This is a genomic window from Cellulosilyticum sp. I15G10I2 (assembly GCF_900095725.1).
Lineage (GTDB): Bacteria > Bacillota > Clostridia > Lachnospirales > Cellulosilyticaceae > FMMP01.
Genome location: NZ_FMMP01000006.1, coordinates 346,029 through 1,268,774, shown reverse-complemented (window position 1 = coordinate 1,268,774; position 922,746 = coordinate 346,029). Strand labels below are relative to the sequence as shown.

At 34.3% G+C, this 922,746-nt stretch carries 948 protein-coding genes, 2 tRNA genes, 1 other RNA gene, 5 pseudogenes, 5 riboswitches and 4 other annotated features (2 of these 965 running past the window's edge); of the genes and pseudogenes, 608 read left to right on the top strand and 348 right to left on the bottom strand.

The features are described from left to right. From pilM to recN, 36 genes are all read left to right on the top strand, one after another. Positions 1 to 414 carry the final stretch of a type IV pilus assembly protein PilM gene (pilM, locus tag BN3326_RS06170; protein ID WP_069998220.1) on the top strand. It extends 609 nt beyond the left edge of the window, so only the last 414 of its 1,023 coding nucleotides appear in the window; its start codon lies off the left edge, out of view; the stop codon is at positions 412 to 414. A 10-nt stretch (positions 415 to 424) separates the two neighbouring features. Then, complete coding sequence (locus BN3326_RS06165) at positions 425 to 1,069, top strand: hypothetical protein (protein WP_141722854.1); 645 nt, start codon at positions 425 to 427, stop codon at positions 1,067 to 1,069. Further along, complete coding sequence (locus BN3326_RS06160; RefSeq protein ID WP_069998218.1) at positions 1,066 to 2,235, top strand: hypothetical protein; 1,170 nt, start codon at positions 1,066 to 1,068, stop codon at positions 2,233 to 2,235. Before BN3326_RS06165 ends, BN3326_RS06160 begins: the two co-directional genes overlap by 4 nt. A 23-nt stretch (positions 2,236 to 2,258) precedes the next feature. Continuing rightward, positions 2,259 to 3,353 carry a type IV pilus modification PilV family protein gene (locus BN3326_RS06155; protein ID WP_069998217.1) on the top strand — a complete coding sequence of 365 codons (1,095 nt, stop codon included), beginning with the start codon at positions 2,259 to 2,261 and terminating at the stop codon, positions 3,351 to 3,353. Between the two features lie 12 nt (positions 3,354 to 3,365). Next, positions 3,366 to 6,119 (top strand): hypothetical protein, encoded by a 2,754-nt coding sequence (locus BN3326_RS06150; protein WP_069998216.1) that lies wholly within the window; start codon positions 3,366 to 3,368, stop codon positions 6,117 to 6,119. Positions 6,120 to 6,132: 13 nt separating this feature from the next. After that, on the top strand, positions 6,133 to 7,452 hold the full coding sequence (locus tag BN3326_RS06145; protein ID WP_069998215.1) for a hypothetical protein: 1,320 nt from the start codon (positions 6,133 to 6,135) through the stop codon (positions 7,450 to 7,452). A 66-nt stretch (positions 7,453 to 7,518) separates the two neighbouring features. Beyond that, the gene (locus BN3326_RS06140) at positions 7,519 to 8,031 is read left to right on the top strand and encodes a YqeG family HAD IIIA-type phosphatase (protein WP_069998214.1); all 513 of its coding nucleotides are present in this window, start codon (positions 7,519 to 7,521) and stop codon (positions 8,029 to 8,031) included. Further along, positions 8,000 to 8,869, top strand: a complete 870-nt coding sequence (aroE, locus tag BN3326_RS06135) for a shikimate dehydrogenase (protein WP_069998213.1) — start codon at positions 8,000 to 8,002, stop codon at positions 8,867 to 8,869. The genes BN3326_RS06140 and aroE overlap by 32 nt, the downstream gene beginning before the upstream one ends. Beyond that, positions 8,869 to 9,303 carry a pilus assembly FimT family protein gene (locus BN3326_RS06130; protein WP_069998212.1) on the top strand — a complete coding sequence of 145 codons (435 nt, stop codon included), beginning with the start codon at positions 8,869 to 8,871 and terminating at the stop codon, positions 9,301 to 9,303. The genes aroE and BN3326_RS06130 overlap by 1 nt, the downstream gene beginning before the upstream one ends. A gap of 33 nt (positions 9,304 to 9,336) precedes the next feature. Beyond that, the gene (locus BN3326_RS06125; protein WP_207646311.1) at positions 9,337 to 9,588 is read left to right on the top strand and encodes a late competence development ComFB family protein; all 252 of its coding nucleotides are present in this window, start codon (positions 9,337 to 9,339) and stop codon (positions 9,586 to 9,588) included. Further along, on the top strand, positions 9,581 to 10,099 hold the full coding sequence (locus tag BN3326_RS06120; protein ID WP_069998210.1) for a shikimate kinase: 519 nt from the start codon (positions 9,581 to 9,583) through the stop codon (positions 10,097 to 10,099). The genes BN3326_RS06125 and BN3326_RS06120 overlap by 8 nt, the downstream gene beginning before the upstream one ends. Beyond that, positions 10,080 to 10,532, top strand: coding sequence for a type II 3-dehydroquinate dehydratase (aroQ, locus tag BN3326_RS06115; RefSeq protein WP_069998209.1), 453 nt, complete (start codon positions 10,080 to 10,082; stop codon positions 10,530 to 10,532). Before BN3326_RS06120 ends, aroQ begins: the two co-directional genes overlap by 20 nt. A 2-nt stretch (positions 10,533 to 10,534) precedes the next feature. Then, complete coding sequence (locus BN3326_RS06110; RefSeq protein ID WP_069998208.1) at positions 10,535 to 11,617, top strand: M24 family metallopeptidase; 1,083 nt, start codon at positions 10,535 to 10,537, stop codon at positions 11,615 to 11,617. A gap of 73 nt (positions 11,618 to 11,690) precedes the next feature. Beyond that, positions 11,691 to 12,248 carry an elongation factor P gene (efp, locus tag BN3326_RS06105; protein WP_069998207.1) on the top strand — a complete coding sequence of 186 codons (558 nt, stop codon included), beginning with the start codon at positions 11,691 to 11,693 and terminating at the stop codon, positions 12,246 to 12,248. A gap of 76 nt (positions 12,249 to 12,324) precedes the next feature. Then, a complete protein-coding gene (locus tag BN3326_RS06100; RefSeq protein ID WP_069998206.1) occupies positions 12,325 to 14,040 on the top strand; it encodes an LTA synthase family protein in 1,716 nt (571 codons plus the stop codon). Between the two features lie 244 nt (positions 14,041 to 14,284). Continuing rightward, on the top strand, positions 14,285 to 18,259 hold the full coding sequence (locus BN3326_RS06095; RefSeq protein ID WP_069998205.1) for a PA14 domain-containing protein: 3,975 nt from the start codon (positions 14,285 to 14,287) through the stop codon (positions 18,257 to 18,259). Positions 18,260 to 18,393: 134 nt separating this feature from the next. After that, positions 18,394 to 19,338 carry a stage III sporulation protein AA gene (gene spoIIIAA, locus BN3326_RS06090; protein ID WP_069998204.1) on the top strand — a complete coding sequence of 315 codons (945 nt, stop codon included), beginning with the start codon at positions 18,394 to 18,396 and terminating at the stop codon, positions 19,336 to 19,338. 10 nt (positions 19,339 to 19,348) lie between these two features. After that, entirely contained in the window at positions 19,349 to 19,864 is a 516-nt protein-coding gene (locus BN3326_RS06085) for a stage III sporulation protein AB (protein WP_069998203.1), read from the top strand. Between the two features lie 12 nt (positions 19,865 to 19,876). After that, positions 19,877 to 20,074, top strand: coding sequence for a stage III sporulation protein AC (gene spoIIIAC / locus BN3326_RS06080; RefSeq protein WP_069998202.1), 198 nt, complete (start codon positions 19,877 to 19,879; stop codon positions 20,072 to 20,074). An 11-nt stretch (positions 20,075 to 20,085) separates the two neighbouring features. Further along, positions 20,086 to 20,478: a stage III sporulation protein AD gene (spoIIIAD, locus tag BN3326_RS06075; RefSeq protein ID WP_069998201.1), complete on the top strand. Its 393-nt coding sequence runs from the start codon at positions 20,086 to 20,088 to the stop codon at positions 20,476 to 20,478. A gap of 17 nt (positions 20,479 to 20,495) precedes the next feature. Next, positions 20,496 to 21,695 carry a stage III sporulation protein AE gene (locus tag BN3326_RS06070; protein WP_069998200.1) on the top strand — a complete coding sequence of 400 codons (1,200 nt, stop codon included), beginning with the start codon at positions 20,496 to 20,498 and terminating at the stop codon, positions 21,693 to 21,695. A gap of 11 nt (positions 21,696 to 21,706) precedes the next feature. After that, positions 21,707 to 22,291, top strand: a complete 585-nt coding sequence (locus tag BN3326_RS06065) for a stage III sporulation protein AF (RefSeq protein ID WP_069998199.1) — start codon at positions 21,707 to 21,709, stop codon at positions 22,289 to 22,291. A 14-nt stretch (positions 22,292 to 22,305) separates the two neighbouring features. Next, positions 22,306 to 22,866 carry a hypothetical protein gene (locus BN3326_RS06060; RefSeq protein WP_069998198.1) on the top strand — a complete coding sequence of 187 codons (561 nt, stop codon included), beginning with the start codon at positions 22,306 to 22,308 and terminating at the stop codon, positions 22,864 to 22,866. A gap of 12 nt (positions 22,867 to 22,878) precedes the next feature. Then, positions 22,879 to 23,637, top strand: a complete 759-nt coding sequence (locus tag BN3326_RS06055; protein ID WP_069998197.1) for a SpoIIIAH-like family protein — start codon at positions 22,879 to 22,881, stop codon at positions 23,635 to 23,637. Between the two features lie 118 nt (positions 23,638 to 23,755). After that, on the top strand, positions 23,756 to 24,148 hold the full coding sequence (locus BN3326_RS06050; protein ID WP_069998196.1) for an Asp23/Gls24 family envelope stress response protein: 393 nt from the start codon (positions 23,756 to 23,758) through the stop codon (positions 24,146 to 24,148). 74 nt (positions 24,149 to 24,222) lie between these two features. Next, positions 24,223 to 24,645 (top strand): transcription antitermination factor NusB, encoded by a 423-nt coding sequence (gene nusB, locus BN3326_RS06045; RefSeq protein WP_069998195.1) that lies wholly within the window; start codon positions 24,223 to 24,225, stop codon positions 24,643 to 24,645. 2 nt (positions 24,646 to 24,647) lie between these two features. Beyond that, positions 24,648 to 25,850: an exodeoxyribonuclease VII large subunit gene (gene xseA, locus BN3326_RS06040; RefSeq protein WP_069998194.1), complete on the top strand. Its 1,203-nt coding sequence runs from the start codon at positions 24,648 to 24,650 to the stop codon at positions 25,848 to 25,850. Between the two features lie 2 nt (positions 25,851 to 25,852). Continuing rightward, the gene (gene xseB, locus BN3326_RS06035) at positions 25,853 to 26,080 is read left to right on the top strand and encodes an exodeoxyribonuclease VII small subunit (protein WP_069998193.1); all 228 of its coding nucleotides are present in this window, start codon (positions 25,853 to 25,855) and stop codon (positions 26,078 to 26,080) included. Beyond that, on the top strand, positions 26,077 to 26,952 hold the full coding sequence (locus tag BN3326_RS06030; RefSeq protein ID WP_069998192.1) for a polyprenyl synthetase family protein: 876 nt from the start codon (positions 26,077 to 26,079) through the stop codon (positions 26,950 to 26,952). The genes xseB and BN3326_RS06030 overlap by 4 nt, the downstream gene beginning before the upstream one ends. A gap of 12 nt (positions 26,953 to 26,964) precedes the next feature. Continuing rightward, on the top strand, positions 26,965 to 27,414 hold the full coding sequence (locus tag BN3326_RS06025) for a divergent PAP2 family protein (protein ID WP_069998191.1): 450 nt from the start codon (positions 26,965 to 26,967) through the stop codon (positions 27,412 to 27,414). Positions 27,415 to 28,112: 698 nt separating this feature from the next. Further along, positions 28,113 to 28,694 (top strand): hypothetical protein, encoded by a 582-nt coding sequence (locus BN3326_RS06020; protein WP_083258533.1) that lies wholly within the window; start codon positions 28,113 to 28,115, stop codon positions 28,692 to 28,694. A gap of 65 nt (positions 28,695 to 28,759) precedes the next feature. After that, on the top strand, positions 28,760 to 30,634 hold the full coding sequence (dxs, locus tag BN3326_RS06015; RefSeq protein WP_069998190.1) for a 1-deoxy-D-xylulose-5-phosphate synthase: 1,875 nt from the start codon (positions 28,760 to 28,762) through the stop codon (positions 30,632 to 30,634). Next, positions 30,635 to 31,438, top strand: coding sequence for a TlyA family RNA methyltransferase (locus BN3326_RS06010; RefSeq protein ID WP_069998189.1), 804 nt, complete (start codon positions 30,635 to 30,637; stop codon positions 31,436 to 31,438). Between the two features lie 13 nt (positions 31,439 to 31,451). Continuing rightward, a complete protein-coding gene (locus BN3326_RS06005) occupies positions 31,452 to 32,312 on the top strand; it encodes an NAD(+)/NADH kinase (protein ID WP_069998188.1) in 861 nt (286 codons plus the stop codon). A 7-nt stretch (positions 32,313 to 32,319) separates the two neighbouring features. Further along, positions 32,320 to 32,772 carry an arginine repressor gene (gene argR / locus BN3326_RS06000; protein ID WP_069998440.1) on the top strand — a complete coding sequence of 151 codons (453 nt, stop codon included), beginning with the start codon at positions 32,320 to 32,322 and terminating at the stop codon, positions 32,770 to 32,772. An 18-nt stretch (positions 32,773 to 32,790) separates the two neighbouring features. Next, positions 32,791 to 34,482 (top strand): DNA repair protein RecN, encoded by a 1,692-nt coding sequence (recN, locus tag BN3326_RS05995; protein WP_069998187.1) that lies wholly within the window; start codon positions 32,791 to 32,793, stop codon positions 34,480 to 34,482. Between the two features lie 19 nt (positions 34,483 to 34,501). Here recN and BN3326_RS22205 read toward each other — a convergent pair whose 3' ends face one another. Beyond that, positions 34,502 to 34,654, bottom strand: coding sequence for a hypothetical protein (locus tag BN3326_RS22205; protein ID WP_207646310.1), 153 nt, complete (start codon positions 34,652 to 34,654; stop codon positions 34,502 to 34,504). An 85-nt stretch (positions 34,655 to 34,739) separates the two neighbouring features. Here BN3326_RS22205 and spoIVB point away from each other — a divergent pair, with 85 nt between their 5' ends. The 4 genes from spoIVB to BN3326_RS05975 all read left to right on the top strand — a co-directional run bounded on the left by spoIVB (position 34,740) and on the right by BN3326_RS05975 (position 38,369). Further along, positions 34,740 to 36,026, top strand: a complete 1,287-nt coding sequence (gene spoIVB / locus BN3326_RS05990; protein WP_069998186.1) for a SpoIVB peptidase — start codon at positions 34,740 to 34,742, stop codon at positions 36,024 to 36,026. 119 nt (positions 36,027 to 36,145) lie between these two features. Then, the gene (spo0A, locus tag BN3326_RS05985; protein ID WP_141722853.1) at positions 36,146 to 36,973 is read left to right on the top strand and encodes a sporulation transcription factor Spo0A; all 828 of its coding nucleotides are present in this window, start codon (positions 36,146 to 36,148) and stop codon (positions 36,971 to 36,973) included. A gap of 323 nt (positions 36,974 to 37,296) precedes the next feature. Continuing rightward, positions 37,297 to 37,767 carry a hypothetical protein gene (locus BN3326_RS05980; protein ID WP_069998185.1) on the top strand — a complete coding sequence of 157 codons (471 nt, stop codon included), beginning with the start codon at positions 37,297 to 37,299 and terminating at the stop codon, positions 37,765 to 37,767. A 167-nt stretch (positions 37,768 to 37,934) separates the two neighbouring features. Further along, on the top strand, positions 37,935 to 38,369 hold the full coding sequence (locus BN3326_RS05975; RefSeq protein WP_069998184.1) for a DUF3788 domain-containing protein: 435 nt from the start codon (positions 37,935 to 37,937) through the stop codon (positions 38,367 to 38,369). 104 nt (positions 38,370 to 38,473) lie between these two features. Here the strand turns inward: BN3326_RS05975 and BN3326_RS05970 are convergent, their stop codons facing one another. Beyond that, positions 38,474 to 39,862 carry a citrate/2-methylcitrate synthase gene (locus BN3326_RS05970; protein ID WP_442857202.1) on the bottom strand — a complete coding sequence of 463 codons (1,389 nt, stop codon included), beginning with the start codon at positions 39,860 to 39,862 and terminating at the stop codon, positions 38,474 to 38,476. Between the two features lie 157 nt (positions 39,863 to 40,019). After that, positions 40,020 to 41,780: an Rqc2 family fibronectin-binding protein gene (locus BN3326_RS05965; RefSeq protein WP_069998183.1), complete on the bottom strand. Its 1,761-nt coding sequence runs from the start codon at positions 41,778 to 41,780 to the stop codon at positions 40,020 to 40,022. Between the two features lie 140 nt (positions 41,781 to 41,920). Here BN3326_RS05965 and BN3326_RS05960 point away from each other — a divergent pair, with 140 nt between their 5' ends. The 16 genes from BN3326_RS05960 to BN3326_RS21935 all read left to right on the top strand — a co-directional run bounded on the left by BN3326_RS05960 (position 41,921) and on the right by BN3326_RS21935 (position 56,314). After that, entirely contained in the window at positions 41,921 to 42,799 is an 879-nt protein-coding gene (locus BN3326_RS05960; protein ID WP_069998182.1) for a YicC/YloC family endoribonuclease, read from the top strand. Positions 42,800 to 42,807: 8 nt separating this feature from the next. After that, on the top strand, positions 42,808 to 43,053 hold the full coding sequence (locus BN3326_RS05955) for a DUF370 domain-containing protein (protein WP_069998181.1): 246 nt from the start codon (positions 42,808 to 42,810) through the stop codon (positions 43,051 to 43,053). A 25-nt stretch (positions 43,054 to 43,078) separates the two neighbouring features. Continuing rightward, complete coding sequence (gmk, locus tag BN3326_RS05950) at positions 43,079 to 43,696, top strand: guanylate kinase (RefSeq protein WP_069998180.1); 618 nt, start codon at positions 43,079 to 43,081, stop codon at positions 43,694 to 43,696. After that, complete coding sequence (rpoZ, locus tag BN3326_RS05945; RefSeq protein ID WP_069998179.1) at positions 43,697 to 44,017, top strand: DNA-directed RNA polymerase subunit omega; 321 nt, start codon at positions 43,697 to 43,699, stop codon at positions 44,015 to 44,017. A gap of 134 nt (positions 44,018 to 44,151) precedes the next feature. After that, positions 44,152 to 46,410, top strand: a complete 2,259-nt coding sequence (priA, locus tag BN3326_RS05940) for a replication restart helicase PriA (protein WP_069998178.1) — start codon at positions 44,152 to 44,154, stop codon at positions 46,408 to 46,410. 14 nt (positions 46,411 to 46,424) lie between these two features. Next, positions 46,425 to 46,889 carry a peptide deformylase gene (gene def / locus BN3326_RS05935; RefSeq protein WP_069998177.1) on the top strand — a complete coding sequence of 155 codons (465 nt, stop codon included), beginning with the start codon at positions 46,425 to 46,427 and terminating at the stop codon, positions 46,887 to 46,889. Between the two features lie 15 nt (positions 46,890 to 46,904). Beyond that, positions 46,905 to 47,840 (top strand): methionyl-tRNA formyltransferase, encoded by a 936-nt coding sequence (fmt, locus tag BN3326_RS05930; RefSeq protein WP_069998176.1) that lies wholly within the window; start codon positions 46,905 to 46,907, stop codon positions 47,838 to 47,840. A gap of 18 nt (positions 47,841 to 47,858) precedes the next feature. Beyond that, positions 47,859 to 48,563, top strand: coding sequence for a zinc metallopeptidase (locus BN3326_RS05925; RefSeq protein ID WP_069998175.1), 705 nt, complete (start codon positions 47,859 to 47,861; stop codon positions 48,561 to 48,563). Positions 48,564 to 48,679: 116 nt separating this feature from the next. Next, positions 48,680 to 50,026: a 16S rRNA (cytosine(967)-C(5))-methyltransferase RsmB gene (gene rsmB, locus BN3326_RS05920; RefSeq protein ID WP_069998174.1), complete on the top strand. Its 1,347-nt coding sequence runs from the start codon at positions 48,680 to 48,682 to the stop codon at positions 50,024 to 50,026. 3 nt (positions 50,027 to 50,029) lie between these two features. Beyond that, a complete protein-coding gene (rlmN, locus tag BN3326_RS05915; protein WP_069998173.1) occupies positions 50,030 to 51,067 on the top strand; it encodes a dual-specificity RNA methyltransferase RlmN in 1,038 nt (345 codons plus the stop codon). After that, the gene (locus BN3326_RS05910) at positions 51,060 to 51,827 is read left to right on the top strand and encodes a Stp1/IreP family PP2C-type Ser/Thr phosphatase (RefSeq protein ID WP_207646309.1); all 768 of its coding nucleotides are present in this window, start codon (positions 51,060 to 51,062) and stop codon (positions 51,825 to 51,827) included. The genes rlmN and BN3326_RS05910 overlap by 8 nt, the downstream gene beginning before the upstream one ends. Continuing rightward, the gene (gene pknB, locus BN3326_RS05905; protein WP_083258529.1) at positions 51,824 to 53,878 is read left to right on the top strand and encodes a Stk1 family PASTA domain-containing Ser/Thr kinase; all 2,055 of its coding nucleotides are present in this window, start codon (positions 51,824 to 51,826) and stop codon (positions 53,876 to 53,878) included. Before BN3326_RS05910 ends, pknB begins: the two co-directional genes overlap by 4 nt. Before the next feature lie 4 nt (positions 53,879 to 53,882). After that, on the top strand, positions 53,883 to 54,776 hold the full coding sequence (gene rsgA / locus BN3326_RS05900) for a ribosome small subunit-dependent GTPase A (RefSeq protein ID WP_069998171.1): 894 nt from the start codon (positions 53,883 to 53,885) through the stop codon (positions 54,774 to 54,776). A gap of 1 nt (position 54,777) precedes the next feature. Further along, on the top strand, positions 54,778 to 55,443 hold the full coding sequence (gene rpe / locus BN3326_RS05895; protein ID WP_069998170.1) for a ribulose-phosphate 3-epimerase: 666 nt from the start codon (positions 54,778 to 54,780) through the stop codon (positions 55,441 to 55,443). Between the two features lie 3 nt (positions 55,444 to 55,446). After that, positions 55,447 to 56,079, top strand: a complete 633-nt coding sequence (locus BN3326_RS05890) for a thiamine diphosphokinase (RefSeq protein ID WP_069998169.1) — start codon at positions 55,447 to 55,449, stop codon at positions 56,077 to 56,079. A gap of 94 nt (positions 56,080 to 56,173) precedes the next feature. Next, complete coding sequence (locus tag BN3326_RS21935) at positions 56,174 to 56,314, top strand: hypothetical protein (protein ID WP_171903773.1); 141 nt, start codon at positions 56,174 to 56,176, stop codon at positions 56,312 to 56,314. An 82-nt stretch (positions 56,315 to 56,396) separates the two neighbouring features. On the opposite strand, the gene rpmB is transcribed toward BN3326_RS21935, so the two are convergent. Beyond that, the gene (gene rpmB / locus BN3326_RS05885; protein WP_069998168.1) at positions 56,397 to 56,582 is read right to left on the bottom strand and encodes a 50S ribosomal protein L28; all 186 of its coding nucleotides are present in this window, start codon (positions 56,580 to 56,582) and stop codon (positions 56,397 to 56,399) included. 349 nt (positions 56,583 to 56,931) lie between these two features. On the opposite strand from rpmB, the gene BN3326_RS05880 reads away from it, so the two are divergent. The 12 genes from BN3326_RS05880 (at position 56,932) to BN3326_RS05825 (ending at position 69,262) form a co-directional block, all read left to right on the top strand. Continuing rightward, on the top strand, positions 56,932 to 57,291 hold the full coding sequence (locus BN3326_RS05880; protein ID WP_069998167.1) for an Asp23/Gls24 family envelope stress response protein: 360 nt from the start codon (positions 56,932 to 56,934) through the stop codon (positions 57,289 to 57,291). Between the two features lie 41 nt (positions 57,292 to 57,332). Continuing rightward, positions 57,333 to 58,979 carry a DAK2 domain-containing protein gene (locus BN3326_RS05875; protein ID WP_069998166.1) on the top strand — a complete coding sequence of 549 codons (1,647 nt, stop codon included), beginning with the start codon at positions 57,333 to 57,335 and terminating at the stop codon, positions 58,977 to 58,979. Between the two features lie 83 nt (positions 58,980 to 59,062). Next, positions 59,063 to 61,126 carry an ATP-dependent DNA helicase RecG gene (gene recG / locus BN3326_RS05870; protein ID WP_069998165.1) on the top strand — a complete coding sequence of 688 codons (2,064 nt, stop codon included), beginning with the start codon at positions 59,063 to 59,065 and terminating at the stop codon, positions 61,124 to 61,126. 25 nt (positions 61,127 to 61,151) lie between these two features. Continuing rightward, the gene (gene rsmD, locus BN3326_RS05865; protein WP_069998164.1) at positions 61,152 to 61,736 is read left to right on the top strand and encodes a 16S rRNA (guanine(966)-N(2))-methyltransferase RsmD; all 585 of its coding nucleotides are present in this window, start codon (positions 61,152 to 61,154) and stop codon (positions 61,734 to 61,736) included. Next, positions 61,705 to 62,184: a pantetheine-phosphate adenylyltransferase gene (gene coaD / locus BN3326_RS05860; protein ID WP_069998163.1), complete on the top strand. Its 480-nt coding sequence runs from the start codon at positions 61,705 to 61,707 to the stop codon at positions 62,182 to 62,184. Before rsmD ends, coaD begins: the two co-directional genes overlap by 32 nt. 12 nt (positions 62,185 to 62,196) lie before the next feature. After that, positions 62,197 to 62,739: a hypothetical protein gene (locus tag BN3326_RS05855; protein ID WP_069998162.1), complete on the top strand. Its 543-nt coding sequence runs from the start codon at positions 62,197 to 62,199 to the stop codon at positions 62,737 to 62,739. A gap of 228 nt (positions 62,740 to 62,967) precedes the next feature. Next, on the top strand, positions 62,968 to 65,871 hold the full coding sequence (locus BN3326_RS05850; RefSeq protein WP_069998161.1) for an insulinase family protein: 2,904 nt from the start codon (positions 62,968 to 62,970) through the stop codon (positions 65,869 to 65,871). Between the two features lie 112 nt (positions 65,872 to 65,983). After that, complete coding sequence (locus tag BN3326_RS05845; RefSeq protein WP_069998160.1) at positions 65,984 to 66,265, top strand: hypothetical protein; 282 nt, start codon at positions 65,984 to 65,986, stop codon at positions 66,263 to 66,265. Between the two features lie 18 nt (positions 66,266 to 66,283). Next, complete coding sequence (locus tag BN3326_RS05840) at positions 66,284 to 66,901, top strand: hypothetical protein (RefSeq protein ID WP_069998159.1); 618 nt, start codon at positions 66,284 to 66,286, stop codon at positions 66,899 to 66,901. A 40-nt stretch (positions 66,902 to 66,941) separates the two neighbouring features. After that, positions 66,942 to 67,712 (top strand): glucose 1-dehydrogenase, encoded by a 771-nt coding sequence (locus BN3326_RS05835; RefSeq protein WP_069998158.1) that lies wholly within the window; start codon positions 66,942 to 66,944, stop codon positions 67,710 to 67,712. 8 nt (positions 67,713 to 67,720) lie between these two features. Beyond that, entirely contained in the window at positions 67,721 to 68,281 is a 561-nt protein-coding gene (locus BN3326_RS05830; RefSeq protein ID WP_069998157.1) for a hypothetical protein, read from the top strand. Between the two features lie 12 nt (positions 68,282 to 68,293). Then, positions 68,294 to 69,262: an RluA family pseudouridine synthase gene (locus tag BN3326_RS05825; RefSeq protein ID WP_069998156.1), complete on the top strand. Its 969-nt coding sequence runs from the start codon at positions 68,294 to 68,296 to the stop codon at positions 69,260 to 69,262. A 44-nt stretch (positions 69,263 to 69,306) separates the two neighbouring features. Here the strand turns inward: BN3326_RS05825 and BN3326_RS05820 are convergent, their stop codons facing one another. Further along, entirely contained in the window at positions 69,307 to 70,179 is an 873-nt protein-coding gene (locus BN3326_RS05820; protein WP_069998155.1) for a hypothetical protein, read from the bottom strand. An 84-nt stretch (positions 70,180 to 70,263) separates the two neighbouring features. Between BN3326_RS05820 and BN3326_RS05815 the strand changes: the two genes are divergently transcribed. The 5 genes from BN3326_RS05815 (at position 70,264) to BN3326_RS05795 (ending at position 76,795) form a co-directional block, all read left to right on the top strand. Further along, on the top strand, positions 70,264 to 70,794 hold the full coding sequence (locus BN3326_RS05815; protein WP_069998154.1) for a Holliday junction resolvase RecU: 531 nt from the start codon (positions 70,264 to 70,266) through the stop codon (positions 70,792 to 70,794). A 50-nt stretch (positions 70,795 to 70,844) separates the two neighbouring features. Next, positions 70,845 to 72,068 carry a glycosyl hydrolase gene (locus BN3326_RS05810; RefSeq protein ID WP_069998153.1) on the top strand — a complete coding sequence of 408 codons (1,224 nt, stop codon included), beginning with the start codon at positions 70,845 to 70,847 and terminating at the stop codon, positions 72,066 to 72,068. A 305-nt stretch (positions 72,069 to 72,373) separates the two neighbouring features. Further along, complete coding sequence (locus BN3326_RS05805) at positions 72,374 to 74,296, top strand: PrkA family serine protein kinase (protein ID WP_069998152.1); 1,923 nt, start codon at positions 72,374 to 72,376, stop codon at positions 74,294 to 74,296. A gap of 10 nt (positions 74,297 to 74,306) precedes the next feature. Then, positions 74,307 to 75,512, top strand: coding sequence for a sporulation protein YhbH (yhbH, locus tag BN3326_RS05800; RefSeq protein WP_069998151.1), 1,206 nt, complete (start codon positions 74,307 to 74,309; stop codon positions 75,510 to 75,512). Then, positions 75,509 to 76,795: a SpoVR family protein gene (locus BN3326_RS05795; protein WP_069998150.1), complete on the top strand. Its 1,287-nt coding sequence runs from the start codon at positions 75,509 to 75,511 to the stop codon at positions 76,793 to 76,795. Before yhbH ends, BN3326_RS05795 begins: the two co-directional genes overlap by 4 nt. 42 nt (positions 76,796 to 76,837) lie before the next feature. On the opposite strand, the gene BN3326_RS05790 is transcribed toward BN3326_RS05795, so the two are convergent. Further along, complete coding sequence (locus BN3326_RS05790) at positions 76,838 to 79,021, bottom strand: methyl-accepting chemotaxis protein (RefSeq protein ID WP_242875945.1); 2,184 nt, start codon at positions 79,019 to 79,021, stop codon at positions 76,838 to 76,840. A 203-nt stretch (positions 79,022 to 79,224) separates the two neighbouring features. On the opposite strand from BN3326_RS05790, the gene BN3326_RS05785 reads away from it, so the two are divergent. The 4 genes from BN3326_RS05785 to BN3326_RS05775 all read left to right on the top strand — a co-directional run bounded on the left by BN3326_RS05785 (position 79,225) and on the right by BN3326_RS05775 (position 83,013). Further along, positions 79,225 to 80,025 carry an MBL fold metallo-hydrolase gene (locus BN3326_RS05785; RefSeq protein WP_069998148.1) on the top strand — a complete coding sequence of 267 codons (801 nt, stop codon included), beginning with the start codon at positions 79,225 to 79,227 and terminating at the stop codon, positions 80,023 to 80,025. Between the two features lie 108 nt (positions 80,026 to 80,133). Continuing rightward, complete coding sequence (locus BN3326_RS22515; protein ID WP_255363178.1) at positions 80,134 to 80,265, top strand: hypothetical protein; 132 nt, start codon at positions 80,134 to 80,136, stop codon at positions 80,263 to 80,265. Between the two features lie 326 nt (positions 80,266 to 80,591). After that, a complete protein-coding gene (locus tag BN3326_RS05780) occupies positions 80,592 to 81,443 on the top strand; it encodes a DMT family transporter (protein ID WP_069998147.1) in 852 nt (283 codons plus the stop codon). 58 nt (positions 81,444 to 81,501) lie between these two features. Beyond that, the gene (locus tag BN3326_RS05775) at positions 81,502 to 83,013 is read left to right on the top strand and encodes a magnesium transporter CorA family protein (RefSeq protein ID WP_069998146.1); all 1,512 of its coding nucleotides are present in this window, start codon (positions 81,502 to 81,504) and stop codon (positions 83,011 to 83,013) included. A 94-nt stretch (positions 83,014 to 83,107) separates the two neighbouring features. On the opposite strand, the gene ade is transcribed toward BN3326_RS05775, so the two are convergent. Together ade and pepF are read right to left on the bottom strand one after the other, a co-directional pair. Next, positions 83,108 to 84,901: an adenine deaminase gene (ade, locus tag BN3326_RS05770; RefSeq protein WP_069998145.1), complete on the bottom strand. Its 1,794-nt coding sequence runs from the start codon at positions 84,899 to 84,901 to the stop codon at positions 83,108 to 83,110. 125 nt (positions 84,902 to 85,026) lie between these two features. Then, complete coding sequence (gene pepF / locus BN3326_RS05765) at positions 85,027 to 86,823, bottom strand: oligoendopeptidase F (protein WP_069998144.1); 1,797 nt, start codon at positions 86,821 to 86,823, stop codon at positions 85,027 to 85,029. Positions 86,824 to 87,006: 183 nt separating this feature from the next. Here pepF and BN3326_RS05760 point away from each other — a divergent pair, with 183 nt between their 5' ends. The 8 genes from BN3326_RS05760 (at position 87,007) to BN3326_RS05725 (ending at position 92,892) form a co-directional block, all read left to right on the top strand. After that, entirely contained in the window at positions 87,007 to 87,558 is a 552-nt protein-coding gene (locus BN3326_RS05760; protein ID WP_069998143.1) for a sigma-70 family RNA polymerase sigma factor, read from the top strand. After that, positions 87,545 to 88,135 carry a hypothetical protein gene (locus BN3326_RS05755; protein ID WP_069998142.1) on the top strand — a complete coding sequence of 197 codons (591 nt, stop codon included), beginning with the start codon at positions 87,545 to 87,547 and terminating at the stop codon, positions 88,133 to 88,135. The genes BN3326_RS05760 and BN3326_RS05755 overlap by 14 nt, the downstream gene beginning before the upstream one ends. A 92-nt stretch (positions 88,136 to 88,227) precedes the next feature. Then, complete coding sequence (locus tag BN3326_RS05750) at positions 88,228 to 89,022, top strand: M55 family metallopeptidase (RefSeq protein ID WP_069998141.1); 795 nt, start codon at positions 88,228 to 88,230, stop codon at positions 89,020 to 89,022. 136 nt (positions 89,023 to 89,158) lie between these two features. Further along, positions 89,159 to 89,773, top strand: a complete 615-nt coding sequence (locus tag BN3326_RS05745) for a histidine phosphatase family protein (RefSeq protein ID WP_069998140.1) — start codon at positions 89,159 to 89,161, stop codon at positions 89,771 to 89,773. Between the two features lie 80 nt (positions 89,774 to 89,853). Then, positions 89,854 to 90,819, top strand: a complete 966-nt coding sequence (gene hemB, locus BN3326_RS05740) for a porphobilinogen synthase (RefSeq protein ID WP_069998139.1) — start codon at positions 89,854 to 89,856, stop codon at positions 90,817 to 90,819. Positions 90,820 to 90,833: 14 nt separating this feature from the next. Beyond that, positions 90,834 to 91,460, top strand: a complete 627-nt coding sequence (locus BN3326_RS05735; protein WP_141722851.1) for a precorrin-2 dehydrogenase/sirohydrochlorin ferrochelatase family protein — start codon at positions 90,834 to 90,836, stop codon at positions 91,458 to 91,460. Positions 91,461 to 91,479: 19 nt separating this feature from the next. Further along, positions 91,480 to 92,082 (top strand): hypothetical protein, encoded by a 603-nt coding sequence (locus BN3326_RS05730; RefSeq protein ID WP_069998137.1) that lies wholly within the window; start codon positions 91,480 to 91,482, stop codon positions 92,080 to 92,082. A 3-nt stretch (positions 92,083 to 92,085) separates the two neighbouring features. After that, positions 92,086 to 92,892: a Cof-type HAD-IIB family hydrolase gene (locus tag BN3326_RS05725; RefSeq protein ID WP_069998136.1), complete on the top strand. Its 807-nt coding sequence runs from the start codon at positions 92,086 to 92,088 to the stop codon at positions 92,890 to 92,892. Positions 92,893 to 92,941: 49 nt separating this feature from the next. Here the strand turns inward: BN3326_RS05725 and BN3326_RS05720 are convergent, their stop codons facing one another. Continuing rightward, the gene (locus BN3326_RS05720) at positions 92,942 to 94,093 is read right to left on the bottom strand and encodes a dicarboxylate/amino acid:cation symporter (RefSeq protein ID WP_069998135.1); all 1,152 of its coding nucleotides are present in this window, start codon (positions 94,091 to 94,093) and stop codon (positions 92,942 to 92,944) included. A gap of 274 nt (positions 94,094 to 94,367) precedes the next feature. Between BN3326_RS05720 and BN3326_RS21930 the strand changes: the two genes are divergently transcribed. The 52 genes from BN3326_RS21930 (at position 94,368) to BN3326_RS05470 (ending at position 150,930) form a co-directional block, all read left to right on the top strand. Beyond that, positions 94,368 to 94,544: a hypothetical protein gene (locus BN3326_RS21930; protein ID WP_171903771.1), complete on the top strand. Its 177-nt coding sequence runs from the start codon at positions 94,368 to 94,370 to the stop codon at positions 94,542 to 94,544. Between the two features lie 57 nt (positions 94,545 to 94,601). Beyond that, positions 94,602 to 95,525 carry an aspartate carbamoyltransferase catalytic subunit gene (locus BN3326_RS05715; RefSeq protein WP_330389628.1) on the top strand — a complete coding sequence of 308 codons (924 nt, stop codon included), beginning with the start codon at positions 94,602 to 94,604 and terminating at the stop codon, positions 95,523 to 95,525. Continuing rightward, entirely contained in the window at positions 95,525 to 96,796 is a 1,272-nt protein-coding gene (locus BN3326_RS05710) for a dihydroorotase (protein WP_069998133.1), read from the top strand. Before BN3326_RS05715 ends, BN3326_RS05710 begins: the two co-directional genes overlap by 1 nt. 94 nt (positions 96,797 to 96,890) lie before the next feature. Then, positions 96,891 to 97,805 carry an orotidine-5'-phosphate decarboxylase gene (pyrF, locus tag BN3326_RS05705; RefSeq protein ID WP_069998132.1) on the top strand — a complete coding sequence of 305 codons (915 nt, stop codon included), beginning with the start codon at positions 96,891 to 96,893 and terminating at the stop codon, positions 97,803 to 97,805. Further along, the gene (locus tag BN3326_RS05700) at positions 97,805 to 98,866 is read left to right on the top strand and encodes a carbamoyl phosphate synthase small subunit (RefSeq protein WP_069998131.1); all 1,062 of its coding nucleotides are present in this window, start codon (positions 97,805 to 97,807) and stop codon (positions 98,864 to 98,866) included. The genes pyrF and BN3326_RS05700 overlap by 1 nt, the downstream gene beginning before the upstream one ends. Further along, positions 98,866 to 102,087 (top strand): carbamoyl-phosphate synthase large subunit, encoded by a 3,222-nt coding sequence (gene carB / locus BN3326_RS05695; RefSeq protein ID WP_069998130.1) that lies wholly within the window; start codon positions 98,866 to 98,868, stop codon positions 102,085 to 102,087. The genes BN3326_RS05700 and carB overlap by 1 nt, the downstream gene beginning before the upstream one ends. Next, positions 102,080 to 102,847, top strand: a complete 768-nt coding sequence (locus BN3326_RS05690; protein ID WP_069998129.1) for a dihydroorotate dehydrogenase electron transfer subunit — start codon at positions 102,080 to 102,082, stop codon at positions 102,845 to 102,847. Before carB ends, BN3326_RS05690 begins: the two co-directional genes overlap by 8 nt. After that, positions 102,840 to 103,745 (top strand): dihydroorotate dehydrogenase, encoded by a 906-nt coding sequence (locus BN3326_RS05685; RefSeq protein ID WP_330389625.1) that lies wholly within the window; start codon positions 102,840 to 102,842, stop codon positions 103,743 to 103,745. The genes BN3326_RS05690 and BN3326_RS05685 overlap by 8 nt, the downstream gene beginning before the upstream one ends. Before the next feature lie 35 nt (positions 103,746 to 103,780). Further along, complete coding sequence (gene pyrE, locus BN3326_RS05680; RefSeq protein WP_069998128.1) at positions 103,781 to 104,452, top strand: orotate phosphoribosyltransferase; 672 nt, start codon at positions 103,781 to 103,783, stop codon at positions 104,450 to 104,452. A 314-nt stretch (positions 104,453 to 104,766) separates the two neighbouring features. Beyond that, on the top strand, positions 104,767 to 105,699 hold the full coding sequence (locus tag BN3326_RS05675; RefSeq protein WP_141722850.1) for a DMT family transporter: 933 nt from the start codon (positions 104,767 to 104,769) through the stop codon (positions 105,697 to 105,699). Between the two features lie 302 nt (positions 105,700 to 106,001). Continuing rightward, a complete protein-coding gene (gndA, locus tag BN3326_RS05670) occupies positions 106,002 to 107,432 on the top strand; it encodes an NADP-dependent phosphogluconate dehydrogenase (RefSeq protein WP_242875944.1) in 1,431 nt (476 codons plus the stop codon). 54 nt (positions 107,433 to 107,486) lie between these two features. Next, entirely contained in the window at positions 107,487 to 108,986 is a 1,500-nt protein-coding gene (gene zwf / locus BN3326_RS05665; RefSeq protein WP_069998125.1) for a glucose-6-phosphate dehydrogenase, read from the top strand. Between the two features lie 11 nt (positions 108,987 to 108,997). Continuing rightward, the gene (locus tag BN3326_RS05660) at positions 108,998 to 109,621 is read left to right on the top strand and encodes a cyclase family protein (protein WP_069998124.1); all 624 of its coding nucleotides are present in this window, start codon (positions 108,998 to 109,000) and stop codon (positions 109,619 to 109,621) included. Positions 109,622 to 109,761: 140 nt separating this feature from the next. Next, positions 109,762 to 110,274: an NADH-quinone oxidoreductase subunit NuoE family protein gene (locus BN3326_RS05655; RefSeq protein ID WP_069998123.1), complete on the top strand. Its 513-nt coding sequence runs from the start codon at positions 109,762 to 109,764 to the stop codon at positions 110,272 to 110,274. Positions 110,275 to 110,309: 35 nt separating this feature from the next. Next, on the top strand, positions 110,310 to 110,702 hold the full coding sequence (locus BN3326_RS05650) for a (2Fe-2S) ferredoxin domain-containing protein (RefSeq protein ID WP_069998122.1): 393 nt from the start codon (positions 110,310 to 110,312) through the stop codon (positions 110,700 to 110,702). Between the two features lie 50 nt (positions 110,703 to 110,752). After that, on the top strand, positions 110,753 to 112,399 hold the full coding sequence (gene nuoF / locus BN3326_RS05645; protein ID WP_083258527.1) for an NADH-quinone oxidoreductase subunit NuoF: 1,647 nt from the start codon (positions 110,753 to 110,755) through the stop codon (positions 112,397 to 112,399). A 15-nt stretch (positions 112,400 to 112,414) separates the two neighbouring features. Then, positions 112,415 to 114,166: an NADH-dependent [FeFe] hydrogenase, group A6 gene (locus BN3326_RS05640; protein WP_069998120.1), complete on the top strand. Its 1,752-nt coding sequence runs from the start codon at positions 112,415 to 112,417 to the stop codon at positions 114,164 to 114,166. Positions 114,167 to 114,393: 227 nt separating this feature from the next. Continuing rightward, a complete protein-coding gene (locus BN3326_RS05635; RefSeq protein ID WP_069998119.1) occupies positions 114,394 to 117,255 on the top strand; it encodes a bifunctional diguanylate cyclase/phosphodiesterase in 2,862 nt (953 codons plus the stop codon). A 174-nt stretch (positions 117,256 to 117,429) separates the two neighbouring features. Beyond that, entirely contained in the window at positions 117,430 to 118,452 is a 1,023-nt protein-coding gene (gene asrA / locus BN3326_RS05630; protein WP_069998118.1) for an anaerobic sulfite reductase subunit AsrA, read from the top strand. Further along, on the top strand, positions 118,445 to 119,236 hold the full coding sequence (asrB, locus tag BN3326_RS05625) for an anaerobic sulfite reductase subunit AsrB (RefSeq protein ID WP_069998117.1): 792 nt from the start codon (positions 118,445 to 118,447) through the stop codon (positions 119,234 to 119,236). The genes asrA and asrB overlap by 8 nt, the downstream gene beginning before the upstream one ends. Positions 119,237 to 119,247: 11 nt before the next feature. After that, entirely contained in the window at positions 119,248 to 120,225 is a 978-nt protein-coding gene (asrC, locus tag BN3326_RS05620) for a sulfite reductase subunit C (protein WP_069998116.1), read from the top strand. Between the two features lie 12 nt (positions 120,226 to 120,237). Beyond that, positions 120,238 to 121,002: a formate/nitrite transporter family protein gene (locus tag BN3326_RS05615; protein WP_069998115.1), complete on the top strand. Its 765-nt coding sequence runs from the start codon at positions 120,238 to 120,240 to the stop codon at positions 121,000 to 121,002. Between the two features lie 15 nt (positions 121,003 to 121,017). Next, positions 121,018 to 121,713, top strand: a complete 696-nt coding sequence (gene ric, locus BN3326_RS05610) for an iron-sulfur cluster repair di-iron protein (RefSeq protein WP_069998114.1) — start codon at positions 121,018 to 121,020, stop codon at positions 121,711 to 121,713. Between the two features lie 195 nt (positions 121,714 to 121,908). After that, positions 121,909 to 122,070 (top strand): rubredoxin, encoded by a 162-nt coding sequence (rd, locus tag BN3326_RS05605; RefSeq protein ID WP_069998113.1) that lies wholly within the window; start codon positions 121,909 to 121,911, stop codon positions 122,068 to 122,070. A gap of 136 nt (positions 122,071 to 122,206) precedes the next feature. Then, positions 122,207 to 123,508, top strand: a complete 1,302-nt coding sequence (locus BN3326_RS05600) for a protein kinase domain-containing protein (protein WP_171903770.1) — start codon at positions 122,207 to 122,209, stop codon at positions 123,506 to 123,508. A gap of 29 nt (positions 123,509 to 123,537) precedes the next feature. Further along, positions 123,538 to 124,239, top strand: coding sequence for a vWA domain-containing protein (locus BN3326_RS05595; protein WP_069998112.1), 702 nt, complete (start codon positions 123,538 to 123,540; stop codon positions 124,237 to 124,239). Continuing rightward, positions 124,220 to 125,071 carry a PP2C family serine/threonine-protein phosphatase gene (locus BN3326_RS05590; protein ID WP_083258525.1) on the top strand — a complete coding sequence of 284 codons (852 nt, stop codon included), beginning with the start codon at positions 124,220 to 124,222 and terminating at the stop codon, positions 125,069 to 125,071. Before BN3326_RS05595 ends, BN3326_RS05590 begins: the two co-directional genes overlap by 20 nt. A 7-nt stretch (positions 125,072 to 125,078) precedes the next feature. Beyond that, positions 125,079 to 126,134 carry a tetratricopeptide repeat protein gene (locus tag BN3326_RS05585; RefSeq protein ID WP_069998110.1) on the top strand — a complete coding sequence of 352 codons (1,056 nt, stop codon included), beginning with the start codon at positions 125,079 to 125,081 and terminating at the stop codon, positions 126,132 to 126,134. Between the two features lie 187 nt (positions 126,135 to 126,321). Then, positions 126,322 to 127,566: an ATP phosphoribosyltransferase regulatory subunit gene (gene hisZ, locus BN3326_RS05580; RefSeq protein ID WP_069998109.1), complete on the top strand. Its 1,245-nt coding sequence runs from the start codon at positions 126,322 to 126,324 to the stop codon at positions 127,564 to 127,566. A gap of 14 nt (positions 127,567 to 127,580) precedes the next feature. Further along, a complete protein-coding gene (gene hisG / locus BN3326_RS05575; protein ID WP_069998108.1) occupies positions 127,581 to 128,222 on the top strand; it encodes an ATP phosphoribosyltransferase in 642 nt (213 codons plus the stop codon). Then, a complete protein-coding gene (gene hisD, locus BN3326_RS05570) occupies positions 128,219 to 129,523 on the top strand; it encodes a histidinol dehydrogenase (protein WP_069998107.1) in 1,305 nt (434 codons plus the stop codon). Before hisG ends, hisD begins: the two co-directional genes overlap by 4 nt. Further along, positions 129,520 to 130,560: a histidinol-phosphate transaminase gene (gene hisC / locus BN3326_RS05565; protein WP_069998106.1), complete on the top strand. Its 1,041-nt coding sequence runs from the start codon at positions 129,520 to 129,522 to the stop codon at positions 130,558 to 130,560. Before hisD ends, hisC begins: the two co-directional genes overlap by 4 nt. A 12-nt stretch (positions 130,561 to 130,572) precedes the next feature. After that, positions 130,573 to 131,163 carry an imidazoleglycerol-phosphate dehydratase HisB gene (gene hisB, locus BN3326_RS05560; RefSeq protein ID WP_069998105.1) on the top strand — a complete coding sequence of 197 codons (591 nt, stop codon included), beginning with the start codon at positions 130,573 to 130,575 and terminating at the stop codon, positions 131,161 to 131,163. 4 nt (positions 131,164 to 131,167) lie between these two features. Continuing rightward, a complete protein-coding gene (gene hisH, locus BN3326_RS05555) occupies positions 131,168 to 131,767 on the top strand; it encodes an imidazole glycerol phosphate synthase subunit HisH (RefSeq protein ID WP_069998104.1) in 600 nt (199 codons plus the stop codon). 2 nt (positions 131,768 to 131,769) lie between these two features. Continuing rightward, on the top strand, positions 131,770 to 132,486 hold the full coding sequence (gene hisA, locus BN3326_RS05550) for a 1-(5-phosphoribosyl)-5-[(5-phosphoribosylamino)methylideneamino]imidazole-4-carboxamide isomerase (protein WP_069998103.1): 717 nt from the start codon (positions 131,770 to 131,772) through the stop codon (positions 132,484 to 132,486). A gap of 11 nt (positions 132,487 to 132,497) precedes the next feature. Next, positions 132,498 to 133,259, top strand: coding sequence for an imidazole glycerol phosphate synthase subunit HisF (gene hisF, locus BN3326_RS05545; protein ID WP_069998102.1), 762 nt, complete (start codon positions 132,498 to 132,500; stop codon positions 133,257 to 133,259). Positions 133,260 to 133,272: 13 nt separating this feature from the next. Continuing rightward, positions 133,273 to 133,932, top strand: coding sequence for a bifunctional phosphoribosyl-AMP cyclohydrolase/phosphoribosyl-ATP diphosphatase HisIE (hisIE, locus tag BN3326_RS05540; RefSeq protein WP_069998101.1), 660 nt, complete (start codon positions 133,273 to 133,275; stop codon positions 133,930 to 133,932). A gap of 88 nt (positions 133,933 to 134,020) precedes the next feature. Further along, positions 134,021 to 135,013 carry an asparaginase gene (locus BN3326_RS05535; RefSeq protein ID WP_069998100.1) on the top strand — a complete coding sequence of 331 codons (993 nt, stop codon included), beginning with the start codon at positions 134,021 to 134,023 and terminating at the stop codon, positions 135,011 to 135,013. A gap of 155 nt (positions 135,014 to 135,168) precedes the next feature. Beyond that, the gene (locus BN3326_RS05530; protein ID WP_069998099.1) at positions 135,169 to 137,352 is read left to right on the top strand and encodes a DNA topoisomerase III; all 2,184 of its coding nucleotides are present in this window, start codon (positions 135,169 to 135,171) and stop codon (positions 137,350 to 137,352) included. 366 nt (positions 137,353 to 137,718) lie between these two features. After that, positions 137,719 to 138,207, top strand: coding sequence for a tRNA (uridine(34)/cytosine(34)/5-carboxymethylaminomethyluridine(34)-2'-O)-methyltransferase TrmL (gene trmL / locus BN3326_RS05525; protein ID WP_069998098.1), 489 nt, complete (start codon positions 137,719 to 137,721; stop codon positions 138,205 to 138,207). A 110-nt stretch (positions 138,208 to 138,317) separates the two neighbouring features. Further along, positions 138,318 to 139,019, top strand: a complete 702-nt coding sequence (locus tag BN3326_RS05520; protein ID WP_069998097.1) for a C40 family peptidase — start codon at positions 138,318 to 138,320, stop codon at positions 139,017 to 139,019. Positions 139,020 to 139,062: 43 nt separating this feature from the next. Further along, on the top strand, positions 139,063 to 139,200 hold the full coding sequence (locus tag BN3326_RS22200; protein WP_207646308.1) for a hypothetical protein: 138 nt from the start codon (positions 139,063 to 139,065) through the stop codon (positions 139,198 to 139,200). A gap of 3 nt (positions 139,201 to 139,203) precedes the next feature. Then, positions 139,204 to 141,606 carry an endonuclease MutS2 gene (locus tag BN3326_RS05515; protein ID WP_069998096.1) on the top strand — a complete coding sequence of 801 codons (2,403 nt, stop codon included), beginning with the start codon at positions 139,204 to 139,206 and terminating at the stop codon, positions 141,604 to 141,606. A 15-nt stretch (positions 141,607 to 141,621) separates the two neighbouring features. Beyond that, positions 141,622 to 142,302 (top strand): response regulator transcription factor, encoded by a 681-nt coding sequence (locus BN3326_RS05510; RefSeq protein ID WP_069998095.1) that lies wholly within the window; start codon positions 141,622 to 141,624, stop codon positions 142,300 to 142,302. Beyond that, on the top strand, positions 142,254 to 143,747 hold the full coding sequence (locus tag BN3326_RS05505) for a sensor histidine kinase (RefSeq protein WP_069998094.1): 1,494 nt from the start codon (positions 142,254 to 142,256) through the stop codon (positions 143,745 to 143,747). Before BN3326_RS05510 ends, BN3326_RS05505 begins: the two co-directional genes overlap by 49 nt. 121 nt (positions 143,748 to 143,868) lie before the next feature. Then, a complete protein-coding gene (locus tag BN3326_RS05500) occupies positions 143,869 to 145,302 on the top strand; it encodes a S1C family serine protease (RefSeq protein ID WP_069998093.1) in 1,434 nt (477 codons plus the stop codon). A 124-nt stretch (positions 145,303 to 145,426) separates the two neighbouring features. Beyond that, positions 145,427 to 146,365, top strand: coding sequence for a 3'-5' exoribonuclease YhaM family protein (locus tag BN3326_RS05495; RefSeq protein WP_069998092.1), 939 nt, complete (start codon positions 145,427 to 145,429; stop codon positions 146,363 to 146,365). Between the two features lie 265 nt (positions 146,366 to 146,630). Further along, complete coding sequence (locus BN3326_RS05490; RefSeq protein ID WP_069998091.1) at positions 146,631 to 147,170, top strand: CRISPR-associated protein Cas4; 540 nt, start codon at positions 146,631 to 146,633, stop codon at positions 147,168 to 147,170. 1 nt (position 147,171) lies between these two features. Then, on the top strand, positions 147,172 to 147,351 hold the full coding sequence (locus BN3326_RS05485; protein ID WP_069998090.1) for a hypothetical protein: 180 nt from the start codon (positions 147,172 to 147,174) through the stop codon (positions 147,349 to 147,351). A 9-nt stretch (positions 147,352 to 147,360) separates the two neighbouring features. Beyond that, positions 147,361 to 148,728 carry a 23S rRNA (uracil(1939)-C(5))-methyltransferase RlmD gene (rlmD, locus tag BN3326_RS05480; protein WP_069998089.1) on the top strand — a complete coding sequence of 456 codons (1,368 nt, stop codon included), beginning with the start codon at positions 147,361 to 147,363 and terminating at the stop codon, positions 148,726 to 148,728. A 394-nt stretch (positions 148,729 to 149,122) separates the two neighbouring features. Continuing rightward, positions 149,123 to 149,713 (top strand): TetR/AcrR family transcriptional regulator, encoded by a 591-nt coding sequence (locus tag BN3326_RS05475; protein ID WP_069998088.1) that lies wholly within the window; start codon positions 149,123 to 149,125, stop codon positions 149,711 to 149,713. Positions 149,714 to 149,736: 23 nt separating this feature from the next. Next, positions 149,737 to 150,930 carry an SDR family NAD(P)-dependent oxidoreductase gene (locus BN3326_RS05470; RefSeq protein WP_069998087.1) on the top strand — a complete coding sequence of 398 codons (1,194 nt, stop codon included), beginning with the start codon at positions 149,737 to 149,739 and terminating at the stop codon, positions 150,928 to 150,930. A 65-nt stretch (positions 150,931 to 150,995) separates the two neighbouring features. Here BN3326_RS05470 and BN3326_RS22755 read toward each other — a convergent pair whose 3' ends face one another. Further along, positions 150,996 to 151,148, bottom strand: a complete 153-nt coding sequence (locus BN3326_RS22755; protein ID WP_141722849.1) for an IS110 family transposase — start codon at positions 151,146 to 151,148, stop codon at positions 150,996 to 150,998. Positions 151,149 to 151,440: 292 nt separating this feature from the next. On the opposite strand from BN3326_RS22755, the gene BN3326_RS22860 reads away from it, so the two are divergent. From BN3326_RS22860 to BN3326_RS05440, 7 genes are all read left to right on the top strand, one after another. Beyond that, positions 151,441 to 151,590 (top strand): type II toxin-antitoxin system RelE/ParE family toxin, encoded by a 150-nt coding sequence (locus BN3326_RS22860; protein ID WP_442857201.1) that lies wholly within the window; start codon positions 151,441 to 151,443, stop codon positions 151,588 to 151,590. Positions 151,591 to 151,802: 212 nt separating this feature from the next. After that, positions 151,803 to 154,454, top strand: coding sequence for a translation factor GTPase family protein (locus tag BN3326_RS05465; RefSeq protein WP_069998086.1), 2,652 nt, complete (start codon positions 151,803 to 151,805; stop codon positions 154,452 to 154,454). A 77-nt stretch (positions 154,455 to 154,531) separates the two neighbouring features. Then, the gene (gene yiaK / locus BN3326_RS05460; protein ID WP_069998085.1) at positions 154,532 to 155,533 is read left to right on the top strand and encodes a 3-dehydro-L-gulonate 2-dehydrogenase; all 1,002 of its coding nucleotides are present in this window, start codon (positions 154,532 to 154,534) and stop codon (positions 155,531 to 155,533) included. A gap of 504 nt (positions 155,534 to 156,037) precedes the next feature. Further along, on the top strand, positions 156,038 to 156,835 hold the full coding sequence (locus tag BN3326_RS05455; RefSeq protein ID WP_069998084.1) for a transporter substrate-binding domain-containing protein: 798 nt from the start codon (positions 156,038 to 156,040) through the stop codon (positions 156,833 to 156,835). A gap of 97 nt (positions 156,836 to 156,932) precedes the next feature. Further along, positions 156,933 to 157,601, top strand: coding sequence for an amino acid ABC transporter permease (locus tag BN3326_RS05450; protein ID WP_069998083.1), 669 nt, complete (start codon positions 156,933 to 156,935; stop codon positions 157,599 to 157,601). 64 nt (positions 157,602 to 157,665) lie between these two features. Continuing rightward, positions 157,666 to 158,331 carry an amino acid ABC transporter ATP-binding protein gene (locus BN3326_RS05445; RefSeq protein ID WP_083258573.1) on the top strand — a complete coding sequence of 222 codons (666 nt, stop codon included), beginning with the start codon at positions 157,666 to 157,668 and terminating at the stop codon, positions 158,329 to 158,331. A 21-nt stretch (positions 158,332 to 158,352) separates the two neighbouring features. Next, positions 158,353 to 158,937 carry a cytidylate kinase-like family protein gene (locus tag BN3326_RS05440; RefSeq protein ID WP_069998081.1) on the top strand — a complete coding sequence of 195 codons (585 nt, stop codon included), beginning with the start codon at positions 158,353 to 158,355 and terminating at the stop codon, positions 158,935 to 158,937. Positions 158,938 to 159,007: 70 nt separating this feature from the next. Here BN3326_RS05440 and BN3326_RS05435 read toward each other — a convergent pair whose 3' ends face one another. Continuing rightward, the gene (locus BN3326_RS05435) at positions 159,008 to 159,646 is read right to left on the bottom strand and encodes an SIMPL domain-containing protein (RefSeq protein ID WP_069998080.1); all 639 of its coding nucleotides are present in this window, start codon (positions 159,644 to 159,646) and stop codon (positions 159,008 to 159,010) included. A 91-nt stretch (positions 159,647 to 159,737) separates the two neighbouring features. Between BN3326_RS05435 and BN3326_RS22195 the strand changes: the two genes are divergently transcribed. Then, positions 159,738 to 159,944, top strand: a complete 207-nt coding sequence (locus BN3326_RS22195; RefSeq protein ID WP_141722848.1) for a hypothetical protein — start codon at positions 159,738 to 159,740, stop codon at positions 159,942 to 159,944. Here BN3326_RS22195 and BN3326_RS05430 read toward each other — a convergent pair. Next, on the bottom strand, positions 159,937 to 161,355 hold the full coding sequence (locus tag BN3326_RS05430) for an aminotransferase-like domain-containing protein (protein WP_069998079.1): 1,419 nt from the start codon (positions 161,353 to 161,355) through the stop codon (positions 159,937 to 159,939). The genes BN3326_RS22195 and BN3326_RS05430 overlap by 8 nt on opposite strands. A 111-nt stretch (positions 161,356 to 161,466) precedes the next feature. Between BN3326_RS05430 and BN3326_RS05425 the strand changes: the two genes are divergently transcribed. The 33 genes from BN3326_RS05425 to BN3326_RS05270 all read left to right on the top strand — a co-directional run bounded on the left by BN3326_RS05425 (position 161,467) and on the right by BN3326_RS05270 (position 192,896). Beyond that, complete coding sequence (locus tag BN3326_RS05425; RefSeq protein WP_069998078.1) at positions 161,467 to 162,246, top strand: PhzF family phenazine biosynthesis protein; 780 nt, start codon at positions 161,467 to 161,469, stop codon at positions 162,244 to 162,246. Between the two features lie 14 nt (positions 162,247 to 162,260). Beyond that, positions 162,261 to 163,001 (top strand): AzlC family ABC transporter permease, encoded by a 741-nt coding sequence (locus BN3326_RS05420; protein ID WP_069998077.1) that lies wholly within the window; start codon positions 162,261 to 162,263, stop codon positions 162,999 to 163,001. Further along, entirely contained in the window at positions 162,991 to 163,311 is a 321-nt protein-coding gene (locus BN3326_RS05415) for an AzlD domain-containing protein (protein WP_069998076.1), read from the top strand. The genes BN3326_RS05420 and BN3326_RS05415 overlap by 11 nt, the downstream gene beginning before the upstream one ends. A 275-nt stretch (positions 163,312 to 163,586) precedes the next feature. Beyond that, the gene (locus tag BN3326_RS05410; RefSeq protein WP_069998075.1) at positions 163,587 to 164,051 is read left to right on the top strand and encodes an Lrp/AsnC family transcriptional regulator; all 465 of its coding nucleotides are present in this window, start codon (positions 163,587 to 163,589) and stop codon (positions 164,049 to 164,051) included. A gap of 14 nt (positions 164,052 to 164,065) precedes the next feature. Continuing rightward, the gene (gene ald, locus BN3326_RS05405) at positions 164,066 to 165,190 is read left to right on the top strand and encodes an alanine dehydrogenase (RefSeq protein ID WP_069998074.1); all 1,125 of its coding nucleotides are present in this window, start codon (positions 164,066 to 164,068) and stop codon (positions 165,188 to 165,190) included. Positions 165,191 to 165,455: 265 nt separating this feature from the next. Beyond that, a complete protein-coding gene (thiS, locus tag BN3326_RS05400; protein ID WP_069998073.1) occupies positions 165,456 to 165,671 on the top strand; it encodes a sulfur carrier protein ThiS in 216 nt (71 codons plus the stop codon). Next, positions 165,661 to 166,470, top strand: coding sequence for a HesA/MoeB/ThiF family protein (locus tag BN3326_RS05395; protein ID WP_069998072.1), 810 nt, complete (start codon positions 165,661 to 165,663; stop codon positions 166,468 to 166,470). The genes thiS and BN3326_RS05395 overlap by 11 nt, the downstream gene beginning before the upstream one ends. 26 nt (positions 166,471 to 166,496) lie before the next feature. Then, the gene (locus BN3326_RS05390; RefSeq protein WP_069998071.1) at positions 166,497 to 166,913 is read left to right on the top strand and encodes a M67 family metallopeptidase; all 417 of its coding nucleotides are present in this window, start codon (positions 166,497 to 166,499) and stop codon (positions 166,911 to 166,913) included. A 16-nt stretch (positions 166,914 to 166,929) separates the two neighbouring features. After that, positions 166,930 to 169,224, top strand: a complete 2,295-nt coding sequence (locus BN3326_RS05385) for a sulfurtransferase TusA family protein (protein ID WP_083258522.1) — start codon at positions 166,930 to 166,932, stop codon at positions 169,222 to 169,224. A 14-nt stretch (positions 169,225 to 169,238) separates the two neighbouring features. Further along, on the top strand, positions 169,239 to 170,153 hold the full coding sequence (gene cysK, locus BN3326_RS05380; protein WP_069998070.1) for a cysteine synthase A: 915 nt from the start codon (positions 169,239 to 169,241) through the stop codon (positions 170,151 to 170,153). A gap of 12 nt (positions 170,154 to 170,165) precedes the next feature. Next, entirely contained in the window at positions 170,166 to 171,398 is a 1,233-nt protein-coding gene (locus tag BN3326_RS05375) for an O-acetylhomoserine aminocarboxypropyltransferase/cysteine synthase family protein (RefSeq protein WP_069998069.1), read from the top strand. 15 nt (positions 171,399 to 171,413) lie between these two features. Then, the gene (locus BN3326_RS05370) at positions 171,414 to 172,040 is read left to right on the top strand and encodes a hypothetical protein (RefSeq protein WP_069998068.1); all 627 of its coding nucleotides are present in this window, start codon (positions 171,414 to 171,416) and stop codon (positions 172,038 to 172,040) included. A gap of 12 nt (positions 172,041 to 172,052) precedes the next feature. Beyond that, the gene (locus tag BN3326_RS05365; protein WP_069998067.1) at positions 172,053 to 173,495 is read left to right on the top strand and encodes an SLC13 family permease; all 1,443 of its coding nucleotides are present in this window, start codon (positions 172,053 to 172,055) and stop codon (positions 173,493 to 173,495) included. Positions 173,496 to 173,506: 11 nt separating this feature from the next. After that, a complete protein-coding gene (cysC, locus tag BN3326_RS05360; protein ID WP_069998066.1) occupies positions 173,507 to 174,112 on the top strand; it encodes an adenylyl-sulfate kinase in 606 nt (201 codons plus the stop codon). 22 nt (positions 174,113 to 174,134) lie between these two features. Further along, complete coding sequence (locus BN3326_RS05355; RefSeq protein ID WP_069998065.1) at positions 174,135 to 175,823, top strand: adenylyl-sulfate reductase subunit alpha; 1,689 nt, start codon at positions 174,135 to 174,137, stop codon at positions 175,821 to 175,823. Beyond that, the gene (locus BN3326_RS05350) at positions 175,807 to 176,121 is read left to right on the top strand and encodes a 4Fe-4S dicluster domain-containing protein (RefSeq protein WP_069998064.1); all 315 of its coding nucleotides are present in this window, start codon (positions 175,807 to 175,809) and stop codon (positions 176,119 to 176,121) included. Before BN3326_RS05355 ends, BN3326_RS05350 begins: the two co-directional genes overlap by 17 nt. 18 nt (positions 176,122 to 176,139) lie before the next feature. Next, a complete protein-coding gene (gene cysD, locus BN3326_RS05345) occupies positions 176,140 to 177,021 on the top strand; it encodes a sulfate adenylyltransferase subunit CysD (protein WP_069998063.1) in 882 nt (293 codons plus the stop codon). A 31-nt stretch (positions 177,022 to 177,052) separates the two neighbouring features. Continuing rightward, the gene (locus BN3326_RS05340) at positions 177,053 to 178,867 is read left to right on the top strand and encodes a sulfate adenylyltransferase subunit 1 (RefSeq protein ID WP_069998062.1); all 1,815 of its coding nucleotides are present in this window, start codon (positions 177,053 to 177,055) and stop codon (positions 178,865 to 178,867) included. Between the two features lie 190 nt (positions 178,868 to 179,057). Beyond that, complete coding sequence (locus tag BN3326_RS05335; RefSeq protein ID WP_069998061.1) at positions 179,058 to 180,443, top strand: [Fe-Fe] hydrogenase large subunit C-terminal domain-containing protein; 1,386 nt, start codon at positions 179,058 to 179,060, stop codon at positions 180,441 to 180,443. Between the two features lie 306 nt (positions 180,444 to 180,749). Beyond that, positions 180,750 to 182,123 carry an MATE family efflux transporter gene (locus BN3326_RS05330; RefSeq protein WP_069998060.1) on the top strand — a complete coding sequence of 458 codons (1,374 nt, stop codon included), beginning with the start codon at positions 180,750 to 180,752 and terminating at the stop codon, positions 182,121 to 182,123. 212 nt (positions 182,124 to 182,335) lie between these two features. Then, the gene (locus BN3326_RS05325; RefSeq protein ID WP_069998059.1) at positions 182,336 to 182,824 is read left to right on the top strand and encodes an RNA polymerase sigma factor; all 489 of its coding nucleotides are present in this window, start codon (positions 182,336 to 182,338) and stop codon (positions 182,822 to 182,824) included. Then, the gene (locus BN3326_RS05320; RefSeq protein ID WP_069998058.1) at positions 182,821 to 183,360 is read left to right on the top strand and encodes a zf-HC2 domain-containing protein; all 540 of its coding nucleotides are present in this window, start codon (positions 182,821 to 182,823) and stop codon (positions 183,358 to 183,360) included. The genes BN3326_RS05325 and BN3326_RS05320 overlap by 4 nt, the downstream gene beginning before the upstream one ends. Next, positions 183,357 to 184,124 (top strand): YfjL-like protein, encoded by a 768-nt coding sequence (locus BN3326_RS05315; protein ID WP_069998057.1) that lies wholly within the window; start codon positions 183,357 to 183,359, stop codon positions 184,122 to 184,124. The genes BN3326_RS05320 and BN3326_RS05315 overlap by 4 nt, the downstream gene beginning before the upstream one ends. Before the next feature lie 232 nt (positions 184,125 to 184,356). Next, the gene (locus BN3326_RS05310; RefSeq protein ID WP_069998056.1) at positions 184,357 to 184,905 is read left to right on the top strand and encodes a DUF5317 family protein; all 549 of its coding nucleotides are present in this window, start codon (positions 184,357 to 184,359) and stop codon (positions 184,903 to 184,905) included. 54 nt (positions 184,906 to 184,959) lie between these two features. Further along, positions 184,960 to 185,424: a hypothetical protein gene (locus BN3326_RS05305; protein ID WP_069998055.1), complete on the top strand. Its 465-nt coding sequence runs from the start codon at positions 184,960 to 184,962 to the stop codon at positions 185,422 to 185,424. Then, positions 185,417 to 186,097 carry an accessory gene regulator ArgB-like protein gene (locus tag BN3326_RS05300; protein WP_069998054.1) on the top strand — a complete coding sequence of 227 codons (681 nt, stop codon included), beginning with the start codon at positions 185,417 to 185,419 and terminating at the stop codon, positions 186,095 to 186,097. The genes BN3326_RS05305 and BN3326_RS05300 overlap by 8 nt, the downstream gene beginning before the upstream one ends. Next, a complete protein-coding gene (locus BN3326_RS05295) occupies positions 186,084 to 186,218 on the top strand; it encodes a cyclic lactone autoinducer peptide (RefSeq protein ID WP_069998053.1) in 135 nt (44 codons plus the stop codon). The genes BN3326_RS05300 and BN3326_RS05295 overlap by 14 nt, the downstream gene beginning before the upstream one ends. Positions 186,219 to 186,277: 59 nt before the next feature. After that, entirely contained in the window at positions 186,278 to 187,990 is a 1,713-nt protein-coding gene (locus BN3326_RS05290; RefSeq protein WP_069998052.1) for a bifunctional diguanylate cyclase/phosphohydrolase, read from the top strand. A 117-nt stretch (positions 187,991 to 188,107) separates the two neighbouring features. Further along, positions 188,108 to 188,263 carry a hypothetical protein gene (locus tag BN3326_RS21925; RefSeq protein WP_171903768.1) on the top strand — a complete coding sequence of 52 codons (156 nt, stop codon included), beginning with the start codon at positions 188,108 to 188,110 and terminating at the stop codon, positions 188,261 to 188,263. After that, complete coding sequence (locus BN3326_RS05285; protein WP_069998051.1) at positions 188,247 to 189,437, top strand: aldo/keto reductase; 1,191 nt, start codon at positions 188,247 to 188,249, stop codon at positions 189,435 to 189,437. The genes BN3326_RS21925 and BN3326_RS05285 overlap by 17 nt, the downstream gene beginning before the upstream one ends. A 351-nt stretch (positions 189,438 to 189,788) precedes the next feature. Continuing rightward, complete coding sequence (locus tag BN3326_RS05280; RefSeq protein ID WP_069998050.1) at positions 189,789 to 190,073, top strand: hypothetical protein; 285 nt, start codon at positions 189,789 to 189,791, stop codon at positions 190,071 to 190,073. Between the two features lie 23 nt (positions 190,074 to 190,096). Continuing rightward, positions 190,097 to 191,503 carry a Trk system potassium transporter TrkA gene (trkA, locus tag BN3326_RS05275; RefSeq protein WP_069998049.1) on the top strand — a complete coding sequence of 469 codons (1,407 nt, stop codon included), beginning with the start codon at positions 190,097 to 190,099 and terminating at the stop codon, positions 191,501 to 191,503. After that, complete coding sequence (locus BN3326_RS05270) at positions 191,454 to 192,896, top strand: TrkH family potassium uptake protein (protein ID WP_069998048.1); 1,443 nt, start codon at positions 191,454 to 191,456, stop codon at positions 192,894 to 192,896. The genes trkA and BN3326_RS05270 overlap by 50 nt, the downstream gene beginning before the upstream one ends. Positions 192,897 to 193,021: 125 nt before the next feature. On the opposite strand, the gene sfsA is transcribed toward BN3326_RS05270, so the two are convergent. Beyond that, positions 193,022 to 193,717, bottom strand: a complete 696-nt coding sequence (sfsA, locus tag BN3326_RS05265; protein WP_069998047.1) for a DNA/RNA nuclease SfsA — start codon at positions 193,715 to 193,717, stop codon at positions 193,022 to 193,024. Between the two features lie 107 nt (positions 193,718 to 193,824). Here sfsA and BN3326_RS05260 point away from each other — a divergent pair, with 107 nt between their 5' ends. After that, a complete protein-coding gene (locus BN3326_RS05260; RefSeq protein WP_330389621.1) occupies positions 193,825 to 194,919 on the top strand; it encodes an agmatine deiminase family protein in 1,095 nt (364 codons plus the stop codon). Between the two features lie 32 nt (positions 194,920 to 194,951). Beyond that, complete coding sequence (gene aguB / locus BN3326_RS05255) at positions 194,952 to 195,830, top strand: N-carbamoylputrescine amidase (protein ID WP_069998046.1); 879 nt, start codon at positions 194,952 to 194,954, stop codon at positions 195,828 to 195,830. Between the two features lie 113 nt (positions 195,831 to 195,943). On the opposite strand, the gene BN3326_RS05250 is transcribed toward aguB, so the two are convergent. Then, positions 195,944 to 197,029, bottom strand: a complete 1,086-nt coding sequence (locus tag BN3326_RS05250; RefSeq protein WP_069998045.1) for a hypothetical protein — start codon at positions 197,027 to 197,029, stop codon at positions 195,944 to 195,946. Positions 197,030 to 197,312: 283 nt separating this feature from the next. Here BN3326_RS05250 and BN3326_RS05245 point away from each other — a divergent pair, with 283 nt between their 5' ends. From BN3326_RS05245 to BN3326_RS05220, 6 genes are all read left to right on the top strand, one after another. Continuing rightward, positions 197,313 to 198,512 (top strand): saccharopine dehydrogenase family protein, encoded by a 1,200-nt coding sequence (locus BN3326_RS05245; protein WP_069998044.1) that lies wholly within the window; start codon positions 197,313 to 197,315, stop codon positions 198,510 to 198,512. 10 nt (positions 198,513 to 198,522) lie between these two features. Beyond that, on the top strand, positions 198,523 to 199,662 hold the full coding sequence (nspC, locus tag BN3326_RS05240; RefSeq protein ID WP_330389620.1) for a carboxynorspermidine decarboxylase: 1,140 nt from the start codon (positions 198,523 to 198,525) through the stop codon (positions 199,660 to 199,662). Positions 199,663 to 199,894: 232 nt separating this feature from the next. Beyond that, positions 199,895 to 202,822, top strand: a complete 2,928-nt coding sequence (locus BN3326_RS05235) for an ABC transporter substrate binding protein (RefSeq protein ID WP_083258520.1) — start codon at positions 199,895 to 199,897, stop codon at positions 202,820 to 202,822. A 201-nt stretch (positions 202,823 to 203,023) separates the two neighbouring features. Beyond that, on the top strand, positions 203,024 to 204,145 hold the full coding sequence (locus BN3326_RS05230) for a cysteine desulfurase family protein (RefSeq protein WP_069998042.1): 1,122 nt from the start codon (positions 203,024 to 203,026) through the stop codon (positions 204,143 to 204,145). Positions 204,146 to 204,155: 10 nt separating this feature from the next. Next, the gene (locus BN3326_RS05225; RefSeq protein WP_069998041.1) at positions 204,156 to 204,983 is read left to right on the top strand and encodes a tRNA 2-thiocytidine biosynthesis TtcA family protein; all 828 of its coding nucleotides are present in this window, start codon (positions 204,156 to 204,158) and stop codon (positions 204,981 to 204,983) included. A gap of 179 nt (positions 204,984 to 205,162) precedes the next feature. Continuing rightward, positions 205,163 to 206,188, top strand: coding sequence for a molybdopterin-binding protein (locus BN3326_RS05220; RefSeq protein WP_069998040.1), 1,026 nt, complete (start codon positions 205,163 to 205,165; stop codon positions 206,186 to 206,188). 21 nt (positions 206,189 to 206,209) lie between these two features. Here BN3326_RS05220 and BN3326_RS05215 read toward each other — a convergent pair whose 3' ends face one another. Next, positions 206,210 to 206,602, bottom strand: coding sequence for a hypothetical protein (locus tag BN3326_RS05215; protein ID WP_069998039.1), 393 nt, complete (start codon positions 206,600 to 206,602; stop codon positions 206,210 to 206,212). 173 nt (positions 206,603 to 206,775) lie between these two features. Between BN3326_RS05215 and BN3326_RS05210 the strand changes: the two genes are divergently transcribed. The 7 genes from BN3326_RS05210 (at position 206,776) to BN3326_RS05180 (ending at position 211,996) form a co-directional block, all read left to right on the top strand. Then, positions 206,776 to 207,417 carry a site-2 protease family protein gene (locus tag BN3326_RS05210; RefSeq protein ID WP_069998038.1) on the top strand — a complete coding sequence of 214 codons (642 nt, stop codon included), beginning with the start codon at positions 206,776 to 206,778 and terminating at the stop codon, positions 207,415 to 207,417. Positions 207,418 to 207,557: 140 nt separating this feature from the next. Further along, positions 207,558 to 207,956 (top strand): bacteriohemerythrin, encoded by a 399-nt coding sequence (locus BN3326_RS05205; protein WP_069998037.1) that lies wholly within the window; start codon positions 207,558 to 207,560, stop codon positions 207,954 to 207,956. Positions 207,957 to 207,966: 10 nt separating this feature from the next. After that, positions 207,967 to 208,305, top strand: coding sequence for a YddF family protein (locus BN3326_RS05200; RefSeq protein WP_069998036.1), 339 nt, complete (start codon positions 207,967 to 207,969; stop codon positions 208,303 to 208,305). A gap of 38 nt (positions 208,306 to 208,343) precedes the next feature. Next, positions 208,344 to 208,431, top strand: a riboswitch (cyclic di-GMP riboswitch). A gap of 45 nt (positions 208,432 to 208,476) precedes the next feature. Then, complete coding sequence (locus tag BN3326_RS05195) at positions 208,477 to 209,376, top strand: hypothetical protein (RefSeq protein WP_069998035.1); 900 nt, start codon at positions 208,477 to 208,479, stop codon at positions 209,374 to 209,376. Positions 209,377 to 209,860: 484 nt separating this feature from the next. Continuing rightward, positions 209,861 to 210,217 carry a DUF4870 domain-containing protein gene (locus tag BN3326_RS05190; RefSeq protein ID WP_069998034.1) on the top strand — a complete coding sequence of 119 codons (357 nt, stop codon included), beginning with the start codon at positions 209,861 to 209,863 and terminating at the stop codon, positions 210,215 to 210,217. A gap of 149 nt (positions 210,218 to 210,366) precedes the next feature. Next, positions 210,367 to 211,650, top strand: coding sequence for a DUF1576 domain-containing protein (locus tag BN3326_RS05185; protein ID WP_069998033.1), 1,284 nt, complete (start codon positions 210,367 to 210,369; stop codon positions 211,648 to 211,650). Between the two features lies 1 nt (position 211,651). Next, entirely contained in the window at positions 211,652 to 211,996 is a 345-nt protein-coding gene (locus BN3326_RS05180) for a hypothetical protein (protein ID WP_069998032.1), read from the top strand. Between the two features lie 139 nt (positions 211,997 to 212,135). On the opposite strand, the gene BN3326_RS05175 is transcribed toward BN3326_RS05180, so the two are convergent. Continuing rightward, the gene (locus BN3326_RS05175; RefSeq protein WP_069998031.1) at positions 212,136 to 212,381 is read right to left on the bottom strand and encodes a FeoA family protein; all 246 of its coding nucleotides are present in this window, start codon (positions 212,379 to 212,381) and stop codon (positions 212,136 to 212,138) included. A 328-nt stretch (positions 212,382 to 212,709) separates the two neighbouring features. Here BN3326_RS05175 and BN3326_RS05170 point away from each other — a divergent pair, with 328 nt between their 5' ends. The 4 genes from BN3326_RS05170 (at position 212,710) to BN3326_RS21415 (ending at position 218,784) form a co-directional block, all read left to right on the top strand. Further along, positions 212,710 to 213,096, top strand: a complete 387-nt coding sequence (locus tag BN3326_RS05170; RefSeq protein WP_069998030.1) for a desulfoferrodoxin family protein — start codon at positions 212,710 to 212,712, stop codon at positions 213,094 to 213,096. Between the two features lie 24 nt (positions 213,097 to 213,120). After that, positions 213,121 to 213,660, top strand: coding sequence for a rubrerythrin (gene rbr, locus BN3326_RS05165; protein WP_069998029.1), 540 nt, complete (start codon positions 213,121 to 213,123; stop codon positions 213,658 to 213,660). A gap of 229 nt (positions 213,661 to 213,889) precedes the next feature. Next, positions 213,890 to 215,917 carry an oxygen-binding di-iron domain-containing protein gene (locus BN3326_RS05160; RefSeq protein ID WP_069998028.1) on the top strand — a complete coding sequence of 676 codons (2,028 nt, stop codon included), beginning with the start codon at positions 213,890 to 213,892 and terminating at the stop codon, positions 215,915 to 215,917. Then, positions 215,914 to 218,784 carry a glycosyltransferase gene (locus BN3326_RS21415; RefSeq protein WP_083258519.1) on the top strand — a complete coding sequence of 957 codons (2,871 nt, stop codon included), beginning with the start codon at positions 215,914 to 215,916 and terminating at the stop codon, positions 218,782 to 218,784. Before BN3326_RS05160 ends, BN3326_RS21415 begins: the two co-directional genes overlap by 4 nt. An 82-nt stretch (positions 218,785 to 218,866) precedes the next feature. On the opposite strand, the gene BN3326_RS05150 is transcribed toward BN3326_RS21415, so the two are convergent. After that, positions 218,867 to 220,219, bottom strand: coding sequence for a hypothetical protein (locus tag BN3326_RS05150; RefSeq protein ID WP_069998027.1), 1,353 nt, complete (start codon positions 220,217 to 220,219; stop codon positions 218,867 to 218,869). Between the two features lie 202 nt (positions 220,220 to 220,421). Between BN3326_RS05150 and BN3326_RS05145 the strand changes: the two genes are divergently transcribed. After that, positions 220,422 to 221,093 (top strand): SDR family NAD(P)-dependent oxidoreductase, encoded by a 672-nt coding sequence (locus BN3326_RS05145; RefSeq protein ID WP_069998026.1) that lies wholly within the window; start codon positions 220,422 to 220,424, stop codon positions 221,091 to 221,093. Between the two features lie 87 nt (positions 221,094 to 221,180). On the opposite strand, the gene BN3326_RS05140 is transcribed toward BN3326_RS05145, so the two are convergent. Beyond that, on the bottom strand, positions 221,181 to 222,389 hold the full coding sequence (locus tag BN3326_RS05140; protein WP_069998025.1) for an FprA family A-type flavoprotein: 1,209 nt from the start codon (positions 222,387 to 222,389) through the stop codon (positions 221,181 to 221,183). Between the two features lie 172 nt (positions 222,390 to 222,561). Between BN3326_RS05140 and splB the strand changes: the two genes are divergently transcribed. From splB to BN3326_RS05120, 4 genes are all read left to right on the top strand, one after another. Continuing rightward, positions 222,562 to 223,584: a spore photoproduct lyase gene (gene splB / locus BN3326_RS05135; protein ID WP_069998024.1), complete on the top strand. Its 1,023-nt coding sequence runs from the start codon at positions 222,562 to 222,564 to the stop codon at positions 223,582 to 223,584. A gap of 83 nt (positions 223,585 to 223,667) precedes the next feature. Then, on the top strand, positions 223,668 to 226,601 hold the full coding sequence (locus BN3326_RS05130) for an insulinase family protein (protein ID WP_069998023.1): 2,934 nt from the start codon (positions 223,668 to 223,670) through the stop codon (positions 226,599 to 226,601). Positions 226,602 to 226,796: 195 nt separating this feature from the next. After that, positions 226,797 to 227,618: an RMD1 family protein gene (locus BN3326_RS05125; RefSeq protein WP_069998022.1), complete on the top strand. Its 822-nt coding sequence runs from the start codon at positions 226,797 to 226,799 to the stop codon at positions 227,616 to 227,618. Continuing rightward, positions 227,615 to 228,415 (top strand): RMD1 family protein, encoded by an 801-nt coding sequence (locus BN3326_RS05120; protein ID WP_069998021.1) that lies wholly within the window; start codon positions 227,615 to 227,617, stop codon positions 228,413 to 228,415. Before BN3326_RS05125 ends, BN3326_RS05120 begins: the two co-directional genes overlap by 4 nt. A 56-nt stretch (positions 228,416 to 228,471) precedes the next feature. On the opposite strand, the gene BN3326_RS05115 is transcribed toward BN3326_RS05120, so the two are convergent. Then, the gene (locus BN3326_RS05115) at positions 228,472 to 229,638 is read right to left on the bottom strand and encodes an aminotransferase class I/II-fold pyridoxal phosphate-dependent enzyme (RefSeq protein WP_069998020.1); all 1,167 of its coding nucleotides are present in this window, start codon (positions 229,636 to 229,638) and stop codon (positions 228,472 to 228,474) included. 244 nt (positions 229,639 to 229,882) lie between these two features. Here BN3326_RS05115 and BN3326_RS05110 point away from each other — a divergent pair, with 244 nt between their 5' ends. From BN3326_RS05110 to BN3326_RS05100, 3 genes are all read left to right on the top strand, one after another. Continuing rightward, the gene (locus BN3326_RS05110; RefSeq protein WP_069998019.1) at positions 229,883 to 231,046 is read left to right on the top strand and encodes an ATP-binding protein; all 1,164 of its coding nucleotides are present in this window, start codon (positions 229,883 to 229,885) and stop codon (positions 231,044 to 231,046) included. A gap of 150 nt (positions 231,047 to 231,196) precedes the next feature. Further along, positions 231,197 to 231,808: a GerMN domain-containing protein gene (locus tag BN3326_RS05105; protein ID WP_069998018.1), complete on the top strand. Its 612-nt coding sequence runs from the start codon at positions 231,197 to 231,199 to the stop codon at positions 231,806 to 231,808. Positions 231,809 to 231,856: 48 nt separating this feature from the next. Then, positions 231,857 to 233,155: a transglutaminase domain-containing protein gene (locus BN3326_RS05100; protein WP_069998017.1), complete on the top strand. Its 1,299-nt coding sequence runs from the start codon at positions 231,857 to 231,859 to the stop codon at positions 233,153 to 233,155. Between the two features lie 57 nt (positions 233,156 to 233,212). On the opposite strand, the gene BN3326_RS05095 is transcribed toward BN3326_RS05100, so the two are convergent. Continuing rightward, positions 233,213 to 233,407: a hypothetical protein gene (locus BN3326_RS05095; RefSeq protein WP_069998016.1), complete on the bottom strand. Its 195-nt coding sequence runs from the start codon at positions 233,405 to 233,407 to the stop codon at positions 233,213 to 233,215. Between the two features lie 166 nt (positions 233,408 to 233,573). Between BN3326_RS05095 and BN3326_RS05090 the strand changes: the two genes are divergently transcribed. From BN3326_RS05090 to BN3326_RS05070, 5 genes are all read left to right on the top strand, one after another. Then, the gene (locus BN3326_RS05090) at positions 233,574 to 234,269 is read left to right on the top strand and encodes a hypothetical protein (protein ID WP_069998015.1); all 696 of its coding nucleotides are present in this window, start codon (positions 233,574 to 233,576) and stop codon (positions 234,267 to 234,269) included. Positions 234,270 to 234,594: 325 nt separating this feature from the next. Next, positions 234,595 to 236,424 (top strand): glutamine--fructose-6-phosphate transaminase (isomerizing), encoded by a 1,830-nt coding sequence (gene glmS, locus BN3326_RS05085; RefSeq protein WP_069998014.1) that lies wholly within the window; start codon positions 234,595 to 234,597, stop codon positions 236,422 to 236,424. A 139-nt stretch (positions 236,425 to 236,563) separates the two neighbouring features. Then, the gene (locus BN3326_RS05080) at positions 236,564 to 236,740 is read left to right on the top strand and encodes a DUF1540 domain-containing protein (protein ID WP_069998013.1); all 177 of its coding nucleotides are present in this window, start codon (positions 236,564 to 236,566) and stop codon (positions 236,738 to 236,740) included. Between the two features lie 180 nt (positions 236,741 to 236,920). Next, positions 236,921 to 238,138: an NAD(P)/FAD-dependent oxidoreductase gene (locus tag BN3326_RS05075; RefSeq protein WP_171903767.1), complete on the top strand. Its 1,218-nt coding sequence runs from the start codon at positions 236,921 to 236,923 to the stop codon at positions 238,136 to 238,138. Positions 238,139 to 238,190: 52 nt separating this feature from the next. After that, positions 238,191 to 238,409: a YuzB family protein gene (locus BN3326_RS05070; RefSeq protein WP_069998011.1), complete on the top strand. Its 219-nt coding sequence runs from the start codon at positions 238,191 to 238,193 to the stop codon at positions 238,407 to 238,409. 56 nt (positions 238,410 to 238,465) lie between these two features. Here BN3326_RS05070 and pdaA read toward each other — a convergent pair whose 3' ends face one another. Then, the gene (gene pdaA / locus BN3326_RS05065; protein WP_069998010.1) at positions 238,466 to 239,266 is read right to left on the bottom strand and encodes a delta-lactam-biosynthetic de-N-acetylase; all 801 of its coding nucleotides are present in this window, start codon (positions 239,264 to 239,266) and stop codon (positions 238,466 to 238,468) included. 169 nt (positions 239,267 to 239,435) lie between these two features. Here pdaA and BN3326_RS05060 point away from each other — a divergent pair, with 169 nt between their 5' ends. Continuing rightward, positions 239,436 to 240,548 (top strand): CapA family protein, encoded by a 1,113-nt coding sequence (locus tag BN3326_RS05060; RefSeq protein WP_069998009.1) that lies wholly within the window; start codon positions 239,436 to 239,438, stop codon positions 240,546 to 240,548. Between the two features lie 58 nt (positions 240,549 to 240,606). Here BN3326_RS05060 and BN3326_RS05055 read toward each other — a convergent pair whose 3' ends face one another. Then, positions 240,607 to 240,975: a hypothetical protein gene (locus BN3326_RS05055; RefSeq protein WP_069998008.1), complete on the bottom strand. Its 369-nt coding sequence runs from the start codon at positions 240,973 to 240,975 to the stop codon at positions 240,607 to 240,609. 331 nt (positions 240,976 to 241,306) lie between these two features. On the opposite strand from BN3326_RS05055, the gene BN3326_RS05050 reads away from it, so the two are divergent. The 25 genes from BN3326_RS05050 (at position 241,307) to BN3326_RS04935 (ending at position 270,472) form a co-directional block, all read left to right on the top strand. Further along, positions 241,307 to 242,641 carry an ABC transporter substrate-binding protein gene (locus tag BN3326_RS05050; protein ID WP_069998007.1) on the top strand — a complete coding sequence of 445 codons (1,335 nt, stop codon included), beginning with the start codon at positions 241,307 to 241,309 and terminating at the stop codon, positions 242,639 to 242,641. A 13-nt stretch (positions 242,642 to 242,654) separates the two neighbouring features. Then, positions 242,655 to 244,433, top strand: a complete 1,779-nt coding sequence (locus BN3326_RS05045) for a cache domain-containing sensor histidine kinase (RefSeq protein WP_069998006.1) — start codon at positions 242,655 to 242,657, stop codon at positions 244,431 to 244,433. Between the two features lie 15 nt (positions 244,434 to 244,448). After that, entirely contained in the window at positions 244,449 to 246,065 is a 1,617-nt protein-coding gene (locus BN3326_RS05040; RefSeq protein ID WP_069998005.1) for a response regulator, read from the top strand. 223 nt (positions 246,066 to 246,288) lie between these two features. Then, on the top strand, positions 246,289 to 247,266 hold the full coding sequence (locus BN3326_RS05035) for an ABC transporter permease (RefSeq protein WP_069998004.1): 978 nt from the start codon (positions 246,289 to 246,291) through the stop codon (positions 247,264 to 247,266). Positions 247,267 to 247,277: 11 nt separating this feature from the next. Further along, complete coding sequence (locus BN3326_RS05030; RefSeq protein WP_069998003.1) at positions 247,278 to 248,189, top strand: carbohydrate ABC transporter permease; 912 nt, start codon at positions 247,278 to 247,280, stop codon at positions 248,187 to 248,189. A gap of 49 nt (positions 248,190 to 248,238) precedes the next feature. Then, entirely contained in the window at positions 248,239 to 249,786 is a 1,548-nt protein-coding gene (locus BN3326_RS05025; RefSeq protein ID WP_083258518.1) for an ABC transporter substrate-binding protein, read from the top strand. Between the two features lie 109 nt (positions 249,787 to 249,895). Next, positions 249,896 to 250,195 (top strand): sporulation protein YqfC, encoded by a 300-nt coding sequence (gene yqfC, locus BN3326_RS05020; RefSeq protein ID WP_069998002.1) that lies wholly within the window; start codon positions 249,896 to 249,898, stop codon positions 250,193 to 250,195. Between the two features lie 17 nt (positions 250,196 to 250,212). Then, positions 250,213 to 251,409, top strand: a complete 1,197-nt coding sequence (gene yqfD, locus BN3326_RS05015; RefSeq protein WP_069998001.1) for a sporulation protein YqfD — start codon at positions 250,213 to 250,215, stop codon at positions 251,407 to 251,409. A gap of 2 nt (positions 251,410 to 251,411) precedes the next feature. After that, positions 251,412 to 252,377 carry a PhoH family protein gene (locus BN3326_RS05010; protein WP_069998000.1) on the top strand — a complete coding sequence of 322 codons (966 nt, stop codon included), beginning with the start codon at positions 251,412 to 251,414 and terminating at the stop codon, positions 252,375 to 252,377. A 26-nt stretch (positions 252,378 to 252,403) separates the two neighbouring features. Further along, entirely contained in the window at positions 252,404 to 254,434 is a 2,031-nt protein-coding gene (locus tag BN3326_RS05005) for an HD family phosphohydrolase (protein WP_069997999.1), read from the top strand. Then, positions 254,424 to 254,912 carry an rRNA maturation RNase YbeY gene (gene ybeY, locus BN3326_RS05000; protein ID WP_069998429.1) on the top strand — a complete coding sequence of 163 codons (489 nt, stop codon included), beginning with the start codon at positions 254,424 to 254,426 and terminating at the stop codon, positions 254,910 to 254,912. The genes BN3326_RS05005 and ybeY overlap by 11 nt, the downstream gene beginning before the upstream one ends. A gap of 13 nt (positions 254,913 to 254,925) precedes the next feature. Next, positions 254,926 to 255,321, top strand: coding sequence for a cytidine deaminase (locus tag BN3326_RS04995; RefSeq protein ID WP_069997998.1), 396 nt, complete (start codon positions 254,926 to 254,928; stop codon positions 255,319 to 255,321). A gap of 33 nt (positions 255,322 to 255,354) precedes the next feature. Then, positions 255,355 to 256,263: a GTPase Era gene (gene era, locus BN3326_RS04990; RefSeq protein WP_069997997.1), complete on the top strand. Its 909-nt coding sequence runs from the start codon at positions 255,355 to 255,357 to the stop codon at positions 256,261 to 256,263. Positions 256,264 to 256,365: 102 nt separating this feature from the next. After that, positions 256,366 to 256,503: a YqzL family protein gene (locus tag BN3326_RS21410; RefSeq protein ID WP_083258516.1), complete on the top strand. Its 138-nt coding sequence runs from the start codon at positions 256,366 to 256,368 to the stop codon at positions 256,501 to 256,503. Positions 256,504 to 256,513: 10 nt separating this feature from the next. After that, positions 256,514 to 257,269: a DNA repair protein RecO gene (gene recO / locus BN3326_RS04985; protein WP_069997996.1), complete on the top strand. Its 756-nt coding sequence runs from the start codon at positions 256,514 to 256,516 to the stop codon at positions 257,267 to 257,269. Positions 257,270 to 257,450: 181 nt separating this feature from the next. Then, positions 257,451 to 260,096, top strand: a complete 2,646-nt coding sequence (gene polA, locus BN3326_RS04980) for a DNA polymerase I (protein WP_069997995.1) — start codon at positions 257,451 to 257,453, stop codon at positions 260,094 to 260,096. Positions 260,097 to 260,106: 10 nt separating this feature from the next. After that, positions 260,107 to 260,700, top strand: coding sequence for a dephospho-CoA kinase (gene coaE, locus BN3326_RS04975; RefSeq protein ID WP_069997994.1), 594 nt, complete (start codon positions 260,107 to 260,109; stop codon positions 260,698 to 260,700). A gap of 12 nt (positions 260,701 to 260,712) precedes the next feature. Beyond that, positions 260,713 to 261,258, top strand: coding sequence for a lytic transglycosylase domain-containing protein (locus BN3326_RS04970; RefSeq protein WP_242875943.1), 546 nt, complete (start codon positions 260,713 to 260,715; stop codon positions 261,256 to 261,258). Between the two features lie 15 nt (positions 261,259 to 261,273). Further along, on the top strand, positions 261,274 to 262,884 hold the full coding sequence (locus BN3326_RS04965; protein WP_069997992.1) for a peptide ABC transporter substrate-binding protein: 1,611 nt from the start codon (positions 261,274 to 261,276) through the stop codon (positions 262,882 to 262,884). 99 nt (positions 262,885 to 262,983) lie between these two features. Then, on the top strand, positions 262,984 to 263,892 hold the full coding sequence (locus tag BN3326_RS04960) for a galactose-1-phosphate uridylyltransferase (protein ID WP_069997991.1): 909 nt from the start codon (positions 262,984 to 262,986) through the stop codon (positions 263,890 to 263,892). An 11-nt stretch (positions 263,893 to 263,903) separates the two neighbouring features. After that, the gene (locus BN3326_RS04955) at positions 263,904 to 265,925 is read left to right on the top strand and encodes a cell division protein FtsA (protein WP_069997990.1); all 2,022 of its coding nucleotides are present in this window, start codon (positions 263,904 to 263,906) and stop codon (positions 265,923 to 265,925) included. Positions 265,926 to 265,938: 13 nt separating this feature from the next. Then, entirely contained in the window at positions 265,939 to 266,208 is a 270-nt protein-coding gene (locus BN3326_RS04950; protein WP_069997989.1) for an ACT domain-containing protein, read from the top strand. Positions 266,209 to 266,304: 96 nt separating this feature from the next. Further along, positions 266,305 to 267,663, top strand: coding sequence for a PFL family protein (locus BN3326_RS04945; protein WP_069997988.1), 1,359 nt, complete (start codon positions 266,305 to 266,307; stop codon positions 267,661 to 267,663). A gap of 47 nt (positions 267,664 to 267,710) precedes the next feature. Next, the gene (locus BN3326_RS04940; RefSeq protein WP_069997987.1) at positions 267,711 to 269,171 is read left to right on the top strand and encodes an aminoacyl-histidine dipeptidase; all 1,461 of its coding nucleotides are present in this window, start codon (positions 267,711 to 267,713) and stop codon (positions 269,169 to 269,171) included. Between the two features lie 65 nt (positions 269,172 to 269,236). Continuing rightward, on the top strand, positions 269,237 to 270,472 hold the full coding sequence (locus tag BN3326_RS04935) for an AI-2E family transporter (protein ID WP_069997986.1): 1,236 nt from the start codon (positions 269,237 to 269,239) through the stop codon (positions 270,470 to 270,472). A 28-nt stretch (positions 270,473 to 270,500) separates the two neighbouring features. Here the strand turns inward: BN3326_RS04935 and tyrS are convergent, their stop codons facing one another. Beyond that, positions 270,501 to 271,724: a tyrosine--tRNA ligase gene (tyrS, locus tag BN3326_RS04930; RefSeq protein ID WP_141722847.1), complete on the bottom strand. Its 1,224-nt coding sequence runs from the start codon at positions 271,722 to 271,724 to the stop codon at positions 270,501 to 270,503. Positions 271,725 to 271,774: 50 nt separating this feature from the next. Further along, positions 271,775 to 271,988 (bottom strand) — a binding site (T-box leader). A gap of 197 nt (positions 271,989 to 272,185) precedes the next feature. On the opposite strand from tyrS, the gene BN3326_RS04925 reads away from it, so the two are divergent. Then, positions 272,186 to 274,144 carry a glycogen debranching protein gene (locus tag BN3326_RS04925; RefSeq protein WP_069997984.1) on the top strand — a complete coding sequence of 653 codons (1,959 nt, stop codon included), beginning with the start codon at positions 272,186 to 272,188 and terminating at the stop codon, positions 274,142 to 274,144. 70 nt (positions 274,145 to 274,214) lie between these two features. Here the strand turns inward: BN3326_RS04925 and BN3326_RS04920 are convergent, their stop codons facing one another. Both BN3326_RS04920 and BN3326_RS04915 read right to left on the bottom strand, forming a co-directional pair. Continuing rightward, positions 274,215 to 274,628, bottom strand: a complete 414-nt coding sequence (locus BN3326_RS04920) for a hypothetical protein (RefSeq protein ID WP_069997983.1) — start codon at positions 274,626 to 274,628, stop codon at positions 274,215 to 274,217. Positions 274,629 to 274,818: 190 nt separating this feature from the next. Continuing rightward, entirely contained in the window at positions 274,819 to 275,040 is a 222-nt protein-coding gene (locus tag BN3326_RS04915; protein ID WP_069997982.1) for a DUF378 domain-containing protein, read from the bottom strand. 194 nt (positions 275,041 to 275,234) lie between these two features. On the opposite strand from BN3326_RS04915, the gene BN3326_RS04910 reads away from it, so the two are divergent. The 41 genes from BN3326_RS04910 to rsfS all read left to right on the top strand — a co-directional run bounded on the left by BN3326_RS04910 (position 275,235) and on the right by rsfS (position 311,764). Further along, the gene (locus BN3326_RS04910) at positions 275,235 to 276,167 is read left to right on the top strand and encodes a M14 family metallopeptidase (protein ID WP_069997981.1); all 933 of its coding nucleotides are present in this window, start codon (positions 275,235 to 275,237) and stop codon (positions 276,165 to 276,167) included. 4 nt (positions 276,168 to 276,171) lie between these two features. Next, positions 276,172 to 277,116 (top strand): tRNA modification radical SAM protein MnmL/YtqA, encoded by a 945-nt coding sequence (locus tag BN3326_RS04905; RefSeq protein ID WP_069997980.1) that lies wholly within the window; start codon positions 276,172 to 276,174, stop codon positions 277,114 to 277,116. A gap of 62 nt (positions 277,117 to 277,178) precedes the next feature. Next, positions 277,179 to 278,168, top strand: a complete 990-nt coding sequence (locus BN3326_RS04900) for a M23 family metallopeptidase (protein ID WP_171903766.1) — start codon at positions 277,179 to 277,181, stop codon at positions 278,166 to 278,168. A 58-nt stretch (positions 278,169 to 278,226) separates the two neighbouring features. Then, positions 278,227 to 278,919 carry a metallophosphoesterase gene (locus BN3326_RS04895; protein WP_069997978.1) on the top strand — a complete coding sequence of 231 codons (693 nt, stop codon included), beginning with the start codon at positions 278,227 to 278,229 and terminating at the stop codon, positions 278,917 to 278,919. A 79-nt stretch (positions 278,920 to 278,998) separates the two neighbouring features. Next, complete coding sequence (locus tag BN3326_RS04890; RefSeq protein ID WP_069997977.1) at positions 278,999 to 280,366, top strand: RsmF rRNA methyltransferase first C-terminal domain-containing protein; 1,368 nt, start codon at positions 278,999 to 279,001, stop codon at positions 280,364 to 280,366. A gap of 5 nt (positions 280,367 to 280,371) precedes the next feature. Then, positions 280,372 to 281,118 (top strand): pseudouridine synthase, encoded by a 747-nt coding sequence (locus tag BN3326_RS04885; protein WP_207646307.1) that lies wholly within the window; start codon positions 280,372 to 280,374, stop codon positions 281,116 to 281,118. Beyond that, positions 281,102 to 281,764 carry an HAD family hydrolase gene (locus BN3326_RS04880; protein ID WP_069997976.1) on the top strand — a complete coding sequence of 221 codons (663 nt, stop codon included), beginning with the start codon at positions 281,102 to 281,104 and terminating at the stop codon, positions 281,762 to 281,764. The genes BN3326_RS04885 and BN3326_RS04880 overlap by 17 nt, the downstream gene beginning before the upstream one ends. A gap of 134 nt (positions 281,765 to 281,898) precedes the next feature. Then, positions 281,899 to 282,834, top strand: coding sequence for an ornithine carbamoyltransferase (gene argF, locus BN3326_RS04875; protein WP_069997975.1), 936 nt, complete (start codon positions 281,899 to 281,901; stop codon positions 282,832 to 282,834). 134 nt (positions 282,835 to 282,968) lie between these two features. After that, positions 282,969 to 284,045, top strand: coding sequence for a 3-phosphoserine/phosphohydroxythreonine transaminase (serC, locus tag BN3326_RS04870; RefSeq protein WP_069997974.1), 1,077 nt, complete (start codon positions 282,969 to 282,971; stop codon positions 284,043 to 284,045). Between the two features lie 12 nt (positions 284,046 to 284,057). Continuing rightward, positions 284,058 to 285,215, top strand: coding sequence for a phosphoglycerate dehydrogenase (locus tag BN3326_RS04865; RefSeq protein ID WP_069997973.1), 1,158 nt, complete (start codon positions 284,058 to 284,060; stop codon positions 285,213 to 285,215). A 152-nt stretch (positions 285,216 to 285,367) separates the two neighbouring features. Continuing rightward, complete coding sequence (locus BN3326_RS04860; RefSeq protein ID WP_069997972.1) at positions 285,368 to 285,919, top strand: ATP-binding protein; 552 nt, start codon at positions 285,368 to 285,370, stop codon at positions 285,917 to 285,919. Between the two features lie 133 nt (positions 285,920 to 286,052). Then, positions 286,053 to 287,372, top strand: a complete 1,320-nt coding sequence (rsxC, locus tag BN3326_RS04855; protein WP_069997971.1) for an electron transport complex subunit RsxC — start codon at positions 286,053 to 286,055, stop codon at positions 287,370 to 287,372. A gap of 20 nt (positions 287,373 to 287,392) precedes the next feature. After that, on the top strand, positions 287,393 to 288,349 hold the full coding sequence (locus BN3326_RS04850) for an RnfABCDGE type electron transport complex subunit D (protein WP_069997970.1): 957 nt from the start codon (positions 287,393 to 287,395) through the stop codon (positions 288,347 to 288,349). Then, on the top strand, positions 288,346 to 288,912 hold the full coding sequence (locus tag BN3326_RS04845; RefSeq protein ID WP_069997969.1) for an RnfABCDGE type electron transport complex subunit G: 567 nt from the start codon (positions 288,346 to 288,348) through the stop codon (positions 288,910 to 288,912). The genes BN3326_RS04850 and BN3326_RS04845 overlap by 4 nt, the downstream gene beginning before the upstream one ends. Further along, positions 288,913 to 289,509 (top strand): RnfABCDGE type electron transport complex subunit E, encoded by a 597-nt coding sequence (locus BN3326_RS04840; RefSeq protein ID WP_069997968.1) that lies wholly within the window; start codon positions 288,913 to 288,915, stop codon positions 289,507 to 289,509. Between the two features lie 12 nt (positions 289,510 to 289,521). Continuing rightward, complete coding sequence (gene rsxA, locus BN3326_RS04835; protein WP_069997967.1) at positions 289,522 to 290,094, top strand: electron transport complex subunit RsxA; 573 nt, start codon at positions 289,522 to 289,524, stop codon at positions 290,092 to 290,094. A 27-nt stretch (positions 290,095 to 290,121) separates the two neighbouring features. Next, positions 290,122 to 290,925, top strand: a complete 804-nt coding sequence (locus BN3326_RS04830; RefSeq protein WP_069997966.1) for an RnfABCDGE type electron transport complex subunit B — start codon at positions 290,122 to 290,124, stop codon at positions 290,923 to 290,925. Positions 290,926 to 291,104: 179 nt separating this feature from the next. Then, positions 291,105 to 291,368 carry a DUF4321 domain-containing protein gene (locus tag BN3326_RS04825; protein ID WP_069997965.1) on the top strand — a complete coding sequence of 88 codons (264 nt, stop codon included), beginning with the start codon at positions 291,105 to 291,107 and terminating at the stop codon, positions 291,366 to 291,368. Between the two features lie 16 nt (positions 291,369 to 291,384). Then, complete coding sequence (locus BN3326_RS04820) at positions 291,385 to 291,975, top strand: Maf family protein (RefSeq protein WP_069997964.1); 591 nt, start codon at positions 291,385 to 291,387, stop codon at positions 291,973 to 291,975. Between the two features lie 83 nt (positions 291,976 to 292,058). Continuing rightward, on the top strand, positions 292,059 to 292,742 hold the full coding sequence (gene radC, locus BN3326_RS04815; protein WP_069997963.1) for a RadC family protein: 684 nt from the start codon (positions 292,059 to 292,061) through the stop codon (positions 292,740 to 292,742). Positions 292,743 to 292,893: 151 nt separating this feature from the next. Next, on the top strand, positions 292,894 to 293,904 hold the full coding sequence (locus tag BN3326_RS04810; RefSeq protein WP_069997962.1) for a rod shape-determining protein: 1,011 nt from the start codon (positions 292,894 to 292,896) through the stop codon (positions 293,902 to 293,904). Between the two features lie 17 nt (positions 293,905 to 293,921). Beyond that, entirely contained in the window at positions 293,922 to 294,740 is an 819-nt protein-coding gene (mreC, locus tag BN3326_RS04805; RefSeq protein WP_069997961.1) for a rod shape-determining protein MreC, read from the top strand. 15 nt (positions 294,741 to 294,755) lie between these two features. Continuing rightward, on the top strand, positions 294,756 to 295,265 hold the full coding sequence (gene mreD / locus BN3326_RS04800) for a rod shape-determining protein MreD (protein ID WP_069997960.1): 510 nt from the start codon (positions 294,756 to 294,758) through the stop codon (positions 295,263 to 295,265). A 16-nt stretch (positions 295,266 to 295,281) separates the two neighbouring features. Beyond that, positions 295,282 to 298,425, top strand: a complete 3,144-nt coding sequence (locus BN3326_RS04795; protein ID WP_069997959.1) for a penicillin-binding transpeptidase domain-containing protein — start codon at positions 295,282 to 295,284, stop codon at positions 298,423 to 298,425. Positions 298,426 to 298,435: 10 nt separating this feature from the next. Further along, positions 298,436 to 299,122, top strand: a complete 687-nt coding sequence (locus tag BN3326_RS04790) for a septum site-determining protein MinC (RefSeq protein ID WP_069997958.1) — start codon at positions 298,436 to 298,438, stop codon at positions 299,120 to 299,122. A 29-nt stretch (positions 299,123 to 299,151) separates the two neighbouring features. Then, positions 299,152 to 299,949 carry a septum site-determining protein MinD gene (minD, locus tag BN3326_RS04785; RefSeq protein ID WP_069997957.1) on the top strand — a complete coding sequence of 266 codons (798 nt, stop codon included), beginning with the start codon at positions 299,152 to 299,154 and terminating at the stop codon, positions 299,947 to 299,949. A gap of 13 nt (positions 299,950 to 299,962) precedes the next feature. Next, positions 299,963 to 300,247, top strand: a complete 285-nt coding sequence (gene minE / locus BN3326_RS04780; protein WP_083258569.1) for a cell division topological specificity factor MinE — start codon at positions 299,963 to 299,965, stop codon at positions 300,245 to 300,247. Between the two features lie 5 nt (positions 300,248 to 300,252). Further along, positions 300,253 to 301,398, top strand: coding sequence for a rod shape-determining protein RodA (gene rodA / locus BN3326_RS04775; protein ID WP_242875942.1), 1,146 nt, complete (start codon positions 300,253 to 300,255; stop codon positions 301,396 to 301,398). 15 nt (positions 301,399 to 301,413) lie between these two features. Continuing rightward, positions 301,414 to 301,809, top strand: coding sequence for a methylglyoxal synthase (mgsA, locus tag BN3326_RS04770; protein WP_069997954.1), 396 nt, complete (start codon positions 301,414 to 301,416; stop codon positions 301,807 to 301,809). 136 nt (positions 301,810 to 301,945) lie between these two features. Then, the gene (locus BN3326_RS04765; protein WP_069997953.1) at positions 301,946 to 302,200 is read left to right on the top strand and encodes a hypothetical protein; all 255 of its coding nucleotides are present in this window, start codon (positions 301,946 to 301,948) and stop codon (positions 302,198 to 302,200) included. Positions 302,201 to 302,232: 32 nt separating this feature from the next. Continuing rightward, on the top strand, positions 302,233 to 304,080 hold the full coding sequence (locus BN3326_RS04760) for a TIGR03960 family B12-binding radical SAM protein (protein WP_069997952.1): 1,848 nt from the start codon (positions 302,233 to 302,235) through the stop codon (positions 304,078 to 304,080). Further along, positions 304,070 to 304,762 carry a TIGR03936 family radical SAM-associated protein gene (locus BN3326_RS04755; protein WP_069997951.1) on the top strand — a complete coding sequence of 231 codons (693 nt, stop codon included), beginning with the start codon at positions 304,070 to 304,072 and terminating at the stop codon, positions 304,760 to 304,762. Before BN3326_RS04760 ends, BN3326_RS04755 begins: the two co-directional genes overlap by 11 nt. Further along, positions 304,759 to 306,174 (top strand): ribonuclease E/G, encoded by a 1,416-nt coding sequence (locus BN3326_RS04750; protein ID WP_069997950.1) that lies wholly within the window; start codon positions 304,759 to 304,761, stop codon positions 306,172 to 306,174. Before BN3326_RS04755 ends, BN3326_RS04750 begins: the two co-directional genes overlap by 4 nt. Positions 306,175 to 306,310: 136 nt before the next feature. Beyond that, positions 306,311 to 306,622, top strand: a complete 312-nt coding sequence (gene rplU / locus BN3326_RS04745) for a 50S ribosomal protein L21 (protein WP_069997949.1) — start codon at positions 306,311 to 306,313, stop codon at positions 306,620 to 306,622. 5 nt (positions 306,623 to 306,627) lie between these two features. Further along, positions 306,628 to 306,969 carry a ribosomal-processing cysteine protease Prp gene (locus BN3326_RS04740; protein WP_069997948.1) on the top strand — a complete coding sequence of 114 codons (342 nt, stop codon included), beginning with the start codon at positions 306,628 to 306,630 and terminating at the stop codon, positions 306,967 to 306,969. Positions 306,970 to 306,974: 5 nt separating this feature from the next. Next, positions 306,975 to 307,265 carry a 50S ribosomal protein L27 gene (rpmA, locus tag BN3326_RS04735; protein WP_069997947.1) on the top strand — a complete coding sequence of 97 codons (291 nt, stop codon included), beginning with the start codon at positions 306,975 to 306,977 and terminating at the stop codon, positions 307,263 to 307,265. Between the two features lie 209 nt (positions 307,266 to 307,474). Then, positions 307,475 to 308,752: a GTPase ObgE gene (gene obgE / locus BN3326_RS04730; RefSeq protein ID WP_069997946.1), complete on the top strand. Its 1,278-nt coding sequence runs from the start codon at positions 307,475 to 307,477 to the stop codon at positions 308,750 to 308,752. Positions 308,753 to 308,774: 22 nt separating this feature from the next. Further along, positions 308,775 to 309,062 (top strand): YhbY family RNA-binding protein, encoded by a 288-nt coding sequence (locus BN3326_RS04725; RefSeq protein ID WP_141722865.1) that lies wholly within the window; start codon positions 308,775 to 308,777, stop codon positions 309,060 to 309,062. A gap of 112 nt (positions 309,063 to 309,174) precedes the next feature. Next, on the top strand, positions 309,175 to 310,392 hold the full coding sequence (nadD, locus tag BN3326_RS22650) for a nicotinate-nucleotide adenylyltransferase (RefSeq protein WP_069997944.1): 1,218 nt from the start codon (positions 309,175 to 309,177) through the stop codon (positions 310,390 to 310,392). Positions 310,393 to 310,421: 29 nt separating this feature from the next. After that, positions 310,422 to 311,399, top strand: coding sequence for a calcium/sodium antiporter (locus tag BN3326_RS04715; protein WP_069997943.1), 978 nt, complete (start codon positions 310,422 to 310,424; stop codon positions 311,397 to 311,399). 20 nt (positions 311,400 to 311,419) lie between these two features. Beyond that, entirely contained in the window at positions 311,420 to 311,764 is a 345-nt protein-coding gene (gene rsfS, locus BN3326_RS04710; protein ID WP_069997942.1) for a ribosome silencing factor, read from the top strand. A gap of 50 nt (positions 311,765 to 311,814) precedes the next feature. Here rsfS and BN3326_RS04705 read toward each other — a convergent pair whose 3' ends face one another. Further along, positions 311,815 to 313,143: a D-alanyl-D-alanine carboxypeptidase family protein gene (locus BN3326_RS04705; protein ID WP_069997941.1), complete on the bottom strand. Its 1,329-nt coding sequence runs from the start codon at positions 313,141 to 313,143 to the stop codon at positions 311,815 to 311,817. 115 nt (positions 313,144 to 313,258) lie between these two features. Here BN3326_RS04705 and BN3326_RS04700 point away from each other — a divergent pair, with 115 nt between their 5' ends. The 6 genes from BN3326_RS04700 to holA all read left to right on the top strand — a co-directional run bounded on the left by BN3326_RS04700 (position 313,259) and on the right by holA (position 320,325). Further along, on the top strand, positions 313,259 to 313,996 hold the full coding sequence (locus BN3326_RS04700) for a helix-hairpin-helix domain-containing protein (protein WP_069997940.1): 738 nt from the start codon (positions 313,259 to 313,261) through the stop codon (positions 313,994 to 313,996). 15 nt (positions 313,997 to 314,011) lie between these two features. Beyond that, positions 314,012 to 314,698 (top strand): response regulator transcription factor, encoded by a 687-nt coding sequence (locus BN3326_RS04695; RefSeq protein ID WP_069997939.1) that lies wholly within the window; start codon positions 314,012 to 314,014, stop codon positions 314,696 to 314,698. A 61-nt stretch (positions 314,699 to 314,759) separates the two neighbouring features. After that, positions 314,760 to 316,136 carry a sensor histidine kinase gene (locus BN3326_RS04690; RefSeq protein WP_242875941.1) on the top strand — a complete coding sequence of 459 codons (1,377 nt, stop codon included), beginning with the start codon at positions 314,760 to 314,762 and terminating at the stop codon, positions 316,134 to 316,136. Continuing rightward, complete coding sequence (locus tag BN3326_RS04685) at positions 316,133 to 317,074, top strand: GerMN domain-containing protein (RefSeq protein WP_069997937.1); 942 nt, start codon at positions 316,133 to 316,135, stop codon at positions 317,072 to 317,074. Before BN3326_RS04690 ends, BN3326_RS04685 begins: the two co-directional genes overlap by 4 nt. Next, on the top strand, positions 317,061 to 319,352 hold the full coding sequence (locus tag BN3326_RS04680) for a DNA internalization-related competence protein ComEC/Rec2 (RefSeq protein WP_069997936.1): 2,292 nt from the start codon (positions 317,061 to 317,063) through the stop codon (positions 319,350 to 319,352). The genes BN3326_RS04685 and BN3326_RS04680 overlap by 14 nt, the downstream gene beginning before the upstream one ends. 1 nt (position 319,353) lies before the next feature. Continuing rightward, complete coding sequence (holA, locus tag BN3326_RS04675; RefSeq protein ID WP_069997935.1) at positions 319,354 to 320,325, top strand: DNA polymerase III subunit delta; 972 nt, start codon at positions 319,354 to 319,356, stop codon at positions 320,323 to 320,325. 59 nt (positions 320,326 to 320,384) lie between these two features. On the opposite strand, the gene rpsT is transcribed toward holA, so the two are convergent. After that, complete coding sequence (gene rpsT / locus BN3326_RS04670) at positions 320,385 to 320,648, bottom strand: 30S ribosomal protein S20 (protein WP_069997934.1); 264 nt, start codon at positions 320,646 to 320,648, stop codon at positions 320,385 to 320,387. 217 nt (positions 320,649 to 320,865) lie between these two features. Here rpsT and gpr point away from each other — a divergent pair, with 217 nt between their 5' ends. From gpr to dnaJ, 8 genes are all read left to right on the top strand, one after another. Continuing rightward, the gene (gene gpr, locus BN3326_RS04665) at positions 320,866 to 321,879 is read left to right on the top strand and encodes a GPR endopeptidase (RefSeq protein WP_069997933.1); all 1,014 of its coding nucleotides are present in this window, start codon (positions 320,866 to 320,868) and stop codon (positions 321,877 to 321,879) included. Positions 321,880 to 321,946: 67 nt separating this feature from the next. Beyond that, complete coding sequence (locus BN3326_RS04660; RefSeq protein ID WP_069997932.1) at positions 321,947 to 323,140, top strand: stage II sporulation protein P; 1,194 nt, start codon at positions 321,947 to 321,949, stop codon at positions 323,138 to 323,140. Between the two features lie 80 nt (positions 323,141 to 323,220). Next, a complete protein-coding gene (lepA, locus tag BN3326_RS04655) occupies positions 323,221 to 325,032 on the top strand; it encodes a translation elongation factor 4 (protein ID WP_069997931.1) in 1,812 nt (603 codons plus the stop codon). 9 nt (positions 325,033 to 325,041) lie between these two features. Further along, positions 325,042 to 326,172 carry a radical SAM family heme chaperone HemW gene (hemW, locus tag BN3326_RS04650; protein ID WP_069997930.1) on the top strand — a complete coding sequence of 377 codons (1,131 nt, stop codon included), beginning with the start codon at positions 325,042 to 325,044 and terminating at the stop codon, positions 326,170 to 326,172. A gap of 112 nt (positions 326,173 to 326,284) precedes the next feature. Beyond that, entirely contained in the window at positions 326,285 to 327,322 is a 1,038-nt protein-coding gene (gene hrcA / locus BN3326_RS04645; RefSeq protein WP_069997929.1) for a heat-inducible transcriptional repressor HrcA, read from the top strand. Positions 327,323 to 327,360: 38 nt separating this feature from the next. Further along, positions 327,361 to 327,939, top strand: a complete 579-nt coding sequence (gene grpE / locus BN3326_RS04640) for a nucleotide exchange factor GrpE (protein WP_069997928.1) — start codon at positions 327,361 to 327,363, stop codon at positions 327,937 to 327,939. Positions 327,940 to 327,959: 20 nt separating this feature from the next. Continuing rightward, entirely contained in the window at positions 327,960 to 329,798 is a 1,839-nt protein-coding gene (gene dnaK, locus BN3326_RS04635; RefSeq protein WP_069997927.1) for a molecular chaperone DnaK, read from the top strand. Positions 329,799 to 329,927: 129 nt separating this feature from the next. Then, positions 329,928 to 331,058, top strand: a complete 1,131-nt coding sequence (gene dnaJ, locus BN3326_RS04630; RefSeq protein WP_069997926.1) for a molecular chaperone DnaJ — start codon at positions 329,928 to 329,930, stop codon at positions 331,056 to 331,058. Between the two features lie 72 nt (positions 331,059 to 331,130). On the opposite strand, the gene BN3326_RS04625 is transcribed toward dnaJ, so the two are convergent. Beyond that, positions 331,131 to 331,364 (bottom strand): hypothetical protein, encoded by a 234-nt coding sequence (locus BN3326_RS04625; protein ID WP_069997925.1) that lies wholly within the window; start codon positions 331,362 to 331,364, stop codon positions 331,131 to 331,133. A gap of 197 nt (positions 331,365 to 331,561) precedes the next feature. Between BN3326_RS04625 and prmA the strand changes: the two genes are divergently transcribed. The 5 genes from prmA to thiI all read left to right on the top strand — a co-directional run bounded on the left by prmA (position 331,562) and on the right by thiI (position 336,087). Further along, positions 331,562 to 332,533, top strand: coding sequence for a 50S ribosomal protein L11 methyltransferase (prmA, locus tag BN3326_RS04620; RefSeq protein WP_069997924.1), 972 nt, complete (start codon positions 331,562 to 331,564; stop codon positions 332,531 to 332,533). A 27-nt stretch (positions 332,534 to 332,560) separates the two neighbouring features. Continuing rightward, the gene (locus BN3326_RS04615; RefSeq protein ID WP_069997923.1) at positions 332,561 to 333,301 is read left to right on the top strand and encodes an RsmE family RNA methyltransferase; all 741 of its coding nucleotides are present in this window, start codon (positions 332,561 to 332,563) and stop codon (positions 333,299 to 333,301) included. Between the two features lie 2 nt (positions 333,302 to 333,303). Further along, on the top strand, positions 333,304 to 333,672 hold the full coding sequence (locus BN3326_RS04610) for a response regulator (RefSeq protein WP_069997922.1): 369 nt from the start codon (positions 333,304 to 333,306) through the stop codon (positions 333,670 to 333,672). Positions 333,673 to 333,733: 61 nt separating this feature from the next. Next, the gene (locus tag BN3326_RS04605) at positions 333,734 to 334,906 is read left to right on the top strand and encodes a cysteine desulfurase family protein (protein WP_069997921.1); all 1,173 of its coding nucleotides are present in this window, start codon (positions 333,734 to 333,736) and stop codon (positions 334,904 to 334,906) included. Then, a complete protein-coding gene (thiI, locus tag BN3326_RS04600) occupies positions 334,903 to 336,087 on the top strand; it encodes a tRNA uracil 4-sulfurtransferase ThiI (RefSeq protein WP_069997920.1) in 1,185 nt (394 codons plus the stop codon). Before BN3326_RS04605 ends, thiI begins: the two co-directional genes overlap by 4 nt. A gap of 32 nt (positions 336,088 to 336,119) precedes the next feature. Here the strand turns inward: thiI and BN3326_RS04595 are convergent, their stop codons facing one another. After that, a complete protein-coding gene (locus BN3326_RS04595; protein WP_069997919.1) occupies positions 336,120 to 336,353 on the bottom strand; it encodes an HPr family phosphocarrier protein in 234 nt (77 codons plus the stop codon). Positions 336,354 to 336,485: 132 nt separating this feature from the next. Between BN3326_RS04595 and mtaB the strand changes: the two genes are divergently transcribed. The 6 genes from mtaB (at position 336,486) to BN3326_RS04565 (ending at position 341,091) form a co-directional block, all read left to right on the top strand. After that, a complete protein-coding gene (mtaB, locus tag BN3326_RS04590; protein WP_069997918.1) occupies positions 336,486 to 337,784 on the top strand; it encodes a tRNA (N(6)-L-threonylcarbamoyladenosine(37)-C(2))-methylthiotransferase MtaB in 1,299 nt (432 codons plus the stop codon). Between the two features lie 116 nt (positions 337,785 to 337,900). Further along, on the top strand, positions 337,901 to 338,131 hold the full coding sequence (locus BN3326_RS04585) for an IreB family regulatory phosphoprotein (RefSeq protein WP_442857200.1): 231 nt from the start codon (positions 337,901 to 337,903) through the stop codon (positions 338,129 to 338,131). Between the two features lie 50 nt (positions 338,132 to 338,181). Then, the gene (gene ruvX, locus BN3326_RS04580; protein ID WP_069997916.1) at positions 338,182 to 338,601 is read left to right on the top strand and encodes a Holliday junction resolvase RuvX; all 420 of its coding nucleotides are present in this window, start codon (positions 338,182 to 338,184) and stop codon (positions 338,599 to 338,601) included. Positions 338,602 to 338,648: 47 nt separating this feature from the next. Then, complete coding sequence (locus BN3326_RS04575) at positions 338,649 to 338,894, top strand: DUF1292 domain-containing protein (protein WP_069997915.1); 246 nt, start codon at positions 338,649 to 338,651, stop codon at positions 338,892 to 338,894. Positions 338,895 to 338,945: 51 nt separating this feature from the next. Further along, positions 338,946 to 339,392: a Fur family transcriptional regulator gene (locus BN3326_RS04570; RefSeq protein ID WP_069997914.1), complete on the top strand. Its 447-nt coding sequence runs from the start codon at positions 338,946 to 338,948 to the stop codon at positions 339,390 to 339,392. 28 nt (positions 339,393 to 339,420) lie between these two features. Next, entirely contained in the window at positions 339,421 to 341,091 is a 1,671-nt protein-coding gene (locus BN3326_RS04565; protein WP_069997913.1) for a ribonuclease J, read from the top strand. Positions 341,092 to 341,254: 163 nt separating this feature from the next. On the opposite strand, the gene BN3326_RS04560 is transcribed toward BN3326_RS04565, so the two are convergent. Both BN3326_RS04560 and BN3326_RS04555 read right to left on the bottom strand, forming a co-directional pair. Next, positions 341,255 to 341,629 (bottom strand): sigma-70 family RNA polymerase sigma factor, encoded by a 375-nt coding sequence (locus BN3326_RS04560; RefSeq protein ID WP_242875940.1) that lies wholly within the window; start codon positions 341,627 to 341,629, stop codon positions 341,255 to 341,257. Continuing rightward, positions 341,613 to 343,301 (bottom strand): recombinase family protein, encoded by a 1,689-nt coding sequence (locus BN3326_RS04555; RefSeq protein ID WP_069997912.1) that lies wholly within the window; start codon positions 343,299 to 343,301, stop codon positions 341,613 to 341,615. Before BN3326_RS04555 ends, BN3326_RS04560 begins: the two co-directional genes overlap by 17 nt. A gap of 1,074 nt (positions 343,302 to 344,375) precedes the next feature. Between BN3326_RS04555 and BN3326_RS04545 the strand changes: the two genes are divergently transcribed. The 21 genes from BN3326_RS04545 (at position 344,376) to BN3326_RS04450 (ending at position 367,885) form a co-directional block, all read left to right on the top strand. Beyond that, on the top strand, positions 344,376 to 345,302 hold the full coding sequence (locus tag BN3326_RS04545; RefSeq protein ID WP_141722846.1) for a hypothetical protein: 927 nt from the start codon (positions 344,376 to 344,378) through the stop codon (positions 345,300 to 345,302). Positions 345,303 to 345,561: 259 nt separating this feature from the next. Continuing rightward, entirely contained in the window at positions 345,562 to 345,747 is a 186-nt protein-coding gene (locus BN3326_RS04540; protein ID WP_069997909.1) for a hypothetical protein, read from the top strand. A gap of 191 nt (positions 345,748 to 345,938) precedes the next feature. Beyond that, the gene (gene ltrA / locus BN3326_RS04535; RefSeq protein ID WP_069997908.1) at positions 345,939 to 347,306 is read left to right on the top strand and encodes a group II intron reverse transcriptase/maturase; all 1,368 of its coding nucleotides are present in this window, start codon (positions 345,939 to 345,941) and stop codon (positions 347,304 to 347,306) included. Between the two features lie 637 nt (positions 347,307 to 347,943). Further along, positions 347,944 to 348,177, top strand: coding sequence for a helix-turn-helix domain-containing protein (locus BN3326_RS04530; RefSeq protein WP_069997907.1), 234 nt, complete (start codon positions 347,944 to 347,946; stop codon positions 348,175 to 348,177). Positions 348,178 to 348,229: 52 nt separating this feature from the next. Next, the gene (locus BN3326_RS04525; protein WP_069997906.1) at positions 348,230 to 349,549 is read left to right on the top strand and encodes a DUF262 domain-containing protein; all 1,320 of its coding nucleotides are present in this window, start codon (positions 348,230 to 348,232) and stop codon (positions 349,547 to 349,549) included. Next, positions 349,542 to 351,485, top strand: coding sequence for a DUF262 domain-containing protein (locus BN3326_RS04520; protein ID WP_069997905.1), 1,944 nt, complete (start codon positions 349,542 to 349,544; stop codon positions 351,483 to 351,485). The genes BN3326_RS04525 and BN3326_RS04520 overlap by 8 nt, the downstream gene beginning before the upstream one ends. A gap of 44 nt (positions 351,486 to 351,529) precedes the next feature. After that, entirely contained in the window at positions 351,530 to 352,135 is a 606-nt protein-coding gene (locus tag BN3326_RS04515) for a hypothetical protein (RefSeq protein ID WP_069997904.1), read from the top strand. Between the two features lie 165 nt (positions 352,136 to 352,300). Next, a complete protein-coding gene (locus tag BN3326_RS04510; protein WP_069997903.1) occupies positions 352,301 to 352,504 on the top strand; it encodes a hypothetical protein in 204 nt (67 codons plus the stop codon). A gap of 138 nt (positions 352,505 to 352,642) precedes the next feature. Continuing rightward, on the top strand, positions 352,643 to 352,861 hold the full coding sequence (locus tag BN3326_RS04505; RefSeq protein WP_330389612.1) for a YwbE family protein: 219 nt from the start codon (positions 352,643 to 352,645) through the stop codon (positions 352,859 to 352,861). Positions 352,862 to 353,112: 251 nt separating this feature from the next. After that, positions 353,113 to 353,604, top strand: coding sequence for a TIR domain-containing protein (locus BN3326_RS04500; RefSeq protein ID WP_069997902.1), 492 nt, complete (start codon positions 353,113 to 353,115; stop codon positions 353,602 to 353,604). A 14-nt stretch (positions 353,605 to 353,618) separates the two neighbouring features. Beyond that, positions 353,619 to 354,026 carry a hypothetical protein gene (locus tag BN3326_RS04495; protein ID WP_069997901.1) on the top strand — a complete coding sequence of 136 codons (408 nt, stop codon included), beginning with the start codon at positions 353,619 to 353,621 and terminating at the stop codon, positions 354,024 to 354,026. 27 nt (positions 354,027 to 354,053) lie between these two features. Then, on the top strand, positions 354,054 to 355,259 hold the full coding sequence (locus BN3326_RS04490) for a TIR domain-containing protein (protein WP_069997900.1): 1,206 nt from the start codon (positions 354,054 to 354,056) through the stop codon (positions 355,257 to 355,259). 392 nt (positions 355,260 to 355,651) lie between these two features. Further along, the gene (locus tag BN3326_RS04485; RefSeq protein WP_069997899.1) at positions 355,652 to 356,560 is read left to right on the top strand and encodes a DUF2971 domain-containing protein; all 909 of its coding nucleotides are present in this window, start codon (positions 355,652 to 355,654) and stop codon (positions 356,558 to 356,560) included. Between the two features lie 430 nt (positions 356,561 to 356,990). After that, the gene (locus tag BN3326_RS04480; RefSeq protein WP_069997898.1) at positions 356,991 to 358,496 is read left to right on the top strand and encodes a hypothetical protein; all 1,506 of its coding nucleotides are present in this window, start codon (positions 356,991 to 356,993) and stop codon (positions 358,494 to 358,496) included. A gap of 641 nt (positions 358,497 to 359,137) precedes the next feature. Then, complete coding sequence (locus BN3326_RS04475) at positions 359,138 to 360,910, top strand: DUF4365 domain-containing protein (protein WP_069997897.1); 1,773 nt, start codon at positions 359,138 to 359,140, stop codon at positions 360,908 to 360,910. Positions 360,911 to 361,233: 323 nt separating this feature from the next. Further along, the gene (locus BN3326_RS21920) at positions 361,234 to 361,410 is read left to right on the top strand and encodes a hypothetical protein (protein ID WP_171903765.1); all 177 of its coding nucleotides are present in this window, start codon (positions 361,234 to 361,236) and stop codon (positions 361,408 to 361,410) included. Positions 361,411 to 361,512: 102 nt separating this feature from the next. Continuing rightward, positions 361,513 to 361,938, top strand: coding sequence for a ribonuclease Z (locus BN3326_RS04470; RefSeq protein WP_242875939.1), 426 nt, complete (start codon positions 361,513 to 361,515; stop codon positions 361,936 to 361,938). Next, positions 361,935 to 362,930 carry a DNA/RNA non-specific endonuclease gene (locus BN3326_RS04465; RefSeq protein ID WP_242875938.1) on the top strand — a complete coding sequence of 332 codons (996 nt, stop codon included), beginning with the start codon at positions 361,935 to 361,937 and terminating at the stop codon, positions 362,928 to 362,930. Before BN3326_RS04470 ends, BN3326_RS04465 begins: the two co-directional genes overlap by 4 nt. A gap of 201 nt (positions 362,931 to 363,131) precedes the next feature. Further along, positions 363,132 to 364,076: an ATP-binding protein gene (locus BN3326_RS04460; protein WP_069997895.1), complete on the top strand. Its 945-nt coding sequence runs from the start codon at positions 363,132 to 363,134 to the stop codon at positions 364,074 to 364,076. A gap of 209 nt (positions 364,077 to 364,285) precedes the next feature. Further along, a complete protein-coding gene (locus BN3326_RS04455; RefSeq protein WP_141722844.1) occupies positions 364,286 to 364,774 on the top strand; it encodes a hypothetical protein in 489 nt (162 codons plus the stop codon). 2,712 nt (positions 364,775 to 367,486) lie between these two features. After that, positions 367,487 to 367,885, top strand: a complete 399-nt coding sequence (locus BN3326_RS04450) for a hypothetical protein (RefSeq protein ID WP_069997893.1) — start codon at positions 367,487 to 367,489, stop codon at positions 367,883 to 367,885. 553 nt (positions 367,886 to 368,438) lie between these two features. Here BN3326_RS04450 and BN3326_RS04445 read toward each other — a convergent pair. Continuing rightward, positions 368,439 to 368,732, bottom strand: coding sequence for a DUF6809 family protein (locus BN3326_RS04445; protein WP_069997892.1), 294 nt, complete (start codon positions 368,730 to 368,732; stop codon positions 368,439 to 368,441). A gap of 128 nt (positions 368,733 to 368,860) precedes the next feature. Here BN3326_RS04445 and BN3326_RS04440 point away from each other — a divergent pair, with 128 nt between their 5' ends. Continuing rightward, complete coding sequence (locus BN3326_RS04440) at positions 368,861 to 369,100, top strand: helix-turn-helix domain-containing protein (protein ID WP_069997891.1); 240 nt, start codon at positions 368,861 to 368,863, stop codon at positions 369,098 to 369,100. A 338-nt stretch (positions 369,101 to 369,438) separates the two neighbouring features. Here BN3326_RS04440 and BN3326_RS04435 read toward each other — a convergent pair whose 3' ends face one another. Continuing rightward, positions 369,439 to 370,560: a replication-relaxation family protein gene (locus BN3326_RS04435; RefSeq protein WP_069997889.1), complete on the bottom strand. Its 1,122-nt coding sequence runs from the start codon at positions 370,558 to 370,560 to the stop codon at positions 369,439 to 369,441. A gap of 948 nt (positions 370,561 to 371,508) precedes the next feature. Between BN3326_RS04435 and BN3326_RS04430 the strand changes: the two genes are divergently transcribed. The 4 genes from BN3326_RS04430 to BN3326_RS04420 all read left to right on the top strand — a co-directional run bounded on the left by BN3326_RS04430 (position 371,509) and on the right by BN3326_RS04420 (position 374,760). Further along, positions 371,509 to 371,727, top strand: a complete 219-nt coding sequence (locus BN3326_RS04430; protein WP_069997888.1) for a hypothetical protein — start codon at positions 371,509 to 371,511, stop codon at positions 371,725 to 371,727. A gap of 64 nt (positions 371,728 to 371,791) precedes the next feature. Further along, a complete protein-coding gene (locus tag BN3326_RS22505; protein WP_255363177.1) occupies positions 371,792 to 371,917 on the top strand; it encodes a hypothetical protein in 126 nt (41 codons plus the stop codon). A 466-nt stretch (positions 371,918 to 372,383) separates the two neighbouring features. Next, a riboswitch (cyclic di-GMP riboswitch) is annotated at positions 372,384 to 372,475 on the top strand. A 204-nt stretch (positions 372,476 to 372,679) separates the two neighbouring features. Beyond that, positions 372,680 to 373,387 (top strand): LytR/AlgR family response regulator transcription factor, encoded by a 708-nt coding sequence (locus tag BN3326_RS04425; protein ID WP_242875937.1) that lies wholly within the window; start codon positions 372,680 to 372,682, stop codon positions 373,385 to 373,387. Positions 373,388 to 373,401: 14 nt separating this feature from the next. After that, on the top strand, positions 373,402 to 374,760 hold the full coding sequence (locus BN3326_RS04420) for a sensor histidine kinase (RefSeq protein ID WP_069997884.1): 1,359 nt from the start codon (positions 373,402 to 373,404) through the stop codon (positions 374,758 to 374,760). A gap of 583 nt (positions 374,761 to 375,343) precedes the next feature. Here the strand turns inward: BN3326_RS04420 and BN3326_RS22320 are convergent. The 5 genes from BN3326_RS22320 to BN3326_RS22305 all read right to left on the bottom strand — a co-directional run bounded on the left by BN3326_RS22320 (position 375,344) and on the right by BN3326_RS22305 (position 377,321). After that, on the bottom strand, positions 375,344 to 375,550 hold the full coding sequence (locus BN3326_RS22320; RefSeq protein ID WP_069997883.1) for a site-specific integrase: 207 nt from the start codon (positions 375,548 to 375,550) through the stop codon (positions 375,344 to 375,346). Further along, positions 375,537 to 376,268 (bottom strand): tyrosine-type recombinase/integrase, encoded by a 732-nt coding sequence (locus tag BN3326_RS04410; protein WP_242875936.1) that lies wholly within the window; start codon positions 376,266 to 376,268, stop codon positions 375,537 to 375,539. The genes BN3326_RS22320 and BN3326_RS04410 overlap by 14 nt, the downstream gene beginning before the upstream one ends. A gap of 90 nt (positions 376,269 to 376,358) precedes the next feature. Beyond that, positions 376,359 to 376,523 (bottom strand): hypothetical protein, encoded by a 165-nt coding sequence (locus BN3326_RS22315; protein ID WP_242875935.1) that lies wholly within the window; start codon positions 376,521 to 376,523, stop codon positions 376,359 to 376,361. After that, positions 376,516 to 376,695 (bottom strand): tyrosine-type recombinase/integrase, encoded by a 180-nt coding sequence (locus BN3326_RS22310; RefSeq protein ID WP_242875934.1) that lies wholly within the window; start codon positions 376,693 to 376,695, stop codon positions 376,516 to 376,518. Before BN3326_RS22310 ends, BN3326_RS22315 begins: the two co-directional genes overlap by 8 nt. A gap of 413 nt (positions 376,696 to 377,108) precedes the next feature. Beyond that, entirely contained in the window at positions 377,109 to 377,321 is a 213-nt protein-coding gene (locus tag BN3326_RS22305) for a hypothetical protein (RefSeq protein WP_069997881.1), read from the bottom strand. A 558-nt stretch (positions 377,322 to 377,879) separates the two neighbouring features. Between BN3326_RS22305 and BN3326_RS22750 the strand changes: the two genes are divergently transcribed. The 17 genes and pseudogenes from BN3326_RS22750 to BN3326_RS04330 all read left to right on the top strand — a co-directional run bounded on the left by BN3326_RS22750 (position 377,880) and on the right by BN3326_RS04330 (position 395,581). Beyond that, complete coding sequence (locus BN3326_RS22750) at positions 377,880 to 378,173, top strand: group II intron maturase-specific domain-containing protein (RefSeq protein ID WP_304441251.1); 294 nt, start codon at positions 377,880 to 377,882, stop codon at positions 378,171 to 378,173. Positions 378,174 to 378,386: 213 nt separating this feature from the next. Continuing rightward, positions 378,387 to 378,575: a hypothetical protein gene (locus tag BN3326_RS04395; RefSeq protein WP_069997880.1), complete on the top strand. Its 189-nt coding sequence runs from the start codon at positions 378,387 to 378,389 to the stop codon at positions 378,573 to 378,575. 1,317 nt (positions 378,576 to 379,892) lie between these two features. Beyond that, positions 379,893 to 380,621, top strand: a complete 729-nt coding sequence (locus tag BN3326_RS04390) for an NUDIX hydrolase (protein ID WP_069997878.1) — start codon at positions 379,893 to 379,895, stop codon at positions 380,619 to 380,621. A 19-nt stretch (positions 380,622 to 380,640) separates the two neighbouring features. Then, positions 380,641 to 381,375 carry an NUDIX domain-containing protein gene (locus BN3326_RS04385; RefSeq protein ID WP_069997877.1) on the top strand — a complete coding sequence of 245 codons (735 nt, stop codon included), beginning with the start codon at positions 380,641 to 380,643 and terminating at the stop codon, positions 381,373 to 381,375. A 27-nt stretch (positions 381,376 to 381,402) separates the two neighbouring features. After that, a complete protein-coding gene (locus BN3326_RS04380; protein WP_242875958.1) occupies positions 381,403 to 382,887 on the top strand; it encodes a pyridoxal phosphate-dependent decarboxylase family protein in 1,485 nt (494 codons plus the stop codon). After that, complete coding sequence (locus tag BN3326_RS04375) at positions 382,871 to 384,685, top strand: aminotransferase class I/II-fold pyridoxal phosphate-dependent enzyme (protein WP_069997876.1); 1,815 nt, start codon at positions 382,871 to 382,873, stop codon at positions 384,683 to 384,685. The genes BN3326_RS04380 and BN3326_RS04375 overlap by 17 nt, the downstream gene beginning before the upstream one ends. 50 nt (positions 384,686 to 384,735) lie before the next feature. Further along, a complete protein-coding gene (locus tag BN3326_RS04370) occupies positions 384,736 to 386,049 on the top strand; it encodes a B12-binding domain-containing radical SAM protein (RefSeq protein ID WP_069997874.1) in 1,314 nt (437 codons plus the stop codon). Further along, positions 386,042 to 386,698: an HAD hydrolase-like protein gene (locus BN3326_RS04365; protein ID WP_207646306.1), complete on the top strand. Its 657-nt coding sequence runs from the start codon at positions 386,042 to 386,044 to the stop codon at positions 386,696 to 386,698. The genes BN3326_RS04370 and BN3326_RS04365 overlap by 8 nt, the downstream gene beginning before the upstream one ends. 59 nt (positions 386,699 to 386,757) lie before the next feature. Next, complete coding sequence (locus BN3326_RS04360; RefSeq protein ID WP_069997872.1) at positions 386,758 to 387,585, top strand: methyltransferase domain-containing protein; 828 nt, start codon at positions 386,758 to 386,760, stop codon at positions 387,583 to 387,585. Between the two features lie 23 nt (positions 387,586 to 387,608). Next, positions 387,609 to 387,830 (top strand): aminotransferase class V-fold PLP-dependent enzyme, encoded by a 222-nt coding sequence (locus BN3326_RS22855; RefSeq protein WP_442857195.1) that lies wholly within the window; start codon positions 387,609 to 387,611, stop codon positions 387,828 to 387,830. A gap of 102 nt (positions 387,831 to 387,932) precedes the next feature. Beyond that, positions 387,933 to 388,241, top strand: coding sequence for an aminotransferase class V-fold PLP-dependent enzyme (locus BN3326_RS22850; RefSeq protein ID WP_442857199.1), 309 nt, complete (start codon positions 387,933 to 387,935; stop codon positions 388,239 to 388,241). 57 nt (positions 388,242 to 388,298) lie between these two features. Next, positions 388,299 to 388,694 carry an aminotransferase class V-fold PLP-dependent enzyme gene (locus BN3326_RS22570; RefSeq protein WP_304441246.1) on the top strand — a complete coding sequence of 132 codons (396 nt, stop codon included), beginning with the start codon at positions 388,299 to 388,301 and terminating at the stop codon, positions 388,692 to 388,694. A gap of 111 nt (positions 388,695 to 388,805) precedes the next feature. Further along, positions 388,806 to 389,181 (top strand): annotated as a pseudogene (gene nifU, locus BN3326_RS04350) (Fe-S cluster assembly scaffold protein NifU). Between the two features lie 316 nt (positions 389,182 to 389,497). Then, positions 389,498 to 391,519, top strand: a complete 2,022-nt coding sequence (locus BN3326_RS04345; RefSeq protein ID WP_069997871.1) for a RiPP maturation radical SAM C-methyltransferase — start codon at positions 389,498 to 389,500, stop codon at positions 391,517 to 391,519. 380 nt (positions 391,520 to 391,899) lie between these two features. Further along, positions 391,900 to 392,892, top strand: coding sequence for a radical SAM/SPASM domain-containing protein (locus BN3326_RS04340; RefSeq protein ID WP_069997870.1), 993 nt, complete (start codon positions 391,900 to 391,902; stop codon positions 392,890 to 392,892). A gap of 132 nt (positions 392,893 to 393,024) precedes the next feature. Continuing rightward, positions 393,025 to 394,065, top strand: coding sequence for a radical SAM protein (locus BN3326_RS04335; protein ID WP_069997869.1), 1,041 nt, complete (start codon positions 393,025 to 393,027; stop codon positions 394,063 to 394,065). Positions 394,066 to 394,423: 358 nt separating this feature from the next. Then, a complete protein-coding gene (locus tag BN3326_RS04330) occupies positions 394,424 to 395,581 on the top strand; it encodes an aldo/keto reductase (RefSeq protein WP_069997868.1) in 1,158 nt (385 codons plus the stop codon). A gap of 139 nt (positions 395,582 to 395,720) precedes the next feature. Here the strand turns inward: BN3326_RS04330 and BN3326_RS22745 are convergent. Next, positions 395,721 to 395,986 (bottom strand): annotated as a pseudogene (locus BN3326_RS22745) (class I tRNA ligase family protein). Positions 395,987 to 396,528: 542 nt separating this feature from the next. On the opposite strand from BN3326_RS22745, the gene BN3326_RS04325 reads away from it, so the two are divergent. The 14 genes and pseudogenes from BN3326_RS04325 (at position 396,529) to BN3326_RS04265 (ending at position 408,327) form a co-directional block, all read left to right on the top strand. Beyond that, on the top strand, positions 396,529 to 397,170 hold the full coding sequence (locus BN3326_RS04325; RefSeq protein WP_069997867.1) for an accessory gene regulator ArgB-like protein: 642 nt from the start codon (positions 396,529 to 396,531) through the stop codon (positions 397,168 to 397,170). Beyond that, positions 397,164 to 397,292: a cyclic lactone autoinducer peptide gene (locus BN3326_RS21135; protein ID WP_074463580.1), complete on the top strand. Its 129-nt coding sequence runs from the start codon at positions 397,164 to 397,166 to the stop codon at positions 397,290 to 397,292. Before BN3326_RS04325 ends, BN3326_RS21135 begins: the two co-directional genes overlap by 7 nt. 231 nt (positions 397,293 to 397,523) lie before the next feature. Next, a riboswitch (cyclic di-GMP riboswitch) is annotated at positions 397,524 to 397,613 on the top strand. A gap of 517 nt (positions 397,614 to 398,130) precedes the next feature. Continuing rightward, positions 398,131 to 398,883, top strand: a pseudogene (locus tag BN3326_RS04315) (aminotransferase class V-fold PLP-dependent enzyme). Between the two features lie 71 nt (positions 398,884 to 398,954). Further along, positions 398,955 to 399,098 (top strand): cysteine desulfurase, encoded by a 144-nt coding sequence (locus BN3326_RS22190; RefSeq protein WP_141722842.1) that lies wholly within the window; start codon positions 398,955 to 398,957, stop codon positions 399,096 to 399,098. A 407-nt stretch (positions 399,099 to 399,505) separates the two neighbouring features. After that, the gene (locus tag BN3326_RS04310) at positions 399,506 to 399,739 is read left to right on the top strand and encodes a 50S ribosomal protein L11 methyltransferase (protein ID WP_069997864.1); all 234 of its coding nucleotides are present in this window, start codon (positions 399,506 to 399,508) and stop codon (positions 399,737 to 399,739) included. Positions 399,740 to 400,103: 364 nt separating this feature from the next. Further along, positions 400,104 to 401,708 (top strand): methionine--tRNA ligase, encoded by a 1,605-nt coding sequence (metG, locus tag BN3326_RS04305; RefSeq protein ID WP_069997863.1) that lies wholly within the window; start codon positions 400,104 to 400,106, stop codon positions 401,706 to 401,708. A 748-nt stretch (positions 401,709 to 402,456) separates the two neighbouring features. Next, on the top strand, positions 402,457 to 403,656 hold the full coding sequence (locus BN3326_RS04300) for an IS110 family RNA-guided transposase (protein WP_069997862.1): 1,200 nt from the start codon (positions 402,457 to 402,459) through the stop codon (positions 403,654 to 403,656). Between the two features lie 135 nt (positions 403,657 to 403,791). Further along, positions 403,792 to 405,200, top strand: a pseudogene (locus tag BN3326_RS21390) (IS3 family transposase). A 448-nt stretch (positions 405,201 to 405,648) separates the two neighbouring features. Continuing rightward, the gene (locus BN3326_RS04285) at positions 405,649 to 406,107 is read left to right on the top strand and encodes a GNAT family N-acetyltransferase (RefSeq protein WP_069997861.1); all 459 of its coding nucleotides are present in this window, start codon (positions 405,649 to 405,651) and stop codon (positions 406,105 to 406,107) included. Between the two features lie 158 nt (positions 406,108 to 406,265). Next, positions 406,266 to 406,556, top strand: coding sequence for a hypothetical protein (locus tag BN3326_RS04280; RefSeq protein WP_069997860.1), 291 nt, complete (start codon positions 406,266 to 406,268; stop codon positions 406,554 to 406,556). 9 nt (positions 406,557 to 406,565) lie between these two features. Further along, a complete protein-coding gene (locus BN3326_RS04275; RefSeq protein ID WP_069997859.1) occupies positions 406,566 to 406,781 on the top strand; it encodes a hypothetical protein in 216 nt (71 codons plus the stop codon). Positions 406,782 to 407,040: 259 nt separating this feature from the next. Further along, positions 407,041 to 407,214, top strand: coding sequence for a DUF2281 domain-containing protein (locus BN3326_RS21625; protein ID WP_074463579.1), 174 nt, complete (start codon positions 407,041 to 407,043; stop codon positions 407,212 to 407,214). Then, a complete protein-coding gene (locus BN3326_RS04270; protein ID WP_069997858.1) occupies positions 407,211 to 407,597 on the top strand; it encodes a type II toxin-antitoxin system death-on-curing family toxin in 387 nt (128 codons plus the stop codon). Before BN3326_RS21625 ends, BN3326_RS04270 begins: the two co-directional genes overlap by 4 nt. A gap of 274 nt (positions 407,598 to 407,871) precedes the next feature. Continuing rightward, the gene (locus BN3326_RS04265) at positions 407,872 to 408,327 is read left to right on the top strand and encodes a GNAT family N-acetyltransferase (protein ID WP_069997857.1); all 456 of its coding nucleotides are present in this window, start codon (positions 407,872 to 407,874) and stop codon (positions 408,325 to 408,327) included. A gap of 173 nt (positions 408,328 to 408,500) precedes the next feature. On the opposite strand, the gene BN3326_RS04260 is transcribed toward BN3326_RS04265, so the two are convergent. Together BN3326_RS04260 and BN3326_RS04255 are read right to left on the bottom strand one after the other, a co-directional pair. Next, positions 408,501 to 408,872: a helix-turn-helix domain-containing protein gene (locus tag BN3326_RS04260; protein ID WP_083258508.1), complete on the bottom strand. Its 372-nt coding sequence runs from the start codon at positions 408,870 to 408,872 to the stop codon at positions 408,501 to 408,503. Positions 408,873 to 408,943: 71 nt separating this feature from the next. Beyond that, positions 408,944 to 409,252: pseudogene (locus tag BN3326_RS04255) on the bottom strand (sigma-70 family RNA polymerase sigma factor); the annotation flags it as partial. Between the two features lie 403 nt (positions 409,253 to 409,655). Here BN3326_RS04255 and BN3326_RS04250 point away from each other — a divergent pair. The 5 genes from BN3326_RS04250 to BN3326_RS21915 all read left to right on the top strand — a co-directional run bounded on the left by BN3326_RS04250 (position 409,656) and on the right by BN3326_RS21915 (position 414,949). Continuing rightward, positions 409,656 to 410,534, top strand: a complete 879-nt coding sequence (locus tag BN3326_RS04250) for a D-psicose 3-epimerase (RefSeq protein ID WP_069997854.1) — start codon at positions 409,656 to 409,658, stop codon at positions 410,532 to 410,534. A gap of 31 nt (positions 410,535 to 410,565) precedes the next feature. Further along, entirely contained in the window at positions 410,566 to 412,794 is a 2,229-nt protein-coding gene (locus BN3326_RS04245; protein WP_069997853.1) for an extracellular solute-binding protein, read from the top strand. Positions 412,795 to 412,868: 74 nt separating this feature from the next. After that, positions 412,869 to 413,555 (top strand): D-lyxose/D-mannose family sugar isomerase, encoded by a 687-nt coding sequence (locus tag BN3326_RS04240; protein WP_069997852.1) that lies wholly within the window; start codon positions 412,869 to 412,871, stop codon positions 413,553 to 413,555. 279 nt (positions 413,556 to 413,834) lie between these two features. Further along, a complete protein-coding gene (locus tag BN3326_RS04235) occupies positions 413,835 to 414,743 on the top strand; it encodes a DUF362 domain-containing protein (RefSeq protein ID WP_069998425.1) in 909 nt (302 codons plus the stop codon). 44 nt (positions 414,744 to 414,787) lie between these two features. Further along, positions 414,788 to 414,949, top strand: a complete 162-nt coding sequence (locus tag BN3326_RS21915) for a hypothetical protein (RefSeq protein WP_171903763.1) — start codon at positions 414,788 to 414,790, stop codon at positions 414,947 to 414,949. 109 nt (positions 414,950 to 415,058) lie between these two features. Here the strand turns inward: BN3326_RS21915 and thiE are convergent, their stop codons facing one another. From thiE to BN3326_RS04205, 6 genes are all read right to left on the bottom strand, one after another. Continuing rightward, a complete protein-coding gene (gene thiE / locus BN3326_RS04230) occupies positions 415,059 to 415,691 on the bottom strand; it encodes a thiamine phosphate synthase (protein ID WP_242875933.1) in 633 nt (210 codons plus the stop codon). Beyond that, a complete protein-coding gene (thiM, locus tag BN3326_RS04225; protein ID WP_069997851.1) occupies positions 415,678 to 416,505 on the bottom strand; it encodes a hydroxyethylthiazole kinase in 828 nt (275 codons plus the stop codon). Before thiM ends, thiE begins: the two co-directional genes overlap by 14 nt. Positions 416,506 to 416,581: 76 nt before the next feature. After that, positions 416,582 to 416,679: riboswitch (TPP riboswitch) on the bottom strand. Between the two features lie 77 nt (positions 416,680 to 416,756). Continuing rightward, positions 416,757 to 417,995 (bottom strand): peptidase U32 family protein, encoded by a 1,239-nt coding sequence (locus BN3326_RS04220; RefSeq protein WP_069997850.1) that lies wholly within the window; start codon positions 417,993 to 417,995, stop codon positions 416,757 to 416,759. Then, on the bottom strand, positions 417,988 to 418,665 hold the full coding sequence (locus BN3326_RS04215) for an O-methyltransferase (protein WP_069997849.1): 678 nt from the start codon (positions 418,663 to 418,665) through the stop codon (positions 417,988 to 417,990). Before BN3326_RS04215 ends, BN3326_RS04220 begins: the two co-directional genes overlap by 8 nt. A gap of 95 nt (positions 418,666 to 418,760) precedes the next feature. Further along, positions 418,761 to 419,861 (bottom strand): endolytic transglycosylase MltG, encoded by a 1,101-nt coding sequence (gene mltG, locus BN3326_RS04210; RefSeq protein ID WP_074463578.1) that lies wholly within the window; start codon positions 419,859 to 419,861, stop codon positions 418,761 to 418,763. A gap of 721 nt (positions 419,862 to 420,582) precedes the next feature. Then, entirely contained in the window at positions 420,583 to 421,047 is a 465-nt protein-coding gene (locus BN3326_RS04205; RefSeq protein ID WP_069997848.1) for a helix-turn-helix domain-containing protein, read from the bottom strand. Positions 421,048 to 421,367: 320 nt separating this feature from the next. Here BN3326_RS04205 and BN3326_RS04200 point away from each other — a divergent pair, with 320 nt between their 5' ends. The 37 genes from BN3326_RS04200 (at position 421,368) to BN3326_RS21895 (ending at position 442,677) form a co-directional block, all read left to right on the top strand. Next, the gene (locus BN3326_RS04200; RefSeq protein ID WP_069997847.1) at positions 421,368 to 421,583 is read left to right on the top strand and encodes a helix-turn-helix domain-containing protein; all 216 of its coding nucleotides are present in this window, start codon (positions 421,368 to 421,370) and stop codon (positions 421,581 to 421,583) included. Between the two features lies 1 nt (position 421,584). Next, positions 421,585 to 421,905 (top strand): hypothetical protein, encoded by a 321-nt coding sequence (locus BN3326_RS04195; protein WP_069997846.1) that lies wholly within the window; start codon positions 421,585 to 421,587, stop codon positions 421,903 to 421,905. A 149-nt stretch (positions 421,906 to 422,054) separates the two neighbouring features. Then, a complete protein-coding gene (locus tag BN3326_RS04190; protein WP_069997845.1) occupies positions 422,055 to 424,142 on the top strand; it encodes a Mu transposase C-terminal domain-containing protein in 2,088 nt (695 codons plus the stop codon). 14 nt (positions 424,143 to 424,156) lie between these two features. Then, positions 424,157 to 425,074, top strand: coding sequence for an AAA family ATPase (locus tag BN3326_RS04185; RefSeq protein ID WP_207646305.1), 918 nt, complete (start codon positions 424,157 to 424,159; stop codon positions 425,072 to 425,074). Positions 425,075 to 425,137: 63 nt separating this feature from the next. After that, entirely contained in the window at positions 425,138 to 425,869 is a 732-nt protein-coding gene (locus tag BN3326_RS04180; RefSeq protein WP_069997843.1) for an HNH endonuclease signature motif containing protein, read from the top strand. An 11-nt stretch (positions 425,870 to 425,880) separates the two neighbouring features. Continuing rightward, positions 425,881 to 426,027, top strand: coding sequence for a hypothetical protein (locus tag BN3326_RS21910; protein WP_171903762.1), 147 nt, complete (start codon positions 425,881 to 425,883; stop codon positions 426,025 to 426,027). Between the two features lie 12 nt (positions 426,028 to 426,039). Continuing rightward, complete coding sequence (locus tag BN3326_RS04175; RefSeq protein WP_069997842.1) at positions 426,040 to 426,270, top strand: hypothetical protein; 231 nt, start codon at positions 426,040 to 426,042, stop codon at positions 426,268 to 426,270. Between the two features lie 19 nt (positions 426,271 to 426,289). Continuing rightward, positions 426,290 to 426,484 (top strand): hypothetical protein, encoded by a 195-nt coding sequence (locus BN3326_RS04170; RefSeq protein ID WP_141722841.1) that lies wholly within the window; start codon positions 426,290 to 426,292, stop codon positions 426,482 to 426,484. Next, a complete protein-coding gene (locus tag BN3326_RS21905; RefSeq protein WP_171903761.1) occupies positions 426,477 to 426,635 on the top strand; it encodes a hypothetical protein in 159 nt (52 codons plus the stop codon). The genes BN3326_RS04170 and BN3326_RS21905 overlap by 8 nt, the downstream gene beginning before the upstream one ends. Further along, positions 426,628 to 426,810 carry a hypothetical protein gene (locus BN3326_RS04165; RefSeq protein WP_069997840.1) on the top strand — a complete coding sequence of 61 codons (183 nt, stop codon included), beginning with the start codon at positions 426,628 to 426,630 and terminating at the stop codon, positions 426,808 to 426,810. Before BN3326_RS21905 ends, BN3326_RS04165 begins: the two co-directional genes overlap by 8 nt. Positions 426,811 to 426,823: 13 nt before the next feature. Then, the gene (locus tag BN3326_RS04160; RefSeq protein ID WP_069997839.1) at positions 426,824 to 427,126 is read left to right on the top strand and encodes a hypothetical protein; all 303 of its coding nucleotides are present in this window, start codon (positions 426,824 to 426,826) and stop codon (positions 427,124 to 427,126) included. Positions 427,127 to 427,149: 23 nt separating this feature from the next. Beyond that, positions 427,150 to 427,320 (top strand): DUF6906 family protein, encoded by a 171-nt coding sequence (locus BN3326_RS21900; protein ID WP_171903760.1) that lies wholly within the window; start codon positions 427,150 to 427,152, stop codon positions 427,318 to 427,320. 16 nt (positions 427,321 to 427,336) lie between these two features. Next, entirely contained in the window at positions 427,337 to 427,843 is a 507-nt protein-coding gene (locus BN3326_RS04155; RefSeq protein ID WP_069997838.1) for a host-nuclease inhibitor Gam family protein, read from the top strand. A gap of 10 nt (positions 427,844 to 427,853) precedes the next feature. Continuing rightward, positions 427,854 to 428,246, top strand: coding sequence for a phage protein GemA/Gp16 family protein (locus BN3326_RS04150; protein WP_069997837.1), 393 nt, complete (start codon positions 427,854 to 427,856; stop codon positions 428,244 to 428,246). A gap of 1 nt (position 428,247) precedes the next feature. After that, complete coding sequence (locus tag BN3326_RS04145) at positions 428,248 to 428,595, top strand: hypothetical protein (protein WP_069997836.1); 348 nt, start codon at positions 428,248 to 428,250, stop codon at positions 428,593 to 428,595. After that, positions 428,573 to 428,962 (top strand): hypothetical protein, encoded by a 390-nt coding sequence (locus BN3326_RS04140; protein WP_069997835.1) that lies wholly within the window; start codon positions 428,573 to 428,575, stop codon positions 428,960 to 428,962. The genes BN3326_RS04145 and BN3326_RS04140 overlap by 23 nt, the downstream gene beginning before the upstream one ends. Before the next feature lie 9 nt (positions 428,963 to 428,971). Then, a complete protein-coding gene (locus tag BN3326_RS04135) occupies positions 428,972 to 429,271 on the top strand; it encodes a hypothetical protein (protein ID WP_069997834.1) in 300 nt (99 codons plus the stop codon). After that, positions 429,264 to 429,974, top strand: a complete 711-nt coding sequence (locus BN3326_RS04130) for an N-acetylmuramoyl-L-alanine amidase family protein (RefSeq protein ID WP_083258506.1) — start codon at positions 429,264 to 429,266, stop codon at positions 429,972 to 429,974. Before BN3326_RS04135 ends, BN3326_RS04130 begins: the two co-directional genes overlap by 8 nt. A 38-nt stretch (positions 429,975 to 430,012) precedes the next feature. Further along, the gene (locus BN3326_RS04125; RefSeq protein WP_069997833.1) at positions 430,013 to 430,315 is read left to right on the top strand and encodes a Mor transcription activator family protein; all 303 of its coding nucleotides are present in this window, start codon (positions 430,013 to 430,015) and stop codon (positions 430,313 to 430,315) included. Between the two features lie 224 nt (positions 430,316 to 430,539). Further along, positions 430,540 to 430,971 (top strand): hypothetical protein, encoded by a 432-nt coding sequence (locus tag BN3326_RS04120; RefSeq protein WP_069997832.1) that lies wholly within the window; start codon positions 430,540 to 430,542, stop codon positions 430,969 to 430,971. 11 nt (positions 430,972 to 430,982) lie between these two features. Continuing rightward, positions 430,983 to 431,270 carry a hypothetical protein gene (locus tag BN3326_RS04115; protein WP_069997831.1) on the top strand — a complete coding sequence of 96 codons (288 nt, stop codon included), beginning with the start codon at positions 430,983 to 430,985 and terminating at the stop codon, positions 431,268 to 431,270. Next, positions 431,260 to 431,562, top strand: a complete 303-nt coding sequence (locus tag BN3326_RS04110; RefSeq protein ID WP_330389607.1) for a hypothetical protein — start codon at positions 431,260 to 431,262, stop codon at positions 431,560 to 431,562. Before BN3326_RS04115 ends, BN3326_RS04110 begins: the two co-directional genes overlap by 11 nt. Beyond that, entirely contained in the window at positions 431,562 to 432,125 is a 564-nt protein-coding gene (locus BN3326_RS04105; RefSeq protein WP_069997830.1) for a phage protein Gp27 family protein, read from the top strand. The genes BN3326_RS04110 and BN3326_RS04105 overlap by 1 nt, the downstream gene beginning before the upstream one ends. Beyond that, on the top strand, positions 432,118 to 433,857 hold the full coding sequence (terL, locus tag BN3326_RS04100; RefSeq protein WP_069997829.1) for a phage terminase large subunit: 1,740 nt from the start codon (positions 432,118 to 432,120) through the stop codon (positions 433,855 to 433,857). The genes BN3326_RS04105 and terL overlap by 8 nt, the downstream gene beginning before the upstream one ends. Positions 433,858 to 433,868: 11 nt before the next feature. After that, positions 433,869 to 435,386: a DUF935 domain-containing protein gene (locus BN3326_RS04095; RefSeq protein ID WP_069997828.1), complete on the top strand. Its 1,518-nt coding sequence runs from the start codon at positions 433,869 to 433,871 to the stop codon at positions 435,384 to 435,386. Continuing rightward, positions 435,379 to 436,074, top strand: a complete 696-nt coding sequence (locus BN3326_RS04090) for a phage head morphogenesis protein (protein WP_069997827.1) — start codon at positions 435,379 to 435,381, stop codon at positions 436,072 to 436,074. Before BN3326_RS04095 ends, BN3326_RS04090 begins: the two co-directional genes overlap by 8 nt. Positions 436,075 to 436,199: 125 nt before the next feature. Next, a complete protein-coding gene (locus BN3326_RS04085; RefSeq protein ID WP_069997826.1) occupies positions 436,200 to 437,204 on the top strand; it encodes a phage protease in 1,005 nt (334 codons plus the stop codon). A 2-nt stretch (positions 437,205 to 437,206) separates the two neighbouring features. Then, positions 437,207 to 437,608, top strand: coding sequence for a hypothetical protein (locus BN3326_RS04080; RefSeq protein WP_069997825.1), 402 nt, complete (start codon positions 437,207 to 437,209; stop codon positions 437,606 to 437,608). 14 nt (positions 437,609 to 437,622) lie between these two features. Further along, a complete protein-coding gene (locus tag BN3326_RS04075) occupies positions 437,623 to 438,513 on the top strand; it encodes a Mu-like prophage major head subunit gpT family protein (RefSeq protein ID WP_069997824.1) in 891 nt (296 codons plus the stop codon). A gap of 11 nt (positions 438,514 to 438,524) precedes the next feature. Continuing rightward, on the top strand, positions 438,525 to 438,980 hold the full coding sequence (locus BN3326_RS04070; RefSeq protein WP_171903759.1) for a gp436 family protein: 456 nt from the start codon (positions 438,525 to 438,527) through the stop codon (positions 438,978 to 438,980). A 5-nt stretch (positions 438,981 to 438,985) separates the two neighbouring features. After that, entirely contained in the window at positions 438,986 to 439,504 is a 519-nt protein-coding gene (locus BN3326_RS04065; protein ID WP_069997822.1) for a phage virion morphogenesis protein, read from the top strand. Beyond that, positions 439,501 to 439,989 carry a hypothetical protein gene (locus tag BN3326_RS04060; protein WP_069997821.1) on the top strand — a complete coding sequence of 163 codons (489 nt, stop codon included), beginning with the start codon at positions 439,501 to 439,503 and terminating at the stop codon, positions 439,987 to 439,989. The genes BN3326_RS04065 and BN3326_RS04060 overlap by 4 nt, the downstream gene beginning before the upstream one ends. A 2-nt stretch (positions 439,990 to 439,991) precedes the next feature. Then, a complete protein-coding gene (locus BN3326_RS04055) occupies positions 439,992 to 440,195 on the top strand; it encodes a hypothetical protein (protein ID WP_069997820.1) in 204 nt (67 codons plus the stop codon). Between the two features lie 11 nt (positions 440,196 to 440,206). Continuing rightward, positions 440,207 to 441,592, top strand: coding sequence for a DUF2586 domain-containing protein (locus BN3326_RS04050; protein WP_069997819.1), 1,386 nt, complete (start codon positions 440,207 to 440,209; stop codon positions 441,590 to 441,592). 16 nt (positions 441,593 to 441,608) lie between these two features. Continuing rightward, positions 441,609 to 442,043 (top strand): hypothetical protein, encoded by a 435-nt coding sequence (locus BN3326_RS04045; protein ID WP_069997818.1) that lies wholly within the window; start codon positions 441,609 to 441,611, stop codon positions 442,041 to 442,043. 35 nt (positions 442,044 to 442,078) lie between these two features. Beyond that, complete coding sequence (locus BN3326_RS04040; RefSeq protein WP_083258505.1) at positions 442,079 to 442,477, top strand: DUF6848 family protein; 399 nt, start codon at positions 442,079 to 442,081, stop codon at positions 442,475 to 442,477. A gap of 35 nt (positions 442,478 to 442,512) precedes the next feature. Next, positions 442,513 to 442,677 (top strand): hypothetical protein, encoded by a 165-nt coding sequence (locus tag BN3326_RS21895; RefSeq protein WP_171903758.1) that lies wholly within the window; start codon positions 442,513 to 442,515, stop codon positions 442,675 to 442,677. 15 nt (positions 442,678 to 442,692) lie between these two features. Here BN3326_RS21895 and BN3326_RS04035 read toward each other — a convergent pair whose 3' ends face one another. Beyond that, entirely contained in the window at positions 442,693 to 442,938 is a 246-nt protein-coding gene (locus tag BN3326_RS04035; protein WP_069997817.1) for a hypothetical protein, read from the bottom strand. 81 nt (positions 442,939 to 443,019) lie between these two features. Between BN3326_RS04035 and BN3326_RS04030 the strand changes: the two genes are divergently transcribed. Genes BN3326_RS04030 through BN3326_RS03980 form a run of 11 tightly spaced genes read left to right on the top strand, consistent with a single transcriptional unit; the run spans position 443,020 to position 451,396 of the window. Next, entirely contained in the window at positions 443,020 to 445,461 is a 2,442-nt protein-coding gene (locus tag BN3326_RS04030; RefSeq protein WP_242875932.1) for a phage tail tape measure protein, read from the top strand. A gap of 16 nt (positions 445,462 to 445,477) precedes the next feature. Further along, positions 445,478 to 446,056, top strand: coding sequence for a hypothetical protein (locus tag BN3326_RS04025; protein ID WP_069997816.1), 579 nt, complete (start codon positions 445,478 to 445,480; stop codon positions 446,054 to 446,056). Next, entirely contained in the window at positions 446,056 to 446,802 is a 747-nt protein-coding gene (locus BN3326_RS04020) for a hypothetical protein (protein ID WP_069997815.1), read from the top strand. Before BN3326_RS04025 ends, BN3326_RS04020 begins: the two co-directional genes overlap by 1 nt. A gap of 5 nt (positions 446,803 to 446,807) precedes the next feature. After that, on the top strand, positions 446,808 to 447,086 hold the full coding sequence (locus BN3326_RS04015; RefSeq protein WP_069997814.1) for a hypothetical protein: 279 nt from the start codon (positions 446,808 to 446,810) through the stop codon (positions 447,084 to 447,086). After that, positions 447,080 to 447,475, top strand: coding sequence for a hypothetical protein (locus BN3326_RS04010; protein WP_069997813.1), 396 nt, complete (start codon positions 447,080 to 447,082; stop codon positions 447,473 to 447,475). Before BN3326_RS04015 ends, BN3326_RS04010 begins: the two co-directional genes overlap by 7 nt. Beyond that, complete coding sequence (locus BN3326_RS04005; protein ID WP_069997812.1) at positions 447,468 to 448,595, top strand: baseplate J/gp47 family protein; 1,128 nt, start codon at positions 447,468 to 447,470, stop codon at positions 448,593 to 448,595. The genes BN3326_RS04010 and BN3326_RS04005 overlap by 8 nt, the downstream gene beginning before the upstream one ends. Positions 448,596 to 448,599: 4 nt before the next feature. After that, the gene (locus tag BN3326_RS04000; RefSeq protein ID WP_069997811.1) at positions 448,600 to 449,400 is read left to right on the top strand and encodes a phage tail protein; all 801 of its coding nucleotides are present in this window, start codon (positions 448,600 to 448,602) and stop codon (positions 449,398 to 449,400) included. After that, positions 449,397 to 449,783, top strand: coding sequence for a phage tail-collar fiber domain-containing protein (locus tag BN3326_RS03995; RefSeq protein ID WP_242875931.1), 387 nt, complete (start codon positions 449,397 to 449,399; stop codon positions 449,781 to 449,783). Before BN3326_RS04000 ends, BN3326_RS03995 begins: the two co-directional genes overlap by 4 nt. An 11-nt stretch (positions 449,784 to 449,794) precedes the next feature. Continuing rightward, a complete protein-coding gene (locus tag BN3326_RS03990) occupies positions 449,795 to 450,841 on the top strand; it encodes a hypothetical protein (protein WP_069997809.1) in 1,047 nt (348 codons plus the stop codon). Between the two features lie 10 nt (positions 450,842 to 450,851). Further along, a complete protein-coding gene (locus tag BN3326_RS03985; RefSeq protein WP_069997808.1) occupies positions 450,852 to 451,199 on the top strand; it encodes a hypothetical protein in 348 nt (115 codons plus the stop codon). Then, positions 451,199 to 451,396 (top strand): hypothetical protein, encoded by a 198-nt coding sequence (locus BN3326_RS03980; RefSeq protein WP_069997807.1) that lies wholly within the window; start codon positions 451,199 to 451,201, stop codon positions 451,394 to 451,396. The genes BN3326_RS03985 and BN3326_RS03980 overlap by 1 nt, the downstream gene beginning before the upstream one ends. 73 nt (positions 451,397 to 451,469) lie before the next feature. On the opposite strand, the gene BN3326_RS22845 is transcribed toward BN3326_RS03980, so the two are convergent. Continuing rightward, positions 451,470 to 451,700 carry a helix-turn-helix domain-containing protein gene (locus BN3326_RS22845; protein ID WP_069997806.1) on the bottom strand — a complete coding sequence of 77 codons (231 nt, stop codon included), beginning with the start codon at positions 451,698 to 451,700 and terminating at the stop codon, positions 451,470 to 451,472. Between the two features lie 103 nt (positions 451,701 to 451,803). Here BN3326_RS22845 and BN3326_RS03970 point away from each other — a divergent pair, with 103 nt between their 5' ends. Both BN3326_RS03970 and dut read left to right on the top strand, forming a co-directional pair. Beyond that, positions 451,804 to 452,790, top strand: a complete 987-nt coding sequence (locus BN3326_RS03970; RefSeq protein WP_069997805.1) for a tyrosine-type recombinase/integrase — start codon at positions 451,804 to 451,806, stop codon at positions 452,788 to 452,790. 208 nt (positions 452,791 to 452,998) lie between these two features. Further along, positions 452,999 to 453,454 (top strand): dUTP diphosphatase, encoded by a 456-nt coding sequence (dut, locus tag BN3326_RS03965; RefSeq protein ID WP_069997804.1) that lies wholly within the window; start codon positions 452,999 to 453,001, stop codon positions 453,452 to 453,454. A gap of 44 nt (positions 453,455 to 453,498) precedes the next feature. Here dut and BN3326_RS03960 read toward each other — a convergent pair whose 3' ends face one another. Together BN3326_RS03960 and BN3326_RS03955 are read right to left on the bottom strand one after the other, a co-directional pair. Further along, complete coding sequence (locus BN3326_RS03960) at positions 453,499 to 453,726, bottom strand: HFCD family protein (RefSeq protein WP_069997803.1); 228 nt, start codon at positions 453,724 to 453,726, stop codon at positions 453,499 to 453,501. Continuing rightward, positions 453,713 to 455,389: a recombinase family protein gene (locus tag BN3326_RS03955; RefSeq protein WP_069997802.1), complete on the bottom strand. Its 1,677-nt coding sequence runs from the start codon at positions 455,387 to 455,389 to the stop codon at positions 453,713 to 453,715. The genes BN3326_RS03960 and BN3326_RS03955 overlap by 14 nt, the downstream gene beginning before the upstream one ends. Before the next feature lie 691 nt (positions 455,390 to 456,080). On the opposite strand from BN3326_RS03955, the gene BN3326_RS03945 reads away from it, so the two are divergent. From BN3326_RS03945 to BN3326_RS03940, 3 genes are all read left to right on the top strand, one after another. Next, positions 456,081 to 456,770 (top strand): accessory gene regulator B family protein, encoded by a 690-nt coding sequence (locus BN3326_RS03945; RefSeq protein WP_083258504.1) that lies wholly within the window; start codon positions 456,081 to 456,083, stop codon positions 456,768 to 456,770. Beyond that, entirely contained in the window at positions 456,736 to 456,900 is a 165-nt protein-coding gene (locus BN3326_RS21385; RefSeq protein ID WP_083258503.1) for an AgrD family cyclic lactone autoinducer peptide, read from the top strand. The genes BN3326_RS03945 and BN3326_RS21385 overlap by 35 nt, the downstream gene beginning before the upstream one ends. Before the next feature lie 156 nt (positions 456,901 to 457,056). Continuing rightward, on the top strand, positions 457,057 to 458,385 hold the full coding sequence (locus BN3326_RS03940) for a sensor histidine kinase (protein ID WP_069997800.1): 1,329 nt from the start codon (positions 457,057 to 457,059) through the stop codon (positions 458,383 to 458,385). 62 nt (positions 458,386 to 458,447) lie between these two features. Here the strand turns inward: BN3326_RS03940 and BN3326_RS03935 are convergent, their stop codons facing one another. From BN3326_RS03935 to BN3326_RS03925, 3 genes are read right to left on the bottom strand one after another with little or no spacing between them, the layout of a single operon-like run. Beyond that, a complete protein-coding gene (locus BN3326_RS03935; RefSeq protein ID WP_083258502.1) occupies positions 458,448 to 458,822 on the bottom strand; it encodes a flavoprotein in 375 nt (124 codons plus the stop codon). Beyond that, entirely contained in the window at positions 458,819 to 459,274 is a 456-nt protein-coding gene (locus tag BN3326_RS03930) for an NAD(P)-dependent oxidoreductase (protein WP_069997799.1), read from the bottom strand. The genes BN3326_RS03935 and BN3326_RS03930 overlap by 4 nt, the downstream gene beginning before the upstream one ends. 19 nt (positions 459,275 to 459,293) lie before the next feature. Continuing rightward, positions 459,294 to 460,994: a recombinase family protein gene (locus tag BN3326_RS03925; protein ID WP_069997798.1), complete on the bottom strand. Its 1,701-nt coding sequence runs from the start codon at positions 460,992 to 460,994 to the stop codon at positions 459,294 to 459,296. 188 nt (positions 460,995 to 461,182) lie between these two features. Here BN3326_RS03925 and BN3326_RS03920 point away from each other — a divergent pair, with 188 nt between their 5' ends. Continuing rightward, complete coding sequence (locus tag BN3326_RS03920) at positions 461,183 to 461,449, top strand: ABC-three component system middle component 6 (protein ID WP_069997797.1); 267 nt, start codon at positions 461,183 to 461,185, stop codon at positions 461,447 to 461,449. Beyond that, positions 461,421 to 463,157: a DUF2326 domain-containing protein gene (locus BN3326_RS03915; RefSeq protein ID WP_069997796.1), complete on the top strand. Its 1,737-nt coding sequence runs from the start codon at positions 461,421 to 461,423 to the stop codon at positions 463,155 to 463,157. Before BN3326_RS03920 ends, BN3326_RS03915 begins: the two co-directional genes overlap by 29 nt. An 8-nt stretch (positions 463,158 to 463,165) precedes the next feature. Here the strand turns inward: BN3326_RS03915 and BN3326_RS03910 are convergent, their stop codons facing one another. The 5 genes from BN3326_RS03910 to BN3326_RS03890 all read right to left on the bottom strand — a co-directional run bounded on the left by BN3326_RS03910 (position 463,166) and on the right by BN3326_RS03890 (position 466,395). Further along, a complete protein-coding gene (locus BN3326_RS03910; RefSeq protein ID WP_069997795.1) occupies positions 463,166 to 464,125 on the bottom strand; it encodes an ABC-three component system protein in 960 nt (319 codons plus the stop codon). A 73-nt stretch (positions 464,126 to 464,198) separates the two neighbouring features. Next, complete coding sequence (locus tag BN3326_RS03905) at positions 464,199 to 464,645, bottom strand: PH domain-containing protein (protein ID WP_069997794.1); 447 nt, start codon at positions 464,643 to 464,645, stop codon at positions 464,199 to 464,201. Between the two features lie 110 nt (positions 464,646 to 464,755). Further along, the gene (locus BN3326_RS03900; RefSeq protein ID WP_069997793.1) at positions 464,756 to 465,025 is read right to left on the bottom strand and encodes a hypothetical protein; all 270 of its coding nucleotides are present in this window, start codon (positions 465,023 to 465,025) and stop codon (positions 464,756 to 464,758) included. A 30-nt stretch (positions 465,026 to 465,055) separates the two neighbouring features. Next, positions 465,056 to 466,012, bottom strand: coding sequence for an exonuclease domain-containing protein (locus BN3326_RS03895; protein WP_069997792.1), 957 nt, complete (start codon positions 466,010 to 466,012; stop codon positions 465,056 to 465,058). 23 nt (positions 466,013 to 466,035) lie between these two features. Next, positions 466,036 to 466,395, bottom strand: a complete 360-nt coding sequence (locus BN3326_RS03890) for a helix-turn-helix domain-containing protein (RefSeq protein ID WP_069997791.1) — start codon at positions 466,393 to 466,395, stop codon at positions 466,036 to 466,038. A 145-nt stretch (positions 466,396 to 466,540) separates the two neighbouring features. Here BN3326_RS03890 and BN3326_RS03885 point away from each other — a divergent pair, with 145 nt between their 5' ends. From BN3326_RS03885 to BN3326_RS03795, 22 genes are all read left to right on the top strand, one after another. After that, positions 466,541 to 466,780 carry a helix-turn-helix domain-containing protein gene (locus tag BN3326_RS03885; protein ID WP_069997790.1) on the top strand — a complete coding sequence of 80 codons (240 nt, stop codon included), beginning with the start codon at positions 466,541 to 466,543 and terminating at the stop codon, positions 466,778 to 466,780. Between the two features lie 45 nt (positions 466,781 to 466,825). Then, a complete protein-coding gene (locus BN3326_RS03880; protein WP_069997789.1) occupies positions 466,826 to 467,005 on the top strand; it encodes a hypothetical protein in 180 nt (59 codons plus the stop codon). 15 nt (positions 467,006 to 467,020) lie between these two features. Continuing rightward, positions 467,021 to 467,209 (top strand): hypothetical protein, encoded by a 189-nt coding sequence (locus BN3326_RS03875; RefSeq protein ID WP_069997788.1) that lies wholly within the window; start codon positions 467,021 to 467,023, stop codon positions 467,207 to 467,209. A gap of 183 nt (positions 467,210 to 467,392) precedes the next feature. After that, a complete protein-coding gene (locus BN3326_RS03870; protein WP_069997787.1) occupies positions 467,393 to 467,887 on the top strand; it encodes a helix-turn-helix domain-containing protein in 495 nt (164 codons plus the stop codon). A 212-nt stretch (positions 467,888 to 468,099) separates the two neighbouring features. Then, entirely contained in the window at positions 468,100 to 468,318 is a 219-nt protein-coding gene (locus BN3326_RS03865) for a hypothetical protein (RefSeq protein WP_069997786.1), read from the top strand. A gap of 1 nt (position 468,319) precedes the next feature. Next, positions 468,320 to 468,583 carry a hypothetical protein gene (locus BN3326_RS03860; protein WP_069997785.1) on the top strand — a complete coding sequence of 88 codons (264 nt, stop codon included), beginning with the start codon at positions 468,320 to 468,322 and terminating at the stop codon, positions 468,581 to 468,583. A 237-nt stretch (positions 468,584 to 468,820) separates the two neighbouring features. Beyond that, positions 468,821 to 469,642, top strand: a complete 822-nt coding sequence (locus BN3326_RS03855; RefSeq protein ID WP_069997784.1) for a hypothetical protein — start codon at positions 468,821 to 468,823, stop codon at positions 469,640 to 469,642. Positions 469,643 to 469,653: 11 nt separating this feature from the next. Next, entirely contained in the window at positions 469,654 to 471,546 is a 1,893-nt protein-coding gene (locus BN3326_RS03850; RefSeq protein WP_069997783.1) for a toprim domain-containing protein, read from the top strand. A gap of 10 nt (positions 471,547 to 471,556) precedes the next feature. Continuing rightward, the gene (locus BN3326_RS03845; protein WP_069997782.1) at positions 471,557 to 471,895 is read left to right on the top strand and encodes a hypothetical protein; all 339 of its coding nucleotides are present in this window, start codon (positions 471,557 to 471,559) and stop codon (positions 471,893 to 471,895) included. Further along, positions 471,888 to 472,070, top strand: a complete 183-nt coding sequence (locus BN3326_RS22185) for a hypothetical protein (RefSeq protein WP_141722837.1) — start codon at positions 471,888 to 471,890, stop codon at positions 472,068 to 472,070. The genes BN3326_RS03845 and BN3326_RS22185 overlap by 8 nt, the downstream gene beginning before the upstream one ends. A 33-nt stretch (positions 472,071 to 472,103) precedes the next feature. Next, on the top strand, positions 472,104 to 472,412 hold the full coding sequence (locus BN3326_RS03840) for a hypothetical protein (protein ID WP_083258499.1): 309 nt from the start codon (positions 472,104 to 472,106) through the stop codon (positions 472,410 to 472,412). 15 nt (positions 472,413 to 472,427) lie between these two features. Further along, a complete protein-coding gene (locus tag BN3326_RS03835) occupies positions 472,428 to 472,619 on the top strand; it encodes a hypothetical protein (protein ID WP_069997780.1) in 192 nt (63 codons plus the stop codon). A gap of 28 nt (positions 472,620 to 472,647) precedes the next feature. Next, positions 472,648 to 473,232 carry a beta clamp domain-containing protein gene (locus BN3326_RS03830; protein WP_069997779.1) on the top strand — a complete coding sequence of 195 codons (585 nt, stop codon included), beginning with the start codon at positions 472,648 to 472,650 and terminating at the stop codon, positions 473,230 to 473,232. 10 nt (positions 473,233 to 473,242) lie between these two features. Continuing rightward, the gene (locus BN3326_RS03825) at positions 473,243 to 473,491 is read left to right on the top strand and encodes a winged helix-turn-helix transcriptional regulator (protein ID WP_069997778.1); all 249 of its coding nucleotides are present in this window, start codon (positions 473,243 to 473,245) and stop codon (positions 473,489 to 473,491) included. A 22-nt stretch (positions 473,492 to 473,513) separates the two neighbouring features. Continuing rightward, positions 473,514 to 473,732: a hypothetical protein gene (locus BN3326_RS03820; RefSeq protein WP_207646304.1), complete on the top strand. Its 219-nt coding sequence runs from the start codon at positions 473,514 to 473,516 to the stop codon at positions 473,730 to 473,732. Between the two features lie 33 nt (positions 473,733 to 473,765). Beyond that, entirely contained in the window at positions 473,766 to 473,936 is a 171-nt protein-coding gene (locus BN3326_RS21890) for a hypothetical protein (RefSeq protein WP_171903757.1), read from the top strand. Positions 473,937 to 473,969: 33 nt separating this feature from the next. Further along, positions 473,970 to 474,140, top strand: coding sequence for a carboxypeptidase (locus BN3326_RS03815; protein ID WP_069997776.1), 171 nt, complete (start codon positions 473,970 to 473,972; stop codon positions 474,138 to 474,140). 178 nt (positions 474,141 to 474,318) lie between these two features. Then, entirely contained in the window at positions 474,319 to 474,498 is a 180-nt protein-coding gene (locus BN3326_RS03810) for a hypothetical protein (RefSeq protein WP_069997775.1), read from the top strand. A 29-nt stretch (positions 474,499 to 474,527) separates the two neighbouring features. Next, positions 474,528 to 474,704 (top strand): hypothetical protein, encoded by a 177-nt coding sequence (locus BN3326_RS21885; protein ID WP_171903756.1) that lies wholly within the window; start codon positions 474,528 to 474,530, stop codon positions 474,702 to 474,704. 5 nt (positions 474,705 to 474,709) lie between these two features. Beyond that, positions 474,710 to 475,138 carry a nucleoside triphosphate pyrophosphohydrolase family protein gene (locus BN3326_RS03805; protein ID WP_141722836.1) on the top strand — a complete coding sequence of 143 codons (429 nt, stop codon included), beginning with the start codon at positions 474,710 to 474,712 and terminating at the stop codon, positions 475,136 to 475,138. A gap of 29 nt (positions 475,139 to 475,167) precedes the next feature. After that, positions 475,168 to 475,509, top strand: coding sequence for a hypothetical protein (locus tag BN3326_RS03800; RefSeq protein WP_069997773.1), 342 nt, complete (start codon positions 475,168 to 475,170; stop codon positions 475,507 to 475,509). A gap of 32 nt (positions 475,510 to 475,541) precedes the next feature. After that, positions 475,542 to 475,793, top strand: a complete 252-nt coding sequence (locus BN3326_RS03795; RefSeq protein ID WP_069997772.1) for a hypothetical protein — start codon at positions 475,542 to 475,544, stop codon at positions 475,791 to 475,793. Here BN3326_RS03795 and BN3326_RS03790 read toward each other — a convergent pair. Then, complete coding sequence (locus BN3326_RS03790) at positions 475,786 to 476,067, bottom strand: hypothetical protein (protein WP_069997771.1); 282 nt, start codon at positions 476,065 to 476,067, stop codon at positions 475,786 to 475,788. The genes BN3326_RS03795 and BN3326_RS03790 overlap by 8 nt on opposite strands. Before the next feature lie 121 nt (positions 476,068 to 476,188). On the opposite strand from BN3326_RS03790, the gene BN3326_RS21880 reads away from it, so the two are divergent. From BN3326_RS21880 to BN3326_RS22495, 32 genes are all read left to right on the top strand, one after another. After that, positions 476,189 to 476,356: a hypothetical protein gene (locus BN3326_RS21880; RefSeq protein ID WP_171903755.1), complete on the top strand. Its 168-nt coding sequence runs from the start codon at positions 476,189 to 476,191 to the stop codon at positions 476,354 to 476,356. 2 nt (positions 476,357 to 476,358) lie between these two features. Continuing rightward, complete coding sequence (locus BN3326_RS03785; RefSeq protein WP_069997770.1) at positions 476,359 to 476,739, top strand: single-stranded DNA-binding protein; 381 nt, start codon at positions 476,359 to 476,361, stop codon at positions 476,737 to 476,739. A 20-nt stretch (positions 476,740 to 476,759) separates the two neighbouring features. Then, positions 476,760 to 477,059 carry a hypothetical protein gene (locus BN3326_RS03780; protein WP_069997769.1) on the top strand — a complete coding sequence of 100 codons (300 nt, stop codon included), beginning with the start codon at positions 476,760 to 476,762 and terminating at the stop codon, positions 477,057 to 477,059. 64 nt (positions 477,060 to 477,123) lie between these two features. Then, the gene (locus BN3326_RS03775) at positions 477,124 to 477,366 is read left to right on the top strand and encodes a winged helix-turn-helix domain-containing protein (protein WP_069997768.1); all 243 of its coding nucleotides are present in this window, start codon (positions 477,124 to 477,126) and stop codon (positions 477,364 to 477,366) included. Beyond that, a complete protein-coding gene (locus BN3326_RS03770; RefSeq protein WP_069997767.1) occupies positions 477,363 to 478,391 on the top strand; it encodes an FtsZ/tubulin family protein in 1,029 nt (342 codons plus the stop codon). The genes BN3326_RS03775 and BN3326_RS03770 overlap by 4 nt, the downstream gene beginning before the upstream one ends. A 106-nt stretch (positions 478,392 to 478,497) precedes the next feature. After that, a complete protein-coding gene (locus tag BN3326_RS03765) occupies positions 478,498 to 478,914 on the top strand; it encodes a hypothetical protein (protein ID WP_069997766.1) in 417 nt (138 codons plus the stop codon). A gap of 203 nt (positions 478,915 to 479,117) precedes the next feature. Continuing rightward, on the top strand, positions 479,118 to 479,678 hold the full coding sequence (locus BN3326_RS03760) for a tyrosine-type recombinase/integrase (protein WP_069997765.1): 561 nt from the start codon (positions 479,118 to 479,120) through the stop codon (positions 479,676 to 479,678). Between the two features lie 497 nt (positions 479,679 to 480,175). Then, positions 480,176 to 480,739, top strand: a complete 564-nt coding sequence (locus BN3326_RS03755) for a hypothetical protein (RefSeq protein WP_069997764.1) — start codon at positions 480,176 to 480,178, stop codon at positions 480,737 to 480,739. Continuing rightward, positions 480,729 to 482,546 (top strand): phage terminase large subunit family protein, encoded by a 1,818-nt coding sequence (locus BN3326_RS03750; RefSeq protein WP_242875930.1) that lies wholly within the window; start codon positions 480,729 to 480,731, stop codon positions 482,544 to 482,546. The genes BN3326_RS03755 and BN3326_RS03750 overlap by 11 nt, the downstream gene beginning before the upstream one ends. Positions 482,547 to 482,548: 2 nt before the next feature. Continuing rightward, complete coding sequence (locus tag BN3326_RS03745; RefSeq protein ID WP_069997762.1) at positions 482,549 to 482,785, top strand: DUF6148 family protein; 237 nt, start codon at positions 482,549 to 482,551, stop codon at positions 482,783 to 482,785. A gap of 33 nt (positions 482,786 to 482,818) precedes the next feature. Further along, the gene (locus BN3326_RS03740) at positions 482,819 to 484,354 is read left to right on the top strand and encodes a phage portal protein (RefSeq protein ID WP_069997761.1); all 1,536 of its coding nucleotides are present in this window, start codon (positions 482,819 to 482,821) and stop codon (positions 484,352 to 484,354) included. Further along, positions 484,355 to 485,464 (top strand): head maturation protease, ClpP-related, encoded by a 1,110-nt coding sequence (locus BN3326_RS03735; protein WP_069997760.1) that lies wholly within the window; start codon positions 484,355 to 484,357, stop codon positions 485,462 to 485,464. 2 nt (positions 485,465 to 485,466) lie between these two features. Further along, positions 485,467 to 485,832 carry a head decoration protein gene (locus BN3326_RS03730; protein ID WP_069997759.1) on the top strand — a complete coding sequence of 122 codons (366 nt, stop codon included), beginning with the start codon at positions 485,467 to 485,469 and terminating at the stop codon, positions 485,830 to 485,832. 14 nt (positions 485,833 to 485,846) lie between these two features. After that, on the top strand, positions 485,847 to 486,866 hold the full coding sequence (locus BN3326_RS03725; RefSeq protein ID WP_069997758.1) for a major capsid protein: 1,020 nt from the start codon (positions 485,847 to 485,849) through the stop codon (positions 486,864 to 486,866). A gap of 23 nt (positions 486,867 to 486,889) precedes the next feature. Next, positions 486,890 to 487,189 (top strand): hypothetical protein, encoded by a 300-nt coding sequence (locus BN3326_RS03720; RefSeq protein WP_242875929.1) that lies wholly within the window; start codon positions 486,890 to 486,892, stop codon positions 487,187 to 487,189. Between the two features lie 9 nt (positions 487,190 to 487,198). Next, positions 487,199 to 487,828: a phage tail protein gene (locus tag BN3326_RS03715; protein WP_069997756.1), complete on the top strand. Its 630-nt coding sequence runs from the start codon at positions 487,199 to 487,201 to the stop codon at positions 487,826 to 487,828. Then, the gene (locus tag BN3326_RS03710) at positions 487,825 to 488,355 is read left to right on the top strand and encodes a hypothetical protein (protein ID WP_069997755.1); all 531 of its coding nucleotides are present in this window, start codon (positions 487,825 to 487,827) and stop codon (positions 488,353 to 488,355) included. The genes BN3326_RS03715 and BN3326_RS03710 overlap by 4 nt, the downstream gene beginning before the upstream one ends. A 14-nt stretch (positions 488,356 to 488,369) precedes the next feature. Beyond that, positions 488,370 to 489,827: a phage tail sheath protein gene (locus BN3326_RS03705; RefSeq protein WP_069997754.1), complete on the top strand. Its 1,458-nt coding sequence runs from the start codon at positions 488,370 to 488,372 to the stop codon at positions 489,825 to 489,827. Next, positions 489,827 to 490,333 (top strand): phage major tail tube protein, encoded by a 507-nt coding sequence (locus tag BN3326_RS03700; RefSeq protein WP_069997753.1) that lies wholly within the window; start codon positions 489,827 to 489,829, stop codon positions 490,331 to 490,333. The genes BN3326_RS03705 and BN3326_RS03700 overlap by 1 nt, the downstream gene beginning before the upstream one ends. 21 nt (positions 490,334 to 490,354) lie before the next feature. Next, complete coding sequence (locus tag BN3326_RS03695; protein WP_141722835.1) at positions 490,355 to 490,735, top strand: phage tail assembly protein; 381 nt, start codon at positions 490,355 to 490,357, stop codon at positions 490,733 to 490,735. Between the two features lie 156 nt (positions 490,736 to 490,891). Continuing rightward, positions 490,892 to 492,640, top strand: coding sequence for a phage tail tape measure protein (locus BN3326_RS03690; RefSeq protein ID WP_069997751.1), 1,749 nt, complete (start codon positions 490,892 to 490,894; stop codon positions 492,638 to 492,640). Next, positions 492,633 to 492,845, top strand: coding sequence for a tail protein X (locus BN3326_RS03685; protein WP_069997750.1), 213 nt, complete (start codon positions 492,633 to 492,635; stop codon positions 492,843 to 492,845). Before BN3326_RS03690 ends, BN3326_RS03685 begins: the two co-directional genes overlap by 8 nt. 5 nt (positions 492,846 to 492,850) lie before the next feature. Further along, on the top strand, positions 492,851 to 493,750 hold the full coding sequence (locus tag BN3326_RS03680; RefSeq protein ID WP_069997749.1) for a phage late control D family protein: 900 nt from the start codon (positions 492,851 to 492,853) through the stop codon (positions 493,748 to 493,750). 4 nt (positions 493,751 to 493,754) lie between these two features. Beyond that, complete coding sequence (locus tag BN3326_RS03675; RefSeq protein WP_069997748.1) at positions 493,755 to 493,958, top strand: hypothetical protein; 204 nt, start codon at positions 493,755 to 493,757, stop codon at positions 493,956 to 493,958. After that, a complete protein-coding gene (locus BN3326_RS03670) occupies positions 493,958 to 494,509 on the top strand; it encodes a phage tail protein (protein ID WP_069997747.1) in 552 nt (183 codons plus the stop codon). The genes BN3326_RS03675 and BN3326_RS03670 overlap by 1 nt, the downstream gene beginning before the upstream one ends. 13 nt (positions 494,510 to 494,522) lie before the next feature. Continuing rightward, positions 494,523 to 494,828 carry a hypothetical protein gene (locus BN3326_RS03665; protein WP_069997746.1) on the top strand — a complete coding sequence of 102 codons (306 nt, stop codon included), beginning with the start codon at positions 494,523 to 494,525 and terminating at the stop codon, positions 494,826 to 494,828. Then, complete coding sequence (locus BN3326_RS03660) at positions 494,825 to 495,940, top strand: baseplate assembly protein (RefSeq protein WP_069997745.1); 1,116 nt, start codon at positions 494,825 to 494,827, stop codon at positions 495,938 to 495,940. The genes BN3326_RS03665 and BN3326_RS03660 overlap by 4 nt, the downstream gene beginning before the upstream one ends. An 11-nt stretch (positions 495,941 to 495,951) precedes the next feature. Then, the gene (locus BN3326_RS03655; RefSeq protein ID WP_069997744.1) at positions 495,952 to 496,506 is read left to right on the top strand and encodes a phage tail protein; all 555 of its coding nucleotides are present in this window, start codon (positions 495,952 to 495,954) and stop codon (positions 496,504 to 496,506) included. 7 nt (positions 496,507 to 496,513) lie between these two features. Beyond that, the gene (locus BN3326_RS03650; RefSeq protein ID WP_069997743.1) at positions 496,514 to 497,830 is read left to right on the top strand and encodes a hypothetical protein; all 1,317 of its coding nucleotides are present in this window, start codon (positions 496,514 to 496,516) and stop codon (positions 497,828 to 497,830) included. Positions 497,831 to 497,842: 12 nt separating this feature from the next. Further along, positions 497,843 to 498,112 carry a hypothetical protein gene (locus BN3326_RS03645; protein ID WP_069997742.1) on the top strand — a complete coding sequence of 90 codons (270 nt, stop codon included), beginning with the start codon at positions 497,843 to 497,845 and terminating at the stop codon, positions 498,110 to 498,112. A 1-nt stretch (position 498,113) separates the two neighbouring features. Then, a complete protein-coding gene (locus BN3326_RS22500) occupies positions 498,114 to 498,239 on the top strand; it encodes a hypothetical protein (RefSeq protein WP_255363176.1) in 126 nt (41 codons plus the stop codon). Between the two features lie 83 nt (positions 498,240 to 498,322). Continuing rightward, positions 498,323 to 498,448 carry a hypothetical protein gene (locus BN3326_RS22495; RefSeq protein WP_255363175.1) on the top strand — a complete coding sequence of 42 codons (126 nt, stop codon included), beginning with the start codon at positions 498,323 to 498,325 and terminating at the stop codon, positions 498,446 to 498,448. On the opposite strand, the gene BN3326_RS03640 is transcribed toward BN3326_RS22495, so the two are convergent. Beyond that, a complete protein-coding gene (locus BN3326_RS03640; RefSeq protein WP_069997741.1) occupies positions 498,445 to 498,768 on the bottom strand; it encodes a hypothetical protein in 324 nt (107 codons plus the stop codon). The genes BN3326_RS22495 and BN3326_RS03640 overlap by 4 nt on opposite strands. A gap of 121 nt (positions 498,769 to 498,889) precedes the next feature. Here BN3326_RS03640 and BN3326_RS03635 point away from each other — a divergent pair, with 121 nt between their 5' ends. The 5 genes from BN3326_RS03635 to BN3326_RS03615 all read left to right on the top strand — a co-directional run bounded on the left by BN3326_RS03635 (position 498,890) and on the right by BN3326_RS03615 (position 502,054). Further along, positions 498,890 to 499,210 carry a hypothetical protein gene (locus BN3326_RS03635; protein WP_069997740.1) on the top strand — a complete coding sequence of 107 codons (321 nt, stop codon included), beginning with the start codon at positions 498,890 to 498,892 and terminating at the stop codon, positions 499,208 to 499,210. A gap of 1 nt (position 499,211) precedes the next feature. After that, positions 499,212 to 499,568 (top strand): phage holin family protein, encoded by a 357-nt coding sequence (locus BN3326_RS03630; RefSeq protein ID WP_069997739.1) that lies wholly within the window; start codon positions 499,212 to 499,214, stop codon positions 499,566 to 499,568. After that, entirely contained in the window at positions 499,555 to 499,896 is a 342-nt protein-coding gene (locus BN3326_RS03625) for a phage holin, LLH family (protein WP_069997738.1), read from the top strand. The genes BN3326_RS03630 and BN3326_RS03625 overlap by 14 nt, the downstream gene beginning before the upstream one ends. Continuing rightward, positions 499,880 to 500,692, top strand: coding sequence for an N-acetylmuramoyl-L-alanine amidase (locus tag BN3326_RS03620; RefSeq protein ID WP_069997737.1), 813 nt, complete (start codon positions 499,880 to 499,882; stop codon positions 500,690 to 500,692). The genes BN3326_RS03625 and BN3326_RS03620 overlap by 17 nt, the downstream gene beginning before the upstream one ends. Before the next feature lie 378 nt (positions 500,693 to 501,070). Continuing rightward, complete coding sequence (locus BN3326_RS03615) at positions 501,071 to 502,054, top strand: tyrosine-type recombinase/integrase (protein WP_069997736.1); 984 nt, start codon at positions 501,071 to 501,073, stop codon at positions 502,052 to 502,054. Positions 502,055 to 502,088: 34 nt separating this feature from the next. Here BN3326_RS03615 and BN3326_RS03610 read toward each other — a convergent pair whose 3' ends face one another. Beyond that, the gene (locus tag BN3326_RS03610; protein ID WP_069997735.1) at positions 502,089 to 502,298 is read right to left on the bottom strand and encodes a helix-turn-helix domain-containing protein; all 210 of its coding nucleotides are present in this window, start codon (positions 502,296 to 502,298) and stop codon (positions 502,089 to 502,091) included. 158 nt (positions 502,299 to 502,456) lie between these two features. On the opposite strand from BN3326_RS03610, the gene BN3326_RS03605 reads away from it, so the two are divergent. From BN3326_RS03605 to BN3326_RS03590, 4 genes are all read left to right on the top strand, one after another. Next, a complete protein-coding gene (locus BN3326_RS03605) occupies positions 502,457 to 502,636 on the top strand; it encodes a hypothetical protein (RefSeq protein ID WP_069997734.1) in 180 nt (59 codons plus the stop codon). A gap of 174 nt (positions 502,637 to 502,810) precedes the next feature. Beyond that, on the top strand, positions 502,811 to 503,032 hold the full coding sequence (locus BN3326_RS03600; protein WP_069997733.1) for a hypothetical protein: 222 nt from the start codon (positions 502,811 to 502,813) through the stop codon (positions 503,030 to 503,032). 2 nt (positions 503,033 to 503,034) lie between these two features. After that, positions 503,035 to 504,354 (top strand): FtsK/SpoIIIE domain-containing protein, encoded by a 1,320-nt coding sequence (locus BN3326_RS03595; protein WP_069997732.1) that lies wholly within the window; start codon positions 503,035 to 503,037, stop codon positions 504,352 to 504,354. A 12-nt stretch (positions 504,355 to 504,366) separates the two neighbouring features. Continuing rightward, positions 504,367 to 504,894: a hypothetical protein gene (locus BN3326_RS03590; protein ID WP_069997731.1), complete on the top strand. Its 528-nt coding sequence runs from the start codon at positions 504,367 to 504,369 to the stop codon at positions 504,892 to 504,894. A 154-nt stretch (positions 504,895 to 505,048) separates the two neighbouring features. Here the strand turns inward: BN3326_RS03590 and BN3326_RS03585 are convergent, their stop codons facing one another. Continuing rightward, the gene (locus tag BN3326_RS03585) at positions 505,049 to 505,360 is read right to left on the bottom strand and encodes a helix-turn-helix domain-containing protein (RefSeq protein ID WP_069997730.1); all 312 of its coding nucleotides are present in this window, start codon (positions 505,358 to 505,360) and stop codon (positions 505,049 to 505,051) included. Between the two features lie 274 nt (positions 505,361 to 505,634). Here BN3326_RS03585 and BN3326_RS03580 point away from each other — a divergent pair, with 274 nt between their 5' ends. Continuing rightward, positions 505,635 to 505,844: a hypothetical protein gene (locus tag BN3326_RS03580; RefSeq protein ID WP_069997729.1), complete on the top strand. Its 210-nt coding sequence runs from the start codon at positions 505,635 to 505,637 to the stop codon at positions 505,842 to 505,844. A 36-nt stretch (positions 505,845 to 505,880) separates the two neighbouring features. Here BN3326_RS03580 and BN3326_RS22840 read toward each other — a convergent pair whose 3' ends face one another. From BN3326_RS22840 to BN3326_RS03570, 3 genes are all read right to left on the bottom strand, one after another. Then, positions 505,881 to 506,066: a helix-turn-helix domain-containing protein gene (locus BN3326_RS22840; protein ID WP_442857198.1), complete on the bottom strand. Its 186-nt coding sequence runs from the start codon at positions 506,064 to 506,066 to the stop codon at positions 505,881 to 505,883. A 68-nt stretch (positions 506,067 to 506,134) separates the two neighbouring features. Beyond that, on the bottom strand, positions 506,135 to 506,542 hold the full coding sequence (locus BN3326_RS03575; protein ID WP_069997728.1) for a dipicolinate synthase subunit A N-terminal domain-containing protein: 408 nt from the start codon (positions 506,540 to 506,542) through the stop codon (positions 506,135 to 506,137). 73 nt (positions 506,543 to 506,615) lie between these two features. Then, positions 506,616 to 507,596, bottom strand: coding sequence for a nucleoid-associated protein (locus BN3326_RS03570; protein ID WP_069997727.1), 981 nt, complete (start codon positions 507,594 to 507,596; stop codon positions 506,616 to 506,618). A 205-nt stretch (positions 507,597 to 507,801) separates the two neighbouring features. On the opposite strand from BN3326_RS03570, the gene BN3326_RS03565 reads away from it, so the two are divergent. From BN3326_RS03565 to pgsA, 9 genes are all read left to right on the top strand, one after another. Beyond that, positions 507,802 to 508,047, top strand: coding sequence for a TIGR03905 family TSCPD domain-containing protein (locus tag BN3326_RS03565; RefSeq protein ID WP_069997726.1), 246 nt, complete (start codon positions 507,802 to 507,804; stop codon positions 508,045 to 508,047). Positions 508,048 to 508,117: 70 nt separating this feature from the next. Next, positions 508,118 to 509,314 (top strand): aspartate kinase, encoded by a 1,197-nt coding sequence (dapG, locus tag BN3326_RS03560; RefSeq protein ID WP_069997725.1) that lies wholly within the window; start codon positions 508,118 to 508,120, stop codon positions 509,312 to 509,314. Positions 509,315 to 509,416: 102 nt separating this feature from the next. Continuing rightward, the gene (locus tag BN3326_RS03555) at positions 509,417 to 510,163 is read left to right on the top strand and encodes a ClpP family protease (RefSeq protein WP_083258493.1); all 747 of its coding nucleotides are present in this window, start codon (positions 509,417 to 509,419) and stop codon (positions 510,161 to 510,163) included. Beyond that, entirely contained in the window at positions 510,163 to 510,375 is a 213-nt protein-coding gene (locus BN3326_RS03550; protein WP_207646303.1) for a YlzJ-like family protein, read from the top strand. The genes BN3326_RS03555 and BN3326_RS03550 overlap by 1 nt, the downstream gene beginning before the upstream one ends. A 93-nt stretch (positions 510,376 to 510,468) precedes the next feature. Beyond that, entirely contained in the window at positions 510,469 to 512,742 is a 2,274-nt protein-coding gene (locus BN3326_RS03545) for a DNA translocase FtsK (RefSeq protein ID WP_083258492.1), read from the top strand. Between the two features lie 25 nt (positions 512,743 to 512,767). After that, positions 512,768 to 514,438, top strand: coding sequence for a formate--tetrahydrofolate ligase (locus tag BN3326_RS03540; RefSeq protein WP_069997722.1), 1,671 nt, complete (start codon positions 512,768 to 512,770; stop codon positions 514,436 to 514,438). 23 nt (positions 514,439 to 514,461) lie between these two features. Next, positions 514,462 to 515,322, top strand: coding sequence for a bifunctional methylenetetrahydrofolate dehydrogenase/methenyltetrahydrofolate cyclohydrolase FolD (folD, locus tag BN3326_RS03535; RefSeq protein WP_069997721.1), 861 nt, complete (start codon positions 514,462 to 514,464; stop codon positions 515,320 to 515,322). Next, positions 515,319 to 516,665, top strand: coding sequence for a 30S ribosomal protein S12 methylthiotransferase RimO (gene rimO, locus BN3326_RS03530; protein ID WP_069997720.1), 1,347 nt, complete (start codon positions 515,319 to 515,321; stop codon positions 516,663 to 516,665). Before folD ends, rimO begins: the two co-directional genes overlap by 4 nt. Continuing rightward, the gene (pgsA, locus tag BN3326_RS03525; protein WP_069997719.1) at positions 516,649 to 517,212 is read left to right on the top strand and encodes a CDP-diacylglycerol--glycerol-3-phosphate 3-phosphatidyltransferase; all 564 of its coding nucleotides are present in this window, start codon (positions 516,649 to 516,651) and stop codon (positions 517,210 to 517,212) included. Before rimO ends, pgsA begins: the two co-directional genes overlap by 17 nt. Before the next feature lie 56 nt (positions 517,213 to 517,268). Here the strand turns inward: pgsA and BN3326_RS03520 are convergent, their stop codons facing one another. After that, on the bottom strand, positions 517,269 to 519,074 hold the full coding sequence (locus tag BN3326_RS03520) for an FAD-dependent oxidoreductase (protein WP_069997718.1): 1,806 nt from the start codon (positions 519,072 to 519,074) through the stop codon (positions 517,269 to 517,271). A gap of 172 nt (positions 519,075 to 519,246) precedes the next feature. Between BN3326_RS03520 and BN3326_RS03515 the strand changes: the two genes are divergently transcribed. Next, entirely contained in the window at positions 519,247 to 520,479 is a 1,233-nt protein-coding gene (locus tag BN3326_RS03515) for a BaiN/RdsA family NAD(P)/FAD-dependent oxidoreductase (protein ID WP_069997717.1), read from the top strand. A 95-nt stretch (positions 520,480 to 520,574) separates the two neighbouring features. On the opposite strand, the gene BN3326_RS03510 is transcribed toward BN3326_RS03515, so the two are convergent. Further along, entirely contained in the window at positions 520,575 to 521,297 is a 723-nt protein-coding gene (locus tag BN3326_RS03510) for a lysophospholipid acyltransferase family protein (RefSeq protein ID WP_171903754.1), read from the bottom strand. A 370-nt stretch (positions 521,298 to 521,667) separates the two neighbouring features. Between BN3326_RS03510 and BN3326_RS03505 the strand changes: the two genes are divergently transcribed. Continuing rightward, entirely contained in the window at positions 521,668 to 522,891 is a 1,224-nt protein-coding gene (locus tag BN3326_RS03505) for a DUF1015 domain-containing protein (protein ID WP_069997715.1), read from the top strand. Positions 522,892 to 522,992: 101 nt separating this feature from the next. Here the strand turns inward: BN3326_RS03505 and BN3326_RS03500 are convergent, their stop codons facing one another. The 3 genes from BN3326_RS03500 to BN3326_RS03490 are packed head-to-tail and all read right to left on the bottom strand — an operon-like array spanning position 522,993 to position 524,746. Then, a complete protein-coding gene (locus BN3326_RS03500) occupies positions 522,993 to 523,781 on the bottom strand; it encodes an ABC transporter permease (protein WP_069997714.1) in 789 nt (262 codons plus the stop codon). Next, positions 523,778 to 524,422 (bottom strand): ABC transporter ATP-binding protein, encoded by a 645-nt coding sequence (locus BN3326_RS03495; RefSeq protein ID WP_069997713.1) that lies wholly within the window; start codon positions 524,420 to 524,422, stop codon positions 523,778 to 523,780. Before BN3326_RS03495 ends, BN3326_RS03500 begins: the two co-directional genes overlap by 4 nt. Positions 524,423 to 524,437: 15 nt before the next feature. Next, positions 524,438 to 524,746 carry a PadR family transcriptional regulator gene (locus BN3326_RS03490; protein ID WP_069997712.1) on the bottom strand — a complete coding sequence of 103 codons (309 nt, stop codon included), beginning with the start codon at positions 524,744 to 524,746 and terminating at the stop codon, positions 524,438 to 524,440. Between the two features lie 217 nt (positions 524,747 to 524,963). Here BN3326_RS03490 and BN3326_RS21875 point away from each other — a divergent pair, with 217 nt between their 5' ends. The 9 genes from BN3326_RS21875 (at position 524,964) to BN3326_RS03450 (ending at position 532,919) form a co-directional block, all read left to right on the top strand. Next, a complete protein-coding gene (locus BN3326_RS21875; protein ID WP_171903753.1) occupies positions 524,964 to 525,125 on the top strand; it encodes a hypothetical protein in 162 nt (53 codons plus the stop codon). Positions 525,126 to 525,269: 144 nt separating this feature from the next. Next, positions 525,270 to 525,481 (top strand) — a binding site (T-box leader). 44 nt (positions 525,482 to 525,525) lie between these two features. Continuing rightward, positions 525,526 to 526,110, top strand: coding sequence for a M15 family metallopeptidase (locus BN3326_RS03485; RefSeq protein WP_069997711.1), 585 nt, complete (start codon positions 525,526 to 525,528; stop codon positions 526,108 to 526,110). A gap of 61 nt (positions 526,111 to 526,171) precedes the next feature. Then, on the top strand, positions 526,172 to 528,814 hold the full coding sequence (gene alaS, locus BN3326_RS03480) for an alanine--tRNA ligase (RefSeq protein ID WP_069997710.1): 2,643 nt from the start codon (positions 526,172 to 526,174) through the stop codon (positions 528,812 to 528,814). Between the two features lie 162 nt (positions 528,815 to 528,976). Next, on the top strand, positions 528,977 to 529,156 hold the full coding sequence (gene rpsU, locus BN3326_RS03475; RefSeq protein ID WP_013657175.1) for a 30S ribosomal protein S21: 180 nt from the start codon (positions 528,977 to 528,979) through the stop codon (positions 529,154 to 529,156). A gap of 58 nt (positions 529,157 to 529,214) precedes the next feature. Beyond that, positions 529,215 to 529,664, top strand: coding sequence for a GatB/YqeY domain-containing protein (locus BN3326_RS03470; protein WP_330389602.1), 450 nt, complete (start codon positions 529,215 to 529,217; stop codon positions 529,662 to 529,664). Positions 529,665 to 529,940: 276 nt separating this feature from the next. Next, positions 529,941 to 530,759: a coiled-coil domain-containing protein gene (locus BN3326_RS03465; RefSeq protein WP_069997708.1), complete on the top strand. Its 819-nt coding sequence runs from the start codon at positions 529,941 to 529,943 to the stop codon at positions 530,757 to 530,759. Between the two features lie 60 nt (positions 530,760 to 530,819). Then, the gene (locus BN3326_RS03460) at positions 530,820 to 531,653 is read left to right on the top strand and encodes a formate/nitrite transporter family protein (protein WP_069997707.1); all 834 of its coding nucleotides are present in this window, start codon (positions 530,820 to 530,822) and stop codon (positions 531,651 to 531,653) included. Positions 531,654 to 531,674: 21 nt separating this feature from the next. Continuing rightward, positions 531,675 to 532,619 (top strand): tyrosine-type recombinase/integrase, encoded by a 945-nt coding sequence (locus BN3326_RS03455; protein WP_069997706.1) that lies wholly within the window; start codon positions 531,675 to 531,677, stop codon positions 532,617 to 532,619. 72 nt (positions 532,620 to 532,691) lie between these two features. Continuing rightward, positions 532,692 to 532,919 carry a hypothetical protein gene (locus tag BN3326_RS03450; RefSeq protein ID WP_069997705.1) on the top strand — a complete coding sequence of 76 codons (228 nt, stop codon included), beginning with the start codon at positions 532,692 to 532,694 and terminating at the stop codon, positions 532,917 to 532,919. A 77-nt stretch (positions 532,920 to 532,996) separates the two neighbouring features. Here the strand turns inward: BN3326_RS03450 and BN3326_RS03445 are convergent, their stop codons facing one another. After that, a complete protein-coding gene (locus BN3326_RS03445; RefSeq protein ID WP_069997704.1) occupies positions 532,997 to 534,352 on the bottom strand; it encodes an aldehyde dehydrogenase family protein in 1,356 nt (451 codons plus the stop codon). A 188-nt stretch (positions 534,353 to 534,540) separates the two neighbouring features. Here BN3326_RS03445 and BN3326_RS03440 point away from each other — a divergent pair, with 188 nt between their 5' ends. The 3 genes from BN3326_RS03440 (at position 534,541) to BN3326_RS03430 (ending at position 537,726) form a co-directional block, all read left to right on the top strand. Then, positions 534,541 to 535,299, top strand: a complete 759-nt coding sequence (locus BN3326_RS03440) for a DUF3298 and DUF4163 domain-containing protein (protein WP_069997703.1) — start codon at positions 534,541 to 534,543, stop codon at positions 535,297 to 535,299. Between the two features lie 79 nt (positions 535,300 to 535,378). Further along, a complete protein-coding gene (locus BN3326_RS03435) occupies positions 535,379 to 535,738 on the top strand; it encodes a hypothetical protein (RefSeq protein ID WP_069997702.1) in 360 nt (119 codons plus the stop codon). Between the two features lie 32 nt (positions 535,739 to 535,770). Next, positions 535,771 to 537,726 carry a BMP family ABC transporter substrate-binding protein gene (locus BN3326_RS03430; RefSeq protein WP_069997701.1) on the top strand — a complete coding sequence of 652 codons (1,956 nt, stop codon included), beginning with the start codon at positions 535,771 to 535,773 and terminating at the stop codon, positions 537,724 to 537,726. Positions 537,727 to 537,755: 29 nt separating this feature from the next. Here the strand turns inward: BN3326_RS03430 and BN3326_RS03425 are convergent, their stop codons facing one another. Then, positions 537,756 to 538,346 carry a metallophosphoesterase family protein gene (locus BN3326_RS03425; protein ID WP_069997700.1) on the bottom strand — a complete coding sequence of 197 codons (591 nt, stop codon included), beginning with the start codon at positions 538,344 to 538,346 and terminating at the stop codon, positions 537,756 to 537,758. 273 nt (positions 538,347 to 538,619) lie between these two features. Between BN3326_RS03425 and BN3326_RS03420 the strand changes: the two genes are divergently transcribed. From BN3326_RS03420 to BN3326_RS21870, 6 genes are all read left to right on the top strand, one after another. Further along, the gene (locus BN3326_RS03420; RefSeq protein WP_069997699.1) at positions 538,620 to 539,966 is read left to right on the top strand and encodes a L,D-transpeptidase; all 1,347 of its coding nucleotides are present in this window, start codon (positions 538,620 to 538,622) and stop codon (positions 539,964 to 539,966) included. A 188-nt stretch (positions 539,967 to 540,154) separates the two neighbouring features. Further along, positions 540,155 to 541,504: an NADP-specific glutamate dehydrogenase gene (gene gdhA, locus BN3326_RS03415; protein ID WP_069997698.1), complete on the top strand. Its 1,350-nt coding sequence runs from the start codon at positions 540,155 to 540,157 to the stop codon at positions 541,502 to 541,504. A 258-nt stretch (positions 541,505 to 541,762) separates the two neighbouring features. Beyond that, positions 541,763 to 542,800, top strand: a complete 1,038-nt coding sequence (locus BN3326_RS03410; protein WP_069997697.1) for an HD-GYP domain-containing protein — start codon at positions 541,763 to 541,765, stop codon at positions 542,798 to 542,800. Between the two features lie 33 nt (positions 542,801 to 542,833). Further along, positions 542,834 to 543,667, top strand: coding sequence for a sulfide/dihydroorotate dehydrogenase-like FAD/NAD-binding protein (locus BN3326_RS03405; RefSeq protein ID WP_069997696.1), 834 nt, complete (start codon positions 542,834 to 542,836; stop codon positions 543,665 to 543,667). Beyond that, on the top strand, positions 543,660 to 545,051 hold the full coding sequence (gltA, locus tag BN3326_RS03400) for an NADPH-dependent glutamate synthase (protein ID WP_069997695.1): 1,392 nt from the start codon (positions 543,660 to 543,662) through the stop codon (positions 545,049 to 545,051). Before BN3326_RS03405 ends, gltA begins: the two co-directional genes overlap by 8 nt. An 88-nt stretch (positions 545,052 to 545,139) precedes the next feature. Then, positions 545,140 to 545,382, top strand: a complete 243-nt coding sequence (locus BN3326_RS21870) for a hypothetical protein (RefSeq protein WP_069997694.1) — start codon at positions 545,140 to 545,142, stop codon at positions 545,380 to 545,382. 57 nt (positions 545,383 to 545,439) lie between these two features. Here the strand turns inward: BN3326_RS21870 and BN3326_RS03390 are convergent, their stop codons facing one another. Then, positions 545,440 to 546,405 (bottom strand): hypothetical protein, encoded by a 966-nt coding sequence (locus BN3326_RS03390; RefSeq protein ID WP_141722833.1) that lies wholly within the window; start codon positions 546,403 to 546,405, stop codon positions 545,440 to 545,442. Positions 546,406 to 546,616: 211 nt separating this feature from the next. Between BN3326_RS03390 and BN3326_RS03385 the strand changes: the two genes are divergently transcribed. Together BN3326_RS03385 and nth are read left to right on the top strand one after the other, a co-directional pair. Then, complete coding sequence (locus BN3326_RS03385) at positions 546,617 to 548,362, top strand: B12-binding domain-containing radical SAM protein (protein WP_069997692.1); 1,746 nt, start codon at positions 546,617 to 546,619, stop codon at positions 548,360 to 548,362. A 3-nt stretch (positions 548,363 to 548,365) separates the two neighbouring features. After that, entirely contained in the window at positions 548,366 to 549,058 is a 693-nt protein-coding gene (nth, locus tag BN3326_RS03380) for an endonuclease III (RefSeq protein WP_069997691.1), read from the top strand. A 35-nt stretch (positions 549,059 to 549,093) separates the two neighbouring features. On the opposite strand, the gene BN3326_RS03375 is transcribed toward nth, so the two are convergent. Then, complete coding sequence (locus tag BN3326_RS03375) at positions 549,094 to 550,296, bottom strand: glycosyltransferase family 4 protein (protein ID WP_069997690.1); 1,203 nt, start codon at positions 550,294 to 550,296, stop codon at positions 549,094 to 549,096. 20 nt (positions 550,297 to 550,316) lie between these two features. Further along, positions 550,317 to 550,955, bottom strand: coding sequence for a hypothetical protein (locus BN3326_RS03370; protein WP_069997689.1), 639 nt, complete (start codon positions 550,953 to 550,955; stop codon positions 550,317 to 550,319). A 117-nt stretch (positions 550,956 to 551,072) separates the two neighbouring features. On the opposite strand from BN3326_RS03370, the gene BN3326_RS03365 reads away from it, so the two are divergent. Together BN3326_RS03365 and BN3326_RS03360 are read left to right on the top strand one after the other, a co-directional pair. Then, entirely contained in the window at positions 551,073 to 553,091 is a 2,019-nt protein-coding gene (locus BN3326_RS03365; protein WP_069997688.1) for an ATP-dependent helicase, read from the top strand. Positions 553,092 to 553,336: 245 nt separating this feature from the next. Then, a complete protein-coding gene (locus BN3326_RS03360) occupies positions 553,337 to 554,851 on the top strand; it encodes a VanW family protein (protein WP_069997687.1) in 1,515 nt (504 codons plus the stop codon). A 41-nt stretch (positions 554,852 to 554,892) separates the two neighbouring features. Here the strand turns inward: BN3326_RS03360 and BN3326_RS03355 are convergent, their stop codons facing one another. Next, a complete protein-coding gene (locus BN3326_RS03355; RefSeq protein WP_069997686.1) occupies positions 554,893 to 557,532 on the bottom strand; it encodes a transglycosylase domain-containing protein in 2,640 nt (879 codons plus the stop codon). 303 nt (positions 557,533 to 557,835) lie between these two features. Here BN3326_RS03355 and yunB point away from each other — a divergent pair, with 303 nt between their 5' ends. The 6 genes from yunB to BN3326_RS03325 all read left to right on the top strand — a co-directional run bounded on the left by yunB (position 557,836) and on the right by BN3326_RS03325 (position 562,967). Next, positions 557,836 to 558,558, top strand: coding sequence for a sporulation protein YunB (yunB, locus tag BN3326_RS03350; protein WP_069997685.1), 723 nt, complete (start codon positions 557,836 to 557,838; stop codon positions 558,556 to 558,558). Positions 558,559 to 558,678: 120 nt separating this feature from the next. Then, positions 558,679 to 559,632 carry a PfkB family carbohydrate kinase gene (locus tag BN3326_RS03345; RefSeq protein WP_069997684.1) on the top strand — a complete coding sequence of 318 codons (954 nt, stop codon included), beginning with the start codon at positions 558,679 to 558,681 and terminating at the stop codon, positions 559,630 to 559,632. A 12-nt stretch (positions 559,633 to 559,644) separates the two neighbouring features. Next, the gene (hflX, locus tag BN3326_RS03340) at positions 559,645 to 560,898 is read left to right on the top strand and encodes a GTPase HflX (protein ID WP_069997683.1); all 1,254 of its coding nucleotides are present in this window, start codon (positions 559,645 to 559,647) and stop codon (positions 560,896 to 560,898) included. A 261-nt stretch (positions 560,899 to 561,159) separates the two neighbouring features. Continuing rightward, positions 561,160 to 561,423 carry a DUF6514 family protein gene (locus BN3326_RS03335; RefSeq protein ID WP_069997682.1) on the top strand — a complete coding sequence of 88 codons (264 nt, stop codon included), beginning with the start codon at positions 561,160 to 561,162 and terminating at the stop codon, positions 561,421 to 561,423. Between the two features lie 104 nt (positions 561,424 to 561,527). Further along, positions 561,528 to 562,172 carry a YigZ family protein gene (locus tag BN3326_RS03330; protein WP_069997681.1) on the top strand — a complete coding sequence of 215 codons (645 nt, stop codon included), beginning with the start codon at positions 561,528 to 561,530 and terminating at the stop codon, positions 562,170 to 562,172. Between the two features lie 66 nt (positions 562,173 to 562,238). Continuing rightward, a complete protein-coding gene (locus BN3326_RS03325) occupies positions 562,239 to 562,967 on the top strand; it encodes a YebC/PmpR family DNA-binding transcriptional regulator (RefSeq protein WP_069997680.1) in 729 nt (242 codons plus the stop codon). Positions 562,968 to 563,027: 60 nt separating this feature from the next. Here BN3326_RS03325 and BN3326_RS03320 read toward each other — a convergent pair whose 3' ends face one another. Further along, entirely contained in the window at positions 563,028 to 563,750 is a 723-nt protein-coding gene (locus BN3326_RS03320; protein ID WP_069997679.1) for a flagellar brake protein, read from the bottom strand. Between the two features lie 191 nt (positions 563,751 to 563,941). Between BN3326_RS03320 and BN3326_RS03315 the strand changes: the two genes are divergently transcribed. Further along, positions 563,942 to 564,892, top strand: coding sequence for a 1-phosphofructokinase family hexose kinase (locus tag BN3326_RS03315; RefSeq protein ID WP_069997678.1), 951 nt, complete (start codon positions 563,942 to 563,944; stop codon positions 564,890 to 564,892). Between the two features lie 14 nt (positions 564,893 to 564,906). Then, a complete protein-coding gene (gene rlmD / locus BN3326_RS03310; RefSeq protein WP_069997677.1) occupies positions 564,907 to 566,262 on the top strand; it encodes a 23S rRNA (uracil(1939)-C(5))-methyltransferase RlmD in 1,356 nt (451 codons plus the stop codon). 273 nt (positions 566,263 to 566,535) lie between these two features. On the opposite strand, the gene BN3326_RS22180 is transcribed toward rlmD (BN3326_RS03310), so the two are convergent. Beyond that, positions 566,536 to 566,853 carry a hypothetical protein gene (locus BN3326_RS22180; RefSeq protein WP_141722831.1) on the bottom strand — a complete coding sequence of 106 codons (318 nt, stop codon included), beginning with the start codon at positions 566,851 to 566,853 and terminating at the stop codon, positions 566,536 to 566,538. Positions 566,854 to 567,140: 287 nt separating this feature from the next. Between BN3326_RS22180 and BN3326_RS21865 the strand changes: the two genes are divergently transcribed. The 24 genes from BN3326_RS21865 (at position 567,141) to BN3326_RS03220 (ending at position 586,535) form a co-directional block, all read left to right on the top strand. After that, positions 567,141 to 568,121, top strand: a complete 981-nt coding sequence (locus tag BN3326_RS21865; protein WP_069997676.1) for a recombinase family protein — start codon at positions 567,141 to 567,143, stop codon at positions 568,119 to 568,121. 76 nt (positions 568,122 to 568,197) lie between these two features. Continuing rightward, positions 568,198 to 568,758 (top strand): DUF1801 domain-containing protein, encoded by a 561-nt coding sequence (locus tag BN3326_RS22175; protein ID WP_207646302.1) that lies wholly within the window; start codon positions 568,198 to 568,200, stop codon positions 568,756 to 568,758. A 19-nt stretch (positions 568,759 to 568,777) separates the two neighbouring features. After that, entirely contained in the window at positions 568,778 to 568,969 is a 192-nt protein-coding gene (locus BN3326_RS03295) for a YwbE family protein (protein WP_069997675.1), read from the top strand. Between the two features lie 529 nt (positions 568,970 to 569,498). Further along, complete coding sequence (locus BN3326_RS21605) at positions 569,499 to 569,870, top strand: recombinase family protein (RefSeq protein ID WP_141722830.1); 372 nt, start codon at positions 569,499 to 569,501, stop codon at positions 569,868 to 569,870. Between the two features lie 224 nt (positions 569,871 to 570,094). Next, entirely contained in the window at positions 570,095 to 570,484 is a 390-nt protein-coding gene (locus BN3326_RS03285) for a recombinase family protein (protein ID WP_330389648.1), read from the top strand. Positions 570,485 to 571,052: 568 nt separating this feature from the next. Next, positions 571,053 to 571,646 (top strand): DUF421 domain-containing protein, encoded by a 594-nt coding sequence (locus BN3326_RS03280; protein ID WP_069997674.1) that lies wholly within the window; start codon positions 571,053 to 571,055, stop codon positions 571,644 to 571,646. 1 nt (position 571,647) lies between these two features. Next, on the top strand, positions 571,648 to 572,937 hold the full coding sequence (locus BN3326_RS03275) for a chloride channel protein (RefSeq protein ID WP_069997673.1): 1,290 nt from the start codon (positions 571,648 to 571,650) through the stop codon (positions 572,935 to 572,937). Between the two features lie 247 nt (positions 572,938 to 573,184). Continuing rightward, positions 573,185 to 573,343 (top strand): hypothetical protein, encoded by a 159-nt coding sequence (locus BN3326_RS21860; RefSeq protein ID WP_171903752.1) that lies wholly within the window; start codon positions 573,185 to 573,187, stop codon positions 573,341 to 573,343. A gap of 105 nt (positions 573,344 to 573,448) precedes the next feature. Then, positions 573,449 to 574,408 carry a transposase gene (locus BN3326_RS03270; RefSeq protein WP_242875928.1) on the top strand — a complete coding sequence of 320 codons (960 nt, stop codon included), beginning with the start codon at positions 573,449 to 573,451 and terminating at the stop codon, positions 574,406 to 574,408. Positions 574,409 to 574,776: 368 nt separating this feature from the next. Further along, on the top strand, positions 574,777 to 575,418 hold the full coding sequence (locus BN3326_RS03265; protein WP_069997672.1) for a hypothetical protein: 642 nt from the start codon (positions 574,777 to 574,779) through the stop codon (positions 575,416 to 575,418). Between the two features lie 672 nt (positions 575,419 to 576,090). Beyond that, the gene (locus BN3326_RS03260; protein ID WP_141722829.1) at positions 576,091 to 576,282 is read left to right on the top strand and encodes a hypothetical protein; all 192 of its coding nucleotides are present in this window, start codon (positions 576,091 to 576,093) and stop codon (positions 576,280 to 576,282) included. 265 nt (positions 576,283 to 576,547) lie between these two features. Beyond that, positions 576,548 to 576,694, top strand: coding sequence for a hypothetical protein (locus tag BN3326_RS22170; protein WP_207646301.1), 147 nt, complete (start codon positions 576,548 to 576,550; stop codon positions 576,692 to 576,694). Positions 576,695 to 576,749: 55 nt separating this feature from the next. Continuing rightward, complete coding sequence (locus tag BN3326_RS03255) at positions 576,750 to 578,183, top strand: HAMP domain-containing sensor histidine kinase (protein WP_141722828.1); 1,434 nt, start codon at positions 576,750 to 576,752, stop codon at positions 578,181 to 578,183. Between the two features lie 10 nt (positions 578,184 to 578,193). Continuing rightward, positions 578,194 to 578,892 carry a response regulator transcription factor gene (locus BN3326_RS03250; RefSeq protein ID WP_069997670.1) on the top strand — a complete coding sequence of 233 codons (699 nt, stop codon included), beginning with the start codon at positions 578,194 to 578,196 and terminating at the stop codon, positions 578,890 to 578,892. Between the two features lie 235 nt (positions 578,893 to 579,127). Continuing rightward, positions 579,128 to 579,286: a hypothetical protein gene (locus BN3326_RS21600; RefSeq protein ID WP_330389597.1), complete on the top strand. Its 159-nt coding sequence runs from the start codon at positions 579,128 to 579,130 to the stop codon at positions 579,284 to 579,286. Between the two features lie 143 nt (positions 579,287 to 579,429). After that, the gene (locus tag BN3326_RS03245; protein ID WP_069997669.1) at positions 579,430 to 580,218 is read left to right on the top strand and encodes a 4Fe-4S binding protein; all 789 of its coding nucleotides are present in this window, start codon (positions 579,430 to 579,432) and stop codon (positions 580,216 to 580,218) included. Between the two features lie 8 nt (positions 580,219 to 580,226). Further along, positions 580,227 to 580,490 carry an S-layer homology domain-containing protein gene (locus BN3326_RS21365; RefSeq protein WP_083258487.1) on the top strand — a complete coding sequence of 88 codons (264 nt, stop codon included), beginning with the start codon at positions 580,227 to 580,229 and terminating at the stop codon, positions 580,488 to 580,490. A gap of 377 nt (positions 580,491 to 580,867) precedes the next feature. Then, positions 580,868 to 581,080 carry a hypothetical protein gene (locus tag BN3326_RS03240; protein WP_069997668.1) on the top strand — a complete coding sequence of 71 codons (213 nt, stop codon included), beginning with the start codon at positions 580,868 to 580,870 and terminating at the stop codon, positions 581,078 to 581,080. A gap of 91 nt (positions 581,081 to 581,171) precedes the next feature. Beyond that, complete coding sequence (locus BN3326_RS22835; RefSeq protein WP_442857197.1) at positions 581,172 to 581,261, top strand: DUF2196 domain-containing protein; 90 nt, start codon at positions 581,172 to 581,174, stop codon at positions 581,259 to 581,261. Positions 581,262 to 581,746: 485 nt separating this feature from the next. Beyond that, on the top strand, positions 581,747 to 583,054 hold the full coding sequence (locus tag BN3326_RS03235) for a type 2 periplasmic-binding domain-containing protein (RefSeq protein ID WP_069997667.1): 1,308 nt from the start codon (positions 581,747 to 581,749) through the stop codon (positions 583,052 to 583,054). A 63-nt stretch (positions 583,055 to 583,117) separates the two neighbouring features. After that, a complete protein-coding gene (locus BN3326_RS22740; RefSeq protein ID WP_083258562.1) occupies positions 583,118 to 583,222 on the top strand; it encodes a DUF2196 domain-containing protein in 105 nt (34 codons plus the stop codon). Positions 583,223 to 583,404: 182 nt separating this feature from the next. Next, positions 583,405 to 585,291 carry an ATP-dependent DNA helicase gene (locus BN3326_RS03230; RefSeq protein WP_069997666.1) on the top strand — a complete coding sequence of 629 codons (1,887 nt, stop codon included), beginning with the start codon at positions 583,405 to 583,407 and terminating at the stop codon, positions 585,289 to 585,291. A 183-nt stretch (positions 585,292 to 585,474) separates the two neighbouring features. After that, entirely contained in the window at positions 585,475 to 586,143 is a 669-nt protein-coding gene (locus tag BN3326_RS03225) for a YkgJ family cysteine cluster protein (protein ID WP_069997665.1), read from the top strand. Positions 586,144 to 586,301: 158 nt separating this feature from the next. Beyond that, positions 586,302 to 586,535: a hypothetical protein gene (locus BN3326_RS03220; protein WP_069997664.1), complete on the top strand. Its 234-nt coding sequence runs from the start codon at positions 586,302 to 586,304 to the stop codon at positions 586,533 to 586,535. Positions 586,536 to 586,604: 69 nt separating this feature from the next. On the opposite strand, the gene tlp is transcribed toward BN3326_RS03220, so the two are convergent. Both tlp and BN3326_RS03210 read right to left on the bottom strand, forming a co-directional pair. Continuing rightward, entirely contained in the window at positions 586,605 to 586,826 is a 222-nt protein-coding gene (tlp, locus tag BN3326_RS03215) for a small acid-soluble spore protein Tlp (RefSeq protein ID WP_069997663.1), read from the bottom strand. Positions 586,827 to 586,935: 109 nt separating this feature from the next. Then, entirely contained in the window at positions 586,936 to 588,312 is a 1,377-nt protein-coding gene (locus BN3326_RS03210) for a class II fumarate hydratase (RefSeq protein WP_069997662.1), read from the bottom strand. Positions 588,313 to 588,551: 239 nt separating this feature from the next. Here BN3326_RS03210 and BN3326_RS03205 point away from each other — a divergent pair, with 239 nt between their 5' ends. Both BN3326_RS03205 and BN3326_RS03200 read left to right on the top strand, forming a co-directional pair. Next, positions 588,552 to 589,949, top strand: coding sequence for a DEAD/DEAH box helicase (locus BN3326_RS03205; protein WP_069997661.1), 1,398 nt, complete (start codon positions 588,552 to 588,554; stop codon positions 589,947 to 589,949). A gap of 91 nt (positions 589,950 to 590,040) precedes the next feature. Then, positions 590,041 to 590,703, top strand: a complete 663-nt coding sequence (locus BN3326_RS03200) for an FMN-dependent NADH-azoreductase (RefSeq protein WP_069997660.1) — start codon at positions 590,041 to 590,043, stop codon at positions 590,701 to 590,703. 100 nt (positions 590,704 to 590,803) lie between these two features. On the opposite strand, the gene BN3326_RS03195 is transcribed toward BN3326_RS03200, so the two are convergent. Further along, positions 590,804 to 591,553, bottom strand: coding sequence for a 3'-5' exonuclease (locus BN3326_RS03195; protein WP_069997659.1), 750 nt, complete (start codon positions 591,551 to 591,553; stop codon positions 590,804 to 590,806). A 105-nt stretch (positions 591,554 to 591,658) separates the two neighbouring features. Here BN3326_RS03195 and BN3326_RS03190 point away from each other — a divergent pair, with 105 nt between their 5' ends. Genes BN3326_RS03190 through BN3326_RS03165 form a run of 6 tightly spaced genes read left to right on the top strand, consistent with a single transcriptional unit; the run spans position 591,659 to position 596,614 of the window. Continuing rightward, complete coding sequence (locus BN3326_RS03190; RefSeq protein WP_069997658.1) at positions 591,659 to 592,828, top strand: NAD(P)/FAD-dependent oxidoreductase; 1,170 nt, start codon at positions 591,659 to 591,661, stop codon at positions 592,826 to 592,828. Between the two features lie 18 nt (positions 592,829 to 592,846). Then, positions 592,847 to 594,292, top strand: a complete 1,446-nt coding sequence (locus tag BN3326_RS03185) for a sodium:solute symporter family protein (RefSeq protein WP_069997657.1) — start codon at positions 592,847 to 592,849, stop codon at positions 594,290 to 594,292. A 40-nt stretch (positions 594,293 to 594,332) separates the two neighbouring features. Continuing rightward, positions 594,333 to 594,653, top strand: coding sequence for a (2Fe-2S)-binding protein (locus BN3326_RS03180; protein ID WP_242875927.1), 321 nt, complete (start codon positions 594,333 to 594,335; stop codon positions 594,651 to 594,653). Positions 594,654 to 594,685: 32 nt separating this feature from the next. Further along, positions 594,686 to 595,018, top strand: coding sequence for a (2Fe-2S)-binding protein (locus BN3326_RS03175; protein WP_069997656.1), 333 nt, complete (start codon positions 594,686 to 594,688; stop codon positions 595,016 to 595,018). Continuing rightward, a complete protein-coding gene (locus tag BN3326_RS03170; RefSeq protein WP_069997655.1) occupies positions 595,008 to 596,114 on the top strand; it encodes an NAD(P)/FAD-dependent oxidoreductase in 1,107 nt (368 codons plus the stop codon). Before BN3326_RS03175 ends, BN3326_RS03170 begins: the two co-directional genes overlap by 11 nt. Continuing rightward, positions 596,111 to 596,614, top strand: coding sequence for a 4Fe-4S binding protein (locus tag BN3326_RS03165; protein WP_069997654.1), 504 nt, complete (start codon positions 596,111 to 596,113; stop codon positions 596,612 to 596,614). The genes BN3326_RS03170 and BN3326_RS03165 overlap by 4 nt, the downstream gene beginning before the upstream one ends. Positions 596,615 to 596,714: 100 nt before the next feature. On the opposite strand, the gene BN3326_RS03160 is transcribed toward BN3326_RS03165, so the two are convergent. Continuing rightward, a complete protein-coding gene (locus tag BN3326_RS03160; protein ID WP_069997653.1) occupies positions 596,715 to 597,143 on the bottom strand; it encodes a CBS domain-containing protein in 429 nt (142 codons plus the stop codon). Positions 597,144 to 597,415: 272 nt separating this feature from the next. Here BN3326_RS03160 and BN3326_RS03155 point away from each other — a divergent pair, with 272 nt between their 5' ends. The 3 genes from BN3326_RS03155 to BN3326_RS03145 all read left to right on the top strand — a co-directional run bounded on the left by BN3326_RS03155 (position 597,416) and on the right by BN3326_RS03145 (position 599,526). After that, positions 597,416 to 597,982 carry a tetratricopeptide repeat protein gene (locus BN3326_RS03155; protein WP_069997652.1) on the top strand — a complete coding sequence of 189 codons (567 nt, stop codon included), beginning with the start codon at positions 597,416 to 597,418 and terminating at the stop codon, positions 597,980 to 597,982. A gap of 323 nt (positions 597,983 to 598,305) precedes the next feature. Continuing rightward, positions 598,306 to 598,494 carry a YfgJ family double zinc ribbon protein gene (locus tag BN3326_RS03150; protein ID WP_069997651.1) on the top strand — a complete coding sequence of 63 codons (189 nt, stop codon included), beginning with the start codon at positions 598,306 to 598,308 and terminating at the stop codon, positions 598,492 to 598,494. A 126-nt stretch (positions 598,495 to 598,620) separates the two neighbouring features. Continuing rightward, positions 598,621 to 599,526, top strand: a complete 906-nt coding sequence (locus tag BN3326_RS03145) for an ATP-grasp domain-containing protein (RefSeq protein ID WP_069997650.1) — start codon at positions 598,621 to 598,623, stop codon at positions 599,524 to 599,526. Positions 599,527 to 599,633: 107 nt separating this feature from the next. Here the strand turns inward: BN3326_RS03145 and BN3326_RS03140 are convergent, their stop codons facing one another. Both BN3326_RS03140 and gltB read right to left on the bottom strand, forming a co-directional pair. Beyond that, positions 599,634 to 601,049, bottom strand: coding sequence for a glutamate synthase subunit beta (locus tag BN3326_RS03140; RefSeq protein ID WP_069997649.1), 1,416 nt, complete (start codon positions 601,047 to 601,049; stop codon positions 599,634 to 599,636). A gap of 11 nt (positions 601,050 to 601,060) precedes the next feature. Further along, positions 601,061 to 605,566 (bottom strand): glutamate synthase large subunit, encoded by a 4,506-nt coding sequence (gene gltB, locus BN3326_RS03135; protein ID WP_069997648.1) that lies wholly within the window; start codon positions 605,564 to 605,566, stop codon positions 601,061 to 601,063. A 600-nt stretch (positions 605,567 to 606,166) separates the two neighbouring features. Between gltB and BN3326_RS21105 the strand changes: the two genes are divergently transcribed. From BN3326_RS21105 to BN3326_RS03090, 9 genes are all read left to right on the top strand, one after another. After that, positions 606,167 to 606,454, top strand: coding sequence for a spore coat associated protein CotJA (locus BN3326_RS21105; protein ID WP_069997647.1), 288 nt, complete (start codon positions 606,167 to 606,169; stop codon positions 606,452 to 606,454). Beyond that, a complete protein-coding gene (locus tag BN3326_RS03125) occupies positions 606,451 to 606,708 on the top strand; it encodes a spore coat protein CotJB (RefSeq protein WP_069997646.1) in 258 nt (85 codons plus the stop codon). Before BN3326_RS21105 ends, BN3326_RS03125 begins: the two co-directional genes overlap by 4 nt. A gap of 4 nt (positions 606,709 to 606,712) precedes the next feature. After that, complete coding sequence (locus BN3326_RS03120) at positions 606,713 to 607,321, top strand: manganese catalase family protein (RefSeq protein WP_069997645.1); 609 nt, start codon at positions 606,713 to 606,715, stop codon at positions 607,319 to 607,321. A gap of 211 nt (positions 607,322 to 607,532) precedes the next feature. Next, positions 607,533 to 608,045, top strand: coding sequence for a ferritin (locus tag BN3326_RS03115; RefSeq protein ID WP_069997644.1), 513 nt, complete (start codon positions 607,533 to 607,535; stop codon positions 608,043 to 608,045). Between the two features lie 106 nt (positions 608,046 to 608,151). Then, positions 608,152 to 608,526, top strand: a complete 375-nt coding sequence (locus BN3326_RS03110; RefSeq protein WP_069997643.1) for a Na-translocating system protein MpsC family protein — start codon at positions 608,152 to 608,154, stop codon at positions 608,524 to 608,526. A gap of 303 nt (positions 608,527 to 608,829) precedes the next feature. Further along, the gene (locus BN3326_RS03105; protein WP_069997642.1) at positions 608,830 to 610,710 is read left to right on the top strand and encodes a DUF4914 family protein; all 1,881 of its coding nucleotides are present in this window, start codon (positions 608,830 to 608,832) and stop codon (positions 610,708 to 610,710) included. Between the two features lie 26 nt (positions 610,711 to 610,736). Further along, a complete protein-coding gene (locus BN3326_RS03100; protein WP_069997641.1) occupies positions 610,737 to 611,087 on the top strand; it encodes a Na-translocating system protein MpsC family protein in 351 nt (116 codons plus the stop codon). 20 nt (positions 611,088 to 611,107) lie between these two features. After that, entirely contained in the window at positions 611,108 to 612,493 is a 1,386-nt protein-coding gene (locus BN3326_RS03095; protein ID WP_069997640.1) for a DUF3360 family protein, read from the top strand. Positions 612,494 to 612,844: 351 nt separating this feature from the next. Beyond that, entirely contained in the window at positions 612,845 to 614,383 is a 1,539-nt protein-coding gene (locus BN3326_RS03090; RefSeq protein WP_069997639.1) for a methyl-accepting chemotaxis protein, read from the top strand. Between the two features lie 82 nt (positions 614,384 to 614,465). Here the strand turns inward: BN3326_RS03090 and BN3326_RS21855 are convergent, their stop codons facing one another. Beyond that, the gene (locus BN3326_RS21855) at positions 614,466 to 614,621 is read right to left on the bottom strand and encodes a hypothetical protein (protein WP_171903751.1); all 156 of its coding nucleotides are present in this window, start codon (positions 614,619 to 614,621) and stop codon (positions 614,466 to 614,468) included. A gap of 67 nt (positions 614,622 to 614,688) precedes the next feature. Next, positions 614,689 to 615,399: an ATP-binding protein gene (locus BN3326_RS03085; RefSeq protein WP_069997638.1), complete on the bottom strand. Its 711-nt coding sequence runs from the start codon at positions 615,397 to 615,399 to the stop codon at positions 614,689 to 614,691. Positions 615,400 to 615,504: 105 nt separating this feature from the next. Here BN3326_RS03085 and BN3326_RS03080 point away from each other — a divergent pair, with 105 nt between their 5' ends. From BN3326_RS03080 to BN3326_RS03050, 7 genes are all read left to right on the top strand, one after another. After that, entirely contained in the window at positions 615,505 to 616,188 is a 684-nt protein-coding gene (locus BN3326_RS03080) for a Crp/Fnr family transcriptional regulator (protein ID WP_069997637.1), read from the top strand. Between the two features lie 81 nt (positions 616,189 to 616,269). After that, positions 616,270 to 617,682 carry a tRNA (N6-isopentenyl adenosine(37)-C2)-methylthiotransferase MiaB gene (gene miaB, locus BN3326_RS03075; protein WP_069997636.1) on the top strand — a complete coding sequence of 471 codons (1,413 nt, stop codon included), beginning with the start codon at positions 616,270 to 616,272 and terminating at the stop codon, positions 617,680 to 617,682. A gap of 2 nt (positions 617,683 to 617,684) precedes the next feature. Next, complete coding sequence (gene mutS / locus BN3326_RS03070) at positions 617,685 to 620,333, top strand: DNA mismatch repair protein MutS (RefSeq protein WP_171903750.1); 2,649 nt, start codon at positions 617,685 to 617,687, stop codon at positions 620,331 to 620,333. A gap of 17 nt (positions 620,334 to 620,350) precedes the next feature. Continuing rightward, positions 620,351 to 622,234: a DNA mismatch repair endonuclease MutL gene (gene mutL / locus BN3326_RS03065; protein WP_069997635.1), complete on the top strand. Its 1,884-nt coding sequence runs from the start codon at positions 620,351 to 620,353 to the stop codon at positions 622,232 to 622,234. Positions 622,235 to 622,249: 15 nt separating this feature from the next. Beyond that, complete coding sequence (miaA, locus tag BN3326_RS03060) at positions 622,250 to 623,200, top strand: tRNA (adenosine(37)-N6)-dimethylallyltransferase MiaA (RefSeq protein WP_069997634.1); 951 nt, start codon at positions 622,250 to 622,252, stop codon at positions 623,198 to 623,200. Between the two features lie 149 nt (positions 623,201 to 623,349). Next, positions 623,350 to 623,580 carry an RNA chaperone Hfq gene (gene hfq / locus BN3326_RS03055; RefSeq protein ID WP_069997633.1) on the top strand — a complete coding sequence of 77 codons (231 nt, stop codon included), beginning with the start codon at positions 623,350 to 623,352 and terminating at the stop codon, positions 623,578 to 623,580. 59 nt (positions 623,581 to 623,639) lie between these two features. Then, a complete protein-coding gene (locus BN3326_RS03050) occupies positions 623,640 to 624,914 on the top strand; it encodes a methionine gamma-lyase family protein (protein ID WP_069997632.1) in 1,275 nt (424 codons plus the stop codon). Between the two features lie 57 nt (positions 624,915 to 624,971). Here BN3326_RS03050 and BN3326_RS03045 read toward each other — a convergent pair whose 3' ends face one another. The 3 genes from BN3326_RS03045 to BN3326_RS03035 form a co-directional block, all read right to left on the bottom strand. After that, positions 624,972 to 626,915, bottom strand: coding sequence for an NAD(+) synthase (locus BN3326_RS03045; protein WP_069997631.1), 1,944 nt, complete (start codon positions 626,913 to 626,915; stop codon positions 624,972 to 624,974). A 109-nt stretch (positions 626,916 to 627,024) separates the two neighbouring features. Then, positions 627,025 to 627,636, bottom strand: a complete 612-nt coding sequence (gene lexA / locus BN3326_RS03040) for a transcriptional repressor LexA (protein WP_069997630.1) — start codon at positions 627,634 to 627,636, stop codon at positions 627,025 to 627,027. A gap of 73 nt (positions 627,637 to 627,709) precedes the next feature. Beyond that, positions 627,710 to 628,768, bottom strand: coding sequence for a tyrosine-type recombinase/integrase (locus BN3326_RS03035; protein WP_069997629.1), 1,059 nt, complete (start codon positions 628,766 to 628,768; stop codon positions 627,710 to 627,712). 269 nt (positions 628,769 to 629,037) lie between these two features. On the opposite strand from BN3326_RS03035, the gene BN3326_RS03030 reads away from it, so the two are divergent. Further along, positions 629,038 to 630,528: a flotillin family protein gene (locus tag BN3326_RS03030; protein ID WP_083258482.1), complete on the top strand. Its 1,491-nt coding sequence runs from the start codon at positions 629,038 to 629,040 to the stop codon at positions 630,526 to 630,528. Between the two features lie 517 nt (positions 630,529 to 631,045). Here BN3326_RS03030 and BN3326_RS03025 read toward each other — a convergent pair. Continuing rightward, positions 631,046 to 631,543: a methylglyoxal synthase gene (locus BN3326_RS03025; protein ID WP_069997628.1), complete on the bottom strand. Its 498-nt coding sequence runs from the start codon at positions 631,541 to 631,543 to the stop codon at positions 631,046 to 631,048. A 60-nt stretch (positions 631,544 to 631,603) separates the two neighbouring features. Continuing rightward, positions 631,604 to 634,111 carry an ATP-dependent helicase gene (locus BN3326_RS03020; protein WP_207646300.1) on the bottom strand — a complete coding sequence of 836 codons (2,508 nt, stop codon included), beginning with the start codon at positions 634,109 to 634,111 and terminating at the stop codon, positions 631,604 to 631,606. An 83-nt stretch (positions 634,112 to 634,194) separates the two neighbouring features. On the opposite strand from BN3326_RS03020, the gene BN3326_RS03015 reads away from it, so the two are divergent. Both BN3326_RS03015 and BN3326_RS03010 read left to right on the top strand, forming a co-directional pair. After that, the gene (locus BN3326_RS03015; protein WP_069997626.1) at positions 634,195 to 635,358 is read left to right on the top strand and encodes a class I SAM-dependent methyltransferase; all 1,164 of its coding nucleotides are present in this window, start codon (positions 634,195 to 634,197) and stop codon (positions 635,356 to 635,358) included. Between the two features lie 15 nt (positions 635,359 to 635,373). Then, positions 635,374 to 636,402, top strand: coding sequence for a ribonuclease H-like domain-containing protein (locus BN3326_RS03010; RefSeq protein ID WP_069997625.1), 1,029 nt, complete (start codon positions 635,374 to 635,376; stop codon positions 636,400 to 636,402). Positions 636,403 to 636,422: 20 nt separating this feature from the next. On the opposite strand, the gene BN3326_RS03005 is transcribed toward BN3326_RS03010, so the two are convergent. The 58 genes from BN3326_RS03005 to pta form a co-directional block, all read right to left on the bottom strand. Further along, positions 636,423 to 637,202, bottom strand: coding sequence for a CheR family methyltransferase (locus tag BN3326_RS03005; RefSeq protein WP_069997624.1), 780 nt, complete (start codon positions 637,200 to 637,202; stop codon positions 636,423 to 636,425). Between the two features lie 12 nt (positions 637,203 to 637,214). Next, positions 637,215 to 638,057, bottom strand: coding sequence for a 4-hydroxy-3-methylbut-2-enyl diphosphate reductase (gene ispH / locus BN3326_RS03000; protein WP_069997623.1), 843 nt, complete (start codon positions 638,055 to 638,057; stop codon positions 637,215 to 637,217). 17 nt (positions 638,058 to 638,074) lie between these two features. Continuing rightward, entirely contained in the window at positions 638,075 to 638,740 is a 666-nt protein-coding gene (gene cmk / locus BN3326_RS02995) for a (d)CMP kinase (protein WP_069997622.1), read from the bottom strand. A gap of 11 nt (positions 638,741 to 638,751) precedes the next feature. Continuing rightward, positions 638,752 to 639,117: a chorismate mutase gene (gene aroH / locus BN3326_RS02990; protein WP_207646299.1), complete on the bottom strand. Its 366-nt coding sequence runs from the start codon at positions 639,115 to 639,117 to the stop codon at positions 638,752 to 638,754. Positions 639,118 to 639,162: 45 nt separating this feature from the next. After that, positions 639,163 to 640,059 (bottom strand): MurR/RpiR family transcriptional regulator, encoded by an 897-nt coding sequence (locus tag BN3326_RS02985; protein WP_069997621.1) that lies wholly within the window; start codon positions 640,057 to 640,059, stop codon positions 639,163 to 639,165. Positions 640,060 to 640,186: 127 nt separating this feature from the next. After that, on the bottom strand, positions 640,187 to 641,602 hold the full coding sequence (locus BN3326_RS02980) for an oxaloacetate decarboxylase subunit alpha (protein WP_069997620.1): 1,416 nt from the start codon (positions 641,600 to 641,602) through the stop codon (positions 640,187 to 640,189). A 13-nt stretch (positions 641,603 to 641,615) separates the two neighbouring features. Continuing rightward, the gene (locus BN3326_RS02975; protein WP_069997619.1) at positions 641,616 to 642,773 is read right to left on the bottom strand and encodes a sodium ion-translocating decarboxylase subunit beta; all 1,158 of its coding nucleotides are present in this window, start codon (positions 642,771 to 642,773) and stop codon (positions 641,616 to 641,618) included. Between the two features lie 37 nt (positions 642,774 to 642,810). Continuing rightward, positions 642,811 to 643,176, bottom strand: coding sequence for a biotin/lipoyl-containing protein (locus BN3326_RS02970; protein ID WP_069997618.1), 366 nt, complete (start codon positions 643,174 to 643,176; stop codon positions 642,811 to 642,813). Positions 643,177 to 643,214: 38 nt separating this feature from the next. Further along, on the bottom strand, positions 643,215 to 643,550 hold the full coding sequence (locus tag BN3326_RS02965; RefSeq protein ID WP_069997617.1) for an OadG family transporter subunit: 336 nt from the start codon (positions 643,548 to 643,550) through the stop codon (positions 643,215 to 643,217). 14 nt (positions 643,551 to 643,564) lie between these two features. Continuing rightward, positions 643,565 to 645,076, bottom strand: coding sequence for an acyl-CoA carboxylase subunit beta (locus BN3326_RS02960; protein ID WP_069997616.1), 1,512 nt, complete (start codon positions 645,074 to 645,076; stop codon positions 643,565 to 643,567). A 162-nt stretch (positions 645,077 to 645,238) separates the two neighbouring features. Further along, positions 645,239 to 645,808 (bottom strand): tRNA 5-(aminomethyl)-2-thiouridylate-methyltransferase MnmM, encoded by a 570-nt coding sequence (locus tag BN3326_RS02955; RefSeq protein WP_069997615.1) that lies wholly within the window; start codon positions 645,806 to 645,808, stop codon positions 645,239 to 645,241. Further along, positions 645,801 to 646,520, bottom strand: coding sequence for a pseudouridine synthase (locus tag BN3326_RS02950; protein ID WP_069997614.1), 720 nt, complete (start codon positions 646,518 to 646,520; stop codon positions 645,801 to 645,803). Before BN3326_RS02950 ends, BN3326_RS02955 begins: the two co-directional genes overlap by 8 nt. Before the next feature lie 21 nt (positions 646,521 to 646,541). After that, positions 646,542 to 647,684, bottom strand: coding sequence for a D-alanyl-D-alanine carboxypeptidase family protein (locus BN3326_RS02945; RefSeq protein WP_069997613.1), 1,143 nt, complete (start codon positions 647,682 to 647,684; stop codon positions 646,542 to 646,544). 103 nt (positions 647,685 to 647,787) lie between these two features. After that, a complete protein-coding gene (gene scpB / locus BN3326_RS02940) occupies positions 647,788 to 648,363 on the bottom strand; it encodes an SMC-Scp complex subunit ScpB (RefSeq protein ID WP_069997612.1) in 576 nt (191 codons plus the stop codon). Continuing rightward, complete coding sequence (locus tag BN3326_RS02935) at positions 648,353 to 649,117, bottom strand: segregation and condensation protein A (RefSeq protein ID WP_069997611.1); 765 nt, start codon at positions 649,115 to 649,117, stop codon at positions 648,353 to 648,355. The genes scpB and BN3326_RS02935 overlap by 11 nt, the downstream gene beginning before the upstream one ends. A 139-nt stretch (positions 649,118 to 649,256) precedes the next feature. Continuing rightward, a complete protein-coding gene (locus tag BN3326_RS02930; RefSeq protein ID WP_069997610.1) occupies positions 649,257 to 650,435 on the bottom strand; it encodes a D-alanyl-D-alanine carboxypeptidase family protein in 1,179 nt (392 codons plus the stop codon). Between the two features lie 126 nt (positions 650,436 to 650,561). Beyond that, positions 650,562 to 651,866, bottom strand: a complete 1,305-nt coding sequence (locus tag BN3326_RS02925; protein WP_069997609.1) for a pyrimidine-nucleoside phosphorylase — start codon at positions 651,864 to 651,866, stop codon at positions 650,562 to 650,564. A 39-nt stretch (positions 651,867 to 651,905) separates the two neighbouring features. Then, complete coding sequence (locus BN3326_RS02920; RefSeq protein WP_069997608.1) at positions 651,906 to 653,075, bottom strand: phosphopentomutase; 1,170 nt, start codon at positions 653,073 to 653,075, stop codon at positions 651,906 to 651,908. 87 nt (positions 653,076 to 653,162) lie between these two features. Next, positions 653,163 to 654,053, bottom strand: a complete 891-nt coding sequence (xerD, locus tag BN3326_RS02915; RefSeq protein WP_069997607.1) for a site-specific tyrosine recombinase XerD — start codon at positions 654,051 to 654,053, stop codon at positions 653,163 to 653,165. A gap of 192 nt (positions 654,054 to 654,245) precedes the next feature. Further along, the gene (locus tag BN3326_RS02910; protein ID WP_069997606.1) at positions 654,246 to 655,568 is read right to left on the bottom strand and encodes a uracil-xanthine permease family protein; all 1,323 of its coding nucleotides are present in this window, start codon (positions 655,566 to 655,568) and stop codon (positions 654,246 to 654,248) included. Between the two features lie 28 nt (positions 655,569 to 655,596). After that, complete coding sequence (gene pyrR / locus BN3326_RS02905) at positions 655,597 to 656,136, bottom strand: bifunctional pyr operon transcriptional regulator/uracil phosphoribosyltransferase PyrR (RefSeq protein ID WP_069997605.1); 540 nt, start codon at positions 656,134 to 656,136, stop codon at positions 655,597 to 655,599. A 172-nt stretch (positions 656,137 to 656,308) separates the two neighbouring features. Then, on the bottom strand, positions 656,309 to 657,223 hold the full coding sequence (locus BN3326_RS02900; RefSeq protein WP_069997604.1) for an RluA family pseudouridine synthase: 915 nt from the start codon (positions 657,221 to 657,223) through the stop codon (positions 656,309 to 656,311). Between the two features lie 4 nt (positions 657,224 to 657,227). Then, positions 657,228 to 657,704 (bottom strand): signal peptidase II, encoded by a 477-nt coding sequence (gene lspA, locus BN3326_RS02895; RefSeq protein WP_069997603.1) that lies wholly within the window; start codon positions 657,702 to 657,704, stop codon positions 657,228 to 657,230. A gap of 44 nt (positions 657,705 to 657,748) precedes the next feature. Beyond that, the gene (aroB, locus tag BN3326_RS02890) at positions 657,749 to 658,831 is read right to left on the bottom strand and encodes a 3-dehydroquinate synthase (protein WP_069997602.1); all 1,083 of its coding nucleotides are present in this window, start codon (positions 658,829 to 658,831) and stop codon (positions 657,749 to 657,751) included. After that, a complete protein-coding gene (locus BN3326_RS02885; RefSeq protein ID WP_069997601.1) occupies positions 658,828 to 659,463 on the bottom strand; it encodes a DivIVA domain-containing protein in 636 nt (211 codons plus the stop codon). Before BN3326_RS02885 ends, aroB begins: the two co-directional genes overlap by 4 nt. A gap of 11 nt (positions 659,464 to 659,474) precedes the next feature. After that, positions 659,475 to 660,260 (bottom strand): YlmH/Sll1252 family protein, encoded by a 786-nt coding sequence (locus tag BN3326_RS02880; protein WP_069997600.1) that lies wholly within the window; start codon positions 660,258 to 660,260, stop codon positions 659,475 to 659,477. 15 nt (positions 660,261 to 660,275) lie between these two features. Then, complete coding sequence (locus BN3326_RS02875) at positions 660,276 to 660,713, bottom strand: cell division protein SepF (RefSeq protein ID WP_069997599.1); 438 nt, start codon at positions 660,711 to 660,713, stop codon at positions 660,276 to 660,278. Between the two features lie 14 nt (positions 660,714 to 660,727). Continuing rightward, on the bottom strand, positions 660,728 to 661,426 hold the full coding sequence (locus tag BN3326_RS02870; RefSeq protein ID WP_069997598.1) for a YggS family pyridoxal phosphate-dependent enzyme: 699 nt from the start codon (positions 661,424 to 661,426) through the stop codon (positions 660,728 to 660,730). 12 nt (positions 661,427 to 661,438) lie between these two features. Further along, positions 661,439 to 663,139 carry a biotin/lipoyl attachment domain-containing protein gene (locus BN3326_RS02865; protein WP_069997597.1) on the bottom strand — a complete coding sequence of 567 codons (1,701 nt, stop codon included), beginning with the start codon at positions 663,137 to 663,139 and terminating at the stop codon, positions 661,439 to 661,441. Positions 663,140 to 663,313: 174 nt separating this feature from the next. Next, positions 663,314 to 664,792: a stage IV sporulation protein A gene (gene spoIVA, locus BN3326_RS02860; RefSeq protein ID WP_069997596.1), complete on the bottom strand. Its 1,479-nt coding sequence runs from the start codon at positions 664,790 to 664,792 to the stop codon at positions 663,314 to 663,316. A gap of 172 nt (positions 664,793 to 664,964) precedes the next feature. Beyond that, complete coding sequence (locus BN3326_RS02855) at positions 664,965 to 665,960, bottom strand: NAD(P)H-dependent glycerol-3-phosphate dehydrogenase (protein WP_069997595.1); 996 nt, start codon at positions 665,958 to 665,960, stop codon at positions 664,965 to 664,967. 14 nt (positions 665,961 to 665,974) lie between these two features. After that, positions 665,975 to 666,580: a glycerol-3-phosphate 1-O-acyltransferase PlsY gene (gene plsY / locus BN3326_RS02850; protein WP_069997594.1), complete on the bottom strand. Its 606-nt coding sequence runs from the start codon at positions 666,578 to 666,580 to the stop codon at positions 665,975 to 665,977. A 2-nt stretch (positions 666,581 to 666,582) separates the two neighbouring features. Next, the gene (der, locus tag BN3326_RS02845; RefSeq protein WP_069997593.1) at positions 666,583 to 667,908 is read right to left on the bottom strand and encodes a ribosome biogenesis GTPase Der; all 1,326 of its coding nucleotides are present in this window, start codon (positions 667,906 to 667,908) and stop codon (positions 666,583 to 666,585) included. Then, complete coding sequence (locus BN3326_RS02840; RefSeq protein WP_171903749.1) at positions 667,905 to 669,236, bottom strand: DUF512 domain-containing protein; 1,332 nt, start codon at positions 669,234 to 669,236, stop codon at positions 667,905 to 667,907. The genes der and BN3326_RS02840 overlap by 4 nt, the downstream gene beginning before the upstream one ends. A gap of 1 nt (position 669,237) precedes the next feature. Continuing rightward, positions 669,238 to 670,077: a peptidoglycan editing factor PgeF gene (gene pgeF / locus BN3326_RS02835; protein WP_069997591.1), complete on the bottom strand. Its 840-nt coding sequence runs from the start codon at positions 670,075 to 670,077 to the stop codon at positions 669,238 to 669,240. Between the two features lie 16 nt (positions 670,078 to 670,093). After that, positions 670,094 to 670,462 (bottom strand): YraN family protein, encoded by a 369-nt coding sequence (locus tag BN3326_RS02830; protein ID WP_242875926.1) that lies wholly within the window; start codon positions 670,460 to 670,462, stop codon positions 670,094 to 670,096. Then, positions 670,425 to 670,712, bottom strand: coding sequence for an EscU/YscU/HrcU family type III secretion system export apparatus switch protein (locus tag BN3326_RS02825; RefSeq protein WP_069997590.1), 288 nt, complete (start codon positions 670,710 to 670,712; stop codon positions 670,425 to 670,427). The genes BN3326_RS02830 and BN3326_RS02825 overlap by 38 nt, the downstream gene beginning before the upstream one ends. A 9-nt stretch (positions 670,713 to 670,721) precedes the next feature. After that, complete coding sequence (locus tag BN3326_RS02820) at positions 670,722 to 672,161, bottom strand: hypothetical protein (RefSeq protein WP_069997589.1); 1,440 nt, start codon at positions 672,159 to 672,161, stop codon at positions 670,722 to 670,724. After that, complete coding sequence (locus BN3326_RS02815) at positions 672,158 to 672,922, bottom strand: ribonuclease HII (RefSeq protein ID WP_069997588.1); 765 nt, start codon at positions 672,920 to 672,922, stop codon at positions 672,158 to 672,160. The genes BN3326_RS02820 and BN3326_RS02815 overlap by 4 nt, the downstream gene beginning before the upstream one ends. A gap of 13 nt (positions 672,923 to 672,935) precedes the next feature. Then, complete coding sequence (gene lepB / locus BN3326_RS02810) at positions 672,936 to 673,484, bottom strand: signal peptidase I (RefSeq protein ID WP_242875925.1); 549 nt, start codon at positions 673,482 to 673,484, stop codon at positions 672,936 to 672,938. Between the two features lie 62 nt (positions 673,485 to 673,546). Next, on the bottom strand, positions 673,547 to 674,089 hold the full coding sequence (lepB, locus tag BN3326_RS02805) for a signal peptidase I (protein WP_069997587.1): 543 nt from the start codon (positions 674,087 to 674,089) through the stop codon (positions 673,547 to 673,549). A 27-nt stretch (positions 674,090 to 674,116) separates the two neighbouring features. Continuing rightward, on the bottom strand, positions 674,117 to 674,968 hold the full coding sequence (gene ylqF / locus BN3326_RS02800) for a ribosome biogenesis GTPase YlqF (RefSeq protein ID WP_069997586.1): 852 nt from the start codon (positions 674,966 to 674,968) through the stop codon (positions 674,117 to 674,119). Between the two features lie 184 nt (positions 674,969 to 675,152). Next, positions 675,153 to 675,500, bottom strand: a complete 348-nt coding sequence (rplS, locus tag BN3326_RS02795; protein ID WP_069997585.1) for a 50S ribosomal protein L19 — start codon at positions 675,498 to 675,500, stop codon at positions 675,153 to 675,155. A gap of 75 nt (positions 675,501 to 675,575) precedes the next feature. Then, positions 675,576 to 676,337 (bottom strand): tRNA (guanosine(37)-N1)-methyltransferase TrmD, encoded by a 762-nt coding sequence (trmD, locus tag BN3326_RS02790; protein WP_069997584.1) that lies wholly within the window; start codon positions 676,335 to 676,337, stop codon positions 675,576 to 675,578. Next, on the bottom strand, positions 676,334 to 676,837 hold the full coding sequence (rimM, locus tag BN3326_RS02785; protein WP_242875956.1) for a ribosome maturation factor RimM: 504 nt from the start codon (positions 676,835 to 676,837) through the stop codon (positions 676,334 to 676,336). Before rimM ends, trmD begins: the two co-directional genes overlap by 4 nt. A 135-nt stretch (positions 676,838 to 676,972) precedes the next feature. Further along, positions 676,973 to 677,203 carry a KH domain-containing protein gene (locus tag BN3326_RS02780; RefSeq protein WP_069997582.1) on the bottom strand — a complete coding sequence of 77 codons (231 nt, stop codon included), beginning with the start codon at positions 677,201 to 677,203 and terminating at the stop codon, positions 676,973 to 676,975. 23 nt (positions 677,204 to 677,226) lie between these two features. Further along, positions 677,227 to 677,472, bottom strand: a complete 246-nt coding sequence (rpsP, locus tag BN3326_RS02775) for a 30S ribosomal protein S16 (RefSeq protein ID WP_069997581.1) — start codon at positions 677,470 to 677,472, stop codon at positions 677,227 to 677,229. A gap of 32 nt (positions 677,473 to 677,504) precedes the next feature. Next, positions 677,505 to 678,839: a signal recognition particle protein gene (gene ffh, locus BN3326_RS02770; RefSeq protein WP_069997580.1), complete on the bottom strand. Its 1,335-nt coding sequence runs from the start codon at positions 678,837 to 678,839 to the stop codon at positions 677,505 to 677,507. 12 nt (positions 678,840 to 678,851) lie between these two features. Then, on the bottom strand, positions 678,852 to 679,202 hold the full coding sequence (ylxM, locus tag BN3326_RS02765) for a YlxM family DNA-binding protein (RefSeq protein WP_069997579.1): 351 nt from the start codon (positions 679,200 to 679,202) through the stop codon (positions 678,852 to 678,854). A 90-nt stretch (positions 679,203 to 679,292) separates the two neighbouring features. After that, on the bottom strand, positions 679,293 to 680,219 hold the full coding sequence (gene ftsY / locus BN3326_RS02760; protein ID WP_069998408.1) for a signal recognition particle-docking protein FtsY: 927 nt from the start codon (positions 680,217 to 680,219) through the stop codon (positions 679,293 to 679,295). Between the two features lie 215 nt (positions 680,220 to 680,434). Then, positions 680,435 to 684,025 carry a chromosome segregation protein SMC gene (gene smc / locus BN3326_RS02755; protein WP_069997578.1) on the bottom strand — a complete coding sequence of 1,197 codons (3,591 nt, stop codon included), beginning with the start codon at positions 684,023 to 684,025 and terminating at the stop codon, positions 680,435 to 680,437. 8 nt (positions 684,026 to 684,033) lie between these two features. Further along, positions 684,034 to 684,756, bottom strand: coding sequence for a ribonuclease III (rnc, locus tag BN3326_RS02750; RefSeq protein ID WP_069997577.1), 723 nt, complete (start codon positions 684,754 to 684,756; stop codon positions 684,034 to 684,036). A gap of 75 nt (positions 684,757 to 684,831) precedes the next feature. Continuing rightward, positions 684,832 to 685,068, bottom strand: a complete 237-nt coding sequence (gene acpP, locus BN3326_RS02745) for an acyl carrier protein (RefSeq protein WP_069997576.1) — start codon at positions 685,066 to 685,068, stop codon at positions 684,832 to 684,834. Positions 685,069 to 685,142: 74 nt separating this feature from the next. Further along, the gene (gene plsX / locus BN3326_RS02740) at positions 685,143 to 686,132 is read right to left on the bottom strand and encodes a phosphate acyltransferase PlsX (protein ID WP_069997575.1); all 990 of its coding nucleotides are present in this window, start codon (positions 686,130 to 686,132) and stop codon (positions 685,143 to 685,145) included. 77 nt (positions 686,133 to 686,209) lie between these two features. Next, a complete protein-coding gene (rpmF, locus tag BN3326_RS02735; protein ID WP_069997574.1) occupies positions 686,210 to 686,386 on the bottom strand; it encodes a 50S ribosomal protein L32 in 177 nt (58 codons plus the stop codon). A gap of 20 nt (positions 686,387 to 686,406) precedes the next feature. Next, the gene (locus BN3326_RS02730) at positions 686,407 to 686,910 is read right to left on the bottom strand and encodes a YceD family protein (protein WP_069997573.1); all 504 of its coding nucleotides are present in this window, start codon (positions 686,908 to 686,910) and stop codon (positions 686,407 to 686,409) included. Between the two features lie 64 nt (positions 686,911 to 686,974). After that, complete coding sequence (locus BN3326_RS02725; protein WP_069997572.1) at positions 686,975 to 688,171, bottom strand: acetate/propionate family kinase; 1,197 nt, start codon at positions 688,169 to 688,171, stop codon at positions 686,975 to 686,977. 32 nt (positions 688,172 to 688,203) lie between these two features. Beyond that, entirely contained in the window at positions 688,204 to 689,193 is a 990-nt protein-coding gene (gene pta, locus BN3326_RS02720; protein ID WP_069997571.1) for a phosphate acetyltransferase, read from the bottom strand. A 168-nt stretch (positions 689,194 to 689,361) separates the two neighbouring features. On the opposite strand from pta, the gene BN3326_RS02715 reads away from it, so the two are divergent. Then, entirely contained in the window at positions 689,362 to 690,603 is a 1,242-nt protein-coding gene (locus BN3326_RS02715) for a nucleotidyltransferase (protein ID WP_069997570.1), read from the top strand. A gap of 80 nt (positions 690,604 to 690,683) precedes the next feature. After that, positions 690,684 to 691,817 carry a nucleoside recognition domain-containing protein gene (locus tag BN3326_RS02710; protein ID WP_069997569.1) on the top strand — a complete coding sequence of 378 codons (1,134 nt, stop codon included), beginning with the start codon at positions 690,684 to 690,686 and terminating at the stop codon, positions 691,815 to 691,817. 65 nt (positions 691,818 to 691,882) lie between these two features. On the opposite strand, the gene codY is transcribed toward BN3326_RS02710, so the two are convergent. The 3 genes from codY to dprA all read right to left on the bottom strand — a co-directional run bounded on the left by codY (position 691,883) and on the right by dprA (position 696,035). Next, positions 691,883 to 692,641 (bottom strand): GTP-sensing pleiotropic transcriptional regulator CodY, encoded by a 759-nt coding sequence (codY, locus tag BN3326_RS02705; protein ID WP_069997568.1) that lies wholly within the window; start codon positions 692,639 to 692,641, stop codon positions 691,883 to 691,885. Between the two features lie 216 nt (positions 692,642 to 692,857). After that, positions 692,858 to 694,930 (bottom strand): type I DNA topoisomerase, encoded by a 2,073-nt coding sequence (topA, locus tag BN3326_RS02700; protein WP_069997567.1) that lies wholly within the window; start codon positions 694,928 to 694,930, stop codon positions 692,858 to 692,860. Positions 694,931 to 694,943: 13 nt separating this feature from the next. Next, complete coding sequence (gene dprA, locus BN3326_RS02695) at positions 694,944 to 696,035, bottom strand: DNA-processing protein DprA (RefSeq protein WP_069997566.1); 1,092 nt, start codon at positions 696,033 to 696,035, stop codon at positions 694,944 to 694,946. A gap of 115 nt (positions 696,036 to 696,150) precedes the next feature. Between dprA and BN3326_RS02690 the strand changes: the two genes are divergently transcribed. Beyond that, positions 696,151 to 697,665: a YifB family Mg chelatase-like AAA ATPase gene (locus BN3326_RS02690; RefSeq protein ID WP_069997565.1), complete on the top strand. Its 1,515-nt coding sequence runs from the start codon at positions 696,151 to 696,153 to the stop codon at positions 697,663 to 697,665. Between the two features lie 41 nt (positions 697,666 to 697,706). Here BN3326_RS02690 and nrdR read toward each other — a convergent pair whose 3' ends face one another. From nrdR to lgt, 20 genes are all read right to left on the bottom strand, one after another. Continuing rightward, positions 697,707 to 698,165 (bottom strand): transcriptional regulator NrdR, encoded by a 459-nt coding sequence (gene nrdR / locus BN3326_RS02685; protein ID WP_069997564.1) that lies wholly within the window; start codon positions 698,163 to 698,165, stop codon positions 697,707 to 697,709. Positions 698,166 to 698,222: 57 nt separating this feature from the next. Next, complete coding sequence (locus BN3326_RS02680; protein WP_069997563.1) at positions 698,223 to 698,486, bottom strand: YlmC/YmxH family sporulation protein; 264 nt, start codon at positions 698,484 to 698,486, stop codon at positions 698,223 to 698,225. Positions 698,487 to 698,513: 27 nt separating this feature from the next. Beyond that, entirely contained in the window at positions 698,514 to 699,287 is a 774-nt protein-coding gene (gene sigG / locus BN3326_RS02675) for an RNA polymerase sporulation sigma factor SigG (RefSeq protein WP_069997562.1), read from the bottom strand. Positions 699,288 to 699,371: 84 nt separating this feature from the next. Then, entirely contained in the window at positions 699,372 to 700,124 is a 753-nt protein-coding gene (gene sigE / locus BN3326_RS02670; RefSeq protein ID WP_069997561.1) for an RNA polymerase sporulation sigma factor SigE, read from the bottom strand. A gap of 11 nt (positions 700,125 to 700,135) precedes the next feature. After that, the gene (locus tag BN3326_RS02665; protein ID WP_069997560.1) at positions 700,136 to 701,002 is read right to left on the bottom strand and encodes a sigma-E processing peptidase SpoIIGA; all 867 of its coding nucleotides are present in this window, start codon (positions 701,000 to 701,002) and stop codon (positions 700,136 to 700,138) included. A gap of 127 nt (positions 701,003 to 701,129) precedes the next feature. Next, entirely contained in the window at positions 701,130 to 702,239 is a 1,110-nt protein-coding gene (ftsZ, locus tag BN3326_RS02660; protein WP_069997559.1) for a cell division protein FtsZ, read from the bottom strand. A gap of 57 nt (positions 702,240 to 702,296) precedes the next feature. Continuing rightward, positions 702,297 to 703,013: a cell division protein FtsQ/DivIB gene (locus tag BN3326_RS02655; protein ID WP_069997558.1), complete on the bottom strand. Its 717-nt coding sequence runs from the start codon at positions 703,011 to 703,013 to the stop codon at positions 702,297 to 702,299. Positions 703,014 to 703,019: 6 nt separating this feature from the next. After that, positions 703,020 to 704,270 carry a UDP-N-acetylglucosamine 1-carboxyvinyltransferase gene (murA, locus tag BN3326_RS02650; RefSeq protein WP_069997557.1) on the bottom strand — a complete coding sequence of 417 codons (1,251 nt, stop codon included), beginning with the start codon at positions 704,268 to 704,270 and terminating at the stop codon, positions 703,020 to 703,022. Between the two features lie 73 nt (positions 704,271 to 704,343). Then, positions 704,344 to 705,552 carry an FtsW/RodA/SpoVE family cell cycle protein gene (locus BN3326_RS02645; protein WP_083258479.1) on the bottom strand — a complete coding sequence of 403 codons (1,209 nt, stop codon included), beginning with the start codon at positions 705,550 to 705,552 and terminating at the stop codon, positions 704,344 to 704,346. 5 nt (positions 705,553 to 705,557) lie between these two features. Then, positions 705,558 to 706,931 (bottom strand): UDP-N-acetylmuramoyl-L-alanine--D-glutamate ligase, encoded by a 1,374-nt coding sequence (gene murD, locus BN3326_RS02640; protein WP_069997556.1) that lies wholly within the window; start codon positions 706,929 to 706,931, stop codon positions 705,558 to 705,560. Between the two features lie 14 nt (positions 706,932 to 706,945). After that, the gene (mraY, locus tag BN3326_RS02635) at positions 706,946 to 707,899 is read right to left on the bottom strand and encodes a phospho-N-acetylmuramoyl-pentapeptide-transferase (RefSeq protein ID WP_069997555.1); all 954 of its coding nucleotides are present in this window, start codon (positions 707,897 to 707,899) and stop codon (positions 706,946 to 706,948) included. Beyond that, on the bottom strand, positions 707,889 to 709,277 hold the full coding sequence (locus BN3326_RS02630) for a UDP-N-acetylmuramoyl-tripeptide--D-alanyl-D-alanine ligase (RefSeq protein WP_171903747.1): 1,389 nt from the start codon (positions 709,275 to 709,277) through the stop codon (positions 707,889 to 707,891). The genes mraY and BN3326_RS02630 overlap by 11 nt, the downstream gene beginning before the upstream one ends. Beyond that, positions 709,277 to 710,728 (bottom strand): UDP-N-acetylmuramoyl-L-alanyl-D-glutamate--2,6-diaminopimelate ligase, encoded by a 1,452-nt coding sequence (locus BN3326_RS02625; protein ID WP_069997553.1) that lies wholly within the window; start codon positions 710,726 to 710,728, stop codon positions 709,277 to 709,279. Before BN3326_RS02625 ends, BN3326_RS02630 begins: the two co-directional genes overlap by 1 nt. A 63-nt stretch (positions 710,729 to 710,791) precedes the next feature. Beyond that, complete coding sequence (locus BN3326_RS02620; protein ID WP_069997552.1) at positions 710,792 to 712,741, bottom strand: penicillin-binding transpeptidase domain-containing protein; 1,950 nt, start codon at positions 712,739 to 712,741, stop codon at positions 710,792 to 710,794. A gap of 67 nt (positions 712,742 to 712,808) precedes the next feature. Further along, on the bottom strand, positions 712,809 to 714,965 hold the full coding sequence (locus tag BN3326_RS02615) for a penicillin-binding transpeptidase domain-containing protein (RefSeq protein WP_069997551.1): 2,157 nt from the start codon (positions 714,963 to 714,965) through the stop codon (positions 712,809 to 712,811). Positions 714,966 to 714,979: 14 nt separating this feature from the next. After that, positions 714,980 to 715,408, bottom strand: a complete 429-nt coding sequence (locus tag BN3326_RS02610; protein ID WP_069997550.1) for a hypothetical protein — start codon at positions 715,406 to 715,408, stop codon at positions 714,980 to 714,982. Between the two features lie 16 nt (positions 715,409 to 715,424). Further along, positions 715,425 to 716,363 carry a 16S rRNA (cytosine(1402)-N(4))-methyltransferase RsmH gene (gene rsmH, locus BN3326_RS02605; protein WP_069997549.1) on the bottom strand — a complete coding sequence of 313 codons (939 nt, stop codon included), beginning with the start codon at positions 716,361 to 716,363 and terminating at the stop codon, positions 715,425 to 715,427. Between the two features lie 11 nt (positions 716,364 to 716,374). Next, positions 716,375 to 716,803: a division/cell wall cluster transcriptional repressor MraZ gene (gene mraZ / locus BN3326_RS02600; protein WP_069997548.1), complete on the bottom strand. Its 429-nt coding sequence runs from the start codon at positions 716,801 to 716,803 to the stop codon at positions 716,375 to 716,377. 162 nt (positions 716,804 to 716,965) lie between these two features. Further along, complete coding sequence (locus BN3326_RS21850) at positions 716,966 to 717,127, bottom strand: hypothetical protein (protein ID WP_171903746.1); 162 nt, start codon at positions 717,125 to 717,127, stop codon at positions 716,966 to 716,968. 112 nt (positions 717,128 to 717,239) lie between these two features. After that, a complete protein-coding gene (lgt, locus tag BN3326_RS02595; RefSeq protein WP_069997547.1) occupies positions 717,240 to 718,091 on the bottom strand; it encodes a prolipoprotein diacylglyceryl transferase in 852 nt (283 codons plus the stop codon). 134 nt (positions 718,092 to 718,225) lie between these two features. Here lgt and BN3326_RS21845 point away from each other — a divergent pair, with 134 nt between their 5' ends. The 3 genes from BN3326_RS21845 to BN3326_RS02580 all read left to right on the top strand — a co-directional run bounded on the left by BN3326_RS21845 (position 718,226) and on the right by BN3326_RS02580 (position 720,005). Then, the gene (locus BN3326_RS21845; RefSeq protein WP_171903744.1) at positions 718,226 to 718,393 is read left to right on the top strand and encodes a hypothetical protein; all 168 of its coding nucleotides are present in this window, start codon (positions 718,226 to 718,228) and stop codon (positions 718,391 to 718,393) included. Between the two features lie 167 nt (positions 718,394 to 718,560). Further along, entirely contained in the window at positions 718,561 to 719,655 is a 1,095-nt protein-coding gene (ychF, locus tag BN3326_RS02585; RefSeq protein ID WP_069997545.1) for a redox-regulated ATPase YchF, read from the top strand. A gap of 140 nt (positions 719,656 to 719,795) precedes the next feature. Continuing rightward, a complete protein-coding gene (locus BN3326_RS02580) occupies positions 719,796 to 720,005 on the top strand; it encodes a hypothetical protein (protein WP_069997544.1) in 210 nt (69 codons plus the stop codon). Positions 720,006 to 720,100: 95 nt separating this feature from the next. Here the strand turns inward: BN3326_RS02580 and BN3326_RS02575 are convergent, their stop codons facing one another. From BN3326_RS02575 to BN3326_RS02505, 15 genes are all read right to left on the bottom strand, one after another. Then, positions 720,101 to 720,559, bottom strand: a complete 459-nt coding sequence (locus BN3326_RS02575) for a GerW family sporulation protein (protein WP_069997543.1) — start codon at positions 720,557 to 720,559, stop codon at positions 720,101 to 720,103. Between the two features lies 1 nt (position 720,560). Continuing rightward, on the bottom strand, positions 720,561 to 721,307 hold the full coding sequence (locus tag BN3326_RS02570; RefSeq protein ID WP_069997542.1) for a hypothetical protein: 747 nt from the start codon (positions 721,305 to 721,307) through the stop codon (positions 720,561 to 720,563). Positions 721,308 to 721,322: 15 nt separating this feature from the next. Continuing rightward, positions 721,323 to 721,616 (bottom strand): hypothetical protein, encoded by a 294-nt coding sequence (locus BN3326_RS02565; RefSeq protein WP_069997541.1) that lies wholly within the window; start codon positions 721,614 to 721,616, stop codon positions 721,323 to 721,325. Between the two features lie 376 nt (positions 721,617 to 721,992). Then, positions 721,993 to 723,123, bottom strand: a complete 1,131-nt coding sequence (locus tag BN3326_RS02560) for a GGDEF domain-containing protein (RefSeq protein ID WP_083258478.1) — start codon at positions 723,121 to 723,123, stop codon at positions 721,993 to 721,995. 668 nt (positions 723,124 to 723,791) lie between these two features. Further along, an RNA gene (gene rnpB / locus BN3326_RS02555) (RNase P RNA component class A) lies at positions 723,792 to 724,144 on the bottom strand. Between the two features lie 40 nt (positions 724,145 to 724,184). Continuing rightward, the gene (locus tag BN3326_RS02550) at positions 724,185 to 725,843 is read right to left on the bottom strand and encodes a nucleoside kinase (protein ID WP_069997540.1); all 1,659 of its coding nucleotides are present in this window, start codon (positions 725,841 to 725,843) and stop codon (positions 724,185 to 724,187) included. A gap of 11 nt (positions 725,844 to 725,854) precedes the next feature. Then, positions 725,855 to 726,955, bottom strand: coding sequence for a Nif3-like dinuclear metal center hexameric protein (locus BN3326_RS02545; RefSeq protein ID WP_069997539.1), 1,101 nt, complete (start codon positions 726,953 to 726,955; stop codon positions 725,855 to 725,857). Beyond that, complete coding sequence (locus BN3326_RS02540; RefSeq protein ID WP_069997538.1) at positions 726,943 to 727,632, bottom strand: tRNA (adenine(22)-N(1))-methyltransferase; 690 nt, start codon at positions 727,630 to 727,632, stop codon at positions 726,943 to 726,945. Before BN3326_RS02540 ends, BN3326_RS02545 begins: the two co-directional genes overlap by 13 nt. A gap of 75 nt (positions 727,633 to 727,707) precedes the next feature. After that, a complete protein-coding gene (rpoD, locus tag BN3326_RS02535; RefSeq protein WP_069998405.1) occupies positions 727,708 to 728,781 on the bottom strand; it encodes an RNA polymerase sigma factor RpoD in 1,074 nt (357 codons plus the stop codon). Between the two features lie 39 nt (positions 728,782 to 728,820). Beyond that, positions 728,821 to 730,581 (bottom strand): DNA primase, encoded by a 1,761-nt coding sequence (gene dnaG / locus BN3326_RS02530; RefSeq protein WP_069997537.1) that lies wholly within the window; start codon positions 730,579 to 730,581, stop codon positions 728,821 to 728,823. 31 nt (positions 730,582 to 730,612) lie between these two features. After that, complete coding sequence (locus tag BN3326_RS02525) at positions 730,613 to 731,620, bottom strand: deoxyguanosinetriphosphate triphosphohydrolase (RefSeq protein ID WP_069997536.1); 1,008 nt, start codon at positions 731,618 to 731,620, stop codon at positions 730,613 to 730,615. A 151-nt stretch (positions 731,621 to 731,771) separates the two neighbouring features. After that, positions 731,772 to 734,396 (bottom strand): pyruvate, phosphate dikinase, encoded by a 2,625-nt coding sequence (gene ppdK, locus BN3326_RS02520; RefSeq protein ID WP_069997535.1) that lies wholly within the window; start codon positions 734,394 to 734,396, stop codon positions 731,772 to 731,774. A gap of 188 nt (positions 734,397 to 734,584) precedes the next feature. Beyond that, positions 734,585 to 735,970: a glycine--tRNA ligase gene (locus BN3326_RS02515; RefSeq protein WP_069997534.1), complete on the bottom strand. Its 1,386-nt coding sequence runs from the start codon at positions 735,968 to 735,970 to the stop codon at positions 734,585 to 734,587. 55 nt (positions 735,971 to 736,025) lie between these two features. After that, positions 736,026 to 736,201: a binding site (T-box leader), on the bottom strand. 69 nt (positions 736,202 to 736,270) lie between these two features. Next, positions 736,271 to 737,029 carry an anti-sigma factor family protein gene (locus tag BN3326_RS02510; protein WP_069997533.1) on the bottom strand — a complete coding sequence of 253 codons (759 nt, stop codon included), beginning with the start codon at positions 737,027 to 737,029 and terminating at the stop codon, positions 736,271 to 736,273. After that, entirely contained in the window at positions 737,026 to 737,649 is a 624-nt protein-coding gene (locus BN3326_RS02505) for an RNA polymerase sigma factor (RefSeq protein WP_069997532.1), read from the bottom strand. Before BN3326_RS02505 ends, BN3326_RS02510 begins: the two co-directional genes overlap by 4 nt. 201 nt (positions 737,650 to 737,850) lie before the next feature. Here BN3326_RS02505 and BN3326_RS02500 point away from each other — a divergent pair. Then, positions 737,851 to 737,931, top strand: a tRNA-Leu gene (locus BN3326_RS02500). Positions 737,932 to 738,038: 107 nt separating this feature from the next. On the opposite strand, the gene BN3326_RS02495 is transcribed toward BN3326_RS02500, so the two are convergent. The 32 genes from BN3326_RS02495 to BN3326_RS02340 all read right to left on the bottom strand — a co-directional run bounded on the left by BN3326_RS02495 (position 738,039) and on the right by BN3326_RS02340 (position 772,112). Next, on the bottom strand, positions 738,039 to 738,503 hold the full coding sequence (locus BN3326_RS02495; protein ID WP_069997531.1) for an NUDIX hydrolase: 465 nt from the start codon (positions 738,501 to 738,503) through the stop codon (positions 738,039 to 738,041). Positions 738,504 to 738,552: 49 nt separating this feature from the next. Beyond that, entirely contained in the window at positions 738,553 to 739,953 is a 1,401-nt protein-coding gene (locus BN3326_RS02490; protein ID WP_083258477.1) for a peptidoglycan D,D-transpeptidase FtsI family protein, read from the bottom strand. Position 739,954: 1 nt separating this feature from the next. Continuing rightward, positions 739,955 to 741,310 carry an FtsW/RodA/SpoVE family cell cycle protein gene (locus BN3326_RS02485; protein ID WP_069997530.1) on the bottom strand — a complete coding sequence of 452 codons (1,356 nt, stop codon included), beginning with the start codon at positions 741,308 to 741,310 and terminating at the stop codon, positions 739,955 to 739,957. A 14-nt stretch (positions 741,311 to 741,324) separates the two neighbouring features. After that, complete coding sequence (locus BN3326_RS02480; protein WP_069997529.1) at positions 741,325 to 743,658, bottom strand: U32 family peptidase; 2,334 nt, start codon at positions 743,656 to 743,658, stop codon at positions 741,325 to 741,327. A 43-nt stretch (positions 743,659 to 743,701) separates the two neighbouring features. Continuing rightward, on the bottom strand, positions 743,702 to 744,079 hold the full coding sequence (locus tag BN3326_RS02475; RefSeq protein ID WP_069997528.1) for a cell division protein ZapA: 378 nt from the start codon (positions 744,077 to 744,079) through the stop codon (positions 743,702 to 743,704). A 126-nt stretch (positions 744,080 to 744,205) separates the two neighbouring features. Continuing rightward, entirely contained in the window at positions 744,206 to 745,204 is a 999-nt protein-coding gene (gene ruvB, locus BN3326_RS02470) for a Holliday junction branch migration DNA helicase RuvB (protein ID WP_069997527.1), read from the bottom strand. Positions 745,205 to 745,218: 14 nt separating this feature from the next. Then, positions 745,219 to 745,815: a Holliday junction branch migration protein RuvA gene (gene ruvA / locus BN3326_RS02465; protein WP_069997526.1), complete on the bottom strand. Its 597-nt coding sequence runs from the start codon at positions 745,813 to 745,815 to the stop codon at positions 745,219 to 745,221. A gap of 50 nt (positions 745,816 to 745,865) precedes the next feature. Beyond that, positions 745,866 to 746,441: a 5-formyltetrahydrofolate cyclo-ligase gene (locus BN3326_RS02460; RefSeq protein WP_069997525.1), complete on the bottom strand. Its 576-nt coding sequence runs from the start codon at positions 746,439 to 746,441 to the stop codon at positions 745,866 to 745,868. Beyond that, a complete protein-coding gene (locus BN3326_RS02455; RefSeq protein WP_242875923.1) occupies positions 746,422 to 746,643 on the bottom strand; it encodes a DUF896 domain-containing protein in 222 nt (73 codons plus the stop codon). Before BN3326_RS02455 ends, BN3326_RS02460 begins: the two co-directional genes overlap by 20 nt. Positions 746,644 to 746,651: 8 nt before the next feature. Further along, positions 746,652 to 747,467, bottom strand: coding sequence for a glutamate 5-kinase (proB, locus tag BN3326_RS02450; RefSeq protein ID WP_334292616.1), 816 nt, complete (start codon positions 747,465 to 747,467; stop codon positions 746,652 to 746,654). A 19-nt stretch (positions 747,468 to 747,486) separates the two neighbouring features. Next, entirely contained in the window at positions 747,487 to 749,622 is a 2,136-nt protein-coding gene (locus tag BN3326_RS02445) for a DNA gyrase/topoisomerase IV subunit A (RefSeq protein WP_069997522.1), read from the bottom strand. A 28-nt stretch (positions 749,623 to 749,650) separates the two neighbouring features. After that, on the bottom strand, positions 749,651 to 751,618 hold the full coding sequence (locus BN3326_RS02440; protein WP_069997521.1) for a DNA gyrase/topoisomerase IV subunit B: 1,968 nt from the start codon (positions 751,616 to 751,618) through the stop codon (positions 749,651 to 749,653). Positions 751,619 to 751,842: 224 nt separating this feature from the next. Next, entirely contained in the window at positions 751,843 to 752,487 is a 645-nt protein-coding gene (locus tag BN3326_RS02435) for a peptidylprolyl isomerase (protein ID WP_242875922.1), read from the bottom strand. A gap of 169 nt (positions 752,488 to 752,656) precedes the next feature. Further along, positions 752,657 to 752,992 (bottom strand): DUF1292 domain-containing protein, encoded by a 336-nt coding sequence (locus BN3326_RS02430; protein WP_069997520.1) that lies wholly within the window; start codon positions 752,990 to 752,992, stop codon positions 752,657 to 752,659. A gap of 73 nt (positions 752,993 to 753,065) precedes the next feature. Then, positions 753,066 to 753,986 (bottom strand): dipeptidase, encoded by a 921-nt coding sequence (locus BN3326_RS02425; protein WP_069997519.1) that lies wholly within the window; start codon positions 753,984 to 753,986, stop codon positions 753,066 to 753,068. Continuing rightward, positions 753,986 to 754,519 (bottom strand): peptidylprolyl isomerase, encoded by a 534-nt coding sequence (locus BN3326_RS02420; protein WP_069997518.1) that lies wholly within the window; start codon positions 754,517 to 754,519, stop codon positions 753,986 to 753,988. The genes BN3326_RS02425 and BN3326_RS02420 overlap by 1 nt, the downstream gene beginning before the upstream one ends. A 13-nt stretch (positions 754,520 to 754,532) precedes the next feature. Continuing rightward, positions 754,533 to 755,939, bottom strand: coding sequence for an aminopeptidase (locus tag BN3326_RS02415; RefSeq protein ID WP_069997517.1), 1,407 nt, complete (start codon positions 755,937 to 755,939; stop codon positions 754,533 to 754,535). A gap of 141 nt (positions 755,940 to 756,080) precedes the next feature. Continuing rightward, positions 756,081 to 757,964 carry a L,D-transpeptidase gene (locus BN3326_RS02410; RefSeq protein WP_069997516.1) on the bottom strand — a complete coding sequence of 628 codons (1,884 nt, stop codon included), beginning with the start codon at positions 757,962 to 757,964 and terminating at the stop codon, positions 756,081 to 756,083. A gap of 140 nt (positions 757,965 to 758,104) precedes the next feature. Beyond that, positions 758,105 to 759,568, bottom strand: a complete 1,464-nt coding sequence (locus BN3326_RS02405; RefSeq protein WP_069997515.1) for a 4Fe-4S dicluster domain-containing protein — start codon at positions 759,566 to 759,568, stop codon at positions 758,105 to 758,107. Between the two features lie 15 nt (positions 759,569 to 759,583). Then, positions 759,584 to 760,744 carry a SpoIIE family protein phosphatase gene (locus BN3326_RS02400; RefSeq protein ID WP_069997514.1) on the bottom strand — a complete coding sequence of 387 codons (1,161 nt, stop codon included), beginning with the start codon at positions 760,742 to 760,744 and terminating at the stop codon, positions 759,584 to 759,586. After that, positions 760,741 to 762,471 (bottom strand): [Fe-Fe] hydrogenase large subunit C-terminal domain-containing protein, encoded by a 1,731-nt coding sequence (locus BN3326_RS02395; protein WP_069997513.1) that lies wholly within the window; start codon positions 762,469 to 762,471, stop codon positions 760,741 to 760,743. Before BN3326_RS02395 ends, BN3326_RS02400 begins: the two co-directional genes overlap by 4 nt. Before the next feature lie 14 nt (positions 762,472 to 762,485). After that, positions 762,486 to 762,731 (bottom strand): (2Fe-2S) ferredoxin domain-containing protein, encoded by a 246-nt coding sequence (locus tag BN3326_RS02390; RefSeq protein ID WP_069997512.1) that lies wholly within the window; start codon positions 762,729 to 762,731, stop codon positions 762,486 to 762,488. Between the two features lie 322 nt (positions 762,732 to 763,053). Next, positions 763,054 to 764,808: an NADH-dependent [FeFe] hydrogenase, group A6 gene (locus tag BN3326_RS02385; protein WP_069997511.1), complete on the bottom strand. Its 1,755-nt coding sequence runs from the start codon at positions 764,806 to 764,808 to the stop codon at positions 763,054 to 763,056. An 18-nt stretch (positions 764,809 to 764,826) separates the two neighbouring features. Then, the gene (gene nuoF, locus BN3326_RS02380) at positions 764,827 to 766,614 is read right to left on the bottom strand and encodes an NADH-quinone oxidoreductase subunit NuoF (RefSeq protein WP_069997510.1); all 1,788 of its coding nucleotides are present in this window, start codon (positions 766,612 to 766,614) and stop codon (positions 764,827 to 764,829) included. Positions 766,615 to 766,635: 21 nt separating this feature from the next. After that, entirely contained in the window at positions 766,636 to 767,034 is a 399-nt protein-coding gene (locus tag BN3326_RS02375) for a (2Fe-2S) ferredoxin domain-containing protein (RefSeq protein WP_069997509.1), read from the bottom strand. Positions 767,035 to 767,061: 27 nt separating this feature from the next. Then, on the bottom strand, positions 767,062 to 767,550 hold the full coding sequence (locus BN3326_RS02370; protein WP_069997508.1) for an NADH-quinone oxidoreductase subunit NuoE family protein: 489 nt from the start codon (positions 767,548 to 767,550) through the stop codon (positions 767,062 to 767,064). A gap of 239 nt (positions 767,551 to 767,789) precedes the next feature. Beyond that, the gene (locus BN3326_RS02365) at positions 767,790 to 768,500 is read right to left on the bottom strand and encodes a PHP domain-containing protein (protein ID WP_069997507.1); all 711 of its coding nucleotides are present in this window, start codon (positions 768,498 to 768,500) and stop codon (positions 767,790 to 767,792) included. Then, the gene (locus BN3326_RS02360) at positions 768,501 to 768,872 is read right to left on the bottom strand and encodes a DRTGG domain-containing protein (RefSeq protein WP_069997506.1); all 372 of its coding nucleotides are present in this window, start codon (positions 768,870 to 768,872) and stop codon (positions 768,501 to 768,503) included. Continuing rightward, the gene (locus BN3326_RS02355; RefSeq protein WP_069997505.1) at positions 768,862 to 770,166 is read right to left on the bottom strand and encodes a [Fe-Fe] hydrogenase large subunit C-terminal domain-containing protein; all 1,305 of its coding nucleotides are present in this window, start codon (positions 770,164 to 770,166) and stop codon (positions 768,862 to 768,864) included. Before BN3326_RS02355 ends, BN3326_RS02360 begins: the two co-directional genes overlap by 11 nt. 34 nt (positions 770,167 to 770,200) lie before the next feature. Further along, positions 770,201 to 770,614: an ATP-binding protein gene (locus BN3326_RS02350; protein ID WP_069997504.1), complete on the bottom strand. Its 414-nt coding sequence runs from the start codon at positions 770,612 to 770,614 to the stop codon at positions 770,201 to 770,203. Position 770,615: 1 nt separating this feature from the next. Beyond that, positions 770,616 to 770,966 carry a hypothetical protein gene (locus BN3326_RS02345; RefSeq protein ID WP_069997503.1) on the bottom strand — a complete coding sequence of 117 codons (351 nt, stop codon included), beginning with the start codon at positions 770,964 to 770,966 and terminating at the stop codon, positions 770,616 to 770,618. A gap of 21 nt (positions 770,967 to 770,987) precedes the next feature. Further along, positions 770,988 to 772,112, bottom strand: a complete 1,125-nt coding sequence (locus BN3326_RS02340) for an AlbA family DNA-binding domain-containing protein (protein ID WP_069997502.1) — start codon at positions 772,110 to 772,112, stop codon at positions 770,988 to 770,990. 213 nt (positions 772,113 to 772,325) lie between these two features. Here BN3326_RS02340 and BN3326_RS02335 point away from each other — a divergent pair, with 213 nt between their 5' ends. Next, complete coding sequence (locus tag BN3326_RS02335) at positions 772,326 to 772,955, top strand: DUF4397 domain-containing protein (RefSeq protein ID WP_069997501.1); 630 nt, start codon at positions 772,326 to 772,328, stop codon at positions 772,953 to 772,955. A gap of 20 nt (positions 772,956 to 772,975) precedes the next feature. Here the strand turns inward: BN3326_RS02335 and BN3326_RS02330 are convergent, their stop codons facing one another. The 62 genes from BN3326_RS02330 to proC form a co-directional block, all read right to left on the bottom strand. After that, the gene (locus BN3326_RS02330) at positions 772,976 to 773,566 is read right to left on the bottom strand and encodes a flavin reductase family protein (protein WP_069997500.1); all 591 of its coding nucleotides are present in this window, start codon (positions 773,564 to 773,566) and stop codon (positions 772,976 to 772,978) included. A 20-nt stretch (positions 773,567 to 773,586) separates the two neighbouring features. Beyond that, positions 773,587 to 774,261, bottom strand: coding sequence for a CPBP family intramembrane glutamic endopeptidase (locus BN3326_RS02325; RefSeq protein WP_069997499.1), 675 nt, complete (start codon positions 774,259 to 774,261; stop codon positions 773,587 to 773,589). Positions 774,262 to 774,335: 74 nt separating this feature from the next. Continuing rightward, a complete protein-coding gene (locus BN3326_RS02320) occupies positions 774,336 to 776,459 on the bottom strand; it encodes a polyribonucleotide nucleotidyltransferase (RefSeq protein ID WP_069997498.1) in 2,124 nt (707 codons plus the stop codon). Positions 776,460 to 776,626: 167 nt separating this feature from the next. Continuing rightward, positions 776,627 to 776,890, bottom strand: a complete 264-nt coding sequence (gene rpsO, locus BN3326_RS02315; protein ID WP_069997497.1) for a 30S ribosomal protein S15 — start codon at positions 776,888 to 776,890, stop codon at positions 776,627 to 776,629. A 118-nt stretch (positions 776,891 to 777,008) separates the two neighbouring features. After that, positions 777,009 to 777,950, bottom strand: a complete 942-nt coding sequence (locus BN3326_RS02310; protein ID WP_069997496.1) for a bifunctional riboflavin kinase/FAD synthetase — start codon at positions 777,948 to 777,950, stop codon at positions 777,009 to 777,011. Positions 777,951 to 778,117: 167 nt separating this feature from the next. Then, a complete protein-coding gene (gene truB / locus BN3326_RS02305) occupies positions 778,118 to 779,017 on the bottom strand; it encodes a tRNA pseudouridine(55) synthase TruB (protein ID WP_069997495.1) in 900 nt (299 codons plus the stop codon). Positions 779,018 to 779,080: 63 nt separating this feature from the next. Next, positions 779,081 to 780,022 carry a DHH family phosphoesterase gene (locus BN3326_RS02300; protein ID WP_069997494.1) on the bottom strand — a complete coding sequence of 314 codons (942 nt, stop codon included), beginning with the start codon at positions 780,020 to 780,022 and terminating at the stop codon, positions 779,081 to 779,083. Further along, complete coding sequence (rbfA, locus tag BN3326_RS02295; RefSeq protein WP_069997493.1) at positions 780,022 to 780,378, bottom strand: 30S ribosome-binding factor RbfA; 357 nt, start codon at positions 780,376 to 780,378, stop codon at positions 780,022 to 780,024. The genes BN3326_RS02300 and rbfA overlap by 1 nt, the downstream gene beginning before the upstream one ends. 35 nt (positions 780,379 to 780,413) lie before the next feature. After that, positions 780,414 to 782,429, bottom strand: coding sequence for a translation initiation factor IF-2 (gene infB, locus BN3326_RS02290; RefSeq protein WP_069997492.1), 2,016 nt, complete (start codon positions 782,427 to 782,429; stop codon positions 780,414 to 780,416). 18 nt (positions 782,430 to 782,447) lie between these two features. Further along, complete coding sequence (locus BN3326_RS02285) at positions 782,448 to 782,735, bottom strand: L7Ae/L30e/S12e/Gadd45 family ribosomal protein (protein ID WP_242875921.1); 288 nt, start codon at positions 782,733 to 782,735, stop codon at positions 782,448 to 782,450. Positions 782,736 to 782,745: 10 nt separating this feature from the next. Continuing rightward, the gene (gene rnpM / locus BN3326_RS02280; protein WP_069997490.1) at positions 782,746 to 783,021 is read right to left on the bottom strand and encodes an RNase P modulator RnpM; all 276 of its coding nucleotides are present in this window, start codon (positions 783,019 to 783,021) and stop codon (positions 782,746 to 782,748) included. 4 nt (positions 783,022 to 783,025) lie between these two features. After that, the gene (gene nusA / locus BN3326_RS02275) at positions 783,026 to 784,156 is read right to left on the bottom strand and encodes a transcription termination factor NusA (RefSeq protein ID WP_069997489.1); all 1,131 of its coding nucleotides are present in this window, start codon (positions 784,154 to 784,156) and stop codon (positions 783,026 to 783,028) included. 78 nt (positions 784,157 to 784,234) lie between these two features. Then, positions 784,235 to 784,696, bottom strand: a complete 462-nt coding sequence (gene rimP, locus BN3326_RS02270; protein WP_069997488.1) for a ribosome maturation factor RimP — start codon at positions 784,694 to 784,696, stop codon at positions 784,235 to 784,237. Positions 784,697 to 784,851: 155 nt separating this feature from the next. Beyond that, entirely contained in the window at positions 784,852 to 789,168 is a 4,317-nt protein-coding gene (locus BN3326_RS02265; RefSeq protein ID WP_074463572.1) for a PolC-type DNA polymerase III, read from the bottom strand. Positions 789,169 to 789,185: 17 nt separating this feature from the next. Next, positions 789,186 to 790,244: a flavodoxin-dependent (E)-4-hydroxy-3-methylbut-2-enyl-diphosphate synthase gene (gene ispG / locus BN3326_RS02260; RefSeq protein WP_083258471.1), complete on the bottom strand. Its 1,059-nt coding sequence runs from the start codon at positions 790,242 to 790,244 to the stop codon at positions 789,186 to 789,188. Further along, positions 790,241 to 791,278, bottom strand: coding sequence for a M50 family metallopeptidase (locus BN3326_RS02255; RefSeq protein ID WP_069997487.1), 1,038 nt, complete (start codon positions 791,276 to 791,278; stop codon positions 790,241 to 790,243). Before BN3326_RS02255 ends, ispG begins: the two co-directional genes overlap by 4 nt. Then, the gene (locus BN3326_RS02250) at positions 791,272 to 792,438 is read right to left on the bottom strand and encodes a 1-deoxy-D-xylulose-5-phosphate reductoisomerase (protein ID WP_069997486.1); all 1,167 of its coding nucleotides are present in this window, start codon (positions 792,436 to 792,438) and stop codon (positions 791,272 to 791,274) included. Before BN3326_RS02250 ends, BN3326_RS02255 begins: the two co-directional genes overlap by 7 nt. An 11-nt stretch (positions 792,439 to 792,449) precedes the next feature. Further along, positions 792,450 to 793,259, bottom strand: coding sequence for a phosphatidate cytidylyltransferase (locus tag BN3326_RS02245; protein ID WP_083258470.1), 810 nt, complete (start codon positions 793,257 to 793,259; stop codon positions 792,450 to 792,452). 13 nt (positions 793,260 to 793,272) lie between these two features. Next, on the bottom strand, positions 793,273 to 793,989 hold the full coding sequence (locus tag BN3326_RS02240; RefSeq protein ID WP_069997485.1) for an isoprenyl transferase: 717 nt from the start codon (positions 793,987 to 793,989) through the stop codon (positions 793,273 to 793,275). A gap of 53 nt (positions 793,990 to 794,042) precedes the next feature. Further along, entirely contained in the window at positions 794,043 to 794,597 is a 555-nt protein-coding gene (gene frr / locus BN3326_RS02235; RefSeq protein WP_069997484.1) for a ribosome recycling factor, read from the bottom strand. Between the two features lie 16 nt (positions 794,598 to 794,613). Continuing rightward, a complete protein-coding gene (gene pyrH, locus BN3326_RS02230; protein ID WP_069997483.1) occupies positions 794,614 to 795,324 on the bottom strand; it encodes a UMP kinase in 711 nt (236 codons plus the stop codon). 111 nt (positions 795,325 to 795,435) lie between these two features. Then, the gene (gene tsf, locus BN3326_RS02225) at positions 795,436 to 796,344 is read right to left on the bottom strand and encodes a translation elongation factor Ts (RefSeq protein ID WP_069997482.1); all 909 of its coding nucleotides are present in this window, start codon (positions 796,342 to 796,344) and stop codon (positions 795,436 to 795,438) included. Between the two features lie 17 nt (positions 796,345 to 796,361). After that, on the bottom strand, positions 796,362 to 797,102 hold the full coding sequence (rpsB, locus tag BN3326_RS02220; RefSeq protein ID WP_069997481.1) for a 30S ribosomal protein S2: 741 nt from the start codon (positions 797,100 to 797,102) through the stop codon (positions 796,362 to 796,364). 152 nt (positions 797,103 to 797,254) lie between these two features. Then, complete coding sequence (locus BN3326_RS02215; protein WP_069997480.1) at positions 797,255 to 797,782, bottom strand: MltG/YceG/YrrL family protein; 528 nt, start codon at positions 797,780 to 797,782, stop codon at positions 797,255 to 797,257. A gap of 2 nt (positions 797,783 to 797,784) precedes the next feature. Beyond that, positions 797,785 to 798,297: a DUF6115 domain-containing protein gene (locus BN3326_RS02210; RefSeq protein WP_069997479.1), complete on the bottom strand. Its 513-nt coding sequence runs from the start codon at positions 798,295 to 798,297 to the stop codon at positions 797,785 to 797,787. A gap of 12 nt (positions 798,298 to 798,309) precedes the next feature. Further along, on the bottom strand, positions 798,310 to 798,615 hold the full coding sequence (locus BN3326_RS02205) for a hypothetical protein (protein ID WP_069997478.1): 306 nt from the start codon (positions 798,613 to 798,615) through the stop codon (positions 798,310 to 798,312). 139 nt (positions 798,616 to 798,754) lie between these two features. Further along, positions 798,755 to 799,504 (bottom strand): FliA/WhiG family RNA polymerase sigma factor, encoded by a 750-nt coding sequence (locus BN3326_RS02200; protein WP_069997477.1) that lies wholly within the window; start codon positions 799,502 to 799,504, stop codon positions 798,755 to 798,757. Between the two features lie 22 nt (positions 799,505 to 799,526). Then, positions 799,527 to 800,018: a chemotaxis protein CheD gene (locus BN3326_RS02195; protein ID WP_069997476.1), complete on the bottom strand. Its 492-nt coding sequence runs from the start codon at positions 800,016 to 800,018 to the stop codon at positions 799,527 to 799,529. Beyond that, positions 800,015 to 800,638 carry a chemotaxis protein CheC gene (locus BN3326_RS02190; protein ID WP_083258469.1) on the bottom strand — a complete coding sequence of 208 codons (624 nt, stop codon included), beginning with the start codon at positions 800,636 to 800,638 and terminating at the stop codon, positions 800,015 to 800,017. Before BN3326_RS02190 ends, BN3326_RS02195 begins: the two co-directional genes overlap by 4 nt. Before the next feature lie 18 nt (positions 800,639 to 800,656). Beyond that, on the bottom strand, positions 800,657 to 801,109 hold the full coding sequence (locus BN3326_RS02185; RefSeq protein ID WP_069997475.1) for a chemotaxis protein CheW: 453 nt from the start codon (positions 801,107 to 801,109) through the stop codon (positions 800,657 to 800,659). 13 nt (positions 801,110 to 801,122) lie between these two features. Further along, positions 801,123 to 803,171, bottom strand: a complete 2,049-nt coding sequence (locus BN3326_RS02180) for a chemotaxis protein CheA (RefSeq protein WP_069997474.1) — start codon at positions 803,169 to 803,171, stop codon at positions 801,123 to 801,125. Next, positions 803,161 to 803,805, bottom strand: coding sequence for a CheB methylesterase domain-containing protein (locus BN3326_RS02175; protein ID WP_069997473.1), 645 nt, complete (start codon positions 803,803 to 803,805; stop codon positions 803,161 to 803,163). Before BN3326_RS02175 ends, BN3326_RS02180 begins: the two co-directional genes overlap by 11 nt. Before the next feature lie 90 nt (positions 803,806 to 803,895). Further along, the gene (locus BN3326_RS02170) at positions 803,896 to 804,774 is read right to left on the bottom strand and encodes a MinD/ParA family protein (protein ID WP_069997472.1); all 879 of its coding nucleotides are present in this window, start codon (positions 804,772 to 804,774) and stop codon (positions 803,896 to 803,898) included. Further along, entirely contained in the window at positions 804,767 to 805,882 is a 1,116-nt protein-coding gene (locus BN3326_RS02165; RefSeq protein ID WP_069997471.1) for a flagellar biosynthesis protein FlhF, read from the bottom strand. The genes BN3326_RS02170 and BN3326_RS02165 overlap by 8 nt, the downstream gene beginning before the upstream one ends. Beyond that, positions 805,879 to 807,918, bottom strand: coding sequence for a flagellar biosynthesis protein FlhA (gene flhA, locus BN3326_RS02160; protein WP_069997470.1), 2,040 nt, complete (start codon positions 807,916 to 807,918; stop codon positions 805,879 to 805,881). Before flhA ends, BN3326_RS02165 begins: the two co-directional genes overlap by 4 nt. Then, a complete protein-coding gene (gene flhB, locus BN3326_RS02155) occupies positions 807,918 to 809,039 on the bottom strand; it encodes a flagellar biosynthesis protein FlhB (RefSeq protein ID WP_069997469.1) in 1,122 nt (373 codons plus the stop codon). The genes flhA and flhB overlap by 1 nt, the downstream gene beginning before the upstream one ends. After that, complete coding sequence (gene fliR, locus BN3326_RS02150) at positions 809,039 to 809,821, bottom strand: flagellar biosynthetic protein FliR (RefSeq protein ID WP_069997468.1); 783 nt, start codon at positions 809,819 to 809,821, stop codon at positions 809,039 to 809,041. The genes flhB and fliR overlap by 1 nt, the downstream gene beginning before the upstream one ends. A 12-nt stretch (positions 809,822 to 809,833) precedes the next feature. Next, positions 809,834 to 810,097, bottom strand: coding sequence for a flagellar biosynthesis protein FliQ (gene fliQ / locus BN3326_RS02145; protein ID WP_069997467.1), 264 nt, complete (start codon positions 810,095 to 810,097; stop codon positions 809,834 to 809,836). Between the two features lie 10 nt (positions 810,098 to 810,107). Then, complete coding sequence (gene fliP / locus BN3326_RS02140) at positions 810,108 to 810,893, bottom strand: flagellar type III secretion system pore protein FliP (protein WP_069997466.1); 786 nt, start codon at positions 810,891 to 810,893, stop codon at positions 810,108 to 810,110. Beyond that, on the bottom strand, positions 810,880 to 811,200 hold the full coding sequence (locus tag BN3326_RS02135; protein WP_330389646.1) for a flagellar biosynthetic protein FliO: 321 nt from the start codon (positions 811,198 to 811,200) through the stop codon (positions 810,880 to 810,882). Before BN3326_RS02135 ends, fliP begins: the two co-directional genes overlap by 14 nt. A gap of 127 nt (positions 811,201 to 811,327) precedes the next feature. Beyond that, positions 811,328 to 811,690 carry a response regulator gene (locus BN3326_RS02130; protein WP_069997464.1) on the bottom strand — a complete coding sequence of 121 codons (363 nt, stop codon included), beginning with the start codon at positions 811,688 to 811,690 and terminating at the stop codon, positions 811,328 to 811,330. 15 nt (positions 811,691 to 811,705) lie between these two features. After that, entirely contained in the window at positions 811,706 to 812,872 is a 1,167-nt protein-coding gene (gene fliY / locus BN3326_RS02125; protein WP_069997463.1) for a flagellar motor switch phosphatase FliY, read from the bottom strand. Continuing rightward, on the bottom strand, positions 812,872 to 813,858 hold the full coding sequence (gene fliM / locus BN3326_RS02120; protein WP_069997462.1) for a flagellar motor switch protein FliM: 987 nt from the start codon (positions 813,856 to 813,858) through the stop codon (positions 812,872 to 812,874). The genes fliY and fliM overlap by 1 nt, the downstream gene beginning before the upstream one ends. A 24-nt stretch (positions 813,859 to 813,882) precedes the next feature. Further along, positions 813,883 to 814,350 (bottom strand): flagellar basal body-associated FliL family protein, encoded by a 468-nt coding sequence (locus tag BN3326_RS02115; RefSeq protein ID WP_069997461.1) that lies wholly within the window; start codon positions 814,348 to 814,350, stop codon positions 813,883 to 813,885. A gap of 23 nt (positions 814,351 to 814,373) precedes the next feature. Beyond that, positions 814,374 to 815,129 carry a flagellar motor protein MotB gene (locus tag BN3326_RS02110; RefSeq protein WP_069997460.1) on the bottom strand — a complete coding sequence of 252 codons (756 nt, stop codon included), beginning with the start codon at positions 815,127 to 815,129 and terminating at the stop codon, positions 814,374 to 814,376. Between the two features lie 14 nt (positions 815,130 to 815,143). Further along, a complete protein-coding gene (locus tag BN3326_RS02105; protein ID WP_069997459.1) occupies positions 815,144 to 815,932 on the bottom strand; it encodes a motility protein A in 789 nt (262 codons plus the stop codon). A 12-nt stretch (positions 815,933 to 815,944) separates the two neighbouring features. Next, on the bottom strand, positions 815,945 to 816,139 hold the full coding sequence (locus BN3326_RS02100; RefSeq protein WP_069997458.1) for a flagellar FlbD family protein: 195 nt from the start codon (positions 816,137 to 816,139) through the stop codon (positions 815,945 to 815,947). Positions 816,140 to 816,159: 20 nt separating this feature from the next. Further along, positions 816,160 to 817,485, bottom strand: a complete 1,326-nt coding sequence (locus BN3326_RS02095) for a flagellar hook protein FlgE (protein WP_069997457.1) — start codon at positions 817,483 to 817,485, stop codon at positions 816,160 to 816,162. A gap of 40 nt (positions 817,486 to 817,525) precedes the next feature. Then, positions 817,526 to 818,320: a flagellar hook assembly protein FlgD gene (locus BN3326_RS02090; RefSeq protein ID WP_069997456.1), complete on the bottom strand. Its 795-nt coding sequence runs from the start codon at positions 818,318 to 818,320 to the stop codon at positions 817,526 to 817,528. A 12-nt stretch (positions 818,321 to 818,332) separates the two neighbouring features. Beyond that, positions 818,333 to 819,598 (bottom strand): flagellar hook-length control protein FliK, encoded by a 1,266-nt coding sequence (locus BN3326_RS02085; RefSeq protein ID WP_069997455.1) that lies wholly within the window; start codon positions 819,596 to 819,598, stop codon positions 818,333 to 818,335. A gap of 10 nt (positions 819,599 to 819,608) precedes the next feature. Then, positions 819,609 to 820,349 (bottom strand): MotE family protein, encoded by a 741-nt coding sequence (locus BN3326_RS02080; protein WP_069997454.1) that lies wholly within the window; start codon positions 820,347 to 820,349, stop codon positions 819,609 to 819,611. 1 nt (position 820,350) lies between these two features. Further along, positions 820,351 to 820,800 carry a flagellar export protein FliJ gene (gene fliJ / locus BN3326_RS02075; protein ID WP_069997453.1) on the bottom strand — a complete coding sequence of 150 codons (450 nt, stop codon included), beginning with the start codon at positions 820,798 to 820,800 and terminating at the stop codon, positions 820,351 to 820,353. Between the two features lie 11 nt (positions 820,801 to 820,811). Continuing rightward, positions 820,812 to 822,113: a flagellar protein export ATPase FliI gene (gene fliI, locus BN3326_RS02070; protein WP_069997452.1), complete on the bottom strand. Its 1,302-nt coding sequence runs from the start codon at positions 822,111 to 822,113 to the stop codon at positions 820,812 to 820,814. Further along, the gene (locus BN3326_RS02065; protein WP_069997451.1) at positions 822,110 to 822,856 is read right to left on the bottom strand and encodes a FliH/SctL family protein; all 747 of its coding nucleotides are present in this window, start codon (positions 822,854 to 822,856) and stop codon (positions 822,110 to 822,112) included. The genes fliI and BN3326_RS02065 overlap by 4 nt, the downstream gene beginning before the upstream one ends. Continuing rightward, complete coding sequence (gene fliG, locus BN3326_RS02060; protein ID WP_069997450.1) at positions 822,849 to 823,862, bottom strand: flagellar motor switch protein FliG; 1,014 nt, start codon at positions 823,860 to 823,862, stop codon at positions 822,849 to 822,851. The genes BN3326_RS02065 and fliG overlap by 8 nt, the downstream gene beginning before the upstream one ends. Next, positions 823,862 to 825,448, bottom strand: a complete 1,587-nt coding sequence (gene fliF, locus BN3326_RS02055; protein WP_069997449.1) for a flagellar basal-body MS-ring/collar protein FliF — start codon at positions 825,446 to 825,448, stop codon at positions 823,862 to 823,864. The genes fliG and fliF overlap by 1 nt, the downstream gene beginning before the upstream one ends. 30 nt (positions 825,449 to 825,478) lie before the next feature. Beyond that, entirely contained in the window at positions 825,479 to 825,787 is a 309-nt protein-coding gene (gene fliE / locus BN3326_RS02050) for a flagellar hook-basal body complex protein FliE (RefSeq protein ID WP_069997448.1), read from the bottom strand. Between the two features lie 17 nt (positions 825,788 to 825,804). After that, positions 825,805 to 826,242 carry a flagellar basal body rod protein FlgC gene (gene flgC / locus BN3326_RS02045; RefSeq protein ID WP_069997447.1) on the bottom strand — a complete coding sequence of 146 codons (438 nt, stop codon included), beginning with the start codon at positions 826,240 to 826,242 and terminating at the stop codon, positions 825,805 to 825,807. A gap of 17 nt (positions 826,243 to 826,259) precedes the next feature. After that, positions 826,260 to 826,628 (bottom strand): flagellar basal body rod protein FlgB, encoded by a 369-nt coding sequence (gene flgB, locus BN3326_RS02040; RefSeq protein WP_069997446.1) that lies wholly within the window; start codon positions 826,626 to 826,628, stop codon positions 826,260 to 826,262. A 599-nt stretch (positions 826,629 to 827,227) separates the two neighbouring features. Further along, positions 827,228 to 827,312: riboswitch (cyclic di-GMP riboswitch) on the bottom strand. Positions 827,313 to 827,620: 308 nt separating this feature from the next. Continuing rightward, positions 827,621 to 828,199 (bottom strand): hypothetical protein, encoded by a 579-nt coding sequence (locus BN3326_RS02035; protein WP_069997445.1) that lies wholly within the window; start codon positions 828,197 to 828,199, stop codon positions 827,621 to 827,623. Between the two features lie 64 nt (positions 828,200 to 828,263). Further along, the gene (locus tag BN3326_RS02030; RefSeq protein ID WP_069997444.1) at positions 828,264 to 828,788 is read right to left on the bottom strand and encodes an NUDIX hydrolase; all 525 of its coding nucleotides are present in this window, start codon (positions 828,786 to 828,788) and stop codon (positions 828,264 to 828,266) included. A gap of 3 nt (positions 828,789 to 828,791) precedes the next feature. Continuing rightward, positions 828,792 to 829,616, bottom strand: a complete 825-nt coding sequence (proC, locus tag BN3326_RS02025) for a pyrroline-5-carboxylate reductase (RefSeq protein ID WP_083258466.1) — start codon at positions 829,614 to 829,616, stop codon at positions 828,792 to 828,794. 149 nt (positions 829,617 to 829,765) lie between these two features. On the opposite strand from proC, the gene BN3326_RS02020 reads away from it, so the two are divergent. Continuing rightward, positions 829,766 to 830,200: an NfeD family protein gene (locus tag BN3326_RS02020; protein ID WP_069997443.1), complete on the top strand. Its 435-nt coding sequence runs from the start codon at positions 829,766 to 829,768 to the stop codon at positions 830,198 to 830,200. A 13-nt stretch (positions 830,201 to 830,213) separates the two neighbouring features. Further along, positions 830,214 to 831,158, top strand: a complete 945-nt coding sequence (locus BN3326_RS02015; RefSeq protein ID WP_069997442.1) for an SPFH domain-containing protein — start codon at positions 830,214 to 830,216, stop codon at positions 831,156 to 831,158. 122 nt (positions 831,159 to 831,280) lie between these two features. Here the strand turns inward: BN3326_RS02015 and purB are convergent, their stop codons facing one another. From purB to BN3326_RS01980, 7 genes are all read right to left on the bottom strand, one after another. After that, positions 831,281 to 832,711, bottom strand: a complete 1,431-nt coding sequence (gene purB / locus BN3326_RS02010; protein WP_069997441.1) for an adenylosuccinate lyase — start codon at positions 832,709 to 832,711, stop codon at positions 831,281 to 831,283. Between the two features lie 257 nt (positions 832,712 to 832,968). Then, complete coding sequence (locus tag BN3326_RS02005) at positions 832,969 to 834,159, bottom strand: pyridoxal phosphate-dependent aminotransferase (protein ID WP_330389576.1); 1,191 nt, start codon at positions 834,157 to 834,159, stop codon at positions 832,969 to 832,971. Between the two features lie 190 nt (positions 834,160 to 834,349). Next, positions 834,350 to 835,912: a ribonuclease Y gene (rny, locus tag BN3326_RS02000; protein ID WP_330389575.1), complete on the bottom strand. Its 1,563-nt coding sequence runs from the start codon at positions 835,910 to 835,912 to the stop codon at positions 834,350 to 834,352. A 193-nt stretch (positions 835,913 to 836,105) separates the two neighbouring features. Beyond that, on the bottom strand, positions 836,106 to 837,164 hold the full coding sequence (gene recA / locus BN3326_RS01995; RefSeq protein ID WP_171903742.1) for a recombinase RecA: 1,059 nt from the start codon (positions 837,162 to 837,164) through the stop codon (positions 836,106 to 836,108). A gap of 78 nt (positions 837,165 to 837,242) precedes the next feature. Next, entirely contained in the window at positions 837,243 to 838,472 is a 1,230-nt protein-coding gene (locus BN3326_RS01990; protein ID WP_069997439.1) for a competence/damage-inducible protein A, read from the bottom strand. A gap of 179 nt (positions 838,473 to 838,651) precedes the next feature. Further along, positions 838,652 to 839,008 (bottom strand): YHS domain-containing protein, encoded by a 357-nt coding sequence (locus BN3326_RS01985; RefSeq protein ID WP_069997438.1) that lies wholly within the window; start codon positions 839,006 to 839,008, stop codon positions 838,652 to 838,654. 156 nt (positions 839,009 to 839,164) lie between these two features. Then, positions 839,165 to 839,815: a YesL family protein gene (locus BN3326_RS01980; protein WP_069997437.1), complete on the bottom strand. Its 651-nt coding sequence runs from the start codon at positions 839,813 to 839,815 to the stop codon at positions 839,165 to 839,167. A 235-nt stretch (positions 839,816 to 840,050) separates the two neighbouring features. On the opposite strand from BN3326_RS01980, the gene BN3326_RS01975 reads away from it, so the two are divergent. Both BN3326_RS01975 and argH read left to right on the top strand, forming a co-directional pair. Next, positions 840,051 to 841,262, top strand: a complete 1,212-nt coding sequence (locus BN3326_RS01975; RefSeq protein ID WP_069997436.1) for an argininosuccinate synthase — start codon at positions 840,051 to 840,053, stop codon at positions 841,260 to 841,262. Between the two features lie 97 nt (positions 841,263 to 841,359). Further along, a complete protein-coding gene (argH, locus tag BN3326_RS01970; RefSeq protein ID WP_069997435.1) occupies positions 841,360 to 842,739 on the top strand; it encodes an argininosuccinate lyase in 1,380 nt (459 codons plus the stop codon). A 150-nt stretch (positions 842,740 to 842,889) separates the two neighbouring features. Here the strand turns inward: argH and BN3326_RS01965 are convergent, their stop codons facing one another. Further along, on the bottom strand, positions 842,890 to 843,423 hold the full coding sequence (locus tag BN3326_RS01965) for a hypothetical protein (RefSeq protein ID WP_069997434.1): 534 nt from the start codon (positions 843,421 to 843,423) through the stop codon (positions 842,890 to 842,892). A gap of 60 nt (positions 843,424 to 843,483) precedes the next feature. Further along, positions 843,484 to 845,703, bottom strand: coding sequence for a 1,4-alpha-glucan branching protein GlgB (gene glgB, locus BN3326_RS01960; protein ID WP_069997433.1), 2,220 nt, complete (start codon positions 845,701 to 845,703; stop codon positions 843,484 to 843,486). Positions 845,704 to 845,852: 149 nt separating this feature from the next. On the opposite strand from glgB, the gene BN3326_RS01955 reads away from it, so the two are divergent. Beyond that, positions 845,853 to 847,211: a hypothetical protein gene (locus BN3326_RS01955; protein ID WP_069997432.1), complete on the top strand. Its 1,359-nt coding sequence runs from the start codon at positions 845,853 to 845,855 to the stop codon at positions 847,209 to 847,211. Between the two features lie 124 nt (positions 847,212 to 847,335). Here the strand turns inward: BN3326_RS01955 and BN3326_RS01950 are convergent, their stop codons facing one another. From BN3326_RS01950 to rpsA, 6 genes are all read right to left on the bottom strand, one after another. Beyond that, the gene (locus BN3326_RS01950) at positions 847,336 to 850,170 is read right to left on the bottom strand and encodes a calcium-translocating P-type ATPase, PMCA-type (protein WP_330389573.1); all 2,835 of its coding nucleotides are present in this window, start codon (positions 850,168 to 850,170) and stop codon (positions 847,336 to 847,338) included. A 105-nt stretch (positions 850,171 to 850,275) separates the two neighbouring features. Further along, positions 850,276 to 854,487 carry a 2-hydroxyacyl-CoA dehydratase gene (locus BN3326_RS01945; RefSeq protein ID WP_069997430.1) on the bottom strand — a complete coding sequence of 1,404 codons (4,212 nt, stop codon included), beginning with the start codon at positions 854,485 to 854,487 and terminating at the stop codon, positions 850,276 to 850,278. A gap of 268 nt (positions 854,488 to 854,755) precedes the next feature. After that, entirely contained in the window at positions 854,756 to 857,398 is a 2,643-nt protein-coding gene (locus BN3326_RS01940) for a valine--tRNA ligase (RefSeq protein ID WP_069997429.1), read from the bottom strand. A 27-nt stretch (positions 857,399 to 857,425) separates the two neighbouring features. After that, positions 857,426 to 857,623: a hypothetical protein gene (locus BN3326_RS01935; protein WP_069997428.1), complete on the bottom strand. Its 198-nt coding sequence runs from the start codon at positions 857,621 to 857,623 to the stop codon at positions 857,426 to 857,428. A gap of 83 nt (positions 857,624 to 857,706) precedes the next feature. Beyond that, positions 857,707 to 857,925, bottom strand: a binding site (T-box leader). Between the two features lie 22 nt (positions 857,926 to 857,947). Continuing rightward, positions 857,948 to 859,081, bottom strand: a complete 1,134-nt coding sequence (locus BN3326_RS01930; protein ID WP_069997427.1) for an AAA family ATPase — start codon at positions 859,079 to 859,081, stop codon at positions 857,948 to 857,950. Positions 859,082 to 859,156: 75 nt separating this feature from the next. Continuing rightward, the gene (gene rpsA, locus BN3326_RS01925) at positions 859,157 to 860,305 is read right to left on the bottom strand and encodes a 30S ribosomal protein S1 (protein WP_069997426.1); all 1,149 of its coding nucleotides are present in this window, start codon (positions 860,303 to 860,305) and stop codon (positions 859,157 to 859,159) included. A 268-nt stretch (positions 860,306 to 860,573) separates the two neighbouring features. Here rpsA and BN3326_RS01920 point away from each other — a divergent pair, with 268 nt between their 5' ends. After that, positions 860,574 to 861,938, top strand: a complete 1,365-nt coding sequence (locus BN3326_RS01920; protein WP_069997425.1) for a sodium-dependent transporter — start codon at positions 860,574 to 860,576, stop codon at positions 861,936 to 861,938. Between the two features lie 74 nt (positions 861,939 to 862,012). Here the strand turns inward: BN3326_RS01920 and BN3326_RS01915 are convergent, their stop codons facing one another. The 7 genes from BN3326_RS01915 to BN3326_RS01890 all read right to left on the bottom strand — a co-directional run bounded on the left by BN3326_RS01915 (position 862,013) and on the right by BN3326_RS01890 (position 869,336). Then, positions 862,013 to 863,929 carry an ABC-F family ATP-binding cassette domain-containing protein gene (locus BN3326_RS01915; protein WP_069997424.1) on the bottom strand — a complete coding sequence of 639 codons (1,917 nt, stop codon included), beginning with the start codon at positions 863,927 to 863,929 and terminating at the stop codon, positions 862,013 to 862,015. 13 nt (positions 863,930 to 863,942) lie between these two features. Further along, entirely contained in the window at positions 863,943 to 864,260 is a 318-nt protein-coding gene (locus BN3326_RS01910) for a hypothetical protein (protein ID WP_069997423.1), read from the bottom strand. A gap of 243 nt (positions 864,261 to 864,503) precedes the next feature. After that, positions 864,504 to 865,103, bottom strand: coding sequence for a DUF2238 domain-containing protein (locus BN3326_RS01905; RefSeq protein WP_069997422.1), 600 nt, complete (start codon positions 865,101 to 865,103; stop codon positions 864,504 to 864,506). A gap of 92 nt (positions 865,104 to 865,195) precedes the next feature. Beyond that, positions 865,196 to 865,360 carry a hypothetical protein gene (locus tag BN3326_RS21840; RefSeq protein ID WP_171903741.1) on the bottom strand — a complete coding sequence of 55 codons (165 nt, stop codon included), beginning with the start codon at positions 865,358 to 865,360 and terminating at the stop codon, positions 865,196 to 865,198. A gap of 322 nt (positions 865,361 to 865,682) precedes the next feature. Beyond that, on the bottom strand, positions 865,683 to 866,753 hold the full coding sequence (locus BN3326_RS01900; protein WP_069997421.1) for an acyltransferase family protein: 1,071 nt from the start codon (positions 866,751 to 866,753) through the stop codon (positions 865,683 to 865,685). A gap of 13 nt (positions 866,754 to 866,766) precedes the next feature. Further along, a complete protein-coding gene (locus BN3326_RS01895; RefSeq protein ID WP_069997420.1) occupies positions 866,767 to 867,594 on the bottom strand; it encodes an alpha/beta hydrolase in 828 nt (275 codons plus the stop codon). Positions 867,595 to 867,746: 152 nt separating this feature from the next. Continuing rightward, entirely contained in the window at positions 867,747 to 869,336 is a 1,590-nt protein-coding gene (locus BN3326_RS01890) for an ABC-F family ATP-binding cassette domain-containing protein (RefSeq protein ID WP_069997419.1), read from the bottom strand. A gap of 224 nt (positions 869,337 to 869,560) precedes the next feature. Here BN3326_RS01890 and BN3326_RS01885 point away from each other — a divergent pair, with 224 nt between their 5' ends. The 3 genes from BN3326_RS01885 to BN3326_RS01875 all read left to right on the top strand — a co-directional run bounded on the left by BN3326_RS01885 (position 869,561) and on the right by BN3326_RS01875 (position 872,414). Next, positions 869,561 to 870,178, top strand: coding sequence for a DedA family protein (locus BN3326_RS01885; RefSeq protein ID WP_069997418.1), 618 nt, complete (start codon positions 869,561 to 869,563; stop codon positions 870,176 to 870,178). A gap of 122 nt (positions 870,179 to 870,300) precedes the next feature. Next, positions 870,301 to 871,170, top strand: coding sequence for a patatin-like phospholipase family protein (locus tag BN3326_RS01880; protein ID WP_083258463.1), 870 nt, complete (start codon positions 870,301 to 870,303; stop codon positions 871,168 to 871,170). Between the two features lie 146 nt (positions 871,171 to 871,316). Next, complete coding sequence (locus BN3326_RS01875) at positions 871,317 to 872,414, top strand: DUF3810 domain-containing protein (protein ID WP_069997417.1); 1,098 nt, start codon at positions 871,317 to 871,319, stop codon at positions 872,412 to 872,414. Between the two features lie 43 nt (positions 872,415 to 872,457). On the opposite strand, the gene ybaK is transcribed toward BN3326_RS01875, so the two are convergent. The 3 genes from ybaK to BN3326_RS01860 are packed head-to-tail and all read right to left on the bottom strand — an operon-like array spanning position 872,458 to position 873,593. Then, the gene (gene ybaK / locus BN3326_RS01870; RefSeq protein ID WP_069997416.1) at positions 872,458 to 872,934 is read right to left on the bottom strand and encodes a Cys-tRNA(Pro) deacylase; all 477 of its coding nucleotides are present in this window, start codon (positions 872,932 to 872,934) and stop codon (positions 872,458 to 872,460) included. Between the two features lie 35 nt (positions 872,935 to 872,969). Further along, complete coding sequence (locus BN3326_RS01865; RefSeq protein ID WP_069997415.1) at positions 872,970 to 873,227, bottom strand: YkgJ family cysteine cluster protein; 258 nt, start codon at positions 873,225 to 873,227, stop codon at positions 872,970 to 872,972. Positions 873,228 to 873,236: 9 nt separating this feature from the next. Then, positions 873,237 to 873,593 carry a zinc ribbon domain-containing protein gene (locus BN3326_RS01860; RefSeq protein WP_069997414.1) on the bottom strand — a complete coding sequence of 119 codons (357 nt, stop codon included), beginning with the start codon at positions 873,591 to 873,593 and terminating at the stop codon, positions 873,237 to 873,239. A 177-nt stretch (positions 873,594 to 873,770) separates the two neighbouring features. On the opposite strand from BN3326_RS01860, the gene BN3326_RS01855 reads away from it, so the two are divergent. Beyond that, complete coding sequence (locus BN3326_RS01855) at positions 873,771 to 875,051, top strand: 4Fe-4S dicluster domain-containing protein (RefSeq protein ID WP_069997413.1); 1,281 nt, start codon at positions 873,771 to 873,773, stop codon at positions 875,049 to 875,051. A 49-nt stretch (positions 875,052 to 875,100) separates the two neighbouring features. Here the strand turns inward: BN3326_RS01855 and BN3326_RS01850 are convergent, their stop codons facing one another. From BN3326_RS01850 to BN3326_RS01820, 7 genes are all read right to left on the bottom strand, one after another. Beyond that, the gene (locus BN3326_RS01850) at positions 875,101 to 876,060 is read right to left on the bottom strand and encodes an ABC transporter substrate-binding protein (RefSeq protein ID WP_242875955.1); all 960 of its coding nucleotides are present in this window, start codon (positions 876,058 to 876,060) and stop codon (positions 875,101 to 875,103) included. 116 nt (positions 876,061 to 876,176) lie between these two features. Continuing rightward, entirely contained in the window at positions 876,177 to 876,980 is an 804-nt protein-coding gene (locus tag BN3326_RS01845; protein ID WP_069997411.1) for an ABC transporter permease, read from the bottom strand. Continuing rightward, positions 876,973 to 877,719: an ABC transporter ATP-binding protein gene (locus BN3326_RS01840; protein ID WP_069997410.1), complete on the bottom strand. Its 747-nt coding sequence runs from the start codon at positions 877,717 to 877,719 to the stop codon at positions 876,973 to 876,975. The genes BN3326_RS01845 and BN3326_RS01840 overlap by 8 nt, the downstream gene beginning before the upstream one ends. A gap of 193 nt (positions 877,720 to 877,912) precedes the next feature. Continuing rightward, complete coding sequence (locus tag BN3326_RS01835) at positions 877,913 to 878,647, bottom strand: sulfite exporter TauE/SafE family protein (protein WP_069997409.1); 735 nt, start codon at positions 878,645 to 878,647, stop codon at positions 877,913 to 877,915. A 43-nt stretch (positions 878,648 to 878,690) separates the two neighbouring features. Further along, complete coding sequence (locus BN3326_RS01830) at positions 878,691 to 879,707, bottom strand: LacI family DNA-binding transcriptional regulator (RefSeq protein ID WP_069997408.1); 1,017 nt, start codon at positions 879,705 to 879,707, stop codon at positions 878,691 to 878,693. A gap of 69 nt (positions 879,708 to 879,776) precedes the next feature. Continuing rightward, positions 879,777 to 882,797: a beta-galactosidase, LacZ type gene (locus tag BN3326_RS01825; RefSeq protein ID WP_069997407.1), complete on the bottom strand. Its 3,021-nt coding sequence runs from the start codon at positions 882,795 to 882,797 to the stop codon at positions 879,777 to 879,779. 265 nt (positions 882,798 to 883,062) lie between these two features. Further along, positions 883,063 to 884,253, bottom strand: coding sequence for an aminotransferase-like domain-containing protein (locus BN3326_RS01820; protein ID WP_069997406.1), 1,191 nt, complete (start codon positions 884,251 to 884,253; stop codon positions 883,063 to 883,065). A gap of 123 nt (positions 884,254 to 884,376) precedes the next feature. Here BN3326_RS01820 and yfcE point away from each other — a divergent pair, with 123 nt between their 5' ends. From yfcE to BN3326_RS01800, 4 genes are all read left to right on the top strand, one after another. Further along, a complete protein-coding gene (yfcE, locus tag BN3326_RS01815; protein ID WP_069997405.1) occupies positions 884,377 to 884,925 on the top strand; it encodes a phosphodiesterase in 549 nt (182 codons plus the stop codon). Positions 884,926 to 885,130: 205 nt separating this feature from the next. Continuing rightward, positions 885,131 to 886,342, top strand: coding sequence for an ammonium transporter (locus BN3326_RS01810; protein WP_069997404.1), 1,212 nt, complete (start codon positions 885,131 to 885,133; stop codon positions 886,340 to 886,342). A gap of 84 nt (positions 886,343 to 886,426) precedes the next feature. Further along, entirely contained in the window at positions 886,427 to 886,789 is a 363-nt protein-coding gene (locus BN3326_RS22830) for a P-II family nitrogen regulator (RefSeq protein ID WP_069997403.1), read from the top strand. A gap of 153 nt (positions 886,790 to 886,942) precedes the next feature. Then, a complete protein-coding gene (locus BN3326_RS01800; RefSeq protein ID WP_069997402.1) occupies positions 886,943 to 887,683 on the top strand; it encodes a peptidylprolyl isomerase in 741 nt (246 codons plus the stop codon). 82 nt (positions 887,684 to 887,765) lie between these two features. Here the strand turns inward: BN3326_RS01800 and BN3326_RS01795 are convergent, their stop codons facing one another. From BN3326_RS01795 to BN3326_RS01755, 9 genes are all read right to left on the bottom strand, one after another. Further along, entirely contained in the window at positions 887,766 to 888,431 is a 666-nt protein-coding gene (locus BN3326_RS01795; RefSeq protein WP_069997401.1) for an HAD family hydrolase, read from the bottom strand. Between the two features lie 18 nt (positions 888,432 to 888,449). After that, positions 888,450 to 888,749 (bottom strand): AzlD domain-containing protein, encoded by a 300-nt coding sequence (locus BN3326_RS01790; protein ID WP_069997400.1) that lies wholly within the window; start codon positions 888,747 to 888,749, stop codon positions 888,450 to 888,452. Further along, positions 888,749 to 889,495 (bottom strand): AzlC family ABC transporter permease, encoded by a 747-nt coding sequence (locus tag BN3326_RS01785; RefSeq protein ID WP_242875920.1) that lies wholly within the window; start codon positions 889,493 to 889,495, stop codon positions 888,749 to 888,751. The genes BN3326_RS01790 and BN3326_RS01785 overlap by 1 nt, the downstream gene beginning before the upstream one ends. A 311-nt stretch (positions 889,496 to 889,806) precedes the next feature. Beyond that, positions 889,807 to 890,346 (bottom strand): hypoxanthine phosphoribosyltransferase, encoded by a 540-nt coding sequence (gene hpt, locus BN3326_RS01780; protein WP_069997399.1) that lies wholly within the window; start codon positions 890,344 to 890,346, stop codon positions 889,807 to 889,809. A 109-nt stretch (positions 890,347 to 890,455) separates the two neighbouring features. Beyond that, positions 890,456 to 892,051: an NAD(P)/FAD-dependent oxidoreductase gene (locus BN3326_RS01775; RefSeq protein ID WP_069997398.1), complete on the bottom strand. Its 1,596-nt coding sequence runs from the start codon at positions 892,049 to 892,051 to the stop codon at positions 890,456 to 890,458. Then, positions 892,044 to 893,288: a BaiN/RdsA family NAD(P)/FAD-dependent oxidoreductase gene (locus BN3326_RS01770; RefSeq protein WP_069997397.1), complete on the bottom strand. Its 1,245-nt coding sequence runs from the start codon at positions 893,286 to 893,288 to the stop codon at positions 892,044 to 892,046. The genes BN3326_RS01775 and BN3326_RS01770 overlap by 8 nt, the downstream gene beginning before the upstream one ends. Positions 893,289 to 893,368: 80 nt before the next feature. Beyond that, entirely contained in the window at positions 893,369 to 893,986 is a 618-nt protein-coding gene (locus BN3326_RS01765) for a hypothetical protein (RefSeq protein WP_069997396.1), read from the bottom strand. Positions 893,987 to 894,084: 98 nt separating this feature from the next. Further along, positions 894,085 to 895,740, bottom strand: coding sequence for a putative polysaccharide biosynthesis protein (locus tag BN3326_RS01760; RefSeq protein WP_069997395.1), 1,656 nt, complete (start codon positions 895,738 to 895,740; stop codon positions 894,085 to 894,087). Positions 895,741 to 895,956: 216 nt separating this feature from the next. Beyond that, entirely contained in the window at positions 895,957 to 896,412 is a 456-nt protein-coding gene (locus tag BN3326_RS01755) for a metal-dependent transcriptional regulator (protein ID WP_069997394.1), read from the bottom strand. A gap of 164 nt (positions 896,413 to 896,576) precedes the next feature. Here BN3326_RS01755 and BN3326_RS01750 point away from each other — a divergent pair, with 164 nt between their 5' ends. Continuing rightward, complete coding sequence (locus BN3326_RS01750) at positions 896,577 to 897,464, top strand: DegV family protein (RefSeq protein WP_069997393.1); 888 nt, start codon at positions 896,577 to 896,579, stop codon at positions 897,462 to 897,464. A 25-nt stretch (positions 897,465 to 897,489) separates the two neighbouring features. On the opposite strand, the gene BN3326_RS01745 is transcribed toward BN3326_RS01750, so the two are convergent. The 7 genes from BN3326_RS01745 to BN3326_RS01720 form a co-directional block, all read right to left on the bottom strand. Then, the gene (locus tag BN3326_RS01745; protein ID WP_069997392.1) at positions 897,490 to 898,185 is read right to left on the bottom strand and encodes a hypothetical protein; all 696 of its coding nucleotides are present in this window, start codon (positions 898,183 to 898,185) and stop codon (positions 897,490 to 897,492) included. 109 nt (positions 898,186 to 898,294) lie between these two features. After that, positions 898,295 to 899,170 carry an L-serine ammonia-lyase, iron-sulfur-dependent, subunit alpha gene (gene sdaAA / locus BN3326_RS01740; RefSeq protein ID WP_069997391.1) on the bottom strand — a complete coding sequence of 292 codons (876 nt, stop codon included), beginning with the start codon at positions 899,168 to 899,170 and terminating at the stop codon, positions 898,295 to 898,297. An 11-nt stretch (positions 899,171 to 899,181) separates the two neighbouring features. Further along, positions 899,182 to 899,850, bottom strand: a complete 669-nt coding sequence (sdaAB, locus tag BN3326_RS01735) for an L-serine ammonia-lyase, iron-sulfur-dependent subunit beta (protein ID WP_069997390.1) — start codon at positions 899,848 to 899,850, stop codon at positions 899,182 to 899,184. A gap of 151 nt (positions 899,851 to 900,001) precedes the next feature. After that, the gene (locus tag BN3326_RS21360) at positions 900,002 to 900,160 is read right to left on the bottom strand and encodes a cyclic lactone autoinducer peptide (RefSeq protein WP_083258460.1); all 159 of its coding nucleotides are present in this window, start codon (positions 900,158 to 900,160) and stop codon (positions 900,002 to 900,004) included. After that, positions 900,157 to 900,744: an accessory gene regulator B family protein gene (locus BN3326_RS01730; RefSeq protein WP_069997389.1), complete on the bottom strand. Its 588-nt coding sequence runs from the start codon at positions 900,742 to 900,744 to the stop codon at positions 900,157 to 900,159. The genes BN3326_RS21360 and BN3326_RS01730 overlap by 4 nt, the downstream gene beginning before the upstream one ends. Positions 900,745 to 900,933: 189 nt before the next feature. Next, positions 900,934 to 902,259, bottom strand: coding sequence for an ATP-binding protein (locus tag BN3326_RS01725; protein WP_069997388.1), 1,326 nt, complete (start codon positions 902,257 to 902,259; stop codon positions 900,934 to 900,936). Positions 902,260 to 902,268: 9 nt separating this feature from the next. Beyond that, the gene (locus tag BN3326_RS01720) at positions 902,269 to 903,006 is read right to left on the bottom strand and encodes a LytR/AlgR family response regulator transcription factor (RefSeq protein ID WP_083258458.1); all 738 of its coding nucleotides are present in this window, start codon (positions 903,004 to 903,006) and stop codon (positions 902,269 to 902,271) included. A gap of 192 nt (positions 903,007 to 903,198) precedes the next feature. Here BN3326_RS01720 and BN3326_RS01715 point away from each other — a divergent pair, with 192 nt between their 5' ends. The 5 genes from BN3326_RS01715 (at position 903,199) to BN3326_RS01695 (ending at position 906,150) form a co-directional block, all read left to right on the top strand. Next, entirely contained in the window at positions 903,199 to 903,834 is a 636-nt protein-coding gene (locus BN3326_RS01715) for a lactate utilization protein (protein ID WP_069997386.1), read from the top strand. A 93-nt stretch (positions 903,835 to 903,927) separates the two neighbouring features. Next, positions 903,928 to 904,000, top strand: a tRNA-Thr gene (locus BN3326_RS01710). Between the two features lie 167 nt (positions 904,001 to 904,167). Beyond that, positions 904,168 to 904,719, top strand: coding sequence for a DUF2238 domain-containing protein (locus tag BN3326_RS01705; protein WP_069997385.1), 552 nt, complete (start codon positions 904,168 to 904,170; stop codon positions 904,717 to 904,719). A gap of 82 nt (positions 904,720 to 904,801) precedes the next feature. Beyond that, the gene (locus BN3326_RS01700) at positions 904,802 to 905,308 is read left to right on the top strand and encodes a hypothetical protein (protein ID WP_069997384.1); all 507 of its coding nucleotides are present in this window, start codon (positions 904,802 to 904,804) and stop codon (positions 905,306 to 905,308) included. 326 nt (positions 905,309 to 905,634) lie between these two features. Beyond that, entirely contained in the window at positions 905,635 to 906,150 is a 516-nt protein-coding gene (locus tag BN3326_RS01695; protein ID WP_069997383.1) for a hypothetical protein, read from the top strand. 23 nt (positions 906,151 to 906,173) lie between these two features. Here the strand turns inward: BN3326_RS01695 and BN3326_RS01690 are convergent, their stop codons facing one another. From BN3326_RS01690 to BN3326_RS01670, 5 genes are all read right to left on the bottom strand, one after another. Next, positions 906,174 to 906,788, bottom strand: a complete 615-nt coding sequence (locus BN3326_RS01690; RefSeq protein WP_083258457.1) for an ERF family protein — start codon at positions 906,786 to 906,788, stop codon at positions 906,174 to 906,176. Positions 906,789 to 907,048: 260 nt separating this feature from the next. Beyond that, positions 907,049 to 908,119, bottom strand: coding sequence for a polysaccharide deacetylase family protein (locus BN3326_RS01685; RefSeq protein ID WP_069997382.1), 1,071 nt, complete (start codon positions 908,117 to 908,119; stop codon positions 907,049 to 907,051). 141 nt (positions 908,120 to 908,260) lie between these two features. Continuing rightward, the gene (locus tag BN3326_RS01680; RefSeq protein ID WP_069997381.1) at positions 908,261 to 909,316 is read right to left on the bottom strand and encodes a ComEC/Rec2 family competence protein; all 1,056 of its coding nucleotides are present in this window, start codon (positions 909,314 to 909,316) and stop codon (positions 908,261 to 908,263) included. 116 nt (positions 909,317 to 909,432) lie between these two features. Then, on the bottom strand, positions 909,433 to 910,107 hold the full coding sequence (locus tag BN3326_RS01675) for a TraX family protein (RefSeq protein ID WP_069997380.1): 675 nt from the start codon (positions 910,105 to 910,107) through the stop codon (positions 909,433 to 909,435). A gap of 119 nt (positions 910,108 to 910,226) precedes the next feature. Then, entirely contained in the window at positions 910,227 to 910,541 is a 315-nt protein-coding gene (locus BN3326_RS01670) for a hypothetical protein (protein ID WP_069997379.1), read from the bottom strand. Between the two features lie 224 nt (positions 910,542 to 910,765). Here BN3326_RS01670 and BN3326_RS01665 point away from each other — a divergent pair, with 224 nt between their 5' ends. Continuing rightward, positions 910,766 to 911,182, top strand: coding sequence for a transcriptional regulator PerR (locus BN3326_RS01665; protein ID WP_069997378.1), 417 nt, complete (start codon positions 910,766 to 910,768; stop codon positions 911,180 to 911,182). Between the two features lie 50 nt (positions 911,183 to 911,232). Here BN3326_RS01665 and BN3326_RS01660 read toward each other — a convergent pair whose 3' ends face one another. From BN3326_RS01660 to BN3326_RS01605, 13 genes are all read right to left on the bottom strand, one after another. After that, a complete protein-coding gene (locus BN3326_RS01660) occupies positions 911,233 to 912,393 on the bottom strand; it encodes a pyridoxal phosphate-dependent aminotransferase (RefSeq protein ID WP_242875953.1) in 1,161 nt (386 codons plus the stop codon). 2 nt (positions 912,394 to 912,395) lie between these two features. Next, a complete protein-coding gene (locus BN3326_RS01655) occupies positions 912,396 to 912,881 on the bottom strand; it encodes an Lrp/AsnC family transcriptional regulator (protein ID WP_069997377.1) in 486 nt (161 codons plus the stop codon). 198 nt (positions 912,882 to 913,079) lie between these two features. Further along, positions 913,080 to 913,436, bottom strand: coding sequence for a stage V sporulation protein AE (gene spoVAE, locus BN3326_RS01650; protein WP_069998391.1), 357 nt, complete (start codon positions 913,434 to 913,436; stop codon positions 913,080 to 913,082). A 20-nt stretch (positions 913,437 to 913,456) separates the two neighbouring features. Beyond that, positions 913,457 to 914,464 carry a stage V sporulation protein AD gene (spoVAD, locus tag BN3326_RS01645; protein ID WP_069997376.1) on the bottom strand — a complete coding sequence of 336 codons (1,008 nt, stop codon included), beginning with the start codon at positions 914,462 to 914,464 and terminating at the stop codon, positions 913,457 to 913,459. Between the two features lie 10 nt (positions 914,465 to 914,474). After that, positions 914,475 to 914,918 carry a stage V sporulation protein AC gene (gene spoVAC / locus BN3326_RS01640; protein ID WP_069997375.1) on the bottom strand — a complete coding sequence of 148 codons (444 nt, stop codon included), beginning with the start codon at positions 914,916 to 914,918 and terminating at the stop codon, positions 914,475 to 914,477. A gap of 14 nt (positions 914,919 to 914,932) precedes the next feature. After that, complete coding sequence (locus tag BN3326_RS01635; protein WP_069997374.1) at positions 914,933 to 915,370, bottom strand: stage V sporulation protein AB; 438 nt, start codon at positions 915,368 to 915,370, stop codon at positions 914,933 to 914,935. After that, complete coding sequence (locus tag BN3326_RS01630) at positions 915,370 to 915,999, bottom strand: stage V sporulation protein AA (protein ID WP_069997373.1); 630 nt, start codon at positions 915,997 to 915,999, stop codon at positions 915,370 to 915,372. Before BN3326_RS01630 ends, BN3326_RS01635 begins: the two co-directional genes overlap by 1 nt. Then, positions 915,965 to 916,141, bottom strand: a complete 177-nt coding sequence (locus BN3326_RS21835) for a hypothetical protein (RefSeq protein WP_171903739.1) — start codon at positions 916,139 to 916,141, stop codon at positions 915,965 to 915,967. Before BN3326_RS21835 ends, BN3326_RS01630 begins: the two co-directional genes overlap by 35 nt. A gap of 150 nt (positions 916,142 to 916,291) precedes the next feature. Beyond that, on the bottom strand, positions 916,292 to 917,473 hold the full coding sequence (gene trpB / locus BN3326_RS01625; protein WP_069997372.1) for a tryptophan synthase subunit beta: 1,182 nt from the start codon (positions 917,471 to 917,473) through the stop codon (positions 916,292 to 916,294). A 419-nt stretch (positions 917,474 to 917,892) separates the two neighbouring features. Next, on the bottom strand, positions 917,893 to 919,350 hold the full coding sequence (gene hemZ / locus BN3326_RS01620) for a coproporphyrinogen dehydrogenase HemZ (protein ID WP_242875919.1): 1,458 nt from the start codon (positions 919,348 to 919,350) through the stop codon (positions 917,893 to 917,895). Beyond that, positions 919,347 to 919,985, bottom strand: coding sequence for an MBL fold metallo-hydrolase (locus BN3326_RS01615; RefSeq protein ID WP_069997371.1), 639 nt, complete (start codon positions 919,983 to 919,985; stop codon positions 919,347 to 919,349). The genes hemZ and BN3326_RS01615 overlap by 4 nt, the downstream gene beginning before the upstream one ends. A gap of 181 nt (positions 919,986 to 920,166) precedes the next feature. After that, positions 920,167 to 920,616 (bottom strand): D-aminoacyl-tRNA deacylase, encoded by a 450-nt coding sequence (gene dtd / locus BN3326_RS01610; protein WP_069997370.1) that lies wholly within the window; start codon positions 920,614 to 920,616, stop codon positions 920,167 to 920,169. 10 nt (positions 920,617 to 920,626) lie between these two features. Further along, positions 920,627 to 922,746, bottom strand: partial view of a RelA/SpoT family protein gene (locus tag BN3326_RS01605; protein WP_069997369.1) — the 3' portion only. Its footprint extends 112 nt past the window's final position; only the last 2,120 of its 2,232 coding nucleotides appear in the window; the start codon falls outside the window, past its right edge; it ends in the stop codon at positions 920,627 to 920,629.

Genomic DNA, 922,746 nt, shown 5'->3' with positions numbered 1-922,746 from the left:
GGACATGCTGTACTTACAAGAATTATTGAATTTGGGGTAGATGTCATCCATGAAGCCATTGACAGTTCTTTTATAAGTCCAGAAGAACAAGAAATGTCAAAAGATGCTAAAAAAGAATATGATGAGTATTTGATAGAGTTGATTAAACCACAAATAGAGTATAATATTTTATCTGAACTTGAGCGTGTTTTGCAGTTTTACTATTCCCGCTTTGAAAACAGACCTATTAGTAAGGTTTATTTAATTGGAGGCGGGGCAAATGTAGAGGGGATTAAAACCTACATACAAGATGCACTGAACATAGATACAAAAGTATTTAATACATTTAGTAATGTGATTGAAGGTCCAGGATTAGAATTTGAGGAATACAGAAGATTTTTTGTTAATATTCTGGGGGCTATTCATGGGATTTAGGGGGAGCGTTATGAAAACTAAAACACGGGGAATAAATTTATTACCTAAAGAATACATACAAGCACAAAAAGTCAAGAGATACATAGCTATAGCTGCAGCGTTTATTTTGTTAGAGTGTTTAGTGTTTATAGCCGCGGTTGTTATGCCGCCGCTTTCTCTTAAGAAGTACGAACAAAAGGTACTGCTTGAACTTGAACTTATGAAAGGCGATGCGAAATTTTCAGAGGTCAATGATATACTTAAACAACTAGAAACTGCCAAAACAGAATTTAATATTTGGACACAGCAGTATACTACAATGAAACAAAAAGATTTCATTCATACAGAATTATTAGACAGCCTTACAGCACGGCTACCAGTGGGGATGACCATTGATAGTCTTGAGATAATAAGCAGTGAGCAAAAAATGAGTATCGCTGGTAAAACAGATAGAATAGAAGATTTACTTAATTATGTGGTTATTCTAGAAAGTATTTATAAGCAGTCCCAAATAGAATTTGATATATCTGAGGGGCAGAAAGACGAACAGGGTTTTTTAAAATCACAAAGACCCTACACCCTGACCATCACGCTACCTATTCTAGAAGAAGCTAAGCCATCAAGCACTTCCTCAGAAGAAGCACAACTAGAATCAAGAGGAGGTGAGCTAGAATGAATCGACTTAAGAATATCATATTTATAGGGATAGGTGTACTGATCATTATTGCACAGACTATGTATGTTTTTACTTTTCAAAAAAAAATAACAGAAGAAATTATAGAACTACAAAGTCAGAGTGCTTTAAAATATGCAGAACTCGCAGCTCAAGAGAAAAATTTAAAAAAACTTCCGGTTTTACAGAAGGAGCTTGATCAAATAAACGCTGAAAAAAATGCTGCCAAGAACAGTATACCGACAACTACTTCTGCTGCCAAGGAGTTTATAGAGTTTATCAGACTTATAGAAAACAATCAATTTGTTGATGTGAAGATAGAAAAGTTAGAAGAGACTGTTTATCAAAATGAAGCAGGTCATTTTTTAGATAAAAAGTATAGGCTAAGCTATACATCCACTTATGGTGAGACGAGAATGTTTATACAAAATCTCAATAATTCTTATCAGCTTATAAATATTGCTTCTTTTAAGATTGATAATAGCCCACAGAAAGATAAAAATAACATAAGGCTATGGATGCGTTATGGCAGCCAGATGAAGCGTGTGGTTGCATCTACAGTTGAATTTTCTATGGTGATGTCAGCGGGAGAACACTCGGAAGATGAAATTTATACGACTACTTTTAATAGCCTTAATAATGCTGAAGATGCCTTTTTAAATACAGAAGGAGTCAATGAAGAACCAATTGTACCAATAGATGAAAGAAAAGAAGAACAAACACCTGCACAGTCCTCTCAGCCAAAGCCGCAGTCAAACAGTACGTTTAAGTTGGAATTATGGGATGTCCTCGCATCTGGAGATAATTATAGTTTTGTTGGACCCGGTGTAAATGATGCGCTCTATACAGGCTTAAAATCCTCTAAAGACACCTTTATTACACTTAATATAAGAGAAGATGGGTATTCTGTGGTTTTAGAAGATGAGCAAGGTAATGTCAAACAAAATGGTGCATTAATCCCTATAGCACAGCCAAGTTTTAATATTATATCAGATATTGTGAAGATTCATGAAAATATGCCAGATATTCATATTTATATTAATAATTATACAAAGGATGTTGTTAATGTAACCCTGCAAGGTTCTTTGCTAGAGACTATCCACGTTTATAATGAATTTGAAGAAGAGGTTTTTCAAGGACAGACCAAGGGAAAAGTAAAACTTACTTAAAAGGTAAGTAAGGATGTGAAAAGATGTTAAGAAAATCAGATAATAGTAGAGGCATGTCTTATGTAGAAGTAGCAGTATGTTTATTTATAGTTTCTATCAGTATTTTGCCAATATCACAAGCATTTGTAGCTTCAGTTAAAATGAGAGAAGAAGCAGAAAGTATCAGTCAAAGTACCTTTTATGCAGAAAACTTACTAGATGAGATCAAGCAGCAGTTAGAAAAAGATTTAATTGGTGTGAGGAAAATAGAAACCAGCTACTCAAACAAAGCAAATTTATATTCTCTTAATGAGTTTTTTGAAGTTGCAGCAGAAGATTTTAATAAAAAGTATCCTACAGATCAATATGCCTATGAAGCAGCGATATGGAATATAAAAGACATACCAGAGGTTGAGGAGAAAATAGTTATTTCCGCCGATGTATTAGAAAAAGCAGTGAAATTTTATACAGATGAAACTTATCAATTAGGATCGGATGATTTAGATAAACTTCCAACATTCAAGCTGGGGAAAGAACATAAAAACTTATTTACGGATGAATTGTTTTTTAAACAGTTTATTCCTGCGTATACAGAGACGGATGCGCGTACCACTCAGATTGTGGATGTTGGTCTCTTAGACCTTAAAATGGAAACGGGCGGTGTGCTCCTAGAATCAAGTACATCTTTTACACAGTTAGGACAAGCAGTTCAGTTTAAGAAAAACAGTATTACTACACGTGTGCCCTCAAGCCAGAAAGGCTATACCTATACCATTGAAAAGAGTGATACGTCCTTAGCCACAACAGGGACGGCCATAGTTATTTTAGATATAAGATCGCTTAATCTAGGTACACTGCAGCCAGCAGTTCTCAAGTTTATTAATCATACAGATTTTTTTATAAATCTTAAAATATTGATGAACGAAGAGGATCTAGGGAAGTTTGATAATAAAATACATCTTATCATATCGGACAATCAAGGTAAGAAAACAACAATAGAAAGAATTACCGCACTCGATAGAGAAGATGATTACTTAATTGCAGTTATTATTCGTGATAAGGCGCCAAGACTTGGCTTGTCCGGTAAAATTGTTAAAACAATGATGGATGTTTATACTTTTGAAAGTCCAGCGTACTAAGGGGGTGTAAGGATGAAGCTGAAAGCAAGGGGCTGCAGAAAAAATGAAAAAGGGGAAGCGATGCTTATCACTACCATCCTTATCCTAGTGATGATGCTGATCGTAGGAACCAGTATGAACGTAGCTGGCATGCAGTGGGATATGGTATATATGCAAAAAAATACGAGCAATACCTACTATCTGGCTAAATCTGGGGTAGAAAAGGGAGCGGATACGGTTAACAAAGCCATACAGGCACAAATCCCCATTTTTATTCAGGAAATACGGGATCAATACTTAAAGCCCTTAACCGATCTAAACGAAGTGAGACTAAGTGGACAGCATGAAGATTTTTATTATTCAAGTAATGAAGCGGCACTTAAAAAGATGCAGTATAAAGGTGATAAGTTTTTAATTGATAAAAAAGTAGTGGCGAGCGTTTTACATACTAAGATCTATGACTTTATAGCTGCAAATTACTTTGATAAAGAAGTGAAGTATCAGGTTCAAGGGGATGGGCAGACAGAGACATCGCCTACTCAGATTACTATAGCATTTAAAGCGGCAAGTCCAGTAAATACGTCACACTTTATAATCGATTCTAGTGCCAAAACAGCTGATGGCAAAGACATTAAAAGGGTAGAGGCAATCATTACGATAGAAGTTCCCAGTGAAATAGACAATGAAATACATGAAGCTTATAATTGGCTTTATAACCCACCGGAGATTCTAGATAGCGCAATTACATGTTTTTCGGATGTTGTTATAACAGAGGGGGCTAAACTTACTGTTATAGGGGATATAAGGGTTAAAGGGACAAGCCGGCAGACAACCCTGCAAACTGTAGGGGGTGAACCTGTACTCAAAGTACCTGACATGAATGAAATAGGAGGGATTATTGCAAGTAACGGCGGGCGCTTAGAAGTGAAATCACCATCAGCGACCTTGACAACCGTAACCTCAAGACCAGAGAGTTCTTATTATAGTCAAGGTAATATTATTATCAGCAATAAAATAATGATGCTGGCGCCAGCCAGTGCTGCCAGTTATACGAGCGGGGATAATTATACAACAAATACAGGCAGCATTTATTGTGTGAACAATGTAGCGACCACCCATGGGTGGGCACTAAATGCGGAGGGGACTAATACTGATCTAGATAAATATAATGATAGTGCAGAAGCAATCAAATCAGCCATTAACGTGGAGGGAGATATTGTTGCGAATACACTGGCCATTTATGATGATTTCTATGTGGGAGGACCTAATCAAAGCCCTTGGGATGGTGAGCGTGTCGTAAGCGGCAATAAAATACGTGTAGATGGCAATATCTTTGTTGATAATGATGTTAAAATAGATAAATACGTAAAAGACAGCAGTATCTTATGCAATGAAGGCAGTATATTTGGTATTTCGGATGGTACCCTTGGGCCTACGTTAAAAGTAGGAACCAGAGAATTCAGAGATCCTAATACAAGCAGTGGAATTTTTAATAGAGGCGATTCTTTATCTTTTATTAAGGCAGATGGTATGTTTATAAATGGACAGCCCTTTATTGATTTTGGAAAAGGCATCTTTTATGCTTTATGGGAAAGCATTGGGGAACCTTTCCAAGATGTAAGTTCTTTTACAGGTTATAGTGAAGTGCCCCCTGACCCAGCTGGAAACCCTAGTTATTTAGATAGTGAAGCGCAGTTATATGAAAATATCAAGAAAGATAAAGTAACGATTAGTAACATAGAGGGAAAGACATATACACCAAATGGGACTTTTGTGTCAGCGAATGGGTTTACAAAAACCTATAATAATTTTCATTTAGGAAATAAAGAAGAAGCTTTGAAGTTTTTTTATACAGGTGGCTCGGCAAAATCTATAAAAGATCTGACAGGCAGATCAAAGGATGAAAAATATGATCATATCCAAGAAATGTTTGACAGTTTCAATAAATATTATATAGCAGAATATGGTGCCGCTAATCTTTCAGAAGGCTATTATAAACATTATATAAAGGATCTAAGTGATCCTGATTGGCCAGATTTGACAAAGGATTATAGGGGATTAAGAGGCTATATGTTATCTAAAAGAAGTATTTTTTATGGATCATTTAACGAGGCAACAAAAGCTCCTGGAAATTTAAGTTTTGAACAAGTCGTAGATTTAGGAGGGATGAGTGATAAAAGCTGGTCTTATGAAACACCTATACAAGTAGTTAATGGCGGAAGCATTGATATTGATAAATATTATGTTGAAGATGAACAAGGGAACAGACCTTATCCTTCTATTATTATTAATCCTTCTTCCAATGTATTAGAGGTTACAGGAACTAGCGGCAGCCTATTTAAAGGTATTATTATCAGTCAAGGTAATGTAAAAATAAAAGGCAAGCTGAGTATAGAAGGAGCTATTATCATAGGCGGATATGATCATAGCAGCAATACTGATGTAAGAGCAAGAGATAATATCATGTTAGGACAAGATGTAGGCTTGAGATTATCAGGTAGTACTACAGACGTTACTATTATACATAACCCGGATATACTGCTTAGCATACAAGCTTCGGATAAAATGCTTTTAAGAGCCATCCTAGACGCGCTTAAAATAACCCAGTTTAAAGATCCATCTAGTCATAGCGATAATAAAGATATAGCTGTAATATTCGGGCCTTACACAAAAAATGCCTTACACTATACACAAGGCAGAGTCAAACTTTCTAACCAATCCATTCTAGATGTAACGACTCAAAATATTAAAGTTAAAATAAAAACGATGAGAAAAGTTAATGATTGAAAGGGGGTCAACGATGAAAAAGATATATCAAAGGGTTATACTACTGATGATAGGCTTATTAACAGGATGTACAAAAATAACACCTACACCTTTTCCGCAGTTTACTGAGAGTGTTAGAGAGCAATCTGACAGCGAGGTCCAAGGGCAGGAAGTTGTAGAAATGGGACTCAAATTGTTTTTTAAAACTTATTTTTCACTCTCAGAAGAGGAGGTTTTGCTGCTCAATCAAAATCCTTCAAAGGTTGACAGTGCGTACTGGGAGACCTATAAGGCATATAAAGAAAATCTTTTAAAACTTATAGGTGATTATTTAACGCCTGCTGCAAGTGCAAAAATAAAAGAACAATATCTCACTTATGATTTTCATCTGCCTAAGAAGCTTCAGCTTAATGAATATGTGACCTTGGGACCTGCTATTGTTGAAGCGGTACATATTGTGGATTCGAGGCCAACGGGTGAAAATACCACTTATCGGGTAGCTGTCACCACCCATACTCAAGTAGACACCTTAAATGAAGCAAACAAAAAGTATGAGTGGGATGCAGAGAAAAACTATTATGTAAAGGCAGAGGATCAAATACGCAATAAATATACTTTTTCTGTTAATCAGCTATCAGAAGCAACTGCTGAGCATGTTTATTTGTATGCAGAGATTTCAGGTGATGTTGCAGATGAAATAAAACTCATACAGTACTATTGGGTAGAAATAAGTCCAGGCACAAAACTTCAGATAGAGAGCGTGAAAGAGGCTACAGCTATTTTAGTAAGTGAACAGACAAGGCAGCTGGCGCATAACACAAAACATATAGAGCGGGTGCCCTACTCAAAAGAGGTCTCTGCAAGAGAGCAAAATACTATTAAAATAGTTATGAATAAGCTTATGACGCAGTCTGATGACTTCTATTCCTACTACGAGAAAGCTTTTCATACAGGTTATGATGTATTTAAATTAATATGGGAAAAAGATTTAGAACTTGTAAAAGAGGTTGTTATTTCTGAAGCGTCTTATAAAGAAGCTTTTCATAGTGTAATTAATCCTTATAAGCATACCGTTAAAAAACTAGAGCCAAATGATGCAAAGATAACGATAAGACCTAGTGTTTATGGCACAAAGAAACAACCTAGATTTATTGTTGATGTACCAGTAAAAGCAATACTTACTAACAATGAAACAGTATACTATAACTATAAGTATTATATAGGTATGGAGCAAAATAAGATTGAATTTATACAGTTTATGCATAGAGAGGCGCTTGCTGAGGAAGTTTATTTAAATGAAAGCAGTGACTCTGAACCGACACAAGAAGCGCAAGATAAAGCTGGAGAAAAATAAATAAACAGCAAATAAATAGCACCAAAACAAGATAGACTCATTAAACTAAGAGATAAGAGGTTACAGATGATTAAAAAGTTTTTTCCAACCCACTATTTAAAATCTATTTATGAAATCGACATAAAAGCATTGCAAGAAGAGGGCATTAAGGGTATTATCTTTGATATAGATAATACCCTGGTTCCCTATGATGAGGCAGAACCTAATGATAAGATTATCACATTTTTTGGGAAGCTTAGAGAAGCAGGTTTTAAAATAACTTTGGTATCCAATAATACAGAAGACAGAGTAATAAAATTTAATGAGAAGCTCAAAGTATTTGCTATTCATAAATCTAAGAAGCCACTTACAAAGAGTTTTAAAAAGGCGCTTCGCCTGATGGATTGTCAAAAAGAAGAAGCTATTATAGTAGGCGATCAGATTTTTACAGATATTTATGGGGGCAATAAGGCAGGGATCAAAACGATTCTTGTTGTGCCTGTCAGTGATAAGGATGAATGGATTACAAAAATAAAACGAGGACTTGAGAAAAAGGTGATTAGCTATTATGAAAAAAAACAACGGAATAATAACGGGTAAGCATCATGTGCTCGGGGTAATAGGTGATCCTATAGAACATACCCTCTCTCCTCTCATACACAATGCGCTTGCTGAGGCAATGAATAAAGAAGCAATTTATGTACCTTTTCATGTAACAGAGCAAAGTTTAGAGGATGCTATACGAGGGGCCTATGCACTTAATATAAAAGGGCTGAATGTAACGATGCCGCATAAGCAGGAGCTTTTTAAATATGTTGCAAAAGTAGATGCGTCTGCTCAAATGATAGGGGCTATTAATACCTTAGTTTACAGCCTAGAGGGCTATATAGGCTATAATACAGATTATATAGGGTTAAGAGAGCTGCTAAAAGAAAATCATATTGAATGGAAAGATCAAAATGTGGCAATTATAGGGAGTGGAGGGGCAGCTTATGCAGCTTATGTATCGGTAGCCGGTGAGGCTAAAGGGATACATATTTTTAACCGTACTTTGGCAAATGCGACAGCGCTTAAAGAGCATATGAAGCAGTACTTTGACACACCTACATTTATTTATGCACAGGATGAAGTATGTGAAGAAGAAATTGATATTGTGATTCAGACAACAGGAATAGGGATGGGTAAATATATAGGACAAATCCCTAGCTGTACAGAATCCGTATTAAATAAAGCTCATGCAGCAGTAGATATGATCTATCACCCTAAAGAAACACAATTTTTGAAGGCTGCAAAAGCTAAAGGGTGTAGAGCTGCTAATGGCTTTAGTATGCTGTTTTATCAAGCGGTAAGCGCATTTGAACTGATGCACGGGATAAGCTGTGATAAAGAGAGTATCTTAAATATAAAAAGAGAACTTTTAGAATATGCGGAGGTTTGATGAACCAAAAGGGTTTTACATTACTTGAGATAGTGGTTGTTACTTTGCTTGTTACAATAGGCGGTTCTTGTATCAAGCTTGGCATGGGTTATGCAGAAGAAATACGCTTTACGGCTCTTGTAAAAGAAGTGGAACGCGGCATAAGAAGTGCACAGCATATGGCAAATTTAACCGGAAGAGAGTATAATATTGTATGTACAGAAAAAGCAGTTTATATTAGATCCGGAATTCAGCCAGCTATCTATAAGTTCAGTATGGATAAGCATGTAACCATTCCAAGAGACATAACTGGTAAGCAAATAAGCTTTGCAGGAAAAATGGCACCTTCAAAAGGCGGAACGATTGAACTTGTTAATAAGGCCTTATCAAAAAGGGCAAGAATTACGATTCGCGTAGCTACAGGTAAAACAACAGTCTATTTTGAAAAGCTATAGTAGGAGTGTGAGATGGAACATATTAGTAATTACATGGAGATATTAGTAGAAAAGTACTTAGAAAGCGTAATGGAGGAGTGGGACGATCTGTGTACATGCGAAAAGTGCAAAAGAGACATTATGGCCTTGGCACTGAATAACCTTAAACCTATGTACATAGCAACAGACGCAGGCTCGGTCTATGTTAAGGCCAATACCACTTTTAATCCCCAATATGCAACGGATGTTGTACTAGCTATTAATGCCGCAATAAAAATAGTTCATAATGAGGTTAGACATGAGTGAAAATATTTATTTAATTGGTTTTATGGGGAGCGGTAAATCCACATTAGGCAAAGAGATAGCCACGACACTTGACTACAACTGGGTTGATCTGGATCATTATATAGAAGCACATCAAAAAACGACGATAAAAGAATTGTTTGACCGTTTTGGAGAAAGTACCTTTAGAAAGCTCGAGACCTCCAGTCTGAAAGATTTAATACCTAAGAGGCAGTTAGTTGTTTCAACAGGTGGAGGCATTATTGTTACGCCTGAAAATATTAGTCTATTAAAAAGTCAGACCACTTTTTATTTGAAGTGGCATTTTGATACGTTATACAATAGGGTATGTGATGATAAAAACAGGCCATTAGTTAAAAGTTATGAGCAATTATTGGCACTTTATAATAAAAGAGAACAGCTTTATAAAGAAGCCTGCACTAAGGTAATAGCCTGTGAAGGTAAAAGTATTGAGGTTATTACGCAAGAAATCATAAGATTAATGGAGGTAGAAGATGAAAATAGCAGTTATTAATGGGCCCAATCTGAATTTCCTAGGGATACGGGAACCTCATATATACGGCAGTCATTCCCTAGCTGATCTAGAAAAAGAAATCACAAGTTACGGACAGGAAAAAAACATAACCATCACCTGTTTTCAATCTAACTTTGAGGGCGCAATTATAGATTTTTTACAGCAATGTTATCATGATGATGTAGCAGGAATTATTATTAATCCAGGAGCTTATACGCATTATAGCTATGCGGTATCAGATGCTATAAAAAGCATAGGTAAGCCTGCTGTAGAGGTGCATATTTCCCATATACACAGCAGAGAAGATTTCAGAAAAAATTCTGTAACAGCTGCTTCCTGTGTAGGCGTTGTAGAAGGGTTTGGATTTGACAGTTATTTGATTGCTTTAGATGCACTAGTTAGATATATTAATAAGCATAAGAAAGAAGGCTAATAATGAGTGAGCGCGTCCAAAAATTATTACTTAAAATGAATGATCTTAAAATAGATGCAATGCTGATTGGAAGTAAGTCTAACAGACTTTATATGAGTGGTTTTACAGGTTCAAATGCAATGCTGTATATATCAAAGAGCAAACAGGTTATCATTACCGATTTTAGATATCTAGAACAAGTAAAGGAACAGTGTAAAGATTTTCAAGTTGCAAATCAAGGCACTGAAGGGCTGATTAAAACAGCCTTAAAAATGGCACAAGAAGATGGTGCCAGGTATATTGGTTTTGAAAGTGATCATACTAACTATACAACCTATTTAGAACTAAGTAATCATAAGAATTTTAATTTTGTTCCAACTTCGCATATTGTAGAAGCGTTTAGACAGATTAAAGATGAAGAAGAAATAAATAGGTTGCGACAAGCTGAGCGTATTGGAGATCTAGCTTTTTCTCATATTGTATCCTTTATTACAGCAAACTATCAAAAAGGACTTACAGAAAACGAGGTAGCACTTGAGCTTGAACGTGTAATGAGAACAAACGGTGCATCAGGCACTTCTTTTGCATCTATTGTTGCAGCAGGTGTTAAATCAGCTTTACCCCATGCTGAACCAGGTAGTGAAGTATTAAAACAGGGTGATTTTGTAGTTATTGATTTTGGATGTATCTACAAAGGGTATTGTTCTGATATGACACGAACACTAGTTATAGGAGAAGCTACCGAAAAACATAAAGCAATTTACGACGTTGTTTTACAGGCTCAGCTTGCGGCACTGAGAGCTATAAAGCCGGGGATGTTAGGCCGGGAGGTAGATCAAGTAGCGCGGGATATTATAACTAAGGCTGGATATGGAGAGTATTTTGGACATGGACTTGGGCACTCAACGGGTGTTGATATTCATGAAAGTCCCAGATTTTCGCCTTTAGATGCTACCGTATTAAAAAAAGGGATGATAATGACGGTTGAACCTGGTATTTACATCCCAGGCTTTGGGGGAGTACGTATAGAAGACTTAATTGTGATCACAGATGACGGCATAGAAAATCTCACACATTCCTCTAAAGAACTTATTGTCATTAAGTAAGTAAAAAAATCGTTGAAAAATTGAAAAATGTAGTTTACACTATATTAGATAAAGATAATTAGGAGGAACTGTAATGATTTCAGCAGGTGAATTTAGGAATGGCGTTACAATTGAATACGAGAACAATTTATACCAAATCATTGAATTTCAACATGTAAAGCCAGGTAAAGGGGCAGCGTTCGTACGTTGTAAAATTAAAAATATAAAAACAGGCAGTGTATTAGAAAAGACTTTCCGCCCCAATGAAAAAATGCCAAAAGCTCACATAGAACGTAAAGACATGCAATATCTCTATGCAGATGGTGAACTTTATCATTTCATGGATGTGAATACTTATGACCAAATAGCACTTAATGCTTCATCTATTGGAGATAATCTTAAGTTTGTTAAAGAAAACGAAATGGTTAAGGTACTCTCACATCAAGGGAATGTTTTTGATATAGAACCACCACTTAGTGTTGAACTTAAAATTACAGATACTGAACCAGGATTAAAGGGAGATACAGCTACAGGAGCAACTAAGGCTGCTATTGTAGAAACAGGAGCGAGAGTAATGGTACCACTCTTTATTGAGCAAGGAGAAGTTATTCGTATTGATACACGTACGGGAGAATATACAGGAAGAGCTTAATAAATGAATGGCTAAGCAGTAGATTAATTTTAATCTGCTGCTTTTTAAAATATTTTATAAGTTTAGGGGAGATGCAATGAGCGATTTAAGTAAGAATACGTATGAGAAAGAGTATGTACGTATTAAGATATGGCTTTTTTTAAACTTGTTGCTCTATATTGTTATAGAATGTATTAGTTCGTTTAATCCATTAGAAAGATTCCAATATCTTTTAACACATGTAGATATCTTTCTAATTAATTATATTATTTTGCTTATTATTACGTGTCCCTGCTTATTATTTACGAAAATGACCTTTGTGTTTAATCTGTTTGCAGTGGGGATATTAAGCATTGTTTACGCCAGCAGAATTTTAATGGTTATCAGGGGTATGCCTCTTAGATGGCCAGATTTCTTTATAGCCAAAGAAGGTCTATCAATTGCCAATAAATACTTATCTTTTGATATTATTATGCTCATTATCATTCTTGTAATGATAGGATTATTTTTTCTTGCTAAATCTTATTCATGTCATTTGAATATTTATCATCCCATGTTAATGGTTTGTTTTATTATACTTATTACAAGTTTAAATTTAACTGTTATTTCTAAAGCTCAGAAAAAGGATACGTCTGAAGTTAAAGAGAGTATAGATTATAGTGAAGAGGGACCCATCTATTCTTTTGTTGCTTCCTACGAAGCTAAAAACCACAGTATGCCAGAAAACTATAGTGAGCAATCACTAAGAGTACTTCAAGAAAAGCTCAGGCATCAGCCCAAAACTACTGCAACTGATAAAAAGCCTAATATCATTTTTTTGCAAGTAGAATCGTTCATAGATCCGCTTACGTTAAAAAACATTAGCTATAGTAAAGATCCTATACCCAATATGCGTAAATATATGACAGGAGACTGGTGTGGATCTATAGAAGTGCCTGGTATTAATACTGCACGTACAGAGTTTGAGATATTAACAGGGATGAGAATTGCGCAGCTATTTAAGTATGAAGTACCTTATACGAGTGATGCACTAGATGGCAGACCGATTGAATCTATTGTACATGTGTTAAAGAAATATAAAAAATACCACACAACAGCTATTCATAATCATGAAGGCAGTTTTTATAAACGGGATGAAGTTTATAAAGTTTTTGGATTTGATCATTTTATCCCTATTGAATATATGGAAGGGGCTGAGTATACTAAGAACTGGCCTAAAGATAACATATTGCTTAAATATATTCAAGAAACTTTACAAGCTACATCAAATAGGGATTTTATCTTTACTGTTACTGTGGGCACGCATTCGAGTTATGACTATGATTATGAGGGAAATACAAGTGATATTACTATTACTGGAGATCTAGAAGATCCTATACGTCATCAAATACAAGATTATATTGACCGGCTTGCAGAAACTGATCAGTTCGTTGGTGCACTTATTACATTTATTTATCAATTAAAAGAGCCTACTGTACTTGTAGTATATAGTGATCATATTCCAGCTTTAGATAGCATTACCTATGATGAAGATTATATTAAAGATCAAGTCCCTTACTTTATTGTAAGTAATTATAAACTTCGAGGAAAAGCTGCGCCGCTTATTCCAACATATAAGCTCTATACACAAGTACTAGATAGTATTGGCATAAGAGGAGGGATTATTTCCTCTGTGCATCATGTTTTTGAAAAGGAGCAAGATTATTTTCAGCAACTGGATTTAGCAGCATATGACTTGCTAATGGGTGAGCGCTATATAACACAGGGAAAAGACCTTTATCCGACATCAGCATTGCAATTAGGAATGCCTTAAAAGTATCTATTATATAATGCAAATAAAGACTTATGTGTTCAAAAACGAACGCATAAGTCTTTATTTTTGCCGATAAAATATAAGTAAATTATAAAGTGTTTAAAATGTCGTATATAAATGTTTAAATTAGTTGAAAAAGAGGTGAAATAATATTAATATATTATTATAAACATATTTTACCATAGGAGAGTACTATAGCGTTAGAAAACTAGAAAAAAGCTTTAAAATATAAGGGGGAGAAAGTGTGTATAAAAAAAGATCTAAAAACAACTATATTTTGCTTTTGGTAATCGTTTCGCTGGTCATGTCATCTCTTGTGACTTATGCGGCAGGGGAAAACATTCAACAAGAACAAGGGATGTTAAACTTTATAGAAAAAGTCTTAGCCCAGGCTAATGTGACAGTTGAGAGTCCATCAGGTATTGAAATCTTAATCAAAACTAATCATCCTCAAGGTAATGGAAATGATAAAAATACCACGATCTTTTTAACTAAAGAGGGGAAAGCTATACTTGGACAAGATGGTTTTGGGACTCTAGAATCTACGCTTATGGGGTGGCTAGGTGAGGCTTTTAAGAGCCATGGGGGGGCTAAACAAGATCTTGAATCGTATGGGTTTGAAAAAGCGACTGGTACAGAAGGGGGAGGCAATAATTTTGTTTATACAGTATCAAGATTTATTCACCTTACGGCTAAGCCAAAGTCAGAAGAAAATGCTATAGAACTTAAATGGAATGCACCAAGCACATCTAACTTTTATAATTATACAGTATATCGCAAGCAGGAAAATACAAATACGTTTCAATCTATAAGTTCGATTAATATCGATGCCTATAAAGAGGCAGGTAAAAAAGTTAAGGTTTTAAATCTTCATCCTAATAAATCAGGGGCTGCTAGTTTAAAGACTTGGATGGAGAATAATGGTTATGGAAAAGGTGTTTTAAGTATAAATCCAGTTAAAATAGATAACTTCAATAGCAACCCTAATCAGTATCATTTAGATGAATATGATGTTATTTATGTCGGGCATTGGGACTCTAATGCAGATGAAGGATTTACTGAAGAAGCTTTAAGAAGAATAAAGGTGTTTATTGAGTCAGGAAAAGGGTTTTTAGTAGGTCATGATACTACAGCGGCAGATATTCTGGATAAAAACAACAAATTTAGTTTAGGAAGTACAAAAGAGTTTAGGACTTTATTTAATATTAAGACAGGCTATTCAGCAAGTATAAATAATGCAGCTACTTTAGTGAGTAACGGTAAAATAGATTTTGCTAAGAAATTTAACTGGGGTGGATCTGAGATTGAAGTAGCGAAGACTGGTGCTTTAATGAACTATCCTTGGGTGATCAAAAACCCGTTAACTATTCCCTATACCCATACAGCGGCTCAGATTGCTTATGGTGATGTATGGTTTACCTTCAAAAATGGCGGAGCATTCAGTGGACGAAGCGATTATCCTACAGCACAGCAGGTAAATGGCGGAGCTATTAATTTTTATCTAACCACATGGAACAATACCGCTATTATTCAGACTGGTCATAGTAATGGAGCTGCAACTGCAGATGAGCAGAAAATACTGGCTAACGTACTGTTCTATCTAGCTCAAAAAACAATGGATACACATTTAACAGATAGAGCAGGTCAAGATACTACGCCGCCTACACAGCCAGTAGTTACAGGTGTACAAATGAATGCTGAGAAAAAAATACATATTGATTTTACTAAAGCCGTAGATCAAGGTACCACCTATATTTATAAAGTTAAAGCTGAAGAAGCTAACAAGCTGCACGATCCCATTGAAAGTCAAGAAGCTACTGCGACGATTGCAGTAGGGCTAAAAGGTTATATTGCTTTTGCAAGCAACAATGCTAATCTGACATTACAAGATCTAAAGACACTAAAAGCTGATGGATGGGGCGTTGTCAGTGTAGATGCAGGCGCTCAAGCAAGTTCCCTTCAGATTAATCAGGTAGATGCGAATTTAGATCAAATTGTGTATATTTATCTAGCGAGTGTTGATGCAGCTAATAATGTTTCAGAGCCTGTGAGATATGTTTATGATCCTCAAGCTTTAGAACTTACAAGTATCCAAAAACAAGATGGTAAAGGTGCTAAATGGGTAGAGCTCACATGGACAAAGCCTGAGTGGCTCAAAGACTATAAGCTTTCTCGAGACAATGATACACCGTTTACCCCAGCAAGTAATACATATGTAGATCGTGAGGATACTATAAAGCCTCATACACCGGAAGTTATTCAAGCAGCTTATCAGAACGGTAAGGTTATCTTAGATTTTTTACCAGCTCAGGATGTACAGACTACTCACACCTATAAAATTACCGCTCAAAACAATCAAAAAACCTATGAGAACACAGCACAGGGCATTGTAGCATCAGGCATTAAAGGCTATAAAATAACTATAGATAACAATGAACTCACTAATCCAAGCGGAGAAGTGATAGATAACATAACTGCTCTAGAGGACAGACTGCAATGGATATCTAATGATCTAGGAGCTCATTTTAGTATCCCAAATAGTTATGTGCATATTGTGGCAGTTGATAATAATAACAATGAATCCTTGCCGCTTCATGTTCCTATTGCTGTAAGTTATCCAAAGGTGCAAATGCAGACTATTAATAGGCATAGGCAAGTTATCAATGATTACCTAGCAGCCTTTGATAAAAATGCTACACAACAAAAACAAATCTTTAAAGCACCTATTACTTTAGATGCTGGCGCTAAGATAGCAGTTACGATTGAAGGAAAAGAGATCGATAAACAGCAGTATCAAATTATAGAAAGTCAAGCTGAACCAGCGTTTCCAAATAAATCTGATAGTGAGTGGAGGAGTCTGGGCGATATACCTAAAGTGCTTCCAAATACAAAAGAAGCCTATCCAGATTTGATAGATGAACCGGGATATATATCTACAAGACATTATGAGTATAAATTTGACACATCGAAATATCCTTCAGGAACTACCCCGCCAAGACATGAAACTTTTGGATCGCCATTAGGTGAAAATCTTGTTAAGCAAAAGGCTGTCAAAGATCCTGGCGACAGATATCATTCACAAGCTGAAGGCAATGCTTTTTTTGGCAATAGTAAGATTGCTGAAACAGGCGGGGCAAATAAGGCGGTTAAATTTTGGGGATATATTATTCCAAATGAAACAGGCAATTATAATTTTGGAGCCTATTCTGATGATGGGGCCTATGGCTATGTTATTATTGACAATGAAAAGAAAGTATTTGTAGAAGATTGGACGGTTGCTGCTGCGTACAATAGATCAGGTATTAAAAAAGATGATCCCAATACGCCAGTATTAAGGCTAGAAGAGGGAAAAGTATATCCTATTTATATGGAATGGTATGAAGGCTGTCCGACGCATAAGGCTTTTATACCAAGCTATAAAGCAGCATCAGGCGGTACGTGGACAAATATCCCAACAAGTTGGTTTTATGCAAGCGCAAATACAACACCTGGAGATGTGAATGAGGCCTATTTTGATGCTTATACTTTAGAAAACCAAATACCGCTGCCGTCAAAAGAAGGCACATATTACGCAGCCATTCAAGTTATAAGCCGGGATGGCACTGCAAGACAAGTACTTAATGGACCGTTTAAAATACAAAGCATCCTACCGCAGATTACCAGTATCTCTACTACAAAGAACTTTATTGCTCCAGAGGCACTTTCTAATGTTTCTTTTAATACTTATTTTCAGGAGTATTCTAAGGGGATTAAGTATGAAGTAGATTTTAAAGTTGTTAAAGAAACTGAGCTAGATGGTAAAACATTAATGCAGTTTGATCTTAATAAGGCCATAGTTGCTATTAGTATAGATGGCGGAAGTATAGAGAAATTAAGAAATGGCACTGATTATACGACGCGTGTTGAAGGCAATAGATTAATTATTACTTTAAATGAGAGCTTTAATGCAGCAGCTGGATCGACACAAGTATTTGATATTTATATACCAACCAATATGGGGGCAGAGATTGCTTATGGCAATACTGAAAAAAGTTATTTAAATCAATACATCATGCCTAAAAAAACAAATAACATACAAGTAACGGTTAAGGCTACGCCAAGGATACAAGAAGCCTATACTAAAGAAGATGGCACCAGGGAAGACGAAAAATATGGTATAGAAGAGAGTAAGACAGAAATGATTGAGCTTAATTATAGAGAAATATCTAAGATAAATTAATACGTTAATCCTACTTGTTTTAAAAGACTTATAAGCAAAAAATTGCTTATAGGTCTTTTTTTGTGCACAAAGTTCTAGTCCCTAAATATAGTGCATATATTTAACTATGATTAACGATACAAAGGAGGACAACTATGAAAAGAGAAGCGATTATGAAAATCATGCCCCATACGCTTAAAGAAATGATACTTCAGATGAGTGATAAACACTATGAAGTTTTACAAGAAGTACGCATGAGAGTACATCAACCTCTTATTTTGCTTATAAAGGGAGAAGAATATGGCTTAAATAAAGAAGGGATTTGTCAAATCAAAGAAAGCTATAAGGTGAGTGAGCAAGATGTGACAGGCATACTTAAATACATAAGTGGTTTTTCGCTCTATGCGTTAGAAGATGAAATGAGACAAGGCTATATTACGATTGAAGGCGGACATAGAGTAGGGCTTGCAGGTAAAGTGGTTATGGAGAATAATGGGATAAAAACCATGAAATATATCAGTGCCATTAATATAAGAATTGCGCATCAGGTGCTTAATTGCAGTAAGGAAGTTATGCCTTATATCCTAAGTCGGGACAAGGTGTATCATACGCTCATTGTTTCGCCGCCAAAGTGCGGCAAGACAACGCTTCTTAGAGATATTATAAGGAATTTAAGCAATGGCTATAGTGGCTATGGGCCTTATACGGTAGGCGTGGTAGATGAAAGATCAGAAATAGCCGGTTGTTATCAGGGAGTTCCACAGAATGATGTGGGCATCAGAACGGATGTTTTAGATGGATGTCCAAAGGTTGAGGGAATGCGAATGCTTTTAAGAGCTATGTCGCCACATGTTATTGCTGTAGATGAGATTGGTAAAAATGAGGATATCCATGCACTGGGGGAAGTACTAAGTGCAGGCATTACCATATTAAGCACTGTGCACGGTAAAGACATAGAAGACTGTAAAAAGAAACCTATCCTTTACGATTTAATAAAAAATTCTTTTTTTGAAAGGATTATTATTTTATCTAACAAATATGGACCTTGTACAATTGAGGGTATTTTAGATGCCTGTAATCACTTTAACAGGCTAAGATAAGGGGGCACAGATGAAATTATTAGGGATTATACTGATGTTTGTGAGCTGCAGTACGTGTGGGTTTATTATAGATTGGCATGAAAACAAAAGACTTAAGGAACTTGAAAAGTTTATTTATGCTTTTGAAATCTTAAAAGCAGAAATCGACTATAGGCTGACACCTTTACAAGAAGCCGCCATTTATGTAAGTAAGCTCAGTAGTGAGGGGATTAAAAAAGTTTTTGAAACATTTGCAGGAGCACTAGGAGATAGAAATACGACGGATTTAAATGTGATGTGGGAACAAGCGTTAAATCATCATAAAACATCCTTTCATTTAAGCCAGCAAGACTACAGCTTACTCTTTGAATTTAGTAATGCATGTGGTTACTTAGATAAAAATATGCAAAAAAAAAATATAGATATGCTGATCTATAAACTCGAGCAGGAGTTGATAATGTCTAAAAGCAAATATCAGAAAAATACTAAGCTCAATAAATACCTAGGTGTTCTTATTGGTGCATGTATCAGTATATTTTTAATATAGGAGGATAAAGGGATGTTTGATATAGAGATTATCTTTAAACTCGCGGGACTTGGACTTGGTATTACGATCATTAATACAGTACTTAAAAAAACAGGGGCAGAAGAATGGATATTTCCTATAACAATTGTAGGTGTTGTTATGGCGCTTTTAGTAGTGATTGAATATATCTTAAAGCTGTTTGAGGTCGTTCAAACCATGTTTGCATTTTAGGAGGGGATAACATGGAAATGCTCAAATTAGTTAGCTTTGGAATTGTTGCAACCATTTTAATTATTACAATGGGAAAGTACAGCGAACACTCAGCCTTATTTAGTATGATTTTAAGGATTGTTACAGTCATTATCTTCATGATCTTTATTTTAGAACAATTAAGCAGTGTTTTTAGCGTCATACGGGATTTGTCTTTAAAGGCACAGATGGACAGCAGTTATTTAAACATTATCTTAAAGATAATAGGGATTGCCTATTTAGCAGAGTTTGGCTATCAGCTTTGCAAGGACGCGGGAGAAGAAGCTATTGGATCAAAAATTCAATTTGCAGGAAAAGTGATGATTTTTGTTATCTCATCTCCTGTTATTCTGGCTCTGGTAGCACTTATTACAGAGCTTTTATAAAGTGACGAGGTGTAAAAATGCGACAAAAGAAAATAGGGTATATGTTACTTATGATGTGGATTTGTTTTTTAGGCTGCAGGACACCTGCTTTGGGACAAAGTATAGAAACACCAGAGGTAGAAAAAACAGAAGTACAAAAGCAGCAGATTATAGATTATCAGGTAAATTTTTTTAACTGGGATGAGATCAATCAGCTGCAAGAAGATTTAAAAGGATCTATGCCAAGTTTTACGACATTCAATTTAAAAGAAGAAGTAGTGGGGCTGATTAAAGGAGAGAAAAGATTTTCGTTGCAGACAGTCTTAAATGCCATAGGCATTCTTTTATTCGAAGAAATTGGCGTGTTTATTAAACTCGGTGTGCGTTTTATTCTTATTGTTCTCTTATGCAACTTGCTTGAAACTCTAAGTACTTCTTTTAAAACGAAGAATACCGCCAAAGTTTCTTTTTTTGTTTGCTATATTGTGGTGCTATATAGCGTGATACAATCCTTCTTTATTATGGTAGAACTTGCCAGAGATGCGGTAGATAAAATGTCTGGAATTATGTTTGCATGTATTCCTAGTTTACTGGCTTTTATGACGACATCGGGCTATGTTTCATCAGCAGCATCTATTGCCCCTGTTATAATCGGAGGACTTAATTTAAGCACATACGTCATTAAAACCATAGTATTTCCTTGTATTGTCTCTATTGTTGTACTAGATGTTATCAGTACAATGAGTGATGAATTTAAGATTGATAAACTTATACAATTATTTTATAAGAGCATGAAATGGGCACTAAGAGCTATTGTTGCCATCAGTATAGGGATATTAAGTATTTATAAGATGACGCTGCCTTATGTAGACACTACGGTAAAAAAAGCTGCGCTTAATATTTCTACGACATTTATTCCAGTTATAGGAGATGCGGTAGGAGGCGCTGTAGATTTTGTGGTGAACTGTTCTTTTCTGGTTAAAAATGCTTTTTCAGTAGGTGTAATTATCTGGATTATAGTTATAGTAAGTTTGCCCCTTATAAAAATTTTAGCTTATGTAGTTGTGTACCATGTAGCAGCTGCTGCTATAGAACCTATTGGCGATAAAAAGATGGCACATATTGCAACTAAGCTTGCAAAAGGCTGTGAATTTATTATGAGCAGCGTAGGTATTATTACGATACTATGTATTGTTGTACTCCTTATCTGTATAAGTGTAGGAGGAAACATGATCTAGGAGGGATAAAATTGAGAGAATATATGCAAATGTTTATATGGATTATGTTATTTGTAATTGTTATTGAGATGATCTTTCCGGATTCAGATTATAAGAAATACCTTAAGCTGGTGTTAGGATGCATCATTATCTATACGATCATTCAACCTATTGTTCAGTTTATTCCGGTACAAGGAAAAGGCTATGATACTTATGTAAGTGAGTATCAAAAAAGACTTAGTGAAGGCATAAACTATAACGATTCAGTACAGGGATATGATGAACAGGTTAAAAGCCAGCAAAGTCTATTAAAAGAGACTCTGAAGTCGAGTATTAAAGGTATTATAGAAAAAGAAATAGATGTGAGCGTGCAGCGTGTTCATATTGAGTGGCATGATGAGGGGGGAGAAGAGCAAATAGAAGAGATACATATTGTAGTAGGAGAATCTGAGAATAATAATACTAAAAATGTGATACTTCCTAAAATTAGGATAGGAGATAAAAGCCAAAGTCTAAGTGGTGATACAGAAAAATTAAAAATTAAAATAAAAACTTGTCTGCAAAACTTCTATAATGTGCCAAGTCGTAATATATATATTACAGTACAGAAGAATTAAAAGGGGGTAGGGGAATGCTTGATAAATTTCTAAAGGATGCAAAAGAAACTAAAAAGCAAAAATATTTATACTTAGCAATAGGCATAGCAATATTGGGCATAGCAATAACATACATACCTACAAACAAACCATCCAATCAGAATAAACCTCAAAATGCTCCAATATTAAATGCTTCTAGTGATGCTATAAGCTATGAAGAAGCGCTAGAAAAAAGATTAACGAATATTTTAGAAAAAATGGAGGGGGTTGGTCAGGTTAATGTAATGCTTACAACCTTTTCTAACGAAGAAAAGGTATTGGCAGAAGAAAAAACACAAAATTATGAGCATCAGGAGGAAAAAGATGAGGCAGGAGGCACTAGGATAACTGAAAAAAATGATACACGCAACAAGATTATTCTTCAAAGTGGAAATACTCCTTTTATCATTAAAGAAAATAGACCTCAAATAGAAGGAGTTCTTGTATTAGCTGAGGGAGCTGATAATGGCGTGGTGAGGGCTCAGATTATAGAGTCAGTATCTAATGTATTACAGGTTCCAGTACATAAAGTATCAGTATTTAAAAAGCAAAAATAAGGGGGATATATCATGTTTACATTTAAAAGAAATCAAATTATTATTACAGTACTTGTTTTTATGATTGCGATTGCGGCATATTTAAACACGAAAGACGGAGAAGTTGGTGTACAACCTAATCTCGTACAAGAAACAGACATGAGCCAAGAAGTGATAGCAGAAGAAAAAGACTTTTTTGAAGGCTATGATGAAATCCAAACTTTGCCTCCAGATGCAGAGGAAGAAATATCAGAGACTATGCGTACAGAAAATAATCAGCAAGCATCTGCTGAGGTGACACAGAACACTATTCCACAAATGCAAAAGTTTGAAGCTGTTATTACTAAGAAAGATAGTATTATTACAAGTTCAGACAGTCCACTAAATAATGCGGTTGCAGCAGTTGATAAAAATATGGATGTAAGCTATTTTGTTGAAGAAAAAATGCTAAGAGAACAAAGCCGTGCTCTCCAAGTTGAAGAACTTACGCAATATGTAGCGAATCAAAATCTTGATAAAGAAGCAAAATCAAAAGCAGCAGAAAACTTGCTTGCTATCCAAGAGCGTATTGAAAAAGAAAGTAGCGCCGAAGCACTACTTCGTGCTAAAGGGTTTAGAGAAGTTTATGTAAGAATAGATGATAATAGTGTAGATGTCGTTATTAACAAGGAAGACTTAACAGAATCTGATATTGCCCAGATTGAAGAAATAGTTAATAGAAAAACAGGATATAGTGTAGGCAAAATTAAAATTACACCGCTAAAAGGTATTGTTAAAGAAGGCACAAATTAATATTAAGAAGGGCTGACTGTGATAGTCAGCCTTTTTTGAAGAATAAATTTGCAACCCTTAAGTTTTTTGTATATAATAGGATAATAAGCATAAAGATATGATGTAGGAGGTATTTGCTATGGATGATCAAAAAAATATAGACTTAGCAGCAGCAATGGAGGCTGCTCATGAAATGGATCAAGTTCAGATTGCAGATGATGTTATAGCGGTTATAGCAGAAATAGCAACTTTAGAGGTAGATGGTATGGTAAGCACCCTTCAGCCCAAAAATGATTTTGTACAAGTTATCAGTCGTAAAAAAGGGCCAAAGGGTGTAAAGGTCGAAGTAGGTGAGGGCGAAGTGTTCATAGATATTACCGCAGTTGTTAAGTATGGTATTAGAATTCAAAAAGTGTGTTTAGAAGTTCAAGAAAAAGTAAAGAATTCAGTTGAAACCATGACAGGACTACATGTTGCCTCAGTTAATATACATGTGGCAGGTGTGTTTTTTGATAAAGAAAAAGAAGTCTAATGAGAGGTAACAAAGTAAGCTAACCCTAACGGAGCAAGAGAGATAGGGTTAGCTTACTTAATAAGGAGGAAAAAATGACTAGACGTAATGCAAGAGAATTGATCATGCAGATGCTTTATGAATATACTTTTCACAATGAGGAAGACGCAGATCGTTTAATAGGTGAAAAGCTGAGTGAGATTAGAGCGAATGAAGATGGGTCAAATAAAGCAGTAATTAAATTTATAGAAGAAGAATATTATGGGGTCTTAGAACATTTGGATGAAATTGACGAGCTCATTAATAAAAGCACGCAACATTGGACTGTAAGCAGAATTGCAAAGGTTGACCTAGGTATTTTGAGGCTTGCAACCTATGAACTTAAGTGGCGAAGTGATGTGCCTCATAAAGTGGTTGTTAATGAAGCACTTGAAATTGCAAAAGCATATAGTACAGACAAATCACCACAATTTATCAATGGTATATTGGGAAATGTTATTAAACTCATTGAGGGATAAAAATGAAAAGAAAGATAGTTTCTGTATCCGAAATTAATAATTATGTAAATAGACTCATTGAAGATGATTATATGTTAGGTGATGTATGGTTAGCCGGAGAAGTATCTAACTGTAAATATCATCACTCAGGACATATTTATTTTACGCTTAAAGATGAACGTGCAAGTCTTGGTGCGGTGATGTTTTCAAGAGATGCTTCAAAACTTAATTTTAAGCTTATTGAAGGTACTAAAATCTATGCAAGAGTAAAAATAACTATTTATGAGAAAACGGGAACTTACCAAGCTTATGTATATGATATTGAAAAACAAGGCAAAGGTCTATTGTATGAAAGATTTGAAGAACTTAAGGCGAAATTGTCTAAGGAAGGCTTGTTTGAAACTAAATATAAAAAAAACATTCCCTTATTTCCTAAAAGGATAGGTGTTATTACTTCCGTTACAGGCGCAGCGATTAAAGATATTATTCAAGTTGCTAAAAGAAGAAACCCAAGTGTTTCAATTTATATTTATCCTGCGCATGTTCAAGGAGAACTGGCTGTTAAAGAAATTACCGCCGCTATCGATCAAGCAAATAGGGATAAACTTGCAGAGGTCATCATATTAGGAAGAGGCGGAGGCTCTATAGAAGATCTATGGGCATTTAATGAAGAACTTGTCGCGAGGGCTATTTTTGCGTCAGAAATTCCTATCGTATCAGCAGTAGGACACGAAGTAGATTTTACAATAGCAGACTTTGTAAGCGATAAACGTGCAGCTACGCCATCAGCGGCAGCTGAGATTGTGATTCCTTCAAAAAGCGAAATTGAAGAGATGATAAAACGTTGTACAAATGCCTTAAGCTATATGACACTGCAAAACATAAAATATTCTAAAGAAAAGCTTAACTATCTGATTGAACGTCCAGTATTTAAGGTAAAGGATAGATTTTATAAAGATAAGATGCAAGAAGTGGATCTACTCATACAAGCATTAAATAATCGTTATAAGTATATACTAACAAAGGCCTTTAATGATTATGAGCTTGCAATAGGACAACTAGAAAAATTATCTCCGTTTACCACCTTAAAAAGAGGGTATAGCTTAATTACAAAAGTAAATAATGGTATTATCAAATCTATTCACGATATAGAACCTGAAGAAGTACTTCAGATTACCGTTACAGACGGTACATTTAAAGCAAAAGTTTATAATGAGGAGTCGTAAGTATGGCTAAGAAAGCACAAAAAAATTTTGAAGAAGCCCTCAAAGCACTGCAGCATATCGTAGGTTGTTTAGAACAAGGAGATATTGCACTGGAAGAGAGTATTAAAAACTATAAAGAAGGTATGGATCTTGCAGCTTACTGCATGTCTGTACTCAAAAAGGCAGAACAAGAGATTTATGTTTATGAGCAAGAAACTTACAAAAAGATAGAAGGAGAGAATTGGGAGTGAGAGACAGTATAAAACAATATCAAGAGCTTGTGGGTAGTTGTTTAAGGTCAGCACTCCCAGTGGAAAATAGGTATTTTAAAACAATATATGAAGCGATGAACTATAGTCTAAGTGCTGGGGGGAAGCGAATTAGACCCGTTTTGATGCAGCTTGCTTATGAAGCGGTTGGCGGAAGTGAAGATATTTCGGCCTATTTATGTGCAATTGAGATGATTCATACCTATTCACTGATACACGATGATCTTCCAGCTATGGATGATGATGCGTTAAGAAGAGGTATGCCGACTAACCACGTTGTTTTTGGAGAAGCTGCAGCCATTTTGGCTGGAGATGCACTACTTACAGAAGCGTTTAGATATATGTTGGAAGATGCACTAAAATACGGCGGTGCCCAAAGAGTGAGGGCAGCGTACATACTCTCTCAGGCAAGTGGTGTAAAGGGCATGATAGGCGGTCAAATCCTAGATATTGAAAGTGAAAATAAAACCATTGATTTGACCACGCTCAATGCGATCCAACTTCATAAAACAGGGGCCTTAATAGCAGCGGCAACAAAAATGGGAGCAGTCTTAGGTGGGGGCACTGAAGAAGAAATTGAAGCTTTAGAAAACTATGGTCTATTTATTGGAAAAACATTTCAAATTATAGATGATATACTTGATGAAACATCTACGGATGAAGAATTAGGTAAACCTATAAAAAGTGACCAGAAAAATCATAAAAATACTTACTTAAGTTTCTATACAGTAGAACAATGTTATGAAATAGCAGGCACATTGACAGATAAGGCCTTAAGTTCATTAGACGTTTTAAAAGGTAATACCTTACTCTTAAAAGAAATAGCTGCAGAGCTTATCAAACGTAGAAGTTAAAGGGGGAAGAAGATGCATTATATTAAACAGATTTCAAATAATAATATATTATGGGTAGCTATAGTAAGCTGGTTTATAGCACAATCACTCAAAGTAGTTATTACACTTGTATATGAACATAAACTTGATTTTAGGCAGTTTTTTGCTTCAGGAGGCATGCCAAGTTCACATAGTTCTTTTGTAGTCGCCTTAACTATTAGTATTGGACAGCTTTATGGTTACGATCATGTACTTTTTGCTATAGCTGCAGTATTTAGCTTTATTGTCATGTATGATGCCGCCAACGTGAGGCTGCATGCAGGCAAACAGGCAGCGATGATTAATCAAATTATTGCGGTATTAGAAGACCCTAATCTTAATCCAGAAGAGAGATTGAAGGAAATATTAGGGCATACCCCTTTGCAAGTGATAGCAGGCGGCATACTTGGGATTCTTGTGGCGCTATTCTTTTTTGGCGGTTAATCTAGTTGAAAAATCAGAGGTTAACTGCTATAATGTGTTAAAAGCGGCTTATGACGTACTTTTCAAAAAATAAGATGCGGTATTCTAGTCAAGATATTATGTTTTGAAGACGGGCCTAAAAATCCGTTTTAGGGCATATCGATGAAGTTCCTGGTGTTGGCTTGTAACGCCCCGTTATGGGCTGATACTGGGGGTTAAGGTTTAAGGGCGATCCATAAGGGCATATGGGCGTTGACCCTTTTACCGTGGAGACCTATGATTGTGCTTATTCCTATGGGAATAAAGTATGACTTAGGATTAAACCTACCATGCGGTATCGGCTGTGGGTAGTGTAGCCTGCCTTGAGTGAAGGCGGGGGGACATCAATTTACTTGCCTTCTTTTCGGCCAAAAAGAAGGCAGGATTGTTGATAGAAACCTAATTCGCAAAAGAGGATAGGAACATAATATATTGCTTGAGGAAAACTCCTAGACCGTTCAGTTTGAGGTAGTTCTTGGATTACAGTGTGGCTAAAGGCGATCTGGCGTAGATGATGGCAACACATCTAAGGTATATTTAAAGGGAAACCACTGCTTTGGTGACAAGGAAGTATGTACCTGGGAAAACCTGCTAGACCATATACCACAAAATTTACAGGTTCTATTGTCTTAAATTTTGAAAAGTGGGTGATAAGTCGATGATTAAAGGAGTCTTAGAAGGTGCCTGCACATAAAAGAGTAAAATTTAAAAAAGTGAGAGTCAAAAAGCAATCTTTAAAGAGTTTAGGCATTATTGTGCTGGCGACTTTTACAATTGCAATGTGTTTTAGTTATATCTTTGAGGTGTTGCTCGGAGATGTACCCCTTATTATAGCTTTTTTTATGTTAATTACTATTATTTTAACAGGGATATTTTTTGATGGTATTGGCAATGCAGTTGTTTCTGCAGACGAAATAACTTTTCACTCAATGGCAGCTCAAAAAGTAAAGGGTGCAAAAGATGCTATTATGCTGATAAGAAATGCCCCTATGGTAGCCAATTTATTTAATGATGTTATAGGAGATATTGCAGGCATTATATCTGGGAGTACAGCAACGGCTATTGTTCTTGCAATAGAAGAAGGCTTTGGTATGAAATCAGTCTTGCTTTCTATTGCGATGAGTGGCTTTGTTGCGGCCTTGACGGTAGGCGGTAAAGCCCTTGGTAAAACCTTCGCTATTCGGCGCTCCCGTTATATTGTTTATTATGTTGGCATTTTTATCTATTACACGAAGGTCATATTGCACAAAAATAAGAACTAAGATGACAATCCTTCAAGATTGTCTTTTTTTAAATAGAATAGATATTAGTAGAAAGAGGAACTTATATGTTAGATCTTTTAAAGTCTATTTACTCTCCAGAAGATGTTAAAAAGCTAAAAACGCATGAGCTTATACAACTAGCAAAAGATATCAGAAATTTTTTAGTTGGATCTTTGTCTCAAACTGGAGGGCATTTAGCTTCAAATTTAGGAGTAGTTGAATTAACAGTTGCACTGCACTATGTTTTTGATTTGCCACAAGATAAGATTATATGGGATGTAGGTCATCAAGCCTATGTGCATAAACTATTAACTGGGAGAAGAAAGTACTTTAAGCATTTAAGAAAGTTAGATGGGTTAAGTGGTTTTCCAAAAAAGAAGGAAAGTTCCTATGATGTTTTTGAAACAGGACATAGTTCCACTTCGATCTCAGCAGCCTTAGGCATGGCAGCAGCACGAGATTTAAAAGGAGAAGATCATAAGGTTATCGCCGTTATCGGTGATGGCGCCCTGACTGGCGGCATGGCATTTGAAGCACTTAATCATGCAGGAAGAGGACATAATAATCTCATTGTTATTCTAAATGATAATGAAATGTCTATCTCTAAAAATGTTGGAGGGCTTTGTAAGTACTTAAATAAGCTTCGTTCTAGTAAAGATTACTTAAAAGTCAAAGAAGATGTAGAAGAAGTACTTGAAAAGGTACCTGTTGTAGGGATGAATGTTGTAAAAGTTATTAAGCGCACAAAAGGCAGTCTTAAAAGTCTATTGATACAAAATACGTTATTTGAGCAGTTAGGCATTACCTACTTAGGACCAGTAGACGGGCATTGCTATGAAGAGCTTATTGCACTTTTAGAGAATGCGAAGATTATGAAGGGACCAGTGCTTATTCATGTTAAAACGAAGAAAGGGAAGGGCTATAAACTGGCAGAACAAAATCCTAGTTTATTTCATGGTATTGGACCCTTTGATATTACAACAGGGGAGCTTAAAAGTAAAAGTAACCCACTTAATTTTTCTGCGTCTTTTGGAAGTGCCATGTGCACTTTGGCCCAAGAACAAGATAATTTAGTTGCTATATCAGCTGCTATGCCGGATGGAACAGGGCTTTTAGATTTTGCGAGGGCCTACCCAAGAAGATTTTTTGATGTAGGCATTGCTGAACAGCATGCGGTAACTTTTGCTGCAGGATTAGCAACTGAAGGATACAGGCCTGTTGTAGCTATTTATTCTTCTTTTTTACAAAGAGCTTATGATCAAATATTGCATGATGTATGCCTGCAGAATTTACCCGTTATTTTCGCAGTTGACAGGGCTGGACTTGTGGGAGAAGATGGCGCCACACATCAAGGTGTTTATGATATAGCGTATTTAAGCAGCATGCCTCATATGAAGGTTTTGTCTCCTAAAATGCCCGAAGAAATAGAAGCTGCTCTCAGATATGCCCTTACCTTAAAAGGGCCAGTAGCTATTAGATATCCCAAAGGAACAACCCATATAAATAGTGAATTTATAAATGATTATCAAGAGATTGGATTTAAGACTCTAAAAAAAGGCAATGATTTAGTGATTTTAGCGGTAGGACGTATGGTAGAACAAGCTCTTTTAACCCATGAATATCTCATTAAACAAAACATTGAGGCTGCTATTGTTGAAGTGCCTTGCGTCTATCCATTGGATGAGACGGGTTTGCAAGCTCTTGCAAAAAGACATCGCTATATCTTTACAATAGAAGATGGTATAATAAGTGGAGGTTTTGGAGAAAAAGTATTTTCTTATCTTGTAAATCATGACTATAATCCACACGGAAGATGTTTGGGTTTCCAAAATGGAATTATTAATCAAGGTGATATTAAGAATTTATTCATTAGAGAAGGGCTTGCAGAGGATGCAATCGCTCGTCAAATTATGACAATACTCCAGAAGGAGAGCAAATAAATGGAAAGCAAAGAAAGACTAGATATACTCATTACAGAAAGAAACCTAGCTGAATCCAGAGAAAAGGCAAAAGCTTATATTATGGCAGGTGTTGTCTATGTCAATGGACAAAAAGAAGACAAACCTGGATTGCAAGTTAAACGCAGTGCAGCAATTGAAGTGCGGGAAAAGATGAAATATGTTAGTCGTGGCGGGTATAAACTTGAAAAAGCTATTGCGGCATTTAATATTGATCTCCAACAAAAAACTTGTATGGATGTAGGGGCGTCTACTGGCGGATTTACAGACTGTATGCTTCAAAATGGAGCGGACAAAGTTTATGCTGTTGATGTAGGCTACGGGCAGTTGGCTTGGAAACTTAGACAAGACGAACGTGTAGTCTGCATGGAAAAAACAAATATAAGATATGTGACGCCGGAAGATATTAAGGATGCAGTGCATTTTAGTTCGATAGATGTTTCTTTTATTTCTTTAACTAAAGTATTGCTTCCAATTTCACAGATTATTACTGTAAATGGGCAGATTATGGCGCTTATTAAACCTCAATTTGAAGCAGGCAGAGAACAAGTTGAAAAACATGGAGTTGTTAAAAATCCAAAAGTGCACAGCCAAGTTATAAGTGATGTATGGCACTATGCAAATAGTATTGGAATGGGTGTATTAGGCCTTGATTTCTCCCCCATTAAAGGACCAGAGGGCAACAGAGAATATCTGATTTACTTACAAAAAAATAGTGAAGATGTGCTGGAAGATCAAGCACTCACCATTGAGAAAATCGTAAAAGCATCTCATGATAACTTATAAACGGAGGTATTTCATGAAGCATATAGGTATTATGCCGAACTTATTAAAAGATAATCACTTAGAGATTACTAAGATCGTTGCCAAGTGGCTGGTGCAAGAAGGATTCGAGGTATATGGGGCTAGGCATATTGCTGAACAAGTTCAAGATATTCCTAACGCTTTAAATGAAGAAGAGATTTATAAGCTGTGCGATATTGTTATAGCTATAGGCGGAGACGGTACAATCTTAAGTGTAGCTGAAAAAGCTTATAGTTTTAATGTGCCCATTGTAGGTGTCAATCTAGGCCGGTTAGGTTTTTTGGCAGATATTGAGCCCTCTGATATTGCTTCTTCACTAAAAAAATTACTTGATAAGGACTATGAAATTGAAGAAAGAATGATGCTTGAGGCTAAAATTATCGCACCTAATGGACATGAATATGTTTTTCATGCACTAAATGACGTAAGTATTACTAGGGGCAGTTCTGCGCGTATAGCTGAGTTTGAAATCTTAGTGAACGGGACATTTTGTGATGTCTATCCGGCTGATGGCGTCATCGTATCTACACCTACAGGGTCAACTGCCTATAACTTATCAGCGGGAGGGCCTATTGTAGTGCCTCATGCAAAGGCCTATATCGTTACACCTATCTGTCCGCATACTATTTACTCAAAGTCTATTATTATGTCAGAAGAAGACACTGTGCAAATTAAGATTGGTCAAAATGATAGCATGAATATAGAACTCAATATTGATGGTAAAATGAAGATGTATTTAACGCCTAATCATTTTGTACAGATACAAAAATCAACTTATGTTACAAGACTCGTTAAACTGTCAGAGCTGAAATTTTTTGAAATTCTAAGGAAAAAAATAGTAGAAAGGCGCAGATAAAATGGGAATGAAAGAACAAAGACAATCGACTATATTAGGTTTAATTCAAAATCAAGAAATCGAAACACAGGAAGATTTAGCGACAGCTCTTGAAGAACAAGGGTTTAGTGTAACACAAGCTACTGTATCAAGAGATATAAGAGAACTTAAACTTACAAAAGTGGCCAGTAAAAACGGCGGACAGAAGTATGTAGTATTATCAAATTATGAGCAACAAGTTTCTGAAAAAGTTATTCGTGTGTTTAAGGATGCTTTTGTAGGTATGGACTTTGCGGGCAATATGATCGTCATTCGTACTTTAATAGGTATGGGCAATGCAGTTGCTTCTGCTATTGATGCTTTTCATCTTGAAGAGATCGTCGGGACACTTGCTGGAGATGATACGATCTTTTGCCTTGTGAGGCACCCGGAACATATAAAAACAGTAATGAACAAATTTAAAGATATATTAAGTTCTTAAATTTAGGAGTGAGTATTTATGCTAACCCATCTTAAAGCAAGCAATATTGCGCTTATTGAACAAGTAGAACTAACGCTTCATCCTCATCTAAATATTTTTAGCGGTGAAACAGGAGCGGGAAAGTCTATGCTGATAGATTCGATACAATTTGCTATAGGCAATAGAACTTCAAAGCAAATTATACGAAAAGGGCAGGACTATGCATTGGTAGAACTCATTTTTTGTGATAAGTCAGGGCTGGGATTAAAATATCTTAAGGCACATCATATTACATGTGAGAATGACACGATAAAGATTGAAAGAGTACTCTACCAATCAGGAAGAACACTTTATAAGATTAATGAGCAGACAGCAACAAGGCAAATGGTCAAGGAATTATCAGCACTTTTAATCGATGTACATGGACAACATGAGCCTCAGTCACTTTTAGACGTTTCTAAGCATATTAAAATGCTGGATAGTTTTGGTGAAGAGGCTTTTAGTGCTAAAAAAAATCATTATAAAAAGGTTTATGAGAAGTGGCAAAGTGCCAAATCCAACTTGGATAAACTTGGTGACAACGATAGAAAAAGGCTTCAGCTTAAGGATATGCTAACTTTTCAAATTAATGAGATTGCATCTGCGCATTTAAAACTTCATGAAGAAGAACAGCTTAAAGAACAGTACGAGATACTTTCACATGCAGAAAAGATTATGCGAAATGCCCAAAAAGCGTATGAATTTCTTGATGGAGAAAATGAACTCAGTGCCTCCTTGTTTTTGGGAAAAGCCATTCATGCTATAGGGGATATCAGCGGAATCAGTGGTGAAATTAATGCACTTTATGAACAATTGCTTTCTATTGAAGCCAACCTGCAGGATGCAACCTATCAAATTAGAACTTATACAGATAATATTGATTATGCACCGGAAACATTGATAGAGGTACAAAATAGATTAGATACAATTTATAGATTGAAGCAAAAATATGGTAATTCTATAGCTGAAATTTTGGAGTATAAGTATACATGTGAAGCAGAATTAAAAGAGCTTGTGGATGGTGAGTATAATGAGGAGAAACTGCTTGTAGAAGTAGCTATGCTTGAAGAAGAACTCCATGAACTTGCAGATGAAATATCAAAAAAGCGCAAAATTATAGCACAAAAGATAGAAAAAGCAATAGATGCGCATCTACATGATCTACAAATGCCTTATGCTAAGTTTGAAGTGGCAATTAATGACCTAGAGACATTTAATCGTTCAGGAAAAAATGATGTTGAGTTTCTTATTCGTACAAATTTAGGAGATGACGTGCATCCACTTTCTAAAATCGCTTCTGGCGGAGAAATATCTAGGGTAATGTTGGCTATTAAAGCAGTACTTGTCCTTGGAGATGTGATTGATACCGTGATTTTTGATGAAATTGACACAGGGATAAGTGGGATAGCTGCACAAAAGGTAGCGGAAAAGTTAGCGGTCATATCAAAAGGCAGACAGGTTATCTGCATTACCCACCTGCCACAGATAGCTGCTATGGGAGATATTCATTATTTAATTGAAAAAGAAGTTATAAAAGAAAAGACATTAACAAACCTCAAATCATTAAATGACCTTAAGATACAAGAAGAACTATGCAGACTTATGGGCGGGATTGTTACACAAAATACGATGCAAAGTGCTAAAGAAATAAAAGAATTAGCCAATAACTATAAAAAAAGTATATGTAGATAAAATGCATATACTTTTTTAGTTAAACGTGTTTTTCAAATGGATCTACAGTAATAATATCTACACCTTTTCTTGTAATAAGTTGAGTTGGCAAATATCTCCCTAGTGTTTGTGATAAGACATGATTTATGTAAATAAAATCGGCTTCAATATTTAATGCTATGTTGAATTGCAAAAATAGTTTTTCATATTGTATAAATGACTGTGAAAAAGGACATTTTAAAAATATGACAGCAAAAAAACATAGGATGTGAAGCCGGATGAAACATAGAAAAAAAAGGGTATTTTTTATTTGTTTTATAAGTTTAGTTGTATGCTTAATTATATCTAGTCCTATTATTATATCTCATTACTATCTTCCTAAAGAAGTTAAACTTATTGTAGGTAAAGAGCATATCTTTAATTTTGATATACCCCTTAAGGCAAATCTGTTAAAAGATCAGATGATTACCGTTAAAGGGGAACACGAGAGCGTTATTGATACTGGGTCTATTAGTCTCAATAAACCATTATATGTTAGCATGAATGAGGCTGGCAAAACAGATGTTACTTTATCACTTTTAGGATTTATTCCCTTAAAAACAGTATCTATACAAGCTATTCCGAATAGAGAAGTTATCCCTTGTGGTAAAATTGTGGGGATTAAAGTAGATACAAAAGGGATATTAGTTCTGGGAATAGGTCAGTTTGAAATAGAAGGTAAGATTATTTCGCCTTGCAAAGGCCTTATTGAGCCAGGAGATATGATATTAAAGTGTAATGATATGGAACTTAAAGCAAAAGAAGATTTAAGAGATATCATTGAAACGACGCAAAAAGAAAAAATAAAGCTTACTGTTTTAAGAAATAAGGAGATTAAAGAAGTGATGGTACAGCCCTCATACTCTATGTTTGACAATGAATATAAAATTGGTCTCTGGATTAGAGACAGTACACAAGGGATTGGGACGCTTACCTATATAGATCCAGAAACAGGGTCTTTTGGTGCGCTAGGACATGGCATTACAGATACAGATACTAAAAAATTAATGCCTATCCGAGAAGGGAATATTATTACTACAACAATTACACATATTAAAAAAGGAAAAAAAGGTATTCCCGGAGAAATAAGTGGTATAATTGAATATGAAGACAAAAATATCATTGGTGAAGTCATAAATAATACACCTATCGGCATCTATGGTGAACTTGATAAAAATAAAACTCAGGATATCAATGAAAAAAAAGTGCCAATTGCATTTCAGGATGAAGTGCATGAAGGGAAAGCTTCTATTTTGGTTGATCTAACAAATGACAAAGTTCAGGAATATGAGGTTTATATACAAAAAGTATCAAAGTATAGTAATGAACCTGCTAAAGGAATGATTATAAAAATAGTAGATGAAAGATTATTGAATCTTACAAATGGTATTATACAGGGGATGAGTGGCAGTCCTATTCTTCAAGATGGTAAACTTATCGGTGCAGTGACACATGTTTTTATACAAGACCCAACAAGGGGATATGGTATATTTATAGAAAATATGATTAATAATGAAAAAAGATAGTGGGAATTGTAAAAATAAAATAAAAATTACAGAAAATGGTATTGATATTTTCCAGATTATTATGTATAATTAATTTAAGATTTTTCAAAATAACATATAATTTTTAGGGGGGATATTTTTTGTTTGAACAAAAAATGAAAATACTGATAGCAGATGATAATAAAGACTTTTCGGATATTTTAATGGAGTTTATAGATAGACAAGAAGATATGCAGGTGGTAGATGTAGCTGCAAATGGTGAAGAAGCTTGTACGCTGATTCAGCAGACAGAGCCAGATATTGTGATATTAGATGTTATTATGCCTTATTTAGATGGAATAGGTGTACTTGAAAGAGTGGTCACAATGGAACTTAAAAAAAGACCTCTATTTGTAATGTTGTCAGCTGTAGGACAAGATAAAATAACAGAAAGAGCACTTGCTTTGGGGGCTGAGTACTATATTGTTAAGCCTTTTGATATGGACACACTTATTAACAGAATTAGACAGCTTAAAGCGATGTCTAGTTCTACAAGAATAAACAGTATGACTACAAATAGCAACCTTACAAGCTCTAGATCGCTCCTGCCAAAAGCAAAAGGTATGCCCACACAGCATAGTCTAGAAACAGAAGTGACAAGTGTGATTCATGAAATAGGGGTTCCAGCACATATTAAAGGCTATCAATATCTAAGAGATGCTATCATTATGGTCATCAATGATATGGATGTACTTAATTCAATAACAAAACAACTTTATCCTAATATTGCAAAACAATATAATACAACGCCAAGCAGAGTAGAGCGTGCTATTCGTCATGCCATCGAAGTAGCATGGAGCCGCGGTAAAATGGATACGATTGATAAGCTTTTCGGCTATACTGTTAATAACGGTAAAGGTAAGCCTACAAACAGTGAATTTATTGCACTTATCGCAGATAGATTGCGTCTTGAAATGCAAGTTGGATAGTCAATATTAACCTATTTAGATTTAAAAGGACTTTTAACGCATTCACCGATAGCGGTGAGGCATTAAAAGTCTTTTTTGTATACTTAGTTTTTTGAATCGCGTTATATTATATAAAGACATGATGTTATATGGATTAATCTTGAGTCTCTAAAGTAGATTTTGTCATAAAATAGACAAAATATAATAATGGATGTATAATATTCTGAAAAGTATATTGTGCAGGTTTAAACTATAGTTAGGATTGTAATGAATTTATCATTTGTGTTTTTAAGTATACGTATAGAAACATCTATTATGATTGGAAAGTGAAAGAGGATGGTAATTTGAAAAAAGAATATTTAAAGTTATATAATGTATCCTTTGGTATCTTATTATTTATGCCACCAGGATGGGTGGTCATATTTTTTGTTTTAGTTCTTGAATCATTTCTGATGAGTCAATTTTTAACGAAGGAAAGATTTAATAAATCAATAATGATAACAACAGTTATTAGTAATATTGTAAGTGGGATTATCGGTGTTTTTCTTTCAGTGACTCATAATGGTGGTTGGTGGTTAGTTTGGTGGTTTCCTTGGGTTAGTAGTAATGAAATTCGATTTGAAGATATAAATAGTTTTGTTATTTATTTTATTATAGCAATATTTTTATCAATAGTTATTGAATTAGGATCTAATATGATCATACTTCATAGAAAGTATAGCGCTAAGCAAATAGCTATAGGGACATTTCTTGCTAATATCACTTCGAATGGCATAGTTATAACCATAATGTATCTTATTAGTTTTAATTTTTAAATAATAAATTTTTATTTAATTAATTGAACGAACTATCAAGAGGACAAGTAGGAGTTAATTGACCAGTTGACGTTGTGGTGCGTAAATAGAGGCTATTTAGTATTGGAATCGTATTGAATAGAAAACACTTGTGTGCAATATAGTAAATTTAATAGGAGAGTGAGCTTATGAAGTGGGATGAGTTATTTAACGCCAATAACCAGCCATCTTATGGAGACATTAAAAAGTTTATTGGTGAAGACGAACCGTTATGGTCGGAACTACTAACTTATATTGATTCGACATATCAAATTCAACCCAAAATGTCATATAGTAAATGTTCTGCACAGCCTGGTTGGAATGTGAAATATCAAAAGAGTAGTAAATCCTTATGTACGCTATATCCTATGGACGGGTATTTTATCGCATTGGTAGTGGTAGGTACAAAAGAGGAGAACGCGGTAGAAATGGCGCTAGGAGCATTTACCCCATATGTACAAAACTTATACAGGAAAACATCTTTTTCTTGTGGTGGACGTTGGTTGATGATAGAGGTGAAAGATAAGTCTGTACTTGATGATATAAAGAGACTTATTGCAATAAGGGTAAAGCTCAAACGATAAATTCTTGCATTTGATGCTTACATAAAATATGAGCCATAGAATGTCATCCGCGACTTTCTATGGCTCATATTTTATCTTATGTTGTGAAATATATTTTACTTATATTACTGAGCTGCTTCTTCGGTTAGTGAACGTTCATCTAAAGCGACATAATCTCTGCGTTTAGCAACACTCTTATAAGCGGGGCGTATAATTTTACCCTTGTTTACAAGTTCTTCCATGCGATGTGCGCTCCAACCGGTGATACGCGCAATTGCAAAGAGTGGCGTATAAAGTTCCATTGGTAAGTTAAGCATGCTATAGACAAACCCTGAATAGAAGTCAACATTGGCACTTACGCCTTTATACATCTTCCTGACATCTCCAATAACTTTAGGGGCTAATGCTTCTACCTTTGCATAGAAGTTAAACTCATTTTCTAACCCTTTCTCTTTTGCAAGCTGCGCTGCATACTCTTTAAGGACTATGGCTCTAGGGTCAGATACAGAATAAACGGCATGACCTATACCATAAATAAGACCTGATTTATCAAAGGCTTCTTTACTGAGAAGCTTGATTAAGTAGTTTTCTATTTCTGCATCATCTGACCAATCTGAAATATTTTGTTTCATATCTTCAAACATATGAACAACCTTAATGTTAGCGCCTCCGTGTTTTGGGCCTTTAAGAGAGCCGAGTGCTGCGGCTATAACAGAATAAGTATCGGTTCCGGATGAAGTTACTAGATGGGTGGTAAAAGATGAGTTATTACCGCCGCCATGCTCAGCGTGTAGAATAAGTGCAAGATCCAGCAATGTTGCTTCAAGCTTAGTGTACTTTTTATTAGGTCTTAGCATATATAAAATATTTTCTGCCGTAGACAAATCTGGTCTTGGCGGATGGATATATAAGCTTTTATTACCATGGTAATGCGCATAGGCTTGATAGCCGTATACTGCTATGGTCGGGAAACGAGCTATGAGTTGAATACATTGTCTTAATACATTAGGCATGGAAGTATCATCTGCTTTATCATCAAAACTATACAGTGCAAGAACACTTCTCGCCAATACGTTCATAACATCTTTACTTGGCGCTTTAAAAATCATATCATTTGCAAAATTATCAGGCAATTTTCTATAGTTTCCGAGTAGTTCCTCAAACTCTGCTAGTTCGTCTTTAGTAGGTAATTTGCCAAACAGCAACAGATAGGTCGTTTCTTCAAAACCGTAGCGTTCATCTTTTAAATACCCAGCAGTAATATCACGGACATCAATACCTCTGTAACTTAACCTTCCAGGGACTGGAATCATTTCATTCTCATCAACAATATAAGAATGCACTTCCCCTATTTCAGTCAATCCAACTAATACGCCACGGCCATCTAAGTCACGTAGCCCCCTTTTTACTTCATACTTCTTAAATAATTCTGGGTTAATGTAGTTGCTGCTTTCTGATAACATAGTCAGTTTTTGGAGCAGTTCTAATTCGTTTGCAGGACAATTATTGGTAATCAGTTTAGTCACCTTCCTTCATAAAATATTTTGTATTTGTTATATAGATTATATTAAATTTATCATGATTTGATAAAAAAATCAACGTATTGAATATTTATAAAATACAAAAAATGTAAATAATATAAAATGTAGACATTATAACGTATAATGCGCACTATACCATCAATCTTTTTACTTCTGACTCCACGGGCGTAACGTAAATTGTTTTGAAGTGGTTATAAATTACCATTCCAGGTTTGGCATTCGGAATTTTTTTAACATTTTTTCTAAGTGTGTAGTCGATAGGTACATGGCTTGAGAGTCTGCCGCTGCTATAGAAAGCTGCAAGAGATGCCGCTTGTTCAAGGGTTAAATCATCTACAGCGGTATTATGTTCAAGCTTGACAATGACATGAGAGCCAGGACCGTCTTTAATATGAAGCCATAGATCAGTTGCTTTTGCAAATTTCATAGTGAGCTCATCATTTTGGTAGTTATTTTTCCCAACATAAATATCATGCCCTGAAGCAGATTTAAAGTGTAAATAGGGGAGTGTTTTTTTAGAAGCCTGTTTTTTGGAAATACCCTTACGTTTTTTGAGATAACCCATTGCAACAAGTTCTGCTCTTAGCTGCGCAATATCTTCCTTTGTTTCTAATAAATCAAGGGAGAGTAGTACAGAATCTAGATATTTTAGGTCTTCTTCAATTTGATCAAGCTGTTGAGCTGCTGCTATTTCTGTGCGTTTAGCTTTACTATATAGTTTAAAATAGTACTGCGCATTTTGGATCGCATTAAGTTTTTCATCTAGGGGGATTGTGATCTCATCATAAGGCTCCTCGTAATAATTTGTAGTAACAAAAGATTTAGACTGAGGTGGAACCTGATGAGAGTATGCTGTTAAGAGTTCTCCGTATATTTTATACAAATCTTTATTTTGAGAATCTGCTAGGGCTTTTTGCTGAATATGCTTTTTTCTTACTGCGCGGTCAATAAAAGTATGGAGCAGTTTTTTAATATCTGTTGTTTTCTGCGCGATATTAAATCGGCTGTTTTTTTCATAATAATAGCCTTCTACAAGTTCGCTTACAGAAGAAAAATGTTTTAAAGTGTATAAACTATACAAATCAAGTATCATACTATAAAAATCTATAGGAAGTTCTTCTGTATTTAAGAATAAACTAGGATCAAAGCTGTTAGTCCTAACACGTGATATCACTTTGTCAAATGCTTCGTAGAGGTTTAGGCAGGTATTTTCATCTGCGGTATTTCCGATAAGTTCAGCATCAACTTTGGCGCTTAAACATATTTCATTTGCAATAAGTGGGCTTAAACCACTGTAAGACAGATAGATGCATTTGAAAAGCGGCATGTTTTTTGAACGTATGCACTCTATAAAACAATCTTTTGTTGTCTCAAGGGGATTAAGCTTACCTTGTTGGGGCGGATAACTATAAAGTTTATTGGGAAGTACCTGGCGGACACTGCTCTTATCCGCAGAAATATGCTTGATACTGTCTAGTAAAATGCCGTCTGGCCTAACAAGCATAATATTGCTGTGTCTGCCCATAATTTCGATAATAAGGTATTTAACCTCTTTATCTCCAAGTTCATTAGTGGCTTCTATATGAAGCTTAACGATTCTTTCAAAATGAGGCTGCTCGATTTTTAAGATTCTGCCCCCGCTTAGATGCTTCCTTAGCATCATGCAAAACATAGGTGGTTCAAGCGAAGGGTTTTTTGCAAGGGTAGAAAGATGTAGTCTTGGGTAATTACTGTTAGCTGTTAAAAGTAATTTATAAGAAGTACTGTTATTCCTAATAGATAGGAGAATATCTTCTTTTTCAATTTGATAAATTTTATCAATGCGTCCATTTACAAGTAGTGTATCAAGTTCATGGACAATATTTGCAAGTACAATGCCGTCTAAAGCCATAGTAAGTATGCCTCCTTTAGATATATGGCAAAGTATAGCATAATTTTTTTGAAAATAAAAGGAATCTATGCTATAATATAATACAATTGATTTTTATAAACTGTATGCAGTGTACTTTAGATGAGGAAGCAGGGAAAAATATGATTTATAGCATGACAGGCTATGGAAGATGTGAGATAGAAGAAAATCAACGTAAAGTTACAGTCGAAATGAGTGCCATTAATCATCGTTACTTAGATATTAATATGAGAATGCCTAAGTTACTGGCTCATTTTGAGGAGGATATACGTAAAATCATCAAAAAAAAAGTAGCAAGAGGCAAGCTGGATCTCAATATTTACTGCTATAGTATGGCAACAGAAGATATCGACATCATAGTTAATGAAAATATATGCAAAGGCTATATAGAGGGGTTTTCAAAAATAGCTGAAACTTTTAATATTGAAAACGATATGAAGTTATCACATTTAATGCAAGTAAATGATTTAATAACTATTCAAAAAAAATCTGGAGACAATGATGAAGTAATGGCAACGCTTACTAAGGCACTAGAGACTGCATTAGATGAACTTTTAGTCATGCGCCTTAGAGAAGGTGAAGCACTTAAAGCAGATATTCTTCAGAAAACAGAAGGGCTCAATAAGCTTATAGAGGCTATTAGCAGCCGAAGTTATTTAGTAGTTGATGAATATAAGAGAAAGCTAGAAGCAAGAATAGCATCTCTTCTAGAAAATGTATCAGTAGATCCGGGTCGTATTGCAGCTGAGGTAGTACTTTTTGCAGATAAATGTGCTGTGGATGAGGAACTCACAAGACTTAAAAGTCACATTGTTCAGCTTGTAAGCATCTTAGAAGAAGACGGTGCTGTAGGCAGGAAACTTGATTTTTTAATGCAGGAAATTAATAGAGAAGCAAATACAATAGGCTCTAAAGCCAATGACTATACAATTACAAAATATGTTGTGAGCCTTAAGACAGAAGTTGAAAAAATAAGAGAACAAGTTCAAAATATTGAGTAGGTGTTAGGGTGAGTAATTTTATTAATATTGGGTATGGAAATATTGTAGCAGTAGATAGAATCGTAGCTATAGTTGCTGCAGAATCAGCACCGATTAAGCGGCTGATAGCAGAGGCTAGGGATAAATCCAGCCTCATTGATGCAACACAAGGCAGAAAAACAAGAGGTGTTATTATTACAGATAGTAATCAAGTTATTTTATCGGCACTTCAGCCAGACACCATGGCAAGCAGACTTATTGTTACGAAAGAATAATTATAAAGGATTTAAGGAGATACTTATGTTGAAAGAAGGATTGAAAATTGTTTTATCAGGACCCTCGGGTTCAGGCAAGGGGACTATTGTTAAGGAGCTTATCAAAAATGAGACCTTTGTACTTTCAGTATCTGCTACAACACGTATGCCGAGGCAAGGTGAAGAAGAGGGTATCCACTATTTTTTTAAAACAAAAGACGAATTTTGTGAAATGATTAAAGGGGAACAGCTTCTTGAATATGCAGTGTTTTGTGATAACTATTACGGCACACCTAAATCTTTTATTGATGAGTGTGTGGAAAATGGAAAGGATGTTATATTGGAAATAGAAGTGCAAGGGGCAGCGCAGGTTAAAGCTATTTATCCAGAGGCTATTTTTATTTTCGTTATCCCTCCTTCACTTGCTGAACTTCAAAACAGACTTGTCGGAAGAAATACAGAAACAGGTGATGTGATTAAGAAACGGTTAGAACGTGCAAAAGAAGAACTTTATTTGTATAAAGAATATGATTATGTGATTATTAATGATAATATAGTACGTGCAGCAGATTATATCGAAAAGATCGTATGCGCAGAAAAGTTAAAAAGCAGTAGGTTTGAACAAGCTATAGAAACTATGTTAAATTATCAAGGAGGCTATTAAATGTTACAACCATCTTATACACAACTTATGAAAAAATTAAATGATGAAGGTGCTTCAAAGCTTACAAGCAGGTATTCTATTGTTATTGCTACAGCTAGAAGAGCAAGGCAGATCATTGACATTGTTAATGAACAAGCAGCGCTTAATAAGGAAGCAGATAAAACAGGAGAAAAAGTGATAAGCCCTGCAAGACTCAGACAAGCGAGTGAACTTAATGAAAGGCTGAAAACCAAAAAGCCTACGTCAATTGCGGTAGACGAAATTTATAACGGTAAAATTTTAATGAGTGAGTATTATTCAGAAGAGCAGGAACAAGAATAATAATATTGTTTTTTACAGATTAAGAATAAGATATAAGGCATATGCCTTATATCTTATTCTTAATCTAATTAAAATATAAAAGCTTAAATGAGTTGCTAAGCGAGGCGTTTTAATAGAAAGAACAGGGGAATGTTATGCATAAGTATGCACAGGTCATTATTAACTTTGCAACGACAACAGAGATAGATAAAATCTTTACTTATAAGATAGAGACACATCTTATAGGTAAAGTGCAGTTAGGTCATAGAGTTAAAGTTCCTTTTGGCAGGTATAATGCACTGCAGACTGGGTATGTTATTGGGCTCCAAGAAGAAATGGAAGCTGTAGACTACAGACTAAAAGCCATAGCTGAAATGATTGAAACTGAACCTGTTTTATCTCTTATGCAGCTTGATATGGCTGAATTTATTGTTAATTATTATGGTACAAGCTTCGCTGCGGCTATTGACGTGATACTCCCCCCAGGTCTTTCGCAAAAACCTTTTGAGCAAGGTGCTGATTATGAAGATTATATTGCACTTACTGAAGATACTGGCAAAGTTCATAACTATATCAGTCAAAATGCTCACAAAAAAACTTTTGCACGTCAAAGATATTTATTAGAGTATTTACTGGTGCATCATAAGGTATTGCAAAAAGAACTGGAGAATCTCCCGGAAACGAGTAAATCTTCTCTCAAGACGCTTATTCAAAATGAGCTGGTGGTAAAACTTAAAGAAGAAAAAACACTGATAAAAGATGCGATTAATTATACAGCATTTAAGAGTCTTAATGAAGAACAGTTTAAGGCTAAGCAAAGCATTCTAAGCATGCTTACTAAGAAACAATACGATACGATTTTATTGCAAGGGGTAACTGGCAGCGGAAAGACGGAGGTTTTTCTTTATGCTATCAAAGAGGTCATAGAGATGGGTGGTTCAGCCATTGTACTTGTACCAGAAATTGCGCTTACCAAACAAACTTTAGAAAGATTTCAGGAAAGATTTGGCAATCAAGTTGCGCTTACTCACAGCCGTATGACCCCTAAAGAAAGGCAGAAGCTTTATATAAAGGCTAAAAGGGGAGAGATATCAGTTATTATTGGACCCAGAAGTGCAGTTTTTATGCCTTTTGAAAACTTAAAGCTTATTGTAGTTGATGAAGAACATGAATCAACTTATAAATCTGAAAATATGCCAAAGTACCATGCTATTGATATTGCCCAAATGCGGATGAAAAGAGAAAATGGTGTTGTGCTTTTAGCATCAGCAACACCTAGTATAGAAACTTATTACAATTGCCTAAGTAGCATCTACCAAAAAGTAGAACTTAATCATAGAATTGGCAATGCAGTGTTGCCGGAAGTAATTACTGTAGATATGCGCTTAGAGTTAAAACGAGGTAATAATGGGGTAATCAGTCAGCAATTATTTGAGGCAATAAGTACTACACTTAGAGAGGGCAAGCAAGTTATGCTCCTTATTAATCGCAGAGGACACTCTTCTTTTATAAATTGCAGAAGTTGTGGACATGTTATAAAGTGTAAGCACTGTGATGTATCTATGACCTATCATTTAAGCAGTCGTACGCTTGAGTGTCACTATTGTGGTAAAAAGCAGCCAGTCCCTGAAAAGTGTCCGGCTTGTAATTCAAAATATATACGCTTTTTTGGAAGTGGTACTGAAAAAGTTGAGGAGTATTTGACTGAGCATTTTGAAAGTTATGGTATAGGCCGGATGGATTTAGACACAACTACAGGTAAGACGGGACATCATAAAATTTTAGAGGCCTTTAGCCTGAGAAAAATCAATCTTTTAATAGGTACGCAAATGATAGCAAAAGGGCATGATTTTAAAGAAGTTGCATTAGTTGGTATTATTTCAGCTGACTTATCACTTTATATGCAGGATTTTAGAAGTAATGAAAGAACCTTTCAGCTCATTACTCAAGCTATGGGAAGAGCTGGAAGGAGTGACACAAAAGGCCAAGTGATTATACAAACTTATAATCCAGAACATATTGTACTCGAAAGAATCAAATATAATAATGGTGAACTTTTTTATAAAGAAGAGCTAAAAAATAGAGAACTGATGGGCTATCCTCCTTTTGCAAATGTTTTTACAGTACTGATTTCAGGAAAGAGTGAACACGAAGTTATAGATGCAGCCCATGCCCTCACGCAGTATTATCGCCACTACAGCCAAAGAGGCCGGGGGGTGTTTCGCATAGTTGGGCCGAGTCCGGCAGTTATCAGTAAAGTGGCTGATGAATATAGATGGAGAATCATTATTCTATCGGAGGAAAGAGACAGGCTGCTTATATTTGGGAAGTATTGTCTTCAAAAATTTAATACTATTCAAACCCGCGAAAGCATAAAAATACAATGGGATATTAATCCGCTTAGTATGATGTAAATAAGGAGGAGCTTATGGGAATAAGAACAATAAGGACAGAAAAAGAAGAGGTTCTAAGAAAAGTATCGAAATCAGTTAAAAAGTTTGACGCAAACTTATGGGTACTTTTGGAGGACATGAAAGAAACAATGTATATGGCAGACGGAATAGGCCTTGCTGCACCACAAATAGGAATATTAAGACGCATTTTTATTATTGATATAGGTGAAGGGCTCATTGAGTTTATTAATCCAGAGATAGTAGAAGCTGAAGGTGAACAGTTTGGAGAGGAAGGATGCCTTAGTGTCCCCAAAAAGTATGGGCAAGTGAGGCGGGCTAACCATGTTAAAATAAGAGCGCAAGATAGAAACGGGGAGTTTTTTGAATTAGAGGGAGAAGAACTAATGGCGAGAGCCATGCTTCATGAGTATGATCATTTAGAGGGCAAGTTATTTGTAGATCTTGTAGAAGGCGATCTAATTGATGTTACAGATCAATAAAAATAGGAGGGTTCTATGAATATTGTATTTATGGGAACACCAGACTTTGCTGTTCCGACGCTTGAGATGTTAATTGATGAAAAACACCATATTTGCGCAGTCGTGACACAGCCAGATAAACCAAAAGGCAGAGGTGGCAAAGAAACAATGCCTCCTGTTAAAGAAATAGCTTTAAAACATAATATCCCAGTTTTGCAGCCGGTAAGAATAAAGGGCGATGAAGTATTTTATAACGACATACAATCTTTAAATCCGGATCTTATAATAGTAGTAGCATTTGGTCAAATACTTCCACAAAATGTTCTGGATATTCCTAAGTATGGATGCATTAATATACATGGGTCACTCTTACCTAAGTATAGAGGGGCTGCGCCTATTCAATGGTCTATTATTAACAGAGATACAGTTACAGGGGTAACGATTATGTACATGGATCAAGGCATGGATACGGGTGATATGCTTCTAAAAAAAGAAATACCTATTACTCAAGAAGATACCTATGCCAGCTTACATGATAAAATGAAAATAGTAGGTGCCCAAACCTTAAAAGAAGCATTGCCTATAATAACAGGAGGCGGCCTCACAAGGCAAAAACAGGATGATACTAAAAGTACTTATGCTCCTATGATCAGTAAAGTTTTAGGAGAAATAGACTGGAATAAACCAAGTTATGTTATAGATGCGTTGGTGCGAGGTTTAAATCCTTGGCCAACTGGTTATACCTATTATAAAGGGGAGACCATGAAAATCTGGCAGGTACAGCCTATAGACACTACAACTGAATTTAAAGCTGGGACTATTATTAGTGCAGATAAAAAGGGAATATGCGTGCAAACAGGAGAGGGAAGCTTACTGATACAAGAAATACAAATGCCAAATAAAAAGCGTATGCCAGTATCAGAGTATATTAAAGGTAATACAATTGATGAAGGTATTATGCTTGGAATATAATGATAAGGAGTGAATATTATGGGTTTTGGATACTTGGGCTATGGTTATGGCGGCAGTGGAATATTTTTATTAATGGCAATTATCATTATGATTATCCCATTATATGCAAGCATGAAGGTGCAAAATACTTTTAATAAGTATTCCAAGATAAGAAGTTTATCGGGGTATAATGGAGAAGAGGCGGCAAAACGTATTTTAATGATGAATAACATTAACATTCCTATTAAGCCTATAAGAGGATCAATGACCGATTTTTATGATCCTATTAAAAAAGAACTAGCCCTCTCACAAACGGTATATGGAGCAAATTCCATTGCAGCATTAGGTGTTGCGGCCCACGAGGTAGGTCATGCCATTCAAGATGCAGATGATTATGCTTTTTTAAGATTTAGACATGCATTATATCCTGCAACTAATTTTGCAAGCAGATTGTCTATGCCGCTTGTCATTTTAGGGCTTATTACTGCAGGGCCGTTTCTTCAGATAGGTATTCTTTTATTTGCAATAACCACTTTATTTACAATTATTACACTTCCTGTTGAGTTTGATGCTTCAAAAAGAGCGTTAGTTAGCTTGGAGGCGAGCGGAATTTTAGGACCACAGGAACTAGACGGCGCCAAAAAAGTACTTAATGCAGCGGCGCTTACTTATGTTGCAGCTGCAATGGTATCTATTTTATCTTTATTAAGACTTATTTTGATGAGTAACAGAAGAAATAACTAAAAGGCGCTTAATTTAGCGTCTTTTACTTATTGTTTATATAATAAATAACATAGCCGGACAGCTCTCTTTAGACTTCTAGCTAGGATGATAAAGAGGCAAGAGAGAAAGGAATTATTATGAATACTAAAAACGCAAGAGAACAAGTTGTGGATCTACTTATGGAGATAGAAAAAGATAAAACTTATGCACAACTTCTGCTAAAACAAGCGTTAAATCATACAGAACCAAAAAGCAAGCCTTTTATTACTGAAGTTGTATACGGTACCTTAAAATATAGATTGAAATTAGACTATATTATTAATTCTTTTTCAAAGACACCTATCCGTAAGATGAAGCCTCTTATAAGAAACGTAATGAGAATGAGTGTTTATCAAATGTTTTATTTAGATAAAGTACCCGTTTCTGCTGTTATTAATGAGGCTGTTAATATTGTTAAAAAAAGAAAATTTGGTAACTTGTCAGGATTTATTAACGGGGTGCTGCGTGAGATAGATAGAAATAAAGAAAAAATAGCTTATCCTGATAAAAATAAAGATTTAACAGGTTATCTAAGCATTATTTATGCGATACCCGATTGGATTATAAAAGAATGGTTAGCGGTATATCCGGAAGACTTAGTTGAAAAGATCTGCAGTGCACTTAATGAGAGAGCCCGAGTATGTATTCGTATTAACACATTATGTACATCAAAAAAAGAAGTTATGGAAATTTTAAATCAAGAAAACATTTTATTTGAACCAGGCAATTTATTAGATGAAGCTTTGTATATTAAACAGGTAGATAATTTGCAAAATCTTTCTTCGTTTAAAGAAGGGATGTGGACGGTGCAAGATGAAAGTGCGATGTTAGTTGCTAAAGTAGTCAGACCAAAACCAGGTGAGCATATTTTAGATATGTGCAGTGCACCGGGCGGTAAATCTATTCATATGGCAGAACTTATGCAAAACAAAGGCGAAATCATAAGTGCAGACGTCCACGCTCATAAGCTTGAGCTTATTGAAAAAAATGCAAAAAGAATGGGCGTAGATATTATTAAACCCGTACTTCAAGATGGGACACTATTTCGTAAAGAATGGATAGGGGCATTTGACCGTGTGCTTTTAGATGCGCCCTGTTCGGGTCTTGGTATTATGAAGCGAAAGCCTGATATACGCTATAGCAAGAGTCTTCAGGATTTAAAGGGAATTGTTCAGCTGCAAAAGGCATTGGTTAATCATGCTGTAAAGTATGTTAAAGAAGGAGGGGTTTTAGTTTATAGTACTTGTACCCTTTCAAAGCCGGAAAATGAAGAGATGGCCTCCTATATTGCAGATGAATTAGGTTTAGAATTATACGATATAGCAGATACTATACCTAAAGAACTGCATGCTTATATCAAGAATCAAGGCATGGTTCAAATTTTACCTTTTGTAGCAGACACAGATGGGTTTTTTATAGCAGCCTTTAAGAAAAAGAGGATATAATCTATGAACGATATTACAAGCAAAGATTTAACGACGCTGCAAGAGCTTATGAAAACTTATGGAGAAAGTGCCTTTAGAGCTAAGCAGCTTTTTGAGTGGCTTCATAAAAAGATGATATGGGATTACGATGAAATGACCAACATTCCCCATGGTCTTAGAGAAAAGTTAAAGCAGGATTATCCTATCATTCAGATGAAAATAGCAAAAAAATATACTTCTCAATTAGACGGAACCATAAAATACTTGTTTGAACTCCAAGATTCACATATAATAGAAGGTGTTTTGATGCGATATAAACATGGGAATTCTATATGTATCTCATCTCAAGTAGGATGCAGAATGGGATGTAAGTTTTGCGCGTCGACTATAGGCGGACTTGTTAGAAATCTTTCAGCGGGAGAAATGCTGGCACAGATTTATAAAGTACAGGAAGACATCAAAGAGCGTATTTCTAACATTGTTATAATGGGAAGTGGTGAGCCGTTAGAAAAGCTTGATATTACGATGCAATTTATTCAGCTGATTAATAGTAAGCTTGGACAGAATATTGGGCAAAGACACATTACATTGTCTACTTGCGGACTTGTACCGGCTATTTATGAACTTGCGGATATGATGATGCAAGTTACTTTAGCTGTATCACTCCATGCACCTACAGATGAAAAAAGAAAAAGGATCATGCCTATAGCACACAAATATTTAATAGCTGATATACTAAAGGCTTGCAGATATTATACAGAAAAAACAAGCAGAAGAATTACTTTTGAGTATGCACTTATAGAGGGAGAGAATGATACAGAAGAAGATGCCAGAGAATTAGGCAAGCTTTTAAGCGGTCTTTTATGCCATGTTAATCTCATACCTGTTAATCAGGTAGAAGAGAGGACGTATAAAAGCAGCCATGTTTCAAGTATAGAGAAATTTATGAAATTATTAAGTGCATATGGTATACAAACTACCTTGCGCAGAAAGCTTGGGTCAGATATTGATGCGGCCTGTGGACAACTACGTAACAGGTATATTAAAGAGCGAGGTGAATAGCGTGATAGCTATTGGCAAAGTAGATATTGGCAAGAAAAGAAAAAAAAATGAAGATGCTTTATTTGTTTCAGATAAGCCTGTAGGCATTCTACCTAATCTATACATTGTGGCAGATGGCATGGGTGGGCATAAAGCTGGTGGAACAGCGAGCAAACTAGCTATTGAATCTTTTTGCAGCTATGTTGAGACACATGATACACTGGATATTAAAACAAGAGAAGATATTATAAGACTTATTAAAATGGGCATTTTGCATGCTAACCATATGATTTACGAACAGGCAATGCATGATGAGAGCTATAAAGGCATGGGTACCACCTTTACTGTGGCAACTGTCATTGAGGATATTTTATATTTAGCCCATGTGGGTGATACGCGTTTGTATCTTATCAATCGTAATAGTATTTTTCAAGCAACTACTGATCACTCGTTGGTTCAGGAAATGCTTACACAGGGTTATATTTCAGAAATTGAACTTAAAGAGCATCCACAAAGGCACATTATTACGCGGGCGGTTGGTACATATGAAAAAGTAAAGATAGATACTTTGATGTATGATATGGGTAAAGTAGAGTATATCATATTATGTTCAGACGGCCTCACATCTATGATTACGGATTCTGTTATACACAAGATTGTATATGATCATGAAGAAGATTTAGAAAAGATAGTAGATACATTAATACAAGAAGCAAATGAACAAGGCGGATTAGATAATATAGCAGTTGTAATTGCAAAGAAATACGAGGTGAACAAATGATGATAACACCAGGAACGATACTAGGGGATCGCTATGAAGTTATTGAAAAGATAGGCGCAGGTGGTATGTCTATCGTTTATAAAGCAAAGTGCAATAGATTGCAAAGATTTGTAGCCATTAAAGTGCTTCGCGAAGAGTTTGTTACAGATGAGGAATTTGTAGCTAAATTTAGAAAAGAAGCCTTAGCAGCAGCGAGTCTTTCGCATCCTAATATTGTAGGTATTTATGATGTAGGGAGTGATCAAGACCTGCATTATATTGTAATGGAATATGTGGAAGGTAAGACTTTAAAAGATCTGATTGCCGAAGAGGGACCATTTGACTCTAAAATGGTGTTAGAGTTTGGTGTACAAATTGTATCAGCACTAAGACATGCCCATAGAAAAAAGATTATTCATAGAGATATTAAACCTCAAAATATATTAGTAACTCATGATAATGTTTTAAAAGTTACTGATTTTGGTATTGCTAAAGCCGTTGATTCTTCTACTGTTGTGGCAACGGGTAATGCCATCGGTTCAGTGCATTATTTTTCTCCAGAGCAGGCTAAAGGCAAATATGTTAATGAAACAAGTGATTTGTATTCATCTGGTATTGTGCTATTTGAACTTGCCACAAGAAAATTACCTTTTGAAGCAGATTCGCATATTTCAATAGCACTTAAGCATATTAATGAAGATTTACCACTGCCTACTACATTTAACCCTGATGTCATGCCTAACTTGGAAAAGCTTATTTTAAAAGCAACGCATAAAAGCCAAGCAGCAAGATATCAAAATGCAGATGAGATGCTAAAAGACATGAAAGGTATCCTGGGTAATCCTGGATACATTGTAGAAAGTAATGAAGTATCGGATCATACGATCTTGTTAACAGATGTTGAAACTGAATATATCAGAAATAATGGTAATAAATTGAATAAAAATACCAGCCTTAAAAGTTCAAGTATTTATACGGAAGGTCCAAATCTAGAGGTAAAAGAAGAAGAGGAAGAAGAAATTTCTACACTTTATAAAGTACTTGTGAGTGTAGGCGGAGTATTAGCTACTTTAGTATTAATATCTATTATTACTGTAGCGCTTGTTGTATGGCTTCCTGGGATGAATAAATCAAAGGAAGTACTTGTACCTAATCTTACAGGTAAAACGTTAGAGCAAGCTGAAAATCTTCTTAAATCCTATAAATTAAAGTTAAGTGTTATAGGTGAAGAAGCAACTGATACAGTACCTGAAGGAACTGTTTTTAAACAAAATCCTGGTGAGAATAACCGTGTGAAGCCTAATACAGTGATAGAGGTTACACTAGCTGGAGAGGTTACAGCTGAAGAACCAGACAGAACCATACCTGATTTAATTGGATTAGATCGGCTGAGTGCTGAAAAACTCTTAAATGAGTATGGTCTATCCTATGATATCGAAGGTGCCTATGATAACATTGTTGAAGTAGGTAAGATTATGGATCAAACACCAGTATCTGGGGGACGTATCTCACCAGAAACAAGAGTAACGCTCATTGTAAGTAAAGGTCCTCAGGTGGTATTAGCCAATGTGCCTAATCTAGCAAATATGACGGTACAGGATGCAGAGATAAGTCTGCGCAATGAAAAGTTAAGGCTAGGAGCACGTAAAGAAGATTATAGTGATACAGTTTCCCAAGGTCTAATTATCAGTCAAACAGTTAGTCCTAACAGACAAGTTGAAGAAGGGACTGCAATTGATGTGGTGATCAGCAAAGGCAAGAAAGAAGAAGTTCAGCCTGAGCCGGAGGAAACAATACCAGATACACCAAAGCCATCAGATAACAACGTTGTTACTAAAATATTTACGTTAGCCAATATACCTTTTGATATTGAAACAAAAGACGTTTATCATGTGATGATTAAACTTACAACTGAAGATGGCTCTAAAATAGTTTTTGATCAACAAGTTAATAAAGATCAATTCCCATTGAATATTCCTATAAAAGGAAAAGGAAAAGGTACGCTAGACACTTATTTTGATGGGAAGACGATACCGTCTTATCAGGATGAAATTGACTTTAATGAGGTGTAGCAGTATGGTACAAGGTACTATTATAAAGGGCATTGCAGGATTTTATTATGTAGAAGCTGATCAGACAATCTATGAGTGTAAAGCACGAGGTAAATTTAGAAAAGATAATATTGTCCCCTTAATAGGGGATAATGTTCTGATTACATTAGGTACAGAAGAAAATTCTGGAGATAAATACCAAGTCGCAGTCATAGAAGAGATACTAGATAGAAAAAATAGCTTGATAAGGCCCCCGGTTGCAAATATTGACCAAGCCATTGTTGTATTTTCGGTAACTTATCCAGAAATTCATTTAGATCTCCTAGATAGATTTCTGATTACGATTGAAAAAGAAAATATTACACCTTATATCGTTCTTAATAAGATTGATGATGGCAAGGAAGAAGACTACCACAATGTGGTAGAGACTTATACACAAGTGGGCTATGAAGTCTTATGCCTATCCGCAAAAAAGGCAATCAATATTGAACTTCTAAAAGCAAAACTAAAAGATCGGACTACTGTTTTTGCAGGACCTTCAGGTGTAGGCAAATCTACATTATTAAATACAATTGAAAAAGGATTAAGTCTAGAAACAGGCGAAATGAGCCATAAGATTAAAAGAGGTAAACACACTACAAGGCATGTAGAGCTTATTCCACTTAGTATGGGTGGGTTTGTTCTGGATACGCCAGGTTTTACCTCTCTTCAATTAGAAGGTATTGATAAAGATGATTTGAGATATTATTTTAGAGAGTTCAAAATTTACGAGGGATTATGCAAATTTAATGGATGCTCACATACACATGAACCTGGGTGTGCAGTTAAACAAGCCTTGGAAACTGGTAAGGTTTTAAAACCGAGATATGACAGTTATATAACTTATTATAATCAATTACAAGATATAAGGAGATGGTAAAATGGTTAATTTAGCACCCTCGATATTATCAGCAGATTTTTCCAATCTAGAAAGAGATATTAAATGCGTGCAGCAGGCAGGCGTAAAATATATTCATGTAGATGTAATGGATGGCAGTTTTGTGCCGAATATTACGCTTGGTGCACCTATTGCAAAGTCTATAAGAAAGCACATTACAGGGATAATGGATGTTCATCTTATGATTGATAATCCTGATAAATTTCTAGAGGATTTTAAAGAGGCGGGAACAGATATTTTAACAGTTCATTTAGAAGCAACCCGTCACATCCATAGAACAATACAAGCTATTCATGCATTGGGTATGAAGGCTGGAGTATCTATTAATCCTGGGACACCTGTAAGCCATCTTAGGCCTATTATAGAAGATGTTGATTTGGTACTGATTATGTCGGTTAATCCAGGATTTGGAGGACAAAAATTTATTCCATATTCTCTTTGCAAACTTCAAGAAGTTAAACAATTGGCTGATAAATATAATCAAAATTTATTAATAGAAGTAGATGGCGGCGTAACCCTTGATAACGTAAAAAGGATAGTAGATGCGGGGGCAAACCTTATTGTAGCTGGCTCATCAGTATTTAATGGCACGGCTACAGCAAATAATGCACAGAAATTTTTACAAGCGTTTAAAACTTATGAGGACTAGAGGATGAAATGCCTAATATTTGCGAATGGGGACTATGGAGACTATTCCTTTTGCAGGGATATTGATACGTATGATTATATTATTTGTGCTGATAATGGCATGAAGCATGCAAAAGTTTTAGGGATTGTACCAGACCTTATAGTTGGAGATTTTGATAGTGGGGTGGCGCAGGATCTAGATTTTTTTAAGGATAAACATGTTAGTGTACAAAGTTTTTCTTCTGTAAAAGATGAGACGGATACTGAAATAGCCCTTGATAAAGCTATAGATAAAGGAGCAAGCAGGGTAGACATTTATGGCGGGGTGGGAACGAGGTTAGATCATACGCTGGCAAATGTACATCTTTTGTATAAGGCGCTTGGTCAAAAAGTTGCTGCAAGACTCATAAATCCTTATAATGTGGTATATCTTATTGATAAGTTTATTGAAATAAATGGTGAGCCGGGTACGTTTATAAGTTTATTGCCTTTTAGCAGTGAAGTGTCAGGTATTTATACAACAGCACTTGGATACAGGCTGCAAAACGGTATATTAAGACAGGGGAAGCCTTGTGGGGTAAGTAATTATATGGTAAGTGAGAAAGCGACCATTTCAATAGAAAAAGGATTGTTATTAGTTATCAAAGCAGTTGATTAATGATAAATTCATAAAAAATGAGCCAATCGTGCTCTTTTTTTGTATGTAAGAATATTATAATTATAGATAACTAACAAAGAAGGTAGGAAATGTTATGAAACGAAGAATAACAGGTCTTTGCTGTTTTTGTATAGGGCTAGGTATGCTGATGGTCATTATTATACCCGCACTTGGATGGATTTTTACGACAGCTATTATCCTTATAGGAATCGGATGTGGTATGTTTAGATGTTAATTATAAAACGCATAAAAAATTAATAGCGAACATCTTAAAGGATGTCCGCTTTTTAAGTAAAGAGCAATCTTAAATTCATTAATTAGGCACGTGCAACTAAGTTAGAACGTAAACAACGTGTACATACGTTCATAGTTTTAACAGCTCCATTTTGAGCTACTCTAACTTTTCTAACGTTTGATTTCCACATTTTATTAGATCTTCTATGAGAGTGGCTAACTTTAATACCAAAATGTACGTTTTTTGAACAGATTTCACATTTTGCCACTTTGAACACCTCCTTGATTTTAAATCCGTGACATAACAAACTATATTGTAGCAGATAATAGATAATATTTCAAGTATTGATTGCGTTTTATTTTTTATAGATTAGGTTAGAAATTTTTTAAGAGGATTACCACTTTTTTCTCAAGAGACTATGTGATATAATGATGTGAAGTTGATAATATTATAGAGAAACAACATATAACTTTGAGTTATTCATTACTATCATGTTGTTTCTCAGAAGGATTTCACATCACCTATTATGATGAATAACTAAAATTTAAAGATGTGAAATCTATAGAAATAATATGACTCATATAAATGAGATGGGTAGAGATTAGGAGGACTGTTATATGCCAAGTAAATTTACGAGCGAATATGGAAATATTGTGATTGATGAGGATGTTATTGCACAAATAAGCGGAATCATAGCCATGGAGTGTTACGGGATAGTCGGTATGGCAGCACGTAATGTTAAAGATGGTATTGTTCATCTTTTAAAAGGGGATAGTTTAACCCGTGGTGTAGCTGTACGCTTAAATGAAAACAATGTAAGCATTGATTTTCATATTGTAGTAGAATACGGTACAAAGATCTCAGCAGTAGCTGATAATTTAATGAGTACAGTAAAATATAAAGTAAAAGATATTCTAGGCATAGACGTAGAGCACATTAAAATATTTATTGAAGGTGTAAGAGTAGATAAAGAATAAAAGCTGTTTTAAAGAACGAAAGGTTTGAGGAGGCATATAAGGTGAAATTAAAAGCAATAGAGGCAAAGCAATTGCAGGCAATGATTATAGCAGGAGCCCAGCTGCTAGATGAAAAGAAACAAATGATAAATGAACTCAATGTATTTCCAGTCCCAGATGGAGACACAGGTACAAATATGTCGCTAACAATGTTAGCTGCAGCCAAAGAAGTAGGGATGGTAGATGGCAGCAGTGCTGCAGAAGTTGTTAAAGCGGCAGCTGTGGGTTCATTAAGAGGTGCAAGGGGGAACTCAGGTGTCATTTTATCACAGCTTATTCGGGGCTTTGCAAAAGGGATTGAAGAACACGTAGAAGTAGATACAATTGTTCTTGCTAATGCTTTTCAAAAGGGTGTTGATACAGCTTACAAAGCAGTTATGAAGCCTAAAGAGGGCACAATACTTACCGTTGCAAGAGAAGTTGCGATTAAAGCACTAGAAATTAGTCTTGAGACTTCAGATATCGAGACATTTATAAAAGTAGTATTAGAACATGGGTATATGATATTAAGCCAAACCCCTGATATGCTGCCAGTTTTAAAAGAAGCTGGAGTCGTAGATGCTGGGGGACAAGGACTATTATGTATTCTTGAAGGTGCTGCTAGAGTTATCATAGAGAACCTTGAAGTTGAAATTGAAAAACCAGAAATCAGCTCAAGTGTAGCAGCCTTTAGTGCGCTTAAGAACTTCAAAACTGAAGACATCACATTTGGATATTGTACCGAATTTATTGTGGAAAGAGTACAGAGCTTAGAATATGATGAAGAAGGCACTAAGTCCTATTTAGAGAGTATTGGAGATAGTATTGTTGTTGTATCTGACGAAACCTATATTAAAGTACATGTTCATACAGATAACCCAGGGCTTGCCCTCCAAAAAGGCTTAGAGTTTGGCGCACTTAATCATATTAAAATTGAGAATATGCGTACACAGCATTCCTCTATTTTTCATGATAATGCTTCCCAAGAAACTGAAAGCCACGTACCTAAAAAGGACTTAGCTTTTGTTGCGATAGCTGCCGGAAGTGGCATTTCGGAAATCATGCAGAGCCTTGGTGTGGATGTAGTCATTGAAGGTGGACAGACTATGAATCCAAGCACAGAGGATATTCTAAGTGCTATTAAAAAATGTCATGCAAATGAAGTCATAGTTCTTCCAAATAACAAAAATATTATTCTGGCAGCAGAGCAAGCAGCTATTATAGAGGAAGAAGTTAAAGTGCATGTAGTACCTACAAAAACATTACCGCAAGGTATAGCTGCTATGATTGCACAAGACGGCACGTCAAAAGATGCCAGTACCGTTATCGCCGATATGAAGGAAGCGATTGCGCTTGTAGAAACAGCTCAAATTACAATAGCGGTCAGAGATACGGTGATAGAAGGCGAAAACATTATAGAGGGTGAATATTTAGGGATTTTAGAAGGTAAAATAGTAGTACATCACAAAGATCTTAAAGAAACTTTTATGTCATTACTTAAACAGATGAAAGAAGATGCTGAAGTTGTGACGATCTACTATGGTGAAGATATTACAGAAGAAACAGCAAAGGCTTTTAAATTAGACGCTGAAAATATCTATCAAGATGCAGATATAGAACTTTATAACGGCAGCCAACCTGTCTATTATTTTATGATATCGGCAGAATAATAGGTAATAAGAAGTGAAAAAAGAGTAGGAAGTGCCGATTTTTATCGGCACTTTTAGTTTAGGTTAGTTTAGGAGGTAGTTTTATGGTGTTAAATCAGTCGATACTTACTTTAAAAGGAGTTGGGGCCCAGGTAGCTGCAAAGCTTAATAGGCTGCAAATCTACACATTAAAAGATATGATTGAACACTACCCGAGAGAATATGAAGACAGAAGAAAGATTACGCCTATTAGTGAGTGTGTCATGAATGAGCATAATAATATTCTGGCAGCAATTGTTTCAAAACCTCAAATAACTAAAAAAGCAGGCAAGATCATTGTGAGCTTTAGAGTAAAGGATGAAACAGGAAGCATTTATATTGTTTTTTATGGACAAGCTTATATGAAAAACAACTTTGAAGTGGGAGAACAGTACTTATTTTATGGCAAAATAAAACATAAGTATGCAAAGATAGAAATGGAATCTCCAGAGTATGAAAAAGTAGCGGTACCTAATCAGATTGAGCAAATTGCAAAGATTACCCCTATTTATAATGCGACCTATAAATTATCACAGAAGGTGATAAGAGGTCTTATAGAAAAAAGTCTGGATTTATGTATGCCTTTTATTATAGATTATTTGCCACAGTCTATCAGAAAAGAATATCAGCTGGTAGATAAGAAGAATGCGGTTATGAATATACATTTCCCACAAAATTCAGAGGCTTTTTTTGAAGCTAGAAAAAGGTTGGTTTTTGAAGAACTATTTATGCTACAGCTTGCCTTATACAGTCTTAAATCTGATTTTTCAAAAAAAACACTTGGTATAGCTTATAAAATACCTGATACATTGAGTCTGTTTTTAGATAAACTGCCATATGAACTTACGAATGCTCAAAAGTACGTACTTAATGAGATCATGGAAGATATGAAAAATAAAATGGCGATGAACAGATTGGTTCAGGGGGATGTAGGATCAGGAAAAACAGTTATTGCGGCAATTGCATTATTTTTAGCACTACAGAATGATCATCAGGCAGCACTTATGGCACCTACAGAAGTTTTGGCTATTCAGCACTATGAATTTTTAAGAGAACTTATGCTACCATTTAAAATAGAAGTAGGGTTACTTACTGGATCAACAACTAAAAAGCAGAAGCTAGAGATTATTGAGGGACTTAGAAAAGAAAAAATTAAGCTGATAATAGGCACCCATGCGCTCATTGAGGATCATATTGAAATACCAAAGCTTGGACTTGTTATTACTGACGAACAACATCGATTTGGCGTAAGACAGAGGTTAAAGCTTTCAGAAAAAGGCCTTACACCAGATGTTATTGTAATGACAGCTACGCCTATTCCAAGAACATTAGCATTAATTCTATATGGTGATATGGATATTTCCATTATCAATGAACTGCCTCCAGGAAGACAGCCTATTAAAACAAATGCTGTGGATTCGGCTTATCATACAAGAATCTATCGGTTCATTGAAAAGGAAGTGCTATCAGGAAGGCAGTGTTATATTATTTGTCCTATGGTAGAAGACAATGATACAAACAGTGATCTGCAAAATGTATTAGACTATAGTGAGCATCTTAAGACCGAAATATTCCCAACACTTACCATTGACTATTTGCATGGTAAAATGAAGCCCAAAGAAAAAAATGAGATCATGAGAAGGTTTGCAGCAGGCATTACGCATATTCTTGTTTCCACAACAGTTGTAGAAGTAGGGGTGAATGTACCCAATGCAACGATTATGCTTATCGAAAATGCAGAACGATTTGGACTTGCACAACTTCATCAGCTAAGAGGAAGAGTAGGCAGAGGCACACATAAGTCTTACTGCATATTAGTCAGTGATTCAAAAAACAAGGTCACAAAGAAGCGTCTTAAAATCATGGAAGAAACGACAGATGGTTTTGTTATTGCAGAAACAGATCTTAAATTAAGAGGCCCAGGTGAATTTTTTGGAACAAAACAACATGGGCTACCTGAAATGAAGATTGCAAATCTTTATACGGATGCAAAAGTTCTAAAAGAAGTTCAAAAGTGTGTGAAAAAGATACTTGCGCTGGATCCTGACTTAGAATCTTCAGAAAATGAAATATTATATGATGAAATAAAACAACGTCTCAGCAAAGAAGAACTTCATCATGCACTTTAGCAGCGGTTATTAAGGAGGGAAAGTTTTGAGAGTAATTAGCGGAAAATGCAGAGGGACGAGGCTTATTGCGCCGGAAGGTACCCTAACAAGACCAACGGTGGACCGTATTAAAGAAACTTTGTTTAATATTATTGCGTTTGATATCCCACAGTGTATATTTCTTGATTTGTTTGGTGGCAGTGGCGCTATAGGGATTGAGGCTTTAAGCCGCGGCGCAAAGCAAGCTGTATTTGTTGAGAAGGATAAAAGTGCTTTAGCTTCTATCAGGAAGAATTTAGAAAGAACAAAATTACAGGACATGGCGGTTATCTATGAAAGTGATGTTAGAGCTGCTTTAGATCAGCTTAAAAATAAATCTCAGAAATTTGATATTATTTTTTTAGATCCGCCATATGCTATGGGTGATATTGAAAGTGTTCTACGTAAAATTGCTGAAAACGAATTATTATATGAAGAAGGTTATATTATTTTAGAAAGAAGCACAAATACTCTTGTATCTTTACCACAAAATTTGGTATTATGGAAAGAAAAGACATATAAAACGACTACACTTAGTTTTCTGAGAAAGGAAAAAGACAGTGAAAATAGGAATTTATCCAGGGAGTTTTGATCCCGTTACTAATGGGCATATGGATATTATCGAGAGAGCATCAAAAGTAGTAGATAAACTCATTGTATCAGTACTTATGAACCCAAGAAAAAACACGGGGTTGTTTACAATTGATGAGAGAATAGATATGCTTAAAGAATGCACCATACATCTTTCAAATGTTGAAATAGATAGTTTCTCAGGGCTTTTAGTAGATTATGCAAAGTATAAAGAGGCTAGTATTATTGTACGAGGACTTAGAGCTGTTATGGATTTAGAGCTTGAAATGCAAATGGCGCAAATTAATAAAAATATGTCACCAGAAGTAGAAACAGTTTTTCTTGTAACTCAGGCAAAATATTCATTCCTAAGTTCAAGTGCAGTTAAAGAGCTCGCTTTATTTCATGGAGATTTTGATGATCTGGTACCTCACTTTGTGAGAAATAAACTAAAAGATAAATATAAGTAAGGGGGATGTAAAGTGGAAAACAGCAAATGCGGAGAAATAGCTATTTTATTAGATCAATTAGAAGATATTATTGAAGAGGGCAAGCCGAGCTTCTTATCAGGTAAAATTGCAATAGATAGAGAGCAACTTATTGACGTCATAAGAGACATCAGACTCAAATTGCCTACAGAAGTACAGCAGTCTATATGGATTGTTGAAGAGCGTAACAAAATATTAGCAGAAGCTCAAAAAGAAGCACATATTATTATAGAAGAGGCGCATGAAAAACTTCAAAGTCTCATTGAACAGCATGAAATCACACAATATGCTACTGAGCGAGCAGAACATATCATTGAAACTGCAAGGCTTGATGCGAGGCAAATCCATATGGGTTCAGTTGAATATGCAGAAGAAATATTTAAAGATGTAGAACTTAGATTGAAAGTTTCGCTCGAAACAATACATAAAGAAGTACAGCAATTTGAAGGGTATATTACAGATGTACTCCGAGAAATTTATGATAATCGTCAAGAACTTAAAGGTATGAGCAGCCAAATGAATCAGACGAGAGACTAAAAATAACACTAGAAAGTGTTATTTTTTTTCATTTAATACACATAATAATAAAAGTAACTCATATTTATAAAAATAAATCTCATTAACAAGAGATTTGCGATCAAGAAGTTGTCATGTAGAAAGTATCTTTCCTATAGGTAGAACTTGTTATATAGACAAAAAAAATATTAAAGCTTATAATTGTATCGTAGTATTAAAATTAAAAAGAAGATAATAGGAGGGGAATATGTGGCAAAATTAGTTAAAGGCTACACCTTAATTGAAGATGAATACATTAAAGAAATTGATAGCAAAGTTAATATTTATAGCCACGATCAAACAAAGGCAAGGATATTATTTATAGAAAATGATGACGTTCACAAGAGTTTTTGCATAGGATTTAGAACACCTCCCCATGACAGCACTGGCGCACCGCATATCATAGAACATTCTGTGTTATGCGGATCAAAAAAGTATCCCCTTAAAGATCCTTTTGTAGAACTGGCAAAAGGTTCATTAAATACTTATCTTAATGCGATGACTTATCCAGATAAAACGTTATATCCTATTTCAAGTCAAAATGATAAAGACTTTTCTAACTTGATGGATGTTTATTTAGATGCAGTATTTTTCCCTAAAATATATGAAAATCCTGAAATACTTAAACAAGAAGGTTGGCGTTATCATATTGAAGATAAGAATGCGCCTATCGAATATAAAGGCGTTGTGTATAACGAAATGAAGGGTGCTTTTTCATCCCAGGAAGAAATAGGATTTAGAATGATAAAAGAATCTTTATTTCCAGATACAGCTTATTCTCATGAGTCTGGAGGATCACCAAAGTATATCCCAGATCTTAGCTATGATGATTTTTTAGACTTTCATAGAACGTATTATCATCCTTCAAATAGCTACTTATGTTTATATGGTAATATAGATATTGAAGAAACTCTAAGTTATATTGATAATGAATATTTTTCCAAGTTTGCGTATAAAGATATTGACAGTCAAATTAAACATCAGCAGCCTTTTGAAAAAATAATAGAAAAAAAGGGTTATTACTCAGCAACCGAAGAGAATAACAAAGGTCTTTTTTTATCTTATAACTTTGTGATTGGAGAAGTAACTGACAGAAAATTAGTGCTGGCAGTAGCAATACTTGAGTATCTGCTCTTAGACACACCGGCATCGCCACTAAAAAAAGCACTTATAGCTGAAGGTATAGGAGAAGATGTATATGGCATGTTCCAAACACATCTTAAACAACCTGTCCTGAGTATAGTTGCTAAAAGTGTACCCGAGGAAAAAAGAGAAAGATTCTACACATTGGTATTAGAAACACTTGAGAAGATTGCAGATGAAGGTATTCCACGGCATCTTTTAAAAGGTGCGATTCAAGTTAAGGAGTTTGAGCTTAGAGAAGGCGATTCAAGCGGGCACTCTAAGGGGCTTTTTTATGCACTTGCAGCTATAAAAAGTTGGGTTTATGATGTATCCCCATATATTTACTTAAAGTATGATGAGGATATTGAGGCGCTTAAGGCGCAAATAGATACGGGATATTTTGAAAATCTTATTAAGCAATATCTTTTAAAGAATAATCATGGCAGTAAAATTGAACTTTATCCAAAGCTTGGACTTGAAAATGAGCTGGAAGAAGAAGTAACACATAAACTAGAAATATTAAAGAAAAATATGACAGAAGATGCGATAAGACAAATGGTTGCTGATACAGAAATATTTAAAAAGTTTCAAGATCAACTAGATTCTGAAGAAGTACGTCAAAATATTCCCCTTCTGAAAAAAGAAGATTTAAGAAGAAAAGTCACATATCCACGGTATAATATAATCTCTAAGCATGAGACAACTTATATTGTGACACCTATTTTTACGAATAAAATTGCCTACATTAATTGGTATATTAAACTGGATGATCTTGAAGATAAATATATGCCCTATTTAGGGATGATAGTGGGAATGCTCGGAAAGCTTGATACAAAGCATTATAAGTATGAAGCTTTATCCAGTACAATTGATGAAAATATTGGGGGAATAGAGTACCATATACAAGCCCTTAATGATAATCGTGCACTTAATCAATATTTGCCAGTTTTTCAGTTAAGATCAAAGGCGTTAATTGATAAAGTACCTCAGCAAGTAGCACTTTTAAAAGAAATTTTGCAAAATACGTTACTAGAAGATGAAAATAGAATCATTGAGGTTATTAGAGAAATGAAGGCTATGATGGAAGCGGCGATAAGCAGTGAAGGACATCGCATTGCTTATGGAAGACTTCTTTCAAATCTTTCAAATGCAGAACACTTTGAAGAAAAAACTAAGGGGATTACTTTCTATCACTTTGTCTGTGAAATAGAAAAAGATTGGGTCAATAGACAGAGTGAAACAATCACAATGCTTAAGAGTGCTTATCAGTGCTTAGCTAATAAGTCTAGGCTGATAGTAGGTCTTACAGCAGATGAAGAAGCAATAGATTCTGTTATAGATGTGATTCAAGAAAATATTGACGAGCTTCCGGATATTTCTACTGATAAGCTCAAAATGCAATTTAATGTCAGCAAAATAAAAGAGGCTCTGGTCTATCCAACGCAAGTTAACTATGTGGCGATGGGCTATAATTTTAAAACATTGGGCTATAAGTATCATGGTGGTATGATGCTCTTAAAATCACTGTTATCTATGGATTATCTATGGAGTAAAGTTAGAGTGCAAAATGGGGCTTATGGATGCTTTTGCGATTTTAGAAAAAGTGGTAATATGTTTTTCGTTTCTTATAGGGATCCAAACTTAAAAGAGACGTTAGAAGTTTATAGACAAATTCCAAAGTATCTTAGAGAAATAAATTTAACAAACAGAGAAATGCTTCAATACCTTATTGGAACGGTTAGTCATTTAGATTTTCCATTTACGCCGTTAACTGAAGGAAGAACAGCACAGATCTATCATATTATGGGTGTTACAAAAGAAGAACTTCAGCAAACAAGAGATGAGCTCTTTGAAACAACAAATGAAACCTTAAGAAGCTTTGCGGCCTTAATAGATGAGTGTATTAATCAGCAGATGTATTGTGTATTCTCTAACACACAAAATGTTGAGAAAGTTAAAGAGTTATTTAATGAAATTACGATGGTTTAATTACAAGAAAAGAGGGGCTTTTGCTGCCTCTTTTCTTGTAAATTCAAGCCTAAATTCTTTAAAGTAGTATACGATAGGGGTTTTATTTGCTATAATAAATACGGATAATTAGATGGAAATAGAAAGGAAAGAAATAATGGATTTTTTATACAAATACAGAAGAGTAATCGTTATTCTCTTAGCTTCTTTAATGGTCGGACTCGGATTTTTTCAAATGCTTACTGGTATAGCGTTAAGTGCAAACATTTTAAGGGGTGTAGAATATACCGTTATGTTTGGTGCATTATATCTATTGCTCATTCTTCCAAAAACATATGATGCTAAAAAACAAAAAGATGTAGTTGAATCGGATAGTGATTTAGAACAAATGCAAACAGAAGAAAAAGAAGAATAACTTTTTTAGGGAGGAATTATGTTATTTAGTAAGAAAATGATACAATGCCAAACAAAGCAGAATAAGGGAGAAATAATTCATCGTATTGAATACCATAAAGCAAAAGTTCAATACGAAAATGTACGGTATCAGATAATAAAAAGTATTATGGCAGAAAAAGCTGTTATTATAGATATAGATACCTCTCTTTTTTTACCAGCACTTAGGTTACAGCCAACTCAATATATTGAGAAGCTGCAGCTAAAACTAAATGAATATGGCATCAAATACAAGATAACCAGAACGCAAAAAGAGGTGCTAGATGCAGGCGTAGGGCGTATGTTTGCTATGAAATCATCAAAAACAAGTACTGCTTATAGACTAAGTATCTATATACCTAGCAAGGACTTTACCTATGCATGCTATCAAAACTTATTTGAAGATATAGGCTATAGAATTTGTATTGTAAAACCAGGTTCAGATGAAGAACAGTTATTAGAGCTATTTTATTCTGGGATGATAGATGATATCGATTTTACAAAAACATTTTATGCCCATTTTTATTGTAATGAACAGCTTACTCAGCTGATGGTTATAACAGAGCATATTACCAAAGACCAGATGGATGGGTTAATAGAAAAAATTATAGATAAATAGCCTAGAAGACTGTCAAAAGATTAGTAAGTGAGGTGAGGGTATGGATTATTTAGGGAAAATAGTTATAGTTACAGGAAGTGGGCAAGGTATAGGTAATTGTATTGCGACAGCTTATGCTAGAAAAAAGGCTAGTGTTATTATTGCAGAAATTGATGAAGAAGCAGGCCTTGAAACGAAAGCAGCTATAGAGAGCTTTGGCGGAGATTGTTTATTTATTCCCACAGATGTAGGGAGTGAGGCCTCCGTTAAAGAAATGATAAATCGTGCTGTGAAAAGATATGGGAAAATAGACATTTTAATTAACAATGCCGCGATTACAACCTATAGTGAACATGATACACTTTTTACAAGAAGTATCGAAACATTTGAACATGTAATGCGTGTGAATGTAATAGGGGCGTACATGTGTGCGAAATATTGTGCATGTCATATGCCAGAGGGGAGTAGTATTGTTAATATCCTATCAACGAGAGCTTTTATGAGTGAACCGCATACAGAACCTTATTCAGCCTCTAAAGGCGCACTGGCGGCACTTACGCATTCTTTAGCGAATAGTCTTGCGCATAAGGTAAGGGTCAATGCCATTAGTCCAGGATGGATAGATAATTCTGGATGGAAGAAGAAAAAAGATCGCAAATTTACAACACTTGCGGAGAAAGATCATCTGCAGCATCTCACAGGACGGGTAGGTAAGCCTGAAGATATTGCAAATGCGGTACTCTATTTGACAAGTGAAGCTGCAGGCTTTATAACAGGTGCTAATTTGGTTATTGATGGTGGTATGACAGTAAAAATGATTTATGCAGAATAGGGGTTAAAATGATAAAGCAAGAAATCAATTATATTACACAGCGCAAAAATAAATTCTTAAAGATGTCTTTGATATGGGCGGCAGTTATTATCGTAATATATGTAGCAGGTTTTATACTTATAAAAACACGCAGCAGCTACTTTACTTTAATAGCAGCTTTATTTGTTCTGCCATTTTCTCAAAATATTGTACGTTTTATATCTTTTAATAGATTTAAAGATGCACCTTATGAATTTGGAGCTATACTCGAGGGAATGAGAGGAAGTTATAATTTATTTCATAGTGCGATTATACCAGATAATGAGGCGACTATATTATTTGAACACTTAATTATAACTTCTACAAGCATTTATTTTTTAACTTATGATCCAAGTATTCTTGCGAAACATAGGTGTTGGCTGGAAAATAGGTTATCAGCAAAAGGTGTTGCCTTCAAGGATCTCTACTTTATATCTGTCACTGATATAAACAGCCTCAAAAAAGCAGCATTTAAAATAGAAAAAGATGCAGGTTATAGGAGTGATGTATTAGATCAAAATACAAAAATAATTGAAGCTATGCTTATGTAAAGAGGTAAATGAATGAGACAAATAACGATATCACCTATTGAAGCAAACCAAAGACTCGATAAATTCCTAATGAAATATTTAAGTAAGTGTCCAAAAAGTTTTATATATCGTGCCATACGTACTAAAAAAATAAAATATAATTCTAAAAAGCCACAGGGAAATGAAATTTTAAAAGAAAGTGATCTAATTAATATTTTTTTTACTGAGGAACAGTTTGAAGAGTTTACAGTACAGAAGAAAATAGAAAAGGTAGCTATCAGCTTTAAAACAGTTTATGAAGATGACAATATTCTTATTGTGGATAAACCCATGGGGCTTTTAACACAAAAAGATACAAGTACAGGGCATAGCTTGGCTGATGAAGTGCTGAGTTATCTCATGGAGAATAAAAGTTATGATCCAGTCATCTCAAAAGGTTTTACGCCTGCACCATGCAATAGACTTGATCGCAATACAGCGGGGATTGTACTTGTAGGTAAAAATCTGATGGCGACTCAAAGTCTGAGTCAGATGCTCAAAACTAAGCAGATTTCCAAGTATTATATGAGTATTGTGCTAGGGATGATAACATCCCCTATTATTTTAAAAGGTTATCATTTCAAACAAGAAGGCAAAAATGAAGTAAGCATTTCTAACCATTTTGTAGAGGGCGCTAAACCTGTAGAAACAAGAATTTTACCGCTTAAGACAAATGGCAGATATACATTAGTTGAAGTTCAGCTCGTAACAGGAAAGACCCATCAAATACGAGCACATCTAAGCCAAATAGGACATCCGATCATTGGAGACCCTAAATATGGGGATGCCTTAGAGAATAAATATTTTAAAGATAGATATGATTTGAAGTATCAAATCTTATGTGCTTACAAGATAAAATTTGAACTTTGTACAGGGCCTTTTTCTTATCTGCAAAACAGGGTTTTTACAGTTCCAGCTCCTCCTGCTTATTCAAAAATATGTAAAGGAGAAAGTCTTTTATAGGTTATAGCTAAGCTTTAAACTAGCTATAACCTTTTATATTGGAGCTAATTTAAAGCGGGAGTAAGGGGAATATGGTAGGCTGTAGCAAGTTTATAAGCTAAGTCTAGATCATTATGATGAATACATAGGTTAAAAGCCTTTTCATAATTATTAAGCTCCAGTAATACGCGAATTGCTTCTGATTTTGCTTGTCCGAGATAATAGTAAAGAAGCGCTTTATTTTTATCATAAGGTTCGATATATTTTGCAGCTAAAATATAATTTTTATTTTCTGCTTCAAAACTGCTTATTAAAAGATGCATTTGACGAATAAGAGTATCTATCTTTAGTTTTTTTGCACATTCGAGAGCAGAGTAATAATCACGCAATTTAACAAATAATTTAAAAGCGTCTTCATAGTGTTTCGTAAAATATAGTACAGTGGAAAATTCTTCAAGTTGTCTAAGGCCCTCATTTTTTTTGGAGCTGTCTTTACAATAGCTGAAGCATTCAAGGGCACTTGAATACTGATGGGCATTAAGATAGCACTGACCTGCTTCATAGAAAAACTGCTCATTTTTATAAAGTCTTGCTGCATATAAGGGTTTGAAATAGGCATAAAAGTAGGCAGCCTTTTTCACATTTTTTATTTTTTCACAGAGCAATGCACCTTTTTTATAGTATTTTTTTTGATCGGCGAGTTCAATGGCCTTTGAATATAAGCCTAATTTTTGATAAACTAGGATAAGGTGAGGATAGGCATGGGCAAGTTCAAAGCAATCAGCAGCTTTAGAATAGTTTTTAAGTTCCTTATAAAAAATACCAGCCCAAAAGTAGAGTTTATATTTTTCTAAAATGATAGCTTTCTTTTCATTTGACCATAAAAAGAATCTAAACTTAGTCTTTATACAATATATTAAAAAAAACAAATAACTCAATAAAATCCCCCCTAAAATGAAGTATAAACTGCTTAATTAATTTTAACCAATATTTTACAAAAAATCAAGAAAAGAGGAAAAATAATGGGATATTGGAATACGAGAGGCCTAAGAGGTAGCGGACTTGAAGAAATGGTTAATATCACTAATGAATTATATCGGCAGAAAAACCTCGGTGTTGTACAGAAAATTCCGACGCCCATTAAACCAATTACAATTGATAAAGAAAAAAGAGTTATTACCCTTGCTTACTTTGAACAGAAAAGTACCGTTGACTATGTGGGGGTTATCCAAGGGATAGCTATATGTTTTGATGCTAAAGAAACAAGTAAGAATTTTTTGCCCATTAATAATATCCATAAGCATCAGATAGATTTCATGAAAGATTTTAAAAAACAAGGAGGAGAGGCTTTCCTGGTAGTCTATTTTAAAAAGCATGAAGAATATTTCTTTATTGATATTACAACATTGGACACTTATTATGAAAATGCGGTTAGAGGGGGTAAAAAGTCTATAGCCTATGATTTATTTGATAGGAACTACTTAATACCTATTGAAGGCGGCAGGTATATTCATTATTTAAAAACCCTGCAAAAGTACTTAAATGAGGCTTAACCTGTATATAAATAACATAAATTGACCATAATTCCTATGAGGTGATCATGATGAAAAAAATTATCTCTAAAGGAATTATTCTTTTTATGCTTCTGATACTTTTAATAAGTTTTACAGGATGTACAGAGGAAAATAAATACAACGATAATCCAGTAAGTGTTAATGAACAAAGCAAAAAAAATACGCCTATAGAGCTTTATATCAAACAGAATATTAAGCTTGGTTTGTATGAACCAGAAGAAGGCGTTTATTTAGGCGCTTACGTTGAAAAAAATAAAAATATTGAGGGTGATATTACTACATTTGAAAAAATTGTAGGTCAGCGCCAGACATTTAAAGTCTTTCAATATACAATGGGAGAAGGGCTTTCTTCACAAGAAATTTTAAAGTGTATGGCGCAAAGAAAAGTTCCTTATATTAAACTTCTTTTAGGCAATGATTTTGATTTAACTTCTCTTTATCGTATGATTTCAGATATTAATGCATCTTACAGTGTCCCAATTTTTATAGAACTATTTCCACTAACAAGTAAGATATCGCAGCCTATTGTCTATAAAGAAACTTTCCAAAGAGCGCATGAAATTATTCATAAATACCTAGATGATGCAGTTATAGTATGGAGTGTAGATAGTAGTAGGCTCTATGATATGCCGTTATATTATCCGGGAGAGGAGCTTGTAGACTGGGTAGGTATAAATATATATATTCCAAGATATAAAGATAAGCTCCCCTACGAATCAACCTATATAGAGGATATTGATTTTTGGTACAAAAATTTTCAAAAGTCGAAGCCTATGATGATTTCTGGACTTGCTATTTCACATTTTTCAACAATAGATCATACGTACACGCTTAATGATGCACAAAATAAACTGCACGTTATCTATAATAAAGTACTTAGCTTATATCCCCGCATCAAAAGCGTTTTGTATATAGATGTGGATATGGGAGAGGTTGTTAAAAATGGTGCAGATGATTATCGTATCACATCTCAAAAGCAATTAACAGAGTATATGAAGCAAGCTTTTAAAAATGATATTTTTTTAGATGAAATAGAAGAAATTCATGCTAAAAGACAAAGTTCACTTTATATAAAATATGATATTGTTGCCGCACAGTTTGATGAGGATCTTTACTTATCTAAACAGTACATGAGTACTTTTTTTAAAAAAGTACCTCTTTCAAAGATAGGAATGATAGAAGATTTAAATGGTGAGAAATTTTATAAGCTAGATGATGTTAAAGCATATAATGATTTTTATTATAATCGATAAAAGCAGTAGGAGCTTCCCTACTGCTTTTTGCTTTAAACCCAGTCATCGTCGGTATAAATGTCACTTAAGCGTATGCCTAACTGATCACACATATCATCTTCATCTTCATAGTAATCAAGCATTGTGGCATAATATGGATTTAAATGCATTACTCCTCACCTTCTTTCTTAAAGATAGTATTATTTTGTGCTTATTTAGAGTTAATATGCAAATGTACATAAATAAGCTAAAAAATTATCATGTATTCATAAAGGTCACCATATATTTTTAAAGAGAGTTATCCTTCGCAAAGGAGTGAAAAATACATGTTAGATTTTTCCAAACTAATATTAGAGGATCGAAAAGAAAGAAAGGCAGCCGGATTTCGAGGGAGTTTCCTTGAATATTTAAATATTCTTGAAGAAGATCGTACGCTATATCAACTGGCGCATGAGCGTATGTATCACTTATTAGTTAAATCCGGGGTTGAGATGGTTAAGACAGAAGAAGATGCAAGGCTTATGAGAATATACGGTAAAGATGTTATTAAAAAGTATAATTTTTTCAAACAAAATTTTTATGGCATTGATTATACACTGATGAAGATTGTGAGGTATTTTTATTCAGCTGCGATGAAAGGTGAGGAATCAAGACAGGTGCTTTACCTAGTTGGTCCAGTAGGTGCAGGAAAATCTTCAATTATTGATGCCATTAAAGGACTTCTTGAAGATAGCCCCCCCATTTATGCCTTAGAAGGATGTCCTATGAGAGAGGAACCGCTTCATCTTATTCCTAAGCATCTAAGAAAATCAGTAGAAGACGCATTAGACGTTAAAATAGAAGGCGATTTATGTCCAGCGTGTAAATATAGGCTTATTAATGAGTTTTCCGGCGAATATGAGAAATTCCCTGTAGTTCAAACTGATTTTTCAATTAGATCAAGGAAAGGTATTGGTGTAGTGCCGCCAGTTGATCCTAATAATCAAGATACTTCTGTTTTAATAGGCTCAATAGATATTTCCAAGATGGACCTTTATCCTGAAGATGATCCAAGAGTTCTTTCACTTAATGGTGCCTTTAATGTAGGCAACAGAGGTCTTGTAGAATTTATTGAGGTATTTAAAAACGATGTAGAATATCTACATACTATGATCACGGCAACCCAAGAAAAGAGTATCCCGTCTCCAGGAAAGAATGCAATGATTTATTTTGATGGGGTCATTCTTGCACATTCTAATGAAGCAGAATGGAATAAGTTTAAATCTGACCATACAAATGAAGCGATATTAGACCGTATTGTTAAGGTAGAAGTGCCTTATTGCTTGGAACTTAGTGAAGAAATAAAAATCTATGAAAAAATGTTAAGAAGTTCTAAGTTTAAATCTCATATGGCACCACATACTTTAGAAATAGCATCAATGTTTGCCATTTTATCAAGACTTTCACCATCCACTAAGGTCGATCCTCTCACTAAACTTAAGATCTATAATGGTGAGGAGATTATTGAGAAAGGTACCACCAAGCGCATTGATATTTTTGAGCTTAAGGAGGAAGCAGAAAGAGAGGGCATGACAGGTTTATCTACCCGTTTTATATCAAAAGCAATTGACACGGCTCTTTCAGAATCAGAACATGATTGTATTAACCCTATAGGACTTATGGATGTACTTACAAAAGAAATTAAAGAAATGACTATTTCAGATGAAATTAAGAAGAAGTATTTAGCTTTTTTACAAGACACTATCAAAAAGGAATATCACAAGATGTTAGAAAAAGAAGTGACTAAAGCTTTTATTCATGGCTATAAAGAACAAGCAGAAGATTTATTTAACAATTATCTAGATCATGCTGAAGCGTATGCGAATAAAACAAAAATTAAAGATGTCAATACTGGAGAAGATTTAAACCCAGATGAAGAATTTATGCGTTCTATTGAAGAACAATTAGGGATAACGCAAGCAGGTGCTAAAGGTTTTAGGCAGGATGTGACGTCTTATATGTTTTCTATTATTAGAAATGGCGGAAAGGTTGAGTATAATTGTTATGAACCTCTTAAAGAAGCTATTGAGAAAAAACTAACTTCTTCTGTAAGAGAACTCTCAAGAATTATTACACAAAGTAAAGTCCGTAATAATGAACAAAGTAGTAAATACGATGCGATGGTTGATGAAATGAAAAACAATGGATACTGTGATCACTGCTGTAATGTTATCTTAAAATACGCTGCTAATAACTTATGGAAAGATTAGGTGCAACTTTATGGGTACAATATTTAAAGAATTTCAACCTAATAGCAGAGATCGCAGTGTTGAAGATAGAAGAAGGCACAAAGAGCTTGTAGAAAAGAGTATTAAAGATAATATAGGTAGCATTATTTCAGAAGAGAGCATTATTGGCAAAAGCAAAAATAAAAAAATTAAAATCCCAATAAAAGGGCTCAAAGAGTATTATTTTAAATATGGTAAAAACCAAAAGGCAGTTGTAGCAGGCAGTGGTGAAGAAGAAAAAGGCAAAAAAATATCAAAAGGAGATTATGGAAAAGGGGGCAGTGGGGATGGTGCAGGTAATGAGGAAGGCGAAGATATTTATGAAACAGAAATTACTATAGAAGACGCCATTCATTTTCTATTTGAAGACCTCAATCTGCCCTACTTACAACATAAAAAATTTAATGAAATAGAGACGCAGTATGGTTCAAAAAGATCAGGGGTAAGAGATAAAGGATCAAGATGCAGATTGTCTAAGAAACACACTGTAATGGAAAAAATAAAACGTCAAAAAAGACAGCAACATATAATAGATACAACCTATTCAAATCTAAAAAGTAAAGAGATTTTGCAAGAAGATAGAAATCCTTTTCATCAAGAGGACCTTAAATATTTTTATAAAAAACCCAAGTTAAAAAGAGATTCCAATGCGGTTGTACTATGCATCATGGATACTTCAGGCTCTATGGGACAGACCAAAAAATATTTAGCCAGAAGCTTCTACTTTCTGCTTTATCAATTTCTAATTATCAAATATATACATGTAGAGATTGTTTTTATTGCACATACTACAGTTGCTAAGGAGGTTAGTGAAAATGACTTCTTCCATCGCGGAGAAAGCGGTGGAACGTATATTAGTAGTGGCTATCAAAAAGCGCTTGATATCATTGAAGAAAGATATCATCCAAGCAACTGGAATGTATATGCTTTTCACTGCAGTGATGGAGATAACTGGGGTGAAGACAATGATAAGGCTGTAGAACTTGCTAATAAGCTATGTGGTGTATGCAACTTATTTGGCTATGGAGAAATAAAAACAAGTACTTATACAAGTACTATTATGAATAGATACTATGAAGATGTGAATAGACCTAACTTCACAACTGTAAAAATATTAAAAAAAGAAGATGTATGGACTGCATTTGTTGATATGCTAAGCGTAGAGCGTTCGACCTCGGGGGGTGAAAACCAAGCATGAATTATACTCTAAAGGATTTAGAACAATATAATGAAAGAATCGAAGAGATTGCAAGACACATAGGTCTTAGTTATTACCCGCAGGAATTCGAAATAATAAGTTTTGAAGACATGTTATGTTATGAAGCATATGTAGGGATGCCGGCCCATTATCCCCACTGGAGCTATGGCAAGAATTATGAAAAGCTAAAGATGGCTTATAAGTATAACTTAGCGGGGTTACCTTATGAAATGGTCATTAACTCAGATCCGTGTATAGCTTATCTCATGAAAGACAATACCTTACTCTTACAAGTTTTAACAATAGCACACGTTTATGGACATAATGATTTTTTTAAAAATAATAGGCTTTTTAAAGAGTATACCAATGCAAAATTAACACTCGAAAAGTTTAAAAACCATGCAGCAAGAATAAGAACATACATCAAAGATCCAAGTATAGGTTACAATGAGGTAGAAAAAGTATTAGATGCTGCCCATTCGATTAAATATCATTGCGGCGCTTTTTGCAAGGTCAATTATGATTATGATTTTTATCCTAAAATAGAGTATCCTTATGAAAACGTACTGGATTTCCTAATGAGATATGGCCGCTTAGAGGACTGGCAAAAAGATATTATGAGTATTGTTATGGAAGAAAGCCGTTATTTTTTACCTCAAATTGAAACTAAAGTTATGAATGAAGGATGGGCAACTTTTTGGCATTATAACATACTTAATGAACTAAGTCTAAGTAAAGGGATGCAAATAGAGTTTTATAAAGTGCATAACAACGTTATTTGCCAAAGACCAGGAAGTTTGAATCCATACTTTTTGGGATTTAAAATATGGCAGAGTCTGTATAATAAATATGAAGGAAATTTTGAAAAATTAGCGGCTATACGCGCAACGGAAAGAGATGCCTCATTTATCAGAAGCTATTTAACTTATGAATTAGCTGCGGAAAGCAATCTGTGTGAATTTGAAGAAGAAGAAAGGTATTATATCGTTTCAGAAGTATCCGATGATTTAGGTTGGAAAAAGATCAGAAATACTTTAGCGGAGACTATTGGGATAGGAGGCATACCGTCGATACAAGTAAAAGACATAAGGAAAAGTGAAAATTGTTTAATTCTCACCCATGTGTATGATGAAAGAGAACTTAATTTATCTTATGCAACAGAAACGCTTAAGTACATTCAAACCCTTTGGGGGGGAAAAGTTATTTTAAACACAAACTTATCTCAAGTGCCTAGGCAGATTATATGTAATGAAAATAAAAAGGTATCCATTGAAAATGCATAAATAATTAAAATGACAGGACTTAGCTAAGTCCTGTCATTTTAATTATTTGCATTTAAAAGCAGTTACAGTATCATTAAGATTTTCAGATGAGTGTGAGAGTACTTTGGAAACTTGTTCTACCTGAGAGGTTTGGGTGAGTATTGATTGTACCAACTCTAAAGCTGTTTCACTTCTGTTTGCACTCTTCAATGTGTTTTTATCTAGAATAGCCGCAGTTTCTTGAATATTTAAGGAAATTTCATTGATTTCATCTGCCTGAATTTTAATTAAGTCGGAAATTGACTGTACATTGCCGGTTACACTTGAAATATCCTCTTGGATTTTGTTAAAAGTAGCGATTGAAGATTTCACAATGGTACTTTCTTCCTCTACCTTAAGGCCGATGTTTTCAACATTTTGGATTGTATTTTGAGTTTCACTTTGAACTGAAGAAATAAGGTTAGAGATAGATTCTGTAGCCTCACTGGATTCAACTGCGAGTTTTGAAATTTCACTTGCTACAACTGCGAAACCACGGCCTGCCTCTCCAGCACGAGCTGATTCAATTGAGGCATTAAGAGCAAGCAACTTTGTTTGTTTGCTAATGGAACTAATTAAATTTGTAACTTGGCTAATTTCTTCTGAATATTTTTGAAGTACAATAATACTTTGGAGTGTATCATGCATAGTGGCTTCTAGTTCGTTAACAGTAGCAAGAACTTTTTTTGAAGATTCAGTATTGGCAAGCGCATGTTCATTAGTATTCTGCGTTTTAGTATTAACATCATTTATGAGTTCTTTGACATCTTTAATGGAGTTGGAGATAAGGCTAAATTTTTCCTCTGCAGTCTGAAATATTTTATTTTGTTTCTCAAAGTTCTTAATAAAATAAGATACAGATGTTTCAATAACATTTGTGTTTTCTTTTACACTTTCAGTCATTGTAGAAAGACCCTTGGCAGAGTTTTTTGCCTCTGTTGAAGCACTTCCGATGCGCTTAATTAAGCTCATTTGATTATTGATAAATTTATTAAACCATCTGGAAAGCTCACCGATTTCATCTTTTGAAGCTTTATCGACTCTTATCGTGAGATCACCCTCACCTTCTGCGATTTGCTGTAAGATAGTAATGGTTTTATTTAACGGTGAAGTAACTAACTTTTTAACAATATAGGAAGTTGTTAGTATCATTAACAGCCAGATAAGACCTAATCTTGCAAGTTCAAAATCATTATTAAAATAGGAAAATAAATAGTTTCCAAAGAGTAAAATGCCGCTAGTTAAGCCGCTTATAACAGGGATTTTTAAACTTAAACTCGAAAAATTGTAGATTTCAGCGATATCGCCCTCACACATCATGCCCCATATTTCTTCAGAGTGGGGTGGCGTAATAAGAATACCTTTTCCGCCGACTGGAATATGTCTGTAGTCGGGGTATCCCGGCCAGCAATCTAAGTTTTCACCATTTTTAATAGTATTATTAACACCGGGATGAAGTCCACCAGTAGCTGGGTCATTAAATATTATTTCAAATTCAGTATGCTTCTTAATTTGAATGACACCCCAGCGCTTTGTTTTGATACCTTGTTTTAAATTTTCTCCTAAAGTAAAAGTATTATCTTCAAAGCGGCTTCTTGAAATAGCGGTTCCAGGCGCAATACCTCTATTAGATTTTACCATAAACAAGTAGTTGTCCCCTGAATCCTTATAGATATGGGTATCCTCATCTTGAATAATATCGCTCATTACATCATTAGGAATTCTGCCACACAGTATAGAGGTTCTGCCAGTATTATCATTTTTAAAAGGTAATGAGAACATCAGTGTAACTTCATCTGAAAAAGTAGAATTAAATTTCCCGATTTTAAGCGTACATTCATCAATATAAGGGCCATACATAAGTGGTTTATGGGCTATACCGCTGATATAATTGGGGAGAGTATTCATATATGTACCAATATTTTTTTGATAAGTAGAGGCATAAACTTTACCTTCTTGATTAATGAGGAAAAGTTCTGTAAAATCTTTAAATTGTTCAGCTTTAGTTAATAGAATTGCAGTGATTTCATCGTAATTTAGATCATTTTGATTAAAATAAGCTAAAATCGTATCTCGTGTAAGCTCCAAAGCTACCCAAGTGTCTTTAAACCAAGTGTCTAATGCTTTTTTTCTGCCTCTTGAAATCCCTTCAAAAACTTGCTCAGAATGAGATTTTAAAGATTTGTTAAGCAGGTAATTAAGTTTCAAAATTGTACCTCCTACCTTGTTACATATACTCTATTTGTGGAAAAATCAATATATGTAAAATAATGATATTTTATTAAGATTATTGCATATTTATGATGAAAAAGCAATATTAAAGAAATGATTTATTTGGACGAAAGTAGCTAAATATGTTATAGTAATAGCAATTAAATAAGAAACGACAGGACATGTGGAGGAAGCTGACTATGGATTTTAAGTTATGTACTATTGCGAGTGGAAGCAGCGGCAATTGTACCTTTTTACAGGCGGGAAGCAAGATGTTTTTAATAGATGTTGGCATTAGTGGCAAGAAGGCAGTTCTTGGACTTGCTGAACTTGGTGTTAATCCTTATGATATACAGGGTGTTTTTATTACACATGAGCATATTGATCATATTAAAGGCGTAGGTATTTTTAGCAGAAAGTACGATACGCCTATCTATGCCACACATAAAGCATGGGATAAAATCATTGGAGATCAAATGATAGGAAATGTTAAAGCGCATAATATTAGATTTATTTCTAAAGAGGAATATTTTGAGGTAGAGGACCTAAGTGTATTTCCTTATGGTATTTATCATGATGCTGTAGATCCAGTAGGTTATGCATTTTTATACGACAATAAAAAAATTACAATTGCAACAGATATCGGCATTGTAGATGAGCGGATTAAAGATCATCTTAAAGGATCTCACGGCATACTTCTAGAATTTAATCATGATATTAATATGTTAGAGGCTGGTACGTATCCATTCTATCTTAAAAAACGTATTTTAAGTAATGTAGGACATTTAAATAATGAAGCGGCAGCTGAGGTTTTGACTGATATTTATCATAAAGATATGAAGTGGGCAATACTTGGACATTTAAGTAAAGATAATAATGTCCCAGATCTCGCTTTTTTAACGGCTAAGATGGCATTAGAAGAAAAAAACATTGTTATTGATAAAGACATAAAAATAAGTGTCGCTAAAAGGGATAATGTTTCTGAAATACACACTGTTTAAATTATTAATTTGAAAAATATATGTATAAAAATGATTAAGCTGCTAATACTATCCTTGTAATTGAGTTATGCAAATTACTAACTTGGATAATTGAAAGGAGGATTAATCATGGCTAAAAATTCAAATAACAATGCAAATAATAATGCAAACAATAACACAAATAATAACACAAACAATAACACAAACAATAAAGCAAACAATAAAATGAACAACAATACAAACAATAATACAAACTGCTAATCCTATCTATACTCATTAAAAAGGTTATAGATAATCAATAAGAAAAGGGTGATATAAGTATTGCATACTTATACCACCTTTTTTCACTTTATATAGATTTCACATTTTATAATTTAACTTATTAATGATATTATTTAATGTGAAATTATTTTGAGAAATAACATTATAGTAATAAATAAGGAATAGGAGCGTTTGGCATAGGGTGTATCAGTGATAAACAACTTAAATAACTAGCAAGCAGGGATTTAATATTGAAAATGGTATCAACTATCCTTATAATGAATATATTGTATAGGACTAAAAAGTACATACTTATTGGAGGCATTATGAATCATAATAGGCAAAAAGGAATTTTACTGCTGATAGGAACTGCGATTTTGTGGAGTCTAGGAGGGGTGCTTATCAAGGGCGTTCAGTGGAGTGGCGTTACAGTTGCTGGAATGCGGAGTATCATTGCGGCAATTGTTATTTTGATTTTTATGGGAAAACCGAGTTTTAAGTTTACGTGGGCCAGGCTTGGGGCAGTTATATCTTATGCCGCAACTGTGCTTCTTTTTGTGATGGCAACTAAAATGACAACCGCAGCCAATGCTATTTTGCTGCAGTATACCGCACCGATTTATACAGCTTTATTAGGGATAGGATTATTAAAGGAGCGGGTTTATAAAAAAGATGTAGTTTGTATAGGCATTATTTTTGCCGGAATGATACTATTTTTTATTGATAGTCTTAAAGTTGGCAATATACTTGGAGATGTATTGGCCCTTTTATCAGGAGTTAGTTTTGGTGTGATGAGTGTTTTCATGCGCATGGAAAGGGATAATGATCCGGTGCAAAGTATTTTTTGGGGCAATATCGTAACTTGTATCGTTACTTTACCCTTTATGGGTCAACTTACATTCACAACAGAGAGCGTAATAGGGATTTTATTGTTAGGTGTATTTCAATTGGGCTTATCTTATATTCTTTATAGTAAAGCTATTAAGCACGTAAGTGCACTAGAAGCAGTACTTATACCTATTATTGAACCTCTTTTAAATCCTATATGGGTTATGCTGCTTCAAAAGGAAGTTCCTTCTCTTTATGCAGTTATTGGAGGGGTGATTGTCATAGGGGGAGTAACAGCAAGAGCGCTTAATCCTAAAAAATTAACAATAGCTGTAGAAGAAAGTATGTGAGGATAAAAAAAAAAATTGAGGGCATTCTATATAAAAAATAGGTATAGGATGCTTTTTTATGAAAAAAAATGTAATAAGTGAGCATATCTTTTTATTTCCGTTTACATGGAAATCTGGTAGTGAGAAAAATAATTATCTTTTTTTACAGCATCTACAGATTGAAAACAAACAATTTGACAGGTTGAAAAACTGGCAAGCTGATTATGCTACAATAGAAGCAGATAAAGATTATAACGAGTTCGTCTATTTTTATAAGCCTGTTCGTGCCTCACTTTATACATTTCGAAGTTCACCGCTTATTGTCCGTAATTATTCTTATGATGGACTAAGTGAAGATAATCATTTTATTATCAGTGCAGAGGGAAAAGAGTATAGCCTTAATATTTGTAATATACATCTTAAAATCTATAAAACAGGAATAGGGATATTATCTCTTAGTGTTTGCAATAGTAGTTATGAATCACCACAAGACATTCAAAATATTAACAGTTTCAGCAAATGTATTTATCCGCCTATCTTACCTATCGAAAAAGCAAGAGAAGAACTTTTTCCAGAATACATCAAAATTAGGCTTAATGATAAACATAAAACAGAAGAATATTTTAATAAGGACTATCATAAAGAACCTATTACAATAACACCACTTATTATGAGTATTTTAGGAGAACCTTTTGTGTGTAAAGAAAATAAGGTGAGATCTGACAGCCTTTTTATAGAACCCATTTTAGGCAGCCAAATGTTTTGTCTATGTCTTTATAAAAATCCTGAAATTGTAGAAGATATGAAAGACGGCTCAATGAATTATAGCTTAATAGAAAGTTTTATGATGATTAATAAAAGAATAATGTATCAGCAAGAAGATTATATTCCAGGCCATGTGGGGTCTATATATTATCTTAAAAGTGAACATAACATCTATGGTATCAGTCGTTTTTCGCTCATGTGTATCTCAAAAGAGGTATTAAGAAGTAAGCTCTATGATCAGTTGGTTTCACTTGTTATTATGCAACGGGCAACGCTGCTTAGTTTATCTACGGAAATAGCAAGGGTATCTACCCTTGCAAAATATGATTTGGTACCAGCGATAGAGAGTATCTATGAGATTTATATTCAATTTATTAATCAGTTATATTTTAAAGAGGTTACAGAAGATATACAAGGATCTCTTATTTATGACAAACTTTCTACACAGCTTAAAATAGAAGAAGAACTTAAACAACTTGATTTTGAGATTGACGAAGTTCATGAATATGCGACATTAATTGAACAGTCGCAATCTAAGTTTAAAGTACAGATACTGACCATAATAGGTGCTGCGCTAGTTATACCAACCTTTGCAACAGGTTTTTTTGGTATGAATATCTTTAAAGAAGAAATTGTAAGATGGTGGATGAATAAAAATGTAGCTTTATGGATGAATGGTTATGTCTTTTTACCCATACTTATTATGGTTGCATTGTGTACGTGGAATAGAAGAAAAACTAAGATGAATATTCTTAAAAATATAATACTTCTAGGACTTATTTTTGCCAGTATCATGATTATTGCTACATGTGGGTGTGGCTTATAACTATTTGATTTAAGCGGTACTATTTAGAGCATAAAAAAACCGTGACACACCTTTAGGTCTGCCACGATAACTCATGCAAAAAAACAGCGTATTTTTAAACGAATAAATCTATCAGTTTAAAGTTAACAGTATCTACAAGTCCTTTATTAGTAAGGCGCAACTCGGGAAGCACTGCTAAAGACAGAAGGGCCATTGTCATAAAAGGAGATTCCATGTTGCATCCTAGTACTTTCCATGCCTCATCAATATGAGCCACTCTGGCTGCAACTGTTTCTAAATTGTCGTCGGACATAAGTCCTGCAATAGGGAGTGGATTAAGAGCTAGTATTTGACCATTTCTCACAACTACCATGCCGCCTCCGGCTTCGGCAAGCGTATTAGCCGCCAGAGCCATATCTTCATCGTTAGTTCCTAAAACTAAAAGGTTATGGGCATCATGAGCTACTGTAGAAGCAACAGCCCCATCTTTAATCCTAAACCCCGTTACAAAGCCTTTGCCAATGCTGCCAGTTGCTAAGTGCCGGTCTATAACAGCCGCTTTAACAATATCTTGGGTTACATCATTTTGAACGATACCGCCTATAACAGGCAGAGTATTTATTTGATGCTTAGTGCCTACTTGAGCATCGGCTACAGCCATCACATGAACATTGATGGTATTTGTCTTATAGTCTGCTGGAGCAATAATCTCAAAGTCTTTGGCTGTTAAGCTTTTACGCATATGCATTGTATGTTTGGCGAAATCAGGATAATCAGATTTAACAATCTCAACCTGCATCTTGCCACCTGAAGCAACAAGCTCCCCATTAATCAGTACTTTGTCTACCGCCACCTGAGAAAGATCACGAAGCAGAACAATATCTGCCCATTTGCCAGGAGAAACACTGCCAAGGTCTCGGCTAAGGTTAAAACACTCAGCGACATTTATAGTAGCCATTTGAATAGCGGTGATAGGATTAACACCTTCTTCAATAGCGCGTCTAATAATATGATTCATATGTCCTAAATGCAGCAAAGTATCTGGATGCGTATCATCACTGACTAAGTTTGCAAAACGGGTATCAATAGCGTGCTCTGTAATCGCTTTAATTGTTTCTTTAACATCATGCCAAGCAGAGCCTTCACGTATTTGTACATACATGCCAAGTCGCATTTTAGCAAGTACATCTTCAGCATGGACTGTTTCATGACAGCAGCGAGAGCCGGCAGCGATATAAGCATTAAGGTCTGGGCCAGCACCCGGCATAGGATAATGGCCAGTAATCGTCTTGTTTGCAGCGAGTGTAGCTTGAAGTGAGCGATGAACCTGATGATCAACATGCAGCACACCAGGAACGTTCATCATTTCACCAAGGCCAATAATCGTATCCCACTGCATAGCGTCCGCGATCACCTCTGCACTAAGTATAGCACCGGTATCTTCAAAACCAGGAGTCGCAGGTACGCAGCTTGGCATGGTAGTATACACATTTAAGGGTACATCTATTCCATCTGCGATCATTAGTTTGATACCTTCTAGCCCCAGTACATTAGCGATTTCATGAGGATCCATAAAAATAGAAGTTGTGCCATTTGGAATAACTGCTTTAGCATATTCTTTCACGGATAACATACTGCTCTCAACATGAATGTGTCCATCCATAAAGCCAGGGGCAATATAAAGGCCAGTTGCATCAATTATCTGTGTAGCTTTACCTATTGTATGAGATGCATCACCTACAAGTGCAATACGGCCATGTGTAATGGCAACATCGGTACATTTTATAATTTCAGCGGTACATACATTAACTAAGTGACCATTTTTAATAACAAGATCCGCCTTTTTTTCTCCGCGGGCAACTAAAACAAGCTCTGCGGTTACATCGGCAAGTGCATATCTTTTGGTCATGATAAGGCCTCCTAAAAAGTTATTTCAACTATCATAACACTAGAAAAAATGATTTGCAATAAAAAAAAGCCCTAAAAATACAACAAAGTTCCCCAGAAAAGTGAGGAACTTTGTTACTTAGCTATTTACAAGGCTTTCATTTGCTGTATCAAATTTCTAAATTCATTAAGTGCTGCTTCTATAGGCTCAGGGGTACTCATATCAACCCCTGCTAGTTTGAGAAGGTCGATAGGATCTTTTGAAGAGCCCCCACTTAAGAAGCTCATATAATCTTTGACAGCCGGCTCACCTTCTTTTAAGATACGGCTTGAAAGTGCGATGGCAGCAGAATAACCTGTTGCATACTGATAAACATAAAATGGGGAATAGAAGTGAGGAATACGTGCCCATTCATTTTCAATAAGCTGATCGACTATCATTTCAGCACCGTGATACTTCTTGACAAGTTCATAGTATTTACTGCTAAGATACTCAGATGTTAAGGTACCGCCTTTTTGGTTTGTGAGATGAACTTCTTTTTCAAATTCGGCAAACATTGTTTGTCTATAAAGCGTACTTCTGAACTGTTCCATAAAATAGTTAATAAGATATGTCTTATAGTTAGGGTCTGTTACTGTTTTTAGAAGGTATTGCATAAGCAGCGCTTCATTGACAGTAGACGCTACCTCAGCAACAAAAATAGCATAGCCAGAATAAATATGAGGTTGAGTTTTTGAAGAAAAGTAACTATGAAGTGCATGCCCCATCTCATGTGCTAAAGTAAATAGATTATTGACATTTTCAATATAATTCATGAGGACATAAGGATGAGGGATCCCATAGGTACTCCAGGAGTAAGCCCCGCTTCGTTTGCCTGCATTTTCATATTTGTCAATCCATCTGTTATTAAATCCTTCCCTGATAAGTGCTACATATTCTTTACCAAGTGGTTCAAGCGCTTTAAGAATAATTTCACAGGCCTCATCGTAAGAGATATTCATCTCAAAATCCTTAACCAGCGGGACAAATAAATCGTACATATGAAGCTCTGAAACCCCAAGTAAATTGCGTCTAAGAGATACATAGTCATGCATGATATCCAGATGGTTATTCACAGTATCAATGAGGTTGTCATAAACCGAAATAGGGATATTGTTTTCAGAAAGCGCATAGTGAAGAGGTGTCTGAAAACCTCTGACGCTTGAAAATAAACCATACTGTTTGATATTAGATGAAAAGGTTGCAGCAAGCGTATTTTTATAACTTGTATAAGTCTCATACATACCTGTAAAAGCTGATTGTCGCACATCACGATCTTTACTTTCTAAATACTTAATATAAGTACCATGGGTGAGTCTGACTGATTCACCTTGTTCATTTGTTAGTAAAGGGAATTTTAGATCTACATTATTAAACATACTAAAAACATTTTGAGGGGCACTGGCTATTTCAGAGACTTTTGCGAGCAAGTTTTCGGTTTTGCTGTCTAAAATATGTTCCTTTTGTCGTAATATCTCATTTAAATAGCGTTCATAGCGTTTAAGTTCTGGTGTTTTAATAAAAAAATCTGCCATGACTTCCTTGGTAAGGGTTGATAACTCTGAATTTGCAAAAGATAAGGCAGCAGATATTTCTGTATACAAGTTTTCAGATTTACTTGAAAGGTCTTGATAGTAAGCATTTCCCCCATCTTGATGGAGTCGCATATGAGAATAGAGATAAAGCTTGCCATTTAATTCTAAAATTTCATCTTGTTTTACTAAAAATTCAAGTAAAGTGTCACTATTTAGGGCTAGCTTTCCTTCAAAGTCTGAGAAGGGTTCGGCAAGTTTTTTAGCTTTATCAAACTGTTCTTTAAACACTGTATCATTTGGAAAGATGTCTTCAAGTTTCCAAGTGTCTTCTAATTTTACCTGATCTCTTTGAGGCAGGGAAGTGGACATTAGCGTCAGCTCCTTTGTGAATTGATTTTTTTATAGTATACTACGTTTGTTCTAAAAATAATAAACAATCATAAAAAATATTTTTAAATTACTATTTTTTATAAAAACAACTATAGAGCTGTAAGAAGTAAATGAGAACTATCGTATATATTTAAAAGATCGGAATAAGGAGGAGGGGAGTTTATGGAAGAGCAAGTCGCTAAATACTTACGGCAAAGGCATGTTGAAGGAATTGATTTATTAATCGATACGTATAGCAACCTCATTTATGGTGTTATTTATAGTATTTTTAAGAATCAAATGAAAGATGAAGATGTTGAAGAGTGTTATTATGATGTTGTTTTTACTATTTGGAGTAAAATAGATCAATATGATTCGCGAAAAGGAGTTTTTAAAAATTGGCTTATTTCTATTGTAAGGTTTAAAGCTATTGATTACCTCAGAAAATGCAGAAGACTATATCGGGAAAACAAGCAGGAAACTGTAGGCGGACAAGATGATTCAGCAGAAGATATTGTTATAGGTAAAGAGGACGAGATAGCAATAAAAAAAATGCTTCATAATCTAGAGGAAGTAGATGAGCAGATTTTTACGTGGCGATATTTAGAAGATCTTTCTATTGAAGAAATAAGTGTAAAGCTGCAAATGACACCACAAGCTATTTATACGCGTATTTCTAGGGGGAAGGGTAAACTTAGGAACTGGATGGGAGGTAGGTATGATGAAAAAAGTTAATGATCACTATGAGATAGTAAGTGACGATGCTGTGGAAAAATTAGAACAACTAGGGGAAGCGTATAGAGGTAAAGGGGCACAAGATAAAGCAAAAGTAAAACAATATATTAGAAAAAGAAATTTAGAAGTGATGGGGCAAACAGCTCGAAGTGAGTTGAAAGAAGATGAATATATAGAAGCTGAGTTTGAAGGGAGCTTAACATCTTTGACTTATCTAGGGAATATGACAAGCGCGGAGTATGCATTTATGATGCTCGCGGCTTATAATGATATACCCATTAAATATCGTGGTTATTTAACCACTAAAAAAATCATTCTGTATGAAGTGGGAAAGTTGAATTGTATTGGAAGGCAGTATGTATTTGATTACGGAGCTATTAGGAATCTGAAGTTTAAACGGCATAAGACATTCATTAAAATAGTATTTAAAGTAGAAAAAGACAAATATGACCAATTCAGAATGTCTGGGAATTGGCTGCTATATCCATTTGTAAATAGAAAAATAGGCATTAATATTTGGAGTGATGACCGTGAAATTCTATTAAAATTTATCCAAAAAAAGGTATCCAGTATTTAAAATTATATTAGAGTGGGCTATAATAAAAGTTACGAGATAAGATTATCAATTAAAAGATTAATTACGTATACAAAGTGAGGGGGCGTTAGAGTATGCGCATATATATTAGTGCAGACATTGAGGGCGTAACAGGAGTATCAACGTGGGAAGAAACGCTTAAAGGCAATGCAGAGTATGATAGATGCAGGGAGCAAATGACAAGAGAGGTAGCCGCAGCCTGTGAAGGGGCCCTTGCTGCTGGTGCAGATTATATTATTGTAAAAGATGCCCATGAAGATGGTAAAAACCTTATACATTCTATGCTGCCGGAACAAGTGAAAATTATCTCAGGCTGGAGCAATCACCCTTACAATATGGTAGAAGGCTTAGACGAGAGCTTTGATGGGGTGATGCTTATAGGATATCATAGCGGAGGCAGTTCAAATGGATCACCTCTTGCGCATACTTTATCCATTAATAGTATTAGAAATATTACTATTAATGGGAAGAAGGCAGATGAATTTTTGATTTATGCCTACGCGGCCCACAGGCTGAAAGTACCTGTTATTATGGTAACTGGCGATGGCGAACTTATAAGGCATGTAAGAGCATTTGATCCAGCTATTAAGACAGTAGCGGTACAAGAAGGATTTGGCGGTGCAATTGTAAGTATTCATCCCAATGTAGCCGCTGCACGTATTAAAAAAGCAGCTAAACGTGCTGTAGAAAATATAGTGAGTTTTACAACAAGCCAGTTAGATACTTATGAACTAAAGGTCGAGTTTAAAAAGCATCAAGATGCTTATAAATATTCTTTTTATCCAAAGGCAGAGCAAATAGGTGAGTATACGATTAGATATGTCTCAAATAATTATATGGATCTTTTGACGCTACTGATGTTTATGTAATAAATAAGAATGTGGAAATAAGAAGCAGCAGCCACTTATTTTTACATTCTTTTGTTATTCAATGCGTCCATATCTTTTAAATAATTTTAAGGATAGTACGATTCATACTGGTTATATTAAGTTGAGGAGGAAGCAGATGCTAAAACTAATTTTAGTGAGACATGCTACAACCAAAGCCAATGAACATAAAGTGTTTTCGGGTTTTTATGAAAGTGAAATCGGTCAAAAAGGCATTAAGGAAATAGAGGTGTTAACAAAAAAAATTGAGGATTACACAATTGATACTATTTATGCAAGTCCTTCAACGCGCACTATAAAAACAGTACAAGCTATTGCCAATAAGTACAATAAGGAGATATATCTTGAAAAAGATTTAAGAGAGATTTGCTTCGGTGATTTTGAAGGTTTAGGTTTAAAGGAAGTTGAAGCTAAATATCCAGAAGAAATCTCTAAGATGATTGAACTTGGGGATGATTATAGCTATCCAGCGGGAGAGAGTCTTATACAGTCATACAAAAGAACTGCTAAATGGGTGGATCAGATGAAGCAGATACATAACAATCAAACGGTACTTGTATGTGCCCATGCAGGAACGATTCGTAATATTTTATCTCATTTAATCTGTCAGAGCCCTAAGCTTCATTGGCATTTTAAAATAGATAATGCATCACTTACAATTGTTACAATAGACAATGACTTTGCGGTAGTGGAAGCGCTAAATAATACCTCTTTTATCAATAATATGGTATAATTGTGGGATGAGTTAAAAATACACAATAAAAAAATGCTTTGATTAAAATATAGACAATAGAGAGAAAAGAGATGAAAATTATGAATAAGAGGCCAAGAAGATTAAGATACAATCCACTTGTAAGGGAACTTGTCAGGGAAACTACATTGGAGGTTTCTGATCTTATCTATCCACTTTTTATTATAGAAGGCAGTGATGTTAAAGAGGAGATTAGTTCTTTAAAAGGTGTTTATAGATTTTCAATTGATAGATTAGAAGGAGAAATACATGAAATTATTCAGTTAGGTATTAAATATGTACTTCTTTTTGGGATACCAGATACTAAAGATAACAAGGGCAGTGAGGCATATAGTGAAAATGGGATTGTCCAAAAAGCTATTAAAAAAATAAAAAATATTACAGATAAACTGTATGTAATTACGGATGTATGTATGTGCGAGTATACTACACATGGACACTGCGGTATTTTAAATGAAGTGGGGTATGTAGACAATGAAAAATCTCTATACTATTTAGGGCAGGTTGCATTAAGTCACGCAAAAGCCGGAGCAGATATGATTGCACCATCAGACATGATGGATGGAAGGGTAGGATATATGCGAGGGGAGCTGGATGAAGCAGGGTATACACATATTCCTATTATGAGCTATAGCGCAAAATATGCTTCTAGTTTTTATGGTCCTTTCAGGGAAGCCGCAGGTTCAGCACCTGCTTTTGGAGATCGTAAATCTTATCAAATGGACTATGCAAATAGTGATGAAGCTTTAAGAGAAGTTGCATTAGATATTGAAGAAGGCGCAGATATTGTCATGGTGAAGCCGGCATTAGCTTACTTAGATATCATAAGAAGAGTAAAAGATTCTTTTAATGTCCCTGTTGCTGCTTATAATGTAAGCGGTGAGTATGCAATGCTTAAGATGGCTGTTGAACAAGGTTTATTAGATAAAAAGGCTGTTATAGAAACACTTTTAGGTATTAAACGTGCAGGTGCGGATATTATTATTACGTATTTTGCAAAAGATGTTGCAAAAATGCTTAAAGATTAATCACTTGTTGATATTTGAAGTATAAAAAGACAGGAGAACTAATGATGTACTATCCTATTATGCTTGATTTAACGGATAAAAAGATAACGGTCATAGGGGGCGGAAGGGTTGCCTATAGAAAAGCAACTCATTTTTTAACTTTTAATGGACAGGTAACAGTAGTAAGTAAAAAGTTTGTTAAATCTTTTGAAGATAGCAAAGGAAATATTCAGCTTATTCAGGATAGTTATCGTGAGACTTATTTAGAAAAGAGTTATATTGTAGTAGCAGCAACTGATGATAAAGCATTGAATGCACAAATAGGAGACTATTGTCAGAAGCATCAGATACTGTGCAATGTGGTTTCAAATCCTAGTTTATCAAGTTTTATTATGCCCAGCTTTATTAAAAGAGGAGATCTTATTATAAGTATATCTACTGGGGGCAATAGTCCAGCATTAGCACGTAGAATAAAACGGGAATTAGAAGGTAAATACAATGAGGATTATGAAGTATATGTTAAACTTTTGGGCCAGATAAGGGAGCACATAGTATGCCAAGCGTTGGATGAGGCAGAAAAAGCTACCCTCTTAAACAGCCTTTTGGATATGAATAGAAAAGGACTTCAGTTCTATCTTGAGCAGTTAGAAAGTATGAAATAAGGATAAAAGGAGATCAAAGATGGGTTTTTTTAAAGTTACAGTGGGGGTAATGGGATCATCAAAGTCTGCAAGAGCAATCGCTGAGGTGCAAAATCTAAAAATAAGAAACTTAAAAACTTTGGTGATAAAACCAGAATTAGATACAAGGGATGGGGGGTATATATGCAGCAGACTCATCAAAGATCAGGTAAAAGCAGATATTCTGCTTAAACCAGAAGAGTGTTTAGATATTAATGATATTATTTTTAATAATTACGATTACATAGTTGTAGATGAATTTCATATGCTTAGTGAGCAGCAGATCAATGAGCTTTATAAGTTAAGTGCAGTATGTACCGCCAATGTCAGTATGTATGGACTTCGAATGTCTTGGAAAGGAACACCTTTTCCAAGTGCAGCCTTAGCACTTGCTTATGCAGATGAAATAGAAATTATACGTATGGTAGATAAAGATCAAAATACACTTAATCATCATATTAAATATACTAACGGCGTGCCAAGCCAGCTTGCAAGTGACGAAGAATCTATTGTTGTTGGTGACTTAGATAAGACAAGTTATACGACTGTATCTAAACTTGATTTTTATAAGATTTATAAAATGCTAGGACAAGTTGAGGAATAACATATGGATAAGAAGTTTGAGGGCTATTTATTGGTTACGGATATGGATGGTACGTTGCTTAATGACAAGGGAAAAATATCAAAAGTTAATAGAGAGGCTATTGCCTATTTTATAAACGAGGGAGGTCGTTTTACGATTGCAACAGGGCGGATGACCCCCTCTGCTAGAAATGTTGTCTACCCTTTAAACATTAATTTTCCGGCTATCCTTTATAATGGCTGTAAAATTTATGATTATACACAAGATAAAACGCTTTATCAATCTTTTTTGGAAGAAGATAGAAAAAGTATTATAGAAGTGCTAAAAAAAGAAGAAACTTATTTAGGCATAGAGATTTATTGCGAGGATAATGTCTACATTTATAAACCTTGTAGATATTCATATAGGTTTTCCAGACAAGGCTATGATGTCATTTATCAGATTAAATCAGAGCTTTGGGACAAAAAATGGACAAAAGTCCTATTAATAGGCGAAGAGCAAGAAATAGATTACCTAGAGAGTATTTTTTATAAGAGATATGATCAAGGGCTTATTATAAGGAGCGGGGCGAGGTATTTAGAGATAACGCCTCAGTACAGTACAAAAGGTGCGGCGCTTAATTATCTAATGGATTTGTATCATATCGATCCATCAAAAGTAATAGCTGTAGGGGATAATATGAACGATATTGATCTTTTAGAGAATGCAGCTTATGGGTTTTGTGTAGCGAATGGTGCAAAGAGGCTAGTTGATAAAGCAAGATATTTTGCACCTAGTAATAATGAAGATGCGATCGCTTATGTGATAAGATGGATAGAGCATATTGTTTAAAATGAAAAGAACGCCTGTTTGCATTAAGATTAGACAGACGTTCTTTTTATTACGATGTTTTTCTAGCTAATTTATTTACAATTAAAGCAATAGCACCATCGCCTGTAACATTTGCAGCCGTACCAAAGCTATCCTGGGCAACATAAAGTGCCATCATGAGTGCAAGTTGGGCATCTGTAAAGCCTAACATGGTTTCTAATAGTCCTAAAGCAGCCATAATAGCTCCACCAGGCACACCGGGTGCTGCTACCATTGTTATACCCAACATTAAGATAAACGGCATTATTTGTGTAAAGTTGAAGGTAGCTCCTTCTAGCGCCATTACAGCAGTAGCACAAATTGTTAAGGTGATAGTACTTCCTGCTAGATGAATGGTTGCACATAATGGCACTGCAAAATCCGCCACTTCATCTGATACCCCATTGGTTTTAGTAGTTCGTACTGTAACCGGTATGGTAGCTGCAGAAGATTGGGTACCAATCGCTGTAAAATAAGCAGGGAGCATATTTTTAATGGCTAAGAAAGGATTGAGCTTAGTGATGCTTCCCGCCACTAAATATTGAAGTATAATATAGCAGATATGAATGATAACGACTAAGACGAATACTCTGCCAAACACCGATAAAGTCCTTGTAACTTCACCCGTATAGGCCATCTTGGCAAAAAGTCCTGCGATGTATATCGGCAGTATTGGAATGATTATATTTTCGATGACTTTTTTAATAATTTCTTGAAACTCATTCATAAAATTAAACATTGTTTTACCTTTAATCGCGGCCATTCCTAAGCCAAATAAGAATGCTGTTATTAAAGCAGTCATAACGCTCATAATTGCTGGCATTTGGATTTCAAAATAAGGTGCGATTTTCATACCTTCACCCGAAACATCACTGCTTGCTGTTATAATGCTTGGTAATATGAGTGTAGCGGTTAAAAAAGCGATAGTACCCGCTATAATAGTAGACAAATAGGCAATGCCCGCAGTATATCCCAGAAGCTTTCCGGCTTTCCCGCCGAGTTCTGCAATACCTGGGGCTACAAAACCAATAATAATTAAGGGAATGATATAGCCTAAGAAATTTCCAAATATACCACTAAAAGTAACTAAAATACGTGTTAAAAACTCAACACCGGTGCTGCCAATTAAAATACCGGCTATAATACCAATAATCAGCCTTGGCAATAAACCAAATCTTTTCATCTGTTTTCCTCCATTTTATAAATTTATCATATTTTGCAAACAGGGCAAGAATATCTTATAATTATACAAGATATTATGTCCATAAGGTACATTAAATATAAATAATATATAAAAAATTTTATAAATAGTTTATTCGTACTTATTTAAAATTTTTGCAACATAACATATAAGAAGATATTGACACTGCATAGTATCTATGTTACTATATGATACAGAAAAATGAATATAATATTGCCTTTAAGTTTGGTCCAGAGAGGCCAAAAAGGAGATCATGATGAAACCATTAAACACTCAAAAAGTTAGTAGTGAGGATTTAGTTGCATACAATAAAGTAGTACAATTAAATAATAAAATGACAGATACATACTTTTTTTCTATAAGTATAAGTGTCTTCACTTATGTTTTCCAAAAATTAGTATCTTCTGTAAGGGACAAGGCAATGAAAAGATAATTATCTTTTTATTGCCTTTTATTTTGTTAAAAATCACTTTTAAAGGATGGTGCTGTGATGCTTTGTCAAAAAGACTTGCTAGGAATAAGAGATTTGGAAATTTCTAAAATAATGTCTATTATAGAACTCGCAAAGGACATGAAACCAATCGTTTTAGGTAAGGAAGAAAAAAAGAATCTATTGAAAAATAAGAGTATTGTTACTTTGTTTTATGAAAATAGTACGAGGACAAGATTGGCTTTTGCAATGGCAGGCACATATCTTGGTGCAAATGTTACAGACCTTGGGATCGCTTCAAGTAGTGTACAAAAAGGTGAGACACTCGCTGATACAGGTATTACGCTGGATCGAATGGGGATAGACTATATGATTATAAGACACAGTATGAGCGGCGCCAGCCATTTACTTGCAAAGAATGTGAAAGCTTCTGTTATTAACGCTGGGGATGGGGCTAATGAGCATCCTACACAGGCACTTCTGGATCTTTATACTATTTATGAAAAAAAAGGTGGATTTAAAGATTTAAAAGTAACAATAGTTGGTGATATAGCCCATAGCAGAGTCGCAAGATCCAATGTATTTGGACTTATAAAATTAGGCGCCAAGGTCACACTTGCAGGTTCAGGAACGCTTATTGCAAAGAGTATGGAAGCACTTGGTTGTGAGGTAACAACCAATATCAAAAATGCAGTAAAAGACGCTGATGTGGTCATGGGCCTTCGTATTCAGCTTGAGAGACAAAAAGGCGGACTTTTTCCAAACCTTAGAGAATATAGTCAGCTTTATGGACTAGACCAAGAAATGTTTTCTTATGCGAGTAAGGAGGCTGTGCTGATGCATCCAGCGCCAGTTAACAGAGGTGTTGAACTTATGCCAGAGCTTTTAGACAGCAGCGTTTCGGTAATAGATGAGCAAGTTACAAATGGTGTAGCAGTAAGGATGGCAATTTTAGCTTTACTAGATGAAGGGAGAATGAAATAATGAAACTTTGTATCCAAGATGGTTTACTTATTAATCCAAAAACAGACACCCAAGAAATTACAGATATCTGGATTGAAGATGGTAAAATTATAGAAATTGGTAAAAATAATCATCATATAGCAGACCAAACAATTCATGCAGCAGGCAAATGGGTTGTACCTGGACTTATAGATCTGCATGTACACTTTAGAGAACCAGGATTTGAACATAAAGAAGATATTAAAAGTGGTTGTGAGGCTGCTGCAAAAGGAGGCTTTACAACAGTATGCTGTATGCCAAATACAAGTCCGGTTATAGATAATGAATGTATCGTAGAATATATTAAAACGATGGCCGCTAAGGCAAATGGTGTTAATGTTCTACCGGTAGGTGCAATTACTAAAGGGCAAGAGGGCGAAACACTGGCAAACATCGGAAAAATGGCAGAACATGGCATTTGTGCTGTCAGTGAAGATGGCAAGACAGTTATGGATGCAGGGCTTATGAAGAAAGCCATGCAATATGTAAAACCTTTTAATATCCCGATTTTTTCCCATACAGAAGATCATAGTTTGGCTGGCGGGAGTATGAATGCAGGAGAAAATGCACAAGTTTTTGGTATTAAAGGAATTCCAAGAGAAGCGGAAGAAGTGATTGTTGCAAGAGATATTATTTTGGCAAAGTACACAGGGGCAAAGCTTCATCTGTCACATATGAGTACAAAAGGAAGTATTGAACTGATTCGTATGGCTAAGATGCAAGGGATAGCTATTACAGCAGAAACAGCCCCGCATTATTTCACCCTTGATGATGGCCTTCTAGGTGATTATGATACAAATAAAAAAATGAATCCGCCACTTAGAACAAAAGAAGATGTAAAAGCTATGACAATAGCCCTTAAAGAAGGTATAATAGATGTAATCGCCACTGACCATGCGCCGCACCACTATGATGAAAAAAACGTAGAGTTTGACAAGGCACCATTTGGTATTGTTGGTTTAGAAACAAGCTTTGCAGTCAGTTATACCGCTTTAGTTAAGGCAGGGATACTTACCCCTTTAGAACTTATTGATAAAATGAGTACCAAACCAGCAGAAATACTCGGATTAGATAAAGGAAGTGTAGAAATCGGTAAAACGGCAGATATTACAATTATCGATACGACTGCAAACTACACAATTGATCCAAATACTTTTGTAAGTAAGGGGAAAAACACACCATTTACAGGAATGCAAGTTTCGGGAGAAGTAGTTTATACGTTAGTAAATGGTAAAATAATTTATCAAAAATAAGTTAAACTCGATTAGAATAATTATTAAATATATTGCATAAACATGCAAAAAAAGTTACAATAAGACTGTAAGCGTAGAATAAAGGAGAAAAGTGATGATAGATCGATTAATAACTCAAATAAATGCAACTCAAAATCCTACTGTTGTGGGCCTCGATCCCACTTATGCAATGATTCCTTCTTTTATTAAAGAGGAAATGCTGGAAAGCTATGGAAAAACACCAAAAGCAGTTGCTGAAATGTTTATAAAGTTTAATAAAAGTATTCTAGATGAAGTGTCTGAGTTGATCCCTGCTGTAAAACCTCAAGTTGCTATGTATGAGCAATATGGTTTAGAAGGACTTAGAGCTTATATAGAAACGATAGCCTATGCAAAAGCTAAAGGACTTGTAGTAATAGGGGATGTCAAAAGAGGTGATATTGCCTCAACAGCGGCTGCTTATGCTGCACATATTGCGGGTGTAGAAATAGAGGGAATTCATATGGATCTTTGGCAAGAAGATGCTGTTACGCTTAATCCCTATATGGGTTTTGATGGTATATCACCTTTTATTGAAGCATGTAATAAATACGACAGAGGACTTTTTATACTTGTTAAGACCAGTAATCCAAGCGGCGTAGAACTTCAAGATTTATTAGTAGAGGGCATTCCAGTTTATGATAAGACGGCAGATCTTGTAAGCAAGTGGGGCGAGCTGGCTATGGGAGAACTAGGCTATAGTAAAATAGGTGCTGTAGTAGGCGCAACTTATAAAGAGCAAGGGATAGAACTAAGAAAAAGAATGCCACATACCTTTTTCTTAGTACCAGGCTATGGGGCGCAAGGCGGTAAGGCTGAAGATCTAAAAGAATATTTTGGTAAAAACGGTACAGGTATTATTGTAAACTCTTCAAGAGGGATTATTGCAGCATACCAGGGTAATAAAAGCGTATCGGAAAAAGATTTTGCTATCGCCTCAAAAGAGGCAGTTATAGCGATGAGAGATGACCTACAAGGAGTGATGAGCTGATGAAAGCACAACTTATATTAGAAAACGGTATGGTTTTTGAAGGCAAAGCCTTCGGTTATTTAAAAGAAACAATAGGCGAAGTCGTATTTAATACGGGTATGACAGGCTACCAGGAAATACTCACAGATCCCTCTTATTATGGGCAAATGGTAGTTATGACTTATCCGCTTGTGGGTAATTATGGTGTTAACCTTGAAGATATGGAGAGCTATAAAGCTCATGTAAGAGCTTTTATTGTAAGAGAAAAATGTGATTTTCCAAACAACTTTAGATGTGAACTCACATTAGATGGGTATCTTAAGTCACAAAAAGTTATAGGACTTGAAGGTATTGATACAAGAGCTCTGACAAAAGTTATCAGAGAGCATGGTACGATGCGTGCAATCATTGCTGTTAGAGAGCTTACACCAAGTCAAATTAAACTTAAAATAGATGCGTTTAACAATCAAACAGCAGTATCAGAGGTAACAACTAAAGAGAAATATGAAGTTAAAGGAAATGGTCCGCATATCGCTTTTATTGACTGCGGAACAAAGCAAAATATCATCCGTTCTTTTGGGGAAAGAGGCTGCAGGATCAGTGTATTCCCAGCTACGGCTACAGCTGATGAAATACTTAGTATAAATCCAGATGGTGTTTTCATATCTAATGGGCCTGCTGATCCTAAGGATGTACCAGAAACGGTAGAGGCAGTTAAACAAATCGTAGGGAAAAAGCCAATTACAGCAATATGCTTAGGTCACCAGCTGCTTTCACTGGCACTTGGCGGAGATACGATGAAGCTTAAATTTGGTCACCACGGCTGTAATCATCCAGTTAAAGACTTTGTGACAAATCGCGTGTATATTACTTCACAAAATCATAACTATGTGGTAGAGACACTGCCAGAAGGCGCAAAGGTAACCCATACTAATCTGAATGACCAAACAGTAGAAGGAATGTATTTTGAAGATCTTGATATTTATAGTGTGCAGTTTCACCCAGAAGCATGCCCCGGCCCGACAGACACAGCCCACATATTCGATGAATTCATCCAAGTAATGCAAGGAGGTAAACTATAATGCCAAGAGATATGCGTATAAAAAAAGTATTGGTAATAGGCTCAGGGCCTATTGTTATCGGTCAAGCTGCAGAGTTTGATTATTCAGGCACACAAGCTTGTCAGGCAATAAAAGAAGAAGGAATAGAAGTTGTACTTATCAATAGTAATCCAGCTACTATTATGACTGATCGTGAGGTAGCAGATAAAATATATATTGAACCGCTTACAGTAGACTTTATAGAAAAAGTTATTATAAAAGAAAAACCAGATAGTCTTCTTGCAGGAGTCGGCGGACAGACAGCACTTAATCTAGCCGTTGAGCTGCATGATAAAGGCATTCTTGAGAAATACAATGTAAGAGTTATAGGGTCACAAATATCTGCTATCAAAGAAGGCGAAGACAGAGAAAGCTTCAGAGCTTTAATGAATCGTATTAATCAGCCCGTTATTGAAAGCAAAACAGTAGAGACAGTTGAAGATGCTGTTGCCTATGCAAGAAAAATTGGTTACCCCGTTGTTGTTAGACCTGCTTATACCCTAGGTGGAGCAGGCGGCGGGATCACTGAGACAGAAGAAGAGCTTAGAGAAATTGCGGCAAGCGGCATTCACCTTTCCCGTGTCAACCAAGTACTTATTGAAAAATGTATTAAAGGCTGGAAAGAAGTGGAATACGAAGTAATGAGAGATCAGTATGGCACTGCAATCTCAGTATGTAATATGGAAAACATTGACCCTGTTGGGATCCATACAGGAGATAGTATTGTAGTAGCCCCTTCACAAACACTCTCAGATAAAGAATATCAAATGCTAAGACGTGCATCTTTAGATATTATCTCAGCCTGCGATATAAGAGGCGGATGTAATGTACAGATAGCACTCAATCCAGATAGTTTTGAATATGCCATTATTGAAATCAACCCACGTGTAAGCCGCTCCTCAGCCCTTGCTTCAAAAGCAACAGGGTACCCAATTGCTCGTGTGTCAGCTAAAATTGCGCTAGGTTATGGGCTTGATGAAATACCGAATACCGTAACAGGCAAAACCTATGCATGCTTTGAGCCAACCCTTGATTATGTTGTTGTCAAGATTCCTAAATGGCCATTTGATAAATTCTATACTGCAAAACGTACACTCGGTACAAAGATGATGGCAACAGGAGAAATTATGGCCATCGGCAATAGTTTTGAGAGTGCTTTCCTTAAAGGGCTTCGCTCGCTCGAAATCGGTCAATTTAGCTTTAAGCACAAAAAACTTCAGGAATGCTCACTTGATGAACTTAAAGAAAAAGTGGTTATAGCAGATGATGAGAGGATTTTTGCTTTAGCTGAAATGCTGCGCAGACATTACAGAGAAGAGCAAGTTTGTAAAATAACAGGTATGGATATCTTCTTTGTAAAAAAATTCAAATGGATTGTAGAACAAGAAGAGCTACTTTCTGAAATGAACTATGATGAGCTTACACCGAGTTACTTAAGAAAACTCAAAAGACGCGGATTTTCAGACAAAGCTATAGCTGAGCTTATAAATGTCACAGAAGATGATATTAGAGACTTGCGTTTTAAGTGGGATATCGTTCCGGTCTATAAAATGGTTGATACCTGCGGGGGCGAGTTTGAAGCAGAGTCGCCTTACTACTACTCAACGTATGATAAAACAGATGAGGTTGAAGTATCAGATAAAGAAAAGGTTATGGTTATAGGTTCAGGACCTATCCGAATCGGCCAGGGGATTGAGTTTGATTACTGCTCAGTTCATGCGATTATGGCACTTAGAAAAAGAGGGATTGAAACGATCATTGTCAATAACAATCCAGAAACTGTAAGTACGGACTTTAATATTTCAGATAAGCTCTATTTTGAACCACTTACAGACGAAGATTTTTATCATATTTACCTTAAAGAAAAACCAATGGGTGTGATCTTGCAGTTTGGCGGACAAACAGCGATTAAATTGGCTAAATTCTGCGAGAAAATGAATATACCTGTTCTTGGAACGCAGCCTAAGCAAGTAGATGCCGCAGAAGATAGAGAAAAATTTGATGAGGTACTAGAAAAACTTAACATTAAAAGACCTAAAGGCAAAGCCATATGGTCTATGGATGAGGGGCTTAAAATAGCCCTAGAACTTGAATACCCGGTTCTTGTTAGACCATCCTACGTACTTGGCGGTCAAGGCATGGAGATTACTTATGAAGAGGCACAGCTTAGAAGATATCTTGAAAATGCATTTGACAGAGATCCAGATAATCCAGTACTGATAGACAGATACCTGATGGGCCGCGAAATAGAAGTTGATGCCCTATGCGATGGTGATGAGATTCTTATACCAGGGATTATGGAACATTTAGAAAGAGCAGGAATTCACTCTGGAGATAGTACGAGTATTTATCCAAGTGTTAATATTCCTGAGCACATTAAAGAAAAAATTATTATTTGCACAAAGCAGATAGCAAAAGAACTTCAAGTACTGGGGATGATTAACATTCAGTACATTGAATACAAAAATGATCTTTATATTATCGAAGTTAATCCGCGTTCAAGCCGTACAGTACCTTATATCTCAAAGGTAACCAATGTGCCGATTATAGATCTTGCGGTTCGTGCAATGATGGGCGAAAAATTAGTTGATATGGGTTACGGCACAGGGCTTTATCCAGAACCTCAAAACTTTTATGCTGTAAAGGTACCTGTATTTTCAACAGAAAAGCTTCCAAGAGTAGAAGTGAGCCTTGGGCCAGAAATGAAATCTACCGGAGAAGTATTAGGTGTGGGCGTTACTGTAGAAGAAGCCTTGTATAAAGGGTTTATTGCAGCAGGTAAAAGCCTTCCAAGACAAGGAGGTACCATTTTTGCAAGTGTGCAGAAGTATGATCAAGATGAATTTGTAGAGCTGGCTAAACGTTTTGCAAAATTAGGCTACAACTTTGTGGCAACCGAAGGCACTGCAAAAAAACTACAAGCAAGTGGCATTGAATCAAGGGTAGTACAAAAACTCTCAGAAGGCAGTGAGGAAATTTTAGAAGTTATAAGAAGCGGAGAAGTTAACATGGTAGTTAATACAGCTACAAAAGGTAATGACTCTAGACGTGATGGTTTTAAAATAAGAAGAGCTGCAATCGAAGCGTCGCTTCAAATACTCACATCACTTGATACACTTGGTGCAATGGCATCTATAGTTGAAAAACAAATTAGAACAAAGGATACTGATATCTACGATATGGGAGTAGGATCACATGTGTAAAAAAATAGTAGAAGGCAGAGTGCTTCAAAATATAGAGATAGCTACAGATGTTTATCGTATGGTTATAGAAAATAAAGAAGTAGCTACCTTAGCCCAATGCGGGCAGTTTGTAAATCTTTATCCAGATGGCAAGCATACGCTGCTGCCTAGACCTATTAGTATTTGTGAAGTAGTTAGAGATACCATTACCCTAGTATATGGTGTAGTCGGTGCAGGAACAAGAGAATTTGCAGACTATAAAGTTGGAAAAGTTATCAAGCTGAGTACAGCTGTAGGGACCGGATTTAAACCGCAGGACACAGAACTTGCAGTTCTAGTAGGAGGAGGGATTGGCGTCCCTCCACTAGTAGAACTCGCTAAGCAGCTGACCTGTCCTAAAGTAGCGGTTATAGGATTTAGAGATGAACCTTTCTTAAAAACTGAGCTCGAGAAAGCTGGTGCTAAAGTTTATGTTGCGACAGACAACGGTAAGGAAGGCTTTAAGGGCAACGTTATTGATCTTATTAAAAAAGAAGGTATACAAGGCGACTATTTCTATAGCTGCGGACCTAAGGTGATGTTAAAAGCCCTAGCAGATTACTGTAGTGAGCGCGCTATTCCCATACAAGTTTCATTAGAAGAACGTATGGGCTGTGGATACGGCGCTTGTGTAGGCTGTGTGTGCAAGATTAAAGAAGATAATCAGTTAGGATATGAACATAAAAAAGTATGTAAAGATGGACCAGTCTTTTTAGGAAGCGAGGTGATCTGGCATGATTGATTTAAGCGTTAATTTAGCAGGTGTTGTATTAAAAAATCCAATCACCACAGCTTCAGGCACCTTTTCAGCAGCTGAAAGCGGGGCGTTTTACGACCTAGCTGAACTTGGAGCGATGATTACAAAAGGGGTGGCCAATATACCTTGGGATGGTAATAATACCCCTCGTATTGCAGAAACTTATGGCGGTATGCTTAATTCAGTAGGGCTTCAAAATCCAGGTATAGACTATTTTATAGCCCATGAATTGCCTTATCTTAAGCAATTTGATACGAAGGTAATTGTTAATGTGGCAGGACGCAGTATAGAGGATTATTGTGAGGTAGCAGAAAAACTCAGTGAAACATGTGTTGATATGCTTGAGATTAATATCTCTTGTCCCAATGTTAAACAAGGTGGCATAGGATTTGGCACTCAGAGTGAAATGGCAGCTAAGGTGACACAGGAAGTAAGAAAAGTATCTAAAAAGCCTATTATCATTAAGTTAACACCAAACGTTACCAATATTGCAGAAATTGCAAAAGCTGTAGAAGCTGAAGGGGCAGATGCCGTATCGCTTATCAATACGTTATTAGGTATGAAGATAGATGTGCATAAGGGAAAAACTGTGCTTTTTAACAAAATGGGTGGTCTTTCAGGCCCAGCTATTAAGCCAGTGGCTATCAGAATGGTTTATCAAGTAAGAAGAGCAATTAACATACCTATTATAGGTCTTGGAGGCATTATGACAGGCGAAGATGTAGCTGAGTTTATTATGGCAGGCGCAGATGCCGTATCGGTCGGAACAGCAGCTTTTGCAAATCCTACAGCACCTGTAGATATTAAAAATGAACTTGTACAATACATGGAGAGACACAATTTTAGAAATATTCAGGATATTAGAGACGCGTTTACAGATTAACAAACTACTAAGTAAAAAACAGGGAGGTCTTTTGGGTGAGTTATAAAAAAGAGTTTATTGAATTTATGGTTAGAGCAGGGGTACTTACCTTTGGAGATTTTACGACTAAAAGTGGCCGTAAGACGCCGTATTTTGTAAATACAGGTAATTACAAGACAGGTTATCAGGCGGCAAAGCTTGGGGAATTTTATGCAAGCTGTATACGAGAGAATATTAAAGGGAATATTGACGCCTTATTTGGACCTGCCTATAAGGGGATTCCACTCTCAGTAGCTGCAGCTATTGCTTTATCCAATAAATATGATCAAGATGTGAATTATTGTTTTAATAGAAAGGAAGCGAAAGATCACGGTGAAGGCGGCTCAATGGTAGGTTATAAATTAAAAGATGGCGATAAGGTGCTTATTATTGAAGATGTTATTACAGCAGGAACAGCCATTAGAGAGTGCCTTCCTGTATTAAAAGCTGCAGCGGATGTGGAGATAGCAGGTCTTATTATTTCTGTAGACCGTATGGAAAGAGGTACGCAGAACAAGACAGCGATCCAAGAGATTTATGATGAATTTGGTATCACCGCTTATCCTATTGTAACGGTAAGAGAAATCATAGATACCCTTCATAATGTACCAGTAGACGGCAAGGTTGTAATCGATGATGCAATGCGAGCGAGAATGGAAGCCTATCTTGAAGAGTATTGTGTAAAATAAGTATTTGTAGATAGATAATTTTCCATATACAATCCACGTGAAGACGGTTGTTTTACTAAACAAGAAAGCATGATTGTACAAGAATTTTAGACTTGTTTCAAAAGTAGATGAAGGTGTGTTTTAAGAAAAATAGAAAAAATCTTCTATCACCTTGTTAAAAGGAGATGGGGGATTTTTACATTTTTGATATTAAGTTAAACTTCATTACTATAAATAAACGAAAAAAATATATTTATATTGTTATATTACGCGCAGTGAATTTACTCGTCTATAGTTAGCTAAATACATGGATTTAGGAGGCATAAGTGCCTAAAATGGAAAGAATAAAACTAATTAAAATGAAATATATATCTTACATAATGCTTCAAAGTATGATTTATGGTGTTGGGAATCCCTTGACAAAATTAGCTTATGAAAGTATCACGCCGTTTTGGCTGCTTACCTTTCGATTTTTCATATCACTACTTATCTTTTTTCTTTTTGGGGGTAAAAAGCTGATTGTACAACTGAGAGTAGCTAAAATCTCACAATATTTCCCAGCAAGTATGTGTACGGCGCTTGCCTACATCACTTGTAATTTAGCATTGAACTTAACATCTGCTACCAACGTTGGATTTCTAATGTCTTTGCCTGTCATCTTTACACCCCTGCTTGCCAGTATTATTCTTCATCAGAAATATGATTTTAGGTATCTGCCTTTGCAAATCATTATAATAATTGGATTGTATTTGCTTTGCAGTAATGAAGGGGGATTTACATTAAATAAAGGTGATATTTTTGCACTAATCACAGCGATAGCACTATCAGGCTCCCTGGTATTTGGAAAAAAATCATTGGAATCGCTAGATGCTGTTACAATTTCAGCTGCGCAGGCAGGTGTTACAGCCCTTATGAGCCTTATTTGTGCACTGGTATTTGATGATTTTAGTATAGTGTCTAATATAGCACAAGCTGCTTGGGGAGTAGTTGTTTATTTAGCGGTGATATGTACTTGCATTGCATATGTATTACAGAATTTAGCATTAGTATACCTCTCATCTAGTATAGTTTCGATGCTTCAATGCACACAACCGATTTTAACAGCAGTATGTTCATTTATCATTCTTGGAGAAACACTGAGCTTTCGAGGCGTATTAGGAGGATTAATCATCATTGGCTCAATCTTGCTCACAAATCTGATAGAAACAAATGAAAAAACAGATCAAGCCGTAAAAAAAGGCGATAACTTTACTGTTGATCTTAAGTAAGAAAAGAAAATTACTATCTTGTTATCCATAAAGTGTAGAAGATAAAGACATCATAAAGCCTCTTAGACAGTTATGCCTATTAGAGGCTTTTTTGGGTTGTACTTTTGCATGTGATTCATATTAAGTCTCTATTAAATCTCTATTAAATATAATGCAGACTATAATTATCTGTTCCTGTACAAACGTATATACAAATGCAGAAGTAGTTTTAATAAGCACATTTTAGTTATTAAGATATAATTAATAAGCATAATAAGACGATAATAGTATATAATTAAAATTAACTAAACTTACTGTCTTTTATGAATTCAGTATTTAAAATGGAGGCGATTACTTTGGGTAAAGAGCAGGTAGGCGTAATTGGACTTGCGGTAATGGGAAAAAATCTCGCATTAAATATAGCTGACCATGGATTTTCAGTATCGGTTTATAACCGTGGCCCCCAAAAGACGCAGGAGCTATTAAGTGAGATAAAAGATAAAAACATAAAGGGATATTATACTGTAGAAGACTTTGTGCACTCTCTTGAGTTGCCGCGCAAGATTATTTTGATGGTGAAAGCTGGGGAGGCTGTTGATGCAACAATCGAACAGCTACTGCCGTATCTTTCAAAGGGTGATCTCATAGTAGATGGCGGTAATTCTTATTATCTGGACACCATACGCCGTAATAAGGAGCTTCAAAGTTTAGGATTTTCTTTTATTGGAACAGGTATTTCAGGAGGAGAAGAAGGTGCCAGAAATGGTCCTGCTATTATGCCGGGGGGAGAGGAACCAGCTTACTGGTTAATTGAGCCTGTTTTAACGGCTATTTCGGCAAAGGTTGATGGCGCGCCGTGCAGTACTTATATAGGCAAAGATGGCGCTGGACATTTTGTAAAGATGGTGCATAACGGTATTGAATATGCAGATATGCAGCTTATCTGTGAATCCTACTTTCTTATGAAAAAGATATTGGGATTGTCTGTACCAGAAATTCATGAAGTGTTTAAATGTTGGAACGAAGGCGAGCTTAATAGTTATCTTATTGATATCACAGCAGAAATTTTTAAAAAGATTGATATAGATACAGAGCAGTATATGGTAGATATGATTTTAGATACTGCAGGACATAAGGGCACAGGTAAATGGACTAGTCAAATCGCTCTCGATATAGGGGTTGCTGCACCTACCATTACAGCGGCTGTATTTGAGCGCTATTTATCGGCAATAAAAGAAGAACGAGTGAATGCAAGCAATATTTTAAGAGGGCCGATATTTGCATTAAATAAATCTAAAGACTTTATTGAATCTATTAGAAAAGCACTTTATGCCAGCAAGATTTGTTCTTATGCCCAAGGCTTCAGTTTAATGAGCGCAGCCTCTAAGCAATATGATTGGGAACTAAACCTTGGGAATATTGCAATGATATTCCGTGGAGGATGTATTATCAGAGCGCAATTTCTAAACCGCATTAAGGATGCTTATGATAAAACACCAAAGCTTAATAATTTATTATTAGATGACTATTTTAAAGAAAGTGTCGGAAACTATCAACAAGAATGGAGAGACGTTGTCGTTACAGCTATTCAAGCCGGGATTCCTGTACCAGGTTTTGCAAGTGCGCTTTCTTATTATGACAGTTATAGGTCAGAGAAGCTCCCTATGAACTTACTCCAAGCACAAAGAGATTTTTTTGGTGCACATACGTATGAAAGAATTGATAAAGAAGGCATATTTCACACCAAATGGTAATCTGTGACAGGAAACCAAATTATAGGTGTAATAAAGGAAGGAGGTATTTTGCACATGGCAATCGATAAAAATAAGCAAAATGATTTATCTGCTATGATCGTTATCTTTGGCGGAACCGGGGATTTAACCCATAGAAAGCTGATGCCAGCTCTATATAATTTAGTACATGATCAATTATTGCCTAAACATTTTGCAATTGTTTCTATAGGTCGAAGAGAACAGACCACTGAGCACTATAGAAAGGAAGTGTTTGAGTCTATAAGTGCCCATTCAAGAAATAAAATTGATGAAAAATATTGGGCGAAGCTCAGAGAATTAATCTATTATTTTAAGTTTGATTTTACGGATCAAGCAGGTTATTCAAAACTAAAAGATTTTTTAGATGAACTTGATAAAAAAACTCATACCAATGGCAATAGGGTGTATTATTTGGCTGTGGCACCAGAGTATTTTGAGACGATAGCACAAGGACTTCATATTAGTGCGCTCGCTAAAACTGATGGTTCATGGAATAAACTGATTATTGAAAAACCATTTGGCAAAGATTTAAAGACTGCTAGAAAACTCAACCAGAAGCTTATAGAAATTTTTGATGAAAAGAGTATCTATAGAATAGATCATTATCTTGGTAAAGAAATGATACAAAATATTATGGTGCTTAGGTTTTGTAATTCTGTTTTTGAATCACTATGGAGCAATAAATTTATAGATAATATACAAATATCTCTTAATGAAAAACATGGGGTTGGTACAAGAGGCGGCTATTATGAAAACTCAGGGGCCATGCGGGATATGATTCAAAACCATATCATTCAGATTCTTTCGCTTGTTGCAATGGAGCCTCCGGTTAACCTTGAGACGGAGTCTATTAGGACTGAAAAGTTAAAAGTTATTCAGGCCATTGATGAATTTACGCCTGAATATCTTAGGGAGAATGTTGTATTTGGACAGTATGGAAAAGGCATTATCGATGGTATGCCTGTTCTAGGGTATAGAGAAGAAGAGAAGGTTCCCCCACATACAAGTACTGAAACATTTGTAGCTTTAAAGTTGTATGTTAACAATCTAAGATGGGCCGGAACCCCTTTTTATATCAGAACGGGCAAAAGATTGGGATCAAACTCGGCTGAAATTGTTATACAATTTAAGTCACTGCCTAAGGTTTTGTACTTTAAAGATGAGCATATTCAAGACCCGAATTTGTTAGTAATTAGGATACAACCCAATGTCGGCGTATTTTTTCAGTTTAATACAAAAGATTTTACAAGTCATCACGATATAGTCCCTATGAAGATGGAAATCAGCCATACGAACCAGTTCTTAGGCAACACGCCGGAAGCTTATGAAAGGTTGATCTTTGACATATTACGTGGCGATGCCACTTTGTTTTCAAGATGGGATGAAGTAGAAGCAGCGTGGACGGTTGCAGATAAAATTATTGCATATAGAGAACAAAAAAGATTTCATTTTCCAAATTACGAGGCTGGTACAATGGGACCTGTAAAAGCGTTTCAACTACTCGCACGAGATGGAAGAGAATGGTGGAATATATAGGAGGAAAAGCGATGAAAATATATGATATTTCTATGAAAATTTGTTATGAGATGCCTGTTTACAAAGGCCGGGAAGCTAAAAGACCTGTTATGAAAGTTGAAAGTGATTTTACATCCTCAAGCGTATATGAAAGTAAGATTACAATGAATATGCATACGGGAACACATGTAGATAGTGCCCTGCACATGTTGCCAGAGGGGACGACAATTGATACACTGCCACTCGAAAAGGTGATAACAAAATGTAAAGTTTTTGACTTGCAACATGTAACAGGAGGCATATCGGAGGAACATTTAAAAGAAAAAGATATTGTTGAAGGAGACTTTATCCTGTTAAAAACAAAAAATTCATATTTAGATATATTAGAAAATGAGTTTATTTTTGTTGATAAAACAGGCGCAAGTTACCTTGAGCAAAAGAAAATAAAAGGCGTTGGCATCGATTCACTTGGTATTGAGCGTGCTCAACCAGAACATGAAACGCATAAAATACTGCTAGGAGCAGATATTGTCATATTAGAAGGCCTTAATCTTAGAGATATCGAAGAAGATGAATACTTGCTTGTTGCAGCGCCAATCAATGTAATAGGTGCTGAAGCTGCACCAGCAAGGGCCGTATTAATTAAAGAAGTTTAGATACAGCTACTTTAAGCCTTGGAATTATTCTAAGGCTTTTTTGTGTTTTAAAATAATAATGTATATTACTCATTAAAACGAGTATTTTGGGTAATAATGTAATTGGATATAATATTATAAACAGAAAAGATGTGAAAAATATGACTAAACCTCAAACAATAAGTGTCACAAAGCCAGCAAATGAGGAACTTCCAAAAGAAAAATTTGATGCGCTTGAAGAATTTATTGAAGGGCTTGAAACCACAAAGGGAGCGTTAATAGAAATACTCCATAAAGCTCAAAATATATTTGGCTATCTTCCAAGGGATGTTCAGTTGTTTGTAGCAAGAAAATTAGGTATTCCAGGAGCAGAAGTTTATGGTGTTGTCAGTTTCTACTCCTATTTTACAACGAAACCAGGCGGTAAACACACGATAAGCTGCTGCATGGGTACCGCCTGTTATGTAAGAGGTGCAGATAAAATTTTAGAGCGCCTTAAGGAAAAGCTTGGCATTGAATCTAATGAAGTAACAAAAGATGGTCTTTTTACTTTAAAGGATGTGAGATGTATAGGCGCCTGTGGACTTGCACCTGTTGTTATGGTTGATGATAAGATATTTGGCAGGGTTAAAGAAGAAGATCTGGATGATATTATCAATCAATACCGTAAATAAATTTTTGAAGTTACCAAAAGTTAGGAGTTAAGCTTATGAAAATTAAATCATTAGAAGAATTAAAGCAAATTAAAGAAGAATACAAGGACAGAGTAAGATTAAGGAGTAAGACAGAAGAAGTTTTAGACCAGACAGAGATTCTTATTGGGATGGCTACTTGTGGGATCTCATCAGGTTCAAGAGAAACGCTGAATGCAATTATAGACGAGCTGGCTAAAGAAAATCGAGATGATATCAAGGTAATTCCTGTAGGATGCATTGGCTATTGTCATTCAGAGCCTACTGTTCAAGTGAATATAAAAGGTCAAAAACCTATCATTTATGGCAATATGAAAAAAGAAAATGTGCATGAGCTGATTGAAAAGCATATAAAAGGCGGACAGCCAGTAGAAAGGTTTATTCTGAGTACTCATTTTGAAAGTATGTAGTCAAACCTCGCGTCAGTATTAAAGAGGATTTAAAGGAGGCTAATGGAAATATGGAAAATGCAAGAATGAATATTCTGGTGTGTGGTGGGACAGGCTGCATTGCAAGTGACAGTGAGAAAGTCATAAAAAACTTACAGCTCATTATCAAAGCACGTGGCTATGAAAAAGAAGTACATGTTGTAAAAACTGGGTGTTTTGGTTTTTGTGAACAAGGCCCCATTGTAAAGATAGAGCCTGATAATGTTTTTTACGTAAGGGTAGGTGCGAAAGATGTTAAAGAAATTGTAGATGAGCACATCATTAAAGGAAGAACAGTAGAAAGGCTTTTGTATAAAGACCCAGAAGAAAATAAGCCTGTCAGTCGGCAAGAGGATATGCAGTTTTATAAGAAGCAGCTGCGTGTTGCCTTAAGAAATTGTGGTTTTGTTAATCCAGAGGATATCTATGAATACATAGCTGCTGGAGGATATGAAGCGCTAGGTAAGGCATTGACACAAATGACCAGGGACAAAGTGGTTGAAGAGATCAAAAAATCAGGTCTTCGTGGCCGCGGGGGCGGAGGATTTCCGACCGGTATAAAATGGGAGATTACAAAAAAGCAAGACAGTGAAGTGAAGTTTATTATATGCAATGCAGATGAAGGTGACCCAGGGGCGTTTATGGACAGAAGCATATTAGAAGGGGATCCCCATAGTGTACTCGAGGCCATGGCCATTGGCGGGTACGCTATTGGCGCTGATAAAGGCATTATTTACATTCGTGCAGAATACCCCCTTGCGATATCAAGACTTAATACTGCTTTAAAACAAGCCAGAGAGACGGGATTATTAGGTAAAAACATTTTTGGAACAGATTTTAGTTTTGATATAGCGATCAAGTATGGCGCAGGCGCTTTTGTGTGTGGTGAAGAAACTGCCCTTATTAATTCATGTGAAGGAAAAAGAGGTGAGCCAAATTATAAACCGCCTTATCCTGCAGAAGAAGGTTACTGGGGACATCCAACCTGTGTCAATAACGTTGAAACATTTGCAAATATTCCTGTAATTATTACAAGGGGGGCAGAATGGTTTGCATCAATTGGTACTGAAAATAGCAAAGGTACAAAGGTATTTGCACTGGCAGGAAAGATCAATAATGTAGGCCTTGTTGAAGTACCCATGGGAGTAACTTTGCGAGAAATCATTTATAATATTGGCGGCGGCATACCAGGTGGACGTAAGTTCAAAGCGATACAGACCGGAGGGCCCTCGGGCGGTGTGCTGACAGAAAAAGATTTAGATACCCAAATTGATTACAATAGTCTTCTTGAGGTAGGTTCTATGATGGGTTCAGGTGGTATGATTGTAATGGATGAGACAGATAATATGGTGAATATAGCCAAGTTTTATCTAGAATTTACAATGGATGAATCTTGTGGAAGATGTACACCATGCCGTATTGGGACAAAAAGAATGTATGAACTCTTAAATAAAATTACAAGCAGGAAAGGAACTATGGCTGATTTAGACGCATTAAAACAATTAGCTTATATGATAAAAGACGGCTCGCTTTGTGGTCTTGGACAAACTGCTCCTAATCCAGTTATTAGTACAATGAAACATTTTTGGAATGAATATATTGAGCTCGTAAAAGATGTCGATAGCCCCCAAGGCGAAGGAAAATATGTTCCAAAAAATAAAATAGGGATTAAATCCTAAAAGGAGGCAGAAACTTTGTCTGATAATAAAAAAATAAAAGTTATAATTAATGATCAAGAACTTATGGTACCTGAAGGTATAACTATTTTGGAAGCAGCTCATGAGGCCGGTGTGCATATTCCTACTTTATGCCATTTAGACCTACACGATTTTAAAATGATTAATCAGACTGCTTCATGCAGAGTATGTATGGTTGAAGCACAAGGAAGAAATACACTTGTACCGGCATGTGTTACAAAAGTTTCGGAAGGACTAGAGGTGCAAACCAATACAATCCGTGCAATCACCGCCCGCAGGATGGCTGTAGAACTCCTCTTATCCAATCATCCTAATGAGTGTTTCACTTGTCCCAAAAATCTCGAGTGTGAACTACAGGCCCTAGCGGCAGAACTCAATGTAAGAGAGATTCGGTGGGAAGGAGATAGGATGGACTATCCTAAGGACTTATCCAGCGGGGCTATCGTAAAGGATTCAAATAAATGTATTTATTGCAGGCGGTGTGAAACGGCTTGTAATGAAGTGCAGACCTGTGGCATATTATCTGGGATTGGCCGCGGTTTTGAAGCTTTTGTAGGACCTTTTGGCAATATACCTATGGTGGAGTCTTCATGTACTTACTGCGGACAATGTGTGCAAGTATGCCCTACGGCAGCACTTACAGAAGTTTATCACATGGAAAAGGTTTGGGAGGCAATTAATGATCCTGATAAACATGTTATTGTACAAACTGCTCCTGCTATTCGTGTTGCATTAGGTGAACTCTTCGGTATGGATGCAGGAACCATTGTAACAGGTAAAATGGTTACAGCTTTAAAACGGATGGGATTTGATGCTGTTTTTGATACTGACTTTGGGGCAGATCTTACCGTTATGGAAGAAGCAGCAGAACTCATTTATCGTATTAAAAATAACAAAACATTACCAATACTCACCAGCTGCTGCCCAGCTTGGGTCAAATTCATAGAGCATCAATTTCCGGAGTTACTTGAAATACCTTCCACGTGCAAGTCGCCCCATATTATGTTTGGAACAATCGCTAAGACTTATTATGCCAAAAAGAATAATATAGATCCTAATAATATTGTAGTTGTTTCTATTATGCCGTGTATCGCAAAAAAAGCTGAGGCTAAACGTCCAGAGCTTACAAAAGATGCGCATGATAATGTGGATATAGTTGTTACCACCCGTGAGCTTGGAAAAATGATTAAAGAAGCGGGTCTGGATTTTCCAAATCTTCCTGAGAGTGAATACGATAAACCCCTGGGAGAGACAACAGGTGCATCAGTTATATTTGGAACAACAGGCGGCGTTATAGAAGCAGCGCTGCGTACAGCCTATGAATGGATGACAGGAGAAGAATTAAAGCATGTTGAATTTGATCAGCTTAGAGGCCTTGAAGGCATACGTGAAGCAACTGTTAAAGTAGGAGACAGTAATCTTAATATAGGGATTGCCCATGGGCTTGGCAATGCGCGTACACTTTTAGAAAGTATCAGAGAAGGAAAATCAAAGTACCATGCGATAGAGATTATGGCCTGCCCGGGGGGATGTATCGCAGGAGGGGGACAGCCTTACCACCATGGCAATGATGAAATTATAAAAAAACGACAGGAAGCTATTTATGAGGAAGATAGAAATAAAAAGATAAGGAAGTCTCATGAAAATACTGAAATTCTTGAACTGTATAAAGAATATTTAGGTGAGCCATTTGGTAAACTTGCTCACGAGTTACTGCATACACATTATGAGGAAAGAGAAAGAATATAGAACTATCAAACACTTAAAAGCCGGTAAGAATTCTAATTTGCCGGCTTTTAAAGTTATTTGATAAACCAAAAAGATTGCAAATAGCGAAATCAGATGAAAAGAGAGGAATATTAAAATATTTTGATGAATTTATAGAAAATTATGGGAACAAAGATTATAATTGAACTATCATCAATGTTTTAAGTAGAAATGACTAGATCAATAAGGTTAAAGAAAGGGGAGGGTATATGTTATTAAGAAAAAAGATTCCGTTCACAATGATAGCGTTAGTTTCGATTCCACTTATCATTTTAAGTATTATTGTTTATACCTATACATCAAGTGCATTAATAACTGTAAATAAAAATAGAATTAGAAATATTTCTGAGATTCAGAGTGAAAATTTAATTAATATTATTAACGCACATACTAAAGAACTTCAGCTTACAGCAAAAATTGATGAAATTATTGATGTTTTGATATTGGAGCATCATAACAAGCTTAGCTCTACGGAGTGGGCCTTAAGAGAAGAACCTAATCGTGTATTAGAAGATATTTTAGAAGAGTCATCTGAACTTGATAATATATTTGTTGCAAATTACAAAGGTGAAATTATACTTAGCGGAAAACATGATGCTTTAAATAGGAATATACAGGATAATCAATATTTTATTGATGCTTTAAACGATAAAACGGCAGTAAGTAATGCACTTCGAGATGATCAAAATGACGAAAAAGTAATTGTGATGACTGCGCCTGTTAAAAACGATCATCAAGAAATTGTTGGTGTGATTGGACATATTATTAAATTAGATTATTTTAAGAATAAAATTACTAATGTAAAAATGGAAAACCAAGGTTATGCCTATATTGTAGATGCAGAGGGGATTCTAGTTGCCCATCCAGATGCAAAGAGAGTTGGGACATACATAGAAAATACTACAATTCAGGAGATTGTAAAAAAGATTAAAAATCAAGAAGTTGTATTATCCGGAGAAGGCCAATATATTTACCAAGGGAAGCAAAAATATATGGCCTATAGCGTGATCCCTCAAATCAACTGGCTTATTGTTTTTGCACAAGATAAAACGGAGATGAATGAACCGGCGCGCATAGCGCTCATACTTATTTTAGTAGCTACTTTAGGGTTTATTAATCTATCAATCATTGCTAGTATAGAATTTTCAAAATCTATTACAGAACCAGTGGATCAGTTAATAGAAGCTATGGATAAAGCAGGAAACGGGGATTTAAACTCAAAGTGTAACTTCAAATCACATAATGAATTTGGTAAGCTTTCAACTAATTTTAATAATATGTTAAGCCAACTAAATTTAAGTTACCATGAACTAGCTGCTGTGTATGATCAGCTCAGCGCCACAGAGGAAGAATTACGTTCACAATATGAAGAACTTCAAGACAGTGAGGAGCATTTAAGAAAAAGCGAAGAAAAATATAAATTAGCCTTAGAGGGCGTTAATGATATTATTTGGGAGTGGGATAATGAAACAAAATCCCTTCATGTTTCAAATAAATGGCATGACATTGTAGGAGATTTGCCTATTAGAAAAATATCTATTAGAAATTTTATCCGGTTTATTCACAAAGAAGATGTTAAAATGGTAATTAAGGATATAAAAGATCATCTTGACGGTCACACACTGTTTTATAAAAGTGAGTTTAGAATACAATTAGGTGAAGAACAATTTAAATGGTTACTCATAAGAGGTAAGGCCCTACATAATGCAAAAGGTAAAATGATTAAGATAGCAGGATCTATGACAGATATTTCTGAGAGAAAAGCTATAGAAAACGAAATAAAACATATGGCATATCATGATACCCTAACCAGTCTACCTAATAGAATTTTATTTATGAAAAAACTTGAAAAAGAACTTGAAAGATCTAAAAAAGAAGGTTTAATAGGAGCTATTATGTTAATAGACCTTGATAATTTTAAAAATGTAAATGACACATTAGGACACGACCATGGAGACAAACTGCTAGAATGTATAGCAGAAAAATTAAAAGTGACTGTTAAGGGAAATAATACTGTATGTAGGTTTGGAGGCGACGAATTTCTTGTGCTCTATCCCCAGGCAGATAGCGAAAACCAAATAAGAGATTTCGCAAAAAGAATACTTAGCATTTTTGAAAATCCACTAATAATAAATGATAAACTTACTTATATGACAGCAAGTCTCGGGATTTCTGTTTACCCAAAGGATGGGGAACATACAAGCCATCTTTTAAAAAATGCAGATGTCGCTATGTATACAGCCAAATTCTTAGGTAAAAATACATTTTTGTTTTTTAATCAGGAAATGCAAGAGGGATTAGAGCGAAAAATTAAAATAGAGGCTATCTTAAGACAAGCCCTTATAGAAGATGGCTTTGAAATTTATTATCAGCCACAGATTGATGTTAAAGGGCATAAAATTACTGGATTTGAAGCACTTCTAAGGCTAAATTCAAAAGAAATGGGCTTTATATCACCTGGAGAGTTTATTCCTATTGCTGAAGAGAGTGGTCTTATCAAAGAGCTTGGTCTATGGTGTTTAAAGCACGCTTGTTTAAAAAACAAAGAATGGAGAGATAAGGGATACCAATTTGACTCGATATCAGTAAATATATCAAATGTGCAATTTGAGCAACATAATTTTGTTGAACTGATTATGGAGGTGTTGGAACAAACACAGCTGAAACCAGAGTTTTTAGAGATTGAAATTACGGAATCTGTTTTAATGAAATCCTTAGAAAAAAACATCGAAATTTTAGAAAAGCTAAAAGCAATAGGGATTAAAATTGCACTTGATGATTTTGGGACAGGCTACTCATCTTTTAATTATTTAAGGCAACTGCCTATCAATACTTTAAAGATGGATAAGTCTTTTATCGATGGTATTTGTCTTAACCTAAAAGAACAAGCCATTGTACATGGTATTATTCAGCTTGCCCATCAGATGGCATTAGAAGTTATAGCCGAAGGCGTAGAGAATGAAAGTCAGTTAAAGCTCTTAAAACTAAAAGATTGTGATAAGGTACAAGGTTATTTTTTCAGCAAGCCACTGCCGGCTAGAGAAGCCGAAGTATTTTTGAAAAACTTTTAAAACTATTTTACATATAAAAAAGCGTAGTAATGTGCATAGATCAAGGCATATCACTACGCTTTTTGTTTGAAAAGGTTTATATTTCATATAAATACGTACCCATAGTTACAGACTGTAGTGTTTATCTCGGTTAGACTATAACACATAAAAACATATTTTTAGGAGGTGTGCGTGGTGGGATATAGACTAACCACAACTGAATTTGATAAATATTTAACAAAACTATCCGAGCAATTTGAAATATATGGACCTATAAAGCAAAAAGGAAAGGGCATGTTTTCTGATACCGATATGACGGGGTATGGTAAAGTGTCAAGAACAAATGAAATGGTTTTAGAAGAAAAGTCCTATTATTCACCTAAGGAGATTTTTTATCCTATTCGAGAGACCTTGTTTTATTTTTTAAGTGACCAGATTAAAGAGCCAGTGATTAATAAAAAACCCATCATTATGTTTTTAAGACCCTGCGATATCCATGGGATTGAACGCTTAGATAAAATTTTTTTAGAAAATGGGATTGAAAAGGATTATTATTATTTAAGAAGAAGAGAACTTCTTAAATTTATTATGATCGAATGTACAGAAGGGTTTGATACATGCTTTTGTGTAACGATGGGAGCCAGTAAAACAGATCGATACGAGGCAGCCATACGCCGAGAAGGTTCAGAGGTTTTAATACATATTAAAGATACAGCGCTTTTAATAGACAACCTAAAAAGTAAAAAAGATGAGCTGTTTGAACCAGAATTTATAGAGAAAAATAAGGTAAAAGTAACACTTCCAGATGTGAGTTTAGTGACGCAAGAGACTTTTAATCATGAAATATGGACAGAATATACAAGTAGGTGTATTGCTTGTGGCCGCTGTAATACTTCTTGTATCACATGTTCATGTTTTACCATGCAGGATGTTAAAACAAGTGATGATGGAACACTTGGAGAAAGAAGAAGAGTATGGGCAGGCTGCCATGTGGATGGGTATACAGATATGGCCGGAGGACATAGCTTCCGCAATAAAAATGGTGAAAAGATGAGATTTAAAACGATGCATAAAGTCAATGATTTCTACAAACGTTTTGGCATGCATATGTGTGTAGGCTGCGGCAGATGTGATGATGTCTGTCCCGAATATATTTCTTTCTCAAAATGTATTAATAAACTTAATCAAATTGTTATGGAGGGACAAAGTCATGCATAATGCCTACTTGTCAAAACCCTATAAAATATTAAATATTGTGCAGGAAACACCCATTGACTATACTTATAAAATTGCTTATGAAGGTCAAGTTATTGGTGGACAATTTATGGAGATCTCTATACCAGGAGTCGGAGAGGCACCTATATCTATTAGTGACTTTGATGAAAAATCAATGGATATGACTATTCGGAAAGTAGGTCGCTTAACAGATGAAATATTTTGTTTAAAGCCAGGGGATGTACTTTTTATGAGAGGGCCTTATGGTAATGGTTTTGATCTAGATGCTTTTAAAGGAAAAGATTTAACTATCTTTGCAGGTGGAACGGGGCTTGCACCCGTTAAAAACCTTATCCGGTACTTTGCAGAACATATCAACCAAACTAAAAAATTAGAAATACTTATTGGTTTTAAATCACCACAGGATGTTTTATTTACGGAAGAGATTAAGAAGTGGAAAGAGACTTGTCCGGTATATCTTACAGTAGATCAGCCATCGCCCGAATGGCAAGAAGAAACAGGGCTTATTACAAAACATATTCATAAATTAGATTTAAAGAATGTACAAGAAAAAACAGCAGTTGTTGTCGGCCCACCGATTATGATGAAATTTATGACCCTTGAACTTATAAAACAAGGGTTCTTAGAAGAAAATATTTGGGTCTCCTTTGAAAGGAAAATGAGCTGCGGTATTGGTAAATGCGGACATTGCAAAATAGATGAAACCTATGTATGTTTAGAAGGACCTGTTTTTAATTATGTGAAAGCAAAAAGTCTGATTGATTAGGGGAGAATAAAATGAGCGTTAATAGAAAAATTATTGCAAAAAATGCCTATAGAATTACGAAAACCAGAAATAAAACAGCACTTAGAATCAGGGTGCCAGGAGGGCATTTGGAGGCTGAATTTTTTCCGCTGATTCAGTCTATTTCAGAGCAGTACGGTAACGGTACTGTTCATTTAACCACGCGGCAAGGTTTTGAAATCCCAGATATTGATTTTGAGGCTATACCAGAAATTAATCAAAAAATTAAACCGCTTATCAGTGCGCTTGGACTTGATTTAGTTGTTCAGGATGGCGGTTATCCGGCAGCTGGCACAAGAAATATTTCAGCTTGTATAGGTAATCGTGTTTGTCCTTATGCTAATGATGATACTACCCGAGTAGCAAAAAATTTAGAGCGCGTGGTTTATCCCCATGATTTTCATTTCAAGATTGCAGTTACAGGGTGCCCTAATGACTGTATTAAAGCACATATGCAAGATTTTGGCATCATCTGTGTAACAGAGCCGCAGTATGATGCTTCAAGATGTATCAGCTGCGAAGCTTGTGTTAAAAACTGTAAAAAGAAAGTGACGGGGGCTCTAACACTTAAAAATTTCACCGTAGAGAGAGATCATGAAAAATGTATTGGCTGTGGAGAATGTATTTTAAAATGCCCAAGTGGTGCATGGACTAGAAGTGAAAAAAACCTTTATCGTATGGTTATTATGGGAAGAACGGGAAAGAAAAATCCAAGGCTTGCCATGCCCTTTATAAAATGGGGAACAGAAGAGGTTTTAACTCAGATCATTCAAAATACATACCGCTATGTAGATAAGTATATTGATCGCTCACTTCCTAAAGAGCATATTGGCTATATTGTAGACCGAACAGGCTATCATGTTTTTAAAGAAGAAGTGCTTAGAGATGTAACGCTTAATAAAGAAGCGCAGGTTGCTCAGAATATGCAGTGGTCAGGTTATTGGTATAAGCAAGATGAAAACTTCAAATAAGGAGAGATAGAAATGTATAAAGAACTTATTGATAAAATATCAGATGTGGGAGTGGGTAAAGTTAACTTGCTAAAAGCAAGTAAGTTAAAATACTTTATCTTGTCGATGCTCGCTGGTATTTATGTAGGTATTGGGATATTACTTATTTTTAGCATAGGGGGGCTTGTAGGAGATATTGGTTTTAGACGGATCATTATGGGACTCAGTTTTGGTATTGCCCTTAGTCTGGTCATTATGGCAGGCGGCGAGCTTTTTACAGGCAATAATATGATTATGACAGTGGCATCCCTTAATCAGAAAGTGAGCTGGATAGATACAATAAAAGTATGGGTTTATTCTTATATTGGAAACCTAGCAGGCAGCATATTGATAGCTTGGCTGTTTGTGAGGGGAGGAGGAGCCAGTGGCAGCGTTGGTGAATTTATTATTAAGGCGAGTGAGCTTAAGATGACTGGAGATTTTTGGGAGCTTTTCTATAGAGGTATTTTATGTAATATGCTGGTGTGTTTAGCAATTTTAACTTCTATTAAGTTAAAAGAAGAAACAGCAAAACTTATCATGATTTTTTGGTGCTTATTTGCCTTTATAACCTCAGGTTTTGAACATAGTGTAGCAAATATGACACTACTCTCAATGGGCTTATTGATTCCAAATGGAGGGGTCTTAAATATAGGCGGTTTTTTATATAATATGGTACCCGTCACACTGGGTAATATGATAGGTGGGGCTGTAATTGTTGGTATAAGCTACTGGATAGTTGGAAAAGATAAAATTTAGAAGGGAGGATGTATGATGAATCAACGCTTTAGTTTAGAAGACAGCATTGGAGCTATTGTAGCCCGATTTCCAGGTGCTGCAGATATTTTTTACACTTATCATATTGATTTTTGCTGTGGCGGAGATAGGCCCTTAAAAACAGCTGTAAATGCACAAAATCTTGATGGGAGTGAGATAATTAATGTACTTAATAACAAATATCAAGCATTTCTAGAAAGAAATGCTACATTTACAGACTGGGCAAAACAAACGCCAAGTCTCTTAATTGAGTATATCATAAATACCCATCATAGCTATCTAAGAGAAAAATTACCACAGTTAAGCGCCTATATTTCAAAAATTATGAAGGTGCATGGACAGTCCCATGAAGAATTATTTAAAGTGCATAAATTATTTAATCACTTAAGAACTGAGCTGGAAGCACATCTTGTAAAAGAAGAAGAACTTGTATTTCCACTCATAAAAAAATATGAAAGAGAAAAAGATCCTCTGCAGAAAGAACAGATTTTAAAAGTTATTGAAGAGCTTGAGAAGGAGCATACAGGGGCCGGAGATGTTATTAAATTATTAAGAGAAGTGACAGAGCATTACACTGTACCTCAAGATACTTGTGTAACTTTTGAAAGAACTTATCAGATGCTGCAGGAATTTGAGTTAGATTTATTTCAGCATATACATTTGGAAAACAATATCTTATTTAAGCGTTTTTAGCTAAAAAATATTAACTTTTACAAGGTTATTTAAAAACATAATAGCATAAAATTGGCATAATTTTCTTGACAGTGTACGAGTCCAGCATGTAAAATAATAAAATACACATAGCTTAATATTAAGCTTTAAACTAAGCTATTAAAGTTTTAAAAGCCTTTAAAAGTGATAAAATATTATTATTAGGAGGTTGATAGTATGACAAAGTACATTTGTACAGTATGTGATTATATTTATGATCCAGAGCAAGGCGATCCAGATGGTGGTATTGCACCAGGCACAGCATTTGAAGATATCCCTGAGGATTGGGTTTGTCCAGTATGTGGTGTTTCAAAATCTGATTTTGAAGTAACAGAATAATGATTTGAAAGTAAAGTGTAGTTAAGGCCTAAAAAAGTCTTAACTACACTTTTTATTAATTTAATGAAAATTTTATTATTGTATAGTATAATAAATGCAATTAAATAGCGAAAATGATAGAAAAGGGGGAGTGGATTTGACGATTTCTATGCTGCAAAGTGGCAATGAACTGATGTCTGTACATCATGTAGCTTATAAAGTGATTAGATTATTAGGAAGCGGTGGGCAAGGAGAAGTCTATGAAGTAAGTGCAAATGGTGAGCGCTATGCACTTAAATGGTATCACGCACATATGGCTACTAAAAATCAAAAAGCGATTATAGAAAAACTAGTAGAAAATGGAAGACCAGATGAACGGTTTTTATGGCCTATGGATATGGTTATATCAGATAGGACATTTGGATATATCATGGACTTAAGACCCACGTCATATAAAAGCATTGTGGATCTCATGAAAAGACGGGCAGAACCTTCTTTTTACGCGTTATGCACCGCGGGTTTTAATCTTGCAGATTGCTTTCAGAAGCTGCATTCTTTAGGTTATAGCTATTGTGATATTTCTTTTGGCAATACTTTTTTGGATCCTGAAAATGGAAATGTACTCGTTTGTGATAATGATAATGTCATAGTAAATGGAATGACAAACAGTAGTGTACAAGGCACCCTTGGCTTTATGGCACCTGAAATTGTAAGAGGTGAAAAAGGGCCATCGGCTGAGACGGATTTGTTTTCACTAGCTATTTTATTATTTTATATGTTTATGCTTCACCATCCTCTTGAAGGAGTGCAAGAAGCGAATATTAGATGTTTTGATGCAGCTGCAAAGCAAAAGATTTATGGACAAAAGCCGGTCTTTATATGGGATCCACAAGATAAATCGAATAGACCTATTTCGGGGTATCAAGATAATGCTATTATCTATTGGAACATTTATCCCAAGTTTATCAAAGCGCTTTTTACTGAAGCATTTACAGTAGGGATTAAAAATCCTAAAAAGAGAATTGTTGAAAATCAGTGGAAGCGCGCTTTCTTACAGCTAAGAGACAGCCTGATGATTTGTTCGCATTGCGGATGTGAAAATTTTTACCAAGAAAGGACAGCTATTGGAGCTGGGCATATATGCTGGTATTGTAATACAACTATTGATGCACCGCTTTTATTAAGGATCGGAAATCATTCAATAGTTCTTAATAAACATACTAAAATTTTTAAACATCATTTATACAATGACTTTAATCTAGAGGATCAAGTAGCAGAGATTTCACAGCATCCCAAGGATCCGGGAAAGTGGGGGCTAAGGAATACAAGTGAAGTGGTGTGGATGTTTATAAAAGCAGATGGCAGTACTGCAAGGGTAGAGCCAGGAAGAAATGTACCGCTTATAGAAGGCAGTAAAATTAATTTATTGCCTGCAGAGGCTGAAATTATAAAAGGGTAGCAGGGTTAAAGAATAAGGAGGAGTAGAAAATGGCAGAAGGATTTAAAAGACCAGGTGGAGAAATGGCATCAAGGCCTCTTCATTTTATGTGGCTTGTAGACTGTTCGGGGTCGATGATGGGAGAAAAAATACAATCGCTTAATTATGCAATCAGGCAGACAATACCAGATATGAAAAGTGCAGCAGATGAAAACCCAAATGCACAGCTTTATATCCGGGCTATTAAATTCTCAGAAGGTGCAAGCTGGCATATTGCAGCGCCAACGCCTATTGAGGAATTTGAATGGATAGACCTAGAAGCTGGAGGGCTTACGGATATGGGACAGGCTTTTAAGCTTGCAGCGGATCAGCTTCAAATGCCTCCTATGCCAGAGAGGGCCTTGCCGCCAGTACTTGTGCTGCTTTCAGATGGACAACCTACAGATGAGTATAAGAAAAATCTAGAGGAACTGCTAAATTTACCATGGGGTAAAAAAGCAGTTAAGATTGCGATTGCTATAGGTAGTGATGCCCAGACTGATGTGCTTCAAGAATTTATTAATAATCAAGAACTGCCTGTTTTGCAAGCTAATAATCCACAGGTGCTTATTAAATATATCAAGTGGGCATCTACTGTTGCGAAGCAAGTATCTTCACCTAGCAGCCATGCGGCAGGCACAGTCTCTATACAAACACCTATAGATATCGAAGCGATTCCGGTTGCAGCAGACGATGACAGCGATGTATGGTAAGGCCAAAACTACAGGGTGGTCTATTATAGGTGAATCTATTCGAGGTGCGGCACATATTAGAAATAATAAACCTTGTCAAGATGCGCTTAAGAGTTACCACGAAGAAGGGCTGGGCGTTATCTGCACTTTGGCAGATGGGCATGGCAGCGAGAAGTGTAAATATAGTGATGATGGCGCAAGAATTGCTACGTCCACTTCGTTGTCAGTAATACAAACAATAATAGGCAATCATAAAGAAGAAATATTGTATAGTGTTATGAGAAGCATAAAAGATGTCGATCTTCCAAAAACTATAGAAAAAGAATGGAAAGAGCAAGTTAGTGCTTTTCACCATTTAGAGCAGCGAGAACACATGCAGCATGATAAAGATCTCTACAGATTATATGGAACGACACTCCTTCTTTTATTTGTGACAAAACAATTTATTTTTGCACTGCAAATAGGTGATGGAGATATCTTAAGCGTATTTGATAACGGCGAAACTTCTTGGCTTATTGAGCCCGAAATCCAGCATGGAACAGAAACCTATTCTTTATGTCTTAATGAGAGTTGGAAGTATTTCAAAAATCAATTGATACCTATCTCGCAGCATACAGTACTCCCCGCGCTTTTCTTGGCATGTACAGATGGCTATGCAAATAGTTTTATAAGTTCTGGTGAATTTCTTAAAATTGGTCAAGACTATTTGGAGCTCATAAAGAAAAACCATATAACCTATATTGAGGCGCATCTTAAAGAATGGCTACAAGAGGCATCAGTATGTGGAAGCGGAGATGATATAAGTTTTGCACTGATTTATAATACTTGTTTAGATACATCCTTTGGAGGTTGAGTGCTGCATGAGAAAAAAGATAGTAGATCAGTTAATAGCTCTAAAAAATACGTATGGTGAAACGATACTATTTGACAATAGAAGACTCATTGCTTTTATTAAGGACTACTTTCCTTTTGCGAGAAGAGAACATCAGCTGCTTGCCAAAGGTATGGCAATAAACTTATACAGCACCATTAAAGGCTGTGACATACACAATTGTATGCTGATTAGAAATCAGTCTATCAGCCTACTGCATAAAGAACATTTAATGGATATACGTGCGGCAGAAGATGCAGTAGACTTATGGATAAGTTTTATTAAAAAAGAACAGGGGATTGATACGGCTTTTAGTGAGGATAAACTCTTAGTAGAAAAATTAGATGAAGCCTCTAAGCATCAGCTAAAAGCCTATCAGAAAACAGCTGAGCTCGGAGATCTGGAAGCTATTATGCATATCGCCCATACTTATTATAATGGAGAAAATACAGCTCAAAACCATGAAGAGGCAGTCAAATGGTACAAGAAAGCAGCTGCGTTAAACCATGTAGATGCTATGAATTACTTAGGCAATATGTATTATATGGGACAAGGTGAGGCAAGGAGTTATACAGAGGCGCTGAAATGGTATAAAAAGGCAGCAGCTTTAGAAAGTGCGACAGCTATGAATTATATTGGTAATATGTACTACGAAGGCAAAGGGGTTGCCATAGATCTTAATGAAGCTATGAACTGGTATCAAAGAGCAGCGAGGCTTGGCAACTATACAGCAATGTTTAATATTGGGTATATGTATTATGAGGGACATAGGAGTGAACATGAACAGACAGAGGCCTGGTATAAAGAGCAGGCTCAAAATGGCAGCATAGAAGCTATGAATCACCTAGCTTACATGTATCATACGGGAGACGGGACAGGTCAAGATTATGATAAGGCGCTTGCATTATATAGTGAAATCGCAAATTTAGGACATACCTCAGCGATGATTTGGATTGCTTATATGTATTTAAATGGACAAGGTGTTCAAAAAGATTATGAGGAAGCTATGAAATGGTGCAAAAAAGCAGCTTCAACTTTGGAATAAATATAAAACATTTAAAAAGGTTATCATAATGACAATTATCAATTATGAGACCTATTTTTTTATAATGAGGAAATATATTTAATAGCGTATAAAGTATTGATTTTTTTAGTAAATGAAGGTATACTAACTTTATTGATTTACCAATTTATTAGTTTAAAACTTTACAATGATAAAGCGAGGCGGTAATATGAAAAATTATACATTGCACATCCCAGAAGGGGTTAAAGATTATATAGGTGCGGAAGCAAGACTCAAAGAAAAAGTTCAAAACCAGATTAAACAAGTATTTCATACGTATAGCTATAATCTTATAGAGACGCCTACGTTTGAATACTTGGATGTCTTTACCTTAGGAGAAGCTGGCTTTCAGCAGACGCAGCTTTATAACCTTATTAATAGGCAAGGGGAGCTGGTGGCACTAAGAAGTGATATGACACGGGCCATAGCAAGGGTTGCGTGTACGCAAAACAGTAATATGCCCACGCCGCAGAGATACGCTTATGTCGCGAACAGCTTTAGATATCCAGAACGTTATCAAGGTAAACTCCATGAATTTACTCAAGCAGGTATAGAACTTGTAGGCAACAATAGTGCAGAAGCTGATGCTGAGGTCATTAAAGTAGCGATAGAAGCACTTAAGGCAGCGGGCGTTAGTCAGTTTACTATGCATATAGGCAGCAGTCAATTTTTAGAGTATATGTTAAGCGACATTGGACTTGGAAATAATGATAAAGAAGAGGTTTATCAGGCAATAGAGCAAAAAGATGCTGTTAAACTCAAAACGATATTAGAAGCTTCTAATATCGATAAAGATACTCTGGCTATGCTTTTAGAGCTGATACAGTGTGCAGGCAAAATAGATCTACTCAGAAGTGTTAAAGAAAAAATTGCTTGTGTTCGGTCAAAAGAAGCACTTAGTTATTTAGAAAATATATATGAGATTTTAGAAGAGTATGGTATTCATGACTTTATTTTGTTTGACTTTAGTCTTTTGTCTTATGGAAAATATTATACGGGTATTATGTTTCAAGCGTTTACCCTTGATATTGGCAGTGCTATTGTAGAAGGTGGAAGATATGATACACTATTATGTAAATTTGGTCGCAATCTGCCAGCAGTAGGATTTGGTATTCATATTAATTTGCTCCTCCAAAAAATTATTCAGCACAAGCCTCTTACAAATCTCAACCGTTCAAGAACACTTATTGTTTACACATCTTCTACAAGAAGTGCAGCATTAGAAGTCGCAGACGGTTTTAGAAAAGAAGGCTTAGTCGTTGAAAATAGTTTTGATGAAACGATAGAAAAAGCACTGGATTATGCCAAAGAGACAGGTATAGGGGGCGTTTTATATTTTAAAGAAGCTGATAAGGTCATTGTGTATAATCTTAAAGAAAATACTGTAGAAGAAACGACTATCAATCAGTTATAAAACAGGAGGATATTATGAATCAGATTACATTTGCATTAGCTAAAGGCAGACTTGCTAAAAAAGCAATGGGTATATTAAAAGAGATAGGTATCAGATGTACAGAAATGGAGGAAGAGAGCCGCAAGCTCCTTTTTACAAGTGATGATGGCAATTTTAGATTTTTTCTCTCAAAAGCCTCAGATGTCCCTACATATGTAGATTATGGCGTTGCAGACATAGGCATAGTGGGAAAAGATACGATTCTTGAAGAAAACAGGGACGTCTATGAAGTGTTAGATCTAGGGTTTGGCGCATGCCGTATGGCTGTAGCCGGAGAACCCATTAAAAAAGAATTACTGGAGAGCGGTGGTTTTTTAAGAGTTGCAACGAAGTACCCCTATATTGCAAAAAAGTACTTTGAAAAAACAAACAGACCTGTAGAGATTATTAAACTTAATGGATCAGTTGAACTAGGGCCAATCGTAGGGCTTTCAGATGTGATTGTTGATATTGTAGAAAGTGGTAAGACTTTAGAAGAAAACGGCCTTGTTGTTTTAGAACAAATCGTTCCTTTATCAGCTAGATGTATTGTAAATACTGCAAGCCTAAAGGTTAAACATGATGAGATTAGAACACTTTTAAACCAAATAGAAGCTAAAATGGGGGATTTAAAATGATTAAAATAATAGATCATAGTGATGATAAAAAACAATTTTTAGATGCCCTTCAAGTAAGAGGTAATATGGATACAGGCAAGTATGCACTTGCTACCAAACAAATTGTAGAAGATGTCAGAACAAATGGTGACAAAGCACTTTTTAAGTATACTGCGATGTGGGATTGTGAGGGTATTACTCAAGATAATATCAAAGTAACTCAACAAGAGATGAAGGCAGCTTTTTATGCATTAGAAGAAGATCTGCAAGAAGCTATCGTTCTAGCAGGAGGCAGAATACAGCAATTTCACCAGAAACAAAAACAAAATACTTGGATGGATGTTAAGGAGAATGGAGAAATTCTTGGACAGAGAATAACACCTATTGATAAAGCAGGGGTTTATGTACCTGGTGGTAAGGCGGCATATCCTTCCTCTGTACTGATGAATGTGATTCCAGCCAAAGTAGCAGGGGTTAAGCGTATTGTAATGGTGACACCCGCTTCAAAAGATGGGAATATCCCAAAAGAAGTGTTAGCTGCGGCTTATGTAGCAGGAGTAGATGAAGTTTATAAAATAGGAGGCGCTCAAGCGATAGCTGCGCTGGCTTTTGGAACAGATACTATTCCAAAAGTCGATAAGATTGTTGGACCTGGGAACATTTATGTGACCCTTGCAAAAAGAGAAGTATTTGGTTATGTCAGTATAGACTCTATTGCAGGCCCTAGTGAAATTCTTGTCATCGCAGATGGGAGTGCAAATCCTACTTTTGTTGCAGCGGACCTTTTGTCACAGGCAGAACACGATGAACTTGCCTCAGCTGTAATGATTACAACAGATAAAGCATTAGCCCTTCAGGTGAAAGATGAAGTGGCAAGGTTGTATGAGATCATGCCAAGAAAAGAAATTTTAAAAGAATCCCTTAAAAATTATTGTGCCATTATGATAGAAGAAAGTATAGATGCGGCTTGTGAGCTTTCAAATCATATTGCACCAGAACACTTAGAGCTTGCCGTTGCAGCACCTTTTGAGGTACTCACAAAAATTACCCATGCAGGGGCTATATTCCTCGGGCACTATACACCAGAGCCAGTAGGCGATTATATGGCGGGCCCCAACCACGTGCTGCCCACGAATGGGACTGCAAGATTTTTCTCTCCACTTGGTGTAGATGATTTTGTTAAAAAGAGCAGTATTCTTTCTTTTACAAAAGAGGCCCTGATACCTCTTGGGGATAAGATTGTAAAGTTTGCAGAAAGCGAAAGACTTTTTGCACATGCATTATCTATTCAAGTAAGGCTAGATGAGGAGGCCGGGAAATGAAGTTTTTAAGAGATAGATTTAAAACTATGAAACCTTATCATTCAGATTATATTACAGAAGGCATTAAGTTAGATGCCAATGAAAATCCATATCCAGTTCCAGAAGAAATGATTGTGCATATGCAGAAGTGGATCAGTACGATGCAGGTTTCAAGATACCCAGATACAGATAGCAAAGGCCTGATGCAAGCCATTGCTAAAGCTTATGATCTAAAGCCGCAAAATGTCATTTGTGGGGTAGGTTCAGATGAACTTTTAGACTGTATTTTAAGAGCGACCATAGAAAATGGCGATTATGTACTAGCGCCCTATCCTTCTTTTAGTATGTATCCACAGTTTACGATGCTTAATGCAGGAGCGCTGTTGCAAGTTGCCCTAAAAGAAGATTTTTCTTATGATGTACCTGGACTTATTGAAAAAATTTCAAAAAAACAGCCTAAGGTCATTTTTCTATGTCATCCTAATAATCCAACTGGAAGCGTACTAAGTTTAGAAGATATTAGTAAAATAGCAGAAGCTGCACAAGGGTTAGTGGTAGTAGATGAGGCATATGGAGAGTTTTGTGAGATCAGTGCCTTACCGCTTATTAACACTTTCAATAATATTATTGTGCTTAAAACTTTTTCAAAAGCTTATGCTCTTGCAGGTGCCAGAGTAGGCTATGGTCTGGCTTGTGAAGCGCTTATTGAACTACTTAATACGGTTAAAGTACCTTATAATCTCAATATTTTTTCACAGGAAATAGCGACTTGGGCTATAGAAAACAAAGTATTATTTGAGCCTATCATAGAAAATATTAAGCAGCAAAGAGCCTATTTAGATACAGAGCTTAAAGCACTTGGACTTACAGTGTATCCATCTGCTACTAATTTTATCTGGCTTAAGATGCCCAAAGAGGCGTATTTGGCTTTAGAGGAAGCGAAGGTTTATATCCGTAAGATGCAGTATGAGGGTAAACCTTATTATAGGATTACAGTGGGTACAGAGGATGAAAATAAAGTTTTGTTGAAAGTGCTTACTGATTATTTTAATGTCTAAGGAGGATAGAAGATGCGAAGTGCAAGTATACAAAGAGAAACAGCTGAAACAAGTATTACGCTTACGCTGAATATAGATGGTGAAGGTAAAACAGATATACAGACGGGAGTAGGCTTTTTTGATCATATGCTGACGCATATTGGCAAGCACTCTTTGAGTGACTTAACTGTCCATGCTAAAGGCGATCTGTATATTGACTGTCATCATACGGTAGAAGATACAGGGATAGTACTTGGGCAGGCTATTAAAGAAGCGCTTGGTACAAAAGAAGGGATTACAAGATATGGTCATGCTATTGTACCTATGGAAGAGGCGCTTATCTTATGTGCCATAGATATATCTGGACGACCCTATCTGGATATGGATACACCTTTTACAAATGATCGTGTAGGAGACTTTGATACGGAGATGACCGAAGAGTTTTTTAGAGCTGTATGCTTTCATGCAGGCCTGAATATGCATATGCAAGTTCTAAAAGGTAAAAATAATCATCATATTATAGAAGGCATGTGTAAAGCTTTTGCAAAAGCTATGATGGACGCTATGAGCTTAAATCCAAGAGTTAAAGGAGTTCCTTCTACAAAAGGAATGTTAGAGGTGTGATCATATGAAGATAGCAATTATAGATTATGGAATGGGTAATTTAAAAAGTGTATACAAGGCTTTTTTATCTTTAGGACTAGAGGCACAAGTCACATCAGATCCTAAAGAGATATTAAAAGCAGATAAGGTAGTGCTTCCTGGTGTAGGGGCCTTTAAAGATGCTATGGGTGAACTTAACAGGAGCGGCCTTACAGAGGCAATTTATGAATCGGTAGAAAAAGAAAAACCTTTTTTAGGGATTTGTCTTGGGATGCAGCTTCTTTTTGATAAAAGCTATGAATATGGTGAAGTAGAAGGTCTTAAACTTCTAAAAGGAGAAATAGTTAAATTAGATGTTCCTCTTAAAGTTCCTCATATGGGGTGGAATACTTTAAACTTCATAAAAAAAGAGCCGCTCTTTACAGGACTTTCTGATAACAGTTACGTGTATTTTGTACATTCTTATTACTTAGAAACGCAAGAAGATATTGTAAGCAGCACCACAAGCTACGGCAAAGAAATTGCTGTATCTGTACAAAAAGACAATATTTTTGCCACACAGTTCCACCCTGAAAAAAGTGGTGAGGTAGGACTGCAAATGCTTAAGAATTTTGGAGGAATGTGATCATGAAGTTATATCCAGCTATAGATTTAAAGGATGGCAACTGCGTAAGGCTTATTCAAGGCGACTACAATCAAGTAACTGTATATGGCAGTAATCCAGCTGAAATGGCAAAAAAATGGGAAAGCCTCGGTGGGGACTACTTACATATTGTAGACTTAGATGGGGCCAAAGAAGGCAAAGGTATTAATGATGAGGCAATAAGAGAAATCGTTAAAGCCATTGCTATTCCAATAGAACTTGGCGGGGGCATCCGCACGCTTGAAGATATTCAAGATAAACTTAATATGGGCGTAGATCGTATCATACTTGGCAGTGCAGCTATCAAAAATAAAGAGCTTGTAAAACAAGCTATAGATACCTTTGGCGCAGATAAAATAGTTGTCGGGGTAGATGCAAAAGCTGGTATGGTTGCCATAGAAGGCTGGCTTGAAGTTACAAACATATCTGCGCTTGCATTTTGTAAAGAGCTAGAATTATTAGGAGTTAAAACTGTTATTTATACTGATATAGCAAAAGATGGTATGATGCAAGGGCCTAATATAGAAGAAACTGAAAAACTTGTAAAAGCTACAAACCTTGATGTTATTGCTTCCGGCGGTGTTTCAACTTTAGAGGATTTAAGGAAGCTTGAAGCCATTAATGTTTACGGTGCTATTATAGGTAAAGCCCTTTATATAGGCGCTATACAATTAGAAGAAGCTGCCAGGCTCTTTAAATAGGAGGGGTAATCATGCTTAGTAAAAGAATTATACCATGTCTTGATGTAAAAGGCGGAAGAGTTGTAAAAGGTATCAATTTTGTTAATTTGATTGATGCAGGAGATCCTGTTAAGATTGCGAAGGCGTACAGCGATGCAGGGGCTGATGAAGTTGTATTTTTAGATATTACCGCTTCATCGGATGAGAGAAACATTATTTTGGACGTGGTGGAACGTACAGCAAGTGAAGTCTTTATACCGCTTACAGTAGGCGGTGGGATCAGAGGCATTGAAGATATTCGTAATATCCTTAATGCAGGGGCGGATAAAATATCCATGAACTCCTCGGCCATTAAAGATCCTACACTTATTAATAAAGGGGCAGAGCGTTTTGGCAGTCAATGTATAGTTGTAGCCATTGATGCTAAAAGAAAATCAGATGGAGAAGGATTTGAAGTTTATATCCATGGAGGCCGGATACCTACTGGCCTAGATGTAATCACATGGGCAAAGCTTGCCCAGGAAAGAGGGGCGGGAGAGATTCTCCTTACCAGTATGGATGCTGATGGTACCAAAATGGGCTATGATTTAGAAGTGACAAGGCTCGTAAGTGAAGCGGTCTCTATTCCAGTTATTGCCTCAGGCGGTGCAGGTAAAATGGAGCACTTCTTAGATGCCTTTAAGGAAGGGCGGGCAGATGCTGCGCTTGCAGCCTCCTTATTTCATTTCAAAGAATTAGAAATTGCAGAACTTAAAAAATACCTCAAGGCACAAAATGTTCCGGTGAGATTATAAGGAGATTAGCACAATGACAAAAGAAACATTTTTAAAAGAAGTGAAATATGACGCGCAAGGTCTGGTTCCTGTTATTGCACAAGATGTGCATTCAAAAAAGGTAAGAATGCTTGCCTATATGAATGAAGAGTCATTAAAGAAAACTATAGAGACTGGAAAAGTCCATTATTATAGCAGAAGCCGAAATGAACTTTGGCTAAAAGGAGAAACATCTTCTAACTATCAATACCTTAAAAGTATGAGTATAGATTGTGATGGGGATACGCTTCTTCTGCAAATTGAACAGCAAAATGGTATATCTTGTCATACAGGGAACTCGAGTTGTTTTTTCAGAGAACTTAAAGAAGAAATCAAAGAAGTAGAAAATACAGAAGAGTCATTAAGTGGGCAAGCAGATAAAAATATGCTTACAGAGCTTTATGATGTCATTTATGATCGCAAAATACATCCTAAAGAAGGGTCCTATACAAATTATCTGTTTGAAAAAGGGGTTAATAAAATCCTTAAAAAAGTAGGCGAAGAATGTACAGAAGTAGTAATAGCAGCCAAAGAAGAAAAAAATTCTGAGTTAGCCTTTGAAATATCAGATCTTATGTATCATTTAACAGTGCTTATAGCAGAAAAAGGTCTTACATGGCAGGAAGTTGAAAGTGAACTTAAAAAGAGAAAATAAAAAAGCAAAAATTTGAAAAAATGCCGACTTATTATGAATGTTTAGGATATAATAGTAATGATATTCTAGTTATATAGGGAGGCATAACATGCATAAAAAAAAGGTTTGTATTATTTTTACCGGTGGCACTATATCTATGAACCTAGATAAGGAAATAGGCGCTGCCGTTCCAGCTTTATCAGGAGAACAGGTATTGGCATTGATTTCAAATCAAAATCAAGATATAGAAATAAAAGTTATAAACTTTTGTAATATCCCAGGACCACATATAACGATTGACAAGTTATTGGAACTTAAGAAGCTGATTAAAAATACGCTTGATCAAGAGGATATATCAGGTGTTGTTGTTACAACAGGTACCGATACACTAGAAGAGTCAGCTTATTTTATTGATTTAACCATTAAACATACAAAACCTGTTGTATTTGTTGGTGCCATGCGAAATGTTTCAGAACTAGGTTATGACGGGGCGAGCAACTTAGCTGCTGGTATTCAGGTAGCAGTATCACCAAAAACTAAAGAAAAAGGCGTGCTAGTTGTTTTAGATGACGATATTAATTTAGCGTCTGAGGTTGCTAAAACCAATACATCATCTCTCGATACTTTTCAGTCACCTTATGGACCTGTTGGCATTATTGATACACATGAACTTATCATATATAGACATTGTGCTTATAAACAATATATTGATACAGATAGCGTAGAGCGAAGAGTAGATCTTATTAAGGCAACACTTGATATGGATGATCGCTTTATCAGAAGCTCAGTTGACTCAGGGGCAGTTGGCATTGTTATAGAAGGTATGGGAAGAGGTAATGTACCACTTAAAATGCTAGAGGGGATCAAATATGCGTTAAATAAAGGGGTAATTGTTGTTATTGTCTCAAGATGCAGTTCTGGCCGAGTATTTGAGAGCTATGGTTATGAAGGCGGTGGCAAAGAACTTGTAGATTTAGGGGTTGTTATGGGTGGCGATATGAGAGGCTTAAAAGCAAGGATTAAACTTATGTTAGCTCTTGGAAAAACAAAAGATATTAATATTTTGAAGGCCTTATTCAAAGAGCAGGATTATGCATTATAAAGCGCACAATTCAATTTAATATACTTATGTAGTAGACAGTTAGATAAAACATAAAAGGATATCTCAAAAGAGGTATCCTTTTTGTAATGTATGCTATAATAGGTATGATTGCTATAATAGGTTGTGAATAGATTGTATTAAGAGAGGATAATAAAATGTCAAAAAAATTAGTGCTTGCAGAAAAGCCAAGTGTAGGAAAAGATATAGCGCGGGTTTTAAAATGTCAGAAGGCCTGCAACGGTTATATAGAAGGTAATGATTATGTAGTAACATGGGCACTTGGCCATTTAGTAGGTCTTGCAGATCCAGAAAGCTATGATGATAAATATAAAGTATGGAGTATGGAGACGCTGCCAATGCTTCCAAAAGATATGAAGTTAGTCGTTCTTAAAGAAAGCAGCAAGCAGTTTCATGTTGTTCGGGAGTTATTGAATAGAAAAGATATTACAGAAGTTATTATAGCGACTGATGCAGGCAGAGAAGGCGAACTGGTTGCCAGGTGGACTTTAGAAAAAGTACGTTGCAAAAAACCACTCAAAAGACTTTGGATTTCATCTGTTACAGATAAAGCAATTTTAGAAGGTTTTAAAAAGTTAAAGCCGGGAACTAACTATGAATCTCTTTATAAAGCAGCAGTATGTCGTGCAGAAGGGGATTGGCTGGTTGGACTAAATGTAACAAGGGCACTTACTTGTAAATATAATGCACAGCTTTCAGCAGGGCGCGTACAATCGGCGACGTTGGCAATGGTTGTTAAAAGAGAAGAAGAAATTAAAAATTTCAAACCAATACCCTATTATACGATTACAGCCAAGTGCCAAGGCTTTCAGTTAAATTATGAAGCTAAGGAGCAGAAGCGATTATTTGATGAACAACAAGCAGAGCGCATTCTAAAAGAAGTACAGGGTAAGACAGGGACAGTAAAAGCCATTACAACTTCTGCTAAAAAGCAGTATGCCCCTGCACTTTATGATCTTACAGAACTTCAAAGAGATGGCAATAAATATTTTGGATTTAGTCCAAAAGAAACACTATCTATTATGCAAAGACTTTATGAAAGCCATAAAGTACTTACTTATCCACGAACAGATTCCAGATATTTATCAGAAGATATTGTACCAACGCTTAAAGAAAGATTGAAAAGTATTGCAATAGGGGACTATAGAAGTTTTAGTATGGCAATTCTAAATAAAGGGATTAAATCTCATAAAGGTTTTGTAGATAATAGCAAAGTGTCTGATCATCATGCGATTATTCCTACAGAAGAGTCAGTAAGGCTTGCAAATTTAAGTTCAGATGAAAGAAAAATTTATGATCTTGTTATTAAAAGATTTTTAAGTGTGATGATGGATCCTTTTGAATATACAGGGGTTACATTGCAAGCAGATATAGGAGGCCATAACTTCCTGGCAAAAGGAAAGCATGTGATTTCAAAAGGCTGGAAGGCCCTGTATGAAAGAGAAATTGATGACACCGAGGAAGAAGATCAAAATTTACCAAAACTAAACCAAGGTGATCTTATAAAAATTAATACTGTCATAAAAAACAGTTTAATGACAAAACCACCAACACGATTTACAGAAGCAACACTTTTATCAGCGATGGAAAAACCCCATCAGTATGTAACGGTTGATAAAAGCTCTGCTAAAACCTTAGGTGAGACTGGAGGGATAGGAACCGTTGCAACAAGAGCCGATATTATAGAAAAGCTTTATAATATGTACTATATCGAAAAAAATGGTAAAGACATTGTGCCCACTTCAAAAGGCAAGCAACTTATTGAGCTTGTTCCACAAGACCTTAAATCTCCGCTGCTTACCGCTAAGTGGGAAATGGAACTTGAACAAATTAGCCTAGGCAAGCTAAATCCTAATACGTTTATGGAGAAAATCAGAAGCTACAGCAGTGACTTAGTTAAGGCCGTCAAAGCAAGCAGTGATAAATATGTCCATGATAATCTAACGGGTAAGAGATGCCCAGAATGTTCAAAATTCATGCTGGAGGTTAAAGGTAAGCACGGTATGATGTATGTCTGCCAAGATAGAAGCTGCGGCTATAGAGAAACAATCAGCAGATTTACAAATGTAAGATGTCCGCAGTGCCACAAGAAGCTCGAACAAAGAGGAGAAGGTGAAGGTTCTGTCTATGTTTGTACTACCTGCACGTTTAGACAAAAGGTGGCAGCTTATAATAAGCAGTATCGTACCTCAAATGATAAGCTGAATAAAAAGGATGTAGGCAAATACCTTAAGAAGATACAGAAAGAAAATGAAGATACGGGTAACTTTGCTTTTGCAGAAGCCTTTAGTAAGCTGAATAAAGATAACAAGAATAAATAAGTGTTTTGTATGAGGTCCGCAGGAGAATTTTAGGATTCTCCAGTTGCTCGCTTGCGTATTTCTAAAAATCTAAGCACTTTCTTTAAATGAACGCCGCAAACTCGCTGCGCTCAAACAGTGCGGCTAAAAGCCATTTAAATAAACTGCTAAGATTTTCTATACGAAATTCTCCAGAGGCAACTTCCGAATCCTAAAATCTCCCCTGCTAGTCTTTGAATTACTTAGATTTGAATTAGTTTTCGGACAATCTGCCGCTGCCATACCCGAGTCAAGTCAAAAAACATTCCCAGCAGGTCTTGCTAATCTTATACAATATCAGAGAGTTTATTAGATAAAAATACATTAAATAAACAGAGGGTGAAGAATATGAATATTGTTTTACACGAACCAGAAATACCGCAAAATACAGGGAATATCGCAAGAACTTGTGCAGCTACTGGCGCTAAGTTGCATCTTATTGAACCTTTAGGCTTTTCGATTGATGAGAAAAATCTTAAAAGAGCAGGTTTAGATTATTGGGAACTTTTAGATGTGAGGACTTATAAAAACTTTGAAGATTTTTTAGTACAGAATGATTATCCTAAGATTTATATGGCAACAACTAAATCTAAGCAGACCTATACTGAGGTGCAGTATGAAGAAGATGCTTATATTATGTTTGGTAAGGAAAGTGCGGGTATTCCAGAAGAGATTTTGTTAAATTATAAAGAAACTGCCATAAGAATTCCTATGATTAAAGAAGCCCGTTCCCTTAATCTTTCTAATTCAGCAGCTATTGTTTTATATGAAGCCCTTAGACAAAATGAGTTTTTAACATTAGAGACTAAGGGACAGCTGCATCGCTATGAATGGTAAATAAAAATAGTTTATTCTAAAGTGTATAATAATTGAAAAATCTTTCCATAATATAAAATGATTATTTTGTGCCATTTAAAGGGATAAGATGTACATTTTAGGAGGGAATTATGAAAAACTTTAGGAGATGTGTATTTATAGCGAGCTTCCTGTTTTTACCTATAATACAGGTCTACGCAAGTGATATAAATGCAAATAGAATTTTTCCAAGTTATACAGGGATATCAGGTAAAATTATTGGGAAAAATATTAATATAAGAAGATATCCTAATATTTATGCTCAGGTCATCATGCGTGCTGATAATAAAGCAATACGTGTTGTTGGACAAAATGAAGAGTGGTATAAGATTATGATGAATAATGAGGAAGGATGGGTTTATAAACAATATGTACAAGTTGCATTACCGGAACTTGTTCCTTATAGCAAAATCCTAGGAGAAGAGATAGTAGACTATGGCAAACAATTTATTGGGACGCCTTATAGATGGGGAGGCAATGACCTCAAAAGAGGTGTAGATTGCTCCGGCCTTACCAAAGAGATATATAAGACTTTTGATATCGATATCAGCAGAGTCTCTTATATGCAGGTACGAGACGGCAAGCGTGTAGCTAAATCCGAGCTTATCCCAGGAGATTTAGTTTTCTTTGATACTTCAGGTAAGAACAGAGGAAAAATTTCTCATGTAGGTATTTATGCAGGCGCAGATAGGTTTTTACACGCCGATGGAAACCGTGGGGTTATGATTAGCAGTCTTAACAGCCCGTATTATACGCGAAATTATGTGACAGGCGCTCGTATTATTAAAACTTAATGCAAAAGTAGGCTATAAACAGTTTGCGATTTATAGAATACGTATGAAATCGGGTAAAAATCCTCAGATTAAAGTATTTAATCTGAGGATTTTACGTATTATTAATAATGTACATATTTTCAAAACCTTTAAGATGTGCCATAATAAACGTAAGTTTCAAATACTATCTATAAGAGGTTAAATAATGAATGAAAAAACTTTATATAAATTAGAATTTCATAAGATAAGAGAAATTTTAAAGGCATTTGCTTTAACAGATGGGGGAAAGCGAAAGGTCGATACGGTTTTGCCGCTTGCTGATATAGAAAGTGTGCGCATACTCCAGAATGAAACAAAAGAAGCGATCAACATGAGTATTAAAAAAGGAAGAATACCGATTGCAAACCTTAAAGAGATCAAGCCGATTCTTAAAAGAGTGGAGATTGGGGCCGTATTAAATAGTGGTGAAATATTACAGGTAAGAGATATTTTGCGTACTTCAAGACAGGTTAAAAGTTATCAAAAAGAAGATCAGCACAAAGAATATGTTTATGAACACTTAGATGGCTATTTTGAAAGTTTGTCTATTTATTCAGCACTTGAGCGTGAAATTGACAGGTGTATTATAGCACCTGAGCAGTTTGCAGATGCAGCGACAGATCAGCTTTTTCATATTAGAAAGCAGATGAGGTCGATTAACGGTAAGATCAAAGAAACACTGCAAGGCATTATTCATGCCAATAAATATCAAGATATGCTCCAAGAAGCTGTTATTACTATGAGAAGAGACCGATACTGTGTACCTATTAAAATTGAATATAAAAATCAGTTCAAAGGTATTGTGCATGACCAGTCTTCAACAGGGGCTACGGTATTTATTGAACCGATGGCCGTGGTTGATCTCGGTAATGAACTTAAGAGTTTAGAGACAAAGGAAGCAGCAGAGATAGAAAAAATACTGATTGACCTTACTAGTCAGATTGCAGGGATTACATCAGCACTTGCTATTAATTATGATAACCTTATTAAATTAGATCTGATTTTTGCCAGGTCTGAGTTTTCACTTAAATATGACTGCAGGGAACCTAGACTTAACAATGAGGGCTATGTTCAGCTAAAACGTGCAAGGCACCCACTCTTAAGTAAAGATACGGTAGTCCCTATTGATGTCCACATTGGAAAAGCATTTACGACGCTTCTCATAACAGGGCCCAATACTGGAGGCAAGACAGTTGCGCTTAAAACAATAGGCTTATTCACACTAATGGCAGAGATTGGTCTTCAAATCCCTGCAGCTGAAGGTAGTGAAATAGCTGTTTTTGATGGGATTTATGCAGATTTAGGTGATGAACAGAGTATTGAGCAGAGTTTAAGTACATTTTCAGCACATATGACTAATATCGTTAGTATTTTAGAGCAGATGACAACTAACTCACTTGTATTAATGGATGAAGTAGGATCAGGAACAGATCCGATAGAAGGTGCAGCACTTGCTATGGCTATTCTTGAACATCTTAGAAAGCAGCAAATAAGAACAGTCGCAACCACCCATTATAGTGAACTTAAACTTTATGCATTATCAACTGATGGGGTAGAAAATGCGAGTTTTGAATTTGATTTAGAGTCCCTTCAGCCAACATATAGACTTCTTATTGGCGTACCAGGTAAAAGTAATGCCTTTGCTATTTCAATGAAGCTTGGGTTAGCTGAGTATCTTATTGAAGATGCAAAAGTATTTTTGCATAAAGAGAATGTTAAGATGGAAGATATTTTATTGGATCTGGAGCAAAGCAAAAAAACTGCTGAAATAGAAAGTTTGCGTGCTAAAGAATTTAGAGCAGAAGCGGAAAAATTAAGAGAAGAAATCAAAAATGAAAGACAAAAAATAGAAAAAACCCGAAAAAAGATATTAGAACGTACTGAACTCAAGGCAAAAGAGATTCTTAAGCAAGCAGAAGCTGAAACGGATAAAGTTTTAAAAGAAGTAAGAAGTGCAGCGCGTAAAGCACAAGTTATGATTGATGAAAAAGAGCTGCAGCAAGTTAAAAGCAACATGCATCAAGTAACCAAACAACAAGATCAGCAAGTGAATAAAAGCTTAGGATTTAAAAGTGCTGCAGCTAAAAAATTAAAAACGGTAAGTGTTGGTCAGGAGGTTATGGTGACTTCATTGATGCAAAAAGGTATTGTTATAGAGCCCTTAGATAGCAGTGGGCATGTTATTGTAAGGCTTGGGATACTGCCAATGAAGGTGCATCTTTCAAATCTTCAAAAGTTAGAGGAAGAAACGCACCAAGAAAAGAAGGTTAATAAGCCTAAGTCTTCTAAAGGATCAGTAAGCTATAATGTTTCAAAGACAAGTACAATTTCACCTGAAATTGACATAAGAGGTATGTTAGTTGATGAAGGGATTCAAGTAGTTGATAAATATTTAGATGATGCATATTTATCAGGATTAAAACAAGTAACGATTATACATGGTAAAGGAACCGGTGCTTTAAGAGCAGGTATTACAAACATGCTAAAAAGACACCCACATATAGAAGCCCATAGACCAGGAAAATATGGTGAGGGTGAAATGGGTGTAACGGTTGTAACCATAAAATAGGAGGGTGGCGTTCATATGATAAAGGTATTGATTGTAGATGATGATGCAAATATTTCAGAACTTATTTCCTTATATCTTCAAAAAGAAGGATATCATACCAAAGAGGTCTATAGCGGCAGGGAGGCACTAGAGGCTTTTGAAGAGTATAGTCCAGATATTGTTTTGCTGGATATTATGCTGCCAGAATTTGATGGCTATGATGTATGTAAGGAAATACGCAAGATTAACAGGACACCTATTATTATGCTGACAGCAAAAGGTGAAGTGTTTGATAAGGTACTCGGACTTGAACTGGGTGCAGATGACTATATTGTTAAACCGTTTGATCCCAAGGAACTTATTGCAAGAGTAAAGGCTGTTTTAAGACGCTGTATAGTGCAGATAGAACCTTCCAAGGTGAGAAATAGAATTATGTTGGATAATCTGATTATAGACAAAGACAACTATTCGGTGACGTATGAGGGCAATGTCATAGAACTTCCGCCTAAGGAGTTAGAGGTGTTGTACTTCCTGGCAAGTCATCCGAGACAGGTATTTACAAGGGAGCAGCTGCTTGATAAGATATGGGGCTATGATTTTGTAGGTGATACAAGAACAGTAGATGTACACATTAAAAGACTAAGGGATAAATTCGAGGGTGATCATACATGGAGCATAAAAACCGTCTGGGGAGTAGGCTACAAATTCGAAAAATAAAAAAAGAGCTTGTTTTTCCAACTCTTTTTAGTCGATTAGTTACAGTTTATATTAGTATTCTGATGATGACACTTGTTTTTTTGTTTGTTGTTTTTACAAATGCGTTTCAGTCTTATTTTGTAGCCTATACACAAGATATTATGATTAAGCAAGCAGACAATATTGCAAAAGAATATTATAAAGTAGGCATTTATGGTCGTTCAACAAAAGATACGCTTGAAAAAATACTTTTCAGGATACAGGTAATGGACAGCTATTTACAGTCTACTACTTGGCTTATTGATAGATCAAATACGATTGTTGTGGTTTCGGAAAACAGTAATGTCCCCTTTGTAGATAAAACTATTCCGGATGCAGCTGTTATAAAAAAAGTATTTGATGGCAATATTGTAAAAATAGAGGATGGTTTTAAAGAATACTTTTCAACACCAGTGTTGACGATCGGCTACCCGGTCGAAGTATTAGGGCAGATCCAGTATGCCTTATTTATCCATACCCCTATGCCCCTTATACTTCAAACAATAGACGAAGTCAGAAATATCATTTTAAAAGTAGTAAGTATTACCGCGACTTTGGCTTTAATTTGGATCTATATTATTTCAAAACAGATGACAAAACCTCTTAAAGAAATGAATACAGTAGCTAAGCAAATTGCCAGCGGGCAATTTGATAAGCGGCTTGAAGTAACAGGTCAAGATGAGATAGCAGAACTTGGACTGTCTCTCAATCATATGGCGACAGAGCTCGATAAAATTGAAGAAAGCAGAAGGAAGTTTATTGCAAACGTATCCCATGATCTAAGATCGCCGCTGACATCTATTCAAGGCTTTGTAACTGCCCTTTTAGACGGCACAATTCCTAAAGATAATCAAGAAAAATATTTAAATATTGTGCTTGGTGAATCCCAGAGAATGATTACGATGACCAATACGATTTTAGAACTTAGTAAAATGGAAGAAGGTTCTACACCTATCCAAAAAGTTACTTTTAATATTACAACAATGATTAAAGGTATACTTGCAACTTTTGAGCCTATTGCAAAGCAAAAAAATGTTTATATTGAGAGCATATTTGAGGAAGATGAGCCTTATGTGATGGCAGATATTGATATGATCGCCCGCGTCATACAAAATTTACTAGACAATGCCTTTAAATTTGTAGATGATAATGGCATAATTAAAATTACAACAAGTCTAAAAAATAATAAAATGGTTATTGGTATTGGTAACAGCGGCGAACCTATTACAGAACAAGAACAAAAAGATATCTGGAATAGATTTTATAAAGGCGATGCTTCCAGAGGCAAGTATAAGAAAGGCCTGGGCTTAGGACTTGTAATTGTTAAAGAGATTATTAAACTGCATGATGAAACAATCGAAGTAAGTTCTAACGCAGATGAACTCGTTACTTTTACTTTTACAATCAGCACATCTAAAAAGTTATAAAACATACAAATTTTGTTCATATTAATAGGGGTTTATTTTTACAATGCTTTAATAATTAATTCATAAACTAGGTATATACTTATCATTACAAAAATCTATTATTGATAAGGAGGAAATACTTATGTACGACGACAATCATTTAAATCCATTTAATAATGGTGATGATTCACCCTATGAATCATCATCAAGTTATAATAATGAAAACCAGTATATAGATGTTAATAAATTTAGTGAATCCAGTTATAATGATGCTATTTATGACGCAAATCCTATGGCCTATAAGGAGCAGATACCATCTCCCCCCTATCAGGAACCTTCTTATAGCCAGCAGATTCCAGTATATAGGTCGGATGAACATGCTTCGCAGCCTCAGAAGAAAAAAGGATCTTTTGGCAAGTTTATCACAGGACTAGTAGTAGTCAGTTTGGTAGGAGGACTATCTATTGGTGCAAGTTTTGCCTTTTTATCACCTTATGCCAATGATTATTATAATACAAACCACAAAAATAATGGACTGATCAATAATGGGCAAGACGGACAGCTTACAGGTAATATATTAGAAGGTGCAAACAGAGTACTTCCGCTTACAACCAATAATTCAATTACAGATATTGCAAATAATATTGGGCCATCAGTTGTTTCTATCAAAAATAATCAAGTTGTAACGACATGGTATGGTGAGTTTAATCAAGCAGGTCTTGGTTCAGGCGTTATTTTTAAACAAGATGACAAAAAGATCTATATCGTGAGCAATGCCCATGTTGTAGAAGGTTCTAACAGCTTAGTCGTTAACTTTTTAGGCAATACTAAGGTTGAAGCAGAAATGATAGGGGCAGACACAGTAACAGATATAGCTGTAATAGCTGTAGAAAAATCAGATATTCCTGCAGAAGCACTGAATGATATTAAGGTGGCACCGCTTGGAGACAGTGATTATTTACATGTGGGAGAACTTGCAGTAGCCATAGGAAACCCTATTGATGAAGCTTATAATAATACAGTTACTGTAGGGGTTATCAGTGCACTTAATAGAGAAGTGCAGCTTGTAGATAAGAAGTTAAAACTCATCCAAACCGATGCTGCAATCAATCCTGGTAACAGTGGCGGAGCTCTTGTAGGTCCGACAGGGGAAGTAATAGGTATTAATACGATCAAGTTAGTAGACAGTCAAATAGAAGGTATGGGTTTTGCAATACCTATTAATGATATTAAACCAATTATCGAAGAAATATTACAAAATGGTAAAATATCTAGACCTGCATTAGGTATTGTAGGCAAAGATATTGATGTAAAGGCAGCAGAACTATACGAGATACCGATAGGGGTTTATATTGTAGAAGTAGCAGCAGGCAGCAGCGCAGAACTTGCAGGGATGAGAGCTAATGATATTTTATTTCAGTTTGATGGTATTCAAATTACAGGCATGAATCAGCTTAAAGAGCTTTTAAATACTAAAAAGGTGGGAGATGCTGTAGAAGTCAAGATTATTAGAAATAATGAGAAAAAAACACTTCAGCTTAAACTTAGAGAAATGCCCAAAGTATCCTATAGATAATAGCAAAAGACATAGTTATGCATTAAGCAGTTACTATGTCTTTTTCATATAATTACGTTCGGGTCATTGAAAAGAGCAAGAAGTTTTGGTAGTATTACTGTAGAATACAATAGGGAGAGATGATATGACCTTAATTTGTGATTTAAAAGCGCAAGAGAATATAAAGGCACAATATTTGTGTAAATATAAACAAGTCTTAAAAAATAAAAACGGCAAAGATTATTGCACGGTTAAATTGCAGGATCGTACAGGAATAATAGATGGGAAAATATGGTCACTACATAGTGGCATTATGCCCTTTGAGGTGGATGATATAGTAAGTGTTGAGGCAGAAGTCCTTTTATACCAAGATAATCTTCAGCTAAGTATTACTAAACTTAAAAAAGCAGAAGCTTCTGAGTATGATTTGAAAAATTTTATACCTCATACATTAAAGGATGTAGAGCAGCTTGAGACAGAACTCTTTACATTTATTGAACAAGTGCAGCAGCCATTTGTTAAAAAACTGCTCGAGGATATTTTTTATGATGAAGGAATCTACCAAGAATTTCTAGTGCATAGTGCAGCTAAAAGTGTTCATCATGCTTACTTAAGTGGCTTGTTAGAACATACTGTAACAGTTACTAAACTCGGGGTTAGCATGGCAGAGCTCTATACTGGTATAAATAAGGACCTAGTTATTGCAGGCTGTTTGCTCCATGATTTAGGAAAGCTTTATGAACTCACCAACTTCCCAAAAAATGATTATTCAGATGAAGGACAACTTATAGGTCACATTGTAATGGGGGCAGAGTTTATTCATGACAGGATTAGCCAGATAGAAGGGTTTCCCAAAGAATTAGAAATGCTTATTAAGCATATTATACTTTCACACCATGGAGAATATGAATATGGTTCTCCCAAAAGACCTAAATGCTTAGAAGCCATGATTGTACACTTAGCAGACTATGCAGATGCTAAGCTTAAAATGGTTGAAGAATTTTTAAGAACAACGCAGGGTGACGATATTTATGCTGGCTATCATAAAATTTTAAATAGGAATATTCGAAAAGTTAATCTATGAAAAATAACAGTCACAAAATATCAGCTAATGAAATCAATCGATTTATTTATTGTCCTTTTCAATGGTATTATACGAGATATTATGGCGCACGTGCAATTTCAGAACGCTATAAGGCCTTAGGGATACAATCTAGCCAGCATGAATCAAATTTTGTAAAAGGACAGAAATTCCACAACAGATATTATAGAAACTATCGTTTGAAAAAAGTTTTACAAGATCTTCTAATCTTATTGTTAATAATTATAGGCTTAGCGTTGGTGATCAAATGGCGGTAATTTTTCAAATGGGGATACTTGTACTTATTGTTTTGGCGCTTTGCATGTGTTTAAAGCCTCAGTATAAGGTGAAAAATAAAAGAGATTTAGGTGTGAGGCTGGCCTCACCCATTTATGCAGATCAGAAGGGAACTAAACTCCTTATAGCCCCTAAGCTTCAGCTTCAAGGCAAACCAGATTATATTTTTCAAACATGGTTTTTAAAAAAATACATTCCGCTTGAGATAAAAAGTGGTACGCTAAAAGAAGATGTCCCACATCTAGGTGACATTTATCAATTAGCTGCTTATTTTTTAATTATTGAGGAGGTCTATGACAAAAGGCCGCCCTATGGTAAACTCGTTTATGCTAATAAAACGTTTACGATCAAAAATACTTATAAAATAAGAAAACAACTTAAATACACCCTAACTCAAATGAGAAATATGTTAGATGATAGTAGCCGGGTGCAGCCAGAAACATCATATATTAAGTGCAGAAATTGTGTGTGTCACAAGACTGTTTGTGAATTTAGTGAGGAGGAGAACTAGAATGAAAAAAGAAAATCAACCTGAAAAAGAAGATCAGCCTAAAAAGGTTTCGTCGCTTTTAGATAGATATATTCAAAGAAATACAATGGATAAGATGCAGAAACTAGATGATCAGGCTCTGGCACAAGCTATCAAATCACTTTTGTTAAAAGGCAATGATGAGTCAAAAAACTTAAATTAGGAGCAAAACATGGAAACACCACTTAATAAAAATGAACGGTATGAGATAGAGATCATAGATATTGGGGCAGAAGGAGAAGGTATAGGGAAGATAGATGATTTTATAGTATTTGTACCTCATACAGTGACAGGTGATAAAGCAGAAGTTCATATTGTAAAGGCTAAAAAAAGTTTTGCTTATGGTAAGATGCTGCGTATTATTGAGCCTTCACCTATCCGTACTATGCCAAGATGCAGTAGTGCAAGCTTATGCGGTGGCTGTCAGCTGCAACATATTGCATATAGTGAACAGCTTAAATGGAAGACTAAGAAAGTCAAAGAGGCACTAAGACGCATAGGAGGTCTTCAAGATATACAGGTAGAAGACACCCTCGGAATGGAGATGCCTTTTAACTATCGCAATAAAGCACAATATCCTATCCGCAAAGAAAACGGAGAACTTAAAATAGGCTTTTTTGCTAAGAGAAGTCATCGTATAGTGGCCTCAGAAGGTTGTGATATTCAAGATCCTAGAAATGAACGTATTATAGAGATCGTCAAAAACTTTCTTCTTAAGTATAATATTTCTATTTACAATGAAGAAACCCATCAAGGGCTAGTGAGGCATCTTTTAATTAAAACGGCTTATCACACCCAAGAGATTATGGTATGTCTTGTTATTAACGGCAATACTTTAGCCCATCAAGATAAACTGATTGAGCAGCTAAAAGAAATAGAGGCAGTCAAAAGTATTGTTTTAAATCACAATACAGATCAAACGAATGTGATTTTAGGCACTCAGATGACAGTGATCTATGGCGCTTCTTATATTATAGATACTATAGGACACCTGAAGTTTAAAATATCCCCTTTATCTTTCTTTCAAGTTAATCCGCTGCAAACCAAAGTATTATATGATAAAGCCTTAGAGTTTGCAAACCTAACGGGTACAGAGACTGTGTGGGATGCCTATTGTGGTATAGGGACTATTTCTCTTTTTTTAGCTGAGAAAGCTAAAAAGGTATATGGGGTAGAAATTGTGCCAGAAGCTATAGAAAATGCTGAAGCTAATGCTGAACTTAATCATATTACTAATGCAGCATTTTATGTGGGAAAAGCCGAAGAAGTTATTCCGAAGATGTATCAAGAAGGCATTATAGCTGATACTATTGTAGTAGACCCACCAAGAAAAGGCTGCGACCCAAAACTTTTAGAAACACTCATTACGATGAATCCAAAAAATATAGTTTATGTGTCCTGTGATCCAGCTACGCTGGCGCGAGACTTAGCGTATCTGACACAAAATGGTTTTCAAGTAGAAAAAGTACAGCCTGTAGATATGTTTCCGCATACTACCCATGTGGAGACGGTCTGTTTGATGTCACGCAAAGATAAATAAATAGACTCTAAAGGGCTTGAAATCAAAGGTTTTCAGACTTTCGGTAAAAACAATCGATTGCTGGAAACCTTGTTTTTTTCCTCCAAGTATGGTTTGGAATATAAAATATAATTTAAGGTTAAGACTACAGAACGGCTTTTTGCCTTGCGAGACATGGGAACTGCTGTTTATAGGATAGGTTGAGACTAGGGTGCTATTGTTAAAGCTATTCCATTTTACCGTTCATCTTTCAGCTTTGGATATGAGTACACACATCATACCATAGACGGTAATAGAGTATATAAAAACGGTGCTATATATACTTTTCGGTCTCCATATTGACTTGTAGTTGATTATTTGATAAAATATTGAAAATAATTTCAATGAAATATATTTTAATAAGATGGAGCGTGTAATGACAAAAAGAGAAGAACAAAAAGAAAAACGGCGGCAAGATATTTTGCGAGCTGGTCTGAAGCTTTTCGCTTGCAAAGGTTATGAAGCAACTAAAATAAATGATATTGCAGAGGAAGCAGGAATGAGCCTTGGATTGCTATATCATTATTTTGAATCAGTCGATGTTTTACATGAAGAATTGATTAACATTGCATTAGCAGGACGTACAGGACAATATTTCCCTCAATATGACAATCCTGTTGAATACTTTATAAAATCAGCAAACCATATTTTCGATGTAGTAAAATTAGACCATGATTATGCTAAATATTTTGTATTGATGAAACAAGCACAACGCAATCAGAACTTACCAATCCATATAAAAGAAAAACTGGAACAAAACGACATTATTGTTAAATCAATTATTACTATTGAAGAAGGTCAACGTCAAGGAATGATTCGCAAAGGAAATCCTATGGCGTTAGCAATGACATTTTGGCTTTCCATAGAAGCATATGTGGAAATGATAGCCCTTAATCCTGAAATACCTTACCCAGAATCAAACTGGTTTGTTGATATACTAGGAGCAAATAATAACTATGAAAAATAGTACACCTTTCAAGGAGGAACAATATGATTCTGGAGAAAAATAATTATGACAAAAACGCACTTAAAAATAAAATTGTGTTGATTACAGGCGGTGGAGGTGGAATAGGCATTGAGGCTTCACGGGCTTTTGCCTACATGGGCGCTCATGTAATCATTGCGGAAATAGATGCTGGCAGAGGAAAGCAGGCTCAGAAACTGATAAATGCGGAAGACCTTAATGGTATTGTGGATTTTTTTCAGATTGACATTACAGATGAAAGGCAGATTGATAAGTTGTACAAGTATATTATGGACAAATACACACGTCTTGATGTTCTGATAAATAATGCCGCCATTGTTCCGATGGGAGCGATTGACACGGTTTCAATATCCGATTGGGATCTAAGTTATGCTGTAAACTTGAGAGCACCTGTCCTTTTAACGAAAAAATTTATTTCTTCCATGAAGGACACAGGCGGGATTATTGTCTTTGTACCATCAGCGGCTCCAACTCCGTATATGTCGGCTTATGAAATATTTAAAACTGCGCAGATGGAGTTTTGTAATACCTTGTGTGAAGAAATTGAAGGAACGGGCATTATTACATACTCAATAGCCCCCGGATTTGTAAAAACAGATACGGCTGTTAAAGCAGTTGAAATTGTGGCATTTTCACTGGGAATTACAACAGAAGAATTTTACAAATCACTTGAAGAACTAATTACGGATGCCGAGATTGCAGGAGTGGGCTATGCGGTTTCTGTTGTAATGGCAAAACAGTATAACGGAAAAGAAATCATGTCCTATCAAGTATTGATGGATAGTGGTTTAATTAGCAATGACAAGGAAAAATCAAATAGTATGCAAACACAGGTTGATTTTGATAATTTGTCATTCTTGTTTAAGAGTCTTGCAGATGTTTTTTTTGATCAATATCAAAATTGGCAGAAGAAAAAACTGTTCCAAAAACAGTTTATATTTTCCGATTTCAAAAAACAAATGGGGTTGCCAGCTGAGAACTTCAAAATACAAATTGAAGCGCTACAAGGTCAGATAAATAATAATGAGTGGGGTAACTTTTTGGATAGCAAGAAGATGTTTATAAAGTGGCGGTGTTATTATGAACATCAAATCAAACTGCTACAAGGTTATGAAAAGAATGCAGCACAATTGAGAAGCGATACAAAACTTTTAAATAGTTGGATTGAAAATCTACAAGAAATAATCAAAATATTATAGTAAAATTATTGGTAAGGAAGTATGGCAATTATTGATGAAAATTTGTTAGAAAATTGGATATAGATTTATATTAGAGGTCTTGATTTTGTAGTTGATATGTTCCCAAGAACGCAGTGAGAGTTAGAAATTCTAAAGGATTTGGTTAATGTATTACCGTTAGAATCAATAATAATTACATCATGTTTATTTTTAGCTATATCAATACCAACAATAATCATCTAGTTACACCTCAGCTTAAATAATAATAAAATAGAGTAGTTACCACCGTGTTTTATGTGTTACAACCTCGTTAGACATACGAAGAGATAGAAAAGCCACCCAACATCCAGCTCATTAGTAAAAGCACATAAAGTAGTGGAGTCATTCTTAGTTACAAGAAGCGAACTCTCAAGGAGATGAACGAGTATCACAACACTATTATGTTCTAGTGATGTAGATATTGCGTTAAGATATCTGGAAAAAATAGAAACTGCAATCAATCTTCTTCAAAAGTTTCCTGAATTATGAAGTATACCAAGATATTCTATATTAAAAAAGCAAGGATATAGAGTAATAATTGTTGAAAAGCATCTTGTGTTTTATAAGATAAATGAGGGGAATCAGACAGTTATAATATATGCTATTGTTGATGGTAGAAGAGAATATAGAAATTTATTATAAGAATCAAAAAAGCATTCAGGCTGAAATCTGGATGCTTTTTTGTCTCGCTAAGATACCGGGTACATTTTCGTTTTTATTTTTAGTATGAAAGTAATACAACTATTTGTCATATTCCAAACTTACTGGTATCATAATAGTAGAACAAACGCCATACGGACCTAAACGCAGAAAACTTTAAAAATAGACTACAAATGAAGGATTTGAAATAAATTATGAAAAAATTAGTCATTGGAATATTAGCACATGTGGATGCAGGTAAGACGACATTATCAGAGAGCATGCTTTATCAGAGTGGTAAAATTCGAAAATTAGGAAGAGTGGATAATAAGGATGCCTATTTAGACACCTATGAGCTAGAAAGGGAAAGAGGCATCACTATTTTCTCCAAGCAAGCTATGTTTGAGGTAGATGAAATCCAGATTACCTTATTAGACACTCCTGGACATGTAGATTTTTCGGCTGAAATGGAGCGCACACTCCAGGTATTGGATTATGCTATTCTAGTCATAAGTGGTGCAGATGGTGTACAGGGGCATACCAAAACATTATGGCGGCTCTTAGACAGATATCAGATACCCGTTTTTTTATTCGTCAATAAGATGGATCAAAGTGGGACGAATAAGGAAAAAATAATGAGAGAATTGAAAAAGCAACTGGATGATGGCTGTGTTGTATTTGAACAAAGCAAGACAGAGGACTTTTACGATCAACTGGCGATGTGTGATGAAATACTGATGGAAGCCTATTTGGAAGCAGAACATATTGAAACTTTTCAGATTAAAAAAGCGATCATGAAGCGCAAAGTATTTCCGTGTTTTTTTGGTTCGGCTTTAAAATTAGAAGGTGTTGAGGCATTTATAGAAGGTATTGTGAAGTATGCAAGTATTCCTTCCTATCCCGATGCATTCGGAGCTAAAATATTCAAAATAACAAGGGACGATCAAGGAAACCGGCTGACATACATGAAGCTTACAGGCGGCAGACTTAAGGTGAAGGATATTTTAACAAATGGCATTTGGGAAGAGAAAGTTAATCAGATCCGTCTCTATTCTGGGCAGAAATACGAGGCAGTAAATGAGGTGCAAGCAGGCTCTGTATGCGCTGTCATAGGCCTCAGTCAAACTAGATCAGGAGAAGGCTTAGGGATAGAGAAAGCTTCAGATACACCGTCGCTTGAACCTGTACTGTCGTATCAGATTATATTGCCGGATGACTGTGATCCAAGAGTGATACTTCCTAAGCTGCGTCAGATAGAGGAAGAGGAACCAGAACTTCATATTGTTTGGGATGAAGTGCTGCAGGAAATTCAAGCGCAGATTATGGGAGAAGTTCAGATTGAAATTTTACAGAGTCTTATAGAAAGGCGTTTTGGCATTAAAGTAATATTTAATGAAGGAAAGATTGTCTATAAAGAGACTATTGCGAGTATCGTAGAGGGAGTTGGGCACTTTGAGCCGCTGAGACACTATGCGGAGGTGCATCTGCTGCTTGAGCCGGGGGTACCAGGAAGCGGCCTGCAATTTGGATCAGACTGTAGTGAGGATGTGCTGGCAAAAAGCTGGCAAAGACTGGTTTTATCCCACCTTGAAGAAAAGGCACATAAGGGTGTTTTAACAGGATCGGCGATTACAGATATAAAGATCACTTTAATCTCAGGCCGAGCACACAATAAACATACAGAAGGTGGAGATTTTAGAGAGGCCACCTATCGTGCAGTGCGCCAGGGCTTAAAAGAAGCAGAATCCATAGTGCTGGAGCCTTACTATGCCTTCTGGTTGGAGTTGCCAGAGAAAATGGTAGGAAGGGCAATGACAGACATTGAGAAAATGCAGGGTACATGCGAAGTTTCTGAAATAAATGGTGAGACGGCAATTCTTGTGGGAAGTGCCCCAGTTGTTACCATGAGGAATTATCAGCAGGAGGTAATCGCTTATACCAAAGGCCATGGGAGACTGTTTTGCAGTCTAAAGGGATATGCGCCATGCCATAATGTAGAAGAAGTCATAGATAGTATCGGATATGATTCTGAAAGAGATATAGAAAATCCAACAGGTTCCGTATTTTGTGCCCATGGCACCGGCTTCTTGGTGGCTTGGGATGAAGTAAAGAACTACATGCATGTTGAAAGCTACCTTCAGAAAAAAGAGGTGGGCGTGGAAGAAGTTGTTCAAAATAAGACCTCCTATACGGAAGAAAGATGGATTGATTTAGAAGAGATTGACAAAATAATACATGGTACCTTTTTTGCAAATCAAGGCAAAAAGTCAGTTTGGAAAAAACAAAAAACAGCCCGAGAAAGTTATTATGAACCTGTAAATTATGTAAAAAAAGAAAAAGAATACAAAGAAGAGTATCTCCTTGTGGATGGCTATAATATTATCTTTGCATGGCCTGAGCTAAAAGAACTTGCCCAGGATAATATGGACGGGGCCAAAATAAAATTGCTTGAGGCTCTAAGTAATTATCAGGGGATTATAAAGTGTCAGATCATCGTTGTATTTGATGCTTATCGTGTACAGGGACATCTTGAGGAAGTTATCAACTATCATAATATCCGTATGGTCTATACGAGAGAGGCGCAGACGGCAGATCAGTATATTGAAAGGTTCGCCCATGACAACCAGAAAAAATATAAAATAGTTGTTGCAACATCAGATGGCTTGCAGCAGATTATTATCAGGGGAGCTGGATGTGCTTTGTTATCAGCAAGAGAACTGAAAGTTGAGATTGAGAGAGCTAGTGAAAGCATACAGCAGGCTTATAAAGAAAGGCAGACAGCAGAACACAATTATCTTATAGATTCATTATCTCCAGACGCTAAAGCGCAGATGGAAGATCTGCTAAAAAAAGAAAACGATAAATAAGGTATCAATAACATAGTATTTTGTAGGAAGAAAAAGTTTGAAGGAAAATATTCAAATGAGGAAGTGAGGCATAAACGATGAGAATAATGTATGATGAAATGAAAGTGGTGTTTTATCAGGTGCTAATAAAAATGGGTTTTGAATCTGAGCTTGCTATGGAGAATGCAGAACTCTTTGCTCAAAATAGCCGGGATGGTGTTTATACCCATGGTCTAAACAGATTTCCAAGGACCATTGATTATATAAAAAAAGGTTATATAAAAGTGAATGCGGTACCTGTCATCTTAAACGGCTTTGGGCCTTTGGAACAATGGGATGGGCAAATGGGTATCGGGCCTTCGAATGCTAGAAGATCTATGGGAAGGGCTGTTGAACTGGCATCAACACATGGTATAGGATGTGTAGCCTTAAAAAATACCAATCATTGGATGAGGGGAGGGGCATATGGACTGCAGGCAGCTGACTCGGGATGTATCGGTATTTGTTTTACCAATACAATGCCTAACATGCCGCCATGGGGAGGACGGGAAAATAGAATAGGTAATAATCCATTTATACTAGCAGTGCCTACAAAGAATGGTCATATCATGCTTGATATGGCTGTGTCCCAGTACTCATATGGCATGATTGAAAAAATGGCTAAAGAAGAAAAAATGCTTCCTGTCCCAGGAGGATATGATGTAGAAGGGCATTTGACAAGTGATCCAAAACTTCTTTGGGAGTCAAAACATGTGCTGCCTATTGGATTTTGGAAAGGATCGGGGCTCTCCATTATGCTTGATCTGCTTGCAGCTATATTATCCCAAGGCAATTCTACCTATGAGATTGGGAAACTGCCAGCCGAGACTTCAATCAGCCAGATATTCATTGCATTTGATACTAGCAAATTGGGAGATGCTTCATATATGGAAAAATGGGTTGAAGATACTATTGCTTACATTAAGTCTTCGGAACCTGTTGAAGATGGCGGGAAAATCTATTATCCTAACGAAAGGTCAGTAGCAACAAGAAATGAAAATCAGAAAAAAGGGATCCCAGTAGATGAAAGCTACTGGAATGAGGTGCTTTCTTACCTATGACAGTCGAATAGGGCGCCAGAAAAATTTTGTTTCCTGTAAAAATATCATGTGAACGGGTAGTGTGCTAAGACAAAGGGCATGTCATGTAGTAGGCGGAAGTATATTAGCATCAAGCTTTGGAACGAACGTATGATCAAGGCTTGATTTTTTTTGACTAAATAGGGTTTAGGGAAAAAAGGGGTGATATTTCTAAGTAAGAAAGCGACATACTTTATGTAACATAAGACTAAAAAATAGATACTGGATAGGTTAAAGAGTTAGAGCGTCTCATCATTGAACCCCACGACACAGCATCAATTAAAGGCATGAGTTATCGGTCTTACATCTTTTTGGAAGAATTATACACCTTTATAGAATCATGTAAATAGTTATACAAATTGACAACATATACGTGATTGTATATAATATTGCTTGAAGTATTATGTAAATAGATATTAATCTCTTTTGATTAATGCATAGGTTTGTTTTTTTAAAATGAATAAATTATAAATTAAGGAGAATATTATGAAAAAATCTTTAGCTTTAACTTTATGTACAATTTTACTTGCAGGTTTATCATTAACAGGATGTGGTTCTAAAAATACTGAAGAAGCATCTTCAACAGCATCTAACGGAACAACAAACGAAAAAACATGGATCATCGCAACAGATACGGTATTTAAACCTTTTGAGTATACTAATGAAAAGAATGAATTTGTAGGGATTGATGTTGATTTACTTGCTGCTATTGCAGAAGATCAGGGATTTACATATGAATTAAATAGCCTCGGTTGGGACGCAGCAGTTGCAGCAGTTCAGGTAGGTCAGGCAGATGGTCTTATTGCAGGGGCAACAATCAAGCAAGAACGTATTGATTCTGGATGGATCTTCTCAGATGGCTATTTCAATGCAACTCAGACTTTTGTAGTAGCTGAGGGAAGTGATATTAACAGTTTTGAAGCACTTAAAGGTAAAAATGTGGCAGTTAAAAACGGTACAGCAGGAGCAGACTTTGCAAATAGCTTAAAAGATCAATATGGCTTTACAGTGACTGTTTTTGAAGATTCACCGACTATGTATCAAGACGTACTTCTTGGAAACAGTGAAGCATGTGTAGAAGATACACCAATCATGGCAGCTTCCATCAAAGAAGGCGGCCTTAAGCTTACAATCCCTGCGGGAATGGAAAGTGAGGGTGCTCCTTATGGCTTTGCTATTATGAATAAAGATAACCAAGAATTACTCGATATGTTCAATGCCGGACTTGCAAACCTTAAAGCAAGCGGAAAATACGATGAAATCCTTAATACGTATTTAAAATAATAGTGTATTAAAGTTGATTACGGACGTGAGAAACTGTTACAGGTATCTCACGTTCTTTCTATCATCCTATATGTGACTAGAATAGGGAGGTTTAGTTATGATTGCAATCATTCAAACATATGGCTTAATGCTGCTTCAGGCACTGGGGAAGACTTTGCTGCTTACGTTGTTATCGCTGTTTTTTGCCATGATCATTGGGCTGATTTTTTCCTTGATGAACGTTGGGAAAAACCGTTTTTTAAACTTTTTAGGGACTGCATATGTTGATGGGGTCCGTGGCGTGCCACTGATTGTTTTAGCTTTTTTTATCTATTTTGGCTTGCCAAGCGGTATTAAAATGTTGGGCATACAAAATTTCAGATTGACTGCACTTTCGGCGGGAACCATTGCACTTGCCATGAACTGTGGGGCCTATATGGCTGAAATTATCCGTGCAGGTATTGAAAGTGTTGATAAAGGACAGATGGAAGCCAGCAGGAGTCTTGGCTTAAATTATAGTAAAAGCATGCGGTTGGTCGTATTGCCACAGGCCATCCGTACCATGATCCCTTCTATTATCAATCAGTTTATCATTACCTTAAAAGATACCTCCATTCTTTCTGTTATTGGATTCCCAGAGCTTACTAATATGGGTAGAACCATCAGTGGTAATACACTTAGGAGTTTGGAAACCTGGGCAATCATTGGTATTATGTATATGGTTGTAATTATTTCGCTTAGTAAGATTGCTAAGAGGGTTGAAAGGAGAGTTAACCGTGGTAGGTAGAAAGGTTAAAATTCATGTAGAAAATCTGAAGAAGGATTTTGGCAAATTAGAAGTTTTAAAAGACATGAGTATTGATATTTTTGAAGGCGAAGTAGTGGTTTTGTTAGGTCCTTCCGGAAGCGGTAAATCGACTTTCCTTCGTTGTCTTAATCAGCTTGAAGCAGCCACAGCCGGCAGTATAGTCATAGATGGTAAAGATATTACAGATAAACACACAGATATCAATAAAGTGCGTGAAAATATCGGCATGGTATTTCAGCACTTCAATCTTTTTCCACACAAGACTGTTTTAGAGAATATCATGCTTGCACCAGTGGAGTTAAAAATCATGACTAAGGATGAGGGTAAAGAAAAGGGCATGCAGCTGCTCAGACGTGTTGGCCTAGATGCCAAAGCGGAGGCGTACCCATCGCAACTCTCAGGCGGTCAGAAGCAACGTGTAGCCATCGCAAGATCGCTGGCTATGAATCCAAATATCATGCTTTTTGATGAGCCCACATCAGCACTGGACCCTGAAATGGTTGGTGAAGTGCTGGCAGTTATGAAGGAGCTTACTTTAGGCGGTATGACGATGGTTGTTGTAACCCATGAGATAGGCTTTGCAAAAGAAGTGGCGGATAGAGTTGTATTTATGGATGACGGCTATATTGTAGAACAAGGGCCACCGCAAGAAGTCATTGTGAATCCGAAAGAAGCCAGAACCATTGACTTCTTAAATAAAGTTTTATAGTCAGTTTTGGAGGATAAACCTATGAGAAAAGTTATTACTATCAGCCGTGAATTTGGAGCGGGCGGAGGAGAAATAGGAAATAAAGTGGCTAAGGCTCTTAATTATGAGTATTATGATAAAGAACTGATTCTAAAAACTGCAAGAGAGTCCAATGTAGACGTAGAAAGTCTGTTAAAATGGGATGAGAAGGTTCCGATGAACTTTGGTTTTTCTCAGAGTCTTTTTGATTTTTATAATAAGCCACTCAGTGAAAAACTCTTTGATGCTCAGCAGCAGATCATTAAAATAGTTGCTGAAAAAGGTAATTGTGTGATCGTTGGCCGCAATGCAAATACCATTTTAAAGGAATATGATCATGCGTTGCATGTATTTGTACATGCGGATCCTTATTGGCGTCTAAAACGCATGGCGAATAAAATGCCTGATGCGGCTGAGGCTAAAGTCAGTGAGCAGATTCGTACGATAGATAAGATGAGAAGAAAATATTGTACCTATTATACCCATACAGAGTTTGGCGTTGCTGACTATTATGATATCAGCTTTAATACCTCCAAGCTCGGGATCGATGTGTGTGTGGAGATCATCTGCAGTCTTGCAAAGCAGTAAGGCATTAAACGGTGCGTATAACTAAAAGGAGAGATGAGAAAATATTTTCTCATCTCTCCTTTTAGTTATATTATTTTGCATAGCAGAAATCTGCTGTAACAAATGCTTCAATTCTTAAATCACCAGGCAGGATGGGCGTTGCAGCAACCTCCTGATAAAACTGCTGTCTAGGAATAGATGGTGCACTGCCTTCAATGATACGTATCGGTATGGGGTTTAATCTTATACGTAAGTTTTCTGAAATTGTTCTGGCCTTTTGTATGGCTTGATCAACTGCCAAATTTAAAGCTTGCTGATAATAGAGTTCTGGTTCGGATAGTTCAAAAGATATGAATAGAACAACATTAGCGCCCATGTTGACGGCAGTATCAATGATATTCCCTACCTCATCCATATTGGGAGTTTTGATTTCTAGGATATTTCGTACCGAATAGCCTTTATCAATTTGCCTGCCATTCTCGTATTCATAGAGTTTATTAATAGCGTATTGAATTGTCTTTATCTCTGTCACTCCGGCTTGTCGAAGGGACTGAATGACTCTCTGGCTGATTCTTGCATTTTCTGATTGTATCTCTGATAAGTCGGGCCCAGTTGTTTGAACACCTAGGTGGATGACTGCTAAATCAGGAGTGGCCATAACATGACCCTGACCGTTTAAAGTCATGTTATTACTATTGGAGCAATGATTCATAGAAAGCGGCTGTGCCATAGGTTGATCTCCTCTTACAATTTATTATTCCACTATATAGTATTAAGAAGTATGCCATTTGGGTCCTGATTAACTTCCTAATTTATTGTTAATGAGTGAAATATTTGCTGAAAGTGCTGTACTATATACTTGGTTTTGGATTTCTCTTGTTTGGGCCATCAATTGTGTAATAGTTTGTTTGTGCTGGGAAGGCGTAGGCCCGACAGGAGTTGCACCGCTTGCTATATCATGTGGAAGAATCTCAATTATAATGACAGAGGCCTTAATTGACTTATGTGGGTTTAGCTATTCTATATGATTAGGGAATCTATATTTGATGGATCAGTTGTTTCAAATAAGATGTTTTTTAATAGAGCTAATCCTTCTTCTAATTCATTAGCATCATCCATAGATGAAAGTGATACACGTAAAAATTGCTTCTCCTCAGAATGTCCTACTAAAAAACGATTTGAATGATAAAGCTTAATGCCTTGTATTAAAGCGTTTTTTTCAAACTCATTGGCATTAAATTTTTGATTGAGTGGAAGCCAACGAAAAAAACTGATAGGATTTTCATTTGGATTTTCAATTTTAAAATATTTTTTGTAAATTTCATTCCTTTCTTTTGAAATGGCTATCTTATTTTCAACTATTTTATCAGCCATGCCAGTATTAATCAGTTCTGAAATAATCTCTGCATTTAGTGCAGGCGTTTTTACATTGATATTATAAATGCCACGGATTATATTTGATGCATATTTTTCTGGATAAAACATGAACCCTACGCGTATTCCTGAGCATAAAGATTTTGAGACGCTACTTATGTAAATAGATTGATCAGGCACTAAACAAGTGATAGGTAGATAATTTTGTGGCGCAAGAAAAGAAAAAATATCATCTTCGATTAAAATAAGTTTATTTTTACTAATAACTTTTGCAATTTCCTGTCTCCGTGACATATTCATTAAAATAGCTGTTGGATTATGACAAGAAGGGGTCAGATAGATCCCTTGTATGTTATTCGCTTTACATTGTGCGTCCAATTCCTCTGGATTCATACCAAAAATATCGTGCCGTATTGGAATTAATTGAATATTTAACATACTAGCTAATTCGATAAAATTAGGATAGGTGTACATATCAACTGCAATTTTATCCCCAGAATGAAAAAGAGAAATTAAGGTAAGTGTGACAGAGTTCTGCGCCCCAGATGTTATTGCAATATTTCCGATATTTGCATCAATATTACATTTCTGCAGCCACTGCCTGGCGGCCATTTTGTGATAGGGTGAACCTAATGGATGGCTATAGTCCAACAATTTTTCTATATATCCCTTGGACATAATACTTTTTACTGTTTCTACTACAAGGGGATTAAATTGATCAAAAGGTTTAATAAGTCCCATATCTAGATAGTTTTTTTCTGCTTCATTATCAACAATTGTGATTGTTGCACCTGCATTTGATGCAACAAAAGTTCCTTTGCCAGTTTTTGCATAAATTAATCCTTTTAATTCACCTATTTTGAAGGCTCTTGTTACCGTACTAAGGTTGATATCCAGATAATCCGCTAGCTCCCGTTGAGGAGGAAGTTTTGTGTTTGGAGCGAGATAACCATTTATAATATCGTATTCTAATAAATTAGCAATGGAAAGGTATAGTGGGGCTGTAAGCTGGTCTCTATTGGGTTTCCAAGTCATTGGGTAATTTTCAAAAGAATTGACTGGCATATTAAACCTCCTAAAATTGTATTGCATACAATTTTACCATTGAAACCATACAAAGACAATGATAAAATTTGCTTTAAACATAGAGTGTATGCAAATAGGGAGGGATAAATTATGAAGTATTATGTAGTAGACGCCTTTGCAGAAAAAGTATTTGAGGGAAATCCAGCAGGCGTATGTATATTGGAAGCGTGGTTAGCTGATGAAATGATGCAGAATATTGCTATTGAAAACAACCTTTCTGAGACTGCATTTGCTGTAAAAGAGCAAGATGGTTATCGGTTAAGATGGTTTACCCCAAAAAATGAAATTGACCTCTGCGGTCATGCAACGTTAGCAACCGCTTATGTAATTGCCAATTATTATGATAAGCATATAGAGACAATCAAATTTCAGACACTAAGCGGTGAGCTTGTTGTTATAAAAAAGGGGGAGCTGTATGAAATGGACTTTCCAAGTAGAATGCCCAAATCAATTGTACTGACAGAGCAAATGGTTGAGGCTATTGGTATAAGGCCTATAGAAGTCTATCTGGGCCGGGATCTGATGTTTGTACTGGAAAAGGAAGAAGACGTTCGAAACGCGGAGCCTGACTTCTCTAAACTTAGAAATCTGCCTGATGGACTCGGCGTTTCGATAACGGCGAAAAGCAAAGCGTATGATTTTGTCTCCAGAAGCTTTTTCCCTAAAATCAGTGTAAATGAGGATCCTGTATGTGGGTCTGCACATTGCAATTTCATTCCCTATTGGGCAAAGCATTTGGGCAAGGATGAGATGGTAGCAAGACAGCTCTCTAAGCGTGGCGGAACCTTATACTGTAAGTATTGCGGAGACAGAGTAAAAATCAGTGGATCAGCAGTTTTATATGCGGTTGCTGATATTCAGATAAAATAAAGGATGGGCTAATAGTGAAAGTAGAACAAAAAATTAAAGAATTAGTTAAGGGATTTATTGATACTATCCCCCTAGGGATAAGTGCTTCAATATATGGCCTTGTATATGGCGTGATGGCATGTAAAGCTGGCCTTTCGGTATTTGAGACTATGGCCATGTCTGCATTTGTTTTTGCAGGTGCTTCACAGATGACTGCCGTCCAGATGATAGCAATCGGAAGCAGTCCAGTTTCGATAATAGTAACAGTCCTAATTATTAACCTAAGACATTTCTTATTGGCGGCATCCCTATCGCCGTATTTAAAACATGAATCAAACAGGATGAGAATGGTTAATGCCTTTTTTATGACAGATGAAAGTTATGCCGTTGCCTACAGCCGTTTCCAAACTGATAGACCGACTAGCCGTTATTTTCTTGGAAGTGGTTTGAATATTTATGTGTTTTGGGGTTCGGCAGGGATTATCGGGTATTTTTTTGGCAACATTATTTCTAGCCAGTTGAATTATATTTTTGATTTTGCTTTTATTGCTGCATTCATCGGTATGATTGTACCTATGGTAAAGGACTTTCCTGTTGTTGTTACAGTAGTTGTCTCAGGCATTATTTCTATAATCGGAAGCCAATTGATCCCAGGTAAATGGTATATCATCATTGCCGGAGTAGCAGCAAGTCTGGCGGGATATCTAGCATCTGAGCTTACGATTAAAGATACCGAAGCAGATAGGATTAAGGGAGGTATTGACTATGAGCATTAAATTGATAGTGATAATACTAGGTGCCGGACTTGCGACATATTTTACGAGGTTTCCGCTCTTAGTCATCTCCGGTAATCGAGAGATACCACCCAGAGTGACTAAATTTATGAGTTATATTGCACCTGCAGTATTGACCTCATTAATTGTTCCAGCTATTTTTATCAAACAGGGTCATATTGATATTTCCTTTAATAATAACTATATAGTAGCCTCGGTTATTACAGCTTTATCAGCCTATTGTTCAAAAAATATGCTTTTGTCAGTTATAACTGGCATCTGTACTGTGGGGATACTTATGTATATTTTTTAAGAAAAGACGTAAAAAATTATTGGAGGATTTGAAAGAAATCAAACGCGGCTTGAAAAAGTAAAGCCGCCGATGAATTAGATAGAATATGTTTTTAATCAGAGGGGATATTGGATGCAATGCCAAAAATATTTAGATTTGAGATGTTTTTGAATAGAGAAACAGTAAAAATATGTGTTAAAATGGTATATGCAAAAAAAATAATTGAAATAATCCTATAACATTGATTGTATTTTTGCATAATGTTATATTTAGACTATATTTTACGGGGTGAGAAGATGGATGATATTGATTTGGCAATTTTAAGGGCATTGCAGGAAAATGGAAGAGTCTCCATATCGGACATAGGCAGTAAAATTAATCTGTCTGTATCAGCTGTGGGTGAGCGTATTAAAAAACTTGAAAAATCCGGGGTGATTAATCACTACACAGCCATTATTAATGGCAAATACTTTAATAAAGAACTTACTGCACTGATGTTTATAAGTCTTGAAAGTCCTAAATTTATTGACAGTTTTTTAAAATTTGTTAACGAAGAAAATGATATTCTAGAGTGCCATTATATTGCAGGTAATTATGATTATATGATTAAAATTGTAACCAATAATCCTGAAACATTGGAAAAGATTTTGAATAAGGTAAAGGGTGTGACAGGAATTATCAAAACTTATACGAATGTTGTGTTAAAAACAACAAAAAATAATTACTCAATTTATCCATCGGTATTGCCACTGGGAAAATGAAAGGGGCATAAGCTATGATTATCGGATTACCAAAAGAAATTAAAAATAATGAAAACAGAGTGGGATTAACACCAGGCGGAGTCAGCATTTTGACAAAAAGAGGACATCAAGTTATTGTTGAGAAAAGTGCTGGACTCGGCAGCGGTTTTACAGATGAAGAGTATGAGCAAGCTGGAGCGACGCTTGTTGCTAAAAACACGGAAGTATTTGAAAGAGCTGAGACAATTGTAAAAGTAAAAGAACCTCTAGAATCAGAATATGATTTGTTTAAGAACCATCAAAACCTCTATACGTATTTACATTTAGCGCCTAATAGCCCACTCACAAAAGCATTGCTTGAGAAAAAAGTAACGGGAATTGCTTATGAGACTGTTGAACTTGAGAATGGTTCATTGCCGTTACTCGCACCAATGAGCGAAGTTGCGGGCAGAATGTCTATTCAAATCGGTGCGAGTCTGCTGCAAAAATATAACGGAGGTATTGGTATTTTACTTGGCGGTGTACCTGGGGTAAAACCGGCTGATGTTGTTATTATTGGGGGCGGTGTTGTAGGAACTAATGCAGCTAAAATTGCAGTAGGAATGGGTGCAAATGTAACGATCTTAGATATTAGTATACAGCGATTACGTTATTTAGATGATATTTTTGCAGGGCGTATCAATACAATAGTGTGTAGTGCTTATAATATTGCTGAGGCTGTGAAAAAAGCAGATCTTTTAGTAGGGGCAGTTTTAGTGACAGGGGCAAGTGCGCCCATTATTGTAACTGAAGAAATGGTCAAAACAATGAAAAAGGGTGCAGTCGTTGTAGATGTGGCGATTGATCAAGGGGGCTCTATTGAAACTATAGACAGAGTGACAACGCATGACCATCCATCTTATGAAAAACATGGTGTTATTCATTATTCTGTCGCTAATATGCCTGGTGCTGTTCCTAGAACCTCAACACTTGCACTTGAAGCAGCGACCTTACCATATCTTATCCAACTGGCGGATAAAGGTATCAAGCAAGCATTGCTCGCAGATCCGGCGCTTAGAAAAGGTTTAAATACTATTGATGGTAAGCTTGTATGTAAGTCAGTAGCAGATAGCTTGCGTCTTGAATATGTGCAGGCAGAAGACATGCTGAGGGCATTATAAAGAGCATATTAAATATATTTAAAAAAAGAAGCGTTACAAAACTGATAAAAAACAGTTTTGTAACGCTTCTTTTTTATGAAATAGAAAAGTGGGTTTTTCGTATACTTTCTTGTAATAGGCTAATCATACCCATCAATACACAATAAAATAGCTAAAGTTAGTGTAACTGTATTGACAATAGTGAAAAAAAGTGATAAATTAAATAAAATCAAATACAATAATATATATAGGAATACTAGGAATTAAATTTTGGGAGGAATTATAAATGAAAATTAAAGTTAATGGTGAAGAGAAACAACTAGAAAAAGCAATCAATATATTAGAGCTTTTGGTGCTGCAAGAAGTTAAGATGGTTGAAATGGTATCTGTAGAATTAAATGGTGAGATTTTAGACAGAGACGATTTTGAAAATACCCTAGTTAAAGAAAACGATGCAATAGAACTCTTATACTTTATGGGAGGTGGCAGTTTTGGATTTTAGTGAAGCGCAGATAGAAAGATATTCAAGACATATTATTTTATCAGAAGTAGGTGTAGAAGGTCAGCAAAAGTTATTAGAATCAAAGGTGCTCATCATAGGAACTGGAGGCTTGGGTGCACCGGCTGCGATGTTTTTAGCAGCAGCAGGTATTGGGACAATAGGACTTGTAGATGCGGATTCAGTAGATTTATCTAATCTGCAAAGACAGATCATCCATCAAACAAAAGACGTCGGTAAGCTAAAAGTTATATCTGGTAAAGAAACCATTAATGAAATGAATCCAGATGTTAACGTTATTACTTATCATACCTTTGTCAATGCGTCAAATATTTTGGAGATCATTAAGGATCAGGACTATGACTTTATCATTGATGGAACGGATAATTTCGGAGCAAAATTCTTAATCAATGATGCCTGCGTACTTGCTAAAAAACCTTTTTCTCATGCAGGTATCATTAGATTTAATGGACAATTAACGACTTATATCCCAGATAATAATACACCTTGTTATAGATGTATGTTCAAAGAACCGCCTCCAGAAGGTGCTGTTCCTACCTGCCGTGAGGCTGGCGTGCTGGGGGTTATGGGCGGCGTTATTGGGACACTTCAAGCTACAGAAGCGATTAAATATATATTAGGTCTTGGAGAAACACTAGCTGGTTATTTGCTGACTTATGATGCTATCAAGATGGAATTTAGAAAAATAAAAATAAAACATAATACAAAATGTGGTATATGTGGCGAAGAACCTACAATTAATGAGCTTATAGATTATAAACCACCTGTCTGCAGTATATAGGCAGCTAGTCTAAGGGGGGATAACAGATGAATGTTAACATAACGAAAGATCAGTACAACAAAATTGTAAAGCAGGCAAAAGATGAGTTTCCGTTAGAATGCTGCGGACTGCTCGGTGGCATCAAAACAGAAGAAGGTATTTGGATTAAAAAGATCTATCCACTTACAAATATAGATCAAAGTAGTGAACATTTTTCTATGGATCCTAAGGAGCAGTTTGCTGTTATTAAGGAGATGCGAGCAAGTGGGTACCTATTGGTAGGGAATTATCATTCTCATCCCTATACCCCATCTAGGCCATCGGAAGAAGATAAACGACTAGCCTATGATGCTAGCAGTATTTACGGCATACTTTCTTTAAAAGATCAAGAACCAGTCCTTAACTTTTTCAAAATTGTTGCCAATGAATCAGTAGAAAAACTTGATAGTATATTTATTGAATAGATAGGGAGGATATGCGGTGATAAAAATACCTCAGGCAGTTATAGATGAAGAAATAAATTATAGAAACAAAGTGGAAGAACTAAAAAAAGGTGTATTGGAGGCAGAAAGATTTAAACCTTATAGAGTCTCTATGGGTATCTATGAACAAAGAGATAATGATACTTATATGATCCGAACAAGAATCCCATCAGGGGTAGTGAGCATAGAGCAATTAAAAAAAATAAGTGAACTGGCTAAAAAATATGCCCATGGTGCGATTCATCTAACGACAAGACAAGACATACAATTTCATAAAGTAACGTTGGATGATACTGTAAACATCATGGAAGGGCTCTTAGAAGCAGGGATTGTGACAAGAGGAACAGGAGGCAATACGGCAAGAAATGTTGGGTGTTCTCCACTCACAGGTGTATCGCAGGATGATGTTTTTGATGTGACCCCTTATGCGCTCGCAACAACAGAGTATGTACTTAAAGATCCTACCGTATTTAATCTTCCAAGAAAATATAAAATTGCTTATTCAAATTCAAAGGAAGACACAGGCAATGCAACAATCGCAGATCTGGGGTTTGTTGCAAAGATAGAAAATGGAGAAAAAGGTTTTGAATTATATGGGGCGGGGGGGCTTGGAGGAAGTCCTAATGTTTCGATAAAACTTGAAGACTTTATTCCAGCAAAAGAAGTGTTGTATCATGTTCAGGCGATGAAAGAACTCTTTGAAAATGAAGGTAATAGAACGAATAAGCATAAAGCCCGTATAAGATATATTTTGCAAAGGCTAGGGCCAGAAGGCTTTAAATTAAAATATCAAGAACTTATAGATAAGGTTAAAAAAGAAAGAAATATTGACCTTGTTATAGATGAGGTAGCTTCAGATAAAGCCGAAGCCATATCTGAAACTATTAATAATCCTCTCGTAGTAGAACAAAAAATCAGAGGTTATTATTCACTTTATATTCATCCCGAAAATGGCAATCTTGAGGTTAATAAACTTGATCAAATCATTCAGTTTATAGAGGATCTTGATTATACAGCAAATGTGAGGCTTACGAGTACACAAGGTTTTTTTGTAAGAGATTTATTAAGCGATGATGTTAAAAAATTACTGAGTATCACAAGCAGCTTTACATCTTGTTATCAAGTAGATAATTCTGTTGCCTGTGCAGGCGCTGCTACCTGTAAGTTAGGACTATGTTTGTCACAAAATCTGTTATCTGCAATCAAAAATGAATTTGCAGATGTAGAGGAGACTATCAAAGAGCAGCTGCCAAGAATTTTTATTTCAGGTTGTCAAAACTCTTGCGGCCAGCATCAAAAGGGAGAGATTGGACTATATGGCAGAGCCAAAAGAGTAGAGAGTGGCTTGGTGCCTATGTATGCGGTGTTATTTGGAGGTGCTGTGGGCGCAGGAGAAGCTAGACTTGGTAGTGATCACGGTATGATTCCAGCTAAAAAAATTCCAGCGTTTTTAGTGGAGCTGGCGCGCCTAAAAAACACATCAAAAATCGGAGATTTTACTGCATTTGTAAAAGAAGAAAACATATCTGTTAAAAACCTCATTGAGAGTTTTTCCAAGATAGAACCTCAGAGTGAAAATCCTGACTTATATTATGATTTTGGTTCGCAGGATTTGTTCTCGCTTAAAGGCCGAGGACCTGGTGAATGTAGTGCGGGGGTACTTGATGTCATCAAGCTTGATATTTCGAATGCTAAGAATTATATAGGTGAATTTGAAAAGACAAAAGACTCTTCTAAGCTCTATGATGCCAGTGTATCAGCTGCAAGGGCTCTTTTAATACTAAAAGGGGTAGATACGACAAAAGATAGAGTAATTTTTAAAGAATTTATCAATCATTTTGTGGATACTGGCTATGTCAAACAAGCCATCAAAAAACTTGTAGAAGACCTTTTGGACTATAAACTTGGTGATATAGCGCATCTTGAAGGGTATTATGAAGAGGTAAAATATCTGATTCATAAAGTGAGCGCAATGTATGAATCGTTAGACCCAAGATTAGAAATTACACTGCCAAAAGAACAGGAAATGAAAGCCGAACAAAATACGGCTGAGACAGTACAAGACACAACGTTAAATATAGTAGATTTAAAAGGAGTAAAGTGTCCTATTAATTTCGTAAAGGCAAAAATAGAAATGGCCAAAATTGCATCTAGAGAAAACCTTGGCTTTTATCTAGATGATGGTGAGCCTATTGCAAATGTACCTAAAAGTCTAGAAGCAGAAGGGCATGACATTATAAAAATAGATGATAAGTATGATGGCTATAACTTACTTATCGTGAGGAAAAAGTAGGGAGGTTGTGGCAAATGATTTATGATAACATTCTTCAAACCATAGGCAGCACACCTATAGTAAAGCTTAATAACATTGTAGAAGAAGGTGCAGCAGAGATTTATTTAAAACTTGAAATGTTTAACCCTGGTGGTTCGGTTAAGGACAGAATTGCGCTTAATATGATTGAAGATGCCGAAGCCAATGGACTTATAAAACCCGGGGATATAATTATAGAGCCAACAAGCGGGAATACAGGGATAGGGCTTGCACTAACAGCTGCAACCAAAGGCTACAAATTGATTCTGACGATGCCAGAATCAATGTCACTAGAAAGAAGAAAACTACTTCAAGCATATGGTGCAGAAATTATACTTACAAAAGCACCTTTAGGGATGAAGGGAGCTATTGAAAGAGCCATGGAGCTGGTGGAAGAAGAGGGTTATTTTATGCTACAACAATTTGAAAACCCTGCAAATCCAGAAGCGCATAGAAAAACGACTTCTCAGGAAATACTAAAAGATTTTGGTAAGGACTTGCATGCATTTGTAGCTGGAATAGGAACCGGAGGGACTATAACCGGAGTCGGAGAAGTGCTTAAAGAGCATATTGATGGCTTAAGAGTGATTGGTGTTGAACCTGAAGACTCTGCTATACTATCCGGAGAAAAAGCAGGTGCACATATGATCCAAGGTATAGGTGCTGGATTTATTCCTAAAACCTTAAATGTAACAATTTATGATGAAATCATAAAAGTTAGCAACAAAGCCGCTTTTGAGACGTCAAGGTTACTTGGAAAAAAAGAAGGCATTCTTGCAGGGATCTCAGCTGGAGCCAATGTATATGCTGCACTTCAAATAGCAAAGCACTTAGGACCAGGCAAAAAAGTGCTGACCGTTATTCCAGATACTGGAGAACGTTATCTCTCTACCACATTATTTAATGATTAAGAAGGTGATTAGATGGAATTTCAAACAAAATTAATTCATGGAAATTGGCAGGGAGATGACAAAACAGGCGCGACCAATGTGCCTATCTATTATTCAAATGCTTTTGCACACCAGTCTGCAAAAGAACTAGAAAACATTTTTATAGGCAGAGATGCCGGCTATGTTTATTCAAGAATAGCAAATCCAAGTGTGGAAGTATTTGAAAAAAGAATAGCTGCTATTGAGGGCGGTGTAGCAGCAGTGGCCACGGCCTCAGGCATGTCAGCTATTTATCTGACGCTGATGAATTTGCTTAAACCAGGAGATGAGATTATCTCATCTTCAGGCGTATTCGGCGGTACCTATAATCTTTTGAAAAATCTTCAGGACTATCATATTCACGTTAAGTTTCTAGATAATCTGGATGCAGCAGTTTTAAAGCATGAAGTATCAGAGAAGACAAAAGTAGTATTTGCTGAAACGATAGGTAATCCAAAACTGGATGTTTTAGACATAGAAGCAGTAGGAGAGGTCTGTCGGGAGCAAAGTATTATTTTTATTGTAGATGCTACTATTACGCCGCCATATCTCATAAAGCCTATTGAATACGGTGCAGATATTGTGATTCATTCAACCTCTAAATATATTAACGGCAATTCTAATGCTATAGGCGGCATCGTTGTAGATGGCGGAAGCAAAAAGTATAGTGAAGATAAGTTTACAGGGTTTAAGCACTATACAAAGCGCTTTGGAAGATTTGCATTTACGGCTAAGTTACGCAATGAAATAGGTAAGGATATAGGGGCGGTGATGTCTCCTATGAATAGTTTTCTTAACTTAGTTGGGATAGAAACCCTAGCCCTTCGCATGAGGGCACATTGTGAAAATGCTGTAAAACTTGCCGAATACTTAAGTCAGCACCCAAAGGTAACCGAAGTTAATTATCCGCTTCTAAAGACATCAAAGTATTATAGTATCGCTCAAAAATATTACTCAAAAGGCGCTAGTGCTTTAATCACCTGCAGACTTGGGAGCAAACAAAATGCTTTTGATTTTATAGATCATTTAAAGCTCATTTCTAATTTAGTTAATATCGGAGATGCTCAAACGTTAGTGGTTCACCCAGCATCGACCATTTGTGTTAATAATACGCAAGAAGAAAAAGTGCAAATGGGTGTTTTCGAAGATTTAGTCAGAATATCTGTGGGAATAGAAGATTACAAAGATATTTTAGAGGATATCGATCAAGCATTAAAATGTCTTTAAAGAGGGGGGAAAAAAATGCACCCAATCCATATAACTAAAGAGGCGCAATCAGAATCTATACTTAGTTTTATTGAAGCTGAAATGACAAAATATCAAACCAAATACATAGTCTTATCTTTCGAGGAGTCTATCCGGGATATTGATAGAAAAAAGATGGTTGAGCTGATTAAGAAGCATTTTGATATTTTTGTGATTTTAAAATCAGAACTACCCAAGTATCAACAAATCATAGAAGAATATTTTTCTTACGGCGTACATGGGCTGTATTTTGATTCAAGCTTGAAAATTTATGCTGAAGAGAGTATAGAAATAATGCGCTTTGCTGTAGAATTATTTCCTGGCGGATGGGTTTTTGCAAACACACAAAATGATGGCAGTATGATAGAAGCATTATTGGCTTTAAAGATCGTACCTGTGTTGCAGAAAGAAGATCGTGAATTAGTTCACTTCATAAAAACTCATGAGAACTTTATTAAAATCTCACGAAATTTTATAAAATCTGTTCCGCTGCTTGATAAAAGTCAAAATGATTATTCGTTAGCGGATAAGATCAGGATGAAAATGCTGCTAGAGACACTCAACTTAAGACAAAAACTTATGATTAAAAGTATAGATGAATCCTTTAATTCCAGCGGGCTGTAGGAGGAAGTTTTAATGAAGACTACAAAAAAGAATAGCTTTTATATAGACAGAAGGCCCCTAAGTACACTTTTTTTAATAGAATACAAGAATGCTATTTTGCTGCTTTGTTCTATTAGCATTTTTTTCTTCTTTATTACAAAAACACAAATGCCTGAGGGGATGTCGGTACAGGCATATCAAGCACTGATTATCTTTGTGTTTGCAAATTTTTTATGGATAACTAATGTCATTCCGCTGGCTATTACAAGTCTTATGGTGATGGGGCTTTTGGCCACATTTCAGGTGTTGCCGGATGAAAAAATATATTCTTTCTTTGGTAATAAGGCGTTATTTTTTATAATAGGCGCTTTTGTTATATCTGCTGGTATTTCTACTTCTGGGTTAAATAAAAGAATTGCTTATTATGTATTGTCAAAGTTTGGAGATAAACCGCATAAACTAACCCTTTCCATTTTCTTTCTGTCGGCTTTTTTAGCGCATGTGATGCCTGAGCATGCAGTAGCAGCTATGCTTTTTCCGATACTGATGTCTATAAGTAAAAAGTTAGGTCTAGATAGTAAGTCTGTGCTCGGCAAATATATGTTTTTTGCACTCGCATGGGGAAGTGTACTTGGCGGTGTTGTGACTTTTCTAGGCGGAGCCAGAAATCCCCTTGCTATAGGGATTTTAGAGGAAACAACCGGTCAAACCATTGGCTTTTTGGAATGGATGATTGCAACAGCACCTCCTATCTATTTAATTATGGCTATGGTTTCTGTGTATCTCGTAAAAAAAGTTACTGCTTCTACAAGAGATACAGAGGTTTTAAAAGAAATGTTTTCAGAAGCTGGAGAGCGACTAAGTAAAATTAGCCTTAAAGAAATTAAGGCTTTAGTGATTCTTATAGGAACCATCTATATGTGGATCTTCCAGGGCAAGCAATTTGGCATAGCAAATGTAGCACTTATTAGTGCAGCACTTTTCTTTGTACTCAATGTTATTGAATGGGAAGATGCAAAAAGAGAAATCAACTGGGGCGCAATCTTTATGTACGGGGGTGCCATTGCATTAGGAAAGGCGCTTGAAGAAACCGGACTATTAGAATTTATCAATCAAAATTATATTGCGAATATAAACTTTTCAGTTTTAGGATTTATACTTGTTATCTTTACACTTAGTGTATTTCTCACAGAAGGGGTTTCTAATGCAGCAGTTGTAGTTATCTTGCTTCCGGTAGTTATAAAAACAACAATAGCTTTAGGTCTTCCGCCTACTTTAGCAGTTTACTTAGTAGCACTGCCATCGGGACTCGCATTTATGTTCCCTATGAGTTCGCCGCCTAATGCCATTGCATTTTCTTCTGGATATCTTAAAGCAAGTGATACGCTTAAAACAGGATTTGCACTTAATATCATATGTATAGCTGTGGTTGCTGTATTTGCATTAACCTACTGGCGTATAATTGGAGTTTATTAGGAGGATTAAGAATGAATCATAATAATATTGTTTGGCATGATACCAATATAAAAAGAGAAGACAGAGAGATTCTCCTTGAACAAAAAGGCATAGTACTTTGGTTTACTGGCCTCTCGGGTTCCGGTAAATCTACTGTAGCTAATGCAGTAGAAAAAAAATTATTTGAAATGGGAAGAGCGACTTATCTACTGGATGGTGACAACATCAGACATGGCTTAAACAAAGACTTAGGCTTTGATACAATAAGCAGGATAGAAAATATAAGAAGAATAGCAGAAGTAAGCAAGCTTTTTATGGATGCTGGCATTATCACATTGAGTGCTTTTATTTCTCCTTTTATTGAAGACAGGGAACAGGTGAGGGAACTTTTAAAAGATAGATTTATAGAAATATTTGTGGATTGTTCTTTAGAAGTCTGCATGGGAAGAGATCCAAAAGGGCTCTATATGAAGGCGAAAAGAGGAGAAATCAAGGATTTTACAGGAATAGACTCACCTTATGAAAAGCCAGTTAACCCTGAAATAGTTGTGCATTCAGACAAGCAAAGCGTGGAGGAATGTGCAGAACTGATTATCAGTTACCTTATCTCAAAAGGTGCTATCGCAGAAGTATTATAAAACAAAGAGAGGAGGAAAGGCTTTGAAGTTTGAGGTAAAGACTTTAGAAACAGATGTCCTTATCATCGGCGGCGGAACAGCAGGCTGCTTTAGTGCACTAACCATTGCAGAAAACTCTGATCTTAAAGTAATCGTGGCAGATAAGGCACACATTAAAAGGAGCGGCTGTCTGGCAGCAGGTGTTAATGCACTGAATGCCTATATCGGCGTAGGTGAAACGCCGGAATCCTTTGTAGAGTATGTGAAAAGAGATTCGGAAAAGGTCATCAGAGAGGACTTAGTTTATAGTATAGCTAAAGGGCTTAATAAAGTAGCAGAAAAACTTGAGAGGTTAGGTCTGCCATTTTTAAAAGATGAACACGGCGCATATGTAGGAAGAGGCAAAAGAAGTATTAAGATCAATGGAGAAAATATTAAGCCAATCTTAGCAGATGCTTTAAATGATAGGGAGACTATAAGTATTCTTAACTGTGTGAACATAACTGAGTATTTGATGAAAAAAAATCAAGTAATTGGTGCTGTTGGCTTTTCACTCAGAGAGCATATATTTTACTATATTTATGCTAAAAAGGTTATTTGTGCGACCGGAGGCGCTTCTGGGATCTATAAACCTAATAACCCAACTTTTTCCCGACATAAAATGTGGTACAGTCCCTTTAATACAGGGGCTGGATATGCAATGGGTATAAGAGCCGGGGCAGAAATGACTTCTTTTGAAATGAGATTTATAGCGTTAAGATGCAAAGATACGATTGCACCTACAGGGACGATCGCCCAAGGCATTAAGGCTGAGCAAATTAATTCTAGGGGTGAAGAATATGTTTCTAAGTACGGTAAACCTACAACCTCTATGCGATTATACGCTACGGTCATGGAAAATCTTAAAGGCAACGGGCCATGTTTTTTAAAAACAGAAGGTATTTCAAAAGACGCGGAAGGAGAATTATTTAAGGCTTATTTAAATATGGCACCTTCTCAAACGTTGAAATGGATTGAACGAAGTTCAGGACCTTCTTATGAAAATGTAGAAATAGAAGGAACTGAGCCCTATATAGTTGGAGGACATACGGCAAGCGGCTATTGGATAGACAGTAATAGAAAAACAACATTGAAAAATTTATATGCCATAGGTGATGTTGCAGGAGGAAGTCCTAAAAAGTACGTGACAGGCTGTATGGTTGAAGGAGAACTTGCTGCAAACGCTATTATCAATGAGATATACGATACCAAAATCATAAAACTAGATGTGTTAGAGGAAACAAGCATCTTGCAATATGTTTCACATTTTTTTGATAACATAATGTCGCACTATACGGCTCAGGAAATAGAGCAAGCTATGCAAAAAGTAATGGATGAGTACGCAGGTGGTATTTCGACTGGCTATATGTATAATAAGACAAAATTAAAAACAGCTGCCCTTCGTATTGAAGAACTTTTGCAGCTTGCACAAAGTACTAGGGTTAACGACTTAGATGAACTGCTTGCCCTATTTGAAACGATCGACAGATTATATATCTGTAAAGTGTTAATTAGTCATTTAGAAGCTAGAAAAGAAACACGATGGAAATGTTATCAGGAAAATAGTGATTATCCGCTTAAAGATGATGAAAATTGGATGAAATATGTAAACTCTGTCTACAAGGACGGCAGCGTTCAAATCATACTGAGAGAGCTTGTTGGGAGGGATACTAGCTATGAGCATATACATTGATAAAAACAAATGTATAGCATGTAATAAGTGCAGTAATATCTGTCCCGGAAATCTAATTAGTACGGCCCATGATCACAAAGCTTTTATTAAATGTCCACAGGATTGCTGGGGGTGCACGGCCTGTCTGAAAGAGTGTCCTGTAGGGGCTATTAAATATTTTTTGGGTGCAGATATAGGCGGCAAAGGCGGATATTTATATACCGAAAATCATCCAGAGCATATTGACTGGCATATTATCAGCCAAGACGGCAAAAAAAATACAATTCAAACTCAAAAAGACGAGTCTAATAAATATTAATTAAAGGAGGAAATTGCAATGGATCATTTAACCCAGCTTGAGAATAAATCTATTCATATTATAAGAGAAGCCTATGCAAATTTTAAAGATTTGGGTATGCTCTGGTCGATTGGAAAGGATAGTACTGTCCTCTTGCATCTTGCAAGAAAAGCTTTTTTTGGTCATGTGCCTTTTCCACTGGTTCATATCGATACACATTTTAAAATTCCTGAAATGATTGAGTATAGAGATAACTTTGCCAGAGAATGGCATCTTGATATGATTTATGGGGAAAATGCAGAAGCACTTGCAGCTAAGAACACTTTTCCAGATGGTAAATGCAGCAGGATAGAATGCTGTAAACTATTAAAATCAGAAGCGCTCAAAAATACATTAAACGGTACAAAGCCTAGATACCGCATGAATCATGAAACGGGAATATATGAAATAGATAAAAATCCTACCCCATTTACGGGTGTTATTGTAGGGGTTAGATCTGATGAAGAGGGCTCAAGATCTAAAGAGAGATACTTTTCACCAAGAGATAAAAAGAATGATTGGAACATAGGCGATCAGCCACCAGAGTTTTGGAATCAATATAAAACGGATTTTGCGCCAGGGACCCATGTTAGAATACATCCTCTTTTAGATTGGACAGAACTGGATTTGTGGGAATATATTCAAAGAGAAAATATTCCGATTGTGTCTCTGTATTTTGATAGAGGTGAAGGTAAAAGATACAGATCCCTTGGATGTTTCCCATGTACTTTGCCTGTAGAATCTACTGCTCGTACATTAGAAGAGATTGTAGAAGAATTAAGATCAGGGAAATTTGCAAATATTGCTGAAAGAAGCGGAAGAGCTCAAGATAAAGAAGACGGCGGTGGGTTAGAAGAGTTAAGAAAAGACGGTTATATGTAAACCAATCATCTTAAAATAAGGAGGATTTATTATGAACCATGAGAATATAAGTGAGCAAACTCCTCAAAATGCAAAACAGCAAATACTTAATGAAAGCATGAACATAGTAATCGTAGGACATGTGGATCATGGAAAAAGTACAGTAATCGGCAGGCTGCTTGCTGATACCAACTCACTACCAGAAGGTAAGCTTGAACAGGTTAAAGAAACTTGCAGAAGAAATGCGAAGCCTTTTGAATATGCTTTTTTACTGGATGCACTAAAAGAGGAACAGGCTCAAGGGATTACCATTGATACAGCAAGAGTATTTTTTAAAACAGATAAACGTAAGTATATTATTATTGATGCGCCAGGACATATTGAATTCTTAAAAAATATGGTTACGGGTGCAGCTAGAGCAGAAGCAGCACTTCTCGTGATAGATGCTAACGAAGGGGTTATGGAAAACTCCAAAAGACATGGCTATTTATTATCCATGCTGGGCATTAAGCAAGTAGTTATTTTAGTAAATAAAATGGATCTTATCGGTTATGACAAGCTTAGATTTGAACAAATCACCGAAGAGTATAAAGCTTTCTTAGCAGAGATAGGCGTTAAAGCCAATGCATTTATTCCTATCAGTGGATTTGAGGGAGACAATGTAGCTGTTTCATCTGATAAAATGCCATGGTATAAGGGAATGACTGTTTTAGAAAAGTTAGATGCACTTATTAACAAGAAAAATACTGAGAATCAAATCTTTAGAATGCCAGTACAAGGAGTTTATAAATTCACAGCAGGCGGAGATGACAGAAGAATCGTGGCTGGAACCATAGATACAGGAAAAGTACGTATTGGAGACGGGGTTGTTTTTTATCCAAGTGGTAAAAAATCAAAGGTTAAATCAATCGAAAGGTTTAATGCCCCACAAGCGTCAGAAGATACGGCAAGCAGCGCCACTGGGTTTACGCTTGAAGAACAGATTTATATTACGAGAGGAGAGCTTGCCTGTCTGTCTCATGAAGCAAAGCCAGAAATTGCTTCCAAAATCAAGGCAAAATTATTTTGGCTTGGAAGAGAAGACTTAAATACAGCAAGAAGTTACTTCCTAAAAATAGGAACACAGAAAATAAAGGCGGAACTCGAAGAAGTTGTAAATGTTCTGGATGCATCCTCACTAAATACAACAAATAGGCAATTTGTCAAAAGGCATGAGGTAGCAGAAGTAATACTTAAGTTAGATAAGGAAATCGCATTTGATCAAACAGAAAACCTTATCGAAACCTCTAGATTTGTCATCATTGATGATTATGAGATATCTGGCGGTGGGATTATTGCTTGTGGTTTAGAGGATATAAGTGAGACAAACAAGACTGGGGCAATAGAAAGTCTAAGCTGGATTGAAAGCTCTATTTCAAAGGAAGAACGAGCTATTAAAAACGGGCAAAAACCGGCGCTTATCCTTTTTGATGGAACAAAGGATATCAATATAAAAGATTTAGTGCTTTATCTTGAAAAAGCATTTTTTAGATATGGTAGAAATGTTCTTAATCTCAATCTGGAAAGTGAAGCATCTTTAAAAAGAAGTGACGTCATGAGTAAATTTGCAGAAATCTCAAGTATCTTATTATATGCAGGTAACATAATTTTTGCCGCAGTGAATGATTTAAAGCAATCAGATATTAATATACTTAGTACTAAAGTAGACCTAGAAGCCATAAAAATAATCTGCGTTGGTGAAGTATTAGATAATAACATGCCAATAGCACTACAGATTAAAGAGCATGCTGCTAAAGAGGAAATATATAGGCACATCAAAGAAATGATGATAAAACATAAGCTTATTTTTGAACCTTATAACATTTAAGTAGGCAAAAAGATTCTTTTATATGTAAATAGTAGAAAGAAGAACGGATAACCTTCGTTCTTTTTTTGTGGAAGGATTTAGGCGCTAGGGAAATTTTGAAAAGACATTACTAAAGTAATAGGATGCAGAAGCTTTTTTAGGGTCATACTAAATAGTGTTTTTAATAATTCCTTTGTAAGGAGACCTTGTTGTGGAAAATAAATATATTCATTTTAGTGAAAAGCGTATGTATATTTTTAGTGAGCTTGTAAAGCGCTATTGGAATGGCAATTTAAATAGTATAGCAGATTTGGATGCTTTAGCAGACGACATAAAGGAAAAGTATAGTTTTACACAGAAAGAAATGCCTTTTATAAAGAATCATATCAGAATGGCAATGGGTCAGAATCCTAAAGGTGATGAGGCCTTTAAAGATGAACTAGATAGAGTAAAAAACTTTAAAACAATTGAAAAGCCAATAGTCAACAAGTTAGAAGGACCTTGTGAGTATTGCGAAAGCCCTGGATGTCAATGTGTATCACTAGGCAAATATGAAACAGAAGCTTATAGCAGGAGTGATTTACCTGAGATTAAGAGTGATGAATGCATGGAGTGTGGATACTGTACTGTAAAGTGTGATTTAGGGGGTGTCGCAGATAAGATTGAATTTCTACCCATTATTGATTTGTTAAAAGATGAAAAGACATCAGTTTATGCTGTAGCAGCTCCGGCAATCGTCGGTCAGTTTGGTGAAAATGTCAGTATGGGGAAACTAAGGACTGCATTAAAGATGATGGGTTTTGAAGATTTGATAGAAGTTTCTTTATTTGCGGATATACTTACAATAAAAGAGGCTTTTGAATTTAACCATATGGTCAAAAATGAAATGGATTTTCTACTAACAAGCTGTTGCTGTCCTATATGGTTTAACATGATTAAAAAAAATTATCCTGATATTTATACGCATCTGTCACCGTCGGTATCACCTATGATTGCTTCAGGCAGGATATTAAAAAAGCTCTATCAAGATGCTAAGGTTGTATTCATTGCACCCTGTATTGCAAAAAAGGCAGAAGCCATGGAGCAGGGGTTGAAGGGAGCTGTTGATTATGTATTGAATTTCAGAGAACTTAAAGAAATCTTTGGTGTGCTTGAGATCGATCTTGAAGCGCTTCAAGGTTATGAGAAAGATCAGGCATCTCTTGGAGGCAGACTTTATGCAAGAATGGGAGGTGTCAGTTTTTCGGTTAAAACAGTTGTTAATAGACTGGAGCCAAAACGCGTTATTAAATTAAAAGCAAAAAAAGTAAGCGGGATAAAAGCCTGTAGGGCACTACTAGAAAGTATTCGTGCACATGAAAAGATGGACTCTAATTTTATCGAAGGCATGGGGTGTGAAGGCGGCTGTATAGGAGGACCCAAAACCAATATTGATAAGGTTAAGGCTATAAGCGCTGTCAATGAATTTGGAGAAGACTCATTGATTCTGACGCCATTTGATAACTTAAATGTGATGAAGATTTTAAAACAATTGGGGCTTAATAGTATAGAAGAGATTACCCATAATGAAGCTTTAGAAAAAATACTTTCCAGATGATAAAAAGCTTATGTGACGCAATTTAACAGTAGTCGAAAAGGATGATTCTACAAAAAATAACTCTTGAAATTTCAAGGGTTATTTTTTGTAGAGAAAGGCTGTGTGAGTTACTAACGACTATGAATACATAATAATCTACTTTTAGTACGCACTATCGTCTAATGAAACAAGACAGTAGGTTTGTTCTTTTGGCAAAAGTGACAGTTTGCAAAAAAGTACAAACAAGACTATTGACTTAAAGTTCACTTTAAGGCGTAATATAGATTGGAATGCAATCTGGTATACATGGGGAAAGGTGAGGGCTATATGACTAAAAATATGACGCAAGGAAATCCGGCAAAGCTAATTTTGCTTTTTACTATTCCACTTCTTTTAGGGAATTTTTTTCAGCAGCTCTATAATATAGCTGATACATTCATTGTGGGACGGACAATAGGTGTAAATGCTTTGGCAGCAGTAGGCTGTACAGGAAGTCTTATGTTTTTTATCATTGGCTTTGCCAATGGATTTACAGCAGGGCTATCTATTATTACTGCCCAGCGGTTTGGAGCTGGAGATGAACAAGGGGTAAAATACAGTTATGCGGCTGCGATTCTATTAAGTATAGCTGTCACTATAATACTTACAATAATTAGTGTAGTAATGGCACGGCCCATTCTTGAAATAATGCGTACACCACCAGAAATTATAGAAGATGCCCATCGCTATATTATTGTGATTTTTGGGGGTGTAGGGGCAGCGCTGTTTTTCAATCTTTATTCAAATATCATACGGGCTTTAGGTGATAGCCGAACACCACTATTGTTTTTAGTTGTGGTTTGTATAATAAATATTATTTTAGATTTTATATTAATACTGCTATTTTCGTTAGGGGTAGCCGGAGCTGCGTGGGCAACTATAACAGCACAGGCAGTCTCTGCGCTATTATGTTTTTTATACATTAAAAAGAAGCTGCCTATTTTAGAGCTAAATAGACATGATTGGCAGGTGTCAAAAGTTATTTTGTGGGAACATATAAGAGTTGCTCTGCCGATGGGTTTTCAGGCATCTATCATTGCAATTGGAGCGATAGTCGTACAGTTTACTCTGAATAATTTAGGGGCAGTATCTGTAGCAGCCTATACAGCTGCACAAAAAATTGATATGGTTGCTGTTTTGCCAATGATGTCTTTTGGAATAACTATGGCTACTTATGTGGCACAAAATTACGGCGCAAAAGACATCCAGAGAATCAGCCTTGGTGTTAGACAATGTTGTATCATGTCTGTTACATTTAGTATCATTATTGGTATCGTGAATTTTCTAGCAGGACACGTTCTTATTACGCTTTTTGTGGGGGCAGACCAGCCAGAGGTTGTTGAACAGGCACAAATATATCTGACTATAAATGGTCTGTTATATTTTGTGCTGGCGCTTTTGTTTATTTATCGTTATACCTTGCAAGGGCTTGGTCAAAGTTTTGTACCTACAATTGCTGGTATTATGGAGCTGTTTATGAGGACTTTTGCAGCGATTATATTGTCTCAAAACCTAGGGTTTAGGGGGGCATGTCTTGCAAATCCTCTAGCATGGATTGGTGCTTGTCTACCCCTAGGCATTGCTTATTTTATTACAATGAAAAGATTAACAAGATCAGTACCAATGATTACGGTTCAGCCCTGCATGATTCAGCATAAATAGAAATACGCTTTATTTAAACAATAAGCATAGTTATAGGGAAATAGGCATCTATCTTAGCGGTAGATGCCTATTTTATACTTAGTAATTTCTAATATAATAAAGTTAATCAAAGTAAATTAAGTATTGTAAAAACATGTCATAAGAAAGTTTTTTTAAAAAATCTGTAACGTTTTAAAAGAAAATGGGACTAATGATGTGAAAGGGGGAGTTGCGTGAAGCACATAGAGCACCTATATATACTTTACAAGCAGGATATTTATAGATATCTGATGGGTCTTACCCATGACTCTGACCTCTCAGAAGATCTACTGTCAGAGACTTTTATAAATGCAATTGCGTCGATTAGTCGTTTTAAAGGGGAGTCGTCAATAAAAACATGGCTGTTTTCTATCGCTAGAAATCTTTGGCTACAGAGCATAAGAAGAGACAAACATACTATTGAATATAATGACCTTTTAGAATTATATGTATCTGATAGTATAGCGGAAAATTTATTTACAAAAGAAATAATCCAAAAAATCAAGCGCCTATTATTAGAAAAAGATCTACGAACTCAAAAAATAGTAAATATGCGTGCAGAAGGATATAGCTTTGGTGAAATTGCACAGGCAGCTAATATTTCAGAAAGCTCAGCAAGAGTTATTGATTTTCGCACCAAAAAATGGATTAAAACCATACTGAAAAAGGAGGGGTTAATTTGAAGTTGTCTTGTGATGTAATAGTTGATTTAATACCGCTGGTAAAAGATGGTGTTGCGAGTGACGACAGTAATAAGATAGTTTATGAACATCTTAAAAGCTGTGAGAGTTGCAATGCAGAGTTTCAGACTTTTGCATCTGAAAGGATTGATGGGCATACTATGAAAGATGAAAAGATCATTTTTGCGATCAAACGTAGTATTTTTATAACGCAACTTACAATTCTTATTTTAGGGACCGTTGTTGGTGTGGCACTCTCAAATTCAATGGGACTGTTTTATAACTTTATCATTATGCCTGCTATTGGTGGGATTTCACTTATTGCATTTAAAAAGAAGTGGTACTGGATGATGCTTGCAGTTTTTATGTTTACCTTTTTGTGGCAGAGTGTATTAGGTATAATATCAGAAGGGGTTGAGTGGGAGGCATTATACAGAGGATTATATTATAGTTTAATATATACTGTTTTACTTGGACTAGGTGCAATTACTGCAACACTTCTCAAATTTACATTTAAGAGAGAGGAAGGAACAGAATGAAAAACACAAAAAAAATCATCTTAAAAATACTTTCAGGTACAACAGCTGCGGTGCTTATTGGCGGTATGTTTTTTGTTACAAATGCTTTTGTAGGTAATCCCATATCAGCGATGATAGCAAATAAAGAAATAAAGCAATATGTAAATCAGAATTATGCTTTTTTAGACCTTAAAATAGAAAAAGCAAGTTATAATTTTAAAAGTGGCGGATATATGGCAAGGGCTTTCTCTGAAACAAGTATTGATACGCAGTTTTCTATATACTATCGTAAGGGCAGGGTGGAACGTGATGATTATGAAAACCATGTTTTAGAGAGATATAATACACTTCAAAGGCTAGAACATGAATATTCTGCAGTTGCAAAAACTATTATGGAGAAAGAACTTGGTTATAAGAATAACACGACTGTAGTAATGTTTGATAAAGATGCGTATGGCAGTGCAAGTACTCAATTGGAGCTCGATATGAAATTTGATAAGAAAATACTTTTGAATGCGGAAGTTATTATCGGACTCAACTTAGCAGACAATTCATTACAAGGTGTTGCAAAGATTATAACGGAAAGCCACAAAGTATTTCTAGAGAATGGATGTCATTTCAGTAAATATGGTTTGTACGCTGAAAGTGATGGTGCGCTTATAATGGTAAACGGTGTCACACCTTCTGATATTGAAAGCGGCGAACTTATAAGTCTACTTGAAAAGGCTAAAAATAATGAGGGTATAAAGGACATCAGTGTTTTTATCAAGGGACAAAATAAATAGCTAGAGTAGCTTGAAGAATAGTAGGAGTTAAATAAAAATATTACTGAAAGTATAGCAAATAGAAATTTTGTGATAATATTTTAATGATGAGTATAAAAATTAAAAATTATTAATAATTAAATAATTAATAAAGTAGATAAAAATGATAAATTGTATTATAATCAAATAAAACATATAAAGGTGTCTAATACTATATCCTTTTAGTAAAGAAAAATGAAAGTGAGAAGAGGTTATGCTAGAAACCCTATTGTTAGCTATAGCAGTAGCTAAAATGAAAAACTATTCAATTAAACCACTTTTTAAGTCATGGCCTATTTATCTAATACTAGCCATTGAGCTTGTATATTTGGCTATTCAAATTTCTATATTTAGGGGATATTATGGTCTTATTAAGTATACAGATATTCTAGAAACTATTTATTTATCTTCTTATTTAACACTTATTTTTAAGTACAAGCAATATATAGGCGCTATAGCAGGCTCAGCATGCGTTGTTATGGGGTCAATACTTAATCATATAGCCATAGCTGCCAATCAGGGCAAGATGCCTGGATTTCCGACATTATCTTATTTAACAGGCTATGTAACACCGGAAGCTTTTGCTAAGGTAGGTGGCATACATGTTTTAGGGGATGACAGTACACGCTTAAAGTTTTTAACAGATATATTTGATCTAGGCTACGCTATTTTAAGTGTAGGGGATGTTCTTATCAGAAGTTTTGTATTTATTATTATTTTTGGCTCAATTAAATATTTAAATAGAGAAAATATTATAGGCTAAAGATATAAATTAGATATTTGTATTTTTTAGATTTGAAACAAAGGAGGAGAAGCTTTGAGATTAACTACTCTAGAAATTATCTTGCGTGCTATACCAGAAGGTTTTCTATATATTCTTGGTTTTTATACTTATACTAAGACAAAGATTAATATAAATCGCTATATTATATCGAGTATTTTAGGCGGAGGATTAATAGGGATTATGCGAGGTCTACCTATTAGCTATGGTATACATACAATTCTTTTGATGATTTCACTTACAGCAGTTGGTGTATTAATCAACAAAATTAATATTATAAAATCCATTCAAGCTGGCATATTAGTATTTGCATCTATGTTCATATGTGAAGCAATTAATTTATTATTAATTTTTAGTATATTTACAAAAGAAATGGAGCATATATTTGCTGATCCAAAGTTGAAAATAATATATGGGATTCCTTCACTTGTTATCTTGGGAAGTTTCTTGGGGATATACTATAGAAGACTTTCAAAGAGAAAGGAACTTCAGAGTGTCTAGAGTAGAGAGGGTGGCTAATCAGATAGCCGTTAAAGTAGCTAATGAATTACAGTTAGATGTTGATAAAAAGGCAGTAATAGCCTACGGGATTTTTGCTTTTATACATATGTTCTTATGTATATTAGCGGTAATTATAGTAGGAGCAGTCTTTGGTGTGGCATTGGAAGCTTTTCTTATTTCTTTAACGACTGCTATCTTTAGAAAATCATCAGGTGGTGCCCATGCTAGTAAGCCGTGGATCTGCAATGTTGAAGGTGTAGTTGTAAGTGTGGTGCCGGCTATTTTATTGGGTATGTTAGGTCATCAGCTAACCATGTACTTGCTTCTTATAATAGGGTTCGTTGCTTTTATTTGGGCTTATCATATAACTTTAAAATTAGCACCAGTGGATAGTCTAAGTAAACCTATCAAAAAACAAGCAACACGAGAAAAGCTTAAAAAAAAATCTATACTAATTTTAAATGTCTATGTAGGAGTAGTGCTAGTGAATATCCTTATGTTTTACTTTATAAAACATAATCGTTTTTTGATTTATTCATTTTGTATCTACATAGGAGTGATATGGCAAGCATTTACATTAACCGAGTCAGGACATTTATTATTAAATCAAGTAGATATTTTTTTAAATAATATATATTCAATAAGGGGGGGGAGAAAGAATGAAAAATCTTAACCATAAAGTATTAATGGTGATAGCAGCAGTATCTACTGTTTTTGCATCTTTAATTGCATCATCAGCATGTATATGGGCATCTTATCAACCAGAAGAACCAAAATGCTTAAGAGAAGAATAGGATAGGGGTCGGGCAACCGACCTCTATCATTATCTATACTATATTAGAGGAACTTATATATGAATCAACTTAAAGATAATCAACTTAAAGATAATAAACGAAATCAAATAAGTGATATAGTATCAGTGGTAAAGATATGCGCCTTTTTATTTATAGCCGTAATCTTTTTTAAATATTACTATACTGATGAGCGATTGAGTAGCCATACTACATATGCTAATTATAGTTTTACCTCCTTAGGAATCGTGATTTTCTTATTGCTATTTGCATATGGTATTTGGAAATTTTCAACATCTAAAAAAATAGATATTAAATATGACAAATATTTACAAATTGTCGAAGATGGATTATTTATTTTACTATTTTCATTAGTTATATTATTGACAGGAGCTCCAGACAGCCAATATAAATATTTATTTTTATTTATTATTATCACAGCAACAATACAAGAAGGAATTGAACGTGGCATTCTTGTAGCGTGTATTTCTTCAACAATCATTTTAGGTATGGATCTGATCATGTTAGCTGATATGGCAGTTAATCCTTATTTTGAGGATGATCTTATCTTAAGCGGAATTTTTATCCTTACAGCATGGCCATTAGGCTATTATGTAAAAATTGAAAGAGAACATATTAAAGAACTTGAAAACATGGTACATAAAGATGGGCTGACAGGGGTCTATAATCATAGATTTTTTTGTGATGCTTTAAGACAACAAGTGATTAACAGCGAAAAACAGCAGCAGCCGATCTCAATGCTCTTTATTGATATAGATTATTTTAAAGAATATAATGATTTACATGGACACCAAAAGGGTGATGAGGCACTCCGTGCTATAGGCAATCTGCTGAGGGCTAGTGTGAAGCCTGGTGAAATAGTTGCTAGATATGGCGGAGAAGAGTTTGCAGTATTGTTGCCTCATACAGAAGAAGAGCAAGCTATTCAAATAGCAGAAGCAATAAGAAGTAAGGTAGAACAAACATATTTTTATGGTCAAGAGAATCAACCAAATAGCAATTTAACCGTTTCGCTTGGGATATCAACATACCCAACTAAAGCTAGAAATGATATAGAACTCATTAAAAGCGCTGATGATGCGCTTTATCGTGCTAAGTTTTTTAATCGTAATCGTGTAGAGACCTATAGTTCTATTTTAGATGATTTAAAGAAAGAGATCGATGAAAAAGACGTGGAGCTCATTACTTCAGTTAAGACACTAATAAGTGTCATTAATGCGAAAGATCGCTATACGTATGCGCATACCGAAAAAGTAGTAATGTACAGCCGTCTCTTAGCAGAACATCTTAAGCTTACAGAAGAAGATAAAAAGACACTTATTTATGGTGCCTATATGCATGATATAGGTAAAATCAATATTACAAAACAATTACTCAATAAAAAAATGCCCCTAAGTGATGAGGAATGGGAGATCTTAAAACAACATCCCGCAGAAGGCGTTGAGATTATTAAACCTGTTATCTCTTTGCGGAGTATTATGCCGCTTATCTATCATCATCATGAACGCTATGATGGCAAGGGATACCCTCTTGGGCTTAAAGGAGAAGAAATTCCTTTTCTTGCCCGCGTACTTACAGTAGTGGACAGTTTTGATGCTATGACGTCTAATAGACCTTATAATAAGCGAAAGACTTATGAGGAGGGAATAGAAGAACTAAGACGTTGCAGCGGGGTTCAATTTGATCCGGATATTACGGAAGCTTTTATAGAAGTTATTAAAACATCTAAAGATCATTTCGATAACTTAATATAAGGTCAGTTGAAAAGCCTAAGGGCTTGGTGAGCATGTAACAGCCCAAAGAGCAGCAGTCTCTACGGGCTGTTTTTATAGTATTTGAATATTTCTTAGTTAAAAGCATAGGATGAAAATATGATTAAGATATTTATGTACTATAATTTACAAATAAAGGCGATTGAGACCGAAGCGAAAAAAATATATACTATAAAAGTAAGTATTTATCACCACCTAGGTGTTGAAGATAAATACGGTGATGAAGGAGTTAATGACTATGCTAAGAAGAATTAATCCGAAAAATAAAGAGGCGCTGTCTATATTAGGTTTTGGCTGTATGAGGCTGCCTACTCATGGTGGCAGCATTGATGAACCCAGAGCCATTGCCATGATCCATGAAGCGATAAAAAAGGGTGTTAATTACTTTGATACCGCGTATATTTATCACAATGGAAAGAGTGAATCGCTGCTGGGGCAGGCCTTAGCTGGGGGTTATCGGGAGCAGGTAAAGATTGCAACTAAATTACCGCCATTTATGGTGAAAGATCTAGAAAGTGCACAAAAAATTTTGCTTAAACAACTTGAAAAACTACAGACAGCGTATATTGATTATTATCTTTTGCATATGCTGACAGATAAACCAATGTTTGATCGACTTAATGCATTAGGTATTATGACGTGGCTTGAAGCTTTAAAAGAAAAAGGTGTAATCAAAAATATTGGGTTTTCATTTCATGGCAGTAAGACAGATTTTGAATTAATTGTTAAGGCTTATCCTTGGGACTTTTGTCAAATACAGTATAACTACATGGACGAAAATAATCAGGCGACAAAATCAGGCTTACAATTAGCAGCTAAGCTTGGCATGCCTGTTATTATTATGGAGCCACTGCGCGGCGGCAAGCTGGTTACGAATTTGCCTGAACAAGTGACGAAAGTCTTTGAAAGTTATTATCAAAAACGTTCCCCGGCAGAATGGGCATTGCGCTGGATATGGAATCATCCAGAGGTGAGCGTTTTACTATCCGGTATGAGTGATGAGGCACAACTTTCTGAGAATATACGTATTGCAAGTAATGCTAAGGCCAATTCTCTCTCAGCTGAAGAACTTAATATTTTTGAAAAAGTAAAGGCTATTATATTGTCAAAAACAAAAATTCCATGTACAGCTTGTGGTTACTGTATGCCTTGTCCTGCAGGTGTAGATATTCCAGGATGCTTTTCTTGCTATAATGATAAATATCTTTTAAAAGATAGATTAGTACGCTTTCGCTATCTCCAGACTTTAGGAGCACTATCAGTAAAACCAGCTAATGCTTCACAATGTACAGCATGTGGTAAATGTGAAAGTCATTGTCCTCAAGCTATAGCTATACGGCAGCAATTAAAACGGGTAAGCCGGGAACTAGAGGGCGTGTTATACAAACCTATTGTAGGGATAGTCAGACGTATTTTAAATGTAAAATAATAGAGCATATTAAATAAAATAATAGTCCTCAGCAGAAAAAAACTAGTTAAAGCAACGAAAAAAGGCAAAAAAGCTCGTTTTATGTATATTTAAGGTTTTATAATGAGGGAAAATAGAGTAAGATAACTATGTTTGCAATATAATTTTTTTATTAATGTATGTGTCGTATGAGGGGAAATGATTATGGCCAAAACGACATTTATAGATGATGTCAATGAATTTATAAAAATATTAATGGTGGAATTAGAAAAAAACGACATAGAAGTGGCGGCTTAAGGGGTTTTTGATAATAGAATTTATAAGATACTCATTGATGAAATAGGTAAAGTTTCTAATACTAAAGCATGCAGAGTGATTATACCCTATATAACTAACAGCGGTATTATTTCAAGATCTTATATTAATAAAGTATCACAAAAAGATGTGGATTTTAGGGTTAATAGTCAATTTAGAAAAAGTCTTATTGTAATAGGAAATCAAGTTTTTTTGTTATCTTTTTCAGCTAAGTATAGTAAGTCGGATGGCTTAAGGTCTCACTTTGAATGTTGTATGCAAATAGATGTGACGGAAGTAGTTTCAAAAATTCTTGATCATTTTAATGAAAAGTGGCAGCAAAGTGTTCCGTTAGTAAATTGACGGTAATTCATTAGGAGGAGAATATGAAAGTTATAATAATTGGCGCAGGGAAAGTGGGATATACGCTTGCAGAAAGTTTAACAAATGAAAACAAAGATGTAACCGTTATCGATAAATATGCGCAAGCGCTTCAAAAAGTAGAAGATAATTTAGATGTAATGGGTATTAAAGGAAATGGTGTAAGCGCTAACATTCTTTTAGAAGCAGGTGTTTCAGGGGCTGACCTTCTTATTGCAGTTACAGGCAGTGATGAAGTAAATATGGTGTGTTGTCTGACGGCTAAAAAGCTTGGTGTAGGCCAGACAGTAGCCAGAGTAAGAGATCCTGAATATGCCTATGAGCTTTCGCTGATAAAAGAGCAATTAGGTCTTGATTTTGTTATTAATCCAGAATATACGGCAGCTGAAGAAATTGCAAATACACTTAGTTTTTCATCTGCAATTAATGTAGAGAGATTTGCAAGCGGTCGTGTAAGAGTGGTTGAATTAAAAGTTACCCAAGGTATGAATATTATAGGTAAAAAGATTAAAGAGGCAGATAAGTCTTCTGCATCATCTGTACTTATAGGTGTTATTGTGCGTGGTGAAGAGGTTATTGTACCCCATGGTGAAGAAGTTGTTCAGGAGAATGATAGTATATATGTTATAGGTAAAATGTCTAGGATTTATAAATTTTGCAAGATATATGGAAAATGCCCGGATAAAATTAGAAATGTCATGATCGTTGGCGGAGGCAGGATTACATACTACCTCTATAAGCTTTTAAAAGATATGAATATGAATATAAAGATTATAGAAATAAGTAGAGAAAGATGTCTGGAACTTTCAGATAAACTGCCCAACGCGCTTGTTATCAACAGTGATGGGACAGAAGAGGATATTCTTCTATCAGAAAATATAAGTCATATGGATGCCTTTGTGGCAGCTACCGGCATGGATGAACATAATCTTATGTCTTCACTGATTGCTAAACGCATGGGGGCAAAAAAGATTGTTACTAAAATAAGTCGAACAAGTTACATAAATATTGTACGGGATATGGGACTTGATAGTATTATTATTCCAAAGCTTATTACAACAAACCAGATTCTAAAATATGCAAGAGGGACAGCACTGCAGTCTTTGCATAGGATTGTAGAAGGTAAGGTGGAAATACTTGAATTTGTAGTAGATGATTCGAGTATATTTATAGATATACCCCTTAAGAAATTAAATATTTCTGATAATACGGTTATTGCTACCATCGTAAGAAAAAATGAAGTTGTTGTACCGCATGGTAATGATATTATTAGAAAAGGCGATAGGATTATCGTCATAACAATGGAAAAAAATATTGCAACTTTAAGAGAATTAGAAGTAGTTGCAATTGGAGGAAATCAAGATGAACGTCGCAATGGTATCAAAAAATTTGGGGACATTATTAATATTTGAAATATTAGCTATGTTTCCAGCTATGATCGTTTCGCTTATCTATAAAGAAAGCGCATTTTGGGCCTTTTTATATACAATGATTATATTGCTCATTATAGGCCTAGTATTATTCATGATCAAGCCAAAAAGTAAAAGTATTTATGCCAGAGAGGGTTTTGCTATTGTTGCCATAGGATGGATACTCATGTCCTTTTTTGGTGCACTGCCTTTTTACTTTAGCGGAGCGATTCCCTCTTTGGTAGATAGCTTTTTTGAATCAAGTTCAGGCTTTACAACTACAGGTGCAAGTATACTTACTGAAATAGAGGGCTTAGCAAAAGGCATACTATTTTGGAGAAGTTTTACCCATTGGGTAGGCGGGATAGGGGTATTAGTTTTAGCGATGGCCATACTCCCTTCAGCAGGGGCGCAGAGCATGCAGATGATGAAGGCAGAGAGTCCAGGGCCTAATCCAGGAAGACTAGTACCTAAGGTTAAAGAAACAGCAAAAATATTATTTAGCATCTATTTACTTATAACTGTTATTGAGATTATCCTTCTTATGTTTGCTGGGATGCCTTTCTATGACGCATTGGTACATACTTTTGGGACCGTAGGAACAGGAGGGTTTTCAAGTAAAAATCTCAGTATTGGTGGTTATAATAATATTATGGTGGAGATTATTATAACTGTTTTTATGCTTATGTGCGGCGCTAACTTTGGCCTTTATTATCATGCCTTAAAAGGCAATTTCAAAGTGCTCTTTAAGGATGAAGAATTTAAACTCTATGTGACTATTGTTACCATATCGATTATCGTTATTACACTTAATATATATGGTGAGGTATACCATACGGTAAAAGAGTCAGTACGCTATGCGGCCTTTCAAGTAGCATCTATTATTACGACTACGGGATATGCCACAGCAGATTTTGATACTTGGCCAGTGTTTAGCAAATTAATACTTTTATTTATTATGTTCATTGGAGGCTGTGCTGGATCTACTGGCGGCGGGATGAAGCATATTAGAATATTGTTATTATTTAAAGCAGCTAAAAGAAATTTTTTGAAGATTGTACATCCAAGAGCCGTAGATTCAGTTAGAATAGGCGGAAGAGCCGTAGATGAACAGGCCCTTTCAGAAGTACTTGGGTTTTTCTTTATTTACATTATTATCTTTTGCTGCGCTGTACTGATTGTAGCGCTGGATGGCAAAAGTATTGTGACAACACTCAGTTCTGTAGTAGCTACGATTGCAAATATTGGTCCAGGTCTGGAAATTGTAGGACCGGCAGGAAACTTTTCCAGTTTCTCAGTGTTAAGTAAAATAACCTTGTCATTTTGTATGATTATAGGCAGACTTGAAATTTATCCGATACTCTTACTGGTAATGCCTAAATTTTGGTCTAAATAAAAAGGAATATATGCTTTATAAAAAACTATCAGCCTTGTTAATTTTAAAGACTGATAGTTTTTTTAATAAATCATTAATTATACTCAGCCGAGATACTATTTGTTTTTTGAGTTAAAAACTCAGTATTACGGCATTTGGAAAGAAACGGGGATTTTTTCTACTATATTAACTTCTTCTGGAGATATGACACAGCGATAAGCAAGAATCTCTACGCCTGCATTTGAAGCTTCCACGATTTTTTGGGCAAAAGCCGGATCCATAAGGCTGTTGGGGCTAAATCCTTTAGCAGTATTTAATTGAACAACAAAGAGCAATACGCCTCGATGACCGTTTTGGACGGCTTGGATCATCTCATCAATATGTTTACGGCCGCGTTCTGTGGGCGCATCAGGAAAATAGCTCCAGCCTTCTTTTTCGAGGGTCACACCTTTAACCTCAACGAAGCACGTATCTTTACCACTGAGTTGAATGTCAAAGCGGCTATTGCCGTAAACTACTTCTCTTTTGAGCAGAGGATAGTCCATAAGTTCTTTAATAATACCTGCGGATATTGCTTCTGAAGCTAGTGCATTTGGAAGCTGAGAGTCTATTGAAATCCAGTGCATACCCTTCTTGATCATACGTAGCTCATATTTGGTTTTTCTTAAAGGGTTGGGATGGTATGAGAGCATTACCTCCGCGCCGGGCAACAATAGCTCTTTTAAACGGCCCGTATTTGGAACATGTGCAATGAGTTCTTCGTCTTTTCTTTTAATAACTGCAATAAACCGATTGGGGCGATGGATGAAAGTGCCATAATAAATGTCGTAATTTAATTTCATGATGGATCCTTTCTGTAAGTATTGGAGTACCTTTATTATAATTCAAACTGAAAAGACTATGCAAACATTGATTGAAGCTTGACTTGAGGCACAGAGGAGTTTATGATATGAAAGATAATTGTATAAAAAAGAATATAAAATATAATGCTGATGAAGAGAGGTATGCTATGTATCCAAAAGATTTTAACTATAAAATGCCTGCCGAATGGACGAGCCACGAGCGCACATTTGTATCATGGCCTGTTCAGGAATCTATGTGTTATCCGGAAGACCATAAGCGTGTTTGTGAGGGCTACAGGGCACTTATTGAAGCAATTGCAGAATTTGAGCCTGTGACAGTGATTGTCAATCCTGATGAGATAGACCAGGTAAAATCACTTTTTGAGGCACCGCAGATCACATTTTTGCCTATTGCGCATAATGATGCATGGCTCAGAGATAATGGCCCTACATTTTTATGTGATGATAAAGGAAACAGAGCTGGTGTTAATTGGCGCTTTAATGCATGGGGGGGAAAATATACCCCTTGGGATTTAGATGATCAGGTTGCCCCTAAAATACTTAAATCCTTTAATATTAAATGTTTTGATGCGCCGTTTGTCATGGAGGGAGGCTCTATCCATGTGGATGGGGAAGGTACACTTATAACTACAGAAGAATGCTTGCTAAATCCAAATAGAAATCCTAATCTAACAAGAGAACAGATTGAAGAGTATTTAAAGCATTATTTAAATATAGAAAAAGTGATTTGGCTTAAACGTGGTTTAAGCGGTGACGAAACAGATGGACACGTAGACAATATCGCTTGTTTTGCTAAACCCGGTAAAATACTTATACAGGTTTGTAATGACCCAAAGGATGAGAATTATGAAATTACCAAGGAGAACCTTAAAATATTAGAAAATGCAACAGATGCAAAAGGGCGGAAGTTTGAGATTATCCTTATACAACAGCCTCCAATGAGAAAATATAATGAAGAAAGATTAACCCTAAGTTATCTAAACTTCTATTTTGTAAATAAGGGTATTATATTACCAACTTTTGGAGAGAGTGCCACAGAAACTGACCACATGGCAGAACAAATATTAAGTGTTCTTTTTCCCGAAAGAAGGATTCGCACAATCGATGGCATGGCTATTATTAAAGAGGGTGGAAATGTGCACTGTACAACCCAACAGATGAGTATGGGGAAAAATGATTAAAATATTATGATAAATAAAATGAGGTGAAATGTATGAGAAAAGTTAAAGTAGCAGCAACTCAGATGAGCTGTTCTTGTAATATTGATGAAAATATTAATAAAGCAGAGGCTCTTGTAAGAGAAGCTGCCAAAAAGGGTGCGCAAATAATTCTGTTACAGGAACTTTTTGAAACGCCTTATTTCTGTCAAAAGGAAAAATCTGATTATTATAAATATGCTACAGAGCTTGCGCAAAATAAAGCTATCAATCATTTTAAAAAGATTGCCCAAGAACTTAAAGTAGTCCTGCCTATTAGTTTTTATGAGAAGAAAAATTATGCGAGATACAATGCACTAGCAGTCATTGATGCTGATGGAGAAGTACTAGGCACTTATAGAAAAAGTCATATTCCCGATGGCCCGGGCTATGAAGAAAAATTTTACTTTAATCCAGGAGATACTGGTTTTAAAGTATGGTCTACACGTTATGGTAAGATTGGTGTGGGAATATGCTGGGATCAATGGTATCCAGAAGCTGCTAGGTGTATGACACTAATGGGGGCTGAAATATTATTTTATCCAACAGCCATTGGGTCTGAGCCTCAAGATGGTTCTATAGATTCTAAAGATCACTGGCAAACCTGTATGCTTGGTCATGCTGCTGCGAATTTGGTACCTGTTATTGCATCGAATCGTATTGGTGTAGAGGAAGACGATGATTCAAAGATTACATTCTATGGATCATCTTTTATTGCAGGAGCCCAGGGCAATAAGGTAGCGGAGGCAGACCGTATAGAAGAAAGTATCCTCGTTGCAGAGTTCGATCTTGACCAGCTAGAGTCCCAACGTATTGAATGGGGCATATTTAGAGACCGTCGCCCTGATTTATATAAAATTATTACATCTTATGATGGTGAGTTAATTATAAAATAAACATCTATAATCCTAAAAACGAAAGCACTGAGATCGCAAAGTCTCAGTGCTTTTAAGTTATTTCTACCACTTGTTTTTGATTCCAAAAGTACATCTGGTCTAAAGAACTGCCATTAATCACCTGCAGTTTTTTCAAGGCTTAAAAGAATCTGTGCAACGCCTAAATGCCAGTTAGGATCTTCAGCGTATTTTCTGTTAATCCACTTCAAGGGATCTTCGTTTTGGGGGCAGCCTTTGCTTAAATTTAGAATAGTTCGGGCAGCTATTCTAGATGCTTCATTAATATCTGTATTAAAGCGTTTCCAGCTTCCATAAACATTAAAAGGATTATTAGCGATTAAAGATGCATGGGTATTGGATCTTGGCACAAAAGATTGTTCCTGACCAGTTATAGCAAACATTAAAAGAGGATTGATATTAAATTCATATGCTGTATCAAGAATACTGCTAAAATAGGGTTCATCAGCAAGCACTGAATTTCTTTCATTTAGCCAGTTATGTAAGGCATCTGTGTTAACCTCTTTATAATGTAACGTTTTATGTAGGCCATTATCTTGATCTGTTACATGAACAGCGGAATGATGATCTGCTAGAGAATGGGTTGCTTCTTGAGTAACGGTGGTTGGGGTGTAGCTAATGGTGTCATTTACATGTTCAACGTTTTTATAATGGAGCGCTTGAGTAAGTACTATTGTAGTTAGTGACAGCATTGCCGCAGTTAAAGCCAGGCGCTTATGGGGAATAAATAGATTGAGTAGATTAAAGCTACGTACTTGAGCTATAGTAGGGTGTACATTATTGCTCGCGTTAGTATTTAACTGAAGAAGGAGTTTTAGTAATTGATGTTTTGAAATGGTTTGCTCTTGGTTATAATTAACCCATTCGGTCAGCATCTCACAGTAGTAGTCATCAGACATATCCAAAAGAGAGCAAGCTTTAAATATATCATAGGCGGTAATGTCAAAGACTTCTTTTTTTATGACTTCTTGAAGTAAGCTGTTTTTTATATCAGTTTGAATAGATTGATCAAAACAAACTATATTTTGATCAATAATCTTATGAATGGCGGCAGCAAATAATAAAGCGGCGCGCTTGTTGTCATAATGTGGATAGTTTCTGCGGATACTTTCCTTGAGATCAATAACATTTTGGTTATATAAAATCTGGCTATTTTTTAGGTTTTCCAAAACCTCAGACATTTTCTTTTCACCTTCTATCCTACATTAAGTCAAATAGTATGCTACATAATTATTGTATTTTAGTTTCTGCTTTTATACAAGTCTATATCTCCACTTTTTAACAGTATAGAATATTCTTTTAGAAGGTACACTAATAAAGAAAATAAGCGTTTTTTCTGGATAAAAGTGTGATATTGTTATAAATTAATATTTTAGAGCCGTATATATTAATAAATTGCTTGATTAGCAAGATCATTTTATTTATAATAACTCTTGTTAGATTATTAAAAGTGGAGGTAATGATATGGGAAAAGCTTTAATTATTGGTGCTGGAGGAGTTGCTAGCGTTGTTGTTCATAAATGTTGTCAAAATCCAGAGATCTTTGAGGAGATTTGTATAGCAAGCCGCACAGTTTCAAAATGTGATGCTTTAAAAGATAAGTTAGCTGGTGGTGTTACTAAAATTCGTACAGCGCAGTTAGATGCTGATGACACTGATGCGATCATAGCTTTAATCAAGGATTTTGGACCTGATATCGTTATTAATGTTGCACTTCCTTATCAAGACCTAACTATTATGGATGCATGCCTCGCAACGAAGGTTGACTATGTCGATACAGCAAATTATGAACCGCTTGATACAGCTAAGTTTGAATATAAATGGCAGTGGGCATACCGTGAAAGATTTGAAAAAGCAGGTGTTACGGCACTACTAGGAAGTGGTTTTGATCCTGGTGTTACGGGAGTATTTAGTGCATATGCTGCAAAACATTACTTTGATGAGATTCATTATATTGATATTCTTGATGCAAATGGCGGAGATCATGGTTATCCATTTGCAACAAACTTTAACCCGGAAATTAATATTCGTGAGATTACTGCAAATGGAAGTTATATAGAAAATGGTAAATGGGTAGAAACTGAGCCGTTAGAAATTAAACGTGTCTATGATTTTGACGGCATAGGCGAAAAGAATATGTATCTTTTACACCATGAAGAATTAGAATCACTGGCTGTAAATATAAAAGGCATTAAACGCATTAGATTTTGGATGACCTTTTCAGATAATTACATCAATCATTTAAAAGTACTTGAGAATGTGGGAATGACTTCTATTGAACCTATAAATTTTGAAGGTAAGCAAATTGTTCCTTTACAGTTTTTAAAAGCAGTTCTCCCAGACCCAGCATCACTTGGACCTAGAACAAAAGGTAAGACGAATATAGGTTGTATTATGCAAGGGATCAAAGACGGTAAACCTAAAACTTATTATGTTTACAATATATGTGATCATGAGGCATGCTACAGAGAAGTTGGATCACAGGCTATTTCATATACTACAGGTGTGCCTGCCATGATCGGAGCTATGCTCGTTATGACAGGGAAATGGAAAAAACCAGGGGTTTATAATGTAGAAGAATTTGATCCAGATCCATTTATGGAAGCTTTAAATAAGCATGGACTACCATGGCAAGAAGATTTTTCGCCTACTCTAGTTGATTGAGGTATAAATGATGAATATAGATTTTAATGCACTGCCATCACCTTGCTATGTGGTTGATGAAAGATTGCTGAAGAAAAACCTTGAGACTTTAAAATATGTTCAGGATCAAACGGGATGTCGCATTCTGCTTGCACTAAAAGGGTTCTCAATGTTTGCTGCATTTCCTTTGATAGAGAAATATTTAGCAGGCATCACAGCAAGCTCTTTATTTGAAGCAAAGCTAGGTTATGAAGAAATGGGAAAAGAAGTTCATATTTACGCACCTGCGTATAGAGATGATGAGTTTAATGAGATCATGCAGTATAGTGATCATATCGTATTTAATTCTTTTAATCAATGGAGTAAGTATAAAGAGCTGGTTAAAAGTAAAGGGTCTAAAAAAATAGAATGTGGTATACGTATCAATCCAGAATATTCAGAAATAGAAACAGATATTTATAATCCTTGTTTTAAGCATTCTCGACTAGGTGTAACGCTGGCTAACTTTAAACCAGAAGAACTTGATGGTATTGATGGTCTTCACTTTCATACTATGTGTGAACAAAATTCAGATACACTTGAACGTACTATTAAAGTAGTAGATGAGAAATTTGGTGCGTATATAAAAAAAATGAAGTGGATTAATTTTGGAGGAGGGCATCATATTACACGGCCTGACTACGATATTGAAATACTTATACGTTCTATTATGTTTATTAAGAATAAGTATGGGGTAGATGTATACTTAGAGCCGGGAGAGGCAGTGGCTTTAAACACAGGATATCTTGTTACCACAGTCCTTGATACAATTGATAATGATATGAATCTTGCTATTTTGGATACTTCGGCAGCATGTCATATGCCAGATGTACTTGAAATGCCTTATAGGCCGCAGATTATTGATGCTGGCATGCCAAGTGAATATGCGTATACTTATAGATTTGGAGGACCAACTTGCTTAGCCGGAGATGTTATTGGAGATTATTCTTTTAAGCAACCGTTAAAACCTGGAGATAAGCTTGTTTTTTGTGATATGGCACACTATACAATGGTTAAAAACAATACTTTTAATGGGATAAATCTGCCGTCCATTGCATTATTTAGTGAGACTGAAGGGACAAAGGTAGTTAAACAATTTGATTATAAAGATTATAAGTCTCGTTTATCTTAGGTGTAATAAATTTAATAATAGAGTAACTTAATATTTATAATACAAAAGGCATCTGTATTGAAGTTGATACAGATGCCTTTTGTATTATAAATAAAATAATTTGTTAGATTTTATAGGATTTTGGGAAAATAAGGGGTATAATGTAAATAAGATGCTTTAAGTTTTAAATGAAGCGAACAAAGCTAATGGGGCCAAGGGGAAAACGGTAAAATAAATATGGCTGGGGGATTTTATGAGAAAGTACATGTCTATTAAAAAGAGCGTATTAATTATTCTATGTTTTTATGCGTTTGTAGCTATAAATATTTTTGCGGATTCGACCTATGAGGCAGAAGAGCAAAAAAATGTTCTGTTTATAAGCTCATATACTGAGAACTTTATGACAGTACCAGATCAAATACAGGGTATAAAGTTTATTTTCGAGCCATATCCTATTAATCTTGATATCGAATATATGGACAGTAAGCGGATAGATACAAAAGAGCATAAGCAGTTATTTTATCAGATGCTTAAAAATAAGTTAAATAATCTTACACCCTATGACGCAGTCATTGTAGGGGACGATAATGCTTTACAGTTTGCTATGGATTATCAACAATCACTTTTTAAAGATTTACCTATTGTATTTTTTTGTATAAATGATTTTGACCGCGCTAGAGTAGCAGCCAAGAGCAATCATATTACAGGACTAGTTGAGGCTGTTTCTTTAAAAGAGACGATAGAAATTGCTCAGAAATTTAATCCTTTGGCTAAAAAGGTCGTTGCTATTATAGATAATACCTTGACTGGAAAAGGGGACAAGGAACAGTTTTATAACACAAAGGATCATTTTAAGACATTAACTTTTGAAGATCTTAATGTATCAAACTATACATTTAAAGAATTTGAAATGATATTACAGGAGATAGAAGAAGATACTATTTTACTTTATTTAAGCATGTTTCAAGACAAAACAGAAAAGGCTATATCTATTGATGAAGCTGTAGAAATATTAAAAAGTAATACGAAAGTTCCAGTTTATCGTGCTTCGATAGGGGGAGTCGGGACAGGTTTACTTGGCGGAAAAATGATATCTTATTTTGAACAGGGAAAATCAGCAGCTCAGATTATTATAGATGTTTTTGATGGAGTACCTATAGAATCAATAGAGGTAGTCTTAGAAAGCCCGAATAAGTATATTTTTGATTATGATATTATTAAAAAATATAATATTAATGAACAGCTTATTCCAGATGATGCTGTACTTATTAACCGAAAGCCAACATTTTTTCAGCAGTATAAGACTATGCTGATTATCATGTTTCTTATTATCACATTTTTTGTACTAGTAATATTTTTTATCATCCGAGATAATATAAGAAGAAGAGCAATTGAAAGAGCGTTGCAAGAAAGCCATGAGGAACTAACTACTTTATATGAGGAACTTACGGCAACAGAGGAAGAATTAAGAAGTCAATATAATGAAATTCAACGCTATACAGAAAAGCTGGAGAATTTACAGCAGAAATATGAGATTGCTATTAAAGGAACTAATAGTGCTGTTTGGGAAATGAATTTAGAAAATAAAAAGTTGTATTTTTCCAAGGAGGTTTCTAATATTTTAAATCGTTCTATACAAGAAAATGAAGATGTTAATTTAGTTTTAGAACAATTTTTACTGCCAGAAGATAGAGCGCTTTTGGTTAAAAATTATACAGAAGTTATTAATGGGACTAAGCAAGAAATTTATACGCAAGTGCGTATAAAAGATCAAGAAGGCAATCTAAAGTGGCTGTTAGTAAGTGGTAAGCACCTTACGAATTTAGGAGGACGTTTAAAATTTATTAATGGTATAGTGCTTGATATTACAAAATTTAAAGAACAAGAAGCCTATATAGAGCACTTAGCTTTCCATGATTCTCTAACACATCTTCCTAATAGAATCTATTTTATGAATAAGCTAAAAGAAGAATTAGAACAAGCAAAAAAGGGCGCTGTATTGCTTTTGGATCTTGATAACTTCAAGGAAATTAACGATATTTTAGGACATACTTATGGGGATATGGTTTTACAGGAAGTAGCAAAAAGGCTTAATAATTGTGTAGATCAAAAAATGTTTATATCAAGATTTGGGGGAGATGAGTTTCTCATACTTATTTATGATGAAGGGGATTCTAAGATCACTGATCACTATATTAATAAGATACGCCACGCTCTAAAAACTGCACTTGCTATTAAGGAAGAAGAAATCCATATTCATTATAGTATGGGCATTACCCGCTATCCCCATGACAGCAATGAGGCAAATCAATTAATCATGAATGCTGATACTGCAATGTATAAGGTTAAAAATCTAGGCAAAAACAATCATATGTTCTTTGATCATAAAATGACTGAAAATCTAAGGGAAAAAGCGTATATTAGCGCAATTTTGAGAAAAGCATTAAGAGAAGAGGGGTTTATCTTGATGTATCAACCACAAGTTTGTGTTGAAACTGGAGAGGTTGTCGGATTTGAAGCACTCCTAAGGCTAAAAGATCATAGTATTGGGCCTAATTTGTTTATACCTATTGCTGAAGAAGCAGGACTTATTATTGAAATAGGCAGATGGGTAACAAAAGAGGCTATTCGCCAAATAGCATGCTGGAGAGAACGCGGCTTTGGCCTCAAACCCGTAGCAATCAATTTTTCTACTAAACAGTTAAGAGATGATAAGTACCTAGACTTTCTTGAAAAAATGCTTAATGATAATAAAGTAGACCCGAAATACTTAGAGATAGAAATAACAGAAAGCATATTATTAGAAAGAAAGGAAGATACGACTAGCTTCCTTAATGAACTAAAACTTAAAGGCGTTAAGATTGCTTTAGATGATTTTGGTACAGGCTATTCTTCACTGAGTTATTTAACCTTTATGCCAGTAGATAAAATTAAGCTGGATAAGTCCTTAAGTGATAGATTTTTAGAAATGGAAAACATAAAAGTAATGGATAGTATTATTTCTCTGGTACATAGCCTAAAGCTGCAGGTTACGGCAGAAGGAATAGAGGAAGTAGAACAATATAGAAGGCTTAAAATAGGAGGATGTGACTATATTCAAGGTTATCTTTTTAGCAAGCCTCTAAAAGTCGAAGAAATAGAAAAAGTTTATAATTATAATTATGTAGAAACTATCAAATAACGGTAGCTTTAATAAATAATATTTCAATTTATTTAACGAGGTGCAGTGTAGGTTATATTTGATATTGACAAACGAAGTAATGAAACGTATTATTTAATGCGTAGCAATAAGTATATTTATAATAAATGGATAGTAATACACAATAAAAATTTGCTGAGAGAGTGAAAAATCAAGATAGAGATCAATAAGTGAGGGAATCCTATGATTTATTTAGATTATGCGGCAACCACACCAGTTAATAAAGAAGTTTTACAAACCTTTTGCGATATTTCAACACGTTATATGGCTAATCCTAATGCATCGCATCAACTGGGACTCGAGGCTAAAGCGCGCCTTGACTTATCAACAGAAAATATTGCCGAGTTATTAGGTATTAAAACGACTGAAATTATTTATACATCAGGAGCAAGTGAAGCGAACAATTTAGCCGTAAAAGGCATCGCAAATCAGTATAAAAAATATGGTAAACATATAATTACCACTTATTTAGAACATTCATCTGTTACAGGCGCTATAAAAGCGTTGCAAAATATTGGATATGAAGTGGATTTCGTAGATGTTTTAGAGAATGGACTTGTAGATTTAGAGCATTTAAAAGAGTTATTAAGATCAGATACGATCTTAGTCTCCGTTTGTTATGTGGATAGTGAAATGGGTATTAAGCAGCATATAGATGAAATAGGTAATCTGCTCGAGGCATATCCGCATTGCTTTTTCCATGTTGATGCGACACAAGCAATAGGGAAAATTCCCGTATCATTAAATACAATTGACTTGATGACATTTGCCCCACATAAATTTTATGGGTTAAATGGATGTGGGATTCTAATTAAAAAAGAGCAGGTGATAATAGAACCGCTTATTCATGGTGGAAAAAGCACAACCCAATTTCGAAGTGGCACACCGATGCTAGCTTTAGCTGCAGCGACTGAGCACGCCCTAAAGCTAGCACTGTTAAATCAGCAGACAAGCTACGCGTATGTAGAGGAATTAAATCAGAAATTAAAAGTAGGGCTTAGCGCTTTTGCAAAAGTTAAGATTAATAGCACCAAGGAATGTATCCCCTTTATTTTGAATGTAAGTATTCCGGGCATTAAAGCCGAAATATTTCAGAAGGCTCTAGAAAAACATGCTATTTATATTTCTACAAAATCCGCATGTTGCCCAGTGAATACGGCATCAAAAGCAGTTTATGCGGTTACTAAAGATAAGAAGTTAGCATTAGCAACGCTAAGAATCAGCTTAAGTCAGCTCACAACACCAGAAGAATGCGAAATTTTTTTACAGGGTTTTAGTGAGTGTTATAAAAATTTAGTGAAATAGGGATAAAAACATGAAAAAATATCAAGAGATTGAAAGAAGTATTATTAAAAAATATCGTAAAAATATATGGTCAAAGTTCATTACAGGGATTAACGAGTATCAGCTTGTTAAAGAAGGCGATAAAATTGCTGTTTGTATCTCAGGAGGCAAGGACTCCATGCTGCTTGCAAAATGTATGCAAGAACTTCAAAAGCATGGTAAGGTGAAGTTTGATTTAGAATTTGTTGTAATGGATCCGGGGTACAACCCTTATAATAGAGAAGTTATTATTAATAATGCAGAATATTTAAATATTCCTATTAAAGTGTTTGAAACACAGATATTTGATATTGTAGCAAGTGTAGATGAATCGCCTTGTTATTTATGTGCAAGAATGCGACGTGGGTACCTCTATAAATATGCACAAGACCTAGGATGTAATAAAATAGCTTTAGGGCACCACTTTGATGATGTAATCGAAACGGTTCTAATGAGCATGCTTTATGCAGGGGAAATAAAAACAATGATGCCTAAACTTCACAGTACAAATTATGCAGGGATGGAACTTATAAGACCGATGTATCTGATTAAAGAAGAAGATATTTTAGCTTGGAAAAGAACACATGAACTGCAGTTTATCCAATGTGCCTGCCGTTTTACGGAGAACTGTGTCCTTGGTGATAATGGCGGAGGATCTAAACGTCAGGAGATGAAAGTATTAATTAAGAAGTTTAGGCAAACGAATCCACATATAGAAATGAATATTTTTAGAAGTATTCACAATGTTAATTTAAATACAGTTATTGGCTATCGTAAGGATGGGAAGATGCATCATTTTTTAGATGAATATGAACGGTAAGAGGCTGTTAAATCAAGAATTAAGCATTGACAATCAAAATAAAGCACTATATAATGACACTATATTTGAGCAATATAATAGTGTAGGGACAAAGAGGTCACTTATGGAATAAAAGCCATAAATGACCTTTTTTTTATGTTATTTTAATAAGCGTATAACACTTAGTGGAGGTGATCATATTGAAACTAATTCATGTAAAAGATGCTATTGGCCATATTCTCTGCCATGATATTACACAGATCATTAAAGGCGTGTACAAAGATGTTGTATTTAGAAAAGGCCACATCATAAGAAAAGAAGATATCCCCATTTTATTATCAGTGGGCAAGGAGCATCTGTATATTTGGGAGAAAGCTGAAAATATGCTGCATGAAAATGAGGCAGCAGAAATATTATGCACTATATGCGAAAATGAGCATATGATAAGAACTGAAGTTAAAGAAGGTAAGATTGATCTTATAGCACAAACAGAGGGCGTGCTAAAAATAGATGTAGAGCGACTAGAGGCAATTAATTCACTAGGAGAGATGATGATTGCTACCAGACATAATAATTTCTCAGTAAAAAAGGGTGATAAATTGGCAGGGACAAGAATTATCCCTCTTATTATAGAAAAGGAAAAGATGGAAAAAGCAAAAGCGATAGGAGGAGAAAGCCCGCTGCTAGCTATTAAGACTTATAAACCCCAAAAGATTGGCATTGTAACTACTGGAAGTGAGGTTTTTTATGGCAGAATTAAAGATAGTTTTGGACCTGTTGTTATTGAAAAGTTAATGCCATTTGATGTAACCCTAATGGGGCAAAAAATAGTTGATGATAAGCCGGAGGCTATTGAACAAGCAATTATGACATTTCTAGAGTCTGGGGCAACGATGGTAGTTTGTACTGGAGGCATGAGTGTAGATCCAGATGATGTAACACCACTTGCGATTAAAAATACTGGAGCCGATATTGTATCTTATGGTGCGCCTGTATTACCAGGTGCAATGTTCTTACTTGCCTATTATAAGGGTATTATTCCTATTTTAGGATTGCCCGGCTGCGTTATGTATGGTAAGCAGACAATTTTTGATTTAGTATTACCTAGAATGATGGCAGATGAAAAAATAACAGCTAAAGATTTAGCAAAAATGGGTCATGGTGGTTTGTGTTTATCTTGTGAAATATGTACCTATCCACATTGTGGATTTGGAAAAGGCATGTAAGGCGCCTAATAATAAATAAGACTACGTTCGTTTGCTAAACTCATTTTTACATTTTGGGCAAATAATACGAATATTGCCTCGGCCCTTTGGTACCCGTAAGGTTTGCCCACAGGCCGCACATTTATAGTATCTGTAGGTTTTCATATCTTTTAGTCGGTTTAATTGCTTAGAGTACTTAGTTTTTAAGGGTGTCCAAAACTTTAAAAAGTATAAGTTTTCTTTTTGCCGCTTAGAATAGTTTTTAGAGAGTATCCTAAAATAAGCGAGCATAATACCTGGGTAAGCAAATAAAGATAAAAGAGAGAGACTTAGTAGCGATGATAAAAGAGATAGACATAAGGAAACTATTATAAGTGCAATTGAAAGTTGATCCATACCATATCTGCCATACATCCATTTTCTTAACCAATTCATAAATTAAATTTTCCTTTCTAAAAGTATTATAGTCAGAGTAGCAGCTTAAATTATATGCCTATTTTTTAGTTTAAGCAATAGCTCCTTAAGTTATTAAATTTGTATTTGTACTTGGATTTAGTCTATAATACTAGTAAGTGGTTAATAAGCATCTAGAGAAGGAGCGTAGTTATATGGATTTTATTAAAGAGTTAATTTATACTATACCAGCAATACTAATCGCCATATCTATGCATGAATTTGCGCATGGCTATATGTCATATCGATTGGGAGACCCCACGCCCAAGTACCACGGAAGGCTTTCACTTAACCCTTTGCAGCATTTAGATCCTATGGGAACACTTTGTCTTTTAATCTTTCATTTTGGTTGGGCCAAACCCGTCAGGGTCAATCCGCATTATTATCAAAATAAAAAAAGAGGAATGGTTATGGTGGCAATGGCAGGCCCCATTATGAATTTTGGCATTGCATTTATCGCTACTATTGCTATGGGAATCATTTTAAAAGTGACAGGGGGGCAAGCCGGCTTAAGTATACAGTATATATTTCGATTTTTCAGCTATTTAACAATAATTAATATTGGATTGGGCGTTTTTAACTTAATACCGGTACCACCATTAGATGGGTCCAAGGTATTAGGTGCTATTTTGCCAGAAGATAAATATTTTAAGTATATGCAATATGAAAGATATGGGCATATTATTTTAATTATTTTAATTATGTTTAATTTGTTAGACTTACCTTTGAGAATGATGAGAAGCGGCCTAAACAGCTGGATGTGGGCAATAGTTCAGCTTATTTTTCAGCTTAGTTAAAAAAATTTAAAATGATCCCAATTCTCTGTTCTATATTGCAAAATGATTGTCTATTCTTGGCAAATAAGAATACATATGATATATTTAAAGTAATTAAGGAGAAATAGTGTTTATAAAAATTGATTGGGGGTAAAATAAGTATGTTAGTATGGAAAGATGAATATGCAATTGGTGTAGATATAATTGATGCACAACACAAGCATCTCTTTGAAATAGGGAATGATGCCTATCGTTTATTGCGAGATGATTTTTGCACAGACAAGTACGATGGGGTTATTCGTATTATTCAGGACTTGAGTGAGTATACAAAATTTCATTTTAAGACAGAAGAGGAATATATGCTTAGTATTAAGTATAATAGATATTTCAGTCAGAAAGTAGAACATGATGATTTTATACAAAAAATCGAGGAAATAAATTTTGATGAAATAGATGAGGATCCTAAAAAATACATAGAAGATATTTTAGCATTTGTTTTTGAATGGGTACTCGAGCATATACTGCAAAAAGACAAGCTCATCAAATCAGAATCTATTTAGGAGGTATAAATTGAAAGAAGACATAAAATTACCTGTTGTATTATTTAATGGAACAGTTGCAACGACCAATGGTATTTACTCAATAAAAGACATAGACGTGACGAGCGCTAGGAACTATATAGACCAGTTAGGGTTTATTTCAGCTATTGGACATGAAGCAACAGCAGAGATTATGTCAGAGCTCATAGGACAAGAAGTCCCCATGAATAGAATTCAATTTTATCAGCAAGTAGGGCAATTAGCTATTGTTTTTAAGCTTAAAGAAAGACCGCCGGAAGGCGTTGTACTAGAAAAAGAAGAAATTAAACATATTGGCTATTGTTTAAAGGTGATGGAGCGACTACAATGAACTAAATTAAAACATGATTGATAAACATAATTATTGAGTGATGAAAAGGGCAAATTTGCCGAAAGGCAAAGACGCAAAACTATGGGCCTAAGCAGTAATAGACTGTATGGCTGCCAGGTTGCCAAAGCTCCTTCTAGGAGATGAGGAACTTTTCTAGGAGGAGGAAGCTATATGTGTCATTTAAAGGGCTGGATTATTTTGATTTTAAGTTTTAGCCTAATCATGCCATCAAATATTACTGCAGCTATGCGTAATACTAAACTATTAAAAGCCCAGCAGAATGCCACGTGGTTATGGCATACAGAACAGATTGTCCAAAACCCTGATCAAATTATAGCTTTCTTATTAAAGCAAAATATTAATCAGTTATACCTTCAAGTGGATTATGACTTAGAACTAGAGCAGTATAAGTCATTTATAAAAAAAGCATCTAATGAGGGGATCGAGATTCATGCGTTAGAAGGAGCACCAGAATGGGTATCTGATAAAGGTGAGGTGTCCCAGAACTTATTTTTTAATTGGCTTACTAAGTATCAAGAAGATGCAGAGGCAGATGAAAAATTTAAGGGGGTACATTTAGATATTGAGCCTTATTTAAATCTAACGTATTGTATAGATAAAAATATGATTTTGGAAAGATATCAGAAGTTGCTGCTAGATGCAGCTAACAGATGTAGTGTCATAAATTTAAAATTAGCTGTAGATATCCCCTTTTGGTTTGATGAAGTAGTTTATGCTACGCAATATGGCGAGGGAATATTAGCAGAGTGGATAATAAATCATATAAAGTATGTTGTTATTATGGCATATAGAGATACAGCTTGGGGAGAAAATGGTATTATAAAACTTGTTAGTAATGAAATAGAATATGCTAAGGCATATGGCTGTATGATTACTATTGCGGTTGAAACGCAGCAGTCTTGCGAAGGTGATTTTGTTAGTTTTTATGAAGAAGGTCAAAGCTGTATGAATAATGAGCTAAGTTTAGTCTATAAGCATTATAAAGACAGTTCAAGTTTTGATGGGTTTGCAGTGCATCACATAATGAGCTGGATGCATCTCAAAATATAAAAGTCAGTACATCCCAAACTTCAGTTTAGGATGTACTGACTTTTATATTTTACGTTGTACTTCCTATATAACTTACTTATAATATATAGAGACTACATAACGAAAGAGGTTAACAATGAGGATGTTATTTAGTTTTTACAGTGGCGATAGATTTTTCAATATCACGTATAGTTGCATTGCCATAGATTCTAATAAGTAGTTGTATTTGTTTTAAAACTTCATTAATATTACCTGCGACACTCACGGCTTGCCCCTCCTTGCATAGGTAGTGATTATTTTATTAAGGCTATTAATTTCTAGAATGGCGGAATAATATGTCATATATTGGTGTTAATAAGTGCATTATAACACACATAGAACATATGTTCTATAGTTTTTTAAAAATAAAATTAAATTATTATAAAATGAAGAGCAAAAGCAATAATATATCTTTAATTCTTTTCATATGAATATATATTAGAAAGTATTATGAGGAGGGGTAAAAATGAGTGAGCAAGAAAATAAATCAAATCAAACGGAAGTAATACAGGATATATTTGAAGTAGAGGATATTGAAAAAAATAAAGTAATTGCCGGATTAGCCTATTTTATATTCTTCTTACCACTTATAGTATGTCCAGATTCAGCTTTTGGCAAGTTTCATGCGAACCAAGGACTCTTATTATTTATAGTTAGCATAGCAGGCAATATAATTTTTACACTTATTCCATTTGTTGGGTGGATTATACTGCCTTTTTTTGGAATTTTTATAATGGTTTTAGTGATTATGGGACTTATAAATGGTTTGCAGGGGAAGGCAAAAGAATTGCCGATCATTGGTAAATACCGTATTATAAAATAAAAGAGATAAAGGCGAAATGTAAATAATTATGGAGAATCTTGAAAAAAAGTATAAAATCAATTAAAATAATAAGTAAGAAAAATCTATTAGAGAGGCAAATGAAAAAATATAAAAAGTACTTTGATGACATTATTTTATGAGGTGGAAAGTTGATATTAGCGAATAATATACAAGAAAAAGAAATTAGAAAAGAACATGTCTTATCTATTTTATTAGTGTTTCCTATTACCTTCTTATTATTTGGATTATTAAATACTATCTATTTAAAAGAAGATGGGATTTTGCTAATACATGGTTTGAGGAACATTATGACCTCTCCTACCATTTTAATTACAGACTTTTTAGAAATCGGTGGGATCGGTGCATCTTTTATTAACTCAGCGTTAATTGGTTTTATTAATTTATTTCTACTTAAACACTACAAGATGAAAATAAATGGCCTTTTGATAGCAGCTTTTATGACGGTACTCGGTTTTTCGTTTTTTGGTAAGAATATTTTCAACATTTTACCAATCTACTTAGGTGGCTATTTATATGCCTTCCATCAAAAAATTTCAATGAAAGATATTCTTTTAGCGATTATGTTTAGTACTTCGATGGCGCCTATTGTCAGTGAGATAAGTTTTGCGCCGATTTTTCTAAAACCTTACGGTTTAATTTTAGGTATATCAGTAGGGGTTTTAATAGGATTTATTATCGTGCCCCTGTCTTCTCATATGTTAAGGTTTCATGATGGATTTAATCTTTATAATATCGGATTTACATCTGGTATTGTAGGGACTGTTTTTACAAGTATTCTTAGAAGCTTTAAAAAAGAAATTATGCCGGTCAGTATTTTGTACTTAGAGTACAACGCCTATATTATAGGGGTGTTGACAGTGCTATTTATTTATTTAATTATTGCAGGTAGAATTATCAATAAAGAAGTTTTGAGTAAATACAAAGATATTTTTAAATATAGAGGGCGGATTGTAACTGATTTCACGCAACAGTTAGGATACGGCGTAACGTTTGTTAATATGGGGGCGATGGGCCTTCTATCTTTATTGTATGTGATTGTTGTTGGGGGCATTGTAAATGGACCAGTACTTGCAGGGATTTTTACTGTAGTAGGATTTGCAGCCTTTGGCAAACATCCAAAGAACTGTTTTCCAATTGTATTTGGGGTTGTTATAGCGGCTATATTAATGGGACATGAATTATCAGCGACTGGCATTATTATATCGGTATTGTTTTCAACTACTATTGCTCCAATAGCTGGAACATATGGTGTTAAAATAGGTATATTAGCTGGAATGCTTCACTTAGCATTAGTTACCAATATTGGAGTCGTACATGGAGGCATTAATCTTTATAATAACGGCTTTTCAGGAGGCTTGGTAGCAGGCTTTTTAATACCTATTATTGATGCGTTTAAAAAGGGAGAGATGTAGTATGCGACATGAGACAAAAAAGATATCTAGAATTGTGGATGAACTTGCAACATTATTTTTAAAAAAGGATACAAATGAAGTTGACTTTAAAATAAAAAGAGAACCGCATCAAACGATTATTGAAATTATAGATTATAGAACACATTTTGATGAGGTGTATATCAATCAATTGCGAGAAACGCTTAATATTCAAAGGCAATGGGAGATTGAAGAATATTATTGGCAGCTTACAGGCGAAACAGATTATGATGAAGAGCTTACTTTAGTGGGTGCTATGATTGATGAAGCTACTGTAGAAAAAAAAGATGGAAATCTCTATATGAAACTGATAAGACACAATAAATAGCATGAATAAAATAAAGTTGATATAAAAAAAGTTAGTTAAGGGATCAAGAGATGGTCTTAACTAACTTTTTTATTGCTATAAACCCCAGGGTTGCATACTTATATAAAAGGCTAATTCTTAAAAGATCAATAGATAGTATCTATTTTTCAAGTGTTTTTACTAAGATCATTGAGGCTACCTCAGCACGCAGAGCAATAACAGCACCTCTAATAAGATAAGCGATCGGATCACCAGATGGGCTTTTTTGTAATGGCTCTATTATAGTATCATGAATGATACCTAAATCTAACATTCTCCTTCTTATAAGCCCATTGGCAATAAGTTTTGTAACTTTGCATTTTTCTCCTGGATGTACAGAATTGAGTGGTACATGATAGTTATTCATCTATAATTCAACCCCTATTAATAAACTTATTATGCCATAAAAATAATAAACAGATCAATATTAAGAAAAGTTTCTCTCTACTAAAATATGTCGAATATACGAGGCATGTTACATATTAGATAAAATATGTATTAAGTATCTAAAAATTAGTCTATACGGAATATTTATTTCATATAATGACAAGGGCGTTAATATAGGCGTATTTAATAAAAGAGTTTTCATGAAATAATTGACAAATTTTATTCTATAATATAAAATTTTAATTAATAGTCATTATTAGTAATGGCTATTTACCTAAAATTTAAAAGTGATTCTAGGAGGGATTATTATGTGTGACCAACAAAAATTTTTTATCTGTAATCATTGTAAGAATCTAGTAGGTATGATCAAAGATGCAGGCGTAAGTATGGTCTGTTGTGGAGAGAAAATGCAAGAGCTTACAGCTAATACAGTGGAAGCATCAACTGAAAAACATATTCCAGTTGTAACTGTACAAGACAATACGGTAACTGTTGAAATTGGCAGTGTAGCACATCCTATGCTAGAAGAGCATCATATTGCTTGGGTTTATCTTCAAACTGAAAAAGGTGGGCAGCGTAAAGCGCTGGCCATAGGAGAAAATCCTCGCGTAACATTTCAACTTTCTGATGATAAGCCCGTAACAGCTTTTGCATATTGCAATTTGCATGGGTTATGGAAATCAGATATTTTCTAAAAAATTATAAAGGAGTGTAATAAGATGAGTAATTTAAAAGGTACAAAAACAGAAGCAAACTTAATGGCGGCATTTGCAGGAGAATCACAAGCAAGAAATAAATATACATATTTTGCTTCAAAGGCTAAAAAAGAAGGTTTTGAACAAATAGCAAAACTTTTTGAAGAAACAGCTAATAATGAAAAAGAGCACGCTAAAATTTGGTATAAACTTTTACATGATGGTATTGGATCAACTGCTGAGAACTTAGAAGCTGCTGCTGCCGGTGAACATTATGAGTGGACTGATATGTATGCAACTTTTGCAAAAGAAGCTAAGGAAGAGGGATTTACTAAAATTGCTTATCTTTTTGAAGCTGTTGCAAAAATAGAAAAAGAGCATGAAGAAAGATATTTAAATCTTCTTAAAAATGTAAATGAAGATAAAGTCTTTGTAAAAGATGAAAAAGTTGTGTGGCAGTGCAGAAATTGTGGATATGTTCATACAGGTGATAAAGCGGCTGAAAAATGTCCAGTATGTGATCACCCTAAAGCATATTTTGAAATGATGGTAAAGAATTACTAAGAAAAAGACTGACTAAAAAGTATATACTTTTTAGTCAGTCTTTTTCTTAGTAAGAGCTGCTTTTTAATTAAGATCAGTCTAAGGATAGTTTAGCTATAAAAAGTATATTGTCACGTATTATGGATAAAATGAGAATAATAGAATTTTATAAATCCAATTCCTAGTGGTAAGAAAGATTTACACTGTCAACTGATGATCAGTATAAATAGAGGAGAGGAGCGAACTAAAGATGGATGGACCATGTACAATTGAAATTGAGACAGGTATATACTGGGTAGGAAATTATGATCAAAACGGGGGATTGCATGGTAATCCATATTTAATAGTTGATGGGGAAGAAGGGGTACTCATTGATCCAGGATCAGTTTTAAATTTTGAGGCTATTTATACTAATATTCTCAGCATTATTCCCCTAGAAAAAATTAAATACTTAATACTTCATCATCAAGACCCAGACTTCTGTTCGAGTGTGCCGTTATTTGAACAAAAAGGGGCTCATTTTACACTTGTAACACATTGGAAAACTCAGGCACTTGTAAAATATTATGGGATAAAATCAGATTACTATATTGTAAATGAGAATGATTTTAAACTAACTTTGAAATCGGGACGAGAGTTAAAGTTTATACAAACCCCCTATTTACATTTTTCAGGTGCGATAACTACTTATGATACGAGCTCTAAAATATTATTTTCAAGTGATCTTTTTGGATGTCTTGCTTATAGATGGGATTTATTTGCTAAGGCTGACTATATAGAAAAAATGAAAACTTTCCACGAGCATTTTATGCCTTCCCATGACATTCTGGGGCCGGTAATGGAAAGTTTTTTAAGAATGGATATTAGTATAATTGCGCCACAGCATGGTTCGATTATTACATCTGATATAAAAAAACATATACGGGCATTACGAGATTTAGAGTGTGGCCTTTTTTTAATGCCTATAAAAAAAGAACTTCTTAAATCAGGGGGGTATATGCATGTTTTTACTTCTGTTTTAAAACGGTATGCTGCTATTTTTAGCCATAGAGAAGTTATAGAAACAATTAAAGGATTAGATGTGACAATAGATGAAGAAACACTTGAGGTAGTAGATTACAATTATACGGGTGAAAGGTTATGGCACCTCCTGTTTGAACAGATACTTGCAAAAAGAGGAATAGAGTGGCTTATTGTCATTGAACCGTTAATACAAAAACTCACAAAGGAATTTGACCTTACGCTACCATTTGTATTTAGTACAATCACTAAGCAAGCAGAAGAAAAAGTATACTTACTTCAACAAGAAAATTTAGAACTTAAAAAGATAAATAGTAGCCTTTCTAGATGTGTTAAAGAAACGAGGGAGAGTCTTATAAAATGTCCTATAACAGGACTTTATAACTATGAATTTTTTAAGATGTATTTAAAGACGGCGATAAGCAATATAGAAAATGAAGGGGATAGGCTCAATCCGGGACTTATTGTTTTAAACCTAGATAACATGGCGAAAATTCGCTTTGTGTATGGCGATCAGGAGGTGAATCAAACACTTAAAAATACAGTTTATATTATCAATCAGCTTAAAAATGAGAATATTCTTATTTTTAGGCTTCAGGGTGCAGCTTTTGCTTGTTACCTGCCCCATACAACTAAAGAAGAAAGCCTTATATTTGCTGAAAAAATACGCACTGAGATTGCAGACTCAGAAAAGTATATCGAAAATATTACAGTATCTATAGGTATAGCTTTTTATGAAGAGATAATAAGCTCTGATCATTTGGCAGATCATACTTCAGAAGCGTTATATGAACTTTGTATGCTAAGGGTTAAATTAGCGAGGAACGGAGGAAAAAACAGTGTGTGTATTTATTCCGATATCAGTGATTATGAGGAAAGTGAGGGGAAAATACTCATTGCAGATACAGATGATGTAAATCTTGATCTTTTAAAAACGCTTCTTGAAAACCTAAGATATGAGGTTATTATAGTAAGTGATGGCGAGACAGTACTTAAAGTTGCAGAAAGCGAACTGCCGAACGTTATTATTACTGAGTTAATGCTTCCTCAAAAAGATGCATTTTTAGTCAGGCAAGAATTACTTATAAACACGAAAACTCAAGATATTCCATTTATTATTGTCTCACATCTTAAAAATGAAATTACTTTAGAACGTGCTATAGCACTCGATATAGCGCATTATTTTAAGAAGCCCTTTATGCTATCAGAACTGCTTGGTGTTATTAAACTAAGTATAAAAAGGAGAGCAGGAAGATGAAGGGAAGTCTAATGATTTATCTGATAATTATATTAATACTCATGTTTATGGACGGCATAATAATTGTTGTATTATTTATGAATAGATCACATAATATCAAAAAGGTAAGACGAGGGAGAAAATATCAGCATGAACTCATTCGACTTATTATCGGAGAAAAACTAAGTTCGGAAATAAAGAAACTTATTGAAAGCTATAGAAAGATAACACAGTCTGTTATATTGGATAAAAAACACCAAAATAAACTAAAAAATTATTTTGGTTTAGAAATAAATCAGAAAAAAGTTGTTAAGGATATAAGATCTATCTCAAAACTAAAAAGAATGCAGGCGGCAGCCAAATTGGGGCTGATTGCTTCAGACTATGCACGCGAGACACTTGAAAAGGCTGTTTGGGTTGAAAAAGACTACCCCGTAAAACTTTATTTTGTCAATATTTTATCTGAGATGCAAGATGCAAGATCGATCCCAGTATTGGTTGAAACGCTTATAGGTGCACATAGGTGGTACCGCAAACGTGTCAATGTGTTAATAGGAAACTTTGGCGAAGCTTTCCATGATTACTTACCGCATCTTATTTATAATGAAGCAATTGAAGTAAAGGAATTAATTATAGATTTTGCTAAAAAATATTTTTCTGCTGATCTTAAGGAATACTTACATTTATTTATAAATTATGGAGATAGCAAATCGGATCTTTTAAAATCTGAACCACTACAATCAAGAGCAATATGCTGTGAACTAGCTTATCAAGCAGCAAGCGTAATGGCACACATTTACCCTAAAGAACTGGATCAAGAAAAGTATCTCTTACATGCAGATCCTAAATTAAGAAATATTGCGGTAGAGGCGCTAGCTTATACACTTTCACGAGAAAATGTTGAGAGACTTCTAGGGTTTCTTCAAGATAAAGCAGTAGCAAGAACAGCAGTACATGTTATAGCGAAAATCATTGAGGTGAAGCCTGACTATATTCAAATGATTGTTCAAGCATTTAATGAAGCGAAGTCGCTTCAAGTTAAAGAGCAATTAGCTCAAGTTCTATCACTTAAAATAGAGTATTTTATCATGAAGTTGATAACTAGGTCAAATGAATCAGCTGAGCAGATTATTACGCAGCTGATCCGCCTGGGAAGAACAAGTGAGATTGTCGACTTTTTAAATAGAAATAAAAATATAGATTTAGAAAATCAGCTTTTAAAGCTTATTAAACAAGTATTAACTGAAGACGATAATCTGGCACAAGCATTAAGTCCTTACTTAAATGAGCATCTTATAAAAAAATGTGGTCTTAAAAAACCTCAATATATACGGCTGAATAACCATAAAAAGAAAGATATGAGGCTTATTGTGGGGATATATATACTTATCTTTGTTGCGGTAGGGATATTCCCTGTAATTTATAGTATAAGATATTATGCTGTGCTTTTTGAAAGACCCTATATAGAGCAGCTGTATCGGTATATCATTGACTTTAATTATTATATTGCATTTTATGCAACAAGCATTAATATAGTTTATTTAATTCTCCTTGTATTGTCATTTTTTAATGTGAGGAAACAATCCAAGCTATGGCAGCTCAAAGAGCAATCATTTTTGTTTAAAGAGAATATGCTCCCTGCAATATCTGTTATTGCGCCTGCTTTTAATGAGGAAAAAACAATTGTAGAAAGTATCCACTCACTGCTAAATCTTAAATATCCTGATTATGAGCTTCTTGTTATTAACGATGGCTCAACAGATGGTACACTGGAACTGCTCATCAACACTTTCAAACTTAAGCGGGTGGATTATATATTTGAATATAAGCTCGCTACAAAATTGGTACGTGGTATCTATCGCAATGATGCGATGCCCAATCTTCTCGTTATTGATAAAGAGGGTGGAGGTAAAGCAGATGCCCTCAATGTCGGGATTAATATTTCTCAGAAGGAGTATTTTTGTGGTATAGACTCTGATTCTTTACTTGATAAAGAAGCTTTGCTTAAACTTGCTGCTATGCAATTGGATGTAGGGGTTGAAATGCCCGCATTAGGAGGTAATATTATTCCTGTTAATGGCTCCACCATTAAACAAGGTGCAATTACAAAATTAGGTATATCTAAAAATAAGTTAGTGAGATTTCAGACAATCGAATATATGCGAGCCTTTATGGCAGGGAGACTCGGCTGGGCCTATGCAGGCAGCCTGTTGATTATATCTGGGGCATTTGGACTTTTTCGTAAAGAGCGTGTAATGGGTGTTGGAGGATACCTAACTAGTAGCGGTAAATATGAGAAGGATACAGTAGGAGAAGACATGGAGCTTGTAGTACGCATTAATCGTTTGATGAGAGAAATGGGGCTTCATTATAAAATAGGATATGCTTATCATGCCAATTGTTTTACAGAAGTACCAGAAGATATTAAAAGCCTTAAGAATCAAAGATATCGGTGGCATAGAGGACTGATTGATACAATTATTTTTCATAGAAGTATGCTTTTTAACCTACGATACGGGCACATAGGGTTTTTTGCAATGCCTTATTATTTTATTTTTGAAATATTAGGGCCTTTTATAGAAGTACAAGGTTATCTAATGGTTTTTTTGGCGTTGTTTTTAGGTCTCTTAAATATTGAGATTATTCTACTTCTTTTTATTGCAACCATACTCTTAGGTATTCTTGTCTCGCTCTCCTCTATTTTGATCGCTGAGAAAGATATTAAATATTACCAGACCAAAGATATTATGAGTTTGATTTTCTATGCTTTCATTGAAAACTTTGGGCCAAGACAATTGTTTAGCTTTTGGCGGGTAGGAGGCTGTTTGAAGATATTATGGAAAACAGATGAATGGGGAAAACTAAAAAGAAAAGGATTTAAACGTTGAGGGCTAATATTTTTACTTATTTTAGCAATCAGATAAATATTAACCCTCGTTTAAAAGGAGATGCATAAATGTTCATAGTGGCTTAATCTAGGGAGGTACTTGTAGGGATACAAATAAGTTTGGCTAGACTTTGATGATCTAAAAATGCAGTGGGGCTTAAAGGCACACGGTTGCGACCTCTTATAAAAGAAGGGTGGGAAAGCCTGGGAAGATATGATAATATTGCACTAAAGCTACTTTCTTCTTTATCCCAAGTATTGACGTAATAATCTTGGAAACATGACTTATTATTTTTTAGGAGATCAAGATAAGTAAAGGTAGCTCTAAGTGTCGTATAAGCATGAGGTGATGAAAAATAGATACCTAGATTAAATGTAGGTAAGTGCTGGAGGTTATAGAGTTTAGTGAGACAAGCATCTGCCTTTTTGAGAAGCGCCATAGCTGTTTTATTTTCCCCCTTGAAAGAGTAGGTAGAATTGTTAGCTTTTGAGGTCGTTTCGCTATTGCTTGTTAGATCTGTGAAGGTGTTATGGACAGTATCTGTTTGCGTATCAGAAGTGGTGCATATGTTTTTGAGCTCTTCTTCTTTGCTAGGCTGAGAATTAATAATGTAATTAAAATTATCATCAACCTTCATATTCAAAATAAGTGAATCTAAGCTTCGGAGTGTACATCTTTTTAAAGTTTCTTTTTTATCTGTTTTAGTATCGGTATGTAAAGCACTTTTATATTTTGTATCACTCTTATTATTTGTACAACTGTCTGTAAATGTTTTATTGTAGGTAAAAGTAGTTTCTTTAAAAGAATCTAATAAAGTAAATAAGTTTTCCAGTTGGTAGATTCTATCGTTTATATGTGTTTGCTCAGTAGGTATGGCTAAAAACAGGATAGTAAAAGTTTCATTATACATAGCGCAAAGAAGTGATTTAAGCTTAGAAGATGTAAGATCTGTGAGCGTAGAAAATGTATCAGTATTTAGGGTTACTGAAGATAGACTGGTGAGTTTAGTGATGTCAAATAAGCTTTGATTTAAGATCTTACAGGAGAATTTTTCATCAAGTACTTTAATGAGCATATCAGAATGTTTAGCAGACAAGGTGTTTTGTATAATTTTAAGTGCAGTATTTATGTCATATGCACTTTTAATGGCTAAATAAGTATTCACACGAGTGGGTGTTATTTGCACAATATAGCCAATCGATACTTTTAAATGATGCAGTGCATTTAAAGCAGGCATCACTCGGTCTAAAAGGTTATCAGAATAAGTCTCGGAGATATTGTTTAATTTAATAAGTCTTATGGCGCATTTATCATTCATATCACTTATTGATAGTATGGGCATAGATTTAAGTTGTTTCAAATATTCTCTGTTTAAGAGATCTTGACTTAAAGTGAGGGCAGAATTAAATTCGCCTATATCTCTTATATAATCCACGATTATCCTCCGTTCTTATCCTTTAAGATTAAAGGGATGTTAATTTATTTTATGCAGTTAAAAGGTATTTATTATAGCAAAATAATTTGAAGTTTGAAAAATATACTTTTAATAGTGTGAAATATTTTACATTTTATTTAAATTTGGTATATAATAAAATGTACTTAAGTATTATATAAGAGACTGAGGAAGGAATGATAAAATGGCTATTCTAATTACAGGTGGAGCAGGATATACAGGATCGCATGTATGTATTGAACTTTTAAAAGAAGGATACGAGGTTGTAATAGTAGATAATTTTTTAAATTCTAATCCAGAGACTTTAGCACAAATTCGTGAAAAGAGTGGTAAAGATTTTAAACTCTATGCTATGGATCTTGCACACAAAGAGATTGTAGAACGTATTTTTAAAGAAAATGAAATAGAAGGGGTTATTCATTTTGCAGGCGTTAAGTCAACAGGACAATGTAAAGATCAGCCAATAAAATATTATCATACGAATCTGACAAGTACGCTCATGTTGTGTGAAGTGATGAGTGAATATAATATTAAAAAAATGGTGTTTAGTTCTTCAGAAGGCTTTTATGGTGATAATGGTGCACAATCAACAGTATATGGCAGTGCTAAACTGATGATTGAGCGTATTTTAAAAGAGGTTTATACGGTTGATAATAGCTGGGGTATTAAAATCATGCGCTATTTGCAGCCAGAAGGCAATGTTTATACAAGAGAAGATATAAAGGCGGAAGATATGAGTCATATTTATATCGAGGCATTTAAGCAAATAAAAGAAGGTTCGTTTGATACGTATGCAATTAATATCTCTAATAAAAAGATTTTGGTAGAGGAGATAGATGCATTTAGCGGTTATTAAGATTAGGTTATATAGGTCTAATGTTTAGCGGTTTTAAACTAAAAAAATGCTGGGAAAATCTAAAGATTTTCCCAGCATTTTTTTAGTTTAAAGCACTTTATTTGCAAATTGAACGCCAAAATCAAATGCAGTTTCAAGGTCAGTTTCACTTGGTTTAAATAAAACACTAAGAGGTTCAACAGGTATAGCGAGTCTAAGCTGAGTAAGCCTTTGCTGAATATTTTTAACAGCTTCTCCGCTCCAACCATAAGAACCAAAACAACTTGCTTTAATACCTTTATGGATATAAGGATTTAATGAAGAAAGAACCTGCCAGATTTGAGGAAGCGTATCGGCAGCGATCGTAGGAGAACCTAGTAAAAAGCCAGAACTGCTTGTTATTTCAGTGCATACGGTTTTTAAATCAGAATCTTGCAAGTCGTAAAATAAAACATCTACATTATGAGCTGTTGATTCAATACCTGCCTTAATCTGCTGTGCGAGCTGAGCGGTGTAGCCGTAAGCCGAAACATACCCAATAACGATGCTGGGAATATCACGTTTTTGAGGGGTAGCCCATGTGCGGTAAAGTTCGATATATTTATTCATATTGGATGCATCAAGAATCATACCATGACCAGGACAAATATATGCTAGTTCTAAGTCTTTAATCTTATCAAGTGCACTTAAAACAAAAGGTTTAAAAGGACCCATGATCATATCAAAGTAATATTTATAAGCAGATAGAAAATCTTCTTCTTTTTCAGCAGGCAAAGCACTTTTAAGAAGCTTTTCATCACAGTAATGTGCGCCAAATGAATCGCAGGTTATAAGTACTTTATCTTCTTCGATATAAGTATAGATTGTATCAGGCCAATGGAGAAAAGGCGCACTGATAAAACGAAGTGTTTTATTGCCTAAAGACAGCGTTTCGGTTTCTTTAGCAATGTGACTTTTAAAAGGCGCATTAACGATTTGATTTAAAAACTTGATAGCTTGTGCGCTACCCACCACAGTAGCATCTTTAGAATAATCTAAGAGTCGGGCAACAGAGCCTACATGATCAGGTTCTGTATGGTTGACAATGATATAGTTAATAGCTGAAGGATCAACAACAGTTTTTAATTTTTCTAAATATTCATCAAAGAATTTATCTTTAACAGTTTCAAATATTGCAATGCCATTAGTTCCTTTAAGTACATAACTATTGTATGTTGTACCGAATTCTGTTTCCATAATAATATCAAATATCTTAAGATTGGGGTCTAGTGCACCAACCCAAAACAAATCAGAAGTAATATTAAATTGTTTATTCATATAAGTTTCTCCTTTTAAAATAATATGTATCATTTAAGAATAATTATAATTTAAAAAGTAGCATTGTCAATACTTATACTATAGAAGGCAGTTATATATTAGCTATAATTCATTTATTATAAAATGCATCATATTGGTTAAAACTAATAAAAAATAAGGAGGGAGAGATAGTATGTTTGTTCCAAATACAGTTGTTTTTGAAAAAACAGCATTAGACTATACACTTGGAAGTCAAATTTATGAAAATTTCAAAAAAAAGCCAGATATTAAAATAGTGGAAGTATCTTCTAATAAAATAGGAAGTTTAATACCTGGTGAAAATATGTATGAAAAATATCGAGCTGGTAAAAAGATATTAGTAGTGGGCGTTAAAAAGGGTATGAAATTTCAAAGCTGTAAACCTTCAGCGCATTACCAGCTTCCTCTTGTAAGCGGGTGCATGGGGCAGTGTGAATATTGTTATTTAAATACACAGCTTGGAGATAAACCTTTTGTTAGAATCTATGTTAATATTGAAGAAATACTTAGTCAGACAGAAAGATATATCCAAGAAAGAAGCCCCGAGATCACTTTTTTTGAAGGCGCCGCGACTTCAGATCCTATTCCAGTAGAACCGTATACCCATATTCTTAAAAAAACAATAGAGTACTTTGGTCAGCGAGAATTTGGAAGATTTAGGTTTGTTACAAAATACAATGATATTGAAAGTTTATTAGATGCAAAGCATAACGGGCATACAACCATAAGATTCAGTTTAAATACACAGCGGGTTATAAAAAGCTATGAACATTTTACAACATCAGCTAAAATAAGAATAGAGGCTGCTGCAAAACTTGCTCAGAAAGGATATCCTATAGGATTTATCATAGCGCCAGTTTTGCTTTATGAGGGGTGGCAGAAAGAATATAAAGAGTTGTTGATATATTTAAAAGGTACACTGCCACCGGATTTAGATAAGCCTGTTGAGTTTGAAGTTATTTCACATCGCTTTACAATCAAAGCTAAAAATATTATTTTGAAGATTTTCCCGGAAACAACCTTGCCTATGGAGGAAGAAGAAAGGAAGTTTAAATACGGACAATTTGGCTATGGGAAATATGTGTATACCAAGGAAGAACTTGCAGAAATTAAAAGGTTTTTCGAAGATGAGCTTCAAGATTTATTTCCAAATAAGCAGATTCAATATATTATATAAAGTTTGTATCATATAAGGGTTATTAAGTAAGCGGGAGATAAATAGGATGTATGAGATAATAAAGGCATAAGAAAGGGTAAATTATGAAATTGCAATTGGGAGAGGTCTATAGCGGTTTTAAATTAACAGAAGAAAAGAAAATTTGCGAATTAGAAGGCGTAGCAAGGGTGTTTAAGCATCAAAAAAGCGGGACTGAACTTATTCATATTCTAAATAAAGACGATCATAAAGTTTTTACCATTACCTTTAAGACCCCACCGGAGGATAATAGCGGCGCAGCACATATTATAGAGCATGTGCTATGCTGTTCTTCAAAAAAATATCCGCTTAAAGACACATTTATAGAACTTCAAAATAGTTCTTTATGTACTGCACTTAATGCATGTACTTATCAGGATATGACAATGTATTATTGTGCAAGTAAAAATGATAAAGATTTTAAAAATCTAGTGGAAGTCTATACAGATTTAATTTTTGATCCTTTACTGGAGGCATGGCCAAATCTTTTTAGGCAGGAAGGATGGCACTATGAAATACGAAATAAAAGAGAGGCAATAAACTATAATGGGGTAGTCTATAACGAGATGTTAGGAGAGTATGATGATCCTGCAACTATTTTAGAACATACTATTCATCAAGCCCTTTTTCCGAATACTATATATCGTTATGATGCAGGAGGGGTACCAGAAGAAATTGTTCAATTTAACTATGAGGATTATATAGCTTTTTATGAAAAGTATTATCACCCCTCACATGCATGTATTTATCTTTATGGAGATATACCGATTTTAGATCAATTAAAGTTTTTAGATGAACACTATTTAATGCATTTTGATAAAAAAGCAGATACAGTCCAGATTCCACTGCAACAAAGACTGCATACACCGGCGTCTGTCCATGCAAGTTATCAGGCGGATGATAAGATAGATCTATCTGAAGCAGTGTTTTTGGTACTTAGCTTTGTAATAGGAACATCACAAGATGCTGAACTAAGATTAGCCTTTGAAATCCTTGAACAGATACTTCTAAAAAGCTCCGCATCGCCCCTAGTTGAAGCACTGATTGTAAATAAGGAACTTGGGAAAAGTCTTACAGAAGCAGGCTATGATACTTGTAAGCAGCAGCCTGTATTTTCAATAACATTAAAAGGGACGTCGGTTGATAATAAGAATGAATTTGAGCAAACTGTTTTTGAGGTGCTTCATCAGCTTGTTAGTTATGGCATAGATCCTAAGCTAATAGAAGCTTCCATTAATAGTATTGAATTTGCACTTAAAGAAGCTGATGATTCCTTTGAACCTAGAGGCGTGATGTATAGCGAAAAGATACAAAATAGTTTTTTGTATGGTGGTGAGCCATTTATACATCTTTTTTACGATGATTTATTAAAGAAGATAAAAGAAAAAGCATATCAAGGCTACTTTGAAGCATTAATTAAAAAATATTTTATAGAAAACACCCATCGTGTTTTGGTGCTTTTAGAACCGTCTAAAGTACTTAAAAAAGAAATAGATAAAAAGCTTGCTAAAAACCTTAAAATCTATAAAAAAGGTTTAGGCAGAGAGGGACTCGAAGAACTTATAAGCATAAATAATGCATTAGATAAGATGCAAAACAAAGTGAACTCTAAAGAAGCTCTTAAAATGCTGCCAGTACTGACACTAAGTGACATTTCACCAAAAACTGAAGCGTTTATTATACAAGAACAAATGCTAAATGGAGTAAGTGTGCTGTTTAACCCTGATGCTTCAAAAGATATTATTTATATGCATTTATTATTTGATACAACAGGAGTCAATGAGGAAGATATTCCTTATTTAGGTGTTTTAGCAAGCTTGCTTACATACGTTGGAACAAAGCATTATAATTATCTTGAGCTTGACCATGCCATTAATAGTTGTGTTGGAGGAATGGGCTGTCAAATAAATGCTTATTCAGATATAAAGGACACTAGCCATTATAGGCCGCTATTTAAAATTTCCGCAAAGCTGCTCAAAGAAAAACTTCCAAATTTCGTAGAACTTATGCATGAAATTTTAAATAATACAATATTTATGGAGCAGTCTAAAATAAAAGAGATATTAGGATCGATTAAATATGAAATGGAAAGAAGTTTTAATAGCAACCCAGAATATACAGCTATAAAGAGAATTTATTCGTATTGTTCACATGCTGGCATGTACGAAGACATAGTAGCGGGCATCGCATACTATGATTTTCTGTGCACAATCTATAACGATTTTGATAATAATTTTGATTTGCTTAGGGCTAAGCTTAGCCAAGTATTTCAGACGGTTTTTAGTAAAACGAATATGACTATGAGCATAACTGCAGAGCAGAAAGACTTTAAGTTTATTAAAGCATCTATTGAAGCACTGATTAATGGGCTAAAAAGTGAGCATATAAAAAAATACCAGTACGCACTTACCCCTGTCGTTAAAAATGAGGGATTTGTGACGATGGGCAGCTTATATACTGTAGCGAAAGGCTTTAATTATAAAAAAGAAGGTTATGCATCTCATGGTGTACTGCAAGTCATATGTAATATTTTAGAAAGCACCTATCTATGGGATAAAATACGTTTGCAAGGAGGCGCGTATGGATGCGAACTTAGCCTGGGATTAGACGGGAATATGGTAATATGTTCTTATTGTGATCCTCATCTTATAGAGACTTTGGCAATCTATGAGGGGATTGGCCCATTTTTAAGCAATCTCTCATTGGATGATGCGGCACTGCATAGGTATATTGTTGGAACTATAGGAGGCCTGGATTGTGCTTTAAGTATGGAACAAAGAAGCGAAAGGGCATTAACTTCGTATCTTTGCGGCATAACACAAAGTGAATTACAAAAAGCAAGAGAAGAGATTCTTGCTGCAGAGCCAAAAGATATTCAACATTTTGCAGCTTTATTTAATGAATTTGCAAAACGAAATACTCAGTGTGTCATTGGGAACTCTGATCAAATTAAAAAGCATCAGAGACTTTTTAAATCTTTGCGCTACTTATCTTACTAATACTTATAGATCTATTAGGCTCTGGGGAATATAGTTATGAAATGATCGTGATCATTAAAATTTATTAATTTAAACATTGTACAAATTTAACTTTTAAAAGTAGAATGAGTTGTTATAATATAATATATTATTAAGTAAGTTTTAAATATAATAAATATAGAGGAATATTACTTCATAGGGGATGGTGGATTTAAGATGAGTTACTATAAGCTTAGTGCATGGTCTGTGTCAAAAGAAATAGATCTCAATGCATTAGCAAAGAGTTTTGAGATACCTAAAAGATTTACTTGGGAAGAGCCCATTCGCTTATATGGAGAGGTATTGAAAAATCTTCTACAAGAAGAAACTGTTCAGGAAGGGGAGGTATTTCTTTTCTATTTTGGATCTATTGTACTTTTAAATGGTGAAACACATTGGGTAGAAAAAATTAACAAATATCTTGGCAAAAACAACCTTTGTAAATTGTTGGAAAACTGGAGGCATTTTAATGATGAATACGAGCTTGTAGAGGAAACAGGAGCAGATCAGTGTAATGACAGCATAGCAAAGCTTCATAGCATAAGTCCATATCACATAGAACTTTCAGCCATTACACTTGCGAAGTCAGTTGCCCTAGAACGAAATGAGCTGCAAATAGAACAAATTCTTAATCAGGCTGAGAGTCTTATTGAAAGGTTAGAGAACGGAAAAACAAGAATGGCAGATAAAAAATTAGGCATGATATCAGCCTCTATACTAAGGCATGAATATGACTCAGTAAGCTATGTACTTATCTTGGATAAACCAGATATTACTTGGACAGTAAGTGATGCAAATGCCTATTATGAAAAACTTTCTATCATTTTTGAACTTGCTGATCGTTATGAGATCCTTAAACAAAAAACGGATACCTTAAGACATATTGTAGAAGGATTTACTGCTGTTAACCACGGCACTCGAAGTTATATTATGGAAGTCGTTATTCTTATTCTTATTTTAGTTGAAGTCATACTAATGTTATTGGATCTGATACTATGAAAGCATATGTAAGAATTGTTGCGGTACCTATAAAAAAGAATATCAATCTAGCTTTGTTGGCAAGTAGTATGGGGATAAAAGGTTTTGAAAACTGGAGGGGATGCTTAGAACTTGACGTGCAAAGTGTTGCTAGTATTTTAAGGTATACTGTCGAGAATGCTTGTGTACTTCTTTATAAGATGGGATGTATTGTAATAATAGGACTAAATGAAAAAGAAGAACAAACTATTTTAAGCAGGCTCAAACTCTTTCTAGAGATTGATTATCTAAAGCATATGTATCTTTTTAAAGACTATGACTATTGTCCTGTTGCACAAAGGCATACAAAGGCAGAAGCTATGGCAAGAAGCGTAAGGCTTAGATGGATAGAAATACAAGTAGATGAGCTTGTGGAGCAAGCAGAACCTCTGCTTATTAAGATTAATAAAGGAAGCAAACGGGGGTTTACACCAAAATTTCGATATCTTATTGCAAAAATACAGCGGTTTGAAATAGAAAGTGCAGGGATACTAGCAATGCTCGGGAGAACTTATCAGGGAATCTCAAAAGAAACTTATGAAGCGTATATGGAAGACTATAATATTAAAGAGCGACTTATGATAGTTAATGAAAAGTTAGAATTATTGAAGAGTATTACATCTATTCACGAACTTTTTGGAAGATTCATAGGGTGGCAAAGACTACTTGCGATAGAAGCTGTTTTATTAATATGTTTTCCAATACCAGGACTTATTTCTTTGGATATGGTGGCTTTAGGGCAGCGGGTATTGCTTCTGATAAATACATTTTTTAAATGACGCTATTATTTTAAATACTTAAAAACAAGGGGTGGCACTAAAGCCACCCCTTGTTTTTAAGTATTTAAAATACCACTTTTTTGAATGTTTTCAATAGCTTTTTGAATAGTAGCCTCATCTTGAACTAAAGCAATACGTACAAAACCTTCCCCTTCTTCTCCAAAACTAATACCTGGAACTACAATAACATGAGCTTTTTTCATCAGATCATGGGTAAAATCAATAGAAGAGGTATAGTTTTTTGGAATAGGAGCCCATACAAACATGCTGCCTTTAGGCTTTTCAATCATCCATCCAAGATTTGCAAGGCCATCAGTTAGAAGTATGCTGCGTTTTTTATAGGTCTCACGTACAACATCTATATAGTCTTTGGGACCAGATAATAGCGCTATAGCTGCTTTTTGAAAAGGCAGAAACATGCCATAGTCTACATGAGATTTTAAGGTTTTAAGTTGTCTGATAATTTCCTTATGACCTACTGCAAAGGCAATCCGGCATCCTGGAATACTATAAGTTTTTGAAAGGGAGTTAAATTCGATACCAATCTCTTTTGCACCAGGAATGCTTAAAAAACTTTCGCCAACGGTACCATCAAATAAAAGTTCGCTATAGGCATTATCATGTAGTACTATAATATCATATTTCTTTGCAAAAGCCACAAGGCGTTTGTAGAAACTACGATCAGCCGTGCCGGTAGTAGGATTGTTAGGGTAGGAAACAATCATAAACCTAGCTTTTTGAGCTATTTCTTGATCGATTGCCTCTAAATTTATAAGATAATTATTCTCCTTAAGAAGAGGCATTTTATAAAGTCTAGCACCTGCTAGCAAAGGACCAACTTTGAAAATAGGATAACTTGGTGTAGGAACAAGTACAATATCACCAGGATCAATCAGACAAAGAGCAAGTTCGGTAAAACCGCTTTGAGAACCTAAAAGCGAAACAACTTCATCAGATTTAAGTGATACATCATATCTTGTTTCATACCACTTACACACGGCCTCAATAAGTTCAGAACAATCTGTAATAGCATATTTATAGTTTTCGGGGTTGCTGCATTCACGAATAAGCGTTTCTATGACCTGTGGAGTAGGGGGGATATCAGGGGTACCTATACTAAAATCAATCATTTCTATTCCTTGTTGTGTCATTTCAGCTTTTTTTTGGCTAAGTTCAGCAAAAATTGCAGAGGAAAGCTCAGCCATCTTTTTTGAAAAAAACATAAAGTCCTCCTAAGTCACATAAAAGATTTTAATCCTATTATAATAATAATGTTAGAAAATAGTCAATAAAAAGTATTTTTTATCAAATGATCATTTATAATGCATCAACAAAACTAATAATTTATGATATGATGGATCAAATGAATATTATCATAATCTATTTATATTTTATACAATAAGTATTAAAATAATGTTTTTAATAACTATTTATATCAAGAAAGAATATGGAAAGGAATGAAAGCTCTTGGGATTTATATTGTATACAAGCTTAAATCATGATCCTATTGTCAAAAGTGTTTATGAACTTAGAAAAAACTGGGATGACGTGTTATATGATGAAGTACTCGCTTTATTGCTTGAGAAAAACTGTGAGTTGCCGCTGGGAGGGAATTTGTTTAAAACCTATATTTGTTATATGATTGCCGCTGATGAGAATCTTTTTTCGTTAACTGCAGAACATTTTGGTAGGGAAATGGATAAAAAATTATATCAGTTAGGACTGCGGGATATGCGGCTTTTTATAGACTTATGGCAATGCGACATTATCAACGAAGCGTTAAATGATAATAATGACATGCCATTTTTGAATACTATTTATAAAAGTTTTGCAGATCATTTGCAAGAAGAGCAGCTTGTAGCGTATTTAGCTGAATATTATAAACAGTATGGTGCAGGGAAGATGAATAGATTTAAAGCATTTAAATGGGAAAAAGAAAAGCTTATAGGCATTACTCAGTCTGATCCTATTAGGCTCAATGAGCTTATAGCCTGCGATTATCAAAAACAAGCACTTATTCAAAACACAGAAAGTTTTTTAAAAGGTCAAGCGGCCAATAATGTATTATTATTTGGAGATAGCGGAACAGGGAAGTCGTCTTGTGTTAAGGCTCTTTTAAACGAATATCATCACAAGGGACTAAGAATGATTGAACTATCTAAATCAGACTTTTTATATTTTAATAAAATACTTGCGAGTCTTCGTAATAGAGGGCTTAAGTTTATTATTTTTTTAGATGACTTATCTTTTGAAGAGTTTGAAACAGAATACAAACACATGAAAGCGCTTATTGAAGGAGGCGTTGAGATAAAGCCTGATAATGTACTGATTTATGCCACATCTAATAGAAGACACCTAGTTCGGGAAACCTGGCAGGAAAGACAGGGGGAAGATGTGCATATTGCAGATACGCAGCAAGAGAAACTATCACTGTCGGATAGATTTGGACTTGCCTTAACCTTTACATCACCTAATCAGAATACTTATCTTCAAATAGTCTTTGAACTGGCAAAGAAGTATCAGCTTGATATACCAGAAAATAGGCTAAGAGAAAAGGCAATCCAGTGGGAGCTACTTCATGGAGGCAGGTCAGGTAGAGTGGCTAAGCAGTTTATTAATTCACTTATGTAAATTTTAAAATAGGATAGATCAATAAATTGAACCTACTTTGAAGTAGGTTCAATTTTATATAGAGATAGATAAAATATTTTTAACAAAATATGGAATTTATATAAAATATTAGGTATTATAGATGGGAGGGCTAAAAAAGGGGGGGCATTAATGCAGTGGAAAAGAGTTATTAGAATAGGTGTTATTATTTATACATTTTTTTTAAGTACAATTGAATGCACAACGGTTGTTGCAGCAGCACAGTTAAAAACTAACTTCAGTATTCAGTCTATTACTGAAAGTTATAATAATCTTAGAGGGATAAATAGAGAAAAATCATTAACAAAATTATCTGTTAATGATAAAATAAATAATACAGTAAAATTATTTCTAGGAGATATAAGAACTGGCGAGATAGTTTGTTTTGAATATGACGCCAAGAGGCAAAATGAAGAATCAGATGAAGTATATCTAACAAAAACCCTCAAGGATGATAAAGGAAAACCGGATATTTATATAACGGGGATTCCGAATGATGCAGTTATTAAGGATATCGTGATAGATTATTCTAAAGACAGTGTTACTGTTAATATGACGGGAGAATATAATTTGCAAGGTTATGGCAGCACTGGAGAATACCTGGCGTTACAAAGCTTATCAAGTACAATAGCTCACTTTTATAACGTACATACGGTTGTTTTAAAGAGAGAAGGTGTGTTTTATGTTTCAGGACATTTTAGCTTTAAAGAGAATGAGGGAATAGAGGTGTCAGCATGTAACTAACTTGAGTTAGAATGGGGCAGAAAATATGGAAGCAGAGAAGGAGGCGTTATGAAAAAGTCGTATTACATGATTGCATTATTGTTCTGTATTGTGTTTTTTAATGGTGTTAATACTATCTATGGCCACGAAAACATTGTAAATGAAATACAATGTGATGCATCAGAATATACCGTACAGTTTAAGAGCGAAAGGGCCATGATCAGCCGGGATGGAAGCGAGGCTATTCCTATAAAAAGTGGAACAAAACTAACAAAACCTGGAACCTACTTTTTAACGTTATTTGATAGTAAAGAAAGGATGAAAATTAATACATTTACTATCTTACCTGCTAAGGATGCAAATAGTTGGACAATTAATCGCGAAGGGGAATTGGAAGAAATCCTTAAGTATGCCCTTAGTGAGTTCAAAAAAGATATAACAATCAAATTTAACTATGGGCAATTTTCAATCGATCAGCTAAGTGATATTTTTAATAAACAGATAAATAGTTTGTTAGAACAGTATCCGAAACTTGTTTATGAAGGCTATACGATATCAGCGACACTTAACAGTAAGCCAACAGTACAATTAAAGTTATTATATCCTCTTAAAGTTATAAATACTTTAAAGACATATAATTTAAAAACAGAACGCAAGATTATTGAGATTATTAATCAAAATATAACATCAGATATGGAGGACTATCATAGGGAAATTAAACTTTTTGAATATATTATAAAGCATACAACTTATTCAAAAATCTTATCTAATAATAGGGAAGTTATTAATGCAACCCCCATATCTCATACGATGTATGGCGGGCTTATAGATCAAGTAGCAGTGTGCGATGGATATGCAAAAAGTTTGATGTATCTTTGTAATGCAGTTGGTATACCAGCAAGGTTCATATGGGGACATACCTCAGATGGCGTACTGCATGCATGGAATCTAATCCAAATACAAGGGGCCTATTATCATGTGGATGCTACTTGGGCAGACCAAGAGAATGCGCAAATAGGAAGTTTATATCAGTATTTTAATGAAAAAGACAGTACAATGCAAACTACACATACATGGGAGACTAAACTTTATCCTAAGGCAATCAGTGAAGCCTATACTATGCCATACATACCTATAGAACTAACAAATATTTATCGTATCCAAAAGTCATCAGAGGTCCAAATGGTTCTCGCAAAGCTCATTAAAAATAGTCCTTCACAAGCTACTGTCATTTTATATGAAGACTCTCTCAATAAATGGAATCAGGAGAAGCTTGTACGTGATATTGTAAATGGACTTAGGAATAATATTAATTATGTAGTAGAACGTAAGTATAATTGTTTGATTATATCATTTAATAAAGCCTAAGAAATAAAAATTTCTTTTATTTCTTAGGCTTTATTGCGTAGCAGATAAATAATGCTATTAAGTTGTCCAACTTCCAGTGTTTTTGCAATGAGGACAAATTATTTCACTATATGGCCGTGTATTCATCTCTAGGAGGACGTTGTTAGAATAAATAGGGCCCTCTTTAGCTAAAGATGAGTCAACAGTATTAGCGATGTATTCAGCACCACACATATCATAGCCGCAATTATTACAAAGCATATGCTTTATCATTTGATAAACCTCCTTGTCAGTATATAGATTAAACAGGATACTTTTAATATCTGTATAATTTTTTATTTTTATACATCTAATGAAAAAAAGCATTCCTTTTTTTAACAGTATAGAATTGAGAATTTTCCACAATATATAGATATAAGATTATTTAAGGAGGTTCACAATGACAAAAAGAATAGTTAAAATAATGGCTTTTACAACATTGATATGTGTAATGTGCAGCAATGCTTTTGCAACAGCTCCACAGCATGTTACACCAACACACCAAGCACCAGCGGTACCACCCGCAACACCAGATGCAGAACAGCATATTACCCCCACACATCAAGCACCAGCGGTACCCCCTGCAACACCAGATGCAGAACAACACATTACGCCTGCTCATCAGGCTCCAAGACCAAATAATGGAGCAACAACCGCGCCAACTACACCTAGACCAGGGGCAACTCCAACAACACCAGGGACGACAACTCCAACACCAAGTACTGTAGCCCCAACAGCACCAGGTACAGCAACACCTGGATCAAATACAAGGCAGCCAAGAAGACCAAATGATCCATCTAAACAAAGTCAAGCACAGCCTTTTGTATTAGACAACTTTAAGGTAATTGAAACGACCTTGAAATCATTTGGTGTAGATAGCAGAGAGTTAGCTAACTATATAAAGCAAGGAAAGAAATTAGAAGATGTATTAAAAGCTGAAAAAATATCTATTAGAAAATTTAAAAAGCAGGTTATGGCGGAGTATTTTAAAGTAGTAGATCAGGGTGTAACAAATAAACAGCTTACAACTCAGCAAGCTAGTCAGTTGAAAAAAGCTATTAAAGAAACCGTAAAGAGTTGGTTGCCAAGAAAATAAAATAGCTATTAAAAGTAAAGCACTTCGGTGTTTTGCTTTTTTTATTATAATATTTAAAATATTTAGTATAGGACAATTTGAATATTTTGTATAGCATTAATATAATATTATGGTATAATAGGCAGATGGGAAATAGAAATAAGAAAGCGCCAGAACTTGACAAGGTCAAGTTGACGAGGACTAGGGTTATCGAATATTCGGCGGATACTCTAGAGGGATCACACCCTTAATAGATTTACAAACCTAAGGAGCAATCTTTAGAACAAAAGGTCTATCGTGAATTTCCCTGATACTAAAAAACTAAATATCAGGAGGTTTGTTTACTATGTGCGGAATTGTTGGTTATGTAGGAAAAAGAAATGCAGAGGACGTTATTATTGAAGGTTTATCGAAACTTGAATATCGAGGATATGATTCAGCAGGAATCGCTATTAACCAGAATAAGGATACTATTGCGTATGCAAAGAAAAAAGGGCGTTTGAGTATATTGGAAAATTTTCTGAAAGAAATGCCTCTTTTAGGCCAGGTAGGTATCGGTCATACGAGATGGGCAACTCATGGAGAACCCTCTGATTGCAACTCACATCCCCATCTTAATGAAAATGGAACTATTGCAGTAGTTCATAATGGTATTATTGAAAATTATATGGAAATCAAAGAAATGCTTATTGCTGAAGGCTATACTTTTAAGTCAGAAACGGATACAGAAGTAATAGTACATCTTCTGGATAAGTACTACAAAGGTGATTTAATCGAAGCTGTTTATACTACGATTAAACAATTAAGAGGTGCATATGCCCTAGGTGTAGTTGCTGTAAATCATCCCGATGAACTTGTGGCGGTTAGAAAAGAAAGTCCTCTTATAGTGGGCCTTGGCGATGAAGAATTCTTTATTGCATCTGATGTGCCTGCTATTCTTAAATATACAAGAAAAGTTTATTTCTTGGAAAATGGAGAAGTTGTGCATATTAAGGATCATACAATAAAAGTATATGATGAAAATAAAAACAAAGTAGATAAAGAAGTAAAAACCATTGACTGGGATATTGAAGCAGCATCCAAAAGTGGATATGATTATTTTATGTTAAAAGAAATCTATGATCAGCCACAGGCTATTAAAGACACACTGCTTAGAAGATTAGATAAAAACAGAATAATACGTTTAGATGATATTAGAATGACCAAAGAGCAACTTGAAGATGTCGGTAAAGTCTATATTGTAGCATGTGGTACAGCTTATAATGCGGGGCTTGTAGGTAAATATGCGATTGAAAAGCTAGCTCAAATTCCTGTAGAGGTAGATATTGCTTCAGAATTTAGATATAGCGATCCATTTATCGATGAGAAGACACTTTTAATTGTTGTTTCACAATCAGGTGAAACAGCTGATACGCTTGCAGCTATGAAGCTTGCGAAGTCAAAAGGCGCCAGAGTACTTGCCATAACAAATGTTGTAGGATCTTCAGTAGCAAGAGAAGCAACAGATGTATTTTATACATGGGCTGGACCTGAAATTGCTGTTGCCTCTACTAAAGCCTATACAGCACAACTTGTTGCATTTTATATGATAGCACTTGATTTTGCACTTAAGAGGACAACTATTTCAAGTGATAAATATAATGAACTGATTGATAAAATAGAAAGTTTATCAGAACTTGTTGCACAAATTTTAGATGGAAAAGAAGCTATCAGAAGTATTGTTAAAGATATTAAAGATACGAAAAGTGCTTTTTATCTAGGTAGAGGTCTGGATTATATGACCGCGCAGGAAGCTGCTCTTAAGTTAAAAGAGATTTCTTATATTTATACAGAGGCTTTTGCTGCTGGAGAGCTCAAACATGGGACTATTGCACTTATTGAAAAAGGAACACCGGTATTTTGTGTTGTTACACAAGATAATCTTGCAGAAAAAATGATTTCTAATATCAAGGAAGTAAAAGCAAGAGGCGCATTTGTTATTGCTATTGCAAAATCAAGTAATCTTGAAATTAGTAAAGTTGCAGATGATACTATTTACATTCCAGAGGCAGATGATTTACTTATGCCAATTTTATCAACAGTGCCTACTCAGCTTGTTGCTTATTACGCTTCGTTAGAAAGAGGAAATGATGTCGACAAACCGAGAAATCTTGCTAAGTCAGTTACAGTAGAATAATAAATTTGAATTTAATACAAAAAACTAAAGAATTAAAATTTGAATGAATTTAGAATTGCAATCATTTCAATGTATTAAAGTAAGTTAATCTGCGTAAAATAATCTCGTTAAATAACATTAATTTTAGGAGGTTAATACGATGAAGGTTAATAAAATGAATCATCCTAACGAAGGCATTAAATGTGTAGTGAATACTTGTCATTATTATATGTCTGGAGATCACTGCGCAGCTGAGCAAATCCAAGTTGAACCTAGAAATGCTTCTGACGCTCAACAAACAGATTGTTCAACTTTTATGCCAGAAGGACAAATGTAATTATTTAGAGAGAATAAAAGAATCCCTATGAACTTCCAGGTAACAACCTGTAAAATTTCATAGGGATTTTTTTGTAATGTATACTTTATAAATGAATGTGAGACAATAAATCTACATTAATATTTTAGAATAAAGACATCGTACAAACAGTATATAAATGATAGGTAGGTGATGAAAAGTTTGAAAGATAAAATAATTATTATTGGCAATGGGATTGCAGCATTATCTGCTATTAAAGCATTTAGAAGTATAGATACATTAACTGAAATTCATTTATTTGGTGAAGAGTATTATTATCCCTATAATCGTATGAGACTATCAAAGGGATTATTAAATACTTTGGAAGAGGATAAAATACTGCTTCAAAAAAAGGAATGGTATGCGGAAAATAATATATGGCTTTATACTGGTAAAAAGGCGGTTGCAGTAGATATAATGGCGCACAAAGTATATTTTCAAGATGGCAGTTATGAGGATTATACCAAGTTGTTAGTAGCTGCAGGAGCAGATAATCTCCAGTTGCCTGTGTCGGGCGTTGAGAAGCAAGGTGTTTTTACCTTAAGGCACCTAGATGATGCTAAGCGCATTGTTATGTTAGAAAAAGAAAGCCACACTGTCCTAAATATTGGAGGTGGAATACAAGGATTAGAAACAGCATGGATTTTAGCGCAAGCTGGTAAGCGGGTCATTATAACAGAGCTGCAGTCTAGATTGATGCCTAAGCAGCTCGATGAAAAAGCTTCTTGGATTCTTGAGAAAAATATTAGAAAAAAAGACATTGAAATCATGTTAAATGCGGAGGTCCATGCATTAATTGGTGAAGATAAAGTAGAGTATTTCAAGTTAAAAGATGGGCCGGCCATTCAGTGTGATATGGCATTATATGCTATAGGGCTTTCGCCTAATACCGGCTGCTTAAAGGGGACTGGTGTAAAAATGAACAGAGGTATTATTGTCAATGAAAAGATGGAAACCAACATTGATGGCATATATGCTGCAGGCGATGTGGCAGAATTTGATGGACAAGTTTATGGCTTGTGGCAAATAGCCATTGAGCAAGGGAAAACGGCAGGATACAATCTAGCCGGTAAAGATGCTAAATATAAGCATGTTGTACCTGTTACAACACTTAATGCATTTGATATAACGCTATTCTCTATGGGGATGATAGATGAGAAACAGGCTGATGATTTTATTATTTGGGACGAATCAGATAAAAACATGTATAGTAAAATACTATTAAGTAAGAATAGAATAGTAGGGGCGATTGTAATAGGGAATACTAAAGTATCCCCTATATTTAAAACTGCAATTGAAAATAATGTGGATTTAGGTAAGGTAGATTATAAGAGTATAACATTGAAAGATCTTACTGACGTCATTAAACAAAAGAAATAAAAGAAATAAAAGAAATAAAAGAAATAAAAGAAATTTAAAGGAGAGGTAACTCATGGTAGAAATAAAATTTTGCGAGAATAATTTTGCACAGGGCACAGAAGAAGTTGTTAATCAGTTAAGAGAAGAAGTGGAAGATATTAATATAGAAGTAGAATCTTGCTTAGGCTATTGCGGAGACTGTGCAGTAGGGCCATTTGCATTGGTTGATGATGAGCTTGTACAGGCAGATACGTCGGAAGAGTTATATGAAATGATTTTACAACATCTATAGAAAGATATGGGCGTGCACATAAGATGATTTTCATCTTATGTGCACGCCCATAATATTTAGGGAAGTAGCTCAAAGTTATAACCTAATCCCCTTGCTTCTTTTATAAAGTCACCTAAAACCTCCGTATTGGTCTTAGAAACTGCATGAAGCAAATAGATGCCTCCATTATGAAGACCATTCAGCATCATTTCTTTGGCTTTTGCATGAGAAGGCTGTTTATTGACATTCCAATCAGGATAAGCGAAACTCCAGAAGATTGTTTTATAACCAAGAGCTTGAGTCATGGCTAATGATCTTTCAGAATAATGACCCATAGGTGGCCTAAAATAAGGTGGCATATCTTCAAACGTGACCTCTTTATATTTATTGGCTACAGTTAGGAGTTCATCTTTAAATTTTTCTTCATTATCTGTAACAGATGGCATAGACGGGTGCGTCGTGGTGTGGTTACCGACGATATGCCCCTCATCAGCCATACGCTTTATAATATGAGGATTTGCAGTAATATAGGTTGCTGTTACAAAAAACATAGCCTGGACATCATGTTCTTTTAAGACATCTAGTATAAGAGGCGTATAACCATTTTCATACCCCTCATCAAAAGTAAGATAAACAACCTGTCTATTTGTATCGCCTAAACATATACCGTCATATTTGGCTAAGTCATAATCTAGATGGGTATTAAATTGGGGTGGCCTATGATCTTTGTTTCTGATAAACCACCAATCCGTTTTACTATTATCAAGATTTTTAAAGCAAGCAGCCTGAGGGGGAACTTCAGTGGGCACAGAGGCTGCATAAAAATGTGTACATAGAGATGCGACTGATATAAGTACCGTTATAATTTTTCTTGTCATGAGATCATCCTTTACGACTTATAAGCATTAACAAAACTATTTTAACCTGTTTTATAAAAAATATAAGTGTTATTGAAAAATTCTAAGTAAGTATTCTATTGATTTTAGCTAAAAAGTTCTATAGGATAAAGTAAGATGAGAAACATGTATTTGAAATTTGGAGGAAAAAATGAAAAAACTTATTGCATTAATAGTAGTCTTAGTAGCAGTACTCACAGTATTTATAGGTATAGGGGTAAAAATGATAAAGGATAACTATACGGAAGTATCTTATGCTGCACCTGTAGAGAGTGTTCTGATAGAAGCAGATGTGGATCAGTTGCCTGAAAAAAATATCGAAATTGAAAACAACAGTAATCAATCTGTAATAGAGGAAAAAGAAAAAAGTCGTATTACGATAAGTGCAGCCGGTGACTGTACACTAGGGTATAGCGCAAAACAGAGTACTTGGAATAGGTTTGATACTGTATTTAAAACAAATACTCCAGATTATTTTTTTGAAAATGTAAGAACTATTTTTGAAGATGATGATCTGACGATTGTTAATTTAGAGGGACCTCTTACGCGTTTGGGTACGCCGGTTGAAAAAGAATTTGTTTTCAGAGGGGAACCAGAGTATGTACATATTTTGACAAGCTCAAGTGTTGAAGCAGTTAATTTAGCTAATAATCATACGCGGGATTATGGGGATGTGGGATATGATGAAACACAAAAAGTTCTTAAGGAGGCAGGCATTGGTTTTTTTGGAGAGCAGACGGTGTTTTATCACACAATTAATGATATACGTGTTGGGTTAATAGGCATGAAAGGGTGGTCGAGTGACAAATGGGTAAAAGATAACCTGACTCGGCTTATTTCGGAGGCAAAGCTTAAATCGGATCTCATTATTGTAATGTTTCATTGGGGAGTAGAGGGGACTTATTACCCAGTAGCAGCTCAAAAAGATCTCGCAAAGCATGCAATAGATGAAGGGGCTCATTTAATACTAGGATCACATCCTCATGTTATACAAGGTATTGAAAAATATAAGGAGAGGAACATTGTGTATAGCATGGGAAATTTTTGTTTTGGAGGTAATAGAAACCCATCTGATAAGGATACGTTTATTTATCAAGAAACTTTTGAGCGCACAGAGACGGGGATAGTATCTGTCGGTAGTCAAGTTATTCCGTGTCGGATCTCCTCGGTTGAAACTTATAATGACTATAGACCTACACCACTCCAGGGCGATGCGAAACGCATAGTTGAGGAAAGACTAGAGACATACAGTCAAATAGAATAAAATAAACCTATATACTCAAATGATCGGCAGCCTGTTTGAGTATATAGGTCATATAAGATTATTCATTTGATAAAGTGCAATAATAATAAAGACTATTATTTTTAAAATCCATAGTGTTTAAGCAATTTTCAAAAGTATGCAATGCCTTTTGCCATTTAAGTTTTGCAACTTCTAGACTGGTTTTTTCTTTAAAAGGAAATCTTCTGGTCATATAATTTTGGATTGTTTCGATAATCATTTCTAAATCTTGGGCATTTAAGTAGAGGGTTATTTGGTTAAATTCTGTATAGTTTTTGATGAGACACTTTTCAAGGGCTAAGTCTACTAAAAAGCTATCTAAAATGTAATTGTTATGCCAGTGATAGATCTCCGTTTCGACAGGAGAATGGATAGGTTTTGATTTTAAGTAGGCATCTAAGTTCATCATTTACAATCCTCCTTCCACCAATGCTGAAATTTAATTATTTATTTTTATAGTAGCTTATTTTGCCTTAAATGTATAGAGGTATTGCAGTAAATTTATAGTAAATTATGAAAAGGATAAGTTATTGTTTTTTACGGGACGCTTTAATTACTAAGGTGTAATAAAGTATCATGTCAAACAACTAAACGTTATAATGAGTACCGTAAAACATAAAAATATGGTAATATGATATAAAAGAAAAATAAAGACATTGGTTGATTTTGTAAATATTATAAATGATCAATATAGTAGATAGGGTTGTAACTATAAAATTATATAAAAAGGACTGAAAGGCATGCGAAAAAAATATATTCTCTCTTTAACAATCATTATATTATGCTTTATTTTTTTATTTATAAGCTACTTATCTAATAATAAGCATGATATTTCCATTATGCCTATTGATTCTTTCAGTCAAAAAACTACCATACAATTTATAAGCAGTTGGGCTGCTTACGATACTAAATCTACTAGGCTAAAAACAGTATTAAAAAACTTCAGCAATAACTATCCAGATATAGAAATCGTTAACAAATCAATGGCAGGGGAAGATTTTCTTTTTGTACTAAAAACAGATTTTGCTAGTGGCAATGATCCGCATGTTTTTGGATTGTGGCCAGGATCTGACTTTAGATTGTTAGTTGAACAAGAAAAAGTGGCAGATCTCACTGACTTGCTTAAAGAGAATCCTGTTTGGTACGATCAATTTAGAGAAGCAACGTGGGATTATGTTACGGTTGATGAGAGGATATATGGATTGCCCTTAGAAATTATTTATGAGGGGTTATTTATTAATCGTGATTTATTTGAAAAATATAATGTTAAAATACCTGCTAGTTTTGAAGAGTTATTGGAGGCTATTCGTATTTTTAAGGGGTATGGTATTACACCTATTGCCTATAATGCAACACCTGAAGGCAGTTATATCTATCAGAATATAGTCATGAAACTGGGAGGTAAAGAGGATGTAGAACACCCGTTTGATGAGGAGGGGCGTATTAAGCCGTGTTATATTGAAGGCATGTATTATATGAAAGCACTCTACGAATCAGGTGCTTTTCCACAACAAGCATTACTATTAGATGATAAAACAAGAAATGATCTTTTTATTAATAAACAAGCTGCTATGATTGTTCAAGGATCCTGGTTTATTGGCGATAATGCACTAAGCAGTCATGATTCAACAGTCGATATTATACCTTTCCCTATGATAGAAGGTGGTAAGGCACATGAAAGTGCCATTATTTACGGATGCGGCAATGGTATTTTTCATATCAGCCAGAAAGCTTGGGAAGATGGAAAAATTAAAGAGGCATGTGTTTTATTATTGAAAGAATTGACAGCTGTTAAAACAGCAAAACTACTTGCAGACGACTCAGGGTTTATTAGTAATATTAATTTACCGCGCAATATGAAAGAAACCGCAAGTATGACAAAAAAAGGTGAGGAGCTTGTTCAGAATGCGAAAGAACTGGTGGGACCTGTAGATAGTTTTATTGATCGGGGAATATGGGAAAATATTGTTGTTCAAAAGTTTCCGCAGGTATTAGAAGGCAAAATTTTGCCTGAAGAAGTCTTTGAACAAGTAGAAGAGGTTATGACAAATAAAATTAAGAGAAATAATCCTTAGTGGAGGTCGTGAAATGCTTAATTATTTTTTAAAATTCTACAAAAAGACGTCTATTAAGCAAAAATTATTATTATTGTTTTCTATACAGATTATTATCCCGCTTATATTTATGGGTGTAATGCTTTATAGAAACACTAAAATGATCATACAAAAAAAATCAATTACTTATGCAATAGATACTTTGAAAATGGTTGAGTTGAGAATAAATGACTTTTCAAAAAATGTAATTGATATTTCAGAAGATCTTCTTTATGACACAGATGTTTATAAGGCTTTGAATGACCACGAACACACCAATAAAGATCTTAGTTATTATACTACCAGGGTGCACACTAATAATTTATTAAGAAAAATTTGTTTATCAAGAAAAGAAATTCAATCTATTGCACTTATTTCAAAAAACAAAACATTTTACACCTACGATCTTAATAGTGGGAGAGCCAGTCTTGAAGATGTTATTCCTTATGATGCTATTTTACATACAGCAAGAATAGCCAGGCAGAAACCTGTATGGTTTTCAGATAAAGATATTAAGGGCAATATCAAAAATTTATATCTTATACGTATGATTTATGATGTAGATAATTTTAATGAAGCAGGACTTATGGCGATTTGTATTAATAGAGAATTTCTAAAAAGTAGTTACAGTGAATTTTCCACAGAGTTTATGCAGGACATTAATATTTTATCAAAAGACAATGTATGGATTACTGGAACAATGCCTTATACCAAAAATCAATTTGCTAGTCTTTTGAAAATAGATAATGACAACAAATATGACTATGTTATTGATAAAGAGAATAATGTATTATTAGCTTATATGAAAGTCAATAATGGAGAATGGGTTGTAACAACAAGAAGTTCTTTGAGTAAACTTAATGAAGAGCTAGACAGATTTAGGCTGATGTTTACTATGGTTATTATATGCACTATTTTAATTCTTTCTATTTTTAGTATTTTAATGGCAATGGATATTATAGACCCTATTAACCGTTTAGTTGATGGGATTAAAAAAGTTGAAGAAGAAAATGTTCATCAAGAAGTTGTTGTAGATCGAAGTGATGAATTAGGCTACTTAAGTAAATGTTTTAATAAAATGACGAAAGAGATAGATATTTTGGTCAATCGTGTTTATAAAGAGCAATTAACTAGAAAAGAAGCGGAGCTTAAAGCACTGCAAGCTCAGATTAATCCACACTTTCTTTTTAATACATTAGAATCAATTAATTGGATGGCGCAGCTAAATAATGTCCCTGAAATCAGGGATATGGTTACTTCACTAGGATCCATTATGGAAGCCAGTATTGGAAAAGGAAATCCGCTTATATCTCTCAAACAGGAACTTAAATATATAGACAGCTACATTCTTATCATGAAAAATCGCTATGGTGATAGGTTAACTTATGAGAGTGATATTGATGAAACAGTATTGGGCGCTCATGTGCCTAAGTTGCTTTTACAGCCTCTAGTAGAAAATGCTATCTATCACGGGGTAGATAGAATGAGAAAAAAAGGAGAAATTAAGCTAACTATAAAAAAAGATGAAAATACAATTCATATTGAAGTGAGAGATAATGGTAAAGGTATTGAAAAAGAAGAGCTTGTTGCGCTTAATAAGAAGTTTGAAGAAGTAAACGATGACTACTTATTAATGAGACATAGAAAAGGGATAGGACTTGAAAACGTTAATGGAAGAATTAAGTTGTTTTTTGGTCAGCAGTATGGGCTCACTATTGAAAGTGAGTATGAAAGTTATACTAAAATAAAACTTACTATTCCAGTAAACTACTAGAAGGGGGAGAGTGTAATGTTTAAAGTTTTAATCATTGATGATGAACCTACAATTCGTAAAGGGTTAATTAATATTATAAATTGGAGAAAATTCCAATGCGAAATATGTGGTGAAGCTTGGGATGGCGTAGATGGTCTTGAAAAAATGGAAGAATTAAAACCGGATATTGTTTTTGTAGATATCAGTATGCCTGAAATAGATGGCTTAACGCTTATTAAAAGAGCTAAAAAAATTGTTCCGCATAGTAAGTTTATTATTCTATCAGGCTACAGAGAGTTTACCTATATGCAAGAGGCTATTAAAATAGGGGCATTTGATTATATTTTAAAACCTTCTAGTATAGAAGAATTGTGTGAAGTGATTAAAAGGGCAGTGATTGAACTTAAATACCAAAAAGAAGATCAGCTCGAAATCCGAAAGTTGAAAAAGTGCTTTGAAGAAAGCATCCCGTTGTTAAAAGAAAAACTGTTATATGATATTATCTTTCAAATTAATATTAATGAAGAAGATATCAATGAAGGATTTGAACTTTATGGCCTACAGATAAAAGATTTTGTCATGATGATTATTGAGATTGATGAAGAATCGGAGAAAAAAGAACCTTATCAAAGACAGCTTTATCAGTTTGGGATCATTAATACAGTAGAGGAAATGTTTGCTGAAGACTTTAAAATAGAAAAAATTGTACTTAATAGCAAGCAAATGGCATTTATTGTTCTACCTGTACAAAATAAAGACTTATTAATTGAAAGTGTTTACAAAAAAGCAAGCAGTATTCAACAGCTCGTAGAAAGCTGTTTTGATTTTACAGTCACCATTGCTATTAGTACCAAGGGAAAGGGTGTAGAAAAGCTACATGAAAAAATGATGGAGTGTAAAAATGGCCTTTCTTATAGATTTTATATGGGAGATAGTTCGATCATTCTTTATAGAGATTTAGATGGCTTTTATAAAACAGAAGACAGCCTTCTAACAGAAGGATATGATAAAAGTCTATATGAGGCAATTAAAACTGGCAATGAAGAAAATGTGAAACGCATACTAATACAAATTAAAAACAAAGTAGTAGAAACAAGTATCGAGCCGGAACATATAAAGACCTTCTATTGGAATCTAATCTATGAGATTAATAATATAAGAATAGCTATAAAGAATTTGGAAACATCTGATAAAGAAGTTATTAAGGATATATCGAGTTTATATCGAATGATTGAAACAGCTACCCATATTCGCGATCTTCATGAGTTGTTAGAGCAAGTTGCTGGAAATGTTGTTAATCGTATTAATAAATATAATAAGAAAAGCATTAATCAAATTTTACAAAATGCTATGAAATATATATGTGATCATTATGCTATGTCAGTTACACTTAATGAACTTGCAGAGCACACCTATGTAAGTACTTACTATTTAAGTCGGATGTTTAAAAAGGAGCTAGGTAAAAACTTTGTAGAGTATCTGAGCGAAGTACGTATAGAAAAAGCAAAGGAACTCCTCAAAGATAATAAATATAAGACCTATGAGATAGCGGAACTTGTAGGTATTCAAGATCCTCACTACTTTTCTAAAATATTTAAAAAATATGTTAATATGACCCCTACTGAGTATAGAGAAAAATACATATCTATTTAAAGTTAATGATACACCGTATTCGTTCTGCACACCGTGCAGATTGGATAAGGTGTATTTTTTTGACTAGTTTCCAAATTTTAAGTGCTTTAGCTGATGTAAATAGAAGATATTGTTGTAAATTTATGTAAAGTGAGAAACGAGGCAGTTTTCATAAAAGACAACATAGTCTATTACTAAAAAATAACAAAAGTCATAATATAGGGGTGAGGAGAGGTGAGAGCTGATGAATAGTCAAACTAAGACAGAACATGTAATAACTAGAAAGGTTAAAGTAAAGTCTAAAAATAAAGAAGGTTTTTTACATGAATTAAACAAAAATAAGGCGCTGTTTTTTATGTTATTACCAGGCCTAGTGATAATGCTTATCAATAATTATTTACCAATGTTTGGACTTGTATTTGCTTTTAGAAAGATGGATAACTATAGGCAATTGTTTGGGTCGGGGTGGGCAGGACTTAGTAATTTTAAGTATTTATTTAATTCGAATACTGCTTGGACAATTACTAGAAATACCATTGGATATAACTTTGCCTTTATCATTATTGGCGTAATTGTTCCGGTTATCATAGCCATTGGACTTAATGAACTGCGTAATAAAAAGGCTGGTAAGATTTATCAAAGTTTATTCTTTATTCCCTACTTCCTTTCATGGGTGGTGATTAGTTATTTGACAATGGGATTATTAAGCAATGAATTTGGCGCAGTTAATCGCTTATTAACCTTTTTCGGCCAAGAGAAAATTTCATGGTATATCGCTCCAGAATATTGGCCGTATATTATTATATTTGTTAATACATGGAAGTGGACTGGATATGATACGATCGTGTACTTAGCTTCAATTGTAGGGATTAATCAAGAGCTTTTTGAAGCAGCAGCAGTAGATGGTGCTTCACGGTTTCAGCAAATATGGCACATTACAATACCTAGTTTGATTCCACTAGCTATTGTTCTTGTACTGATAAGGCTGGGCCGAATGTTCTACACAGACATGGGGTTGTTTTTCACCGTCCCAAGAAATATGGGACCATTACAGAATGTTACAAATACTATTGATACTTATGTGTATCGTGCATTTATCCAAACAGGGGATATCGGACTTGCATCAGCTGCTGGATTTTATCAAGCTGTACTTGGACTCGTTGTTATTCTTTCGTTTAATGCTTTGGTTAGAAAATATGATAAAGATAGTGCGATTATATAAGGGGGGCGAAGATGTTGAAAATTAGGCAGAAAAATGATGAATCAGGCATACAAATATCTCAAACGTCCAATGTTATATTAAATGTCATTTTTATTTTATTGGCGATAGCATGTGTATATCCTCTCTTGTTAATTTTTGCAGTATCTTTTACAGATGAGATTACACTTGCTAATACGGGGTATAGGTTATTACCTACTAAATTAAGCTTGTCGGCTTATGCGTACATATTAAAAAACATAAGTTCTATTATACGTGCATATGGGGTCTCGATTTATGTCACTTTAGTAGGAAGTACAGTAGGTCTTTTAATTATGGCAATGTATGCTTACCCGCTGTCTAGGGATGATTTTAAGTATAAAGGTATATTTAATACAATCGCTGTTATTACAATGATGTTTCAAGGAGGGCTTGTGCCAACCTATATGGTGTATGTTAATATACTTCAATTAAAAAATAAGATGGCTGCACTCATTTTAATGTATTTATTTACAGCTTTTTATGTCATGATTATCCGTACTTTTTACAAAACAAATGTATCAAAATCACTTATTGAGGCGGCGCAGATCGACGGGGCTCATGAGTTCTTAATATTCTTTAAGATTGTTATGCCGCTTGCGAAGCCAGCATTGGCTACGATTATGATGTTTAGTATGCTCGTTTATTGGAATGATTGGTATGCGCCACTTTTATATATTGAGAAGGCAGAACTATATAATCTTCAGTTTTTGATGTACAATGTGCAGTCAAAAATAGCAAATCTTGCTATGGTCACAAAGGGTGGGAATGTTAACTTGCAAGACATTCCATCAGAAACAGCCAGAATGGCACTGGCAATAGTTGCTATTGGACCTATTATTCTAGCGTATCCATTTTTTCAACGTTATTTTGAAAAAGGGATTTCGTTGGGAGCTACAAAAGAATAGTAGGTTTAATATAAATATTTTTATTTTACTTAAATTAGGAGGAGTTAGTATGAAGTTGATGAAAAAGGGGTTAGTAGCTTTTTTAAGTACTACATGTGCTTTAAGTATGGTTCTTTCAGGATGCGGAGCACAAAGTACTGCATCTGCAGATAGTGCAAAAGTTGAGGAATCTAAAGTAGAAGAAGCTCAAAATTCTGTTGCGGGATCTGATATTGATTTATCAAAACAAGTTGAACTTTCTTGGTATTTTATTGGAAATGGACCACAAGAGGATGTTGCTAAAATTGAAGAGGCAGTTAATAAGTATATTATAGAAAATACTGATTTAAATGCGACGGTTAAGCTAAATTGTTTTGACTGGGGGACATATCCAGATAAAATGCAGGCTATGATCGCATCAGGGGAGAAGTTTGACATCTGTTTTACAGCGAACTGGACTAATAATTACTTCCAGCAATCTGCTAGACAGGCGTTTCTACCACTAAACGACTTATTACCTAAATATGCTCCAAAAACTTTAGAAATGTTAGGGAATGATTTCTTATCAGGTTCACAAATTGAGGGCGTTAACTATGCAATTCCTGCTAATAAAGAAAAAGCACATCAATGGGGCCTTGTAATACGTAAAGATATCGCAGAAAAATACAATATGGATTTTTCAGGAGTTAAAACACTCGAAGATATGGAACCTTTCTTTAAGATAATTAAGGAAAATGAAAAAGGTATGTATGCATTAGAAGCAGTTATTGGAGAATCACCTTTTAGACTACTGGATTTTGACAGAATTGGTGATGAAAGATATCCAGGGGTTGTCTGGAACGATTCGGCAGATATGAAAGTGTTTAATGAATTAGAAGCTCCAGAAACTATGGCATTTTTCAAACTTATGAATAGTTTTTACAAAGCGGGCTATATTCGTGAAGATGCTGCAACGATCAATGACTATTCAGCAGATCATAAAGCTGGAAAAATGTTTGCAGCAGTAAGATCATTAAAACCAGGGAAAGATGCTGAAGAAAGCAACGCCATGGGTTACCCATATATTCAAATAGAACTAACACCTCCAATTATTTCAAATAGAGAAACGACAGGTTCAATGCAAGCTGTTTCGGCTACTTCTCAAAATCCAGAACGTGCTTTAATGTTTTTAGAATTATTTAATACAGATCCAGTTCTAAATAACCTTATTAACTTTGGTATAGAAGGCATACATTATGAAAAAGCAGGAGAGGGTATTATTAAAGCTGGTCCTGAGAATGCCAAATATAATCCAGGTACAGGTTGGATGTTTGGTAATCAATTTATTAACTATTTATGGGATAATGAAGATCCAAATAAATGGGAAAACTTTAAGAAATTCAATGATGCTGCTACAGGTACAAAAACACTTGGTTTCGTATTTAATGCAGATACAGTTAAAACTGAAATTGCTCAGTGTGCAAATCTTTGGGATCAATATATTCCAGCGATGGAAACAGGTACTGTAGATCCTGAAAAGATGCTCCCAGAAGCTATTGCGGCATTTAAAGCAGCTGGTGCAGACACTATCATTGCAGAAAAACAAAAACAATTAGATGCTTGGGTTGCAGCTAAATAAATCATTTTATAATAGCTTAAAAAGCTTAAATGTCATAGACATTTAAGCTTTTTTTATTCTACATGTCCCATAAAGTGCATATGATTAACTATAAGGGGGATGTGTGCGTATGAGGAGAAATAAGAAAATAAATAATATGAAAAAAGAAAATATACGAGAGCAGCTTACAGAGGCACTCGATATTCCAAAAGAAGTTATTATTGATTTGCCAGTTATTACATTAACTGGAAACAAAGAAATAAATGTAGAAAATTTCAATGGTTTATTAGAATATACTAGACAAAAAATAAGATTAAACACAAGATCTGGAATACTTGTAATAGATGGGATTGAATTAGAAGCTAAAAATATGACAGCAGAGAGAATATGTATAAAAGGCAACATACTTCATATTACATTTGTTGTGTAGAATAAGGAGGAATGACTTTGTTTTTAACATTGTGGAATTATTTACGGGGGTATGTTATAGTAGAAGTAAGTGGTTTTTCAATGGAAAGATTTATCAATCTTGCTGTCAACAATAACATTTACTTATGGGATATACAAGAAAAAGATCATAAGATATATTTCAAAACAGGCATTGAGGATTTTAAGAGGCTTAAGCCGCATGCTAAAAAAGCGAGATGCCGTTTCAAAGCGAAGTATAAAAAAGGCTTTCCATTTGTTGCATATAAATATAAAAAAAGAAAAATGCTTACAATTGGAAGTGTATTATTTATTTTAATGATTTGGATGCTTGCGTCATTTGTGTGGCTTGTAGAGGTCGAAGGAAATGAGAGAATTAGCAGCCTTGATATTATTACTTCTTTAGAAGCAAAAGGCTATAGTGCGGGTAAACTTAAAACAAAACTTAATCTAAGAGAAGCTGAAACCTATCTCATTAATCAATATCCAGATATTGTTTGGGCAGGTATAAAATTTGAAGGGACACGCCTCTTAGTTCAAATAGCAGAAATAGTGCCGAAACCACAGATGAATGATGAAAATGTACCTTGTAATATTATTGCAAAAAGAGATGCACTTATTACATATATTGCAACGTACAAAGGAATGCCGCTTGTTAAAAAAGGAGATACTGTAAAAAAAGGAGATGTGTTAGTTGCAGGTCAGATGCCTTTAGGTATAGATGATCCTAATATGTATTTTACAGCATCCAGAGCAAATATTAAGGGTAAGACTACTTATTATATGCAGGGAGAGGCTTCTATACAGCAAATGAGCAAAGACTATACAGATCATGTCAGTAGGAAGTACAGTTTAAAGCTTTTTAATAAATTAATACCTTTTTTAAATCAAAAAGTTTCTTTTGAGTACTATGATCGTGTTATTACAACCAATCAATTAAGGATTACAAAATTATTTCCCCTGCCTTTTGCATTTGAAGTTGAGGAAAGGTTAGAGTACGTTCCGGTGATTACTGAGATTACAGAACAAGATGCAAAAGATCAGCTTCTTGCGCGCTTATGGGAAGATTTAAGTAAAAACTTATCTGATACTGCAATTATTTTAAAAAGAGATGTCTTTTTTTCTAAAACGGGAAATGCTATTAGTGCAATATTAAGTGTGATTGCAGAAGAAGATATTGGCTATGCTGTAGAATTGCAAAATGAAGGAGAAAACTAAGAATGAGTATTGTAGAAAGAAAACTTGAAGTGCCTTCTTGCTATATTGCGGGTGTTTTTGGACAATTCGATGAACATATTATTTTGCTAGAAAAAGAGCTTGGTGTAAACTTTGTCGTAAGAGATGAAAAAATTAAAATCTCTGGAGAAGGCGAAAAAGTGAAACTCGCGGCACTTATTATTAAAAAGTTAATTGGATTTGCAGAAAAGGGTGAAAGCATAGATACTCAAATGGTGAATTATACAATGGATAAATTAAAAAGCAGACAGGAAAAAGAATTGGAGGATGTTAATACTAATATTGTAACACTTACCTATCTAGGAAAGCCTATAAAATGTAAGACGATTGGACAAAATGAGTATATTAAAAATATAAAAGATAATGTAGTTGTGTTTGGAGTAGGTCCAGCAGGAACAGGTAAGACATATTTAGCAATGGCGATGGCAGTAAATGCTTTTCGTAAAAATGAGGTAAGTAAGATCATTTTAACAAGACCAGCTATTGAAGCTGGAGAGAAATTAGGCTTTTTACCAGGAGACTTGCAAAGCAAGGTAGATCCGTATCTTAGACCGCTATATGATGCGCTTTTTGAAATTATGGGGGCAGAAAATTTTGAAAAAAATATGGAAAAGGGACTCATAGAAGTTGCCCCCCTTGCATATATGCGTGGACGAACGCTTAATAACGCTTTTATTGTATTGGACGAAGCACAAAATACAACACCTCAGCAAATGAAGATGTTTTTGACAAGAATTGGTTTTAATTCAAAAGTAGTTATTACTGGAGATCTTACACAGGTAGATTTGCCAAGTGAAAAATGCAGTGGACTTAAGGAAGCACTACGTGTCTTGAAAAATGTAAAGGGTATTGGATTTAGCCATATGGACAGAAATGATGTTGTGAGACATCCTCTTGTACAAAAAATTGTAGATGCTTATGATATATTTGAAAATAGGAAGGAGAAGTAAGGGTTTTAATTACAGGGGGGTTACCAATGATGAAGAAACAGATCTATTTAAAAGTAATAAGTTTAATAATTTGTATAGCAGTAACCTTTTTAGCTATAGTATCAGGAAGCTTTTTTACTAGAAAAGTTTCACTTCAGATCGGGCAAATTGCAAGAGAAACCATTTATGCCCCTTTTCAAGTTGAAAATGAGATGGCGACAAATAGAAAAAAAGAACTAGCTGAAAAAGGTGTTCTTTCGATTTATAAAGTAGATATCAAAGTTCAGGAGAAGGCTATAGCTGACATAGAAATGTTGTTTGATTATACCCTCTCTGTTCAAACAACAGATATTGCTGAAAGACTTAATAAATCCCCGCTTGAAGTTTTAAGAGGCAGATCACCCATTGGTCTTTATAAGGATGAGTATGAGACCTTACTGGGGATGCGGTCCGAAGATTTAAATTATATGAAAGAAGCATGTATTTATATTGCGGTTAAGCTTTTTGAAAATGGCATACAATCCGGTGATGTAAACAAAGTATTAGAAATAAAAAGTATGTTGGAAGAGACAAGTCTTAATGTCACTTATCAAAAAGTTGCAGAGGGCATAATAACTGCAATTATTAAGCCTAATGTGGTGCTTGATGAGGTTGCTACAAATGAAGCAAAAAAATTAGAGCGCGAAAAAGTTGATCCCATTTTTATTCTTCAGGGAGAGACGATTATTGATAAAGGAACGCGGGTTACCGAAGAAACATACACTATTTTAGGAAAGGTAGGCTATCTGGATACCAATAAAAATACTAAGTATAAAAATTATTTAGGCATTAGTCTGTTAATTGCACTAATCTTATTTTTTGTTTTAAGATATATTAAGCTCAGACAGAGCATAAAGGTTTTACAGGATAAACAAGTTCATCTCATTATGATTCTTTATATTTTGTCTATTGGTATTGCACGCATGATGTTAGGACGTTCCTTTGTATATCTGCCGCTTGCGGTAGCGCCTATTATTATTGCGCTCTTAGTGGATGTAGATATTGCACTTATTATCAATATGTTACTTGTTTTATTCGCTTCTATTATATTTAAAGGAGATATTTTATTTTTTGTTTATTTTATAATAACAGGAACCTTGAGCGTCTTGATAGTAGGAAATATGCAAGAGCGCAAAAGAACTATGAAAAATGCACTTCTTATAGGGACTATTCAACTTATTACCTATATAGCACTTAAGCTGTTTATAGGAGCGGATATAACCATAAATGTTATTATTGAAGCGAGCATAGCTTTTATAATAGGATTTATTTCGGTCGTTGTAGTAGTAGGAACACTCCCGTTACTGGAGTCCGCATTTGGATTTGTAACCCCTTTGCAGCTTTTAGAACTTACTAATCCTAATCAACCTGTATTAAAAAGGCTGCTTTTAGAAGCAACAGGTACTTATTATCATAGCTTACTGGTAGCAAATTTAGCTGAAACAGCTGCTGATGCCATTGGGGCTAATCCACTTATGGCAAGAGTTGGTGGCTATTATCATGATATTGGTAAACTTACATCAAGCAATTATTTTAAAGAAAACCAGAATTTAGATAATCCTCATGACACAATGGATCCACTTAAAAGTTGCCAAATTATTATTTCTCATGTAGCAAATGGACTAAGTTTAGCAACCCAGTATAACTTGCCAGTTTATATTAAAGATATGATTAAAGAGCATCATGGTACAAGTGTTATGCAGTATTTTTATATAAAAGCAAAAGAACAAAGTGGTGAATTTATAAAGGAAGAACAATTTAGATATAAAGGACCTAAACCTAAAACCAGAGAAGCAGCACTTGTTATGCTGGCAGATGTTGTTGAAGCAACAACTAGATCTATGCAGGACAAGCTTGGGGCTGAAATAACTATTGAAAAGATTGTTCGCAAGATGGTTAAACAAAAGTTAGAAGAAGGGCAGTTAGATGCATGTGAACTTTACATTTCGGATATAGATAAAATTATTGACTCTTTTAGTAAAATGTTAAAAGGCATGTATCATGAAAGAATACAGTATCCAGAAAGGAATGAATCATAAATTGCAGCTATACGTAGAAGATGAACAGCAGTTTTTCGAGGTGTATCCAGATGTTATAGAAGACATGCATCGTGTTATTATGCAGTGTCTTGAAGAAGAAAGAGTACCTTTTGATGTAGAAATCAGCTTAATTGTTGTGGACGAGGAGGAGATCCGAGCAATTAATAAGCAATATAGAAACATTGATAAGTCTACTGATGTATTGTCTTTTCCACAAATAGAAGCATTTAGTAATGGTAAGATAATATGGGAGGAAGTCGAGGCGCATCAAGTGATGTTAGGAGACATTATTCTGTGCCATGAAAAGGCAATTAAACAAGCTGAGGAATATGGACATACTATAAAAAGGGAAGTCTGTTTTTTAATAGCCCATAGTATGTTCCATTTATTAGGTTATGACCATATGAATGTACAGGATGAAAGAACGATGATTGATAAGCAGGAACATATATTAAGTCTATTAGGTATTTTAAGATAAAGGATGAGATAGTATGGAACATTATAAAGAGCTTTTATTAAAAGCAAAAGAGGCTATGGCTTATGCGTATACGCCCTATTCAAAATTTAATGTAGGGGCAGCAGTACTTACGAAAAGTGGGAAAATTTATACAGGGTGTAATATAGAGAATGCGTCTTTCGGTGCTACTAATTGTGCTGAGAGGACAGCGTTATTTAAGGCTGTATCAGAAGGCGAAAAAGAAATCACAGACATTGCAGTAGTGAGCAGTTCAGGCGATTTTACGTATCCTTGCGGTATATGCAGACAAGTTATTTCAGAGTTTATGAGAGAAGGAAACCTTATTTTTGAGAACAGTAAAGGTGAAATAAAAGTTATTAAATTAAGTGAAATATATCCCTACTCTTTTACAAAAGAAAACTTACTATAGAAATAGGGACAATGAACCCTAAGGAGGAAACAAATGAAAGAACAATTTAAATCAGGTTTTATATCAATTATAGGCAGACCCAATGTAGGTAAGTCGACCTTGATGAATAGATTAATTGGTGAGAAAATAGCTATTATGTCTAATAAACCGCAAACAACTAGAAACCGTATTCAAACCATACTTACAACAGATAGTTTTCAAGCGATTTTTATTGATACACCTGGTATTCATACACCTAAAAATAAATTAGGAGAATATATGGTCAAAGCAGCTACAACAACTTTAAATGAGGTAGATGCCCTGCTTTATTTAGTTGAGGCAGACCCGCAGATCGGTAAGCTTGATAAAGAGATTATAGAGAGATTAGCATCTATTCATACACCTGTTATTTTATGCATCAATAAGATTGATAGTGTTTCTAAAGAACAGGTGCTTAAAACAATAGAAATATATAGAACAGTTCATGATTTTGCAGAGATTATTCCTTTATCAGCTTATGAAGGGATTAATATAGAGGCATTACTTGGATGTATTCCTAAGTATTTGACAGAAGGGCCTAAGTTTTTTCCAGGAGACATGATAACAGACCAACCTGAACGACAATTAGTAGCAGAAATTATCCGTGAAAAATCACTTCATTTGCTCGATAAAGAGATTCCACATGGTATTGCCGTAGAAATAGAAAGCATGTCAAAGCGTGAGGGTTCAGATATTGTGGATATTGAGGCTACAATAGTCTGTGAGAGAGATTCGCATAAAAGAATTATTATTGGAAAACAAGGTCAAATGATTAAAGAGATTGGCTCAAAAGCGAGATTTGATGCAGAGAGGCTGCTGGGTTCTAAAATTTATTTAAATTTATGGGTTAAAATTAAGAAAAACTGGAGAGACAGTGACTTTTTGCTTAAAAATTATGGATATAATGGGAAGGATATGTACTAGTTAAATTGTCAAGGTCATTTAACTTGGTATATTTTTTGTAGCATATTAAACCAAAAACTGCACACTTTATAAGTAAAGAACTTATTAGGGGGTAGAATAAACATGCTACAACAACTTTGGAACTATTTTGAAACAACCGGGGATATTACCCTGTATTTAGGCTTTAAGGAGTATGAGGCAGCATGTAATAATAAGGCTGAAATATTGGAAGATAGGTTAAATACGAATGAAATAGGATGAGTGAGTAGTAGTGATTATAAAAACTAAAGCCTTAGTTATAAAAGAATATATAGTTGGAGAGAGTGATAAATATGTTACTCTCTTCACCATGGATTTAGGAAAGATTCAGGCCATAGCACCAAAAGCTAAAAAATATGATAATAGCTTAGCTTCAGGAACACAACTTTTTGTTTATGGCGAATTTATGCTAGTGGCCTATAAAGATACATATCGTTTAATGAATATCGAAATTATTAGTACGTTTCATGAGTTAAGAAATGATTTATCTATTTTAAGTTATGCAAGTTACATTTTAGAGTTTGTGGCAGAAGTAGCACAAGAAGGGCCTGATAATGAAAACTTATTAGGGCTGACGCTCATGACACTTCGAACACTTGTTGTTAATAAGCTTTCAATTCAACTTATCCGGCGTATTTTTGAACTTAGAGCACTGTGTATACTTGGTTTTATGCCGGAGCTTGACCAATGCGTGGAGTGCGCGGGAGATTTAGGGAATGATCAAAGAAGTGTCTATACTTTTGTATGTGAGGCTGGAGGCTTAATGTGTGAGCAGTGCAGAGCTTCTTACCCAGAACGCTTAGATCTCAGTTTCAGTACGTTATATACCATGAAATATATTATGCATACACCCATTAAACAACTGTTTAGTTTTCAGGTGCATTCAAGTATTTTACATGATTTAGAGACTGTATGTGATCTTTATATTCCTTTTTATATTGAAAAGTCATTTAAGACAGCAGATTTTATTAAGCATATAGAGGCTTAAGGTATACTTAAGTAGTCTTAACAAGTGATTATATTGAATAATCACTTGTTTTTTTGTAAAGTGTTCTATAAAATTCCTTTTTAAACGCACACTAAGTATGTAAACCTATATGAAGTATGTTATAATAAGAAAATATAAAATGAGAAGATTGTTGAATTAAAATCTGTTAAAGAGGTGCAGTGTGAAGCAAAAATTACTTTTATTTGATGGACACAGTATAGCGAACAGAGCCTTTTACGGCGTACCGCTACTTACTAACAAACAAGGTATTTATACTAATGCAGTTTTTGGTTTTATTAATATGATGCTAGGAATCATTGAAAAAGAAAAACCAGATTTTTTAGGTGTAACATTTGATCTAAGTGCGCCTACGTTTAGACATGAATTTTCAAAAGATTATAAGGGCAATCGTAAAGGGATGCCAGAGGAACTCCGAACGCAAATTCCCCTTCTCAAAAAAGCTTTGAAGCTCCTAGATATTTTTATTATCGAAAAAGAAGGGTATGAAGCTGATGATGTATTAGGAACGCTTGCAAAAGCTGCTGAAAAAGATGACATGGAAGTTATTGTAGTTTCTGGAGACCGTGATTTATTTCAAATTACCTCGGATCGTATTCAAGTTAAAATACCTCGGACTAAAAAAACTGGAACAGAAATAGAGAGTTTTTTTGGGCAGACAGTGCAGGATACGTATGGCGTTACGCCTAAACAATTTATAGATGTCAAAGGTCTTATGGGAGACCCCTCAGACAATATTAAAGGTGTTCCAGGTGTTGGAGAAAAAACAGCCGTTAAATTAATTCAAGAGTATGGAAGTGTTGAAAACCTTTTAGATAACCTTGATCACATTAAACAAAAAAAACTGAAAGAAAATCTAGTAACTTATGCGAATGATGCAAGAGACAGTAAAATGCTTGCAACAATTGTTTGTGATGTCCCACTCAGCTACCAATGGGATAATTTCACATATGATTTAACCCTAAATGAGGAAGCATATGAGTTATTTAAGGAATTAGAGTTTAGATCCTTATTAAATAAGTTGCCTCGAAGTGTTAGAAAAGAAGATGAACAGCCACTAGATATAATGATATGGGACGAAAAGAGTTTTTCTAAGTTTTTAGAAGCATCTAAACATCAGGAAATAGGAGTAAGCTATTATGTTGAACAAAATAAGCTAGGCTTTGCCTTTAGCAGCTCAAGTGATCTTGGATGTTTTGAAATAAACTTGCCGAATGAAGCTGGAATTACGCTAATTGAAAAGTTTTTTACAAGTGGAGAATACCAAAAGATTATTCATAACAGTAAAGTACTTAGACATCAGCTCTATAAGGCCTTTAATATGCAAGTTGAAGAGGTTGTATTTGATACATTTATTGCGGCTTATTTACTTAATCCGACCAACCCTACTTATGATATTGCTGAGATACAGGATATGTTTTTAGGAGCTAGTACAATTGGCTCGATGGAAGACTTATTAGGTAAGGGTAAGGCACAAAAAGAGTGGAAGGATTTAGATTTAGAAAATAGAGTAATGAACCTTTGTAAGAGAGCGCACATTATTAGAGAAGCACATCAGGTAATGAACGCAAGATTAAGTGAGCTTAATATGAATAAACTTTTTTATGAAATAGAAATGCCGCTTATTGAAGTGCTATTTAATATGGAAGTACAGGGGATCACAGTAGACATTGAACAATTAAAAGAGTATGGCAATGAACTACAGCTTCTGATTGATAGTATTTCACAAGAAATATATAATGAAGTGGGCGAAAGTTTTAATATTAATTCACCTAAACAACTAGGCATTATACTGTTTGAAAAAATGGGAATTCCAGCTGTTAAAAAAACCAAAACAGGATACTCAACAGCTGCAGAAGTATTAGAAACATTAAAGAATGATTATCCCGTCATTCAAAAAATCCTTGAATTTAGACAATATATTAAGCTTAAATCTACGTATGTAGATGGACTTATTAATGTATTAGGAGAAGATCAGAAGATTCATTCTACTTTTAATCAGACTATTACAGCTACTGGCCGTCTGAGCAGTACAGAGCCAAATCTTCAGAATATTCCGGTTAAATTTGAAATGGGGAGAAAAATTAGAAAAATGTTTATTCCTTCTTCGGAAGAATATGTATTTTTAGATGGCGACTATTCTCAAATAGAGCTAAGGGTACTTGCGCATATGGCGCAAGATACCACTTTAATAGATGCATTTAAAAATAATATTGATATACATGCCTTAACAGCATCGCAAGTGTTTCATGTTAATTTTGAAGAGGTTACGCCTTTGCAAAGGAGTAACGCTAAAGCAGTCAATTTTGGGATTGTATATGGCATTAGTGCATTCTCTCTTTCAGAAGATCTGAAAATTACACAAAAAGCAGCTCAAAAATATATAGAAGGTTATTTTGATAAATATCCAAAGGTAAAGCAGTATTTGGATGATACCATTGATTTTGCCATGCAAAATGGTTATGTAACAACACTATTTAATAGAAAAAGAGAAATTCCAGAGATTTTAGCTAGTAATTATAATATGAGAGAATTCGGCAAGAGAGTTGCCATGAACACGCCTATTCAAGGAACCTCAGCAGATATTATTAAAATAGCAATGATTAAAGTTTATAAGAAATTAAAAGCAAAGGGTATGAAATCTAAACTCATTTTGACAGTGCATGATGAATTACTTATAGAAACACACAAAACTGAAATTGAGGCCGTTAAAAGTTTACTTAAACATGAGATGGAAAACTCAGCGGATCTACTTGTTCCACTTAGCGTAGATGTGCATAAAGGTAAGAATTGGTTAGAAGTAAAATAGGAGACAGAGGATGAAAGTTATAGGAATAATTGGAGGGACAGGCGCTGGAAAGACAACGGTTGTTTCATTTATTAAAACATTAAAAAAGACTTTTATTATTTCTGCTGATGAGATAGGTCATAATATTTTGCTTAAAGGACATACAGGATACCACTTGGTTATTAAAGCATTTGGGCCCTCTATCTTATCTTCAGAGCAAAATATTTTAAGAGAAAAATTAGGTGAAATTGTATTTAGGACACCAGAAAAATTACAACTTCTCAACAAGATTATGCATCCATTAATCTATGAAGAGGTAGAAAGACAAATTAGAAGAGCCAGACGAGAAGATAGTTTTGACATTGTTATTATTGATGCAGCCCTTTTAATAGAAATTGGCCTATTGCCATTAACAGATAAGGTAATTGCTGTATATGCAGAAGATGAAACAAGAATAACACGCATTATGCAAAGACAAGGACTTGCTAAAGAACAGATACTAGAGAGGTTTAAAGCTCAAAAGAAGTGGGAAGAATTTAGCCATGTGGCAGATGCAGTGATAGATAATAGTTCATCCCTTCAAAATACTAGAGAGCAGATAAAAAATTTATTAGTTCATTTATAAGGAGTTATTGTTTTGAAAAAGGTATTTTTTGGGAGCTTAATAATAAAGAGTGTTATTTGTATAGGACTTGCTGTTTTATGTATTTATAGTTTATATCCCCAAGCTTACAAAGAGGTGGTCTATAAATATGCTAAGGAGTATGAGGTGGATCCACTTCTCATTTATGCCATTATGAAGACAGAGAGCAAGCATAATCCAAATGCAATATCTCGAAGCGGTGCAAAAGGATTAATGCAGATTATGGACAAAACAGGGGCATGGGGTGCCGAAGAGGTTGCTATTAGCAATTACTCGCATGAGACATTATTTAAACCGGATATCAATATACAGATTGGGTGCTGGTATATCTCAAAACTTATTAGACAATATAATGAGGATGTTGACTTAGCGCTTGCAGCCTACAATGCAGGAAGCGGGAATATAGCTAAATGGCGAAACAATCCCAGATATAGTCAAGATGGCAAGTCACTAAGTGATATGCCTTTTAGAGAAACGAAATTATATGTAAAAAGAGTTAAGCAGCATTACAAGGTCTACCAATTTTTATATAGGTACTAAGGAGGAAATCGTAAGATGATGAAAAGTTATAAAATGCTTGGTATAAGTCTCATAGCTTTAATGTTATGTGTAGGCTGCAATTCGTTTGATATGGTTGTTAAAGACGAGCCGGTAAATAATATGCCAACTCAAGAAGTGCCATTAGATGCTCAAACTAATAAACCTTCAGAGAATAAAATGACTATTGCAATGAATGTTCCTGAAACACTTAACCCGCTTTATAATACCCAAGACAATGTACAGCAAACATTACTTCTACTGTTTAGTCCGCTTATCAATATTGAAGAAAATGGTTCCGTTAGTGCTAACGTGGCACATTCATGGATGCTTAATGAAAATAATACAGCAATTACGATTACTCTAAATAATAATATTAATTGGCACGATGGTATGCCACTGACAACAGAAGACGTTATTTTTAGTATGGAACAAATTCAAAAAATACAAGATAGTCCATACAAACAGGCTGTAGATAATGTTGCGAGTTTAGAAAAGATCGATGATACGACATTTAAAATTTTGTACAGGCAACCTTTTAGTGGTGTTCTGCAAACTTTATTTTTCCCGATCATCCCTAAACATATTTATGATGTGGCTGATAATAGGTCCCTAAACATTATTCCAATTGGATCAGGTCCTTATATTTTTAAGTCAATGACACCTCTTAAAAATATTAGGCTGGAAGCCAATAATCATTACTTTAAAGGGACGCCTCATATTGAAGAAATTGAAGTAAGTATTATTCCTGATGAAGAGAGCAGCCTGCATTCATTTAAGCAAAATCTTATAGATGTAGTCTATACCAATATTACTGAATGGGGTAAGTATGCAAGTGATAAATCATCAAAAGCCTATGAGTTTACCTCTAATATCTATGAATTTATGGGCGTCAACTTTAATAAAGTCATGTTTCAAAACAGTAATGTTAGGAAGGCCCTACTTTATGCATTAGATCGTCAAAAAATGGCTTATTTATATTATTTAGATCATGTGATCGTAACAGACACACCGATTAGTCCATCATCTTATTTGGTAGATAAAAGTTTAAAAGTTCAAGAGTCTGATAAAGAAAAGGCGAAATTGCTTTTGACGCAGGAGGGATATGAGCGAGATGATAAAACGGGGCTTATGACTAAGAATGATATACCTTTTTCTTTTAATCTTTTAGTGAATGCTGAAAATAAGGATAGAGTGAAAATAGCTGATGAAATTAAAAAGATGTACAAGGAAGTTGGCATAGATGTAAATATTGAAATAGTAGATAAAGACATTTATCTATCACGGATTGAAACTAAACAATATGATGCTTTTCTAGGAGGGTGGCAACTATCCTATGCGCTTGATTTAAGTTTTGCACTTCATTCAAGCAAGATGCTAAGCGGGGAGAACTATGCTAATTATAAAGATGAGAAAATGGATGATTTACTGCAGCAAGCATTTTTGTCAACAGAAAGCACTGCTGTAAACACGTATAGCAAGCTGCAGCAATATTTTGCACAAGAAAATCCTTATATTAGCTTATTTTTCAAGAAAAAAGTTCTGATTACTAAGGAGAAGATAGCTGGTGAAATTAAACCAACGCCACTAAATATTTTTGCAAATGTTGAAGAATGGATGATTGAGTAGTCTGCTAATTAAGTAGGCTACTTCTTAATTGCATTAATATTATTGCTTTTAATTTGATGAACTATATAGTAAAATGATTAAAAAGAAAGGCAAATTTTTATGATATATGAAGATCCCTATTTATTAAAGAGCTGTATTGTTGCTGAAAATAGAAAGAATAGGCCTGCTGTTGATGAATTGGTACACACATGTCCTTTTTGCCCAGGGCATGAATCAGATATTGAAAAAGTATGGCTTGAAGTCAAACAAGAAAATAATTTTTTAATAAAAATAGTTAACAACAAATATCCTATATGTGGCTATAATCATGAGCTTTATGGTGTGCATGATGTTGTCATAGATACACCTAGGCATCTTCAATTACCCAAAGATTTTTCGAATAGTCATTGGACAATACTTCTTGATACGATGCAAAAAAGATGGATGCAAATTGCTCAAGATCCTAAAATTGAATTTATTCAGATTTTTAAAAATTCGGGTAAGAATGCTGGCGCAAGTATTAGGCATTCACATTGGCAGATTGTTGCTTTAAGTCAAATACCTTACCAGATGGCACAACAATATAGTCACTACAATAGATTTTATGATCAAATGCAAAACTGTTATATCTGTCATAAGCTTGAGGAGATAGACAAAAGTGATATTATTTTAGAAAATGATAAATGGATAGCTATAGCCCCTACATCTTCAGAATTTGCACATGAAACATGGTTGGTGCCTAAGCTGCATAGGAAACACTATGGAGAGCTTGAACCTCAAGAACTTGAAAAGGCGGGAGCTTTACTAAAGACCCTTTTGACGGCGTATGAGCACTTGAAAGAAAATGTCTCTTTCAACATCTGTTTTATGAGTGGTGGGCTTCATAATGCTCTGGATTATCATTTTTATATTAAGATTATTCCAAGGCTTACACACTGGGCTGGATTTGAACTCGCAACACATTGTTATATTAATACAATACACCCTAAAACTCACGTTCAATTAATGCGAAGTATACTTAAAGAGTAGGAGGCGTTGATATGGCAAGTTATTCAAATGAAGAATTAATGTTTGGACTTGATATTGGAACGCGAACGATTATAGGTACTGTAGGCTATAAGGAAAATAATAAATTTGTTGTTCTTGCCTACGAAAGTATCGAACATGAAGAAAGAGCCATGTTAGATGGGCAAATTCACGATATACAGAAAGTATCTCGAGCTGTTTGTCAAGTTAAAACAAGTTTGGAACAGAAGCTTAATACACAGTTAAGCGAGGTAGCAATTGCTGCGGCAGGAAGAGCGTTAAATACACAGATCGTATCTGTTGAAAACACCTACGAAGAAGTTCAAGAATTTACACTAGCGGATGTACATAATTTAGAACTTTATGGTGTAGAAAAAGCAAAAGAGGAACAGCGGAAAATTAATTCTAAAATGGACTATTTTTGTGTGGCTTATTCTGTAATTAATTATTACTTAGATGGATATATTATTACTAGTTTAGAAGGACATAAAGGGACAAATATAAGTGCAAAGATTATTGTAACCTTTTTACCGAAGCTTGTCATTGACAGCTTGTATGCGGTTACAGAGAGAGCAGGGCTTAAAGTTATAAATCTCACACTCGAACCAATAGCTGCGATTAATGCAGTGATTCCTGATAATTTAAGACTTCTTAATTTAGCTTTGGTGGATATAGGTGCAGGCACGTCTGATATCGCTATTACAAAAGGTGGAAGTGTAACCGCGTATGGGATGATTCCAATAGCAGGAGATGAAGTCACAGAAGCGATTGTACATCAATATTTGGTTGATTTTAATACAGCAGAAACGATTAAAAAACAATTGCATTCATCAGAAATGATTGAATTTAGCGACATATTAGGTCTATCTCACCAAGTTACTGTAGAGGAAGTAAGACAAATTATCTTGCCTGTTTTGGAAACTCTTACTCAAAATATTGCTGAAAAGATATTAGAACTAAATGGGGACAGCCCTCCTAATGCGGTTTTTTGTGTAGGAGGAGGCAGTCAAATGCTGTCAGTTACAGCGCAGTTGGCTAAGCGCTTAAGGCTTGTTCCAGAAAGGGTTGCCCTAAGGACATCAGAAAATGTTGTAAATATAATTGATCAAGCAGGTATTATTAATGCACCTCAAATGATAACACCTCTTGGGATTTGTATTACAAGTATGCACAGCAGATATAATGAGATTATAACAGTTATTTTAAATGACCGTAAGATTGAGCTTCTAAAAGCTAAAAAGCTTACTATTTTAGATGCGATAGTTGCTGCAGGTATTGAACATACTGAGATTTTTCCTAAAAAAGGAAAAACACTTATGTTTAAATTAAATGGTGAGCGTCAGAGGTTAAAGGGCGAAAATGGCATGCCTGCAAGGATTTTCTTAAATGGTAACGAGGCTACAATTAATGATATACTCACTGAGGAAGATATTATACAAGTCGAAAAGGCAAAGCCTGGGACTGATGGTCAAGCAGTTATTTCACAATATATAAGTGAGATGTTTGAAATCACTGTTAATGGGGCAGTGTTTACTATACCCATTATGATGGTTAATAATGATTGTGTACCGCTGGATTATCAAATTAATGAAAATGATGATGTAAGGTTAGTAGTTCCCAGTGATTTAGGCGCATTGCTTGATTTACTTTCATTAAGTAATGAAGATAAAATTATAACAGTTAATTTTAATAGAGTTGCATTAGATTATAAACTACAAAAGGGAGACTCTATTTTAATAGATGATATACCGCATACTATACTCGAAGATATTTCTCATGAAGTACCTTTGGCAGATGCTAAAATGCTTAATGAAGATCATTTGGAAAAAAGACAAATTTTTATTACAGTCAATAATCAAGTAGTTGTGCTTCCAGAAAAAGAAACACCTTATATGCTTGCGGCGATATTTGATTATATTCCATTTGATTTAACGAAACCGCAAGGAACTATCCAATTAATAAAAAATGGAGAGCCAGCTGCATTGACAGATGATTTGAATGATAAAGATAAACTAGAAATTTATTGGAAAAAATAATAGGAGGCAAGAAATGAAAGGTATTATTACAGTTATAGGAAAAGACAAGGTTGGTATTATAGGTAAGGTGTGTACTTTACTGAGTGATCAAAATGTTAATATTTTAGATATTTCACAAACAATTTTACAAGGTTATTTTAATATGTTAATGGTAGTGGATTTAGCATATACTAACGTAGAATTCGTAGAATTAGTAGATAAACTTTCTGAGCTGGGCAAAGCTATTGAAGTAGATATTAAACTTCAACATCAGGACATATTTGACAGTATGCATAGAATCTAAAGATTCATCAGAATCTAAAGATTCATCAGAATCTAAAGATTCATTAGAAGCTAAAGCGTAATATGAGTTTGTGGTAATATAGAAAGGGATAATTATATGATATCAAGGTTTGAAGTGCAAGAGACAAATAAAATGATAGAGGAAGAAAATTTAGATATTCGTACTATTACAATGGGCATTAACCTGTTGGATTGTATTAGTGATGATATGGATAAATTGTGTCACAATGTTTATGAGAAGATTACAACTAAAGCAGAACACTTGGTACAAACAGGTGAAAATATATCTAAGAAGTATGGTATTCCTATTGTTAATAAACGTATTTCTGTTACACCTATTGCTCTTATAGGAGGAGCAACTAAGGCGAATTCCTATGTGCCGATTGCAAAAGCATTAGACCGTGCTGCAAAAACAGTAGGGATTAATTTTATAGGAGGATTTTCAGCTCTTGTGCATAAAGGTTGTACGCCAGCAGATACTGTACTTATAGAATCTATTCCAGAAGCTTTAGATGTAACAGAAAGAGTGTGTTCTTCTGTTAATCTAGGAACTACGCGTACTGGGATTAATATGGATGCAGTTAAAAGAATTGGTGAGATCATTAAAGAAACATCTATACGTACAGCAGATAGAGATAGCATTGGGTGTGCAAAATTTGTAGTTTTTTGCAATGCACCTGAAGATAATCCTTTTATGGCAGGCGCATTTCATGGCGTAGGCGAAAGAGATGTTGTTATCAACGTTGGAGTAAGTGGTCCTGGTGTGGTTAAGAAAGCACTTGAGAATGTAAGAGGCAAGGATTTTGAAACAATGTGTGAGATGGTGAAGAAAACTGCTTTTAAAATTACAAGAGCAGGGCAGATGGTTGCAAAAGAAGCTTCACAAATTTTAGGGGTGCCATTTGGCATTATCGACTTATCCCTTGCGCCTACTCCAGCTATTGGAGACAGTATTGCTGAAATTATAGAAGAAATGGGTATTGAGATGGTAGGCGGGCCCGGAACGACTGCGGCTCTTGCAATTCTTAATGACTGCGTAAAAAAAGGAGGTGTTATGGCATCTTCTTATGTAGGGGGATTAAGTGGAGCATTTATTCCTGTTAGCGAAGACCATGGCATGATTCGTGCTGCAGAACAAGGGGCTCTGACGCTTGAAAAACTTGAAGCTATGACGTGTGTTTGCTCAGTCGGGCTTGATATGATAGCGATACCAGGTTCAACAAGTGCATCAACTATTTCGGGTATTATTGCTGATGAAATGGCTATTGGTATGATTAATGCAAAGACAACAGCTGTCCGTATTATACCAGTCGAAGGCAAAACAGTTGGAGAGCAAGTAGAATTTGGTGGCCTTTTAGGCTATGCGCCTATTATGTCAGTTAACCCTTATAAGTGTGAGGACTTTATAGCAAGAGGCGGTAGAATTCCTGCACCTATTCATAGTTTTAAAAATTAATTTATAATAAGTTTTATCACTTTATTATAAGAATAAGGGGCTTGTTTATGACAAAGATTCTAAAAGATTTACGACCCGCAAATGTATTTAAATATTTTGAAGAAATTAGCAGTATTCCCAGAGGTTCAGGCAATGAAAAGGCAGTAAGTGACCATATTGTAGAATTTGCAAAAGACCTTGGATTATGGGTTATGCAAGACGAAGTTTTTAATGTTTATATTAGAAAGCCAGCCACAGCAGGTTATGAAAATGCACCTACTGTTATTTTACAGGGGCATTTAGATATGGTATGTGAAAAGACTAAAACATCTGATCACGACTTTGAAAATAAGGGTCTGGAACTATGTATTGAAGATGATTATATCCGAGCAGCAGATACCACATTAGGAGCTGATAATGGGGTTGCAATAGCTTATCAAATGGCAGTTCTCGCTGATATGACACTTAAACATCCGGAACTCGAAATTTTAATGACCACTGATGAAGAGAGGGGAATGACGGGAGCTTCACATATTCATACGGAATATTTAAAGGGTAAAGTTTTAATTAATTTAGATACAGATGTTGAAGGTGAATTTTTAGTTAGTTGTGCAGGGGGAACAAAAGCCACAATTAACTTAAAACTTGACTATGAGCTTAATGCTTCCCCAAAAACAACTTATCGTATTATGGTAAGTGGTCTATTAGGCGGACATTCGGGGGCAGACATTCACTTAGAAAGAGGCAATGCGCATATTATTATGGGCAGAGTACTAAGTGATATTAGAAAGGAAGTTCATTTTAACCTATGCGAATTTAGTGGCGGAACAAAAGATAACGTTATTACAAGAGAATGTGAATGTTTAATTGCAGTAGATCAAGAACAGGCTTCTTTGCTTGAAAAATTAGTCAGGGGAACTGAAAAAGTATTTAAGGCTGAATATAGCAGACAGGATTCTAATATAAGTATTACTGCAAATAAAGAACAAGCTGCAGGTCGTGAGTTTTCTTCACAGCTTACTCAAGATATTATAGACTTATTACTTCTCATTCCAAATGGTATTATAAGTTACGATCAGGCGATGCAGGGACTTGTTGAAACTTCTTTGAATTTAGGAATAGTAGGCGTACAGAACGACGTTTTTAGATTTGGAAGTGCTATTCGTAGTGCAGTTCCCTCAAAAAAACAAGCTTTAGTCGATAAAATGAATGTACTCAGTAAGAAATTTAATGGAGAATTTAAAATAGCAGGAGACTATCCAGCTTGGCAGTATTGTGAAGAGTCAAAGATAAGAGATCTAAGCATACTCACTTATAAACAAATGTATGGCAAAAATCCAGAGATTAAATCTATTCATGCAGGTTTAGAGTGTGGTTTTATAGCCGAGAAGATAGAAGGTCTTGATATGATTGCCTTTGGGCCTAATGTTAAGGATATCCATTCCCCACAAGAACGCGTAAGTATTTCTTCAATGGCAAGAGTTTATGAATATCTTATTAAACTTTTGGAGAACATAGTTACTTATTAGGGCATATAGATTTTACATTTTAAAGTTTATATGTTGTGTCTCTATATGTGTGGAGGTGGCAAGTCATGAGATTCGAGCAAAATAATAAGTATTTTACAATTTCAGTGTATAGTATTTTAACAAGTATAGCTGTTATTTTAGCTGCATTAATCATTTTTAATTTTTACAGCATATTTGTTTTTTTAGTAGATATACTACGAAATTTATGCCGATTATTAAAACCTTTAATTATTGGAGGCATTATAGCCTACTTATTAGACCCTGTTGTAGAATTTTATGAAAAAAGATGTAAAAATCATAATGTTCACCTGATTAAAATAAATTTCTTGCGTTTTGGCAGGAAGAGACTACATCAAAAAGATAGCACGCCGAATGAGCACAAAAGTAAAACTTCCTTAAGAACTATACCGACTATATTGACTGCTTTTACTATTATAGCGTTTCTAGGGCTTTTTGTACTTGTCGTATCAATGAATATAAGAAATGTTTTAGGTTCCGCAGGTGTTAAAAATATTTCTGTAAGTATTAATAGATATATTGCTTACTTTGAAAATATGCTGGCGCAAATGACAAATTTTACAGATCGTATCCCTTTTTTTGCAAATAGCAGGTCTATTGTTGAAAGTATCTATGGCTATATTAATTTAATAGTTGCGCGTTTATCACAAAAAGGTTTTAACTTTTTAACAGTACTCGGCACAAACGTTATTAATATTGCATTAGCTTTTGTTATTGCTTTTTATTTATTGCAAGATAAAAGAAGGGTATTGCTTTTTATAAATAAAGTGTGCGAGACAATCTTTCCGGAGAAAACATCTAAAAATATTAAACTTATCGGCCGAGATATAGACCATGTTTTTTCTAACTATATTAGAGGACAGCTTATAGATGCATTAATTATTGGTATTCTTGCTTGTGTTGCTTTAACTCTAATTAGAATGGACTTCGCAATTATTATTGGGATTATAGCGGGGATATTTAATTTAATACCTTATTTTGGACCTGTAGTGGGCTTTGTACTTGCAGCACTTATTGGACTTATAGATGCAGATCCAATGAAAGCGATTTATGGGGTACTAGCACTTTTTCTTATTCAGCAGATAGATGGATGGGTAATTGTACCAAAGGTTATAGGAAATAGTGTTAAGCTGCATCCGGTTGTGGTACTGCTTGCTATACTTATTGGTGGCAAATTATTTGGTTTAATAGGCATGCTGCTTGGGGTGCCAGTGGCTGCGTTTATTCGTGTCATTATTCTAAGATATATGAAAGATGATTTTGAAACAAAAGAAGAATGGTAGAAATGAGAGAGGCAAGCCTCTCTCATTTCTATTGTAAACAAACTCTATGAAATACTTTTTTACCTTTTTGAATCATAAGACTATTATCTTTGAAGTGGGTTTCATTAACTTGGTAGTTTAGATCTGTGATAGGTTGTCCATCTAATTTTATACCGTTTTGCGTAATTAAACGTCTTGCTTCTGACCTAGAGGGTACAAGCTTCGTTTTTTCTAATAGTGTAATAATATCCATGCCTTCACTAAATTCAGATGTATCTAAGTTTGTTGTAGGAATAGAACCACCTACTGCACCCCCAAGGAATAAAGCTTTCGCAGCAGTATCAGCTTTTATAGCTTCAGATTCTCCATGAACAATTTTTGTCACTTCAAAAGCTAGTTTTTCTTTAGCTTTATTAATTTCAGCACCTTCTAATTGACCAAGTTTATTTACTTCCTCCATAGGAAGGAATGTAAGTAGTGCTAAGCACTTTTTAACATCCGCATCATCGATATTTCGCCAGTACTGATAGAAATCATAAGGTGTAGTTTTTTCAGGGTCAAGCCACAGTGCACCTTTTTCTGTTTTTCCCATTTTTTTACCTTCGCTGGTTGTGAGGAGAGAGAATGTCATACCGAATGATGTATCACCATGTAATCTTCTAACAAGTTCAACACCGCCTAGTATGTTAGACCATTGATCATTTCCGCCAAGTTGAAGTTTACAGTTGTATTTACGGTAAAGTTCTAAAAAGTCATAAGATTGCATAAGCATATAGTTAAATTCTAAGAAAGATAATCCCTTTTCTAGTCGTTGCTTAAAACATTCGAATGTTAACATGCGATTAACAGAAAAATGCACGCCTATTTCTCTTAAAAAGTCTACATAGTTCAAATTAAGAAGCCAATCTCCATTATTTACCATGATAGCCGCATCATTTTCAAAAGAAATAAATTTTGAGAGTTGACCTTTAAAACAGCTTACATTATGCGCGATAATTTCCTTAGTCATCATTTTTCGCATATCGGATTTACCTGTAGGATCACCCACCATAGCTGTACCACCACCTATAAGAACAATAGGTCTATGACCAGCTTTCTGCATATGTGACATGGCCATAACAGTTACAAAATGTCCTACATGGAGACTGTCGGCTGTAGGATCAAAACCTATATAAAAAGTCACTTTTTCCTTGTTTAAAAGATCCTTAATTTCTTTTTCGTGTGTTGTTTGCTGAATAAATCCTCGTTCTAATAAAACATCATAAGCATTCACTACTATTACCTCCTACTATTTTTGAAATTATAAAAAGGGCTATCTCATCCGCTAAGGACGAGATAACCCGTGGTACCACCTTAATTTACAAATAGAAATATAATTTATATATTTTATTTGCCTTATAGTCACGCTAACGGATGACAACCGGAAAATTCAACTCAAAAGATGTAATTCATATAAGATAATGTATGTGCTCTCACCGACTGCACACTCTCTGAAACAGTTTCTCTTATATTACTAAGTCTTTGTCAAAGCTTTTTGAATATGATATTAATGTATATGATAGCATAAGCCTTAAATATTTTCAAGTGAATAAGTAAAGTCAAATAGTACAACAATAATTTATATAGCAATAAAGGAAAAGATCATATAAGATGAGAAGAGAATGCAATGTTAATATAACATAAAATATGAATTAATATACCTAATGTTATAAATTATTTCAGGAGGCTTGCAAAATGTATAACGTCAAAAAAGGTATACCTCTATTAGGATGTTCATTAGATAGTAATGGGGCTAATTTTGGTATATTTTCTAATAGTGCACACAATATAGTATTAGAAATTTATCATTCTTTTAAAGAAAAAATTCCGGTATTTAAAATTATACTTGACAAAATGCATTATGCAACTGGGGATATTTTTCATATATATGTGGAGGATATAGAAGAAGGAATGAGTTATGTATGGAAGATAATGGATAGTGCGCATGAACTATCTAAACCTATTTTAGATCCGTATGCTTATTGTATTGAAGAAGATCCGTGTTATCCTTTAACTTATAGAAATGGTATAGTTCATAAATTGTATTCTGAGTCTAGAAAACCATCTATTCCTTGGGAGGAAACTATTCTTTATGAAATGCATGTAGGTAGTTTTACAAAGGATATCTCAGCAAATATGGAAGAGGTCAAGAGAGGAACATACACTGGTCTTATTGATAAATTACCTTATCTAAAACAACTGGGTATTACTACCCTAGAGTTATTACCAGTCTTTAAGTGGAATCCTTATACTTTGCGCAACAGACACCCAGTAACAGGAAAGTTGTTACAAGATGTATGGGGGTATAATACTATAGCCTTTTTTGCATTGGATGAGAAATACAGTATAGATAAAGATGGATTTCAAGTGATACAAGAATTTAAACAATTTATCGAAGCTGCACACCGCCTAGATTTAGAAGTTATTTTAGATGTTGTTTATAATCATACTGGTGAAGGCGGCATAGGAGGAAAATCATTTAACTTTAAATATCTTTCAAATAATATCTATTATAAATTTGATGAAAACAATGAATATGCAAATCATTCTGGAACAGGTAACACACTCAATACAAATCACTATGTCGTTAAACAGCTTATATTAGACAGCTTAAGGTATTGGGTTACTTGTATGGGAGTCGATGGCTTTAGATTTGACTTAGCCTCTATACTTGGTCAAGATCAATATGGTAAGTGGATGAATCATTCTGTCTTAAATGATATCTCTCAGGATCCGATTCTTTCTCACGTTAAACTTATATCGGAAAGTTGGGATGCAAAAGGGAGCTATGATGTAGGGCGAATGCCATACCATTTCAGAGAATGGAGCGACTATTTTAGGGATACAATACGAAAATTTATCAGAGGAGATCAAGGACTTACAAAATCTGTTGCAGATTGTATGGTAGGGAAAGAAATCTATTTTTCAGATGCAAAAAAAAACAATACACATGCTGTTCATTTTATAACGGCCCATGATGGCTTTACAATGTGGGATTTATTATCCTATGAATCTAAACATAATTTCGAAAATGGCGAAGAAAATAGAGATGGACATAATGCTAATTATAGTTGTAACTGTGGGGTAGAAGGTGAAACAAGTGATGTCCAAATACTTAATATGAGGAAGCGCAGAGTTAAAAATTACATGTGCTTACTCTTATTATCTAAAGGTATTCCTATGCTTCTAATGGGGGATGAATTTTGTAGAACACAAAAAGGTAATAATAATGCGTATTGTCAAGACAATGATATTGTATGGGTAGACTGGGAAAGGCAAAAGAGATTTGAAGATATATTCACCTTTACTAAAGATCTTATTAAACTTAGAAAAACACTTAAATATTTTAATCATAAAAAAAATAATAATTATGTAGTAACATGGCACGGCGTTTACTATAATAAACCCGACTGGTCCTATTATTCTAGAAGTATCGCATGCCACATCAAAGGGGAGAAAGAAAGTATTTTTATTGTTGCTAATAGCTATCATGAGCCCCTAATTTTTGAATTACCACCTTCTGAAACGAAGTGGCTTAGAGTAGTGGATACTAATCTAACCTCTCCTAAAGATGCGGATATTATAGGACAAAAGATAGAAAGCAGTCACTATCAAGTAGAGTGCTATAGTATTTGTGTTTTTTTAGAAGGATAATAAAAAATACTTATTAACACAGGCTTGGGATACGATTCTTGGCACCGTGCGTTAATAAGTATTTTATTAATTATGCAATTAAATAAGGGGCAAGAATATCTGGAATATCTTTGTTTGAACAAGCGGTACCAACGATAAACTCAATAGCATATTCATCTGATAATTTCTTTAGCTTATCAAAGAATAAGATAAGTTCATCGATACTAGCATGCGTAATTTTAATGAGTTCATCAATAAAGACTGTTTCGATGTCATGATTACTTGATAAAATACCACACAGAAAACCAAAAAAATCATTTTGAGAATGAAGAGGAAAATTAGAAGCTTCGATCAGACGTACTTGATGAGATAAAGCATACCGATGGGTAGTAACACTATCAATATAAACAACGTGCCCTTTGAGATTTGCTACCTTTTGATTAGCAGCATCGATCATTTTTTTAGTTTTTCCTTCTCCAGTTTGGCCTGTAATAATTTTTATCATAACACATCACCTCTTAGATAATTGTTTTATTATTATATTTATTCAATTTTAGTCTCAAAATACCTCTTTTTTTAATGAAAAAATAAATTATATTTAAATAGGCATAAAAGACTATTGGTTAACTTATACATAAATCTATTAGTAGATATAAAAAAACCACTTTTAGATTATAAAAGTGGTCGTACAATGATTAACTATTAGTATAAGGATGATCATAGACTCTTCCGTATAATGTAAGAGCATATATGCCGGCAATACCTATAATAGCATAAATAACTCTACTTATCCAAGAAGTCATTCCACCAAATAAAAATGCAACTAAATCAAATTGAAAAAATCCAATAAGTCCCCAGTTAAGAGCTCCTATTATTATTAATGTAATTGCAACATAATCAAAACTTCTAGATCTCATATTTTTGTAACCGCCTTTCTAGATATTTAATAGCAAAGCATGATGATAACTTTATTATTGCTCTATAGCTCTAATTTATGCATTAATTTGAAGATTGCTAGGTGGAGAATTTTGGATGCATTTTTTAAAAATAGTACATAATTAGTAGATGTTATAAATATAAATAGTGTAGATCATAAAAAAAGGATATGCCTATGTTGTTAGATATCAGTACAAAGTTTACTTATCTTCAAAATGAAAAATATAGCTTTAGATTAATGGAAAAGCAGTTATTAACGCTTGTTAAACAATATCCTTTTTTAACATTGAGTGAGATAGGTAAAAGCACTCAAAATAGACCTATTTACTGCTTAAGTTTAGGACGTGGCAAGCGAAAAATTCATGTTAATGGTGCTCATCATGCCAATGAATGGATTACATCTATTATTATTATGAGAAGTATAGAAATCATCTGTCGTCTCATACAAGATAAAAGTGTATATTTAGACGTAAATATGTCAAATTTGTTAGAAAGGTTAAGTTATGATTTTGTCCCTATGGTTAATCCGGATGGAGTTGAGCTATGTGTAAATGGAGATATAAATACTTATGACTTAAATTATTTAAAACAACTTAATGAAGGAGAATTAAATTTTTCAAGGTGGAAAGCTAATATTAGAGGTGTTGATCTTAATCGTAATTATAATGCAGGATTTGAAGAATATAGTATGATAAGCGAGAAAAAAGGGCCCAGTTATGCTTTCTATCAAGGCGAAGCTGCAGAATCAGAAGCTGAAAGCAGGACGCTTGCGAATCTAACAAGAAAGAGACAGTATGATATGGTCTTTGCGTATCATACGCAAGGAGAAGTTATTTACTGGACTTATAAAGAGATAAGTATTGCGAATGCAAAAGAATATGCTACAATATTTTCAAAGGCAAGTGGTTATAGTTTAGATGAGCCTGATTTGATGGCAGCTTCAGGCGGGTATAAGGATTGGTTTATACTGCATTTTAGAAAGCCAGGTTTCACTATAGAGTGTGGCCATGGTGAAAATCCTATTGAAGTTACACAAATCAACTCTATTTTAACACATACATTGCCTATCTTAGTGCTCGCATCAAAAGACTTAGGAAAAGAGGAATAATGTTTTGGAAACTTATAATAAATATGCGGCTTACCTTAAAGAAAGATATGGTGGTAAAGTCTATAAAATACCAGTTCATTTACCAGTTACCTGTCCAAATAGAGATGGTACTTGTGGTATAGGGGGGTGTAGTTTTTGCGGGGAAGCTGGAGCTGGCTATGAGATGAGAGACGCTTATGAGGCTGTAAAAGTACAGTTAGATGCAAATATGCAGTATATTGGTCAAAAATATAAAGCGCAGTTTTTTATTGCCTATTTTCAAAACTTCAGCAATACCTATATGCCACTTAAGTTATTTAAGGAAGTGCTTGAGGAAATACAGCATGAAGATATTATTGGGATAGCTATATCTACACGGCCAGACTGTATTCATACTCAGTATTTGGATGTTCTTAAAGAATGGTCCTTAAAGACTAAAAAAGAAGTATGTATTGAACTAGGGCTGCAAACGGTTAACTATCACTCGCTAAAAAAAGTAAATAGAGGACATAGCTTAGCCGAGTACTTAGACGCATTTTTTAAAATAAAAAGTTACCATTTTGAGATATGTACGCATCTTATTTTAAATCTTCCTTGGGATAACATGGATGATGTTATTGAGAATGCAAAATGTATGACCGCTTTAAAAAGTGATTATGTAAAACTTCATGCACTTTATTTAGTGAAGGGGACACCTATGGCTGAAGATTATCTAAGCGGCAAGATTAATTTAATTACAAGAGAAGACTATCAACAAAGAGTTATTCACTTTTTAAGATATTTATCTAAGGATATTATCGTACAGCGCATTATAGGAAGAGCGCCTAAGTCCTATACGTTGTTTTCAAACTGGGATACAAGCTGGTGGAAAATACATGATGAAATCGTAGAGGAAATGATACAAAAAGAGTACAGTCAAGGTGATTTATGTGACTATATAGAAGGAAAGGCTGTTAGAAAGTTTTTATGACAGTTTACAAAAGAAGCATAGTGTTATTTTATGCTTCTTTTTTTATAAAAGGGGTGTTTATTGTGCAAATAGAACGTTTGATCAGGGAGCAAATTTATTTAGCCAAAAGAAGGAATCAGTATAGATTTATGAAGAGAAGTACACTGTATACTTTTAACAGCAGAAAAGTCTTCGGGTTAATATGTATAGTTGTAGGACTATTACTTATTTTAACTAGATGCAGCAAAGACAGCACAAATAAATCTACTACACAAGAAAAGGTAACTCAAAATACTCAAGTGAATAAGACAACTGCTGCAACTGATATAAAAGAAGAAATGACTCAAGAAGAATATTATACTTATATACAAGATTTTAATGTGGATGAAAACACACTTTTGCAGCTTTATAATCTTTCGCTTAAAAATAGAAAACCGTATTCAGATACACTTGCTATCTGGATGGTTGAAAATTATAAAGGTACAGCGTCAAAGCAAATTTTAAAAATGATAAAAAGTCCTGAAGGCATAAATACTTTATTAAATGATTCGCTTTATGAAACAGCAAGCCATATATATAGTCAATTTATATACGATCTGGTATGTTTTCCGTTATCTTCAAAAAAGAAGTATTCTTTTGAAAATGGCTGGAAACAAGCAAGAAGCTATAACGGTGCACGCCAGCACTATGGCATAGATATTATGGACCCACAAAATACACCTGGGCAGATTAAAATATTCAGTATAACAGATGGCGTCATAGAAAGCATAGGATGGAATGAAGTAGGGGGGTATCGTGTTGGTATAAGAAGTAATGGTGGTGCGTACTTTTATTATGCGCATTTAAATGAAAATCCATCTCATATTCAGAAAGGCGATGCAATATTTGCAGGGGATTACTTGGGAGACATGGGGGATACTGGTTACGGCAAAGAAGGAACAAGAGGTAAATTTCCGGTTCATCTCCATGTGGGCATAGCTGTAAAAGCCAAAGGGAATGATGAGTTTTGGGTTAACCCTTATTACATACTAAGATATCTAGAACTAAAAGATTTCGTTTATAAGTCCCTGTGATGTTTTATTTTAATCCTAATTATGCTATGCTATAAATAAAAAAATAAGGAGAATATGTATGAAAATATATGCCCTTTCAGATCTTCATTTATCACATGCAGAAACTAAGCCGATGGATATATTTGGTGAAGTGTGGATCAACCATATGGATATTATAGTGGATCATTGGGTAAAAATAATTCGTGAAGAGGATAGGGTATTAATACCGGGTGATATTTCTTGGGCGATGCGAATGGACAAGGCTAGAATAGATCTAGACATGCTCGAAGATCTTCCAGGGTATAAAATATGTATTCGTGGTAATCATGATTACTGGTGGGACAGACCAGGTAAACTTAATGCGCAGTATAATAAGCTTTATTTCTTACAAAACAAAGCTTATATGATTGATAAGCTGGCAATTTGCGGTTCCCGTGGATGGATATGCGCAGGTAGTGTGAATTTTAATGAAGAAGATGAAAGAATATTAGACCGAGAACTGATTAGACTCAGGCTTTCTCTAGATGATGCAATTAAAAATCAGGCGAAGGAGATAATCGTTATGCTGCATTATCCACCAACGAATAATGCTGATAGATTATCTCCTTTTATTTCGCTGTTTAAAGAATATCCTGTTTGTCATGTTGTTTATGGGCATTTGCACGATGAAACTTCTTGGCAGGGAGCTTTGCAAGGCATGAATGAAGGGATTAGATATGATTTGGTTTCTGCAGATTATTTAAAGTTTATCCCTAAATTAATTAGGGCGTAATGTTTATATAGACTTGAAGATTTTTGAATGAATAAATACTTCCAAGCAAATGACTATAGAGAAATAGTGAGGCAAAAAAATGAAACTACCTTTAGCATTTGAAAGTAGAATGAAAAATTTATTAAAAGAAGAGTATGAGGATTATTTAAAATCTTATGATTTACCTAAGTATCAAGGGTTTAGAGTGAATACATTAAAAATTTCTTTAGAAGAGTGGGAACAAATAGTACCTTTTCAGGCAGTGAAAAAAGTGCCTTGGTGCAATGAAGGATTTTATTATGATGAAGTTGAAAGACCCGCTAAACATCCTTATTATTACGCAGGCTTATTTTATATTCAAGAACCAAGTGCAATGGCACCTGGTGAATATATACCTATTAAACCTGGGGATAAAGTATTAGATTTATGTGCAGCGCCAGGAGGGAAATCTACTCAAATTGCAGCACGTCTTGCACAGACAGGATTACTTGTCTCTAATGATATTAGCGCTACAAGAGCCAAAGGATTACTTAAAAACATAGAAAATTTTGGGGCAAGGAATGTTATTATTACAAATGAAACACCTGAGAGACTTGCGAATAGGTGCCCGGCATATTTTGATAAAATTCTCATAGATGCTCCTTGTTCAGGCGAAGGGATGTTTAGAAAAAGTGAAGAAGCGATGAAAAATTGGGAAACTTATACGCCGGAGTATTGCTGTAATTTGCAGCGAGATATCTTAGAGTATGCAGCCCATATGTTAAAGCCTTCAGGTATGCTTCTGTATTCAACGTGTACTTTTTCACCTGAGGAAAACGAAGGTATGATTAATGAGTTTTTAACGAAATATCCCGAGTTTAAAGTTGTTCCTTTAGTACCAAAAGGCGGTATTTTGAAGGCGCATCCAGAGTGGGTACAGGCTAAAAATGAGATTGAAGGGGCTTTGAGGTTATGGCCTCATCATTTAGAAGGGGAAGGGCATTTTGTATGTCTGCTTCAAAAACAAGACCGCAGAGATACAATCTCAACGATAAAATGGACTTCAAAAAAACGGATTAAAGATTATAAAGACGCGGCAGAATTTATAAAGATGTATACTTATATAGATTTAGAAACACCAGTACAAGAAATAAATAACAAACTTTATTTAGTTGCAGAGGATATTCCAGATCTGTCAGGACTTAGAATTGTGAGAAGCGGACTTTTAATAGGTGAATTAAAAAACAAGAGGTTTGAACCGTATCACGCCCTCGCTTTAGCTTATCCACAATCTATGTTTAAACAAGTGATTAATATGAAAAGTGATGATGCAAACGTTATAAGGTATTTAAAAGGAGAGACCCTTTTATATGAAGCACAAAAAGGCTATCATGTAATATGTATAGATGGCTATCCTTTAGGGTGGGTTAAAGCGCACAATAGCAGTTTAAAAAATCAATATCCTCCAAGTTGGAGAATGATGGGGTGATCAAGATGCAGGTTAAAAAAATAAGAATAGATAAATTTTTAGTGCATATAGGCTATGGCAGTCGCAGTGAAGTGCATAAGCTTATAAAAGAAAAAAGGGTGACATTAAATGATAAAATTATTCACAAACCGGATATGCATTTGATAATTGAAGAAAGCAAGGTCTGTGTAGATGGCGGACAAGCTGTTTATCAAGAATTTTATTATTATGTACTTAATAAACCTCAAGGTGTGATTACAGCAACAGAAGATAAAAGATATAGAACCGTAATGGATCTTCTACTACCAATAGATCAGCGTAAATCATTAGCCCCAGTAGGTAGACTGGATAAAGACACTGAGGGACTTTTGATACTTACCAATGATGGGAAGCTAACACATGAACTATTATCTCCTAAAAAGCATGTGGATAAGGTATATTATGCTAAAATTAGAGGCATGATTACTTTACAAGATGTTAAGCAATTTGAAGAGGGTATTATATTAGAAGATGGGACAAGTTATCGATCATCAAAACTAGAAATTCTTCATGCGGGAGATATTTCAGAGATTTATGTAACCATTAGTGAAGGGAAATTCCATCAAGTTAAACGTATGGTTATGTCAGTAGGCAAAGAAGTTATTTACCTAAAACGTATAAAAATGGGAGCATTAGAACTACCGGAAGATTTAAATATAGGCGAATATAGACAACTGACAGAATTAGAATTAAAGCTATTAAAAGGAGAGAAGCAAGGTGACCGAACATTGTAAAGCAATAATATTTGATCTTGATGGGACTTTAGTAGATTCAATGTGGGTATGGCCGGAGATAGATAAAGCATATCTAGGGCAATTTGGTATTACACCACCATATGGTATGGAGGAAGAACTGGAAGGATTGAGTTTTACAGAAACAGCAGCTTACTTCAAAGAAAGATTTAATATTAGTGACAGTATTGAAGCTATTAAAGACACTTGGAACAAGATGGCGTGGGAGTTTTATACAGAACATATTACACTAAAAGATGGGGCCTATGAGTTTCTGAAACAAACTTATAAAAAGGGTCTTAGAATGGGTATTGCGACAAGTAATAGTATTGAACTTGTTAGCGTTATTCTGGAGCGATTGGCTATTAAAGATTATTTTCATAGTATACGTACCTCTTGTGAAGTTGAAAAAGGAAAACCTTATCCTTATATTTATTTAAAAGTTGCAGAAGATCTAGAGGTAGAGCCAGAAGAATGTCTTGTGTTTGAAGATATTCCCAATGGGGTCATTGCGGCGAAGCGGGCAGGCATGCAAGTATGGGCGATTAATGATCATCAAAAGGATGATGTCAAAAAGAAACTTAGAGAAATAGCGGATAGATTTATTTATGATTACCAAGAAGCAATAAATTATTTTTATGTTAAGTAACTATAGGGCTTGATAGCGTAAAGCAATTATTCATAACAAATCATAAATAGATATTGAAATAATGTAATTTTAGTGTATAATTATTAATAAAAATACAAATAGTTAATAAATATACAGAAAAGGGAGGCTATAAAATGTTTGGATTAAAGGGTAAATCTTTATTAACATTACATGATTTTTCAAAACAGCAAATAACTTATTTACTGGACTTATCAAGTGAGCTAAAATCAAAAAAGACAATGGGTATACAAGGTGATCTATTAAAAGGGAAAAATGTTGCATTGATTTTTGAAAAACCTTCTACTAGAACAAGATGTGCTTTTACTGTAGCTTGTGTAGATGAAGGTGCCCATCCAGAATATCTTGGAAAAGATGATATTCAACTCGGTTACAAAGAAAGTGTGGAAGATACAGCGCGTGTCCTTGGGAGATTATTTGATGCCATTGAATTTAGAGGATTTTCGCAAAAGGTTGTAGAAGATCTTGCAAAGTATAGCGGAGTACCGGTATATAATGGATTAACGGATATGTATCATCCTACACAAATTCTAGCTGACTTGCTGACTATGAAGGAGCACCTCGGGGTTTTAGAAGGTAAAAAGTTTGTCTATATTGGTGATGGTAGAAATAATATGGCCAACAGTCTTCTGATAGGATGTAGTAAAATGGGTGTAGATATTTTTATAGTGGCACCAAAGGTACTCTGGCCAGAAGAAGAGCATGTGAATATCTGTAAGGGATATGCAATGGAAGCTGGCTCACAAGTGATTATTACAGAAGATATAGACATGGTCAGAGGTGCAGACGTAATTTACACAGATGTATGGTGCTCGATGGGTGAAGAAGATAAAGCAAAAGAACGTATTGACATGTTAAAACCTTATCAAGTTAATCAAGAGCTGCTTCAAAAAGTAAATAATCCTCAAATGATTTTCATGCACTGTTTACCAGCTGTAAAAGGAAATGAAGTCACAGAAGAGATATTTGAAAGCAAATATTCAGTCGTTTTCGATGAGGCAGAAAACAGAATGCATACTATTAAAGCTGTTATGGTAGCTACTTTAGCCTAGTTCGGTTATTTTTATAAATTGACAAAATAGATTAAAAGATTGACTAATGTTAAAAAGTTATCTATAATTTTATCATTAATAACTTTTTTTAAACAATTTATATTTTAGACTTTATATTTGTAGGAGGGTACAAAATGCGCGTGTATAACTTTTCGGCAGGACCAGCAGTTTTACCACTTGAAGTTTTAGAAAAGGCTCAAAAAGAATTGGTTTCCTATGGTAATAGTGGTATGAGTGTTATGGAAATGAGCCATCGATCAAAAGATTATGAAGCAATTATTGGAGAAGCAGAAGCTAAATTAAGAAAGATTATGGAGATACCAGAAAATTATACTGTCCTCTTTTTACAAGGAGGAGCATCCCTCCAATTTGCTATGATTCCTCTTAACTTATTCAGGAATTCCAACAAAGCAGATTATATTGAATCAGGTATGTTTGCATCAAAAGCACTTAAAGAAGCTAAGAAATTTGGAGATGTTAATGTTGTAGCTTCTTCTAAAGCGGATAACTATTCTCGTATTCCAGATTTTTCGAAAGAACAGTTTACACAAGATGCAGATTATTTTTATATATGTGCAAACAATACAATATTTGGTACAAAGTTTAACACTTTTCCAGACACAGGGGATGTACCTCTTGTAGCAGATATGTCATCTTGCATTTTGTCAGAAAAAATTGACGTAAGTAAATTTGGTTTAATATATGCAGGGGCTCAAAAGAACCTTGGACCAGCAGGTGTAACACTTGTTATTATTAGAAATGATTTATTAGGTTTTGCTAAAGAGAATGTGCCAACGATGCTTGATTATAAAGTAATGGCAGAAAACGATTCTATGTATAATACACCCCCTACATATGGGATTTATATGCTTAAGTTAGTTTTTGAGTGGATAGAAGAAAAGGGCGGAGTTTCTGGCATAGAAAAGATGAACCGCGACAAAGCAGCTATATTATATGATTTCTTAGATCGTTCAAGTTTATTTAAAGGAACAGCAGCTAAAGAAGATAGATCTCTTATGAATGTAACCTTTGTAACAGGTGATAATGAGATAGATGCTAAGTTTGTGAAAGCTGCTACAGCAGCTGGATTTGTGAACCTAAAAGGGCACAGAAGTGTGGGCGGTATGCGAGCGAGTATTTATAATGCTATGCCAATTGAGGGCGTAAAGGCACTTGTAGCGTTCATGGAAAAATTTGAAAGCGAAAACTAGGAGGAGAATGCGGTGTATACTATACAAACGTTAAATAAAATTTCTAAAAGTGGTCTTGCATTATTTGGAAATAACTATCATATTACAGATGACTTAAATAATGCAGATGCAATTTTAGTAAGAAGCTCAAAGATGCATGATATGAGTTTGCCAAATTCAGTTAAAGCTATTGCAAGAGCAGGAGCAGGTGTTAATAATATACCTATTGAAAAATGCGCAGAGGCAGGCATTGTAGTATTTAATACACCGGGAGCTAATGCAAATGCAGTTAAAGAAATGGTTATTGCAGGGCTGTTGCTTTCTTCTCGAAAAGTAGTTGAAGGTATTAATTGGGCCAAGACTTTAACAACTGATGTTGCAAAGGAAGTTGAAAAGGGAAAAGGCGCTTTTGGAGGCCCTGAAGTTTTAGGTAAAAAATTAGGGGTGATAGGACTCGGAGCGATTGGAGTGATGGTGGCTAATTCTGCTCAAGCTCTTGGTATGGAAGTGATAGGTTATGATCCTTATATTTCGATCTCTGCAGCTTGGGGATTATCAAGACATATTAAGCACGCTACTTCTTTAGAAGAGGTATTTGCAGAAGCGGATTATCTTACAATTCATGTGCCGCTTCTTGATGCAACTAAGCATATGTTTAATAAAGAAGCTTTTGCAAAAATGAAACCAGGGGTTCGTATTCTAAATTTTTCAAGAGATACACTTGTAAATAACGAAGATATTATTGAAGCTATTAAAGAAGGTATTGTAGCTAAATATGTAACAGACTTCCCTGTAGAAGATGTTATGCATAATGACGATATTATTACTATTCCTCACTTAGGAGCCTCAACCCCTGAGTCAGAAGAGAATTGTGCAGTAATGGCTGTACAACAGATCAAAGATTACTTAGAGAATGGCAATATCATTAACTCGGTTAATTTTCCGGAATGTGCAATGGCATGGGGGGCAAACTACAGATTAACTATTATCCATAAGAATGTTCCAACAATTATAGGAAAAATAACTGCAATCATTTCACAGGAAGGTATTAATATTCAAGATATGACTAATAGGAGCAGAGGAGAATTTGCTTATACGATTATTGATACAAACACAAACGTTTCTCAAGATAATATTGCAAATATAAAGGATATTGATGGTATTATTGGCGTACGTGTTTTAACTAAATAGTAAGTATGGTAAAATAAAAAGGAATTAAGTAATGGTCTTAATTCCTTTTTGTTTGTTTAAAAATAGACAAAATATGCCTTTGTTTATACTTTCAGTGACTATAATTCATAGTTTTTATACAAGTTATGCATAGTTAGAGAGGAGTATTTGGGATGAAAGAAATAGCACTTCATATATTGGATGTTGTACAGAATAGTGTAAGAGCTGGTGCTACAGAAATTAGCATTATTATTATTGAGGACACACCTAATAATTTACTTAAGATAACTATAGAAGATGATGGTAAAGGAATGTCGAAAAATTTAGTAAGTAGCGTAAAAAATCCATTTGTTACAAGTAGAACACTTAGAAAAGTAGGACTTGGCATTCCGCTCCTTAATCAACTTTGCGAGGAATGTGCAGGAGGCCTTAGTGTAGAGAGTACATTGGGTAAAGGGACTAAGCTTATTGCAACGATGCAGTATAATCATATTGATCGATTACCAATTGGAGATATGCCAAGCACTATGACAACACTTATTCTTTCAAAACCAGAAATAGAATATATTTATCAGCATAGTTATAATGATCATGCATTCTTATTTGATACCAAGCAAATTAAAACTATGTTAGAAGGAGTACCTATTCATGATTTAGAGATCATTAAATGGATAGGGAATTACTTACAAGAAAATATTGAAGAAATACATCAAGAGAGTATTTAGATAGATATTTGGTATGGATTTACAATAGTTAAAAAATAAACTAATGTTGTATATCTTAATTAAAATGTTATAATTTATTTTAGCTAATTGCTTTAGTTAATGATTTTAGTCAAGTAAGTAAAGGGGGATATGTATGAAGGGTTTAACTTTTAAAAAAGGAATTCACCCAAATTATAATAAAGAATCTACAAGTTCAAAAGCTATAGAAACGCTAATGCCTCAAGGAGAACTTGTATATCCAATGTCTCAGCATATAGGAAGCCCGTGTAAACCTTTAGTAAAAAAGGGAGACAGCGTTTTAGTTGGACAAAAAATAGGTGACGCTACTGGATTTATATCTGCACCAATTCATAGCAGTGTGTCAGGGACGGTAAAGGTAGTAGAAGAAAGAAGAACTTTAAGAGGGATAAAAGACTTATGTGTAGTTATAGAAAATGATTTCGAATACAAGGACAGCCCTGATATGCAGGAAAATGCTATGCCATCTTATGAAGAGCTTACGCAAGAAAAATTAGTAAGCATTGTAAAAGAAGCAGGCTTAGTTGGTATGGGCGGAGCGGCTTTTCCGACTCACGTCAAACTTGCACCGCCACCAGACAAGGAGATGCGATATATTATTATTAATGGGGCTGAGTGTGAGCCTTATTTGACATCTGATCATAGAGTTATGGTAGAAGAAGGTGAAAGAATTGTAGAAGGACTTAAGATTCTTCTTCAAGTATATAAAAATGCAAAGGCACTTATTTGTATAGAAGATAACAAGCCAGATGCGATTGAGAATATGTTGAAGCTTACTAAAGAGGTAGATAGAATAGATACGCTGTCACTACACACTAAATACCCACAAGGCTCAGAGAAACATCTGATCTATGCAGCTATTGGTAAGGAAGTGCCAAGTGGTAAGCTTCCTATAGATATAGGATGCGCAGTATTTAACATTGATTCTATTGTGGCTATCTGGAGAGCGGTTACAAAGGGAAGACCCATTATGAGAAGAATCGTGACTGTATCAGGAAGTGGCGTTTCTAATCCATGTAATGTAAAAGTAAGAGTTGGTGCTTCGTTTAGGGAGATTTTAGAGTATGCTAAATGGGACGAAGAAAAGACACTTAAGATTATAGCAGGAGGCCCAATGATGGGAGCTGCAATTTCTGATGTTGATGTGCCTGTAGTTAAAGGAACATCTGCTATTCTTTGTTTTACTGAAAAAGAGATGAATACACAAGATGCTTCACATTGTATCAGGTGTGGTAAGTGTGTCGATGTATGTCCTATGCAATTAGTACCAAATACCATTCATATGGCAGCAATAAATTCGGAGTTTGATGCGTTTATGAAATATGATGGAATGGACTGCATAGAATGTGGATGTTGTTCCTATATTTGTCCGGCAAAAAGACAGTTAGTTCAAAGTATTAGAACAGCTAAATCTACCATTCGTTCAAGAAAATAAAAGAAAAAGGAGAAAATAAGATGGAAAAAGTATTAAAGGTTTCATCGTCCCCTCATGTAAGAGCCAATCATACAACACAAAGTATTATGCGGGATGTTATTATTGCATTAATTCCTGCTATGTTGGCAGGCATACTTTTCTTTGGTATTAGGGCGTTATGGGTGACACTTATCAGTATAATTGCATGCGTTTTATTTGAGTGGGGATGGCAAAAGGTATTTAAAATGCAGATTACAGTATTTGATTTAAGTGCAGTGGTAACGGGTTTACTATTAGCATTTAATTTGCCGGTTAGTACGCCTTATTATATAGTAGTAGTAGGTGCATTTGTTGCAATTATTCTTACTAAGCAAATTTTTGGAGGTATTGGTCAAAATTTCATAAATCCAGCACTTGCAGCAAGAGCCTTTTTACTCGCTGCTTATCCTACGGCAATGACGGACTTTACACTTCCAGCTCGTGCTGTTTCTGGTATTGATACAGTTTCTGGTGCAACGCCATTGGCCCTTTTAAAACAAGGGGTATTTGAAACGCTTCCAAGCTTTTCGGATGCTTTTATAGGAAATACTGCAGGATGCATCGGAGAAGCTTCAGCTCTAGCCCTCCTACTTGGGGCAGCATACTTATTTTATAAAAAAATTATTAAATGGCATATTCCAGTTTTCTATATAGCTACAATATTTATTATAACTTATTTATTTAATGGATTTGATAGCTATATGAGCTTCTATTCATTATTTTTAGGTGGGATAATGCTTGGTGCTTTCTTTATGGCAACAGATTATACAACATCGCCTATGACTGTTAAAGGGCAAATCATATTTGCTGTTGGAGCTGGTGTTATAACCTCTATGATACGACTTTTTGGAGGCTATCCAGAAGGTGTAAGTTATAGTATTTTAATGATGAATTTAGCAGTACCTCTCATTGATAGATATGTAAAAACAAGACGTTTTGGGGGAGGGGAAAAGGCATGAGAGAATCACTTAAATTAGGCATATTATTATTTGTGATTACAGCTGTATGTGCTGGGATGTTAGGACTTATTAATCGTACTACTACACCAGTTATTGCTCAAAATAAAGCGGATTCAGAACAACAAGCCATGAAAATGCTTATTGAAGAAGCTGAAACATTTAGTAAAGTAGAGAATATTGAAGATGAAAAAATAAAAGAAGTATATGTTGCGAAATCAGGGGAAGAAGTAATAGGTACTATTGCGAAAGTTATGCCCAATGGCTATGGTGGAGAAATCACAGTGTTAATTGGATTTGACTTAGAATCTCAGATTAAAGGCATTAAGATTTTATCGCATACTGAAACACCAGGGTTTGGAGCAAATGCAACTAAACCAACTTTTATTGATCAGTTTTTACAAAAACTGCCTCCTTTAAAGGTGGTAAAAGCAACACCACAAGAAGATGAAATAGTTGCTATTACTGGGGCAACGATCACTTCAGATGCAATTGTAGAAGGTGTTAATCAAGCAGCGGCATATGTGATAGAACATCAACAAGAACTGCATATGGGGGGGAAATAAATGAATATTATAAAAGAAAGATTAAAAGCGGGTATAGTGATAGATAATCCTATATTTATGCAAGTGCTGGGAATGTGTCCGACACTTGCAGTTACAACGAGTGGAACGAACGCAATAGGAATGGGGCTTGCTACTACAGCAGTTCTTATTGGATCTAACCTTGTTATTTCACTTCTAAGAAAATGTATTCCTTCTAAAATACGTATTCCGGCTTTCATAGTTATTATAGCAAGTTTTGTAACAATGGTAGATCTGGTACTTCAAGCCTATATACAAGAGCTACATGCTTCTTTAGGGCTATTCATTCCACTGATTGTTGTTAACTGTATTATACTCGGAAGAGCAGAAGCTTATGCATCTAAAAATAATATAATTTCATCCTTTTTTGATGCGATAGGTATGGGCCTTGGTTTTACAGTTTCGCTTACAATTATTGGCGTAATAAGAGAAATATTAGGAACAGGTGAACTTTTTGGCAGAGCTATAATGCCTGCACAGTATAATCCAGCTATTATTATGATTTTAGCACCAGGAGCATTTTTCACATTAGGACTATTAATGGCGCTTTTAAATGCATTAAAAGCAAGAAAAAACTAGGAGGATAAAAAAATGAATTTATTTTTATTATTTTTAGGCGCAGCACTAGTTAATAATTTTGTACTTGCAAAATTTTTAGGAATATGCCCCTTCCTAGGTGTATCAAAAAAAGTGGAAACTTCACTGGGAATGGGAGCAGCCGTTACTTTTGTTATGGGACTTGCGTCTATGATTTCTTATATTGTTTATAACTATATACTTAGACCGCTTCAAATTGAATATTTGTATACAGTAGCCTTTATATTAGTTATTGCATCACTTGTACAGTTTGTAGAAATGGTTATTCAAAAAATGAGCCCTTCATTATATAGTGCACTAGGTGTTTTTTTACCGCTTATTACGACAAACTGTGCTGTTTTAGGGGTTGCAATACTCAATATGCAAATGAACTATTCATTAGTTGAATCTATTGTAAATGGTATTGGCGGAGCTGTAGGCTTTACACTTGTTATGGTTCTTTTCGCTGGGATAAGAGAAAGAATTGAACACAACGAGGTATTGGCACCTTTTAAAGGACTTCCTATAGCACTTATTACTGCTGGATTTATGGCAATAGCATTTGCAGGCTTTCAAAATATGATATAAATGACATAAATAAGAGGGGGGATACAAATGGATATTGCAGCAATAATATATCCTGTATTATCTATAGGTGGAATTGGTCTGTTATTTGGTGTAGGACTAGGTATAGCGGCTAAAAAGTTTGCTGTTCCAGTAGACGAACGTGTACAAGGGATAAAAGAAAATTTACCAGGTGCAAACTGTGGTGGTTGCGGCTTTGCAGGCTGTGAGGCGCTAGCTAAGGCCATTGCAAATGGTGAAAGTAAGATCACTGCCTGTCCCGTATGTAATCAAGATCAAGTAGATGAAATAGCTAAAATTATGGGAATTGAATCCGGTAATAGTGAAAAGTATCGTGCTGTTGTTAGATGTAAAGGAACTCATACAACTGCGAAGTTTAAATACAGTTATGAAGGGATACAGACCTGTAATGATGCTAACTTAATTGGTGGAGGACATAAAACTTGCCAATATGGATGTCTAGGTTTTGCTACTTGTAAAGGGGCTTGTGTATTTGGAGCAATTACGATGGTAGATGGCCTGCCGGTTATCGATCCACAGAAATGTGTAGGATGCGGTGCCTGCAAAAGTTCATGTCCAAGAAGTATTATAACGATTTTACCTGCTGATTCAAGTTATAATGTTAATTGTGTTTCAAAAGATAAAGGTAAAGAAGTAAAAGCTGGGTGTAGTGTAGGGTGTATAGGATGCGGAATTTGTGTAAAACAATGTGAATCAGGTGCTATAACAATGACAAACAACCTTGCTGTAATTGATAATAAAAAGTGTGTTCATTGCGGTAAATGTGAACAAAAATGTCCAACTAAAGCTATTTCTAATCTTCTAGAGGCTTAGAATAAAATAAAAAAAGATACTTTCGGGTATCTTTTTTTATTTTATTCTAAGCTAAACGCTATAATTTTGACTCAAGGCATTTATACTTTCAAAAGCTCCCATTTTATGCTAGGTATTTCAGAAGTTTTATGATAAAATGTAAAAAAATAAGAATAAATGATTAGCATGGGGGATATTTTATGGCGATTAATAGATCAACAAATTTTTGGGTATTAATATTATGTATGTTAGCTGGTCTTACGGTAGGAAACTTTATAGGAGAACTATGCAGCAGTGTTTCTTTTCTGAAATGGATTAATTATACAGGACACTTTGGCCTTGATAATCCAGTACAGATTGATTTAGGTGTAATATGGTTATCATTTCAGGTTAAACTTAATATTACGTTAGCTGCCATTTTAGGGATGATAGGTAGCGTCCTAATCTATCAAAAAATTAAATAGTAGGGGATGAATAAAAATGGCTAATGTTTTGCTTGCTTCTTCTTCACCAAGAAGACAAGAACTTATGCAGTTGCTTGATATAGCCTTTGAGATTGTTGTGAAGCCGATAGAGGAAAAGATTGAGGAGGACTTATCTCCTGCAGAAAATGTAAAGTATTTAGCTTTTAAAAAGGCGGCAGCCGTTGCCCAAGATTATCCTGAAGCTTTAGTTATAGGGTGCGATACCGTGGTTGTTTTAAATGATCGTATTATAGGGAAACCTAAAAACCCGGAGGATGCCAAAAGGATCCTTAAGGCTTTATCTGGTAAAGCACATTATGTTTGTACCGGAGTAGCCATTATAAACATCAAAGAAAAACTAGAAATTTGCTTTTGTGAAACCACAAATGTAAAAATGAAAGACTTAACAACAGATGAAATTGATGATTATATTGCTACTGATGAACCTTTAGATAAAGCAGGGGCGTATGGTATACAAGGTAAAGGGGCTATTTACATTGAGCAAATTAGCGGAGATTACTATAATGTAGTTGGCCTTCCGCTGAATAGACTTTATAAAGAACTTATTAAACTTAATACGTATCAAAGAATAAAAGACAAGTTATGATTCATAACTTGTTTTTTTATGGTTAAAATTGGTATGGATAATATAGATTAAGGCAATAATTTGAGTATAAAAGGGGGCGTGATATGCGTATACAAGATAAACCATTGTACAGCAGACCTTGTGAGAAGTTTGAAAAATATGGCGAAGGAGCCCTTACGGATATTGAGCTATTGGCTATACTAATCAGAAGTGGTACTAAAGATAGCAATGCAGAAGAGGTTGCGGCCAGTATTCTGACTATGCATGAAAAAGAGCCCTCACTTATTTCGCTCTATCAAACTACTTTTGAAGAACTTTATCGCATAAAAGGTATAGGCAAAGTGAAAGCACTTCAAATCCTAGCTTTATTAGAACTTTGCAGGCGAATTACCCGACAAAAACACACTTATTCACTAAAAGTTTCCTCCCCAAAAACAATATCAGATTATTTTATGGAGGATATGAGACACTTAAAGGAAGAAAACTTTGTTGTAATCTTACTAGATGCGAAATGTAAAATGCTCGGACATAAAGTCATATCAACGGGAAGTTTGACAGCATCTATTGTGCATCCAAGAGAAGTCTACAAAGTAGCTGTACAAAAATCTGCTCACAGTATTATTGTAGTTCACAATCATCCAAGCGGCGATCCCGCGCCGAGTAAAGAAGATATTCAAATTACAAAAAGACTTAAGGAAGCGGGAAATATGATGGGCATTCCGCTTTTAGATCATATTATTATCGGAGACGGAAGTTATATAAGTTTAAAAGAGGAAAACACTATTTAAGAGTTAAAAACATAATCTTACAAAATTTAACTTTTATATGTTTATTTAGTATCAACCTGTTGAAAAAGATAAAAAAACACTGTATGATGGTAAATATGGATTTTGTCAATAAAAGAAATAGAATATAGATTTTATTAGGAGGACATTTAAAATGTTTGGAAAAGATATGGGTATAGACCTTGGAACAGCTAACACACTTGTGTTTGTTAAAGGAAAGGGAATAGTAGTAAATGAACCATCAGTAGTTGCTATTAAAGAAAAAACAAATGAAGTACTTGCAGTAGGTGATGAAGCAAAACAAATGATAGGTAGAACCCCTGGAAGTATTGTGGCAATTAGACCTTTGAAAGATGGTGTTATAGCAGATTTTGCGACAACAGAGGCTATGTTAAGGTATTTTATTGGAAAGGCCTATAAGCAGTCACTATTCACACCTAAACCAAGGGTAATTGTTTGTGTGCCTTCAGGGGTTACGTCAGTAGAAAAGAGGGCTGTTGAAGAAGCCACAGAAAAAGCAGGAGCCAAAAAAGCACTTATTATGGAAGAGCCAATGGCGGCAGCAATAGGGGCACATTTAAGAGTCGAAGAACCTACTGGCAATATGGTTGTTGATATTGGCGGAGGGACTACAGATGTTGCAGTTATCTCTCTGGGTGGTATTGTAGCAAGCAAATCACTGCGTATAGCTGGAGATGAGTTTGATGAATACATCGTTTCATATATTAAAAGAGAATATAATTTAATGATTGGTGAACGAACAGCAGAACAAATCAAAATTAATATCGGAGCAGCTTATCCTATCGGGGAAGATGCGACAATGGAGATAAGAGGAAGAGATTTAGTAACAGGCCTTCCTAAAATTCTCACTATTACATCTACTGAAGTTACGGAAGCTATTAAAGAGCCAGTTAATGCTATTATTGATGCTATTAAATATACTCTTGAAAAAACACCTCCAGAGCTTTCAGCAGACATTATTGAAAGTGGAATTATGCTAACTGGAGGCGGCGCACTCCTTACAGGACTTGATACATTGATAAGCTTAGAAACCGGTATGCCCGTAAAAATAGCTGAAGATCCCCTGGACTGTGTAGCTAAAGGAACGGGTTATGCACTAGAGGACATAGAGAAATGGGCAGCGCTTTTGGCTGATGACAAGTAAAACAAGGAGAGAGTACCTTGAAATTTAATAAAAAATTTAAAAAAGTGGGAATTATAGCAGGTGTAACTTGCATTGTTGTGTTAATAATTGGGGCAAAATACAAAATCCCTATTATTAGCACAGCGGTAAATTATATTTTATATCCTGTTCAGAAGTCAATTATTTTTGTTTCAGATCAAACAACTGGTTTTACACACTATTTCAAGGATATACAACTACTGATTACAGAAAATGAAATCCTTAAACAAGAGAACGAAAAGTTAGTGTATGAAAATACAATTCTTGCTGAATATAAGAACGAGAATAATAATCTGAAAAACCTTTTAGAGATGAAACAGCGTTATCGTGACTATGAGGGAGTAGGCGCAAATGTTATCGGAAAAGAATCGGGTAATTGGTATAAGATCTTTAATATCGATAAAGGCACAAATCATCATGTTTACGAAAATAGTGTTATTCTAGCAAATGGTGCATTGGCGGGACGTGTATTAAGTGCTACAAGTATATCTTCAAAAGTACTTTCAATTATTGATGATCGAAGTTCTGTAAGTGCTAAGATAGTAAGAACTGGAGATACCGGCATATTAAGAGGAGATATTGAACTTGCAAATAGAGGGCTGTGTAAACTCGAAATCAATATAGAGTCAGAGGTTGTTAAGGGAGACCAAGTCATAACTTCTCATCTAAGCTCAATCTACCCGCCAGGAATTCCTATTGGAACAATCGAAGAAATTGCACAAGGCAAAAATGGTTTGACGCAATATGCCTATGTTAAGCCGATAGTAGATTTTAAATATTTAGAACAAATTCTAGTTATTGAAAGTGCTGATGATTAGCAGGGGGAGGATAAAATGAGAATATCTATTATAAGCATTTTACTTCTTCTTATGCATGCTTTAAGTACGACCCTTTTTCAAGTCTTAAGAATTGGGGATGTTGCGCCTAATTTTATGATTATGATTATTGTATCGTTTGCACTTTTAAGGGGCAGTAAAGAAGGATGTATTATTGGTATAGCAGCTGGTTTGTTAAATGACATTTCTTTTGGGACCTTTTTGGGACCCGGTGCTGTGATATATGCTATTATTGGCTATATATGCGGAAAATTCAATAAGAATTTCTATAGAGAAAATTTTATTATTCCATTTATATGTACATTATTCAGCAGTTTATTTTATAGTACCGTATCTATGTTAGGATTTATACTAAGAGGTAAAATAAATTTTATTTTCTTTACTAAATCTATTATTATTCCAGAACTTATTTATACCATTACTTTATCATTGGTAATTTATCAGTTTGCTTATGTTATTAATGAAAAAATAGAATACAATGAAAGAAAAACTAGAAATATATTTTAGTAGGGAGGGTAAGTAGGTGAAAAAAGGTATAAATAAGCTCCTACTCATCTTTAAAAATAGAATTTTCATCATGTTTATTACTATATGTTTTTTGTTTCTGGTGTTGCTTTTAAAGTTTTATACACTTCAGGTTATTAATTATGACCAGTATGCAAATGACTTAAGAGCGAGTGTCCAAAGAACAATTGAAATACCTGCTACTCGCGGACTTATTTTTGACAGGTATGGTAGGCCACTTGCTGTAAATAAACCTATGAATGTTTTGAAATTTGATCAACAGGTAAGAATGAAAAAAAGTCAGCTTAATCAAACTTTATTAGATGTAATGCAAGTAATAGAAAAAAATGGAGACAGGGCTATCGATAATGTGCCCATTTCAAAAAAAGCACCCTTTGAATTTACAGGAGAGAAAAGTCAAATTAAAAGTTTTATTTATTCTATTCCTTATAATAGTGATGAACATAGACAAGAACTTTTGACCTATACAGCGCCTGAACTTGTTAATTACCTTAAGAAGCAGTTTGAAATCAGTGATACTATAGGAGATAGTGATGCAAGGAAAATTATTGGCTTGCGTTCTGAAATTTATAAATTAGCTTATTATCAATATAAGTTAGTTAACATTGCTACTAATATCTCAGATAAAACAGTTAATGAAATAGAAGAGAATCACTCAAAGTTTCCAGGTGTTATTGTAGATGTTGAACCCATTAGACACTACACTGAAGGAGAATTGTTTGGCAATATACTTGGCTATACAAGGACTATAACAGATGCTCAATATGAACAAATGAAAGATTTAGGGTATGATAAGACAGATGTTGTTGGACAAGTTGGTATTGAACAGTCTATGGAACAAGAACTTAGAGGTCAAAAGGGCAGTGAAGTAGTCGAAGTAGATAATTTAGGAAGACGTGTTCATACTATTGCGCGGGAAGATCAAGTGCAGGGTAATAACATATTTTTAACAGTAGACTTAGATTTTCAAAGAGATACTTATGATAGCATTGAAAGAAGACTTAGTGCTGCTTTAGTTGAACGTCTTAAAGGCGGTACCAAGTATATCAAACCACTTAAAAGCAAAGAGCTCATTATTTCTATGATAGAAAGTAATCAACTCAGTATAAATGAGATGCAAGCCGAGCCTTTGGCATCTATGCAAAATCAATTATACACTCAATTAATCAAGGCTTATGAAGAAATTGATGTACTTATACGAAAGGACTTATCCCTTAAAGAGTTACTTATTCAATGGCTTGAAGAAGATACGGGGCTTGTAACTGAAAAACAAATACTATTAGCTATGCATGAACAAGGATCTATTACCTTGAGTGATAATAATATAAAAATAATGCAAGGCAATTTATATGGCAGTACAGAACAATTGCTGATTGAGCAATTAGAAAAGGGTTATTTAAAACCGAAGCAGTTGGCAGTAGATCCATTTAGTGCGGCAGCAGTAGCTGTTGATGTTAACACTGGCGAGGTACTGAGTATAGTAGGATACCCTTCATTTGACAGTAATGAAATGATTATGAATTTCAATCAGTATTGGTCGATGCTTTTTGATGGCATAGATAAGCGAAGCATGTTGTGGAACCGATCACTTATGACAACAAAAGCACCAGGATCTACTTTTAAGATGATTACTGGAATAGCTGGTCTTGAAGAAGAGGTTATAACGCCTTCAACAGTAATATTTGACACTGGGACTTTTACAAAGGCTGGCGAACCTTATCCAAGGTGCTGGGTGTTATCTCGATCTGGAGGAGGACATGGCAACACTAATTTATCGAGGGCACTTGAAGTATCATGTAATTACTTTTTCTATGAAGTTGTGTATAGATTAAGTAAGGGTGCTGCTAATCCTTATACCAATATTGATACATTAACTAAATATGTACAAATGTTTGGACTTGATCAATCAACAGGGATAGAACTTGCCGAGACACCACCTAATGTGTCAACACCAAGGAATTTAGTGCAACGTCGTATCACCGATGGATTTAATTCGTTAAAAAACATGAACCCAGATATTACCCTTAAAAGAATTACAGATATTAAAGATACTTTAAGTAAAGGTGTTTATCCAGTTATTGATTCAGGAAGTTCTGACCTTAATACTCATATTGACTATCTTATTCAATATGAACTCAAACGCAAGTTAGAACCAGCACTTCAAGAAGCCTTAGCTTCCGAGTATGACGAGTTACTTGGACAATTTTATACAGAAATAAGCACCTATTTGCAGTTAAGTGCAGATGCATCTATTAGAACTATTGTAAATAATACAATTAATGATATTTCAAAACGCTCCTTAAAATTAAAAACGAAAGGGAATCTTCTTCAGGAGTTGGATGCTATGATAGGTGATCCTGTTTATAAGCGTCTTAAACTAATTATTGATGCTATAGATCCTAATGCTATTATTGATGCTTATGACCATGCTTATACTGTAGCTTATAGAAATGAAGTTAGAAAAAATAGCAACAGTGAAATAGCGCAGGAATTAAATCGAAGAATTAATGAACTTGATAGCCAGAAAGATTATTATAAAGAATATATTATGATTAAAATAAGAGCCAATATTATTAATGCAATTGCAAATAATCTCTTAAGCGGCATTGAGATGGAATGGACAGATGGACTTACAGTACGTACTGCTATCGGACAGGGATTTAATGCTTTTTCACCACTTCAGATGTCACGCTATATTGCAGGTATAGCTAATGGTAAACAAACATTTGATCTTAAGATTGTAAATGGTATATTTGACAATAAGGGTGCATTAGAATATACAAGTTCTGGTGTTAAAAATATTAAGGATATACAGGTATCAGAAAATACAATGAGTGAAATTCATAAAGGGATGTTAGCAGTCACTAAGGGCAGAGAAGGTACAGCAAGAGAAGTTTTTAATGACTTGCCTTTTGATGTTGCTGGCAAAACTGGAACGGCTCAAGAAGGCAGCCATGAGCATAGTTGGTTTGTGGGATTTGCGCCTTTCGATAAACCAGAAATTGCTATTGTAGTCGCTATTTACAACTCAGATGGTTTAGGTAAATACGGTAATCTTATAGCTAAAGATATGCTAATGAGCTATTTTAAACTTAATCTTGAAGGAGAAAAAACAACTTTAGATAATATGTTTATAGAATAGAGGGGAAAATATGGGAGAGGAAAATGTTGTTGTTTTTAAAGGAACAGCAGATGGCATTATCGTGTTACTGGATCAGGATGCTGATTTTGAAAAAATTCTTTACCACTTTAAAGAAAAGCTTGAGTATTCAAAGAGTTTCTTTAAAGGATCTAGAGTGAGTGTAAGATTTAAAGGGAGATCTTTAACCCGAGAACAGCAAGACAGACTTCTTATGCTTCTTACCAATCAAAATATTATTAACATTTCATTTCTTCATGATTTTGAACAAGAAAGTAAGCAAGAAGATAACTATTTGCTTTGGCTTAAGGAGCAAATTGATAGTCAATATGCATCCCTTACTCATTTCCATTATGGTATAGTGCGGTCAGGGCATCATATAAATTATCAGGGCAACATAGTTGTTTTGGGAGATGTGAACCCTGGGGGACTTGTTACAGCTGGGGGAAATGTTATCATACTGGGTGCATTAAAAGGCAAGGTGCATGCTGGTATGGATAAGGATTTTAAAAAACCTTTTGTAGTTGCCTCTTTGATGGCACCAATCCAAATAGGAATTGGTAATATTATTGCACAATCCCCAAATAATGAGCCAGTTTACAGTCTGAGTAATAATATACCACAAATAGCGTATTTGCAAGAAGATCAAATCTATATGGATCAAATTGATGTTAAAACATTAAATCATATGTTAAAATAAAACTAATAAATATTATTGGGGGGCTAAAGATGAGTCAAGTAATTGTAATTACTTCGGGTAAAGGTGGCGTTGGCAAAACGACTACTTCTGCAAATGTAGGAACTGCTTTAACATTATTAGGAAGACAAGTTGTACTGGTAGATGCTGATATAGGACTTCGTAACTTAGATGTGGTTATGGGACTTGAAAACAGGATTGTATACGATTTAGTTGATGTAGTTGAGGGGAGATGCAGACTTAAACAAGCATTAATTAAAGATAAACGTTTTGAAGGGTTGTTTTTACTTCCAGCAGCTCAAACAAGGGATAAAAATGCTGTAAGCCCAGAACAGATGAAAAAGCTTTGTGATTCTTTAAAAGAAGATTTTGATTATGTTATTCTAGACTGTCCAGCAGGAATAGAACAAGGATTTAAAAACGCAATAGCGGGGGCGGATCGCGCATTAGTTGTCACAACGCCAGAAGTTTCAGCGGTTAGAGATGCAGATAGAATTATTGGATTATTGGAATCTCATGGCATTTCTAATACACAGCTCATTATAAATCGTGTAAGAATGAATATGGTGAAACGCGGAGATATGATGGCAATGGACGATGTAGTAGAAATTTTAGCAATTGACTTAATTGGCGTTGTTCCAGATGATGAGAATATTGTTGTTTCTACAAATAAAGGTGAACCAGCAGCAATCGAAGCACATACTTTAGCAGGCAAAGCATTTCGTAATATTGCTGATAGAGTAGAAGGAAAAGACGTACCTTTTTTAGATTTATCAACAGGAAATAACTTTGTTGGCAAACTAAAAAAAGTTTTTGGATTTGGTAATTAAATAAAAGAGGGTGATAGGGATGCTGGATTTTAATAGTTTATTTGGTAGAAAGAATAAGTCAAGCTCGGTGGCAAAAGATAGATTAAAACTAGTTCTCATTCATGATAGAATTAACTGTTCAACTGAATTATTAGAAATGATGAGAGCAGATATTTTAGCTGTTATATCTAAGTATGTAGATATCGATACAGACGAATTTAATATTGAAATTGCGAACATGCAATATGAAGAAGGCGGTAAAAAGGCCCCGGTTTTGTCTGCCAATATACCGATTAAAAACTTAAAGAAAGTAAAATAGCTTTAATGATAGAAAGGATTAACATATTACAAATGCCTATTAAAAATTATTTTAAACAAATTGATCTATTTCTCATACTTATTATTATAGCATTAACAGCGATTGGGGTTTTAGCGATCAGCAGTGCAACTGCTTATTCCGGCGATGATAGTTTAGTGAGGAAACAAATTATTCATTTTGTGGTAGGACTTGTTTTAATGATTATTGTAATGAGTATAGATTACCATATGCTTGGTGATTGGTATTTAGTTATTTATGGCATTACTGTAGTTATGCTTATCGCTGTGTTTTTTATAGGAAAGAATGTAAATGGCGCAGCAAGATGGATTATGATTGGTAATCAACAAATTCAACCCTCAGAGTTTGCAAAAATCTCAATGATTTTATGCGGGGCTAAACTTATTGATAACTATCAAAAGAAAATTAATGCATTATGGCCCATACTCATTATAGGATTGTTTGAGTTTATTCCTTTTATTTTGATTAATAGACAACCTAATTTATCAACAAGTATTGTACTAATTATCATTTTAGTGATACAATTATTTGTAACAAAGTTAAATATAAGATATATTTTAACAACAGTTGTAATAGGTATAATAATTGTAAGTTCTGCATTTGTATATATTGTTAAAAGTCCAAATCAAAAATTAATTGCCTCCTATCAAAGAGATAGAATAGTTAATAAAATTATAGGAGGAGATAATTTAGCTGAAAGATATCAAACTAATCAAGCAATACATGCTATTGGCTCAGGAGGACTCGAAGGAAAAGGCCTTTATAAAGGATCAATTAGTCAGCTTAACTATTTACCAGAATCGCATAATGACTTTATTATTGCAGTTGTTGGTGAAGAATTTGGTTTTATAGGTGCAACAGTTGTAATTGCGCTTATATTAATATTTATTGCCAGGGGATTTTGGATTGCACATGCAGCAATAGATGATTTTGGAAAATTAATAGTAGTAGGCTATATTGGCATGATTGCTATGCAGTCCTTTGTCAATATGGGAGTAGTAACAGATTTATTACCCAATACAGGGATACCTATTCCATTTATTAGCTATGGAGGCAGTTCTTTGTGGGCAAACATGATGGGAATGGGTTTGGTTTTAAATGTTGCAATGAGTAAAGAAGAAACGATGTTCTAAAGGAGGTTTGATAAAATGAATGTAGCACTAATTGCACATGATGCAAAAAAGAAACTTATGGAGAACTTTACAATAGCTTATAGACATATTTTAACGAAGCATACTTTATACGCAACAGGAACAACTGGCAGACTTGTTGAAGAGGCTACTAATCTAAATATTTATAAGTATTTAGCAGGACATTTAGGTGGTGCACAACAGTTAGGTGCACAAATTGCTCATAATCAAGTAGATATGGTCATCTTTTTAAGAGACCCTGTATCACAAAAACCACATGAACCAGATCTTGGGAGTTTAGAGAGATTATGTGATATTCATAATATACCTATTGCTACAAATCTAGCAACAGCAGAATTATTAATCAAAGCATTAGAAAGAGGAGACTTAAGTTGGCGTGATATCATGAGATAGGCACCTGCTGTAAGCCTAAAAGACTTTTCAAGTTTAAAAGACTTTTTTAAGTCTTTTTTATTTTGCTGTAACATAGAATAAGTTTTTTACTTGTCCCATATATATTAATAATAAATATATTTAGAGGTGATCCTATATGCGAGAAGTAAAAAGAAAAAGACCATGGGAAACACAACAGGGCGAAACAGAACGGAATCTGCTTGATACGTTTTTACATCAACTTGTTTTATCAACTTTTATTACAATAGGTATTTTTATGGCACTTAATACGGAGAATAATACACAGATTAAAAATTTTATCAATACACATCTCACTAAAGATATAGCATTACAAGATGTTCAGTCTATAATGGATTATGTTAAAGACACGCTTAGTGAGTATGGTGATTAATTTTTATACCCTAACAAATTACGGAGGATGAGATGACACAAGTATACTTACCAGATTCAATTTTAAATCAAGTAGATAAACCTGCTAGATATATAGGAGGGGAACTTAACAGCTATAAAAAAACTGTTGGTGAGCAAATGCTAAGATTTGCATTCTGTTTTCCTGATGTTTATGAAGTAGGAATGAGCCACTTAGGGATGCAGATACTTTATCATTTTTTTAATAGAAGAGAAGATGTTTATTGCGAAAGAGTATTTGCTCCTTGGATAGATATGGAGCAATTAATGAGAGTGAATCAGGTTCCTCTATTTTCACTAGAAACGCACACCCCGCTTAAGATGTTTGATTTTGTAGGTTTTACATTACAGTATGAGATGAGCTATACAAATATATTAAATATGTTGGATCTTGCTAATATACCCGCCTACAGTGCAGACAGATCAGAGGAAGATCCCTTTATTATTGCGGGGGGGCCCTGTGCGTACAATCCTGAACCCTTAGCACCATTTGTTGATATCTTTTATATTGGGGAAGGCGAGGTCTCATATGATGAGCTGTTTGATCAATATAAGATATGGAAAGCAGACGGAGGTACAAAAAAAGAATTTTTAATAAAACTACTAGATATTGATGGTCTTTATATTCCTTGTTTTTATGAAGAAACTTATTATGATGATGGCACTATAAAGGCAAAAATACCAACGCATCCAAAGGCAAAAGCGCGCATTCAAAAGGTTATCGTAGAGGATATGGATAATGTATTCTATCCAAGTACACAAATAGTACCATGGATACAAGCTGTTCATGATAGAGTAGCTTTAGAAATGTTTAGAGGATGTATACGAGGCTGTAGATTTTGTCAAGCGGGTATGATTTATAGACCCGTAAGACAAAAAAGCAAGGAAGAGCTTATTAAACACGCTAAGAATCTACTGCAATCTACCGGATATGAAGAAATATCACTTGCATCCTTAAGTACAAGTGACTACGATGATTTGCAGAATTTTTCCGAAGAATTAATGGATCTATGTCAAAATGAGTTTGTTAATATTTCTTTGCCTTCATTACGTATAGATGCATTTTCTGTTAATTTAATGCAGAGGGTACAAGAAGTAAGAAAAAGCAGCTTAACTTTTGCCCCGGAAGCTGGCTCCCAAAAATTAAGAGACGTTATTAATAAAAATATAACAGAAGAAGAGATATTAGAGGGGTGCAAATTAGCATTTGAAGGTGGATGGAATCGTGTAAAACTTTATTTTATGTTAGGACTTCCTGGTGAGACCGCTGAAGATGTACAAGAAATCGCTAGATTGTCTGAAAGGATTGTAAGCACCTATTATCAAGTAGATAAGGAAAAAAGACAAGGGGGGCTACAGCTTGTTGTCAGCACGTCGTGTTTTGTACCGAAGCCATTTACACCCTTTCAATGGGCTTCTCAAGATAGCACCCAAAGTTTTATGGAAAAACATAACTTATTAAGAAATACAATTACAAGAAAGCAAATAAAATATAATCATCATGATGCTAAGACAAGTATTCTAGAAGCTGTTATTGCGCGCGGTGATAGAAGGGTATCAAGACTTATTTATGATGCGTATAAAAACGGCTGTACCTTTGACAGCTGGGGTGAACATTTTAATTACCAGAAATGGGAACAAGCAGCCGAAAGTTCGCAAATAAATTTTGATTTTTATGCGAATAGAGAACGTCAGTATGATGAAATTTTGCCATGGGATCATATTGACATTGGTGTGACAAAAGCGTTTCTAAAGAAAGAAAATGAAAAAGCAAAAGAAATTGTTACTACCCCTAATTGCAAGGAAAAATGTTCAGGCTGCGGTATAAATGGGCTCGGAAAAGGAGTATGTAATGAAAATTAGATTGAAATTTATAAAACAAGGACACGTTAAGTTTGTTGGTCATTTAGATACTATTAGATTGTTTCAAAGAGCGATAAAAGTAGCTGGCATACCTATAGCTTATTCTCAAGGCTTTAATCCTCACTCTTTAGTTTACTTTGCAATGCCATTATCAGTAGGTGTAGGCAGTGTAGGTGAATATATGGATATTGTGACAGTCTCTGATATGGTTCCTGAAAAAGTTAAACAAATGCTAAACAATGTTTTAGTAGAAGGTATTCATATTACACAGGCATTTTTAGCTGAAGAGGGTAGTGCTTCATTGATGAGTTTAGTGCATGCAGCAAGCTATGAGATAGTTCTTATCAAGGAGACGTTTAAAGAATTATCAAAAAGCGTGATTGAAGAGCGGTTAAGCCGTGAAGAAATTATGATTCAAAAAAAGGGTAAAAAGGGAATGAAAACAATTAATATCAAGCCTATGATACTCGAATACAGTATTAATGAAACGCCAGAACATTTGATTATAATGCTTAAAGCATTAGCTGGAAGCGGTGAGAATTTAAGTCCTCAGCTTTTTTTAAAAGCCATTTTAAATAGTGGTGATAAAGAGGCACCCAATGTAAGTATAACTAGAAAGGAACTTTATACGTATGATCAAGATGCCTATATAGCACTGGAGAACTATAGGAGAAGAGAATGAAAAAGATCATACTTATTGAAAAAACAGTTGTATTTACAAGGCTGGCAATACTCCTTGATAATCAGCTTATTACAACCTATATTGATTCTAATTTAAATCCTGATGATCAAAACAAAGTAGTGGTGGGACAAATTGATAAAGTTGTTAAAAATTTAAATGCAGCATTTGTAGATTACGGGGATGAAAAAAAAGGCTTACTTCATTTATTGCAGGTTCCTGCAATGTATAAAGGTAAAATGAATCAAGGGGTAAGGCTACCCATACAGATTGTTAAACAAAATGAGGGAGAAAAGGGCCATAAATTAACTGCGAAAATAAATATAAAAGGGAAGTATCTTGTATGTTTACCTTTTGAAGAAGGTATAAGTATCTCAAAAAAAATAAAGAATCAGGCGCTCAGAAAAAAGCTCAAAGAGCGCTTAGTTCAAATTGCATCTGCCAAGTACGGATTTATCGTAAGAACTCATGCAGAATATGTGGCGATAGAAGATATCGAAGAAGATGCAAAAGGGCTTGTTAAGCAAGTAGACCATTTGATGAAAGTAAAAGATAATCTTTCAAAAGGTGCTGTTTTATTTAAAGAGCCGCCTATGTATAGTCAGGTAGTAGCTGAAAACCTTAACATCCATGACGAAATAGAAATCATTTGTAATGACCTTGAAACGGGCAGACTTTTGGAAGAGGAGCTTAAAGAATATAGAGAAAGAGGCTATATAGTTCAAATTATTTGTATAGATCAAAAAGAAGAGCTCTTTCAAATTTATGATATTCAAAAAGTAATAAATAACCTCCTGAGCCGAAAAATATGGCTTAAAAATGGGGGGAATATTATTATTGACTATACTGAAGCGCTTACTGTTATTGATGTAAATAGTGCTAAAGCTATTTTATCTAACAACCATAAAAAAGCGGTTAATGAACTTAATCAGTTGGCTATCAAAGAAGCCCTCTTGCAGATTTTAAGAAGAAATCTCTCGGGTATTATTATTGTAGATTTAATTGAAATGCCAGATTTAGAAGATAAGGAGCAAGCTTATCTTTATGCCAAAAATATGATCGCTCAGTATGGAGATAAAAGAACAAATGTTTTTCCAATTACAGAGCTTGGCTTGTTGCAAATTTCACGAAGCAAAAAATATAACAGCGTGCCTGTGAAATTATTAAAGACATGTGAACAGTGCAAGTATCCGCAAGGTGAATATAGTCTTGAATATAATGCATATCTTATTGAAAAAAGAATTAAGCATACTGCCTTTCAAACAACAAACACACAAATAACAGTACAGTGTTCTCAAGATATTATAGACTTTTTCTCACAAAATCATTTGAAGCAGAGCTTAGAAGATAAATATGGGATAAAAATCGACTTGATTAAGATGGAAAAAGGACTTAAAGATAAGTTTTTATGTTAGTATTTTGGGGAATAAGCGTTGACAGGAAGTATGGACTATGATAAGATGTTTAAGTGTTTTAAGCCGCACGAAGAGGTTTTAAAACTGCTGGCGCAGTACCATATTCGGCGAGTTTTCGGATTGAGGAGGTGTACACATGTACGCAATTATTGAAACAGGTGGCAAACAATATAAGGTTCAAGTTGGAGATAGTCTTCATGTTGAAAAATTAAATGTAGCTGCTGGTGATTCTATTGTATTTGATAATGTTTTAGTTGTAGGTCAAGAGGATGCTTTAACAGTTGGCACGCCATTTGTAGCGGGTGCAGCAGTAAAAGCTGATGTTGTTGGCGATGGCAAAGGTAAAAAAATCATCGTTTACAAATATAAATCTAAAAAGACTTACCATAAAAAACGTGGTCATCGTCAACCTTTTACAAAAGTGACAATCACAGCTATTGAAGCATAATTTTTATGATATGTGCAAATCTGTATTATCATAATCAAGTATTATGGGGTTTTAAAATAGAAGGGCATTCAGGCTATGCTGAGCATGGCACTGATATTATATGTGCTGCTATAAGTGTGTTAGTATTTAATACTGTAAATTCGATTAATGAATTTACAGATGAAGAAGTACACATTCACAAGATGGATCCAGAAAAAGGATTGTTTGATTGTGAGTTTCCAAAAAGAAAACTGCAAAACTCTTCAGAGAAAGCAGAATTATTATTAAATGCAATGGTATTAGGTTTAAATACTATTGAACAAACGTACGGAGAAAACTATATCAAAGTTAAAACAAATAGGAGGTGAGAGATATGTTACGTTTAGACCTTCAGTTTTTTGCTCATAAAAAGGGAGTTGGATCTACTAAAAATGGTCGTGACTCTGAATCAAAACGTTTAGGTGCTAAAAGAGCAGATGGACAATTTGTACAAGCTGGCAACATTTTATATCGTCAAAGAGGAACAAAAATTCATCCAGGTGAAAATGTAGGACGTGGCGGAGATGACACTTTATTTGCACTAGTTAGTGGAAAAGTTAAATTCGAACGTAAAGGCAGAGACAAAAAACAAGTTTCTGTATATCCAGTTGCACAAGAAGCATAACTATTGTAGAAGGTTTCAATGTTTGATTGAAACCTTCTTTTTATGTATTATAGAGAAACAACATATAAATTTGAGTTATTCATTACTATAATTTTGTTCCTCAGAATGATTTCACATTAAATAACATCCTGAATTAATTAAACTTTAAGGTGTGAAATCTATATGAAATAAAAGAAAGTGTACAAACTATATACGAAAGGAGTGATATTATGTTTGTAGACAAAGTTAAAATATTTGTAAAGTCTGGTAAAGGCGGTGACGGGCATGTTTCATTTAGAAGAGAAAAGTATGTGCCCAATGGCGGTCCTGATGGCGGAGATGGTGGCAGAGGCGGTCATATTATTTTTGAAGTAGATCCCGGTGTAAATACATTAATGCAATTTAGACATAATAAACATTATAAAGCACAAAATGGAGAAGATGGCGGCAAAAAGCGCTGTCATGGTAAAGATGCCAATGATTTAGTCATCAGAGTACCACAGGGAACAGTTATAAGAGAAGCTGAATCGTTAAAAGTCATTGCAGACCTTCATGCACCTAGTCAGAGGGAAATTATTTTTAGCGGAGGAAAAGGTGGAAAAGGGAATCAACACTTTGCAACAGCAACCAGACAAGCGCCACGATATGCAGAAAAAGGTAAACCGGCAAAAGAATATTGGATCATTCTTGAGTTAAAGATGATTGCTGATGTAGGACTTGTAGGATATCCTAATGTAGGAAAATCTACACTTTTATCTATGGTAAGCAATGCACAGCCTAAGATTGCAAATTATCACTTTACGACTCTTGCGCCTAACTTAGGTGTGATTACTAATAAATATGGTAAACAGTTTGTTATGGCAGATATTCCAGGCCTTATAGAAGGTGCTTCTGAGGGCGTAGGATTAGGCCACGATTTTTTAAGACATGTTGAAAGAACAAAAGTTCTTATACATGTAGTTGATGTGGCAAGTACGGAAGGAAGAGATCCAGTACAAGATGTTTATACAATACAAAAAGAAATTAATATATACAATGACGAAATATTAAAAAATAAACCTCAAATTATTGCTGCAAATAAAATAGACATAGGAGATTTTGAGGAAAGCATCCAAAGACTAGAGCAGGCATTTAAACCTCAAGGGATAGAAGTTATTCCTATATCTGCAGCAGGTAATCAGAATTTGCAGGAGCTTATGCAAAAGACGTCGGATTTACTTGCTACTGTACCAGATCATACAGTTGTTTTTGAGCCAGAATTTGAAGAAGTTACTGATTATTCCAATGCACCTTTTACTATTACTAAAGTGGAAGATGGCTACTTTACAGTAGAAGGTATCGGGGTTGAGAAGATGATGGGTTATACTGCATTAGATACTGAAAAAGGCTTTGCATTTTTCCAGAAATATCTACGTGATAGGGGAATTATTGATGCTCTCGAGGAAGCAGATATTCATGAAGGTGACGTTGTTAGAATTTATGATTTAGAATTTGAGTACTTTAAGTAGAAAGGACAATATAATGCAAAATATTTCAAGTAAACAAAGGGCTTATTTGAAGTCTCTGGCACAAACTACAGATCCTATATTTCAAATAGGTAAAAATGGGATTACGCCTGAACTGACAGAAGCTATTTTATTAGCCTTAGAGGCAAGAGAACTTGTAAAGGTAAGTGTTTTAAGCAACTGTTTATTAGATCCGAAGTATATAAGCAGTGTGATTAGTGAAAGAACACATTCTATACCAGTTCAAGTGATTGGCAAAAAAATTATTTTTTATAAACCTTCAAAGAAAAACCCTAAAATTATTTTACCCTAATATACTTTTATTAAGAGTTGCTATTTTATAGTCAACTCTTATATTTTATATTTTAATTTTTAAAAAATAGGTTATAATAGAGAAGGTAAGTTGAACAAAGGAGAAGTGTTTTATGAGCATTGAGGAATCTCAAATTACTAAACTCGCCATAATGGGCGGGACCTTTGATCCTATTCATATAGGACATCTTGTTACAGCTGAAGAAGTAAGACATGAGTTTAATATTGATGAAGTTTTATTTGTTCCTACAGGACATCCCCCTCATAAGTCTAATATCAATATGACAACAAGTGAGCACAGATATTTGATGACAGTATTGGCTACAGCGGCTAATGCAAATTTTAAAGTATCGCGCCTTGAAATAGAGCGAGAAGGGGTTACATACACAATTGATACGATAAAAGAAATTAAAAAGGTGTATGGAAGAGATGTTAGGCTATATTTTATTACGGGAGCAGATGCGATTCATAAAATCCTTACATGGAAAGAATCAGAGGAACTACTTCAAATTTGTGACTTTGTAGCTGTAACCAGACCGGGTCATAATACAGAAGAACTTCTGCATCAAATTGAAGAGCTTAAAAGAACATATCAAACCAGTATACACTTTCTTGAAGTTCCGGCACTAGCGATATCTTCTTCAAATATTAGAGACAGAATTCACAATATGAAACCTATCAAATATTTAGTGCCACAAGAAGTAGAAAATTATATTAAAAAGTATAATTTATATGAATATAAAATATACCTTACAACAGAGGAACGGGAACGTATGTGCAGTTATGTAGCTTCAAAGATGTCGCCTAAAAGATATGCACATACAAGAGGCGTGATTGAAATGGCCATAGAATTTGCCAATGTTTATAAAATAAACTGTGATGAAGTATTTATTGCAGCATTATTTCATGATATTGCAAAAGAATTGCCTTTAGCAGAAAAAGAGAACTTATGCAGACAGTATAAGATTGAACTTGATGATTTTGAAAAAAGACATCTTGATCTTGCACATGGCAAGATTGGTGCAGCAATGCTTGAAAACGAATGGAAAATTACTAAGCCATCTATATTAGATAGTATTAGATATCATACTGTGGGTAGAGAAGAAATGTGTGATTTAGAGAAAGTTATCTATTTAGCTGATATGACTGAAGAAGGAAGAAGTCCCTATAAAGGCAAAGAGCAAATTAAAAGTTTAGCACTGTATGATCTCAATCGTGCAATGTATAAAGCACTTTATTCATCTTATAATTATGTAACACATCTGTTAGGCGAAGAAATACATCCTATCACTTTTAAGCTGCTTGAACACTACAAACAATATGATTTATAAAAGGTTATGATAAATAATGAGGAGGCATTATGAATACGATTGTGATACAAGCTGTTATTCTTATTTTAGGCTTTGTCGTCTTAATTAAAGGTGCAGACTACTTTGTAGATGGGGCATCGTCTATTGCCAAGAATTTAAATGTACCAGATATCTTTATTGGCCTTACTATTGTTGCTTTTGGGACAAGTGCCCCGGAAGCAGCTGTAAGTATAAAAGCTATGCTGAGCCATAATACTGATATGGTACTTGGAAATATTATAGGCAGTAATATATTAAATATTGTACTTATCTTAGGTATTGCGGCATCTATAGCGCCAATTAGGGTTCAGAATAACACGATAAAAAAAGAGATTCCATTTTTACTTTTAGTTTCTATTTTGCTCAGTGTTCTTTTTTTAGATATTCCACTGCAAAATGGCAATATCAATATGATATCAAGAGGTGATGGTATCGTCATACTCATTGTTTTTACTATTTTTATTTATTATTTGCTGCATTTGGCTAAAAATGGTCAAAGCGAAGAGATAGAAGCGAGGTACCCGCTAAAGTTAGCTATTGCATATAGTTTTTTTGGACTTATCGCTATTATTATAGGCGGAAATTTCGTTGTAAATGCGGCAACTAAAATAGCAACTTCAGCTGGTGTCAGCCAGAGATTTATTGCACTTACCATTGTTGCGCTTGGCACATCACTCCCCGAACTAGTAACATCTGTAATGGCAGCTAAAAAAGGTAAGCAAGATATCGCAATTGGTAATATTATTGGAAGCAATATCTTTAATATATGTTTTGTAGCTGGACTTCCAGCTGCGTTATTTGGTAATATAATACCTAAAGATCCTATTGGGCTTGATTTATTAGTTATGGTTTTTTGCACGATTGTTCTTTATATATTTAGTAAATCAGAAAGAATCGTATCTAAAAGTGAAGGGAAAGTTTTCTTAATAATGTTTGCTATTTACTATGGGTACTTAGTTTTTACACAACTTAACGTGTTTGTTGCATAAGGAAAGGAGATTTTAATAACTTGGATAAAAACACATTAATACTTGCTAAACAAATATATGACATAATTAATAATAAAAAAGCAACAAGTATAGAAGTGCTGGATGTACACCAACTGACAACTTTAACTGATATTTTTATTATTGCTGTTGCGACTAATATACGTCAAACACAGGCGATTACAGATGAAATAGAAGAGTTTCTTACAGATTATCAGGTGCCCCTTCTTCAAAAAGAAGGCTATACAACAGCCAAATGGATTTTGTTAGATTATGGTAACATTATTGTGCACGTTTTACATCAAGAAGATGCTGCGTTTTATGGGCTGAACAGACTTTGGAAAGATGCAAAAGTAATTACGTTCTAATGAGAAAGAACCTAAAACATTAGATTAAATCATGTTTTAGGTTCTATTTATTATTTTATACGTCTATTAAATTTAAGTTTGGCCACTTTTTTTCTTCTGCGTCTTTTAAAAATACGTCTCAAAACGCTTATAAAGAAAACAATAAGTACCGCTGGAATGACTATAAAATAGATCTTTTTATCGATTAACAACGTATTAGATACGGGTAAAACTGTTGGATAAGGTGATGGAGAAAACTCAATATCTTTTATGAGTAAGTTGTTTTTCGCTAATATCTGAGTACCGTGCAAATAAGTAATCGTTCCAATAGTACTTCCTTTACTTGTACCAATTTCAATATATTCAGGAAGATCAATATGCGTTGTGATATCACGCTCTTTAATATCTTTTTGAATAAGAATAGATAAGGGTGTTTCTACAGAAATTGAACAATTACCTGCCTGATAGGTTTGTCCGCTTTTAACTGAATACATAGGCAATGTTTTTAAGCTGGTACCTGTACTATGAAGGTTCAGAGTGCGGTAGGAATTGATGCCATAGTTTAATAAGGCATTGGTATCTGTATACAAACTATCTCTCTCAGACTTTAAGATAACCGCAACAAGATCGATATCACCATGTTTTGCAACAGTAACTAAAGTATGTCTTGCTACATCTGTGTAACCTGTTTTACCGGCAATAACATCAGCTCTATACATTTTACTGTCGCGTTGTTGATTCATCAGACGATGCTGCTGAGATAAATATCTCGTTTCTGTGGTTTTATTAGTACTTGGAATCTGGTAGGTTGTATGACTCATTATTTCGGAAAAATAAGAGTTATTATAAATATAGCTTGTGATTAATGCCATGTCATATGCAGTTGTATACTGCTCCGCACTATGTAAACCATGGGGATTGACAAAATGCGTATTAACAGCGCCAAGTTCCTTGGCACGTTCAGTCATTTTAACGCCAAAGTTTTCAATAGAACCGCTGGCAGCCTCTGCGAGGCCGTTAGCCACTTCGTTAGCAGACATCAAAAGAACACCATGAAGTGCTTGGTCTACTGTGATTTGTTCACCAACATCCATACCAATATGACTGCTTCCTCTTTCAATACTAAAAATAGCTTCTTTAGAAAATGTTATCAAATCTGTAGGTGAAAGATTTTCTATGGCGAGCAGAGCAGTCATAATTTTAGTAATACTTGCTGGATATTGTTTTTTATGAGCATTTTTTTCGAATAAAACAGTTTTAGACTTAGCATCTATGAGTATGGCAGATTCAGCTTGGATGACTGGAAGGTTTTCAGTAGCAGTATCAGCCATGGTCCTTGTTGGAAAAATACCTAAGAACATAATCAGCAAGCAAAGTGATAAAGAAATTATACGTCTCATATGTCTAATATACTCCTTTCAACTCCATTAGTATAACAGATTTATATAAAATTAGTAAGGCTAAATAGTCTAATTTATTAAAAATATGTTAACACTTTGTATAAGAGGTGATTCTATGGTAGAATTATTGAAAAAGTATAAAATTGCAGTCATATGCTTAGTTTTGGTGATTTTAAATGTCAGTTGGTATAGTGTTAAAGAAATGAAATCTAAGGAAGTATCTATTAAACTCAGTAGTGAAAGTTATAACATGCAGCTTTTAGAATCAGAGGATATAAACACCATGACTTCTTTAGAAGAGGAGAAGGCTGCAGATATACCACAGGCCCCTTTAGATTTGCAGCAAAATGATACCTATTGGCCAACACCCACTACTCAAGTACCTGTCTATATATGCGGAGAAATAGTGTGTCCCGGTGTTTACTACGTTGATCCCGCAGCTATTATTAATGATGTGGTTCAAATGGGTGGCGGGCTTACTTTAGATGCTGATAAAAATTATTTGAATTTGGCAAGCAGGGTAGCGCCTAACCAAAAAATATATGTTCCTAAAATAGGAGAAGAAATTGACAAATCATTAAATTCATACGACAATAAAGATATAGTCGCTTCACAAGAGACAAGTATAAGTGGCTCTAAAATGAGTGAGCAGGGATATTCTCATATAATTAATATCAATACTGCGACTGAAAAAGATCTTCAGACCCTCTCGGGCATTGGAGCGGTTAAAGCAAGAGCTATTATTGAGTACCGTATGACTATTGGGCGATTTAAAAAGGTGGATGAACTGCTTAATGTTTCAGGAATTGGTGATAAAACATTAGAAAAGATAAGAGCATTTATAACAGTATAAAAAGGAGGATGAGCGATGAATAGTAAAATTTTAGTTGTAGATGACGAGCGACTTATTGTAAAAGGAATAAAATTTAGTTTAGAGCAAGAAGGTTGGGAAGTTGATGCGGCTTATGATGGTGAAGAAGCACTTAACTATGTAAGAAATGGAAAATATGATGTTATGATACTAGATGTTATGCTTCCTAAGTATAATGGGTTAGAGGTATGTCAGCTTGTTAGAGAGTTTTCTACTATCCCTATTATTATGCTTACAGCAAAAGGTGAAGATATGGATAAGATAATGGGACTTGAATATGGTGCTGATGATTATGTGACAAAACCATTTAATATATTGGAGCTTAAGGCTAGGATAAAAGCTATTTTAAGAAGATCCACACACAGCGAAAAAGAACCTAATAAAAAGATGATAGAGGTAGGCGAACTGCATTTAGAGGTTAATAGCAGAAGAATATTTATTAAAAATCAAGAAATAAATCTTACAGCAAAAGAATTTGATATGCTGGAGTTATTTGCGACACATCCAGGTAAAGTGTATAGTCGAGATCAGCTTTTAGATACCATATGGGGACATGAATATCCAGGCGATGTTCGTACAGTGGATGTACACGTGCGTAGACTAAGGGAAAAGATAGAACCGAATCCTGGCCAGCCAGAGTATATCCATACCAAGTGGGGGGTAGGTTATTATTTTAAAGATTAAGATGAAATGGTTTCAAAGTTTGAGGTGGCGACTATTTATTTTATTTTTCATTATTAGTTACTTGCCATTAACACTTTTTTCTACAGTGCTGCTAGGAAGAATGGAAACGCACTATATTGGCAAAAGTGAGCTTGAGTGGCTTAGTAAAGCTAATGGGGTGGCTGTGCAGATAAAAGAAGCCAACTATTTAAAAAATGATAATAATTATAATTTACTAACCTCACTTGTTAAGAATAGAAGTCACGAGAAAGATCTAAATTGTAGAATCGTAGTGGTTGATAAACACGGGTTTGTTGTTGCTGACTCAAGTTCTACTATTTTAAATAAGACGATTATGAACAGTCAGGTATTTTCAGCACTTAATAAAAAAGATAAAGCAGAAAAATCCTTAGATCAACCCATCATGACTGCAGCTGTATCTGTAGTGGACAAAGAAGATAAAAATAGAGTATTGGGTGTTGTTATCTTATCAGCAAGTATTCAGGATATTTATACCTCTCTTGATAAAATGAAAAGTCAGGTTTACTTATTATCATTAGTTACAAGTTTATTTACTGGACTTATTAGTTTTGTTACTTCTTCTTTTATTACTAAGCCTTTAAAAACATTAATGAAGTTTGTACAAAAAATAACAACGGGACAGCTTGATCAAAAAGTAGATGTAGTAGGTAAGGATGAAATAGCAGAGCTTGGAAATGCATTTAATCATATGGCAGAACAGCTACAAAGAGTAGAGCAATCGAGACAGGAATTTGTATCAAACGTGTCACATGAATTAAAGACGCCTCTGTCTTCGATTAAAGTTTTGACCGAATCTCTTATTTTCCAAGATAACGTACCTGTTGAGATGTATCAGGAGTTTTTTCAAGATATTAACTCCGAGGTAGATCGACTCAATAATATTATCTCAGATTTATTAACACTTGTCCGATTAGATCAAAGAGAAATACCAATGAATATTGCAAATGTAGATTTAAACGAAATGACTCAGAATATTTTAAAAAGACTTATCCCACTCGCAAAGAAAAAAGAAATCAAGCTAATTTATGAGAGTCACAAAGATATTACTGCAGAAATTGATGAAGTAAAATTTACCTTAGCTTTATCAAATTTAATTGAAAATGCTATCAAATACACACCTAACGGGGGTGAAGTTAAAGTTATTATTCAAAGTGATGTACAAGATGCTTTTATAACTATTCAGGATACTGGGATAGGCATTGCAAAAAAAGAGCAATCTAAGATATTTGAAAGGTTTTATAGAACAGATAAGACAAGAAATCGTGAAACAGGCGGCACGGGACTTGGACTTTCTATAACTTATAAGACAATAGTTATGCATAATGGTTCTATTCAGGTAGAAAGTGAAGAAGGAGAAGGCTCTACTTTTATTATCCAAGTGCCGCTGCGACACACATGGGAAGGAGTGGTGAAATGAGAATAAGTCCAATACCAAGACTATTTATAGTCATCTTGCTGCTTCCTATAATTATTGCTGCATGTAACAAAAGCAGTCCTAGTGGCAAGGGGAAAGATACGATAACAATATACTTTGCTGATTATACTAAAGGTAGTTTGTTTTCAGAGAATATACCTGTGGATTTAAAAGGAATAGTAACTAATCGGGATAAAACTCAGTTTGTAATTAGTGCTTTAAGCCGAGGGCCGCAATCAACAACACTTCAAAACAATAATGATATGCATATTAAAGAAGTTAATTTAGATGATCGCTTAGCTTATGTATTATTTGATGGTAAGTATGACTCGCTAAGTGCCAATGAGCAGATGGGAATAAGAGCCTCTTTAGTTTATTCGCTGACAGAGCTCAATTTTATAGATGGTGTTGAATTTTTTATAGAGGACAGGCCTATTTTAAATATTAATAGCAAACCTATAGGTCCTATTACACGGAGTGACATTATTTTAAGTGTATTAAATCCTAATCCACCTACTACGATTCAGCCTGTCGTATTATATTTTACTAGCCTAGAAAACCCAAGGCTCATTAAAGAACAAAGAGATATACAGGTGAATAACAACGTACCTCTTGAACGGTATATTATTGATGAATTAATAAAAGGCCCTCAGCAAGAAGGGCTATTACCCACTATCCCTAAAGAAACGATTGTAAATGATGTCAATACAAAAGAAGGGGTGTGTCAGGTTGACCTATCATTTGATGTAAAATCCAAGCATTTTACATCACCTGAAAGTAAGGCGCTTATGATTTATTCAATTGTAAATGCTTTGACTGAATTACCTAAAATACAAAAAGTAGCCTTTTTGATTGATGGAAAAAAAGAAATAGAGTTTAGTAAAGATATAGATTTAAGTGAGTTTTTCGAGAGAAAGGAAGCGCTTATTGAAAACGATTAAAAGACCAATGGTTGAAGCAATCAGTTGGTCTATAGCTGGGATGCTTGGGGGACAAATGTATTTAGAGCAGATACATTTATTCCCCTTTTTTTTGATTGTAATTATAGCTGTGATTTTTATGCATTATCTTCGTTATAATTATAAAATTATTTTAATTTTTTTTATATTATTATTTGCAGGCTTTTTATGGACAATAGGGCATACGGTAATTAGAGAACAAAAAATTTTAAAAGTTGGCCAGAGTGTTACACTAGAAGGAAAAGTTGCTAGAGTAATAAAAGGGAAGTTTAATGATACCTTAACTTTAGAAGAAGTATCTGTTAAGTATCAAAATGAATATGAAGCTATTAAATCTAAAGTCAATTTAATAGTGCCTATGAACTCTCAAATAAACCCAAATGATAAGATGAGAGCACACGGCGAAGTTTTGCCGCGTACGCTAAAGATGAATCCTAGTGACATGAATTATGAAAAATACTTAATAAGTCAAGGTATTGCTGCAACATTAAAAACTGTTGAAATTAAAAAAGTTAATACAAACGGGTTTAATATGCGGTTTATCATGACACAGATAGACAGGCAAATTGAAAAACTATTTCAAAATAATGATCAAGGCATTATACAAACATTACTCACTGGAAATAACGAAAACATCTCTGAAGATATTCGTCAGATTTATTCTAAGGCAGGTATAGGTCATGTTCTTGCTATATCTGGATTTCATATTGCATTACTAATGAGTATTGTCTATATATTATTAAGTTATTTAGGTATTCCCTATATATCTAAATTTATAAGTATGGGCAGCATTATATGGCTATATGCCTATTTGACAGGTGCAAGCACCTCGACGATTAGAGCATGTATTATGGCTACACTTATTATTATCTCAAAGTGTATTTGGGAAGAAGCTGATCAAATAACTAATTTAGCTTTAGCTGCACTCATTATTCTGTTAATAAATCCATTTCAACTTACTCAAGTTGGCTTTCAATTATCATTTGCAGCTGTAGGGAGTTTGTTGATAAGCCAGATTATTATAAAAAAGTTAGAGTTAGATGTTTCTCAAGGTTATTTGAAATTTTTATATGTATGTGTCCCGTGGCTGTGTGTCACATTAAGTATAGCACCTATTTTAGCTGTTCATTTTTATGAAATACCACTTTTTTGTGGATTATTAAACTTGATATTCGTTCCTATATTCTCAGTTATTATTATATTTTCTTGGATAAGTTTAGGCATGAGTATCATTACTTTAACTGGTGCAGCTTTTATTGCTAAAATAATTATAGTCTTACTTGACACTATTGCATTTATAGGTGAAAAGACACTCCAAATGCCACTGGGGACGCTATGTATTGGCAAGCCAAGTTTACTTGGTATCTTAATCTACTATGGTTTACTGTGTGTACTTTTTGGTTGTATAATGGGATATATAAAAAAAAGAGTATGCCTGTATATTATTATAGTCTTTATTGGAACAAGCACACTTTATGAATTTGTGCGTCCGAAAACACTAGATATAGCCTACTTATATGTAGGGCAAGGAGATGCAATTGTCATGACTACACCACATGGTAAAGTTATTGCAGTAGATGCAGGGAATTTTGGTAAAGGAAAAGTGGTAGAGCGCTATATAAAATATAAGGGTAAAAAAACAATTACAGCTTTTATTTTATCTCATTCAGATGCGGATCATGTAGGTGGACTTATTGATTTATTGGATACAGATATAAAGATTAACAATATCTTTGTTTCTAAATTGGATGAATCGTATTTAATGAGTAAACTATTAAAAATTTGTTTAGAGAAAAAAATTAATGTTTATCCAATGGGATATTTAGATGCTTTTACTATCGACAATGTGGACATAGTTTGCTTAGCGCCAAAGGGAGAACAGATAGCAGCAGATAATAATAATAATTCTTTAGGCTGTCTTATACAGTATAAGCAGTTTACAGGCTTATTTACAGGAGATATGGATCAAGTTAAAGAACAAGAAATGTGCAGCGTATTAAATGCAATTACGGTTTTAAAAGTGGGGCATCATGGTTCGAAAACTTCAACATCAGAGCATGCGCTTTTGAAAATAAAGCCTAGGTATGCTATTATTAGTTGTGGTATTAATAATAGATATAATCATCCTCATCAAAGCACTTTAGATACACTTAGCAAGTATCAAGCAGAAGTTTTAAGAACAGATCAACGTGGCGCTGTTGAGCTTAAAACAGATGGCGATAGACTTTTATTACGTACGCAGATAAGGGGGGGCGAGTAAGATGCAAACTAAACAATTAGATCAGTGTTACCTGCTTATAGGCGAAGATGCCTGGTCTAAAAACCAATTTATAATAGAATTGAAAAATAAGGTTTTAACCTCTGGCTATGAAATGATGAATTATTACGAGGCAAAGGATAAAGAAATTGTGGTTTCGAAGCTGATAGAAATTGCAGAAACATTACCTTTTTTTGCAGAGCGTAAAATGATTTATATAAAAGAATCCGGTTTTTTTAAAACTGGAAAAAAAGAAGAAACAGAAAAGTTTGAAAGCTTTATGCAATCAATGCCTGACTATCTTACACTTATAATTGATGAAAAAGAAATAGATAAACGTAGTAAGCTTTATAAGACTATAAAAGCCAAATATACGGTATGCGTGTTTGATTATCCTGGAGAAGAGTATGTATTGAAAATACTGGAAGAAAAAATAAAACACTACAAAGTGCGTATTGATAAGCAGACATTATTGTTTTTTTTACGCAATATGCCGGAAGATATAGCTTATATTATAGGTGAATTTGACAAACTTATAGCTTATGCAGATGATAAGCCTATTAATAAGCAAATGATAGAGGAGGTCTGTGTATTTTCTTTAGAAAAAAGAATCTTTGAGCTTGTTAAAAGAATTGCTCATCGTAACGCACAAGATGCATTTAAAATCTATCATACACTTATTCAAAGCAAAGAATCTCCAATAGGCATATTAGTATTAATTGCTAGACAATATCGCATTATGCTTCAAATTAAATATTTGTTAAAAAATAATATGGCACCAAAGGAAATTGCTTCGCGTATGAAGCTCCCATACTTTGCGCTTAAAGAGATAATAGAACAAGTTAATTTATATAGTTTTAAGCAGCTTGAAGAAATATTAGGGCGGTGTTTAGAAACAGATAAAGATATAAAAAATGGCAGAATGAATAGTGTAGGAAGAGTAGAAGTATTGATGATAGAGTGTTTAAATGCATAATGAGTATCTATAAAACAAAAAGACCCCTCAAGGTCTTTTTGTTTTGCAATATTTAATATTTAAGCGATTGAATTAACTAATGTAGCAAGTGTAGATTTTTTTCTTGCAGCCGTTTTTTTATGGTATACACCTTTTGCAGCAGCTTTATCAATAGCTTTTACCGCAACAACTAAAGAAGTTTGTGCTGAAGCTAAATCTTTAGCATCTACAGCAGCAACCACCTTTTTAATTTGAGTTTTAACCGTTGAACGAATTGAACGATTACGAGCTGTTTTTGTTGCAATAACTTTAATACGTTTTTTTGCTGATTTAATATTTGCCATGGTATGGCACCTCCATTCATATTCTATGGACACGGTTTAGGGGAATTATGAACGGTTTTAAACAAGCTCATTATACCCTAATCCTAGAATTAAGTCAATGTATATGCATAAAAATAATGGTAAAGATACATAGTATATGAGTAAGTTAGTTACAGGTTTCACTTAACTTTATGCATTGATTGGCAATGGTTTATCTATTATTTTAAGGAGTGAGCGTATGGCAGGTAATACAAGTTTTGACAATTGGTCTCCAAGAACAGATCTGGCAGTTGAGATAAGTAATACATTAAAATTAAGCAAGAGTGAGGATTATGAAATTCCGGGTGTAGCGATTGATGAAGAATATATTGAAGCCCATGATATTAGAGTGACTCGTGTAGGCATTAAAAATGCGCTTGGCGAAAAAAACATGGGAAAGCCGCGAGGTGAGTATATTACTATTGAGTGCACTAATATGAAGGAGAATGATCCTGAAACACATAAAGAAGTGATTGATTTATTGTCTCAAGCTATTACATCTTTATTACCAAATAAAGAAAAAAAAGATATGGACATTCTTGTAATTGGTCTTGGAAATCGTTTTGCAACCCCCGATACGCTTGGACCGAAGGTAACGAACAAGGTGCTTGTAACAAGGCATTTAAGTATGAAAATGCCAGAAAAGATAGATGAATCAGTTTGTCATCTAAGCAGTTTTGCACCAGGGGTTATGGGACTTACCGGTATCGAAACAACAGAAATTATTAGTGGTGTAGCTGAAAAAACTAAGCCTGATTGTATTATTGCAATTGACGCGCTAGCTGCAAGAAGTACTTCGAGGATTAACTCTACCATTCAGATTACAAATACAGGCATTTCACCAGGTGCGGGTGTAGGCAATCCTAGAAAACAACTTAATGAAGAAACAGTAGGTTGTCCGGTAATAGCTATAGGGGTACCTACAGTTGTAGACACCGCTACTTTGGTAACAGATGCATTTAACCAGCTTATTGATAATATGTTAAAACAAGCAGAGCGGTCAGAATTATATGATATGCTCAAAGAATTAAGTGAACAAGAAAAATACCAGCTTATTAAGGAGACGCTTTTCCCAGAAATAGCAGATTTGTTTGTAACGCCTAAGGAAATTGATGAGGTGATAGAATATTTAACTAACATTATTGCAAATGGTATTAATATAGCGGTACATCCAGGTATAACGATAGATGATATTAATAAGTATACTCATTAGGTTGTTAGTCATAAAAAGTAAGACAAGGGTATAGACTAGTAAAAACACATTTTATGGGGGGATCTCATTGAAGCATGTACAGAATCTTTATTGGAACTTAAAAGATGCTTTAGAAGGCAGTCTTTTTAAGAAGATTGTCTTGTATGTATTTATCATGATTTCTTTGTTAAATACTTTTAAAAATATAGATGTAAGATATAGTCATAGTACCTCACAACTTATTGTTAATAAGGCATTGCCTCATTTCAAAGGAAATTTTAACAATCATTTCTTCCTAAAAAACTATGTATATGATTATATAAATATTATGTGGGGCGAACCGCTTACACTTATTACACATGCTATACCTTATTTAAAGAATTACACATACTTGACAGGCGTAGATAATCACGACATCAATGGTTACTTTGATGCTCAAAATACAGACGAATCCTTTATTTATTCAGATGAAAATAACTATTCTCCCAAGTTGCCAACTATTAAAAAGATGGAGTTATCTAAAGAAAATTATAAAGATCCTTATTATCTCTTAAAGTATTTTATTACAGGGGATGCACAGTTAGAACTTAATACGGAGTTTCTAAAACAATGGGATTTTTATGATTTAATGACTCGAAAATTACGGATTACTGATAAGGGTGAGGGTCCTAAAGTTCTTATTTTTCATACCCATGCGAGGGAAATGTACAAAGATGGCATTTCTGTTGTTGATGTAGGGAATAAATTAAAACAAATATTCGAAAAAGACTATGGTATAGAGACACTGCATATTACTAATGAATTTTATGCTGATCAGACAGGTAACACAACAGGGGCTTATGAAATCATGGAAAAAACCATATCAAAAATATTAGAAAATAATCCTTCCATCGAAATATCTATTGATATACATAGAGACGGGGTTCCGGAAAATGTTCATTTATTAACTTCTGTTGATAATAGAGATACAGCTAAGATTATGTTTGTAAATGGACTGTGTATGAATAGAAATATAGATGGAGAGATTGTAAAGAAAAAAGAACTCAAAAACCCATATCTCGATGAAAATTTGGCTTTTTCCTTACAAGCACAAGAGACGGCTTATAAATATTATCCAGATCTTATGAAGAAAGTTTATTTTAAAGAATATCGGTATAGTTTACATATGAGACCTTTCTCACTACTTGTTGAAATAGGTGCTCAGACTAACACAGGACAAGAGGCACTTAATGCAGCTATCCCACTTGCTAATATTATTGCAAAAGTCATTGAAAAAGATTGATACAAAAATAAAGCCTATGCTATAATGAAGTTTGCTATGATATAATAAACTAAAATTACAAAAGAAATAGGAGGGGCAATATGTCTCTTTCAATACAACAAAAAATAAGGAATTTTTGCATTATTGCACACATTGATCATGGTAAAAGTACCCTCGCTGACCGTATTATCCAGATGACAGGAACTCTTACTTCAAGAGAAATGCAGGCACAAGTGCTTGATAACATGGATTTAGAAAGAGAAAGAGGGATTACGATTAAATCCCAAGCAGTTAGGCTTGTTTATCGTGCTCAAGATGGAGAAGAGTACATTTTTAATTTAATAGATACACCAGGACATGTGGATTTTAATTATGAAGTATCAAGGAGTTTGGCAGCCTGTGAAGGCGCTATACTTGTCGTAGATGCTGCACAAGGCATAGAAGCTCAGACGCTTGCCAATGTGTACCTTGCTCTTGAACATGATCTTGAAGTTATACCTGTTATTAATAAAATTGATTTACCTAGTGCTAATCCAGAAGTTGTTAAACAACAGATAGAGGATATTATTGGACTTGATGCAAGCCACGCACCGCTTATATCGGCTAAAACAGGGCTTAATATCGAAGAAGTCCTTGAACAGGTTGTTAAATTTGTGCCATGTCCTGTAGGTGATAAAGAAGCACCTTTAAGAGCACTTATCTTTGATTCCTTGTATGACCCATATAAGGGCGTTATTGTTTTTTGCCGTGTTAAAGAAGGGGTCGTTAAAAAGGGTATGAAGATCCGTATGATGGCAACTAAAGCAGAATTCGAAGTAGTGGAAGTAGGAACCTTTGGCGCAGGTCAATTTAGACCTACTGATATTTTAGTTCCAGGTGAAGTAGGCTATATTACTGCGAGTATTAAAAATGTAAAAGATACAAGTGTAGGCGATACAGTAACTGATGCAAACAACCCTGCAAGTGAGCAGCTCCCAGGTTATAAAAAAGTTAATCCTATGGTGTACTGCGGCTTATACCCGGCAGATGGGGCGAAATATGGTGACCTTAGAGATAGTCTTGAAAAATTACAGCTTAATGACGCAGCGCTTGTTTTTGAACCTGAAACTTCAATTGCTCTTGGATTTGGGTTTCGTTGTGGTTTCTTAGGATTGCTGCATATGGAAATTATACAGGAAAGACTTGAGAGAGAATATAATCTTGATTTAGTTACTACAGCACCAAATGTTATCTATAAAGTGCATCAGACAAATGGAGATGTCATTAACTTGTCTAATCCTGCAAATCTTCCAGATCCTTCCCATATTAAATATATGGAAGAGCCTATGGTAAAAGCACAAGTTATTGTGCCATCAGAATATGTTGGGGCAGTTATGGATTTATGCCAAGACCGAAGAGGGACTTATTTAGGTATGGAATATTTAGAAGCAACACGAACTGTTTTAAGCTATGAGCTCCCTCTCAATGAGATTATCTATGACTTTTTTGATGCCCTTAAGTCAAGGACAAGAGGCTATGCTTCATTTGACTATGAATTAAAAGGTTATGCGCAGTCAAAACTTGTTAAATTGGATATTTTGGTAAACAAAGAAATGGTTGATGCGCTTTCGCTTATCGTTCATGAAGAGAAGTCAGTAGAAAAAGGACGTAAGATTACTGAAAAACTAAAAAAAGAGATACCAAGGCATCTGTTTGAGATTCCTATTCAAGCCACTATAGGCAATAAAGTTGTTGCAAGAGAAACAATAAGTGCAATGCGAAAAGATGTACTTGCCAAATGTTATGGTGGGGATATTTCACGTAAAAGAAAATTATTAGAGAAACAAAAAGAAGGTAAAAAGCGTATGCGTCAAGTAGGTAATGTAGAAGTACCGCAACAAGCATTTATGAGTGTACTCAAGCTAGATGAATAGAGGGCGTTTATGAAAATAGGCATTTATATTCATATACCATTTTGTATTTCGAAATGTTATTACTGTGATTTTTTATCTTTTCCAAAACCGGAAATACAATCTGATTATTGTAGGGTACTGATTGAAGAAATAAAAAATCAAGCTAAGCTTATTTATAAAAAGCATACAATTAAGACTATATTTATTGGTGGCGGCACACCTATGATGCTTCCACCCCTTTTATTGGATGAAATATGCCTTACGATCACTGAGCACTTTATACTAGAGACTGATGTAGAATGGACAATAGAAGCTAATCCGGGCACAATTACAGCAGATTGTATGCATATTATCAATGCATATCCTATTAATCGCATAAGTTTAGGCCTACAATCTACGCATAATAGATTACTTAAGCTCATTGGACGCAGACATACCTTTGAAGAGTGGGCCAAAAGTATTTCGCTATTAAAAGAAAATACAACATGCAGTCTAAACTCAGATATTATGTTTGCACTGCCTACGCAAACGCTAGCAGAGTTTCAAGAAACCTTAGAAGTAGTAGCCTCTTATGATTTAGACCATATATCTCTCTATGCACTTATTATCGAAGAAGGAACAAGATTTTGGGAAATGTATCAACAAGGAGAGTTTGAGCTTATTGATGAAGAGACTGATAGAAAAATGTACCATTATGCAAAAGCGTATCTCAAGAGCCTCGGCTATATGCAGTATGAAATCTCTAACTGGTCAAAGCCGAGAAAAGCTTGTAAACATAATATCCTTTATTGGAAAAGAGAGCCTTATATAGGTATTGGACTTGGAGCCCATTCTTTTTTTGAAGGCATTAGATATCATAATGAAACCAAAATGGAAAAATACCTTCAATCAAGTGGACAAATCCAGTATCTTAAACGAGAACAAGAGGTAATAAGTCAAGAGGTGGCCATGCAAGAGTTTATGTTTTTAGGACTTCGAATGACTGAAGGAATAAGTATTACTGATTTTAATAAAACATTTAAAACAGATCTATTTAATGTTTATAAAAGCCAAATAAATAAGTGGATAAAACTTAAAATACTTGTAAAAAATAAGGATAACCTCTTTTTATCGGACTATGGTATGGACATCTGCAATGAGGTTTTTAGTTCTTTTTTATAATTATAAAAATTATTTATTAGGTTATTGACAGATTTTAAAAATAGTGATATCTTTATTTTATAGTTAGCACTCAAGCTTAGTGAGTGCTAACAAAGCAAAAGGAAGTGATGTTATGGACATGAATGAAAGAAAAGTAAGAATACTTGAAGCAATCATTCGTGATTATATACAAACGGGTGATCCAGTAGGTTCCAGAACAATTTCTAAAAAATATGATTTAGGGATTAGTTCTGCTACGATAAGAAACGAGATGGCAGACCTCGAAGACTTAGGGTTTATTATGCAGCCTCACACTTCCGCAGGCAGAATACCTTCTGATAAAGGATACAGATTATATGTAGATACGCTTATGGAAAGAAAACATGTTAATCCTGATGTGGAGCGTATTATTACTGAAATGATTAAGCAAAAGATCAATCGAATTGATATGCTCGTTGAAGAAACAGCAAAACTTATTGCTATGCTTACAAATTATGCAACTATTGCATCGGCAGCACCTATTGCTCAAACAACGATTAAACATTTACAGCTTGTTCCTATTGACGATAAAAGTGTTGCATGTGTTATTGTAACAGATACTAATATTGTTAAGAATCACATCATAAGAACGCCTAAAGAATTAAACTTTCATCTTTGTATGCAGTTAACTAATATTTTAAATGAATGTTTAAAGGGTACAACGCTTACAGAAATCAGCTTGCATAAAATTAGAATATCTATAGAAGAAAAGCTGAAAGATTATAGTGATATAGCTGCCAGTGTATTAGAAGTTATTTATGATACTTTAAGACAAGAAGATATACCTAATATTTCCATAAGAGGTGTTAATAATATACTAGATCTTCAAGAGTTTAGTGATAGAGAAAAAATTAGAGATATATTTAAACTTTTTGAGGAAAAATTACATCTTGTAAAACTTTTAGATCATAATCCGAAAAATAAAACTACTATTCGGATAGGCCAGGAAAATATATATACACCAATGAAAGATTGTAGTATTATCACGACAAGCTATACTATTGGAGGCTATACATTAGGTAATATAGGGATTATTGGCCCTACCCGTATGGACTATGGTCAAGTTGTATCCGTTTTAGAGTATGTTACAAATCATATTACAAACATGCTTAATGAATTTGATGATTCTTAAAAAAGTTACGTGATTCATTATGCAGAAAGGGTGAAAAAATGGAGGATAACAAAAATATAATAGATCATGAAAATGAGATTATTGATGAAGAAACAGTAAATCAAGATCAGAACGATAAATCTATTATTGAGGATGAAGTATCTCAAGAAGAACCAGCTAAAAATGAGGAAGCAGCAAAAACTCAGGCACAAGAAGAAAATGATAAAGCAGCTGAGTATTTAGAACGTCTTCAAAGATTAATGGCTGAATTTGATAACTATAGAAAACGCAGCCAAAAAGAAAAAGCAGATGCCTATGACTTTGCAGTAGGGGGAACAGTAGTTGAACTGCTTCCAATTATAGATAATTTCGAAAGAGCACTCAAAGTAGAATCAGAAGATAAAGCCTTTTATGAAGGCGTTACAATGATATATAAACAATTCATTGGTTTTCTTGAAAATATCAATGTAACACCTATTGAAGCGAAAGATCAAGTATTTGATCCTAATCTTCACAATGCTATCTTGCATATCGAAGATGAAAATTATGGAGAAAATATAGTAGTAGAAGAGCTTCAGAAAGGGTATTTATATAAAGAAAAAGTAATTAGACATAGTATGGTTAAAGTTGCCAATTAATAGTTAGGAGGATGAAAATCATGGGAAAAATTATAGGAATCGATTTAGGTACAACAAATTCATGTGTTTCAGTTATGGAGGGTGGTAAGCCTGTTGTTATTGTAAATGCTGATGGTGGCAGAACAACGCCTTCAGTAGTTGGTTTTACTAAAAGTGGAGAACGTCTAGTAGGTGATGTGGCTAAACGTCAAGCTATTACTAATCATGACAGAACAGTAATGTCTATTAAAAGACATATGGGAACTAATTATAGAGTAAGTATTGATGGTAAGGATCTTTCACCACAAGAAATATCTGCTATTATTCTTCAGAAATTAAAGGCAGATGCCGAAAGTCATTTAGGAGAATCAGTAACAGAAGCAGTTATCACTGTACCTGCCTATTTTACTGATAGTCAGCGTCAGGCTACAAAAGATGCTGGTCGTATTGCAGGTCTCGATGTAAAACGTATTATTAATGAACCTACAGCAGCAGCACTCGCATATGGTCTTGATAATGAACATGAGCAAAAAATTATGGTATACGACCTTGGAGGTGGAACATTTGATGTTTCCATTATTGATATAGGTGATGGCGTTATAGAAGTTCTAGCAACAAGCGGAGACAATCGCTTAGGTGGAGACGATTTTGATCAAAAAGTTATTGATTATTTAGTGCAAGAATTCAAAAAAATGGAAGGCAATGATTTATCATCAGATAAAATTGCAATGCAAAGATTAAAAGAAGCTTCTGAAACAGCTAAAAAAGAACTTTCTTCAAAAACAAGTACATCTATCTTAATTCCTTTTATTTGTGAAGGAAAAAGTTTAGATATTACACTTACACGTGCTAAATTTGATGAGCTTACTTCAGATCTCGTAGAACGTACAATGGGACCAGTAAGACGTGCATTAGATGATGCGGGACTTAACGCATCAGAACTTGATAAAATCCTATTAGTAGGTGGCTCAACACGTATACCAGCTGTTCAAGATGCTGTAAAACGTTTGACAGGAAAAGAACCTTTTAAAGGTATTAATCCAGATGAGTGTGTTGCTATTGGTGCAGCCATTCAAGGAGGTAAACTTGCAGGAGATGCAGGAGCTGGAGATATTTTACTTCTTGACGTTACACCTCTTTCACTTGGAATTGAAACATTAGGTGGGGTAGCGACAGTTCTTATCCCAAGAAACACAACAATTCCTACAAAGAAAAGTCAAGTATTCTCAACCGCCGCAGATAATCAACCAGCTGTTGATATTCATGTTGTTCAAGGTGAGAGACCAATGGCTAGAGATAATAAAACACTTGGTAATTTTAAATTAGATGGGATTATGCCTGCAATGCGCGGTGTACCACAAATTGAAGTAACTTTTGATATTGATGCTAATGGTATTGTTAAAGTATCTGCAAAAGACTTAGGAACTGGTAAAGAACAACACATTACCATTACAGCAAGCACTAACTTAAGTGATGATGAAATCAATAAAGCAGTACAAGAAGCTGAAAAGTTTGCAGAAGAAGATAAAAAACGTAAAGAAACAATAGATCTTAAAAATGAAGCAGACAGCATGGTTTTCCAAACTGAAAAAATGATGAAAGATATGGAAGATAAACTTGATGCTGCGGATAAGTCAAAGGTAGAGGATAGTCTGAATAAGTTAAAAGAACTTAATAGTAAGTTTACTGTTGAAACAATGACAGATGCTGATATTTCAGAACTTAAAGCTGCAAAAGAGGAACTCACAAACGTTTTCTATGCGATATCAGAAAAACTTTATAGTCAGGCAGCTCCAGGTGCAGAGGGCGCTGATATGAACACTGGAGCAGGCAGTGCCCCTAATGATGATGTAATTGATGCTGATTTTAAAGAAGAATAATAATGCAGAAAACGGTCAAAGAGTAATGCTCTTTGACTGTTTCTGTGTTAATGTTTTGTAAAATAAACTGATATGTAGTAATATATAGAGATGAGATTTTGAAAATATCTGATTTGGGTGGTGAAATGTGTGGAAAAAAGAGATTATTATGATATTCTGGGAGTATCAAAAGGAGCTCAGGATACTGATATAAAAAAAGCTTATAGAAAAGTTGCTAAAAAATATCATCCGGATGCAAATCCTGATAACAAAGAGGCTGAATCAAAATTTAAAGAGGCAACAGAGGCTTATGAAGTATTAAGTGATGAGCAAAAAAGAGCTGCTTATGATAGATATGGACATAGCGCTTTTGATCAAACAGCTGGTGGTGGCGGTTTCTCAGGTGGGTTTGATACAGATTTTGATATGAATGATATATTTGGAAGTGTATTTGGAGACATATTTGGTGGGGGAGGACGCAGAAGACCAAGCGGACCTATGCCTGGGGCTGATATCAGACAGACTATTCAAATTGCATTTGAAGAAGCTGCTTTTGGATGTGAGAAAGAAATTACTGTTAATACCTCTGAAACATGTGCGACTTGCCATGGAAGCAAAGCTAAACCGGGTACAAGTGCTGTTCATTGCAGTAAGTGTGGTGGAACAGGGCAGATACGTGTAACGCAACGAACAATTTTAGGAGCTATGCAAAGCGTTCAGACTTGTGATGCGTGTCATGGTCAGGGCAAAATTATTAAAGAACCTTGTACAACTTGTCATGGACAAGGAAAAGTAAGAGTTCAGAAAAAAGTAACCATAAGTATACCAGCAGGTATTGACCATGGTCAAACCTTAAGGGTGTCTGGTAAAGGAGAAATAGGGGAAGTAGGGGCTCCAGCAGGTGACTTGCTTGTTACAATCTCCATCAAACCGCATGAGGTTCTGGAAAGAAAAGGAAATGATGTATACATGCGTATGCCAATTAGTTTTGCACAAGCAGCACTTGGGGCAGAATTATCTATTCCTACTTTGGATGGTAATGTCAAATTTTCAATACAAGCCGGCACACAGACATCTACAACCTTCAGACTTCAAAGCAAAGGTATTCCTAATATACGTAATAAGAAATACCGTGGTGATCAGTACGTAGAAGTTTACATCGTTGTGCCAAAGAATTTAACCGATAAGCAAAAGAATATCATTAGAGATTTTGAAAACGAGACAGGTGACCAAACAGAAGAATCTAAAAAAGGTTGGCAAAATATATTTAAGAAAAAATAAAAAGTTTCAAATAAAAAAACTTCCTTTTTAATACTGTATGTTTAAAGGGAAGTTTTTTAGTGAATGAAAACATTATTCTTCAGTAGTACGTTCTTCGATTGGGTCAGATACAACTTCAGTAGTGATAATAGCCTCATCAAAAGTTGATTTTTGGGATTCTAAATGAACAGTGGCAGCCTTAACTAGTTTACGCAGCGGACCAAAAAGAATATAAATAACGGCTATATAAAGGATAACCCTAAGCACAATTTCAAGAAGAGGAATAAATTGTATAGCAGAGTATAATGCTGAGTACATTGGATTCATCTTAAAACACCTCCTTAATTAAATTTTCTAAATATCCCTATTTATCATATACTATTTAGTAAGAAATTAAAATATTATTTTAAAAAAAGATATAATAGTTTATTAATTATAAGTTGTTTAGATAAATCTACTAAGTGCTTGAATAAATGTACGGGGTGTCATATAATTTAAATAAATTTGAATATGGAGATGAAGCAATGAACTGGTTAGAGGTTACAATATATACTTCAAAGCAAGGACTTGAGATTATAACAGGCGTATTATTACAATTAGGCGTAACAGGATTTGTTGTGCAAGACCCTGATGATTTTGATGAATTTTTAAAAGGTTGGGGAACTGAGTGGGATTATATGGACGAGGAAGTTGAAAAATTAAAGGATAGCGAAACAAGTATTACGGTCTATTTTGCAGATAATATGCAGGGTAATGAGACATTTGTTGAGCTTAAGAACATACTAGCCAGACTAAAAGCTTCAGATACCGAACAGAATTATGGGGAATTAACTTTAGAACTCGGCAATGTAAATGAGGAAGATTGGGCTAATAATTGGAAACAGTATTTTAAACCTTTCGAAGTAGGTGAAAAATTTGTAATTAAACCTTCTTGGGAAGAATATAAAGGACAAACTAATCGCATGATTTTAGAGATTGATCCTAATTCTAGCTTTGGAACAGGACAGCACTATACTACTCAGCTCTGTATTTGTCAACTTGAGAAATCTATTACACAAGATTGTAGGGTATTAGATATGGGATGCGGTAGCGGGATTCTTTCTGTAGCTGCAGTTTTACTCGGGGCAAAAGAAGTGACGGCAGTTGATATTGATCAAAATTCTGTGAATATAGCAGAGGATAATTTTAAGAAAAATAATATTTCTTCTAATACTTTTAAAACATATTGCGGTAATGTCATAGAAAATAACGACTTAGCTGAGGCGATTAGTTCAGAAGGGTATGATATTGTTGTTGCTAATATTGTCGCTGATGTTATTTTGTTTATGAAAGATATATTTGGAAAATTTTTAAAACCACAGGGCATTCTGATAGCTTCTGGTGTTATAGGTGAAAGATCAAAAGAAGTTGAGGAAGCCTTACAAGAGAGTGGCTTTGAGATTGATGAAATAACGGAAAAAAATGATTGGGTTGCGATTACAGCACACTTAAAATAAAATATCACTTAAGAAAAGGTATTTATTATGGCAAAATTTTTTGTGGATCATGGAGCAATTGATCAAGATTATATTTTAATTACAGGAACAGATGTAAAACATATTAAAAATGTACTCAGATTAACTGAAGGCAAAGAAATTTTAATTAATGATAGACAAGGTAAGGATTATCAGTGTATAATAAAAAAAATGGATACGGATGTCATATATGCTAAAATTAAGCATGTTTTATTATGTGAAACAGAACCAGCAGTAGAAACGATTTTATTTCAATCCCTTGTAAAAGGTGAAAAAATGGAGTTTGTGATTCAAAAAAGTGTAGAAATTGGTGTTACTAAAATTATTCCTATATGTACAGAACGATGTATTGTGAAAATGGAATCTGATACTAAGATTAAGAATAAATTAGATAGATGGAATAAGATAGCTGAAAGTGCGGCGAAACAAAGTAAAAGAGGTATTGTCCCAGAAGTTTTAAAACCTATTTTGTTTAAAGAAGCTATACTCTATGCCAGAGATCAGTATGAAGTTTCATGTATACCTTTTGAGAATGAGCATGCTCATCATATTAAGGCTTTTTTAAGAGCCTCTAATTATCAATCTATAGGTGTGTTTATTGGTCCGGAAGGTGGATTTACAGAAGAAGAAATTGAATTTGCTAAATGCAAAAATATTTTGCCCGTTACACTAGGCAAACGTATACTGCGCAGCGAAACAGCAGGACTTGTTGTTCTTGCTAATATTATGTATGAAATGGGTGGTAGTTGACGATGAATGATGTAACTTTTCTAGTAGTAGACGATGCAATATTTATGAGAACCGTACTTAAAAAGATGCTTACAGAAGCAGGTTTTAAAGTAATCGGCGAGGCAGGAAATGGTGTTCAAGCTATTGAAATGGCAGAAGAACTAAAGCCTGATATTGTTACATTAGATATTACAATGCCAGAGATGGATGGTATTGAAGCCATAGAGAAAATATTGCAGGTAAGCCCAGATACAAAAATAATTATGTGTTCGGCTATGGGGCAGCATTCTAAAGTTGTAGAAGCTATTAAAAGAGGTGCCAGAGACTTTGTAGTTAAACCCTTTGAAAAAACTCGTGTTTTGCAAGCTATTTATAATGTCATGAATAGATAAAAAAATGAGGGGAAGATACCCTCATTTTTTATGTAAGTGATAAATGAAAGAGGAAAAGGTTATGAAAGAAATCTATTTAGATAATGCATCAACAACAAAGCCGCTTAAGCAGGTAGCAGATGCGGTTGCAGATATTATGATAAATATCTATGGGAATCCTTCTTCTTTGCATAAAAAAGGGATTGAAGCGGAAACTATTATTAAAAATGCGAGTGTATTTCTAGCTAAAGTACTAGGCTGTGCACAAGATGAAATGATCTATACATCTGGAGGTACCGAAAGTAATAATATGGCTATCATAGGTACAAGTTTGGCTTATAGAAGAAGAGGTAATAAAATTATTACTACAGCCATTGAGCATCCATCAGTCCTTGAACCTTTTAAGTATTTAAAATCTCAAGGATTTGAAATCTGCATGATTCCAGTTAGTAAAGAAGGCTATATTGACCTTGAAGCTTTAGAGGAAGCTATAGATGAGCAAACTATTTTAGTCAGCATTATGCATGTTAATAATGAAATTGGAACCGTTCAGCCGCTGGAACAGATTGGTACACTGATTAAACAAAAGCATAAAGAAACACTTTTTCATGTGGATGCCGTGCAGTCTTTTAGTAAAATACCGATTCATGTAAAAAAGGATAAGATTGACTTATTATCAGTAAGTGCACATAAATTTTATGGTCCAAGAGGTATTGGTTTTCTCTATAAAAGCAAACAAGTTCGACTAAATCCTCTTATTTATGGAGGCGGACAGCAAAAGGACTTGCGTTCCGGCACAGAAAACACACCTGGTATTGCAGGGATGTTAGAGGCTTGCAAGTATGTTACTGAGAATAAGAAACAAATTAACGCAGAATATCTTGATGCTAAAACCTATTTAGCAAATGAAATTTTAGCACATATACCAGATACATTTATTAATGGACCATCTGTTTCTCAGGGAGCTCCACATATTTTAAATATTGGATTTAGAAATGTACGTGCTGAGGTTTTACTGCATGCTTTAGAACACAATGGAATTTATGTCTCATCAGGCTCTGCCTGTGCTTCTAATAAAAAGAGTCATAGCCACGCCCTTATGGCGATTGGTAATCACAAAGATGACTTTGATAATGCAATAAGGTTTTCCTTTGGGTTAGATATTACTAAAGAAGATCTTGACAATACACTTCAAGTATTAAAAGAACAAGTTGCATTGCTTAGAAGATATACCTTAGGAGGAAAACAACGATGAAAAAAGTCTTTTTAGTTAAATATGGTGAGATAGCTATTAAAGGGAAGAATAGATACTTATTTGAAAATAGATTAGTGGATAATATAAAAAAGAATCTTAAAGAACTAGGTCACTTTGTTACAAAAAAAGAGCAGGGCAGAATTATGGTAGAACCTATAGAAGATACTTTGATTGATGAACGCGCAGTAATTGATAAACTTAGCCGTATTTTTGGTATAGTTGGAATAGCGTATGGGTTAAAAGAAGAAGAAGTATCTATGGAGGCTATTAAAAGACTTGCCTATGCCCAAATGAATAAAGAGTGTTCAAATCAAGCGATAACTTTTAAAGTAGAAACAAGAAGAGCAGATAAGCGCTTTCCTCTTAATTCTATGGAAGTTAGTGCACAAATAGGAGAATATCTTTTAACTGAATTACAAGGAAAGGTAAAAGTAGATGTGCATCATCCAGATGTACTACTCATGGTAGAACTACGTAGCAGTGCATATGTCTATGCTACAACTTATAAGGGGGCAGGTGGCATGCCTTATGGCACCAATGGACAAGCGACACTTCTTTTATCTGGTGGCATAGATAGCCCAGTAGCGGGATGGATGGTTGCAAAACGTGGTGTCGAAATTGATGCAGTTTATTTTCACAGTCCACCCTATACTAGTGAAAGAGCAAAAGATAAGGTTGTTGATTTAGCTAAAAAAGTCGCTCAGTATACAGGCAGTATGAAAGTACATGTAGTGCCTTTTACAGAAATACAGATGACCATTTATGAAAAATGCCCTCATATACAGTTGACACTCATTATGCGCAGAATTATGATGAGAATTGCTGAAAAGATCGCTAGGATGAATAACAGTAAGGCACTTATAACAGGAGAAAGCATTGGGCAGGTTGCAAGTCAAACTTTACAAAGTTTAGTTGTGACAGATCATGTGGTGAATATGCCGGTATTTCGTCCTTTGATCGGATTTGATAAAGAGGAGATTGTTCAAATTTCTAAAAAAATAGACACGTATGAGACGTCTATTTTACCTTATGAAGACTGCTGTACCATATTTGTGCCTAAACATCCAGAAACAAAACCGCGCTTAGATATTATTGAAAACTCTGAAGAAATTCTAAAGGATACGCTTGAACAAATGATAGAAAGCGCCATAAGCCAGATGGAAATCATTCAAATTATTTAAAAGCCCATAGAGATGGGCTTTTAAATAGGTGTTTATTGGTGAATAAATGCGTTTAGTTTTGAAATTATTTCATCTGCATAGTTATCGTTATAAATATCTAAACGCAATGGTTTGCTAAGATCCAAGCTGAAAATACCCATAATAGACTTGGCATCAATAATGTAGCGTCCAGACGATAAATCAAAGTCGCCATCATAAATATTTATAAGATTAACAAATTGCTTTACCTTTTCAATTGAATTAAGTGAAATAGTAATGGATTTCATGTACGGCCCTCCTAATAACATTATATTTAATTATGATATGATAAATTTAGATAAAAATACATGAAAATATTTTTAAGCTACTTGTATAATATATTTTGATATGAAGATTGTCAATATGAAAGAGGTGAAATATTGAGAAAAGCAGCATTCTATACCTTAGGGTGTAAAGTTAATCAATATGATACAGAATCAGTCTTAGAAGATTTTAAGGCGGAAGGCTATCAGATTGTTGATTTTAATGATTTTGCGGATGTATATGTAGTGAATACATGTACAGTTACTCACTTAAGTGATAGGAAATGTAGACAAATGCTTAGAAAGACAAAAAAAATAAACCCAGAAAGTATACTTGTTGCTATGGGATGTTATGCTCAGATAGCAGGAGATGGTATCAAGGAACAAGTTGATGAAATAGATATTATAGTAGGCACAAATAAACGCAGTCAAATTGCACAGTTGGTTAGAGAATACTATGCAGGTATTAATAAAGAGATTAATCTTGTTTCTGACATTATGACTGTTGATGAGTTTGAAGAGCTTAAGATCTCTGATATGGGTGAGCGTACAAGGGTTTACTTAAAAATACAAGAAGGTTGCAATAATTATTGCAGTTATTGTATTATTCCGTATGTAAGGGGCAAAATTAGAAGTAGAAAAGAAGATCAAGTTTTAGAAGAAGCTCTAAGACTTTCACAAATTGGTTTTAAAGAAATTGTTTTAACTGGAATACATGTGGCTTCATATGGGAAAGATTTAGGTAATACAAGTTTGATAGAGCTCCTAAAAAAAGTACATGAGATACCTGATATTAAGCGCATTAGAATGAGCTCGATTGAACCTTTAGTCATTACCGATACATTTATCAGGGAAATAAACAATATGCCAAAGTTGTGTAAACACTTCCACCTGTCCTTGCAAAGTGGCAGTGAAAGTGTTCTTGAAAGAATGAATAGGAAGTATACTAAAGCTGAATACAAAGAGAGCGTAGCTAAATTAAGAAGTATTTGGCCGGAAGTTGCTATTACGACAGATATTATAGTTGGTTTTCCAGGAGAGACTGATGATGAGTTTAGTGAAACACTAGACTTTGTTAAGGAACTGCAGCTTGCGCAGATTCATATTTTCCCATTTTCCCCACGTATAGGAACACCGGCTGCAAGTATGGGGAATCAAGTTGAATCACACATAAAAGACTATAGAGTTAAAGTGCTAAGTGCGGTAGAAAAAGATTTAAGAAAAGCATTTATGATAAACTGCTTAAATAAGCAGGCTGAAGTTCTTTTTGAAGACTATCAAGACCACATCTTAACAGGTTATACAAGTAATTACCTTAAGGTACGTGTTCCAAGTGAAGTTAATCTTGAAAATACTATAGCGCGTGTAGTTATCGATAAATTAAATAATGACGAATTAATAGGACATATGCAATAATAATAATATTTTAATATTTTTGTAATTGTATATAGTTTTATTTTGTATTATGATATACTTAAAGACACAGGTGCAGATATTGGAAGGTGAAACAAATGGCGAATATTAATGAAACAATGCAATTTCATTTAGAGAATCTAGAAAAAGCCTCAACTAGAGAAATATTAATGGAGGTTTATATAGCGCTCCAAGAAAAAGGGTACAATCCCATTAATCAAATAGTAGGTTATATTATGTCCGGCGACCCAACTTATATTACAAGCCATAATGGCGCAAGAAACAAAATTCGAAAATTAGAACGCGATGAAATACTAGAAGAATTAGTGACTTGTTATTTAAAGCAATAGAAAGTGGGCTGTAGGGGCATACTCTACAGCTTTTTTATAGGAGGATTATATTGCGTATACTAGGCTTAGATTTTGGTACTAAAACAACAGGTGTTGCAGTGAGCGATCCATTTGGATGGACTGCACAAGGACTAGAAATCATAAGAAGACAAGACGAAAATAACTTAAAGCCTACTTTAGCTAGGCTTAATGAGCTATGTTCAGAGTATAAAGTTGAAAAAATCGTTCTTGGGCTTCCTAAAAATATGAATAATTCTATAGGTGAAAGAGGTGAAAAAACACTATTATTTAAAGAAAAGTTAGAAGCAAAGCTCAAAATTCCCGTAGTAGTTTGGGATGAAAGATTAAGTACAGTAGCTGCTGAAGGATTTCTTTTAGAAGCGGATGTCAGCCGTAAAAAGAGAAAACAAGTTATTGATAAGCTAGCGGCAACTATTATTTTGCAAAACTACTTAGACGCTACGCATTAAAGGTGTGCTTAACTTATTTTAGCAGATGATAAGAAGGGAAAAGGCTCATGGAACAAATTAAGTTTTTTGATGAAACGACAGGAGAAGAAACACTTTTCGAGGTATTAGATGAAATTGTGTTAGAAAATAAAAAATATATTTTAGTTGTCGATCAGGAAGATGTAGCAACTATTTTAAAAGAAGTAAGTGAATTAGATGAAGATATTACTTATCAACTGCTTGAAGATGAGAATGAGTTTAAAAAAGCTGCAGTTGAGTTTATGACAAATGATGATTACGATATTGAAATATAGAATTAATTAATACTAATAAATACAAAAAGCTTTGCAAGGGGATGAGATAAATTGAATACTGCAGTATTTAAAGAACGTTTAAAAGCACAAGGGTGTAAATTAACTACACAACGCAGAAGTGTATTAGATGTATTAATTGAGCATTGTGACGAACACCTATCTACTGAAGAAATATATGCTAAAGTTAAGAAAAATTATCCAGAAATAGGTTTAGCAACAGTTTATCGTACGGTTCAATTATTTGAAGATATGGGAATTATCGATCGTCTTAATTTTGATGATGGATGCAGCCGGTTTGAACTTACTTCCAATGAGGAAGTACATCATCATCATCATTTAATCTGTGAAGGCTGTAATAAAGTTTTTGAAGTCGAGAATGATTTATTAGAAGAAATAGAATCTGAGATTGAAAATAAATATAACTTTAAAATACATGACCATAATTTGATGTTCTATGGCCATTGTAAGGAATGCGTAAAAAAGATGAGCGACACGTAAGTCGTTAAATATATATGGAGGTGTAATTTTGGTACACAGAAAAACAAGAAGTAAATTACGTTTTATTTCACTGGGAGGACTTGGTGAAATTGGAAAAAACTTGAATGTATTTGAATACGAAGATGATATAGTTATAGTAGATTGCGGTTTAGCTTTCCCCGCGGATGAAATGTTAGGGATTGATTTAGTTATTCCTGATATTACTTATCTACTTAAGAATATTCATAAAGTGCGAGGTATAGTTCTTACTCATGGACATGAAGATCATATTGGGTCATTACCTTATGTTCTTCAAGAATTAAATGTGCCAATATATGGAACTAAACTAACAATTGGCTTAGTAGAAAATAAATTAAAAGAACATAATCTTTTAAAAACTACTGAAAGAAATGTTGTTGCTCAGGGAGATACTATAAAACTCGGTGAGCATTTCAAGGTTGAGTTTATAAGGTCGAATCATAGTATAGCCGATGCTGTCATGCTGGCTATAACTACACCGGTAGGAACTGTGCTTCATACTGGAGACTTTAAAATAGATTATACGCCTATAAGCGGGGCAACTCTTGATTTACATCGACTTGCAGAAATTGGTAAAAAGAAAGTGCTTCTTATGTTAGCAGATAGCACAAGTGTTGAAAGAAGCGGGTATAATCCATCTGAAAAAATGGTAGGGAAAAAATTTGATGATATATTCAGTAACAATACTGATAAACGGATCATGGTAGCTACTTTTGCTTCCAATGTTGATAGAGTGCAGCAAGTTATTAATTCAGCAACTAAGTTTAACAGAAAAGTGGCCGTTGTAGGAAGAAGTATGGTCAACGTTGTTAAGACAGCAAGTGAACTAGGCTATTTGAATATTCCTGATAATATGCTTATTGAAATAAATGAGATAAAAAGATATCGAGATGATCAAGTAGTTATTATTATGACTGGAAGCCAAGGCGAGCCCATGGCAGCACTTTCTAGAATGGCATCATCTGATCATAAACAAATTGAGATTAAACATGGAGATGTTATTATATTAAGTTCAACACCTATTCCGGGTAATGAAAAAACTGTATTTAAGGTAGTTAATGAATTATTTAAGAAAGGTGCGCAGGTTATACGAGAAGATACTCACGTATCAGGCCATGCTGCTCAGGAAGAACTAAAATTAGTGCATACTTTAGTACGCCCTAAGTTTTTCATTCCTGTTCATGGAGAATACAGACATTTGCAAAAACATGCTGAACTAGCTGTTGAATTAGGTATGAGTCAAAAAAACATACAAATTATTTCTATAGGAGAAGTAGTAGAGTTTACGCATGATACATGCAAGGTTGCAGGTAGTGTAACTTCGGGGCAAGTCCTTGTAGATGGTCTTGGTGTTGGAGATGTTGGAAATATTGTACTTAGAGATAGAAAACATCTTTCACAAGACGGTTTATTAATTGTTGTTATGACACTTGAAAAGGCATCAGGCACCGTTGTATCAGGTCCAGACATCATATCTAGAGGTTTTGTTTATGTAAGAGAAGCTGAGAATCTAATGGATGAGGCTAAAATGGTTGTAAGAAAAGCTGTAGACCGTTGTGAGCAAAAAAGAATTATGGAGTGGTCTCAAATTAAAACAATTGTTAAAGACGATCTTAGAGAATTTGTATGGCAAAAAACTAAACGTAGTCCTATGATTCTTCCAATTATAATGGAAATTTAATAAAACACCCTAGTTGCTTAAGTATTCTACTTATAGTAGCTAGGGTGTTAAAATTTAAAAAACATTTTTATCATAAAGAGTAGGTTTATGAAGTATAGAGAAACCACCAGCCGGAGAACTACTCCCTATAAGCAGACAAGGGGAAATTCACTGGCTGGTGATTTTAGTTTTTATGAAGCTCTTTGAAAAGTTTTTTTAGTGCTTTTTTTTCAATTCTTGATACATATGAACGCGAAATACCCATTTGCTCTGCTATTTCACGTTGTGTTTTTTCTTCTTCATTATTAAGACCATAGCGCAATTGAAGAATTTCCTTTTCTCTAGGTTTAAGTACATATTTAATTTGATGATAAAGTTTCTTCATTTCAATGCCAAAATCAACTTGATCAAATATAGTATCACTTTCATTACATAAAATATCAAGCAGGCTAATTTCATTACCCTCTTTATCTACACCAATAGGGGCATGTAAAGATGTTTCATATTTTTGTTTGCGTGAAGATCGGATACTCATTAATATTTCATTTGCTATAATCACGCTCTGGAAATAATCTTTCCATACGTTTTCTGGCGTCAGGACCAAAGAGATAAACTGATGCTTCCTCACCATCCCATTCGATTTTATCAATTAAAGTACCTAAATGTGTTCTTTGAGACACAGGGTCTAATGAGTCAATAGAAGAGCTAAAAGAAGAAAGTGTTTCTACTAAGTTTCCTAAATCATTTTCTGCTAGTTCATTAATATGCTTAGTCGACTTAAGTTCATTAAGTCTTTTTTCTAATAATGTATTCTCTTCATTGAGATGAGTAATTTTTTCAAGAATAGGAGATGTAATATTGGGATCTTTGGTCAGGGATAAAGTGTCTATTAAATTAGATATGGCTTTTTTATTGTTTTCTATGTTTTGATTTAAGCTTTTTTCTTCTAGCCTTAAATCATTTTCAATATGATTAATTTTTTTAGTATCCATTTGAAGCTTGGAATTAATGCCAGTATTCGATACGCACATATTCTTAATTTGATCCAGAACCATTTTATCCATCTCAAGACCATTAACATTTTTTACATTACATTGCTGACCATACGATTTTTCTTTAAGCTCGCAGATATAGTAATATTTTTGCACACCTTCTTTATTAAGTCTCCCAAGTTTTGGCCGCATATAACTGCCGCACTTTTGACAGCGTATTAAACCAGATAGGAGAGAATTTGTATTTTTTACTTTTCTAAATGTTTTGGACTTATTATCCTCAACCATATGTTGAACCTTAATCCAATCACTGCTTGGAATAACTCCATCATGCATACCTACTGAAATAATCCATTCTTTTTTATCTCTTAGCTTATTTGTACGTCCTTTAATTTGTTCTGTACGATTATAAGCTATAATCCCACTCTCGCCATTATAATATTTAGTATCATTATAGACCTGACAGCCACATTCTATAAAGTAGTTATAACTTAACTCATCGGCAACAACATAAACAGGATTTGTTAGTAGATTTTTTAAGGTATGGCGAGAATATGAAACACCATTTTTAGTTTGAATTTGTTTATTTAGAAGATAACTTTCTAACTGAGTTAAACTATTTAACTCTAAAAACTTATTATAGATTAATTTAATTGTATGAAGTTCACTTTCAACTGGCGTAAGCTTAAAAGCCTTTCTAGATTTGCCGCTATTGTCAATAGAGGATGTTTCTTGTGATTCGAAGCCCAAAGGAACATTGCCTCCAAGCCACCTGCCAGTTTTTGCAAGCTCCAACATATTGTCTCTTATACGTTCTGCAATGATTTCTCTCTCAAATTGACTGAAGATAGACGTCATAAACATCATTGCTTTAGCCATGGGTGAATAATCCCCAAAGTCTTCAGAAACAGATACAAACTTTACACTATACTTATTCAATTTATCAAGTAGCTGAGAAAAGTCAGAGATGCTTCTACTTATTCTATCCAAACGATAGCATAAAACTAAATCAATCTCTTTTGCTTCAATCATTTTTATAAGCTTTTTGAATTGAGGCCTATTTGTGTTACCACCTGAAAATCCTTCATCTTCAAGGATAAGTGCTTCTTCCGAATTGCAACAAAACCTATCTTTATTAATTACATTTTTTATGTAGTTTTTGCATATATTAATTTGGTTTTCAACTGAGTCACCACGACCAGTAAACTTACTCTTTCTTGAATAAATAGCAATTCTCATTCTATGCCTCCTTTGTGGTAGGATAATTTCATTATACAATAGAAGCGTTAATTTGCAACTCATGTAAAATCAAATAAATAGACTTATAAGACTCAAAATATGGTTGAACTACTTATAAAGTTATGATAATCTGGTAATAGACATGTATTATTAGATTATCTAAAATGTATGTCAGATAAGGAAACTGCTAAGTCAAATAGGATTTAGCCTTCAATAGAGAAATAGTAACAAGTAGAGAATTAAGTAGAGAAAAAGTAACAGGCAGAGAAAAATAATTAAAAAGAAATTTTCCAGGAAGAAGACAAACAAAATTTTAATCACGCGGATCATCGTGACTATTTTGTTTGTCTTCTTTTATACTATCCTTTCATAAATAACTGCTGCATAGGACAAATTGCTGTCAACATAATATTAAGTAACATGTGCAGGAGTGGTGTTCCCATGATAGTTAATTTTATTTTACCTCGTACTAAAGCTGATTTAGACGAATTACAAGATTGCATTAATATGATTCATTCTCACATTATTATAACTAAGATAAATGAATTAGATATTAGTTATGATGATAAGATCAAGTTATATGAACAAATTAGAAGTAAGATATTACATAATGTTGAGAAGTGATTAAATTAGTAAATAAGTGGTTATTGGGATGCACACGAAAAGAAAAAATATAGAATTTTCATTTAAAGAAGAGATAAATCTAATATAATAAAAAATGACATAGCCATAATAAAAATGAGCTATGTCATTTTTTATTATATTAGATTTTATCATTTTGGCATATATCTTGTTGGGATTTGTATACTGATATTATAAAAAGTTATTGAGTCCCAAAAATAAAAAGAGTGAATGTATAAAACAAAAATACATTCGCTCTTTTTTTGTATTTATACAGATTTATCGGATAATATATATCTTAGACTAGTAGACAATATTTATTCATAAAGTATTTTTTTATATTTGGAGACTGATAAACAGAAAAGAAATATAGTATAATAATATTAACTTAAAGAGTAAGTTCGAAATGTATTTTACCAAAAGAAGAGTGATAAAATGATACATACTATCCAAATGATTAGAATTATAGAAAATATTGATCAAGAAGATTTTTTCGATATCTATGGTAAGAATATTAATGAAATACATACAGTTGAAGAATTTCAAATATCTGGTAAGGTTAACTATAACTTTAGCAAAAGCAAATTTAGGGGGTACTTATACGTAAGAATAGATGCAATACAAGTTTTAGGTACACCAGATATACAAGAATATCATTCTGAAAAACTTCAGAGCCTAATATGCTTTATTGATGGGAAAATCCCTAATCATAAAAAACATGTTATGAAGCTACATGTTATCGACTATCGTATGGATGTGGTAGTACCTAATAAGCAACATATTAAAATTCTATTGCTGCTATATAAAAAATGTTTTGAGAACAGTTATAGAAAAAAAGCAGTAATAGTTCTCGAACATGAGACAGGTATAGAGTATAAAAATGATAGTACATTAGTTAGAATGTATGATAAAGAAGCGGAAAGGGAAGAAAAAGATGAAGAAATAAAAATATATGAAAAGTGGGTTCTCAGATTAGAAGTATCAGTACATAATAGAAATTTAAATTATATGTTTAAAATTCATGGAATTAAAAAGACTATAGCAAATTATTTAACAGATGAAATGTACAAAAGATATATGTTATCTTTTGTTCCGGAATTAATATATATGGGAGACTTTTATTGTATTAGTCTTGCTGAAGAAAGAATTAGTTCTAGCAATATATCTTTGTACTATAAAAAGATGCTAAAGGATTTTTTAATACTAGTAGCAAAAGACGAGGCAAATCTTAAAGCGTCGAATGAAAGAAAAAAAACATATTTTAGGTACTTAAAACAACTGAAAGAATTAAAAATGCATCCCCTAATAATAGACTCTTATGAGTTAAGTCTACTAGAAAATCCTTTTCTAAGTAGTTTTAATAATTTAAAAGCTAAATAATGGTATATTTTATTAAAATCTTATATGTTTTCACATACCACGCACGTTGGTATAATGGCATTGTAGGATTTATATTCCCTGTGACACCTCACGTTGAGACTGTAGTTAAGCTTAGCGCGCGTCCAGATAAGTCTCTAGATGCTTGCTGTTGAAAGTCCAGTCTGGGTAAGAGTCAAGTCGCCCAGTAGCTAGTAGCCAAAGTACGGAGTAATCTTTGCTTTGAAGCGCTATGAAGAAAGCATTATCCTAGGATAATGTATTGCAAGTTGGCGGGTTGCAACATAAAGTGGATGCTGCCGCATCGACAACTACTTCCCGAAAGGGAACAATAGGGAGGCGAGCCACGGCTGCTTTGGCGAAGGCAATAGAAGGCATGAAGAACTTGAAATGCAGTGCTGAGGAACCCTACGGTGTATGGGTAGTGACACGTCAACATAGTATATAGAGGAACTGGAGAGACCCTACTTCACACATTATAGATGTAAAGAGATTGCATATAAACTCTAAGAGCAAAGTTGTCAATCTGTAAAGAGGGAGTCAGAGGCGCCCATAGTACCAGTAATTATACAGACAACAAAACTGTATATAGGGAAGGGGCGCTACTTTATTCATGTTTTTTAGAGGAGGTAAGAACGAGTGAATGTCCAAAAGACTAACAACACCAAAGAAAAAGTTCGACAACTTCAAAGAAAACTATATCTTACAGCCAAGTCAAATGTTAAAAGAAGATTTCATGCCATGTATGATAAAATATACCGAGACGATATATTGCAAGAGGCATGGAAGAGAGTAAAAGCAAATAGGGGAAGTGGAGGAATAGATGGTATAACCATTGAGAATGTTACATGCTATGGAGAGCAAAGACTTTTAAATGAAATAGCTGAAACATTAAAAATGGGTGGATATAGACCATTACCAGTACGCAGAACCTACATTCCTAAAAATGATGGAAAAGGTAGCAAACGTCCATTAGGCACTCCTGTTATAAAGGATAGAATAGTTCAAATGGCTACTAAAATAGTCATTGAACCAGTATTCGAAGCTGATTTTAAAGACTGTTCCTATGGATTTAGACCCAAAAGAAATGCCCACATGGCATTAGATAAGATTTATGAAGAGGGAACAAAAGGAAATGCCCTATGGGTAATTGATGCTGATATAAAAGATTATTTTGGAAATATTAATCATGAAAAACTCATGTTATTAGTCGAACAAAGGATATGTGACAGAAGAGTCTTAAAACTTATAAAGTGTTGGTTGAGAGCAGGCATTATGGAGGAAGGCGAATATCAAAAGACAGATAAAGGTGCACCGCAAGGTGGGGTAATATCGCCCTTACTATCAAATATTTATCTCCATTATTTTGATTACATATGGGAGAAAAATTATAGACATATCGGTACGCTAGTAAGATATGCTGATGATTTTGTAATACTATGTAAAAGGAATAACCATGCAAGAGTAGCATTAAATATTGTGCATCAAATAATGAATAAGCTAGAATTAACACTGCATGAAGAAAAGGCCAAACTTGTAGACATGTATTTTGGAAAAGAAGGCTTTGATTTCCTAGGCTTTCATAATAGATTTAAAAGAGGAAGAACTAAAGAATGGAAATGGTATTGGGACTTATATCAAGAACCTAGCCCAAAAGCCATGCAAAAGATGAGAGATAATATTAAGCTAGTCTTTAAATATCCAAGCAGATTGTTACTGTCCATAAAGGATATGGTTAAAATACTAAACCCTAGAATAAGAGGAATGAAGAATTATTATGGTAGATTATACTCCTATGAACAATTACGCAAAATAGACTACTATATTATTAGAAAACTTAATATATGGTATAACCGTAAAAGACAAATAGGTCGGAAGATTAATAGAATTAATGACTGGAGGAAAGTATACTATAATGAAGGGTTACTCACATTAGCAGTATCGCGAATGCTGAAGATTGAAGAATATCGGAAAGCCGTATGCCGGAAAACGGCACGTACGGTTTGATGAGGGGACGGTGGATAAAACCACTGTTCTACTCTATAAGTAAAACCCTTGATAACAAAGGCTTAGAGCGATTATGCTTTAAGCCTTTTAGTGTGTTTATGTGTTTGAGGAAACATATTTATATGTTCCCAAACGAGCAGGGGGGTACACTATTTGGCGTTAATCGGTTGGTATTGCCAAAAAGTATAATTGTTACCCTAATTTGGGAAACCTGGAATTAGCAATAAATGTAGCAATTGATAATTTTAGTCAAAAATCTTAAAGGTTATAGAGAAACGATTATCGAAAATTGCTACATTTAAGTTGAACATCCTCAATTATTCTATGCCTATGAGATGTATATGAGGATTATAGAAAAGCTGGTTACAGCAAAAGTTTTCCGAAGTACACCGTGAAGAAATCTTGTGAAAATGAGTTATTTCAGCTGTCAATCTCAGATGGTGTTCAAGGAAGAAATGGCTGTTGAGGCTACAGAGTAAGAAAATGAAAAGTTAGGTACTCGAATTTTCATATTTCTAGTGTTTTTTCTAACCGTAGAATTGTACGCATATTGAAAATAGCAACCATTTGGTTTATAATGATATTTAACGATTGTGGGTCATTATTGACTTTGTGTTATTTTCAGAAGGGTGACATTATGAGTACTTCAAGCTTAATAAAAAAGCTGTGCAAAGAAAAAGGAATTAGTGTTTCAGAACTCGCAAGACGTCTCGGTCAATCGCCGCAGAATTTTAATAAGAAGCTAAAGAGAGAAACAGTAACGACAGAGGAATTAATGGCAATTGGAAATGAGCTTGCAGTGAAATTTGAGCAGTCTTACACATTGGAAACAGGAGAAAAAATATCGATTAGTAACGTGTCCGAAAAGTAGGACACCATTTTTTGTAAGATTGAATTATAAAAAGATGGGCAGGGCGTAAAAGATGGCTGAGATAAAGAGCATAAATGAATTATTGAATATGGATATTGACATCCCTGATTATCAGCGGCCATACAAATGGACAATTCAGAATGTTGAAGAACTTCTTGGAGATATTAGCACTGCAATCAACGATGCCGATATTTACAGATCAGCATTCAAGTATAGAATCGGTACAATTATTCTTCACGAGAATGATGACGGTATATTCAATGTCGTAGACGGTCAGCAACGGATTATTTCTCTGCTGCTAATCAAGTATTGTATTACCCCTGGATTCCAGTGCACAATTTTTGAGAAGGAATTTACCAACAAGGTTACACAGACTAATATTCACAACAACTATATGTTCATTAGAGAGTGCTTCTCTCTTAAGAATGAGGCGGATAAAAAAAATTTCATCCAAGCTTTTGAGGAAATTCTCGAAGTCGTTGTCATCAGTGTAGACAAGGTATCAGAAGCGTTCCAGTTGTTTGATTCACAAAATACGAGAGGAAAAGCTCTTGATCCGCACGATCTTTTAAAGGCGTACCACCTTCGTGAGATGAAGAAATATCCATACGAAATGGAGCATTCTGTTACAAAATGGGAGGCAAAAGATACTTCCCAGATTCGTGAGCTGTTTGATTTGTATTTGTTTCCGGTTTGGAATTGGTCAAGGGGGCTTAAAAGCAGACCCTTTACCGCAAAAGAAATTGATACGTACAAAGGCGTTTCAGAGACATCTACATATTCATACGCACGACGGGCAAGCAAGGCAATGCCATGTTTTCAGATTACAGAAACGTTCATCTCAGGAAATGACTTTTTTGAGATGGTGGACCATTACCTGTATTTATTAAGAGACATCAAAGCTGAGATTTATAATAATCATAGTCTTTCTGATATAAAATCCATTATTTGCAGCGGAAAGAAAATATCAAATATTAAAGAAATGGATACAGTAAAGTATGGCTCTGCCGGATTTGGTTATGCAAAAAATCTGTTTTATTGCGCGCTTCTTTGTTACTACGATAAGTTCCACAACTTTGATGAGATGGCTGTAAAAAAGCTGTTTACATGGGCTTTTATGATTCGTGTAGACATGGAGACCCTTGGCTTTGACAGTATTAACAAATACGCGATTGGTGATGGCAGCAATTCTCGATACTCAAATGCGGTAGCAATGTTTACAAAGATTAGCTTCGCAAGACTACACAATGAGATTTCAAGCATTCAGATAAAGGTGAAACGTTCACCTGATGAGGCAGCACATGAGAAGTGGAATGATTTGTATACAAAGCTGAAGGAAATAAACGGATTAGTGGAGGTATCAGATGAGTGAGTTAGTTACTGAACTTCATATTATCGACGAGGACAAAAACATATTTGATACCGACTTGGAATACATCATTCCCCTGTATCAACGAGCGTATGCTTGGGAGGATAAACAACTTGTACAATTGGTAGAAGATATCAGTGATGTTGCAGAGGGTGCTAATTATTATATTGGAGCGCTTATTGTATCAAAGCAAGAAAATAAGTACGAGGTGGTAGATGGACAGCAGCGGTTGACCTCATTATTTTTGTTGCTAAATTGTCTGGGGGTTTCTGTACAGAATACGCTGACGTTTGCCTGCAGAGAAAAATCCAACTATACCTTAAAAAATATCCAAGAGCTATTACTGATGAATCGCAGCAAGCTAGATATGGATCGCATCGAGTCCGGAATTCAAAATGGCGTTAAAATTCTTAGTCAAGAACTTAATAAAGAGAGATTTGATAAGGAAAGCTTTCTGGAAAAGCTCTCAAAAGTGGTTGTGTATAGAATAGAGGTTCCAGAGAATACCGACCTAAATAGATATTTCGAGATTATGAATACGCGAGGAGAACAGCTGGAGCAGCATGATATTTTAAAAGCTACTCTTATGAGCTATATAGAAAACAATAAAGAGAAAGCGCTCTTTGCAAAAATTTGGGATGCCTGTAGTGATATGACCGGATATGTTCAGATGCATTTTACCAGCAAAAATAATGAGGTGAGAGAAGCTATCTTTGGTACATACTGGAATGATATGCCTCCAAAGAGTTGGAGTGCTTACAAGAAAAAGGTTAAGTTAGGCAGTCTTGTAGGCTACGGCCATAAAATGTCTGAGATTATAGCAACTGATTTCAAAGTTGACAATGATGATGGATTTCTTGAAGACGATGTAAGGGTGCGCTTTGAAAGCGTAATCGAGTTCCCTTATTTTTTGCTCCATACGCTTAAGGTTTTGATCAACATTAAGTGCATTGAGCATGAACAAGAAAATGCAAAGATAATAGATGATCTCTTGGACGACAAGAAGCTAATCGATAACTTTAATCGTGTTATTACGTACGGTGTTAGCAGTAAAGGCAAGATTGCAGACAATAAAGAGACATTCTCAAAAGATTTTATTATTTGCCTTCTCAGAACAAGATTCCTTTTTGATAAGTATATTGTAAAGAGAGAATATGCGAACGAGAATGCTGATGGAGAGTGGAGTTTGAAAAACCTCCATGTATCTGGTCAGCAATCCCAAAAGAAGCCGTATTATAGGAATACATGGTTTGTGCGCAAAGGCGAGCATAATCAGGAGAAACGCAGCAATGAACGTTCAAAAAAGAATATAATGCTTCAGTCCGCTCTTCGTGTATCTTATACATCGCCAAAGGTTATGCACTGGATTACGCAGCTATTGATTTGGTTGTCTGAGGATAATTATGCGAATGCACTGGGCGATGATATGTTCGTATACAGTGACGTTATCGAAGAAATTGCCAAAGATGGAGTTATAAAGCAGTTCTTTGACGAGTGTAAAAATAGCGTTTACGATATGGGCGTTAGTACACCACATATTGTATTCAACTATCTCGATTTCTTGCTTTGGAATAATGACAGAAAAAAATACGATGACTTTACCTTCGAATTTAGAAATTCAGTTGAACACTGGTATCCACAGAATCCATCCGAAGGCACTTTCGAACAGTGGAAAGATGGTGTGAATCAGTTTGGCAATCTTTGTATTATCCAACGTAATGTGAATTCGAAGTTTTCGAATATGTCTCCGGAAGCAAAAAAGAGTACCTTCAAAGACATGATAGCCAAGGGGAGCATTAAACTTCGCATTATGAGTGAACTCACAGAAAAAAGCGGAGACAAGGTTGCCAGTCTGTACTGGAAAGAAACGTTATACAAAACCCATGAAGATAAAATGATTAGTTTACTCAAAATATCATGCTATCCGGAAACGGAGTAATTCTTTATATGGGTGTTGGAAAAGATATAGGGAGGTATCAGTAGATGGAGTATACAGATGTAGAGAGACAAGTTCTTTCGCTTATGGAAAGAACTGATTTTAAGAGCATATCAAAAAATGATGTGATAAGCTACGCATCAAAACTAAATGACCTACGCCCTGAAGTTGCAGCACTGGTACTTGCGCAGTTTCCTGAACTTGCAAAACTAATTCAATCTTCACTGGTTGAGTATAAAAATATTCTCGAAAAGATTGTGGCAAGCGATGATGAAAGCACGAATCAAGTCTATGGAATACTCAATAAAGAACTGGATAGTGCAGACAAAAGCAGAGTGGAATATATTAAGTTTGCTGATAAAGTACGTTCAGATTTAAGTAAGTGCCTTGATACCCCCAATCTGACACCACAGCAGCAAAAGGAAATCCGTGATCAAGAGATGGAAGTTCTGCGTATGGTAGACAAAAAGGACGCAGAAATCCGGGGGCAGGAAACAGAAACTGCTCGTATGGCGGATAAAAAAGATTCAGAAAAGAAAGCATTTAATTGGAAAGTGATTGGCGCAGCAAGTTTTGCTGTGCTTACGGCTATCGGAATCGGTACGGCTGCCTTAGGAGGCAATTTTAACATTAAGTTACCAAAAAAATCATAAGAGTAGATTTATTTGAATACCCAAAGAAAAACAGATATCAGAGGGGATGCATTATAGATCATACTGATGTAAAGGAAGACATATAAAGGGCATGACTTCTATATTGCTTTTGGAGCACAAAAAAATTATTTTTCCTTTTATACAGATAAAACAAGTGTTTTAGAATTGTTTAAAGCAGAGATGCCATCTACATCACTGGGCAAGAGCTGTGCAAGGATTAAATATAAAGAGCAAGATGCACTTAATCTAATGATGCATATTATAAAAGAAGTTATACAAATGCACAGAGATATCAGAAAAGATAATATTTATGATATCTCTGCAATAAAAAATGGAAGGCTATTCCTGAACATGGAAGAAATATACTAAGTTCAAACGTATTCTGTGCTAAGTGTGGTGTAACTGCTTTAGAAGAAGGGTTTACCATTCATGATGATGCGCCATATGGTATTATTTTAAGAGGAAAATGTAAAAAATGCGGTGGGCAAGTAGTACGCTGCATTGAAAGTGATTAATAGCATCGAGGAGAGCAAAATAAACGGAACAAAGAGAAGCAACATTAAAATAGGAGCAGCTGTTCTAGTTGTGCAAAAACAGGACCAACACACTGGCAAGTTGACAGAAGGCATTGTAAAAAAGATACTTACCAACTCACCAGAGCATCACCATGGAATCAAAGTAATGCTGGAAAGTGACATTGTTGGTAGAGTGAAGGAAGTCAAGTAAAAATCTTATCAAAAGGTAGATAGCGAGGTAATGGTAAGCCTACTAGTAACATTGAAGTTTAGGCTAACTATTCACGTGGAGAGTGTAGAATTGATGTCTAAAGTAGAGAAATAACAATAGAATTCATCTTGATTGAAAATGTGAAAAATCTAGTGAGCGAAAACTAGGTCAAAAATGCGTCAGGTCGTAAGGTGTGAATTGATGTAGGAATGTAGCTAATACAAATGATAAAATTAAAGGGAGGAACTAATATGGCACGTAGAGTATTTTTTAGTTTTCATTACGATAATGATATTAATAGATCAATGACAGTTCGTAATAGTTGGGTAACGCAGGGAAAAGAAGCAGCCGGTTTTGTCGATAAGGCTGATTTTGAACGAATTAAAAGGCAAGGACAAAAAGTAGTGGAAAACTGGATTGATGGACAACTTAATGGAACATCAGTTACGGTAGTACTTATTGGCGCTGATACTTTAAATAGACCTTTTGTACAATATGAAATTTGTAAAAGCTTAGAGCGTAATAACGGTATTGTTGGAGTTCATATTAATAGAGTCAGAGATATGAGAACGCAAATAGGATCCTCTAAAGGTAATGTACATACTATTATTGGTTATTATAAAGATGGTAAACCTGCATATTTCGACGATATTTGTGACGGAGTTTATGATTATACAGCACAAAATGGATATGCTAATTTAGGCTCCTGGATTGAATTGTCTGCAAGAGCCCATAATAAGTAATGGAGGTGGAATGTATGGAAAGCAAAATGAAACACTTAGAACTTATTCAAGGTGTAATAAGTAGAATGGCTGGAAATTCCTTTATGTTAAAAGGGTGGGCTGTAACACTTATATCTGGAATATTTGTTTTAGCTGGTAAAGATACAGATAAGCTATATTTTTTAGTTGCATATCTTCCTATTATTATATTTTGGGGATTAGATAGCTATTATTTACTGCAAGAACGTTTATATCGATCTTTGTATGATAAGGTATGCAAAACTAACGAAGATAAAATAGATTTTTCCTTGAAAGCAACAAAAGAAGAATTTAAAAGTGATAAAAATTGTTTAAATAGTTGCATTCTTTCATTGACTGAACTGTGGTTTTATTTACCGCTTGCCATTGTGTGTACAGGGATCATTATAATTACGCACCATTAAAAATCGATATGATAGAAGGTGCGTTTTATGCCAGGAGTAACTAAACATATTTATGATCATGAAATAAGAGATATTGTTTCGATGTGGAATATTCAAATAAAAACGATACAGTATGTTCTGCCACAAAAATATACTAATGAAGAGATTCTTATGTCTGTGAGGCAGTTTTATCCTCATGAATGGAATTCAGTTCAATTTAAATATGATTATTATCTTGCAAAGGATAGGTATTTAAAAAAAGGATTTGGAAAAGCAAGATATAATATGAAAAAACCAGAAGAGTTATTTGTGACTGTAAGTATTTACAAGAAAATTGTAGACGAAACTTACAGAAAAAAATATGCAGATAATTATTCTGAAGAAAGAGCGCAGGCTACATTTGGTGATTTATTAAAGCGCAGAAAAAATAAAATAGATAAAATTGATCAAAAAATTGATAAAGCATTGATAAAAACACAACAGGTGACACCTTCTTTTATAGACCAATTGATAGGGTTATATGAGAGAAAAACTACAGACCAAAAAGATAAAATGTATATATTACTGGAATTAAAAAAATATTATTGTCCTAAAATTATTCAATTTATGTTCAAATTAAATGATACAGAGTTGAATAAACAATTACGTATGGAGTCCTTTTATCACCTGCAGAGCTTTAACTATCAACCGAGATTAAGGCGACAGAAATATATGCAGATTCATACAAAGAATAAAAAAAGAAAAGACTTCCTGAAAAACATATATCCTAATCAAAAATACTCAATACCTAAAAATCCTGGTGAGCTAGAATATAGAATAGATAATTCTAAGGAACAAAAGATAAAATATTATGATTATTTTATTTCACATAGTAGTATTGATAGTTCATCAGTACAGAAGCTAATAAAGTTTGTGAATACACAAGGGAAAAATATATTTTGTGACTGGATAAATGATGTAGATTATTTAAAAAGACATCTTGCATGTGATGCAACACTGAAGGTTATTGAAAAGAGAATGGACCAGTCTAGAACTTTGGTTTTTGTTGTGTCAGAGAATTCAAAACAATCTATATGGTGTAAATATGAGTTGAATTATTTCATGAATTTAAATAAACCAATGTATTTTATAGCGAAGAGTGATATAGATAATGAAGTATTCAATTTCAAAGAATTAACAGATAAATGGTTTGTGGATTCAAATTATAAGGAACTAGCGTTATTAGAATCAACAAAACTAAAAATCACTACATAAAAACACGGGGTGTGGCGGGTCAAATTGAAGTTTTTTATAAATTTCAATACTTGGAGTCTTTTTTTACAAATGATGTAAATTCACACTTTCTGCCCCTCTAAATTCTTGCAGGTATATTCAACTTCTTTTATAATATTTTCTTGTATCAAAAAATAACAACTGAGGTAAAAATGACTAAGAGTTACTTGAAGAAATTTATCAAATATATAAAGAAAGTTTATCATATAGAAGATGGACTGGAGAATTACTTCAAGTAAAGAAGAGCTAATGAATTTAAAGGGAATAGAACTTTAAAAATATGAAGCCTAACATAACTACATAGAAAAACTTGTAATGAAGTTAGAAGGTGTGGTTGTGTTGGGGGGGTTCTCAAGTAGAGAAGGAGGATATAGGTGGATAAATTCTATGTTTGGTTAGATGAATTTAGGAAACAATATTCATGGATATGCCAAAATTATGTATTGGATCAAGATTTGTATCATTATACTTCCATTTCAGCATTAGATAGTATACTAAAAAACAATTCATTATGGCTTACACAGATTGAGTATATGAACGATTATGAAGAAATGATATACGCCATCCAATTAATAAAGGAATGCCTTGAAGAAATTGATACCCAATACATTAAAGAGTACATTTTAAGTCTATGCGAAGATATAGAAAACGGGAAAAAATATGGAGCAGTATTCATTTTGTCTTTATCCTATGATCAAGATTCTGTTTCTTTATGGAATAACTATGGTAAGGATGGCGGATATAATATACACCTGAGTAAAGATTTTTGGAAAGATGCATTAGATGGACATCTGAGTGATAATGTTGCATTAAATAAGAATCAAAAAGAGCCATTCAATGCCACTTATTCTTATATGTTTAGGAAGGTAATCTATAATTCGCAAGAACAACGACAGAGAATATTGACTTATCTAATGGGAATAAAAGAATTAGAAAATAGAAAAGAAGATCCTGAAGTTGCAACTAACATACGTCTATTAAGCTATCATTTGATAGATGAGGTTTGCTTCTTTAAACGTCAGGGGCATTCAGTTGAACAAGAATTTAGGCTAATGATATCTTTTATGAGCCCTGAATATGAAAAGGCATTTGTAAAGCACAGACAATTTAATGGGAGCTTTGTTCCGTACATAGAACTAAAATTAAAAAAACCATACTTTGATACTATTACCATAGGGCCAAGACACAATCTTGATTTTGTAGAGAAAGGGCTGAAATCATATTTAAAATGTGCGGATAAACAGATTGAGGTTTATAGATCAACCTTAAAATTAAGATTTTAATGCCTAACCTATATTAATAGGATTTTAAACAACTGCTGTTTGTTAAGTGGAGAAGATATCCTAAAATATGTGCTACACAACAGAATAAGTTCAAAATGCATTACTAAAGACGTTATTGACCTACTTATTTGTAGAAATATATTCTGAAAAGTGATACAATAAATTAAAATGAAAATACCTTAATATGACCCCTTTTGAAGTTAACTTGCAATGAAGTTAGAACGTATGGTTGAGTTGGGGGCTCATAAAAAATATGTATCTGTTCAGGCTTATGTCATCCTTAGATACAGCTAAAAAACATACCATTAGTCTTATACTAGTTCTCAAAAAAACGTCTTTAAGAAGGAACTTTATTTTTGAACGGTAGAGACTGAGAAGTTGCAAAAATATTAATAATAATATAAACACGATTCTGTAGGAGGAGAAATCATTGAAACAGTTAATAAAAGTAATGATATTTTTTCTTGTTTTAAGTTTAAATATTTTATGTTATGCTGGGCAAGATGTAAAGCCAGAGGGATGGGGAACTTTAAGCACAAGAACAAATGAGAGTATCGCAACAATTTGGTGTGATGGAGAGTATAACTTAGGATTATCTGACTCTTATAACTTATATGAATGGGGACATGTAGGAGGTGAAAATATTAGCACACCAAGACTTATTTTAAAAAATGCGAGAGAGATACTCGATTCTGCAGGGGCAGGATATGGTGCTATAACACATAATAATGAGCTATATCTGTGGGGACTTAATTATAATAATATAGTTCCATCTAACAATGTTACTATCCCCACAAAAGTGAGAAAGGGTGTGAAAAACGCATTTTGGGGAGGTTTTCTAGTGAATAACGGACATAGTATGTCTTCAGATTCCAATCTTTATACTGTTAATCTCAATAATGAGTTATTCGTTCAAAAGTATACTGCAGAAGCAGGCTGGAAAGATATAAAAGTTATGGATAATGTGGAGAAAGTATACTATGGAGGATATGCCAGAACTATAGCTATCACTACAGATCATGAATTGTATATATGGAGTCCTTTAGTATACTTAAAATCAATAGACTCCACACTCTATGATAAATCAGCGTTAAATGTACTTTCAGGACAAGAAGATTTCGTTGCAAATGGTTTATGCGATTCAAAGGTAGGACCAATTAAATTATTAGATAATGTAAAAGAAGTTTCAAGTTCAGTTAGTGGGTTTATGGCATTGACCTATGACGCAGATATTTATGTCTGGGGGGATTGTGCAGGACTACTTGGTAAAAAGAATATAACTTCAACTCCTGAAAAGTATATTTCTAATGTTAAATCCATTTGGGCTGGAAGAAATCGGGCACGTTTTTATTATATAGACAATAATTCATATTTATGGACAACTGAGCTTTTAAGATGGAAAAATGAGAAACCGATTTTATCTAAGGTGAAAAATGTTTACTCAGGGGTTAAGCAAGTAGTACATGCAGGAATTGATGGTGAAAGATTCTTACTTGAAAATGGAAAAGTCTTATCTAAAGGTACCAATAATTATGGTGAATTAGGTATAGGTGTAGTTTCGGCTGGTGTGTGGGATAAATATTCTACTGTACTAGGATTTAAAACAAGAAGTTATCCTACTCAAAGTTACATAAGTAACAATAGTAATGTTGATTTATCTATAGAAAGAAATAAGGTAGAAAGTGTAAAATTGTTTTCACATAATAATAAAACCTATGTCCCAATTAGAGCATTAATTGACAGTAAAGTGATTAGTATTAAGATTGCAAAGACTGGAGACTATGAAATTACCGATTTAAAGAAAAATAAGAAATATATTTTCAATCAGCCACAGATATTAAAGATAGATGGAAAATCATATTTAGTAATAAGGGAATTTGCTAATCAGTTTGGGTATAAAGTTAGTATGCAAGGGAAAGTTTTAGATTTGAGTTAAAGGATTGAACTATAAGCAGACTGAAAAGTCAAGTTATTAAATGACCTTAGTCTAAATATGTTATTTATTAAATATAAGAAAAGTAAAGATGAGATTAAGAATATATCAATAAAAATAACCATAGCATGTGCTTTATCTTCCGATATTATTATGCTGGTTTTATGAACAGTAAAAAGTTTGAAGTGAGTGATAAGGCGAAAGCAAAATGATTTTAAAAACAGCGCCAACTATTGAAGTAAAATAAATTATAGAGATAAATGAAGACTTTTGGGTGACTTATAACTTCTTTTAATAAAATCAAAGGTTTCAGACCCCTTTTACATATGATGTAAATCCCCTATTTTCCCCTCTAAATATTACTTTGTATCAAAAAAAATTATATATTACTGCAGAGAACAACTATCCTCTCTGTGCTGTTTTCTCATAGAAGTTTATTCTGAAAAACGATACAATAAATAAAAGCATAAAACCCCTAACATGACCCCTTTTGAAATTAACTAGCAATGAAGTTAGAAGGTGTGGTTGTGTTGGGGGTTTTATGGAGGTTGAATAGTAGATGAAGGAAGTGCTAGAACTATGTTGAAGGAGTATATGAAGATGTTAAACAATATTTTAATTTATATAAAGAGTGGGGGATTAGTATGGAAATTGAAAAAATTGCAACTACTACAGTAGTACAAAGTATATCAAGAACAGATATTTTATCCTCTTTTATCAATGATGGCGATAAGGAACCATGTTGGGATGGGGCAATTTACGTTTATAATAATAGAAATAAGAAAAAAGAAAATTTAAAAGGAAGAGTACCAGTTCAAGTTAAAGGGAAGAGAGTAAGTGGGAGTACAGTGAATAAGGAGATTACTTACCCGATAGAAGTAATTGATTTAAAGAATTATTTAAATGATGGCGGAACAGTGTTTTTTGTAGTTTATATGAATGAAAAAAATGAAGAACAGATATACTATGCTGCACTACTACCATTTTATATAAATTGTTTATTATATGAAAAAGAGGAACAAAAGACTATATCAGTTAAATTGAAGCCCTTTCCTATAACTAATAATGAAAAGTGTAATATATTTTTAGACTTTGTAGCAGATAGTAAACATCAGAAGGGAAAGGTAGAGCCTAATGTGCTTTCTTTGAAAGATTTCTCCACAATTAAAGAAATAGATGAACTTTCTTTTTCATACACAGGATTGGGTTATAATCCTGATAGGCCATTTGAATACTTATTTACACATCAAGTTTATCTCTATGCAAAACCTAAAGGACTTAATATTAAAATTCCTGTACAGTACTTAGAGAAAATAGATGTAGCTAAAACAACTATTAAAAAAAGTGTGGAGATTGAAGGTCATGAATTTTATACAGCCTATGAAGTTCTACATAGGATAGATAGGGATGAATTGCAGTTTGGTAAGAGTATTAGACTAGGGGTTTACAAGAATGGTGAGGTCAAATTAGATTATAAGTTGAATGGGACATTAAATGAGAGAATTTGTGATGTGGAATTTATCATAGCACTGCTTAAAAAACAGAAGATAACCATAGAAGGTACGGATATTCCATTGGCTATAACCAAAGATGAAATTGCTGCATTTGGTATAGATGAGTTAGAAGATAATTTACATTACATGCAAGAGGTTAGAATGGTATTAGATGAATTAAAGGTTGCCGTGGATTTAGATTGCTCAAATTTATCATCAAGGGATGAGAAACTTATTCAGGTACTAGTTGCAGCAATAAAGTACAAAGAGCCCGTAAAATTTGACACAAATAATAGTATTCCAGTAATGGCAAGATTAAATTTTAGCAATCTGACTCTTGTACTGATGTATGAAAAAATAGAAGATAATAGCTATATCATTAAAAACTTATCCGATGAAAACAAATGGAGATGTGAGGCAGAAGATGTAAATGGAAATAAATTTCCCAGTTCAATATATATGATATTAAAGAAAAATGATTTCCGTGAAATTTGTAATATTGATTATGAAGATATGTGGAAATCTATTATATCAATTGAACAAAGTGAAGTATATTTGGAATATGTAAACATGTTATTGTTACAAATGATATTAGCATATGATGAAGGTGCAATACAGCAAGATAAATTATTTGAAGTGGCATTGAAAATTGCGCATTTTTTAAAAGATGAGGAAAGATTTTCAGAGAATATTGCTAAGTTAAATTATCTCCAATTACTCAAAAGAAAAGGAGAATTGAGTGACAACCAAGTAGATGAGCTATGTAAAATGATACAAACACCTAATCAGAATACAGAAATTCTTATCGGAGCACATCTTTTAATGGACAACCAGTTAATAGCTAAGCGATATTTTAATAACTTATCCAATGAAGAGCAAAAAGAATTTCGTAAATTTCCAATAAGTAAATTTATACAGTTTTAATAGAAATTGAAAGTCGTACATTCCATGCCAAGTAGTACAAAAAATAAGAAAGGGAATCCTAGTCTGCAGTTATGTAAGCCGACAAATAAACTGTAATACTTTGGAAGATATTTTGGGTTAAATTGAAGTTTTATTATAAATTTCAATGCCTAGAACCTCTTTTTATATAGGACGTAAATACGTACTTTTTCTTGCTTCATTTAATCTGTTCTTTTATAATCTTTTCTTGGTCATAAAGAATGACAGCAGAGGTGAATATTCTCTGATTTGTTTAACACCTCCCCTTTCTAAGCTAAACTCCTACTAAGAAAGAAGGGATTGGCATGGAAAGTAGATTAATACAAGAAATCCGATTAGAGCAGCATCTAAATAAGCTGCTGACAGAAATAGACTACCAGTTAAAGAATCCAATTGAATGTAATTATAGGGGCAGCTCTATGTGTTTCCAATGCATTTATAATGTAGGAAGCCCATCAACTATATGCTCCAAAACAGAGTAAGCAGCCAAGCCATTATGGTCAGCTGCTTATTTGTATTTGTAAAGATATCCATTTAGTTATATAATAGAACGTACGTTCATAACAATCTATAATTAGAAGTGAATGGGAGGAATAGAATTGATATTAATTGTTTGTGTTGATGCGAACAATGGCATGATGTTTAATAAACGGCGACAGAGCCAAGATCGCATATTTAGAGCACAGATTGTAAATGAAACTCAAAAAGCTCGATTATGGATGAATCAGTACTCATATTCACAGTTTAAAGACACTGATGCAAATCATATTATTGTAGATGATGATTTTCTAGATAAAGCAGCAGATATCGATTACTGTTATGTTGAGAATATGAGTGTATATCAGTATGAAGATAAAATTGATAAGATAATCTTATATAAATGGAATAGAAAATATCCAGCAGATTTTTGGTTTGATATTTCATTGCAAGAGAAATGGAAACTGGTTTACACAGAAAACTTCAAAGGCTACTCACATGAGAAAATCACAAAGGAGGTTTATACTAAGTGAAGAAAATAAAATACATATTACTGCAGCTTATGTTGGTTTTCTGCTTATTATTTACAGGCTGTAGCCAAATAAGCTCTGAAGTTATGCCTTCAGAGGTCACAGAGCAGTCACAATCTAAAGAAACATCTGCCCCAGAAATTGAAACTAACAAAGATCAACCTATTGAGCAGCAGAGCCAGGAAGCATCAAGTTCAGATTTATCATTAAATGATATACCTAATTTCAGCAATAACCCCTACGTTATTATCAATAATAATGAACCAGAATTTAGCGAATCAGATTTTACTACAACCTCTTTTGAACAATATAGTAATCTTGATAGTCTTGGAAGATGCGGCGTTGCATTTGCAAACATATGTATAGACCTGATGCCTACTGAGAAACGAGGAAGTATTGGACAGGTAAAACCTTCTGGATGGCATACAATAAAGTATGATAATATAGATGGAAAATATCTATATAATCGTTGCCACTTAATTGGTTTTCAGCTTACTGCAGAAAATGCAAACGAAAAGAATTTGATTACTGGCACACGTTATTTAAACGTAGATGGGATGCTCCCATTTGAAAATATGGTAGCTGATTACATAAAAGAAACTGAAAATCTTGTGTTGTACAGGGTTACTCCTATATATGAAGGCAATAATCTTGTAGCAAAAGGTGTCCAAATGGAAGCTATGTCTGTTGAAGATAAGGGAGAAGGTATTTGCTTTAATGTATTTGTGTATAATAATCAGCCGGGAGTTATGATAGATTATGCCACTGGAGAAAGCAGGCTTTTAGATCAAGGCACTACCGAAGCTGTAGTTGATAATAACCAAAAACACGCAGAAGAATCAACTTATATTCTAAATTCTAATACTCTTAAATTTCATAAGCCTTCATGTTCTAGTGTAACAAAAATGAGTGATGCTAATAAGAAAACATTTACGGGAAGCAGAGATGATCTTATTGCAGAAGATTATTCACCGTGTAAAATTTGTAATCCCTAAAAAAAATACTAAAATTGATAATCTGTCCAGTACTTTTTTGTAGAAATATATTCAGAAAAGTAGTACAATAAATACAAATAAAAAGATCCCTAACATGACCACTTTTGAAGTTAACTTGTAATTAAGTTAGAAGGTGTGGTTGCGTTGGGGCTTTTTTTATAAATACATACAGTTTATTTAGAAGAGGATGAAAAATAATTTATGGAGCTACAGAAAAAACTAATTGAAATACTGAAAACTACGCCAAGCGAAAACAGTTATTTGGATTATAAACAAATACCCTATAAAGCAGAAAAACAAGTAGATGCCCTCAAAGACATTGTGGCCATGTTGAACTCTAGTGAAGTTATTGAACAAGATAAATATATTATATTTGGCATCGAGGATCAAACATTAAGACAAATTGGATTAGTATTTGAGATGATGGACGATGCTATTTTACAGGAATCGATGGACAAAGTTGAGCCAAGACCTAAGATTTCAAGTGGGACAATTCAATATCAAGAAATGCAATTTGGATATATTTACATTAGTGGTAAAAATACGGATAGACCTTATGTAATCAAAGAAAATTATAAAAAAGGGAGTAAAAATATTCAAGCAGGGCAGTCATTTATTAGAAAGGCGAGTAAAAACTATCATATGAGTCGAAATGATTTAGATGATATTTATAAGTATGGGAAAATAGAGGTTATGATTTATAATAAATGCATTTCAGTAAAACCTGTAAGCAATATGAAAAAGTCAAAGAAAGAACCTAATTATACATATGGAATCGTAGATGTTACATTAAGAAACCACACTAATTTACCGATTTCCATAGCAGGCGGGGTCGTAGAAATATACGACCAAGGTGGACAACTTAGAACTAGGGGCGGTATATGTGGAATTGGTCATACTTTGAATATAGTAGACTATCCGTATAAGCTTATAGCAAATGATGAAGAAACTATGCCTGTATACTTTGAATTTACATCTGATGACTGCATAAGGCTCGAAGTAAATAAAGATGGTTTTTCTAATCTGCTCATTACTGCAAGAGTAGACCTTTGGACTATAGATGATAAATTATATACAACAAGGGAGGAATTGTGTACATTTAGAGCTTGGGGAGAGGTCTTACATAAGGTTAGAATTAAATATTAAACGTATAGTAGTCTTAGTAGAAGGCTCAAAAGGATGATAAAAAGAACTAAACCTTATGTCTTGGAATGACAAGCGGCATAATGATATATAAATAATAAATCCTAACCTAATCTAAATGAATGTAAAGATATAGTGTTACATAGAAAGTATAGTAAATATGTTTGTAATTAATTACGAAAGAGGTGTTTAAAATGCCAGGAGTTATACATTTGTTTTTAACTAAAAATAATCATATATATAAGATCCCTTCACCTAAAAACTATAGATATAAAGCAATTGCTGAACTTTCCAATCAAGAAATATTATACGTTTTAATATATTATAGCACTATTAATAGAAAACCTTCCGAAGTACTAGAGGTGAGTTTTGATAGAATTCAGTTAGCCCTAGAAGGGCAGTATGAATATACTAATAATGAGATGGATATGCATTTATATAATTTCAATAATTATGCTTATATGGATGCAAAAAGACTTGCCGAAAAAGAAATTATACCCTTGCCAAAAGCACTTATTACTCCAAAAGATATAGAAAAGCAAGCTCTATACCAATATATTAAAGAAAAATATCCTGTGCTTATGAAGTCTTTACCTTTAATGATTGAAAAGCATATAAAAAAGTGTAGCTGCATAGATCAGGAGCACCGAAAATTAGTTAGAGATGCTCTGGCAATAAAAAATAGAGTTAAAAATATCTAAAAATATAGGTTGCTCATTCCCAGTACGTATATTGCTTAAATCAATGTATTCCTAAAATAATACATCCTAAGAATGTAGCCTCGCAAAGAAAATACCTATATTCATGCTTTCTTAATACCAAAATCAATACAAAAGAAAAGTTGCTGCCCTTATAAAAGCTTATAACCGGAAGCAGTAAAGGGAGATATACCTATGTTTGAAGAAGTAACCTCTGATGAAAATAGCAATACATATTAATCAATCTATAAAACTGCTAATGAAAGAACAGCAAAATGGATTGCTGAGCAACACGATAATCTAGGGATGCAACAAGACACGTTCGCAGTTGTTTTTGCCTATAAAGAAGATGTAGTAATAAGCAGTAAAAGTGAAAATACTTTGAATCAACTAAGAAATAGGCTGAACCGCGAGTTATAAGCAATTATATTAGGCGTTCATGAGATAGATCCTGATTATAAAGTTAAAAAATACATATCTTGTGAAGTTAATAACTTTCGACTTAGCAGAAGATAGTAATTTTATTTCTAAAAGTGATAATGAAGAAGTAATACAGGTTGTTGATAGGAATCTCAGCCATTGGGATAAAGACTAATATTGATCTAGAAAGCAAGTGAAGTATGTTGTGCATCAATCGCATTATGATTTTGTATGCAAATAGCGTTTAAATTATACCATTAAATCCCATAAAAAATTAAGGCTGTTTATCAAATGAATTATTAGCGACTTGCATTTTTTTCATTCCCTCTTTTCTTTCTTTTAGACGATAACTTTCTCCTTAGATACTCACTACTTGACAGGATGTAAATGTGATCAAGAATTGCTTATGATATAGATGTTCCTAAAATACTTCATTTCAAGCTAAGAAGGCCTTATTAGAAGTTAAAATGGTGGTATTTTTTATACTTTTTCTATAAGCTAAAATAGGATATTTGCCTTGTATATCCATAGACAAGGCAAATATCCTATTTTAGCGAGACTTAAAACCTTATAAATGTAAAGGTTTTAAGTCTTTTTTGAGCCTATTTTCAAAATGGGCTTTATTAAGTTGCGTGATAAGTTAATGGCAATTAATATGATAAGTAAAATATCCTTTTTGTGCAACAATCATATAGTAAGGAACTGCTAATTGAGTTTTCCTCACGATGGGAGCACCTAGAAATACAACAGTTTTTTGTTTTCTACAAATTTTATTAGCCATAAACATATGGCTAATATTCACACATATTTATGAATGAACAAATACATTTTATCACAAAAAGTATAGATAGTACGTCGGTAAACTCATTGTGTCTCAAGGCTTTCATATCATTTGAGGTGGACACAGATTATTACCAATAGTTTTAAGTGTTATATACTAAAATACCTTATCAGATTATCAACTGAGATCGCATTGATATTAGATTTGTTCCATTTAAAAGATATCCTATCAATAAGGTATCTAATGAATTCATTTATGAGTTAATATTAGATTTTATTGAAGACTCGAATATAACATATGAATAAATAATGAATACGACAGTGTTTAAAGAGGTTGCTCAACAAATGCATTAACTTCTTTAGTTATATAAATCCACTTTAAAAAACTTTATTACATTGACTGAGTCTAAGGATATAAAATAAAAGCATATATTAGATCATATATCTAATTCGGGCGATATTCATGCGTTAATTATAGTTAGATTATGCATCACTTGACTTTAAATATGCACTAAATATTCGCATATTATATATCATTGGCCCCATATCTGCCTATCATTTATCCTGTATCTGCCCGTTATTTGTCCTGTATCTGCCCGTCATTCGCCCTGTATCTGCCCGTCATTCGCCCTATATCTGCCCGTCATTTGTCCTGTATCTGCCCGTCACTTGCCCTGTATCTGCCCGATACTCATCCCGTATTTATACGCTATTTACCCTATATATATCATTATCTCATGATATATATAGGGTAGTTCATAATCTAGTATTCAAAGATTTTTCTAATAATACAAGAAGGAGAAGATTATTTAAAGAGGAACAATTAAAATTTATCAATAAGATCAAATTCCTCTTTGATTATTCAAGATAATAATGCGTCAGATATTAAAGCTTTAGATCAGTTGGATGAATTTTTAAAAAAGAAACCTATAACTACACCAGTAATAGAGAATATAAGCAATATTATTTCTCAGCAGGGATTACGGCTAGTTCACTAAATAGATATGATCCCTATATAAGGGGAGGAAAAGAAGCTGACGAGTCAAGCAGCTTTTTAGATATAGGTGACTTGGGTGAAGACTATCTCTTTTTAGAACTTATGTGTCCCTATATGTAGGGCTATGTTAGATAGTGAAGTTAAGAAAGCTTATAATCAAATTTATGCCAATGCGGTTAATTATAACAGTAGTCCTTTTGCGGTTCAGGCTTCTATAAATTTATCACAAATGGATGATATTATACAGCTGTATATAATGATCATCCTGAATTATTCTGGATAGAAATACAGTATAGTTACCAATATGTAAGGAACCAAAAAGTCTACAGTATCACACTTACATTTAACGAAACAATGGGAGACATTGTCAATAATAAGGCTAGATTTGATGAATGAGTCAATACAATCATTGCTTTAGCAAATGAATATGAAAGTGACCTTGAAAAACAAAGGTTTGTTCACGACTTTTTAATAGATACTGTTATATATAATGAAAGTGTACCTGTGCATACAGTGCTTTGGTTAATAGAAGCAGTGTTTGTGCAGATTATCCAAGAGCACTTCAGCATATTATGATGCAGATGAGGATTCCAGTCTATTATTGTATGGGTATAGCAAATGGAGGATCCTGTGCATGGAATATCATAAAATTAAAAAATGATTTTTATAATGTGAATTTGCTTTGGAATGATTCTGTTGGAGAAAAGTATAAGACGGAAGCTTACTTATATTTTAATATTCCAGACACGGAGTTTAATAAAGAACATAAAAGAACAGGATTATCTGTGAATCTCCCTCTGTGTAATGGAACTGATATCTTATATGAATCAGTATTTAGTGAGAGTGCTATGGCAAATATACTTTCTACCTACGGATTATTAGAAATAGATATTTTACAGCCTAAGGGAATACTATAAGTATTGTGAAAAGGCATTGACAAAGGTAGGTGTAGGCCCGAGCAGCTTGAGGATGGTGTTAGTTAGCAGAAAAAGGCTTTTTGATGCAATATATGAGGATGTCAGTAGGAAAGGTTATATGGACGCGTCATTTTAAATCAGGATACAAATCTTACAGCTCAAAATTAAAACGCTTGGATCATCAAAAGTAAACTAAACAACTTTTTTAGGGTGTCGATTTCGGTAGTTTACACTAATAGATCTTTAAGAGCATCTAGAATGTTTTCAGCTTATTGAATATCACACATCTCTATAAGGCATGCAATGATAAATTTCTTTTGGTCACTCATTTCTCTCTTTTTTTTTGCCATAATAAAAAGATACTATGACATTTAAATTTTATCATAGAAGGCTGTATTTTGCAGACCTTGTTTCACAGGCTCGTTTTATGATAAGCAAATACTGGTGTATAAGTGTACTTATATACCAGTATTTTTGTAATTATCCGTTAGATACTTATAGCATTTATGTACTGACATTGATATAGCGGCTGATATAGCCGCAAGTATAGTGCTTAATCTTCACCACGAATAAGATTTTCTTTACCCGTCAATACTTCAATTAAGAGAGTAGCTCCAAGCTTAAAGCCATATACAAATGAGGCTGTAGCTTCCATAGAACTAGATTCACTACGTAAATTCAGTAGTGCCTCCAAATCTCTGAAATCATTTTCAGAAAGTTTATTTTTCAACTTTTCCATAGCTTCTGAGATTTGTTTATTTAATGGACGAAACGCGGAATCGTTTGAAATAATTAACCCATCCGGAAATATGTTGCCATTATACAGTTCTTCTAAAAGGGTTTTCATATTTTTGTCTCCTTTCAATTCTTGGAATATGTTTACTGTTTAATGTAAATAATTCAATTCTTTTATTTGACATCAGAAATAGTTTAGCGAATTATTCGCTAAACTATAATTGTTTTGAGGTGACATTTATGTATGAAAGAATAAGAAATTTGAGAGAAGACAAAGATCTAACTCAAACTCAAGTCGCAAAATACCTTAACTGCAGCCAAAGGATTTACAGTAATTATGAACGTGGAGAGGTAGATATCCCTACTGGCATATTAATCAAAATAGCAGATTTACACAATACAAGTACTGATTATATTTTAAATAGGACGAATAAAAAAGAACCCTATCCTCAAGGTTATAAGCTAAAAATAAAAGACTAAATATTAGTGACGCTAATATTTAGTCTTTTATTACAGTATTAGCTAAAAAATACCAGTTCTGCTAAAGAGAATTAAAGCCTTACAGTACAAAAAATACTTACAGTGTAAAACATCTTAGTGTAGCTCAATTTATATTCATCTTCGGCTATCTCTGTCAGTGCATATGTATAGAGTAATTCATATATATTAAGTAGGCTGGGACAATGGGGAAATACAGTTGCTATAATAAAAATACGTTTTATCAGATAAAAGTATAGATAGTATATGGAGAAACTCATTGTTTTCGAGGCTTTAAAATGTTTGATGCGGACACGGAGTTTTACCAATAGTTTTAAGTGTTATGTACTAAAATACTCTATTAGATTATCAATTGACATTGCATGAATATTAGATTTACTGTATTTAAAAGATGTTTTAATGGAAGTGAACATTAACTGAAAAGCTTCTAAAGAACTATCATAGAGCATTAAATATACAATATTATACTGAGGATATACCTGATTAAATGCCACTTTAAAATTATCGAATAAAAATGCATTATAAAAGCAAGACATTCTATTAGCTATAAAATAATGAATACAAAATACGGTTTCTTCCTTGACTATTATAAAATCAAATTTTTGGGAAATATATATATCTTCAATTTTACCGAACTTACTAACGCTTATTTTTTCAATAGATTTTAGTTGCATATAGATAATACTTATCTTATTATTAAAATATTTTAATACTTCAATAAGTGTATCTTCAGTACCAATATAAGCATCAAAATTGTCCTTGAACATATCAAGCATATATATAGTAAGAATTTCGCCAAAAAGTTTTGCTCTTTTCTCTGGATATTTTGAGTTAATTATAAAAAATAGAGCCATATTTTCTGAGAAGTGGTTTGAAAAAAAGTGACGATATTGCGCTATTTTGTTTTCAAGTTTTTTCTTGCGTTCTGTATCCATATCTTGTTCTAAGAAAAGTTCAAAGGAATTAGTTATTAAACAGGCATCAGGCATCAGTCTGTATTTTGTTTCAAATCCTTTATTCATTATATGGCTGTAATTAGAATTAATAGCTTTAGCTTTTATAATAAAATCGATCAGCTTAAGCTGATGAGGTAGAAGTACAGGATGTTTTTTCAATTCACAGGCTCTATAATAATTTCTTTTTAATTTACCAGTTTTTGCATCTGTAATATCAGGCACTATCTTGAAATGAGATCTATACTCTTTAATACCCAATTGTTTGAGAAAATATACTTTGCGCCCATCCTTAATGACCACCGCTTCCAAATAATCCTTATTACATAAATATGATAAACGTTTTCTCATATATTCAGAACTATTAATTTTTCCATTTTCACCATGTTTGAAAAATAAATCGTAAACCTGATCCCACGATAAGCATTCATACTTATAAATACCTTCTAATACAAGAAAATCCCGAGGCATTAGCTTAATCTTAGACATTATTTTCTTCCCCCTATAATCAGCATCTTAATAATATTATAAGTGTTTATTTATATCCTTTCCACTCAGTTTAATGAGACACAGTTATGAATATTAAACAACTTGATCAATTATTTATTAATAGCATAGATGTTCAACTCAGCACTCAATATGGTATATAATGAATTCTTTTATGAGTTAATATTCGATATTATTGAAGGCTCGAATATTAAGATATGATTATAAAGGATACGGCAGTGCCTAAGGAGTTTGCGCAACAAACAAATATATTAACACTGTATTTATCCGTAATTTCTGATTATCTCATGATAGTAATCCAATTAAGGTAATTTATAATCTATTATTCAAATATTTATCTAAAGTTAAAAACTGATATGTTAAAGAAAAAGTAGCTGTCAATCACCCATTAAAATTTTACTAATCTTCAGATATTACTCACTAAAACACTTCACACTTCATATAGCTGTTTTTACATAAGTGATGGAACAGTTATGATAAAAAATAGAATTAAAAGATTTGGTAGATAAAAATGCAGTAGAAGGTAAATTTGGCGAAGGAAAAAGAAGGTATGGATCAGGGCTTACTTCTTTCTAGCTTAAAAATATATCTAAGTGTTAAATTAGGGCGATTTTTATAGCAATAGCCTTGAGCCATAAGCTTAGAGATCTTTTATTTGAAATACTAAAAATGGTATTGATGATAGAAAAGTAGGAAAAATCGGCAAACATATAATATTAGCTACTTGCTGAGTAGCCTCTAAGTAGTTATTGAATGGAGTGTATAATAAAATACTACATCGTAATACAAAATTCTTGACTCATGTATTGTTTTGTATTACAATGTAATTAACAGCAATACAGTATGTGATCAGCGATAAAAATATAATCCGCTAGAACCTTTTAAGCTCTTGAAATGAATTGAAAATAACAGCATCTAGGAGAGTTATACATGAATAATGAAAGTGGAAAAGATAAAATGCAATTCTCAGTAAGATTAAAGAAAGGGGTGCATCCATTAGTTATAGAATTTGCAAATAAGCAAACCAACTTTACAGACACCGTTTTATATTTAATAGAAAAAGAAATAGCGGAAAATGGTGTTAGAAATCTACAAGAACACATACCTGCTGTTAGAAATTTCCTTGATAACAGGACAAAAGATAATTAAATAAAATAAGCGTACAAACTAAAACTACTTAAAAATTCTAATATAAAAAAAGGAGATGAATAAAATGAAAGTACATACTAAAGAAAAGAAAGAATTTTCCATGCAAATGAGACAATTAGTAATTATTGATAGAGCCCTAATGGTTTTTTCCACCATTGGTGGACTCGTACTGGGGTTTGCACTAAAATAGGAAATAATAGTATTTAAATAAAAGATGGGGCTGTCGCATCAGCGACAGCCCCATCTTTTGTTTTTTGCTTCTTTTCTAGGTTAGTTCATTTTGCGCAAAGATCTATAGGCTAAAAAACCGCATTAGTATTTTAGCAGAAACTCATAAGGTAGATAGCTTTGAAGAAAATTAGTTTTTTAGAACAGGAGTGAAATTAATTATTTATTGTAAGAAGACCGTAATTGTAAAACTACTTAACGGATTTCTGCTCTGAAAAATAACGGATTATAAACATAAAACTCTAAGATCTATGATAAGATTTTAGAGTTTTTTATTATATTTAGCTTATCCATTGCAGCTATTAAGTATTATATTAATAAAATAAGCAAGAGTATTATTAAGAAAGATAAAAAAATATGTATGTGACAAGATTCTGCAATCTTTTTTGTGGCAATGTGGTAAAATAGTTAATATGTTACAACTAAATAAATTAACAGGGCAAACTTGTTGAAAGATAGGGATGCAAAGCCACGGGTCTAAAGTGAGTACTAATATCGTTATGATAGCCAGGTTGCCGAATTAGGTTAACTTTAGGCCCACTAGTTCTATTTATAATAGAATTATAATGGACTTTTATTGCCTATATAGGTGGTATATTACCTTATCATAGCAGTATTATGATTCACAATCTTTAGAACGACAATGTCTTTAAGAAATATATGGTAAGTCTTTGTTTGGAGTTTATGAAAGGAAGAGATAGATTTGTTACCAGTTAAGATTATAATGGCAGATGATGAACGTGGAATATTGTTATTAATTCGTTCAATTCTTAGTGAACTTGAGGGTGCTCTGGTTGTAGGAATAGCAGAAAATGCTAATGATGCAATAGGACTTGTTAAAGACCAAAATCCTGATCTGGCTTTCTTGGATATCGGGTTACCTGATATGACAGGGATTGAGTTAGCTGATAAATTGAGAGAAATAAAGCCGGATTTGGCTATAGTATTTATCACCGCACATCAAGAATACTCTCTTGATGCTTTTAAACTTTACGCTTTTGATTATATTTTAAAACCCATTGATGAGGAACGGGTAAAATCAACTTTTCGTTATATTTGCCAAATGCTAAAAATGTCCAAGAAGAACTATTTGAATTCTGAGGCATCTATAATTTCTCTAAACTTTGGCAATGAGCAAGTTTTTGTGAAACCTAGTGAGATTTTATACATTGAGAAAGCAGGACGTCATACTTTTGTTTGCTGTGTCAATGGAAAATTTAAAACGCGGAAAACATTGCAGGAGTTAGAACAACGCTTAGGAGCAACGTTTTTTCGCTCCCATAAATCATATATTATTAATACTAGAGAAATTGAACGAATAATTACTTGCACCAATTATTATCAGATAAAATTTAAAAATGGTGAAGATACAGCTTTTCTTAGTCGTGATCGCCATAATATGCTTGTGGAGTATTTAAATAATAATATTTAAGAGGGGGGATGAGGATGGATTTTATGCCACTGATACCTTTTTTAGGCGTATCTATTCCTGAGAGTTTAATTATATACTATATGGTATTGACTATACTAAGAAAAAAAGAATCTTGGTTATTTGTTATAGCTCTTTCACTGGTAACGTCCTTGTTTTCATATATTATCCGTTCAATACCAATAGTTTTTGGTATTCATTCCATTCTACAGATAATACTAATGATCATTTTTCTAAATCTTTTTCTGAAGTTATCTTGGCGTGTTGCGGTGGTTGTCATAATACTGACAAGTGTGGTATTAGGATTATCAGAAGGGATCTTCGTCCCTTTTCTAGCCTGGTTTTTTTCATTTGATCTACAACAAGTTATCTCAGATTCCTGGCTTCGAATACTGTTTACATTGCCACATTTGCTTTTCCTGACAGCTTTAACCCATATTTTCAATCAACGTCAGTGGAGGTTACCATTGATTTCACGGCTGATGGAAGTAAATAGCGGCGCAGTTGGAGGGACAGAAAGACAATTTTTTAGCCAAACATACCTGCTTGTCCTATGCCTTGTACAAATTTTAATGTTGATATTACTGAAAATCAGTTTTTACATTTATACCTCTGGTGTTTATCCTAGCCTTACCCTTGACACTCTAGTGGCAATTAGTATTCTCGTTTTAATGATTGCTGTCTTAGCCAGTATTTTTGTAACCAGTTACTTATTAAAGGTTACAGAACGTGAAGCTAGGTTAACAACGGAATTACATCATATAAAGGAAAAGCATAATCTGAATTTGCGATTACAGGTTGTGCGACATGATTTTTATAATCATCTTACGTCTATCTATGGATATCTAAAGGCAGGTCACTATATGCAAGCTGAAACCTATATCCAAAACTTATATACAACTATTCGCCATATACATAGTCTTATAAAACTTGATCCTCCAGAATTGGCCGCTCTGCTGAGTGTAAAACAAGAGGAAGCTAAGGCTAGAGGGGTAGATTTTCATTGGGAAGTAAATATTGAAGGTAGTAATCTTCCACTATCCCCAGAAGAGCTCACTCATTTAGTTTGTAACCTATTGGATAATGCCATGGAAGCAGCAAAAGCAGACTGTTTTCCAAAGGTGGAATTGACTATTGTAAGCAGTATGATGGGGTTAGATCTGAAGGTATCTAATAATGGTAAACCCATTACTCAGGATGTAAGGAATAATATCTTTACACCAGGTTATACAACTAAAAATAAAAATCAGCATAGTGGATTGGGGCTATATATAATTAAGCAAATCACTGATCGTCATAATGGTCATTTAGAATTAAAAGAACCCGAAAACTATCCGGGCGTTGAATTTAAGCTATGTATACCATGGAATAATTAAGTGGATTGACAAAGATAATGTATCAGGAAAATTTTAATCAGCTCTTGTACAAGAGACTGATTTTTTTGTGACAGACAGTAGCACCAGTCCTGATTTTGGTTAGGACTATTTTGCGTATTAGGGAGAGCGATGACGATGCAAAAGCAAAACGAATTAGGAGTTCTGAAAGCAAGATTTCTCAGGAGTGAAAATCTCCACCCGTGAGCACAGGCGCAAAGCGGGAAGTCAAATCTAGGGCACTATCATAAGGGTGTGTCTGGAGGAGATGTGGAAGTCGAGAGAACCATAGACGGTTTAGCAGCTCGAAACGGAAAGTGAAACACAAGAAGCGACAGGGCAAGTTGATGACCATGCGAAGAGTCGGGAAATCTAGATCATTTACTCAAATGAGCCAGTAGGGTAAATGGAGGTTGTTATGTGAAGGTCTCGGTATGTTAATAAGAAAGGTGCGATGACCCTGTGAGCCCCTTACATTCACTGAAAGGGCTGGAGTATATATGTGTGCATACCTAAAGAAAGAATGAATAGCTGCAAGTCTTTGATTTCTTGTTGAAATGCTGCATTTCCGCTCTCTTTCAAGCCACTATAAAAAGTCTATAATTAAATCATTCGATAAAACTTCTAATGTAATTTTTGGGGCAGGTATCTTTTTTTCTTCCTGACAAAATTTTAAAAGAAGTTTAAATGTATCACGGTAGGAGTGTATGGTATTTTTACTTACATTTTTCTGTATTGGCAAATATTCAGAAAGAAAAGCTGTTAAATGAGTTGCAAAATTAGTTGGTTTCATTTAATCTACCCCCTAACTTTGGGATAATATCAGGGTATTGACCTTCAAGTTTTATAGTTATGTCAGGAAAAACATCAGCCGTCATTCGTAAATAATAGGCTGTTTCATGAAAAGAGTCATGCACCATGTATGTTTTTAGAATAGGCAGATATACAGATAGATCCTTTTTTTCTTTAAACCATTTTTTAAGGCAATGACAGACGAATGCATGCCGAAAGTCATGTATTCTTGGCCCTTTTCCACGTCCGCCATGTGCGATACCAGCGTACCATAGAAACCTTCTAAAGTTATGGTAAATATTTGAATTTGTCATTGGCTTGCCTGTAGCTCCTAGAAAAAAGTAATTATTTTCATTCATAAATGTATGCATAGAATTGTAGTAAGCCTTGCAACGTTCTAATAAATCATCAGACATAGGTAAAAGGCGGCAGTTGTCTTTTTCAGAATGATTAATTGTAAGAATACCATTTCTAATATCCACATCCGTTACTTTAAGTAACCGTACTTCTGAAACACGCAAATCACAGGAATAAAGCATGCGAAAAAAGATAGGCATAATTAAGTGACGATAAGGACAAGCACTGACTATATGACATTGATCAGTTTCAGTAAAGAATTTTTTGAGTTCTATTACTGTATAAATATAAGGAATATACTGTTCTTCACTAGGATAGTAACCTCGCGGTATAACGAATACATTTATTCCAACAGAATCCATGTAGACAGCTAATTGATGTATTATAGATGCTCGGGTACATTGATTAGCCTGAGATTCATAACTTGCTTTACTACACCAAGCAAGAATAATTTATTTACTAAGTTCAGTTGCATTAGGATAATGTGTATCTATGAAGTTTGAAAAACGCAATAAATGTGTAGCCTCTGAGTCATATTTATAACCAATAGCCTGTTTTAGTTCTACATAATTTTTAATGTATTCTGCAAAAGGGCCATTAAAGTGATAATTATTCATGATCCCTCACCTCTGCTATAGTAAGAGGACGCTTTTTTAGCTTGCTAAGATTAACCTTAAAATAAACTGCTGTAGAATCAGTATCTACATGCCCAAGTACATCTGAAATGACTGCAAGTGGCGTATCATTTTCTAACATCCTTGAAGCTGCGGTATGTCTTAAAGAATGCATACCACTATGTTTTTTTAGTGTAGAAATATGTGCCGCTACCATATATGTTTAATTAACTGATTCAAATGATCATCTTCTGAAAAAGATAAAAACGGTGCTAGATGTCTAATGAAAAGAAATGGAGAATCTACTTTAGGGCGACCGTATTTAAGATACTCAATAACAGCCCATCCAACTTCTTGTGTAATAGAAAGAACTAATAGTTATCTGGTTTTGGACTGTATAATCACCAATTTTTTTTCTTCCCAATGGAAATCTGCTATTTTTAAGTTTTTAATATCCTTGCAGCGTAAACCTAGAATACATGCTAAAAGAATGATAGCATAGTCACACTTTCCTTTAGGATTACCAAGAGCAATAGCAACTATCAGAACTGTTAATTCTTCTTTTTCCCAAACAGAGGGTATACGTGTTTATTTTCGTGCTTGAATCATAGGTGTTTTTGAAGCAAGATCACTTTGAATAATATTTAAGCTGAATAAATAGCGTAGAAAAGCACGGATAGAGCAAATATTTTGCTCTACTGTTTTATAGGTATAACCTGCTAGTGTTTTAATATAGTTATTAATCAAAGTAAGATTGATGTCCTGGCAATCTTTAATACCTTGAGAAACTAAGTAATCCATAAAACGTTCTGATTGTTTTACATAGTGGTGAACTGTTACCTTAGAGTAATCAAGTTTGATGCAATCCTGTTTGAAATCACTCTAATATCATTGTGGGATTATGCAAAGTAAAACAAACAAGAAACTACTATTTATCAAGTGATTTAACATTTACTTTGCATAACGACTTTCTTTACATAAGAAGGGGTTATCAGTCCATTGCTAGTAAATATATTCATGCATTATGATTTTGATACTTGGATGACAGAAGCTTTCCATATGCCTCTTTTGAGCGTTATGCTGCTGATGCAGTAATCCATTGTAGAACTGAAATAGAGGCTGAGAAAATTTTAGAGGCTTTATAGGAAAGAATGAGGGGATGTAAGTTTAAGATACATCCTCAAAAGACGAGAATTGTATATTGAAAAGCCAAGGACAGGAAAAGAGAGTACCAGAATGTTGATTTTGATTTTTTAGGGTACTTTCAGAGGAATATACATTAAGAATAGAATAGGTAAAATGGGAATGAACTTCATTGCGTCTGCTAGTAAGAAATCTAATAAGTTCTTTTGAGACAAGATAAAAGCATTGGAGATTAACAAGAAGACTGAGTGTAAAATTGAAATGATAGCAGAATGTATAAATTCGATTATAAGAGGATGGATAAATTACTTTGGAAAATATAATGCAGTAACAATAAAGTATTCTCTGGATTGTGTCGAGCGAAGAATAGTTAAGTGGGCTATGCGCAAATTCAAAAGATTTCGCGGTCACAGGAGAAGGGCTGAAATATGGTTGTCAGAAGTCAGAAAAAGGAAGCCTAGTTTATTTGCACATTGTAAGTATCGCAATAGGAATGTTGTAACGAGTTGAATGATAAGAGCCAGATGAAAGGAGATTTTCAAGTCCAGTTCTGTGAGAAGCTTGGGGTGGAATTCCCCTTGCTTACTCGACTAAGGTGGCAAACTAGAAATAGGCTGACCTACTATATTATATATTCTATAACATTTTTTTTGTTTTGAAATCTACTGTAATAAATTCATAAATTTGAGAGGTGTTAAATGGACTATTATACAGGTAAGGAAAGTGGATAAAAACAGTAAGTTGCAGGCAGAATGGTTAACTATTACTGTTCTGCCGGACGTATTAATAGGGACAATTAAGAAGGAGAATCTATGGATTCTTCTCACAGATGCTCAAAAACCTACAGATGGCAGACATAAGAAGGCAATAAAGATGAATAACATTTTCAGATCGAAGATGATTTTAGTTTAATTGATGGGCTTGTACTTTCACTTCAAAAGAATAGATTTCAGGTTGACGCTGCTAGGAGCCCACTCGGAAAGTGACCGTAGTAATTTACAAATATAGCTCAAATCTGCATAAAATAAGACTTTGTTGCTGTCAAACTGTTAGATACGGTACAGATTGCACTGCAATCAAACGGTTTAACGGTTAAACTGCTACAAAGCCGTGCTTTGAAAGATAATCATAAAATTTAACTTACTACCACTGGGCATTGACTGTATGGAGATTAGGATATAAATGGAAGTCACAAAGCGAGGAATTGTAAGTTAATAATTTAAATAATATCATATAATTTGGAAGTTCCTTTTTATGCAAATCGGTTTGATTCTACCACTATCATGCTGATAGTGGTAGTGGTTTCTTTTACTAATCCCTTAAAGTGTATTAAGGCATAAAGTGTTTCGGAAGTTATAGGCTCGTTGTAACAATTGTAGTAAAAAAGAATGGTCGATAATCTAGAATGATTGTCGGCCTTTTAATATTTTTACGTACAACGAGTGTATGAGAATAATGCGTATATCTAATTGACTAGCTAGAAATCTTGAACTAAAGTCCTACATGACATCTTTTGCTTCATTATTTCTACCTTGATTTTTCAAAAAAGATTTAAATATCCAGGTATTCGCCGGTTTTTTGAGGAATCAGGACGAAAAATGAGTCGAAAATCTGCATATCCGCCTTTTATCCAAATCTCCTAGGGTTAATTGGTTTGCGAGTTAAATGCAATAAAAACAGAAATTTAAGCAATAATCCCTACGAGTTGGGACACAATCCCTACGGGTTACACACAACATGTAGGAAAACTATGGTGCTGATGCTAAAATAAAACTACAAACTAAGATTCACAAAATCTTAGCTTATGAATTGGACAAGCGGTTATCGATCATATGAAATAAAAATTTTTTACTATTTAGGTCTTTTAATCAATATAGTGTTGTTTGTAAGATTTGCAAGACTAGCTTTAGAACGGAACAATAATAAGTTATTTTATTGCTTTTGAATGTAAGTATTTATATTTTTTTACAAAACTTAAATATACGCGATGGGATGTTAATGAAGGAATTAATAAAAAAGACATAAACAAGCACAGGTATAATGAAAATGATGGTAATAATGAGTTTGTTGAGAATGGTGCATCAGATACCTTTCTAAAATCATGATAAGGGAAAAGAAAGTTATAGCGGGAATAATAAGTTTTTCACTAGTATGTACTGAAAATCTGCATTATGTAAGTAACTAACAAATTTTATTTAACTGATGCTAACTATAGGGGTGGAAGTATCGATGTCAAATTTAACAATGAGTACAAGCGAACAGTTAACTGAGGATTTCTTAAAGAAACATGCTTGCTGGTCACAGATAAATCGTGGGGCTGGGGTTCTTCTTATATTTAAAAATGGAATATATTTTTTACTTTCAAAGCCTAAGTATTGGGAAACAGACAGAAACAGCACTATAATAAAATTTGGTGGAATTGGTGGTTCGATTGAAAAAAATGAAAAACCTATTGAATGCTTGAAAAGGGAATTAGATGAAGAAGTTAAAATCAGCTTTGAGCAGATTAAGTTTGCATATCCAAGCACAACACTCCTAATAAAAGATGATATGCCAATTCAAAGAATAAATATGACGGAATCTGACATTCCGTCTCCTATATACGTATTAGAGCTTATCCTTCCTTTAAGGAAGGATAGAGCGCAAACTGGTAAAACTTATTCTAGCCTACAATTGTTTGTATATTTGGCTAAGGTGAAAAATAGTTTTACCCCTAAGATATCAGAGAATGAAGATATAACTGCTATAATGCATGTTAACCAAAATATACTTGATAGATTATTAAAGGGGGAAATAGAAGTTAATAAAAAAGAGACTTTACAGGGAATTAAAATTTTCTGGAACGAAAATTTGAGCAAAGATATCCCTTTAAATTTTAAGTTGTATCCAAGATTTAGTCCAATAGGCTTACTAAAAGCGAACTTGCATTTTAAAGATTTGGAAAAATACTTTAAATAGCAAAAGGGGGTGAAATTGTATGAGTGTTTTACAAACAAATGAAATAATGCAAGAGTTTATTGAAAAATATAGTCATGATTGTCAAGTAAATCAAGGATCTAGTTTAATAATTATGCATAATGAAGGGCTTTATTTTTCACTAGTAAAACCTAAGTTTTGGAGGAAGGCAAGCGAAATAGCCAATAAAGTGTTAATTGATTTTAGCGGAATAGGTGGAGCTATTGAAAAAGGGGAAACACCGATTGATTGCTTAAAAAGAGAAATAATGGAGGAGATTAAACTACGATATAGCGAATTAACATTTGCTTTCCCAAAAAAAACAATGATTATATCAAATGACAGTAATATAGCTAAAGTTGAAATACAAGATCAAGAAAATAATCCTAATCCAATTTATATATTAGAGTTTAAACTTCCTTTAAGGAGCGATAGAGCAATTAAAGGCAAAAGCTATTCATGCTTACAGCTTTTTGTGTATCTAGCAAAGTTAAAAGAAAATCGTTTATTGGAAGTATCTGAAGATGAGGAAATTCCAGCGCTGATATATGTGAAAAAAGATCAACTCGCCGAGCTTCTAACTGGAAATATTGAAATAGTCAATATGGCTGCACCTAGTGGATTAGAAATTACATGGAACAAAAATTTCAATATTAATATTCCTGAACATATAGTATTAACTCCTAAATTCACTCCTACGGGATTGATAAAAGGTCAATTAGATTATGCTTCTTTACAAAAATTAATTGGGGATTAGAAAGAGGGGGGTTGCAAATTGAATACTGTGCTTTGTAATGAGAATAAAGAATTCACAAGGGAATTCCTGAAAAAAGTAGTAGATATATGTATTGATTTTAAATTACAGGAGGAAGTAAACACAAAGTGTTTTGATGTAAATGAACGTTATAAAATTATCCATGACATACCTATAGAAGGCTCAGATATTGAGAGTGTATTAGAGGATTTTAAAAAAAATGTACTTACATATTGTACAAATTTTGCAAGTAAAAATTTTATGGGTTTTCCTGACAGTGGTAATTCAATTGCAGCAATGGGAGGAGCAATATTTGCTGAACTACTGCAGCAGAATCTGATCAATCAATCATTTTGTGGACCGACAGCTACATTTACAGAAATTGCCGTTATTAAATGGCTGAGGGAAATAGTAGGATATAAGACTTCTAAAATTAATAGTATTTGGGATGTAGGAGGAATCATTACACCTGGGGGAACTGCTAGCAACTCAATAGCTATGATGTTAGCAAGGGAAAATCATGTAAAAGGTACTATGGAGAGAGGTATAACAAGCCCTGAAAAGTTTAAGATAGTTGTTCCAAAAGGTATTGGTCATTATAGTATTAAGAGTAGTCAAATGTGGCTTGGGTGTGGAAACAATATAATTGAAGTGCCTATCAATAACTTTAAAATGGATTTGAGTGCATTAAAAGAGATTTTAAAAGAAAATAAAGATGATATTATGTCTGTCATTGTCTATGTAGGTGATAGCCGTACAATGACTATAGATAACTTGGAAGAGGTTTATTATATTACCAAGGAAGTTAAAGAAGATATATGGTTACATGCTGATGCATGTCATGGCTTTAGCCTAGGATTAAGTGATAAATTAAAGCACAAAATAAAAGGCATAGAAAATTATGACAGCATTAGTACTGATCCGCATAAGGTATTATGTTGTCCTTATGTTATAAGTACGTTATTAGTTAAGGAACCACAAAAGGTAAAAACAATTGCTAGTTTATCAGATTTGATAATGCAAGAAGAATTTGCTTTTGGGCAAATTACGCCTTTCCTTGGGTCAAGAAATTGGTCATCCCTCAAGTTGTGGTTTTTAATTAATAATCTTGGTAAAAAGGGGTTAGGTGAAATTATAGAAAAAAGACATCACCTTGCACTGTATCTATATAGTAAACTCTCTGAAATGGAAGAATTTATCGTTCTTAACGATGTTGGAATAAATTCAGTTATGTTTATGTATGGCAATAAAAATGATGATATAGATTATTTAAATAGTTTCAATAGGAAAATTTACAAACGTATATTGAGTGAAGGAAAGTATCATCTACACCAATTTTCGATAGCTGACAGTAATGGGATCATTAATAAAAATAAAATTGTATATCCATTACGATATATGTGTGGAAATTTTAATACTACTGAAAAAGACATTGATAATCTTGTTAAATATGTAAAATCAGTCGCGTTAAGTATAAAAACAAGAGGTGGAGAATTTTATGAGTGTGCTATGTAGCAATATTGAGACTTTGGCTAAAAGATATTTGCAGGAAATAGAAAAAAGCTTTAATGAAGCCGATCCCGCTGTTTTAATTTATGGGTCTTCTGTAAACGGAAATGATAACAGTGATATTGATATATGTATTATTCTACATCAGTATGGAGAAGAAGAACAGAACACAATAAAGAAACTAACTATAAAATTTCATAAGGACAATAATTTAAAACTTGATGACGAAGTACCTTTTGAGCAGAAGTGCATTTTTTCTTATTATGATATTGAAAAAGTGGTAAGGATCCCTCCGTTTCCTATTTTTAGAAGCAAATTCAGAATACCTAGAATAGATAAATCTGAGGTTTATTTATCTTCAAATGAATTAAAATATAGACTACTTCTTAATATACTTACAACAAATTCTGTGATACTACGAGGAAATGAGAAAGCAATTAATATATATAAGAATATGGCTTGGGAGACTTTAATTAGAGTTATATTTTCTTATACAGGTAATTCTCCGATTAAAGTTGATCAATTTGTTGAATATTTATGTAAAAATCCATATGGAGATGAGGAAGGAGAACATTTCCTAGGATATAGTAGAAAAAACGAAAAGCTTTATATACATTTAATAAACACTTGTGAAAGAATTTTCGACAGGTTAGTTAGAGAAGAAAAAATGTTGGCAAGCCAGCCTAGTATGTTTGCTTGTGATAAGAATTGGCTAAGGCAATTTGAGATAAGTACAGCTTCCTCGTTTTTGCCTGATGATACTTGTTATAAACTAATGGAGTATGAAAAGATGAACGGACATGATTTTTCTGAAAATGCTAACCCTCTTGGGCCAACAGAATATGTGCAAAATGCATTAAAACAGTGTTCGGTATATATAAACATTTATCCTGACTATAAAAATATTGAAGCAAATAATGACTTGTCTAAATTTTTTTCTGTACCCATTGAAAATGTCGCTATTGCAAATGGCTCATTAGAGGCTATATTTGCACTGCCAAAACTTTTAGACTCATCTGCAGCAACAGTGGTAGTTCCTACATACTGGGGATATGAGGCAGCGTTACAATCAATTAATGCTAAATATAGAAAGCTATATTTAGAGGGAGATTTAGAATTTGATGATGATAAAATTAATGAAGTTGCTTCAGAATCAACTATTTTATTTATATGTAATCCGAATAATCCAACATCTTCTTATATTGAAAAAGACCGTATTTGTAAAATTATTGAGAAAAACAAAAATTGTCACTTTATAATTGATGAGTCCCATTTAATGCTTCATAACAACTTTTTTAATGAAACACTTTGTGGAGATGTAGAGAAGTTAGGCAATGTATCAATTGTCTATTCACTTTCTAAACTTTTTAGCGTTGCAGGGTTAAGGGTTGGGGCATTGATTTCAAATAAAGAAGTAGTTGATAAATACAAAAAATGGCAAGTACCTTACTCTTTAAGCACAATATCTCAAGTATTGTTTCCAATATGTATTAATGATGAAAAATTTGTTGATAGAACAAGAAAAGAGATTCATGTTTTAGTTGAGGAACTATATAAAGAATTATGTGGATTTGACTGGCTAAATGTGAAGCCTAGTGTAACAAACTTTATTTTGTGTGAGATTACAGGGGGCATAACAGCAATAGAGTTAGCTAATAAACTTAAGAATGATGGGTTTTATATTAGAGAGCTAACAACATGTTATCCTGACCTAAAAGGCGAATGGATTAGAATATCAGTGAATACTAGAGAATTAAATAAGCAATTAATTAGTGTGATTAAAAATTATAATATTACTAAATAAGAAAAGTTTGGTACTATTGTATAAACGTATTTTGAGAGGAGAATGAATTCATGAGAGTATTAATGGTTTGTCCGGAAGAAACCTATACTATGTTAATGCATACAAAGATACCAAAAAGATGGGCATATGTGATTGAAATAGCTTCATATATAAAATCTCAAGGGTATGATGTCAAAGTAATGGATTGTTTGAATCCAAAGATATCTCACGGAGAAGTTTTTAATGAATTGGCTTCTAATGAATATGATGCTGTTATACTAACAGCAAGAATTGAAAGTGCTAGATCAATTTTAAAAATTAGTCCGATTATTAAACAGATCTCACCTAAGTCCAAAGTTATTGTTTACGGGGATATTTCAAATTATGCACCAAACTTTTTCAAATATGAAGGTGTTGATGCAGTTGTAGAAAATGGCGACTGGGAGTGTGCAATAATAGATTACTTAAAGTTTGTTGAAGGAGTAATTTCGGAAAAAGAAGTAGGTGGAGTTTCCTTCCGGTTAAATGGGACATGGCACCCGGCAAATAAGGGCAAAGAAGCCCCAAACAATTCCTGGAGCTTTCCAGAGTTTAAATCAGGGATTGCTGATAATGAGTTGTATTTATCAATAACAGGAGGGGAATTAACAATAAGTGTTTCAAGAGGTTGTCCTTTCAACTGCCATTTTTGTCCTGCTGTAATAACATTTAAAGAGCATGACAGAAGAAAAAAGCCTGAAGATGTTGTTTCATATATTAAAGAGCATAAGCATTTAGTTAATGATTTTAAATTGTTTTCGCCGACACTTACCCTTGATGTCGAATGGGTTAAAAAATTATGCAGATTATTGATTGATTCTAAATGTAATATTAGATGGTCGGCGACAACAAGACCCAATTGCTTAAAAGATGAAGAAATGGTTAGGCTTATGAGTGAAAGCGGTTGTCATAAGCTTGCTCTTGGAGTTGAGACTTTAGATGATGAATCTACAAAAAAACTAGGGAAGTTTTCTGATACCGATATTTTTACAGAAACAAAGAACGCTATTACGCTATTGAAAAAACACAATATTGAAGCAAAAACATTAATGATGTTAGGAATTGAAGGGCAGACTTCTGATAATATATACCAAACTTTTGAATTATTAAAAAGTTGGGGGGCGGATATTAGAGTAGCGTCTTATTCACCCAGAGGAATATTAAAGGATAAAGATAACGCAGGAGTATTAATAACTGATGATATTGAGACAATGGATAAGATGACTTATCAGCATATAGAGATACCAGGAGTATCTAGAAAACAATTTTTAGAACTTATTTATAATACAGAAAACTATAGAAATATATTACAAAGGGAAGGAGATAATTATGTATGCTATGGATAAAAAAATTGAAGTTGTTTTATGGGATATTGGAAATGTCTTATTAAAAACAATACATGAAAACCTACTTGAATTAATTTTTGAAAAGAGAAAGATAGAGATACTGAGGGAAAATTATAATAATGCTATTTCCAGCATACTTAACGAGTCTTTCTATGGAAGAATTTTGTTGGATGAAACGTGGACTAAGTTATTGGATGTAGTTCAAATAAAAAATGATGATGAAATAAAAGAAATTAAAAATTCTATTGCTGTGAATAGGAATGAGGAATTACTTACGTTTATAAAAAGTTTAGCGGAAAAAGGATATAAAATAGGTATAGTTTCAGATTTGAGCCAAATTGGTTTTAATACTGTAAATAATTATTACAGAGATTTTTTAGATTTATGTAAGCAAGATATGATATTTCTTTCAATACATTATAATTTGACAAAAGTTAAAGAAGGGCCTCAATGGTTTAAAGAAGTAACTGAAAAACTAAAAGTAGATTCAGATAAAATTCTATTTATAGACGATGATAAAAAAATCATTGAGGTTGCTAAAGAGCTTGGTATTAATGCAATACATTATTCAAAAGACAAATTCACAGATGATTGGTCTTCATCAAATAAAGACCTATTTAAGCAACTGAAACTTTATGACATAGGTTAATTTGTTAAGAACTCATAGCAGTTGATCTATGGACCTTAAGTACAAATTGAGGAGGATTTATGGCAAAAATAGGGTCATATAATACGAAGATGTTTGATGATAATACAATAACTGCCGAAGTTAAGCGATTAGAACAAATGTCTGAATATGATAAGGAAGATATAAAAAAGTTTTGCAAGGAATTCAATTTTGAGGGTATAAAAAGTTTACTTGATATTGGGTGTGGACCTGGGTTTGTTGCAGCTATGTTTTCTAAGCTTAACCCTAATGGATTAGTAATTGGTATTGATAGAGAGGAAAGGTTTATTAAAATTGCAAATGAATTAGCTAAGAATCAAGAAATAAGTAATTTAGAGTTTAAAGTTAGTGATTGCTATAAACTACCATTTGATGATGATACATTTGAATGTTCGTTTTCAAGATATGTACTGGAACATGTTAGTGAACCTATTGCTGTTATCAATGAAATGAAAAGGGTTACTAAACCTGAAGGCAAAATAGGTATTTTTGAGTGGGATGCTGGCTTAAATGTCTATTACCCTGAACCTAGGTTTTTAAGAAAATATTTCGATTCAGAAATGGAAATTAAGAGATCTACGGGTGGGGACATTTGTTTTGGGAGAAAAGCATACACTGCTCTTAGAAGTTGCGGTATAAAAGATATTACTGTCCAGCCTGTTAATGAAAGAGTGGCTGATCATAATCGGGAGTTTTTTATATCTAATCATAAATGGTTTGGTACTAGAGTACATCCCTTCGTTCAAATGGGTTTAATGAGTCAAGGTGAACTTGACACGTACTATAGTGATCTGGAAGAAATAGTAAGATCAGATGATTCATACATATCCTATCAAAAATTAATTATTGTTGGTAAAGTCGATAAATAAATTGTGTTTTGAGGTGGCTTCGTGTGAAAGGAAAGAATGTATATATTGATTATGCTGCTACTACACCTGTAAAACCAGAAGTATTTAAAGCCATGTTACCGTATTTTAATGTGAAATATGGTAACGCATCATCAATATATAGCTTGGGAAGGAATAGTAAGGATGCAATTTGCGAGTCAAGAGAAAAGGCTCTAATGCAATTGGGGCTCAACCAAAGAAGATTTATTTTACTGGCTCGGGAATAGAGTCTGATAACTGGGCTATTAAAGGTATAGCTTACGCAAACAGAAAAAAAGGAAACCATATAATAACATTGTAGAATTTAATTTAAGTTAGTATAAACATCGATTGAGCATCATACAGTCTTAAATTTAGAACAGGAAGGGTTTGATGTTTGCTACCTTCCTGTTGATAGTAGCGGGTTAATAAATCCAGAAAATATAAAAGAGGCTATTAAGCCAAATACAGTTTTAATTTCTGTTATGTTCGCAAATAATGAAATTGGAACTATACAACCTATAGCTAAGATTGGGAAGATAGCCAAAGAAAAAGGTGTATCTTTTCATACGGATGCTGTACGAGCTGAAGGGAGTGTTAAGATAAACGTTGAAGAAATGAATATTGATTTATTATCGTTGTCTGCTCATAAGTTATAAGGCCCCAAAGGAATTGGGGCCTTATATATAAAACAAGGGGCGAAAATCAATTCATTTATGGATGGAGGCGTACAGGAAAGAGGAAAAAGAGCAGGTACAGAAAATGTGTCAGCAATTGTAGGACTGGGAAAGGAAATAGAACTAGCTATTGGCGGTATGGAAGAACGAAATAAAAGAATAATACTTTTAAGAGATACAACAATTAATCAGATACTAAATAGAATACCATATGTAAAATTAAACGGAAATAGACATAAAAGACTCCCTGGTAATGCAAATTTCTCTTTTGTGTTTGTAGAAGGAGAGTCCCTGTTATTAATACTTGATATGAATGGTGGTGTAGCTTCAAGTGGTTCCGCATGTACATCAGGTTCACTTAATCCTTCACATGTATTGTTCTCAATAGGGTTTAGAACATGGGTTAGCACATGGATCGTTAAGATTGGTGTTTAGTGAATATAATACGCAAAGTGGTTTAAATACTTGCTAGATATACTACCTAATATTCTTATTTAGCTAGAGAGATGCCACCACTATATAAGAACGTGAAAAGAGGATGAAAAAATGTATAGTGAGAAGGTAATGGATCATTTCACAAATCCTAGAAATGTTGGCGAGATAGACAATTCAGATGCTATAGGTCAAGTAGGAAATATAAAGTGTGGAGATATTATGAAAATGTATCTGAGGATTTAAGGTGATATTATAGTAGATATTAAATTTAAAATATTTGGCTGTGGTGCTGCTGTAGCTACTAGTAGCATAGCGACTGAGCTTATAAAAGGTAAAACGATTGATGAAGCTCTTGCTGTAACAAACAAATTAGTGATAGAAGCATTAGATGGGCTTCCTTCGGAAAAAAATCCACTGCTCTGTATTAGCTGAAGAGTGTATAAAATCAGCATTAGTAGATTATGAAAACAAGAGAAGTATTCTTTAAAATAAAGAATCAAACAAAACGGTAGTTTGAATATATCAGGAGAGTGAGATTGTTAATAAGTTGGGAGATATGACATATTGCTTTAATATGGAAAGATTAGGATATTAACTAATTTAACTAATAGGCAACCTGAGAATAGCGTATTGTCATTTATATGGCAAGAATGTTGAAATGCAAAGAAAATAGCAAATTTCTGAGAGCGATTTACCATTATGATAAAATTAAAAAATATTGAGTATTAATTGCTTAAGGTGCTGCAATTAATTATTAGAACATAATATTAAGTATTTTTCAAAGTGGGGAAGAGGTTTAAACTATGAAAAATGATAGAAATTCATTTATTAAAAATAACATTTCAGATAATAAATTTGAAGTTTGCTTAGTTAATATGCCTTATGCAGAGATTATTGCGCCATCTTTAGCACTTAGTTCACTAAAGGTTGCACTAATTAACGAAGGTATATCAACAAAAGTATTATATCCAAATATATGGTTTGCTGAAGAAATTGGATTGGAGGATTATCAGCTTTTTTCATATGTAGGTAAAGGCGATGATATGTTGATATGGGATTGGACATTTTCAACCGTTGCCTTTCCTGAGATGAAAAGAAATGAGTTAGAATATCTAAAAAAAATTTTTAACTCGCTGAAAGTTTACGAACAGTATCCAGGAGAAATAAAAAAATTTATCAAAAGTTGTTTAAAGGTAAAAAGAGCTACCGAAAGTTTTGTTGAAAAAACTGCAAAATATATTATTTCAACTGGGGCCCCGATAATAGGTTGCACATCCACACTGAGGCAACATGTCTCATCGATTGCATTGCTGAGAAAGATTAAAGAGTTAGATCCAAGTAAGATAACAATGATAGGTGGGGCAAATTGTGCTACAGATATGGGGCAAGAAACTCATAGAAGTTTTGAGTGGATAGATTTTGTAATGTCTGGTGAAGGAGAAGGAATTATTGCCACGTTGTGCAAAAATGTGCTGAGAAATGGCAAAGATATAGATGTAGAACTACTTCCTCCTGGGGTTTGGGGGCCAAAGCATAGAGAAGGAAATAACTACAATAAAACAGGTAATACTTCTATCCAAAAGAATTATGCAGTATTTTATGATCTTGATAAACTTCCCATTCCAGATTTTTATGATTATTTCGAAACACTAAACCAATCTTCAATTAGAGAATGTGTTATCCCGGGAATAGTCCTTCAAACATCAAGAGGATGTTGGTGGGGTCAACTTCATCAATGTACCTTTTGTGGATTAAATGGCGTAAATATATGCTATAGAGTTAAATCGCCTGAAAGGGTGTTAAGAGAGCTTAGAACTCTTGAATCAATTTACAAAACAAATAGAATTGTTGTAGCAGATAATATTCTTGATATGAAATATTTTAATGATGTATTACCAAGGTTGGCCGAAGATAGCAAGGAAAGATGGATATTTTATGAAACTAAAGCAAACTTGAATTGTTCACAAGTACAAATGTTAAAAAAGTCTGGAGTTGAATGGATAGAACCAGGTATTGAAAGTCTCCATTCTAAACCACTTAAACTGATGAATAAAGGTGTTAAAGCTTGGCAAAATATACAATTGTTGAAATGGGCTAGGCAATATGGTGTACGTACATATTGGAATTTGATTTGGGGATTCCCAGGTGAAGACGATCAATGGTATTTGGAAATGTCTAGATATGTTTGTTTACTTGAACATTTTCATCCTCCTGCAAGGCTTATTGAATTGTTATATCATAGATATAGTATTTATTATAAAGAGCCTGAAAAATACGGAATCAAACTGATTCCACATCCTGCGTTAGCTTATATATATCCTTTATCGCAGGGACATTTAAAAAATCTTACATATTCATTCTTTGTTGAAGGGTGTAATCTTTATGAAAAGAACATTGATATAGAGACAGGAAGAATTGGAATATTAGAATTAAGAAGAGTTATTAAAGAATGGATTGAAGTATTTTGGGAGGATACAAAACCTATCTTAAGCATGAATGATAACGGTGATTTAATAGATATTGTTGACACTAGAAGATGCGCTATTGAGAGACATATCGTTTTAAAGGGATTGTCACGTTATATTTATTTGTTATGTGAGAAAGCTCCCAAAATAGAAAGTATATATTTACAAGTTAAGGAGAGTTTTAGTGACAATCTTGGAAACGAAGAGATTGCTGAATGCATTAATCACCTAAAGAAAAAAAGGCTTGCTATTGAAATTGATGGGCGTATAGTGTCTCTTGCTATTAAAGGTGAACCTTTAGATTTTCCAACGTGGGAACAGACACCTTTTGGAATAATAAAAGAGATTTCACATGTCTAAATTCCTTAAGACTCAAGAGGTGGCTATAAGACATAAAAGAATAACAGTTTCTTAAGAGCTGAGGAAGGTATTATTAAGATGCAGGTTTAATCTCTTTTGGTACTGAAATTAAAAAGTTGAGTTAGTATATCGTATATCTTTATACTAACTTATATTAAATTCTACAACATATGGTTAATTAAGATAATTATTTTATTTGATTTTATACATTGAACAAACATGTCGAAAGGATGTGATATTTGTGTGAAAATAATAATTGCTAAAATTCACATTAAAAAGGTAACAAGTAAAATCGATTGTGTGAAAACAGTATAACCAGTCTACGATCTATTATCATTGTGTTTGGTATCTTGAATATTAAATGAATAGGGGCGGTTAGAATGCAAGATATAAATAATTCACCTAAAGTTATATTTATGTTTGTTACAACAGAATGTAATTTGAAATGTATTCAATGTGACTATCATAAACCAAGTCTAACTAATAAAAAAAGGCTTACTCCTAAGCAAAAAATAGATATTATTAATCAAGTTAAGGAATGGGACACTAGTATTAGATTTAGTTTTACGGGGGGAGAGCCTTTTGTAAGAAAGGAAACTGTATATGCGTTGCTTTATGAGTGTAGTCAAAATGGGATTCAAAGTACGTTAACTACAAATGGTACTTTAGTAACAGATGATGATATTGAAAAGATTCTAAAAACTGGATTAAATTCTATGGTCATATCTTTAGATAGCCATGACCCAGAGATACATAATAAAATAAGGGGAACTGAGGAGGCTTTTAATAAAACTGTTGATTTTGCAAAAAAATTGATAAGTAGGAAAAAGACTGTAACTAGTAATTTATTAGTATATGTTAGTACAATATTGGGTAATCACAATTTAGAGAATATACAGGAGACAATAGAATTTTTTGAAGAGCTAGGGTTTGATGGAATTGTTTTTGAGGCGATACAGCCCAATTATTCAATAAATACCACTGAATATAAGATAGATTGGTCAGAAGGGAATGAATTATATCCAAAGGAGCATCAGTATATTAATGGAATAAATAAACTAGTTGAACTCAAACATTTAGGCAAAAAAATTTTACAAACAGAAGAGCAACTTAATGACATAATACACTATTTTAAAAATCCGAATTTCATAGCTGATAAAAAGTGTCAAGCAATGAATACAACGATAATTATTGATGATTTTGGTGAAGTAAGTTTTTGCTTTGGAATGGAAAGATTGGGGTATAAGTCTTTAGGAAATGTTAAAAAGCAGAAATTGCGGGATATTTGGAAGGAAAGTTTCCCTATACGTTTAAGTGCACAACATTGCAATTTTGGTTGTGGGATTAAAAACAGTCATTATAAACAAGACTAATTGCAATGTTTTAATAGTGTTTAATACTATGAGTAGCTAATTAACTGAAGGATTTTTAATCGGTAAATTAAATATGCGTAGTTATTATTTTTAAAGCGATATATTTTGGTATAACTAAAAAGGAGGATAAAGATGAATATTGAACATTTAGATTTTCATATTACCAATAAATGTAATATGCTATGTAAGCATTGTTTGTTTTCTTCTGGAGAAAAAGATATGGAGGAATTAACCTATAATGAAATAAAGCAGGTTCTTATTGATTTTGCAGATATTTCAAATAGCAAAGGATCAGTGAATTTGTTTGGAGGAGAGCCATTACTTAGAAAGGATATATTTGAAATAATAAAATTATCAGATGAACTAGGATTGAATGTAGGTATTACTACAAATGCTAATTTTGAAGAAAGCACTATTGAAAAGCTTAAAGAGTTTAAAAATCTGCTTGTTAAGGTTGATTTAGACGGTGGAAATGCAAAAACACACGACTGGCTTAGAAACAAAAAAGGACATTTTGATAATATAATTAAAATAATAAAAAATTATAAGAAGTCAGATTTAAAGGTTAATGTCACTACAGTATTACATAAAAAAAATGTTAATGAAATTGAAATTATACTTAATTTGTGTAATGAACTAAATATAAATGCTATCATGTTCTTTTATTTTACTCCTCTAGGACGAGGAAATGAAATAAAAGAAATACAATTGGAAGCTGATGAGTGGATTGCAGCTAGAGATCGTGTAATATATTGGATTAGACATTATAAGCCGAGCTTTAATATAATATGGGAAAATTCATTCTATACCCAATCTGAATCTGATAATTATAAAGACTATAAGATATGTAATAAATTATTAAGCTCAATTAATATAATGAGTAATGGAAATGTTCATTACTGTGGTTTGTTAGGTAGTGTTAATGCTCTCCCACTTGGGAATATAAGAAAAGATAGTTTAAAGACTATTATAGAAAGTTCTAAATTTAAAAACTATAAAAAATTTAATGGATGTCCTGCTTTAGCTATACAAGATAAAAATATTAAGAAAAATGAACAATTAAAAGATCCAAGAAAAACAACTAACAATATATTTCAGTCATGTTCATATATTTGTAAATTGTTAAATGAATATGAAGTTGAGAAACTTACAGACACTAAAGTATTAATGTGATAAATTGCCGAAACCTTCTGTACTCTGACATATGCATGATGGAACTGATATAAATGAGTTCAGAGTTTCGCAGTGAAAAAAAGGTTCCAATGTATTTTTCAGAATTATGATTTGCATTTATACTTGCAAAAAAATGGCTAAAAGGTCATTGAGAGTTTAGGACAAGCTTTAAAAAACGAGTCAATCATATATACACACTTTAGCAATTATTTAATTGTAAGATGTGGGGATGCCATAATGGTATCCCTTCATTTGAATTATTTCATATGTGGGTGCAAAGAAGTTTAGATTTTGATTTGCATTACACTGAATAATTAAATATTAATAAAAACAATGAGAATTATATGGAGGAAGAAAGATGAAATTTCGGAAGTTTGGGAAACTAGATTGGGAAACTTCTGCATTGGGGTTTGGTTGCATGCGTTTACCTACTACTGATGGAAATTATGTGAGCGAGAACATAATCGAAGACGAATCAATAAAAATGATACGCTATGCCATAGAACAGGGTGTAAACTACATAGATACGGCATATTTCTATCATAACGGTAAAAGTGAAGTTGTCCTAGGCAAGGCTTTAAAAGACGGATACCGGGAGAAAGTCAAATTGGCTACAAAGTCTCCAACTTGGTTTATAAATAAGGCAGAGGATTTTGATAAGTATCTCGATGAACAACTGAAAAAGCTTCAGACAGACTATATTGATTTTTACCTTCTTCATAGCCTAGATAAGCAAAAATGGGAGAATGTTGTACTTAAATTTAATTTATTTAAAAGAATAGAAGCTGCTCTTAATGACGGCAGGATAAAGAATATAGGGTTTTCATTTCATGATACTTACGAGGTTTTTAAGCAAATAGTTGACGGGTATAACGGATGGGACTTTTGCCAAATCCAGTATAACTATGTGGATACGGAAAATCAGGCAGGGACAAAGGGTTTAAAGTATGCAGCGGAAAAAGGGCTGGCAGTTGTCGTAATGGAGCCTTTGCTTGGAGGTAAATTGGTAAACCCACCAAAGGCTGTTTTAGAGCTCTTTAATGGATTTAATAGAAAACGTCCACCTGTGGAATGGGCTTTGCAGTGGGTATGGAACCAACCGGAAGTATCTCTATTGCTTAGTGGGATGAGTAACATGAAACAGGTTGAAGAAAATATTCGCTTAGCAGAAATATCAGGTATAAATTCTTTGGGAGGAGAAGAGTTACATTTCATTAAGGGTGTTAAAGCGAAATACACCGAAAGGATAGCAGTCCCATGTACAAAATGTGGTTATTGCATGCCATGTCCGAATGCGGTTAATATACCAATAGTATTTGAATTGTATAATGATGGATTTATACATGAAGATGTCATGACCTCCCGTTCGCTTTATTCACGTTTTTTGTCTGATGGTGAAAGGGCCAGTGCATGTATCAAATGTAGGGTTTGTGAAAAAAAATGTCCACAGAAAATATCTATTGGTGACTGGATGACAAAAGTACGAGAAGTCTTAGAAGCGGGGAAGGGTTATTGAATTTAGTAGGCTAAAGAACTGTGGAATCTGTACCATTTACAGATAGCTCTCACTATTTATCCTGTCTCAAATACTCCAAAAGCAAAAGGAAAAAATAAGAACAGATGTAGCCAATGTTATTGGTATATATCCATACTGCTCAATTATTACTGGTGGATATTTTTCTTCCTTCCAGAGTAACATATTCACTGAATATTATTCTATCCGGAAGATGGATATTGCCTGCAGCTTTAAGTAGTGCAGGTAGTATGGTGGTATGAAAGGGGATGTTGTCTTTTCCATGAATATAATAATGTGTAGAGGTGTGACTCCAGAAATCATCCCATTTTTACTTGTAGACAGATAGCCGAGTGTTGCTTCGGCCCAAACATATATTTTCTTTCCTTCAAAACCTGACAAAGGAATATCAATACCCTATTCAAGGTCTCTTGTCAAGGCTCTGTCTTTAAGACCTTCTAAAATACTATAAATGACCCATGTGACTAAATAGTGAACTTTAATCTGAAACAAGTCAGAAAGATTAAAGTCATTGTATTCAATCTAGAGTGAGAATACACATAGTTATTAAACTTCTACTTAATATCCAAATGTTCACTTGATAATTATATTTTTTGGGGTCTTTATATCTGAGGTAGCAAAACACGATATAACTATTGTTTATGTTTTAATACATAATTGTTATGTTATCTAAGGGAAATAAATTATGTGTTGGAGGAGTTTTAAAAACTCAAGTAAAATAGTAAAAAGTTTGTAACTTATTGCATTAAAATGTTTTTTTATGACAAACAAAAAACAGCGATTTGAGTAATGATACCTACGAGTTGCACCGCGAAACCTACGAGTTGCACCACGAAACCTACGAGTTGCACCACGAAACCTACGAGTTACGCGCATATTGTAGGAATTATATGGAATAAAAGTTAAAATAAAATCAGAGGTGGCAAAATATGTGCGATATTTCGGTTTATAAAATCGGACAAGTAGTTGGCTCATATGTGGCAAATAAAGTTTCAAGAATTGAACAAGCCGAATATCTGGCTTATGGGGCTGAAATTCTAATAGGAAGTATCTTGAAATTGGGTATTCTTTTTTTCATCGCAGTTATGATGAAAGTTGTCCTTGAAGTCACAGTCTTACTTATGGTAACCGGCATAGTTCGTACTTTATCAGGTGGAGCTCATTGTTCCGCATATTATAGGTGTTTGGTAACAAGTGTGTTAATACTTACTATGTTGGGTTATACGATTAAGATTACTTATCCTTTTTTTAGTATATCACCGATAAGTGTTTTAATTGGTATTGCAGTATTATCCGTTTATTTATACTGGCGCTATGCACCACAAGCACCGCTTAATAAACCTTTTAATAGCAAAACAAAAAAATTAATCTTCCGATGGTACTCGTTATTTGCAGTAGTGGGGTTTACTATTACCTCAATTATATTAGGAACAAATAGCTTGATTGCTTGGACAATAATATTTGCGCTATTGTGGCAGGCTTTTACTTTAACACCAGTGGGCCATAGCTTTATTAGAGTATTGGACATTTTACTTACTCCTAATAAGAAAGGAGGTGAGGCTGAATGTTAAAGTTAATAACAAAATCAATATTTCAAGGACTAGCTGCAGTATTTGTTGTGGTTGCTATGACGAATATTGGAACAACCAGCTTATTTATGATGTACCAGCCGGAACCACCAAATAAGTTTTGAAAGTCTAATAAAACTAGATATTCTTTTACTAACCCAATATCTAGGTATGATATTATGTATCATAATGGTAAAAGGTGGAAAGAATATACGTTGATCTTCACATTTTCCTATCTGGGTGACCTTTTTGAAAGAAAGTTACAGAAAGTAAAAATTAAATTTGGAGATTTAAATGATTAAATGACATTTAGTCGATAATTAGGTTGATGATTTCTAGAAAAATAATAGAATAATTTGCGTTAAATGCAAACCTGTCGAAAGACGGGAACGCAAAGCTATAGGGATTAAGGTGTTTACCGGTACTATGATAGCCAGGTTGCTGAAGGACAAATGCGTAAATTTTACCTATCCGTTTCTTAGCGACAGTTTTTTTCTAGAATAGGCTTACCATTGTGACGCATAACAGAATTGGTTTCTTTACCATACTTGTATTTGTAATACGCTAAGAGAAGAATATAATCAACCTTTTCAAAGTAAAGAACCTCAGGGAGTTTATCAATTTTGAATTTTTGGTAGTGAGGTCTATGAGAATCATCAAAAGCCATTTGCTTAAGAGGAACATATTTGGCGATAAGTAAAAGAAGTTGAGAAATAATTTTTAAAAGATAGTGATTTTGTATAAGTAAATAAGTTGCAATTGAGTCAATGCGATATCCTTTCTAAGTTTAATTGTTTGGCCAGAGATTCAATTATAACTTAAAAGACGGGATATCGCTATTTTATTTTTTAAAATAGTATACTCCTCTGATATATATAGGATTTAAAAGTAAAAGAGTAGTGTTAAGATTGACACTACCCCAAAACTAAAAGGAGTTAAAATAAAAATTTACTCTAGAAAGTAATGTTTTGCAACTTATACCAAAATAGATACATTATGGAAAATAGTTATAAGCTAAGTGTAGAAGAAGTGAGAAAAGATATAGAAATGGTAAATAGAGGTATTTATCTAGATAGTGCTGCTACTTCACTTACACCTAAGCCAGTGTTAGAAGAAATGTTAAAGTATTATATGAATTATAATGCTAACATTGAAAAGAGGGGATATAGCATTGCTGAATATTCTAACAATGTGTGGCATTATGCACATGCTGAAATTGAAAAAATATTGTTATGCTGTTCCGAAAAAGAGCTGATATCTACTAGAAATATGACATAAGACATGAATATAGTAGCAAATTACTTAATGAACTATGAAAACTTAGAAGGTAAAAATATAATTATAAGTGCTATCGAACTTCATTCAAATATGTTACCATGGATTTGTTTAGCTAAAAGAAGAGGAGTAGAAATTAGGATTGTTGATACTGAGAATACGCCTACTGATCCAAATAAAATAGAAACACTTATTGATAGGAATACAGTACTTGTGGCTATACAGCATACTTCAAATATAACTGGAATAAAACAAGATGTATATACATTAAGTCAAATCTGTAGAGAGAAGAAAGTATATATTGCAATTGATGGTGCTCAAGCTGTAGGACATCAGTTTATTGATGTAAAGAACATGAGATGTGATTTCTATGTCTTCTCTGGACATAAGAGGCCTATGGGCCCAACAGGAACTAGAGAATATATATTAGAGAAGAACTAATTGAGAATAGACTAACTGAGTTTAGTGAAAGCCTTTTAGAGAAGGGGGAATTAGGAAGTGAGAAGTATACAATGTCAGTAAATTATGTAGAAGCTTCTTTTGAACCTATGATGATTGGAGGAGGAAGTAATATTGATGTTAATTTCAATAATTATATATTAACTGAATCGCCTTTAAGATATCATGCTGGACCCCTGATATTGCAGGAGAGATAGGTTTAGTAGGGCTACTATATATATGGGTGAACAAATAGGTTTTGAGAGAATTAAGGAAAGAGAAAAAATGTTAACTGATAAAATGATAAAAGGTTTGTTAACAATAAAGAACATAGAAATTTAAGGTTCTGATAATATAGCCTATAAAGCTGGTTTGGTACATCTAACATTAAGGTGAAAATATCATATGAGGTTGCTAGGAAATTGGATGGATTTAAAATTTATGTTCGTTCAGGTGTGTATTGTGTAATGCACTAGCATAAAAAGAAATGTTTAATGGATTCTATAGGAACAGTGCGTGCATCAGTACATTTTTATAATACTGAAGAAGAGATAGATAAATAAATTTTTAGAGGTAGTAGAAATGATATCAGGTTTAAAATGTAAATAATAGGAGATAATACAAAATGGATTTATTTTTTCATGTTATGTTTACGTTATTAAAGATTAGGGATAAGGTTACACCAGTTGATGATAGAACGAAGCAATTTGGCATAAATCTTGATCAGACTGTAGTTGATTATGGCTGTGGTGTAGGAAGTTATAGTGTAGCATTATCTAAATTAGTAGGAAAAAATAGAAAGGTTTATGAATTAGATATACATCCATTAGCTATTCAAGCAACAAGAAAAAGTAAATAAACTTAAATTAAACAATGTAGAGATAATTCAGGCTACAGATGAACTTCATTCTGGAACTACTAAAGCAGATATTGCAGACGTGGTATTAGTTCTAGATGTTTTTCATATGATTAATAATAAGGAATCATTTTTATTATAAGTATGTCGCTTGATTAAAAAAATGGCTATATGTTGATTGAAGTAGAGCATATGAGTTAAACTGAAATACAACAAGAAGTAGAAAAAACGGGTATATGGAGATTTGATAGTAAAATTGATAAGCACATGAAGTTTATAGCAGAAAATAATAATTTAATTTTATTCAATTAAATGGATACAAAATATACTATAAAAATACATTATTAAAAGGGAGCTATATAAGACTATGATTAAAAAGATATTTATTGGTGGTGCATGGCCATATGCAAATTATTCCTTACATGTAGGACATTTAGCAGCATTATTACCAGGTGATATATTAGCACGTTATTTTAGACTAAATGGAGATATAGTAATTTATGTATCAGGGACAGACTCTCACGGCACACCAATTACTGAGCGAGCAAAGAGAGAGAATGTAGAACCCTATGAAATTGCTAAAAAATATCATGATGAATTTGTAGAATGCTTCAACAAACTCAAATTTACCTATAATTTATATACAGCAACATTTACAGACTATCATAAGAAAAATGTACAAGATATGTTAGTACAAATATACAATAATGGATATTTATACAGTCAAGTAGATGAACAAGATTATTGTGAAACATGTGGTAAGTTCCTTGCAGATAGAGAGTTAGGGGGCATATGTCCTATTTGTGGTAATGAGGCAAAAGGAGATCAATGTGATGCTTGTTTAACTAGTTTTGAGGCAAAGGGTTTAAAAGAGAAAAAATGTCTGTCATGTAGTAATAAGACTGTTTTAAAACCAAATAAACACATGGTATTTGCTCTATCCACCTTTCAAGATAAAATTCATAACCTATTGGATAAGAATGGTGAAAATTGGAGACTAAATGCCATTAATGAGACAAGGAAATACCTTGAAATGGGATTACAAGATAGAGTAGCAACAAGGGACTTATTATGGGGAATAGATGTACCATTTGAGGGATATGATGATAAAAAAATCTACGTCTGGTTTGAAGCGGTTTTAGGATATATAACTACAGGTAAGTGTGTAGCTGAAAAGAATAATATAGATTTTAATGATTTTATGAGCGATTCTCAGGAATTAGAATCTTACTATGTACATGGTAAAGATAATATTCCCTTCCACACAGTAATCTTCCCAGCTTTACTAAGTGCTCTAAATACTAATATTCAATTGCCAAAGCATATTATTTCATGTGAATATGTTAATATGAATGAAGAAAAAATGTCAAAAAGTAAAGGGAATCTAATTACTGCTAAGGGGCTTATTGAGGAGTTTAGTGCAGACACGATTAGATTTTATATTATTGCTAATAATCCTGAACGTAAAGATGTTAACTTTTCTAGTGAAGAAATGATTTCAATGCATAATAAATTTTTAGTAGGTGGATTTGGAAATTTTGTTAATCGCAATATTTCATTTCTAAAGAAGAAATTCGATGGGATTGTACCTAAAGGAATTATTAATCAAACAGTCATTAATGAAACTGTAGAAATGTATAATACGATAGGTGCGAAGATACAGAAGGGTGAGTTTAGATTTGTAGTTGAAGAAATGATTAAGTACATTCAGTTTGCGAATAGATATTATGATGAATGTAAACCATGGATTCAAGTAAAAGAGTCTATCTCAGATTTTAATAATACTACAGTTACTTGCCTTTATATAATGGCTAACATGACTAACTTATTTGCACCTGTAATTCCAGATGGAGCACAACAACTTAAAAATATCTTAAGTATTAGTGAAAGTAGTTGGGCACCAATAAATATTCCAGATAATCTAGTTATTAGTGATTGCACTATTCTATATGATAAAATTGAAATAAAATGATTGTTTAAAAATATGGATAAGTAATTAGCTAAGTATTTACACTCCCCACTCCTATAAAAATAAGATGTATAAATGAGTCTTTACAAATAAATACCGCTTTATTTACTTAACTTTGTTAACACTTCTTTCTGTCAATCCATTATTAAATTTGTAATCCACCCCATTTTTCACGGCAGTAATATCATTTTTTAGTCCGCTACCTAGGAATTGATTTCATGTATTTCAAGAGCTTCTGTTGACTTTATCCATTGGTCAAGTTATTGCTTTTTGAAAAAACAATTCGGTGGTAGTCTTTTGACAAAGAATAAAGTTTACCTAATATCGGATATTTTTGAATGGAAGCTTCATATTGTTCCTGAGTCAGGCCTTTTACATCTTCCAATTTTCGATATATAAACCGGCACATGAATTTTCTAGGTATATATTCTTTTTCTGAACTGACCCCCATAAGTTAGACCTGAAAATCTAACTTATGGGAGGTCAGTTTTGGTACTATAAAAGTGTAGTTGTTAAGTCAGTATACCTGATAAGATAACTGCACTTATTTTTATTATAATTAAGGGAGTAATTGGTCTAGCGGGGTCGTTTTTGTATTAACCACATCCGTCATAAAAACTGTTAGCCATCCCTTATTATAAGCATTCGATTAAGCAGGTTGAAACCAATAGTGGCTTTCGTGTAACGAACCAAAATGAGTGGTAATAAGTGTAGGTGGAGACAATTACAAAACTTATATTGGAGGTTGTATATGATTAGCGTAGGGATTGATATTTCTAAGGGGAAAAGTACAGTGTGTATTCTAAAACCCTATGGAGAAGTGATAAGTAAACCTTTTGAAATAAGTCATACAGAAAAGGATTTATCCGAGTTAGCAAGGATGATTGAAAGATTAGATGATGAAGTTAGGATAGTGATGGAAGCCACAGGGAATTATCATCTTCCAGTGTTGGCCTTTTTAAAAGTTCAAGGCTTTTTTGTAGCTGTAATTAATCCATTAGTGATGAAGAAGTATGCAAGTACTGTTTTGCGCAAAGGAAAGACCGATAAACTAGATGCAATAAAGATTGCTAATTATGGATTGGATTATTGGTTTCATTTAAGAAGTCAGGAAATGAGCGAAGAAACATATATACAATTACGATTGCTTGGACGTCAGTATGCTCACTATATAAAATTACGTATAGAAAGTAAACAAGCATTGACACATATGCTAGATTATACAATGCCAGGAATAAAATCTCTATTAAAAAACCGTTCGGATAAACCAGAAAAAGATAAACTATGTGACTTTGTGGAAAAATATTGGCACTATGATAACATCACAAATAAAAGTGAAAAACAGTTTATTAACAGTTATAAAATCTGGGCAAAAAATAAAGGATACCATCAAAGCGAAAGCAAAGCATTAACTATCTATGCCTTAGCTCAGCAAGGTATCCCAACGTTAGACTCCAATGCCCCATCGACCAAAATGTTAGTATTGGAAGCCGTTAGAGTTCTTCGCGAAGTGGATAGAACTCTATTTATGATTTTAGCACAAATGCAAGAATTAGCAAGAAGTCTTAAAGAGTATCCAGTGGTACGAGCAATGGAAGGTGTGGGAGAAATCTTAGCACCAAGACTAATTGCTGAGATAGGAGATGTACGACGTTTTTATAATGGTAAGGCACTTATAGCTTATGCAGGCATAGATGCCCCGCCTTACCAATCGGGACAGTTTACTGGAACGAAGCGGAGGATTTCAAAACGTGGATCATCGACATTGAGGAAGACTGGATATGAAGTAATGAAATGTCTTAAAAGTAAAAAACCAGAGACAGATGCAGTTTATATGTTTATAATAAAAAAGGAAAATGAAGGTAAAGCAAGTAAAGTAGCTAAAGTGGCTGGATTAAATAAGTTTTTAAGAATTTATTATGCAAGAGTAAAAGAGGTATATCAAGAATAATGGTATTATAAATGAATGATAGCTAAGCTGGGACAAAAAGCAAAAGATGTGCTGGCTTATTAGCGTGCAAAAAAATGAAGAGCAATAAATTTAAGAACTTGCTATAAAAGTATTGATTTTTCTTAGCAGGTTTTTATGGCAAAATATAGTTTTGAGTTTAAACAAAAAGTTGTTGAAGCATATCTAGATGGCGAAGGTGGTTAATCTTACTTAGCACAAAAATATAGTATTCCGGCCTGAAGTAATATAAAAAAATGGGTAAAGGCCTATGAGATGTTTGACGCGGAAGGGTTATTATGTATCTCGTGAAAATGAAACTTACACTTTTGAATTTAAGCTTCATGTTGTAGAATTATATCTAACAACAGAAGTTTCATATCAGGAATTAGCTCTAATCGTTGGAATGAATAATCCACCCTTGATTAATAAATGGGTCAACGACTTTCGAATTGCTGGTCCTGATGCATTGAGACCTAAGCGAAAGGGCAGGCGTTCAAAAGTGTCGAAATCAAAAGATATTAAACCAGCAAACAATGAAAAACTAAATACTGATTTAGAATATCTAAAGCAGCTTTAAGATGAAAATCTTAAATTAAGAATCGAGAATGCATATTTAAAAGAACAGAGGAGGTTGCGTTTAGAGGGAACACCTCAGAGCAAAAAGCGAGAATCATCCACAGCCTCCGAGGATTCTTCAAATTAAAAGATATTCTCGCTGTCTCAGGATTTCCTAAGGTAACCTATATGTACTGGCAAAAAAGATTTGAACGAGAGAAACCTGACCAGGAATTAGAAATAACAATTATGGAAATACGCAGTCAACACAAAGACTTTGGATATCGTAGAATCTACGGAGAATTGCGCAAACAGGGAATGCTTGTAAATAAAAAGAAAGTACAACGTCTCGTACAAAAACTTGGTATTCAGGTAACTTCATTTACACGCAAAAGTAGAAAATATAGTTCCTACAAAGGTAAGGTTGGAACAGTGGCTCCGAATAGAATTCATCGTCGATTTAACACAAATGTTCCACATCAGAAAATCACCACCGATACTTCTGAATTCAAATACTATGAAATTGATGAAAAAGGAAGAATGATTATTAAAAAACTATACCTTGATCCGTTTATGATCTATATAATCACAAAATTGTAAGTTATGGAATTTCACAAAAACCTTCAGCTGTAAATATAATGAACGCCTTAGAGGAAGCAATAGATATAACAGCCGATTGTAAATACAGAAGAACTTTTCATTCAGATCAAGGATGGGCGTATCAGATGAAGAACTATTCATTTACCCTGAAGTCGCACAAAATATATCAGAGTATGTCACGTAAAGGAAATTGTCACGATAATTCAGTTATGGAAAATTTCTTTGGCATTATGAAACAAGAGATGTATTATGGAAATGTTTATTACAGCTATGAAGAGTTGAAATCGTCAATTGAAAAGTACATAAAATATTATAACGAACAGAGAATCAAGCAATCACTTGGATGGATGAGTCCTATTGAATACAGACTCACTCTTCAAGCTGCATAAAGAAATAGCGTAGCAGTTTCATACTACTACGCTATAAAGTCTAACTTTAAGGGGTCACCTCATTTCTATTGCTTCTATTTTTGTACAAAATGCAAAAGATAGAATAGAGTTTATTAAAAAACACATTGAACCAATATTTGAAAATTATGTACAGTAATCCTTGTTTATTGGAGAGATTATGAGCATAATCTTTGTCACGACAAATTCTAATTTATTGATTAATTATAACTTGCCATTTTGATTAATGGCTATTGGTAGTTTCCATTGATTCCATCGTCTAACAATGCACTCAAGTTCGCTTTGGCTGATTAGTGTAGCACCTCTTTAGAAGTTGAAGCCAAAGCACATTCTTAAGCCTAATATAAGAGCTAGCTAAGGCTTAAGAACGTCTTGAGTGCGAGAACGTTAGGCGATAGATAATACTATAATTTAGAAAGGGCTCATTCTGATGAATATTAATTTTAGAAGGGCAGTTATTGAGGATATAGACAAGTTAATTGAGGTACAAAATAGAAGTTTTTATGAGGATTATATAAAGTATAATGAATGCCCATCTTATAACGAATCAAAAGAAGACATGTTTAATTACATAAGTAATTGTATAGTCTATGTTATTGAATGTAATTGTGAGATAGTTGGGGACATAATAATTCGTGAAATAGATGAAGAAAATTACTATTTAAGAGTTTTGTGTGTTGTTCCAGAATTCCATAATCTTGGAATAGGTCAGAAAGCCATTGAAGTTATTGAAAAGGATACTCCTAAAGTTAAAAAATGGGAATTGATTACTCCGTTTGAGAGTGTAAGAAATCATTATTTTTATGAAAAGATGGGGTATATTAAAGTAGGAGAATACAAGCACTCAGATATACTAACAATGTTTAAATATGCAAAAGAAATAAAATGATAGCAATTGTTAAGTGAAGGGGATAGGTATTAACTTTGGCTTCAGTAAAGGCCCGTATTATCCACCGTCTAACAAAATTCTCTGGTGTCTGGAGTACGGAACCGTTAGCCGAAACAAATTAAGACTGTTTACCTTATTATTAAAGAAGGAGGGTAAAAATGCAAGATATTGGATTCATGGCAGTTGAAAAATTTGATTCGTCTTATGGAGATACTTGGACAATATTTGTTGAGTGGTCCAAACTTTATCAGCTTAGAGAGTTAGTATCAATAGATTGTGTTTTGTGTCCACAGGTATTTAAACCTGAAAGTGACGATGATTTTGAGAATCTAGTGCCAAACGAAATGCAATATAGCATATACAAGAATCTTGAGTGGCTAATCCTAAGAACAGGGCATATTGCTGAGAAGCAGATTCTCGCTGTTTTATATAAGCCCAATATGGAGTAAGAGAGCGTTATGCTTGATAATAGATTTGAATTCTGTGGGTATGATCTCATAGAAGATTTTTCTGGAATCAGTGCTATATTAAATTGTGGTGGATTTGATAAAGCGTTTTTAAGTTCTGATCTATCTTTTAGAGGATTGGTCACTAGCTTCGAAAGGGCTAGAGAGGTCCAAGAGAAGTTATTGATTGAATACCCAGATGAAAGTCATGCAGATTGTGAGATATGAGCTATATGGAAGATGAAACAGGTAATTTAACTAGGTAGTGACAAATGGGTATGCTTCGGCTAACAATTCACTCAAGTTCGCTTTGTCTGTTTTAGGTCAAGCCTTCGGAGAAGCAAAGCACATTTCTCAGCCTAAGATAAGAGCTATCTAAGGATGAGAAACGTCTTGAGTGCGGAGACGTTATCTGCAATTTAGACCTAGTATTATTTCAATTTATTCTGTATAATTTTATTAAGAAAACTAAGAAGTGGGTGAGGGTATGTCTTTGGCAGAGAAATTATTAGACGTTTTTATGAAATTACCAGAAGATAAGAAAAAAGAAGCTATTGATTTTATCGAATATTTAGATATGAAGAATCAGAAAGAATTAGAAAAAATGATGGATGATGTTATTATAGACAATAAGAAAGCGTTAGAGGAATTGAGCAAATGATGAAGTCAGTTGATTTGGACAATATTATATTGTTTCATAATAAAATTATTCAACAAACAGGTGGTAGCCATGGACTTAGAGATAGAAACTTAGTTGAAAGCGCTTTAAATAAAGCTTATGTAAGTTATGATGGAAAAGACTTATATCCAACGGTTGAAGAAAAAATTGCAGCGATAACATATTCTTTAATTCAGAACCATGGCTTTGTTGATGGTAACAAGCGAATAGGTATAGCAATAATGCTCCTTTTGTTAAAGCTGAATAATATACAAATAAAGTATACGCAACAGGAGCTCATAGATTTAGGATTAGGAACTGCAGCAGGAGAATATAAACAAATTAATATACTTCATTGGATAAAAGACCGTAAACATTTTGACTAACAGTTTATGGTCTTTTGTATTATGAGAGGTGAAATTTTTGGAGGGATATACATTAGTAACATTAAAAAACATAATGGTTGGGAATTAGACATTGTGGTTCGCTGCGCTCATCTCTTCACTGGGTGCAAGCACCGCTGCGAAGAAGGGCTCTGCGAGTACAGTTCAGAGCCGTCGAAGATACGGACCGTTATATAACATGCTCACTCTACGGTAGTCGTGGATTAAATTAATAATGCAATAACATAACATTTTATTGTAAGGAAGGAAAACAATAATGAAGAGCATAGTTCGCGCAGAGCCAAAAGACGCCTTGATATTAACTAAAATAGCTATTAGATCTGAGGCATATTGGGGTTATAATTTTCAATTTATGAAGAAATTTAAGTCTGTATATAAAATTTCAGAAGATTATATAGAAAAAAATTCAACCTATATTATCATAGATAAAGATATTATAGTTGGTTTTTATGGGTTACTAATTAATGAAAGAGAGATATCTTTAGAGTATCTTTTTATAGAGCCGCAATATATCGGAAAGGGATATGGAAAGATGTTGTGGAACCATATGATTAGTGAATGTAAGGTACTGAATATTAAAGAATTCGCATTGGTGACAAGTCAACAAGCAAAAGAATTTTACATAAAACTTGGTGCAAAGACATGTGGTGAAGTAGATTCACTTGTTATTAAAGGAAGAAAAGTGCCAAAGTTAATATATAGGGTACAATAATATCCTTCTTAAGAAATAATAATGCGCTCAAGTTCGCTTTGGCAGCAGCCTCGTTAACTGTAAGTTCTAGAAATAGAACAAAGTGCAGTTGACGACGTATTTGGCGTCATAGACGCAATGCAAGCATATCAGAGTCTTGATGGGGTTCAAGATTATTTGTTTAATATATCAATCTATAAAATAAGCTTTTTTAACTTTTCGTAGTGATCTTCACTTGGAGCAGCAGTTCCTTTTTCCCATCTTAGGATAGTTTTGAGATGAACATTTAATAGCTCACCAAACTGCTTTTGTGTCAGTTGTCTATCCTTACGGAGTCTTTTTATTACTGAAGAATAATCTGAACTTATAAACTTATAATAGTCATTATAGATTAAAGCCGGATCAATACCAAGTGCAGCTATTATTTTATCATATATGGTTAGAGTAGAAATAACCTTATCACTTTCTATTCTTTTAATTGTACATATATCAATATCAGTTAAATCAGCCAATTGCTTCTGCGTAAGCTTGGCTTTTTTTCGCATGTAGCGTAACCTGCTACCCATGGTATTTCCTGCGTCTTGAGATTCAAGGAAGTTGTAGTTAAATTTATAATATACTGTTTCCGCTATGTGGCTATAGCATTTTCTATACAACGGGCAGCGTAAGTTGCAAGCCTAGTGCATTTATTAGGGTCAAATGATGTGATACCTTTTATTAAACCAATGGTTCCTATAGAAATCAGGTCATCCATGTCACTATTTAAGTTACTATATTTCTTTACAATGTGTGCCACAAGTCTCAAATTTCTTTCTATTAATGTATTTTTTGCTTCTTCATTTCCATCTTTATATAAATCTAGATAATGCTTTTCTTCTTCAGCAGATAATGGCTGAGGGAATGAAGATATGTTGCTAAAATACGAAAAGCAAAAAAAAGGTAGCATAATAAGGCACACCTCCACAAAAAAGGGCTCATAATCATTGTATGAAAGGGTGCCTAAAATTGTGCCCGTACATCAGAAACTAATTAATCTTTTAGCAATGAGGGAAATATCTTTTCAGTAAATAAAGAAAATTCGTCTGAACTTATTATCAATATGCAATAAAATGAAGTAGAAAATTGAGTTCCATAATATAAGCAAAAGTGTAAATATAAAAATAAAGATTTTTAATGGTACATTAACAGGAATTTTGAAACGTTTCAATGAATTACTAATGAAATCATATTGTTTTTGAATGAGATGTAGATTATAATTCAATTATTAATACTTTTATTAAAAACAATTTATAAATTGTTTTTAATAAAAGTATTAACGATAATTAAACAAATTTATAGGGGGGATGTATATGAATAAAATAGGCATTCATTACGGATATTTTACTGAGAATTGGGGCACAGATATTATACCATTAATAAAAAAAGTTAGAGCACTTGGATTTGATATTTTAGAAGTTGCACCAGGCCCTTTGTTAGCAAAAAGCAAACAGGAAAGAGATATGATTGCCAAAGCAGCAAATGATGTGGGTATAGAATTGACATTTTCAGTTGGATTAGGCAAGGCGTATGATTTATCATCTGAGGATGAGAAGATTCGCAATAACGGCATTGATTTTACTCTAAAAACATTTGATATAATGAAAGAGATGGGAGCAAAAATGTATTCAGGTGTAAATGTTGGCGCATGGAATAATACACCTCAGGATGGTATAAAGGATAAAAGCGCTGAATTGGCCCGTTCGGTAGCCTCTATTAAAGAAATAATGAAAGTTGCAGAAAAATACGGGATAACATATGCTGTTGAAGTAGTGAATAGATATGAGCAATCGTTACTTAATACAGCGGAAGAGGCAATGGAATATGTAAAAATGGTAGATAGTCCTAATTTAAAGGTTCTTTTAGATACATATCATATGAATATTGAGGAAGATAGTTTTGAAAAGGCAATTAAACAAGTTGGAAATGAATATTTGGGACATTTTCATGTAGGCGAATCAAATCGAAAGCCCCCAAGCATAAATGGAAGAATGCCATGGGATGAAATTACAACGGCATTAAAAGCTATTCATTATGAGGGTGCAATTGTAATGGAACCATTTATTAAGATGGGTGGAGAAGTAGGTCGAGATATTAAAGTTTGGCGGGATATTAGTAAGAATGCAACTACGGAAGAGATGGATTATATGGCTAAAGAGTCAGTTCAAATGTTAAGGGATAAAATGAAATAAGGATCAAGAATAAAGAATCAGGAGCTAATACATGGCGACAATTAAAGACATTGCAAAAAAAGCAGGCGTATCGGTGGGAACAGTTTCGAACATGATAAATGGAAAAACTGTTGTTAGCGAAGAAAAATATGAAAAAATTAAAAAAGCCATGGAGGAACTCAACTATAAGACTAATTATATGGCTAAAAACCTAAAAATGCAAAAAAATATCGTAATTGGCATTATTTTACCTAGTCTTGATGAACCCTATAGTGACATTTATGAAGGTATTGCAGATTTATTAGATATAAGAGATTACATCACAGTTTTAAAACTGACACAAAACAATATTGTTCTTGAAAATCAATTTTTAGAACAACTAGTTGGTATGGGAGTTATAGGTCTTATAATTGTACCGAGTGATGTAAATAACTATCAAAAATATAAAGAAATCCAAAACCAAGGCGTAGCTTTGGTTTTTATTGAAAGAAAAATAGGTAGTATTGACGTCAGCAATGTGCTATTTGAAAATAAAAAAATAATATATAAAATAACTAAAGATATTTTGGCGGAAAATTCAGGTAAAAATATAAAGTTAATTGTTGGAAGACAGGATTTTACAAATGAGAAGGATTGCATAGAGGGGTATACCACTGCACGAAGTAATCATGAAGATGATATCATTATTATAAATGAGACAAAAAGAGAAGCTCTTTTCAATCAGCTTTATGGTGAAATCATTGCATTTGATAAAGTGCCTGATTGTATCATTACTTCGTCAATAGAATTTGCCAAAATAACTTTAGAAGTGTGTAATATTTTACATTATAATATAGAAATTCATGCAATTGTTGGCGAAAAATGGTATACAACAGACTTATATAAAAAGATCAACCAATATGGAAGAAATGCAATTTTATTAGGCAAAAAAGCCGCAAAACTATTAATAGAATTAATTGGTAATAAACACCTTGCAGAAAATAAGACTATTTATATTGAGTCAAAAAAGAAATATAGGACTGCAGATGTAGCAAAGTCTTATAATAATGGAACAAAAATACGTATTTTAGCATTCCAAAGCGACATGGTAAACGCTATGGAAAAACTATCTTATAGCTTTACCAATGTAACCGGTATAAAATTTGAATTTGATAAGCGAAATTATACTGAATTAAGAAGCGAACTAACAAGACAAGTTGAGCAACAACTTTCGGATTATGATCTTGTAATGATAGATATTCCATGGCTGCGGAGTATTCTTGGGAAGAACTATCTAGCAAATATGCTTCCGAAGGTTAGAGAAGATAAGTTATTAAATTGCTATCCAAGTAGTGTAAAAAACGCGTTTTATAAAGGTGATACAGGAACACATATTTTCCCTATTATAGCTACAGTACAAACTCTATTATACCGTAAAGATATTTTTTCAGACAGAGACATAAAGGTTCAATTTTTTAAAAAATATGGTTATGAATTGGAACCACCTAAAACATGGACTAACTTTAATATTATTGCTGAGTTTTTCGATAGAAGAGAAAATCCAAAATCTCCATTTGAGTATGGAACAGCAGCAACCTCTTTAGAACCAGTAGGCCTGATAAATGAATTTTTACCAAGACAATGGGCTTTTCATGGAAAGATTATAGATCAATGGGGCAGCTTGGTAATAGACAGCGAGGAGAATGTTAGGGCCTTAGAAAATTTAGTGAAAACTTTTGAACATGCGCCAAAAGAAACTGCACATTATTTTTGGGACGAAATCTTTGAATTACTAATTAAAGGTGAAATTCCCATAGCTCAAGGTTTTGCAGCACATTATCAACCTGGAAAATATTCACATCATGGCAATACCTATGAAAAATATATAGGAGGAACGCGGTTGCCTAGCGGCAAAACTATGCTTGGTGGGTGGGCTCTTGGGATTAATAAGAATTCTTCAAATATATCCGCTTGTTATGATTTTATTAAATGGAATTTGTCTGATACAGCGGCTATATCTACAATGCGATTATGTGGATGTATCCCAACAGTGTCTGTATTTCAAGATGAAACATTAAAAGGATCTTATAACTGGCTTAAGCTTATCGATGAAAAGTGCAATATGGGCGGATTAAGAGAAGAAATTTACAATTTTGAAGGGCAACCCGTTGATTTAGAAACAGTTGACCAACTTTTATCAAAAGGAATAAAAAAGGCAATTTACAAAGAAATCGATGTGGTAACTGCATTATCTGAAGTAAAAGAAGATTTATCTATCATCCTAGGAAAGAAACGGGTGTAATGAGAGTGCTTGGACTAATCGGAAAGGAAACTGTATAATGGGCTTCCCTAGCATTTATTATACAAGAGGAAAAAATGAAAAGAACAGAAATTAACAAAGCAATTCAAGAAGCAAAAAAAGCGATAAAAAATATAAATTTTTGCCTTCCTCATTTTGCTTATTGGGAAATAGAGGAGTGGAGGAAGCGGAAAGAAGAGATTGATCGTATCAAAGAGGTTATGTTAGGATGGGATGTAACAGATTTTGGGAGTGACGATTTTAAACATGTCGGCGCTGTTTTATTTACAATTAGAAATGGGAGTCTTTATAATCCTGGAATAGGTGTCCCATATTGTGAAAAAGTCATTGTATTTAACGATGAACATAAGCAAGTCATTCCGCTTCATTTTCATAATAATAAAACAGAAGATATTATCAATCGAGGTAATGGTATTATGGAAATTGAATTGTTTAATGCTACAAGAGATGGAAAGGTTGATTATAACTCTCAGGTTGAGGTGTATATGGATGGGATTAAATATATAGTTGAGCCAGGTCAAATTATTGAGATAACACCAGGAAATAGTATTTCTCTCACCCCACGGTTATATCATAGGTTTGGCGTAAAGAGGGGAAAAGGTAATGTGGTAGTAGGAGAAGTTTCTAAGATAAATGATGATTATACGGATAATGTATTTGCGAATGAACAAAAAAGATTTTCATATATAGAAGAAAATGAACCAGCAATTTGTCCATTATGTAATGAATATGATAAGCTCTAATAACATAATCAAACAGTTTTAACTAGAGATAAATTTATGAAAAAATGCCTTCATACTTAAAACGTATGAAGGCATTTCATTGTCTGACTTAATGAAAGTATGTGAATCGCGTCATGTTATTGTTGCTTACAAAACTAGTGGATTGCCTGTTGAAAGGTGATGTTAGTTAAATAATATATCCTTTAAGCAGTATTATTATTGGAAAGGAACAGTATTGGTAGTTTAAAAAGATCTATAAAAACACACTCTTTTGGAGATAATGATACTGAGGTGAATGATATGAAAAAATATCTTAGTTATAGTAACCATGATGTAGCAGTTATTCATGATGAAAATGAGTCAGAAGCAGTGCTTAGTGGTTTGAAACGTCTTCAGGTAGAACGGGATATAAAAAGTGATGATGTAGTTGTACTTACACCAAACTGGGTCAATAATCAAAAAACAAACCCTTCAGACGGGGTAGTTGTTGGCCCTGAAACACTACGAACTATTATTAAGTGGGTAAAAGCAAGAAGTCCAAGAAGAATAATTATTGCCACAGGGGCTGGTAGTGGGAATACAAAACAAGTAATGGAAGAGGTTGGTTTTGACCTTGTAATAGAAGAAGAACAGGTGGAGTTTATTGATTTTAATACAGGCCCTTATGTTACCTTGTCACTTAATCATAAGAAACCAAATACCATTAAAGTTAATAAAATCATCAATGAAATGACCTACCATATTTCCTTTACTCAATTAAAAACACACGAAGAAGCAACTATGTCTGCAAGTATTAAAAATATGGCTCTTTCGTGGCCCACAACAGAGGAACATGGTTCACCCAAAAAAAACTTAGGTATACATGAAGAACTTCATGGATTTATAGCTGCTATGGCAGAAAGCATTAAGATTGACCTTGCAATTGTAAGTGCAAATCCTGTTATGATAGGAACAGGCCCCACAAAAGGCATAGATAAACATACCGGTTTAATTATTTGTGGAAGAAATCCTATTGCTGTTGATAGCATCGGTGCAAGATTATTAGGCTTTATGGAACAAGGTATAGGTTATATTCATTTACTAAAGAACAAAGGGTTTAAAGAAACGGATATTAAAGCTATTCCCATGAAAGGATTATCATTAGTTGATGCAGAGAAAATCTTCTCTGAGAAAGTATATGGGGAGAAGATGATACTTGAAACGGTATAATTTATATTAACTAGAAATGAGAATAAAAAGAAAGGAATGATCACATGAAAGAGAATAAAAACAGTGAAAAAATAGATAAAGATTCTAACGAAGAAGAAAACGGCCTAGTTCATCTAGCAGAAGAATATGGCGAAATAATTATTAAAGCCATTAAGACTTTAGCTCCTGATTCTGAAGAAGATGATATAGAAAAGCTTAAACAATAAAAAATATATCTTTGTACCAAATGGCATTTATATTTTAAAACTCAATCTAATCTTCAAGTTATTACTTAAAGATTAAATTGAGTTTTATTACTATGGACATATTAAGTGACTATCCTATAATTGATTTTGAAATTTGAGACATCTTTTTTGTTGCAGAGGCAATATCAGGTTGTGCTAAAATAGCAGATACAACTGCAATCCCGTTAATGTTTGTATTTTTTAAATTACTGGCATTGTTTTCGGATATCCCACCTATTGCAACTACCGGAATATTTACAGCATTACATATTGCTTTTAAAGTAGAAATTTCAGTAAGTTGTGTGATAACCTTTGTAGTAGTTGGGTTAATGGCGCCGGTTCCTAAATAGTTAGCTCCAGCCTCTTGGGCATCGAGTGCTTGTGATATTGTTTTTGCACTTACACCGATAAGTTTATCCTTTCCTAAAAGCTTGCGCGCTTCTTTAGCCGGCAGATCACTTTGGCCGAGATGTACTCCAGCAGCATCAACAGCTAAAGCAATATCTATTCTGTCATTTATAATGAGTGGTACCTGATAGAAATCTGTAAGTCTTTTTACCTTAAGTGCCCTTTCAAAAAAACGTCTCGAATCAGCATCTTTTTCTCGTAATTGCATAATGGTTACTCCATTTTGAAGGGCTGTTTCGATGGCGGCATAAAATGTTTCCTCGTTAAAGTATGTATGGTCTGTTACAAGGTATAATGAATAATCAATGGTAAGCAATAATTTTGCTCCTTTCTTTTATTGTTTCATCAGAAATAGTATAAAGATTATCAAATAACAAAGTCTTAAAGCCCCCGATACCCTTGCAAGATAATTGTGCAAGTTCACCTGAAATGCCCATAATAGTTACGGCTGCAATAGCAGCGCTAAGATAATCTCCTGTATTACAATAGGCTCCTATGAGGCTTGTACACATACATCCTGTACCTGTAACCTGACTCATCATAGAAACACCATTTTTAATTAAGAAAATAGCGTCTTGATTAGCAATGATATCTGTTTTGCCTGTAGCTACGATGACAGCGTTTTGTTTAACTGCAAGCGCTTTTACAATCTCCGCTAAGTACTGTTCATTTTTATCTGTAATAATATCTCCTGCAGCAACATCAACGCCGACTGCATCTGTTTCAAGGTCGCATAAGGCTTTAATTTCTGACATGTTGCCCTTTATAATGTCTGGACTTAGTTCAGTGAGTATACGCTTAGAAAGTGTTTTACGCAAGTCGCTCCCAGCAGCTCCAACAGGGTCAAATATAATAGGAATATTATGAGCTTTTGCGATATGGCCTGAAAGAAAAACACTCTCTATCATATCGTCTGTTATTCCACCAATATTGATAACTAGAGCTTTTGACTTTTTTGTTATTTGGGCAATTTCTTGTAAGTGTTGTGCCATAATAGGCTTTGCGCCAACTGTAAGAATGATATTAGCACAATCATTTGCTGTAAGTGGGTTAGTCAGACAATGAACAAGAGGTGTTTCCTTTTTTGTTTGATAGACGATGTCAGTAATTTTTGCAACGATTTCGTGCACAAAAGCACCTCCAAATTCTTTTCTATTTCAAAAATATAACGCCTACCGATAGGTAAGCGTTTAAATATATCAAATATAGAATATTTGATTTGCTTCCCTACGTTAGTATTAACTAACAGGTTCAAAGGGTCAGGTTTTAGCCTTCTCAACCATATGGTTCCCCCGCAAACACATAAATTATTAAATTTTCTCCTATTATACTTGTTTTTTAAAAGAATGTAAAGTGTATAGAAATACGCTCTGTAGCAGTGTTATGATTTGAGGTCTAATTTTCTAAGAACTGAAGGTACATTAACGTCTTCAGATACTTTGAACTTAACAATTTGCTTAGGATGAGGTGCAGAGGCAATACTGTTTCCCTTATCGTCCCATAATGTTTCTACGGTGCAGCTAATAGGAGGGCCTTTCGGAACAAGGATTTCAACCGTATCGCCTGCTGAAAACTTACGTCTTTGTTCGATGGTTACAAGATGCTCTATGGGGTCATAGTCAATAACCATACCAGAAAAATCATAGTTTCTTATATAAGAATTATGAGAATAAGTTTGATCGTCGGATGTTGGTTTCTGATAGTAAAAGCCTGTTGTAAACTCACGGTGGCTTGCCTTGCCAACCTCTTCAAAAAAGTAATCTTTTTTCAAGGCGAAAGCATGCGGATCGCATAAATAAGTATCAATTGCCTCTCTATAAGCTTTAACCACTGTTGCAACATAGAGAGGTGTTTTCATTCTGCCTTCTATTTTGAAACTGTATATACCAGCTTCAATAAGTTCTGGGATATATTCTATCATGCATAAATCTCTGGAATTATAAATATAAGTTCCTCTCTCAGTTTCCTCAATAGGCATATATTCCCCAGGTCTCGTTTCTTCAACTACATGATATTTCCACCTGCATGGCTGGGCGCACTCACCACGATTAGCATCTCTATGGGTCATATAGTTACTTAAAAGACATCTTCCGGAATAAGACATACACATTGCACCATGAACAAAAGCTTCAAGTGTAACATCGTCAGGAAGATGCTGACGCATTGTTTTAATCTCTTCAAAGGATAATTCACGGGCAACTACAATACGCTTTGCCCCTTGCTTGTATAAAAAGAGCGCACTATGATAATTCGTGTTATTAGCTTGCGTAGAAATATGAATTTCCATATTTGGTACAACTTCCCGAGCAATGCTAAATACACCAAGATCTGCAACGATAAGGGCATCTACTGACATAGATGACAGGGCTAAAAAATAATCTTTCATACCCTCAAAATCATCATGATGTGCAAAAATATTAGCAGTTACATAGACTTTTACACCATGAGCATGTGCAAATTTTATTCCTTCAGCCATCTCTTCGAGAGTGAAATTTTTGGCTTTTGCTCTTAAGCCGTAATGGTCTCCGCCAATATAAACAGCATCTGCACCATATAAAACAGCAATTTTTAATGTTTCTAAACTCCCAGCTGGAGCTAATAATTCTACTGGCTTAGTCATTGGTTTTCCCTCCTGTTTTAAAGCTTAATGCAATGCCATCACCAACCGGCAATACGCTGGATCTAAGCTCATCACTGTGTGTAATCGTCCATAAAAAATCTCTTAGTCTTGAATGGGTTGTCCTTTGTCTTCTATCAATCAAATATCTCGAACGTGCCACTGTTCCTTTGTGTAAAACATTATCTGTAATCAAAAGCCCATTAGGCTTTAATAATCGTAGGCACTCTGGTAAAAAATGAATGTATTGCCCCTTAGCACAATCCATAAAGACTACATCATACTGCATTGCATCTAGAGTGGGCAAAATTTCTGAAGCATCACCTTCAAGGACAGTAATAGTTTCCTCAAGGCCTGCTTTTTTAATATTTTCTTTAGCTATATTTAGCATATACGGAAAGCGTTCTATTGTAGTAATATGCCCATTTTCACTTAAAAATTCACTCATCAAAATAGAAGAGTAGCCTACGGCAGTACCAATCTCCAAAATATGAACAGGTTTTATAAGAGATAAAACAACCTTGATAAAATCAGCTACCTCAGGTTTAATAATTGGCCAGTGCTCAGTCTCACTTGCTATTTTTTTTTCGATTTCCAGTAAAACATTTGAGGTAGGTACGGGATGAAGTGCTCTTATATATTCAACAATATAACTGTAGTTAATTTCGCTCATAAAAGTTTCCTTTCTTAAAATATTCTCCACTGTCAATATAAATCAATTTATTCTTTTGTTCAAGTACAAAAGAATAAATCGCCCTTGTGGACGATTTACTCATAAAAGTTTTTATCTACACTTTGTTTATATCTTGTTTTATTGCGTTCATGTTCACTTGCTGTAGCGCTAAAGGAATGAGAACCTTCCGCCTCATTTTTTACAACAAAGAAATAATAATCGTTTGTATCAGGCATCAGCGCAGCACTGATAGATTCCGCTCCAGGTGCGCAGATGGGACCTATAGGTATCCCGGTATTGGTATAAGTATTATAAGGAGATACAACTTCAAGATCTGCATAAGAAAGAGCTGCCTTTCTTTTTTCTAATACGTACTGTACAGTTGAGCACATCTGTAACTTCATATCTGAATTTAGACGATTATAGATGACACCTGCAATAATAGGACGTTCCTCACTTAATTTTGCTTCTTGTTCAATAATAGAGGCGATTGCTAATACCTCATGTAAGCTATATTCAGAGGAATTAATATAATTAGAGTATTGTGAAATAATCTCTTGAAACCGGTTAAGCATTTTAATAATAATTTCTTCAGGAGTAGCGCCTTTACGCACAATATAGGTGTCTGGAAATAAGTAGCCCTCAAGTGCATATTTTGTATCGCGTGGAAGATTTCTCAAAAAAGCGTAGTCATATTCGCGATTGTTAACCGCATCAAGAAAGCTTTCTTTAGAGATGATATTTAAATTTTCCAATCTGTCGGCTATTTGAATAATAGTGTAACCTTCTGGAATGGTAAATTTAATAGTTTCTTCTGCAACTGTCATATCTGACGTAAGAAGCTTTAGAATCTGAGTATTAGACATATTACTACTGATAGAATATTTACCAGGCTTAAGCTGTGTATCTAATTTACTAAGTTTACTTTCAAGTCTAAAATAAAATGGATTTGAGATAAAATCATTTTCATAAAGTAAATCAGCTAGCTCTTTAACCGTGGTACCCTTTAAAATTTCTATTGAGATTTCTTTAATATTAGGATTCTTTTCTCGTGATGCATCACTCTCAACAATATTAGAAGTATAATTGAAAAAGTAAGAAAATGCTCTGGCACTTCCTACAATACATACTATAAGTAAGGCTAAGCTTAGAATAGTACTAAGTGTAAACCGTATAGTTGAACCTCTTTTAAACATAATAATCTCCTTAAATACTATTTTATAAAAATTATACCTATTTTTTCAATATAATTCAACTAAAGTATTAACAAATCCTTTTTAATATACGCGTTTTTAAAGAGTTGTGGGTTATTAAGCTAAAATTTGAAGTTATTGTACATTTGTAGAATAACTGTCCAATAAATAAAACCGGGATAACGAGAGATAAATAGGGAAAACCATTGATAACATGGGATTCATCCACAACAATATGTGAATAAGTGGGATGAACACTGACAATAATGTTGCAAATGTAGCTATAAAGCTTATAAGCCTTGAAATATAAGGGCTCATAAGCTTTTTTGCATTTTGAGTTACAGAAGTCAGCGCACTCATCAGCCTATGATCTAGTAAAACCAGTGTTATTTGTTAAAGTAGTGTTACTGGACTGTTATTCTATATGTGCTAAAATCTTTAAAAGCTATATGTATCAAGCGTTATAAGGTAGTAACAAAAGCATAACACTACTGTTATTAATCGAACCATGATGCTATATTTTATACTAAAATCAGCAAATTACAATGGGACAAACATGCAAAATCATTAGGAATATGTCCCATTGATTGAATATCAATGGATTCAAGGCAATACTTAATTATAGTTTATCAAAGATGCAATGGGACACTATAATGTGAGTTACTTCCTTATAAATGTAATTTTTAATAATGATATGAAATCATACCATAAGAGACATAAAAAATTAAGCTAACTCAAGTGTAGCTGCTTCTTCACCGTCTTCGTTTCCAGTCGTGTAGGCTGATGAGTTTGGCACTGTGTTCTTAGATACCCCACATTCAGCCACTTTTTCTTCAACAATACCTTCAAGTTTTATTCGATCACGAGGAGGTAATTGTCTAACTAAATTAATAAGATATTCTTCTTCTCTACTTAAGAGCACGAGAGTACCCTCAGTTTTAACAGATTCAACGTAAGTTGAACTTACAGTTTTAGAATCATTTCCTGTTAGAAGCCACTCAACAGAAACATCACAATTTAAAGCTAATTGGTATAGTATGACAGCATCAGGAATACGCCCTTGAACGTAGTTATTTATAGAAGTTTTAGATACGCCAATCTTTTGGGCGATATCTTTTTGCGTAATATTATTATTTTTCAATGCTTCTTTAAGTCTCTGTCCAAAAGCAATCGGATCAATATTATTCATAAAAGCCTCCCTTGTTCAATAGTTGTTGAACTTAAACACCTATAATTCAACAATTGTTTTATTTTTACCTTGACAATTCAACGTTCGTTGAATTATAATTATAATATGATATGAAAACCTACCAAAATAGTAACACACCCAGCCGGATATTTAAATATATTTTCAGAAAATATCCAAAAAATCCCATTTTAAGTTTTAATTATACACCCTATCTAGAAGTCATATCTAAAGAGAAGGGAGAGTGCTTATATATCCAAAAGGCACTGGAAGGAGTAAAAACACAAGAAGCATAGACATTTAAGCAGGCAAGGAGGATGCATATGACAAAATTAAAAGATCCCAAGGTTCTTTTTGGAATAGAAGTCAGAAAGAAGCTTATAGAAGTAGGGATGACTCAAAGAGAACTTGCAGAGGCAGTAGGAGCTACAGAGGAATATATATGGCATATAACTCATGGCAGAAGAAAAGGAACAAAGTATATTCCTAAGATCATTACAGTTTTAAAATTAGACCATGAAATGAAAGAGGTGATATAAAGTGACAATCAATCATGTTGGGACAGATAAAGTCAATGAGCTATTAAGCAAGATTACATCAGATACTGCAACAACTAAGATACTAGATCAGCAGACAATGGAAGAGTTTTATAAAAATAGAATCACATTTTTAGAAGGACAGTCAGGGGAACTGGAGAAGAAGCAGGAGCAGCTTGAAGCTGAGATTAAAAAAGAAATACAGCAGGTTATGGCAACGAAAGGAGCGGAACTGCTTTCAGCTAGGCAACTTTGGGAGCTTGTGGTTAAGGAAATTGGAGCTTGTGAGTATAAGCTTAAAGAGATGCAAGATGAAGCAAAGTGAATTGATTCAAGATAACTACATTAAGCAAAGGAGCACGAGATGAGATATGTAAAAATAGAAAAAGCGCCCTGCAATAAAGCAAAGGCACTTTCCAAAAAAGTCAATTACAGTATACCACTTGATAGGCTCCTTTGTAAAGGAGGGACACAATGGATGATATTTATGTGACATTAGATGATGCAGCAATATTAGAAAATACAAGCTATGAAGCCATGAAAAAGAAGATTCAGAGGCAAAGTACAAGTTTTAAAACTAAGACAGAAGAAAACACAAACGGAGGCAAGGAACGAGTTCTTATATCTCTTACTTCCCTAAGTACTCAGGCAAGACGAAAGTATAAATCTCAGCAAGTGCAGAAAGAAAAGGCTAACAGTGATGAAGTCGCATGGTATGTTTATACAGATATTAACTGGTATAAAGAACGCTTCCCACAGCACTTTTTTGAAGCGGTTGAAGTCGCAAGATATATTGAGAAGTATTTAGGTAAAGAGTTAGAAATGACAGCTGGTGAATTTAAAACTTTTTTAGCTAATAAATACGGTGTATCAGCAAAGACAATACAAAGAAGAGTAACTGACTACATAGAAGCTGATGCAGTAGCTACCATACAAGAGCTTAATACAGGAGAAAATTATGGACATTATAGGATACTTGCATGTGCTAGAAAACCAAAGGAAGATAATACATTTCCAAGTCTAAAAGAAGAAGTTAAAGTGTTTATCGAAAATCTCTATTATGATGAGACATTCAGCAGGAATCTTAATTCAACTACTAATCTATATGAAGATCTTTTAGATGCAGCTGAAGACAAAGGCTGGACAGTGCCATCCTATGATACAGTTCTAAGATATGTAAAATACCTAAATGATCAAGATGGAGAAGGAGTAAAAGCTTTAGCAGCCAGAGGGCTTAGATATTGGAGAAACCAATATATGATCAAGCGTAGAAGGAATTTAGGGGCATTGCAGCCATTAGAAGTAGTTCAAGGAGATGCACATACTTTTGACTGCTGGGTAAGGGTAAAGAGGGCAAATGGTTCTTATCAGGCTATAAGGCCGATGCTCGTAGCTTGGATAGATATGAGAACAAGATGCTTGGTTGGATGGGTTGTATGTGAGTGTCCAGATGCAAGTATCATCAAGCAAAGTATTATCAGCATGGTTTATCCAAAAGAAAATAAAGCACTTCCCTATGGCGTTCCTAAGTATTTACTCATAGATAATGGTAAAGACTTCACGGCTCAAACGCTTACTGGAAGAGCTAGGACGGAAAGATTTACATTTGATGAAGATACAGAAGGGTTCTTTAGATGTGTAGGCATACAGGATGATATGAGAAGTATTCCCTATCAACCTTGGTCAAAGGCTCAAGTCGAGAGGTTCTTTGGAAGAGTATGCGGACAGTTTACAAAAAGAATAGCTTCTTATACTGGAACACTTACTGGAAGCAAGACATCTAGTAAAGTTGTGAAAGATATAGAAGGCATGCTTGAGAGAGGAGAACTAATGCCTATTGAGGAATTTGCAGAGCTCTTTGAGAAATGGGTAGTTGAGAGGTATCACGCTAGAAGGCACCAAGGACTTATAGAACAGGGTGAAAATACACCAGCTCCTATATCGGTGTTTAACTCAGTTGAAAGATACTTTATGGCACCACCACCAATAGATGTGGCAAGAGCAATGCTGATGGAAGGCTCTATGAGAGTTATCAGAAGATCAGGAATACAGATAACCTTTGAAGGCAAGAAAATCTATTATCAAAACGAACTGTTAGCAAACCATGAGGGTGAAAAAGTTCAATTCAAATATCATCCAAATGATGTAACGAGAGTCAAAATCTATGATATGTCAGGTGACTCTATATGCGAGGCAGTATCGCATGAATTACTTCTTATAGCACCAAAACTTAGTGAAGCAGGACTTGTTGAGCATCTTAGAGACCAAAAACGAACTGAAAGAAGAACTAAGGATACTCTTAGATACAGACGTGCTAGTGCAGAGGAAAGAAAAGAACTTAATCTTGAGGATGCTGGCAAGAAAGTAGTAGCTCCGCAAATAGATATAGCAGCACAGAAGGTATCAGCTATAGTTACCAATAACAGGTACATTACTGATAAGAAAGCTGCCAAGAAGCAGAAAGAAGAAGCTATCACTCATAGTGAAATTAAAAAGAGTGCTGAATTACAAAATGACTATTGGAAACGTAAAGCAGATGAAGTCTTTGCACAATTAGGATAAAAGGAGAGATGAATATGTCATTAGCTGAGAAACTAAAGAATTATATAGATGAAAATAACAAAAGCATTACAGAGGTAAGTGATGCAATGGGTATTGGAAGAAGCGCACTTAGTCAATATCTCAATGGGAAGTATGCAAGTGATCCAACTAATATTGAAAATAAGATTGTAGCTTACATGGAAGGGACAGGCATTGATATTACAACACAGGCTGACTCAGAAGAAAAGAAATCAATTAACAGGGAATTTTTTAGAAGCATAGATGCAAGCAGTATCATGTCTGTAGCGAGAGCTTGCCAAGATGAAATGCTTCTTGGATGCATAGTAGGCAAAAGCGGATTCGGTAAGACCATGACCCTTAAGAAGTATGCAACATTTGATAAAGTTGTTTATATCGAATGTGACAGCATGATGAGCGGTAGAGATTTACTCTTTGCTATAGAAAAAGGAATAGGCTTGCCAAAAGGCAAAGGAACTAACTCAGAAAGAGCAAACAACATCAAGAAATTTTTTAATATTAACAGAGGATATCTGATCATTGTAGATGAAGCGGACAAGCTGATCAGCAGAGATACCACTGCAAAACTAGAAATGCTAAGAAGTATATTTGATCAAAGTGACGTAGGTTTGTTAGTGGCTGGAGAACCAAGGCTTGAAATAGACATCAAGAATTATGATCAGCGTTTTGCAAATAGGATAGATCAGTACTATAGACTAAAAGGACTTGCAAGAGAAGAGGTTGTACAGTATCTAGATGGTCTTGATATTACTCAGAAAGCTGTTGAAGAGCTTATAGTGAGAGCTACAAATGATAATAGCGGATGCTTTAGATTACTGGATAGAACTATGAAGAATATTCAAAGAGCACTAGGTAATAAAAACAAGATAACAGCAGATATCATTATGGAAGCAAGTTCAATGATGATGTTATAAAATTTGCAAGATAATTGTCCAAAATAGAGGGTATTGCAGCCCTCTATCAAGGGAGATGAACAAATGGAAAAGCAGTTATATTTATTTGATCCCAAGACAGGTGAAAGAAAGAAAACAACCTACAAGATACTTTCAGGAATAACTGGAAGATCAATAAGTTCATTAAGAAGCTCTAAGAGATTATGTTGCAAAATGAAAATCTTAGGTTGCTATATTGTAGATGCAGATACCCCTATTAGTGTTTATAGAGGACTACTTGCAAAAGAAGTCATAAAAGATGAAGTGTGGCGAGATATTCCTAATGCAGATAGAGGGTGGCAAGTAAGCAGCTATGGGCGGTATAGATCAAAGGTACAGGATAGATGGATTTACAGGGTACCTTACATGGGCGTTAAGGATACTAGTACAACAATTGGCATGAGGATCAACGGAGTTCCATATATCTTTAGAGGTCACGAATGGGTAATAAAACTATTTCTAGGAGATCCACCTAAAGGTCATGTAAGTTATCATAAGGATGGAAATAAGGCCAATAACAGGGTGGAAAACTTAGGTTTTATAACACGATATGAGTTAATGCAAAAGCAAGCTCTGCCAGTTATAAGAAAACCTGTAGCTCAGCTTGATGAAGTAACAGGAGAGGTATTAGCTGAATATAAGAGTCTGATACAAGCTGCACAAGCAAATTACACAACACCATGGTCTATACGACAGGCATTAAAAGAAGATAGACCGGCTATAGGTTTTATCTGGACTACAGAAGATGCCTTATTAGAAAAAGAAATAGATTATTAAGCAGGTGAATCATGATCCAAGTATTTATTAGATATGATGTGAAAGATAAAGCAGATGCCGAGAGAATAAAAAAAGGTCTAGCAAAGATGAATTTTACCAAGCATCTTGAAGAAAAGGACACAGATCAAGTTAATAGAGAAATATGGGCTAGAGAATAAGGAGGAATCGCTATGAAAGCAAATAATTTAAGTTTAAAAGATGTGGTAAAATGTGCAGTAAATGCCCTAGAAGCTGGCGTTGACAGTAAAGAAGAAGCGGTATCATCTATCCTTGATTTTATTGATGCTAATTATACAGCAAACAGTGCTCTTGATGTAGTACCAGTAGAGGTCTTTGAGGCAAAAGATAAGGCAGGAAACACTATAAAAGTTTTCGGAATCCCAGAGCATCTGATTGCTTAAACAGCTTATGATAGTGTATATGGCAGTTTCAAACGATAAATATGAACTACCCCTAGTAGTAACAGATACACGTAAAGAATTAAGTCAAATAACAGGAATAGAAGGCGACTACATAAGCAAATGTATCTATCGAAATTTAGTAACTTATAAGTGGGAAGAGGTATGGGGTAATAAGTTTGTAAGAATACAAATCGAGGAGGAAGAAGATGAGTAGACAGATAGAGGATCTTGTTGAAGACATATTAACAACAGAAGATGGTGAAATAAGCATTAGCTTTAAAGAAGATCAAACACCTGAAGAAGCACAGAGAATTAAAGAGTGGCTTATGTCTCTTACAGGTAATGTGAGTGATGAAGATGAATAAATGCAGAGGCTGTACAGATAGGGTTTTAGGATGCCACAGCACATGCAAAAGTTATAGGGAATTTAGAGCTGCAAAAGAGTATGAATACAAAGAAAGACATAAAAGTATGTGTGATTGGGTGCTTGCTAAAAGGAATTTAAGTAGAAAGACAATGTTAAGCACACATAAGTATTAGAGAAGGTGATTAATTGGATGATCTAAGTACTATCAACCTAATTAAGACATTAGAAATAGGCACAGAAATAGAGCTTACAATAAAATGCTTGGGTGGAACAGCAAAGATACAAGGGAAATACAAAGGTGGACTTGAGCATCACGGATACTATAAACCGAGTGGTGGGTGGGGGTGCAGCTCCTTAAAAGATAAATATAAAGAATTTGAAGATGAGAGGGAATGCTGGCAGTTTCATTTCACAGAGAAAGGTAAAAGAAGTATCTATATCATGCAGATAGGTTACAAGGTTTTAGACATTAAAGTCTTAAATAAATGATTAAGCACTTAAGGAGGAATAGGATGTCAAAACATCTTAAAGCACCAACCAAGAAACAAAGGATTTTCATGAGCAAAAAGGGATTGAATTGGGAGAATTGGATGGTTGAAAGAGACACTCCACAAGAAATGGTTATAATACACAGGCATGCAGACCGAGAAGAGACATTACCAAAGATAACAAAATGCGTATAAACAAGGAGGAACAAACATGGCACGAGTAAGAATGGAAGATACAAAACTTAAGACTTGGGAAGAGGTAGATGCAGCACTTAAACAGATAGGTGAATGGCAAAGGAGTATTACTAAGGTTGAAGGCAAAATGAATGAGCAGATTGATAAGGCTAAGGCTAAAGCTGAAGAAGAAGCCAAGCCATTTAAAGATCAGATTAAAGCATATGAAGTACAGGTTAAAGAATTTGTTGAAAGTAACAGAGATGATCTAGGGAATAAGAAAACAAAGGAACTTAATTTTGGCAAGGCCGGCTTTAGAAAAAGCACTAAAATATCTCTTCCTAAAGCAGCTGCTAAACTTACAGAAATTATTAAAAAGCTAAAAAGTTTAGGCATGACTGATTGTATCGTACAGCCACCTGAGAAGATTGATAAAGATGCCTTAAAGAAGTACCCTGCTAACGAAATTATTAAAGTTGGTGCAGGACTTAAAGTTGAAGACGTATTTTGGTATGAGACAAATGAAGAAACTTTAGCTGAATAGGAGTGATCATATGCATGAGATTACATATCCTCAAATGAGAAAACTCTATGCCTTAGCAAAACAAAAAGGGCTGGACAATGAGGAGCTGCACGAACTGGTTTATCAGTGTTCAGGGAAAGAGAGCATCAAGCAGCTTAGCAAGTCTGAAGGTATTAGATTAATAGATAGGCTTGAGGTTAAAAGAGTTTCACCACAAGGAAGAATTACCCCTAGCCAAGAAAGCTATATGAATGATCTTATCGAGCAATTGGGGTGGAACGATAATCCGAAAAGGCTCAAAGGATTTATTAGAAAGTATGCAAAAGTAGATGAGATAAGATGGCTAACAGTCAAGCAAGCATCCAATATCATAGAAGGTCTTAAAAGACAGGTGAAAGAAGTAGTTGTAGCTGAAGGAAGATGATGTGTTGAGGGTATGGGAATATATTTGGGTAGAGTTAGTTGATCCAGTTGATGAGAGCATAGATAAGCAAGAGCTGATGAGAAGCAAAGCTGGCGAAAAGCTGATAAAAGAATCTATAAAATCACAGTTTGGGTATTTCCTGTGTTGTAGTGGATTGATTCAAAAAGCACCTAAAGATATATATGAATGGTGGGTAAGAACAGCGACCCCGTGCATGCTTCAGAGTAAACATGAAGGGGCGTATCATGATAGGTGTTGGGAAAAGTTTTTTAATAAAATTATAGCAGGATTTGTCCCAACAGTGATAAAAGGAGGTAGTAATAAATTTGGCAACCAAGAAGAAGTATAAACCTCTCACAAAAAAAGAGAAGGACTTTAATAAAAGCATCAAAAAAGAAATGATTGAAAGTGGCCTGATTCCACCACCTAAAAAGAAGCTGAACAGATTGAAATTTGCTAAGGAAACGAAACAGGAATTTAAAGACAGCAATATTAGTTACTACGAGGATATTCTTCATTTGATAGAAGCTATATCTTGGATGCTGCCAAGTGAATACAGTGGTAAAGTATCTCCTGAACAAATAGGTGTCCTTAAAGTATTGAAACTAACAGTTGACATTAAGAAGTGGCATGAGGATTTAAAAGAGAAAGGGCAAAAGCAGTATAAAGTTGGAGATTTTTATGATCAAGTAGTAGCACCAATATTAAGATTGTGAGGTAATCCAATGAATGAGACAAATTTAAAGAGCTTTAAACACACAGTAAAAGGTCTTGAAAAGGCAATGAGTTTATTTCAAATTCATATTATGGAGGATATGAAACAACGAGCCAAGCATATAAGTACTGAAGTGGGATATCCAAGACAGGAAGAGTTCCTAGAGCATCTGAATAGCTTAGAGACCATAGAGCAAGTAAAAGAGTGTATTTCAGATCTTACGAGCTGGTACATGGGTGAGTATGCAGTGATAACAGTAAAGAAAGTGAAAGATGAAATGGATAAGAAGGGAGAACTAAAAAATGAGTAGTTGGATGTTAGATGCTGGACATGGTGGTAAAGATCCAGGAGCTATAGGAGCTGCTGGCACTCAAGAGAAAGATGTAGCTCTGAAATTAGTAAAAAAGATAGGTGTGGGTCTTGAAGCAGCAGGAGAGCAGGTTTTTTATACAAGACAAACAGATATATTTATTGATCTATCGGATCGGGCTAAGATGGCTAATAATAAAAAGGTTGATTATTTTATCAGCATACATATTAATAGCTTCAAAGACCCAAAGAGCAATGGAACAGAAACGTATACTTATTTATATCCCGATCAACAAGCAATACAATTAGCACAACTTATTCAGCAAGAGCTGATAGGACAAATTGGGTTGAGGGATAGGGGTGTTAAGGAAGCTAACTTTGCAGTATTAAGAGAGACTAAGATGATTGCTGTCTTGGCTGAAGTTGCTTTTATATCAAATCCAGAAGAAGAGAGATTGCTTAAAGATGAAGCTTTCTTAGAAAAAGCAGCACAAGGGATTTTAAAAGGATTATTAAAACATATAGGAAAAGAGGTAAGTAAGATGGAAGACAAAAAACCACATTGGGGACAAACAGCAATTGATGACTTGAAAAAGGCAGGACTTATCACAAGTGACAAAGACCCAGCAGCTCCTGTTACATGGGCAGAGTTTGCAACGGTAATTAATAGAGTTTATGCAGAGATTAAAAAAATCAAAGGTTGACACACAGATAAAGTTTTGGTATAAAGGAGGTGCAAGGCTTGGATGAGTGGATTAAAGAGGTAACGATAGATATGGTACCAGAAGCCTATAAATCTTTTGTTGAAAAAATGGGACTTAAAAGCTTCTTAAACCTTGCACAAATAGCAGGTGGTACCACAATGTATATACCTAAACTTGACAACTTTGTAAGACAGGTAAGAGATGAGAAAATAAAAAAAGAATTCAATGGTTACAATCAAAATAAGATAGGGCTTAAATATAATATTTCAGCCAGAAGAGTTTTAGAGATATGTAGAGTAGATATGATGGAAGGACAGGCAAGCATATTTGACAACCCTTGAAAATGCTAGAAGCGCATCATCTATCTGAAAAAATATAAAGGTAATAAAATACCAATATAAGGACTTAAGTTCCTTGTATTGGTATTTTTTTATTGCACGAAAGGAGCCAGGTAGATGGCAGTAAGATCAGTTTTAAACAGCAAAGACATTTATTATGACTGGAATATAGGGGCTTGGAGAGACTGTAAAACAAAACAAAAAATAAATGTAAGGGGGATGCAGTAATGCAAAGTACAGTACAAGAATTATTATTAAATGTGGTTTTAGGAATGGTCACTATAGGAGGGTTATACCTTCTAAATTTTATCAACAAATGGATTACAAAGCTTAAGGCTGAAACAGAGAACCTAAAGGATGAGAGGCAATTGAATTTAGCCCTAGCAGCGATTGAAAGAGTGGAAGGTTTAGCCCAGACCACAGTGCTTGCAATAGAAGGGGTAACCGCCAAGAAGTTAAGGGAACTTGTTAAACAAGGTAATGCTCCAAGATCTGAACTTGAAAATTTAGCTGAAGATGCAATAGATAGGATTATTGGCATGTTAGAGCCGAAATATTATAAAGCTCTAGAGGAAACATTTGAGGACGTAGATACCTATGTAAAAGATGTAATAGAATCTACACTTGAGAACTTTAAGAAGAGTGGTCTCGTAAACTAAGGGGGAGCAGCATGGAAACATCACAAATCGTACAATGGGGCTTGCAAATAGTTATGACCGGTATTCTTGGATGGCTTGCTTATTTTATCAAAAAGGGTGAGGAAAGACGAGACCTAAAGGAAAGACAGCAAGATGAAGAGATAAAAGAAGTCAAACAAGAGCTATCCAATCTTAAGGCTGATTTGCCTCTTATCTATGTAACAAGAGAAGATTATATAAGAACAATGAACAATGTGGATAATAAGCTAGATAAGATATACGACAGTATGATGAGGGGAGGCATGTCGAGTGGAAAATGATGTTAAGCAGAACAAAGCTATTAGAGGCTACATTATGAGAAGTCTAGCAAAAGGCCATAACAACACTCTATTATGCAGACAGCTAGTGAATGTCATGATTAATGATGGCATTATCATTTCTCCTGATATATCCAAGCATTTAGATTATTTGCAAGATAAGGACTATGTAGAGTTTACAAATGAAAAAGTTAATTCATATACAGCGTATGCAAATGATGCGGTTATAAGATTAACTGCAAAAGGCACTGACTTAATAGAAGGGACAATTGATGATGCTGGAGTTGATGTTTAATGAGTAAACAAAGACAACGTAAGAGAACGAGATGTAAGATTGATGATCTTCCAGAACCTATCAAAAATAAGATATGTGAAATGATATCAGACACAAAAAACACCTATACAGATATAGCCATATATCTTTACGAACAAGGCTTTGAGATATCTAGAAGTTCAGTAGGCAGGTATGCCTTAAGGTCGAATGCAGCACTTGAAAGATTGCAAGAAGCCCAAGAACAAACGAGAGTGCTTATTGAAGCTGTAAAGAACAATCCAGAAGTTGACTACACTGAAGCAGGTCTTCAAATTATGATTGGAGAGCTTACTAAGAAGATGGCCACAGCTCAGGAAGAGTTTGATGAAATGCCTCTTGATAAGGCAGGAAGATTACTGGTTGCAACCTCAAGAACCAATGCATATAAAGAAAAGCTTAGAGATGATATGAGGAGTAAGGCCGAACTTGCATTTGAAAAAATGGAGGATGAAATACTTAAAACCATTAAAGCAGATGAAGAACTTGCAACCCAGCTCCATAATATTTTGCTACAAGCTAAAGAAAAGATGATGCAAGATGATTAATTTAGATACCTACATAAGAAACCTTGAAACAAACAATTTAGATCAGCAAGAGTCTATAGCGTATCAAGAGAAGTTATTAGATGAGTATCTAAACAAGGGAACTGATCTGCGAAAAGAGCAATTAAAAGCAAGACGTAAAGCTGGACAAAAGGCAGACGATTTAAGAAAAGAACTTGCAGCAATAGACCTAGAGTACTTTGGCAGAGCATACTTGCCACATTATTTTATTAGAAAGTCACCAGAATTTCATAATGAACTTAATGCTATTTGGGAACATGGCGTTTTAAAGGACAAAAATCCATATTGTGATGCCAAGGAGATATCAAGATTAGATGGCTGTAAAAGAGTTGTGGCTGCACCACGTGGCCATGCGAAATCAACAAACTTTACATTTAAGAATGCGTTGCATGCGACCCTCTATCAATATAAACATTACATTTTAATCTTGTCAGATAGTAGTGAGCAGGCAGAAGGTTTTTTAAATGACATAGCTACAGAGCTTGAAGATAATCCACTTATAAGATCAGATTTTGGAGATCTTAAAGATTACCCTTGGAACAGCAGCACACTTCGTACTAATACTGATATCAAGATAGAAGCTATTGGTTCAGGTAAAAAAGTCCGTGGTAGAAGGCATAGAAATTATAGACCAGATCTTATCATCCTAGATGATATTGAAAATGATGAGAATGTTAATACCATAGAACAAAGAAGAAAGCTTGAAAACTGGTTTTACAAGGCAGTATCAAAAGCTGGAGATACTTATACAGATATAGTCTATATAGGAACAATGCTGCACTATGATTCACTTCTAGCAAAAGTTATGAAAAACCCTATGTACAAAGCAGTCAAATATCAAGGGGTTATAAGTTTTGCTAAGAATCAAAGTCTTTGGGATGCTTGGGAGCTTATATATGTCAATCTTGAAAATGATAATAGAGAGCATGATGCAAAGGTATTCTTTGAGGCAAATAGAGAGGAAATGCTGGAAGGAACTAAGGTTCTTTGGGAAGCTAAATTGTCTTACTATGATCTCATGTGTATCAAGATATCAGAAGGAGAAAGTTCCTTTAATTCAGAGATACAAAATGATCCTATTGATCCAGATAGCTGCACCTTTAACCCTGAATGGTTTGATTACTACAATGAAGCTGAGGTTGATTTTAAATCAGGCGAGTTTATATTCATTGGAGCAGTCGATCCGTCGCTAGGTAAAAATAAAAAAAGTGATACCTCAGCTATAGTAGCTATAGCTAAAAATGTAAAAAGCGGATATATGTATGGGGTTGAGGCCAGTGTAGAAAAGCGAAAACCAGATATCATTATCGAAGACATTATAGAAATGAACAAAAGGCTCAAGCGTGATTATGGTAAAGGATTTACAAAGTTAGGAGTTGAAACCGTTCAGTTCCAACAATTCTTTAAAGATGTACTTGCAAAGGTCAGTGCAGAACGTGGAGAATACCTGCCAATTGAAGAAATTTATAACACTGTAAATAAGATCATGAGAATTGAAAGTTTACAACCAATAGTTAAAAATAAATATTTTAAGTTTAATCTAAGGCATAAAACATTAATTGAGCAAATGAAAGTGTTTCCTATGGGCAGGAATGATGATGCACCAGATACTTTAGAGATGGCAATAAGGCTTGCTCTTAAAACTGGATCAAGCAAGGCAGACTATTTAGGAGTGCTTAAAAGGGGATTGAAATTTAGAAAAGGAGCCTATTAGGAGGGAGTTCAATGTTTGAGAAAGTTAAAAGGTTTATAAAAAATCTACCTTTAACAACACTAGTAGCAGTTGTAAGAAATAACGATAAATATTCTACCTACCCTTCAAATGGCCTGACACCTTATAGATTAGCTCAAATATTTAAGGAAGCTGATACAGGGGATGTTATGAGGCAAATGGAACTATTTGAAGAAATGGAAGAAAAAGACCCTCACATCTTTTCGCAGCTCCAAACAAGGAAAAATGCGGTTACAGGGTTAGATTATGAAATTATCCCAGCCACAGATAATGAGTACGACAAACAAATAGCTGAGTTTATTAAAAGTCAAATGGAAGACATAGAAAGTTTTGAGGATGTGCTAACTGATCTGTTAGATGCAATAGGTAAAGGCATTTCATTTACAGAGATCATATGGGAAGTACAAAATGGTAAATTTTTAGTTAAGGAATTAAAACATGTGCATCAGAAACACTTCTTTTGGGATGATAAAGACTTCCTAAGATTAAGGACAGACAGTGAACCGCAGGGAATATATATACCCGATAATAAGTTTATTATTCATAGGTATAAGGCGAAGAGCGGTCACCCTTCCAGAGCAGGTGTATTAAGAATAATTGCATGGATGTATCTTTTTAAGAACTATACTGTTAAGGATTGGGTGAGCTTTTGTGAAGTATTTGGAATGCCACTTAGAGTAGGTAAATATGACCCTAGTGCAAACGAAGATGATAAGAGAGCTCTAATGGATGCACTTATCAGCTTGGGAACAGATGCAGCAGGAATTTATCCAAGTAACACAGATATAGAAATTAAGGAGAGCAATAAACAGAGCTCAGCAGATATCTATGAAAGATTAGCAAGGTTTTGTGACGAGCAAGTCAGTAAGTGTATTTTAGGGCAGACACTTACATCAGATGCAGGGAGTGGATCATACGCTCAATCTAAAACACATAATGAAGTGAGACATGATTTGACAGTAGCTGATTGTAAAGCTTTAGCAGCAACTTTAAGACGTGACCTTATTACACCACTTGTTAAGCTAAACTTTGGAGAGCAGACAAAGGTGCCAACTATAAGATTTGATTGTGAAGAATCAGAAGACTTAGTACAAGAAGCCACTATGTATGATGTATTAATTAATAAGTTAGGCCTTAAGATATCTACCTCACATCTTTATAAAAAGTTTAGCGTGCCAAAACCAGAGACTGATGAAGATGTGGCAAGTGGACAAAAACAAGAGGTAAATATGCTCGCTAATAAGCTGGAGTTTAAGGGTAAGCAAGGCGAAGTTGATGATCTAGTGGAAGTAGCAAAGTTAGAAAGTGAGCCGTTATTTAATGAACAATTTAAAGTGCTTAAAGATATTACCGCTAAATGTAATAGCTTAGAAGAGCTGAAAGAGCTGTTAGCAGATGAAGACAAAGCCTATACTATCTGCAAAGATATGAAGAGTGAAAGCTTTGAAAGATTACTAAAAGGGAGCCTCATTAATGCTTACCTGATGGGGAGAGTGAGGGAAGATGGATAAAGATTTATTTAATCTTCTGTATGGCAACTTAAACTTTGAAGAAGCTGAGAAGTACTTCCAAGGAAAACTTCCGCTGACAAAAGAGGAATATAAGCAATTAAGTGAGGGATATAAGCAACTTGCTTTTACAATATCCAATTATACGAGCGTAGAAATAGTAAATCAGTTCTATAACGAAGTTCTTAAGGCTATAGAAAACGGTACTACTATACAAGTCTTTAAGAGTGAGATAGATACTTTTCTAGCAAAGAAAGGCTATGAAGGAGTTGGGAATTTTCAAGCAGACAATATCTTCAGAACAAACCTTCAAACAGCGTATAATGTAGGACATTACGAACAAATGGCCGTTCCAGAAGTGATGAAGCTTAGACCATACTGGCAGTATTATGCAGTAGATGATGAGGATACAAGACCAACACATAGGGCAATGGATGGTATGGTATACCCAGCAGATCATGAAGTATGGGATACCTGGTACCCACCTAATGGGTATAAATGCAGATGTACAGTAAGAAGTCTATCTAAAAGGCAGGTTGAAGCTAAAGAACTAGAAATCCGAAGTGAAATGCCACCTTTGGTTCCAGATGAAGGTTTTCATACTAATCCAGCTAAAAAGGCATTTGAACCAGATATAGATAAGTATCCAGAACCATTAAAAAAAGCTTATATCAGGATGCAAGAAAAATAGTTTATAAAATGCCCTGTATTTCATTATTTTTATACTAAGGGGTAGAACTTATCGCAAGTAAAAAGAAACCCCCGTTATAACGCGTTATAACGGTGTTATATACGATTTTAGGGTAGGAGGGTAACATGAAACTAAAACCTATTATATGTACAGAAGAAATTTTACAAGAAACAGATGAAGTAAAAATCCTTCCGCTGGGGTTTGTTAAAACTCAAAAAGGCAATTTCATAGTTGATATTGAAAGCGTAAATTTTATGAGGAAGGCTTTCAAAGAGAGAAAACTAGATATTGTAGTTGATTACGAGCATCAAACCTTAAATGATGTGCAGGCTCCTGCCGGTGGATGGATTAAGGATTTTTACATTAAAGATAATGCAGTAGTTGCTAAGGTGGAATGGACAGAAAAGGCAAAAGAGTACATAGCCAATAAAGAGTATAGGTATCTATCACCAGTAGTTTTAGTTAGAAAAACAGACCATAAGGCAGTAATACTTCATTCTGTAGCACTTACTAACACCCCGGCTATAGATGGTATGTATACAATTAAAAACTCTATAGATATAGAGGACATTGAAGGAGGAGCAGAGGATATGGATTTATTACAACAACTCATTAAAATGTTAGGACTTGCAGAAGGTACAACAGAAGAGCAGGTGCTGGCAAAGCTTAAAGAAATACAAGAAGCAAGTGTTGCAGATCCATCAAGTCAAGAGGTCATAGCTAACAAAGAGACACTTAAGTTACTTGATCTAAAAGAAGATGCAACACAAGAAGAGGTGACATCAAAAATTATGGAACTTAAGAACCCAGTAGCTCAAGGTCAAGTATCAGTAGCAGAGTTTAAAGCTCTCAAGGATAAGCTTGATAGGAAAGAAGCTGAAGAGGTAGTTATGTTTGCTATGAAAGAAGGTAAGATTACACCAGCTCAGAAAGAGTGGGCAGAAGAATATGCACTTAAAGCTCCTGAAGGATTTAAAAAGTATATCGAAACTGCAAGTGTAGTTGTTCCTATGGGATCACTTGATATTCCGCCAAGCACTAAAAAGACTGTAGAGGTTGATATGAAAGCATGTAAAATGCTAGGGGTTTCAAAGGAAGACATTGAGAAGTATGGAAAGGATGTTGAATAATCATGGCACTAACAAAAGGGCGAAATACTATTGAACAAGGTTCGAATGTCATTGTACTTAAAGTTAAAGCAAGCACGAAAATTTATGAAGGTGCACTTGTAGCAGTAGATGGGGGTTATGCGATACCGGGCAAAAAAGCAACAGGATTAATAGCTGCTGGAAGAGCTGAAGAATATGTGGATAATACAGGAACTGGAGGCACGAATGGGGCAAGAAGTATTCGTGTTAAAAGAGGAGTATTTCTTTTTGAAAATGATATAACCAACCCTGTAACAGAAGCACATATATTAGGCACTTGCTACATACTAGATGATGAGACAGTTACAAGTTTAGAAACAGGAGCAAGTGTTGCAGGTAAAGTATTAGGATTTGACGGTGACCAAGTCATTGTTGAAATTAGATAAGGGAGGCAAAGGATATGATAATTAATCAATCATCGTTAGCAGGTATTAGCACAGGATTTAAAACGATTTTCAACAAGATGTTTACAGAGGTTAAACCACTATGGCAGAAGGTGGCAACGCTAGTGCCATCTGAAACAGGGGAAGAAAATTATAAGTGGTTAGGGAAATTGCCACGAATGCGTGAATGGATTGGAGAAAGACAGATTCAAAACCTTCAAGCAAGCGATTATACCATTAAAAATAAGGATTATGAGTTAACCATTGGCGTGGATCGCAATGATATCGAGGATGATAAAATCGGTGTTTATAATCCTGTTATATCAGAAATTGGACAAAGTGCAGCTGAACATCCAGATGCATTAGTATTTGGACTTATTAAAAAAGGATTTGAAAATAAGTGTTTTGATGGTAAAGCTTTTTTTGCAACAGATCATCCAGTAGGTAAAAAAGGTAGTGCAAGTAACAAAGGGACTGCAAAGCTTTCATCCGAATCTTATGGAGCTGCACGTGCAGCTATGATGTCTTTAAAAGATGAAAATGGCAATACGCTTAAGATTATCCCAAATCTACTCGTTGTGCCACCAGCACTTGAAGCTGAGGCGAAACGTATTCTTTTAGCTGAACAGATAGACGGCTCAACCAATATTTATAGAGATACAGCTGAGCTGTTAGTCGTTCCAGAGCTTGCAGGTGCAGATATATCATGGTATCTACTTTGCACCTCAAAAGCCCTTAAGCCACTCATCTATCAGGAAAGAAAGAAACCTAAGTTTGTTGCCTTCTTCAATGAAACTGATGAGCATGTATTTAAGAACAAGCAGTTCTTATATGGTGTAGATGGCAGAAGCAATGCTGGATACGGCTTTTGGCAAATGGCCTATGGTTCTGATGGCTCAGCTAACTAGGGTGTGAGATTATGTACTGCACTATAGATGAAGTTAGAAAGAATATCAAAGATGATAGTATTGATGGCATTATCGGAAATAGCTACATAGAAGAAAAAGGCGAAAAAGAGATAGTAATTAATACATTAATTGCTGAAGCTATAGAGGATGCAGATGGTGAGATAGATGGATACCTTAACAAAAGGTATCCTACTCCACTTACTAAAACACCAAAAGTAATTAATAAGTTCAGTAAAGATATTGCACTTTATAATCTATTTTCAAGAGCTGGGATTATGGAAGGAACAAGAGAAGAGACTTACCTTGAAAGATATAAGTCTGCGATACGTTTCTTAGAAAATGTGGCAAAGGGACTTATTGAAATAGGGATAGGTGCTGCTGATGAAGAGACAACAAGGCCTACTTCTGATTTTAGAATCAATTCAAATAAAAGGATGTTCAGCAGAAACTCATTGAATGGGATGTGACAAATATGGCTGGTGTACGACTGGATGGAGACATACGAAGACTTAAAAATACACTCAGAAATATGGGAGAACTCCAATTTAAAGTAGCTAATGCTGCAATAGGGCAAGTGCTTAGAAGTTCAACACTACAAAGATTTGCAGAAGGAAAAGATCCAGAAGGAAGAGCGTGGGCTCAAAGTAATAAGTATACCATTTCAAGTAATGGGAGTATAAGAAAGTCCAGAAAGAAGACCCTTATTGAGACTGCTAGACTTAAAAATTCTATCAAAGCTAAAGTAACTAATAAAGGTGTAGCTATTGGTACAAACACAATTTATGCTGCCACTCATCAGTTAGGAGATGATAATAGAACCATTAGAGCAAGAGGTTCAAAAGGGTTAAGTTTTGTTACCCCTAGTGGATGGCGAAGAAAAAAGATAGTTAAGGTAACCATACCAGCAAGGCCATTCCTTGGTATTAGTGACGAGGATATGATAGAGATTAAAGCGACTATGAATCATATCATTGAGGGGGCTGTAGAATGATAGAAGTGTATCAAAATTACATTGTAACAAAACTTAAAGAAGCCGGTATAAAGACAAAGGTTTGTATATCTATGAAAGAATTGAAGAACTTCTCAGGAGCTCATGTGGGTGCTGTCATAGTAGACAAGGATAGATTTGAAAGGGAAAAGAAGAATAAAGTTTATCAAGTTGGTGATAGCACTGTAAAACGTATTAAAAAATTAAGTAGAGAAACAACAGTCAATGTAATCATAGGCGAGTTTGAAACTTCAAAGTGCGACGAGATATTTGCAAGATTTTTGTCCTTGATTGATAAAGGAATATACGATACTGAAGGTAACTATATAGTCATTGAAATTGAAGAGGCAGATTGGGTAGATAAAGAGGATAGTATCCTTCAAAGTAAAATAGCAGTGCAGCTGCCTATCATTTTCTATGGTGGTATTTATCAGGATATAACCTATAAACCATTTGTTCCAGATATCAGTATGAATGAGGAGGAGTAATAATGGCTGAAGCAGAAACTAAAGCCAAGGCATCTAAAAAAGTAGAGCCAGAGCTTATAGATGTAGATGAATTAACAAGAGAATTTAAGATTAATGGTTCTGTATTTGCAGGAGTGAAAATGCTTAAAGGATGGAAAAAAGGTAGGAAAATTACGAGAGAAGAATTTAGAGAAGCGCTGGATGCTTTTAAAAATACTTCTTGTTAGGAGGTGGAACTATGTTAAAAAATGTTAAACATACCATAACAGATTTTGGAATTGGAGCAAGCACTGTAAAAGGTGAAGGGGTACATATCAAAATAGGAGTAAGTCATATTGAAAGTAATATTCCCCTTACAATAACAGGCAGCATGGATGCAGATAAAATAAGTGGGAAATTAGGTGATAGTCCTCTTGCAGACAGTTGCATGGATAGTATTAATAGTGGATGTAATATGATATACGCTTTACCAGTTCCAGTCGGAACGGCAGGCGTAGTTGAAGAAAAATCAAAGAGTGTAACAGGCACAGGAGAAATTACTTTAACAGGATCACCTTATAATGAACATACTGTTCAAATTACTATCACTGCCACTGGTGGCAGAAACGTAGGAGCATTTAAGTATGTAGTAGATGATGGAGATGTAAGTGAAGAAGAAACTATCCCTATAACTGGAACCTATGTAATAGCTGAAACAGGTCTTACTATCAACTTTGGAGAAGGCACCTTTGAAAAAGATGATACAGTAATCTATTCTTGTACTGCACCTAAGATGAATAATCAAGGTGTGATGGAGGCACTAGGGAAGATTAAAAATCTAAACATTAACTTTGAATTTATTCATATTGTAGGGGCAACAGAAAAGGCATTATGGGCAGCTCTTACAGTAGAAGGAGAAAAATTCTTTGATGTTTACTATAAACCTTGTGTTTTTGTATGTGAAGTAAGACCTCAAAATACTGATGAAACACTAGATCAATATGCCCAATACTTAAGAGAACAAAAAGAAGGTACTATTTCAAGAAATCTTCAAGTTGTAAGCCATAGACTAGCATTTATGAGAAATGGAAAAGAAGTAAATATCAATGCAGCAAATGTAATTATGGGGCTGCATGCAAGAGCTAAAGTGCAGCAGTCTATTGGAGAAGTTGCTGAATTTGATATTAAAGGAGCACTAGCAATACTGCCTTCAGGAATTGAAGATTATACAAGTGAACTTGATGACCTTGGGTATACGACATTACGACAGTATAGCGGTATAGAGGGAATATACGTTAATAACTCTAAAACCTTTGCTAAAGAAGGGAGCGACTTTGCTTATACTGAAAGAGTAAGAGCTATGTATAAGGCCGTAAGAGAGACACGCAAAACAGCCCTAACCAAGATGCATACGCAGGTTGATTTGAGTAACCAAGAGGCAAGCCTTAAAGCAATTGTAGAATTTATTAATGTGCCAGTAGAAAGAATGGTAGATGAAAAAGAGCTTTCTTCAGCCAGAGTAGAGATACCAGAAGATCAGGATATACTAGGGACTGAAAAACTTTATTTCAAAATAAGAGCAGTACCTATAGGTATACTTAGAGAAATTGAAATTGATGCAGGATTTGAAAATCCAGCACTTTAAGAAAGGGGTGTAAGGTATGTCAATAATCAATGGCAAAGCTTATGATTGGTCAGATGTGGATGTGCAAATACCAGGACTCTATTTAGAAGTTCAAGAAATATCCTATGATGATGAATTAGAAAAAGAACTTGTATATGGCAAAGGCTCAAGACCGAGAGGGTATGGAACTGGCAATTATAAAGCCAGTGGTAAAATAAGCCTTCTAAGAGATGATTACAATGATCTGGTAGATTATTGCAACAAGAAAAAAATACCTTTCTACAAGCTTTTTATAGATAAGATTATAGTTACATATGGTTCAGAGGGACAGCCGTTAAGAACAGATGTGATTGAAAAAGTAACTTTTGCTAAAAGAAGTGGTGGAGGGAAACAAGGCGATAAGAGCCTAGTAGTTGACCTTGATATGGTGATTGTAGGTCAGATTATTTCGGATGGCATGAAGGCTATATAGTTGTAAAATAAATGTCCAAAAAGGAGTGAAATATAATGTTTGAAGATGGAAAAGGTACAATGGAAAAAAATGAAGGTACTCAAGACGGTAAAGTTGCAGGGGCACAGATGGTTACTGGAGAAGAAATGGAACAAGAACTTAAAACAAAATATCCAAAGATTTATAGGGTAGATGCTGAACTTGATGATATTGAAAAGGAATTTACTTTCTATTTTAAGAAACCAACACCAGCAAGCTTTAACATTGTCTTAAAGAATTTGTCTAAAAAATCACTGGCTGCAATGAAGCAATTTACCCTAGAAAGTGTTGTGAGCGAACAAAAACAATGGTATGAAGAAACCATAGAAGAATATCCAGCACTTGCAATGAGCGTAGGTCAAAAGCTGCTAGGTTTATTGGGATTATCGGATAACATTACTTTAAAAAAGTTATAGAAGATCAGGAAGATGAGCTAAGTTTAATAGATAAAATGGAACTTGAAATTTATAGGTTTGTTCCTGATAGACTGATTCCAGATGATCTCTTAAATCAAGAGTTTGAAGCATTTACTAAACTTTATGCTAAAGCAAGATATATGCAAGATATAGAAATAACAAATAGACAAGATGCTATTGTTAGGGCTTTAGGTGAATAATACAAAAAGCCGACCCTACATAAGAGTCGGCTTTTTAAATGTTATAAGTTGAAAATAAAATTTAGTTGCTCTAAAAAAGACTTTAAATGGGCCAGCTTCATACTTGAAACTTTTCGGTGCATCAGGCTTTCTAATTTCAAAGGCTGCCCATATCATATAAGGCAGTGAATAGATAAAGCTAAAGGCCAAGAAACAAAAGAAAGGTACTAGAATCGCTGCACATAAACCGTATAAAAAAACAAAGAAAGAGATAAGCCACATAAGACAATCCTCCTTAAGGAAATATAAATGTTTTTATAATCATTATATTACCAAAATTAAGAAAAAGAAAGGGGTGATTTAGTGGATGCAATTTTTAAGCTGTCGGTATTTGTAAACATGGTAGATAATATTACCCAGCCTATGGGAAGTGTAGGAAGAAGCCTTGATGGTGTGCAGGGAAAGTTGGTTTCCTTAGATAATGGTTTTAAAAATATGGCTAAATCAGGAATGATGATGACAGGCATTGGAGTTGGAATGACACAAGCAGCTCTGGCACCGGTCGGGGCAACTTTCGAAACTAAAAAAGCTTTAGGGGAATTAGCCTCAGTAGGTGTAAAGAACCTAGGTGTTCTTGAAGATGCTGCTAAAGACTTTTCAGATACATGGGCGGGTACAACAAAAGCAGAATTTATAACAGCAGCCTATGATATTAAGTCAGGGATCTCAACACTTACAGATGAGGCAGTAGCTGAATACACAAAAATAGCAGGGATGACTGCTAAAGGCACAAAAGCCTCTACTGCTGAAATGACATCATTATTTGCAACTGGATATGGTATCTATAAAGGGTTTTATAAAGATATGAGTGATCTTGAATTTGGAGAAATGTTTAGTGCTGGTATTGCAAAATCAGTACAGCAGTTTAAAACAGATGGTTCAAAGATGTCACAGGCCATACAAACATTAGGAGCATCAGCAACCACTTCAAATGTACCACTTGAAGAGCAACTCTCTATCTTGGGAATGCTTCAGGCTACTATGGGAGGTGGTGAAGCAGGAACTAAGTATAAAGCGTTCTTAAAATCGGCAGCAAAGGCAGGGGAAGAATTGGGGCTTAGCTTCTTGGATGCCAATAACCAACTTCTATCAATGCCTGAAATACTTACTACTATAAGAGGTAAATTTGGAGAAACAATGGATGCAGCTGAGAAAATGGAACTTCAAAAGGCGTTTGGGACGGAAGAAGCTGTTGCTTTAATAGACCTACTGTATAACAAAACAGATGAATTAGAAGGGAACATCTTAGGGTTGTATGACACTATGGGACAAGGAACATCAGTTGCTCAAGGAATGGCAGATGCTATCAATAGCGCAGATGGCGAAAAGTTCACCGTCCTTAAACAAAAGATACAAAATACGGTAGAGACAATAGGCAATGGGATGCTACCTACTATTAATCAATGGATGGAAAAAGGAGATCAGCTACTTGGGCAAGTCAGCTCGTGGATCGGCAACAACCAGCAGTTAGCATCTAATCTATTTTTAGTAATAGCAGTAATTGGTGTTGTCCTAGCTGTCATGGGTGTATTTGCAACAACTATTGGTTTTATAGGAACAACAGTAGTAGGCAGTATTACAAACTTTAGAAACCTTGTATCCGTTCTTAAGAAAATGCCAGATGCATGGGACACTATAAGACTTAAAGCAATGTATGCCGGTGATGCTATAAAGCTTGGTTTCACCAAAATCCGAGGCGCAGCAACAACAGTTATTACAGGCATGAAAAATGTAACAAGACAAATTATCACAATGGGCAAGGCAGCTGTTATCAATGGCTTTAATGCACTAAAGAGTATGACACTTGGACTCATTGGAATGGCTAAGCAAGCTATCACAACAGCGGTAACAGCAATGCCGGGGCTTATAGCTTCAACGTGGGCATGGACAGCAGCGTTACTTGCTAATCCAGTGACATGGATAGTAGTAGGAATAGTGGCACTTATAGCAGCTATCATACTACTTTGGAGAAATTGGGATACAGTAGTAGCATGGCTTAAAGGTGCATGGCAGGCAGCCATCCAAGGAGTTATTAATGGTTTTAATTGGGTTAAAGAAAAGGTAACGAGTATGCCTAATAGTATTCTTTTACTCATAGCAGCATTTATACCATTTATAGGAATACCAATGCTTATTATGAAAAATTGGGAAAGCATTAAATCATTCTTTACTAATCTATGGACAGGGATTAAAGATGGCTTTAATAACTTTATAACAGGATGGATACCTAATATGCAGGAATCAGGTAAGAAAGTTATAAGTACCTTTGTAGATGGTATCAGAAGTATGATTAATAAACCAGCTGAAATAGTAAAAGAAGGACTTTCAAAAGTAAGACAGTTACTACCATTTTCAGATGCAAAAGAAGGGCCACTATCAAGTCTTACACTTTCAGGCTCTAAGGTGTTTACTACTATAGGTGAAGGGATGGAAAAGACAATGACCGTTCCTAGCCTTATAGCTGATGATGCTTTTCAAGATGTAGATAGCAAGTTAGATATGGATAGTATAAAAGGTGATAGACCAAAGAATTTAAACTTAAAAGAAACGTTTAAACAGACTCAAACAACAGAAGAAAGTACTACTAGAAGTAATTCTGGAACATCTATTAAAGTCGGGAATATCACGCTGCAATTTGATATGAAAGATTTAGAGGACATCAAATTTATTAAAAAGCTTATTGAAGAGCTTAAGAATCTAGGAAATCAGGATGATCCAGATGATGAAGATCTAGTAACTGCATAATAGGGAGGGAGAAATCATGATATTTACAGACGATCAATTTGTTAGGATTGGAGGGGTTCTCCTTCCAGGACTTTTTAAAAGCTTAGAAATAACTGGATCAGCAATGGTTGAAGAGATTGAAGTGAAAGGTAAAGGGAAGAAACCTAAGCAGGCAACAGGGTATGAAGACTGTAAAGTCAATATTGAAATAGTTCTTATGGATGATAGCAAAAAGACTGCATTAGAGAAACTGGAAATAATTCAGAGCATCTTCAGGACTAAAGGTCAAGCTAAACCAAAGGTTTATGACATGGTCAATCAGCATGCTATTAGAAGAGGCATAAGCAAAGTTATATTTAAGGAATTATCATCAAGAGAAACCAGTAAAAAAGAAGAGCTCATAGTGAGTTTAACTTTTTGGGAATATGAAGCTATTAATGTAAGTGCAATCAAGTCAAATAACAGCAAGAGTAAAACTACAACCAGTGGATCACAAGTAGGCAGTGATTATAAAAGCTATCTAAACGATAACAGGGGAACAGCTCCAAGAGTAGCAGATAAAACAGTAAGTACTCCGGCTAGAGAGATCACCCCTGCTATGGTAGGGAGGATGTAATGGACGATTTCTTTTATCCAGAGTACGAAGTGAAAGTTGGAAATAATATTATTACCGAAGCGATACAACTTGAAACACAACTAGATAATAATATTTCATTTGACTGGACACACATAAGTTTTACAAACAACTTACTTGCAGAATTAAATATCAAGAAAGAAGATGAATTTAGCTTAAGCATTGGGTATGATGGCGGTCTTGAAGAAATTTTTACTGGGTATGTGACAGATATCCAAGGGAATACAATTATTATCAAAAATGAAATGCTGAAGCTTGCGAAGGTAAAGATTACAAATAGCTTTATAAGCAGCATTCCACAGGAGATTATTACATTCATTTTAGAAAAAGCAGGTATTACAGAATACGAACTATCAAAAGAAGCGTATCCCATCAAAAAGCTTCTTAACTTATCAAAAGTAAGTGGGACTGAAGCTTTAAAGATGGTTGATAAAGCATTCAATATTCCCTCATCTACTAGCATTTTTAAGTGTAAGAAATTTGAATGGAATGTACCAGCTAGGCAAGATAAAATTTATAACTTCATCTACGCTGAGAACATTATTAACTTAGAGCCTACAGAAACGAAAACATGGGAGTTAACAACTATTGCAGTACCATTTGTAAAAATACTTAATAAAATTAATGTTGAGCATCCAAAAGTTTCAGGCGAATTTGATATAAATCAAATTAAGATAATGATAGACGAAAGCGGTTTTATCAGAACGAGATTGACATTTAAGGAGTAAAAGAGATGTTAAAAGCAATTATTCAGAAAGAAATTAAAGATACTATGAATAATAAATATCCTCATGCTGCCATACCTCAGACAGTACTTGCTAAGGTGACAAAGGGTGGAGATGTTATCAATTTAAAGATATTAGATGAATTTGAAAATATTGATAATAACTTTGCAGAAATACCAGAGATTAAAACAAATACATTATATGAGTATGGAGACATAGTGGTTATTACATTTCTATATGGCAAACTTGAAATGCCAATTGTGATAAGGAAGTGGGAAGGATGCTAAATGATGACATAGGCTATGAGTTAGGGCAAGGCATCATCATAAAAGATAATGACTGTATAATAGCTACAGATCTTATGGCTTTACTTCAATCAATAAAAATAGAATCTCTGACAATGGAAGGAGATCTATGGTATGACCAAACATATGGATGGGGACTTCAGGACTTTATTCATAGAAATATAGATGAAATGTTAGAAGCTGAAATTTATCAAAGGGTTAAAGATAAACTGGCTAAACGCGAAGAAGTTGACAAGGATAGTACTGTAGTAAGCTTGTCTCAAGGGAATGATAACACTATTGTTCATATAAGATTTAAAGCATTAGACCAAGAAGTAAATATGGAAATATCATTAGATAGGGTGAAAGTTGAGGTGAGGCTAGGTGGATGAAAAGCTATTAGATGAGCTTATACCAATACCTACACTTGAAGAGCAAAGGGAAGAAATAGTTACCCAGTTAGAAGAAAAGGGCTTTAATATTACTAGGTTTGCAAATGGCAGTGTGTTCGGAACAATACTCCTTATCTTCTGCCAAATAAGAATTGATATCCTAAAACTTTTACGTGTAGTTTATAAGGCTTTATTTGTATCAAGTGCACCTGATAAATGGTTAGATGTTAAGGCAAATGATTATTCTAAATCAAGAAAAGCAGCTACTAAGGCACAAGGCAAACTTACCATTACTAGAACAAATGTAGAAGATAATCTTGTTATTCCTAAAGGATATATATTTAAAACACTACCTAGTATTGCTGGAAGTGAATATAGATTTTTCAGTACAGAAAGAGTTATTATCTCCAAGAATGAAATGTCAGGTTATATTCCAGTTGCAGCTGAAGATGTAGGAAGCGAGTATAATGTCCCAACTAACAGTATTAAAAGGTCTGTGATACATATTGAAGGAATAGATGATATTACAAATGAAGATAACTGGCTTATAAGTGAAGGTGCTGATGAAGAGGAAACAGAAGCATTCAGGCAGCGCACCCTAAATAGTTGGGCGGAACTTAGTACAACTCCCATAGCAGCTAAATATAAGAATGTAGCTGAGAGTGTTGAAGGTGTTTTATATGTATTGGTAGATGATATGCATCCAAGAGGACAAGGAAGCGTTGATATCATAGTAGCTTCTTATGCAGGTACAGCCGGTGAAGAACTTCTAAGAAAGGTAGAAATGGCTTGTGAAAGCATAAAAGGTACCTATGACAACTTACTTATTAAATCAGCTGATACTGTATTACAAGATGTTGAACTCGTACTATATCTTCCTTATAACATAAATGATGAAGGTATTATAGAAGATGCTATAAATTATACTAGAGAATACTTTAAAGTCAGTAAAAACAGGGAGCTTAATACGCTTTACACGTCAGAGCTTATATTTCATGTAAGGAAGAATATTGATATCCTTAAAGGAATAAAAGTAGTTCAGCCATCAAGTGATCAGGTGCTTTCAAAGGATAAGGTTATCATATTAGGTGAAGTAAATGTAACAATAGAAAGGGTGTAGTAAGATGTTTGATAAGTTCAAAGATTATATGTATTACTTACTACATGAACCAATAAGAAATAATCAAGTATATATTTTATTCACCGTTATAGGCAATATTTTTGACCAAATTAAAGAGGATATATTTGAAATTAGAAAACAAGCAAATATATTAACAGCAACAGGAAAGCATCTTGATATGCATGGTAAAGATAGAAAGATGCCGAGGTTAAAAAGGGAAGATGATGAGTCGTATAGAAGAAGGCTTTTAATGAAGGCAGAAATAGCAGCTAGAGCAGGAACTTTGCCGGGATTAAAATTAGCTCTTAAATCTATGGGGTATGAGACAGAAGTTAATCCTCTATATTTACAAGATACCGAGAGATGGGCAGAGTTTTATGTGCTTATGGAAGAACTTTTAGAAGGTGAAGAAATATATGATTTCAGAATCATTAAAGAAACGGTGATGGATGTTAAGCAAGCTAGTTCAAAGCCTAATTATGGATTTAGATATACTGTAGACTTTGAGAACAACAACCTTTTAAGCACCAAAGTATATTGCATTATGGCAATGAATTTTTATGATAATATTCCTTTATATCTTGATGGGACGTGGATCTTAGATGGTACATATGTATTAAATGGCAGCAAGCTAGGACTTAGAAATAATAGTTACACAGGCTTAAAAATAGGCACTTCTATTCCCAATGAAATTACTTATGATGGTTCGGTTCAAATTGATGCAACATGGTATTTAGATGGTACTTATCTACTTGATGGAAGTAAAAAGTTAAATGGTTCAGTATGGAGGGAGGAATTAGCTTGAGTACATTAACTAGTGTTACAACAAATATTGCTAGAGAAAAGATGGTTAAAGCAAGAGCTGGTGAAAGAACACTGCCACCAATAAGTCAAATGGCTTTTGGAAGAGGAGGCGTTGATGCAGCAGGGAACATAAAGCAACCCCTAGCAGCTCAAACAGCTTTAAATGATGAAATTGCTAGAAAAGATATAGAGAGCTATAGTTTCCCAATACTAACAACTTGCAGGTATGTATGCAGACTTGTTAGAGGGGAATTAGCAGGAGAAGATATATCGGAGATAGCGTTGATAGATGCTGAAGGTGACATAGTAGCTATTAAAAACTTCAAGGCTAAAGGTAAAGACTCAGATATTGAAATGATATTTGAATTAGATGATGAATTTTAGGAGGGGATGGCATGGAAAATGAAGAATTAATTTTTACAGAAGAGCTAAGGCAACTTACCACAAATGATCCAGGGCATCCTGAGACATTCAATCCTTTGTTTGGCCAGCTCTTAGAGAATACAAAGTATCTTAAGAAGGAAGCCGAAGACCAAGGTCAACAAATAAGTGATTTATCAGCTGAACTAAGCCAACGAAGCAATCCTAATTTGCTTATAAATGCAAATTTCTTAAATCCCGTCAATCAAAGAGGACTTACAGAGTATACAACGAATTTTAAGTATACAATAGATAGATGGTATCTAAAATATACTGATAGTGCAAGTGTAAAAATCACAAATAGAGGTGTCACACTTGCTGGCACAACTACCAATGACGGTTCATTTAGCATTAGATATCCTTTAGAAAATTCGAGAGCTTTATTTGGAAAGAAAGTGGTGTTATCTGTAAAAATAAACAAAAATACTTGTGGGAACTTTGGTAGTGCAGTCTTGTGTCGTGGAAATGGACCAAATAGTCTTGCAGGTGTATATGGTAGTGTAAATTTGGATGGTGTCGGTGTTTTCAGTGTAGTAATAGATATACCATTAGATAATGGGGGATATTCATATATTGTTCCAGTTATCCAAGCGTATAACCCAAATAGTACAGTGAGTGGTGAACTTGAAATTGAATGGGTTAAGTTAGAACCAGGCGAATATGCTACACCATTCATACCCAGAACGTACGCAGAGGAGTTGGCGATGTGCAAATGGTATTATCGAACATTTCCTACCTATGCAAGACAAAGGACAAAGCTAATACTCGCAAACCAACTACTCTTCTACTATACTTTTCCTGAAATGAGGGTATCTCCGACGGTATCTAACTATAATATAGGCTTAAGAGTTACCCCAGTAAATTCAAATACAGAGATAACAGGATTTACGTTTGCTTTAGAAAGTGGGTCGAACAAAGACGCGGTGATTATATACGCCAACAAGACTGCGCATGGTATGACAGACGCGGTATTATCATACAACGGAGTTGCTATAACCACATTAGATGCAGAGATCTATTAGGAGGTGTAATATGTATCAAGTATACGCAAGGCCAAACAATGAAGGTTATGTGGAGAGATTTTTCTCCACTTGCTTTAAAGAAGTAAAAGACGGAGATGTATTTGTTAAAGAGGGAGATGGAGACGAGTTTGTACATGTAAGTTACATGCAAGCTTTAGACGCAAATGGTTGTCACAACTATAAGATTATTGATAATAAACTAATAGAATGTACAGCAGAAGATAAAGAGGCGGAAATGAATTCTAGACCTTTGCCAGAGCCAACACTTGAAGAACAGGTGCAACAAATGCAAGCTGGGATGGCTCAAATTGCTATGCAAACAGCTAAAAATACATTATTACAAGGAGGCAACTTATAATGAATGAAACGCTAAAACAAATGGTGCAACAAAATATATTTGTAAGGATTGCAATAGCAGCGGTAGACCAAAAGACACAAGACTTGAAAGGCATGCAAGAGCTTGTAGCTTTATATTTAGCTATGAAATGGATTAGTGCAGCAGAGGCAGCAGAAATATTAGGTTATGCGCAACAACAATTAGCCTCAGCAGTTTAATAAAATAATCAATTGTTAAAAAACAGGGCATGAAAATAGCTTAGAATTAATTCTATTTTTATGCCCTATTAAATTACTTTATTATATGTTTTTTAAAGCCAGATCGTATAATTAGCTCAAGATCATAACCTAGGACTGTACAGATACTTTGAAGGACGCAGAGCGGTATTGAAGTTTGTCCGCACTCATATTTTTTGATAGAACTTTTACTTTTACCAATTCTAGTGCCTAGTTCTGAAGAACTGATATTAGAACTTATTCTTAGATTTTGGATTAATTTCCCGAGTTCTTTATTATTTATCATTGTAGCATCACCACCACTTTAATAATTGCCAAATTTTACATATTTAATTCTCTCGAAATGGGACAAAATAATTGTACCAACTGGAAAAGAGAGGAGATTAAAAATGGCTTGGTCTAAAGTTTATAGCCCTGAAAAATGGGAAGTAGCTAATAAAGAAAATAAAGAGCTTTTAAAAGATTATCTGGTAGAGCTAAGGGCAGAAAGATTAAAAGATAGTACTTTAAAACAGTATAGAGATGATGGTAGAATGATTTTGTGTTATATACAATCAGAAATGGAGAATAGAAGCATACTAGCGTTTACAAGGAAGGACTTCAGGAATATAGCTCTCTGGCTTACAGACGAACGAAAAGTTTCTAATGCACGTTTCAATAGAGTATTTTCAATTCTTCATGGAATGATGGAATATGCAGAGGACGACGAAGACTATTCCTATGAACAGAATGAAGCTAGAAAAATAAAGAGACTTCCACGACAACCAGTGAGAGAAATATATTTTTTAAGCGATACTCAGATACACAAGATAAGAAACTATCTTTTAGAGAATAGGAAATATAGAGAATGTGCATATCTTGATATAAGTTATGACAGTGCAGCTAGGATTAGTGAAGTAAATCAGATAAAAAAGTCAGACATTCTAAGTATGAGGTATACCAATACAGTTGTAGGAAAGATGGGTAAAAAATTCAATTTGCTTTATCATAAGAATAGCTTGGAGAGTCTAAGTTTATACTTGCAGCAACGAGGTGGGGATGATGAAGATGCTTTATGGGTCAGCATGAGGGGTACTAAAAGAACACGATTAAAAAATAGTGCTTTATACGACTGGACAAAAAAGATGACTAAGATCTTAAATTTGCTAGAAGGGAAGAATTTAAATTTCTCTCCACATAGTTTCAGACATTCGGCTCTACAAAATTACAGAGATGGGACTCATTATATGTGTAAAGAGATGGCGACACCCCGAATATTTACTATGGAGGAGCTTCAGGCTTTAGCCCATCATGACAGCATGGAAACAACTAGGAGTTATCTCAAGTCAGATGAAAGCAGCGTCATAGAACGAATGTTCGATATAAAATTCAGTTAAGGTAAGAAGATTAAGTCATAAAATAAGATGGCTTAATCTTCTTATCTGAATTGAATTATGAGCGCAATAGGTTTTAGACAAAAATTCTGCAAATAAAGGTCAAAAATTTTGCGCATGCACAGTTATTTAGAAATTTATGTATAATTTATAAAGAAGGAATGTGAAATTCAAAAAATAATTTATTTTATAAAATAAGGAGCTAAGGAATATGTGCGAAAAAATAAAGGTATATCTCAAAAAAATAGAGGGTGCTGAGGATCTAGAAGTACCAAAGTACATGACAAACGGGGCTGCAGGTGTTGATTTGTATGCCCATGTCAAAGAAGCGGTCATCTTAAAGCCAGGAGAATATAAGATCATTGCAACAGGAATAGCCATTGAGCTGCCAGAAGGTTTTGAAGCTCAAATACGAGGACGAAGCGGCCTTGCAGCAAAACATGGTATTGGTTTAGTTAATGGGATCGGTACTATTGATGCTGATTATCGAGGAGAAATAAAAGTGATACTCATTAACTGGGGAACGGGGCCTTTTAGCATTCAAAGAGGAGAGCGTATTGCGCAAATGATTATTCAACGTGTTTGTCAGGCTGAGTTTGTACTTACCGACAGCTTAAGTACTACGCACCGTGGTGAAGGGGGCTTTGGACATACTGGACAAAATTAGCTCCCTCTAATTGGATATTAGAGGGAGTAATCTTTTTACTCATATTATAGAAGTATCGGTTGTATTTGCTGGTATTTAAGAGCCATTGAAAGGGTCTCGGGTACTTTAGCCAAATCTGCAACAAGGGAGGTAGGTTTTTTAACCTTATCATCTTGGCCGAAGGGTACAAAATAAATATTTTGATTCGGCATAAGAACTCCTATATTTTTGAGGTTAAGACCGAGGCCATCATTTGTTGACAAAGCAATAATAACAGGCTTACCATTTCTCATAAGTGATTTTGCAACCATGAGGATAATTATGGTTATTATTTTCATAGTCTTGTTCAGATCTATATAAATAAACATTTATTTTATGCCCATCCCAAACAACTGAATGTATAATTGATTGTAGAAGAATACGTTTTTCATTTATAGAAGCTTCATTAATACGCCTATCAAAATCTCTTAATATATCTATAATCTTATCTGTATTTTCTATGAGCTTACTATTTTCTAACTTAGTATTTTGTAAACCCCAAAGCTTTTCCTCAAGAACCATTTGTTCTTTATGAAGCCTATCTATTTCTTTATGATAAGATCTTTCCAGCAGAGAATCTTCACAGGATGCAATAAGTCTGACGAGTTTAGAGATGGCCTTTTCGTTTTGCTGTAATGCTCCTTCCATAATAATAATATTTTTATCATCTTCTTGTTGAGCCGAAGCGGTTGTGAGACGCTCTTTTGCTAAGCCTTGAATCAGTTGGTTGTTATCTGGGAGCAGTTGTTTAACCTTCTCAATAACTGCTGGGTCTAAATGATGACCTTTAGCATTTGGCATATTACAGAGCTTACCATGACTCTTAAGCTTTGTTGTACAGCGGTAAATGTAGCTGATAGAGCCATCCTTAAGAACTGATTGATTGGTAACCTTCATAGGGGCCCCGCAATGTCCGCAGTGAATAAGTCCTGTTAAAAGGGCATGGCTAGATTGGTGATGAGGAATTGCTTTACGCCTATTTGTATTCAGCTGTTTCTGTACCTGAAGCCATAGTGTACTGCTAATTAGCGGTCGATGCTGACCAAGTGCTACGATCCACTCTGATATATTATTTTTATAGATAATTTTTCCTTGGCGATTTTTATTATAGACCATGGGGGCATAATCCCCTGTAAAGTCTGACTTAGGGTGTGCTATATAGGCATCACGGTCATAAAAATAATCATAGATAGATTGGTCTGCCACTACATAAACAGGATTAGCAAGTATATTTTTTAGAACATGAGGATGATAAAATTTATTATTGAGCGTTCGAATATCTTTTTGAATAAGGTGAGTTTCAAGTTGAGATAAGCTCCCTAGCTCAAGATATTTTTTGAATATAAGCTTTACAATAGATGCCTCCATTTCATCTGCCTTGAGAATTGTATAATATTTGGTTTTGCTATTTTTTACATCATATGCAACTTTTTTTGAAGTATAACCTAAAGGGGTAGTGCCTCCTAGCCACCTGCCGGTTTTGGAAAGTTCAAGCATATTATCCCGGATACGTTCTGCAATAGTTTCTCTTTCAAGCTGTGCAAAGACGGAGGAGATGTGCAGCATAGCACGCCCCATGGGAGTTGTTGTATCAAAGTTTTCTTTTATGGATACAAAAGCAATGTTGTTTTTAGACAGCATATCAAGTGTAGAAGAAAAGTCTAAAACATTGCGGCTAATACGGTCTAAACGATAACATATAAGTACATCATAATGTTCTTTTTTAAAACTTTGAAGCAGCTCTTTAAAAGCAGGCCTATTCGTATTACCTCCGCTATAGCCTTCATCTTTATACTCGTCAAAGATTGCATCTTGAAAATGCACAGCTGCATATTGTCTGCAAAGAGAGATTTGATTTTCAATAGATTCACCTTTATCTGTTGTACGCGACTTACGTGCATAGATTGCAATTTTCATAAATTCTCCTTTACGTGTACTGCAATTATTTAGCTATTAATTATGATAAGAACAAAATGAAGAAGCAGCTGTAGGATTTTTCAGGTTATATGACAAGTTAATCTCAACATAGTATCTATAAATGATGTTATAGCCATGTACTTAATTTGCATATAATCCAGAGAGGTTAGGTGAAAAGAATGTTTATCTATGAAATAAATTTATTTTGGACAGATCAGACCCCAGTTGAAAATGTCCAGGGAAGCTATATACAAGGACAAGTCAAAAACTTTTTGATCCAACAGACTATTGAAAAAATAAAAGTACTACCTACTTCAATTCAACAAGAAGTATTAAGTAAGCTAATTGCATCGAATCTATACAAAACATGAACTTAAGCAGTTATATATTATAGTTATGATTTTTATTTATCTCTAATACCTATAAAATCTATTAATTGATCATTTGTACCCCTTAAATTAGGTATATTTACTATTTTAGGTTTAGATTTTGTTTAAAGATTGGAAGACGTTTATATTTTATTTCTATAAGTCAAATTCCTCTATTTTCATTAAATACAATTTATAAGAAAGACAAGTAATTTATAGGACGGAATTATCTCATAAATTACTTGTCTTTTATACAAAACTAAGAATTTTAACAAGTAAATATCCAAAAAATGGAAGTGATAATATAATAGCACTTGATATATTTGGGAAAAAATGGTATATTTATATTTGTAATTACAATATTTGTAAAATCAGTAAAGAAAGAGGTGCTTAAGATAGATATACCACTTTTTTTAACGAAATATATCATGCGTTTTATTATAAGTAATACCCATAAAGATGAGGAAGAGTTAGAAATTATACATTATGGCATAGAAGTTTTTTTAATTAATGTTTTTAAGACCATATTTTTATTTGCCATTGCGTTTAGCCTAAATATTGTGAAACCTCTTGTAATACTCTTTATTTGTTTTGTATGTATACGTATCTTTGCATCAGGCGTTCACGCACCCTCTACTTTTGTCTGTACACTTGTTAATTTAATTTGTTTTTTAGGGGGTACATACTTATGTATTTACGTACCTATTCAACCTGTATTTAGAATGACTTTATTTGCTATTAGCATTATACTGCTCATAAAATACGCGCCGGCTGATACAGAAGAGAGACCTCTTTTAAGTAAAGGTCTTAGGCTTAAATTAAAGTTGCAATCTGTTATAGCATCAGCTGTTTTGTTATTAATAATGGTTGTTATTAATAATGAAACCACTAAAAATCTGATTACATGTGGTGTATTGCTTGAAGCGATAATGACTACACCTGTAATATATTACACTTTTGGGAAGGGGTATAAAAATTATGAAAAATTTAATGAACAAGTCTATGGGGAGTAGTACAAAAGAAAAAGTGGCTAATATGATAGGTGGATTGGCTAAAGAAGTAGCAAAGGCATCTTCGGATAAGTGCTTCCTCATAGGATTTCATGAACCTAAAATGCCAAAATCCTTATATAAACTTGATTAACGGGCAAGAAACAACATCATTATAGGAGCTATGATAAAAGAGAGTTTATATTTTATAAATATAGACTTTCTTTTCTTTGTAAATATATTTAATATTTCTAAATGTGTGATAAAATAAATATAAGCAAATATTTTACAAGTATTAGGAGGAAGAAGTTTGAACGTATATTTTAACGTCATACAACCTATATTAATGGCTATCATTTGGTGTATCTTATATTTTAATTTAGGATTTTCTAAATTAACAAGAAAAAAAGGTGCAATCTTTTTTTTTATAGCAGTAAGTATTAGTGCCTTAGCTGTACTCTCTAAAATTGAAAGCATAGGGAGCATTTTTTCTCTTATTCTACTCTTCATTTTTGAATATCATTTTAATAAAAAGCTATATCGCTCTTTTTTAATAGCTATACTCTATATAGCAGCAATGATATTGGTAGATATGATAGCAGGAGGTATTGTGCTATGGTTTTTTAATTTCTCGATAGAAGAAGTTCGCAATTTAGTAGTACCTAATATTATCTTGTATAGTGTAAGCATTATTTTGGCTATGTTTATTTCTAAAGTCATTTCTAGTTTACTCAATTATAATAACTTTGAGTTAAAAAATATTAAAATCAATAAAATGCTCTATGTGTATGTTTTCATTACTGTATTAGTTATGTACTTAAATGTTACCATTGTTGGTCGAGCAATATCCCATTTATCTATATACGTTATCTGTCTCTTAATTATAATTTTTGCACTCTATTGCATATTAGGAATAGCTTTTGCTTACATGATGCATCAAAATTACATGAAAAATATGGAACTTGATATGCGAAATCAAGAGAATGATAGGCTAGTAGGGTATGCGAACCTTCTGGAAAAACAGTATGATGATTTAAGAGTATTTAAACATGATTATATGAATATCTTAGCTACTATGGGCGGCTATATTCAACTTAAGGATATAGATAAGCTAGATAAGTATTTTAAAGATAAAATATTAAATGGGGGAGAGCTTTTTAAGGAGGATAAGAACTTAAGACTCATTAAAAAGATTCAAAGTATCCCTGCTCGAGGTATGTTATATGCTAAATTAATAAGCGCTCAAAAAGCTGAGGTAGATCTAGAATTGAGTATTATAAATGATATTCCATGTTTTAATGTAAATGAGTTAGATATTTGTAAGATACTAGGTATATTAATAGATAACGCCATAGAAGCAACATGCATTTCCAAAGAAAAGAAACTCTTACTATCACTATACTGTGATGAAAAAAGTATCAATATTTGTATTAATAATACTTTTTGCGGAGATATAAAAAATATTAATCTGCTTTATAATAAAGGCTATAGCACCAAGGGCGAAGGCAGAGGACTCGGACTGCATACTGTTAAATCTCTTTTAGATAGTCAATACAAAAATGCAAAACTAACTACAAATATCGAAGGTAATAGATTTATTCAGCAATTTATATTGCCAATTACTACAGAAGAGATATAATTCTAATAAATTCTAAAACTACCTTTTTAAAATTGTTGTATCTCAAGTAGGAAAAGTAAGGATTAAACCGTAATTTCCAGTACGGTAGTATTTGCAGCCAGCAGTACAGGTGTATCAGTAATAGCATAAGCAAGTTTAGCTAAAGTATTACCAGTACAGGGTGCAATCAAAAGTGCATCAATCATATTTTTAGGTCCCAAAGGTTCTGCATCTACGAGCGTGTGTATAATGTGTTTACCTGTCAGAGCTTCGATTTCGCTTACAATATCCGAAGATTTTCCAAATCGGGTAGAGGTAGTATAAGCGACATGGGACATAATAGGAAATACGTTGATGCCAAGGTCTACGAGTTGTTCAACTAGTTTAATCGCTTTGGAAAAAGTACAAAAAGAGCCACAAAGTGCAACCCCTAGGTTAAGTCCTTCTAATTCTTTCATAAATTCGCCCCCTGATTACGTAAAATCAATAAGAGGCATTGATATAGAATATTAGCAGCAGTTTTAGGTGCAACAATACCAGGCAAACTAGGTGCTGGTACATGCCGGATACCTTTTTGATGACAGTACTTTGTATCTATGCCACCAGGGATAGAAGCGAGTTCTATATAAACTACATCTGGTTTAAATAAATCGATAGTTTGATGATCTAATATAATAACTGGAATGGTATTAAAAATAAAATCAAACGCTCCTAAATGCTTATTTAACTCATAAAGTGGAATTGGAGTATATCCATATGTGCTAATATAAGCGAGGTCTAATGTTGATCTTGCTTCAACCGAAACCTTTGCACCTAATCCCTGCAACTTATGTGCTAATATTTTGCCACAACGCCCAAATCCTAATACAAGACATTTACTATCATGTAGGGTAATTTCACTATTTTGCATGGCATATTGAATAGCTCCCTCAGCAGTAGGGATTGCATTTACTATCCCTACACAAGTGCGTAGAGTTCCATTGTTCAGCATCAAGCTTTTTCTGACCAAATAAATCAATATGAAGATTCTCACCATCCCATGTGACACTTTCAATAACAGTACGCACAAGAGAGCGTTGTACGTGGATATCATCGGAATCTTTAAGACCAATTAAGTCACTAAGTGCTTTTTTAACTAAATCCAAATTAAGATTTATAGTGTGATGCGCAGTTTCTTCAGACTGTAATTTTTCTATATTATCTTTAATACTTTTATTTAGCGTATCTAAATCATTTAGCTGCTTCATATATCGATCTATAAGACCGCTCTCTGGAGGGAGCTTTGCTAATTGGTTCATTAAGTTATTAATAGAGCTTTCGTTTTCTATGAGCGATTCTTTTAGTTCAGTAAGCTTTTTGGATGTTTGTTCTATTGATCTTGTAATAGTAACTTTATTTAGCGAGAGAGTAGACTGCATAAAAGAGTCATCTTCAGCAAGCTTTAATAGATAGTCTAGAACATCCTTATCAGCTTCTTGGCCAATAATGTTTTTAACTGAGCATTTAGTTCTTCTAGACATTTCTTTAGTGGTACAGACATATGTATAAGCTAAACTCCCATCAGCATTTATTTTACCTTTCTTAATCTTCATATTTGAGCCACAGTGCGTGCATTTAATTAGGTTGGTTAATAGACCATATTGCATTGTATCCTTCGTATAGAAGCTTTTAGATGTATTAGAGGCTAATAGTTCTTGTACTAATATCCATTCATTACCACTAACAATAGGCTTATGTTTTCCGATGCTTACGATCCAATCACTGTAGTCCTTAGAAGAGGCTGATTTGCCACTTTGGGAAGTTTTATTATAAACCATAAGACCGCATTTACCATTAAACTCTTTTTCTTGATTACATATTTGACAGCCAATAGAAGATAGGTAGTCATATATATGGCTATCAGCAGCAACATAAACGGGATTAATTAAAATATCTTTAATTGTTGCAGCAGTGTATTTACAACTTCTTTTTGTAACAATATCCTGTATTAATAAATAAGACTCAGTGCCGCGTAAACTTTTTATTTCAAGGAACTTTGAAAAAATAAGTTTTACTTTTTCCAGTTCTTCCTGATCCTCAGTTAACTTATACATCTTTTTGGTATTCATACTTTGATCTAAGTATTCTATTGGTTCAGAATTAAAGCCTGTTGGCGTTGTACCGCCAAGCCACCGCCCGGTGCGCGCCAGACTAAGCATATTGTCCCTAACACGCTCAGCGATCGTTTCACGCTCTAATTGAGCGAATACCATAGCTATATTAAGCATAGCCCGACCAATTGGGGTAGAGGTGTCAAACTGTTCCTTAACAGATATAAATTCTATACTATTTTCTTGGAGCATCTGGTAAGTATTTGCAAAATCAGCAATATTACGTGATACTCTATCAAGCCTATAGCAAATAAGCATGTTAAAACGATTGTTTTTAGCATCATTTAGCATGCGTTGGAACTCAGGACGATCAGTATTGCCACCACTAAAGCCCTCGTCTTTATAGACAACGAATTCTCCCTCATTATTCGAATAAGTAGACCATCTAGATATATATTCTTTACAGGTATTAATTTGATTATCTATTGATTCACCTTTTTCACTCATTTTTGATTTTCTTGCGTAGATTGCTACTTTCATTACTATTCCTCCATAATGATTATATATAGATTATAGGTTGATTATTTCATTGCTACAATATAATTATTTAAACTTATTCGATAATACATTTTAGTAACAAACAATATTTCATAAAATTGCTACATTTAATTGCATACACAAACTAAATATACTATAATGAAATAAACTATTGACAGGAGGTGGAGAATATGATAATGCCTTCAAAACATATGCAGCTATCTGCATCACTTATCGGGTTAGGTGCATTTATCCTTAAAATTTTAGACACTCCATTAACTGTAGATGAATGCTGGAATAGATTAAATAAAGAATATATTGAGCGAGGAATTATCAAGAAAAAGCATTCATTTGACAATTTTATACTAACAGTAGATTTATTATATATGATAGGAGCAGTTAATCTAAGTAGCGGAGGTGAAATTTATAATGTACATAAAACGGCTAACGGGAAATAAAGTTCTTACCTCGCCAAGTAATTTTAAAGATATTGAGCTAGATAATAGTGACATTAATATTATTTTGGGTTCAAAAGGACAAGAGAATAAAAAGGGCAAAACTGTAAACGGGGTAGGAAAAACATTATCATTAAAGATTATTGATTTTTGCTTAGGTGCATCTGTTAATTCTAAAGATATATTAGCGAAATTAAATGATTGGGAATTTACATTAAGTATATATATTAACAACACACCCTATGTAATTAAGCGCGCTGTCTCGGATTCTAACACGATTATTTTAAATAATGAGACAATGAAGACAAAAGAATTTAATTCATGGATGGAGAATAATTTAATAGATAAGAAAATAGAATGCAATAAAATTTCCTTTCGTTCTTTAATATCTAGGTTTTTAAGAATTCCCAAAGAGGGATATATTACTTGGGATAAATGCAAAAAAAGAGAACAAGATGATATCGCTTTATTAAACAATAGTTTTGCATTAGGGCTAGATGTAAATATTATAAAAAAGAAAATAGATATTAAAGAAAAGTTAAATGACCTAAGTAAAGCACAAGGGATAGTTAAAAATGATCCTTCAATTAAAGAAAGTTTACAGGGAGTAGATATAGGGATAAATGTTACAACTTTAAAAAAAGATATATCTACCTTACAATCCAGAATAGAAGAATTTAAAATAGCCGAAGGACATGCTGCAATCAAAGAAAAAATTGAAAATGATAAGTATGAAGTACAAAATATTATTAACACAATTCAATTAAAAAAAAATATCCTAGACACAATTAATCATAGTCTTAAAATAGAAGTGGATGTAACTTATGATAAGGTGAAATCATTATATGATGAATCAAATATACTTTTCCCGGATATGCTTCAGAAAAAACTAGAAGAGGTAAACAATTTTCATATTCAACTATTAAACAACAGAAAAAATAGGTTGAAGGAAGATAAGAAAAAGATTAGTATTGAGATTAAGAATCTTGATAAAAAACTTAACGAAATAAATAATAGAATAAATAGTAATCTGTTGCTATTAAAATCCGGAGGAAGTATAAGTGAGCTAGAAGTTTTGCAAAAAGCTCTGCTAAATAAAAAAATAAGGTTAGATGGAATGGAAAAGCATAGTAACCTTTTAAGTGATATAAAAAGCAAGATATTAAGTACTAAAGCAGATATTGCAAAACAAAATTCTGAAGCCAGTGAGTACCTTAATGGAATCAAATTATACGTGGAAGAGTTGTCTGAGCAATTTAAAGAATTTGTTGATTACATCTATGAGGAAACTAGAACAGCAGGAATAAGCATAGAAAATAATGATAAAGATAATAAAATTCAGTTAAATATCCAACCTGAAATCAAAGATGATGCATCAGCAGGAGTTAATAATGTTAAAATTTTCTGCATGGACTTACTTTATCTTAAGTTGCAAAAGGATACTGAAATAGGATTTATATATCATGACAATACTATGTTTGTTGAGACCGATATTAGGCAAATATATCGTATGATCAAATTAGCATATAAAATATGCAAAGAAAACAATGTACAATATATAACAAATTTAAATTATGATACCTTTAATCAAGTTATAGAACTAGCTAGCAATGAAGATGAGGATTTTGCCGCTCATCTAAATAGTAGGATTGTCTTACGTTTAAAAGACGATCATATCACTGATAAGCTATTAGGTGAAGAAATAAAGTAGATGCCACATTAACAGGCATCTACTATTTTTATGGGCTCTTCAAATATATCACATGCTTCGAAATAAAAAGACATTATTATAAAAATATTACTATAGTAAGTGTTTTTTATAAAATTATCTAATTCATCATTGATTTCAAATAAATTATTTAATATATAGAAGAATTGTTCACTAGAGTCATCAAATTTACCTATAGATTCTTTGTATAAGTTATTTAATTTAACCTTTAATATTTCTTCAGCTCCATCGTTAGTTGAATTAAAATAATCTCTTAAGTTATCACAGAAGTAGTTAGCATGTCTTAAGTGGTTACCTATATAAGAATTAAGATTATTAAAAACAATTTTTTCCTCAAAATCAGGTGCGATATATCTATCTTCACACCCAATAATAGGAAGAGATGATTTTATAAGATGAGTTACAATGTTTTTGATTATATCAAAATTAATAGTATCGAAGTTTGGAGTAGGAATATAACAATCCAACACCTGGGTCATCTTAGAGATATCCCCTAAAGAACTAAACAGGCTGTGGAGGTATGCTTCTCCTTTTATATAAAATTTAATGCCGGGATATTTTTTTGCAAGTGCCTGACGTTTGTCTTCTAGATCGGGATAAATCCCAAGAGTCTTATCACCTATAATATAATAATAATCCTTAATAGTTTCCCAATGTCCATTTTGCACATGCAAGTATAGAGTCTCAAAATCTTCTTGGAGTTTATCTATAGCACTTTTTAATGTAGCTGTAGCGCTAATATCAAGTGGGGCAAAGACTTGATAAAATATACCTCTACCTTGAAGATATCCGTCACATTTTCTATCGCCAATGGCTCCTTGTGTTCTTACCGGAACAAAATCATTATATAAGTTTTCCATTAACCGATAAAAAATAGATTGAAATTCATTGCCAGTTGCTTTTAAAAGATTATATTTGAAGATTTGGGTTGCGAAGTACTTATCAGGCATCAATTTCCCTCCTATGTTTAAGATGAAAAGGCATAACAAAGCTTGTTTTATCTGCGTCATGCCTTCTATTATTTTAGTTTGCTTTATTAAGTTCTAAGCGGTTATTGTAGCCTAGCGTAAACAACTTACGGTATAAAGGCTCTATCTCCATTTTTTTAGGAAACTCCATTTTATAAGTAGCTAATTGTTCATTATGTGCAAGCCTATTGATACTTGTTAAATATGTAAGAGTTATTTCACTATCATCGATCCCAGCTCCGGCAGTTTCCATAGAGCAGTCAACAATATTCATAAGGTATATTGATTTTATAGCAGTCTTTTTCCCAGTTGCTCCTTGCTTGTCTACTATTATGATACGAATATTAGTGAATACTACCGCATCGCGGATAAGAGTAAAAGCTTCTTGAATTTGTTCGCCTTCAATAAGAAACTTGCCATATTGCTGATTAGCCTTTTCTAAGTCTTGTATAGATAAATTTCCTGCAAGCCCTTCAAACATATTTTTAAGATTAAATGCCATTTTAATTCCCCCTAATTTAGTGTGCTATAGATTTATACAAAAAAAGACATGCCAATATTATTTTTAATATGTGCCATGTCTTTAATGTCGAGTTTAATATTTATTTTAGTTTATTTGATTGCTTTAAGATGCGTAATATCAAAGCAGTTTTTTGCGGTAACTGTTTCAATAGTATTAAGCTCTTTTTCAATACGTTTTAACGCCTCAGTAGAAGAAGTAGTGAACTCTGTAAGATTCGCTGTTTGATCAAAGATAACAGTAGTTTTACGATTTATTTCTACAACTTCTTTTTTTATCTCATCTTGCCCTTGCTTTAAGCTTGTTACATCATTTTGCAGAGTATCTAACTTTTTCAATATTTCATTAAGTATTTGTTCCATACAATCAACCTTTCTTTTTTATGTATTATATTATAGCATAGCCAAAAACTCATCTTCACATAAAATTTTAATTGAAGCCCCTTTTGATATTAGTGTTTTAGCTGTTCGTTCTTTAGAACTCATCCCATCTTCACCAACCAATTTAAGATCTTGTATACCTAAAACCAAAAAATTCAGGTCTTTGTTCACGGTGCTTTTTAAAAGGCCACCCTTATCTACGACTTTTTGCATAGCAACTTTCCTTGGAATACCTTTGAGATCTCCAGTAAATACAAAAGTCTTATTATAAAAAGGACTTAATGTATCTATAGAGTCTGTAGTGGCAGCAATCTCGGAAATAGCTATCCGTTTACCTGCATATTTTGACTTTTTAGTAAATGTTCTTTGAGGTTCTAATAAACCTAAGTCATAAATAGTAATATTGGAATAAGTAGCACAAAACTTTTCAAAATCTCTAGGCTGCGTTTTTAATCGCTGATTGTCTAGTCTTATTGTTTCTATAACAAGAGTGGCGCATACTTTTGCATCCTCAAGTGAGTTATGTGCATTATTATACTCAATTCCTAAGAAACCAGCTCTTTCAATAAGGCTAGTGCCAACCTTTTTGCATACTCTGCTGGATATAGGGATACTACATACATATTTTATATTAGGAATGGGAAAGTGATAAAACTCTAAACAACACTTTAGAACTGACATATCAAATCGTGCATTATGCGCTACTAAAATGTTATTATTAACTATTTCTTCAATCTCTAGCCATACTTTATCAAAAGTCGGAGCACCTTTAACCATTTCAGGTGTAATGCCATGAATTTCTATATTCGAGACATCGAACTCTAATAGTGGAGGTTTGATAAGATAATATCTAGTATCTACAATCTCATTATTGCGTACAAAAGCAAGCCCCATTGAACAGGCACTCCCCATGCTGCTATTAGCTGTTTCAAAGTCAATTGCTATAAAATCGAACAATTTATTTTCCATATATATTCCCCCTAATATATTTGTTATAAACTATTTTTGTTTTTCTTAGCTAGTTCTCTTTTATCTATCCCCTTTATTAAATTTAGAACGAACTCGGCGTAATCTTCATCTTTATCTTTTAAATACTCGTTAAGCTTTTGTTTTGCACCTGTATTTAGTTGGTCATCATTAGTAGTGGGGTTGTTAGTAATTCCAAGGAGGTAATCAGCAGATATACCTAGCTCTTTGGCAATGCGATTTATATTTTCCCCACTTGGCTTTCTCTTGCCAGTGATGTATCTGGATATAGTGGCTGGTGTAATTTCTGTTTTATCTGCTAGGTCCTGTTGATGCATTTCGCGTTTTTTTAATTGTTCAAGTAATCTTTCTCTGAAAACGTCCATATCCATCCTCCTTTAATTACCTAAATTATAATTTAAAATGTAGAAAAAGTAATATATATTACCAAAAATATAATTTTTATATTGACAATTACCTTTTGGTAATATAAAATTAAATTACCAAAAGGTAATGAAAAGAGGTGAGATAATGGATTCAGTTAGATTATCTAATATTCGTAAAAAGAAGAAACTAACACAGCTGATGTTGGCGGGAAAAATGGGAATATCAACAAAAAGCTATAATCGCAAAGAACTTGGAATTATTGAGTTCACACGGCATGAAATTGAAGCTGTATCAAAAGAATTAGAGTTGACACTAGAAGATATAAATGAAATTTTTTTTAGCAACCAAATTACCAAAAGGCAATATTTCAATCTGTCATCATAGGACAATTTTCCTAAATCATATTTTATAAGTGAGGGGGTGTTTAGATTGGGGAGATATGCGAATAAAATCACACACAGTTTTTCCACAAACCCAAATAGACCTACATTTGAGCAGACATTGGAACAAGCAAAGATTATTTATGTAAATGCGGTGCTAGAAAAGTTAACTCCCCAGCAACAGGAGGAGTTTATACGAATCGGACGACAAGAAGGCCTATTAGTTTAACGGGAGGCAGCTACAATGCATGAAAAAATAATGGCTAGTAAATCTCAATTATACTTGAAAAATGAAACTATGATTACAATCGAATTGCACATTGAGACAGAGGGGTACAATACTGAAGACACTGAAGAGATCATGGATGCCTTGTCACAATACTTTGATGACTCAATGAAAAAAGCGGAAAAATATTTTACAACTAAGCCATAAGGCGGTCTATCTACAGTCGGAGGCAAAAGTTTCTAACAGTTTGGTGGGAGGTTTTACTGTTAGAGGAAGGAAATCTTTGACTATAGTCTATTATATCTAAAGCTAATTTGGAATAGCTGATGGAATCAACTTTACTATCAAAAGTTGACTTTATAGCACTACCGAACAAAGGAGAAGATCATTATGTACAAAAGATTATTTACAGATCTATTAGTTACTGCAAGGAAAGTTAGAGGATTAACACAAGATGATGCGTGCCGACTGATCGGAATTTCGGACAAGTCTACCTTATCAAAGTGGGAAAAGGGGCTTATAACTCCATCTGAAAGTATGGTTAGGAGAATTGTACAAGTTTACGATGATCCAATATTAGGTTACGTATATTTACAACAATGCACTGAGCTAGGAAGATTGATTTTACCCCCTATCGTACACGCAAGCTTAGAAACTCTCACACTACGCTTCCAGAAAGAGTATCATGATATCCAAGCCATTCAAATGGATATGATTGATATAGCATGTGATGGAGTGATAGAAGATCACGAACTAGAAAGATGGGATCGAGCAACAAAAGAGGTAGCAGACTTGGCAGAGGTAAGCTTACCACTTGTAATTAAAAACTTCATGCGAAGTAAAAAGCCCTCACAAGATGGCAGTCTTGTAAGAGCTTATGTTTAAAAAATCTAATTGGTATCTAGATTATAACATATTTGTTATATCTAGGCAAGGGAGTTACAAATGAATAATAAAGTTAAATCAGCTTTAAATGATGCAGCTTCAGGTTTAATAATAAATTTAATGCTTATATCAACGTTAGTATTTTTGTGGTGCCAGATTTAAGGGCCATATCTTATAGATTAGAAACGGAATTTGATTAGGAGGCGGTAATTATGACTTTGGAGAAGATTAGAGGGTTCTTAAATCTTAAAAAGGAGCATCAGCAGTTATTTATCAGGGTACATGCAGCACATCAGCGAGCAGTAGGTGATAAATCAGCATGGCAACCAACAGCTGTGGTAGCACACAAGGAGCGGTTAAAGGTTACTTTTACGAACGGACAGCGTTTATATTATTCGCCATTTTGCAAGTGGTCAGGGATGGAGGGGTAGCATGACGCACAAAAATCTTAATCCTGAGATGGTATTTAAAATTCTTAATGAGTTAATTAAGAATCCTAAAATTAAGTATGTTTTTATAAACAGTATTAGCTTTCCAATTAAAGATATTGAAGTCAAAAAACATGAGTATAAAGATCAGAAATCAATATTCATAATGTATCATGAGGCTCTATACTGCTTAGATGATTCTTCAATATATAGACTACGTATTAAAGATGATGGCCTCTTTTTATCAAAGGAGGATAGGATGTGTTAAAAGCAACATTTGTTAACGGTTAATAAAACCAGTAGAAATTTGTCTTAAATTGTCGAAATCTTAAAAAGGGAGTAGTTTTAGTTAATTTAGCGTGAAAGGGGTGTATTATGTTAAAAATCACACTAGAGCTAATATTAGCAGTTATTTTAATCAAATTGTATTTAATGATAGTCATATTTGGTCAGCACAAAATAAAGATGAGAGAGCAGCATAAACGATTAAGGGGGCATTAAAACTATGGCTAAGGTTTTATTTAATAAGAATCCAATTGTAATAGATAGATGCCTAGCCGAGCTAGTAGGCTTAAATGATGCTATTGTATTACAACAGATCCATTACTGGCTAGAGAAAAATCAAGAAAATGGAGTTAATTTTAAAGACGGAAGGTACTGGACCTATAATCCAATCAGTAGATGGCAAGAAAGTATCCCTTTTTTAAGTGATAATGCTGTAAGACGTGCTCTTGAAGGGTTACGAAAAAAAGGGTTATTAATCGTAGGCAACTACAATAAATCAAGAGTAGATAGAACATTGTGGTACTCGATAGATTACATAGCATTAGATGCATTAATGGACACTAAAAATGATGATAAGCCCGTGCAGCAAGAGGTTGAAATTATGTATGATGCGCCAAATGCATTTGACGAAAACGACAAATGCAAACATGAAGAAACGACAAATGCAAATGACGAAATCGCCACACCAATACCAAAAAAGAATATACCAAGTAATAATAAACCAAGTAATAATAAACCAAATAATAAACATATTGAGCAAATGGATTTGCTCTGGAGCATTTACCCAAATAAAAAGGGCCAGGCGCAAGCGTTTAAAAAATTACCTAGGCTTATAGAATTATATGGGTATGAGCAAATTCAAAGGTCTATTAGCAGATATATTAGGGGGCTTGATCTTGAGCCGTGGAGGAAGGCACAGCATGGCAGTACATTTTTTAATGGTGGATATGTGGACTATTTGGATGAAAACTACTTAGATCAGCAAGAAAATGTTAGTAATAGTCCAGAACTAGACCCAATAACGGGTGAAGTATTAGCGTAGGAGGTGTGGTTATGGATTTGATAAAAATTAGAAATGAAATCATTGATACTTTAAGTCCAGAGCAGATAGAGACAAAGATTGTCAGTGATTTACACCTAGAGGTCAAAAATAAAAAGTATATTTGCTTCATGCACTCGGACAGTCACCCAAGTCTTAGTTTTGACTACAACTTAAAGCAATTCAAGTGTTTTGCCTGTGGGGGCATATATAACTTAATAGATCACTATATGCAGCACTATGGATTAACTTTTTACGAAAGCTTGCAAAAGATTATAGATGATTTTGGACTAACTAATATTGAGTTATTGAAACCTACTAAACGTAAAACAAAATCTAAGCCTATTAAACATGATAATCTCGCAGATGTTGTTGTTAATTATTTAGCCTTAAGACATATAAGCAAAAAGACAATAGATCATTCAGGGATCAAGTCAGACAATAATAACATTGTTTTCGTTTACAACGATGAAAGTGGAATGCATATAAGCAATAAATATAGGCCCGCTAAAAAAATAGTAAATAAAGATGAGCTAAAGATGTGGTTCCAGAAAGATACCAATGTCAACACATTGTACAACATGGATAAAGTTGATTTAGGTCAGTCACTTGTAATATGCGAAGGTGAAATTGATTGTTTAAGCCTTATAGAAGCGGGGTATAAGAATGCAGTATCAGTTCCAACAGGCGCTACAAGTGAGGAATGGATAGATAGCTGCTGGGAGTGGTTAAGTCAATTTAAAGAGATTATAGTGTGGTATGACAATGACGCTCCTGGAAGAGACGGAGCAAGAAAAGTAGCTAATAGGCTGCCAAATGATAGTGTAAAAGTTGTTTACAGCATGAAAGCAAATGACATCAATGAAATACTATATAAATTCGGCAAACAAACAGTACTCAATGAGCTAAATAAAGCAGTAGAACTTGAAATAGATGGCGTACTTACAATGAACAGCATTTCAGACTTTAATGTGTATGAGGCCGAAAAGATCAAGACAGGAATAGCACTACTTGATCAGTACATAATGGGAACCGTGATGGGGAGCTTAGTCATTACAACAGGCTATAATGGCGGAGGTAAGTCTACACTACTTAATCAAATGTGCATTGCAGAACCATTAAGCCAGGGATATAAAGTGTTTGCATTTTCTGGAGAGCTTACCCCAAATAACTTTAAGTTCTGGCTATATACTACACTAACTAATGAACATGACTTTGTTGAAGCTACAACAAAAGATGGCAGAAAATATGTTAAGACTAACGATGCAGCTAAAAGGCAGCTAACAGAGTGGATAAATGACAAGTTATTTTTATATGACAAAAATGACAACAGTGAAGATGCCATATTGAAGATGATGGAGATCTTAGCTAAAAGAAAAGGGGTTAGAGTATTTGTCTTAGATAACCTCATGAAAATTGTACTTAATAATACATTCAGAAATGATTTATTAGCACAAAGGTTATTCGTAGATAAGTTAAAGGCCTTTGCGGTTAAATACCAAGCAGTTGTGCATTTAGTTGCACATCCAAGAAAACCAAGTGAAACAGGTCAAAAGGTAACTAAATTTGATGTATGTGGATCAGGAGACATTATAAACCTAGCAGATTATATTATTGCAGTCCATAGAGCAACAGAAAAGGAGAAGCAAGAATATAAAGAGTACAAAGACGCTATTGATTCTGGAGCCAAGTGGAACGGAAAAGGTGCTCACCCAGTAGATCCAAGAGATGGCAGCATATCACTTTTCAAAGACAGACCTACAGGCACAAGTGATAAAGAGGCAAGGTTATATTTTGATAGCAGCAGAAAGCGTTTTTATTCTCATGTACGCGAGTTAGAAAAAGATTATGGATATGGTGGCTTATATAAGCAAGAAGAATTACCGGAGGAAGATTGGCCATTTTAAGGAGGCGCCTATGAGCAAAGTTAAGATGAATAAACCAATTTTAAATGTACCGTTATTTGTTGTAGTCAATACAGATGAAATGCTATTTGAAGGATACAACGATGAAATAAATACAGTTGTGTTAAATAGCTTAGACCCAAGTGAATTTATAGACATTCTCACCAAAGAGAAAAATAGAAGTATAAATTATCATTATTGGCTAGCCTTTGCAAACAACATTGAGGGGATAGAAGGGCTAAGAAAACTTGCAAGCTTTATGGAGAAGGAAGGGTTCAAATACATCATTACAGACAGCCAAATGAGGATGTACATAAACACTCTAAAGGATAGGGGTGAGTTGGTTGCATGAATGTAAGGGATGTGATCGTAGGGTAATAGGGTGTCATAGCACATGTTCCGACTATATAGCTTCTAGAGCACAACTTGATGCCGAAATTAAGGCAAGATCGAGTTATAAGCATTCATGGCCTACAGCTAAGCAAAACTTTAGGCGCAAGACACTATTAAGTACACACATGAAGTAAACAAATCAATTTTTGTTAAGGAGGGGGTGCAGGGTGGATAGGTTAACAGAAAAGACCATTGGGACATTTAAATACGATTTGAAGGGATTTAAGCATAAACCAAGAGAATTTAATGATTATGATGCTTTCTTTGCTTACAGTATGGCAGTAAAAAGATTAGGAGAACTTGAAGATGATAACGAGCTAAGACCTATTGATGAATGGGGAGAAGATTACGGAGATTGTTTATGGTGGAACTTACCAATAGTAGAACCTCCGTATTGTGGATCGCCACTAGATATGAATTTTCCTGATTACGTGACACATTTCACAAGGCTTACATACCCAATCGGGATAGAGTGACAAGGGGGTACTGAGATGGATTACACATACTTAGTTGATGTTGACGGTTTTGAAACTTATGTAGTAGCTGCACCAACTAGAAATAAAGCAATAAGCGCCAACTATAGGAGTTATAGATCAGCTGGATATAAAAGTACCTTCATAGAGTTTAAGAAAATGGTTAAAAGTTGTAAAAGATTTAGCTTAAAGCGTTTAGAAGATGTATAAAAATAATGATTTATGAGGAGGAATAGACATGGTTACTTTAGAAGTCAAAGTTTTTAAAGATATGATTGCAAGGGTAAAGGCTACAGTAGCAAAAGAAGATACTAGACCAGCACTTACGCTTATAAATCTGATAGTTGAGAATGGAATTTTAAAGCTGTGGTCCATGAATGGATATCAGGTACAGATTATAGATAAACCGGTTGAGTCACAGGAGAGCTTTAGGGGGATGTTTAGCGACTTGTACATACATTCCAAGGACTCATATGTGGAAATAAGCAGAGACGAAAATACGTTAAATTTTAAATACATTCCGAGCGGGCTGCAATTCAGTATTCCTCAGGATAAGACTGATAAGCTAGAACCGTTTGATCTAAAAAATTTTACTGAGAATGTTGTAGCTAAAAAAGATTATGCAATTGCCATAGGCAGAGAAAAGCTAGAAAATGCTCTAAAAAAATATAAGAAAACAGATAGGTCTGACATTCTTATTATTAGAGTAGATACATCATCTGCTCTTAAGGAGATAGAGATTATTAACAAGTGTGACGACATGAAGCAAACTTCATATATTCTTCCGGTAAGATGTAGCGATATAGAGAATTATAAGGATTAAGGAGGACGATATGATAAAACAAAATATCAAAGAAGATGTATACGAATGGTTTAAAGTATGTCTGGAACCTTACACAGAAGGATGGATAAAAATATCTGAATTAGCAGATAGCAGAGGTTACAGTGCTTCATATGTAAGACAGGCAATGAGGGCACTAGAAAAGGATGGGATTATTACTAGAACTGGAAATTGCGGCGGAGGAACTTACATAACATTGCTGAATCATAACAAGCCAATGGATGGGCAGCTTAGTTTATAAAATAATTTTTTGATGAGAAAGGATGAATGCAATGCCAAGAGAAGAGGTTAGATATTATTGTGAGATATGCGGGGCATTTTGGGCGAAGAAGGAAAAGGCTACAGAATGTGAAAAAGGTCACATGATACCATTGAGGGTAGACGGAGCTATATACGATAAAGACGATAGAAAAAATAGATACCCTGATTCTGTAATGGTTGAATTTGGTAAAGATAATAGGGTGAGATACTACAGAAAGTAAACAAATTAGTTTTTGCCGAGGTGGTGGGAAGAAGTGAAAGTTAGAGAAATGATTAAATTACTACAGAAATGCAATGAGAATGATTTAATTATGGTAGACATAGATGAACATACAACAGAATTAGACATTTGTGATATCTTGCAAGGAAACGGAACTTTGAGAGGAATTGTCTTTATTTCTTTGAAAAGTGATATAGATGGTTAAATAAAATTGACTTTTTCTAAGGGAGGTAAATATATGCCAAAAGGGACTGACAGTGTAAGAGTGCTTCAGGTTATTGAAACTAGAAGCTGCAGAGGAAAAGGAATTGAAGAAGATCCTTACAGAGTTGTAATACAATATTGGGATTTTGAAGGAAATATGTTAGCAGAAAAAGATCCTGCAAAAGAAGCGGGGCGAACGGCTTGAGATATAGAATAATGCTGCTATTAGACAAGATAATGGGCGCACAGTACAAACGTTGCATAAAGTGTGGGAGAAGATTATATGCTTTGCAGTTAAGATTTTACGGTTGCAAGTGTGAACAATGCTCGAGCAAAGAGTATACAAAAATAGATTAAAATCCGAATTTGAAAGGGTGAAGGTAATGGAAGAAGGCAAAGTAATATTAGGCACTAATGAGTATCAAGATTTAGTTCATAAAGCTTCCTGCATGGGATATATAATGGAAAGATTTGAAAGAACTGTTTGTGATAATCAAGCACTGCATAATAGATTATTTGAAATTGAAAACAAGGTTTTCGAATTGGTCAACAACAAAAAGTAAACAAATTCGATTTTGAAAGGATGGTACATATGGCATGTAGAAGTGCAAAGTTTGATGAAGATTCAGGGCGTTATGATTGCTCAGTTACAGGTGACGGGTGTGTGTTTTTAGTTCCTAATAGCAAAGCATGTGTTGAGATGTATGGGGAGGGTCCAGAGGCAGAAGATGATGGAGAGCTTGTTTATCCTCCAGGATCAGGAGAGTGATGAAGATGCAGGAAGTATTACAAGCAGCTATAGATAAATGGGGCAAAGATATGCAGCTTACAGTAGCCACAGAAGAACTTGCTGAACTCATTAAAGAAATATGTAAGTATGTGCGTGGAATAGGCAATAAGGAACATTTAGCGGAAGAAGTGGCTGATGTTGAAATTGTCTTATCCCAATTAGAAATAATATACGGGAAAGAACGAGCTATAAAGAATTATACATCAAATTACTCGTTTAAATCTGTTAAAAGAAGCCTGATTCAGCTCATGGATTTTATTACAGATGAAGATGCAAAGTATGCTACAGATATGGTTATATGGAAAGTTAGAAAAAAAACTGAATGGCTTAAAGATACACTATGCCTTCATCCAGACGTTTATAGGATAAAGATTCAAAAAATAGAACGATTAGCAACGTTAATAGAACAGTAAAAGTCAGATTTGTTAAAGGAGGCAGCCATATGCCAGTAGCTTATAATTGTAAGCATTGTGGGAAAGAAATTCTTTCAGACATGGTCTGGGAAGGTAAGGTTAGTGATTTCCCAAAGTTTTTAGAAAGTAAAATTAATCAGCTCTCTCAACAATGTGAGTGCAATAATGATTATTATTTTGAGTATAACAAAAACGCTCACTCAGTACATGACTTAGACCTAGTGTTTGAAAATGATGATATTACACTCAGGGAATATATTGAATATGGAGAGGTAAGCGGATACATCACACTAGATAAGCCTTTAGAAGATATGACAACAAGTGAGCTATCACGATTGGTGGACTTTATAGAATATCTAGATACAAAGTAATAAAATCGAAATTTGGAAAGTGAGGAATATATATGAAAAAAGTTAAATTGATATGTGGTATTGATTTTAGCCACATTACTGGCGGTGGAAGTGTTGAAATAAACCAATTTATAGAAGTGAGAGACGATGCATCAGATGAAGAGATAGGAAGAGTACTGAGACAAGTGTTGATTGACAATGCATTGCATTGGGAATGGGAGGAAGTAGAGGCGCAGAGTAGATTTATTCCAGAGGATTCAAGCGGCAAGTGTTCTAACTGCACCCCTATAAAGTGTCCTAATTAAAAATATGTTGTTTTAAGTAATCCCAAGCTTTTTGAGGTAACCAACCAGCGTAATTATTGATAACTTCAATGACTAGCAGGCTATCATTATCATCCATAACTGATTTGAGCTTGTCAGATACTTGAGAAACAGATAAATTCGACTTAATAATCCAAGTTGAGTCTAGATAGTGCCACCAAGTATCGCTGTAAGAACAGGCTTTTATCGCTTCATAGAGAGAATTATAGTCCTGACCACTTTTATTGAGGTCATAACTTATTAGGAAAACCTTCATAATTGCTATCTCCTTTCTCTTTAGTATTCAGCTTGGCAGAGCTGATAACTAAATTATAGGGTAAAAGGTGGAATAATACAAATATTTACATAATAAAAACGAAGTTTGAAATGGAGGGCTCATGAAAAGACCGGATATGCTTTATGAGTGTTTAGAATGTGGAAACCAAGAAACTGTAAAAAGTAACGACCATAAAATAGATGGTAGGTGTTGTAAGGTGTGTGGAGGTCATAACATGCCAAAAGGATATATTGGATTTGATTCAGCCAAAAATAAAGGGGGAGATTAGTAATGAATAAGACGCAGCTTATAGGTAGGTTAACAGGTAATTGTGATTTGAAATATACTCAGTCAGCTAATCCAGTAGCAATAATGCAAAATGGGTTGGCAGTAAGAAAGAAGTATGTCAGAGAGGGAGAGCATGACGCGGACTTCTTTAAGATAAAGGCCTTTGGGAAAATGGCGGAGTTGATGAATAAGCATTTAAGCAAGGGAAACCAAGCCGGAATAGTCGGAAGACTCGAGGTTGAAAGATGGGAAGACGATAAGGGTAAACACAGTCAGGTAGTTATAGTCGTGGAGGATTTAACTTTTATAGGAAGCAAACAAGAGCCTGCAGGAGCTGCAGAATCTATAGTCGTACCAGAGGAAGAGGATGATTTGCCATTTTGAAAAAATAGGAGGGATAGTCAGTGGGGTATACAACAGTAGCACAGGAATTAAATATAAAGCGCAGAAGGCAAGAACTGCATGAAATGCAGAATCGAGATCAAGATGCAGTATTAAGCTCTTCCAAGATAGAAAAGATTAAATCAGAAGTTAGAGAGGGCTCTACTATTAAAGTGAAACATAAAGGCTATATGGAGAAAGAGCCATCTATTAAAAAGGTTCCAGTTATAGGAGTTAACCGAAGGTTTGTAGTTGTTCTTATTAATGGATATAGAGTCACATATCCATGGGATGAGATTATAGAAGTAGTTAAGCGGAAATGATATCAAATAAAACGCAATGAGAGTGTTTGAGACGAAAAGAAATGTTATGAAATGAAGTGATAAGATGGATAAGTTGGATTTTGCAGTATTAAATATTCTTCAGGAGCAGCAGGCCACAATGAAAATGACAGCAATTTCAAGAAAAGAGATATTAGAAGCACTTGAAATAAATGAAAAGACTTTATTTAGAAGAATAAAAGTAATGATGAACCTTGGATATATAAAAGAAGGCTTCAAAGTAGGAAAGTCATACACCTATTTCATCACAGAAAACGGTGTTAACACATTTAGGGAGGCGATGGGATGAAAAACAAAATAGGATTTATTGCAGTAGGGCAAGCAGGAGGTAATATAGGCAGTAGGCTTGAGGCGCTGGGCTACAACGTTATTTTTCTTAATACTTCAGAAGAAGACTTAAGCACATTAAATACCAAGTTTAGATATCATATTAATGGTGGCGAAGGATGCAACAAAGATAGAAATAAAGCAAAAGATCTAGTAATTAATGACTTTGAAAATATATCGAAGGAAATAGAAGAAAAATTGAATAAAGATTTTATATATGTGATTTTTAGTAGCGGTGGGGGAACTGGTTCAGGCGCTTCTCCTATGCTTATGGATCTTCTTATACAACATATGAATAAGAAGGTGGGGGCTATAACAATTATACCATCAGAGAAAGAACCTCTTAAAACACATATTAATGCATATGAGTGTTTTCGAGAGATTGAAGCAATAGAGGGCATATGTAGCACAATTATTCTTGATAACAATGCCTGTGAAAATAAACTATGTATTAACAAGGATTTTACCGAGCTTTTTGAAAAGATGCTCGATATGCCAAATCATAAAGATATACGAGGGAACATTGATAAAGCAGAAGTAATGGAACTTATCAGTTCACGTGGTATGCTTATGATCACAAAGGTAGATAAAGCTGAAACTACTGTAGCTAAAGTTATTGATGGAATTAAAAATAATATTTATGCTCCAATTGAAAATGATAAGGTAATTAAGTATTTAGGAATAATAACCGCTAAGCCGGTTGATTTTAATGAAGTAAAAAAAGAAGTAGGAAATTTTCTTGATGTGTTTCATGGGTATGGTGAAGATACGGTTTGTGTACTAGCTGGATTAAGCTTACCTTTTAAACGGCTTGAAAATATGAAAGAGATTGTTGTAGCTAATCAAGACACTGTTAAAAGAAATTTACAAGCTACTAATGGTATAAAACTAGATCAAGATATTAACTTTTTAGACAGCGTAGTAACAACTAAAAAAAGTACTTCAAATGCAAAGAACGATATCTTCTCAAAATATAGAAAGAAATAATTAAATAATAACCTAAGCACTTATGTTAAATTTTAATATTTAGCATGAGTGTTTTGGTGCTTATTTAATTAAAGCAAAAATTATATTAACTGGGAGGAGTAATATAATGGGACTAAAGGAAGAATATAAGGGATTAATAAAGTACTATTTAAAAAACTATGAAGCAGAGATGGATCAACTTGAGCTTATAAGTGAAGACATAATATACGGGGTAAATACAGGTTTTATAGATGGCAGCCGGGGTAATGCAATTAGTAATAAGACAGAGAAAAGTGCGCTTAAAATGATGGAAGAAAGAGAGAATGAAACAGAAAAATGGCTTGAAGTGATAAAATATACACTTGAACATTTCAATGGTACTGAATATGAGAAGGTGATCGATTTAACATTTAAGGAGCAGTATCAGCTGCCAAAGATACTAAGAATTTTACATATGAGCAAGAATCCATATTATGATATGGTCAATGAAGTTGTTTACTATGCAGCACTTAAAGCAACGGAGTTAGGGCTATTAAAGCACTGATTTAAAAATGCAGTTCGGGAATATTTGTTGAGGAAAAATAGTTGAGGAAAAATAATACGGGAATTTTTTAGTGTTTTCATGTGCTAATATGTTAGTAAGTAAGAATGAAAGCACGTACCTCCCACAAGTGCGGCACTGGATCAAATTAGTCCAGTGCTTTTTCTTATGGAACAAAATAACTGTTCGAAAGAAGGTGATATATTTTGAATACGGTAGAGCCTATAAGAGACTTTGGTATCTTGCTTGATATTGGAGATGTTATTAGAGAAAGAAGAGAAAGAGATTATGTTCTCTATATGAGCGCTCTATATCTAGGAAGAAGAATTTCAGATATATTGCCGCTTAAAGTCAGAGATATAAAGAACTTAGATTATCTATATTTAAGAGAAGACAAGACAAATAAAGAAGCAGTAATTGAAATACATGAAGATTTGAAAGTTATTTACAAGCAGTACTGTGAAGGTAAAAAAGATAGAGAGTATTTGTTTAGAAGAAGTAAAGGAAAGAATGAACCAATAACAAGACAGTGGTTTTGGAGAATACTTCATGAAGCTGCCAAGGAAGTTGGATATAAAGAGAAGATAGGGTGTCATTCTCTAAGAAAAAGTATGGGATATTGGATGTTTAAAAATGGCGTAGATCCTTATACAATCATGTTATTTTTAAATCATTCAGACATAGCGACGACTAAACGTTATATAGGTGTAACACGAGACGACATAAGCAAAGCTACAAGAAAAGTGTCATTTACAAAAAGAAGATAGATAAATCTACTTTTACATGATAATTTACTTAATTTAGTGTGTGTCAACTATCTTGTAAGAAGCATGAGTTTCTTCTATTAGAATCCAAAAACAAAAGATAGTTAACAGAATACAAGATAAGTAAAGTATCAAACAATTAAGTAAAGTAGCATGTAAGCGTTGATACATATAGCATGGGAACACAAGTAGTATGCAAATATCAAATTGATTAAAAAATAAGCATTGTACAAAATAACAAGGTTTTATGTCACTTCCGGTTTTTTAAAATGGAGGACGAATAGCACCTTATAGAGAGTATGCATTGTTAATTAATATACAATCTGTGATGCTATGATAGAGTATTGTTTGCATATTCTGAAAGCATTGATAGTCAATAGGTTCTTCTGAGAAATTAAAATCTCATGCGGGTCTGGCGAGGCCCGAGGTTTATCAATTTGGGGGATTTTTTTGAACCCAATTTCTTTCCTAAAAAAGCGGAAATAGGTGAGGTGAGACAAATGACAGAAACCAATAAAAAATTAATGAGTGCAGACGAGGTTGTGGTAAGCACCAAGGTCATAGCCAGCATCTTAGATGTATCTACTCGCCGAATTAATCAGATGGTAGAAGAGGGTATATTAGATAAAGTTAAAACTGGCAGCTTCAATTTAGTAGTTACCATGAGAAAGTATATCCTATATCTTAAGACTAAAAATGATAACGAGAATGCAGTTAATAGCACTGAAAAAGAGTTTGAAATTGAAAAGATGCTGCATGAAAAAGCGAAAAGGCAAAAAGCTGAATTAGAATTGGCCCTCATGCAAGGAAGCATGCATGACTCTGTAGATGTTGAGCGTGAAATGGGAAAGATGATGATGGCATTTAAGGCTAAAATATTAACAATTCCATCTAAAATATCAGCTCAACTAGCTGTTAAAAAAGATGTTATAGCTATAGAAGATATCTTGAAAGATGAGCTTTATAACGCTTTACAAGAATTGAGCGAGTACGACCCTGAACTATTTAGGCATGATACATATGTTGAACTTGAAAATGACGAGGTGGTTATGGATGGAAGTTAGAAAACAACATTCCCTCGATAGTCTGTTTAGAAATATAGCTAAACTTGTAGCTCCTCCTAAAAAAGTAACTATGAGTCAATGGGCTGATGAATATAGGCAGATATCAAGAGAAGCCGCATCAGAACCTGGTCAATGGAATACTGATAGAACTCCCTACATGCGTGAGATTATGGATGCCATTAGTAATGCAAAAATTAAAAAAGTCGTGATAATGAGTTCGGCTCAAGTTGGAAAGTCTGAGATATTACTTAATACCATTGGATATTATGTTGATTATGATCCTTCTCCAATTATGCTGGTACAGCCTACACTTGAACTTGCTAAGTCATTTAGTAAAACAAGACTTGCTCACATGATAAGAGATACCAAGATTCTTACTGATAAGTTTAATGATTCTAAGTCGAGAGATGGAGATAATACGGTACTTCAAAAATCATTTATAGGAGGGTATATAAAATTAGTTGGAGCAAATTCTGAGAAGTCATTATCAAGCGCACCTATAAGAATACTTTTAGCTGATGAAATAGATAGATATCCTGGATCAGTTGGAGATGAGGGAGATCCACTTTCGTTGGCTGAAAAAAGAACAACAACATTTTGGAATCGTAAGAAAGTCTTTGTTTCCACCCCTACTAATAAAGGTGCTTCAAAAATAGAGGATGAATACAATTTAAGCACTATGGAAAAATGGAATCTTCCTTGTCCGCATTGCGGAGAACTTCAGCCTTTAGAATGGAACAGAATTAACTTTGATGATGAAACAATGACTTGCATGCACTGCGGAGATAGAGCTAGTGAGCTAGATTGGAAAGCTAATCAAGGCGTATGGGTTGCACTGCACCCTGAACGTTCTGATAGAGGATTTCACCTTAATGAACTTGCTTCACCATGGAAAAGCTGGGGGGAAATAATAAAAGAGTTTAAACAAGCTAAAATGTCATTAGAAACTTATAGGGTGTGGGTTAATACTTGTTTAGGTGAAACTTGGGAAGATCATTCAGAAGAAACTAGTGAAGAAGTACTTGTTAAAAGACGTGAAATGTATAATTGTGAAATTCCAGATGATGTTCTTATTTTAACTGCAGGAGTAGACACACAGGATGATCGTTTAGAGGTTGAAGTAGTTGGATGGGGAGTGGGTGAAGAATCTTGGGGTATAAAATATGATGTGTTTAGAGGCATTCCTGATCAGCCAGCAGTATGGAAACAGCTTGATGACTTACTCAACTACGAGTTTTCCTATAAAGATGGCACTAAAATCCGTATAGCTACTGCATGTATAGACAGTGGAGGACATTATACTCAGGAGGTATATAAATATTGTAAAAAAAGAGAATACCGCCGGGTGTGGGCCATAAAAGGAAGAGGAGGTCCGGGAATACCTTTTGTGGGAAAAGCAACAAAAAATAATCGTGAAGCATGTAATCTGTTTACTTTAGGAGTAGATGCTGGCAAAGAGATTATTACTTCAAGACTCAAATTAGAGTATTTTACTGAGGGTGATACTTCAGGATATTGTCATTTCCCAATAGATGAGCATGCAGGATATACGATAGATTTTTTTAAAGGATTATTAGCTGAGAAATATAAAAAAACAACAACTAAACAAGGAAAGTCTAAGTTTGAATGGGTAAAAGTTGGAAGTGCAAGAAATGAGCCATTGGATATTAGAAACTATGCTACAGCAGCTTTAAGAATTCTTAATGTGAATTTAGCAGAACTTAAAGAGCAAAAACTCAGAGGAGATCTATATAGACAGAAACCACCTACTAAGAAAAGAAAAGTTTTAAGCAAAGGAGTGAGATAAACATGAGTGCATGGACTTTAGAACAGGCAAAACAACATTTACACGCATGGATGGAAGCTGAGCTAAAAGTTACAGCTGGCCAGAATTATAGAATAGGCTCAAGAGAACTTAATAGGGCTAATCTTTATCAGATAAGAGAAGAAATTAAATATTGGAAGAATCAAGTTGAAGCATTAGAAAATCAATCAAAAAGAAGAGGCACTAATCGTGTAATGCGAATAGTGCCTCGTGATTTATAAGAAAATTTAATAGGAGGGAGGTGAGAAAAGAGTATGAAATTAATCGAGAAAACTATTGCAGCCATATTTCCTCAAACTGCTCTTAAAAGAGAGGTGGCTAGAAAACAATTAGATCTTATTAACAGCGGTTATGGAAATCATGGCGCCAGTTATTCTAAAAAAAGTATGAAGGGTTGGCTATTTGGTGGTGGTGGACCTAAAGAAGATATAGAAGATAATGTCCAAACACTGCGTGAACGATCAAGAGATCTATATATGGGTGGTGCACCTATTGCTACAAGCGCAATTAAGACTACTAGAACAAATGTAGTAGGTGCTGGATTGAAATTAAAACCATCAATAGACTATGAATTTCTAGGTATGACAGAAGAAGAGGCTGATAGATGGGAAACAGATGTTGAACGTGAATTTAAGTTATGGGCTGAAACGCCAAATTGCGATCTAGCACGTATCAATAATTTCTATGAAATTCAGCAACTAGCTTTTTTAAGCTGGCTTATGAACGGAGATACATTTGCTCTTTTACCATTCACACAAAGAATAGGCATGCCATATGACCTTAGGGTGCAGCTTATCGAAGCTGATAGAGTATGTGATCCTAATTTTAAAGATTTCTCAAAAGACATAGTCGGTGGTGTCGAATGTAATGAAAATGGTGAAATAGTGGCATATCATATAGCAAACTTCCATCCATTATCCGTATCATCATTTAAAAACAGGTCATGGACGAGAGTTGAGGCCTATGGAGAAAAAACAGGAAGAAGAAATGTTCTACACATTATGGAGTCAGAGCGAATAGGTCAGCGTAGAGGAGTTCCTTTACTTGCCCCTGTAATTGAAGCACTTAAGCAGTTAGGCAGATATACTGAAGCTGAGTTAATGGGTGCTGTAGTAAGTGGTATGTTTACTGTATTCATTAAAACAAATAATCCAAGCGAACCGCCTATTGGGGAGTCAATAAGTGAAGAGGATAGAGTAGATGATGAAGATTCTAATAGTTTAGAGCTTGGAAATGGAGCAATTGTATCTCTAGGAGATGGAGAAGAAATCCAAACAGCAAACCCAAATAGACCTAATACAGCATTTGATGGATTTGTAAGCACTATATGCAGGCAAATAGGAGCCGCATTAGAGATCCCCCCTGAGCTATTACTTAAGCAATTTACTGCAAGTTATTCAGCATCAAGAGCAGCGCTACTTGAAGCATGGAAAATGTTTAAAATGCGCAGAACATGGCTTGCAAATGATTTTTGTCAGCCAATTTACAGTGAGTGGCTTACTGAAGCAGTAGCAAAAGGAAGAATCTATGCCCCGGGATTTTTAACTAATCCTTTAGCAAAACAAGCATATTGTCAAGCAGAATGGAATGGCCCATCACCAGGGCAACTTAACCCAACAGTAGAAGCACAAGCAGCCAAGATTAGAGTAGAGGAAGGATTCTCTACTAGACAACAGGAGACGGTTGAAATGAATGGCGGTGACTTTAGTAGAAATCATAGACAAAGAGTTAAAGAAGAAAAGATGAGGCAAGAAATTCCAACTATGGTGAATGTGAAAGGAGGAAGTTAATTGAAAGTCATAAATATTAAAGGACGAATTATTGGTGATGGAAGCAAGTGGATCTATGAGCTATTCAATATACCACATACTTCTCCAAGTACTATAACAAGTGGTTTGCAGGAAGCAAATGGGGATGATGTTGAAATCTACGTAAATAGCGGTGGTGGAAGTGTTTATGATGGATACGAGATATATAATGCCATAAGTGAATATAAGGGAAATGTAACAATTAAAATTGTGGGGTTAGCGGCTAGTGCAGCCTCATTTGCATCTATGCCTAAAAATGCTAAATGTTACATGAGTCCACTTTCTGAGATGATGATTCATAACTCATCAACATATGCAGAAGGGCCACATCAAGCTATGGATGAAACAAGTAATATGTTGCGAGTAACAGATTCTACAATAGCGCAAGCTTATGTACTCAAAAGTGGAAAACCAGCGAGTGAGATTAAAGATCTTATGGAGAAGGAAACATGGTTAACGGCGGAACAAGCTAAAGAACTAGGACTAATTGATGGAATTATGTTTGATGTAAAAACAGAGTCAAATCCAGTTCCTACACTTTATAATGCCATACCAATTAACGATGATTTGCTAATGAGTGAGCTTGAAAAATGTAAGTCTGTAGATGAAATTAAACTCAAGCTAACTGAAAATATTGACAAAGTACTTAAATTATCAGCACAGAATCAGCCTACTGTAATTAATACAGTAGTTGATAATAAATTGAAAGAAGGTAGTAAAATGACACTGGAGAATTTTAAAACAGACCATCCTGAAATTTACGATCAAATTGTTCAGGATACAACAAATCATGCAATAACTGCAGAGAGGAATCGTATTAAAGCAATCAATGATTTAGCGATGCCAGGAATTGAGGATATTATTAGTAATGGAATTGACAATGGAGAATCAGCTGAGAAAGTAGCTATGAACATTATTAAAGCTCAAAAAGAACAAGGACAAAAATACCTTAATGATCTTCAAAATGATGCAACAGCAGCGAATTTAGGAACAGTATCTAATGCTGCAGCACCTCAAAACAATCAAACAAAAGAAGCACAAGATGCTGAAAGCGCAAACTTTATGGCACAAATTATGAATGGAGGTAAATGATAATGAGTGATATGTTTAGCAAAGCAGGAGAGTATAACCCAGTTAGCATTATAGCAGGGAATCAAGTTCCTTTATTGCCAGAAGGTGTAACACTTGCTATGGGAACAGGCATATTATCAGCTGGCACGGTTATCGCACTATTAACCACTGATAAGACTGGGAAGGTTGTAGATAGTACTAAAACCGATGGAACAGAAAAACCATATGGTATTCTAACTGATGATGTAACACTGTCTGAAACAGAAACAACAGAAGCGACAGTATATGTATCAGGGTATTTCAAGTCAGATGCATTAATATTCGGAGGAACAGATACAGCAGCAATTCATAAAGCAACACTTAGAACATTAGGAATCTATTTAATTTAAGGGGGATTTAAATTATGAGTATTTATGATACTAAAACAATGTTAGCAGCTATTAGTCAAAAGAAACCGGTATTTACGTTTTTAAGAGATACATTCTTCCCAAATATTAAAACACTTGTGACAGAGGAAGCCGAGGTTGATGTTAAAAAGGGCAAGAGAAAATTAGCTCCTTTTGTCGCTCCAAGAGTAAGGGGAATTGTAGTTGCAAGAGATGGATTTGTAACTAATAAAATCATGACTCCTAAGGTAGCACCTATTAGAGTGTTGACCGCTGATGATCTTAAAAAGCGCCAATTAGGTGAAAGTGTTTACTCAAGTAAAACACCAGCCCAAAGAGCAGCGCAAATACTAGCAGAGGATTTACTAGATCTTGATGAACAAATTACACGTAGAGAAGAGTGGTTCTGCGCACAAGTTCTTCAGGGTGAAGTAATTGATATTGAAACTGAAGGACAAATAATTACAGTAGACTTTAATTTTACTAATAAAGTAGATTTAGAACCAGGTGAAAGATGGAATGAAGTTGGAAGTGATCCATTAGCAAACATGGAAGCATGGAGAAAAGATAAGATTATCAAGCAATCAGGAAAAGCTCCTAATATTGTCATTATGGCAAGTGATGTAGTAGAGGAATTTTTAGCAAACGAAGAAGTACAAAACATCTTAGATATACAAAGATTAAATATGGGAGTAATTGAACCTACATATAAGGGAGACGGTGTAACATTTATTGGAAGAATTCCTAAATTAGGCGTAGAAATTTATTCTTATACAGAATTCTATATTGATGAAGATGGAGAAGAAAAAGAGCTTATTCCTAGTGGTACCGTGATTATGGGATCAACTGGCAAAGGTACACGTTATTATGGATCAGTTACACAAAAGGAAAATGGTGCATGGGTTACATATGAGGGAGAAAGAATTCCTAAATACACCCCAGATGATAAAAATGAAATTGATGAATTAAGACTTGTATCAAGGCCACTACCAGCCCCAGACGATGTAGATAGTTGGGTAGTTGCTAAAGTACTGTAGGTGCAATTATGTCTTTTAGGGATATGTTACAAGAAGATCTAGAGACAGTATTTTTTAATACAAATGAATTTGCTGAACCACATAGTATAGATGGGGTCGTTATTAATTGTACAATTGATAACGACCAACTCATAAAGCGCTCAAAAAAAGAATATGATGGCATATCCGTTGGTGAAATACTGATATTTGTTAAGTCAAGTGATATCAGTAAGAAGCTTGGGCAGGGTATGCCTATTATTTTTGATGGAAGGCAGATGTATGTATTTAATATCCGTGAGGATATGGGAGTTTATGAAATTATTTTGAGCCAAAACTTAGGGTAAGGTGATAGAGTGAGCAAAGATGTTTTTATAGATACTAAAAAAATCGAAACACTTACTATTGAGCTTAAAGGTTTTGAAAAAGAGGTAGGAGAAGCTGCCTATCATGCATTAAACAGAACACTAGATCAAGTTGTTACACAGGTTGGGCGAATAGTTCCTAAAGAATATGCCATTAAAGCCAAAGAAGTTAAAGAGACCTTTGCAGGTGGAATTAAGAGACCGTCTAAATCGAATTTAGAAGCTTCTGTTGCATCGAGAGGTCATACATTAAGCTTGGCACATTTTCCACTTACTCCTTCAGACCCTAAATTAGCTAAAATGCTTGAAATTAGATATGGTACTCCGTTAAAAGTAAAAATAAAAAAGAGTTCAGGTAATAAACAAATAAGAACAAATCCTAAACCTTTTTTAGCTTCTACAGGGGCAAAGAGTGCTGATAAGACTCAATATAATATATTTAAAAGATCAGGGAAATCTAGATTGCCAATAGCTCCAGTAAGGACTTTGTCCATCCCACAAATGATTACAAATGAGAATATAGGAGACCAAATACAAAATTTTGCAACCGAGAAATTAAACGAAAGATTGCAGCATGAAATTGAAAGAGCAATGATTAGCATAGGAGGGAAGCTTAAATGAGTAGTGCAGGCATTTTAGATTTGCTAAAAGAGTACTTGGAAGAAAATGTTGCTAATAAAATTAAGCTCCAATTGGCTGATGATAACAACATAGCAAATTATAAGTTAGTTAATCCTAATGTATTCGTTGGATGGATACCACCAAAAGGCTATCTTCCAACAGATGTTGAACAGCATATTCCTTGCATTGTTGTTGGCCTTGATGATGGCTCAGATAACTCAGATTATACTACATTCAGTATCAGATTATCATTTGCAATATTTTCTCCTGGAGATCACACACCTAATGAATCAGGGAATATAAAATATATTCCAAGTTTTAATGGATATAGAGACTTATTAAATTTTATTGATTTAACTAAAGCAGCTCTTATAAGTGACACAATTATTAAATCTAAAATGAAACTGCAAGACAATGTTAAATGGAAAATGTATGAAGAGCAGCCTTATCCATATTGGTATGGCTATATGACTTTTGAAGTAAGCACTAAAGCATATCCAAAAAAAGAAATTGAAAAATTATTATAGAGAGGTGATATAAAGTGTATAAACACGGAGCATTTGCCGATATTATGGCAACAAAAGATTTTATTCCACCTAAATCTTTGGGCACACTGCCTGTTTATTTTGGAACTTTGCCTGTTCATCAGTTTACAGATTACACAGAAAAGGTTAATAAACCATTATTAATTAGCAGTTTTAAAGAGGCTCAGACAGTAGCAGGATATATAGATAGTGCATGGGGCGATTTTACGCTTTGTGAAGCAATCTACGCACACTTTAGAAATAACATACAAGCAATAGGGCCTATTATACTTATTAATGTTCTTGATCCTGATATTCATAGAGAAGCTGTGGCAGAAACAGCAACAGTTACACTAACAAATGGTATAGGCTACATTAATAATCGAAATGTTATCCTTAAAACAATAGATATTGCAAGTAAGATTCTTGGAATTGATTATTCAGTAGAATATACGGCTGATGGCACAAGAGTAATGATTAAAGACTTAAAGTCTGCATTAGGAAATAGTATCGATGTTACATTTAGTGAAGTAGATCCAGCAGCAGTAACAGATGCAGATATTATTGGAGGAACCAGCGCATCTGGAGAGAGAACAGGCACAGCTGTTCTTGATTTAGTATATCAAACATTTAATGTGGTTCCTACTATTTTGGCAGCGCCTTATTGGAGCACAAAATCAGCAGTAGATACAGCATTAAAAACAGCAAGCCAAAAAATAAACGGACATTGGTATGCCTTTGTAAACAGTGATATTAGTTCCACTGATACAGGGGCATCTACTATTTCAGAGGCTAAAACGGAAAAAGTTGATAAAGGCTATGTAAGCAGTTTAGAAGCACCATGCTGGCCGATGGGTAAAAATGGTGAAGATAAATTATTCCACTTATCAACGCTTGCTACAGTAACTATGCAGTGGGTAGATTACAATAATGATGGAGTGCCAGTTGAAACACCATCTAATAAGCCTATTGACATTAAATGTCTATGCCTTGCAGATGGGACACAAATTGACTTTGATCAAATACAAGCCAATGATCTTAATAGTAAAGGTATTCGTACTGCAACTTATTGGGGCGGTAGATGGGTTCTTTGGGGAGGTCATACTGGCGAATACGAATACGGTAAAGATATGGACAAGAGAAATGTATTTGATTCATCAGTTCGTATGCTTCAGTATATCGCTAATACATTCCAAAGTAGATATGGCATATTAGTTGATAAGCCATTCAATAGGGCCCTTAAAGATACTATTCTTAATGATATGCAGGAATGGTTAGATAATCTAATTGCGCAAGGAAGATTATTACTTGCCAATATCGTATTTGAAGAAAGTAGCAATCCAATATCAGATATTGTAGAAGGTGACTTTGTGTTTGACATTGCAACAACTACTACCCCACCAGGCAAATCACTTACAGCTAAAATTACTTATACATCATCAGGGCTTGATGTATTATTTGGAGGTGCTGAATAATGATTATATCAGGAGCAGTAATTGCACATAGATTTTTAGCAGATAGTGTTGATATAGCAGACTATGTTTCGTGTCAACTTCCCAGCATTGAATCTGCCACTAATGAAATAAAAGGAGCGGGCATATTAGGTAGCATTGATATGCCTATGACGGGACAAATCAATGCCATGACATTTAGTGTTACTGCGAGAGGAATTAATAAGTCTAATGCTAATCTTGCAAAGCCAGGCATACAGAAATTAGAGATTAGATTTAATAGAGATGTAACACAATCTGATGGGTCAGTAATCCCAGAAGGCAGTAAAGTATTCATTAACGGTGTTAACAAGAAATATGACCCTGGCAAAGTCGAGCAAGGCTCTAATATGGATGGTAGCATTGAATTTGAGGTGCTAAGATATCGTCAAGTCATTAATGGAGTAGAAACACTTTTGATAGACAAATTAAATTATGTTTATAAAATTAATGGCGTAGATTACATGGAAAAGGTGAGGGCAGCTCTTTAATGAGCCGCTCTTTTTTATGCTATGAAATATCAAAAGATAGTATCAAGAACTAGAAAATCTAAAAATAAAGAGATAAAGGAGTTTATGCATATGGAAAACCAAGCGCTAAAATTATCAAAGCCAATCATGGTCAATGGTGAGGAAGTTAAAGAATTGAAATATGATTTTGAGAATATGACTGCAAGGGACAAAATCAATGTGGGAAAAAGAATTAAGCAAGATGGGGTACCTGTGTCTGTAGAAGAACTGGATACAGACTATCACATGTACTTATTTGCTGGGGCAGTTGTAAAAGCAAATGAAGATATGGATATTTCAGACGTAATGCGTTTAAGCGCTAAAGATATCCAAAAAGGAGCTGCACTTGCAAGAAATTTTTTCTATCTCAATTCGGAGGAATAGTATCAGATAAAGAACTTAGAAAGTGTGCAGCTAGAATCACATATTGCACCTCAACAGATTATACAAGCTGTTTGAATATGTCAATTCAGGACTTGATAGAGTTTTCAGATGTGCTTGGCGAAGTATCCAGTGAAATGAGTGAGGAGGCTAAGCAAAATGGCAAGTAAAAAGGAGTTAAGAGCTCTTATTACATTAGCAGGCAAGATAGATCCTTCTCTTTCAACCGCCCTTATGAAAGCAAGCGGTGAAAATGCAAAGCTTGCCGAAAAAATGAAACAGACTAACAAGGAATTTAAGAATGGTGTAGCTGCCGGAGCTAAGTTTGGAGATATGCTAAAAGCAAGCTTTTTAGGAAATCTAGCAGCTAATGGAGTATCTAAACTTATAAGTAGCATTAAGCAAATAGGAGTAGATGCACTTAGTACAGCAAGTAGCCTTATTGAAGTATCTAACGTTGTTAATACAACATTTGGAGATCAGGCATCTAAAATTGACGCATGGTCTAAAACTACTCTTGAAGCATTTGGCATAACAGAATTGCAAGCTAAGCAGTGGTCAGGCAGTATGGGTGCCATGCTTAAAAGCAGTGGTATAGCAAGTAAAGAAAATTTATTAATGTCGGAAAGCCTTGCAGAACTTGCAGGTGACTTTGCATCGTTTTATAACTTAGATCATGATGAAGCTTGGAATAAAATCAGAGCTGGAATGAGCGGAGAGACTGAGCCGCTTAAGCAGCTTGGTATTAATATGAGTGTAGCGAACTTAGAAGCTTTTGCTCTTCAGAAAGGTATCAAAGTAGCTTATAAAGACATGGATCAAGCATCACAAACCTTGCTTAGGTATAACTATTTGATGACAACATCAGCTGATGCGCAAGGAGACTTTGCTAGAACACTGGAAGACTCCTGGGAAAATCAAAAAAGGCTACTTAAGAATAGTATTATGGATAAAGCAGCCAGCGCACTATCAAGATTTATTCCATTATTCACAGACTTTACATCAAAGGCAAATGTATTTGTGAAGAATATAGATATGGATGCATTCTCATCTAATATTGAAGATGGTTTTAAATTAGCAGGAGATTCTATATCGTGGGCTAAAGACAACTTGAATTGGTTAATCCCTATTGCAGCAGGGGCTGTAACTATCATGACAGGCTTTTCAATATTAAGCACTGTAACTAGTCTTATGGATGCATGGAAAGCATCTACAATAGCGCAGCAGTTTGCGCAGGGCGGTCTTAATGCTGTTATGGCAGCAAACCCTATAGGGGTAATGATTGTAGCTATAGGTGCCTTAGTAGCCGCAGGGCTATGGCTATGGCAGAATTGGGATATGGTATCTAAATGGTGTGTTGGAGCTTGGCAGGATTACGTGATCCCATTTTTTAATGGAATAGGTACATGGTTTAGTGGTATATGGATAGGTATGGTAGATGGTTTTAAATTTGCTTGGAGTGGAATTACATCGTGGTTTAGCGGCTTATGGGATGGTATCATAGGTGCTTTTAAAGGGTATCTAAATGTCTATGTTAGCGCTTTTAATTTCCTTATAGGCGGTCTTAATAAAATTAAGTTTGATGTTCCAGATTGGGTACCAGGAATTGGCGGAAAAACAATCGGAGTATCAATACCTACTCTTCCGGCCTTTGCACTAGGCGGCATCGCAACTCAAGCATCAATCTTTGGAGAAGCTGGGCCTGAAATGGCTATACCACTTAGGAAAACACCAAGAAGTGTAAGCTTATTACAACAAACAGCTCAGATATTAGGTGTTGGTACTAAAGGCTCAGGCAAAATAATTAATATTTATATCAATGGTGGAAATCTTGAAGAGGTAAAACGCGTAGTATTAGAAGTTATTTCAGGACAAAAAGAGGATGAGGAGTTGGTGAGCTTTGGGTAATGATTATTATATTTATACAACAGTGCAAGGTGATACTTTTGATATTATTGCACTTAATGCGTATGATGATGAATTTAAAGCACATATTCTTATGCAAGCTAATCCACAGCATGTAGCAACAATAACCTTTAGTCATGGAATAGACCTTAAAGTGCCTATTATTGAAGATGATCCAGCGGATACACTGCCACCATGGAAGAGGTGATTTTAGTGCAGCTTATCTATGAAGGCAAAGACATAACAAAAGATATTGATATAAGAACTGCTGACTTAACAGATTGTTCAGGTGGAAAATTTGATAGCATTATATTAGAGATCAATAATCCTACTAATGACTGGAGTCGATGGAAACCGCAAAAGTCTCATGAGTTGGAGCTTAGAAAAGATGGGTTTTCCAGTGGTAAAATGTTTATAGCGATTGTTAAACAGCAAGATGGTCTTATTATTTTAAAAGCAATTCCTATAAAAAAAGAATCTAAAGAGAAACGTACTAAGTCATGGGAGAACGTTACTTTTCTAGAACTTTTGAATGAATTTGCTGGCAAACATGGTCTGTCTCTTAAAACCTATGGTATTCAAAACTATTTATACAATAGAGTCAATCAGGTAGATGAAACAGATTTTGCATTTTTAAATAAAAGGTGCATGATTGAGGGCTATATACTTAAAGTATCCAATAATCAGCTAGTTATATTTGATGAAAAGAGTATGGAAAGTCAAAACGGTATAACTTTAGCAGCTTCCGATATTGTTGGAAACTTTAAGTACGATAATAAAGATACTTATGGAGCAGTGCGAATTGTCTATGGCAACATAGATAATACCTTTAAGTCTCCAAGTGGCACTGGGGAGGCTCTTCTGATAGCTAATTTAGAAGTAAATAGTATAGGTGAAGCTCAAAGATTTGCAAAAAATATACTTAGAAATAGCAATAAGTATGAACACATGATAGCATTTGATACAAAGTTAAATACAAATATTGCTGCAGGAAGCTCATTATCATTAAGCGGATTAGGTTTGAGTGATGGTAAGTACTATATTTATCAAATAATTGATAAGATGGTTAATGATAAAACAACGTTTTTTTTAAGACAAATACCAAGTTGGTGATGCAATGAATTTAAAAGGAATTATATCAAGCACTGATAATGGTTTATTTAAAGTATTTATAAAAGAAAAAAGTTATTTAAGTAATCTTTTGCCAAAATGTCTAGAGGTTGGAGAAATAGCGGTAGGGGATGAGGTTGTAGTTGCTTTTTTTGATAACAACTTATCTGCAGGAGCTATAACTGGCATACTTAAAAAGGTGGTGGTTTAATGTACATTGCGACCTTCGGAACAAAAGGATTTGTGGTAAGTGCTGATAAAACAATTACATTTGATGATCTAACCTTTGCAGCAAGCTTAGATACTGAAAAACAAGATAATCCAGGCAAAAAACCTAGCACATATGTTAAGAATGCTAATCTTGACACATTTAGTATTAAGATTCACCTTGATAGTGCATTAGGAGTTCATCCACTGGATCAGATTAATCAGTGGATGAAAATTCTTGATGATGCTAAACCCTATCCGTTTTTATTAAATGGCAAACCTTTTCTCGATACAAAATGGCTATTAGTAGATGTAAGTGGTACAAAACCTAATGTGGATATTAAAGGGAATATACTTTCAGCGGATGTTTCTCTCAAATTTGACGAGTATGTCAGTAAAGGAAACAAAAAAGAATCCTCAAAATCAAAAAAGAGCACTAAAACTAAGAAGGCAAAAGATACTAGTTCTGTTTATGAAGCACTAAAGCCAACTGAAAAAGCAGAATTAAAAGTGAGTACTGCGACTAACTTTAAAGTGCTCGAAAGACAAATGTAAGAAGGAGATGGATATGTTATATGAAATAGATACATCTCAAGAATTTAAATTAGATTGGACAGCTAAAGATACTCAAAGAACTTTGCAAAATGTTAGAAATCTTATTAGCACTTGGCGATATGAAGTTGCTTATGATAGAACAAAGGGATTAGATCCTAATATCTTGGATATGCCTTTTGATGATGCAGTGGCTCTGTATGTAGCTGAGGTCTACCGTTTAATTGAAACGTATGAGCCGAATGCTACAGTTCAAAGTGTTACTCCAATAGGATTAGATAGTTTCGGTAACATAAGCTTGAAGGTGGTGATTGAAGTTTGAGCATTCAGTTTATAGAAGTTGATGCAAAGAAAATTTATAATGAAATTTTAATAATGTTTCAGACAGCTCTTGGAGAAGTTCTCTATCCTGGAGATGAGAGAAGAATTTTTTTAGAACAAGAAACGCAGCTTATTGTAGCCATCTTTAATGCTATTAATGAAAGTGCTAAACAAAACCTCTTACGATACGCAAGGGATGAGGTCTTAGATGCGATTGGTGAAAGCAAAGATGTCATCCGTTTAGAACCCCAAAAAGCAAGCTGTATTATGAGATTTACACTATCAGCCGCACAAAATAATAATATAGTTATTCCAAAAGGCACCAGGATTACTCCAGATGGTGTTTGTTTTTTTGAAACAGTGAAAGAAAAGACTGTTCTATCTGGCGAATTATATAGTGATATTCTTACAGAGGCCACTGTTGCAGGAGCTGATCATAATGGGTTTTCACCTGGACAAGTAAAAACTCTTGTAGATATCATTCCGTTTATTGGTCAAGTTTCTAATATTGATACAAGCAGCGGCGGAGCTGATACTGAGCCTGATGATGATGGTATTAATATATGGAGCGGTTACCGCGGAAGGATACGGCTTGCAAACTCTAAAATTAGCACAGCTGGCCATGAACTAGGATATATTTACTATGCCAAAAGTGCTGATGCAAATATACAAGATGTAGTGCCTACATCTCCTAATCCTGGAGAAGTCCTTATTACTGTGGTAATGAAGAACGGTGAATTACCAAGTGAGGCGGTTTTACAAAAGGTAGAAGCAAGTTGTAGTCCTAAACACGTAAGACCACAGACTGACTATGTATCAGCTGCAGCTCCTGAAGTAATAAATTATAATATTACACTGACTTATTATATTGGCAGTGATAATCAGACTGAGGAAATAACTATAAGATCTGCTATAGATAAAGCTATTGAAGAATATACAGCGTGGCAAGATACTAAAATAGGCAGACATATTAATCCTGACAGACTAAGGAATCTTATGTTGAATGCAGGAGCAAGTAGAATTGCACTTACGGCACCAGCCTATACTGAAATTGAAGCCATACAAATAGCTAAAGTGAACTCAGTAACAATTACATATGGCGGATTAGAATAAGGAGGGATAACATGAATCTTAATCAATTAGACTTATTATCTCTACAAACAAATAGTATGAAGTCAGATAAGACAACAGTAGCACTATGTGAAGCTATTAATCCCCAACTCAATGCCATTGATGTAACTAAGTGTATCATATCTTCAAACATAGATACTATGAGCGATGCAATGTTGGATGAAATAGCTACAGAAAAGAATATTTTTTGGTATGATCCTAACGCTGAGATCGAAATAAAAAGAAATCTCATTAAAAATTGTGATAAAGTATTTAGCTTTTTAGGCACTAACTACGCTATTGAGCAGGTAATCAAGGATTATTTTGGTGATGGAGTAATAGAGGAGTGGTATGAATATGGCGGGGCACCATATCACTTCAAGGTATTAACATCAAATATTAGTGTTACAGGGGAAAAGGCTGAACAATTTAATGCCGCAGTTAATAAGGTTAAAAGACTCAGTACAAGGCTTGAAGAAGTTTTAGTTAATATGGTAGCAGACTTATCTGTACACTATGGATTTGTGCTGCATACAGGTGATAGCATAACGCTAATACAAGGAGCGTGATAAGATTATGAGCTTTGGAAGTATTATATTTACTGATAAAGGTCGCATATTACAAGCAAAAGCACAAGCTGGTAAACAGCTTAATTTTACAAAGTTACAAATAGGGGACGGACAATTAGGCGGCGCAGCGATTCAGGCGCTTAATGCACTTATTAGTCCTAAAAAGAATATCTCTATAACCACTATTAAAACAAGCAGTAGCACTGCCACAGTTGGGGGAATCCTTAATAATAGTGATATCTTAACAGGATTTTATTGGCGAGAAGTTGGACTTTTTGCGGCAGATCCAGATACAGGGATAGAAACATTATATTGCTATGGAAATGCCGGAAACTTAGCTGAGTATATACCAGCAGGAGGCGGCAGTGAAATACTTGAAAAAAGATTAGATATAGTTGCGACAATAGGTAATGCCACAAACATTTCTGCAGCGATAGACAACAGCTTAATATACCTAACTTTAACCGACCTAGATAATCATAGTAATAGCGGCTCGTCTCATCCAGATATACGTGAACAAATAAGTGATTGTTTAGAGGCGGTTGGTAATATATCATACCCAGTTACATCAGTGGCTAGTAAAACTGGAGCGGTTGTACTTAGTAAAGCAGATGTAGAACTAGAATCGTTAGACAATGTGAAACAAATGCCAATGCGGAACCGTGGTACTATCACACAAGACCCAAATACAACAGTAGAAGGACTTATACTTACAAACCACGCTAATACGCCAAATACAGGTTATTACTGGCACATTCAAACATATTTTTATGGTGGCATAGACACAAATAGTAATAGAGTACAAGTGGCCGAACAGTATAACGGCGGTGTCTCTATGTATTTACGTAACTATTTCAGCGGTGTTTGGTCGGGCTGGGTACGTTGCGATAACCCAGCTGTAGCAACTACTGCGGAAGCGCAAGCTGGTACAGACAATATTAAGTATATGACGCCAGCTTTAGTTAAGGCGGCGTGCCAAAAGTTTGGGGGTGATATTGTGGGAAAAACATATCAATTTGAGAGAATAACTATGGCTGCGGTAACAACTGAGCAGCTAATAAAAAGCTACACAAACGCAAAAGGCGGTATGGTAAGAATAATGTCACACGCACACTTCTATTTAAGAGACATAAGGATTGTGGTAGACGGGGTTACGGTAATCAATATAACAAGCGACCCGACTACAGTGTTCACAACGGATGCCGGATATGGATCTTCGCACGCATTAGACATACCGTTTAACAACAACTTTCAGTTTTACGGTAGATTAGACACCGCAGCTGCTGGCCTAAGAGTAGGCTTGCACTATTACTTAAATCCTTGATAGGGGGCATATATGCGATACTACTATTTGCAAATTAGCGAGAATAATACAATTTTACAAGTGATCGACACGTTTGAAGAACAAGAAAATATGGTAGCGTTGACGCTAGAAGAATACGAAAAAGCACAACAGTACAATAAGTTCAACACAGAAACTAGGGAATTCAGCGAGTTAAAGCCAATTTCTGAACCAAAACCAAGTGAATTTGAAGCCTTAAAACAAAGGTTACAATCAACAGAAGATGCTTTATTATTTATCATGGATATGATGGGAGGAATGTAAGATGTATGGATTTATTTTAAATATGTGGGTTATGAGAAGAATTAATGAAACGAAGGTAAGAAGTTATGTCCCTTTGTATATTACAGAAGAAGAAGCAAATATGATTTTAGCAACGCCGCAAGTATAAACAAATAATCATTTTTTAAGGTCCGTAGAGGGCTTATTTTTATGCCCTCTTTTAACAGAAATTATAAGATGGGAGGCAATGAAATGAATAAGATCGGCTCAAAGTTGATGTGCAAAATTAACTTTATGACAATAAAAAAGAACGGTACACGTTCTATAGAAGCAACTTGTACCAAACGTTCAGAAGTATCAGTGATTATAAATTGTTAGAAGCCTAATTGTCTTGCTGCATATTGCGCGCCGGCTTCACTTAGCATATCTTCCCATGACTCAAATTGAGTTACTTCGGAGATATATGTATCTAATTCATCATCAGGAATAGCTTCAAAGTCCTCAGGAGAATTTACAACAAATGGACTTTTTTCAAATAGTTCATCAATACTTGAAAATTGAGTGCAAGATGCCATGAAATCCTCAACGAATAAATCTTCAAAAGTAACTTCATGTTCGCCATCTAAAGCTTCAGCTCTATCTGCCAGATCTTGGAGGCCTTTTTCAAATTCATCTAAACCAGTAAGTTCAAAACTCATATTATCATCACCTTTCTTTTGTATTTCAGCTTGGTCGAGCTGATAAATTAATTATAGGAGAATAGGAAAGATATTTCAAATAATTTTAAATTATATAACAGCAAGTAAGGAGAGTGATGTAATGCAAATAAGTGGCACAGTAGTTGCATTTGTTAGTTTATTCGTCGGTCTATGTTCTATTGCGAGCTTTATAATTGGACAATCAAAAGGTGCAAAAACCGAGAAAGAAAAGATTGCAAAAGAAAGTTTAGAATCTGGTGAGGAACGGGGAGGATTAAAGACAGACATAAGTTATATCAAGCGAGGAATAGAGGACATCAGAATTGATATGAGAGCGCAAGAAAAGGTAAATATGGACTTTCGTGTGGAACTTACAACAGTAAAAGAAAGTGTTAAGTCTGCACACCATAGAATTGATGAACTTGGAAAGAGGAGTGAATAGCATGAATGAAACCGAAAGCATTGCAAGCATTATCCGGGAGTACATCACAGTTGAGACATTTTATACAATCCCCTTTTTAATGTGGCTCGGTATGGTCCTAAAGAAAAGTAAAAAGATTGATGATAGCCTTATCCCAGAAGTGTTAGCTTACATAGGCATTGCTATTTCAACTATGGCTTGCCTAAGTATGAATAAGCCAGATGATGTAATGAGGTGGGTACTTCTTTTTGTAACAGCAATAGGACAGGGTTATTTTGCCGCGGCAGCGTCTGTTATGCTTCATCAGATCTTGAAGCAAAGAAAAGCATTTAAAATATTAAAAACATTTGATGGAGGTAGTGAAGATGATAGAAATTAGTGGATTAACTTTAATTTTAATAAGGGCGGTATTGCTGGTATTTGTTGGCTTAGTAACTTATATTTTAGTACCATGGTTAAAGACGCTTAAAAATGAGTGGTATGTAGCTGCAGCAGTAAAAGCGGCTGAGTTTATTTATAAGAAAGCTGTGAAAGCTGGTCCTGAGAAGCGAAATTATGTTATCGCATGGCTACAAAAGAGAGGTATCCATATAGATCAAGAAACATTGGATATGCTTATTAATTCAGTTCTTCAGGAAATAGATAAAAAACCAAAAGAACAAGTAATAAATATAGGGAGTGTGATCAAGAATGAAAATACTAATTGATCCAGGACATAGGAATAACTCTTTAGATTATGGAGCAACTGGTAACGGCCAGAAGGAATCTGCACTTGCATTACAAATATCAAAACGACTCAAGTTAGAACTGGAGAAACACAAAATAATATGCTTCTTAACAAGGGAGTCTGAAGAAGATACAATAAGTGTATCTGAAAGACCTAGAAAAGCGCAAGCTCTTGGAGTTGACTTACTTATTAGTATACATATTAATAGTGCTGCCAATATATCCGCAAACGGGATAGAAGTCCTGTATAAGCATGAGAATATCCTAGGTAAAAAATTATGTGATGCCATGTGCAGAGTTACTGGTGCGAACAACCGTGGGGCAAAACTAAGGAATGATTTAGGAGTTTTGAATGGGTTTAGAGCATCTGTTTTAGTTGAATGTGGCTTTATTTCAAACTATAGGGACTGCACATTATTAAAAGATAACATTTACCAGGAGAGAATTGCTAAGGCTATAGCAGATGTTATTGTATCTGAATATAAGATAGTTGTTACTCAACATGATGTGCCGCTTATTAATGCGGTATCAAAATTAGTAAGGTCCGGAGTTAACATTAATGAGGCTTCATGGAACAATATTGATAGAATGAATCTTATGTATGCACAGGCATTAATTGAAAAGATAGGTGCGCTATTTGGAGCTACAAACTATTTTGCGTCTATAGATGCGCTTGTTGAAAAAGGCATTATAGGACAGCGCAAGATCTGGGATGATAAACAATTTAAAACTGAATACATTAGGAGCCTGCTCATAAAAGTAGCTTCGAAAATTTAAAGGTAGGGCTACGGCTCTGCCTTTTTTTGGCTTTCCAAAAGAAGTTTTTTCAGTATCTTTTAAAAAATATTTATATCATAATTGCTCAGTTTTTTAGAAATGCAAAAAGTAACATTCCCAGATACATTCATGATCTTCAGTTGGGTCAAAGAATCTCGTATTTTCAACGTTTATAAACATTTGCCATGACCAATGGTTGTTACCAATAAAAAAGAATAGAAAAAGAGTAGAAAGAGCATCATGTTTCTAACATATTGCTAAATCCAATTTAAAATGATTTTTTTAATCCAATATCAGTTTTGTTATATTTTTCGATTACGACGGTATCCTTTAATTATACGACCAAATAAGTCTAAAAAAATCAAAGGAGGAAAAATTATGTTGAGAAAAGTATATACAGCAGAAAAATGGTTAAAGGTTAATAGAAGAAATAAGGAGTTGTTGGAAGACTTTGTTTTAGAGATGAAAAGCAATAAAAAAAGTCCAGAAACAATTAAGCAATATGCAGCAGATCTAAAAATGATATTAGTGTACATACATGATGAACTTGATAACAAAGACATATTACAATTAAATAAAAAAGACTTTCGCCGAATCAAAATGTGGTTCTTAGATGAAAGAGAGGTTTCCAGTGCGAGATGCTGCAGAGTTATGAGTGCACTTCATAGTATGCTAGATTTTGCAGAGGACGATGATGACTATGACTATGAATACAATAAATCCAAGAAAGTCAAAGGTGTACCTAAAAAAGCTGAGAGAGAAATTATATTCCTAACTGATGAACAGATAAGCAAAATCAGGAAGCATTTAATTGAGAAAAAGAAGTACAAGCTATTAGCACTTACTGATATCTATTACGATAGTGCTGGCAGAAGAAAAGAAGTATTGCAAATTAAAAAGAGAGATTTACTTAACAGAAATTATACGAATATTGTAGAAGGCAAAGGGGGAAAACAATTCCCTCTTTTATATTTCTCAAGAAGCAAAGAGAGCCTTAAACTTTATTTAGATACCAGAACGGATGACTATGATAGCCTTTGGGTATGTTATGAAGGGCAAGAGCGCGTTAGGCCAGCGAGGTACAGCTCATTATATGAATGGACTATGACACTTAGAAAAATCCTTAGTGAAATAGAGGGTAAAGAAATAAAAATTACACCTCATAGCTTCCGCCATAGCGCCATTGAGAATATGAAGCGTGGCACTCACTACATATGCAAAGAACTTAAAAGAGAGAAAGGATTCTCCTTAGAGGAGCTTAAGGTCTATGCTCATCACGAAGACACCGGAACTACAGAGTCATATTTGAAAAATGATGAGGCGAATGTACTATCAAACATGTTTAGCATTAAATTGGATTAATGCTAATATCTATACGAGGAAAGGACCCAAGCATCTAATTGCTAGGGTCTTTTTTTATTTCGCAAATATCGGAAAGTTGACACTCAAAATGTTGGCATATAGTATCCAGAGCATGGCTGCTTATATATTTATTCTTACTTATTTTTGCTGTAACAGTAGTATGTAAGCCTACGACATCATTAAGATATCCTTTTTTTAAGTTTTTTCTAGCTAACATAACTCGTAAAGGTGTATAGTCAAACATTTTATCCCTCCTTGTTTACTATAGTATACTGTAAATATTTTACAAATAAAAGTTATCTTCAATAAAATGTATTTAAATTTCACATATATGAAATTTTTGTGCATATAAATTATTATAGCTACAAAATAGCCAGAAACTGTACAGGAAAGGGAGGTATTATGGATAAACACATTTATATTTCAAATGAATTAGTCGGTAAGGTGCTTAAAAATAGTAGTAATGCTAGCGAACTAATTGTAGAGGCAATTTTATATTTTCTAGATGCTATTGAATCAGGAAATATGAATCAAAGGGAAGTTAATCGTATATTCGCAAAAAAATTAATTAAATTCGAATAGGGTAAGGCCGTTGGCGTCGCACGTCGGCCGCGTTATTCGTCATTCGCTCCAACTTCACTCGCTCATTTCCTCATAGGCACACATAAAACAGTTTATCCATAGCTTGATAATACAATGTTTTACTATACAAACGGTTTGAATAGTTGGTTTGAATACCTAAAGGAGGTAACGTAGATGTCTAAATATGGTCGTACACACAATAATCCATATGAAGTATTAGAGGGTTTAATCAAAGGTTGCCATGAACTTTACAAAGCCACACACCCTGAAGAGGAAGATGAGTATGAATATGAGAAAGGTGAAGAGTCATATCTAAATGAATTTTTAAGAGAGTCTGGGAAAGTTGGGAAAGATATAGTTAGATCATTTTACGATATAGTTATAAAGGGGAAGTAGCAATGAGCAAAAATAAAGAAAATGATTATGAAGCATTCGCGTATATGTTTCTCGGTGGAGTTGGTAGCCTGGCCCTATCAGCAACTTTCCCATTCCTTTTAGTTCCTGGCGTAGTAGCTACAGTCGGAAGTGTCGGGTTAGCATTTTGGGAGAACTTTGAGTTTAAACAAAACAAAATGTGGGAAAATATAGGGCTAGTCACAAAAGATGAGAAGGTGCCTATTTGCATTAAAACTATTAAAACAGACGTAGGAGAGCAGAAAGTCTATTATGTACCTGCTGGATTATCAGGAGATCAGATCAAATCAAAACAAAATGAAATAGAAAATGCTCTAAAGAAAAAAGTTAAGATAGATATAGCTGATAACTTCAATGTGATTATACAGACATTTCATAAGGCATTAGGTGCATTATATAAATTCACAACAGATCATCTTCAAAAGGATTTGATGAAGTTTTCAGCAGGATATAGCCAAAGTATTAAAGGTGAAAATATAGAAGTAATAGACCTTAATTCTAGTGACTGTCACATGCTCATATCAGGGACTACTGGAAGTGGAAAAAGCGAGCTATTAAGGCAGTTGCTAGTACAATTTATATTGCAAACAAAAGGACTTATAGCAAAAGGCGAGCTATGGATAGCAGATCTAAAAGGTGGCGTAACAACTAAATTATTTAGTAGAGCCAGTAATTGCACTAGGTATACTATTTTCCAAGAAGATACTATACAGATGATGCAAGAGCTGCATGAGATAATGATGAAGCGATATATAACATTGAACAATGGAAATTGTGTTGATTATAAAGAGTATAATGCCAAGTTTAAAAAATCACCTATGAAACCTATAGTTTTTGTTATAGAGGAATATAGCCTGCTATTCAATAATAAAGCTGCAGCAGAACTATTATTCTTGCTCTTAAACCTTAGCAGAGCCGCAAATATAAGCGTAATATTAACTATACAGAGGCCTGACTTCAAAACTTTAGACACGCGTATTAAGGCCAATTTGCGCACTACAATATGTTTCAAAGTTAAATACGATGTAGATTCAGAGATAGTGTTAGGCCATGGCAATTATCTTGCCAGCAGAGAACTTAAAACAGCTCCACCAGGTCGAGGCATCCTCAATGATGAAAAACATGATGATATTATATTCCAGAGCCTTTATATGACTACAAAAGAAATAGAGTGCACATTAAAAGAGTACCTAACTAAAAAAGCTACATTTAGTACCTATCAGAATCAGGCAAAAGAAGCACCTAATGAAGATCTTAAAAAGGCTACTAAGGATGATATTAAAAAGATAGAAAGTCTTGTTTAGGGGGTGATTTCGTTGCTTACCGAGAGAGATAATAAAGCACTAGAATTTATAAAAAAGAATCCTTGCCGTAGTGATATTATACACATACTATTTTATCCATCCTATAGAGTAGCAATGTACCGACTTGAAAAGATGGTTGATGAAGGGTATTGCAAGCGTTATAGGGAAAATCCTAATGCAAAATACTTTTATTATACTGGGAATAAACCTCGACAAATAGAACATATGGATATGGCAGCACGTTCTATCCTCTGGATCCGAAGCAAGGGATATGAGGTGCTTAACTTTAGGCGAGAGGTCAAACTTGATGGTGCCAGACCTGATGCAGTGATAGGAATACAAAAAAGCAATGAATACGGGGTATTAATGATAGAGATAGAGAGATTCAACAACACCTTAAATAAAAAAATCTCCATATACGAAAAAGTATATAGAGAAAGAAAGTATTTTAATTCATTCAAGATATTATATGTATGTAGCAAAAAAGTTAGAAGCCCGGTTGTACCTATAATTTGTATAAATCCTAAAGAATTCTTTTAAAAATATCTTTAAAAAAGAGAGAGCCATACCGTAATAATCTCTCTCTTTTTTTGTAATCGAATTGTAATATTTTTGAGTTATATATTTTTAAAACCAAGGTATACTAATATTAAGTAGAAAAAATTAAACAGAGAATCCACTCATATTAAGAAACCTACCTGTACTTATACCGTAAGAAATCTATAAACAATCTGAAATCATATTCAAGTTGTCCTTTAGAATTATCCTTTAAATTAAACCTCTTTTTTAAAAGAATTAAAATATCATCCACGTCATCAGTAAAAAAGCTTATGATATCAACATTGAGTGCGGCAGCTATGTTCTCCAGGAGTTCAATTGTTATTGCCGTTTCACCATTTTCATACTTTTGTAACGATGACCGTGTCACCGAAATCATATCAGCCAATTGCTGTTGAGTCAATTTTTTATCTTTTCTCATCTCTTTTATTTTAGTACCTATATCCATGCAATCACCCTAGATGAGTATAGCAATAATAGATGCTGTAAACTGAAAATGCTAATTAATATTGTGCGTAATAATATATATGCTCAACAATATTGAGCGTATTGTATTGAAATTAATACACATTTTTCTGAAAAAATGTCAAAAAATGATAGCAACTCTATTTGTTAAATGTTAAACTTAATGCAACTAGATCTAGCCACTTAAGTGTAAATGTACATTAACTCAAAAAATAGAGTCTTGTTTAAGCACATTATAATTTAGGAGGTAGTTTGCTATGCATAAAATACTAGATTGTGATGGGGTTACAATTTACTTGCACTGTGCAGATCTAAGTATACACAATGGATTTGTGTATGTAGCTGTTCCGAACGTATATGATATTGTGATCAATAACAATATCGAGGATACTATTAGAACGGCTATGATTGATCAACAATGTCAGTACATATTGCAAAATCGCCCCGAAGAGTTTTATAGTTTATAAATCAAAAAAGCAGGACAAAGTTATTTGTTCTGCTTTCTATCTATAATAATTATCATACAGTTCATTCAATTCAACAGATAATACATTCGCAATTTTTGAGAGTTTTTCAATACTTGGATGAGTATGCCCTCTCTCATATCTAACCAGCGTATTTTTGCTAATACCTGCCATATTAGAAAAATCACGTCTATTTATATCTAGCGCTGTTCTTCTAGAATATATTTTATAACCTGTTGAGGCTTTATTTTTATCATAATCATTGGTAATATACTTAATATCTATATTCGTGTTCAGATACGCACTTGTGTAGGGGTTGCATTGAGTATGGCCACTTCATCCATTTCCATGATGTCTTTCCATTTAATATGATGCTCATTAAATAAGTCTCTTAACTCTTGATTTAAAACACTGCCTAGTACATAGCTATTAGCGGCTTCTAAAAAGAACTGCTCAATCGAAATATAAAGATTGCTAAGTGGTGTATAGACGCACTTGTTATCCTTTGAAAAGGGTATAGGGCCGATAATATATGGACAGTTTTTTATTTCACTTAGGCAAGAGCATACCTTAACCTCTTTTGGAATATCTGGATGATTAATCCCATAGACAGAAACATCTATTCCTTTTTCAATAAGAAGCTTACATAATCGTACAAACCTTAAGTCGCCTCCGATTATGGCAACTGAAATATTACTCATGTTTCATTCCTCCAGCCTACTTTAAATGTCTGTAGTATAGAGTATGAGAATTCTTAAATGATTGTGCTTGTATTTATTTATTAGTGATCTGAGAAATGTTTTTTAGCATAATAGAGATTGTTCCATCAGGATTATTAATAAATTCAATATAGTCAGGGTTTTTAAATAAAGGTGTTGGAAATTTAATTTCTATACCGGTATCAGTTTTTAAACGGTGAGAATTAAACTTATTAGTTAACTTAGTATCAGATATTTCAAGCGTAGTTTGAGCTATGCCAAACTCTTCTAGTTTTTCCATGCAATTTTCGTAAACTTCTTCGTCCTCACCAAATGTTTTGTGTAGAATTTCCTGAATAGGGAGTGACTGAGTTTGAGAAAGGCTTTCAGATATGTTGTTTTTAAGTTCAGACAGTGCTTCAATTTTATTATCATAGTGTGTTTCTATTATTTCTGCTGTAACTTTTTCAACGACCTGTAAAGTTTCTTTTACAGACAAAGCTTCTGTTACATCTAAAAGCAAAGGTAAATAGTTGCTCTTAGACTGATCTAGTAGAAGTACCTCCAGCGACTCAAGATTGATAACAACACCTTCTTCTATTTGTTTGTTTCCCGACGGAAAGATCCCCTTATGCTTAATAATTTTTGTACAAACACCCTCTGAATTTGTTTCCACATGATGCGTATAGGCTTCTTTATAGTTGAGTTTTAGTATACCAATAAATAAAACATTATTAAGTGTAAAGTGCGTAATAATTAAATCTCCAGCAGGAATATTACCATATTCATTCATATAGCGGTAATACTTTTGAGCAATACTGCATGAGACGGTATAAAAATTCTCGTCTTGTAGTGGTTCATTTAACAGAGCTCTAAGATCAGAGGATTCGTTAAACGAGACTTTGGAGCTGGCCGTATTTTCAATTATTTTAATTAAGTGTTTGGTAATGAAGGACTCTGTTTCATCATCAAGTACTAATAAATTCGTGGAAAAAACGGGCATATGTAATGATAAATCTAATACGTGAATAATTGTATGATTAAAAGTTATACTCATAAAGAACCATCCTTTATTATTTTATGAAATAAGCACCTATACAGATAAGTGATTAAACCCGTATATATTTTACTAGAATTAAGTCAGGATGTACAGGGATATTACATCTATGTTAAATGGGCAAGGCTGTGTTATAATACTAATGCTGTATAAAAAACTATTTTATATTATAGAAGATTATAATAGAGGATAAGGAGTTAGTGTTGTGGAGAAATATAAAACATCAAGAGTCTGTTCATCAGAGATTCATTTTGAAATTGAAGATAATATTATTAAAGAGGTTTCATTTGTTAGAGGCTGTGCAGGTAATGCTTTAGGTATTTCGGCCTTAGTTAAAGGATTAAAGCCCGAAGAGGCAATCGCGAAGCTTAAAGGCATTGACTGCAAAGGACGGGGCACCTCGTGTCCAGATCAACTGGCTAGTGCTTTAGAAGCATATATTAATAAGTAGACATAGTCTACTTTGGAAAAAAGGTTAATATATATAGTGAGAAATATTAATATTGAAAGGACATAAACTTATGAATATCATTGTCCAAAAATTTGGTGGAACTTCGGTTGCAACAGATGAAAGCCGTGAAAGGGTTGTGGGGAAAGTTATTGCTGCAAAAACGGCTAGAGACTTTCCAGTTGTTGTTGTGTCAGCTATAGGTAGAAAAGGATCACCTTATGCGACAGATACCTTACTTGATTTTGTTACTTCCCATGTAGGAAGTATTATGGATAGAGAATATGATCTATTGCTTTCATGCGGTGAAATAATTGCTGCAGTGGTTATTGCAACATTGCTTACAAATAAGGGTTATAAGGCAAAAGCATTAACAGGCGGTCAAGCAGGTATTATAACAGATACGCATCATAAAAATGCAGATTTACTCTATACACATCCAGACCCCATTTTAGCTTGTATCGAACAAAATACAATCCCAGTCATTGCAGGATTTCAAGGTATGAGTAAAGACGGGGAGATTACAACGCTTGGTCGTGGAGGCAGCGATACAACCGCGGCATTATTAGCAGCGGGGTTAAAAGCTAGCCGCATCGAAATCTATACAGATGTAGATGGTATTATGACAGCAGATCCTAGAGTTTGTGATAAAGCAAAAATTATTCCTGCGATAAGTTATAATGAAGTTTTTCAGATGGCTGACAGTGGGGCTAAGGTTATTCATCCACGAGCTGTTGAGTATGCTATGCGTAGCAATATTCCACTAATTATAAAAAACACCTTTACAGACGAAGTAGGAACTTGTATTACTCAAATGGCAAAAATTGTTAATGGTAAGAATAATCATCATCTTATTACAAGTATTGCCCATAGAAGTGACAGAGTACAGTTTACGATTCAGGATATTGAAGTAGATGATCAACATTTATTAGATCTTATTGCAACACAAAATATTAGTATTGATCTTATTAACATCTTTCCGCAGTATAAAGTATTTACAGTAGACAGGCAACATCAAGCAGCACTCGAGACATTATTAAAAAATAGTCATCATCAGTATACACTTTTAGAAGATTGTGCAAAAGTCACTGTTATTGGAGAAAGAATGACAGGCGTCCCCGGTGTAATGGCTAGAATTGTAAAAGCGCTTCAAAAAGCACATATCGAAATTCTTCAGACAGCCGATTCTTTGACAACCATAGGCTGTTTAATCAGGCAAGATAATGTAAGCCGTGCGGTTAGTGCGCTGCACGATGAGTTTTTGCTTTAAATTTTTGGCAAGTTATGGGCATATTGTTTAAGTGTAAATAGGGTATGAAGATACAGTTTTTTTTGCATACTAAGCTTAAATACTATGCGAAAGGAAATAACTATGTCTAAGAAAAAAGAAAATTTAGATAAAGATGAAAACCAAAACAAAGACGATAATGTGCAAGAAGACAATAATTCCAGTGATGCCATTGAGAGTATCAAAGAACTTGGTCAGCTGCCCTCACATGCTGCTGAAGAAGAAAGCCCTATTCACTGTCTGACTATTATCGGGCAAGTAGAAGGTCATGTCAGCTTGCCTCCTCAAAATAAAACTACAAAATATGAGCATCTTATTCCTCAAATTGTAGGACTATGTGATAATGCCAAAGTTAAGGGGGTGCTTGTTATTTTAAATACAGTAGGAGGAGATGTTGAAGCAGGGCTTGCACTTGCAGAACTTATTGCATCTGTTAGTAAACCAGTTGTTTCTTTAGTTTTAGGAGGTGCTCACTCAATAGGTGTACCTATTGCGGTTTCTTCAAATTATTCTTTCATTACCCCTACTGCAACTATGACCATTCACCCTGTTAGAATGAATGGTACCATTATAGGCGTGCAGCAAACCTTTGAGTTTTTCGATCAAATGCAAGAAAGAATTGTAGCCTTTGTTTCTAAAAACTCTCATATATCTGAATCACGTTTTAGAGAACTAATGTTAGATGTTGGTAAACTTGCGAGAGATGTAGGGACTATATTAGTTGGTAAGGAAGCTGTAGAAGAAAAGATAATTGATGAAGTAGGCGGATTAAGGGAGGCTATGGCAAAGTTACATGAATTAATAGAAGCAAGTGAAGGTGGTCAGACATGATGTACTACTCCGTTGCGCCAATTTATGGACTAGAAGAAACAATTGAGTATGCAGAACTTGATTATAATGGGTATTCTGTGTTAGCATGTAAAACGTGCGAGGGATATATTCTAGAGAGAATTTTCTCTACAAATCCTAAAGATTACCTACGTGAAGACCTAAAACCTGGTAAATTACTCGAAAATAGCCTTATCAAACAAATTATTAAATGATATAATAATAGATGTATGCAAATGCACACATCTATTATATTTTTGATTTTTATTTTACAATAATGTACATACATATAAAGGGGTTACTTACAAATGGATAAAGTATCACAAAAGAAAAGGCCGAAGACAAAAAAAAGAACTTCAAAAAAAAGCAATTCTCAGAATAAGATGCAAAATGTATTGCCTGAGCCTATTTCTAAAGAAATTATAGGTGTAGGTGTCATAGGACTGAGTCTATTGATACTTATTGGTTTGTTTGTTGAAAATTCTGGAATAGTTGGAGAAATGATACGTACCACTTTTATAGGAATGTTTGGTATAGGGGGCTATATCATACCCCTGTCTGCAGGTTTGATTGGCATATTTTATATACAAGGCAATCAGCAAAGAATTGTTAAGATGCTAGGCTATGTAGGATCTCTTGTAGTGCTGATTACACCTTTATTTCATGTCATTTCATTTGGAGAGGATATTTCTGCTGTATTATTAAGTACTTATTATATAAAACAAGGTTCATGGCTTAATGGAGGATTGATGGGGGCAGCTTTAGCTTATTTATTATTAAAGCTTATTGGGCTGTATGGTACCTATCTAATCCTTATTATTTTATTAGGCATATGGTTAATTATGGTAACTAAATTCCCTATTTTTTCATGGATAAGTGACAAAATAATCCAATGTATTCAATTTATACGAGAAAGCTATCAAGTAAAAAAACAACGTCCTCGCAAACCAAAAGAAAAAAAGATAATTATTGCCCCTGCTATAGAAGAGGCCTTACAGGCTATTAATCAAGAAGACATAGAACCTATACAAGTCTACGATTCAGAAAGTTACATAGACTCCACAAAAGAAGTGTTTAACAGTGATTTAGAGATTAATCACACAATTAATACTACTAGTTCTCCTATTAGTCCTATTGTGGTGGAAGAAGAGGAATTAGAGCAAATAGATGTTGCATCACATACTGCAGAAGATCCTAAAGAATATACATTCCCTAGTATAGAACTACTAAGTAAAGGGCAAATAATCCATAATAAAGATGCCTCCAAAAAATCTTTAAGCAATGCCAAAAAACTTGAAGAGACACTTGAGAGTTTTGGGGTTGAAGCAAAAGTAGTGCAAATACATAGAGGCCCTTCTGTAACACGCTATGAGCTTCAGCCTAAACAAGGAGTAAAAGTAAGTAAGATTGTTAATTTAGCAGATGACATTGCACTTAATCTTGCTGCTCCTAATATTCGAATTGAAGCACCTATTCCAGGAAAAGCAGCAGTAGGCATAGAGATTGCAAATGATGCAAGTGAAATTGTTTACTTAAGGGATGTTATTGATACAGATAGATTTTTGGCTTTTCCTTCTAAGCTCGCATTTGCTCTTGGTAAAGATATTGCAGGTAAACCCATTATAGCAGATATTGCCAAGATGCCGCATGTACTTATAGCCGGTGCTACAGGCTCAGGAAAAAGTGTATGTATTAATACACTTATTACGAGTATTCTCTATAAAGCAAAGCCTAATGAAGTTAAACTCATTATGATAGATCCTAAAGTGGTGGAACTTAATGTTTATAATGGTATTCCACATCTTTTGATCCCAGTTGTAACAGATCCTAAAAAGGCAGCAGGTGCTCTTTGGTGGGCCGTTAATGAAATGACTAAAAGGTATAATCAATTTGCTGAAAGTAATGTAAGAGATATGAAGGGATATAATGATAAAGTGGCCGATGAATCTCTTAAATTACCTCAAATTGTTATTATCATTGACGAGCTTGCTGATCTTATGATGACAGCTGCTAAAGAAGTTGAAGATGCTATTTGCAGGTTAGCACAAATGGCTAGAGCGGCGGGTATTCATCTTGTTATTGCTACTCAAAGGCCATCTGTTGATGTTATTACAGGTGTTATTAAAGCAAATATTCCATCGAGGCTTGCATTTGCAGTATCTTCTGGCATAGATTCTAGAACCATATTAGATACAAATGGTGCTGAGAAACTACTTGGCAAGGGAGATATGTTATTTAATCCGATTGGTGAATCAAAGCCTATACGTATTCAAGGTGCATTTATCTCAGATAAAGAAGTAGAAAGTATTGTAAAAAGTGTTAAAACTGAAGAGGTTACTTATGAAGAATCTGTGATGCAAACCCTTGAAACTTCAAATATACAAGTTAATATGGAAGAGGAAGAAGATGAACTTGTAGAAAAAGCAATAGCTTTTACTGTAGGTAAAGAAAAACTTTCTATTTCTATGCTTCAACGCTATTTTAGAATAGGATTTAACCGAGCAGCTAGGTTAATGGATACCCTGGAAAGTAAAGGGATCGTAGGTGCAGACGAAGGCAGTAAGCCAAGAAAAGTTTTATAAAATACATTTGATAAGGAGAATTACAATGAAAACGGATATTCAAATTGCTCAAGAAGCAAAACTTAAGCCTATAACTCAGATCGCAGAACTCGCAGGGATTGAGCTTAGTATGGTAGAACAATATGGACAGTATAAGGCGAAACTAAGCTATGCATTATTGGACCAACTTAAAGAGAAAAAAAATGGTAAGCTTGTTTTAGTTACAGCAACTAATCCCACCCCAGCAGGTGAAGGCAAAACAACAATTACAGTTGGTCTTGGTCAAGCGCTTTGTAAAATAAACAAGAATGCTATTATAGCGCTTCGGGAACCTTCACTTGGTCCATGTATGGGCATTAAAGGTGGTGCAGCTGGTGGTGGTTATGCACAAGTTGTTCCTATGGAAGATATAAATCTTCATTTTACAGGTGATATTCATGCTATTGGGGCTGCAAACAATTTACTTGCTTCAATGATAGATAACCACATTCACCATGGTAACACATTGGGTATTGATCCTCGAACAATTACATGGAAAAGGTGTGTAGACCTGAATGACCGTGCATTAAGAGAGATTGTTGTCGGTCTTGGAGGTCCTGTTAATGGCATGCCAAGACAAGATGGCTTTATGATTACAGTAGCATCAGAAATTATGGCTATTCTTTGTCTGGCAAATGACATGATGGATTTAAAAGAAAAGATAAGTAATATCATTATTGGCTATACGTATACGGGTGAAGCTGTTACAGCACGGGATTTAAATGCCGAAGGCGCTATGACAACCCTTTTGAAAGATGCTATTAAACCCAACCTTGTACAAACGCTTGAAAATACACCTGTAGTTATGCACGGTGGACCGTTTGCTAATATTGCTCATGGCTGTAATAGCGTGATTGCTACTAAACTAGCTCTTAAGCTTGGGGACATTGTTGTAACAGAGGCAGGATTTGGAGCTGATCTAGGGGCTGAGAAATTCCTAGATATAAAATGCAGAAAAGCTGGACTAAAACCAGATGCAGTAGTCCTTGTAACTACAGTGCGTGCTCTTAAATATAATGGTGGTGTTGCTAAAGAAGACCTAAAAGAAGAGCATATAGATGCTTTAAAGGATGGTTTTGCTAATCTTGAAAAACATATTGAAAATCTCCAAAAATACGGAGTTCCTGTTGTTGTAACACTTAATGCTTTTGTGACGGATACAGAAGAGGAGATTAATTTTATTAGATCTGCCTGTGAAGCTAGAGACTGTAACTTTGCTGTTGCAAATGTATGGGAAAAAGGTGGTGAAGGCGGTATAGAACTTGCCCAAAAACTAGTAGACGTACTTGAGCATAAAACAAGTGAATTTAAATTTTTATATGAAGATCATTTGTCTATTGAAGAAAAGATTACTACAATTGCTAAAGAAATATATGGTGCAAAAGAGGTTGTGATTGAGCCTAAAGCTAGAAAAGTACTGGATAAAATCAATACACTGGGACTTTCACACCTGCCAGTTTGTATGGCCAAAAATCAATATTCGTTATCAGATGATCCTAAAGCACTTGGAAAACCTCAAGGTTTTACAACAACTATAAGAGAAATTAGAATATCTGCTGGCGCAGGATTCATTGTTGCACTTACTGGCAGTGTAATGACAATGCCAGGGCTACCTAAAAAACCTGCAGCAGAACTTATAGATATTAATGAAAAAGGTGTTGTAACAGGATTATTCTAATAAAGAAAAGAGGGGATAAACATATGAATACACAAATAATAGACGGCAAATCAATTGCTCAAAGTATAAAAGATGAATTAAAAATGAAAGTTCAGACTTTGAGAGAACAAGGTATTACCCCTGGACTTGCAGTAGTCCTTGTAGGGGAAAATCCAGCCTCACAAGTTTATGTAAGCAATAAGAAAAAGGCTTGTGAATATATAGGTATGAAATCTTTTTCTTACGAACTGCCTTCAGAAACCACTGAAAAAGAAGTATTGGATTTAGTAGAAACATTAAACAACGACAAGAATGTGCATGGTATTTTAGTACAACTTCCTTTACCTAAACATATGGATGAGCAAAAAATTATTCTTAAAATAGATCCCCTAAAAGATGTAGATGGTTTTCATCCGCAGAACGTAGGAGCTCTTAGTATTGGTCTTAATGGACTAATATCCTGTACGCCTGCTGGTGTTATTGAACTGCTTAAAAGAAGTCAGATTGAAATTGCCGGAAAGCACTGTGTAGTAGTAGGCAGAAGTAATATCGTTGGAAAGCCTGTGAGTTTACTTCTGCTTAGAGAACATGCTACAGTAACAATCTGTCATTCAAGAACTAAGAATTTGAGTGACGTCCTTAAACAGGCAGATATTGTTATCGCTGCAGTAGGCATTGCTAAGTTTATTACTGGCACTATGTTAAAATCAGAGGCAGTTGTTATAGATGTAGGCATAAACAGAGATGAAAATGGCAAACTATGTGGAGATGTAGATTTTCAATCTTGTCAGGGGGTAGCAAGTTATATTACCCCTGTTCCAGGTGGAGTAGGACCGATGACGATAGCTATGTTAATGCATAATTGTGTATTAGCTGCCACAAATCAGGAAGGAGTATTAAATTGAATTATTTAGTTGCTTTTGTATCACTAGGATGTGATAAAAATTTAGTAGATAGTGAACACATGTTAGGGATACTTCATCAAGGTGGTTACACACTTACTGGCGATGAAGCGCAAGCGGATGTTTTAGTTGTAAACACTTGCTGTTTCATAGAAGATGCAAAAAAAGAAAGTATTGAAAATATTTTAGAAGTTGCAAGATATAAAGTGGATGGACGATGTAAAGCTTTGATTGTAACAGGTTGTATGGCACAGCGTTATAAACAGGAAATTTTAGATGAAATACCTGAAGTAGATGCACTTGTAGGTACTACCTCTTATGATCAAATTGTAGAAGTTGTTAATCAAGTATTAAATGAAAAGGGGATTAGACCTCAGAACTTTGATATTTTAGACAAGGAATTTGTCGAGGAAATGCCTAGAATTCTTACAACAGCAGGGTACTTTGCTTATGTAAAGATTGCAGAAGGTTGCGATAATCATTGTACTTATTGCATTATTCCTCAGCTTAGAGGAAAGTACCGCAGCCGTCAAATGCATAAAATTAAGCAAGAAGTCGAAAAATTAGCAAAAGACGGTGTATCAGAAATTATATTAGTTGCACAAGATACAACAAGATATGGTTGTGACCTTAAGGATGTATCACTTGTTAAGCTTATCCGCGAAATATCAAATGTTTCAGGTATTGAATGGATAAGAATTTTATATTGCTATCCCGAAGGCATTACAGATGAGCTTATCGATGAAATTAAAACAAATCCTAAGGTTTGTAAATATCTGGATATGCCTATACAGCATGCATCTGATCCTATTCTTAAACGAATGGCTAGAAAGAGTACAAATGCTTATCTTAAACAAGTACTTGATAAACTGCGTCAAGAAGTCCCTCAAATTGCAATTAGGACCACACTTATTGTAGGCTTCCCAGGGGAAACCGCCGAAGATTTTAACACGCTGTGTGATTTTGTAAAAGAAATGCAATTTGATAGATTAGGGGTATTTACTTATTCTCAGGAAGAAGACACGCCAGCGGCTGCATATGAAGATCAAATTGATGAAGCTGTTAAACAAAAAAGAAAAGAAGTACTTATGACCGTTCAGCACAGTATTTCAGAAAAATTAACCCATCAAAAAATTGGACAGGTTATGGAAGTCATTATTGAGGGGAAATTGACTGATGAAGATGTTTATATTGGCCGTACGTATCAAGATGCACCGGATATAGATGGACAGGTTTTTATTCATTATTCTGGGCAATTAATATCTGGGGATTATGTCAATGTACACATAGTTGATGCAAATGACTATGATTTGATTGGAGAGATAGTAGATGAACATAGCAAATAAATTGACGCTTCTTAGGGTTATTTTAGTTTTTGTCTTTATGGGAGTTATATGGATGCCGATGGTATCTTTTGAAACTTCCCTTTGGCTGGCACTGTGTATTTTTATTGTAGCAAGTTTAACAGATTTTTTAGATGGCTATTTAGCTCGGAAACTAAACTTAGTAACGAATCTCGGAAAGTTTATGGATCCTTTAGCAGATAAAATGCTCGTTACTGCGGCTATGATCGCTATTGTTGATAAGGGTTATTTGCTCCCTGCAGGGATTTTGCCTGCATGGATAGTTGTTTTTATTTTGCTTAGAGAATTTATTGTTTCTGGTATTCGTCTAGTAGCCGCTGCCGAAAATAAAATCATCGCCGCTAACTATTTAGGGAAAGTAAAAACTGTTATACAAATGCTGATGATTATTATTTATTTAATCCCAATTGAATTTCCTTTTATTAAAGGGTTAGCCATAACACTCGCTTATTTAGCATTACTTCTTACTTTGATTTCTGGACTTGAGTATATGTGGCAAAACAAACATATTATAAAGACTAATGAATAGAAATACCTCATCAAAAAAAACATCTTCTTATTTTTTTAGGAAGATGTTTTTTCTGATTAATCCCTGATTATTTCTACAGTATCTTTATAGATAATAAGAGGTATATAGGGATTTACTTTTTTAATTATAACATCTAAAATAGCAAAGATTTCACCATGGGATAAAAATTGGGCATTGGCGATATGCGTATAAATTATTTCATCAATAATTTTTTTATCACGCAAATCTTCTAAACTATTAAAATTATCATTTAATAAATAGGAAGCTAGTTTACATAAATCCTGTGTTTTTATGTTGTCATTTAAGTTGTGTATAAATGCTTTGCACTCATTTGAAATGGTATAAGATGAATAGGAGCCCAACAACGTCAAGGTATTATTAATTGTTTTTTTAGTATGTTGTCTGCTGTCCAAATCATAAAAAGTATATCCTAGGCTAAAGAAACCTTTACTTCTCAGATCATGAATGTAGGGATAGTACCAACTTTCATTTAAAGTGCTTTTTGGGAGCTCAAGTCTCTTAAAGCCATTAAAGTTATAAATATATTTATAAAAAAGAGCTAAATCTTTATAAGATTTATTGAGCTTACTCATACTTATATGGTTTCTAAGACTATAATCTATTGCTACAATACCATTTTCAGCCATTGACATGAGAACAGGTATTGTCCTAGCACTTCCATGAGCCATGATATCAAAACTTGCACTTCTCCCAATTACTAAAAGATTTTGAATACCTTTAGGAATCATACAACCTAAAGGAAGGCTGTATAGACATTTCCCGCATAAAGCATTGCCATATTCACCTTTTTTGGAAGCTTGAAGATCCATGGGATAACTTCCATAGGCAATTGTATTTGGAAAATCAGTATGTTCAAATACATCATTGCTTGATAATGTATCTTCTCCAACTATGCGCACCCCTTCTCGAATGTATAATTTATCTGCAATTTTATCTAAAGAAGCTTTTTCAAACCCTGGACAATGTTTTGAAAGATATTTGATGATCTCAGGAAGTTCTTTTTTAGCTAAAAGATAGGCTTCATCTACATCTTTTTTGTGGGAAGGATCTACATCGAATATCAGCAATGCATTTACTACAATGCTATTGTCATTTTGTCTTGATAAGTTTAACCCTCTCATTTGAAGTCTATCATGACTTGTCGGACATTGATACATTATATTAAATCCCCAGGCAGCATTTCTTTTAAATCCGGTGCGTATATCGTCATCATTGTCTAAATAAGAAATAATCTGATTCCAATCAGCATTTTTTACTGAAAAAATCAAAGTGGCTGCTGCACTTGTATGCGGTTCACCAAATTCTGAGCGACCTTTTTTATAGGGTATTCCGAGTTTTCTGCTAAATGAAGCTTCACTTGAACCATCAACTATAAAGGTGCCATATAATTTTTGAACTGTATTGCCTAAGGTATAATTAACACCTACTAATTGATCTTGACTCACAATAGGGGCAAGGTTCTTTGCATTATAAATTACGTTAATGTGATAATCTTTAATCACTTGATAAAAAAATGCTTCAGTAAGTTTAAAATCAATATTGTACCCATTACTGCAGGCCTTCAGAAAATCTTCAAAGAAACCGCTATGAAGTACTTTGTTATTTTCATTAAAGTTAATATCTAATGCTGTAAGCATGCCTTCTATAAAAAGGCCTCCTAAACGGCTAGATTCGGTTATTAAAGTAACATCATACCCTAATTTGCTAGCTGTAACAGCTGCCGTGATGCACTCAGGTTCACTTCCTATAATAATTATTTTATCCGACGTCAATCCATGTATAGTAAAGTAATTCAAGATGCTAAAGCATCCTAGAATACATATAATTAAAAATTTCTTCACTGTTTGACCTCCTATTTTTCTGCTTATATAAGTTAGGATATACAAATAGCAAGGTTTTATTCTAATTATCTGAAAACAGAAATTTGCCTATATCTCTTAAAGTAATACTTTATATCTTAGTTTCATTTAGTATATAATAAGATAGAATGAAATTTAAATAGAGGAGAATAGTATGCATTATAATACGATAGTTATAGGGGCCGGCCCAGCAGGTTTATTTATATCTCAACTACTTGCCAAACAAAATTTGAAAGTGTTATTGCTAGAAAGAAATGCAAAGGCAGGTAAAAAACTCCTCTTATCTGGAAGTGGACAATGTAACTTTACACACGCAGGTCCTATAAGCCATTTTTTTGAATGCTATGGAGATCATGCTAAGTTTTTGAAAAAAGCACTGACCACTTTTAATAATAAAATGTGTATGGACTTTTTTGAAAAATCAGGCATAGCTTATCATATATATCCCAATGGGAAAGTTTTCCCCAAAAGCATGAAGAGTGAGGATGTTTTAAATGCGCTACTTGTAAGTTGCCAACTGTCAAATGTAGATATTCGGTACAATAGCTTGGTTGAAGATGTCACAGTTTATGATACTATTTTTACTGTAGAAACAAATGATAATAAAAGATACTTTAGTGATAACATTGTTATTGCTACCGGTGGGAAATCTTATCCTAAAACCGGCTCAGATGGGATAGGGTATTCTTTAGCCCAAAGGTTAGGACATGGTATTGTGGAACCAAGACCTGCACTTACAGATGTACGTGTTAAGGATAAAAGTTTTGTGGGTCTTTCAGGTTTATCTTTCGAGCAAGTAGAAATTACAATTTGGCATAATCATAAAAAAGTTATAGCCTATCAAGATGGTTTACTATTTACCCATAAGGGTTTATCTGGACCGGCCATTCTAAATACTTCTAGGTGGATGCGCAAAGGTGACTGCATTACTATCAACTTTTTATATCCCAAGACGTATGAAGAAGTTAAAGCTTTTTTTACCAACCATTTATCTGAGTCTGGAAAAGAGGAGCTTATTACTTTTCTAAAAAGATTGAATCTCCCTAAAAGCTTCTGTGTGACAGTTTGTAATCATTTGCAAGCAGATCCACATATTTTATGTGCTAAGCTTCCACGAAAAATGCGAGAGGAGATTGTACAATACTTTACTAAGTTTCCTTTTGAGGTTGAAGCAGTTGGTGGATTTCATATGGCTATGGCTACTTCTGGAGGGGTATGGCTTAAAGAAGTTAATCCAAGCACTATGGAAAGCAGAAAACAAAAAGGATTATATTTTGTGGGAGAAGTATTAGATATAGATGGCAATACCGGCGGGTATAATATACAAGCTGCCTTTTCAACGGCTTATTTATGTGCTGAGAGTATAAAAGAAAAAACTAAAAAATAGAAAATATTTCCAAGGAAATATTTTCTATTTTTTAGTTTTTATAGGATATTTTAGACTATCTTCTATCTAGTGATTAAGCTTATAGTATAATAAACTTATAAAGAATCAGGCAATTTAGATTTTATGATATTATAAACTTGTTCAGGCAGTTGTTCTATCTGTTCTTTTGACAAATTTTTAGTTTCTATACATTCATGAATATAGAGTTTTACTTGAGCTGGCTTAATTTGATTATGATTAGCCTCCATAATTTTATAAGAGCCGCAAATAGAAATAGGAATGATTGGAACTTTAGCTTTAGTTGCAAGCTTGAAGCTCGCAGATTTAAATTCTCCCATTTGATTACTCTTACTTCGTGTTCCTTCTGGAAAAATAACGAGAGAATAACCCTTTTTCAAAGTATTTATTCCTTCGATAATGGCTCCAGCAGATCCTTTAAGTGTTGATCTATCCATAAAAATACAGTGGATATGACGCATCCAGGTTCTAACAACAGGTATTTTCTGTGTTTCAATTTTAGCAATAAAACCTTTAGGTTTGTTGACATAACTCATTAGAATAGGAATATCAAAATTACCTTGATGGTTGCTTATAAAAACAACAGCTTGTTCTTGTGGAAGGTTTTGGGTTCCGTACACTTCTACACATGTACCTGTACGTTTTACAGCACCTAATGCCCATTTTGAAGTAACTTTATGAATATAATCTTCACAATCAATAGACTTCCCTTGATTTTTTAATGTATTTACTTTAAATAATTTTGGGATAGTGCCTATAAGGGTAAAAGCGAAACTTATGTACCACATTAATGTTCTCATTATTGTACCTCCAAAAATAATTTATAAATTGCCATAAAGCTTTATTCCCATTATAGTATAAATATACTTTATATTAAACAAAAAAATATAATCATAAACTGTTAATAGAAAGTATCAGCAGAAAAATTTGCATATACATAGCGGGTGTAGTAAAATATTCAGTGAATATTTTATTATGCTGAAGAAATATTTAAATCTTCAGAAGTTATAGAGAAAAAACATATAAACTTGAGCTATTGATCACTATAAAGTTATTTCTCAGAATGATTGCACATCACATATTATTGTGAATAATTAAAGTTTAAAGATGTGAAATCTATAGTATAGAAGATAAAAAATATAAAATACATAAGTATTCAAGGAGGAGTTTATGGCAACTATACGAGCATTTAAAGCATATAGGCCAAGTGAACAGTTAGTTACAAAGGTAGCAGCACTGCCTTATGATGTCATGAGTACAGAAGAAGCAAAGCACATGGTTAACGATAACCCCTATTCTTTTTTACATGTTGATAAACCTGAAATGCATATTCAAAATCCTGTTGGCGATGAATTATATGCCTTTGCTGGCAATACCTTAAACCGTATGATTGAAGAAGAAATCTTTATCCAAGATGAGTCAAGTATTTATATTTATGGATTAACTAATGCTTATACAACGCAATATGGCATTGTTTGCTGTGTATCTGCTAAGGAATATGATCAGGGAATTATTAAAAAGCATGAAAACACCCGAACAGATAAAGAACTAGACCGTATCAAGCATGTTACCTATTGCAATGCGCATACAGGGCCTATATTTTTGGCCTATAAAGATTTAGATCAAGTTACAGCATGGATGATGTCGTATGTAGCAGTTAATCAACCCGTCTATCAGTTTACTTCTGAGGATGGTGTTAAACACCAAGTGTTTAAGGTATCAGATGAAGATGTAATTGCCAATATTACTGCAACTTTTGAAGAGACAGATGCACTCTATATAGCAGATGGGCATCATCGTGCAGCAGCCGCCGCTGCAGTAGCACGAAATCAAGTAAATACTAGGAGTCCTCAAGAAGAAGCAGAATACTTTTTAGCGACTATTTTTCCGAAAGACCATCTTTATATTATGGATTATAACAGAGTGCTAAAAGATGAAAGCGGCCTAGATGAATCAATGCTGTTTGATGCATTAAGGAAAGTTTTTGAAGTAGAGTACGTTGAGTCGGAAGTTTATACACCTATAGAGCGACATACTTTCGGTATGAGATATCATAATAAATGGTATAAACTGATGCTAAAGCCTCAATATGTTGAAGAGTGTGATCCAGTAGCTTGTTTAGATGTATCTATTTTACAAAAACATGTACTTGATCCTTTGTTTAAAATTACTGATCCAAAGAATGATAAACGTATTGATTTTGTGGGGGGAATAAGAGGGATAGAAGAACTCAATAAACGAACGAATGAAGATATGGATGTTGCATTTAGCATGTATCCTACTTCAATGGATGAACTCATTAACGTAGCTGATGCGGGTGAACTCATGCCGCCAAAGTCAACATGGTTTGAACCTAAACTTAGAAGTGGTATTTTTATTCATAAAATAGAGTAATACTATAAAGATTACGCATTAGAAAAAGATAAGGCAAAACACTTCATGTGCCTTATCTTTTTTTGCCATATATTTAAGACTACTTAGCAAATATAAATATTTTACTTGTTTTCAAACGTAAGTTGTGATTCGTTGTTAAAGAAAGTTTTATATCCAAATTGAACAAACATAATAACAGTTAAAGCGACACTTCCTAAAATCCCTAACATAATAGCAATTTGATATTCTATAGCTGTAGTAGGATTCGTCCCAGAAAGAATTTGACCTGTCATCATACCAGGCAGAAAAACAATGCCCATACCAACCATGGAGTTAATCGTAGGTAAGATAGCTGAATCAAATGCATTATCTACAACTTGTTTACAAGCTGTCTTAGGAGAAGCACCAATCATTAATGCTGATTCAATTAAGTGACGCTGTGAATACATCCCATCTATTAATCTAGTCATCCCAAGAGAAATACCTGTCATTGCATTTCCAATTAACATGCCTGCAATTGGAATAAAATATCTGGGATCATACCAAGGGGTTACTCTTATAACTACCAAAATAAAGAAAAGAAGACTAAACAGTGTCCCACTAAGCATTGAAATGATAATTACTCGTTTAAGTGCAGGTGAAATGCTGGTTTTAATTCTTTTAATCACATTGTATATCGCAAAGATCTCCATAAGCGTAATGACAATAAGTGTATATAAGGGATTGGGTCTTTCGAACAAATAAGCCAATATCAAACCTGTTAAAATAAGCTGAATGGTCATTCTGCATGTAGAGATAATAATTTCCTTTTCTCTATGAATGCCACGAATGCGTACAATCATTAACAGAATAACAATAAATATATAGGCAACCGCCATTTGCCAAAGCTGAAGTTCTATAACTTGGTTCATCTTTGTACCTCCTTTTGGTCAGCAACTTTTCCGTTACTTAATACAACTATATAATCTGCAAAGTTTTGGGCAACTCTTTTAGAATGTGTCACCATAATAAGGGTCTTGTGATTTTGTTTGGTATAGGCTGTGAGCTTTTCTATAATAAACTTTTCTGTACTTTCATCTAATGCTGATGAGGGTTCATCTAATAGGAGTACTTCAGGTTCGATAAGGAGCATTCTTCCTAAAGCGACCCTTTGTTTTTCCCCGCCTGATAGGTTTTCTGCATCATCATTTAAATCCTTATTTAAATGAACTATAGCAAGTATCTCATGAAGTCTATCATCTGATACAAATGGTTTTTCTCCAAAAGTTAAACCTATTAATAAATTATCTTTAATTGATCCTGTGAAAATAGCAGGGCTTTGTGGCAGCATAGGTACCTTTCTTCTTAGTTCTACTGCATTTATATGATTTATAGATTGCCCACCAAACAATATTTCCCCTTGAGTGGGAGTTAACATTTTATTAAGAAGTTTTATAAGTGTTGTTTTACCACTGCCGCTTTCTCCGACAATACATGTAACTTTTTGAGCTGGAATATGAAGATAATTAATATCAAGTATTGTTTTAAATTTAATATCATTTAGTGTAAACATAATAAATATCCCCTTTTAAACTTTGATTTCTTTAAATAATTCATAAGCCTTATTTCTAGCTTCTTCTAAAACTTCAATCCCTTTCTGCGTGATTTTGTAATATTTTCTTACTTTGCCTTCTGCCAATACTTCGTATTTTTCCAGCAAATCACTAGATTCCATAGAATGAAGGAGAGGATAGAGAGTACCAGGACTCATCTGATAACCATGTTCTTTAAGTTCCTCAATCATCCAAGAACCAAAAAAAGGATCTTTGTGGGCATGATGTAAAATATGAATCTGAATAAACCCTAAAAAAAGTTTTCTTATAATTTTATCTTGCATTTAGTCACTCCTAATTAAATTATATTTCGATATCGGTTTTCGATATGATTATAACAATATTTTTTTTCTGTTTCAAGGGCTATAGGATAAAATATTTTTCCATATCATATAATGCCTTATTTCGTGGATTAAATGAATTTTTTTAAAAAATCTACACACAATAACTATGCGTATATCATTTATGCATAGTATTTTTGAATAAGAAAGGGGCATCATTATGGATTTTGGTAAACTTATAACCGGTATTATTATCGGCGGAACTATTGGCGCAGCTGGAGCGATGTATGCTTTTACATCAGATAGAGAAAGAAAACTGATGATGAGACAAGGCAAACGAATGATGAATAAAACTGTCAATAGAATGAATGATCTCATGTAGTTAAATTTTATTATAATAAGTCCTGATCCAAAAACATATAAGATTAGGACTTATTATATGCACATTTATTGACAAAAGCCTTAACATTACATATAATTTTATAAGAAAAAGAATATGACAAGTTTAGTAATGTATATAAATAGATTAAATACTATGAAAAGAAATAGTATATAAACAAGGATTTTCAGAGAAGAAAGAAAAGGTGAGAACTTTCTAATACCTGTTTATAGAAGCAGTCTTGGAGTAAATACCTTGAAGTAGGAGTAGAGGTATTCGGGTGATTTCGTTATTAATCCTTAAGTGATGCCTTTTTTAGGTATAACTAGGGTGGTACCGCGATTAACCTCGTCCCTAATGCTGGGATAGAGGTTTTTTTATTTTAACCTAAGGAGGTTTTAAGATGTGCCTGCTTAAACTTGTTAATAAGCAAAATCATTTAAGTGATACTTATGTTCCGACTCAACTTGTACAAGAACCTCATTCAAAAATCTGGCTGTGTGAGTGTACACTTACTGCATTTTCAAGTTTAAATACTCAACTGGTTAAAGATGGGCTGGCTTCATTAATATTAGTAAGTGGTTATAGAGCTTATGACTATCAGAAAAAACTCTATGATCGTAAAACTAATTGGTTTATTGCACGTGGTTTTAGCGAGGCTGATGCAAGAATAAAAGCTAGTGAAATAGTTACACTTCCTGGCTGTAGTGAGCATCAGCTTGGGCTTGCTATAGATGTTACATCTTGTGATATGAAAGACTTAGAAGATCCGCTTACTGAGGATTTTCAGTATAAACCCGAAGGTCACTGGTTAAATCAAAATGCCCATAAGTATGGTTTTATACTGCGTTATCCGCAAGATAAAACTGCACTTACTCAAATCAGCTATGAACCGTGGCATTATAGATATATAGGTATTAAGCATGCTATAGCTTTAAAAACACTTGCTATGTGTTTAGAAGAATATATAGATTATATCGCACTTTAAACCAGGTTATATTTTTAATTGTTTAATTGCATATTATTAATGAAACTTTTAGGAGGAAAATATGAAGAACTACAGTTTAAATGAACTAAGAGAGATGTATCTTAATTTTTTTGAAAGTAAAAACCATTTAAGAATGAAGAGTTTTCCATTAGTACCACATAATGATAATAGTTTATTGCTTATTAATGCAGGGATGGCTCCTCTAAAACCTTATTTTACAGGTCAGGAGCAGCCACCAAGACAAAGAGTTACCACATGTCAAAAGTGCATCCGTACTGGTGATATTGAGAATGTTGGTAAAACAGCAAGACATGGTACATTTTTTGAGATGTTAGGTAACTTTTCATTTGCAGATTATTTCAAAGAAGAAGCTATCGCGTGGGCTTGGGAATTCGTTACTGAAGTATTAGAACTGCCAAAAGACAGGTTGTTTATATCTGTTTATGAAGAAGATGAAGAAGCTGCAAAAATATGGCATGAACAAATGAGTGTTCCAAAAGATCATATCTTTTATATGGGGAAAGATGATAATTTCTGGGAGGTAGGTGTAGGACCATGCGGACCATGCTCTGAAATCTACTTTGATCGCGGAGAAACGTTTGGATGTGGTAAAGAGGGCTGTACTGTAGGCTGTGACTGTGATCGTTATATGGAGTTTTGGAACTTGGTGTTTACCCAGTTTAATCAAAATGAAGATGGAACGTATTCATCGTTACCAAATCCTAATATTGATACGGGAATGGGACTTGAAAGACTTGCAGCAATGATGCAGGGCGTAAGTTCAATTTTTGATGTTGATACGATAAAAGCTATTCGTGATCATGTTTGTAAGCTGGCTGGAGTCATATATGGTTCGGTTTATAAGCATGATGTATCTATAAGAGTTATAACTGATCATATTCGTTCAGTTACTTTTATGGCCGGAGATGGCGTTCTTCCTTCTAATGAAGGGCGCGGCTATGTTATGAGAAGGCTTCTTCGCCGTGCTGTTAGACATGGTAAGCTGCTCGGGATTAAAGGACTTTTTCTTAAAGACATTGTTAAAACTGTTGTTGATAATTCAAAACACGAATATACAGAGCTCGAAGATAAATATGACTATATCGTTAAGCTTCTTACTGTAGAAGAAGAAAGGTTTAATGAAACAATCGAAAAAGGTCTTCATATCGTAAAAGGTTATATTGATGAACTGCAAAGTCAAAATATAACTATATTAAGTGGCAAGGCTTGTTTTGAACTTTATGATACGTATGGTTTTCCAATCGATTTAACAAAAGAAATTTTAGAAGAAAAAGAAATGACAATAGATGAAGCTGGCTTTAAAGAAGAAATGGAAAAACAACGCCAAAGAGCAAGACAAGCCCGTGGTGAAGATAGTTATATGGGTGGTAATACAGGGACTGTATTTCATCAAATGGATACGAATACCCATTCTGAGTTTGTGGGATACCATTTATTAGATTTAGAAGGTGTCATTGATGAATTAGCTAGTGAAGATTCGCTTGTTGATTTAGCAAGTGAAGGTGACACTATATATGTTGTCACAACACAAACGCCTTTCTATGCAGAAAGCGGCGGCCAGGCAGGTGACAGGGGCTGTATTATAACTGAGACTGGGAAGGTAGAAGTCAGCAGTACTTCTAAAGTTGTAGGTTCTAAAATAGCTCATAGCGGAAAAGTCATAGCAGGTACTATATCCAAAGGACAATCAGCTCGTTTTATGGTTAATACATCTGAACGCATGGATACAGCACGCAACCATAGCGCGACACATCTTCTTCAAAAAGCTCTAAGAGAAGTAGTAGGTGGTCATATCGAACAAGCTGGTTCAAGTGTTAATAAAGATAGACTGCGTTTTGACTATACACACTTTGAGTCACTTACCAACGAACAATTACACCATGTAGAAAATCTTGTTAATCAAAAGATATTAGAAGCTTTAGACATAGAAGTTCAAGAAACCTCTATAGATGAGGCAAGAAAATTAGGTGCTACTGCCTTGTTTGGCGAAAAATACGGAAGTGTTGTAAGAGTTGTAAATATGGGCAATTACTCTATTGAGTTATGCGGTGGGACACATCTTACCAATACTGCTGCAATAGGTACTTTTAAAATCGTTTCTGAGACAGGCGTTGCAGCAGGTGTAAGGCGTATTGAAGCTGTAACTGGGCGTGGTGCGTTGAAGTATTATCAAGATCTGGATAATACTTTGGATAGAGCTACAGAAGTCCTCAAATCTAAAAAACATGAAATTGTACGCAAAATAGAAGGCGTTATGAATGAGTACAAAATCCTTCAAAAAGAAAATGAAAAATTGAAAATGCAAATATCAAGTTCAGAAGCAGGTAATATTTTAGACAAAGTTGAAAAAATAAACGAAATGAATGTTCTTATTGCAGAAATAAGTGGTCTGGATATGAACGCATTAAGAAATATGGGTGACACCCTAAAAGATAAGATGCAAAGCGGTGTAGTTGTTTTAGTAAGTGCTGTAGAAGATAAAGTGAACCTTGTAGTGATGGCTACAAAAGATGCTGTTGATAGAGGAGTGCATTGTGGAAATATCATCTCTCAAGCTGTTAAATGTGTAAACGGCGGCGGTGGTGGAAGACCCAATATGGCACAAGCAGGCGGTAAAGATCCTTCCAAGATCAAAGACGCACTTGAGACTGCCAAAACAATAATTATTTCTCAAATTAACTAATTATTTTGCATTAATAGTTCTAAAAAAATATTTTTAAACTATTAAAAAACTCATCAACTATTGACGAGTAAAGCAATGTAAAGTATAATCTAAGGTAGTGCTTTAATCTTTTCTCCGTACAAATGCATAAAGCACGACACTGCACCGGAGGGAGGGAAACAAATGTCAGAGGTTACTGTTCGCGAAAATGAATCTTTAGATAGTGCTCTTCGTCGATTTAAAAGAAACTGTGCAAAAGCAGGTATTATGCAAGAGATACGCAAAAGAGAACATTATGAAAAACCTAGTGTTAAGCGTAAAAAGAAGTCAGAAGCAGCACGCAAAAAGAATAAACAATACTAATTGTCTGTTCTTTTATCATATTGGTACAACAGCATTACCAATCATGTAACAGAGGATGATGCAGATGTCTTTAAAAGAAAAGTTACTTTCAGATATGAAAGAAGCGATGAAAGAAAAAGATGTTCTTCGTAAAGACACCATTCAAATGGTAAGAGGCGCTATTCTCCAAAAAGAAAAAGATTCTCTTAAAGAAGTACACGAAGAACAGATTCTTGATATTCTTGTACAAGAAATCAAGAAACGTAAAGATGCTCTCGTTGATTTTGAAAAAGGTAACCGCCATGATTTAGCGGAGTCTGCGAATGCTGAAATAGCTGTTTTGACGGCATATCTGCCAAAACAATTATCAGATGATGAACTTACTGAAATAGTTCGTGAAACAATTTCAGAAGTTGGCGCAAGTTCTGTAAAAGAAATGGGCAAGGTTATGGCAGCGATTACTCCTAAAGTAAAGGGTAAAGCTGACAATGGCAAAGTGAGCAGCATAGTTAAACAATGTTTAGCCTAATAATAAGCCTAATCGCTTAAAAAAATAAGGATGCCTACAAAGGCATCCTTTATTTTTTATCTTTTTACCCCTATTTCTCTTCACCCTTTTTTTACTTCTAAACCTTTTATTTTTTTATCGAACGCCACCCCCCACAGATAATACCATATTATCTGTGGGTGGTGGCGTTTTTTAGTTATTTGTGTTATCTTAATTTATAGGGTTAACTAAAGTTAACCCTATAAATTAAGATAAGTTAACCAAGAGATATAAAGTTAACTATTTGGAGGTTTTATTATGAGTGATGTAACATTTGGTGTAAAAGTAACAGAAGAAATGAAAAACGAACTCAGTGAATTGATGAAAATAAATGATTTAAGCGGCAAAGAATTTATGGGGTTACTTTTAAGTACCTATAAAGTAGAGCAAGTAAAACAAGAAGATACTTTGTTTGCAAATGATATGAGTGAACTTCAAATCTTATTGCAGCGCATTCAAAATATTTATCTTAATATCAATGAAAAATCAAAAATATTAGTATCTCAAAACAATAAAATATTTGAAGAGGACATTGAAGTTCATAAAAAAGAAAAAGATATCCTTAAGCAAAAAATTCAAGAATTAAATGATCAAATACAGTCTCTAAAAACTGAGCAGGTTCAACAGACTTTACTTATTAAAGAACTAAAAGAAAATCATAAACAATTAAAGACCCAAGCAGAAGAGAGCCAAACTCAAGCTAAGAATTATCTCTTACTGCATAAAAAATTTGAACAAGAAGTCATAAAGCTTGAAGCTCAAGTTGAAGACTTAAAAAGGCTGGAAATAGAAATAGAGGAGCGTAATACTGAGAATACTGCTCTTAAAAACAGAAATGATGACTTAGCTTCTGAAATTTGGTTTTTAAAAAGAGAGGTTGAGAAATTACAAGAAGAAAAAAATCAATTAATCTTCACGCACCAACTAGAAATCAAAAATCATTTATTAGAGCAAAAGCTTGAGTTAAATGAAAAAATTGAAAAACTAAGGGAAGAAAACCTAGATTTACAACGTGATTTTAATACTAAATTACAAAGCCTCTATACACTCACTCAAGATCATAACAAAAAAATGTAAGTTTATTGCATTATGCTATCGAAAGTGATATACTCAGATATTGAAAAAGGAGTGTATACAATGTACAAAAATTATTTGACGCCTCAAGAAATTACTGAATATACTATTGAAGGTGGCTATGAAAAAGTTAAACGTAATGTATTAGTTGTTTTTTTACTCGGCATTATGGCCGGTGTCTATATTGCCTTAGGTGCATTTGCAGCTTCTGTAGCGGCACATGATATTCTTAATAAAGGCGTATCTAAACTTGTGACTGGTGCTGTTTTCCCTGTTGGGCTCATGTTTGTAGTCATTAATGGTGCGGATCTTTTTACAGGCAATAGCCTTATCGCTATGTCAACTTATGAAAAGCGCACTACAATGTGGCAGTTTATTAAAAATTTAGGAGTGGTTCTTGCCGGTAATTTTATTGGCGCTTTACTCATTGCCTATTTAGTTGCAAATACAAGTCTTTTGACAATGAGCGAAAACCGTTTTGGGGCCTATGTCATTAAGGTAGCCGTGCACAAAACCAATTTACCATTTAAAGAAGTATTCTTTTTAGCCATATTATGCAACCTGTTTGTCTGCTCTGGTGTGTGGATGATGTATGCTGCAAAAGATATTGCGGGCAAAGTGTTAGCTGGGTTTTTCCCTATTTTTGCTTTTGCTATTAGTGGTGCTGAACATATTGTGGCTAACATGTATTATATCCCCCTTGCACTTTTTTCAAAAACTAATCTTGTTTATATTGAAGGGGCACATGTTACCACGGAACATCTTAATCATTTAACCTGGAGCAACTTTTTGGTGAATAATGCATTGCCTGTTACCCTAGGCAATACTTTAGGCGGTATATTTATAGCTACAATGTATTATTTTATATTCAAAAAACTGCCGCAAACTTCAAAGTAAGCAGTTAAAGAGGGGAGCATTATGAAAATTAATCAAGCTATCAATTATTTTATGACTACACTCGAAACAGAACAGTTATCTGAGCATTCATTAAAGGCCTATAAACAAGATCTCAATCAATTTGCTTTATCCCTTGATAAGCTATTACTTGATACTCTCAGCTTTGAAGATTTTCATAATTACTTTGTAACAATAAGTCGTTTGAAGTTGTCTACTATTAAAAGAAAACGGGTTGTACTGCATAGATTTTTAAAATTTTGCTACAGAAACAAGATGTGCAGTGAAAAGCTTTATGAATATATAGACCCTATAAAATCAAAAAAAACAACTACGCCTAAAGATATACTGACAAAAGAAGATATCTTAAAATTATTTACATTCTTATCAGAACAAAAAGAAGCTTATGCTTCAAAAATTGACCAAACCTATTACGAATACCTGTATTATTGCTGTATCAGAAACATATTAATTATTCATATTCTACTTTATACAGGATGTAGGGCACATGAAGCTGTAGCTATTAAAAAATCAGATATTGATCTATTAAATAATACACTGACACTGTTTACAAAAGGCAAAAAATATAATCAAGTACCTATACATAGTAAACTTTTAAATGCTTTTACAGCTTATGATCATGCAATAATACATCTAAAAGATCCCGCGCTTCTTATAATGCTAGAGAGCAGTTATTTATTTCCAAGTAAATCAGACAGCAATACCCATTTATCAACGCGAACACTTCATGATTTGATGAACACATTATCAAGTGTTCTTGGCCGGCATATTCATGCGCATCTATTCAGACACACTTTTGCATCTTACTGTATCGCAGCCCATATGGATATCTCTACCATTGCATCACTTATCTCTCACAGTAATCCATCTATTACATTATCTATTTATACACATGAAATAGATGCACATAACAAGCAAGAACAGATTAAAAAGCTAAGCTTTAGTTGAAAGAGCCGGATGCATGAAATTCTCCAAAACACTTATACTATATGTATCTCATAAAAAAAGGAGAGGACTGCGATGAGTAAATTTGACGAGCTAAAAAATAAATATGCAGATGGGTATCGCTGTATTTATAAAGAAACTGATGCGCAACAAGGTACCGTAATGCATCTAAAAAACTTTAATACAGAGCAGATTCATACAATAAATACAAAAAATGATATGGAGATTGGACAGATAGAAGATTTTTTAGGTGAATTAGAAAAAATTAAAAAACAATCTGGGCACGATTGTCATAATACTTAAGTAAAACTAGATCTTAAAATAGGTTATAAGATAGAACCAATCAAATGGTTTTCTATTTTATAACCTATTTTTACAACTTACCTTATTATTTTTTTGAGTGTTGCTATTTTTTGATCATAGGGTGGGTATCTTAAGGGTATTTCAGTACTTGTACTTTTTAATATTGTTTTGTAGTGTGAAAATGTTTTAAAACTGTGATAACCATGGTATGCACCTAGACCGCTGTGTCCGATGCCTCCAAATGGTGCATGCAAACTAGCTGCATGTATTACTGTATCATTAATGCACCCTCCGCCAAAGGATAAATGCTTTAAAAAATAATTAATGCGTTTTCGATCTTTAGAAAAAATATAGCAGGCCAGCGGTTTGGGGTATCTATGAATCATTTTTATCACATCATTTATTTTTTCAAAAGGGATAATTGGCAGGATTGGCCCAAATATTTCTTCTTTCATACAAGCGTCAGAGCGATCAATAGGATAAAGTACAGTAGGTTCAATGTAAAGATCATCTGTGTTAAAATGTCCCCCAAAATAAATTTTTTCTTCGTCTATAAGGTTGAGTAATCTTACATAGTGTGTTTCATTTATAATGCGGGCAAGATACTTATCATTTGTATAAAAGTGTTTGATGGCATACCCTATATGTCTTAAAAGCTTATCCGCAACGCCTTGGTATACCAAAACATAATCTGGAGCGATACAAGTTTGGCCAGCATTTAAAAATTTGCCCCAAACTATACGTTTAGCTGCTAAAGGAATGTCTGCATTATAATCCACTATAACAGGACTTTTACCGCCAAGCTCTAAAGTTATAGGAATAAGCTGTGCGGCTGCTTGCTGCATAACTTTTTTGGCATTAGCTGCACCCCCTGTGAAAAAAATATAATCAATAGGTTCACTTAAAAGGCTATGACTAAGCTCAGCATCTCCCTCTATAACATTAACATAATAATACGGAAATACTTCTTTGATAATTTGGCTTAAAATTTCAGAGGTATTAGGTGTATATTCAGACGGCTTAATTATTGCACAATTTCCCGCTGCCAAAGCCCCGACTAAAGGAACGAGTGAAAGCTGAAAAGGATAATTAAAAGGCGAAAAGATCAAGCAAACCCCATATGGTTCTGGTTTGACTTGAACAGAACTTCCGATAAGGGGGAATACCCCAGGATGTTTTTTAGATTTACACCATTTTCTAATATGTTTTAGTGCATAATCTATTTCTTTCAATGTTGTATAGATTTCCGTTGTATACGTTTCATATTTTGGTTTTTTAAAATCTTTATAGAGCGCTTTAGTAATAGCCTCTTGATGTAAAAGGATACTGCTTCTGAGTTTTTTTAAATAGTTTATTCTTAAATTTATAGGATAGGTATTGCGATGATAAAAAAAAACATGCATATCTTGAATACATTCAGAAATTCCTTTCATAAGAGCACCTCTTTAATTTTTTATTATTTCATATTATACCTCTTTATATAAATAAATAAACTTATTTATGCATTGTCATGATTTGCTTTATGCAATACTTTGCAGATTTTCAAATGATTACTTATTATATTACTCTTTTATTAGGGGGATAATAAATTTATAAATAAAAATATCAAGGGGGATATAAAATGCATAAAAAAGCGATGTACGTACTGGTTATAACAAGTTTGTTCATAAATTTTAATTTGTGTGCTAAATCTAAAACAAGTAAAGATACACCAGGTACGGCCATATTTGTTATGGCCGAATCAAATTCTATTTTTGTGGATACTAAAATAATAACTTCTCAAATGGATGAGATAAACTTAAATATCAGCATCCCACAAATTAAAGGGCTTACCGATAAAGAGTTTGAAAGAGATTTAAATAAAACATTTTTGGAAGATGCACAAAAAGCAAAAAAAACAGCTATTCATACAGCAAAATCCTATAATAAAGATATGGTAAAAGACGGCTTAACCCCTATTAAATTTGAATATATATCTACCTTTTCAGTTATAGAAGCCCCTAAGCCTTATCTTGTAATAGGGTTTCTTGAATACCAGTACAGCGGAGGCGCCCATGGTATCAGCTATCAAAAATATCTCAATATAAGGACGACTGATAATAAAGTGTTGGCATTAAAAGATTTGTTTAAAGAGAATGTGGATTATAAGGAGCTTATTAATACTGAAATAAAAAATCAAATTCAAGCACGTTCTATAAAAGGAGAGTATTTTTTTCCAGGCGCTCAGGGTTTTACAACCATTAAAGATGATCAAGAGTATTATATTAATAGCTCCGGAGATATTGTTATTATTTTCAATATTTATGAAATTGCGCCCTATGCTGCTGGACTTGTAGAATTTTCTATACCTGCCGAAAAACTTGCCAGTGTTTTAAAGTAGCCCTTAAGTTTTAGCATGACTTTTATTTTAGATTAGTGTAAAATAAAAAGTAAATAATTTGTTAAACAAGGAGAGGGAAATGCTATATTTAAAATCTATATCTAAAAAAAACATTTTTATTGTGCTGTTATTAATTCTCTTAGGATGTAGTTTCTTAAGTTTATCGGCCTATAGAAATTATAATACGCCCACATTAATAGGTAAATGGAAATCGCATGAAACCAATCAAGTGATTACTTTTACTGAGGAGGGACTAGTAACCTTTGATAATACTAATAAGACCGGCGTTTATACTATTCTTTCTCCATCGAAAATGGAATATACTATAGATAATAAAACATTTATTATGTATTATTATTTAGAAGGAAGAAACCTATCTTGGGGAATTAATAACGATACTCTTGAACATTTTAGTAAAAGTTTTGTTATTAAATTATAAGCAAAGAAGTTATAAAGTGAGGCGATTTTCAAATGAATAATACAGAATTAGATCATATATATGATCAAGCCTATAAAAGAGGCAAACTAGCTTGGAATCAAATGGTCTCAAAAGGCGAGTCCGGTTATCTAAGGGCATTGGATGGGATTGTTCAAACCGGAGATATTGCTTCCGAATTTTCATTAGGTCTTGTCGAGATTCCTATTCATAAGATAATAGGAACCTATACACATTCAAGAAGCATTTCCTTCGCACATAATTTTATGCCGCTTATGAATTTTAAAACAGAATTTGCTTCTAAGTGGATGCATTTATATCAGCACCATATTGAGTCGGGGATTACTGATCCGATTAAAGTCTACGAGTACCTTAATCACTTTTTCGTTATAGAAGGCAATAAAAGAGTAAGTGTACTAAAATTTGTAAAAGGAACCAGTATTAGTGGCTACGTCATAAGACTTATTCCTAAACGAGATCCTTATGATAAGATCAATAATATCTATTATGAATTTATGAAATTTTATAAACAAACCAACATTAATACTATTTGGTTTACAGAAGAAGGAAGATTTGAAGAGCTATTAGATTATGTTAACCGTTATCAGCCAAATCATATCGATGATGATACTAAAAAACTTTTTATTGCAAATTTATATAGACCTTTCAGACAGATTTATTTAGAAGGCGGCGGTGACAAATTAGCCATTACAACGGGAGATGCCTTCTTAGCTTTTCTTAAAGTATATGGCATGCCAAGAGAGATTTTATTAGAACAGCATAAAAATAATATCCATAAAATGATAGATGAACTTAAAAGCATTGAACAAGAATCAGTCAATGTAAAAACAGATGAAATACAAAGTCCAAAGAAAAAAAGTATGTTGTCATCTTTAACAGATTTTGTCGTGCCCAAAAAAGTTTTAAAAGTAGCTTTTGTATATGCCAAAACGACAGATAGCTCTGGGTGGGCCTATGCGCATGAACTTGGCAGATTACATATAGATAATGTTTTTAAAACACAGTTAGCAACTTCAAAGATTGAAAATATACCTGAAAATGAAGAGGCCTATATCACTTTCAAACAACTAGCAGATGAACACTACGATATCATATTTACGACAAGTCCTACTTTTGTAGCTCCAGCATTAAAGGCGGCTATGGAATATCCAAATGTAAAATTTTTCAACTGTGCCGCTACGCATTCATATAAATCTTTAACACTTTATTTTGGCAGAATTCATGAACCAAGATATTTATTAGGTATGATTGCTGGCGCAATGACTCAGACTAATATTATTGGCTATGTGGCGCCTTATCCTATTTCAGAAGTTATAAGCAGTATTAATGCATTCACTTTAGGTGCAAAAGCAGTTAACCCCTATGTTAAAATAAAAGCAATGTGGACTTACAGATGGGATAATCCTGAAGGCGGAAAATTTATTGCACAAAAACTTCAGGCAGAAGGCGCGGATATCATCTCAAATGAAGACTTACCAATACCTGGAGATATCTCTAAGGAATATGGTGTTTATAAAATTCAAGAAGAATCAAATGAAAAAACACACTATGCTATGGCACTTTGGAATTGGGGCGTTTTTTATGAAAAAGTTATTCAAAATATACTTAGCGGTACATGGAAATCTATCCACGAAGAATCCATCAACCCTCAATTTCCAATGAACTTTTGGCTGGGTATGAATACAGGTATAGTTGATCTTCTTTATTCAAACAGGCATATAAATAGTTCAATGAAATACCTGATAGAAGGACTTAAAAAATCTATTATAAGGAATGAGTTTAATATATTTGAAGGACCACTATATGACCAGCATAACATACTTAGAGTTATGCCCAATACAGTTTTGGATTACGAAGATATTATCCATATGGATTGGCTGGTCGATGGTGTAGAGGGGCAGCTTCCCGATATTAAGGAACTAAAACCTACCGATCCTTTTTCTTATATGAAAGGTATTATAAAAAAATAAGAGTTAATCATTTTAAATGATTAGCTCTTTTATACGTACTCTAATATATAATAATTGTAGCCATTGATTACTTTTATGTCATTAAAAGAAAGGACTCTTTGAGCATTTGATGAATAAGTAAAGTGATTGTGTCCATGTAGGTGATATTTGGGGAAAGTATTATTATAAATATCATAAAAAGCATTAAAGCCTCTATGACAAATACTGTTTGCATCATCTCCTAGGTTAAAAGTAGGAGAATGCGTTACAAATATATCAATATCTCCCTTAGAAGTTTTTATAAGTTTCTTAACGCGTTTTTGCATGGTTTGTTCTGTATATTGATGAAGCCCTCCTGTATATTCCATAGAACCGCCTAAACCAGCGATTCGAATATTACGGTAAGTGACTACTTTATCTTCAATACAGTCACATCCTTCCGGTGGCTGAGAATTATAACGTTTATCATGGTTCCCATGTACATAAAAAACAGGCACACCTAACATTGTTACTAAAAATGAAAGATATGACGCTTTTAAGTCACCACAAGATATAACACATGCTATATCACTAAATTTAGACTTATCAAAAAAATCCCAAATATAATTGCTTTCTATATCCGCTACAACTAAAATTTTCATTTATAATCCATCCTTTGTAAACTCTATAGAGAAACAATATAAAACTCTCCGTTATTCATTACTATCATGTTGTTTCTCGGAATGATTTCACATCACATATTATGATGAATAACTAAAATTTAAAGATGTGAAATCTATATGCTAGATATTATACTATAAATTCGATTTTTTTCATATGTTAATACTAATAAAAAAATTGAGTTTGATTTTTTATGGCATGTTCATGTTATTTTATACATATATATATTTTAGACAAGTTGGAGGGATGTATATATGAACATGAAGAAGAAAAAAATTTTTAAAATTTCTCTTATAAGTACACTACTGCTTATTAGTTTATGGATTCTAAAAGACTTTAATTTATCATGGGTAGAAGTTAATCCAGATTATGCTAAAGTGACTATTAACTTCTTATTTCCAATGAATAAAGACAAGTTACCCGAATCTATCAGCCTCTCACATCAGCTTCCCTATGCTTCACAGTTTGATTATTCCATTGAGTGGTTAACAGATAGTGTCGTATGTATTAAGCTTCAAGAACAAAATCTTATAAAAGGGCAAAAAGTACAACTCATTATTAAAGAAGCTCCAAGTAAGTTTTCTTTTATTGCTAGAAATGCAAGCATTAACATTCAGTTTTCAAGTGATATTGCTGTTCTAGAGCCAACCAAGGAACTATTAGTAGCAAGTGAAAGTTCATTTAAGGTTAAATTTAATACACCTATGAATAAAAATAAACTATATAAATTTTTACAATGTGATGCAGCATTTTACATAGAGCCTGAATCAATTTTTAATAGTGCAGGTAAAAAACTAGAAGATACATCTGTTTTTAAGTTCACACCCAAAACCCCTCTTATAAATGGACAAAAATATATCCTATCTTTTAGAAAAGGTATGCCTTCCCAGTCAGGCGCACTTCTTAAACAAGATACATCTGTAATACTTATAGCAGATATTAAGCCTATCATCGCACTTACTTATCCAGAAAATAATAGTAAATGGATTGGATTATACCCGAGGATGAAGATTGAAACAGATTCTCCTACTGTCGCTGGTTATCTTACACTAGGTAATGAAACAATAAAAGGAAAAAATTTAGATCCTTATCACATTGAATTTTTGCTCAATAAAGTTTTGGACCCGGATACAACGTACCAAGCGAGTTTCCAAGTCAAAGCCAAAAGCGGAGAATTAAGTGCTCCTAAGGCAATCCAGTTTACTACTGTGAGAATTGATACTGATAGATTGTGGATTGAAGTATTAGCGCAAACTAAACCAAAGATTAATATCTATAAAGGTAACAAGGTCATAAAACGCATGATATGCTCTACAGGTGATAATACACAGACACTTCCTCTTGGAACTTATTATACGCGCGATAAAGGCGAAGCTTTTATTGATCCTAAAAATCGAGAAGGGGCTAATTTTTGGGTTAAGATTAATGATACATGCCTATTTCAAGGATTAATAAGAAATGAATACTGGCAAGTTAAGGACCTATTTGCAAAGCAGCTCGGAAAGCAAATAAAACGTAGTAATATTATACTTAAAGATGAAGATGCAAGGTGGCTCTATGATAATACTCCAGTAGACACGATGATTATTATTCATCAATAAGTCTATAATTTCTACTTTTTGCAGTTTAAAAATATTTTTCCTGCAAGACTAACCAAATAGGTTAAATAAAATATTCTACTTTTTTAGCATATAAACTCAATATTATATTGAAATTTTAATGTTATATGATAAAATACCATTAACGGACATTTATTGCCGTATTATAAAAATTTGCAGGAGGAGTATCTATGAGTTTTCGCACGGAGTATATGCAAGATCTTATGAGTAGAGTAGAAAAAAACCATCCAGCACAACCAGAATTCCATCAAGCAGTAAAAGAAGTCTTATTATGTATGGAACCTGTTGCTGAAAAAAATCCCCAATATGTTCAAGCTGGGATCTTTGAAAGAATTGTAGAACCAGAGCGTGCTATTGTATTTCGCGTATCATGGGTAGATGATAACGGAAATGTACAAGTTAATCGCGGTTTCAGAATTCAATTCAATAGTGCAATCGGACCTTATAAAGGCGGGCTTAGATTTCATCCATCAGTTAACTTAGGTGTTATTAAATTTTTGGGATTTGAACAAATTTTTAAAAATTCCTTAACTGGACTTCCAATGGGTGGTGGAAAAGGCGGTAGCGACTTTGATCCTAAAGGTAAGTCAGATGGAGAAGTTATGAGATTTTGTCAAAGTTTTATGACAGAACTTGCTAAACATATTGGACCAAATACAGATGTACCAGCCGGAGACATCGGTGTAGGCGCTAGAGAAATAGGCTATATGTACGGTCAGTATAAACGACTACAAAATGAATTCACAGGCGTACTTACTGGAAAAGGTTTGAATTATGGCGGCTCTTTAGTAAGAACACAAGCTACTGGTTATGGTTGCTGCTATTTTACGCAGGAAATGTTAGCAACTAGAGGCGATTCATTTAAGGATAAAGAAGTAGTTATCTCAGGTTCAGGAAACGTAGCTATCTACGCTGCTGAAAAATCTTATGAACTAGGTGCAAAAGTTGTGGCAATGAGTGATTCAAATGGCTATATTTATGATCCAAACGGAATAGATCTAGACGCTGTTAAACAACTTAAGGAAGTTGAAAGAAAGAGAATTAAAGAATACCTCACTGACCATCCACAGGCTACTTATGAAGAAGGCTGTCATAATATTTGGAACGTTAAATGCCAGATCGCACTACCATGTGCAACTCAAAATGAATTAAATAAAGAAGCAGCTGAAACTTTAGTTAAAAATGGTGTTATTGCAGTAGCAGAAGGCGCAAACATGCCATCAACTCCTGAAGCAGTTGATATTTTCTTAGAAAATAAAGTTTTATTTGGACCAGGTAAAGCTGCAAATGCTGGTGGCGTTGCAACATCTGGCCTTGAAATGTCACAAAACAGCCTTCGCTATAGCTGGTCATTTGAGGAAGTTGATGAAAAACTTAAACTCATTATGAAAAATATTCATAGCAGTGCAAGAGAAGCAGCTACTACGTATGGAGACGCTGATAACTATGTTTTAGGTGCAAACATCGCTGGTTTCTTAAAAGTTGCAGATGCAATGTATATGCAAGGAATAGCTTATTAATTATTTTTTTATACCCACTCATTTATGAGTGGGTATAAATTTAGACCTATTACGGATTAAATATTGTATAATGATCCTATATAGTATACTATTTACTTATATAGTCATTATAGATTTCACTCTTTAAATTTCAGTTGTTCATAACAATATGTGATGTGAAATCATTATGAGAAACAATGGTATAGTGATGAATAACTCAAGTCTATATTTTGCTTCTCTATAATTATATACAATATTATGTGTGGCGGGGGGATGTACATGCAGAAGTTAACTCTTCCATTATTTGAGTGTTTACCTGGCATGATTGTAGCAGAATCTATTAGAAATATGAATAACGGTGTTGTTTATGTTTCAGAACATCAAGAATTAACTGTAGATATTATTGAAAATTTAAGAAATTTTAATTGTATGGAAGTGTCGATATATGTCAATTCATGGGATACTGTTTGGAAAATTCCAAAAGAAACTTTTGAGTCCTATGAGGGTTGTACAGATACAGTTAAACCGCTTCTTCAACAAATTGCATCAGGACAAAATGTAGATATTGAATCTTTTAAATCAATCAAAGAAGATATCCTCAGTACTTTTAAGGATAATTTTAAAATTGTAGGTTGTATTAACTCATTTAAATTCGCAGATAAATATACGTATACACATAGTATCAATGTTGCTTTACTTAGTATGCTTATAGGTAAATGGATGAAATATGGTGATAATATGATAGAGTCTTTGTTGCTTGCAGGCTTATTACACGATATTGGTAAAATGAAAATAGATGCTGCTATACTCAATAAACCTGAAAAATTATCTGAGAGCGAGTTCGAAGAGATTAAAAAACATCCACGTTATGCCTACGAACTCCTACAGTATCGCCATGACATTAGTATAGACGTTAAAGTTGGCATACTCATGCATCATGAAAGAATTGATGGTTCAGGCTATCCTTATGCTGTCTATAACGAAAATATTAATGACATTGCTAAAATATTAGCAGTTGCGGATGTTTATGATGCAATGATGTCTGAAAGACCTTATAAAAAGAAGCACTCACCTTTTGATGTAATGCAGCTTATGCAAGAAGGGGCATTTGGAAAGCTTGATACTAAAATACTGCTTACTTTCTTAACAAATGTTGCCAATTATTATGTTGGCGTATATGTATTATTAAGTACAGGTGAAATTGGACAGGTTGTAGCTATTAACCCGACGTGTGTATATCGACCAATTATTAAGGTAAAAGATAAGTATATTGATTTATTTACGGAAAAGGCAATTGATATTATAGAGGTGACATAATATAACTAAAGCTATCACAATAGGAGGATTGTAGTGTACAAAATATTAAAAAAAGAAAAACTAAATAACAGTGTTGAAAAAATGGTTGTTTTTGCGCCTTATGTGGCAAAAAAGTGTCAGCCAGGTCAATTTGTTATTGTATGTGCAGAGGAAGGAGACGAAAGAATTCCCCTAACAATACAGGATTTTGACAGACAAACACAAACTGTTTCTATTATATATCAAGTTGTTGGCTATTCAACCCAAAAGATTGCCTCTAAAGTCGAAGGAGAAAGCCTAGCACATTTCGCCGGCCCTCTTGGTTTGCCGGCTCATTTAGAAGGGAAAAAGAGAGTATTAGGCATAGGAGGAGGCGTAGGTGCTGCGCCTTTGTATCCTCAAATCAAACAACTTTATGCACAAGGAACTGCCTGTGATGTCATTTTAGGAGGGCGTTCTGGCGAATTTGTCATTTTACATGATGAATTCAAGTCTATTTCAAATGTATATGTTGCAACAAATGATGGTTCTTTAGGCGTATCGGGCTTTGTAACCGATGTGCTTAAAGATCTTATCGCTCAAGGGAATATATATGACGAAATTATTGCAATTGGACCATTAATTATGATGAAAGCTGTTGTAGAAATCACTAAGCCGCTTTCTATTCCTACAATGGTATCTTTAAACCCTGTTATGATTGACGGCACAGGCATGTGTGGCGGATGCAGAGTTACTATTGGTGGTGAAACCAAGTTCGCCTGTGTAGATGGCCCGGATTTTGATGGTTTTAAAGTTGATTTTGATGAGTGTATGAGAAGACAAAATATGTATAAATCTCACGAAAGCCATGTTTGTAATATTGGACTTGGAGGTGGTAAGGATGCCTAACATGTCTTTAAATAAAGTTAAAATGCCAGAACAAGACCCCCATATTAGAAATAAAAATTTTACTGAAGTTGCCCTGGGCTACACAATAGAACAAGCTAAAGAAGAAGCCAGTCGTTGTTTAAATTGCAAACAGCGTTTCTGTGTCGAAGGCTGTCCTGTTAATGTGCCTATTCCCGAGTTTATACAAGCTATTTTGGAGGACGACTTAAAAAAAGCTTATGAGATTATTACAGCTGAAAATTCTTTGCCTGCTGTGTGTGGCAGAGTATGTCCTCAAGAAAACCAATGTGAAGGTAAATGTATACGTGCCAAAAAAGGTGAATCTGTGGGTATTGGCAGATTAGAACGGTTTGTTGCAGACTATATGATTGCAAAAGACACGGCACCTTCTGATGTTATTCAAAAAAATAATAGAAAAGTAGCAGTAGTGGGTGCTGGCCCAGCGGGACTTACTTGTGCAGGTGAGCTTGCCAAAAAAGGATATTCTGTTACCTTATTTGAGGCGCTTCATGAGGTAGGGGGCGTGCTTATGTATGGCATACCCGAATTTAGACTGCCTAAAGAGCTTGTTGCTAAAGAAATTGATAAAATAGTACAGATGGGCGTAAAGATTGAAAAAAATGTTATAGTAGGAAAATCTATCACAATAGATGAGCTTATGGCAGAAGGATTTGAAGCCACCTTTGTAGGAAGTGGTGCAGGACTGCCTAATTTCATGAATATTCCAGGTGAAAATCTTAACGGTGTTTATTCAGCTAACGAATTTTTAACTAGATCTAATTTAATGAGAGCTTATGATTACCCCAATTCACCAACGCCTATCTATGTAGGGCAAAAGGTAGCTGTTATCGGTGGTGGAAATGTAGCGATGGATGCTGCAAGAACAGCTAAACGTCTTGGAGCAGAAGAAGTATATATTATCTATAGAAGAAGCGAAGAAGAGCTGCCTGCACGTCTAGAAGAGATTCATCATGCAAAAGAAGAAGGTATTATCTTTAAACTTTTATGTAATCCTATTGCCATATATGGTGATTCAGGATGGGCAGAAAAATTAGAATGTGTAGAAATGGTGCTTGGTGAACCAGATGCATCGGGCAGAAGAAAACCTATTGTTAAACAAGGCAGCAATCACTTTATACCTATTAATACAGTCATTATTGCTATTGGTCAAAGTCCAAATCCACTTATTCGTACAACAACACCTGGGGTTGATGTAACTAAATGGGGGGGGATCGTTGTATGTGAAGATACAATGGCTACTACAAAAGAGAATGTTTATGCTGGTGGGGATGTTGTAACAGGTGCGGCTACAGTAATATTGGCTATGGGTGCCGGAAAGAAAGCCGCTCAGGCTATTCATCAGAAGTTAACAGGCGGCAATTAGTAATAAGTATTTTTTGCGTATAAAATACTAAAAAAAGACAATACTATACTCGATAACATTTTATTTAGACAAAGGAGTATAGTACATTATGAAAAAAGCTTTAGTCTTATTTGCAATTATGATGATGAGTGTAGCATTTGTAGGATGCGCAGAAAACGCTACACTTAGAACACCAACAGCTCCACAAACTGGAACTGGCGTTGGCGGTGGTACTGGTACAATGGACGGCGTTGGCGGTACTGGCGTTGGCGGTACTGGCGCTGCTGGTACTGGAATGGGTACTGGAACTGGCGCTGCTGGTACTGGTACTGGTGGTATCGGTACAAGATAATGCAATTTACTTTATCTTAATGCATTAAAATAAAAAGCAAGAGCATGCTCTTGCTTTTTATTTTTTTACTAAATAGACGGTAATTTTAATACGACATTCATCTCTATGCACATAACGCTCGACATCCATGACCGTTTTAAACCCTTTGTAGTCCCATCCAGAAATACTTTTATTATCTGTACTTTGTTGGCATATAATGGCTTCCTTAAGGTGATTAAATTGTGTATCTAGCTTATCAAAAGGATAGTTTTTAATATTTGTAACTAGGTTAATGATTTGCTGAAGCTGAGGAATATCCTTATAGTTAAATTCAAATCCATTTTTATAAAATATACACTGTGTTTTATAAATTAATCCCTTTTGATTAATAAAAGAATTATAATAAATACTTTCATTAAGATTAAGCTTATGATAAGGTAATTTATATCTTAACTGATTACGTTCAGAATTTAGATCGCTTATCGGTATACAAGAAAGTTCTTTATAAATATTTTGTATAGCAAGCACAGTATCTTTATTAGATTCTTTTTTACCTTGAGTTGCATCATCAATAAAATGAAGGCTTAAGTCCAATTTTCCACCTTGCAATGGGAAAACCAGTAAACTGACTTTCCATTCTCCTAAATCTAATACACTTGAATAGTGATAGGGAACATCTTGCATACTTTGTTTAACCTCTTTCAAAAACTCTTCATTTCTTTCTAAATAATTATTAACAAACCACTTCAGACCTAACAGTTTATTAAAATCAATTTTTTCATAAGTTGTATCCATAATATCAATAGTAAAATCGCAGATTTGAAGTGTATTATCAGTCAAAATCTTATACATTACTTTACCTGAATGATCATATCCTTCATACATCCTATTATTTTTTGTATTCTGAGTTATAATAATATCATGGTCAGCCAAATAAATAACCAATGCATTTATATCATTTTGACTTCCCCAAATGATGCCTGTGGCAGCTAATAAAACAAGACTCATGCATAACCACCTATTTAGAATTTTTTTAGTGTTCACTTGAATTCCCCCTAAATATAGACTTATATTTAGTATGTCATGCTGATTCTAATTAAAGTGAGTGAATAAATGGTATCTCTTTAAAATCATGTAATTCCAATAGTTTTTTAAGGTACTTAATATTTGTCAGTTCTTCTAATCTAATATTTTTATACAAGCTTATAAAAACATGTTATAATAAGTTCAAATCATTTATGAAAGGATTTGAAAAGTGAACGTACTTTTACTTGCACTTAATGCAAAATATATTCATTCATCATTAGCCTTAAGATCTATTAAAAGCTACTGCAAAGAATATGCTGCTCATATTAATCTATTAGAAACAACTATTAACAACCATGAAAATGAAATAATTAAAGAAATCTATAATGCCTCTCCAGATATTATTGGTGTATCATGCTATATCTGGAATATGTCTTTAATAAAAACACTCCTGCCTACTCTAAAAAAAATATTACCAGAGAGCACTATTATACTTGGAGGACCCGAAGTATCTTATGATGCAGAAGAATTATTATTATCTTTGGATGCAGATATTATTATGGAAGGGGAAGGGGAGATTACTTGGAAGGAATACTTAGACTATCGTTTTAAGGCAATTAGCACTATAGATAATATAAAAGGTTTGATTTATAAAAGTCATGGCATCGTTAAACGCACATCCGAAAGACCGCCGCTTAATCTGGCCGATCTGCCATTTGTATATAGCAATTTTGAAGACACCCAACATAAAATAATTTACTATGAAGCCTCTAGAGGATGCCCTTTTAATTGTCAGTACTGTCTTTCTTCTGTTAACAGCGGGGTAAGGTTTGTACCGCTAGATAGTGTAAAGAAGCATTTACAGCATTTTTATGATCATCGCGTTAAACAAGTTAAATTTATAGATAGGACGTTTAATGCAAATAAATCCTATGCTATGGCCATATGGGACTACTTAATTACACATGATAATCAATATACTAATTTTCATTTTGAAATTGCGGCTGAACTTTTGGATGATGAAATGCTGGCATTACTCAAGCATGCAAGAGCAGGGCTTATACAGTTTGAAATTGGTGTACAATCTACCAATCCACAAGTGTTAGATATTTTACAACGTAAAATGTCTTTTGATAAAATAAGTCAAGTGATACAAAAGGTTAAATATTTGGGGAACATTCATCAGCACTTAGATTTAATAGCAGGCCTTCCTTTAGAAACTTATGATTCGTTTAAGCGGTCATTTAATGATGTAATAGCGCTAAGGCCAGAACAGTTTCAACTGGGTTTTCTTAAAGTTCTAAGAGGCTCTGGACTTAGAAGAAATGCTTCCCAGTATGGTTTAGTTTATAAAACTGAACCCCCTTACGAGATACTTTATACATCAGCTATAACCTATGCGGAAATAGTGCGTCTGCATAGTATAGAGGAGCTGCTTGAGAGATACTATAACAGTGGAAGATTTGAAACCATTTTAACTTATTTATTTACATGTTTCTCATCACCCTTTGATTTTTTTGAAAAACTTTCGATATATTGGGAAGAAAAAGGATATGATCTTATGCTGCATAATAAAATATCCTATTATTTAAAGCTTATTGAATTTATTAAAAACTATCCGTCTATTAACCATGAATTAAGTAAAGAATTTATTAGATTTGATTACTTAAAACATGAGGCGCTGAAAGAAGTACCAATTGAGCTTCAAACGTTTGATTATATGGCTTTTAAAAAGAGAGATAATGAGCTGTTAAAAAATGATATTTACATGCAAGGAGTTGCACCTCATCTTGCTCAGTTGTCTTCTAGAGCACGTTACAGAGCAGCGCAGATTGAACGCTTTAAATACGATGTCTATACGGCTTTTGTTAAACATAATAGTCATGAAGCAGTTCTTTTATCTGAACCTTGTATATTATTATTTGATTATTCACACAAATTTACACGTTGTACTTTATTAAGTGAGGAGTTATAACTCATGAAACAAGACAGTCAAATTTCAGAGATATTGAAAATACTTGATACGCATTATCCTAAAAATATTGTATGTTACCTTGATCACGAAACACCTTTTCAGCTTTTGATCGCAACTATATTAAGTGCCCAATGCACAGATGATCGTGTAAATCTAGTCACACCACAATTATTTAAAAAATATCAAACTGTTGAGGCATTTGCAACTGCTTCCTTAGAAGAACTTGAGCAAAATATAAAGAGCACAGGGTTTTATAAAAACAAAGCAAAAAATATTATTGCCTGTGCCACCAAAATATTAAATGATTTTGGTGGAGAAGTACCTAAAGAGCTAGATGATCTTACAAGTCTGGCTGGGGTAGGAAGAAAAACCGCAAATGTAATACGCGGCAATATCTATCATATTCCAAGTATAGTAGTGGATACCCATGTTAAACGCATCAGTATACGCCTTGGGTTAACCCTTTATACAGATCCTACACAAATAGAGATGGATTTAATGAAAATTCTGCCCAAAGAACATTGGATTAGGTACAATACACAGATTATTGCACATGGTCGAGCAATTTGCACAGCTAGAAGCCCCAAATGCAGCCTATGCATGTTTTTACATGTATGTCCTTTTGGTCTTAAAGCCTGTTTAGAAATACTTCCAAATGAAGTACAGATAGCACTCGCTAAAGGACATATGTATTAATAGAAATAGCAGCTAGATTAATCTAGCTGCTATTTCTATACTGATTTTTTAAATCCTTTTTCTTTTTTTTGATTCTTTTTCTCTATATATTCTTCAATAACATCTGAATAATAATTACATGCATTTAAGCCAAATACTTCTGCCGACAGAGGCTTTACAGAATGTACCGCATTATGGCCAAGTATTTGCTGTTTTTTAGGATCAGTAATAAGTTCTTCTAAAATCATAGCTAATTCTTCTTCTGTCTGAAATAATTTACCATTATAATCATCTCTTATAAGTCCGGCTATGCTTTCGTCTTCTTTTGCGACGACTGGAAGAGAAGCGGCCATAGCTTCAGCAAAAGTTAATCCTTGTGTTTCAGTAACAGATGCACTTACAAAAATATCACCTACTTGATAAATTCTGCCTATCGTACTCCACGGCTGCATGCCTGTAAATATAATGGCATCACGTATATTCAAGTGAGCAGATAATTCTTCAAGTTCCAGCCTAGATGGCCCATCGCCTACAATAACGAGTTTAGCCTCAGGAACTTTTAAAATAAGATGCGACATTGCACGAATCACTACATCTATACTTTTTTCTTTGGCAACACGCCCCACAAATAAAATGACAGGATCATTTAGAGGAATATTAAAAATTTGTTTTAAAGCATCGACTTCTTCACGGGAATAATGAGATTTTTCAAGAGGAGAAAAATCTATACCTGTTGGAATAACGCGTATCTGTGTTTTAACCCCATAACTTTTTAACAGCTTCTCAGTTTTTTTAGTAGGCGCAATTACGCCGTCGACACCATTACAAAAAGACTTACTATATTTTCTAGCAATTTTAGGAGAAAACTCGATACCCTTAGAAATATAATGCATATACTCCTCATACATTGTATGATATGTATGTACTATGGGTATAGATAGTTTTTTAGAAACAAGTTTTGCAAATATCCCTAAGGAAAACTCTGTCTGAGAGAGAATAATATCAAGTCGCAGTCTTTTGATTTTACGCACGAGACGGTTAGAATATAAAATGCCAACCCGATGGTCCTTTAAGAAAATAAAAGGTAAACTTGCTATTCTATAAACGAAGTTTGAATTTTCCTCCGCTTGCGGATGACTTATTGTAAAAACATAGACATTATGTCCTTGTTTTCTAAGTTCTTTTTCTAGTGTAAGAATAGAACTTACAACACCATTTACCTGGGGCGAATATGTATCAGTAAAAATACCAATATTCATAATATATCATCTCTCTTTCATCAATCAATATCTCGTTTTATCTGTTCGATTTTTTCAAGAACTTTAGTTAAGTAATGGGAACCATTCATATTTCGATGAGCAGTTTGAGCAAGATTGTCTAATAAATGACTCTCACCTAGTTTAAAATAAACATCTGATAAGATAAGATAGCACTTTGATAGATCGCATTGGTAATCAAGTGCCAATTCCAGGGTTTTTTTAGCCTCAGGAAGAAAAGCTTTTTCATATAATATACTACCATATTTTACTAAAATGTCCATAAAAGTTAAATAACTTTTTTCATATTGGACCAAATCTTCAAACTGAGCCATACCGTAAGCTTGTTTAAGTTCAAGATTTGTATAGCCTTTAAGATTGGTGAGCTTAAGATGCTCATAACGTCTAAGCTGCTCATAAAGCCGTCTGCATTCTGGTTCTTCATTCAGTGGAAGCTCCTGTAAAGAGATTTTTATAAAGAGGGATTCAGGAATATCTTTTTTTCTAGCAAAAAGTGCCTTTTGTTCCTGTGTAAAATAGGTTCTGATATTTTTATTTTGTCTTTGAGTATCTCTTTCTAATTTTATTTTAAAAGTTATAAATAATGTTACTACGCCTAATACCGAAAAAATCAGAGGAAGCATTCTTTCTAATTGAAACATACTCATTTCCTTTCTAAACTCATTATTTTAATTATAATATAAATTGAATTTAATTTAAAGGCTAAGTTATGGTATAATGAATAACATAAAGTTTATAATAAGTGAGTTGAAGATAATATGCCTTTAGATTTAAATGAAAGTCAGAAACGAGCCGTTACTTGTTCTTTAAAACCTACTCTTGTTATTGCAGGACCAGGATCTGGGAAAACCCATGTTATTATTAATAGAATCCATTATATGATACGGCATTTGGCGTGTCATCCTTCTCATATTTTAGTCGTGACATTTAGTAAACTCGCAGCCAGGGAGATGCAGGAGCGTTTTACTACGCTTTATCAGGAGAATACAAGCGTAACCTTTGGCACACTGCATAGCATATTTTATAGAATTCTTAGAAATGCTAATCCTTCTAAATATGCGCTTGAAAACTTACTAAGTGAAAGTGAAAAGAAAATCATTTTACAAAAGCTATTTATGCAGTTAGAAACTGATGAATATGAAGATTTTATTGAAGAGTTTCTTAAACACCTTGCTTTAATGAAAAATCAGTTAATTAGTCCAAAATATTATTATCCTGATGGTCTATCAAAAGAAATGTTCCTTAAGCTTTTGAATCACTATGAATTATATAAGGAAGCCCATCAAAAATTTGATTTTGATGATATGTTAGTAGATTGCTATCATTTATTATGTCATCAACCTAACCTTTTAAACTTACTTTGCAAGCGGTATCGTTATATACTTATTGATGAATTTCAAGATATTAATCTTGTACAATTTGAAATTATTAAACTTCTTGCAGGAGACCAAAAAAATATTTTTGTTGTGGGTGATGATGATCAAAGTATATATAAATTCAGAGGTGCTAAACCAGAGTTTTTGCTTGACTTTAAGAATCATTTTCCTAACACACAGCAATATTTTTTAGAGATAAATTATAGATCTACAAAAAATATATTAAATTATAGTATAGCGTTAATCACATCTAATCAAAATAGATATAGTAAACAATTAACTACACCAAACGAACTAGGCATACCGCCTCAACTAATTCCATGTAAAGATGCGAAGGATCAGGCTGATCTTATACTTAAAGAAATAATTCGTTTGAAAAATGAGGGGCAAAGATTAAGTGATATGACGATTATTTATAGAACAAATATAGAAGCACGACCTATTGTAGAAATGCTTTTAAAATCACTTATTCCTTTTTGTTTAAGAGACGGTATGATAAGTTTATATGATCAATGGATTACTAAAGATATCCTAGGGTATCTTTATCTTGCTCAAAACACCAATAACACAGATCTAGCGGTTAAACTTATTAATAAACCTAAACGCTATATCAGTAAAGCTGTTATTGAACAAGCACGACATTCAGGAGGTAATTTCTTCTTTAATCTATTAGAAATAGATGCATTAACAGCATGGCAAAAAAACTATATTCAGCAACTTTTATTAGATTTACAGTATTTAAAAGAAAAATCTCTTTCAGACGCTATAATGTATATTCGCAAAAACATTGGCTATGATCAATATATCTTAGATTATGCGGCATATCGCAAACTTCCCCCTGATACATTATTTGACGTCTTAGATGAGCTAACAGAAGCCTCTATAGGTTTTAAGGAAGCATCAGCTTGGGAAGACTCTTTAGCAGATGTTGCGAAGCAAGTCAAAGAACAGGCTTCTGACAGATCTATTGTAAAAGATGCTGTTACGCTGACTACAATGCACGGCTCAAAAGGACTGGAGTTTGATTATGTGTTTATTATCAATGTTATAGAAGGGAATATTCCCCATCATAAAAGTCATAGTGAGTCAGAAATTGAAGAGGAGAGAAGATTATTATATGTTGCAATAACCCGTGCTAAAAAAAATCTATACTTATATACCCCTTCTGAAAAATATGCCAAACCTGTTAGTCCTTCGACCTTTATTGAGCAAATAGCAACTAACAGGTTATTAACACATATTATGCATAATAAGTTTATTATGCATAATAAATTTGGACAGGGTGAAATATTAAAAGTAATAGACGGTAATATTCTAGAGGTACAATTTGGACCCTATCATATACGAAAAATAGATGGTAATTACTGTATTAATAATGGTATAATACATTGGGAGGAATAGTTTATGAAACCAAATAAAAAGAGAAAATTAAGTCTTTACAAGTGGATAAATAAAAATAAAAAATTAATTGTAAGTACAGTTAGTCTATTAGTTGTAGTCAGTCTGTTATTCGGAGTATTTGCACAACTGTTATATATCTATACAACTTATTGATTTATGTATATAATGCAGCTCATTCTACCATACAATTAACGATGAAATGGAACACTTAATTATTACTATTTTGACGACTAGGAGGAGTTGATATGAGTATCAATCGTACTTTCAAATGGACTATGCTTATTGTTATTGTAATCATTAGTGGCCTTTCGATCGGTGCCATTACTTACATATACACAAAAGTTTCTGAGTTTGATAAAGTATTTGCTGAGCGCGTATTAATTAATGAAACAAATATAAGTGGACTTACTCGGATGGAAGCCTATCAAAAAATACAAGATAGCTTAAATAAACAAACTGAAAACAAAAATTTAGTTATATATAAAGGAGATATTTCTTATAAAATCCCTTTTAGCAATTTAGGCTCTGAATATAATATGGAAGAAGTATTAGACCAAGCGTATGCAGTTGGCCATCAAGGGAACTTGTTTGAAAAATACCGCTATATGAAAAATCCACCTCAAAAAGATACTGTATTTGATCTAAAACATATTTATGATAAAGAGAAAATTCATCAGACAGTAGAAGCTTATAGTTCTAAATTTCATATAGCACCTATAGACGCTACCATTGAGAGAAAAGACAGGCAATTTATTGTTACACCCGAGTTAGAAGGACAAGAATTAGATTTAGTTGCTACAGTAGAGAAAATATTTACCGTACTGGATTCTGAACCTGAAGCCGATATTAAGATTGAGGCTGAAGTCAATAAAATCCCTGCAAAGTATACAAGTGAGTCTTTTAAAGACATCCAAAGTATCGTTGCAAGTTTCACCACCTCTTTTAATAACGCTGATGCAAACCGTAATACTAATCTAGCTGTTGCAGCCCATAAGATTAATACTATGTTATTGCCAGGAGAAGTTTTTTCACTTGCAAAACAACTAGAGCCTATTAATTATAATTCAGGATATAGGGCTTCTAAGGTAATTGTTAATGGTAGATTAGAAGATGGGATAGGTGGGGGTATATGTCAAATTGCATCAACTCTCTACAATTCCTTACTGCTTACTAACCTTGATATTACAATGAGGCAGAATCATTCCCTCCCAGTAGCTTATGTGCCCCTGGGGCGTGATGCAACTTATGCCACAAATGCCATAGATTTTAAATTTAAAAATACTACGGACTATCCATTGTTTATAGAAAGTTATTGTGAAAATAATAAAGTCTATGTGAATTTATTTGCTCATCCTTCTGTTAAATCTGAATATGAAATTAAATTTGATTCAGTTACCACAGAAGTAATTAACCCGCCAGCTCCAAAGTATATTGAAGATCCGGAGTTAGCGCAAGGGACAAAAGTTGAGGAATTAAAAGCCTTATCCGGCAAAAAAGTTAAACTTTATAAATTATATTATAAAGAGAATACACTTGTAAAAAAGGAACTTGTTAATAATAGTTATTATAGACCGCGTGGTGCAACAATTAGGGTGGGCACAAGAATTGACACACCAGTGTTTAATCCGGATAACCCCGAGCTGCCTCATACTAATGAGTCAAGTGAAAATCAGCCGCTTACACCGATAGAACCGCCTTCACAAGATCCTATTATTAATGACTCGACCCTTCTTAATCTCTTTGAAGAGATTATACACTAAAAAAGCTTGAGCTGCAGCTCAAGCTTTTTTAGTGTCATATTTTAATTTTGTGGAATAAAGAAATTATCCTGATCATCCGGCCCAGGTGTTGGAGAAGGATCTACAACGGGTGGTGGCGTAGGCTCTGTGTTTGGTGGAGGGGTTGGATCAGTTGGCGGTGTATTAGGGTCACTTGGATTATTTGGTGGTATTGTTGGCCATGGCCAGTCATCACCAGGTGTTTCTTGTGGCCCATGAAGGTCACATACGCCACTCGCAATACCACTGATATTACCACTGGAATCACGGGTTACTGTCTTTTTGAGGATACTTTCTATTGGACAAAATTCTGATGCAATCTTATTCGATATTGTACAAATATCAACCTGCACATGTATATCACATACTTCTTTAGGAGCAGTTTGACTGTTAAAAAATTCTGTTTTAACAACATGATCTGGATCTGCCCTACATAAGTCAGTTGCTAATTTTCCGGATAAAGTACAAATCTGTATTTCTGAAACACCACTATTAGATGTACTCACTTTAGGGAAAGCTTTATAAGGCAGCCCTTCATGGATTTCATTCATAATTTTGCCCCATATATCTAAATGATAGCTTCCAGTAGATCCATATCTAAGTTTTTTAGGCGTATCGTGCCCAGTCCATATCGTTGCTGCATAATAGGGTGTATATCCTGAAAACAGTAAGTCTTTATCATCCGATGTTGTTCCAGTTTTTCCAGCTATCGGCATACTTTTAAATGTACTTCTAAGTTTTCCGCCAGTTCCAGCTGTAATAACTTCCTGCATCATGTCTGTTAACATATGTGCTGTAGATTCTTTGATAACAGGATGAGACTTTAGCAGAGTAGCCTCAGCAGAATTATCAAGCAATATATTGCCATCTTTATCTAACACTTTTGTATAAAGAATAGACTTAATATAAATACCATCGTTAGCTACTGCGCCATAAGCCGCATTAAGTTCTAAAGAGGTTACCCCTTGAGTAAGACCACCTAAAGGTAAGGAATATACTTTATCAGTAGGGGAGAGTGTTGTAAAGCCAAAATTCAATAAATAATCATACGCTGTATCAAGTCCTACAAGTTGGAGTGTTTTTACAGCCAATACATTCATAGAGTTATAAATAGCTCTTCTAACAGAAGTAGGCCCTTCAAATTTTCCATTCCAGTTCTTAGGAGACCAAGTTGCACCCGTGTCCAATTTAAGTGTCAACTGTTCATCTATTAAAACAGACCCTGGTGAAAGTTTACCTGTGTCTATTGCTGGGGCATAGGCTGCGAGTATTTTAAATGTTGATCCAGGTTGTCTTTTAGCTTGTGTTGCATGGTTAAAACCTCTGTCTTGTTTATCTCCACGACCTCCTGCTAAAGCTTTAACTTGACCGGTACGATAATCTGTAACGACAAAAGCAGTTTGAGGCTGAGGCATCTTAAGAAGAGTTTCTTTTTCAATTTTATCTCGAGCAGTAATACCCCAATCTGCAAGTTTGGCTTGTTTAAAGCTCTCAATATCTGCCTCACTTTTTACAATACCGTCTCCGCCTAACTTAACGACATTACCATCTGCTTTTTTGACATTAACACTATAGCTTAATTTAAGTTCATAAGCTTCTTTAGGATATAATGATTCATCATCAACATATTTATCTACAACTTCTTGTATATGCGGATCAAGTGTTGTATAGATCTGAAGACCTCCGCCGTAAATAAGATTGTTAGCTTTAGTAGATGTCATGCCCTTTTGAGATTGAAGATCATTAATAACTTCCTGCATCACAGCATCTACAAAATAACTACGGCTAGATTTTTCAACAAATTCTTGATGTACCTTTTGAATATTTAGATAAGGATCATCTTTTAAAGCTTGCTGCATCTGTGCTTCAGTTATATAACCTTGATCAGCCATCTTAGTTAAAGCTATTTGAACTTTTTCTTTATTATTTTCAGGGTTTAAAATAGGGCTAAACCGGGTAGGCGCTTGAGTAATAACAGCTATTACAACACTTTCGGCTAACGTTAAGTCATTCACATCTTTATTAAAATAGCGATTAGATGCTGCCTGTACACCATTTACCCCATGACCTAAAGCAATCGTGTTTAAGTAATATTCTAGTATCAGATCCTTACTGTAAAGCTTTTCAAATTCTATAGCAAGATACTGCTCTTGAATTTTTCTGGTGAATTTTTTTTCTGAAGTTAAAATATTATTTTTGATAAGCTGCTGCGTAATTGTACTGGCACCCTCGCTAAGTCCGCCGCTTTTTAAATTAGTAAAAATGGCTCTGAAAATACCTCTGATGTCTATCCCATTATGCTCATAAAATCGCTCATCTTCGAGTGCAACAAAAGCTTGCTGCAAATACGCAGGGATATTATCTAATGTTACATAAATTCTGTTCTCTGCTCCTGAAAAACTATCTATTTGTTTACCATTAGCGTCAAATACAAACGATGTATAGTTAGTCGTTGGCTTAAGATCAAGCTGTGATACATCAGGGGTACTTTTAATAATGCCTATAAAAATACCTAAGCCCCCACCTACTACAGCAAATAAACTGATAATGCATGCCATAAATACTAATCTAAAGATAACTATTTTACTTTTCTTTCGTATTTTCTTATTAGTATCATTATTTTGTTTCTCTGATTTAACTCTGGATTCTTTTGAGTAATTCATATGCTCCATCCTCCTCAATAACGTATTATATCAAATATATTGACTATGAGCAAAGTATAATTTAAATAGTAGCAGCCTATCCATAGATTTCACATCTTTAAATTTTAGGTATTCATAGCAATATGTGATGTGAACTCATTCTGAGAATCAACATTATAGTAATGAATAACTGGTGCTTATATGTTGTTTTTCTATATTATATATCAAATGAAATCAGAAATATATAATAAACCCATTTAATTATAGCATTTGTACAAGGTAGTATGAATATAATTTGTACAAAGCACTGTTTAGGAGGCTACTATGCCTGAAATAATCTATAAGAACAAAAACGCTTATAAACATAGACGACCCCATCATTCTCCCAACAAGATACAGGGGGTTATTTCTATTATTATTATTATTGCCATAATTTTGGGAACTTATATCCAGTTAGATAGACAAATTATTCCCACTGTTCTTGCTATGGCTAAAATTCAAGCAAACTCTGTAGCAACGAAAGCTATCAATCAGGGTATTACCCAATCTCTTATAACGAATCAAACCACAATGCAGGATTTAATGAGCTATGATTATAACGATTCAGGTGAACTTGTATCATGGAATGTTAACTCCATTATGATCAACAACTTATGTGCAAGTATTGTAGATAATACCATGGATGAGCTGCAAACTATTGGAGTAGTTAAGTTCAAAATCCCTCTTGGTAACCTTACTGGCAGCAGACTTTTTGCAAATATAGGACCTGAAATAAGCGTTGATGTACTTCCTATTGGAACAGTACGTGTTAATTATGATAATAGTATCCGCTCAACAGGTATCAATCAAGTTAATCATACTGTATGGCTGGATGTTGAAGCAACTGTACAAGTTGTCGTACCGTTATTTTCAGATCAAGTAATTGTTAAAAGACGTGTAGTTCTTATTGATAAAGTTATCTCTGGAGATGTTCCTCCAAATTACGTTAATATTCCAGAGAAAGATATTCTTGAGGTGATTCCTTCTGACTCATATCCTGCGAATTAATGTTTAATGGTATACTTGGCGGCCTTTTTACTGCTTATCTAAAAACTATTGGATATTTTATAAAAAAATGTGCTATAACTATATATAAGCAGTCGCTTTATATTTTAAAAGGTTGGTGATATGATGATTATAACCATTGCGCCGTTTCCTTCGGTAGAGTACATATATGATGTAGATTTTTTAGAACCTAATTGTGCTATTAACTCAAAAGAAGTTTCTCTAAATATTCTTTCCAAAGGCATTCACAGTGCTCAAATCATTAAACTGCTTCAAGATGAGCCTATTCTGCTTAGTATGTTAGGTGGATTTGCCGGAAAATATATCAAGCATTATCTAGATAAATCCCGTATTAAAACAGATATTATCTGGACAGATACTGAGACCCCTCATAAAATGAGAATATTACTTGGAGATACAAATACTTATTATTTACTTAAACGGGATGAGACCTATCCTTTTGATAAAGAAATTATTAAACTTAGTCAGAAGTTAAAAGCACATATAAAAAAAGTATCCACTTTATTATTAAGCGGTTATATCCCACCTGGCACTACGCCTACGCTCTTTAGAGAGTGGATAAAAGAAGCAAAATTGCATAATATTAAAACGATAGTGTGTACTGGTCAAAAGGATGTTTTAATCCATGCATTAGAAGAGACCCCTTATGCACTTATGTTTACTGAGGAACAATTAAATCAGCTCGAAATAGCTACTGACTCTAAAGAAGCAATTATTAAAGCACTTATTCCTTATTTAAAGCAAGGGGTACATTATATAGCTGTTTATCTCAAAGAGCAGGGGGCTCTCATGCTCTCTAAAAATAAATTTTGCCTTATTGAACCGCCCATGTCTCTTAATAAAATAATAAGTAATTCTGCTTCAAGTGGCGCATTTCTTGGCACTTTTGCTTTAGGTATCAACCGTAAATATGAGCAGGAGAAATTCTCTAAAATGTGCTTAGCCGCTGCTCTAGCGGCTAACTGTGATGTCAATAAACCTATATGCTCAAGAAAAGATATAGAGTTACTCTCAAAAAAAGTTAAAATCAAAGAAATTAGCACATCTTTGTTTTAAGAAAGGACTAATATGGATCAGATTGAAAAAAAACAAGAACGCTTAATACTCGTTTCGGCTCAAAAAAAACAATATGATGAAAGAGATGCATGGGAAAGTTTAGATGAACTTGAAGAATTAGTAGAGACTGCCGGTGGTATTGTTATCACTAAAATTCTTCAAAGAGTTGACCATATCAATTCAGCTTTTTACGTTGGAACGGGCAAGGCTGAAGAAATTAAGGAAATCGCTCTTTCAAATGAAGCAACGGGATTAGTATTTGATGATGAATTATCTCCTGTTCAGATGCGCAACTTATCTGAGCTAATGACACTAAAAGTATTAGACAGAACAATGATTATTCTGGATATCTTTGCTGGAAGAGCCCTATCTAAAGAGGGGAAAATTCAAGTTGAAATGGCTCAGCTTAAATACCAGTATTCTCGTCTTACGGGTTTTGGAGAAATGCTCTCTAGACAGGGTGGAGGCATAGGCAGTAAGGGCCCAGGCGAAAAAAAATTAGAGTTAGATAAACGACACATTAAAACACGTATGGAAATCCTAAAAGCAGAGCTTCTAGAAGTGGAAAAACATAGGCATCTTATCCGTTCCCGCAGAGATAAAACAAATACTCCTATTGTCGCTATAGTAGGCTATACCAATGCCGGGAAGTCGACGCTGCTTAATGCGCTCAGCGGAAGCGATGTCTATGTAAAAAACCAACTTTTTGCGACCCTTGATCCAACCACCCGTGCAGTAGTACTGCCAAGCGGCTCAGAAATTCTGCTCACTGATACGGTTGGTTTTATACGTAAGCTCCCTCATCACCTTGTTAAAGCTTTTTACTCTACCTTAGAAGAAGCAAAGTATGCGGATATTATATTACATGTAATGGATATAAGTTCTCCGCATATTATGACACATCAGAAAGTAGTTTATGAAACACTAGAAAAACTTGCTATTAAAGATATTCCTATTATCGCTGTTTATAATAAGATAGATCAGGCAGGCGAGACGTATCCAAAAGATGAAACTGCTGATTACGAACTGGAGATCTCAGCTAAACACCACATTCATTGCGATCAGCTGCTTACCTTGCTCGAAGAAATTATCTATGAAAACATGATGCCGTTTCATATAGGTATTCCTTATGATAGACAGGACATTGTAACATTCTGTCATAATTACGGTGAACGCATACAGGAAGCGTATTGTAACGAAGAAATAGAACTGAAAGGTTATCTGCCTAAAGAAAGATATTATAAAATTACGCCCTATAAAAAATAGCATAATATGGCGAAAATCCTTCAAAGTGCACATTAGTCCAAAATAAATATCGCAAATTTATATATAATGCGCACTAAATCTTACGTATTTCCTCTTTTATTATAAATGTAGTCTATAAATAGGTATATTATTTGTAGAAAGTAGTAATAATTCAATTAATTATGCGATATCTTTTTCTGTTAAATTATTCAAATTTACTATATAATTTGACATAGAGAATCTTTATCCTAATAGATTTAATTAAGACTTGGAGGGAATGCAATGTTAGTAGAGAAACAATATATCGGGAAAAACCAAATCAACGGTGTTAATAGGTGCTATTATATATTAAAGAAAAATGACCTTTATGGCATAGAAATCATAGAAGAGTATGATAGTAAGCTATTAAGTGCAAGTGAATATTTTACATCAAATTATGAATCTGCTGATCGATTAGCGAGGTTACTCTACAAAGGTTGTGTTACCCTTGTTACTTTTATAGAAATACTAGATGACTATGTGAGCATGGAACAGTTTGCCGTTTAGCCAACTTAACTGCTAAGTTTTTTAACTTAGCAGTTTTTTAGTTTATTGCCATTTTATAATGCTGTGTGTTAGTATAAAAGCAATTAAAAAATATAGGTGATATTATGTTGAATGGATACAAAACGATCAGTCATGAAAATGTGATTGAGATTTTCGAAAAAAAATCTCGATTTATTGCTACAGTATGTCCCGTAACTTCGGTTGAGGAGGCAGATCAGATCCTAGGAGAGTTAAGAAAAAAATATTATAATGCATCTCATAACTGCTTTGCCTACCAAATAGGCGAACAAAGCGAAATCCAAAAATGCAGTGATGATGGCGAGCCTCAAGGTACTGCTGGCAAGCCTATTTTAGATGTTTTAAAGGGTGAAGCGATTACAAATACATTGATTTGTGTAACAAGGTATTTTGGCGGTACGTTGCTTGGAACAGGTGGGTTAGTAAGAGCTTATGGCCGAGCTGCCAAAGAAGGTCTCTATGCTGCGGGAATTGCAGAAAAAAGACATGTTAAAATCTTTTATTTAGAAGCAGCCTATTCATTATCAGGTAAAGTTCAATATCTTTTAAATGATAAAGGGTATACGATAAGGCATACAACTTATCTAGAAGCAGTTACCTTTGAAGTTGAAGTTTTAATGGGACAAGAAGACTTTTTTTATAATTGGATTATAGATACTACTAATGCTGAAATTCTAGTACAGGAAGGGGAGTATACGCTAATAACTATACCTCTGCCGCATTATTGCTAAAGGCTGGTTATTTATGTTAAAATAAATAGATTAAAAGATATACCTACTAAGGAGGATTATTTGAATATGTCAGGACATTCAAAGTTTGCTAATATAAAACACAGAAAAGCTAAAAATGATGCTCAAAAAGGAAAGGCTTTTACAAAGATTGGGCGTGAAATAGCCGTTGCAGTTAAAGAAGGGGGAGCTGATCTCGCAGTTAATGGCAAGCTTCGTGATGTAATTGCAAAGGCTAAGGCTAATAATATGCCGAATGACACCATCACTCGCAGTATCAAAAAAGCTGCTGGAGAAGATAGCTCTGTTAATTATGAATATATTACTTATGAAGGCTATGGCCCAAGTGGAGTAGCTGTTATTGTAGAAACACTTACAGATAATAAAAACCGTACAGCAGGCAACGTCCGCTCAGCTTTTACCAAAGGTAATGGCAACATGGGGACCTTAGGCTGTGTATCTTTCATGTTTGATAAAAAGGGCGAAATTGTTATTGAAAGAGGAGCGGTTGATATGGAAGAAGATGAACTGATGATGCTAGCAATAGAAGCTGGTGCTGACGACTTTGAATCCGAGGAAGAAGGTTATACGATTACAACCTCGCCTGAGGCCTTCAGCAACGTCTACGCGGCAATAGAAGCTGCTGGCATTGAAATGGCATCGGCAGAAGTAGCGATGATACCTCAGACCTATACACAGCTTACAAGTGATGCTGATATTAAAGGCATGAATAAAATGTTGGATTTACTTGAAGATGATGATGATGTTCAAGAGGTGTATCACAACTGGGAACATTAAAAAATCCCCCTTATGAACCGTGTAAGCGTTCGTAGGGGTATTTTTATGATAAAGCTATCTTTATGTTAAAGTTTCTTTATTTTTACTCATTATAAGCCTTTGTTTTTCAAAAATAAGCTTATTAAGCATATTTTTTATATTGTTCTCCAACTTTATAAATTTTACCCGATGCATATAGTTTCCAACAGCGTTTTTTTCGCCTTGAAAAAGGATTTCACCTAAGAGCTCAAACGATGTGTTCATAAATCTAAAGTATAAAATGATTTTTTCACCTTTATTAAGCTGACGCGTGCTGACTAAGCATAGTCCACCTATACTAATATTAACGATTGTTCCTTTATTTGAAGGAATTTCCTCAATAACACAGTCTTTGCATTCTTCCGGTAAGCATTTAAAACTTGATTCTAGGAGTACATCTACTCTGAAATACTGTCTTTGCTGTTGTTTAACTAACGGCTCTAGTAAAACCGCGCTATAAAATAACATATCATTTTTTCTATATCGATTTAGGATTTGAACTTTAGCAATAAATATAGCAGTTCTTGTTACGAAAGCTATCTGAACAACCTTATCTTTTTCAAATAATACCCAATCCAGTTTATCTAAAGGTGCGGCAAAAATAAATCTTTCTCCTGGCCAGTCAATAAGTTTTGTAATATATGTTTTTTCCTTATTAATCACTCTAAGTTTTAAATTAATATCATCGAGGATTACCTTTTTATATAACTCGACACTCTCATTAATAGCATTTTCATCTTTTTTAGATCCATCATCAATACCCAAGTCTAGTCCACCCTCCTATCCTATCTTGCTCCGTCATAATATATTATACTTTAATTAATCCTGTTTTTTCAACTCTTATCATTCAATTCTTAACCGTAATCTTATTATATTTCTAAACTACTTGCAAATACGCTAGTAATATGTAACAATATTCTTTGAAAATTAACTTTACTTTAAAAGAGGCTATGGTAATGAAAAAAATAATTTGTGTTACACTTAATCCTGCTATGGATAAAACCATTTTTGTAAACAACTACAAAGAAGGATGTGTTAACCTCATAGACGAAGTCTATTATGAAATCGGGGGAAAAGGTATTAATGTTGCCAAAGTTTTAAACAATTTTGAAATCAAATGTATTGTAACAGGCTTTGTAGGAGGTATCTGGACAGATAAATTTCGCACTAAGCTGATGAAACTTGGCATAGAAACTAAATTCTTTAAATTATTGCAAGATACCCGTATCAATACGAAGCTAATAGATACTGATACCGGTATGTGTACTGCTATTAACGAAAAAGGCCCATTTGTACCTGAAGAAGTACTCGAAAAATTTATACAATCTTTTACACTTATGTGCCATGCGGAAGACCTTATTGTGCTTACTGGAACACCGCCGCCTGGTGTCCCAAAGAATATTTATTATACGCTTACTCAGATTGCAAAAAAGAAAGGTGCCACTGTGATATTAGATGCTCATGGCGAAGCACTTTTAAAGGCGCTAGATGCAAAACCTGATATGATTAAAATAAGTTACCGGGATTTTATCCCCAAAGAATATTGGGGAAAGCTTACCAAGGCAGATTTCCCTTATATCATACAAAAAGTAAGAGAGACGCAAATACAAAATGCTCTTATTTCTCTAGGGCAATACGGCGCACTGTTTGTCGACCAAGAAAAAAACTACTATGCCAATGCTGTACAGGTTGGTGTAGATCTAAAATATCCAGTAGGTGCAGGGGACGCAATGGTTGCTGCACTTATTATAGGAAAACTTGAAGAGTTTGACCTCATTACAACTATCAAATATGCGATTGCTTGTGGTGCAGCTTGTGTAGTAGCTAAAGATACAAGTAACTGCAAGCCTACAGAAGTCAATAAATACATTTCCGAAGTAGTTGTTAATGAACTCACTACGTATTAAAAAGGAGTTTAAATATGCCTAAAAAAAATCAAATCCTTGAAGGTCTCATAGAAGATGCTGTATTTCCTAACAAAGGCATTATGCTGATCAATAATGAGCCGATTTATGTAACAGGAACCTTTAAAGGCCAGGTGGTTAAAGCGAGAATTATTAAAAAAAAGAACCAAAAATGGGAAGCACGACTGCTGGAAGTGCTGGAGCATCCTGACTATTTAACTGATCCATGCTGCAGTTATTTTGGTGCATGTGGTGGATGCAGTACACAGCATCTGCCTTATACTATGCAGCTTGATCTTAAGCATCAGCAAGTTACAAGACTTTTAAAAGATGCTGGTATTACAGAATATGAAGATTTAGGCATCCTTGCAAGTCCAGAGGTAACAGAGTACCGCAATAAGATGGAGTTTAGTTTTGGAGATGCCGTTAAAGATGGTCCTATGACCCTTGGCATGCATAAAAAAAGCAGTACTTATGATATTATTACAGTAGGCGGCTGCAAGCTTGTAGATCCAGATTTTACAACTATTCTTGAGTATACTCTGGATTATTGCGTCAAACACCACCTAGATTATTATAAAAAATTGATCCATACAGGCTTTATGCGCTATTTAGTCATTAGAAAATCTAAAACCTTTGGGAAGATACTTATAAATATTGTAACTTCTTCTCAAAAAGATTTTTCTTTTACTGAACTTGCCAAAGAGCTTTCGGCTTTGAAATTACAAGGGACTGTAACTGGCGTTCTGCATACTATTACAGATACCTTGTCAGATGCTGTTAAACCAGACAGCACAAGCCTTGTATATGGTACAGATACCATTACCGAAAAAATCTTAGGCCTAGAGTTCAAAATCTCACCTTTTTCATTCTTCCAAACCAATACACAAGGTGCAGAAGTACTGTATAAAAATGCACTTAATCTTATTCAAAATATGGACAATAAAGTGGTATTTGACTTATACTGTGGTACCGGAACCATTACGCAGATAATGGCTACCCGTGCCAAAAAAGTCTATGGTATCGAAATAGTAGAAGAAGCTGTAGAAAAGGCCAGAGAGAATGCAGCATTTAATCAACTTACAAACTGTGAATTTATAGCAGGCGATGTCCTTACAGAAGTAGATAAACTAAATGCCGCCCCTGACATTATCGTACTTGATCCACCAAGAGATGGCATTCACCCTAAAGCTATACAAAAGATCATCAACTTTAATGCTAAAGAGCTTCTTTATATTTCATGTAAACCCACCTCGTTAGCCAGAGACTTACCGATTCTTAAAGCAGCAGGTTATACCATTGATAAACTAATGTGTGTAGATATGTTTCCACAGACTCCACACGTTGAGACTGTAGTGAAGCTGAGTAGATAAACCCATTGAACACCAAGGCTTAGAGCGATTATACGTTCTAAGCCTTGATGTGTTTTTAGGAGTAATTAGGGGAAAATTATATGTTCCCAAAGGATAGGGGGGTACACTATTTGGCGTAATGTAAGGTTTACGCCAAAAGGTATAAGGTACTGCGAAAAGGTATGTAAAGCATTGATGTATATAGGGTTTGATAAAAGCAGTTCAATCGTTTGGGGAGCCTGAACATAAATTTAGACTACTTATCATCATGCTATAGATAAGTAGTCTAAAATACTAATATTTAAGTTCCCATCCAAAACGATAAACCATATTAGAATCTTCAGCAAAAGTGTATGGCACTAAAATACTTAACTCACATTTCTTGGGAGGTTCGTCAATTTGACTAAGGTAATCGTGGGCAAGTTGGATCAAAGCAATCAGCGCCTTATCCAATTGGTTTGCATCTTTTACAATAAAACATAGGGTAGTGCTTATACTTGTCTCGTGCAGTGGTGCGTTTATGCATATTATGTCTCTTGAGGGCTTAGCTTCCCCAATGTATAGGCATATAAGAGGTGCTGTAAAATTTGAGCGAATTTCTTTAATATACACAGATAGTTTTTTAAAGATCTTATGCGGTATGGAGATTGGCAGTGAATTGATACGCCTAATACAGGTCTATTATACATGGTAATACCTCCTTTCGGGTAGTACTACATGTTAGCTCTAGGGGGAATTAATAGCAAGACAAGAAATGAACAAATAGGGAGAAGTTACATTGTGTAGTATGACATGTCTATTACACCACAAGAAAACAACAGCATCTGTTTTGTCTACGTATTAGTAGAATGGTAATACTTAAAAGATAAGTAGTCTAATACGAAAGATGAGGTTTTATCATGCAAAATAACCAGGAACCAAAGGTTAGGATTATTCCAGCCAAAATAAGAACGGATAAAAAGATTACAATTTACTGCCGTGTTAGCACAAACAAGCATTCACAAGAAGAAAGTTTAGAGGCGCAGAAGGAAGGTCTACAGCAACGTGTAAAAAACACCTTAGGTTGGAGGTTGTATAAGGTGTATGAAGATACAGCTTCAGGCAAGAACACTGCTAGAGTAGGATTCCAAAGGATGAGATGGGATGCACATGATGGTCTCTTTGATATTGTGCTGGTTAAGTCTTCTAGCCGATTGAGTAGGAATGTAGAAGAAGCAATAGAAATAGTTAGAGAGTTCAAGAGGCTAGGTATTCAAGTGGAAATGGAAGAGGAAAACATTTCAACACAGGATCCGGAACAAGACTTACACCTATCAATACGCCTATCTATTGCAGAAGCAGAAGGTAGGGCGTTAAGTGAAGCAATCAAGTGGGGGACTGAAAAGCGAGTTAAAAGCGGCACATCAGAATTATACAGGAGTAAATGCTTTGGGTATTGCAAGGATGAATATGGTGATCTCGTTATCAATGAAGAAGAAGCCACAGTAGTTAGATACATTTATGAGTTATATCTAAAAGGCTATAGTGTGGATATGATTATGAAGGTATTAGCAGAGAATAGTATTAAGTCACCTAGCGGAAAGGGTAGGTGGTCGAAGCGTACGATCCAAAACATGCTCACCAATGAGAAGTATATGGGTAATGTATGCTTAGGGAAAACCTATACAGGAGAATATCCAAATAATAAGCAAAAGATTAATCGTGGAGAGAGACATCGATTCCTAGCAAAAGAGGCACATAGTCCGATTGTTACTAAAGATATATTTGAAAAGGTACAAGAAGAGATCCGGCGTAGGAGTAATATTGAAGTAGTAAATGGAAAAGCTCAAAGGAAAGATACCCATTACAGCGCAAAGGACATAAAACGGCAAAATGAATAGCTGGTTGAGCAGTTCAAATTATACTTAGTTTAGTGTACAATAAGGTAAATGCTAAGGATAGATAAGAGGGGCTACAATGGATAAAATACAAGATTATATTAATCAGTTTGAGAATACCAAAAAAGAATGGATAGAGCAGCTTGTACTATTTATGAGAGAAGAAACACAATTACAAGAGTGCTTTGATTACAAGATGCCAACATATAAAGGACATGACTTCTATATTGCTTTTGCAGCACAAAAGAATTATTTTTCTTTTTATACAGATGAAGCAAGTGTTCTAGAATTGTTTAAAGCAGAGATGCCATCTACATCACTGGGCAAGAGCTGTGCAAGGATTAAATATCAAGAGCAAGATGCACTTAATGTAATGATGCATATTATAAAAGAAATTATACAAATACACAGAGATATCAGAAAAGATAGCATTTCCGATTTGCCTGCAATAAAAAAGTGGAAGGCTATTCCTGAACATGGAAGAAAGGTACTCAGTTTAAACGTATTCTGTGCTAAGTGTGGTGTAACTGCTTTAGAAGAAGGATTTACCGTTCATGATGATGCACCACATGGTATTATTTTAAGAGGAAAATGTGAAAAATGTGGTGGGCAAGTAGTACGCTGTGTTGAAAGTGATTAATAGCATCAAGGAGAGGAAAATGAACGGAACAAAGAGAAGTAATATTAAAATAGGACAGTCAGTTCTAGTTGTTCAAAAACAAGATCAACGTACTGGAAAATTGACAGAAGGAATTGTGAAAAAGATACTTACCAACTCCCCTGAGCATCACCATGGGATTAAAGTAATGCTGGAAAGTGGCATTGTAGGTAGAGTAAATGAGATAAAATAAGAACTTTGTCAAAAGACAGGCAGAAGGATAATAATAGGCCTACTAGCAAGATTGAATTTTAGACTAACTATTACACGTTGAGACTGTAGTTAAGCTAAGTAGATAAAACCTAGTAATATCAAGCCTTAGAGCGATTATTCGTTCTGGGGTTTAATGTGTTTTTAGAGATATCTAGAGCAGATATATATTCCCAAACGAATAGGGGGTGTACTTTTACGCGTAAGTCATTAGTTTTGCGTAAAAGTATAGGGCAACGCGAAAAGGTATGGATATGGCAAAGGATATTTACTGTTTAAAAAACAATAGTTAAGTTCATGAAGCACTGATAAATAAAGGGTTTTTAAGGTTTTAGGTTATGATATGTTGAGTATTATGACCAGTAATCTTGAGAACTTTTTTTGTTTTAGTGATTGCTTGAATGGATAAGTTAGAGATATCTCAAGATAAAATCTCCGGTTTTGACTACTTACCATCTGGATGGTAATACTCAAAAGATAAGTAGTCAAAATTCAAGTGGTGAGGTTTTATTATGGAAAACAATAGAAGGCCCAATGTACGATTGATTCCAGCTAGGATAAGAGCTGATAAGAGAATAGCGATCTACTGCCGTGTGAGTACAACGCATTATTCACAAGAAGAAAGTTTAGAAGCACAGAAGTATGGCTTGCAACAAATTGTTAAAATCAACCCCAACTGGACTTTGTTTAAAGTCTATGAGGATCAAGATTCTGGTGGCAACACTCATCGTCCAGGTTTTAGATGTATGCTTCTTGATTGTTATGAGAATCTCTTTGACATTATTTTGGTCAAGTCAATCAGTCGCTTTAGTAGAAATGCTGTTGATTTACTAGGGACCGTTAATAAGCTAAGAGCATTAGGCATTGAAATAGTATTTGAATAGGAAAATATTAGAACTAGTGAAACAAATGAAGATCTGCTTATAGCAGTCCGTACCTCAATTTCCTAAGCAGAAAGTGAGTCATTAAGTGCAGCAATCAAATGGGGATTAAAGCGTGGATTTGAATCTGGTCGTTCAAAGCTCTATACACGGAAATGCTTTGCTTACAAACAGAATGAAGAAGGCAAATTAATTATTAATGAAGAACAGGCGGTAGTGGTAAGAAAATCTTTAATTTATATTTAAGAAGGTATAGTGTGGATATGATTATAAAAGAATTAGCAGATACCAACACAATATCTCCTCAAGGAAAAGACAAGTGGTCCAAGCGTGCTATTCAGACCATGCTTACCAATGAAAAATATATAGGAAACGTCATGTTGGGAAAAACATATACTGGGCAATTCCCAAATAACCAGCAAAAAGTAAATCGTGGAGCACAGGAACAATATTTAATGAAAGACGCCCACGAACCTATTATTAATATTGGGGTATTTAAGCAGGTACAAGAAGAGATGAAGCATAGGAGTAATATTGAATTAGTAAATGGCAAAGCTAAAAGGAAAGGTACGCACTATAGTGCAAAGAAGATAGAAAAAAATCAAGGGGATGAATAGCTAGGGGGGGGTGCAATTTTGCGGATTGGTTTAGACTAACTATTACGTGTGGAGACCATTGTGGAACTACACATGCGAGATACGTAGAAGCCCTTGGTTTCACGCACTTTGAGAGGTTTCTTCAGTTTGCACAAAGTGAACAAAAAGGGAAGAAAAATTCAATTTCTGATGGGGTAAATGTATCAGGGGTTCTTGATATGGTGTCCGATAACACATAGAAATACAGTTAACATTTTTACTATTTTTTATTATTCAACTAAACAAAAAAAGTCGTGAGACCGTTTATTTTCAGCTAATAGAGAATGGACAAGTCCCTTTTTGGTGTCAAGAATTTATTTACAGGAAGGATGTGGTCTTATGGATATGGGTGCAAAAAAGAAGTGAGTAGTTAAAAAACAGACTTTTAAGATAGATTTGAAGCAATTAGATTATATGAGTTTGTCGCTACTGTATCAATGACCCCAATATAATACTTTTAAAATGGTTTCGTAATCATGCATTATTCAAGAATATATTGATATAATAATCCATATCATACAATCTCAGTATCTATAAGGAGGACCTTAACTTGGATTTAGATTTTATTTGGAAAGCATTAGTGATATCTTTTGGGGGAGTACTTATATTGCGAATAGCAGGTAGAAAATCAATATCTCAACTTACAGTTGCTCAAACCACCATGATGATAGCTGTGGGTTCATTAATTATTCAGCCTGTAAGTGACAAAAATATTTGGATTACTATGATCATTACTTTAATACTTGTACTTGCACTAATTTTTATAGAGTTTATCGTAATGAAGTCCCAGAATATTGAAAAATTCTTTTACGGAAGTGCAAAAATAGTAGTGGAAAACGGTAATATAAATGTAGAAACTTTAAAAAAATTACGGTTAACAGTTGATATGTTGGAATTACGAATAAGACAACAAGGTATTCAGAATATCAGTGATATAGAATGGGCTACCATTGAGTCCAATGGTCAATTGGGCTACATGCTGAAACCCGAAAAACAATTTGCAACAAAACAGGATATACAATTTATTATTTCATTAATTCAAGAAAATATTGACAATAATAGTATTCGAAACTCTAGCATTGAATTGGGTGAAGATTTTAATTTATTTACTGAAGTAAAGAAAAAAAGTAATGAGGTAGAATGATATGAAACAAACGTATAAAACTTTTATAATAACTATATTAAAATGGATTTTTTTGGGGAGTTTAATAGGCACAATTGTTGGAACGCTTACGACAATTTTATTAAAAGTTAACGATTACCTAGGGGACATTAGAACTGAAAATGAATGGCTTATTTATTTTCTTCCATTAGCAGGCATAGTAGTTGGATATATTTATATGCATTATGGAAAGAGTAATGGGAATGATTGTGCAAAAGGTAACAATCTTGTAATAGAAGGGGTTCAAGGAAAAGCCACAATACTAAAAAGAATAGGCCCTATTGTATATATAGGAACTTTTATTACCGTACTATTTGGTGGTTCAACAGGAAGAGAAGGTGCAGCTATTCAAATGGGTGGCAGTGTAGCTGAAACTATTAATCAAAAATTTAAAGTAAATATAATGGATAAAAAAGTTATTTTAATGAGTGGGATTAGTGCCGGATTTGGAGCGGCTTTTGGTACACCTATTACAGCAACTATTTTTGGAATGGAAATGATTGCAATAGGAAAGATGAAATATCAATCATTGGTTTTATGCTTTGTTTCGAGTTTTGTTAGTCACTATGTATCATCAAAAATTTGGGGGTTAGAACATGAGAAATTTATTATTGAGAGTGTTCCGGAGTTATCTATTATAACATTTGCAAAGATAATTTTGCTTTCTGTTATATTTGGTTTGATAGCGCTACTATATTGTCAATTACGGCATGCCATTCAGAGGATTACTGAAAAACTATTCAACAGCAGTCATATTAAAAGGGCCTTTGTTGGGGGTGTGATTATAGTTGTATTAATGCTTGTTGTTGGTTCACGTGAATATAATGGTCGTAGCTTAGAACTTTTAGAACAATCATTCGATAAAAGTGTGCCAGTATATGCATTTTTGGCTAAATTAGTATTTACTGCCGTTACAATGGGGACAGGTTTTGTGGGCGGAGAAGCCATACCGTTATTTATCATGGGAGCTACTTTAGGAAATGTCTTATCAGGTGTATTCGGATTACCTATGTCTTTTTTAGCAGCAATAGGTTTAATAGCTCTTTTTTGTGGTGGCACTAACACACCAATAGCAGCATTTATATTAGGAATTGAAATGTTTGATGGAAAAGGAATTGAGTATTTTTTTATAGTATGTATAATCAGTTACATCGTTTCAGGGCATCACGGTCTTTGGCCGTCTCAAACCATACATGATCCAAAGAGACGCTTATATAACTTAATTCAAGGAGAAACGATTCATAATATTGAAAATAGGAAAAAAGATAAGTAACACTGTTAATTAGAAAAATTGTAAGGAATCGATTACTGCAAAGCACTCGTGACAGAGTGAGAGATATGTATCTAAAATTATTACAGGACTTTCGGGTCACTTACAACTTCTTTTAATAGAATCAAAGGTTTGTGACCCATTTTACATATGATCTAAATTCCGTGTTTTTATCTCTATAAGGTTGCTTTATGTCAAGAGGTAGCTTATAATCATTTCTTAAATAGAAACACATTGTAAGAGGTGAAAAATGAGTAACAACTACTTAAAAAAATTGCTGAAATATATGAAAGAAGTTTACCATATAGAGGATGCTATAAAGTATCTAAAAGATCGAAGAACAAATACAAAATATAGCGCTGCTGAGGCCATCCTCCCAGCGCTTTTTGGCTTTCTGATAAGAATATAAGTTTTAATGAACTTAAGTTTAGATTGAAAAGCAAGGATTTTAAAAATATCATTTCAAAAAAAATGAAACTGCCACAGATCGATACTATAAGAGATACACTTAAAGTTGTTGATAATCAAGGATTATCTAAAATGCATAATAATATCATTAAAAAGGCAAAACAAAGTACTCAGAAACGGTACCATTGATGGTTATACTGTTGCAGCTATCGATGGTACAAAGCTATTTGGAAGCAATAAGAAAAGCTGTATTGAGTGCTGCAAAACAAAAACAAGGAATAATCACATACATCATTTTCATAACGCTGCATTTATGTCCTTGATAGGCAAAGAGCCAAGGCTAATTATAGATTTTGAGATGTACAAAGGAACTGAAGACAGTAGTATAAAAGATGAAGGCGAACTTACTGTAGCCAAAAGGCTACTCAGCAAAGTAGTAAAAGAGCATAAACATACAATAGATGTTGTAGTGTATGATGCCCTTGCCTGCAACAGCATCTGGATTAACAACTGCCTTAAATCAAAGCTTATTCCAGTTATTCATGTAAAGGATAACAATGTTACAAGCATTAAAGAAGTGAAAACTAAAATTAATAAGGGGATAAGTAAAGAAACGTGGCATGATTATAAAAGAGATTGTGATGTAAAAGCCTATGAGGATAGTTTTAGAATGGATGATGTAGAAACTCCCTTGAGATTCGTCAAGTTTAGCAAGAAAAGTGGCGAAGGTCGCCACTCGCAAGTCCTTGTTATTACAAGTGATTTTGATTTTCCGTTGCAAACACTTTACAAGATGATGCACATGAGATGGGATATAGAAAACAGTATTTTCAATAAGCCCAAAACTTACTGTGCTTTAGAACATTGTTTTGTTCATGATATGAATGCTATACAAGCTATTTTGTATTTGATGAGCATTGCGTCTAACCTTATTCAATTGTATGTTTGCAGAAGGCTAAAAAACTATGTAAGAAAGCAATTTACACTGAAAGAAATTATAAGACTACTTACTAAAGAGCTCTACTTATTGAAATACGATACAAAATATATTTTCAATACTACCTAGTACTTTACTTAATTGAATAGTGTTAGAAAAATTGGGGAAAGGGGGAATTATACCCTTTTATACGGAAGAGGTATCTATCTATTAACAAAAGGATAATAGTTGATTGAAAATTCTTAAACTATAGTGTAAAATTTAGACAGAAGCGAAAGTGCTCATGAAATAGGGCATGCACTTGGTCTAGACCATCCTCATCCTGATAATGCTGATCCGAATGAAGACCCTTCGAGTTACTGCCCATATCCTGCAATTATGTGGCAAACCACTTTTGTTGGCAGCGGATATGCTACATATGAAATTACAAATGCTGATAAGTTTGTTCTTAGGCATTTATATGGAGAATAAATATTGAAATAGGGAGGAATTATATCATGATAAAAAATCGTCTATTAAAAATTTATGTTTCTTTTATAGTAATAGTATTAGGCTCGACAATATTATACGCTTTGCCAGTGAATCCAGTATCAACTGAAAGTGCTATAAAAAAAATAGATAGATTTGAACGTATACATTTGAATACCATATTTGCAATTAAAGATATGGTATCTTTAGAGGAGCTTTCGGATGTTATTATAAAAGCAGAGGTTCTGGCTGAACGTGAAAACCTTGAATTGCTTGAAGGTTCTTATGGTTTTACAAAAACAAAACTAAAAGTAACAAAAGTCTATTCTGGAAATCTAAAAGTTGATGATATTATTGTTTTAGGCGAGGAGTACTTTCAGTATACCGACAATAATACTGGTGAAGTTTGTATGCAAGCAATAAATCTTTATGAACCCACAATTATTGGTGATGAATACATTTTCTTTTTATTTGATAAAGGCGAGGCTGATACAGCAAGAGAAAATGTATATGAAATAATTAATATTACTGACGGAAAATTTCCCGTTCCTAAAAAAACTATAAAAACGCAAAGTAGTGATGTGTTATCTAATAGTGAGATTAATATAGGAGACGGTGACATTTCTAAGTACAAAAAGATATATAATGAAGTTATTAAGAAATATAATTAAATATTATGGGGGTTCAAAGGGTGGCATATCTTTTGCATCCCCTATATTTACGCCAAATTATATCCTTTTATTGTCACAACGCACGTTGAGACTGTAGTTAAGCTATCTAGATAAACTCACTGAACATCAAGGCTTAGATCGATTTTTCGCTCTGAGCCTTGATGTGTTTTTAGGGGGGGGTTGAGTTGATGATATTACTAATCAGTTAAATGATCTAGTACTTAATCTGCGGGATATGGGTTATAGTGAAAGCGATGTTTTTTTGAACAAATATATGGGAATACAGATGAAACGATTTACAGATGATAAGGGATGCACATTGACTATAGTCGATCATAAAAATTCTATTACACCACGTCGTACATTTAGCAAAATTGTGAAATTTGTTCTTTTTATCCAAAATCATATGAAGTTCTAAACCAAAAACGTATTCCATGTGCTACAGGTGTTATGAACATTACCATTCGTGCAGTGGATTATTGCAGTATTGTCGATTAAGACCAGATAAAGGGATAGATATAAATCAAGATTGTGACAAACAATTAAAAAACGATGTAAAAAATATAACTACTTTATTTATATGATGAGTATTTAGAAGGGTATGTAGAAAGAGCAACTGTCAGTGGAGTTTTGACAATGGGATTTATTTTTAATGTTATATCGGGATTCTTGTTGTATAATAATTTTAATAACAGATTTTCAACAGTAAAAGATTCTTTACAAAAGCAACAGGAACTGCAATTAGAAGAATATCAGAAACAGATGGAGCAAGATAATGGAAGCCGAAGTCAGCATGAATCTCAATATGATTTCTATGGACATGAAGGATCATATAACATACATATCAGGCACTATGCAGACTGAAAACTCGATATATACGATAATCTTAATCTGACAACCATAGACAAGGTAATGGAGGGTGTAATTAGTATTATTGCAGGTCTTTTTGTCTTTGTACTCTGGGTATTATGCATATTTTTATCTCATAGAAAATCTACACAGATAGGTGCTAACGTAACGTTCTGGGTAATTGTAACTATGATCTTTAATCTGTGAGGCATTATTGCATTGTATCTATACTCAATAGTTAAAGGAACATGTAAGGCATGTGGTCATATAAAGAAAAAGGATGCGAAATAATGCCAAAACCGTGGAAATCCTTTTTACAAAATTTGTAGTATCTGTAACACAACTGTTAATGCTGGTTCAAAATCCTGTAGTAATGTGGAAATTCTATGATGGACGAAAAAGAAGAAAGTTAAAAGAGTGTGTGTAACAGAGAAGAAACATTGACGATTTTCTCTGTGACACCTATTACAAGGAGGAGGACGATGAATAAGGAAAAACAGACCGTGAAACGCAGAATTTTTATTTCTAATACCAGAATGGTGCTTGTAACTTTAAGTCTATTTCTTTTCGCTAATATGTTTGTAATAAATTTATATGAGAGCACATATAAAAACAGCATGATTGGTTCGTCTGAGTTAGCAGATAATGCCGAACAAATAAGAAATATCCTGACAGATTGGAATCCATCCCCAAAAGAAGAGGCGATAAACAATCTTGCAACAAAACTGAATAGGTATGGATTTTCTATTTGTGTTGAAATAGATAGTGAAGTGATTTACTCAAATACCGATTTTCCTGTGAGTGAGCTTATAAATGAAATTGGAGATTATTTGGAAACAGATGGAAAGGTGCATATTTATGTACAAGACTATATGACTGTGCTAACACAAAATAATATGAATGAGAAAATGAAAGTGTTTGCAATTGCAGGAGAATATCATGAATTCTGGTCTCAAAAAAATAGTTTGACTACTATACTTATACTATTGCTGATTGATGGTATATTTTGCATAGGTGCCTTACTCATAATTAGTCAGATTTTTACTAAGAGACTTATAGAACATATCACAAATCCTTTAGATGCATTGTCAGAAGGAGCAAAAAGAATGAAAGAAGGAAATTTTTCTGAACCTGTTAAATACAAGGGAGATATTGAATTTGAATATGTCTGTGACGCATTTAATGAAATGCAGGAACATATAACGGAAGCTAATGCGGAAAAGGAGTCTTATGAAAAGATGAGAGTTGAAATGGTGGCGGGAATTTCTCATGACTTAAGGACTCCATTAACGGCAATTAGAGGAACAATAAAAGGTCTCAAGGATGGGGTTGCTACAACACCTGAATCAAGAGAAAAATTTCTTGATATAGCTTATAGACGAACGATAGAAATGGATCGGCTTTTGGAAAGGTTATTTTATTTCTCAAAACTTGAAACAGGTAATATGCCACTGTTTTTTGAAAAGACAGAGTGGAGTGAGTATCTGGAAGCCTATGTGAAAAGATACGAATTATTGATAGAGAATGAATCTATAAAAATTAAAATAAAAGATGTAAAAAAAGGTTTATTTTCAAATGTTGACCGAGAACAAATGAAACGAATACTTGATAATATATTGGAAAACAGTAAAAAATATGCAGAAACAGATAAGCTTGAAATTACCATTAATACTTTTGAAGAACATGCATATGTAGCACTTGAGATCTCTGATAATGGCTGTGGAGTTTCAGAAGATAAGATTCCCCATATTTTTGAACAGTTTTTTCGAGGTGATGAGTCAAGGAATATAAATGAAGGGAATGGTCTAGGTCTTTATATTGTAAAATATCTAGTGGATGCTATGGGAGGCTCAGTAGATGCAAAAAACAGCAACGGTCTTACTATTCGAATAAGACTACCAATTTTGGATGAATGAGGTGATTTAGATGAATGCAAAATATAGAATTCTAATTGTCGAAGACGATGATGATATTAGTATGATAGAACAGGCTTATCTGGAAGCTAGTGGGTTTGAAACATTCATTATAAATGATGGAGATAAAGTACTTCCACTCCTGCATGTGGAAAATTTCGACTTAATACTACTGGATCTTATGCTTCCCGGGAAGAATGGTTATGAGATATGCAAAGAGATAAGAGATGAATTAAATATTCCAATTCTCATGGTGACAGCAAGGACGGAATCTGTTGATAAAATTCGTGGTCTGGGACTTGGTGCAGATGATTATATTGCTAAACCTTTTGATCCCACTGAGCTTGTAGCAAGAGTAAATGCAAATATAAGACAGTATAGTCGATTAACAGAAGCCAATCAGATAGAGGGCGATGAGATACTAATAGGTAATATTAGAGTTCTTCTGCATGGATGGAAGGTCTATAAGGGTGAGCAAGAAATTCGTTTTCCTAACCGAGAATTTGAATTATTAAAATTTATGGCTGAAAATCCTAATATTGTTTTCTCGAAGGAACAATTGTTTGAAAAAATATGGGGATATGATTATGTTGGGGATAGCGCGACGGTTATGGTGCATATTAATCGTATTCGTGAAAAAATTGAGGATGACAGTAAAACTCCAAAAATCTTAGAGACAGTATGGGGTGTGGGATACCGGTTGAATAGATAAGATAAAATTATATGATTACCGGATTATTCAATGGAAGATAGAGGCTTCGATAAGTATCCTCTTGGAAAAAAATAAGGAGATAGCAGTAAAAGCTCGAAATGCTTGTTAGAGTAGTAAAGTATAGTTATTAATTAAATTAAAAAAGAAAGAGTTTAGGATTTGTTTAATTTTATACCTCCTATTTGTTTAATGTGATTTGATATTATTATCACATAAATAAACAGGAGGTATTTTTGTGAAGATTTTAATTACAACAGATTGGTATTATCCTGCAATAAATGGGGTGGTGACATCTGTACTAAATCTAAAGAGGGAACTAATTAAAGAAGAAAATGAGGTTAGAATATTAACACTATCAGGCAATGCTCATTCATATAGCAAAACAGGTATATAAGTTTACAAATTATGAAGAAACCTTTCTGGCAACCAAAAGCCCCATCTGGCTTATCACTTAGCATGCCATTTTATTATGTAATATTAATTTGCAACAACTATACTGAATCGGTAGATGTAAACCAAATATAAGGAGGTCATGTAATGAATATTAATACTAAGAAATTAGCAAAAACGATCATTCCTTTTTTTCTAATAATATTCCCGTTTGTTTTTAGTTCCCTTATTGAGGAGACTTTCGAAAATGCAGGTCAACTTAGCATTATGGCAGTTCTAATAATATTTATTTTGTTTGCCATTATCTTCAAAAGAAGCTTTTGTGGTTTTTTGTGCTTGGTGGGGGCGCTGCAAAGGGTTGTTGGATATATAGGCTTCAAGCTTTTTAAAAAAAGGGTCACAGTTCCTGCAACACTCGATAAATATCTTAGAGCAGCGAAATACATCATACTTACAGGTTTTGCAGCATTTTCCATTGCAAGCGGTAAGTTTCTGCTACAAGTCAGTGTTGACGATGTGTTTGAGCAATATAGCATAATATTGCCTGGATTAGCCTGGATAAGTATTATGTTGATGTTTGTAACAATTATTGGCTCATTCTTTATTGATAATTTCTTCTGCAAATATATCTGCATACAGGGTGCTGTCGCCGGAGTTGCAGGTCGGTTTAGCCCCAGTGGTATCGTCCGATGCGAAGATAAGTGCATCAATTGCACGTTATGTACAAAGAAATGTCCCTCAAATCTAGAGGTGCATAAAATGAAGAAGGTAATATCGGCTGAATGTTTTAACTGCCAAAAATGCATTATTGTATGTCCAAAGAAAGGGGCATTAACTAATAGTTTTGCAGGCAGAAAAATCCCGTTAGTTTTGTTTGTAGCCATGGCAGGAATGCTTTACATATTGTTAACCTTTTTAATACCGCTATTTTTATAGATAGTGCTATGAGCAGATGTCGATCCATTTCTTTAACAATTAAGAATGATAGAAGCAAAAGGACTAAAACCACGAGGGTTCGAGTCCCTTGCTTCATTGACGAAATAGCTTTTATAGATATTGAAAATTCTACTTATAAAGAAGCGATCAAGTACTGTACAAGGGTAGGTCTAATAAGTGGTATGGATAGTACGCATATGGCACCAAGCAAAGCGCTAACAAGAGCTGAACTTATGAGTATATTGATTAGATTAAATGATAACTTGAAATAAAAATTAGACACCCGAACATACGTTAGGGGTGCAAGGGGGTGCATTTTCTATGTATCCCCTTCTATTTACGCGTAATTATATCTTTTTATTGTCACAACACACGTTGAGACTGTAGTTAAGCTGAGTAGATAAAACCTAGTAATACCAAGCCTTAGAGCGATTATTCGTTCTAGGGCTTGGTGTGTTTTAGAGTTAAGAGCTGTTTGTGGGAACATATCTTTAGGGGGGGCGGTACAAACTATTTGGCAAAATTCTTGTATTTCGCGCCAACGTATAGATGTTGCGCAAATGTTTAATTGTCGGAATATTTTAGGTGTGCTAAGATATAATTAAAGATATTTTATTTAATTTTTAGTGGATGAGTAGGTGAATGAATAATGATCGAAAAATCTTTAAAAAGCGCAGTTGGTACAAGTATAGGAGTAGCGCTCGGAGGCTGTATTCTGCCAAGATTCTTTTTTAGAAACTTGTATAACAATACTTTTCCTCCCATCTGGAAACAAGCAATTCTTTATTTGATAGTAGGATACATGACTTCTTTTCTTGTGTTTTTTATAATTAATTGGGTAAAGGCAAAGCTACAAAAATAATATAAGGCACACATTATGAGTATGATCACTTTGATTAAATTCAAAAGCAAGATCAGCATACTGGAAAGCTTACAGAAGGAATAGTAAAGAGATACTTACCAATTCACCTGAGTATCCTTATGGGATCAAGGTGATGCTTGAGGATGGAAGTGTAGGTAAGGTGAAGGAGATTAGGGCTTAGGAGCATGTTAATTTGCTTTTAAGTCTTTTTTATAGCTACTTTAAACTTCTTTTGGGTATAAGCGCATAATTTTGGTCTTGCATAGCTGAAATGAGGAAATTCTTTGTTTGTTCATAATTCATAAAACAACACTCCTTAAAAGGTTATTGGGGGTAAATACCCTTTTAGAGCATTAACTTTTTAAGGAGGCTGTAAACTTAGAAGGACAAAAAACTGCTATATCAGTGTAAAACCTTGATAAGCCCCTGCACTACCAGTTTAGTACTAGATAATCCTTTGTTTTACGTCAGAAGAGTTGTCGGAATTTTAACAAAATGATCCTTTATAGTGTAGAAAAATATGGTATACTTATTATATTGAAATCAATTAAGGGGCGATTTTGTGGATAGAGCTATAAATGATGCAGAAGACATCGACACCACAATTCAATAAATTGATTGCTATTTACAGGGGTATTTTTCAAGTATATGATTGGGGGTTGTACTATGAAACGAACATTGTTTTTGTTTGCAGGTTTGTTCTTGCTTGGTATTGGCTTATCGGGTTGTGGAGAAACACAGGATGGCGCTGGCTCAGCGGTGGTGGAAAGACCGGAAAAACAAGAACTGATTTTAGCCGGTATTGACTTCGATGCCAGTCTCCTTTCGGCGGTGGCAGCCTTTAATCAGGCCAGTGATGAAATAGTTGTAACTCTTAGAGACTATGGTGATCACTCCGGTGTGCTATCCAATGATACACTAACTCGTGTATACAAGGATGTCGTGACTGGAGATATTCCCGACATGTACATCGTGCCGTCCTCTCCGGGCTGGCCTATGGATGCCCTGCTCGCTCAGGGTGTGTTTGCAGACCTGTATCCATTCTTAGATGATGATCCGACTATTTCTCGAGACGACTTTTTTTCGACGCTACTAGAAACAGTTCAGCAGGATGATGCGCTTTTCTATTTTCCCATCAGCTATGCTCTGAAGGGTATTTGGGGACTGCCGGAGTACGGCAACAGCAACAGGTTTCCTATTGACCGTATCCCTGAGTTGCGCCGATTGTATCCCGAAAATGATATGTTATTTGGTGGACTTTCCTCCATGGAGCTGATTACTATGGAGTTGTCCCAGAATTGGGATTTATATGTTAACTGGGAGACGAGAGAGTGTGACTTCATCACCGAACGCTTCCAGGATGTGCTGGAGGCGGCCTATCATCTGCCCCAATACCGGCCAGCAGATAGAGATGAATGGATGGATTATGTTGCTGGGGTGTACATGCTTGAGGGGCGACAGTTCTTTGCACCATATACGGTATCTGATTTTGAAGCATATTTAATGAAGACGGTAGGTGTGGAGGAGGTGGTCGATGTTGTGTTTAATCCTTATGGCAGCGACATGGTTTCTATGACTCTCACCGATTCAGAGGTGGTTTTAGATATTCGGAGTTCCTTTGCCATCTCCAGTACATGTAGCGATCCCGCTGCTGCATGGCAGTTTCTCCGCACTTTTCTGGAGTTGGAATATCAGCAGTCACTTCCCACGGCCGCTGCCCCCACGCTGCCTATAAACGTCCATGCCTATACCGCTGAGACGGACAGACTGCTGGCTAAAGGCAAGGGGACAGATGCTGCTTTTGGCCGTATTCTGGAATTGATTGAATCAGCTAAGGCAGTCAGCTCATCTGATATGCAGATTGAGTTCATTGTATATGAGGAAGTATCCGCCTATTTTTCCGATGAAAAAACTGCCGACGAGGTTGCCCGTATGATTCAAGATCGGGTGTCTACTTACTTGGTGGAGTATTAACGGATTCCGTAAGCGTTTCGCAACTATGTTGCGTGCATGACCCTGCAATAAGTGAGATAATGTATAATCAAAAAGAAGATACTCATCAATTCACCTGAGCATCATCATGGGATTAAGGTTATGCTGGAGAGTGGTATTGTAGGAAGAGTGAAAAAGATAAGGGCTTAGAAGCAGATTAATTTGCTTTTAGGTCTTTTTTGTAAATGTGTAAATTCGTAGTTTTTTACCATCAATACATGAGCCAATAGCTGTTATATAGTGCTTGAAAAAAGTTACAGTACTTGTTATAATGGCGGTTGGCGTTATTGAGATATGCTAGAAATTTACGTCACCAAATAGGAGAACAATAGATGAGTGCAAAATTTAAAATACCCTTTGAGTATTCAAATAAATATGAGTTTCATGAGAAATTAATAGAATGGATTGGTGATGTTTTATACGATATACTACCCGAACAGGGTTATGAAGTAAGGGATGAACAAATCTTTACAGCGTTTCAAATAGCTGATGCTTTTCGGGATCAAAAGGTTCATTTAGCTGAGGCAGGGCTTGGCACTGGAAAGACCTTTGCTTATTTATTATCAGCTATTCCTTATGCAAGATATACAGGTAAGCCCGTTATTATTTCTTGTGCATCACCGGCTTTACAAGAACAGCTTGCAGCAGAGAGCGGCGATGTCAATAAACTGTCTAAGTTACTTCGTCTAGAAGTAGATGCTAGAATGGCAAAAGATTCAAGACAGTATGTTTGTGATGTTCGTGCAAGTGCAAGTATAGAAGAATTTGGTGAAGTGTCAGAAGAAGTGCAACAATGGATGGGACAAACAAGTAGAGGAGAACGTTCAGAAATACCAACTGTTACAGATAGGATATGGAAAAAAATCTCCTGGAATGAAACGATGTCTTGTGAGGTTTGCCAAAATCGTGGCTATTGTAGTCTGGTGCGTGCAAGAGCACATTACAGAGCTACACAAGACTTAATTATTGTAGATCACGAGACTTTTTTCCATGATTTATGGACAAGAGAAGAAAAAATAGCAAGTGGGCATATGCCGATTTTACCTAATTATTCAGCTGTTATTTTTGATGAAGGCCATAAAATCATGCTCCCAGCAGCTATGCAAGCAGGCCAGCAATTTATAAAAGAAGAAATGGATACCTTAATTGCTTCCTTAGAAGATATACAAGGTGCTAGAAATGCATTGCATACAACAACAGAAGTACTTGAGGGCGCAGTAAATTATTTCTTTGAAGTAGCCCAAAGGTCTGTTGCTACCGGAGAAGATAAAGGTCGACTCACAATTCAAATGAATGAGCCATTATTAAGAGCAGCAGAGAGCTTACGTGCAGGACTTGATCAGCTCCTTATGGAGATTCAAATCGAACAAGAACTCTACTTAGAATCTATACCTACAAGTTTAATACAAGGCTATGAAGGGCAAATTGAAAAGGTGATGAAGGGCCTATCTCAATTATGCAAAGATAAAGGACAAGATGTGATTGCTTGGATAAACCAAAACGATGATAGTTTTTGTGTGGTGCCAAGAGATTTAACGAAGAGGCTTAATCAGGCATTATATTCAAAGAATTTACCAGTCATCTTTAGTTCTGCAACATTAAGTAATGGAGGGAACTTTGATTACTTTATTCGTATGATGGGGTTAGAATCACCGTCTAAATCCACTATTGGGAGTCCTTTTAACATGGAAGAGCAAGTGCGTATAGCTTTTGTACCAACGCTTGAAAAGAGCAGCACAACTCATGATAAGATGACAAAGCGTATTGAACAACTCATTACTTTACTCCGAAGCAATGGGGGACGTGCACTGATATTGACACGTTCATTAAGTGAAGTCCGTAAAATTCGCCAGTATTTGAAAAGAGAGGCACTGCCTTTTGAAATCTTATATGAAGACAAGGGCGATAGAGGCTATCTTCTTAGAAAGTTTAAGAAAGAAGAGACTTCTGTATTAGTGAGTTCAGATTTTTGGGAAGGCATTGATGTGCCAGGTGATGCTTTAACATTAGTTGTTATTTGGCAATTGCCGTTTCCAAAATTAGACCCATTAATAGAAGCACAACGAAAAGCAGTAGAAGAACAAGGACTAGATCCTGCCGTGACAGTGGATTATCCTGAAATGGGACTTCAGCTGAAACAAGGTTGTGGTAGGCTTATTCGAACAAAGAATGATAAAGGGAAAATTATCTTTCTGGATGAAGTACTGGGCACACCATAGGAAAAGATTGTTAGAGACGTATTACCTAAAGGTGCTGTCATTGATATATTTTAAGAAGGCTAAGTGAAAATGAAATAAAGTTAGAAGCGAAAGTGCTCGCTGCCTGATTGACAATACTTGCATCTATGATTAAACTCATATCATGATAAGTAATTATAGTAGCATAGTTAGAAGGGAGAGAATATGAGGTCACTAAAGACACTAGAAGATATTTCAGACGGGAGAATTTATGACATTGAAGATACGGTAAAAGCAGATACTGGTGGTTGTGACAGCTGCAGCGCCTGTTGTCATGACGTTGGGGAGCTAGTTGTACTGACGCCATTTGATGTCTATGAAATGGTAAGCTGTTTAAACGTATCATTTGATGAACTCCTTATAAATAAGCTTGAGCTACGTGAAAATAATAAAATCGTATTGCCGCATTTAAAAATGTACGGAGACTCTAAACGCTGTAGCTTTTTAGGTATAGAAAATCGATGTATAATACATGGGCATCGCCCAGATATTTGCCGTTTGTTTCCTCTTGGAAGAGTATATGAAGAGGATGACTGCAAGTATTTCTTACAAGTGGGTAGTTGCTTGAAATCCAATCTGAAAGAAGTGAAAGTGAAAGAATGGATTGGTATTAAAAATAATCATGAAAACAAAGCATTTATTTTGGCCTGGTATCGCCTCTTAAAGGCGCTTAGGTTTCGCCTAAAGTTTGTACGAGATGATCACGAGCTTAAAACAATCAATAAATCCCTACTAGATATCTTTTATCGGATGACGTTAAAAGATGAAGAGGATTTTTATTCCGCTTTTTCGAGGTGCCTACCCGAGGCTAAAAATCAGCTCAGCATAATCTAAAGAATAATAGGATGCAACTGCCGTGTTTTTACTTCTAAAAAATTGAAGTAAAAATCCCAAATAAATTTAATACTTTTTTATCTTGCCTATTAATTATGTAAATGAAATGTTACTATATAAGTAGAAGTATTTTTAGTTTATATGAGGAGGTAGCAGAAATGAAGAAGTTGTTAAGTTATGGTACGGAATTTATGAAACAATCTGATTGGAAAGATCTTGCTCTTATTAAATTTTGTCTATGTGCTGTAGGGGTAATGTGGGGTATGGCACTTCCAAAAAAAGCACATAGACCAGTAGCTTTTATAGTTGTGTCAGTATTTGTGGCTACCTACATTCCACTTATGTTAAAGATCTTTCGCATAATGGATGAATTAAAATCAAAAAACTCTTAAAATTAAGCTATTATTTAGAAGATCCACTCTTAAATGGTGAGTGGATCTTCTTGGTAGCGTACAAAACTGTTATTTATTTTTCCTATAATTTGCTTCGTCTTTAATCTCTTTTCTCATACTCGTAAGCGATTCTCTTCTTCGTTCGTTTTTTTCTTCTAAGGTATTTTTCATTTTGGAGTCACTTGTTTGTGAAATCATTTCTTCTGCGAGCTCAATGTTTTGAATGGTTTTTCCAATATTATATTGAATGTTTTCTACATTATCACTTCTATCATCTTGTTTATGATGCATACCATACCTCCTAATTTAAGTTGTATACTTTTATTTTAAAAATACCACAAATAGTATGCCCATAAATATAATTCATTATGAGGAAAGCTGCAAAAGTAAATAATACTAGCTATACCATTCCATTTGGATCAATTGCCTTAATAATTTCTTCTGTAAGCATCCCTTTTTCTTGAAGAATCTGTTTTAAAGTTTTATTTTCATCATCTGCCTGCATCCCAATCTGTGAGGCCATATCGTACCCCATTTTTGAACTTAAACCAGTAACTAAAGAAAGACTTTCTTCCATCCATTTTTTACATACTTCATTATTTGCTTGAATCCCTGTTATACATTTTGTTGTAAGTGTTTGAATAGCATTTGTCAATAAGTCTATCGCATGAAGAAATGTATGTGCAATCACTGGCATCATCACATTAATCTCTAGTTGTCCCGCCATCCCTGCTGTCGCAATAGCTGTCTCATAACCAATAACTTGACAGCACACCATATGCATCATTTCTAAAATAGCTGGGTTTACTTTTCCAGGCATAATCGTCGAACCCGGTTGAACAGAAGGAAGAGTTATTTCATCTAATCCAGTTCTGGGGCCAGAACTAAGTAAACGTAAGTCACTGGTAATTTTAATCAGATGAATTGCAAGTTCTTTTAAACTTAGCATACAGCGAATGGGCTCATTCATGTTTTGCATAAATGAAAAAATGTTTACTGGTTCACGAAAAGGTAGGCTTGTGCGCTTACAAACTTCTTGAATAACCTTTGGCGTATAAGCAGGGTGTAAGCTCACTTTTGTGCCGACTGCATTTCCCCCTAAACCAATTTCGTATAAGCCATTCAGCCGCTCTTCAATCTGCCGATAAGCCGCTTGGATGGTTTCAGCAAAACCTGAAAATTCTTGCCCCAGACGAATAGGAACACCATCATGCAAATGCGTACGCCCTGATTTTAAAACAGGCATAAACTGATCTGCTTTTTTTAGAAACTCTTTCTGTAATTGTGATAGAGCAGGAAGTAACCCTTGGATAATAGTTTCAGAAGCTGAAATATTTAGTGCAGAAGGGAATGTATCATTGGTTGACTGAGAGACATTTACATGATCGTTTGGATGGATGCGCTGTGAACCACTAATGATTTCTGAGGCGCGATTTGCAATGACTTCATTTGCATTCATATTTTGTGATGTTCCGGCTCCTGCTTGGTACACATCAACAACGAAATGTTCATCCCATTTTCCTTCAATAACTTCTTCGGATGCTTTTATAATGGCATTTCCTATCTCGGGAGATAGTGCGCCTAATTCTACGTTTACAACTGCTGCTGAAGCTTTAATAATACCTTGTGCTTTTATAAACGATCGTGGCAGGTGTATGCCGCTTATCTTAAAATTTTCTACGGCTCTTTGAGTCTGCGGTCCATAATAGACTGATGATGGAACCATTATGCTGCCTAACGCATCATTTTCCATCCTATATTGTTTGTTAGAATCCATATTTCTCTCCTTTTTATGAGTGATGTAGACAAACCTATATGTTATTATTCCCAATGTGATTTGTAATAAACAAAGTTTGGAGTTTCTAATATAGAATAAACTATTACTTAAAATGAAAAATTATATTTGAAATTGTCTCAACTAAAGTATAGAATTAAAATGTGTTGCAGTAATGCAAAAGCGTATAAGAGCAGTTATTCGACCTTATAAACAATACAGTGTGAAGAAAGCAGGTAATTATGTCAAATAATTTTAGTAGTCTAGGGGTTTCAACCTCTATTATAGAAGCTATAAAAGAGATGGGGTTTATGACGCCAACAGACGTTCAACAGGAAGTGATTCCACATATTCTTAAACACAGGGATCTTATTGTGATGTCAAAAACCGGTAGTGGTAAAACAGGTGCTTTTGGCATCCCCTTACTACAAGCCATTGATTCAAAGGGCCATGGCCCGCGTGGATTAATCCTTACACCCACACGGGAACTAGCCGTCCAAGTAGATCAAGATCTTAAAAAAATGTCTAAATATCTATCGATTCGTACAACCGCTGTTTATGGACAGCACGATATGAAGTTAGAAAATCAAGCATTGAAAATGGGGGCTGATGTTGTTACTGGAACGCCTGGAAGAGTTTTTGATCATATCAAAAGAAGGACTTTAGAGACAAAAAATATCCAGTTTGTTGTGCTAGATGAAGCTGATCGCATGTTAGATATGGGCTTTATCGATCAAATGATTCAAATTATTAAAGAACTGCCTAAAAAACGTGTGACGCTATTGTTTTCAGCTACAATGCCTACTGAAATCAAAAGAATATGTCAGTCTTATATGTATCAGCCATTTACAATAGAATTACAATCTGAAACAAAGACAGTAGATACGGTTAAACAGATATACTACCGCGTCCAGTCCAGTGAAAAACGCATGCAATTAAACCGTCTTCTACAAGTAGAACAACCTGAACGCTGTATGATTTTTTGCAATACGAGGGACGAAGTAGACCGCGTCCAAGCTTATTTATCTAAAAAGGGTTATATAGCTGAAGCGCTTCACGGGGCAAATTCCCAGAATCATCGCATGCGGACGATCCAAAAATTTAAAAAAGGTTTACTTCGTATTGTAGTCGCCACAGATGTTGCTGCACGCGGTATACATATTGAAGACTTGTCCTTGGTCATTAACTATGATGTGCCCAATGATAAAGACAGTTATGTGCATCGTATTGGACGTACAGCCAGAGCCGGTAACAGCGGCAAAGCTATTACTTTAGCAACAAGTGATGATATTATGTCTTTATATGAAATCGAGGAACATGTTGGTGTCTTGCTAGATGAAGAAACGCTCCCAACAGCTGCATACGTTAAAGCATGTGTAGAAAAAGCTCGTCAACAAAAAAGTGAGACGCCTAAAGAGCTTGACCCAAAGCTGCCTAAACAGGAAGCTAAGCTTGAAACATCTGCGGCGACAAAAGAAGTCGTAAAAAATGATGAAGAAGTGACAATCATGGTAAAAAATCTTGGGCCAGTAAAAGTAATCTACCGGGATGAGCCGAAGAAAAAAATATTTCTTTTAACAAACTTAAAAATCTTAAATTATTTTTCTAAGTTATTTAAAAGAGATAGATCAAACGAATAAGATTAAATCTATAAAGTGTGATGCCCTATTAAATAAATTTTACCTCTTAGGATATACTATATAAGAAAATTAAACCTAAGAGGTGGAAGTAATGAGCAAGTTGCTTTATATTACAGTAAATTCAAAGTCAGAAGCTTTATCTTCAAGTAAAACTGTTGGAAGAGCCTTCGTCAATAAGTTTATAGAACGGTATCCTCATTTTCAAGTGGAAGAATTAGATCTTTACAAATGTCATATTCCTAGACTCGAATATCAGTACTTTGAGAAGAGAAACTGCATGATTAGTGAAAAAGATTTCCATAAACTAGATGAAAAAGGTCAGCAGGAAGTTCATCAAATAGTTAAACTCACCGATCAGTTTAAAGAAGCAGACATGTATGTTATTGCAGCACCTATGTGGAGCCTTTCTTTTCCAGCGCCTCTTAAAGAATACTTAGATTGTATCATCATGGATGGTAAGACCATAAGTATTTCTAATGATAAGATTCATGGACTTCTTAGTGATAAATATAGGGCAATGGTATATGTACAATCCTCAGGTGGAGACATCCCATGGCTGCTTAGATTAGTAATGAATAGAGGACTTCACTATGTACAAGATATTATGAAAACAATGGGTATTGAAGTATTTGAAGAACTGCTCGTATCTGGCACAGGGACTACAGAAGAAAAACGAACGTATGCTATAAAAGAAGCTGTGTCTAAAATAGATCAATTGATTACTAAAACTGCTCATTTTAATAACGAGAGCTAAGACCAAAAATGATAAGATAACTTATTTTGTAATTTATCTTATCATTTCTGGTCTTTTTATTTTGATTAAATAAAACTTATAAGTTAAACTTTCCATATAATTATTTTAAAAACTGATTTGTTTTTCCCATTTTATAAGCCAGCTTAATAATCTCTTGTTCTTCTTCTGTCATGTTTCTAGCATACATCTTTTCAAATTGCTGTAAAAGTTTATCTGTATCTATTGTTCTTTTAGGTTGTCTTTGTCTTAGCTTAACAGCAACATAACTCGGATCATAAAATACTGGCTGGCCAGATATACTATAGATCCTTTTAAAGATTTCAGCGGTATAATACGCATCATAAAGTGCATTATGGAATGCATAAGTCATTGGAATATTAAGTAATTCCACAGCATGCTGCAGCCGCAGTAATTTTTTCTGTGAAATACTTAAATACTTAGAAACGTAGGGCTGTACATTGATAAACAGTCTAGGCAAAAGCCTAGTGCTTAACTGATGGTACTCTGCATTTTTAAATAATTCTTTGATGTCAGACTTGCCCCAAATACAAAACACCGATTCATTCCCACCTATAAAGGCTTCATACGCCTTATAAATCTCTGGAAACAATGCTTCTGTCAAAAGTCTTTCTGTAGTAATACCGGTTAATTCTGTAATAAATGGACTTATTTTTGTATAAATTGTTGGCTTTACATAACGGTTAAAAGTTGCAATAGTATTAAATTCTTCGTCTAATTTTAGGGCTCCAATTTGAATAATTTCAAACGGATACTGAGATATATTTTTATCACTGTGTTGTAAAGAAGAAAACTCTTGATTAAATTCTAAATCAAATATAATGAAATGCATATAAAAACTCCTTTTTTCCCTTTTTTTGGTAATATTTTCTATAACTTGACCATATAGTGTATAGAAGTGAGTATGTAGTTATCAAAACCCTAGGGAGGTCTTTGTTTGAATAGATTTGATGTAGTTGTAATTGGCGGCGGTATTATTGGACTCGCTGTCTCTTATTATTTGTTAAAATCCGGAAAAAACGTTGTGATTATTGAAAAAAATGAATTGGGATCGGGTGCATCCTGTGCCTGTGATGAAGCAATTTTTTTTCAATCCAAAAAACCTGGGATTAATTTGGAGTTAACAATAGATAGTCTGGAACTGTATAAATCCTTATCGACAGAACTCAGTATAGCCTTAGAGTTTGAAAATCGCGGGGGTATGGTGCTTATTGAAAACGAGAAACAGCTTAAAATAATGGAACAATTTGTGAAACAACAAAATAGTTTTGGATTAAAAGTTGAGCTGTTAGACAAAAAGGATGTTCTTAAAAAACAGCCTTATGTCAAACAAGATATTGTTGCCTCTACTTATTGTAAACAGGATTCTCAAATTAATCCATTAAAAGTGATGAGAGGTTTTATAAGTAAAGGAAAGAAGATGGGTCTAGAAATAAGAAAGACATGTAAAATCCAAGCCATTAATCAAAGAAAAGATGGCTGGATTATCATTTTAAATGACCAGCAGCTCATTGAATGTGAATGTATTGTGAATGCCGCAGGTGCTTGGGCATCAGATATTGGCGATTTGATTGGCCTTTCTATACCCATAGTTCCTAAAAGAGGCCAAATCGCCATAAGTGAGCCCATTCCGCCTTTAGGAGAAACTAATGTATGGGGAGCTGAGTATATCGTCACAAAGATAGCACCGGAGCTTCATAAAAACCAGGATGAAGCTTTTAATAGATTGGGTATTGGCTTTGCGCTAAGCCGAGCCTCTACCGGAAATTACCTTATTGGCAGCACAAGAGAATATGTAGGCTTTAATAAAGGCACTACATTTGAAGCTATTAAAATCATACTCAACGAGGCTGAACGTTTCTTTCCAATTCTTAAGAATGTCCATATTATTCGTACTTTAGCTGGACTAAGACCTGCTTCTTGTGACGGCAGACCTATTATTGGTGAAGTAGCTGGCAAAGCTGGATTTTATATTGCAGCAGGACACGAAGGAGACGGCATAGCTTTAGCACCCATAACAGGCAAATTAATTTCGGATTTAATTAATGGTAAAAAAATAAAGTATAATATTGCTGAATTAAATTTAAAAAGATTTAACAACCACTAAAAACTAAGGGGGTACATAATGGATTTAGGAACGTTATTATGGATTATTACAATTATAATGTGTGGGGTATTTCTTGTTATCTCTCTCAAGGTAAGTCGTAAAGCACAATCTAGTTTCTTAAATTATGCTATAGGGGGTAAATCCTTCCCTATTTATCTTATTCTTTTTACTCAGTTTGCAACCATCATGGGAGTAGGTAATTTTATCGGTCATGCAGGTAAAGGTTATCAGGTAGGCCTGCCTTGGCTCGCATTTATATTAGGCGAACAAGGTTCTAAAATCATTTTTGCATTATTTTTTGCAGGTCTTGCAGGTAAGTTTACCTATAATACTTTTCCAGAAATGATCGATGACATCATCGCTCGAGATAAAGTTACAAGAGCTTTAGGAGGTATTCTTGCTTCCATGATTATGATAGCCTGGGTAGGTGGGCAAGGCAAAGCTTTTGGACACATATTTAATATTGTTACAGGAGCAAATCCTATTCCTATTATTCTTTTGTTTACAGTAGTTTTCATTGTATATACGACGCTAGGGGGTGTATATTCAGTTGTCTGGACAGATTTATTTCAAGGCATATTAGTTGTCATCTTTGGAACTGCCTTTTATATCTATGCTTTTTCGCCGGTCAATTGGAGTTTAGCTGAACTTGGGATGCGCCTATCAGAAGTCGGCAAGTCTGAACTATGGAGTTTTAGAGGCACCAATACCATCGAACTCGTTACTAAATTTATAACAGGTTGTATTGGAATCTTGGTAGCCCAGATTTATTGGCAAAGATGCTTTGCTGCCAAAGATAAGAAAACTGCACGCAATGGGCTATTATGGAGTGGTATTGTAGCTATTATCTTTGTTGTACTTACCGCATTAGTTGGCATGGTTATTTTAACTTTAAATCAGGGTTTAGCCCCAGATGATGCTATGCCTTGGTTTATGTTAAATTATGTGCCTACTGGCATAGCAGCTATGATTTTTGCTCTCATATTAGCTGCAGGCATGTCATCAGCAGACTCTAACCTTAATTCTGCATCTGTTTTAATCACTAACGATCTTGTTAAACCCTTTAATAGTCACTTGAAAGATGCTCAGCTGGTAAAATGTGCAAAAATATTAACTGTAATTATTGGTATTTTTGCAAGCTTGGCTGCTATTTATGCAAGTTCAATCCTTGATCTATTCTCAAGAGCTTATTCGATGGCTGGAGGTGGATTGGTACCACTGCTGATTGTAGGCTTATTGTGGAAAGAACGTAGGGACGAGGCTTTTGAGATGGGCAGAAAAAATAGTAAAGTTACGCCTTGGGGCGCTAGGATTGGAATTGTTTCAGGTTCTATTCTTACACAAATTACAGCATTGGGGGCAAACAGAGTATTAACAGCACTTGTTATCTCAGTGTTTCTCATTATTGTAGTGTCTTTATTAACGCCTCCTTCCTCCCCAAAGATTCAGGAAGATACCCCTTAATTAAATAAACAAGCAGAAATGACTTTTAGATTGCAAGTGTTTGACTAATTTTTTATCTATTAATGCTAATAAAGAGGGGCTGTTTACTGTGTGTAATGAAATCATTTGCAGGTGTGAAGAAATAACAGCAGAAGAGATTGAGAAGGCCATTGAAGAAGGGGCTGAGACTACAAATGAAGTAAAAAGATTTACAAGGGCTGGCATGGGGCTTTGTCAAGGAAGAACCTGCCGAGTATTAGTAGAAAAAATCATTCAGCAAAAACTACATCGAGACGCTCAAGCTACTACTCCTGCCACATATAGAGAACCTGTTCGACCTATTCAGACAGGCAGCTTGAAATCTTTAAACGTAGATGGGTAAATTATATATATCATCGAGAAAGGTTGATCGCATTGTCCCGTATAAAACGCCACCCTATTTTAGGAGAATTAAGATCTCAAAAAGAAATAGAAATTATCGTAGATGGCAAAACATATATGGCGTATGAAGGCGAAATGATTGCATCAGCACTGCTGGCTTGCGGTAAGAAAGTCTTTCGGTATACACCAAAACACCATAGGCCTCGAGGTGTATTCTGTGCTATTGGAAAGTGTACAGATTGTATCATGACCGTTAATGGGATACCTAATATACGCACATGCATAACTCCGGTAGTAGATGGTATGATTATAGAAACCCAGCAGGGACTTGGAAGATGGGAAAGAAGTGAAGTTTATGATGCATAAAGAAGTGGTTGTAGTAGGTGCAGGGCCAGCAGGCTTGTCTGCTGCAATAGAAGCTGCAAGAGCAGGTGCCAAAGTATTACTGATAGATGAGAACAGAACTGTTGGTGGGCAGCTCTTTAAACAAATCCACAAGTTCTTTGGTTCAAAAGAACATCAAGCAGGAGTAAGAGGATTCCGTATCGCAAAGGATTTATTAAACCAAATACATGAAAACTCCAATATAGAGTTATGGCTTAACACTGAAGTTGTCGGCATCAATCAGGATAAGGAACTTTGGATGATTCAGCAAGCAAAGTCCGCTATTCAATTAAAAGCAGATAAGGTTATTATTGCTGCAGGTGCAATTGAAAAGCCTATTTATTTTCCGGGCTGGTCACTGCCGGGTGTAATGGGTGCAGGGGCAGCACAGACCATGATGAATATTCATAGAGTGCTCCCTGGAAAACGTGTTCTAATGGTTGGTTCTGGAAATGTGGGTGTTATTATTGCTTACCAGTTACTTCAAGCTGGGTCAGAAGTAGTTGGCATACTTGAAGCTTCATCAGAATTAGGAGGCTATGGCGTTCATACAGCCAAAATATGTAGAGCTGGAGTGCCTTTTTTTAGACCTTATACCATAAAGCGTGCTATAGGCAATTCATTTGTAGAAGCGGCAGAGATTGTACAGTTAGATCATCAGTGGCATCCGATTGCAGGAACTGAAAAAACATTAGATATAGACTTAATTTGTCTAGCAACTGGCTTCACGCCTTTAACAGAACTTGCTTGGACTAGCGGCTGCAAGTTTGCTTATATACCAGAACTTGGAGGACACTTACCTTTACATAATGATAGATTGGAAACAACTGTTTCAGGTATTTATATAGCTGGGGACATAAGTGGTATTGAAGAAGCAAGTACCGCTATGGAAGAGGGCAGATTAGCAGGTATTCACGCGGCTTTTGCCTTAGGCTGTACTTCAAAAAGCAGCTATGAAAAAATGAAAAATAAAATTTTAAAAAGACTTAATGCACTTCGAAGTGGACCAATGGATGCAAAGAGAAAACAAGGAAAAGAGATTATGTTTGAGGCATACTATAGGGAGTGGAGAAAATGATAAGTTTAAATCTTAAAAGCAAAGGTTATCCTACTTTAGAGGAGCTCAGAAGTCTAGGCTGCTATCCTTCATATGACGACTTTATGAAAGGACCTACTGCAGTAATTGAATGTATAGAAGAAATTCCATGTAACCCTTGCGAACTAACATGCAAGAAAAATGCTATTAAAATAGGTCAGCCAATTACAAATTTGCCTAAGATAGATGTGACACAATGTACAGGCTGTAGCCTTTGTTTATCTAAATGTCCTGGTTTAGCAATTTATATCAAAGATTATACTTATAACGAAAACCAATCACTTATAATTTTCCCTTATGAATTTTTACCTTTACCCCGTATTAGTCAAAAAGTGATGGCAGTAGACAGACAAGGTCAGGTAATATGTGAAGCAATAGTCACTAAGATTAATAAAAATAAAACAAATGACCATACAGCCATCATCTCTATGCTTTATCCAAAAGACCTTTTTCATGATGTTGTATCTATGAAAAGATTATAATTTCTTTCAAACAGTCATTAAACGGGCTGTTAAGTATAAAATACCTTCATCTATTAACGCTTTAAAGATGAAGGTATTTTATATTTAAATTGAATAATTTTTATAGATGGCTACAGCCATGTTGTGAAATGTGGTGGAGTGCTTCTTCAGCATTATCTTGCAGTTGAGGTTCAAGCGAAATATCTCCCAAAGCAACCATACCTACAAGGTTATTATTTTCGACAATAGGCAGCCTTCTTATTTGTTCCTGACTCATAATCTTTGCTGCCTCGTTAACATTCATCTCTGGACTACCTACAACAGGGTTAGAGGTCATAATTTCTTTAACTTTTTGTTGCTGTGAATTCTGACCTTCTGCTACGGATCTTAATGCAATATCTCTGTCAGTTACAATCCCAACTACTTTTTCTTGGCTGCATACTGGTATTGAACCTACATCATGCTGCTTCATTAGCTGAGCTGCTTTTTCAATAGAGTCGTCAGTACATAAGCTTGCAATTTCTTTTGACATTATATCTTTTACTTTCATAGTATCACCTCCAAAGTTATATTACCCTGCGAAAGGCTTTTTTATAAAAGTTTATTTTGGCAGTTAAACCAATCCAAAATATTCCATAATAGCTATTTATTTTCTTGCATTGCTTTATTTTTTAGTATATGATATAATGTAAAAATAATATTGTATTTTCAACTGCCTGACTTCGATTATTTAAGAATAATTTCGGAATTATAGAGCGGAAAACTCAATTAATTATGAGTTTTTCGCTCTTTTTATATTTGTATAACGAAAAGGAGTATATGATGAATAACATGGATTTGCAAAAGTTAACTGCCAAGGCTGGTGAAATGGCCTTACGTAATATCTGGGGTGAAAACGCCTATAAGATTAACATGATGATTTTGAAGCTAGATCGTAACAATTGTGCTGCTTGCACAAGACTAGCAAAATATTATAAACTTAAAAATAATATTACAAAGGCTAAAAACATGTATTTAAAAGCACTGCATATTGATCCCAATAACCGTGGAGCAATTAATAATTTAAGTGATATTGAAAGAGATCAAAAAGAAAGTGATGCTGTTGATCAGATTAAAACAACACGAGAATTATTAAAAGAAGGTCAAAGTGCTATTCAAAAAGGAAAGTATAATCTAGCTGCAAAACTCTTTTCAAGAGCTTATACTATCGAGCCCTTATTAACGCATGCGTTCAGTCTGGCTAATGCTTATAAACAGATGGAAAAGTATGACAGCATAGAGGAATTGTACCAAAAGCTTATTGACGAAAACACTGTACAAACAGACATTAAAACTATCAACAATGAGTTTAAAAGCCTGCGACTAAGTGAAGAATGCCTAGCAAAATAATTTCAAATATTAATATATCTGAGATAGGAGGTAGTTATTATGGGAGACAAAAGTCCTAGAAAACGTGAAGTTAAAAAAAAGAAAGTAGACAAAAAAACTGAAATAAAAACAATTTCTCCAATATCTATATTGGATACAACAAATAAAAAAATCTAATAGACAAATACTATAAAAGCAGCACATACTCGTAAATATGTGCTGCTTTTATAGTATTCCTTTGATTAAAATTAAATGAATTATCTTAACCAAAAACAAGTTGTATTTCAACATTATTTTGCTAAAATTAAGTATATAAAAACTACTTTTAAGAAGGTGAAAAAAATATGGAAGAAACATTTTACTGTCCAGATTGCAATTCAAAATTAGAGCGGTTGTACAGCTGTGGATCTGATAGTTATATCTGTAATGCATGTAGAAAGTTAGTATCAAGAAAAACTATTTTAACAGAAAAAGATGTAGTTACAAAAGTTGTAGAACTTGTAGTTAAAAAAATTGCGGAAGAAAAACTATAGTTATTAAGATAGCCAATAATAGACCCTAGATTTTTGTCAAAATATGTATCTAAAAATTTATTGTGTATTATTAGATATTAGTATAAAATCAATACATGAGTTTAAAAAAGAAGGGTAGGGAATGAAGTGGAAGGGTGGATTCTTTATAAAAACAATAGCTCCGAACTAAAACCAGAAGCTTATGAAATTAATCGTCTATTAGAAATATCCGAAGAGGAAGACATTAATATCAAGGTTTTGAAACCAGATCAAATTGATTTAATAGTAACAAGAGAAGATCGAAAAAGTATTTTGGTTGATGGCAATCCTGTATCCTTACCCGATTTTGTTCTACCTCGCATGGGTGCTGGAACAACTTACTTTGCATTAGCTGTTATCCGTCATTTGGAGCGGCTTGGGGTTCCTTGTTTTAATTCCTCTTTAAACATTGATATGGTAAAAGATAAATTGTTTACCCATCAAATTTTGGCAGAAAAGAACTTGCCTGTTCCCAAAACAATGCTGGCAAAATTTCCAGTTGATATACAGCTGATAGAGAAACACCTTGGGTTTCCAGTTGTTGTAAAGATATTATCAGGTTCTCAAGGTAAAGGTGTCTACTTATCTGAAAACAAAAAATCCTTCAATGATTTAATGCAGCTTATTGAAAGTAGTAACCCTAATGTTAATATCATTCTTCAAGAATTCATCCAAGATAGTTTTGGAAAAGACTTACGCGTCTTTACTATTGGCGGACGAGCTATAGCATGTATGGAAAGAAGCGCTATGGATGATAGTTTTAAGGCTAATTTTTCAGCTGGTGGACTGGTAAGAGAATATCCGCTAACGCCTGAAATAGAATGGCTTGCCACTGAAGTATCAAGAATCTTAGGTTTAGAAATTGCTGGGGTTGACCTACTCTTTTATGGTGATCATTTTAAAATCTGTGAAGTAAACTCTTCACCAGGATTCGAAGGACTCGAGAGCTGCTGCAATGTTAATATCTCTAAAGCTATCTATCATTACTTAAAAATACGTTTAGGCATTTATTAATACAGGTGTCTTAAAAAAATTTATAAACCACATAAAATCCCTCAACTAGGAGCATGACATCCAAAATTGAGGGATTTTATGTGGTTTATTGCTAAAAATAGAATCTATTATTTTAAGTTAGTACTTCCCATAAGAAAAATATCAACCGCCTTAGCAGCTTTTCTGCCTTCTGAAATAGCCCATACAACCAGTGATTGACCACGTCTCATATCGCCTGCTGCAAACACCTTTGGAATAGAAGTTTGGTTTTGACAATTGGTCTTTACATTACCTCTTTCATCAAGCTCTACACCAAGTTCTTTAAGCATCCCCTCGTGTTCCGGATGAAGAAATCCCATTGCAAAAAGTGCTAAATCACAAGGAATTTCGAATTGGCTGCCAGGAATCTCTTGAAGCCTTTCATCTAGCTTAACAGCATGTAACGTTTTGACTTGACCACCTTTACCACTAAAAGCTGCTGTTTTAACAGAGAATTCACGAATACCGCCTTCTTCCTGAGAAGTAGAGGTACGGAAAATCATAGGATAATTAGGCCACGGGTATTTGTCTGTACGTTCTTTTGGTGGTTCTGGCATAATTTCTAATTGGTAAACTTGTTTTGCCCCTTGTCTAATAGCCGTACCAATACAGTCACTTCCCGTATCACCACCACCTATAACTACTACGTTTTTATCTTTAGCAGTAATTTCACTTCCCGTAAGCGGAAACCCTTGAATACGCTCATTTTGCTGTCTAAGAAAATCCATAGCTACATGAAGACCATCAAGATTTCTACCCGGAACTGGAAGATCCCGTGCTTGTGTAGATCCTCCCGCAAGAACTATCGCATCAAAATGCTTTGTTAAATTACTTGTAAGATAATCTTTGCCTACCCATGTACTAGGACTAAATATTACCCCTTCATCTTCCATAAGATTTATGCGCCTATCAACAATATCTTTCTCAAGTTTAAAGTCTGGAATACCGTAAGTTAGAAGTCCACCTATTCGATTTGCTCTTTCAAATACAGTTACTGTATGGCCTGCTTTATTGAGTTGATCTGCCGCTGCAAGTCCAGCTGGGCCAGAGCCAATCACTGCTATTTTTTTACCAGTCCTCATAATAGGAGGATGTGGTTTGATCCAGCCTTCTTCATAAGCACGATTAATCACACTAAGCTCAATGTGTTTAATAGCAATAGGTGCCTCGTTAATACCTAATACACAGGCGCTTTCACAAGGCGCAGGGCAAACCGTACCAGTAAATTCTGGAAAATTATTTGTTTGATGCAAAATTTCAAGTGCCTTTTTCCATTGCCCTCGGTATACTAAGTCATTGAACTCTGGTATGGTATTACCTAATGGACAGCCTGTTTCTGAGGAACAAAATGGTACACCACAATCCATACATCTTGCTGCTTGGACTTGCATTTCATCATATCCAAGTGGGATATAGACGTCCTTATAATCATAGACACGTTCTTCTACAGGACGCTTCCCAAAATTTTTGCGTTCATATTCTTTAAAACCTGTTGCTTTTCCCATTTTATTCCTCCTTATCCTACCTTATTTTCTTTTTTTTGATTTTCAAGAATAGCTTTATAAGCAGTTGAAATAACACGGTAGAATTTCTTGCTTTGTGAAGACCAATTCTCTAAAATATTTTTTGCTTTTTTACTTTCTGTATAATGAATATGTTTATTGATTAAACTTTTTACAAATTCTTCATCGTCTGTAGCCATAAGTTTTTCAAGTTCTACAAATTCACGATTCAGTTCGCGCTCAAAAGTACCAAATTCATCATAAACATAGGCGATACCACCACTCATACCAGCAGCAAAGTTACGTCCAGTACCTCCAAGAACAAGTACACGTCCTCCAGTCATATATTCACAACCATGGTCACCAATACCTTCAACAACTGCAGTAGCCCCTGAGTTACGTACACAGAATCGTTCACCTGCACGGCCATTGATATAAACTTGGCCACTGGTTGCACCATAAAGGAGTGTATTACCAACAATAATATTCTGAGAAGCTTCAAAGGTAGCTGCTTGATCAGGTCTAATAATGATTTTACCACCAGATAAACCTTTGCCAACATAGTCATTAGCGTCTCCGTGAAGGATCATTGTAAAACCAGAAGCCGCAAAAGCGCCAAAGCTTTGACCTGCACTGCCTGTAAAAGTATAGGTAATAGTATCTTCAGGTAACCCATCGTTCCCATAACACTTTGCAATCTCACCACTAAGCATTGTTCCAACAGTACGATTAACATTTCTAATACTAAATTCAGCTTTTACAGGTGTTCCATCTGAGAGTGCATCTTTTGCTGCAGCAATCAATTCATGATCTAGTGCCTTATCAATATTATGATCCTGCTCCATTACTTTATGACCAATAATACGTTGTGGTAAGTTAGGTCTATAAAGTATAGCTGATAAATCTACACCTTGTGTTTTCCAATGTCTTATTGCATCATTAACTTCGAGTATATCTACACGACCAATCATTTCATCAATTGTTCTAAAACCTAAAGTTGCCATAAGCTCACGCACTTCCTCAGCTACAAAGAAGAAATACTTAATAAGATGTTCTGGTTTGCCTGTAAATTTCTTTCTAAGTTCAGGATCTTGTGTCGCAACGCCTACCGGACAAGTATTTAAATGACACTTCCTCATCATAATACAGCCTGATACAACAAGTGGAGCAGTGGAGAACCCAAATTCTTCTGCACCTAAAAGTGCTGCAATAACTACATCGCGTCCTGTTTTAAGCTGCCCATCTGTTTGAATTCTTACTCGGCTTCTAAGATCATTCAGAAGAAGTACTTGTTGTGTTTCTGAAAGTCCAAGTTCCCAAGGTACACCCGCATGCTTAAGCGAAGTAAGCGGAGAGGCACCAGTACCTCCATCATGCCCAGAAATAAGAATGACATCAGCTTTTGCCTTTGCCACACCAGCGGCTACTGTTCCAACGCCAACTTCTGAAACAAGCTTAACAGAAATACGCGCTAATGGATTAACATTTTTAAGATCATGGATAAGCTGCGCTAAATCTTCAATTGAATAAATATCATGATGTGGTGGTGGTGAAATTAGGTCAATGCCTGGGGTAGAGTGACGTACCTTACCAATAATCTCATTGACTTTTTTACCTGGAAGCTGCCCACCTTCACCAGGTTTTGCGCCTTGCGCCATCTTAATTTGCAGTTCATCTGCATTCACAAGATAATTTGTTGTTACACCAAATCTGCCGGAAGCAATTTGCTTTATGGAACTGCGTCTGTCATCTGCAAATCTTTCAGTATCTTCACCACCTTCGCCCGTATTCGAGCGTCCGCCAAGCGCATTCATTGCTTTTGCAATTGTTTCATGTGCTTCTTTACTAATTGAGCCAAAACTCATAGCACCTGTCGCAAAACGTTTAACAATATTTGCAGCTGGTTCAACAGTTTCAAGAGGTATAGGCTCACGCTTTTTAAAGCTAAGAAGACCACGAATCGTACATAGCGCTTCAGACTGATCGTTAATTGTCTGTGAAAATTCTTTAAATGTTTCAAAGTTACCTGAACGGGTAGATTGTTGTAATTTTGCAATTGTGTTTGGACTAAATAAGTGTTTTTCACCATTACGTCTATAGTGATACTGTCCACCTTGTTCAAGTGCTTCAATTGGATTACGTAGTTTTGCATAACCAACTATATGACGGGTCATTGCTTCCTTGGCTATAATATCTAGACCAATACCTTCTATTCTAGAAGCTGTGCCTGTAAAATATTTTGAAATAAGATCACTATTAAGTCCAATCGCTTCAAAAATTTGTGCACATCTATAACTTTGAATTGTAGAAATACCCATTTTTGAAATAACTTTAAGTAAGCCGCCCTTAATAGATTTCATATAATTATAATGCGCTTTTTCTTTTGGAATATCTTCAAGATAAAGATTATTATCGATCAAATCATCAATTGTTTCAAATGCAAGATATGGATTTATAGCTGTTGCACCATAACCTATAAGCAGTGCAAAGTGCATAACTTCCCGTGCTTCACCTGTTTCAACAACAATGTTAATATTTGTACGAAGTTTTTCTCTTATAAGATATTGATTAAGTGCACTCACTGCAAGGAGTGTTGGAATAGGTGCATGATAATTATCAATATTTCTATCTGATAAAATAATCACATTATAACCTTCTAAAATGGCAAGTTTTGCTCTTTCACATAGAATATCAAGTGCAGTTTCTAAATCCTTTCCTGTTCCTGGTGCCTTAAAGAGTGTAGGTATTTTAGTTGCTCTAAGATCAGAAATATTTAATTTGCTGATCTTTTCAAGATCTTCGTTACTAAGAATAGGGTGCTCAAGCTGAATAAATGAAAAATCTTGAACCTCATTTTTCAACAGATTTGAGTTTTGTCCGAAGAAAGAAACTAAACTCATAACTAACTCTTCACGAATAGGGTCTATCGGAGGGTTAGTAACTTGTGCAAATAATTGCTTGAAATAGTTATAAAGCAACTGAGGTTTATCAGATAACACAGCAAGTGGCGTATCTGTACCCATTGATCCAATAGGTTCTTTACCATCTTTCGCCATTGGTGCAATAATCATCTTAAGATCTTCATGGGTATAGCCAAAAGCTTGTTGTCTTTGAAGAAGGGTATCATTATCTCCTTTTGGCAAGTAAGCTGGTGTAGAAAAATCAGATAAAGTTAATTTGTTACGGCTAATCCAAGCAGTATAATCATGTGCTTTACAAAGATCTTGTTTAAGTTCTTCATCTCCAATAATTCTTCCTTCATTTAAATCTACTAAGAACATTTTTCCAGGTTCTAATCTTCCTTTATACGCAACATCAGATGGTTTTACTTCTAATACGCCTGTTTCAGAAGCAAGAATAACTGTATCATCTTTTGTTACGACATAGCGTGCTGGTCTAAGACCATTCCTATCAAGTGTTGCTGCAATTTGTGAGCCATTAGTAAAGGCAACTGCAGCTGGTCCATCCCATGCTTCAAGTGCTGTGGCATGATAGTTATAAAAAGCGCGTTTTTCTTTAGCCATAGCTACATTATTTTGCCAAGCTTCTGGAATAAGCATCATCATCGCATGTGTCAAAGAACGGCCTGTCTGCACAAGGAGTTCAAAAGCATTATCAAATGAGGCAGAGTCTGAACAGTTCGGCGTAATAATTGGGAAAAGCTTCTCAATATCGCTGCCAAAATACTCTGAGTTAAGCATGCCCTCTCTTGCATGCATCCAGTTACGGTTACCGTTAATTGTATTAATTTCACCATTATGCGCTATATATCTAAAAGGCTGGGCCAAGTCCCATGTTGGGAATGTATTTGTACTATAGCGTTGATGTACAAGCGCAAGCGCACTCTTAAACAGTGGATCTTTTAAATCTTTATAAAAAAAGCCAATTTGCTCTGCAAGCAGCAGTCCCTTATAAACAACAACTTTGCTTGATAAGCTTGGAATATAAAAATAATCTTTATTATGCATAGAAGAGTGACGTACAGCTTTTTCTGCGAGCTTTCTTACAATATAAAGCCTTCTTTCAAATTCTTCATAATTTCTATTTTCACGAGCAATAAAGACTTGCTTAATAAGTGGCTCTGTCCCTTTAGCAATTTCTCCAATACTGTTATGATCTACCGGAACATCTCTCCACCCTAAAATCTTAAGACCTTCCTCTAAAATAATCCCTTCTACAATGCCCTCGCATTCCAAAAGTTCATTAGATTCACGTGGTAAAAAGATCATACCTACAGCATAGTCGCCTTCATTTGGAAGTTCAATTTTACTTTTTTTACATACTTCTTTAAAAAATTCATGAGGTATTTGAGTAAGAATACCTGCCCCATCACCAGTATTCTCATCACAACCGGTAGCACCTCTATGGGTAAGGTTAACTAGAATTTCTAGACCTTTGGATACTATGTCATGGCTCTTTTTGCCCTTAATACTTGCAATAAAACCTACACCACAGTTGTCTTTCTCAAGATCTGGATTATATAAACCTTGTTGTTTGGGAAACCCAATTTTGTATGACATGTGATCAATTCCTTTCTTTTACGTAAGTGTTTAAATTATATTTAAAAAAAGATTACTCATTATCAATGTAATTAACTAAAGTGTATCTTGAATTTTATAATAGTTTTAAGACAATTGCAATATTATGACGAGAAAAAATCTAATTTTGTCGTTTTTTACATGCAATCTTTTAATAAGACCAGTAGCTAGAACCAAGTCTGTCAAATCATGTAAATAGTATATTTACAAGGCTTATCATTAGTTTAAATTATATTTTGCGGTCATATTAAAAAGTACTTAAAAAGATAAAAAAAATAATTCATCATGCATATCGCAAGATTCTTTTGCACGCGCTTCAAAAATTTCCAAGTCGTTTATTGTTATTATTCTAATTAAATATTACTTTAAATAGTCTTAGAATTCAAGAATCATAAAATTACCATAGCAAACTATATTCTTTGATAATTTCATCTGTTTCTCTCATTTAGTACTTTATTCTCCAACAGAATATACAGGCACATTATTATTTATTATTCATACTATAATATTGAACTGCCAGAAATGGTGATATTTGGTTTTAGGTTTTGTTACTGCCTGTAGATTGAAAGGAGTTTTTATAGTATGAACGATTATAAATCACAGCCACCTGCTATGAGTCCAAGAAATATTCATGGATATGGTGATATGAGAGACTTTAATAAATTAGATGTATATAATTATGAAAAAGTGGATTTAGTTATGTCAGATTCTTATAAATATGACAGCTTAGATAAAATGCCGCTTGCGATGGCTTATGTTCCTTGGCAAAAATGGAGAAATGTATATGATTTGAATATGGCTCTAGAAGTAGGCACGATTTTCCCTGAACTTAACTTGCCATTTTGCGGAAGAAGGGGTGAGAGAGAATGAGACCAAGCGAACGTGAAGAATTATTAAGATGTATAGATACAACAAGTTTCGCAATTGATGATGTTACACTCTATCTTGATACGCATCCTACAGATAAAGCTGCCCTAGAGTATTATGCAAAAGTAAACGCCCTCAGAAAACAAGCAATAAAAGATTATACTACTTACTTTGGCCCTTTAATGATAGATGATGTTAATACAACAAATATATGGTCTTGGGTGCAAGATCCTTGGCCATGGGAAATGGAGAGATAATAGCATGTGGAAATATGAAAAAAGATTACAATATCCAGTAAAAATTACAGCTACAAACCCCAAAATGGCTCAAGTTATCATTAGTCAGTTTGGTGGACCTGATGGGGAACTGGCAGCCTCAATGCGTTACTTATCACAAAGATATACAATGCCCTATAGAGAAGTAGCAGGGATTCTTACAGATATAGGAACTGAAGAATTAGCACACATGGAAATTGTAAGTACTATCGTACATCAGCTTACTAGAAACCTAAGTGTTGAAGAAATTAAAGCTTCTGGCTTCGATAAATATTATGTAGATCATACGCTTGGTCTATATCCAGTAGCCGCTTCTGGTCCGCCATTTACCGCCACCTATTTCCAGTCAAAAGGTGATCCTATTACTGATTTAAATGAGGATTTGGCTGCAGAACAAAAAGCAAGGACTACCTATGATAATATCTTGCGTCTTATAAAAGATCCTGAAATCTGTGATCCAATCAGATTTTTACGTGAAAGAGAGATCGTGCACTATCAACGTTTCGGTGAAGCACTTCGTATCGTACAGGATAAACTAGATTCAAAGAATTTTTATGCCTTTAATCCTGCTTTTGATAGAACAAAGATGAAATAGATAATCGATTTTTTGCAATTTAAATACTACTAAAATCCTAAGTATAAACTTAGGATTTTTTTTTAATAATACTATATGGCTAATTGTATTTGAATATAAAACAACATTTTAGATAAGAGTATAAGATTCTTGTTTTTTAGAATAATCAATGTTAAAATTAATAGAGTAGTATAGTCTTAGTATTACTAACTTTTGAAAGGGGATGTAACCTATGTTGAACGCAAAAATCGTTAAGCTTATTAATGAACAGATTAATAAAGAATTTTTTTCAGCTTACTTCTATCTTGATATAGCAAACTATTATATCTCAAAAAATTTAAATGGCTTTGGTAATTGGTTTAATGTACAAGCCCAAGAAGAACGTTCTCATGCAATGTTGTTTGTTAAATATCTCCAAAATAATGGTGAAGATGTAGAGCTAGATGATATTAAAGCTTTAAAAAGAAAGTTTGCTGACTTTAGTGAACCTCTTAACGCAACCTTGGAACATGAGATATTTGTAACAGAATCTATCAATAATATTTATGCTGCTGCCCTAGAAAATAAGGATTTCCGAACCACACAATTTTTAGATTGGTTTATCAAAGAACAGGGTGAAGAAGAACAGAATGCAGACGATCTCATTAAAAAGTATGACTTATTTGGTAAAGATGGTAAAGGCCTCTATCTATTAGATAGTGAACTGGCAGCCAGAGTATATGCACCACCTTCTCTTGTTATTTAGTTTATAAATATTTCAAATTCCTTAAAAAAAATCTTGTCATTTGATTAATTTTCAGTTATTATAGTATTTGTAGAAACTTTTGATTAAAGTAGGTGAGAGGGGACTAATGACTAAAGGACAGATTGAAGCTAAAATTAGTGAAGCAGTTAGCAAATTCGAAATCGAATTTATGGGACGTGGTCCTAAGGAAATTAATACACTCATTCTACAAGATATGATTATTATAAAACTAAATGGCTTTTTAAGCAAATCAGAAAAAAATCTTTCTGAAAATCAGCAGGGTGTTAAGCTCATCAAAGATGCCCGCACAGCTTTGTTTGAAAATGCCAGAGACTATTTTGAAGATATGATCAAAAAAATAATAGACATTAATATTCTAAGTACACATTCTGATGTAAGTACTAAGACGGGGCAAAAAATTATTATTTTGACAAGCGATTGTAACATAGAACAAATAATAATGAAAAACAATGAAAGATAATGGCAGACCAAACGAAGGATTTTTAAATCAGTCGCAAAGTGGGCCAGTATATTATGATTCAAGTAATTGAGTTATTATATGCTGGCCTTTTTTATTTGAAAAGACCTTTACTGCACTGTTTTATACATTAATTACAATGATGTTGTAGTAATTACCAATCAAACCGCCCTATAAATAATTCAAATACTAGTCTATAATTTTATTGTACAATTAATCTTTACTTAACTTATAATAATCACATTCGCATAAACAAAAGTTATTAGTTTATCTGCAGCAAAATACTTAATATAAGGAGATTCTAAAATGAATGAAACAATTTTTCAAAAAATGATATTACCTGAAGAATTAAGAAGTATTCTTGAAGAAAAAAGCAATATCGTTATCCCAGAAAGCCGTACACATCTTTATGATCTCGCTCTAGGAAATAGCACTAATGAAATATACGAAGTTGGTTATGATGTTCCAAATAAGGGTATTGTAACTGAAGTAACTGTAGCACGTTGTAAAAATGGGGCTGTTGTTAACTACACAGATGAATACATGAGAAGACGTGACCCTGATTCTATGGTAATTGCTGATACTAAAGAAACGGACAAACCTAAATATAAAGATTTATATGGTGAAAATTTTAACCCATTACGTGATATTACCTTTGATTGGCTTAAGTCACAAGACCTTATTGTGATGCCATTTATGGCAGGTGGAAGTGAATTTGGCTATCCAGCACTTTTAGTTGCACCATTAAATGCTGGTTTCTTTGCAGCAGGTCTTTCAGATCTACAGACATTTATTCCAGCAAGTGAAGTACCAGATAACTTTAAGCCAAGGGCCATTATTTATCTTGCACCACCTTTTAGACATACACATTTTGATGGTAAGCAAGTTGTAGTTCATAATAGACTTGAAAAAATGCATGAACTCTTCTCATACAACCTCTATCCAGGTCCAAGTGCTAAAAAAGGTATCTATGGCGTTCTATTAAATATAGGTGAAGATGAGGGCTGGGTAACAGCTCATGCTTCAACAGTAAAAGTTATCACACCATATGACAATATTATAACTATTATGCATGAGGGAGCAAGTGGCGGCGGTAAAAGTGAAATGTTAGAACCTATTCATACTGAGCTTAATGGGGATATCGTTCTTAGTACAAATACGGTTACAAAAGAAAAAACTTACATTGAACTTAGTGATAGCTCCGAACTTCAGCCTGTAACAGATGATATGGCGTTATGCCATCCTTCAATTCAAAATGATAGTGGAAAACTTGTTGTAACAGATGCTGAGCAAGGATGGTTCTTAAGAATTAATCATATCGATCATTATGGTACAGATCCTCATTATGAAAACCTTTGCATTCACCCAAAAGAGCCACTTATTTTCTTAAACTTACAAGGAACACCAAACTCAACTTGCCTTATATGGGAACATACTATGGATGCCCCTGGTAAGCCATGCCCTAATCCTAGAGTTATTATGCCTAGAAGATTTATTCCTGATATTGTAAGTGAACCTGTAGAAGTTGATGTACGCAGCTTTGGTGTAAGAATGCCTGCTTGTACAAAAGAAACACCATCTTATGGTATTATGGGACTATTCCACGTATTACCGCCTGCACTCGGGTGGCTTTGGAGGCTTGTTGCACCACGTGGATTTGCTAACCCAAGTATATTAGATTCGGAAGGAATGAGCAGTGAAGGTGTAGGTTCTTATTGGCCATTTGCTACTGGAAGAATGGTAGATCAAGCTAACCTTTTACTTGAGCAGATTATTAATACACCAAACACGCGTTATATTCTTATTCCTAATCAGCATGTGGGCGCGCATAAAGTAAGTTTTATGCCACAATGGATTGCAAGAGAATATTTAGCAAGAAGAGGAAGCGCTAAATTTAGATCTGAACATTTAGCAGAATCTAGATGTGCTATATTAGGCTATGCTTTAGACAGTCTCAAAATTGATGGAATGACTCTCAGCAAGGGATATTTACAAACTAACTATCAGCCTGAAGTAGGTAATGAAGGTTACGATCAAGGTGCAAAAATTCTTCTTGATTTCTTTAAAGAAGAGCTTTCTAAATATTTATCACCAGAGCTTCACCCACTCGGAAGAAAAATTATAGAATGCTGCTTAAATGATGGTACTATAGATGACTACATCGAACTTATGCCTATGAAATTATAGCAGTTATATATATAGGAGGCTATAATATGATTAAAGAACAACTTGAAGCTAAAATATCTGAAGCTGTCAATAAGTTTGAAATAGAATATATAGGTCGTACAGCAAAACAAATTAAAACTGTAATCATTAATGATCTTATTATTATAAGGCTCCAGGGCTTTTTAAGTTGGTCCGAACAAAATTTAGCTGTTAATGATGAAGGTATTGATCTTATTAAAAAAATAAAACTAGTGCTCTTTGAAAACAGTCAGGAATATTTGGCAGCCATTATAAAAGAGATAACTGGTTGTGATGTCATTAATATGTATTCAGATGTTTGTATAAAAACTGGAGAAAAAGTTATCCTTATAACATTATCAGAGTACCTAGAAATTTAATGCAATAGGGGGATTACATCATGGACAAAGGTTCTAGAGAACATTTGTTATACAAGGACTTAATAAACTATAACCCTAATAAATGGCGCATTAACCTCCCTTTTGTGCATTATAGTTTAAAACTAGAAGATATTATCCCAGCTTTATCAGGAGGGATTGGAAAAATCGCTCTTGTAGCAGCATTTGCTGTAGCTTGGGCCAGGGGATTTAATATTGTTGATCCTTCATTTGTAACAGAAAACGTTCGTCTGGAACTTATGATTGGAGGTCTTTTTACAATATTATTTTCTGCTGTATGGGCTCCCCATACAGCTCCACCTGGAACACTTGCACCTATTATTCCTTTAATACCTATCATTGTAGCTGCTGGTGTCCATCCTTTACCCCTTAGTTTATTGATTGGGATTATTGGAATTATAATATCCTCCATGCGAGGGTTTAAGAAAGTCATTACACTTAATGGCCAAGGAACAACAGCAGGTATTATCCTTTTATTTGGCTTACTAGGAACAACAAGTTCACTTGAAAGCTTAAGGAGTTGGTCTGCAGGTTTACAAGTTCCTCTACTTGCAAACCTGCTTATTATTTCAGGGATCTTGATGTATGTATTTTTAAATAGAATAAAGGCTAAATATCTTATGATTCCTTTTTCTGCACTTCTAGCACTTATATTATCTGGGTTATTTGGCATTTATCCTCAATTAACTACAAGTCTAGGGGTACCTATTCTTAGCCCAACCACATGGTGGTACGAAAAGTGGGGGATAGGCTTTGGAATGAATATAAACAATTTTATTAAGGCTTTTCCATTTGCACTTCTTGCTGTTGCAATATGGCCTATAGATGCTTTAGCAATTAAAAAGATTCAAGAAGCTAACTATCCTAAAGAAGCAAATAAAGCTTTATTTAATATGGATGATACATATATTATTGTGGCTTTAAGAAATATTGCTGGTGCATTGATGGGTGGTGGTCAAATTGCCTCCATATGGAGAAGTTTTATGATACCTCTAGCAACCGTGAAACGTCCAATAGTCGGCAGTGCTTTAGTTTTAGGTATTATAGGCATTCTATTTGGATTACTTGGTTTTCCTATAGATATTGCAGTGTTCCCCCCTTTACTATGGCTTGTGCTAATTGTTGGTGTGTATATTCCACTATTAGAAGTTGGCCTAAATGCTATGAAGACTGTAGAAATATCTCAAGTAGCTATAACATGTATTATAATCGGTATTGCAATTAATCCAATTATTGGCTGGGTCGTAGGACTACTTATCGAAAACTTTAATATGCTTGGCCCAAAAGATACGGCTCCGCGCTTATCTAAACAAGATAAGTGGTTTACTCTAATAATTATTTTAATTATAACAAGTACTTATGTGTATACGTATAGTATACCTCATTGAGATTAAACTCAATACAATAAAGAGGTTAGTTAAAAGTTTTGAACTTTTAACTAACCTCTTTTTCTTATCTTGACATACACCTTTCGTTTTATAAACGTAGCAGGTAAAATTACGCCAATAAGTGTCCTGAGAAACACTTTATTTTTCATGATGGATTTTATCATGTTCATACAGGTATTTCTAGATTTAATAACTTTATCAAAAACCTCTTGATGTTCTACTTTTTTAACAAAATAAATACTTGAATTTTAATTTATATTAAGATAAACTATATTATATGAATTTAAACAAAGGTGTTTAAACATTTTATGCAAAATGTTTAGGCACCTATTTTTTTAGGGGGTATTTATTATGAAAAGGCAACTGTATTTACTATTTCAAGTATTTATTTTAATTCTGTGTTGTATTTGGTATACTTTTTTACCTTTTACCAAGTATTTGTTGATTAATAGTGTTTTTTTGATCTGCCTATTATTAGCTCAAAGTTTTCTTTATAAAAAACAAATGTCCTACATAAGCAGCTTACAAGAAAAGCTTTCAAACCATGAAAATAATTACAAAAAACTAGGCTATGAATTAAATGTCGCTTCTAGTCAGGTTTCCTCTGTATCTCAAAATTTATATATTACTTTAGAAGAAAACAACGCATTTACACAACAGCTATTTGCTCAGACCGAAGAGATGTCAAACTTAAATACTTCTGTAACAACTAATATTACGCATACTATTACAGCCATTAAACAGGTCTTAAGTGTTTTAGATCAAGTAGAACTTACAACCTCTAATTTAAAAGAAATAAGTCTTGCTTCTAGTCAGGTGATTAATACAAGTCTTACCGAAATTATGGATATTTTAAATACAATTAATGAAATACAAACTTCCTCAGATTCAACTATTAAATATATGGACAGGCTCAATGTCACTTCAAAAGAAATTTTACATATTTTAGATTCAGTTCATAGTATTTCTGATCAAACACACCTTTTAGCCCTTAATGCATCTATTGAATCCGCACGGGCTGGTGAAGCTGGCAAAGGATTTGCTGTTGTAGCTGATGAGATTAGGAAGCTTTCTATGAGTACATCTGACGCTGTTAAAGATGTTAATACCTTAATTGATAGTATCCAAAATGAATTAAATGCAGTTAATAAACATGTCTTAGACAATTCTAAAAAAGTAGAGATTGGCGTAACTAAATCAAAAAAAATAGAAGAGAGTTTGGAGAAAATAAAAGTTTCTTTTGGGGAAGTCGTTCATTTAGTTGATGAAATCTCTGTATTATCAACAGAAGAAACTCATTTAGCTCAAAGTGTAGATAGTAGTATAGGAAGTGTAGAATCTGTAGTGGAGCGAACTGCAAGCAGCGTAGAAGGTGTTTTTGATTCTGTAAATAAACAAAAGGATAGTCTTGAAGATATTGCTGATATGAGCAGTCGCTTAAATGAATCTTCCAATATGCTTTCTCTTTTATTACAAGACTATAAGCTTGATGAAATATCAGTTTTAAAACAAGATATTGTAGGACATTATTTAGATCAATTCAAAAAAATGATAGAACAACTATCCTATAATAAAGCATTTATTCAGCTTGATAAATCTATACATTCTCAGGTTCTAAAAGATCTTATAAATTCTAATGATTTTATTGAAGCAATATGGACTAATGGAGATAAAGGTAAGTTTGTAATGTCTATTCCTCCAGCTGGTATTGCAAATGGCAGTGTAAGAGAGTGGTTTAAAAAAAGCATATCTGGAGAGTATTACATCTCAAAACCATACATTTCTGCTATTACCCGAATCCCCTGTATTACCCTATCAGCACCTATAAAAGACCCATCTGGATATATCCGCGGGGTAATAGGTATTGATATTAAACTTATGGAACAATAGTATTTTCTTATTTAATAAAAGGCAAGCCTATTCATTTTTTGAATAGGCTTGCCTTTTATTAAATGATTATTTTTAAGATACTTTAGTTAATATGCTTACTTTGAAAACCTTCTCTTTTAATTGAATGTTTTTTTTCTGTTCGATTACTATTTTTAGCTTCTTCAGAAGTAAGCGGTGTTTGATAATTACACTTTTTCATACGCACTTCTTTCGGATCAATCTGACTGTCCTTTGCCATTTAAAACAACTCCTTTCATAATTAGTTTGAGTTGTTTTAAGGTTTTTCTTACCTGCCAATTTCTGCTTTATAAAATTTTGCCGTCTATAGAAACTGTAACAATATTAAAAGGTAAAATTTTTCTGGCATTAAGCAGAGCATTTTGTGTAGCTGTTACTATGCCTGCACAACAAGGTACTTCCATACGTACAACGGTAACGCTTTTGATGTTATTCGTACTAAAAATCTGTGTTAGCTTTTCTTCATAGCGGACACTATCAAGTTTTGGGCATCCTATAAGTGTAATTTTGTTTTTCATGAAAGTTGCATGAAACCCAGCATAGGCAAAAGCTGTACAGTCTGCCGCTATAAGTATTTCAGCATCTTCAAAATAAGGTGCATTTGGCGGAACAAGTTGTATCTGACAAGGCCACTGTCCCAGTTGAGATATATTTTGATCAGTTGTTTGTACTACTGGCGCAGAAGTTTCTTTATTTTCTCTAACTAATGCTTTTGAGCGTGTTGAAGGACATTGAAAAGGTACCCCTGATACAGGTTTGCTTTTAGCAATATGTTCTTCTACAGCTTTTTCATCATAGGCATCAGCTTCTCTTTCAATGATATGAATAGCATCAACGGGACATGCTGGCAGACAATCCCCAAGTCCATCACAGTAGATATCTGAAACAAGTTCAGCTTTTCCATTAATAATTTTAAGTGCACCTTCATGACATGCGCTAACACATACGCCACACCCGTTGCACTTTTCTCGGTCTATAGTTACTATTTTACGTTTCATCTATATTCACTCCCCTTGAGATTTTTATTTTATTTTTGATAAGTTTATTATATAATAGAGAAAACATAATAGCTGTAACTATAGTTACAAAAAATGAGGTGCTTTATGGACAATATTAAATCTATACTTTTAAGTACTAAATTATTCCGTGATTTGACCCCTGATGAATTAGATCAGTTACTTGCAACTCAAAATATCACTGTTACAACTTATAAAAAAAATAATTTCATTGTCTATGCTGGTGAAAAAATAACAAGTATAGGTCTTGTAATAAGTGGTCATGTTTTAGTCACTAAAGAAAATGTACTGGGTGAGCGTATAATTATGAGTGCATTAGGCAAAGGAAGCTTATTTGGCGAAATAGGTGCCTTTTCTGATAAGGAAGTATGGCCTGCTACTGTTATTGCTCAAGATGAAGTTTGCGTATGTTTTATTAATAAAGCTATCTTTTTTGTAGGGTGTGTAAAAAACTGTCAAAGTCATCGTAAAATAATTTTTAATATGCTTAATATTATTTCAAATAAAGCGATGTTTCTTAATAGAAAAGTTGAGTATCTCAGTTTTAAAAGTGTACGAAGCAAGATAGCTGCTTTTTTACTAGATGAATATAAGAAAACCAAAAGTTTAACTTTATCGCTTACCATTAATCGTAATGAACTTGCAGATTTTCTAAACATAACACGGCCTTCGTTATCTAGAGAACTTGCTAATATGAAGATGGATGGGCTTATTGACTATCATAAGTATACCATTAAAATTCTGGATCTTGAAACTTTATCTATACTCTAAATCTAGCACATACAACTTATCCATTGAATCGTCTACCTATTTCATGTAGAATGATAAAGGAATAAAAAGGAGGACTAACTAATGAGTGAACGTCAAGTTATTAATATATCGACCGAAGAAGCTAAGCGTCAAACAGACATCATCCATATATTATCTCAGTCTCTCAAAGGCAAAAATCTAAAATACTGTGTATCAACTTTTGGATGTCAAATGAATGCACGGGATTCTGAAAAAATAGAAGGTATGCTTGAAGAGATGGGTTATGAAAAAATCACGAAAGAAGATGAGGCTGATTTTGTCATCTATAATACGTGCTGTGTCAGAGAAAATGCAGAAATGAAAATCTATGGAAGACTTGGACATCTGAAAACTATTAAGAAAAAAAATCCTAATCTCATTATTGCACTGTGTGGCTGTATGATGCAGCAAGATATTGTACTTGAAACACTAAAGAAAAAATATAACTTTGTAGATATCATATTTGGCACTTATAATATTTATAAACTACCGGAACTTCTGCAAACACGCCTTGAAACTCAGGAATCTGTTATTGATATATGGGATTCGCATCAAGATATTGTAGAAGACTTACCTAATACACGCAAATATAATTTTAAAGCATGTGTCAATATCATGTATGGCTGTAATAATTTTTGCACTTATTGTATTGTCCCTTATGTCAGAGGGAGAGAACGCAGTCGAGAGCTTTCTGATATTTTAAACGAGGTTAAAGCTTTAGTTGCTGATGGCGTAAAGGAAGTAATGTTTCTTGGTCAGAATGTAAACTCATATGGCCAAAGCTTAAGTACCCCTGTGAGCTTTGCAAATCTTTTAAGCGAAGTGAGTCAAATTGAGGGGCTAAAAAGAATCCGCTTTATGACCTCTCATCCCAAAGATTTAAGTGATGAACTTATTGAAGTGATAGCAGAGTGCGACAATGTTTGTAAGAGTGTTCATCTGCCAATCCAGGCTGGCAGTACCCATATTTTAAAATCTATGAATAGAAAATATACAAAAGAAAGTTATCTTGAGCTTGTATCTAAATTAAGAACAGCTATTCCCCATATTGAGATTACAACAGATTTTATTGTAGGCTTTCCTGGCGAAACAGAAGAGGACTTTTTGGATACATTAGATGTGGTAGAAAAAGTTAAGTATGCAGGAGCTTTTACTTTTATTTATTCTAAAAGAACGGGAACTCCTGCTGCTACCATGGAAGAACAAGTGCCTGAAGAAATTGTTAAAAAGCGCTTTAATAAGCTTCTAACATTAACAAACGACCACATTCTCGAAAATATGAAAAAATATGTAGGACAAACTGTAGAAGTGCTTTTTGAAGAAACAAGTAAAAATGATAAGACTGTGCTTAGCGGCAGAACGGATACTAGTATACTTGTAAATGTTAAGGCCCCAGACACATTAATTGGACATTTTGCACAAGTTAAAATAGTGGCTACTAAAACTCACTATTTAATTGGGGAATTAGTTGAGTAAGGATGATGAAGATGAATGTTACGCCAATGATGAAACAGTATTTAGATATTAAAGAGAAACATCAGGATTGTCTTTTGTTTTTTAGACTCGGTGATTTTTATGAGATGTTTTTTGAAGATGCAAAAACAGCTTCACGGGAATTAGAAATTACACTTACAGGACGTGATTGTGGTTTAGAAGAAAGAGCTCCGATGTGCGGCGTTCCTTTTCATGCAGCAGATAATTACATTGGAAGGCTTGTTGAAAAAGGCTATAAGGTTGCGATATGTGAACAAGTTGAAGATGCAAGCTTAGCAAAGGGGATTGTTAAAAGAGAGGTCGTTAGAATTGTTACACCTGGTACGATACTTGAAGGAAGTACGGTAAGTGAAGGCAAAAATAATTATATTTGTGCAATTGTAAATAAAGATAATGCCTATGGACTTAGTATTAGCGATGTCACAACAGGTGAATGGTCCGTTACCTATATAGAAGGAGAAAAAAATACACGTAAGCTCTTGGATGAACTTGCTAAGTATTCTCCTGTAGAATGTCTTCTTGATCAAATAACATATAATGATGCTGAAATATATGATTTTATTAAAAGTAAATTTGTTTGTATGACTCAGCAAATACCTAATCATTGTTTAGATATTTCTTTGTCGTATAGTCTTCTTACCCGACACTTTAATGTTTCTTCGCTAGAAGGCATTGGACTTATCGATGATCGAGCTGATACTTTAGCTGCTTCAAGCCTTTTATATTATTTAAAGGAGACCCAAAAAAATACACTTTCACATATGCATACACTTTCTTTATATAACGTAGATGCTTACATGCTTCTTGATATGTCTACAAGAAGAAATCTTGAACTGACCGAGACCCTTCGTGAAAAACGCAGGAAAGGCTCCTTATTATGGGTTCTTGATCATACTAAAACGGCTATGGGCTCAAGGTATATCCGTAAATGTATCGAGCAGCCCCTTATTCATGCCGATAAAATTAATGAACGTTTAGATGCGACCGAAGAACTTAAAAATAATGCTTTGCTGCGTGCTGATTTATTTGAAGCGCTTGACCATATTTATGATATAGAAAGATTAATGAGTAAAGCTGCTTATGGTACTTGCAATGCAAAGGACTTGTTATCCCTTAAAGCATCTCTAGGTGTACTTCCCGCTATTTACAATCTGCTTCATACGTGTAATTCCACTAAACTTATTAAGCTCTATCAAAATTTCGACGCTTTAGAAGATGTTTTTAGCATGATTGATGCATCAATTTTAGAAGATGCACCGCTTTCACTTAGAGAAGGCAGTCTCATTAAGGATGGTTTTAATGAAGAAGTAGATCGTCTAAGACAAATAAAAAAAGAAGGAACTTCTTGGCTGATGGCTATAGAAGCAAAAGAAAAAGAAAAGACGGGGATTAAAAATCTAAAGATTAAATATAATAAAGTCTTTGGCTATTTTCTAGAAGTCACTCAGTCCTATCACCATCTTGTCCCTGATTACTTTATACGTAAACAAACGCTTTCTAACTGCGAACGCTATATTACCGAAGAATTAAAACAAGTAGAATCGGATGTATTAGGCGCAGATGATAAACTTAATGTTCTCGAATATCAGCTCTTTACGCAGGTTAGAGAAAATATTGTATCTCAGATGGATAGACTTTTAACGGTCTCTCACTTTATAGCTGAACTTGATATGTTTTGTTCTCTCGCGGATGTGGCAGATCAGTATCATTATATCAAACCCGTTATTAATCATGGTCAAACGATCAATATTACAGGCAGCAGACACCCAGTAGTTGAAAAAATAATTGGGGAACATAGCTTTATCGCAAACGATGTTTATCTTGATAATAAGACGCATCAAGTAATGCTGCTTACAGGGCCTAATATGGCAGGTAAGTCTACCTTTATGAGGCAAGTAGCACTTATTGTTCTCATGGCACAAGTTGGTTCTTTTGTCCCTGCTGAAAATGCAGAGATAGGTGTTGCAGACAGAATCTTTACGCGAGTAGGTGCATCAGATGATTTAGCTTCCGGTCAAAGTACCTTTATGGTTGAGATGATGGAGGTCTCTAATATTCTGCATCATGCTACAAAGGACAGTCTTCTTATTTTAGACGAAATTGGCCGTGGGACCAGTACACTAGATGGGCTAAGCATTGCTTGGTCAATTATCGAACATATTGCAACTGAAGATAAACTGGGCGCTAAGACATTATTTGCAACGCACTATCATGAACTGACTGACTTAGAAAAAAATATCCCCTCGCTTAAGAACTACTGCGTAGCAGTTAAAGAAATGGGAGAGGATATTATCTTTTTACACAAAATTGTACCTGGCAGCGTAGATCATAGCTACGGTATTCAAGTAGCTAAACTAGCCGGTGTTCCTAGTATGGTTCTTGAGCGCGCAAAATCTATTTTAAGTGACCTTGAAAAAGATCAAACCCATCATCTAAATGTTACTGCTGATAAACCTTTACCTGTTGAAAAAATGGATAAAAAGGGTGTCGCTCAGCAGGCATCACAGCAATTATCTCTATTTGAAAATAAGCACGTACATGTTATCAATGAGTTAAAAGCATTAGATGTGATGGATCTGACCCCTATGAAAGCTCTTCAAGTTTTATATGACCTTCAAAAGAAAATTAGATAACTAAGGATGTGGTTAATGTGAGTGTTATAAAAATACTTGATACCCATACCATTAATAAAATTGCAGCAGGTGAGGTCGTAGAAAGACCTTGCTCTGTTGTTAAAGAATTAGTAGAAAATAGTATTGATGCTAAAGCAAGCTCAATTACAGTAGAAATTAAAAATGGAGGTATTGATTTTATACGTGTAACAGATAATGGTGTAGGTATTCCTAAGGAAGAAGCAGAAATTGCTTTTCTCAGGCATGCAACGAGTAAAATAAGTACCGCTGATGATTTAATTAAAGTATTGACACTTGGTTTTAGAGGAGAAGCATTAGCGAGTATCGCTTCCGTCTCTCATGTTGAACTCATTACTAAAACAGCCGAGGATCTAACAGGTAAGAGGATAGAGGTAAATGGCGGGAAAATTATCTCTTCTGAAGAAATAGCTTGTCCAAACGGGACAACGCTTATTATAAGACATATTTTCTATAATGTACCTGCACGCAAAGAATTTCTCGGCAGCAGTAGTGCTGAAGGTGCAAAAATTTCAGACCATATGACTAAACTTGCCCTTGCACACCCTGAGATCTCCTTTAAATATATCCAAAACAATAAGATGCAGTTTACAACCTCTGGCAACCATGACCTTATTAATTGTGTTCTTAACATCTATGGTAAAGATACTGCCAGAAACACTTTTAAGTTTTTTTATAAAGCACAGGCTATAGAATGTGTTGGCCTTTTAGGTAACACTTCTATTACACGGGCAAATAGAAATTACGAACACTTTTTTATTAATGGCCGCTATATTAAAAGCACACTTTTACAGCGTGCTGTAGAGGCTGCATATAAAACTTTAGTGATGGTTGGTAAATTTCCTTTTATTATACTTCATCTTCACTTAGATCCTGCTGGATTAGATGTTAATGTGCATCCTACCAAAATGCAGGTTAGATTTAGAGATGAGGAACTCATTTACAATACCGTTTATCAGGGTATCACCTCTTCCCTTAAAGAAGAAAACTTGGTACCTCAAGCTGTACCAAAACAATCTGTTTCGCCAGCAATCACCTCTTCTTCTAATAAAATACAGCCCGAACAAATAATTGTCGATACATTTTTTGCACCTAGAAAAACCTATAACGAACCTTCTGCATCAACGATGCTTTCGAGACCTGTACTTGCTGAGGCCTTTGAGGAAAATAAGAAGGAATTCCTCTATAAAGAGGAGAAGTTATTCGGTAAAATGCAAGAGCCGATTTATAATACGCAACATACGCCAGCCAAAGACCAATCTATGATTGATGCTCACTTTGTAAGTGAGCATATAGATCATCATGACATACCTTATTATGCTATTATAGGTCAGCTATTTCAAACGTATTGGATCATCCAATACGATGAAAAAATATTTATTATGGATCAACATGCAGCCCATGAACGTGTCATGTATGAAAAATTTATGCTTAGTTTTAAGCGAGGAGAAGTCCCTACACAGCTATTACTGTTACCTGAGAGCTTTTCACTTACAGGAATAGAGCAAGTAATTGTTAATGAACATGCTATATTACTTGCACAGTTAGGATTTAAATTTGAGGCCTTTGGAGAAGACAGTATCATAATAAGGGAAGTCCCTTTTGTTTTTAACCAACCATTGCCTCCACATGTTTTTAAAGACGTCCTAGATACACTCAGCATTAACAAACTGCAAGATATTACTTCTCTCAAAGAAGATACGATTATCAAACTCGCATGTAAAAGTGCAATAAAAGCTAACGACAAAATTACCGAAAAGGAATGTAAATATCTTATTGAAGAACTTCTAAGACTAGATAACCCATTTACCTGTCCTCATGGCCGACCTACGTTAGTCGTTTTATCCAAATCAGATATCGAAAAGATGTTTAAAAGAATATGATAAAAAGGTGATCAAATGAAAAAACCTCTCATTTTAATTGCTGGTCCTACTGCATCTGGCAAGACAGGAACCAGTGTGCTTCTTGCACAACATATTAATGGTGAAATTATATCTGCCGACTCGATGCAGATTTACACAGGAATGGATATTGGAACCGCTAAAGTTAAAGATGAAGAAATGCAGGATATCCCGCATTATATGATCGATGAACTCTCACCCAATGAATCTTGTAGTGTTGCTTGGTTTAAAGAGCGTGTCAACTATTATATAAATCTGATTTATTCAAAAGGTAAAATCCCCATTTTAGTGGGTGGGACAGGATTTTATATTAATGCCATTTTGTATGATACACACTTTGATGAAACAAAGGCTGATTCAGCTTATAGAAGTGAACTTCTAGAACTCGCAGCCAAAAAGGGTGCTGACTTTTTACATGATAGACTCTATACTGTAGATCCTGTCAGCGCAGCTGCTATTCATCCTAATAATGTTAAAAGGGTCATCCGTGCATTAGAATATTATCATCAGACACATATGCCTATTTCTTTTCATAATGAAGCTGAAAAGGTCAAAAGGACAGAAAACGTATCACCTTATGATTATACTTTTTTTGCGCTTACGATGGAAAGAGACTTGCTTTATCACCGTATTAACGAACGAGTCGAAAAAATGGTAGAAGAGGGGCTTATAAGAGAAGTACAAACCTTTTTTGATAAAGGATATAGTGAAGACCTTACTTCTATGAAAGCTATAGGCTATAAAGAGTTTTTTCCTTATTTTAAAGGTGAAGCTTCTTTAGACACATGTATCAGTAAGCTGAAACAAAATACAAGACATTATGCTAAAAGACAGCTGACTTGGTTTAAGCATCAAGCAGACCCTATTTTTATTGAAGTAGATAAGTATCAGTTTAGGAGTGATCTTATCGTTCATAAAATGTGCACTTATTTAGAAAAATACTGCTAAAAAATAAGAACTTAAAGTATATATTTCAAGCTTATTGGCCATAATTACAATGTCTCATTAGAAAATTTTAACAATAAGGTAGACAAGCCAAAAAATATAATATACAATAATATCAACTTAACACAGCCTTTAGGAGGGGAAAGATAATAATGAGTAAAGCAATCAACTTACAAGATGTTATGTTAAATCAACTTAGAAAAGATAAAGTAGCCATTACAGTATTTCTAACAAATGGTTTTCAATTAAAAGGAACTATAAAAGGATTTGATAACTTTGTAGTTATTTTAGAAAGTGAAGGCAAGCAGCAAATGATATATAAGCATGCAATATCAACACTTATACCAGCTAAAATAGTGAGTTTAAATACATCAGCCGAATAAACTATAAGCCCTCTTCCTTAAGAGGGCTTATTCATTGACAAAAAATAAGGAGAGTAGTAATGAGTGATTTATACAACTTATTTAAAATAGATTCAGTTACTGAAAACTTTTGTTTAAAACTTGAGAAAGAACTTACTGGGGTATGGTCAAATATTGAGAATGCTATGCATATTAATGGTGCTAAAGTACTTCATGCTATGCAGAAAAATAAATTAAGTGATACCCATTTTGCTGCGACAACTGGTTATGGTTATAATGATTTAGGAAGAGAGGTAGTAGAGCAAATTTATGCCGATGTTTTTAGAGCAGAAGCAGGTCTTGTAAGGCCTCAGCTTATATCAGGTACCCATGCGCTTACTGTTGCTTTATTTGGCAACCTCAGACCAGGCGATGAGCTTCTGTCTCCAGTTGGTAAACCTTATGATACATTAGAAGGGGTTATTGGTATTAGACCTACAAATGGTAGTCTTAAAGAATATGGCATAGCTTATAAGCAAGTGGATTTAAATGAAGATTTTAGTTTTAATTATGATGGCATAAAAGAAGCTATTACTCATAAAACAAAACTTATCACCATTCAAAGGTCCAAAGGATATAGTTACAGACCAACGCTTACGATAGCACAAATCAAAGATTTGATCACATTTGTAAAGGCTATTAAACCAGACGTTATTTGTATGGTAGATAATTGTTATGGAGAATTTGTAGATGTTATAGAGCCTACGGAAGTAGGTGCTGATCTATGTGTAGGCTCTCTTATAAAAAATCCCGGCGGAGGTCTTGCACCTATTGGGGGCTATATAGTAGGAAAAGAAGAATATGTTGAAAATGCGGCCATGCGGCTTACAGCGCCTGGTCTTGGTAAAGAAGTAGGGGCAACACTAGGTCTTACGCAACCTGTTCTACAAGGTCTATTTTTAGCTCCAGAAATCGTTGCTAATGCGCTAAAAGGTGCTGTTTTTGCAGCTGCTATTTTTGAAAAACTTGGTTTTCAGGTGATGCCTTCTTCACTGGAAAAGCGAAGTGATATTATTCAGGCTATTAATATGCAATCACCTGAAAATGTAATTGCTTTTTGTCAAGGGATTCAAAAAGGTGCTCCTGTAGATAGCTTTGTAAATCCTGAACCGTGGGATATGCCAGGTTATGATTCACCGGTTATCATGGCTGCTGGCGCCTTCATCCAAGGTGCTTCAATTGAACTTAGTGCTGATGCGCCTATTAAACCGCCTTATACTGTGTTTTTCCAAGGAGGACTTACCTTTTATCACGCTAGACTTGGGGTAATGAAAGCTTTGCAAACAATGAAAGATAAGGGACTTGTTTCATTATAAGGAGGGTCCTGCAAATATTTAAAAGCTAACAAATAAGAGTAGGTCTTAGACCTACTCTTATTTGTTAGCTTTTAGGGTTTGTATTTCATCTAACCATATGCGGCTACTTGCATCAGAAGGCATACGCCAATCACCTCTTGGTGATAAACAAATCGACCCAACTTTAGGTCCATCCGGTAAACAAGAACGCTTAAATTGCTGATTGAAAAATCTTCTGTAGAAAATTTCAAGCCATTTTAAGATAGTATGTGCATCATAAACATCTTTAAAGGCCTGCTGCGCTAAGTAGTAGATTTTAGAAGGACTAAACCCAAATCGCAGCATATTATAAAGATAAAAGTCATGAAGTTCGTAGGGTCCAACAATATCTTCTGTCTTTTGTGCAATACCACCTGAATGATCAGTTGGCAAGAGTTCTGGACTTACAGGGGTATCTAATATATCCATTAAAATTTCTTTAATACTTTCTTCACTCTCATAGTAGGCTGCATATTCTACTAAATATCTTACTAATGTTTTAGGAATAGAGGAATTAACTGCATACATCGACATGTGATCCCCGTTATAGGTAGCCCATCCAAGAGCTAGTTCTGATAAATCACCGGTCCCAACAACTATGCCATTATATTTATTAGATAAATCCATTAAGATCTGAGTTCGTTCTCTTGCTTGTGCGTTTTCATAAGTTACATCGTGTATATTAATATCATGCTCAATATCCATTAAATGTTGTTTAACTGACTCTACAATAGATATTTCTTTTAATGTAATCCCTAATAACTTCATCAGATTAACAGCATTATTATAAGTCCTGTCACTTGTTCCAAATCCAGGCATAGTTACCCCTAAAATTTGAGAAGGATTAAGTCCTAAGATTTGAATAGCTTTTATAGCCACAAGAAGTGCAAGGGTAGAGTCAAGCCCTCCTGATATTCCTATGACAAGTTTTTCACTTCTTGTATGTTCCATTCTGCGTGCAAGTGCATTAGCCTGGATATTAAAGATGTGCTTGCAGCGTTCTGTCCTTACAGCTTCATCTGAAGGCACAAATGGATGTGGATCAATAAATCTTTCCCATTCAAATTCTAGAGGAGTCAGTTCAAAGTTTACAGTCTGATACTCTAAGTTCCGAACGATAGAGGAGTGTTTGAAGTTATTTTGCTTAATTCTCTCTATAAAGATTCTTTCAAGATCTATAATACCAAATAAAAGCGCATTACCTCTTTCAAAAAGTTCGGATTCTGCTATCTTATTACCATTTTCATAAATAAGCTTGTGCCCGCTAAAGGCAAGATCTGTTGTTGACTCACTTATTCCTGAAGAAGTATATATATATGCGGACATTGTTCTTGCAGACTGCTGAGCAATAAGTCTTCTTCTATAGATATCTTTGCCAACAATTTCATTACTCGCTGAAGGATTAACAATGATATTTGCACCTGCTAATGCATGATACAGACTTGGTGAAACAACAGCCCATAAATCTTCGCAAACCTCCGCTGCTAAAGTCAAATAAGGTATATTACTAGCTTCAAATAAAATATACGGCGAAAAAGGCACAGTAAATCCACAATAAGTAATTGTTGTACTAATCATATCATGCGCTGAATGAAACCAACGTTTTTCATAAAACTCATTATAATTAGGCAGATAGGTCTTAGGAATAATTCCCAATATTTTCCCTTTAAGGATTACAATAGCCGTATTATATAAATTACCCTCGTGAGGGATCGCTGCTCCTATTATAAAAATCTGCTCGTGTGCTTTAGATTCTTCTAATATAAGTGTAATGTTTTTTTCCGTCTCTTCTAATAGAGTAGTTTGAAAGAACAAGTCACCGCAGCTATAACCAGTCATGCAAAGTTCTGGAAAAAGTGTAAGGCTTGCACGGTGTCCGCTTGATTGTTTCATACAATCTATTATTTGCTCTGTATTATATTTACAGTCTCCAACCAGTAATTGTGGTGTAGCTGCACACACCTTTAAAAAATGATATGACATCCTATAAGCTCCTATCTTTTGTACTATCAATTTTAATTATCTAAAAATATAATTACATATCTATCTTACAATAATATAACACAAAAGCAGACATTATAATAATATCTGCTTAAAATTCTCTAAAAAGTCCTATTACTTTTCCTAATATTTTAACTTTATTGATATATATAGGTGACATCGTGTCATTTTCAGGCTGAAGACGCACACAGTCTTTTTCTTTAAAAAACCGCTTAACTGTAACATCGTCGTCTAATAGCGCTACTACTATATCTCCATTATGCGCACTGTCTTGTTGTTTTACGATAATCTGATCGCCATCTAGTATTCCTGCATTAATCATACTTGTTCCAGATACTTTAAGCATATAGATATCTTCATTACGTGCCATATGATTAGGAAGCGGAAAATATTCTTCTATATTCTCTATAGCTAGAATAGGTTCTCCTGCTGTAACCTTACCGATAACCGGAACAGCACTTACATGATCCATAATCCAATCATGCTCTTCATCAAGTATCTCTATGGTTCTTGGTTTTGTAGGATCTCTTCTAATAAAACCTTTTTTCTCAAGCGTATTTAAATGGCTGTGTACAGTAGAAGTAGAGCTTAGTTCTACAGCAGTACAAATTTCTCTCACTGAAGGCGGATAACCTTTATCCCGTAAGACTTGCTTGATGTAATTTAATATTTGCTCTTGTTTATTGGTAAGTGTAGTATCCATGATATCCCTCTAACTCCTATAAGATAGCCATATTATAGCATGTTTCAATCAAATAAGCAAACATGTGTTCTTTTTAAGTTTCTCTAAGCTTAATAATTGATGCAGCTTTGCGTCTTCTTTCATCATCCATTTTAGCATAATGTTTTTTAGTGGTATTAACGTCTTTATGGCCTAGAACATCAGCTACTAAGTAAATATCCCCTGTTTCCTGATAAAGCTGCGTGCCATATGTAGATCTTAACTTATGCGGCGTAATCTTTTTGAGGCTGGTAACCAGTGCACTATATTTTTTAACTAGTAGCTGTACGGTCCTTACAGAAATTCTCTTACCTTGCATAGATAAGAAGAGAGGGTGGTCCACAGTCTTACATTCTTTTATATTTCTTTCTTCAATATAGTCTCTTAAAATCTCTTCAACTTCAGTGCTAAAATATACAATAGTTTCATTACCACCTTTGCGTGTGATTTTTATACCATTATAATTAAAGTCAATATCTTCTAAGTTAAGCCCTACACATTCTGAAACACGAATACCAGTTCCCAAAAGCATAGCTATAATGGCTAAATCTCTTTTTTTAGTAAAACGATGATATATTTTTTGTTTTTCAGTAAGTGCTTCTCCAGATTCAACAATATCTAGTAATCTAGCAACTTCATCAATTTCTAATTTTATAATTGGCTTTTCATATATTCTAGGCATATCCACAATAGAGGTGGGATTACGTTTAATGCGTTCTTGCCTATAGAAATAATGGTAAAGTGTTTTGAGCGATGCAAGTTTTCTAGCCTTGCCATTTTGGCCATTTTGATAATATATTGCATGCTGATCATTAAGTGTTTTTTCATAATATGAAAGATATTCTAAAAACATCTCTATATCTCTTGGCGATACATCATCTAGCGATTCTAATGTGATTTCAGTAATAGAAGAGAGGCCCATAAATACTTCTACATTTTTATGCAGATATTCAAAGAAAATACGCAGGTCATAGGCATAGGCAAGCCTTGTATTAACACTTGAGGTATGTTCAATCCCTCTAAAAAAGTCAAAGATAAAAGAGGGGAGTTCTTTTAATAATTCTCTTGTTTTAATGGTTATATACTTCTTTCTATTTTCTTGATAACTGGACATATGCTTCACTTCCTTTTAGATTGCCTTCAGTAATCCTTCTTTAGATTAATATCGCACCTTATCTAAATACATTATATAATACTTTAACTATGAAGTTCAAATTTTAAATTTAAATATTTTAATGTATGATATTTCCAAATATTTGTTATATAACTTATATTTTATGTTATAATGAAATTATCAACTAATTAAAAAACAGGAAAGGAGCAAAATATAAAGATATGAAGTATCAATTTCTGTTAAATAAGTTATTTAAGGAGAGATAAATTATGATGTTATATGGTATTATTGCAGTAGGTGTATTATTATTTTTTGTCATTATTATGAGTGGCTATGTAAAAGCTAGTCCTGATGAAGCCATTCTTATTTCCGGGTTAAAGAAAACAGCAAAAATTGTTATTGGAAAAGCTGCAATTAAAATCCCCTTCCTTGAAAGAAAAGACAGGCTTACGCTTAAAATCATGAAGATTGATGTAAAAACCCGTGAATCTGTACCTACTAACGAGTTTATTAATGTTAATGTTGATGCAGTAGTTACAGTAAAGATCTCATCAGATCCAGCACTTATTAAACTGGCTGCCGAAAACTTTCTAAATCAAAAAGAACAATACATAGTAGATATGGTAACAGATGTTCTAGAAGGAAATATCCGTGAAATCGTTGGAACAATGACGCTTGAAAACATGATTTCAGACAGGCAAGAGTTCGCCAAAAAGGTACAAGAAAACGCAGTACCCGATATGCGAAAAATGGGTATTGAAATTGTATCCTTTAATGTTCAAAACTTTTCTGATAAAAATGGTATTATTGAAGACCTAGGGATAGATAATACAACTAAAATTAAGAAGAATGCAGCTATCGTTAGAGCTGAATCTGAAAGAGATGTAAATATGGCACAAGCAATGGCTGATAAGGAATCTAACGATGCAAAAGTTTCTGCTGACCAAGAGATTGCTATTAAACAAAATCAGTTAGCCATAAAAAAAGCTGAACTTAAGAAAACAGAGGACATTAAAAAAGCTGAAGCAGATATGGCTTATGATATCCAAAAAGAAGAGCAACGAAAAACTATGGAAATCACATCAGCTAATGCTAATCTTGCAAAACAAGAAAAAGAAATAGAGCTGAAAGAAAGAGAAGTACAGATTAAAGAAAAAACTCTGGAAGCTGAAATTAAGAAAAAAGCGGAAGCTGATCGTTATGCTAAACAACAGCAAGCTGACGCTAACCTCTATGAAAGACAGAAAAAAGCGGAAGCTGAAAAATTTGAAGCTCTTCAGCAGGCAGAAGCATTAAAGGCAAAAGCAGAGGCCGAAAGAGTAGCAAAAGAAGAAGAGGCAATAGGTATTAAAGCTGTAGCACTGGCTGAAGCTGATGGTATTAGAGCTAAAGGACTTGCAGAAGCTGAAGGTATTGATAAAAAAGCTGAAGCGATGCAAAAAATGCAAGAGGCTGCTGTACTTGAAATGTACTTTAAAGTTCTTCCTGAAATTGCTGCAAACGTTGCAAAACCACTTGAAAAAGTCGATAAGATTACAATGTACGGCGAGGGTAATACCACAAGGTTAGTAGGAGATATCACAAAATCTGCTACTCAAATTACGGATAGCTTAACTGATGCTCTTGGTATTGACATTAAAAGTTTTATTGCAGGCATTATTGGTACAAAAGCTATGAGTAGTAACACTATAAATACTGAGAAATCCATCAAGAATTATGAAATGAATATGGATGAAATTGCCAGCGACATCGAAGAATAAGCTAAAATTCTTTATTAATGTCGAGGGACACAAGAGATCATAAGATATACTTTATCTTATGATCTCTCTTTATTTGTATTTTTGATATTGTATATGGTATTTTTAGGAAATAATAAAGTTTAGATTAAGCGATTGTTATTCATACTTTATATGTTAAGCGTACTAGTATACGTTTGTTGTCATGATTGGTTATATATTATTGTCACTAGACAATAGAAGCCTTGAAAATAAAAAAACACAAAATAGAGCGTGTACTTCTATAACTTATACTATTCGCGAAACACAAGTTTTACGAAGTGTATTATAATAATAAATAAAAAACTCTTCTTAAGTGCTTTTATTTACATGCATTTATTAAAAAATTATTATTACGCATTTTATTCTTCTAAGTAGTTAATATTAATATGGATACATTTATTCTTATCTCACCATCAAAAAAAGTCCCTTAGAACCTTTTAGTTATAAGCGACCTTTTGATACATCTATTAACTTGTTTTAAAACAGGCTATTAACAAGATTATGATAATGGCTGGTTCTCAGCATAAGCCTCTGTTCTGAGCCTAATCCTTTTTGCATAATCAATAATCTTTCTATCGTATTCCTGATCCATTAAAGGTGATGAAATCAAAAAGTCTGCTGTAGACTGATTACTTGCTACGGGTATATCATAAAGTGCTGCAATACGAAGAAGTGCCTTTACATCTGGGTCATGGGGCTGTGCTGCTAGTGGATCCCAAAAGAAAATCATAAAATCTATATTCCCTTCAACAATTCTGCATCCGATTTGCTGATCTCCACCTAATGGTCCACTGTTAAAAGCTGTTATCGGAAGATCCGTTTCTTTAGCAAGCAACCTGGCAGTTGTACCTGTACCGCATAAAAAATGCTTACCTAATCTTTCTTTATTAACTTTTACCCATTCAATCATATCTTTTTTTCTATTATCATGGGCAATTAAAGCTATACTTTTTTGTCTTTCCATCTTTACAATGGTAACGTCGTTCATTTCGCTCATATTATATCCTCCCTGTTTAAGTGTATACTTAGTGTGATTTCACCTTTATTATAGCGTGATTTAGAGTTTTTGGCTATATGTTTTATATTGTATATATTGCTGGCCAATTTCATCAATGAAAATGCTTTTGGGTGCCTCATGATGATAAGATAAAAAAAGATTTTTGCGTGCCCTTGTCATACCTACGTAAAATAGTCGCTTTTCTTCTTCTAAATGATTATCTCTTATGCTTTTAGCTAGGGGTAATACTTTATCATTACATCCAGCTATATATACATCATCAAATTCTAAACCTTTCGCTTGATGAATTGTTATAATGGGTATTCTGTCTTTAAAAAGCTCACTTTGTTCTATTTCACTATAATGCATTGCAGCATAATTAAGCAGCTGAATAATGTTATCTTGTATGGAAAGCCGCTGATCATAAAGTTCTCTCGAGATTCTATAGAATTCTCTAATACTCTTTATCTCTTGTTGTGAGTAATATTTTTTAAACTCACATGTATTCATCATATAACTTATACTGTCCGGTATAGAATGATTAAGTATGTGGTGACTGATATTAAGCACCTTATGCTTATATTCCCCTATATAACTATAGAGTGCTTCAAGCATCTCAAATCTATCTTGTGCTTTTAATCTAATCTGGTTTAATAAATGTGTTAATATCTCACTTGTAGCTAAAATATCCTGCAGAGCATTATGATTAGGTTTAGCATGTGTGTTTAAATGATTTGCAAGCGTTTCTAATTTATAATTACTCATATGTGGATAAATTTTATAAGCTAAATCTAATGTATCATAAACCGCAATTGGCTGTATCGTTTCAAGATGATACCGGTTTAACATACTTTTTATAATCTGTAAATCATAATTTACATTATGTCCAACAATTACACTGTTTTCAACAAATGCTAATAGCTTCTTCAGCGCATCGCTTGGATCTAAGCCTTTTTCCTGAAGCACTTCATCGCTAAAGCCATGTACAAAATAAGAGTTCCCTACACATTGAGTCGGTTTGACTAAAATATCTAACGTATCCCTTATGCCATCCCTACCATATCTTATAGCCGCAATTTGAATAATATCATCTTTAGTCGTATCGAGGCCCGTTGACTCTACATCTAAAACAATAATCTGATGTTGCATATAGGCCGTCTGCAAGTTCGCATACGGATCCTTGGACTCCGCACTAAACCAATCACATAAAAACATATAAATATCTTTTGTGTGATTTAAGCGGCTTAAGAGCCATCCTTCCATATTCAAATAGGCATGATGACATATTTTTAGAAGCGCATGACCATTTCTTTGATTAATACTATAATCAAAAAATGCCAATAAGTCTTTTACTTCTTTTCTCCTAAAAAATTTTGTATCTTCGATAAGCGTACATGGAATTTGTTGTTTTTGAAAAGTTTCAGATATAACTTTTGCATATTCATTTGTTCTAGTAAGCACCACAATGCTCTGATTTGCTTTTTGTAATTTAATAGATTCTGCAATAAGATTAATTTCATCTTTTTTAGTGGGTGCTTGTATAATGCTGATTTTATCCCCATTAATGTGTGATGTAGGCATACATTGTATAGGATATAAATGGCTATTTCTTATATAGTTATTAGCAGCTTCTAAAAGCACTTTCGTTGATCTATAATTTATAGAAAGAGTCATATATTTAGGCTTGAAATCTTTTTTAAAGTCACTTACCATGCCTTTAGGGTTTGATCCTCTCCATTCATAAATGGTCTGATTAAAATCTCCAAACATACTTAGATTATTGCTTCCTGTAATCATCTTAATAATTTCATATTCCCTTATACTGGTATCTTGCATTTCATCGACTTGGATATATTTGTATTTTTTGTTCCACTTCTCTTTTATTTCATTTTGCTCTAATAAATATCTAGCTTCTACAATAAGGTCCATAAAATCTATACAATTATTTTCCTTTAGATAGTTTTGATAAGCGTTAAATAGTATAAATCCATGCTTTATTATAAAATTTTTTTTTGTCTTTTGGTGACCAAATTGTTCTTTAAAATAACTTGCTACAATTTTTTTATAGTAATAACGTTCTTCTCTATTAAAGTTTAAACTGTGTCGTTTGATATTTTCAATAAAAGTACGCAGCTCTGGATAATAAATCCTCTCATCATTAAATCCCTCTGCTTCAATAATCTTTTTAATAATACTATCACTATCTGTTTCATCAATAATCGTACAAGGAAATGAAAAACGTGAAGCTTGCTTTTCAGAGCTAATAAGTATATAACAAAAAGCATGAAATGTTTTTATAGTAATATCTTTAGACTGCTCAGGCAAATATAAGTTAATACGCTCTTTCATTTCTTTAGCCGCCTTATTGGTAAAGGTAAGACATAAGAGTTCTTTTGGTAATATATTATTTCTTATTAAATAAGTACTACGCATAGCAATAACCTTTGTTTTACCTGTCCCTGCTGGAGCTAAAACGAGCGCATTTTGATGAGTTGTAGTGACTACCTGCCTTTGTGCCTCATTTAAACTTATATAATCTTCTTCAAACACATTTTCACCTCTATTCACTTTGATTATAACATACATTTTATTGCATACCTTATTTTTTCATAGTATGATTAGAGTAAAATTTAAAATACTGGAGAAATGTTATGAAAAACTTTATCAACTTAATTAATAATGCAATCTCTGATGGAACATTTATCAAATGTGCCTTTAGTAATCCCAGAAAAAACGATGGCTTCAAGAAAATCACTGCTGCCTACGTTACTATTAATGATGCATTATATATACAGTTTACTATGTTTAAGGATAATAAAGCATTTCATGAGAATATCGACTTAGAGAATATGAGTAGTTTTATAAACAGTCATTGTGTGGGGTTTAAACAAATACAGTTTTTTACTACTTTACATGATTATCATATATTAGTTAATAAAAAAGGAGAAGCAACTATTAAAGCCAAGCCTCCTACTCAAAAACTCCCAATCGCAATTTCTCATAATAGACAAAAAAGCTATATTCTAGATACGCCTTCTTCTGCTCCTTTTTTGAAAGCTTTGGATATTATGGATGCAAATGAGAAAATAAAACCCTCTAAATATGATAAGTACAAACAAATTAATCGCTATCTTGAAATTGTTTCAGATGTTCTTGAAGCACTTCCTAATGATCCTATACGTATTGTAGACTTTGGCTGTGGCAAATCTTATTTAACTTTTGCCCTATATCATTATTTAAATACCATACTTGGCAGAAAAGCTATGGTAATCGGACTCGATTTAAAAGAAGATGTCATTACCTTTTGTAATGATTTAGCAAAAAAACTACGTTATAATGATCTTATATTTCAAGTAGGTGATATCGGACATTATACAACTGATCAGCAAATTGATATGGTTGTTTCATTACATGCATGTAATACTGCTACTGACAGTGCCCTTGAAAAAGCTATAGGCTGGCAGTCAAAAGTTATACTCGCAGTTCCTTGTTGTCATCATGAAGCCTATACACAAATTCAAAATGATAATTTAGAACCTATTTTAAAATATGGACTTTTAAAGGAAAGAATAGCCGCACTTATGACAGATGGTTTGAGAGCCAATATTCTAGAAATAATAGGCTATAAAGTTGATGTAATAGAATTTATTGATATGGTACACACCCCAAAAAATATTTTGTTAAGAGCTGTTTTAAAAACATCTGCTTCATTTGATACGCTAAGCTATACAAAGTATCAAAATCTATGTGATACACTGAACCTTGATTTAAGTTTAGCAAGGCTATTAAACCTTCCTTCAGATCACCTTATTTAAAAAGAGGATGCCTTTATGCAAATAATTTATGATAAATTCAATCACCCATTTGCCACATTGTCAAATGTACGTTTTTTATTAGATATTGAAACAACCGGACTTTCCAAAACTAATGATTGTATTATCTGTATAGGTATTGTCTATAAAAAAAACGATATGTCTGTAAGTAGTATACAATGGTTTGCCGAAAATAGATCTGATGAAGTTAAAATCCTTAAAAGTTTTTTGGAATTTTGCACTGCTTATCAAAAAGTTTATACTTATAATGGTAAAAGGTTTGACATTCCATTCATCCTTGCAAGGCTTGAGTCTCATGGACTAAATTCTGACTCCTTTAAATCCCTTCTCTTTATAGATATGAAAGAAACGCTCTGTATACTAAACCCTAAAAGACTTTCTATTGAAAATGTTTTAGGCTATCAACGCAAAACATCTGTAACGGGTAAGGAACTTGTCTCACTCTATAAGCTCTTTGAAAACACACAATTAATAACCTATCAAACAATTATTTTAAATCATCATTTAGAAGAACTTGGCAGTTTACTCTCATTCTATGAATATTACAATACGCTCTACCAACTTTCAAGCTGCCAACTTATAGAGATTGCAAGAAATAACGACACTTTACAGATTGCCTTACAAGTAACTTTTAATTTTCACACACATTGTGATATTCAACTTGAAGGTACTAGTTTGAGTTGGCAGCCAAATACATCTATCATCTATTTGAAGATTATGCTCTATACCGGCGTATTTAAAAAATTTTTAACGCCTGCTAAAGATTATTATTTGATCAAAGGACAAAATCAATTGATTCATAAGTCTGTTGCACAATTCATTGCAAAAGATCTCAAAGTAAAAGTTTCTAAAAAACAATGTTTTGTTACTAAAGCAGGGACATTCATACGTATTTATACACCTTTTAAAATAACTTTTGATAAATGGTATAATGATAATGAAGCTTTATTTATTGAATATCAAGAAGATCCTAAACTTATAACTTTTATAATACAGCAAGTTGTCTACTTGTTAACTACTAGATAAAAATGTAAAAAAACAGGACTCTATCTTTTGAGTCCTGCCTTTTGGTAGAAAAATATTTTATAAGATTCAAACCCATAGTCTTGGCACATAATAATTTGTTCAGTACTTCCCACAAATAATATCCCATCATCTGCTAATGCCCTATTAAAGTTAGTATAGATTTGCTTTTTAGCTTCTTCTGTAAAATAAATAAGTACATTTCTACAAACAATCAAATCTATACTAGAAGGATAAGGATCTTTTAAGAGATTATGTTGCTTAAAGGTTATACACTCTTTAAGATTAGGTCTGATACTATATATACCCTTATTTTCAGTAAAATATTTTTCTTGAAACTCCTTGGGTACATTTGCTATACTTCGTCCTATATACTGACCAGCCCTAGCTTTTTCTAATACTTCTTTATCAAGATCTGTTGCTATAATATTGATTTGATTTAAAGGCATAAACTTTGATAGTACCATTGCTAACGAATACGGCTCATCTCCTGTAGAACATGCGGCGCTCCATATTTTAATCTGGCGCTTCTTCTGAAGGAGCAAAGGGAAAATCTGTTTCTCTAAAATATCCCATTGCGAAGGATTTCTAAAAAATTCCGTAACATTAATTGTAAGATACGTAACAAATTCCTGCAAACTCGATGCGTTAGATTTTAATAAAATGATGTATTCTGAATAATTATTACATTGGTTTTTTTTAACAATTGCATCAATACGTCTTTTCATTTGATTTTCTTTATAGGCACTTAAATTAATCCCAGTTAAATCCAACACTTGTATTTTAAATGTTTCGTAGTTCATTATCAGCCCCCCCTAAGTATTCATTTGATGAAGTTTTTGAATAACTTCCTCTATAACAGATGCTGGTGTAGAAGCTCCTGCCGTAATACCAACAACATTGCAATTATAAATCATTTCATGAGTGAGTTCATGTGCCTGTGCAATGCAATAACTGTCTTCACAATACTGTTTGCAAATTTCATATAACTTTAAAGTATTAGAACTATAAGGGCTTCCTATCACAAGCATACACTCTGCTTTTTGTGCAATGTTTACTGCTTCTTCTTGCCTTGCTTTTGTAGCATTACATATAGTATTAATATACTTATGCTGGTACCCTTCTGCCTCAAGATATTGTATGATGGGCGTTACTACTTCTTTCTTATAAGTCGTTTGTGCAACAAGTAAATATTTTGACACTTTTTTATTAAGATTTAAATCTATTAGATCTGCTAAATCCTTAACAATAAAGCATTTATTATGTGCCCAGCCATTAATTCCTTCAACTTCCGGATGTGTTTTATTCCCTATAATAATAATCTCGTATCCCTTAAGAAAATATTCTTCTACTAATCTATGAATTTTTTTTACATAAGGGCAAGTTGCATCAACTAATGTAATATTCTTTTCTTTTGCTGATTGATAAACCTTAGGGGTAACACCATGAGAACGTATAATAAGTGTATCAACCTCTTTATCCTCTAACTGATTAATAGGGCTAATACCCTTTTCTATAAGATTATTAATCACTACATCATTATGAATAATCGGTCCAAATGTATAGGTGTTTAAAGTGTTTTGATACTTATATGCCATATCAACAGCTCTTTTTACACCAAAACAAAATCCAGCAGTCTTTGCAAGTATAATGTTCATATTGATCAGCTCCCAAGTTAGTGTTCTATAATGAAGCTCATAATTTTATCTACAATTTCATCTATTCCTAATAAAGTTGTATCAATTTCAACGGCATCATCAGCTTTTTTGAGCGGCGAAATCTCCCGGTTTGAATCCTGATAATCTCGCTCTATAATTTCTTGAGTAAGTTCTTCTAGCGTAACATTTACCCCTTTATTGTGATACTCCTCAAACCTTCTTTTTGCCCTCTCAACTACAGAAGCTGTAAGGAAAACCTTAAGCGTAGCATCTGGCATTACAACAGTTCCTATATCTCTACCATCCATTACAACTGATTTTTCGCTTTGCATTTGCCGTTGTTGCCTAACTAGAGCAGTTCTTACCTCTTTATAAGTAGCTACTTTAGATGCTGCTGCTGCAACTTCATCTGTTCTAATCTCCCTACTGATATCTCTGCCATTTAAATAAATTGCCTGCTGATTATCTTGTGCATAAATATCTATTTGCAGCTCACTAATCACACTATTTACTGCCTTTTCATCATAATAGTCAATATTATTTTGGATACAATATAAGCCCACTGCTCTATACATGGCTCCCGTATCAATATAAATACATCCTATTCTTTTAGCTAGTACTTTAGCTATAGTACTTTTTCCTGCTCCAGCAGGGCCATCAATAGCAATTGAAATCTTTTTCATAGAATACTCCTTTATTTCATTAAATCAACACGCAAACATTTTGCACGTCTTAAGTACTGATGTTTAACATTATGTGTATTTAAACCCTCGGCATCTGCCAATATTGAAACACGTATACACTTTTCAAGTGAACCTTTTACATACATTTCTTGGAAGCACATAAGTGCAGCAGCAGTAAGTCCCATCTCCCTGGCTGCAACAGCAGGATATACTTCGTCCAAATCTTTAGTTGTACTAAACAGAATTTGGATAATTTGATCTATTTGAAGATTGTTGGAATCAATAATTGCTTCGATCATTTCTTTTGTAGCTTGCAAAATCTCAGTCTTTGAATTGTGGTCTGTTGTAATAGCTCCACGTATACTTATCATACTCATAAAATTCTCCTCTATTATAATCATTTGTAAAAACTAATTTATTTTTCAATCTGCTTCTAAAGGTGAAGAATAAATATCTTTTTGTGAGTCATCATATACTTCATATTCTACCCATATATTTTCTAAGTTTTCAAGATTAGCTGCAATTTCATCTTTTTTCTTAAGGCTAACTGCCACAATAATAGCATTAATAATACTAAGTGGTGCAACTAGAGAATCTACAAACGAAATCATTTCACTTCTGCCTACTAACGTATAGTCTGAATAACTTGCTATAGGCGCAATATAGCTATCTGTAATGGCTATAATACTAGCTTCCTTACTTTTTGCAAACTCCAACGCTTTAAGTACTCTTTTTGAATATCTGGGAAAGCTTATCCCAATAATAACATCATTTTTATCAATACGATGAATAATCTCAAACATTTCACTTATACTATTTGTACTTATAAGTTTAATATTATCAAATATAATATTAAAATAAAAACCCAAAAAATTAGCAAGACCAGCACTGCTTCTCACGCCTAATATATAAATAGTCTTTGCCTTTAGTATTTTATCTACAGCCTGATCAAAAGCTATTTCATCTATCTGCTCTCTCGTATAACGTATTTTCTCTTCATCTGTTTGCAGTACACTTTTTAAAACATGCTGCATGTTGATTCTATCAGTAGTTACTTCTAATCTTTGCATAGCAGTTAACTTACTTTTAACAAGCTCTTCTAAGGCTTCCTGGAATTTCGGATAGCCATCGTAACCTAATTCATTTGCAAAACGTACAACTGTAGACTCGCTTACCCCTACTATTGTACCTAACTTTGCAGCTGTTAAATAAACTGCTTTTTCATAGTGTTCTAAAACATAATTTGCAATCAGCTTTTGTCCCTTGCTTAGTTGCAACATGTTTTTTCTAATCCTATGAATCAAATCATTCTTATTCATATTGCTTATCCTTTCATTTTATATTCCTATTCTAATGATATCATGGTCTATTATATCATACCCTTTTTATAAAAGAAATGAAAAAGACAGTGTAAAAATCACACTGTCTTTTAATAGAATATTCTCTTTATACTGGATACGTTTTAAGTTTTGAATCTGCAATATTAGGATCCACTTTAGTCTGCTGGGCTTCTCTATATTTAAAGAAATCTGTAGCTACTTGTGGGAAAAGCGCATAAGTTAAAACATCTTCCTCCTGCATCTTATACATTCCCATTTCTTTTTCTAATTTTTCAAGCTCAGGCTGAATTAAATCAGCTGGTCTACATGTAATACGTTCTTCACTACCAATAATTTTTTTGATAACTTCTTCTGAAATAGGAACAGGCGTTCTCCCATATTCACCTTTTACAATGCCCTTAGATTCTTTAGATACCATCTTATACCGTTCTCCGGCTAATACATTAAATACAGCTTGAGTCCCAACAATTTGACTTGTAGGCGTTACAAGCGGCAAATAACCAAAGTCAGCACGCACCCTTGGTATTTCTTGTAATACTTCATAATATTTATCTTCAGCATTCTGCTGTTTCAGTTGTGATACAAGATTTGAAAGCATACCCCCTGGCACTTGATAACGTAATGTATTAATATCTACTTCAAGCATCTTTGTACTCATAAGCCCACTCTTAAGAGCTTCTTCTCTAAGTGGTCTAAAGTACTCTGTTATATCCGTTAATGCCTCTGAATCAATTCCGGTATCATAAGGAGTACCTTTAAAGGTTGCTACTAGTACTTCTGTAGCAGGCTGTGAAGTTCCCATTGCAAGTGGTGACATTGCTGTATCAATAATATCACAGCCTGCTTCTATAGCTTTGAGATAAGTCATAGCTGCTACCCCACTTGTATAATGTGTATGAAGCTGGATAGGCAGATTAGGTACTGCTGCTTTTAAAGCACCTACGAGTTCTGCAGCTTTATAGGGTACTAAAAGTCCCGCCATATCTTTAATACAAATAGAATTTGCTCCCATTTGTTCAATCTCTTTAGCAAGATTTACATAATAGTCAAGTGTATGTACATCGCTTATTGTATAAGAGATTGCAACTTGAGCGTGCCCCTTTTCTTTATTAGCAGCCTGTACTGCTGTTTGTAAGTTTCTCAAATCATTTAAGGCATCAAAGATACGAATAATATCTATACCATTTGCTATACTTTTTTGAACAAAATACTCTACTACATCATCTGCATAGTGTCGGTAGCCCAATATATTTTGTCCTCTAAAAAGCATTTGAAGTTTAGTATTTTTAGCTTCATTTCTAATCTTTCTAAGTCTATCCCATGGATCTTCTTTCAAGAAACGCAGTGAAGCATCAAATGTTGCACCACCCCATACTTCTAAAGCATGAAAACCCACCTTATCCATTTTTGATACAATAGGAATAATTTGCTCAGTCGTCATTCTAGTAGCAATAAGCGATTGATGCGCATCACGAAGCGTTGTATCCATTATTTTAACAGGTCTAGTCTCTACATTAGACATCTTATAACCTCCTTTAGTTTCCATAGATTGATAATAATATACCTGCTGCAATAGCTGACCCAATAACACCTGCTACATTAGGACCCATAGCATGCATTAGTAAGAAGTTAGAAGGGCAGTCCTCTTGTCCAACCTTTTGTACTACACGAGCTGCCATAGGAACCGCTGAAACACCTGCCGCTCCAAGAAGAGGATTAATCTTTTTACCACTCATATAATACATAATCTTTCCGAACAATACGCCACTTCCTGTCCCAACACAAAAAGCTGCAAGGCCTAATATAATAATGCCAGCTGTCTGTGGTGTTAAAAAAGTATCAGCCTTTGTAGTTGCACCTACAGTAAGTCCTAATAAAATGGTTACTATTGACATTAAAGCATTACTTGCTACGTCTGCAAGTCTGTTGGTTGCAGCCACTTCTTTTAAAAGATTACCAAACATAAGCATTCCGATCAGTGTACTAGCTGAAGGTAATAATAACGAAACAATAATAGTAACTGCAATAGGGAATACTATTTTTTCAACACGTGATACAGGTCTTAGTTGCTCCATCTTTACCATACGCTGCTCTTTAGTTGTTAAAGCTCTCATAATAGGTGGCTGGATAACAGGTACTAATGCCATATAAGAATATGCTGCAACAGCAATTGAACCTAAAAGATGTGGTGCCAGTTTAACCGTTAAATAGATCGCAGTCGGGCCATCTGCCCCACCTATAATACCAATAGAAGCAGCTTCTGATGGTGTAAAACCTAATAATAAGGCTCCTAAAAAAGCAAAGAAAATACCAAACTGTGCCGCTGCTCCTAATAGCAAGCTTTTAGGGTTTGCAATAAGTGGTCCAAAATCAGTCATTGCACCTACTCCAACAAAAATAAGTGGCGGATAGATGCCCAGATCTTTACCGTACTTTAAGTAGTAGAATAACCCCCCTGGCTCGTTAGCACTTTTGGCTGAATCTATAATTCCAGTTGCAGGTAAGTTAACAAGCAACATACCAAAAGCAATAGGAACAAGTAATAAAGGTTCAAATCCTTTAGCGATAGCAAGGTATAGTAATACACAGGCTACAGCAATCATGATAATATATCGCCAATCTGACAAATGTGCAAAACCTGAATCAAGTGCAAATTCTTTGATTGACTCTATAAATATACTGCCTATATTCATTGTTAATGTTCCTCCTTTTTAAAATATGGGTATGGAACTAGTTAATAGTTACAATAACATCATTCGTCTCAACCATAGCGCCTGTTGTTACATTTACGGATGCAATAGTTCCGCTTTTTGATGCAAAAATTTCGTTTTCCATTTTCATAGCTTCTAAAACAGCTACTAAATCCCCTTCATTAATCGTTTGTCCAACAGCTACTTTTACGCCTACAATTTTCCCTGGCATAGGTGCGCCTACCTTTACAGCATTAGCTGGCACCGCTGCTGGTACTGCTTTTGGAGCTGCTGGCGCAGCCGTTGGTGCTGATGCCGGTGCTGCAGATGGCGAAAAGCTTCCACCTATTTCTTCTACTTCTACTTCATATGCATTACCATTAACAGTTACTTGAAATTTTTTCATAGTTAAAGTCCTCCTCATCATTCTCACTTGATTTTTATTTATCTTGTTTTACGCTCAACTTTTCTTAAAGATCTTACTTGAAGCTTATCAGATGTTGTTCCCATACTTGCAGCTATAACAGCAGTAATAACTGCAACGAGCTCAAGATCATCAGATCTTTTTTCTGCCACTGGCACCACCGGTACTGTGCTAGTTAATTTTGGTTCCATTTTTGCTTGGCTTTTTGCCCCTGCATTTTCTATAGATGCTACTATTTTACTTATTATACGAATAATTAAAATAAGTAATACAAGTGTCGCAAAAACAATACTAACTCCGATTAAAAATGTACTTAATCCTTCTACAAATTGATTGAAATTTGCATTAAAATCCATTGTTTTCACCTACCTTATACTGTTGGGTGTTTTTTATATAACGTATCTACTTGTTTTGTAGATAATATTTCTAATGCTGCTATAACTCTTTTTCTTGTGGCTGCCGGCTCAATGATATCATCAATATATCCTCTAGCCGCTACTGCATAGGCACTGCTATTTAAATGTTCATATTCAGCAATCTTCTGACTAAGCACTTCACTCGCTACGGATGCATTCTTAATTTCATCATCATATATAATTTTAACAGCACTCTCTGCATTTAAAGTAGAAACTTTAGCTGTTGGCCATGCATAAACATAATCAGCTCCTATATGTTTACTATTCATCGCTATATAGCTGCTGCCAAAAGCTTCATTTAAAATAACATTGATTTTAGGCACTGTCGCATTTGCAAAAGCATGCACTAATTTACTGCACTCTTTAATTATCCCCAGCTTTTCAGTGAGAAGCGTAGATGTAAAACGAGTGGCCTGAGTCAGTGTAACGACTGGAATATTAAAGCCATCACACAAACTGACGAACTTAGTCATCTTTTTTACTGCATGATAATCCACTGTAGATGTTATATTAGCAATAACCCCTACAGTTCCACCATTCATACGTGCAAAAGCTGTTAACGCATCAGCCCCATATTTACTATTAAGTTCTAAATATTCTCCATTATCAACAATAGATGCTACAATATCTTTAACTTGATTTGCAGAAAAATCAAATTGATTAAGGTTTGCATCCATTCTATTAATATCATCTGTTACATTATAAAATGGAACGTCTTCTGAATTACTCTGTGGTAGATATGTAATAAGATTTCTTACCTCTCTTATTACGTCTGTTTCTTGATCGGCAATAAAACTCGCAAGTCCACTTTCTTCAAAATGCACTTTGGCTGTTGCAATATGATCAAAGTCTGCTGATTTATCATCAATAGTATTCGGGCTATTTAAAAACATTCTTGCTGTTTTGGCTGGCATGAACACGAAATCTGAGAGTCCTGCTATAAATGCTGCACCTCCCGCGCAGTCTCCACATACAATTGCAATCTGTGGAATGACGCCTGAAGCATTAGTCATTTGCATAAATATTGAGCCATATCCTTCTAGTGCATCTATCGATTCCTGCAGTCTTATCCCTACAGTATCTAGTATACCGATAACCGGTACACCCATCTTAAGTGCATCATTGTAAATTCTTACAATTTTCTTAGCGTGCATTTCACCTATAGCACCACCTAAGACATTTGCATCTTGACTATACACATATACAGGATTTCCATTAATAGTACCATATCCAGACACTAAACCATCAGCTGGTGTATCTAGAACACCCATGTTGAATGCTGTACTTTTGCTGCGAATAAACGCTCCTATTTCAACAAAACTGTTCTCATCAAGTAAGTTTGTAATCCTGTCTCTTGCTGATAGCTTGCCTTTAGCAAGTGACACTTTTTTAGCATCTTCATTGCCACTATTTTCTATAGCAGCTCTTCGAGATTCTAATTCAGATAATTTTTCTAAAGTGCTCATCTAATACCCTCCATTTAAAATTATTTAAAACAAAGTGCAAAAATCGCCATTTATAGTATACTAGAGTATTTTGCAATACGCAACCTAAATAGGAAATATTGCATACCATTAAATATATTCTTAATATTCGTCGTTTATAATCATTTACTAAAACTTTCCTATCTAAGAGTGACAGTTTTTTATAACAACATATAAATTCGGACATGACTTATATGTATTTTTTAAAGAAAGATTAAATACATTAACAGAACGGTCATAAAAGTTTGATAAATAGGTATCAATCTTTTGATACTCCTTATTGCCTTCATCATGCCCTTGATAAGTCATGATCGTCAAAATACCACCATCTGCAAGTCGCTCAATCGTCTTCTCTATAGCCAGCATACTTGTCTCACACCTTGTTACTATCTTTTTATCCCCTTTTGGCAAGTAGCCTAGATTAAACATAGCAATATTTATTTTATCTATATACTTATCAATATGATGATGTGAATCTAAAATGAGCTCTACATGTTTATTACACTCCCCGGCGAGATTATTCCCAGTATTAATTGCTTCCTGCTGTATGTCGAATCCTATAACCCTTTCAACCGTTTCAAGCTGCATTAAAAATGCTAAATCCAATCCATTACCAACTGTGCCATCTACAGCAACTAGATTGTTTTTATTTAGACCTTTTAAATGACTCCTAATGATTTGGTGTGCATTAGAAGTCATATTACGCTCAAACATGAATACCCCCTATTTTCTTTAGATAGTTCACTTCATCTTCTGTAAGCTTTCTATATTGTCCTATTAATAGATCATCTAATGTGATTTCACCTATAGAAACGCGCATCAACTTAAGTACACTATGGCCTACCGCTTCACACATTTTTCTAATTTGCCTATTTCTTCCCTCATGTATAGTCATAGACAAATAGGTCATACTTTGGTTTCCTTCAATGATTTCCACCATAGCAGGAGCAGTTATTTTACCGTCAATAATTACTCCTTTTCTTAATTTTTCTATCGCCCAGCCCTCAACCTTCCCTTTTACTTTAACATGATAAGTCTTATTGACATGATATTTCGGATGAGTAAGTCCATAGGTCAAATCTCCATCATTTGTTAGAAGCAGAAGCCCTGATGTATTATAATCGAGTCTTCCAATCGGGTAAATTCTTGTACCTATCTCTTGAAAAAAATCTAAAACAGTTGCCCTGTCTTTTTCATCCTTAACGGTAGTTACATAACCTATAGGTTTATTTAAAGCATAATATTGATACGATTGCTCATCTTTAATGACCTTATCATCCCACATTATGCAATCATCCTCATTGACCTTTGTACCAAGTTCTGTGATAACTACTCCATTAACCTGTACCCTTCCTTGCAGTATATACTCTTCACACTTTCTTCTTGATGCCACCCCACAGCTTGCAAGGTATTTTTGTAATCTCATAAAATCCCCCTTTTGGGTATATTATTTCATTTTAAACCACTTTTTGATATAATCGATAACTGTTGCTTTTCTAACATCATTTTGTGCCTTTAAACTTGCTTGTGCCAATGTATTGCTTTCGTATAAGATTTCTACGCGCCCTACAATTTCTCCTTTTTCTACTGGGGCATTTATTGAAGTCGGTATTACTTTTTTAAGGACTACATTCTGCTTTTCTTCTTTAGAAAGCGGTAAGGTTACTTTTTCGCTGCATTCTAAAGTCAAAGTATCTGGCACGCCTTTCTTTACAGCTATACTTGCATAGTCTTTTTGAGGAACAATGACATCATACTTTTTATAATGGTGAAACCCATAGTCCATTAGTGTCATAACATCCCTGTATTTTTGATTTTTACCTTTATTTCCCCATCCTGCCGCTAGTGCCACTCCTATTAGCTGCATACCTTCTTGATTTGCAGAACCCACAAAACAATGTCCTGCTTTGTTTGTAAAACCTGTCTTCATACCTGTTGCGCCTTTATAGCTATATATAAAACGGTTCTTATTTTGCAGTCCATGTGATTTGCTTCCTTCTAATTTTTGTGTCGGAATGTTAATACTTGTTGTGGTAATAATTTTTACTAGCTTAGGATTTGAAAGGGCATACGCTCCTATTAATGCTAAATCATATGCTGTTGTATAATGCTCTGCTGCATCTAGTCCATTAGGCGTCTTAAAACATGTATTTTGAGCACCTATCTCTTTAGCCTTCATTGTCATCATATTGCAAAATTCTTCTACTGAACCGCCTATATGTTCTGCAATGGCTACTGCCGTATCATTATGTGATTCTAACATGAGTGAATAAAGCAAATCACCAAGTCTTTGTTTTTCATTGGGCTTAAGATGCAGTTTAACTGCTGGGGCTCTCGCAGCTCTTTGAGATACTGTAACAATATCCTCTAAATGGCCTTTTTCTAAGGCTACAATACATGTCATGATTTTGGTTGTACTTGCCATGGGCATCGTTGCATAAGCGTTTTTTTCAAACAGTACCCTTTTACTATCTTGTTCGATTAATACTGCTCCTTTAGAATGAATCTTCTGTTTAAGATCATCAGCATATAAGTGTGAGGATGAAAAAATAATTGTGCTAGATAGTATGATTGCTATAAGTTGTTTCATAAACTTGCTCCTTTATAATGAAATAATTACTTATGTAAAATCATCCCTCATCTTACTAACTTTTATTCATTCTTTATGGATTATGCGCAGCAAATACAAAACGTCACATCTTGTTATCCTCTTCATAATAATTCATTTCTTCTCTTATCTCATCTTTAAACCGCTGTAATAACTCTTCTTTAATTTTAGGAAGTCCGTCCAAATTTTTAAATCCAAAGTGTCTTAAGAAATCATGGGTTGTCCCAAATAAAATAGGTCTGCCAATAACATTAAGTCTCCCCACTTCTTCGATAAGGTTATACTCTACTAACCTGCTGAGTGCATGTTCACATCTTACCCCTCGTATATCTTCTATTTGTGTACGGGTAATAGGCTGCGAATAAGCTATAATAGATAACGTTTCAATAAGCGCTTGTGTAAGCATATTCTTTATAGGCTTTTGTCTTAACTTTTGTATATAACTGGTATGTTTAGGTGCTGTACACATTTGATAGCCATCATCCACTTCTATGACTTCTATCCCACTGTTCGTTGCTTTATAGATTTCATTAAGTTTATAAACAGCCATATGCATTGTAATTTCTTCTGCATCACATATTTCACACAATCTCTCTTTTGATATTACATCTCCAGAATAGAAAAGCAATGCTTCTATAAGGCTTTCAAGTTCAGTTTTCATCACACTCACACCCTCCGGTTATTACTATATCTCCTAGTGGATCTACTTGCGTAATTATTATTTTTTTCTTATGTACGAGTTCTAATAACGCCATGAATGAGACTATCAGTTCAATCTTGGGCATATTTTTATCACATATTTCAAAAAAGCTTGTTTTTTGATTTAGCTTAATCAGTTGAAGAATATAAATGCTTTTTTGTTCAATTGTATAAACATCTTTTCTTAAAATATTATAGTCTATTTTTTTATCTGATTTCTCACGTATTTCCCACTCTTTCTGTTTAATAAGTTCTTGAAAAGTACGATATAAACCTTGTAATGTTACATTTTCTAAGATTTCATCATAGGGTATAGAAACTTCTGGAATATCTATATGTGCTGATGAATTTCTAAAACAATATGTATAGGAGGCAGATTGACATTCATGAAGTTTATCTGAAACATACTTAAATTTTTTATATTCGAGTAGCTTTCTTACTAGTTCCTCTCTTGGATCTTCCTCTGACTCCTCCTCTACTTTTGTCTGCTTAGGCAGCAACATTTTTGATTTAATGAGAAGTAAGTTTGATGCCATTACAATAAAATCACTTAGTTGCTCGAGTTCAATTTGAGAAGAATCTTCAAGATACTCCATGTATTGATCTGTAATAGCAGAAATTTCAATATCATAAATATTCATTTTGTTTTTTTCAATAAGATATAATAATAAATCTAACGGCCCTTCAAAATCTTGCAATTTAAATGTTACGGACACTTATATTTCCTCCTGCATATTTTACATGCTTCACAAACATGCTACTAATATATATTTAGTGTATAGCCTACTTATTATTTATGCAAGAGTAAAAATAAAAGCATAATTAGATATGGGCACTAATTATGCTTTTACGCCATTATTTTGATAAACTAAAGTATCTCCTATACATATAGGGCAGCATATCTTTTAGTTTTGCCTTCCCTACATTATACGCGGCTACAACTGGCGCCTCTCCTACTTTATTCCCCTCTAGATAATATGTGATAATACCTATCTTATCTCCTTTTGTAATCGGGGCACATAAGTTATTATCATATTTAACTTCATAAGTTAACTCTATATTTGCATTATCTTTTCCAACTACAAATGCTTTCGTTTCTTCTGTAACGCCTTCAACAAGGGCTTTATCTCCTTTTTTAATGGGCGTTTTGCCAACTACGGTTCCTATTTGCGGTCCTGTCTTAACCATATAATTTGCGAAGCCATAGTCTAGAAGCTGACCTGCTTCTTGAAATCTTGTTTTGCCATCTGCCGCCCCCATAACTACGGCAATAAGCCCCATGCCACCACGAGTTGCTGTTGCACTTACACAATGTTTAGCCTCTGGAGTGTACCCCGTTTTAAGCCCTGTTATACCTTTGTACCATTTAATCATTTTATTTGTATTTGAAAGACCAAACTCTGACTCTCCCCGTCTGGTCTTGTGGATAATTGTATCCATCCAAATTGTCAAAACTTTAGAGAGTTCGGGATATTTTTTCATAAGTTCCCGCGACATCAGCGCAATATCATAGGCAGTTGAAACATGCCCTTCTGTGTGGAGTCCACATGCATTTTTAAAGACTGTTTGATTCATCCCTAATTCTTTAGCCCGTCGATTCATCATTTCCACAAATTTCTCTTCACTTCCTGCAATATATTCTCCCATCGCAACAGCTGCATCGTTTGCTGATGCAATACAAATACATTTCACTAAGTCTCTGACCGTCTGCTCTTCACCTGGTTCCATAAAAACTTGTGATCCACCCATATGTGCTGCATGTTCACTTATTGTCACCCTATCATCCCATGTTATCTTTCCTGACGCTATTGCATCATTTATAAGCAAAAGTGTCATGATCTTGGTAATACTAGCCGGTGGTAGTGGGACATCTTTATTACTATCAAGTAATATTTTGCCGCTGGATTCTTCTATCAGGACATAACTTCTAGCTGTAGCCGCTATAGATTCTTTTGGTTTATCAGCCGTAGCATGTAATGATTGTGATGTTACCATTATGCTTATTAACATACTTACTATCAGTATCTTCTTCATAAGTACCTCCTTATTATTATTCCCCTTGTAGTATTTGTCATTTTATAGAAAATATACTTTACTTGAGCTTTTCTATTGATAAAAAATAAGCAGCCCTTAACGAGCTGCTTATTTTTTATCAATAGACTAACCTATGAACTTATAAATGAGTTGAGGGGTCTTAGGCACCTCTTGGGTAATAACATATGCATTGGTCAGAATACTGCGCGCTGCCTTTTGTTGCGCTGTTTCATTGTAATAAATAGTAGCAATTGCTTCCCCTTCTCTGATATAATCCCCTATTTTCTTATGAATAACAACCCCTACAGTAAGGTCAATTACACTTGTTTTGTTTTCCCTGCCTGCACCTAATACCAATGCAGCCCTGCCTATCTCTTCGGCATTAATTGAATAAACATACCCCGTATCTTCTAAAATAATTTTTTCTGTATATTTTGATTTACCTAATAGCTCATAATTATCTACCGCATTAACATCTCCTCCTTGTAATGCTATCCATTCCTTTAACTTATCTATAGCTTTTCCATTTTTGATAATCTCTTTTATAATGATCTCTGCTTCTTTAATATCACTGCACACTTCTCCTAGGACAAGCATATGACTTGCTAGTGTAATTGTTAGTTCAGTGAGATCTTTAGGTCCATGACCTTTTAGCGTTTCTATCGCCTCTTTAACTTCTAAAGCATTCCCTACTGCATATCCAAGAGGCTGATTCATGTCAGATATAACAGCTACTGTTTTTCTGCCTACTTGGTTTCCAATATCCACCATAACTTCAGCCAAATTTACAGCTTCCTCTGTTTCTTTCATAAAAGCGCCACTTCCACACTTCACATCAAGTACAATAGCTTCCGCTCCAGATGCAATTTTCTTAGACATAATAGAACTTGCTATAAGTGAAATATTGTCCACTGTCGCAGTAACATCTCTAAGTGCATAAATCTTTTTATCTGCTGGCGCTAAGTTTCCACTTTGAGAGACAACAGCTATATGATGTTTATTAACGTGTTCAACAAACTGATCCATAGTTAACTCTACCTTAAATCCTGGTATTGCTTCTAACTTATCTATCGTTCCTCCTGTGTGGCCAAGTCCTCTTCCTGACATCTTCGCCACCTTAACGCCTGCTGCTGCAACAAGCGGTCCTAGAACGATTGTCGTCTTATCACCTACACCTCCCGTACTATGCTTGTCAACCTTTATACCTCTAATAAGTGATAAATCCATCATATTTCCGCTTTTAGCCATAGCAAGTGTTAAATCAGAAGTTTCTTCAATATTCATACCTTTAAAATAAATTGCCATAAGTAGCGCCGACATCTGATAATCTGGGATTATCCCACTAGTATAACCTTGTATTACATAGTCTATTTCTTCTTTAGATAAGGCTTTTCCTTTTTTCTTATGTTCTATAATTTCATACATTCTCATAAAAACAGCCTCCTCATTTTGATTATCTAATCCCAAAGTCTATTTCAAAATTTCTTTTAAAAAACTTGTACCAATTTCTAAATCCTTCATACCAAACAGCTCACAGAGCGTTTGCCCTATATCTGCAAAACTTGATCGAGTATTTAAATTAAAACCTGCTTTAATCTTCTCCCCAACTACAATCAGGGGTACATATTCTCTTGTATGATCAGATCCCTTTGTAGTAGGATCACATCCATGATCTGCTGTAATAATGAGAATATCCTCTTGTGTCATGAGATTTAATATCTCAGGAAGCCTTCTATCAAACTCTTCTAAACCTTGGCCATAACTCCTATAATCATTTCTATGCCCCCATTTCATATCAAAATCCACAAGATTAGTAAAGATTATCCCTTCCTTATACCGTCTCATACATTCTACTGTTGTATCAATGCCATCTTCATTACTTATAGTATGAATAGCCTGCGATATCCCTTGCTTAGCAAAAATATCTTCTATTTTTCCTATAGCAATAACAGGAATATTATCTTTCTGGCAATAAGTTAAAAGATTAGGCACCGGGGGAGTTACTGCAAAATCCCTACGATTAGAAGTTCTTACAAATTGTCCTGGTTCACCAACGAAAGGCCTTGCAATAACACGGGAAACCTCATGTTCACCAACTAGCATCTGCCTAGCTATTTCACATATTTCATACAACCTTTCAAGCGGTATAATTTCTTCATGGGCTGCAATCTGAAATACACTGTCAGCTGAGGTGTAGACTATCGGATGTCCCGTCCGCATATGTTCTTCACCTAATTGCTCAATGATCTGGGTCCCTGAAGCGGGATAGTTACCAATAATACCACCTTTTATTTTGTTTTCGAATGTATTAATTAGTGTTTTAGGAAACCCATTAGGATACGTCGGAAAAGGTTCCTTTGTATAAATACCTATCATTTCCCAATGTCCAGTAGTTGTGTCCTTCCCTTTAGATAGTTCCGCAAGTCTTCCAAATGCCCCTTTAGGTGCTATATGATTAGGTAAAAGTTCAATACCGTCAATATTCCCAAGTCCTAATTCTATCATATGCTTTATATCTAATCCTCCACAATTGGCATAAACATGTGAAAGTGTATTTGCGGCTTCATCGCCATACTGATATGCATCTGGCATAGCGCCTATCCCTACACTATCTAAAACAATCCATATTACTCTTTTCATATTTTCCACCTTCCTTATCCCACTTATGCTTCTATTATATAAATAAGTATACAAAAAAACCAGAGTTTTTATACTCTGGTATTATTTCTAAGCCCTTGGATGTGACTTGTTATAAATATCCTTAAGCTCTTCTGTTTCTTTATTGAGCTGCATATAAACTTGTGTTGTCGAAATATCGGAGTGTCCTAACATCTGCTGAACTGACTTTAAGTTAGCACCATTTTGAACTAAATGTGCTGCAAAAGAATGTCTTAACATGTGTGGTGTAATATCTTCTGCAATATTAAGTGCTTTAGAATAGTTCTTTAAGATTTTCCAAAATCCTTGTCTTGTCATCCGTTGCCCATTACAGTTAACAAATAGACAATTATCTGCATGTTCTCTTAATAGTACATGTCTAACTTGTACAATATATTGATTAAGTGCGGTAATAGCAGACTTACCAATAGGAATAGTCCGTTCTTTTTGAGAATCTCTGCAAATAATATAACCTTGCTGCAAATTAATATCTGTTACTCTAAGACCTATTAGTTCCGAAACCCTAATCCCTGTTGCATAGAGTAATTCTAACATTGCACGATCTCTAATCCCTTTTATATCATTTACGTTGGGTTGATCTAGCAAACAAGTAATTTGAGCCTCAGTTAAAATTTTAGGGACTTTTTTATCAATCTTAGGGAGGGCAATTATATGTGCAGGATTCTCACTCAGCACTTGTTGATGTATAAGATACTGACAAAACGCTCTAATAGAAGCTAATGTTCTTGAAATAGTTGCAGTAGATTTCCCTGCACTTGTCATAGACTCTAAATAGGTATTAATATGTTTATCAGTAAGCTTCACCATATCCGTAATATTAATTTGTTGGAGATACTTTAGAAAATACTTCAAGTCTCTCTCATAGGATTGGATGGTATTATTGGATGCTGATTTAACGTCTTTTAAATAATATAAAAATAACGTGATATATTCCTGCATATCTACTCCCCTTTAACCCTCTATAATATTATTTGAATTTTAGTTTTATTCTATTATACCTAAAATGACTTTTACTGTCTATATCATTTCATTTTTATGTACTATTCCATCTATTTCTTAAGGCATAATCTTTATCTTCTGTTTGTAAATATAATAAAACACTTATCATAGCTGATAAGTGTTTTATTATGACTAAATATCTTGTGGCAACACTTTATTTAAAACAACTCCTATCAGCGCTGCTATGGCAAGTCCTGATATCGTTATAGTTCCTACCACTGCGATATTATCAATACTAATTCCTGTAACGAAAATAATCGCTGCAATAATTAAATTTCTGCTATGCGTAAAATCAAGTTGTGCATCAACTAACGTTCTTACACCAACACTCGCAATCATTCCAAATAAAATAATACTGATTCCTCCCATAACAGGCGTAGGTATCGTCTGAATAATTGCTGTGAACTTACCAAACAAACTAAGTACTATTGCAAAAACAGCAGCTATTCTTATAACATTTGGATCATATACTTTGGTCACTGCAAGTACGCCTGTATTTTCACCATATGTAGTATTTGCCGGGCCACCTAAAAGTCCCGCTGCCATTGTTGCAAGTCCATCTCCAAGCAGTGTTCTATGGACCCCTGGATTATCAAAAAAGTTTTTGCCAACTACAGCACCATTTGTTGTAATATCTCCTATATGTTCAATAAAAACAACAAGTGCAATAGGTGCAATTGCAATAGCCGCTTCCCAAGTAAATTTAGGAAGAGTGAAAAGATGCTCAGTTCCTAAGTCTGAAAAACCAAACCAAGGGGCATCAACAATAGCTGCTATATCAACCATACCAAATACCATTGCTGCTAAATAGCCTACAATTACAGAAATTAGAATAGGTACCATCTTAAAAAAACCTTTTGCAAATATAGATACAATAATCATGGTAACAATAACGATAGTCGCTACTAAAAGACCTTGAAAAGGAATTCTAAAAACACCAGAAACATTATTGAAGATTGCGCTGTCTATTTGAAAACCATTACTTGTTAGTATTTCAGCCATCTTCTGTGCATCTGGGTTCTGCTCTACAATAGGTGAATAGCCTATCATGTTAATTGCAACAGGACTAAGTCTAAGGCCTATAACCATAATGATAGGGCCTACTACGATAGGTGGAAAAAATGATTTTACTCTTTCAACACCTGCTAGTTTAATAACTCCTGCCATTATAACATAAACGAGTCCAGTTGCAATAATCCCCCCCTTTACTACACCAATGCCATAGGCTTGTAATGTAATAGCAATAGCTGAAATAAATGCAAAACTTGATCCTAAAAACACAGGAACTATACCTTTTGTAACACTGTGAAATACTAAAGTTCCTATCCCGGCACAAAGCAGTGCAATCCCTGGGTCTAGCCCCGTTAAAATAGGTACCAGTACTGTTGCACCAAACATTGCGAGTACGTGTTGCAGACCAAGGATAAGCTTTTTACTAATGTTAATTTGTTCCATATTCATTTCTCCTTTTAAGTAATTTATATTAATTTTTAATTTCTAGCAAAACAATATTATCGCCATCTATTTCTTTAATATGAACATGGACGATCTCTTTTTTAGATGTCGGTATATTTTTACCTACGAAATCTGAGCGAATAGGCAGTTCTCGATGCCCTCTATCTATAAGTGTCGCAAGTTTAATATAGCTTGGTCTTCCAATATCCATAAGTGCATCCATCGCCGCCCGAACAGTCCTTCCTGTATAAATGACATCGTCTACAAGAATAATAGTTTTCCCATTAATATTTGAATTAATGATACTTTCTCCAGTAATAGGCTGGGAAAATTTTTTTTCTAAATCATCACGATAAAAAGTAATATTTATTTTTTCTACAGGCACATCAGTATTTTCAATCAGTTTTATCTTCTCAGATAATATTTTGGCAAGTGGCACGCCTCTCGTTTCAATTCCTACAAGTACTATATCCCTTGCCCCTTTATTTGCTTCTATAATCTCATGGGCAATTCTTGTTAGCGCTCTATTCATAGCTGCTTCATCGAGTAATATTTTTTGTTCTTCCATATCAGGCTCCCTATTTAAAATTAAGATAGATAAATAAAAAAGGCTTCTTAAGTCAATAAGAAGCCTTTCTAGATATACAATATACACGCATGTGCATGCATCATTATTTCGTTATTGTACACCTTATTAGCCTCTCGGACTATTTTAAAGGATTCAAATTTGATTTATTTTCTCATGTTTTTCTAAGTTTGTCAATCATTATTGTAAAATATTGCGGTAAGTCGCTATCAAACTCCATATATTTCCCTATACTTGGATGAACAAATCCTAATGTTTTCGCATGCAGCATTTGCATATCTATGCCAAATGCAAGTTTTTGTGGTCCATAAACAGGATCTCCAAGTAGTGGATGTCCTATATGTTTCATATGAACTCTTATTTGATGCGTTCTTCCTGTATATAAGGTAAGCTCAATATAACTAAAATTTTTATAAGTCTCTAGTACTTTATAATGGGTCTTTGCATACCTTCCGCCATCTGTTATTGCCATTTTTTTTCTATCCTGATGAGATCTCCCTATAGGCGCTTCTACAATACCTTCCATCTCTTTAAAGACCCCATAAACAATAGCATGATATTTCCTTGAAATGTCATGTTCCTTTAGGAGTGTTGATAGTTTCAGATGCGCTTTATCATTTTTTGCAATCATCAGCAACCCAGAAGTATCTTTATCTATTCGATGTACAATACCCGGCCTAATCTCACCATTAATTCCGGACAAATTATCTTTGCAATGATATAACAAAGCATTTACTAATGTCCCTCTATAGTTGCCTGGAGCAGGATGAACAACCATATCTTGTGGTTTGTTAATAATAATAATATCTTTATCTTCATAGACAATATCTATAGGAATAGGCTCAGCAACAATATTAACCTCTATAGGATCTGGAACTTCAACTAGGATACTATCATTAATCTTAATTTTATATTTACTGCTTTCATATTTATTATTTACAGTCACATGTTTTTCATCTATTAATTTTTGTAGAAATGATCTTGTATAATCTTGTAATTTTTCCGCGAGGTATTTATCTAGTCTAATACCTTCTTGATCTGTACTAACAATATTAATTTGTTCTGCCATAATCTTATTCCTCTGCACCCTGGGGCGTATCAATTTCTCCAAAAATAATAACTACAAGCAAAATCCCGACTCCTACTACAACAAAAATATCAGCCACATTAAATACTGGAAAATCGATCAATCTAAAGTATAAGAAATCTCTTACATAACTAAGAGATATTCTATCTATAAGATTACCGATTGCCCCACTTATTATGAGTACAAATGAAAGCTTCATCCATTTTCCTGAGGGTGTAGATGGAATTTTTCTAAAGTAAATAATGATAGCAATAAGTACTAAAATAGTCATACTAATAAGAAACCATTGCTTTCCTTGAAGCATTCCAAACGCTGCACCTCTATTTTCTATATACGTTAAATGAAATATATTTTTCCATAGCAAAATATCCCTTCCTTGTCCAAGTGCAGCAACTGCCCATAGTTTTGATAGTTGATCCAAAATAACCAAGCCGCTTATGATTAATAATGTTATAATCGTCATATTTTACTCCCTTCAATTAATAAAATGACTAAGAAAAAACGTGCTTAGCTGCACGTTTTCATTAAAAATTTCATAGCCTCTTCTACATCTTCTTCTTTCACATCTGTGACAATTATTGTGTGTGCAACATCCTGCAGAAGAATAAAAGATACCTTACCATAAGATTTCTTTTTATCGTATGCCATATGCTTCCATATATCAGCTGTAGCATAATGATCTAAAGACTGTAAAAGTCCAAACTTACGACATACCTCAATAATGAGCTCTACTTGCTTTAAATCTAATAAATGTCTTTTATAACTCATGTAAGCTGCGACAACTATGCCATAAGCTACACACTCTCCATGAGAATATTTAAATGCGCTGAGTGTTTCTATAGCGTGTCCAACGGTATGTCCAAAATTGAGAATTTTTCTAACACCTAATTCCTTTGGATCTGCTTCAACAACATCACACTTTACCTTACAAGACCTAAAGGTCATCTCTTTAATAATCTTTTTATCTAATGCAAGTATTTGATCTTTGTGCGCAACTAAATATTCAAACAGTTTCGCATCATAAATAAGCGCGTGTTTTATGACTTCACTCATACCGCCGATTAGTTCTCTTGCAGGCAGTGTTTCTAAAGTTCTAATATTAATATAAACTAATAATGGATTATGAAATGCGCCTACAATATTTTTATATTTTAAATAATCTACACCTACTTTTCCACCGATACTGCTATCGTTTTGTGCAACAACAGTTGTTGGAATTTGTATAAAAGGAATCCCTCTCATATAGGTCGCTGCTGCAAAACCAGCAATATCCCCTACAACACCTCCCCCAAGCGCAATAATAACTGAACTTCTATCTATTTTATGAGCTAGTAATGTATCAAAAATAGGTGTAATGACTGATATGTTTTTGGATAATTCTCCTGCTTCAAAAACATGAACACAAGTTGGCGCAATCTGTTCAACTATGCTTTTAACAGTCTCAAGATAAATAGGTGCTATGTGACTATCTGTTATAATACAAATACTACTTGGCTTACAGACTGTAGTGATAGACTGTTTAAGCTCCTCAAAATTATCAGTACAACAAACGTCATACGGCCTGCTTTTAACTGCTTTTAATATTTTCATGCTAACTCCTCATCACAAATAGGCATATATTCTTTAGTATAAAACTTATTATCCTCATCTAAATTGAGCGGTTCAAACCCAGTTAAAAGATCTTTTTCTTCCTCAGTAACAGTTGGTGTCTCCTTAAATAGGTCATCTTCTTTAGCCAAAGACTTGTCTTCATTATTTTCAATAATTTCAAGTTGAGCTTGTAGGATTTGATTGAATTGTATTTTATATCCTTTATATTGTCTTTTAATTGCCTCTATATTTTGATCAAGTTCAAATGCTTCTTGCCTTCCTTTTTCTAAAATCCTGCTCACACGCTCTTCTGCTGAGAAAATCATTTTCTCGGCCCTTTGCTCTGCATCCTTTTTAATTTGCTCTGCTTTTTCATAGGCAGCACTCTTGGTATCCTGCGCTGTTTTATCTGCTAAAACCAACACATTCTGTATAGTGGCTTCCATAGTTCTGTAGTATTGAATACTTTCATTAAGTATATTCATTTTATCTTTAAGTGCATAATTTTCATTAATAAGTTCTTGATAAGATCTAATGACCTCCTCGACAAAATCATTAACTTCTTCTACGTTATAACCGCCTATCTTACTCTTTTTAAATACTTTATTTTGTATATCAACTGGTGATAACATATAAATCCCCCTTATATATACTTTTCAATACAAATGTGCAGCCTATCTTTCTTAGTTGTTCCATTAACTTGTTTTAACTTTATTTTTCCATAACCTCTTAATGTAATAATATCTCCCTCCTTTAAAAAATGCTGTGGCGAGATGAGTATACCATTACACTTTGCTTTATCATTTTGTATAAGTTTCGTACAAGACGTTCTCGAAATTCCAAATCCAACTGATGCTACAGAATCTACTCTTAATGATGCAACAGTTGTATTAATTTCTTTGACTTGCGGGGAACCTACTGATAACTCTAACTCTGAAAAACTAACCTCCACAAGCTCGATATTCTGATATTTGCCTATACTTGTTAATGTACAAGTAATATAGTCAATCATACTTTTCTTAATAATTAAATAAGCTCCAAAAGGTTTAATAATAATATCTCCTATGATATCTCTTTCTAACCCAAGACCAAGTAAAGCACCTAAAAAATCACGATGTGATAGAGCCTTACCGATACCTGTTTTTACTATAATCTTCAAACACCCAATAGGAAATACAAAATTTGTATCATATGTTGGAAAAAAACCCAAAACCTGCCTTTCGGCATGCTCATATCCTCCAAAAAATTGATACGCAAACATATTGGTTAGCCCTACATGTTTTTGAATAACCTGTTTCATCCATTCTACATTATAAAATTCAGTAAAAAAAGCTCTTTTCTGAACTTCTCTTTTACGTGAATACTCTAAAAGGATGTTAATAAATAGTTTTTCTTTGGGATCCTTAATCTCATGTAACGGTTTTTTCATAAACTCACTTTCTAACTACACTATTGGCTGAAATATATTTTTTTGTTTAAGTTTCTCTGGATTAATATGAATATGTTCAGGTGCAAAGATAAATATATTCTCAGTAATTTTTTCTACTGAACCATTTAAGGCACAACTTGCTCCTGTTAAATAATCAACTGCTCTTTGCATTTCATGTTGATCAATTTTCTCCATATTTACAATAATAGGCTTTTTAGCTTTAATATAGGAGCATATTTCTCCCGTCATATCGTAACTAAGCATCGTAAAATTAAGAATCTCCATTTTATTTGACTGATTAATTGAAACCACTTTTGCTGGAGATATAGGGGGAGTATGACCTATATTTCTATTAATAGGTTCACTTTCCCTTGGCATGTCCTCCAATTCGTCATCATCATATTCATCTTGTGGTGAAAATATATTTCTAAGTTTTGACATAAAAGAACTCATAAATCTCCTCCTTATTATTTACTATAAGTATAGTTTCTGTCGCCAAAAATATTTGTGCCTACTCTAATCATCGTAGCGCCTTCTTCAATAGCTATCTCATAGTCATTACTCATTCCCATGGATAATACTCCTGTACTTATATTATTAAGCTTTTGTTTTTGGATGTCAACCGATAAATCATAAAGTTGTCTAAAGATTTGTCTATTTTCTTCAGGATTTTCTACATAAGGAGCCACCGTCATAAGACCTTTCATCCTAACATGGGAAAGTCCTGATATCTGCTTAACATATTCCATCGTCTCTTCTATTAAAATACCATGTTTGGAAGTTTCTCGACCTACATTAACTTCTAACAATACATCAGTTAAAATACCTTTCTTGATTGACTGCTTTTGTATTTCCTGTACTAGCTTTATACTATCTACTGAATGAATAAGCTTCGTTTTGCCAATTAGATATTTTACCTTATTCGTTTGAAGATTCCCTATAAGATGCCAATTTACAGGTGTATCAACTTTATCTATTTTATCTATTAATTCTTGTACTCTATTTTCTCCAAAATCTCTACATCCTAATGCAATTGCTTGTTCAATATCTGAAACGGGATAAGTTTTCGAGACTGCAATTAGGGTAATATCATTTATACTTCTATTTACCTTTTGAGAAACTTTACCTATACTTTCTCTTATCTTTTCCAGGTTTTCTTTTATCAATTTTTTCACCTTCTATTCATTCTGTATATTCATATGTTGTAAAAGTTGATCTCTTTTTATACTTTTTGGATTAGATATAATCTTGTCTAATTCTTTTAATTCATTATTTGCAGTATACTTAATAAGTGCATATTCATTATTCCGCAAATACACATCTATTGCCTTAAACTGCGCAAGCTTACCATTAATAACATATACCCCCTCTTTTGTGTAGATATCGCCTAATTTTAGCGTTGCTTGAGTGGTTGGATGATATAAAATATCATTGATGTTAATAGCATCTCTTACGCCTACTTCTTGTAAAATATAAATCTCATCATTTTTTTCATACTGAGGAATTATTTTTACAAACTCAGTTATGTCACTATTTTTACGGTATACACCGAGTTGTCCATCTTTCTCTATTTTATATTCAGATGGTATTTTTAACATATTTTGTTCTACAATAGCCTGCAGTGGTATTTTTAGCCCTTCTTCATTTCTATTGCCAATACTAAAATCAAGAATTCTTAAATTCAAAAACCGATCCATTTGCTCATTTGTTTCAAAAACCAGTTTGATCTTATTATCTTCTATTATTTTCTTTTCTAATTTAAAAGTAATCTGGATACGATTTCCTGTCTCAAAATTCAATACATAGTTTTGTCTTTCTTTATAAGCGTCTCCTTCTTCAAGATCAATATAAGTTACTATATACCATCTATCATCTGATATAATTCTATAAAGGGGCATTCCTTTTGAGATGTATGTGTTATTTCCAAGATTTTGATGACTCTCTTGTCTTATATCCTTAAACATACTATAACTCATAGTGTCAATAACTTGTGGCGTAAGACGTTCTTCTGCGCCATCTATACCATAAGAAACTATGCCTGATTTTTCTGTTTTATTAGCATACTGCATCTGACTTACTTCGGCATTCAAAGTTGTTAATTTTTGTCCAACAGTCTCCCCTAAAGTATTTTGCTCGTTAACATATAACTTCGTCCGTTTACTTACGTTATTTTCTAATTCATTTCTTATTGAATAAATATATTCTGTCGTATCTTTATATCTTTCACTATAAAAAGTATTAATTGTATTTTTAATACTTGAATCTATTTGGTAAAGGTCATCCTGATAATATGAAAACTTTTCTCGTTTATTTGCTGCGTTATAAAGCTCATGACTTATTTTACTCTTCTCTTCTAAAGCTTGCTGCAGCGAAGGATCATTAATTAAAACACATACTTCTCCATTTTTTTTAACTTTTTCTCCTTCAGCTATTATTGTCTTCATCATACCTTCTTTTTCGCTATAGTATACTTTCTCCTCTCTAATAATGATTCCTTCAAATGCTTTCGAATTATCTATACTGCCTGTTTTTACAATTTGATAGGATACCTTTGGGTAAGTTAACATATCTTTAATACTAATAGCCCCCCAAACCGTAGTTACTGTAATAAACATAGCTAAGACAATTTTAACACTAAAACGCAATTTATCTTTACGTTTGTTTTTACGAATATCACGTTTTGATAACTTATTATTCTCTTTAATCTGTTTTTTTCTAACTTCTGGAGAAACCATTGGAGTGTATGCACTTTGTGTTGCAGGATACTCAGATTCTCTTGTATAGGGATTGAAATACTCTAACTTATTACTTTTAGAAGAACGTTGTCTTTTAGTAGAATGCAAATCGATTGTTTTATGCTGCTTTAAGTTGTTATTCATTTGTTCACTTCCAATCATATCCTCTAATACTTATCATGATATAATGGAATAGTAAATCTTGCAATACTTAGAAAGCACAAAATCATTTATGAGCGCTTCTATTTTTAAGAAAGTATAGCTTACCGCAATCTATCCTATACTTTCTTAAAAATAAAAAAGGCACAAATGTGCCTTTTAAAGTAAAATACAAATAAGCCCGCCATTGCCTTCATTGATAATTTTTTGCAACGTTTCCTGAAGTTTTTGCTGTGCATCTTCTGGCATTCTATAAAGCTTATTTTGCAACCCTTCATTAACTAGTTCATGAAGAGATTTGCCAAAAATATTAGATTGCCAAATTTTCCCCGGATCTGTTTCAAACTCACTTAAAAGGTAGTTGATTAGGTCTTCACTTTGCTTTTCTGTCCCAACAATAGGTGAAACTTCAGTTTGAATATTAGCTCTAATAATATGATAACTTGGTGCACTTGCTCTTAATTTCACACCAAACTTATTACCTTGTTTAACTATTTCTGGATCCTCTAATGTAAGCTCTTCAAAAATAGGACTGACAACGCCATACCCTTTCTCTTTAACTTCATTCATTGCATAGGCTACTTTATCATATTCTTTCTTAGTACTTGCAAGCTCCTTAATAAGAATCATCAACTCATGATCTCCATGAATTTCCATTCCTGTTGTTTCTGAAAGCACTTGATAGAAAAGGTCATCTGTTGTATTAACATCTACTTTAACAACACCTTCACCAAGTTGAATTTTTTCTAAGTAAACATTTTTGATAAAATCCATGTCTCTAAATTGATCTACTGCTTCTCTAATTTGCCTTATATTCTCTAGAGGAAAAATAAATTCTTGAATATAGTCTATCCATGCTTTTTTAACCCAATGTTCATTATCCAAAGTCTCTACCCATTTAGGAAGCATAAATTGAATCTCATTAAGTGGAAATTCATAAAGTATTTTCTCTAGCAGTTGATGAATATCTTCTGATTTCATCTGTGCAATATCCATAGGCACAACAGGAACATCGTACTCCCTAGAAAGCATATTTGATGCTTCTACTGTTTCTGCATCAAATGGCTTTTTTGTATTATAGACTACAATAAATGGTTTTCCTAGCTTTTTAAGTTCTCGAATAGCACGTTGTTCTGCTTCTATGTAACTATTTCTCGAAATTTCTGTAATACTTCCATCTGTTGTAACAACAATGCCTATTGTTGAGTGATCAGTTATAACTTTCTTTGTTCCAATTTCCGCAGCTTGTGCAAAAGGTATTTCTTCTTCAAACCACGGTGTTTTTACCATTCTAGGCACATTATTATATAAATGTCCTTCTGCTTCTGGTACCATATAACCTACACAGTCAATCATTCTTACCTTAACCTCAAAATCTCCCCCTATAGTAATACCAATGGCCTCATTGGGAATAAATTTAGGCTCTGTTGTAGTAATCATTTTTCCATCTCCGCTTTGAGGTAGTTCATCCTGAGTTCTTTCTTTACTGTAATCATTTTTAATATTAGGTATAACCAGCGTTTCCATAAATCTTTTTACAAATGTAGATTTACCTGTTCTTACTGGACCTACTATTCCTATGTATATATCGCCATTTGTCCTTTCTGAAATATCCCTATATATATCATAATATTCCATCAAAAGATACCTCCTTATATTTAAAATGTATGGGTACATTAAAATATATGTTTGTCTAGCAATATATAGTACTAAATATATGTTGTTTTTACTTAAGTTTAACACTATCACTTTAATAAAAAAGAAGCAAATCAGATGGATTTGCCTCCGTTTATCTTAATTATTCTTCGTTTTAATAATAATGCTCACTTTTTTTGTCTCTTTGCATTAAATCATTAATAGATTCTTTGACTGATTTATCTTCAAATAAAGTTTCATAAATGGCATTTAAGATGGGCATTTCAATTTCATATTTAAGCATCAATTCATGTCCTGCCTTAGTTGTCGGAACGCCTTCTACAACCATATTCACCTTATCAAGTGCTTCACTTACTGTATAACCCCTACCTAAAAGTTCTCCGGCCCTTCTATTTCTACTATGTCCGCTTGTACACGTTACAATAAGGTCACCAATGCCTGTAAGTCCTGCAAAAGTTGCTGGATTGCCGCCCATGGCAACTCCAAGTCTTGTAATCTCCGCTATGCCTCTTGTGATAAGAGCAGCTTTTGTATTATCCCCATAGCCTATGCCTTCAATAGTTCCTGCCGCTAGTGCGATAACATTTTTTAGTGCGCCTCCAAGCTCAATACCAACAAGATCATCGTTCGTATAAACTCGGAAAAATTTAGTCATAAATGTATCTTGTATATTTTCTGCTGCCTTCATATCTCTCCCACTTACTACAACCGTAGTAGGAATATGTCTGGCTACCTCTTCTGCATGACTTGGCCCTGATAATACAACTACTTTATTAGGTAATATCTGCTCTATCACCTCAGATAGCCTAAGCAAACTGCCTTCTTCTATTCCCTTTGATACATTAACAACAATTGTATCTTGTGCTATATAATCTTTCATTAAATTTACAGTTGCTCTTATTGCCTTTGAAGGCACAGCTATAATAACGATCTCCTGATCACTTAGTGCTTCTCTCATGGAAGTAGTAAAATGAATTTCAAGAGGTATTTTGATTCCTGGAAGGCAACGTTTATTTTCTCTATGTTGTAAAATAGAATTTTTTTCTGCTTCATCGTAACACCAAACTGTAATATTATTACCCTTTTCATTAAGTAACAACCCTAGCGCAAGCCCCCATCCACCGGCTCCTACAATAGCTATATCTTTCACCTGTATACCTCCTGCTACTTCTTAATAATTAGTTTTGATTCTGTTCCTTCAATCAGCCTCTTTATATTAGCTTTATGCCTATAAAAAGTAATGCCTGTTACAACTATACCTAGAATCATGGCCTCTATACCATAAGGCGCACCACTATGAAAAATGATAAGTATTATTGGAATAGAAGCTGTTAAAACCAAAGAACTAATAGATACAATTTGAGTAAAACCAAAAGTTATGAGAAAAAGAACGCCTGCTATTAGGAATATCTTAATATCTAAAGCAAGAAGCATTCCAGCTGTTGTCGCGATCCCTTTCCCACCTTTGAATTTGAAAAACAAAGGATAACTATGTCCTAGTATAGCTCCAATTCCGCTATATAATCCTATTAAAAGATCTTCATTTGGAAATAGTATTCTAGCTAATACCACTGCAAATATTGCTTTAAAAATATCTATTAATAAAACTATAATACCGGCCTTTTTTCCTAAAACCCTTGCGGCATTGGTTGTCCCTGGATTGCCGCTCCCATGTTTAGTAATGTCAATTCCCTTAATCTTTCCATACAAAATAGCTGATTGAATACCGCCAAAAAGATATCCTATTATAAATGCTGCTATACGATACATACTTATTCTTTTCCTCCTTTTTCTCTAATAATGAATCTTAAAGGAGTTCCTTTAAAACCAAATGCTTCTCTCATTTGATTTTCGATATATCTCTGATACGAAAAGTGCATAAGCTCTTTGTCATTTACAAATATAACAAAGGTTGGTGGTTTAACACTCACTTGCGTCATATATAATATTTTCAATGGTTTTCCTTTATCACTTGGTGGCTGGTTCATTGCCATTGCCTCATAAAGCACATCATTTAATACCCCAGTACTTACACGACGCGTTTGATTTTGAGCAATTGTATATATCATTTCAAATAATTTTGGAATTCTTTGACCTGTTTTAGCAGAAATAAACATACAAGGGGCATACTGCATATATGCGAGAGTATTTGTAATTTCCTTGAGATACTTATTCATAGTCTTATCGTCTTTATCTATATCATCCCATTTATTAACAACTATAATACAGCCTTTGCCGGCTTCATGCGCCATTCCCGCTATTTTAGTATCCTGTTCTGTAATCCCTTCATTGGCATCAATCATTATAAGTACAATATCAGCTCTTTCTATCGAAGAAACAGTACGTATAATACTATATTTTTCTATAGATTCTTTAACTTTGCTTCTTCTTCTTATGCCTGCTGTATCAATTAATACATATTTTTGCTCATTAATAACAATTTCTGTATCCACTGAATCTCTTGTCGTCCCTGCGATATCACTAACTATAACACGTTCTTCTCCTACAATTTTATTCACAAGCGAAGATTTGCCTACATTAGGCTTTCCAATAATAGCAACTTTTATTTTATCTTCGTCTTCATTTTCTACTTCACTCACATCAAAATGAGACACTATTTCATCTAACATATCTCCTAAGTTAAGAGGTTGTCCAGCTGAAATAGGGATAGGATCTCCTAGCCCAAGATTATAAAATTCATACATCCCTATAGATTGAGTTACAATATCATCTACCTTATTAACAACAAGTACAACTGGCTTTTTAGCTTTTCTAAGCATATTGGCTACATGCATATCAGAGTCTGTAAGCCCTGTCTTAACATCTACTAGAAATAAAATAACATCAGCCGATTCTATGGCCGCCTCAGCCTGTCTTCTCATTTGACTTAAAATAACATCTGTACTTACAGGTTCAATTCCACCTGTATCAATTAAAGTAAATTGATGATTAAGCCATTCTACTTCTCCATATATTCTATCTCTAGTTACCCCTGGTGTATCGTCTACTATTGACATTTTGGTTTTAGTTAATCTATTAAACAAGGTAGATTTTCCCACATTAGGTCTACCTATTACTGCAACTATTGGTTTACTCATTGATATTTCTCCTTTATAGCTAAAATTTTATCAACCCATTCTTCTCCTTGGTTTGGTACAACTTCAATGGGTATCTGTAATGTTTTTGATATTTTCTCTATAGTGTAGTCATCTAATAAGATAGGTTCTCCACATTTTAACATATTATCGGCTAAAAGTAATACCTTACCTAATATTTTTTTTTGTTTTAATGTTTTTATTATATCGCTCCCAGTTAATAACCCAGTAACTGTAATCTCTTCACCAAAAAAATAATTAGTTACTGGATAAATATGGATTATAAAATTGGGTAGCTTATTTTTAAGCTCTCTGATACATTCATGCATAAAAGACTCTGTTAGACATCCCGTTACTACGGAACATTCAAAATGATCATGGCTAATCGCTAATTTTTGTATACCCTCTGTTAACTCACGTTTAAACTTAGTAATCATGCCTACTCCATTATCTAGCACTGGAAAGTCTTCATATTCTTCATAAGTTGGTAATACCTCTTCAGCTTTGATATAAAACTCATCAGCTGCAAAAATAAAGCGTGTATTCATTTTTTCAAGATAATAACTCTGCCATTTTCGAACGACCCGCACTACTTCTTTTGCAGATTCTTTATCAAAGCCTTGAAGCATTGCAAGGTTCTCTCTAAATTTAGATATCCCTACTGGTACTACTGTTAAAGAGAGGATATGTGGTATAAACTGGCTAAGATCTTCAATAGTTTGTTCTAGTACCTCTCCGTCATTAATCCCCTTACATAAAACGATTTGTCCATTAATCTCTATCCCTGCATCTACAAGTACCCTTATCTGATCAATAATATTACCGGCAAATTTATTATTGAGTAATTGTGTTCTTACCTTTTGATCTGTTGCATGAATTGAAATATTAATAGGTGACAAACGATGCTTAAGTAATCGGTCCATATCTTTTTGTCTCATATTCGTTAATGTAATGTAGTTGCCATTTAAATAAGACATGCGCCAATCATCATCTTTATAATAAACTGTCTGCCTCATATTAGGCGGAAGCTGATCTATAAAACAAAATTGGCATTTGTTTTGACATGTAATAAGCTCATCCATCAAACTATTTTCAAAAATCAAGCCTATGTCTTCGCTATATTCTTTTTCTATTTCTAAAATCCACTCTTCTCCATTCTTTTTTCGTATACATATTTCTAAGATCTCCTCCGCCATAGCATACTGATAGTCAAATACATCTTCAATATTTTCTTCATTAATCCAAATAAGGCTATCACCGCCTTTAATTTGCATTTCTTCTGCTATACTGCCTTTTTCTATGTCTATTATCTTATGTTCTTTATAGTTCAAATTATTCATCTCCTACTGATCTAAGCGCCATAAAAGCCCCCAGTGTACCTCTTGCTCCATTTGATTTTCTATGAGAAAAAAATAAATCTTCATTACAACTTGTACATAGACTTGTTATAAATATATTTTCTTCCTTAATGCCACTTTTTATAAGAATATGTTTATTGCACTGCCACAAATCAATAGAGTATTTGTCGGCCAAACTATTACACTTAATAAATGACTGTTCGCTAAATGCAGTAACAAATGCATCAGCTACCTCTTTACCTACTTCAAAACAACACTCTCCTATAGAAGGGCCTATCACGACTTGTATGGCATCTAACGGAATACGTTCTTTTCTTACCCATCTATCAACTAGCGATCCTGCAATTCCTTTAACAGTTCCACGCCATCCTGCATGAGTCATGCCGATAATCGAGTAACCTGGTGCATAAAAAAGCAAAGGTACACAATCTGCATAGTGCGTTACTAAAGTGATATTGGGCTGACTAGTATACATGCCGTCTGCACTCTCCCACTTGCTATTGTAGAAAATACCATTGCCAGCATCCTCTAATTCCACCTTAATAATATTGGTATCATGGACTTGTTTAGATAATACAACACTCTTAAGATCAACTTTCAATACATCACAAACACTTTGATAGTTTTGCATCACATTTTCATGTATATCACCTCTATTAAATCCGAGATTTAAACTCTCTAAACACCCGGTACTTACGCCGCCGTGCCTCGTAGTAAAGCAATGAATAAGCTCTGTATCTGCTTCCCACTTTTCAAAAACTAAGTATTTAAGATTATCTTTTTCCTTAATCTTAAAATGCCCATCCCTATTCATATCTTTGTTCCCCTTCCTAAAAAGCCCCTTCTATATGCGTTAATACATCTCCTAGTATTTCTATGACATCAAATCTACAGCTTACCTCATACTTTTCGTGTTGTCTTAAGTAACACTTTGCTGTCAGCTTAATACGCTGCTGTTTTTTATAGTTTACAGCTTCACGGGGAAATCCGTATAAGCTATTTGCTCTATATTTCACTTCAATAAATACAATACACTCTTGTATTTTAGCTACGATATCTATTTCTCCAACTTTACATCTATAATTATTACAAATAATTGTATAGCCTTTTGCAGTAAGACTATCTGTTGCTAGCTTTTCATACGCTGCACCAATCAACCTCTTATTTTTTTGCATACTTTGTTTTTGCATATAACTCATCCATATCTCCTACAAATACCATGATTTTTGCAACTACTTCATACAATTCTACCGGTATTTGCTTTCCTATTTCTATTTCTGTTAAAATTGTAGCCAGCTTCTCATCTTGATAAACAGGAATATCATTTTTTTCCGCTTCTATTAGAATATTATCTGCTACTTTACCTTGTCCGCTTGCAATAACCGTGGGTGCTGTCATGTCTTCTTTATAAGAAAGTGCTGCTGCTCGTTTTACTTTTTCTTTTTGCATACGCCCTCCTTATATTTTAAAATCCATATGATTAAGTGCATTATTAAAATCATCTTCTAGAATAAATTGTTTTTGGGATACTTGGTTTAATAAACTCCATGTTATTTTACTTACACTAAACCCTAATATATCAATTTGTTCATTAAGAATTGGCATATATTGCACAATATGTTTTTGTATTACTTCATTTTCAACTTCTACATGCAAGAGAATATCTTTGTCTTGTTTATTAATATGTATTTGTATATGATTTATATTTGGAAACGTAAGTGCTAAAACAATATAGAGATTATTTTGGTTCTTTTTATGAGACTTTTTAGGCTTAAAAAAGTAGAGTTCTCCTTGCATCTTAGTGTTTCCATTTAGCATTGGAAATACAAAGTACTCAGCCTGCATATTTGCTTTACCAAGCACACTAAGAGGGTCTTTCATATAATTAATATGCTCTCTTTCTTCTTTTGATAGATCAGCCTTATCTAATGTATTTAATATTTTTGTTAGCAGATTATAAGTATTATATATTTTTTCATTTTCACCCTGATTAGTTTTCATACTCTTAAGATTAACATGTATTACTTCATCATAAACAAAACCAATTAGCTTTTTTAGTACACTTTCATTTATAGCCTTATAGTCTTTGCTTGTTGTCAAATCTAAAAGTTTTGACCAAGTCTCCCTCATACTGATTATTTCATCTGAGGTATTTTTCGTCTCCTCTTTAACGTTATTATTTAATATATTGGTGTTGTTTTGGGTCATTATATGTTTGCTTAAAGTATCTAGTTGCTCACTTGGAATCAGTTCTTTAAGCACATCAAAGACCTTGATTAAATCTTCTTTGTTTCCAAGTCCTTGTAAAACTGATTTAAGATCAGATGCAAGGTGATTTAAGCCGCTTTCACGTAAGCTGGCTAATGTTTTTACTTTTTGCTCTAAGAAGGGCTCTTGATGAGCAATTAAATTTGTTATAACTTTAGAAGGTATATTATATGTTTTGTGAAGTTGATAGGCTTTAAGAAGTGTTTCTTTTGTAAGCGGAAGGTGCTTTTGCATAAAATGATCTACGATCTCTTTCATAACTACGTTTCTGGGTAAGTTTAATTCATCTAAAGTTTTTTGAATAAGCGATGTCTCTTTAGCTTCCTGTGGCCACTCCGGTTGCAAATATAGTTTCCCGTCATTCTTCCCCTGAACTGTAAATGTCATAAGTTTTCCTATTTCTAATTGATCAGAAACATGGATAGGAATATGAATCTGCGGCTTTACTTGAAGGACATACTTATCCTCAGACAATTTTGCTATTATCCCCTCTATACTGTCTCCAACTTGTAGCTGATTTAATAATAAATCTAAATATTTATGAAGCAGTATATTTTTTTGAAGGCTAGTTAATTCTGTTGCATTCATTTGATCATCAAATTGTTTAAGCAGCTGAAAACTATTAATCAAAATATCCCCTCATTTTTCAAAAAAGATTTTCGGTGTAATGGCGTAATACCATATTTTCTGATACCTTCATAATGTTTAGAACTTCCATATCCTTTATTATTTATCCAGTCATATACATCATGCGCTTTAGCATATTGATGCATCATACGATCTCTTGTAACCTTTGCTATAACACTTGCTGCTGCAATACTAGCGCTTTTATCATCCCCACCTATGATAGCATGTTGTAAAGCGGCTATATTTGGTATAGTCTTATCTCCATCTACACCTATTACATCATAAGCTTGATTGAGATGAAGCAGTGCACTTTGCATTGCTTCAAAAGTTGCATTGAGTATATTCACTTGATCAATCCGATTAGCATCTATAATACCAATGCCAACTGCCAAAGCAATCTCTTGAATTTTGATATAAAGTTCCTCTCTCTTTAAGGGACTCATTTTTTTTGAGTCTTTAAGTCCCAAAAGACAAGTATCATAAGGTAAGATCACGGCTGCTGCCACCACAGGTCCTGCAAGCGGTCCTCTTCCAACTTCATCTACGCCTACCAACACATGCTTATTCTGATGAATATTCTGATCGAATCTACATTTCAAAGCCCACTCTTCCCGCTGTTTATAATGCTGTATAAGTTTGTTTTGGTATTTAACAAGTAATTTTTGCACACCTACTCTATGATCTTCTTTAAAAGACACCATTTGTTCTTTAAGTGCTTCTATATCTAGTTTCTTTAATATATTATCTATTTCTGAAATCTTCATGTTAACTCCTATTCTATTTTACAATTCCTATTCGACTAAAAGGATATATTCTAACGCCACCTTTTGCATAAATATTTTCTCGAGGTATAGGTCCAAAATATCTGCTATCCATACTATTTCTTCTGTTATCACCTAACATAAAATAATATCCATCCGGTACTTTATAAGGAAATTGAATATCTGAACGAGAAAATTCATACGTACTTTCTAAACTTTTCAAGTATGCTGACTCATCTAGTTTTTCACTGTTAACATAAATATTGTTGTCTATAATATTTATAATATCATGTGGCTTGCCAATTACTCTTTTAATAAGATTTTCTCCTTGAAATTTAAATACTGCAATTTCTCCTCTATCAGGGTCTCTATAATAATAAGGCAGCCTGTTGACTATCAGATGATCCCCAGGATTTATGGTTAACATCATGGATCCAGTTGGTATCTTTGTATGACTGATAATGAATGTCGAGATCATAAGTGCTGTTAATACCGCAAGTATAGGTTCTTTTAAAAACTCAATCAAACCTTTTATAGCTATTTTATATTTATTCAAAACACTCACTCATTTCTGTATATTGTCCACTAACCCAGTGCTATGTTAGTATTTGATTGTATCAGTTCAATTTAATTAAGTAGTCCCACGTGGTTAAACGGATATACCTTTATCCATCCTTTACCATATATATTTTCTCTACTTATTGCCCCTAGATATCTGCTGTCATGACTTTGCTGTCTATTATCCCCCATCAGAAAATAATGCTCACTTGGCACTTCATAGGGAAAACTTATGCTTGTCAGGAATGGAGTAGGTTCGGAAGCTCCCTCTTCAGATACGTAGTTTGATTCATCTACCTTTATGCCATTAACATAAACATTGCCTTCTAAAATATCTATTGTATCTCCAGGTTCACCAATAACTCTTTTTATCCAATTCTCATCGCCTTGTTTAAATACGACAATTTCTCCTCTATGAGGATCTCTGTAATAATAAGGCAACATACTTGTTAGAATATGATCTCCTTCATTAATTGTATCTACCATGGATGGGGATGGAATTTTATTATGACTTATTATAAATACAGTAAATAAAAGTGCCATTAGCACTGCAAGTATAAGTTCCTTTATAAACTCAATTGATTTTTTAGTGATTTCAATGTTTTTTCCCATTTTCGCACCACTCCTCCATTAATTCTCTTATTGAATATCCAAAGGCGTTTCTACTGTAATACGCCCCCATTTACCTGATCTAAATTCGTCTAGAAGTATCTGGGCTGTCCTTAACTCATCAATTGCTCCTCCAGATATAAGAAGTCCTCTTTTCACTGCGATCATTTTAAAAGTCTCATAGCCATCTTCAGGAACACTAATTTTATATCTCTCCTCAATTTTATGCTTAAACGTACGTATGCCTAAATCTAAAAGATGAATTGCAATCTCCCTATGATCTAAAATATTGTCATTAATTGATCCTATATAAGCTAGTCTTTTAGCAACTTCTTGATTCTCAAATTTAGGCCATAATATACCAGGCATGTCTAATAGTTCAAATCCTTTCTTGATTTTAACCCATTGTTTGCCTCTGGTTACCCCTGGTTTATCTCCAGTCTTTGTAGTTCCTTTGCCTACCAGTGAATTAATAAATGTAGACTTACCCACATTTGGAATACCAACGATCATCGCTCGGATAGGCCTATATATTCTCCCTCTTGCTAAATCTCTTTCCATTTTTTCACGCAGCATATTTTCGGCTGCTTGAGTAACTTCTTTAATGCCTTTTCCGCTCGTTGCTATAATCGGAACAACTTGTACACGTTGCGTACTATACCACTCAATCCATTTTTTAGTTATATTTTCATCTGCTAAATCTGACTTATTTAAAACAATAACTTTATGTTTGTTTTGTGCAAGCTTATCTATATCTGGATTTTTTGTGCTATAAGGTGCTCTCGCATCTAATAGCTCAACTACAACATCTACTAACTTAATGTTTTCTTCTATCAATCGTTTTGTCTTAGTCATATGACCTGGATACCACTGTATATTCATTTTTTCACCTTTATATTCTTATTTTAATTTTTTCTATCATTTTAATGCTGATGTATAGTGTGTTTGTTTTAAAAGCATTCTATGCGTATGTTTTATATCCTCTTAACTTTTATTCTACTATAAAACTTGATGATATACCATTAATTAGATAATAAAAAAAGGACTCTTGAAGTCCCTTTTTTTATTATCTAATTAATTCTTTAACTTTAGCATTTTTACCAACACGATCACGTAGGTAATTTAATTTAGCACGTCTTACTTTACCGAAACGTATTACTTCAATTTTTTCAATATTAGGTGAGTGAAGTACCCATGTTTTTTCCACACCTACACCATAAGACATTCTTCTTACAGTAAATGTTTCACGAACACCACCATGTTGTCTTTTTAAGACAATACCTTCAAACATTTGAATACGTTCTCTTTGACCCTCTTTGATTTTTGCATAAACACGAACTGTATCTCCTACATTAAAAGAAGCTACCTCTGGTTTAAGTTGTTCATTTTCAATTGCTTTAATAATTGGATTCATCATCAATTCTCCTTTTTTCTAAGATGTTCTTAACACATAACATGACAGAGGACCACCCGTAATAACACCTAAGGATTATAGCACATCTTGGCCTTTTTTGCAATGTTTTTTTATATAGTCATCGATGAAATGTCTTTCACTTTTATTAATATCAGCAAGTTCTAGTAAATCAGGCCTCTTATGAAATGTATTGATTATCGCTTGTTCCTTGCGGTATGCTGCAATCTTCTGATGATTTCCTGATAGAAGAATATCTGGTACTTTCCTGTCTCTAAATACAGCAGGTCTTGTATATTGAGGGTATTCAAGCAAACCGTCACTAAAGGACTCTTCCTCAAATGATTGCTCCTTACCTAAAACCCCAGGAATAAGCCTAATAATACTATCTGTTATAACAAGTGCTGCAAGTTCTCCCCCTGTAAGTACATAATCACCAATTGATATTTCATCGGTTACTATTTCGTCAATTACTCGCTGATCTACGCCCTCATAATGACCGCATAAAACAACTATTTCTTCCTCTTTTGAGAACTCCTCCGCCATTTTTTGATTCCATACTTTCCCTTGTGGCGTGACATAAATAACACGTCTAGATGACGCTGTACTTTTCTCCTTAATAAACTGATAACAATCATAAATAGGCTGTGCCATCATAAGCATGCCAGCCCCTCCACCATACGGATAATCATCTACTTGCAAGTGTTTATTATTTGCAAATGGTCTAATATCCACTGCTTCTATAGCTATATAATTGTTTTTTTTTGCACGTCCAACTATACTATATGCCAACATAGCATCTATTGTTTCTTTAAACAAAGTCATTATTGTTAATTTCATAACTCCTCTAACCCTTCTAGAAGTTCAACATGCATTGTTCTTTCAGTTAAATCAACTTGTTTAATCACTTGTTTAATAGCAGGAATAAGTAACTCTTTTTCTGTTTCTTCATTCTTAACAACATAGACGTCATTACTTCCTGTATAAATAATATCTATTAGCCTTCCAAGTAGCCGTCCCTCTTGTGTAATGACCTTTAAGTCATACAAATCACTTATATAATATTCATCATTTTTAAGAGGCAAACTATCTTCTCTGTTAATTTTCAAACTCGCATTTTTAAATAACTCTGCATCATTTAATGAGTTAACGCCTTCGAACTTCATCAATACAAAATTTTTATGGTAACGAATACTTTCTATTTTATAAGGATGCATTTCTTTTCTCTCAATATAAACCTCTTTTAATTTTTCAAATCGTTTAGGGTCGTCGGTCGTAGGAATAATCTTCAATTCGCCTTTAATGCCATGTGTATTTACTATTTTTCCAACTGTAAACATTTTTTCCACATTACTCATCCTTTTTATTTCAAATATTTATATTATTTCATAGGCTATGATAATAATCATAACTTATGAAATCTCATAAAGTATCCTTTATTTGTATATAGTTAAAGGTTAGGGAATCTCCCTAACCTACTCAACTATATCAATTACAACTTTTTTGCTTACACCAACTGTTGCAGCTTTGACTATCGTACGAATAGACTTAGCTATTCTTCCTTGTTTACCAATTATTTTACCCATATCTTCTGGGGCTACTTTAAGCTCTAAAATAATTTTGTCTTCTTCTTCTTTTTCTGACACTGAAACTTGATCTGGATAATCAACTAACTCTTTAGCTATGGTCTGTAATAAATTTTTCATCGGATTACCTCCTCCAAAAGGAATTACATTTGAATACCTGCTTTTTTAAATAAGTCTTTTACTGTATCAGTAGGTTGTGCACCATTTCCCAACCATTTTTGTGCCGCTTCTTGATTGATGCTTAATTCATTAGGTTCGCGACAAGGATTGTAGAAACCTAATTCTTCAATAAAACGTCCATCTCTTGGTGAACGAGAATCTGCAACCACTATTCTATAGAAAGGAGACTTTTTTTGCCCCATTCTTTTTAAACGGATCTTTACTGCCATGTTTTTCACCTCCTTGGTAAAATAATATTTATTTACATAAAAGGAAATTTTAATTTGCCTTTTTTGCCTTTCATAGCTCCTGAAAACTGTTTCATAACGACCTGCATTTGCTCAAATTGTTTAATCAGTCTGTTAACTTCTTGCATATCTCTTCCTGAGCCTTTTGCAATTCTTTTTTTTCTAGACATATTCAAAAGACTTGGATTTAATCTCTCTGCTTTTGTCATAGATAATATAATTGCTTCTATATGTGCCATTTGTTTGTCATCTATTTGTATATCACCGAGCTTTGCTGTATTCAGCCCTGGAATCATTCCTACAAGTTGACTGATAGGTCCCATATTCTTAACTTGCTGCATCTGATCTAAAAAGTCTTCAAAATTAAATTCAGCTTTTCTGAACTTGGCTTCTAATTCTTTAGCTTTCTTTTCATCTATATTTTGCTGAGCTTTTTCTATAAGTGTTAAAACATCTCCCATACCCAATATGCGTGATGCAATACGGTCTGGGTGAAAAGATTCTAAATCCCCAAGTTTTTCTCCCATCCCTACATATTTAATAGGTTTGTTAGTAACAGCCTTAATAGATAGCGCTGCACCGCCTCTGCTATCCCCATCCAGTTTCGTCATGACAACCCCATCAAGACCAAGGTCTTTATCAAATGACTCTGCAACGTTAACTGCATCTTGTCCAGTCATTGCATCTACAACAAGTAGTATTTCTTGAGGTTTAACTTCTTTTTTAATATTTTTTAATTCATCCATTAGTACTTCATCAATATGAAGTCTCCCTGCCGTATCAATTAAAACAACATCTAAATTGTTTTCTTTGGCATAGTCGATTCCTGCTTTAGCTATGTCTACTGGATTTGTATCTATTCCTAATGAAAAAACTGGTACATTAACTTGTTTACCAACTTTAATCAGCTGTTCTATGGCTGCTGGTCTATAAATGTCACAAGCTATAAGAAGAGGTCTTTTTCCTTGAGATTTAATAAGTGATGCAAGTTTTGCACTTGTCGTCGTCTTACCAGCCCCTTGTAGTCCAACCATCATGATAGTTGTAATCCCTCTAGGTGAAAATGAAATTTTACTTTGAGTAGTTCCCATCAAGTTAACAAGTTCATCGTTTACAATTTTAATAACTTGTTGGCCTGGCGTTAAGCTTTCCATAACCTCTTGACCTATGGAACGTTCTTCTATTGTTTTTATAAAGGTTTTTACAACCTTAAAGTTAACATCAGCTTCAAGGAGTGCTAATTTAACCTCTCTTAAGGCAAGTTTAACATCCTTATCTGTTAATTTACCCTTACCTTTTAATTGTTTAAAAACATCTTGCAGTTTAGATGATAATTGATCAAAGGGCATGTAAAAGTCCTCCTAAATCGTATTAATTAATCCCTCTACTAGTGTAATGATCTCTTGTATCTCATTATTATTTTCTGCATTCGTATGTTTAATATTTTCGCATAATTCCTTAATTTTTATTAAGGTCAGCTGTTCTTCTTGATGCTTTGAAAATAAATGTAACTTTTGCTCATAATCTAGTAATTTCTGTTCTGCTTTTTTAATTGTGTCGAAAACACTCTGTCTACTGATTTGGTGCTCGTCCGATAACTCTCCTAATGAAAAATTTTCAAAATAATATCCTTTAAGTAAATCTTTCTGCTTACTTGTTAATAGCTCTTGATAAAAATCAAATAAGTAAGTTATCACAACAAACTTTTCCATGCTACACCTCAACCACTGTCAGCCCTTTTTGCTTTACAGATGAATTATAATGAAAACCTTGTTGTTTGTCAACCTTTATTTGAAAAATAATTATTCACTTTTAAATAAAGCCTTTGCAAAAGCTTGTGCATCAAATGGTTGCAGATCTTCTATTGTTTCCCCTACGCCAATATATTTTACAGGTACTTTAAGCAACGAATGAATAGCTACTATAGCGCCACCTTTTGCAGTTCCATCTAACTTTGTTAAAATAATGCCATTAATATTGGCAACTTCTTTAAAAAGTTTAACTTGTTGAAGTGCGTTTTGTCCAGTTGTTGCATCTAAAACAATTAAAATTTCTTTTTGTGCTTCTGGATATTCTCTTTCTATAATACGAGATATTTTTTCAAGTTCTTTCATAAGATTTGTTTTATTTTGAAGTCTTCCAGCCGTATCACAGATGAGTACATCACTTTTTCGCGACTTAGCTGCCGAAATTGCATCAAAAACTACTGCTGCCGCGTCAGATCCTTCTTCATGTTTTATAAGTTCAACACTCGCTCTATTAGCCCATATTTGTAATTGTTCAATAGCCGCCGCTCTAAATGTATCTGCAGCAGCTAATAATACCTTTTTATGGTTTTGCTTAAACAAATGAGCTAATTTCCCTATACTGGTAGTTTTTCCTGCTCCATTTACGCCAATAACTAATATTACACTTGGTTCCTCGCTTCTTAAAATTTCGTCAGAAGGCTCTTTAATAAGTAACTGCGTAATGATATCCTGTAAAGCTTCTTTAAGTTCAGCGGGTTCAGTGAGTCTTTTTTGTTTAACAGTTTGTTTAAGTTCTTCCATAATTTTCAAGGTTGTTTCTACACCAAAATCTGCCATAATAAGTACTTCTTCGAGTTCCTCATAGAGCTCTTCATCTATCTGCTTAAAAGCCCCAAGTACCTCATCTACACCTTTTAAAATATGATCTCTCGTTTTGCTAAGCCCTGAAAAAAGCTTTTTAATAAAACCATCTTTTTTCACGTCTTTAACAAACCCATTACTCTCTGCCACTTCTAGATCTTTATCTTGTTCTTTATCTTGTTCTTTATCTTGTTCTTTATCTTGCTCTTCGTTTTGCTCTTTTATTTCTTCTGGTTTTTCAATTTCTTCTCCAGTATTCTGAAGGATTTCTCGTTTCTCCTTCTTCCTATCTTCTTTTTTAAAAATCTTTTTAAAAATACTCACGTATTTTCCTCCTAGCTTGTTTTCTTTTGGTCTAAGTATGCCGTTGCATCTTCTAGTTGAATCGATAATACTGTGGAAACACCTCTTTCTTGCATTGTCACCCCATATAATGTATGTGCTCTTTCCATAGTCCCTTTTCTATGTGTAATCACAATAAACTGTGTCTCATCTGAAAGTCGGTGAAGATATTCTGCAAAGCGTAAAACGTTGGCATCGTCTAATGCAGATTCGATCTCATCTAGCACACAAAATGGTGAAGGTTTTAATTTTAAAATACCAAAAAGCAATGAAATAGCAGTTAATGTTCTTTCTCCCCCTGAGAGCAAACTCATATTCTGCAATTTTTTACCTGGAGGTTTAGCGATAATTTCAATCCCTGATTCCAAAATATTACTTGTATCACTAAACTGCAAGTAGGCTTCGCCTCCTCCAAATAACTCTCTAAAAACTTGCGTAAAATTAAAAGCAATCTTTTCAAACTGCTCCTTAAAGATGTCCTGCATCTTAAGGGTTAAACTTTTAATCATCTCAAGCAGCGCAATTTCTGCCCTTTCAATATCTTCTTTTTGTGAACTCAAAAATTCATACCGCGTTTTTGTCTCACTGTATTCTTCAACTGCGTTAACATTAACATGACCAATTTGTCTTACCTTTGCTTTAATATCTGCCACATATTTTTTTAGTTCTGAAGTATTTCCGAGATCTTTTTTATAGCTAAGACTGTTATTGTAGGTCATTTCATATTGTTCCCACATTGTATTGCCCCAACTTTGCTTTTGTATCTCTAAACTTTGCTTCTTATTTTCCAACCGATATTTCTCTTCTTTTAAACTATCAAGTTGCTCTAAAGATTTTGCTGCTGCTTCTTCTATTTCTATTTCTTCATTTTCAAGAATAATCTTCCTCGCATCATATTCTTTACGTTTTATATGACACTCTAATATTTTTTCCTCTAATACACCAATTTCTTGTTTGATTAGTTTATTATTGTCTAACAAAATTTCTTTCTCTCTGAGATAGTCCTTAATTGTCTTTTCTATTTGACTATATTTTTCATCTTGGTTATCAAGCATATTTTTAAGTTCTTGGACCTGCTCACTAATATGGATAAGATTCTGTTCAGTTGTTGATAATTCAATTTTTCTTTGCGTCAAATCCCTTGTAATTTGCTCTTTTTCTTCTTTAATATGAATAAGCTGTTCTTCTAGTATTAGTATTGAGCTTTTATCATCACTTATATTTTCTTCTAATACTTCTAACTTATCCTTTATCCTTTGTTTACCTATTTTTAACGCATCTAAAGCATCTTCCAGTGTGTTTTTTTCTGTTATAATCTGTAGCTGCGTATTTTTCTTAAGTTTTATTGTTTGAACAAGCTTTTCAAATTCAAGTGCAATATCTTTTTGTTGATTTTCCAAATTTGATGTTATATTATGAATACCATCCCATTTTTCATAAACAGTTTTTAATTTTTCATTTAAAAAGGTTAATGATTCTTCTAACTGCCCTATCTCAAAATTATACTGAACTATCTTTTGCTTTAGATCTTTCATTTCTCTATTACGAGAAAATATATTATTACTTTGGTTTTTTACGCTTCCTCCACTAAGTGAACCTCCACTATTAAATACTTCTCCATCTAATGTAACTAGTTTATACTTATAATGATACTTCTTAGCTATTTGTGATGCATTTTTTATATTATCCACTATAATAATTCTGCCTAATAACGATGAGATAATACCACTGTACAATAGATCATAGGATATGACATCACTTCCTAGACCTAAAAACCCTTGTTCATTAAAAATACCTGTATCTTTAATAGGGGCTGACTTAGTTACAGTATCTTTAGGAAGAAACGTTGCTCTCGAAATCCCTCTTTTTTTCATGAGTGAAATCATATCCTTTGCATCTTCTTCTGTTTTTGTAACTATGTATTGAATAGAAGCACCTAATGCAGTAACAATAGCTGTCTCATATTCCTTTGGTACTTCTAATAATTCTCCTACTACACCTACCACGCCCTGCCACTTTGACGGTTCTGAACTGGTTATCTTTAAAACCTGTTTTACACTACCATAGTATCCCTCGTGATCTTCTTTAATCTGCTCTAACCATTTTAATTGTCTTTCGGCTTGTACATAGTTTTGACGCACTGTTACCAGGGCCTTTTCTTGAACAGCTTTAGTCTCTATAAGTTCGTTTTTATGCTGCTCTATTTGCCCTAATACTTCTTCATTTTTTTCTAACTGCAGTTTAATTTCTATTTTATTTTTCTCAAGTACCTTAACAGCAACCTCTTGATGTTGAATTTCGCTGTTTAAACTTGCTATATGTTCTGACATTTGTAAAATACGATACTCTTGCTGTGCTTCTAGCTCATCGTTATTTTGAATTTGCGCTTTTAATAAGTCAATTTCTCTTATTTTATTATATAGTTCTTGTTTAGACGCATCCATACTTTCTTCAATTGCAGCTAATAATTTAGATACTTCATCCAACTGCTGTATTTCTTCTGTTATCATATTTTGTCGTGATGCTTTTTCTATTTCAAACCCAATCTTTTTAGACTGAAGCAAATTAAGTTTATCTAATTTATTTTGATTATCAGTTTGCGTATTACTCTTATCTTTTTCAATTTGCGCCAGAAGTTTTTCAATATTAATAACTTTTTCAGAATTTATTTCTATTTGGCTATGTTTTTTCTCTTGTTCCTTATCAAACTCTGACGCATGACTTACAAGTTCTTCTATGGCACTAAATAACTCATTTTTTTGCTGTTTGTATAAAGAATTTTTTTCTGTAAGTTGCTGCCTATTTACACTAATTTCACTAATCTGAACTCCAACATTTGAAATATCTTCTGATAATTTTTTTAATTCTTTCTCCAGCCTGTCAATTTCATTAATAAAAAGATTTATTTCAACTTGCTTAAGCTTTTCTTTAAGCTGAAGATACTCTTGAGTTTTCTCTGCCTCTAGTGCCAGCGGGTCAAGCCTTGATGCAATTTCAACAATAATATCATTAATACGTGTCAAGTTCTCTCTTTGCTTATCGAGTTTTTTTTCAGCTTCTAAACGTCTTATTTTATATTTATAGATTCCTGCCGCTTCTTCAAACAGTGTTCTTCTTTCTTCTGGTTTGGAGCTAAGTACTCTGTCTATTTGCCCTTGTCCAATAATCGAGTAACCCTCTTTCCCAACTCCAGTGTCCATGAATAATTCCTGTACATCTTTTAACCTACACGAACTGCCGTTAATAAAATACTCACTTTCACCCGAACGGTATACTCTCCTTTTAATATTTACTTCTCTGTAATCAATAGACATTGCTTCATCATCATTTTTAATATGCATAGCTACTTCAGCATATCCTAAGGACTTTCGCTTTTCCGTTCCCGCAAATATAATATCTTCCATTTTACTGCCACGTAAACTTTTGGCACTTTGCTCTCCAAGTACCCATCTAATAGCATCTGCAACATTACTTTTTCCACTACCATTTGGTCCAATAACCCCTGTAATACCCTTGGGCACATTAATCTTTATGGCATTCCCAAATGATTTAAAGCCATGTATCTCTATCCTATCTAGATACATATTTCACCTCAATTTTTCAAATTATTTAGGGCCTTCTTAGCTGAATCTTGCTCAGCTTCTTTTTTACTTTTTCCAATGCCTTTTCCTAAACATATTGTATCATGATATACTTCAACATAAAAGTTTTTGTCATGATCCGGCCCCTCTTCACCTACCACCTCATAAATTATGAGTTTGTTGCTTTCTTTTTGTATGTTTTCTTGAAGAAGCGTTTTATAATCTGTATATAAATCTTCTATGGAAGTAACTTGTTCCACCTGACTAATCAAGGTCCTTCCTAAAAAAAGTTTAGCTTCCTCAAATCCGCCATCTAAAAATATAGCACCTGTAAGCGCCTCAAAAGCATCTGCTAAAATAGAAGCCCTCTCTCTTCCACCTGTCATTTCTTCTCCTTTACCAAGAAGTATATATTTTCCCAATTCAATAAATCTGGCAATTTTCGCTAAAGATGCCTCGCATACAATACTTGCTCTAATCTTAGATAGATCTCCTTCTGGCATTTCAGGGTGTTTACTAAATAGATACTCACTAATAATCAAATCCAATATAGCATCCCCCAGAAATTCTAACCTTTCATTATCTTTAAGGGAGTGATTTCTATGCTCATTTGCATAGGAACTATGAGTAAGAGACTGCTTTAATACATCACTCTTTTTAAAATGATAATTTATCTTATCTTGCATACTCTCAAGCAACGAACCATTAGGCAGTTTATTTGCTTTTTTTTGCATCGTGTCACCTCTTCTATACCTATAATAAAAACAACTGTAATATGTTAAAAGCCTCGCTAAGCGAGGCCACTATCATTAATCTAATCCTTTTTGCTCTTTAATGTACTCAACCACATCTCCTACAGTAGACACTCTTTCTGCATCATCATTCGATATCTCAATTTCAAATTCTTCTTCAATAGCCATTATAATTTGAAAAATATCTAATGAGTCAGCATTTAAATCATCTACAAAAGATGTATATAAAGTAAGCTCATCTTCTGAAATATTAAATTGTTCACTAATAATTTGTTTTACCTTCTCGAATACCATTCTAACACCTCTTAAAAAGATTTATATTTTGATAATATTATATACCTGTTTGGTAGTCAATATGAATTTATATTTTAATTTAAATTGTTTGTAATTTTATTGACTAGCTGATTATTAATAAATCCTTCCGTTTGAAGAATCGTACTATATATTTCTTGCGCTTTAGAACTTCCATGAGTCTTAACAACTAATCCATTAACACCAAGAAACGGCGCACCACCTTTAGTTGAATAATTAAATTTATCTTTAAGTGTATAGATACCTTTTTTGAGTAATAGTGCAGCAAACTTCGTTTTAAAATTACGCATAAATTCTGTTTTAAGCATAGATAATATCCACTTTCCAAAGCCTTCCATGAATTTAAGCACTATATTACCGACAAATCCGTCACAAACCAATATATCTACTTTACCTTCTGTAATTTCTCTTGCTTCTACATTGCCATAGAAGTTAATCTCCCTATCCTCACTTAAAAGCTTAAAAGCTTCTTTAGTAAGCTGATTTCCTTTTTCTTCTTCAGCACCTATATTAATAAGACCAACTTTAGGTTTTGATACCCCCAGACATTGCTCCATATAAACGCTTCCCATACGTGCAAACTGTTTAAGATAGTTCGGCTTTGCATCTACATTAGCACCACAATCTATTAGCAATGAATAGCCTGTTTTAGTAGGAATGATGGGTGCTAGTGCAGGTCTTTCGACACCCTTTATTCTTCCTACAATTAAGGTCGCCCCTGTAAGAAGTGCTCCTGTACTTCCTGCACTTATAAATCCATCAACTTGTTTTTCTTTCAAAAGTTTCAGGCCTACCACCATAGAAGATTGCTTTTTCTGCCTTATTGCAATGACTGGTGAATCTTCCATCGTTATCACCTCATCTGCATGAACTATATCAATTTTAGATACATCATATGTATAAGCGGATAACTTTTCTTTGATGATTACTTCTTCTCCGACCAAAACTAATTTGCACGAAACATCTTTAGATGCTTTTATACACCCTTTAATGATTTCATCTGGCGCATGATCGCCGCCCATTACATCAATTGCTATTTTTGGCATAGTCATCACCTCTATCTTTCTCTATATTGAAATTAAATATACAAAAAGACAGCTAAAAGCTGTCTTTTTAACAAAAATTAATCTACTTTTACAACAACGCGATTAGCATAAGAACCACAAGCTTTGCATACACGGTGTGGCATCATTAACTCACCACATTTAGAACACTTTACTAAATTAAGTGGAGAAAGTTTCCAATTTGCCTGTCTTTTATTTCTTCTGGCTTTTGACGTTTTTCTTTTTGGTACTGCCATTTTAACACCTCCTCTTGATACTACTCTTCACTTTGAGGGCGAAAAATATTTTTTAACTTTTCAAGTCGTGGATCGATGTCTGCATCTTGACAATTGCATGTATGCTCATTGGCATTAATACCACATACATTGCACATGCCCTTGCAATCTTCCCTACATAAACATTTCATAGGTACACTTAGGTAAACTGCTTCTGCTATAACATCAGACAAATCAATGTTTGATTTTGTAACATGAATTATATCTTCATCTTCCTTAATAAAATCTGTTGAAAATTCTTTATATAATTCCGCATGAATAGGATATTCAAATTCACTAGTGCAACGATCACATAATAGCTTTATTGTAGAAGCTATATTCCCTCGTACTAAATACCTATTACCTTTTTTCGCTACAGTGCCTGTTATACTTACAAGGCAACTTTTTGCATTACTAGATAAATTAAGTCCTAAGAGTGACACAGCTTGTTCACCTTTAAAAGTTACTTCTGACTTATTTGTAAGGTCATGGATATCAATCTTCATTTTTTTCACTCCATTAAGTAACACTTCTGTAATTATACCTATATGAGGATTATTTGTCAATGACTTATTTATTAAGGAGTTGTACTGAATCTCTCGCAATCATAAGTTCTTCATTTGTAGGTACTAAAAGCATTTTAACTTTTGCATTTGATGTAGATAAATCTCGCTCTACGCCACGGCATTTATTTTTTTCAACATCGATTTCAACACCTAACCAAGTAAGCATGTTTGCAACTTCTTCACGCATAATAGCATTATTTTCTCCAAGGCCTCCGGCAAACGCAATGGCATCCACGCCATTCATTACAGCAGCATAAGCACCAATGTAACTTACTAGTCTATGTTGGAATGCATCCATAGTAAATCGAGATACTGGATCACCTGCAACAACACCATCTTCAATTTCTCTAAAGTCACTTGACATCTCTGATAATGCAAGTACACCAGATTTTTTATTTAGAATACCATCTACTTCTTTTCCACTTAAACCTTCTTTTTCCATCAAAAATGGAATAATAGCTGGATCAATGTCTCCTGAACGTGTTCCCATAATAAGTCCTGGAAGTGGTGTAAAGCCCATTGAAGTTTCGACTGATTTGCCGCCTTTAACTGCACAAACACTCGCCCCATTACCAAGATGACAAACGATAACTTTTGTATCTTCTAAAGGTTTTCCAAGCATTACAGCTGCTCTTTCTGAAACATATTTGTGAGATGTTCCATGGAATCCATATTTACGGATGCCATACTTTTTATAATATTCTTGTGGAATAGCATACATATAAACTGATTTGTCAATTGTTTGATGGAATGCCGTATCAAATACCGCTACCATAGGCACCTTTGGCATAAGTTCTTTACATGCATTGATTCCCACTAAGTTAGCTGGGTTATGCAGTGGTGCTAAATCTATACATGCCTCTAAAGCTTTTATTACCTCATCTGTAATAACTACTGAAGAACTAAATTTTTCTCCTGCATGTACAACTCTATGTCCTACAGCTTTGATTTCATCTACAGACGTAATACATGCTGTTTTACCTTCTGTTAACATAGCTATCATTTTTTCAAAAGCTACCTTATGATTAGCTATGTCCCCTTCTGCTTTAACAGCATCTTTTCCTTCTGTTGTATGTTTAATAAATGAACCTTCAATCCCTATTCTTTCACATATCCCTTTTGCAATTACACTTTCATCATCCATATTTAATAATTGATACTTAAGAGAAGAACTTCCGCAATTTACAACTAATACGATCATTTTTATACACTCCTTAAAGACTTTAATATTTTTTATTGTGCTTGAACAGCAGTAATAGCTACAACCCCTACAATATCTTCAACACTGCATCCCCTTGATAAATCATTAACTGGCTTTGCAATACCTTGTGTAACAGGGCCATATGCCTCTGCCTTTGCTAAACGTTGTACTAATTTATATCCAATATTCCCAGCGTCTAAATCTGGAAATACAAGCACATTGGCATATCCAGCTACTTCACTGCCAGGTGCTTTAGCTTGGCCTACTTCTCTAACAATAGCAGCATCTAGTTGCAATTCTCCATCTATTTTCAGCCCTGGTGCCATCTGTTTTGCAAGTTTAGTTGCTTCTACTACTTTATCAACATCTACGTGTTTTGAGCTGCCATAAGTAGAATGAGAAAGCATTGCTACAACTGGCTCATCGCCTACTAGTTGCTTAAAGCTACCAGCTGAACTCTGCGCAATAGCTGCGAGTTCTTCAGCATTTGGATTTTGATTAAGCCCCGCATCCGAGAAAACAAATATGCCTTGACTACCCATATCACAATCAGGCACTACCATCACAAAAAATGATGATACCAGTTTTGTATTAGGTGCAGTTTTTAATATTTGCAAAGAAGGCCTAAGCACATTAGCTGTAGAATTAATAGCACCGGCTACCATTCCATCTGCTTTTTGCTCTTTAACCATCATAACGCCTAAAAACAATGGATCACTGTATAATAATTCTTTTGCCTTATCATAAGTCATCCCTTTACCTTTTCTAAGCTCTACAAGTGCTGCAATATATTTTTCCATATCTTCAAATACTTGTGGATCTACAATTTCAGCCGCTGCTAAATCTAAGCCTTCAGCTTTACTGATTATCGCATCTTTATTTCCAATAAGTATTATATTCGCAAGTTCCTCTTGCAATATTATATGTGCTGCTTTTAAGGTACGAAGATCTGTTGTTTCTGGTAAAACTATTGTTTTTTTGTTATTTCTTGCTCTAGTTTTAATGACTTCTAAAAAAGACATATATAAACCCCTTTCAAATTTTTCCTTTCGAATTACCCTCAGTACTATTATATTCAATGTATCTATTGTATACAAGAGCCAAATGAAAATTTATTGCTTTTATCTCCTTTATTAAACATTTTTTTTATTATAGAATAGAAGTAAACCAGTATCCTAGGAGGAATAGTCATGCATATAACTGGCATTGTAGCTGAATATAATCCATTTCATAATGGGCATTTATACCAATTAAATCAAACTAAAGAACTAACGCAGTCAGATTTTGTGATTGCAGTAATGAGTGGAAACTTTACACAACGAGGTACGCCAAGTATTGTTAATAAGTTTGTACGTACACAAATGGCCTTGTCTTCTGGCATAGATATGGTGTTAGAGCTTCCAGTTCCTTTCGCTACTGCAAGCGCTGAACGTTTTTGTGAGGCAGCTGTTTCTATTTTAAATAAAACAGGCATAGTAAACACCATCTCTTTTGGAAGTGAAATAGGTAACATAGATTTATTAAAAGATATCGCTCATGTTTTATCCGATGAACCCCCTGCTTTATCGCAGCTTATTAAAAACTTCTTATCTAAGGGATATAGTTTTCCAAGAGCACGTCAAGCAGCTATTACCAATTACTTTTCTTCTGCTGAACATAATTTATATTCATTGGAGGATATACAAAAGGCAGTAGAAAATCCTAATAATATATTAGGAATAGAATATATTAAAGCATTGATAAAATATAATACCAATATCTCGCCGTTAACTATTAAACGTCAAGTCTCAAACTATCATGATACCCATATTTATGCTTCAATTGCTTCTGCAACTGCCATAAGAACACAGCTGCTATCTCATCAAACTGAGTCAATCAAACAGTGTATGCCTCATGAAAGTTATAGGTTGCTTATGGAACATGCTGGTTCCATTCCAACATTAGATCATTTAAGTGACTTTCTACACTATAGGCTTATTTTTTCCAATAAAGAGAGTTTATATTCTCTTTGGGATATACCAAAAGATATGATCTTTTCTATTTTGAACTGTTTTACTGAAAAACTATCTATTTTAGATGTAATTAATGAAGTCACCTCTAAAACTTATACAAGGGCTACTGTTCAACGCACACTCTTTAGAATTTTATTAAATATCCTGCAAGATGATATGCATAGATTAGAAATTCTAAATTGGATTCCTTACATTAGAGTCCTTGGATGCAGAAAAAAAGCTACTGTTCTTTTATCAGAAATGACCAAACACGCAAGTGTTCCTATTATTACTAGTCTCAAAGATTCTCATTCTTCGCTTAACCTAGAATCTAAATTTCTCTTAGACTACGAACTAAAGGCGAGTGGTATTTATCAATACATCACCAAAAATGTCAGAAGCTATCACCAGGATTTTACCCATCCTTTTATTAAGCTTTAATAGGGGTATAGCGTATTTTTCTGGACGATCCCTCATATAATAAAAACAATAAGTTTGTCTTATAGAGGAGGGCATCTAATGTGTCTAAAAAATATATAATTGCTTTTGGAGTTATATTTATCATTGTAATGTTGATCTTATCTCCTAATATTTGTATCATTGCTGCTAAAGAAGGGCTTTTGTTATGGTTTAATAAAATACTTCCTTCTTTGCTTCCTTTTATTATTCTAATTAATATTTTATCTCAGTTAAATGTTATGAAAGGTATCAGCACAATTTCTTCTCCACTCACACAAAAAATCTGGCGGCTTCCTGGCAGTAGCTTGTTTGCCTTTGTTATGGGATTCGTTGCAGGATATCCTATGGGAGCTAAAGTGATCAGGCAGCTTCTAGATAGCGAGGCCCTATCTACCTCTGAAGCCCAAAAATTACTTTGTTTTAGCAATAACTGTGGTCCTCTATTTATAATAGGTACCGTTGGTACACTTATGCTAAACAGCTCCACCATAGGATATTTTTTATTACTAGTACATATTTCATCCGCAATATTATTAAGTTTCATTTTTTCTTTCTATAAAAGTATGCCTCTTAATAACCATCGCAAATCGCATTCTAGTCAAAAAAAAGTATCTTTTACCTTTTCTTACATATTTAATGAGGCGGTACGAAATGGCATGGATACAATAGTATACATAGGCGGATATATTATATTCTTTTCCGTTATTGTAAGTATTTTAAAATCTTCTTCAACTATTATGAACATATCGAATGCTTCTTTAGTACACCCTGGCACGCCATCAGCTTTTTTAGGTTTTATAACTGGACTATTAGAATTGTCAAATGGTGTAAGTATGCTATGTAATTCAAATGAAATTTCTTTATATTTATTGGCACTGATTTCTTTTATGATCAGTTGTGGAGGCATATGTATCTATTTCCAGACCTCCTATGTTTTAGGAGATTGCAGCATCTCTCTCATCCCTTATGTTATTGCCAAACTTATGCAAGGCACACTAAGCTTTGTATTATGCTATCTTCTTTATCCACTATTTACTGTTTATACACTAAAAACACCTAGCTTTTTTGAAATAAGGTGGTTATTTATATTAATAGGTACTATAACTCTATTTGTTTATATTATTCAATTCTTAAATTATATTTACTTTAGGCAACCTCAGAATTCTTTAAAAACTAAATACACCTATAATTGTTAATTTTCTTATAGCCACCCAAATCAAAAAATGCTAAGTATATACTTAGCATTTTTTGATTTGAATAATTATCTTCTTAATTTAGCAAGCTCATCTAGAAGTGCATGATTAAGCACTTTAATATAAGTACCCTTCATACCTAAAGATCTTGATTCGATCACTCCTGCACTTTCAAATTTACGCAGCGCATTAACAATAACTGATCGCGTAATGCCTACTTTGTCAGCTATTTTACTAGCTATAAGTAATCCCTCACTGCCATCTAATTTTTCAAATATATGGAAAATAGCTTCAAGCTCTGAATAGGATAAGGTACTTATTGCAGATTTTACAATAGATACTCTGCGTTCTTCTGCGTCATTTTCGTCTTTTAAAGAACTTAAAATTTCAACTGCTACGATTGTTGCACCATACTCTGCTAAAATTAAATCCTCTGTAGAGAAATTGCCTTCACCTTTTTCTTTATAGAGTAAAAATGTTCCGAGTCTTTGTCCTCCAGCTATAATAGGAACTACACACGCTAAGTAGTTTGCACTATTAGGCACTTCTGGAAAAAGTGTTTCAAAAGAAATGTTCTCTTTTAAATCTAAAATAGTCATAAACTGATCATTAACTGAATAATCAATATACTGATCTTCATTGGCAAACTGATGTGGGATGGTACTGTTTACTCCTAAAAGCTTGCTTTTATAACCGACAACTAGCGCATTTGATTTAGCAACATCACTGATTACTTCACATATATCAGAAAAAATAACTCTATCTGAACCAAATCTTTGTAGTAATCTATTGACCTTACGCATTTTTTGTAATAACTCTTGAGACATAATATCTCCTCCTTAAAAATTGTATGAATTATAATCTAAAGGTTCTATATACTTTAGTATGTTCAAAAAATTAGAAATTATACACGCTTCCAATTAAAAGGACAAAGCCGATTCTACAACTTTGTCCTTTAATAAACAAATAATAACACAATTTGACAAAAAACTCAATATATAAATGTAAATAATAATACTATAAATATTTAACAAATTGTAAATTTACTTTTTATTTTGTTTTCCATAATTACATTTAGTATTACGACATACAATTTTTTTATTTTTCGCAGTGCCTTTTTCAACTAATACATCTTCACACACTGGACACTTGTCACCTGTCGGTTTCTCCCAAGACATAAACTCACAAGTTTCTCCATTATTTTCACAACCATAATAAGTTCTGCCTTTTTTAGTTTTTTTAAGCAGTACTTTCCCCCCGCATAATGGACAGTGAATGCCTGTATCTTCATACCAAGGCTTAGTAAAGTTACAGTCTGGAAAACTTGGACAACCTAAAAATTTTCCGTATTTACCATATCTTACAATCATATTCACACCGCATTTTTCACAGGGAATGTCAGTTGTTTCTGTTAGATCAATATTTTGTATTTCATTTTCAGCCTTATTAACCGTTTGATTGAAGTGAGGATAGAAAGATTTAATAATTTCTTTCCACTCTACATTGCCCGATGCGATTTCATCTAGTATTCTTTCCATATTTGCTGTAAAATCTACATCAACTACTTCATCAAAGTACTCTAACATAATCTGATTAACAACTTCTCCCAGTTCTGTTGTGTAGAGATTTTTACTTTCTTTAACAATATAGCCTCTTGCTAAAAGCGTTGTAATGGTAGGTGCATAAGTACTAGGCCTTCCTACACCATTTTCTTCTAAAGCTTTAACAAGAGCAGCCTCCGAAAAATGAGCTGGTGGCTGAGTAAAATGCTGAAGTGGGAGAATACTTGTACATTCTAACTGATCTCCTTCACTTACTTGAAACTTAGATTCTTTTTTAGGTTTTTCTTCACTTAAATTATAAACTTTCATAAATCCATCAAATAGTTCAATAGAATATGAAGCTTTATAAACATACTCCCCATTTCTAATCTTAATTGAATGTGTTTCATATTCAGCCTGCGACATCTGGCTTGCAATAAACCTATTCCAAATCATATTATACAGCTTATATTGATCTTTCGACAAATGTTCTTTGATTTCTGATGGTTTATAGTCAATATAGGTTGGTCTAATAGCTTCATGGGCATCTTGAATATTTCCCTTCTTTTGTTTGGCAGGCTGTTTTTGTTCACCTAAATAACGCTCACCAAATTTTTCTTTAATATACTCATAAGCTTCTTCTTTCGCCTTATCAGACACCCTAATAGAATCTGTACGAATATACGTTACTACGCCTACCTCTTTTTTACCAACCTTAATCCCTTCATAAAGTTGCTGTGCTATATTCATTGTCTTTTGTGTAGAAAACCCTAGATGTTTAGCTGCTTCTTGCTGAAGGGTACTTGTTGTAAAAGGCAGCACAGTATTTTTAATCCTAGTACTCTTTTTTGTACTTATAACCTTGTATTCGCCTTTTTCGCATGCCTCTATAATTCTCTTAGCTTCTTCTTCATTTTTAATTTCTATTTTTTCTTCACTTCTACTGTCAAGTTTTGCTTCAAAAGCTTTATCCTTATTATGCCTTAGATGCACTTGAATAGACCAATATTCTTCTTCAATAAATTCCCTTATTTCTTTTTCCCTGTCGCTAATAAGTCTTAAAGTAACTGATTGCACACGACCTGCACTTAGTCCTTTGCGAATTTTTTTCCATAATATCGGGCTTATTTTATAGCCAACTAATCGATCTAAGATTCTTCTGGCTTGCTGCGCATCTACAAGATCCATATTAATAGTTCTTGGATGTTTAATAGCTTCTTTAACGGCTTCTTCCGTAATTTCATTAAAAGTGATCCTATAAACCTTTTTATCCTGAAGCTTAAGCGAATTATATAAATGCCAAGAAATAGCTTCTCCTTCTCTATCCGGGTCAGTTGCTAAATAAACACATTTTGCATTCTTTACATCCTTGCGCATTTTTTGAAGCAATTCACCTTTTCCTCTTATTGTAATATATTTAGGTTCATAGTTATTTTCTGTATCAATACCTAATTGACTTTTTGGCAAATCTCGCACATGTCCTACTGATGCTTCGACTTTATAATTTTTGCCTAAAAATCTACTAATTGTATTAACCTTAGCTGCAGATTCTACAACTACTAAATTATCAGCCATATTTACCTCCTCATTAAACGCGTACGTATCTTTCCCCTGGTAGTCTTTTTATAAGTCCTTTGATTTCTAATTTAATTAAACTAGGATAAACTATTTCATAGGGAAGTTCTGTATTTTTAAATAATTCATTCAAATTAATTGGACTCTGACTTAAATAAGCATATACTATACTTTCATCTTGTGCAAGTTTACAATTATCATTTTTTAATGTATTTTTTTGCAAGGTTCCCATTTTTGTTTTAATATAAAGTGGAAACTCTTCAATAATATCATCTATTTTTGTAACACATTTCGCACCATTTCTAATAAGCTCGTTCGTCCCTGAACTTAGCTTGCTATTAATATTACCCGGTATAGCAAAAACATCTCTGTTATGCTCTAATGCTAGGTTCGCTGTAATTAACGACCCACTCTTAATATCTGCTTCCACCACCAATATCCCCATAGACATGCCACTAATAATTCTATTTCTTTTAGGAAATTGATAAGGCAGCGGTGGCGTATCTAAATCATATTCTGATATTACACACCCCTTCTGCGCAATCAAATGATAGATATCTTGATTTTGACTTGGATAGCATATATTTATACCTGTTCCCATTACTGCTATTGTATGCCCCGTTTTTAATGCACCTTTATGTGCTGCCTCGTCAATCCCATAAGCCATACCGCTAATGACAACAACTCCTTGTTCTGCTAATTCTTTAGCTAGCCTATAAGTTGTCTCAAATCCATATTCAGAACACTTTCTAGATCCTACTATACCAAGTGTTGGCTGATTTAAAAAGTTTAAATCGCCCTTAATAAATAAGATAATAGGAGGATCTGATATTTGCTTCAAATAATATGGATAGTGGTTATCTAATATATCTACTATATGAATTTTTTGATCTTCATATACTTTAATCATTTTCGAAAGATCTTCTAACGTTTCTTTTGAGTGTTCAATTTTCAATATCTGCTTATTTTCTAAATTAAATTGTTGATAGTCAGTTGCATTAGCCTCGTATATTTTTTTATAACTCCTAAAACGTTCTATCATTTTTACTTTAATATATTCAGGTATACTTAATTTATGCAGCCACATACTATATTTTTTATCCATTCAATCACCACTTTACTATATTTTTAGAAATATTTCTACTCTTATTATAAAAATGTTTAAATATTTTAAATTAAACCCATAATCTTAAAAATGGCTTTATAGAAAGGATAACCTAATGTTTTGTAAATTAAACAGTTACTCATTAAATGGCGTCAATACAATTCATGTAGATGTAGAAGTTGACATCTGCGATGGTCTTCCCGGCTTCGAAATTGTAGGTCTTCCTGATAGTGCCGTCAGAGAATCAAGAGAACGTGTAAAAAGTGCTATTAAAAATAGTGGTTTCAAATTTCCTATGCGTAAGATAACCATCAACCTAGCCCCAGCTGATGTAAAAAAAGAAGGAAGCTTATATGATCTTCCTATTGCTTTAGGCATATTATGCTGTATGGGAGAAATTCCAATATCAGCCCTTCAAAATAGTGTTTATATTGGCGAGCTTGCTTTAAACGGCAATTTAAGAGGTGTGAGAGGTCTTCTTCCTATCTTATGTTCAGTTAGTGAAAATCCTGAGTTAAACTGTATTGTGCCTTATGATAATTCACAGGAAGCTTCACTTATCCAAAAAGGAACTCTATTTCTCGCCCATAGTTTGCAAGAAGTTGTGGCATTTACTAAAAATGAACAAGCGCTTAGCAAATGTTCTAACCCCCCCCTTACGGCTGATGATATCTATGACATTGACTTTGCTGATGTAAAAGGCCAAGAAAGTGTCAAAAGAGGCCTTATGATTTGTGCTGCCGGTTATCACAACGCACTCCTTATCGGCCCACCAGGATCCGGTAAAACCATGCTAGCAAACAGACTCATTTCTATACTTCCTCCACTTACTGACGATGAGTGTATTGAAATAACCAAAATATACAGTATTGCAAATAAACTATCTAACTATGCCATCATACAAGCAAGGCCTTTTAGAACACCCCATCATACTATTTCTCCTTTAGGTCTTACAGGAGGTGGGCTCCATCCCAAGCCTGGTGAAATCAGCCTCTCTCACTTGGGCGTACTTTTCTTAGATGAATTATTGGAATTCAACAAAGGTGCTCTTGAAGTATTAAGACAACCTCTCGAGGAACACAGAGTCACTATCGCGCGTGCTAACTCTGCTGTAACTTATCCATCTAATTTTCTATTTATAGCCTCTACTAACCCTTGCCCTTGCGGCTATTATCCAAATACCAAAAAGTGCTCTTGCAGCATAAATAGTATTAAAAAATATTTAAGTAAATTATCAGGCCCGCTTCTCGATCGTATAGATGTCCATCTTGAAACACAATCACCTACAATAAATGATTTAAATGCTACTCATACCTTATCTTCTAAAGAACTCTATAACAAAGTAAAAATAGCACTTTCTATACAAGAAGAGCGCTTTAAGGATACAGATATCCTTTATAATAGTCAAATCCCGGCTAGTAAATTAAGCAAATATTGTTCTCTTACTCACGATGCACATGACCTATTAAATAGTTGGTTTGAAAACTCCTCCTCAAGTGTACGTGCTTATGATAAAATTTTAAGACTCGCTCTTACAGTAGCTGACTTAACAGAGAGTTCTCAAATAGATATTCCTCATATCAGTGAAGCTATACAATACAGACTTCTTGACCGAAAATTTTGGGCATAAAAAAACTATATTAAATGAATGAGGTCATTTAATATAGTTTTTTACCTTTTTAATTTCTTTATATCTTCAAGTTCAATAATAAACTCCTCTATACTTGTAAATTGTTTATAAACAGAGGCAAATCTTATATAAGATACTTCATCTAATGCTTTTAATCTTTTCATTGCCATCTCTCCAATAATTGTAGATGAAAGTTCCTTACTCTCCATTACTCCTATCTGATTTTCGATTTCATCTACTAGCAGTTCTATTTGCTCTAAAGTTATGCTTCGTTTATTACATGAACGTAATATACCTTTTAGAAGTTTATCTCTATCAAAAGGTTCACGAGTCATATTCTTTTTAACAATCATAATAGGAATAGTTTCTATCTTTTCATATGTAGTAAATCTCCTATCACACTTTTCGCATTGTCTTCTTCTTCTTATGGACTCATTATCATTTACGGGTCTGGAATTAAGCACTTTTGAGGCACTATACCCACAGTAAGGGCATTTCATTTATAATATCCTCCTAGTTTTTATATACTCAAAGATATCATATATTTAAAATAAAAGTCAATACTCACTCTCTTTCAAATACTCATCTACATCAATCTCTATAAGTATAATATCTTCACCAATCTTTTTAATTTTATCCCAAGGAATAGCATATTCTAGGTTTTTCCCAAATATCCCCATAATTTTACTTGGCCCTGGTACAATTACCTTGTTAATTTTACCCTCTTTCCAATCCAATTCTACATCACAAATATACCCTAAACGCGACCCATCTACAGTGTTAATAATCTCCTTATGTTTCATATCTGCAATTCTCATCATCACTAATCCCCCCAATAATAAATATCTCTATATATATTTTTTCATATGCTTTAATGCTGTCTTTTCTAGCCTTGATACTTGTGCTTGAGAAATCCCTATTTCATTTGCAACTTCCATTTGTGTCTTACCTGAAAAAAATCTTAACATTAATATTTGCTTTTCTCTGTCATTTAGTCTTTTCATCGCTTCTTTTAACGCAATATTTTCTAACCAGATGTCATCTTGACTCTTTTCATCACTAACTTGATCCATAATATATAACGTATCACTTTCATCATGGTAAACAGGCTCAAATAAAGATATAGGATCCTGAATAGCATCTAATGCAAATACAATATCTTCTTTTTTAATACCAAGCTGCTCTGCAATTTCTTGAATACTAGGTTCTTTTGAGTTTTTCCTAATAAGTTGTTCTTTAGCCTGAAGTGCTTTATAAGCTATATCTCGAAGTGATCTACTGACTCTAATAGAATTATTATCTCTAAGATACCTTCTTATTTCTCCAATAATCATAGGTACTGCATAGGTCGAAAACTTTACATTCTGAGATACATCAAAATTATCTATTGCTTTGATGAGGCCTATACAACCTACTTGAAACAAGTCATCTACATGTTCACCTCTATTATTAAATCGCTGAATAACACTGAGCACTAATCTTAAATTTCCCCTAATATACTCTTCTCTTGCAGCATTATCTCCATTCTGTATTAATTTAAATAAGATATCTTTTTGTTCTGCTGTTAATATAGGTAATTTTGCAGTATTTACGCCGCAAATTTCAACTTTATTTATAGCCATATCACATGCCTCCTAGTTATACTACTCCAGCACAAGTTAAGTCTATAGATATATTTTCCATAATCCATTTATTTATTCAAATCCTTAGCTCATTCTATTAATTTCCTTTTTTAATCTCAATATAATCTTTTTTTCCAACCTTGAAATATAGGATTGAGAAATACCTAATAAATCAGCAACTTCTTTTTGTGTTTTTTCCTTCCCTTGAGTACTAAATCCAAATCTTAACTCTACAATTTCTCTTTCACGCTCTGATAATTTCAGAAGTGCTTGCTGTAATAAATTTTTATCAACTTCTTCCTCAATATTTCTGTAGATAATATCTGGCTCTGTACCTAGAATATCCGATAATAATAGTTCATTGCCATCCCAGTCAACATTAAGCGGTTCATCAATAGATACTTCTGTTTTGAGCTTATTCGTTCTCCTTAAAAACATTAGTATCTCGTTTTCTATACATCTTGAAGCATATGTAGCAAGTTTAATCTTTTTGCTTGGTTTAAAAGTATTAATCGACTTAATGAGGCCTATTGTACCAATAGATATTAAATCTTCCATATGAATGCCCGTGTTTTCAAATTTCCTAGCAATATATACAACAAGTCTGAGATTCCGTTCTATCAGCACGGTTTTGACTTGCTTAACTTCTTCTTCACATTCTTCAAGCTCTGATAACTGCAAAATAAGTGCTTCTTCTTCTTCTCTTGTCAATGGAGGCGGAAGGACTTCATTCCCACCTATGTAATGCAGCGCACTAGGATACTTGCATATAATCTTAAGTATCAGTATTCTTACTTTTTGCTTTAATATTTTAGTCCACCATTCTACTATTCTCATCTTCGTTCCTCCTAATTTAATATAAAATCTGGATGAAGTAGTGCATTATATGATTTATCATTAAAAATATTATTGAATGATATAGCAACAATACATTTATCAACACTCTTCTTAAAATGATTTTTGTAAATATTAACTTGATCAACTTCAATTCCTAAAAGTATTCCCAACTTACATCCAACACTATTAAAAGGAATGATATATGAGGGCATAAAGTCGCTAGAATATGCAAGCTCCAAAACATTGTTTTTATATTTGCTTAATACGAGTATTTGCTTATCTGTAAATAGTTCTTTAAGCGCATCGTAAGTTACAACAATAACCGGTTTATGACCTATAGGTGTATAGAGACAATTACCCGTATCCAAAATAGATTTAATCCATACCTCTTTATCAGTATTCTTAATTTTTATGTCATATTCAAATAAAGGAAGTATCATTCTTTTTCTAATTTTATTAAAAGAGATATAAATAATAAGTGTTATACCTAAAGCAATGATTATAAGCCAAAAAATGCTTATTGTATGAATAGGTGTTTTATCTTTAACCATAAACCACGTTGTAAACGTTGCGCCGCCTATAGTACACGCTACACCCATACAAACTAAGTAGATTTTTGCAAATTCTTTAAGATGGCGCGGCCTATAAAGATATAGTATTGATAATGTAGGTACAAATAAAGCATATAAAACATAGGGTATACTTTGTAAAATCGGTACACATACAAGCATGCAATAGATCAATGCCGCTATGATGCTGGCTATAAATATTCTAACCTTTCCAATAGACTTATTAAGTATCATAGTCGCTGTATAAAATACCATCATATCCATAACTATATTAATTAAAAACAGTATGTCAATATAAACAACATACACATGATCACCTCAAGTATCATTTAATTTGCTGAACAGTTATATTGTAAAGCAATTAATTTACAAATTTTGTAAAATTTATAGAGTAGTTAAAAAAAAAGATACGACAATATCGTATCTTTTTCTTATTCTATCTATTCCTTCTTAGAAATTGTGGTATTTCTACTTGAATATCTTTGATAGGTGTGAATTTCTCTTCTTTAAAAGTATTAGCTGGCCTTTGTGGTTTAGCCTGTGTTTCCACTTTAAGCTTCTGTACTGGTTCAAAACTATGCATATTCACGTCTGCATTTTGAAAATCTGTAGCAATGACAGTAATAATAATTTCATCTCCTAAATCATCATTAATAGATGTTCCAAAAATGATCTCTGCATCTGGATCAACTGCCTCTCTTATCAGGCTCATTCCCACGTTGGCTTCCATAAGCCCAAGTGTTTCTCCTCCGCACATATTAACTAGAACACATCTCGCACCATCAATACTCGTATCTAATAATGGACTGCTGATTGCATATTTAACAGCTTCTTCAGCACGATTTTCACCCGTTGCCTTACCAATTCCCATATGCGCAACGCCTTTACAGTTCATAATTGTTCTTACATCTGCAAAATCCAGATTAATAATCCCAGGATTTGATATTAAATCTGTTATACCTTGGACTCCTTGCTGTAGAATATCGTCTGCTTTAGTAAATGCATCTACCATTGTTGTCTTTTTATCTATGACTTGTAAAATTTTATCATTAGGAATTACAACTAACGTATCAACACTTTGTTTAAGTTCAGCTATTCCTTTTTCAGCATTAATCATTCTTTTTCTGCCTTCAAAGCTAAAAGGTTTTGTAACTACACCCACTGTAAGAATGCCTTGATCTTTAGCAATACTTGCAATAACCGGCGCAGCCCCAGTACCTGTTCCTCCGCCCATACCAGCTGTTATAAACAGCATATCAGCCCCTTTAATAGCTTGTACGATCTCTTCCCTGCTTTCTTCTGCGGACTTAGTGCCTATTTCCGGATTTGCTCCAGCCCCTAAACCTCTCGTAATTTTTTCACCAATTTGTATTTTAGTTGGTGCTCCTGATCTTGCCAAAGCTTGATGATCAGTATTTACAGTAATAAATTCAACTCCAGCAAGTCCCTTTTCAATCATTCTGTCAACAGCATTATTTCCTCCGCCGCCAACGCCTATGACTTTTATTTGAGCGCCTTGTAATTCATTTTCCCATATTTCAAGCAAAATAAACTCCCCCTTCATCAGAAGTATCATCATATTTTAATTTATAATCATTATCTTTTATGTAATAGGACTAAGTATAGCCTGTCCATTTTTTATATTGGATAAATCTAAAACTCCCATGTCATACACTTCATGTGTTTGAATAAGCCACTGGAGTTTTTTGTCAAAATCCCCTATATTCCCAATTATAACATCTAAATTATCAACATACAAGTGAATTTGTTCAAGGTTATAAATGTCAATAATCTTAACTTTTTTTTCATAATTATATTTTTTCAAGCTGCGTATAATCTGCAAACTACATAGTAAGTAATCTTCGTTTTGAATAGGCAAAGCTTCCCCTACCTTATATTCACTAAAATCCAGTCCTTTAATAATAGGAAGTGAAACCTCCTTTTTATTTGTCTGTTCTATAACTTGTCCTTGCTCATCTAGGCAAAGATATGTCCCCATAAAAGGAACATACCCTAAAGGTTCTCTTTCTAATATTTTAATGCTGATATGACTTGGAAAAACATATTTTACTGCCACTTCTTTAATATAGGGCAGTTTTAATAAGTTGTTTTTAACTTCCTCAAATGATATATTAAGAATATGTTTATCTTTTATCTCACATAAATTGACTATTTCTTCATCTGTGTACCAATTATTACCTTCAACTTCAATACTTGTTATATTCCAAATAGGAAGTGTTAAAATAATACTTATTAATACGACAAACATTATGCCCATATATACTTTTTTCTTTAGTGAATTTCTATTATATTTGTTCAAATATAACTATTCCTCCTCTTGTATAGATGCTCCAATACTTCTTAAATCCAAAGCAATGTTTTGGTAACCTCTTTTTATATGGTGAATATTTTCTACCACTGTTATGCCTTGTGCACCTAGTCCAGCTAATACCAAGGCCGCTCCGCCCCTAAGATCTTCTGCGTATACGCTTGTTCCCATTAGAAAAGGCGTCGGCTTTATAATAGCTATTCTGCCTTCTATATTGATATTTGCGCCCATTCGCATAAGTTCATATGCAGGCTTAAATCTCGCTTCAAACAAATTTTCTTTAATAATACTCATCTCATTACACGTGCATAAAAGCGCCATCATCTGAGACTGCATATCTGTTGGATATCCCGGATATGGTTCTGTAATAATATTAACGCCTTTCAACTTTTCAGGTGCAATCAATGTGACTTGATCAATCTCTTCAATAATCGTACATCCTACTTCTTCAAGCTTTGATAATGTAGCCCTTAGGTGATTCGGATTAATGTCTTTTAAAGTAATTGTTCCACGGGTAATAGCGGCAGCAACTAAATAAGTCCCTGCAATAATTCGGTCTGGAATAACTTTATAAGCTACTGAATGTAACTTTTTTACGCCTTGAATGTATATCGTTTCTGTCCCCGCACCAGATATCTTAGCTCCGCAAGCGTTTAAATAGTTTTGCAAATCAACTATCTCTGGCTCTCGTGCTGTATTATAAATAACGGTATCCCCTGCTGCTAAGGTAGCTGCTAACATTATATTTTCAGTTGCACCTACACTTGGAAAATCAAGATGAATTTTAGCGCCTCGAAGGTGTGAACTCTTGCAAATAATAAAACCGTGCTCTTCAGTAACTGTAATGCCCATTTTTTTAAAGGCTGCTAAATGTAAATCTATAGGTCGTGCACCTAATGGACATCCTCCCGGATAGCTAATCCTAGCTTTCCCAAACTTTCCTATTATAGCACCTAATAATATAATAGAAGAGCGCATTTTCCTTACTAGTTTTTCTGATATGTCATAACTTTGTATCGTACTAGTATCTATAATCAATGTTTTATTATCCCATTTAATTTGGCAACCTAATTGTTGTAAAATTTCTATCATAATCTCTACATCTAGTATCTTAGGACAGTTATAAAGATATGTTACATTTCCACTTAATATGGTTGCTGCTATAATTGGCAGAACTGCATTTTTACTTGCATCAATATGCAATTCACCTTCTAGACGCTTACCTCCATGAATAATGTATTTACTCATTTTAGGGCACCTCCTGAAATAGGTAAGCTTCTATAAAACCATTTTATTCCTTCAAGTGGAAATTTGTTACATATTACTTATTAACCTTTTGAATATTAGAAGTTGTTGATATATTTAAGAGTAGTCCTAAAGTTCCAAGCAGAACAGCAAGGGCAGTCCCCCCATAACTAACTAACGGGAGCTGCATACCAGTTGTAGGAATAGTATTTGTGTTTACAGCTACATTAATAAGTACTTGTATGCCTACCATAGTCGATATACCTACAGCAACCAGCGTTCCAAAATAATCAGAAGCTCTGACTGCTATAACTAGCCCTCTTATTACTAAAATAGTATAACCTAAAAGTAATGTAACTGCACCAATAAGTCCTAATTCTTCACATATAACCGCAAAGATTATATCATTGTGTGGTTCTGGCAAAAAGCCTTGTTTTTGTATACCTTTTCCAAGCCCTACTCCAAATATCCCTCCAGACCCTACAGCATAGAGCGATTGTATAGGTTGATATCCCTTATCTTTAGGATCTAACCAAGGATCTTTCCATACTCTGATTCTATCTAAACGATATGATTTAAGAATATCTTTTACAATAGGCGTAGTAAGCTCTTGACCTGGCTCTGTAGTCATTGCAAGGGAATACACCCCTACTGCCAGACCCACTCCAATCAGTGCGAATACCACATAATACCATATTTTAGAACTTGTAATAAAAATTATCATAATGCCTATAAAGAAGACAACGATTGCTGAACTTAAGTTTTCAATTGCAACAATACCTGTTGGTAAAAGCACAATTCCCCATGCCCTTGCTATGTATTTAAATTTATTCATTTCTTTTCTATGTTTGATAATATAAGCAGAAAGCATAATAACAACACCTATTTTTGCTATTTCTGAAGGCTGAAAGCGCGTAAATCCCAAATCAATCCACCGCGTTGCACCGTTTACCGTCTGCCCAATAAACATAACGCTGACAGATAGTATAAGACTTATAATATATATTGAGCTGGCCAATATCATGTTTGAGAATATGCGGTAGTTAAACTTAAACGTTACCCACAACATCACAACAATACCCACTAAACCTATAACCAATTGTTTCATTGCAAAAGCAGATGGGGCATTACCTCTTACAGTTGCATAGTAAAAGCTCGCACTATAAACCATTATAATTCCAAAACCAACTATTATTAAAATAATAGCTATTAAAATTGCATCTGGTGTATTTTTTGATATCTTTTTTCTCTTCTTTGTAAGGTTAGCTGCTGTTTGTGCAGTCATTATCTTCACCCTTCCAAATGATTTACGATTTCCTTAAATAGATCCCCTCTTTGCTCATAACTTTCAAACATATCCCAACTTGCACATGCAGGAGATAGGAGTATGCATTCTCCTTCACTGCCTTCCTCATAAGCTGTAACAATAGCATCATTAAAATTAGCGAATATTTGTGTTGATGTATAGCCTTCTTCTATGCACTCTCTTACAATCTGCTCTTTTGTCTCTCCAATAACATATACTTTTTTAACATGCCCTGAGAAAAGCCTAATCCAATCTTTAAATGTTGTATGCTTATCCATCCCTCCAGCGATAAGCCTTATAGGTTTATTAAGGCTACTTAGTCCTATAAGTCCAGCTACTGCAGCATCTGTATTGGTTGCTTTAGAGTCATTAAAAAAATCTATTCCTTTCTTAGTTGTCACATATTCTGTACGATGCGCAACACCTTTAAAGGTTATTAATGAATTTTTAATAATATGTAGTGGTACTCCAAATGCCGTTGTAATAGCTACTGCTGCTAAAGCATTTTCTACATTATGTGTCCCTTTTATTTTAAGCTCTTCTATACTGCATATAAAGTTTTCTTTACCATTAATATTTTCGTATAAACCATTGCCTATTAAATAGGCTCCTCGTTCTGGAACATCCTGCAGCGAAAATTCAATATATGTTCCCTTTGCCTTTTCCTTAGCTTCTTTAAAATAAGTGTCTTTTATATTAAGTATACAAAAATCATCTTTATTTTGGTTTTTAAAAATGTTATATTTGCAATGACAGTAGTTCTTCATGGTATGATGTCTATTAAGATGATCCGGCGTAATATTGAGCAGTGCACTTATCCTCGGATGAAAAAACTCTATTGTTTCAAGCTGAAAACTACTCACCTCAGCAACAACTATCCCCGTTTCTGGTATACTAAGAACTTCCTCGCTAAATGCTTTTCCTATATTACCTACAACATATGTGTGGGGATTATATTGCTTAAATATTTCTCCTACTAAAGTTGTTGTTGTTGTTTTGCCATTTGTTCCTGTGATAGCAATAATAGGGGCCTTACAAAAACGAGATGCAAATTCAAGTTCTCCAATAACCTTTATATCTTTTTCTCGTGCTTTTTGAATCACATCAATTTCTAAAGGTACCCCGGGACTCACTATAACTAACGTAAAATCGCGAACATCTAGCAACTCTCCTAAGCAAAATGTAACACCTTGATCTTGCATCCTGTCTATTTCTTGCTGCATAGAAATATGCCACTCTGAATAGGGTTTATGATCATAAATACATACCTTAGCCCCCTGGCTTAAAGCGAGTTTGGCCGCCCCTATTCCACTTCTCGCATTACCTACTACTAAAATATTTTTATCCTTAATATTCATTATTTCACCTCCATTTATAAGGCAATAAGCCCTATTAAACACATGATTGCTGTAATCACACAAAATACTGTAACAACTTTAGTTTCAGGCCACCCACTTAATTCAAAATGGTGATGTATAGGGGCCATTTTAAACAATCTTTTTCTTGTTTTCTTAAAATAAGCTACCTGTAAAATAACAGAGATATTTTCAATAACATAAATAATTCCAACTATAAGAATAAACAACGGCATTTTCATAACAAAAGCTGTAGAAATCACAAATCCACCTAGTGCAAGTGAGCCTGTATCGCCCATAAACACTTTAGCCGGATAACTATTAAACAGCAAAAAACCAAGCAAACTTCCAACTGCTGCCGCTGCTATTGGAAGCACATTGCTATATGTGGCCCAAGCAATAGCTGCAAAGTAGGTTGCTACTAATACTGTTACCCCAGATGCTAAACCATCCAAGCCATCTGTTAGATTAACTGCATTTACCACGCCTAACACTGCTATCCCTAAAAATGGCCAAAATAACAAGCCTAATTCTAATTCACGACTTCCACTGAAGGGAAGTATAGTACTTGTGTCTAATCCCAAATAGTATTTTAATAAATAAGCAAAAACACAAGTTCCTATAATTTGAGCAATTATTTTTTGACTAGCCGTGAGTCCTAGCGACCTCTTTTTTACAATTTTTATATAGTCATCTATAAATCCTATTAATCCAAACGCCACTGTTACAAAAAGTATAATTTGAACTTCTTTATTTCGAATAACAAATAATAAGCTCGTTAAAACAATACTGGTTAGAATAATAATGCCTCCCATTGTTGGCGTTCCTGACTTTTTAAGATGGCTATCCGGACCATCATTTCTTATATGCTGACCAAATTTAAATTTTTGTAATAATGGAATAATAAAAGGACTTATTACGATATTAAGAAAAAATGCTATTAAAACTGCGTACAATGCCTCATTTTTCATCACACTTCACCTTTCCTACTGCTTCTACCATCTCTTCAAAATGCATACCTCTGGATGCTTTAAACAAAATAGTATCTCCTGAATGGACTATGTTTTCTATGTCACTTAAAAATTCATCTTTTGTAGCAAAATATAAGGTTTGCATAGTTGTAGAAACATTATTTGCTCCATTATAGATATGTTCTGCTAACTTCCCTACAGCACATAGTAAATCTATATTTGCTAAACTTGCATACTTCCCTACTTGTTCGTGAAGATTTGCAGCGAAGCTCCCCATTTCTAACATATCTCCTAAAACAGCTATTCTACGCCCGGTTACTGGATACTCTTTTAGCACTTTAAGCGCCGCCTCCATTGAATCTGGGCTTGCATTATAGGTATCATCCATAATAGTAATTTTATTATCATAAGTTTTAATATGCATTCTCATTTGACTGGGCTGATAAGAAGCTAGCCCTTTTAGTATTTCATCTCTAGTAAGTCCCAGCTCTTCAGCAATAGCTATCGCTGCAAGTGTATTATAAATCATATGTTCGCCTAAAGCCGAAATAGCAACTTGATAAAATGCATTGGGTGTAAAAACTTCTGCAGTTGTTTTATCAGCTTGACTTATTATATTTTTCGCATAATAATCTTGATGATCTTTCATACCATATCTAATAACTTTAAAAGATTTCTCTTCTATAGTACTTAGTAAGTCGTTATCTCCATTAATTATTAAGAGCCCATCACTATCTAATCCATCTAATATTTCTAACTTTGCTTTTAAAATCCCTTCTCTGCTGCCTAAATTTTCTATATGAGAAGTCCCTATATTAGTAATTACCCCAATTTGTGGACATGCAGTTAAACTTAATTTGTGTATTTCTCCAAAATGATTCATACCCATTTCTACAACAGCTACTTCATGATGCCTTTCTAATTTAAATAATGTAAGAGGTAATCCTATTTCATTATTATAGTTTCCCGCGGTCTTATGCACATTAAATCTAGCACTCAATACTGCCGCAATAATCTCTTTAGTACTTGTTTTACCAACGCTGCCTGTAATCCCAATTACTGGTATTTGAAATAGGCTTCGATAATACTTAGCTAATCTTAAAAGTGCTTCCTGAGTATTTTCAACATAAATAGTACATAGTCTTTCGTCTTTGATAACAGGGTACTCTGTCAATGTTGCTACAGCTCCCTTTTCAAAAATATGAGGAATAAATTGATGTCCATCAAAATTCTCTCCTTTTAAAGGAATAAATAAACTACTGAAGCCAATTTGACGAGAATCAGTACTGATTGACTGAACTATATTATTGTCAAGTCTATTAGGATTTAAACACTTACCTTGAAGCGCTTCAAGAATATCCTGCAAACGTAGTTCCATCATTTTTCCCCCTGCATATATTCTTTAACGACCTCACAATCATCAAAATGAATAATTCTATCCTTTAAAATTTGATAATTTTCATGGCCTTTACCTGCAATTAAGACAACATCTCCTTCTTTCGCTTGCCCAAGGGCCTGTAAAATCGCTTCTTTCCTATCTTCCATCTTAATATATAGGGTATCCATGTCCTTCAATCCTTCTTCGATTTCATCTATAATTTGAGTAGGGCATTCTGTACGTGGATTATCAGAAGTAATAATCACTTTATCAGAATACTTGGCTGCTATCTCACCCATAATAGGACGCTTAGTTTTATCTCGATCTCCACCACAACCAAACACTGTAATAATATCTCTTTTAGCAAATTGTTTCATTGTCATTAATACATTTTCTAAACCATCTGGTGTATGCGCATAATCTACAAGTACGCTATATCCTTTTTGAGATGTAAAAGATTGCACTCGCCCTGGAACGCCCTTAACATTTGCAAGTGCATCGATAATATGCTCGATAGGCACACTCAAATGAATAGCTGCTACAATAACTGATAATGTATTGTAAACAGTAAATTTCCCTGGAATAGGTACTTTAACATTATACCTTCCTTGCGGACATACTAACGTGTATTCAACTCCCGCAGCAGTAATTGTAATATCAGAAGCTCTATAATCTGCCTCTTGATCTATGCCATAAGTAATCATATGACATGTAGCATTCTGTTTCATAACATCTGCATAGCTGCTATCACAGTTAATAATCCCAATATCACATAACTTAAATAGCTTAGCTTTTGCATCAGCATAATTTTTCATATTCTCATGAAAATCTAGATGATCTTGTGTTAAATTTGTAAAAATACCTATTTTAAAATTACACCCATCCACCCTATTTAATTCTAAAGCATGGGATGATACCTCCATTAATGCATAAGTGACCTCATGCTCTAGCATCTTATAAAAAATAGCTTGCAAGTCAATAGATTCTGGCGTCGTACGTTCAGCTTTTAAAACCATATTGCCTATTCTATTTTCAATCGTACCAATTATGCCGATCTTTTTATTGTAACTTTCTAGGATTTGACCTAATAAGTAAACAATACTCGTTTTGCCATTTGTGCCTGTAACACCTACTAAATTTAACTTTCTTGAAGGATGTTCAAACATATTGTTAGCTATAACTGCCATAGCACTTCTTGTATTTTCTACTTTAATTATAGTAATACCTTGAGTTTCACAGATAGTATCTTTTTGAACAACTAGGGTTTTAGCCCCATTTTCAATAGCTGCTTCAATAAATTGATGCCCGTCTGTCTTAAATCCTTCTATAGCAATAAACAACCCACATTTTGTTTTAATACGCGAGTCGTAGATAATATGATCTACCTCTTGTTCTAAATTTCCGCTAATACATTGATACTGCAAGCCAACTACCAGATCTTTTAGCTTCATGATAACCCTCCTATTTCTATTTCCTAGTTATTATATCATGAGTTATACAGATTAAAAAGACATCTATTCTGTATAGAGTATAATTTTACTAGTTTTATTAATGACTTCCCCTGGCATAGGAAATTGTGACTTAACATATTCTCCATCGCCTTCTATTTGGACAATAATGCCCTGCTTATAAGCAAAATCTTTTACATCTTTAACTTTCATGTTCTCAAACTGAGGCACTTCGATAACTTTAACCTCCTCTAGCTCTACTTCTTTTTCATTATATACCAGGGCAATACCTAAGTAAGGAAGTGCATTGGCAAGCACTTCTTTCATAACAGGTCCTGCTACCGTTCCCCCATAATATACCCCTTGGGGTTCATCAATAATGACAAGACCCATAATAACTGGATTTTCTGCAGGTGCAAATGCCAAAAATGATGCTATGTATTTACCAGATCCTCTAGGGAGTTTTTGTGATGTAGCTGTTTTCCCCCCTATTCTATAGCCGGGAATATAGCTTTTATTGCCAGTTCCTTCTGATACTACACTTTCTAATATTTTTTTTAATCGTTCACTTGTCTCTGAAGAAATGATTTGGTTGCCTTTTTCATAGTTAAAAACTTCAATCACATTACCTTCTGAATCTATAACTTCTTTTCCAAAGTGAGGTGTTACCATATAGCCGCCATTAACGGACGCAGAAGCCCCGGCAAGAAGCTGCATGGGCGTAATTTGAAAAGACTGACCAAATGACATTGTAGCAAGCTCTACTGGACCAATTTTATTTTTGTTATGTAATATCCCTATAGCCTCTCCAGGCAAATCTATGTTTGTTTTTGACTTAAACCCAAACTTAATCATAAAATCATAGAATTTACTTGCTCCTACCCGTTCTGCAATATCCATAAATACAGGATTACATGAATTTTGAACGCCTTGTACAAAATTTTGGCTTCCATGTGAACGCGGACTTCTCCAACATTTTATCGTTCTTCCTGCAACTACACGGCTTCCACCACAATTAAAATTACTTTCTTCAGTCACTACATTTTCTTCAAGGCCCATAGCTGATGTAAAGATCTTAAATGTGGATCCCGGTTCATAAGTATCGTTAATTGTAAAGTTTCTCCACATTTGATTAAGAAACTCCTGCTGTTCTTTTTCAGTATACATACTCCAGCTATTTAAAAGCTCCTGATTGTTTATCTGAAAAGGCTCATTAAGATTAAAATCTGGTTTATTAGCCAGTGCATAAATTTCTCCGTTCTGCGGGTTCATTAAAATAATAGCGCCACGCTTAGCCCCTTTGAGTGCAACAACCTTTTCTAATGCCTGTTCTGCATACTGTTGCAGTGTAACATCCATTGTAGTTACCAAATGATTACCATTTACAGGATTAATTCTCATTTCAGCAACTTCATCTCTTCTTTCTCCCCGTCCATTTGTTTCCATTAAAATTTTCCCAGGATTTCCTTTAAGATATGTATCATACTTCACTTCAAGTCCTATTATACCTTGATTATCTTTTCCAACAAAACCAATGGTATGAGAGGCTAAGTTACTATATGGATAAAACCTTTTTGAATCTTCATCTACCTTTACTCCTGGTAAATTAAGATTACGAATTTGATCTGCAGTATCTTTATCTACTTTGGTAACAATTCTTTCAAAAGCAACCTTTTTTGTTACTTTTTTATAAACGGCATTATAATCCATATTAAGTCTTTCAGCTAATATTTTGGAAACCATTTCAGCATCCTTAATTTGAGCATTAACTATGCCAATTGTTGCTACAGATCCGCTTTGAGCAAGAATATCTAAGTTTCTATCATAGATTATACCTCTAGTCGGAGCTATAAGTCTATCTCTTGTATGTTGTTCAAGTGCCCTATCTTGCAATAACTTTCCTTCTACAATTTGCACATACCCCAGTCTTATAGACATACCTATCGTAATTACTAAAAAACCCATCATCAAAAGAAAAATTCTTCTTTTTATACCAATCGACACTTCTTTTTGCATGTAAAATCTCCTCCTTTAAAAGTTGTCTTACCTAAATTGTATTTTAAAGAAGGAGTCATTATTCACATTATTCTGAGGTTATTACAATTATCTGGCTGTTTTTTTCAATTTTATGTCCCGCCTTTGGAAATTGTTTAACAACAACTCCCCTGCTATCTTGATTAATCACAAAAGTATCTTTCACCAAAAGTTTTGCTTCTTCTACTGTCAACCCTTGTAAATCTGGGATTTGCATAATACTTTCTGGTGTTTCAGTTTGAACATATAACTTTACTATAGAATTTTTAGGTAAATAGGTTCCTTCATTGGGATACTGTGAAGTAATCTTTTTTCCTACACCTATAATTTCATACGCTAACCCCTCATGAGAGAGCAGTTCACTTGCCCTATAGATATCTGTATTAGTAAGCTGTGGCATTTTACTTAACTGCGCATCTCCTATCTGATTACTATTTGCAAGATCAATCTCCAAATAAGGCAAGATATTAGTCATCATTTCTTTAAAGGCCCTAGCAGGTGCCCCTGTCCCTTCTGGAATTTCATCAAATACAATCAAGCCAACAACTTGTGGATTATTAATAGGCGCATAGCCTAGAAACGACAAAACATACTTCTCATCTTCAAGGGGTCTCTTTTGTGCAGTTCCCGTCTTGCCTCCTACAGTATAGCCATTAATATTTGCATGAATGCCTGTTCCTTCATCAACAACTTTTTTAAGATAGTTAACTAAAAGTCTAGAGGTTTCCTGTGTAATGACTTGCCTTTTTGTTATTGGCTTTGCTTTGTAAAGCATCTCATCTTTATCACTTATAATTTGTGAAACAACATAAGGCTGTAATAAGTATCCGCCATTAATAATAGAGGAAAAAGCGGTAATAAGCTGCATAGGGGTACTGGTAAAGGTTTGACCGATGGAATAAGTGGCTCTTTCTATAGGCCCTAGCTTCTGATGGAGCTGTCCTTTTTCTTCTCCTGGCAGTCCGATATCTGTAGGTTGACCAAACCCATAGCGTTCCATATATTTCAACAGTGTCTCTGAGCTCATTTTCTCAACAATTTCTAACATTGCTACGTTACAAGAGTTGGCCAGTGCTTGTTCTAATGTCTGTTCCCCATGCCCCTCTCTTTTCCAGCATCTAATAGGGGCTACTCCCTGTACGACTACTTTAGTGCCATTACATATATATTTTTGCTCAGGGTTCATAATACTTTCATCTAAAGCAGCAGCTACAAGTAAGGGCTTAAAAGTTGAGCCTGGTTCATAACTATTTTGTATCGTATAATTTCTCCATGCACTATTTAAGCGTTCCGCTTTTTGGCTGTCTGTTAGTGATTCCCAGATTTCCTTTCCCAACTGCTCTTCTAAAACATTATAATGACTTGGATTAAAACTTGGATAAGAAAACATACTATAAATCTCTCCAGTATTAGGATTCATAATAATAGCCGCAGCATTTATTGGATTAAATTCTTTTATGTATTTATTCATAGTATTTTCTACATATTGCTGAATAACTTCATCAATTGTTAAAACAACTGTAGCACCATTTTCAGCAGGTTTAATTTCAGTTGTAATAATTTGTTCATCTTGCAACTGCGAAAAAATTCTTCCTGCCTTACCTACTATATAATCATTATACTGTTGCTCAATACCATACTGTCCTTCACCATTTTTATTGTAAAACCCAATAAGTTGTGACGCAAATTCTCCTTTTGGATATTTTCTTGTAAAACTCTCTTCAAACCAAACACCTTTCAAAGATTTTTGTTTTAAGGGTTCAATAATATCGGCGTCGATATTTTTAACCAAAATGCTATATCTTGATCTAGGACTTGCTTCAACAAACTTTTTTATCTCTTCTTTTGACCTCTTTGCAACCTCTGAAAGTGTTTGATAAATACTTTCTTGTTGACTTTCTTGTAATTCTAGTACCATTTTAGGATCTAAAATAACATGATAGGATAATACACTAGCAGCAATAGTTTTATTATTTCTATCAACTATCGCTCCTCTTTGAGGATTAATTTGTCCATCTTTACTCATCATCCTATTCAACACTTGCTTTTGATAATCTTTGCCATTATATATTTTAATAGCTGTTACTTGATATCCCATATAGCCCATAGCACTTATAAAAAATAACCCTATAAAAAATATACGCCTATTAAGGCGTTTTCTAGACAGTATTAAATTATTTTTCTGATTTCTAATTTGATCTCTCATATACTTTCCCCACTTTATTTATCATATATAGTATGACTTTGTTTAGGCAGTTGTATATATACAATTTGATGTGGTAATGGTTCACTCATACCGAGTTCTCTTGAGGCTCTGTATTTAATATAATCTAAGTTAAGCTTTTCAGATATTTGAGACTCAGTCAAACTGATTGTACTTCTTAGCGCTCTTATCTCATTTTTAACAGTTTGCAACTGTCCTTGTCTAGTAATAAGCGTAGAATACATATGAATGTATACAAAAGCACACACAAATACGGTCATCCCGCATAAGCTTAATTTAAGTCCAAAAACGACATCTATCTTTTTTTGAGGCTCTACAGCCGGTCTGTATTCCGGTTCAACATGAGGCCTTGGTAGGGGTTGATAATAATTTTCAGCTTCACTGCCATATTGATAGGTATATCTTGTTTGTGTACTTAGTGCCATTAGCTATTCCCTCCTATTATAGTTTCTCAATGATCCTTAGTTTAGCGCTTCTTGAACGTGGATTTCTTTCAACCTCTTCATCAGATGGTAAAATAGGTTTTTTAGTAATAAGTTTTACTTGCTGAGTTTGTCCACATATACAGATAGGAAAGTTCTTCAAACAAGTGCATGGGTCTTCAAGCTTTTTGAATACATGTTTAACTATTCTATCTTCTAAAGAATGAAAAGTAATAACACATAATCGTCCACCTGACTTAAGTTTTTCTACAATATGCAATAAAGTTGGTTCAATAATTTCTAATTCTCTATTGACAGCAATTCTAATCGCTTGAAAAGTACGTTTAGCCGGATGAGGGCCGTCTTTTCTTGCGCCGTGGGGTATAGCTTTTTTTATAATATCAACTAATTCGTAAGTTGTATGAACAGAACCTATGTTCTCTCTATGCTGGATAATAAAGCTTGCAATGCGCTTTGCCCACTTCTCTTCACCATATTCTTTGATAATTCTAAATAACTCATCTTCTGATAGTTCATTAACAACGTTATAAGCTGTATACGTATCCTCTTGATTCATTCTCATATCTAATGGCGCGTCATGCATATAAGAAAATCCTCTTAGCGGTTCATCTAATTGATGAGAGGAAACACCTAAGTCTATTAGCATACCATCTATACTCTGAACTTCCAAATTATCTAAAATAGTACTTAATGCTTCAAAATTACTATTTACAATAGAAACTTTAGGATTTACATCTTTTAACCTCTCTTGTGAAACAGCCAAAGCATTTTTATCCTGATCAATACCTATAAAATGTCCATCTTTAGAAAGGTGCTTGCAAATCTCAAGCGCATGTCCAGCCCCTCCTAATGTACCATCCACATAAATACCATTAGATTTAATTGCTAATCCTGATATACATTCATCGCGTAATACAGATATATGCTCAAATTTCATATTAATCCCCTTTATATTCCCAATTCTTCCATTTGCTCCGCAATGGTCTCAGCATTAAATTCCTCTTCATTATAATTATCCCATTTATCAATCGACCATATTTCAATACGGGTACTCATACCTATAAATACTATGTCTTTTTCAATCTCAGAATATACCCTTAAATTATTAGGAATAAGTATTCTTCCTTGTTTATCTGAATTACATTCTATTGCTCCTGATAAAAAGAAGCGGACAAACTTTCTTGCTTGCGTATTAGTAAGTGGAAGTTGTTTAAGTTTTTGTTCAAAGAGCATCCATTCAGACAAAGGATAGATAAATAAACATCCATCTAATCCTTTTGTTAGGATAAAATTATCTCCTAACTTTTCTCTGTATTTAGCAGGTACAATAACTCTTCCTTTTTCATCTAAACTATGTTTATATTCTCCAATAAACACTTACCACTTCACTCCACTTCTACCCACTTCTCACCATTTTCTTTTATTTTATGCCTTTCTAGCATAAAATTCAAGTTAAATTTGAATAAATATAAATTTCTTTATTTGAGAACAAAAAAAGAACTAACCTATTCATGAGGCTAGTCCTTAATTCTGCTAAAATTAATTATTATTAAGACTTCTATAATACTTAACAATTTCTTTATCTAGTTTTAAGCTAAGTGTATAGAGTGGTTTAGTGTTATACCTTGATGTGCCAGTTGAGCCCAAAAGTCTGTTTAAATTTTCCTGCATAAATAAGATATTCTTTTTCATTTCTTTCATATCAAATCCCCCTTAAAAATAAAACAAAAAAACAAAGAAAATAATTTATATATTTCCTATTATAATATCTTATATGGAAGAAATCAACAATTATTCTTATTTTTTGGATAATTTATGACTTATTGGAATAGTTTCGACACATTTTTATACCAATTATTCCCATAATTATGGATAAAATGGCAACAACTTGTGAGATTGCTATTTGTGTATTTCCAAGCAGAAGCTGATCTGTCCTTAATCCTTCTATCCAAAACCGCCCTATTCCATAACCTATTAAATATAATAAAAATATCTCTCCATATGCCTTTCTATATCTTCTGTAAATAAGCAGCAAGATCAGAAGTCCTATATTCCAACATGACTCATAAAAAAAAGTAGGGTGTACTTGTATATATTGCTCTCCAAAAGCTACTTGTAAATTATTTAGTATGTTTTCTGAAAAAGGAAGCTTTGCTTCAGTTTTCAATATTCTCATTGCGAATAAACTATTTGTATAATCTCCGAAAGCTTCTTTGTTTGCAAAATTGCCATATCTTCCAATAGCTTGTCCTAATACTAGACCATATGTGGCACAATCAGCAAATAACCAAAATTTAATATTCTTTTTCTTTGTATAGATAATAGCAACAATAACAGATACGATAACCCCACCATAGATGGCCAAACCACCTTGCCTAATATTAAATATCTGTAATAAATTATCCTTATAATAACTAAAGTTAAAAATAACATAATAGATGCGTGCACCAATAAGTGCAAAAATAATGTTATATAGAATAAAATCAATCATGATTTCTGAGTCTAGGCCTTCTTGGCGTGCTATATAACTTGCTAACACTGTGCCTAACAAAATACCTGTTGTTATAATGAGTCCGTACCAATAAATAGATACACCAAAGATTTCAAATGCAGCAGAATTAATATTAAACTGAAGATTTAGATGTGGAAAATATATATTTGGCATAACATTCCTCCTTTTCATCCTCATATTATAGAGTATTTACAGACTAATGTAAATGTCTCAGTTAATGGAGAATAAATATGTTCTCTTTTATCTATAATAAGCATGTAGTATTTCATATATTAGGAGGTTATATTATGGTATCTAAAGCAAGGCACTATCGTGTTGTATCCCGCAATAAAAATGATTCTGAGAAACCAATACTATCTATTAATGAAAGTAATTTATTACTCTTATCATCTTTAGCTTTAATTATATGGATTTTTGGTATTATAATAGGATGTGTATTATCGCATAATAAATAAAACTGCATTTTATTGCAGTTTTATTTATTATGCGATAATATATAGAATGTAATAATATATCATATGTATATGCAGAAAATAGGATAATGCTATCATTTAAACATTATGCTCTAAGATGTAATGATCAGCATATAAATGTTTATTTGCTTTAAGGAAGGATGAATTATATGAAACTTGGAATCGTTGGGCTCCCTAATGTAGGAAAAAGTACTTTATTTAATGCGTTAACAAAAGCAGGTGCAGAGTCTGCAAACTATCCATTCTGTACAATAGAGCCAAATGTAGGAGTAGTTGCAGTGCCGGATGAAAGATTAAATGTTCTTAATGAGATGTATCAGTCACAAAAAATCGTTCCAGCTATTGTTGAATTTGTTGATATAGCAGGTTTAATTAAAGGTGCAAGTAAGGGTGAGGGACTAGGTAATCAATTTTTATCTCATATAAGAGAAGTAGATGCTATTGTACAAGTTGTCAGATGTTTTGAAAATGAAAATATCGTTCATGTAGATAAAACCGTTAATCCTATTCGAGATATCGAAACAATTAACTTAGAACTTGCATTTGCAGATATGGATGTTCTGGAGAGAAGAATTTCAAAAACAAATAAAACAGCAAAATCTGATAAATCTTTAGCGCAAGAACTTGAAATACTCCAAAAGGTGTATAAGACATTAGAAGAAGGTAAGTCTGTAAGAACATTACTGGGGGAAGATGCAGATACTGATGCATTTATTAAATCCCTAGGCCTTATTACATCAAAACCCGTGTTATATGCTGCAAATATCTCAGAAGATGATCTAATTGGACAAATAGAAAATGATTATGTTAAACAAGTCCGCACTTTTGCTGCTACTGAAGGATCTGAAGTTTTTGTAGTTTGCGCTCAAATTGAGCAAGAACTTTCAGATTTGCCCGATGATGAAAAAGAACTTTTCTTACAAGACCTAAATATTACTTCTACAGGCTTTGACAGACTTATTGCTGCAAGTTATAAGCTACTGGGATTAATAAGCTATCTTACTGCTGGTCCTCAGGAAGTACGTGCATGGACTATTACTGTGGGGACAAAAGCACCTGGAGCAGCTGGTAAGATCCATTCAGATTTTGAAAGAGGATTTATCCGCGCTGAAATTGTTAATTTCCATGACTTAGTCAACTCTGGTTCTTACACAGCTGCAAAAGAAAAAGGACTCGTTCGTCTAGAAGGCAAAGAGTATGTTGTTCAAGATGGTGATATTATTTTATTTAGATTTAACGTATAATAGATTATTCCCCTTAAGCACCTCAAAATGATACTTTAGAGGTGCTTTTATGTTATCTTTCTTAAATTGCAAAAATTTATTGCATAAAACAACCTTCTGTAAGGAAAAATAAAACTAGAAATTAAAAAGGAGGAATAAAGATGCATTTAAATACTAGAGATACCGTGCTAAAAAAAATGCTGGACGCTCAAGAAAATGTACGTGATTACGAATCATTTTCTAAACGACTAGATGAGTCAAATGATTCATACGCCGTGGAAGTTAAAAACATGTTTAAAGAGTTTGCAGAAGAATCAGGTTTTCAAGCGCAGAAATTAAAAGAAGTCCTTGAAAAATATGATAGTCGATAAAATATCCACCACTAGATTTTTTTACTGATTTTACAATAATGATGACAAAGGAGCAACTAAAATCTAATTGCATTTTAGTTGCTCCTTTGTCATCATTATTCTTGCATTTTATGATACTCATCTTCTGAGTCTTTTTTATTTGTTTCTTTTGAATGAGTGGCATCATTTGAAAACTTTGCCATAAAATCCGGTACTTTTGAAATAAGTCCAGGAATCATATCAATAAGTTTTGTCACACTATCTTGACTCTTAATACTTATAAGCTGAGTGGTTCCATTTTGGATAACAAGCATGGCACTTGGACTAATTTTAGCGCCGAGACCACCTGCTCCCGCATCTGTTCCTCCATCAACGTGTCTTTCCTTTTCTTTGTTTCTTTCACTAAACTTTGAACTTGCAGTTGAACCTGCTGCAACACCGAAACTCACATCAACCAGTGGTACCAAAATAGTATTGTCAATATGAATAGGTTCTCCCACTACTGTTTTAGTTGTAATAAATCCTTCTAATTTTCCTATTAATCCGCTTAAATCTTGATTAAGTTTTTCCTGCATTTTAAGCTCCCTTTCTTGTTCTTAGTAATAAGTTTATATACTCCCTTGTTTCTTTATTCATTATAAACAGTATGAATATCTTTACTAAAGTCATTAAATAAAGTCTGCCCTTAGCATAAATATTCCCCCATAATCCTTCTTTATCATAACTGCCTTCAACAATGCCATATTTGTAATACCAAGGATATAACAGCGTTAACTGTGCAATTAATTCTCCAGTATCCGCCGGATCCTCTTTGCCAATAACAAGTTCAAAATTTAGCTTAGAAGGTTTAAGCCACTTAAGCACTCTTTTAACAGCAACTAAAATATCTTTTAGTAAAGCAAAAAAACGCTCGTCCAAAAGCAAATCTTTGACAACTTGCCACTTAACTGTATCTGATTTACTTTCTCCTCTTTTGCGACTTTCCTTCTCAACAACTTTCTTAGACATGACTTTCGCATTATGTGTTGTATTCTCAACTGCTTCTTTGGTAACCTCCTCAACATCATCAGTATAATGCCGGTATACAACCTTGCCAAATACTTTAACAACACTATCCTGCTTACCATTTTCAAATATCACTTTGGCTTTTATAAAACTTAAAAAACTTAAACTTAAACGAAAGTATGCCTCTTCATATTTTTCAAAGATACAATCATATTTGATAGGTGCTGTTAATACCACAAGCAAAATAAAAACTAACGCCAAAAATATCCCAAGCAGCACGAGTAGCGTTACTTTTATTATTAGCCATAAAATACTCATTATACACCTCACCAACTAGGTTTTTATCATATCGTAACTCAGGGTTTTTGAATTATACAATGCATTAATTAATACGCCCACCTGCTGCAGCGCCATTTCTTTTGATTTAGCTACAGCTACCAAATAACATTCCTTATAACTATCTGTCAAATATTGACTCTCGACAATCTCAAACAATAAATGACTATTATAAGATGTACATACTAAATACAAATGCCTTCTGCACCTATTTTGAATTTTTAATTGTGCCCTTCTGAGCTTATTAAACCCTGCATTCTTTTCTACCCACAAATACTTTGATATTTTCATAGAATGATAATCCTTATCTACCTTACTATTTTATAATATTAACCTTAACTTTCTATATTATACCATATATTGCGACATTTTAACCATATCTCCCTATAATTTTATCGGGATGTAGTTTACCTCCATACCACAAGGGGGATAGAAGAAAGAGCATCAGCTTTTCGTCGTCATGCGCCGCCCCCTTGCTACTACTTGAAAAGGACCGTTATTAAATGATTTATAGCAGATTCTACTATAGCTTAAAACATTTAAATTTTAATCAGTTCAACTACAGTCTCAAAGTGTGTTTAGATCAGTAGAGGATATTGAGACGCGGAAAAACGGCGTACTAAGAAATATGCTCCTTATTTATACAAAGCCTCTTCCTTATTCTATCTTATAACCTATTCTTCCTGTTTTGCTTTTGTAAATACATTAATTGATCAGCATATTCTAAAAGCTGATAAATGCTTTTATAAGCTTTTGTATAGCCCGCCATACCATAACTAAAACTAAGTCTAAATGGTTTTTCACCTTTATTATTATATGTCTCAACACATTGTGTTAAATTTTGTATGTATGTTACAACTTTTTCTATCGGTTGCCTTTCTAATAAAATCAAGAACTCATCCCCTCCTAAACGTATTAGTTTTTTTTGCCGGACTGGAAAACTCTCATGGAGTAAACTAGCAAAGGCCTTAATTGCTTCATCCCCTTCATAATGTCCATATTGGTCATTAATAGTCTTAAGTCCATCTATATCTATATAGACTGCAAAAAGTTTACTAAGCTTTTTATAACCTATGTTTTGTGTATACTTATCATAGGATAAACGATTTTCTAGACCTGTCAAACTATCTCGATATGCTTGGTCATTTAGTATAAAAATGTAACCAATCACAATAATTATTGCTGTACTTGTCCAAGTGGTTAGATAAGCAGAATATTTTAACTGAATGCTAGTGAATAGGGCAGGAATTATGTTAAATGAACTAAATATAACAAGTTCTGCATTGGTAAATTTTTTACGATGCTTATAAATAAAATATAAGTTATACGCAAAGTAAGTGTAACTCACACAAGGTAAAATAAAAAATAGGGGGCCCCTTTCATAAATATTCTCATTACTCACATGAAAAATGCCACCTCCATTATGACTAATTAAAGTGCCTATCCCATTAATGATTAATGGCAATAGAAGTATATTATTTACTTTTATTTTTTCTTTCTGATACCTATTAGCCCATTCTTTACTAAATATATATCCCAAAAAAAGAATAGTAGGAGTCACTATAAATCCTATTATATTGACTAGCTTATGTAATACTATAAATTGTCTTAAATTAGGGCTATTTAATAGGACACTCAATGTCTCTAATATTAAAGTAACCCATGTTAATCCTATAATCCAAATAACTAACCGATTAGTTATCTTTTTTCTATTTATATTAGAATAAGAATGCCCAAGCAAAATAAATAATAAAATGGATAAAACAATATTTATTTGGACTTGTAAAAAAATTGTCATTTTTATTTTACTCCATTTCTAAATATTCGTTTTCTATATATTAAATTAATATAGAAAAAATAATGTAAAACAGTATTTAATATGTTTTAAAGAAAGAATATTGTATTTATCATTGCTATCTTAATCAGTAAATCTTTATGATCAAAAACTAATTTATGTCTATCTATTGTACTTATAGTAGACATATACTTCTCATATTACTCATTTATCATTTTACAATATTTTATAAAATTCATCAATAATATTATAATTTTTCAAATAGTTAGTATATAAAAAATAATATTTAAAAGTATATGTGCAGGAATGGGTTCTGCTCAACTTTTGCTAAGTCATCACGCAAATACTAGGAAGAATTACTATTGTATCATCTAGATTAAGTTATGTGATAGTATCTTTTCGAAACATGGTAATCTTTCTTTCAAGTTTTTTTATTAAGTATATCAATTTAGAAAGCTAAAATCACTAGATTTTATTTTTAACACACTAATTTTTTGAGAAATATAGCAGGGGGCTTAGAGAGGAATTTTCAGCTGGTCTTGGAGCCTGACGACGGAAAGATGAAAATTCCTTTCTAAATCCCCGTGCGGAACTCAAAAAGATGCTGTAAGCAACAAAAAGGCAAGACCTTGATTTTACTCAATGCCTTGCCCTACTAAATCTCTATTAGGTTGTTAACCAAATCTTTACGCCGAGTTCTGTATTTGACAGTCATCTATCTACGCATCTAGTTGCCTAGATGCTCTAGCGACCTACCCAAAGGCATAGCGAGCAGCTACCAAATGCCTTTCTATACGGTCTTGCTCCAGGTGGGGTTTACATAGCTCCTTTAGTCACCTAAAGGACGGTGAGCTCTTACCTCACCTTTCCATCCTTACCTATCAAATGATAGGTGGTTTATTTCTGTTGCACTATCCTTAAAGTTGCCTCCACTGGGGGTTATCCAGCACCTTGCTCTATGGAGCTCGGACGTTCCTCAAGTACTTCCTTTCGAAAATGCACTTGCGACTGTCTGACTTACTTAACAACTTATTTACAATATCACATTAAACGCTTCTTGTCAATTAATGAAAAGTGCTCCCTCCAAGAAACTCCCTAATGATGGAATTGTTAGGAATATTGGCTGTATCGATCGTTAAAAAGTATTCTAAAAACTTAAGCATACGTTTAGCTTCTGCATGATACGGCGAAGACCTATCTACACCAAATAGTAAGGGTTCTGCTTTTTGCTTAAGCACAGAAAGCTCATAGATAAGCACAGAATTAAACATTATGTCAGCCTGCTCTTGAAATGGAAAAATATTTTTATTTTCCCCTCTTCTTACAGAGGCCCAAAGTTCCATTGTACGTTCCGGGGAAATACCTCTATACTGATTATCCCTTACCATACGCCTAATGAGTCTTGTATCAGTCGTTGGTATTCTATTATGATAATCAATATTAAGCTGCGTCAAACAACTAATATAAATTTTAAATTTATTTTCTTTTGCAACAGCATAACTGAGAGCTTCATTAAGTCCATGAATACCCTCAACAACTAAAATATCTTCTTCATTTAATTTAATTCTATTACCTTTATATTGTCTTTCTCCGGTAATAAAATTGAAATGTGGAATTTGGACTTCTTCGCCCTGAATAAGCTTATTCATATGTTCGTTAAAAAGTTGAGTATCTATAGCTTCCAGCGCCTCAAAGTCATATTCTCCTTTTTCATCCCTAGGTGTAAGTTCCCTATTTACAAAATAGTCATCAATAGAAATCACATGGGGCTTCATACCATTAACTCTTAGCTGTATACAAAGCCTTTGAGCAAAAGTTGTTTTTCCTGAAGAAGATGGTCCTGCAATCAAAACAAGTTTAATACATTTTTTAGCTAAAATTTTATCCGCTATCTCAGCAACCTTTTTTTCATGTAACGCTTCCGATATTTTAATAAGATCTTCAGCTTTTCCTTGAGAAATAACATCATTTAGGGATCCAACAATATCAACCCCCATAATTCTGGCCCACTTCTCAGATTCTCTAAAAACTTCTGATAGTTTAGGCTGTGGAATAAATTCTGCCATCTGTGTTGGATCTTGTTCATTCGGAAATTGAAGTGCAAAACCATGTGCATATGGGATGAGTCTAAACAATGTAATATGCTTCGTATTCGTTACCATATACCCATAAAAATAATCTTTAATACCATCCAGACAATAGATATTAACCGTAGAAGTTCTTCTGTATTTAAATAGTCTTCTTTTATCTATCCTTTGTTCTCTTTCAAAAAGCGCAAGTGCCTCATCAACAGCCAGCGTCTGTTTAGTAATTGGTAATTCTTCTTTAACCATCTGCTGCATTTCTTTTTCTATTTTAGCTATATTCTCTGGTGTACATAAACTATGATCTTCAAATTCACAAAAATAACCACCTGTTATGTGATGATTAACAAGTATATTGCAACCCGTAAATACCCTTTTTGCAGCTGAAATTAATAGAAAAGTGGTACTTCTTTGATAAACTCTCATGCCATCTTTTTGCCCTAAATCAATAAACTCTAACTCCTTTGTATCTTCATTCAGTGTGCTGCATAATTCTTTAAAGCTATTACCTATTTTTGCTAACATAATGGGAAAACGATACTCTTGTTGTATACTTTCAGCAATTTTATATAATGTAATACCTGAATCAAATTGAAGTTTTTTCCCATTTTTAAAAGTAACATTGATTATCTTATTCATATCATTCTCCTTTACTTAATGTTTATAACTTCGCTATCCACCTCTGAAATCATCGCATATAAACCTTCTAACTTGCTATTTAGACAAGAAGCAATGTATTGCATAGCAATGTTTTCTGAGGTATAGTGACCTATATCAAATACATTAATTCCAAGATCCCGAGCTCTCTGTGCATCATGAAACTTTATATCTCCAGTGACATAGGCATCTGCAACTTTGCTTGCCTCCTTAATATACTCAGCGCCACTTCCAGAACAGACTGCTACTTTTTTAATCATGGTATTTACAGGAACTGTCATACGAATATACGATAGATTAAAGGTCTTTTTAAGCTTTGCAATAAACGCCTCTAATGTCATCTCTTGTTCTAATTCACCATATCTTCCTACCCCGTTAAGTCTGCTATTATTATTTAGAGTATAAATATCAAAAGCTACTTCTTCATAAGGATGCTGTTCCCGAATAAGCTGCTGGATGCTCTCAACATTGTGCTGATGTGCTATAAACTCTATTTTTCTTTCATAAACTTTCTCTAACTGTCCAAGCTCTCCTAAATAAGGCTTACTCCCTTCCACAGGGATAAAAGTCCCTTCTCCTGCCATTGTAAATGTACACCCTTTATAACTGCCTATGTCACATATATCATGCTTAATAATTATGTTTCTGACCTGTTCGAAGTACATTTCCGGCACATATACAGCAACTTTATATAGAGCTTCTCTTTGCGATATATGTAATATTTCTGTATTATAGATATTTAATTTATCACATAATATATCATTTGTTCCACCTCGCACAATATCATAATTGGTATGCATAGCATAAACAGAAATATTATGAAAAATAAGCTTTCTAATCATCTCCCCTTGCTGATTATCAAAGTTAATTTTATTAATCGGCTTAAATATGAAAGGGTGATGTGTCACAATACATTGTATATCATTTTTCACAGCTTCACTTATAACATCCTGATTAATATCTAAAGCACATAATATATTGTGAACCTCTTGCTTTTTACTTCCTATTATAAGTCCAACATTATCCCAGCTCTCTGCAAGTTTAGGTGGTGCAATCTCTTCGAGCACTTTAATTATTTCTTTTAAAAGATACATTTTATAACCTCTTCATGCATTTTTAGTTCTGCTTCTAATTCTTTTTTCCTTTGATCTATATGTTTTGAATTTCTTCCATTTATAGTATCGAAAAGAATAGAAAGTTTTTCCTGTTTTTTAATCATATAAGCCTTAAAAGGTTCTGTTCTCTTTTCTATGAGCACTTTTCCATAAATATACTCATAATCATTTTTATATTTCTCCTGTCCAGGTACTGCTATAATAACTGTATAGTACTTGCCGTCTTCTTCAACAAATGCCTCATCTTCTATTCTAAAACCTATACCATGCAAAAACTTTCTAAGACGCGGAATATCCTGCTGGGGCTGTAAAATAAGTCTATCAAAGCTCTTAATAAGTTTTAGATCTTGTTCTAAAATATCTATCATCAAGCATCCGCCCATGCCAGCCATAATGATAACATCCGCCTCACCGTGTCGGATACCTCTTAGTCCATTAGTAAGTCTTAAATCAATAGCATCTATATGATGAAGCTTCATATTTAATTTTGCCTTTTGTAAAGGCCCTTTATTAATGTCTGTTGCAATACAAAATACTGCAATATGATTTTTCAAAAGATAGATCGGAATATAGGCATGGTCAGTTCCAACATCTATAACCCGACTCCCCCTTGGCACACACTGAGCAATAGTATATAATCTACGAGATAACTGCACTGCTTAACACCTCTTTATTTCATTTTATGCTTAAATTGTGCTTATCATACAAAATAGAAGTTGACGTATCAACTTCTATTCTAGATAGTCTTTAAGTTTTTTACTTCTACTAGGATGTCTTAATTTACGTAAGGCCTTAGCCTCTATTTGCCTAATTCTTTCTCTAGTGACATTAAACTCTTTCCCTACTTCTTCAAGTGTCCTAGCTCTGCCATCATCTAATCCAAACCTAAGTCGAAGTACTTTTTGTTCTCTTTCTGTCAAAGTATCTAAAACTTCGATCAATTGTTCTTTCAAAAGTGTAAAGGCTGCCGCCTCCGCTGGAACAGGAATATCTTCATCAGGGATAAAATCGCCCAAATGACTATCTTCTTCTTCACCAATAGGCGTTTCAAGCGAAACAGGTTCTTGAGATATCTTCATAATCTCACGTACTTTAGATACAGTCATCTCCATTTCTTTTGCGATCTCCTCTGGCTGAGGATCACGTCCTAGTTCTTGAAGAAGCTGTCTAGATACACGCATAAGTTTATTAATCGTTTCTACCATGTGAACAGGTATACGAATAGTACGTGCCTGATCAGCAATAGCTCTTGTAATAGCTTGTCTAATCCACCAAGTTGCATAAGTACTAAATTTAAACCCTTTTGAGTAGTCAAATTTTTCTACCGCTTTGATCAGCCCTAGATTTCCCTCTTGAATTAGATCTAAGAAAAGCATTCCACGGCCTACATACCTTTTTGCAATACTAACTACCAATCTTAAATTAGCTTCTGCTAATTTTTTCTTAGCTTCCTGATCTCCTTCTTCCATTCTGAGCGCCAGCTTAATTTCTTCATCCGCTGATAAAAGAGGTACCTTACCAATTTCCTTAAGATACATACGGACTGGATCATCGATACTGATACCATCAGGCAAATTACTAAAATCTATCTCAGTATCATCCACTTCAATATCTGCAATATTTCCAATAACATCAATATTCTGAGACTCTAAATATTCATAAATCTGCTCGATCTTACTCGGTTCTAGTTCTATATCTGAAAAGACTTCATTAATATCATCTTGCTCTAAAATACCTTTTTTATCCTTCGCCATATTAATAAGTTGATCAAGTTTTGCCTTAAAAGCTAGTTTTTGTTCTGCCATATCTTTCACTATTATCAATCCTTTCTCCTGTCTACTATTCTAACCATTTATAAAATCAATATACAATTTGTCAAGTGCCTTTTTTTGAAATAGTAGATTCTGCTTTTCTATTGCATCCTTTGTTTCATTCATTTTTTTCCCTAAATAATTTCCTTTAAGTCTTTTTATATTTTCTAGAACCATTTTGTGCAGAATAGTTTGTTCTTCATAACGTTCATCTTTGTGCATCATAATATGAGAAATAATATTCTGTTCAGTGCTTTCTGGATAACGCGCTGTAAAATACATCATATTAATTTCATTATGCTCTGCAGCAGCTTTAAAAATTTCTTTCGCTAAATCCTTAAGCAAATCACCCTCAAACATATCTGGTGTGATATATTGTTTAACTTGTTTAACAATGTGAGGATAGTGATAAATGGTTGATAAAAAAATAACTTCTGTACTAACAGCCTGGCGGTTACCTTTTGGATGTGCTTGACTGTCTTTTGTACTATAAATATGTTTTATTTTTTTGTAATTATTATTGACTTCGGCTTTAAATGCACTACTTTCAATCTGATAAGTATCACATATTTCATCAATATAGATAGCCTGCTCTATTGTACTAGGTATTTCACTCAATCGACCTGCAACCTCTTGTAAAAACATAACCTTTTGCTCTGGTATTTTTAAATCATATTTCAACTCAAATCTTGAAATTTCAAACCAAATATCTGCTTTAGCTCCTTTTATAAGTTCCATCAAGTGCTCTTTTCCATACTTTTTGAGATACTCATCTGGATCCTTACCTGATTTAAGTTGTAATACTCTTACCTTTATGCCTTCATTTCTAAGAATAGGAATGGCCCTTAATGTTGCATTAATCCCTGCGCTATCACTATCATACATAATAACAACTTCTTTGGTGTAACGTTTTAATAGTTTTGCATGAGAGGACGTAAAGGCTGTTCCTAGAGAGGCTATTGTTTGAGTAAACCCCGCTTGATGCATTGCAATCACATCCATATAACCTTCTACCAATATATAATAGTTACTTGAGGTTGCTTTTGCAAAGTTAAGACCATAAAGTGTATAACTTTTATTAAATAAAATATTCTCAGGCGAATTAAGATATTTGGGCATACTGCCATCGGTTACTCTTCCGCCAAAGGCAATTACTTTTTTACTCACATCAAAAATAGGAAATATAAGGCGTGATGCAAATCGGTCATAAATAAAACCTCCTTTTTTGCTTTTTAAAAACAATCCGCTTTCCATAAGCGTATCATCATCATATCCTTTTTCCTGTAAATATTTATAAAGTATATTGTAATCACTTGGCGAGTACCCTAGTCCAAATTGTTTAATCATCTCTATAGAAACATTTCGTTCTATTAAATAGTGCATGATTTCTTCATTTTTTGTATCTCTTAAACTAAAGTAGAAAAATTTTGCAGCTTCTTTAATAACATTAAGTAAGCGTTGTCTTTTTTGATTTTTTTGGATTTCATCTTGGGACAATGCAAGCTCATCTAGCTCGATATTTTCTCTTTCAGCCAAATATTTTATCGCTTCAGGAAAAGTCATATTTTCTTTTTGCATCAAAAAAGTTACTGTATTACCTCCCGCTCCACAACCAAAACAATAATATAGCTGCTTTTCTTCACTTACTGAAAAGGAGGGAGTTTTTTCATTATGAAATGGGCATAATCCAGTATAAGAATTTCCTTTTTTAGTAAGTGTTGTATATTCGGAGATTAGAGCTACTATATCACTTCTTTCTCTAATAGTTTCTATTATATGCTCTGGATAATACATCTACTCTCCTTCTTTCTTTATGAAAACTACACTAATAAATATTCCAAGAAGCCGGAAAAAACAAATCGCAAAAAGTGTGAATGGCAAAGCGATCTGTCATTCCAGCAATATAGTCACATACTATTTGTTTTTCAGAATCTCCAAGTTGCAGCCTTTTTATATATTCTTTGGGCAGCTTGTCAACTTTATTAATATAATAATTATAAAGCTGATAAATGACTTGTTTTGCTTTATCTTCCTGCTGCTTAGCAAGGGATCCTACATAAACTTTTTCAAATAAGAATTCTCGCATACTATAAAAAGCATTTTTTACACTATCACTCATTTGAATAGTATCTTTTTGATTGCTTTCTCTTATAATATCCGATATTAACAGATGTATACGATTACTCGAAGAATCTCCAAGAATAGCAATACAGTCTTTAGGTAAATCTGCTTTTTTTAAAACTTTTCCCCTTATTGCATCATCAATATCATGATTAATATATGCTATTTTATCAGATATTTGTACAATCTTGCCTTCTAGCGTACATGGTCTGCCGCTTGTAGGATGATTAAAAATGCCATCTCTTACTTCATATGTAAGATTAAGTCCTTGTCCCTTATTTTCAAGCACTTCTATAACTCTTAAACTATGTTTATTATGCGAGAAGTCATTTTGTGTTAGTTCCTGCAGCATATGTTCCCCCGTATGTCCAAACGGCGTGTGTCCTAAGTCATGACCGAGCGAAATAGCTTCTGTCAGGTCTTCATTATGCCTTAATGCTCTTGCAATTGTTCTTGCTATTTGTGATACCTCAAGTGTATGTGTAAGTCTTGTCCTATAGTGATCTCCTTCTGGTGATATAAAAACTTGTGTTTTATGTGCTAACCTTCTAAATGCTTTTGAATGCAATATTCTGTCTCGATCTCTTTGAAATGCCGTTCTTACCTCACACTCTTCCTCATGAATTTTTCTGCCTTTAGAATATATTGATTTAGCCGCATAAGCACTTAAATGCTTTATCTCAAATGCTTCCTGCTCTTTTCTATAGCACATATTGATCACCCCACATACTAATATAAATACTACATAATATTCCCATATCCTTTTTTTAATGACATTTTTATAAAAAAAAATAAAAACCCATATTTTATAACATGGGTTTTTATTCAAAATACTTAAATTATCATGATAAATTTAACTGTAATTATTTATTTTTAATGGCAGATTGAGCTGCTGCTAAACGTGCAATTGGAACACGGAATGGTGAGCATGATACATAGTTTAATCCTACCTTATGGCAGAACTCAATTGATGAAGGATCTCCACCATGTTCGCCGCAAATACCAAGTTTAATATCTGGACGCGTTTTTCTACCTTTTTCAGCTGCAATTTGTATAAGTTGTCCTACACCTGTTTGATCAAGTCTTGCAAATGGATCTACTTCATAAATTTCTTTGCTGTAATAATCTTCTAAGAACTTACCAGCATCATCACGAGAGAAACCAAATGTCATTTGTGTAAGGTCGTTTGTACCAAATGAGAAGAATTCTGCATCTTCTGCAATAGCATCTGCTGTAAGCGCTGCACGAGGTATTTCAATCATTGTACCTACATGGTATTCAAGTTCAATACCAGCTTCTTTGATTGCTGCATCAGCTGTTTTAACAACAATATCTTTTACAAATTGAAGTTCTTTCTTTTCTCCAACAAGTGGGATCATAATTTCTGGTACAATTGCAAAACCTTTTTCTTTTTTCACTTGAATAGCAGCTTCAATGATTGCACGTGCTTGCATTTCAGCAATTTCTGGATAAGAAACTGCAAGACGGCATCCACGATGTCCCATCATTGGGTTGAATTCATGTAATGATTCAACTGTAGCTTTTAATTCTTCAAAAGAGATTCCCATAGCTTTTGCAAGTTCTGCGATATCTTCATCACTGTGTGGTAAGAATTCATGAAGTGGTGGGTCAAGAAGACGGATTGTAACCGGTCTTGATTCCATTGCTTCGTAAATACCAACAAAGTCTTGCTTTTGGAATGGAAGAAGTTCTAAAAGAGCTGCTCTTCTTTCTGCTTCTTCTTTAGCAACGATCATTTTACGAACTTTCATAATACGATCTTCTTCAAAGAACATATGCTCTGTACGGCAAAGACCAATACCTTCTGCGCCAAATCTAACAGCATTGGCTGCATCTTTTGGTGTATCAGCATTTGTACGAACTTTAAGTGTACGCACTTTATCAGCCCATACCATTAATGTTTCAAAGTCGCCAGTAATTTCTGGTTCAATTGTTGCAACGTCTTCTCCATAGATGTTTCCTGTAGAACCATCTAATGAAATGTAATCGCCTTCTTTGTATACAGTGCCTGCAAGTTCAAAGGTTTTTGCTTCTTCATTTATTTTAACTTCGCCACAGCCAGATACACAGCATGTTCCCATACCACGAGCAACTACAGCTGCATGTGATGTCATACCACCACGTACTGTTAAAATACCTTTCGCTGCTGCCATACCTTCAATATCTTCTGGTGATGTTTCAAGACGAACTAAAATAACTCTTTCACCTGCCGCTGCTGCATTTTTTGCGTCTTCAGCTGTGAAATATACTTTACCTGCTGCTGCTCCTGGTGATGCTGGAAGTGCACTTCCAATCACTTTAGCCGCTTTAAGCGCTTTTGGATCAAACATAGGGTGAAGTAATTGATCAAGTTGTTTTGGATCTACGCGAAGAACTGCTTGTTCTTCTGTAAGTTTACCTTCAGCAACTAAATCTACAGCTATTTTAAGTGCCGCTGCTGCAGTTCTTTTACCATTACGTGTTTGTAAGAAATATAATTTTTTGTCTTCAACAGTGAATTCCATATCCTGCATATCACAGTAGTGATTTTCAAGTTTTGTATAAATACGCTCAAATTCAGCATAAACTTCTGGCATATCTTCAGCAAGTTGAGAAATTGGGTTTGGTGTACGAATCCCCGCAACAACGTCTTCACCTTGTGCATTGATTAAGTACTCACCATAAATTTTATTTTCACCAGTAGATGGATTTCTTGTAAAGGCAACGCCTGTACCTGATGTATCACCCATATTACCAAATACCATCATTTGAACATTTACAGCTGTACCCCAGCTTGCTGGATAGTCATGCATTCTTCTGTAAACAATCGCACGAGGATTCATCCAAGAACGGAAAACAGCTTTGATAGATTCCATAAGCTGAAGTTCTGGATCTTGAGGGAACTCTTCCCCTTTTTCTTGCTTGTAAAGCGCTTTATATCTTACAATCATTTCTTTTAAATCATCAGCTGTAAGGTCTGTGTCTAATTTAACACCTTTTTCTTCTTTGAGTTCATCTATAATTTTTTCGAAACGTGGTTTTGGTATTTCCATAACTACGTCTGAGAACATTTGAATAAAACGACGATAAGAATCGTATGCAAATCTTGGATTGTCTGTTTTCTTTGCAAGACCTTCTACTGCTGCATCAGTAAGTCCTAAGTTTAATACAGTATCCATCATCCCTGGCATAGAAACTCTTGCCCCGGAACGCACTGAAACAAGTAATGGATTTTCATTATCACCAAATTTTTTGCCTGAAAGCGCTTCTAACTCTGCTAAACTAGCTCTGATTTGGCCTTCCATTTCTTCTGTAAGTTTTTTACCATTGTCATAGTAACCTGTACACGCTTCAGTTGTTACTATAAATCCTTGAGGAATTGGCAAACCAAGTTGTGTCATATCCGCAAGGTTTGCACCTTTTCCACCGAGTAAATTTTTGTTTTTTGGATCTCCTTCTTTAAACATATAAACCCATTTTTGGCTCATGTTTTTCCCTCCTAATTTTTCTTCATTGCATGAAATAGTGTCTGTTTCTTAGTTTAGTTTGGCGACGAATACTAAGTAGACTTAGTTATTATTTCCATTTCCCATACATTATACCATAAATTTTGAGATTGAATAGAGTGTTTTAAAATTTTTAATCTCTATTATACATTTTTTGATAAGTTTTGCTATTAAAACTCCATTTTATTCTGAATATATGCTACTAAATGCTCAATATCTATGCGTTCTTGAGTCATTGTATCTCTATCGCGCACAGTAACTTTTTGATCTTCTTTAGTATCAAAATCTACAGTAATACAGAAAGGCGTTCCAATTTCATCTTGACGTCTATAACGTTTGCCGATAGAACCACTTTCGTCATACTCAATATTAAAATGTTTTGACAACATATGATAAACTGCTGTTGCTTCTTCAGATAATTTTTTTGATAATGGGAAAACAGCTGCTTTAACAGGCGCAAGTGCTGGATGAAATCTAAAAATAGTTCTTGTATCACCATCTTCTAATGTTTCTTCGTCATACGCTTCACATAAGAACGCAAGCGTTACCCTATCCGCACCTAATGAAGGCTCAATACAGTAAGGAATATATTTTTCATTAGTCGTGGGATCAAAATACTGCATATCCTCACCTGAATGCTCTTGATGCTGTTTAAGGTCGAAATCTGTACGGTCTGCAATTCCCCATAATTCTCCCCATCCAAATGGGAATAAGAATTCTATGTCTGATGTCGCATTGCTATAATGAGACAATTCTTCGGCTGAATGATCTCTAATACGCATATGGTCTTCATTAACCCCTAAATTAAGTAACCAGTTTTTACAATAGTCTTTCCAGTAACTAAACCACTCTAAATCTGTTCCTGGGCTACAAAAGAATTCAAGCTCCATTTGTTCAAATTCTCTAGTTCTAAAAATAAAGTTACCTGGGGTAATCTCATTTCTGAAAGATTTACCTATTTGACCTATTCCAAAAGGCACTTTTTTACGGCTTGTACGTTGTACATTTTTAAAGTTTACAAAAATCCCCTGCGCAGTCTCTGGACGTAAATAAACAACATTCTTTGAGTCTTCAGTTACGCCTTGGAAAGTTTTAAACATTAAGTTAAATTGTCGAATATCTGTAAAGTTATGTTTACCGCAAGTTGGGCATGCTATTTGATTCTCGTCAATGAAGCTTTTCATTTGTTCATTGCTCCATCCATCTACAATTGCAGGCTCTCCTTTTTCAACTAGAAAATCTTCAATAATTTTATCTGCTCTAAAGCGTTCTTTACAATCTTTACAATCCATAAGCGGATCACTAAATCCTCCAACATGACCCGATGCGACCCAAGCTTTTGGATTCATAAGTATGGCACAATCTACACCAACATTATAAGGGCTTTCTTGTATAAATTTTTTCCACCATGCCTTTTTAACATTGTTTTTAAACTCCACGCCTAGTGGGCCGTAATCCCAAGTATTTGCAAGTCCCCCATAGATCTCCGATCCTGGGTATACAAATCCTCGTGATTTGGCAACAGCTACTATTTGTTGCATGTTTTTTTCTTGCATGAACTTTCCTCCTTATTATTTTTGAGTAAAATAAAAAACCTTCCATCCCTATAATGCAAGGGACGAAAGGTATCTTCCGCGGTTCCACCCTTATTGAATGCAAAGATGCATTCCTCTTTCATAAAACATTACTCCAAAGTGCCTTTCATAAAAAAGCAGTAATTGGCTCACACTCTTCCAATCTCGCTGAAACTACTTACTCTTATTACTTCTCTTTTTCATCGTAATCTCATATTTACCTACGCCTTTAATTTAACAAAAACCTCTACTACTGTCAAGTACGAAGCACATCTTATTACATTATTTTATAATAATTTCTAAATTTTCACCTTCTGGTTCTTCTTTAGAAATTTTTATATCATTATTTATCCCCTTAATGCTATTGAATAATTCATTTTTATTGTTAATTTGATAAATAATAATTGATGTTGGATTAGATTCATCAGGCAAATACATAGCTTGAAGTTCATAGGTTGTAATATACGCACTAATAAGTTCCACAGTTTTTACTTTGTCAAGGGATATAACTTCCCATACTTCAGTGAGTTCAGAGGTTATGTCTCTATTTTGGGCTATCGCTATTGATTGCTCAGGTGGATTATCTGCAGCATCCGCCTCTTGCGAAGCTTTATACTCTTTCATTTGCGTATCATTAGAAAGCATCATATTGTCCTGAATCTGTTCTTCAGATGCACTTTCAGTTTTTGTCAGACTTGATTTTTTATGCTGCAATATTTGAGAACCATCTAATAATATCACAACGATCAGTAATGCAGCTGCAGTGCTTGCAACATATTTCATCCATGTTTTCAACTTTACATTCTTTTTAATTGATTCTTTATCTTCATGAATACTTTTCATAATATCCTCATGTAGTGTTTCAGGTATTTCAACGTCTTCTAAAGCCGCTATGCTCTCTACTATTTCTATTAAAGCCTTTAACTCTTCTTGGCAAGACTGACATGATTCTAAATGTCTTTCAAGTTCTTTTTGTTCTTCCGGGGTTAGCATATGATCTATATAAGCTGATAATTGTTCAATACATTCATGACATTTCATTGTTCACCCTCCTCGCTACCTTTTTTGACGAAAAAAGACTTATAAGGTTCCTTGTTTTGCTGTAAAATCTTTTTAAGGGCTAACCTTGCTCTAGACAGCCTAGATTTTACTGTGCCTAAAGAAATACTTAAAATAGCAGCAATCTCGTCATATGCATAGGCATTAATATCACGTAACACAATCATTGTGCGATGTTCTTCTTTAAGTTCTGTCATAGCCTGTTTTAATATCTCCTGCAACGCTTTATTTTCTATGATACTTATTACGTTTTCATTTTCGCAGACTTTATCAATCACCCATACTTCATTATCTTTTTCATTTGTTTGGAACAAAGAAATTTCCCTTTTACTTTTAGCTTTACGTAACTTATCTAAACACTCATTCGTAGCAATCCTATAAATCCATGTGCTCAGTTTAGAGTCTCCTTTAAAGTGATAAAGTTGTTTCCAAATTTTGATACAAACTTCTTGTGCAGCATCATAAGCATCCGGCTCGCTGCAAAGCATTCTTAAGCAAATATTATAAATCTTCTTTTCGTATGCGCTTATAAGGACCTCAAATGCATTTACATCGCCATGCTTTGCATCGTTGATTAACTGAAGTTCTTTATCTTCATGCATTTTGTTATGTCCCTCCTAATTTAATATTTTTATCAAACTACTTGTGTCCAGTTTAAATGATTATCCTCTTATAAACAATCTTTTTAAACAAACAATATAATCCTCTGCGAAATTATAAGTATGTATTGATATTTAGTTAATGTTGTGATAATATATTATTTGTTCTGATATTTTCTTAATGTAAATGCGAGAACACCTTTTGCCGCTGTGGCGGAATGGCAGACGCACCTGACTCAAAATCAGGCGTAGCAATACGTGCCGGTTCGAGTCCGGCCAGCGGCATTTTAAAAACTATCTCTTTCATAAGTGATAGTTTTTCTTGTTTTTCAGATACAGTACGCTATAGTATCAAACAATAAAAACTTTCAGCCCCTTTAAACTGAAAGTTTTTATTGTTTGATATTTCTGCTAGTAGCATCTAAAGTATGTTTTGAATCCCTAAGGCAATTATATAAATCATAGGCCTTTTTTAATATATGCCGTTCATCATTAAACTTTAAAAGGTGGTAGGCTTCATAATACTTATAATATCCTGCATCAATAAAATATTCTTCTCGTTGAGGTTTACAATAAAAACTATCAGTTGTCATTAAGTACCAATGTACAGTTTTGTGGATAACATCTTCTCTTCCTTTAAAGGTGTATTGACTTGAATCAATATATTTTACGATGCGTGCTTCCACGCCTGTTTCCTCTTTTACTTCTCTTAGGGCTGTGATCTGATGACTTTCTCCTGACTCTACAGTTCCTTTTGGAAGTACCCAGCCTACATATTTTTGCTTATAATCTTTATACAATAGAAGCATTTTTCCCTTATGAATCACTACTCCTCCGCAACTTACTGTTTTTATCATATAAATCCCTCTTTATCTCAATATTTCATAGTCTATCTTTATCTTAATTTCAAGGTTTAATCCCCTCATAGACATTCAGTATGCTTTGTGTCACATCCAATGCTTGAGCCCCTTTGCCGCCATTTTCGACTATTACAGCAAAGGCAATTTGATTATGATCTGAAGTATTATGTTTTGCAAACCCAACAAACCAAGAATGATCCTCTGCTGTTTCATTTTGTGCTGTTCCGGTTTTTCCGCCTATAATCATATTTTTCTTCTTTAGCTTAACTCCTGTACCATTACTTACGACTTCAATCATCATATCCTGCAGACTTTTTGCTGCTTTTTCATCAATAATTGCCTGTTCGTATTTCGGCATATATTTTATTTTTATATTACCCTTTTTATTCATAGAATAATCTAATACATAAGATTTCATCATTACCCCATCATTAGCTATCGCCGCAGCAAGTATAGCCATATGAAACGGCGTAGTCAAAGTCTTACCTTGCCCTATATAAGTAGCCGCTTTTTCAAAAGGCGTGTCTGATTCTGTAAGCTGAATTCTACTTTTAGCATAACCCATATCAAAATGCAAACCATTGTTAAATCCTAATTCTTCTGCTAAACTTTTTAAATTTTTAACACCAACTTCTTCACCTAGTTTAATAAAATAGGCATTGCAAGATTTATAAAAGGCGCTTTTAAGATCAACATGTCCATGTGCAGTTTTATTATAACATTGAATAGTATAGTCATCACCTGTTATTTTTCCTGTACATTCATACGTAAAGTCTAAATCAGAAGCATTTGCCTGATTTAGATACGCAAGCGCTGTAATCATTTTAAAAGTTGACCCTGGAGGATACAGTCCATTTGTTGCCCGATTAATAAGTGGTGAATTTTTTGTGTCTTTAGATAAGGTTTCCCAATCCTCATTGATATTATTAGGGTTAAACCCTGGGTTTGCATACATTGCTTTTATTTTACCAGTAGTTGGCTCGATGACAATAACCCCACCTTTTTTACCCTTCATTGCTTGCGCTACAGCTTCTTGATATCTGTCATCTAAGGTTAGTACGATATCCCTGCCCTCAAACTTTTCATTTAAGAACGCATTTTTAAATAGCGAAACAATGTTATAATCAGGGTATAAAAGCTCTGTATTCGCTAGTGCTTCAACGCCAGTCTTACCTCTTTGTGCGTAACCTACTACATGTGCATACAAACTCCCCTTGGGATAGACTCTTTTTTCATCAGTTGTGGTTGCTAGGAGCTTCATATTCGTATCATAAATGTTTCCTCTTATAACCTCTTGCTCAAGATTATTAAGCCGTGTATTATTAGGATGGACAGATATTTGTTTTTGCTTTATAGCCGTAAAGTATACTACATAGAAGATGAGCACAGCAAATAGACTTATATAAATGCATGTAATCCCATAAATAAACTTTTTGTTTTTATCCATTTTAATCCTCTTCCTTTACTTCCTGGGCTTTATTGTCGTATGAAAAATAAGTAATAAGCCCTATCATCCCCATACTTACTACCATCGATGAACCACCAGCACTTAAGAAAGGTGATGTAATACCTGTTAATGGAATAAGTTTTAACACACCACCAACAATAATAAATGTTTGTACAGCAAATAACGTAGCTATCCCTATTGTAATAAGCATGTAAAACTCATTTTTTTGTCTAAGTGCTACATTGATACATTGAAGGATAATTCCTAAATAACATAGTAAAATAATAATACCTATTAAATTACCGAATTCTTCGCATAATGCTGCAAAAATATAATCGTTGGCTGAAAAAGGTATCTTATTGGGAATACCTCTCGTTAAACCGCTTCCAAACCATCCCCATGTTCCTATTGCAAATAACCCTTGAACAACTTGATAACCTGTTCCAGTTATATCCTGCCAAGGATCAATAAAAGCCTGCACCCTCACTCTAACATGGGAAAATAATAAGTATCCTGTAGTCGCACCTACCCCCCCCATAATGATTCCTACTCCCAAAAGTATAAAACTTTTAGCAGCCATAAGCAACATGATCAGAAAGGTTAAATAATAAAGTAGTGAAGCACCCAAATCTCTTTGTAATACCAGACAGCCTAATACGGTCATCAATACAGTTACAGCCGAAATAATCGTTCTTTTTTTATTTTTTATCGCATCAAAGTTATTAAATAAAGCAGCTAAAAATAGCACTAAGGCTACCTTGCCAATTTCAGAAGGCTGAATACTCATGCCATTTATTTCAATCCAGTTGGTCGCACCTAATACTTTGCTTCCAAAAATAAATGGCAATAACATCATAACTAATAAAATACAGAGGTAGAGATATTTATTCCTTGGGCGTATAAGAATGGCAAAAATACTAGGAAATATCAAGGCAACCCCTACCCCTACAACGCAGGCTATTACTTGCTTTGAGGCGAGGGCATGATCAAGGCGTTCTAACATGATATAACCTATATCCATTAAGAAGAAAATCATATTCCACAGGATAATTTCTTGATGTCTCTTCCATAATTTTAGCAGCCATAAGGTAAGCGTAATAAGGGAAAAAATAATTAATCCATTAATAATAATAGACATACGAACAGTCAAATCAGTCTGTTTTCCTGCAACAATACTTACTCCGCCCAAATGAAAGAATACTATGCATAGATAAAGAAATTTATTTTTTTCATCTGTTCTGCCTAAAGAATAGCTTATAAAAGGCTTCATAAAACTAAAAGCGACAATAATGAACAAACATCCAAACCCTGCAAAAATATAGCGACTTAATAAAATCATTAAGTTAAAATATGCCACTTACTTCACCCACTTTATTCAATAGACTTAAAAGAGACACCCTCTATTAATTTTATCTTTGAAGCCTCTCCACTAAGATAAGCTTCTAAAACTTTTTGAGTTTCTTCTTTTGTTTCTACGTTAAAATTTAGTCTTAAGCTTTTAATATCAGTATACTTAAATTCTTCTAAATGTTTTAATACTATAGGCTTATCTGTTAATATCTGCACTACACAAGCCTCACAATCCGTTTGAATAGTCCACTGTGCTTCTTTTCTGTCTAACAACTGATGGTTTACACTATGATTAGCTTTTTTTACACACTGATTATGATACCTAAGTATACATTGCTTAGATGTCATTACGGGTATATAACCATAAACAATTCTTTCTAAATTTCCGCGTAGCGCCTGTATTTCAGATGTTGTAATCTCCATAGAAAGTGTAAGACATGAAGCCCCAAGCTCATGCCATAAAGCTATAGCCTCATTATTCATTATATTTAAGGTATAGTCAATATGCTTTTCTTTTTGACTGCTTTTCAACCAATTAAATTCACCATAATTTCTAATCAAATAACCTTCTATATCCGTATTTTCCCAATAAATGAGAGCGTGTTCAAACTTTTTATAAGAGGAATCATGCATAATATAAGGTAACGCTAAATAAAATGCTTTATTAGCTTCATGACATAGTTTATAGGCTTCTTGACTTTGTGCATTGTCGTACTGCCACTCCCAATAAATCTCAGTTATCTCTCTCTTTTCCAGGCACACCTTTAACTGATCTATTGTCTTAACATTAGCACTCCAAAACTTTTTCTCCTCGTGCCTATTCCTATTAAGCGGCTCATAAGTACGCTTATCCTTAATGCAGGACTCTAATATTTTTTCCTCCATCTTCAAAAGTGCCATTCTACGCATTTCATTAAGCTTACTAATGGATAGATAGCCCTCTTCATCCCAATCTATCTCAATCTTATTAAGAAAAAATGAAGTATTTCCTAATTTAGAAAGTTGTTTAATGGCATTGTCTTTAGTAAGGGGCGCACTTGAAGCTTTCTCTAATACTTCCCCTATATGGTTAATGCTCAATGTTTTATACGTGGCTTGTATCTGAATAGGTTCTCCAACTTTAGAAGTAACTTTCAAGTCAATAGGTACCTTTTTTTGTGATTTTGTATAAGTATTTCTCAGACCCTTCAGCAACTGATGATTTTTAGTGAGATAGACTTCACTCCCTACATCAATATATTTATCAAAGTCTAAATAAATAGTATCTCCCTTTTTATAATGTTTCGAAATACCCGCCCCGACACTTTCTCGTCCGCTTCGTATAATCTCTATACCATCACCTGGATTAAGTTCACATTTAAGCACGATAGCTGTCCTGCCTGATTTAGGTGAAAAATGTGTGACTTCTCCTATTTTAACCCCTATATGCCTCGGACTTACAGGCGTTATCATTTTGGCATTGGGTGCATCAAAATAATAACCTGTTGAGAATCCTCCCCTATTAAAGATTCCCTTCAGCTCTTCAATATCTTTTTGATCTACTTCATAACTTTTTTGATTCATAAAAAGATCAAGATATTTTCTATAGGTTTTTACAACAGAAGCTACATACTCTGGAGATTTCATCCGCCCTTCAATTTTTAAAGAATGAATACCGCACGCTATAAGTTCAGGTAAAAATTCTACTGTACATATATCCTTTAAACTAAGCAAATAATCTTCTTTACTCAGTGTTTTATTATTTTTTGTTAAAGTATACTTCATTCTGCAGGGCTGTGCACATCTTCCCCTGTTACCACTGCGCCCGCCTATTAGACTACTCATTAGACATTGTCCAGAGTAACTAAAACACAATGCCCCATGGATAAAAGTTTCAACTTCAACTTGAGAATTCGCTGTAATCTTCTTAACTTCATTAAGATGCAGTTCCCGGGCTAACACAATTCTCTTAAATCCTAGTGTCTCTAAAAAAGACACGTCTTCTAAGCTATGTGCCGTCATTTGAGTACTTGCATGCAAAATCAGCTCCGGAAAATACTTTTTAACGAGTGATGCAACAGCTAAATCTTGACTAATAACAGCATCTACCCCTAATCGATTTAAGTAGTCAAGGTAATTAAACAAAGTACTTACTTCATCTTCTTTGATTAATGTATTAACCGTAATATAGACTTGTATGCCTCTTAGTTTTGAATATCTAATTATTTCTTCAAGTTCTTCATCAGTAAAGTTCTCTGCATATTGTCGGGCATTAAATAATTTACCACCTATAAATAGTGCATCGGCTCCATTTTCTATCGCTGCATAAGCATTTTCAATTTTCCCTACTGGAGCTAATAATTCTACTGTTTTCAATATCTTCCACCTTTTTCTGTAATATAGTTAACAGGGGAAGTAGTTATCTTCCCCTGTTCTTAGTATCGTTTTTTTTATGATAGCCGCTTGTACTAATAATCTGGTTCTTGAGTTCTGTAAGTTCTACCGTCATTTCTCGTATCTTATCTTTGAGTGCCAAGTTCTCAGCACTGCATTTTTGGAGTTCGGTAGTGTAAGCCTCCAACTCTTCCTCCGTTTTTATATATTCACTCGCTATATTTAGCGCCGTTAACATATATACTCTGGACGTATTTAAACTGGTCCTTACATTTGACTGCTGAATACTGTTTATTTTCTCATTAATTAAAGACGCTACTTTGTGAATATGTTCTTGAGATTCATCGCCTTGAAGTGCGTATATATTCCCCCCAATGATAACCTTCACTTTATTTTTCGACATGTAATAACACCCCATTACTATCATTATGTTATTATTTCTTCTTTTTTGTAATTATAGCATATCCCCCTATAAAATACTACTTGTTAATAGGATTTCATCAGATACACATTCTTGTTATTTTAGCCGTTACTTGCCGCTGTCAATTCCTAATATTTCATAGGCATAAGGCGTAAGCATTCTTCCTCTCGGGGTGCGTTGTAAGAGACATTGTTTAATAAGATAAGGTTCATATACATCTTCCAATGTATCTTTTTCTTCTCCAATTGCTGCTGCCAGTGTTTCTAACCCAACTGGTCCTCCTTTGAATTGTATGGCAATAGCCTCTATAATTCTACGGTCCAGTTCATCTAATCCATTTTCATCAATATTTAGTAACTTAAGTGCTTTTAAACAAATTTCTTGGTCTATAGGCTTATTATACTTAATAAGTGCTATATCTCTCACCCTTTTTAGAAGACGATTCGCAACCCTCGGTGTCCCTCGGCTGCACTTTGCAATCTCATTGGCCGCTTCTTCTGTCATAGACGTATTGAGAATCATAGCTGTTCTCATAATAATTGCACTAAGTTCATCTATGGAATAATACTCTAGTCTATGTATAATTCCAAACCTATCCCTTAGCGGTGAACTAAGCATACCTGCTCTTGTTGTCGCACCAATTAATGTAAATTGCGGTAACGCTAAACGAATTGATTTTGCGGCAGGTCCCTTACCTACTACAATATCAATACAATAATCTTCCATTGCCGAATAAAGAACTTCTTCAACATGTCTGCTCATTCTATGAATCTCATCAATAAATAATATATCTCTTGGCTGAAGATTATTAAGTATAGCTGCAATATCCCCTGGCTTTTCAATAGCAGGTCCTGATGTAACTTTAAATTTCACATTCATTTCATGAGCTATTACCCCTGCAAGCGTTGTCTTACCAAGCCCAGGTGGACCATAAAGCAAAACATGATCTAAAGGCTCTTCTCTTTGCTGAGCTGCTTGAATAAATATTTTAATATTTTCTTTAATTGTACTCTGTCCTATATACTCATCTAACGAAAGAGGTCTTATATTACTTTCTATTTCATTATCTTCTAATTGCAAATCCGAAGACATTACTCGCTTTGTCATCCTTTTCCTCCCTCTTATAGCCCTAGTAAACTTAATGCTTTCCTAATAAGTTGTTCACTGCTATCACGTTCATCAAATATAGCATTTACAGCTTTTACCGCTTCTGCTTGCGCATAACCAAGAGCCACTAAAGCTTCAACGGCTTCATTCTTTTGCGTATGAGGGACTTTAGCATGTGACAGTAATTGCTCCGCATTTTGAGTATATAGTTTAAGCATACTATCTTTAAGTTCTAGAATAATTCTTTGAGCTGTTTTTGGACCTATCCCATTCACTTTACTTAGAGCCTTACTGTCTTCTGATAAAATAATACTTATAATATCTTGACTTGTATAGGTATTTAAAATCTGCATACCACCCTTAGGTCCTATGCCGCTCACACTTGTTAATTTCTTAAATAATTCTCTTTCCTCTCTTACCTTAAAACCATACAAGTCATAAGAATCTTCTTTAATATGTTCATAAATATATACTTTTATAGGCGTATTCGTATGCAATTCATCATAAAATTGATGTGCTGCACAAAAAACCTCATAACCTATACCATAAGTTTCTATAATAATAGCATTTTCTCCTATTTCTATGATATTTCCATTTAGATACGTAATCATAAACGACTCCTTAGCTTTAGAACATTTGTTCTTATTGTATACGATATTGATTAAAATGGCAAATAATAGCTTGTTTCTGTTACAATACCATCTATCTTTACATCAAATACTTCTGCGGGAATTTGATTAAATAATTGAAAATCCATACAAATACCGAGTTTGTAAACCTCCGGGTAACTTTTGAGATATTTATCATAGAAACCACCTCCATAACCTATTCGATTCCCTTGTAAATCGAATGCAAGTCCTGGTACTATTATTATATCATTTTTAGCTGGCAAAACTTTTTTGTGAAGTTGTGGATCAGGTTCATATATTTTCATCGTTCTATACGACTGTGCTTGTAATTCTTTTAGACTATTAATACAATAAAATGATATTTCTCCTATATCAGACTGAATTTTAGGATACGCTGTCTTTTTACCCTTACTTCTTGCAAACTCATCTAAAAATCTTGTTTGAATTTCTACATTAAATGCGGCATATAAAAAAATAGTTTCCGCATCTTCAAATCGCTTACAGGATGTGATTTGGCTTGTAATTTGTCTGGAAGCCCTATCTATTTCATAAGCGGTCACTTCTTTTCTTTTTTGCTTAATCTGTGACCTAATTACTGCTTTTGTCATCTTGAGCCATATACTTGAGGGGGTGAAGATTACCATCAGGAGTTTGTATTTTTGTATGTTCTAATTGGTTTTTAAAGTTCGATCTAAATATTTTTAAATACTGTTGTCTTAATGCTGTTTGTTCTTTTTTTTCATCCCCTGTAAGACCTATTGTTTTTTGTTTATGGGCAAGCTCATTGATTTTTTTGATTAGTTCATTCATCTCCATAGTTAAAGTCCTTTCTCATCAGCTACAAACCATGTTCCTATTTCTTTCCCCTCTAAAATTGTATTGAGTATTTCGATCTGTTCCCCAGAAGCGACAATCGTATCTGTTCCCCACATCTTTGCAATCTTAGCTGCAAGAATCTTAGTTGCCATACCACCTGTTCCTAGCTTTGACCCAGCGCCTCCTGCTAATGCTTCAATTTCTGGGGTAATATCATTTACCTGCTGGATAAGCTTAGCCTCACTATTTTCCTTAGGATTATCCGTATAAAGTCCATCGATATCGGTTAAAAGAATTAATGTATCTGCATCAACTAGCTGTGCAACTGTTGCTGATAATGTATCATTATCACCAAATCTATAGCCTTCGATTTGCGTAGTGGAAATACAGTCGTTTTCATTTATAATCGGAATAACTCCTAAATCTAATAATGTTTCGAAGGTATTTTTAGCATTAACTTTTTTAATTTCATCTTCTATGACATCTTTTGTAAGTAGTATTTGTGCAATAACTTGGTTGTATTCGCCGAAAAACTTCTGATACATCTGCATAAGTATGGCCTGTCCAATGGCAGCTGTCGCTTGCTTTAAAGGCAAATCTTCAGGCCTTTTATTTCTTCCAATACGCTGCATTCCAGCTCCAATTGCTCCTGAAGAAACGAGTATAACTTCTTTTCCTGAATTATTAATATCTGTTAGTACACGGGCCAGTTTTTCCATTTTATTGAGATTAACTTTACCATTTTCATGTGTTAAGGAAGAGGTTCCTATTTTAACAATAACTCTTTTGGTTTGCTTAATTTTATCTCTCACATCTATATCTCCTTAGTCCCACCGTCTATATTTGCTTACCTGAAACCGGTATGCTCTTAGCTGCCGCTAAAATGTTATCCTCTGTCACTTCTTGCAGTCTCTCAATTCTATTCATACCTATTTTCTTAGTAATATTAAGTACTTGAACACCATTAGAATCTCTTTTAACTTTTTCATCAATCAACTTAACAGGAACAACGGCGCATTTACCATCTTCTCTTATTAGCCTAATGTAATCTTCTTCAACAACATGGGTAATCCCTATACATTTAGCTTTACTATAATAAGCCTTGATTAACTTTTTACGATTTGTCTTTGTCTCATAAGCTAATACAGGCACCTTAGCAATCTTTCCTGTATCATATGCAAACAGCATATAACCACTATAATCTATCGTTGTATGGATAGCTATTATTTGTTCATTTTCTTCTAAATCTAAAAGATTAGGCAAGTATACGCCAAACTGACTTGCTTTGGTATCTTCAATTTCATGGAGTTTTAATTTATATACATTACACTTATTACTAAATAGCAGAAGGTCACTTTTATTACTGCTGTCTAGTTCTTGTATAATCGTATCATCATCCTTGATCTTCTGTTCACCGCTGCTTCTTAATGAAACAAGCGTAATCTTTTTTAAATATTGATGATCTGTGAAAAAAAGGCGCACATTATAATCTTCAATAAATGCCTCTTGCGTTGGTGCGGTAATTTCTGCATAGTTTAAAATATCCGTAACACGCTCTTTGGCATATTTCTTTTGTGTTTGTTTAAGCTCATCTATAATTACCTTCTTAACTTTAACTTCACTTCCAATAATATCTTTTAGTTTTGTAATCTCATTTTCCAACACTTCTAATTCTTTTAATGTATTAAGAATATATTGCTTGTTTAAATGTCTCAGTTTTATTTCGGCCACATACTCAGCTTGCATTTCACTAATGTTAAAAGTAAGCATCAGATTAGGCACAACTTCCTTTTCCTTTTCGGTATTTCTAATAATTTCAATTGCTTTATCAATATCTAAAAGAATTTGTTTTAGCCCTAATAGCAAATGATGCTTTTTTTCCATTTTTTCAATAGCATACGTATATTTACGAATAATACATTGCTGTCTAAACAGACACCAATTCGCAATAATCTCTTTGACACCCATTACTTTAGGTTTACCTTCAATGAGTACATTAAAATTACAGCTAAAACTGTCTTGTAATGTTGTTAGCTTAAAAAGCTTTTCCATTAATACATCTGCATCCGTATTACGTTTTAGATCTATTGTAAGTTTAAGTCCCGAAAGATCTGTTTCATCCCTTACATCAGAGATTTCTTTAACTTTACCAGTCTTAACCAAATCCTCTATTTTATCAATAATAGCCTCTACTGTCGTGGTATAAGGAATCTCTGTTACTTCAATACAATTTTCCTTTTTAACATACGTATACTTGGAGCGCACCTTAAAACTGCCTCTGCCAGTATTAAGAATTTCGCGCATCTCCTCTTCATTATATAAAATACTCCCGCCTGTCGGAAAATCTGGCGCCACTATATATTTAGACATCTCAGTTTTTTCATTTTTAAGATAGTTAATAGTAGCATCACATATCTCTTTAAGATTGAAACTGCAGATATTACTTGCCATCCCTACCGCAATTCCTTGATTTGGATTAACTAAAATATTGGGAAATGTGACAGGTAAAAGAACTGGTTCTTTCATTGTACTGTCATAGTTATCAATATAGTCAACTGCATTTTCTTCAATATCCCTAAAGAGCTCTATACAAATGTCGCTTAACTTAGCTTCTGTATATCTTGATGCTGCATAAGCCATATCTCTTGAATAAACTTTTCCAAAATTACCTTTTGAATCTACAAATGGTGTGTTTAATGCGCTATACCCTTTAGTTAAGCGTACCATAGTTTCATAAATAGCCCCATCTCCATGGGGATTAAGCTTCATAGTCTGTCCCACAATGTTAGCTGATTTCGTCCGATTTGACTTTAATAAGTTCATTTTATACATGGTATAAAGTAATTTTCTATGAGAGGGCTTAAATCCGTCAATTTCTGGTAAAGCCCTTGATACAATAACACTCATTGCATAAGGCATATAGTTATTTTCAAGTGTTTCCGTGATATTTTGTCTTATCACATTATCTTCCATTAACCCTAGTTCCTTTCTCTCTTAATGATTAGCTCATATCTACAAGATCTAAATATTTATGTCCCTCATCAGCAATAAATTGCTTTCTGCCATTTAAATTATCCCCTAGCAGTGTATCAAACATTTCTTGGGTAGCTGTACTATCCTCAGGCAAAACTTTTATAAGACGTCTTGTCTCTGGATTCATAGTGGTTCTCCACATCATCTGCGGATCATTTTCACCCAGTCCTTTTGATCTTTGAAGTGTATATTTTGATTTTAGTCCGCTTATAATTTTAGTTTTTTCGTACTCCGAATACGCAAAGTAAGTATCCTCTTTTGTATTGATTTCATACAACGGTGTTTCTGCTATAAAGACTTTTCCTTCCTTAATCAGTGTAGGAACAAGTGAGTAGAGCATCGTTAAAATAAGTGTTCTGATCTGATAACCATCTACATCAGCATCTGTACATATAATAACTTTCTGCCATCTTAAATTCTCTATATTAAAAGTATGTAAATCTTTATTGTGCTTAGATGTAATTTCTATGCCACATCCTAATACCTTTAATAAGTCAACGATGATATCATTTTTAAAAATCTTATCGTAATCTGACTTTAAGCAATTAAGTATTTTTCCTCTTACAGGCATAATCCCTTGATACTCGGCATTTCGCCCTAATTTGCACGACCCGAGTGCCGAATCACCTTCTACAATATAAAGCTCTCTTATGCCAATATCTTTAGATCTGCAATCAACGAATTTTTTAATGCGATTAGTAATATCTATCGATCCGCTTAATTGTTTTCTTACATTAATTCTTGTACGCTCTGCTTTTTCCCTGCTACGCTTATTAACAAGTACTTGCTTTGCAATTTTTTCAGCTTCATCTTTATTTTCCGTAAAATAAATAAATAAGTACTCTTTTAAATATTCCTGAATGGCTTCTTGTATAAACTTATTAGTAATTGCTTTTTTTGTCTGATTTTCATAACTTGTTATTGTAGAGAATGAGTTTGAAATAAGGATTAAGCTGTCTTGAATATCTACAAATGTAATCTTCTTTTCATCTTTATTATAAATATTTTCATTTTTAAGATACTGATCTATTGCATAAATAAATGCATTCTTAATAGCCTTATCAGGAGATCCCCCATACTCAAGATAACTTGAATTGTGATAGTACTGAAGTAGGTTGTTTTCATTACAAAAACAAAAAGCTATCTGAAATTTAAGCTTATATTCTGGACGATCAGCACTATCTTGTCCTTTTGTTTCTTGTTCTGCACACATAATATTGGTAAAGCTCTTATCATCTGCTAATTCTTTAACATAACCTATAATACCATCTTCATATAGGTAAGTTTTAACCTCTTGCTGTATTTCATTGTTAAAAACAAACTTTATGCCTTTATTAACTACCGCTTGTCTTTTAAGGATATCTTCAAAATAAAGCGGTGAAATATCTACCTCTGTAAAAACATCCTTATCAGGTTTCCAGTGAATACGAGAGCCTGTATTTTTATAATCACATTTGTATTTTCTGATCCCTCCGATATTTTCACCTTTTTCAAAATGCAGTTCATAACAATAGCCATCCCGTTTAACTTCCACGTTCATAAACTCTGAACTATATTGTGTAGCACATGCACCTAATCCATTCAAACCTAAACTAAATTCATAGTTTTCACCGTCATTATTATTATACTTGCCACCTGCATATAATTCACAAAATACAAGTTCCCAATTATAACGCTCTTCAGCCTCATTATAATCTAAAGGTATTCCACGGCCATAATCTTGAATTGTAATTGAATAATCTTGATGTAATGTAATATCTATTTGATACCCATGACCTTCTTTAGCTTCATCTATTGCATTGGCCAGTATCTCAAACACCGAATGCTGGCAACCTTCTATCCCATCCGATCCAAATATAACTCCCGGACGAAGTCTTACACGATCTGCTCCTTTTAGAGCAGATATACTTTGATTATCATATGTTTTTTGTTTCATATTTTCCCACCTATATACTTTATCTCATCTTATTACTGTAAAGAAATACATCATTGTTGTCAAGATTTAAATTTTCTGCTATAGTAACCTTTTATTTTTAGCATACTCTGCAGTAAAGTATAAAAAACGCACCCGCTTTTGAAATAGGCAAATTTGGTCTGAAACTCATAATGCGAATCTTCCTATTTCACAAAAGAAAAGCAGTTAATACTGTCCTTAAAATATTATGATTTATTCCTTTGCTCGTAAATTGAAATAACTTGTGGCTCATCATAGTGAATGCCAAAGGTATCTACCGTTATAGTTTTTATTTTTATTTCTTCCTGTGGAATGTTTTTCTCATTAACTGGCGTTTTGCCAATTTCTTGTAATACATCCATTCCTTCGATTATTTTTCCAAACGCTGTATATTGTCCATTTAATCCCAAATCGTCCTGTAGGAGAATAAAAAACTGAGATCCTTCTGTATTGTATCTTTTAGATCTCGACATACATATAACACCTTCTTCGCATTTAATTTTATTCTTAACCCCATTTTGTTTGCACTCACTTTTTATAAAGTAGCCCGGAAATCCTGTTCCATCTCCAATAGGATCTCCTGTCTGCACCAAATAATTAGGAACAATCCTGGAAAATGACATACCATCATAAAATTTTTTATTTATAAGATCTATAAAATTATTGACAGTGTTCGGAGCATATTGAGGATATAATTCTATTTTAACTGTTTGATTATCTTCTAGTATCATGGTTACTACCGGATCTTTAGAACTATCTGGTGGCTTATCCTGATTAGTTGCTTGATTGATAGAATAGAATGTTCCCATGCTTAACACTATAATCACAAAAACCATACTTATCTTTTTCACAATTTACACTCTTTTCATTATGTTTTTTATAAGTATGGATATTTTGTGAGTTTTTTATTCTTTAAGCAACTATAAACTTACGATTCGCATTACTTATCTTTCTAAACAATACGCTTTCATGTCTGTCTATTTTCTTGCACAAAACAAAAAACAGGGGATCACCCTGTTTTTATTCTTCAGTTTCTTCAGTTGGTTCCATGTCTGCAAAAAACATTTCATCAAATTCTGCTGCTACTTTATCGTACTCTTCATCCGTTTCGATTTCATCTAACTTGATGTCATCGCCTTCTTCTGAATAACGGTAAATTAAAACATCTTCTTCATCCTGTGGTGCAAGTGCAATATATTCAATATCATCTACTTCAAATATACCAAGTACATCACATGCTACTTCTCTATCCTCATCTTCAAAAGTCACATAGATCACTGCATCTTCATGCCCTTCCCCGTTACAATCACAACCATTTTCATCATTTGTACAACCACATTTTTTGTTTTCTTCCATTTTATAGTTCCTCCTTAGGGAATTAATTACAAAGTTATTATAACATAGTGTGTGAAAATTTACCAAGTATTCATTATAAGTTTTCTCTGATAATTCTCTCAGCATTCTTATACGTTAACTTATCAATAACACTTTGTGGATATAGTTTAACTAATGTATTGATAAGTTTACCCATATCTCCTGCATTACATACCTCTAAGTCACAATTCATACCATCAAAATCAGTTCCAAGAGCGAGTATATCTTCTCCGCCTAGTTGATAAAAATGCCCAATATGATCTATAATAGCTGGAATAGTACTTTTATGCGTCCCATCTAAAAACAAACCATAAAGATTAATGCCTACTACACCCCCAGAGTTCGCTATACGCTTAATCATCTCATCTGATAAATTTCTGCTATGATTGCAGATAGATCTTGCATTACAATGGGATGCAATAATAGGTTTCTTATAGATTTCACAGACTTCCTTCAGCGCCAGCTCTGATAGATGTGATATATCTATTAGTATTGGACTGTCATTCAAATAGTTTACAACCTTCTTTCCAAACTCAGTAAGTCCTTTATCGCTAAAATGAGGAGCCCCTAACTCATTTTCATAGTTCCAGGTAAGTGTCATCATTCTTATGCCTAAATCGCAGAGTTTTTGAAGATTATCTATATCACCTCCTATAACCTGCCCTTCTTCTAATGATAAAAAGGCAGCTATTTTACGCGCACTCTTAATCTCAGTATATTCTTTAAAGCTTGTTGCAAAAGCGATGTGATCGCTGTTTGATTTAATTTCACACATAAAATATCCATACATTTCATAAATAAGTTCCATCAGCGGCTTAGTTGTTAAATGCGTGTCAATAAATAATGCAAACCATTGTGCTATATAATCTCCTGTTTTAAGCTTACTAAGATCAACATGATATTCATTAGTAAGCAAACTTGATTTTTCTGTGTAGAGTCTATCTATCGTATCACAGTGAAGATCAATAACAGGCACTAAAATTCACCTACTTTTTCCACCTCTTCATATACTTTTCCTTTTGTATCCACTTCTACTGATTTCATAATTATAGGGGTAGTCGGTCTATCAGAAAAATCTGTTGGACTGCCTGCAATCTTATCTACAATATCCATACCCTCTATAACCTTGCCAAATGCTGCATACTGACCATCTAAATGTGGTGAGTCTTGGTGCATAATAAAAAATTGTGAACCAGCTGAATCCGGTGCCATCGCCCGCGCCATTGAGAGTACCCCGCGACTATGTTTTAAAGTATTATTAAACCCATTTGATTTAAACTCTCCTTTAATATGATAACCAGGTCCTCCCGTCCCTTTTCCCTCTGGACAGCCTCCTTGAATCATAAATCCTTTAATGACCCTATGAAAACTAAGTCCGTTATAAAATCCCTTATTAATAAGTGACATAAAATTTCTCACCGTATTAGGTGCTATATCCGCATAAAGTTCAGCTGTTATTTTTTCGCCATTATCCATTGTAATTGTAACAATTGGGTTTGTATTTTCCATTTCCATTCTCCTTTTATATAAATTCATTTTTTAAAAAAGCAATATAGGTTTTTCTCATCTCGTAAATATCAGCCTTACTTGTAACTTCCCAAGGTGCATGCATGCTGTGTACACCCACCCCACAGTCAATTACATCCATGCCGTAGTTTGCAACAATATAAGCTATTGTGCCGCCTCCACCTAAATCAAGCCGGCCAAGCTCCGAGGTCTGCCATATAATATCATTATCTTCTGCCATTTTTCGAAGTTTCGCTACATATTCTGCATTTGCTTCATTTGAGCCTGACTTGCCTTTAGATCCTGTATACTTATTAAATACTACCCCTTTTCCTAAATAAGCAGCATTATACTTTTCTAGAACAGATGGGTGATTAGGGTCATATGCCGCTGTCACATCTGAGGAAAGCATCTTTGACCTTGCAAGGGTGCGTCTTAATTTTAAACTTGAATAGTCTCCTGTTAAATTGAGAATCTCCGCTACTGTATTTTCAAAAAATTTAGAGTGCATCCCGGATGCGCCTACACTCCCAATTTCTTCTTTATCAACTAAAACAGTCATAGTCGTTCTTAAAGGTCTTGTGATCTCAATCTGTGCTTCAAACGAAGCATAACTGCAGACTCTATCATCCTGACCATAACCTATAACCATACTACGATCCAGACCATAATCTCTTGCTTTTCCAGCCGGTACAATCTCAATTTCAGCTGATACAAGATCTTCTTCTTCTATACCATATTTTTCATTTAAAAGTTTTAATATATTTGCCTTAACTTTAATTTTATCTTTCTCATCACCCTGAAGTGGGATGGTACCTAGACAAACATTAAGATCTTCTCCTGTTATCGCTTCACTAAGCTTCTTTTGCATTTGTTCCCCGGCTAAATGTATAAGCAAATCAGAAATGCCTACAACTGGATCATTTTCATCTTCTCCTATGACTATATTAACTACTGAGCCATCTTTTTTAGCCACTACACCATGTATTGCCAGTGGTAGCGCAACCCATTGATACTTCTTTACGCCTCCGTAGTAATGGGTCTTAAACAATGCAATATCAGTATCCTCATAGAGCGGATTAGGCTTAAGATCCAATCTTGGTGAATCTATATGCGCGCCCAGAAGATTGAGCCCTTCTTCCATGGGCTGCTGACCTATACAGCATAAAATTAAAGATTTATCCATATAATTTGCATAAACCTTATCACCAGTGCTTAACTTAGTATGCGTTTTAATGAAATCCTCAAGATTTCTATAGCCTGCTTGTTCAGCTTGCTTTACAAGTGAACGTACACACTCTCGCTCTGTTTTATTTTCAGATATAAAATGCTTATACCTATCTGCGTATTCAAATAATACTTTAAGATCTTCCTCTGTATAACTCGTCCATGCATGTTTATATTCTTTTTTAAAATCTGTCATATTATTCCTCCTTTACCGGTCGTAAAATATTATACCATATTATATTATTTTATTCCAAATGTTACTATACATTTATATTATGAGTGAGTCCTAAATTTATTATTCTAAAAAGAGCTCCAAAAAAATTAGAGCTCTTACGCATTAATTAATCCATACTCTGGTATTTGCTTTCATCGTATTATAAAACCACAAACTATCTTCCTCTGAAAATCTTATGCAGCCCTGTGAAGCTCTACGCCCCAGCACACCTTTGCCTTCAAGCAGCCTAGTTCCTGTTACATCAAAAATAATTGAATGGAATAAATAATCTCCAAATATTTGAAAAGCATTTTTGCATCGGTAACCTTTATTGACTCCAAAGTAAGGAATACGATTTGTGAGTTCAAAAGTACCTCTCGGAGTAGGTGTAATATTCTTTCCAGTAGAACAAAGCAGTATTTTAATCAGCTGCCACTCATTTTTCTTGCCTTTAAAGACATAAGTCTGTTGTCTATAAAGATCTGTCCATACAAGATAAGCTGTTTGGCTACTCATATCTTTGCTATTAATAAAAGCTTCAATCTGATCTTTAGTAGGTTTATCTTTTGCAGTAGCCGGATCTTTAGGAATACTTACACTGTTCCAAGGTACTTTTACTGTTTTATCTTGCGCATTTTTAATCTTATAGTGTACGCCATCTTCTGCTGCCCACACTTCTACTTTTTGCCCTTTTGCAAAACCATTTACCGCATATTTCATTGTACCTATTATTATAGATGGGGGAAATAAAGTTTGATTTTCCTTAATAACCACATCGTTTTGATTATTTAAAGTTTGCTGATACCTTTTTAATAAGCTTGAAATATCTTGTCCAAATGTATGGCCTGCGCTTAAAACGTTATAGTCAGTTTCTACATAATGAACAACCGTTGTTAAATAACGCGCATTGCGTAGCGCATAGAGCTGTGTATTTTTTACGAGTTTTCCATTTGCCGACATTTCTATCAGTCCAGATTGATTTTCAATAATATGTACGCCATCCCAGTACAAATCCGTGTATATGATTTTCAAAGATCGGTTAGTTTTATTAATAATCATTTCGTTGTTGCAACTAATAGACTCACTCATTACCTGTCCTTTAGGCACTAAAATGATCTTGCTATCTGAAATGTTTAAATCAAAGTATGTCTCAAGTGCTCTTATTGGAATTAAAATGTCTTCTTCAGTAGTTAGAGAGTATGTTTTCAAAGCGCCAATGTAGAGCACCTCATTATTCATATAAACTTCCATTGACTTTATAGCTGGATGATCATCTGCACTTAGACTATAACCTTGCCAAACAAGATGAAGATAATCATTACTTTTCTCTCTTGAAAACCCCATTTTTTCCAAAGTCTTCAAACTGAGATAACTTGTACCTAAAAAATAATAGAGTTTATACTCTTGATCATTTAATCTAACGTATTTATTACTTGATACTGCATTACCTAACAATACTTTCTCATAACGCCAACTTTTAATGCTATTTTCTCTATATTGATTGATCTTCTCTTTTATATTAAGAGGGCTAGCCTCTGAGGCTTTTTTAATATAATCTTGATCTTGTTTAAATTGTTTAGCTTGACTAAATAGAATATCCCAATCATTTAATGTAATCACTCTGGTCTCATCATAAGACATTTCTCCCCAGATATATTCAATAATTAATCTTCCTATAAAAGGATTTTGGCACAATTCTTTTTCTGGCAGGTAAATGGGCATGCGATTAATATAATGACATAGTATTTTAGCGATAGTCCCCTGTGTAATAAGCATATCGTCTACTATATAACTCCCGTAAACCTCTTTCTGGTTCTCATCTTCAAAATAGCTAAGTATTTGCTCCTTTAAAGAACCGATTTGATCTATTTTAGCCTCATTTACTTCTACTACTATACTTTCATTATTCACTTCTTTATATAACGCATTACTGCCTAAAGAAACACTGCCCAATACACTATTGCAACCTATTATAAGTCCACATAGCACCCCATAAACCTTTTTCACATGTCATCCCCCTTGATTAATAATAAATTTCCATTTTTTTACTTTTTTACTTTTGTATTATATCAAAGGGGTAAATAAATAGCAACTTATATTATAATTATTTGGAAAATTGTTTAAATATCTACAAACTCTTTTTTCACTTATTTTCTATGGAGTTGAATTCCTGTATAATCTATAATCCTAAGAGATTCACTTATTGTACATTCTATAGCTAGCTTTGCATATTCATCTACCTTCTTTTGTTCTTTTGCCTCATGAGTTAATGAAGCTGCTCCTCCAATACAACCACTTACACAAGCCATGCCCTCAATAAAATTAAAATTATTTTTATGAGCCTTCGCAAGTTTAAGTGCTTTGTCTACTTCTTCAATGCCATTACATGCAATAGGGCGATAAGATAATTCAGATATACTTTTTTCTTTAATAATTGTTGCAACCGCATCAACCACCCCACCTGAGCGAGCAAATAACCGGCCAAAATATGAGGCGTTATTTAGTGGCTCATCCCGACACTCTGATACTGCAATGTTATAAGCATCTATCAATGCCTCCAATTCTTCAAATGTTATTACATAATCTACTGCATCTTCTAGATCAACTTCTCTTTTTTCTTCTTTTTTAGCGGTACAAGGGCCTATAAATACCACTTTAGCCATTGGATCAATTTTTTTAATAAAACGCGCCATAGCTATCATCGGAGAGACCATTGTCGACAAATGCGGAACCAAATCTATATAATGCGTCTTAACGTGACGCACAAATGCCGGACAACATGAAGTCATCATAAAAGATTCTTTGTTTTCTACGACCCTATTAATAAACTCAAGCCCTTCATTGTAAGCTACTATGTCTGCACCTAACGCTGCCTCTATAACATCTTTAAATCCAATTTTTTTGATCGCAGCCACAATCTGTCCTATATGCGCATTATATTGTGTCACAATAGAAGGGGCAATAACAGCGTAGAGTTTTGTTGTTTTATCTTTTTTACAAGTTTCTATAGCCTTTACTAACGCAATAATTTCACTCCTATCTGTAATAGCTCCAAAAGGGCATTGATAGACACAAGCTCCACAGTTGCTACACTGATCATAATCTATTTTTATCTTTTTGTTTGTCTCAATATATATAGCTTTACTTTTGCATGCTTTTATACAAGGCCTCATGACATCCACTATTGCATTATATGGACAAACATCCCTACATTTACCACAACTTACACACTTACTATAATCAATCTGAGCTTTGCCATCTATTATTTGGATCGCATCTTTTTTACAAACTTGTATGCATCTATGGGCTAAACATCCTCTGCAGGCTTCTGTAATAATATATCTTTCAGCTGGACATTCATCACATGCAATATCAATCACTTCAATAATAGGTTTTTTTTCATTTATTGGAGCAGCAGCAAGGTCAACTCTTTCTGAAATGATCTCTCGCTCTTTATAAACACAACATCTCGAAACAGCTGTAGTTCCCGGAATAATTGTTTTAGGGATATTATATTTGGTTGTTTCAAAATCCTCTTGAATAACTCTTTTAACAATTTCTTTATATACTGCATGCCTAATCCATTGCACATGACTCTCAAACTTTCTCATTATACGACTTCCCTTCTAATAGTATTCAATTTCTACAAATTTCCCCAAGCTCACAAGTACCGCCTGCAACTTATCTAAAACATTCAATTTAATGCTTAGTTCATTAGGAAAATCTGGATTTTGATGGGCAGGATTAATGGCTCGCCCAATTAACATTTTAATATGAGTACAGTCTTCGAATAGAATTTTTGCAAGTTTTGAGGCCCCATCCTGAGCATTTAAAAAATCTATTTCCTTTGCAGTTTTTATACATTCCAGCTTCTCAACAGCACCTCTTATTGTCAATACACCTTCCGTTACAAGGTCGACACCTTCCATATAAGCAATAGGTGGAATGTTTTGATCAATAATGTCAAAGTTTGTTTTAATCTCCAACCCACTTTTTCTTGAGACAATGTTAGCTGCCGTACCGCCACACACTAACCTTTTGCCTGTGCAACGCATTAGTATATCTACAACTTCCTGGTCTCTTTCAGGATAAAGCGGCGGACCTGAGAATAAAGCAGCAAGTTTTGGTTTTATTGCTTTAATAGTCACAACAGTTGTATCATCTCCAGGTTTTTCTACGTATAGATCTTCACACACCCCTAATAAAAGATTAGTAATCATTTTGGCTGACATAGATTGATTAACGATTGTATGTAAATAATTAGCTACCTCTTTCCAGCTCCACCCAAGATTTAAAATCATTCCAGCACCGGCATGAATAACACCATCACTTACAAAAACAAGTGTATCCTTCTCCAGTAACTTAAACTTGCTCTCCTTGATGCTTCTTCCATTAATTACTGTAGTTGTTGTATCAAGCAGTTTAACTTGGTTATTTCTTATAAAAAAAACACTGGGATTATCAAACTCAACAACATATACCATGCCATCATGATCTACCTTGATAATAGTAAAAGTTGAATAAGCCAACTTCCTCACTGAACATATTGGAAGCGTATGGATAATGGTATCTACAACCTCTTCAATGCTTAGTCCTTCTTTTAACATGGTAATCGCAATTTTGGCCGTTAAAGTTGCAAGAATATTTGCTTTAACACCACTTCCAAGCCCATCTGATAAAACCGCTATAAAACTATCTTTACTACTAAAAACTTCTACCTTATCGCCACATAACTCTTCTCCATATTTATTTAAACTTCCCGTTGCAAAATCCATAAAAAATTTCATCTCTTGATTCCTTCTTCTTCTAAAATAAGCTGTTTTAACTGAGTTAGTGTCACTTTGGTTTCAGCAGTTGTTTCACCTAGGAGACTTGCTATTTCTTGAGCTACCGTCATTTGCTTATTGATAACTTGTTGTGCCATGTTAATGGCATCTATTTTCATAGTTTGCAGCTTTTTTTCTAGCCTTTCATCTTTTGTAATATCATGTGCAATCCATAGCATGACTTGATGATATTCTATCCATATAATGCTCTGAATCACAACTGAGCCATTTTGCTTAACATTAACTTTTTGGCTTAATATACTTTTTTTAGTCTGTTTTACTTGTTCAAAAAACTCTTCTTCAATGAACATGGCTATAGGAAGTGCAAAGGTATTTTCTTTGGTTATCTTGAAAAACTTTTCAGCTGCTGGATTAAGCTCCACAATCTCTAATTCTTTATTGATAATAAGAATGAGATTAGGTGTTGCATCAAAAATAACATTTGTCAAAGTTTCTGCTCTTTGTTTCATAAACGGTAAGCACATATTAGATTCTGCCATTTCATTATATACGGCGATTGCTTTTTCTCTGCAAGTATGATAGCCACAGCTTCCACAATTAAGTTCGTCCAGCGACGTATACTTTCCAATACTTCTTAATATATGACGTACTTGCTCTTCATCAGGCTGTTTAAGAGGTACATGCAAAGAAGGAAAGACTTGGCTTAAATTTACCTTGCGCCACCAGTCTTCAAAATATGTTATGCCAGATAAGTTTTCTGTCTGATATTGCTTAATAGACTGTTTCTCTGCATAAACTTTAACCCTTTTCTTTTTTTCATAAACATTTGTTCTATCCTGTGGTAATCCAGGTCCTTCAATACAACTATGTCTGCAGCAACTCATCTCAAATAATGTATTAGTGAATTGATTATCCTTTATTGCTTCAATAACTTCTATACATTCATCTATGCCATCAACTTGAACGATTTCTATATTTACGTTTGTTCTATCTATATTCCGAGTTACACCTCCGACTACAGGGTATTGACGTTCACGACTGCCTCGTTCATCAAAATCCTGTACATCTAAATCATTAAGATCTATCTTCTCTTCTTCAAACCACTTTTCTAATTCTTCAAAGGTAAGTACAGCATCTATCGTTTTTTCCTCATGACCTTCTATTTTTTTAGATAAACAAGGTCCTATAAAAACCACCTTTACTTGTTTCCCATATTTTTCTTTTAAGATTCTGCTGTGACACACTGCCGGAGACACAATAGGTATTAAATGGGAGGTTAGCTCAGGATAATGTTTTTGTACAAGATAGTTAACCGATGGACAGCAGCTTGTAATATGACATTTATTCTCATGTATTTTAATATACTTCTCATATTGTTCTGTTACAAAATCAGCTCCAACCACTGTTTCTTCTACATAGGTAAATCCTAGAAACTTAAGTGCTGAACAAATTTTATCAGCATGCTCTCCAAATAGCGCTGCAAATGAAGGGGCTATGGATGCAACTATTTCATTATTGTCTTGAATATATTCTTTAACTGCTTGAAGTTCTGTTTTAACTTGTTTAGCATTTTTAGGACATACCTTTAAACACTTGCCGCATCCTATACATCTTTCTTTCATAATCTGGGCCTGTTCAGATTTAACACTAATTGCATGTACTGGACAGGATCTGACACAAGCATAACAATTCTTACAATTAGCTTTAGAAAAATTAATAATCCACATGATTTAGATCACCCCTATAGGTACGCCATGATTTCATAAATAAATATTTCTCTTGCATTATCTTTTGAAACTGATAAAATTTTATCATCCCACCTTGCCACAGAAACAGCTCCTGTACACCGCCCTATACAAAACGCAGCGTGTAATTCAATTATATTTTCTAACTGATGTTCTTTGATAAGTGCTTTAAAAATTTCTATAACTTGATAAGACCCTTTTAAATGACATGCACTTCCAATACATATTTTAATAGTTTTCATAGTCTTACTCCTTCAACTCCTTAATTATTAAATATATTAAATATTATTTTACTTATAGCCTATCGGATTTCTCCTGGCATATTTATTATATGCATTTGTTATTTTTTTGTCAATCTTTGATACTGCTTTTCTATATATACAACAGATCGCATGTATTTAGCAGCTATTTTTAGTACTATTTTTATATTTAGACTCTAAAATATTGTTATATATATAACATATTTTAGAGTCATATTGAGTTGATGGCACTTATTTTTTTAAATATAAAATAAAAGAAGGTGCGGATATCCACACCTTCTTTTATTTTATAGAGACTCACTATTTATACTTTGTCTTTTGCCTCATAATGTGTATGAAGCAATTTATGCGCTTTATGGCTCATTGGTTTTTCAAAAAACTCAGCATAAAGTTCTTTTACAAATGGATTTTCATGAGATTTACGAATTGTTTTACTTCTATCTTCAGTATAAATTGCAGCTTGACGTTTTTTAAGAATCTCTGTATCTCCATGGTGATATGGTTGACCACCACCACCGATACAGCCTCCTGGGCAAGCCATGATTTCAATTGCATGGAAGTTTCTTGGGTTACCACCTCTGATTTCTTCAAGAAGTTCTCTTGCATTACCAAGTCCATGAGCAATACCAATATTAAGATCCATATCTCCTACTTTAACTGTTGCACTTCTTACGCCTTCAAAACCTCTAAGTTCTTCAAAGTCTACTTTTCCAAGCGTTTCACCTGTTAAAATTTCATAAGCTGTACGTGTAGCAGCTTCAATAACCCCACCAGTAGTTCCAAAGATAACAGAAGCACCTGTTGATTCTCCTAATGGATTATCAAAGTCTTCTTCTGGAAGGTTATTAAAGTCGATATTAGCACGCTTAATAAGATGCGCAAGTTCTCTAGTCGAGATAGAAAGATCTACATCGTTATTAAATTCTGGTCTTGCTGCTTCATATTTTTTAGCTAAACATGGCATGATTGATACAACTACCATTTTTTCTCTTGGAATATTGTATTTTTCTGCAAAATAATTTTTCGCAATGGCTCCAAACATTTGCTGTGGAGATCTTGCTGTTGATGGAATATTTAATAAGTCAGGGAATTGGCTTTCAATAAAGTTCACCCAAGCAGGACAACAGCTTGTAAGTATTGGCAGACTTACTGACTCATCTCCAGCCTGAAATCTTGTTATACGATCAATAAGTTCTGCGCCTTCTTCCATGATTGTTACATCAGCTGCAAAATCTGTATCAAATACATAATCAAAGCCAAGTGCTCTAAGTGCTGCAACCATCTTACCAGTAACAAGAGTACCTGCTTCCATTCCAAATTCTTCACCAAGTGCAGCTCTTACTGCCGGTGCTGTTTGTACTACTACAACTTTATCATTATCAGCAAGATGTCTAACAACATCCCAAGCATGCTCTTTTTCACATAATGCACCTGTAGGACAGACAGCTACACATTGTCCACAATGGGTACAAACTGAATCTAATAGATCCGCTTCGAAAGCAGTTGAAACAACTGCGTTAAATCCTCTATTAATACCTGATAATGCGCCAACTGTTTGTACTTTGTTACACATTGTTTCGCAACGTCTGCACATAATACATTTGTCCATATCTCTTACAATAGCTTTGCTTGTATCTACTGGATAAGTAGATTGTGCACCATCTTTGCCTATTTTGATTTCTCTTACACCAAACTTTACAGCAACATCCTGAAGTTCACAGCGTCCTGATTTTTCACATACAAGACAATCTTTTGGATGGTCTGAAAGTAATAATTCAAGAACTACTTTTCTTGCATTAAGTACTTTAACTGAACGGGTATTAACAATCATGCCATTTGTTACAGGGGTTGCACAAGCTGGTGCTAAGTTTCGGCGACCTTCTACTTCTACAACACAAATTCTGCAAGATGCTGCTTGGTTAACCATTTTTGTATCATGTAAATCTAAATGACAAAGAGTTGGTATATGGACGCCTACTGCTTTTGCTGCTTCTAAGATTGTTGAACCAGCTGCAACACTAGTCTCTTTGCCATCAATCGTAATTTTTAGTTCTGACATCGCTTTCTCACTCCTTTTCTATTCTTTGATAATCGCTGCAAATTTACACTTATCCATACATGCACCGCATTTAATACATTTTGCTTGATCAATAAGGTGTTTTTGCTTAACAGCGCCTTCTATAGCATCTACTGGACAAACTCGCTTACATGCTGTACATCCAATACATTTATCAGTAATCTTATATTGAAGCAATGCATTACATTGACCTGCTGGACATTTTTTATCTTTAATATGTGCAAGATATTCATCTTCAAACACATCTAATGTTGATAAAATAGGGTTTGGAGCTGTCTGACCTAGACCACAAAGCGCTGTATCTTTAATAACTTGGCTAAGGTCTCTTAGGATATCTATGTCTTCCATTGTTCCTTTACCCTCAGTAATCTTTTCTAATAGTTCTAAAAGACGTTTTGTTCCAACACGACATGGCGTACACTTACCACAAGATTCTTCTTCTGTAAACTCTAAATAGAATTTTGCTACGGCTGGCATACAGTTATCTTCATCCATAACAATCATACCACCTGAACCCATCATAGAACCTTTTGCTATTAGATTATCAAAGTCTATTGGCGTATCAAGGTCTTTTTCTGTTAAGCAACCACCTGAAGGCCCGCCAGTTTGTACAGCTTTAAACTTTTTACCGTCTTTAATGCCGCCACCAATATCATAAATAACTTCTCTTAATGTAATACCCATAGGCACTTCAATAAGTCCTACATTGTTAATTTTACCAGCTAACGCAAATACTTTTGTTCCTTTTGATTTTTCAGTTCCAATAGAAGCAAACCAATCTCCACCTTTTAAGAAAATAACTGGAATGTTTGCAAACGTTTCTACGTTATTAACATTGGTCGGTTTAGACCAGTAACCACTTTCAGCAGGGAAAGGTGGTTTAGTAGTAGGCTCTCCACGCATACCTTCCATGGAGTGGATAAGTGCTGTTTCTTCACCACATACGAATGCCCCTGCACCAAATTTAATTTCAATATCAAACTCCAATCCAGTCCCTAATATGTTTTTACCAAGCAGTCCATATTCTTTTGCATCCTGAAGTGCTTTTTCTAGACGCTTAATCGCAAGTGGATACTCAGCTCTGATATAAACTAACCCTTTAGTCGCACCTATTGCATAACCGCAGATTGCCATTGCCTCAACTACTGAATGTGGATCACCTTCTAAAATCGAACGGTCCATGAAAGCTCCTGGATCCCCCTCATCAGCATTACATACCACATATTTTTGGTCTGCTTTGTTTTTATAGGCAAACTCCCATTTTAAACCTGTAGGGAAACCACCGCCCCCACGGCCACGAAGTCCAGACTTTTTAACTTCATCAATTACTTCTTGTTGTGTCATACTAAGCGCTTTTCCAAGTGCTGCGTAGCCATCTCTTGCTATGTATTCTTCAATATTATCAGGATCAATAAAACCACAGTTACGAAGTGCAACACGCATTTGTTTTTTGTAAAAATCCATATGCTTTGAATCTGAAACGACTTCTTCTGTTGTAGGGTCTACGTAAAGTAATCTCTCTACTTTTCTTCCTTTTACAATATGTTCTTTTACCAGTTCTTCTGCATCACCTGGCGTAACTTGTACATAAAAAGTATTGTCAGGAAGAATTTTAACTACAGGCCCTTTTTCACAAAAACCAAAACATCCTGTTTTAAGTACTTGTACTTCTTCTGACATATTTGCTGCGTTGATATGAAACTCAAGTTGTTCTATGATCTCATTGGATTGTGCAGAAATACATCCCGTTCCTCCACATACCAATATATGCATTGTATATTTAGACATTTTTAGGCCACCTCTTTTCTATTACTCATCTATGGATTTGTGAGCTACTGGAATGATACCATCTACCATTTCCCCACTTTTAATATGCTTTTCTAAAATCTCTTTTGCTTTTTCCTTAGTAACATTGCCATATACTACTGGCTCACTTGCTGGAAGTGTCACCTCAATGGTTGGTTCTGCATAACAGTATCCCATACAACCGCTTTGTGTAATCACAATATTATCAATACCTTCTTCTCTTACAAGGTCTGCAAAATAATTCATAATATCTCTTGCACCAGATGCAATGCCGCATGTTGCCATTGCTACACGAATGACTACCATCTCATCTACATTCTCGCCTTTTTCTCTTAAATCAACTTTATTTTTCACATTATCTCTTAAACTTTTAAGGTCATCTAACGACATGATTTTAGGCATATCAATCTCCTCCTATAATTATTATTCTTAATATTCACTAAGAATTTTCTTTACATCCTCTGCTGTTACAATACGTCCATACACTTTTTCTCCAACCAGTACAACAGGTGCTAAGCCACATGCCCCCACGCATCTGAGTGCATCTAATGAAAACTTGCCATCTTCTGTAGTCTGTCCAACTTCAATGCCTAGCTCTCTTTTAAAATAATCTACAACCTTGTCAGCTCCTCTTACATAACAAGCTGTTCCCATACAGACTGCAATAGGATGTTTTCCTTTTGGTACCATTGTAAAAAATGAGTAGAAACTAACTACTCCATATACTTGTGATACGGGAAGGTCAAGTTTCCTGCCTATGAATATTTGAACTTCCTTAGGTAAATATCCAAATATACTTTGTGCTTTATGAAGCACAGAAATAAGAGCACCTCTTTTTTCTGGTAGTTCATCAATGAACTTTTCGAGCTGAGCATACAATTCGTTTGCAAGTTCATTTTTGCAACTTTCACATGACATAATATATCCTCCTCATTTATTCCTTTTTATATAAATTTTTATACTTTATTTGTTAATTTTTTAACAAAAATAGTATAAATTATTTACTTACTTTATGAAAATACCATAAAAATTTTATGTTGTCAATTAATAAAAGACTTTGTCTTAATTATATAATATTTAAACATTTAATACTATTGTTAATTAATGACTGATTTTACTCTAAAACGTAAAAATAGATTTTTAACAATCTATTTTGTTTATTGACGATTAGCACCGAACCGTTTAAATAAGTCATTAACATCAAGATTTTGCGTGTCAAGAAAATTTTCGTGCTGTGATATATCTTGTAAATAATGGGCATCTGATGACTGAATAATAGTAAAATCTTTATATTGCTGCGCATACTCATATACCGAAGCATATTTTGATAATTCAATCATATGAATATCTAACTCTTCTGGAATAAACCCCAAGTTCGAAATAATACTATAAGAATTTCTATCAATATGTGCTGGATAAATAACCCCACCCACTGCTCGCACTGCTTTGAATAAATGCTCGGCTGGTATAGCTGAGGCTGTCAGCAATAATCTTTCTATTTCTCCAATTATTTCATCTTCTTTATTTAGAATATATTGATGCCCAAAGATATCTACTCTGTTTTTAATTTGTGGCATATGACTTGTTACATAATCTTCTATCTCTTTAGCTGTTTTTATATCTTTAAATAGTGCAATACAATGAAATTCCTCCATACATTCTATTTCCATGCCCGGGATTACTAAAAGATCATTTTGTTCTCCTATCTGCATCACTGCTTCACAATTCACACACGTATTATGGTCTGTTATAGCAATGGTTTGCAAACCATTAAGTTTAGCCATGTTAACAATATTATTAGGAGACATATATTCATCTGCACATGGTGAAGCTGCTGTATGTATATGAAAATCATAAGCTATCTTCATCTAAATCTCCTGAATCTGGCTAAGACAGGCTAGTTGACAGACTACATCAAAGCTATTCAATTTTGTACTTAAAACAGGAATACCTTCTTCATTCGCCTTATGAATCATTGCTTCATCAGCCTCCACATTTTCAGTGAGAATAATAGCTGATAATCCGAGTAAACTCGCTACTGCCACAGAATTAATATGACCTTGAATTGTAATCCATACATCTTTTTCTTTGGCATGGGACATGACAAAGCTTAATAAATCTCCTACATATCCCCCTTGAACTTGATTTGTAATGCCTGCTTCTCCTGCCACTAATTTAAGCTGTATTTGTTCAATAATATCTTTAACGATCACCTTATTCAGTCCTTTCTTATTTATCATTATGTGTTGGAATTACTGTTTCTGTAAGGTTATGCATAACCTCTGATAGGTTCTTTATTTTCTTTCTGAGCATAAAGACACATTCTTCAATATTAGCATCTTTTTTAACAACATCTTCTGCAAAGCATCTGCATGTAGGTGCGCCGCATGAACCGCAATCTATTTGAGGTAATTCTTTATAGAGACTTTCAATATCTTCCATCATCTTGAGAGCTTTTTCCATATCCTTATCTAAAGAAAAAACAGGCCTTGGTGTAATTTCTTTACTAAATGAAGCCGGTACCTGAGTTATAGCATTGATAATCTCATTATTATTAATAACATTTTTTGCTGCATCTTCTTCAATCCACTTTTTCAGTGTATAACGACTTACAAAAGGATTTTCAATTGCCAAAGCACCTCCAAGACATCCACCGGTACATGCTAAAGCTTCAATATATTTAATGTCTGCCAGCGTGCCATCTTCTACCTTTTCTAATATGCCTATAACACTTTCCATCCCATCTACCGCAATACGGCTCTTGATAGTATCTTCATCTAGCCCGCCATTTCTCGTTGCCCACGAAAGTCCTTTATAAGTACTTTGTCTTTTTACAGCTATTTGACCATTAGAGTTCATTTTATAGATCATCATCTTATAAATATCCTGCATAGATAATACCCCATCTACATAGGATCGTACTAATCCCTTTGGCCGATGTATATCCGTTGCTTTTGCCGGGCAAGGCGAAATGAAAAAAACACCTATTTCATCTTCCGAAATCCCTTCATCAATATATTTATTTTTAATATATCTTGCGGCAAGCTCCATAGGAGACATAATCGGTAATACATGATGAATAAGTGATGGAAATCTTCTTTGGATAAGTCTTACAATAGCTGGACACGATGAGGAAATAATTGGAAACGTTGAAGCTGTCTTTACATAGTCATAGGTATGTTTCGCAATAACTTCTGCCGCACATCCTACTTCTAATATATCAGTAAACCCTATATGGTATAAAGTACTTAAGATTTGCTCAATATTTTTTGCTTTTGGAAACTGTGCATAAAATGATGGTGCTGGCAGTGCAATACGATATTTATATTTATCTATAAGACTGATCTCATCAGTAACTGCTCTTTTGGCGCCGTTTCTGCAGATCCTAATGCAGTTGCCACAATCAATGCACCTATCTTCAATAATCTTTGCTTTAGAACCTCTTACTCTTATAGCTTCTGTTGGACATCTTTTAATACAATCTGTACATCCAATACACTTATCTTTTTCTAATGTTACTGAATGGCTATGCATAAGGGTAATCACCTTCTCTCTTATCCCATTTGTATTATGTTAAAAAAACTGTTAGCTCTACAGTTGTCCCTACACCAACTTCTGAATAAACATTTAAATGATCACTATATCTTTTCATATTAGGCAGACCCATTCCTGCCCCAAAACCTAATTCCCTGATTTCATGTGAAGCCGTTGAATACCCTTCCTTCATGGCAAGATCAATATCGGGTATCCCCGGACCTTTATCTTTTAGTATAATATGCACCTTATCAGTTGATATATCAACATCTATTACTCCACCATATGCATGTATAACCATATTCATCTCAGCCTCATACATAGAAATAGAGATTTTTCTAATAATACCCGAATCTATCCCTAGCTGCTTTAAAGTACGCTTAAGCGATGCTGATGCTTCTCCAGCAACTAAAAAGTTATCTCCATCTACGTGATATTGTAACTTCATATTAATTCTCTCCTTTACGCATTAATCCTAGTTGATACAGCTCTCCACAAGCTATATAAAGAGGATAGTTTGTTGAAAGAAGAATCATGCTTTTCTGATGTGCCATCTTGATCATGTCTTCTGTTGGTTCCTTCCCTCTTACAAATACAATTGCCTTGATATCCAACATTTCAGCTGTTCTAATCACTTGAGGATTGACAAGTCCCGTAAGCAATAAGACCTCTTCTTTTGCAAACGCCAACACATCACTCATTAAATCACAGCCACATGCTGCAAGTACCTCTCCTTCTAATTTTTCTTCACCTGTCCATACGTTTGCTTTTAATATATCTCTTATCTCTCTAATCTTCATCTTGCCCTCCCATTTTCCCAATTAAGTCTCATACGTTCTAGTACCTGGCAGGCATACTTCAAATAAACCCTCTACTAAATTTGTTTGTATGCGAACCGCTTCCTTAGTTCCAAATAATTCTTTTACTTTATCAAGACCTATTCCGAAATGAAAATCTTTCTCTTTTTGCTGAATAATAAGAAGTCTCGAGTATAACCATGGATTAATCCTAATCCTATCTTCTTTCACCTCCCTATATTCATAACTCATTGGATTAGAAACTTTAATATAATCTTCTTTAATACTTACAGAAGTAAATTGTGCACTATTCCAATAATTACGATGTATAACAGCATTTGATACAACTTCTATTAATGCTGCTTTAGGATAACTTATCGGCACTATTTGCTTGATGATTTCTTCAAAACCCTCTAATATTTTAGAAATATTTCCTGTGACTGCTACTATACGTGAAGCATATTGTATTTCAAGCACAGCTTGAGGAATAAAATTTTGAGGGTTTTTGCCAAAAAGAAGAAGTCCTCCATACGTAGGATAATACACTCCCCTTTCAAAATCTGCTGCAATAATCCCAAGAGTTGATAACACTAATTTATCTTGTTTTTTATAGCTGCCCATATACCCTATGTGTTTATCTATTAGATCAAAATCTAATTCTTCAAGAGTAGCACTGCGACATGGCACATTTTCAAAACTCAGCATACCAAACTGTTGAAGCATATTAGCTATCTCATGTCTGGTTGCCTTATCAGTAGTAGAGCCTCTGCGTACATAAAACGCACCTGTTTGAAGCATTTGATGCGGTACCTGCATACTTTTAAATATTGTCAAGATGCCTATCATTTTATGATTAATCATTTTAGCTTCAAATTTCACTGGAACTGGTGGAACACTCCTATTTGAAATGATTTGCTGAATTCTTTCCTCGATGTTATTTGGGATATCTTCAATCCCTACAATCATTCGAGTCTTATCTTCAATTCCAAATAATATATAGCCTCGCCCACCTGGCGTATTTGCTATAGCTATCACATCTTTTACGAACTCTTTTTTTTCTGATTCCAACTCTAATGATAACTTAAGCTTGAAATCAAGTTTAAACCCTTCATCATTTTTTAGAAGCTGCTTTAATTTATTAAGATTCAATGATGGACTCCTTTCTCGTATAATCCTGAGTAAAGGCTTTTATAATTCATTCTATCACGAAGAATATTTATTATACAACATACTTATTAAATATATTGCCTTAAGTTTTTGTACATTTATAGTTTTGGTCTTAATTAATGGGATAAATTAACACATTTACATTTTATTAACATATAATATAATATGCTAATGCACACTTGGAGGATAATATGTATGTTAAAAAAAGAAAATATACCCCTATCATACATGAGGTTTTTTCATGCTTTACCTATTAAATATAGTATCGATATCTATATAGATACTAAACTTGCATTCCGCGACGTTTTATACGAAGACTTTACTGATTATATTGCACTGTATCCCGGAGAACATACTATTACTATTAAACAGACAAAAAATCCCATTACTGTTTTCAGTATGGTCTGGCATGTTCCTAATCAAAAAATCTATACAGGTATTATTGCGCCTAAAACCAAAGATGGTATGGGTATTGAAATTTATAAAATTGAAGATATTACAAGACCTATTCCGTCCAATAACTTTTTAGTCAGAATCGGTCATTTTAGCATGCCAACCCCAACAATAGATATTTTCTTATCAGATAATACGGCCACCTTTAAAAAAGTAAGCTGTAACGAACTTACTAACTATACACCTTCAAAGCCAGGCATTCATACCCTCGAAATCAAAGAAAGTACTACAGGTAAGTCTCTTCTTAGTGTTCCTAGTATTCGTTTAAAAACAACTAGATTTTATTCTATCTACGTAATAGGCAATAACTCAAAAGAATTTCCGCTTACTATTACAATTCCTCTTGATGGCAACTCCTATTTAAGAATTTAAAAAAATACCAACAAAATGGATTATTTCATTTTGTTGGTATTTTTTACTTTCTTTTTACTTTTAATTGAATAACCAAAAGTGCCTATCTCTTTCCCTAAGGTTAAGTACGCACCATGAGAATACGCAATAAGATCTGTTTTATTTAAATGAAATTTACCCTTCTCATCAATATAGTGAGGATCAACATATACATTTAAAATATCAGCAATAAACATGTGATGTGAACCTAATTCATGTATCTCTTTCACTTTGCACTCGATATTAACTGGACTTTCATCGATCATTGGACAGTGCGTTTCATTCTCGTAACTCGGAGTAAGTCTCATATCTTTAAACTTATCTCTATCTTTTCCTGATTTTACACCACAATAATCAGTGGCTTTTGTGAGTCTTCTGGTTGTAAGGTTGATGACAAAACAGCCTGTTTCTTTAATAAGCTCATACGAATATCTTGATGGTCTAATAGAAACATAGGTCATAGGCGGATTTGTACAGATTGTCCCGGTCCATGCTATCGTGATAATATTGGCATGTTCATGATTGCCACAGCTTACCATTACAGCTGGCAAAGGATATATCATATTTCCTGGTTTCCACTTTTGTTTCATAATAGTCTCTCCACAAATTCTAATTACACTATTGATAAAGTCCCTATTATAAAGCTAATACCATTAATGGTCATATGCATAATAGTAGTGCTTTGGACATTTTTTTCTTTTTCCTTAAGTATTCCAAACCCTATTCCTAAAAATGTTGCGTAGAGTTTCTGAAGTGGCAAGGGATGTATTAAGCCAAAGACGGCCCCTTGTAGTATCACGGCCTGCCATCTTCCAAATCCTAACTTAAGTTTATTTTGTATCTTACCTCTAAAAACATACTCCTCTAATAAAGGGGCAAAAAAAACAAGTACTAAACATCTTACTATATGCTCAGTATTTGAAAACAATCGTTGTACCTGCGTAGCATACTCAGTAAAAAAAACTCCAAGCAGTATATTAATTAAACTTGATACAAACCATAAGACTATGCCATAGCAAATATAAATGACTATCTTCTCTTTTCTAAAATAACGATAATCCGAAAAACTGTCTTTCTTTAAAATAAAATCTTTAAGTAATATACCTGCCAGACAAAAAACTTGTATAAAGAGGTTAATTTTATACATATGATCATTATAAATCTTCATAAAAGAAGAACTGTCCATCCTTAAGAATAATCTCAACAAATAAATAAATATCCACTGACAGCCCAAAAACCATAATAGTGTTAAAGAGGCTTGCAGACTGCATTCCAACTTTTTATACATAGCTTCCCCTCTTAATAGATATTAAAAAAGATAGAGGTTGCCTATAATAAATTATAGGCCCCTCATAAAAGTATTTATTCTTCTTCAGTTGTTTTTTCTGGTTTCTTTAAGAGTGCTTTTCTTGATAAATTAATGCGTCCTTGCTTGTCTATCTCTATTACTTTTACTTCAATTACGTCTCCGATGGCTACCGCATCTTCAACTTTAGCAACTCTTTCATGTGAAAATTGAGAAATATGAACTAATCCCTCTTTGCCAGGCACTAGCTCAACAAAAGCACCAAAGTTCATAAGCTTAACAACTTTCCCGGTAAATACTTGACCTTCTTCAATTGTCTTAGCAATGCCTTCTATCATCTTGATGGCTAAACGAGCTTTTTCAGCGTCACTACCACAAATAAACACTCTTCCGTCATCTTCAATATCTATTTTAACTCCTGTTTCATCAATAATTTTATTGATTACTTTTCCTTTTGGCCCAATCACTTCACTAATTTTTTCTGGGTCTATAGTGATTTGCGTAATAACAGGTGCATAAGGTGATAATGTTTTGCGAGGTGCCTCAATTGCTTTTAACATAACTTCATCTAGTATATATAATCTTGCTTTTCTGGTTTGTTCTAAAGCACCTTTAATAATTTCAGGAGTAAGTCCTTGTATTTTCATATCCATTTGAATAGCGGTAATACCCTTATGTGTGCCTCCGACTTTAAAGTCCATATCCCCAAAAAAGTCTTCTAAGCCTTGAATATCTGTTAAGAGTACAAAATCATCATCCGTTTCTCCCGTTACTATCCCTACAGATATCCCTGCTACCGGTGCTTTAATAGGTACGCCAGCTGCCATAAGCGACAATGTTGATCCACATATACTTGCTTGAGAAGTTGATCCATTGGAACTCAATACTTCTGATACAAGCCTAATAGCATATGGAAATTCTTCTTCTGAAGGAAGTACTGGTAATAATGCTCTTTCTGCGAGCGCTCCATGACCTATATCCCTTCTTCCAGGTGCTCTAGGCATTCTTGCTTCTCCTACTGAAAAGGGTGGGAAATTATAATGATGCATATATCTTTTAGAAACTTCAAGTTCATCTAATCCATCTAATGTTTGTGCCTCTGATAATGAACCTAAGGTCGTAATAGTCAGTACTTGAGTTTGTCCTCTTGAAAATAATCCTGTTCCATGAGCTCTTGGCAGTATATCTACTTCTGCTGACAAATGTCTGATTTCTTCTAAGGTACGGCCATCTGGACGTTTTGATTCTTTTAATATCATTCTTCTTACCGTTTTCTTTTCAAAAGCGTAGAAGGCATCTTCTAAATAGCTAAGGTGTTCTTCTTTGCCTTCTTCAGTAAGTTTTTGAATAACATATGCTTTAAGTTCTTTAAGTTGATTTTGCCTCACTTGTTTATCATCTGTAAAGACAGCTTCTTCCATCTTAGCATCTCCAATAAGTGCTACGATATCTGAAAAAATATCTTCTGGAACCCCTGCTTTCGCATAATCTTCATTCTTAGGCTTACCACAATCCTCTTTAATCTTCTGCATAAACGCAACGATTTCTTGGTTGACTTCGTGGCCTTTCATAATTGCATTGAACATAATGTCTTCTTCTATTTCATCTGCTCCTGCTTCAATCATCATTACTTTTTCACTACTTGAAGAAACCGTAAGCGCAAGTTTAGATTGTACTCTTTGTTCATTATTTGGATTAATAACGAATTCACCATCGATATACCCGACTTGTACTGAAGCAACTGGCCCTTTAAATGGTATCTCAGAAATATCTACAACAAGTGAAGCTGCGATCATTGCGGTTACTTCTGGACTACAATTTGGATCTACTGATAAAACAGTTGCTGTAATGACAACATCATTGCGATAATCTTTTGGAAATAGCGGGCGCATAGGTCTATCTATAAGTCTGCATGTAAGAATAGCTCTTTCTGAAGGTCTAGCCTCCCTTTTTATAAATCCTCCTGGGATCTTACCTATTGCATAAAATCTTTCTTCATAATTAATGCTCAGAGGAAAAAAGTCAATTCCTTCTTTAGGTTCATCACTTGCCACCACTGTCGCTAAAATTACTGTGTCTCCATAACTTACCATAGCTGCACCAGTTGCAAGTTCAGCGACTTTCCCAATTTCTACTGATAGCTTTCTTCCAGCTATAGTTGTTGAATAATTTTTTATCATATTTATCTTTCCTTTCTAAATGAAATAAGATTTAGAAGAGAAATTTTTGTTGCGCAATCTTATAACTATCTTTTAAGTAAGCTAGTTATAACATTGCACAAAAACATTATTTCTCTTCTATCATTAATTTGATTTACAAAAAAGGGCGGAATATTCCACCCTCTTCATTATTTTCTAATGCCAAGTTCAGCAATTATTGCACGATATCTTTCAATATCAGTCTTAATAAGATAATCCAAAAGTCCTCTTCTTTTACCAACCATCATTAATAGTCCACGACGTGAATGGTGATCTTTTTTATGCATGCGTAAATGGTCTGTTAAGTGATTAATTCTTTCTGTTAATAAAGCAATCTGTACTTCTGGAGAACCTGTATCGTTAGCAGCTCTTCCATGTTTTACCATCAATTCTTGTTTACGTTCTTTTGTCATATAATGACCTCCTTTAATTTAAATAGCACCTATTACTAGGATATGGCCGGAGTTTCCAATATCTGAGTAATGGTATACAACATCTAACAGTATAGCATATATTCAATATTGTTGTAAACTATTTGTCTAAAGATTTCTCGAAAGATCTAAAAAACGTTTGTACCTGCTCCTTATCTTGCTTAATTTGATCTGCAAGTAAAGTTAAACTCTCAAACTTTTGTTCAGGTCTAATAGTCCTATAAAAATAAATTGTAACTTCTTGATCATATAACTGTTCATCAAAATCAAAAATATGGGTTTCAATCATTTTATCAGTCCCACTTACAGTAGGATTATAACCTATATTAGTCATACCCCAATATGTCCTATTATATACGTGTATTTTTGTAGCATATACCCCCTTGGGCGGATAGATTCTATCTGGCTCTGCCATAATGTTAATTGTAGGAAATCCAATTGTTCTACCTAATTGCTTGCCTTGTATTACATTTCCAACAACTGAATACGGGTGCCCTAAGAGCTTATTTGCTGTTTCTATATCCCCTTTAACGATTAAGTCCCTGATCGTTGAACTTGATATCGTTTTCCCCTCTATTTTAACCGTATCAACAATACAAACTTTACAGTTATATTTTTGGCCTAGTTCACGTAAATAATATTGATTGCCCTCTTTCTTTCTTCCAAAAAAATAATTGCTTCCAATAATAATAACTTTAGCCCTTAACTGCGTCATTAAAATTTCTATAAAAAATTTTTCTGCTGAAATACTAGCAAATTCTGTTGTAAAGGGATACTCTATCAAAACATCTACTTGAAATTTTTTAATTGTTTCTTCTTTATCTCGTCTGGACATAAGTAGAGGCTTAGGCGTGTTGCCAATAACCCAGCTTGGATGTGGATAGAAAGAAAAAACGACTATTTGCAACCTCTCTTCTTCCGCTTTTTGTGCTGCCACCTCAAATAACTTTTGATGACCTATATGCACCCCGTCAAAATTCCCTAGAACAACTATACTGTTCTTTTTTTGACTAATATCTGTTGTTCCATAAATATATTGCATCCTATCCACCTCTTGCTACTAAATTAATTTTAACTTCATATTATACCTAAAATATACGTTCTGTCCATAGTGATCTTAGGCATCTATTAGAGTATACGCGATGCACCGCTTAAGTTATGTACCTATACAAAAAGCTCCTTATCTTATTCATTGAAAGGAGCTAAATTTTATGGGTTCTTAAACATCTTTTCCACTTGCAGGCAATTACCTTTATAATCAAATTTATAAAGTGCTATAAATAGATTATTGCTATCATAAACTCTAACTATTTCATTTTTAAATTCACTTTTAAAATCTATCAGTTGATTTACATCTAGTTTATTACCATTATAAAGTAATTTATTGGCCGAACTCTTTACACTTACTTTTTTTAACTCTTTAAAAATTTCTTCTATTGAATCTGTATAATCTTGTATTTTTTCTTGATGTGTGGCTAAAAAATCTAATTTAACACTGTCTTTTAATGTATACTTACCAACTTTAGTTCTTAATAGCTCTCCCATATAGGCACCACATCCAAGGATTTTACCAATATCAGTGCAAAGTGTTCTAATATATGTTCCTTTTGAACAATGTACTACTATTTTAAAACGCTCATCAGTAAGCCACTCGGTTACTCTACACTCATAAATAGTAACTTCTCTTTGGGGCCTGTCAACAACAATCCCTTTTCTTGCCAGTTCATATAACCTTATCCCATTGATCTTAATAGCTGAATACATAGGAGGGACTTGAAGATATAGTCCTTTAAACGAAGCTACTGCCTCTTCAATTTTTTCCTTAGTTACATTCACATCAAAAGTTTCTATAATTTCTCCAGTACTATCTTCCGTCGTTGTATAGGCACCTAGTATAACTTCTGCTTCATAGCATTTATCTGCATCTGTGATATATTGTACAGCTTTAGTGGCATGGCCCATGCACAGCGGCAAAACCCCCTCCGCTTCAGGATCAAGTGTTCCTGTATGTCCTATCTTCTTCTGTCCAATTATTTTTCTTGCTTTTGCAACTACATCATGAGATGTATAGCCTTTTTCTTTGTAGATATTAATAATTCCATTAAACATGATGTATCCTTCCTCAAATACCATTGTCACACTTTACCAAGACATATACACAAGCTTCTCTTCTTAAAAATTCAAACTTTGTTCTACTTTATGAATAACCTCACTTAATGTGCCCCAAATAGTGGCTCCAGCCGCTCTTACATGACCACCGCCGCCAAAGCTAGATGCTAGTTTTGCTACATCATGTGGTGCATTACTTCTTAGACTCATCTTATAGGCCCCTGGCGTATTGCTGGGATATATAAAGACTGCTACTTCACAGCCTTTAATATTTTTAATATAGGAGACTATGCCCGATGCTTCATCTCTACTCGCATGATGAGCCTCTAAATCCGCATCATCAATATAACTAAGAAAAACCTTACCACTGCATAACTTTGTCAGACGTCTGGCAGCTATACTTTGTAAATGCACTGTATTTTCTGTTTTTTGATGTATGAGACGATAATAAATGGTACTAAAATCAAAAGGAATTTGAAGAAGCTTTGCTGCCGCTGCATGTGTACTTGACTGTGTACAAGAGTGCATAAATCCTCCTGTATCTGTCACAATCCCTGTAAAAAGCGCTTCACACATGTTTTGTGTAAGTAAAATAGCTGCTTGATCTACGATATTAAATATTAATTCTGATGTGGAAGAGGCATCTTTTTGCACATAGTTATACTTTCCAAAATGATTATTCGTTTCATGATGGTCTATATTGATTGTACTTTCAGCTTTTTCAAAGTAAAACTTTAGATTTCCTAATCTTTCAACGTCTCCGCAATCTAAACTAATGAAAGTATCATAGTTACCCGAAAAAGCTTGGCTTACACATATATCATTTAAAAGAAAAGTATATTCATCAGGTATACGTTCTAGAAGAACTGTATAAGCCACATTAAAAAATTTGCAAATATTAGCCATACCTACTAATGAACCCATTGCATCTCCATCAGGATTTTCATGAGCTGCCAATAACACATGCTGGGAGTTTTTGATAACATTAATAATATTATCTATCATTATTTATCACTATCTTTCATCACATCTTGTATTATTTTTGACATATGCATACCATATTCTATAGACTTATCTAATTTGAAGATAAACTCTGGTGTGTTTCTAAGGTTTATGCGTCTAGCAATTTCTTTTCTGATAAAGCCTTGTGCTGCATTTAAACCATTTATAACATCTTCTTTTTTATTGTCTTGTAAGACACTGATATATACTTTAGAAGTCTTTAAATCATTAGTTGTTTCTACTTCCACTATACTAACCATGGTATCATTAACTCTAGGGTCTTTTATCTCGTAACTAATTAATTGTGAGAGTTCTTTTTTAATTTCTTCATTGATTCTAGTCATTCTTTGCATCGACATAGTATATCCCTTTCTTTATTAAACATATGTGTTTCTTATCTAGGTACTTCTTCCATAATAAAGGCCTCTACAATATCCCCTTCTTTAAGGTCGTTAAACCGTTCAAACATAACGCCGCATTCATAGCCCGTATTAACTTCTTTTGCGTCATCTTTAAACCTTTTAAGCGAAGTAAGATGCCCTTCATAAATGACAATACCATCACGTACAATACGCACACCTGAATTTCTAACTATCTTTCCATCTTGCACATAAGCTCCGCCTACTGTACCCACACCAGATACTTTAAATGTTTGTCTAACTTGTGCATGGCCAATTACTTTTTCAATATATTCTGGATCAAGCATTCCTTTCATAGCAGCTTGTATGTCTTCTATCGCACTATAGATAACACGGTATAATCTTATATCTACTTGTTCTTTTTCTGCGATAGCTTTTGTAGTTGCCTCAGGTCTTACATTAAATCCTATAATAATAGCTCCGGATGCAGAAGCTAACATAACATCAGATTCTGTAATCGTTCCTACCCCTCCATGTAAAGTTCTGATTCTCACTTCGTCATTGCTTAGTCTTTCTAAACTTTGGCGTACTGCTTCAACAGATCCTTGTACATCAGCCTTAATAACTATATTTAATTCTTTCATTTTTCCTTCTTGAATTTGAGTAAATAAATCATCTAGAGAAACTTTCTGAGGTGTTTGTCCGATTAACTGCACTCTGCCTTGTGCTTTAATTTGCTCAGCAACTTGTCTAGCTTGTTTATCACTATTGGCAACATAGAACATATCTCCTGCTGTTGGCACTTCATTAAGCCCTAATATTTCAACTGGTGTTGATGGCCCAACCTTTTTAACTGCTCTTCCTTTGTCATCTACCATGGCTCTGATGCGCCCATATGAAGCTCCAGCCACTATAGGATCCCCAATTTTTAATGTACCGCTTTGTACAAGTACTGTAGCAACTGGTCCTCTTCCTTTATCTAGTTGTGCTTCTATAATAGTTCCTCTAGCTTTTCTATTAGGATTTGCTTTAAGATCTGACATTTCTGCAACAAGAAGTACCATCTCTAAAAGCGTATCTAAGCCTTCTCCTTTAATCGCTGACACAGGTACACATATAGTATCTCCGCCCCATTCTTCCACAAGCAGTCCATGATCTGCAAGCTCCTGTTTTACTCTATCAGGATTTGCGCCTTGCTTATCCATTTTATTCATAGCTACTATAATTTGTACATTTGCCGCTTTAGCATGATTGATAGCTTCAATAGTCTGTGGCATTACGCCATCATCAGCTGCTACAACTAAAATAGCAATATCCGTAACTTGTGCCCCCCGCATACGCATTGCAGTAAACGCAGCATGGCCTGGAGTATCTAAAAAGGTAATTTTTTTACCATTAATGCTAATAGATGAAGCCCCTATATGTTGTGTAATGCCTCCTGCTTCTTTTGCAGTTACATTAGTTGAACGTACGGCATCAAGCAATGAAGTTTTTCCATGGTCAACATGTCCCATTACAACAACAACTGGAGGTCTTTCGACTAATTCATCCTCTGTATCTTCAATCTCTCCAAATATTTCTTCCATTAAATCTTTTTCTTCTTCTGGCTCAACTAAAATATCAAATTCTTCCGCTATTTGAGCTGCTAATTCAAAATCAATCTCTTGATTAATAGTTGCAATTTTCCCTTTTTTCATCAAGCGTTTAATAATATCAGTAGGAACTGCATCTAATTTTTCTGCTAAATCTTTAATTGAAATAGCCGGAGGTAAGTGAACAACTTTAATATCTTCCGTCTCTTCATCAATTTCAATAATTTCTGTTACTTCGGGTATATTATCATTTTTCGCGTCTATACTATCACCAGTCTCTTTGCTAGAATTTTTTTCTGCTAATTCTTTATAATATTTTACTATCAGTTCTGCTTCATCATTCTCTAAAGTACTCATATGGCTATGTACTTCAAAACCATATTCTTTTAGCTTATCCATTATTTCCTTACTACTTATATCTAATTGTTTTGCGACTTCATATACTCTTATTTTAGACATAAATCCACCTCCAAGTATTTACTCCATACAACTTAGCATTTCACTTATTTTATTTGCAAAACCCTCATTGATTATAGCTATTACTGCTCTTTCTTCTTTACCTAAAATCTTACCTAGTTTTTCCTTGGTGCTCCATTCAACACATGAGATCTTTCTATATGAACACTTATCCTTAAAAAGCTTCTTGGTATTATTGGAAGCATCGGCTGCAACAATAACCAGTAAAGCTGTTTTTTCAAGCACTGCCTGTTTTGCAGCAAATTCACCCGCTACAAGCATTCTTGCTTTTTGACATAGTCCAATCATTTGATAAATTTTATTCTCCATCATATGCTGCAAACTCTTTTCTTAACGCATTATAAATCTCTTTATCAACTGATGTTTTAAAAGATCTTTCTAAGCCTTTGTTTTTTTCGGCCTGACTAAGGCATTCAATGTTCTTGCAAACATAGGCCCCTCTTCCAGGCTTTTTACCATGAAAGTCTAATGAAAAGATTCCTTCGTTATTTCTAACAATTCTTATCATTTCTTTCTTGTTTTTCATTTCATTGCATCCAGTACATTTACGTAAAGGAATCTTTCTTTGTTTCATTTACTCACTCCTCTTCCTCATTGTCTGTCTGCACGCTTTTTATGTCTATCTTCCATCCTGTTAGTTTAGCTGCAAGTCGTACATTCTGTCCACCTTTACCAATAGCAAGCGTAAGAATATTTGCTGGAACAATAACCCTTGCATTTCTTTCTCCACCATTTTCTTCAAGTTCAACGCCTAGTACTTTTGCAGGACTTAAAGCTTCTTTTATAAATTCTTTTGGGTCTTCACTCCAACGTACAACATCTATCTTTTCTCCACCTAGTTCTTGGACAATGTTATTAATTCTCTTTCCTTTTTCACCCACACAGGCGCCAACCGGGTCAACTATTGGATCATTAGAGTGCACTGCAATTTTAGTACGTGAACCTGCTTCTCTAGCTATGCTTTTTACCATAACCGTGCCATCTTTTATTTCAACAACTTCTTGCTCAAATAATCTTTTAACAAGTTCGGGATGCGTACGTGATACAATAACTTGTGCTCCAGCATTTTTATTTTTAGTATCTAACTTTCCTTCGTTTTTATTAAAATCCTTAACATTTAATAAATAGAATGCTTTATAGCCGCTTATGCCATTTCCCGCTTCCATCTCAGAATCAAAATTTTCATTTGGAATAGCTTCTGTAAGGGGCAGAGAAGCTTCCGTAAAATCTAACTCTACAATATACCCATTTTTTTCTTTTCGCAGCACTTTACCTTTTACAATATCATTTAATTTTACGCTATATTCGTCGTAGACCATTTGCCTCTCAGCTTCTTTAATCTTTTGTATAACTACCTGTTTCGCATTTTGCGCAGCAATACGTCCAAAATTTTTAGGTGTAATTTCTACGTCAACAACGTCTTCTATAGCAATAAGAGGATTAATTACTTTTGCTTCTGTAATGCCTACTTCTAATACTGCATTAATAACCTCATCATCCGGCACAACTTTTTTTGATGCAAAAACTTTAACATCACCTGTTACTTCATCAATGTAAATTTTTATGTTCTGTTTAACTCCAGCCCCAATTCCAAAGTGTTTTTTACATGCAACCTCTATTGATTGCTTAATCGCTTCAACAAGCTTATCTTTATTAATTCCTTTCGATTTTGCAATTTGATCAATTGCAGTAATAAATTCTTGATTCATTTTAATCCTCCTCAAAATTCTACTTTTCTTAAATAAATTAAACCTTTTAAGTTCAATCTATTTAAGTTAAATAATCTATTAAAACATAATCGCTAATCTTACAAGGGCTACATTTTTAATTGCTATTTTTATTTCATTTCCCGCTTCTTCTATAATAAGATATTCTGGAGTCTTAGCAATAAGCTTTGCCTGAAATTGTTTCTTTTTTTGAATAGATTCGTAGAGCTTTACATCTACTATAGATCCCTTAAACCTTTCGAAATCTTTATCTTTTTTAAGAATGCGATCGAGACCCGGTGAACTCACTTCTAAGATGTAAGCCGGTTCTATGAAATCTTTTTCATCTAATACTTTTTCTATGGCTCTACTTGTCTTTTGACAATCCTCTATTGTAATACCTCCTTCTTTATCAATATATATTCTTAGATAAAATGTTGGACCTTCTTTAACAAATTCAACATCTACTAGTTCAAATTGACTCTCCTCTAAAATAGGTTCTAAATACTTCTCTACACTATCAATAATTTGCTTTTTATTCATCGAATCATCCTTTCATACAGTATAGTTTGACATAAACTGTATTATATATACATTCCAGCATATAGAAAGAGTGGGTGTATACCCACTCTCTCCATCACGTTCAAATTTATAATTACTAATTATACTACCATTAAACTGAAAAATCAACCCCAGTTCTAAAACAAAGTTAACTGACTAGTATCGGGAATACCTTTTAATATGCCACTTTTTTTCATTAGATCAATAATCGTATGACTCACCTTAGTCTCATTTTTAAAGTGTTCAACTGATAAAAATTCCCCTTGTTTTCTCTTTTCGACAATATTTTTAGCCGCTGTATCACCTAAACCTTGAAGAGAGTTAAAAGGTGGTAAAATACCATCTTCTTGAATGATAAATCTTTCTGCATCAGACTCATATAAATTAATAGTTTTAAAATGAATTCCTCTTGCATACATTTCCCTAACAAGCTCGAGAACCGTTAAAGTATCTTTTTCTTTTGTAGATAAAGCCTGCCTTTGTTCTAACTCTCTAATAGCTCTTTCCGCCACTTCACGTCCATGACACATTATTTCATAATCAAAGTTACCTTTAGCACGTATAGAAAAATAAGCTGCATAAAAAGCTAGAGGATAGTATACCTTAAAATAAGCAATTCTAAATGCCATCATAACATAAGCAGCTGCATGAGCCTTAGGAAACATATATTTGATTTTTTTACAAGAATTAATATACCACTCCTTAACTCCTGCCTTTTTCATTTCCTGTTCCTGTTCTTCTGTTAAACCTTTCCCTTTTCTTACACATTCCATAATTTTAAAAGCTGCTTTTTTTTCAACACCTGCAATAATCAGATAAACCATAATATCATCTCGTGTTGAGATAACTTCTGAAAGACTGGCCACTCCTTGTCTAACTAATTCCTGAGCATTATTTAACCAAACATCTGTCCCGTGAGAAAGGCCTGAGATTCTAATAAGTTCTGAAAATGTAGTCGGCTTAGTATCAACTAGCATCTGCCTAACAAATTTTGTACCAAATTCCGGGATTCCTAAAGACCCTACTTCACTATTAATATCTTCACGGGTCACTTGTAATGCTTCTGTTGTTGTAAAGAGCGATATGGTTTTAGCATCATCAAGAGGGATTTGTGTTGCATTTAACCCGGTTAAATCTTCAAGCATACGTATAATGGTTGGATCGTCATGCCCTAGAATATCTAATTTCAACAATCTTCCGCTGATTGAGTGATAGTCAAAGTGTGTTGTTGTTATTGTTGATTTCATATCATTGGCCGGCCTCTGTACAGGGCAAAAATTATGGATATCGTTATCTCTTGGGACAACCATAAGCCCTCCCGGATGTTGTCCTGTTGTACGCTTTATGCCTGTACAGCCACTGATTAATCTATTGGCTTCTGCCTTTGATAATTTCATGTTTTTTTCTTCTAAATACTTTTGGACAAATCCATAAGCAGTCTTTTCAGCTAAAGTACCAATTGTTCCCGCTTTAAATACATGAGAAGATCCAAAAAGTTCCTCTGTATAAGCATGAGCCCTAGCCTGATATTCGCCTGAAAAGTTAAGGTCTATATCAGGTTCTTTATCGCCGTCAAATCCAAGAAATGTTTCAAAGGGGATATCATGTCCGTCTTTTTGCAGCAGCGCGCCACATACAGGACATGTTTTATCAGGCATATCACACCCCGATCCCCCTGCAAATTTGACCACTTCTGGAGAATCAAAATCAGAATATTTGCAGTGTTTACATACATAATGCGGTGAAAGTGGATTAACTTCTGTAATGGTTGCCATCGTTGCAACAAAAGATGATCCTACAGACCCTCTAGATCCTACCAAATAGCCATCTTCCAAGGACTTCCAAACCAGTTTCTGTGCAATAATATATAACACTGCAAATCCATTTTTAATAATTGAACCAAGTTCTCTATCTAATCTATCTTTTACAGGGGCAGGAAGAGGCTCTCCATAAATTTCTATGGCTTTGTTTGTTGTAATCTGAACAAGTTCCTCATCTGCGCCATCTATTTTTGGGGGGAAAGTTTCATCTGGTATGGGTTTAACATGCTCTATACTATCTGCAATCTCGTTGGGATTTTGCACAACAACTTCATAAGCTGTTTCTTCTCCCAGATACTCAAATTCCTTTAAAAATTCATTGGTCGTATGAAAGTAAAGTGGCGGCTGATTATCAGCATCGGTATATCCCTGTCCTGTCATAATAATGCGTCTATAGACTTCATCTTCAGGATCAAGAAAGTGAATATCTCCTGTAGCAACTACTTTTTTATTGTGCTTTTTTCCGAGTGCTACAATTTGGCGATTAATATTTTTAAGTTCTTCATAGGACTGAACTTTTCCCTTTTCCAATAAAAAGCGATTATTCGCTATAGGTTGAATCTCCAGATAGTCATAGAAGCTCGCAATACTATCAACTTGTTCCCGCGGTTTATTCTCCAATAATGCCTTGTATAGTTCCCCAGCTTCACATGCTGAGCCTATAATAAGCCCTTCGCTATAGGCTTTATAGACACTTTTAGGAATACGTGGTTTTTTAAAAAAGTACTCAATATGAGACTTTGTGACAAGATTATATAAATTAAATAAACCTTGTTGATTTTTAACTAAGATGATTGCATGATAAGTTTTTAGTTTCTTAACATCAATTTCTTTAGCTGCATAGAGATTAAGCTGCTCTAAAGTTACAACCTGCATGCTCTTTAACTTTTGTCCAAGCTTTATGAAAATTTTTGCCGTAGCTATTGCATCATCAATCGCTCGATGGTGGTTTTCTAAATCTATTTCCAAATACTTTGCAACATGATTAAGTTTATGCTTTGAAAGCCCTGTTAAGAGCAGTCTTGATAATCCCAGAGTATCTAATATCGTATTACCTACCGTTAGCCCCTGTTGATTTGCAAAATAATTAATAAAACTAGTATCAAAAGATGCGTTATGCGCAACTAAAACAGCTTCACCTATAAAATTTAGAAACTCAGGAATAACGCTTTCAACTGTTGGTGCCTCTTTAACCATTTCATCTGTAATACCTGTTAATTCAACTATAGTTTGAGGTATAGGGATCTCTGGATTAACAAACGTTTTATATTCATCTATAATTTCTCCATTTTTTATCTTAACAGCACCTATTTCAGTAATACGGTCTTTCCCTGGTGTAAATCCAGTTGTTTCAATATCAAATACGACATAGAGATCGTCTAATGTTTGGTTTTTAGAATTCTGTACAACCGCACTCAAATCATCCACTATATAAGCTTCCACACCATAGATCACTTTAATATTATGTTTTTTAGCAGTTGAAGCGGCATCTGGAAAAGATTGTACCACTCCGTGATCAGTTATAGCTATCGCTTTATGCCCCCACTTAGCTGCTCGTCCAACGAGTTCCGAGACATTTACAGTAGCATCCATGCTACTCATTTGAGTATGGGCATGCAATTCAATACGCTTTTCTTCACTTGTATCTAAACGTATAATTCTCATTGCATTTATTTTAATGATATCTTTTGCCTTTATAATACGTTCCTGTATAAAAGAATCATATTCAAGCAGTCCTCGTATCTTTAAAGCATTTCCTTTTTTAATGTCGCCTTTTATAGGCTCCCACTTGTCTTTTTTAATAAAAAATTTTGTGGTAATTGAATAAGTATAATCTGTAATGTCAAGAGAAACTAATATGTTATCATTTTTAAGTTCTCTTATTTCTACACTTAAAATCGTTGCTTTTACAATGATAACTTCATCATTTTCTGGTAATTGCGAAAGCTGAGTCGACTCTCCAGCAAAGTCCTTACCTAAAAGAACATCGGTTGGTTCAACTATAACATTTTCTTGTTTAAATACATCATTTTTTTGATTTTGAGCAGTAATATGTGTAATACTATCCTCGGTAATTTTATGAACTTCGGCACTGATCTTTGGTATAATATCTTTTATTTCATCTTTAAACTTAAATTCAATAGTCATCGTTCCTACATAATCCTGCAAGATATCTGTAAGAACTTCTTTACATTTCATTTTTTGCAAATAAGCTCTGTAAGATATTGGAATTTGTATAATAAGCATATTATTTTCTAAATGCCATTTAGCATAGCGTAAAATAGCCTCTAAAAGAGGTGCAACCCTACCAAGATGTTTCAATACCTTATCCCAACTGTTTGTTAAGAGCTCTTGCATCTCATTTGTTTGTATACTTCGTTGTATCTTTTTTATGAATTGAATGCTTACCTTATTTATCCCTGTTAAATTATTCTTAATCTCTGTTTCAAGTACTTTAAGCGTTGATTCACTACATTCCTTAGAATCTTCAAGATGTATTTCTACTTCTTTAGCATATTGATTAACCACAACGTCTTGTACTTTGCAATCTTGAAAACGTTGTGTAATATGAGGGTTGAGATTTAATTTCGAAAAAACATAAGAAAAATATTTTTTTTCCTCTTTTGAATACATACCGCTCTCCCCTTTTATTACATCTGTTCTATCTCTTTCATAAGTGCATCAAAGAGTTCATCTTCTCTCACCTTTTTTATGATTTGCCCTTTTTTAAAAATCAGTCCCTCGTTTTTTCCTCCAGCAACACCAATATCAGCTTCTTTAGCTTCTCCTGGACCATTTACAGCACATCCCATTACTGCAATTTTAAGATCTTTTGTAATATGCCTTGTTGCATACTCTACTTTTTTTGCAAGTTCTATTAGATTAACTTCAGTTCTGCCACATGTAGGGCATGCGATAATTTCAACCCCAAATTTTCTCAGTACTAATGACTGCAGAATATGCTTTGCACACTCTACTTCTTTTACAGGATCATCGGATAGTGACACACGTATCGTATCACCTATCCCTTGTGATAAAATTGCCCCAAGTCCAACAGCTGATTTAATAGCTCCTTTATATAAAGTTCCCGATTCCGTAATACCTACATGCAAAGGATAGTTATAATGATATGCAAAAGTTGTATAGGCATCTATTGCTAACGGGACTTGAGACGCCTTAAGAGATATTACAATATCATGAAAATCCATCTCTTCCAATATCGTAATATGTCTTTTAGCACTTTCTAACATGGCAAGAGCATTAACCCCGCCATATTGCTTTAAAATACTTTTTTCAATAGATCCTGAATTAACACCTATTCTAATAGGGATCTTATACGCCTTAGCTTTCTCTACAACTTTTTCTACACGTTCACGACTCCCTATGTTTCCTGGGTTAATCCTCAACTTATTTACCCCATTTTCAATGGCCATTAAAGCAAGTTTATAATCAAAATGAATATCTGCTACTAATGGAATATGAATATTTTTTATAATTTTTTCAATAGCTCTCGCCGCTTCAACATGTGGCACAGCTACTCTTACTATCTCGCAGCCAGCTTCTTCTAGCGCTAAAATTTGTCGAATGGTTTCCTCTGCATTTTCTGTTTTTGTATTCGTCATAGACTGTATAAGAATCGGCTGCCCGCCTCCAATAAATCTATCTTGAATACGTATCATTTTTGTACTTTCTCTTTTACATAACATCATATATTAAACACCTTTATAATATCATTATATAAAACAACAACTGTCAGCAACATTAATAATACAAATCCAATAAAATGAACAGCAGATTCTTTTTCTGGATCTAATGGTTTTCCTCTTAGCATTTCGATCAAAATAAATACAATACGCCCTCCGTCTAGTGCAGGAATAGGAAGCAAATTGATAACCCCTAAATTAGCTGATATAACTGCCCCTATATAAATCATGTTCATAATAGCAAGTAAAACGCCTCCCGATTGCATACCAGTATCCCATTGTTTAGCACTAAAGTCTGCAACACCAATTATCCCCGCTACTTGATCCATAGGTACTTTGCCTGTGATAAGCTGTGTAAAACCCAGCCATACTTGCCCGATAACCTGAAAAGTATTTATAAAACCAACTTTCATATTATGAAAAATATTAAAATGAACAATTTCTGGCGTAAACCCAAATCTTGCCCGTCCTTCTTTCTCTATCCATCTGGCTTTTAATTCTACATTAAAAGGTGCTTCATTTTTTCTTTCTATAGTGAAAACATAGTTTTTATCTCTGTCTTTAACTAGTGCTGTAATATCAGCTAACTTATGAATACGGTTTCCTTCTATTGCAGTAATGCGGTCGCCTATTTGTAAATTGGCTTCTGCGGCCGGCATATTACTTTCTATACTTTGAATGACATTATTGCCGTATCCAATATAACCTGTCAATATAGTAAGTAAAAGAAACGCCAAAACAAAGTTCATTATTGCCCCAAAGCTCACAATAAATAATTTCTGCCATGGACTTTTTGAGCACATAGCTCTTGGGTTGCTACTGTTTCCTATCTCTTCTTCCATGCTGCAAAATCCACCTATGGGAAATGCTCTTATAGAATAAACTGTTTCACCTTTTTTAATAGACCAAATTTTAGGTCCCATTCCTACTGCAAATTCATGTACGAGTACCCCGTTTTTTTTAGCTGCAATATAATGTCCCCACTCATGAATAACGACTATAAGCGCAAACATTAATATAATAATAATGATTGTTAACATTTTTCTACCTTCTTTCTACTATATTCTCTAGCCCATCTATCGCACTCCAAAAGGTCATTAAGAGTTGGCCTATTTATACATATGTGTTTTTGCATAACCTTATGTATAATTCTAGGAATCTCCATAAAAGTAACTTGTCTATTTAGAAAACTTTCAACAACTACTTCATTGGCAGCATTAAGAACGGCTGGCATAGTTCCTCCTGTTTTTAACGCCTCATAAGCAAGCTGTAGGCAAGGAAATAAATCCATACGTGGTTCTTCAAAAGACAACGTTTGAATACGAGACAAATTAAGCTTTTTAATGTAAGGAGTATCTACTCTACTCGGATAATAGATTGCATAAGAAATAGGGTGCCTCATATCCGGATAGCTTAGCTGAGCTATTGTCGATCCATCTTGATATTCAACCATTGAGTGAATAATACTCTCTTTATGAACAATAACTTCTATTTGACTAGGCATTATATTAAACAAATGTTTTGCTTCAATAACTTCTAACCCCTTATTCATAAGAGTTGCTGAATCAATCGTAATCTTATTTCCCATTACCCAATTAGGATGTTTTAGTGCTTGTTCTACTGTAACTTGCTGAAGCTGTTCACTGGAGTACTCTCTAAAGGGTCCTCCTGAAGCTGTTAAAATAATTTTTGAAACAGCACTCGGTGCATTGCCTTGCAGACATTGAAAGATTGCTGAATGCTCACTGTCTACAGGAATAATAGAAATATTGTTTTCTTCAGCTAACTGCATCACAATTTCTCCTGCTGTAACAAGAGTTTCTTTGTTGGCTAATGCAATATTTTTACCTTGTTTTATTGCTGCAATAGTAGGTAAAAGTCCAACCATGCCAACTACGGCTGTAATAATAAGCTCGGCTTGTGCTAAAGTAGCCGTTATAAGCAGCCCTTCTTCGCCGCTTACAACTTCTGTTTTGCATTTTATTGCTTTAAGTCTATTCTGCAGTTCGTAAGCTTTGTCTTTTTGTATCACACATACTACTTGTGGATTAAATTCTATAATTTGAGTTTCTAATAAGTCTATATTGCTATGTGCGCTTAGCCCTACGACATTTAGTTTTTCACTTTTTCTAACTACATCTAATGTTTGTGTTCCAATGGATCCAGTAGAACCTAAGATAACTATATTCTTATTTTGCACACTATTAACTCCTATCTTATGATGTTTTCTGCCAATGTTACTGCTGCATAAATAACTGGGGCAACTAATAACAAACTATCAAATCTATCTAGTATTCCCCCATGTCCAGGCAATATATATCCAAAATCTTTCTGATTAAAAAATCTCTTGATAGCCGATGCCGCAAGATCTCCAAATTGTGAAATAACGGAAGCTATCATCACCGTTGTGACCACGGTAAAAATGTGTTCTCTTAGTACTTCGTAAGTATAGTAGGTATAAATCATCGTATAAATATACCCTAATAGTCCCGCTCCAATAAACCCACCTATACTTCCTTCTATAGTTTTCTTAGGACTTAGATTGGGTGCTAATTTATGTTTACCTAAAAGGATCCCACTAAAATATGCAAAGGTATCTGATCCCCAAGAGCTAATTACAATAAGCCATACCCAAAATGCACCATATTGGGTGTTTCTTGTCAAAATAATAAACCCAAATAGCAACCCGACATAAAGTGATGAAAATATTGTAAGAGCTACATCTGTTATTGAATATTTAGGATGTTTGATGACCATATAAATAAGAGCAACTACTATTAATAGCGCCAAATAGATGCTATAATCAGCATGAATAGTTTTAAAAAATGCAAAATAGAACAACAATGATCCATATCCTATATATTTCATAGGCTTATAAATATTTTTCATTGTATGAAATAACTCATATAGCCCTAAACAACTCACTATTATCACAGCATAATCAAGCGTAGGGCTTCCTAAAGTTACAATTAAAATCATAAGCGGAACCCCTATAACTCCTGTTATTATTCTAGTTAACACGTTTTAATCCCTCCTATTCACTGTTACCAAATCTTCTTTTTCTTCTCCTATACTCATCAATCGCCATGTCAAACTCCTGTACCGTAAATTCTGGCCATAAACAGGATGTAAAATAAAACTCACTATAGGTTAATTGCCAAGGCAAAAAGTTACTCGTTCTTATTTCACCACTTGTACGAATCATAAGATCTGGGTCTGGTTGATGCCCTGTATCTAAATACTTTGCAAACACCTCCTCATTAACCATCTCATCATCTATGTGTTTTAACAATATATCATTTATGATACTTTTACAAGCCCTAATAATCTCATTACGTCCGCCATAATTAAATGCCATATTAAAGCATAGCCCTTTTTTATCTTTTGTAATCTCTTGTAAGTGTATTATTTTATCTCTTAAATCTTGTGGTATATTGGATGAAAAAATATCTCCTATTGCATTAAATCGAATGTCTTCACTAGGTGCTTTTTTAATATGCTGATCTAAATATCTTCTAAGCAGTTTTATGAGTCCTTCCACTTCACTTTGGGGCCTATTCCAATTTTCAGTAGAAAATGCGTAAACCGTTAAGTACTCTATACCTATATGCGCCGCATGTTTTATAATGTTTTCTAATGTTTTTGTACCTCTTCGGTGACCTTCATTCCGCGGCAGATTATGTTCCTTGGCCCATCTTCCATTTCCATCCATAATGATAGCAACATGTGTAGGTACTTTCGTCTCATCCATAACTAACTTCCTCCTATATTAAAAAAACTCCTCCTAATGGAGGAGTTTTAACATCATACAGATAAAATTTCTTTGTTTTTATTTTCAATATGTTTGTCTATTTCATCTATAGATCTATCCGTTAACTTCTGAACTTCTTTTTCTGCTACTTCTTGTTCATCCTCTGTGATCTCATTAGCTTTTTCCATCTTCTTTAAAGTTTCAAGTGCTTCACGTCTGATGTTTCTAATTGCAACTTTTGCATTTTCACCTTTTTTCTTAACATCTTTAGTAAGGTCTTTTCTGCGCTCTTCTGTAAGTTCTGGGAAAATAAGTCTTATCATTTTCCCATCATTTGAAGGATTAATACCTATATCGGATTCATTAATAGCTTTTTCAATAGCTTTAAGAAGAGATGTATCCCATGGCTGTATCTGTAATACACGTGCCTCTGGAATGCTGATATTTCCTACTTGTTGTATAGGCGTAGCTACACCATAATAATCTACAGTCATTCTATCTAAAACATGGGGATTAGCTCTGCCTGCACGTATTGTACTTAATTCATCAGCAAATGATTGTATCGTCTTTTTCATTTTATCTTCATACTTATTTAATGTCTGTTTCATCCTATATCCTCCTTAATTAATCTTCTATATAAATTGTTGTGCCAATTTCTTCGCCCATGGCTACTCTTACTATGCCATTTGTGGCTCCTAAATCGAAAACAATAATAGGTAATTTTTGCTCTATACATAGTGCAGCTGCAGTGGCATCAATAGCTTTAAGGTTTTGACGCAGTAGCTCTTGACAAGATAGTTGTTTATATCTTTTTGCCTCATGATTGAGCTTAGGATCACTTGTATATACGCCATCAATATTCTTAGCAAATAATAAGACATCTGCCTCTATTTCACAGCCTCTTAAAGCAGCTCCTGTATCAGTAGAAAAAAATGGATGCCCTGTCCCACCAGCAAAAAATACAACATGTCCTTTTTTCATATGGTCAAGTGCTGTATCCTTTGAAAATATTTCTGTCATATTCCCTACAGCAAAAGGGGTTTGTACAACGGCACCTATCCCCTGTGATCTGCAAACATCTGCCACGTATAAAGCATTCATAACTGTGGCAAGCATTCCTATTTGGTCAGCTTTTACACGATCCATATCCCCAGATGTTCTGCCTCTCCAAAAGTTACCTCCTCCTATTACAACTGCTACTTGTAAGCCTTTTTCAATAAGTTCTTTAAGCTGTACAACGACACTTGTAATAATTGTATGATCAAACCCTCTTTGCATCTCACCGGCTAACGCTTCTCCACTTAATTTAACTAATACTTTATTATAACCTTTCATTGTCTTCTCCTTCCTGCTAACATTACTCTATCATAAAAGTATGCTAATTTCTAGATATATTTTAAACTTTATATTCATAAAAAAAGGGACACCTCGGTGTCCCTCCGTATATTATCCTTGAATTTGTTTTGCAACTTCTTCAGCAAAGTTTTCTTCTTTTTTCTCAATACCTTCACCAGTTTCAAAACGTACAAAAGATTTAATAGCATCTGCACTGCCAAGTTCAGCTGCAACATATTTAGCTACTGTTAGATCAGGATCTTTAACATACTCTTGTTCTAAAAGACAGATTTCCTTGAGTTGTTTATTAAGTCTTCCAATAACCATTTTTTCAATAATATTTTCTGGTTTACCTGGATTTTCATTAAGAGCTTGAGTCATTAAAATTTCTTTTTCTTTGTCTTTTGTTTCGTCTGAAACTTGCGCCATTGAAATATACTCTGGATTAACAGCAGCTACTTGCATAGCCACATTTCTGCCTACTTCTTTTGCTTTATCTCCTTCTGCTGCTACATCTACTATTGTAACAATCTTACCGCCTCCGTGAGTATAAGCTACAAGTGTTCCTTCTGTAGTCATTTTTGCTAAACGACGAATAGATAAATTTTCTCCTATAGTCGCTATCTTTTCAGTTAATACGTCTCCTACTGTTTTTGAAGCATCCCCTGGCCAAGAAAGTGCTTTTAATGCCTCAACATCTTGGACATCGTTACTAAGAACTAATTGTGCTACTTCATTTACAAATGTAATAAACTGCTCATTTTTAGCTACAAAATCGGTCTCTGAATTAATTTCAACTAATGCTGCAGTTTTACCATCTACAGAAACAGCTTCTTTTACAAGTCCTTCTGCAGCTACGCGTCCAGCTTTCTTAGCTGCTTTTGCTAAGCCTTTTTCACGTAACACTTCAATAGCTTTTTCCATATCACCATTTGTTTCATTTAAAACATTTTTGCAGTCCATCATGCCTGCGCCAGTTCTTTCACGTAACTCTTTTACCATAGCAGCTGTAATTGCCATCTTAGTACCTCCAATTATTATTCAGCGATTGCTTGAGCTTTGTCGCTTTTTTCTTCTGTAGTAGTTTCAAAAATTTCCCCTTGGTTAGCTTCTATAATTGCATCTGCCATTTTTGATACGATTAATTTAACCGCACGAATAGCATCATCATTACCTGGTATTACATAATCTACTTCTTCTGGATCACAGTTAGTATCTACAATAGACACAACAGGAATACCTAATATATGTGCTTCTTGAATTGCAATTCTTTCTTTACGTGGATCAACAACAAACATTAAACTTGGAAGGTCTTTCATTTCTTTAATACCACCTAAGTTCTTTTCTAGTTTGTCCATCTCTTTGCGAAGTTCGATAACTTCTTTTTTTGGAAGCACTTCAAATGTTCCGTTTGTTTCCATCTCTTCTAATTGTTTAAGTCTACCTATACGACTTTTAATTGTTGAAAAGTTTGTAAGCATACCACCCAACCATCTTTGGTTTACATAGTACATACCGCTTCTTTCTGCTTCAGTCTTGATAGATTCTTGAGCTTGTTTTTTAGTTCCAACAAATAATACTTTCCCACCATCTTCTGCCGCTTGGCGAATAACCGCATAAGCCTCATCTACTTTTTTTGTGGTTTTTTGTAAATCGATAATATAGATTCCGTTTCTTTCTGTAAAAATATACTCTTTCATTTTAGGATTCCATCTTCTTGTTTGATGTCCAAAATGAACCCCTGCTTCTAAAAGTTGTTTCATTGATATTACACTCATTTTATTACCTCCTGGTTAGTCCTCCGCATATATTAAATCATAATAGACTATTCAAGCACCCTATTATAACATCTACATGCGTGTGTTTTATTTTCGCTCTACAGTATAACATGTTTTTTTTATAAATACAATTGTTTTTATAAATATATTACTTATTTAATAGCTATAAGTTCTAAAATCTCTTCGTAAGTTCCATAAGCTGGTAGTGTTATCTTGCCATCCTTTAGATACTTCGTCTTCTTCTGTGCTTTTACATAATTTTCAAAGTCTTTAGCATCTGAGATAACTTGTGCATCCTCCAATATTTTGCATATCTTCTCTGATGTTGCATTTTTAGGAATATGCACAGTAACAATAGTCCCTGCATTTGTATCTTGAGGCAATTCTTTTGCAGCAGCTTCATCCTGTAGGATTTTCTCATTTATTTGATCTATTTGAATAAGTTGCTGCTCTGTTAGCTCAGATTCATTTAAAGAAGTTGACTGAGCAAGCTGCGTCTGAATAGCTTTTAACTGCTCTTTAATTTCTTGTTGCTCTTTCTCAGAATATTGTATACTTATTTCTTGCTCATAAATATTTGTATTAAGTACAACAACAATCATTACAATACCAGATAATATTATGCCGCATCCAAAACCAATTAGTCCAAATACTAATTTTTTATTTTTATCTCTTATCATATTTACCTCATAGTGTATAGTGAAATCATAAGATTCACTTCCCCTACCCCTTTTTTTAATTTCTTTGCGATCTCCTCGGCACCAATACCTTCGTTATAGAGTTTTACAATTTCATTAAATTTATTTGCAGGCTCGGGCATTTGATGTTTAGCAGAGTCCTTACCGCTATTTGCATTATAAGTCAAACTATCAGTATTTATGCTTTCTGACCAGTGTCTTTCAGGTATAGGGTAATGATTTGTTTTAGTGTTGTTAATGTCTTTTTTATCAATAACTTTTAATAACATCTCTCGAAGATCTTGATTCTTTTTTTCTTCTTCTTCTAAAAAATAAGAAAATAGTTCCTCAACTTCTTTATTATTATCTTTATTTATTTGATCATGAGAAAATTGTACATATTGATTTATATCATCTTTTTCAGAAGAACCCATCAATACGCCTAATATAATGAAAACAAACCCTATTCCTATCCAAATTAAACATAAAAAGGGTATATTTTGTGCTGCAATGCTCATTTTACGCTCCTTCTATATCCTAATATCTATTTGGGTTTCTTTATGCCATTTTTTACCTTGATTATTTTTAGAAGACTCTTTTTTCTTGTTTTTTTTGGCATTACCTTGCTCTTCTTTTTTTTCTTTATTTAAGTTATTGTCTATTTTCTGGTTCTTTTCGAGTTCATTAACACTTTCTTTTTTAAGCTCTGTCTCTTTTTGCATAATATGTGCAAATTGTCCCTGCTGTCTATGTTCCCCTTGGTTGTGTACCTGCTGACGATTGGATAACTCTTGAGTCTGCTGATAAATTGTTTGAGTATCAATAGGTCGTAGCATTTTCATACTCCTTTTTAAAAGTAATATAGAGAAACAACATATAAACTTGAGTTATTCATTACTATAAAGTTGTTACTCTGAATGATTTTACATCACATATTATCGTTAACAACTATAATTTAAAGATGTAAAATCTATATTATAATGGAAACACCATATTATATTTTTGCAGTTTTGCACGCATTCTTGAAACAGCTTTAGTATGCAGTTGAGAAATTCTCGATTCAGATACATTCAACACACTACTAATTTCCTTTAACGTAAATTCTTCAAAATAGTATAAGAAAATAACTTGCTTTTCTCGCTCTGGCAAAGATTCAATAAGCGTTGTAAGGGTATTTTTCATTTCCTTTTCTTCAAACCTAGAATCTGGTGTTTCAGCTTTAGGATCTTTAATCGTTTCAAAATTGTAGGTCTGCTCATCAATTGAAACCAATGTTGCAATATTTACTTCTTTGAGCAAAATATTATATTCCGTTACATCTATCCCTAAATAGTGGGCAACTTCTGTTTCTTCTGGTTGTCTGCCTAATTTGAATTCAAGATCTGTATAAGCTTTATCCAGCTCTTTTTGCTTCTTTCTTAGTGTTCTTGGTACCCAGTCTAATTTTCTGATAGCATCTAGGATGGATCCGCGGATTCTTAATGATGCATAGGTTTCAAACTTAACATTTTTAGCTAGATCAAACTTATCAATCGCATCAATAAGACCTAAAGCTCCATACCCTATAAGGTCATCTAGGTCCACATATTGATTAAGATAAATTCCAAGCCTTCCTGCAACCAATTTTACTAAATAAACATACTTCTCAATAAGTATCTGCTTTAGTCCGGAGTCTCTGGTATTATTGTATTGTTGCCAAATAACATTTATATCCTTCTTATCCATATCAGAACCTCCGCTATCTTTACTATATTTCTTTAATACCATGACCTATTGTTCTAACTAACAAAGAGCCTGTTGTTGTATGAAGTTCAATTGTTCTTCCATAATTACTGCCCGTATCATTTGCTACTATCGGAATCATCAGTTCTTCTAGTATTTGCGTTACAGCTGCTATATTTCTTGTACCTATTCTCATCATATCATCCATATTTTTAAACTCAAACATATGAGCACCACCGGCTATCTTCGCAATAATCCTGTTGCTTTTAGCACCTATTTTAACCATATCCTCTATAAGCTTTACAATAGCAGTATCTGCAAATTTTGCAATATTACTATTGTTTTTTATCTGCTTACTGTCAGGCAGCATGATATGTGCAAGTCCTCCAACCTTAACACTTGGATCATATAAGGCTATTCCCACACACGAACCAAGTCCAAGTGTTGTTAAAATATCCGGTGCCTTAACAACATTTAAATCTGCCATACCTACTTTAATAATATTTCCCTCACTCATAGCCAATTACCCAATGAATCTATGACTTTATTGTAGGAATCATTATCCAAAATAAGAATGTAGGTACCATTTAAGACCTGATTAGTATCCCTAAATTCAGTCTCTATAAACAACATTGAATTATCATTTTTTGCAAACTCGATAGCCGGATAACTTAGAATAGCTCCTGCCATATCAATAGATATTTGCGGAGTTGAAACATCTAGCTCTAGTCCAGTGAATGTATTCAAGGCACTTAGATAAGACCCTGCAAGTATATTGCCTGTTTCACATAAAACAGATATATCAATTTCATCAAATTCTTCTACATGTGATACTTCTTTACTTAACATACGATTAACTACTTTTATCGCACTGTCTGCCTCTAATGCCAGTAAGAGCATTGCATTGAGATCGCCATAAACATTAATTAACATGCCCGCAATAAATTCTTCAGCATCGCCTAATACGTCTGTTAGTTCCTGTATCTTTTCAATACGTACTTTAACAACATTCATATCTAATGTGCATCCAATTAATTTTCCGAGTGAAGTCATAGCATTACCTGAGGCAATATTTCCGGCTTCCCTTAGCATATCTATTTCTTCTTCTGTTATATTTTGATAATCTCTTTCCCCCAATTTAATCCTCCTATTCTACTATAAACTTTCAAACGATTCTTCAATAATATTTGAAAGATTTAACAGTGTGATAATATTTGACTCAACTTTCCCAACCCCTAATATATGATTTGTCTTAATTTTTCCTTGAATGTTTTGAACAGCTTCTATTTGTTCTTCAGAGATTTCAATAACCTCTTTCACCTCATCAACTATTATGCCTACCATTGCCTCATCTAATTTTACAATAATAATTCTTGTCTTATCCGTATACTCTGCAGGCAACAGTTCAAACTGTTCTCTTAAACTTATTACTGGTATAATCTCTCCCCTTAAATTCATAACTCCTTTTACACAAACAGGTGCCTTGGGGACTCTCATAATTGATTTAATTCTTTCTATAATTTGCACATTCTGTATATTAATCCCATAAAGTTGTTCGTCGAGTTTAAACACAATATACTGTTTTATACTTTGAAATGTATAGTCCACTTCTCTTTCCCCCTTAAATTAATGAATTAATATCTAAAATTAAGGCTACTTCTCCATTACCCAATATCGTAGCACCTGCTATAATATCAATTCCGCTTAAATATTTGCCTAATGACTTAATAACTATCTCTTGTTGTCCAATTAAAGAGTCTATAATAAATCCAACCTGACGCTCACCTTTTTTGACGATAACACCCATCATCAGATCCTTGTCTTCTTCCTGCGGCAAACCAAGTACATTATGTAATCTGACAATTGGAATGATTTCATTACGTACAACAATAACCTCTTGTTTTTGAACAAGCTGAATATCTTCTTTTTTCACATCTTCGATATTTTGAATATTACTTAGTGGTATTGCATATTTTTCATTGCCAATATTAATCATAAGTGCTTGAATAATAGCAAGTGTTAAAGGCAGACGCACTATAAACTTACTTCCTTTTCCAAGTTCTGTTTGAACTTCTACATGTCCCCCTAATGCTGTAATCTTGCTTTTAACAACATCAAGTCCTACGCCTCTTCCTGATAAGTCAGTAATTTCTGCTGCCATACTAAAGCTTGGCTTAAATAAAAGATCAATAATCTCCTGCTCACTCATTGTAAGTGACTCTTCTTTAGTAATAGTCCCTCTTTGAACAGCTTTATTTCTAATTTTATTAATATCGATGCCTCGGCCATCATCTTGCACTTCTATTACAACGCTATTGCCGTCTTGATAAGCTTGGAGTTTAATCGTTCCTTTTTTGGGCTTGCCCAAATGAACGCGCTCTTCTGTTGTTTCGAGTCCATGATCTGCCGCATTTCTTAAAAGATGGATCAGTGGATCTCCTATCTCGTCGATAACTGTACGATCAAGCTCTGTCTCTTCTCCAGACATAATAAGCTCTATATCTTTATTGATTTTCCTAGATACATCTCTTATCATTCTAGGGAATCTATTAAATACCAATTCTACTGGTACCATTCTTACTTTCATAACAGCATCATGTAAACTCGTTGTAACGCGCTCTAAATACTCAACGGAGTCATTATAGTTTCCTTCTGAGTTTTGAGCCGTCATATTAAGCCCTTCAAGCTGTGTTTTAACAATAATCAGCTCGCTTACTAAATTCATCAAGGTGTCTAACCTATCAATATTAACCCTAACTGTTTTACTTGATACTTGCTGTTTTCCATTTTGAGCAGCATTATTATCTTGTTGATTAGCATTTTGTGTGTCTTCCTCTTTATTTGCTATAGCAGAGTCTTCTTCAACGAACTCACCTTGTTTAAATGGTGTAACATCAACACTTTCTACTTCTGATACACTCAGAATAATTTCTTGCAGTTTTTGTCTAGATTCTTTTGTAATAAATACTAATATAAATGAACTATCGAATCTTTCGTCTTCTATATCTTGAGCACTTGGTACACAATGAACTATTTCGCCTAATCTTTCAAGTTCAGTAAAAATAACAAAAGCTCTTGCAGACTTTAATACACAATTAGCAGATAACTTAATCTCCATTTGAAAAACATTCATTCCCATATTCATTGCCTTATCTTTTATGAGCCCTTGTGATTCTGGCAATTCTATTAACTGAACCATCTCTTCATCTGGCGTATTTGTATTTAAACTCTGCTCTTTTTCTGTAGCATTATTGGGAATATCTTTTTGCACCGAAACATCTGAACTTTGCTTGCTTGTAATATTTTCGAGTTCTTGTATCAAAAGCGCATAGTCTTCAGTACCCTCCCCAGAAGTATTGATAATCTCTTCAACATAATTCTCCAATGCATCTAAGCATTGAAATAAAGTATCCAGCATACTTACATTAACTTTTAACTTGCCCGATCTTATTTCTGATAAAACATTTTCAACATTATGTGTTAACTTCTGCATTTTTACAAACCCCATCGTGCCGGCCATACCTTTAAGTGTATGCGCCACTCTAAATATTTCATTAAGGGTTTGAATGTCGTCTGGTGCCCCTTCAAGTTTTAATAAATTCTCATTCAGCCTTTGTAGATTTTCTTTTGATTCTTCAATAAATATTTGTAGATATTGACTAACGTCCATAATTACCCCCCGCTATCTTTTTAATTATTTGATTAATCTCTTCTGCAGGAACAACATAATCTGCAAGTCCTGCACTCGCAACTGCTTTAGGCATGCCATATACAGTAGAAGAGTCCTTATCCTGAGCTACTACAATGCAATTAGTCGCCTCTTTTAAGTTAGTAACACCCTCTAATCCATCAGTGCCCATACCCGTCATAATAATAACGATAATACGCTTTTTATCTAAATCTAGTTTTGCCAGTGAATTCAACATGACATTTACAGAAGGTCTATGCCCTTTATAAGGTTCTTCGTCAGTAAGCAAAACCTGTGGCGCTGCTTGCTTAGTAATTTGAAACTGTTTGCCCCCTGGGGCAATATAAACAACGCCACGCTTTAATGTTTCACCATTCTCCGCTTCTTTTACCTGCAGACTGCTAACATTATTAAGTCTATCTGCGAGTGGTTTCGTAAAACCTGGAGGCATATGCTGCACAATAACATATGCGGCAGATAATTCTGCTTCTAATTTGGGCAATAATTGATTGAGTAGTTTTGGTCCTCCTGTCGATATTCCCATTGCAATAATATACTCATAGTCCACTTTTTCCTCCTTATGTTTTAAATAATTAGGATTTTGGTTATTAATCATGCTAGTCTCCTATAATGATGTAGTATACTTATAATATACCTACTTTTACTGTTTATTTTTATGTATTCTTGAGTACTATGAGAAAATAAATTAATTTGTAAAAATACGTTTAAATTTAGTAATCCAACTCGCTTTTTCTCTAGGTGTATTATCTGAAATATTATCAGATATTATACTTTTACTGATCTGATAATATGCTGCACTTGCTTTAGATTTTTTATCGTATATCACAACTGGAATCTGACTTTTTACAGCACTTAGAACTTTTTCATCATATGGAATATAACCTACATATTCTATTTCTGTCTTCAAAAAATTTTTAGATACATAATGTAGCTTTGTAAAAACTTCGTGGGCCTCTTCTTTTGAAGTGGCTTTGTTAATAACAATTTTAATTTTACTTTGCATTGTAAAGTCACTTTTTAAAGTTTTGATGAGTGCATAGCCATCAGTGATAGAAGTTGGTTCTGGTGTTACAACAATATAAACCTCATGTGCTAGCATACAAAATTTAAGCACAATATCATTGATTCCAGCCCCTGTATCAATTAGTAAAGTATCCGTCATATCTTCTAATTGTATTAAACTTTTTCCGATCGTTTCAATTTTATCCGACGGTAAAAACATCATTTCATTAATACCTGATCCCCCTGAGATAAAAGAAATTTCATACTTGCTTTTAGTCATTAAATCTTTAAGTCCGCACTCTTCTCTTATAAGATGTGCCAGATTAAACTTTGGTCTTTCGCCTAGGATAATTTCTACATTTGCAAGTCCAAAATCAGCATCTAATATAACGGGATTTTTATGCAGCTGCTTAAGACATAAAGCGAGATTGACTGTAAAGTTACTTTTGCCAACCCCACCTTTTCCGCTTGCAATAGTAATAACTTTCATATTACTTGTTTTATCTTCAGCTGGCTTAGTAGAAGATACTATTTTTCTAAGTTGCTCCGCTTGATCATTCATAATTAATTCTCCCTAACAAATAACTAGTATATTCGTCTGCATTAAATCCTGATATGTCTGCAGGTACATTTTGCCCATGGGTTAAATACAAAATAGGTCTATTAGCATAATAAGCTATGTTCATAACATTTCCTATTTCATCTGTTTCATCTAACTTAGTAATAATTAGCTCAAAATCAGGGTAGACCTTTTCATAGATTCCAACAATACTTTTTACATCCTTGCATGAAGTATTTGCATTAAGTACTAAAAAAACTTGTTTTTGTTCCACACTAGCAAGCAGATTCTTGATGTCTTCAATTTGCTCACTATTCTTATGTGATCTGCCTGCAGTATCAATAAATATATGATCTGCATGCTTCCATTTCTCTATATACTGTATAAGCTCATTTTCTTCATAAATAATTTCTATATCTACGCCTAATATATCAGCGTATGTCTTTAATTGATCAATCGCTGCTATTCTATACGTGTCCGATGTAAACAACACTACTTTTTTATCCCGATTAAGCACATAATCTGCAGTTAATTTTGCTATGGTAGTCGTTTTCCCAACACCCGTAGGCCCTATAAAAAAGACTATTTGAGGGAGATTTTTACTGTATAGTCCCTTCTTTAATAGCTCTTCTATATTCACATATAATATCCTTACGATTTCTTCAACTTCACACTCTTCAGAAATGCCTTTTAATATAATATCTAAAAGCTCTTGGTTAATTCCTTCATCCGACAATTTGGCTTTTAAAATATCTATAATCTTATTGCTTTCTTTATTTTCAGAAGGCATATGATGCTTTTCATTAGATCTCTTCAAATCTGTAATAGAACTTTGCATTGTTTCAATTTGATCTTTAAGTGATAATAAAACATTATATGCAACAGTATCTATAGGCTGCTCTTTTTGAGACTCATTCTTAGCAGATAAAGAATAGTCTTCTTGGTCTTTTACAGCTATTGTCACCACTGTTTTAGGCGCCTTAAACCATTTAAAGATCCCTGTTTCTTTCTCTTGTTGTGTACTAATCACAACAGCCAAATCACCATACTCCTTTTTGATTTGACCCAAGATAGTTTCTTCATTTTTACCTTTTATTTTTAAGATTCTCATGCTATACTCACCATTCCTATTGACTGTATTTCTATATTTTGCTCTATTTCATTATAAGAAATAACAATTAGATCTGGAATATACTGTTCTGTTAAATGCTTAAAATAAATTCTGACTATTGGTGAAGTTAAAATAATGGGCTGTAGTCCTACAGATGTAAGTTTTGCAATTTCCTTTTTTAATTGTGCAATAATATTTTGAATTGTTCTAGGGTCTAACGCAACATAAGATCCTTGTTCTGTATGTTGTACATTTTCCATAATTTGCTGTTCAACAGCTGGGTCTAGGGTAATGACTTGATTAGTCATATCCCCAAATATTTTTTTTGAAATACTGCGGGACAATCCTTGTCTAACATATTCTGTTAAAACATCTGTATCTCTTATTGTTACCCCATAGTCAGCAAGTACTTCGCATATTGTTACTAAATCTCTTATAGATATATGCTCTTTTAACAAATTAGAAAGTACTTTTTGAATATCACCAATACTTAAAAGTTTCGGTGTAAGTTCTTCAATAAGTGTAGGATGCGTCTCTCCAACATTACTAATAAGGGTTTGAACATCCTGCCTGCTAAGCAGTTCATGAAGATGTGATTTAATTACTTCTGTTAAATGCGTAGCGATAATTGAAGGGCAATCTACTACTGTATAACCTTTAACTTCAGCTTTCTCTCTTTGTAGTTCGGTAATCCAAAGTGCCGGAAGTCCAAATGCTGGCTCTGTGGTCTGAATACCATCTATCTCTTCTTCAATATACCCTGGATTCATTGCCATATAATGATCAAATAATATTTCTCCTTTAGCAACTTCTACCCCTTTTATTTTAATACTATAGGCATTGGGCGCTAATTGAATATTATCTCTTAATCTTATAATTGGTACGACACTTCCCAGCTCAAGGGCTATTTGGCGTCTTATCATAACAACTCTATCTAAAAGATCTCCCCCTTGGTTCACATCTGCCAAAGGAATTACGCCATACCCAAACTCGAGTTCTATAGGATCAACTTGCAATAGTGAAATAACATTTTCAGGCTTTCTAATTTCTTCTGCCATTTCGTCTTCACTATTAATTTCCGAACTAACCACTTCAATTTTCTGCTTAACTGAAAATCTATACGCAATAATAAACCAAATAATAGCGATAGGGAAGGTTACCAGCGGCCCCATAGGTGTGAAAAGTCCAAGAACAAGCAACGTAATACCTACTACATAAAGTACAATAGGTGAGTAAGCAAGTTGCTTTAAGATGACTTTACTCATACTATCATCCGAATTTGTTTTTGTAACCAAAATACCTGTTGCAGTAGAAATCAAGAGTGCAGGTATCGAACTAACCAGCCCATCTCCAATAGTCAAAATGGTATACTTCTGAAGGGCATCAGCAAATACCATGTTTTTGCTGGCAACACCAATAATAATGCCTGCTGCTATATTTACAACTGTAATAATCAACCCTACAATTGCATCATTTTTTACGAATTTAGAAGCTCCATCCATTGATCCAAAAAAAGCTGCTTCATCTTGTATTTTCTTTCTTCTGCGTTTGGCTTCTTCATCATCTATAAAGCCTGTATTTAAGTCTGCATCAATTGCCATCTGTTTTCCCGGCATTGCATCCAGTGTAAAACGTGCTGTTACTTCAGCTACACGCTCTGATCCTTTTGTAATAACCTGAAAGTTAACAATTGTAATAATTATAAATATAATAGTTCCAATCACTAAATCTCCGCCTGATACAAATTCCCCAAAGGCTTGTACGACATCTCCCGCAAACCCGTCTCTCAAGATAAGCCTTGTTGAAGAAATATTAAGCCCTAAACGAAATAATGTCGTTAATAATAACATTGTAGGAAATAATGACAGGTCTAAAGACTCTTTTGAAAAAAGTGCACTCATGAGGATCATTGCCGCTATTGAAATATTTAAAATAAGAAATATACTTAAAACAGCGCTTGGTAAAGGTATAATAATTAAAAATAAAATGCCTATTACGAACAATCCTAATATAGCATCTCCCGCTTTAAACTTCATCATTTACGCCTCCTGTTTGCCTTTTTATCCTCTAAGCTGTATACCAAAGCTAACACCTCTGCTATAGCACCATATAATTCTTGTGGTATTTCCTTATCTATATCTACAGTATAATATAAAGTTCTTGCCAAAGGTTTGTTTTCTACAATATGTATATGATGTTCCTTTGCTTTTTCTTTAATTTTTTGTGCCACATAATCAACGCCCTTTGCGACTACAATAGGGGCAGTATTTTTATTAGGCTCATATTGGATGGCAATTGCAAAATGTGTAGGGTTGGTAATAATAACATCAGCCTGCGGAACAGACTGCATCATACGTTTTAATGAACCTTCTCGCATTTTTTGACGAATCTTGCCTTTTATTTGAGGATCTCCCTCTGCATTTTTATATTCTTCTTTGACCTCTTGCTTTGTCATTTTAATACTGTCTTCATACTTATATTTTTGATAGAGGTAGTCTACAACAGCAAGTATTGTAAATGCTCCCCCAGCAAAAAAGCCTATTCTTATAATTGTACTACAAATATTAATTAATACTTGAGCGGGCGTAAAGTCATAAAAATTTAAAAATATAGGAATTTGAGACTTAATAACATTAAAAATAATAGTACCTAAAAGCGTTACTTTACCTAGTGCTAGTACAAGTGTAACTAACATATCTTTTGAAATAATTTTCTTAATACCAGTAAGTGGATTCATTTTTGAAAACTTGGGCTGCAGAGGTTCAAAGGTAGGTTTATACCCTACTTGTACATAACTTATTCCAAATGCCATAATAAATAAACCCATCCATAAAGGTATACATGTAATGACTATATTAACAATTGCTTCGGATAGTAAAATTAATAAATACTGATTATCATTTCGGCTAAGTACATCAGGAATAACACGTATGCTTCTTGCCAGGTTGAGCTCGATAGTTTCTAACATATAGCCGCCAAATAAAACCATTAATGCACAAAAGCCTATGATAATAACCGCAGTATTTAACTCTGTGCTCTTAGCAACTTGACCTTTCTTTCTGGCATCTTCTCTTTTTTTACTTGTAGCTTTCTCAGTTTTCCCTTCATTTTCAGCTGCAAAAAACTGCAAAGGCAAATAATAAGCGTTCACCGTCATTATGGTATCATCCCTTGTAATGTATTCATGATCATATTAATCATATGCTCTAATATCATATCATTAAATACCGGTATCAGTCCTATGGTAAATATAAGCAGACTAAATAATATAATCATCTTAAGCGGAATCCCTATTACAAACATATTCATCTGCGGAACTGTTCTTGCCAGTATCCCTAAGCCACAATCTATAATAAGCAAAACAGCAAGAACAGGAATAGCTAATTTAAAGCTGATGAGCCAATAATCTGACACCGCATCGACAATAGTACCAACTATATTTGGTCTAAAAATGACTTGATTAATAGGAATATATTGAAAGGATTCAACAAGTGTTTTAATAAACCAGTGATACCCTCCCGATAGAATAAAAACAGCACTAAACGCCAACATATAAAATCGACCTAAAATAGGCACTTGTGTACTATTTGCTGGATCAAACATCATACTCATACCGAGTCCTCCTTGCATACCAAGGAGCGTCCCTACAAAATAATATACCTGAAAAAAAATTCTTACCCCAAAACCCAAAATAATACCTATTACACATTCTTTAATGATAATTACCGTAAAGCTTAAGAGTGTAGGGTGATATTCTAGTTGTGGGGCAGTAATTGTTAATATTGTAATATAAGCAAGACAAGTACTTATTCCCCCTATAGCAAGCGGCGGTATTTTACTTTCTTCTATCACTGGCAAAAAACTAAGTGCAAATACTATTCTAACAAAAATTAATAAAAACAGATCAATATGTGTATATAAATAAATAAGTTCTTCCATTATCACAACATCCTATAAATACGTATTAAAACTAGTAAAAATTTTAGTTGCAAAATTAACAAGCATGGTCATTATCCATGATCCAAATAATATAATGGCTAAAAATGTACCTATTATTTTAGGGATAAACGCCAGAGTTTGTTCCTGAATTGAGGTTGCAGTTTGAAAGATACTCACAACAAGTCCAATAGTTAATCCTGTTAATAATATAGGAAGTGAAACTTTAATAATTATCATTAAAGCCTCTCTCATAAGATCAAGTACTAATTGTTCCATGTATATCCTCCTATTTAAAAGTTTGAACAAGTTGTCCAATAATTAAATTCCATCCATCTACTAAAATAAATAATAAGATTTTAAAAGGAAGTGAAATCATAACTGGTGGTAGCATCATCATTCCCATAGACATAAGCGTCGAAGCTACGATCATATCTATAACTATAAAAGGAATATAGAGCAAAAATCCAATGATAAATCCTGTTCTAAGTTCACTGATTATAAATGCTGGGATTACAATATGCAGTGGCAATTCATTCAATATATCGCTATCATCTTGTAAAAGTTCTCTGCCTGATAAGTCCATGAATAATTTGATATCTTCATCTCTTGTTTGCCTTACCATAAATTCTTTAAGTGGCACAATCCCCCGCTCAACGGCTTCAGCTTGTGTCATTTGATTATTTTGATAGGGATCCCACGCATTTGTTTTTATATTTGAAAACACCGGACTCATAATGAAAAAAGTCAAAAACAATGCAAGTCCTATTAATATTTGATTAGAAGGCATTGTCTGCGTACCAATAGCTGCTCTAAGAAAATGAAAGGATATAATAAGTCTTAAAAAAGCTGTCATCATAATAAGAATAGATGGGGCAAGCCCTAATATTGTAATCAAAAAAATGATCTGAAGACTTTGGCTAAGTTCTTGTGGTGAATCCGCTTCTCCCACGCCTAGAGTAATATTTGGAAGATTAAGCGGCGCTGCAAAAGTATCATTAGCCACTATAAGAAAGATCCCCAAAACGACTGCTACTAATAAGCTGTTTTTTAACCATAATTTATTCTTTTTCATGATCATTCACCCGCTTGCCCTTCATAAACTGATTTAAATACTCATGAAAAAATTTTTGTTCCGGTACTTCAAAATTAAGGTTATCTTCATCTAGTTTTATACAATAGTTAACACTTTCTTTAGCTGCTCCAATAAGATGATACTCGTTTCCTATTTTTACAATAAATAAATACTGTCCTTGACCAAGCTGTAATACTTCTGCTACTTTCATATTTTTATTAGAAACTACTTTTTTATTAAATTCTGCCATCTTTTTTGTGACAAAGTAAGTTAATAATAAGACGCCTATAAATATAAAAATAAGCATTATCATGTCAAAAATATCTTTAATTTGCATACAATCACCACTAAATATATATATTGTTTTATATATAAGTTTAGTGGTACTCGTAAAACAAATACCACTAATACTTATGTACTTCTTAATTTATTTTCTATCCTAATACTTTTCTAACTGCCTCTAAAACTCTGTCTGCTTGAAAAGGTTTAACGATAAAATCTCTCGCGCCTGCTTGAATAGACTCAATAACCATCGCTTGCTGCCCCATAGCTGAGCACATAACAATCTTTGCCCCTGGGTCAACAGCTTTAATATTTTTTACAGCATCAATACCGTTCATTTCTGGCATTGTAATATCCATAAGAACTAAATCAGGTGTAAGCTCCTTATATTTATCCACTGCTTTAAGGCCATTATCTGCTTCGCCAACTACTTCATATCCATTCTTTGTCAAAATATCCTTTATCATCATTCTCATAAATGCCGCATCATCAACTATTAATATACTCTTTGCCATTAATATACACCTCTCTTAAATTCTATCCTCAGGATTAATTATATCTGTAATACGTATTCCAAAGTTTTCATCTATAACGACCACTTCACCTGTTGCTATAAACTTACCATTAACCAGTATATCTACTGGTTCACCAACTAATCTGTTAAGTTCAATGATACTTCCCGGTCCAAACTCTAATATTTCCTTAATCTTTCTAGTTGTTCTTCCTAATTCCACTGATACTTCCAATGAAACGTCCATAAGAAGATCCATATTTTCTTTAGGATATACTTTTTTATGAGTGTCAAAACTTTGAAACTGGGGTGTCTGTACATCCACATCTTTTTTAGGTGCAGGTGCTTTTTGCGGACGTTCATACATGTTTTCATACTCTTCATAAGTTGGTTGAGGTATAGGCTCTTGTAAGCTGGCTGGCTGATATATCTCTTGTTTAGCCGCCTCAGCAAGTGGTTCTATACTACTAGTATGTCTATCTATGTCGTTTTTGTCAATATCCACTTCACTTTTTGTTTGTTCTTGGCTTAAAAGTCCACCTATCAATTCTTTTGCAAAATCAATAGGAAGCACTTGCATAAGCTCACTATCAATGATATTTTCTTCTATCTGCAGTCTAAAGGAAACTTTAACAATATCACCCTTAGGTCCAAAAATTTCCTCTAAATTTGTATCCATTTTAATAGCTTGAGGCGGACTAATATCAATCTTTTTATTAAATAGCTGAGCCATAGAAGTTGATGACGAGCCAATCATCTGGTTCATTGATTCAGCAATAGCACTTAGATGGAGGTCTGTTACAGGCCCCTCGGCATACATGCCAGTTCCTCCCATCATTAAATCAGCTATTACTTTAACATCATCTTCTTTTAAAATTAGTAAATTTGCGCCAATAAATCCTTCTGTATAATCAACTGATACGGCTATCAAATCATCTGTAAGCGTATCGACAAATTGTTCCCAGCTCAGCACTTCAACTTTAGGTGTCGTAATCATCACTTTATGATTTAATAACGTAAATAAAGTTGTTGCAGCTGTTCCCATACTAATATTACCTATTTCACCTAGCGCATCTATTTCTTCAGCACTTAATTCTATTGAAGCATTACTAGACCCAAATTCATCTGTAGACATACTTCCTAGTAGTGCATTGATCTCCTCTTGGGAAAGCATTTCGGCTACCATTACTCATCCTCCCTCTTGATAACATGATTAATTTTTATAGCTACCTTATTCTTATATTCCCCTGGTGTTCCCGAAAATTTTAGTATGTTGCCTACATATACATCCAGATCTGAATCGATGTCTTTATCTAATCTTACAATATCATCTCTTTGTAGTTCTAAAAATTCCCTCACGGTTACATGGGTTTTCCCCAGAACAGCTTTAATGGGGATTCGGCTTTTTTCAATCATCTTTTGAATATATTCTTCGTAGGATGGTCCAAGTTCTTGTTCCTTTTGTGAAAACCAATATTTAGTATTGAGCTTATCCATAATCGATTCAATAACCAAATGTGGTATACATATATTCATCATACCTGCTACATTTCCTATTTTTATATTAAGTGTAACAAGAGCAATAATTTCATTTGGAGATATAATTTGTACAACCTGAGAATTTGTTTCTATTTTTTCTAACATAGGATCGAGATCAACAACATTTTCCCAAGGTTCAGTAAGTAACTGCACAAATTGCAAAAACATCTTTTCAAGTATTACTCTCTCAATATCCGTAAATTCTCTTATCTTTTCTAACCCCTGACCACTTCCTCCAAGCACTCTATCGATAATGGTATATCCCATATTTGGTGATAATTCCATGAGAATAGAGCCTTTTAGAGGTCTAAAATCAGTCACCGCCAGAATAACAGGATTAATAAGTGCATTAGCAAATTCCGAATAGGTTACTGCCTCAGAATTCATTACCTCAACCGACACACGGGATCTTAGATGTCCAGACAGATAGGTAGATATAAGTCTTGAGTAACTCTCAAAAATAATTTCCAAGGTTCTTAGTTGTTCTTTGGAAAATTTTGAAGGCCTGGCAAAATCATATAGCTTTACGCCCCGTTGTTCTTTCGTATCCTGCATTTCAGTTACATTTAATTCGCCTGTATTTAAGGCCTTAAATAAATCATCTATTTCACTTTGTGACAGTACTTCTCCCAATATATCACCTCCTTCTTCTTTTACCTATTGAACAAAAAAGTCTCCAAAATAGACTTCTACTACAACTTCTGTGTTTAATAATTTATTGATACGCTCTGCAATCTCATCACCTAACTTGGTTTGAGCATCTGTTCTTGACATCATTTCATACGTTTGCTCACGTATACTCTGTATAATCTCATTTCTTATAATTACCTTGCTTGCATCATAATCCTTTTTAAATTTCTTATACTGTTTTGAAGCTTCGTTAACGCCAAAACTAATACTTACTCTAGCTATGTGTTGTTCGCCTGCTTCATCATAAACATTGCTTGTTATGGCTTCCCCTAAGTCAATAGTAATAATCTTAGTTTTACTCTTAGTCTCTTTATTATCTGCAGTAGGTGCCTTTTCCGTGTTAATTATATTTAAAACTAAAAACGTACTTACTGCTAGGGCTATCCCCAAAAGAACAATTGCAATGATTACAAATATCTTAAATTTTTTATCCACATTTAATCACCAACTTTTCTATGTTATGACCTATTATCTTTACTGATTTTAATCTCTACCCTACGATTCATCGCTCTGCCTTCTGGCGTGCCATTATCTCCAATTGGTACATTATCTCTAAAGCCTTCTGTAGATATTTTTGAAACTTCAAAGCTCATCTCATCAGTAAAGAATTTTGCTACTGCTATAGCTCTAGCTGCAGACAGTTCCCAGTTGCTTGGGAATTGACTCGTCCTAATAGGTACATTATCTGTATGTCCTTCCAGTCTGATTCGATACCCTTGTTCCAAGTATTCTTTCAGCCTGACACCTAATGTATCTAATACTGGAATAGCTCCTGGTTTAATATCTGCCTTGCCTGTGTCAAATAAAAGTACATCATCAAACCTTAGGATAATTTCATCTCCATTTTGTTCGATACTCACTTTATCTTGCAAATTTTTATCTTGGACATATTGCTCAAGATTTTGTTTAAGTTTATCTAATATTTCCTGAGCATCTTTATTTGCTTGTTGTTTTAAATCTTCCTTATTCTTTTTTTGTGGAAACTGTTTAATACCATTACCTAACATACTTGTATTTTCTTCTATAGTTTGTGCACCGCTTAAGACACCAATTGAACCATCAAAAGAAGCTATAACCGCTCTAAATTTAGCCACATCAATACTTGACATAGAGAATAGCAATACAAAGAAAGTGAGTAGTAAAGTCATCATGTCCCCATATGTATTCATATATGCCGGGGCACCTTTCTTAGGTTCATCTTCACTTTTTTTCATTCTCTCTCACCTGCCTATTCCTCTTCCGTATTTTGAGCCTTATCAAATATGTTACGTGTTGCTGGTGATAAAAATGCTTTAAGTTTTTCTTCTATAACTCTTGGGTTCTCTCCAGCTTGAATCGATAATAATCCTTCTATCATGACTTGTTTATGTAGTATTTCTTCATTACTTTTAATCTTTAACTTACTAGCAACCGGTGTTGCAAAAAAGTTAGCCAGCAATGAGCCATATAATGTTGTAATCAAGGCCACACTCATTTTAGGTCCAATAGTAGATGGATCATCTAGTGAGTCTAGCATGGCAATAAGCCCTATAAGTGTTCCTATCATTCCCCAAGCTGGTCCTAAATCAGCAACGCCGCTCCAAAAACCTTGGTTATCTTTATGCCTGTTTTCAACAAAAGCAATTTCGGTTTCTAAAATACTACGAAGAAGTTCTGAGTCTGTCCCATCTACTATTAAAAGAATACCCTTTTGTAAAAAAGCGTCATCCATTCCTTGAGCAATTTCCTCTAGAGCAAGTAATCCTTCTTTTCTGGCTGCTAAAGCAAGCTCATTGATTTTACTAATAACAGCTGTAGGATCTAGTTCTTTATGATAAAAAGCATGTCTAACGGTTTTAAAGGACTGTAGAAACTTTGAAACAGGATAAGAGATTAATAATGCAGCTAGCGTTCCTCCAAATACAATCATCATTGATGGTGCATCCACAAATAACGCCAAACGCCCACCAGACAATATAATCGATAGAATAAGAAAAATAGTTCCTGCTACTAATCCGGCCAATGTTGCGATATCCATTTAACCACCTCCTTATCTATCTACTAGAAGTAGTATTTTTCTTTTGTATTCAATAATTTTATTAATAATATCTTCTTGATTTTCTTTAACAACATACTTATTGCCTGTTGTCATGCTAATCACTGTGTCTGGTGTATGCTCTATAGTCTCTATTAAGTCTGAATTAATGACAAACTCCTGCATATTTAACTTTGTAAGCTTAATCATAATGTTCTCCTAACTACTTATTATCGTTTAAGGTTAGTAAGCTCTACCAGCATCTCATCTGAAACAGAAATAATCCTTGAGTTGGCTTGGAAACCTCTTTGTGTAACAATCATTTCGGTAAATTCTTTTGCAAGGTCTACATTGGACATTTCGAGTACCCCTGCTTGGAAATTGCCTACCTTACCTATGTTGTCAAAATCACCGGAGTTAGCTGTTGAACGGTATAGATTATCGCCCATTTTTTCAAGCCCTGCTGGATTATCAAATTGTGCAACAACAATTTGTCCAAGCAGTCTTCTGTCTCCATTATCGTAGTAAGCTGTTATTTTACCATCAGCCCCTACATCATAGCCCTGCATTTTTCCAGCTGCTTTACCATCAACGGTTTTTGAATCTACATTTGTTTTTGCTGCATATTGGGTAAGTCCGCCGAGATCAACTACAAAGTTTGTACTATCTTTTCCTATTTCTGCATTAACGTTTAGCATAGTATTCCCATTGGCATCTTCAACTGTTACCGTTGCAGCACTTAGATCTAATTCATCAGTAAGCATATTAAATGTTTTAGCTGAATCTAATTTCCCACTAGCGTCAAATTCAATTGTCTGTACTGGAAATGCTGTTGATGTAGTATGGATGTTTCCATAGGCATCTGTTAAAACAATATTTCCACCTGAACCATCATCATTAGGAGATAATGACCACTCGCCTCCTCCATTATAAGTAAAATAGACATTCATCGTGTATAAATTACCTAATGAATCGTACATCTTAAGTTGCGATGAAACAGGCGAGTCATTAGTATTAAGGTTACCGCTTAAAGAAGTAGATGTAGTTGTTTGAGGTGGAGTTGATTTAAACTCTGGGGTGTTTAGCTTTAACGGTACAACTTCCCCTCTGTTAATAGCTTTGCCATCTTCACTGGATGGCCATCCCATAACTTTCATACCGTTTGGAATAATTAGATTCCCATCATCATCTTGTCTTAAGGCTCCAGCTCTTGTAAAGTATTTACCGGTAGCATCCCCTACAACAATAAATCCCTCCCCGTTAATCATAAGGTCAAAAGGGTTATCTGTACGCTGTGCAGCCCCTTGAGTCATTAGCATATCGATAGAAGAGATATTTACTCCGAGTCCTACTTGCATTGGATTAAGTCCGCCACGGCCTGTTTCATCACTAGCCGCACTGGCACTTTGAAGCGTTTGTGAAAATACTTCATTAAAAGTAACACGCTGGGATTTATACCCTATTGTATTTACATTTGCAATATTATTACCTATTACATCCATTCTGGTTTGATGAACCCTAAGCCCTGATACACCGGAAAACATTGATCTCATCATAACTCGTTTCCTCCTATACGTCTTTTATTTTTACAAAACTCTATTTGTTTGCAATAGTATGTATGTCTTCAAATGCTATAAATTGTCCATCTACGTAAACATATGTACCTTCTTTTTTAATCTTTATGTACTCTGCGAGTCCTTGAATGGTCTGTTCTTCTCCGGATTCATCTTTTATTGTTGCAGTAACAATTCTGCCGGTGATAGTAGGCTTATCTACAATATTTTGGACATTGTTAAAGTCTATTTCAATTAAACCTTCACCGGTTCCAATAATAAGGTATGGCTGTTCATCTTTCATTTTTACACCTAGCACTTCACCCTCAACAATCACCTCTTCCTCTGCACCCTGGCTATTCTTTTCCTTAGTCAAGCCTTGGATAGTTTTTTCTATAAGCTCGAATGCAGAAGTATTGGCTTGGATAACTGCGGGGTCAAGTACTTGCTTAACATCTTTTACTTTTATTTCTTTATCACCTATTCCAATCAAAGTCTCACCACTATTTATTTTAACATAGTCTACTTTACCGATTAAATACTGGGTTTGTCCTGTATCAGAATCCGTATATTGGTAAGAAACATGCTTGCCAATCATCCCATTTGCAAATTGCTTTTCAACAGTTTGCGCCACATTAGTCATCTGCTCTAACGCAGAAAACTGCGCCAGTTGTGCCATCATTTGTTGGTTATCCATGGGATTAAGTGGATCTTGATATTTCATTTGCGTTACTAACAAGTTCATAAAAGCATCTTTATCTAATTCTTGTTTTGTTGTTCTGTCACTTGTAACTTTTAAATAATCACTATCGCCTGTGACTAAATTTACATTGCTCATGTGCAACCTCCCTTAGACCATATAATTAACTTCTGTCTCAATAAGTTCTCCCGTTTTCTCATCTACCTGCATCTGTTCACTTGGTTCTTCTATTAAATGTTTATCAATAAGTTCCTGAATACGCCTTGTGGATTTTTGTTTTTGTTGCTCCATCTGAGAATGATGAGGGTTTTGTCTGATATCAACTTTTACTTCACTTACTGATAACCCTTGACTTTCTAAAGTTTGCTTAAGCTGAGCAACTTCGTTTAAAAGTAACTCTTTTGTTTTTTCATTATCAACGCGGATACTTGCAACAAGTACACCATTGCTTTCTACCAACTTAATAGATAGATTACCCAGTTCTTTAGGGGAAAGCTCCATTGAAATCTCTTTTGTATTACCCAAGGAAGTAATGTCTAGCTTATTAATAATCTGATGCGTTATAGATTCACTATGTACAAACTGTGCATGTTCAGCCTGTGTGTTTTCTGTATTCCATAGTTTTGCACCTACTGCTGTATTAAAAGATTGTATTGGTATATTCATGCCAAGTCCTGTTTGTTGAAGATTAAATATCCCATCTTCTAAATTACCGTCTGGCATGAGTTCTTCTGTTATTGCCTCTTTTAATAGGGGTTCGCCTGTTAGATTTTTGGGGAGGGACGTTTGTATAATAACCTGTGAACTAGTTGTATCCTGCGCTGTTTCTTCTGGTGCTTGCGCCGTCGCATCTATTTGCACAATGGAGGTTCTTACAACATGATCTTGTATGACTAACTTTTCAATAAGTATATGACTTTGATTCCCCTCTATCATTTCACCTATCTGTTCAAGCTTCACAAATAACTTACTGACATCCTTTAACCCCTCTTCATTAAATAATAATTGATGTTCATCATAACTCGGATAAGCCTGTGTTAAAAACGTCTTAAATATGTCTTGGTTTATTAAATCCAAAGGCGTAATATTCATATCTTCTAATACTTGCTCTATACGCTCTAAAGGTATGTCTAAAACATTATTGATAAGTGTTAGAATCATTTGGCATACAACCTCTTGATTTGCCTCTTCATCCATTTTTTTAATTTCAACAGGTTTATTTATGGGGATATCTTTGACAGCATCTTTAAGGACACTCTTTGATAACTTAACCTCCTTGTTTTTTATGCGGCTAAGCTGATTATCAAAAGTATTCTTACTCTCTTGCGCATTGTTTGGAGTGGTTTTAACACTTATCTTGTCAGTTTTAGATTCTTGAGTACTAGGTGCCAGCAGGTTAATATTTATATTATCCATTCTATCCCTCCTATTCATTAGTCAGTGTAACATCAGGCGATAATAACTTAATGACTGTTGCAGCATTGCTTGATAGCATATTATTTAGTATTAACGACTTTCTTTCTTGTTCCATACTTGCAAATATCAATTTAATAAGCTCTGGATCAGTAGGAATGAGTATTTCTAGAGCACGTGCTGCTTGTTCAGGTTCCATTTGAGCTATAGTCGTTGCAAATTGTTTCTGTGCTTTTGTAATTTGCGTATCTATTTTAATATCCTTATATATTTTTTCCATTGTTTCAGGATACATTTTTTCAAATTGTTCTAGAAACATATTAGGGTTAGTTTTAGCAACTTCCTTATCCCATGCTTCTTTCTGGTTTAAAAAATCCTCGTGCTTTACTTCATATTCTTTTAAGTCGGTTATTCTTTGCTCTAATATTTCATTCTGTTCTTGTAAACTTTTTATCCTTTGATCTAAATTCGTTTGTTCTGTTTTTTTCACTTCTAATTCCTGAATAAGCTGCTCTTTAGTAATGTTGAGGTATGGATCACTCTCTTCTTTAAATACTGACCCCACTATAGGTACATTTTTAAGATTCGCTGCAAGAAACTGTCCTAATTGCTTTCGAAATACGAATCCAACAATTCCCACGACAGCCAAAATAACAACAAACACAAGAAGTTGTTTACCTTTTTTGTTCTTCTTCGGTTCAATTGGAGAAGGTTTTGCCTCTAGTTCTATTGATTTTGAGTTTTTATTAGCCATTTTATGCCTCGCTCCTTCTTGCTTCTCCATACTTGTAACTCACCATTTCATCTATTAATAGCTGCTCAGTTCTCTTAGCTTCTATCACATAATGTTCAAGTTTTATTTCTTTTAACTTCTCAAGTATTTTTCTTTCTTTCATTGCTTGAAGCAGTTCATCACGTTTTTGTTCAACCACTTCTTGTGCTTTATTAATATCATTTTCTGCTTGTTTAATTCGCTTTTTAATATGATGTGAATATCTATTGAGTGTTCTAATCTGTTTAATATCAAAATCTGCACAGGTATTTGCTTTGATTGCATTATATAGGCCATCATGTTCAGTAACTAATATTTCTTTTTGTTGTTCTAAACCCTCTTTATGCGTACTTGCAGCCCCTAATTCTCTTTTTTTAGTATCTTCTACTTTTTCTTTTAGCGAAAGAACTGAATTAAGTTCAAATTTAAACATTCACTTCCCTCCTAATTAATAATTTTTTTCATATGTTCCAAAGTATTTTGAAAATCAACTTTATCATGAACGGATTGGCATAAAAATTGATTAATCTTGCCTATTTTTTCAATCGCTTTATCAATTTCTTTATTACTGCCTTTGTTATAAGCACCTACATTAATAAGGTCTTCTGATTCTTTATAAATAGCCATATGCTTTTTGATTTCTATCGCCAGACCCTTATGTTCTTCAGTTACGATATCATTCATAACTCTTGATATGCTTGCTAGTACATCTATAGCTGGATAATGCCCTTTGTTAGCCAATTTTCTTGACAAAACAATATGTCCATCTAATATACCCCTTGCTGTATCTGTAATAGGCTCATTAAAGTCATCACCGTCTACAAGTACAGTATACATCCCAGTTATACTACCTTTATCTGAGTTGCCAGCTCTCTCTAATAACTTAGGCATAACAGCAAAAACTGATGGTGTATACCCTCTTGAAACGGGAGGTTCACCTGTCGCAAGTCCTATTTCTCTTTGTGCCATAGAGAATCTTGTTAAAGAATCCATCATTAAGAGCACATCTTTTCCTTGATCTCTAAAATATTCGGCCAATGCTGTAGCTGTTTGTGCAGCCTTTAATCGTATAAGAGCAGGTTGATCTGATGTTGCTACTACGACAATTGATCTTTTAAGCCCTTCTTCTTTTAAGTCTTTTTCTAAAAACTCTCTTACTTCTCTGCCTCGCTCGCCAATTAAAGCGATGATATTAACATCTGATAAGGCATTTCTTGCGATCATTCCTAATAGTGTACTTTTTCCTACGCCACTTCCTGCAAAAATACCTATTCTTTGACCTTTTCCAATACTGAGCATACCATCAATAGTTCTAATACCAAGCTCCATATTAGAAGTAATTCTTTTTCTGGTTAATGGATTAGGCGCTGTGTTTTCGAGAGGCATGCTGTCTCTGCAATCTATTTTTTCTCCACTTATCGGTTCCGCTTGCCAATTTACGACTTGGCCTAATAACTGTTCCCCTACTTTAATATTAAGTTTATCTCCAAATGATTTAACTTTGCACCCTGGACCAATACCTTCTAGATTACCAAGCGGCATAAGCAAAATGTGTTTCTCCTTAAACCCAACAACTTCTGCTAAGACTTGTTTTTGACCTCCAGCAGCTTCAATACAGCATATATCGCCTATATTTACAAAAGGACCTAAAGATTCTATTGCCATCCCAATTACTTTAGTTACTTGACCTGTGTAAGTCCACAATTGCTTGTTGGTAATATCTAAATATTTCTTTAAGTCAATCATAAATTCTCCTGCTTTAAATTTTGTAATATTTTAAGATCTGATATAACTTGATCTAACCCATCTACTACATCATATTCAATAGCACCTTCTTGTGTTTCGACTTTACACGCCGTATTACTTAATGCTTCTGATACTTGCAAGGTAACCTCTTCTTTAATAGACATTAAACTTTCTTTTTCCGAATCAGTTAACCTATTGTAAACCTCAGGCGAAACATATACTTTAATATCTTTCTTAAATACATCATTTGCCAGCATACGCTTGATAATACAGCGTACCCATCCAGTATTATGATATACTTCTTCTCCAACTAAGTACTGCAACAAGGCTATTAAGGTCTGTGCAAGCTCTGGCTCTGTACTGTTTATAATTTGCTCTTTTTCTTGGTAGGCATTCTTTACTATTTGTGCAGCCTCTTCTCTTGCTTGCTCTAAAAAAAGCTGGTGCTTATTAGAAGCATCTTCCAATAAATTAGTTTTTTCAAATGCAGCCTCTTTTCTAATCTCTTCTGCTTCTTTTAGCGCATTATTGATTATGATTTCCGCTTTTTGCTGCGCTTCATCTAATAAATTTTGCGCCTCTAAATGCATCAGGCTTATTGCTTCTGGTCCTTGCTCGCCTAGTACTGCTTCATCATCTAGAGGTTCAGAACGTTCATATTCGACTTGGGTAATTTGTAATCGTTCTGATAAATTTATAACCGTTTGGTTTCTTATTCTTCCACCTTTTATGATACTAGACAACAACCTCATCTCCTGCTCCACGGGATATAATGATTTCACCCGCATCTTCTAGTTTACGAATAATATTAACAATCTTCTGTTGAGCATCTTCAATTTCTTTAACACGTTTTGGTCCCATATATTCTAAGTCTTCTTCGATCATAGCTGCAAGACGCTTAGATATATTACTCATAATTATCTGTTTAACAGAATCTCCTGCTCCCTTAAGTGCAATAGCTAACTCATGATTATCAACTTCACGTAACACTCTCTGTATAGATTTATTATCAAGTGTAGTAATGTCTTCAAATACAAACATACGTTTTTTAATGACTTCTGCGAGTTCTGGATCTTCAATTTCTAAGTTTTCCATAATATTTTTCTCTGTTCCTCGATCTACCTGATTGATAATCTCAACGATAGAGTCAATGCCTCCAATAGTTGCAAAATCTTCTGATACAAGTGTAGAGAGCCTTTTTTCAAATTCACGTTCTATTTGACTAATCACATCTGGCGACGCGCGATCCATTAGTGCAATTCTTCTTGCAGTATCAGACTGCATATCAGGCGGAAGAGATCTAATGATAAGTGCAGCCTGTGATGGTTTTAAATAGGACAGAATCAAAGCTATTGTTTGCGGATGTTCGTTTTGAATAAAGTTAACTAACTGTGTTGCATCCGTTTTTCTTGCAAATTCAAACGGTCTGACTTGTAGTGAAACAGTAAGTTTATTAATAACTTCTACTGCTTTATCTGAACCTAAGGCTTTTTCAAGAAGCTGCTTAGCGTAACCTATGCCACCCTCAGCTATATACTCTTGCGCTAAGCACATCTCGTAAAATTCTTGAAGAACTTCCTCTTTTGCTTTAGGTGAGACTGCCTTAATACTGGCAATCTCAAGTGTTAATTGTTCTATATCTTCTTCTTTTAAATACTTAAATATTTTTGCTGATTTTTCTGGCCCTAGTGCTATGAGTAACATTGCTGCTTTTTGTTTACTTGTATACTGCTCTTTTGCCAAACTCATCACTCCCAATCATCTTCTGTCAACCAATTGCGTAATAAGTTCGCTACGGCTTCTGGTTTTTCATCTACAAATTTATCAATTTGACGTTTCGTTTCCAGTGTTTCCTTCAGCTCAATTTCATCTAATTCCACTTGATCTTTTGCTGCTTTTAACATTTCTTCTACTTCAAGTTCTGGTTCTACTTCTACAACGTCTTCATGTTTTCTAAACTTCATAACTGCAATAACAATCATAATAAGTATCAGCAGAATAAGTATAAATGGTAAGTAATCTTTATAATTTATACTATAAGGTTCTTGATCAACAAAAATAGGTTTCTCATAGGCTTGTACAACCACGTTATCTATGCCGGTTGCACTTTTAATTGAAGCTACCGTTGCTTCATCGACAGCAATAATTTTTTGATCCTTATTTTGCTCTTTAAATTGCTCCCACGTCATCCCCGCAAGAGTAGGTTCGATTGTCTGCTGCTGATAAAGTTTGTTTTTAAATAAACTTACTGCTAAAGAAGATGCTTTAAAATCAATATCTCCTACATTTTTAACAGAAGTTGATACCTTTTTATCAGTAACATATGTTACTTCTTTAGTATCCGACTTACTTTCTCCATTCGTTCCATTACCAATTTGATAATTAGGTGCATCTCCCCCATTATTAGCCACTCCAGGTTCTGCCCCATTTTGAGTGTTTTTAGATGAAGAACTTGAAACATTTTCTTTTTGTATAATCCCTCTGCTGTTTTCTTCAAACTGTGGCGTATATTCTTCTTTAACTTCTTCATACCGATCAAAATTCAGCACAAGGTTAGATCCAATTCTTACATCATCATACATAATGCCTAAAAGTTCTATAATCTTAGACTTGATAGAACTTTCAGCAGCGCCTTTAAGTTCTTGCTGTTTCCCAAGCGCAAGATTCCCCTCATCTGATCCGACAAATACATTCTTTCCATTAGAATCTATAATTGTTATTTTCCCCATGTCTAAATTTTGCACACCACTCGCTACAAGCCTGGCTACGAGTTCTGCTTCTTGTGAAGTAAGCTCTTTGTTCAGCGTCAGAACAACACTTGCACTGCTTTGTTGTTTTGATTGAATAAACGAATTTTTCTCTTCTGGTATAACTAAAGTAACCTGTGCTTTTTGAATAGAATCAATAGATTCTAGTAAACTCTCAAGTTCCACTTTTTTAAGATGATTCATTTTTGCCTTTTTCTCATCTTGAGTTGTAGACATACTATTTGTAATGGCATCATCAAAAGTATATTGTCCTTTTGGGACATTTTCTCGTGCGAGTACAAGCTTTGCTTCATTAAACTGCTTTTCATCGACCTCTATAGTCGTCCCACCGTCTAAAAGTTTATATTTTATTTTTTGCTCTGATAAAACAGCTGTTACTTCAGATGCTTGTTTTAAATCAATGTTGCGGTATAGAATTTTATTCTCCGGCTTAGCTAAAAAGCCAATAATGCCTATAGTAACAATTAGCGCTACTACACCTATATATATTTTTATTCTTTGTGCTTTAGAAAGTTCTCCCCATTTTTCGGTGACCTGATTCGATATTTGTTCAAATGTTTCCTGCATGAATTCACCTCATTCCTTTTGAATCAGGTACTAGATTGGGAGTCTCATTATTTCTTTATAAGCATCAATTACTTGATTTCTAACTTGCATTGTAAATTGTAGTAAAATACTAGATTTTTCTTGAGCGATCATTAAACTATGTATATTGTCATTTTTACCTGTGATAAAATCATATGTATACTCACTGGCAATTTTTTCAGCTTCATTTGTTTCCTGCAATAACTTCTTAGCAGCTTCAAAGGAGTCTACAAAACTAGTATCACTCGTCAAATTTGTATTACTACTTAATTTGTTTACACCCAAGGAAGCTCCTTGTAGTTGCTGTATAGCTTGTATCATTTATATTCCTCCTACTGTTATTTTCCAATTTCGAGTGCCTTACCAACCATGGCTTTCATTGCGTTAAATGCTGTAACATTCGCTTCATATGAACGGCTTGCAGAAATCATATTAACCATTTCTTCTATCATATTAACATTAGGAAGCTGAACATAGCCTCTCTCGTCTGCATCTGGATGTGTTGGATCATATACTATAGGAAAAGGCTTATTATCATCTATAATTTGTGACACTCTTACCCCATTATTTTTAGAACTTGTATATTTATTTAGAACATTATTAAAACTTTCTTGGTTATTAATAGGCTCAAATAATACTGCTTTTCTTCTATAAGGCCCTCCCTCTGGAGTTCTTGTCGTATTGCTATTAGCTATGTTTTGAGAAATCACATCTAATCTTAATCTCTGCGCGGTTAAACCTGATGTGGATGTATCCATTGAACCGAAAAAGCTCATCTCTACCCCTCCTGATATTATTTAATCGTTTGTAGTATTGTTTTAAAGCGGCTTAGTTGTGCTGAAGTCCTCGTAATGAGCGCATCATATTTAAGCTTTACTTTTGCAGATTCAGCCATTTCAATGTCTATGTCTATATTATTGCCGTCCATTTTATACATATAGTTTTGCTTATCTATATAAACCACCGGATTAATGTTGTCGCTGTTAATATTTTTTATTCCCTTTTTATCTATTTCTTTTGCTAAAAGACTTTCAAATACTACATCTTTTCTTTTATAACCAGGTGTATCGACATTACTTATATTATCACTTATAACATTATATTTTAACATGGTTGCATCAAGTGCTTTATTGATGATATCTATATTATGAAACAAATCCATATTTGTCCCCCCTCTTCATTATATGCTTATATTTTTTGTGTATTGTCTTTATATGTTGTCATTATATATCTTTTAAAAGATAATTATAGCTATATAACGCTAAATATATATATAAATCATTATATATTTAAATCTTTTATAAATCAATAAATATAAAGAAACTATACGCCTAAAGCACCTGTCATTTTATGTCAGCCTTGTTTTTATGATTTTTTATAGTTAAACTTGTGAAAATTTTGTAAGTATTTATCCTCCCCCTTATATACTTATTTTTTTCATACGGAACATTTTAACTTGTTTTATAAAAGGAATACATCTACAACTGCACTTTTTAACACATATCTTTTAGATACCTTTATCAGAAATATAAAAAATGTTATAAATTAGTGCAAAAAAATAAAATCATGTCACCTACCATGATTTTATTCCTTCCTATAAATTAGAAAATCCACTGACAAAAATCACCATTATGTACTGTGATATTTACAGGCACAAAAAATGCCACTTTAATAAATTATTAAAGCTTGTAAAACCTACCTAAATTGATCATGGAAACAAATTTTCAGCAAAGTATTCATTTATAGTAGTTAAATTATATACATGGCGGCCCGACTATCGTAGTAATTAAACCTTAGACTCGTGGCTTTGCGTCTCTACTTTTCAATAGATTTGCCTTTATAACAAGTTATAATGCTTATTCTGTTATTAAATTACTCTAACTTTTATCTTATATAATTATACATCTTCTTAACTATTTATGAATTATATAATATAGCATTATGGAGTATTCTGTCAACACATAATTTCACATAATAACTCTAAATTTTCAAACAGTCATCATATTTTTTATTTTTAGTATATTTTCACTTACTAAACACTCTTTAACATACTAAAAAAGGCCACCTTTCGACAACAAGAAAGGTCAGCCTTTTATTTTTTACGTTGCATTTTATAAATACTTAGGCAAAACAATTATACTTTAAAACTTTGCACTATAATAATAAGGTTACGATATAGTGTAGATTTGATATTGTTAATACATCTAATAAAGCAATCACACAACTCCCCGCCGCCATAGGTATAATACCTAAAAAATTATTGCCAAACACATAGGGGACTTTTAAGCTGCTTTTTCTAATACTGGAAATTCCTAGATACATAGCTATAGCGAGCATAATAATAGCTTGCAGACCATAAGCAAACACCGCAACCATCAGTCCTTTTATTCCGTAGATCAGAATAATACACGTCGTTGTAAATGCATAAGAAAATACCATAATAAAAAACGCACCAAGACTTAAAGGTAAGGTAAACGCAAAAAGACCAAACAACCAAATCACTATCAACTGTTTAAAATAGCCATATATACTACTTAATACTTTTTCTATTTGAAAAGACGTTTTAGCATCTAATAAAATATAATTATTAAGCATAAGAAAAACAGAACTATCTCTATCCTTAATATATAGCGCATAAACGCTCCCACTAATTATTGCTAGTATAAATAGTGCTACGACAATCACGTCATTTGTAAAGTAGTCCTTAAGTCTTGTACCATATTTTCTCTTCATCTTTTATCCCCCATAAAAATTATGCACCTTAACTCAAGTTATGATACAAGCCTCTATTTTAGAACTACTTATTTAAAAAATAACACGCACTAAGAATACCTACTATTGTTTTACTATCTTCAATCTCACCTGAAAAAATCATATCTCTAGCCTCATGCAGTGGATATTTCTCTATAGTGATATATTCATCCTCATCTAAATGCTGTTGGCCTTTCTTTAACTGCGTCGCAATAAAGAGATGCAATTTTTCATCACTAAAACCTATCGCGCTAAACATCGCGCATAATTTGTGAATATGAGTAGCCCTATAGCCTGTTTCTTCTTCTAATTCTCTTAGCGCGCACGTTAAAGGATCCTCTCCTTTTTCTAGTTTACCTGCTGGTATTTCAAGCACTTCTCTATTGCTTGCATTCCTGTATTGTTTAACTAAAATGACTTCACCCTCCTCCGTAATAGGAACTATTGCAGTGGCTCCATTATGGAGTACCAAATCCCACTTTGTAACTTTGTCTTTATCTATTTCAATCGTATCCTCTGCCACATCAAATATCTTACCTTTATAAACAATTTCACGTTGGATAAGTTTCATGATTTACCTCCCCTTGTTTTGTGACTCATGCCCCATTTGATTGGCTTTATGATAACACGCCATCATACCTTTAATGATACTATTCCTAAAACCAAACTCTTCAAGAGTTGTTACTGCCTGTATCGTTGTCCCCCCAGGTGAGGTAACTGCATCCTTAAGCTCTCCTGGATGCTTCTTTGTCTGCAAGATCATCTCACAGGCTCCTTTTATAGCCAATGCTGACATTTCATAAGCACTCTCTCTTGCCATACCAAAACTTACCGCCGCATCTGCCATAGCCTCAATAAACATATAGGCGTAAGCTGGAGAACTGCCCGTAGTTGCAACTACTGCTGCCATTAGCTTCTCTTCAACATATATTGTTTTTCCAAAGCTATTAAATAGCTCCAAGAATCTATCTATTTCATCTTTAATTAATACCTCTTGTTGATACGTATAAGCTGTTATTCCCGCCCCTATAAGTGCAGGCGTATTAGGCATTGTACGAATTATCTTTGTTGCTTCTCCTAAAAGCTCTTTCATCATAGCAAGACTATGTCCAGGGGCCACGGTTATAATAATTTGTTCTGGTGTTAAGAAGTTTTTTATCTGCAAACAAATTTCTTCATAATATTGTGGTTTGATAGACAAAACAATATATTTAGTTTGCTTCAGAAATTTTTCCAAGTTTTCAGCAATAACAATATGTTCATCATCTAAAAACTTTTTATAAGACTCTTTATTTACATCATATATCACAACTTGCTCTAATTCACCTTCCCGATTTGCAATAGCTTTTGCCATTGCGCCTCCCATATTGCCAATTCCAATAAATCCAATATTATTCACATTTGCACTTCCTTCATATTTATATTTATGTGTTATATTTATATTTTTATTATATCATATTTTATACTTGTGTTAATCTTCTAATATCATTATACCCCGTCATATGTTATAATAATAAGGTATGTATTATAATAAAAGGAGGATAATCTATGTGGATTTTATGGCTTATAGTAGGTATTGTTTTTAGCGTCGCAGAAATACTCTATAGCGGATTCTTTCTTATTTGGTTTGCAATAGGTGCTTTCCTTACCATTATAGTCTCTTTCTTTACCGACAACATCCTTTACCAAAGTGTTATATTTCTAGTTATTTCTATTATACTACTCTTAACGCTCACTAAACATTTCGCAAAAAAATTTGCATCGGGCCATACATTTCCAACAAATATCGACAGCTTGATCGGCAAAAAAGGTATTGTTATACAAAATGTAGGAAAAGATAGCTTTGAAAGCGGACTTGTAAAACTTGACGGTGAAATTTGGACGGCTGTATCACAAGACGGTAATGCTATCGAAAAAGGCGCCGTCGTACAAATTCACGAAATCAAAGGTGTACGTCTTATTGTATCAGAAGCCCAAAACTAAGGAGGTTAATTAAATGTTTGGAAATCTAGTCGTTATCATTATATTAGCTTTTATACTTATTCTATGCTTTAGTTCAATTAAAATCATTAGACAGTCCAGTGTAGGGATTGTCCTAAGGCTTGGTAAATTCAGCCGCAAAGCTGAAACAGGTGTTAACTTTATTATTCCTTTTATTGAAAACGTCTATAAAATGGTTGACTTACGTGAAGTTGTTATGGACTTCCCGCCTCAACCTGTTATTACCCGCGATAATGTTACTATGCAAATCGATACTGTTGTTTACTATAAGGTAACAGATCCAGTCTATTATATCTTTGAGATTGCTAATCCAATAAGTGCTATAGAAAATCTAACAGCAACTACACTTCGTAACATCATCGGCGAACTAGATCTGGATGAAACACTTACTTCTAGAGATATCATCAATACAAAACTGAGAGTTATTTTAGATGAAGCAACCGACAAGTGGGGCATTAGAGTAAATAGAGTTGAACTTAAAAATATTCTTCCTCCAAAAGACATTCAAGAAGCTATGGAAAAACAAATGCGTGCCGAACGTCAAAGACGCGAAGCTATTTTAACTGCTGAAGGTCAAAAGAAATCTTCTGTTTTACTCGCAGAAGGCGAAAAAGAATCAACAATTCTTAATGCAGAAGCTAAGAAAGAGCGCTTAATGAGAGAGGCCGAAGGACAAAAACAAGCTGATATCCTTAGAGCTGAAGGTGAAGCAGCTGCTATTATGAAAATCCAACAAGCTAAAGCTGAAGGTCTTAAATCAGTATTTACTGCAATCAAAGAGTCTGGCGTAGATGATAATATTCTTGCTATTCGTTCTATGGAAGCCCTGGAGAAGATCGCTGAAGGTGATTCAAGCAAACTCGTTCTTCCTTCAGATGCTATTAACTTTTTAGGAACATTTAAAGGTATAAAAGAAATCATGTCTTCTGATAAAGCATAATAAGAGGTTCTAAAAGTTCTATACACTTGAACTTTTAGAACCTCTCTTTTTTATCAGATTATAAGCTTCTTAACCGATTACTGCGACTTAAGCTATCGTGCAGTCTCTTATCTTGTTTAGGCTTAAACTCTCACATCTCCATCTATCCCTAGAATGCACTGATTAGCCTCTATAATCGGATCAATAACCTGGCTAATAAAGTCATCAACTTGCAGTGCTGCGCATCCAATAAAATTCTCTGGTTTCAAAATATCATAAAGTTCATCTTCAGTCATATTAAACGTACCATCTTTAATAATTCTGTCAATGAGGTCATTAGATTCACCATGTTGCTTAACTTGAGCACCTGCTTCCATAGACAGTACTCTTACCTTTTCATGAAGTTCTTGTCTATCACCGCCTCTTTTTACCCCCTCCATAAGTATTACTTCTGTTGCCATAAATGGCAATTCATCCATAATATGTTTTTCAATAACCTTTGGATAGACAACAAGGCCTGAGGCTACATTAAGATAGATTTCAAGTATTGCATCAATTGCCAAAAAGGCTTCTGATACAGCTATCCTTTTATTAGCACTGTCATCTAAAGTTCTTTCAAACCATTGCGTCGACGCTGTAATAGCTGGATTTAGAGCATCACAAATCACATATCTAGCCAATGATGAAATGCGTTCGGTACGCATAGGATTACGCTTATAAGCCATTGCTGAAGAACCAATTTGATTTTTTTCAAAAGGCTCTTCTACTTCTTTAAGGTGCTGAAGAATTCTGATATCATTACTAAATTTATAAGACGATTGGGCTATTTGACTTAATACATTAAGCACTTGTGAATCAAATTTTCTAGTATAGGTTTGGCCAGTTACAGGGTAAACCTCATCATAACCAAGTTTTTGGGCTATCTTTTGATCTAACTGCTTAACCTTTTCATAATCGCCTTCAAACAAAGTTAAAAAAGTAGCTTGTGTTCCTGTAGTGCCTTTGGCGCCTCTAAGACGCTTCCTTTCAAGCAGGGTATCTACTTCTATTAAATCAAGCCATAAATCTTGTAACCATAAAGTTGCTCTTTTGCCGACTGTAGTAAGCTGCGCCGGCTGCAGATGTGTAAAACCTAAAGTAGGCAGGTTCTTATATTCTGTGGCAAATTTAGAAAGCTTGTGCATAACATTGATCAACTTTTTGCGTATAAGCTCCAGTCCTTCATACATAATGATAAGATCAGTATTATCTCCCACATAACAGCTTGTTGCGCCAAGGTGTATGATAGGCATAGCTTTTACAGCCTGTTCTCCATAGGCATGCACATGCGCCATAACATCATGACGAACTTTATTTTCCCATGCTTCTGCCACCTCGTAATTAACATCGTCCATATATTGCTTAAGTTCATCAACTTGTTCTTTAGTAATATTTAATCCTAGTTCACACTCTGTCTCTGCCAGCGTTACCCAAAGTCTTCTCCATGTTTTAAATTTCTTCTCTTCTGAAAATAAATAAAGCATTTCTTTACTTGCATATCTTCCCTCTAAAGGGCTTTTGTAGGAGTTTCTCATGTCATTTTTCCTTTCATAGATCGTATTATATCCTTATTATATGTAAAAAAGTTTCATTTTACAATATTTTTTCGAACAATTATTTAGAGAGCGAAATTTTCGTTCGATTAATGCATTGCTAACTCAACCGCGCAAAGTCGTTAAAGAATGCCTTTCCAGATGCGGTCATTTTATCTAGATCCATAAAAAAATAAGGAAACAATGAGACCTATCTTATTGTTTCCTTATTTGTATATTTTATTAACTATCCCTATCGTTTATTGAAGCTTCTTAATGAAAGACTCTATACGGTCTAATCCTTTAGCTATGCTTTCTTGACTAATCGCATAAGAAAGTCTAATACAATCCGGCGTTCCAAAATCTGCACACGGCACTAAAGCTACACTTTCTGCTTCTAATATAAAATCTGCAAAATCAGCTGCTGATGCAATAACTTGATCGTTATATACTTTACCATAAAGTTTCGCTACATCAATAAAACAATAAAATGCCCCTTGGGGTTTTATTGTATCTAACCCTTTAATCTGGGTTAAACGTCCATACATGTAGTCTCTTCTATTCGCAAACTCTCTCACCATCTGGCTTACAAAATCATTTTCAGTTAAAATTGCAGCTTCTGCAGCCTTCTGGGCAATTGAATTAGGATTAGAGGTTGCATGGGATTGTATGTTAGCTGCTGCTTTTGCAACTTCAATAGGCGCCGCCAAATAACCAATCCTCCACCCTGTCATAGAATGACTTTTAGAAAGACCATTAATCGTAATGGTGTGTTTATAAATCTCTTCTGATAAAGACGCTATACAAGTGTGTTTTGCCTCTCCATATACAAGGTACTCATAAATCTCATCTGATATAATCCATATATTATGCTTAACAGCAATATGTGCTAATACCTCTAGCTCTTTTCTCGTATATACGACGCCTGTAGGGTTTGACGGGGAGTTAATAACCAAAGCTTTTGTTTGATCATTTATCGCAGCTTCTAACTCTTCTGGCTGCAATTTAAAGTCGTTACCCCTTTGAGTATTGATAAATACTGGTTTGCCCCCTGCGATTTTCACCATTTCTGGATAACTTAGCCAATACGGTGCTGGAATGATCACTTCATCTTCTGGATTTAATATAGCCATAAAAGCATTAACAAGCGAATGTTTTGCCCCATTATTCACTACAATTTGTTCAGGGCTATAATGTACATTATTATCATTTTGCAATTTAGTTGCTATGGCCTTTCTAAGAGAGACCGTGCCTGCTGCTGGTGTATATTTTGTAAAACCTTGCATAATTGCATCTATCGCTGCTTTTTTAATATATTCTGGTGTATCAAAATCAGGCTCTCCCGCTCCAAAACCAATCACATCTACTCCTTGTGATTTAAGTTCATTTGCTTTAGCTGTTATCACTAAAGTTGAGGATGGAGCTATCTGAGCTGCTAATCTAGAAATCATTATGTATCACACTCCTGTATCATTATAGAACCATTATAGTGATACCCACGCAGTTTTGCAAGTGTTTTAATGCAAAAATTCATTTTAAATGAAATTCCTTCAAATCAAGGACTCTCCTGACCTTATTTAAAAGCAGTATAAAATTTAAAAATATGCTAAATAAAATAGCGATACATAATGTATCGCTATTTTATTTAGCATATTCAGTTGCCCTTGTCTCTCTAATAATACTCACTTTTATCTGCCCTGGATATTCTAAGTCGTTTTCAATTTGCTTAGTTACATCTCTTGCAAGAAGCACTAAACCATTATCATCTATTTCTTCTGGAACAACCATAATTCTGACTTCTCTACCTGCTTGAATTGCAAAAGACTTTTCAACACCTTTAAATGATGTTGCAATCTCTTCGAGTTTTTGAAGCCGTTTAATATAAGTTTCTAAAGTCTCTCTTCTCGCGCCTGGTCTTGCGGCTGAAATAGTATCCGCAGCCTGAATAATAACAGCAATAGCCGTTTCTGGTTCTACATCTCCATGATGTGCCTCTACTGCATTAGTAACAAGAGGATTTTCTCCATATTTACGACATAGATTTGCACCAATGCTTACGTGTGAACCTTCAACTTCATAATCAACAGACTTGCCAATATCGTGAAGTAATCCTGCACGCTTAGCAACACGGATGTCAAGTCCCAGTTCTGCTGCAATAAGCCCCGCTAAGTTAGAAACCTCTATTGAATGTCTGAGTACATTTTGTCCATAACTTGTTCTGAATTTCATTTTTCCAAGTAATCTAATAAGCTCTGGATGGAGACCATGCACACCTGTTTCAAACGTTGCTGCCTCTCCTTCTTCTCTTATAAGAACTTCTACTTCTTTTCTTGCTTTTTCTACCATTTCTTCGATACGTGCTGGGTGAATACGCCCATCTACAATTAACTTCTCAAGTGCTACACGAGCGATTTCTCTTCTTATAGGATCAAATCCAGATAAAATAACAGCTTCTGGTGTGTCATCTATAATAAGATCTATTCCTGTTAGTGTCTCAAGCGTACGGATATTTCGACCTTCTCGTCCTATAATTCTTCCCTTCATTTCATCATTAGGCAAAGGCACTACAGAGACAGTGGTATCCACTACATGATCTACTGCACATTTTTGAATAGCATTGGTTAATATATCTTTTGCTTTTTTGTCTGCTTCTACTTTTGTTTTAGCTTCTATATCCTTAATAAGTATTGCAGATTCATGTTTGACCTCATCTTCAATGGTTCTTAACAGATATTGTTTAGCTTCGCTTAGAGTGAGTCCTGATATTCTTTCAAGCTCTTCTAAATGTTTTTTATGAAGCGTATCTATCTCGACCTTTACTTTCTCAACATTATCAATTTTATGTTGAAGCTGTTCGTCTTTCTGCTCAAGGGCCGCTGTTTTTTTATCAAGCGTTTCTTCCTTGTGCACTAACCTTTTTTCTAATTGTTGAAGCTCGTTTCTTCTTTCGCGCACTTCTTTGTCAAGCTCGTTTTTAATACGAATATTTTCTTCTTTAGCTTCTAAAAGCATTTCTCTTTTTTTAGCTTCCCCAGTCTTTATAGCATCATCTATAATCCTTCGAGACTTCTCTTCTGCAGACCCTATTTGTGCTTCAGCTATACGCTTTCTATAAAATACGCCACTAGAAAAGGCTATTATTCCAACTAAAATAACTCCAATGAATCCTACTATTATGATTGCTATGCTATTTATATTTACCACCTCCCTATTTTTTGCTATGTGCAAATAACAACATAATTGTATAACGTTTTAAAAATACTGTCAAGCATTGTGCCATATATAGCTTTTGGTATCTGCGCCCAAAATATACTTTTTCATATAAGTATACCTAAAGCAAGTGTCATTTTATACTTTTTGATGAATAAAAGAAGATAGAGCATAGCCCTATCTTCTTTTATTCATCAATTTCTTCTAATAACGAAAGAGCCTCTCCGAAATCCTCATTACTTTCATTCTCATCCGATGCATTTATACCATAATGCTGTCTTACTTTACTTTCAATCTCACCGAGTAAGTCCAAATGTTCCTTAAGGTAAATCTTTGCATTTTCTCGGCCTTGTCCCAATCTAATATCTCCATAAGAGTACCATGCACCACTTTTATTAACGATATCTATATTAGCAGCTAAATCTAACACATCACCTTCTTTAGAGATGCCTTCACCATACATAATATCGAATTCAGCCTGTTGAAAAGGTGGTGCAACTTTATTTTTAACAACTTTTACGCGGGTACGGCTTCCAATAAATTCATTACTTTGTTTTAGCGTTTCTATTTTACGCACATCTAACCTGATCGAAGCATAAAATTTAAGTGCACGTCCTCCTGTAGTTGTTTCATTACTACCAAAAGTAATCCCTACTTTTTCTCTAAGCTGATTAATGAAAATAACAGTACATTTAGATTTATTAACAACCCCTGTTAATTTTCTAAGTGCTTGTGACATAAGTCTTGCTTGAAGACCCATATGTGAATCTCCCATATCGCCTTCTATTTCTGCTCTGGGCACAAGTGCTGCAACAGAGTCAATAACAACTAAATCAATCGCGCCTGAACGCACCATGGTCTCAGCAATTTCTAAAGCTTGTTCACCATTATCAGGCTGTGAAATATATAACTCATCAATATTTACCCCAAGTTTTTTGGCATAAGCTGGATCTAATGCATGCTCCGCATCGATAAAAGCTGCTATACCTCCTTTTTGTTGAACTTCTGCTATCATATGCAATGTAACTGTAGTCTTCCCAGAAGATTCTGGACCAAACACCTCTATAATTCTTCCCCTGGGAACGCCCCCTACACCTAGTGCAATATCCAGACTTAAAGACCCTGTAGGAAATGTAGATACATTGGTTTCCGTTGCTTCCCCAAGTTTCATAATAGAGCCTTTTCCAAACTGCTTTTGTATTTGAGAAATAGCTGCATCTAATGCTTTTTTCGAATCATTATTCATTATTTTCACCTCTCCAGTAATCGAACACTTGTTCTAATCCTATTATAACTAATTTTATTTGCAATATCAAGTCTAAATTTATTTTAAGTTTCTATATAGTTGAAATAATAAATTTTTTACTGTTTTTTCTCTAATTACCTGCCTTGTGCCATTTAAATTCAGTTCATAAACATAAGTTCTATCCGGAAAAGCAATTCCGATATAAACACGCCCTACTGGTTTTTCAGAGGTGCCTCCATCTGGTCCCGCTATCCCCGTTGCTGATAATCCAATATCAGCTTTTGTTCTTAACCTGATTCCCTCTGCCATTTCCTTGGCTGTCTGCTCACTCACTGCACCATATGTTATTAGGGTTTCTTCTAAAACACCTGCATACTTTTTCTTTGCCTCGTTACTATACGTAATAAAACCTTCTTTAAAATACGCAGAAATCCCGCTGCAATTGACAAGTGTAGATGCAATCATGCCCCCTGTACAAGATTCTACAGTTGCAATAGTATACTGATGCTTTTTCATAAGCTCAAGTATAACATTCTCAAGTGTATCTTGATTATACCCTATTACATATTCTCCTAAACATTCACATACACTATTTTTAATTTTTTCAGTCGTTTCTATAGCTTGTTTCTCATTACTGCCGTACGCTGTGATTCTAACGATAACCTCATAGTCTCCTACATAAGGGGCAACACTGACATATTCAGTCTCACCTAATAAATGTGCTATTCTTTCTGCCATTTCACTTTCACCAATACCAAACAACTTAATATCAATCGTATGATAAGCACAATTTAATTTTTCTTTAAAATAAGGCAATACATAGCCATCAAGCATAGGTTTCATTTCCTTTGGAGGTCCCGGAAGAAGAATAATATGTTTTTTATCCTTTGTCAAAATACAGCCCGGTGCTGTTCCGTTTTTGTTTTCAAGTATATAGGCATCTCTAGGAAAAGCTGCTTGTTTTTTATTACACTCCGGCATATATCTTCCGATTTTATTAAAAAAAGCTTGAATATTTTGGCATATATCTTCTTTAATAACAAGCTCCATCCCTAAATAACCACATATAGCTTCTTTGGTTAAATCATCGTCAGTAGGTCCTAGACCCCCTGTCACAAAAACCATATCCGCATGTTCTAAGCTTTTGCTTAATACCTCTTGTATATCCTGCATTGTATCACAAACAGCGCTATGGTATTTAGGGATTATACCTAACGTCTGTATTTGTTTAGCAATGTAACTTGCATTTGAATTGACTGTATTACCTGTTACAATTTCATTACCAATGGCTATAATTTCTGCTTTCATTATCTGCACCTCCATGTCATATGATTACCTATCTATAAATCCTCTCCCACTGACTATTTTGTCTCTCTTAAAATACTCTATTGATAATCACCTAATTTTATCCAATACCTGTATTATAACATTCTATTTTAAAAAAATATAATACTTTTAAGTACTCATATCATAAAAAAAGAAGGTAATTAAATCTCACCCTCTTCAACACGATGTTCTTTTAGAAATTTTTCTCTGCACTCCCAAGAACAAAAAAAGTGTTCTTTTCCATCTTTCAAAATACGGTAAGCCTCTTTTTTCTCCAATGATGCCCCACATATAGGATCTTGGACAAATTCTTCTGCCACCTTTTCTTTAGCGGTTCCTCCATGTCCCTCTTTTTCTATTACTTTTATTTCTCCATTTATGATACTAATACCTTGTATATTAGGATTATCCTTATGCATTTTCATTATTTTTCTTATTTTTAATATATATCTTACAAGATTAAATAAACTCACGAGTATAATAACTAAAAACATATTAAGTATAAAATCTACAACCATTACTTCACCTCACTTATAGTAGTATATCTACTATAACTTATTCATATGAATTTTTTTTAAATAAAGCTTTAAAATTTTATATTTATTAATGCTATAACTGCTATGTCCTTTTATATAACATTTATTATATCAAAATTCATATTATTATACTGATAATTATTCTTCACTTAAAATCTCTGCGACCGGCGTTTGCTGCTCAATATATTTTGTGAAAATAGGTTGAATAAAATAAGACACAGCCCCAACTATTGCCGCTGGCAAAATTAAAATCAAAAAAGGCAGCTTTAAAAATAAGCCTACGCCTATTACTATTATCACCGTATGAATAAGTGTTGTTAATAAATGTTTGTGCACAAGAATAAAAGCTGTTGTAAAAATATGATAGACTTTCATATTAAATCTTGAAAAAACTGCACATACATAAATAGAGATATGGATCGTTTCAAAAATAAATACAACTGCCAAAGGAAATATAATCTTCATCATCCCCGCCATGTTACCGCTTAATGCAATCTCTAAACCTAACATACCATAAAGCGCAGCACTGACCCACGCAATAATTAAAAGGATAGACACCGGAATAGATTGTTTAAAGTTCTCTTTAAAGCTCTTAAAATAATCTCGTGTTATATAAACAGGTTCTTTTCTTGCCTTTTTACCTAATACATAAAATAATGATGTAGTTGACGCGCCTACTGTTATAACAGGGATACTGCATACCCACCAATAAATAGAAAGCATCATAATATCTGCGAGTTCGGTCATCCACGCCCATATAGGTGCATCTAGATCAAAAAAATTCGACATTTGTCATTCCTCCTTGTCCTTATTTAAACAATATAAGTATACTACACACCAGCCATTTTTTCTATACTGTATTATTTTTACATAAAGAGGTATACAACTTTTAAAAATGAATATATACTATATCTGTATGTAAATCATAAATATTTTTTAGATAAGTATTGAATTATACAGTTAATTATGTATAATTATACGTAAATACTTATATATATTTAAAATTTTAAGGAGGAGCTGTATTATGAAAGAAAAAGTTGTGTTAGCATACTCTGGTGGCTTAGATACTTCTGTTATTATTCCTTGGCTAAAAGAAAATTATGACTTTGAAGTTGTTGCAGTATGTATAAATGTTGGACAAGATGTTGAACTTGTAGGACTGGAAGAAAGAGCGCTTGCTATGGGCGTAAGTAAAGTATATGTTGAAAATGTAAAAGATGAATTTATGCGTGATTATGTTTTTCCAATGATTCAATCAGGTGCTATTTATGAATCTAAATACTATCTTGGCACCTCTATCGCCCGTGCTATTATTGCCAAAACATTAGTTAATGTTGCACTTAAAGAAGGAGCTACCGCTATTTGTCACGGCTGTACAGGAAAAGGCAATGATCAAATTCGTTTCGAACTTGGTATTGCAGCACTTGCACCTCATCTTAAAGTTATTGCGCCATGGCGTATATGGGACATCTCATCCCGCGAAGAGGAAATAGCCTACCTTGAGGAAAGAGGACTTCCTGTTCCAATGAAAAAAGAAGACAGCTATAGCCGCGACCGTAATATGTGGCATATCTCTCACGAAGGTCTAGAGCTTGAAGACCCATGGAATGCACCAAGCTATGATACTTTATTAAAATTAGGTGTTTCTCCAGAAAAAGCTCCAGATGCACCTACTATTATCACCTTAACTTTTGAACAGGGGATTCCGACTCATTTAGACGGAATAGCTATGGAGCCTTCCAGCTTACTTGAAAAATTGAATGAGCTTGGTGGTGCAAACGGTATTGGTATAGAAGATATCGTAGAAAACAGAGTTGTTGGCATGAAATCCCGTGGTGTATATGAAACGCCAGGTGGTACTATACTTTACAAAGCACATGAAGAACTTGAGCACTTAACTTTAGATCGCGAAACTTATCGTTTCAAACAAGGTGTAGCAATTGAATTTGCAGATCTTATTTATAACGGTAAATGGTTTACACCGCTTCGCGAGGCACTTCAAGCTTTTGTTGAAAACACTCAAAAAGTGGTAACAGGCGAAGTAAAACTTAAGCTTTATAAAGGTAATATCATTCCACAAGGGACTCAATCACCTTTCTCTCTTTACAGCGAAGATTTAGCTAGTTTTACAACCGGAGATCTATATGATCATAAAGATGCCGGTGGTTTTATTACACTATACGGACTTCCATTACGTGTAAGAGCACTTATGCAGCAAAACAGAGACCAAAAATAATTTAAACCATTTATAAAATAGACAACAAAAGATATCTCTATAGATATCTTTTGTTGTATTAAAGATGAATAAACACCCACAAACAAGGAGGACACATATGAAATTATGGGGCGGAAGATTTGCTAAAGAAACTGATACTTTAACAGATCATTTTAATTCTTCAATATCATTTGATGCTAGGCTTTACAAACATGATATTCTTGGCAGCATAGCGCATGTTGCGATGCTTGCTAAGCAAAATATTATATCTGTTGATGATGGCAAGCTCATCGAGCAAGGTTTGTTAGACCTCTTGTCAGATATTGAAAAAGGAACAGTCGTTTTTAATGAAAAGATGGAAGATATTCATATGAATATCGAATCATTACTTATTGACAGAATAGGTGATGTTGCTAAGAGAATGCATACCGGAAGAAGCCGTAATGATCAAGTTGCACTTGATGTTAGAATGTATGTGCGTGATGAAATTACTGAACTTAAAACGATGCTTTTAAGTTTAATGGATACTTTAGTAAGTATTGCCGCTCAGCATACAGCTACCATTATGCCCGGTTATACCCATCTGCAGCGTGCACAGCCTATTACTTTCGGGCATCATCTCATGGCTTATTTCGAAATGCTTAAACGAGACTACAAACGTCTAACTTTCACGTATACTATGACAAATGCCCTTCCTCTTGGAAGCGGTGCGCTTGCAACAACTACCTATCCCCTAGATCGAGATTTTGTTGCTGAGTCTTTAGCATTTGACAGTCTTTGCGAAAATAGCCTAGATGGTGTATCTGACAGAGATTTCTGCCTCGATCTTCTCTATACTATCTCTACCTTAATGATGCATCTTAGCCGTTTTAGTGAAGAAATTATTTTGTGGAGCTCTCATGAGTTTCGTTTTATCGAATTAGATGATGCCTATAGTACAGGCAGTTCTATTATGCCACAGAAAAAAAACCCTGATATTGCCGAGCTTGTACGCGGCAAGTCCGGCAGAGTCTACGGCAATCTAATAAGTCTTCTGACCACTATGAAAGGGCTCCCCTTAGCTTATAATAAAGATATGCAAGAAGATAAAGAACGTATTTTTGATAGTATTGATACGCTTAAAATGTGTTTACCTATATTTAATCAAATGATTAAAACTATGCATGTTTGTGATAAAAATATGTATAAGGCAGCTGCAGGTGGTTTTACAAATGCTACGGATGCTGCAGATTATCTTGTAAAAAAAGGTTTAGCTTTTAGAGATGCTCACGAAGTTATTGGAAAGCTTGTTTTACATTGTGTCACAGAAAATATTTCTCTAGAAGAGCTTCCTCTTGAGGTTTATCAGTCCATTCATCCTATATTTGAAGATGATATTTATGAAGCAATCTCTTTAGCAACATGCGTTAATGAACGCCAAGTAAAAGGTGGTCCTAGTATGCAAGCTGTCTGCTCTCATATTGATAAGGCAAGGGTATTTCTGACTCAGCCCGAATAAAATATAATCATGTCATGTATAGTATTGTATTTAAATTAAAGTACCACTTAAGTAAGAAATAAATCTATTACGAGTCAATAAAAAGCAAGCTTCCCGTGTGATAGGAAAGCTTGCTTTTTATTGACTTATAGCCATAGAAAAACTAAAACATCAAAGCATCGTCTGTGGTTTATCAAAGTAGTTTGTAATCTCATCAAGATAAATTTCCATGAGACTTACAAAGCTGCCTATTTTTTTATCATTAAGCGGCACATAAGTCTGCCAGAGTTCATAATGCTTAATGGCATCTTGTTTGGATGTCATCGTATAAAAATGATATATAAAATAGTCTAATACTTCTTTAGAACACTGCTTATCCGCTTGAGTTTCTACTATAGCTGCTGCTTCCTCATAAGCTTCATCCTGCGGATTTGTAATAGATTTAAAAACGTCAACAACATCTTTTTTATCTATAATAACTTTGATACGAGGATATAGGTAATAAAAAGTATTACGATAAATCCTATTAAATTTTATAATAGCATAATCGAAATATATCGTACTATATCCAAGTAACTTAGCCAAACTTCTGCTGTCTCTTACTTTAATAATTTGGTTAAGCTGCCATAACTCATCTATAGATTCATAAATATACATATCATCTAGATTTTCAATAGGATTAAATACTTGTCTGATAAGATACATGAATTATACTTCCTTTTTTATTAGAAGTATTACCTATTTTACATTAAGACAAACAGCAAATCAAACTATTTTAAGTAGTTTTTCTATTTTAAAAACACATATGCCTAAAGGCGGGATCTTTATTTCTATACTGCAAGATTTGCCATGCCACGGTATCCTGTCTGAATCTATTGTGCCGTTTATCATGCCAGTGCCATCGTAACATAAATCATCACTATTTAAGACTTCTGTGTAGGTGGCATGATCTGGAACACCAATACGATAGTTTGTATACGACACAGGGGTAAAATTACTAACTATAATAAGTTTATCTTTAATCTGGAGTCCTTTTCGAATAAAAGAGATAATACTTTGATCTTTATTATCACAATCTATCCATTCAAAATTATCATAGCCATTACCGAGCTCCCATAGACATCTATTGGTTTTATAAAGCTTGTTAAGATCTTTAACATATTGCAAGATACAAGCATGGGGTTTATTCACAATAAGCCCCCAATCTAATTCTTTCCCTTCATTCCACTCCGTCGTTTGAGCGAATTCATTTCCCATAAATAACATCTTTTTGCCAGGATGCATAAACATATAGCCATATGCAGCTCTCAAATTTGCAAACTTCTGCCAGTCGTTGCCTGGCATTTTATAAATCATTGAGCTCTTCCCATGAACCACTTCATCATGAGATAAAACTTGAATGAAGTTTTCACTAAAAGCATACATCAAACTAAATGTAATCTTCTCATGATTATATTTTCTAAAATAAGGATCTATTTTCATATAACTTAAAAAATCATTCATCCATCCCATGTTCCACTTAAACCCAAAGCCTAGTCCACCCTCATCAACTGGATGTGATACTTTTGGCCATGACGTAGATTCTTCTGCAATCATCATAACGCCTGGAAATTGACTATAGGCTTCTTTATTAAGTTTTTTAAAAAACTCCACCGCTTCTAGATTTTCTCTGCCACCATATCGGTTAGGGACATAGTCTCCTTCTCTTCCATAATCTAAATAAAGCATAGAGGCTACTGCATCAACCCTTAAACCATCTATATGATAATTCTCCAGCCAAGAAAGTGCACTGGCAATAAGAAATAAATCAACTTGAGGTTTTCCATAATCAAAGATAAGCGTTCCCCAATGCGGGTGATGTGCTTGTTTTTCATCCACATGTTCATATAAAGCTTCTCCGTCAAACTTTTCAAGGGCGAATGCATCTTTTGGAAAATGCGCAGGTACCCAGTCCAATATTACGCCTATCTGATGCTTATGCATCGTATCTATAAAGTACCTAAAATCATCCGGCGTACCATATCTGCTGGTTGGTGCAAAGTATCCCGTGACTTGATACCCCCAAGAGCCATCGTATGGATGTTCAATAATCCCCATAAGCTCTACATGGGTATACCCCATCTCTTTAATATACTTAGCAAGCTCATCAGCAGCTTCCTTATAGGTATAAAAAGCGCCGTCAGGATGTCTTTTCCATGAACCAATATGCACTTCGTAAATAGATACAGGCTCTTTATAATATGCTTTTTGCCTTCTCTTCTCCAGCCACTTTTTATCTTTCCATTTATACTTATTAAGGTTGTAAACAACTGATGCATTATCTGGTCTGATTTGACCGTATTTTGCATAAGGATCAGCTTTATATAAAAGAATATCGTCTTGCGTTTTAATCTCATATTTATAAACTTCCATCTCCTCAATACCCGGAATAAAAATTTCCCATATACCATATTTCTCGATGAGACGCATAGGATGTCTTCTACCATCCCAATTATTAAAGCCCCCTATTACACTAACCCTTTTAGCATGAGGTGCCCAAACAGCAAAGCTAACACCCCATACACCATTAATCTCCTTAAAGTTTGCGCCTAACTTATTATACATTTGAAAGTTTGTACCCATCTGAAATGTATCAAGCTCATCTTCTAAAAAACTCGTTTCAAATTGATAAGGATCTACATAAGACCATCTATTTCCCTCACTATCCTTACATTGAAGCTTATATAAAAACTTATTTTTTCTTTTTTTTAATTCCCCTTCAAAAATACCCTGTGTACCATTCGGTGTGAGTATATATCTTTTAGCACTGTCTCCCATATGTACGAGCGTCACACTGCACGCTGTGGGGCAAAAAATTCTTACCATAAGGCTTGTCCGATTATTATCATTTTTAGTATACATCCCCAATATACTATGCGGATCTTTACAATCCCCTTTTTCAAGTCTAGATAATTGTTCATTAATTAACGTTATATTAAATTCCATAATTTTTCACCTCTTTATATTATACTAAACTATTTTTAATATTTTTTCAATAACGATATCCATTTTTTTACAACAAATACATACATAGACTTGCTATCTTTAAAAAAATTGTATATCCTTAATATAAAAAGAAAAAGGAGTTTTGACTTGTGAATCAAAATGAAAATCAATTATTTATTAGTTTGTCTTATTCATATATTAAGTATATTGATGAATATTTAGCACTTCTAAATAATACTTTATATACCTCAATCAACTATCTGGATGAAGAAACATCAGATATTATCAATCGTTTAAAAAATATTTTTTTAGAACTTCCCGAAATATTTGCTGAGAATGCTACTTCAAAAGAGACTTATGCCTCTCAAATTCTTGAAATCAGAAAAGTTCTAGAGAGAAAATACCGTGTATTAAACGCCTATCAAAGAGAATTACACCACTTAACGACTCATTTAAATTTCACTCAAAATATATCTGATCTATCAGGTGAGTTCCCAAAGTTAATAGAAGAACAAATAGCATCCATAGATTTCAATCAGTTAAGCTCTGATTGTGTAAGTTTTATATTTGATGCAACTGATATGCATACTAAACAAGAAAGAGCTTCTTTGCTTTTGCCTTATATACCGATTAGAATGACAAAAGAAAATTATTTAAGTTATGTGAAAAAAAGCATTGAATTTATTGCTATAGAGGATAACTATGAAAATGCAGTATTACTCACCTCTGTACTCGAACAGCTTTTCGACGGACATCTATGCCCTTCTTTTGGTGAAGATTTCAATGATATTGCGGTTACCCTTTCAGAATTAAATGAGGAAGTGCATACAGAGGACTTCTATGAAAATGCTGATCTTCTTGGAGAAACTATAGTCACCTCACTTCAGATGTTGAATACACTTTATAAGCTAACAGGTGCGCTTGCGAGTCTTCTTCTACTAGAAGATCTGGATTTCAAAACACTTACAACACTGCATATTAGTTTTTATGATCTTTACTATACCTTAAAAGATATTTTAATTTCAGATGAAAATAAAGAATTATTTTTATCCACCCTGCCTGATCAAGTCCGTGAAATAAAAGACAGTCTGAAAATAAAATATCAAAAAGTATCTGAGAATGAAACATTAGATCCTTTGTTTACACTCATGCATACTTATTTATCCGTTGATGCGAGTCATATTTTTGGCTTTGCCATTCAAAAAAATCCACAGCCTGCACCTGATATCATTGCAGTTTTTGATAATTTCTCAGCAAAACTTAAACTGCACCTTTTACAGTTACCAGCTGCCCAACGTAAACTTAGAATGCAATACTTTATAAGTACCATTCCATTTATAATGTCTTCTAAAAGTTTTAGTATCTATATGCAGCAGGCTTTTAGCCCTACTTCCAATAGGCATCAAAGCTTTACCGCAGCCATGTATCTGAGTCATGTTCTAGAAGAAAATGAGTATGAACCTCAATCTAATCATCATAACTGTAATTGTCAAGATCATAAGCACTAAATACCTAACAGTATAAGAATACCCTATAAAATGTACTTCATGCGTACTTTTTATAGGGTATTTATGTATTTACACCTTATTCTCTACGTTGCAAATCTTAATTGCCTACTTCTCCTCATTCTTACTAGCCTTTATTAGACTGCACATAAATGCTTCTTGCATGCTTTACTGCCGTCTTTGCTGACCGCTTTGCTGCTCTTAAAAAATATTTAATCATTTCATTACCAATAACAACCAAAGATGCACACGCTATAATTTTAATCCACATCTGTGCTGAAAGAGGTGTAGTGTTAAAGAACGCCCCACTGTATTGCGTAATAATAATTTGTAGGCTGGCTGTAAAAACAATGATTCTTAGTGCTAGTTTATTTTTAAAGAAATTAGGGAAAATACTTCCCGTTCCAAACTCTCGGCAGTTGAGTGCATTAAATAAGATGCTAAATGCAAACAAACTAAAAAGGACTGTTTGCTTCTCAGCTGTCTGCCCAGAAACACCTAAAAAATTCCACTGAATCTGCATAAAAAGTAATATTGTTATAAAGAGACTATTAATAAGAATCGTTCTAATCATAAATGAATTGATGATATTGGCATCTCTCCTGATAGGTTTTCTTTTCATAACACTTGCTCTAATAGGTTCTAGCCCAAGTGCTAAGGCCGGAGGTCCATCCATAATAATGTTAATCCATAATAAATGAATAGTAGTAAATGGCATTTCATACCCCATAAGCTGACTTATAATGGCAATCAAAAATGCTATAATATTAACGCTCAACTGAAATTGAATAAACCTTTGAAAATTATTATAAATCCCGCGCCCCCATTTGATAGCTTCTACAATTGTATTAAAACTGTCGTCTGTTAAAATAATATCTGCTGCATTTTTACTTACTTCTGTTCCTGCAATCCCCATAGCAATGCCTACGTCTGCTTTTGCAAGAGCTGGTGCGTCGTTAATTCCATCTCCTGTTACAGCAACAACTTCACCCGATTTTTGTAGAGCTTGTACAATGCGCATTTTAGTATCCGGTTTAGACCTTGCAACAATCGCAATATGTTTTACTTCTTTAATGAGTTCTTCTTCACTCAGCGTATCGATATAAGTAGCCTCCACAGCTCTTAACCCCGGCCCAACCAGCCCTATTTCTTTACCAATCGCCTTAGCTGTTTGAATGTTATCTCCTGTTAGCATTTTAGTTTCTATGCCACCCTCTTTAGCTATAGCAATCGCTTCTTTTACCCCTTCTCTTAACGGGTCATTAATCCCTACAAATCCATCGAAAATAAGTTGCCTCTCAAGATCACCTTCCTGCAGTATATTTTTTTCTTGAGGGACTTGCTGATGGGCAAAAGCAAGAACACGTCGCGCCTCAGATTGGAGCAGCTCAATGTGATATAGAATTTCCTTTACTCTGCTTTTAGTTAATGGCTTCACTTGGCCATTCATGTTTTCAAAACTACATTGTTTTAGTATAACTTCTGGTGCTCCCTTTGATAGAATTTGGTAAGCTCCTTGTTTAAGTATAACAGTAAGCATATATTTGTTTTGAGAGGAAAAGGGTATTTGTTTAACAATATTGGTCTGACGTCTCCGTTCTCTATAATTATAATCTTCACACAAAGCTAATAAGGCGCATTCTGTCGCACTTCCTATATACTTTTCTTCTCCTCTATACTTTTCAATATCTGCCGTGCCGTTAAGCATACAATTGTCTAAGAAATACTGATAGCCGTCAATAGCCTTACTCGCATGATAGTTTCCCTCAATATAGATTTCTGATACTTTCATCCTATTTTGTGTAAGCGTCCCCGTTTTATCACTACATATAACGCTTACAGCACCAATCGTTTCACAAGCTTCTTTTTTTCTGACTAATACATTTATTTTTGCCATTTGCTTCATGGTAATGGCAAGTGTAATATTAATCATAGTCGGAAGCCCCTCCGGAACCGCTGCAACAATTAGTGCAACACATACAATAAATGCCGTTTTTATTTCCGGGAAGCTTATTATTACTGGGCGTAGTCCATCAAGAAAGGCTTTAAAACTTGTAAAAACTAATTTAATAGAACTTGCCTGTATAATTTGTATGAGCATGTATATAAAAAGCATGCTTGCAATACCAGTCGATACCTTAGAAATAGTTTTTCCAAGCCCATCCATTTTAATCTCAAGCGGTGTATCTTCTTCTTTATCCCCCAGTGCCTTAGCAATACATCCCATTTCTGTATGATCTCCAGTGGTTGTAATCACCATTTTCGCACTTCCAAGCGCTATAAGCGTGCCGCCAAACAACATATTGTACTGCTTAGCTGGGACAGGATCCTGAACCACTGTCTCTTTTCCAATTGTTAAAACTTCTGCTTGCACAACACCTGGTTTCTTACTTACATCATCTGATTCTCCCGTAAGCATATCTTCTCTTACTTTAAGATCTATTGACTCTATAATTCTGCCATCTGCCGGCACCCTGTCTCCACTTTCAAGATATACAATATCACCTGGAACAATCTCACTTTTGTGGATTAAAACTTTATGTTCATTGCGTAGTACTTTTACTGAAATGTCTTCTGTCATTTTACTGAGTGCTTCGGCCGCCTTTTTAGATCTATTCTCAGTTAGCAGACCTATTCCACTCCCTATTAATACTGCTAAGCATATACCAATGCCATCCTCATATTCTCTAATCAAAAAACTAATACCTGCTGCAATGAGTAAGATTACAATAAGCTGTCCTGTAAGAATCTCTCTTATTTCCTGCAGCATACTTTTTTCTTTGAGTTTACTAAATGCATTGCTTCCATATTGTTCTAATCTATTACAAGCTTCTTTATTAGACAGACCTTTGAGCTTGTCTACATTCAGCTCATCCAAAAGCTTGTCCATATCTTTGTTATAGTATTGGTGCCTCATACGCTTCTCCCCGCTTTCTTTATCATAATGTATGTCTATTACCATATATATACATTTTGTTTAAAAAATATGACAATTTAAATCCCATAAAAAATATCTTTAAACAGTATATAGTGCAATATACGGCTTAAAGATATTTTAGAATCTACTTTATATGTTTTTAAAAGCAGTCGCAAGCATCAGCTTAATACGGTTAAGCTGATTAACTTGAGAAGCACCAGGGTCATAGTCAACTGTAACAATATTGGATTTCGGATAAATATTTTTAAGTTCTTTAACCATACCTCTTCCTGTAACATGGTTAGGTAAACATCCAAAAGGCTGCATACATATAACATTATTAATGCCTTCTTCTAATAAACCGATAATCTCCCCTGTCAGAAACCACCCTTCTCCCATTTGATGTCCTAGAGACATCACCTTATGCGCCATTTGAGCCAGATAATCTATAGTATGGGGTGGTGTAAAACGCTTACTTCCCGCCAGTATCTTTTTAATATACCTTCTTTTATTTTCTAAATAGGCAATAGCTATATTTCCTCCCAAAAGGCTTGTAAACGACTTGTCTAAAAACTGATACTTAAATTTCTGATTGTAAGCACAATATAGAAAAAAGTCGATAAGATCCGGCATTACAGCTTCTCCCCCTTCACTTTCTATAAGTTCTACCGCTTTATTATTAGCATCTGGATGAAACTTAACCAAGATTTCTCCTACCAATCCTACTCGAGGTTTTCTGACATCTATTGTTTCTAGCTGATCAAATTCTCTAACAATTTGTTGTATATTTCTTTTGAAAACTTTCTTACTCCCATTACTCACATTCTGCTTGCATAATTTTACCCATTTATTATAAAGACTGTTTGCTGACCCTTTATCCTTTTCATAGGGTCTTACACGGTATAAAACGCGCATGAGCAAATCACCATATAACAATGCCAAAATCGCTTTATGCATGAGCGCTGTCGTAAGAACCATTCCTGGATGCTCCTCGATACCTCCTGCATTCAAAGAAATTACAGGTATTTTTGAAAAACCACAGTCTTGTAATGCTTTTCTTAAAAAACCTATGTAATTTGATGCTCTACAGCCTCCTCCTGTTTGAGTAATAATAAGTGAAGTATTCTCTCTGTCATATTCTCCACTCTTAAGCGCTCTAATAAGCTGCCCCACAACCATAACAGCCGGATAACACGCATCATTATTAACATACTTTAACCCTTCTTCAATATCTAAGTAATCCGCTTCTTTTAAAACTTTCACCTGATACCCTGAAGTATTAAATGCCTCTTCAACAAACTGAAAGTGTATAGGCGACAACTGTGGTGCTAAGATAGTATGCTTTTTACGCATTTTTTTTGTAAAAATAACTTTTGGCGCTTCATTTAAGTCAGGGCACTGTATATGAGATTTTTTTCGTTCTATCATTGCAGCTTTAAGGGATCGAATTCTTATTTTAATTGCGCCCACATTATTACCCTCATCGATCTTAATAAGCGTATAAATTTTGCCTGCCTTTTCTAGTATTTCCTGTACCTGCTCTGAGGTAACCGCATCTAAGCCACATCCAAAAGAGGTTAATTGTATAAGTTCCAGATTTGCTTGTTCCGCTACAAAACTGGCAGCACGATATAATCTGTTATGATAACTCCACTGATCAACTACCCTAAGAGGTCTCTCTATCTGCCCCAAGTGCGCTATAGCATCCTCTGTAAACACCGCTAATCCTTCTGAGGTAATAATACGTGTGAGTTCATGATTAATTTCCGGATCTATATGATAGGGTCTGCCACTTACAACAATACCTTGAATCTGCTTTTCATGGATGTATGCTAAGGTCTCTTCTCCTTTTTTCTGGATATCCTTTTTAAAGGCATCTATCGCCTCATAACCTTTTTCTACTGCATATTTTATCTCTCTTCTGGAAATTCCAAACCCCTTAAGTGTTTCATAAAGTTGTTTAACCATAGATGATTTAGAGTCAAAATTTAAAAAAGGAGATTTAAAATCTATATTTTTCATTCTCAATATATCAACGTTATTTTTAATCACTTCCGGATAAGATGTAACAATTGGACAATTATAATGATTATCACATGCTTTATCTTCTTTAATTTCATAGGGAATTGAAGGATAAAATATAAATTGAACATCCTTTTCAACCAAATCAACAATATGCCCATGAGTTATTTTAGCAGGATAACATGCTGACTCAGACGGGATAGTGGCAATGCCTTTCTCGTATAAATCTTTTGTGGACCGTGAAGAAAGTTGTATATTAAATAATAATGTTGTAAAAAACGCATGCCAAAATGGGTAATTTTCATAAACATTTAACACTCTCGGTATGCCTACTACCCCTCTTTTTGCTTGGTCTGGTTTTAAAGGTTTTCTGTTAAAGATCTTTTCATATTTATACTCATATAAATTTGGAACTGTCTGTGTGCTTATGATGTCTTGATTCATTTTTTCACACTTGTTCCCATATATAAAACGTCTGCCATCACTTAACTCATTTATCGTTAATAAACACTTATTTTCACATCCTTTGCAGCGTGAGGGCTTTTTAATGACTTTAAGGGCATCGATTTGATCTCCGTTCAACAGAGTACTTGGTCCTATTGTATATCTTTTCTTTGCTAAAAGTGCTGCGCCATAAGCTCCCATAAGTCCCGCTATATCCGGTCTTACAACCTCTTTTTCTAATATCATTTCAAATGCCCTTAAAATGGCTTCATTATAAAAAGTCCCACCCTGCACAACAATTTTATCACCTATTTCATTGACATTCCTCAACTTAATAACCTTATACAAAGCATTTTTGATGACCGAGTAAGACAGCCCCGCTGAAATATCACCTATTGTAGCTCCTTCTTTTTGAGCCTCTTTGACCTTAGAATTCATAAATACAGTACATCTGCTTCCTAAATCAACCGGATTACGTGCACTAAGGGCTTCAAATCCAAAGGCTTCTATATTCATGCCTAAAGAATTACTAAACATTTCAATAAATGAACCGCATCCTGAAGAACATGCCTCATTGAGAATAACTGATTGAATGATGCCATCTTTTATCTTAATACATTTCATATCTTGCCCACCTATATCTAAGATAAAATTTACACCCTTAACAAAGTTTTCAGCAGCTGTATAATGTGCAATAGTCTCAACTTCTCCAAAATCTACTTGAAATGTATTTTTAATTAAAGCCTCTCCATAACCTGTTACACAAGAATAGGCTATGGAGGCTTTATTTGAGATCTCATGATATAGCTTTGTCAGCTGTCTAAAAACAAGTTTTAAAGGATCGCCTTGATTACTCCCGTAATAAGAGTAAAGTAAATTACCCATCTCATCTATAAGTGCTATTTTGGTTGTAGTAGACCCAGCGTCTATTCCTAAGAAAATCTTTCCCTTATAGTTGGCTAAACTTTGTCTTTTTACTTTATGCTGCTGATGTCTTTGTTGAAACTTCTTAATATCTTCGTCCTTATCAAATAAAGGTTGAAGCGTATTTTTTACAGATAATGTATCTTTAACGTCTTCGAGTTTCTGAATAAGCATCTTGAAAGAAATCTTAGTGCTTTGTTTAGCTAATAAGGCGGCCCCTAATGCTACAAATAATTCTGGGTTTTCAGGTACAATCACTTCGTCCTCTGTAAGTTTCAAAGTCTTAATAAATCTTTTTCTAAGTTCAGATAAGAAACAAAGAGGCCCTCCTAAAAAAGCAACTTTTCCTTCAATCACTTTGCCACAAGCTAAAACGCTAATGGTTTGATTAACTACAGCCTGAAAAATAGAAACCGCAATATCTTCTTTTGCAACGCCTTCATTAATTAAAGGCTGTATATCTGTTTTCGCAAACACACCACATCTAGCTGCAATAGGATAAATAACTTTATGATTTTTTGCAAGTTCATTAAGCCCTATAGCATCAGTCTGTAATAATGTAGCCATTTGATCTATAAAGGCTCCGGTTCCTCCTGCACAGGTACCATTCATTCTTTGTTCTAATGTACCTTTTAAGAAAGTAATTTTAGCATCTTCTCCACCAAGTTCTATCGCCACATCTACACTATTTGTATAAGCTTCAACAGCTTCCGTACAACATATAACTTCTTGTATGAATTTTATACCCATAATATTGGCTATTTCAATGCCTCCGGAACCAGTAATAATAGGTTTTATCTCATATTCTCCAAGGCTTATGTAGCTTTCTTTTAAAAATTTTATAAATGTATTTCTGACATCTGAATAATGTCTTTCATACTTAGAATATATAGTTTTTCCACTTTCATTCAAAAAGACTACTTTGATAGTTGTTGATCCAACATCCACTCCTACATATAAAATATTATTCATACGACACTCCCCATTGCGTAAAGTATTAAAGATGTTTTTTGATCTATTTATACCTAAAGAAAATTAAATAAAACTTTTACGTTGTTTTTAAAATTGTTTTTCTATATTATTTATAAACGATATTGAATATATAGATTTATCTATTAATAATTATATGCTTTTAATATAAAAAATGCAAAATTAAAATACATCATACACTTAATTTGTGTAATCCATATATACCAAAAAGATAGATAAGCTTATGCACTTATCTATCTTTCTATGCTTGTTATTGATTAAGACTATTAATACGCTCTATTACAACATTTAGCATCGCCTCATACTTTGTTCGTTTTGCTTTTTCTTCCTCTATAAGTTTTGCAGGTGCCTTTGCAACAAAGCCCTCATTAGAGAGTTTTTTATTCACACGGTCTACTTCAGCTTCTAACTTCTCTCTTTCCTTTGTGAGTCTTTCTAACTCTTTCTGTAAATCTACAAGATCCGCAAAAGGAATATATAAAGTTGCATCTGGGATAATAGTAGATACTGCATCTGATGCTATTTGGGCTGTATTATTTTGAATAACCACTTCAGATGCGGATGCAAGTACACTAAAGAACACTTTCCCTCTTTCAAAAACATCTAGTATTTTTGCTTCTTCTGATACAACAATCACTTTCGCTTTTCTTGATGGAGGTACATTCATTTCACTTCTTAAGTTACGAATGTTACGGACAGCACCTTTAATGAGCTCAATTTCTTGTTCATCTGAAGAGAAATGCCATGCTTCATTAAACACCGGCCAAGAAGAAATCATAATACTTTCTTCTTTTTCTTGAAGACTCATAAATATCTCTTCTGTAATAAACGGAATATAAGGATGAAGCATTTTTAAAACATTAATCATAACTGTTTTAAGTGTCCATAATGCAGCTGGCCTTGATAGATCTTCTTTATTATAAAGACGTGGTTTCACCATCTCGATATACCAATCACAAAATTCTTCCCACGCAAAATCATATAACTTTTGAACAGCTATACCTAACTCATATTTATCCATATTATCAGTAATCTCTTTAGCCAAGGCATTAACTTTTGAAAGAATCCATCTATCCGCTGATGTAAGATCTTTCATCTGAATTTCTAAGTTTATATCTTCTTCTTCAAAATTCATAAGAATGAAACGTGTCGCATTCCATAGTTTATTGCCAAAATTACGATTAACTTCAACCCTTTCATAGTAAAAACGCATATCATTACCCGGAGCATTGCCGGTAACTAGCGTAAGTCTAAGGGCATCTGCCCCATATTTTTCAATAACTTCAAGGGGATCTATTCCATTTCCTAATGACTTACTCATTTTACGTCCCTCTGAATCTCTTACAAGCCCATGAATAAATACATCCTTAAAAGGTACTTCACCCATTTGCTCAAGCCCTGAGAATACCATACGTACTACCCAGAAAAAGATAATGTCATATCCTGTAACAAGCACACTTGTTGGATAGAAATAATCTAGTTCTTTAGTATTTTCTGGCCAACCGAGTGTTGAAAAAGGCCATAGTGCTGAACTAAACCATGTGTCTAATGTATCTTCATCTTGAGTAAGTTCACTGCTGCTACACTTGCTGCATTTAGACGGCTTTTCTCTTGAGATAATAATTTCACCACAATCTGCGCAGTAGTAAGCAGGTATTCTGTGTCCCCACCAAAGCTGACGTGAAATACACCAGTCTCTTATATTTTCTAACCAATGAAGGTAAGTTTTGCCAAACCTTTCAGGTACAAAACGTAGGTCTCCTTCGTGAAGTGCACGAATTGCAGGCTTTGCCATTTCTTCCATTTTAACAAACCATTGCGCTTTTATCATAGGCTCTATAATACATTTACAGCGATCATGTGTTCCTACATTATGATTGTGAGGTTCCACTTTAACAAGAAAGCCTTGTGCTTCAAGATCTGCTACAATTACCTTCCTTGCTTCATAACGATCAAGCCCTTCATATTTACCTGCAAGTTCATTCATTTTACCATCATCACTTAATATACATATTTGTGGCAATTGATGACGCATACCTACTTCAAAATCATTAGGGTCATGGGCTGGTGTAATTTTAACAACCCCTGTTCCAAATGTCATATCTACATAATCATCTGCAATAATAGGAATTTCTTTGTTCATAAGAGGCAGCATAACCATCTTACCTACTAAATGTGCATATCTTTCATCTTTTGGATTAACAGCTACCGCAGTATCACCAAGCAGTGTTTCTGGTCTTGTCGTTGCAAGATTAATGAATTCACTTGAACCTGCAATAGGATATCTTAAATGATAAAAATTCCCTTCTTTTTCAGTATGCTCTACTTCTGCATCAGAAATAGACGTGCCACATACAGGACACCAATTAATGATTCTAGCCCCTCTGTAAATATAGCCTTTTTCATGTAACTTAATAAACACTTCCTGTACTGCGTGTGAAAGTCCCTCATCCATTGTAAAACGTTCTCTTTCCCAATCACATGAGGTTCCTAACTTTTTAAGCTGCTCGATAATACGTCCGCCATACTGCTCTTTCCACTCCCAAGCCTTAACTAAAAACCCTTCTCTTCCTAAGTCTTCTTTTGAAATGCCTTCTTTTGCAAGTTGCTCTACAATCTTTACTTCTGTTGCAATGCTTGCATGATCAGTACCAGGCATCCAAAGTGCATTAAAACCCTGCATACGCTTATATCTTATTAGAATATCTTGTAAAGTATTATCAAGTGCATGCCCCATATGAAGCTGACCTGTAATATTAGGCGGTGGGATAACTATGGTAAAAGGTTCTTTCTCAGAATCTACTTCTGCATGAAAATATCCTTTATCCATCCACTTTTTATAAAGCCTGTCTTCTACATGATTAGGATCGTATACTTTTTCTAAATTTTTCACTTTTATTCCTCCTTGATGGTTTACGTATTAAATCATTAAAAATAAAAAGCCTATTGCAGTTACTACAAATCCTGCCATCTTAACAGCGATCACAGCACCGCTTAAGAGCATCTGCATGTCTTCTTTATCATCTTTATCTAGTCTTGTTTTTCCCATTACTATGCGTTTTGCAAAAAAGGTAATGATTACCCCAATACAAAACAGTACAAACCCTACTATTTGCATGGTTTCACCTATCCTTTATATTTCCTATTAAGCACCATTTGACACTTTTTTATTACAAATAAAAAAAGTTCTTTCATCCTCAACTTAAGGACGAAAAAACTCGTGGTACCACCTTAATTCTTTACAATCATGTAAAGCACTCAAAATGCTGTAACGGGCACCCCCGCTATTTTCTACTATAAATTCAAAAACAGTGCTCAAAAGCTACTTTCTAGTACCCTTTACGTAAGAAGACTTTCAGCTTATCAATCTTCTCTCTCTAACCGCAGTTATACTATACTCCTCTTTATCATCGCATATTTTATTATTCAATTTATTTATATTTTATGCATCTTTACTGGTTTTGTCAAGATATCTATTCATTCTACTATTATACTCATTTATTTTATCTTGTATCATTTCTTGACTATTTTTTTCTTCTTGCAGCGCAAAAACTTCTTTCCATAAATTCTCTTCATAAGTATTTAAAGCCTGCAGCTGTTCCTCTGTTTTTTGCTTATCCGCTTTTAAAGTCTTAAGCGCATTAACTTTCTTAGGTGCTATAGCCCAATCTGCTAAATTTTCAATGTAGTCAATCTGAATATTTTTATTTCTAATAACTTCTATCATTTTCTCTTCAATTTCTGAAATTATTTGATTAAGCTGTAAGTATTTTTTTTCATTATCTTTATTTTTAATATACCTATTGTAGTACATTTCAAGTTTAGCAACGCTATCTACCCCAAGTTTCTCATACTGAAAGGTTAAATACCTTATTTGATGAAAATAACTGATTTTAGCCTTATTTAAATACTTTGCAGCTTTTTGCTGTAAAATAACATTATCCCGAAGTGCTCTATCGATTCTATCCTTTGAATATAAAATACCTACTAAAAAAACAATCATTAAAACACCAAATAGTCCTAAAAAAAGCCACACTTCATCTCTTAACATCTGCATAAGTGCTGATGTTATGATAACACATAGGGCTATTATAATAACAAACGTTATACTAAATACTTTAAGAAAACGATAGCCTTTTATAAGCACCTCACGTTCTTCTAATAATGCTTCTTTTTCTTCTTGCAAATAAAAAATATTTCTCTCTGTCTCTTTTTGTTTCTTCTCTGATTCATACATTTCTTTAATAAGTGTAGGTAATTCCTCTTCATACTGTGAAATTAGAAAAAGCGCTTTGTTATTTTTAATCAGTCTTCCTCTAAGATTTTGTTTTTTATCCTCAATATCTCTGGCTTTATTGGCTAATACATTTAATTTTTCAATATCCTCTTTATCTAACGCCTGAAACTTTTTAATTTCTTCTTCTCTATTTTCAAGATCAATAAGATAATCACTGACACGCTTTTTTTTCATAAAAACTTCATTAAGTTCTTCAAATAGTTCTTCAATAGCAGCTGTGCCAAGTGGCAGACTATGCTTTTTTTTATTTTTTTTAAACATAGTTTTAAATATGCCCATACATATCTCCCTTAACTTTTCTTTTGTTACTTTATGCGTATATCCCTTAACAAAAAAGAACCCAAAAGGGTTCTCTTAAAAAACATTACCTAAAACATCTCCCAATTTAGCGCCTTCTTCTTCTTGATTCATATACTTAAGCATATCAGGGTCTATTTTTTCTTGTACTTCTTTTAAACTTAAAGAGATTTTCTTAGCATCCTTATCAATATTTAGGATCTTAGCTTTAACCTGTTGACCAATTTCTAGAACTTCTTCTGGTTTTTGAATTCTCTTTTCGGAAATCTGAGAAATATGAATGAGTCCTTCAATCCCTCCATTGATACTTGCAAAAGCTCCAAAATGTGTAAAGCGTGTTACTGTCACAGGAACAATTTGATCTTTTTCTAAATTAACTGTTTCAAGATACCATGGATCCATAGTAATATCTTTTAAACGCAAAGATACCTTTCCTGTCTCTTTATCTAATGCTAATAATGTTACTTCCACTTTTTGTCCTTCTTTTACAACATCAGAAGGATGTTTAATTTTAACCCATGAAAGATCATTATTATGAATAAGTCCATCAACGCCGCCTAAATCAACAAAGACACCGTATGGCATAAGCTTTGTGATAACCCCTGTATATTTTTCACCTTCTACAAGTTCTTCAAGTCTTTGTTTTTTAGCTGCTTGTGCACGTTCTGCAGCTATTTTCTTACCTGATAAAACAATTTTTTTAGTTTTAGGCACGAACTCTATAATTTCTACTTCAACTTCTTGTCCTACATACTTTGATAAATCTTCTACATATGTATTTGAAAGCTGAGAGCCAGGAATAAATGCACGTAACCCTTTAACAGGCGCTACAACACCACCTTTTACAACATCTTTAATACGTACTGTAAACTTTTCTTTTTTATCAAAGAGTTCTTGAATGTCTTCTAATGCTGTTTGGGCTTCTGCTCTGCGTTTAGAAACAAGAACATTTCCTTCGCCATCATCTATTTTTAGAACAGTGACTTCAAATTCATCTCCCATTTTAATACTATCCCTATCTACTTCATCATAAGAAAATTCATTCCAAGTAATAAGACCGTCCGTATGATACCCGATATTTACAACTACCCCTTGTTCTTGAATTAAAACAACTTTTGCTTTTAAAATGTCTCCTCTATATATACGAGTCATTGATTTATCAATTTCTGCCATTAAGTCTGCCATGGTGATGTTATTTTCATCCATTCTACTGCTCCTCCTTATTATCTCTAAATATACCCTTATTATTATACACATTCTAATCCTAAAAATATAGTAATATTTAAAAGTTTTGTAAGATAATTTTCTAAATTTAATACCAATATTTTGAAATATTGGTATTAAATTGTATTAATGCTTAAATATACATATAATAAACAAGTCCATCCGCTATGATTAGTATTGCTTAGACTTAAAATCTTTATCCTTATTATATTGTAAATTAAATACATCATTTAAAGAAAGAAGGTTTCAAATGAAAAATCGTGATACATTTTCTTCTAAAATAGGCATTGTTGCCGCTTCAGCGGGTTCCGCTATCGGACTTGGGAACATATGGAAATTCCCATATATGGCCGGTAAAAACGGTGGAAGTGCTTTCATTATTATTTATTTAATTGCCATTATATTAATGGGATATCCTCTTGTCTATACCGAATTCGCTATGGGGCGCAGAGCTAAAACAAATGCCGTGGACACATTCGGTATTATAGGTAATAAAAAGACTTGGAACATCGTTGGGTTTATAGCTGTTCTTACAGTTTTTCTTATTTCTACATTTTATATGATGATCACAGGCTGGGTCATCTACTATTTTTACCACTCCCTTACTGGGACGCTTTATAATTTATCTTCTGCAACAGACAGTGTAATGCACTTTAAAGCAATATTTTCACACATGAGCTCTTCTATGAGCATTCCTCTTATCTTTTCTATGATTGCTATTTATATGACTGCACTCATTAATTCTATGGGCATTAAAGAGGGGGTAGAAAAGTACTCTAAAATTATGATGCCTGTACTTTTTGTACTGTTTATTTTTCTGATAGGTTATTCTGCAACGCTGCCTGGATTTAGTAAGTCTATGCACTTTTTATTTAGGCCCGATTTTCGTCTTGTTACGCCACAAGTTATTATTGGTGCAATCGGGCAGGCCTTTTTTTCATTAAGTTTAGGCATGGGAGCACTTATTACCTATGGAAGCTATATTGCTAAAACAGAAAACATACGTCAAATAGCACGCCAAGTAACACTTGCAGATACTATTATTGCTTTATTTTCAGGACTTCTTATTTTTCCTGCGGTATTTACTTATAATCTAGAGCCAACTGCAGGCCCCTCACTAATTTTTATATCTTTACCTCAAGTCTTTCTTAAAATGCCTGGTGGCAGATGGTTTAGCCTTCTGTTTTTTCTGTTAGTAATTGTAGCAGCCATTACGTCTATGGTATCTATGCTTGAAATACTTATTACTTATGTCATTGAAAAAAGAAATTGGAGCAGAAAAACATCTACGTGGATGGTTGTTATAGCCACGACACTTGGAGGCGCTGTCAATATTGCAGGCGAAGGCCCTCTATCTTATATAACTGTGGGAGGCAGGACTATTTTTAGTTGGCTTGATTATCTAACCAATAATATAACCATTCCCCTTGTTGCTGTTTTAACTGCAATTATAGCTGGTTGGGTATGGCAAACTACGCGTCTTAACAAAGAGCTCGAAATAGGCGCAGCTTCCTCTACTAAGCTTGATCATTACTTTAATCTTCTACTTAAGTGGGTGATTCCACCAGTTATTGTTATTTTAATGATTGCTTTATTACTTGGCGCAGAATCTTAAAAAAGGTGAAGACAAGTGCTAAGAGCGCTTGTCTTCACCTTTTAAAACTTTATTTTAAATTTTAGAGGCTTTTATTATTGATCATTTATTCTCTGGGCTAATTCATTTAGATATTCCCATCGATTTAATTTATAAGCAATCTGATCCTCCACCTCTTGCTTTTGGCTAGTAAGATCCTGAAGCTTACTAAAATTGGTTACATTTTCAAGTATCTCATCTTCTATTTTTTTAAGCATAGCTTCAAGCCTCTCTATCTCCTCATCAATCTTTTCATATTCTAACTTTTCATTATAAGTAAACTTTAGTTTAGGCGGAATCATCTGAGGCTTAGTAGTCCTGTTTTCATTTTGAAAAGTTTTAGCTTCTTTAAGACAATCTTGTTTAAATTTATTTTCTTCTTGTCTTTTAAGATGATAATCTGAATAATTGCCTGGATAAGAAGTTATTTTACCATTGCCTTCACATACAAAAATCTTCTCTGCAACACGATCTAAAAAATACCTATCATGAGATACGGAAATAACTGGTCCATTAAACTCATCAATATATGCTTCTAGCACCTGCAGCGTATAAATATCTAGATCATTAGTCGGCTCATCCAATAAAAGGACATTAATATCTTGCATAATAACACCTAATAAATAAAGTCTCCTACGCTCTCCCCCTGATAATTTATTAATTGTTGTATATTGCATAGAGGAAGGAAAAAGAAATCTCTCCAACATTTTACTAGCAGAAAGCGTACTGCCATCAGCAAGTTTAATATACTCTGCTTTGTCTTTAATATAATCAATAACTTTAATTGAGAGGTCCATCTCTTTATTTTCCTGGGTGTAGTATCCAATCTTTACAGTTTCGCCCACTTCCAACACCCCTTTATCGCAGGCTATCTTGCCAGTAATAAGGTTGAGCAAAGTAGATTTACCCGCTCCATTATCTCCAATAATACCAATGCGGTCTTCCTTTAACACAGTATACGTAAAATCTTCAATGATAAGATGATCTTTAAAAGATTTCGTGATTTCATCCAAATGAATAATCTTTTTACCAAGTCTGCTAGTACCAAGAGCAATATCCAAATTCTGTCTGCTATTACCTTCTAGACTTTTTTCAAGTTCATAAAATCTATCCTGTCTCGCTTTTTGCTTGGTTCTTCTAGCTTCAACCCCCTTTCTCATCCACTCTAATTCTTTCTTATAAGAAGATAAATCCTTCTCTTTCATTCTCTCTTCTATTTCTTCTCTTTGTGCCTTTAGCGCAACAAAGGTCTCGTAGTTTCCCTCATATTTATAAAGCGTGCCTTGATCAAGTTCTATAATTCTATTGGCAATTCTGTCTAAAAAATACCTATCATGGGTAACCATAACAACTGCACACTTCTTAGCCTTTATAAGTTCTTCTAAGTAATCAATCGTATTATTATCTAAATGATTGGTTGGTTCATCTAATATCAGTAAATTGCATGGTCTTATAAGTGCACCTGCTAATGCAATTTTTTTCCTTTGTCCTCCTGATAACTCAATTACATTTTGATTAACTTCTGTAATACCAAGTTTCATCAAGATGGCCTTTGCTTCACTTTCTAGCTGCCACGCCTCCACTGCATCCATTTGTGCGCTAAGCTTTATAAGTTTCTGCTGCAACTCATGATTATTGGGATATAGTTCAACTTCTCCTACCGTACTTTCATAGTCTCTTAAAACTTTCATAAAGGGCGACTCCCCTTTAAAAATTTGTTCAATCACTGTTGACTTTTCATCAAAAATAGGATTTTGAGGCAAATACTCTATCACTAATTCATTAGAAGTTATAACCTCTCCATGGTCCGCACTTTCTTTTCCTGCTAATATTTTTAACAAACTACTTTTACCCGTTCCATTAATACCAATGATACCAATTTTTTCTGAGTCATCAATACTTATTGAAAGATCTTCAAAAAGCACTTTTTCTCCATACACTTTTTTTATGTGGTTCGCAGACAATAAAATCATACACAATTCCTTTCTAGTTAAATTTTAGATCGATATAACTGTCTTGCTTATACAGAACTATCTCTTTAAGCGGCTTATGAACTTCAAAGTTTGCAAAACTTGAAAACAAATCAATATCTCTTAGAATATGACAGGTTATAGCACTGTTTGTCGGAGACATTCTAATAAGTACAGCTCTAACTTGTGGAAACTGAATTCTTGAGTAGCTGCTATCTTGTATTTCTAAATGAATTGGAATGCCTAATGTCTGTATAAATAAATCTATATCTTCACCTCTTTGAATAGTTCTTACTTCTAAGTTAGTTACTAGGTCTATATTAAAAATTTCCATTTTCTATCTCCTCATATTATAGATTTCACATCTTTAAATGTTAGTTATTCACAATAATATGTGATGTGAAATCATTCTGAGAAACAACACTATACTAATGAATAACGGGGGCTTATATGTTGTTTCTCTATAGGTATAACAAATTAACTCATTATAAACTTTATTATTACTATACCAATATTTCTTACACTTTAAAAGCATAATATAAAAAGGATGAGTTATTTACTCATCCTTTTTATCAACTCAATTAATTTCAATTAAACGCTCAAGTACTGTTTTTTTCTTTTTATGTGAGGCTAAATACATATAAATTACAAATAGTATAGCTCCAAGAGTTCCAAAAACCATGTCTTCCATTGTGTCTTGCAAGCTACCAAGCTGCGTATTGCTGCCGAAAATGGTGTCGGCTAGAAATTCCATTATCTCCCAAAAAACCGCACCTGAAACAGATACTAAAAATGAAAAAAGGATAATTACTCTGAATCTGATATTTTTTTCTACGACGCCTTCTTTATCTATCCAGAGGAGTATAAGTAGCCCTACATAACCAAGTAATATACCTGACGAAAAGTGCAGCATAATATCCCACCATATAAGTGAGTCATAAAGCCTTAAATAAGTACCTAGCCATTGTGTTCCAAATATAAACACGGTATAGACTACTCTTCCCGTCATTGTTATTTTAACATTAGAAATCTTTGTAAAAATTTCTGGTATAAAAGTAAGTAATAAACTTCCAATTAATAGTCCGACCAAAAGAAACTGCAGATTGAACACTAAATAAATTGTATTTACAATAAAAATAAATCGTATACTATAAATAATTCCTTTACTCCAAAGCATTTTATTTCTCCAGTCTTGTTTACTCCAAATTATCTTTGTAGATTAAGCAATCATTAAATTATATTACGCTTTATAAGTTTTTATACATCTAACTAAATCTTCTCATCTAATAATAGCCTACTATTTATACATTCTTCCCCTGTTTTCATATTAATATGTATTAGCTCCACCTCTGAATCTGGGTTAAAAGCTACCCAGTATGCTGGTACTAAATGAACGAATCCACACAATTCACACTTATAAAAATAGTTTTCCATAGGTTAACTCCCTCTATCTTCTGATCAATTAACTATTGTTTCATAAATAATTATAGCATATATACAAAATAAATATAGGATTCAGATGGTATAAAATATAGAAACGAGGTAATACTATAAATACATCTTAGATTTAATTTTAAGATGGTATGGCACCCAAAACATCATATAATACATCCATCATTTTTAAGAAACATCTTACACTCTCAGCTTATTTGTTTAATTACTTAACAGCTGAAAACACCCTTACCCAAGCGCAAACAACTCCTCTGCTATTTTAGAGGAGTTGTTTGTACTTAAAATTAATTTTTATTTTACATGCTTAAAAACCTAATATTTTACGTCTAATAAATATAATTTTCGGTCTTACATAAGTATATTGCTTTTTACAAGGTTCCCAAATCTTATGATGATAGACTACCTTGTTAATATTATTAAATAATCCGTTATAAAGTTTATCTGTCATTTTACGTGAAAGCAAATAAATGATTATAATAGGACTTAAAATCATCATAAAATAGCCCAGAGTATTAAAGCTTAACAATTTAAGAACATGAATAATAGCATATACCGCAATTATAAGATAGGGGTGGAATAAATAAATATTCATAGTTTGTTGTCCTATATTGGTAAAAAAGACTTTTTTCCTAGGCAGCAAATTTAAGACACAGATACTTAACAGCGAAGCCCCTATATAAAGCACAGCTCTAAACAGCATACCTTCATTAATTGTAAGCCCACTATAAATATAGGATTGAGAATGGTATAAAAAATTATAGTCTAATAAATTGTTATTACTAAGATAAAATGCTGCAATAACGGCTACAGCAATCCCAGCAACTGATAACCTTTTACTGATCTTAGAAACCTTGTTAAGCCTAGCCTCATTTGTATAATAACCTATTAAAAAGAAAGGCAAAAATGTAACCGTTCTCGATAAAGATAATATGACCCCTCCTCTTGGCATTACGCCAATAAGCAGTCCACATATAATACTTATAGGCAAAATATACTTTATACGAATAAGATATTTCAGCATCACTCTCCAAAAGAACAAACTAATTAAATACCAAAGTGTCCATCCTGGATAAATAATAAGTAGCATAATATCTCCCGTTGCAATATAGGCTAGTGCATACCAGATAATATTAAAAACGATATAGGGAATTAGAAGATTTTTAATTGCACCTTTTCTGCACTTATCAATGTTTTTTGAAAGATATCCCGAAATGAAAACAAAAAGAGGCATATGAAATAAATAGATAAAAAGATATACTCCCATAAAAAAAGAATTACCCTGTATATAGTATTCAATAACGTGTCCAAACACAACAAAAAAGATAAGTAATCCTTTTAGATTGTCAATTAAATAATTTCTTTGTATTTGCTCCATTATAAGTCTCCCCTTATTGTTTGATGAAGTCTAGTAGTATATGTGTCTCTTTTCTGCCTTTACCTACGATTAGTCCCATCATATCAGAATGATTATATCCTTTTAACATCTGAACTTTTGCAGTTCCTCCATGTCTATTTACTGCTTCAGAAAAACTTATTGCATTTTGAATATCAATAAGCTTGTCTTTACTGCCATGCATGCACATCACAGGCGTTCTAACTTCTTTTCGAATGAGCCCCTTAGGATTTACTACATCCTTATTATATTTTTTACCTACATAATTTTTAATTAAATGCTTAGCATAAGAAGATTTACACTTTGCAAAATCCAGCACGCCCGCAAGTGAAATAAAACATTTAAATACCTGGTCACTTATGCCATATTTATGATGCATCTTAGCATCAAAGACTAAATGTGCCCCAAGTTCTCCTCCTGCCGAAAAACCAATTACCACTACTTGATGATTATAATCTTTATCCATAAAAGTTTTCATTACATGCGAAAATGCACATATCACATCTTCAGCTTGCTTTGGATAAGTATACCTTGGAACCAGCCTATATGCTGGAAGCACTACTGTATACCCTTGCTTATAAAAAAATTTCCCTACTGCTCTTACAAGTTTTGGGCTGCCATGCCACCATCCACCGCCGTGGACAAAAAATATAAGCGGAAGCTTAGAGTTATTCCCCTGATAAAGCCTGTAGTATTGCCTTTTATTTTTACCATATTTTATATCTTTGTGATGGATCACTTTTTCTTGTATTAAGTCATGAGAAAACAGTTTTAATATTAAACCCATTCTGGATAAATGTTCTTCTACTTTGAAATTATGCATTTTGAATGTTATTCTCCCATTATTTTTATAAACTTCGTTTTACAAGTTTCCTACTTATCATAACATACTTAATGTATCCTTTCATCTTTTAAATATAAAAAACTCTTACCAAAGTATGCAACATTTGCTTTTTGATAAGAGTTTATACAATATTATTTTGTTTTAATTTCCAGATATTCATCATAAGTCATCATTTTATCAATAAGTCCCGTATCTGTAAGTTCTATAATTCTATTGGCTACGGTTTGAATAAATTGATGGTCATGGGATGTAAAAAGTATATTGCCTTTAAAATCTATAAGTCCATTATTTAAGGCTGTAATAGATTCTAAGTCTAAGTGATTGGTTGGCTGATCGAGTAAAATAACATTTGCACCATTAAGCATCATGCGCGAAAGCATACACCTTACTTTTTCTCCTCCAGATAAAACCTTAGCTGGTTTTAGTGCATCTTCCCCTGAGAAAAGCATTCTGCCTAAAAAGCCACGCAGATAGCTTTCTGATTGCTCCTCTGAAAATTGTCTGAGCCAGTTAATAAGATCTAACTCACACTCGTTAAAATACTGTGAATTGTCTTTTGGAAAATAAGATTGAGAAGTCGTAACGCCCCATTTAAAGCTTCCTGAATCTGGTTCCATCTCACCTATTAAAATCTTAAACAAGGTTGTTTGAGCCAGCTCATTCTCTCCAATAAAAACAATCTTATCTTCTTTATTAACACGAAAACTAACATTATTAAGTACTTTTACCCCATCGATGGTTTTACTTAATTCTTCAACTGATAGAATTTCATTACCTACTTCTCTGTCTTGTTTAAACTGAACAAACGGATACCTTCTTGTAGAAGCCGGCATTTCATCTAATGAAATTTTATCAAGTAGCTTTTTACGTGAGGTAGCCTGTTTTGATTTAGATTTATTCGCTGAGAATCTTGTAATAAAGCTTTGTAGGTCTTTCATTTGATCTTCTTTTTTCTTATTCTGCGCTTTCATAAGCTGCTGCATCAATTGGCTTGCTTCATACCAAAAATCATAATTACCTACGTACATTCTAATTTTTGAGAAGTCAATATCCACGATATGCGTACATACAGTATTAAGGAAGTGTCTATCATGCGATACAACAATAACTGTACCAGGAAAGTCAAATAAAAAATCTTCTAACCAGTTTACAGATTGAATATCTAAATGGTTAGTAGGCTCATCTAATAGCAATATGTCTGGCCGACCAAACAAAGCCTGAGCAAGAAGCACTTTTACTTTATCCCCGCCTTTTAAATCTTTCATCAAGGAATAATGCAGATCTGTAGTAATACCAAGCCCTTGTAAAATCTGAGAAGCTTCTGATTCGGCTTCCCAACCATTCATTTCTGCGAATTCCCCTTCAAGTTCAGACGCCTTTACCCCATCTTCATCTGTGAAATCTTCTTTAGCATAGAGGGCATCTTTTTCCTTCATTATTTCATAAAGTCTTGCATTTCCCATTATAACAGTCTGCAACACTTCATATTCATCATATTGATAGTGGTCTTGCTTAAGAACTGACATTCTCATTTTCTTAGGAATTGATACTTCGCCAGTGGTGCTTTCTAGCTCTCCGGATAGTATTCTTAAAAAGGTAGACTTCCCCGCTCCATTTGCACCTATTACACCATAACAATTCTCAGGCGTAAATTTAAGATTAACATCATTAAATAGCTTCGTTCCACCAAATTGCAAACTTAAATTTGTAACTGTAATCATTTTTTAATCATCCTTTTATCTCATTGTTTATCAAGGGATAGTATAACATGTAACCTCTATTTATGCTAGAGTTATATTTTACACTTAAAATCCGCACAGTTTAAATCACAGCGCACGCTTCACACTATTTCAATTATTTATTTGTACTACTCTAAACTTTTTACTCATACTCATAGTATTAAATGAAGTAGGACAATTCTTATATAGAAAGAAGGAATACTTAAATGTTATCCGCTACAAATCTCATTAAATGTCTTATGTCACTCATTAATCAATTAGGTTATTTAGGCATTTTTGCAATTATAGGTCTTGAATACGCCTGCTTCCCTATTCCTAGTGAAATCGTATTACCTTTTATAGGGCTAAAGATTAATCAAACAAATCTTCAATTTTTATTTGTATTTTTAATAAGTATTCTTGCAGGCCTTATGGGTTCTTGGATTTGCTATCTTATAGGTAAACTTGGCGGTACGCCTCTATTAAACTGGCTGTCTAATCACTCTAAAAACGCCGCAAAAGCATTCTATATTTTTAATCGCTGGTTTAATCGCTATGGCGATTGGGCCGTACTTTTAACCCGAGTGATTCCCCTTACACGGACTTATATCTCAATATTTGCAGGCATTAATCATATGCCCTTCGGGCAATTTATTCTTTATTCCTCTGTGGGTATAGCCCTATGGAATTTAATACTCCTAAGTCTTGGTTTTTATATTGGTAATAATCTTAGCCTTATAAATGCTCTCATGCGGACCTATACGCATCTTATTATATACGCTTCTATACTTATTTTTTTAGGACTTCTTACAAAAAAATATCTGCTTACTAAGAAAAAATCATAATACATACCATAAGATTCTTCTCATCAAAATCCAAACCACACTTGAGTTTATTCACATTAAATATTATAATAATTTAGAAATTAATATAATTATGACTATCTTAAACCAAAGAAGGTGTATACGTGCTAGATAAAAAAATAGGTCTTATTGTAGAAGGCGGAGGGATGAGAGGGGCATATACCAGTGGTGTATTAGAAGCTTTTAGCAACAATCACATCCACTTCCCCTATATTGTAGCTGTATCGGCTGGTGCAAATACTTCTTGCAGCTATATTTCTAATCAACCTAAGCGCAATAATAGAATTTATACAGAATGGGTGACTGATAAACGCTTCATTAACTTTTTAAATCTTTTTAAAGAAGGCAGCTACTTTGGAATGAATTTTTTATTTGATGAACTGCCTAATAAGCTGGACCGATTTGATTTTGAGACCTTTAAACAAGCGGACGTTACCTTTAAAGTGGGGGCAACGCATTGTGAAACTGGGGAGTGCGTTTACTTCGAACCTAAAAAAGTTTCTCACGAATTAGAAACGAATCAAATCCTCCGAGCATCAAGCAGTTTGCCCCTTATTGCTAAAGCTGTAAAAATTAAAGATGCATTTTATCTGGATGGTGGTATAACAGACCCTATTCCTATTCAGAAGTCTATTGATGACGGTAATCAGTATCACGTTGTTATACTGACCCGCAATGCAGATTATCAGAAAACATACTCTAAAATCCTCCATCAGCTTTCATGTATTTATCTTAAAAAATATCCCCGTGTTATCGAAAAGATTAAGATAAGGCACCAAAAATATAATGATGCACTCAAGCAAATTGAACAATTAGAAAAAGAGGGACTCATTTATGTCTTGAGGCCACAGGCGCCACTAAAAGTTGATCGCTTTGAGAAGGATTCTATTAAACTTAAAGCGCTCTATAATGATGGGTATCAAGAAACCTTAGAACGCTTAGAGTCGCTTCAAAATTGGTTAAATACTATTTAGAAGTATCTATTTCATTCCATTTAAGTTTACATAATTTATATATTTATTTTTTTATGTTATGTGTTACATATATGTTAAATCTAGTGTATAATGTTATTAAAGTATTTTTTTTACTCACTTTATGAACCCATATGAGGAGGTTTAGCATGAGAAAAATTAAACTTAAATTATTGTGTCTACTACTCGTTCCCTTCGCTCTATTCCTCCACTATTTGTTTTCAATCTATCCACACGCAAGTGAATCATTTTACTCTTTGACACTTAACAAAGCATTTATCCAAAGTTTAAGTAAGATCACAGGTCTCTTCCCTTTTTCTTTATCTGAACTTCTCATTTACGGGATTGTACCACTCTGTGTCTCTTATATTATTTATATATTATGGCGCCTTTATAAAGACACAAAATCATGGCATAAGATACTTCTGCATTTCATCTTAAATACTTTAGCAGCTTTATCTATTCTTTATTTTTTGTTTATGAGTATGTGGGGCTTTAATTATTTAAGACCTCATTTTGGAGAGACTATAGGTATCGATATCACTAAGCATAGTACCTTTGAACTTGCGGAACTTTATACGTATCTTATTGAAGAAACAAATCATTTAAGCGAACAAACCTCAAGAGATAAAGACGGCTATATGGTAATCACTAATGGTTATAGGAGCGTATTTGAAAGAGCCCATTTAGGTTATAACGAAGCAGCTAAGCTATTTCCTAGTCTAGCAGGCAACTATGGCCGTCCAAAGCCTATCTTAACTTCTGAGGTAATGAATTATACTGGTATAGCTGGTATTTACTTTCCTTTTACAGCTGAAGCAAATGTTAATATTTCTGTACTTGATCTATCTATCCCTGCTACAACTATGCATGAGATGGCCCATCAAAGAGGCTATGCCAATGAAGATGAAGCTAACTTCATTGCCTTTGTAACCTGCAAACTGCATCCTGATATAGATTTTAAATATTCTGGTTATTTATTAGCCTTAACCCACACTGCCCAAGCGCTGGCACAGGATAACCCAAGTCTGCTGCAAGAACTTAATCGAAACTTATCCAAGCATGTTATTGAGGATATCGGACGTAATCATGCATTTTGGAAACAGTATGAAGGCAAGGTCGAAAATATATCCAGTAAAATGAATGATGCTTACCTTAAAGTAAACGGCATATCTGACGGTACAAAAAGTTACGGCAGAATGGTTGATTTATTATTAGGCTATTATACGGTTTATGTTAAAGAGTAAAAATAAACGAGATGACTTGTCATCTCGTTTATTTTTATCTGCTTTATTTAATTATGCTTTGAAATTCTGCTTGAACGAGATCTTTTAAGCTAATCGGAGAAAGTGTTATTTGAACACCTACTTTACCTCCGCTTAAAGTTATAGAATCATAATTTTGTGCTGTATCATGAATGTAAGTTTTATATAATTTTTTCATCCCAATAGGTGAGCATCCGCCTCTTACGTACCCTGTAGTTTTTTGAAGCTCTTTAAGTGGCAGCATCTCTATACTTTTTTCTCTGGTGAGCGCACTTCCTTTTTTTAAATCAAGCTCTTCCCCTACCGGAATAACAAATATATAATTTATTTTAGAATGTCCACTTGCAACAAGCGTCTTAAAAACTTGCTCTGGATCTTTATTTATTTTTTTTGCGACGGCTAATCCATCTAGATGTCCATCTGTGGTATCATAGGTATTTACTTCATAAGTAATTTGAGCTTTATCTAATATTCTCATTGCATTGGTTTTAATCACTGGCATATCTATTTATCCTCTTTATCATTATACTTTATATTCTAACTAGGGTCCGTTTCCTTTTGTAATTTTGTTAAATATGCTAAAGCGTCTTTTTGAGTTAAACCACACATCTCTCGGCTTGGCTGTAGATTAGCACATACAGCAGGCCTCATCTCACTATTAAACACCCTACACCGGTTATGCTCGTCTAACTGAACACATCTTTCCCCTGCTTTTTTACCATTTAGCATGCCAGGTATCGGCGAGCTAATAGACGGGGCAATACAACATGCCGCACAGTATGCTCTACATTTCATTATCATATCCTACTTTCTTTTTTGCCCACAATAAGGGCAAAAATCATAATCTTGATCGAGCTGTTTGTGACATCCCAGACACATTAAGGTTGTTTGATGCGCTTCAATTACTTGACACGCATTAATAGATTTCTTTTCATACTTAACTAAAATAGCATCCTCTTCACTTATTTGATAAGTCGCGCCACACCCAGGGTCTACAATATAATATTTTTCATGCCAATGCCATACTGGGATAAAGAAAATTCTAAAACAACGATAAGTTTTAATGAGGATCAGCTCCCTATTATGCCGGCACTTTATACAAACATCATATAAGCGTTTCAATTCTTTAGTTAACTGCGTAATATCAATAAAAATAAACATAGCATCTCCCTTTTAGCCTGTTCTTTTACTTTTGAATAATAAAAGTATTATACCAAATCTAAAGAAGATTTAAAAACCTTTTCACAATAAAATAAAAGTTATCTGGCCGTTCATTTGAATTTACAAAAACGCAAAATAATGTTACATTTTTTATATTGAATGAATTGGAGGCAAAAGATGAGTCACATAGTTGGTAAAGAAGTCTATAAAAGCTTACAGCAAAGATTAAATAAATTTCCTCAAGGAGCACCTCCTTCAAATACCTTATATCAAATATTAGAACTCCTCTTTACTGAGGAAGAAGCCAAAATGGCCTCCAAGCTTCCTATTAGACCTTTTACTTTGAAGAAAGCGGCTAAAACATGGAATCTAAGTGAATATAATACCTTAAAGATTTTGGAAAAATTATGTGCTAAAGGTGTTTTATTGGATATGAATAATCACGGTAAAACAACTTATTTTCTGCCCCCTCCTATGGTAGGTTTTTTTGAGTTTTCTATGATGCGTATGCGAGAGGATGTTAACCAAAAACTTCTTAGCGAGCTTTATCATCAATATATTAACGTCGAAGAAGATTTTATAAAAGACTTGTTTTTTTCTACTGAGACTAAATTTGGAAGGACTTTTATTCAAGAACCTGTCCTAAGTGCTGATAATGAAATTTATATATTAGACTTCGAAAGAGCCAGCCATGTGATTCAGACAGCTTCTAGTATAGGTATAAGCACTTGCTATTGCAGACATAAAATGCATCATTTAGATCAGGCATGTAATGCGCCTCTAGATATCTGTATGACCTTTGGGGCTACCGCTAGTTCTCTTACTAAATATGGATATGCAAGAACAGTGGATGTTTCTGAGGGCCTTGAACTTCTTCACATAGCCTACGAGAATAACCTTGTACAATGTGGAGAAAATGTAAGAGAAGGGGTTAGTTTTTTATGCAATTGCTGTGGCTGTTGCTGTGAAGCAATGACTACCGCTAAACGTTTTGGGATGTTAAATCCTATTGAAACAACTTCCTTTTTCCCTAATATTAACGCCCATACCTGTATAAATTGTGGCAAATGTGAGCGCATATGTCCTGTAGCTTGTATTGAAAAAACAAAGGATCCTACTATACAACCCACAAGACGCGAACCTCATCCTGATCTTTGTCTTGGCTGTGGGGTTTGTGCACGTAATTGTCCAAACGGAAGTATTACCTTGTTACGAAGAACTAAAAAAATATTAACACCTGCAAATACTACGCACCGTACAGTGCTTATGGCTATTGAAAAAGGTACCCTTGTAGATTTAATATGTGATAATAAAGCTTTTATGAGTCACCGCGCTATGGCTGCCGTGCTCTCAAGTATTTTAAGCTTGCCGCCTATTAAACAAATGCTTGCAAGTAAACAGCTTAAATCTATTTATCTTGATCGGTTACTCGCTTCAAAAGCGCGTTCTGTTAACTAATAGCAATAATAAGGCCGATCTTAGTCATCAAGATCAGCCTTATTATAGGTTATTTCATAGCTTTCTTTGCAAAATCTGTATTTACGATTTGGCTGTATTCAGCTCTTTTATCTAACTCCCCGGCAAGTTCCATTACGTCCATTAAGCGGTTTAAACTCTCTTCTTTTAAGACTGGGTCACTACACCAAGCATCAATAGCTTTATATCTTTCAATAACTGTAACTAAATCCTCATGACTTAGTTCTTTAAATTGTGGTGCAATAATAGGTGCGATTTCTTCAGCAGAATGATTCATTACAAATTGTTGCCCCTTATAGATAGCATTTGTGAATTTCTGAATAATATCTGGATGTTTTTTCATATAACTCTCAAGTGCACAATAAGCTGTGTACGGAATTTCTCCTGATTCCTTTCCGATTGAAGCTACTATATAACCTAACCCCGCTTTTTCAAGTGAAGTAGCTACAGGTTCAAAAAGTGTTACATAATCTCCTTCGCCCCCTGTAAAAGCGCCTCCCATTGCAGCAAATTGGATATCTGTCCTTACATTGACATCACTATTTGCTTCACCAATTGTAAGTCCATTATTTTTAAGTACATATTCAAGCGTCATTTCCGGAACTCCGCCTTTTCTGCCGCCAATAACTTCTTTTCCTTTTAAGTTTTCAAATTTAAACTCTGGTTCATTTACTCGGGATACAAGAAAACTTCCGTCCCTTTTAGTAACTTGTGCAAAATTAATGGCATAGTCCTTACTGCCTTGATTATATACATAAATGGAGGCTTCTGGTCCCATAAAACCTATTTGTACTTCTCCTGATAATAAAGCTGCCATTGTTTTGTCTGCACCTTGTGCCCCTACAAGCTCTACCTTTAAACCCTCTTCTTCAAAGAAACCTTTTTCAAGGGCTACGTATTGTGGTGCATAAAATATAGAATGTGTTACCTCTGCAACTTTAATATCTGTTACGCCGCCCTTACTGCATCCTATGTTAAATATACTAAGCATTAACGTTGTAATTATGGCTAATGTTACTCTTAAACCTTTCATAGCTTCACCTCAAATTAATTTTGGTAATCATTTACATTTCCTTGATATAGGATACTCACTTTACAACTAATTGGTTACTCTTTTTGTGAGATATATTTTTCTATAACATTAACTATTGCATACATTAAAAAAGCACATCCAGCAAGTACCGCTACCCCCATCATTACAAGATCTAATCTAAAGACTTGACCACCATAAACAATCAAGTAGCCTATACCGTATCTGGAAACTAAAAATTCTCCTACGATAACACCTACCCAAGATAAACCTATATTAATCTTGATAATATTAATGATATTAGGAATATTAGAAGGTAAAATAAGCTTTGTTAAAATTTGTAGTTTACTTGCTCCAAAACTTTTTAGCATCTTAACTTTTTCCTCATCTGCATGCACAAAATAATTATAGGCAGACAAAATAGTTGTAACGATAGAAATAGTAACAGCTGTTACAACAATCCCTTGTATACCCGCACCTGCCCAAACAATAAGAATAGGGGCTAAAGCCGTTTTAGGAAGTGCATTAAGAACAACTAAAATCGGATCAAGTATTTTAGCCAAAGTATCTGACCACCATAATATAATCGCGATGATAATTCCAAAAAATGTTCCGAATGTAAAACCTAGCACTGTTTCCCATACAGATATACCAATGTGTTTAAATAAACTGCCATCTGAAATATAAGTGATAAATAGTTTGTAAATTTGCGAAGGACTGCTAACTAAAAAAGTATTTACTACCCCATATCGTGCAAGCATTTCCCATATGCTTATAAAGCCCACAATTAAAAAAAACTGCCAAAATAAAATGACATACTTTTTTCTCTTCTTCTCTTTCAGAAATTGCTCATAGCCTTCACTTTTTTCTAAATTACTCATAGATATCCAGCTCCTTCCATAAAGTATCAAAGTAATCTTTAAATTCAGGGGCTTTTCTTGCTATAAGAGGGGTCTTTTCTCCTTCTATAGTTAGATTTATGTCATAAGTTTTCTTAATTTTCGCAGGTCTTCTTGACAGTACAGCGATCTCATCAGCCATAGAGATAGCTTCCGAAATATCATGGGTTACAAGTATCGCCTCCTTATGCTCCTGTTTAATAATTTTATATATGTCATTACTGACAAGTAGCCTAGTCTGGTAATCTAAGGCAGAAAAAGGCTCATCTAAGAGGAGCAAATCCGGATCAGTCGCAAGGGTTCTGATGAGTGCTACTCTTTGTCTCATTCCCCCTGATAATTCTTTAGGATAACGCTTTCTAAATTCCCATAAATCATAAGTTTTTAGAAGCTTTTCAATCTTATCAATAGCTTTTTCATCCAATTTCTTTTGGATTTCCAGTCCTATCGTAATATTGTCTATAATATTACGCCATTCAAGCAAGTGATCCCTTTGAAACATATAGCCTATCTTGCCGTTAATTTTAACCTCTCCGCTTGTAGGCGCTATAAGGGATGTCAATATATTTAGTATTGTTGACTTACCACTTCCTGATGGTCCTATAATCGCTAAAATTTTTCCAGAGTGTAATATTAGATTAAAATCTTCTAACACATGTATTTCTGAACTTTCTGTATAAAAACTTTTATAAATATGTTGCATCTCTACAATGTTCGTCATATACTCACCTCCACTTTTTGCCTTTTTTCTTGTGTCTTTGGCAATTATCCCTTGCTATATAGTATTACAAGAAAGAATAGAGGGTGCTTGTTTAATTTTATTTAATCCTTTTATATCTTATCGATCTGCTTAGGTAAATCTTCGTTACACTAAAAAAACATCTGCCTAAACAGATGTTTTTTTACCTTTCACTTTAGTTAATTAAAATATTTTTTAGAAATAAAACGATGCCGCTTATTATTAACAACACAATAATAGCTTTTCGCATTGTTACTTCACTTACATATTTATCAACCTTTATCCCCATCATCATACCTAAAATAACAGCTGGTGAAAGTATAAGTACAAGGGATAGTATTTGTTTGTTTAGCAGCCCTGTATACCCATATAGTATAAATCTAAATATATTTTCTACTAAAAAAACACAGCAAATATTTGCACGAAATTGATTTTTATTAGGCGTTATCCTACCGATATAAGCAACCAAAAGTGCGCCTATTCCATAAAGACCCGCTAGGACCCCTGAACTTAAACCTATCATTATAAGAAGGGCGGGATTGCTCTTTTTTACTTCACTCTTTTTTGTATTTCTTATTAACATTTCAATCCCTATCCCAGCTACTACAACTCCAAAAATAGATTTTAACAGCCCTTCGCCTCCCATCTTAAGTATAAATGTACCAGGGATAATGCCAATTAATAACATAAGTGCTAAAGGAATAACCACCTTTAAAGAAATATTTTTACGTTCTCTCCACGCGATATAAATATTAGTTGGCATCCCTAATACAAGATCTATAGGTGTTATAAGTGCATTAGGCATAATAAATGCAAATAAGGATCCCATCACAAGTGTATTACCAAACCCAGTGATAGCTTTTACAAAATAAGCTGCTAAAACAGAAATAAAAAGAAAAATATGCATCATATACGCCCCCATTCTAATCGTACAGCAATGTGTAAACTTAAGACTACGTAGACTGTCTTATAATAAGCTTCATATCAATAGTATTTAACCTGTGATAAGTTTGTTGCTGAAGCGCCAGCAATATAGTCTTTATAATCTTTTCTCCAAAATGGTTATAGGGTGTTGCTACCGTAGATAATGCCGGATAACTGGCTGCGCCTAAGGCTATCCCGTCACAACCTGCAATCCCAATATCTAATGGGACTTTTATCCCTCTTTCATGTGCAAACTTTAAAGCCCCAAGTGCTATAAGGTCATTGATACCACACACTGCGTCCGGCTTCTTATCACATGCCCATAGCTTCTCCATAAGCGCTATACCACTTTCTATATTAAAACCGCCATCAATCATCCATTCTTTTTCCGTTAGCAAGCCATTTTGTTCTACATATTCTAAAAAATACCTTCTTCTATCTGTGGAAGGAATAACATTCTTATTCCCTCCTATTAATGCAATCTTTCGATAACCTCTTTGAGCTAGATGAGAAGTTAGAAGTTCCATCCCTACGCGTTCATTATTAACAACTTTAATACAATCTAGCTGATCAGTATGAGTTGTGATCACTATAGGTATTCTGCTTGCCAGTACCTGCAGTTCCTTAATGTAGTCTTTACTACAATCTTTATAATCTAAAGCGCCTCCTATTATAACTATTGCTTCTGCCTGTTTATTGACAAGAGTATGCAGCATTTTTAACTCCGCTTGATTATCATCATCTGTATTACATAAAAACACCATATAATCTTCTTGCATAGCTCTTATCTGAATTTCATAAAACAAACTCGAAAAATAAGGATTTTTAATATCCGGAACGATTACCCCAATAACTTTTGACCTTTGTTCCTTAAGTCCTTTTGCCATCGCATTAGGTACAAACTGATATTTTTCTATAGCCAGCCTTACACGCTCAGCTTTATCTCCCGAAACAAATGCATTGCCGCTAATCACTCTTGATACCGTGGCAGGCGAAACCCCCGCCTCTTTTGCAATATCATAAATGGTTATACTTTTTTTATCCATTTTCAGTGCCTACCCCTCCCATCACTTTAATCTATTCCACAACTCTAAAAACACCTAAATTCAGAGGATTTATATGCCTTTAAGAGTAAATTCAAAATGCAACGGCTGATCTGACGGTATTAAATATTCTTGATGTGTTAAAGCCCCCCAACTATTATCTCCTCCGACTCCAGTATGTCTAAGTGAAGTTCTTATAACAGTATGATAAATTGGCGGTAGTTCATAATGATGATAAGCATTCTCTAGCTCATGTGGCGTATATGGCAACACACTAAGTTCCATTTCATCTGATTTTAGTAACAGCCCCTCCCCTTGTTCATTCGTGACTTTTGCCCAACGCACCCCAGTTCTATTGCCGCACTCTTGAGGGATAACATACTCTGTAACATTATCAGCCGCCTGCCCCTTAAATAGTCCTAGCCTCGCTCCATGTCTTCTATCAGAATAATTTTCATCAGGTCCATAGCCATACCAAGTTACTTTCTGATAATCTTTCGGCACTTTAAAGAGCATCCCAAAGTCAAGCATCTCACTTAATCCCGAAACACCTTGATAGTCTAGTGCTATATTGATCATACCATCACCATAGACTGTATAAATAACATCACATTCTGTTTCTGGTTTTGTTGGCAGGCTATAGGTATAACTTATGATTGCCTTATAATCATCATAAGTTATATTAACATCTTTCATTTTTGCATATAAACTGGCTATTTTCCATTGACCGCATCTGTAACTCATCTGATTACCCCTGTCATTATCTGTAGGTGCGTGCCAGAAATTTGGCATCGGAATCGTATGAATACGTTCTTTTCCTGCATACTTATAAGAAATCAACCCCCCATAATTTTTAGAAAATATTGCGTGAAAGGCATTCCCTTTTACTCCACAGTTTATATCGCAATTTTCTACTTTAAGTTTTTCATTGATTACTTCCAGAGCCCCTTGTACTTGATATACATATTGCCCAAAGGCTACTTCATGACCAGCTTTTGCCCATTTTTCATCTAACCTTAACCTGAAACTTACGTTCACTGCATATTCTCCTGTTAACTTTTGTGCTTCAATTGGTAAATGAATATAGCTTGATTCTCCAGGATTAATCGTGACTTTTAAGGAGCCTTCTTGTATTTTAATACCATCTTTAAGCAGCACGTAATAGAGTTCATACCCTTCTGTAGTAATAAAAAGATTCTTATTAAAAATCATTACGCCCTTTTGATCTGGTACAATATCAATATTGCTATAATTAAACTTAACTTCCTGCATCTTTGGAGATACACGTCTATCTGCATAGATCAGCCCATTAACACAAAAGTTATAATCTGTAGGCATATCATCAAAGTCGCCACCGAAAGCTAAATAGTTATACCCATAAGCATCTTTTGTCATTAAAGCTTGATCGATATAGTCCCATATAAATCCTCCTTGATAAAGCGGGTATTTGTCAGCTAAATCAGTATACTTATGCATTCCTCCATTAGAATTTCCCATAGCATGTGTATATTCACAACATACAAACGGCTTTTGGGGGTTGCTGTTTAAGTAGTCTTCTATAGCCTCTATAGCAGGATACATACGGCTTTCCATATCGCTCGTCTGATCAAACCTTCTATCCCAGAACACCCCTTCATAATGAACAAGCCTTGTTGGATCACTGGTTCTAAATAGTTCTGCTAGCTTATAAAGGTTTTCCCCGCCATAAGACTCATTGCCACAAGACCATATCAAAATACAAGGGTGATTTTTATCTCTTTGGAGCATAGAACGCCCTCTATCAAGTACACATTCCAACCATTCAAGCTTCGATCCAGGCACCACAAAATCCGGTTTTGCCGCACCCATTTTCTGCCATGTGCCATGGGACTCTATATTAGCTTCATCTATAACATAAAGACCATAGGTATCACATAAGTCATAAAAAATACTTTGATTAGGATAATGAGAAGTTCTTACAGCATTGATGTTATATTGCTTCATATTTTTAATATCCCATAACATTTCATCATAGGTAAGGGCTCTTCCGTTATAACAACTAAATTCATGCCTGTTAACACCTTTAAATACGATACGCTTACCATTAAGATGCATAACTTTGTCAATCATCTCAAATCTTCTAACTCCTACTGACTGCTTAATGACCTCTAAAGTTTCTAAAGTAGAGGGGTCTGTTACCTCGATAAATAAAGTATAAAGATGAGGACTCTCAGCACTCCATAAATTTACATTTTCTAGTTTTTTCTCGATCTCACAGTTACTTGTACCACGTATAGCCCGCTCATCTTCAAATATAATTTGCTGATTTTTATCTATAAACCTAAGTTTTAAATCATAGTTCGTTTCACCTTCAGTACGCAGTTTTATATTTAAAATCGCATTTTTATACGCATCATCTAAGTCTGTTGTGACTGTTAAATCTGCTATATGCACTTTAGGTATAGTGTATAAATATACTTCTCTAAAAATACCAGAAAACCTCCAAAAATCTTGATCTTCAAGCCAGCTTCCACTGCACCATTTAAATACCATTACAGCAAGTTTATTCTCCCCCTCTACGATAAATGGGGTAAGATCAAACTCACTTGGTGTAAAGCTATCTTCGCTATAGCCGACAAATTTACCATTAAGCCATATATAAAAGGCAGATTCAACCCCTTGAAAAGATATATAAATTGGATTATCTTGCCATTCCTTTTGTAATGAAAAGTGCTTAACATAACAACCAACTGGATTATATAAAGCTGGAATTTGGGGTGGGATAAGTTTTTCATGTCCATCCCAAGGATACATTGTATTGACATAGTGAGGCGCATCATAACCCTGTAGTTGTATATGCCCAGGCACTTTAATGTCATCCCAGCCCAGTGTATCATAATTTACTTCATAAAATGTCTGAACTGTACTTTCTAAATTTTTTGCATAATGAAACTTCCATAATCCATCTAAACTTTGTTTAAAGAAAGAATGTCCTAGCTGTGCCTCCTCAAAATTTTTAAAATGGTAATGATCAGAATGAGCTTCTTTACGATTCACCTCATAAACTGTTGAATCTTCAAGCCATTTAAAGTCATGTGTATTCATTGTATGCATACTATACCCTCCATTAATGATTTCAATTAATTGTGTTACTCATACATAAGAAATCGATTTCAAAACATATAAAACCAATATAAAGAAATCGATTTCTTGCCAAGCAAAAAATAATAAACTAACCTCTCGCTTAATATTACCCTGTCTTTAATATAATATTAATACAAGAGATTAGTCAATAGTTTTAAATAAAAAGAGTCCATTACATACTACGCATTTTTTTAGTATCTAGGCTGTTTCTTTATACTATTTTAAATACTTTGTACTAGCATAGTTCTTTTGTAAGTTTACCTAATAATTCTATACCTTTTACAATTTGTTCATCTGTGGGTGTTGAAAAGTTGATTCTGAAAGATTGAGTTTTAGTTCCTTCTGTAACCAAAAATGCTGAGCCCGGCACAACAGCAACCTTATATTCTGAAACAGCTTTTTTACAGAAAGCTACCATATCTACATGCTCAGGCAGCGTACACCAGATAAACAGCCCTCCCTGTGGACGTGTATACGCCACGCATTCTGAAAAATGTTTATCCATCTCACTTAGCATTAACTCACATTTATGTTTATAAACTTCCTTAAGTCTTGTGAGGTGTCCTTCAATATCATAATTGGTTACAAACTTCTCACATATAATCTGTGCTAGAATGTTAGAGTGAACGTCAGCACATTGCTTTGCAACAACGATCTTACTCACCAAATCTTGATGTGCAATCAAGTACCCTACGCGCATACCCGGAGAAAGCACTTTTGAAAAACTGCCTACATAAATAACTAACCCTTCTGTGTCCATGGACTTAATAGAAGGCAGATCGTCACCTTCAAACCTAAGATCTCCATAAGGATTATCTTCTAAAATCATAATATGATGTTGTTTAGCCAGTTCATAAACCCTTTTACGCTTAAAATAGCTCATTGTTTTACCAGTAGGATTTTGGAAGTTCGGAATGACATAAATAAACTTTGTATTAGGATTATGTTTAATGGCTTCTTCTAAAGCTTCTACATTGATCCCATCATCTTCCATTTCTACGCCTACAAGATTGGTATTATACGATCTAAATGAATTAAGTGAACCTATAAATGAAGGGTCTTCGCATATAATTGTATCTTTTTCATTACAAAGCACTTTGCAGGTTAGTTCTATTCCTTGCTGTGCACCAGATACAATAACGAGTTCATCAAAAGATTTACCTATACCATAATGATTAAAAGCAAAATCTTTCATACTCTCACGCAGAGCTGGATATCCTTCTGTTAATGAATATTGAAGTGCCCCTATTGGATTTTGTTCTAAAACTTGTTTTGAAATATCAGCAATAGCTTGTGTTGGAAAAGCTTCGGGTGCAGGATTGCCAGCTGCAAAAGAAATAACTTGTGGGTCAGATGACATTTTTAAGATTTCTCTTATAGCTGATGGTTGAAGCGCCGATATTCTATCAGAAAAATTGTATTTCATTTTCTCACACCTACTTTGTCAAATATAGTCTAAATTCACTAATTATTATTGTATCATATTGCATGTTTAAATAAAATAGTAATATACTATTAGCATTATAGTAAACACACAAGGAGGCACAAGATGAAATATATGATTATTTCAGACATTCATGGTTCTGAAACACACTTGCAGCACATGCTGCAGATCTTTGAAGAAAAACAATATGATTTTCTAGTTGTACTTGGAGATATTTTATATCATGGACCGAGAAACCCTTTACCCGAAGGACACAATCCCCAAGGTGTTGTTAAATTACTTAACGCTTATGCATCAAAAATCATTGCATGCCGAGGCAACTGTGATGCAGAGGTTGATCAAATGCTGCTCGACTTTCCCTGTTTAAGTGACTATACACTTATTGTAGATGACGGCATCCGGCTCTTTGCAACCCACGGTCATATCTATCACCCTGAGAACATACCGCCTGCTAAAGGTAAAAATATATTTTTATATGGACATACGCACTTATGGGAACTTAAACAACACGGTAATACTCTGATTTGTAATCCTGGTTCTATTTCTCTGCCTAAAGAAAATAGACCTCATACTTATGCTGTATATGAAAACACTATCCTAAGTATTTATACCCGTGATCAAGAGCTTCTTGCTTCTTGCACTTTATCTGAATAATTTGTCAATACTATAATGTATACAAATTATTATCTTTTTATTGACAAACGATAGCAGTATTAATATAATAGCATATGAACAAAGGTGTTCTAAAAAGGCAGATTTATGCTCTTTTTAGAACACCTTTTTATTTTATTTAATTAGGGCATCGCCTCAGATGATTTTGTCCTACTTATATCTTAAATTATAAATAAGGAGTGTAATTATGGATACAAACTTAATCTTAAACTCAATGTGGACACTTATTGCTGCTATTCTCGTTTTTATTATGCATGCTGGTTTTGCACTAGTAGAAATAGGATTTACACAGTCAAAAAATGCAGTTAATATTATTATGAAGAATTTTGTTACAGTGGGTATTGGGGTACTTGCATATTATTTTATAGGCTATGGTTTTATGTATGGTACTGATGCTGGTTCGTTTATTGGTACAGATGGTTTTATGTTGTTTAATACCCCAGAAATAGTAAGTGGTGTTTCTTTTGAGGTTTATTTTTTATTCCAAGCTATATTTTGTGCAACTTGTGCAACAATCGTATCAGGTGCTATGGCTGAACGCACTAAATTTTATGCTTACATTATTTTCTGTGTTGTAGCAACAACCATTATTTATCCGCTTATCGGTCATTGGATCTGGGGTGGTGGTTTCCTTGCAAACATGGGCTTTAGAGATTTTGCCGGCGGAACAGCTGTTCATGCAATCGGCGGTGTCGCAGCTTTAGTTGGTGCTGCCTTAGTTGGACCTCGTGAAGGTAAGTACCGCAAAGGCAAAGTAAAGGCGATTCCAGGTCATAATATACCTCTTGGTGCATTGGGTGTCCTTATTCTTTGGTTTGGCTGGTTTGGATTTAATGGCGGAAGCACCTTAGATATCACCTCTCCCCTTACGGCTCATGCAGCTATTACCACCCTTTTTGGCGGGGCTGCTGCTACATTATCTGCTTTACTTTTTAGTATTGTACGTTATAAAACCCCTGATGCTGGTCTTACCCTAAATGGTGCACTCGCTGGTCTTGTTGGCGTAACTGCTGGTGCTTCAATGATTTCTTACATAGGTGCCATTATTATCGGTGTATGTGCAGGAATTATTATGATTATAGCTGTTGCTTTCTTTGATTCAGTTGTTAAAGTTGATGATCCAGTGGGTGCTATTTCTGTGCATGGCGTATGCGGCAGTTTAGGGACAATTGCTATTGGACTTTTTGCAACAGATGACGGCTTATTCTATGGCGGTGGCTTTAATTTATTAGGTATTCAAATACTGGGTGTCCTTATCTGTATTTCTGTTGCTGCAATACTTTCTTTCATTACTTTTTTCATCCTGAAAAAGACTATGGGTCTGAAAGTTTCTCAAGAGCATGAAATAGATGGTCTTGACTGCATAGAACATGGTATTTCAGCCTACATCAATATTTAAAACTATATTTTCAAAAAACATATATCATTATTTAAATTTGTGCTAAAATAAAGTTAATAAACTGCGCATAAGGAGTTGAATAGGATGGATAAAAAAATATACAAAGTCGAAATTATTACTCGTCCTCGCATGTTAGAAGATCTTAAAGAAGCCCTTAATCAAATTGGTATCACAGGTATTACCGTTTCTAGCGTTCTAGGCTGCGGTATGCAAAAAGGTGCTACTGAATATTATAGAGGCGTACCACTTGAAATCAATTTACTGCCTAAGATCAAACTAGAGATTGTAGTTTGTGAAGTTCCAGTAGACTTAGTGATTGAAACTGCAAAAAAGGTTCTACATACCGGTAATATTGGAGATGGTAAAATCTTTGTATATGATGTTGCAAATGTTATTCGTGTCAGGACTGGCGAAGAAGGCTGGGATGCCCTTCAAGATCAGAAATAAGACGAAGTATTGTTTTACATTTATCTTAATTAATGTTACTATTAAATAGGCATTTTATATTAAGCTTTAAGGATTATCCTACTTGCTTAATAATTAATAAAGAATACACCAAGGCTTCCTTGGTGTATTCTTTGTAAAAAAGGAGAATTATAAATGACGAACAAAGTATTAGCCGTCGTAGACGGAAGAGAAATTACGCAAGATGATCTTTATGAACTACTGCAAAGCATTGGTCAAAATGCTGGCAACTTTCAAAATGAAGAAGGGCGAAAACAACTTGTAAATGAACTTGTAATGCAGGAATTACTTTACTCAGATGCTCTTGCACATGGATTAGAAAAGGATGCTGAGTTTACAAGTGCGCTTGAGCGTATGCAAAGAACACTTCTTAAACAGTATGCACTTAACAAGTTGCTTACTTCTATTCAAATAACAGATGAGGAAGCAGCGGCTTATTTTGAATCTCATAAATCACTTTTCAAAAAGCCAGAAACAGCTTCAGCAAGTCACATCTTGGTACCAACTGAAGCAGAGGCTTCATCTATATTAGATGAAATTAATGCCGGACTTGATTTTAAAGAAGCTGCTGGAAAATACTCTAATTGTCCTTCAAAAGCTGAGGGCGGAAGTTTAGGAGAATTTACGCGCGGAAGAATGGTTCCAGAATTTGATAAGGTCGTTTTCACTATGAAAGATGGGGAAATAACAGGCCCTGTTAAAACACAGTTTGGCTATCATCTTATTAAACTCGACCATATATCTCAAGAAGATATTCCAAGCCTTAGTGAAGTAGAAGCTCAAGTAAAGGAACAATGCTTACTAACTAAACGTCAGGCTTTATACCTTAACAAGCAAGAAGAACTTCAAAAGCGCTATACTGTAGAAATTAAATAGATCTTATTTTTTGAAATAGCTTTAAAAAGATCATTATATAAAAGACGCTTAGTCTTTAAATATAATGATCTTTTTGCATGAATTAATTATTAGGTTCACCATTCAAAATAAGTTCTTCCAAGCCTTTAACCTCTGATACAATATAATGTGCACCTGATTCTATAAGCTCTTCTCTTGTTCTATATCCCCACAATACGCCTACTGATGTAACACCTGCATTTTTTGCTGTATACATGTCCACATCAGAATCCCCTATATAAATACACTCACTTTTATCTACTTTAAAATGCTCGAGTATATCCAATATTACTTGCGGATCTGGTTTAGGTATAACCCCTATTCTTTGACCAAATGCAAGTGTAATCTTATCTTCAAACATAAGCCCAACAAGCTCCTTGGTATATATGTCTGGTTTATTGGATGCAACCGCCATGAGTACGCCTTGTTCTTTTAACGTATGTAATAAAGTTATAATCCCCTCGTAAGGCTTGGTATGATCTAAGCTATGTACTTTATAATACTCCTCAAATATCCCTCTCGCTTTCTCTATCATTTTTTCATTACGGCACTCTTCTGGGAGCATACGTTCAACCAGCTTGTAGACACCATTTCCTATATAGTTCTTATAATTATCAACCAAATGCTCCTCAAACCCCCATTGTCTCAGTACATAATTCCCCGCATAAGCCAAGTCTGTAAGCGTATCAAGCAGTGTTCCGTCTAAGTCAAATATTACTAATCTATACATTTTTCCTCCTTATAAGTATTAAAATAAAATATTACAGCAATAAACCATGCCAACAGCTGCCATTGCAACGATAACGAGACTTTGTTTAAAGTATCCAAGTATTACCGCCGCCATAACCCCAGCACTTGCATAAATACTATTATTTGCTGCATAAAAAACACTTGGAAATGTCATGGCACCTAATACAGCATAAGGTACATAGTGTAAAAAAGAGCGTATATAGGTGGATTTGATTTTCTTATTGAAAAGTGTAAGTGGCAAGACTCTAGGCATATAGGTAACAATTGCCATAACTAATATCGCAATAAACATGTACATTATTCTTCCTCCTTAACAGGAAATAAGTAGGCTGCTAACGCCGAAGCTAGGATCGTAGCAGCAATGATAGCAAATCCAGAAGAAACACTATTGACATAGGGCGCATATTTAAACAAGCAACTTAACCCAATTGCAATAATCAACGTAATCCTAACGGCTTTCGACTCCCGTGCAGCGGGAATAATAAGTGCTATAAACATCGCATAGAGTGCTATACCAAGTGCATCTTGCAAAAGTGGTGATAAAAGCATTGTGGCTGCTGCTCCTAAGTAGGTTCCAAGTGCCCATCCTATATAAGGTAATGTCATAAGACCCAACATAAATGCACAAGTTAATTGTTGTTTTTCTAATGAAGCCATCGTAAAAATTTCATCTGTAATCCCAAAAGCTATAAAGGCTTTTTTAACTTGACTCATATTTGCGCCTAATCTTTGTGAAAGTGACAAAGACATTAAGATATAGCGTATATTAATCACAAATACTGTGAGCGCAATCTCAGCAAAACTCGCAGCGTGTACAATAAGCTTAATACCTGCAAATTGTCCTGCCGAAGTAAGATTTGTCATTGAAATAATAAGTGCCTGAATAGGTAAAACCCCTCCTGTTACAGCCATCATTCCAAATGCAATAGATACATATAAGTATCCAAGCCCAATAGGCATTCCTTTTTTTACACCTCTTATGTATTCTTTTATACCCTCTTCATTAATATTTTGCAATACAATTCGGCCTAAATATCCCTTCAAAATTAACTCACTCCCTTATCTATCATTAATATTGTATAACTAAGGCTACATATAAGCAACAATAACTCTTATAAGATTATAATACCACCTGCTTGAATAATCAGAAAATGGGTGAATAAAAGTTAATCAAAACCTTTTACTCACCCATTTTCTATTTGTATTACTTCTTATATAGACTTATTATAGCTTTCACATCTTTAAATTTAGTTATTCACAATAATCTGTGATATGAAATCATTCCGAGAAACAATATTAAAACAATAAATAACTCAAGTTTATATGTTGCTTCTCTGTGCTTTTGTTTGCGATGCTTATTTTGAATAAACTTCTCGCTTTAAAACACCTACATAGGGCAAGTTTCTATACATTTCTGCATAATCTATCCCATAACCTACGATAAATTCATCTGGCACTTCAAAACCTAAATAGTCAATATGCACCACTTCTTTACGGCGAGCTGGCTTATCAAGCAATGTACATAATTTAATACCTGCTGGATTTCTAGTCAGCAGCATTTCCTTTAAATATTTCAGTGTTAAACCACTATCTACAATATCTTCTACTATAAGTAGATGTTTATTCTCTACACTATTTTCTAGATCCTTAAGAATTCTTACAACACCTGTAGATTCTGTAGTATTGCCATAACTCGATACAACCATAAAATCTATTTTAAGTGGGAGGTTAATTTTTCTTACAAGGTCACTTGTGAAAATATTAGAGCCCTTAAGAATACCTACAACAATAAGTTCTTTCCCTTCATAATCTTTTGTAATGACTTCTCCAAGTTCTGCTATGCGTTTTTCTAAATCTGAAACAGAAAATAACACTTTTTCTATATCGTTTTGCATCTGTTGTACTCCTCTGCTTTTTAATTATTATAACCCATTAAGTATAGCTTAAAAACACGTCTAAGTAAAATCATAAATAACTAGCCTGCTTTACATATGATAATCTGCTCTATACATTTACTTGAATCCCCCCGTATACCTTAATAATAGCCTCAGCTACTTCTATCCCGTCTACTGCTGCAGATATAATGCCTCCAGCATAACCGGCACCTTCTCCCGCGGGATATACCCCTGTTATATTACTTTGATACATGGGATCTCTTAATAAACGTACCGGTGAAGACGTTCTTGTTTCAAATCCTGTGAAAAGTGCCTCATTATGGTCAAACCCCTTTATTTTCCCCCCAAAAGCTCTAATCGCCTCATCTATTGCCTCTGCCATAAAGTTTGGAAGTTTTTCTCTCATGTTTGTAAGTTTGATACCTGGTGTATAAGTAGGTTTAACAGTACCCAAAGTATGACTTGCTTGATTGTTTAGAAAATCTCCTACTAGCTGCGCTGGTGCGTAATAAGTATTATCCCCCATTTCATAAGCCAGCTTTTCGAAATCTCTTTGTAGCATCATACCAGCTAGTGGATGATCGCTCGGATAATCTTTAGGACCTACATTGACTAATATAGCACTGTTTGCATTTTGAGCATTTCGTTTATAGTGACTCATACCATTGGTGACTACCATCCCCTCCTCAGAAGCAGATGCAATCACATATCCCCCTGGACACATACAAAAGCTATAAACTGTCCTGCCATTTTTAGCATGGTGTACAAGTTTATAATCTGCTGCCCCGAGCTTCGGATGATCTTTAAACCTCCCATACTGCGCTTCATTAATCCAGTCTTGCAAATGTTCTATACGCATACCCATTGCAAAAGATTTTTGCTCCATTTTCATATCACTTTTATAAAGCATTTCAAAGGTATCTCTTGCACTATGCCCTATTGCAAGCACACAAATATCTGTACTTAAATAATCTTTGTGATTAATCTCTACACCTGTAATATGTCCGTCTTTAAGTACCATCTGTGTTACTTGACTTTCAAATCTAACTTCTCCTCCAAGACTAATAATAGTATGACGCAGATTTTTAACCACTTCTCTTAAAATATCAGTGCCTACATGTGGTTTGTTTTTATACAGAATTTGTGAGGGCGCTCCAGCTTGTACCAGTTCTTCTAAAACTTTATGAGACCTTATGTTTTTTATTTGTGTTGTTAGTTTGCCATCTGAGAAAGTCCCCGCGCCGCCTTCTCCAAACTGTACATTAGAAGAGGGATCTAACTTGCCAGTCTTCCAAAACAGATCCACATCTTCTACTCTTTTTTCTACCGATTTACCTCGCTCGAGAACGATAGGCCTAAATCCTGCTTGGGCTAAAATGAGTGCTGCAAACAAGCCACAAGGTCCGCTTCCAACAATAACAGGCCTGTTAGTCAATAGCATATTGCCTTTTTGCGGCATATAATAAGTTTTATCTGGTGCTTTTAGCTGAGGGAATTTAGCTAAAACCTCAGCTTCTTTTAAGGTCTGTATATCCACCGTATAGACAAGTTTAATTTCTTCTTTTTTTCTAGCATCCACTGCTTCTTTAAATACCGTATAGCTTGTTATCTCATCAGGCTTTATTCTTAGCTTTTTTGCTATTTTAGCAATAAGCTGCGTAGCATCTTCATCTAATGATAATTTAATATCTTGGACCCTAATCATGGTCTTTCCTCCCTTCATTACTTGCACTGAGTCCTGCTAAATAACCCGTAGACCATGCCCACTGCAAATTATAACCTCCGCAATCTCCATCTAGATCCAATACTTCTCCTGTAATATAGATCCCTTTTGCTTTCTTGGAGGCCATTGTTGTAAGATCTACCTCACTTAATACAACCCCTCCAGCTGTAGCTTGCGCATATTTATAGCCTCTTGTGCCATTTATTTCAAATACAAATGCCTTTATGGCCTTTGCAAGCTTTTCAATACTATCATGCTCTAAATCCTCTGACTTGATATGCATTGACTCTACTTTAGAATACTTAATAATCGGAATAATAATTCTCTTATGAATCCATCCAATAAAAAGTTCTTCTAATGTCCGCTCAGGTCTTAGAGCAATTCTGCTATATATCATACTTATCATATCATCATGGCTTAGATTAGGTAATAAGTCTAATACAACAGACGCTTTTTTACCTTCTAGTTTTGCCTTAGCAGCAATACGGCTAAGCTGAAAAATAGCTGGTCCTGATAATCCGTCTTCAGTAAATAATACCTCTCCGTATTCTTCTCTTATAGGCTTATTTTCTACATAAGCACTGGCTTGACATTTAATTTTTGTCCCCTTCATCATTTTGCAATAACTTGAAGATGAAAGTACGTGAACTAATGTGGGAAACGTGGGTGAGATAGTATGTCCTAGTTTTTTAAGTATATTATACCCAAGTTGGTCACATCCAAAGCTTATATTTGCCATACCTCCTGTTGCAAAAATAACTTTAGGCGCATGATATGTAATATTATTTTCACATACAATATACCATCTATCTTTTTTAGAGAAAGCATCAATTACTTTTGTATCTGTTTGGATTTCTACTTGTAATCGTGTGAGTTCCATTCTAAGCACTTCAAGTACACTTGAGGCTTGTTCAGAAGAAGGGTATACTTTATCCCCTTCTACTAATGGTAATACCCCAAGTTCTTCAAAAAAACTTCTAATTATTTCATAATTGACATATTTTAAAGGATAAGAAAAATCTTCCGTTGAACTTGTATGGTATTTTGTATTTTCTATTTGTGTATTAGAAAGATTACATCTGCCATTACCCGTTACCAAAATTTTTTTTCCTATTCTGTCTAACCGTTCTAAAAGTAGGACCTGTGCCCCATGTCTAGCAGCAATAATACTTGCAATCATGCCCGATGCCCCGCCGCCAACTACTATAACATCCCTCATATACCTCATCCTTTCCTAGCTTCTATTGTATTGATAATTAAACTTTAATGCAAGTATATAAGGCTACCTATTCGGCAGCCTTATTCCTCTTCATATGATTGTAATATTTTTTCAATATAATTCGGATTACTTAATAGCGCATCCTTTTGAAGCGGTGATATTGCAATTTGTTCTTTTAACAGAAGACTATAAGTCTTTCTTGAAAAGTGCGAAGCACTCATATCAAGGTCAATGTACTTATTAACCTTTCCCTCTTCTTTTTGCACAATACATACCCTATTGTTTTGAATACCTAATGTATACTCAAATACCTTCTCTACACTAGGCAGTACTTTCTTAAGTGCTACCTGCTCCACATTAAATTCAACGACATCATAGCCTGAAAATTTATTTTTTATATCTGATTCGTTTAGTCCTAATAACACTAATGGGTCTAGCTTTTTATTTTCAAGTTCATTATTATGTTCATCTACTATAAGTAAATGGATCTGTGTATCAGGCTGTATGCTTACAACAGTTTCAGGTTTTGCAGCACCTAGAACATCTACGCTTTTTTCACTTCTAGTAGCAAGTCCTTCATAAGATGGTTCAGTATGGCTTGCACTGCTTTGTATATAATAATAGCCTATTGTAAATATGATAAAAAAGATCATAATAGCTACCACAAGCGTCATTAAATACTGGTTTCTTTTAAGCATCTTACACTTCCTTCATGTACTAAAATACCGTTTATTAGAATTATGTCTAAAATGCTATTTTTTATACATAATTGAAGGAATTTTTTATTATAGTCTCACTATTCACCATTTAAAAACTTTATAAGCTTCTTGCCGCCTGGTATATAAAGTAAATCTTTTTTTGTAATTGTCCTTGTTGCTATACCTGTAAATAGGTAGATAACCATAGCGACAGGTATAATAACTATTGTCCATAATTTTGAACTTGGCAAAATAATCATAAGGCCATTATAAATACCATAGGCTAATAACCCCATAATACTTGCACTAATCATCGGCTTAATTAAAAGTTTATGCCAATTAAATTGTATGCTTAAATATCTTTTTAAATAATTGATATTTAAAATGGCATAGATTAAATAACACAATGTTGTACTGTGGATCACCCCATAGATATGCAGTGTTGGCACAGCAAGTACAATCCAATTCACAATTATTTTAATAATACAAGCTATCACCGCATTAAATGTTGGAATATTCGGTTTACCCATGCCTTGGAGTACCCCTGCACTAAGTTGTGCAAGTGTTATAAAAATAATCCCTATAGCACCGCTTGCTAAAAGTTTATCACCTGTTACCTCTGCAAACAACAGCCCAATAATTGGATTTGCAAATAATATGAGTGCCACTGTAGAAGGTGCACCGATTAATAAGCCTACCTTAAAAATCAGCTTAATCTTTTTACGTACATCTTTATAGTTGTGAACAGCCATACTCGCTGCAATAGCAGGGATAGCAGCACCGCCTAACTGTATAATCAAACTAATTGGAACATTTAACAATGCAAAATATTTAACAGAAAACTGTCCGAGTAACTGTGTAACAATTTCATCTATAGATAAAGTATCTATACGCGGAACCGGCACTACATGCAAAAGACTATTTTCTTTTAAATAAGCAATAGAAGCAGGCAGATTTCTCGTGATCATACTTTGATCAATAAGCCCCATAATAGAAAATACAGAAGTACTGACAACGACAGGTATCATCATAACAAGAATTTGTTTAAGAATTGTCCCCGAATTTTCATATTGATAATCGTTACTATACCTTAATTTCTTTTTAAGATTCGGACGCATCCACATATAAACAGTCATTAGTGTAATAAGACCAGCTATTGCCCCTATTCCCGTACCTAAAGTGCTTCCAGTAACAGCTACTATTAAATCGTGGCTTAAAAACAAATAAGCAAGCAAAACACTAAATACTACATTAAATATTTGTTCAATTATCTGCGATACTGCAGTTGGAGTCATATTATTTTGCCCTTGAAAATAGCCACGCATAACGGCAATGATAGTTGCGACGATAACTGTAGGGGCAAGCGCTCTAATAGGCATGCCCACATTTTTTTTAGGAAACAGTACTTCGGCTATCCAATCTGCACCAAACCACATACCTATAGCAAGTACAGCTGCAAAAGCAACTGAATACAGCATGGCAACTTTATAAACCCTATGAGCATCTTTATAAGCGTTCATAGCTTCTCTTTCTGCAATAAGTTTGGATAATGCATTGGGCATAGCAATAGCCGTAAAGGTCAAAATAACTGAATAAACCTGAAAAGCTAAACCGTAAAGACCATTGCCTTCATCACCTAGTATATTCGTAATAGGTATTCTGTATAATAACCCAATAACTCTGCTTAGAAACACACCTATCCCTAAAATCATTGCACCTTTTACAATACTTTGTCCGTTTGTTTTACTTTCCATAATACCCTCTATCTATTTATCTTATTTCCTAATTTTTCATACTTAACACATTTTAACATACATTGAAGTATGAATATACCTTTATTTAATATCTTTTTTAAGTATAACATCAAATTTATTCAGTCATTAATGATCTCATACACTTTAATGCATATGAATAGATCCAACCTTTACTCAAGACAATAAAAAAACAGACATTTTAAAGATGTCTGTTTGCTATAGACGCTCCTGGTCTGGAAGGGCTGGAAGTAATCTATGGGTTAGTTTTTTTCTTGTAAGTAGTTTATAGCGCTGCACTATTTCTGGATATTGTCTGTTAAATAAAACAAATTTTTCTATGCGCTCTAAACTTTCATATGATAAGTATTGCTGCATACTTTCTTTTTCCAAGTCTTTGTTTTCTTCGATCTGGAGCAGTGTTAAAAATTCATCAATAAGTGCTTCTCTTGCAATGAGATATTCTGCCATTTGTTTACCCTGCTCCGTTATTTTTAGAGGCTGATACGGCAAATAGACAATGTATTTTTGATAATGCATTCTCTGCAGTGCCTGTATCGTCTTTTGAAGCGGCTGATTAATTTCTTTTGCAACATCCGTACTCTTTAGTTCTGTGTCTGCAAGTGCCATCTTGTAAATTCCCACTAAATATTTTTCTAAACTTGAAGATAGCATAGCCCTTCCTCCTTTATTAATGACTACAATAAATATATGCAGGTTGTTAGACTAAAATGTCTATTATACCCATTTAAGCTTAAGATTTATTTATTAATTGACACAGGCTGTTAAAGCATATTAAAATCAAGATGTGAGTCATTTAACAATAAGGAGGTGAATCTATGTCTGAAATTATATTAATCAGTGATACTGCATGTGATCTTCCAGAATCTTTAATAAATGAATATCATATTAAACTTGTTCCTTTTTATGTTTCTTTTGATAAGGAAACATATTTTAAAGAAATAGCAGATCTTTCTGTTGCAAAGTTTTATGAAATCATGAGAAAGGATAAAATTTTCCCTAAAACATCCCTTCCTTCTATTAATGATTATATGGAAACGTTTATGCCCCTAATAGAACAAAATAAAAATATCATCTGCGTTTGTCTGTCCTCTCATTTTAGTGGTTCCTACAACTCTGCTGTCAATGCTCGTGAACTTATATTAGAAAATTATCCTAATGCACAAATTGCTATTATTAATTCTTTAAATGCAACAGGCGGTCAGGGACTACTCGTTCAAGAAATTGGACGCATGATAGCGGATGATATTCCTTTCGCGACAATCGTCGAAACGGCAAATAAACTTAGAGAGTCTGCAAGGATCTTTTTCTTTGTAGAAACTCTGGATTATTTAGAACATGGCGGTCGTATTGGTAAAGCTGCAGCACTGCTTGGAACAATGCTTAGTGTCAAACCGCTTATTTATTTGCAAGACGGTTTGCTGTTTCCAAGTGGTAAAGTAAGAGGGACTAAAAAAGCTTTAGCCAAGGCTCTGGAAAATACTGAAGCCTATGTAAAAGATCATGCTAACGATTATAATTATTTAATTGCCCACGCTGATAATCTTGAATATGCACATATTATGAGGGAAGGATTAAGTACACTATTAAACATAAGTGTTCCTAATGATTTTTCATTTATAGGCGTTACAATAGGCGTTAATACTGGCCCTGATGCTGCTGGTATATGTTTAATAAAAAAATATGAAACATTTCTCAACCAATAAAAAAGCAGCCCACGGGCTGTTTTTTTTATTGGTTGGTTATGCCTTTAACTTCTATTATTTTACTCGAAAAAGCATAAATGAGTGCTGCAAAACCCAATACTTCACTTACAGTAAACCTTGGAAATGTATGGGGTATTTTAATAAAATAAGTTATCCCATCTAGTAATAAGGTGATCTGGGCCATTATTATCATTAGAAGCTGAACCCGTATCTGCAAGTTTTTATAATTCATTATCCCTATTATACTGAGTATGAAAACAATAGCTATAAAACTTCCTTGAGCAATACTAAGATACATTGGATATCTGTCTATAAGATGTAAAGCATATCCAAAACTCTCTCCTTGTACTACAACTGTAGGCTGTCTGATGATTATGTACATATAAAAGATGATCCAAGGCGTAAAATATAATAAATACCGGGGATAACTTATTTTTTCTCGATATAGGGGAGTCACATACCATATAGCCGATACTGTAGGAATTGTCAGGCCAATACTACTTGCTAAATAGAAATACCTAAGTACCATAATCTGCTGATAAGCTGGCGCATCGCCATATACAATTAAAGTGAAATATCTCAACATTGTAAATACAAATAACATGATGCATACGATTTTAAGTATGTAATAGCGATTACTTAAAACTGCTGTAATATCAACCATGAGTACGACTAGTGCTATAACACATATTGCAATAAGCATGATATATCCTATCTCCATTTTTTCACCTCCTTTTTATTAATTTATGGACAGCGTATGCATTTTAGAACAGTTCATAATAAGAAAAGAGTATAGCTTGGCTATACTCCTTTATCTATAAGTTATTCTATTATGAATTAAAGATCTGCGAACAAAGCTGACATCCAGTAGGTGTAGCAGCTATCCCTCCCATAGCCGTTTCTCTAAGTTCTGATGGCATACTTTTCCCGACCTTATACATTGCCTCTACAGTTTCATCAAATGGAACCACTTGTTTTATACCACACAAAGTCATTTCAGCGCTAATGAGTGCATTTGACACGCCCATAGCATTGCGCTTCTGACAAGGTGCCTCTACAAGTCCCGCTATAGGATCACATACTAACCCCAGCACATTGGACAAAGCAGTCGATGCTGCGTCTAAACATTGACTAGGTGTGCCTCCTTTAAGCTCACAAATCGCCGATGCAGCCATTGCAGAAGCGGCACCCACTTCTGCCTGACATCCTCCTTCTGCCCCAGAAACAGTTGCATTTCTAGTAATTAAATAACCGACGGCCCCTGCATTAAACAGTGCTAAAATCATTTTTTCATCTGGTAAATTAAAAGCCTCTTGAATAGCAATAAATGCTCCTGGAATGACCCCTGATGAACCTGCGGTTGGCGCTGCTACTATCAGCCCCATTGAGCTATTTACTTCCAAAACACCTACAGCGTAGCTTATTGCTTTTGATATTAACCCACCACATACTGATTCTTCCATTTCACTTCTGGCATATATCTTTTTAGCTTCGCCACCTATTAAACCGCCTATAGAAATAAGGTCGTCCTGTAGCGCCTTATGAACTGCATTTTTCATAATATTATAAGAATGTGTCATGCGCTCTACAAGCTGTTCTTTTTCCGAGTGGAATACTAGCATTTCTCTATTTATCATAGCCTCTGATATTTTTAAATTTTGCTTATTACATATATTAATTAGTTCTACAGCATTTATGAAATTCACTGGCATGCCTCCTATAAATGAATTATTTTTGCATCATGTACCTTGTCATGGGCAATGATATGATCAATTATTGCTTCTCTAATAGGTTCATCAGCTTCTATAATTGTGTATGCCAGTTTACCCCTATCTTCTCTATAAAGTCTCATAAAAGCAATGTTAATTCCCTGTTCACTGAGACATTGTGTAATATAGGCAACGACCCCAGGCTTATCTTCTTGCGTAATAAGCAAAGTATAATATTCGCCAGTAAAAAAAACGTCCATATTATTAACTTTATCAATACTTATACTTCCGCCTCCTATTGAAGAACCTGTGATACTTAACTGATTGCCTTTATGATCATTTACCACAATTTCTACAGTATTAGGATGTTTATGACTTTTACTGTCACTTGTTTCAAATAGATACTGCAGTTCCTGCTTAGCTGCATATTCAAATGCATCTTTTATACGCTCATCATCCTGTTCCATACCCAATAAACCTGCAACCAACGCCCGATCAGTCCCATGTCCCTTATAAGTTTTTGCAAAAGATCCATACAGAATAAAAGTAACCTTAGCAATATCTTTTGGTGCAAGTTTATACATAACGCTTGCTATTCTTAGTGCTCCAGCTGTATGAGAGCTTGATGGGCCTATCATATTAGGTCCTATAACTTCAAATACACTAATTTGTTTCATGCTATTTACCCTCACTTTCTACAACTTCATTTATTAATTAGTATACCCCATTATATTTTAAAATTGTACACAAAAATAAAAAGAATGTCATCTGAATCTATCCAGATTTACATCCTTTTTATTTTTAAAGTGTTAAATTGTCTCATTATCTCTAGCTATGTTTTTGAGAGTCCATCTTTGCTTGTTTTAAAACGTTAGGCATTTCTGGTTCATATGTTATCCAGAATGACTTAGAACCACATGCTCCTTCTACCGCTTTATCAGCTGCTTTTGCAATTCCTCTTAATACTTTTTCTTTTAAATTTTTCATCTTAAATACCTCCTTTGTAATATGGTTATCATTAAAAAAATGGTAACTACTAGTTGCGTACAAGCTATAGTGAACCACAATTCTATCCCCTGGGGATATGCAAATATCCCTATAGCTGTTATCAAAGTATATATACTTATGAGCACCTTCGTTATAACACTATTTCTTTGCATTTCTTTTTCTGTCTTAGGATTCTTCTTGCTATTTAAAGGCGCTTTGCTATAAATCCCTATGTAAGAAATACTTGAAAATATGAAACTACAAATATACATATCAAATATAGCTGTACTATGTACTACAGTTATGATACTTAAATACGATAAGCATCCAATGCAATAGCACTTCCAGTACTGACTTGCATGAAAGCCTCCCGCATAACTTCTTATAGAACAAAATACAATTAAGAAAGTTACCGTAACAAGGATCTTATTTAAGAGAAGGCCTAATGTCAAAATAGTCCCTACTACTAATAAGCTGTTAACTAAAAGCTCAAGGCCATAGATATAGACTTCTCTGTCATCTTCAGATATAATTCTATTTCTCACAAGAATAAATGAAAAATCCTCACACATCGTTTTTATCATGTCCTCACCTCTTGAATTTACTATACACCTTTTTTTTACACTTGTGTTAATTTTTGTACGAATGGTATGATTTTTGGTACGAATAGTCATTTTTTTAATAACATATTACCAAAAAGCTCCTATTTAATTTTTGATTTAAAATCAATGTATTAAATAGGAGCTTTTATTAGGTTCTATAAAAGAATTATATTATTCATTAACTACCTTTAGCATAATCGAAAGACTAAAGCACTTATTCTCATAACTATACTGGAGGTATCCATCATATTTTTCAGCTATTTTCTTCATACTTAACATACCAAATCCATGTTTACTTTTATCTTTTTTTGTCGTTTGTAAATGCTCAATGTTTTTTAATTCTTCCCCTACAGCATTAATAATTTCTATAAGTAAATAATCTTTATAAGGTTTCATATGTACATGAATCTTTCGAGAATGCTTATCTCTAACCTTTAAATTTGCCTCGATAGCATTATCTAATCCATTACTCATCAAAGCACATAGGTCTATGGCATTGACACTCATATTTTCTCCTAAAAACCCATTAACATTGAATTGAATATCATGCTTTTTAGCTAGCATGTACTTTTGATTAATGACAGCATCTGCTATTTCATTACCTGTTTTTATATCAAAATGTACTTTTTCACTGTTTATTTTCATGTCATAAATGTATTGTCTTGCCCTCTTAATATTATCCATTTGAAGCAGCATATCAATACAGCTGATATGATTATTAAAATCATGCCAGATTTTTCTAATCTCTTTGTGGGATTCATCCTTTTCTAAGGTAGCTTTTATAAGCATTTCATTTTGATATTCAATAATCTCATATTGTTTTTCTTTCTCAAAATAGTTACACATATATTGGAAGGTCTGATAAACAGTTATACTTAGAACAAGTATACCAATAGAAATAATAACTAAAAATAAACCCGCTAGTTCATTTCCCTGGAGAATAATACCTATTTCTATGACAGCAATTATACTTACTAGTGCAATTGCAAAAACCCCCAATATCATATGCCAAAACTTTGCAGGTATGTCTCCTAGTGACTTTCGGGTTGTTTTAGCTATCAATTTAATAAGTATAAATGCTATAAGCTTTGCAAAGACAGAAAGCAAAATTCTATACCAATTACTCGATAAGGCAACAGTAACGATATCTATTTTAGTGATATACGAAATCAAAATGACACTTACAACGTCTATAAGCCCTAATCCTATATAATAAATGGTTCCCCAAAACAACTTAATTTTGAACTTTGCTTTATAAAGGATAGCTGTAACTATTATACAAATGCCATACCCAACTATTACCTTAAACGCAGAAAAAATACTGATTCTAGTTAAAGCAAAAGAAACTATACTACTCATTATAAGTATTACATAAACCATATACTCAGGTATATGTTCTTTTTTAACTATTACTTCATTTAAAAACATATATAAAAAAAATAGCTCTATTAAACAAAGACCATATTCAAATAAATTCCAAACTATTCCACTAATCATTTTTATCCCCTACCTCGCATAATTTGTAAATGCACGAAATACTTCATTAACCTTATACCGACTTATAGATAACTTCTCATTATTATCAAGTATAATATATAGCTTGTTAATAACTTTGATATATTTAACATTTACAATACAGCCTCTATGTATAGCTACAAAATCTTTGTCACTGAACTGATTGATAATATCTTGGAATCTTGTTACAGTTAATCTGTAATAATTATCAATCGTTTTTACTTCTACATGTCTGTTAATATACATAAAATATAAAATGTCCTGTATGGCTAACTTTATAGTTCCTTCTTTTGTTTTAAAAGAGTAGGTGCTTTTTTCATTTTCAAGCAACCTAAGTGCCTTACTTAAACATTCATCTAGCTCAATAAGTACATAGTTTTTTCTTATAAATCTAAAAGTATTAAATTGAAAGGTTTCATATACTCGATCTTCCATTGAGGTTAAAAAAATTAAAGTGACCTCTTTATTCATATTTCTGATACATTGTGCCGTCTCAATACCATCTATATAAGGCATATCAATGTCTAAAAATATAATATCAAAAGCGTAATGATCTTTGCTAAATTGTTCTAAAAGACTCCTTCCATTATTATAAATACTCACCTCACCGTTTACACAATGACTCACTAAATACTTCTCTATAAGATTTTCAAATTCTTTTAAGAATATATGGTTATCATCACAAAGTGCTATTTTTATCACCAACACCACCCCCTTTTTAATTGCCACTTTTCATAGATTAACTAATCGCCGCTCTCTAGTACACACTTTTCGCTCCTTTCTATATTATACATATTTTTTCAGGTTATGACACCTACTGCGATGAATAGTGTAAAAAATTGTATAAATGGTAAACTCCGCTTACTTTAAAAGTATGGTATAATAATATAGATTCAATTAATACATAGAGGGGGAATCATCTTGGATATAAAAAAGGAATATTATAAAGTTACTGCTGAGGCAATCATCAAGAAAATGTCACAGCGTAATCTACAAGCTTATTATGTAGATAACAAACATGAAGCTGCTCAAAAAGTCTGTTCATTAATAGAAGATAATGCTTCTATATCATGGGGTGGATCTATGACATTACTAGAAATTGGCTTACTTGAAAAACTTGCTGCTAATCCAAGCTATACTTTATTAGACCGCTCAAAGGTTAATCCAGATCAAGTAAGTGACCTCTATCATGATGCCCTTTCTTGTGATTACTATCTTATGAGCAGCAATGCTGTTACCTTAGATGGCAAGCTTGTAAATATAGACGGCACTGGTAATAGAGTAGCAGCACTCATTTATGGTCCTAAAAATGTTATTATTGTTGTTGGTATGAATAAAATTGTTTTCAATGAGCAAGAAGCGATTAGTCGTGTAAAGAATTTTGCCAGTCCTCTCAATGCACTTAGGCTTGAGAAAAATACCCCTTGTGCTAAAACAGGTGTATGTCATGATTGTCTTTCTCCTGATTGTATCTGTATGCATACAGTCATTACGCGTAATAGTCGAGAGAAAGATCGTATTAAAGTTATTTTAGTAGGTGAAAATCTAGGTTATTAAAGCACTTAACAATTCAAATAATTAAGACTTAATATAAAATAGGGAGAAATGTTGACAATCATTCCTCCCTATGCTATTATAAATAAGCATTTTGCTCTCGTGGCTCAGTAGGTAGAGCGTCGCCTTGGTAAGGCGGAGGTCGGCGGTTCAAGTCCGCTCGGGAGCTTACTCTTAAAAGCTTAAAACCCAATAAATGCAATGATTAGAGGACTTTTAAGTCCTCTTTTTTATTTATAAAGTTTCGCTCTATTTGCTTTTTGCAATAATACATACTTCTTAAATAAATGGGTTATTTTAAATATGTAACCTATATCAATAACTAGAGGTGCCCATATGGAATATAATAAATTATTAATGCTTATAACTATTATCTTTTCGTTAGTTATTTTAATTATCGGTATTGCTGACTTTGTTAAGAAGAAATATAGTTTTTTTATTGAGAATCTTGTATCTTATACTCTCTATTTAATTTTTTTAGCAGCACAATATAAGTTTGAATTTTATGCTAGGCCCTTTATTATAACCCTTGCCTTAATAACTATTATTGGAAACAATCTTATTGGTAAATATCTAAACTATTATTATCGTTCAAAGTATTACGATAGATTTTTACATGCTTTTGGGGCATTCTCTTATGCTTTATTTTTTTATGAAATATTAAATGAAACTATAACGCCCACAATCCATTCAAGGCTATATGTCTCTATCTTCGTAGCAACCATCGGTATTTCATATGGTTGTGTTTATGAAATATACGAATTTATTTTAGACTCTATAAGCAATTCAGATAATCAGCACGGCCTTATAGATACAAATTTTGATTTAATTTCAAATATAATAGGTTCAATAATTGCAGGTATCATTTCAGTACTAGTTTTCTTTTAGGTATGTTTTTTAAGTAGTACATACTTCTTTTAAGAAAGGTTACTTTAAATGTATAAGTTTCATAAATAATTAGAGGTGGTGTATGTGTAAAATAAATAATCTTAAATTTTTAATTACAACGTCATTATCAATCATTATCATTTTCACATCTGTTATTTTAAATGCCTCGGAGCTAGGGTCTATTTCTCCAGCTGAGCATAAAGAAACCATTAATCAATTCATTGGTGAGATTAAAGATGCGCAAAACCAATCACTTAATATTGCACAATCTGCCCTTAGAGATTCTATTGATACCAATCAACTTCAAGATCAAATTAGTATCATTAGTAATAACTTATCCTCACTTAACGAAAGAATCGAAGACTACGCCGATATTGTTCAAGGCCTCAATGAGCAAGATAGACAAGTCAGGCTTACTTTTAATTTTCTCAATCTTGTTAGAAGCAATTTATATACCCTGACCTTATTAACACGTGTAACAACTGATATACAAAGGCTTCAGCTGCTAGATGAATATTTTCGCACAAGAATAAATACGCTTGACACTCTTGAAATTCTGAAAGACCTTCTTGAAAAATATACTGATTAACATATTAAACTTACGTTTATTAGCGCCTTAGTTTTCTTCTACGATTAAAGTTGCATTGTAAATTATATTTCTTTTTCCATTAAGTTCAAATAGTATTTTACCCCTAACATATTTTATTTAATCTCCATAAATTCTCCATCATTATTAATTATAATAAAAAGTGTAATAAATACACGCTAATATTTTTCATTAACCCCCTCTTTGTAAAAGCTACTACTCCCCTAGTAGCTTTTTTATTTGCTAAAAATAAAGGACAAACATGGTCATAAAGATTTTAAAAATGGTTATCTTAAATAGATAAGTTTATCATTGACTAGAGGTGCCCCATGAAACAAAACTATTCATTTAAGTCATTTATCTCCATTATTTTATCTATAATTATTGCGTTTACTTTTGTCCCGCTGAGCGCTGATAGTATTCAGGATATTACTATAAGTAATGCCGAGCATAAACAAACAATTGAGCAATTTATTAGTGAAATAAAATCAATACAAAGACAAGTTTTTGATATCGCACAAGCGGCTCTTAGAGATCCAATTCCTGGGGATACCCAACTTGAAATACGCATTAATTTGATTAACAATAACATAGAAAGACTTAATAGAATGCTCCAAGACTACTTAGCAACTGTCCCTGATGTCAGTGACCAAAATAGACATGTTTTACTTACTTTTAACGTGCTTAATCTAGCTAAGAACAGCTTATATAGTCTCAGTTTATTAATCCGTGAAACATCTGATATAGAAAGACTTGCACTACTAGATGAGTATTTTCGTTCAAGAGTAACTTCTCTTGATACCCTTGCCATACTTGAAGCAATTCTTGAAAGATTTGATACTTAAAATTTTATTATAAAGCCAAAATATTAGGCCCCAACTTGTGTATCCGGTTTTTGTTCTAACCAATGTATAAGTTTATCATATTTTTCTTTAGATAAATCGTTAAGACTTTCAAGTTTAGACAATGATCTCAGAGCATTAGCATCAAAACCCTTTTTCATCCCTATCGTATAGAGTCTTGAAAGCTGTTTGGGTGTCACTTTATAGTTACCGTTTTTAGAAGTCTGAGTTTTATCAATACCACTTGCTAAATTGCCATCATCATCTTCATCTGTTGTCACAATGCCTAAAGCACATTGCAGTGAATAGCGTCTTAAATAAGTAACCGTAGCCATAGACTGCTGTACATTCCCTGTAATTTTAATTTGTAAAGGCTCAAATTCTATAAACTCTCCACTTTCATGAAGAAGCATGGTAGACACACTAATAACATCACCAGCTATGGTCCCATTCGTATTTTGTAAGAAGGATAAGCCATACTCCGCGAGGACGGGCCTTATAGCACCAACAATATCTTCTAGTGTCGTATAAGTTGATTTAAAAAATGGATTAGAAGATGTTCTTTTAAGGGTTTCAACTCTGCTCTGAAACTTAACCACTGCACTTGCAATATTTTTAATGCTTTCTGACTTATTAATCATTACTTCCCCTCCTTTTTCACTCTATTTTAACTGTTATAGAATACTTAATCCTTTAGCTTCTATCTTAAATATGCCTTTTGATAGATTTATAAATGCTATTGATTGTAAGCTATCTCTATAAATCTTATCTTCTCCCACATTTTATTTTTTAGTAAGGTATTTGATGGAGTAATTGTTCAGTTCATCCATTCTATCATAAATAAAAGTCTTCTTATATTTACTAAAATAATAAGAAGACTTTTATTTATGATAGAAATTTTCTATTTTTTTTGTGTCATTTTAACCGGAACTAAATCTGCTGTAATTTCTTTTGAGGTATACTGATTTTCATCCATCCATTTTAAAAATAATTCTAAGGTTTCTACAACGTATTTCATATCATGAAAAAGCACTACCTTAGGTTCTTTTTTTGAAGTTTTCATGTTCTTGATCGTTGTATTAAACGCTTTATGGGGATTATTGTATGCCCAATCTTTCGAGTCAATATTCCAATCCCATATACGATACTCGTGGCTTACGAGATTAAGATATTGTTTTAAGGTTAGATGTGGATTGCTGCCAAAAGGCGTTCTTATTAGACAGCTTCTAAAGCCTACGATACTTTCAAGTGTTTCATTAGTCTGCTCCATTTCTTTAAGTGGACCATCATGTCCACAATAAAATGTATGAGGTTTATGTGTTACGCCGTGTAATCCTACTGCATGGCCTCTTTCTACGATATGTTTAACACTTTCTGGATTTTTTTTCATTGCACCGTCTAACATAAAAAATGTAGCTTTTACCTGATATTTATCCAGTAATTCTAACAGCTTGTCTGTATATGGGCTTGGACCATCATCAAAAGTTAAATAAATAACTTTATGGTGTGCTTTTTCTTTCTGAGTCGCCTTTTCGTCTTGTTCTTGAAGCTTTTCACTACTTGTAATACTAATGATTGGCCCATCAGACTTAAAACTAACTTTATAGCCAAAATATTCTGCTACTAAACGCATTGGTACCATTATATCGTTATTCTTGCTAACTACCATATAGCGCTCAACATTTAACCAGTCTGTTGTAAGGGTATTGTCGTGCAGATTTAGAATCATTATTTTCTCATCTTTATTCAGCTGAACCTGCCCTATTTCATTCATCCAATACATATCGATATTGAGTGCGGGTTCTAAAAACTTAACTGAAATATATGCAACGCCATTTACCATATCAATCTGTCCTTCCTCCCGTGATATGAGCTTGTCGTTGACTACAACAGATATTTCTCGATCTTTGGCATATACTATTCCACTAAAAAAGCTAGAACATAACATAATTATTATAAAAATCTTTTTCATCTGCATCACCACATTGTTCTGAATTATATTCTTTTGAATTTGCTTGTTATGTGCACTCATTTATTATTAGCATTTTTTATAAATAAATACTTTTATAAATAAAAAATAAACCTAGCTATCAAAGACTAGGTTATTAATCATTTAGTAACACTTATTACAAGCTGTTCGGTCACCTACATCCTCTAGTGTTCCTTGTTGTGGTGACTTCATCCCAGAGCAACTTAATAGACTATGATATTTCTTACTATTCTTAGTAAAAAAAACTTTTGCATAGGTTGTGTGTGTTACTACTTTTTGAGGCTGTTTATTAGTCTCTACATTTTGTTTAGACTTTTTACTTTCTCCTGATAAATAACTATTTGGCAATTGCTTGGTAGTAACGCCATTCCCTGTAGAAACAAAGATAAGATTACCGCCTTCATCCGTTCTATAAACCGGAATCGCTAACTGCTCTAGTACCTCCATTGTTTCTGCATGAGGATGTCCATATTTATTCCGCTCTCCAACCGTTATTACAGCATACTTAGGCTCTATTTGTATTAAAAACGCTTTGTCGCTTGAACTTCTTGAGCCATGATGACCTATTTTAATAAGATCTACTTTGCCTACATTGATATTTCTTTCAATCTCTTTATCTACATCACCCATAAATAACAACTTATCCTTACCATTGGTATACAGCAGCACAAGTGATGTATTATTCACATCTTTAGCACTTGCTACACTAAGTACTTTAAAATCAGCATTACCCATCTTAAAGGTGCTGTTTAAAAGTGGAACGCTAGGTGTCAGTCCTTTATTCATTAATGCTTCAATAAAATCTCTATAAGTTTTTGTATCCGCCTTACCATTCCCTACATAAACAGCATTAACTGCAAACTGGTCAATGACAGCATCTAATCCCCCTATATGATCTGCATCCGGATGTGTAACGAAAACATACTCAAATTGTTTTATGCCTTGATTTTTGATATATGCTGCAATAAGTTCTTCATCATCATTATCTCCCCCATCAATTAAAGCGGCATTATCTCCTTGTTTAATAAGTATTGCATCTGAATTTCCAGTATCTATAAAATGTATCTCTGTACGCACTGCTTGTTCTTTATTGAACTGGCACCCCGTATTAAAACTGATAAAGATTGCTATTAAAACAAGTTGAAGTCTAGTGATCCAATGTATATAGTTTTTTTTCATTTTAGCTCCTATTCTGATTATAATCTTCTGCCTTTTTTCTCTTAAATAGCCTTACACTAAGTCTTGCTCTGCTATTAAAAAATATCTATATTTATCGTTATCACCCTCTTCAATTCTCACTGTACCCACTTAATGAAGCTTAAAACAAGCATATGTAGAGGATAAAAAATATAGAAAAAATATTTAAACTGCTTAAGCGGTAAGTCCTTTAATGCAATAATAATTAAAAAGGCTGGTAAACCTAGAAGCTGTACTTTTATTTGATCTGCTCTTCCTATAAAAAAAAGTGAAAATGTCGCTGCAGCCAGCATTATAAATGTTAAAAGTATATCTTTGCGCATGATATAAAACTCATAAAATACTAACACTAGGCATATCGCATAAGCACCATAGTCACATCTTAATAGCGTTGTTAAGATAAGTATTACATTAATACCTAAAATATTTATCATTTTATTATCACATGTATGATTTCTAATAGTTTTGTATAAGCGAAGTGTACACAGTGCCCCTAAAAATGTAAAACCAATATTAAAATGCATAAAATTAAAGTAAACTGGATTTGTAACATACATCATCATCCAGAAGGGAATTTGTGATACAATGGCAAAAACTCCCATACGCTCAAAATATTTTTCATATGAAGTTGTTTTATAGAATCCTTGCGCAACACAATATGCAAATATAGGCATAGATAACCGGCCTATTATTCTATACCCAAATTGATCTTGAAAAAAAACCATTCCTAGATGATCTATAAGCATTAATGCAGCAGCTATTATTTTTAACATCCGTATCTTCACCTCTTAAAAATTATTATAGTATGCAACAAATTCTAATGCAACTTTTAAAAGAACTAAAAACAATGCTATAATCTCTAATGGAGCTATAGCATTGTTTTTATCATACTCTATAAATATTTTTTAACTTGACTTAAGACTTTCTTAATTTGCTTATTACCTTCAAACATTTCATCTGCTATCTTAGATGCAATAATCTCACTTATTTCTGCTTTAACTCTTTGATCTATAAAGGCTAAATCCATCTGAATATTCCCCAGTACAATATAGAGTGCAATTCTTTCCTTCTCATCTAGCATATCCTCATACTGCATTAAAATTTGACTTGTAGCATCTTCAATATCACAACCTTCTTCCATGTAACTATCCCATTCTTCTTGTATATATTCTAAAAAATCAAATTCAATGCTACTTAGGTCAATCATATTTTCTTCCCCCTAATACATCTATTTATTGTATGTTTATTAACATACTAGGATAAATATAACAGAAAATATAAGATTTACTTATAAGCGTCTTGTTCTACTACATCAAAATTTTACTATTTTCTAAAATACTGAGAAAAATTTGTTTTCACCCATTGCATTTTAACTATTATTATATTATAATCAAAATTATATAATAATAATTATTAGTTAGGATGATATTTATGTTAGAACTAACAACTATTTTAAAAGACCATAACCTTAAAGTAACACCCCAAAGACTTTCTATTTTTAGAATGCTGCGTAATACGTCTGCACACCCAAGTGCTGAAACCATCTATACAACTCTACATGATGAATATCCTACTATGAGCCTTGCAACAGTTTATAAGACACTAGATGCACTAGTTAAACACGGCTTAGTCCAACAATTAAATATTGGTGAAGATAGTTATAGGTATGATGCCGACACTTCACCCCATCCGCACATCAAATGTATGGCCTGCCATAAGGTTGTAGATATGCATCATGTCCAAAGTGTAGCGCAGCTTAGAGAAGAAGTTGCCTCTCTTACACAATTTGATTTGTCTCATGAACAACTCTATTTTTACGGTATTTGCCCAGAATGTAAACAGCATTAATAAAAGTATAAAAAATAAGCTACATATGTAGCTTATTTTTTATACTTTTATTATAATATTTTATGAAGAAACTTTTCGATACGCGTTAAAGCTTCTTTAAGTTCATCAACAGAATACGCATAGGAGCACCTTATAAAGCCTTCTCCATAGCCTCCAAATGCTGTTCCAGGAACTACTGCAACTTTTTGATCCTTAAGCAGCTCTTCGCAGAATCCTTCGCTAGTAAGCCCAGTTTTTTGTATAGATGGAAAGACATAAAAAGCGCCTTCAGGCTCAAAACAAGATAAGCCCATTCCTCTAAATCTATCAACCATCAATCTTCGTCTCTGATCATAGGCTTTTCTCATCATTTTCACATCTTCATCACCATTTTTCATAGCTTCTATAGCTGCATACTGGCTAGTAGTTGGCGCACACATAATCGTAAACTGATGCATTTTGGTCATGGCACTTATAATGGCCTCTGGGCCTAATGCATACCCAAGTCGCCAGCCTGTCATCGCATAAGCTTTTGAGAATCCACTTAATATGATAGTTCGCTCATACATGCCCTCAATATTAGCAATCGAAACATGCTCTTTACCGTAAGTAAGCTCTGCATAAATCTCATCCGATATTACTATAATATTTTTATCACGAATCACATCAGCTATTTTTTCTAACTCTTCTCTCTCCATAATAGCTCCTGTTGGATTATTTGGATAAGGCAAGATAAGAATTTTAGTTTGAGGGGTTATGTATCTTTCTAGTTCCTCTGGCGTAAGCTTGAAATTGTTTTCTTCTTTTGTAGGAATAACCACAGGTGTTCCACCTGCAAATAATGTACAGGGTTTATACGATACAAAACAAGGCTCAGGAATAAGCACTTCATCTCCTGGCTCAATAAGCGTTCTAAGAGCTACATCAATCCCCTCACTGCCACCTACAGTTACAAGGGTTTGTTGAGTTGCTGAATAGTCTAGATCAAACCTTCTTTTCATATACTGGCAAATTGCCTGTCTAAGCTCTAATAAACCTGCATTTGCAGAATAAATCGTTCTACCTTTTTCTAATGAATAAATGCCTTCTTCTCTAATATGCCAAGGAGTATCAAAATCTGGTTCTCCAACACCAAGAGAAATGGCATCACCCATTTCATTTACAATATCAAAAAACTTTCTGATGCCAGACGGCGGAACATCCCTCACTTGTTTTGAAATCATTTGTTCTATGTTCATGGTGATATAATCATCCTTTCATCTTTTTTACTTTCTTCAAAAATGACACCGTAATCCTTATATTTCTTAAGCACAAAATGAGTAGCTGTACTTAGGACTGACTCTAAAGGTGCTAGCTTCTGTCCAACAAACAATGCAACCTCTTTCATTGTCTTTCCTTCAATGATAACAGTAAAATCAAAACCACCCGACATCAGATAAACAGCTTTAACCTCTTTAAATTTATAAATGCGTTCTGCGACCCTATCAAATCCTTCACCTCTTTGAGGTGTAACACGCACCTCTATAAGTGCTGTAACAATATCTTTTTTATCGGTCTTATCCCAGTTTATAAGCACACTGTACCCGCATATAATTTGTTCTTTTTCCATCTCCGCTATATCTTTTTTTACGGCTTCTATATCTAATCCTAACATTGTGGCTATATCACTGGCAGTATACTTACTATTTTCTTGTAAAAGTTCTAAAATATCATTTTTCATATAGACATCTCCTTTTAATCATATAAATACTATTATAATGAATTATATATCTATTTTCCAGTCTAATTCTATAATTCATTATTGATTATTAATTAAGTACTATTGAATACTTTAATATTATTCACACAATTATGTAATGATAATATCCCATATTGCCTAATATTCTATAGTAAATATGCAGATATTATCTTATTTATATCAAGATTTACTTTTAGGATTCGCAAAAACAGCAGCTGTATAGCCAAAAACTACAGCTGCTGTAATACCTGCCGCTGTGGCTTTAATACCTCCCGAAAAAGCACCCATAAAACCTTGTTTACCAACTTCTTCTATTGCCCCTTTTGCAAGTGCATAGCCAAACCCTGAGATGGGTACGGATGCACCTGCTCCCGCAAAATCAATAATAGGTTGATATAATCCAAGTGCATGAAGTATAGCCCCTCCGATTACAAATGAAACCATTATCTTTCCTGTCGTAAGATGTGCCCGATCAAGCAGGATTTGCCCAAGTACACAAATAGCTCCTCCTACAATAAATGCTCTTACATATTCCATAACGTCCATATACTTACCTCCTATTCCATTACAATACTTACTGCGTGTGCAATACCCGGTATGGTATGACCTTGCTGTGTACTTCCAGGACTCATCAGAGCACCTGTAGGCACTAAAAGTATTTTCTTTAAATGCCCCTTTAATAGCTGGGAGTAGAAGTATCCAGCAAATACTGAACCACTGCACCCACAGCCACTTCCTCCACAATGTGTATCTTCCACCTTATCATCATAGATCAACTTCCCACAATCATTAATAACACCTTGAAGGTCTGTGCCTAACTTACCAGCTATGTCCACTGCAATATCAAGTCCACAGTTTCCTAAATCTCCTGTAATAATAGCATCAAAATCACTTGGCTTTTGATGGGTATCTTCTAAATGCGTAAGAATCGTATCAACTGCTGCTGGTGCCATAGCTGCTCCCATGTTGAAGGTGTCTTTTATACCTAAGTCTACCATTTTACCTGGTGTAATCGCTGTTATTTTAGGGCCTTTTCCAGCATTTGCAATAAGTACAAAGCCGCTTGCTGTAGCAGTCCATTGCTGTGTCATTGTTCTTTGTCCAGCATATTCTAATGGGAATCTAAATTGTTTTTCTGCCGCGCAGTTATGGCTGCTTGTACCTGCCATAACTAAATCAGCCATGCCTCCGGCTATCGCCATACTTGCAAGACACATAGATTCACCCATGGTAGAGCACGCACCATACAAACCAAAAAATGGAATATTAAAGTCCATTAAGCCAAATGTACTTGCAATAACTTGATTTTGCAAATCTCCTGCAAATAAATACTGTACATCCTGCGGTGTTTTGTTCGCTTTACTAAGTAGCCCTTGCACAGTTTGCGTAATCAGTTTGCTCTCTGCTTTTTCCCAACTATCCTCACCTAAAAGCTCATCTTGTAGTTTATTGTCAAAATACTCTCCCAAAGGACCCTGCACTTCTCTTGGCCCTGCACTTGCATAAGCGCAAGTAATGACTGGGGGATTATTAAATGTGATTGTTTGTTTCCCTACGTGTCCCATATGTGTCCTCCTATACAAAATAATAGATAATACCTATTACAACACTTATTAGTGTCCCAAATACAATAACCGGGCCAGCTATAATAAATAGCTTGGCACCTAATCCGTAGATATACCCTTCTTTTTTGAATTCCATAGCTGCACTTACCATAGAATTAGCAAATCCAGTAATTGGAATAAGTGCACCTGCACCGCCATACTTACCTAGATTATCATAAACATTAAAAGCTGTTAAAATAGTACTTATAAGTATTAGGGTAACAGTTGTAAGCATTTTAGCCTGTTCAAGTTCCATACCATAATTCATATATAAGTTAGTAAGACCTTGCCCAAAGGTACAAATAACGCCACCCACCCAAAAAGCTCTTAAAGAATTTCTTAGTACATCATTTTTTGGGGAATATTGTTTAACAATATCTTGATACTTACTTTTTAGCTGTTTTACATTTGCCATTATTTTATCTCCTTTTAACTAAGTTCTGTAAATATAGGATATAGCCAAAAATAAAGTGAGCCTATAAGTTTACCTATTGCAAGCGCAAACACCATAAGAGTTACCCCTTTTTTAATCTTTATTCGTCTGTCTGAAATTGGAAAAACATCTAATACTTCCGCTAAAGCGATAATCAGTACGCCCGTAAATATACCGGACGTTAAACCAAACAGACCAATAAATAAATTAGAAACAGGAATAATAATAGGCCATATTGAAAGAACACTTCCAATAAAAGTACCGAGCATGATGGCACTTCCATACAGAATATGATGCTCAGAAGTTTGTGTTCTATGCGCCATAAGCGGAATAATTCCTATAATTGTAATAAATGCAATAATCCCTCCGGAAAGAATAATACCTATTCCAAGCCCCCATATAATCTGAAGTATTTTAGATATCATCTCCTGCATTACGGTTTCCCTCTCTTTTTAACTATCATACTGTCTATCATACTCGTTTCAACATTATTCTCATATTGATCAATTTCTACCTGCATAGGACTTGGGTCGTCAGTAAGCTTCTTTTTGCCTATATGGTTAAAGAATGTAATAATCCCTACAGCAATACCTATTGAATAGGGAATGGTAATCCATACGGGATTTTCAACTTCTTCTCCAGTAAATATTCTATTTACAACTACAAAAGTCTTATCCAGAGCCGCATCCTTCATATAAGCCATAATAGCAAGTGTCGCCCCTGCAAATATAATAACACTTACAATAATCATCTTCGTCCATTCCCAAAGTGAGTTTTCCTTAGGCACTTTGGGCACATAATCAATCAGCACCTCAGGATCTCCGACATTTTGAATAATTACATCCGGAAAAGCATTTAAAATAACTTTAATAATATCTATGATTGTAATAAGATACTTGTCTTTTTTATTGAGATTCTTAATCTTAAGTATAAGAAGTGAATTAATCTGATTTTTTACAGCTGATGAAGCATGAATATCTGCAATGTCTTTAATATAAACACCCGATTTTTCTGCTATTGTTGTTTTTTTATAAGGTCTTATATAAATAACGTGCTGTTTCATTGATATTCCCCTCTTCCTTCATCACAAAAATACCATTTTGATAAGTCGCATATTCAGTAAAGTTCAAATAAATGTATTTTGTAATAAGCCCTCCCAAGATGAGAACACCACAAACAGTAAGAATAAATAGCGCTTTTTTCATGTTTTAAACCTCCATCTTAATCCATTTTATACCGTTATAGTTTTAACCTTTTATAGCAATATTATTCGCTGTATTTGAAGTTAAGCCCCTAGAAAACCTATTACAAACAAATAGAGGTATGCACAGTTATGCATACCTCTATTTCTCATTTTATTTGTTTTTTAGTGCTAAATACTGTGAAACAGCTTCTACATCCTTATCGCCTCTGCCTGATAAATTGATAATAATTATATCCTCCTCATTAAGCGTCTTCGCATATTTCATAGCATAAGCAAGAGCATGGGAGCTTTCAATAGCCGGTAGTATACCTTCTAGTTTGCTAAGCGTAATAAGTGCCTCTATAGCTTCATCATCTGTGATGGCCACATATTTTGCTCTTCCTATCTCACTTAAATGCGCATGTTCGGGACCAACTCCTGGATAGTCAAGCCCAGGTGATATTGAATAGACTGGTGCCACTTCTTTATTTTCATCAAGTACACATAATGTTTTCATACCGTGCAATATAGTAGGTTCTCCCATTGTGAGCGTTGCCGCATGCATGTTTGATTCCAAACCCTTTCCAGCAGCCTCTACCCCTATTAAATGAACTTCATCATTATTAAGAAATTCTGCAAAAGCACCTATTGCATTACTGCCTCCACCTACACAAGCAATAATACTATGCGGAAGTTTTCCTTCAGCTTCTAAAATTTGCTCTTTTGCCTCTTCACTAATAACTTTTTGGAATGCTTTAACAATTGTAGGATAAGGATGAGGCCCCACTGCGGAACCTAATACATAAAATGTATCATCTGAAGCATTTACCCATGCTAAAATGGCTTCATCAACTGCTTCTTTTAAGGTCTGTGTACCAGACTCTGCTGCCACTACTTTTGCACCTAAAAGTTCCATTCTAAAAACATTAAGTGCTTGTCTTTTCATATCTTCTTTCCCCATGTAAATTGTACATGCCATACCCATTAGTGCCGCAACCGTTGCCGTTGCAACACCATGTTGTCCGGCTCCTGTTTCTGCTATGACTTTTGTCTTACCCATTCTTTTGGCAAGGAGCATTTGTCCTAAAACATTGTTTATTTTGTGAGCACCGGTATGATTAAGATCTTCCCTTTTTAAATAAATTTTTGCACCACCACACATCTTGGTAAATCTTTCTGCAAAGTAAAGCGGTGTACTTCTGCCCACATAATTTTTAAGATAGTAGTGAAGTTCATTTTTAAATCCCTCATCATCCTTATACTTTAAGAATGCCTCTTCGAGTTCATTGAGCGCTTCTTTTTGTTTATCTGGCACGTAAGCCCCTCCAAAATTTCCAAATACGTCTTTTAACATTGTTTAAATCCCCTCTCTTAGTGTAATTTTAAATAAAAAACCACACCGTCCTTTTTGGGACGATGTGGTTTCGCTATGCCACCCAAATATTCTTTATATAAAAATAGCGTATTTTATAAAATTATAAAATACGCCGTATATCCTTATATAAACTTGTATTAGGATACGGAATACAGCTGTATTCGATATCTTTCCTCTATAACGTGAGGTCACGGCTTAAGGCTAATCATCAAATAATTTTCACCTTGCATCTCCCAAACCCATTCTCTATTTCCTCCTGTGCTGAACCTTGCACCAATCGTCAGCTCGCTTTGACATTTAAAAATAGATACTCTCTTTGTTCATTGACTTTAATCACTATTACCTTTTTTATATCATATCCTTAATACTACCTTATTGTCAATTAATTTTTAAATAATTCACTGATATTTTATAAATCCCTGTTTTTTTCTGTCTATCATTTCATCAATTCTATTAATATAATCTTCTAAGCTTTTAACATTAGCAACACGGTCGATGCGTTCTCCATTTTGGTAAACGATTTTTGTAATTGCCCCAGCACCTAAAGCAACAATCGTCTGCTTTTCTTCCATAATCTCTATGTTATAAATACATGCCATCCCTGGCTTTGCATAACCTACATTTTCAAAGTTACCCAGCATATTTTTTTGCCTGTACATATAGTATGGTCTAAGGCCTATCCCACGTATATATTTTTCACATAGATTCAGCATTTGCTCAATAGTTTTGGCTTCTGTTAAATGATGCGTTTCTTTTTCTTCTTTAAGCCTTGACGCTCTCTTAACTGCCATCGTATGCACTGTAATATTATCTGGGTTTAACGCACACAGTTCAGCAAGCGTATTTTCTACATCACTTACCGATTCTCCTGGCAGCCCCACGATGATATCCATATTGATATTTCGATGTCCAAGGTTTCTCGCTAATTGAAACACTCGAATAATATCCTCTGTTGTATGTTTTCTTCCAATTGTATCAAGCGTCTTTTGATTCATAGTTTGTGGGTTTATAGAAATGCGGTTTACACCCATCTGCTTGATAATCCTTAGTTTTTCTTCAGTAATCGTATCGGGTCTTCCAGCTTCTACAGTATACTCTTCTATACGTTTTAAATCAAAACTATTTTTAATGTGTGTTAAAAGACTTAAAAGCTGTTCTTCACTAAGACTAGTAGGTGTCCCCCCCCCTATATAAAGACTTCTTATAGCCATACCTTGTTTTGTGCCTGCTATATAATCAATCTCTTTATAAAGGGCTCTTAGATAGTCTTCAACTAATACAGCTTTCTTCCCAATAGAATACGCTGTGAATGAGCAATATACACAGCGGGTGGGGCAAAAAGGAATTCCAATATAAAGGCTTATTTCATCAGGTTTATTTTGGTTTAAAATATCTTGTTCCTGTTTAGCTACTTCAATCAGCAACTTGATTTTGTCATTGCCAATTAGGTATTCGTCCTTAAGGATAGTAGCTATTTTTTGCTCCGATATTTTTTGTTCCATATACTCACGAACTATTTTAGCTGGTCTAATCCCAGTTAATATTCCCCAAGGCATCTCTTTGCCGGTCAGTTCACTAAGTATTTCATAAACTCCTCTTTTTAACGTCTGCTTAATATTTTTTGTGTTAATCACTTCGTCTTGATGTCTCTCAACCTGATGCTGTATCGCTATTATTTGAGATTCATTGAGAAACAATTGTACTTTAGCTACAGATTCTTCGTAAGTAGCCTCTATCAAATAGGCATCTTTTATATAAGGATCAAACAAATGAATAAGATGGCTTAATTCATATTCCGCATTATGTCCTTTAACTTTAAGTTTAACCACTTGCTTCACACTCATTTTCTTTATCATTCATAAAAATTAAAAAAAGGGTTAGTATCTTTCTCATGTTTTACAGTAGTATAAGGTCCATGTCCCGGATATAAGATGGTTGCATCTGGCAGAGTAAAAATCTGTGCACGAATTGCGCTAAGTAGCCTATTCATATTGCCCCCTGGATTATCACATCTTCCTACTGCTCCATTAAAGATAATATCTCCAACAAATGCAATATGCTCTTTTTCAGAGTAATATGCTGTACCATCTGTGGTATGTCCTGGCGCATGTATGACTTTTAAATTCATATTTGAATTTGCTTCTAAAGTAATAACATCTCCATGTTTTACATAATAATCAGCATCTACCGTATAAGCCTCTCCGTATCTTCCTGATAAATTCCATTCTGGATTGTGTAAATAATCTTTGCCTTCCTCATGAATAACTACCAAGCAGCCAAGACTTGTCTTTATCTTAGCCACGGCACCAATATGGTCAAAATGTCCATGAGTGAGCAATATTTTTTCTATTACCCACTCTTCTTGCTTGATCTTATTAAGAATTCTCTCTGCTTCATCTCCTGGATCTACTAAAAAGCCATGTTTAGTTACCTCATCTATAAAAAAATATGTATGTTCTTGCAGCATACCTACAGTTAGTTTTTGTATCATCAAGTTATCCTCCTCATTAATAGACGTCTTACTTATTATACCCTTAAATACTAGGTTGTACAATCTTAAAGACAGCTATTCAAACCGCATCAAATGATAGCCTTTTATGCTAATAATAGTAATTTATTTACCTATAAAATAGACTCTGGCATATAAATACTTCTTATATGCCAGAGCTTATTTAAAACACCTTACCGCTATCTAATAGTATAGTAACAGGGCCATCATTCACAAGACTTACCTTCATATCTGCCTGAAATTTACCTGTTGCAAAAGGCACTTCTTGCCCTGAAAGTTTATTAATAAAAGCATGGTATTTAAACTCTGCTTCCTTGACGCTTCCAGACGCTATAAAGCTTGGTCTCATACCTTTTATTGCATTGCCATACACTGTAAAATTAGGGACAACAAGAACTTCTCCCTGTATATCTTTTACTGATAAATTCATTTTACCTTCATGATCTTCAAATATCCTAAGACCAAGCATTTTGTGCATAATATAATCCATATCTTTTTCTGTATCATCTGCTTTAATACCTACAAGAACTAAAAGACCATTATTTATCTTGGCAATATACTCGCCATTTACGGCAACTGAAGCTTCTGATACCCTTTGTACAACTGCTCTCATCCCGGCTCCTTTACGAAGAAACTCTTATAATTTCTAGTACATCTCTTAGCTGTTCTATTTTTCTCGTGAGTTCCTCTAACTGATAAATATCTGTAATTTCTATCTTTACATTAAAAACTGCATTATTTTTAATTGTTTTTGCATTAAAAGACTTAACAGGAAGTTTCATATCTGTAAGAATTTTAGAGATATCTACAATAATGCCTAATCGATCCAGACATGTGATTTGAATTTCTGTCACATAGGTACGTTTTGCTACTTCTTTTTCTTGAAGCCACTCTGCATCAATAAGCCTGTCTCTTTCTTCTTCTGGCATATAATGAATATTTACACAATCTTTGCGGTGAATGGATACGCCCCGGCCTCTTGTAATATAGCCAACAATATCATCTCCTGGTAACGGTCCACAGCACTTTGAAAAACGTACTGCAATATCCCCTACACCTTTAACAATAATCCCACTCGAATGTTTTCTATTCTTCTGTTGCGTTGCAGCCGTATGATCTTGATTATGACTCTGTAAGATTTGTTCGGGTGTTACTAGCTCCTTTTTAACCTTTAGTGTCTCATCTATAAGTTTTTGAATAATCTGTCTTTCTTTCATGCTGCCATAGCCAATAGCTGCACATATAGCATCCCATGTTTTCATACCATATCTTTTACATATAGTATCTACAACTAGTGAGTCTGTTAAATAAGATAAATGATACCCTCTTTGCTTCGCAGCAATTTCTAGTAATTCTTTGCCTTTTATGCTGTCTTCTTCCTTAAATTGTTTACGAAACCATTGATTAATCTTCGTCCTGGCCTGTGTACTTTTTACAATATTAAGCCAATCCCTGCTTGGCCCCTTAGAGTTTTGGGCAGTAAGTATTTCAATACGATCGCCATTTTTAATAATATATTCAAAAGTAACTATTTTTCCATTGATTTTAGCGCCTACCATTTTATTACCTACATCACTATGGATATTATAAGCGAAATCTATAGGTGTTGACCCCTTTGGAAGGGTTAAGAGTTCTCCTTTTGGCGTAAATACATAAACTTGATCTGTATAAATATCAAGGTCAACCTTGAGTGCATTCATAAATTCTTGATTATCACTCATATCTCTCTGCCATTCCAAAATTTCTCTTAGCCATGTCAATTTTTCTTCTGACTGATCCTGTACTGTACCATCTTTTTTACCTTCTTTATATTTCCAGTGAGCTGCAATACCATATTCTGCCGTACGGTGCATTTCTTCGGTACGAATCTGCATCTCAAAAGGTGTACCTTCAACACCCATTAACGTTGTATGAAGGGACTGATACATATTGGGCTTAGGCATAGCAATATAGTCTTTAAACCTACCTGGAATAGGCGTATAGAGTTCATGAATAATACCTAAAACGCCATAGCAATCTTTTACACTACTAACTATAGCTCGTACAGCAAAAAGATCATAAATCTGATCTAATGTCTTACTTTTGTTAACAATTTTTTTATAAATACTGAAAAAGTGCTTAGGACGACCTTCTACAACTGCTTTAATACCCGCCTCTTCTATCTTTACTTTAATTTGATTAACAATATCTTCAATATATTGTATGCGCTCTACTCTTTTTTTAGCGATCTTATGCGCTAAATCATAATACATCTCAGCATCAATGTAGCGAAGCGATAGATCTTCAAGTTCCGCTTTAATCTTACATATTCCAAGTCTATGCGCTATAGGCGCATAAATATTTAAAGTTTCTTCTGCCTTCTCTTTTTGTTTTTGTGGCGGCATATATTTAAGTGTCTGCATATTATGAAGCCTATCAGCAAGTTTAATAAGGACAACTCTTATATCTTGAGCCATTGCTAAAAACATTTTACGATAATTTTCAGCTTGTATTTCTTCTTTTTGAAGCTGTTTATTCTGGGAAGTATATTGAATCTGTCCAAGTTTTGTAACACCATCAACTAAAAGCGCCACTTCTTTATTAAACAAATGCTCTATATCTTCTAATGTATAATCAGTATCTTCAACAACATCGTGTAAGATACCCGCTACTATAGATTCTATATCGAGCTCTAAATCGGCAAGTATAAAAGCAACTTCTAACGGATGAATAATATAGGGTTCTCCTGACTTTCTTAACTGGT

What these genes read in the sequence shown, in the direction of transcription:
- BN3326_RS04965 (WP_069997992.1), top strand. Translation starts at nt 261,274, where the DNA reads ATGATGAAAAGTTATAAAATGCTTGGTATAAGTCTCATAGCTTTAATG.
- nuoF (WP_069997510.1), bottom strand. Translation starts at nt 766,614, where the DNA reads ATGTCTAAATATACAATGCATATATTGGTATGTGGAGGAACGGGATGT.
- BN3326_RS04950 (WP_069997989.1), top strand. Translation starts at nt 265,939, where the DNA reads ATGAAAGGTATTATTACAGTTATAGGAAAAGACAAGGTTGGTATTATA.
- BN3326_RS03005 (WP_069997624.1), bottom strand. Translation starts at nt 637,202, where the DNA reads ATGAACTACGAAACATTTAAAATACAAGTGTTGGATTTAACTGGGATT.
- BN3326_RS02195 (WP_069997476.1), bottom strand. Translation starts at nt 800,018, where the DNA reads ATGAGTGAGGGAAATATTATTAAAGTAGGTATGGCAGATTTAAATGTT.
- BN3326_RS04445 (WP_069997892.1), bottom strand. Translation starts at nt 368,732, where the DNA reads ATGAAAACCCTTTTAGAAGAACTGTATAATGGCAACATATTTCCGGAT.
- BN3326_RS22495 (WP_255363175.1), top strand. Translation starts at nt 498,323, where the DNA reads ATGAATAAGATCGGCTCAAAGTTGATGTGCAAAATTAACTTTATGACA.
- lepA (WP_069997931.1), top strand. Translation starts at nt 323,221, where the DNA reads ATGTCTCTTTCAATACAACAAAAAATAAGGAATTTTTGCATTATTGCA.
- BN3326_RS03085 (WP_069997638.1), bottom strand. Translation starts at nt 615,399, where the DNA reads ATGAAACGTAAAATAGTAACTATAGACCGAGAAAAGTGCAACGGGTGT.
- pta (WP_069997571.1), bottom strand. Translation starts at nt 689,193, where the DNA reads ATGTCTTTTTTAGAAGTCATTAAAACTAGAGCAAGAAATAACAAAAAA.
- BN3326_RS21935 (WP_171903773.1), top strand. Translation starts at nt 56,174, where the DNA reads ATGAAACGAAGAATAACAGGTCTTTGCTGTTTTTGTATAGGGCTAGGT.
- BN3326_RS03295 (WP_069997675.1), top strand. Translation starts at nt 568,778, where the DNA reads ATGAACGGAACAAAGAGAAGTAATATTAAAATAGGACAGTCAGTTCTA.
- BN3326_RS06110 (WP_069998208.1), top strand. Translation starts at nt 10,535, where the DNA reads ATGAGTGAGCGCGTCCAAAAATTATTACTTAAAATGAATGATCTTAAA.
- lgt (WP_069997547.1), bottom strand. Translation starts at nt 718,091, where the DNA reads ATGCCAAATATATATTTTCCACATCTAAATCTTCAGTTTAATATTAAT.
- BN3326_RS02100 (WP_069997458.1), bottom strand. Translation starts at nt 816,139, where the DNA reads ATGATTAAGCTTACAAAGTTAAATATGCAGGAGTTTGTCATTAATTCA.
- gndA (WP_242875944.1), top strand. Translation starts at nt 106,002, where the DNA reads ATGAATTCAGTATTTAAAATGGAGGCGATTACTTTGGGTAAAGAGCAG.
- flhB (WP_069997469.1), bottom strand. Translation starts at nt 809,039, where the DNA reads ATGACGGTGAACGCTTATTATTTGCCTTTGCAGTTTTTTGCAGCTGAA.
- BN3326_RS02085 (WP_069997455.1), bottom strand. Translation starts at nt 819,598, where the DNA reads ATGGATAATATAAATATTAACCTGCTGGCACCTAGTACTCAAGAATCT.
- BN3326_RS05515 (WP_069998096.1), top strand. Translation starts at nt 139,204, where the DNA reads ATGAATGAAAAAACTTTATATAAATTAGAATTTCATAAGATAAGAGAA.
- BN3326_RS04365 (WP_207646306.1), top strand. Translation starts at nt 386,042, where the DNA reads ATGGATAAAAAAATTGAAGTTGTTTTATGGGATATTGGAAATGTCTTA.
- BN3326_RS04820 (WP_069997964.1), top strand. Translation starts at nt 291,385, where the DNA reads ATGGCTAATGTTTTGCTTGCTTCTTCTTCACCAAGAAGACAAGAACTT.
- spoIIIAD (WP_069998201.1), top strand. Translation starts at nt 20,086, where the DNA reads ATGGAAATGCTCAAATTAGTTAGCTTTGGAATTGTTGCAACCATTTTA.
- BN3326_RS02165 (WP_069997471.1), bottom strand. Translation starts at nt 805,882, where the DNA reads ATGAGAATCTTAAAAATAAAAGGTAAAAATGAAGAAACTATCTTGGGT.
- BN3326_RS03700 (WP_069997753.1), top strand. Translation starts at nt 489,827, where the DNA reads ATGATTATATCAGGAGCAGTAATTGCACATAGATTTTTAGCAGATAGT.
- BN3326_RS04420 (WP_069997884.1), top strand. Translation starts at nt 373,402, where the DNA reads ATGGATTTTATGCCACTGATACCTTTTTTAGGCGTATCTATTCCTGAG.
- BN3326_RS03225 (WP_069997665.1), top strand. Translation starts at nt 585,475, where the DNA reads ATGAGGTCACTAAAGACACTAGAAGATATTTCAGACGGGAGAATTTAT.
- rplS (WP_069997585.1), bottom strand. Translation starts at nt 675,500, where the DNA reads ATGAATCCAATTATTAAAGCAATTGAAAATGAACAACTTAAACCAGAG.
- BN3326_RS05840 (WP_069998159.1), top strand. Translation starts at nt 66,284, where the DNA reads ATGTTATTTAGTAAGAAAATGATACAATGCCAAACAAAGCAGAATAAG.
- BN3326_RS03800 (WP_069997773.1), top strand. Translation starts at nt 475,168, where the DNA reads ATGCCAGTAGCTTATAATTGTAAGCATTGTGGGAAAGAAATTCTTTCA.
- BN3326_RS03545 (WP_083258492.1), top strand. Translation starts at nt 510,469, where the DNA reads ATGGATAAAGTATCACAAAAGAAAAGGCCGAAGACAAAAAAAAGAACT.
- BN3326_RS03815 (WP_069997776.1), top strand. Translation starts at nt 473,970, where the DNA reads ATGCCAAAAGGGACTGACAGTGTAAGAGTGCTTCAGGTTATTGAAACT.
- BN3326_RS02080 (WP_069997454.1), bottom strand. Translation starts at nt 820,349, where the DNA reads ATGGCTAATAAAAACTCAAAATCAATAGAACTAGAGGCAAAACCTTCT.
- BN3326_RS06120 (WP_069998210.1), top strand. Translation starts at nt 9,581, where the DNA reads ATGAGTGAAAATATTTATTTAATTGGTTTTATGGGGAGCGGTAAATCC.
- BN3326_RS02035 (WP_069997445.1), bottom strand. Translation starts at nt 828,199, where the DNA reads ATGAAGAGAAAATATGGTACAAGACTTAAGGACTACTTTACAAATGAC.
- BN3326_RS06070 (WP_069998200.1), top strand. Translation starts at nt 20,496, where the DNA reads ATGCGACAAAAGAAAATAGGGTATATGTTACTTATGATGTGGATTTGT.
- BN3326_RS03275 (WP_069997673.1), top strand. Translation starts at nt 571,648, where the DNA reads ATGAAACAAACGTATAAAACTTTTATAATAACTATATTAAAATGGATT.
- BN3326_RS05120 (WP_069998021.1), top strand. Translation starts at nt 227,615, where the DNA reads ATGAAAGCATATGTAAGAATTGTTGCGGTACCTATAAAAAAGAATATC.
- thiS (WP_069998073.1), top strand. Translation starts at nt 165,456, where the DNA reads ATGAAAATTAAAGTTAATGGTGAAGAGAAACAACTAGAAAAAGCAATC.
- BN3326_RS06100 (WP_069998206.1), top strand. Translation starts at nt 12,325, where the DNA reads ATGAGCGATTTAAGTAAGAATACGTATGAGAAAGAGTATGTACGTATT.
- BN3326_RS05040 (WP_069998005.1), top strand. Translation starts at nt 244,449, where the DNA reads ATGTTTAAAGTTTTAATCATTGATGATGAACCTACAATTCGTAAAGGG.
- BN3326_RS04055 (WP_069997820.1), top strand. Translation starts at nt 439,992, where the DNA reads ATGGCTGAAGCAGAAACTAAAGCCAAGGCATCTAAAAAAGTAGAGCCA.
- BN3326_RS04825 (WP_069997965.1), top strand. Translation starts at nt 291,105, where the DNA reads ATGGCGATTAATAGATCAACAAATTTTTGGGTATTAATATTATGTATG.
- BN3326_RS03845 (WP_069997782.1), top strand. Translation starts at nt 471,557, where the DNA reads ATGAGCAAAGTTAAGATGAATAAACCAATTTTAAATGTACCGTTATTT.
- infB (WP_069997492.1), bottom strand. Translation starts at nt 782,429, where the DNA reads ATGTCTAAAATAAGAGTATATGAAGTCGCAAAACAATTAGATATAAGT.
- BN3326_RS04595 (WP_069997919.1), bottom strand. Translation starts at nt 336,353, where the DNA reads ATGAAATCCATTACTATTTCACTTAATTCAATTGAAAAGGTAAAGCAA.
- ruvB (WP_069997527.1), bottom strand. Translation starts at nt 745,204, where the DNA reads ATGACAAAGCGAGTAATGTCTTCGGATTTGCAATTAGAAGATAATGAA.
- BN3326_RS03690 (WP_069997751.1), top strand. Translation starts at nt 490,892, where the DNA reads ATGGCAAGTAAAAAGGAGTTAAGAGCTCTTATTACATTAGCAGGCAAG.
- BN3326_RS04435 (WP_069997889.1), bottom strand. Translation starts at nt 370,560, where the DNA reads ATGTCTAAGATTAAGCTAATGCCTCGGGATTTTCTTGTATTAGAAGGT.
- BN3326_RS03855 (WP_069997784.1), top strand. Translation starts at nt 468,821, where the DNA reads ATGGCTAAGGTTTTATTTAATAAGAATCCAATTGTAATAGATAGATGC.
- BN3326_RS04700 (WP_069997940.1), top strand. Translation starts at nt 313,259, where the DNA reads ATGGTAGAATTATTGAAAAAGTATAAAATTGCAGTCATATGCTTAGTT.
- BN3326_RS04845 (WP_069997969.1), top strand. Translation starts at nt 288,346, where the DNA reads ATGAGAGAATCACTTAAATTAGGCATATTATTATTTGTGATTACAGCT.
- BN3326_RS04960 (WP_069997991.1), top strand. Translation starts at nt 262,984, where the DNA reads ATGATATATGAAGATCCCTATTTATTAAAGAGCTGTATTGTTGCTGAA.
- hisA (WP_069998103.1), top strand. Translation starts at nt 131,770, where the DNA reads ATGAAGTTATATCCAGCTATAGATTTAAAGGATGGCAACTGCGTAAGG.
- BN3326_RS02440 (WP_069997521.1), bottom strand. Translation starts at nt 751,618, where the DNA reads ATGAAACAAAAAACATATGATAATCAAAGTATATCTGCTCTAAAAGGA.
- acpP (WP_069997576.1), bottom strand. Translation starts at nt 685,068, where the DNA reads ATGGTATTCGAGAAGGTAAAACAAATTATTAGTGAACAATTTAATATT.
- BN3326_RS02460 (WP_069997525.1), bottom strand. Translation starts at nt 746,441, where the DNA reads ATGACAAAAGCAGTAATTAGGTCACAGATTAAGCAAAAAAGAAAAGAA.
- BN3326_RS04215 (WP_069997849.1), bottom strand. Translation starts at nt 418,665, where the DNA reads ATGAGCGAAATTAACTACAGTTATATTGTTGAATATATAAGAGCACTT.
- BN3326_RS04085 (WP_069997826.1), top strand. Translation starts at nt 436,200, where the DNA reads ATGAAACTAAAACCTATTATATGTACAGAAGAAATTTTACAAGAAACA.
- der (WP_069997593.1), bottom strand. Translation starts at nt 667,908, where the DNA reads ATGAGTAAACCAATAGTTGCAGTAATAGGTAGACCTAATGTGGGAAAA.
- cysC (WP_069998066.1), top strand. Translation starts at nt 173,507, where the DNA reads ATGAATCATAATAATATTGTTTGGCATGATACCAATATAAAAAGAGAA.
- aroE (WP_069998213.1), top strand. Translation starts at nt 8,000, where the DNA reads ATGAAAAAAAACAACGGAATAATAACGGGTAAGCATCATGTGCTCGGG.
- BN3326_RS05890 (WP_069998169.1), top strand. Translation starts at nt 55,447, where the DNA reads ATGAAATGCCTAATATTTGCGAATGGGGACTATGGAGACTATTCCTTT.
- BN3326_RS02310 (WP_069997496.1), bottom strand. Translation starts at nt 777,950, where the DNA reads ATGCAATATATTTATGGAACAACAGATATTAGTCAAAAAAAGAACAGT.
- BN3326_RS02715 (WP_069997570.1), top strand. Translation starts at nt 689,362, where the DNA reads ATGCATATAACTGGCATTGTAGCTGAATATAATCCATTTCATAATGGG.
- BN3326_RS03120 (WP_069997645.1), top strand. Translation starts at nt 606,713, where the DNA reads ATGTGGAAATATGAAAAAAGATTACAATATCCAGTAAAAATTACAGCT.
- BN3326_RS21875 (WP_171903753.1), top strand. Translation starts at nt 524,964, where the DNA reads ATGGATTTTGGTAAACTTATAACCGGTATTATTATCGGCGGAACTATT.
- BN3326_RS04070 (WP_171903759.1), top strand. Translation starts at nt 438,525, where the DNA reads ATGTACTGCACTATAGATGAAGTTAGAAAGAATATCAAAGATGATAGT.
- BN3326_RS01820 (WP_069997406.1), bottom strand. Translation starts at nt 884,253, where the DNA reads ATGAAATACAATTTTTCTGATAGAATATCGGCGCTTCAACCATCAGCT.
- BN3326_RS03600 (WP_069997733.1), top strand. Translation starts at nt 502,811, where the DNA reads ATGTCTAAATATGGTCGTACACACAATAATCCATATGAAGTATTAGAG.
- BN3326_RS05350 (WP_069998064.1), top strand. Translation starts at nt 175,807, where the DNA reads ATGAGCATATACATTGATAAAAACAAATGTATAGCATGTAATAAGTGC.
- BN3326_RS05795 (WP_069998150.1), top strand. Translation starts at nt 75,509, where the DNA reads ATGAATTATACTCTAAAGGATTTAGAACAATATAATGAAAGAATCGAA.
- fliY (WP_069997463.1), bottom strand. Translation starts at nt 812,872, where the DNA reads ATGGTAGCCGAAATGCTTTCCCAAGAGGAGATCAATGCACTACTAGGA.
- BN3326_RS03850 (WP_069997783.1), top strand. Translation starts at nt 469,654, where the DNA reads ATGGATTTGATAAAAATTAGAAATGAAATCATTGATACTTTAAGTCCA.
- BN3326_RS04575 (WP_069997915.1), top strand. Translation starts at nt 338,649, where the DNA reads ATGGAACAAATTAAGTTTTTTGATGAAACGACAGGAGAAGAAACACTT.
- BN3326_RS03335 (WP_069997682.1), top strand. Translation starts at nt 561,160, where the DNA reads ATGTTAGTAGAGAAACAATATATCGGGAAAAACCAAATCAACGGTGTT.
- BN3326_RS03615 (WP_069997736.1), top strand. Translation starts at nt 501,071, where the DNA reads ATGTTGAGAAAAGTATATACAGCAGAAAAATGGTTAAAGGTTAATAGA.
- gltB (WP_069997648.1), bottom strand. Translation starts at nt 605,566, where the DNA reads ATGTCATACAAAATTGGGTTTCCCAAACAACAAGGTTTATATAATCCA.
- BN3326_RS04495 (WP_069997901.1), top strand. Translation starts at nt 353,619, where the DNA reads ATGGAAAGCAAAATGAAACACTTAGAACTTATTCAAGGTGTAATAAGT.
- BN3326_RS03345 (WP_069997684.1), top strand. Translation starts at nt 558,679, where the DNA reads ATGATGATTATAACCATTGCGCCGTTTCCTTCGGTAGAGTACATATAT.
- rplU (WP_069997949.1), top strand. Translation starts at nt 306,311, where the DNA reads ATGTACGCAATTATTGAAACAGGTGGCAAACAATATAAGGTTCAAGTT.
- BN3326_RS03885 (WP_069997790.1), top strand. Translation starts at nt 466,541, where the DNA reads ATGGATTCAGTTAGATTATCTAATATTCGTAAAAAGAAGAAACTAACA.
- mltG (WP_074463578.1), bottom strand. Translation starts at nt 419,861, where the DNA reads ATGTTTAAAAGAGGTTCAACTATACGGTTTACACTTAGTACTATTCTA.
- BN3326_RS05340 (WP_069998062.1), top strand. Translation starts at nt 177,053, where the DNA reads ATGAACCATGAGAATATAAGTGAGCAAACTCCTCAAAATGCAAAACAG.
- BN3326_RS05975 (WP_069998184.1), top strand. Translation starts at nt 37,935, where the DNA reads ATGAAGTGGGATGAGTTATTTAACGCCAATAACCAGCCATCTTATGGA.
- BN3326_RS01900 (WP_069997421.1), bottom strand. Translation starts at nt 866,753, where the DNA reads ATGGAGCAAATACAAAGAAATTATTTAATTGACAATCTAAAAGGATTA.
- BN3326_RS01980 (WP_069997437.1), bottom strand. Translation starts at nt 839,815, where the DNA reads ATGTCGAATTTTTTTGATCTAGATGCACCTATATGGGCGTGGATGACC.
- BN3326_RS04525 (WP_069997906.1), top strand. Translation starts at nt 348,230, where the DNA reads ATGGCTGAGATAAAGAGCATAAATGAATTATTGAATATGGATATTGAC.
- BN3326_RS05755 (WP_069998142.1), top strand. Translation starts at nt 87,545, where the DNA reads ATGAAAAAAGTTAATGATCACTATGAGATAGTAAGTGACGATGCTGTG.
- BN3326_RS04275 (WP_069997859.1), top strand. Translation starts at nt 406,566, where the DNA reads ATGCTTGATAATAGATTTGAATTCTGTGGGTATGATCTCATAGAAGAT.
- rodA (WP_242875942.1), top strand. Translation starts at nt 300,253, where the DNA reads ATGATAGAAAGGATTAACATATTACAAATGCCTATTAAAAATTATTTT.
- BN3326_RS03510 (WP_171903754.1), bottom strand. Translation starts at nt 521,297, where the DNA reads ATGAGAACATTAATGTGGTACATAAGTTTCGCTTTTACCCTTATAGGC.
- BN3326_RS03240 (WP_069997668.1), top strand. Translation starts at nt 580,868, where the DNA reads ATGATCGAAAAATCTTTAAAAAGCGCAGTTGGTACAAGTATAGGAGTA.
- BN3326_RS01810 (WP_069997404.1), top strand. Translation starts at nt 885,131, where the DNA reads ATGGATACAAACTTAATCTTAAACTCAATGTGGACACTTATTGCTGCT.
- BN3326_RS05010 (WP_069998000.1), top strand. Translation starts at nt 251,412, where the DNA reads ATGAGTATTGTAGAAAGAAAACTTGAAGTGCCTTCTTGCTATATTGCG.
- BN3326_RS03540 (WP_069997722.1), top strand. Translation starts at nt 512,768, where the DNA reads ATGAAAACGGATATTCAAATTGCTCAAGAAGCAAAACTTAAGCCTATA.
- BN3326_RS03635 (WP_069997740.1), top strand. Translation starts at nt 498,890, where the DNA reads ATGCAAATAAGTGGCACAGTAGTTGCATTTGTTAGTTTATTCGTCGGT.
- aroQ (WP_069998209.1), top strand. Translation starts at nt 10,080, where the DNA reads ATGAAAATAGCAGTTATTAATGGGCCCAATCTGAATTTCCTAGGGATA.
- ispG (WP_083258471.1), bottom strand. Translation starts at nt 790,244, where the DNA reads ATGATGTTATGTAAAAGAGAAAGTACAAAAATGATACGTATTCAAGAT.
- BN3326_RS01680 (WP_069997381.1), bottom strand. Translation starts at nt 909,316, where the DNA reads ATGAAAAAAAACTATATACATTGGATCACTAGACTTCAACTTGTTTTA.
- BN3326_RS02610 (WP_069997550.1), bottom strand. Translation starts at nt 715,408, where the DNA reads ATGGCACTAAGTACACAAACAAGATATACCTATCAATATGGCAGTGAA.
- BN3326_RS04610 (WP_069997922.1), top strand. Translation starts at nt 333,304, where the DNA reads ATGAATGATGTAACTTTTCTAGTAGTAGACGATGCAATATTTATGAGA.
- spoVAE (WP_069998391.1), bottom strand. Translation starts at nt 913,436, where the DNA reads ATGGAATATGTAAGAGCATTTATTGTAGGAGGAGCTATTTGTGTACTT.
- murA (WP_069997557.1), bottom strand. Translation starts at nt 704,270, where the DNA reads ATGAGTAAATACATTATTCATGGAGGTAAGCGTCTAGAAGGTGAATTG.
- BN3326_RS03805 (WP_141722836.1), top strand. Translation starts at nt 474,710, where the DNA reads ATGCAGGAAGTATTACAAGCAGCTATAGATAAATGGGGCAAAGATATG.
- hisZ (WP_069998109.1), top strand. Translation starts at nt 126,322, where the DNA reads ATGAAAAATTATACATTGCACATCCCAGAAGGGGTTAAAGATTATATA.
- BN3326_RS04750 (WP_069997950.1), top strand. Translation starts at nt 304,759, where the DNA reads ATGAAAAAGATCATACTTATTGAAAAAACAGTTGTATTTACAAGGCTG.
- BN3326_RS03720 (WP_242875929.1), top strand. Translation starts at nt 486,890, where the DNA reads ATGTTACAAGAAGATCTAGAGACAGTATTTTTTAATACAAATGAATTT.
- BN3326_RS03105 (WP_069997642.1), top strand. Translation starts at nt 608,830, where the DNA reads ATGAATGAAACAATTTTTCAAAAAATGATATTACCTGAAGAATTAAGA.
- pyrF (WP_069998132.1), top strand. Translation starts at nt 96,891, where the DNA reads ATGATAGATCGATTAATAACTCAAATAAATGCAACTCAAAATCCTACT.
- BN3326_RS22515 (WP_255363178.1), top strand. Translation starts at nt 80,134, where the DNA reads ATGGCTAAAAATTCAAATAACAATGCAAATAATAATGCAAACAATAAC.
- frr (WP_069997484.1), bottom strand. Translation starts at nt 794,597, where the DNA reads ATGAAACAGACATTAAATAAGTATGAAGATAAAATGAAAAAGACGATA.
- BN3326_RS01840 (WP_069997410.1), bottom strand. Translation starts at nt 877,719, where the DNA reads ATGACGAACATTGTAGAGATGCAACATATTTATAAAAGTTTTTATACA.
- BN3326_RS04260 (WP_083258508.1), bottom strand. Translation starts at nt 408,872, where the DNA reads ATGGGTAGCAGGTTACGCTACATGCGAAAAAAAGCCAAGCTTACGCAG.
- BN3326_RS03725 (WP_069997758.1), top strand. Translation starts at nt 485,847, where the DNA reads ATGAGTATTTATGATACTAAAACAATGTTAGCAGCTATTAGTCAAAAG.
- BN3326_RS05750 (WP_069998141.1), top strand. Translation starts at nt 88,228, where the DNA reads ATGCGCATATATATTAGTGCAGACATTGAGGGCGTAACAGGAGTATCA.
- BN3326_RS02580 (WP_069997544.1), top strand. Translation starts at nt 719,796, where the DNA reads ATGCATTTAAATACTAGAGATACCGTGCTAAAAAAAATGCTGGACGCT.
- BN3326_RS03490 (WP_069997712.1), bottom strand. Translation starts at nt 524,746, where the DNA reads ATGCAAGATAAAATTATAAGAAAACTTTTTTTAGGGTTTATTCAGATT.
- BN3326_RS03160 (WP_069997653.1), bottom strand. Translation starts at nt 597,143, where the DNA reads ATGAAAGTAAAAGATATAATGTCAAAAGAAATTGCAAGCTTATGTACT.
- BN3326_RS04925 (WP_069997984.1), top strand. Translation starts at nt 272,186, where the DNA reads ATGTATAACGTCAAAAAAGGTATACCTCTATTAGGATGTTCATTAGAT.
- BN3326_RS22755 (WP_141722849.1), bottom strand. Translation starts at nt 151,148, where the DNA reads ATGATTATTGTTGGTATTGATATAGCTAAAAATAAACATGATGTAATT.
- BN3326_RS05925 (WP_069998175.1), top strand. Translation starts at nt 47,859, where the DNA reads ATGGGTTTTGGATACTTGGGCTATGGTTATGGCGGCAGTGGAATATTT.
- pdaA (WP_069998010.1), bottom strand. Translation starts at nt 239,266, where the DNA reads ATGACAAGAAAAATTATAACGGTACTTATATCAGTCGCATCTCTATGT.
- BN3326_RS03210 (WP_069997662.1), bottom strand. Translation starts at nt 588,312, where the DNA reads ATGGATTCTAACAAACAATATAGGATGGAAAATGATGCGTTAGGCAGC.
- BN3326_RS05095 (WP_069998016.1), bottom strand. Translation starts at nt 233,407, where the DNA reads ATGATAAAGCATATGCTTTGTAATAATTGCGGCTATGATATGTGTGGT.
- BN3326_RS04605 (WP_069997921.1), top strand. Translation starts at nt 333,734, where the DNA reads ATGAAAGAAATCTATTTAGATAATGCATCAACAACAAAGCCGCTTAAG.
- BN3326_RS04185 (WP_207646305.1), top strand. Translation starts at nt 424,157, where the DNA reads ATGTCATTAGCTGAGAAACTAAAGAATTATATAGATGAAAATAACAAA.
- BN3326_RS04955 (WP_069997990.1), top strand. Translation starts at nt 263,904, where the DNA reads ATGGCAAGTTATTCAAATGAAGAATTAATGTTTGGACTTGATATTGGA.
- BN3326_RS03930 (WP_069997799.1), bottom strand. Translation starts at nt 459,274, where the DNA reads ATGCAAAATAGTGAAATTACCCTACATGATAGTAAATGTCTTGTATTA.
- asrC (WP_069998116.1), top strand. Translation starts at nt 119,248, where the DNA reads ATGAGCGTTAATAGAAAAATTATTGCAAAAAATGCCTATAGAATTACG.
- BN3326_RS04740 (WP_069997948.1), top strand. Translation starts at nt 306,628, where the DNA reads ATGATATGTGCAAATCTGTATTATCATAATCAAGTATTATGGGGTTTT.
- aroB (WP_069997602.1), bottom strand. Translation starts at nt 658,831, where the DNA reads ATGAAAATATTAAAAGCAGTTAAAAGCAGGCCGTATGACGTTTGTTGT.
- BN3326_RS03355 (WP_069997686.1), bottom strand. Translation starts at nt 557,532, where the DNA reads ATGAATTACTCAAAAGAATCCAGAGTTAAATCAGAGAAACAAAATAAT.
- BN3326_RS02575 (WP_069997543.1), bottom strand. Translation starts at nt 720,559, where the DNA reads ATGCAGGAAAAACTTAATCAAGATTTAAGCGGATTAATAGGAAAATTA.
- BN3326_RS06005 (WP_069998188.1), top strand. Translation starts at nt 31,452, where the DNA reads ATGAAGCATATAGGTATTATGCCGAACTTATTAAAAGATAATCACTTA.
- BN3326_RS03870 (WP_069997787.1), top strand. Translation starts at nt 467,393, where the DNA reads ATGTACAAAAGATTATTTACAGATCTATTAGTTACTGCAAGGAAAGTT.
- BN3326_RS03895 (WP_069997792.1), bottom strand. Translation starts at nt 466,012, where the DNA reads ATGGAAAATAAATTGTTCGATTTTATAGCAATTGACTTTGAAACAGCT.
- BN3326_RS02300 (WP_069997494.1), bottom strand. Translation starts at nt 780,022, where the DNA reads ATGATAGATAATATTATTAATGTTATCAAAAACTCCCAGCATGTGTTA.
- BN3326_RS03555 (WP_083258493.1), top strand. Translation starts at nt 509,417, where the DNA reads ATGTCTAAGAAAAAAGAAAATTTAGATAAAGATGAAAACCAAAACAAA.
- hrcA (WP_069997929.1), top strand. Translation starts at nt 326,285, where the DNA reads ATGGACATGAATGAAAGAAAAGTAAGAATACTTGAAGCAATCATTCGT.
- BN3326_RS05780 (WP_069998147.1), top strand. Translation starts at nt 80,592, where the DNA reads ATGAATCATAATAGGCAAAAAGGAATTTTACTGCTGATAGGAACTGCG.
- grpE (WP_069997928.1), top strand. Translation starts at nt 327,361, where the DNA reads ATGGAGGATAACAAAAATATAATAGATCATGAAAATGAGATTATTGAT.
- BN3326_RS21850 (WP_171903746.1), bottom strand. Translation starts at nt 717,127, where the DNA reads ATGAAAGAAATGAAAAAGAATATCTTATTTATGCAGGAAAATTTAAAC.
- BN3326_RS05270 (WP_069998048.1), top strand. Translation starts at nt 191,454, where the DNA reads ATGAACGTCGCAATGGTATCAAAAAATTTGGGGACATTATTAATATTT.
- BN3326_RS05725 (WP_069998136.1), top strand. Translation starts at nt 92,086, where the DNA reads ATGGATAAGAAGTTTGAGGGCTATTTATTGGTTACGGATATGGATGGT.
- BN3326_RS05675 (WP_141722850.1), top strand. Translation starts at nt 104,767, where the DNA reads ATGGAAAGAATAAAACTAATTAAAATGAAATATATATCTTACATAATG.
- hisG (WP_069998108.1), top strand. Translation starts at nt 127,581, where the DNA reads ATGAATCAGATTACATTTGCATTAGCTAAAGGCAGACTTGCTAAAAAA.
- BN3326_RS01790 (WP_069997400.1), bottom strand. Translation starts at nt 888,749, where the DNA reads ATGTACATGTTTATTGCGATATTAGTTATGGCAATTGTTACCTATATG.
- BN3326_RS03450 (WP_069997705.1), top strand. Translation starts at nt 532,692, where the DNA reads ATGAGTAAATTTGACGAGCTAAAAAATAAATATGCAGATGGGTATCGC.
- BN3326_RS04715 (WP_069997943.1), top strand. Translation starts at nt 310,422, where the DNA reads ATGAATACGATTGTGATACAAGCTGTTATTCTTATTTTAGGCTTTGTC.
- trpB (WP_069997372.1), bottom strand. Translation starts at nt 917,473, where the DNA reads ATGTTAAAAGACGTATTTGGAAATTTTGGAGGGGCTTACGTGCCAGAT.
- BN3326_RS04850 (WP_069997970.1), top strand. Translation starts at nt 287,393, where the DNA reads ATGGAAAAAGTATTAAAGGTTTCATCGTCCCCTCATGTAAGAGCCAAT.
- BN3326_RS01850 (WP_242875955.1), bottom strand. Translation starts at nt 876,060, where the DNA reads ATGCTTAGTATATTTAACATAGGATGCAGTAAGGGCGGCGTAACAGAT.
- BN3326_RS02110 (WP_069997460.1), bottom strand. Translation starts at nt 815,129, where the DNA reads ATGAAAAAAAGTGAAGATGAACCTAAGAAAGGTGCCCCGGCATATATG.
- cmk (WP_069997622.1), bottom strand. Translation starts at nt 638,740, where the DNA reads ATGAAAAAGATTTCAATTGCTATTGATGGCCCTGCTGGAGCAGGAAAA.
- BN3326_RS02335 (WP_069997501.1), top strand. Translation starts at nt 772,326, where the DNA reads ATGTTAAAAAAAGAAAATATACCCCTATCATACATGAGGTTTTTTCAT.
- BN3326_RS05140 (WP_069998025.1), bottom strand. Translation starts at nt 222,389, where the DNA reads ATGAATAAACAATTTAATATTACTTCTGATTTGTTTTGGGTTGGTGCA.
- BN3326_RS05045 (WP_069998006.1), top strand. Translation starts at nt 242,655, where the DNA reads ATGCTTAATTATTTTTTAAAATTCTACAAAAAGACGTCTATTAAGCAA.
- BN3326_RS02960 (WP_069997616.1), bottom strand. Translation starts at nt 645,076, where the DNA reads ATGAGCACTTTAGAAAAATTATCTGAATTAGAATCTCGAAGAGCTGCT.
- BN3326_RS02625 (WP_069997553.1), bottom strand. Translation starts at nt 710,728, where the DNA reads ATGAAGCTAAAAGATCTGGTAGTTGGCTTGCAGTATCAATGTATTAGC.
- BN3326_RS03165 (WP_069997654.1), top strand. Translation starts at nt 596,111, where the DNA reads ATGATAAGTTTAAATCTTAAAAGCAAAGGTTATCCTACTTTAGAGGAG.
- BN3326_RS05965 (WP_069998183.1), bottom strand. Translation starts at nt 41,780, where the DNA reads ATGGCTTTAGACGGCATTGTACTTGCAAATATTGTCCATGAACTTGAT.
- BN3326_RS05655 (WP_069998123.1), top strand. Translation starts at nt 109,762, where the DNA reads ATGACTAAACCTCAAACAATAAGTGTCACAAAGCCAGCAAATGAGGAA.
- BN3326_RS03010 (WP_069997625.1), top strand. Translation starts at nt 635,374, where the DNA reads ATGCAAATAATTTATGATAAATTCAATCACCCATTTGCCACATTGTCA.
- BN3326_RS01635 (WP_069997374.1), bottom strand. Translation starts at nt 915,370, where the DNA reads ATGCAGGAGATGATATCTAAAATACTTCAGATTATATGGGGGCTTGGA.
- BN3326_RS21895 (WP_171903758.1), top strand. Translation starts at nt 442,513, where the DNA reads ATGGAACTTGAAATTTATAGGTTTGTTCCTGATAGACTGATTCCAGAT.
- BN3326_RS05685 (WP_330389625.1), top strand. Translation starts at nt 102,840, where the DNA reads ATGATTGATTTAAGCGTTAATTTAGCAGGTGTTGTATTAAAAAATCCA.
- BN3326_RS01975 (WP_069997436.1), top strand. Translation starts at nt 840,051, where the DNA reads ATGAAAGAAAAAGTTGTGTTAGCATACTCTGGTGGCTTAGATACTTCT.
- BN3326_RS05195 (WP_069998035.1), top strand. Translation starts at nt 208,477, where the DNA reads ATGTGTCATTTAAAGGGCTGGATTATTTTGATTTTAAGTTTTAGCCTA.
- BN3326_RS04020 (WP_069997815.1), top strand. Translation starts at nt 446,056, where the DNA reads ATGGACGATTTCTTTTATCCAGAGTACGAAGTGAAAGTTGGAAATAAT.
- BN3326_RS03485 (WP_069997711.1), top strand. Translation starts at nt 525,526, where the DNA reads ATGTGCCTGCTTAAACTTGTTAATAAGCAAAATCATTTAAGTGATACT.
- BN3326_RS05960 (WP_069998182.1), top strand. Translation starts at nt 41,921, where the DNA reads ATGATTTATAGCATGACAGGCTATGGAAGATGTGAGATAGAAGAAAAT.
- BN3326_RS03645 (WP_069997742.1), top strand. Translation starts at nt 497,843, where the DNA reads ATGCGATACTACTATTTGCAAATTAGCGAGAATAATACAATTTTACAA.
- BN3326_RS05450 (WP_069998083.1), top strand. Translation starts at nt 156,933, where the DNA reads ATGATTGCAATCATTCAAACATATGGCTTAATGCTGCTTCAGGCACTG.
- BN3326_RS05465 (WP_069998086.1), top strand. Translation starts at nt 151,803, where the DNA reads ATGAAAAAATTAGTCATTGGAATATTAGCACATGTGGATGCAGGTAAG.
- BN3326_RS03750 (WP_242875930.1), top strand. Translation starts at nt 480,729, where the DNA reads ATGGAAGTTAGAAAACAACATTCCCTCGATAGTCTGTTTAGAAATATA.
- BN3326_RS05205 (WP_069998037.1), top strand. Translation starts at nt 207,558, where the DNA reads ATGTTAGTATGGAAAGATGAATATGCAATTGGTGTAGATATAATTGAT.
- BN3326_RS04175 (WP_069997842.1), top strand. Translation starts at nt 426,040, where the DNA reads ATGAAAGCAAATAATTTAAGTTTAAAAGATGTGGTAAAATGTGCAGTA.
- BN3326_RS21365 (WP_083258487.1), top strand. Translation starts at nt 580,227, where the DNA reads ATGAGCAGATGTCGATCCATTTCTTTAACAATTAAGAATGATAGAAGC.
- plsX (WP_069997575.1), bottom strand. Translation starts at nt 686,132, where the DNA reads ATGCCAAAAATAGCAATTGATGTAATGGGCGGCGATCATGCGCCAGAT.
- BN3326_RS03550 (WP_207646303.1), top strand. Translation starts at nt 510,163, where the DNA reads ATGTACTACTCCGTTGCGCCAATTTATGGACTAGAAGAAACAATTGAG.
- BN3326_RS05250 (WP_069998045.1), bottom strand. Translation starts at nt 197,029, where the DNA reads ATGTCTGAGGTTTTGGAAAACCTAAAAAATAGCCAGATTTTATATAAC.
- BN3326_RS04885 (WP_207646307.1), top strand. Translation starts at nt 280,372, where the DNA reads ATGCAGGTTAAAAAAATAAGAATAGATAAATTTTTAGTGCATATAGGC.
- BN3326_RS05785 (WP_069998148.1), top strand. Translation starts at nt 79,225, where the DNA reads ATGGATTTTAAGTTATGTACTATTGCGAGTGGAAGCAGCGGCAATTGT.
- BN3326_RS04065 (WP_069997822.1), top strand. Translation starts at nt 438,986, where the DNA reads ATGGCTGGTGTACGACTGGATGGAGACATACGAAGACTTAAAAATACA.
- ylxM (WP_069997579.1), bottom strand. Translation starts at nt 679,202, where the DNA reads ATGGAAAAGTTTGTTGTGATAACTTACTTATTTGATTTTTATCAAGAG.
- pyrH (WP_069997483.1), bottom strand. Translation starts at nt 795,324, where the DNA reads ATGAAAGGTTATAATAAAGTATTAGTTAAATTAAGTGGAGAAGCGTTA.
- BN3326_RS22315 (WP_242875935.1), bottom strand. Translation starts at nt 376,523, where the DNA reads ATGAATAATTATCACTTTAATGGCCCTTTTGCAGAATACATTAAAAAT.
- BN3326_RS22505 (WP_255363177.1), top strand. Translation starts at nt 371,792, where the DNA reads ATGAAAGTACATACTAAAGAAAAGAAAGAATTTTCCATGCAAATGAGA.
- hisF (WP_069998102.1), top strand. Translation starts at nt 132,498, where the DNA reads ATGCTTAGTAAAAGAATTATACCATGTCTTGATGTAAAAGGCGGAAGA.
- BN3326_RS03455 (WP_069997706.1), top strand. Translation starts at nt 531,675, where the DNA reads ATGAAAATTAATCAAGCTATCAATTATTTTATGACTACACTCGAAACA.
- BN3326_RS02005 (WP_330389576.1), bottom strand. Translation starts at nt 834,159, where the DNA reads ATGATTTCTAGATTAGCAGCTCAGATAGCTCCATCCTCAACTTTAGTG.
- BN3326_RS01700 (WP_069997384.1), top strand. Translation starts at nt 904,802, where the DNA reads ATGTGTAAAATAAATAATCTTAAATTTTTAATTACAACGTCATTATCA.
- aroH (WP_207646299.1), bottom strand. Translation starts at nt 639,117, where the DNA reads ATGAGTATGATAAGTATACGTGGAGCTATTACAACAGACCACAATTCA.
- BN3326_RS02690 (WP_069997565.1), top strand. Translation starts at nt 696,151, where the DNA reads ATGTTTTGTAAATTAAACAGTTACTCATTAAATGGCGTCAATACAATT.
- BN3326_RS03580 (WP_069997729.1), top strand. Translation starts at nt 505,635, where the DNA reads ATGCATAAAATACTAGATTGTGATGGGGTTACAATTTACTTGCACTGT.
- BN3326_RS05530 (WP_069998099.1), top strand. Translation starts at nt 135,169, where the DNA reads ATGTCAAAAAAATTAGTGCTTGCAGAAAAGCCAAGTGTAGGAAAAGAT.
- flgB (WP_069997446.1), bottom strand. Translation starts at nt 826,628, where the DNA reads ATGGATTTGTTTCATAATATAGATATCATCAATAAAGCACTTGATGCA.
- BN3326_RS01615 (WP_069997371.1), bottom strand. Translation starts at nt 919,985, where the DNA reads ATGATACAAAAACTAACTGTAGGTATGCTGCAAGAACATACATATTTT.
- BN3326_RS02370 (WP_069997508.1), bottom strand. Translation starts at nt 767,550, where the DNA reads ATGTCATGTGAAAGTTGCAAAAATGAACTTGCAAACGAATTGTATGCT.
- BN3326_RS01690 (WP_083258457.1), bottom strand. Translation starts at nt 906,788, where the DNA reads ATGATTAATAAGTCAGAAAGCATTAAAAATATTGCAAGTGCAGTGGTT.
- BN3326_RS04390 (WP_069997878.1), top strand. Translation starts at nt 379,893, where the DNA reads ATGTCAAATTTAACAATGAGTACAAGCGAACAGTTAACTGAGGATTTC.
- BN3326_RS03935 (WP_083258502.1), bottom strand. Translation starts at nt 458,822, where the DNA reads ATGAAAGAATTAGAAGGACTTAACCTAGGGGTTGCACTTTGTGGCTCT.
- BN3326_RS03235 (WP_069997667.1), top strand. Translation starts at nt 581,747, where the DNA reads ATGAAACGAACATTGTTTTTGTTTGCAGGTTTGTTCTTGCTTGGTATT.
- hisC (WP_069998106.1), top strand. Translation starts at nt 129,520, where the DNA reads ATGAAGTTTTTAAGAGATAGATTTAAAACTATGAAACCTTATCATTCA.
- BN3326_RS04040 (WP_083258505.1), top strand. Translation starts at nt 442,079, where the DNA reads ATGTTTGAAGATGGAAAAGGTACAATGGAAAAAAATGAAGGTACTCAA.
- BN3326_RS03795 (WP_069997772.1), top strand. Translation starts at nt 475,542, where the DNA reads ATGAAAAAAGTTAAATTGATATGTGGTATTGATTTTAGCCACATTACT.
- BN3326_RS05585 (WP_069998110.1), top strand. Translation starts at nt 125,079, where the DNA reads ATGAGAAAAAAGATAGTAGATCAGTTAATAGCTCTAAAAAATACGTAT.
- BN3326_RS21385 (WP_083258503.1), top strand. Translation starts at nt 456,736, where the DNA reads ATGAAAAATTTAATGAACAAGTCTATGGGGAGTAGTACAAAAGAAAAA.
- BN3326_RS05425 (WP_069998078.1), top strand. Translation starts at nt 161,467, where the DNA reads ATGAAGTATTATGTAGTAGACGCCTTTGCAGAAAAAGTATTTGAGGGA.
- BN3326_RS05330 (WP_069998060.1), top strand. Translation starts at nt 180,750, where the DNA reads ATGACTAAAAATATGACGCAAGGAAATCCGGCAAAGCTAATTTTGCTT.
- BN3326_RS03875 (WP_069997788.1), top strand. Translation starts at nt 467,021, where the DNA reads ATGCATGAAAAAATAATGGCTAGTAAATCTCAATTATACTTGAAAAAT.
- BN3326_RS02455 (WP_242875923.1), bottom strand. Translation starts at nt 746,643, where the DNA reads ATGAATGAACTAATCAAAAAAATCAATGAGCTTGCCCATAAACAAAAA.
- BN3326_RS02325 (WP_069997499.1), bottom strand. Translation starts at nt 774,261, where the DNA reads ATGTATAAAAAGTTGGAATGCAGTCTGCAAGCCTCTTTAACACTATTA.
- BN3326_RS01725 (WP_069997388.1), bottom strand. Translation starts at nt 902,259, where the DNA reads ATGATTAGTGGAATAGTTTGGAATTTATTTGAATATGGTCTTTGTTTA.
- BN3326_RS04440 (WP_069997891.1), top strand. Translation starts at nt 368,861, where the DNA reads ATGTATGAAAGAATAAGAAATTTGAGAGAAGACAAAGATCTAACTCAA.
- BN3326_RS02780 (WP_069997582.1), bottom strand. Translation starts at nt 677,203, where the DNA reads ATGAAAAATTTATTACAGACCATAGCTAAAGAGTTAGTTGATTATCCA.
- BN3326_RS02525 (WP_069997536.1), bottom strand. Translation starts at nt 731,620, where the DNA reads ATGTGCTATAGAAAAGAGCAGGAAGCATTTGAGATAAAGCATTTAAGT.
- BN3326_RS02730 (WP_069997573.1), bottom strand. Translation starts at nt 686,910, where the DNA reads ATGAAGATTGATATCCATGACCTTACAAATAAGTCAGAAGTAACTTTT.
- BN3326_RS05720 (WP_069998135.1), bottom strand. Translation starts at nt 94,093, where the DNA reads ATGAAAAGATTTGGTTTATTGCCAAGGCTGATTATTGGTATTATAGCC.
- BN3326_RS03245 (WP_069997669.1), top strand. Translation starts at nt 579,430, where the DNA reads ATGAATATTAATACTAAGAAATTAGCAAAAACGATCATTCCTTTTTTT.
- BN3326_RS04425 (WP_242875937.1), top strand. Translation starts at nt 372,680, where the DNA reads ATGGCAGATGATGAACGTGGAATATTGTTATTAATTCGTTCAATTCTT.
- BN3326_RS01795 (WP_069997401.1), bottom strand. Translation starts at nt 888,431, where the DNA reads ATGTATAGATTAGTAATATTTGACTTAGACGGAACACTGCTTGATACG.
- BN3326_RS02825 (WP_069997590.1), bottom strand. Translation starts at nt 670,712, where the DNA reads ATGCAAAAAGAAAAAGTAAAACGAGCAGCAGCACTTTCTTATAAAGAA.
- BN3326_RS06025 (WP_069998191.1), top strand. Translation starts at nt 26,965, where the DNA reads ATGCATTATATTAAACAGATTTCAAATAATAATATATTATGGGTAGCT.
- BN3326_RS02645 (WP_083258479.1), bottom strand. Translation starts at nt 705,552, where the DNA reads ATGACTGCACAAACAGCAGCTAACCTTACAAAGAAGAGAAAAAAGATA.
- BN3326_RS05210 (WP_069998038.1), top strand. Translation starts at nt 206,776, where the DNA reads ATGGATTTTATTAAAGAGTTAATTTATACTATACCAGCAATACTAATC.
- BN3326_RS04910 (WP_069997981.1), top strand. Translation starts at nt 275,235, where the DNA reads ATGTTGTTAGATATCAGTACAAAGTTTACTTATCTTCAAAATGAAAAA.
- BN3326_RS01770 (WP_069997397.1), bottom strand. Translation starts at nt 893,288, where the DNA reads ATGAGGGATGTTATAGTAGTTGGCGGCGGGGCATCGGGCATGATTGCA.
- BN3326_RS01685 (WP_069997382.1), bottom strand. Translation starts at nt 908,119, where the DNA reads ATGAAAAAGATTTTTATAATAATTATGTTATGTTCTAGCTTTTTTAGT.
- BN3326_RS02240 (WP_069997485.1), bottom strand. Translation starts at nt 793,989, where the DNA reads ATGGATGAGACGAAAGTACCTACACATGTTGCTATCATTATGGATGGA.
- pgeF (WP_069997591.1), bottom strand. Translation starts at nt 670,077, where the DNA reads ATGAATAGGGATGGGCATTTTAAGATTAAGGAAAAAGATAATCTTAAA.
- BN3326_RS03625 (WP_069997738.1), top strand. Translation starts at nt 499,555, where the DNA reads ATGATAGAAATTAGTGGATTAACTTTAATTTTAATAAGGGCGGTATTG.
- BN3326_RS03195 (WP_069997659.1), bottom strand. Translation starts at nt 591,553, where the DNA reads ATGCATTTCATTATATTTGATTTAGAATTTAATCAAGAGTTTTCTTCT.
- nusA (WP_069997489.1), bottom strand. Translation starts at nt 784,156, where the DNA reads ATGAATCAAGAATTTATTACTGCAATTGATCAAATTGCAAAATCGAAA.
- ylqF (WP_069997586.1), bottom strand. Translation starts at nt 674,968, where the DNA reads ATGAATATACAGTGGTATCCAGGTCATATGACTAAGACAAAACGATTG.
- BN3326_RS02880 (WP_069997600.1), bottom strand. Translation starts at nt 660,260, where the DNA reads ATGAAAAAACCGTTACATGAGATTAAGGATCCCAAAGAAAAACTATTT.
- BN3326_RS04155 (WP_069997838.1), top strand. Translation starts at nt 427,337, where the DNA reads ATGGCACGAGTAAGAATGGAAGATACAAAACTTAAGACTTGGGAAGAG.
- rpsP (WP_069997581.1), bottom strand. Translation starts at nt 677,472, where the DNA reads ATGGCAGTAAAGATCCGTTTAAAAAGAATGGGGCAAAAAAAGTCTCCT.
- BN3326_RS06060 (WP_069998198.1), top strand. Translation starts at nt 22,306, where the DNA reads ATGCTTGATAAATTTCTAAAGGATGCAAAAGAAACTAAAAAGCAAAAA.
- BN3326_RS04460 (WP_069997895.1), top strand. Translation starts at nt 363,132, where the DNA reads ATGGAGCTACAGAAAAAACTAATTGAAATACTGAAAACTACGCCAAGC.
- BN3326_RS01655 (WP_069997377.1), bottom strand. Translation starts at nt 912,881, where the DNA reads ATGAAAAATGATATTTTAGAACTTTTACAAGAAAATAGTAAGTATACT.
- BN3326_RS02175 (WP_069997473.1), bottom strand. Translation starts at nt 803,805, where the DNA reads ATGATTAATAACCAAAATCCTAATTATTTAAAACATAAGGAGGAAAAA.
- BN3326_RS02680 (WP_069997563.1), bottom strand. Translation starts at nt 698,486, where the DNA reads ATGATGAGAATTGCAGATATGAAACATAAGGAGATTATTAACACTGTA.
- BN3326_RS21625 (WP_074463579.1), top strand. Translation starts at nt 407,041, where the DNA reads ATGTCTTTGGCAGAGAAATTATTAGACGTTTTTATGAAATTACCAGAA.
- nspC (WP_330389620.1), top strand. Translation starts at nt 198,523, where the DNA reads ATGAATATAGATTTTAATGCACTGCCATCACCTTGCTATGTGGTTGAT.
- BN3326_RS05315 (WP_069998057.1), top strand. Translation starts at nt 183,357, where the DNA reads ATGAAAAACACAAAAAAAATCATCTTAAAAATACTTTCAGGTACAACA.
- BN3326_RS04300 (WP_069997862.1), top strand. Translation starts at nt 402,457, where the DNA reads ATGATTAGCGTAGGGATTGATATTTCTAAGGGGAAAAGTACAGTGTGT.
- BN3326_RS03095 (WP_069997640.1), top strand. Translation starts at nt 611,108, where the DNA reads ATGGACAAAGGTTCTAGAGAACATTTGTTATACAAGGACTTAATAAAC.
- BN3326_RS03200 (WP_069997660.1), top strand. Translation starts at nt 590,041, where the DNA reads ATGAGCAAGTTGCTTTATATTACAGTAAATTCAAAGTCAGAAGCTTTA.
- nrdR (WP_069997564.1), bottom strand. Translation starts at nt 698,165, where the DNA reads ATGAAATGCCCTTACTGTGGGTATAGTGCCTCAAAAGTGCTTAATTCC.
- BN3326_RS03360 (WP_069997687.1), top strand. Translation starts at nt 553,337, where the DNA reads ATGAGTATCAATCGTACTTTCAAATGGACTATGCTTATTGTTATTGTA.
- BN3326_RS22305 (WP_069997881.1), bottom strand. Translation starts at nt 377,321, where the DNA reads ATGGATTACTTAGTTTCTCAAGGTATTAAAGATTGCCAGGACATCAAT.
- BN3326_RS05535 (WP_069998100.1), top strand. Translation starts at nt 134,021, where the DNA reads ATGCATAAAAAAAAGGTTTGTATTATTTTTACCGGTGGCACTATATCT.
- BN3326_RS03205 (WP_069997661.1), top strand. Translation starts at nt 588,552, where the DNA reads ATGTCAAATAATTTTAGTAGTCTAGGGGTTTCAACCTCTATTATAGAA.
- BN3326_RS06155 (WP_069998217.1), top strand. Translation starts at nt 2,259, where the DNA reads ATGTTAAGAAAATCAGATAATAGTAGAGGCATGTCTTATGTAGAAGTA.
- rsmH (WP_069997549.1), bottom strand. Translation starts at nt 716,363, where the DNA reads ATGAAATTTGAGCATATATCTGTATTACGCGATGAATGTATATCAGGA.
- cysK (WP_069998070.1), top strand. Translation starts at nt 169,239, where the DNA reads ATGATTTATGATAACATTCTTCAAACCATAGGCAGCACACCTATAGTA.
- BN3326_RS02385 (WP_069997511.1), bottom strand. Translation starts at nt 764,808, where the DNA reads ATGTCAGAACTAAAAATTACGATTGATGGCAAAGAGACTAGTGTTGCA.
- gmk (WP_069998180.1), top strand. Translation starts at nt 43,079, where the DNA reads ATGTTGAAAGAAGGATTGAAAATTGTTTTATCAGGACCCTCGGGTTCA.
- BN3326_RS06010 (WP_069998189.1), top strand. Translation starts at nt 30,635, where the DNA reads ATGGAAAGCAAAGAAAGACTAGATATACTCATTACAGAAAGAAACCTA.
- BN3326_RS03810 (WP_069997775.1), top strand. Translation starts at nt 474,319, where the DNA reads ATGGAAGAAGGCAAAGTAATATTAGGCACTAATGAGTATCAAGATTTA.
- BN3326_RS02945 (WP_069997613.1), bottom strand. Translation starts at nt 647,684, where the DNA reads ATGAAACAACTTATAGCAATCATACTATCTAGCACAATTATTTTTTCA.
- BN3326_RS03230 (WP_069997666.1), top strand. Translation starts at nt 583,405, where the DNA reads ATGAGTGCAAAATTTAAAATACCCTTTGAGTATTCAAATAAATATGAG.
- BN3326_RS05510 (WP_069998095.1), top strand. Translation starts at nt 141,622, where the DNA reads ATGATAAAGGTATTGATTGTAGATGATGATGCAAATATTTCAGAACTT.
- BN3326_RS04280 (WP_069997860.1), top strand. Translation starts at nt 406,266, where the DNA reads ATGCAAGATATTGGATTCATGGCAGTTGAAAAATTTGATTCGTCTTAT.
- BN3326_RS01905 (WP_069997422.1), bottom strand. Translation starts at nt 865,103, where the DNA reads ATGCTTTGGAGTAAAGGAATTATTTATAGTATACGATTTATTTTTATT.
- BN3326_RS05455 (WP_069998084.1), top strand. Translation starts at nt 156,038, where the DNA reads ATGAAAAAATCTTTAGCTTTAACTTTATGTACAATTTTACTTGCAGGT.
- BN3326_RS04000 (WP_069997811.1), top strand. Translation starts at nt 448,600, where the DNA reads ATGTTTGATAAGTTCAAAGATTATATGTATTACTTACTACATGAACCA.
- BN3326_RS04755 (WP_069997951.1), top strand. Translation starts at nt 304,070, where the DNA reads ATGAAAATTAGATTGAAATTTATAAAACAAGGACACGTTAAGTTTGTT.
- hisIE (WP_069998101.1), top strand. Translation starts at nt 133,273, where the DNA reads ATGACAAAAGAAACATTTTTAAAAGAAGTGAAATATGACGCGCAAGGT.
- BN3326_RS04530 (WP_069997907.1), top strand. Translation starts at nt 347,944, where the DNA reads ATGAGTACTTCAAGCTTAATAAAAAAGCTGTGCAAAGAAAAAGGAATT.
- BN3326_RS04150 (WP_069997837.1), top strand. Translation starts at nt 427,854, where the DNA reads ATGCATGAGATTACATATCCTCAAATGAGAAAACTCTATGCCTTAGCA.
- BN3326_RS22570 (WP_304441246.1), top strand. Translation starts at nt 388,299, where the DNA reads ATGGATGGAGGCGTACAGGAAAGAGGAAAAAGAGCAGGTACAGAAAAT.
- BN3326_RS01885 (WP_069997418.1), top strand. Translation starts at nt 869,561, where the DNA reads ATGTTATCCGCTACAAATCTCATTAAATGTCTTATGTCACTCATTAAT.
- BN3326_RS03835 (WP_069997780.1), top strand. Translation starts at nt 472,428, where the DNA reads ATGGATTACACATACTTAGTTGATGTTGACGGTTTTGAAACTTATGTA.
- BN3326_RS03255 (WP_141722828.1), top strand. Translation starts at nt 576,750, where the DNA reads ATGAATAAGGAAAAACAGACCGTGAAACGCAGAATTTTTATTTCTAAT.
- BN3326_RS03140 (WP_069997649.1), bottom strand. Translation starts at nt 601,049, where the DNA reads ATGGGAAAAGCAACAGGTTTTAAAGAATATGAACGCAAAAATTTTGGG.
- pgsA (WP_069997719.1), top strand. Translation starts at nt 516,649, where the DNA reads ATGAACATAGCAAATAAATTGACGCTTCTTAGGGTTATTTTAGTTTTT.
- BN3326_RS05235 (WP_083258520.1), top strand. Translation starts at nt 199,895, where the DNA reads ATGAGAAAGTACATGTCTATTAAAAAGAGCGTATTAATTATTCTATGT.
- BN3326_RS21920 (WP_171903765.1), top strand. Translation starts at nt 361,234, where the DNA reads ATGGAAAGTAGATTAATACAAGAAATCCGATTAGAGCAGCATCTAAAT.
- BN3326_RS02420 (WP_069997518.1), bottom strand. Translation starts at nt 754,519, where the DNA reads ATGGAAAATACAAACCCAATTGTTACAATTACAATGGATAATGGCGAA.
- BN3326_RS01915 (WP_069997424.1), bottom strand. Translation starts at nt 863,929, where the DNA reads ATGATTTTATTGTCTGCGAACCACATAAAAAAAGTGTATGGAGAAAAA.
- BN3326_RS05090 (WP_069998015.1), top strand. Translation starts at nt 233,574, where the DNA reads ATGACAAAAAGAATAGTTAAAATAATGGCTTTTACAACATTGATATGT.
- BN3326_RS03265 (WP_069997672.1), top strand. Translation starts at nt 574,777, where the DNA reads ATGATAAAAAATCGTCTATTAAAAATTTATGTTTCTTTTATAGTAATA.
- tlp (WP_069997663.1), bottom strand. Translation starts at nt 586,826, where the DNA reads ATGCATCATAAACAAGATGATAGAAGTGATAATGTAGAAAACATTCAA.
- xerD (WP_069997607.1), bottom strand. Translation starts at nt 654,053, where the DNA reads ATGCAGGAATATATCACGTTATTTTTATATTATTTAAAAGACGTTAAA.
- BN3326_RS22845 (WP_069997806.1), bottom strand. Translation starts at nt 451,700, where the DNA reads ATGATAAATAATAAAGAACTCGGGAAATTAATCCAAAATCTAAGAATA.
- xseA (WP_069998194.1), top strand. Translation starts at nt 24,648, where the DNA reads ATGAAAAGAAAGATAGTTTCTGTATCCGAAATTAATAATTATGTAAAT.
- BN3326_RS03985 (WP_069997808.1), top strand. Translation starts at nt 450,852, where the DNA reads ATGTATCAAGTATACGCAAGGCCAAACAATGAAGGTTATGTGGAGAGA.
- BN3326_RS01665 (WP_069997378.1), top strand. Translation starts at nt 910,766, where the DNA reads ATGTTAGAACTAACAACTATTTTAAAAGACCATAACCTTAAAGTAACA.
- BN3326_RS04205 (WP_069997848.1), bottom strand. Translation starts at nt 421,047, where the DNA reads ATGAATAATATTGATCCGATTGCTTTTGGACAGAGACTTAAAGAAGCA.
- BN3326_RS02925 (WP_069997609.1), bottom strand. Translation starts at nt 651,866, where the DNA reads ATGAGAATGTATGAAATTATAGAACATAAGAAAAAAGGAAAAGCCTTA.
- flhA (WP_069997470.1), bottom strand. Translation starts at nt 807,918, where the DNA reads ATGAAGTTTAAAGCGGGAGATGCTATATTAGGATTGTTCGTAATAGGC.
- BN3326_RS02615 (WP_069997551.1), bottom strand. Translation starts at nt 714,965, where the DNA reads ATGAGAGATCAAATTAGAAATCAGAAAAATAATTTAATACTGTCTAGA.
- BN3326_RS01675 (WP_069997380.1), bottom strand. Translation starts at nt 910,107, where the DNA reads ATGTTAAAAATAATAGCTGCTGCATTAATGCTTATAGATCATCTAGGA.
- BN3326_RS03770 (WP_069997767.1), top strand. Translation starts at nt 477,363, where the DNA reads ATGAAAAACAAAATAGGATTTATTGCAGTAGGGCAAGCAGGAGGTAAT.
- BN3326_RS04335 (WP_069997869.1), top strand. Translation starts at nt 393,025, where the DNA reads ATGAATATTGAACATTTAGATTTTCATATTACCAATAAATGTAATATG.
- BN3326_RS05435 (WP_069998080.1), bottom strand. Translation starts at nt 159,646, where the DNA reads ATGGCACAGCCGCTTTCTATGAATCATTGCTCCAATAGTAATAACATG.
- BN3326_RS02265 (WP_074463572.1), bottom strand. Translation starts at nt 789,168, where the DNA reads ATGTATTCAAAAGAGGAAAAAAAATATTTTTCTTATGTTTTTTCGAAA.
- BN3326_RS02015 (WP_069997442.1), top strand. Translation starts at nt 830,214, where the DNA reads ATGTTTGGAAATCTAGTCGTTATCATTATATTAGCTTTTATACTTATT.
- BN3326_RS01775 (WP_069997398.1), bottom strand. Translation starts at nt 892,051, where the DNA reads ATGATTAGGGTCCAAGATATTAAATTATCATTAGATGAAGATGCTACG.
- BN3326_RS05805 (WP_069998152.1), top strand. Translation starts at nt 72,374, where the DNA reads ATGTTAGATTTTTCCAAACTAATATTAGAGGATCGAAAAGAAAGAAAG.
- BN3326_RS04995 (WP_069997998.1), top strand. Translation starts at nt 254,926, where the DNA reads ATGGAACATTATAAAGAGCTTTTATTAAAAGCAAAAGAGGCTATGGCT.
- BN3326_RS02200 (WP_069997477.1), bottom strand. Translation starts at nt 799,504, where the DNA reads ATGGATAAGAAGGATATAAATGTTATTTGGCAACAATACAATAATACC.
- BN3326_RS21905 (WP_171903761.1), top strand. Translation starts at nt 426,477, where the DNA reads ATGAGTAGACAGATAGAGGATCTTGTTGAAGACATATTAACAACAGAA.
- BN3326_RS05055 (WP_069998008.1), bottom strand. Translation starts at nt 240,975, where the DNA reads ATGATGAACTTAGATGCCTACTTAAAATCAAAACCTATCCATTCTCCT.
- BN3326_RS05710 (WP_069998133.1), top strand. Translation starts at nt 95,525, where the DNA reads ATGAAACTTTGTATCCAAGATGGTTTACTTATTAATCCAAAAACAGAC.
- BN3326_RS04170 (WP_141722841.1), top strand. Translation starts at nt 426,290, where the DNA reads ATGGCAGTTTCAAACGATAAATATGAACTACCCCTAGTAGTAACAGAT.
- BN3326_RS05615 (WP_069998115.1), top strand. Translation starts at nt 120,238, where the DNA reads ATGTATAAAGAACTTATTGATAAAATATCAGATGTGGGAGTGGGTAAA.
- BN3326_RS04345 (WP_069997871.1), top strand. Translation starts at nt 389,498, where the DNA reads ATGAAAAATGATAGAAATTCATTTATTAAAAATAACATTTCAGATAAT.
- BN3326_RS05125 (WP_069998022.1), top strand. Translation starts at nt 226,797, where the DNA reads ATGAGTTACTATAAGCTTAGTGCATGGTCTGTGTCAAAAGAAATAGAT.
- BN3326_RS04695 (WP_069997939.1), top strand. Translation starts at nt 314,012, where the DNA reads ATGAATAGTAAAATTTTAGTTGTAGATGACGAGCGACTTATTGTAAAA.
- dnaG (WP_069997537.1), bottom strand. Translation starts at nt 730,581, where the DNA reads ATGTATTATCCAGAGCATATAATAGAAACTATTAGAGAAAGAAGTGAT.
- BN3326_RS05100 (WP_069998017.1), top strand. Translation starts at nt 231,857, where the DNA reads ATGAAAAAGTCGTATTACATGATTGCATTATTGTTCTGTATTGTGTTT.
- hpt (WP_069997399.1), bottom strand. Translation starts at nt 890,346, where the DNA reads ATGCAAAACGATATAGAAAAAGTGTTATTTTCTGTTTCAGATTTAGAA.
- BN3326_RS22320 (WP_069997883.1), bottom strand. Translation starts at nt 375,550, where the DNA reads ATGAAACCAACTAATTTTGCAACTCATTTAACAGCTTTTCTTTCTGAA.
- BN3326_RS01920 (WP_069997425.1), top strand. Translation starts at nt 860,574, where the DNA reads ATGAAAAATCGTGATACATTTTCTTCTAAAATAGGCATTGTTGCCGCT.
- BN3326_RS01990 (WP_069997439.1), bottom strand. Translation starts at nt 838,472, where the DNA reads ATGAAAGCAGAAATTATAGCCATTGGTAATGAAATTGTAACAGGTAAT.
- BN3326_RS02135 (WP_330389646.1), bottom strand. Translation starts at nt 811,200, where the DNA reads ATGCTTATTTTTATATTTATAGGCGTCTTATTATTAACTTACTTTGTC.
- BN3326_RS05030 (WP_069998003.1), top strand. Translation starts at nt 247,278, where the DNA reads ATGTTGAAAATTAGGCAGAAAAATGATGAATCAGGCATACAAATATCT.
- BN3326_RS03150 (WP_069997651.1), top strand. Translation starts at nt 598,306, where the DNA reads ATGGAAGAAACATTTTACTGTCCAGATTGCAATTCAAAATTAGAGCGG.
- BN3326_RS03775 (WP_069997768.1), top strand. Translation starts at nt 477,124, where the DNA reads ATGGATAAGTTGGATTTTGCAGTATTAAATATTCTTCAGGAGCAGCAG.
- miaA (WP_069997634.1), top strand. Translation starts at nt 622,250, where the DNA reads ATGAAAAAACCTCTCATTTTAATTGCTGGTCCTACTGCATCTGGCAAG.
- BN3326_RS05130 (WP_069998023.1), top strand. Translation starts at nt 223,668, where the DNA reads ATGAAATTGCAATTGGGAGAGGTCTATAGCGGTTTTAAATTAACAGAA.
- BN3326_RS05230 (WP_069998042.1), top strand. Translation starts at nt 203,024, where the DNA reads ATGATTTATTTAGATTATGCGGCAACCACACCAGTTAATAAAGAAGTT.
- spoIVA (WP_069997596.1), bottom strand. Translation starts at nt 664,792, where the DNA reads ATGGAATATTATGATATATATAGGGATATTTCAGAAAGGACAAATGGC.
- hfq (WP_069997633.1), top strand. Translation starts at nt 623,350, where the DNA reads ATGAGTAAAGCAATCAACTTACAAGATGTTATGTTAAATCAACTTAGA.
- rbr (WP_069998029.1), top strand. Translation starts at nt 213,121, where the DNA reads ATGAGTAATTTAAAAGGTACAAAAACAGAAGCAAACTTAATGGCGGCA.
- fliE (WP_069997448.1), bottom strand. Translation starts at nt 825,787, where the DNA reads ATGATACAAGCTATACAGCAACTACAAGGAGCTTCCTTGGGTGTAAAC.
- rsmB (WP_069998174.1), top strand. Translation starts at nt 48,680, where the DNA reads ATGAATACTAAAAACGCAAGAGAACAAGTTGTGGATCTACTTATGGAG.
- sdaAB (WP_069997390.1), bottom strand. Translation starts at nt 899,850, where the DNA reads ATGAAACAAATTAGTGTATTTGAAGTTATAGGACCTAATATGATAGGC.
- BN3326_RS21410 (WP_083258516.1), top strand. Translation starts at nt 256,366, where the DNA reads ATGCTACAACAACTTTGGAACTATTTTGAAACAACCGGGGATATTACC.
- fliP (WP_069997466.1), bottom strand. Translation starts at nt 810,893, where the DNA reads ATGAAAAAGAATAAATTATGGTTAAAAAACAGCTTATTAGTAGCAGTC.
- BN3326_RS05430 (WP_069998079.1), bottom strand. Translation starts at nt 161,355, where the DNA reads ATGCCAGTCAATTCTTTTGAAAATTACCCAATGACTTGGAAACCCAAT.
- ychF (WP_069997545.1), top strand. Translation starts at nt 718,561, where the DNA reads ATGAAACTTGGAATCGTTGGGCTCCCTAATGTAGGAAAAAGTACTTTA.
- BN3326_RS03755 (WP_069997764.1), top strand. Translation starts at nt 480,176, where the DNA reads ATGACAGAAACCAATAAAAAATTAATGAGTGCAGACGAGGTTGTGGTA.
- BN3326_RS04555 (WP_069997912.1), bottom strand. Translation starts at nt 343,301, where the DNA reads ATGAGAATTGCTATTTATTCAAGAAAGAGTAAGTTTACTGGTCGTGGT.
- BN3326_RS02815 (WP_069997588.1), bottom strand. Translation starts at nt 672,922, where the DNA reads ATGAAGATTTCAGAAATAGATAATATATTAAAGAAACTAGATATAGAA.
- mgsA (WP_069997954.1), top strand. Translation starts at nt 301,414, where the DNA reads ATGAATGTAGCACTAATTGCACATGATGCAAAAAAGAAACTTATGGAG.
- BN3326_RS05690 (WP_069998129.1), top strand. Translation starts at nt 102,080, where the DNA reads ATGTGTAAAAAAATAGTAGAAGGCAGAGTGCTTCAAAATATAGAGATA.
- BN3326_RS21865 (WP_069997676.1), top strand. Translation starts at nt 567,141, where the DNA reads ATGCAAAATAACCAGGAACCAAAGGTTAGGATTATTCCAGCCAAAATA.
- BN3326_RS02180 (WP_069997474.1), bottom strand. Translation starts at nt 803,171, where the DNA reads ATGGACGTTAGTCAATATCTACAAATATTTATTGAAGAATCAAAAGAA.
- BN3326_RS02910 (WP_069997606.1), bottom strand. Translation starts at nt 655,568, where the DNA reads ATGGAACAAATTAACATTAGTAAAAAGCTTATCCTTGGTCTGCAACAC.
- BN3326_RS04760 (WP_069997952.1), top strand. Translation starts at nt 302,233, where the DNA reads ATGACACAAGTATACTTACCAGATTCAATTTTAAATCAAGTAGATAAA.
- BN3326_RS04830 (WP_069997966.1), top strand. Translation starts at nt 290,122, where the DNA reads ATGGATATTGCAGCAATAATATATCCTGTATTATCTATAGGTGGAATT.
- BN3326_RS03710 (WP_069997755.1), top strand. Translation starts at nt 487,825, where the DNA reads ATGAGTAGTGCAGGCATTTTAGATTTGCTAAAAGAGTACTTGGAAGAA.
- BN3326_RS06145 (WP_069998215.1), top strand. Translation starts at nt 6,133, where the DNA reads ATGAAAAAGATATATCAAAGGGTTATACTACTGATGATAGGCTTATTA.
- argR (WP_069998440.1), top strand. Translation starts at nt 32,320, where the DNA reads ATGAAAGAACAAAGACAATCGACTATATTAGGTTTAATTCAAAATCAA.
- pyrR (WP_069997605.1), bottom strand. Translation starts at nt 656,136, where the DNA reads ATGGAAGAACAAAAAATATTACTCGATGAAGCAGCTATGAATAGAGCG.
- obgE (WP_069997946.1), top strand. Translation starts at nt 307,475, where the DNA reads ATGTTTGTAGACAAAGTTAAAATATTTGTAAAGTCTGGTAAAGGCGGT.
- BN3326_RS04810 (WP_069997962.1), top strand. Translation starts at nt 292,894, where the DNA reads ATGTTTGGAAAAGATATGGGTATAGACCTTGGAACAGCTAACACACTT.
- ruvA (WP_069997526.1), bottom strand. Translation starts at nt 745,815, where the DNA reads ATGATTACGTATCTAAATGGAAATATCATAGAAATAGGAGAAAATGCT.
- BN3326_RS21360 (WP_083258460.1), bottom strand. Translation starts at nt 900,160, where the DNA reads ATGAAAAATTTAAAAGAAAAAGTATTAAGAGGAATTGCAAAAGCAGCT.
- hemW (WP_069997930.1), top strand. Translation starts at nt 325,042, where the DNA reads ATGAAAATAGGCATTTATATTCATATACCATTTTGTATTTCGAAATGT.
- BN3326_RS03110 (WP_069997643.1), top strand. Translation starts at nt 608,152, where the DNA reads ATGACTAAAGGACAGATTGAAGCTAAAATTAGTGAAGCAGTTAGCAAA.
- BN3326_RS21840 (WP_171903741.1), bottom strand. Translation starts at nt 865,360, where the DNA reads ATGGAAAACTATTTTTATAAGTGTGAATTGTGTGGATTCGTTCATTTA.
- rpsU (WP_013657175.1), top strand. Translation starts at nt 528,977, where the DNA reads ATGTCAGAGGTTACTGTTCGCGAAAATGAATCTTTAGATAGTGCTCTT.
- spoVAD (WP_069997376.1), bottom strand. Translation starts at nt 914,464, where the DNA reads ATGGGACACGTAGGGAAACAAACAATCACATTTAATAATCCCCCAGTC.
- BN3326_RS05470 (WP_069998087.1), top strand. Translation starts at nt 149,737, where the DNA reads ATGATTCTGGAGAAAAATAATTATGACAAAAACGCACTTAAAAATAAA.
- nuoF (WP_083258527.1), top strand. Translation starts at nt 110,753, where the DNA reads ATGGAAAATGCAAGAATGAATATTCTGGTGTGTGGTGGGACAGGCTGC.
- BN3326_RS02985 (WP_069997621.1), bottom strand. Translation starts at nt 640,059, where the DNA reads ATGAATAAGAATGATTTGATTCATAGGATTAGAAAAAACATGTTGCAA.
- BN3326_RS04385 (WP_069997877.1), top strand. Translation starts at nt 380,641, where the DNA reads ATGAGTGTTTTACAAACAAATGAAATAATGCAAGAGTTTATTGAAAAA.
- BN3326_RS03665 (WP_069997746.1), top strand. Translation starts at nt 494,523, where the DNA reads ATGTTATATGAAATAGATACATCTCAAGAATTTAAATTAGATTGGACA.
- BN3326_RS02950 (WP_069997614.1), bottom strand. Translation starts at nt 646,520, where the DNA reads ATGAGATTACAAAAATACCTTGCAAGCTGTGGGGTGGCATCAAGAAGA.
- BN3326_RS03315 (WP_069997678.1), top strand. Translation starts at nt 563,942, where the DNA reads ATGAAAAAAATAATTTGTGTTACACTTAATCCTGCTATGGATAAAACC.
- efp (WP_069998207.1), top strand. Translation starts at nt 11,691, where the DNA reads ATGATTTCAGCAGGTGAATTTAGGAATGGCGTTACAATTGAATACGAG.
- BN3326_RS05650 (WP_069998122.1), top strand. Translation starts at nt 110,310, where the DNA reads ATGAAAATTAAATCATTAGAAGAATTAAAGCAAATTAAAGAAGAATAC.
- rnc (WP_069997577.1), bottom strand. Translation starts at nt 684,756, where the DNA reads ATGCAAAAAAAAGCAAATAAACTGCCTAATGGTTCGTTGCTTGAGAGT.
- BN3326_RS03050 (WP_069997632.1), top strand. Translation starts at nt 623,640, where the DNA reads ATGAGTGATTTATACAACTTATTTAAAATAGATTCAGTTACTGAAAAC.
- BN3326_RS02090 (WP_069997456.1), bottom strand. Translation starts at nt 818,320, where the DNA reads ATGAGCAATGTAAATTTAGTCACAGGCGATAGTGATTATTTAAAAGTT.
- BN3326_RS21835 (WP_171903739.1), bottom strand. Translation starts at nt 916,141, where the DNA reads ATGAAAAAAGCGCTATTTATTCTTACTGTTTGTGGTGTTCTCATCTTG.
- sigE (WP_069997561.1), bottom strand. Translation starts at nt 700,124, where the DNA reads ATGAGAATAGTAGAATGGTGGACTAAAATATTAAAGCAAAAAGTAAGA.
- thiI (WP_069997920.1), top strand. Translation starts at nt 334,903, where the DNA reads ATGAAAAAAGTCTTTTTAGTTAAATATGGTGAGATAGCTATTAAAGGG.
- BN3326_RS05775 (WP_069998146.1), top strand. Translation starts at nt 81,502, where the DNA reads ATGAAAAAAAATGTAATAAGTGAGCATATCTTTTTATTTCCGTTTACA.
- BN3326_RS04470 (WP_242875939.1), top strand. Translation starts at nt 361,513, where the DNA reads ATGGGAGGAATAGAATTGATATTAATTGTTTGTGTTGATGCGAACAAT.
- yqfC (WP_069998002.1), top strand. Translation starts at nt 249,896, where the DNA reads ATGAGGAGAAATAAGAAAATAAATAATATGAAAAAAGAAAATATACGA.
- rlmD (WP_069998089.1), top strand. Translation starts at nt 147,361, where the DNA reads ATGGAAACACCACTTAATAAAAATGAACGGTATGAGATAGAGATCATA.
- BN3326_RS21105 (WP_069997647.1), top strand. Translation starts at nt 606,167, where the DNA reads ATGAACGATTATAAATCACAGCCACCTGCTATGAGTCCAAGAAATATT.
- BN3326_RS02495 (WP_069997531.1), bottom strand. Translation starts at nt 738,503, where the DNA reads ATGATAAAAACAGTAAGTTGCGGAGGAGTAGTGATTCATAAGGGAAAA.
- BN3326_RS01895 (WP_069997420.1), bottom strand. Translation starts at nt 867,594, where the DNA reads ATGCATAATTTCAAAGTAGAAGAACATTTATCCAGAATGGGTTTAATA.
- BN3326_RS04705 (WP_069997941.1), bottom strand. Translation starts at nt 313,143, where the DNA reads ATGAGACGTATAATTTCTTTATCACTTTGCTTGCTGATTATGTTCTTA.
- BN3326_RS04060 (WP_069997821.1), top strand. Translation starts at nt 439,501, where the DNA reads ATGATAGAAGTGTATCAAAATTACATTGTAACAAAACTTAAAGAAGCC.
- BN3326_RS03435 (WP_069997702.1), top strand. Translation starts at nt 535,379, where the DNA reads ATGCTATATTTAAAATCTATATCTAAAAAAAACATTTTTATTGTGCTG.
- BN3326_RS02205 (WP_069997478.1), bottom strand. Translation starts at nt 798,615, where the DNA reads ATGCTACGACCTATTGATACTCAAACAATTTATCAGCAGACTCAAGAG.
- BN3326_RS04135 (WP_069997834.1), top strand. Translation starts at nt 428,972, where the DNA reads ATGAATGAGACAAATTTAAAGAGCTTTAAACACACAGTAAAAGGTCTT.
- aguB (WP_069998046.1), top strand. Translation starts at nt 194,952, where the DNA reads ATGAGAAAAGTTAAAGTAGCAGCAACTCAGATGAGCTGTTCTTGTAAT.
- BN3326_RS02885 (WP_069997601.1), bottom strand. Translation starts at nt 659,463, where the DNA reads ATGTTATCACCAGTTGATATACAAAATAAAGTATTTAAAAAGAGTAAG.
- BN3326_RS02210 (WP_069997479.1), bottom strand. Translation starts at nt 798,297, where the DNA reads ATGAGCATTGCAGCACAAAATATACCCTTTTTATGTTTAATTTGGATA.
- BN3326_RS21885 (WP_171903756.1), top strand. Translation starts at nt 474,528, where the DNA reads ATGGCATGTAGAAGTGCAAAGTTTGATGAAGATTCAGGGCGTTATGAT.
- BN3326_RS01950 (WP_330389573.1), bottom strand. Translation starts at nt 850,170, where the DNA reads ATGGTAATAGACATACATTATGATAAAGAAAGCGGGGAGAAGCGTATG.
- BN3326_RS04080 (WP_069997825.1), top strand. Translation starts at nt 437,207, where the DNA reads ATGGCACTAACAAAAGGGCGAAATACTATTGAACAAGGTTCGAATGTC.
- BN3326_RS01695 (WP_069997383.1), top strand. Translation starts at nt 905,635, where the DNA reads ATGAAACAAAACTATTCATTTAAGTCATTTATCTCCATTATTTTATCT.
- BN3326_RS04500 (WP_069997902.1), top strand. Translation starts at nt 353,113, where the DNA reads ATGGCACGTAGAGTATTTTTTAGTTTTCATTACGATAATGATATTAAT.
- zwf (WP_069998125.1), top strand. Translation starts at nt 107,487, where the DNA reads ATGGCAATCGATAAAAATAAGCAAAATGATTTATCTGCTATGATCGTT.
- BN3326_RS04585 (WP_442857200.1), top strand. Translation starts at nt 337,901, where the DNA reads ATGCAATTTCATTTAGAGAATCTAGAAAAAGCCTCAACTAGAGAAATA.
- BN3326_RS03695 (WP_141722835.1), top strand. Translation starts at nt 490,355, where the DNA reads ATGAAATATCAAAAGATAGTATCAAGAACTAGAAAATCTAAAAATAAA.
- hisD (WP_069998107.1), top strand. Translation starts at nt 128,219, where the DNA reads ATGATTAAAATAATAGATCATAGTGATGATAAAAAACAATTTTTAGAT.
- BN3326_RS01965 (WP_069997434.1), bottom strand. Translation starts at nt 843,423, where the DNA reads ATGTATCTTATCAGACAAGTATTTAATCCTATTGAAAATCTAGATGAT.
- BN3326_RS03365 (WP_069997688.1), top strand. Translation starts at nt 551,073, where the DNA reads ATGCCTTTAGATTTAAATGAAAGTCAGAAACGAGCCGTTACTTGTTCT.
- BN3326_RS04475 (WP_069997897.1), top strand. Translation starts at nt 359,138, where the DNA reads ATGGAAATTGAAAAAATTGCAACTACTACAGTAGTACAAAGTATATCA.
- miaB (WP_069997636.1), top strand. Translation starts at nt 616,270, where the DNA reads ATGAGTGAACGTCAAGTTATTAATATATCGACCGAAGAAGCTAAGCGT.
- serC (WP_069997974.1), top strand. Translation starts at nt 282,969, where the DNA reads ATGCGCGTGTATAACTTTTCGGCAGGACCAGCAGTTTTACCACTTGAA.
- ade (WP_069998145.1), bottom strand. Translation starts at nt 84,901, where the DNA reads ATGACCAAAAGATATGCACTTGCCGATGTAACCGCAGAGCTTGTTTTA.
- BN3326_RS03765 (WP_069997766.1), top strand. Translation starts at nt 478,498, where the DNA reads ATGGGACTAAAGGAAGAATATAAGGGATTAATAAAGTACTATTTAAAA.
- alaS (WP_069997710.1), top strand. Translation starts at nt 526,172, where the DNA reads ATGAAGAACTACAGTTTAAATGAACTAAGAGAGATGTATCTTAATTTT.
- BN3326_RS02550 (WP_069997540.1), bottom strand. Translation starts at nt 725,843, where the DNA reads ATGAATAAGATAATCAATGTTACTTTTAAAAATGGGAAAAAACTTCAA.
- BN3326_RS03650 (WP_069997743.1), top strand. Translation starts at nt 496,514, where the DNA reads ATGAGCTTTGGAAGTATTATATTTACTGATAAAGGTCGCATATTACAA.
- BN3326_RS21870 (WP_069997694.1), top strand. Translation starts at nt 545,140, where the DNA reads ATGAAAAAAGCTTTAGTCTTATTTGCAATTATGATGATGAGTGTAGCA.
- nth (WP_069997691.1), top strand. Translation starts at nt 548,366, where the DNA reads ATGAAACAAGACAGTCAAATTTCAGAGATATTGAAAATACTTGATACG.
- rlmD (WP_069997677.1), top strand. Translation starts at nt 564,907, where the DNA reads ATGCCTAAAAAAAATCAAATCCTTGAAGGTCTCATAGAAGATGCTGTA.
- recG (WP_069998165.1), top strand. Translation starts at nt 59,063, where the DNA reads ATGGTGTTAAATCAGTCGATACTTACTTTAAAAGGAGTTGGGGCCCAG.
- BN3326_RS04765 (WP_069997953.1), top strand. Translation starts at nt 301,946, where the DNA reads ATGCGAGAAGTAAAAAGAAAAAGACCATGGGAAACACAACAGGGCGAA.
- BN3326_RS03830 (WP_069997779.1), top strand. Translation starts at nt 472,648, where the DNA reads ATGGTTACTTTAGAAGTCAAAGTTTTTAAAGATATGATTGCAAGGGTA.
- BN3326_RS02355 (WP_069997505.1), bottom strand. Translation starts at nt 770,166, where the DNA reads ATGCATAGCCATTCAGTAACATTAGAAAAAGATAAGTGTATTGGATGT.
- BN3326_RS05745 (WP_069998140.1), top strand. Translation starts at nt 89,159, where the DNA reads ATGCTAAAACTAATTTTAGTGAGACATGCTACAACCAAAGCCAATGAA.
- hisH (WP_069998104.1), top strand. Translation starts at nt 131,168, where the DNA reads ATGAAGATAGCAATTATAGATTATGGAATGGGTAATTTAAAAAGTGTA.
- holA (WP_069997935.1), top strand. Translation starts at nt 319,354, where the DNA reads ATGCAAACTAAACAATTAGATCAGTGTTACCTGCTTATAGGCGAAGAT.
- BN3326_RS05830 (WP_069998157.1), top strand. Translation starts at nt 67,721, where the DNA reads ATGATAAAGCAAGAAATCAATTATATTACACAGCGCAAAAATAAATTC.
- BN3326_RS03610 (WP_069997735.1), bottom strand. Translation starts at nt 502,298, where the DNA reads ATGTTTGACTATACACCTTTACGAGTTATGTTAGCTAGAAAAAACTTA.
- BN3326_RS01750 (WP_069997393.1), top strand. Translation starts at nt 896,577, where the DNA reads ATGTCTGAAATTATATTAATCAGTGATACTGCATGTGATCTTCCAGAA.
- BN3326_RS05310 (WP_069998056.1), top strand. Translation starts at nt 184,357, where the DNA reads ATGCTAGAAACCCTATTGTTAGCTATAGCAGTAGCTAAAATGAAAAAC.
- BN3326_RS04265 (WP_069997857.1), top strand. Translation starts at nt 407,872, where the DNA reads ATGAAGAGCATAGTTCGCGCAGAGCCAAAAGACGCCTTGATATTAACT.
- BN3326_RS05105 (WP_069998018.1), top strand. Translation starts at nt 231,197, where the DNA reads ATGCAGTGGAAAAGAGTTATTAGAATAGGTGTTATTATTTATACATTT.
- BN3326_RS03325 (WP_069997680.1), top strand. Translation starts at nt 562,239, where the DNA reads ATGTCAGGACATTCAAAGTTTGCTAATATAAAACACAGAAAAGCTAAA.
- BN3326_RS05760 (WP_069998143.1), top strand. Translation starts at nt 87,007, where the DNA reads ATGGAAGAGCAAGTCGCTAAATACTTACGGCAAAGGCATGTTGAAGGA.
- scpB (WP_069997612.1), bottom strand. Translation starts at nt 648,363, where the DNA reads ATGAAAACTGAACTTGAAAGCCTTATAGAAGCATTGCTTTTCTATTCT.
- BN3326_RS01760 (WP_069997395.1), bottom strand. Translation starts at nt 895,740, where the DNA reads ATGGAAAGTAAAACAAACGGACAAAGTATTGTAAAAGGTGCAATGATT.
- BN3326_RS03955 (WP_069997802.1), bottom strand. Translation starts at nt 455,389, where the DNA reads ATGAAAATTGCAATCTATGCACGTAAGTCGCGTACAACAGATAAAGGT.
- BN3326_RS05215 (WP_069998039.1), bottom strand. Translation starts at nt 206,602, where the DNA reads ATGAATTGGTTAAGAAAATGGATGTATGGCAGATATGGTATGGATCAA.
- ppdK (WP_069997535.1), bottom strand. Translation starts at nt 734,396, where the DNA reads ATGAGCCAAAAATGGGTTTATATGTTTAAAGAAGGAGATCCAAAAAAC.
- minD (WP_069997957.1), top strand. Translation starts at nt 299,152, where the DNA reads ATGAGTCAAGTAATTGTAATTACTTCGGGTAAAGGTGGCGTTGGCAAA.
- ybeY (WP_069998429.1), top strand. Translation starts at nt 254,424, where the DNA reads ATGAATCATAAATTGCAGCTATACGTAGAAGATGAACAGCAGTTTTTC.
- BN3326_RS03575 (WP_069997728.1), bottom strand. Translation starts at nt 506,542, where the DNA reads ATGAGTAATATTTCAGTTGCCATAATCGGAGGCGACTTAAGGTTTGTA.
- BN3326_RS21845 (WP_171903744.1), top strand. Translation starts at nt 718,226, where the DNA reads ATGGTATCTAAAGCAAGGCACTATCGTGTTGTATCCCGCAATAAAAAT.
- BN3326_RS02285 (WP_242875921.1), bottom strand. Translation starts at nt 782,735, where the DNA reads ATGATTGGACTATGTCAAAAAGCAAGAATGCTTGTAGCGGGTGAATTT.
- BN3326_RS03425 (WP_069997700.1), bottom strand. Translation starts at nt 538,346, where the DNA reads ATGAAAATTTTAGTTGTAGCGGATATAGAAAGCAATTATATTTGGGAT.
- BN3326_RS02875 (WP_069997599.1), bottom strand. Translation starts at nt 660,713, where the DNA reads ATGAGTTCTTTTATGTCAAAACTTAGAAATATATTTTCACCACAAGAT.
- BN3326_RS21135 (WP_074463580.1), top strand. Translation starts at nt 397,164, where the DNA reads ATGTTAAAGTTAATAACAAAATCAATATTTCAAGGACTAGCTGCAGTA.
- terL (WP_069997829.1), top strand. Translation starts at nt 432,118, where the DNA reads ATGATTAATTTAGATACCTACATAAGAAACCTTGAAACAAACAATTTA.
- BN3326_RS01835 (WP_069997409.1), bottom strand. Translation starts at nt 878,647, where the DNA reads ATGATGCATATTTTTCTTTTTATTTCTGTTTTAGCAGCTTATTTTGTA.
- hemB (WP_069998139.1), top strand. Translation starts at nt 89,854, where the DNA reads ATGAATAAGAGGCCAAGAAGATTAAGATACAATCCACTTGTAAGGGAA.
- BN3326_RS02130 (WP_069997464.1), bottom strand. Translation starts at nt 811,690, where the DNA reads ATGGCAAAGAGTATATTAATAGTTGATGATGCGGCATTTATGAGAATG.
- BN3326_RS05365 (WP_069998067.1), top strand. Translation starts at nt 172,053, where the DNA reads ATGAAGACTACAAAAAAGAATAGCTTTTATATAGACAGAAGGCCCCTA.
- fmt (WP_069998176.1), top strand. Translation starts at nt 46,905, where the DNA reads ATGAATATTGTATTTATGGGAACACCAGACTTTGCTGTTCCGACGCTT.
- BN3326_RS04515 (WP_069997904.1), top strand. Translation starts at nt 351,530, where the DNA reads ATGGAGTATACAGATGTAGAGAGACAAGTTCTTTCGCTTATGGAAAGA.
- rpsA (WP_069997426.1), bottom strand. Translation starts at nt 860,305, where the DNA reads ATGGATGAAAATAACATCACCATGGCAGACTTAATGGCAGAAATTGAT.
- radC (WP_069997963.1), top strand. Translation starts at nt 292,059, where the DNA reads ATGCGTATACAAGATAAACCATTGTACAGCAGACCTTGTGAGAAGTTT.
- BN3326_RS03990 (WP_069997809.1), top strand. Translation starts at nt 449,795, where the DNA reads ATGGAAAATGAAGAATTAATTTTTACAGAAGAGCTAAGGCAACTTACC.
- mreD (WP_069997960.1), top strand. Translation starts at nt 294,756, where the DNA reads ATGAGAATATCTATTATAAGCATTTTACTTCTTCTTATGCATGCTTTA.
- BN3326_RS03675 (WP_069997748.1), top strand. Translation starts at nt 493,755, where the DNA reads ATGAATTTAAAAGGAATTATATCAAGCACTGATAATGGTTTATTTAAA.
- BN3326_RS01845 (WP_069997411.1), bottom strand. Translation starts at nt 876,980, where the DNA reads ATGAGTAATTTAGAAAAAAGTGAAGGCTATGAGCAATTTCTGAAAGAG.
- BN3326_RS05035 (WP_069998004.1), top strand. Translation starts at nt 246,289, where the DNA reads ATGAATAGTCAAACTAAGACAGAACATGTAATAACTAGAAAGGTTAAA.
- BN3326_RS03505 (WP_069997715.1), top strand. Translation starts at nt 521,668, where the DNA reads ATGGCAACTATACGAGCATTTAAAGCATATAGGCCAAGTGAACAGTTA.
- BN3326_RS03125 (WP_069997646.1), top strand. Translation starts at nt 606,451, where the DNA reads ATGAGACCAAGCGAACGTGAAGAATTATTAAGATGTATAGATACAACA.
- lepB (WP_069997587.1), bottom strand. Translation starts at nt 674,089, where the DNA reads ATGGGAAAAAACATTGAAATCACTAAAAAATCAATTGAGTTTATAAAG.
- BN3326_RS03820 (WP_207646304.1), top strand. Translation starts at nt 473,514, where the DNA reads ATGAATGCAATGCCAAGAGAAGAGGTTAGATATTATTGTGAGATATGC.
- BN3326_RS04945 (WP_069997988.1), top strand. Translation starts at nt 266,305, where the DNA reads ATGATATCAAGGTTTGAAGTGCAAGAGACAAATAAAATGATAGAGGAA.
- BN3326_RS02830 (WP_242875926.1), bottom strand. Translation starts at nt 670,462, where the DNA reads ATGAGTTATATGCAAAAACAAAGTATGCAAAAAAATAAGAGGTTGATT.
- metG (WP_069997863.1), top strand. Translation starts at nt 400,104, where the DNA reads ATGATTAAAAAGATATTTATTGGTGGTGCATGGCCATATGCAAATTAT.
- BN3326_RS02345 (WP_069997503.1), bottom strand. Translation starts at nt 770,966, where the DNA reads ATGAAGATTAGAGAGATAAGAGATATATTAAAAGCAAACGTATGGACA.
- dprA (WP_069997566.1), bottom strand. Translation starts at nt 696,035, where the DNA reads ATGGATAAAAAATATAGTATGTGGCTGCATAAATTAAGTATACCTGAA.
- BN3326_RS02900 (WP_069997604.1), bottom strand. Translation starts at nt 657,223, where the DNA reads ATGGCAGAACAAATTAATATTGTTAGTACAGATCAAGAAGGTATTAGA.
- BN3326_RS02255 (WP_069997487.1), bottom strand. Translation starts at nt 791,278, where the DNA reads ATGTTAACAATCATTATTATTATATTAATGTTTGCGCTTATAGTCGTT.
- BN3326_RS03015 (WP_069997626.1), top strand. Translation starts at nt 634,195, where the DNA reads ATGAAAAACTTTATCAACTTAATTAATAATGCAATCTCTGATGGAACA.
- BN3326_RS03025 (WP_069997628.1), bottom strand. Translation starts at nt 631,543, where the DNA reads ATGAGCGAAATGAACGACGTTACCATTGTAAAGATGGAAAGACAAAAA.
- rimM (WP_242875956.1), bottom strand. Translation starts at nt 676,837, where the DNA reads ATGTTTACAGTTGGAAAAATAGTAAATACACATGGCATTAAAGGCGAA.
- BN3326_RS03470 (WP_330389602.1), top strand. Translation starts at nt 529,215, where the DNA reads ATGCAGATGTCTTTAAAAGAAAAGTTACTTTCAGATATGAAAGAAGCG.
- hemZ (WP_242875919.1), bottom strand. Translation starts at nt 919,350, where the DNA reads ATGATAAAGAAAATGAGTGTGAAGCAAGTGGTTAAACTTAAAGTTAAA.
- BN3326_RS02505 (WP_069997532.1), bottom strand. Translation starts at nt 737,649, where the DNA reads ATGCATGAAGATAAAGAACTTCAGTTAATCAACGATGCAAAGCATGGC.
- trmD (WP_069997584.1), bottom strand. Translation starts at nt 676,337, where the DNA reads ATGAAATTAACAATAATGACTTTGTTTAAAGAAACAATAGATGCTATG.
- BN3326_RS05500 (WP_069998093.1), top strand. Translation starts at nt 143,869, where the DNA reads ATGTACGACGACAATCATTTAAATCCATTTAATAATGGTGATGATTCA.
- plsY (WP_069997594.1), bottom strand. Translation starts at nt 666,580, where the DNA reads ATGTATCGTATAGCAGCATTTATAATAGGATATCTTTTTGGCGGTATT.
- BN3326_RS04360 (WP_069997872.1), top strand. Translation starts at nt 386,758, where the DNA reads ATGGCAAAAATAGGGTCATATAATACGAAGATGTTTGATGATAATACA.
- BN3326_RS01730 (WP_069997389.1), bottom strand. Translation starts at nt 900,744, where the DNA reads ATGATAAAAACGATGTGTGAGGATTTTTCATTTATTCTTGTGAGAAAT.
- BN3326_RS03440 (WP_069997703.1), top strand. Translation starts at nt 534,541, where the DNA reads ATGCATAAAAAAGCGATGTACGTACTGGTTATAACAAGTTTGTTCATA.
- BN3326_RS21925 (WP_171903768.1), top strand. Translation starts at nt 188,108, where the DNA reads ATGATTAAGATATTTATGTACTATAATTTACAAATAAAGGCGATTGAG.
- BN3326_RS03090 (WP_069997639.1), top strand. Translation starts at nt 612,845, where the DNA reads ATGAAAAGGCAACTGTATTTACTATTTCAAGTATTTATTTTAATTCTG.
- BN3326_RS21860 (WP_171903752.1), top strand. Translation starts at nt 573,185, where the DNA reads ATGAGTAACAACTACTTAAAAAAATTGCTGAAATATATGAAAGAAGTT.
- BN3326_RS04250 (WP_069997854.1), top strand. Translation starts at nt 409,656, where the DNA reads ATGAATAAAATAGGCATTCATTACGGATATTTTACTGAGAATTGGGGC.
- BN3326_RS05495 (WP_069998092.1), top strand. Translation starts at nt 145,427, where the DNA reads ATGACCTTAATTTGTGATTTAAAAGCGCAAGAGAATATAAAGGCACAA.
- BN3326_RS21880 (WP_171903755.1), top strand. Translation starts at nt 476,189, where the DNA reads ATGAAAAGACCGGATATGCTTTATGAGTGTTTAGAATGTGGAAACCAA.
- BN3326_RS04285 (WP_069997861.1), top strand. Translation starts at nt 405,649, where the DNA reads ATGAATATTAATTTTAGAAGGGCAGTTATTGAGGATATAGACAAGTTA.
- BN3326_RS04890 (WP_069997977.1), top strand. Translation starts at nt 278,999, where the DNA reads ATGAAACTACCTTTAGCATTTGAAAGTAGAATGAAAAATTTATTAAAA.
- BN3326_RS22175 (WP_207646302.1), top strand. Translation starts at nt 568,198, where the DNA reads ATGGATAAAATACAAGATTATATTAATCAGTTTGAGAATACCAAAAAA.
- BN3326_RS04190 (WP_069997845.1), top strand. Translation starts at nt 422,055, where the DNA reads ATGGATGATATTTATGTGACATTAGATGATGCAGCAATATTAGAAAAT.
- BN3326_RS05590 (WP_083258525.1), top strand. Translation starts at nt 124,220, where the DNA reads ATGACAGCGATGTATGGTAAGGCCAAAACTACAGGGTGGTCTATTATA.
- BN3326_RS05835 (WP_069998158.1), top strand. Translation starts at nt 66,942, where the DNA reads ATGGATTATTTAGGGAAAATAGTTATAGTTACAGGAAGTGGGCAAGGT.
- codY (WP_069997568.1), bottom strand. Translation starts at nt 692,641, where the DNA reads ATGTCTCAAGAGTTATTACAAAAAATGCGTAAGGTCAATAGATTACTA.
- BN3326_RS04615 (WP_069997923.1), top strand. Translation starts at nt 332,561, where the DNA reads ATGGCAAAATTTTTTGTGGATCATGGAGCAATTGATCAAGATTATATT.
- BN3326_RS04115 (WP_069997831.1), top strand. Translation starts at nt 430,983, where the DNA reads ATGGAAACATCACAAATCGTACAATGGGGCTTGCAAATAGTTATGACC.
- BN3326_RS02920 (WP_069997608.1), bottom strand. Translation starts at nt 653,075, where the DNA reads ATGAAAAGAGTAATATGGATTGTTTTAGATAGTGTAGGGATAGGCGCT.
- BN3326_RS05290 (WP_069998052.1), top strand. Translation starts at nt 186,278, where the DNA reads ATGAATCAACTTAAAGATAATCAACTTAAAGATAATAAACGAAATCAA.
- BN3326_RS06125 (WP_207646311.1), top strand. Translation starts at nt 9,337, where the DNA reads ATGGAGATATTAGTAGAAAAGTACTTAGAAAGCGTAATGGAGGAGTGG.
- BN3326_RS05285 (WP_069998051.1), top strand. Translation starts at nt 188,247, where the DNA reads ATGCTAAGAAGAATTAATCCGAAAAATAAAGAGGCGCTGTCTATATTA.
- BN3326_RS03670 (WP_069997747.1), top strand. Translation starts at nt 493,958, where the DNA reads ATGTACATTGCGACCTTCGGAACAAAAGGATTTGTGGTAAGTGCTGAT.
- BN3326_RS02020 (WP_069997443.1), top strand. Translation starts at nt 829,766, where the DNA reads ATGTGGATTTTATGGCTTATAGTAGGTATTGTTTTTAGCGTCGCAGAA.
- dtd (WP_069997370.1), bottom strand. Translation starts at nt 920,616, where the DNA reads ATGAGAGCAGTTGTACAAAGGGTATCAGAAGCTTCAGTTGCCGTAAAT.
- BN3326_RS04015 (WP_069997814.1), top strand. Translation starts at nt 446,808, where the DNA reads ATGTTAAAAGCAATTATTCAGAAAGAAATTAAAGATACTATGAATAAT.
- BN3326_RS02490 (WP_083258477.1), bottom strand. Translation starts at nt 739,953, where the DNA reads ATGGATAAAAACAAAAAGTTTATTTATGGGATTACATGCATTTATATA.
- BN3326_RS04075 (WP_069997824.1), top strand. Translation starts at nt 437,623, where the DNA reads ATGATAATTAATCAATCATCGTTAGCAGGTATTAGCACAGGATTTAAA.
- BN3326_RS03865 (WP_069997786.1), top strand. Translation starts at nt 468,100, where the DNA reads ATGACTTTGGAGAAGATTAGAGGGTTCTTAAATCTTAAAAAGGAGCAT.
- nusB (WP_069998195.1), top strand. Translation starts at nt 24,223, where the DNA reads ATGACTAGACGTAATGCAAGAGAATTGATCATGCAGATGCTTTATGAA.
- BN3326_RS03080 (WP_069997637.1), top strand. Translation starts at nt 615,505, where the DNA reads ATGGACAATATTAAATCTATACTTTTAAGTACTAAATTATTCCGTGAT.
- BN3326_RS05225 (WP_069998041.1), top strand. Translation starts at nt 204,156, where the DNA reads ATGAAAAAATATCAAGAGATTGAAAGAAGTATTATTAAAAAATATCGT.
- BN3326_RS22195 (WP_141722848.1), top strand. Translation starts at nt 159,738, where the DNA reads ATGAGTGAAATATTTGCTGAAAGTGCTGTACTATATACTTGGTTTTGG.
- BN3326_RS02375 (WP_069997509.1), bottom strand. Translation starts at nt 767,034, where the DNA reads ATGCCTAAAATCATGTCGTTAGATGACCTTAAAAGTTTAAGAGATAAT.
- BN3326_RS05415 (WP_069998076.1), top strand. Translation starts at nt 162,991, where the DNA reads ATGAGCATTAAATTGATAGTGATAATACTAGGTGCCGGACTTGCGACA.
- coaE (WP_069997994.1), top strand. Translation starts at nt 260,107, where the DNA reads ATGAAAGTTATAGGAATAATTGGAGGGACAGGCGCTGGAAAGACAACG.
- BN3326_RS04120 (WP_069997832.1), top strand. Translation starts at nt 430,540, where the DNA reads ATGCAAAGTACAGTACAAGAATTATTATTAAATGTGGTTTTAGGAATG.
- BN3326_RS02970 (WP_069997618.1), bottom strand. Translation starts at nt 643,176, where the DNA reads ATGAAAAAATTTCAAGTAACTGTTAATGGTAATGCATATGAAGTAGAA.
- BN3326_RS04895 (WP_069997978.1), top strand. Translation starts at nt 278,227, where the DNA reads ATGAAAATATATGCCCTTTCAGATCTTCATTTATCACATGCAGAAACT.
- BN3326_RS04375 (WP_069997876.1), top strand. Translation starts at nt 382,871, where the DNA reads ATGAGTGTGCTATGTAGCAATATTGAGACTTTGGCTAAAAGATATTTG.
- def (WP_069998177.1), top strand. Translation starts at nt 46,425, where the DNA reads ATGGGAATAAGAACAATAAGGACAGAAAAAGAAGAGGTTCTAAGAAAA.
- BN3326_RS04545 (WP_141722846.1), top strand. Translation starts at nt 344,376, where the DNA reads ATGATTAGAATTATAGAAAATATTGATCAAGAAGATTTTTTCGATATC.
- BN3326_RS04270 (WP_069997858.1), top strand. Translation starts at nt 407,211, where the DNA reads ATGATGAAGTCAGTTGATTTGGACAATATTATATTGTTTCATAATAAA.
- fliQ (WP_069997467.1), bottom strand. Translation starts at nt 810,097, where the DNA reads ATGGAACAATTAGTACTTGATCTTATGAGAGAGGCTTTAATGATAATT.
- gdhA (WP_069997698.1), top strand. Translation starts at nt 540,155, where the DNA reads ATGAGTTTTCGCACGGAGTATATGCAAGATCTTATGAGTAGAGTAGAA.
- hisB (WP_069998105.1), top strand. Translation starts at nt 130,573, where the DNA reads ATGCGAAGTGCAAGTATACAAAGAGAAACAGCTGAAACAAGTATTACG.
- BN3326_RS03905 (WP_069997794.1), bottom strand. Translation starts at nt 464,645, where the DNA reads ATGGCATTTAATCTTAAAAATATGTTTGAAGGGCTTGCAGGAAATTTA.
- BN3326_RS04010 (WP_069997813.1), top strand. Translation starts at nt 447,080, where the DNA reads ATGCTAAATGATGACATAGGCTATGAGTTAGGGCAAGGCATCATCATA.
- BN3326_RS21915 (WP_171903763.1), top strand. Translation starts at nt 414,788, where the DNA reads ATGAAAGAGAATAAAAACAGTGAAAAAATAGATAAAGATTCTAACGAA.
- BN3326_RS04200 (WP_069997847.1), top strand. Translation starts at nt 421,368, where the DNA reads ATGACAAAATTAAAAGATCCCAAGGTTCTTTTTGGAATAGAAGTCAGA.
- BN3326_RS05370 (WP_069998068.1), top strand. Translation starts at nt 171,414, where the DNA reads ATGCACCCAATCCATATAACTAAAGAGGCGCAATCAGAATCTATACTT.
- BN3326_RS04330 (WP_069997868.1), top strand. Translation starts at nt 394,424, where the DNA reads ATGAAATTTCGGAAGTTTGGGAAACTAGATTGGGAAACTTCTGCATTG.
- rsxC (WP_069997971.1), top strand. Translation starts at nt 286,053, where the DNA reads ATGAAGGGTTTAACTTTTAAAAAAGGAATTCACCCAAATTATAATAAA.
- BN3326_RS03570 (WP_069997727.1), bottom strand. Translation starts at nt 507,596, where the DNA reads ATGAGTATAACTTTTAATCATACAATTATTCACGTATTAGATTTATCA.
- BN3326_RS04105 (WP_069997830.1), top strand. Translation starts at nt 431,562, where the DNA reads ATGAGTAAACAAAGACAACGTAAGAGAACGAGATGTAAGATTGATGAT.
- BN3326_RS04130 (WP_083258506.1), top strand. Translation starts at nt 429,264, where the DNA reads ATGAGTAGTTGGATGTTAGATGCTGGACATGGTGGTAAAGATCCAGGA.
- BN3326_RS03250 (WP_069997670.1), top strand. Translation starts at nt 578,194, where the DNA reads ATGAATGCAAAATATAGAATTCTAATTGTCGAAGACGATGATGATATT.
- era (WP_069997997.1), top strand. Translation starts at nt 255,355, where the DNA reads ATGAAAGAACAATTTAAATCAGGTTTTATATCAATTATAGGCAGACCC.
- BN3326_RS03825 (WP_069997778.1), top strand. Translation starts at nt 473,243, where the DNA reads ATGATAAAACAAAATATCAAAGAAGATGTATACGAATGGTTTAAAGTA.
- BN3326_RS22170 (WP_207646301.1), top strand. Translation starts at nt 576,548, where the DNA reads ATGCGAAATAATGCCAAAACCGTGGAAATCCTTTTTACAAAATTTGTA.
- BN3326_RS02565 (WP_069997541.1), bottom strand. Translation starts at nt 721,616, where the DNA reads ATGAAAATATCAAAGTATTTGTGGGTAGAAAAGAATGCAGGGTTTAAT.
- BN3326_RS03605 (WP_069997734.1), top strand. Translation starts at nt 502,457, where the DNA reads ATGGATAAACACATTTATATTTCAAATGAATTAGTCGGTAAGGTGCTT.
- BN3326_RS05475 (WP_069998088.1), top strand. Translation starts at nt 149,123, where the DNA reads ATGACAAAAAGAGAAGAACAAAAAGAAAAACGGCGGCAAGATATTTTG.
- BN3326_RS02395 (WP_069997513.1), bottom strand. Translation starts at nt 762,471, where the DNA reads ATGTGGATTATTAATTTTTCTAAAGCTAATTGTAAGAATTGTTATGCT.
- trkA (WP_069998049.1), top strand. Translation starts at nt 190,097, where the DNA reads ATGAAAGTTATAATAATTGGCGCAGGGAAAGTGGGATATACGCTTGCA.
- BN3326_RS05825 (WP_069998156.1), top strand. Translation starts at nt 68,294, where the DNA reads ATGAGACAAATAACGATATCACCTATTGAAGCAAACCAAAGACTCGAT.
- dxs (WP_069998190.1), top strand. Translation starts at nt 28,760, where the DNA reads ATGTTAGATCTTTTAAAGTCTATTTACTCTCCAGAAGATGTTAAAAAG.
- BN3326_RS22190 (WP_141722842.1), top strand. Translation starts at nt 398,955, where the DNA reads ATGTCAGTAAATTATGTAGAAGCTTCTTTTGAACCTATGATGATTGGA.
- BN3326_RS05410 (WP_069998075.1), top strand. Translation starts at nt 163,587, where the DNA reads ATGGATGATATTGATTTGGCAATTTTAAGGGCATTGCAGGAAAATGGA.
- BN3326_RS01945 (WP_069997430.1), bottom strand. Translation starts at nt 854,487, where the DNA reads ATGAATAATATTTTATATGTAGGAGTGGATGTTGGATCAACAACTATC.
- BN3326_RS03585 (WP_069997730.1), bottom strand. Translation starts at nt 505,360, where the DNA reads ATGGATATAGGTACTAAAATAAAAGAGATGAGAAAAGATAAAAAATTG.
- BN3326_RS02360 (WP_069997506.1), bottom strand. Translation starts at nt 768,872, where the DNA reads ATGATAAATAAGAAAGGACTGAATAAGGTGATCGTTAAAGATATTATT.
- BN3326_RS02560 (WP_083258478.1), bottom strand. Translation starts at nt 723,123, where the DNA reads ATGACAATTTTTTTACAAGTCCAAATAAATATTGTTTTATCCATTTTA.
- rimP (WP_069997488.1), bottom strand. Translation starts at nt 784,696, where the DNA reads ATGAATAAAAAGCAAATTATTGATAGTGTAGAGAAGTATTTAGAACCT.
- rsxA (WP_069997967.1), top strand. Translation starts at nt 289,522, where the DNA reads ATGAATTTATTTTTATTATTTTTAGGCGCAGCACTAGTTAATAATTTT.
- rpsT (WP_069997934.1), bottom strand. Translation starts at nt 320,648, where the DNA reads ATGGCAAATATTAAATCAGCAAAAAAACGTATTAAAGTTATTGCAACA.
- BN3326_RS03495 (WP_069997713.1), bottom strand. Translation starts at nt 524,422, where the DNA reads ATGTTTACACTAAATGATATTAAATTTAAAACAATACTTGATATTAAT.
- yunB (WP_069997685.1), top strand. Translation starts at nt 557,836, where the DNA reads ATGCCTGAAATAATCTATAAGAACAAAAACGCTTATAAACATAGACGA.
- BN3326_RS04025 (WP_069997816.1), top strand. Translation starts at nt 445,478, where the DNA reads ATGATATTTACAGACGATCAATTTGTTAGGATTGGAGGGGTTCTCCTT.
- rpsO (WP_069997497.1), bottom strand. Translation starts at nt 776,890, where the DNA reads ATGACAAAAGAACGTAAACAAGAATTGATGGTAAAACATGGAAGAGCT.
- nadD (WP_069997944.1), top strand. Translation starts at nt 309,175, where the DNA reads ATGAGCATTGAGGAATCTCAAATTACTAAACTCGCCATAATGGGCGGG.
- spoIIIAC (WP_069998202.1), top strand. Translation starts at nt 19,877, where the DNA reads ATGTTTGATATAGAGATTATCTTTAAACTCGCGGGACTTGGACTTGGT.
- fliR (WP_069997468.1), bottom strand. Translation starts at nt 809,821, where the DNA reads ATGGAAGAACTTATTTATTTATATACACATATTGATCTGTTTTTATTA.
- BN3326_RS03445 (WP_069997704.1), bottom strand. Translation starts at nt 534,352, where the DNA reads ATGAAAGGAATTTCTGAATGTATTCAAGATATGCATGTTTTTTTTTAT.
- BN3326_RS02445 (WP_069997522.1), bottom strand. Translation starts at nt 749,622, where the DNA reads ATGGAAGATAATGTGATAAGACAAAATATCACGGAAACACTTGAAAAT.
- BN3326_RS03420 (WP_069997699.1), top strand. Translation starts at nt 538,620, where the DNA reads ATGAACATGAAGAAGAAAAAAATTTTTAAAATTTCTCTTATAAGTACA.
- BN3326_RS02405 (WP_069997515.1), bottom strand. Translation starts at nt 759,568, where the DNA reads ATGAGAAAGTTTGAGAGTCATGTGCAATGGATTAGGCATGCAGTATAT.
- BN3326_RS04625 (WP_069997925.1), bottom strand. Translation starts at nt 331,364, where the DNA reads ATGAATCCAATGTACTCAGCATTATACTCTGCTATACAATTTATTCCT.
- BN3326_RS05115 (WP_069998020.1), bottom strand. Translation starts at nt 229,638, where the DNA reads ATGTTTTTTTCAAAAAAGATGGCTGAGCTTTCCTCTGCAATTTTTGCT.
- BN3326_RS03900 (WP_069997793.1), bottom strand. Translation starts at nt 465,025, where the DNA reads ATGGAACAAATACTTAATGAAATATTGAAAAAGTTAGATACTCTGCAA.
- BN3326_RS05595 (WP_069998112.1), top strand. Translation starts at nt 123,538, where the DNA reads ATGGCAGAAGGATTTAAAAGACCAGGTGGAGAAATGGCATCAAGGCCT.
- BN3326_RS04245 (WP_069997853.1), top strand. Translation starts at nt 410,566, where the DNA reads ATGGCGACAATTAAAGACATTGCAAAAAAAGCAGGCGTATCGGTGGGA.
- BN3326_RS01910 (WP_069997423.1), bottom strand. Translation starts at nt 864,260, where the DNA reads ATGGAAATTTTTAATATAGACCTAGTAACTAACTTAGAAGTAAGAACT.
- gltA (WP_069997695.1), top strand. Translation starts at nt 543,660, where the DNA reads ATGCCTAACATGTCTTTAAATAAAGTTAAAATGCCAGAACAAGACCCC.
- BN3326_RS03630 (WP_069997739.1), top strand. Translation starts at nt 499,212, where the DNA reads ATGAATGAAACCGAAAGCATTGCAAGCATTATCCGGGAGTACATCACA.
- BN3326_RS06130 (WP_069998212.1), top strand. Translation starts at nt 8,869, where the DNA reads ATGAACCAAAAGGGTTTTACATTACTTGAGATAGTGGTTGTTACTTTG.
- BN3326_RS05445 (WP_083258573.1), top strand. Translation starts at nt 157,666, where the DNA reads ATGAGTATTGATATTTTTGAAGGCGAAGTAGTGGTTTTGTTAGGTCCT.
- BN3326_RS03595 (WP_069997732.1), top strand. Translation starts at nt 503,035, where the DNA reads ATGAGCAAAAATAAAGAAAATGATTATGAAGCATTCGCGTATATGTTT.
- BN3326_RS04410 (WP_242875936.1), bottom strand. Translation starts at nt 376,268, where the DNA reads ATGGATTCTGTTGGAATAAATGTATTCGTTATACCGCGAGGTTACTAT.
- sfsA (WP_069998047.1), bottom strand. Translation starts at nt 193,717, where the DNA reads ATGAAATTAAATTACGACATTTATTATGGCACTTTCATCCATCGCCCC.
- recN (WP_069998187.1), top strand. Translation starts at nt 32,791, where the DNA reads ATGCTAACCCATCTTAAAGCAAGCAATATTGCGCTTATTGAACAAGTA.
- BN3326_RS02630 (WP_171903747.1), bottom strand. Translation starts at nt 709,277, where the DNA reads ATGGAACTACGTTTGCAGGATATTCTTGAAGCGCTTCAAGGTAAGTGT.
- BN3326_RS02725 (WP_069997572.1), bottom strand. Translation starts at nt 688,171, where the DNA reads ATGATCGTATTAGTTGTAAATTGCGGAAGTTCTTCTCTTAAGTATCAA.
- BN3326_RS01985 (WP_069997438.1), bottom strand. Translation starts at nt 839,008, where the DNA reads ATGGTTGTAGATTTTATACTTAATATGTTTTTAGTTATTATACTCGTG.
- BN3326_RS05635 (WP_069998119.1), top strand. Translation starts at nt 114,394, where the DNA reads ATGTTATTAAGAAAAAAGATTCCGTTCACAATGATAGCGTTAGTTTCG.
- purB (WP_069997441.1), bottom strand. Translation starts at nt 832,711, where the DNA reads ATGAGAAACTCCTACAAAAGCCCTTTAGAGGGAAGATATGCAAGTAAA.
- BN3326_RS03045 (WP_069997631.1), bottom strand. Translation starts at nt 626,915, where the DNA reads ATGTCATATCATTTTTTAAAGGTGTGTGCAGCTACACCACAATTACTG.
- BN3326_RS01755 (WP_069997394.1), bottom strand. Translation starts at nt 896,412, where the DNA reads ATGCTATCTTCAAGTTTAGAAAAATATTTAGTGGGAATTTACAAGATG.
- BN3326_RS01765 (WP_069997396.1), bottom strand. Translation starts at nt 893,986, where the DNA reads ATGCTTAAAAGAAACCAGTATTTAATGACGCTTGTGGTAGCTATTATG.
- BN3326_RS05160 (WP_069998028.1), top strand. Translation starts at nt 213,890, where the DNA reads ATGGATGGACCATGTACAATTGAAATTGAGACAGGTATATACTGGGTA.
- BN3326_RS04090 (WP_069997827.1), top strand. Translation starts at nt 435,379, where the DNA reads ATGGATAAAGATTTATTTAATCTTCTGTATGGCAACTTAAACTTTGAA.
- BN3326_RS05070 (WP_069998011.1), top strand. Translation starts at nt 238,191, where the DNA reads ATGGTAGAAATAAAATTTTGCGAGAATAATTTTGCACAGGGCACAGAA.
- yiaK (WP_069998085.1), top strand. Translation starts at nt 154,532, where the DNA reads ATGAGAATAATGTATGATGAAATGAAAGTGGTGTTTTATCAGGTGCTA.
- BN3326_RS04220 (WP_069997850.1), bottom strand. Translation starts at nt 417,995, where the DNA reads ATGACTAAGCCAGTAGAATTATTAGCTCCAGCTGGGAGTTTAGAAACA.
- BN3326_RS02030 (WP_069997444.1), bottom strand. Translation starts at nt 828,788, where the DNA reads ATGAAACTTATCCAACGTGAAATTGTTTATAAAGGTAAGATATTTGAT.
- BN3326_RS03915 (WP_069997796.1), top strand. Translation starts at nt 461,421, where the DNA reads ATGTACATAAAACGGCTAACGGGAAATAAAGTTCTTACCTCGCCAAGT.
- BN3326_RS21605 (WP_141722830.1), top strand. Translation starts at nt 569,499, where the DNA reads ATGGAAAACAATAGAAGGCCCAATGTACGATTGATTCCAGCTAGGATA.
- BN3326_RS02350 (WP_069997504.1), bottom strand. Translation starts at nt 770,614, where the DNA reads ATGAAGTTACAATATCACGTAGATGGAGATAACTTTTTAGTTGCTGGA.
- truB (WP_069997495.1), bottom strand. Translation starts at nt 779,017, where the DNA reads ATGTTTAATGGAATTATTAATATCTACAAAGAAAAAGGCTATACATCT.
- BN3326_RS03620 (WP_069997737.1), top strand. Translation starts at nt 499,880, where the DNA reads ATGAAAATACTAATTGATCCAGGACATAGGAATAACTCTTTAGATTAT.
- rnpM (WP_069997490.1), bottom strand. Translation starts at nt 783,021, where the DNA reads ATGAAACAAAGAAAGATTCCTTTACGTAAATGTACTGGATGCAATGAA.
- BN3326_RS03030 (WP_083258482.1), top strand. Translation starts at nt 629,038, where the DNA reads ATGATGTTATATGGTATTATTGCAGTAGGTGTATTATTATTTTTTGTC.
- BN3326_RS03790 (WP_069997771.1), bottom strand. Translation starts at nt 476,067, where the DNA reads ATGAAGGTTTTCCTAATAAGTTATGACCTCAATAAAAGTGGTCAGGAC.
- BN3326_RS02980 (WP_069997620.1), bottom strand. Translation starts at nt 641,602, where the DNA reads ATGTCTAATGTAGAGACTAGACCTGTTAAAATAATGGATACAACGCTT.
- BN3326_RS21930 (WP_171903771.1), top strand. Translation starts at nt 94,368, where the DNA reads ATGAAACCATTAAACACTCAAAAAGTTAGTAGTGAGGATTTAGTTGCA.
- BN3326_RS02105 (WP_069997459.1), bottom strand. Translation starts at nt 815,932, where the DNA reads ATGGATATCGCAACATTGGCCGGATTAGTAGCAGGAACTATTTTTCTT.
- BN3326_RS03465 (WP_069997708.1), top strand. Translation starts at nt 529,941, where the DNA reads ATGAGTGATGTAACATTTGGTGTAAAAGTAACAGAAGAAATGAAAAAC.
- BN3326_RS02515 (WP_069997534.1), bottom strand. Translation starts at nt 735,970, where the DNA reads ATGCAAGAAAAAAACATGCAACAAATAGTAGCTGTTGCCAAATCACGA.
- BN3326_RS05880 (WP_069998167.1), top strand. Translation starts at nt 56,932, where the DNA reads ATGCCAAGTAAATTTACGAGCGAATATGGAAATATTGTGATTGATGAG.
- BN3326_RS06140 (WP_069998214.1), top strand. Translation starts at nt 7,519, where the DNA reads ATGATTAAAAAGTTTTTTCCAACCCACTATTTAAAATCTATTTATGAA.
- BN3326_RS03925 (WP_069997798.1), bottom strand. Translation starts at nt 460,994, where the DNA reads ATGAAAGTAGCAATCTACGCAAGAAAATCAAAAATGAGTGAAAAAGGT.
- BN3326_RS03740 (WP_069997761.1), top strand. Translation starts at nt 482,819, where the DNA reads ATGAAATTAATCGAGAAAACTATTGCAGCCATATTTCCTCAAACTGCT.
- pknB (WP_083258529.1), top strand. Translation starts at nt 51,824, where the DNA reads ATGATGATAACACCAGGAACGATACTAGGGGATCGCTATGAAGTTATT.
- BN3326_RS02510 (WP_069997533.1), bottom strand. Translation starts at nt 737,029, where the DNA reads ATGAAATGTCATGAATGTATTGAACAATTATCAGCTTATATAGATCAT.
- asrB (WP_069998117.1), top strand. Translation starts at nt 118,445, where the DNA reads ATGCATAATGCCTACTTGTCAAAACCCTATAAAATATTAAATATTGTG.
- prmA (WP_069997924.1), top strand. Translation starts at nt 331,562, where the DNA reads ATGAACTGGTTAGAGGTTACAATATATACTTCAAAGCAAGGACTTGAG.
- fliF (WP_069997449.1), bottom strand. Translation starts at nt 825,448, where the DNA reads ATGCAGGAAACATTTGAACAAATATCGAATCAGGTCACCGAAAAATGG.
- BN3326_RS05245 (WP_069998044.1), top strand. Translation starts at nt 197,313, where the DNA reads ATGGGAAAAGCTTTAATTATTGGTGCTGGAGGAGTTGCTAGCGTTGTT.
- BN3326_RS02570 (WP_069997542.1), bottom strand. Translation starts at nt 721,307, where the DNA reads ATGAGTATTTTATGGCTAATAATAAAAGTAACGCTACTCGTGCTGCTT.
- BN3326_RS04325 (WP_069997867.1), top strand. Translation starts at nt 396,529, where the DNA reads ATGTGCGATATTTCGGTTTATAAAATCGGACAAGTAGTTGGCTCATAT.
- smc (WP_069997578.1), bottom strand. Translation starts at nt 684,025, where the DNA reads ATGTATCTAGATAGGATAGAGATACATGGCTTTAAATCATTTGGGAAT.
- dapG (WP_069997725.1), top strand. Translation starts at nt 508,118, where the DNA reads ATGAATATCATTGTCCAAAAATTTGGTGGAACTTCGGTTGCAACAGAT.
- BN3326_RS04915 (WP_069997982.1), bottom strand. Translation starts at nt 275,040, where the DNA reads ATGAGATCTAGAAGTTTTGATTATGTTGCAATTACATTAATAATAATA.
- BN3326_RS06085 (WP_069998203.1), top strand. Translation starts at nt 19,349, where the DNA reads ATGAAATTATTAGGGATTATACTGATGTTTGTGAGCTGCAGTACGTGT.
- BN3326_RS06160 (WP_069998218.1), top strand. Translation starts at nt 1,066, where the DNA reads ATGAATCGACTTAAGAATATCATATTTATAGGGATAGGTGTACTGATC.
- BN3326_RS04920 (WP_069997983.1), bottom strand. Translation starts at nt 274,628, where the DNA reads ATGATAAAAATTATTACAGGCCAAACTGGAGAAGGAAAAACTAAAAAA.
- BN3326_RS02475 (WP_069997528.1), bottom strand. Translation starts at nt 744,079, where the DNA reads ATGTCGAAAAATAAAGTGAAGGTTATCATTGGGGGGAATATATACGCA.
- BN3326_RS02170 (WP_069997472.1), bottom strand. Translation starts at nt 804,774, where the DNA reads ATGAATGATCAAGCGGAGCAACTTAGAAAAATAGTATCTTCTACTAAG.
- BN3326_RS01930 (WP_069997427.1), bottom strand. Translation starts at nt 859,081, where the DNA reads ATGGGCATATTTAAAACTATGTTTAAAAAAAATAAAAAAAAGCATAGT.
- BN3326_RS05145 (WP_069998026.1), top strand. Translation starts at nt 220,422, where the DNA reads ATGGCTATTCTAATTACAGGTGGAGCAGGATATACAGGATCGCATGTA.
- BN3326_RS03460 (WP_069997707.1), top strand. Translation starts at nt 530,820, where the DNA reads ATGTACAAAAATTATTTGACGCCTCAAGAAATTACTGAATATACTATT.
- pepF (WP_069998144.1), bottom strand. Translation starts at nt 86,823, where the DNA reads ATGTCCACTTCCCTGCCTCAAAGAGATCAGGTAAAATTAGAAGACACT.
- rbfA (WP_069997493.1), bottom strand. Translation starts at nt 780,378, where the DNA reads ATGTCGATGCAAAGAATGACTAGAATCAATGAAGAAATTAAAAAAGAA.
- BN3326_RS03220 (WP_069997664.1), top strand. Translation starts at nt 586,302, where the DNA reads ATGAAGAAGTTGTTAAGTTATGGTACGGAATTTATGAAACAATCTGAT.
- dnaK (WP_069997927.1), top strand. Translation starts at nt 327,960, where the DNA reads ATGGGAAAAATTATAGGAATCGATTTAGGTACAACAAATTCATGTGTT.
- BN3326_RS06055 (WP_069998197.1), top strand. Translation starts at nt 22,879, where the DNA reads ATGTTTACATTTAAAAGAAATCAAATTATTATTACAGTACTTGTTTTT.
- BN3326_RS03910 (WP_069997795.1), bottom strand. Translation starts at nt 464,125, where the DNA reads ATGCCTGATAAGTACTTCGCAACCCAAATCTTCAAATATAATCTTTTA.
- BN3326_RS21855 (WP_171903751.1), bottom strand. Translation starts at nt 614,621, where the DNA reads ATGGCAAAGGACAGTCAGATTGATCCGAAAGAAGTGCGTATGAAAAAG.
- BN3326_RS04340 (WP_069997870.1), top strand. Translation starts at nt 391,900, where the DNA reads ATGCAAGATATAAATAATTCACCTAAAGTTATATTTATGTTTGTTACA.
- rpoD (WP_069998405.1), bottom strand. Translation starts at nt 728,781, where the DNA reads ATGGCAGAACAAAAACTAGCTTTTAAGGCAAAACTTGATCAACTTATT.
- BN3326_RS01825 (WP_069997407.1), bottom strand. Translation starts at nt 882,797, where the DNA reads ATGCATACAATGAATACACATGACTTTAAATGGCTTGAAGATTCAACA.
- BN3326_RS05520 (WP_069998097.1), top strand. Translation starts at nt 138,318, where the DNA reads ATGAAAAACTTTAGGAGATGTGTATTTATAGCGAGCTTCCTGTTTTTA.
- BN3326_RS04520 (WP_069997905.1), top strand. Translation starts at nt 349,542, where the DNA reads ATGAGTGAGTTAGTTACTGAACTTCATATTATCGACGAGGACAAAAAC.
- BN3326_RS02620 (WP_069997552.1), bottom strand. Translation starts at nt 712,741, where the DNA reads ATGCAAAAAGAAGTGTCGATTGGTATAAAAAGAAGAATTTTTCTTTTG.
- BN3326_RS03960 (WP_069997803.1), bottom strand. Translation starts at nt 453,726, where the DNA reads ATGAGAAATGGTAAGCCTGTTATTATTGCTTTGTCAACAAATGATGGC.
- BN3326_RS01800 (WP_069997402.1), top strand. Translation starts at nt 886,943, where the DNA reads ATGACGAACAAAGTATTAGCCGTCGTAGACGGAAGAGAAATTACGCAA.
- BN3326_RS02955 (WP_069997615.1), bottom strand. Translation starts at nt 645,808, where the DNA reads ATGTTTGAGCGTAATATGACTTCTAATGCACACCAAATCATTAGGAGT.
- BN3326_RS03500 (WP_069997714.1), bottom strand. Translation starts at nt 523,781, where the DNA reads ATGAACCAAGTTATAGAACTTCAGCTTTGGCAAATGGCGGTTGCCTAT.
- BN3326_RS21910 (WP_171903762.1), top strand. Translation starts at nt 425,881, where the DNA reads ATGATCCAAGTATTTATTAGATATGATGTGAAAGATAAAGCAGATGCC.
- cysD (WP_069998063.1), top strand. Translation starts at nt 176,140, where the DNA reads ATGGATCATTTAACCCAGCTTGAGAATAAATCTATTCATATTATAAGA.
- BN3326_RS05810 (WP_069998153.1), top strand. Translation starts at nt 70,845, where the DNA reads ATGAAAAAAATTATCTCTAAAGGAATTATTCTTTTTATGCTTCTGATA.
- gpr (WP_069997933.1), top strand. Translation starts at nt 320,866, where the DNA reads ATGGCAGGTAATACAAGTTTTGACAATTGGTCTCCAAGAACAGATCTG.
- BN3326_RS05375 (WP_069998069.1), top strand. Translation starts at nt 170,166, where the DNA reads ATGGAATTTCAAACAAAATTAATTCATGGAAATTGGCAGGGAGATGAC.
- folD (WP_069997721.1), top strand. Translation starts at nt 514,462, where the DNA reads ATGAATACACAAATAATAGACGGCAAATCAATTGCTCAAAGTATAAAA.
- fliJ (WP_069997453.1), bottom strand. Translation starts at nt 820,800, where the DNA reads ATGTTTAAATTTGAACTTAATTCAGTTCTTTCGCTAAAAGAAAAAGTA.
- BN3326_RS04840 (WP_069997968.1), top strand. Translation starts at nt 288,913, where the DNA reads ATGAATATTATAAAAGAAAGATTAAAAGCGGGTATAGTGATAGATAAT.
- BN3326_RS06165 (WP_141722854.1), top strand. Translation starts at nt 425, where the DNA reads ATGAAAACTAAAACACGGGGAATAAATTTATTACCTAAAGAATACATA.
- BN3326_RS01630 (WP_069997373.1), bottom strand. Translation starts at nt 915,999, where the DNA reads ATGAAACAGCACGTTATTTATATAAGACCTTATAAAAAAACAACAATA.
- BN3326_RS03375 (WP_069997690.1), bottom strand. Translation starts at nt 550,296, where the DNA reads ATGAATATTGGTATTTTTACTGATACATATTCGCCCCAGGTAAATGGT.
- BN3326_RS02215 (WP_069997480.1), bottom strand. Translation starts at nt 797,782, where the DNA reads ATGATAAGAGATAAAAATAAAAAATTAGTATTTGGACTAATTGGTTTT.
- BN3326_RS01860 (WP_069997414.1), bottom strand. Translation starts at nt 873,593, where the DNA reads ATGTTTATTTTTATTGATATTACGCAGTTAACTAAAGAATTGAAACGC.
- BN3326_RS01855 (WP_069997413.1), top strand. Translation starts at nt 873,771, where the DNA reads ATGAGTCACATAGTTGGTAAAGAAGTCTATAAAAGCTTACAGCAAAGA.
- dut (WP_069997804.1), top strand. Translation starts at nt 452,999, where the DNA reads ATGTGCGAAAAAATAAAGGTATATCTCAAAAAAATAGAGGGTGCTGAG.
- BN3326_RS05440 (WP_069998081.1), top strand. Translation starts at nt 158,353, where the DNA reads ATGAGAAAAGTTATTACTATCAGCCGTGAATTTGGAGCGGGCGGAGGA.
- BN3326_RS03330 (WP_069997681.1), top strand. Translation starts at nt 561,528, where the DNA reads ATGTTGAATGGATACAAAACGATCAGTCATGAAAATGTGATTGAGATT.
- tsf (WP_069997482.1), bottom strand. Translation starts at nt 796,344, where the DNA reads ATGGCAATTACAGCTGCTATGGTAAAAGAGTTACGTGAAAGAACTGGC.
- BN3326_RS03430 (WP_069997701.1), top strand. Translation starts at nt 535,771, where the DNA reads ATGAATAATACAGAATTAGATCATATATATGATCAAGCCTATAAAAGA.
- BN3326_RS04050 (WP_069997819.1), top strand. Translation starts at nt 440,207, where the DNA reads ATGTTAAAAAATGTTAAACATACCATAACAGATTTTGGAATTGGAGCA.
- BN3326_RS05490 (WP_069998091.1), top strand. Translation starts at nt 146,631, where the DNA reads ATGGCGGTAATTTTTCAAATGGGGATACTTGTACTTATTGTTTTGGCG.
- ispH (WP_069997623.1), bottom strand. Translation starts at nt 638,057, where the DNA reads ATGAACATTATACTTGCAAAGACTGCTGGATTTTGTTTTGGTGTAAAA.
- flgC (WP_069997447.1), bottom strand. Translation starts at nt 826,242, where the DNA reads ATGAGCTTTTTCGGTTCAATGGATACATCCACATCAGGTTTAACCGCG.
- BN3326_RS02095 (WP_069997457.1), bottom strand. Translation starts at nt 817,485, where the DNA reads ATGATGAGATCAATGTTTTCCGGTGTATCAGGGCTTAGGGTTCATCAA.
- BN3326_RS03170 (WP_069997655.1), top strand. Translation starts at nt 595,008, where the DNA reads ATGATGCATAAAGAAGTGGTTGTAGTAGGTGCAGGGCCAGCAGGCTTG.
- BN3326_RS03185 (WP_069997657.1), top strand. Translation starts at nt 592,847, where the DNA reads ATGGATTTAGGAACGTTATTATGGATTATTACAATTATAATGTGTGGG.
- ric (WP_069998114.1), top strand. Translation starts at nt 121,018, where the DNA reads ATGAATCAACGCTTTAGTTTAGAAGACAGCATTGGAGCTATTGTAGCC.
- priA (WP_069998178.1), top strand. Translation starts at nt 44,152, where the DNA reads ATGCATAAGTATGCACAGGTCATTATTAACTTTGCAACGACAACAGAG.
- BN3326_RS01890 (WP_069997419.1), bottom strand. Translation starts at nt 869,336, where the DNA reads ATGATTACAGTTACAAATTTAAGTTTGCAATTTGGTGGAACGAAGCTA.
- BN3326_RS02545 (WP_069997539.1), bottom strand. Translation starts at nt 726,955, where the DNA reads ATGTATCTTTTAAAAGAAATAATTAAAGTGCTCGAAGAGATTGCACCA.
- BN3326_RS05180 (WP_069998032.1), top strand. Translation starts at nt 211,652, where the DNA reads ATGCGACATGAGACAAAAAAGATATCTAGAATTGTGGATGAACTTGCA.
- BN3326_RS03980 (WP_069997807.1), top strand. Translation starts at nt 451,199, where the DNA reads ATGAATGAAACGCTAAAACAAATGGTGCAACAAAATATATTTGTAAGG.
- recA (WP_171903742.1), bottom strand. Translation starts at nt 837,164, where the DNA reads ATGAATAATGATTCGAAAAAAGCATTAGATGCAGCTATTTCTCAAATA.
- BN3326_RS03035 (WP_069997629.1), bottom strand. Translation starts at nt 628,768, where the DNA reads ATGTCCAGTTATCAAGAAAATAGAAAGAAGTATATAACCATTAAAACA.
- rpmF (WP_069997574.1), bottom strand. Translation starts at nt 686,386, where the DNA reads ATGGCAGTACCAAAAAGAAAAACGTCAAAAGCCAGAAGAAATAAAAGA.
- rpoZ (WP_069998179.1), top strand. Translation starts at nt 43,697, where the DNA reads ATGTTACAACCATCTTATACACAACTTATGAAAAAATTAAATGATGAA.
- BN3326_RS03100 (WP_069997641.1), top strand. Translation starts at nt 610,737, where the DNA reads ATGATTAAAGAACAACTTGAAGCTAAAATATCTGAAGCTGTCAATAAG.
- BN3326_RS04430 (WP_069997888.1), top strand. Translation starts at nt 371,509, where the DNA reads ATGAATAATGAAAGTGGAAAAGATAAAATGCAATTCTCAGTAAGATTA.
- mraY (WP_069997555.1), bottom strand. Translation starts at nt 707,899, where the DNA reads ATGAAAAATGAGGCATTGTACGCAGTTTTAATAGCATTTTTTCTTAAT.
- BN3326_RS05730 (WP_069998137.1), top strand. Translation starts at nt 91,480, where the DNA reads ATGGGTTTTTTTAAAGTTACAGTGGGGGTAATGGGATCATCAAAGTCT.
- BN3326_RS03115 (WP_069997644.1), top strand. Translation starts at nt 607,533, where the DNA reads ATGTTGAACGCAAAAATCGTTAAGCTTATTAATGAACAGATTAATAAA.
- BN3326_RS02430 (WP_069997520.1), bottom strand. Translation starts at nt 752,992, where the DNA reads ATGGAAGAAAACAAAAAATGTGGTTGTACAAATGATGAAAATGGTTGT.
- BN3326_RS04165 (WP_069997840.1), top strand. Translation starts at nt 426,628, where the DNA reads ATGAATAAATGCAGAGGCTGTACAGATAGGGTTTTAGGATGCCACAGC.
- xseB (WP_069998193.1), top strand. Translation starts at nt 25,853, where the DNA reads ATGGCTAAGAAAGCACAAAAAAATTTTGAAGAAGCCCTCAAAGCACTG.
- BN3326_RS06150 (WP_069998216.1), top strand. Translation starts at nt 3,366, where the DNA reads ATGAAGCTGAAAGCAAGGGGCTGCAGAAAAAATGAAAAAGGGGAAGCG.
- BN3326_RS22310 (WP_242875934.1), bottom strand. Translation starts at nt 376,695, where the DNA reads ATGCATTCTTTAAGACATACCGCAGCTTCAAGGATGTTAGAAAATGAT.
- carB (WP_069998130.1), top strand. Translation starts at nt 98,866, where the DNA reads ATGCCAAGAGATATGCGTATAAAAAAAGTATTGGTAATAGGCTCAGGG.
- ybaK (WP_069997416.1), bottom strand. Translation starts at nt 872,934, where the DNA reads ATGCCAGTGATTAAAACCAATGCAATGAGAATATTAGATAAAGCTCAA.
- BN3326_RS05190 (WP_069998034.1), top strand. Translation starts at nt 209,861, where the DNA reads ATGAGTGAGCAAGAAAATAAATCAAATCAAACGGAAGTAATACAGGAT.
- BN3326_RS01830 (WP_069997408.1), bottom strand. Translation starts at nt 879,707, where the DNA reads ATGGATAAAAAAAGTATAACCATTTATGATATTGCAAAAGAGGCGGGG.
- BN3326_RS05715 (WP_330389628.1), top strand. Translation starts at nt 94,602, where the DNA reads ATGCTTTGTCAAAAAGACTTGCTAGGAATAAGAGATTTGGAAATTTCT.
- BN3326_RS05005 (WP_069997999.1), top strand. Translation starts at nt 252,404, where the DNA reads ATGATGAAGAAACAGATCTATTTAAAAGTAATAAGTTTAATAATTTGT.
- BN3326_RS05485 (WP_069998090.1), top strand. Translation starts at nt 147,172, where the DNA reads ATGAAAAAAGAAAATCAACCTGAAAAAGAAGATCAGCCTAAAAAGGTT.
- BN3326_RS22200 (WP_207646308.1), top strand. Translation starts at nt 139,063, where the DNA reads ATGAAATCGGGTAAAAATCCTCAGATTAAAGTATTTAATCTGAGGATT.
- BN3326_RS22500 (WP_255363176.1), top strand. Translation starts at nt 498,114, where the DNA reads ATGTATGGATTTATTTTAAATATGTGGGTTATGAGAAGAATTAATGAA.
- lexA (WP_069997630.1), bottom strand. Translation starts at nt 627,636, where the DNA reads ATGGATACTACACTTACCAATAAACAAGAGCAAATATTAAATTACATC.
- fliG (WP_069997450.1), bottom strand. Translation starts at nt 823,862, where the DNA reads ATGAGTTTGGCAAAAGAGCAGTATACAAGTAAACAAAAAGCAGCAATG.
- mutS (WP_171903750.1), top strand. Translation starts at nt 617,685, where the DNA reads ATGATGAAGATGAATGTTACGCCAATGATGAAACAGTATTTAGATATT.
- splB (WP_069998024.1), top strand. Translation starts at nt 222,562, where the DNA reads ATGTTTGTTCCAAATACAGTTGTTTTTGAAAAAACAGCATTAGACTAT.
- ffh (WP_069997580.1), bottom strand. Translation starts at nt 678,839, where the DNA reads ATGCCCTTTGATCAATTATCATCTAAACTGCAAGATGTTTTTAAACAA.
- BN3326_RS03410 (WP_069997697.1), top strand. Translation starts at nt 541,763, where the DNA reads ATGCAGAAGTTAACTCTTCCATTATTTGAGTGTTTACCTGGCATGATT.
- BN3326_RS04240 (WP_069997852.1), top strand. Translation starts at nt 412,869, where the DNA reads ATGAAAAGAACAGAAATTAACAAAGCAATTCAAGAAGCAAAAAAAGCG.
- BN3326_RS05660 (WP_069998124.1), top strand. Translation starts at nt 108,998, where the DNA reads ATGAAAATATATGATATTTCTATGAAAATTTGTTATGAGATGCCTGTT.
- BN3326_RS06050 (WP_069998196.1), top strand. Translation starts at nt 23,756, where the DNA reads ATGGATGATCAAAAAAATATAGACTTAGCAGCAGCAATGGAGGCTGCT.
- BN3326_RS05505 (WP_069998094.1), top strand. Translation starts at nt 142,254, where the DNA reads ATGGAGCATAAAAACCGTCTGGGGAGTAGGCTACAAATTCGAAAAATA.
- BN3326_RS02965 (WP_069997617.1), bottom strand. Translation starts at nt 643,550, where the DNA reads ATGGATTTTAATGCAAATTTCAATCAATTTGTAGAAGGATTAAGTACA.
- BN3326_RS04935 (WP_069997986.1), top strand. Translation starts at nt 269,237, where the DNA reads ATGAGATTCGAGCAAAATAATAAGTATTTTACAATTTCAGTGTATAGT.
- BN3326_RS04940 (WP_069997987.1), top strand. Translation starts at nt 267,711, where the DNA reads ATGACAAAGATTCTAAAAGATTTACGACCCGCAAATGTATTTAAATAT.
- BN3326_RS02975 (WP_069997619.1), bottom strand. Translation starts at nt 642,773, where the DNA reads ATGAATATAGGCAGTATATTTATAGAGTCAATCAAAGAATTTGCACTT.
- BN3326_RS05390 (WP_069998071.1), top strand. Translation starts at nt 166,497, where the DNA reads ATGAATGTTAACATAACGAAAGATCAGTACAACAAAATTGTAAAGCAG.
- BN3326_RS22830 (WP_069997403.1), top strand. Translation starts at nt 886,427, where the DNA reads ATGGATAAAAAAATATACAAAGTCGAAATTATTACTCGTCCTCGCATG.
- yhbH (WP_069998151.1), top strand. Translation starts at nt 74,307, where the DNA reads ATGGGTACAATATTTAAAGAATTTCAACCTAATAGCAGAGATCGCAGT.
- rpe (WP_069998170.1), top strand. Translation starts at nt 54,778, where the DNA reads ATGGTTAATTTAGCACCCTCGATATTATCAGCAGATTTTTCCAATCTA.
- BN3326_RS05080 (WP_069998013.1), top strand. Translation starts at nt 236,564, where the DNA reads ATGAAGGTTAATAAAATGAATCATCCTAACGAAGGCATTAAATGTGTA.
- BN3326_RS04180 (WP_069997843.1), top strand. Translation starts at nt 425,138, where the DNA reads ATGGAAAAGCAGTTATATTTATTTGATCCCAAGACAGGTGAAAGAAAG.
- BN3326_RS03515 (WP_069997717.1), top strand. Translation starts at nt 519,247, where the DNA reads ATGCATTATAATACGATAGTTATAGGGGCCGGCCCAGCAGGTTTATTT.
- BN3326_RS04790 (WP_069997958.1), top strand. Translation starts at nt 298,436, where the DNA reads ATGGGAGAGGAAAATGTTGTTGTTTTTAAAGGAACAGCAGATGGCATT.
- BN3326_RS03745 (WP_069997762.1), top strand. Translation starts at nt 482,549, where the DNA reads ATGAGTGCATGGACTTTAGAACAGGCAAAACAACATTTACACGCATGG.
- murD (WP_069997556.1), bottom strand. Translation starts at nt 706,931, where the DNA reads ATGAATATTAAGGATAAAAATATTTTAGTAGTAGGTAATGCGAGAAGT.
- BN3326_RS01670 (WP_069997379.1), bottom strand. Translation starts at nt 910,541, where the DNA reads ATGATTGACCTAAGTAGCATTGAATTTGATTTTTTAGAATATATACAA.
- BN3326_RS03890 (WP_069997791.1), bottom strand. Translation starts at nt 466,395, where the DNA reads ATGGACGTTTTCAGAGAAAGATTACTTGAACAATTAAAAAAACGCGAA.
- BN3326_RS03370 (WP_069997689.1), bottom strand. Translation starts at nt 550,955, where the DNA reads ATGTTTCAATTAGAAAGAATGCTTCCTCTGATTTTTTCGGTATTAGGC.
- BN3326_RS04490 (WP_069997900.1), top strand. Translation starts at nt 354,054, where the DNA reads ATGCCAGGAGTAACTAAACATATTTATGATCATGAAATAAGAGATATT.
- BN3326_RS04370 (WP_069997874.1), top strand. Translation starts at nt 384,736, where the DNA reads ATGAGAGTATTAATGGTTTGTCCGGAAGAAACCTATACTATGTTAATG.
- BN3326_RS03730 (WP_069997759.1), top strand. Translation starts at nt 485,467, where the DNA reads ATGAGTGATATGTTTAGCAAAGCAGGAGAGTATAACCCAGTTAGCATT.
- hflX (WP_069997683.1), top strand. Translation starts at nt 559,645, where the DNA reads ATGGATCAGATTGAAAAAAAACAAGAACGCTTAATACTCGTTTCGGCT.
- argF (WP_069997975.1), top strand. Translation starts at nt 281,899, where the DNA reads ATGTTTGGATTAAAGGGTAAATCTTTATTAACATTACATGATTTTTCA.
- sigG (WP_069997562.1), bottom strand. Translation starts at nt 699,287, where the DNA reads ATGGCTATAAATAAAGTTGAAATTTGCGGCGTAAATACTGCAAAATTA.
- BN3326_RS05845 (WP_069998160.1), top strand. Translation starts at nt 65,984, where the DNA reads ATGGAAATAGAAAGGAAAGAAATAATGGATTTTTTATACAAATACAGA.
- BN3326_RS02865 (WP_069997597.1), bottom strand. Translation starts at nt 663,139, where the DNA reads ATGAATAACAACTTAAAGCAGCATAAAACAATCGATTTGCATTCTACT.
- BN3326_RS02930 (WP_069997610.1), bottom strand. Translation starts at nt 650,435, where the DNA reads ATGAAGAAGATACTGATAGTAAGTATGTTAATAAGCATAATGGTAACA.
- BN3326_RS21900 (WP_171903760.1), top strand. Translation starts at nt 427,150, where the DNA reads ATGTCAAAACATCTTAAAGCACCAACCAAGAAACAAAGGATTTTCATG.
- BN3326_RS01865 (WP_069997415.1), bottom strand. Translation starts at nt 873,227, where the DNA reads ATGAAATGTAGAGCATACTGTGCGGCATGTTGTATTGCCCCGTCTATT.
- yfcE (WP_069997405.1), top strand. Translation starts at nt 884,377, where the DNA reads ATGAAATATATGATTATTTCAGACATTCATGGTTCTGAAACACACTTG.
- BN3326_RS02390 (WP_069997512.1), bottom strand. Translation starts at nt 762,731, where the DNA reads ATGAAAACTATTAAAATATGTATTGGAAGTGCATGTCATTTAAAAGGG.
- fliI (WP_069997452.1), bottom strand. Translation starts at nt 822,113, where the DNA reads ATGATTGACTTAAAGAAATATTTAGATATTACCAACAAGCAATTGTGG.
- BN3326_RS03970 (WP_069997805.1), top strand. Translation starts at nt 451,804, where the DNA reads ATGGCTTGGTCTAAAGTTTATAGCCCTGAAAAATGGGAAGTAGCTAAT.
- argH (WP_069997435.1), top strand. Translation starts at nt 841,360, where the DNA reads ATGAAATTATGGGGCGGAAGATTTGCTAAAGAAACTGATACTTTAACA.
- BN3326_RS04045 (WP_069997818.1), top strand. Translation starts at nt 441,609, where the DNA reads ATGTCAATAATCAATGGCAAAGCTTATGATTGGTCAGATGTGGATGTG.
- BN3326_RS05170 (WP_069998030.1), top strand. Translation starts at nt 212,710, where the DNA reads ATGTGTGACCAACAAAAATTTTTTATCTGTAATCATTGTAAGAATCTA.
- BN3326_RS01705 (WP_069997385.1), top strand. Translation starts at nt 904,168, where the DNA reads ATGGAATATAATAAATTATTAATGCTTATAACTATTATCTTTTCGTTA.
- rlmN (WP_069998173.1), top strand. Translation starts at nt 50,030, where the DNA reads ATGAACGATATTACAAGCAAAGATTTAACGACGCTGCAAGAGCTTATG.
- BN3326_RS04235 (WP_069998425.1), top strand. Translation starts at nt 413,835, where the DNA reads ATGAAAAAATATCTTAGTTATAGTAACCATGATGTAGCAGTTATTCAT.
- BN3326_RS02415 (WP_069997517.1), bottom strand. Translation starts at nt 755,939, where the DNA reads ATGACAGATTTTAAAAAAGAATATAAACATGCATGGACGAGTTATACA.
- BN3326_RS01745 (WP_069997392.1), bottom strand. Translation starts at nt 898,185, where the DNA reads ATGGAGATAGGATATATCATGCTTATTGCAATATGTGTTATAGCACTA.
- trmL (WP_069998098.1), top strand. Translation starts at nt 137,719, where the DNA reads ATGAATATTGTTTTACACGAACCAGAAATACCGCAAAATACAGGGAAT.
- BN3326_RS03785 (WP_069997770.1), top strand. Translation starts at nt 476,359, where the DNA reads ATGAATAAGACGCAGCTTATAGGTAGGTTAACAGGTAATTGTGATTTG.
- BN3326_RS03640 (WP_069997741.1), bottom strand. Translation starts at nt 498,768, where the DNA reads ATGAGTTTTGAACTTACTGGTTTAGATGAATTTGAAAAAGGCCTCCAA.
- topA (WP_069997567.1), bottom strand. Translation starts at nt 694,930, where the DNA reads ATGGCTGATAATTTAGTAGTTGTAGAATCTGCAGCTAAGGTTAATACA.
- BN3326_RS04095 (WP_069997828.1), top strand. Translation starts at nt 433,869, where the DNA reads ATGTTTGAGAAAGTTAAAAGGTTTATAAAAAATCTACCTTTAACAACA.
- BN3326_RS03655 (WP_069997744.1), top strand. Translation starts at nt 495,952, where the DNA reads ATGAATCTTAATCAATTAGACTTATTATCTCTACAAACAAATAGTATG.
- BN3326_RS01935 (WP_069997428.1), bottom strand. Translation starts at nt 857,623, where the DNA reads ATGCAAATAGTAGGGTTTGTACTGTTTTGTATTGGGGTAATCATTACC.
- BN3326_RS05060 (WP_069998009.1), top strand. Translation starts at nt 239,436, where the DNA reads ATGAAAAAACTTATTGCATTAATAGTAGTCTTAGTAGCAGTACTCACA.
- BN3326_RS05815 (WP_069998154.1), top strand. Translation starts at nt 70,264, where the DNA reads ATGGGATATTGGAATACGAGAGGCCTAAGAGGTAGCGGACTTGAAGAA.
- glgB (WP_069997433.1), bottom strand. Translation starts at nt 845,703, where the DNA reads ATGGAATTTAATATAACGTTAATTAATGAACAATTATCTAGACTTGAA.
- BN3326_RS01875 (WP_069997417.1), top strand. Translation starts at nt 871,317, where the DNA reads ATGAGAAAAATTAAACTTAAATTATTGTGTCTACTACTCGTTCCCTTC.
- BN3326_RS02320 (WP_069997498.1), bottom strand. Translation starts at nt 776,459, where the DNA reads ATGATAAAAAATTATTCAACAACTATAGCTGGAAGAAAGCTATCAGTA.
- spoVAC (WP_069997375.1), bottom strand. Translation starts at nt 914,918, where the DNA reads ATGGCAAATGTAAAACAGCTAAAAAGTAAGTATCAAGATATTGTTAAA.
- BN3326_RS05050 (WP_069998007.1), top strand. Translation starts at nt 241,307, where the DNA reads ATGCGAAAAAAATATATTCTCTCTTTAACAATCATTATATTATGCTTT.
- BN3326_RS05175 (WP_069998031.1), bottom strand. Translation starts at nt 212,381, where the DNA reads ATGAATAACTATCATGTACCACTCAATTCTGTACATCCAGGAGAAAAA.
- BN3326_RS03860 (WP_069997785.1), top strand. Translation starts at nt 468,320, where the DNA reads ATGACGCACAAAAATCTTAATCCTGAGATGGTATTTAAAATTCTTAAT.
- rsgA (WP_069998171.1), top strand. Translation starts at nt 53,883, where the DNA reads ATGGTACAAGGTACTATTATAAAGGGCATTGCAGGATTTTATTATGTA.
- rpsB (WP_069997481.1), bottom strand. Translation starts at nt 797,102, where the DNA reads ATGAGTGTAATATCAATGAAACAACTTTTAGAAGCAGGGGTTCATTTT.
- BN3326_RS04860 (WP_069997972.1), top strand. Translation starts at nt 285,368, where the DNA reads ATGAAAGAAATAGCACTTCATATATTGGATGTTGTACAGAATAGTGTA.
- BN3326_RS04310 (WP_069997864.1), top strand. Translation starts at nt 399,506, where the DNA reads ATGGATTTATTTTTTCATGTTATGTTTACGTTATTAAAGATTAGGGAT.
- rpmA (WP_069997947.1), top strand. Translation starts at nt 306,975, where the DNA reads ATGTTACGTTTAGACCTTCAGTTTTTTGCTCATAAAAAGGGAGTTGGA.
- lspA (WP_069997603.1), bottom strand. Translation starts at nt 657,704, where the DNA reads ATGACGATTATAACATTATTAATCATAAGCGGCTTGGTTATTTTGGAT.
- BN3326_RS03155 (WP_069997652.1), top strand. Translation starts at nt 597,416, where the DNA reads ATGAATAACATGGATTTGCAAAAGTTAACTGCCAAGGCTGGTGAAATG.
- BN3326_RS21415 (WP_083258519.1), top strand. Translation starts at nt 215,914, where the DNA reads ATGAAGGGAAGTCTAATGATTTATCTGATAATTATATTAATACTCATG.
- ald (WP_069998074.1), top strand. Translation starts at nt 164,066, where the DNA reads ATGATTATCGGATTACCAAAAGAAATTAAAAATAATGAAAACAGAGTG.
- BN3326_RS05260 (WP_330389621.1), top strand. Translation starts at nt 193,825, where the DNA reads ATGAAAGATAATTGTATAAAAAAGAATATAAAATATAATGCTGATGAA.
- BN3326_RS02365 (WP_069997507.1), bottom strand. Translation starts at nt 768,500, where the DNA reads ATGAAGATAGCTTATGATTTTCATATACATACAGCAGCTTCACCATGT.
- spoIVB (WP_069998186.1), top strand. Translation starts at nt 34,740, where the DNA reads ATGAAACATAGAAAAAAAAGGGTATTTTTTATTTGTTTTATAAGTTTA.
- BN3326_RS04685 (WP_069997937.1), top strand. Translation starts at nt 316,133, where the DNA reads ATGAGAATAAGTCCAATACCAAGACTATTTATAGTCATCTTGCTGCTT.
- spoIIIAA (WP_069998204.1), top strand. Translation starts at nt 18,394, where the DNA reads ATGAAAAGAGAAGCGATTATGAAAATCATGCCCCATACGCTTAAAGAA.
- BN3326_RS02400 (WP_069997514.1), bottom strand. Translation starts at nt 760,744, where the DNA reads ATGAAATTTTTTATGGATTTTGCAACGGGAAGTTTAAATAAATATGGA.
- rd (WP_069998113.1), top strand. Translation starts at nt 121,909, where the DNA reads ATGACAAAGTACATTTGTACAGTATGTGATTATATTTATGATCCAGAG.
- BN3326_RS05295 (WP_069998053.1), top strand. Translation starts at nt 186,084, where the DNA reads ATGAAAAATCTTAACCATAAAGTATTAATGGTGATAGCAGCAGTATCT.
- BN3326_RS05700 (WP_069998131.1), top strand. Translation starts at nt 97,805, where the DNA reads ATGAAAGCACAACTTATATTAGAAAACGGTATGGTTTTTGAAGGCAAA.
- glmS (WP_069998014.1), top strand. Translation starts at nt 234,595, where the DNA reads ATGTGCGGAATTGTTGGTTATGTAGGAAAAAGAAATGCAGAGGACGTT.
- BN3326_RS03920 (WP_069997797.1), top strand. Translation starts at nt 461,183, where the DNA reads ATGATAATGCCTTCAAAACATATGCAGCTATCTGCATCACTTATCGGG.
- BN3326_RS05025 (WP_083258518.1), top strand. Translation starts at nt 248,239, where the DNA reads ATGAAGTTGATGAAAAAGGGGTTAGTAGCTTTTTTAAGTACTACATGT.
- BN3326_RS04035 (WP_069997817.1), bottom strand. Translation starts at nt 442,938, where the DNA reads ATGTGGCTTATCTCTTTCTTTGTTTTTTTATACGGTTTATGTGCAGCG.